At 60.6% G+C, this 905809-nt stretch carries 869 protein-coding genes, 14 tRNA genes, 7 pseudogenes and 2 CRISPR repeat arrays (2 of these 892 only partly in view); of the genes and pseudogenes, 427 read left to right on the plus strand and 463 right to left on the minus strand.

Annotated features, from left to right (window positions below; translation table 11 throughout):
- Positions 1–12916, plus strand: partial view of a DUF7507 domain-containing protein gene (locus MHAR_RS13415; RefSeq protein WP_048144495.1) — the 3' portion only. It extends 644 nt beyond the left edge of the window; 12916 of the gene's 13560 nt are visible here — the last part of the coding sequence; its start codon lies off the left edge, out of view; its stop codon occupies positions 12914–12916.
- Positions 12917–13048: 132 nt separating this feature from the next.
- Here MHAR_RS13415 and MHAR_RS07545 read toward each other — a convergent pair whose 3' ends face one another.
- The 5 genes from MHAR_RS07545 to uvrC all read right to left on the minus strand — a co-directional run bounded on the left by MHAR_RS07545 (position 13049) and on the right by uvrC (position 18105).
- Entirely contained in the window at positions 13049–13873 is an 825-nt protein-coding gene (locus MHAR_RS07545) for a F420-dependent methylenetetrahydromethanopterin dehydrogenase (RefSeq protein ID WP_014587018.1), read from the minus strand.
- A gap of 48 nt (positions 13874–13921) precedes the next feature.
- On the minus strand, positions 13922–14326 hold the full coding sequence (locus MHAR_RS07550; RefSeq protein WP_014587019.1) for a DUF126 domain-containing protein: 405 nt from the start codon (positions 14324–14326) through the stop codon (positions 13922–13924).
- 2 nt (positions 14327–14328) lie between these two features.
- A complete protein-coding gene (locus MHAR_RS07555) occupies positions 14329–15492 on the minus strand; it encodes an aconitase X (RefSeq protein WP_014587020.1) in 1164 nt (387 codons plus the stop codon).
- 46 nt (positions 15493–15538) lie between these two features.
- Entirely contained in the window at positions 15539–16462 is a 924-nt protein-coding gene (gene mtrH, locus MHAR_RS07560; protein WP_014587021.1) for a tetrahydromethanopterin S-methyltransferase subunit H, read from the minus strand.
- A gap of 92 nt (positions 16463–16554) precedes the next feature.
- The gene (uvrC, locus tag MHAR_RS07565; protein ID WP_048144496.1) at positions 16555–18105 is read right to left on the minus strand and encodes an excinuclease ABC subunit UvrC; all 1551 of its coding nucleotides are present in this window, start codon (positions 18103–18105) and stop codon (positions 16555–16557) included.
- Positions 18106–18415: 310 nt separating this feature from the next.
- Between uvrC and MHAR_RS07570 the strand changes: the two genes are divergently transcribed.
- A complete protein-coding gene (locus MHAR_RS07570; RefSeq protein ID WP_052301004.1) occupies positions 18416–18853 on the plus strand; it encodes a hypothetical protein in 438 nt (145 codons plus the stop codon).
- 126 nt (positions 18854–18979) lie between these two features.
- Here MHAR_RS07570 and MHAR_RS12980 read toward each other — a convergent pair whose 3' ends face one another.
- Positions 18980–19243 carry a type II toxin-antitoxin system HicB family antitoxin gene (locus tag MHAR_RS12980; protein ID WP_014587024.1) on the minus strand — a complete coding sequence of 88 codons (264 nt, stop codon included), beginning with the start codon at positions 19241–19243 and terminating at the stop codon, positions 18980–18982.
- A 359-nt stretch (positions 19244–19602) separates the two neighbouring features.
- On the opposite strand from MHAR_RS12980, the gene MHAR_RS07575 reads away from it, so the two are divergent.
- Positions 19603–19863: an AbrB/MazE/SpoVT family DNA-binding domain-containing protein gene (locus MHAR_RS07575; RefSeq protein WP_014587025.1), complete on the plus strand. Its 261-nt coding sequence runs from the start codon at positions 19603–19605 to the stop codon at positions 19861–19863.
- Positions 19856–20266, plus strand: a complete 411-nt coding sequence (locus tag MHAR_RS07580; RefSeq protein WP_014587026.1) for a PIN domain-containing protein — start codon at positions 19856–19858, stop codon at positions 20264–20266. The genes MHAR_RS07575 and MHAR_RS07580 overlap by 8 nt, the downstream gene beginning before the upstream one ends.
- Positions 20267–20715: 449 nt before the next feature.
- On the opposite strand, the gene MHAR_RS07585 is transcribed toward MHAR_RS07580, so the two are convergent.
- The 6 genes from MHAR_RS07585 to iorA all read right to left on the minus strand — a co-directional run bounded on the left by MHAR_RS07585 (position 20716) and on the right by iorA (position 25344).
- The gene (locus tag MHAR_RS07585) at positions 20716–21126 is read right to left on the minus strand and encodes a type II toxin-antitoxin system VapC family toxin (protein ID WP_014587027.1); all 411 of its coding nucleotides are present in this window, start codon (positions 21124–21126) and stop codon (positions 20716–20718) included.
- Positions 21114–21344 (minus strand): AbrB/MazE/SpoVT family DNA-binding domain-containing protein, encoded by a 231-nt coding sequence (locus tag MHAR_RS07590; RefSeq protein WP_048144497.1) that lies wholly within the window; start codon positions 21342–21344, stop codon positions 21114–21116. Before MHAR_RS07590 ends, MHAR_RS07585 begins: the two co-directional genes overlap by 13 nt.
- A gap of 322 nt (positions 21345–21666) precedes the next feature.
- Entirely contained in the window at positions 21667–22266 is a 600-nt protein-coding gene (locus tag MHAR_RS07595; protein WP_014587028.1) for an NAD(P)H-dependent oxidoreductase, read from the minus strand.
- 128 nt (positions 22267–22394) lie between these two features.
- Positions 22395–22949, minus strand: coding sequence for a HEAT repeat domain-containing protein (locus MHAR_RS07600; RefSeq protein ID WP_014587029.1), 555 nt, complete (start codon positions 22947–22949; stop codon positions 22395–22397).
- 17 nt (positions 22950–22966) lie between these two features.
- Positions 22967–23554 (minus strand): indolepyruvate oxidoreductase subunit beta, encoded by a 588-nt coding sequence (locus MHAR_RS07605; protein ID WP_014587030.1) that lies wholly within the window; start codon positions 23552–23554, stop codon positions 22967–22969.
- Positions 23551–25344, minus strand: a complete 1794-nt coding sequence (gene iorA / locus MHAR_RS07610) for an indolepyruvate ferredoxin oxidoreductase subunit alpha (RefSeq protein WP_014587031.1) — start codon at positions 25342–25344, stop codon at positions 23551–23553. The genes MHAR_RS07605 and iorA overlap by 4 nt, the downstream gene beginning before the upstream one ends.
- A 200-nt stretch (positions 25345–25544) precedes the next feature.
- On the opposite strand from iorA, the gene MHAR_RS07615 reads away from it, so the two are divergent.
- The 3 genes from MHAR_RS07615 (at position 25545) to MHAR_RS07625 (ending at position 28995) form a co-directional block, all read left to right on the plus strand.
- Complete coding sequence (locus MHAR_RS07615; RefSeq protein WP_143763346.1) at positions 25545–25769, plus strand: hypothetical protein; 225 nt, start codon at positions 25545–25547, stop codon at positions 25767–25769.
- Between the two features lie 222 nt (positions 25770–25991).
- Positions 25992–26804 (plus strand): acetolactate decarboxylase, encoded by an 813-nt coding sequence (gene budA / locus MHAR_RS07620; protein ID WP_014587032.1) that lies wholly within the window; start codon positions 25992–25994, stop codon positions 26802–26804.
- A 250-nt stretch (positions 26805–27054) separates the two neighbouring features.
- Complete coding sequence (locus MHAR_RS07625; protein WP_014587033.1) at positions 27055–28995, plus strand: hypothetical protein; 1941 nt, start codon at positions 27055–27057, stop codon at positions 28993–28995.
- A gap of 121 nt (positions 28996–29116) precedes the next feature.
- On the opposite strand, the gene hisD is transcribed toward MHAR_RS07625, so the two are convergent.
- The 5 genes and pseudogenes from hisD to MHAR_RS07645 all read right to left on the minus strand — a co-directional run bounded on the left by hisD (position 29117) and on the right by MHAR_RS07645 (position 33646).
- Positions 29117–30400 carry a histidinol dehydrogenase gene (gene hisD, locus MHAR_RS07630; protein WP_266335508.1) on the minus strand — a complete coding sequence of 428 codons (1284 nt, stop codon included), beginning with the start codon at positions 30398–30400 and terminating at the stop codon, positions 29117–29119.
- Between the two features lie 45 nt (positions 30401–30445).
- The gene (locus MHAR_RS07635) at positions 30446–32128 is read right to left on the minus strand and encodes an ATP-dependent DNA ligase (protein ID WP_014587035.1); all 1683 of its coding nucleotides are present in this window, start codon (positions 32126–32128) and stop codon (positions 30446–30448) included.
- A 12-nt stretch (positions 32129–32140) separates the two neighbouring features.
- The gene (locus MHAR_RS14145; RefSeq protein ID WP_338039961.1) at positions 32141–32497 is read right to left on the minus strand and encodes a hypothetical protein; all 357 of its coding nucleotides are present in this window, start codon (positions 32495–32497) and stop codon (positions 32141–32143) included.
- Positions 32472–33143, minus strand: a pseudogene (locus MHAR_RS07640) (homoserine dehydrogenase); the annotation flags it as partial. The pseudogene MHAR_RS07640 and the gene MHAR_RS14145, both read right to left, overlap by 26 nt.
- Positions 33140–33646, minus strand: coding sequence for an amino acid-binding protein (locus tag MHAR_RS07645; protein ID WP_048144500.1), 507 nt, complete (start codon positions 33644–33646; stop codon positions 33140–33142). The pseudogene MHAR_RS07640 and the gene MHAR_RS07645, both read right to left, overlap by 4 nt.
- Before the next feature lie 104 nt (positions 33647–33750).
- Between MHAR_RS07645 and MHAR_RS07650 the strand changes: the two genes are divergently transcribed.
- The 5 genes from MHAR_RS07650 (at position 33751) to MHAR_RS07670 (ending at position 37617) form a co-directional block, all read left to right on the plus strand.
- Complete coding sequence (locus MHAR_RS07650) at positions 33751–34509, plus strand: NAD+ synthase (RefSeq protein ID WP_014587038.1); 759 nt, start codon at positions 33751–33753, stop codon at positions 34507–34509.
- A gap of 79 nt (positions 34510–34588) precedes the next feature.
- A complete protein-coding gene (locus MHAR_RS07655; protein WP_014587039.1) occupies positions 34589–35746 on the plus strand; it encodes a baeRF10 domain-containing protein in 1158 nt (385 codons plus the stop codon).
- 283 nt (positions 35747–36029) lie between these two features.
- On the plus strand, positions 36030–36779 hold the full coding sequence (locus MHAR_RS07660) for an alpha/beta hydrolase (RefSeq protein WP_014587040.1): 750 nt from the start codon (positions 36030–36032) through the stop codon (positions 36777–36779).
- A 222-nt stretch (positions 36780–37001) separates the two neighbouring features.
- The gene (locus tag MHAR_RS07665) at positions 37002–37283 is read left to right on the plus strand and encodes a nucleotidyltransferase family protein (protein ID WP_014587041.1); all 282 of its coding nucleotides are present in this window, start codon (positions 37002–37004) and stop codon (positions 37281–37283) included.
- Between the two features lie 13 nt (positions 37284–37296).
- Positions 37297–37617 (plus strand): HepT-like ribonuclease domain-containing protein, encoded by a 321-nt coding sequence (locus MHAR_RS07670; protein WP_014587042.1) that lies wholly within the window; start codon positions 37297–37299, stop codon positions 37615–37617.
- 152 nt (positions 37618–37769) lie between these two features.
- Here the strand turns inward: MHAR_RS07670 and MHAR_RS07675 are convergent, their stop codons facing one another.
- Together MHAR_RS07675 and MHAR_RS07680 are read right to left on the minus strand one after the other, a co-directional pair.
- Positions 37770–38729 (minus strand): UbiA prenyltransferase family protein, encoded by a 960-nt coding sequence (locus MHAR_RS07675; RefSeq protein WP_014587043.1) that lies wholly within the window; start codon positions 38727–38729, stop codon positions 37770–37772.
- Between the two features lie 13 nt (positions 38730–38742).
- Positions 38743–39459, minus strand: coding sequence for a glucose-6-phosphate isomerase family protein (locus tag MHAR_RS07680; protein WP_014587044.1), 717 nt, complete (start codon positions 39457–39459; stop codon positions 38743–38745).
- Between the two features lie 63 nt (positions 39460–39522).
- Between MHAR_RS07680 and MHAR_RS07685 the strand changes: the two genes are divergently transcribed.
- Positions 39523–40011 carry a hypothetical protein gene (locus MHAR_RS07685; RefSeq protein ID WP_014587045.1) on the plus strand — a complete coding sequence of 163 codons (489 nt, stop codon included), beginning with the start codon at positions 39523–39525 and terminating at the stop codon, positions 40009–40011.
- A gap of 58 nt (positions 40012–40069) precedes the next feature.
- On the opposite strand, the gene MHAR_RS07690 is transcribed toward MHAR_RS07685, so the two are convergent.
- The 7 genes from MHAR_RS07690 to MHAR_RS07720 form a co-directional block, all read right to left on the minus strand.
- On the minus strand, positions 40070–40924 hold the full coding sequence (locus tag MHAR_RS07690; RefSeq protein ID WP_014587046.1) for an ATP-binding protein: 855 nt from the start codon (positions 40922–40924) through the stop codon (positions 40070–40072).
- Positions 40921–41754, minus strand: a complete 834-nt coding sequence (locus tag MHAR_RS07695) for an ATP-binding protein (RefSeq protein ID WP_048144502.1) — start codon at positions 41752–41754, stop codon at positions 40921–40923. The genes MHAR_RS07690 and MHAR_RS07695 overlap by 4 nt, the downstream gene beginning before the upstream one ends.
- A 203-nt stretch (positions 41755–41957) precedes the next feature.
- On the minus strand, positions 41958–42410 hold the full coding sequence (locus MHAR_RS07700; RefSeq protein ID WP_014587048.1) for a hypothetical protein: 453 nt from the start codon (positions 42408–42410) through the stop codon (positions 41958–41960).
- A gap of 120 nt (positions 42411–42530) precedes the next feature.
- The gene (locus MHAR_RS07705) at positions 42531–43190 is read right to left on the minus strand and encodes a DUF434 domain-containing protein (RefSeq protein WP_014587049.1); all 660 of its coding nucleotides are present in this window, start codon (positions 43188–43190) and stop codon (positions 42531–42533) included.
- The gene (locus MHAR_RS07710; RefSeq protein ID WP_014587050.1) at positions 43160–43699 is read right to left on the minus strand and encodes a fumarate hydratase C-terminal domain-containing protein; all 540 of its coding nucleotides are present in this window, start codon (positions 43697–43699) and stop codon (positions 43160–43162) included. The genes MHAR_RS07705 and MHAR_RS07710 overlap by 31 nt, the downstream gene beginning before the upstream one ends.
- The gene (locus tag MHAR_RS07715; RefSeq protein ID WP_081472301.1) at positions 43684–44499 is read right to left on the minus strand and encodes a fumarate hydratase; all 816 of its coding nucleotides are present in this window, start codon (positions 44497–44499) and stop codon (positions 43684–43686) included. The genes MHAR_RS07710 and MHAR_RS07715 overlap by 16 nt, the downstream gene beginning before the upstream one ends.
- An 11-nt stretch (positions 44500–44510) precedes the next feature.
- Complete coding sequence (locus tag MHAR_RS07720) at positions 44511–45236, minus strand: DUF166 domain-containing protein (protein WP_014587052.1); 726 nt, start codon at positions 45234–45236, stop codon at positions 44511–44513.
- A 140-nt stretch (positions 45237–45376) separates the two neighbouring features.
- On the opposite strand from MHAR_RS07720, the gene MHAR_RS07725 reads away from it, so the two are divergent.
- The 3 genes from MHAR_RS07725 (at position 45377) to MHAR_RS07735 (ending at position 50357) form a co-directional block, all read left to right on the plus strand.
- A complete protein-coding gene (locus MHAR_RS07725) occupies positions 45377–46756 on the plus strand; it encodes a cobyrinate a,c-diamide synthase (protein WP_014587053.1) in 1380 nt (459 codons plus the stop codon).
- A 199-nt stretch (positions 46757–46955) separates the two neighbouring features.
- Positions 46956–49736 carry a DEAD/DEAH box helicase family protein gene (locus tag MHAR_RS07730; RefSeq protein ID WP_014587054.1) on the plus strand — a complete coding sequence of 927 codons (2781 nt, stop codon included), beginning with the start codon at positions 46956–46958 and terminating at the stop codon, positions 49734–49736.
- 45 nt (positions 49737–49781) lie between these two features.
- On the plus strand, positions 49782–50357 hold the full coding sequence (locus MHAR_RS07735) for a flavodoxin family protein (RefSeq protein WP_014587055.1): 576 nt from the start codon (positions 49782–49784) through the stop codon (positions 50355–50357).
- 72 nt (positions 50358–50429) lie between these two features.
- Here the strand turns inward: MHAR_RS07735 and MHAR_RS07740 are convergent, their stop codons facing one another.
- Complete coding sequence (locus tag MHAR_RS07740; protein WP_014587056.1) at positions 50430–53225, minus strand: DNA-directed DNA polymerase; 2796 nt, start codon at positions 53223–53225, stop codon at positions 50430–50432.
- Between the two features lie 358 nt (positions 53226–53583).
- Here MHAR_RS07740 and MHAR_RS13420 point away from each other — a divergent pair, with 358 nt between their 5' ends.
- From MHAR_RS13420 to MHAR_RS07745, 3 genes are all read left to right on the plus strand, one after another.
- Entirely contained in the window at positions 53584–54000 is a 417-nt protein-coding gene (locus MHAR_RS13420) for a hypothetical protein (protein ID WP_014587057.1), read from the plus strand.
- 3 nt (positions 54001–54003) lie between these two features.
- Positions 54004–54405: a hypothetical protein gene (locus tag MHAR_RS13425; protein WP_014587058.1), complete on the plus strand. Its 402-nt coding sequence runs from the start codon at positions 54004–54006 to the stop codon at positions 54403–54405.
- 108 nt (positions 54406–54513) lie between these two features.
- Complete coding sequence (locus tag MHAR_RS07745) at positions 54514–56295, plus strand: pentapeptide repeat-containing protein (RefSeq protein ID WP_014587059.1); 1782 nt, start codon at positions 54514–54516, stop codon at positions 56293–56295.
- Positions 56296–56426: 131 nt separating this feature from the next.
- Here MHAR_RS07745 and MHAR_RS07750 read toward each other — a convergent pair whose 3' ends face one another.
- Together MHAR_RS07750 and purD are read right to left on the minus strand one after the other, a co-directional pair.
- The gene (locus MHAR_RS07750) at positions 56427–57437 is read right to left on the minus strand and encodes a bifunctional N(6)-L-threonylcarbamoyladenine synthase/serine/threonine protein kinase (RefSeq protein WP_014587060.1); all 1011 of its coding nucleotides are present in this window, start codon (positions 57435–57437) and stop codon (positions 56427–56429) included.
- 61 nt (positions 57438–57498) lie between these two features.
- Positions 57499–58926 (minus strand): phosphoribosylamine--glycine ligase, encoded by a 1428-nt coding sequence (gene purD, locus MHAR_RS07755; RefSeq protein WP_048144504.1) that lies wholly within the window; start codon positions 58924–58926, stop codon positions 57499–57501.
- Between the two features lie 214 nt (positions 58927–59140).
- Here purD and glnA point away from each other — a divergent pair, with 214 nt between their 5' ends.
- The 5 genes from glnA to MHAR_RS07775 all read left to right on the plus strand — a co-directional run bounded on the left by glnA (position 59141) and on the right by MHAR_RS07775 (position 62378).
- Positions 59141–60466: a type I glutamate--ammonia ligase gene (gene glnA, locus MHAR_RS07760; RefSeq protein ID WP_014587062.1), complete on the plus strand. Its 1326-nt coding sequence runs from the start codon at positions 59141–59143 to the stop codon at positions 60464–60466.
- Positions 60467–60565: 99 nt separating this feature from the next.
- A tRNA-Lys gene (locus tag MHAR_RS07765) sits at positions 60566–60639 on the plus strand.
- Positions 60640–60645: 6 nt separating this feature from the next.
- A tRNA-Trp gene (locus tag MHAR_RS13530) sits at positions 60646–60822 on the plus strand.
- Between the two features lie 62 nt (positions 60823–60884).
- Complete coding sequence (locus tag MHAR_RS07770) at positions 60885–61205, plus strand: hypothetical protein (protein WP_014587063.1); 321 nt, start codon at positions 60885–60887, stop codon at positions 61203–61205.
- 324 nt (positions 61206–61529) lie between these two features.
- On the plus strand, positions 61530–62378 hold the full coding sequence (locus tag MHAR_RS07775) for a deoxyribonuclease IV (RefSeq protein ID WP_014587064.1): 849 nt from the start codon (positions 61530–61532) through the stop codon (positions 62376–62378).
- 50 nt (positions 62379–62428) lie between these two features.
- Here the strand turns inward: MHAR_RS07775 and MHAR_RS14100 are convergent, their stop codons facing one another.
- Positions 62429–62557, minus strand: a complete 129-nt coding sequence (locus MHAR_RS14100) for a hypothetical protein (RefSeq protein WP_266335510.1) — start codon at positions 62555–62557, stop codon at positions 62429–62431.
- Here MHAR_RS14100 and MHAR_RS07780 point away from each other — a divergent pair.
- On the plus strand, positions 62514–63113 hold the full coding sequence (locus MHAR_RS07780) for a hypothetical protein (RefSeq protein WP_014587065.1): 600 nt from the start codon (positions 62514–62516) through the stop codon (positions 63111–63113). The two genes, MHAR_RS14100 and MHAR_RS07780, sit on opposite strands and share 44 nt — an antisense overlap.
- Here MHAR_RS07780 and MHAR_RS07785 read toward each other — a convergent pair.
- Positions 63101–63544 (minus strand): response regulator, encoded by a 444-nt coding sequence (locus MHAR_RS07785; RefSeq protein WP_014587066.1) that lies wholly within the window; start codon positions 63542–63544, stop codon positions 63101–63103. The genes MHAR_RS07780 and MHAR_RS07785 overlap by 13 nt on opposite strands.
- Before the next feature lie 138 nt (positions 63545–63682).
- On the minus strand, positions 63683–64624 hold the full coding sequence (gene twy1 / locus MHAR_RS07790) for a 4-demethylwyosine synthase TYW1 (protein WP_143763349.1): 942 nt from the start codon (positions 64622–64624) through the stop codon (positions 63683–63685).
- 112 nt (positions 64625–64736) lie between these two features.
- Here twy1 and MHAR_RS07795 point away from each other — a divergent pair, with 112 nt between their 5' ends.
- Positions 64737–65477, plus strand: a complete 741-nt coding sequence (locus tag MHAR_RS07795; protein ID WP_014587068.1) for a right-handed parallel beta-helix repeat-containing protein — start codon at positions 64737–64739, stop codon at positions 65475–65477.
- Between the two features lie 167 nt (positions 65478–65644).
- A complete protein-coding gene (locus tag MHAR_RS07800) occupies positions 65645–65827 on the plus strand; it encodes a cold-shock protein (protein ID WP_014587069.1) in 183 nt (60 codons plus the stop codon).
- A gap of 118 nt (positions 65828–65945) precedes the next feature.
- Here MHAR_RS07800 and MHAR_RS07805 read toward each other — a convergent pair whose 3' ends face one another.
- The 4 genes from MHAR_RS07805 to MHAR_RS07820 form a co-directional block, all read right to left on the minus strand.
- Complete coding sequence (locus tag MHAR_RS07805; protein WP_338039963.1) at positions 65946–66659, minus strand: PHP domain-containing protein; 714 nt, start codon at positions 66657–66659, stop codon at positions 65946–65948.
- On the minus strand, positions 66656–67894 hold the full coding sequence (locus tag MHAR_RS07810) for a 3-isopropylmalate dehydratase large subunit (RefSeq protein WP_014587071.1): 1239 nt from the start codon (positions 67892–67894) through the stop codon (positions 66656–66658). Before MHAR_RS07810 ends, MHAR_RS07805 begins: the two co-directional genes overlap by 4 nt.
- 68 nt (positions 67895–67962) lie before the next feature.
- Positions 67963–69807 (minus strand): citrate/2-methylcitrate synthase, encoded by a 1845-nt coding sequence (locus tag MHAR_RS07815; RefSeq protein ID WP_014587072.1) that lies wholly within the window; start codon positions 69805–69807, stop codon positions 67963–67965.
- Positions 69807–71084, minus strand: coding sequence for an ATP citrate lyase citrate-binding domain-containing protein (locus MHAR_RS07820; RefSeq protein ID WP_014587073.1), 1278 nt, complete (start codon positions 71082–71084; stop codon positions 69807–69809). Before MHAR_RS07820 ends, MHAR_RS07815 begins: the two co-directional genes overlap by 1 nt.
- Before the next feature lie 126 nt (positions 71085–71210).
- Between MHAR_RS07820 and MHAR_RS07825 the strand changes: the two genes are divergently transcribed.
- Positions 71211–72221 carry a methyltransferase gene (locus MHAR_RS07825; RefSeq protein WP_014587074.1) on the plus strand — a complete coding sequence of 337 codons (1011 nt, stop codon included), beginning with the start codon at positions 71211–71213 and terminating at the stop codon, positions 72219–72221.
- A gap of 36 nt (positions 72222–72257) precedes the next feature.
- Positions 72258–73451: a pentapeptide repeat-containing protein gene (locus MHAR_RS12525; protein ID WP_014587075.1), complete on the plus strand. Its 1194-nt coding sequence runs from the start codon at positions 72258–72260 to the stop codon at positions 73449–73451.
- Positions 73452–73770: 319 nt separating this feature from the next.
- Here the strand turns inward: MHAR_RS12525 and MHAR_RS07835 are convergent, their stop codons facing one another.
- From MHAR_RS07835 to MHAR_RS07850, 4 genes are all read right to left on the minus strand, one after another.
- Complete coding sequence (locus MHAR_RS07835; protein ID WP_014587076.1) at positions 73771–74628, minus strand: DUF3307 domain-containing protein; 858 nt, start codon at positions 74626–74628, stop codon at positions 73771–73773.
- Between the two features lies 1 nt (position 74629).
- The gene (locus MHAR_RS07840) at positions 74630–75346 is read right to left on the minus strand and encodes a hypothetical protein (RefSeq protein ID WP_014587077.1); all 717 of its coding nucleotides are present in this window, start codon (positions 75344–75346) and stop codon (positions 74630–74632) included.
- A 498-nt stretch (positions 75347–75844) separates the two neighbouring features.
- Positions 75845–75919: transfer RNA gene (locus MHAR_RS07845), tRNA-Pro, on the minus strand.
- Between the two features lie 41 nt (positions 75920–75960).
- The gene (locus MHAR_RS07850; protein WP_143763516.1) at positions 75961–77037 is read right to left on the minus strand and encodes a lysylphosphatidylglycerol synthase transmembrane domain-containing protein; all 1077 of its coding nucleotides are present in this window, start codon (positions 77035–77037) and stop codon (positions 75961–75963) included.
- 214 nt (positions 77038–77251) lie between these two features.
- Between MHAR_RS07850 and MHAR_RS13720 the strand changes: the two genes are divergently transcribed.
- The 11 genes from MHAR_RS13720 (at position 77252) to MHAR_RS07895 (ending at position 84784) form a co-directional block, all read left to right on the plus strand.
- Positions 77252–77428: a DUF5350 domain-containing protein gene (locus MHAR_RS13720; RefSeq protein ID WP_014587079.1), complete on the plus strand. Its 177-nt coding sequence runs from the start codon at positions 77252–77254 to the stop codon at positions 77426–77428.
- 8 nt (positions 77429–77436) lie between these two features.
- On the plus strand, positions 77437–78573 hold the full coding sequence (gene thiI, locus MHAR_RS07855) for a tRNA uracil 4-sulfurtransferase ThiI (protein WP_014587080.1): 1137 nt from the start codon (positions 77437–77439) through the stop codon (positions 78571–78573).
- Between the two features lie 152 nt (positions 78574–78725).
- Positions 78726–78956 carry a hypothetical protein gene (locus tag MHAR_RS07860; RefSeq protein WP_014587081.1) on the plus strand — a complete coding sequence of 77 codons (231 nt, stop codon included), beginning with the start codon at positions 78726–78728 and terminating at the stop codon, positions 78954–78956.
- Positions 78957–78979: 23 nt separating this feature from the next.
- Complete coding sequence (locus tag MHAR_RS13725) at positions 78980–79144, plus strand: hypothetical protein (protein ID WP_014587082.1); 165 nt, start codon at positions 78980–78982, stop codon at positions 79142–79144.
- Between the two features lie 102 nt (positions 79145–79246).
- Positions 79247–79579 carry an ArsR/SmtB family transcription factor gene (locus tag MHAR_RS07865; protein ID WP_014587083.1) on the plus strand — a complete coding sequence of 111 codons (333 nt, stop codon included), beginning with the start codon at positions 79247–79249 and terminating at the stop codon, positions 79577–79579.
- Between the two features lie 118 nt (positions 79580–79697).
- Entirely contained in the window at positions 79698–80723 is a 1026-nt protein-coding gene (locus tag MHAR_RS07870) for a permease (RefSeq protein ID WP_014587084.1), read from the plus strand.
- A 123-nt stretch (positions 80724–80846) separates the two neighbouring features.
- On the plus strand, positions 80847–81413 hold the full coding sequence (locus MHAR_RS07875; RefSeq protein ID WP_143763350.1) for a CBM96 family carbohydrate-binding protein: 567 nt from the start codon (positions 80847–80849) through the stop codon (positions 81411–81413).
- Between the two features lie 96 nt (positions 81414–81509).
- Positions 81510–82601 (plus strand): cytochrome c biogenesis CcdA family protein, encoded by a 1092-nt coding sequence (locus MHAR_RS07880; protein WP_048144507.1) that lies wholly within the window; start codon positions 81510–81512, stop codon positions 82599–82601.
- Between the two features lie 56 nt (positions 82602–82657).
- A complete protein-coding gene (locus MHAR_RS07885; RefSeq protein WP_228369645.1) occupies positions 82658–84085 on the plus strand; it encodes a sulfurtransferase in 1428 nt (475 codons plus the stop codon).
- A gap of 63 nt (positions 84086–84148) precedes the next feature.
- Positions 84149–84382, plus strand: a complete 234-nt coding sequence (locus tag MHAR_RS07890) for a thioredoxin family protein (RefSeq protein WP_048144931.1) — start codon at positions 84149–84151, stop codon at positions 84380–84382.
- A gap of 6 nt (positions 84383–84388) precedes the next feature.
- Complete coding sequence (locus tag MHAR_RS07895; protein ID WP_014587089.1) at positions 84389–84784, plus strand: putative zinc-binding protein; 396 nt, start codon at positions 84389–84391, stop codon at positions 84782–84784.
- A gap of 65 nt (positions 84785–84849) precedes the next feature.
- Here MHAR_RS07895 and arsM read toward each other — a convergent pair whose 3' ends face one another.
- The 9 genes from arsM to MHAR_RS07940 are packed head-to-tail and all read right to left on the minus strand — an operon-like array spanning position 84850 to position 90372.
- Entirely contained in the window at positions 84850–85695 is an 846-nt protein-coding gene (gene arsM, locus MHAR_RS07900) for an arsenite methyltransferase (RefSeq protein WP_048144509.1), read from the minus strand.
- 45 nt (positions 85696–85740) lie between these two features.
- Positions 85741–86232 carry an arsenate reductase ArsC gene (locus MHAR_RS07905; RefSeq protein ID WP_014587091.1) on the minus strand — a complete coding sequence of 164 codons (492 nt, stop codon included), beginning with the start codon at positions 86230–86232 and terminating at the stop codon, positions 85741–85743.
- A gap of 13 nt (positions 86233–86245) precedes the next feature.
- The gene (locus MHAR_RS07910) at positions 86246–86491 is read right to left on the minus strand and encodes a ferredoxin (RefSeq protein WP_014587092.1); all 246 of its coding nucleotides are present in this window, start codon (positions 86489–86491) and stop codon (positions 86246–86248) included.
- A 28-nt stretch (positions 86492–86519) separates the two neighbouring features.
- A complete protein-coding gene (locus tag MHAR_RS07915) occupies positions 86520–86822 on the minus strand; it encodes a DsrH/TusB family sulfur metabolism protein (protein WP_014587093.1) in 303 nt (100 codons plus the stop codon).
- A 14-nt stretch (positions 86823–86836) separates the two neighbouring features.
- A complete protein-coding gene (locus tag MHAR_RS07920) occupies positions 86837–87181 on the minus strand; it encodes a DsrE family protein (RefSeq protein ID WP_014587094.1) in 345 nt (114 codons plus the stop codon).
- Positions 87178–87546 (minus strand): DsrE/DsrF/TusD sulfur relay family protein, encoded by a 369-nt coding sequence (locus MHAR_RS07925; protein WP_014587095.1) that lies wholly within the window; start codon positions 87544–87546, stop codon positions 87178–87180. Before MHAR_RS07925 ends, MHAR_RS07920 begins: the two co-directional genes overlap by 4 nt.
- Positions 87547–87559: 13 nt before the next feature.
- The gene (locus MHAR_RS07930) at positions 87560–88372 is read right to left on the minus strand and encodes a (Fe-S)-binding protein (RefSeq protein ID WP_228369524.1); all 813 of its coding nucleotides are present in this window, start codon (positions 88370–88372) and stop codon (positions 87560–87562) included.
- Between the two features lie 35 nt (positions 88373–88407).
- Entirely contained in the window at positions 88408–89811 is a 1404-nt protein-coding gene (locus MHAR_RS07935; RefSeq protein WP_014587097.1) for a cytochrome c biogenesis protein CcdA, read from the minus strand.
- 6 nt (positions 89812–89817) lie between these two features.
- A complete protein-coding gene (locus MHAR_RS07940) occupies positions 89818–90372 on the minus strand; it encodes a thioredoxin family protein (protein ID WP_014587098.1) in 555 nt (184 codons plus the stop codon).
- Positions 90373–91039: 667 nt separating this feature from the next.
- On the opposite strand from MHAR_RS07940, the gene MHAR_RS13430 reads away from it, so the two are divergent.
- Genes MHAR_RS13430 through MHAR_RS07955 form a run of 3 tightly spaced genes read left to right on the plus strand, consistent with a single transcriptional unit; the run spans position 91040 to position 93302 of the window.
- Complete coding sequence (locus MHAR_RS13430) at positions 91040–91300, plus strand: ArsR/SmtB family transcription factor (protein ID WP_014587099.1); 261 nt, start codon at positions 91040–91042, stop codon at positions 91298–91300.
- A complete protein-coding gene (arsB, locus tag MHAR_RS07950) occupies positions 91261–92361 on the plus strand; it encodes an ACR3 family arsenite efflux transporter (protein WP_275450099.1) in 1101 nt (366 codons plus the stop codon). The genes MHAR_RS13430 and arsB overlap by 40 nt, the downstream gene beginning before the upstream one ends.
- On the plus strand, positions 92355–93302 hold the full coding sequence (locus MHAR_RS07955) for a sulfurtransferase (RefSeq protein WP_081472303.1): 948 nt from the start codon (positions 92355–92357) through the stop codon (positions 93300–93302). Before arsB ends, MHAR_RS07955 begins: the two co-directional genes overlap by 7 nt.
- Positions 93303–93610: 308 nt before the next feature.
- Here the strand turns inward: MHAR_RS07955 and MHAR_RS07960 are convergent, their stop codons facing one another.
- A complete protein-coding gene (locus MHAR_RS07960) occupies positions 93611–94177 on the minus strand; it encodes a thioredoxin family protein (protein WP_228369525.1) in 567 nt (188 codons plus the stop codon).
- Positions 94178–94494: 317 nt separating this feature from the next.
- Between MHAR_RS07960 and MHAR_RS13730 the strand changes: the two genes are divergently transcribed.
- Genes MHAR_RS13730 through MHAR_RS07970 form a run of 3 tightly spaced genes read left to right on the plus strand, consistent with a single transcriptional unit; the run spans position 94495 to position 96067 of the window.
- The gene (locus tag MHAR_RS13730) at positions 94495–94665 is read left to right on the plus strand and encodes a hypothetical protein (protein ID WP_187287794.1); all 171 of its coding nucleotides are present in this window, start codon (positions 94495–94497) and stop codon (positions 94663–94665) included.
- A gap of 10 nt (positions 94666–94675) precedes the next feature.
- Positions 94676–95074: an ArsR/SmtB family transcription factor gene (locus tag MHAR_RS07965; protein WP_048144513.1), complete on the plus strand. Its 399-nt coding sequence runs from the start codon at positions 94676–94678 to the stop codon at positions 95072–95074.
- A gap of 54 nt (positions 95075–95128) precedes the next feature.
- A complete protein-coding gene (locus tag MHAR_RS07970; RefSeq protein WP_014587104.1) occupies positions 95129–96067 on the plus strand; it encodes a sulfurtransferase in 939 nt (312 codons plus the stop codon).
- 158 nt (positions 96068–96225) lie between these two features.
- Here MHAR_RS07970 and MHAR_RS07975 read toward each other — a convergent pair whose 3' ends face one another.
- Both MHAR_RS07975 and MHAR_RS07980 read right to left on the minus strand, forming a co-directional pair.
- Positions 96226–97362, minus strand: coding sequence for a hypothetical protein (locus tag MHAR_RS07975; RefSeq protein WP_228369526.1), 1137 nt, complete (start codon positions 97360–97362; stop codon positions 96226–96228).
- 257 nt (positions 97363–97619) lie between these two features.
- A complete protein-coding gene (locus MHAR_RS07980; RefSeq protein ID WP_014587106.1) occupies positions 97620–98513 on the minus strand; it encodes a hypothetical protein in 894 nt (297 codons plus the stop codon).
- 286 nt (positions 98514–98799) lie between these two features.
- On the opposite strand from MHAR_RS07980, the gene MHAR_RS07985 reads away from it, so the two are divergent.
- Both MHAR_RS07985 and MHAR_RS07990 read left to right on the plus strand, forming a co-directional pair.
- The gene (locus MHAR_RS07985; protein WP_014587107.1) at positions 98800–99876 is read left to right on the plus strand and encodes a hypothetical protein; all 1077 of its coding nucleotides are present in this window, start codon (positions 98800–98802) and stop codon (positions 99874–99876) included.
- A 94-nt stretch (positions 99877–99970) separates the two neighbouring features.
- Positions 99971–100744 carry an endonuclease/exonuclease/phosphatase family protein gene (locus MHAR_RS07990; RefSeq protein ID WP_048144516.1) on the plus strand — a complete coding sequence of 258 codons (774 nt, stop codon included), beginning with the start codon at positions 99971–99973 and terminating at the stop codon, positions 100742–100744.
- Positions 100745–100911: 167 nt separating this feature from the next.
- On the opposite strand, the gene MHAR_RS07995 is transcribed toward MHAR_RS07990, so the two are convergent.
- Together MHAR_RS07995 and MHAR_RS08000 are read right to left on the minus strand one after the other, a co-directional pair.
- Positions 100912–101703 carry an ABC transporter ATP-binding protein gene (locus MHAR_RS07995; RefSeq protein WP_014587109.1) on the minus strand — a complete coding sequence of 264 codons (792 nt, stop codon included), beginning with the start codon at positions 101701–101703 and terminating at the stop codon, positions 100912–100914.
- Positions 101697–102770 carry a FecCD family ABC transporter permease gene (locus tag MHAR_RS08000; protein ID WP_014587110.1) on the minus strand — a complete coding sequence of 358 codons (1074 nt, stop codon included), beginning with the start codon at positions 102768–102770 and terminating at the stop codon, positions 101697–101699. The genes MHAR_RS07995 and MHAR_RS08000 overlap by 7 nt, the downstream gene beginning before the upstream one ends.
- A gap of 124 nt (positions 102771–102894) precedes the next feature.
- Between MHAR_RS08000 and MHAR_RS13735 the strand changes: the two genes are divergently transcribed.
- The 4 genes from MHAR_RS13735 to MHAR_RS08015 all read left to right on the plus strand — a co-directional run bounded on the left by MHAR_RS13735 (position 102895) and on the right by MHAR_RS08015 (position 105542).
- Positions 102895–103053, plus strand: a complete 159-nt coding sequence (locus MHAR_RS13735; protein ID WP_187287795.1) for a hypothetical protein — start codon at positions 102895–102897, stop codon at positions 103051–103053.
- Positions 103054–103788: 735 nt separating this feature from the next.
- Positions 103789–104151 carry a hypothetical protein gene (locus MHAR_RS08005; protein WP_048144517.1) on the plus strand — a complete coding sequence of 121 codons (363 nt, stop codon included), beginning with the start codon at positions 103789–103791 and terminating at the stop codon, positions 104149–104151.
- A gap of 198 nt (positions 104152–104349) precedes the next feature.
- Positions 104350–104778 (plus strand): hypothetical protein, encoded by a 429-nt coding sequence (locus tag MHAR_RS08010; protein ID WP_048144518.1) that lies wholly within the window; start codon positions 104350–104352, stop codon positions 104776–104778.
- Positions 104779–104876: 98 nt separating this feature from the next.
- Positions 104877–105542 carry a metallophosphoesterase family protein gene (locus MHAR_RS08015; protein ID WP_143763351.1) on the plus strand — a complete coding sequence of 222 codons (666 nt, stop codon included), beginning with the start codon at positions 104877–104879 and terminating at the stop codon, positions 105540–105542.
- A 158-nt stretch (positions 105543–105700) separates the two neighbouring features.
- Here the strand turns inward: MHAR_RS08015 and MHAR_RS08020 are convergent, their stop codons facing one another.
- The 5 genes from MHAR_RS08020 to MHAR_RS13740 form a co-directional block, all read right to left on the minus strand.
- A complete protein-coding gene (locus MHAR_RS08020; protein WP_014587114.1) occupies positions 105701–106150 on the minus strand; it encodes a hypothetical protein in 450 nt (149 codons plus the stop codon).
- 429 nt (positions 106151–106579) lie between these two features.
- A complete protein-coding gene (locus MHAR_RS08025; protein WP_014587115.1) occupies positions 106580–108505 on the minus strand; it encodes a DUF2207 domain-containing protein in 1926 nt (641 codons plus the stop codon).
- A complete protein-coding gene (locus tag MHAR_RS08030) occupies positions 108502–109113 on the minus strand; it encodes a LemA family protein (RefSeq protein WP_014587116.1) in 612 nt (203 codons plus the stop codon). The genes MHAR_RS08025 and MHAR_RS08030 overlap by 4 nt, the downstream gene beginning before the upstream one ends.
- Positions 109114–109259: 146 nt before the next feature.
- A tRNA-Leu gene (locus tag MHAR_RS08035) sits at positions 109260–109344 on the minus strand.
- A gap of 1 nt (position 109345) precedes the next feature.
- Positions 109346–109501, minus strand: a complete 156-nt coding sequence (locus MHAR_RS13740) for a hypothetical protein (RefSeq protein ID WP_187287796.1) — start codon at positions 109499–109501, stop codon at positions 109346–109348.
- Positions 109502–109747: 246 nt separating this feature from the next.
- Between MHAR_RS13740 and purL the strand changes: the two genes are divergently transcribed.
- Genes purL through MHAR_RS08055 form a run of 4 tightly spaced genes read left to right on the plus strand, consistent with a single transcriptional unit; the run spans position 109748 to position 115713 of the window.
- Positions 109748–112069 (plus strand): phosphoribosylformylglycinamidine synthase subunit PurL, encoded by a 2322-nt coding sequence (gene purL / locus MHAR_RS08040; protein WP_014587118.1) that lies wholly within the window; start codon positions 109748–109750, stop codon positions 112067–112069.
- The gene (gene purQ / locus MHAR_RS08045) at positions 112066–112866 is read left to right on the plus strand and encodes a phosphoribosylformylglycinamidine synthase I (RefSeq protein WP_014587119.1); all 801 of its coding nucleotides are present in this window, start codon (positions 112066–112068) and stop codon (positions 112864–112866) included. The genes purL and purQ overlap by 4 nt, the downstream gene beginning before the upstream one ends.
- Complete coding sequence (locus MHAR_RS08050) at positions 112863–113336, plus strand: hypothetical protein (RefSeq protein WP_014587120.1); 474 nt, start codon at positions 112863–112865, stop codon at positions 113334–113336. The genes purQ and MHAR_RS08050 overlap by 4 nt, the downstream gene beginning before the upstream one ends.
- A 10-nt stretch (positions 113337–113346) precedes the next feature.
- Positions 113347–115713: a DEAD/DEAH box helicase gene (locus MHAR_RS08055; RefSeq protein ID WP_014587121.1), complete on the plus strand. Its 2367-nt coding sequence runs from the start codon at positions 113347–113349 to the stop codon at positions 115711–115713.
- A 143-nt stretch (positions 115714–115856) separates the two neighbouring features.
- Here MHAR_RS08055 and MHAR_RS13435 read toward each other — a convergent pair whose 3' ends face one another.
- The gene (locus tag MHAR_RS13435) at positions 115857–116597 is read right to left on the minus strand and encodes a hypothetical protein (RefSeq protein ID WP_143763352.1); all 741 of its coding nucleotides are present in this window, start codon (positions 116595–116597) and stop codon (positions 115857–115859) included.
- A gap of 976 nt (positions 116598–117573) precedes the next feature.
- Here MHAR_RS13435 and MHAR_RS08070 point away from each other — a divergent pair.
- Genes MHAR_RS08070 through MHAR_RS08080 form a run of 3 tightly spaced genes read left to right on the plus strand, consistent with a single transcriptional unit; the run spans position 117574 to position 120438 of the window.
- Positions 117574–118089, plus strand: a complete 516-nt coding sequence (locus tag MHAR_RS08070) for a hypothetical protein (protein ID WP_014587123.1) — start codon at positions 117574–117576, stop codon at positions 118087–118089.
- Entirely contained in the window at positions 118089–118403 is a 315-nt protein-coding gene (locus MHAR_RS08075) for a hypothetical protein (RefSeq protein ID WP_014587124.1), read from the plus strand. The genes MHAR_RS08070 and MHAR_RS08075 overlap by 1 nt, the downstream gene beginning before the upstream one ends.
- Positions 118390–120438 carry a type B DNA-directed DNA polymerase gene (locus MHAR_RS08080; RefSeq protein ID WP_014587125.1) on the plus strand — a complete coding sequence of 683 codons (2049 nt, stop codon included), beginning with the start codon at positions 118390–118392 and terminating at the stop codon, positions 120436–120438. The genes MHAR_RS08075 and MHAR_RS08080 overlap by 14 nt, the downstream gene beginning before the upstream one ends.
- Positions 120439–120912: 474 nt before the next feature.
- Here MHAR_RS08080 and MHAR_RS08090 read toward each other — a convergent pair whose 3' ends face one another.
- The 6 genes from MHAR_RS08090 to prf1 form a co-directional block, all read right to left on the minus strand.
- On the minus strand, positions 120913–121857 hold the full coding sequence (locus tag MHAR_RS08090) for an IS5 family transposase (RefSeq protein ID WP_014586696.1): 945 nt from the start codon (positions 121855–121857) through the stop codon (positions 120913–120915).
- A 54-nt stretch (positions 121858–121911) separates the two neighbouring features.
- Positions 121912–122163, minus strand: coding sequence for a hypothetical protein (locus MHAR_RS13440; RefSeq protein ID WP_143763353.1), 252 nt, complete (start codon positions 122161–122163; stop codon positions 121912–121914).
- A gap of 166 nt (positions 122164–122329) precedes the next feature.
- A complete protein-coding gene (locus tag MHAR_RS08095) occupies positions 122330–122974 on the minus strand; it encodes a translin family protein (protein ID WP_014587127.1) in 645 nt (214 codons plus the stop codon).
- Positions 122971–123744 (minus strand): sugar phosphate isomerase/epimerase family protein, encoded by a 774-nt coding sequence (locus MHAR_RS08100; protein WP_014587128.1) that lies wholly within the window; start codon positions 123742–123744, stop codon positions 122971–122973. The genes MHAR_RS08095 and MHAR_RS08100 overlap by 4 nt, the downstream gene beginning before the upstream one ends.
- A complete protein-coding gene (locus MHAR_RS08105) occupies positions 123737–124153 on the minus strand; it encodes an RNA-binding domain-containing protein (protein WP_014587129.1) in 417 nt (138 codons plus the stop codon). Before MHAR_RS08105 ends, MHAR_RS08100 begins: the two co-directional genes overlap by 8 nt.
- A 59-nt stretch (positions 124154–124212) precedes the next feature.
- Positions 124213–125454 carry a peptide chain release factor aRF-1 gene (gene prf1, locus MHAR_RS08110; RefSeq protein WP_014587130.1) on the minus strand — a complete coding sequence of 414 codons (1242 nt, stop codon included), beginning with the start codon at positions 125452–125454 and terminating at the stop codon, positions 124213–124215.
- Between the two features lie 222 nt (positions 125455–125676).
- Here prf1 and MHAR_RS08115 point away from each other — a divergent pair, with 222 nt between their 5' ends.
- A complete protein-coding gene (locus tag MHAR_RS08115) occupies positions 125677–126429 on the plus strand; it encodes an MTAP family purine nucleoside phosphorylase (RefSeq protein ID WP_048144523.1) in 753 nt (250 codons plus the stop codon).
- 7 nt (positions 126430–126436) lie between these two features.
- Here MHAR_RS08115 and MHAR_RS08120 read toward each other — a convergent pair whose 3' ends face one another.
- From MHAR_RS08120 to MHAR_RS08140, 5 genes are all read right to left on the minus strand, one after another.
- The gene (locus MHAR_RS08120) at positions 126437–127210 is read right to left on the minus strand and encodes a class I SAM-dependent methyltransferase (RefSeq protein WP_014587132.1); all 774 of its coding nucleotides are present in this window, start codon (positions 127208–127210) and stop codon (positions 126437–126439) included.
- A 105-nt stretch (positions 127211–127315) separates the two neighbouring features.
- Positions 127316–127684 carry a PKD domain-containing protein gene (locus tag MHAR_RS08125; RefSeq protein ID WP_014587133.1) on the minus strand — a complete coding sequence of 123 codons (369 nt, stop codon included), beginning with the start codon at positions 127682–127684 and terminating at the stop codon, positions 127316–127318.
- 21 nt (positions 127685–127705) lie between these two features.
- On the minus strand, positions 127706–128470 hold the full coding sequence (locus MHAR_RS08130; protein ID WP_014587134.1) for an ATP-binding protein: 765 nt from the start codon (positions 128468–128470) through the stop codon (positions 127706–127708).
- Positions 128467–129063: a 30S ribosomal protein S3ae gene (locus MHAR_RS08135; protein WP_014587135.1), complete on the minus strand. Its 597-nt coding sequence runs from the start codon at positions 129061–129063 to the stop codon at positions 128467–128469. The genes MHAR_RS08130 and MHAR_RS08135 overlap by 4 nt, the downstream gene beginning before the upstream one ends.
- A 114-nt stretch (positions 129064–129177) precedes the next feature.
- Positions 129178–130515, minus strand: a complete 1338-nt coding sequence (locus tag MHAR_RS08140) for a hypothetical protein (protein WP_014587136.1) — start codon at positions 130513–130515, stop codon at positions 129178–129180.
- Positions 130516–131044: 529 nt separating this feature from the next.
- On the opposite strand from MHAR_RS08140, the gene MHAR_RS08145 reads away from it, so the two are divergent.
- From MHAR_RS08145 to MHAR_RS08155, 5 genes are all read left to right on the plus strand, one after another.
- Positions 131045–132229 carry an FprA family A-type flavoprotein gene (locus tag MHAR_RS08145; protein ID WP_228369527.1) on the plus strand — a complete coding sequence of 395 codons (1185 nt, stop codon included), beginning with the start codon at positions 131045–131047 and terminating at the stop codon, positions 132227–132229.
- Positions 132230–132249: 20 nt separating this feature from the next.
- Positions 132250–133266 (plus strand): ketopantoate reductase family protein, encoded by a 1017-nt coding sequence (locus MHAR_RS08150; protein WP_014587138.1) that lies wholly within the window; start codon positions 132250–132252, stop codon positions 133264–133266.
- Positions 133267–133342: 76 nt separating this feature from the next.
- Entirely contained in the window at positions 133343–134047 is a 705-nt protein-coding gene (locus tag MHAR_RS12985; RefSeq protein WP_014587139.1) for a class I SAM-dependent methyltransferase, read from the plus strand.
- A complete protein-coding gene (locus MHAR_RS13445) occupies positions 134010–134831 on the plus strand; it encodes a hypothetical protein (RefSeq protein WP_143763354.1) in 822 nt (273 codons plus the stop codon). The genes MHAR_RS12985 and MHAR_RS13445 overlap by 38 nt, the downstream gene beginning before the upstream one ends.
- 40 nt (positions 134832–134871) lie before the next feature.
- On the plus strand, positions 134872–135174 hold the full coding sequence (locus MHAR_RS08155) for a hypothetical protein (RefSeq protein WP_048144525.1): 303 nt from the start codon (positions 134872–134874) through the stop codon (positions 135172–135174).
- A 59-nt stretch (positions 135175–135233) separates the two neighbouring features.
- On the opposite strand, the gene MHAR_RS12530 is transcribed toward MHAR_RS08155, so the two are convergent.
- Positions 135234–136616, minus strand: coding sequence for a hypothetical protein (locus tag MHAR_RS12530; protein WP_052301006.1), 1383 nt, complete (start codon positions 136614–136616; stop codon positions 135234–135236).
- Between the two features lie 221 nt (positions 136617–136837).
- Positions 136838–137677, minus strand: coding sequence for a sulfite exporter TauE/SafE family protein (locus MHAR_RS08165; RefSeq protein ID WP_014587142.1), 840 nt, complete (start codon positions 137675–137677; stop codon positions 136838–136840).
- Positions 137678–137738: 61 nt separating this feature from the next.
- On the opposite strand from MHAR_RS08165, the gene MHAR_RS08170 reads away from it, so the two are divergent.
- Positions 137739–140285, plus strand: coding sequence for a DUF3656 domain-containing U32 family peptidase (locus MHAR_RS08170; RefSeq protein ID WP_048144526.1), 2547 nt, complete (start codon positions 137739–137741; stop codon positions 140283–140285).
- 49 nt (positions 140286–140334) lie between these two features.
- Complete coding sequence (locus MHAR_RS08175) at positions 140335–140625, plus strand: hypothetical protein (protein ID WP_014587144.1); 291 nt, start codon at positions 140335–140337, stop codon at positions 140623–140625.
- A gap of 72 nt (positions 140626–140697) precedes the next feature.
- Here MHAR_RS08175 and MHAR_RS08180 read toward each other — a convergent pair whose 3' ends face one another.
- The 7 genes from MHAR_RS08180 to MHAR_RS08210 all read right to left on the minus strand — a co-directional run bounded on the left by MHAR_RS08180 (position 140698) and on the right by MHAR_RS08210 (position 147294).
- Positions 140698–141408 (minus strand): DNA alkylation repair protein, encoded by a 711-nt coding sequence (locus MHAR_RS08180; protein WP_048144938.1) that lies wholly within the window; start codon positions 141406–141408, stop codon positions 140698–140700.
- Positions 141409–141485: 77 nt separating this feature from the next.
- Positions 141486–142010: a peptide-methionine (S)-S-oxide reductase MsrA gene (gene msrA, locus MHAR_RS08185; RefSeq protein ID WP_228369528.1), complete on the minus strand. Its 525-nt coding sequence runs from the start codon at positions 142008–142010 to the stop codon at positions 141486–141488.
- 26 nt (positions 142011–142036) lie between these two features.
- A complete protein-coding gene (locus MHAR_RS08190; protein WP_143763355.1) occupies positions 142037–143131 on the minus strand; it encodes a hypothetical protein in 1095 nt (364 codons plus the stop codon).
- Between the two features lie 185 nt (positions 143132–143316).
- Positions 143317–144102 carry a hypothetical protein gene (locus tag MHAR_RS08195; protein WP_014587148.1) on the minus strand — a complete coding sequence of 262 codons (786 nt, stop codon included), beginning with the start codon at positions 144100–144102 and terminating at the stop codon, positions 143317–143319.
- 203 nt (positions 144103–144305) lie between these two features.
- Positions 144306–145673 carry an MBL fold metallo-hydrolase gene (locus MHAR_RS08200; protein WP_014587149.1) on the minus strand — a complete coding sequence of 456 codons (1368 nt, stop codon included), beginning with the start codon at positions 145671–145673 and terminating at the stop codon, positions 144306–144308.
- 243 nt (positions 145674–145916) lie between these two features.
- Entirely contained in the window at positions 145917–146306 is a 390-nt protein-coding gene (locus MHAR_RS08205; RefSeq protein ID WP_143763356.1) for a hypothetical protein, read from the minus strand.
- A 334-nt stretch (positions 146307–146640) separates the two neighbouring features.
- Positions 146641–147294: an ABC transporter ATP-binding protein gene (locus tag MHAR_RS08210; RefSeq protein WP_014587151.1), complete on the minus strand. Its 654-nt coding sequence runs from the start codon at positions 147292–147294 to the stop codon at positions 146641–146643.
- A 365-nt stretch (positions 147295–147659) separates the two neighbouring features.
- Between MHAR_RS08210 and MHAR_RS08215 the strand changes: the two genes are divergently transcribed.
- Complete coding sequence (locus MHAR_RS08215) at positions 147660–148364, plus strand: class I SAM-dependent methyltransferase (RefSeq protein ID WP_143763357.1); 705 nt, start codon at positions 147660–147662, stop codon at positions 148362–148364.
- Here MHAR_RS08215 and MHAR_RS08220 read toward each other — a convergent pair.
- The 5 genes from MHAR_RS08220 to MHAR_RS08240 form a co-directional block, all read right to left on the minus strand.
- On the minus strand, positions 148319–149509 hold the full coding sequence (locus tag MHAR_RS08220; protein ID WP_014587153.1) for an ABC transporter substrate-binding protein: 1191 nt from the start codon (positions 149507–149509) through the stop codon (positions 148319–148321). The two genes, MHAR_RS08215 and MHAR_RS08220, sit on opposite strands and share 46 nt — an antisense overlap.
- A gap of 308 nt (positions 149510–149817) precedes the next feature.
- Positions 149818–153594: a magnesium chelatase subunit H gene (gene bchH / locus MHAR_RS08225; RefSeq protein ID WP_014587154.1), complete on the minus strand. Its 3777-nt coding sequence runs from the start codon at positions 153592–153594 to the stop codon at positions 149818–149820.
- A gap of 17 nt (positions 153595–153611) precedes the next feature.
- Entirely contained in the window at positions 153612–154733 is a 1122-nt protein-coding gene (locus MHAR_RS08230; RefSeq protein WP_187287798.1) for an ABC transporter substrate-binding protein, read from the minus strand.
- Between the two features lie 138 nt (positions 154734–154871).
- On the minus strand, positions 154872–155684 hold the full coding sequence (locus MHAR_RS08235; RefSeq protein ID WP_014587156.1) for an ABC transporter ATP-binding protein: 813 nt from the start codon (positions 155682–155684) through the stop codon (positions 154872–154874).
- Positions 155678–156751: a FecCD family ABC transporter permease gene (locus MHAR_RS08240; protein ID WP_014587110.1), complete on the minus strand. Its 1074-nt coding sequence runs from the start codon at positions 156749–156751 to the stop codon at positions 155678–155680. The genes MHAR_RS08235 and MHAR_RS08240 overlap by 7 nt, the downstream gene beginning before the upstream one ends.
- 286 nt (positions 156752–157037) lie before the next feature.
- Here MHAR_RS08240 and MHAR_RS08245 point away from each other — a divergent pair, with 286 nt between their 5' ends.
- From MHAR_RS08245 to MHAR_RS13450, 4 genes are all read left to right on the plus strand, one after another.
- Positions 157038–159083 (plus strand): magnesium chelatase subunit D family protein, encoded by a 2046-nt coding sequence (locus tag MHAR_RS08245; protein ID WP_014587157.1) that lies wholly within the window; start codon positions 157038–157040, stop codon positions 159081–159083.
- 12 nt (positions 159084–159095) lie between these two features.
- Entirely contained in the window at positions 159096–159959 is an 864-nt protein-coding gene (locus MHAR_RS08250) for an ABC transporter ATP-binding protein (RefSeq protein ID WP_014587158.1), read from the plus strand.
- 1 nt (position 159960) lies between these two features.
- Positions 159961–160695, plus strand: coding sequence for an ABC transporter permease (locus MHAR_RS08255; protein ID WP_048144529.1), 735 nt, complete (start codon positions 159961–159963; stop codon positions 160693–160695).
- A gap of 352 nt (positions 160696–161047) precedes the next feature.
- On the plus strand, positions 161048–161281 hold the full coding sequence (locus MHAR_RS13450) for a hypothetical protein (RefSeq protein ID WP_143763358.1): 234 nt from the start codon (positions 161048–161050) through the stop codon (positions 161279–161281).
- Here the strand turns inward: MHAR_RS13450 and MHAR_RS08265 are convergent.
- The gene (locus MHAR_RS08265) at positions 161266–162312 is read right to left on the minus strand and encodes an ABC transporter substrate-binding protein (RefSeq protein WP_228369646.1); all 1047 of its coding nucleotides are present in this window, start codon (positions 162310–162312) and stop codon (positions 161266–161268) included. The two genes, MHAR_RS13450 and MHAR_RS08265, sit on opposite strands and share 16 nt — an antisense overlap.
- 188 nt (positions 162313–162500) lie before the next feature.
- On the opposite strand from MHAR_RS08265, the gene MHAR_RS08270 reads away from it, so the two are divergent.
- The 3 genes from MHAR_RS08270 (at position 162501) to MHAR_RS08280 (ending at position 164023) form a co-directional block, all read left to right on the plus strand.
- On the plus strand, positions 162501–162785 hold the full coding sequence (locus MHAR_RS08270) for a SemiSWEET family sugar transporter (protein ID WP_048144939.1): 285 nt from the start codon (positions 162501–162503) through the stop codon (positions 162783–162785).
- Positions 162786–162854: 69 nt separating this feature from the next.
- Positions 162855–163277, plus strand: a complete 423-nt coding sequence (locus MHAR_RS08275) for a phosphate-starvation-inducible PsiE family protein (protein WP_014587162.1) — start codon at positions 162855–162857, stop codon at positions 163275–163277.
- Positions 163278–163384: 107 nt separating this feature from the next.
- Positions 163385–164023, plus strand: a complete 639-nt coding sequence (locus tag MHAR_RS08280; RefSeq protein ID WP_014587163.1) for a hypothetical protein — start codon at positions 163385–163387, stop codon at positions 164021–164023.
- A 52-nt stretch (positions 164024–164075) separates the two neighbouring features.
- Here MHAR_RS08280 and MHAR_RS08285 read toward each other — a convergent pair whose 3' ends face one another.
- From MHAR_RS08285 to MHAR_RS08295, 3 genes are all read right to left on the minus strand, one after another.
- Positions 164076–164309, minus strand: coding sequence for a hypothetical protein (locus MHAR_RS08285; RefSeq protein WP_143763360.1), 234 nt, complete (start codon positions 164307–164309; stop codon positions 164076–164078).
- An 87-nt stretch (positions 164310–164396) separates the two neighbouring features.
- Positions 164397–165314, minus strand: coding sequence for a prephenate dehydrogenase/arogenate dehydrogenase family protein (locus MHAR_RS08290; RefSeq protein WP_014587165.1), 918 nt, complete (start codon positions 165312–165314; stop codon positions 164397–164399).
- The gene (locus MHAR_RS08295) at positions 165311–166114 is read right to left on the minus strand and encodes a shikimate dehydrogenase (protein ID WP_014587166.1); all 804 of its coding nucleotides are present in this window, start codon (positions 166112–166114) and stop codon (positions 165311–165313) included. The genes MHAR_RS08290 and MHAR_RS08295 overlap by 4 nt, the downstream gene beginning before the upstream one ends.
- Before the next feature lie 173 nt (positions 166115–166287).
- Here MHAR_RS08295 and MHAR_RS08300 point away from each other — a divergent pair, with 173 nt between their 5' ends.
- Positions 166288–167832, plus strand: a complete 1545-nt coding sequence (locus MHAR_RS08300; protein WP_014587167.1) for an AMP phosphorylase — start codon at positions 166288–166290, stop codon at positions 167830–167832.
- A 57-nt stretch (positions 167833–167889) separates the two neighbouring features.
- Here MHAR_RS08300 and MHAR_RS08305 read toward each other — a convergent pair whose 3' ends face one another.
- The 5 genes from MHAR_RS08305 to cooS are packed head-to-tail and all read right to left on the minus strand — an operon-like array spanning position 167890 to position 173342.
- The gene (locus MHAR_RS08305) at positions 167890–168366 is read right to left on the minus strand and encodes a 4Fe-4S domain-containing protein (protein WP_014587168.1); all 477 of its coding nucleotides are present in this window, start codon (positions 168364–168366) and stop codon (positions 167890–167892) included.
- Complete coding sequence (locus MHAR_RS08310) at positions 168363–168827, minus strand: 4Fe-4S dicluster domain-containing protein (protein WP_014587169.1); 465 nt, start codon at positions 168825–168827, stop codon at positions 168363–168365. The genes MHAR_RS08305 and MHAR_RS08310 overlap by 4 nt, the downstream gene beginning before the upstream one ends.
- Before the next feature lie 4 nt (positions 168828–168831).
- Positions 168832–170889: a formate dehydrogenase subunit alpha gene (gene fdhF, locus MHAR_RS08315; RefSeq protein ID WP_228369530.1), complete on the minus strand. Its 2058-nt coding sequence runs from the start codon at positions 170887–170889 to the stop codon at positions 168832–168834.
- Positions 170890–170920: 31 nt separating this feature from the next.
- Positions 170921–171436 carry a 4Fe-4S dicluster domain-containing protein gene (locus tag MHAR_RS08320; RefSeq protein ID WP_014587171.1) on the minus strand — a complete coding sequence of 172 codons (516 nt, stop codon included), beginning with the start codon at positions 171434–171436 and terminating at the stop codon, positions 170921–170923.
- A gap of 28 nt (positions 171437–171464) precedes the next feature.
- On the minus strand, positions 171465–173342 hold the full coding sequence (gene cooS, locus MHAR_RS08325; protein ID WP_014587172.1) for an anaerobic carbon-monoxide dehydrogenase catalytic subunit: 1878 nt from the start codon (positions 173340–173342) through the stop codon (positions 171465–171467).
- Positions 173343–174223: 881 nt separating this feature from the next.
- Here cooS and MHAR_RS08335 point away from each other — a divergent pair.
- From MHAR_RS08335 to MHAR_RS08365, 7 genes are all read left to right on the plus strand, one after another.
- Positions 174224–174853, plus strand: a complete 630-nt coding sequence (locus MHAR_RS08335) for an MFS transporter (RefSeq protein ID WP_014587174.1) — start codon at positions 174224–174226, stop codon at positions 174851–174853.
- Between the two features lie 181 nt (positions 174854–175034).
- Positions 175035–175997 (plus strand): ADP-ribosylglycohydrolase family protein, encoded by a 963-nt coding sequence (locus MHAR_RS08340; protein WP_014587175.1) that lies wholly within the window; start codon positions 175035–175037, stop codon positions 175995–175997.
- Between the two features lie 130 nt (positions 175998–176127).
- Positions 176128–177153, plus strand: a complete 1026-nt coding sequence (argC, locus tag MHAR_RS08345) for an N-acetyl-gamma-glutamyl-phosphate reductase (RefSeq protein WP_014587176.1) — start codon at positions 176128–176130, stop codon at positions 177151–177153.
- Between the two features lie 50 nt (positions 177154–177203).
- The gene (locus MHAR_RS08350; protein WP_014587177.1) at positions 177204–177689 is read left to right on the plus strand and encodes a CBS domain-containing protein; all 486 of its coding nucleotides are present in this window, start codon (positions 177204–177206) and stop codon (positions 177687–177689) included.
- The gene (gene argJ, locus MHAR_RS08355; protein WP_014587178.1) at positions 177676–178851 is read left to right on the plus strand and encodes a bifunctional ornithine acetyltransferase/N-acetylglutamate synthase; all 1176 of its coding nucleotides are present in this window, start codon (positions 177676–177678) and stop codon (positions 178849–178851) included. Before MHAR_RS08350 ends, argJ begins: the two co-directional genes overlap by 14 nt.
- 16 nt (positions 178852–178867) lie before the next feature.
- Positions 178868–180301 carry an argininosuccinate lyase gene (gene argH, locus MHAR_RS08360; protein WP_014587179.1) on the plus strand — a complete coding sequence of 478 codons (1434 nt, stop codon included), beginning with the start codon at positions 178868–178870 and terminating at the stop codon, positions 180299–180301.
- A 34-nt stretch (positions 180302–180335) separates the two neighbouring features.
- Positions 180336–180683 (plus strand): transporter suffix domain-containing protein, encoded by a 348-nt coding sequence (locus tag MHAR_RS08365; RefSeq protein WP_014587180.1) that lies wholly within the window; start codon positions 180336–180338, stop codon positions 180681–180683.
- Between the two features lie 109 nt (positions 180684–180792).
- On the opposite strand, the gene MHAR_RS08370 is transcribed toward MHAR_RS08365, so the two are convergent.
- From MHAR_RS08370 to MHAR_RS12995, 3 genes are read right to left on the minus strand one after another with little or no spacing between them, the layout of a single operon-like run.
- Positions 180793–182304 (minus strand): P-loop ATPase, Sll1717 family, encoded by a 1512-nt coding sequence (locus tag MHAR_RS08370; protein WP_014587181.1) that lies wholly within the window; start codon positions 182302–182304, stop codon positions 180793–180795.
- 11 nt (positions 182305–182315) lie between these two features.
- A complete protein-coding gene (locus tag MHAR_RS12990; RefSeq protein ID WP_143763361.1) occupies positions 182316–183635 on the minus strand; it encodes a KGGVGR-motif variant AAA ATPase in 1320 nt (439 codons plus the stop codon).
- Positions 183632–184051: a HEPN domain-containing protein gene (locus MHAR_RS12995; protein ID WP_187287799.1), complete on the minus strand. Its 420-nt coding sequence runs from the start codon at positions 184049–184051 to the stop codon at positions 183632–183634. The genes MHAR_RS12990 and MHAR_RS12995 overlap by 4 nt, the downstream gene beginning before the upstream one ends.
- 279 nt (positions 184052–184330) lie before the next feature.
- Between MHAR_RS12995 and MHAR_RS13455 the strand changes: the two genes are divergently transcribed.
- Both MHAR_RS13455 and MHAR_RS08380 read left to right on the plus strand, forming a co-directional pair.
- Positions 184331–184552 (plus strand): hypothetical protein, encoded by a 222-nt coding sequence (locus tag MHAR_RS13455; RefSeq protein WP_143763362.1) that lies wholly within the window; start codon positions 184331–184333, stop codon positions 184550–184552.
- Positions 184553–184891: 339 nt separating this feature from the next.
- Positions 184892–186481: a C25 family cysteine peptidase gene (locus tag MHAR_RS08380; RefSeq protein ID WP_014587184.1), complete on the plus strand. Its 1590-nt coding sequence runs from the start codon at positions 184892–184894 to the stop codon at positions 186479–186481.
- Between the two features lie 58 nt (positions 186482–186539).
- Here MHAR_RS08380 and MHAR_RS08385 read toward each other — a convergent pair whose 3' ends face one another.
- The 5 genes from MHAR_RS08385 to MHAR_RS08405 all read right to left on the minus strand — a co-directional run bounded on the left by MHAR_RS08385 (position 186540) and on the right by MHAR_RS08405 (position 193488).
- Positions 186540–189941 (minus strand): DNA polymerase II large subunit, encoded by a 3402-nt coding sequence (locus MHAR_RS08385; RefSeq protein WP_014587185.1) that lies wholly within the window; start codon positions 189939–189941, stop codon positions 186540–186542.
- A complete protein-coding gene (locus tag MHAR_RS08390) occupies positions 189938–190372 on the minus strand; it encodes a PPC domain-containing DNA-binding protein (RefSeq protein WP_014587186.1) in 435 nt (144 codons plus the stop codon). Before MHAR_RS08390 ends, MHAR_RS08385 begins: the two co-directional genes overlap by 4 nt.
- Before the next feature lie 61 nt (positions 190373–190433).
- Positions 190434–191420: an asparagine synthase C-terminal domain-containing protein gene (locus MHAR_RS08395; RefSeq protein WP_014587187.1), complete on the minus strand. Its 987-nt coding sequence runs from the start codon at positions 191418–191420 to the stop codon at positions 190434–190436.
- Positions 191421–191445: 25 nt separating this feature from the next.
- Positions 191446–192486, minus strand: coding sequence for an ABC transporter substrate-binding protein (locus MHAR_RS08400; protein ID WP_014587188.1), 1041 nt, complete (start codon positions 192484–192486; stop codon positions 191446–191448).
- Between the two features lie 177 nt (positions 192487–192663).
- Positions 192664–193488, minus strand: a complete 825-nt coding sequence (locus MHAR_RS08405) for a hypothetical protein (protein ID WP_014587189.1) — start codon at positions 193486–193488, stop codon at positions 192664–192666.
- 293 nt (positions 193489–193781) lie between these two features.
- On the opposite strand from MHAR_RS08405, the gene MHAR_RS08410 reads away from it, so the two are divergent.
- Positions 193782–194219, plus strand: coding sequence for a secondary thiamine-phosphate synthase enzyme YjbQ (locus tag MHAR_RS08410; RefSeq protein ID WP_048144947.1), 438 nt, complete (start codon positions 193782–193784; stop codon positions 194217–194219).
- Between the two features lie 23 nt (positions 194220–194242).
- Here the strand turns inward: MHAR_RS08410 and MHAR_RS08415 are convergent, their stop codons facing one another.
- Positions 194243–195181 (minus strand): nucleoside recognition protein, encoded by a 939-nt coding sequence (locus MHAR_RS08415; RefSeq protein ID WP_014587191.1) that lies wholly within the window; start codon positions 195179–195181, stop codon positions 194243–194245.
- A 244-nt stretch (positions 195182–195425) separates the two neighbouring features.
- Here MHAR_RS08415 and MHAR_RS08420 point away from each other — a divergent pair, with 244 nt between their 5' ends.
- The 8 genes from MHAR_RS08420 to MHAR_RS08455 all read left to right on the plus strand — a co-directional run bounded on the left by MHAR_RS08420 (position 195426) and on the right by MHAR_RS08455 (position 203567).
- Entirely contained in the window at positions 195426–197351 is a 1926-nt protein-coding gene (locus MHAR_RS08420) for an alpha-amylase family glycosyl hydrolase (protein WP_014587192.1), read from the plus strand.
- Between the two features lie 288 nt (positions 197352–197639).
- The gene (locus MHAR_RS08425) at positions 197640–198344 is read left to right on the plus strand and encodes a hypothetical protein (protein WP_014587193.1); all 705 of its coding nucleotides are present in this window, start codon (positions 197640–197642) and stop codon (positions 198342–198344) included.
- A gap of 270 nt (positions 198345–198614) precedes the next feature.
- Positions 198615–199358: a hypothetical protein gene (locus MHAR_RS08430; RefSeq protein WP_187287800.1), complete on the plus strand. Its 744-nt coding sequence runs from the start codon at positions 198615–198617 to the stop codon at positions 199356–199358.
- Between the two features lie 38 nt (positions 199359–199396).
- Positions 199397–200212 carry a hypothetical protein gene (locus MHAR_RS08435; RefSeq protein WP_014587195.1) on the plus strand — a complete coding sequence of 272 codons (816 nt, stop codon included), beginning with the start codon at positions 199397–199399 and terminating at the stop codon, positions 200210–200212.
- Between the two features lie 279 nt (positions 200213–200491).
- Positions 200492–201625, plus strand: coding sequence for an SdrD B-like domain-containing protein (locus tag MHAR_RS08440; protein WP_014587196.1), 1134 nt, complete (start codon positions 200492–200494; stop codon positions 201623–201625).
- 69 nt (positions 201626–201694) lie between these two features.
- Positions 201695–202171: an SdrD B-like domain-containing protein gene (locus MHAR_RS08445; protein ID WP_048144540.1), complete on the plus strand. Its 477-nt coding sequence runs from the start codon at positions 201695–201697 to the stop codon at positions 202169–202171.
- A gap of 153 nt (positions 202172–202324) precedes the next feature.
- Positions 202325–202873 (plus strand): SdrD B-like domain-containing protein, encoded by a 549-nt coding sequence (locus MHAR_RS08450; RefSeq protein ID WP_081472307.1) that lies wholly within the window; start codon positions 202325–202327, stop codon positions 202871–202873.
- Positions 202874–202913: 40 nt separating this feature from the next.
- Entirely contained in the window at positions 202914–203567 is a 654-nt protein-coding gene (locus tag MHAR_RS08455) for a vWA domain-containing protein (RefSeq protein WP_187287801.1), read from the plus strand.
- 88 nt (positions 203568–203655) lie between these two features.
- Here MHAR_RS08455 and MHAR_RS08460 read toward each other — a convergent pair whose 3' ends face one another.
- Entirely contained in the window at positions 203656–204600 is a 945-nt protein-coding gene (locus MHAR_RS08460) for an IS5 family transposase (RefSeq protein ID WP_014586696.1), read from the minus strand.
- A 562-nt stretch (positions 204601–205162) separates the two neighbouring features.
- On the opposite strand from MHAR_RS08460, the gene MHAR_RS08465 reads away from it, so the two are divergent.
- The 9 genes from MHAR_RS08465 to MHAR_RS08505 all read left to right on the plus strand — a co-directional run bounded on the left by MHAR_RS08465 (position 205163) and on the right by MHAR_RS08505 (position 217107).
- On the plus strand, positions 205163–206353 hold the full coding sequence (locus MHAR_RS08465) for a vWA domain-containing protein (RefSeq protein WP_048144543.1): 1191 nt from the start codon (positions 205163–205165) through the stop codon (positions 206351–206353).
- Positions 206354–206910: 557 nt separating this feature from the next.
- Complete coding sequence (locus tag MHAR_RS08470) at positions 206911–208872, plus strand: vWA domain-containing protein (RefSeq protein WP_048144544.1); 1962 nt, start codon at positions 206911–206913, stop codon at positions 208870–208872.
- Between the two features lie 73 nt (positions 208873–208945).
- The gene (gene rnhB / locus MHAR_RS08475) at positions 208946–209578 is read left to right on the plus strand and encodes a ribonuclease HII (protein WP_048144545.1); all 633 of its coding nucleotides are present in this window, start codon (positions 208946–208948) and stop codon (positions 209576–209578) included.
- 33 nt (positions 209579–209611) lie between these two features.
- Positions 209612–210751: a pyridoxal-phosphate-dependent aminotransferase family protein gene (locus MHAR_RS08480; RefSeq protein ID WP_048144546.1), complete on the plus strand. Its 1140-nt coding sequence runs from the start codon at positions 209612–209614 to the stop codon at positions 210749–210751.
- 133 nt (positions 210752–210884) lie between these two features.
- A complete protein-coding gene (locus MHAR_RS08485; RefSeq protein WP_048144547.1) occupies positions 210885–212846 on the plus strand; it encodes a hypothetical protein in 1962 nt (653 codons plus the stop codon).
- Positions 212847–212875: 29 nt separating this feature from the next.
- Positions 212876–214300: a hypothetical protein gene (locus tag MHAR_RS08490; RefSeq protein WP_048144548.1), complete on the plus strand. Its 1425-nt coding sequence runs from the start codon at positions 212876–212878 to the stop codon at positions 214298–214300.
- Positions 214297–214980, plus strand: a complete 684-nt coding sequence (locus MHAR_RS08495; protein WP_014587204.1) for a hypothetical protein — start codon at positions 214297–214299, stop codon at positions 214978–214980. The genes MHAR_RS08490 and MHAR_RS08495 overlap by 4 nt, the downstream gene beginning before the upstream one ends.
- Positions 214977–216503, plus strand: a complete 1527-nt coding sequence (locus MHAR_RS08500) for a hypothetical protein (protein WP_014587205.1) — start codon at positions 214977–214979, stop codon at positions 216501–216503. The genes MHAR_RS08495 and MHAR_RS08500 overlap by 4 nt, the downstream gene beginning before the upstream one ends.
- A 22-nt stretch (positions 216504–216525) precedes the next feature.
- Positions 216526–217107, plus strand: a complete 582-nt coding sequence (locus tag MHAR_RS08505) for a hypothetical protein (protein ID WP_014587206.1) — start codon at positions 216526–216528, stop codon at positions 217105–217107.
- Between the two features lie 98 nt (positions 217108–217205).
- Here MHAR_RS08505 and MHAR_RS08510 read toward each other — a convergent pair whose 3' ends face one another.
- Entirely contained in the window at positions 217206–218195 is a 990-nt protein-coding gene (locus MHAR_RS08510; protein WP_048144549.1) for a YbgA family protein, read from the minus strand.
- Between the two features lie 162 nt (positions 218196–218357).
- Here MHAR_RS08510 and MHAR_RS08515 point away from each other — a divergent pair, with 162 nt between their 5' ends.
- The 4 genes and pseudogenes from MHAR_RS08515 (at position 218358) to MHAR_RS08530 (ending at position 223585) form a co-directional block, all read left to right on the plus strand.
- Complete coding sequence (locus tag MHAR_RS08515) at positions 218358–219710, plus strand: cyclic 2,3-diphosphoglycerate synthase (protein WP_014587208.1); 1353 nt, start codon at positions 218358–218360, stop codon at positions 219708–219710.
- 21 nt (positions 219711–219731) lie between these two features.
- Positions 219732–220625, plus strand: a pseudogene (locus MHAR_RS08520) (amino acid kinase family protein); the annotation flags it as partial.
- 212 nt (positions 220626–220837) lie between these two features.
- Positions 220838–222112: a sodium-dependent transporter gene (locus MHAR_RS08525; protein WP_014587210.1), complete on the plus strand. Its 1275-nt coding sequence runs from the start codon at positions 220838–220840 to the stop codon at positions 222110–222112.
- A 672-nt stretch (positions 222113–222784) separates the two neighbouring features.
- Entirely contained in the window at positions 222785–223585 is an 801-nt protein-coding gene (locus tag MHAR_RS08530) for a hypothetical protein (RefSeq protein WP_014587211.1), read from the plus strand.
- Positions 223586–223861: 276 nt separating this feature from the next.
- On the opposite strand, the gene MHAR_RS08535 is transcribed toward MHAR_RS08530, so the two are convergent.
- From MHAR_RS08535 to MHAR_RS12540, 3 genes are all read right to left on the minus strand, one after another.
- Positions 223862–223936 (minus strand) — tRNA-Glu (locus tag MHAR_RS08535).
- A gap of 31 nt (positions 223937–223967) precedes the next feature.
- Complete coding sequence (locus MHAR_RS12535; protein WP_014587212.1) at positions 223968–224369, minus strand: endonuclease III domain-containing protein; 402 nt, start codon at positions 224367–224369, stop codon at positions 223968–223970.
- Entirely contained in the window at positions 224330–224779 is a 450-nt protein-coding gene (locus MHAR_RS12540; RefSeq protein ID WP_014587213.1) for an endonuclease III domain-containing protein, read from the minus strand. Before MHAR_RS12540 ends, MHAR_RS12535 begins: the two co-directional genes overlap by 40 nt.
- 260 nt (positions 224780–225039) lie before the next feature.
- Between MHAR_RS12540 and MHAR_RS08545 the strand changes: the two genes are divergently transcribed.
- Positions 225040–226317, plus strand: a complete 1278-nt coding sequence (locus MHAR_RS08545) for an MgtC/SapB family protein (protein WP_014587214.1) — start codon at positions 225040–225042, stop codon at positions 226315–226317.
- A gap of 65 nt (positions 226318–226382) precedes the next feature.
- Here the strand turns inward: MHAR_RS08545 and MHAR_RS08550 are convergent, their stop codons facing one another.
- The 4 genes from MHAR_RS08550 to MHAR_RS08565 all read right to left on the minus strand — a co-directional run bounded on the left by MHAR_RS08550 (position 226383) and on the right by MHAR_RS08565 (position 228887).
- Positions 226383–226664, minus strand: a complete 282-nt coding sequence (locus MHAR_RS08550) for a hypothetical protein (RefSeq protein ID WP_014587215.1) — start codon at positions 226662–226664, stop codon at positions 226383–226385.
- A gap of 141 nt (positions 226665–226805) precedes the next feature.
- Positions 226806–227093 (minus strand): hypothetical protein, encoded by a 288-nt coding sequence (locus tag MHAR_RS08555; protein ID WP_014587216.1) that lies wholly within the window; start codon positions 227091–227093, stop codon positions 226806–226808.
- A 152-nt stretch (positions 227094–227245) separates the two neighbouring features.
- Positions 227246–228061, minus strand: a complete 816-nt coding sequence (locus tag MHAR_RS08560; protein WP_014587217.1) for an NAD(+)/NADH kinase — start codon at positions 228059–228061, stop codon at positions 227246–227248.
- Entirely contained in the window at positions 228048–228887 is an 840-nt protein-coding gene (locus MHAR_RS08565; RefSeq protein WP_014587218.1) for a bifunctional fructose-bisphosphatase/inositol-phosphate phosphatase, read from the minus strand. Before MHAR_RS08565 ends, MHAR_RS08560 begins: the two co-directional genes overlap by 14 nt.
- Before the next feature lie 327 nt (positions 228888–229214).
- On the opposite strand from MHAR_RS08565, the gene MHAR_RS08570 reads away from it, so the two are divergent.
- The 5 genes from MHAR_RS08570 (at position 229215) to MHAR_RS12550 (ending at position 236438) form a co-directional block, all read left to right on the plus strand.
- Positions 229215–230738: a sodium:solute symporter family protein gene (locus MHAR_RS08570; protein WP_048144950.1), complete on the plus strand. Its 1524-nt coding sequence runs from the start codon at positions 229215–229217 to the stop codon at positions 230736–230738.
- A gap of 58 nt (positions 230739–230796) precedes the next feature.
- A tRNA-Val gene (locus MHAR_RS08575) sits at positions 230797–230870 on the plus strand.
- A gap of 347 nt (positions 230871–231217) precedes the next feature.
- Positions 231218–231439 carry a hypothetical protein gene (locus MHAR_RS08580; RefSeq protein ID WP_143763365.1) on the plus strand — a complete coding sequence of 74 codons (222 nt, stop codon included), beginning with the start codon at positions 231218–231220 and terminating at the stop codon, positions 231437–231439.
- Between the two features lie 129 nt (positions 231440–231568).
- Positions 231569–235723 (plus strand): Eco57I restriction-modification methylase domain-containing protein, encoded by a 4155-nt coding sequence (locus MHAR_RS12545; RefSeq protein WP_052301007.1) that lies wholly within the window; start codon positions 231569–231571, stop codon positions 235721–235723.
- A gap of 223 nt (positions 235724–235946) precedes the next feature.
- Positions 235947–236438 (plus strand): GNAT family N-acetyltransferase, encoded by a 492-nt coding sequence (locus MHAR_RS12550; protein ID WP_014587222.1) that lies wholly within the window; start codon positions 235947–235949, stop codon positions 236436–236438.
- A 237-nt stretch (positions 236439–236675) separates the two neighbouring features.
- On the opposite strand, the gene MHAR_RS08595 is transcribed toward MHAR_RS12550, so the two are convergent.
- Positions 236676–237905, minus strand: a complete 1230-nt coding sequence (locus tag MHAR_RS08595) for a serine hydrolase domain-containing protein (RefSeq protein WP_228369648.1) — start codon at positions 237903–237905, stop codon at positions 236676–236678.
- A 414-nt stretch (positions 237906–238319) separates the two neighbouring features.
- On the opposite strand from MHAR_RS08595, the gene MHAR_RS08600 reads away from it, so the two are divergent.
- From MHAR_RS08600 to MHAR_RS08615, 4 genes are all read left to right on the plus strand, one after another.
- Entirely contained in the window at positions 238320–238790 is a 471-nt protein-coding gene (locus MHAR_RS08600) for a hypothetical protein (RefSeq protein ID WP_014587224.1), read from the plus strand.
- Positions 238791–239027: 237 nt separating this feature from the next.
- Complete coding sequence (locus MHAR_RS08605; protein WP_048144957.1) at positions 239028–239318, plus strand: nucleotidyltransferase family protein; 291 nt, start codon at positions 239028–239030, stop codon at positions 239316–239318.
- Between the two features lie 124 nt (positions 239319–239442).
- A complete protein-coding gene (locus MHAR_RS08610) occupies positions 239443–239631 on the plus strand; it encodes an antitoxin family protein (RefSeq protein WP_014587226.1) in 189 nt (62 codons plus the stop codon).
- On the plus strand, positions 239631–240128 hold the full coding sequence (locus tag MHAR_RS08615) for a type II toxin-antitoxin system VapC family toxin (RefSeq protein WP_014587227.1): 498 nt from the start codon (positions 239631–239633) through the stop codon (positions 240126–240128). Before MHAR_RS08610 ends, MHAR_RS08615 begins: the two co-directional genes overlap by 1 nt.
- A 72-nt stretch (positions 240129–240200) precedes the next feature.
- Here MHAR_RS08615 and MHAR_RS08620 read toward each other — a convergent pair whose 3' ends face one another.
- The 3 genes from MHAR_RS08620 to MHAR_RS08630 form a co-directional block, all read right to left on the minus strand.
- Entirely contained in the window at positions 240201–240458 is a 258-nt protein-coding gene (locus tag MHAR_RS08620; protein ID WP_014587228.1) for a type II toxin-antitoxin system MqsA family antitoxin, read from the minus strand.
- A gap of 86 nt (positions 240459–240544) precedes the next feature.
- A complete protein-coding gene (locus tag MHAR_RS13000; protein ID WP_014587229.1) occupies positions 240545–240715 on the minus strand; it encodes a DUF4258 domain-containing protein in 171 nt (56 codons plus the stop codon).
- A 101-nt stretch (positions 240716–240816) separates the two neighbouring features.
- Positions 240817–241047: a hypothetical protein gene (locus MHAR_RS08630; protein WP_014587230.1), complete on the minus strand. Its 231-nt coding sequence runs from the start codon at positions 241045–241047 to the stop codon at positions 240817–240819.
- Between the two features lie 227 nt (positions 241048–241274).
- Here MHAR_RS08630 and MHAR_RS14105 point away from each other — a divergent pair, with 227 nt between their 5' ends.
- From MHAR_RS14105 to MHAR_RS08655, 6 genes are all read left to right on the plus strand, one after another.
- On the plus strand, positions 241275–241400 hold the full coding sequence (locus MHAR_RS14105; RefSeq protein ID WP_014587231.1) for a hypothetical protein: 126 nt from the start codon (positions 241275–241277) through the stop codon (positions 241398–241400).
- A gap of 289 nt (positions 241401–241689) precedes the next feature.
- On the plus strand, positions 241690–241917 hold the full coding sequence (gene vapB / locus MHAR_RS08635) for a type II toxin-antitoxin system VapB family antitoxin (protein WP_048144553.1): 228 nt from the start codon (positions 241690–241692) through the stop codon (positions 241915–241917).
- On the plus strand, positions 241907–242317 hold the full coding sequence (locus tag MHAR_RS08640; protein ID WP_014587233.1) for a type II toxin-antitoxin system VapC family toxin: 411 nt from the start codon (positions 241907–241909) through the stop codon (positions 242315–242317). The genes vapB (MHAR_RS08635) and MHAR_RS08640 overlap by 11 nt, the downstream gene beginning before the upstream one ends.
- 149 nt (positions 242318–242466) lie before the next feature.
- The gene (locus MHAR_RS08645) at positions 242467–242817 is read left to right on the plus strand and encodes a nucleotidyltransferase domain-containing protein (protein WP_014587234.1); all 351 of its coding nucleotides are present in this window, start codon (positions 242467–242469) and stop codon (positions 242815–242817) included.
- 181 nt (positions 242818–242998) lie between these two features.
- Positions 242999–243148: a DUF4258 domain-containing protein gene (locus MHAR_RS13960; RefSeq protein ID WP_228369533.1), complete on the plus strand. Its 150-nt coding sequence runs from the start codon at positions 242999–243001 to the stop codon at positions 243146–243148.
- Positions 243149–243231: 83 nt separating this feature from the next.
- Positions 243232–243519 (plus strand): type II toxin-antitoxin system MqsA family antitoxin, encoded by a 288-nt coding sequence (locus MHAR_RS08655; RefSeq protein ID WP_014587236.1) that lies wholly within the window; start codon positions 243232–243234, stop codon positions 243517–243519.
- 47 nt (positions 243520–243566) lie between these two features.
- Here the strand turns inward: MHAR_RS08655 and MHAR_RS08660 are convergent, their stop codons facing one another.
- From MHAR_RS08660 to MHAR_RS13965, 4 genes are all read right to left on the minus strand, one after another.
- Positions 243567–243881 carry a nucleotidyltransferase family protein gene (locus tag MHAR_RS08660; protein ID WP_014587237.1) on the minus strand — a complete coding sequence of 105 codons (315 nt, stop codon included), beginning with the start codon at positions 243879–243881 and terminating at the stop codon, positions 243567–243569.
- A gap of 96 nt (positions 243882–243977) precedes the next feature.
- Positions 243978–244430, minus strand: coding sequence for an acylphosphatase (locus tag MHAR_RS08665; protein ID WP_143763366.1), 453 nt, complete (start codon positions 244428–244430; stop codon positions 243978–243980).
- Positions 244431–244550: 120 nt separating this feature from the next.
- Complete coding sequence (locus tag MHAR_RS14110; RefSeq protein ID WP_014587239.1) at positions 244551–244673, minus strand: hypothetical protein; 123 nt, start codon at positions 244671–244673, stop codon at positions 244551–244553.
- A gap of 30 nt (positions 244674–244703) precedes the next feature.
- Entirely contained in the window at positions 244704–244853 is a 150-nt protein-coding gene (locus tag MHAR_RS13965) for a nucleotidyltransferase family protein (RefSeq protein ID WP_014587240.1), read from the minus strand.
- Positions 244854–245053: 200 nt separating this feature from the next.
- Here MHAR_RS13965 and MHAR_RS14115 point away from each other — a divergent pair, with 200 nt between their 5' ends.
- Together MHAR_RS14115 and MHAR_RS14120 are read left to right on the plus strand one after the other, a co-directional pair.
- Positions 245054–245305: an aldehyde dehydrogenase family protein gene (locus tag MHAR_RS14115; RefSeq protein WP_266335561.1), complete on the plus strand. Its 252-nt coding sequence runs from the start codon at positions 245054–245056 to the stop codon at positions 245303–245305.
- A gap of 112 nt (positions 245306–245417) precedes the next feature.
- Complete coding sequence (locus MHAR_RS14120) at positions 245418–245729, plus strand: hypothetical protein (RefSeq protein ID WP_048144555.1); 312 nt, start codon at positions 245418–245420, stop codon at positions 245727–245729.
- On the opposite strand, the gene MHAR_RS08680 is transcribed toward MHAR_RS14120, so the two are convergent.
- Entirely contained in the window at positions 245706–247118 is a 1413-nt protein-coding gene (locus MHAR_RS08680; RefSeq protein ID WP_228369649.1) for a DNA polymerase, read from the minus strand. The two genes, MHAR_RS14120 and MHAR_RS08680, sit on opposite strands and share 24 nt — an antisense overlap.
- A gap of 571 nt (positions 247119–247689) precedes the next feature.
- On the opposite strand from MHAR_RS08680, the gene cas1 reads away from it, so the two are divergent.
- Together cas1 and cas2 are read left to right on the plus strand one after the other, a co-directional pair.
- Complete coding sequence (gene cas1 / locus MHAR_RS08685; RefSeq protein ID WP_143763367.1) at positions 247690–249411, plus strand: CRISPR-associated endonuclease Cas1; 1722 nt, start codon at positions 247690–247692, stop codon at positions 249409–249411.
- A gap of 4 nt (positions 249412–249415) precedes the next feature.
- Complete coding sequence (cas2, locus tag MHAR_RS08690) at positions 249416–249712, plus strand: CRISPR-associated endonuclease Cas2 (RefSeq protein ID WP_014587243.1); 297 nt, start codon at positions 249416–249418, stop codon at positions 249710–249712.
- 334 nt (positions 249713–250046) lie between these two features.
- Positions 250047–250751: direct repeats of the CRISPR family, unit length 36 nt; unit sequence CTATCCATGGCTGAAAAGTCGTGGCCCCATTGAAAC.
- Between the two features lie 111 nt (positions 250752–250862).
- A CRISPR array of direct repeats spans positions 250863–252987; the repeat unit is 36 nt; unit sequence CTATCCATGGCTGAAAAGTCGTGGCCCCATTGAAAC.
- 65 nt (positions 252988–253052) lie between these two features.
- Here the strand turns inward: cas2 and MHAR_RS08695 are convergent.
- The 11 genes from MHAR_RS08695 to MHAR_RS13745 form a co-directional block, all read right to left on the minus strand.
- On the minus strand, positions 253053–253460 hold the full coding sequence (locus MHAR_RS08695; RefSeq protein ID WP_014587244.1) for an SAVED domain-containing protein: 408 nt from the start codon (positions 253458–253460) through the stop codon (positions 253053–253055).
- A 123-nt stretch (positions 253461–253583) separates the two neighbouring features.
- Positions 253584–253892: a CRISPR-associated ring nuclease Crn3/Csx3 gene (gene crn3, locus MHAR_RS08700; RefSeq protein WP_014587245.1), complete on the minus strand. Its 309-nt coding sequence runs from the start codon at positions 253890–253892 to the stop codon at positions 253584–253586.
- Positions 253889–254872, minus strand: a complete 984-nt coding sequence (locus tag MHAR_RS08705) for a hypothetical protein (RefSeq protein WP_014587246.1) — start codon at positions 254870–254872, stop codon at positions 253889–253891. The genes crn3 and MHAR_RS08705 overlap by 4 nt, the downstream gene beginning before the upstream one ends.
- Positions 254873–254918: 46 nt before the next feature.
- Entirely contained in the window at positions 254919–255944 is a 1026-nt protein-coding gene (cmr6, locus tag MHAR_RS08710; RefSeq protein ID WP_228369534.1) for a type III-B CRISPR module RAMP protein Cmr6, read from the minus strand.
- Positions 255916–256338, minus strand: a complete 423-nt coding sequence (gene cmr5 / locus MHAR_RS08715) for a type III-B CRISPR module-associated protein Cmr5 (RefSeq protein ID WP_228369535.1) — start codon at positions 256336–256338, stop codon at positions 255916–255918. Before cmr5 ends, cmr6 begins: the two co-directional genes overlap by 29 nt.
- Complete coding sequence (cmr4, locus tag MHAR_RS08720; RefSeq protein WP_014587249.1) at positions 256339–257187, minus strand: type III-B CRISPR module RAMP protein Cmr4; 849 nt, start codon at positions 257185–257187, stop codon at positions 256339–256341.
- A 12-nt stretch (positions 257188–257199) separates the two neighbouring features.
- Positions 257200–258336 carry a type III-B CRISPR module-associated protein Cmr3 gene (locus tag MHAR_RS08725; protein WP_014587250.1) on the minus strand — a complete coding sequence of 379 codons (1137 nt, stop codon included), beginning with the start codon at positions 258334–258336 and terminating at the stop codon, positions 257200–257202.
- Complete coding sequence (gene cas10, locus MHAR_RS08730) at positions 258333–260255, minus strand: type III-B CRISPR-associated protein Cas10/Cmr2 (protein ID WP_048144557.1); 1923 nt, start codon at positions 260253–260255, stop codon at positions 258333–258335. The genes MHAR_RS08725 and cas10 overlap by 4 nt, the downstream gene beginning before the upstream one ends.
- A gap of 33 nt (positions 260256–260288) precedes the next feature.
- Positions 260289–261473 (minus strand): type III-B CRISPR module RAMP protein Cmr1, encoded by a 1185-nt coding sequence (gene cmr1 / locus MHAR_RS08735; protein WP_014587252.1) that lies wholly within the window; start codon positions 261471–261473, stop codon positions 260289–260291.
- A 548-nt stretch (positions 261474–262021) separates the two neighbouring features.
- Positions 262022–262897 (minus strand): type I-G CRISPR-associated protein Csb2, encoded by an 876-nt coding sequence (gene csb2 / locus MHAR_RS08740; protein WP_048144558.1) that lies wholly within the window; start codon positions 262895–262897, stop codon positions 262022–262024.
- 268 nt (positions 262898–263165) lie between these two features.
- The gene (locus MHAR_RS13745) at positions 263166–263342 is read right to left on the minus strand and encodes a hypothetical protein (protein WP_187287805.1); all 177 of its coding nucleotides are present in this window, start codon (positions 263340–263342) and stop codon (positions 263166–263168) included.
- A 69-nt stretch (positions 263343–263411) separates the two neighbouring features.
- Between MHAR_RS13745 and carB the strand changes: the two genes are divergently transcribed.
- Positions 263412–266651 carry a carbamoyl-phosphate synthase large subunit gene (carB, locus tag MHAR_RS08745; protein ID WP_014587254.1) on the plus strand — a complete coding sequence of 1080 codons (3240 nt, stop codon included), beginning with the start codon at positions 263412–263414 and terminating at the stop codon, positions 266649–266651.
- A 207-nt stretch (positions 266652–266858) separates the two neighbouring features.
- On the opposite strand, the gene MHAR_RS08750 is transcribed toward carB, so the two are convergent.
- Complete coding sequence (locus MHAR_RS08750) at positions 266859–267935, minus strand: lysylphosphatidylglycerol synthase transmembrane domain-containing protein (RefSeq protein WP_014587255.1); 1077 nt, start codon at positions 267933–267935, stop codon at positions 266859–266861.
- Positions 267936–268139: 204 nt separating this feature from the next.
- Between MHAR_RS08750 and MHAR_RS08755 the strand changes: the two genes are divergently transcribed.
- Positions 268140–269228 (plus strand): hypothetical protein, encoded by a 1089-nt coding sequence (locus tag MHAR_RS08755; protein ID WP_014587256.1) that lies wholly within the window; start codon positions 268140–268142, stop codon positions 269226–269228.
- A gap of 29 nt (positions 269229–269257) precedes the next feature.
- Positions 269258–270052, plus strand: a complete 795-nt coding sequence (locus tag MHAR_RS08760) for a class I SAM-dependent methyltransferase (protein ID WP_014587257.1) — start codon at positions 269258–269260, stop codon at positions 270050–270052.
- A gap of 63 nt (positions 270053–270115) precedes the next feature.
- Here MHAR_RS08760 and MHAR_RS08765 read toward each other — a convergent pair whose 3' ends face one another.
- Complete coding sequence (locus MHAR_RS08765; RefSeq protein ID WP_048144965.1) at positions 270116–270718, minus strand: DNA polymerase ligase N-terminal domain-containing protein; 603 nt, start codon at positions 270716–270718, stop codon at positions 270116–270118.
- A gap of 53 nt (positions 270719–270771) precedes the next feature.
- A complete protein-coding gene (locus MHAR_RS12555; RefSeq protein ID WP_014587259.1) occupies positions 270772–274818 on the minus strand; it encodes a tetratricopeptide repeat protein in 4047 nt (1348 codons plus the stop codon).
- Between the two features lie 269 nt (positions 274819–275087).
- On the opposite strand from MHAR_RS12555, the gene MHAR_RS08775 reads away from it, so the two are divergent.
- The 7 genes from MHAR_RS08775 to radB all read left to right on the plus strand — a co-directional run bounded on the left by MHAR_RS08775 (position 275088) and on the right by radB (position 280810).
- Positions 275088–276524, plus strand: coding sequence for a B12-binding domain-containing radical SAM protein (locus MHAR_RS08775; protein WP_014587260.1), 1437 nt, complete (start codon positions 275088–275090; stop codon positions 276522–276524).
- Positions 276525–276561: 37 nt separating this feature from the next.
- On the plus strand, positions 276562–277398 hold the full coding sequence (locus MHAR_RS08780) for a histone deacetylase (protein ID WP_014587261.1): 837 nt from the start codon (positions 276562–276564) through the stop codon (positions 277396–277398).
- A 67-nt stretch (positions 277399–277465) separates the two neighbouring features.
- Complete coding sequence (locus MHAR_RS08785; protein ID WP_014587262.1) at positions 277466–277588, plus strand: desulfoferrodoxin FeS4 iron-binding domain-containing protein; 123 nt, start codon at positions 277466–277468, stop codon at positions 277586–277588.
- Between the two features lie 87 nt (positions 277589–277675).
- Positions 277676–278638 (plus strand): methanogenesis marker 9 domain-containing protein, encoded by a 963-nt coding sequence (locus MHAR_RS08790; protein WP_014587263.1) that lies wholly within the window; start codon positions 277676–277678, stop codon positions 278636–278638.
- Positions 278635–279507 (plus strand): triphosphoribosyl-dephospho-CoA synthase, encoded by an 873-nt coding sequence (locus MHAR_RS08795; RefSeq protein ID WP_081472311.1) that lies wholly within the window; start codon positions 278635–278637, stop codon positions 279505–279507. Before MHAR_RS08790 ends, MHAR_RS08795 begins: the two co-directional genes overlap by 4 nt.
- Positions 279504–280091 carry a DUF447 domain-containing protein gene (locus tag MHAR_RS08800; RefSeq protein ID WP_014587265.1) on the plus strand — a complete coding sequence of 196 codons (588 nt, stop codon included), beginning with the start codon at positions 279504–279506 and terminating at the stop codon, positions 280089–280091. The genes MHAR_RS08795 and MHAR_RS08800 overlap by 4 nt, the downstream gene beginning before the upstream one ends.
- A 53-nt stretch (positions 280092–280144) precedes the next feature.
- Positions 280145–280810 carry a DNA repair and recombination protein RadB gene (radB, locus tag MHAR_RS08805; RefSeq protein ID WP_014587266.1) on the plus strand — a complete coding sequence of 222 codons (666 nt, stop codon included), beginning with the start codon at positions 280145–280147 and terminating at the stop codon, positions 280808–280810.
- Between the two features lie 44 nt (positions 280811–280854).
- Here the strand turns inward: radB and MHAR_RS12560 are convergent, their stop codons facing one another.
- Positions 280855–281880: a hypothetical protein gene (locus tag MHAR_RS12560; protein ID WP_014587267.1), complete on the minus strand. Its 1026-nt coding sequence runs from the start codon at positions 281878–281880 to the stop codon at positions 280855–280857.
- Positions 281881–282133: 253 nt separating this feature from the next.
- Here MHAR_RS12560 and MHAR_RS08815 point away from each other — a divergent pair, with 253 nt between their 5' ends.
- Entirely contained in the window at positions 282134–282550 is a 417-nt protein-coding gene (locus tag MHAR_RS08815) for a CoA-binding protein (protein WP_014587268.1), read from the plus strand.
- A 41-nt stretch (positions 282551–282591) separates the two neighbouring features.
- Here MHAR_RS08815 and MHAR_RS08820 read toward each other — a convergent pair whose 3' ends face one another.
- Positions 282592–284754 (minus strand): STT3 domain-containing protein, encoded by a 2163-nt coding sequence (locus MHAR_RS08820; protein ID WP_014587269.1) that lies wholly within the window; start codon positions 284752–284754, stop codon positions 282592–282594.
- 267 nt (positions 284755–285021) lie between these two features.
- Here MHAR_RS08820 and serB point away from each other — a divergent pair, with 267 nt between their 5' ends.
- The 10 genes from serB to ftsY all read left to right on the plus strand — a co-directional run bounded on the left by serB (position 285022) and on the right by ftsY (position 290697).
- Positions 285022–286242 (plus strand): phosphoserine phosphatase SerB, encoded by a 1221-nt coding sequence (gene serB / locus MHAR_RS08825; protein ID WP_014587270.1) that lies wholly within the window; start codon positions 285022–285024, stop codon positions 286240–286242.
- A gap of 250 nt (positions 286243–286492) precedes the next feature.
- Positions 286493–286942: a 30S ribosomal protein S19e gene (locus MHAR_RS08830; RefSeq protein ID WP_014587271.1), complete on the plus strand. Its 450-nt coding sequence runs from the start codon at positions 286493–286495 to the stop codon at positions 286940–286942.
- A 9-nt stretch (positions 286943–286951) separates the two neighbouring features.
- The gene (locus tag MHAR_RS08835; RefSeq protein ID WP_143763526.1) at positions 286952–287299 is read left to right on the plus strand and encodes a DNA-binding protein; all 348 of its coding nucleotides are present in this window, start codon (positions 286952–286954) and stop codon (positions 287297–287299) included.
- Positions 287296–287892, plus strand: coding sequence for a DUF7411 family protein (locus MHAR_RS08840; protein WP_014587273.1), 597 nt, complete (start codon positions 287296–287298; stop codon positions 287890–287892). Before MHAR_RS08835 ends, MHAR_RS08840 begins: the two co-directional genes overlap by 4 nt.
- Complete coding sequence (locus MHAR_RS08845) at positions 287889–288038, plus strand: 50S ribosomal protein L39e (protein WP_014587274.1); 150 nt, start codon at positions 287889–287891, stop codon at positions 288036–288038. The genes MHAR_RS08840 and MHAR_RS08845 overlap by 4 nt, the downstream gene beginning before the upstream one ends.
- Before the next feature lie 11 nt (positions 288039–288049).
- Positions 288050–288322, plus strand: a complete 273-nt coding sequence (locus MHAR_RS08850; protein WP_014587275.1) for a 50S ribosomal protein L31e — start codon at positions 288050–288052, stop codon at positions 288320–288322.
- Positions 288288–288977 (plus strand): translation initiation factor IF-6, encoded by a 690-nt coding sequence (locus MHAR_RS08855; protein WP_228369536.1) that lies wholly within the window; start codon positions 288288–288290, stop codon positions 288975–288977. Before MHAR_RS08850 ends, MHAR_RS08855 begins: the two co-directional genes overlap by 35 nt.
- Before the next feature lie 4 nt (positions 288978–288981).
- Positions 288982–289161 (plus strand): 50S ribosomal protein L18Ae, encoded by a 180-nt coding sequence (gene rpl18a, locus MHAR_RS08860; protein WP_014587277.1) that lies wholly within the window; start codon positions 288982–288984, stop codon positions 289159–289161.
- On the plus strand, positions 289154–289591 hold the full coding sequence (pfdA, locus tag MHAR_RS08865; RefSeq protein ID WP_014587278.1) for a prefoldin subunit alpha: 438 nt from the start codon (positions 289154–289156) through the stop codon (positions 289589–289591). The genes rpl18a and pfdA overlap by 8 nt, the downstream gene beginning before the upstream one ends.
- 11 nt (positions 289592–289602) lie before the next feature.
- Positions 289603–290697 (plus strand): signal recognition particle-docking protein FtsY, encoded by a 1095-nt coding sequence (gene ftsY / locus MHAR_RS08870; protein ID WP_014587279.1) that lies wholly within the window; start codon positions 289603–289605, stop codon positions 290695–290697.
- 73 nt (positions 290698–290770) lie between these two features.
- Here ftsY and MHAR_RS08875 read toward each other — a convergent pair whose 3' ends face one another.
- The gene (locus MHAR_RS08875; protein WP_048144561.1) at positions 290771–291508 is read right to left on the minus strand and encodes an RNA ligase partner protein; all 738 of its coding nucleotides are present in this window, start codon (positions 291506–291508) and stop codon (positions 290771–290773) included.
- Between the two features lie 139 nt (positions 291509–291647).
- Between MHAR_RS08875 and MHAR_RS08880 the strand changes: the two genes are divergently transcribed.
- The 3 genes from MHAR_RS08880 to MHAR_RS08890 all read left to right on the plus strand — a co-directional run bounded on the left by MHAR_RS08880 (position 291648) and on the right by MHAR_RS08890 (position 294677).
- Entirely contained in the window at positions 291648–292373 is a 726-nt protein-coding gene (locus tag MHAR_RS08880) for a DUF128 domain-containing protein (RefSeq protein WP_014587281.1), read from the plus strand.
- A gap of 113 nt (positions 292374–292486) precedes the next feature.
- Entirely contained in the window at positions 292487–294205 is a 1719-nt protein-coding gene (polX, locus tag MHAR_RS08885; protein ID WP_014587282.1) for a DNA polymerase/3'-5' exonuclease PolX, read from the plus strand.
- Between the two features lie 19 nt (positions 294206–294224).
- Positions 294225–294677, plus strand: a complete 453-nt coding sequence (locus MHAR_RS08890; protein WP_143763368.1) for a hypothetical protein — start codon at positions 294225–294227, stop codon at positions 294675–294677.
- Positions 294678–294745: 68 nt separating this feature from the next.
- Here MHAR_RS08890 and MHAR_RS08895 read toward each other — a convergent pair whose 3' ends face one another.
- Entirely contained in the window at positions 294746–296542 is a 1797-nt protein-coding gene (locus MHAR_RS08895; protein WP_014587284.1) for a KamA family radical SAM protein, read from the minus strand.
- Positions 296543–296959: 417 nt separating this feature from the next.
- On the opposite strand from MHAR_RS08895, the gene MHAR_RS08900 reads away from it, so the two are divergent.
- A complete protein-coding gene (locus MHAR_RS08900; RefSeq protein ID WP_048144562.1) occupies positions 296960–298516 on the plus strand; it encodes an ABC transporter substrate-binding protein in 1557 nt (518 codons plus the stop codon).
- A 90-nt stretch (positions 298517–298606) separates the two neighbouring features.
- Entirely contained in the window at positions 298607–299149 is a 543-nt protein-coding gene (locus MHAR_RS08905) for a flavin reductase family protein (protein WP_014587286.1), read from the plus strand.
- Positions 299150–299270: 121 nt separating this feature from the next.
- On the opposite strand, the gene tsaA (MHAR_RS08910) is transcribed toward MHAR_RS08905, so the two are convergent.
- Together tsaA (MHAR_RS08910) and MHAR_RS08915 are read right to left on the minus strand one after the other, a co-directional pair.
- Positions 299271–299693, minus strand: a complete 423-nt coding sequence (tsaA, locus tag MHAR_RS08910; RefSeq protein ID WP_014587287.1) for a tRNA (N6-threonylcarbamoyladenosine(37)-N6)-methyltransferase TrmO — start codon at positions 299691–299693, stop codon at positions 299271–299273.
- 134 nt (positions 299694–299827) lie between these two features.
- Complete coding sequence (locus MHAR_RS08915; RefSeq protein ID WP_143763369.1) at positions 299828–300289, minus strand: hypothetical protein; 462 nt, start codon at positions 300287–300289, stop codon at positions 299828–299830.
- Between the two features lie 381 nt (positions 300290–300670).
- On the opposite strand from MHAR_RS08915, the gene MHAR_RS08920 reads away from it, so the two are divergent.
- Positions 300671–301615 (plus strand): IS5 family transposase, encoded by a 945-nt coding sequence (locus MHAR_RS08920; protein WP_014586696.1) that lies wholly within the window; start codon positions 300671–300673, stop codon positions 301613–301615.
- Positions 301616–301703: 88 nt separating this feature from the next.
- On the opposite strand, the gene MHAR_RS13465 is transcribed toward MHAR_RS08920, so the two are convergent.
- The 6 genes from MHAR_RS13465 to MHAR_RS08940 form a co-directional block, all read right to left on the minus strand.
- A complete protein-coding gene (locus MHAR_RS13465) occupies positions 301704–302183 on the minus strand; it encodes a hypothetical protein (RefSeq protein WP_143763370.1) in 480 nt (159 codons plus the stop codon).
- Between the two features lie 321 nt (positions 302184–302504).
- A complete protein-coding gene (locus MHAR_RS13750) occupies positions 302505–302879 on the minus strand; it encodes a hypothetical protein (protein ID WP_014587289.1) in 375 nt (124 codons plus the stop codon).
- A 34-nt stretch (positions 302880–302913) separates the two neighbouring features.
- On the minus strand, positions 302914–303540 hold the full coding sequence (pncA, locus tag MHAR_RS08930; RefSeq protein WP_014587290.1) for a bifunctional nicotinamidase/pyrazinamidase: 627 nt from the start codon (positions 303538–303540) through the stop codon (positions 302914–302916).
- Entirely contained in the window at positions 303537–303704 is a 168-nt protein-coding gene (locus MHAR_RS13755) for a hypothetical protein (protein WP_187287806.1), read from the minus strand. Before MHAR_RS13755 ends, pncA begins: the two co-directional genes overlap by 4 nt.
- Positions 303701–306577, minus strand: a complete 2877-nt coding sequence (leuS, locus tag MHAR_RS08935) for a leucine--tRNA ligase (protein WP_014587291.1) — start codon at positions 306575–306577, stop codon at positions 303701–303703. Before leuS ends, MHAR_RS13755 begins: the two co-directional genes overlap by 4 nt.
- Before the next feature lie 17 nt (positions 306578–306594).
- On the minus strand, positions 306595–307761 hold the full coding sequence (locus MHAR_RS08940) for an LL-diaminopimelate aminotransferase (RefSeq protein ID WP_014587292.1): 1167 nt from the start codon (positions 307759–307761) through the stop codon (positions 306595–306597).
- Between the two features lie 133 nt (positions 307762–307894).
- On the opposite strand from MHAR_RS08940, the gene MHAR_RS08945 reads away from it, so the two are divergent.
- The 5 genes from MHAR_RS08945 to MHAR_RS08965 all read left to right on the plus strand — a co-directional run bounded on the left by MHAR_RS08945 (position 307895) and on the right by MHAR_RS08965 (position 314448).
- On the plus strand, positions 307895–310015 hold the full coding sequence (locus MHAR_RS08945; protein WP_228369538.1) for an ATP-dependent DNA helicase: 2121 nt from the start codon (positions 307895–307897) through the stop codon (positions 310013–310015).
- Between the two features lie 91 nt (positions 310016–310106).
- Positions 310107–310973 carry an anaerobic ribonucleoside-triphosphate reductase activating protein gene (locus tag MHAR_RS12565; RefSeq protein ID WP_014587294.1) on the plus strand — a complete coding sequence of 289 codons (867 nt, stop codon included), beginning with the start codon at positions 310107–310109 and terminating at the stop codon, positions 310971–310973.
- Complete coding sequence (locus tag MHAR_RS08955) at positions 310970–311554, plus strand: AAA family ATPase (protein WP_014587295.1); 585 nt, start codon at positions 310970–310972, stop codon at positions 311552–311554. The genes MHAR_RS12565 and MHAR_RS08955 overlap by 4 nt, the downstream gene beginning before the upstream one ends.
- A gap of 19 nt (positions 311555–311573) precedes the next feature.
- Positions 311574–312794, plus strand: a complete 1221-nt coding sequence (locus tag MHAR_RS08960; protein WP_014587296.1) for an AAA family ATPase — start codon at positions 311574–311576, stop codon at positions 312792–312794.
- The gene (locus tag MHAR_RS08965) at positions 312757–314448 is read left to right on the plus strand and encodes a tetratricopeptide repeat protein (RefSeq protein WP_081472314.1); all 1692 of its coding nucleotides are present in this window, start codon (positions 312757–312759) and stop codon (positions 314446–314448) included. Before MHAR_RS08960 ends, MHAR_RS08965 begins: the two co-directional genes overlap by 38 nt.
- A gap of 65 nt (positions 314449–314513) precedes the next feature.
- On the opposite strand, the gene MHAR_RS08970 is transcribed toward MHAR_RS08965, so the two are convergent.
- Together MHAR_RS08970 and MHAR_RS08975 are read right to left on the minus strand one after the other, a co-directional pair.
- Positions 314514–315290, minus strand: coding sequence for an ABC transporter permease (locus MHAR_RS08970; RefSeq protein WP_014587298.1), 777 nt, complete (start codon positions 315288–315290; stop codon positions 314514–314516).
- Between the two features lie 45 nt (positions 315291–315335).
- Entirely contained in the window at positions 315336–316325 is a 990-nt protein-coding gene (locus MHAR_RS08975; RefSeq protein ID WP_048144974.1) for an ATP-binding cassette domain-containing protein, read from the minus strand.
- A gap of 499 nt (positions 316326–316824) precedes the next feature.
- On the opposite strand from MHAR_RS08975, the gene MHAR_RS08980 reads away from it, so the two are divergent.
- Positions 316825–317856, plus strand: coding sequence for an FmdE family protein (locus MHAR_RS08980; protein WP_228369539.1), 1032 nt, complete (start codon positions 316825–316827; stop codon positions 317854–317856).
- Positions 317857–317951: 95 nt separating this feature from the next.
- On the opposite strand, the gene mtxX is transcribed toward MHAR_RS08980, so the two are convergent.
- The 3 genes from mtxX to MHAR_RS13475 form a co-directional block, all read right to left on the minus strand.
- Positions 317952–318764, minus strand: coding sequence for a methanogenesis marker protein Mmp4/MtxX (gene mtxX, locus MHAR_RS08985; RefSeq protein ID WP_014587301.1), 813 nt, complete (start codon positions 318762–318764; stop codon positions 317952–317954).
- 4 nt (positions 318765–318768) lie between these two features.
- A complete protein-coding gene (locus tag MHAR_RS08990) occupies positions 318769–319731 on the minus strand; it encodes a methanogenesis marker 2 protein (RefSeq protein WP_014587302.1) in 963 nt (320 codons plus the stop codon).
- 91 nt (positions 319732–319822) lie between these two features.
- A complete protein-coding gene (locus MHAR_RS13475; RefSeq protein WP_187287807.1) occupies positions 319823–320797 on the minus strand; it encodes a HEAT repeat domain-containing protein in 975 nt (324 codons plus the stop codon).
- A 317-nt stretch (positions 320798–321114) separates the two neighbouring features.
- Here MHAR_RS13475 and MHAR_RS09000 point away from each other — a divergent pair, with 317 nt between their 5' ends.
- On the plus strand, positions 321115–324618 hold the full coding sequence (locus MHAR_RS09000; RefSeq protein ID WP_143763371.1) for a PAS domain S-box protein: 3504 nt from the start codon (positions 321115–321117) through the stop codon (positions 324616–324618).
- Positions 324619–324664: 46 nt separating this feature from the next.
- On the opposite strand, the gene MHAR_RS09005 is transcribed toward MHAR_RS09000, so the two are convergent.
- The gene (locus tag MHAR_RS09005; protein WP_014587305.1) at positions 324665–325831 is read right to left on the minus strand and encodes an MFS transporter; all 1167 of its coding nucleotides are present in this window, start codon (positions 325829–325831) and stop codon (positions 324665–324667) included.
- A 96-nt stretch (positions 325832–325927) separates the two neighbouring features.
- Positions 325928–326473, minus strand: a complete 546-nt coding sequence (locus MHAR_RS09010) for a GbsR/MarR family transcriptional regulator (RefSeq protein WP_228369540.1) — start codon at positions 326471–326473, stop codon at positions 325928–325930.
- Between the two features lie 96 nt (positions 326474–326569).
- On the opposite strand from MHAR_RS09010, the gene MHAR_RS09015 reads away from it, so the two are divergent.
- From MHAR_RS09015 to MHAR_RS09025, 3 genes are all read left to right on the plus strand, one after another.
- Positions 326570–328897, plus strand: a complete 2328-nt coding sequence (locus MHAR_RS09015; RefSeq protein ID WP_014587307.1) for an efflux RND transporter permease subunit — start codon at positions 326570–326572, stop codon at positions 328895–328897.
- A complete protein-coding gene (locus tag MHAR_RS09020; protein WP_014587308.1) occupies positions 328894–329946 on the plus strand; it encodes a COG1361 S-layer family protein in 1053 nt (350 codons plus the stop codon). Before MHAR_RS09015 ends, MHAR_RS09020 begins: the two co-directional genes overlap by 4 nt.
- 328 nt (positions 329947–330274) lie before the next feature.
- A complete protein-coding gene (locus MHAR_RS09025) occupies positions 330275–332482 on the plus strand; it encodes a C25 family cysteine peptidase (RefSeq protein ID WP_187287808.1) in 2208 nt (735 codons plus the stop codon).
- 49 nt (positions 332483–332531) lie between these two features.
- Here MHAR_RS09025 and MHAR_RS09030 read toward each other — a convergent pair whose 3' ends face one another.
- Complete coding sequence (locus MHAR_RS09030; RefSeq protein ID WP_048144976.1) at positions 332532–333371, minus strand: MBL fold metallo-hydrolase; 840 nt, start codon at positions 333369–333371, stop codon at positions 332532–332534.
- Positions 333372–333634: 263 nt separating this feature from the next.
- On the opposite strand from MHAR_RS09030, the gene MHAR_RS09035 reads away from it, so the two are divergent.
- Positions 333635–333844, plus strand: coding sequence for a DUF378 domain-containing protein (locus MHAR_RS09035; protein ID WP_394296386.1), 210 nt, complete (start codon positions 333635–333637; stop codon positions 333842–333844).
- Between the two features lie 104 nt (positions 333845–333948).
- On the opposite strand, the gene MHAR_RS09040 is transcribed toward MHAR_RS09035, so the two are convergent.
- The 6 genes from MHAR_RS09040 to MHAR_RS13760 form a co-directional block, all read right to left on the minus strand.
- Positions 333949–334701 (minus strand): heparan-alpha-glucosaminide N-acetyltransferase, encoded by a 753-nt coding sequence (locus MHAR_RS09040; RefSeq protein ID WP_048144570.1) that lies wholly within the window; start codon positions 334699–334701, stop codon positions 333949–333951.
- Positions 334702–334802: 101 nt separating this feature from the next.
- The gene (locus MHAR_RS13030) at positions 334803–335219 is read right to left on the minus strand and encodes a COG4315 family predicted lipoprotein (protein ID WP_228369541.1); all 417 of its coding nucleotides are present in this window, start codon (positions 335217–335219) and stop codon (positions 334803–334805) included.
- 100 nt (positions 335220–335319) lie between these two features.
- The gene (locus MHAR_RS09050) at positions 335320–335739 is read right to left on the minus strand and encodes a COG4315 family predicted lipoprotein (protein ID WP_014587314.1); all 420 of its coding nucleotides are present in this window, start codon (positions 335737–335739) and stop codon (positions 335320–335322) included.
- 73 nt (positions 335740–335812) lie between these two features.
- Positions 335813–336268 (minus strand): tRNA (N6-threonylcarbamoyladenosine(37)-N6)-methyltransferase TrmO, encoded by a 456-nt coding sequence (gene tsaA, locus MHAR_RS09055; protein ID WP_014587315.1) that lies wholly within the window; start codon positions 336266–336268, stop codon positions 335813–335815.
- Between the two features lie 91 nt (positions 336269–336359).
- Positions 336360–336791, minus strand: coding sequence for a hypothetical protein (locus MHAR_RS09060; protein WP_014587316.1), 432 nt, complete (start codon positions 336789–336791; stop codon positions 336360–336362).
- A 6-nt stretch (positions 336792–336797) separates the two neighbouring features.
- Positions 336798–337004, minus strand: a complete 207-nt coding sequence (locus MHAR_RS13760; RefSeq protein WP_228369651.1) for a DUF2116 family Zn-ribbon domain-containing protein — start codon at positions 337002–337004, stop codon at positions 336798–336800.
- A 118-nt stretch (positions 337005–337122) separates the two neighbouring features.
- Between MHAR_RS13760 and MHAR_RS09070 the strand changes: the two genes are divergently transcribed.
- Positions 337123–338838 carry a NosD domain-containing protein gene (locus MHAR_RS09070; protein ID WP_048144571.1) on the plus strand — a complete coding sequence of 572 codons (1716 nt, stop codon included), beginning with the start codon at positions 337123–337125 and terminating at the stop codon, positions 338836–338838.
- Between the two features lie 44 nt (positions 338839–338882).
- The gene (locus tag MHAR_RS09075; RefSeq protein ID WP_048144572.1) at positions 338883–339056 is read left to right on the plus strand and encodes a preprotein translocase subunit Sec61beta; all 174 of its coding nucleotides are present in this window, start codon (positions 338883–338885) and stop codon (positions 339054–339056) included.
- Between the two features lie 143 nt (positions 339057–339199).
- Here MHAR_RS09075 and MHAR_RS09080 read toward each other — a convergent pair whose 3' ends face one another.
- The 3 genes from MHAR_RS09080 to MHAR_RS09090 form a co-directional block, all read right to left on the minus strand.
- Entirely contained in the window at positions 339200–340075 is an 876-nt protein-coding gene (locus tag MHAR_RS09080) for an Mrp/NBP35 family ATP-binding protein (protein WP_014587320.1), read from the minus strand.
- Between the two features lie 197 nt (positions 340076–340272).
- On the minus strand, positions 340273–341223 hold the full coding sequence (locus MHAR_RS09085; RefSeq protein ID WP_014587321.1) for a radical SAM protein: 951 nt from the start codon (positions 341221–341223) through the stop codon (positions 340273–340275).
- A gap of 403 nt (positions 341224–341626) precedes the next feature.
- The gene (locus MHAR_RS09090) at positions 341627–342367 is read right to left on the minus strand and encodes a sulfite exporter TauE/SafE family protein (protein ID WP_048144573.1); all 741 of its coding nucleotides are present in this window, start codon (positions 342365–342367) and stop codon (positions 341627–341629) included.
- 287 nt (positions 342368–342654) lie between these two features.
- Between MHAR_RS09090 and ileS the strand changes: the two genes are divergently transcribed.
- The 5 genes from ileS (at position 342655) to rnz (ending at position 351572) form a co-directional block, all read left to right on the plus strand.
- The gene (ileS, locus tag MHAR_RS09095) at positions 342655–345810 is read left to right on the plus strand and encodes an isoleucine--tRNA ligase (protein ID WP_014587323.1); all 3156 of its coding nucleotides are present in this window, start codon (positions 342655–342657) and stop codon (positions 345808–345810) included.
- Between the two features lie 29 nt (positions 345811–345839).
- Positions 345840–346301 carry a bifunctional nuclease family protein gene (locus MHAR_RS09100; protein WP_014587324.1) on the plus strand — a complete coding sequence of 154 codons (462 nt, stop codon included), beginning with the start codon at positions 345840–345842 and terminating at the stop codon, positions 346299–346301.
- Positions 346302–346636: 335 nt separating this feature from the next.
- A complete protein-coding gene (locus MHAR_RS09105) occupies positions 346637–349765 on the plus strand; it encodes a C25 family cysteine peptidase (RefSeq protein WP_014587325.1) in 3129 nt (1042 codons plus the stop codon).
- Positions 349758–350525, plus strand: a complete 768-nt coding sequence (locus tag MHAR_RS09110) for a right-handed parallel beta-helix repeat-containing protein (protein ID WP_014587326.1) — start codon at positions 349758–349760, stop codon at positions 350523–350525. Before MHAR_RS09105 ends, MHAR_RS09110 begins: the two co-directional genes overlap by 8 nt.
- Before the next feature lie 129 nt (positions 350526–350654).
- Positions 350655–351572: a ribonuclease Z gene (gene rnz / locus MHAR_RS09115; RefSeq protein WP_014587327.1), complete on the plus strand. Its 918-nt coding sequence runs from the start codon at positions 350655–350657 to the stop codon at positions 351570–351572.
- A 14-nt stretch (positions 351573–351586) separates the two neighbouring features.
- Here rnz and MHAR_RS09120 read toward each other — a convergent pair whose 3' ends face one another.
- Both MHAR_RS09120 and surE read right to left on the minus strand, forming a co-directional pair.
- Positions 351587–352180 (minus strand): hypothetical protein, encoded by a 594-nt coding sequence (locus MHAR_RS09120; protein WP_143763373.1) that lies wholly within the window; start codon positions 352178–352180, stop codon positions 351587–351589.
- A gap of 9 nt (positions 352181–352189) precedes the next feature.
- Positions 352190–352981, minus strand: coding sequence for a 5'/3'-nucleotidase SurE (surE, locus tag MHAR_RS09125; protein WP_048144575.1), 792 nt, complete (start codon positions 352979–352981; stop codon positions 352190–352192).
- Positions 352982–354412: 1431 nt separating this feature from the next.
- Between surE and MHAR_RS12570 the strand changes: the two genes are divergently transcribed.
- From MHAR_RS12570 to MHAR_RS09160, 5 genes are all read left to right on the plus strand, one after another.
- The gene (locus MHAR_RS12570) at positions 354413–355324 is read left to right on the plus strand and encodes a hypothetical protein (protein WP_143763374.1); all 912 of its coding nucleotides are present in this window, start codon (positions 354413–354415) and stop codon (positions 355322–355324) included.
- Positions 355325–355487: 163 nt separating this feature from the next.
- The gene (locus MHAR_RS12575) at positions 355488–356630 is read left to right on the plus strand and encodes a DUF2202 domain-containing protein (protein ID WP_014587331.1); all 1143 of its coding nucleotides are present in this window, start codon (positions 355488–355490) and stop codon (positions 356628–356630) included.
- A gap of 232 nt (positions 356631–356862) precedes the next feature.
- Positions 356863–357138 carry a 2TM domain-containing protein gene (locus MHAR_RS09150; protein ID WP_014587332.1) on the plus strand — a complete coding sequence of 92 codons (276 nt, stop codon included), beginning with the start codon at positions 356863–356865 and terminating at the stop codon, positions 357136–357138.
- A gap of 125 nt (positions 357139–357263) precedes the next feature.
- On the plus strand, positions 357264–357923 hold the full coding sequence (locus tag MHAR_RS09155) for a peroxiredoxin (RefSeq protein WP_014587333.1): 660 nt from the start codon (positions 357264–357266) through the stop codon (positions 357921–357923).
- A 146-nt stretch (positions 357924–358069) separates the two neighbouring features.
- On the plus strand, positions 358070–358525 hold the full coding sequence (locus MHAR_RS09160) for a hypothetical protein (RefSeq protein ID WP_048144576.1): 456 nt from the start codon (positions 358070–358072) through the stop codon (positions 358523–358525).
- A gap of 19 nt (positions 358526–358544) precedes the next feature.
- Here MHAR_RS09160 and MHAR_RS09165 read toward each other — a convergent pair whose 3' ends face one another.
- Entirely contained in the window at positions 358545–359021 is a 477-nt protein-coding gene (locus MHAR_RS09165; protein WP_014587335.1) for a TspO/MBR family protein, read from the minus strand.
- A 58-nt stretch (positions 359022–359079) separates the two neighbouring features.
- A complete protein-coding gene (locus MHAR_RS09170; protein ID WP_014587336.1) occupies positions 359080–360225 on the minus strand; it encodes a hypothetical protein in 1146 nt (381 codons plus the stop codon).
- 191 nt (positions 360226–360416) lie between these two features.
- On the opposite strand from MHAR_RS09170, the gene MHAR_RS09175 reads away from it, so the two are divergent.
- Positions 360417–361589: an MFS transporter gene (locus tag MHAR_RS09175; RefSeq protein WP_014587337.1), complete on the plus strand. Its 1173-nt coding sequence runs from the start codon at positions 360417–360419 to the stop codon at positions 361587–361589.
- A 20-nt stretch (positions 361590–361609) separates the two neighbouring features.
- On the opposite strand, the gene MHAR_RS09180 is transcribed toward MHAR_RS09175, so the two are convergent.
- The 8 genes from MHAR_RS09180 to MHAR_RS12580 form a co-directional block, all read right to left on the minus strand.
- Positions 361610–363145, minus strand: coding sequence for an ATP-binding protein (locus MHAR_RS09180; protein WP_014587338.1), 1536 nt, complete (start codon positions 363143–363145; stop codon positions 361610–361612).
- 133 nt (positions 363146–363278) lie between these two features.
- A complete protein-coding gene (locus tag MHAR_RS09185) occupies positions 363279–363989 on the minus strand; it encodes a rhomboid family intramembrane serine protease (RefSeq protein WP_014587339.1) in 711 nt (236 codons plus the stop codon).
- Positions 363990–364206: 217 nt separating this feature from the next.
- Positions 364207–364974, minus strand: a complete 768-nt coding sequence (locus tag MHAR_RS09190) for a TatD family hydrolase (protein ID WP_014587340.1) — start codon at positions 364972–364974, stop codon at positions 364207–364209.
- Positions 364971–366599, minus strand: a complete 1629-nt coding sequence (locus tag MHAR_RS09195) for a 2-isopropylmalate synthase (protein ID WP_014587341.1) — start codon at positions 366597–366599, stop codon at positions 364971–364973. Before MHAR_RS09195 ends, MHAR_RS09190 begins: the two co-directional genes overlap by 4 nt.
- An 81-nt stretch (positions 366600–366680) precedes the next feature.
- The gene (locus MHAR_RS09200; protein WP_014587342.1) at positions 366681–367436 is read right to left on the minus strand and encodes an FKBP-type peptidyl-prolyl cis-trans isomerase; all 756 of its coding nucleotides are present in this window, start codon (positions 367434–367436) and stop codon (positions 366681–366683) included.
- Positions 367437–367487: 51 nt separating this feature from the next.
- The gene (gene pyrI / locus MHAR_RS09205; RefSeq protein WP_014587343.1) at positions 367488–367958 is read right to left on the minus strand and encodes an aspartate carbamoyltransferase regulatory subunit; all 471 of its coding nucleotides are present in this window, start codon (positions 367956–367958) and stop codon (positions 367488–367490) included.
- Positions 367955–368875, minus strand: a complete 921-nt coding sequence (gene pyrB, locus MHAR_RS09210) for an aspartate carbamoyltransferase (RefSeq protein WP_014587344.1) — start codon at positions 368873–368875, stop codon at positions 367955–367957. Before pyrB ends, pyrI begins: the two co-directional genes overlap by 4 nt.
- Positions 368876–368914: 39 nt before the next feature.
- Positions 368915–369685, minus strand: coding sequence for a CRISPR-associated protein Cas4 (locus tag MHAR_RS12580; protein ID WP_014587345.1), 771 nt, complete (start codon positions 369683–369685; stop codon positions 368915–368917).
- Between the two features lie 136 nt (positions 369686–369821).
- Here MHAR_RS12580 and MHAR_RS09220 point away from each other — a divergent pair, with 136 nt between their 5' ends.
- Entirely contained in the window at positions 369822–371336 is a 1515-nt protein-coding gene (locus MHAR_RS09220) for a cryptochrome/photolyase family protein (RefSeq protein ID WP_048144577.1), read from the plus strand.
- A 97-nt stretch (positions 371337–371433) separates the two neighbouring features.
- Positions 371434–374064: a DUF3160 domain-containing protein gene (locus tag MHAR_RS09225; RefSeq protein WP_014587347.1), complete on the plus strand. Its 2631-nt coding sequence runs from the start codon at positions 371434–371436 to the stop codon at positions 374062–374064.
- Positions 374065–374158: 94 nt separating this feature from the next.
- Here the strand turns inward: MHAR_RS09225 and MHAR_RS09230 are convergent, their stop codons facing one another.
- Entirely contained in the window at positions 374159–376090 is a 1932-nt protein-coding gene (locus MHAR_RS09230; RefSeq protein WP_014587348.1) for an S-layer protein domain-containing protein, read from the minus strand.
- A gap of 166 nt (positions 376091–376256) precedes the next feature.
- Here MHAR_RS09230 and htpX (MHAR_RS09235) point away from each other — a divergent pair, with 166 nt between their 5' ends.
- Together htpX (MHAR_RS09235) and pspAB are read left to right on the plus strand one after the other, a co-directional pair.
- Positions 376257–377141: a zinc metalloprotease HtpX gene (htpX, locus tag MHAR_RS09235; protein WP_048144578.1), complete on the plus strand. Its 885-nt coding sequence runs from the start codon at positions 376257–376259 to the stop codon at positions 377139–377141.
- A gap of 76 nt (positions 377142–377217) precedes the next feature.
- Entirely contained in the window at positions 377218–377790 is a 573-nt protein-coding gene (pspAB, locus tag MHAR_RS09240; RefSeq protein ID WP_014587350.1) for a PspA-associated protein PspAB, read from the plus strand.
- A gap of 676 nt (positions 377791–378466) precedes the next feature.
- Here pspAB and pspAA read toward each other — a convergent pair.
- From pspAA to MHAR_RS09255, 3 genes are all read right to left on the minus strand, one after another.
- Complete coding sequence (gene pspAA / locus MHAR_RS09245; RefSeq protein ID WP_014587351.1) at positions 378467–378745, minus strand: PspA-associated protein PspAA; 279 nt, start codon at positions 378743–378745, stop codon at positions 378467–378469.
- On the minus strand, positions 378742–379437 hold the full coding sequence (locus MHAR_RS09250) for a PspA/IM30 family protein (protein ID WP_014587352.1): 696 nt from the start codon (positions 379435–379437) through the stop codon (positions 378742–378744). Before MHAR_RS09250 ends, pspAA begins: the two co-directional genes overlap by 4 nt.
- 74 nt (positions 379438–379511) lie before the next feature.
- Positions 379512–380075 (minus strand): hypothetical protein, encoded by a 564-nt coding sequence (locus MHAR_RS09255; protein ID WP_014587353.1) that lies wholly within the window; start codon positions 380073–380075, stop codon positions 379512–379514.
- A 143-nt stretch (positions 380076–380218) separates the two neighbouring features.
- Here MHAR_RS09255 and MHAR_RS09260 point away from each other — a divergent pair, with 143 nt between their 5' ends.
- A complete protein-coding gene (locus MHAR_RS09260) occupies positions 380219–382348 on the plus strand; it encodes an ATP-dependent DNA helicase (RefSeq protein ID WP_143763376.1) in 2130 nt (709 codons plus the stop codon).
- Between the two features lie 5 nt (positions 382349–382353).
- Here the strand turns inward: MHAR_RS09260 and MHAR_RS09265 are convergent, their stop codons facing one another.
- On the minus strand, positions 382354–382740 hold the full coding sequence (locus MHAR_RS09265) for a DUF555 domain-containing protein (protein ID WP_014587355.1): 387 nt from the start codon (positions 382738–382740) through the stop codon (positions 382354–382356).
- A 134-nt stretch (positions 382741–382874) separates the two neighbouring features.
- Here MHAR_RS09265 and MHAR_RS09270 point away from each other — a divergent pair, with 134 nt between their 5' ends.
- The 4 genes from MHAR_RS09270 (at position 382875) to MHAR_RS09285 (ending at position 387515) form a co-directional block, all read left to right on the plus strand.
- On the plus strand, positions 382875–383378 hold the full coding sequence (locus MHAR_RS09270) for a hypothetical protein (RefSeq protein WP_014587356.1): 504 nt from the start codon (positions 382875–382877) through the stop codon (positions 383376–383378).
- A gap of 33 nt (positions 383379–383411) precedes the next feature.
- Complete coding sequence (locus MHAR_RS09275; RefSeq protein WP_048144999.1) at positions 383412–385589, plus strand: Tex family protein; 2178 nt, start codon at positions 383412–383414, stop codon at positions 385587–385589.
- The gene (locus tag MHAR_RS09280) at positions 385570–386268 is read left to right on the plus strand and encodes an HD domain-containing protein (protein ID WP_014587358.1); all 699 of its coding nucleotides are present in this window, start codon (positions 385570–385572) and stop codon (positions 386266–386268) included. The genes MHAR_RS09275 and MHAR_RS09280 overlap by 20 nt, the downstream gene beginning before the upstream one ends.
- 68 nt (positions 386269–386336) lie before the next feature.
- The gene (locus MHAR_RS09285) at positions 386337–387515 is read left to right on the plus strand and encodes a M24 family metallopeptidase (protein WP_143763532.1); all 1179 of its coding nucleotides are present in this window, start codon (positions 386337–386339) and stop codon (positions 387513–387515) included.
- 81 nt (positions 387516–387596) lie between these two features.
- Here the strand turns inward: MHAR_RS09285 and MHAR_RS09290 are convergent, their stop codons facing one another.
- From MHAR_RS09290 to MHAR_RS14125, 4 genes are all read right to left on the minus strand, one after another.
- Complete coding sequence (locus tag MHAR_RS09290; RefSeq protein WP_048144579.1) at positions 387597–388493, minus strand: PDC sensor domain-containing protein; 897 nt, start codon at positions 388491–388493, stop codon at positions 387597–387599.
- A 62-nt stretch (positions 388494–388555) separates the two neighbouring features.
- Entirely contained in the window at positions 388556–389545 is a 990-nt protein-coding gene (locus MHAR_RS09295; protein ID WP_014587361.1) for a cache domain-containing protein, read from the minus strand.
- An 83-nt stretch (positions 389546–389628) separates the two neighbouring features.
- A complete protein-coding gene (locus tag MHAR_RS09300; protein ID WP_014587362.1) occupies positions 389629–389964 on the minus strand; it encodes a hypothetical protein in 336 nt (111 codons plus the stop codon).
- A gap of 91 nt (positions 389965–390055) precedes the next feature.
- Positions 390056–390190, minus strand: a complete 135-nt coding sequence (locus MHAR_RS14125; protein WP_266335511.1) for a hypothetical protein — start codon at positions 390188–390190, stop codon at positions 390056–390058.
- Positions 390191–390287: 97 nt separating this feature from the next.
- Between MHAR_RS14125 and MHAR_RS09305 the strand changes: the two genes are divergently transcribed.
- Entirely contained in the window at positions 390288–391442 is a 1155-nt protein-coding gene (locus MHAR_RS09305) for a DUF2202 domain-containing protein (RefSeq protein ID WP_187287809.1), read from the plus strand.
- A gap of 63 nt (positions 391443–391505) precedes the next feature.
- On the opposite strand, the gene MHAR_RS09310 is transcribed toward MHAR_RS09305, so the two are convergent.
- Both MHAR_RS09310 and MHAR_RS12585 read right to left on the minus strand, forming a co-directional pair.
- Positions 391506–391985, minus strand: a complete 480-nt coding sequence (locus MHAR_RS09310; protein WP_014587364.1) for an MSMEG_6728 family protein — start codon at positions 391983–391985, stop codon at positions 391506–391508.
- 68 nt (positions 391986–392053) lie between these two features.
- Positions 392054–392767: a class I SAM-dependent methyltransferase gene (locus MHAR_RS12585; RefSeq protein WP_014587365.1), complete on the minus strand. Its 714-nt coding sequence runs from the start codon at positions 392765–392767 to the stop codon at positions 392054–392056.
- Positions 392768–393007: 240 nt separating this feature from the next.
- Here MHAR_RS12585 and MHAR_RS09320 point away from each other — a divergent pair, with 240 nt between their 5' ends.
- The 6 genes from MHAR_RS09320 to MHAR_RS09345 all read left to right on the plus strand — a co-directional run bounded on the left by MHAR_RS09320 (position 393008) and on the right by MHAR_RS09345 (position 397678).
- Positions 393008–393337 (plus strand): nucleotidyltransferase family protein, encoded by a 330-nt coding sequence (locus MHAR_RS09320; protein ID WP_014587366.1) that lies wholly within the window; start codon positions 393008–393010, stop codon positions 393335–393337.
- The gene (locus MHAR_RS09325) at positions 393334–393672 is read left to right on the plus strand and encodes a HepT-like ribonuclease domain-containing protein (protein ID WP_143763377.1); all 339 of its coding nucleotides are present in this window, start codon (positions 393334–393336) and stop codon (positions 393670–393672) included. Before MHAR_RS09320 ends, MHAR_RS09325 begins: the two co-directional genes overlap by 4 nt.
- Before the next feature lie 291 nt (positions 393673–393963).
- Entirely contained in the window at positions 393964–395259 is a 1296-nt protein-coding gene (locus tag MHAR_RS09330) for an AAA family ATPase (protein WP_014587368.1), read from the plus strand.
- On the plus strand, positions 395256–396092 hold the full coding sequence (locus MHAR_RS12590) for a formylmethanofuran dehydrogenase subunit C (RefSeq protein WP_014587369.1): 837 nt from the start codon (positions 395256–395258) through the stop codon (positions 396090–396092). Before MHAR_RS09330 ends, MHAR_RS12590 begins: the two co-directional genes overlap by 4 nt.
- Positions 396058–397602, plus strand: coding sequence for a VWA domain-containing protein (locus tag MHAR_RS09340; RefSeq protein WP_014587370.1), 1545 nt, complete (start codon positions 396058–396060; stop codon positions 397600–397602). Before MHAR_RS12590 ends, MHAR_RS09340 begins: the two co-directional genes overlap by 35 nt.
- A 3-nt stretch (positions 397603–397605) precedes the next feature.
- A tRNA-His gene (locus MHAR_RS09345) sits at positions 397606–397678 on the plus strand.
- A gap of 174 nt (positions 397679–397852) precedes the next feature.
- Here MHAR_RS09345 and wrbA read toward each other — a convergent pair.
- Both wrbA and rbr read right to left on the minus strand, forming a co-directional pair.
- Positions 397853–398467, minus strand: coding sequence for an NAD(P)H:quinone oxidoreductase (wrbA, locus tag MHAR_RS09350; protein WP_014587371.1), 615 nt, complete (start codon positions 398465–398467; stop codon positions 397853–397855).
- A gap of 325 nt (positions 398468–398792) precedes the next feature.
- The gene (gene rbr, locus MHAR_RS09355; protein WP_014587372.1) at positions 398793–399371 is read right to left on the minus strand and encodes a rubrerythrin; all 579 of its coding nucleotides are present in this window, start codon (positions 399369–399371) and stop codon (positions 398793–398795) included.
- 220 nt (positions 399372–399591) lie between these two features.
- On the opposite strand from rbr, the gene MHAR_RS09360 reads away from it, so the two are divergent.
- The 4 genes from MHAR_RS09360 (at position 399592) to MHAR_RS09375 (ending at position 403281) form a co-directional block, all read left to right on the plus strand.
- Positions 399592–400680, plus strand: a complete 1089-nt coding sequence (locus MHAR_RS09360) for a restriction endonuclease (protein WP_143763378.1) — start codon at positions 399592–399594, stop codon at positions 400678–400680.
- A gap of 62 nt (positions 400681–400742) precedes the next feature.
- Positions 400743–400991: a nucleotidyltransferase family protein gene (locus MHAR_RS09365; RefSeq protein WP_014587374.1), complete on the plus strand. Its 249-nt coding sequence runs from the start codon at positions 400743–400745 to the stop codon at positions 400989–400991.
- Between the two features lie 38 nt (positions 400992–401029).
- On the plus strand, positions 401030–401209 hold the full coding sequence (locus MHAR_RS09370; protein ID WP_048144582.1) for a type II toxin-antitoxin system HicB family antitoxin: 180 nt from the start codon (positions 401030–401032) through the stop codon (positions 401207–401209).
- Between the two features lie 164 nt (positions 401210–401373).
- Positions 401374–403281: a GNAT family N-acetyltransferase gene (locus MHAR_RS09375; RefSeq protein ID WP_048145003.1), complete on the plus strand. Its 1908-nt coding sequence runs from the start codon at positions 401374–401376 to the stop codon at positions 403279–403281.
- A 113-nt stretch (positions 403282–403394) separates the two neighbouring features.
- Here the strand turns inward: MHAR_RS09375 and MHAR_RS09380 are convergent, their stop codons facing one another.
- Positions 403395–405479, minus strand: a complete 2085-nt coding sequence (locus MHAR_RS09380; protein ID WP_052301019.1) for a vWA domain-containing protein — start codon at positions 405477–405479, stop codon at positions 403395–403397.
- A 452-nt stretch (positions 405480–405931) separates the two neighbouring features.
- Between MHAR_RS09380 and MHAR_RS09385 the strand changes: the two genes are divergently transcribed.
- Genes MHAR_RS09385 through MHAR_RS09395 form a run of 3 tightly spaced genes read left to right on the plus strand, consistent with a single transcriptional unit; the run spans position 405932 to position 408766 of the window.
- Positions 405932–406882 (plus strand): citrate/2-methylcitrate synthase, encoded by a 951-nt coding sequence (locus MHAR_RS09385; protein ID WP_014587378.1) that lies wholly within the window; start codon positions 405932–405934, stop codon positions 406880–406882.
- Between the two features lie 58 nt (positions 406883–406940).
- The gene (gene tnpC, locus MHAR_RS09390; protein WP_014585584.1) at positions 406941–408257 is read left to right on the plus strand and encodes an IS66 family transposase; all 1317 of its coding nucleotides are present in this window, start codon (positions 406941–406943) and stop codon (positions 408255–408257) included.
- Complete coding sequence (locus MHAR_RS09395; RefSeq protein WP_081472322.1) at positions 408200–408766, plus strand: citrate/2-methylcitrate synthase; 567 nt, start codon at positions 408200–408202, stop codon at positions 408764–408766. The genes tnpC and MHAR_RS09395 overlap by 58 nt, the downstream gene beginning before the upstream one ends.
- Positions 408767–408843: 77 nt before the next feature.
- Here the strand turns inward: MHAR_RS09395 and MHAR_RS09400 are convergent, their stop codons facing one another.
- The 5 genes from MHAR_RS09400 to MHAR_RS09420 all read right to left on the minus strand — a co-directional run bounded on the left by MHAR_RS09400 (position 408844) and on the right by MHAR_RS09420 (position 415624).
- The gene (locus MHAR_RS09400) at positions 408844–410556 is read right to left on the minus strand and encodes an alkyl sulfatase dimerization domain-containing protein (RefSeq protein WP_228369542.1); all 1713 of its coding nucleotides are present in this window, start codon (positions 410554–410556) and stop codon (positions 408844–408846) included.
- Positions 410557–410816: 260 nt separating this feature from the next.
- The gene (locus MHAR_RS09405) at positions 410817–411947 is read right to left on the minus strand and encodes an HAD family hydrolase (RefSeq protein ID WP_014587381.1); all 1131 of its coding nucleotides are present in this window, start codon (positions 411945–411947) and stop codon (positions 410817–410819) included.
- A gap of 70 nt (positions 411948–412017) precedes the next feature.
- The gene (locus tag MHAR_RS09410; RefSeq protein WP_228369543.1) at positions 412018–413199 is read right to left on the minus strand and encodes a toxic anion resistance protein; all 1182 of its coding nucleotides are present in this window, start codon (positions 413197–413199) and stop codon (positions 412018–412020) included.
- A gap of 16 nt (positions 413200–413215) precedes the next feature.
- The gene (locus MHAR_RS09415; RefSeq protein WP_014587383.1) at positions 413216–414877 is read right to left on the minus strand and encodes a vWA domain-containing protein; all 1662 of its coding nucleotides are present in this window, start codon (positions 414875–414877) and stop codon (positions 413216–413218) included.
- A 15-nt stretch (positions 414878–414892) separates the two neighbouring features.
- Positions 414893–415624 carry a hypothetical protein gene (locus MHAR_RS09420; RefSeq protein WP_014587384.1) on the minus strand — a complete coding sequence of 244 codons (732 nt, stop codon included), beginning with the start codon at positions 415622–415624 and terminating at the stop codon, positions 414893–414895.
- An 876-nt stretch (positions 415625–416500) separates the two neighbouring features.
- On the opposite strand from MHAR_RS09420, the gene MHAR_RS09425 reads away from it, so the two are divergent.
- Positions 416501–418879, plus strand: coding sequence for an arylsulfatase (locus MHAR_RS09425; protein WP_228369544.1), 2379 nt, complete (start codon positions 416501–416503; stop codon positions 418877–418879).
- 329 nt (positions 418880–419208) lie between these two features.
- Positions 419209–420732 (plus strand): arylsulfatase, encoded by a 1524-nt coding sequence (locus tag MHAR_RS09430; protein ID WP_014587386.1) that lies wholly within the window; start codon positions 419209–419211, stop codon positions 420730–420732.
- A 239-nt stretch (positions 420733–420971) separates the two neighbouring features.
- Here the strand turns inward: MHAR_RS09430 and MHAR_RS09435 are convergent, their stop codons facing one another.
- Positions 420972–422468 carry a hypothetical protein gene (locus tag MHAR_RS09435; RefSeq protein WP_014587387.1) on the minus strand — a complete coding sequence of 499 codons (1497 nt, stop codon included), beginning with the start codon at positions 422466–422468 and terminating at the stop codon, positions 420972–420974.
- Between the two features lie 151 nt (positions 422469–422619).
- Between MHAR_RS09435 and MHAR_RS09440 the strand changes: the two genes are divergently transcribed.
- The 4 genes from MHAR_RS09440 to vapB (MHAR_RS13765) all read left to right on the plus strand — a co-directional run bounded on the left by MHAR_RS09440 (position 422620) and on the right by vapB (MHAR_RS13765) (position 427192).
- Positions 422620–423996 (plus strand): anaerobic sulfatase maturase, encoded by a 1377-nt coding sequence (locus tag MHAR_RS09440; RefSeq protein ID WP_014587388.1) that lies wholly within the window; start codon positions 422620–422622, stop codon positions 423994–423996.
- Between the two features lie 233 nt (positions 423997–424229).
- Entirely contained in the window at positions 424230–425174 is a 945-nt protein-coding gene (locus MHAR_RS09445) for an IS5 family transposase (RefSeq protein ID WP_014586696.1), read from the plus strand.
- Between the two features lie 200 nt (positions 425175–425374).
- Entirely contained in the window at positions 425375–426784 is a 1410-nt protein-coding gene (locus tag MHAR_RS13040) for a tetratricopeptide repeat protein (protein WP_014587389.1), read from the plus strand.
- A 177-nt stretch (positions 426785–426961) separates the two neighbouring features.
- The gene (vapB, locus tag MHAR_RS13765) at positions 426962–427192 is read left to right on the plus strand and encodes a type II toxin-antitoxin system VapB family antitoxin (protein WP_048144583.1); all 231 of its coding nucleotides are present in this window, start codon (positions 426962–426964) and stop codon (positions 427190–427192) included.
- Between the two features lie 197 nt (positions 427193–427389).
- Here vapB (MHAR_RS13765) and MHAR_RS09455 read toward each other — a convergent pair whose 3' ends face one another.
- From MHAR_RS09455 to MHAR_RS09490, 8 genes are all read right to left on the minus strand, one after another.
- On the minus strand, positions 427390–430335 hold the full coding sequence (locus tag MHAR_RS09455; protein WP_014587391.1) for a type I restriction endonuclease subunit R: 2946 nt from the start codon (positions 430333–430335) through the stop codon (positions 427390–427392).
- Positions 430332–431333, minus strand: a complete 1002-nt coding sequence (locus MHAR_RS09460) for a virulence RhuM family protein (RefSeq protein ID WP_014587392.1) — start codon at positions 431331–431333, stop codon at positions 430332–430334. The genes MHAR_RS09455 and MHAR_RS09460 overlap by 4 nt, the downstream gene beginning before the upstream one ends.
- A gap of 40 nt (positions 431334–431373) precedes the next feature.
- Positions 431374–432798, minus strand: coding sequence for a restriction endonuclease subunit S (locus MHAR_RS12595; RefSeq protein WP_014587393.1), 1425 nt, complete (start codon positions 432796–432798; stop codon positions 431374–431376).
- A gap of 1 nt (position 432799) precedes the next feature.
- Complete coding sequence (locus MHAR_RS09470; protein WP_048144584.1) at positions 432800–433603, minus strand: TIGR02391 family protein; 804 nt, start codon at positions 433601–433603, stop codon at positions 432800–432802.
- On the minus strand, positions 433600–435735 hold the full coding sequence (locus tag MHAR_RS09475; protein WP_014587394.1) for a type I restriction-modification system subunit M: 2136 nt from the start codon (positions 435733–435735) through the stop codon (positions 433600–433602). The genes MHAR_RS09470 and MHAR_RS09475 overlap by 4 nt, the downstream gene beginning before the upstream one ends.
- A gap of 243 nt (positions 435736–435978) precedes the next feature.
- Positions 435979–436746, minus strand: a complete 768-nt coding sequence (locus MHAR_RS09480) for a DUF6834 family protein (protein WP_014587395.1) — start codon at positions 436744–436746, stop codon at positions 435979–435981.
- Positions 436743–437705: a GTP cyclohydrolase MptA gene (mptA, locus tag MHAR_RS09485; protein ID WP_014587396.1), complete on the minus strand. Its 963-nt coding sequence runs from the start codon at positions 437703–437705 to the stop codon at positions 436743–436745. Before mptA ends, MHAR_RS09480 begins: the two co-directional genes overlap by 4 nt.
- Positions 437706–437717: 12 nt before the next feature.
- On the minus strand, positions 437718–437924 hold the full coding sequence (locus tag MHAR_RS09490; protein ID WP_048144585.1) for a hypothetical protein: 207 nt from the start codon (positions 437922–437924) through the stop codon (positions 437718–437720).
- A gap of 174 nt (positions 437925–438098) precedes the next feature.
- On the opposite strand from MHAR_RS09490, the gene MHAR_RS09495 reads away from it, so the two are divergent.
- Positions 438099–438740, plus strand: a complete 642-nt coding sequence (locus tag MHAR_RS09495) for an RNA 2'-phosphotransferase (protein ID WP_014587397.1) — start codon at positions 438099–438101, stop codon at positions 438738–438740.
- On the opposite strand, the gene MHAR_RS09500 is transcribed toward MHAR_RS09495, so the two are convergent.
- Positions 438741–439352 carry an undecaprenyl diphosphate synthase family protein gene (locus MHAR_RS09500; RefSeq protein WP_014587398.1) on the minus strand — a complete coding sequence of 204 codons (612 nt, stop codon included), beginning with the start codon at positions 439350–439352 and terminating at the stop codon, positions 438741–438743. It lies immediately after the preceding gene.
- A gap of 63 nt (positions 439353–439415) precedes the next feature.
- Between MHAR_RS09500 and MHAR_RS09505 the strand changes: the two genes are divergently transcribed.
- A complete protein-coding gene (locus tag MHAR_RS09505) occupies positions 439416–440645 on the plus strand; it encodes a DUF92 domain-containing protein (protein WP_014587399.1) in 1230 nt (409 codons plus the stop codon).
- A gap of 43 nt (positions 440646–440688) precedes the next feature.
- Here the strand turns inward: MHAR_RS09505 and MHAR_RS09510 are convergent, their stop codons facing one another.
- A complete protein-coding gene (locus MHAR_RS09510; protein ID WP_014587400.1) occupies positions 440689–441354 on the minus strand; it encodes a hypothetical protein in 666 nt (221 codons plus the stop codon).
- 230 nt (positions 441355–441584) lie between these two features.
- On the opposite strand from MHAR_RS09510, the gene MHAR_RS09515 reads away from it, so the two are divergent.
- Positions 441585–442877, plus strand: coding sequence for a pyridoxal phosphate-dependent aminotransferase (locus MHAR_RS09515; RefSeq protein WP_048145019.1), 1293 nt, complete (start codon positions 441585–441587; stop codon positions 442875–442877).
- Positions 442878–442999: 122 nt separating this feature from the next.
- On the opposite strand, the gene MHAR_RS09520 is transcribed toward MHAR_RS09515, so the two are convergent.
- The 3 genes from MHAR_RS09520 to hxlA all read right to left on the minus strand — a co-directional run bounded on the left by MHAR_RS09520 (position 443000) and on the right by hxlA (position 446940).
- Positions 443000–444628, minus strand: a complete 1629-nt coding sequence (locus MHAR_RS09520; protein ID WP_014587402.1) for a preprotein translocase subunit SecD — start codon at positions 444626–444628, stop codon at positions 443000–443002.
- Complete coding sequence (locus MHAR_RS09525) at positions 444625–445518, minus strand: protein translocase subunit SecF (protein ID WP_014587403.1); 894 nt, start codon at positions 445516–445518, stop codon at positions 444625–444627. Before MHAR_RS09525 ends, MHAR_RS09520 begins: the two co-directional genes overlap by 4 nt.
- A gap of 93 nt (positions 445519–445611) precedes the next feature.
- Complete coding sequence (gene hxlA, locus MHAR_RS09530) at positions 445612–446940, minus strand: 3-hexulose-6-phosphate synthase (RefSeq protein WP_014587404.1); 1329 nt, start codon at positions 446938–446940, stop codon at positions 445612–445614.
- 10 nt (positions 446941–446950) lie between these two features.
- On the opposite strand from hxlA, the gene dapF reads away from it, so the two are divergent.
- Together dapF and MHAR_RS09540 are read left to right on the plus strand one after the other, a co-directional pair.
- Positions 446951–447853, plus strand: a complete 903-nt coding sequence (gene dapF / locus MHAR_RS09535) for a diaminopimelate epimerase (RefSeq protein WP_143763541.1) — start codon at positions 446951–446953, stop codon at positions 447851–447853.
- A gap of 23 nt (positions 447854–447876) precedes the next feature.
- On the plus strand, positions 447877–448326 hold the full coding sequence (locus MHAR_RS09540; RefSeq protein ID WP_048144587.1) for a hypothetical protein: 450 nt from the start codon (positions 447877–447879) through the stop codon (positions 448324–448326).
- A gap of 32 nt (positions 448327–448358) precedes the next feature.
- Here the strand turns inward: MHAR_RS09540 and MHAR_RS09545 are convergent, their stop codons facing one another.
- Both MHAR_RS09545 and MHAR_RS09550 read right to left on the minus strand, forming a co-directional pair.
- Positions 448359–449789 (minus strand): DHHA1 domain-containing protein, encoded by a 1431-nt coding sequence (locus MHAR_RS09545; RefSeq protein WP_014587407.1) that lies wholly within the window; start codon positions 449787–449789, stop codon positions 448359–448361.
- A 46-nt stretch (positions 449790–449835) separates the two neighbouring features.
- Entirely contained in the window at positions 449836–450966 is a 1131-nt protein-coding gene (locus MHAR_RS09550; protein ID WP_014587408.1) for an RNA-guided endonuclease InsQ/TnpB family protein, read from the minus strand.
- A gap of 322 nt (positions 450967–451288) precedes the next feature.
- Between MHAR_RS09550 and MHAR_RS09555 the strand changes: the two genes are divergently transcribed.
- The 4 genes from MHAR_RS09555 to MHAR_RS09570 all read left to right on the plus strand — a co-directional run bounded on the left by MHAR_RS09555 (position 451289) and on the right by MHAR_RS09570 (position 452930).
- The gene (locus MHAR_RS09555) at positions 451289–451474 is read left to right on the plus strand and encodes a hypothetical protein (RefSeq protein ID WP_048144588.1); all 186 of its coding nucleotides are present in this window, start codon (positions 451289–451291) and stop codon (positions 451472–451474) included.
- 125 nt (positions 451475–451599) lie between these two features.
- On the plus strand, positions 451600–451818 hold the full coding sequence (locus MHAR_RS09560) for a dodecin family protein (RefSeq protein ID WP_014587409.1): 219 nt from the start codon (positions 451600–451602) through the stop codon (positions 451816–451818).
- A gap of 141 nt (positions 451819–451959) precedes the next feature.
- The gene (locus MHAR_RS09565; RefSeq protein WP_048144589.1) at positions 451960–452343 is read left to right on the plus strand and encodes a thioredoxin family protein; all 384 of its coding nucleotides are present in this window, start codon (positions 451960–451962) and stop codon (positions 452341–452343) included.
- 182 nt (positions 452344–452525) lie between these two features.
- Positions 452526–452930 (plus strand): hypothetical protein, encoded by a 405-nt coding sequence (locus MHAR_RS09570; RefSeq protein WP_143763381.1) that lies wholly within the window; start codon positions 452526–452528, stop codon positions 452928–452930.
- Positions 452931–452983: 53 nt separating this feature from the next.
- Here the strand turns inward: MHAR_RS09570 and alaS are convergent, their stop codons facing one another.
- Complete coding sequence (alaS, locus tag MHAR_RS09575) at positions 452984–455746, minus strand: alanine--tRNA ligase (protein WP_014587412.1); 2763 nt, start codon at positions 455744–455746, stop codon at positions 452984–452986.
- A 118-nt stretch (positions 455747–455864) separates the two neighbouring features.
- Between alaS and MHAR_RS09580 the strand changes: the two genes are divergently transcribed.
- Genes MHAR_RS09580 through MHAR_RS09590 form a run of 3 tightly spaced genes read left to right on the plus strand, consistent with a single transcriptional unit; the run spans position 455865 to position 457631 of the window.
- A complete protein-coding gene (locus tag MHAR_RS09580) occupies positions 455865–456119 on the plus strand; it encodes a DUF504 domain-containing protein (RefSeq protein ID WP_048145023.1) in 255 nt (84 codons plus the stop codon).
- Positions 456116–457150, plus strand: a complete 1035-nt coding sequence (locus MHAR_RS09585; RefSeq protein WP_014587414.1) for a methyltransferase — start codon at positions 456116–456118, stop codon at positions 457148–457150. Before MHAR_RS09580 ends, MHAR_RS09585 begins: the two co-directional genes overlap by 4 nt.
- Positions 457151–457184: 34 nt before the next feature.
- Positions 457185–457631 (plus strand): methyltransferase family protein, encoded by a 447-nt coding sequence (locus tag MHAR_RS09590; protein ID WP_014587415.1) that lies wholly within the window; start codon positions 457185–457187, stop codon positions 457629–457631.
- 218 nt (positions 457632–457849) lie between these two features.
- On the opposite strand, the gene MHAR_RS09595 is transcribed toward MHAR_RS09590, so the two are convergent.
- Entirely contained in the window at positions 457850–458290 is a 441-nt protein-coding gene (locus MHAR_RS09595) for a lamin tail domain-containing protein (RefSeq protein WP_014587416.1), read from the minus strand.
- 309 nt (positions 458291–458599) lie between these two features.
- Entirely contained in the window at positions 458600–459016 is a 417-nt protein-coding gene (locus MHAR_RS09605; protein WP_014587417.1) for a lamin tail domain-containing protein, read from the minus strand.
- Positions 459017–459276: 260 nt separating this feature from the next.
- On the opposite strand from MHAR_RS09605, the gene MHAR_RS12600 reads away from it, so the two are divergent.
- The gene (locus tag MHAR_RS12600) at positions 459277–461469 is read left to right on the plus strand and encodes an outer membrane protein assembly factor BamB family protein (protein WP_081472323.1); all 2193 of its coding nucleotides are present in this window, start codon (positions 459277–459279) and stop codon (positions 461467–461469) included.
- Between the two features lie 177 nt (positions 461470–461646).
- Here MHAR_RS12600 and MHAR_RS13770 read toward each other — a convergent pair whose 3' ends face one another.
- From MHAR_RS13770 to MHAR_RS09620, 3 genes are all read right to left on the minus strand, one after another.
- Positions 461647–461817 carry a hypothetical protein gene (locus MHAR_RS13770; RefSeq protein WP_187287810.1) on the minus strand — a complete coding sequence of 57 codons (171 nt, stop codon included), beginning with the start codon at positions 461815–461817 and terminating at the stop codon, positions 461647–461649.
- A 79-nt stretch (positions 461818–461896) separates the two neighbouring features.
- A complete protein-coding gene (locus MHAR_RS09615) occupies positions 461897–462379 on the minus strand; it encodes an SRPBCC domain-containing protein (protein ID WP_014587419.1) in 483 nt (160 codons plus the stop codon).
- A 2-nt stretch (positions 462380–462381) separates the two neighbouring features.
- Positions 462382–464100 carry a DUF11 domain-containing protein gene (locus MHAR_RS09620; RefSeq protein ID WP_014587420.1) on the minus strand — a complete coding sequence of 573 codons (1719 nt, stop codon included), beginning with the start codon at positions 464098–464100 and terminating at the stop codon, positions 462382–462384.
- 109 nt (positions 464101–464209) lie between these two features.
- On the opposite strand from MHAR_RS09620, the gene MHAR_RS09625 reads away from it, so the two are divergent.
- The 9 genes from MHAR_RS09625 to MHAR_RS09665 all read left to right on the plus strand — a co-directional run bounded on the left by MHAR_RS09625 (position 464210) and on the right by MHAR_RS09665 (position 472101).
- Positions 464210–464818, plus strand: a complete 609-nt coding sequence (locus MHAR_RS09625; protein WP_187287811.1) for an MBL fold metallo-hydrolase — start codon at positions 464210–464212, stop codon at positions 464816–464818.
- A 26-nt stretch (positions 464819–464844) separates the two neighbouring features.
- Positions 464845–465411: an HVO_0476 family zinc finger protein gene (locus MHAR_RS09630; protein WP_014587422.1), complete on the plus strand. Its 567-nt coding sequence runs from the start codon at positions 464845–464847 to the stop codon at positions 465409–465411.
- Between the two features lie 11 nt (positions 465412–465422).
- A complete protein-coding gene (locus MHAR_RS09635) occupies positions 465423–466034 on the plus strand; it encodes a protein-L-isoaspartate(D-aspartate) O-methyltransferase (RefSeq protein WP_048144591.1) in 612 nt (203 codons plus the stop codon).
- Between the two features lie 41 nt (positions 466035–466075).
- Positions 466076–467590, plus strand: coding sequence for a 2,3-bisphosphoglycerate-independent phosphoglycerate mutase (gene gpmI / locus MHAR_RS09640; protein ID WP_014587424.1), 1515 nt, complete (start codon positions 466076–466078; stop codon positions 467588–467590).
- Between the two features lie 28 nt (positions 467591–467618).
- The gene (locus tag MHAR_RS09645) at positions 467619–468209 is read left to right on the plus strand and encodes a VIT1/CCC1 transporter family protein (protein ID WP_014587425.1); all 591 of its coding nucleotides are present in this window, start codon (positions 467619–467621) and stop codon (positions 468207–468209) included.
- Between the two features lie 10 nt (positions 468210–468219).
- A complete protein-coding gene (locus tag MHAR_RS09650) occupies positions 468220–469836 on the plus strand; it encodes a M20 family metallopeptidase (protein WP_014587426.1) in 1617 nt (538 codons plus the stop codon).
- A complete protein-coding gene (gene mobB / locus MHAR_RS09655; RefSeq protein WP_014587427.1) occupies positions 469833–470264 on the plus strand; it encodes a molybdopterin-guanine dinucleotide biosynthesis protein B in 432 nt (143 codons plus the stop codon). Before MHAR_RS09650 ends, mobB begins: the two co-directional genes overlap by 4 nt.
- Before the next feature lie 122 nt (positions 470265–470386).
- Entirely contained in the window at positions 470387–471043 is a 657-nt protein-coding gene (locus MHAR_RS09660; RefSeq protein ID WP_014587428.1) for a hypothetical protein, read from the plus strand.
- An 80-nt stretch (positions 471044–471123) separates the two neighbouring features.
- Positions 471124–472101 (plus strand): radical SAM protein, encoded by a 978-nt coding sequence (locus tag MHAR_RS09665; RefSeq protein WP_014587429.1) that lies wholly within the window; start codon positions 471124–471126, stop codon positions 472099–472101.
- A gap of 536 nt (positions 472102–472637) precedes the next feature.
- Here the strand turns inward: MHAR_RS09665 and MHAR_RS09670 are convergent.
- The 8 genes from MHAR_RS09670 to MHAR_RS09705 form a co-directional block, all read right to left on the minus strand.
- Complete coding sequence (locus MHAR_RS09670; RefSeq protein ID WP_143763382.1) at positions 472638–473135, minus strand: hypothetical protein; 498 nt, start codon at positions 473133–473135, stop codon at positions 472638–472640.
- Positions 473125–473898: a 4-hydroxy-tetrahydrodipicolinate reductase gene (gene dapB / locus MHAR_RS09675; protein ID WP_014587431.1), complete on the minus strand. Its 774-nt coding sequence runs from the start codon at positions 473896–473898 to the stop codon at positions 473125–473127. The genes MHAR_RS09670 and dapB overlap by 11 nt, the downstream gene beginning before the upstream one ends.
- Complete coding sequence (dapA, locus tag MHAR_RS09680) at positions 473895–474770, minus strand: 4-hydroxy-tetrahydrodipicolinate synthase (RefSeq protein WP_048144592.1); 876 nt, start codon at positions 474768–474770, stop codon at positions 473895–473897. The genes dapB and dapA overlap by 4 nt, the downstream gene beginning before the upstream one ends.
- A gap of 5 nt (positions 474771–474775) precedes the next feature.
- Positions 474776–474967: a 30S ribosomal protein S17e gene (locus MHAR_RS09685; RefSeq protein WP_014587433.1), complete on the minus strand. Its 192-nt coding sequence runs from the start codon at positions 474965–474967 to the stop codon at positions 474776–474778.
- A gap of 45 nt (positions 474968–475012) precedes the next feature.
- Complete coding sequence (gene thiD / locus MHAR_RS09690) at positions 475013–476398, minus strand: bifunctional hydroxymethylpyrimidine kinase/phosphomethylpyrimidine kinase (protein WP_014587434.1); 1386 nt, start codon at positions 476396–476398, stop codon at positions 475013–475015.
- Positions 476399–476401: 3 nt separating this feature from the next.
- Entirely contained in the window at positions 476402–476962 is a 561-nt protein-coding gene (locus MHAR_RS09695) for a hypothetical protein (RefSeq protein ID WP_014587435.1), read from the minus strand.
- Between the two features lie 55 nt (positions 476963–477017).
- Positions 477018–477431, minus strand: coding sequence for a DUF61 family protein (locus MHAR_RS09700; RefSeq protein WP_014587436.1), 414 nt, complete (start codon positions 477429–477431; stop codon positions 477018–477020).
- 66 nt (positions 477432–477497) lie between these two features.
- Positions 477498–478685: an HD domain-containing protein gene (locus tag MHAR_RS09705; protein ID WP_014587437.1), complete on the minus strand. Its 1188-nt coding sequence runs from the start codon at positions 478683–478685 to the stop codon at positions 477498–477500.
- A gap of 93 nt (positions 478686–478778) precedes the next feature.
- Here MHAR_RS09705 and MHAR_RS09710 point away from each other — a divergent pair, with 93 nt between their 5' ends.
- Positions 478779–479357 (plus strand): hypothetical protein, encoded by a 579-nt coding sequence (locus MHAR_RS09710; protein ID WP_014587438.1) that lies wholly within the window; start codon positions 478779–478781, stop codon positions 479355–479357.
- A gap of 117 nt (positions 479358–479474) precedes the next feature.
- Positions 479475–481340 carry a right-handed parallel beta-helix repeat-containing protein gene (locus MHAR_RS09715; protein ID WP_014587439.1) on the plus strand — a complete coding sequence of 622 codons (1866 nt, stop codon included), beginning with the start codon at positions 479475–479477 and terminating at the stop codon, positions 481338–481340.
- Between the two features lie 126 nt (positions 481341–481466).
- On the opposite strand, the gene MHAR_RS09720 is transcribed toward MHAR_RS09715, so the two are convergent.
- Positions 481467–481544, minus strand: a tRNA-Met gene (locus MHAR_RS09720).
- Positions 481545–481778: 234 nt separating this feature from the next.
- Positions 481779–482576 (minus strand): 2-amino-3,7-dideoxy-D-threo-hept-6-ulosonate synthase, encoded by a 798-nt coding sequence (locus tag MHAR_RS09725; protein ID WP_014587440.1) that lies wholly within the window; start codon positions 482574–482576, stop codon positions 481779–481781.
- Between the two features lie 108 nt (positions 482577–482684).
- Here MHAR_RS09725 and MHAR_RS09730 point away from each other — a divergent pair, with 108 nt between their 5' ends.
- The 13 genes from MHAR_RS09730 (at position 482685) to MHAR_RS09790 (ending at position 490720) form a co-directional block, all read left to right on the plus strand.
- Positions 482685–482909, plus strand: coding sequence for a transcriptional coactivator p15/PC4 family protein (locus MHAR_RS09730; protein ID WP_014587441.1), 225 nt, complete (start codon positions 482685–482687; stop codon positions 482907–482909).
- Positions 482910–482952: 43 nt separating this feature from the next.
- Positions 482953–483711 (plus strand): hypothetical protein, encoded by a 759-nt coding sequence (locus MHAR_RS09735; RefSeq protein WP_014587442.1) that lies wholly within the window; start codon positions 482953–482955, stop codon positions 483709–483711.
- A 312-nt stretch (positions 483712–484023) separates the two neighbouring features.
- Positions 484024–485256: a translation initiation factor IF-2 subunit gamma gene (locus MHAR_RS09740; RefSeq protein ID WP_228369547.1), complete on the plus strand. Its 1233-nt coding sequence runs from the start codon at positions 484024–484026 to the stop codon at positions 485254–485256.
- Between the two features lie 36 nt (positions 485257–485292).
- Positions 485293–485676, plus strand: a complete 384-nt coding sequence (locus tag MHAR_RS09745) for a PIN domain-containing protein (RefSeq protein ID WP_014587444.1) — start codon at positions 485293–485295, stop codon at positions 485674–485676.
- Positions 485676–486248 carry a DNA-directed RNA polymerase gene (locus MHAR_RS09750; protein ID WP_014587445.1) on the plus strand — a complete coding sequence of 191 codons (573 nt, stop codon included), beginning with the start codon at positions 485676–485678 and terminating at the stop codon, positions 486246–486248. The genes MHAR_RS09745 and MHAR_RS09750 overlap by 1 nt, the downstream gene beginning before the upstream one ends.
- A complete protein-coding gene (spt4, locus tag MHAR_RS09755) occupies positions 486245–486430 on the plus strand; it encodes a transcription elongation factor subunit Spt4 (RefSeq protein ID WP_014587446.1) in 186 nt (61 codons plus the stop codon). The genes MHAR_RS09750 and spt4 overlap by 4 nt, the downstream gene beginning before the upstream one ends.
- Positions 486431–486432: 2 nt before the next feature.
- On the plus strand, positions 486433–486969 hold the full coding sequence (locus tag MHAR_RS09760) for a GTP-dependent dephospho-CoA kinase family protein (RefSeq protein WP_014587447.1): 537 nt from the start codon (positions 486433–486435) through the stop codon (positions 486967–486969).
- Position 486970: 1 nt separating this feature from the next.
- Positions 486971–487276 carry a 30S ribosomal protein S24e gene (locus MHAR_RS09765; protein WP_014587448.1) on the plus strand — a complete coding sequence of 102 codons (306 nt, stop codon included), beginning with the start codon at positions 486971–486973 and terminating at the stop codon, positions 487274–487276.
- Position 487277: 1 nt separating this feature from the next.
- Positions 487278–487427: a 30S ribosomal protein S27ae gene (locus MHAR_RS09770; protein WP_014587449.1), complete on the plus strand. Its 150-nt coding sequence runs from the start codon at positions 487278–487280 to the stop codon at positions 487425–487427.
- Between the two features lie 121 nt (positions 487428–487548).
- On the plus strand, positions 487549–488325 hold the full coding sequence (locus tag MHAR_RS09775) for a slipin family protein (RefSeq protein WP_014587450.1): 777 nt from the start codon (positions 487549–487551) through the stop codon (positions 488323–488325).
- On the plus strand, positions 488322–489686 hold the full coding sequence (locus MHAR_RS09780; protein WP_014587451.1) for an NfeD family protein: 1365 nt from the start codon (positions 488322–488324) through the stop codon (positions 489684–489686). The genes MHAR_RS09775 and MHAR_RS09780 overlap by 4 nt, the downstream gene beginning before the upstream one ends.
- A 157-nt stretch (positions 489687–489843) precedes the next feature.
- Positions 489844–490272 carry a universal stress protein gene (locus tag MHAR_RS09785; RefSeq protein WP_048145027.1) on the plus strand — a complete coding sequence of 143 codons (429 nt, stop codon included), beginning with the start codon at positions 489844–489846 and terminating at the stop codon, positions 490270–490272.
- A gap of 100 nt (positions 490273–490372) precedes the next feature.
- Positions 490373–490720, plus strand: coding sequence for an NfeD family protein (locus MHAR_RS09790; protein WP_014587453.1), 348 nt, complete (start codon positions 490373–490375; stop codon positions 490718–490720).
- 145 nt (positions 490721–490865) lie between these two features.
- Here MHAR_RS09790 and MHAR_RS09795 read toward each other — a convergent pair whose 3' ends face one another.
- Entirely contained in the window at positions 490866–492323 is a 1458-nt protein-coding gene (locus MHAR_RS09795) for a tetratricopeptide repeat protein (protein ID WP_048144594.1), read from the minus strand.
- 125 nt (positions 492324–492448) lie between these two features.
- Between MHAR_RS09795 and MHAR_RS09800 the strand changes: the two genes are divergently transcribed.
- The 8 genes from MHAR_RS09800 (at position 492449) to MHAR_RS09840 (ending at position 502023) form a co-directional block, all read left to right on the plus strand.
- Complete coding sequence (locus tag MHAR_RS09800) at positions 492449–494518, plus strand: minichromosome maintenance protein MCM (RefSeq protein ID WP_014587455.1); 2070 nt, start codon at positions 492449–492451, stop codon at positions 494516–494518.
- Positions 494519–494557: 39 nt separating this feature from the next.
- Positions 494558–494869 carry a DUF424 domain-containing protein gene (locus MHAR_RS09805; protein WP_014587456.1) on the plus strand — a complete coding sequence of 104 codons (312 nt, stop codon included), beginning with the start codon at positions 494558–494560 and terminating at the stop codon, positions 494867–494869.
- Positions 494866–495933: a 60S ribosomal export protein NMD3 gene (locus MHAR_RS09810; protein ID WP_014587457.1), complete on the plus strand. Its 1068-nt coding sequence runs from the start codon at positions 494866–494868 to the stop codon at positions 495931–495933. Before MHAR_RS09805 ends, MHAR_RS09810 begins: the two co-directional genes overlap by 4 nt.
- Before the next feature lie 394 nt (positions 495934–496327).
- Positions 496328–497635 carry a DNA primase DnaG gene (gene dnaG / locus MHAR_RS09820; RefSeq protein ID WP_014587458.1) on the plus strand — a complete coding sequence of 436 codons (1308 nt, stop codon included), beginning with the start codon at positions 496328–496330 and terminating at the stop codon, positions 497633–497635.
- A 96-nt stretch (positions 497636–497731) separates the two neighbouring features.
- Positions 497732–498100, plus strand: a complete 369-nt coding sequence (gene pth2, locus MHAR_RS09825; protein ID WP_014587459.1) for a peptidyl-tRNA hydrolase Pth2 — start codon at positions 497732–497734, stop codon at positions 498098–498100.
- 17 nt (positions 498101–498117) lie between these two features.
- Positions 498118–499395: a tRNA pseudouridine(13) synthase TruD gene (gene truD, locus MHAR_RS09830; RefSeq protein ID WP_014587460.1), complete on the plus strand. Its 1278-nt coding sequence runs from the start codon at positions 498118–498120 to the stop codon at positions 499393–499395.
- 113 nt (positions 499396–499508) lie between these two features.
- On the plus strand, positions 499509–500402 hold the full coding sequence (mmp11, locus tag MHAR_RS09835; protein WP_014587461.1) for a methanogenesis marker protein 11: 894 nt from the start codon (positions 499509–499511) through the stop codon (positions 500400–500402).
- Between the two features lie 25 nt (positions 500403–500427).
- Positions 500428–502023, plus strand: coding sequence for a thiamine pyrophosphate-dependent enzyme (locus MHAR_RS09840; RefSeq protein WP_014587462.1), 1596 nt, complete (start codon positions 500428–500430; stop codon positions 502021–502023).
- Positions 502024–502119: 96 nt separating this feature from the next.
- Here the strand turns inward: MHAR_RS09840 and MHAR_RS09845 are convergent, their stop codons facing one another.
- From MHAR_RS09845 to MHAR_RS09870, 6 genes are all read right to left on the minus strand, one after another.
- The gene (locus MHAR_RS09845; protein ID WP_014587463.1) at positions 502120–502962 is read right to left on the minus strand and encodes an MBL fold metallo-hydrolase; all 843 of its coding nucleotides are present in this window, start codon (positions 502960–502962) and stop codon (positions 502120–502122) included.
- A 36-nt stretch (positions 502963–502998) separates the two neighbouring features.
- Entirely contained in the window at positions 502999–505008 is a 2010-nt protein-coding gene (locus MHAR_RS09850; protein WP_052301022.1) for a TrkH family potassium uptake protein, read from the minus strand.
- Between the two features lie 145 nt (positions 505009–505153).
- Positions 505154–507010 (minus strand): TrkH family potassium uptake protein, encoded by a 1857-nt coding sequence (locus MHAR_RS09855; RefSeq protein ID WP_014587465.1) that lies wholly within the window; start codon positions 507008–507010, stop codon positions 505154–505156.
- 278 nt (positions 507011–507288) lie between these two features.
- Positions 507289–508470: a homocitrate synthase family protein gene (locus tag MHAR_RS09860; protein ID WP_014587466.1), complete on the minus strand. Its 1182-nt coding sequence runs from the start codon at positions 508468–508470 to the stop codon at positions 507289–507291.
- Positions 508471–508656: 186 nt separating this feature from the next.
- Positions 508657–509718 carry a right-handed parallel beta-helix repeat-containing protein gene (locus MHAR_RS09865; protein ID WP_014587467.1) on the minus strand — a complete coding sequence of 354 codons (1062 nt, stop codon included), beginning with the start codon at positions 509716–509718 and terminating at the stop codon, positions 508657–508659.
- Positions 509719–509783: 65 nt separating this feature from the next.
- Positions 509784–510599 carry a glutaminyl-peptide cyclotransferase gene (locus MHAR_RS09870; protein ID WP_014587468.1) on the minus strand — a complete coding sequence of 272 codons (816 nt, stop codon included), beginning with the start codon at positions 510597–510599 and terminating at the stop codon, positions 509784–509786.
- Between the two features lie 215 nt (positions 510600–510814).
- On the opposite strand from MHAR_RS09870, the gene MHAR_RS13045 reads away from it, so the two are divergent.
- Both MHAR_RS13045 and MHAR_RS09875 read left to right on the plus strand, forming a co-directional pair.
- A complete protein-coding gene (locus tag MHAR_RS13045) occupies positions 510815–511000 on the plus strand; it encodes a CxxC-x17-CxxC domain-containing protein (protein WP_081472326.1) in 186 nt (61 codons plus the stop codon).
- Between the two features lie 337 nt (positions 511001–511337).
- A complete protein-coding gene (locus MHAR_RS09875; protein ID WP_048145036.1) occupies positions 511338–511715 on the plus strand; it encodes an ArsR family transcriptional regulator in 378 nt (125 codons plus the stop codon).
- Positions 511716–511747: 32 nt separating this feature from the next.
- Here the strand turns inward: MHAR_RS09875 and MHAR_RS09880 are convergent, their stop codons facing one another.
- From MHAR_RS09880 to MHAR_RS09925, 10 genes are all read right to left on the minus strand, one after another.
- Positions 511748–512020 carry a FeoA family protein gene (locus tag MHAR_RS09880; RefSeq protein ID WP_014587470.1) on the minus strand — a complete coding sequence of 91 codons (273 nt, stop codon included), beginning with the start codon at positions 512018–512020 and terminating at the stop codon, positions 511748–511750.
- A 97-nt stretch (positions 512021–512117) separates the two neighbouring features.
- Positions 512118–512930: an imidazole glycerol phosphate synthase subunit HisF gene (gene hisF / locus MHAR_RS09885; protein ID WP_014587471.1), complete on the minus strand. Its 813-nt coding sequence runs from the start codon at positions 512928–512930 to the stop codon at positions 512118–512120.
- Positions 512924–513526 (minus strand): imidazole glycerol phosphate synthase subunit HisH, encoded by a 603-nt coding sequence (gene hisH / locus MHAR_RS09890; RefSeq protein WP_014587472.1) that lies wholly within the window; start codon positions 513524–513526, stop codon positions 512924–512926. Before hisH ends, hisF (MHAR_RS09885) begins: the two co-directional genes overlap by 7 nt.
- 106 nt (positions 513527–513632) lie before the next feature.
- On the minus strand, positions 513633–514055 hold the full coding sequence (locus tag MHAR_RS09895) for a 4Fe-4S dicluster domain-containing protein (RefSeq protein ID WP_014587473.1): 423 nt from the start codon (positions 514053–514055) through the stop codon (positions 513633–513635).
- Entirely contained in the window at positions 514052–514489 is a 438-nt protein-coding gene (locus MHAR_RS09900; RefSeq protein WP_014587474.1) for a 4Fe-4S dicluster domain-containing protein, read from the minus strand. Before MHAR_RS09900 ends, MHAR_RS09895 begins: the two co-directional genes overlap by 4 nt.
- Positions 514490–516526, minus strand: coding sequence for a formate dehydrogenase subunit alpha (gene fdhF / locus MHAR_RS09905; RefSeq protein ID WP_014587475.1), 2037 nt, complete (start codon positions 516524–516526; stop codon positions 514490–514492).
- A gap of 48 nt (positions 516527–516574) precedes the next feature.
- Complete coding sequence (locus MHAR_RS09910; RefSeq protein WP_228369548.1) at positions 516575–517330, minus strand: GltB/FmdC/FwdC-like GXGXG domain-containing protein; 756 nt, start codon at positions 517328–517330, stop codon at positions 516575–516577.
- 62 nt (positions 517331–517392) lie between these two features.
- Entirely contained in the window at positions 517393–518907 is a 1515-nt protein-coding gene (locus MHAR_RS09915; RefSeq protein WP_014587477.1) for a glutamate synthase-related protein, read from the minus strand.
- Positions 518904–520037 carry a class II glutamine amidotransferase gene (locus tag MHAR_RS09920; RefSeq protein WP_143763384.1) on the minus strand — a complete coding sequence of 378 codons (1134 nt, stop codon included), beginning with the start codon at positions 520035–520037 and terminating at the stop codon, positions 518904–518906. The genes MHAR_RS09915 and MHAR_RS09920 overlap by 4 nt, the downstream gene beginning before the upstream one ends.
- Positions 520038–520274: 237 nt before the next feature.
- Complete coding sequence (locus MHAR_RS09925) at positions 520275–520511, minus strand: hypothetical protein (protein ID WP_014587479.1); 237 nt, start codon at positions 520509–520511, stop codon at positions 520275–520277.
- A gap of 274 nt (positions 520512–520785) precedes the next feature.
- Between MHAR_RS09925 and MHAR_RS09930 the strand changes: the two are divergent.
- A pseudogene (locus tag MHAR_RS09930) lies at positions 520786–521862 on the plus strand (type I restriction endonuclease); the annotation flags it as partial.
- Between the two features lie 859 nt (positions 521863–522721).
- On the opposite strand, the gene MHAR_RS09935 reads toward MHAR_RS09930, so the two are convergent.
- Positions 522722–523666 (minus strand): IS5 family transposase, encoded by a 945-nt coding sequence (locus tag MHAR_RS09935; RefSeq protein WP_014586696.1) that lies wholly within the window; start codon positions 523664–523666, stop codon positions 522722–522724.
- A gap of 249 nt (positions 523667–523915) precedes the next feature.
- Between MHAR_RS09935 and MHAR_RS09940 the strand changes: the two genes are divergently transcribed.
- Together MHAR_RS09940 and MHAR_RS09945 are read left to right on the plus strand one after the other, a co-directional pair.
- Entirely contained in the window at positions 523916–524857 is a 942-nt protein-coding gene (locus MHAR_RS09940; protein WP_048144597.1) for a hypothetical protein, read from the plus strand.
- Positions 524858–524951: 94 nt separating this feature from the next.
- Positions 524952–525479 (plus strand): hypothetical protein, encoded by a 528-nt coding sequence (locus MHAR_RS09945; protein WP_143763385.1) that lies wholly within the window; start codon positions 524952–524954, stop codon positions 525477–525479.
- Positions 525480–525516: 37 nt separating this feature from the next.
- On the opposite strand, the gene MHAR_RS09950 is transcribed toward MHAR_RS09945, so the two are convergent.
- The 15 genes from MHAR_RS09950 to MHAR_RS10015 all read right to left on the minus strand — a co-directional run bounded on the left by MHAR_RS09950 (position 525517) and on the right by MHAR_RS10015 (position 538361).
- On the minus strand, positions 525517–525855 hold the full coding sequence (locus MHAR_RS09950; protein ID WP_014587482.1) for a P-II family nitrogen regulator: 339 nt from the start codon (positions 525853–525855) through the stop codon (positions 525517–525519).
- Between the two features lie 61 nt (positions 525856–525916).
- Positions 525917–527176, minus strand: coding sequence for an ammonium transporter (locus MHAR_RS09955; RefSeq protein ID WP_143763386.1), 1260 nt, complete (start codon positions 527174–527176; stop codon positions 525917–525919).
- Between the two features lie 388 nt (positions 527177–527564).
- Positions 527565–528902 (minus strand): glutamine synthetase family protein, encoded by a 1338-nt coding sequence (locus tag MHAR_RS09960; RefSeq protein WP_048144599.1) that lies wholly within the window; start codon positions 528900–528902, stop codon positions 527565–527567.
- A gap of 283 nt (positions 528903–529185) precedes the next feature.
- Positions 529186–530997: a translation initiation factor IF-2 gene (infB, locus tag MHAR_RS09965; protein WP_014587485.1), complete on the minus strand. Its 1812-nt coding sequence runs from the start codon at positions 530995–530997 to the stop codon at positions 529186–529188.
- Between the two features lie 87 nt (positions 530998–531084).
- Positions 531085–531534 carry a nucleoside-diphosphate kinase gene (gene ndk, locus MHAR_RS09970; protein ID WP_228369549.1) on the minus strand — a complete coding sequence of 150 codons (450 nt, stop codon included), beginning with the start codon at positions 531532–531534 and terminating at the stop codon, positions 531085–531087.
- A gap of 3 nt (positions 531535–531537) precedes the next feature.
- Positions 531538–531711 carry a 50S ribosomal protein L24e gene (locus tag MHAR_RS09975; RefSeq protein WP_014587487.1) on the minus strand — a complete coding sequence of 58 codons (174 nt, stop codon included), beginning with the start codon at positions 531709–531711 and terminating at the stop codon, positions 531538–531540.
- A gap of 6 nt (positions 531712–531717) precedes the next feature.
- Positions 531718–531933, minus strand: a complete 216-nt coding sequence (locus tag MHAR_RS09980) for a 30S ribosomal protein S28e (RefSeq protein WP_014587488.1) — start codon at positions 531931–531933, stop codon at positions 531718–531720.
- A gap of 12 nt (positions 531934–531945) precedes the next feature.
- A complete protein-coding gene (rpl7ae, locus tag MHAR_RS09985) occupies positions 531946–532314 on the minus strand; it encodes a 50S ribosomal protein L7Ae (protein WP_014587489.1) in 369 nt (122 codons plus the stop codon).
- Between the two features lie 101 nt (positions 532315–532415).
- Positions 532416–533300: a hypothetical protein gene (locus MHAR_RS09990; RefSeq protein ID WP_048144600.1), complete on the minus strand. Its 885-nt coding sequence runs from the start codon at positions 533298–533300 to the stop codon at positions 532416–532418.
- 28 nt (positions 533301–533328) lie between these two features.
- Positions 533329–534864 (minus strand): dihydropteroate synthase-like protein, encoded by a 1536-nt coding sequence (locus tag MHAR_RS09995; protein ID WP_048144601.1) that lies wholly within the window; start codon positions 534862–534864, stop codon positions 533329–533331.
- Between the two features lie 573 nt (positions 534865–535437).
- Positions 535438–535935: a hypothetical protein gene (locus MHAR_RS10000; RefSeq protein WP_048144602.1), complete on the minus strand. Its 498-nt coding sequence runs from the start codon at positions 535933–535935 to the stop codon at positions 535438–535440.
- Positions 535936–535953: 18 nt separating this feature from the next.
- A complete protein-coding gene (locus MHAR_RS10005) occupies positions 535954–536370 on the minus strand; it encodes a DUF2299 domain-containing protein (RefSeq protein ID WP_187287812.1) in 417 nt (138 codons plus the stop codon).
- Between the two features lie 149 nt (positions 536371–536519).
- On the minus strand, positions 536520–537935 hold the full coding sequence (gene purF, locus MHAR_RS10010) for an amidophosphoribosyltransferase (RefSeq protein WP_014587495.1): 1416 nt from the start codon (positions 537933–537935) through the stop codon (positions 536520–536522).
- A 14-nt stretch (positions 537936–537949) separates the two neighbouring features.
- Positions 537950–538132, minus strand: coding sequence for a 50S ribosomal protein L37e (locus tag MHAR_RS13050; RefSeq protein WP_014587496.1), 183 nt, complete (start codon positions 538130–538132; stop codon positions 537950–537952).
- A gap of 10 nt (positions 538133–538142) precedes the next feature.
- On the minus strand, positions 538143–538361 hold the full coding sequence (locus tag MHAR_RS10015) for an LSm family protein (protein ID WP_014587497.1): 219 nt from the start codon (positions 538359–538361) through the stop codon (positions 538143–538145).
- A gap of 84 nt (positions 538362–538445) precedes the next feature.
- On the opposite strand from MHAR_RS10015, the gene MHAR_RS10020 reads away from it, so the two are divergent.
- From MHAR_RS10020 to MHAR_RS10030, 3 genes are all read left to right on the plus strand, one after another.
- Complete coding sequence (locus MHAR_RS10020; protein ID WP_014587498.1) at positions 538446–538925, plus strand: PUA domain-containing protein; 480 nt, start codon at positions 538446–538448, stop codon at positions 538923–538925.
- A 93-nt stretch (positions 538926–539018) separates the two neighbouring features.
- On the plus strand, positions 539019–539915 hold the full coding sequence (locus MHAR_RS10025) for a DUF7847 domain-containing protein (protein WP_143763387.1): 897 nt from the start codon (positions 539019–539021) through the stop codon (positions 539913–539915).
- Between the two features lie 16 nt (positions 539916–539931).
- Entirely contained in the window at positions 539932–540141 is a 210-nt protein-coding gene (locus MHAR_RS10030) for a hypothetical protein (RefSeq protein ID WP_014587500.1), read from the plus strand.
- Positions 540142–540189: 48 nt separating this feature from the next.
- On the opposite strand, the gene MHAR_RS10035 is transcribed toward MHAR_RS10030, so the two are convergent.
- Positions 540190–541419, minus strand: coding sequence for a potassium channel family protein (locus MHAR_RS10035; RefSeq protein ID WP_228369550.1), 1230 nt, complete (start codon positions 541417–541419; stop codon positions 540190–540192).
- Positions 541420–541538: 119 nt separating this feature from the next.
- Between MHAR_RS10035 and MHAR_RS10040 the strand changes: the two genes are divergently transcribed.
- Genes MHAR_RS10040 through MHAR_RS10050 form a run of 3 tightly spaced genes read left to right on the plus strand, consistent with a single transcriptional unit; the run spans position 541539 to position 543813 of the window.
- Positions 541539–542021 (plus strand): adenosine-specific kinase, encoded by a 483-nt coding sequence (locus MHAR_RS10040; protein WP_014587502.1) that lies wholly within the window; start codon positions 541539–541541, stop codon positions 542019–542021.
- Entirely contained in the window at positions 542018–543355 is a 1338-nt protein-coding gene (locus MHAR_RS10045; protein WP_014587503.1) for a dihydroorotase, read from the plus strand. Before MHAR_RS10040 ends, MHAR_RS10045 begins: the two co-directional genes overlap by 4 nt.
- Positions 543356–543378: 23 nt before the next feature.
- The gene (locus MHAR_RS10050) at positions 543379–543813 is read left to right on the plus strand and encodes an Hsp20/alpha crystallin family protein (RefSeq protein ID WP_014587504.1); all 435 of its coding nucleotides are present in this window, start codon (positions 543379–543381) and stop codon (positions 543811–543813) included.
- Positions 543814–543849: 36 nt separating this feature from the next.
- Here the strand turns inward: MHAR_RS10050 and MHAR_RS10055 are convergent, their stop codons facing one another.
- Entirely contained in the window at positions 543850–545082 is a 1233-nt protein-coding gene (locus tag MHAR_RS10055) for a DUF4139 domain-containing protein (protein ID WP_014587505.1), read from the minus strand.
- A 182-nt stretch (positions 545083–545264) separates the two neighbouring features.
- Here MHAR_RS10055 and argS point away from each other — a divergent pair, with 182 nt between their 5' ends.
- Together argS and MHAR_RS10070 are read left to right on the plus strand one after the other, a co-directional pair.
- Positions 545265–546965 carry an arginine--tRNA ligase gene (gene argS, locus MHAR_RS10060; RefSeq protein ID WP_014587506.1) on the plus strand — a complete coding sequence of 567 codons (1701 nt, stop codon included), beginning with the start codon at positions 545265–545267 and terminating at the stop codon, positions 546963–546965.
- 189 nt (positions 546966–547154) lie between these two features.
- A complete protein-coding gene (locus MHAR_RS10070; protein ID WP_143763388.1) occupies positions 547155–548063 on the plus strand; it encodes a hypothetical protein in 909 nt (302 codons plus the stop codon).
- A gap of 182 nt (positions 548064–548245) precedes the next feature.
- Here the strand turns inward: MHAR_RS10070 and trpA are convergent, their stop codons facing one another.
- The 8 genes and pseudogenes from trpA to trpD form a co-directional block, all read right to left on the minus strand.
- Entirely contained in the window at positions 548246–549031 is a 786-nt protein-coding gene (gene trpA, locus MHAR_RS10075) for a tryptophan synthase subunit alpha (RefSeq protein WP_014587508.1), read from the minus strand.
- Entirely contained in the window at positions 549028–550224 is a 1197-nt protein-coding gene (gene trpB, locus MHAR_RS10080; RefSeq protein ID WP_048144605.1) for a tryptophan synthase subunit beta, read from the minus strand. The genes trpA and trpB overlap by 4 nt, the downstream gene beginning before the upstream one ends.
- A 10-nt stretch (positions 550225–550234) precedes the next feature.
- On the minus strand, positions 550235–551032 hold the full coding sequence (locus MHAR_RS10085; protein ID WP_014587510.1) for an indole-3-glycerol-phosphate synthase: 798 nt from the start codon (positions 551030–551032) through the stop codon (positions 550235–550237).
- On the minus strand, positions 551029–551394 hold the full coding sequence (locus MHAR_RS10090) for an anthranilate synthase component II (RefSeq protein ID WP_014587511.1): 366 nt from the start codon (positions 551392–551394) through the stop codon (positions 551029–551031). The genes MHAR_RS10085 and MHAR_RS10090 overlap by 4 nt, the downstream gene beginning before the upstream one ends.
- Positions 551395–551482: 88 nt before the next feature.
- Positions 551483–551605 (minus strand): annotated as a pseudogene (locus MHAR_RS14215) (anthranilate/aminodeoxychorismate synthase component II); the annotation flags it as partial.
- On the minus strand, positions 551602–553122 hold the full coding sequence (gene trpE, locus MHAR_RS10095) for an anthranilate synthase component I (RefSeq protein ID WP_228369551.1): 1521 nt from the start codon (positions 553120–553122) through the stop codon (positions 551602–551604). The pseudogene MHAR_RS14215 and the gene trpE, both read right to left, overlap by 4 nt.
- Entirely contained in the window at positions 553107–553748 is a 642-nt protein-coding gene (locus tag MHAR_RS10100) for a phosphoribosylanthranilate isomerase (protein ID WP_014587513.1), read from the minus strand. The genes trpE and MHAR_RS10100 overlap by 16 nt, the downstream gene beginning before the upstream one ends.
- Positions 553745–554770: an anthranilate phosphoribosyltransferase gene (gene trpD / locus MHAR_RS10105; protein WP_014587514.1), complete on the minus strand. Its 1026-nt coding sequence runs from the start codon at positions 554768–554770 to the stop codon at positions 553745–553747. Before trpD ends, MHAR_RS10100 begins: the two co-directional genes overlap by 4 nt.
- Positions 554771–554969: 199 nt before the next feature.
- Here trpD and MHAR_RS10110 point away from each other — a divergent pair, with 199 nt between their 5' ends.
- Complete coding sequence (locus tag MHAR_RS10110; RefSeq protein ID WP_014587515.1) at positions 554970–555857, plus strand: DUF6612 family protein; 888 nt, start codon at positions 554970–554972, stop codon at positions 555855–555857.
- A 75-nt stretch (positions 555858–555932) separates the two neighbouring features.
- Here MHAR_RS10110 and MHAR_RS10115 read toward each other — a convergent pair whose 3' ends face one another.
- Both MHAR_RS10115 and MHAR_RS10120 read right to left on the minus strand, forming a co-directional pair.
- Positions 555933–557861: an amylo-alpha-1,6-glucosidase gene (locus MHAR_RS10115; protein WP_014587516.1), complete on the minus strand. Its 1929-nt coding sequence runs from the start codon at positions 557859–557861 to the stop codon at positions 555933–555935.
- Positions 557858–559474 carry a glycoside hydrolase family 57 protein gene (locus MHAR_RS10120; RefSeq protein ID WP_014587517.1) on the minus strand — a complete coding sequence of 539 codons (1617 nt, stop codon included), beginning with the start codon at positions 559472–559474 and terminating at the stop codon, positions 557858–557860. Before MHAR_RS10120 ends, MHAR_RS10115 begins: the two co-directional genes overlap by 4 nt.
- A gap of 218 nt (positions 559475–559692) precedes the next feature.
- Between MHAR_RS10120 and MHAR_RS10125 the strand changes: the two genes are divergently transcribed.
- The 6 genes from MHAR_RS10125 to MHAR_RS10150 all read left to right on the plus strand — a co-directional run bounded on the left by MHAR_RS10125 (position 559693) and on the right by MHAR_RS10150 (position 567330).
- Positions 559693–560988: a GNAT family N-acetyltransferase gene (locus MHAR_RS10125; RefSeq protein WP_187287813.1), complete on the plus strand. Its 1296-nt coding sequence runs from the start codon at positions 559693–559695 to the stop codon at positions 560986–560988.
- A 114-nt stretch (positions 560989–561102) separates the two neighbouring features.
- Entirely contained in the window at positions 561103–561831 is a 729-nt protein-coding gene (locus MHAR_RS10130) for an RAD55 family ATPase (RefSeq protein WP_143763389.1), read from the plus strand.
- A 23-nt stretch (positions 561832–561854) separates the two neighbouring features.
- Positions 561855–563693 (plus strand): glycogen synthase, encoded by a 1839-nt coding sequence (locus MHAR_RS10135; protein ID WP_014587520.1) that lies wholly within the window; start codon positions 561855–561857, stop codon positions 563691–563693.
- Positions 563694–563697: 4 nt separating this feature from the next.
- A complete protein-coding gene (locus MHAR_RS10140) occupies positions 563698–564924 on the plus strand; it encodes a glycosyltransferase family 4 protein (RefSeq protein ID WP_014587521.1) in 1227 nt (408 codons plus the stop codon).
- Positions 564921–565883 carry a galactose-1-phosphate uridylyltransferase gene (locus tag MHAR_RS10145; protein WP_014587522.1) on the plus strand — a complete coding sequence of 321 codons (963 nt, stop codon included), beginning with the start codon at positions 564921–564923 and terminating at the stop codon, positions 565881–565883. The genes MHAR_RS10140 and MHAR_RS10145 overlap by 4 nt, the downstream gene beginning before the upstream one ends.
- A 283-nt stretch (positions 565884–566166) precedes the next feature.
- Positions 566167–567330: a glycosyltransferase family 4 protein gene (locus MHAR_RS10150; protein WP_048144607.1), complete on the plus strand. Its 1164-nt coding sequence runs from the start codon at positions 566167–566169 to the stop codon at positions 567328–567330.
- 74 nt (positions 567331–567404) lie between these two features.
- Here the strand turns inward: MHAR_RS10150 and MHAR_RS10155 are convergent, their stop codons facing one another.
- Positions 567405–568160: a PH domain-containing protein gene (locus MHAR_RS10155; protein WP_014587524.1), complete on the minus strand. Its 756-nt coding sequence runs from the start codon at positions 568158–568160 to the stop codon at positions 567405–567407.
- A gap of 172 nt (positions 568161–568332) precedes the next feature.
- On the opposite strand from MHAR_RS10155, the gene MHAR_RS10160 reads away from it, so the two are divergent.
- The 4 genes and pseudogenes from MHAR_RS10160 to MHAR_RS10170 all read left to right on the plus strand — a co-directional run bounded on the left by MHAR_RS10160 (position 568333) and on the right by MHAR_RS10170 (position 573202).
- Positions 568333–568405 (plus strand) — tRNA-Thr (locus MHAR_RS10160).
- 396 nt (positions 568406–568801) lie between these two features.
- A pseudogene (locus tag MHAR_RS14220) lies at positions 568802–570962 on the plus strand (CDC48 family AAA ATPase).
- Between the two features lie 476 nt (positions 570963–571438).
- Entirely contained in the window at positions 571439–572116 is a 678-nt protein-coding gene (locus tag MHAR_RS13485; RefSeq protein WP_143763390.1) for a hypothetical protein, read from the plus strand.
- A gap of 522 nt (positions 572117–572638) precedes the next feature.
- Positions 572639–573202 (plus strand): AAA family ATPase, encoded by a 564-nt coding sequence (locus MHAR_RS10170; RefSeq protein ID WP_048144608.1) that lies wholly within the window; start codon positions 572639–572641, stop codon positions 573200–573202.
- Positions 573203–573878: 676 nt separating this feature from the next.
- Here MHAR_RS10170 and MHAR_RS10175 read toward each other — a convergent pair.
- From MHAR_RS10175 to MHAR_RS13490, 3 genes are all read right to left on the minus strand, one after another.
- A complete protein-coding gene (locus MHAR_RS10175) occupies positions 573879–574823 on the minus strand; it encodes an IS5 family transposase (RefSeq protein WP_014586696.1) in 945 nt (314 codons plus the stop codon).
- A gap of 95 nt (positions 574824–574918) precedes the next feature.
- The gene (locus MHAR_RS13060) at positions 574919–575368 is read right to left on the minus strand and encodes a tyrosine-type recombinase/integrase (RefSeq protein WP_014587528.1); all 450 of its coding nucleotides are present in this window, start codon (positions 575366–575368) and stop codon (positions 574919–574921) included.
- 550 nt (positions 575369–575918) lie between these two features.
- Positions 575919–576341, minus strand: a complete 423-nt coding sequence (locus MHAR_RS13490; protein ID WP_143763391.1) for a hypothetical protein — start codon at positions 576339–576341, stop codon at positions 575919–575921.
- A 362-nt stretch (positions 576342–576703) separates the two neighbouring features.
- Here MHAR_RS13490 and MHAR_RS10185 point away from each other — a divergent pair, with 362 nt between their 5' ends.
- From MHAR_RS10185 to MHAR_RS10250, 14 genes and pseudogenes are all read left to right on the plus strand, one after another.
- Positions 576704–577003, plus strand: a complete 300-nt coding sequence (locus MHAR_RS10185; RefSeq protein ID WP_014587529.1) for a hypothetical protein — start codon at positions 576704–576706, stop codon at positions 577001–577003.
- Positions 577000–577893, plus strand: a complete 894-nt coding sequence (locus MHAR_RS10190; RefSeq protein ID WP_014587530.1) for a metal ABC transporter solute-binding protein, Zn/Mn family — start codon at positions 577000–577002, stop codon at positions 577891–577893. The genes MHAR_RS10185 and MHAR_RS10190 overlap by 4 nt, the downstream gene beginning before the upstream one ends.
- Positions 577894–577913: 20 nt before the next feature.
- A complete protein-coding gene (locus tag MHAR_RS10195) occupies positions 577914–578669 on the plus strand; it encodes a metal ABC transporter ATP-binding protein (RefSeq protein WP_014587531.1) in 756 nt (251 codons plus the stop codon).
- Between the two features lie 5 nt (positions 578670–578674).
- Positions 578675–579469: a metal ABC transporter permease gene (locus MHAR_RS10200; protein WP_014587532.1), complete on the plus strand. Its 795-nt coding sequence runs from the start codon at positions 578675–578677 to the stop codon at positions 579467–579469.
- Between the two features lie 28 nt (positions 579470–579497).
- On the plus strand, positions 579498–580553 hold the full coding sequence (locus tag MHAR_RS10205) for a hypothetical protein (protein ID WP_143763392.1): 1056 nt from the start codon (positions 579498–579500) through the stop codon (positions 580551–580553).
- Between the two features lie 78 nt (positions 580554–580631).
- A complete protein-coding gene (locus tag MHAR_RS10210) occupies positions 580632–581555 on the plus strand; it encodes an ABC transporter ATP-binding protein (protein WP_014587534.1) in 924 nt (307 codons plus the stop codon).
- Positions 581539–582324, plus strand: a complete 786-nt coding sequence (locus MHAR_RS10215) for an ABC transporter permease (protein WP_014587535.1) — start codon at positions 581539–581541, stop codon at positions 582322–582324. Before MHAR_RS10210 ends, MHAR_RS10215 begins: the two co-directional genes overlap by 17 nt.
- 60 nt (positions 582325–582384) lie before the next feature.
- Positions 582385–583614, plus strand: coding sequence for a dihydropteroate synthase (gene folP / locus MHAR_RS10220; protein WP_014587536.1), 1230 nt, complete (start codon positions 582385–582387; stop codon positions 583612–583614).
- Positions 583615–583691: 77 nt separating this feature from the next.
- A pseudogene (cofE, locus tag MHAR_RS13985) lies at positions 583692–584224 on the plus strand (coenzyme F420-0:L-glutamate ligase); the annotation flags it as partial.
- A 207-nt stretch (positions 584225–584431) separates the two neighbouring features.
- On the plus strand, positions 584432–584803 hold the full coding sequence (gene cdd, locus MHAR_RS10230) for a cytidine deaminase (protein WP_048145048.1): 372 nt from the start codon (positions 584432–584434) through the stop codon (positions 584801–584803).
- Between the two features lie 81 nt (positions 584804–584884).
- The gene (locus tag MHAR_RS10235) at positions 584885–585733 is read left to right on the plus strand and encodes a class I SAM-dependent methyltransferase (protein ID WP_014587539.1); all 849 of its coding nucleotides are present in this window, start codon (positions 584885–584887) and stop codon (positions 585731–585733) included.
- A 249-nt stretch (positions 585734–585982) separates the two neighbouring features.
- Positions 585983–586693: a glycosyltransferase gene (locus tag MHAR_RS10240; protein WP_014587540.1), complete on the plus strand. Its 711-nt coding sequence runs from the start codon at positions 585983–585985 to the stop codon at positions 586691–586693.
- Complete coding sequence (locus MHAR_RS10245; protein WP_143763393.1) at positions 586621–587313, plus strand: class I SAM-dependent methyltransferase; 693 nt, start codon at positions 586621–586623, stop codon at positions 587311–587313. The genes MHAR_RS10240 and MHAR_RS10245 overlap by 73 nt, the downstream gene beginning before the upstream one ends.
- Positions 587310–588827: a glycosyltransferase gene (locus MHAR_RS10250; protein ID WP_014587542.1), complete on the plus strand. Its 1518-nt coding sequence runs from the start codon at positions 587310–587312 to the stop codon at positions 588825–588827. Before MHAR_RS10245 ends, MHAR_RS10250 begins: the two co-directional genes overlap by 4 nt.
- 3 nt (positions 588828–588830) lie before the next feature.
- On the opposite strand, the gene MHAR_RS10255 is transcribed toward MHAR_RS10250, so the two are convergent.
- The 20 genes from MHAR_RS10255 to MHAR_RS10350 all read right to left on the minus strand — a co-directional run bounded on the left by MHAR_RS10255 (position 588831) and on the right by MHAR_RS10350 (position 614533).
- The gene (locus tag MHAR_RS10255; protein ID WP_048144612.1) at positions 588831–589727 is read right to left on the minus strand and encodes a glycosyltransferase; all 897 of its coding nucleotides are present in this window, start codon (positions 589725–589727) and stop codon (positions 588831–588833) included.
- Positions 589728–589871: 144 nt separating this feature from the next.
- On the minus strand, positions 589872–590813 hold the full coding sequence (locus tag MHAR_RS10260) for a glycosyltransferase family 2 protein (RefSeq protein ID WP_014587544.1): 942 nt from the start codon (positions 590811–590813) through the stop codon (positions 589872–589874).
- 283 nt (positions 590814–591096) lie between these two features.
- Complete coding sequence (locus MHAR_RS10265) at positions 591097–592044, minus strand: glycosyltransferase family 2 protein (RefSeq protein ID WP_048144613.1); 948 nt, start codon at positions 592042–592044, stop codon at positions 591097–591099.
- Positions 592045–592046: 2 nt separating this feature from the next.
- The gene (locus MHAR_RS10270; RefSeq protein ID WP_143763394.1) at positions 592047–593300 is read right to left on the minus strand and encodes a polysaccharide pyruvyl transferase family protein; all 1254 of its coding nucleotides are present in this window, start codon (positions 593298–593300) and stop codon (positions 592047–592049) included.
- Positions 593293–594684 carry a Coenzyme F420 hydrogenase/dehydrogenase, beta subunit C-terminal domain gene (locus MHAR_RS10275; protein ID WP_014587547.1) on the minus strand — a complete coding sequence of 464 codons (1392 nt, stop codon included), beginning with the start codon at positions 594682–594684 and terminating at the stop codon, positions 593293–593295. The genes MHAR_RS10270 and MHAR_RS10275 overlap by 8 nt, the downstream gene beginning before the upstream one ends.
- The gene (locus MHAR_RS10280) at positions 594681–596228 is read right to left on the minus strand and encodes an oligosaccharide flippase family protein (RefSeq protein WP_014587548.1); all 1548 of its coding nucleotides are present in this window, start codon (positions 596226–596228) and stop codon (positions 594681–594683) included. Before MHAR_RS10280 ends, MHAR_RS10275 begins: the two co-directional genes overlap by 4 nt.
- A gap of 32 nt (positions 596229–596260) precedes the next feature.
- Positions 596261–597325, minus strand: coding sequence for a glycosyltransferase family 4 protein (locus tag MHAR_RS10285; RefSeq protein WP_014587549.1), 1065 nt, complete (start codon positions 597323–597325; stop codon positions 596261–596263).
- Between the two features lie 15 nt (positions 597326–597340).
- On the minus strand, positions 597341–598288 hold the full coding sequence (locus tag MHAR_RS10290; RefSeq protein ID WP_081472328.1) for a glycosyltransferase: 948 nt from the start codon (positions 598286–598288) through the stop codon (positions 597341–597343).
- A gap of 142 nt (positions 598289–598430) precedes the next feature.
- Positions 598431–599753 carry a TldD/PmbA family protein gene (locus MHAR_RS10295; RefSeq protein ID WP_014587551.1) on the minus strand — a complete coding sequence of 441 codons (1323 nt, stop codon included), beginning with the start codon at positions 599751–599753 and terminating at the stop codon, positions 598431–598433.
- Positions 599754–599929: 176 nt separating this feature from the next.
- Positions 599930–601852, minus strand: coding sequence for an ATP-dependent protease LonB (gene lonB / locus MHAR_RS10300; RefSeq protein WP_014587552.1), 1923 nt, complete (start codon positions 601850–601852; stop codon positions 599930–599932).
- A gap of 49 nt (positions 601853–601901) precedes the next feature.
- Positions 601902–604064 carry a CDC48 family AAA ATPase gene (locus tag MHAR_RS10305; protein WP_014587553.1) on the minus strand — a complete coding sequence of 721 codons (2163 nt, stop codon included), beginning with the start codon at positions 604062–604064 and terminating at the stop codon, positions 601902–601904.
- Positions 604065–604086: 22 nt separating this feature from the next.
- Complete coding sequence (locus MHAR_RS10310) at positions 604087–604779, minus strand: ArsR/SmtB family transcription factor (RefSeq protein WP_014587554.1); 693 nt, start codon at positions 604777–604779, stop codon at positions 604087–604089.
- Between the two features lie 115 nt (positions 604780–604894).
- On the minus strand, positions 604895–606208 hold the full coding sequence (locus MHAR_RS10315) for a hemolysin family protein (protein WP_014587555.1): 1314 nt from the start codon (positions 606206–606208) through the stop codon (positions 604895–604897).
- A gap of 130 nt (positions 606209–606338) precedes the next feature.
- Positions 606339–607172: a zinc metalloprotease HtpX gene (htpX, locus tag MHAR_RS10320; RefSeq protein WP_048144614.1), complete on the minus strand. Its 834-nt coding sequence runs from the start codon at positions 607170–607172 to the stop codon at positions 606339–606341.
- A 68-nt stretch (positions 607173–607240) separates the two neighbouring features.
- On the minus strand, positions 607241–609106 hold the full coding sequence (locus tag MHAR_RS10325) for a tetratricopeptide repeat protein (RefSeq protein ID WP_052301025.1): 1866 nt from the start codon (positions 609104–609106) through the stop codon (positions 607241–607243).
- A gap of 80 nt (positions 609107–609186) precedes the next feature.
- On the minus strand, positions 609187–609666 hold the full coding sequence (locus tag MHAR_RS10330) for a tetratricopeptide repeat protein (protein WP_228369654.1): 480 nt from the start codon (positions 609664–609666) through the stop codon (positions 609187–609189).
- The gene (locus MHAR_RS10335) at positions 609552–612401 is read right to left on the minus strand and encodes a tetratricopeptide repeat protein (RefSeq protein WP_014587559.1); all 2850 of its coding nucleotides are present in this window, start codon (positions 612399–612401) and stop codon (positions 609552–609554) included. Before MHAR_RS10335 ends, MHAR_RS10330 begins: the two co-directional genes overlap by 115 nt.
- Before the next feature lie 6 nt (positions 612402–612407).
- The gene (locus MHAR_RS10340) at positions 612408–612944 is read right to left on the minus strand and encodes a GNAT family N-acetyltransferase (protein WP_014587560.1); all 537 of its coding nucleotides are present in this window, start codon (positions 612942–612944) and stop codon (positions 612408–612410) included.
- Positions 612941–613321: a DUF2111 domain-containing protein gene (locus MHAR_RS10345; protein WP_014587561.1), complete on the minus strand. Its 381-nt coding sequence runs from the start codon at positions 613319–613321 to the stop codon at positions 612941–612943. Before MHAR_RS10345 ends, MHAR_RS10340 begins: the two co-directional genes overlap by 4 nt.
- A 39-nt stretch (positions 613322–613360) precedes the next feature.
- Positions 613361–614533, minus strand: coding sequence for an argininosuccinate synthase (locus tag MHAR_RS10350; RefSeq protein WP_014587562.1), 1173 nt, complete (start codon positions 614531–614533; stop codon positions 613361–613363).
- A 101-nt stretch (positions 614534–614634) separates the two neighbouring features.
- On the opposite strand from MHAR_RS10350, the gene MHAR_RS10355 reads away from it, so the two are divergent.
- The 4 genes from MHAR_RS10355 to MHAR_RS12605 all read left to right on the plus strand — a co-directional run bounded on the left by MHAR_RS10355 (position 614635) and on the right by MHAR_RS12605 (position 617631).
- Positions 614635–615735, plus strand: a complete 1101-nt coding sequence (locus tag MHAR_RS10355; RefSeq protein WP_014587563.1) for a radical SAM/SPASM domain-containing protein — start codon at positions 614635–614637, stop codon at positions 615733–615735.
- A 291-nt stretch (positions 615736–616026) separates the two neighbouring features.
- A complete protein-coding gene (locus tag MHAR_RS10360; RefSeq protein WP_014587564.1) occupies positions 616027–616662 on the plus strand; it encodes an Era-like GTP-binding protein in 636 nt (211 codons plus the stop codon).
- Positions 616663–616666: 4 nt separating this feature from the next.
- Entirely contained in the window at positions 616667–617029 is a 363-nt protein-coding gene (locus MHAR_RS10365; RefSeq protein ID WP_048144615.1) for a DUF2073 domain-containing protein, read from the plus strand.
- Positions 617030–617034: 5 nt separating this feature from the next.
- Complete coding sequence (locus tag MHAR_RS12605; RefSeq protein ID WP_081472330.1) at positions 617035–617631, plus strand: OapC/ArvC family zinc-ribbon domain-containing protein; 597 nt, start codon at positions 617035–617037, stop codon at positions 617629–617631.
- 6 nt (positions 617632–617637) lie between these two features.
- On the opposite strand, the gene MHAR_RS13775 is transcribed toward MHAR_RS12605, so the two are convergent.
- The 3 genes from MHAR_RS13775 to MHAR_RS10380 form a co-directional block, all read right to left on the minus strand.
- Entirely contained in the window at positions 617638–617802 is a 165-nt protein-coding gene (locus tag MHAR_RS13775; protein ID WP_014587567.1) for a hypothetical protein, read from the minus strand.
- Positions 617803–617878: 76 nt separating this feature from the next.
- The gene (locus MHAR_RS10375) at positions 617879–618274 is read right to left on the minus strand and encodes a hypothetical protein (RefSeq protein WP_014587568.1); all 396 of its coding nucleotides are present in this window, start codon (positions 618272–618274) and stop codon (positions 617879–617881) included.
- A gap of 175 nt (positions 618275–618449) precedes the next feature.
- Positions 618450–619013, minus strand: coding sequence for a thioredoxin family protein (locus MHAR_RS10380; protein WP_143763395.1), 564 nt, complete (start codon positions 619011–619013; stop codon positions 618450–618452).
- A gap of 387 nt (positions 619014–619400) precedes the next feature.
- Between MHAR_RS10380 and MHAR_RS10390 the strand changes: the two genes are divergently transcribed.
- Positions 619401–620348, plus strand: a complete 948-nt coding sequence (locus tag MHAR_RS10390) for a sulfurtransferase (RefSeq protein ID WP_187287815.1) — start codon at positions 619401–619403, stop codon at positions 620346–620348.
- Positions 620349–620393: 45 nt separating this feature from the next.
- Here the strand turns inward: MHAR_RS10390 and MHAR_RS10395 are convergent, their stop codons facing one another.
- The 8 genes from MHAR_RS10395 to MHAR_RS10430 form a co-directional block, all read right to left on the minus strand.
- A complete protein-coding gene (locus tag MHAR_RS10395) occupies positions 620394–622178 on the minus strand; it encodes an SLC13 family permease (protein ID WP_014587571.1) in 1785 nt (594 codons plus the stop codon).
- A 114-nt stretch (positions 622179–622292) separates the two neighbouring features.
- Positions 622293–624074 carry an SLC13 family permease gene (locus MHAR_RS10400; RefSeq protein WP_187287816.1) on the minus strand — a complete coding sequence of 594 codons (1782 nt, stop codon included), beginning with the start codon at positions 624072–624074 and terminating at the stop codon, positions 622293–622295.
- 192 nt (positions 624075–624266) lie between these two features.
- Positions 624267–624548 carry a peptidylprolyl isomerase gene (locus MHAR_RS10405; protein WP_014587573.1) on the minus strand — a complete coding sequence of 94 codons (282 nt, stop codon included), beginning with the start codon at positions 624546–624548 and terminating at the stop codon, positions 624267–624269.
- A gap of 44 nt (positions 624549–624592) precedes the next feature.
- Positions 624593–626671 carry a PAS domain S-box protein gene (locus tag MHAR_RS10410; RefSeq protein WP_014587574.1) on the minus strand — a complete coding sequence of 693 codons (2079 nt, stop codon included), beginning with the start codon at positions 626669–626671 and terminating at the stop codon, positions 624593–624595.
- The gene (locus tag MHAR_RS10415) at positions 626668–626919 is read right to left on the minus strand and encodes a hypothetical protein (protein ID WP_143763396.1); all 252 of its coding nucleotides are present in this window, start codon (positions 626917–626919) and stop codon (positions 626668–626670) included. The genes MHAR_RS10410 and MHAR_RS10415 overlap by 4 nt, the downstream gene beginning before the upstream one ends.
- A 216-nt stretch (positions 626920–627135) precedes the next feature.
- Positions 627136–628290: an inositol-3-phosphate synthase gene (locus MHAR_RS10420; RefSeq protein WP_014587575.1), complete on the minus strand. Its 1155-nt coding sequence runs from the start codon at positions 628288–628290 to the stop codon at positions 627136–627138.
- A gap of 337 nt (positions 628291–628627) precedes the next feature.
- On the minus strand, positions 628628–629440 hold the full coding sequence (gene pheA / locus MHAR_RS10425; protein WP_048144621.1) for a prephenate dehydratase: 813 nt from the start codon (positions 629438–629440) through the stop codon (positions 628628–628630).
- On the minus strand, positions 629437–630693 hold the full coding sequence (locus MHAR_RS10430; RefSeq protein ID WP_014587577.1) for a hydroxymethylglutaryl-CoA reductase, degradative: 1257 nt from the start codon (positions 630691–630693) through the stop codon (positions 629437–629439). Before MHAR_RS10430 ends, pheA begins: the two co-directional genes overlap by 4 nt.
- A gap of 84 nt (positions 630694–630777) precedes the next feature.
- On the opposite strand from MHAR_RS10430, the gene MHAR_RS10435 reads away from it, so the two are divergent.
- Together MHAR_RS10435 and MHAR_RS10440 are read left to right on the plus strand one after the other, a co-directional pair.
- Entirely contained in the window at positions 630778–632313 is a 1536-nt protein-coding gene (locus tag MHAR_RS10435) for a beta-ribofuranosylaminobenzene 5'-phosphate synthase (protein WP_228369552.1), read from the plus strand.
- 46 nt (positions 632314–632359) lie between these two features.
- Entirely contained in the window at positions 632360–633415 is a 1056-nt protein-coding gene (locus MHAR_RS10440) for a M42 family metallopeptidase (RefSeq protein WP_143763397.1), read from the plus strand.
- A gap of 262 nt (positions 633416–633677) precedes the next feature.
- Here MHAR_RS10440 and MHAR_RS10445 read toward each other — a convergent pair whose 3' ends face one another.
- From MHAR_RS10445 to MHAR_RS10470, 6 genes are all read right to left on the minus strand, one after another.
- A complete protein-coding gene (locus MHAR_RS10445) occupies positions 633678–634148 on the minus strand; it encodes a universal stress protein (protein ID WP_228369553.1) in 471 nt (156 codons plus the stop codon).
- Positions 634149–634251: 103 nt separating this feature from the next.
- Positions 634252–634692 (minus strand): universal stress protein, encoded by a 441-nt coding sequence (locus MHAR_RS10450; RefSeq protein ID WP_014587581.1) that lies wholly within the window; start codon positions 634690–634692, stop codon positions 634252–634254.
- Positions 634693–634717: 25 nt separating this feature from the next.
- Positions 634718–635119 (minus strand): 5-(carboxyamino)imidazole ribonucleotide mutase, encoded by a 402-nt coding sequence (locus MHAR_RS10455; RefSeq protein ID WP_014587582.1) that lies wholly within the window; start codon positions 635117–635119, stop codon positions 634718–634720.
- A gap of 48 nt (positions 635120–635167) precedes the next feature.
- On the minus strand, positions 635168–635452 hold the full coding sequence (locus tag MHAR_RS10460; RefSeq protein WP_048145061.1) for a chorismate mutase: 285 nt from the start codon (positions 635450–635452) through the stop codon (positions 635168–635170).
- Complete coding sequence (locus tag MHAR_RS10465; protein WP_014587584.1) at positions 635449–636309, minus strand: shikimate kinase; 861 nt, start codon at positions 636307–636309, stop codon at positions 635449–635451. The genes MHAR_RS10460 and MHAR_RS10465 overlap by 4 nt, the downstream gene beginning before the upstream one ends.
- On the minus strand, positions 636306–636830 hold the full coding sequence (locus tag MHAR_RS10470) for a hypothetical protein (protein WP_048144622.1): 525 nt from the start codon (positions 636828–636830) through the stop codon (positions 636306–636308). Before MHAR_RS10470 ends, MHAR_RS10465 begins: the two co-directional genes overlap by 4 nt.
- Positions 636831–636927: 97 nt before the next feature.
- Here MHAR_RS10470 and MHAR_RS10475 point away from each other — a divergent pair, with 97 nt between their 5' ends.
- Positions 636928–637233 carry a DUF3467 domain-containing protein gene (locus MHAR_RS10475; RefSeq protein WP_014587586.1) on the plus strand — a complete coding sequence of 102 codons (306 nt, stop codon included), beginning with the start codon at positions 636928–636930 and terminating at the stop codon, positions 637231–637233.
- Positions 637234–637272: 39 nt separating this feature from the next.
- Here MHAR_RS10475 and MHAR_RS10480 read toward each other — a convergent pair whose 3' ends face one another.
- From MHAR_RS10480 to MHAR_RS10505, 6 genes and pseudogenes are all read right to left on the minus strand, one after another.
- On the minus strand, positions 637273–638433 hold the full coding sequence (locus MHAR_RS10480) for an FAD-dependent oxidoreductase (RefSeq protein WP_014587587.1): 1161 nt from the start codon (positions 638431–638433) through the stop codon (positions 637273–637275).
- 185 nt (positions 638434–638618) lie between these two features.
- On the minus strand, positions 638619–638849 hold the full coding sequence (locus MHAR_RS10485; RefSeq protein WP_014587588.1) for a type II toxin-antitoxin system HicA family toxin: 231 nt from the start codon (positions 638847–638849) through the stop codon (positions 638619–638621).
- Complete coding sequence (locus tag MHAR_RS10490; RefSeq protein WP_048144623.1) at positions 638836–639048, minus strand: type II toxin-antitoxin system HicB family antitoxin; 213 nt, start codon at positions 639046–639048, stop codon at positions 638836–638838. The genes MHAR_RS10485 and MHAR_RS10490 overlap by 14 nt, the downstream gene beginning before the upstream one ends.
- 226 nt (positions 639049–639274) lie before the next feature.
- Complete coding sequence (locus tag MHAR_RS10495) at positions 639275–639649, minus strand: hypothetical protein (RefSeq protein ID WP_143763398.1); 375 nt, start codon at positions 639647–639649, stop codon at positions 639275–639277.
- 83 nt (positions 639650–639732) lie between these two features.
- Positions 639733–641193 (minus strand): NACHT domain-containing protein, encoded by a 1461-nt coding sequence (locus MHAR_RS10500; RefSeq protein ID WP_052301026.1) that lies wholly within the window; start codon positions 641191–641193, stop codon positions 639733–639735.
- Positions 641194–641381: 188 nt separating this feature from the next.
- Positions 641382–642432 (minus strand): annotated as a pseudogene (locus MHAR_RS10505) (PDDEXK nuclease domain-containing protein).
- Positions 642433–642658: 226 nt separating this feature from the next.
- Here MHAR_RS10505 and MHAR_RS10510 point away from each other — a divergent pair.
- The 3 genes from MHAR_RS10510 to aglJ all read left to right on the plus strand — a co-directional run bounded on the left by MHAR_RS10510 (position 642659) and on the right by aglJ (position 645813).
- Positions 642659–643435 carry a 23S rRNA (uridine(2552)-2'-O)-methyltransferase gene (locus tag MHAR_RS10510; RefSeq protein ID WP_014587593.1) on the plus strand — a complete coding sequence of 259 codons (777 nt, stop codon included), beginning with the start codon at positions 642659–642661 and terminating at the stop codon, positions 643433–643435.
- A 71-nt stretch (positions 643436–643506) separates the two neighbouring features.
- Positions 643507–644817, plus strand: a complete 1311-nt coding sequence (locus MHAR_RS10515; RefSeq protein ID WP_228369555.1) for a phosphoglucomutase — start codon at positions 643507–643509, stop codon at positions 644815–644817.
- A gap of 78 nt (positions 644818–644895) precedes the next feature.
- Positions 644896–645813 carry an S-layer glycoprotein N-glycosyltransferase AglJ gene (aglJ, locus tag MHAR_RS10520; protein ID WP_014587595.1) on the plus strand — a complete coding sequence of 306 codons (918 nt, stop codon included), beginning with the start codon at positions 644896–644898 and terminating at the stop codon, positions 645811–645813.
- A 7-nt stretch (positions 645814–645820) separates the two neighbouring features.
- Here aglJ and MHAR_RS10525 read toward each other — a convergent pair whose 3' ends face one another.
- The 3 genes from MHAR_RS10525 to fdhF (MHAR_RS10535) are packed head-to-tail and all read right to left on the minus strand — an operon-like array spanning position 645821 to position 649691.
- Entirely contained in the window at positions 645821–646672 is an 852-nt protein-coding gene (locus MHAR_RS10525; protein ID WP_014587596.1) for an FAD/NAD(P)-binding protein, read from the minus strand.
- Positions 646669–647673, minus strand: a complete 1005-nt coding sequence (locus tag MHAR_RS10530; RefSeq protein WP_014587597.1) for a 4Fe-4S dicluster domain-containing protein — start codon at positions 647671–647673, stop codon at positions 646669–646671. The genes MHAR_RS10525 and MHAR_RS10530 overlap by 4 nt, the downstream gene beginning before the upstream one ends.
- Positions 647670–649691, minus strand: coding sequence for a formate dehydrogenase subunit alpha (gene fdhF / locus MHAR_RS10535; protein ID WP_228369656.1), 2022 nt, complete (start codon positions 649689–649691; stop codon positions 647670–647672). Before fdhF (MHAR_RS10535) ends, MHAR_RS10530 begins: the two co-directional genes overlap by 4 nt.
- Positions 649692–649884: 193 nt before the next feature.
- On the opposite strand from fdhF (MHAR_RS10535), the gene MHAR_RS10540 reads away from it, so the two are divergent.
- The 7 genes from MHAR_RS10540 to engB all read left to right on the plus strand — a co-directional run bounded on the left by MHAR_RS10540 (position 649885) and on the right by engB (position 659024).
- Complete coding sequence (locus MHAR_RS10540; RefSeq protein WP_014587599.1) at positions 649885–651144, plus strand: hypothetical protein; 1260 nt, start codon at positions 649885–649887, stop codon at positions 651142–651144.
- A 197-nt stretch (positions 651145–651341) separates the two neighbouring features.
- Positions 651342–651629, plus strand: a complete 288-nt coding sequence (locus MHAR_RS10545) for a hypothetical protein (protein WP_143763399.1) — start codon at positions 651342–651344, stop codon at positions 651627–651629.
- Between the two features lie 138 nt (positions 651630–651767).
- Positions 651768–654833 carry a hypothetical protein gene (locus MHAR_RS10550; RefSeq protein ID WP_014587601.1) on the plus strand — a complete coding sequence of 1022 codons (3066 nt, stop codon included), beginning with the start codon at positions 651768–651770 and terminating at the stop codon, positions 654831–654833.
- Complete coding sequence (locus MHAR_RS10555; protein WP_014587602.1) at positions 654834–655721, plus strand: hypothetical protein; 888 nt, start codon at positions 654834–654836, stop codon at positions 655719–655721. It begins immediately after the preceding gene.
- A 174-nt stretch (positions 655722–655895) separates the two neighbouring features.
- Positions 655896–656909 carry a hypothetical protein gene (locus MHAR_RS10560; RefSeq protein WP_143763401.1) on the plus strand — a complete coding sequence of 338 codons (1014 nt, stop codon included), beginning with the start codon at positions 655896–655898 and terminating at the stop codon, positions 656907–656909.
- Between the two features lie 2 nt (positions 656910–656911).
- Entirely contained in the window at positions 656912–657805 is an 894-nt protein-coding gene (locus MHAR_RS10565; RefSeq protein WP_014587604.1) for a hypothetical protein, read from the plus strand.
- A 628-nt stretch (positions 657806–658433) separates the two neighbouring features.
- Positions 658434–659024 (plus strand): GTP-binding protein EngB, encoded by a 591-nt coding sequence (engB, locus tag MHAR_RS10570; protein ID WP_048144628.1) that lies wholly within the window; start codon positions 658434–658436, stop codon positions 659022–659024.
- A 20-nt stretch (positions 659025–659044) separates the two neighbouring features.
- On the opposite strand, the gene MHAR_RS10575 is transcribed toward engB, so the two are convergent.
- A complete protein-coding gene (locus MHAR_RS10575; protein WP_014587606.1) occupies positions 659045–660196 on the minus strand; it encodes a mechanosensitive ion channel family protein in 1152 nt (383 codons plus the stop codon).
- A gap of 422 nt (positions 660197–660618) precedes the next feature.
- On the opposite strand from MHAR_RS10575, the gene MHAR_RS10580 reads away from it, so the two are divergent.
- The gene (locus tag MHAR_RS10580; RefSeq protein WP_014587607.1) at positions 660619–661554 is read left to right on the plus strand and encodes a right-handed parallel beta-helix repeat-containing protein; all 936 of its coding nucleotides are present in this window, start codon (positions 660619–660621) and stop codon (positions 661552–661554) included.
- A 62-nt stretch (positions 661555–661616) separates the two neighbouring features.
- On the opposite strand, the gene MHAR_RS10585 is transcribed toward MHAR_RS10580, so the two are convergent.
- Entirely contained in the window at positions 661617–662855 is a 1239-nt protein-coding gene (locus MHAR_RS10585) for a proteasome-activating nucleotidase (RefSeq protein ID WP_014587608.1), read from the minus strand.
- A gap of 261 nt (positions 662856–663116) precedes the next feature.
- Between MHAR_RS10585 and MHAR_RS10590 the strand changes: the two genes are divergently transcribed.
- Entirely contained in the window at positions 663117–664214 is a 1098-nt protein-coding gene (locus MHAR_RS10590; RefSeq protein ID WP_048145066.1) for a methionine adenosyltransferase, read from the plus strand.
- 64 nt (positions 664215–664278) lie between these two features.
- Here the strand turns inward: MHAR_RS10590 and MHAR_RS10595 are convergent, their stop codons facing one another.
- The 11 genes from MHAR_RS10595 to MHAR_RS10645 all read right to left on the minus strand — a co-directional run bounded on the left by MHAR_RS10595 (position 664279) and on the right by MHAR_RS10645 (position 678447).
- On the minus strand, positions 664279–664587 hold the full coding sequence (locus tag MHAR_RS10595; RefSeq protein WP_014587610.1) for a DUF5611 family protein: 309 nt from the start codon (positions 664585–664587) through the stop codon (positions 664279–664281).
- 70 nt (positions 664588–664657) lie between these two features.
- Entirely contained in the window at positions 664658–665914 is a 1257-nt protein-coding gene (eno, locus tag MHAR_RS10600) for a phosphopyruvate hydratase (protein WP_014587611.1), read from the minus strand.
- Positions 665915–666040: 126 nt separating this feature from the next.
- Positions 666041–669739, minus strand: coding sequence for a TIR domain-containing protein (locus tag MHAR_RS12610; RefSeq protein WP_014587612.1), 3699 nt, complete (start codon positions 669737–669739; stop codon positions 666041–666043).
- 159 nt (positions 669740–669898) lie between these two features.
- Complete coding sequence (locus MHAR_RS10610; RefSeq protein ID WP_187287817.1) at positions 669899–670207, minus strand: DUF488 family protein, N3 subclade; 309 nt, start codon at positions 670205–670207, stop codon at positions 669899–669901.
- Between the two features lie 109 nt (positions 670208–670316).
- Positions 670317–672704 carry a DNA gyrase subunit A gene (gene gyrA, locus MHAR_RS10615; protein ID WP_014587614.1) on the minus strand — a complete coding sequence of 796 codons (2388 nt, stop codon included), beginning with the start codon at positions 672702–672704 and terminating at the stop codon, positions 670317–670319.
- Between the two features lie 9 nt (positions 672705–672713).
- A complete protein-coding gene (gyrB, locus tag MHAR_RS10620) occupies positions 672714–674636 on the minus strand; it encodes a DNA topoisomerase (ATP-hydrolyzing) subunit B (protein ID WP_014587615.1) in 1923 nt (640 codons plus the stop codon).
- 291 nt (positions 674637–674927) lie between these two features.
- On the minus strand, positions 674928–675332 hold the full coding sequence (locus MHAR_RS10625) for a Zn-ribbon domain-containing OB-fold protein (protein ID WP_014587616.1): 405 nt from the start codon (positions 675330–675332) through the stop codon (positions 674928–674930).
- A gap of 4 nt (positions 675333–675336) precedes the next feature.
- Positions 675337–676500, minus strand: coding sequence for a thiolase domain-containing protein (locus tag MHAR_RS10630; protein ID WP_014587617.1), 1164 nt, complete (start codon positions 676498–676500; stop codon positions 675337–675339).
- A gap of 4 nt (positions 676501–676504) precedes the next feature.
- The gene (locus tag MHAR_RS10635) at positions 676505–677542 is read right to left on the minus strand and encodes a hydroxymethylglutaryl-CoA synthase (RefSeq protein ID WP_014587618.1); all 1038 of its coding nucleotides are present in this window, start codon (positions 677540–677542) and stop codon (positions 676505–676507) included.
- Positions 677543–677546: 4 nt separating this feature from the next.
- Positions 677547–678215, minus strand: coding sequence for a helix-turn-helix domain-containing protein (locus MHAR_RS10640; RefSeq protein WP_228369557.1), 669 nt, complete (start codon positions 678213–678215; stop codon positions 677547–677549).
- A gap of 139 nt (positions 678216–678354) precedes the next feature.
- Positions 678355–678447 (minus strand) — tRNA-Gly (locus tag MHAR_RS10645).
- 243 nt (positions 678448–678690) lie between these two features.
- Here MHAR_RS10645 and MHAR_RS10650 point away from each other — a divergent pair.
- The 11 genes from MHAR_RS10650 (at position 678691) to MHAR_RS10700 (ending at position 687432) form a co-directional block, all read left to right on the plus strand.
- Positions 678691–679236 carry a CDP-2,3-bis-(O-geranylgeranyl)-sn-glycerol synthase gene (locus tag MHAR_RS10650; protein ID WP_014587620.1) on the plus strand — a complete coding sequence of 182 codons (546 nt, stop codon included), beginning with the start codon at positions 678691–678693 and terminating at the stop codon, positions 679234–679236.
- Positions 679237–679556: 320 nt separating this feature from the next.
- Positions 679557–680465 carry a tetrahydromethanopterin S-methyltransferase subunit E gene (gene mtrE, locus MHAR_RS10655; RefSeq protein ID WP_048144630.1) on the plus strand — a complete coding sequence of 303 codons (909 nt, stop codon included), beginning with the start codon at positions 679557–679559 and terminating at the stop codon, positions 680463–680465.
- On the plus strand, positions 680462–681157 hold the full coding sequence (gene mtrD / locus MHAR_RS10660) for a tetrahydromethanopterin S-methyltransferase subunit D (protein WP_048144631.1): 696 nt from the start codon (positions 680462–680464) through the stop codon (positions 681155–681157). Before mtrE ends, mtrD begins: the two co-directional genes overlap by 4 nt.
- Position 681158: 1 nt before the next feature.
- Positions 681159–681962: a tetrahydromethanopterin S-methyltransferase subunit MtrC gene (gene mtrC / locus MHAR_RS10665; RefSeq protein WP_014587623.1), complete on the plus strand. Its 804-nt coding sequence runs from the start codon at positions 681159–681161 to the stop codon at positions 681960–681962.
- Positions 681963–682274, plus strand: a complete 312-nt coding sequence (locus MHAR_RS10670; protein WP_014587624.1) for a tetrahydromethanopterin S-methyltransferase subunit B — start codon at positions 681963–681965, stop codon at positions 682272–682274. It abuts the gene before it with no gap.
- Positions 682275–683003 carry a tetrahydromethanopterin S-methyltransferase subunit A gene (gene mtrA, locus MHAR_RS10675; protein WP_014587625.1) on the plus strand — a complete coding sequence of 243 codons (729 nt, stop codon included), beginning with the start codon at positions 682275–682277 and terminating at the stop codon, positions 683001–683003.
- 1 nt (position 683004) lies between these two features.
- A complete protein-coding gene (locus MHAR_RS10680; protein ID WP_014587626.1) occupies positions 683005–683277 on the plus strand; it encodes a tetrahydromethanopterin S-methyltransferase subunit F in 273 nt (90 codons plus the stop codon).
- A gap of 12 nt (positions 683278–683289) precedes the next feature.
- A complete protein-coding gene (gene mtrG, locus MHAR_RS10685; protein WP_014587627.1) occupies positions 683290–683514 on the plus strand; it encodes a tetrahydromethanopterin S-methyltransferase subunit MtrG in 225 nt (74 codons plus the stop codon).
- A gap of 9 nt (positions 683515–683523) precedes the next feature.
- Positions 683524–684459 carry a tetrahydromethanopterin S-methyltransferase subunit H gene (gene mtrH, locus MHAR_RS10690; RefSeq protein ID WP_014587628.1) on the plus strand — a complete coding sequence of 312 codons (936 nt, stop codon included), beginning with the start codon at positions 683524–683526 and terminating at the stop codon, positions 684457–684459.
- Between the two features lie 38 nt (positions 684460–684497).
- Positions 684498–685148, plus strand: coding sequence for a YkgJ family cysteine cluster protein (locus MHAR_RS10695; protein WP_014587629.1), 651 nt, complete (start codon positions 684498–684500; stop codon positions 685146–685148).
- Positions 685149–685377: 229 nt separating this feature from the next.
- Entirely contained in the window at positions 685378–687432 is a 2055-nt protein-coding gene (locus MHAR_RS10700; RefSeq protein WP_014587630.1) for a S9 family peptidase, read from the plus strand.
- A gap of 74 nt (positions 687433–687506) precedes the next feature.
- On the opposite strand, the gene MHAR_RS10705 is transcribed toward MHAR_RS10700, so the two are convergent.
- From MHAR_RS10705 to MHAR_RS10725, 5 genes are all read right to left on the minus strand, one after another.
- Positions 687507–689444, minus strand: a complete 1938-nt coding sequence (locus MHAR_RS10705) for a M3 family oligoendopeptidase (protein WP_081472335.1) — start codon at positions 689442–689444, stop codon at positions 687507–687509.
- Between the two features lie 148 nt (positions 689445–689592).
- The gene (locus tag MHAR_RS10710; protein ID WP_014587632.1) at positions 689593–690732 is read right to left on the minus strand and encodes a pyridoxal phosphate-dependent aminotransferase; all 1140 of its coding nucleotides are present in this window, start codon (positions 690730–690732) and stop codon (positions 689593–689595) included.
- A gap of 100 nt (positions 690733–690832) precedes the next feature.
- Positions 690833–693046, minus strand: coding sequence for a KAP family NTPase (locus MHAR_RS10715; protein WP_014587633.1), 2214 nt, complete (start codon positions 693044–693046; stop codon positions 690833–690835).
- Positions 693043–693405 (minus strand): nucleotidyltransferase family protein, encoded by a 363-nt coding sequence (locus tag MHAR_RS10720; protein ID WP_014587634.1) that lies wholly within the window; start codon positions 693403–693405, stop codon positions 693043–693045. Before MHAR_RS10720 ends, MHAR_RS10715 begins: the two co-directional genes overlap by 4 nt.
- 2 nt (positions 693406–693407) lie before the next feature.
- Positions 693408–693767, minus strand: coding sequence for a hypothetical protein (locus MHAR_RS10725; protein WP_187287818.1), 360 nt, complete (start codon positions 693765–693767; stop codon positions 693408–693410).
- Positions 693768–694193: 426 nt separating this feature from the next.
- Between MHAR_RS10725 and MHAR_RS10730 the strand changes: the two genes are divergently transcribed.
- The gene (locus tag MHAR_RS10730; RefSeq protein WP_014587636.1) at positions 694194–695114 is read left to right on the plus strand and encodes a hypothetical protein; all 921 of its coding nucleotides are present in this window, start codon (positions 694194–694196) and stop codon (positions 695112–695114) included.
- A 121-nt stretch (positions 695115–695235) separates the two neighbouring features.
- On the opposite strand, the gene MHAR_RS10735 is transcribed toward MHAR_RS10730, so the two are convergent.
- The 6 genes from MHAR_RS10735 to MHAR_RS10760 all read right to left on the minus strand — a co-directional run bounded on the left by MHAR_RS10735 (position 695236) and on the right by MHAR_RS10760 (position 700884).
- Positions 695236–696168 (minus strand): bile acid:sodium symporter, encoded by a 933-nt coding sequence (locus tag MHAR_RS10735; RefSeq protein WP_187287873.1) that lies wholly within the window; start codon positions 696166–696168, stop codon positions 695236–695238.
- A gap of 236 nt (positions 696169–696404) precedes the next feature.
- Positions 696405–696635 (minus strand): TRAM domain-containing protein, encoded by a 231-nt coding sequence (locus MHAR_RS10740; protein WP_014587638.1) that lies wholly within the window; start codon positions 696633–696635, stop codon positions 696405–696407.
- Between the two features lie 107 nt (positions 696636–696742).
- Positions 696743–697468, minus strand: a complete 726-nt coding sequence (locus MHAR_RS10745) for an ABC transporter ATP-binding protein (protein WP_014587639.1) — start codon at positions 697466–697468, stop codon at positions 696743–696745.
- A gap of 22 nt (positions 697469–697490) precedes the next feature.
- The gene (locus MHAR_RS10750) at positions 697491–698645 is read right to left on the minus strand and encodes an ABC transporter permease (RefSeq protein ID WP_014587640.1); all 1155 of its coding nucleotides are present in this window, start codon (positions 698643–698645) and stop codon (positions 697491–697493) included.
- Between the two features lie 6 nt (positions 698646–698651).
- On the minus strand, positions 698652–699818 hold the full coding sequence (locus MHAR_RS10755; RefSeq protein WP_143763403.1) for an ABC transporter permease: 1167 nt from the start codon (positions 699816–699818) through the stop codon (positions 698652–698654).
- A gap of 268 nt (positions 699819–700086) precedes the next feature.
- The gene (locus MHAR_RS10760) at positions 700087–700884 is read right to left on the minus strand and encodes a 2-amino-3,7-dideoxy-D-threo-hept-6-ulosonate synthase (RefSeq protein ID WP_014587642.1); all 798 of its coding nucleotides are present in this window, start codon (positions 700882–700884) and stop codon (positions 700087–700089) included.
- Between the two features lie 311 nt (positions 700885–701195).
- On the opposite strand from MHAR_RS10760, the gene MHAR_RS10765 reads away from it, so the two are divergent.
- Positions 701196–701933 carry an SIMPL domain-containing protein gene (locus tag MHAR_RS10765; RefSeq protein WP_014587643.1) on the plus strand — a complete coding sequence of 246 codons (738 nt, stop codon included), beginning with the start codon at positions 701196–701198 and terminating at the stop codon, positions 701931–701933.
- 93 nt (positions 701934–702026) lie between these two features.
- Here MHAR_RS10765 and MHAR_RS10770 read toward each other — a convergent pair whose 3' ends face one another.
- Positions 702027–702416 (minus strand): DUF473 domain-containing protein, encoded by a 390-nt coding sequence (locus tag MHAR_RS10770; RefSeq protein ID WP_048145072.1) that lies wholly within the window; start codon positions 702414–702416, stop codon positions 702027–702029.
- A gap of 5 nt (positions 702417–702421) precedes the next feature.
- Entirely contained in the window at positions 702422–703159 is a 738-nt protein-coding gene (locus MHAR_RS10775) for a proteasome assembly chaperone family protein (RefSeq protein ID WP_014587645.1), read from the minus strand.
- A 135-nt stretch (positions 703160–703294) separates the two neighbouring features.
- Here MHAR_RS10775 and MHAR_RS10780 point away from each other — a divergent pair, with 135 nt between their 5' ends.
- The 6 genes from MHAR_RS10780 to MHAR_RS10800 are packed head-to-tail and all read left to right on the plus strand — an operon-like array spanning position 703295 to position 708702.
- The gene (locus MHAR_RS10780) at positions 703295–703576 is read left to right on the plus strand and encodes a glutaredoxin family protein (RefSeq protein WP_014587646.1); all 282 of its coding nucleotides are present in this window, start codon (positions 703295–703297) and stop codon (positions 703574–703576) included.
- Entirely contained in the window at positions 703573–704091 is a 519-nt protein-coding gene (locus MHAR_RS10785) for a ferredoxin-thioredoxin reductase catalytic domain-containing protein (RefSeq protein WP_014587647.1), read from the plus strand. The genes MHAR_RS10780 and MHAR_RS10785 overlap by 4 nt, the downstream gene beginning before the upstream one ends.
- 34 nt (positions 704092–704125) lie before the next feature.
- Positions 704126–706582, plus strand: coding sequence for a heavy metal translocating P-type ATPase (locus MHAR_RS10790; protein WP_014587648.1), 2457 nt, complete (start codon positions 704126–704128; stop codon positions 706580–706582).
- 46 nt (positions 706583–706628) lie between these two features.
- Positions 706629–706775 (plus strand): YHS domain-containing protein, encoded by a 147-nt coding sequence (locus MHAR_RS13070; protein WP_081472336.1) that lies wholly within the window; start codon positions 706629–706631, stop codon positions 706773–706775.
- Between the two features lie 50 nt (positions 706776–706825).
- Positions 706826–708241, plus strand: a complete 1416-nt coding sequence (locus MHAR_RS10795; RefSeq protein ID WP_014587650.1) for a dihydrolipoyl dehydrogenase — start codon at positions 706826–706828, stop codon at positions 708239–708241.
- Positions 708238–708702 carry a nucleoside deaminase gene (locus MHAR_RS10800; protein WP_014587651.1) on the plus strand — a complete coding sequence of 155 codons (465 nt, stop codon included), beginning with the start codon at positions 708238–708240 and terminating at the stop codon, positions 708700–708702. Before MHAR_RS10795 ends, MHAR_RS10800 begins: the two co-directional genes overlap by 4 nt.
- A 57-nt stretch (positions 708703–708759) precedes the next feature.
- Here the strand turns inward: MHAR_RS10800 and MHAR_RS12615 are convergent, their stop codons facing one another.
- Positions 708760–712209, minus strand: a complete 3450-nt coding sequence (locus tag MHAR_RS12615) for a TIR domain-containing protein (RefSeq protein WP_052301028.1) — start codon at positions 712207–712209, stop codon at positions 708760–708762.
- A 290-nt stretch (positions 712210–712499) separates the two neighbouring features.
- Between MHAR_RS12615 and MHAR_RS10810 the strand changes: the two genes are divergently transcribed.
- The 3 genes from MHAR_RS10810 to MHAR_RS10820 all read left to right on the plus strand — a co-directional run bounded on the left by MHAR_RS10810 (position 712500) and on the right by MHAR_RS10820 (position 714382).
- Positions 712500–713306 (plus strand): methyltransferase domain-containing protein, encoded by an 807-nt coding sequence (locus MHAR_RS10810; RefSeq protein ID WP_014587653.1) that lies wholly within the window; start codon positions 712500–712502, stop codon positions 713304–713306.
- Positions 713307–713399: 93 nt separating this feature from the next.
- On the plus strand, positions 713400–714041 hold the full coding sequence (gene pyrF / locus MHAR_RS10815; RefSeq protein ID WP_014587654.1) for an orotidine-5'-phosphate decarboxylase: 642 nt from the start codon (positions 713400–713402) through the stop codon (positions 714039–714041).
- A 50-nt stretch (positions 714042–714091) separates the two neighbouring features.
- Entirely contained in the window at positions 714092–714382 is a 291-nt protein-coding gene (locus tag MHAR_RS10820) for an MTH1187 family thiamine-binding protein (RefSeq protein ID WP_014587655.1), read from the plus strand.
- 105 nt (positions 714383–714487) lie between these two features.
- On the opposite strand, the gene dnaJ is transcribed toward MHAR_RS10820, so the two are convergent.
- The 4 genes from dnaJ to thsA all read right to left on the minus strand — a co-directional run bounded on the left by dnaJ (position 714488) and on the right by thsA (position 720015).
- On the minus strand, positions 714488–715714 hold the full coding sequence (dnaJ, locus tag MHAR_RS10825) for a molecular chaperone DnaJ (protein ID WP_014587656.1): 1227 nt from the start codon (positions 715712–715714) through the stop codon (positions 714488–714490).
- Between the two features lie 108 nt (positions 715715–715822).
- The gene (dnaK, locus tag MHAR_RS10830; RefSeq protein WP_014587657.1) at positions 715823–717682 is read right to left on the minus strand and encodes a molecular chaperone DnaK; all 1860 of its coding nucleotides are present in this window, start codon (positions 717680–717682) and stop codon (positions 715823–715825) included.
- A 34-nt stretch (positions 717683–717716) separates the two neighbouring features.
- Positions 717717–718256 carry a nucleotide exchange factor GrpE gene (locus MHAR_RS10835; RefSeq protein WP_014587658.1) on the minus strand — a complete coding sequence of 180 codons (540 nt, stop codon included), beginning with the start codon at positions 718254–718256 and terminating at the stop codon, positions 717717–717719.
- Positions 718257–718368: 112 nt separating this feature from the next.
- The gene (thsA, locus tag MHAR_RS10840; RefSeq protein WP_014587659.1) at positions 718369–720015 is read right to left on the minus strand and encodes a thermosome subunit alpha; all 1647 of its coding nucleotides are present in this window, start codon (positions 720013–720015) and stop codon (positions 718369–718371) included.
- Positions 720016–720157: 142 nt separating this feature from the next.
- Here thsA and MHAR_RS10845 point away from each other — a divergent pair, with 142 nt between their 5' ends.
- The 5 genes from MHAR_RS10845 (at position 720158) to MHAR_RS10865 (ending at position 724241) form a co-directional block, all read left to right on the plus strand.
- Positions 720158–721027: a phosphate ABC transporter substrate-binding protein gene (locus tag MHAR_RS10845; RefSeq protein ID WP_014587660.1), complete on the plus strand. Its 870-nt coding sequence runs from the start codon at positions 720158–720160 to the stop codon at positions 721025–721027.
- A 40-nt stretch (positions 721028–721067) separates the two neighbouring features.
- Positions 721068–721814, plus strand: coding sequence for a phosphate ABC transporter ATP-binding protein PstB (gene pstB, locus MHAR_RS10850; RefSeq protein ID WP_048144635.1), 747 nt, complete (start codon positions 721068–721070; stop codon positions 721812–721814).
- 25 nt (positions 721815–721839) lie between these two features.
- Positions 721840–722499, plus strand: coding sequence for a phosphate signaling complex protein PhoU (gene phoU / locus MHAR_RS10855; RefSeq protein ID WP_014587662.1), 660 nt, complete (start codon positions 721840–721842; stop codon positions 722497–722499).
- A gap of 14 nt (positions 722500–722513) precedes the next feature.
- On the plus strand, positions 722514–723515 hold the full coding sequence (locus MHAR_RS10860; RefSeq protein WP_014587663.1) for a phosphate uptake regulator PhoU: 1002 nt from the start codon (positions 722514–722516) through the stop codon (positions 723513–723515).
- Positions 723516–723587: 72 nt separating this feature from the next.
- A complete protein-coding gene (locus tag MHAR_RS10865) occupies positions 723588–724241 on the plus strand; it encodes an endonuclease V (RefSeq protein WP_187287819.1) in 654 nt (217 codons plus the stop codon).
- Here MHAR_RS10865 and MHAR_RS10870 read toward each other — a convergent pair.
- Positions 724226–724711 (minus strand): methylated-DNA--[protein]-cysteine S-methyltransferase, encoded by a 486-nt coding sequence (locus MHAR_RS10870; RefSeq protein ID WP_228369559.1) that lies wholly within the window; start codon positions 724709–724711, stop codon positions 724226–724228. The genes MHAR_RS10865 and MHAR_RS10870 overlap by 16 nt on opposite strands.
- Before the next feature lie 2 nt (positions 724712–724713).
- Positions 724714–725256, minus strand: a complete 543-nt coding sequence (locus MHAR_RS10875) for a metallophosphoesterase (protein ID WP_048144637.1) — start codon at positions 725254–725256, stop codon at positions 724714–724716.
- 175 nt (positions 725257–725431) lie between these two features.
- Between MHAR_RS10875 and MHAR_RS10880 the strand changes: the two genes are divergently transcribed.
- Together MHAR_RS10880 and MHAR_RS10885 are read left to right on the plus strand one after the other, a co-directional pair.
- Positions 725432–725538: transfer RNA gene (locus MHAR_RS10880), tRNA-Tyr, on the plus strand.
- Between the two features lie 11 nt (positions 725539–725549).
- Positions 725550–725622 (plus strand) — tRNA-Asp (locus tag MHAR_RS10885).
- 267 nt (positions 725623–725889) lie between these two features.
- On the opposite strand, the gene MHAR_RS10890 is transcribed toward MHAR_RS10885, so the two are convergent.
- The 3 genes from MHAR_RS10890 to speA all read right to left on the minus strand — a co-directional run bounded on the left by MHAR_RS10890 (position 725890) and on the right by speA (position 728962).
- Positions 725890–726306, minus strand: coding sequence for a hypothetical protein (locus MHAR_RS10890; protein WP_014587667.1), 417 nt, complete (start codon positions 726304–726306; stop codon positions 725890–725892).
- 230 nt (positions 726307–726536) lie between these two features.
- Positions 726537–726968 carry a hypothetical protein gene (locus tag MHAR_RS10895; RefSeq protein ID WP_048144638.1) on the minus strand — a complete coding sequence of 144 codons (432 nt, stop codon included), beginning with the start codon at positions 726966–726968 and terminating at the stop codon, positions 726537–726539.
- 194 nt (positions 726969–727162) lie between these two features.
- Positions 727163–728962 carry a biosynthetic arginine decarboxylase gene (speA, locus tag MHAR_RS10900; RefSeq protein WP_014587669.1) on the minus strand — a complete coding sequence of 600 codons (1800 nt, stop codon included), beginning with the start codon at positions 728960–728962 and terminating at the stop codon, positions 727163–727165.
- Positions 728963–729231: 269 nt separating this feature from the next.
- On the opposite strand from speA, the gene MHAR_RS10905 reads away from it, so the two are divergent.
- Positions 729232–730269, plus strand: a complete 1038-nt coding sequence (locus MHAR_RS10905) for a deoxyhypusine synthase (protein ID WP_014587670.1) — start codon at positions 729232–729234, stop codon at positions 730267–730269.
- 112 nt (positions 730270–730381) lie between these two features.
- Here the strand turns inward: MHAR_RS10905 and MHAR_RS10910 are convergent, their stop codons facing one another.
- From MHAR_RS10910 to MHAR_RS13080, 4 genes are all read right to left on the minus strand, one after another.
- Positions 730382–730933: a hypothetical protein gene (locus tag MHAR_RS10910; RefSeq protein ID WP_143763405.1), complete on the minus strand. Its 552-nt coding sequence runs from the start codon at positions 730931–730933 to the stop codon at positions 730382–730384.
- Positions 730934–731630: 697 nt separating this feature from the next.
- Positions 731631–732977, minus strand: coding sequence for a restriction endonuclease subunit S (locus tag MHAR_RS13075; RefSeq protein WP_014587672.1), 1347 nt, complete (start codon positions 732975–732977; stop codon positions 731631–731633).
- Positions 732977–734818 (minus strand): restriction endonuclease subunit M, encoded by a 1842-nt coding sequence (locus MHAR_RS10915; RefSeq protein WP_014587673.1) that lies wholly within the window; start codon positions 734816–734818, stop codon positions 732977–732979. Before MHAR_RS10915 ends, MHAR_RS13075 begins: the two co-directional genes overlap by 1 nt.
- A 6-nt stretch (positions 734819–734824) precedes the next feature.
- Complete coding sequence (locus MHAR_RS13080) at positions 734825–734980, minus strand: DUF2080 family transposase-associated protein (RefSeq protein WP_143763406.1); 156 nt, start codon at positions 734978–734980, stop codon at positions 734825–734827.
- A 117-nt stretch (positions 734981–735097) separates the two neighbouring features.
- Between MHAR_RS13080 and MHAR_RS10920 the strand changes: the two genes are divergently transcribed.
- The 5 genes from MHAR_RS10920 (at position 735098) to MHAR_RS10940 (ending at position 739383) form a co-directional block, all read left to right on the plus strand.
- A complete protein-coding gene (locus tag MHAR_RS10920; RefSeq protein ID WP_014587675.1) occupies positions 735098–736327 on the plus strand; it encodes a transposase in 1230 nt (409 codons plus the stop codon).
- 266 nt (positions 736328–736593) lie between these two features.
- Positions 736594–737247, plus strand: a complete 654-nt coding sequence (locus MHAR_RS10925) for a DUF2589 domain-containing protein (RefSeq protein ID WP_014587676.1) — start codon at positions 736594–736596, stop codon at positions 737245–737247.
- A 151-nt stretch (positions 737248–737398) separates the two neighbouring features.
- Positions 737399–738118, plus strand: coding sequence for a hypothetical protein (locus tag MHAR_RS10930; RefSeq protein WP_048144639.1), 720 nt, complete (start codon positions 737399–737401; stop codon positions 738116–738118).
- A 12-nt stretch (positions 738119–738130) separates the two neighbouring features.
- Positions 738131–738688 carry a hypothetical protein gene (locus MHAR_RS10935; RefSeq protein ID WP_014587678.1) on the plus strand — a complete coding sequence of 186 codons (558 nt, stop codon included), beginning with the start codon at positions 738131–738133 and terminating at the stop codon, positions 738686–738688.
- 89 nt (positions 738689–738777) lie between these two features.
- On the plus strand, positions 738778–739383 hold the full coding sequence (locus MHAR_RS10940) for a PsbP-related protein (protein ID WP_014587679.1): 606 nt from the start codon (positions 738778–738780) through the stop codon (positions 739381–739383).
- A gap of 79 nt (positions 739384–739462) precedes the next feature.
- On the opposite strand, the gene MHAR_RS13495 is transcribed toward MHAR_RS10940, so the two are convergent.
- Together MHAR_RS13495 and MHAR_RS10950 are read right to left on the minus strand one after the other, a co-directional pair.
- Entirely contained in the window at positions 739463–739792 is a 330-nt protein-coding gene (locus MHAR_RS13495; protein WP_143763407.1) for a hypothetical protein, read from the minus strand.
- Positions 739789–740778 carry a S1C family serine protease gene (locus MHAR_RS10950; RefSeq protein WP_187287821.1) on the minus strand — a complete coding sequence of 330 codons (990 nt, stop codon included), beginning with the start codon at positions 740776–740778 and terminating at the stop codon, positions 739789–739791. The genes MHAR_RS13495 and MHAR_RS10950 overlap by 4 nt, the downstream gene beginning before the upstream one ends.
- A 124-nt stretch (positions 740779–740902) precedes the next feature.
- Here MHAR_RS10950 and MHAR_RS13785 point away from each other — a divergent pair, with 124 nt between their 5' ends.
- Both MHAR_RS13785 and MHAR_RS10955 read left to right on the plus strand, forming a co-directional pair.
- Entirely contained in the window at positions 740903–741187 is a 285-nt protein-coding gene (locus MHAR_RS13785) for a hypothetical protein (RefSeq protein ID WP_187287822.1), read from the plus strand.
- Positions 741188–741244: 57 nt separating this feature from the next.
- Positions 741245–742735 (plus strand): hypothetical protein, encoded by a 1491-nt coding sequence (locus MHAR_RS10955; RefSeq protein WP_014587682.1) that lies wholly within the window; start codon positions 741245–741247, stop codon positions 742733–742735.
- Positions 742736–742859: 124 nt separating this feature from the next.
- On the opposite strand, the gene MHAR_RS10960 is transcribed toward MHAR_RS10955, so the two are convergent.
- The 18 genes from MHAR_RS10960 to MHAR_RS11045 all read right to left on the minus strand — a co-directional run bounded on the left by MHAR_RS10960 (position 742860) and on the right by MHAR_RS11045 (position 752674).
- The gene (locus MHAR_RS10960; RefSeq protein WP_048144641.1) at positions 742860–743042 is read right to left on the minus strand and encodes a CooT family nickel-binding protein; all 183 of its coding nucleotides are present in this window, start codon (positions 743040–743042) and stop codon (positions 742860–742862) included.
- Positions 743043–743093: 51 nt separating this feature from the next.
- Positions 743094–743168 (minus strand) — tRNA-Arg (locus MHAR_RS10965).
- Between the two features lie 16 nt (positions 743169–743184).
- On the minus strand, positions 743185–743547 hold the full coding sequence (locus tag MHAR_RS10970; protein WP_048144642.1) for a prefoldin subunit beta: 363 nt from the start codon (positions 743545–743547) through the stop codon (positions 743185–743187).
- Positions 743544–743771, minus strand: a complete 228-nt coding sequence (locus MHAR_RS10975) for a KEOPS complex subunit Pcc1 (RefSeq protein ID WP_014587685.1) — start codon at positions 743769–743771, stop codon at positions 743544–743546. The genes MHAR_RS10970 and MHAR_RS10975 overlap by 4 nt, the downstream gene beginning before the upstream one ends.
- A complete protein-coding gene (locus MHAR_RS10980; protein ID WP_014587686.1) occupies positions 743768–744178 on the minus strand; it encodes a hypothetical protein in 411 nt (136 codons plus the stop codon). Before MHAR_RS10980 ends, MHAR_RS10975 begins: the two co-directional genes overlap by 4 nt.
- Positions 744178–744315 carry a DNA-directed RNA polymerase subunit P gene (locus MHAR_RS10985; RefSeq protein ID WP_014587687.1) on the minus strand — a complete coding sequence of 46 codons (138 nt, stop codon included), beginning with the start codon at positions 744313–744315 and terminating at the stop codon, positions 744178–744180. Before MHAR_RS10985 ends, MHAR_RS10980 begins: the two co-directional genes overlap by 1 nt.
- A 1-nt stretch (position 744316) precedes the next feature.
- Positions 744317–744598, minus strand: a complete 282-nt coding sequence (locus tag MHAR_RS10990) for a 50S ribosomal protein L37ae (protein ID WP_014587688.1) — start codon at positions 744596–744598, stop codon at positions 744317–744319.
- Between the two features lie 3 nt (positions 744599–744601).
- Positions 744602–745381: an exosome complex protein Rrp42 gene (gene rrp42 / locus MHAR_RS10995; protein WP_014587689.1), complete on the minus strand. Its 780-nt coding sequence runs from the start codon at positions 745379–745381 to the stop codon at positions 744602–744604.
- A complete protein-coding gene (rrp41, locus tag MHAR_RS11000; protein WP_014587690.1) occupies positions 745378–746133 on the minus strand; it encodes an exosome complex exonuclease Rrp41 in 756 nt (251 codons plus the stop codon). Before rrp41 ends, rrp42 begins: the two co-directional genes overlap by 4 nt.
- 5 nt (positions 746134–746138) lie before the next feature.
- Positions 746139–746819, minus strand: a complete 681-nt coding sequence (rrp4, locus tag MHAR_RS11005) for an exosome complex RNA-binding protein Rrp4 (protein WP_048144643.1) — start codon at positions 746817–746819, stop codon at positions 746139–746141.
- 22 nt (positions 746820–746841) lie between these two features.
- Positions 746842–747540, minus strand: coding sequence for a ribosome assembly factor SBDS (locus MHAR_RS11010; protein ID WP_014587692.1), 699 nt, complete (start codon positions 747538–747540; stop codon positions 746842–746844).
- Between the two features lie 2 nt (positions 747541–747542).
- Positions 747543–748295 carry an archaeal proteasome endopeptidase complex subunit alpha gene (gene psmA / locus MHAR_RS11015; RefSeq protein ID WP_014587693.1) on the minus strand — a complete coding sequence of 251 codons (753 nt, stop codon included), beginning with the start codon at positions 748293–748295 and terminating at the stop codon, positions 747543–747545.
- Positions 748267–748803, minus strand: a complete 537-nt coding sequence (locus MHAR_RS11020) for an Rpp14/Pop5 family protein (protein ID WP_014587694.1) — start codon at positions 748801–748803, stop codon at positions 748267–748269. The genes psmA and MHAR_RS11020 overlap by 29 nt, the downstream gene beginning before the upstream one ends.
- Complete coding sequence (locus tag MHAR_RS11025) at positions 748800–749486, minus strand: RNase P subunit p30 family protein (RefSeq protein ID WP_014587695.1); 687 nt, start codon at positions 749484–749486, stop codon at positions 748800–748802. Before MHAR_RS11025 ends, MHAR_RS11020 begins: the two co-directional genes overlap by 4 nt.
- Positions 749483–749899 carry an RNA-binding domain-containing protein gene (locus tag MHAR_RS11030; RefSeq protein ID WP_014587696.1) on the minus strand — a complete coding sequence of 139 codons (417 nt, stop codon included), beginning with the start codon at positions 749897–749899 and terminating at the stop codon, positions 749483–749485. The genes MHAR_RS11025 and MHAR_RS11030 overlap by 4 nt, the downstream gene beginning before the upstream one ends.
- Before the next feature lies 1 nt (position 749900).
- On the minus strand, positions 749901–750527 hold the full coding sequence (locus MHAR_RS11035) for a 50S ribosomal protein L15e (protein ID WP_014587697.1): 627 nt from the start codon (positions 750525–750527) through the stop codon (positions 749901–749903).
- A 160-nt stretch (positions 750528–750687) separates the two neighbouring features.
- Positions 750688–751164, minus strand: a complete 477-nt coding sequence (locus tag MHAR_RS12625; RefSeq protein ID WP_014587698.1) for a hypothetical protein — start codon at positions 751162–751164, stop codon at positions 750688–750690.
- A 70-nt stretch (positions 751165–751234) separates the two neighbouring features.
- Entirely contained in the window at positions 751235–752674 is a 1440-nt protein-coding gene (locus tag MHAR_RS11045; protein WP_014587699.1) for a methanogenesis marker 14 protein, read from the minus strand.
- A gap of 107 nt (positions 752675–752781) precedes the next feature.
- Here MHAR_RS11045 and MHAR_RS11050 point away from each other — a divergent pair, with 107 nt between their 5' ends.
- On the plus strand, positions 752782–753903 hold the full coding sequence (locus MHAR_RS11050; protein WP_014587700.1) for a geranylgeranyl reductase family protein: 1122 nt from the start codon (positions 752782–752784) through the stop codon (positions 753901–753903).
- 247 nt (positions 753904–754150) lie between these two features.
- The gene (locus MHAR_RS11055) at positions 754151–755959 is read left to right on the plus strand and encodes a vWA domain-containing protein (RefSeq protein WP_014587701.1); all 1809 of its coding nucleotides are present in this window, start codon (positions 754151–754153) and stop codon (positions 755957–755959) included.
- 21 nt (positions 755960–755980) lie between these two features.
- Here MHAR_RS11055 and mch read toward each other — a convergent pair whose 3' ends face one another.
- A complete protein-coding gene (mch, locus tag MHAR_RS11060; protein ID WP_143763553.1) occupies positions 755981–756955 on the minus strand; it encodes a methenyltetrahydromethanopterin cyclohydrolase in 975 nt (324 codons plus the stop codon).
- An 86-nt stretch (positions 756956–757041) separates the two neighbouring features.
- Here mch and MHAR_RS11065 point away from each other — a divergent pair, with 86 nt between their 5' ends.
- Positions 757042–757359, plus strand: a complete 318-nt coding sequence (locus MHAR_RS11065) for a hypothetical protein (RefSeq protein ID WP_014587703.1) — start codon at positions 757042–757044, stop codon at positions 757357–757359.
- A gap of 49 nt (positions 757360–757408) precedes the next feature.
- Here the strand turns inward: MHAR_RS11065 and MHAR_RS11070 are convergent, their stop codons facing one another.
- Both MHAR_RS11070 and MHAR_RS11075 read right to left on the minus strand, forming a co-directional pair.
- Positions 757409–757855 (minus strand): hypothetical protein, encoded by a 447-nt coding sequence (locus tag MHAR_RS11070; RefSeq protein ID WP_143763408.1) that lies wholly within the window; start codon positions 757853–757855, stop codon positions 757409–757411.
- 452 nt (positions 757856–758307) lie between these two features.
- Positions 758308–758739, minus strand: a complete 432-nt coding sequence (locus MHAR_RS11075; protein ID WP_014587705.1) for a universal stress protein — start codon at positions 758737–758739, stop codon at positions 758308–758310.
- Between the two features lie 403 nt (positions 758740–759142).
- Here MHAR_RS11075 and MHAR_RS11080 point away from each other — a divergent pair, with 403 nt between their 5' ends.
- The 4 genes from MHAR_RS11080 (at position 759143) to MHAR_RS11095 (ending at position 760911) form a co-directional block, all read left to right on the plus strand.
- Positions 759143–759409, plus strand: coding sequence for a hypothetical protein (locus tag MHAR_RS11080; RefSeq protein WP_014587706.1), 267 nt, complete (start codon positions 759143–759145; stop codon positions 759407–759409).
- 223 nt (positions 759410–759632) lie between these two features.
- Positions 759633–759866 carry a hypothetical protein gene (locus MHAR_RS11085; protein WP_048144646.1) on the plus strand — a complete coding sequence of 78 codons (234 nt, stop codon included), beginning with the start codon at positions 759633–759635 and terminating at the stop codon, positions 759864–759866.
- Between the two features lie 533 nt (positions 759867–760399).
- On the plus strand, positions 760400–760594 hold the full coding sequence (locus tag MHAR_RS11090; RefSeq protein ID WP_014587708.1) for a hypothetical protein: 195 nt from the start codon (positions 760400–760402) through the stop codon (positions 760592–760594).
- Positions 760579–760911 carry a type II toxin-antitoxin system PemK/MazF family toxin gene (locus MHAR_RS11095; protein ID WP_048144647.1) on the plus strand — a complete coding sequence of 111 codons (333 nt, stop codon included), beginning with the start codon at positions 760579–760581 and terminating at the stop codon, positions 760909–760911. Before MHAR_RS11090 ends, MHAR_RS11095 begins: the two co-directional genes overlap by 16 nt.
- Before the next feature lie 398 nt (positions 760912–761309).
- Here MHAR_RS11095 and MHAR_RS11100 read toward each other — a convergent pair whose 3' ends face one another.
- The 6 genes from MHAR_RS11100 to MHAR_RS11125 all read right to left on the minus strand — a co-directional run bounded on the left by MHAR_RS11100 (position 761310) and on the right by MHAR_RS11125 (position 768355).
- Positions 761310–761690 carry a hypothetical protein gene (locus MHAR_RS11100; RefSeq protein ID WP_228369561.1) on the minus strand — a complete coding sequence of 127 codons (381 nt, stop codon included), beginning with the start codon at positions 761688–761690 and terminating at the stop codon, positions 761310–761312.
- A 32-nt stretch (positions 761691–761722) separates the two neighbouring features.
- The gene (locus MHAR_RS11105) at positions 761723–764938 is read right to left on the minus strand and encodes an Eco57I restriction-modification methylase domain-containing protein (protein WP_014587711.1); all 3216 of its coding nucleotides are present in this window, start codon (positions 764936–764938) and stop codon (positions 761723–761725) included.
- A 274-nt stretch (positions 764939–765212) separates the two neighbouring features.
- Positions 765213–766475: an adenylosuccinate synthase gene (locus MHAR_RS11110; RefSeq protein ID WP_014587712.1), complete on the minus strand. Its 1263-nt coding sequence runs from the start codon at positions 766473–766475 to the stop codon at positions 765213–765215.
- A gap of 90 nt (positions 766476–766565) precedes the next feature.
- Positions 766566–767453, minus strand: coding sequence for an ATP-grasp domain-containing protein (locus tag MHAR_RS11115; RefSeq protein ID WP_048144649.1), 888 nt, complete (start codon positions 767451–767453; stop codon positions 766566–766568).
- Between the two features lie 31 nt (positions 767454–767484).
- Entirely contained in the window at positions 767485–767829 is a 345-nt protein-coding gene (locus MHAR_RS11120) for a rhodanese-like domain-containing protein (protein WP_014587714.1), read from the minus strand.
- Between the two features lie 103 nt (positions 767830–767932).
- The gene (locus MHAR_RS11125; protein WP_048144650.1) at positions 767933–768355 is read right to left on the minus strand and encodes a hypothetical protein; all 423 of its coding nucleotides are present in this window, start codon (positions 768353–768355) and stop codon (positions 767933–767935) included.
- Positions 768356–768590: 235 nt separating this feature from the next.
- Between MHAR_RS11125 and thiL the strand changes: the two genes are divergently transcribed.
- Positions 768591–769565, plus strand: coding sequence for a thiamine-phosphate kinase (gene thiL, locus MHAR_RS11130; protein ID WP_014587716.1), 975 nt, complete (start codon positions 768591–768593; stop codon positions 769563–769565).
- A gap of 73 nt (positions 769566–769638) precedes the next feature.
- Here the strand turns inward: thiL and moaA are convergent, their stop codons facing one another.
- Positions 769639–770544 carry a GTP 3',8-cyclase MoaA gene (gene moaA, locus MHAR_RS11135; protein WP_048144651.1) on the minus strand — a complete coding sequence of 302 codons (906 nt, stop codon included), beginning with the start codon at positions 770542–770544 and terminating at the stop codon, positions 769639–769641.
- Positions 770545–770621: 77 nt separating this feature from the next.
- Between moaA and MHAR_RS11140 the strand changes: the two genes are divergently transcribed.
- Positions 770622–771983, plus strand: coding sequence for a sodium:solute symporter family protein (locus MHAR_RS11140; protein ID WP_014587718.1), 1362 nt, complete (start codon positions 770622–770624; stop codon positions 771981–771983).
- Here MHAR_RS11140 and MHAR_RS11145 read toward each other — a convergent pair.
- From MHAR_RS11145 to artA, 4 genes are read right to left on the minus strand one after another with little or no spacing between them, the layout of a single operon-like run.
- Complete coding sequence (locus MHAR_RS11145) at positions 771956–772285, minus strand: dihydroneopterin aldolase family protein (RefSeq protein ID WP_014587719.1); 330 nt, start codon at positions 772283–772285, stop codon at positions 771956–771958. The genes MHAR_RS11140 and MHAR_RS11145 overlap by 28 nt on opposite strands.
- Positions 772243–772929, minus strand: coding sequence for a CDP-diacylglycerol--serine O-phosphatidyltransferase (gene pssA / locus MHAR_RS11150; protein ID WP_014587720.1), 687 nt, complete (start codon positions 772927–772929; stop codon positions 772243–772245). The genes MHAR_RS11145 and pssA overlap by 43 nt, the downstream gene beginning before the upstream one ends.
- Complete coding sequence (locus tag MHAR_RS11155; RefSeq protein WP_048144652.1) at positions 772926–773513, minus strand: phosphatidylserine decarboxylase; 588 nt, start codon at positions 773511–773513, stop codon at positions 772926–772928. Before MHAR_RS11155 ends, pssA begins: the two co-directional genes overlap by 4 nt.
- Positions 773510–774289, minus strand: a complete 780-nt coding sequence (artA, locus tag MHAR_RS11160) for an archaeosortase A (RefSeq protein ID WP_143763409.1) — start codon at positions 774287–774289, stop codon at positions 773510–773512. The genes MHAR_RS11155 and artA overlap by 4 nt, the downstream gene beginning before the upstream one ends.
- Positions 774290–774398: 109 nt before the next feature.
- Between artA and MHAR_RS12630 the strand changes: the two genes are divergently transcribed.
- The 5 genes from MHAR_RS12630 to MHAR_RS11185 all read left to right on the plus strand — a co-directional run bounded on the left by MHAR_RS12630 (position 774399) and on the right by MHAR_RS11185 (position 781677).
- Positions 774399–777785, plus strand: coding sequence for a S8 family serine peptidase (locus tag MHAR_RS12630; protein ID WP_014587723.1), 3387 nt, complete (start codon positions 774399–774401; stop codon positions 777783–777785).
- 191 nt (positions 777786–777976) lie between these two features.
- On the plus strand, positions 777977–778378 hold the full coding sequence (locus tag MHAR_RS11170) for a hypothetical protein (protein WP_048144653.1): 402 nt from the start codon (positions 777977–777979) through the stop codon (positions 778376–778378).
- A 339-nt stretch (positions 778379–778717) separates the two neighbouring features.
- Positions 778718–779128, plus strand: a complete 411-nt coding sequence (tnpA, locus tag MHAR_RS13090; protein ID WP_081472340.1) for an IS200/IS605 family transposase — start codon at positions 778718–778720, stop codon at positions 779126–779128.
- Between the two features lies 1 nt (position 779129).
- Entirely contained in the window at positions 779130–780230 is a 1101-nt protein-coding gene (locus tag MHAR_RS11180; RefSeq protein WP_014587726.1) for an RNA-guided endonuclease InsQ/TnpB family protein, read from the plus strand.
- Between the two features lie 73 nt (positions 780231–780303).
- The gene (locus tag MHAR_RS11185) at positions 780304–781677 is read left to right on the plus strand and encodes a dicarboxylate/amino acid:cation symporter (RefSeq protein WP_014587727.1); all 1374 of its coding nucleotides are present in this window, start codon (positions 780304–780306) and stop codon (positions 781675–781677) included.
- A 90-nt stretch (positions 781678–781767) separates the two neighbouring features.
- On the opposite strand, the gene glgP is transcribed toward MHAR_RS11185, so the two are convergent.
- From glgP to MHAR_RS11195, 3 genes are all read right to left on the minus strand, one after another.
- The gene (gene glgP, locus MHAR_RS11190) at positions 781768–783480 is read right to left on the minus strand and encodes an alpha-glucan family phosphorylase (protein WP_048145079.1); all 1713 of its coding nucleotides are present in this window, start codon (positions 783478–783480) and stop codon (positions 781768–781770) included.
- 178 nt (positions 783481–783658) lie between these two features.
- Complete coding sequence (locus MHAR_RS14130) at positions 783659–783790, minus strand: hypothetical protein (RefSeq protein ID WP_266335520.1); 132 nt, start codon at positions 783788–783790, stop codon at positions 783659–783661.
- Positions 783791–783798: 8 nt separating this feature from the next.
- On the minus strand, positions 783799–784737 hold the full coding sequence (locus MHAR_RS11195) for a 1-phosphofructokinase family hexose kinase (RefSeq protein WP_048145080.1): 939 nt from the start codon (positions 784735–784737) through the stop codon (positions 783799–783801).
- A gap of 137 nt (positions 784738–784874) precedes the next feature.
- Between MHAR_RS11195 and MHAR_RS11200 the strand changes: the two genes are divergently transcribed.
- Positions 784875–785129: a hypothetical protein gene (locus MHAR_RS11200; protein ID WP_014587730.1), complete on the plus strand. Its 255-nt coding sequence runs from the start codon at positions 784875–784877 to the stop codon at positions 785127–785129.
- A 164-nt stretch (positions 785130–785293) separates the two neighbouring features.
- Here the strand turns inward: MHAR_RS11200 and MHAR_RS11205 are convergent, their stop codons facing one another.
- Positions 785294–786427: an RNA-guided endonuclease InsQ/TnpB family protein gene (locus MHAR_RS11205; RefSeq protein ID WP_014587731.1), complete on the minus strand. Its 1134-nt coding sequence runs from the start codon at positions 786425–786427 to the stop codon at positions 785294–785296.
- A 292-nt stretch (positions 786428–786719) separates the two neighbouring features.
- Between MHAR_RS11205 and MHAR_RS11210 the strand changes: the two genes are divergently transcribed.
- From MHAR_RS11210 to MHAR_RS11230, 6 genes are all read left to right on the plus strand, one after another.
- Positions 786720–787001 carry a type II toxin-antitoxin system RelE family toxin gene (locus tag MHAR_RS11210; RefSeq protein WP_014587732.1) on the plus strand — a complete coding sequence of 94 codons (282 nt, stop codon included), beginning with the start codon at positions 786720–786722 and terminating at the stop codon, positions 786999–787001.
- A 42-nt stretch (positions 787002–787043) separates the two neighbouring features.
- Positions 787044–787190, plus strand: coding sequence for a hypothetical protein (locus tag MHAR_RS13790; RefSeq protein ID WP_187287823.1), 147 nt, complete (start codon positions 787044–787046; stop codon positions 787188–787190).
- Positions 787191–787386: 196 nt separating this feature from the next.
- Positions 787387–787521, plus strand: a complete 135-nt coding sequence (locus MHAR_RS14135; RefSeq protein ID WP_266335521.1) for a hypothetical protein — start codon at positions 787387–787389, stop codon at positions 787519–787521.
- The gene (locus MHAR_RS11220) at positions 787518–787724 is read left to right on the plus strand and encodes a motility twitching protein PilT (RefSeq protein WP_014587733.1); all 207 of its coding nucleotides are present in this window, start codon (positions 787518–787520) and stop codon (positions 787722–787724) included. Before MHAR_RS14135 ends, MHAR_RS11220 begins: the two co-directional genes overlap by 4 nt.
- 406 nt (positions 787725–788130) lie before the next feature.
- Positions 788131–789975 (plus strand): hypothetical protein, encoded by a 1845-nt coding sequence (locus MHAR_RS11225; protein WP_048144656.1) that lies wholly within the window; start codon positions 788131–788133, stop codon positions 789973–789975.
- Positions 789972–790604: a hypothetical protein gene (locus MHAR_RS11230; protein WP_143763410.1), complete on the plus strand. Its 633-nt coding sequence runs from the start codon at positions 789972–789974 to the stop codon at positions 790602–790604. The genes MHAR_RS11225 and MHAR_RS11230 overlap by 4 nt, the downstream gene beginning before the upstream one ends.
- Before the next feature lie 65 nt (positions 790605–790669).
- Here MHAR_RS11230 and MHAR_RS12635 read toward each other — a convergent pair whose 3' ends face one another.
- The 4 genes from MHAR_RS12635 to MHAR_RS13795 form a co-directional block, all read right to left on the minus strand.
- Complete coding sequence (locus MHAR_RS12635) at positions 790670–791122, minus strand: transposase (protein WP_014587735.1); 453 nt, start codon at positions 791120–791122, stop codon at positions 790670–790672.
- A gap of 14 nt (positions 791123–791136) precedes the next feature.
- A complete protein-coding gene (locus MHAR_RS14225) occupies positions 791137–791361 on the minus strand; it encodes a transposase (RefSeq protein WP_052301033.1) in 225 nt (74 codons plus the stop codon).
- Between the two features lie 471 nt (positions 791362–791832).
- Complete coding sequence (locus MHAR_RS11240; RefSeq protein ID WP_338039964.1) at positions 791833–792135, minus strand: type II toxin-antitoxin system PemK/MazF family toxin; 303 nt, start codon at positions 792133–792135, stop codon at positions 791833–791835.
- 11 nt (positions 792136–792146) lie between these two features.
- Positions 792147–792308 (minus strand): hypothetical protein, encoded by a 162-nt coding sequence (locus MHAR_RS13795; RefSeq protein WP_187287824.1) that lies wholly within the window; start codon positions 792306–792308, stop codon positions 792147–792149.
- A 342-nt stretch (positions 792309–792650) separates the two neighbouring features.
- On the opposite strand from MHAR_RS13795, the gene MHAR_RS11245 reads away from it, so the two are divergent.
- The 3 genes from MHAR_RS11245 (at position 792651) to MHAR_RS11255 (ending at position 797664) form a co-directional block, all read left to right on the plus strand.
- The gene (locus tag MHAR_RS11245; RefSeq protein ID WP_014587737.1) at positions 792651–794657 is read left to right on the plus strand and encodes a restriction endonuclease subunit M; all 2007 of its coding nucleotides are present in this window, start codon (positions 792651–792653) and stop codon (positions 794655–794657) included.
- A gap of 137 nt (positions 794658–794794) precedes the next feature.
- On the plus strand, positions 794795–796072 hold the full coding sequence (locus MHAR_RS13095; RefSeq protein WP_228369562.1) for a restriction endonuclease subunit S: 1278 nt from the start codon (positions 794795–794797) through the stop codon (positions 796070–796072).
- A complete protein-coding gene (locus MHAR_RS11255) occupies positions 796069–797664 on the plus strand; it encodes a hypothetical protein (protein WP_014587739.1) in 1596 nt (531 codons plus the stop codon). Before MHAR_RS13095 ends, MHAR_RS11255 begins: the two co-directional genes overlap by 4 nt.
- A gap of 247 nt (positions 797665–797911) precedes the next feature.
- Here the strand turns inward: MHAR_RS11255 and MHAR_RS11260 are convergent, their stop codons facing one another.
- Positions 797912–798754 (minus strand): hypothetical protein, encoded by an 843-nt coding sequence (locus tag MHAR_RS11260; protein ID WP_048144659.1) that lies wholly within the window; start codon positions 798752–798754, stop codon positions 797912–797914.
- A 187-nt stretch (positions 798755–798941) separates the two neighbouring features.
- Here MHAR_RS11260 and MHAR_RS11265 point away from each other — a divergent pair, with 187 nt between their 5' ends.
- On the plus strand, positions 798942–799166 hold the full coding sequence (locus MHAR_RS11265) for a type II toxin-antitoxin system HicB family antitoxin (RefSeq protein WP_228369563.1): 225 nt from the start codon (positions 798942–798944) through the stop codon (positions 799164–799166).
- A 25-nt stretch (positions 799167–799191) separates the two neighbouring features.
- Here the strand turns inward: MHAR_RS11265 and fhcD are convergent, their stop codons facing one another.
- From fhcD to MHAR_RS11295, 6 genes are read right to left on the minus strand one after another with little or no spacing between them, the layout of a single operon-like run.
- Entirely contained in the window at positions 799192–800082 is an 891-nt protein-coding gene (gene fhcD, locus MHAR_RS11270) for a formylmethanofuran--tetrahydromethanopterin N-formyltransferase (RefSeq protein WP_014587742.1), read from the minus strand.
- Between the two features lie 52 nt (positions 800083–800134).
- Positions 800135–800764, minus strand: coding sequence for an IMP cyclohydrolase (locus MHAR_RS11275; RefSeq protein ID WP_014587743.1), 630 nt, complete (start codon positions 800762–800764; stop codon positions 800135–800137).
- 55 nt (positions 800765–800819) lie between these two features.
- Positions 800820–801698 (minus strand): thiamine pyrophosphate-dependent enzyme, encoded by an 879-nt coding sequence (locus MHAR_RS11280; RefSeq protein ID WP_048144660.1) that lies wholly within the window; start codon positions 801696–801698, stop codon positions 800820–800822.
- A 10-nt stretch (positions 801699–801708) separates the two neighbouring features.
- A complete protein-coding gene (gene porA, locus MHAR_RS11285; RefSeq protein WP_014587745.1) occupies positions 801709–802887 on the minus strand; it encodes a pyruvate synthase subunit PorA in 1179 nt (392 codons plus the stop codon).
- Entirely contained in the window at positions 802888–803148 is a 261-nt protein-coding gene (locus MHAR_RS11290) for a 4Fe-4S binding protein (protein WP_014587746.1), read from the minus strand. It abuts the gene before it with no gap.
- Positions 803145–803684, minus strand: coding sequence for a pyruvate ferredoxin oxidoreductase subunit gamma (locus MHAR_RS11295; protein WP_048144661.1), 540 nt, complete (start codon positions 803682–803684; stop codon positions 803145–803147). The genes MHAR_RS11290 and MHAR_RS11295 overlap by 4 nt, the downstream gene beginning before the upstream one ends.
- Before the next feature lie 121 nt (positions 803685–803805).
- Here MHAR_RS11295 and MHAR_RS11300 point away from each other — a divergent pair, with 121 nt between their 5' ends.
- The 3 genes from MHAR_RS11300 to MHAR_RS11310 are packed head-to-tail and all read left to right on the plus strand — an operon-like array spanning position 803806 to position 806804.
- Complete coding sequence (locus MHAR_RS11300) at positions 803806–804528, plus strand: hypothetical protein (RefSeq protein WP_014587748.1); 723 nt, start codon at positions 803806–803808, stop codon at positions 804526–804528.
- A gap of 57 nt (positions 804529–804585) precedes the next feature.
- Positions 804586–806397 (plus strand): PINc/VapC family ATPase, encoded by a 1812-nt coding sequence (locus MHAR_RS11305; protein WP_014587749.1) that lies wholly within the window; start codon positions 804586–804588, stop codon positions 806395–806397.
- 59 nt (positions 806398–806456) lie between these two features.
- The gene (locus tag MHAR_RS11310; protein WP_014587750.1) at positions 806457–806804 is read left to right on the plus strand and encodes a cupin domain-containing protein; all 348 of its coding nucleotides are present in this window, start codon (positions 806457–806459) and stop codon (positions 806802–806804) included.
- Between the two features lie 167 nt (positions 806805–806971).
- Here MHAR_RS11310 and MHAR_RS11315 read toward each other — a convergent pair whose 3' ends face one another.
- Positions 806972–807763 (minus strand): winged helix-turn-helix domain-containing protein, encoded by a 792-nt coding sequence (locus MHAR_RS11315; RefSeq protein ID WP_048144662.1) that lies wholly within the window; start codon positions 807761–807763, stop codon positions 806972–806974.
- Positions 807764–807906: 143 nt separating this feature from the next.
- Between MHAR_RS11315 and MHAR_RS11320 the strand changes: the two genes are divergently transcribed.
- The 4 genes from MHAR_RS11320 to larE all read left to right on the plus strand — a co-directional run bounded on the left by MHAR_RS11320 (position 807907) and on the right by larE (position 810676).
- Positions 807907–808146 (plus strand): MTH865 family protein, encoded by a 240-nt coding sequence (locus MHAR_RS11320; RefSeq protein WP_014587752.1) that lies wholly within the window; start codon positions 807907–807909, stop codon positions 808144–808146.
- Positions 808147–808329: 183 nt separating this feature from the next.
- Positions 808330–809460, plus strand: coding sequence for an RNA-guided endonuclease InsQ/TnpB family protein (locus MHAR_RS11325; protein ID WP_014587753.1), 1131 nt, complete (start codon positions 808330–808332; stop codon positions 809458–809460).
- A gap of 33 nt (positions 809461–809493) precedes the next feature.
- Positions 809494–809823 carry a transcriptional regulator gene (locus MHAR_RS11330; RefSeq protein WP_014587754.1) on the plus strand — a complete coding sequence of 110 codons (330 nt, stop codon included), beginning with the start codon at positions 809494–809496 and terminating at the stop codon, positions 809821–809823.
- 1 nt (position 809824) lies between these two features.
- A complete protein-coding gene (larE, locus tag MHAR_RS11335) occupies positions 809825–810676 on the plus strand; it encodes an ATP-dependent sacrificial sulfur transferase LarE (protein WP_143763412.1) in 852 nt (283 codons plus the stop codon).
- On the opposite strand, the gene MHAR_RS11340 is transcribed toward larE, so the two are convergent.
- Positions 810654–811457 (minus strand): DUF63 family protein, encoded by an 804-nt coding sequence (locus tag MHAR_RS11340; RefSeq protein ID WP_014587756.1) that lies wholly within the window; start codon positions 811455–811457, stop codon positions 810654–810656. The genes larE and MHAR_RS11340 overlap by 23 nt on opposite strands.
- A 261-nt stretch (positions 811458–811718) precedes the next feature.
- Here MHAR_RS11340 and psmB point away from each other — a divergent pair, with 261 nt between their 5' ends.
- The 7 genes from psmB to MHAR_RS11375 all read left to right on the plus strand — a co-directional run bounded on the left by psmB (position 811719) and on the right by MHAR_RS11375 (position 820100).
- Positions 811719–812342 carry an archaeal proteasome endopeptidase complex subunit beta gene (gene psmB, locus MHAR_RS11345; protein ID WP_048144663.1) on the plus strand — a complete coding sequence of 208 codons (624 nt, stop codon included), beginning with the start codon at positions 811719–811721 and terminating at the stop codon, positions 812340–812342.
- A 28-nt stretch (positions 812343–812370) separates the two neighbouring features.
- Positions 812371–814278 (plus strand): beta-CASP ribonuclease aCPSF1, encoded by a 1908-nt coding sequence (locus MHAR_RS11350; RefSeq protein ID WP_014587758.1) that lies wholly within the window; start codon positions 812371–812373, stop codon positions 814276–814278.
- A gap of 124 nt (positions 814279–814402) precedes the next feature.
- Positions 814403–814918: an ArsR family transcriptional regulator gene (locus MHAR_RS11355; RefSeq protein WP_014587759.1), complete on the plus strand. Its 516-nt coding sequence runs from the start codon at positions 814403–814405 to the stop codon at positions 814916–814918.
- Positions 814919–814921: 3 nt separating this feature from the next.
- Entirely contained in the window at positions 814922–815710 is a 789-nt protein-coding gene (locus MHAR_RS11360; RefSeq protein WP_014587760.1) for a DUF7839 domain-containing protein, read from the plus strand.
- 10 nt (positions 815711–815720) lie between these two features.
- Entirely contained in the window at positions 815721–818159 is a 2439-nt protein-coding gene (locus MHAR_RS11365; protein ID WP_014587761.1) for a DUF5814 domain-containing protein, read from the plus strand.
- A gap of 370 nt (positions 818160–818529) precedes the next feature.
- The gene (locus tag MHAR_RS11370) at positions 818530–819744 is read left to right on the plus strand and encodes a C1 family peptidase (RefSeq protein WP_052301034.1); all 1215 of its coding nucleotides are present in this window, start codon (positions 818530–818532) and stop codon (positions 819742–819744) included.
- Between the two features lie 68 nt (positions 819745–819812).
- The gene (locus MHAR_RS11375) at positions 819813–820100 is read left to right on the plus strand and encodes a protease inhibitor I42 family protein (protein ID WP_048144664.1); all 288 of its coding nucleotides are present in this window, start codon (positions 819813–819815) and stop codon (positions 820098–820100) included.
- 152 nt (positions 820101–820252) lie between these two features.
- On the opposite strand, the gene MHAR_RS11380 is transcribed toward MHAR_RS11375, so the two are convergent.
- Together MHAR_RS11380 and MHAR_RS11385 are read right to left on the minus strand one after the other, a co-directional pair.
- The gene (locus tag MHAR_RS11380) at positions 820253–821107 is read right to left on the minus strand and encodes a hypothetical protein (RefSeq protein WP_143763414.1); all 855 of its coding nucleotides are present in this window, start codon (positions 821105–821107) and stop codon (positions 820253–820255) included.
- 70 nt (positions 821108–821177) lie between these two features.
- Positions 821178–822179 (minus strand): helix-turn-helix transcriptional regulator, encoded by a 1002-nt coding sequence (locus tag MHAR_RS11385; RefSeq protein ID WP_143763415.1) that lies wholly within the window; start codon positions 822177–822179, stop codon positions 821178–821180.
- 169 nt (positions 822180–822348) lie between these two features.
- Between MHAR_RS11385 and MHAR_RS11390 the strand changes: the two genes are divergently transcribed.
- The 7 genes from MHAR_RS11390 to MHAR_RS11415 all read left to right on the plus strand — a co-directional run bounded on the left by MHAR_RS11390 (position 822349) and on the right by MHAR_RS11415 (position 827820).
- Positions 822349–823470 (plus strand): hypothetical protein, encoded by a 1122-nt coding sequence (locus MHAR_RS11390; protein ID WP_014587766.1) that lies wholly within the window; start codon positions 822349–822351, stop codon positions 823468–823470.
- 5 nt (positions 823471–823475) lie between these two features.
- On the plus strand, positions 823476–824978 hold the full coding sequence (locus tag MHAR_RS11395) for a DUF11 domain-containing protein (protein WP_014587767.1): 1503 nt from the start codon (positions 823476–823478) through the stop codon (positions 824976–824978).
- 29 nt (positions 824979–825007) lie between these two features.
- Positions 825008–825493: a hypothetical protein gene (locus MHAR_RS12645; RefSeq protein ID WP_143763416.1), complete on the plus strand. Its 486-nt coding sequence runs from the start codon at positions 825008–825010 to the stop codon at positions 825491–825493.
- A complete protein-coding gene (locus MHAR_RS12650) occupies positions 825490–826197 on the plus strand; it encodes a hypothetical protein (RefSeq protein ID WP_014587769.1) in 708 nt (235 codons plus the stop codon). Before MHAR_RS12645 ends, MHAR_RS12650 begins: the two co-directional genes overlap by 4 nt.
- Positions 826194–826796, plus strand: coding sequence for a HemK2/MTQ2 family protein methyltransferase (locus MHAR_RS11405; RefSeq protein WP_014587770.1), 603 nt, complete (start codon positions 826194–826196; stop codon positions 826794–826796). The genes MHAR_RS12650 and MHAR_RS11405 overlap by 4 nt, the downstream gene beginning before the upstream one ends.
- Before the next feature lie 172 nt (positions 826797–826968).
- On the plus strand, positions 826969–827370 hold the full coding sequence (locus MHAR_RS11410) for a DUF1699 family protein (RefSeq protein WP_048144668.1): 402 nt from the start codon (positions 826969–826971) through the stop codon (positions 827368–827370).
- A 45-nt stretch (positions 827371–827415) separates the two neighbouring features.
- The gene (locus MHAR_RS11415) at positions 827416–827820 is read left to right on the plus strand and encodes a DUF1699 family protein (protein ID WP_014587773.1); all 405 of its coding nucleotides are present in this window, start codon (positions 827416–827418) and stop codon (positions 827818–827820) included.
- Between the two features lie 32 nt (positions 827821–827852).
- Here MHAR_RS11415 and MHAR_RS11420 read toward each other — a convergent pair whose 3' ends face one another.
- Positions 827853–828806, minus strand: coding sequence for an NOG1 family protein (locus MHAR_RS11420; RefSeq protein WP_052301036.1), 954 nt, complete (start codon positions 828804–828806; stop codon positions 827853–827855).
- Positions 828807–828930: 124 nt separating this feature from the next.
- Here MHAR_RS11420 and MHAR_RS11425 point away from each other — a divergent pair, with 124 nt between their 5' ends.
- The gene (locus MHAR_RS11425; protein WP_014587775.1) at positions 828931–829206 is read left to right on the plus strand and encodes an H/ACA ribonucleoprotein complex subunit GAR1; all 276 of its coding nucleotides are present in this window, start codon (positions 828931–828933) and stop codon (positions 829204–829206) included.
- 40 nt (positions 829207–829246) lie between these two features.
- Entirely contained in the window at positions 829247–830197 is a 951-nt protein-coding gene (locus tag MHAR_RS11430) for a transcription initiation factor IIB (protein WP_394296397.1), read from the plus strand.
- Here the strand turns inward: MHAR_RS11430 and truA are convergent.
- Positions 830187–830996, minus strand: coding sequence for a tRNA pseudouridine(38-40) synthase TruA (truA, locus tag MHAR_RS11435; RefSeq protein WP_014587777.1), 810 nt, complete (start codon positions 830994–830996; stop codon positions 830187–830189). The two genes, MHAR_RS11430 and truA, sit on opposite strands and share 11 nt — an antisense overlap.
- A gap of 69 nt (positions 830997–831065) precedes the next feature.
- The gene (locus MHAR_RS11440) at positions 831066–832328 is read right to left on the minus strand and encodes a 3-isopropylmalate dehydratase large subunit (RefSeq protein WP_048145090.1); all 1263 of its coding nucleotides are present in this window, start codon (positions 832326–832328) and stop codon (positions 831066–831068) included.
- Positions 832329–832542: 214 nt separating this feature from the next.
- Here MHAR_RS11440 and MHAR_RS11445 point away from each other — a divergent pair, with 214 nt between their 5' ends.
- Together MHAR_RS11445 and MHAR_RS11450 are read left to right on the plus strand one after the other, a co-directional pair.
- A complete protein-coding gene (locus tag MHAR_RS11445; protein ID WP_014587779.1) occupies positions 832543–833895 on the plus strand; it encodes a TrpB-like pyridoxal phosphate-dependent enzyme in 1353 nt (450 codons plus the stop codon).
- Between the two features lie 13 nt (positions 833896–833908).
- A complete protein-coding gene (locus MHAR_RS11450) occupies positions 833909–835045 on the plus strand; it encodes an ATP-NAD kinase family protein (RefSeq protein WP_014587780.1) in 1137 nt (378 codons plus the stop codon).
- Between the two features lie 146 nt (positions 835046–835191).
- Here MHAR_RS11450 and MHAR_RS13800 read toward each other — a convergent pair whose 3' ends face one another.
- The 11 genes from MHAR_RS13800 to MHAR_RS11500 form a co-directional block, all read right to left on the minus strand.
- Positions 835192–835368 (minus strand): hypothetical protein, encoded by a 177-nt coding sequence (locus MHAR_RS13800; RefSeq protein ID WP_187287825.1) that lies wholly within the window; start codon positions 835366–835368, stop codon positions 835192–835194.
- Positions 835369–835389: 21 nt separating this feature from the next.
- Positions 835390–836094, minus strand: a complete 705-nt coding sequence (locus MHAR_RS11455; protein ID WP_014587781.1) for a V-type ATP synthase subunit D — start codon at positions 836092–836094, stop codon at positions 835390–835392.
- Between the two features lie 4 nt (positions 836095–836098).
- Positions 836099–837481 carry a V-type ATP synthase subunit B gene (locus tag MHAR_RS11460; RefSeq protein WP_014587782.1) on the minus strand — a complete coding sequence of 461 codons (1383 nt, stop codon included), beginning with the start codon at positions 837479–837481 and terminating at the stop codon, positions 836099–836101.
- A gap of 12 nt (positions 837482–837493) precedes the next feature.
- Complete coding sequence (locus tag MHAR_RS11465) at positions 837494–839227, minus strand: V-type ATP synthase subunit A (RefSeq protein WP_048144670.1); 1734 nt, start codon at positions 839225–839227, stop codon at positions 837494–837496.
- A complete protein-coding gene (locus tag MHAR_RS11470; protein ID WP_014587784.1) occupies positions 839218–839517 on the minus strand; it encodes a V-type ATP synthase subunit F in 300 nt (99 codons plus the stop codon). Before MHAR_RS11470 ends, MHAR_RS11465 begins: the two co-directional genes overlap by 10 nt.
- The gene (locus MHAR_RS11475; RefSeq protein WP_048145094.1) at positions 839517–840560 is read right to left on the minus strand and encodes a V-type ATP synthase subunit C; all 1044 of its coding nucleotides are present in this window, start codon (positions 840558–840560) and stop codon (positions 839517–839519) included. The genes MHAR_RS11470 and MHAR_RS11475 overlap by 1 nt, the downstream gene beginning before the upstream one ends.
- A gap of 4 nt (positions 840561–840564) precedes the next feature.
- Positions 840565–841113: a V-type ATP synthase subunit E gene (locus tag MHAR_RS11480; protein WP_014587786.1), complete on the minus strand. Its 549-nt coding sequence runs from the start codon at positions 841111–841113 to the stop codon at positions 840565–840567.
- Between the two features lie 29 nt (positions 841114–841142).
- A complete protein-coding gene (locus MHAR_RS11485) occupies positions 841143–841400 on the minus strand; it encodes an ATPase (RefSeq protein ID WP_048144671.1) in 258 nt (85 codons plus the stop codon).
- A 33-nt stretch (positions 841401–841433) separates the two neighbouring features.
- On the minus strand, positions 841434–843482 hold the full coding sequence (locus MHAR_RS11490; protein ID WP_228369564.1) for a V-type ATP synthase subunit I: 2049 nt from the start codon (positions 843480–843482) through the stop codon (positions 841434–841436).
- Between the two features lie 10 nt (positions 843483–843492).
- Positions 843493–843819, minus strand: a complete 327-nt coding sequence (gene ahaH / locus MHAR_RS11495) for an ATP synthase archaeal subunit H (RefSeq protein ID WP_048144673.1) — start codon at positions 843817–843819, stop codon at positions 843493–843495.
- 144 nt (positions 843820–843963) lie between these two features.
- Positions 843964–845133, minus strand: coding sequence for a RuBisCO large subunit C-terminal-like domain-containing protein (locus tag MHAR_RS11500; RefSeq protein WP_014587790.1), 1170 nt, complete (start codon positions 845131–845133; stop codon positions 843964–843966).
- Between the two features lie 301 nt (positions 845134–845434).
- Between MHAR_RS11500 and fbp the strand changes: the two genes are divergently transcribed.
- The 9 genes from fbp to MHAR_RS11545 all read left to right on the plus strand — a co-directional run bounded on the left by fbp (position 845435) and on the right by MHAR_RS11545 (position 855981).
- Positions 845435–846547 (plus strand): fructose-1,6-bisphosphate aldolase/phosphatase, encoded by a 1113-nt coding sequence (gene fbp / locus MHAR_RS11505; RefSeq protein ID WP_014587791.1) that lies wholly within the window; start codon positions 845435–845437, stop codon positions 846545–846547.
- A gap of 230 nt (positions 846548–846777) precedes the next feature.
- Positions 846778–847299 (plus strand): 4Fe-4S binding protein, encoded by a 522-nt coding sequence (locus tag MHAR_RS11510; protein ID WP_228369565.1) that lies wholly within the window; start codon positions 846778–846780, stop codon positions 847297–847299.
- 1 nt (position 847300) lies between these two features.
- Positions 847301–849034, plus strand: a complete 1734-nt coding sequence (locus MHAR_RS11515; protein WP_014587793.1) for an aldehyde ferredoxin oxidoreductase family protein — start codon at positions 847301–847303, stop codon at positions 849032–849034.
- A gap of 70 nt (positions 849035–849104) precedes the next feature.
- The gene (gene pfkB / locus MHAR_RS11520) at positions 849105–850040 is read left to right on the plus strand and encodes a 1-phosphofructokinase (RefSeq protein ID WP_014587794.1); all 936 of its coding nucleotides are present in this window, start codon (positions 849105–849107) and stop codon (positions 850038–850040) included.
- A 5-nt stretch (positions 850041–850045) separates the two neighbouring features.
- The gene (locus MHAR_RS11525; RefSeq protein WP_048145095.1) at positions 850046–850972 is read left to right on the plus strand and encodes an aldolase; all 927 of its coding nucleotides are present in this window, start codon (positions 850046–850048) and stop codon (positions 850970–850972) included.
- Between the two features lie 16 nt (positions 850973–850988).
- Complete coding sequence (glmU, locus tag MHAR_RS11530) at positions 850989–852338, plus strand: bifunctional sugar-1-phosphate nucleotidylyltransferase/acetyltransferase (protein WP_014587796.1); 1350 nt, start codon at positions 850989–850991, stop codon at positions 852336–852338.
- The gene (locus tag MHAR_RS11535) at positions 852335–854437 is read left to right on the plus strand and encodes a thioredoxin domain-containing protein (RefSeq protein ID WP_048144674.1); all 2103 of its coding nucleotides are present in this window, start codon (positions 852335–852337) and stop codon (positions 854435–854437) included. The genes glmU and MHAR_RS11535 overlap by 4 nt, the downstream gene beginning before the upstream one ends.
- A gap of 127 nt (positions 854438–854564) precedes the next feature.
- Positions 854565–855260, plus strand: coding sequence for a hypothetical protein (locus MHAR_RS11540; protein WP_014587798.1), 696 nt, complete (start codon positions 854565–854567; stop codon positions 855258–855260).
- Positions 855261–855405: 145 nt separating this feature from the next.
- Positions 855406–855981, plus strand: coding sequence for a COG1470 family protein (locus MHAR_RS11545; RefSeq protein WP_014587799.1), 576 nt, complete (start codon positions 855406–855408; stop codon positions 855979–855981).
- Positions 855982–856025: 44 nt separating this feature from the next.
- On the opposite strand, the gene MHAR_RS11550 is transcribed toward MHAR_RS11545, so the two are convergent.
- The 3 genes from MHAR_RS11550 to MHAR_RS11560 all read right to left on the minus strand — a co-directional run bounded on the left by MHAR_RS11550 (position 856026) and on the right by MHAR_RS11560 (position 857984).
- On the minus strand, positions 856026–856949 hold the full coding sequence (locus MHAR_RS11550) for a ribose 1,5-bisphosphate isomerase (protein ID WP_014587800.1): 924 nt from the start codon (positions 856947–856949) through the stop codon (positions 856026–856028).
- A gap of 26 nt (positions 856950–856975) precedes the next feature.
- On the minus strand, positions 856976–857461 hold the full coding sequence (locus MHAR_RS11555) for a flavodoxin family protein (RefSeq protein WP_048145098.1): 486 nt from the start codon (positions 857459–857461) through the stop codon (positions 856976–856978).
- 163 nt (positions 857462–857624) lie between these two features.
- Positions 857625–857984 carry a cyclophilin-like fold protein gene (locus MHAR_RS11560; protein WP_014587802.1) on the minus strand — a complete coding sequence of 120 codons (360 nt, stop codon included), beginning with the start codon at positions 857982–857984 and terminating at the stop codon, positions 857625–857627.
- A 157-nt stretch (positions 857985–858141) separates the two neighbouring features.
- Here MHAR_RS11560 and MHAR_RS11565 point away from each other — a divergent pair, with 157 nt between their 5' ends.
- Both MHAR_RS11565 and MHAR_RS11570 read left to right on the plus strand, forming a co-directional pair.
- Complete coding sequence (locus MHAR_RS11565) at positions 858142–858579, plus strand: DUF4231 domain-containing protein (RefSeq protein WP_014587803.1); 438 nt, start codon at positions 858142–858144, stop codon at positions 858577–858579.
- Positions 858580–858864: 285 nt separating this feature from the next.
- Entirely contained in the window at positions 858865–859071 is a 207-nt protein-coding gene (locus tag MHAR_RS11570; protein WP_014587804.1) for a DUF433 domain-containing protein, read from the plus strand.
- 51 nt (positions 859072–859122) lie between these two features.
- On the opposite strand, the gene argB is transcribed toward MHAR_RS11570, so the two are convergent.
- The 3 genes from argB to MHAR_RS13990 are packed head-to-tail and all read right to left on the minus strand — an operon-like array spanning position 859123 to position 861943.
- Positions 859123–860001, minus strand: a complete 879-nt coding sequence (argB, locus tag MHAR_RS11575) for an acetylglutamate kinase (RefSeq protein WP_014587805.1) — start codon at positions 859999–860001, stop codon at positions 859123–859125.
- Positions 860002–860041: 40 nt separating this feature from the next.
- A complete protein-coding gene (gene oadA / locus MHAR_RS11580; protein ID WP_048145100.1) occupies positions 860042–861748 on the minus strand; it encodes a sodium-extruding oxaloacetate decarboxylase subunit alpha in 1707 nt (568 codons plus the stop codon).
- 21 nt (positions 861749–861769) lie between these two features.
- Complete coding sequence (locus tag MHAR_RS13990) at positions 861770–861943, minus strand: hypothetical protein (protein ID WP_228369566.1); 174 nt, start codon at positions 861941–861943, stop codon at positions 861770–861772.
- Between the two features lie 476 nt (positions 861944–862419).
- On the opposite strand from MHAR_RS13990, the gene MHAR_RS11590 reads away from it, so the two are divergent.
- The 6 genes from MHAR_RS11590 to MHAR_RS11615 all read left to right on the plus strand — a co-directional run bounded on the left by MHAR_RS11590 (position 862420) and on the right by MHAR_RS11615 (position 866941).
- Positions 862420–862827 (plus strand): DUF1699 family protein, encoded by a 408-nt coding sequence (locus tag MHAR_RS11590; RefSeq protein WP_014587808.1) that lies wholly within the window; start codon positions 862420–862422, stop codon positions 862825–862827.
- A gap of 222 nt (positions 862828–863049) precedes the next feature.
- Positions 863050–863457 (plus strand): DUF1699 family protein, encoded by a 408-nt coding sequence (locus MHAR_RS11595; RefSeq protein ID WP_014587809.1) that lies wholly within the window; start codon positions 863050–863052, stop codon positions 863455–863457.
- A 268-nt stretch (positions 863458–863725) separates the two neighbouring features.
- Positions 863726–864133: a DUF1699 family protein gene (locus tag MHAR_RS11600; protein ID WP_014587810.1), complete on the plus strand. Its 408-nt coding sequence runs from the start codon at positions 863726–863728 to the stop codon at positions 864131–864133.
- A 368-nt stretch (positions 864134–864501) separates the two neighbouring features.
- Complete coding sequence (locus MHAR_RS11605) at positions 864502–864909, plus strand: DUF1699 family protein (RefSeq protein WP_014587811.1); 408 nt, start codon at positions 864502–864504, stop codon at positions 864907–864909.
- Positions 864910–865048: 139 nt separating this feature from the next.
- Positions 865049–865927 (plus strand): DUF4198 domain-containing protein, encoded by an 879-nt coding sequence (locus tag MHAR_RS11610; RefSeq protein WP_014587812.1) that lies wholly within the window; start codon positions 865049–865051, stop codon positions 865925–865927.
- A gap of 150 nt (positions 865928–866077) precedes the next feature.
- Entirely contained in the window at positions 866078–866941 is an 864-nt protein-coding gene (locus tag MHAR_RS11615) for a DUF4198 domain-containing protein (protein WP_014587813.1), read from the plus strand.
- A gap of 45 nt (positions 866942–866986) precedes the next feature.
- On the opposite strand, the gene MHAR_RS11620 is transcribed toward MHAR_RS11615, so the two are convergent.
- From MHAR_RS11620 to MHAR_RS11685, 14 genes are all read right to left on the minus strand, one after another.
- Entirely contained in the window at positions 866987–867895 is a 909-nt protein-coding gene (locus tag MHAR_RS11620) for an energy-coupling factor ABC transporter ATP-binding protein (protein ID WP_228369659.1), read from the minus strand.
- Positions 867811–868590 carry a cobalt ECF transporter T component CbiQ gene (gene cbiQ / locus MHAR_RS11625; protein WP_014587815.1) on the minus strand — a complete coding sequence of 260 codons (780 nt, stop codon included), beginning with the start codon at positions 868588–868590 and terminating at the stop codon, positions 867811–867813. Before cbiQ ends, MHAR_RS11620 begins: the two co-directional genes overlap by 85 nt.
- 22 nt (positions 868591–868612) lie before the next feature.
- On the minus strand, positions 868613–869029 hold the full coding sequence (locus MHAR_RS11630; RefSeq protein ID WP_014587816.1) for a hypothetical protein: 417 nt from the start codon (positions 869027–869029) through the stop codon (positions 868613–868615).
- Entirely contained in the window at positions 869026–869430 is a 405-nt protein-coding gene (locus MHAR_RS13805) for a hypothetical protein (protein WP_187287826.1), read from the minus strand. Before MHAR_RS13805 ends, MHAR_RS11630 begins: the two co-directional genes overlap by 4 nt.
- Before the next feature lie 2 nt (positions 869431–869432).
- Positions 869433–870062 (minus strand): cobalt transporter CbiM, encoded by a 630-nt coding sequence (gene cbiM / locus MHAR_RS11640; protein ID WP_014587818.1) that lies wholly within the window; start codon positions 870060–870062, stop codon positions 869433–869435.
- Between the two features lie 4 nt (positions 870063–870066).
- Positions 870067–870849, minus strand: coding sequence for a DUF4198 domain-containing protein (locus MHAR_RS11645; RefSeq protein WP_014587819.1), 783 nt, complete (start codon positions 870847–870849; stop codon positions 870067–870069).
- A gap of 211 nt (positions 870850–871060) precedes the next feature.
- A complete protein-coding gene (locus tag MHAR_RS11650) occupies positions 871061–871882 on the minus strand; it encodes a DUF4198 domain-containing protein (protein WP_014587820.1) in 822 nt (273 codons plus the stop codon).
- A gap of 183 nt (positions 871883–872065) precedes the next feature.
- Positions 872066–872863, minus strand: coding sequence for a DUF4198 domain-containing protein (locus tag MHAR_RS11655; RefSeq protein WP_014587821.1), 798 nt, complete (start codon positions 872861–872863; stop codon positions 872066–872068).
- A gap of 347 nt (positions 872864–873210) precedes the next feature.
- Complete coding sequence (locus tag MHAR_RS11660) at positions 873211–875451, minus strand: DUF362 domain-containing protein (RefSeq protein ID WP_014587822.1); 2241 nt, start codon at positions 875449–875451, stop codon at positions 873211–873213.
- Positions 875452–875762: 311 nt separating this feature from the next.
- A complete protein-coding gene (gene hisF, locus MHAR_RS11665; RefSeq protein ID WP_014587823.1) occupies positions 875763–876581 on the minus strand; it encodes an imidazole glycerol phosphate synthase subunit HisF in 819 nt (272 codons plus the stop codon).
- Between the two features lie 237 nt (positions 876582–876818).
- Entirely contained in the window at positions 876819–880466 is a 3648-nt protein-coding gene (locus MHAR_RS11675; RefSeq protein WP_014587824.1) for a DUF7507 domain-containing protein, read from the minus strand.
- A 118-nt stretch (positions 880467–880584) separates the two neighbouring features.
- Complete coding sequence (locus MHAR_RS11680; RefSeq protein ID WP_014587825.1) at positions 880585–881391, minus strand: hypothetical protein; 807 nt, start codon at positions 881389–881391, stop codon at positions 880585–880587.
- A 25-nt stretch (positions 881392–881416) separates the two neighbouring features.
- Entirely contained in the window at positions 881417–882004 is a 588-nt protein-coding gene (locus tag MHAR_RS13505) for a hypothetical protein (protein ID WP_143763417.1), read from the minus strand.
- A 93-nt stretch (positions 882005–882097) separates the two neighbouring features.
- Positions 882098–882568, minus strand: coding sequence for a hypothetical protein (locus MHAR_RS11685; protein ID WP_048144681.1), 471 nt, complete (start codon positions 882566–882568; stop codon positions 882098–882100).
- Between the two features lie 526 nt (positions 882569–883094).
- Here MHAR_RS11685 and MHAR_RS13810 point away from each other — a divergent pair.
- Positions 883095–883403, plus strand: coding sequence for a hypothetical protein (locus tag MHAR_RS13810; protein WP_048144682.1), 309 nt, complete (start codon positions 883095–883097; stop codon positions 883401–883403).
- On the opposite strand, the gene MHAR_RS11695 is transcribed toward MHAR_RS13810, so the two are convergent.
- Both MHAR_RS11695 and MHAR_RS12655 read right to left on the minus strand, forming a co-directional pair.
- Complete coding sequence (locus tag MHAR_RS11695) at positions 883396–884127, minus strand: acylphosphatase (protein WP_048145104.1); 732 nt, start codon at positions 884125–884127, stop codon at positions 883396–883398. The genes MHAR_RS13810 and MHAR_RS11695 overlap by 8 nt on opposite strands.
- Before the next feature lie 253 nt (positions 884128–884380).
- Positions 884381–885277: a putative hemolysin gene (locus tag MHAR_RS12655; RefSeq protein WP_052301038.1), complete on the minus strand. Its 897-nt coding sequence runs from the start codon at positions 885275–885277 to the stop codon at positions 884381–884383.
- 156 nt (positions 885278–885433) lie between these two features.
- Between MHAR_RS12655 and MHAR_RS13815 the strand changes: the two genes are divergently transcribed.
- Entirely contained in the window at positions 885434–885577 is a 144-nt protein-coding gene (locus MHAR_RS13815; RefSeq protein WP_187287827.1) for a hypothetical protein, read from the plus strand.
- Between the two features lie 90 nt (positions 885578–885667).
- On the opposite strand, the gene MHAR_RS12660 is transcribed toward MHAR_RS13815, so the two are convergent.
- Positions 885668–887350, minus strand: a complete 1683-nt coding sequence (locus MHAR_RS12660) for an MBL fold metallo-hydrolase (protein WP_014587828.1) — start codon at positions 887348–887350, stop codon at positions 885668–885670.
- A gap of 240 nt (positions 887351–887590) precedes the next feature.
- Here MHAR_RS12660 and MHAR_RS11710 point away from each other — a divergent pair, with 240 nt between their 5' ends.
- From MHAR_RS11710 to MHAR_RS11725, 4 genes are all read left to right on the plus strand, one after another.
- Positions 887591–887953: an STAS domain-containing protein gene (locus MHAR_RS11710; protein ID WP_014587829.1), complete on the plus strand. Its 363-nt coding sequence runs from the start codon at positions 887591–887593 to the stop codon at positions 887951–887953.
- Positions 887954–887981: 28 nt separating this feature from the next.
- On the plus strand, positions 887982–889355 hold the full coding sequence (locus tag MHAR_RS11715) for a PP2C family protein-serine/threonine phosphatase (protein WP_014587830.1): 1374 nt from the start codon (positions 887982–887984) through the stop codon (positions 889353–889355).
- Positions 889352–889768: an ATP-binding protein gene (locus MHAR_RS11720; protein ID WP_014587831.1), complete on the plus strand. Its 417-nt coding sequence runs from the start codon at positions 889352–889354 to the stop codon at positions 889766–889768. The genes MHAR_RS11715 and MHAR_RS11720 overlap by 4 nt, the downstream gene beginning before the upstream one ends.
- 116 nt (positions 889769–889884) lie before the next feature.
- Entirely contained in the window at positions 889885–891591 is a 1707-nt protein-coding gene (locus tag MHAR_RS11725) for a uracil-xanthine permease family protein (RefSeq protein ID WP_014587832.1), read from the plus strand.
- A 133-nt stretch (positions 891592–891724) separates the two neighbouring features.
- On the opposite strand, the gene MHAR_RS11730 is transcribed toward MHAR_RS11725, so the two are convergent.
- The 6 genes from MHAR_RS11730 to MHAR_RS11755 all read right to left on the minus strand — a co-directional run bounded on the left by MHAR_RS11730 (position 891725) and on the right by MHAR_RS11755 (position 895968).
- The gene (locus MHAR_RS11730; RefSeq protein WP_014587833.1) at positions 891725–892570 is read right to left on the minus strand and encodes a hypothetical protein; all 846 of its coding nucleotides are present in this window, start codon (positions 892568–892570) and stop codon (positions 891725–891727) included.
- Positions 892571–892816: 246 nt separating this feature from the next.
- Positions 892817–892902: transfer RNA gene (locus tag MHAR_RS11735), tRNA-Leu, on the minus strand.
- 66 nt (positions 892903–892968) lie between these two features.
- On the minus strand, positions 892969–893871 hold the full coding sequence (argF, locus tag MHAR_RS11740) for an ornithine carbamoyltransferase (protein WP_014587834.1): 903 nt from the start codon (positions 893869–893871) through the stop codon (positions 892969–892971).
- An 18-nt stretch (positions 893872–893889) separates the two neighbouring features.
- Entirely contained in the window at positions 893890–894282 is a 393-nt protein-coding gene (locus MHAR_RS11745) for a molybdopterin dinucleotide binding domain-containing protein (protein ID WP_014587835.1), read from the minus strand.
- The gene (locus MHAR_RS11750; protein ID WP_052301039.1) at positions 894283–895491 is read right to left on the minus strand and encodes a formylmethanofuran dehydrogenase; all 1209 of its coding nucleotides are present in this window, start codon (positions 895489–895491) and stop codon (positions 894283–894285) included.
- A gap of 9 nt (positions 895492–895500) precedes the next feature.
- Positions 895501–895968 (minus strand): (Fe-S)-binding protein, encoded by a 468-nt coding sequence (locus MHAR_RS11755; RefSeq protein ID WP_014587837.1) that lies wholly within the window; start codon positions 895966–895968, stop codon positions 895501–895503.
- 107 nt (positions 895969–896075) lie between these two features.
- Between MHAR_RS11755 and MHAR_RS11760 the strand changes: the two genes are divergently transcribed.
- The 3 genes from MHAR_RS11760 (at position 896076) to yciH (ending at position 900757) form a co-directional block, all read left to right on the plus strand.
- Positions 896076–897839 (plus strand): vWA domain-containing protein, encoded by a 1764-nt coding sequence (locus MHAR_RS11760; RefSeq protein ID WP_228369567.1) that lies wholly within the window; start codon positions 896076–896078, stop codon positions 897837–897839.
- Positions 897836–900220: a VWA domain-containing protein gene (locus MHAR_RS11765; protein ID WP_014587839.1), complete on the plus strand. Its 2385-nt coding sequence runs from the start codon at positions 897836–897838 to the stop codon at positions 900218–900220. The genes MHAR_RS11760 and MHAR_RS11765 overlap by 4 nt, the downstream gene beginning before the upstream one ends.
- 219 nt (positions 900221–900439) lie before the next feature.
- Positions 900440–900757 carry a stress response translation initiation inhibitor YciH gene (gene yciH, locus MHAR_RS11770; RefSeq protein ID WP_048144685.1) on the plus strand — a complete coding sequence of 106 codons (318 nt, stop codon included), beginning with the start codon at positions 900440–900442 and terminating at the stop codon, positions 900755–900757.
- Positions 900758–900888: 131 nt separating this feature from the next.
- On the opposite strand, the gene MHAR_RS11775 is transcribed toward yciH, so the two are convergent.
- The 4 genes from MHAR_RS11775 to MHAR_RS11790 all read right to left on the minus strand — a co-directional run bounded on the left by MHAR_RS11775 (position 900889) and on the right by MHAR_RS11790 (position 902206).
- The gene (locus tag MHAR_RS11775) at positions 900889–901281 is read right to left on the minus strand and encodes a helix-turn-helix transcriptional regulator (RefSeq protein ID WP_048144686.1); all 393 of its coding nucleotides are present in this window, start codon (positions 901279–901281) and stop codon (positions 900889–900891) included.
- Positions 901282–901297: 16 nt separating this feature from the next.
- Positions 901298–901522, minus strand: coding sequence for an LSM domain-containing protein (locus MHAR_RS11780; protein ID WP_048144687.1), 225 nt, complete (start codon positions 901520–901522; stop codon positions 901298–901300).
- A 123-nt stretch (positions 901523–901645) separates the two neighbouring features.
- Positions 901646–901876 (minus strand): NifU family protein, encoded by a 231-nt coding sequence (locus tag MHAR_RS11785; protein WP_014587843.1) that lies wholly within the window; start codon positions 901874–901876, stop codon positions 901646–901648.
- A gap of 6 nt (positions 901877–901882) precedes the next feature.
- Complete coding sequence (locus tag MHAR_RS11790; RefSeq protein WP_014587844.1) at positions 901883–902206, minus strand: MJ1244 family protein; 324 nt, start codon at positions 902204–902206, stop codon at positions 901883–901885.
- 113 nt (positions 902207–902319) lie between these two features.
- Between MHAR_RS11790 and cobZ the strand changes: the two genes are divergently transcribed.
- The 4 genes from cobZ to MHAR_RS11810 are packed head-to-tail and all read left to right on the plus strand — an operon-like array spanning position 902320 to position 904523.
- Entirely contained in the window at positions 902320–902787 is a 468-nt protein-coding gene (cobZ, locus tag MHAR_RS11795; protein ID WP_014587845.1) for an alpha-ribazole phosphatase CobZ, read from the plus strand.
- On the plus strand, positions 902784–903566 hold the full coding sequence (cobS, locus tag MHAR_RS11800; protein WP_048144688.1) for an adenosylcobinamide-GDP ribazoletransferase: 783 nt from the start codon (positions 902784–902786) through the stop codon (positions 903564–903566). The genes cobZ and cobS overlap by 4 nt, the downstream gene beginning before the upstream one ends.
- Positions 903536–904156, plus strand: coding sequence for an NTP transferase domain-containing protein (locus MHAR_RS11805; RefSeq protein WP_228369568.1), 621 nt, complete (start codon positions 903536–903538; stop codon positions 904154–904156). The genes cobS and MHAR_RS11805 overlap by 31 nt, the downstream gene beginning before the upstream one ends.
- Positions 904157–904172: 16 nt before the next feature.
- On the plus strand, positions 904173–904523 hold the full coding sequence (locus MHAR_RS11810) for a hypothetical protein (protein ID WP_014587848.1): 351 nt from the start codon (positions 904173–904175) through the stop codon (positions 904521–904523).
- A gap of 161 nt (positions 904524–904684) precedes the next feature.
- Here the strand turns inward: MHAR_RS11810 and acsC are convergent, their stop codons facing one another.
- Positions 904685–905809, minus strand: the 3' portion of a protein-coding gene (acsC, locus tag MHAR_RS11815) for an acetyl-CoA decarbonylase/synthase complex subunit gamma (RefSeq protein WP_014587849.1). 300 nt of this gene lie beyond the right edge of the window; the window shows 1125 of its 1425 coding nt (coding positions 301–1425); its start codon lies beyond the right edge, outside the window; the stop codon is at positions 904685–904687.

The raw sequence follows: 905809 nt of genomic DNA on the forward strand, positions 1-905809 counted from the left end.
CAGCCACGAGGGTCAGAGCTGGGCTTCCATGCCCGACGGCTCTGAATGCTGGTCCTGGAGGAGCTCCTCCCTGGGGGCGACGAACGGCGACCTCGCCGCCGGCGAGCGGATCCGCCTCGATTTCAACCTCACCGCCGGCTGCGCCACCCCTTCGGGGGGGCGGATCAGGGACGAGGTCATCTATCAGGGCGGGTCTGTCACCCGGTCGTCCAACTCGATCCTGGTGAAGCAGGGCTTTTTGAAGGTGGCCAAGACCCCCACCGTCGTCGAGGCGGGGGCGGGGGACGTAGTCAACTGGACGATCACCGTCGAGAACACCGGCCTCGGCCCCGCCTTCAACGTCCGGATGAACGACACCCTCTCCTCGGGGCTGAACCTCCTCAGTATAGACTCGCCTGGTGGCGGGCTGAACTGGAGCTACGACGTCATACCTCCCGGGGGGGTGGAGGTCGTAAACATATCGGTGAACGTCACCGCCTGTGAGGACCTCTTCAACCGGGTGAACGCGAGCTGGGGGTGCGATGGCTCCCCATGCCAGGAGACCTACGCCAAGGCGAGCGTCAAGTTCGTCCCCCGGGATCCGGATCTCGAGTACACCGTGAGCCCGATGGTCGTCCCCTACTGCGGGAGGGTCCCGGTCTACGTCAACGTCACCAACGAGGGGGCGGGCGGGATCACCGAGCTACAGCTCCGCTTCGCCGGGATCTCCGCCGACTACGCCGTCACCAACGTCTCCGGTGCCACCTTCTATCCGGCAAACGAGACCTTCTTCATCGGAAGGGTCCCCGCCGGGGAGTGGAAGAACTTCACCTTCGACTTCGGGATGGCCTACGGTGCTTGCGGCGCGGCGGGCGCCTCCGGCACCATCACCATATATCCTTTCCACTGCGACGACTGCGCAAATCCGTGGTACCCGCCGGTGAGCCTTGAGTCCTACTCGATGGACGGATCGACGATCCCCTCGATATCGGTCTCCAAGACCGCCAACAGATCGGTGATTTATCTGGGCGAGGAGGTGGAGTTCGACCTGGAGGTGACCTACACCGCCGGCTCCTGCGGCGAGAATACCACGAGGACGATCGTCGACTCTTATCCATCGAACTTCCTGGTCATCGACTCCGCCGGAGGGGTGAACGACTCTGGGAACCGGACCATCACCTGGGCGGACCAGCTCCTGGAGGACGGAGTCACCTGGAATAAGACTATCAGGCTCTCGGCGGATCGCGATGCTGCTGCCTGCGACTGTGGAGGGCAGGTGACGAACGCCCTTTCGGTATCCCAGGGAGAGGACTGCTGCGGATGCAACATCTCCGGAAGCTCGTCGGCGGATGTAGTGGTAGTCTGCATCAACGAGACGGTCTTGGCCTCGTCGAACAAGACGGCGACCCCGGTTCCCCAGGAGAACTGCAGGAACGTCACCTACACCACCACCTACACCTTCGCCGACTCCATCGGCTCCCTCAACTGGACCGGGATCAACTTCACCGAGCTTGGAGGAAACGGCCAGCTCTTCCCCGACGGTAACACAAGCGGAACGGCCACTTTCACCGTAAACGACTCCTGCAGCGTAGATCAGACGATTACCATAGAAAGCCCCAAGAACCTCGGCTTCCTCAACGGGGCCTGCGGACCCCTGGGAGGCGGCACTGTACTGGTGGTGACGTACACCCTGGGCCAGCCGGATATCTGGTCAGGGTACGACTGGTCCCGTCTCTGCATCGAAGGGTACGGGACGGAGTGCGGAGGGGACGGCTGCCTCTACGAGGCGGCGCCCGTCACCGTCAGCCAGGCCGACTACTCCATAGGGATCTCGGGGGTCCCGACGAGGCTCGACGTATGCCAGGAGTTCAACGTCACCATATCCGTCAGCAAGGGGAGCCCCAATGAGGATCCCAAGTGGATCGGCCACGATATGTACGTCGTCTACAACGACGAGAACTACAGGTACATCGGCAATGCCACCATCAGCGGGATCACCAACTACGTCAGCCCAAGCCAATCCGATCTCGTCGGATCTTTCGAGCCTACCCGCGTCGGAAACAACCTCACCTGGCGCCTCGGCGCCAACATCAGCCGCGGCGGGACTATCACCTTCCCCGTAGAGAAGAGGTGCCCGGACGGGGGCGTAATGACCGCCCGCCTCAACTACACCGACAACTGCGGCAAACTCGTTGAACGCCCTGCCTCGGCGACGCCGTCCCTCATCCTCTCTGGAAACATCATCATCCAGAAGAACCCGGAGGTGATCTTCGCCCTGGAGAAGAACGCCAGCTGGAAGATCTACGTCACCAACACCGGGTCGGGGACCGCCTACAACGTGACGGTGAACGATACCCTGGACTCCGACCTCTCTTACGTCAGCTCCAGGATCGACGGCTCCGCGGACCCGGCCAATACGACGGTCGTCGACGCCAACCACGTCCTCTGGAGCCTCGGGGATATGCCGCCGAAGAAGCAGCGGGTCATCGAGATGGACGCCACCCTCGTCGGCTGCGAGAACCTCAACAACCGCGTCCAGGCGGTCTGGGGCTGCGGCGACGAGGAGTGTCAGACCCCCGTCACCGACTCCTCCGTCGTCCTCCTCGTCGACGGCCAGCTTCTGATATCAAGACACGACGCCGAGCCGATAGACGACTGCGGCGACAACTCTTCCTTCCTCATCGTGGTGAGGAACGGCGCCGGCCCCACCCTCTACAACGTCAGCGTAAAAGAGGCCCTCCCGGCGGGGATCGAGTACGTCCCCGGATCATCCCAGGTGGCTGGAGGTTCTACGACCTCGACGAACTTCTCGGGCGGCGACCTGGAATGGAGGTTCGACCAGCCCGAGGGCTGGCCCCCAGGAAAGAGCGTCACCATCACCTTCGACGTCAACGTCACCTCCGACCCCTGCGAGTTCGTCGGAGGCGAGGCCGTCGTTCAGGTGAACTACACCACCCCCTGCGGCGCCGCCGGAGCTTCCATCAAGAGCGAGATCCTGGTGGAGGAGACCGACCCCCACGTCAGCATCACCAAGACGCCAGAGCTGACGCGGGCTGGGTTCGGGAGGATTGTGACCTGGACGATTTATCTCTACAGCAACGGGGGCGACCCCGCGACGAACGTCACCCTCTTTGACCTCCTCCCCGAAAATACAGTCTATGTCTCTGCGACGCCGGAGCCCAACGATACCGATCCCCTCCGGTGGGACTTCGGGACCCTCAACTTCGGCGAGTCCCGGACCGTCACCCTGAACGCTAACGTCACTTACCAAATAGCAGAATCCGAGAACAACGCCACCGTCTTCTGGGGATGCTGTCCTGACGACATGGGGATGGAAAGCGACGTGGCGTTTCTGAGGTCGGACCCGTTGATCACCCTCTCCAAGGATCACGGCTACATCGACACCTGCGGTGGAAACTTCACCATCACCATCAATAACAACGGCTCTGCCGCCTACACCCCTCGGGTCGAGGAGGTCCTGCCCGTCGGGTTCGTATACAAGGCGGGTTCGGCAATCATAGCGAGCGACAACGAGAGCCATACCTTCGTCGACGAGCCGGCCTTCGACTACTCTCTCGTCAACGGGACGGTTATCTGGGACGAAAGTAACATCGACTTGGTCCAGCGGATCGAGACTATAACGATCAGCTTCGAGGTGGAGAGCTGCGCCACGTGCTGCAACGTCTCCGTCACTCCGAACTCAAACCTCGTCTACTTCAACTACACCAACAGGTTTGGTGACCCCCGATCGAAGAACTTCTCCCAAGCTATCGCCCCGAAGCTGGCGGTCCTGGAAGTCGAGAAGACGCCTCTGAATCAGACGATCGGCGGGTCTGCTCAATGGACGATAAAGGTGACCAACTCGGGGAACAGTGCCGCCTACAACGTGACGGTCATCGACATCCTCGGAGACGGCTTTGTGGGCGTGGCCGAGGGGGATGGAAATAAGACCGCCGACGATCCCACCTCCGGCTATACCACCATAAGATGGACGAACCTCACCATTCCCGTCGGAGGGACCTGGGAGAGAGGGCTTACGGCCTCCGGCATATCCTCAGGGAGCCTCCTCAACAACGCCTATGTCTTCGGGACCTGCGAGAACGGCTGCATCTACAGCCAGGACGATGACGCCGCCTACACCGCCAGGATAAACATAACCAAGGACCCCGATTCGGTGGAGACGATCGGCGGGTTTGCGAACTTCACGATCCGGGTGGAGTACTGGGGCGAAGGCGAGAATTACAACAACACCAGGATCGTCGACACCCTTCCTGCGGGGCTGAAATATGATAGCTATCAGTGCGTTAATGATACTAAGAACGAAGGGTGCGGGACTTTAGACGTCACCGGCAACGTCGTCACCTGGGATCTGGGCAACTTCACGGGTAGCAGGATCATCGAGATCAACCTCAGCACCATCGTCGAGAACGTCATCGCAAATCAGAACGGTACGATCCTGGTGAACCGGGTCAGGTCCCTCCACGAGGACGAGAACGGGACGGTCTTCGAGGATGGTGACGAGGCGAAGGTGACGGTGGTGGAGCCGGACCTCTCGATCGAGAAGACCCCCGACCCGTCGGGTATAGTCGTCGCCGGCGGAGAGGTCAGGTATACGATAAGGGTAACTCATACCGCCGCCAGTGCATCGGACGCCTTCGACCTGGTGATCAACGATTCGATCCCCAGCGGCCTCGCCTTCGTCCCAGGATCGAACACCTCATCCCTTACGACTTCCTTTTCGCAGACGGGCCAGAACCTCAGCTGGACCCTCTCAAGGCTGAACCTGACGGGCGCGAACTCCGTCCTCCTCACCTACAACGTGACCGTCGACCTGGACGTTTTGGGCAACACGACCCTATTGAACTTCGCAAACGTCACCTGGACGAGCACTTCAGGAGCGAACCCTAACGAGCGTACTGGCAACGGGACGGGTCCAAACGACTACTTCAGGAACGCCTCGGCACCAGTATCGGTCGAGAACTCGACGACGGTGATCAAGCTTCCCGACGATCTCCGGTTCCGTACGATCGGCGAGTCGGTCAACTACACGATCGAGGTCGACCTTCCCAACGCCACCGTTGGGGACCTCTGGGTTAACGACACTCTGCCATCGGGCCTCATCTACAACACGACTAGCCTCGTAGTCTTAGACAAGTTCGGATCCGTCCTCACCCCGACGGAGACGTTGAGCGACCCGAACGACGGCACCTCGACGGTCTTCATCAACTGGTCGTTTGGCACCTTCAACAACTCGGATGACCGAGACATCGTGATCACCTTCGACGCGATCGTTGCGAATGTCGCGGCAAACCAGGACGGCCGGACCATCGGCAACAACTCGGCCTCTTACAGCTGGCTCGACGGGTCGGGCGTCCGCCATACGGGCACCGACGAGTCGGGTGAGGTCGAGATCGAAGAGCCCGACCTTGACATAACGAAGACGTTCAGCCCCGCGGGCCCCTTCAGCGTCGGCGACACGATCCATTACGAGATCAACGTGACGAACTCCGCCCCGAGCCGCCGTACGGCCTTCGACCTGGTGATCACCGACGAGATCCCGGTCGGTTTGAGCTACGTCAACTCATCGGACTCTGGGGTCTATTCCGGTTCCAACCGGACTGTCACCTGGACTTTCGCCAGCCTCGCCCTCGACTCCTGGCTTAAGGTAACCTACAACGTGACCGTCGACCTGGACGTTTTGGGCAACACGACCCTATTGAACTTCGCCAACGTCACCTGGACGAGCACTTCAGGAGCGAACCCTAACGAGCGTACTGGCAACGGGACGGGTCCAAACGACTACTTCAGGAACGCCTCGGCACCAGTATCGGTCGAGAACTCGACGACGGTGATCAAGCTTCCCGACGATCTCCGGTTCCGTACGATCGGCGAGTCGGTCAACTACACGATCGAGGTCGACCTTCCCAACGCCACCGTGGGGGACCTCTGGGTTAACGACACTCTGCCATCGGGCCTCATCTACAACACGACTAGCCTCGTAGTCTTAGACAAGTTCGGAGCCGTCCTCACCCCGGCGGAGACGTTGAGCGACCCGAACGACGGCACCTCGACGGTCTACATCAACTGGTCGTTTGGCACCTTCAACAACTCAGAGGATCGTGACATCGTTATCACCTTCGATGCGATCGTGGCCAACGTCGCTGCGAACCAGGACGGCCGGACCATCGGTAACAACTCGGCGGCTTACAGCTGGCTCGACGGTTCAGGGGTCCGCCATACTGGCACCGACGACTCGGGGAAGGTCGGCATAGTCGAACCGGACCTATCCATCACCAAGTCGGTCGAGCCCTTCTCTGTGGTCAAGCTGGGGGACGAGGTCAGGTTCACCCTGGTCGTCAACCACACGGGCTTGAGCACCAGCGACGCCTACGATCTGGTCATCGAAGACGTCTTGCCTCTCGGCCTCACTTACGTATCCAACACCTCGACGCCGGAGGCGAACAGCTCGGCCTACCATCCGGGGAACAGGACGATCCGGTGGAGTTACGACCGGCTTGAAGATCCCGGCGAGGTCGTTCTCACCTACAACGCCACCGTCGATGCCAGGCCGGAAGGCCTGATCTTCAGAAACTCGGCTGGCGTCACCTGGACGAGCACTGTGGGCGAGAACCCCTACGAGCGGAACGGCAGCGGCACGGGTCCGAACGATTACATCGATTCGACGAGCATCGACGTCATATTCGCCGAGATTACTGTGGATAAGGTCGCCAACGTCTCTTCGGGCTCGACGAGCACCCGGGTCAACTTCACCATCACCGTCAACAACACCGGGAACGCCACGTTGAACCCCGTGGTGGTGACCGACACCCTGCCCGTCGGCCTCGACGATCCGGTGCCGAGCGGAGATGGCTCAGCCTTTGGTAACGTCGTCGTCTGGAACCTGGGGCAGATGGACCCCGGAGCCTCGCGCGCCCTCTGGCTGACTGCCCACATCAACGGCTCCGCCTTCGGCAACCTGACCAACAAAGTATTCGTGGAGGGGAAGCCTGAGGAAGGCGGAAACGTCACCGGCAACGGTTCGGCGAACGTGACGGCCGTTGACGCCTCGATCAGCATCGATAAGATGGCGAACGTCACCTCCGGCTCGACGAGCACCCGGGTCAACTTCACCCTGGTCGTCAACAATACGGGGAATGCGACTCTCGATCCCGTAGTCGTCACCGACACTCTGCCGTTCGGCCTCGACGACCCGTTGGCGAGCGGTGGCGGCACAGCCACCGGTAACGTCGTCGTCTGGAGCCTGGGTCCGATGGACTCCGGGGCTTCGAGGACTCTCTGGGTGACTGCCCACATCAACGGCTCCGCCTACGGCAACCTGACGAACCTGGCCTTCGTCGAGGGTAAGCCGGAGAAGGGGGACAACGTCACCGATGACGACTTCGCCAACGTTACGGCCGTCGATGCCTCAATCAGCATCGATAAGATGGCGAACGTCTCCTCCGGCTCGGCTAGCACCAGAGTGAACTTCACGCTAGTCGTCAACAACACCGGGAACGCGACCCTCGATCCGGTGGTGGTGACGGACACGTTGCCGTTCGGCCTCGACGACCCTGTGGCGAGCGATGGCGGCTCCACCTCCGGTAACGTCGTCGTCTGGAACCTGGGTCCGATGGACTCCAGGGCTTCGAGGACCCTCTGGGTGACTGCCCACATCAACGGCTCGAGGTTCGGTAACCTGACGAACCTGGCCTTCGTCGAGGGTAAGCCGCAGAATGGCGACAACGTCACCGACGACGACTCCGCCAACGTTACTGCCGTCGATGCCTCAATCAGCATCGATAAGATGGCGAACGTCTCCTCCGGCTCGACGAGCACCCGGGTCAACTTCACCCTCGTCGTCAACAACACCGGGAACGCGACTCTCGATCCGGTGGTGGTGACGGACACGTTGCCGTTCGGCCTCGACGATCCAATAGCGAGCGATGGCGGCTCCGCCTTTGGGAACGTCGTCGTCTGGAACCTGGGACGGATGGATCGCGGGGATTCGAGGACTCTCTGGGTGACTGCCCACATCAACGGCTCCGCCTACGGCAACCTGACGAACGTGGCCATCGTCGAGGGTAAGCCGGAGAAGGGGGACAACGTCACCGATGACGACTTCGCCAACGTTACGGCCGTCGATGCCTCAATCAGCATCGATAAGATGGCGAACGTCACCTCCGGCTCGACGAGCACCCGGGTCAACTTCACCCTCATCGTCAACAACACCGGGAACGCGACCCTCGATCCGGTCGTGGTTACGGACACGTTGCCGTTCGGCCTCGATGACCCGGTGGCGAGCGATGGCGGCTCCGCCTCCGGGAACGTCGTCGTCTGGAACCTGGGTCAGATGGACTCCGGGGACTCGAGGACCCTCTGGCTGACGGCCCACATCAACGGCTCCGCCTACGGCAACCTGACGAACGTGGCCATCGTCGAGGGTAAGCCGGAGAAGGGGGACAACGTCACCGATGACGACTTCGCCAACGTTACGGCCGTCGATGCCTCAATCAGCATCGATAAGATGGCGAACGTCTCCTCCGGCTCGACGAGCACCCGGGTCAACTTCACCCTCGTCGTCAACAACACCGGGAACGCGACCCTCGATCCGGCCGTGGTTACGGACACGTTGCCGTTCGGCCTCGATGACCCGGTGGCGAGCGATGGCGGCTCAGCCTCCGGGAACGTCGTCGTCTGGAACCTGGGACGGATGGATCGCGGGGATTCGAGGACTCTCTGGCTGACTGCCCACATCAACGGCTCCGCCTACGGCAACCTGACGAACGTGGCCATCGTCGAGGGTAAGCCGGAGAAGGGGGACAACGTCACCGATGACGACTTCGTAAACGTTACGGCCATAGATGCCTCGATCAGCATCGATAAGAAGGCGAACGTCTCCTCCGGCTCGGCCAGCACCCGGGTCAACTTCACCCTCGTCGTCAACAACACCGGGAACGCGACCCTCGATCCGGTGGTGGTGACGGACACGTTGCCGTTCGGCCTCGACGATCCTGTAGCGAGCGATGGCGGCACTGCCTCCGGGAACGTCGTCGTCTGGAACCTGGGACGGATGGATCGCGGGGATTCGAGGACCCCCTGGCTGACTGCCCACATCAACGGCTCCGCCTACGGCAACCTGACGAACGTGGCCTTCGTTGAGGGTAAGCCCGAGAACGGGGACAACGTCACCGCCGAGGACTCGGCGAACGTGACCGCCGTCCGCGCCGGCATATCCGTACACAAAGTCGTCGACATACCCGTGGGGGAGGTCTGCACCAACGTGACCTTCACCATATTCGTCAACAATACCGGTAACGTCCGCCTCGATCCGGTCGTGGTGGCCGACACTTTGCCTTTGGGCCTCGAATACGTCAGCTCAGCTCCACCGGGAGCCAGGTCAGGAAACACCATCATCTGGAACCTGGGCTCGATGGACCCCGGAGAGATGAGGATCGTCAATCTTGTAGCCCACATCAACGGCTCCGCCTTCGGTGAGCTGCAGAACTTCGTCAAGGTCGAAGGCAAGCCCGAACGCGGCGACAACGTCACCGACAACGACACCGAGAATGTCACCGCCCTGGGGGCGGAGATCGCCGTCGATAAGAGCGTCGACATCCCCGTCGGGTCCAGGAGCACCCGGGTCAACTTCACCATCCTCGTCAACAACACCGGGAACGTGGCGCTGGACCCGGTCTTGGTGGAAGACACCCTGCCTTTCGGCCTCGATGACCCGGTCCCGAGCTCCGGTGGTATCATATCGGGGAACGTCGTCACCTGGAACCTCGGCCGGCTGAACGTCGGCGAGAATAGGACCCTATGGCTATCGGCCCACATCAACGGCTCTGCCTACGGCGATCTCACGAACGCCGTCCGGGTCGAAGGGGATTCCGAGTTCGGCGAGAACGCCACCGCCGAGGACTCCGAGAATGTGACGGCCGTCGACGCCTCGATCAGCATCGATAAGATGGCGAACGTCACCTCAGGCTCGACGAGCACCCGGGTCAACTTCACCCTCGTCGTCAACAACACCGGAAACGCCACGTTGGACCCCGTAGTGGTGACGGATACCCTGCCATTCGGCCTCGACGAGCCGGAGACGAGTTCCGGAGGATCGATCACGGGCGGGGTTGCGACCTGGGGATTGGGGAGGATGGATCCCGGGGATTCGAGGACCCTCTGGCTGACGGCTCACATCAACGGCTCTGCCTTCGGAACCCTCACAAACTTCGTGGAGGTGGTGGGGAAGCCCGAGGAGGGTGACAACGTCACCGACGAAGCCTCGGCGAACGTGACCGCCCTGAAGGCGGATATCGAGGTGGAGAAGACCGTGGACAGTCCCGTCGCAAAGAACGGCTCGGTTGCGACCTTTACCATAATAGTGACCAACACCGGGAACGCCACCCTGGACCCGGTCATCGTCACCGACACCCTCCCGTTCTGCTTCGAATATGTCAGCTCGACGGAGAACGGCACCGCGGCAGGAGGCGTCGTCACCTGGAACCTCGGACGGCTCAACTCCAGCGATTCGAGGACGATCTTGCTGGAGGCGAGGGTGAACTGCTCTGAGGCCGGGGTTCTGGAAAACCTGGTGGAGGTGGAGGGGAAGCCCGAGCAGGGGGATAACGTCACCGACAGGGATACCGCGGAGCTGACGATCGGGAGAAATCTCACCATCACGAAGGTGGCCGATAAATGCGAGGTCCAGGAGTGTGACGAGGTCACCTACACCATCACCGTCTGCAACCACGGCGGCCTCCCCGAGGAGAACGTCACCGTCTGGGACGTCTTCTACGGAGATGTGGAGATCCTCTCGATCACCCCCGCCCCCGATCCCGACCGAAAATGGCACTTCGGCACTTTGCAGCCTGGCGAATGCGTCGTGATCAAGATCAAGATCAAAGTCCCCGAGCGGCAGGACTTCGAGTTCGGTATGGAGCAGGGCGTCAGCGGCGAGGGTTTCGTCAAGGTGGCGAACGACTACAGCACGAGCTTCCAGGCCTACTTCATCAAGAACTGCGCCTTCGTCACCAGCGACTTCTATACGAAGCCCCTCTCGGCCTGCGCCACGATAAGGGTCGGCGAGGACCTGGGAACGCGCCTCTCGACTAGAGAGTACGGCTCCGGCCTCTTCGACGCCGAGGAGCGGGTTGCGGTCTTCACGAAGAACAAGTCGATCGAGTGGGAGGAGGACGTCTCGGCGACCTACAAGCCTACGAACCTGACATTATATAACAACCGGACCATCGCTTACGACTCGGCCTGGGTTAAGAAGGCGAGGGCTAAGAACTACGTCACCGGGACGACGATGACGGAGACGTACCACGACGCGACCTGGCTGGACCGGGAGTCGAGGATGTTCCTCGACAAGAACGAGTCGGTGATGGAGGTCGACAGTTCCTTCGACGGCCGGGGCCACGTGGGCTTCCTCAAGATGCCGACGAACAGGTCGTCGCCCCAGACGACGCCGCTGATCGAGGTCCGGGAGGACTACGTCGGGAGCTTCAAGGTCGTCCAGAAGATCGACGAGTACGGCAAGGGCGTCTCCTACGAGAAGGCGGCCTCCGGCGGCGGCCTGGTGGTGGGCGACCGGCGTATCGGAGGGAGCCAGAGGAGCTACGAGTCGGGGTCGGGCGCCTACGACTCCGAGGAGGTCATCGAGACCTATACGAACTACATAGCAAAAGACATCAGCCTCGTTTACGCCCCGACGACGACGAGGCTGACCGACGACGTCTGGATCAACAGCTCGATGAAGTGGAAGGAGGGTCTCTATTCGAGGGTCCCGGCCAGAAGCTACATCGGCGAGGAGTACACCGGGGTCACCGAGCTGGATAAGGAGACGGTGGCGAGGGGCTTGAACGAGATGGAGACCTCTGCCGACTTCTCGGGGCAGGCCCGGTACAGGGCGGTGTTCGCCGATCCGAACGATACGAAGAGGCCTTTCGTCGAGTTCGATGAGGTTTACGCCGGCGACTACTCGATCGAGCGGCGGGTCCTCCTAACGGGTACGTCCAAGTACGACCGGCCCCACCTGAACGTGACCAAGACCCTGGACGGGATCGTCGAAGAGAAGGACAAGTGCGACGGCGACAACTGCAGCAAGACGAAGTACATAGCGACCTACACCATCCGGATCGAGAACGACGGGAACGCCGCCCTGGGACCGATATACGTCAAGGACCTCTTCCCGCCGGGGGCGGTCTTCGTCGAGTCGTCGCTGAGGCCTTCGGATATTACGGATAGTTACGCCAACTGGACCCCGACCCACATCGCCATCGGCGGAGTGGTCGAGATCGTCGTCAAGCTGGACGTCACCAAGTACTATCCGTCGGAGCTGGTGAACAGGGTCGAGGTCTGCGGCGGCTACAACGGCGAGGTGGTCTGTTTCGGCAACACCAGCGCCCTGGAGGTGAACTGGCTCACATGTTGTTTGAACGAGACGGTCTCGGTGGTGAAGAGCTGCGAGGTCGACGGTGCTGACGGGATGGTGGTCCTGTACCGGATCGATATCGAGAACCGTGCCGACGTCACCCGGGTGGCGAGGGTCACAGACCATCTGCCCGAGGGGATGACGTTCCTCGACTCTTCGACACCGGTCGCCTCTTACGATGGGGTCGAGGTCGTCTGGAACCTGATCGATATCGGGCCGTTCGAGACGAGGACGATCGAGCTCTCGGCCCGGGCTTCGGCCCCCGGCAGGTACACCAACGTCGTCATCGTTGACCCAAGGTCCGTCGATGGGCCCGTCGTCCAGCCGGTGACCGCCTCTTGCGTCGTCGAGGTCGGATCCCTCGAGGAGTGCGGACCCACCTCCTGCGAGATCTGGAGCCCGCCGAACTGGGACCTCCAGCACATCGGATACGAGCCGGCCGAGGTCGCCTCCGAGGGTCTGGCCTGCGCCGGCTCCGATGGGAGGGGGTCGTGCCCTGCGCCGTGAGAGGGCGCGGGGCCATAACCATCATTTATCCTCATCGTGGGGTTCGGCTCAGCGAAGAGGGGATCTCAGAAGAGATGGGGACGACTGGCGCTCGGATGGTGCGCCAGCGTCTTTGTCATGCTGCGGATACCTTCAGACCGGCTCGGGCTTGTCGAGGAGCCCCGTCTTCGCCAGGATCGCCCCCGACCGGGCGTGGGGCCTCCGAGATACCGAGTCCGTCGACTTCTCCAGCTCCCTAGCCTCGTCGGCGAGCCTCGCCGCAGCCCGCATCACCTCGTGGCCTGCGGCGGCGGTGAGGGCGATCCTATCCAGCTCCTTCAGCCTGAAGCAGGCCGCCGCGTCGATCCCCGCCACCGTCTGGGCCATGTGGAGCGCGCCGATCGCCTTGGCTCGGGCGTAGGGGTTTCTGAAGGCCATCCTGTCGGTGCAGCCCTCAGGGCTGGATAGGATGGTGGGGAGCCTCGGGGCCCCCGAAATGATGCTGGCCATCGCCCCGTCCAGCTCCTCCTGAACGAGCCTGACGGACCCGCAGATGCTCAGGACCTTGAGGGCATCGGAGTTGAAGAGGGCCATCTCCGCGGGGTCGAGGAACTCCCGCTTCGCCCCGATGAGGGGGTCGAAGGGGAGGATGATGTAGCCGAACCCCTCCGCCTCCAGGGCCTCCCGGGCCTCCTTCTTGGAGGGGCCGTCGGAGATGACGATCGTCGGCACGTCCCTGTACAAGGCCCGGGCCGCCGTGGGGCCGGGGGTGGCGGCGTTGGGGCCGACGATCACCACCAGCTGGGGACCCCACCCCTTCAGCTCCGCCGACATCTCCGCCTCCTTCACCGTCATCTTGGCTCCGAAGGATAGGGATCTCACCTCTACGTCGGTCCGCTCGGCGATCTCGTCCAGGGCCAGGTCTGCGACCAGGGAGGATGCGACGTTGCCGAGCTTGATGAATCCGATCTTGAACATGGCAACAACCCGCTCCGGTGATGCATCCGGATCATAAAAGAGTTCCGATCACAGCCCATCCCTGACGATCACCCTCCCTCGATCGGCGTCTACGGTCACGAGGGTCCCCTCCTCCAGCCGGAGGATATCGGCGGGGAGGCCGTCGACGAGGGGTATCCCGCTGATGATGGCGCCGACGGCGACGATCGGCTCAGACCTCAGGTTGATCATCGCCGCCGGGGCGACGCCCCTCTTCTTCAGCTGGTAGATGACGTAGGACCCGACGGTAGACCCCTTGCCTCCCGGGAAGATCAGGACCTTGCCGCCGATGGCCTTCCCGAAGAGCTGATGGCCGGGGTCGACGACTTCTCCCGTCTCCGGGTCTACGGTGCCGAGGAAGGATATCGCCTCCCTCGAGGCCAGGGCGGGGGCCGAGGCCGATCCGCCGGATATTTTGTGGCAAAGAAACTCCATGGTCAGCCCCTCCTGGTGGCGGCTTCGACGCATTCAGCAGCGCTGCCGTAGGCTGCCTTCATCTTGCAGAGGGTGGGGACGTAGGCTAGGGCCTTTCCTGAGTTGACCATCATCTTATTGTACCGGTCGCTGGCGGGAGAGACGACCATGCAGGTGTCGCATAAGACCCGCGCCCCCGACCCCTCGATCTTCTCGACGAGGCGCGGGCACCTCTCGGCTATCCCCCGGGCGGTGCAGATCCAGAGCTCCCGTTCCACCTTTTTCCCCTCCAGGAGGCGGGCGAGCTCCTCCAGCTCCCTCTCCGAGGTGTGGGGGCAGCCGATGGCGACGATGTCCACCTCCTCGTCGGGGGCGTTCTCCTCCCGGACGGCCCGAAGGTCCGCGGCAGTGACCTCGATCTCCTCCGCCCCCTTCGGGGCCTCCGGCCCCCCCTCCTCGAAGTAGTAGAGGGCGACGGAGCCGCTCGCCGCCATGGCCGCCCCCAGGGCCTTCAGCTCATCGATATCGGGCCTCCTCCGGAATATGAACTGCGGAACCCCCTCGCCCACCTCTCTTCCGACGATGAAGCCCAAGATGCCGTAGTCGGAAGGTTTGAGATCGGCATCGACGGCGATATTGATGGTGGGGACCCGGTTCTCCTCCAGGTGGTAGCCGTATCGGGGGGTCTTCCCCACCAGGGCCGCCGCCAGGGCCGAGGGCCCCCCCTCCCGGTTCGTCCTCGCCCCGATGACGGAGTTCGCGAAGGAGACGGCGGAGGACTCGCTCCAGGCGAGGTGGTCGCCCCTCCGGGCAAAATCGGGCCTGATCTGGTAGGGGGTGCAGGTGCAGTCCGGGGAGACCCCGAGGCGGCGGTAGGCCTCCACGACCTCGAGCTGCTTTTTTGCGAAACTCTCGTCTATCCCCATCTCCCGCCAACGGTGGAGGTCCATCCCCGCGGGGTTCAGGACCGCGGGGACCGCGACCTTGCCCTGGAGGTCTGAGATCCACTCCAGCCCCGCCTCGCCGATCGTCTTGAAGGAGACCCCCGCCACCTGGACGGACCTGACGGGGATCAGCCGATCGGCTCCGTAGATGTCGCCGAGGGCCACCAGGATCTCCATCGCCTTCCTGAGGCTATCGCCGAGCTCCCCCTGGTGCGCCCGCTCCTCCTCCCGCGATAGATGCATGCCCCTCCCCTGGGGCCGGAGATATAAAAAGGCTCAGATCGGGCGGTCAGATCAGCCTCCCGATGGGGTGGCCCGCGGCGGGCCAGACCTCCAGGTCCTTCGCCGCCTCTGAGATGAGGATGTCGGCCATCGCCGCCACCGGGAAGACCTCCCCTGCCCGCTCGATGGGGCCGTAGAGTACGAAGTCGCCTCCGGCCAGGATCTCGAAGCCGGCAGAGGCGGCGTCGCAGACGAGCCTCGTTCCCCTCTCCTTCGACCGGAGCCACCTCCAGGAGGAGACGGCGTTGTGGATCCCCGAGCCCGCCGGCAAACCGAACTTCGCCTTCGCGAGGACGGTGGCCCGCAGCGACCTCCCCGCTCCGTCCCCCAGGGGGACGACGCCGGGGTCGATGAGGATGTTGTTGATCTCGAGGCGGCGGGCGAGGTCGACGAGCCCCTCCTTCCGCCCCGGACCCCCCTCCGCCAGGACCCGGATCGTCCCCTCGACGGTGGAGTCGGCGGGGCTGTAGCCGAGGAGGATGGCGGAGTCGACCTCGCCGTGGGCCAGGGCCTCCTCCTCCTGGGGGGTGGTGGCGATGCCGATGCTGTTGTATATGCACCTGTCAGCGAGGCCGATCTCCGAGACGGCCTCCGCCATGGCGATCCGCGTCCCCGCCTCGGCGGAGTCGAGGATCAGCGGGCCGGACCAGAGGCCGTCGACGAAGTCGAGGTATCTGCCGAAGGCCTCCCGGGTCCTGGCGTATATATGCAAAACGGCGGGGTTTCCCGTCTCCTCCGAGAGGGCGGTCTGTCTTTCGATCAGCCCCTCGGCAGCCCCCTCGTCGAACCTCCCCCGGACCGGGTCCTCCACCAGCCTCTGGCCCTGATAGAATATCGTCCCGCAGAGGGCCGTCGGGTTCTCCCCCGGCTGCCCCCCTATCTTCACCCCGGCGACGTTCACCACCTCTTGATCTCTCGCAAACCTGAACAACTCCACCGCCTCGAACTTGTAAGAGCTTCAGCTCTCTAGCCAGATCTCTCCTCCCAGGCCAAAAAAGTTCGGATCGCCCTCCCTTCCGGGGGCTAGGCGTCGATCGCCTTCTTCTTCAGCAGTCGATGATAGGTGATGGCAAAACGATGGGCCTCGTCCCTCATCTCCTGGACGAAGAGGGCGGCCTTATCGTCCCTCCTGATCGGAAGAGGCCGGAGGCGGCCGGGGACGTATATCTCTTCCTCGCGCTTCGCGATGGAGATGACGGGTATGGTGAGGCCGAGCCCCCGCAGCTCCTGAGTGGCTGCCCAGAGCTGCCCCTTCCCGCCGTCGATGACGATCAGGTCCGGCATCTCCCCCCCCTCCTCCTTCAGCCGGAGGTAGCGCCTCCTGACGATCTCGCCGATGGAGGCGAAGTCGTCGATCCCGTCGACGGTCCTCACCCTGAAGCGGCGGTACCCCCTCTTGTCAGGCCTTCCGCCCCGGAACTGGACCATCGACCCTACGGTGAAGCTTCCGGCGAGGTGGGAGACGTCGAAGACCTCGACGACGTTCGGAGGCCCCGGGAGGGAGAGCGCCTCGGCGAGGGCGAGGAGCTTCTTTTTGTCGCCGAGGAACCGGACGGTCACGTTCTTCTCCGCCAGGTCGAGGAGCTTCCTCTTCTCCCCCTGCTTGGGGACGGTGACCCGGACCCGTCTTCCTTTGATGTGGGAGAGGAAGTCGACGAGGGAGTCGTCGAGGGCTTCACCCAGGATCAGCTCCTCGGGAGGCGTTTCCTCGGAGTAGTGCTGGACGAGGAACTCCTCGAGGAAGCTCCCGGTCCGGGCGAAGACGTGCTCCTCTTTCCCCTCCAGGGTCCCCCGGTAGACCTTGAAGAGCATCAGGTAGACGGTATCCCCATCGACGATCCAGCTCAGGACGTCCTCGTCGTACCTCTTGTCCCGCTCGATCTGCTGGCGGTCCTGGAGGCTCTCCAGGGCCCGGATCTCGTCCCGGAGCTCCATCGCCTGCTCGAACTCCTGCCGCTCCGAGAGGGCCGCCATCTCCTCCTTCAGCGAGCCGATCAGCTCCCGGGTCCTCCCGCGCAGGACCGCCTCGGCCCTCGCCACCCGCGCCTTGTACTCCGCGGGCGCGATCTTCCCGATGCAGGGGCCGGAGCAGGCTCCCATGGAGTAGCGGAGGCATTCCCTCTTCGGAAGCCGCCTGCAGGTCCGCAGGCCGAAGGTCTTCCGGACGGCGGAGAGGACGAGATCCCTCTCCCTCGCGGAGACGAAGGGGCCGAAGTAGCTGCCGCCGCCGGTCCGCCTCCGGGACAGGTGGATTCGGGGAAACTCCTCGTCGGTGAGGTGGATCGAGGCGTATCGGGAGGAGTCCTTCAGCCGGACGTTGTACTTCGGCCAGTGCTTTTTGATGAGGGCGTTCTCGAGGAGCAGCGCCTCCACCTCGCTCTTGGTGACGATGAAGTCGAGGCCGCTCGCCGCCGAGACGAGGGCCGAGGTCTTGGGATCGAGCTCCCTCTTCTGGAAGTAGCTGGCGACCCTCTTCTTCAGGTCCCGCGCCTTTCCGACGTAGATGACGGCACCCTCGTCGTCCTTGAAGAGGTAGCAGCCGGGGAGGTGGGGGAGGGGTTCAGGGTCGATCATGGTGCTATCTGGCTTTTTTCGGCGACGATCATTGAAAGCTTCTCCGGTCAAACCGGGGACCCTCGGGGGTGTGGATAGGTGGATCTGACGGATCCGGCCGCTGGAAGCCTTTTCCCAGCCTCAAGCCGGACGGGCCGCGGCGATGGCAGCCGTTTTGGCGTCCCCCCACAGGGCTCGGTCGAGGGCGCACCGGGACCGTTCGTCCGGGTGCTTCACGGCATGGTTTTTTGGAGTGGCGAGATGATCCGCCCGCCTGAGGCAGCGGCGGGAATGGCGTTGATGGCGGTTATCCTCCTCATCGTTAACGGTCATGGGCCAGAACCTGCCGGCTAAAGACGTATATACGAGCAAGGAGGGAGGAGGAAGCACGTCCTCATTGCTGGATGCTTTAGCCGAAAGGATCATAGCGCGTCTCGTCGGGCCGATGAGCCTTCGATTCGTATTTCAACCACTGGTAGCGGTGCTGCTGGGGATACGCGACGGAGCGATGGATGCAAAGGCCGGCGAACCGCCGTTCATCATTGATCTGATCATCGACCGTGGTAACCGGAAGGCCAAAGTTGCGGGAGTTCTCAAGTCTCTCTCCAAGACGATCATCATAGCAACCGTCTTCGATATGATCGCTCAATACCTCATCTTCGATCAGGTCCGCGTCATCCCGGCGATTATAGTCGGCGTATTCGTCCTCACCGTCCCTTATTCTCTGGCCAGGGGGATGACCAACAGGATTCTTTCGGCAAGAAGATAAGAAGATCAGATAAAAGTCTGGAATCAACGCGATTGTAGCAGTCTTGCAAGCCGTCTCCGGAGTTCTTCCTATCCCTTGCTTTTCAGTTGCTCATCGTATGATCCACGGCAATCGTTCTGGATTCTGTCAAGCTTCTCCGTCTTCAAGGATATCCTTCACGTGCAGCGATATAGCGTCCTCCACGTTCTCCAGGGCCTCTTCGTAAGCTTCTCCCTGAGTGTAGCAGCCCTGAAGCTCGGAACATAAGGCGAAGTACCCGGACTTGTCCTTCTCGATCACCACGGAGAAGCGATAATTCTTCATGCATCCACCATTTTTGCACCTCAGATCCTGATCTGATACCTTAAGAGGATTTCGAAAACCCCTGATGATGGTGGAGACGCGATCCACGCCACACCTCCCTCCGCCCGCGGATCGAGGGCGCCCGGAGATCGACCGGCCGGGAGACATGCGCGGAGGGTGTTTCGCGGAAGGCGGAGAGATTACGCGCCTGACCGGTTCGGTGGCGGGGATGGGCGACCGCCTCCAGGGGGGATCAGGCCCAGCTCCTTCTTGCCCCAGGAGATGCCGGAAGAGGAAGCGAAGCCTATTCTCCGACCAGGGATCTTTCATCACGGGATTTGCGTAATGATACTCTATGAGATGGATCTCTACGATCAATGCTCATTCAATGCTCATCTCCTCCCGTCATTCGTCAGAGTGACAAAAGGCTTAAGGACTATCAGTCCCATAAGTGGGATAGATACTACATGCCGTTCACCAGAGTCGACAACAAAGGGAGGGTGGTTCTTCCCAATGAGCTGCGGCGGAAGCTCGACATTAATTCTGGCGACGAGTTTGCCGTGGAGGTGTTGGCGCCTGATTCGGTCATCTTGAAAAAGGTAGATCTGAGGTCGCTCGTGGAAGAGATGATCGAGAAGGCCAAGACTGTGGATCTGGAGAAGCTCGAAGCAGAGATCGAGGAAGAGGCAAATAAGCTAGCCAGGCAGAAGTACAAGGTTCTTGATTGACACCAACCTTTTCATAGCTGCGGTCAAGGGCAGAAGGACGAGGAGCACCGAGCTTTTGCTAGCGCTCCTCGATGGGCCTATAGAGCTGGTGGCAGATGATATCCTGATATCGGAGTATGCCAGATACGCCAGAAGGTTCGAGGCCGATCCATTCCTTGAAATTCTCCTGAAGAAAGTAGTCGTAATCGAGCAATCTATTGAAGACGTTTTGAAGTGCAAACCATTCTTCCCTCCTGATGAGGGCGGAGATATCGTTCATGCCGCAACCTGCCTTCACGCGAAGGCGATTCTGATAACAAACGACACCCACTTCAATCGGATAAGAGATGAAGGGCTGATAGAGGTGTGGAGCATCTCCGAGGCGATTCTGATGCTACTTGATCGGGGCTGTGATCCGGGCTGATTCTCGGGGCTCGGGAAACCAGGAGTAGGATGTAGCTGCGGCTTCTTGTTCTTCTTCCACCAGAACTCCATGAGGACGGCGGAGCGGGAGGGAGATCGCGAAAAACACGCTGCCTCCGTTCTCAAGGAGGAGAACGGGGGGCTCGTCCAGTCGTTGTCGATAAGGGTCAGATCCCCCCGACGGGCGTCGGGTTCGCCGATCGCGGGCCTTTCGGCCTCCCTCCCGCCGCCTGCGGATCGAGGGCGCCCGAGGATCGATCGGAGGAAGTTGGGGGCGTGGGTTTCGCGGAAGGCGGAGATAGACGCGCCTGACCGGTGCGGTGGCGGGGATGCCGGCTCTTTACCTCATAAGATCGACTATATTCATCCGCCGCCATTTCTCGAAAGCGATCTTAACGACGAGCAAGCAGCATCAGGCACCAATCTGATGGCCATACTCAACCTCGACATCTATACTACCGGATCGACTACCTCGATGAAATCTATCCTCTTGAAGGCTTGATCGTGGGTCATGAGCTTCTCGATCCCCAGCTCTTCCATCGAGGCTAATATTGTGGCGTCTCGACCGCCAATTCCAGTATGCGAGAGCCTTGCCAGATATTCTATTGATCTTCTGGCTATATATTGATCGAAGTCGACGATCTCCATAGGGTAGGATAGGAGGACGTCCATCTTCGTCTTCCCAGAAGGTCCCAGGTTCCTTATGAGGTAATGGGCCACCTCCATCGCCACCACAGTATTTATGGCCACTCCGCTTTCGAGGGCGTCTTCCAACCTCTCCGAGACGAGATCATGCTCTACGGCGGATCGGTCGAAGTAGTAGCACCAGATGTTGGAGTCGACGAAGATCAGGCTTTCCATATCCTCTTCGCCTCGAGGGGATCGACCTTTGAGCTCTCGACGCAGCCTCTCAGCTCCAGCTTGAATTTGGCTAAGCTGACTAAAGGCTTCAGAGGCTTGACCACGACTTTTCCGCCTTCCAGCCCAACCTCCACCTCATCGCCGTCCTTCAGCCCCGCTTTTTGTATGATCGCTTCGGGGATCGAAAGCTTATCGCCTTCAAGTCTGGCTCTCATCATTGAGGATCACCGGAGGGCTTTATGGGCCTGAACCTAATTAAATCCCTCTGAAAACTGAAGATCTAGCGCCCAAGTCGTCGGATTACGCCGTCGCGGCTTTTCGGCCTTCCTCCTACCGCCCGCGGGGCGAGGGCGCCCTGGGGTCGATCGGCCGGGAGATGGGCGGCGTGGGATCGAGGGATCTGCCGAGATGACCCGCCCAACCGGCACCGTACCGGGGATGGGGGTTCACGTCCACCACCCGGGGAAGGTCGCCGGCGACGAGGTCGATCCCGGCGGAGATCCATGAATAGTCAAGAGCAGAAGGTAGAGTTTAACCTCTTCAGCTCTCCGCCGGAAACCTCGCGCCCACAGTCTCCCGCACCTCCGCAAGCCACCCCCGCCTCTCCTCCGGCGTGCTGGTCACCACCACGGAAAACGTCCTCCTGCGGACGTCGTTGACGCCGCAGAGCCCGAAGATGCACCTCTTCCAGAGCGTCTCCAGGGGGTCGCCGAAGGCCTCTCGCTCCCGCTCCTCCGGGGTGTTGGAGGTGTTGAAGACGAGGGCGCACCTCGCCCGCAGAAGGCCGACCGGGACCCCCTCGCCGCCGTCCCCCTCGACGAACTCGTAGGCGACGCCGGGCCGTATGACTCGATCGACCCACCCCTTGAGGATAGCCGGAGGCTGCCCCCACCAGTTGGGGTGAACGATGACGATCCCGTCGGCGGCGGCGATCTCGTCGCAGTGGCTCTTTATGGCGGGATCGAGGGCGGCGCCCTTCGGGATCTCGGGGCCGGGGAGGATGGGATCGAACCTCTCGGCGTAGAGGTCGTGGAAGGAGACGCCGTGGCCGTTTTGGGTCAGCGCCTCCACCGCCGCCTCCGCTATGGCGAAGTTGAAGCTTCCGGGTTCGGGGTGGCCGAGGATGACGGATACTCTCATGGGATCATCGAAAAATAAACGGGCTTTCCATCTCTTTCATCCCGATCGAGGGGGTGGAAGAGAACCTTGGGCCCTCGGGCGGCCCGAAGGGCGGCTTCCAGGCCCCCCCTATCGGCCAGAAGGGCCCCTTACTTAATCTCCTTCTTCTCAGGAGCCTTCGCCGTCTCGTAGGCGAGGATCGAGGCCTTGGCGTGGACCCGGACGAAGGGGCTCTCGTCCTCCTCCGACGCCTTCTTCAGGTGCTTCAGGGACTTCTCGTCCATCATCTCTCCCAGGACCCAGGCGGCTCCGCCCCGGATCTCCTCGTTTGCCTCTCTGTCGGCGAGGAGCTCCGCCATCCTATCCTGGACGAGCTCTCGGCCCAGGCCCGCAAGCCCCACCATGGCGTTGGCCTTGACGACGTCCTCGGGGTCCTTGAGGGCGGAGACGAGGGGCTCCACGACCTCCGCCCCCCCCTTCTTGGCGAGGGCGTTTACGGCGTTCGCCCTCACGAGCATGTTCCCCTCCTTGGATACGACCTCGGCGAGCTTCTCGACCGGCCAGGAGGCGTCGGGGAGGTTCTCGGGGACCTGGGGGCCCGCCAGGGCATCGATTGCCTCCGTCTCGCCGAGGGGGACGGCCTTAGGCTTCTCCTTCTTCGCCTTCTCTGCTGCCACCTTCTTCTCCTTCTTCGCTTCTGCCATGGGCTTTTGAATGAACCCTATTCTACTTCAATTTTTCCAAGTTCGAAGGCCTTCCTGTTGATCTCAATATACTTCGCGGGGACGGTCTCCGTCAGCGCCTCCAGGAGGGTCGCCTCCTCCATGGGAAGGTGCCTCGCCAGGGCCCCCAGCATCACCACGTTCGTCGCCTGGGGGCTTCCCGCCTCGGCCGCCAGGGCCGTGGCGTCGATGGCCCTGACCCTCGAGGCGACCCTCCGGAGGGGTGCTAGGATCTCCTCGACGGCGGGGTAGCTCGCCTCCCCGGTGGTGACGGTGACGGGGAGGACGGGCCTCGTATTGACGAGGGCCACCCCCTCCGGGGAGAGGTAGTGGGCATACCTCAAGGCTTCTGCCGGCTCCATGGCCAGGAGGACGTCGGCGCCCCCCGGGGATATCATGGCGCTGTAGCGGCAGCCGACCCTGATGTGGTTTATGACGCTCCCTCCCCGCTGGGCCATACCGTGGGTCTCGACCCCCCGGACCGAGAGCCCCTCCCTCAGGGCGGCCCTGCCGATGATCTCGGATATCAGGATCACCCCCTGGCCTCCGACCCCGACCACCACGACGTCGCACTCCGATGTCCTCATCTCACCACCTCCACCGCCCCGGCGGGGCATATCGCGGCGCAGACCCCGCAGCCGGTGCAGAGGGCGTTGATCCTCGCGACCTTTCCGTCGAACTCGATGGCGGGGCAGCCGAACCTGACGCAGACCTGGCAGCCGCCGCACTTCTCGCTGTCGACGGCGAGCCGAGGCCGCCGGACTCCCGCCCTGATGGCGCTGATGACGCAGGGCCTCCTTGCCACCACCACCGAGAGGCCGGGATGGTCCCTCGCCCTCTCGAAGGTCGAGATGGTGGCCTCAAGGTCGTAGGGGTCGGCGGTCTCGACGAAGCCAGCGCCGAGAGAGCGGCAGATCTCCTCCAGGGAGAGGGGGGGCGAGGGGTCGCCGGCGGCCGTAGCCCCCGAGCCGGGATGGGGCTGGTGGCCGGTCATGGCGGTGATGGAGTTGTCGAGGATCGCGACCGTCATCCGAGCCCCGTTGTAGGCGGCGTTGAGGAGCCCCGGAAGCCCCGCGTGGAGGAAGGTGGAGTCGCCGAGGACGGCGCATATCGGCCTCTCCTCGCCCCCGAACCTGATCCCCGCGCCGACGGTGATGCTCGCCCCCATGCAGAGGCAGGTGTCGACGGTCCCCATCCCGACCCCCATGGTGTAGCAGCCGATGTCGTTTGGAAAGATTGCATCCTTACCGAAGGCCTTGATCATGGCGTGGTAGGCGGCCCGGTGGCCGCATCCTGGACATAGAGCCGGGGGCCTCGGGGGGAGGATCGAGAGGGCCTCGGGGGCGAGGGCCGGCGCCTCCCTCCGCCGGAGGCCTACCATCCCGGCGATGGCGTTTCCGATGGTGAGGGGGTTGAGCTCGCCGACGCTCGGAACGTCCCCCGACCTCTTCCCCAGGATCTGGACGTCGGGGTTCCTCTCCTTGGCCACCATCTCGACGAACTCCTCGACGACCGGGTCCATCTCCTCGACGACCAGGACCCGGTCGACCTTCTCCAGAAAGTCTCCGACGACCTTCCTCGGGAGGGGGTAGGTCCCTATCCTCAGGAGGGAGAGGTCCGCCTCCATTCCAGCGATCGCCTCCTCGGCGTATAGCCCCGCGATCCCCGAGGCTATGACTCCGACCTCGCTTCTCATCTGTGCCCTGTTCCAGGCCTCCCCGGCGAGGGCAGCCTCGATCCCCGGCTGCTTGTCGAGGAGCTCGACGTGCAGCGGTCGCGCGTGGGCGGGGAGGGCGACCCTCCTCGCTGGGTCCTTATCGAAGCTCAGCTCGGCCCTCCTCTCCCCCGGTGGGCCCACCTCCACGTCGGCCCTGGCGTGGGAGACCCTCGTCGTCGGCCTCAGCATCACGGGGACCCCGAACTCCTCCGAGAGGTCGAAGGCCCGGAGGGTCATATCCCTCGCCTCCTGGGGGTCGGCGGGGTCGAGGCAGGGGACCCGGGCGAACTGGGCGTATCGGCGAGAGTCCTGTTCGTTCTGGGAGGAGTGGCAGTAGGGGTCGTCGGCGACGCAGGCGACAAACCCGCCGCCGACCCCTAGGTAGGCTAGGGTCATGAAGGGGTCTGCGGCGACGTTGAGGCCGACGTGCTTCATGGTGACGGCAGATCGGGCACCGGTCCAGGAGGCGCCGATCGCCACCTCCATGGCCACCTTCTCGTTCACAGACCATTCGACGTGGATACCCAGCTCCTTGGCGAGGGGGGCGAGGTAGTCCACGATCTCGGAGGAGGGGGTCCCGGGGTAGCCGGAGACGACCCCGGCCCCCGCCTCCAGGATGCCCTTGGCGATGGCGACGTTTCCCAGCAGATATTCTCTCAAGATGAAGACCGTCCTTCTAGTTTTATCGTCCGCGAGGCGGATAGATGGTGTTCGATATCGTCCGGGGAGGGGTGATCGCCCCTTCGATAAAGCCGTTTCGAGACCTTTTCGACGATCTTGTCGCCGACGGTCCGGGCCGAGGGAGCCGGACCAAAAGATTATTCGTCTGAAAGCTCCCAGGAGGTTGAGGAGGAATCTACTTGGTGAGATCTGTCAGCATGATCATCGCTCTGATGATGGCGGCGGCCCTCGTCGCCCTCTCCGGCTGCGCCGAGAGATCGACGGGACCGGAGGCTGGTGAAGACGCGAATATTGCAGGCACAGGGGACGGGCTCTCGAACGAGACGGTGGAAGAAGCCTGCGAGGATGATTACACCAAGGTCACCGTCTGCCCCGCCGACGAGATAGAGCCGGATCTGGAATAAGGGGGCTTCCGCCAGCGCGCGGATTCACCCCCTTCAGCCGGAGGGGTCGCGCCGAATTGAGGCCTAAGGTCCTTCATCGGTTCGGGCGGCCCGGCAAGATCGCCTTCCCTGGAAGCCCTCGCCCCGTCCGGGGATAGACCAGCTTATTTAATATCCGGTCCTGGAGGTCTAGAGAGGGTGGCGGACCGATGAAGCCGACCCTCTCAGGATGTGATCTTCGCTATGAGATTCAATTCTCTGATATCAGCCTCTGCCCTCCTCATGGCGGCCCTAGCCGTCACCTCGGGGGCAGCCGCCGGGGCGAGCTCGTCGCACCCGACGATAGACCAGGACCGGGAGGTCCTCTTTCAGGTCTCGACGATCGACGCCCTCCTCCTGGCCGTCTACGACGGCGTCCTCTCCGTGGGCGTACTGAAGGAGAAGGGCGACTTCGGCATAGGGACCTTCGATAAGCTGGAAGGGGAGATGATCCTCCTCGACGGCATATGCTACCAGGTCAAGGAGGACGGATTCGCTTACGTCGTATCCGACGATCTGACGACCCCCTTCGCCTCCGTCACCTTCTTCGACCATGACGAGACGGTCCTGATCGAGGAGGCGGCAAACCTGACGGAGCTGGTAGGAATCCTGGAGGCCTCCCTCCCGTCGAAGAACGTCTTCTACGCCATCAGGATCGATGGGACCTTCCCCTACGTCAGGACGAGGTCCGTCCCCGCACAGGAGAGGCCCTACCCCCTCCTCGTCGACGTCACCGCCAACCAGACGGTCTTCGAGTTTGAGAACGCCTCCGGGACCATCGTCGGGTTCTGGACCCCCCAGTTCGCGGCGGGGATAAACGTCCCCGGAAGCCACCTCCACTTCATCACCGATGATCGGAAGGCTGGGGGCCACATCCTCGACCTGCGGGTCGATGGCGTCGAAGTGGCCCTGGACGTGACGGCCAGCATATTGATGGCCCTCCCCGCAGAAGGAGACTTCTTCGATCTCGACCTCACCGGCGACCTCTCGGGGTACCTGGAGAAGGTGGAGAAGTAGAGCTACAACGATCGAAGAGCACGACCGACTAAAATCAGGGGAGACATGGAGCGGCGGCAGCCGCCTCTCCTCGGTCAAATTGGATCTGAGCCTTCTTCAGCAACGAGCTAGGACGCCTAAATGATTTTTTTTAAATTTATTTTATTTAAAACAACCAGAAAGTTTATTTACAGTAACTCTCTATAATAACTTTGATGGATCAGACTGAGGCCTGTCCATCAGTTAGGTAAATTAATGTGGGTGGTAAAAGATGGCCCAGAAGAAACAATCAGCAAAGATAGACCCTAAAACGGTCTCTGAAGGCACGTCCAAGAAGGTCCTCTCTTTTCTCAATGCCGCCAGATCCGCAGAGGAGATCGCCACTGCGATTGAGATTGAAGGCGAACGTGATATCGGAATTAAGATCGCCGAGAGCCTCCTGGACAGGCGGGCGCGGCTCGGAGGATTCCAGAGCCTCGACCAGGTTGCGGCGACGCCACAGGTCGGAGAGGCGCGCTTTAGCCAAATTGTAAAGACCCTGGAAGGGAGGAAAGAGACTTCCACCACATATGTGATCGAAGGACAGGTAAAAACGGCGGAGAAGATCGATTTCGCCAGTGAAAAGCTGGCCGTTCATGCCATAATAAATGGCATAGACGTGGCCAGCGCCGAGGTTGACAAGAACGGGAGATATAAGGTCACCTTCGAATATGGAGACGAAGCCCCGACCGCAAAGTTGCGCATTTTGCCTGCGCGAATACCTCTTCTGTCATCCAAGAGCCTAGCCCTCAGCAAAACGGTCAGCTTTGCTCGCTATAATAGAGACGGACAGATTTACAGGGCTTCTACAGACCTCCATCTGCCTCCAGGGTATGTGAGGCTCTGGGGGAAAGTGACCAAGACATACCACATGCACGGGGTCGTTTGGGCCACTACTTTTTGGGGCGGCTCTCCCATCTCGGTGGAGCCGCTGCCGGCTGCCAAAATCGAGTTCTATGAAGTTGACACGCCCCTTTTCTGGATCGCTGGCACCGAGCCGCCCCTGACAGAAGGATACCTCGGCTATGCCTATACCGCGCCTGACGGGAGCTACGACTTCTCCTTCAGCTTCAGCTACACCACAAGCGGCCTCTGGACCTGGCTCTTCACCGACAGGGTCCCCGACATACGGGCCCGTATCTCGCAGTTTGTGGACGGTTCTTGGACGGAGGTCTATGAGGGGCCCGTCGACTGGGAGATCGTCGAAGACTTCCACCGGGACTACTTCGTGCCGAAGGAGTATGTCATACCCGTCCCACCCGGGGGTGTGAAGCCGGATGAGGGTTTCAGGTTCATCAGCCTCGGCCTTCTCCCGATTGATACGACTCGAATTCAGCTGGGCTACGCTACCTCCCAATTGGACGATCCCATCACCGTTTCCCACCAGCCCTTCTGTGATACGCTCCGGATCTTCGGGCTTTTCGCCGAGGCGCCGCCCATAGCCACATATAAGGTGCAGATAGCCGCCGCCGATGAGGATAGCGTCATCGGGACCTGGCAGGACGTCACCGACCCGCTGCACAACCGCAAGTGGAATGATGCTTCGCAGAAATGGGAGTTTAAGGTGCTCGGTCCCGACCCGGCGACGGGCCGGTATAAGAACGTCGATACCGAGCCTGAGGCTGATTGGCACGAGCATGCCCTGAAAGTAACGTGGAAGAGCAGGAACGTAGCTGACGGATACTATGCCCTCCGCATCGTCGGTTATGACGCAGCCGATGCCAAGGTTGGCACCTTCCAGATGCCGATAATCAGGGTAGACAACAGCCTGCCTGAGATCAATCTGGAGGCCATAGGCAACTCGGCGGGAGAGCTGACGGATTGTGGAGTTCTCGAGTTGAAAGCTGACCGTAAGATCAGGTTCGAGATAACCGCGTATGATCCGGAAAAACATGTAAAGAGATACTCGCTAATCTGGACACGCGGCAAATACGGCCAGCCAGCCAGCACGACTCCTCCGCTGGGGGGGTGGATTGAAAGTCCTGGCTCCGTCCCCGGGTGGGAAGGCTGTAAAGACCTGGAGGTGGAACTTATCCCCGATCCGTCATCATGCTCGGAAATGTCTTACAACGTTGAGCTTCGCGTCCGGGGTCTATCAACAGATGGCTATTCCGCAGAGCCCCTTTCCCAATGGCAAAGGCGGGAAAGCAATCTTGTTGTCAAGGAGCCCTAATACTTAGGCATGTACATATTTTTGTAGAGTGCCCCGCAGCTCGGCCGCGGGGTGCTCCGCAATTTTTAATCAGATAGTTTAGCATCCAGCACAATTAGAAAAATATTTGGAGCTAGGATTCTCAGACGCCCTCCAGCTTCCTCTCGACGAGCCTCTTTCTCACCGACTCGGCGTGGGCGTCGAGCCCCTCCGCCTCGGCGAGGATGGTGATTGCGTCCTTCAGGAGACTGAGCCCCTCCTTCGAGATCTTCTGGACGGTGATCTTCTTTACGAAGGCGTCGACGTTGAGGCCGGAGAAGGCCCTCGCGTACCCCGAGGTCGGGAGGACGTGGTTGGTGCCGCTGGCGTAGTCTCCGGCGGCGACCGGCGTGTACGGCCCGAGAAATACGCTTCCCGCGTTCCTGATCTCGCCGAGGACGGTCATGGGGTCTCTTACTATGATCTCCAGGTGCTCGGGGGCGAAGCTGTTTGAGAAGCTGATGGCCTCCTCCATCGACCCCGCCACGAGGATCGCAGCCTTCTCCAGGCTCTCTTTGACGATCTCCCACCGGGCCGTCTCTTTTGCCTGCTTCTCCACCTCGGCCCTGGTGGCTATGGCCAGATCCTCGTCGTCGGTGACCAGAACCGATATCGACTGGGGGTCGTGCTCCGCCTGGGCGATCATGTCCGAAGCCAAAACCTCGGGCTCTGCCGTATAGTCGGCGATGATGAGAACCTCACTGGGGCCCGCGGGCATATCGATCTCGACGGTGGACCGGAGGAGGAGCTTGGCGGCGGTGACGTAGATGTTCCCCGGCCCCACGATCTTCTGGACCGGCCGGATCGACTCCGTCCCGAAAGCCATCGCCGCCACCGCCTGGACCCCTCCGACCCGGTAGATCTCGTCGGCTCCCGCCATCTCGGCTGCGACGAGGGTGATGGGGTTCACCTTCCCCTCCTTCCCCGGCGGGGTGCAGACGATGACCCTCTCGACGCCGGCGACCTTCGCCGGGACGACGGTCATCAGGGCGGAGCTGGGGTAGGCGGCCCGGCCGCCGGGGACGTAGGCCCCGACGGAGTCGAGGGGGACCACCATCTGGCCGGCCATAACCCCCGGGGAGGTCTCGGTCATCCATAGGTCCCGGTCGAGCTCCTGGTGGTGGAAGGCGGCGATGTTCTCCAGGGCGATCTCCAGGGCCTTCTTCAGCTTCTCCGGCACCTGGTCACCAGCCTTCTCTATCTCGTCTTTGCCGACCCGGACCTTCCCTATCCGGACGCCGTCGAACCTCTCGGTCAGGTCGGCGAGGGCCCTGTCCCCCCGCTCCTGGACCTCGTTCACTATCTCCACCACCGCGGGCATCACCGACTGGACGTCCACGCCCCTCGATAGAAGGCCTTTCGCCTCCTCATCGACCAGTTCGCTCATCTTCTTGAATAACAACGCCGACAACTCCCTAATCTATCCTACAAATCAGCCCGACGATCTGCCGTTCCTACCCCGCTGGGTGGCGTAAAGGCCGGCCACCCGGTCGAGGGTGTCCGCCTCCTCCACGGCCTTGTCGTCCCTGATCCGGACGAGCCTGGGGAACCGGAGGGCGTAGCCGGAGGAGTAGCTCTTGCTCTTCTGGATCTCCTCGAAGGCCACCTCGAAGACCACCTCGGGCTTCACCTCCACCTCCATCCCCTCTCCGGCGACGAGGACGAGGTCGCGGAAGAGCTCCGTCAGCTCGGCGAGCATTTCGTCGGTGATCCCCGTCGCCACCCACCCCACGTCCTCGAGGCGGCCGGTCTCCGGGTCCGGGGATGCCAGCCGGTAGGAGCCGAAGAAGGTCGCCCTCCTCCCCTCCCCCCACCGGGCTCCGATGACGACGAGGTCGAGGGTCTCCATCACCGGCTTTATCTTCAGCCAGTTCTTACCCCTCTTACCGGGGGCGTAGGGGGACTCGGGGCTCTTCAGCATGACGCCCTCGTGGCCTTCTGCAATCGCCTCCTCGTAGATCCCGGCCACCTCCTCGGGATCGTCGGTCACCTTTTGGCCTGCTAGGATCTTTTCGTCCGCCACCGACTCCAGAAGCCTTCTCCTCTCCCGGAGGGGCTCGTCGATGAGGACCCGGCCGTTGAGATAGATGAGATCGAAGAGCATCAGCTCCAGGGGGATCCTCTTCGCCGCCCCCTCGACCCTGTACTTCCTCCGGAACCGCTTCAGGATCTCCTGGAAGGGCAGGGGCCTTCCGTCCTCGCCCCGGGCCACCGCCTCCCCGTCGAGGATGGCGGCCTCCGCCCGGACCCCCTCTTTTACGAAGGATACGATCTCGGGGAGGGAGCGGGTCACCCTCTCCAGCCGGCGGGAGAAGATCTCCACCTCCTCTCCCCTCTTGTGGATCTGGACCCGGGACCCGTCGTACTTCACCTCGACGGCCGCCGTCCCCATCTCCGCCACCGACCCTGCGATCCCGGACCCGAGCTGGGCGAGCATCATCTTTATGGGTCGACCGATCTCGATCGTCAGCTCCTGGAGCCGACCCTCCTTCGCCTGCCGGGCTACTAGGCCGAGGTCGCTGGTGAAGTTGTACCCCCGCTCCACCTCCTCCGGCGATATTCCGAAGGCCTTGGCGACGGCGTCCCGGACGATCCCCTCGCCGACCCCGATCCTCATATCCTCCAGGGCGAGCCTCGCCATGTACCTCGCCTCCGTCGCCCCGGCCTCGCTGAAGAGGTATCGGAGGTGCTTCATCTTGGCGGTCTGGCTCCTCCGCCCCGATGCCCGGGCGATGAGGAGGAACCGGGAATGGACCTCGAGGATCGTGAGCCTCTCCCCCTCCAGGAAGGTCGAGAGGGTGGAGGACCTCCCCTTCTTCGCCAGCTCCGCCGCCACCGCCCCCACGTCTCCCGTCCTCCGGAGGAGCTCCTGGACCTCGGAGGGGGCCGCCCCGAAGGCCTTGGAGAGGGCGTCGTAGAGGGTGCTCGGTCCCACCCCCAGGAGAAGGTCGGAGCTCGCCGGGAAGGGGGACCCCATCACAAAAGAGGGGACGACCGAGAGCTCCTCCTCTTCCAGATCCCGGAGGAAGGAGGCGAGGAGGTCGGCCTTCTCGATGGAGCCGCCGATCTCCTCGATCCTCGCGCAGAGCTCTGCGAAGCTTTCGAAGCTGGTCATGATTCCGGGTCTTCAGCCGTCTACCTGCCTTGAGGTGTAGATGCTGACGATGTCAGAGACAATGGCGCTGGCGGTCTCTATGGAGCCGGCGCCAAGGCCGGTGACGGTGATCGTCCCGGAGAGGTCGGTCTCGATGGAGGCGACGTTGAGGGTCCCGCCGACGGCGAGGGGGCTCCTCCGGGGGACGAGCATCGGCTTCACCGTCAGGGCCGGTACCTCGCCTATCAGCTTTACGAGGTAGCCCCTCTCCCAGGCGAGGTTGAGGGCCTCGGGGGTTATCCCCCTCGATCCCGGTGACGGAGACGTCCTCGTACTTCGCTCCCATCCCGAAGATGGAGTTTGCGAGGATGACGACCTTCCCGGCGGTATCTATCCCGTCGACGTCGTAGGCGGGGTCCGCCTCGGCGATCCCCAGCTCCTGGGCCTCGGTGAGGGCGTAGCTGTAGGTGTACTTCTCCTCCATCATCCTCGTCAGAATGTAGTTGCAGGTGCCGTTGAAGATCCCCCGAATGCTGAGGATCTCATTTCCGACCAGGTTCTTCTCGATGAGGCTGATTAAGGGCATCGTCCCGCCGACGGTCGCCTCGTACTTGAGCATCAAGCCGTTCTCCCGGGCCAGGTCCCTCAGATGGTTGAAGCCGACGACCAGAGGCCCCTTGTTCGAGGTGACGACGTGCTTTCCGAGCTTCAGGGCCTCCTCGATGTGGCCGAGGCCGGGCTGGCCGTGGACGATGTTGGTGGGGGTCACCTCCACCACCAGGTCGGAGTCGATCTCCTGGATCGCCTCCTTCCCGATGATCCCGAGGTTTGCGATCCCCTCCAGGGTTTTGGCGCCGTGGAGCCTGGAGGGGTCGATCCCGTCGCCGTCGAAGAGGGTCCCCTTGATGTCGGTGACCGAGACGACCCGGAGGTCCAGCCCCATGCTCCTCAAAAGCTCCCTCTTCCTCCTCACCACCTCCAGAACGCCGTGGCCGACGATCCCAAACCCCACCAGAGAAATCCTCACCTCTCTCATATCTTCTCAGCCTCGATAGGTTCTATCACCAGAAGGTCCTTCTCCGCCCCCACCTCGCGGAGGATCGAGAGGGACTTTCTGATCTCCTCTTTCCCCGTCGCCCTGATCCTCAGGTAGGCGGAGGAGGGCTCATCGATCCCCGGCATCCTGAGGGAGAGGTCCTCCACCTCGGCGAAGCCGGTGGAATCGATCCGGTCTATGGTGTCCCCGAGGTCGGTGTGGACGACGTGGCCGATGAGAAGGACCGAGATCTCCTCGATGAACCGGTCCTCCCCCGCCCTCACCACCACGATCCCATTATCCTGGAGGTGTCTTTTGATGTTATCGATATTTGATGGATCGATCTCGAAGACGATCTGGACCGGGACGGTGCCCCTCGGCGTCTTCCGATCCCGGTGATGGACCACGCTGATGATGTTCCCCTTGTACTTCTTGAATGGCTCGAGGGACTGCATCAGCTGTCCCGGCACATCTTGCAGTTCCAAGTCCATCGAAAGTCGCATAAAACTTATTCCTCGTCAAATTGCTGCTCTCCACCACCAGCTTCTCGAACATAAAGCTTGTGCAGAAAAAGGACTTTATTTGAGAGTACCATAACGGTCCCCCAATGGCCAAAGAAGATGCGGAGACCCATCTTGCGAAGTTCATAAGAGACCAGGTGGAGGCGGCCGGGGCGAAAGGCGCCGTCCTCGGGATCAGCGGCGGCCTCGACTCGGCGACCGTCGCCTTCCTCGCCGTCCGGGCCCTGGGAAAGGACCGGGTCCTCGGCCTCCTCCTCCCGGAGGCGGGGGTGACGCCAAAGGAGGATGTCCTGGACGCGAGGAAGGTCGCATCGATCCTCGGGATCGAGGCAGAGGAGATCGACATCTCCCAGGTGCTGAGGAGCTACTTTGCGGTCCTCCCCGCAAAGGCGGCTCCAGCGGTGGTGAACGGAAACCTGAAGGCGAGGGTGAGGATGACGATCCTCTACTGGCACGCAAACCTTCTGGGCAGGCTCGTCCTCGGGACCGGGAACAGGACCGAGATCCTGCTCGGCTACTCGACGAAGTTCGGCGATTCCGCCGCCGACGTCCTGCCGATAGCAGGCCTCTACAAGGACGAGGTGAGGGATCTCGCGAGGCGCCTCGGCGTTCCGGATCGGATCCTCGATAAGGCGCCGACCGCCGGCCTCTGGCCCGGCCAGACCGACGAGGGGGAGCTTGGGATCACCTACCAGGACGCGAACGCCATCCTCCGGGGGCTGGAGGCGGGAAGGAGCCGAAACGACCTCGCGGCGGAGTTCGGGAGGGAGGAGCTGGCCCTCGTCGAAGGGCGGATCGCCGCCGGAAGGCACAAGAGGGAGCTTCCACCGACGCCAGGAAAGTGACGCCTCTCCCCGGCCGTCGGAGGCCTCCGGGCCCTTTTCCCCAGAAACCCTTTTCCCCCCCATCGGCCATCCCGGGGGCATGGATCCCGGATCGGAGTTCGAAGGGGTAGGGGAAGGTCGCCTCACCCCGGTGACGGAGATAGATATTCGAGGGCTGGCAGAGGTCCGAGACGAGAAGGACGTCTTCTTATCGGTCTACCTCCCCACCGCCTCGAGGGAGGAGGAGGCCGAGAACCGCAGCTTCGTCGCCAGGAGGTCGAGGGCGATGGAGGAGGCCCTCCCGGCGGATCTGAAGGCGTCCTTCAGAGAGACGATGGCCACCGTCGAAGACCTCCTCTTTTCATCGCCCATCCCCGGCGAGAGGGGGCGGATCGTCTTCGCCTCGGCCCCCGCCCCCCTCCTCCGGGCCTACAGGATCGGGATCGATCCCGGACGTGCCATGGTCCTGGACACCTCCCCCTTCCTCCTCCCTCTCGCGAAGCTCCGGGACGACTACCTCGACTACGGCCTCCTCCTCCTCGACTCCCGGGAGGCCCGGCTCTTCTGCGTCCGCTCCGACGTCCCGGAGGAGGTGGGACGGCTATCGGCGGACCTGATGGGAAAGCACAAGAAGGGGGGTTGGAGCCAGATGAGGTTCAACCGCCTCCGGAAGGGGGCGGTTCGGTCCTTCCTCTCGGAGGTGGCCGAGGACGTCCGGGAGTCGTGCCTCCGGCACAAGACGCGGGGGCTCGTCGTCGCCGGTCCCGGCGACGCCAAAAAGGAGTTTCTGGAGCTCCTCCCCCATGATCTGGGACGGAAGGTTCTCGCCGTCGTCGACCTCCCCATCGACGCGCCCCAAAGGAAGCTCGTCGAGATCGGAAACGAGATCGCCCTCGCCGACGAGAGGGTGCTGTCGATGGAGAGGGCGGAGGAGCTGCGGGCCCAGATCCTGAGGGGCGGCCTTGCGGTCAGGGGCGTCGAGGCGACGAAGGTCGCCCTGGAGGCGGGCCGGGTGAGCGTCCTCGTCCTCCTCAAGGACGCCTCGGCGCCGGGCTGGATCTGCGAGAGGTGCCAGGCCCTGGAGGCGAGGAGGCGGCCGCCTCCGGCCTGTCCGAACTGCGGTGGGCCGACTTCGGCCGTCGACGTCGTCAATGAGCTCTACGAGCTGGCGGAGAGGACGGGAGCCGAGGTGGAGTTCGTCGAGGAGGATGCCTGCCTCGCCTCGGGAGAGGGGGTGGGGGCGCTTCTGAGGTATTAGGGGCAGAATATCCGTCAGATCGCCGGCGGATACCGTCAAAAATAAGGGGCTCACTCCACCCTTCCGGGCTGCGATTAGCCGTAACGATAAAGTACCATTCCTGCAGAAAGGGGCTGAGGGGGAGGAAAATATCGGGAAGAGACCTTCAATAGCAACCTCGATCGCTGCCCTCGGGATCGTCGCCCTCTTCATAGGAGTCTTCCTCTCCTCGGAGGCGGGCGTTGAGTGGAGGGTTTCTGAAGAGGGATTGCTGGAATACCGGAGACCCGCGCCGGAATATCGTTTGATCTCATCCGAGGATGCTGGTGCCTCAAGCCTCCGGGAGCTCCGCTTCAGCAGCCGGGGGGCGGAGGTGGCGGCCCTCCTTCGAGAGCCCTCGGCCAAGAGACCAGAAGGCTTTCCAGGCGTGGTCCTCCTCCCCGGGGCGACCGTCACCAAAGAGCAGGAGCAGGGCCTCGCAGAGCTCCTCTCCGGCCTGGGATACGCGACGATCGCCCTCGATCAGCGGAACCGCGGCGGCGTCGACGTGGGGGGCGATCTGGAGATGTTCATCAACGGCCAGGAGCCGACGGAGCACAAGATGGTCCACGACGCCCTGGCGGCGGCCGAGGTCCTGAGGATGCAGCCCGAGATCGATCCGGACCGGATCGTCTACCTCGGGGAGAGCAACGGGGGCCGCTTTGCCATCATCGCCTCCGCCCTGGACAGGAGGTCCCGGGGCGTGGTCGCCATCAGCACCTGCGGTTACGATGTAGAGGGGGAGGAGATCGATCTCTTGAGGATGAGCGGCCCGGACGCGGTCAGGTTCCTGCGATCCATCGATCCCGATACCTATCTCGAGAGAATCCCGCCCCGAAGGTTGGTGATGATCCACTCGAAGAACGATACAGTAATTCCCGTCGATTCGGCGAGCCGGACCTATCAGAAGGCTCTGGAGCCAAAAGCGATGCACATCGTCGATTGCGCCACCCACGGCCGCTGCGGGGAGATGGACCCTTATATCGAAGAGGAGCTGGCGCGGATGGTAGGGTGATAGGGTGAGCCCAGATCTTTTAGGGAGCCCTATCCGGCTATGCCAACCGAGATGGGAGCGGAGGTGGAGTTCGTCCGGGAGGACCCGGGCCCTCGCGTCGTCGGAGGGGTTGAGGTCGCTATTGAGGTATTGGGCATAGATTAATGGTACCTATTTACGGTAGAAGATCCAATTTAAGCAAAGTTCGGCCTGCCGACGAGGAGCAGCGCCCGGGGGCTTGCCATGGACGCTCTCAGAATTCTGAAGGCTAACGAGAAAGAGGTTAAAAGGAAGTTCGGCGTCCGCAAGATCGGCATCTTCGGCTCCTATGCCCGAGGGGAGGAGAAGGAGAGGAGCGACGTAGACGTCCTGGTGGAGTTTGAGGAGCCGACCTTCAGAAACTTCATGGGCCTGGTCTTCTTCCTCGAAGAGCTCTTCGATAGAGAGGTGGACCTGGTGACCGTCAAGGGGCTGAGCCCCTACATAAGGCCTTACGTTGAGAGGGAGGTGGTATGGTCTGAATAAGGACGCCGCCTTATTGAGGCACATCCTCGACGAGATCGATTTTCTTCTATCGGAATGTGAGGGTGTGGACGCCGAGGATCTTATGAGTGATAAAGTTCTGAGCAGGGCTTGCGTGCGAAGCCTGGAGATCATCGGCGAGGCTGTCAAGAACGTATCCCAAGAGATTAAGGATGGTCACCCGGAGATCGACTGGAGGCTCATCGCCGGGATGAGGGACAAGCTCATCCACCAGTACTTCGGGATAGACTGGGACGTGGTCACCAACGTCTTGAACGAGGAGATCAGGCCGCTCAAAGCCGAGATCGAGACCTTGCTTTTGGAGGTTGAGAGCTGATCTTTGCTTTGAAGAGCCGTTTCAACCATGAATCATCCAAATCGACTGCTTCGGAGCGGCAAAGACCATTTTTTTCCTACAAAGGGCTTCAGAGTGAGGATTCATTGGGGTTTCCATCCCGCCAGACTTCACTTTTCATCCCGTAACTCTCCTCACCCTAAGAGCCCAGGGTACCCCGCCACCGTCGCCCGGAGGAGGACGTCGACGATCAGGGCGGCGAATAGGACCGCCCGGTAGTTCGCCCCCTGGTAGAAGGTCCTCTCCCCCCTCGCCGCCGTTGGAGTCTTCACAAAGCCTACGGTCTGGGCGATCATCCACCCTCCCGCCACCAGGGCCGCGGCGAAGTAGATCGGACCGAGGCCTGTCGCGACCCCCAGGGCTATGGAGAGAAGGACCCCGACGACCCAGGCGGCGGCGACGAGCTTTGCCGTCAGGGGGATGCCATAAGTCACGGGAAAGGTGGGGATCCCCTCCCGCCGGTCGCCCTCGACGTCCCGGGAGGCGTCGCAGTTGGTGAACCCCCAGTCGGTGATGCAGATCATCGCCCCCAGGAGGAGGGCCCCGGCGTGGAGGCCGGGCCCGTCCTTGAGGATCCCAGCCGGGGCCATGGCGAGCCAGACCCCCACCGGCACTATCCCGAAGGAGAGGCCGACGAGGGCCCAGGAGAAGGGGGTGGTCCTCTTCGCCGCCTTCGAGTAGACGGCCATGATCATCGTCGCTCCGATGAGGGCGACGAGGCTCTCAGGGTTGAGGTAGAAGGCGACGGCCGCCGCTATGCCGAATAGGAGGGCCGAGTAGGCGAGGGCCGCCGACCTCGTCACCTGGGAAGACGGCAGCGGCCGGTCCGGCATCCCCACGGCGTCGACGTCGACGTCGCAGCAGTCGTTGTAGACGTAAGAGCTGGTGATGGCGGCATACGCCCCCAGGGTGGCGATGGCGAAGGGTAAGGCCGCCGGCAGGGCCCCGGCGGTGGCATAGGCGGCCAGGAGGGCCGCCGCCCCCGGAAGGGCGATGTCCATCGGCGCAAGAGGCGGGCGGAGGAGCTCGGCGTAGGCCCTCAGCTTCCCCCCCGCTGTCGTCTTATCCCCTCTCCCCTCCTCGCCGCCGCTCAACCCCTCTTCCCCCTCAATCGAGAAAACCCTCGAAGATCTCCAGGTAATCCTGGGGGCGGACGAGCCAGGCAAGCTTCCCCACCTCGCGGCCGATGGGGTAGATCTCCCGATTTTTCGAAAGGCCGAGGGCCTTCACCTTCGGAACCTCGATCTCCCGAAGGGGCGCCGCCTCCTCGCATCGCGGGTTCTCGACGAACCCGTCCTCGGTGAGGAAGTAGGCGCCCCCGCCCCTCTCTCGAATCGGCTCGTAGATCGACGAGAAGCCCCGGGCGACGAAGTTCGCCATCTTCAGCCTCTTGTTCGACTCGTTAATGGTGATGTGGCCGTACCCCGGAGGGACGACCACCTTGTCGCCTTCCATCGCCCTCACCACCAACACGTCGCTCAGGTCCTCCCTCTGGAGGAGGTAGGTCGCCTCCCCCTCCAGGACCTCGTAGACCTCAGGGTAGGTGACCGCCTCGCCCGGGACCGTTGGGTGGTAGTGGCCCGCCGTCTTGACGTACTCCCGCCCCAGCATCCGGGGCGGGATGATGGTGATGTCGTACCTGATCCCCTGCTCAACGAAGAGGTCGCCGTCCCTCCTGCTGAGGAAGAGGTCCCGGTACATGTAGTAGAGCTCCTGGTCCTCGGCTCCTCTCGCCCACCTCCTGTCGTAGAGGACGTCGTCCATATCGCGGAGCATCCTCACGTCCGGTTCCTTCACCTTCCCGCCGAATTCGAGCTCGTTCAAGTCAGAACACCCGAGGTAGGATGGAACGGCAAATTTATAACGTTTTTCCGAGGATGGAAGATCATGGAAGACGACTCCATGGCCACCCCCTTCTGCCAGGACCTGAGGAGGTTCATCATGACCTTCGTCGCCGCCACCGCCGAGGCGGTCCAGGCGACCCAGGGGTCCGGAGGCCTGATGATCATGTCCGTCGCCATCGGCACCAGGCTCTGGGAGGAGATGGAGCAGTTCAGGGAGTGCGACATGCCGGGCTTCGATACGAGGGATGAGAAGATCGATTGCTTCATGAAGACCCTCCAGGCCTCGGGGGTGATCGGAGGCTCCTCCTTCGAGGAGAGGGACGGCCGGCTCGTCATCACCATCCGAGGCTGCTTCTTTGCTCCCGCCAGCGATCGCCAGATCGAGGAGGGGCTCTCGCATCCCCTCTGCCCCATCGGCGGGCTGATCGTCGCGGGCCTCCACAGGACCGCCTCGATCCTCGCCGCCCTGGAGCGGGTCGATCGCGACGTAGAGGAGGACGTCTCGACCCTCACCTTCAGGCTCTACTCCTGACTCTGACCCCATCCCACCCTCGGGGGGCGGAGGGCGGGGCTGATCCGGAGGCGTCCCGTCAGAGCCTCGCCCGGATCTTATCCCATAGGTCCCGGATCGCATCCCCGACGGGCCCCTCCACCTCGACGAGGGTCTTCCTCTGGACCATTGCCCCCACCACGCCGGGGTCGAAGGGGAGCTTTCCCGCGAGGTCGAAGCCGAGGTCGCGGCAGAGTTCCCCGATCCTCTCTGTCATATCGGGGTTTAGGTCGTGCTTGTTGACGGCGACGAGGGCCTCGACCCCGAAGTGCTCAACGACGGCGAGGATCCTCTCCAGGTCGTGGGCGCCGGAGATGGAGGGCTCTGTCATCACCAGGGCGAGGTCTGTCCCGGTGATGGAGGCGATGACGGGGCAGCCGATCCCCGGAGAGCCGTCGATGATGACAAGATCTCTTCCCTCCCTCTCCGCCACCTGGGCTGCGAGCTCCCTCACCATCGTCACCAGCTTTCCGCTCGCCTCCTCCCCAGGAAATAGCTCGGCGTGGACCATCGTCCCAAACCGGGTATCAGAGACGAAGGCGTGGCCCGAGATTCTATCGGTCATGGCGACCGCCTCCGAGGGGCAGACGACGGTGCAGACCCGGCACCCCTCGCAAGCGGCGGGGTCGACGGCAAAGTCGGAGATGGCGCAAAACCTGCAGGCCTCCTCGCACTTGCCGCATTTTGTGCACTTCTCGGGGTCGATGGAAGCGACCTCTAGCCCATAAAAGTCGAAGGTCTCCCGGACCTGGGGCTTCAGGAGTAGGTGGAGGTCGGGGGCGTCGACGTCGCAGTCCGCCACCACCATCTCGCCTTTAGCGAGGGCGGCGAGGGATGCGGTCATCGTCGTCTTTCCCGTGCCGCCCTTCCCGCTGATGACCACCAGCTGCTTCATTTTGCCGCCTCCTCGATTCTTTCGAGGAGATGAACGAACTTCTCCTGCCACTCGACCATCACCTTGGAGAATAGGGCCCCCCGGGAGGTGAGCTCTGCGATCTCCCTCTTCATGGGGATCTCCAGGAGGATCGGGATCCCTTCTCTTTCGCAGTAGTCGTAGACCCCCCGGTCTCCGATGCCGCTCCTATTCACCACCACCCCGCAGGGGATCTCCATCCTCCTCACCACCTGGACGGCGATCGAGAGGTCGTAGAGGCCGAAGGGGGTCGGCTCGGTGACCAGGAGGCAGAAGTCGCTCCCCCGGACCGCCTCGATGACGGGACAGGCGGTCCCCGGGGGGGAGTCGACGAGGAGGAGGTCGCCCCTCGCCTCGGCCTTGACCGCCCTTATGAGGGGCGTTGCCATCGGCTCGCCGATGAAGAGCTCACCCCATAGAAGCCTCACCCCCCCGGACCTCGCCCTGTGGATCTTCCCGATGGCCCTCGTCCCCATGGAGACCGCTCCTTCGGGGCATACGAGGTCGCACCCTCCGCAGCCGTGGCAGAGCTCCGGGAAGAGGAGGACTTCCTTTGGAAATACGGCGAGGGCGTGGTAGGCGCAGAACTCCGAGCATCTGCCGCACCTGGTGCACCTATCCTCGTCGATCACCGGGATCGGCACGTTGCAGTCGGAGCTCTCTCTCTCCTCCAGGTCGGGGAAGAAGAGATAGCTGTTCGGCTCCTCGACGTCGCAGTCCAAAAGCTCCACCGAGCCGATGGACGCCGCGAGGTTCGTCGCCACCAGGGTCTTTCCAGTCCCACCCTTGCCGCTGGCCACAGATATCATCATCGATAAAACCTCCACCCTGCCGGTCGACCACTCCCGGATCTCGACGGGCCGGCCGAAAACTCTCCTCCAAAGGATGCCGGAGATCCGAACCTATCCTCCCATTTGGGAGGATATACTTTAATGCTTCCCTATAGCGAGAGAGCCCGAGCTCTTGCCTCTTGGTCGCGCTCTGGATCCCAGGCGGCGCTGTCAGCCAGCAGAGGCTAACAAGGAACGTACTGGCCGCCGATGTTGAAGGATACGGTCTTGATCTTCATCCAGTCCCTGAAGATATCCACCCTCCAGGTCCCCTGCAGCCGGGAGGCTTCGCAGCCCCGGATCTGGATGGCGCTCCAGGTCTTCCCCTCCCAGTCTCCGCTGGCGAAGTTCTTCGGCGGGACGACGGCGAAGGTCCGGGCGTAGAGCTGGCCGTTGGGCGCGTACCACCGCCACTCCATCTCGTGGGGCTTGAGGTCCCTTGCGAACCTGATCCAGGAGACGGCCTGGTCGTCCTCGGTGGAGAAGGAGTAGGTCCGATATATCGGGTTCCAGTGGGCGTCTACGGACTTGGCCATGGAGTGATCGCTGAGCGGAATGAAGGGAAACCATATCGCCCCGCCCAGGGACGCCGTAGCCATAACGGCAAGAAAGGCCAGGATGGCCTTCATCTTCTTCATCTCTTAATTACCCCCTACATTGCCATGATCTATGTTATACACCCTTGGTCAGGATATAATAAATAACTATAGTAAGGTGGGAGCTTACGAGGTCTAAAATTTGAAGGATCTGGTTAAAAATCAGAGGATCAGGGGGGTTATGCCCCTCCTCTTCGCGACCTCCGCCGGGAGGTCGACGGCCTCCAGGGCGGCGTCGATGATGCCGCCGTCGCCGGTGGCGACCGGATGGGGCGCGACCTTCAGCCTCCTGTCGGCGTCCCTCGCCGTCGTCGCCTCCCCCTGGACGCCGAAGTCCGCGAGAGCCCCCCGGATCGTCGCCGCCAGCTCCCCGCTCCGGCTGATCTGCTGGTCGAGGATCACCTCCGCCTGAGCGACCCCCGCCCCCTCCAGGACCGAGAGGATCTCCCCGATCGCCGGGGCCGTCACCTCGGAGGATCGGTAGCTTCTGAAGATCCCGCGGACATCCCGGAGGAAGCCGTCGTCGCAGAGGTAGACGGCGGCGCCTGAAAGGAGGCTCTCGACGGTGATGAGGACGTTGTAGCCGTCGATGGCGACGGTCCGGCCCGCAAGCCTCTCAGCGGGGATCCGTTTCTTCCTCCGAGCCGCCGCCAGGGCCGAGGGGACGGCCACCCTCGAGAGGACGAACCTATCCTCCCGGGGGAGGCGGCGATGGTCGGAGACGAACCTGACCGCCGGCCCCGAGGGGTAGCCCCGGTCGAGGAGGTATCTGATCTCCTCGGCGGCGAGGTTCAGGGCTTCGAGGCCCCCATCCGGCAGCATCTCGCCTCCCGGTATAGGTCTCCACCGGAGGCGTCGATGGCGACGATCATCGGCCCCCACCCTTCCGCTACCAGCTCCCAGAGCCCCTCGGCCATCCCGAGCTCGGGGAGGTGGAGCTGCTTCACCGATAGCTGACGGGCCGCCAGAGCTCCGCAGCCTCCGGGGTAGGCGAGGTACGCCGCCCTCCCCCGGAGGGCCTCCGCCTCCTCGGATATCCCCCCCTTCCCGACGATCAGCCTCACCCCCAGGCCGACGACCTCTCTCGTGAACCTGCCGACCCTGCCACTGGTGGTGGGGCCGGCGGAGAGGACGGTCCCGTCCCGGATCAGGGGACCGCAGTGGTATATGACCGCCCCGGCGAGGTCGATCGGAAGCTTTTCCCCGGAGGCGAGGAGGGCGTGGACCCGGTCCCGGGCGGTGTAGACCGTCCCGCTGATCCAGACCAGGTCTCCGGCCCTCAAGGCCGCCACCTCCTCTCCCGATATCGGAGTCTTCAGTCGATGTTCCATCCGTCATCCCTCACCGTCGCAGAGGCGGACCTGTTCGCCCAGCACTGGAGGTTCACCGCCACCGGCAGGGATGCGGTGTGGCAGAGGGCGGTCTCGATCCTCACCGCCAGGGCCGTGGAGTCGCCTCCGAGCCCCATGGGGCCGGTCCCAAGCCGGTTTATATCCGTCAAGAGTTTCCGATCGAGCTCCGAGGTGCCGGGCATCCGGAATAGCGCCCTCTTGGCTAGCCTCGGCGCGAGATCGAAGGTCCCGCCGATCCCCACCCCCACGAAGACGGGGGCGCAGGCCCTCCCCGCCCGCTTTGCCACCTCGCGGGCGACGAACTCGATGGGGTCGTCGGCGGGGTTGAGCATGGCGAGGAAGGAGCCGTTCTCCGACCCCGCCCCCTTGGGGAAGGCGGTGATCCGTAAGAAATCCCCGGGGACGAGGTCGACGATCAGGTCCGGAATCCCCGGGCCGGTGTTGTCGCCGCTGTTCTTCCTCGTCAGGGGGTCGACGGCGTTGGGGCGGAGGGGTACCTCTTCCGTCGCCCGGCGGACGCCCTCGGCGATCGCCTCCTCCAGGAAGGGCGGTATCGAGAGGTTGAGGCCGATCTCCAGGCGGAAGACGGGGAGGCCCGTATCCTGGCAGAGGGGGACGCCGCCCGCGGCCGCGATCTCGACGTTCTCGAGGATCGCCGAGAGCTGGGATCTGGCGATGGCGCTCCTCTCCTTCGCGGCCGCCTCTCTTATCGCCTCCTCGACCCAGAGGGGGAGGACGGTCTCGGCCCTGGCGAGGACCGCCACCGTCGCAGAGACCAGATCCTCTCGCCTCAGGGCCGGTCCCTCCCCCGGATCTTTATCGGCCTCGACTGGTCCGGTATCTTCAGCCCCCCCTCGATCCCAAGAGCCTCCTCCATGGCGGCCTTGTGGAGGTCGCCGGAGGTGTGGATCCCCCCCTCGCCGCCCCGGACCGCCCGGCAGGGGTACATCTGGCAGAGGAGGCCGGCCCGGGGCGGGGCGTCTTCGACCGTGACCCCGACGATATCCCTCGCCACGTGCCAGGTGCTGCCGCAGGGGGATCCCCGGAGGACCTCGGCCCGAGCTATCCTCCCGTCCTCCACCTCCACCTCCAGCCGGGGCCGGCCGAGCTTCTCGGCGAAGGCGTCGACCGCCTCGACACCGCAGGGGTCGAGGGTGCAGCAGATCTCGTCGACCTCGATGTAGATCCCGTAGCGGTCGGCGATCTTCTGCAGCTCTGGGACCGATCCCGCCCTCCCGATCCCGCCGGGGACGATGACGGCCTGGGCGCCGCCCTTCCCGGCCCGGACGGCTATCTCCGGGGTGACGTCGGGGTGGAGGGAGTAGGTGATGATCAGCTCTGAAGAGAAGAACTCGGGGTCAAGGTCGAGGCCGTCGAGGAACTCCTCGGGGTCCTCGATGAACTCCGGCAGGGCTTGGGGGATCTCGACGGAGACGACCTCAAAGTCGGTCCTCTCTCTTATCGTCTCGATGAGACGCTCGCCGTACTTACCCCGAATGACGACTCCGACTCGCATATCCCTTCCATGACGAGGGAGGGTTATAGAGTTTTCTTGATCTCCACCCTGCTAGCCCATCTCTAAGCCCTTCGGGGCCCCTGGATATCCGCGAGCCGCCTTCGAAAGGATAAATTAGCCCCGGAGCCGATGGAAGGATCATGATACCTTGCGTCCTCGTCGCGGGGACCTCCAGCGGCGTCGGGAAGACGACGGTCGTCCTGGGGATGATGGCGGCCCTCAGGAGGCGGGGTCTCGTCGTCGCCCCCTTCAAGGTGGGGCCGGACTTCATCGATCCATCTCATCATGCTGCCATCTGCGGTAGGCCCTCTCGAAACCTCGACACCTTCATGATGGGAAGAGACGGAGTCCGCCGCTCTTTCGCGCGAGGCGTCGAGGGCGCCGACGTCGCCGTCATCGAGGGGGTGATGGGGCTCTACGACGGCCTCGACGCGACGGATGTTGCTTCGTCGGCCTCCGTCGCGAAAGCCCTCGGAGCCCCCGTCCTCCTGGTGATGAACGTCCACGGGACGAGCAGGTCCGCCGCGGCGATGGCCCTCGGCTACAGGAGCTACGACCCCGGCGTGAAGATATCGGGGCTCGTCCTCAACCGGGTCGGTAGCGACCGCCATCGCGGCCTCCTGGAGGAGGCCCTCGCGCCCCTGGGGATACCGATCCTCGCCTCCCTCCCCCGGCGGGGCGAGATAGCCCTTCCGAGCCGCCACCTGGGGCTCCTGATGGGCTTTGAGAGCCGCCACGACCTGGATGCCCTCGCGGACTTCCTCGAGGAGAACGCCGACCTCGACGGGATCCTCGAGCTCGGATGCGATGTAGCGGAGCCTGAGGCGCAGGTGGCGCAGGCGCAGGCGGCGCAGGAAGCGGAGACGGAGACGGTGCCTGACCTGGAGGGCGGTAGAATCAGAATCGCCGTCGGATACGACGAGGCCTTCTGCTTCTACTACGCCGAGAACTTCGAGATCCTCCGGAAGCTAGGCGCAGAGATCGAGTTCTTCAGCCCCATCCGCGACCCCCTCCCCGAGGCCGACGGCCTCTACCTCGGCGGCGGCTACCCCGAGCTGTATTCCCGGGAGCTGGAGGAGTCGCCGACACGCCATGAAATAAAGAAGGCTGCCGGGGACGGGATGCCGATCTACGGCGAGTGCGGCGGCCTGATGTACCTCTGTGAGTCGGTGGTATCGAAGGACGGCGACTCGGAGAAGAAGATGGCGGGGGTGCTGCCGGCGACGACGGCGATGACCGGCAGGCTTCAAGCCCTGGGGTACGTCGAGGGGGACGTCGTCGCCGAGAACCCCGTCGTCGCGAGAGGATCGGTCATCAGGGGGCATGAGTTTCACTACTCGAAGATGGACTGCGCGAGGGACGCGCGGTTCGCCTACCGGTTCCGGCGCGGGAAGGGGATCGTCGGGGACAGAGACGGCCTCGTCGAGCACGAGACACTGGGAAGCTACCTTCACACCCACTTCTCCACCTTCCCGGTGGAGAGGTTCGTCGCGAATTGCAGGAGGTACGGGAGAAGATGATGTTGATCGTCTTCAATACTGTATAAACTTCTACAATTTTTCTGGGATAACTCCTCCAGCATCAAAGGAACCTGGTCAGGTTTTCTTCCCAATACATCAATTGATCTTATGGGCTCAAAGTCTAATATTTATAATCAGAATGTTATCATATAAGAGCGAAATGTTTTTCACTATAGCAAGAAACAAATAGCGGACGACCATGACTGACGCTCCAAATTACTGTATCAGATACGATCTCTCTAAGGCTCGCAAGAGCAACTCGTCGAAAATCCCGGCCAGCCATCAGTCTGCAGCCATTGATAAACTCTATCGCTGGTACGAGGGCAATCCAGAACCCCAAGCTGGGGCCATTCTCGTACTGCCCACCGGAGGCGGAAAGACCTTTACCGCGGTTCGTTTTCTCTGCAAGACGGCCCTTTCCGACGGGTACAAAGTCCTCTGGCTCGCTCACACTCACCATCTTTTGGAGCAGGCTTTCAAAAGCCTGGAGGAAGATATCGGACAGATCGCAGAGCCGAGAGGGTCTCTGAAAGTTAGGGTTGTTTCGGGAACGAAAGATCATTATCCTGTATACGAAATCAAGCCTGACGATGACGTGGTCATCGCGACGCTCCAGACGATCGCCAAAGCCCACAAGGAACACCACAGGGCTTTGGAGGCGTTCCTCAAGTCTGCAGGTAAAAAGCTCTTCGTCGTCTTTGACGAGGCACACCATGCCCCCGCACCCAGCTACAGAAAGCTGATTCAAAGTCTGCGAGATAAAATACCGAGGATGTACGTTCTTGGGCTCACCGCAACTCCCAGCTATACCGACAAAGGTCGCGAAGGCTGGCTATCCGAACTCTTCCCTCAGGGGATCGTTTATCAGGTCTCACCCCAGAAGCTTATGGCGGAGGGGATCCTCGCGGAACCGGTCTCAGAACAACACCAGACGAATTTTGAGCCGGATTTCGATGAACGAGAATATCAGAAGTGGATAGGTACTTTTCGAGACATCCCCGAAGATATAATCGAACAGCTGGCAGAAAACCGTGCAAGAAACGAGTACATCGGCGCAACTTATGTAGGTAATCGCAAGAAGTACGGCAAGACGATCATCTTCGCAGATCGCTGGTATCAGTGTGAGGCCATCGCAGAATATCTCGAAAAAAGGGGAGTTAATGCCGGTTCTGTCTACTCTCATGTTACTAGAGGGGTCAACAAAAAGAGTGCCGATGAGAACAACAGGCGGGTTTTGGAGGCTTTTAAAGCCGGAAAGCTGGACGTCATCCTAAACGTCCGTATGCTTACGGAGGGTACCGATCTTCCAGATGCAGAAAGCGCCTTTATCACCCGTCAGACCACCAGCCGAAACCTTCTGACCCAGATGGTGGGCCGCGCTCTCCGCGGTCCAAAGTTCGGCGGGACGGAGAAGGCCCATCTCGTATTCTTTACAGACAACTGGCAGCAGCTCATAAACTGGGCTGAGTATGAGATGCCAGACGGTGGCATCAGCGGAAAGGAACCTAAGCCCGGTGAGCGTCCGCCCTTGCAGTACATCTCCATCGAACTCATCCGCAAATTGGCTATACAGATAGATTCAGGGCTCAACGTCAATGCGACTCCCTTTTTGCAGCTCCTTCCAGCGGGATGGTACCTCGTCGATTATACTGCTCAGCTCAATGGGAGCGATAACCTTGAGCCGGTAAAAAGGCTGGTCATGGTCTTCGATCACGAAAAAGACGGTTACGAGAACCTGGTCAACGGATTACATGATAAGGATCTCGCTGAGTTTGAGAACGAGAGTGTCCAGTTCGAGGATGTGAGCGATCTTGTTGAAGCTCAAAAGGTCGAATTCTTCCGGGAACCTCAGAGACACTTCGGGTCTAACATGGATCAGGACGTCTTCAGCATTCTCCGTCACATGGCGCAGAACCGCTCACCTCCGAGGTTCTTCCCATTCAAAGAGCGTGAGAATCACGACCTGGACCAGATAGCAAAAGAGCACATTGAAAGAGATACCGGACCCACCAGGCTAAACCAAGATCTTCAGAGAGAATATTCTAGATATGATCGATATTGGAACGTAATCTATCCTTCATACGGTCACTTTAAAAGTCAATATGATGGTTGTGCCAACAGGATACTCAATCCGCCTTCGCCTCAAAAATATACAGGTGAGATTGATGATAATCTGCCGGTTTTACTCACTGAAGAGGAAAAAATCAAGATTAAAGAACGGGATGAATATACGTGTCTCTGTTGCGGAACCACAAAGAGAAGCTTTTTGCAGGTCGACCATATAGATCCAAGATACTTGGGCGGGTCCAACAATCCAGAAAACCTCCAGACTTTATGTGGAGAATGTAATAACAAGAAGAGAACAGATACCATCACCTTCCGAGACCATAAGACGAAACTCACTGAGCCGCCTGAAGGGCTCCCAGCGATTGAAGTGCCTGCGTACTTATCAGACGAAGATCTTAAGGGTTGGATCGAGTTTGCCCAAAGGACGATCAACTTCTTCTATAATTGTGGGGCTGTGAAGACTATTATGATCAGCGAAATCCGGCCATGTTACTATCAATGGGAAGTAAGACTCCATTACGGGAACAATCCAAAATGGCTGAAGCCCCACCTATCAGAATTGGTCACACGTATATGCGGTTCACTAGAATCCAACAAATGTGGAAGTCCTTACAAACCGAGCAAGATAGCCGTGGTGTCTGAGGACAGAAAAAATGAGAACAAGAGTTATCCGCACTCTGTCGAGGCTGCCCAATGGATAAAAGACAAATTAACCGGTAAAGTAGAAACTGCAGAAGACATGAACTTTGTCGGATCTATTGACTCAAATAAATATCATCTTCCTAGCTGCGGTTGGGCAAAAAAAATACCGCTAGAAGATCTAATCTCCTTTCCTAACGCCGAAGCAGCAAAGAGTCTAGGATACATACCTTGCAGGGTCTGCGAACCAAATAAACGGAGAATGCGTAACTAGATCTCTGCCTTTTTGCAGATAGGATAAAAACTTTGGGGTATAATAATGAAAGTAGTCGCCTTCAACGGGAGCGCGAGGAGGGACGGTAACACCGCCATCCTCGTGCGAAGGGTCCTGGAAGAGCTGGAGAAAGAGGATATAGAAACCGAGCTTGTCCAGCTCGCGGGAGAGCGGATCCGGGGATGCACCGCCTGCCGCGGCTGCGTCGCGAATCAGGACAGACGCTGCACCATCGACGACGACGTCGTCAACGAATGCATAAGAAAGATGGTCGAGGCGGACGGGATCATTCTCGCTTCGCCGACCTACTTCGCCGACGTCTCGGCGGAGATGAAGGCCCTCATCGACCGGGCAGGCTTCGTCGCAAGAGCCAACGGCGGCCTCTTCCGGCGGAAGGTGGGGGCGGCGGTCGTCGCCGTCCGCAGGGCCGGGGCGATCCACACCTTCGACTCGATCAACCACTTCTTCTTCATCAGCGAGATGGTCGTCCCCGGATCGAGCTACTGGAACCTCGGCTTCGGCTATGCGCCGGGGGATGTGGAGGCGGACGCCGAGGGGATGGAGACGATGAGGGTCCTCGGCTCGAATATGGCGTGGCTGTTGCAGAAGATCAACGGCTGATGCCGGTGGCGGAGGGCGGGCATAGGGGAGGTAGAGGGAGAACGGGAGAAAGGAGGGGAGAAAGGCAGCGGATCAGAAGTCGAAGAGGGACTTCTGCTTCTGCTCCTGCCCCTCGGCTGGTGGCCCGGACGGAGCCCTTCCTTTCGCCACCGCAGCCCCGGGGGGCGCGAGGTCGAAGAGCCGCTGCTGCTCGGGGCAGCAGACGAGCTGCTCCTTTGATACCCCGAAGGGCGCGAGGAGGCGCAGCAGAGGCGGCAAGATCTGCTTATTGATGTAGTAGTCGGTGTCGATCAATAGGCCGTTCTCGAGGGCGTAGGAGGGGTCCTCGGCCCGGTCGACGAAGAGCCCCCGCCCCCGGACGATGACGAAGGGGACCCGGTCGCCGACGGAGGGGACGGGGCCGCCCCTCGCCCTCATCTTCTCCGCCAGCTGGACGTGAGGCTGCTTGTTCTTGTAGGAGGCGGTGCTCTTGGTGTATCTCCTCGTCAGGACCAGGTCCTCGAGGATCTCCGGGTCCTTCCGCAGGTCGAGCCTCTGGAGGCGGTCGATCACCGACTTTGCGAGGTCGACGGCCTCCTCGACCCTCCCCTCCATGAGGACGAGCTCGAGAGACCGGTTGAGGGTCTTGCTCGTCAGCTCGCACCAGTCCCTTCTTACCGTCTCCATCCCCCGGACCTTGATCTTATCCCGCCACTCCCCGCCGACCTTCTCGAAGACCCAGAGGGCGTACCTCTTCTTGACGAGGAAGAGCCCCCGGCGGGCGAAGGCCTCAAAGACCAGCTCCATCGGCGGCGGCAGGCGGGACGTAACCGTCTCGGCGATCTTCCCTCCCACCAGCTCCGCCTCCTCCAGGGTCGGCTTTACCCCGCTGCCGCCGAAGGGCTTGAGGCGGATGAAGACGCTGTCGGTGTCGCCGTAGACGACCGAGAGGTCGAAGCGCTTGAACTCTCCGACGGCGGGGAAGGAGTCGCCGGAGGCGGAGGCCATCTCCTCGGGGAGGAGGGCTTTGCCGTCCCGGACGTAGACCGACCCGATCTCCTCGACCATCCGCTTGGTGTTCAGGATGTTGGTTCGGCCGAAGCTCGTCACGGCGTTGGCGAGGGGGAGGCTGTAGAGCCTGGCCCGGGCGTATCCGGAGTAGCCGTAGAAGGAGTTTAGGAGGATCTTGAGGGCGTACTGCTGGGCGTCGAGGATGCTCCGCTCCTCCTCCGAAGCCGACTTCATACGACGCTTGATATCGGTCCTCTGGGCCAGGAGGTCGGAGAGGACCCCGGGGACGATCCCCGGCGCCTCTCCCGGGAGGACGAACTCCCCCCCCGAGGGCGGCTTTACGACCCCCCCGGATGGGGGGCGCTCGTCGGTGACGACCGTCGAGTAGCAGAGGTTGTGGGCCATCATGATGGAGGGGTAGAGGGAGCGGTAGTCGAGGATCAAAACATCCTCCACCAGCCCCTTCTTCGGCTCCAGGACCTCTCCTCCCTTCAGCTCGGAGCTCTGGGCCGCCCTGGCAGAAGAGAGGTCAGCGTCGGGCTTGGGGGGGATGACCCTCCCCCTCTCCTGGAACTTTCGGAAGAGGAAGTTCTCGACCATGCCGGTCTGGCCGCCGTCGATGACGTCCTGGAGGAGGGAGCCGCTCGTCTGGGCGAGGGCGATGTACTTGTCGAGGAGCTGGAGGTCGGTGAGGAGGTGGAGGGCGAGGTAGGAGTCGCGGCGGGAGTAGCTGACGAGCCGGGCGAAATCGTCGCCGGAGGAGGTCCAGAGCGCCTCCATCTCCTTAGGGTCGACGTCGTGCTTCTCGACCCCCAGGAGCTCCAGGCTCGCATTCCTGAGGGTGTAGCGCTTGAGGCTGAAGGACGACCTCACCAGGGGCAGAAGATCGACGACGATCCTTCCGGTGATCTCGACCCGGGTCTGGTTGACGATCTTTCTCACCCGCCAGGGGCCTCCGTCCCGACCGACCCGGACCTCCACGTTCAGCCTCCTCGCCCTCTCTTCCAGGTACGGAAAGTCGAACTCCGCCGAGTTGTAGCCGGCAAGGACGTCGGGGTCGTAGTCCTTGAGGATCTCGACGAACCTGGCGAGCATCGCCCTCTCGCCACCGCAGCAGAGGACGTCTCCCCGGGGGCAGTCCAGATCCCGGCCGACGAGGACGAGGTCTTCTCGCCCTTTGTAAGGCGGGTCGAAGGCTAGGCTGACCATGATCACCGGCGAGGTCTCGGGGCTTGGCATCGCCCCGTGGAGGGGGAGGCATTCGATGTCGAAGGCCAGGGTGCGGAGGGGGGCGTTGGGGATCGCCTTCGCGCCACCCCTTGCCTCCGCCCCGGGGACCTTCTCCCTCTCCGCCCCTCCAGCCACCGCTGGACCCGCCCCCGCGGGCCGAAGGGAGGTATAGGGGACGGGGCCTATGGTGGCAGACCCCGCCGGCGCCGTCTCCAAATCCGATCCACCATTGCCGGCCTCCACCTCCGCCCACCTCATCCCCCCCAGGTCGAGGTCGATGAGGAACCGGTTCTTGAAGAGGACGTCCGTCTCGTAGACCTCCAGGACCCCGGGGACGGAGAGGACCGACTCCCTGAAATCCCGGACGGACTTGGGGTCCTTGGCGACGACCTTCAGCATCTTTGAAGGCCGCCTCTGGTAGCCGACGGGCCGAAATCGGTCCACCGCCTCGGCGGAGAGGCCCATCTCCCTGATCCCATCGATGGCCGAGTCGATCCTCCTTTCGTCGATTCGGGCGTAGAAGTAGGGGCGAAATCCAGAGGCCTGGACGGTGACGGGTCTGCCCGAAGGGGTCGTCCCGAAGAGCTGGACTATGGGAAACCCGTCGGGGTCGTAGACGTAGTTGGCGTCCAGGATCTGGAAGATCATCAACCGGGATAGGTTTTAAGGGAGTGATATAGTTTGTTATACGGATAATGTGGCTGAGGTCCAATGGCAAGAAGGATCGCGGATCTGAGCGGCGATCGGAGAGGTCTTTAGGGTTTTATTGTGGTAGCCATGAGGAATTTTGTGGACTGTGAAGAAGATCAACTTTGAGATCGTGCTTGATGTATCTGAATCGACTTCTGCTGTTTAATCTCCACTTTAGCGCATCTTCAGCTATACTACCCCTTAAGTCAACGATTATTAATATGTATTTAATTTAAGAAGTCAAGGGATTACAGACCGAAAGAATATTAAACCATAACTGAAGTATATGTAGTTTAGTTATCTAAGGAGGACGAAGATGAAATCTACGATAATCATACTCATGATGGTTGCAGCGCTAGTATCAATCACCCCATCCTTAGCTGGAATGGAGAATATCACCATAAACATCACAAGCCCCGAAGAGGGAGACGAAGTGGAGTGGCGAAACTGGGTTATAGGTGAAACGAATTTAAAAAATTATACCGATTATCATATCTATGTTATAATAAATCCAGCAGACTCCGGCACTTGGTGGGTACAGCCAAAAGCCGTCATTGATACAAATACAGGGATATGGCGTGCACACGTCTATTTTGGCAGAGAAGGTATGGATTGGGGTTCCTATCAATTCGTCTGTGCAATAATAACAGCCTCCAAACTGGAGTATAATACGTTCGATAATATACCTGAAAATATAGCAAAATCTGATATTATAATGGTTAGGAGGAAATAATTTATGAATACTCATTCTTTTTTATTATTTGGCCTAATCCTTTTACTAATTTTACCTGTTAACATCAGTCCAGCTGAATCTCAGGAAATTACGATTATAGGAGTAAATGATACTAAAGTTACTGTTGAAATAGATGTATTACCAGATGAGAATCATATTTGTGTGTTCAGATATCCTAAATATCATGATGCTGAAGGATATTCATATCCAGAAGGGCGAGATAAAGGAAATGGAATCTGGGAATTTGATATCGACTTTAATTGCAATGAAATATATACGATTTATGCAATCATTACTTCAAAATATATAAATCCAGGTCATTGCGGTCACTTCAACAATTATGTCAAAGATTCGATTGCATATACATCAAAAGATTATTCAAAGAATTGTTCAGAAGTGAGATAGAATAAATGAATATTATTAAAGTACTTTGTTAATTTTGGGGGAGTCTTAATAACAATAAGAACATATATAGGTTTAGCCTTATTAATCTGTTCAATATTATTGCTAGTTGTGGGATTGGGTCATAGCGGATCGATTTGTTCAGATGGGGTAGTCTATGCGGATGACATAATTGATGAAATAAATAACGAGAAACCAGTAAAATACGAAAAAAATATAATCAATGGAGATATAAAATTCAATTCAGATGTTAAAAAAAATATAGAAATTAAGAATTGTACGATTACAGGTAAAGTAGACTTTAAAGAGACAATCTTTCATGGGTTGGTAGATTTTTCAGATACCAAATTTATGCAAGACACCGATTTTAAGTCCACTAATTTTAGAGATGAAGTCATATTTGAAAATACGTATTTCTTTGGAAATGCTGACTTCGAAAAAGTTAATTTTACGAGGAAAGTAAACTTTCTCCAGACTAAATTTGAAAAGAATGCTATCTTCGAGGGTGCTAACTTTACTGAAGCTTATTTTCAACGTACTAATTTCACTCAAAATGCTAATTTCAAATCGTCAGAATTCAAAGAATTTGCCGATTTGAAGGAGGTTAAGTTCGGGAACAATGTAGATTTCACCAACACAGGTTTCAAAAAAGGGGGCGATTTTAAACATGCTCACTTCAATGGGAATGCCATATTTCGAAATGTGGATTTTGGCGGTGCTATAGAACTGGAAAATGCTAAGTTCTTGGGCGATGTTGATTTTAGTCATATCAACTGTAAAGAAAAAATTAATTTTTATCGAACTAACTTTTCAAAAAAAACCAACTTCACGAATTCCGGTTTCAGCGGAGCTTATTTTGAAAGTGCTACTTTTGGCGGAGATGCCAAATTCGAAAGTGCTACTTTTGGCGGAGATGCCAAATTTGATTATGCAAAATTTAATAATATAGCTGACTTTAGTGCGGCAAAATTCAACAATCAAACTCAATTCTCCAGCGCTGAATTCAGCAATAATGACATTGCTTGGTTTAAAGGAGCAAAATTCTACGGAGAATCAAAATTCAAAAATACACAATTTAATAACGAAACATCATTCATTTCTTCAGAATTCAGTATAGATACAACATTCATGAACTCCACATTCTTCGGAAATGCTATTTTTATGCTTAGCGATTTTAAAGGAAACGCTTACTTTAACCATACGAAATTTCTCGGTAAAACCGAATTCCAAAAAAGCGATTTCAATGGAAACGCTGACTTTGAAGATACGGAATTTCTCGGTGAAACCGACTTCAACCAGTCAGAATTCAGAGGAGATCTCGATTTCACTAAAGTATATTTTGAGGGCCTCTTGAATATGAGTAGCATGAAATTTGGTTTAGGGAGGTTAGATATTAATTTCGACTCAATTAATTTCAACCCTGTTAATCGCCTAACATGTGATGACGCCACATACATGAGATTGATTATGAACTTCAAAGAAATCGGGAGGATCAGTGATGCTAATGATTGTTACTTTCAATTCCGATTAAATAGTCAACCGAGAGATTTATCCTTCAAAAAATTAGAAGACTGGTTTTTCAGGTATTCATGCGGATATGGCGTCCGTCCAAAGTATGTGATAATACCGGCTAGTATTTTTGTGTTATCATTTGCCATCTTCTACAAGATAATCAATATACGGTCGAAGAAAAGAAGATCTAAGGAGAAAATCGAGGAAAAAAGCTTCAAAGAATATCTCGTCCTTAGTCTACAGATCTTCACATTGCAGCCCCACGATAGTATGCCATCCACCAGTGCACTCACTAGATTTCTTGGGTTATTGGAGGGATTATTAGGGTTGATCGTATTTGGTTTATTCATAGCAGCCTTATCTAACAAGATGGCATTTTGATTCTTACCTATTAGGCTCAGGCGAACCGTTGACGCCGAAAGAACCGAGGCGTATAAGGATGAAGCTGATACAAGTCCCCATTCGAATTATCTTAGTACTTCTCCCCCATCTTCTCTGTCAACCTCAATCTCCTACTTCCACACGACCTCCACCTCGTCCGTCCGATACCCCGGCCGGACCCGCGACTCCGCGAGGGGCGTCGTCACCCCGGCCTTCAGCATGACAAGGCCGGTGTAGGCGATCATGGAGCCGTTGTCCCCCATGAACCTCATCTCGGGGACGAAGAACTGCGCCCCCCTCTCCTCGCACATGATATTCAGCATCTCCCGGAGGCGGGAGTTCGCGCCGACGCCGCCCACCAGGAGGACCTCTTTCTTCTCGGCGTGGGCGAGGGCCCTCTCGGTCACCTCGACGAGCATGGCGAAGGCCGTCTCCTGGAAGGAGGAGCAGACGTCGGCGAGGTCGTACTTCTTCGCCGCCTGGGCTGCCGCCGTCGAGAGGCCGGAGAAGGAGAGGTCCATCCCCTTGACCACGTAGGGGAGAGGTATGTACTCCTTCGCCGACTTCGCCAGAGCCTCCAATTTGGGGCCGCCGGGGTGGGGGAGGCCCACCTGCCGCGCGAACTTGTCCAGGGCGTTTCCGACGGAGATGTCCAGGGTCTCGCCGAATATTCTGTACCGCCCGCGCCTCAGGGCCAGAACCTGGCTGTTTCCGCCGCTGACGTATAGGACGACCGGGTCGGCGGCGCCGGTCTTCCACTTGCCGACCTCGATGTGGGCGATGCAGTGGTTGACGCCGACCAGGGGGACCCCGAAACGGAGCGCGAGGGCCCGGGCCGCCGTCGCCACCGTCCGGAGGCACGGCCCGAGCCCCGGCCCCTGGGAGAAGGCGACGGCGTCGATGGCGATGCCGTCGCGTCGGGCGGCGTCCAGGACCTCGCCGACGACCGGCGCCATGTGCCCGGCGTGGTGCTGGGCCGCCTCCCTCGGGTGGATCCCCCCCTTGGCAGGGACGTAGGTGGCGCTCTCCTCGGCGATGACCTCCTCCTCGTCGACGAGGGCACAGCTGAGGTTCCATGCCGTCCCCTCCAGCCCCAGGACGACCGTCCTTCGATAAGATCCCTTATCCGAACCTTCTCCCATCTATCGACCATCCCCTCAGCTTCGAAATCCCTCCCGCCGAGCTCATCTCCCAACCCCGAATTCAGGGGGTGAGGCCGATGTCCCGCCGGTACCTGATCCCGTTGAACCTGATCCTTCTTATGTTCTCGTAGGCCCTCTCCCTCGCCGCCGGGAGGGTGGCGCCCCGGCCGACGACGGTGAGGACCCGCCCGCCGGTGGTGAAGAGCCTCTCCGCCCCTCTGGCGTCCCTGCCGAAGGCGGTTCCGTTGTGGTAGACGAGGACGTCGGGATCGACCTTATCTAGACCCCTGATCGGCATATTGGTATAGTGGGAGCCGGGGTAGCCGGGCCGCTCCTCCTGGACCCCGCTGGCGGCGGGCTTCACCACCCGACCGCTGATGGCGCAGACCCCGACGCAATAGTCGGGGGACCATTTGAGCTTCACGGATTCGAGATCCCCATCCAGGACCGCCCGGGAGAGGATGTACATATCCGTCTCCAGGCGGGGAAGGATCACCTCCGCCTCGGGGTCGCCGAGCCTCACGTTGATCTCCAGGACCTTTGGGACCCTTTCGCCCTCCTCCTCCGAGACCATCAGGCCGAAGTAGATCATCCCCCGGTACTCAAAGCCCGACCTCTCTCGAAAACCCCGGATGGTGGGGACGGCGATCTCCTCCATGATCCGCTCCGCGAGGTCGCCGTCGAGCCATGGGTGGGGGGAGTAGCCTCCCATCCCTCCGGTGTTGGGGTTGTGGTCGAGGTTCGGGTCTCCCGATAGTCTGTTGTAGAGCCGGATCGCCACCTCCTCTCCGGGGGCGAAGGCCCGCTTGTAGTCCATCGCCGACTCCAGAGGAAGGACCGTCCTCCCGTCGGTGACGGCGAAGAACATCAGCTCCCTTCCCTCTAGCCTCTCCTCGAGGACGACCCGCCTTCCGGCCTCGCCGAAGAGGCGGGGCTCCACCATGATCCTCTGGACCGCCGAGGCCGCCTCCTCCTCGGAGCCGCAGACGATCGACCCCTTCCCGGCGGCGAGGCCGTCGGCCTTCACCACCAGGTTCATCCCTGGATTATCGGCGTAGAAGGAGGAGACGTACCCTAAAGCCTCCTCCGGATCGCCGAAGCTCCGATGGCGGGGGATGGGGACCCCGATATCCCGGAGGAGGTCCTTCGCGTAGCCCTTGCTCCCCTCCAGGACCGATGCTTCCCGTCTCGGACCGACGGCTTCGAGCCCCTCCTCGGAGAAGAGGTTGACGATCCCGTCGGATAGGTACCCCTCCGGGCCGACGAAGGTGAGGTCTACCGCCTCTCTCCTGGCGAAGGTGGCGAGGTCGGCGATCTCCTTGAGGGGCCGCCCCTTCGAGAGGGCGATCTCGCACTTCTCGATCATGGAGCTTCCGGCGTTCCCGGGGGCGACGTAGACCCGCTCCACCAGGGGGCTCCTCGCGAAGGCGTGGGCGATGGCGTTTCCCCTGCCGCCTGCGTCAACTACCAGAACCTTTGCACCAGACATTTGATCTACCGTTGAGGGAGTGAGATACGCCAATAGATAAGGGTAATTGAGCCCCATCGGGCCGATGACTATATTAAAGGAGGTCGGTCCATTTGGGGTCTTTAGAGGAATCTGCCGCCGCCCCCGTCCGCCGCCCGGCCGCATCGGGCCCGTCCCGGAGGGGGATGGTCGGCGGCGGCGTTGGAGACCCGCATCAAGGGGTGTATGACCAATCATGTACTCAATAGATCAGTTGTTAGAGACGATCCGCGACAGGAACGTCGAGTCTCTCAGGCTGCAGTTCACCGACATCCAGGGGCTCGTGAAGAGCGTCTCGATCCCCGCCACCAGGCTCGGAAAGGCCCTCGACTCGGGGACCGGCTTCGACGGCTCCTCCATCGAGGGCTTCGCCAGGATCCAGGAGTCCGACATGCTCCTCCGGCCGGACATATCCTCCTTCGCCATCCTCCCCTGGAGGGCGAGGGAGAACAGGAACGTGGCGCGGCTGATATGTGACGTCTACAAGCCCAACGGCCAGCCCTTCGAGGGAGACCCCCGGTACGTCCTGAAGAGGGCGATGAAGAAGGCCGAGGAGATGGGCTACTCCATGAACGTCGGCCCGGAGCTGGAGTTCTTCCTCTTCAACATGGAGAACGGAAGGGCCACCACCAGGCCTCACGACTTCGCCGGATACTTCGACTTCGGACCCGTCGACCTGGCCGAGGAGATAAGGCGGGAGATCGTCCTCGCCCTGACGGATATGGGCTTCAAGATCGAGGCCTCTCACCACGAGGTGGCCCGGGGGCAGCACGAGATTGACTTCACCTACGGCGAGGCCCTCAGGACCGCCGACAACGTCGTCACCTTCAAGTACGTCACAAGGACGATCGCGATGAAGAACGGCCTTGCCGCGACGTTCATGCCCAAGCCGATCTACGGCGCCGCCGGCTCCGGGATGCACGTCAACATCTCCCTCTTCCGGGGGGAGGAGAACGCCTTCTTCGACCCTGATGCGAAGATGCAGCTCTCCGACCTCGCCCGCCACTTCGCAGGAGGTCTCTTGGAGCATGCCCCCGCCATCACCGCCGTCACAAACCCCCTCATCAACTCTTACAAGCGGCTCGTCTCCGGCTTCGAGGCCCCCGTCTACATCGGCTGGTCCGGCCCGAACCGATCCTCTCTCATCCGGGTCCCCAGCGGCCGGGGCCTCAGCACGAGGCTCGAGTTCAGGTCGCCGGACCCCTCCTGCAGCCCCTACCTCGGCTTCGCAGCGATCCTGGCGGCGGGCCTCGACGGGGTGAAGAGGAAGATCGACCCCGGCGACCCTGTGGACATGAACATCTACGAGCTCTCCGACGAGGAGAGGGATAGGCTCGGGATAAAGCTCCTCCCCTCGAACCTTCGGGAGGCCCTCGACAGGCTGGAGGAGGACCGGATCGTCAGGGACGCCCTCGGAGAGCATGTCTTCGCCAACTTCATGAGGCTCGGCTCCCTGGAGTGGAAGATGTACAACAACTTCGTCCACCCCTGGGAGGTGGAGAGGTACATAAACACGATCTGAGGACTGGGAGGTTCGGCCTTCGCCGGATGGGATCCCCCCGGCGGCCAACTCCCTCCAGAGCCGAAACGTATTTAACCAGCATCGTATATGGAAAAGTCCGGGCCGGTAGCTTAGTCAGGCAGAGCGAAAGGCTCTTAACCTTTAGGTCGGGGGTTCAAATCCCTCTCGGCCCGCTTTGAGGGGCTGTGGCCTAGTCAGGTATGGCGACGGGCTCCAGCGGTATGATTGATGATGAGCAACGGGTCTGCTGAGGCCTCTCGACGGGGAGGCCGTTGATGATCCGTTGGAGCACTGAGAGGTCTGCTCTCGGTATCGGAGAGACCCGTCGATCGTGCGTTCGAATCGCACCAGCCCCACTATTTTTGATGAAGATAGCTCTTAAATATCGATATGGCCGATAGACGGGCGGTGGGTAAAGATGTACGATAAGGTGATTACCATCTGCTGGTCCATCAAGGAGGTCAACAGAAACCTCCAGGACCGCGAATCGATGACCGACTACTCGATCGAGTACCTGAAGAAGGCCTGCCGGGACCTCTCCGAGATCCTCGCCGCCGGGAAGGCGGCGGACCTCAAAGAGGAGATCGAGGTGGTGAACCGGTCCGGCAAAGCTGCGAAGTTCAAGATGGCCGAGGTGGCGGAGATGCTCACCGACACCAAGAAGATCCTCGAGTTCAACCTCATCGACAACGTCGATCGGTGGGCTAGATCCAAGCTGGAGGGCGCCGGGGGGCGGTGAACGGGGCTCCCGGTTTCGGAGAGGTCCTGACGCCTCAGGACTCATAGGGCTCATCATCGGATCAGCGAACTCTTCTCTTCATCGGCGCCGGGAGGGGCGGCCGGAGGGCCGCTGTACCTCTCCTGGCCCGGCTCATCGGGAAAGTATAAAACGGTTCTCAAATGACCCCTCCCTGGGATCCGGCTCCATCTCCTCGGACGATCCTTTCCCGAGGCCGTTGGGATGATGGGGCGTCTTTCATCGTCGAGGGGATGACCCTAAAAATCCATCTGATCTTTAAGGGCCCGGATCACCGGGCGCCGGATCCACCAGGAGGGTGACGAAATGGTGAAGGTAGGGGTTCACGTCTCCATCGCCGGCTCGATAGATTTGGCGGTGGACAGGGCAGAAAAGGCCGGTTGCGATACGTTCCAGATATTCTCCCGAAACCCCCGGGGGTGGCGGTTCAAGGAGATCCCCGAGGAGGTGGCGATGGAGTTCAGGAGGAAGCTAGCGCTCACCGGGATCTCCCCGGTCGTAGACCACATGCCCTACCTCCCCAACCTCGCGACGCCGAAGGAGGATGTTTACGCCAGATCCGTGGAGGCCCTCGCCGAGGAGCTGGAGAGGTGCGCCATCCTGGGGATCCCATACCTGGTGACCCACCTCGGAAGCCATCTCGACTCCGGCAAGGAGGGGGGTTTTGAGAGGACGGCGGAGGGGATCTCCAGGGCCCTCTCCTCCGTCGAGAACGAGGTCATCCTCCTTCTGGAGACTACCTCCGACTCGAAGAACAGCGTCGGAGGGTCCTTCGAGGACCTGGCGGAGATCATGAGGCGGGTCGGCCGGGAGGATCGGGTCGGGGCGTGCTTCGACACCTGCCACGCCTTCGTCGCCGGATACGAGCTGAGGACGGCGGAGGGGGCGGCCGAGACGATGGAGAGTTTCGATGAGGCGGTGGGGATATCGAGGCTGAAGGTCGTCCACCTCAACGACTCCAAGGGGCCCCTCGGCTCGAAGCTCGACCGGCACGAGCACATAGGCCTCGGGGAGATCGGCGAGGAGGGGTTCCGGCAGATCCTCCGCCACCCCGCCATAAGGTCCCGCCCCCTGATCCTGGAGACCCCCGTCGACGAGAGGAGGGACGACCGGGGGAACATCGCCCTGGTGAGGAAGCTTGCGGGGGGGGATTAGACGGGCCGCTCCCCCAGAGGGGACGTCGCCGTCGTCGCGATCCTCGCCCTCTACGGCACCCTCCTCCTCACCGCCCTCTGGGACCGGCCGTACCTCGCGGCGATCCTCCTCCTCCCGGCGCCCTTCATCCTCGGGATGAGGGTCGGCCACCCCCGGAGGGCGGCGGCTCTCGCCCTCACCGGCGCCGTCCTCGGGCCCCTGACGGAGGCCGCCTGCGTCGCCGGGGGTCTCTGGATCTACGCCGAGACCGGGGGCCTCCCTTACGTCCCGCCATGGAACTTCCCCGCCTGGGCCTCCTTTCCTCCTGCCATATGGCTCATCGTGGGGGCGGTCCTGGGGCCGGGGTGGATGAGGGGCTCTTCTTCCAGAGCTCTCGCCCTCGCCCTGGCGGGGGTGGGGGCGGAGATCGCGATCTTCGTCTCCCTCGGGATGAACCCCCCCGCCGCCCTGGCGGGGGGTTCGGTCCTGGCGGCGGCGGTGGTTCTGGCCTTCCGGGAGAGGTCGACTCTGGCGATGATGGGGGCCGGCGCCCTTCTGGGCCCCCTGGTGGAGTCTCTCCCCATCTCCGCCGGGGCCTGGTCCTACTCGGCCCCCGCCGACCTCTTCGGGATGCCGGGCTACATGATCCTCGCCTACGCCATCTTCGGCGCCCTCCTCGGCCACGCCTCCGGGGCGGTGGGGCTCCCGGTCGGAGGGGGCTTGAAAGGAACGATCCATCCGGATCAGGAGACGTAGCTGAGGGTCAGAAGGAGCTCGTCCTCGGATATCGGCTTCAGAAGATAGCTGACGGCGCCGAGGTCGTAGCTCTTCTGGATGTGCTCGGATACGATGGAGCCGGTCAGCATCACCACCGGTATACCTCGAAGCTCGGGGCTGGCCTTCAGCCGCTCCAGAAGCTCCATCCCGCTGAGGCGGGGGAGCTTGATGTCCAGGAGGATCAGGTCGGGGAGGGCTCCGCCCTCCTCGAGGATCGACTCCAGGATCTTGAGAGCCTCCTCGGCGTCCGTCGCCAGGAAGATGTCCCTTTCGAGGCAGATCCTCCGGAGGAGCCTGCAGGTCAGCTCGACGTCGTCGGGGTTGTCCTCAACGAGCAAAATTTTTAATTTGTTGTACGGCCTCTCCCCCCTCACCTCCGAGCTTTTAGGATCCTGAATCGCCGCAGACATCTATCCCGTTCTCCTAACAACCCCGAGATGTTGCCCCTAAAAATACTTTTCCCGTTGGAGGACTCGCCAGAAAACAATGATATGCTAATGATAGAAACTAAATTAATTTTAAAAAATAAATTAAAATCTACAATTCGGTCATCTTCCGGCTCCCAGCTCTATCTTCTCCCCGGCGCTCCCCCGGGAGAGGAGGGCCACCCTGCTGAGGGGGACGTGGTTTTTGAGGGGGTAGCCGAGGATATCCGAGAGCTCCCTCGCGAAGCCCATCACCTCGTCATGGGTCGGCATCGCATCCCGCCCGAGCCTCTTTCTGGAGAGGCCGAGGTGCATGTAGGCCTTCACCTCTACGAAGTCCGGCTCGGCGACCTCGATCAGCCTCGCGTACCCCCGGGGGTCTTTGAGGTTCAGGTTCCGGGCGAGGGTCAGCCTCACCACCCTCCGGGATGGTGAATCTCTCATCATATCCAGGCTCTCCAGAAACCGGCCCCAGGTATCGTCCCTGGGGTTTGAGACCTGCCGGTAGGTCTCCTCGTCGGGGGCGTTGAGGCTGATGTAGAGCTGGGTCGGTCGGACCTCGCCGACGGCCTCGGGGGACGTCCCGTTCGTCACCAGGAAGGCGGTCATACCCCGCCTTTTAACCTCCTCCACCAGCTCACCGATCATGGGGTAGAGGGTCGGCTCCCCCATCAGGGAGATGGCGACGTGGGCGGGGCTCTTCGCCTCCTCGAGCCTCCCAGGGTCGGTAGTCTCGGGGGCGCCGCCGTAGCCGGAGATCAGCCTCCGCTGCTCGGATAAGATCCCGTCCAGCAGCTCTTCGGGCTCGATCCACTCCCCGGAGGTGGCCGGGATCTCGTCGATGGGCCTCCAGCAGTGGAGGCAGCGGTGGTTACAGAGGAGGGTGGGGGTCATCTGGACGCACCGGTGGCTGGAGATCCCGTAGAAGTGGTGTTTGTAGCACTGGTCTCCTCCGCGGATCGACCGCCGGAGCCAGAGGCATGGCTTGACGGCTCCGTGGGCCACCAGGTGATATCCCTGCCTTTTGAGCTGGTCGCTCATCGCCGGGGGGAAGCGCTCCGTCATGACGGGGATCTGGAGGGGTTCGAGCGGTTATATAGTTATTCGAGGCGGACAGCCACCTCGAAAAAGCTTTTTATATTCCCTGAGACGGTCGTAACAATCCAGAGGGAGATTCATGATCCAAAGAGACTTTTCGATCCCATCTGCTGTAGCCCTTATCGCCATCCTCATCGCTGGTGGGATGGCCTCGGGGGCGGCTACCCTGAAGGTCTGCGAATGCAAAGCCTGTGGCTGCCAGTACTTCAGCATCCAGGAGGCGATCGACATCGCCAGCCCAGGAGACGTCGTCCTGGTGAGGAGCGGGACCTTCTCTGGGAACGTCAACGTGACAAAGCCGATCGTCCTCAGGGGAGAGATGTGGCACGGCGGCGACCTGCCCCTGATAAACGCCCAGGGCAACGGAAGCTGCATCACCGTCAATGCAGACGGGGCGGTGGTGGATAAGATGAGGGTGACGAACTCTGGAAACCTCTCAGGGGACGCCGGGATCCAGGTCCAATCAAATAACTGCACCATCACGAGCAACATAGCCAGTGGGAACGGAGGCTCCGGGATAATCCTGGTGGGGGCGAGAAACTGCACCCTTCGAGGGAACACCGTCTCGAACAACACCGTCGGAATCCTCCTTACTAACTCCGCCGACAACCTGGTCTTCAATAACAGGCTCTACAACAACACCGATATGGACGCCTTCGACGACGGCGTAAACCTGTGGAACGACGGGGCCATCGGGAACCATTACTCCTCCTTCAACTGCACCGACCTGAACAACGATACGATCTGCGACGTCATCGTCAACGCCGTCTTCGCCATCCCCGGTGGCGGGAGCATCGACGACCTCCCCCTGGTCGTCTGAACGGGATCCTGCCTCCATATTTTTTGGCTTCGCCGTCGAGGGCTCCGGTCTGCGGTGATGGTAGATGTGGCGACGCCGGGCCCGCCGATGCGGCCTGGAGGGAGCACCTTTAAATAGTCGTAGGCTTCTAGTCAGGATAACGAGGAATTGAAATGGTTACTGGCACAGTGAAGTTCTTCAACAGAACGAAGCATTTCGGCTTTATAGCTGGAGACGATGGTACCGACTATTTTGTACACTCGAGCGGTCTCAAGCCGGGCGTCTCCATAGACGAGGGAGATAAGGTCAGCTTTGAAGTGGTGGCCGGAGACAGGGGCCCCAAAGCAGAAAAGGTGGAGAAGACTAAGTAACTCGCATTTCTCGAATCTCAAACCTTCGGACTCAGAAGCGACCGGATCCCATCCGGTCGGTTTTACCTTTCGATCGCTTTTTATCCGAGCCTCAGCCGTCCCGCCCTTACCTCCTCTTCTACCTTCTTTCCCCCCCTCGGAGCCGCTTCTTCACCCAGCGGCCCATCTGGCCGAGGAAGGCGACAGGAGGGGTCCTCTTGCCGTCGATCTCGACGCGCCCTTCCCGGATCGCTTCCAAGACGTCTCCGTCCTCGCCGACGGTGACGATGGTGACCCCCAGCCCCACGGACCTCGCCGAGTGGGCGTCGCTCCCCGCCACCATCGGAAGGCCGAGCCTCGTCGCCCCCCTCCTCGCCCAGAAGTTCGCAAGGCCGAAGATGAACTTGGAGTTGAAGACCTCGACGGCGTCGCAGCCCGGTATCCTGTACATGGAGTGGCGGAAGGGGTGGTAGGGGTGGGAGACGATGGAGATCCCGCCCCGGGCGCGGACGAACTCTATCGTCTCCTCGGGGCTCCGCCCGGATGGCGGTAGCTCCCGGACCCCCAGGGCGAGGAGGTGGCCGTCGGAGGTGGAGACCTCGACCCCCGGCACCACCAGGAGGTGGAGGCCCCGTTTGCGGACGGACCTCTCGGCCTCGAAGGAGCCCTCCAGGGTGTCGTGGTCGGTGATGGCGATGCCGTCGAGGCCGGCCTCGAAGGCCGCCTCCAGGATCTCCTCGACCTCGTCCCTCCCGTCGGAGAAGGCGGAGTGGACGTGGAGGTCGAGGCGGAGGGGGGTCGTCCTCCCCTTCCTGGGCCGGCCCCCTCCTCTCCCATCCCCCGCCAGCTTCAGACCTCCCTCGGGTCGGTGATCTCGCCGGAGATGGCGGAAGCCGCCGCCGTCGCCGGGGAGGCGAGGTAGACGAGCCCCCCCTTCCCCATCCTGCCGGGGAAGTTCCTGTTGGCGGTGGAGAGGCAGACCTCCTCTTCGGCGATGACCCCCATGTGGGCCCCGAGGCAGGGGCCGCAGCCGGGGGTCCCGATCATCGCCCCCGCCCGGACGAGGGCCTCCAGGACCCCCGAGGAGAGGGCCTGGAGGAGGACCTCCCTCGAGGCGGGGATGACCAGGGTCCGGGCCTTCACCTCCCTCCCCTTCAGGATCCGGGCGGCGATCTCCAGGTCCTCCAGGCGGCCGTTGGTGCAGGTCCCGATGAAGACCTGGTCGACCTCCGTCCCCGCCAGGTCGCCGACGGGGCGGACCTGGTCTACCCGGAAGGGGACGGCGACCTGGGGGGAGAGATCCGAGACGTCGAACTCCATCTCCGCGTCGTAAGAGCCGGGGTCGGATCGGACCGGCTGGTACGGCCCCCTAGCCCTGCCCCTCAGGTACTCCTCGGTCGTCCCGTCTGCCGGGACGATGGCGGCCTTCGCCCCCATCTCGACCCCCATGTTGCAGAGGGTCATCCTCCCCGAGATGGAGAGGCTCTCCACCGTCTCCCCCAGGTACTCCAGGGCCCGGTAGGTGGCGCCGTCGGCTCCTATCGCCCCGACGAGCATCAGGGTCAGGTCCTTGGCGAGGACCATCTCGCCGAGACGGCCGGATATCCGGACGGCGATCGTCTCGGGGACCTTGAACCAGAGCCTCCCCCGGGAGTAGATCTCGGCCATATCCGTCGCCCCGACCCCGGTCCCGAAGGCGCCGAAGGCTCCGTAGGTGCAGGAGTGGGAGTCGGCCCCCACCAGGAGGGTCCCGGGGAGGGCGAACCCCTCCTCGGGGAAGACCTGGTGGCAGATCCCCCGGCCCCCCTCGAAGAAATGGACGATCCCCTGATCTCTTGCCCAGGAACGGACCATCCTCTGGAGGTCGGCGGCGGTGCTGTTGTTGGCGGGGACGATGTGGTCGAAGGGGACGACTATCCTCTCGGGGTCCCAGACCCGCTCCGATCCCATCTCGGTGAAGGCTTTAATGGCGAGGACGCTCGTACCGTCGTGGGACATGGCGTAATCCACCTCCGCCTCGACGATCTCCCCCGCCTCGGCCCGGTGGCCCGAGGCCCGACTGAATATCTTCTCGCTGATGGTAGCCAAGGTAATAACCTCCGTAAAAGGGGGGGCCGGCGGGAGGGGCCAGCCCGATTCTCAACCCTGAGAGCGGCTCACCCCAGCTTGGGGAGCATGTAGGCGATGTCGTCCTGGGGGTGGCGGTAGAGCCTCGAGTCGAGCCTCTTCTGGTCGAGGATGTGGCCGATGATCCCGATGGACCTCCCGAGGGCGAAGAGGCCGTTGAGGTAGCCGTACCTGATGACTTCGTCGATCTCCCTCTCGTCGAAGACCTCGCAGGAGCCCATCAGGTCGATGAAGAGGATCCCTATGCAGCCGTCGACGTTCAGGATCAGGTTTCCCTTCTTGGCGGTGGTGATCTCCTGGACTGAAAGGGCGTAGTCGAGGAGGTCGGTCCTGGCGAAGTTCTCCCTCGCGTAGCCGATGAGGAGCTCGACCCTCTTGTCGGGGTTCTTGACGCTCTTGATCCGGTGGCCGATCCCCGGAATGTTCACCCCCTTCGCCTTCATCCCCCGGACGAACTCCTCGGGGGAGAGGCCCGAGTCCCGGGCCCTCTTGAACTCCCGGGCGGCGTCATCGATCGCCCCGCCGAACCGGGGGCCGATGGTGAGGAGGCCGCTCGCGAGGGAGGTGATCAGGTCCTTTCCGGCGCAGGAGGCGACGATGGCGTTGTGGGCCGCCGAGACGGCGGGGCCGTGGTCGGCGACGATCTGGAGGACGAGCTCGATGAACTCCGCCGCCCAGGGGGGGATCTCCTTCTTGAACCAGAGGAGGCCTATCACCCCGCCGATCCCCATCCCGTCCTCCAGGACCCGGCTGAGGGGCTTTCCGGCGTAGAGGACCTCCTCGCCCCGGTCGTCGGAGATGGTGCAGATGAGGTTCGTCGACTTCCGGACGATCCCCTCGGAGACGGCCTTGGCGTAGTCCATGGGGATCTTCGGGATCTCCGGCTCCTCCGGCTCCCGGACCTTCCCCTCGGCGAGGAGCCTCTCGTAGACCCCTCTTATCTCGTCGCCGTAGCTGTCGAAGGAGGCGGGGACGATCGCCCCCGCCTCCTTCAGGGCCCGGTTCTTGGCGTCGGCGGTCTCTAGGTCGGTCTGGGCCTTCGCGCCGGCGTGGCCGAACTGGACGCTCCCGGGGAGGATCTTGGAGCAGGTCCCCGTCACCCAGATCACCAGGGGCTTTTTTATCTGGTCGGCCTTCAGGGCCTCGACGATCCTGTACTCGTCGGTGCCGCCGACCTCGCCTAGGCAGGCGATGATGGCGACCTCGGGGTTGGCCTCAAACCGGAGGATGTGGTCCATGAGGTTGCTCCCCGGATACCTATCGCCTCCGATGGCGATCCCCTCGACGACGCCGCTCGAGTTTCTCGCGATGATGTTGAAGGCCTCGTTGAGCATCCCTCCGGACTTGGAGACGAAGCCGACAGAGCCCGGCCGGTGGAGCTTCGACTCGATGATGTTCTCGATGGTCCCGGCGGTGTTTCCTATCCTGAAGGCTCCGGCGGCTAGCCCCCCAACGGTGGCGGGGCCGATGATCGTCTTCTTCATCTTTCGGGCCGTCGCGGCCATCACCCTTGCCATCCTCTCGGGGACCCCCTCGGCGATGATCGCCACCGTCTTTATGGTCGGCGAGGCGAGGGCCTCCATGGTGGTGTCGAAGGCGGACCTGAAGGAGGCGAAGTTGACCATCACCTCGGCGAAAGGATGGGCGGCCGCCGCCTCGGGGATCGTCTTGTACATGGGGAGGAGGATCTCCTCGGTCCCCCAGAAGACCTTCTGGACCCCGCCCCGGTTGGGGTTGATGATGGCGGCGACGCTCGGGACCTCCCTCCGGCAGAGATAGTCGAAGTCGAGCATCCTCTGGATGGCGTTGGTCTGGAGCCCGTAGACGAAGGCCCGGGTGTTTCTGTCGAACAGCTGGTAGTCCTTCATGGTCATCACTCTCCCCCTCCCAGGGCCATGGATACGATCCTCGTCATGTGGGTCTCGGGGCCGTAGACGTGGATCGGTACCCCCAGCCGCTCGCCGAGCTTCCGCATGATTCGAAGCCCCTCCTCGTAGTTGGGCCCGCCCCTCCGGACGTAGATCTCGACGCCGGCCTCCCGGAGCCTCTCCTTGTAGTCCTCCAGGGCCATGACGACCCCCTTGAAGGTCTTGGCGACGTCGGTGAAGTTGGCGATCCCGCCGCCGATGAGGAGGTACTTGGGCCTTCCTTCCGGGTCCTCCTCCCGGGTCATCAGGTCGAGGATCGTCTTGGTGTACTCGTAGGTGTCCTCGGTGGAGGGGTCGCCGCTGTACTCGCCGTAGTTGGCGAGCTCTCCGGCAAAGCCCAGGTCGCAGATGGTGTCGGCGTAGATGACGGAGGCTCCGCCCCCGGCCACCATCGTCCAGACCCTCCCTCGGGGGTTTAAGATCGTCAGCTTGAGGGAGGCCCCGGTCCGGGAGTCGATCTCCTTTATCCAGGCCTCCTCCTCGGTCAACGCCCGCCCGAAGGGCTCGGGAAACTCGAGGCCCAGCCAGGCCTTCCTCTGCCAGAAGGCCTCGGCGTCGTCGAGGCGGGCGACCAGGTCGAGGGGTACGACCCTGCCGTCGGTGAAGACGAAGGGGTTGATCTCAAGATACGCAAAGCCGAGATCCCGATAGAGCCGGTAGAGCCCCTTGATGAATGCCGCCGTCGGCGCAAGCCGGTCGGCGAGGCCCGCCGGAAGCTTTGATCCGAGGTCGAGCTCCTCGGGCCTCGCCAGGATGTCGACGGGGATCTCGGTGACGGATTCCCAGTTCGCCTCGATATCGACCCCGCCCCGGGGGGAGAAGTAGATCACGTCTTTATCCCTCTCGGACTTTATGGCGACGTAGAGCTCCTCCTCCGGTCCGTGGGGAATGAAGGGCTCGATGAGAAATGTGTCGAGGGTCCCGACGACCGACCCCACCAGAACCTCGCGCCCCATATTCTCCTGGATGTACCCCTTCGCCTCGTCCCAGGAGGCGTCGAGGAGGATGAGGCCGTGAGCGCCCCTTTTTCCGAAGAGCTGGTCGGGCTTGACCACCAGCCTTTTCTTCTTGACCCAGGGGTTTTTGATCGCCACCACCTCCAGGTCGGTTTCTGGGGTGACAAGGGCGATCTGACCATCGTAATCGAAATCATCCGCATAATCGGGAAGGCGCTCTGCCAGGAGCTTCTTGGCGTCGTATTCCCTGATCCCTCTCTGTGCCATCTATAAAGACCTCCTCCCCATGGGCAGCGTCTTTTTTGTTTACAAATCTTTCTACGAAACGCCCCCGAAACGCTCCCAAAATGGGCCTGGAAAGGCTGAAATAGGGACCCCTTTCTAAGGGATTTCATGGTCCGGAAGCCCCGGAAGGGCGAGACGATCAGGCCAGCCGAGGAGGTTATTGCCCGCCTGGATGCGCTTTACATGGCGTGTCCGAAATGCCCGGCGGAGCCCGCCCTCGATAAGGGGGCGAGCTTTTCCGAAGAAGCCGCGATGGAAGGGCGCCGGAAGCGGTGTTCCGGCTGCGGCAGGGCGCCCCTGGACCTGGTGATGGTGGAGGCGATGGAGGTCCTCGTCGACCACAACCTCCGAAGCCGGACCGACCCCCTCCGGTCCATCGGCTGGCCCCTGGTGGAGGTGGGCTACCCCCTGGCCTACCCCCCGAGGCTGGGGCCGGATGAGCTCATCATCGTCGGCGAGCGCCTGACGAAGGAGGCCGCGGCCGAGATCGTCGCCCAGGTCCCCGAAATAAAGGGCGTCATCCGGGGCGGGGGCGTCCCCGGCGTCGCAGACCTCCGGGCGGCGCCCACCCGCTGGGAGCTCCTGGCGGGATCAGACCTCCGCTGCGACGTCGTATCCTCATTGATCGGCGATCTCGTCATCTACAAGCATCAGTCAAAGATTCACGTGGAGTTCCCCCGCCAGAGCGCGCCGAAGATGAAGATCCTGGAGGAGCTGTACTTCCGGGGCAAGCTCACCACCGTCGCCGACGTCCTCTGCGGCCCCGGGACCCTGGGCCTTGTGGCCGTTCTAGCCGGGGCGGAGCGGGTCGTCCTGAACGACGCGTGGCTCCCGGCGGTGGAGGACGCCATCCTCAACCTGGAGGCGAACCGCTCACTTTTGGGGATCGAGAGGATCGAGCGGCATAAGCTGCCGGCAGGCGAGGTCGGCGCGGATCCGGTCCTGGCGGCGGAGGCTTGGTCCGGCAAATGCAAGATCGAGGTCTACTTCGGCGATGCTGAACGGCTATTCTCGCGGGCCGAGCCGACGGATCTCTGCTTGATCGACCCCTTCCCGGGGATGAAGTACGACCGGATAGCCGAGGCGTGCGGGGGGTGCGGCGAGGTCGTGATCGTGTAGAAGTCTATAAATGGTATTCAAGAGCAGAGAGAGTGGATGAGTGCGAAGGAACGAATTCCCACACGGCAGAAGAAATCTCTTGAAATTTTTGTGAAGAATATATTCTGGTTTTGGGCAGTGATCCTCCTTCTGGTCTCGCCTATTGTGGCCTTTGCGATTTACCAAACCCTTGACCAGCTCGTTTCTGCAAATTATCATCTTGGCGCTATTTGGGCGTCTTCGGAAGATGCCAGGTATATACTGAGCGCCTTGAGCCAAGCTCAAGCGGCCATTTTTGGAATATTTTTCACTTTAAATTTTATAGTATTTCAAACACAAATAGGTAATGTATCTCCAGCCACAATCAAAAGATCTCTTCAATCCTACAAATTGTTGTTCATATTCATCGTTTTCTTAATATCCATTTCTGTAGATTTAATTTTTCTTAGGTACATACCTCCCAATAATGACTTAGAAATCAATATTTTCTGGCCCATATCATTATCAATTTTTGCTATTTTGATATTAATTCCGTATATGCGCTTTACTCTTATGTCGCTAGTTAAAGATGCTATCATTGAAGAGGTGCGCAGTGGAAAGGCAAGATATAATCTTGAAGGAGTTGATTTAAGCGATCAGCTTTTGCCGGGTATCGAGCTAAGTGGGAGATTTTTGCAGAAATCCAAATTTAATAACTCCACCTTATTTGGTGCTAATTTTAATAACGCCAATTTTTATATGGCAGACTTAAGTCATGCTCGCTTGAGAGGTGCCAATTTTAGTGATGCCATGTTAGGCAGGGCTGATCTTAGTAGAGCTGACTTGTCCAGCGCTCATCTGAATGACGCTAGTCTGAATGGTGCTAATTTAAGTGAAGCAAAACTAAATATGGCAAACTTAACTAAGGCTTATTTGGGTGGAGCTAATCTCATTGGTGCTAAATTTGATAATGCCGATTTAAATGGAGCTTTTTTGGATGAATATGGTTTGGAAAAGAAAGGCCCAAGAACTATTAAATTTAAGTTGAAATATGACGACGTAACCCTTGAGACACTACTAAAAGCCAACAATCTAGACCTGGCACATATTATTTATACCAAATTGGAGGAAGATTTAGAACGGAAAGCCGGAGAGATGGTAGATGATCCAAATATAGACTTGAGTAAGCTAAGTCCTAAAAATAGGAGTTCAATTGAGAGATGGGCTAATCGATATTCACATCGTACAAATGAGGCAAATCAAGACAATTAGATTCTGTGCAAATCGATCTATTTTCTTCGGCATCAGCCGATCCGTGCCGTCCTCATCTCCCTCCACCTGGGCCAGCGCGGCTGCTGCCATCGACAGCATCAGCAGCGCCAGGACGATGAGCGGCTTCGATCTCGTCGGGGACTCCTCCGATGATGCAGTTCAATCTCAATCTACAAAAAGCTTAGGTGAGTTCCTCAAACTTCCAAGAGCCCCGCCCATTATCGCCGCCCGGAGATCGGCGAAGAGGCCCGCGCCTCAGTTGCTGAGAAAGGGCTGGTCGCGCCGCCGGAGGGGGCCGACGATGGGTCGCCGGGGCCGATCATGGCAGCGCCGCAGGGTTATATATAAATATATTTAAAATATCCCAGACCTCTTCGGGCAGAAAGAGGGAGAGGAAGAGGTTGGCAAAAAACCCGACGAAGATGGCTATGCTGAAGCTGAGGAGCGTCCCAAATAGGATGTACTCGCCGGTTATTCGATTCGTATTATACCTGAAGATCGATTTTGCAGCGATCAGGAGCCCGATGGCGGTATATTGCTGAAATATTATGAAAGTCAGAATTAAAAAACGTTCAAGATAGCCGATATATCTGCCCGCGCTCTCCAGGCTCCCGCTCCCGCGGCCCTTATTTTTATCGTCTTCCTGGATCTTATCTCGCCAGCCTCTGGTCATCTTCGATACGAAGATCCCCGCCGGCTGGAAGATCGCCGTATAGCTCAGCAGCACCACGGTGATGCAGATCAGCGTCGGCTCCGAGAGGCGCCCCTGAAGAGAGGAGAAATCCGGATGAAATAATGTCATCCAAACTAATATTATAATTATCATATGGGCTGCCTGGTCGCCGACAAACGACCTCACCGTATCTTCGCGTCTCGACTTCACGATATCGATCACCAGATGCGATAAGAAAAAGCTAGCGAAGACGAGAGCGGCCGGAAAGAGGCCGAGGAACGCCCAGGCGACGGACCCTGCAAGAAGGGCGACGACGCAGACATGGAGATAGAGGTACCTCGACCTCCATCCATCCTCATATTTGCCGTCGACCCATCGATTCGGCTGCAATACGAAATCCGCCAGCATATGCGAGAAGACCAAAAGAATCAGGAAGAACAGGCCCGATAGGCTTGAAAGGCCTGAGAGGCTCGAAAGCCCTGAGAGGTCCGAGATCGCGGTCATGCTACTCTACCTGGACCCCGGGACCTTCATCCGATTCATTCGAGCCGCACATCTCGGCCTTATTTCTGATGACATCCGAGTACCTCTGGATGATCAACTCGACGATCTCGTAGTCGGTCTGTGCAAGCCGGTAATGAACGGCAGACCCATCGATGTTCAGCATCTCGCCAATTTCCTTCAGGGTACGGCCTTCAAGCCGATACATTACAGCCTCACACTTCTTCTTCGTCCACCTATCTATCAGCCGATCTATCATCTTGCAGTGTATCTCAAGCTCCTGGTTCGTCTCCTCCCAGGGCGTTTTGACGGCCAAATTTCGCCTCTCATTTTTTATGCGATCCAGCTGCAGACCTGAGTACTCGAAAGCCTCGCCGTTCATCTCTCCAACATCGCCAAGGCGATATCCCTCATCTGGGAGACGATCGATCTCGCCCACCCCGATCGAGACTCTGGCATCGATCCGGGGAAATTTCTCCTCTACGTTAAAGCCCGAGATCAACCGCAGCCGCAAGAGGATCGCATCTTTGAGAGCAGATTCGGGTTCGCTGGTGATCCCTTGAAAGCTGTCGCCTCTGTAGATAAAAGGCGGAAGCATGTATTCCCTACCCACATATTCCAGAGATTTATTAAGATGTTCAATATAAGAAATCCCGCTGCTTTTAAGCTGCCGGGACCCGATCAAATCGCCGGTTAATACCGCATATAATTTTTCATCCATATTATTGCCGTTCTCAGATTTTTATTCGTCTCTCTTCAGTTAAGCGTTATATAGATTTTCGCCGTAGAGATCGAGTTGAAGTTGATGGGCACCCCGCCCCTTGATCCTATCTTTCTCCTGGGGTTTTCATAATCATCCGGTGCGATCTGGCGGTGAAGCTGCAGCAAGTTGAAAGTTTGATCATATCGTCTCAAATAGCAACGATTTGAGTATTTCTATTCAAATTCTATAGAGTTGAGCATATATGCTCAAATTCCCCGGGCCATCCCCCTCATATATCCTCCGTCCTCAGCGCCTTTCTCGTCTCCTTCCGCCTGGGCCAGCGCAGTCGCGGCGAGCGACAGCATCAGCAGCGCCAGGACGGCTGAAGGCTTCGATCTCGTCAGTTACTCCTCCGGTCGAAAGTCTTCGCCCCTGGCGGCAAAAAGTTTTGGGTGGAAGGGAAGGGACTTGGAATCTGACCGCCAGAATCGCGAGTTGCTTTAGATAAGCATTTGATGGGACAGCGCGGATTTGAACCGCAGTCCAAGCGTCCCAAACGCTCGAGGATGGACCAGGCTACCCTACTGTCCCGCCCGGGAGGGCTGGACGCCTCGATGGTATTTAACTCTATTTCAGATCCCGGCGCCCCTCGATCCCGCCGGTGGCGCCGGCTCCTCCCCGCCCCTCTCGATCCGCCGGATGAGGTGGAAGGCGGAGAGGCCCCCGAGGAGGGCGAGGAACCAGAGCTGGACGAGGCGGATGAGGATGGTGACGGCGGCGGCATCGTGGATCGGGACCCCGATGGCGGAGAAGAGGGCGGTCATCAGGATCTCGACGAGGCCGATCCCGCCCGGAAGGCCGAGGGGCAGGGTCTGAAAGACGATGACGACGGAGTAGACGGCTAAGATGGCGAGGGGCGAGACCTCGACCCCCAGGGACGCGAAGGCCGCGAGGGCGACCATCACAAGAGATATCCAGCCGGCGATGGCCCAGGCGAGAGCCTCCAGGATCGCGCCCCTCCTCTCCCGAAGGAGGATCATGCTCTGCATGAACCCGCTTACAGCCCCGGAGCAGACCTCCCGGTCCAGCTCCCGGCGGAATATCCTCTCCAGGGGACCGACGGCGGCGGCCGCCGTCCTCTGCATCCACCGCTCCTCAAAGCAGATCCCGACGAAGGCGAAGCCCGCCGATACGGAGAAGACCATCATCCCGAAACATGCGGTGAGGGCCCACCCCGGCACGGCGTGGAGGCGGGTGATGTAGCCGATCCCCAGAACCATCCCGAGGATGAAGGGGACGGCGGTGATGATCCGGCTCGCGGCGACGGAGGCGAGGGCAGCGTCGTACCGCCCTCCTCCGCCGATCCTCGCAAGAAAGTAGGTCCGGGCCGTCTCGCCGGAGAAGCTCCCCGTGGGGATGAGGTTGTTCGCGAAGATGCTGGAGAGGTATATCATGAAGAGGTCGCCGAAGGAGGCGGAGAGGTCCAGCTCCTCGGCCATCCTCCTCCACGATAGGGCGTTGAATCCGACCATCAGGAGGGAGAGGGCGAGGGCTGCGGATAAGGCCGCCAGGCTCAGCCCCTCCAGGCTCTCGGCGACCTCCCCGAGGCCGAGGTGGCGGAGGTAGGCGATGTATATCCCCACCCCCAAGAGGACGAGGGCCGAAGACCTGCTCGCCCTGATCTTGGGGATGGCCGTCTCGCGGTTCACCCTCTTTCCGAGGGCCCGACCCGTTATAAGAGTTCCCTTCGATCTCATGTTCTTTACCATCCCCCTCCACGAGTCCCCTCTCCCGTCGGCTCCCCACCCTCTCGTCCCCCTACCCCGATCCACCACCTAAATTCCCCTCTTGCCCCCACCTTTCCCTCTCCCGCTCCTCCGTTCCTCGAAACCTATTTAAGATCGGTCCCGATAGTTACGGCCCATGGGAAAGACAGGAAGCGTTCAATGGACGAAGATCAAGGGAAGAAAAGGACAGATCAGGCAGGTGCCCAACTCCGAGTCGACTCACAAGAACCCCGGGCCCCTCCAGAAGTACACCTCCTCCGGGGCGAGGAGGAGGAAGATCGCCCGGTCCGCGAAGGCCATAGCCGCCAGGTAAAGGCCGGCATGGCCTCTTTCGACTCGGTCCTGGTCAGGTACGGCGAGATCGCCCTCAAGGACCCCTGGACCAGGAAGAGCTGGGAGAGGACCCTCGCCTCCAACATCGTCCACGACCTGAAGGAGGCGGGGATAGATCATCGGGCATCCCTGGAGCGGGGGAGGATCTTCGTCGAGACCTCAAACCCCAGGGCTCCGGAGATCTTATCGAACGTTTTTGGCGTAGTCTCGACGAGCCCCGTCCGGAGCTGCAAGCCGGATTTGGGAGCCATCGCCGCCGTCGCCTCGGACCTCGCAGCAGAGCGGAGGCCGAGCTCCTTTGCCATCCGGGCCCGGCGGGGCGGAGGCGGGATATCCAGCACCGAGATCGCCGTCTTTGTAGGCGACGCCGTCCGGGAGAGGACCGGCGCCGCGGTGGACCTCACCGATCCGGAGGTGGAGATCTTCGTCGAGGCCCGGGAGGATAAGGTCCTGGTCTTCACTGACGTCGTCCGGGGCGTCGGCGGCCTTCCTCTCGGAAGTCAACCGCGGATGCTCGCCCTCATCTCCGGGGGGATCGACTCGCCCGTCGCCGCCTGGATGATGATGCGGCGGGGCTGCCCGATATCCCTTCTCTACTTCGACCCCCGGCCTTACGTCCACGCCCTTCCCCAGGCGGAGAGGTCGGCGGAGGCCCTCCGCCGGTGGACCTCCGGCAGGAGGATCAACTTCATCGGGGTCCCCATCGGGGCAGGCCTCGCTCGGATCGCCGGAGCCGAGCCCCGGGCCACCTGCCTCCTCTGCCGGCGGCTGATGTACAGGATAGCCGGGATGGTGATGGAGGAGGAGGAGGCCTTCGGCGTCGTCACCGGCTACTCCCTCGGCCAGGTCGCCTCCCAGACCCCGGCGAACATCATGGCGGAGCAGTCGGGGATCGACCTTCCCATCTACCATCCCCTCATCGCCATGGACAAGTCCGAGATCACCGACCTCGCCCGGAAGATCGGGACCTACCGGGCGACGGCGGACGCCGGGACCTGCACCGCTGCGCCGAAGAGGCCGATGACCCGGGCCCGGGCCGAGGAGATCCGGGGGATGGAGGAGGAGCTGGGGCTCGCCGGGATGGCGGCCGAGCTCTTCTCGGAAAGGGAGAGGACGAGGTTTTGATCTTCGTCCCACCGGCCCCGTTAGATCATTTTATTCTCGAATCGGCCGGGCTTTGATCCGGGAGTCGATCTATCCCGGGGTCCGACCAGTCGAAGATCCGGCCTCGATCGAGGGGAACTGATATCTGGTGGAAGGCGCATAATTGGTGGGATATGACTATCCAGGGAAGGGCTGGGGGCCTTGCCGTCCTCGGGATCTCCGCCATCCTCTTCGTCTCCCTCCTCGGGAGCGTGGCGGACGAGGTCTACGAGGAGTCGGGGATAACTTACGAGGAGGGCCACCCCACCGCCTACGGCGGGGTCCAGGGCTGGAACCCCCTGAGGTCGCTGGAGGTCGCGGGGAAGATCGCCTTCGGATATCTTGCGAGACTGCTGAAACTCTGACCGCCCGGCGAGGTGATGACGTCATGGGCAACATATGCGGCTGCTCGATAGACCCCGCCGAGGCCTCCTTCTTTAAGAAGCATCTCCGATGCCTCAGCTGCAGGATAGCCTTTGAGGCCTCCGGGGTCGTCCTCTTCTGCCCCTTCTGCCCCTTCTGCTGGTCGAGGAAGATCGAGCGGGTGAGGTGACCTTTCCCCCGTCGACGGCCCCCCCCCCACGGGGTCACGTATTTTAAATCGTCTCATGGCGATATGTATATATAGAACTAGATCGTCTCCACCCCCGATACGATGAGACGATCTGCCACCAACTGGCGGGTTAAGATCCTCGCCGCCCTCTCCGACCCCATCAGGCTCGAGATCATAGAGTTCCTCGGAGGAGAGGAGCGGTGCGTCTGCGAGATCGTCCCCGCCTTCGGCCGGGCGCAGTCCACCATCTCCAAGCACCTATCGATCCTGAATGAGGCGGGGATACTGGAGAGGAGGATCGACGGGAAGCGGACCCTCTACAGGGTCAAAAACCCCAGGCTCTTCGACCTCTTACGAGAGGTGGACTCCCTCGCCCTGGAGGAGATATCCGAGCTGAAGAAGGCGGAGTCGGTCCTGATGGACTGTGTAAAATAAGATATAAATTTAAGGGGTTGGCATAAATTAACGGAGCTTTCACCCGCCAAAGATCTCAGGGAGTGATCCTCTGAATCCGGAGCTCTTTTCCGCCCTGGAGGCGGGGTTTTCTGCCCTGATGGAGTACCTCTCGGCCCACGTTCTGACATGCCTCATACCGGCCTTCTTCATCGCAGGGGCTATAGCCGCCCTCCTCCAGAGGGAGGCGGTCCTGAAGTACTTCGGAAAGGACGCCCCCAAGTGGCTCTGCTACTCCGTCGCCTCCACCTCCGGGACTATCCTCGCCGTCTGCAGCTGTACTATACTTCCGATGTTTGCGGGGATCCACCGCCGGGGCGCCGGGATCGGTCCCGCCACGGCCTTCCTCTTCGCAGGCCCCGCCATCAACCTCCTGGCCGTCGTCCTGACGGCCCGGGTCCTGGGGCTGGAGCTGGGGGCTGCCCGGATCGCCGCCGCCGTCTCGGTCTCCGTCCTCATCGGCCTCATCATGGCCGCCATCTTCGATAGAGGATCCGAGGACCAAGAGGCTGCCCCCTGTCCGGCTCCTTCACCATCAGCCGAGGCAGGCCTGGAGAGGCCGGGGTACATACCCCCGATCTTCGTCGGCCTCCTCGTCGCCGTCCTCCTCGCCGCCACCTCCGGCCTCGCCCTCGGGGCGAAGGCGGCGATCGTCTCGATCCTGGTCCTGGCCTCGGGGTGGCTCCTCAGCGCCCGCTTCACCGATCTGGAGAAGGCCTCCTTCTTCGGGGAGACCTGGTGGCTTACGAGGAGGATCTTCCCCCTGTTGCTCGTCGGGACCTTCATCACCGGGGTCATAGGCTACTATCTGCCCGTGGACCTGATAAGGACGGTCTTCGGCGAGAGCGACTTTGCGGCCTGCTTTGTAGCCTCGCTGATGGGGGCCCTCCTCTACATGCCGACCCTGCTCGAGGTTCCGATCGTGGGGACGATGTTCGGCTACTCCTCGGGGGCGATGGCCCCCGGCCCCGCCCTCTCCCTCCTCCTCGCCGGCCCCTCCATGAGCCTGCCGAGTATGATCGTCATCTGGAGGATCATCGGATCGAAGAGGGCGTCCGTCTACATCTCCCTCGTCATCCTCCTCTCGACGGTGATGGGGATGATTTATGGGATGGTGGCGGCGTGATTATGTTTCATAACTGTTGGGAAAAAAACCCGACCGCCGCTTAAGTTGGCATCGATAAATGTACCGCCCCTCTCCCTGAATCAATGGGCGGGGGACAGGATAAATTCGTCTGGAGTGGGAAAAATGAAGAAAAAAAGCTTTGGATTTGGAGGGCTTCTGGCAGCCGCCCTCATCGTCATGCTGGCAGGGGTGGCGGCGGCGGGGACGATCTCCCCGGCCCTGGTATTGGACACCTATATGGATGCCGAAGAGGAGGACGAGGCCTTCGCCGACGGAGATACTTTGTGGGCCACCTCCCAGGACGGCGATCCGGTGAGGATAGCCTTCCTCGTATTCAAGGAGATGGTGATGCTCGCAGACCAGATCGAATCCGGGGAGCTCAGGGTCCGCGTCAACGAGGTCGAGGCCCCGGGAGAGGTGACCCTCTACTTCTACGATATGGCGGTCCTCGATTCGGAGACCTGGGCCGACCTACCGTCGTATGACGAGGAGCCCCTCGCCACCATCAAGATCGAGAAGGAGGGGTGGGCATCCTGGGACGCCACGTCTCTTGTGAAGAAGGCAGCCGAAGAGTGCAGCGAGGGCTGCCCCTTCACCGCGGTGCTGGTGGCGGAAGGCGACGCCTCCATAGGTTTTGCCTCCATGGAAGGGTCTGAAGACGATAAGGCGGTTTTGGAGTACATCGCCTGAAGCCCCTAGGCCAGGATCCCAATGGTAAAATGATAGAGCGAGATGGCGGGGCATCTCCCTCCCTCCCGCCATCCGAAATTTTATTATCGAGGATTGATGTCTCCAGTCCGCACTCTCCGGCGGGGGAAGGGCGCCCTTCTCGCCCTGGCCTTATACCTCATCATAGCATCAGCGGCCGCCGCCAGCGGAAGCTCCGAGGCGATCCTGATCACCTCCCCCGGGTGCAGCAAGTGCGCCGCCGCGGGCAGGGTCCTCGATGAGGTCATCGGCGGTTATCCCGGCTACACCATCCGGGAGGAGATCTTCTACAGCGAAGAGGGGCGGCGGATCATCAGGGAGACGAAGGCGAAGGATATGCCCTCGATCGTCATCGGCTCCCACGTCATCGGCTATCGGGACTACGAAGGAGATGAGCGGAAGCTCGAGGAGATGGTCAGGTCGGCTCTGGACGGCGAGGCAGCTCCCGCCCCCGCCGAGGAGGATCACGACCTCATCTCCCTCGAGGGCGTCTCGATCTCGTCGGCAGCGGCGGTCCTGGCGGCGGGGCTGATCGCCGGGTTCAACCCCTGCCTCCTGGCGGTCCTGGTATTCCTAGCCAGCATGACCCTCTCGCGATCCGGAAGGAGGCGAGATCTGGCGGTGATGGTCGGGTTCTTCTGCCTCGGCATCTTCGTCATGTACTACCTCTTCGGTCTGGGGCTCTTCCGGCTCTTCTCGATTCCGAGCTTTGAGGCGAGCTTCCGGCTGATTCTCACCCTCCTCCTCCTCGTCCTGGGAGCCACCCAGATCGAGGACGCAAGGAGGCTTCACCGGGGTGGGATCTCCCTCTTCAAGGCCGAGTGGGCCCTGGGATACTTCAAAAAGTCCCTGGAGAGGTACAGCATCCTCTCCTACTTCCTAATAGGGGCCCTCTTCTCCCTCGTAAAGGCTCCCTGCGTCGGGGCTGTCTACATAGCCATCATAGGCATAATCCAGTCCCAGGGGTACGCCTCGGCGGGGACGGTATACCTCCTCCTGTACAACTTAGGCGTCGTACTTCCGGTGATGATCCTCGGGATGGTGATAGCCCTGGGGATGTCCCCCGACCAGGTCGACAGGTTCAGGCACGAGCACCGGGTAGCCATCCGGCTCGTCACCGGCCTCACCCTGGCGGGGCTTGCGCCCCTGATTTGGTGGCAGATATTGTGATTTTCCTTTGAGATTAGATGGATACTATAAAGACAGAGGTGTTATTTTTGAACAAGATGCTTCATGATATGAAGGAAGACGGCAAAGAGATCAGAAGAGAGGCCTTTTCTTCGGACCCGCTGATGGGAGGGCCGTTCCTGGGAGTCCCCCGCCGAAGGACGGCTACGCCGAAGACGACCTTAGGTCGGTCCCCCGGCTTAAGGCGTATCTTCGGTCTCAAGGGGTCTTCAGCTGTGGTCATCGTTCTATTGGCCCTGGGAGTCCCCCTTGCCCCCGCCAACGCCGGCTGTGACTTCTGCATAGACTACTCCAAGCCCTACGACTCTCAGGTGGCCGCTCTGACGGGATCATCCAATAGCCCTCCATCCAATAACCCTGCGAATAACCCCTCCTCCGAAAAACCAGATAGCGAAGGGATAAGAGCCTTTCTGATACCCATGTCCGAGGTCTCGGAGGACGACCTGATCCTGGACATCAGCCCCGAGGCTGACGAGTACCTCGAGGGGGCCTTAAGCGTCAACTACGAGGAGTTCGTCACGAGAGACGGACGGATCAGGACCACTTCGGAGATCGCCGAGATCCTGGGGAACGCTGGCATTTCGAGGGACGATGCGGTGGTCATATACGGCGAGTGCCTCCCCTGCGGCGGCGGACCTGTCCCGGCCACCTTCACCTACTGGCTCTTGAAGTATCTCGGCCACGAGAATGTCCGGATCCTGGACGGCAACATCGACGACTGGAAGGCGGCGGGCCTTGCCACCAGCGGAGCTCCGGCGACGAGGCCTGCTGTGGATTACGTACCCCAGGAGAACCCCGATCTCCTCGCCACGTATGACTACGTCAAGAGCGGAAAAGCCCAGATCGTGGATGGGAGGGCCGCCGAGGCGGCAGACCCGGCGTCGATACCAGGCTCTGTCAACATCCCTGCAGAAACGATCCTCGAGGGCGAGAAGATAAAAGGGGCGGAGGATCTGGAGGCGATCTTCAAAGATCTGAGGAAGGACCGGCCGGTGGTCGTCTATACCAACACCGGGGTGAATGGGGCCGTCTTCTGGTTCGTCCTGGAGATGATGGGCTACGACGCCGTCCTCTACTCCTGGAGGGACTGGCTGGAGAACCAGCCTCCCCTAGAGCTCCGCCTGGTGGAGGTGTTGGCAGATCCAAACCCCGTCAAGGCCGGCGGATCCGTTGGGATAACGGCCGCCTTCAGCGAGGTTCGGGCCCGAGTTGTTAGGATCGGCTCTTCGGCCTCCCCTTCCTCCGAAGACCTTCAGCCCGTCCTGAAGTTCACCGCCATCTTCACCAGCCGCGACGGGACGGAGGCGGGAAGGACAAGCCTCCAGCAGACAGCTGAGGGCAGATACACCGGGGTCTGGGTGGCGGATGTGGATCCCGGGATCTATAGCCTGGACATCATAGGTTCTCGGTCCGGCTCTGCCGGATACGTCCGGAGCGTCTTGGATCTTGAGGTCACCGACGGATAAATAGGATCATGTACGATATCCCATGAAGGCTTGGGAGCCGAGGCGAGGATGGTGGAAGCTATGATGAAGATCGAAGTATTGGGAACGGGCTGTGCCAAGTGCAAGTCCCTGGCAAAGAACGTCGAGAAGGCGGTGGCGGAGGCGGGGGTCGAGGCGGAGGTCGTGAAGGTGGAGAGCCTTCAGGAGATCATGAACCGCGGAGTGATGATGACCCCCGCCCTCTTCATCGACGGCGAGGCCGTCGCCGTGGGGAGGGCCCCGTCGGTGGCGGAGATAAAGGGGATGCTGAAGAGGTGAGAGCTCGTGCTTGAAAAAGAGGATGAAAGAAAGGAGGAGGGTTGCCTCTGCGCCACCGGCGACCTCCTCTTTTTGGCATGCGCCGGCGGCTCCAACGTCGGCCAGATATCCAACCAGGCGGCGGTGGAGCTGGCGAAGGAAGGGAGGGGGAAATTCTTCTGCCTCGCCGGGATCGGCGCCCACATTGACGCCATGATCTTGTCGGCCAAGGAGAGAAAGCTGGTGGCGATCGACGGCTGCCCCGTCCAGTGCGCGAAGAAGATCCTGGACCACGCGGGCCTTCCCGCCGCCCTCGCGGTGGTGGTCACCGACCTCGGGATAGAGAAGAGTCCGAGGCTGGAGGTGGAGGCCGCCGACTGCGAGAGGGTGGCGGAGAGGATCAAAGAGGGGTTGAGGGGCTAGTCCTCAGCCTCCACCCATTCGGGTCCTGCAAGCCCGCTGGCAACAGCTCTGCCGAATATTGGCCATTAACAGCTTTCAATCCGTTCTGGCGGAGAGCCTGGCTTGAAGGCGCTGACTTTTATACTGACGATCGCCCTTTCGCCCTCCATTAGCTTTTCGTCGGGCAGACCTTCCAGGGCCGCCCGGCCCGCCGGGTCGCTTGTCATGCAATCCAGGGAGAAGGGCGCCTCATCTATCACCCTCACCTCCTCAAACCCCGCCGACCTAATCGAGGCGAGATAATCGTCCTTCCTGGCTGCACCAGCGACGCATCCAACGTAGGCCTCGACCGAGTCCCTGACGAGATCCGGCAGCTCCGCCAGGAGGACGATATCGGAGACGGCGAGCCTTCCGCCGGGCCGCAGTACCCGATACGCCTCTTTGAAGGCGGCCTCCTTGTCGAGGACGAGGTTTATGACGCAGTTGGATATGACGAGGTCTACGGACCCGTCCTCCGCCGGGATGCTCTCGATCTCCCCCAGCCTGAACTCGACGTTCTTGAATCCACCGGCTTCGGCGTTGGCCCTGGCCCTCTCCACCATCTCTTCGGTCATGTCGATGCCGATGACCTTTCCCCTCGGACCTACCTTGCTTGCGGCGAGGAAGGAGTCGAAGCCGGCGCCGGACCCCAGGTCCAGGACCGTCTCTCCCTCCCGGATCGACACGAGGGCGATGGGGTTTCCGCATCCCAGCCCCAGGTTCGATCCCCGGGGGACAGAGGCGAGGTCCTCCTCCGAGTAACCGATCCTCCGGCCGATATCTTCAGGCTCTGAACTTCCGCAGCAGCTTGAGGAGGGGCAGCACGAACCCGCCTCTCTCGCCACGCGGCCGTACCTCTCCTTCACGGTTATTTTGACATCCTGATCGTTCAATCCATCACCTTCAAGGTAATACTTCCGCAAATACTCCGCCTCGCCTCATCCGAAGGTCTCGACGATCCACCCTCTGATCTCGTCCCTCGCCTGCCGGAAGGCGCAAAGCTGCTCCTCTTCCGTCCCGGAAACGGCGGCCGGATCCTCGAAGCTTTTGTGGATGACCTCCCGCGCCTTCGGCGCCCTCGATGGAAGGTCGAGGTCGGTGGTGCAGACAGGGCAGGCCTCCCTCGCCCTGTCGCATACGGTGACGGCGACGTCGAATACGATATCCTCCAGATCTGAGGCGGCTTTGGACCGCTGGCCTGAGATGTCGATCTCGATCTCCTCCATGACGGAGACGGCCCGGGGGTGGACGGCCGTCGCCTCGACGCCAGCGCTGTTGGCCTCATACCTCTCGCCGTAGAGGTCCCGCAGGAGCCCCTCCGCCATCTGAGACCTCGCCGAGTTGTGAGTGCAGAGGAAGAGGACCTTCTTCTTCCCCGTCTTTTGCTCCCCTTTCTTGTCATCTTCTGGACAAACATCATCTGAAACCATATCCACCACCCCGTCAGTCGAAGCTCGGCTGGATCGGGCTCACCTGGATCACCTCAGCGGGGCAGGCCTCTTCCGCCTCCCTGAGGCACCCCTCAAATTGATCAGGGGCCGATCCTTCGTCCAGCTTTCCCGCGATCCTCCGCTCCTCCGATACCGAGCTTCGGCCGTCATCGGGGTCTTCGATGAAGAACTCGGGGCAGCTTCCCCAGCACTGGCCGCAGCTGATACAACCGTCCCGTTCTATTTTCAAGATGATCATGTGAATCACATTCTTGTAGCAGTGCAGTTCAAAACGAGAAGAACCTGCCAGTCGCCTCCATGACGTCCTCGACGAGGATATTGTAGAACTCCTCCAGAACCTTCACCTCCTTCCTCGCAACGACGCCCCGGGCGGCAACATCCTCTAGGCAGGCGAATATCTCGCAGGACGGCGGAAAGACCGCTTTATCTTCCAGCAGATGGTAGACTCCATCCCCTGCGAGGTAGAGCCGCGCCCTCTCCGATCTTGCCAATAGCTTCATGCAGAGCTTGGACCTATCGCTTTCTGGCGTCTTTGTCAGGAGAAATACGTCTGCGGATCTCAAAACCATATACTCTTCCACCTTCAAAGCAGGATCAGGCAGTCCGACTCTTTCACCGCCTTCAGGAACGCCTCCTCGTCGGCGAGCTCCACGGTCTCGATCAGCCCCTCGCAGAAGAGACCCCTCTTCGCCAACGAAGGCTCGTGGGCGACGACCCTCATCTCGCCGTAGGCGTAGAGGATCTCGGCGAGGTTGGGAACGCCGAGCCCCTTTGAATCCTGACCTCTCAGGGCGAGGTAGACCCCGTCCCCATAGAGCCCCACCGTGACCTCCATCTTCCCGAGGCTTGCGGCCGCGGCGTTCAGGAGGCCTAAGGCCTTTTCGCTCCCGTAAGGGGCGGAGTCGAGGAGGTAGAAGACCGACCTCATCGGCACAGGGTGATCACACCATCGCTTTCTGAGATCATATCGGGGAGGTCGTAGAGGCTTGAGATCTTTATCCCTTCATGGTATTCCCGACGGGTCCCGTCCTCCTCTGCCAGATAGCCCCTGGCGGCGGCACACCGGGAGCATGCCCTTATCGTCGCCCCCCTCTCGGCGAGGTCGGCGAAGAGCCCTCCCTCGTCTGCGAAGAAGGCGGGACGCTGCCCCCGGCGGGGGATGTGGACGGCGTCCAGGTAGAGGAATATGTTCACATGATACCGTTTCAGGGCGGCATCGGCAATATTCTTGGCGATCTCTGCGTACTCGGAGATGTAGGGGCCGTCGGCGAGGATTATCGTCAGGGTCTTCATGCCACCCTCCGGCTCAGATGTACTCGACCAGGACCAGGAGGTGCTCTCGGTTCTGTCTATACTCCGGATCTTCGAGGGGTTTGCAGAGGTCGAGGGATACCTCTCCAGCCATCAGCCTGATGGAGAAGGAGTAGCAGCTCTGCTCGCCGCACTCGCCGCAGTCCGTCTGAGGGAGGTATCGGTAGATCTCCATCGGCTCGACCCTCACCTTCTCCCGGGGGGCCGGAGCCACGCCTTTGGCTATCGCCTCGTTTATCTTCTCCCTCAGCTCGGCGAGGACCCCTCTCGCCTCCGCCTCGCCCTTTATCATCGTCATGGTGACGCTTCCCGTCCCGTAGATGGTGATCAGGACGTCCCCCCGCTGGATTATCAGGGCCCCTATCCTCTCGGAGTACCTACCCCTCGGAAATAGCGGCTCCAGGGGCTTCAGGGCGCCGCCCAGGGGTGGGGCCATCTGGGCGATGATCCGAAACTTCGTCGAGTCGGCGATGCAGGGGAGGAGCTGCCTCACCTCCGTGATCTCGACGGGCTTCGCCCCCGAGAGGTCGGTGACCGCATCCTTGGGCTTCTCGACCTTTGTCTCCATGAAGTTCTTGCCGAACTCGGAGAGGCGGACCTTGCCGGCACCGATCTCGATCAGCCCCGCCTGTTCCAGTATCTTGAGGTGGTAGTCTAGCATGGACTTGCCGACGGCCTCTCCAATCTCCTCCGACGTCCTCTCGCCCCCGGCGAGGAAGGCCATCATCTTCCTCCGGGGGACGTTGGCCATGGCGTTGCTCACCATCTTGATCTCTTCTGGCTTTCCCGGCATATCAACACCTGCCATATATTTTGCGGATGGCATTATAATCTATTCGGCCGCTACCAGAGCTTGTAGCCGAAGTATCGGGCCGCATAGACGAGGCCTGTTATTATTATCATGATCCCGAAGGCCTTGACGATCGCCGATCCGACGGCCAGGTACTCCTCGCCGAGCTTCCCGCCGAAGGACCTGCTGAAGGTGGCTATCGGGATTATCGGGACCCCATGGCCCACCCCGAAGACGAAGAGCATCAGCCCTCCCGTCAGCGCAGAGATATCCTGGGAGATCAGCCATATCAGGGCAGGAAATACCAGGGATATGGCGCAAGGCGCCCAGCCGAGGGCGAAGAAGACCCCGAGGGTGAAGGCCCCGATGAAGACGGAGTGCTTGAAGAGGCCTATGGAGAGGTTCACCGCCCTCTCCATCAGCCCCTTCCTCTCCCTGAACTCCTCCTCCTCCCCCCTCCGAGCCGGAAGACGGGCCTTGATCGGCTCCAGGATCTCCCCGATCGGCTTGAAGACGTTGATCCCCAGAGCCACCAGAAGGATCCCGGCCGCCAGGTCGAAGAACCGCGAGTCGCGGACGAAGACCCCCAGGTTCGATATGAAGAGGCCGAGGACGAAGAAGACGATCGCCATGCCTAGGGTGAAGGCGATCCCTATCCAGAGCCCCTCCCTCGCCGAGGAGCCGTAATCCTCCTCGTCGGAGAGGACCTTCCTCCTCCTGGAGGTCATGATGTAGGAGAACATGGCTATCAGGAGGGCGAGGGAGCAGGGGGAGAAGGAGGTGATGATCCCCAGGCCGAACATCCCGATGAGGGTGACCTTATGGAGGGAGACCGCCCCCTCCATCCCCACCCATTCGCCCCGCTCCAGGGCCTCGACCTTCGCCTGGAGGGTCGGGGCGTCCTGGACCCCGTCGATCATCCCCTTCCCGAGCTGGTAGACGTGATAGATCCCCACCACCATCCCCTCCCTATCGATCAGGAGGATGGTGGGGTTGGAGAAGCCCCCTTCGAAGTTGGTGAAGTCGACGTACCTCGCGGCGATCCTGTAGGGCTCGAAATCCTCGGCCCAGATCCAGCTGACCTCTGTCCCCCACCAGCTCTCGGAGAGGGTGCTGCCGTCCTTCGAATAGGGGTTCTTCCGGACGTTCAGGGTTACGAGGTTGACGTCGGGCTTATTCTCCACCAGCCTTTGAAGCTCTCCGATCTGGGATGCCAGGGCCTTCTCGCACTCGATGCAGAGGGGGCTCTCTATGTTCGTTATGTGGAGGACGACCACCTCCCCCTCGAAGTCGCTGAGGGAGAAGTTCTGGCCGTCCTGGGTCGTGCCGGAAAAGTCCGGAGCCCGGATCGGCTCCTGATCCGATCCCAGGGTGGAATTTAAGGAGAAGAGGGCGACGAGGACGGCCGTAAGGGTTATCGCACCTACGATTAAAAAATGTTTGTGATCAGACCTCATCTCCGATCACGCGTCCCAGTCGCCGACGTTCTCCTCATGATAGTCTATGGCGTCCTCGACGCGCTCTTCAATCCAACCCTTCCCCGTTACCTTTTCTGTGCTGTGCCAGGCCACCTCGGCTCTCCCGTCCTCTCCAGGCACCAGGGTTATGATGACAGTCAGGGGGACGTTGGAGGTACCGCCATCTGGATCATAGGCTTCGAAGGCCTCTGCGATCCTTTCGTCGCTACCATCGGCGGGTATCTCATAGAACTCGATCTCGTTTCCGTATTCGTCCAATATCTCGTTAATGGCCTCAGTCTGAGGAACGCAATAGTCGCATTCCAGATGGGCGTAGATCAGGACCGGCTTATCCTGGAGGGCATCCAAGACCCAGTCGGGGTGGTTGACATCGGAGCCAGAGGCTGGGGATTGATCAGGATACGTTATCCACCAGTCGTCAGGCTCGGAGCCGACAGGGTATTCTGCTGCCGAGACGACGGCGACCAGGCCTGCTACAAGGATTACCCAAGCTGCCAGGGCCGCAACCTTAAATTTGACCTGATGTGAAATGTCTACCAACTCCCACTATCGTTATCTTTACCCCACTCTTTTTCTCACACCATTTACCCAAGGGTTCAGCCTGGCATATCCGGTGTGGTTTACAAGATCTTATATCCACAAAGATGGATTTATACCACCCCTTCTTTTCACGCCTATGGCTGAATTGCCCAGGAGGTAGATTTGGCTTGTATATATAGCTGTTGGATCAAGGTCACAATTGACCACAAAAACCCAATTGAAACCACCCTTTTAGGCCGATAATGCTCCATCTCAATTTAAAATAACATCTTAACAGATCCTCCCTCCTCGGCTATTAGTTGACAGTCCGAGATAGTCGATATACTTATATATCGAATTAGCTTGATACGAATATTGGAGTGCCTGGAGAAGGTATGAGATGCGATATCTGTGGCAGGGAATCGGAGACGCTCTTCAAAGCGAGGCATCGGGATAGGGGCGGGGTGAAGATCTGCGAAGGATGTCTGAGAAGGGAGGGGGATCGGCTCGTCTCCTCCTCCGGGTGCTCATGCTGTTGAGCCGATCGATATGAGCTATATCGTCGAACCCCAGGGACCCCTCCGTTGAAAGGCTTGCGAGGCTGACGGGAGACCGCTGTAAGGCCAAGAACTCGGCCTGGTGGCTACAGATCCTCACCGCCACCTTAGACGATCTGGAGGTTGCGGCCGTGGCTGAGGTCTTCAAGGCGATGGCCGACCCTTTCAGGCTTGCGATCCTCAAGCTCCTCAGAGACAACGAGCTTTGCGTTTGCGAGATCAATCTGTCCATTCTGAAGAGGCAAGCACTGGTGAAGGATAGAAAGGAGGGGAAATGGTCCCGATACTGCCTTTCAGAGGGGGCGGTTATCGAGATGATGATGAAGCTGGCAGATCTTATGATGGGTGACGGATGGCTGCCAAAGAGGCGATCGGGGTGCAGACATACATGAGGAAGAGAGGCCGGGGCAGGCTTCCGGCTTTGAGCAGGTTCCTCACTGTATGGATCTTCGCGGCGATGGTCCTGGGGATCGGTATGGGCTATCTCTTCCCAGGAGTCTCAGAATCGATAACGGGATTTCAGGTGGGGAGCACATCGATCCCCATCGCCGTCGGCCTTATATTGATGATGTACCCGCCCCTGGCCAAGGTGAAGTATGAGGATCTGGGGGAGGTCTTTCGGGACACCAAAGTTCTGGGCCTATCCCTATTTCTTAACTGGGTCGTAGGGCCGGTGCTGATGTTCGGGTTGGCCATCCTATTCCTGCGAGACCACCCCCATCTCATGGTGGGGCTTATCCTGATAGGGATCGCTCGTTGTATCGCCATGGTGGTCGTCTGGAACGAGCTTGCCTGCGGCTGCACCGAGTACTGTGCGGGGCTCGTCGGCTTCAACTCGATCTTCCAGGTTTTCTTCTACTCGGTCTACGCTTACTTATTCATCACGGTGCTGCCCCCGATCCTCGGCATAGCCGAGGGTCTCGTGGTGGCGATAACCATGGCCGAGATCGCAAAGAGCGTCTTTGTCTATCTTGGGATACCCTTCCTGGCGGGGATCATCACCCGTTTCGTTCTGATCAGGAGGCGAGGGATGTCCTGGTACGAGGAGTGGTTCATCCCCAAGATCTCTCCTCTGACCCTGATCGCCCTCCTCTTCACCATCGTCGTCATGTTCTCCCTCAAAGGGGAGTACATCGTCGAGCTCCCCATCGACGTGTTAAGGGTTGCGATACCATTAATTATATATTTTCTTCTGATGTTCATCCTCGCCTTCTACATTTCCTACAAGATGGGCGTTGGATACGAGAACACCGCCGCCCTCTCCTTCACCGCCGCCAGCAATAACTTCGAGCTGGCCATCGCCGTGGCCGTCGCCGTCTTCGGGATCAACTCAGGCGAGGCCTTCGCGGCGGTGATAGGCCCCTTGGTGGAGGTTCCGGTGCTGATAGGTCTGGTGAACGTGGCGCTTTATTTCAAAGATAGATATTTTCAAGGAGTGTACACCGAATGCTAAGAAAACTAGTGATCTATGGATCAGTTCTACTGATCGCAACCGCCCTCATCGGCGGTGCAGAGGCGGGATGCGGCTGCAGCGCTGGAAGAAGCAGCTCCTGGAGCGGATCCGACTGGATAGATTCGACCCCTGGCGGATCGTCACCTGAGCCACTCCCGTCGAATGGGTCGGCTTCTGAAGCCGTTGACGAAGTAATTCCTGCCGAAAAATCTGGAGGAGATGAAAACGCAGAGATCGGCTTCTCATTCGTATCTGCCGAGGAGCTGGGCGAAAAGCTCGGGATCGAGCCAAAGCCCGTCATCGCCTATGTCAGCAACAGCCCGCCCTCGGGCGGCTCGTACATAGGGGGATCGATATCGCTCCCATCAAAGGGGTTCATCCAGGCCGACGGCTCCCTCAAGTCCGTGGATGAGCTGGCCGGGGTTCTTGGATGGGCTGGGATCACTGCGGAGGACGAGGTGGTCCTCTACGGGGACTGCTTCTCCTGCGGCGATTTAACCTTCGTCTACTGGATCATGAAGTACCTGGGCCACCAGAAGGTCGAGATCCTCCGGGGTCCTACGGCCGAGCTGCCCACGGCCGGGTCCGTAGCGACGAGACATACGGTTAAATACTACCCCGACCCTCATATCGAGCTTCTCGCAGACTACGAATCCGTCGCCTCCGGTCAGTTTGTGGTCGTCGACGCGAGGACCCCCGACCAGTTCGGAGAAGGTCACATCGACGGAGCGTTGAACATCGAATTCAACAGGGTGATCGATGACAGCTGGATCAAGGATGACTCAGCTCTTGCCGAGATCTTCGCCGACATCGATCCCGATCGGCCCGTCGCCGTCTACTCCAAGAACGGTGGCACGGCATCCATCATCTGGTACGCCCTGACCCTCCAGGGGCGAGACGTTAAGCTCTACACCTGGAACGACTGGGTGATACATAAATAACCCAGTCGATTAAAAATCAAACTGCGCGCGGCCACCCCGCCCTAAAGGGCGGGGTATGCTTCGGGCCGCGCGCCCCGGTTTGACGGAATCCGTAATCGTCGAGTCTTCGTTTGCCCAAATCACCTCCTCAGAAATTATTGTGACTCTGCTTTCGGCTTCCGTAGGAGCCGTGTTAATCAATTTAAGAAAATATGAAAACTGGGCGAGGGTTCACTTAATCCCCGACCTAAAGGTCGGGGTATTCGTGACCCTCCGCGCTCCCGAAGTAGTAAAAGAATTATTTTTTTGTGATCAGACTCTATATCCGATCACGCGTCCCAGTCGCCGACGTTCTCCTCATGATATTGTATTGCGTCCTCGACGTAGGATAGGAGCCAGTCCTCCCCCGTCTCGCCCTCGCCACTGTGCCAGCCGACGACGACGTTACCTTCCTCGTCCTCTACAAGGGTGATTATGACCGTCAGGGGGATGTACCACGTCCCTGCGTTGGGATCATAGATCTCAAAGAGGGCGTTGGCTCTTTCGTTGTTCGGATCTGCAATCAGGTTCTCGAAGGCTATGGCGTCTTCACCGACCTCCTCCAGGACGGCGTTCGCGGCTTCCTCCTGCTTTATGCAGGCTTCGCAGTTGGTGCTGTGGTCCAGGATGAGGATCGGCCCATCTTCCAGGAGCTCGAGGACCCATGAGGGGTGGTCGACCTCAGAGCCAGCACCCGGATGGTGGTCGGGGTAGACGGTCCACCAGTCGTCGGGGTCGGGGCCCACCAGGTACTCTGCTGCCGAGACGGTGCCGATGAGGCCGGTGGCGAGGACGAGCCCTGCCACCAGGGCCGCAAGGTTATAACTGAGCGGATGCGAAATATCTACCAACTCCAATTATCGTTTATTGCCCCACTTCGCTTCTCACACCTTTTATCTCCAGCCGCAATCTTGGGCAGATGTATCGACGATCATGGATCTCTCTTTCGCCTCGATTGGCGCTCATGGCTGGATTGATCCCCCGGTGGACTATGTTGATATATAAAGCTGTTGGAAATTCTGCGATATTATCTTCAATAATCAAATTGAAGCCCCCCATTTCCCCGTTTTAACCTCCCATCTGGCTTATAAATGGCATCATACCCATCACCGCCACCGGCGAAAGGAAGGAGCTCCAGGAGGATCGATATACTTATATATCGAATTAGCTTGATATGAAAGCTGAAAGCCCCGGAGAGGACATGAGGTGCGATATCTGCGGCAGGGAAACGGAGACGCTCTTCAAAGCGAGGCATCGGGATAGGGGCGGGGTGAAGATCTGCGAAGGATGTTTGAGACGGGAGGGGGAACGGCTCGTCTCCTCCTCCGGGTGCTCATGCTGTTGAGCCGATGGATATGAGCGACATCGTTGAACCCCAGGATCCCTCCGTTGAGCGGCTGGCGAGGCTGATGGGGGATCGCTGTAAGGCTAAGAACGCTAGCAAGAGGCTTCAGACCCTCACCGAGAAGATAGACGAGGCCAGGATAGCGGCGGAGGTCGAGGTCTTCAGAGCGATGGCAGACCCCTTCAGGCTTGCGATCCTCCAGCTCCTCAGGGAGGGGGAGCTCTGCGTCTGCGAGATCATGACCGCCCTCAACAGGCCCCAGTCTTCCACCTCTCACCACCTCTCCATCCTTAAGAGGGCGGGGCTGGTGAAGGAGAGGAAGGAGGGGAAGTGGTCCCGATACCGCCTCTCGGAGGGGGCGGTGATCGAGATGATCAACCTGGCGGGGCTGGTGGCGGAGGGGCGATGAGGCATGAGCCGAACCCGGTTCCAAGGCCGCCCGGTCTCTTGGAGGGTATAAAAGATGCGAACGGATCATTTGAAGTGCGGATCTCTTCTATTGGTGTTGATGGCTCTTCTCGGCGGCGCTGAGGCGGGATGCTCCAGCTGCCGCGGGGGAGGTGACGCCACCTGGGGCGGCGAGGAGTGGATGGCTGAGACCCTCGGCGGGTCGTCTTACGGGTCCGTTTCTCCGATGATGGAGGACTCCGGGGCCGGCGATGAAGGGGCGGCAGAGGGATCGGAGGGCGAGCCGTCGCCGTCGTTCATAACCGCCGAGGAGCTCCGGGAGAGGCTCGGGGCTGAACGGAGGCCCATCATCGCCTACGTCAGCAACAGCCCGCCCTCAAGCGGCTCCTACATCGAGGGATCGATATCCCTCCCATCAAAGGGCTTCATCCAGGCCGACGGCTCCCTCAAGCCCGTCGAGGAGCTGGCCGCGGTCCTCGGGAGGGCGGGGGTCACCGAGGAGGACGATCTCGTCCTCTACGGAGACTGCTTCTCCTGCGGAGATTTCACCTTCGTCTACTGGATCATGAAGTACCTGGGCCACCAGAAGGTCGAGATCCTCCGGGGCCCGGCGGCGGGGCTTCCCACGGCCGGATCGGTGGCAACGAGGCCCGCCGCTAACTACTCCCCCTCTCCCCATCCCGAGCTCCTCGCAGAATACGAATCCGTCGCCTCCGGCGGGCTCGTAGTCGTCGACGCCAGGACCCCTGACCAGTTCGGAGGAGGCCACATCGATGGAGCTGTGAACATCGACTTCAACAGGGTGATCGACGGCAGCTGGATCAAGGACGATGCCGCCCTCGCCGAGGTCTTCGCCCCCCTAGATCCAGATCGTCCCATAGCCGTCTACTCCAAAAATGGTGGCACGGCATCCATCGTCTGGTTCGCCCTGGCCCTCCAGGGGCGAGACGCCAGCCTCTACTCCTGGAACGACTGGCTGAGGCACCGGAGCTGAAAAGGACGGGCGAAAGAACGGTCCATGGGTGTTGGGGAGGGAGTATCAGCCCTCCAGCGTCGAGAGGAAAACCAGCCCCTCCGAGGAGGTCGGCATCGTCGGGGGCCCACCTCGTCCCCCCTTATCCTAAGCCCCTCCCTCTCCCCGTGCCGCCGTCGTCATCCGGATAGGTTCATCAGCCTCCTGGTGAGCCCCTCAAAGGTCCTCTCCAGGGAGCTCCTGTAAGGTCTGTCCACCTCCTTTCGGCTCATCTTATCCGAGACAAAAGGCCTATCTTCGACCCAGGGGACGTACTCCCACTTCCAGAGGTCCGGGTTTGTATCGTGCTCGGCCATGGCGTGGTTGGAGGTGTTGACGAAGATTATGGGGTGTCTGTACTCGTCGGCGTAGTATCTAACCCGGTGTGGGGGAAGATCCGGTTCGGGGTCGCCGTGGATCGTGTCCTCTTCCAGGTTGTGGTGGCCGCTGTAGATCTTGGTGAATCGGAGACCGCTCGCTTTCTCATCAGGGGAGTCCGCCATGATGACGAAGCTCTCGATGTCCTTCAGGCGGCCGTATTTGGCGAGCCTTACCCGTTCGTAGATCTTATTGAGGACCCTATGCTTCCTCAGCTCCTCGTTATTGAAGACCAGGGTCACCTCCATCTCCATCCCCTCCTCCGTCGGGGGCCTCTTAAAGCAGTGGATCTCCCGGATGAAGTTCTTCATACCGTCCACCGCCGGCTGATATATGACAGGAGAGCATTCATCATTCTGCCCTACATTGAGGTTGAATTTGTTGGTGTACACCAGCTCGCCTGCTTCTAAAATATCCTTTATATATTTATAGACCTCTCCTATCGGGGCCTTCTGGTGGCCGCCCGATGATCCAGGCCCCTCCTCCGCCCACTGCCAAATCCAGGCGTCCTCCCCGATCTGGAAGGACCATCTCATCTTCGGGCCGATCATTATCCATCGATCTTTGACGTGATCTCGGACCTTGGCGGTGTAGTAGTCAGTCTCGATCTTGCCTATCCCCTTATCGATATCGATCCCCAGCATGTACCTAAGAGTTGCATCGAAGGGTCCCCCGTCGGAGTCGATCTTGTCGGGCCGACCGTATCTGGTCTGGACCTCTCCCCTCCTTCTCAGTATCAGCTTCTTCTTCCCGTCCTTGGTCCTGACCAGCTCCACCGTGGTGAGGTCCCTCCAGTCCCACGTCCTCTGCTCCTCCGTCCATCGGAACTCTCCCAAATCTGCAGAGTATTCTCGCTCGATTTTAGAGAACCACAGCCCTTCAGCATCCATAAAAATCACCCCGATAATACCAACCCTTTTAACAAGTTAAATGTTTCGATTGTTCAGCTCTTCCCGGCCGGCAAGGCTCATTAAACCGTCGAAATCAAAAGCAGATGGGACAGTTAAATCCGGAATTTTTGGGCACCGGATCGGATGGATCTACCGCCTGCGGCATCTCTGGAGACGGGAGGCGGAATCGGGTGGGGGTCGGGGGATTCCGGGCCCCGGACCCGCCCCCTGATCCGCCGGCTCTGAGATGATGGTCCTGAGATCTCTCAGATGTTCTTTGAGAGCTTCATCAGCTTATCGATGAAGGCGTTTGTGGCATATCCTACGATGAAGCAGACCGCCATCCTCATATTGTCGCCCACTGCCGCCTCGAAGCTCTCTACCTTCTGGGCTGTGAGATTGGCGGCTCCAGTGGCCGTCAAAGTCGTATTGTATAGAAGGGGTTGCTCCAGCCCGAAGAGGGTCAGGTTTCCGGTTATATTCGAGGCGGTTAAAGATACGCCATCACCCGCCACGACCACCTCTCCCAGGTCTGTCAGGATGTAGGCGATGAAGCCGAATATCGCCGCCAAGAAGGGGAGAGCGGTATACCAGACCCGCTTATAATTCTGGACGACGCCGGTCGCCTTGATATCGTCCACGGTTCCGACCATGATCTGGGCCGATGCTCCCAGCCCTGAGATGGCGGGAGCCCAGAGGGGGACCGTCTCCAGGATATATTTATTCATATTACTATATAATAGTATGTAGCCGAAGAAAACTGCTGCGATCATCCCATAAGATAGGGAAAACAGGCCGTACTTAGCCATAAAGAATGATATGTAGGTCCATTTCGGAAAGCTCAGGAGGCCATATTTCTCTTGATTGAGGGCCGCGGTCAGCTCGGAGTTGGACCGATCTGAGATCTTCATCGACTCTAGGGCATTCTTATCCCGGTAAAGGCTCTCCCGAGAGCTATTATAAAATTCTTTAGCACTTTTGACGTCTAAGCCCCTCGACTCTGCTATCTCTAAAAGCATTCCTAGCTTCGTCAGACGCTCTTCCGCGGCTTCCCTCATATTCACTTCATCCTTCAATTCAGAGATCGAAGGGCCACCATCGCCCCTGGACTCCTCCTTCTTGAAACCTTTTTCGGGCTGGTCGCTGGGATCCTCTTCCATGCCATACTTTCAAGTTTTTTCCTTATATACAGGTTTCGGCCTTATTAATATATATTATCCTAAGCATTTTCTCCGCCCCCTCCATCGGCAGACTTATTTATCTCCGGATCCATCCGGACCAGGGCCTGACCAGAATGCAAGCCCTCTGATGGGCCTTCTTTGAGGCCCCATATCGGCGGGCTTTTGGCGGTCGGGGATAAAAGGCGAGGGGGCACCGACCGGGTTCGGGAAACCGAAGGTGCCTTGGGGTCCCGCTGGGGGGGATCCCGGGAGAGAAGGGCTCATCATGGCAGAGGTCTCCGATCAGCTGATATTCTGGATCGTCGTCTCCGTCCGGTTTCTTCTCCCCCTCGCCATCCCCAGGTATCCCCTTATCGGGATCCTCGGCTGCATGATCGTCGATGCCGTCGACCAGTTGGTCTTCCAGCTCTTCACAAACCTCCCCCTCGAGGGCTACCAGGGCTACGACAAGTCCCTGGACATATACTACCTGACGATCGCTTACATCTCGACCCTTCGGAACTGGCCGAACCTCTTCGCCTTCAAGCTCGGCCGGATCCTCTTCTACCACCGGCTGGCGGGGGTGGCGCTCTTCGGGCTGACGCTCTACCGCCCCTTGCTCTTGATATTCGCCAACGTCTTCGAGTACTTCTTCATCTTCTACGAGGCGACCCGTCTCCGGCGCGATCCGAACCGTCTGACTGAATGGGAGCTCATAGGAGCTGCGGCCTTCATCCTGATCGTCATAAAGCTCCCCCAGGAGTTCTGGATCCACATCCTCGATATGAACACCCTCGACTGGATCAGGTCCAACCCCCTGGCGCTCCTGGTCCTCGTCGGCTGGGGGGCGGGGATCGTCATGGGGTTATGGTGGCTTTTGCGGGGGGTGCCCCGGGCAGTCGAGAGGCCTTCGATCCTCGATGACCCCAAAACCGCCCCGACCGCTGGAGATGCCCCCGGAAAGAATCTGCCTCAAGACCGGCTGATCAACGGGGCTCTCATCGAGAAGATCATCCTGATCTCCCTTTTGAGCATCACCTTCGCCCAGATCCTTCCCGACGTGAGGGCGACTAACCTCGCCATAGCTGCGGGAGTGACCGCCATCATAGTCATAAATACGGCGGTGAGCCAGGGGCTGGCCCGCCGCGGGACGGAGTGGAGCTCGATCATGGCGGAGTTTCTCGTGATATCCGCGATGAACCTGGGGCTAGTGGCGGGGGCGGCCTTCCTCCTCCCGAGCATCAACGGGTCGATCAACCTCGATAACGCCCTCTTCATGGTCCTCCTCTTGACCCTGAACATCACCCTCTACGACCGCTACCGACGGCTCCACCTGGAGCGCTTCGCCGTCGGCATCCGATAGGCATGTATCCTTTGGGCGGCAGAGACTGGGTCTACCGCAGAGCGGGAGATGATCTGATCACGGCTTTCGGAGGGTTGGGGCTACCGGGAGGGGGATGGTGACGAGGGGCGGCGGAGGACGGAAGCCCAGCACCTCTGTTGGTCGGGGCCCCGAGTTCACAGTGATGACCTACAACGTGGGAAACGGCCTCGCCAGGCCTGATCGCCTGGCATCGGCCCTCCGATCCTCCGGAGCCGGGGTTATAGGCCTTCAGGAGCTGGATCAATCGCAATCTCGGGCCCTCGAGGGGTCCCTTTCCGAAGAGTACCCTTACCAAATCCTCTTGCCGGCGGGGTTCGAGGGGATGGGCCTCCTCAGCCGCTATCCTGCGACCTCGGCGGAGGTGATCTCCCTTCCTCCCACCGCCGATCTGATCTGTACCCTCGACCTGGAGGGAAGGAAGGTCACCATCATCGTAGCCCACCCCCCGCCCCCCATCAGCTTTTCGGGGATGGGGTTCGGGGGGAGGACGGAAGCCCGGATCCGGAGAGTGATCGAGGCTGCCACCTCTGCCCCCCCCTCGGTGATCCTGGGGGACTTAAATGCGGCGAGCTGGCAGAAGACCTGCTGCCAGCTCAGGGGAGCGGGGCTCCTCGATGCTTTCGCCGCTGCCGGGAGGGGGCGGGGCTCCACCCTCCCCGTCCGCCTGGGGCGGTGGAGGCGGCTTGAGGCGGTGAACCGGATCCTTATGGGCTTGCCCCTCCTCCCTCTCGTCAGGGTGGATTACATCTGGCACACCTCCGATATTCAGGCCCTGGGGGCGTGGCTGGGAGAGGACGCCGGATCCGATCACCTCCCGGTCCTGGCCCGCCTCGCTCTCAGGGTTTGAGGCAGATCTGGGTGGGGTATCTCGGGCTCGGAAGACGCCCCCGTCTCCGTCGATATCTTCGGGACCTGTCAAAGTCCCCCCTCCGTCAAAGCCTTCCTCTCTCTTCGATTCATCCCCCCAGTAGATAGAGCGGCGAGACGAAAGGCTCAGATTTCGGATCCCGGCTTTCAATCCGACGGTCCGCCTCCGTTCAGGGACCTGATCGGTACGACGTAAGGGCGATCTAGGTCCTTCATGACGACCGCCTCGACTCCGAAGATGGTCCTGATGTTCTCTTTGGTCAGGAGGGAGATGGGGTCCCCGACGGCGTAAATCCTCCCCTCCTTCAGCATCACGAGGGAGTCGGAGTACCGGGCTGCGAGGTTCAGGTCGTGGATGGCCATCACCGCGGATATGCCGGTCTTCTTGACAATGGACCTGACCGTATCCATGGCCTCGAGCTGGTGCTTGACGTCGAGGTTGGATGTCGGCTCGTCCAGAAGTAGGACCTCGGGCTCCTGGGCCAGGGCCCGGGCGATCAGGACACGCTGCTTCTGGCCTCCTGACAGCTCGGAGAAGTCCTTGAGGGCGAACTCCTCGACGTGGAGGAGCCTCATCACCTCGACTACCCGGTCGATATCCTCTTCGGCGACCCTCCACCCCATCCTTGGTCTTCTTCCCATGAGGATGGTGTCGAATACGGTGGTGGTGAGGGAGCTGGTCGTCGACTGGGGTACGTACCCTATGAACCTTGCCACCTCCTGGCGGCTCAAGCTCTGGAGGTTGCGGCCGCCGTCCAGGATGATCGTCCCTTTTGGCTTCAGGATCCGGTCGATGCACTTGATGAGGGTCGTCTTCCCCGATCCGTTGGGTCCGACTAGGCTCAGGACCTCGGAGTCTCCGACGACGAGGTTCAGATCATCCAGGATCCTCCTGCTGCCGTAGGAGAAGCTGAGGTTTTTGATGGTGATCTTCACCAATACTCCTTCCTCCTTCTCAAGAACAGGTAAATGAAGAACGGAACGCCGAGGAAGGATGTCATGATCCCCACCGGCAGGATCACCGGCGCGAGGACGGTCCTGGCGACGGTGTCGGCGGCCAGGAGTATGAGGGCGCCGACGAGGGCCGAGGCCGGTAGAAGGAACCGATGGTCCCCCCCGACGACCATCCTTGTGATGTGGGGCGCGACGAGTCCTATGAACCCGATCGTCCCGGTGAAACATATGACGCTCGCCGTGATGAGGGATGCCAGCATCATGCATAATACCCGTACGAACTCGACGTTCACCCCGAGGCTCTTGGCCGTCTCGTCCCCGGCCCCCATGGCGTTGATGTCCCAGGCGAAGTATACGAGGGCGACGGTGCAGACGACGGTCACCATGGCAATTATCGCCACCTTATCCCAGGATGACCGGCCGAGGCTTCCCATCATCCAGAATACCACCTCGTGGACCTGCTCGGACTTTCCGATGTACTGCAGGAAGGATGTCATGGCACTGAATAGGTACATGATGGCGATCCCGGCGAGGATCATCGTCTCCGGGGTGATCCCCTTGTACCTGGCAAGGCCGTAGACGGTCATCGATGCCAGCATCGTGAATATGAACGCGTTTCCGACAATAAGCCACTGACCGCTGGCAAACCCGGCCCCGAGGATGATGGCGAGGGACGCCCCGAAGCTGGCGGCGGATGCTATCCCGAGGGTGAAGGGGCTAGCCAGGGGGTTTTTTAAGATCCCCTGCATCGCAGCCCCGGCGACGGCTAGCCCCATCCCGGCGAAGATGGCCATCAGCACCCGGTGGAGCCGCAGCTGCCATACGATCGTCTCGATGAAGCTCGTCGTCTGGAACGTGTCGGGGAAGAACCGGGCCAGGATGGCGGTGTAGACCTCGACCGGGGTGATCTTGGCGGAGCCGAGGGTGGCGGCGACCCCGGCCAGGACCACGATCCCGGCCACCGAAGCGAGGATGAAGAGGACCTTCCTCCCGACGAACCGGGAGTACTCATCCCTCAGCTCCGAGGCGTCTGCCGGCGTACCTGGTGACATCCGTCCACTCTAAACCATCGATAGATTAATAATAATTTCGGTTATCGTATTATTATTTAATTTCCAGCCCCCCTATCCTCTCCTGGAGAGATCACGCCGGAGGGAGGCATCCCGTCATGGGGGTTTGGGAGACCAGAGGGTGAGCGACTCCGAGGATGAGGGCAGTTTCCGGAAGGTGGCGGAGCCGGGTCGGAGGCGGACCAGCACCGGCAACGACGGGGTGAGATCTCTGGCGGCTCCTTCCCTCCGGAGGCCGAGGAAGAGTCGGGTCAGAAGGCAATAGATCCTGCCTTCCTTTCCAGCGTTAATGGGAGGGAATCAAGAGCTTTGTGCCGCATCTCGCCCTCGGCGAGGACTCTCGGGACAGGCTGGGCTTTTGGCATATACTACGCCTGCTACGGCGTGCATATATCCGACCTTTTCGGTTCCCAGCCGCTCCATCGCTTTCCGGATGCTGCCTCAATAGACAGCACCTCTCAGGTCTCGCCTGAAGAGCTTTGCCGGTATGCTCGTCATCGTTCTTACAGCGCGAAATGCGGCAAAGATGCTATTTAATCGTTATAGATATTTATAACTTCTGGTTCGTCGGATCCGATGGCGCCATTCGGCCCACGTCCAAATCCGGCGATCCCTGGCGTCCGATCTTCGAACCCCTCGATCAGGGAAGCGGTAAGGGGTCTCACCCCTCCCGCGTTCATAGCCGAGGGGCAGGACCGAAACATATTTTGCGGGTGGTGGAGATATTATCCATTTCAAGGGGCGAAAGGATGAGCTCTTTGTCGGAGTCTCTTGAAGAGGATGGCGTCTGCCGCAAGAGTTGGGGTAGATGCGGTCATTGTTCAGGTCTGAGAGTGGAGGAGCTTGAAGGCGTGGGTCCATCATGTCCACCGAATGCAGGATAGGGGTTCAGAACGAGGACGGGAGTATTTTATCCATATATTGCCATAGTGACGGATTTCCGGCGGGAGTTGGGGCGATACTCTTTGATTTTTATGATTCGGAGGAGAAGGTTCGGAAGTTGCTGATTCTCGGCGACCTCTTCGAGCTGGGGGCGGTGATCGGCGATAGTATCCCCTTCGAAGAGCGGGGGCGGAGACCCTCCCCCCGGGGGTCGGAGTGGTTCGACCTTCCGTTTCAGTGCATCGCCTATCGTCGGGACAGGGGCGATAAGGGCGCTGAGGCGATGGTATCAGAGGGATGGGAAAGCCTCAAAAGAGAGATGATCAAGGCCTTTGGTCCTGACCATCTCTATCTATGGCGATCCGGAGAATGGTGGTGGTGTCATTACCCGTTCCTGGATGCCGATATGAAGGCCCTCTCCGAGGTCCTGGAGGAGATGATGGAGGCGGTGGCGAGGGGAGAGGGCTGCTCTGGTCCCTGACCCCTCCGCCATCACCATCCTTCTCGTCGGCACCAGGGTGGGGTGGCTCTGGCCTTATCCGGTTTCCGACCAGGGTAGCCGAGGAGGTCAGCGCCGATCTTCCTTCTCAGATCTAAATCCAGACCTTCGGCGGTGGATCTAGAAAGGCTTTTATCGAAACGGAGAGAGTGCTTATCAAAGGCATAGTGGGGTTTCTTCATGAGAATGGTCGCCGTTTTATCCCTTCTGGTTCTTATGACGACCAGCCCTTCCTCCTGCGGAGGGGAGGCGGTGAATGTTGGTGGAGATTATGGAGCCTCATGGCTCAAGACCATCCCTCTCCAGGAGAGATTCAGCACCAGAGGCGATGAGGGCGGCCTCTGGACCTGGGGTGGGACGCCCCGATGGATGAATGTGGTCAATGGCACCCTGGAGCCGGGGATGGGAGGCGAAGAAGATGAACTCGATTATGCTGGCATAGGGTGGCTGGGGTCCTCGTTGGGGTCAGAGTTGACCCTCAACCAGAGCGATCATCCCGTCGCATTATCGAGCTTGAGCTTCCTTTACCCCTACTATTCGTTCGACCCCTGGGTTCTGGATGGGCCTCATGGGGGGGCGATAAGAGCCTCGGCAAGTTCTTACCGTTGAGGTGATGAGGTTTCTGAGGTGGACAAGGATTTGATCTGAATAAGAGATCGGTATCCTCTGTCATTGAATCCATTATATATAAATTGGGTGCTGGTCAGATGAGAATTCTCGCCATGGCCGATCTTCACGGGCGTTCTGAAGAGTTATCTGCTCTCCGGGGCGTAGAAGCCGATCTGATCGCCTTCTGCGGAGACCTCCACAACCTGGATCGGGGCGACGAGGCGAGGCGGGTGGCTGAAGCCCTGGCTGGGCTTGGCCCCCCTGTCCTGATCGTGCCTGGGAACATGGACCCCAAGGAGACTGCTCCCTCGGTGTGGAAGGCCGCCGGGCTGAGGATCGTCCATCGCCGCTCTCATCGGCACGGAGACTGCGGGTTCATCGGGTTTGGCGGCATGGTGATCCGCGATCCCATGCGGCTCCAGAGCCCGGCTCGATACTACCACACCGACGACGACATCTATCGATCGCTCACCCGCCTCTATGGGGATATATCCGATTGTCGCCGCAAGATCGTCCTCACCCACCAGCCGCCGAGGGGCTCCAGGGACCTCATCTACAGCGGCGAGAGGACCGGGTCTTTTGGCCTCCGCCGCTTCGTCGAAGAGCGCCACCCCGACCTTCTGATATGCGGCCACATCCACGAGGACCGGGGATACGGAGAGATCGGCCCCACCCGAGTCGTCAACGTCGGAGAGATGCGCCGGGGATATGCGGCAGTCATAGAGCTGGACGAGGGGATTGAGGTCGGATGGATAGAGCCTTGATGGGTGCCTGATCGAGTCACGGTAGCCCTTGGACCCTTTTAGAGGGCGTCTTGAGGCGAGGGGATGGACGCGAAAGGCTCTCCGCGGAAGGACTGCAGGTTCAGATGCCCCGACATTGGACCAGGATAGCGGCCGCCGATGCCGGAGTCTGGACGGCTCTACCTCCGGCTCACCGCCTTCCAAGGAGAGGCCTTGAATGCGGTTCCCGGATACTCGACCCCTGAGGCGGCCTCTTCGGTGATCAGCCGGTACTGTCTCTGGTTTCTGTTTCCGCGCCGCTCGAGGACCCCATCTTGATACATCCTCGAAAGGTATGTGGATACCGTGCTGAGCTTTATGTCGTCGACGATGATCTCATATCGGTCTTTGAGATCGTTCGACGAGAACCAAGAGTTTGGGAACTCATCCCTGACGAAGACCTCCAGCCTGTCGCGCAGGGTACGGCCATCGGCAGATCTCGGCAGGGCATCCGCTGGGAGATCATCCGGGGCCTCAAGAAAGACGCCGGCGGCGTCCAAAAAATCGATGATCTTCTCTCGAAGGATGGCCCCCTCAAATTCGTGAGTGGACCTCAAGCCCTTATCTTCGATCTCGATCTTGATCTTCATCTGACCATCCTTCGCCCAGAGAGGGCGCGAAGCTCGTAAAATCGTTGTATGAGCATCATAGATATTTTAGTTTGCGGTTGGACGCCTGAGCTTGGGGGGAGTTGCCGGCTTCCCCACCTTGGAGCCTGGAGGTGGTCGATGCCGTCCCCGGTTCCCGGGGATCTCTTTTTAGATTTGGATTCAATTTATTTATAAAGTAGGATCTATGGCCTCTTGCCTTCACCGGAGACGATTGGCCATCTTCAGATGCTCTTCCACCTCCAGGATCTCCCCGAGGGCCTCCTCGGTTTGACTTCACGAACCCTTCTACGCCGCCTATCCGTCAATACGGAGGAGTTGGACCGAGATTTCTTCGGCAAATTCGGTCCCGTACCGAAAAGCCCTTCCATCAAGTATGTGGCGGATCGGCGGCGGGGCTGGCCCGTCGAGTTACCTGGCCCCACCGCCCCCACCTCCAAATCCGCCCCCTCCACCGAATCCGCCTCCATCGCTGAATCCTCCACCGCTGAATCCGCTATCAGAGGCCGTGACCACCGGTGGATATGTCCTGGGGTAGAGATCACCAAAGTACCAGTTCATCTCGCTTGCCACGTGAACCTCGGGGATGATTACGTTGAGCTTTTCCATCGCCTCGGCTACCTTATCCCCGATCCCCAGGGCGGTGCCATAAACGAGCCATTCTTTCCAGATCTCCAGATCCTCGGGGGCGTACTTCTGGATGGTAGCAAAGTCGGATAGGTGACTTTTAAAGGAATCCCACTCCAGCTTCTCCCGGTAGTATCCCCCCTTCCACCTCCCAAAGAGGGCCGATGGGGCGATGAAAACCGGGATCATCTGCATAAAGATGATCAACCCCTTGAAGAGGATGGGCGACCAGAGGACGCCAAACAAAAATCTTATAAACAGAATAAAAATTACAAAAAATATAATGAATGGCGTGGCGTTTATTAGGTCTGAAATTTTGAGAGATCGAATCCATTTTTTTGGAGAGTTGATCAATCTTCGATGGGTCAGGGGTGATTTATTTAGGAATTCGTTTGAGGTCTCCTCATCAACGAGGTTCATCAGACGTTTCATCTCTTCATGAACTCTGGTCAGCTCCTTGGTGCGGCCCATCTCGGCCTCCCTCACCAATCTATCGATATGTATCTCGAATAAGATCGTGTTGAAGATGCCGTCTCTGGAGTGTCTTTTGAGGAAATCCAGCACCTGCTTCTCATATTTGTCACATTCTTCCTTATGATCTTTCGATATTCTTATCTTAAGCCCCTCCTCTTCGGTGCCCTGAGTTCTTTCTATTTCGATGACATTTCTAAGATAAAGATCCAAAAGCGTAGCATAAAAGCCGTTTGTATCGGCCTCGAAGACATCTCCGTTGAAGACCAGGTTCACCACCCAGGGCTTCCTCTTCTGGGGGAGATAGCTGAGGGTCTCGGGGACGACGACGAACTCTTCCCTGCCCCATCGGCGGTAGACCAGGTAAAGGATCGCGGGCAGGATGATGATGAAGATTGCCAATAGCCGGTCCAGCATCATGAAAAAATTGCCTGAGCTTTTCACGTTTGCAGATACGGTTTTATCCTCGATATCGGCGACGAATCTTGGAAAGCCCTCCATCATATTCAGGACTTCCGGCGAAAAGAGGATCTCCACCTCTAAGAGTTCATCTTCTTTGCTGCTTCCAGTCAGTAGCCAGACCTCCCCCTCTTGCCTCGTCTCCATGGGTGTATGAGGGAATATTCGACGGACGAGGCCGTCGGGGTCGTGAATGGCTATTGTAACCGCTTTGTATGGGATGTGCTCGTCGGCCAGCTTCAGGTTAAGATGAGCGTATTCTTCGTCATATTCCAGAGGCGGCCGGATCTTGAAGAGGTAACTTATCTCATAGCTCCCTGCCGAGAACCTTTCCGGCCGGTAGCAACCCGCCTCGTTCTGGAATGCGAGAGATTGGATCTCAGAGGCGGCGTCATAATTTCCATTCAGTATCTCGACATGGCCCTTAAAGTCTTTGATGTAGGCGATGGTTCCAGGAGGGGGGTCTATTGCCAGAAGTTCCACGCGAGACCTGTTGATCTGCTCCTGGGTGAGCGGGACCTTCCAAGGCCGGTAAAGCATCCTGTATTGGCCCGATCTCCGGATCTGGTAGAGGTACTTCTCCATCAGAGTGCCATTAAGGTACAGATCTGCTCTATACTCCTCTACATAGATCTCTCCTCCAATCGAAACGGATGGCTTCGATGGCTTTGAATCGAGATCCAGGATGCCATCTCCAAAGCAGCCGGTGAAAAATAGGCCGACGATCCCAATTATAAAGACCGATGAGATCAGGGCCAGAATTTGCCTCTCTTCCCTCAATCCCAGCCCACCTCCGGCCTCTTAGGACCCTCTTCCTCGGTGGTGAGGTAGCCCAGCCGCCTCAGCTCGTCCTCCTCGAAGTTGAGGTAGTCCATCCTTCCGAATTTCACCAAATACGTCACATACTTTGAGGGGAATGAATCCAGGATCGTATTGAAGTTCTGGACTATGTTATTGTAGGTGTACCTGTGGCGTGAGATCTCATCTTCCACGCCTTTTATGGCGTCCATGGTCATCATCACCGTCTCGGAGGTCCTCAGCTGGGGATAGCCCTCGGCAACCGCCACCAGGTTCCCGAAGACCCCCTTGCTCTCTCCCTCGATCCTCGTAAGCTCAATAGGATCTGCACTCGCCACCCGGGATCTCATCCCGGAGATCCTCTCCAGGACCTCCCGCTCGAATCGTGCGTAGCTCTTGACGGAATCGACGAGCTGCTCGATCATATCCAGCCGCTTTTTCATGGCCACTCTCATCTGCGATAGGGTCGCCTCAGCACCGTGGCGGAGCCTCTGAAGCCTATTGTAGATGGAGATGAAATAGACTGCCGATGATAGCAGGAGGAGGAAGGCCGTCAGAATGGCAGCCGATCCATGAAGCTGGATTTCCATAGCCTCTTATGAAGGCGAGATATATGTTAAAGTTTTTGGCTCAACCTCCAGGATCTTTGAGATATGATGGCCTTATCGAAGGGGCTTATCAGCCCCGATCCCATGGCCGTAGGCAGCAACCCCTCGAGGATCGCGAGTTAAAAAAGTGCGGGGGAAGGGATTCGAACCCTTGAACTCCTGCGAGAATAGATCTTGAGTCTATCACCGTTGACCTGGCTTGGTTACCCCCGCCCTATTCGAAGTGAGTGACGCAGGTCCAGTGGTAGTATCCGAGGACGCCCGTCCCCGTCACCTCGTCGTACTCCTCCAGCAGGCGACCGCAGATCGCGCACCTCTCCCCCTCGGAGACCTCGATCTCCGAGTCGTCGCAGATCACCACCACGGCCATGACCGGATATAGCGTCTCCAGTTTTAAAGGTTTTGCCGCCGTATCTCCCTTCTTCCCCCCGGGAGGTCTTTTTGGGGGGCGAAGGGGAGGGGGGGAGGTCGCCGGAGGTCCACGCCGGTCGCCGGCCTCGAAGATTCTGATCCGAGGCCATAGACGCCTCCAGTCCCCCCGGGGGGCGATCATCCCGGATCGATAGATACATAACGGCCTTCGGGGATGGTATCCCATAGAACGAGGTGTCCATCGTTGAAAATAATCGGTCTTGAAGACCAGGAGGTCGAGGCCAGCCTCCGGAGCGCCGGCCTGGGCCTATCGGTTCCAGAGGCGCGCTCCGTCGCCGAGGCGCTGGGGAGGGACCCCACCATCCCGGAGCTCTTCAACTACGATACCATGTGGAGCGAGCACTGCTCCTACAAGAGCAGCCGCGCCACCCTGAACGAGTTCCTCTGCACCTCCGGCCCCAACGTCGTCCAGGGTCCGGAAGAGGACGCCGGGATCGTGGCCATCGACGACGAGTGGTGCGTCGTCATCGCCCACGAGAGCCACAACCACCCGAGCCAGATCCTGCCCAACGAAGGCGCCGCCACCGGGATCGGCGGCATAGTGAGAGACGTCAACTGCATGGGCGCCAAAGTCGTCGCCACTGCCGACCCCCTCCGGTTCGGCGACCCCTTCGGCGAGGATAAAAACCACGTCCGCTGGGTCGCCGAGGGGGTCGTCGACGGGATCTGGCAGTACGGAAACGCCCTGGGGGTCCCCATCATGGCCGGAGACGTCGTCTTCGATGACAGCTTCGACACCAACTGTCTCGTCAACGTCGTCGCCATCGGGGTAGTGCGACGGGGCGAGATCATCAAGAGCCGGGCCCCTGCGGGCGCGGGAGAGAAAGGCTACGACGTCATCGTCGTCGGAAAGCCCACCGACTCCAGCGGCTTTGGCGGCGTCACCTTCGCCTCCGAGGAGCTGCGGGAGGAGGACGAGGAGGCGAACCGGGGGGCGATCCAGATCCCCGACCCCTTCCTCAAGAACGTCCTCTTCAAGGCGAACGAGGCCTTGTTCAAGCTGACCCGGGAGGAGGGGATCACCATCGGCTTCAAGGACCTGGGGGGCGGCGGGTTCACCTGCGCCTCCTCGGAGATGGGGGCGAGCGCCGGGTACGGGATGGACCTCGACCTGGACCTGCTCCACAAGGTGAGCGACGACCTTCCCCCCGAGGTCGTCGCCTGCGCCGAGACCCAGGAGAGGTTCATGCTCATCTGCCCGCCGGAGCTGACGGAGCGGGCCCTCAAGATCTACAACGAGAACTGGGACCTCCCGAACGTCTACGAGGGGGCGAGGGCCTCCGTCGTCGGGAAGGTGACGACGAACGGCAGGTACATCACCCGTTACCGGGGCGAGGTGACCTGCGATGTCCCGATCCAGCACCTTACGGGGGGGATCCGCTACCAGAGGGAGGAGCGGCCCCGGATGACGAGCTTCGAGGAGCCGGAGGTCGCCCCTCCTGAGGACCTGACCGACGCCCTCCTGAAGGTCCTGGCATCGCCGAACGTCTCCTCCAGGGAGCACATCTATCGGTACTACGACACCGAGGTCCAGGGGAACTCGGTGATCAGGCCCGGGGAGGCGGACGCCGGCCTCATAGCCCCCGTCCGGGGCAAGAAGTTCGGGATCGCCCTATCGGTGGACGCAAACCCCTTTTACGGGAGGATCAGCCCCTACTGGGCGGGGGCGACGGCCGTCGCCGAGGCGATGAGGAACGTCGCCGCCATCGGCGCCACCCCCGCCACCCTCACCGACTGCCTCAACTTCGGAAACCCCGAGAAGCCCGAGGCCTTCTGGGAGTTCAGGGAGTGCGTCCGGGGCCTCGCCGACGCCGCGAAGGCCCTCTGGCTGAAGGGGTACGAGGATACCCCCGTCCCTATCGTCTCCGGGAACGTCAGCTTCTACAACGAGTCCCCCGAGGGGACGGTCGACCCCTCGCCGATCATCGCCTGCGTCGGCCTCATCGACGACGTCAGGGACGCCGTCACCATGGACCTGAAGAGGGCCGGTGACTCGATCTACCTTCTCGGGCCCCGGTTCGACGAGCTGGGGGGGTCCGAGTACTATCGGACGGTCTGGGGAGCTGCGGGCAGGAATGTGCCGGTGGTCAGGTTCGACCTGGAGAGGAGCATGATCTACGCCGTCATCGACTCGATAGCCGAAAAAACCGTCGTCGCCGCCCACGACATATCCAACGGCGGCCTTGCGGCCACCGCCGCCGAGATGGCCCTGGTGGGGAGGGGAGACCTGGGCATCGATCTGGACCTCGACGCCGCCGGATCGGACCTCCCCGCCGACCGGCTCGTATTCAGCGAGTCCTCGGGCTTCCTTTTGGAATGCAAGGCCGGGTCCGAGGAGGATCTGGAGCGGATTCTGAAGGGATGCGGCCTTGAGATCATCCGCCTCGGGAAGGTGACCGACTCGCCGGAGCTGGTCATGACCCACCGGGGGAAGACCGTGGTCAGGATGGACCTGATGGAGGCGAAGAAGGCCTGGACCGGAGGCCTCGGGGAGGCGATGAGATGAAGATAGCCGTCGTCCAGTTCCCGGGGACGAACTGCGAGCACGAGACCCTCGTAGCCGCGAAGAGCGCTGGCCTTTCCGGGGAGATCTTCCGGTGGAACAGGCCGGCAGAGGAGCTATCCGGCTTCGACGGGTACATTATCCCTGGAGGATTCTCCTATCAGGACAGGCTCCGGGCCGGGGCTATCGCCTCGAAGGAGCCGGTGATGGACGCCCTCCGGGAGGAGGCGGAGAGGGGCAAGCCGATCATCGGGATATGCAACGGCTTTCAGATCCTGGTGGAGGCGGGGCTCCTTCCGGGCCTCGGAGGCATAGACGCCGCCCTAGCCTCTAACGTGATGGTCTCGAAGGGGGAGATCGTGAGGCGCGGATTCTACTGCGCCTGGACGACGCTGCGGCACGAGGCGCCGCCGAAGAGGTGCAGCGGGAGCTTCCTCCTGGAGGTGGGGGAGCTCGTCCGGATGCCCCTCGCCCACGCCGAGGGGAACCTCGTCACCGTCGACCCGGACCTGATGGCGAGGCTGAACGAGGACCACCAGGTGGTATTCCGGTACTGCAATGAGGCGGGGGAGGTGGACCCCGAGTATCCCGTCAACATCAATGGGAGCCTCGAGAACGTCGCTGGGATCTGCAACCCCGAGGGGAACGTCCTGGGGATGATGCCCCACCCCGAGAGGTCGTCCTTCGCCTGGCAGCTCCCGCCGGCCGATCCGGCGAAGAGCGTCGGGGATATGGAGGCCCCCGGACCCGGGAGGAGGATATTCGAGTCGATGAAGCGGTACATAGAGGTGAGGAGATGAAGATAAACCTCAGGGTCTGGCTGAAGATCCCCGACGCCGAGGCCGCCACCGTCAAAAACACCCTCCGCCGGAGGATGGGCTACGAGGGCGTTCTTACGGACCTCCGCCGGGAGAGGCTCTGGTCGATCGAGGTCGACGACGGAGTCGATGACCCGATGGACCTTGCGCGGCGGCTGGCCAGGGATCTCGTCAACGAGAACAAGGAGAGCTATCGGGCCTCCGTCGGCGCCGTAACCTTCGAGGGGGGGTACGTCCCCGTCAGGGTGGGGCTACACATCGAGGACGGCGAGGCGGTCTCCGCCCTGAAGAGGCTCCGGGACCGGCTCGGCTTCGAGATGGTGAGGGGGGTGGAGAGGTCCGTCGTCTGGAAGCTGGCCCTCAGCTCCCCCAACCCCCGGAGGACGGCGGAGGAGATCGCCGAGGGGCTCCTGATAAACCCTCACAAGGACTTTTATGAGATCATGACGTGAAGGGAGGCGTATGACCTCCTACATCCAGCATCCTCTGCTGAAGGAGAAGGCGGTGGAGAGGCGGCTCTTCCAGCTGGAGCTTGCGGCCTCCGCCCTCCAGGCCTCGACCCTGGTGGTCCTGCCGACGGGTCTGGGAAAGACCGTCGTCGCCTTGATGGTCCTCATCGCCAGGCTAAACCGGGGCAAAGTCCTCTTCCTCGCCCCGACGAAGCCCCTGGTGGAGCAGCACGCCTCATTTCTTGAGAACGTCCTCGCCGACAGCACCATCGTCGCCTCCTTCACTGGCGAGATTTTGCCGGAGAGGCGAAAGGAGATGTGGGAGGAGGCTAAGATCGTCGTATCGACCCCCCAGGTGATCGAAAACGACCTATTATCCCGGAGGATATCCCTCCGGGACGTCTCCTGCATCATCTTCGACGAGGCCCACCGGGCCGTCGGAAACTACGCCTACGTCTATATAGCGGAGCGGTACGGTCGAGAGGGAACCGATCGGCTCGTCCTCGGGATCACGGCGAGCCCCGGGAGCAGCCTCGAGCGGATCGAGGAGGTCTGCGGAAACATCGGCGCGACGAGGATTGAGACCAAGACCGAGGCGGACCCCGACGTCTCCCCCTTCGTCCACCAGCGGGAGATCGAGGTCGTCAAGGTGGCGGTCCCCCCGGAGATCCAGAGGGTCCGGTCCCTCCTGGAGGAGGTCCTGGAGGAGCGGGGCGAGGCCCTCGACCGCCTCGGCGGGTCCGATGGCCTCCGGATGCCGAAGAGGATGGACCGGACCTCGAAGAAGGAGCTTCTAGACCTGCAGAAGAGGCTCCGGGGCCTTATTGCAAAGAACCCGTCGCCTAGCCTCTACCAGGCGGTCTCGGTCCTGGCGGAGGTCCTGAAGCTGAAGCACGCCGTCGAGCTCGCCGAGACGCAAGGGGTCGACTCCCTCGGCCGGTACCTGGAGAGGCTCGCCTCGGAGGCGGAGTCGAGGGGGGGGAGCAAGGCCGCGAAGAGGATCATGGAGGACCCGAGGGTGGAGGAGGCGGTCGGGGACCTCGCCAGGATGGACGTCGACCATCCGAAGCTCCGGGCCGTTCTGGAGCTGGTGAAGGAGCAGCTCACCGCCAAGGCCGACTCGAGGATCATGGTCTTCACCAACTACCGGGACACCGCCAGCTCCGTCCTCGACTACCTGAGGGAGGCGGGAGATGAGATCATAAGGCCCGTGCGGTTCGTCGGCCAGTCGAGCCGGGCCTCCGACGAGGGGCTGAGCCAGAGGAGGCAGGCGGAGATCCTCCAGAAGTTCCGGGAGGGCGCCTACAACGTCCTGATCGCCACCTCCGTCGGGGAGGAGGGGATCGACATCCCGGCGACGGACCTGGTCCTCTTCTACGAGCCGGTCCCCAGCGAGATCAGGTCGATCCAGAGGAAGGGTAGGACCGGTCGGGCGAGGGCCGGCCGGGTCGTGGTCCTCGTAGCCCGGGGGACGAGGGACGAGGCGTACCGCTGGATCAGCGACAGGAAGGAGAAGAGCATGCGCCAGCAGATCCGGGAGATGAGCTGGCCGGACCGGCGGGACCTGGGATCGGCGGCCGGGGCCGGGGGAGGAGAGGGCCATGGCCTCTCCTCCGGCCCCCGGGTCGGAAGGCAGCTCGTCATCGGCGAGGTGGGGCCAGGGCCGGGGGGGGAGCCCGGAGGGCCCGGCGAGTCCAGGCCCTTGGGCCCCCCCGACCTCTTCGGCCTCTCCGAGGAGGCCTCCGCCCTCGTCATCGTCGACCCGAGGGAGAGGAGCCTCGCCCGGATGCTGGAGTCGATGGGGGTGGGGGTGACCCTGCGGGTCCTGGAGGTGGGAGACTACGTCGTCAGCGACCGGGTCGGGATCGAGAGGAAGACCGCGGACGACTTCGTCGACTCCCTCGTCGGCGCGGAGAGGAACATCTTCGCCCAGCTGAAGGACCTCGCCCGGTCCTACGAGAGGCCTATCCTGATCCTGGAGGGGCGAGACCTCTACGCTCGGCAGGTCCACCCGAACGCCATCCGGGGCGCTCTCGCCTCCATAGCCGTCGACTTCGGCGTCGCCATCATCCCGACGGCGGACGAGGATGAGACCGTCTCGGTGATCGCCGCCATCGCCCGGCGGGAGCAGCACGCCGGGGGCGGCGCCCCCCACGCCCACGGCAAGAAGACCCACCGGACTCTGAAGGAGCAGCAGGAGTACCTGGTCTCCTCGATCCCAGGGGTCGGAAATGCAGTGGCAAAGAACCTCCTCCGCCACTTCGGGTCCGTGGAGCGGGTCTTCGCCGCCTCGGCGGAGGAGCTGAAGGAGGTGGAGCTGGTGGGGCCGAAGACCGCAGAAAGGATCCGGGAGCTGGTGGGCGGGGAGTACAAGGGGTGAAAAGAGTGCAGATTTTTGTTTACGAATTATAAGCAATTTTTTATGAGTCGTAAGGATGTCATCTATGCAGAAGCAAAAAAGGGTCTAAGTTTCCTATCGTGGCAATTCGCTCTTACATCAGGCCATATAAGCCAATGGTTCAATTATATTATTTTTCTTAATTGAGGGTTACTTTTTCTAAATTCAGCAAATATTATAAGTATTAAAATCAACCAACAAAGAACTCCAAATATGTACTCTCTCGGCGCTGAGACGATGAGATTACTTACGGTCGCAATTATATATCTAGGAAGAGAAAGAAATGCAAAAATTAATGCAAATACAGGGATAGCTTTCGTCCAATCCTTTTCATACCAATGATTAATGTGTATTGTGAAAACTTGTTTATCCAAATAGACAGTAGACGAGCTCTTAGATCTATATTTCAATAGTATATTTATATTTTGGTCTCCGGTTGGCGCATCACCTGAAATAACAAATTTTATACGAAATGGTGCATAATATCTCTCGCCTACATGGCCTTCTCCGACTAATTTCCCTTCAAAGCCAAATTTATTACTCCCATAATAAGATAAAACAATCTTATTTATATTTATATTGAATCTCGGCCCGATCTTTTCGCTGACCCAATGCAGATTCACAATCTGTCCAATATAATTTTCCTCATATTGCTCGACATGAATATCATATTTACGTTGAAAAAAATAAACCTCTTCATTTTTAATAATAGATGGTGGGATAGATACGAGAAGGCTGGCATAATCTATATTTCCATCGCCAGATATATATAGATCTATACTAAATTCGTCATATCGATTTACATGATAATCATTTGTCACATGAGCTAAAATTGAATATGAAGGTTCGCCTCTCTCAATTGTCATGTATAATCAATTCAAAGTTTTACTATAAGCTATTTTAAGTTTACCCTTAATAACGATACCTTATAAAGACCGTGGAAAGATTCTACCGAATCGAGGAAGATTCGGATGCATAAATACGCGATAGAGATCTTCTATAGCTCAGAGGACGAGGGCCACATCGCAATCCTTCAGGAGCTCCCCGGGCTCTTCCGCTCCCGGCGAGACCGAAGAGGAGGCCCTTAACGAAGTTCTGGTCGCCATCCAGCTCTGGCTGGAAACGGCGGAGAAGGAGGGGCGAGAGATTCCTTCGCCCCGGGGAAAAGCCCTCCTCGCCGAGCTGGGCGAGAGCCAGACGGCGGGCGTCTGAGCATTTGAGCGCTTCGTTCTTCTTCTTCTTCTTCTTCTTCTTCTTCTAACGGCCCGGATTCCTAACTGACAGATTCGAGTGGACAAATCCACCTCTGCGCGCCGGTCTGCGGGGGGTGGAACGACGAAGGGGCCTCTCAACTGCAAAAGGCCGGAGAAATTAAATTGAGCTGATAAAATAGATCTTGCGCCGCGTCCTGCGCCTTCTGGGGTTTTCCCCAGGTTCATGCGGACCGGATCCATACTACGCCCGTTACGGCGTGCATCTCTTTCGCGGATTCGGCCCTTCAGGCGCTCGCACTCACCGGCTCACCAAAGGCGCCTCCTGGCCTTTGCCGGCCCGTCACGAAAGGCGGCCGCATGCTCTGCCCATCGGGGCAGGCATCTTCTGCCAGGGGCCTGAGCCTGTGCTCACGCCACAGCACATCCGCACAGTACGCGGCAAGAGTTTCCTTTTGTCATCATTATCATATATAGATTACGGGCCATCGCCGGATAATTCATTCGATTAATTTTATATTTTAGCTTTTGGAGAATTTGGAGGCCTTCCTGGAGCGGGGCGGAGGTCCTGAAGAATACTTTCGCCTCCCATCCTCTAGACTTTACATCCTCCCGGACGATAGTTGAGTCCATGGAACTGGAACTACAGTCCCCCCTATCCCTCGCCCCCCACGCCTTCAACGTCCTCATCTCCCCCGAGGAGGTGCTGATCGCCTCCCTCAACGGCCAGGCGAGCCTCCAGCGGGTCCAGGTCCTCTACGTCTCCGGGAACAGCTCCCGAATCCTCGACAAGCTAAACCGCCGCTTCACCGAGCTGGACGTCCGGAGGGCCTTCACCGCCCACCAGCTCCTGACGATCCTGAAAGAGGCGTACCAGACCCTGATCATCTTCGAGCACGACCCGAGCCTCTTTGAGGACGGAGCCGATATGGCCGAGTACGTCGGCCAGGCTCTGAAGGAGGCCTCGGCCTCGGGCGGCTCGGCCGTCCTTCTGTACTCTCCATCGACCGATCGCCACCTCGACGAGATCTCCAAGTTCGCCGACCGGATCTTCGTCTTCAACGAGGTCCAGAAGTGCGTCTACAAGGGGGCATCAAAGAAAGTCAAGCCGGGTCCGAGGGGGCAGCGGACCCTGGAGGCGTTCTGATGGGCAGGACCTTCAGGAGCGTCCGGATGGGCTCCCAGGAGGTGGCAGACCGGTGGATGAAGGCCACCCGGACTCTGAGGAAGGAGGACCAGATCTACGGCCAAAGGCTCGCCGAGATGGCCAGGGTCCACTCCAGCGAGGGCTTCTGCGCCCTCGACGACCCCCTGGAAGCGGCGGCATTCTCCGTCCTCATAGAGCTCTTGAAGGCGCTCGACCCGGAGGGGGACGGGCCGCCGGGAGGGTTGAAGGGGGGGAAGAGCGTCGATAAGAGGGTCGACGATGGTGGTGTGAAGAAGCCAGATGTGGATCTTTGACTGCTATCACCGGGGGTCTGTGGAGCTCTGGGACCGGGAAGGGTCCTCGCCGAAGCCCCTCGCCTTCAGGTACTCGGCCCCCTTTTACCTCCATCTCGAAGACCCCCACGCCCACTGGGAGATGATCGAGGGGCTGGAAACCAGGTTCAAGGTGGAGGAGTGCGCCTTTGAGACCGTCTACGGACCCCTCAGCGGGTACGAGATCTGGGCGGGAAGGGACGTCGCCGAGAAGATCGAAAAGCAGACCCGGCTCCAGGCCCATCTGTACAACGTCGACCTGAGGCCCGACCAGCGTTTCCTCGCCGAGAAGGGGCTCTTCCCCTGCGGAGGGGGGGAAGAGTCCCGGTTCGATCCGGACTTTGAGATACCCCTCACCCCTCTGACGATCGAGGTCCATGCGGACCCTCAGATTTCGAGGACGATGACCGAGATATCGGTCCAAAGCCTCCGCCGGGAGACGTCCCTCGCAGGATCAGAGCGGAAGGTTCTGGCGGAGCTCTTCGACCTGGTGAGGGTCATCGATCCTGACATCATCCTCTTCCCCGACTCCGATCAGTGGGTTCCGAGGATGGTAGCGAAGGCTGAGAGGTACGGCCTCGATCCGTCCCTCAGCAGGACCGGCGGGTTCAGGAAGATGGCCTCAAGGTCCTACTGGAGCTACGGGAGGGTGGAGCACAGGCACGGCGCCTCGATCCCGGAGGGGAGGATCCTCATCGACACCGAGAACAGCTTCACCTATCGGGAGGGCGGGATCGGAGGGGTGGTCCTGGCCTCCCGGCTCACGGGGCTTTCCCCGAACCTGACCTCCCGCTTCACCCCCGGCACCCTCATCTCCAACTACGAGGTCTACGAGGCCCTGAGGAGGGGGATCGCCGTCCCCTTCAGAAAGGACGATCCTGAGGGGCAGAGAAAGATCACCGAGCTGAAGGCGGCGGACAAGGGCGGCATGATATTCCAGCCCCGGCCCGGCGTCCACGAGAGGGCCTGCGAGCTGGACTTCACCTCCTTTTACCCGTCGATCATCGTGAACTACCACCTCTCCCCCGAGACGGTGGGCGGCTCCCGGCCGGTCGGTCCCGGGCCGGGCGGCTTCCGCGGCCCTGCGAGAAGGGGCTTTCTCTGCGAGGTGATCGAGCCGCTCCTGGAGCTGAGGCTAAAGACCAAGAGGCTGAAGAAGGCGGAGCCCCGGTACGGGGGGCTCGATTCGGCGCTGAAGTGGATGCTGGTCACCTGCTTCGGATACACCGGCTACAAGAACGCCAAGTTCGGCAGGATCGAGGTCCACGAGGCGATCACCCGCATCTCGAGAGATCTCCTCCTCCAGGCGAAGGAGATCGCCGAGGGGCTGGACCTGGAGGTCCTCCACGGGATCGTGGACTGCCTCTGGGTCAGAGGCGGCGACGTCCCTTCCGTCACTCTATTCAAGGAGAGGGTGGAGGCCGCCACCGGGATCGGGACCGAGCTGGACCCCTACGACTGGATCGTCTTTCTCCCCCTCGCCGACGGCTTCGGGGCCTACAACCGGTACTTCGGCCTGCTCTCCAGCGGCAGGCTGAAGCTCCGGGGCGTCGCGGCCCGGAGGAGGGACACCCCGGAGTACGTCCGGCGGATGCAGATGGAGGTCATCGAGAAGATGGGGGAGGCCCGGAATATCGATGAGCTGAGGCTGATCAAGCCCGAGGCTCTAAAGATCGCCAGGAGGTATCGTCAATGGCTGCCGAATGCCGACCCCTCGGAGCTGGTCGTCCGTCGGCGGATAAGCAAGCTCGGCCGCCAGAAGAGGTGCGCCCAGGCTTCGGCGATCGAGGCCTATCGGAGGAGGGGGGTGAAGGTCTCGCCGGGGATGGCCGTGGAGTACGTGGTGCGGGATGCGAGGAGGTGGGAGGTGGACGGCTACTGGGACGCCTCGGAGTTCGACCTCGACTACTATGGGATTCTCATAAAGAAGGCCTGGGAGGAGGCGGCCTTCGCCTTCAGGTTCATAGAGGATGGGCTGGGGCAGGGAGCGGGGGCGGGGGACGGGAGAAATGTTTAATAGCAGTCAGATCCCCAGGATACAAAAAAGGGATCTGGGTTAATAAGCCCCTTTGATGAACAGCTCAAACTCAAAGGCAATTCGATCCAGACGGATGGATAACGCCGTGCCCAACCCAGGGCACGGCAATGATAATAATCGATATGCACCATCGTGGAGGCCGACCGATAGAGCCTCCGCGAGCCCAATAACCTTCTTCTGGCGCGATCCCAGCTTCAATCTGAGGGGAGACGTTAAATTCTCGCCATCTGTCCGACGCCTACATCCCAATAAGATACAGCCAAAATATCCTGGTCTTTCCTGCCAAATTTCGCCTATTTTGATGATGTCAGAGTCTATTGCTATCGATGTGTGAGTATTCCTATTTACCATTGCCCATTCTTTAATTATCTCGGATCCGTCTCTTATTTTAGCTCGTTCTCCGCTCTTAATCGATTCTCGATCCTTTTCCTCGTTTTTCGTCGATAGCTACCGCTATTTTGAGACGATTTCAGCATTTTTAAGTGTACATAGCTGGTATAAGTCGAAAGCAAAGGCAGTGAATACCATTTTAACGTGAACTCTCGGGATCGTCGTTACCATTACATGCGCGCTTCGGAACACTCTTTTAATAACAGCAAACTGACGTTCGCCCGGAAATCTCAGTTTGCTAATCAAGCGGTTTCGCAGCTTATCGAGATCGCTTAGAGGATGACCCGCTGCTGCACGTTTCATTGTGAAGTCGTTTCCCTTAGCCTTCACACCGAAATATCCTTTGTCCCTGAGGACCACCTCTCCTTCAACCGATAGATCAACCCGACTATCGTGCACCGAAGCAGTTGTCGATTCGATGCTCCTTATCAGGCCGTAATCGATATCGACTTTAGAATGAAGTTTATAACCAAAATGGAGTTCCTCACCCTTCTTAGCCCAAGTTCCATCCCTGCTCCGACGAGTCCTAGCGGTCTCTCTTCTTGGTTTCTTTGAACCTCCTGGGTCGGCCTCTATAAACGTTGCATCCTGAATGGTTCCTCTTTTTACCTGAAGCCCTTTAAAATCGAGCTGTCTCTGGAGCTCTTCCCAAACGGACTCATCCTTTCCCGTCTGGGCCATCCGCTCGCGAAAAAGCCATATCGTCCTGGAATCGGGTATAGAATCAGGAAATCCTAAGAATTTCATAAAAGATATTCGATCCGAAATCTGCTTTTCAGTCTCGAGGTCGCTCAACCCGTACCACTGCTGGAGCAAAAGCACCTTGAGCATCAGGATAACATCAAAGTTCGGCCTTCCGCCTCGTTCGGTTTTATTATGATACATCTCTTCAAGAATTGGTCGAAATGGTTCCCACTCGATCAAGTTCGTTATCTTTGAAAGCCTATCGCCCAGCTTCTCTACGTTCTTGTAAGCTTCTCGAAGGCCCCAGGCAGTAAAAGAACTCATACACTATTCATGTATATATTAGTATATAATGTTTTCCATAGACATGCTAGGTTTTTAGGAATCCTCGCTCAAAGATTCTAACTCAACTTCAACTTCAAAAAGACTCAAAGCTCCAGAATTTACGGCTGAGGCCCATCTATCTACCGGAAGAAGTTGGACTCTGTCTTGCTCCAATGCTGCGATACATAACTCTATTTCAGATCTAATAATATTTTTATATTTTATTTTATCCTTATGATTGATATGTGACTGATATGCATAGTTAACTGCAAACGCGAGTATTACACCGAAAAAGGATCCTACCATGGGAGGAATCAATGTTTTAATTTGTAACCCAAAAATTATAGGACCTTGATCCAAAGGCGTTGATTGATTTAACATGTAGATATTCAGTATCGTATCGTTCGTTTCTGTCCCTCCGTTAGACTACCAGCTGGTTTAAACCCCATGGATTTTTCGTAATATGCCCCCTTTATAGAGGCCCCCTCATCCTCTCCTCCAGCTCCCGGAGCTGCACCTCCAGCCTCCGCTGGCCGATGGCGTTGGTGAGGTCGCCCCGGGTCCGGTCCAGGAGGGAGCGGGCGACGTCCCCCTTCCGCCGCATCCCCTTGGTGACGGCGTCGGGGTAGTCGAAGGACATCAACAGGTGGTAGATCTCCTCCATCGCCGCGAGGTGGACCTCCCCCTCCTCCGGCCTCCCCAAACGGATCAGGTCGAGGATGTGCCTCCTCAGCTCCCCGACGGCGTCGCCGAGCCCCGCCAAGTAGCTCGTCATCTCGACCCCCACCTCCCGGGGATGGGGGATCGTCCCCTCGGTGATGAGGGAGTAGACGATCCTCGCCTCGGCGTACTCCTGCTCCGCGCCGTCGACGAGGCCGGAGTAGCGGACGTCGGGATGCTCTTTCAGGAGGTTCAGGATAGAGGCTAGGTCCTCCCCCGCCCGGCCGGCGAGGTCGAGGGCCCGGTCGAGTTCCCCCCGGTGGACTGACCTGATGGCGGCGCCCGACGATCTGACCACCGCCCTCGTCAGGGCCAGCGCCTCCTCCCGGGCCCTGTCCTTCTCCTCGAGGTGGTGGGATATCTCCTCGGCCAGTTCGTCGGCCGTCGAAGGCGTCATGCGGAGCCCTCCAAAAAGGCCTTCAGGTTCCTCATGGACTGGGCCCCCTGGACGAGGGTCCGGGCCTCGGTGACGAACCTGCCCTCGTACCCCTCCAGGCCCTTCGCCACCCTCCGCCAGTTGACGTTACCGCTCTTGACCGGCAGGTGCTCGTCCCTCGCCCCCTTGTTGTCGTGGACGTGGACGTGGATCATCTTCTCCTTCAGGGCAAGAAACGAGTCGACGTTCCCGTTGGTGTTGGCGTGGCCGACGTCGAAGACGAACCCCAGGTTCTCCCGCCGGACGTTCTCGAGGATCCCCTGGATCTCCTCGGGGGTCCTTCCAAGCATCGACTCGATCTTCAGCATATTCTCGACGGCGATCCTCATCCCGAACTCTGCGGCGTGGTCGCAGATCTCCTGCAACCCCAGAATGTTCTGCTCCCAGGCCCGGTCAGGCATCTGCTTTCCCAGGGGCGAGAGGTAGCCGGGATGGACGACGGCGAGGCCGCAGAACTCGGAGGCGAAGCTGATGCACTCCTTCATCTGCCGGAGGGTCTCCTCCCAGATCGGCTGGTTCATGCTGGCGAGGTTGAGGTCGGAGTAGGGTAGGTGGATGGTGATGACGAGGTCGGTCGTCTCGACGATCTCCCGGGCGAGGGGTATGGTCTCGGCCGTCAGCCTCTGCCTTCCCTCGTTGACGATCTCCCAGCCTGAGTACCCGAGATCCTCCAGCTGGTAGGCCCAGTCGAAGGGCTGATCGACGAGGGCGCTGGAGGAGAAGCTAAACATGATCCCCATCCTCCAGCTCGATCTCCTCGATGGGCTTCCCGTCGACGGTCCGGGGGGCGAGCCAGTCTATGAGGGAGGGCCCCCCCCTGATCTCGACGTGGATCGATCCGAGGGGCTCCTCCTCCGGCGGAAAATTTATCCTCCCCACGGTGGCCGCCTGCTTATTCAGCCTGAACTGGACGGCGTCTGCGACCACTCCCTGGAGCATCACCGACCTCGCGGTATCCAGGATCCTCTGCTCCCTCAGGAGGCGGTGGAAGGCGGCAAGGCTGGCCGCGCCCCCCCTCCCGCTGATGAAGCCCCCTTCGGCATCGACCTCGATCCCCGGAAATAGGGCCTCCAGGGCCCCGGCCACCTTCTCGGGGCTCTCGGTGGGCCTGACGGCCGCCCTCAGCGACACCTCGATCATCTTTATGGGGTCTTTCGTCCTGGTATTTTAGAGTTGGGTAGGCTGAGGGGAGGCGGGGGTCAGCGGCTGCTCGTCCTGAACCGCAGGATCGCCGCGATGCCGCCGAAGGCCCGGAGGAGCTGGGCCCCCTCCTCGAAGTCGGTGGATATGATCTTGACGGAGCTTCCGCTCTCCTCCGCCATTCGGGAGAGGTCGGATATGATGTCCACCTCGTCGGCTAGGGCGAGCTGAGACCCGCACCTCAGACAGGTCCCCGGAGGCGGGCTGTTCGACGATCGCGTGGCATCTTCGGAGAAGTCGCAGCTGGCGTTGGTGCAGACGATCCGGGCCCTCGTCTTCCGGAGGTCCTCGGAGAGGAGGAGGGTGTCCACCGCCCCCATCGTCAGGTTCTCCCGGACCTCCTTCTCCCCGTAGGAGGCGAGGCCCTTATCGCTCACCAGCTCCTTCATGAACCTCCTCATGACCAGCTTCTCCTGGGTCAGCTCCAGGTCGAGGAGCCGCTCCTGGGCCGCCTCCACCAGCTCGTAGAGCCCCGACTCGTCGGTGTAGGTGACGTCCAGGGCCTCCAGGATCCTCTGCTGGAGCTCGTGGTGGAGGAAGGCGCCGTCGACGAACTCCTCCTTCGTCGGGGACGGCCCTCCGATCAGGATCCCCTCCAGGTCTTTTCTGTCGATGGAGAGGAACGCCTCGGTGGCGCTGTCTCCGATCCTCTTGTAGAATTCGTGGATCGCGATCAGCCTCAGCTGCTGGAACCTGTGGCTGCTCTGCCCGCCCTTCCTCTGCTTTCCGGGGACCGAGGAGGTGAGGTGCTTTATGGCCTCCACCTGCTTTCCCCGGAGGGTCCCGATCGTCGCCTCCCTCCGGTCGAGGACGATGAGGCCGAAGGTCTTCTTGTCGGCGAGCATATCCTCCAGGGGGGTTAGGAGGAACGATGAGTCGCAGTGGTACCGGTAGGTGACGATCGGCTCCGGAGGCTCCAGGACCCGGCTGTACATGTCGGTCTTGTTTCCGCCGATGTCGACGGCCCCGACGAAGATGGCGACGCCGTTGGGAGGGGCCTTTGGGATCAGCCGGAGCCTTGCCATCACCGACTCGAGGGCGCTCTGGACGTTCGTCCGGGTGAGCTTGGACTTGATGTTGGACGCCTGGCCGTGCTCGTCCCGGAGCTGGGCTGTGACGTCCGATATCTGCTTGTCGGGGGGGATGTAGAGCGAGATCAGCTCTGTTCCCCTACCGCTCTTGCTCCTCAGGTCTTCGAGCAGCCGTTTGAATTCGTACTTCTCTTGGGCGGTAAACTCCATCTGGCATCTCCTCAAAAGGGCCCGGTATTTGGGGGGGATACTGTAGCCGCCATCCGACGGCCGTTTCAGAGGCAAGACGTGGACGGGGCTTATGTAGGTTTCGCCATACCTGCGCCCGATAGGCGCCGTCGACCTCAAAAGAGCCCCCGATTGAATCGAGGCTGCCGCCGATTTCTCTCCCGGGGAGAAGTCCTATAACTTCAGAGGATCTTCCTGCCGAACATGAATGGTAAGATCGCGGTGATCGGAGGAACGGGGTTTGAGGTCGGGGGCGAGCCTTCCCTCATCGATACCCCCTACGGCCGGCTGATGGCGGCGGCGACGGAGCTTTGCGGCCGGGAGGTCCTCTTCATCCCGCGCCACGGCGAGGCCCACCTCCCACCCCACCGGGTGAACTACCGGGCCCTCCTCTGGGCGGCAAGGGCCTCCGGGGCGGTCCGGGTCGTCTCCACCAACACTGTGGGGTCGATGGCCTGGCACCCCGTAGGAAGCCTCGTCATCCCCACCGACTTCGTCGATTTCACCAAATCGAGGCCCTCGACCTTCTTCGAGGAAGAGGCGGTCCACGTCGATCTGACTGCGCCCTACTGCCCCGAGGTTAGGCGGGCCCTGGCGGCGGGGGCGGAGGCGGCCGGCGCTCTCGTCTCCGACGGGATATACGTCTGCACCGAGGGGCCCCACCTGGAGAGCCCGGCTCAGATCAGGATGCTCCGGCAGTTTGGCGACGTCGTCGGCATGACCGGCTACCCCGAGGTCGTCCTAGCCCGGGAGCTGGAGCTATGTTACGCCTCGATCTGCATCGTAACAAACCCCGCCGCCGGGATGAGGAAAGATTCGATGTCTGCGGCGGAGATCAGAACCGAGATGGCGATATCCGCCCGGCTTCTGAGGGAGGTCATAGAGGCTGCCATAACGATGATCCCCGAGGAGAGGGGCTGCTCCTGCGGTCGGGCCCTCGCCGAGGCGAGGCTATGACCCTCCTTTAGGGATCGGCCTCCTCCTTTCTGCAGACGAGGACGAGAAAATCGGGGACCCGGGAGGCGTCAAGCCGCTCCGGATGGAGGGTGGTCCAGGATTCGGGAGGTTCGGGTTCCAGGAGCCTCAAGAGGCGAAATCCAGAAGAGATCAGGGAGTTCACCGTATCACCGAGGGTCCGATGCCAGGCCACCGTCGGCTCCATGCCGGATCTCGGGCCCCAGGGGACGAGGAACGGTCCCCGATCGAAGTAGCGGTCGACCTTCCTGTACAGCTTTCTTCCTTCGCCGTCCTTCACCCATCCGAAGACGGGGGCGGAGAAACACGGATGGTTTACGATGTGGAGATAGATGCCTCCTGGTCGGAGGAGGCGGCTTAACTCCCTGAAGGACCCCTCGAAATCTGCGGCGTCCTGGATGACGTTGTTGGTGACCACGGCGTCAAAAGAGCGGTCGGCCAGGAAGGGGAGGTGGGCTATATCCCCTTCATGATACCTGATGGATAGGGGCTCTGCTTCCTCTTCTGCCAGAGCAAATGCCAGCATCTGAGACGATGCCTCCACGGCGGTGACGGCGGCGCCCAGTTCTGCCAGCTTCCGGCTGAGGTAGCCATCGCCACAGCCGGCATCGAGGATCCGTTTACCCCCGACGTCTCCCAGGGCCTCGAGGATTATGGGGTCCAGGAGATCTCGACGGTTGGGATCGTTTCTGCCGAAGTTCCGGTGCCAGGCATCTGCATTGCGGTTCCAGCTATCGGTGCTATCGTCCTGGGTATAAGGCATCGAGCCAGCCCTCCCTGGCAATCAGAATTGGTCTTTTATGGCACCGGCGGAGATCGGCTGGGGAAGGGAGCCGCCGACCACGGGCCGGATATATCGAGGTCCTCCCTAGAGGACCGTCACGGTGATGCTCGCCTCGCCCCTCGCCCCGGCCCCGTCCGTCGCCGTCAGGGTGACGACGTACCGGCCCCGGCTCATCTCTGACGGCGGGGCTTCGAAGGAACTCTTGGTGGAGAGGGTCCCATCCAAGGAGGACGACCACCGGTAAGCGTAGGGCTTCCTTCCGCCCGTCGCCTCCCCCTCGAACCTGATCGGCTCATCCCCGGAGAGGAGCGAGCCGGTGGCGGGGGAGGTTATCGCCACGGTGAGGCCGGAGGCCGACCCCTCGGGGCTGGCCCCATCCCCCGCCTTATCCATGCAGCCCGAGACGAGGCAGGCGGCAAGGCAGATGAGAATTGAGATCGCTCTTCCTCTCATGGTCTTAGGTCTTGGTAGGGCTCAGGCTCCCAGGATCTGGTCAGTGATCTTTCGCGCGGCCTCGACCGCCGGGGAGTCGTCGGGGAGGTCGAAGACGGTCTTCCCCTGGTAGGCGACCTCCGTGAAGTTGGGGTCCTCGGGGATGGCGCCCAGGTACTTGAACCCCAGGCTCTCCGCTGCCTCTTTGACCTTCTCCAGCATCTCGGGCCTGGTCTTGTTGGCGACGACGTAGTACCGCTCGATCGTCGCCCCCACCTCCGAGGCGACATCCCTAATCCGCTTCAGGGTGTCGAGGCTCACCTTGGACGCGTCGGTGACGATGATGGCGTCGTTGATCTTCCCCGAGGTCTTCCTCGCGATGTGCTCCACCCCCGCCTCGCAGTCCATCAGGAGGTAGCTGTAGGTGCCGCCCTCGACGGTCTTCTCGAAGACTGCCTGGAGGAGGTCGTTGACGGCGCAGAAGCAGCCGGACCCCTCGCCCCGGCCCATGATCAGCATCTCGTAGCCGTCCTGCTCCCCCTCCATCAGGAGGGAGTCAAAGAGGTTCTGGAATATGTCGATCCCCGTCAGCTCCGGGCTCTCCTCCCTCTGCCTCTTGTACTTCTGGAGCATATCGGAGAGGGTCGGCGTCCCATCAGCTCCGAGGACGCTTGCAAGACACTCGTTGGCGTCGGCATCGACGGCGAGGACGGTACCCTCTCTCCGCCTCACCAGCTCCCGGAGGATCAGGGCGGTGAGGGTGGTCTTGCCGGTCCCGCCCTTTCCGAAGAACCCCAGGATCTTCATGAGGCAACCGGCCCTGCCAGGATCTCGGTCTTTCTGATCTCCACCCGCCTCAGGGGGTAGATGTCCTTTGCGTCCTTGTATATGTCGAGGGAGAGCCTCCCGAGGACGACCTCCTGGATGAACTGGTTTAAGTCCAGGGTCCCCGCCTTCTCCTGAATTATATTCGAGGCGATGTTTCTGATCGTCTTGACCTGGGTGGTCCTGGCGCGCTTTACGGTGAAGCAGCTCGGCTTCACCCGGACCCGGTAGCCGTCGCTGGTGGTGACGTCGATGATGGAGTCGATCCGGGAGGTCCTCCTCTTCACCAGGGACCGGACGTAGTCGCTCGTCAGCTCGTGGCCGACGAAGCTGGTGTAGGCGGAGTCGCCAGCCACCTGGTCCACCCTGAACTTCAGCTTGGTGTTCTGCTTAGAGAAGTTATTAGTCAGCTCCCCTAGGGTCGTCTCGATGACCCTTCCCATCAGGTTGCTCGGGTCGCTCGCCAGGGTCTCCCCGACGGGAGACTTTCCGAACATCTCGGGGCCCACGACCTTGTACCACTGCTTCGTCTTGACCTTCCTGCTGTCAGACTTCCTCTGTGACCTTCTCGCCAATAAACATCCTCCAGTAAGGGTAATTGCATCAGGTTGCTTCAGAGTAGACCCAAGCTAGATGTATATAAAAAGATCGCCCCTCTCCCCCGAGTTGGGGGAGGGGGCGGGGCCTGGTCAGCAGTCGAAGGGCCAGACGTAGATGTAGACGTAGTTGGACCAGTCGTTGCACTGGTAGACCAGGAGGTGCCATCCTGGGGTGCTGCTCTTGAACCAGGTCGGATACCACCCCTCCTTCTTGTAGCCGAGGCTCTTCACCTCGGGCTTGCAGTAGTATCCGGGCTTGCAGGGCGGCCACTCGAAGGACCAGTACATCCCGGGTCGGGTTATCTTGGACCAGAGGGGGAGCCACTCGCCCTTCTGGGTGCTGGCCACCGTCGTCAGCCTGTTGGGCCAGGTCTGGACGTAGTACTCGTTGTACTTCGACGCCGCCATCGGGGTGTAGACGAGGCCGAAGTCGGATATGGTGCAGGTGGCTTCAGCGCTGTAGCCGGGGGGCGAGATGCCGCCGGTGCTGCCGCAGCTGTATCCTGGAGCGGAGACGCCGCAGGCGGAGGTCCCGGCCGTCGGGGCACACTGCCCTGCCGGCCATCCTGAGCCGCCCGCCGGGGCGGAGCACTCCGGGGCGGGAAGCCGCAGGTCAGTGGGCATCAGCCCCTCTGATGCCGGGTCGGGCGGCGTCGGCGTGGCGATCCCCGAACCCGTCGATAGGGCTCCTCCGGTCAGAGACGTGGTCGAAGGCATCGTCTGAGGGGCCACGATCTTCGAGTAGGTGGCTGTTATGCCCTCTCCATAAGATGCGCCTCCGGAGTAAGGCCCGCCCTTGCCGGGAGAATGGCCGCCGGACTCCGGCCAGACGTAGATGTAGACGTAGTTGCTGGCCTTGTCGCAGTGGAAGCAGACCACGTGCCAGCCAGGGTCATCACCCTTGAACCAGCCCCTGAGGTAGTCGGGCCAGGTCCAGAAATGCCAGCTGACCGTGGGGGTGAGCTTGTTGGGATACCACTCGTAGACGAAGAAGTTTCCGGTATAGGCGACCTTCGCCCAGAGGGGAAGATACCCGCCGTTGCTGCACCCCGCCACCGTCGTCACCCCGTCGGGGGTCTGGACGTAGAGCTTGTTCTGGGACTCCACCGACCCCGGCCAGTACCAGGAGACGGAGGTGGCTGCTGAGGACCCCTCCATCCCCGCCCGAACGATCGCCGGCGGGGTCGCCGATGCGAAGCTCAGCCCCCCCTCGGGCGTCAGGCTGTACATCTCGGGGGTGGGGAGCTTCAGGTCCGTCGGAGAGTACCCCTCGTCGTAAGGCCCTTTGAGGCTCGGGGCCTCTGCCTGGTACGGCCCCATGAGGCCGGTGGAGGCCGATCCCCCGGTTTGTTCAACCAACCCTACCGCGCCGAGGGCTGTCGGCGCCAGCGCCAGAAGCGCTACCGCGAGATGAAGTAAGAATCTCATGCTACCCCCTCCAACTCCCTTCATTTGATCTCGGTAGATATGACGTCCTTATCTATTTAATAATTTTCGACTCGATTTCGAGGGGAGCTCCGCCCCGGGCCGAGGGAGGACCGCTCGAGGAGACCCTATCTCCAGCAAACCCCCCAGAAGATCTCTCCCGAAAGGGGATCCGGGCCCCCCTTTCTGCCCCAGGAGATGGACCTGCGCCGTCGGGGTTGCAGCAAACCGTCGACCGGAGGCTTCGTAGCTCCGGCGAGGTCTCGCCGCCGCCGAGGGGTCCGGCACTCGGCTTTGCGCGACAGGGCTTCGACTCCCCGGAGCCGGCCTCATAAATACTTAAGTACGAATGAATAGATATGGTGACCAGATTGTTAAGTCTGAGGAGGAGGGACTTTGCGGCCCTTTGGGGCAGGGCCCTAGCCGATGGGCCGGGATCAGGGTCATATCCGGTTTATGCGGCGGGATGCCGGACCGGGGTCCCGGGCGGGGGTTATCCTCCTCCGGCGGCGCGAATTTGGGTGGGATGAAGATGGGATCGTATAGAGAGATCAGCCCTGGGGTGTACTCCGTGGGGGTCATCGACTGGGACCGGCGGCTCTTCGACGAGCTGATACCTTTGCCGGATGGGACGAGCTACAACGCCTACGTCGTCGGAGGGGGCGAGAAGACGGCCCTCATCGACGCCGCAGATCCGCCTTTCGCGGAGGCGCTGCTGGATAACCTGGAGGCCCTCGGCCTCGACCGGATCGACTACATGGTGGCAAACCACGCCGAGCAGGACCACTCGGGGGCGATACCCGCCATCCTCGAACGGTATCCGATGGCCTTGGTGGTCTGCACCCCCCGGTGTAAAGAGCTCCTCGTCGATCACCTCCAGATCCCGGCCGAGAAGTTCCTGACCGTCGAGGACCGATCGACTCTCTCCCTGGGCGGCAAAACCCTGGAGTTCCTATACACCCCCTGGGTCCACTGGCCCGAGACGATGGTCACATACCTCAAAGAGGATGAGATCCTCTTTCCTTGCGACTTCTTCGGCTCCCATTACGCGACGAGCGACCTCTTCGCGGACCCGAAGATCATCTATGAGCCCGCCAAGAGGTACTACGCCGAGATCATGATGCCCTTCCGGGCGGTCATCAGAAAGAACCTGGAGGTCGTCGACTCCTTGGAGATAAAGATGATCGCCCCAAGCCACGGCCCCCTCCACCCCGACCCCTCCTTCATCATCGAGGCTTATAGGGACTGGTCTTCCGAGGAGGTCAAGAACGAGGTGGTGATCCCCTTCGTCTCGATGCACGGGAGCACGAGGCTGATGGTCGACCACCTGACGGGCGCCCTCATCGCCCGGGGGATCGGGGTGAGGAGGTTTGACATCGCCGTATCAGACGTCGGCAAGATCGCCGAGGCCCTCGTCGATGCCGCTACCCTCGTCCTTGGGACCTGCACCGTCCTTGCGGGGCCCCACCCCAACGCCGCTCACGTCGCCTTCCTCGCCAACGCCCTGCGGCCGAAGACGAGGTTCGCGACGATCATCGGCTCCTACGGCTGGGGAGGCAAGACGGTGAAGGCGATCCAGGAGGCGATACCCCTCCTGAAGGTGGAGGTGATCGAGCCGGTCCTGGCGAAGGGTCTCCCCACGGCGGAGGATTATCAGGCCCTAGACCAGCTCGCCGACGAGATCCTGAGGAGGCACCGGGAGCTGGGGATCGCCTGAAGGAGGAAAGAGACCAGCCGATGACGAAGGTCCTGATCTACGGGGCGGGGGCGATCGGCTCCTTCTTCGGCTACCTCCTCTCGGAGCAGGAATTGGAGGATGGAGCCGGATCGGCGGGGGAAGAGGGGACCGGGGCGGAAGATACGAAGAGGGGCGCTCTCCCCGCCGTCGAGGAGGTCGCCCTCCTGGGAAGGCCCGGCCACATCGAGAGGATAAGGGAGCGGGGCCTTCTGGTCACCCTCGCCGAAAAAGATAGCCCCCTCTCGATCCGCTTCAGACACGCCTTCGCGGGCCTCGGCGAATTCGCGCAGTCGGATTTCGCCCCCGAGGTCGTCATCGTCACCGTCAAGACCTATTCTCTCCCTGCCGTCGCGGAGGAGATCAAGGGATCCGGCCTCCTGACGGGAAAGCTCTCGGACTCCCGGTTCGTCCTCCTGATGAACGGGATGGGAAACCGGGAGCGTTTTGACCTCTCCGGAGCCAGGATCTACGAAGCTATCACCTCCTTCGGCGTCGTCCTCTCCGGGGACGGGAGGATCGGGCTGAAGGGGCAGGGAAAGACCGTCTTCGAGGAGGGGATCGGCGAGGATCTGGAGCGGTTCATCGGGGCCCGGCTTGCTGAGAAGGGCTTTCTCGCGGAGTTCGCGCCGGACTTCCGGCGCCAGCAGTGGATGAAGCTCTTCGCGAACGCCGTCATAAACCCCATCACCGCCCTCACCCGGGAGAAGAACGGGATCGTCCTCTCCCCTCATCTTGCGCCGGTCGTCGAGCTGATTGTCCAAGAGTGCGTCGCCGTCGCTGAAAAGGAGGGGGAGAGTTTTGATGAGCCTGCAGTCCTGGAGTTCGTCCGGACCGTCGCCGAGAATACGGCCGCCAACACCTCCAGCATGCTCCAGGACGTCCTCCGGGGGAGGGAGACGGAGATCGACGCGATAAACGGCTTCGTCCTCGATCGGGCGAGGAGGCATGCGATGGAGGCCCCGGCGAACGAGATGCTGTGGGGGATGGTGGGAGCGATCGAGAATGGTGGGATATGATACAAAAATATAATAAGTTCGATAGCTTAAGACCATAATTTTAAATAGATTAACGAGCGACTCATCATCGATTATTATGGAGAAAACAGAACCTATAAATGAATCTAGGTGGAATAAAACATATTTTGACGAAGTTTTTAAAAAGGAAGATCCTTGGATGTATTTTTCTTCTGATTACGAACAAAAAAAATATATTCGGCAGTTATCCCTTTTAGTTGATCGTAAACCAACGCCTAATAGGATATTGGAAATCGGGTGTGCAGAAGCAGCTCAGACGAGAATGATTATTCAAGCCTTTCCTGAAGCAGAAGTGGTGGCTGTTGATATATCTTCAAATGCCATCAGAAGGGCTAAAGAAAACTTGAAATCTAATAATGTTACCTTTTTGGATGCGGACATATTAGAATGCATCGCTAATATAGACGACAAATATTTTGATATTATTATTTGGTCTGAGTCTCTTTATTATGTTGGTGATCGTCTTAGTACGAGAGACATATTTGAGCTATTTGAGAAAATAACAAATAAATTGAATAATGCAGGTATTTTGTGCATGGCAAACATAATAAATCAACAAAATGGCCCAGAATATTTTATAACAAAAGAGGCTATTATGAATAGTTATTTTTCATTATTAGCTAGCCTCATGGAAAACATTCATAAATCCCGGTTTGTTGAACAAAAAAAGAGTTCCGGAAACTACCATGAATATCAAATATGGTTATTTGAAAGAAATAGTGGAGATGACGAAAATGGTAATGGACTTAAATGTCGAGATTAGAATTGAATCCATTGAGCAGGTTTTCTCTATGAGTAGAAATAGAGATCAAAGTTCAGAGGTGGATTATAATAAATGTGTTTACCCTTATACGCCGAAAGAATTCATAAAAAGATTAGAAAAAGGGAAATTTGGAAATGATATCGCAATAGTTTGGGGTACGACTAGACATTCTCCAGGTGATTGTAAGCATCCTGGATATATATCAGATGCAATGTATGTTCCTGAGATAATTCAAAACATACATAAACTAAATAAGAATATAAATTTTAAAAGTTTTTTAGATATCGATTTGACGGACGAAGATAAAAAGAATTATAATTTTATTTTATGCGGTGATGGAGAGGTAAATTACTTAGCAAAGAAAATTTTAGATATATATTCTTCAGTAAATAAAATTAAATATTTTCAGTCTGATGGGCCTTTGTATGACGTTAGCCAATCGAGAGCCAAAAATAATATGCATTGTGTGATACAATTCTTTAAGAATCCTTGGAATAAGAATGAAGAAAAATTTATTATTCATGTTGGTGGAATCGGACCAATTGGCACCATTGCAGGCTTAAAGTGGTTATCATTTGCTCTAGATAAAAAAATTGATAAGAGTAAATTACCTCATTATCCTTTTTTTACCATATATGGCGAGGAAAAAGATGACTATAGTGAAAAATTTGATGGTTATAAAAACCATTGTAAGGAATGCTCAATAGTGAATGAAGATAAAAATGTTTATTATCGAGGTAAGATTTCAAATGTTGTCTCATTTTATCCAATTGATCGCTTTTAGGTGAGGATTTTATACTTTGTCCGCCCTAACCTTACCTTCAATGGGCGAAGATGCGAGCTTGGTCGTCTCTGCTGGGGATGTGAAAGCCTTCGCGAAGCTCTCGGTCATATCCCAGCTGGCTCCATTAAAAGAGAGGATCCGATCCTTGGAGAAGAAGTACGGATGCGATCTCGGAGCCTTTGAGGAGAGGATTAAGCAGCCACCAGAGGACTTTGAGAGCTGGGACGACTTCATCGAGTGGAAGGCTTATTCTGAGAGCGTGAAGGAGCTTGAATCCCGTCTCGAGATGATCGAGGATGCTGAAGACAGGTGTCTGGTGAGATCTCCCTTGAAGAAGTATTGAAAGAGGTTCGTGAGAGGCTGGCAAAATAAGGGATCGCCTTAGACGCTCCTCCTTTCCCCTCAAGCCCCTCCAGCTTCATCCTCCGCCTTCTCCACCCCGGTCTCCTCCCCTCCTTTCCCCTCCTCTCTCTCCCCCACCTTCTTCCTCGCCCCGGCGGACCGCCCCCGGAGGGCCGCCTCGTAGGCGAGGATCGACCGCTCCAGGTTTTCCTCCCGGTCCTCCAGCCTCGATAGCTTCCGGTAGGCGACCCCTAGGTTGTTCTGGGTCTCGGCGTATCCTTCGGGGTCGGCATCCAGGGTCCGGACCTCCAGGGCCTCCTCGAAGGCGCCGATCGCCTGCTTCAGGTTCGCCCCGTCGGCGGGTCCGTTGGCGGCGCCAGCGAGGATGACCAGGGCCTCGCCGAGGAGGCTCTTCGTCTCGGCGAACTCCCGGGGGTGGTCCTCCCGGGTCCGGACGGCCAGGGCCTCCTCATAGGCCTCGATCGCCTTCTTCAGACCCTCCCGGTCCGACCACCGGATCTCGCCCTCGACCGCCTGGGGTTCCGCCTCCAGGACCAGGGCCCTCCCGAAGAGGGTCTGGGTCTCGGCCCGCTCCTGGGGGTGGCCCTCCTTCGTCCTGATCTCCAGGGCCGCCCTGAAGGAGGATATCGCCCTCTCCAGGTGGACCTCCCGGAGATCCCCCTCCGCGAGCTGGGCGAGGGCCATCTCCGCCCGTCCCAGGCTGTTCTTGGTCTCGGCGTAATCCTCCGGGTACGCCTCTGCCGTCCTGAACCTGAGGGCCGCCTCGTAGGCCTCCATCCCCTTATCGAGGGCTTCTGCGGCCTTGGCCCCCCCTATCTGGGAGAGGAGGAGGTACGCGTCGCCGATGTTGTTCTCCGTCTGGGCCTCCTCCTGGCCCCTCCCCTCGGCGGCGTAGATCTTCTGGGCAGCCTCGAAGGCGAGGATGGCTCGATGGAGGTTTTTGGCCCCCTCCTCCGCCCCTCCTTTCCGCCCCGAGGGATCGGGGACCCCATCCCCCTCGATCTCCGATTGCCGGACCAGGGAGATCCCGAGGCCGTTCTGAGCCTGGGCGTGTTCGATTGGATGGGCCTCGGCCTTGAAGAGGCCGATCGCCTCCTGGAAGGCCTCCACCGCCAGGGCCAGGTTCTCCTCCTTCGCCCCCTCGAAGGAGGAGGCGTAGCGGGAGAGCCCCTCCCTGAACCGGATCTCCCCCCTTACCGCGGGCTCAAGCCTCGGGACGCCCTTCAGGATCTGGTCGTAGATGGATCGGGCCTTCTCCTCCTGCCCCATGCCGGCGAAGTCGTCGGCGCACTTAGCCAGCAGCAAGAGAATCCTCCTGTAGGTCTTCCTCGTCCTGTACTCGGTCGCGATCCACGCCAGGGCCGCGCCGGCAACCCCGAAAACTGGCGCCACAACCCATGGGCTGCTCATCTCGATGGCCATATCACCCCAACTCCCTCTTCATCTCGAAATCCGATACATCAAATCCAATAGGCTCCTCGGCTACATCCTCTTCAGATCGAACTTTTTTGAATATTCGCCTTTGAACCCCCGGAAAAGACCGAAAAGCTCCCCACCAGGAGATCGTCCCCTTGGTTTAAGGGCTGGCCTGATTTATAAGTCTGGTCATAATCCGAGGGAAGACTCCGGCAGATTCCGCTAAATCACACGGTGACGCGGAGAACCTCGAACGCCCCCATCATCTCCAGGCCGATGTAGACCATCAGGAGGGTGAAGACCTTCCTCAGCCGGTCGGCCCGGATCCGATGGGCGGCTCTGACGCCGATCCGGGCGGTGGGGATGCTGGCTCCGGCGAGGAGCGCCACCTGGAGTAGGTTGAGGTAACCCAGGCTGAAGGGGGGGAGGCCGGGGACGCCGAGGCCGTGGTAGACGTAGGAGAGGACCCCTCCCGAGGAGGTGAGGATGATGGCGGCGGAGGAGGTCCCCACCGCCCTGTGGATCCCGAGGCCCATCGCCGTCGAGAGGACCGGGACCATCATCACCCCGCCGCCGATCCCGACGAGGCCGGATATGAAGCCGAGGGGGAGGCCCAGGAGGAGGTAGCATCCGTCGCTCCTCGGGATGGTGCCGTCGCCCTCGCCCCCTCCGGCGGTGAGGTCGGGGGCGGTCGCCATCCGCAGGGCCGCCGCGATCACCACGAGGCCGAAGGCGATTCGTAGGAGGTCTCCCGGGGCTTTAGCCGTCACCGCCCCCCCGAGGAAGGCGCCGACTAGGCCGGCGAGGCCGAGGAGGAGGGCTGCCCGGGGTACGACCGCCCCCCTCCGATGGTGGCCGAGGGCGGCGTTGATGGCGGTGGGGAGGGCGACGGCCAGGGCGGTCCCAAAGGCGATCCGGGTCGCCATCGTCGGCTCGATCCCCGAAGCGGTGAGGACCCAGAGCTGGACCGGGACCATGATGAAGCATCCTCCGACCCCCAGCATCCCGGAGGCGAAGCCTGCGGCGACTCCGGCGAGAACGAGGCCGAAGGCGAATATCAGCTCCACCCTTCGACGGATGCCGTGATGGGATAAAGATATATCCCGCCCTCCCAGGTATCCCTCCGTGATGCGGAAGAGCCGGATGCCGGAGCTCCTCGCCCCCGCCGGGTCCTGGGGGGCTCTGGAGGCGGCGTTGGATTCGGGGGCCGACGCCGTCTACCTCGCCGGAAAGAGGTTTGGGGCGAGGAGGGGGGCGGAGAACTTCGACGATTCCGAGCTGGCGAGGGCGATCGACCTCGCCCACCTCTCCTCGGTCAGGGTTTACGTCGCCGTCAACACCCTCATCCCCGAGGCGGAGCTCGAGGAGGTCGCCGCCCACCTCCTCTCCCTCTATGAGGCCGGGGCCGACGCCGTCCTCGTCCAGGACCTCGGCGTCGTCAGCCTCGCGAGGGATCTCGTCCCGGAGCTGGAGCTCCACGCCTCGACCCAGATGACGATAACTTCCATCGAAGGGGCGAGGTGGGCCGCCGATATGGGCCTCTCGCGGGCCGTCCTCGCCCGGGAGCTCAGCCTCGCCGAGGTGGAGGAGATCGCCAGAGCCTCTCCTATCGAGCTCGAGGTCTTCGTCCACGGCGCCCTCTGCTACTCCTACTCCGGCCAGTGCCTCCTCTCCTCAGTGATCGGCGGGAGAAGCGGAAACCGCGGATCCTGCGCCCAGCCCTGCAGAAAGCCCTATCGACTCCTGAGGTCCCGGAGGCGGGACGCCTTCGGAAGGCCCCTCCAGCTGGAGGAGATCCCCACCGAAGGTAGGTACCTCCTCTCCACGAGAGACCTCTCCGTCTACCCCCATATCGAGGATCTGGCACGGGCTTCCATCGCGGCACTGAAGATCGAGGGGAGGATGAGGTCTCCCGAGTACGTAAGAACCGTCGTCTCCATTTATAGGCGGGCCCTGGACGGCATATCCGAGGGCGGATGGTCCCCTTCTGAGGAGGACGAGAGGGACCTCGCCCTCGCCTTCAACCGGACTTTCACTCCTGGATGCATAGGCGGAGCCCCTCGCGGCGACCTCGTCTCCGCCGAGAGGCCCGACCACCGCGGGCTATGGATCGGGAAGGTCGTCTCCTGGGACCGGCGGGGCGGGGCATCGGTGAGGGTCGAGGGGTCAGTCCTCCCGGAGGTGGGGGACGGCCTTGTCATCCTATCCGGCGGAAGGGAGGTGGGGCTGGTGGTCCGATCCCTCAAATCGTCTCAGGGGGGTACCCTCAGCCTCGCCATGGGGGAGCGCGTCGATGGGGGCGCAGAGGTCTTCCTCACCCGGAGGGCCTCTCTCGGAAGACGGCCGGGGCCCCGGTCCAGGAGGGAGATCCCCATCGACCTCTCGGTCCGATGGGAGGGGAGAAGGCCGGTCCTGGAAGGAAAGGCCCATCTTCCGGACGGGAAGGTCGTCGCCACCCATCTTGAGTCGGACTTCGCGATGGAGCTGGCGAGAGAGAGGCCCCTCTCGGCCGAGGAGATCGAGGCCCAGCTCCGGAAGACGGGCGGAACCCCCTTCGCCATCGGGACTGTGGAGATGGATTATCCCGGCCGCCTCTTCGCCCCCCTGGGGGAGATAAACCGGCTCCGGCGGGAGTTTCTGGAGCTGGCCGAGCGAGAGGTGATAGCCTCCTATAGGCCGGCCGAAGGGGCGGCGGTGATGGCCGGGGCGAGGCTTTCTCGGTTCATTGGAGGGCGAAGGGCCGCGCCGAGGAGGCCTTCCTCTTCCAAGAATGGGCTATCGATCTCCGTCTACGCCGACTCCCTCGCCGCCGTCGCCGGGGCGGCGGAAGGAGGATCCCGCCGAATCTACTTCGAGCCGCCGGTGGGGATCGGTACCAGGAGGAGGTGCAGCCCAAAAGATACAGGCCCCGCCGAGGTCCTGGAGATCCTGGGGCGGGCGGGGGAGGTCACTTCTGACACCGGGGCCGACCTCGTATGGAAGTGGCCGAGGATCACAAGGCGGAGGTTCCTCGACTCCGCCCTTTCCCTCCTGAAGGAGGTGGAGGTGGCGGAGGTGATGGTGGAGGGGGTGGGGCTCGCCGGGGCTGTCAAGGAAGGGAGGCCGGATATGAGGGTCTCAGCCTCCGTCGGCCTCAACGTCTGGAACAGCCTCGCCGTCGAGCTCCTGGCGCCGGAGCTATCCAGGCTGACCCTCTCGCCGGAGCTCTCGGCCCGGGAGGTGGAGGAGTTATGCGGAAGGGCCCGGTCGACCTCAGAACCCCCCGATCTGGAGGTCCTTGTCCAGGGGAACGTCGAGGCGATGGTCGCCGAGAACTGCCTCCTCTCCTCGGCCCCGGGATGCGAGGAGGTGGCCGCCTCCGGTGACCCCTTCTGGGGGATCGAGGACGAGACCGGGAGGGTCTTTCCCGTCCGCGCCGACGGGGAGGGCAGGACTCACGTCCAGAACGCCGTGGAGCTCTCCCTCCTGGACCAGCTGCCGAAGCTCGCCGGATTGGGCGTCTCCTCCATCGCCATCGACGCCCGGGGGAGGACGGCGGAGTACGCCCGCCGGATCGTCGAGATCTACGACGATGCGCTGAAAGGCGGCGACCTCGACCGGCTCAGGAGGGAGGCGAGGGAGATCTCCCTCGGGGGGACCACCGGCGGGGCATTCCTCCGGGGAAGGAGGGAATGAGGGTGGAAAAGGGCTATAAGAAGGCGAGGCAGAAGGGTGGACGACGACGATGGACTCATCATCTCCGAAGGGGCGGCACGAGGCGCTCCGCCCCGACTATCGAAGCGGGACCTGCTGCGTCTGCGGCCACCTCCTCGCTAACCACCTCAAGGAGGGGGACGGCTGGAGGTGCACAGAGAGGGGGCTCGACGCGAGGCGGTGCGAGTGCTTCCTCCGGCCGATCCTGACCGGTACGGAGCGGGAGAAGGAGTTCTACGACTTGGGCTGGCGGATGAACGCCTCGGAGCGGGAGGTCTACGAGTTCAAGAAGAGGTTTCGGGACTCCTACCGGAGGTGGTAGCCCCTTTGGAGATATCATCTCCAATGGGGATGATCCCATCGGATGATCGGGCCCGAAAGCCGGGACCACCCCTCACCTCTCCATCGCCTGTCGCCGGAGGTCCTCGGGCATCTTCTCGATGGCGTATCGGAGGGCAGTCCGGGGCATCACGGCCTTCTTCTTCAACACGTACTCGAAGACCTCCTGCTGGTGGCTCTTGCTCGCCTCCTTCAGCAGCCAGCCGTACCCCTTCTGGACTAAGTCGTCGCCGTCCTGGAGGAGGAGGTCGGATATCTCGAAGACGTCCTCCAGGAAGAGCCCCTTCCGGGCCGGGAGGATGAGGGTCACCGCCGCCGCCCGCCTCAGCCACCGGTTCTCTGATCCAGTCCAGCCCTTCAGCTTCGCCACGTACTCGGGGTACATCTCGAGGAAGGTGCCCAGGGCGTGGTTACAGAGGGTGTCGCACTTCGCCCAGTTGTTGACGTATTGGGAGAGCCACCCCTCGAAGACGGCAAAGTCGGCGGGCTCGTACCTCTTCCTCAGGGAGTAGGCCCACTCGAAGGCTATGGCTGCCTCCTCGCCGTAGTCGGACTTCAAAAGCTCCTCGCATAGGGAGAATAGCTCTTTTTTATTCAGGTCCTTGACATCCCGATACCGCCTCTTGGCTATCTCCCTCACAGCGGCGGCCTTCACCCCGTGGAACTTCGCCTCCTCTTTGAAGAACCGCTGGCCGCTCTCCCTCGTCTTCTCATCTGCTCTCTCTATAAGCTCGCGCCTCAGATCGGAGATGACTTCTTCTTTCATCCTATAATCAAACCCCATATATTCGCCAGACTGAACCCTGATGCCTTGCTCTCCCCATAAGAGCCCGTCGGGGCTCGTCACCAGATCCTGCAGCTCCTCCTTCCGTGCTTCTCGAAGTACTGCTGGTGGTACTCCTCGGCCCGATAAAACCCGGAGGCGGGGACGATCTCGGTGACGATCTCCCTCCTATAAAGGCCGGAGCTCTGGAGCCTCTCCATCTTCGCCCGGGCCTCCGCCTCCTGCTCGGGATCGTGGAAGAAGATCGCCGAGCGGTACTGGCTCCCCACGTCGGGCCCCTGTCGGTTCATCGTGGTGGGGTCGTGGATCGACCAGAAGAGGTCGAGGAGCTCCTCGAAGGAGACGACCTTTGGGTCGTAGACCACCTCCACCGCCTCGGCGTGGCCTGTCCGGTCGGTGCAGACCTCCTCATAGGTCGGGTTCGTCGTGGACCCGCCGGTGTAGCCGACGGCCGTCGAGATGACCCCCTCCAGATCCCGGAAGGCGGCCTCCACCCCCCAGAAGCAGCCGGCAGCGAAGGTGGCCTTCTTCAATTCATGCCCCTCTATCCCTCTCTGATAATTTTCGTTCAATTTTATCACCACCAAAAAAGAGTCGATCCCCGACACGACTAGACGGCCAGCTCAAGCCAGGTCTTCTGGACCGTGCCAGTCATCGCTTCTGTCAGCTGCTCCTCGTAGCTGGTCAAGAGCTTTCCCGTCGCCTTGTCGTAGGTCAGAAGCCTCCGGTAGTCCTGACCGTTCGTCTCCTCGAAGACGACGCCGTTCTGATCGTTCTGGATGACGGTTATCATCATGCCTGTATCCGGATCTGAATCCACGTCACCTCCATCGTCGATGGCGAGGGCGGCGCTGGGGAGCCAGAATCCCATCAGCTGGTATACGCCGGCGGCGGAGCGGACGGGGATCAGTCGTCCGCCGTCTCCTCCAGCCGACCATCTGATGAGGGAGGATTTTGCTCCTGCAGAGACGACCTCGGCCGTGAGGGTCACGGGGAAGGGCGACGGCACAGTCCCGGGGATCTCGTAGACGGTCTGGCCTTGATACGTCATGGTCAGACCGGGAGATAGCCAGCCCGGCGAAGATCCGCCGGCCCATGGGATCTCCAGCTGCCGCGTGTTCCTGAAGTCGATTATCCCCGTCTCGACGGCCGAGCCGTCCGCCGCGAGGATGTCATAGCGGTGGTGGAGGAGAAGGCCCGTCTCCTCGTCGTAGGTGATGGAGTACCTCACTCCGCCGTGGCTCACCTCGAACCTGATCCCCTGGTAATTCGTCCCCGCCACCTCCACCGGGCCGCGAATTATCGTAACCCGGTCATCGGCCCCCTCCGCCGCCGCCTCCAGCACCTCGGGGCTCGCCCAGAAGTCGCCCAGGCCTGCGGGGACGATCGATCCGTGCCCCGCCCCCGTCAGGGGGCGGAGGCTCCCCAGGGGGCCCCGGACGTATACGGAGGTGGAGGTGACGGCGGTCTTCCCCTCCAGGGCCACGAGGTCGATCTGGATGAGGGCCTCCCCCGCCTGGCCCCCGCCGACGGCCCCGCCTTCGACGGTGGCGTAGTAGGTCGCCCTCAGCCCCTCTACGACCCAGGGAGGGGCGGGGAGGGATTCGAGCTCGGGGTAGAGGAGGGGGAGCGGGTTCTCCTTCCCGCTGGGAAGGATCGGGAGGGCATCTGCAGGAGGTAAACCGGCCGGCGTTAGGCAGATCACCAATAGGATGGCTGATAAAATTTCGATGATCTTCATTAATTCACGGCTCCGGGTCGCTCTCTCAGGTAATATCACGCGGATCGGATATAAAGGGATGGCATGGGTCCGGGTTGGTGGCTGAAATAGAGAAACAGAAAAACTAAAAAAATATATAAAAATTATAAAAGAGGGTCCAACGGGCTGTCTCAACCCATCAGGCGGGGATCTCCTTGGACGTCGACGTTGATGATATACCTGCTACCGGTCCAGTAGGTGTAGCCGTACCAGTTCTTATAATAAAATACTGGATGAGTCAGCCTTATGGTATGCTGCTGGTTTCCCGCGACGTTGAAGGTGTACCTCCCATCAGGGACGTCCGAGCCGGTCCCTTCGGTCCCAATTTGAACGCCGTCAACCACCACCGTATACCCCTTATACTGGCTGGAGACGGTTGTCACCTCGGCGCTGTCGCCAGGGATCGCCCCTGTCCCACCGCTGGAACCGGACCCAGAGTTCCACCCGGGCCCCGAGCCGGCGCCGGGACCTGAGCCGTTGCCGGAATCGGAGCCCCAGCCGGGGCCAGAGCCCGAGCCCTGGGCGCCACCCGATTCCGTCGGATCCTGAGATGGGGAGCCCTCCTCGCAGGATGAATACCAGATCCATCCGGTGAACCAGATGTAAACCTCATCGCCCTCTGATAGGTATACAAATTCCGGCCCGTCGAATTGGGGTAGCAAGTCGTAATCGTACCCCTCGATGGAGACGGCCCATAGGTAATCGTCCCAGTTATCGATGAAGAGCTCATCCTCGAAGGCGATCTCCAATAGATCCATATCCGTCAGCCCATCAAGCTCCAGATAGGCGGTGAACTCCTCATCGCAGAGGCCATCCTTGTCACCGTCGATGCAGAAGTCCACGTTGACCTCTTCGCCCCATGCCGGGCCGGCGAAAACTAAAAGAGATAAGGCGGCTAGAAGGAACTTAAATCTCATACCATCTCTCCCGATTTATCCTCACCCTCCGACCTTTCGGCCTCCGGTCATGCTCCGGGTCGATCGGCTCGGAGATAGTCCAGAACTTTATGGGATAATATGCTCCTCAGGGCTCCAAATAGTTTTCGAGGGTCTAAGGAGGCGAACGACTTAGGGGGTGTAAAAATGATATTATAATAAAATTAAAAAAAATAGTTCCTCCCCTACTTCACCACCGGGCACTTCGCCGAGGACCAGGCGGCAAGCCCCCCCAGGATCACCGTCATCTCCTCCAGCCCCTCCCGCCGGAGGATCGATGCGGCCACCATCGACCGCAGGCCGCTCCCGCAGAAGATGTAGACGGGCCGGTTCCTCGGCACCTCGCGGATCCGTTCGGGAAGCTTTGTTATGTGGATCTGGTGGGCTCCGGTGATCCTCCCGGACCTCTTCACCTCGTCGTCGCCCCGGACGTCCAGGATCCAGGCGTTCTCCTTCTCTTCGCTGTCGAGGCGCGCGCAGAGGTCGGGGACGGTAGCGGTGGCGATCGAATCGCTCTTCTTTCCGGCCATGTGCCAGGCGACCATCCCCCCGGCGAGGTGGCCGGCGAGGCGGTCGTAGCCGATCCGCCGCAGCCGCCGGGTCGCGATGCTAAGGTCGCTGGTCTCATCGACCAGGAGGATATCCCTGTCGTAGGGCAAAAACCAGCCGGCGAAGCTCGGAACCCCCGCAAGCCAGATGTTGAGGGCCCCCGGGACGTGGGCCGCCCCGAAGGCGAGCTCCGTCCGGGTGTCGAGGACCAGTCCATCCTCCGCCGATTCTTCGAACTCCTCCGGCGAGATGGTGGCGGGGTCGGGGAGGGTGGCGAGGTGGGGGGCTCCCGCCAGGTTCAGCCGCTCCATCTCCCGGAAGTAGGGGGGCATCTCCAGCTCCACCGCCATCTTCTCGACGAACTCCTCTACACCACCGACCTGAAGCTTGGGGTTTCTCTTCCGCTCGATCCCCAGGGTCGTCCACTTCCTATCGGCTATGGAGGCAGCACAGGCCGACCCGGCCCCGTGGGCCGGGCAGGCGATCACCCCGTCCCCCAGGGGGAGGAGCCGGTCGAAGATCGATTCGTACAGGAGGCCTGCCATCTCCTCGGCCCGGTCCATCCCCATGAAGTCCACCCTCCCCAGGTCTCCGGCGAAGAGGGCGTCCCCGGTGAAGACGATCCAGGGATCGCCTCTGGCGTCCCGGAGGAGGTAGCTCATGGAGCCGAGGGTGTGGCCGGGGGTGGAGATCGCCTCGATCTCGAGCCTTCCGACCTTCCATCTCATCCCGTCTTCTACCGCATCGCCGTACCGGTAGTCGAGGTGGCCGTCGGCGTGGAAGACCTCGGCCCCGGTCCGGGCCGCGAGCTCCAGGGAGCCGATGATGTAGTCCTCGTTTCTGTGGGTCTCCAGGATGGTGGCGATCCCCATCCCCTCCCTCTCCGCCATCCTCCGGTAGACCTCGCAGTCCCTCCGGGGGTCGATCACCACGGCCTCGTTTCCGTCGCCCACGATGTAGGAGTAGTGGGCGAGCCCCTCCGATTCTACTCTCTCAAAGAGCATGAAGTTCATCTCCGACCGATAAGACTTGAATACTAGATTCGACTCGATAAACTGCCTTCAGGAGGCGGGGGAGGGATCCCAGCTGGACCCCCTCAGTTCAATATCCCATATTTATTCGGCGGGAGATTATATGAAACTTTTTCCAGACCTCTGGGGAGGCTCCGATAGCCCCCAGATCCTCCGACCAAGGGGCATCTTCCTTAAAATCTCACATTTATACCTGGAGAAAGAAGCGGGCCGATTTCATATCTCTTTCAGCTTCGCGAGCAGTCTTTTGAGCCGCTGGACTGAGGCCCCGTCGATGACATACCGGTCGCAGTCCTCGGCCGGTTCGGCCTTGGAGAGGGCCCTCTCCACCACTCCTCCCATCTCCATGAGGAGGTTCTTCTGGGCGACGTCTCTGGTGACGACGTCGATGTACTCCCACCAGGCCTCCTCCAGCCCCCTGAGGGGAGCGCCTCGGACCCCTATCCCCCTCATCAGGTCCAGCCGGTCCTGGAGGGTCTCGGCCTCGGGCCACTCCCCCCTCTGATGCTCTTGAAAGGCGTCAAAGGCCGCCCTTCCTACCCGGTCGTCCCTCTTCCGCTGCTCAAAGAGCCAGATAGAAAAGTCGACCCTTCTCCCGCCCGTCATAGCCTTCGCCTCCCTCACCCTATTTCCCTCATGGGATAACTATCTGACCATCGAGACCTCCGGAGCCGGGGTCCGGCTCGATCCTCCAGCCTCTTCTAGGAGGATGCGATCGAGAATTTGTAGCAATTCAAGCGAAAAGTTTATTACTAAATAAGATGTAGCCCATTTGGCGTGCGTGAAAATCCGTTTCGTGACCTTTCAGAGAACCGCGCTCGCCGCCATGGGTGGCAAAGACGACAGCAGCCTTCCTGACCCAAGGGTGCTGGATCGGCCGGGGTGAGAGATCTATCCCCGGAGGGTCCGGCATCCCTTTTCTTCTGCCCGACCTTATGGTTCAGACAGCATCGCCATTTAGAGGCTTTATCGGGATGATGTAAGGCAGGTCCAGATCCTTCAAAACCACCCCCTTTACCCCGAAGATCATCCTGATGTTCTCCTTGGTGAGGTGGCATAGAGGATCGCAGATGGCGTATACCTTTCCCTCCTTCAGCATCACCAGGCTGTCGGAGTACCTGGCCCCTGGGTTCAGGTCGTGGATCCCCATCACCGCCGAGATCCTGGTCTTCTTCACCAGGGATCTGACCGTCTCCATCACCTTCAGCTGGTGCTTGACGTCCTGGTTCGAAGTCGGCTCGTCCAGGAGAAGGATCTCCGGCTCCTGGCAGAGGGCTCTGGCGATAAGGATCCTCTGCTTATCGCCGCCGGAGAGCTCCGAGAAGTCCTTGAGGGCGAACTCCTCGACGTGAAGGAGCTTCATCATCTCGACGACTTTATCGATATCCTCGTCAGATACCCGGCCGCCGTCGAGAAGGATCGCACCCTCGGGCTTGAGGATCCTGTCGATGCCCTTGATGAGGGTGGTTTTGCCGGAGCCATTGGGGCCCACGATGCTGAGAACCTCTGAGTCACCGACGACGAAGCTCAGCTCGACCGGGATCCAGCAACTGCCGTAGCTTAAGCTGAGATCCTTGATGGCGATATTTTCCAATCTTCACTTCCTGGTATGTTGAAGCCTGGAGAAAGAAGATGTCAAAGGTGCTGGAGATGTGATCCGTGAGCGAGTTCATAAGTCAGATTTCCCAGATACCAGCAGGAGATTCGGTGAGATATTACCCTGAGAGCACTGTAGAGGTGACGAGACGAACTCCTCCAGAATAGCCATCATTAATTGACATCGCGCTAGCAACTTCTTCGAGCTAGCCTGGGGGGAGTGAGTACGTCGCAGCAAGGACATTACCCCCTGCTACGAGGATACCGACGAGGAGTAGAGGTGGCAATAAAAGGATAACTGAAAACTATGATGAAGTCAAGTCTGAGAATTGAGAAAATGTCTATCCGGATTACTACGATGCTGTGGCATTAGCAACAAAGCCTCACCATTTCCCAAGTCCGGTAAACGATCCTGAATGGCTGAAGCCGACGGTTGATTGGTTTGTAGAAGCAGAAACAGCCATGGAGGTTGGCCCTGGCAAGGGTGAGTTTGCCGAATCGGGAGCGAGGAGGGGCAGCCTCAGCAGATATTACATAGTCGACATGTCAGAAAGAATGCAGGATTTGGTGAAAGCCCGCCTGGAAAATGCGGATACTTCAACAGAGCTGGTTTTCATCCACGCCGAATTGGACCGCGACCCTCTTTCTGAGATTCCCGACGGAACTATAGATAAGATCATCATGATAAACGCCTTCCAGGACATAAACCCCAAACACGCCCTCTGGGAGTTCAGAAGAATCTTGAAACCCGGTGGTCTGTTCAGGGCTAACGTCACCGATAGATCGGTGAGAGAAGAAACCGCCGCTGATGACGATCTTTTTAACAAGGAAAGCGGGTATTTCTATCTGACCAGCAATCCTGGCGCTGAAGATCAAAATGAGGTGAAACCCCTGGGCCGCATCACCACGAAGGCTGGAGAAGATGTGCCCTACTATAGGATGATGAGATCATATTATCGATGGGAGCTCAAGCTTTCTTTTGCTGAACCCCAATGCCTAAAAAGATCGGACCGAAGCCTTACTTACGGCTCCGGATATACGAATACTCCCTTCTCCTCCAGATCGTAGTCAAGACCCTGGAACTCGGTGAGGTACCTATGATGGATCGCTTTTGGATCGAAATCCTCGAAGAGCTCGGGGTGAAGTATCTTGGCCGCGTAGGCGACGCCTATGAAGTGCCGACATCCGCTGTAGGGAAGGTAAGTCCATAGGGGCGAGGCCACCAGGTAGACCTCCCCATTCTTCACCGCGTTCACGTTCGCAAGCTCTTGCCGGTCCATGATCTCTTGTATTATCGCTTCCGCATTCGCGGTATCTTCCGCCATCTTCTCATCGGGATCCTCCTCCGAGAGGAGCCTGATGATCACGTCGGGATTTGCGGAAACCACAGCTTCTGGATCTATCTCCGCCGTCTGACCGAGGTCGAAGATGAAACGCCCTCCCGCCATCTCGATGGGATCGATGTTGTTGTCCGAGGTCTTGTATCGGTCCGACTCGCAGTAGACCTTCGGCCTCTCCTCCTCGGTGAGGTTCCCAGTCCTCTCCTCCACCGTCCCTAAAACGCCCTCATAGAAATCCAGGAACTTCGCCGCCTCCTCCTCCCTCTCAAAGAGGACCCCCAGCTTCTCCACCTCTTCCGAGTAGATATCCGGTCTGCTGCACGCAAGGCATGCGACGGTTATCCCAGTTCCCTCCATCTTCTCCATGAAAGGTTCGTAAAAGGCGCCGAAACGACCGCCTCCTGAGCCGGGATGCACTATGAGCAGATCAGGATTTGCCTGTACAATCGCCTCCGCATCAGGATCGTGGAAGTGTCCCAGGGAGGGGATGTCGCTGAAATCTGAGAAGTATGAGTAGTGACCTGAGGTGTGGTCGGCTATGACCACCAAATCAAGGGGCACCTGCAACGTCCTCAAAGTTTCGAGATGCTGGGATATGGTACAGCCGACGGTCTCCACCGGCTTATAGATGGTCACTTCCCGCCCCTTGGTATCGATGATCGTCCTGGGGTACTCCTCATGAATGTGTCTTATCTCCTCTAGCTCTTCAGAGGTGATGCTCCCGTTCCCCTCTGCTGCCTCCATCTCCTCATCGGAGACCACCTTGTTCCCGTCCAGGTCCCCTGGTATCGTTCCAACATCAGCTACCGCGGGCCCCATTGCGAAGAAAAGGCACACCGCCAACAGTGCTGCCTTGGATGCCGTCATCTCCATTTTTTATCACCTATGCCAGCTTCAATAATACTAAATAGAGTTAAATTAGTATCAATTCATGTTTTTCAGTTAAAATGTCCTTCATAGTTATAATTATTTCGATCATCTTGTTATTGAATGTCTATATCATCATAAATTTGGATATTCAAAGGGGATGAACCTTCTGATCAACAAAACGCGATCGAGCGAGGATTAAGCTCATAAAAAGAGTTGCAGCTCCCCCTCGTCTCAGGGACGGTGCGCTTAAAGCTGTTCGGTTTGGAAAGGAGACCTCAAATTCGATCGGCTCAGCCTTAGCAGAGATCGCTTCACCTCTCGCCGAGGCTCTCCTCTATATCTCCCTCCATCTGGAGATAAGCGTCCCTCAGCTTCTCCATCTCCTCCTCGCTTGCGTCCCAGTATCCCCTCTTCTCGGCCTCGAAGAGCCGTTCCGCAATCTCAACGGCCGCGAACCGATTGTTCTCGAGGAGCCTTTCGCGAACCTCATCATCGAAGATGTACCTGTCGGCGATGGAGGACCAGATCCAGTTATCGACGGAATGGGTGGTGGCAGCGAGACCCAAGACGTTCTCCAACCTTTCAGCCACCTGCTGGGCACCGTGAAAGTCGTGCTTGAGCATCCCATCAATCCACTTGGGGTTGAGAAGCCTCGTCCGGACTCCTCTCGTCACCGCGTCCCTCACGTCCTCGGTCTGGATCGCCTCGCCTGTGGTGTCGGATATGAGCATCTCCGGCCGCTCGCCTCGCGCGGTCCGAACGGCGTTAGAAAGCCCTCCGAAGTACTCGAAGTAGTGGTCGAGGTCGACGATCTCCCTATCATGGGTGTCCCTCACCTGGGACACCAGGTCGACCCTGGCGAGGTTTGACCTGTATACGGCCTCGCTCTTGACGGCGTGGAGGTTTTTAGCATAGAGGTGGCTCATCGACTGGATGTAGACCTCGGCCAGCTCGTCCTCCGTCTTCCAGATAGAATCCTCGACGAGAGGGAGCATTCTCGTACCGTACTCTCCAGCCCTCGGGCCGAATATCCTGCCGTTGGCCATCCTGATGAGTGTCTTCTCATCTAGGTTTGATCCTCCATCGTCTTCTCCGGACTTTAGCCTCTCCAGGTTCTCGATGGAATGCTTCCGGACATAGTTCATATCAAGAGGCTCGTCAAGCCCCGCTACAAGGTTGAAGGCCTGGTCGAGAAGTTCCACCACGTTCGGGAACATATCCCTGAAAAAGCCGCAGATGTTCACCAGACAGTCGATCCTGGGCCTGCCCAGCTCTTCTAGGGGCACTAAGGAAAGCTTGGGCGCGAAGGAGCCGGGGGCCCTCTCGACTTTTACGCCCAGGTAGCTCAAGATCTGTCCCACCGACTCGCCGCCGGTCTTGGTCGTCTCAAAGCCCCAGAGGATGACGCCGGTCGTCTCGGGGCAGGTGCCGTTCTTCTCCATGTACTTGGATACGGTGTTTTCGGCGATCTCCGCGCCCCTCTCGAAGGCTGCTGGTGTTGGGATCTTCGTCGGGTCGAACTGGGTGAGGTTTCTGCCCGTTGGGAGGACTTCTGGCGACCTTATGACGTCGCCTCCGTCCCCCTGCTCGACGAACTCGCTTCCCAATCCCCGAACGAAATTTTCAAGCTCGCCTCCGTTCTGAGAGTAGCTCTCCATCAGCCTCAGGCCGTAACTGAGGGTCTTAATAAGCTCCTTTTTTCCCTCCCCCGATAGGCCGCTCTCATCGGCTGCGGCCTCTGTCGACAGATCGATGGCCACATCCACGAGCCTTCTGCACCACTCATCAATCTGCTCCAGATCTTTTGCAAAGCCCACTCTATTTTTGAGGGCGAAGTCGTAGTCGATCCCCTCGGACTCGGCGAGGATCCTGTTCAGGGACTTCAGCTCTTCGCGGTCGTAACGGAGGATGAAGACGACAAACTGCTTCATGACGTCGGGATCGTACTTATCCCCCAGGACGTGGAGGCCGTCGGGGATTATCCTCCGCTTCATCTCGTAGAGCTGGTCGTGGAGAAGATCGACCTCTTCGGCCTCGAAGTTCAGCTCCCTCGCCTTCTCCAGGATCATCTCCCGGACTCGCTCGCACCTTTGAGGGTCCTGGACCTGAGCTTCGGAGTGCTCGTCGATGAGGTCCTGAAGCTCTGCGTACTCCTCGTAGAGGTCGGACGCCGTGTAGGGAGGCGAGTTGTAGCCGACTATCGTCCCGTATAGTCTGCGCTTTGCGATCACCACCTCTGACGTGTTCACGACGTGGTAGAAGTAGAGGTGAGGCATGTTTCCTATCAGAAGGTCCGGGAAGCATGAAGAGCTCATCCCCACCTCCTTTCCCTTCATGAACTCGGCCAGGCCGTGGGTCCCGACGTGGACGACCAGGTCCGCCTTCCAGACCATCTCGAGCCATTCGTAAAAGGCGACGTACTGATGGTGAGGCGGCTTCGTCTTGTCGTGGGTGGCCGAGGCGAGGTCCTGATCCCCCAGGGGCGGACGGGCGGGCTGGATCCCGACGAAGACGTTCCCAAACTCGATCCCCGGGATCAGGATCTCCTCGCCGAGGGTCATCACTTTTCCCGGCGGCTCGCCCCAGGACTCGATCATATCCGATCCCATCTCCTCGGGCAAAGAGGCGAAGAACCGGCGGTAGCCTTCCGCCTTCATTGAGGGGCAGCTCTTCAGCGTCTCATCCTTCGAAAACCAGGTCCCAGAGTTCACTATCGAAAAGTCCTGGAAGAGCAGGTGGAGGTCCTTTTCGGGGAGGTCGACCCTGTAGCCCTCTTCGGCCATCCTCTCGAGGAGCCTTCGGACGCTTTTGAAGACGTCGAGGTACGAGGCCCGGCCGAGGTTTGCCTCCCCCGGAGGGTAGTTGTAGACTACGATCGCCACCCTCTTCTCGTCGTTTGGCATCTTACGGAGCCGGTTCCAGTTTCTGATCCGCGCGGCGATCCTGGATATCCGGTCGTCGATGGGGATCACGTCCTGGGCGTCGAGCTCTCCGACCTTGAAGCTCTGGACGCCGCAAGCGGGTATCGGCTCGATGCAGCCATCGAGCTCGGGCCAGATCACCGCCATGATCACCTCGGGGGGTGAGAGGCCCGTAGGCGACTCCATCCACTTCTCCACCTCCCTGCTGTACATGGGGGCGGGGGTGAAGACGGGGACGTTCAGATCCTTGAGGAGGTCCCGGGTCAGCTGATGGTTTCCTCCCAAGGGGCCTCCATTCAGCCTGAACCAGGTGAGGTTCACGAGGGCGTCAATGATCGACCGACCATCTTTAAAGAAGAACTTCCTCATGGCCCGGAGGTTGTGGATCCCGTCCGAGTAGACCGGCACCAGGTTCACGTCGCCCAGCTTCTCTGCCAGGGCCTTCAGCGTCGACTGGCACTGGTCGAAGTGCATATTCCCGTAGAAGAGGTAACCGATCGTAGGCCTATCTTCTGAGAAGCCGGAGCTCTCTAGAAATTCATCGAGGTCATCGAAGCTACCATAAACCGGATGGTATATCCCGTACTTGGGGAACTCCTGGGGATCTTTAGCCTTCGGTAGATCGCAGCCAAGGTGCTCGTTCAGGAAGTGGAGGAGAAGGTTTCGGTAGTTCTCTTTTCCGCCATATCTCCAGTACCGTGCGATCTTGACGTAGCTTGACGTATCCTTCATCGGGCCCACGGGCACCAACTTCCCAGCGGTGGCCATCAGGCTCTCGGCCCTCTGGATCTTCTTCCAGACCTCCTCGGGGTCCCTCACTTCCCCGGGATTTATGCGGTCAGCCAGCCGGCTTCCAGAAAAGGAACCGAGCCTCGTTATCCTCATCATCCGAGAGAAGGGGCTCGATAGGTTCACGACGATATTCTTCTCGTCTTTCAGGGCGTTGTAGACGACCTCGCTCGCGTGCCCCTCTCCCCTTATGTCGACGAAGACGGCGTCAGACCTCTTCAGATCCTCTCGAAGAAGCACCTCATCCACCTCTTCTTCGTCGATCGTGCGGGGGTAGTAGATCTTGAGGTCCAGGTCGAGGCGGAACTCTGCCTGGATCTCCTGGGCGGCGAGGGCGAGGCTCTTGGCCGGGACCGTCGATATGAAGGCGACCTTCATGGATCATGCTCCATAGATCAATCTGAAGAGGGGTAGACGAAGGCCCCCCTCTCCGATAGGTCGTAGTCTAGGCCCTGAAACTCCGAGAGGTACCTCTGGTGGGTCTCTACGGGATCGATATCCCCAAAGAGGCCCGGATGGAACCACTTGGCCATCTGCTCGATCCCGACGAAGTACCTGCAACTGCAGTATGGAAGGTAAGTCCAGAAGGGGGCGGCCATGGCGTAGACCCGTTCCTCCTGGACCGCCTTCACCCCCTGGAGCTCCGTCTTGTTCATCACTTCTTCCCTTGCGGCCTTCAACCTTGAGTAGTCCCCCGCCGCCTTGGCGTCGAAGTCGTCGTAGGAGACGAGCCTGATGATGACGTCGGGGTTCGCGGCGATCACGGCCTCGGGGTCCACCTCCCTCACAGGGCCCGCACCTTCGAAGATGTACCTCCCCCCGGCCATCGTTATCGGGTAGACGTCCGAGGGGGAGGTCTTATAGACGTCGTACTCGCAGTAGACCATTGGCCTCTCATCCTCGGGGATTTCGCTCACCTCATCCTCCACCGAACCCAAAACACCCTCATAAAAGTCGAGGAACTCCCGGGCCTCGGTCCCCCGCTCGAAGAGGATTCCGAGCTTCTCCACGTCCTCGGAGTAGGTCTCGGGGACGTTGCACCTGAACCTGAAGACGGTGAGCCCCGAGGCATCCAGCTTCGACAAAAGCTCGTCAAAGCCTCCGGATGGTCCTGGGCCAGGGTGGACTATCACCACGTCCGGCTCTAGGGCCAGGATCGTCTCCAGGTCGAACTCGTAGAAGTGGCCGATGCTGGGAAGATCCGCGAACTCCGAGAGGTAAGAGTACCTCTCCATGTCCTGGGGCACGCCCACTATCGTCTCTTTTGGCACCTTGATGGAGCGGAGGGTCTCAAGCTGCTGGGGAGTGGTGCATACCGCCCTCTCCACGGGCCTATAAATCGTCACCTCCATCCCTCTCCCGTCGATTATCGTCCGGGGATAGCTCTGCTGGATGTGCACGATCTCTTCCAATTCCTCGGAGCTCACATTGCCAGCGACTTGATTTGCCCTTGCAGCATCCAGCTCCTCGTCGGAGACTACCAGGTCCCCGTCGAGATCTCCGGGAACAGTCTTCATACAAGCGTTTTCTCCTTCTGCCATCCCCAAAAGGGAGATCGATAGAATCAGAACCATCAATGTCCAGTTTCGCATTATTATTTCCTCCTCAATAAAAGCACAAATAATTCTGAAAGAGTGCTAAAAGATTCACAAGATCTACATCCATCTATTGAAAGATAGATCCCGCTTCTCGCCTCCGTTCAGGGATCTGATCGGTACGACGTAAGGGCGATCTAGGTCCTTCATGACGACCGCCTCGACTCCGAAGATGGTCCTGATGTTCTCTTTGGTCAGGAGGGAGATGGGGTCCCCGACGGCGTAAATCCTCCCCTCCTTCAGCATCACGAGGGAGTCGGAGTACCGGGCTGCGAGGTTCAGGTCGTGGATGGCCATCACCGCGGATATGCCGGTCTTCTTGACAATGGACCTGACCGTATCCATGGCCTCGAGCTGGTGCTTGACGTCGAGGTTGGATGTCGGCTCGTCCAGAAGTAGGACCTCGGGCTCCTGGGCCAGGGCCCGGGCGATCAGGACACGCTGCTTCTGGCCTCCTGACAGCTCGGAGAAGTCCTTGAGGGCGAACTCCTCGACGTGGAGGAGCCTCATCACCTCGACTACCCGGTCGATATCCTCTTCGGCGACCCTCCACCCCATCCTTGGCCTTCTTCCCATGAGGATGGTGTCGAATACGGTGGTGGTGAGGGAGCTGGTCGTCGACTGGGGTACGTACCCTATGAACCTTGCCACCTCCTGGCGGCTCAAGCTCTGGAGGTTGCGGCCGCCGTCCAGGATGATCGTCCCTTTTGGCTTCAGGATCCGGTCGATGCACTTGATGAGGGTCGTCTTCCCCGATCCGTTGGGTCCGACTAGGCTCAGGACCTCGGAGTCTCCGACGACGAGGTTCAGATCATCCAGGATCCTCCTGCTGCCGTAGGAGAAGCTGAGGTTTTTGATGGTGATCTTCACCAATACTCCTTCCTCCTTCTCAAGAACAGGTAAATGAAGAACGGAACGCCGAGGAAGGATGTCATGATCCCCACCGGCAGGATCACCGGCGCGAGGACGGTCCTGGCGACGGTGTCGGCGGCCAGGAGTATGAGGGCGCCGACGAGGGCCGAGGCCGGTAGAAGGAACCGATGGTCCCCCCCGACGACCATCCTTGTGATGTGGGGCGCGACGAGTCCTATGAACCCGATCGTCCCGGTGAAACATATGACGCTCGCCGTGATGAGGGATGCCAGCATCATGCATAATACCCGTACGAACTCGACGTTCACCCCGAGGCTCTTGGCCGTCTCGTCCCCGGCCCCCATGGCGTTGATGTCCCAGGCGAAGTATACGAGGGCGACGGTGCAGACGACGGTCACCATGGCAATTATCGCCACCTTATCCCAGGATGACCGGCCGAGGCTTCCCATCATCCAGAATACCACCTCGTGGACCTGCTCGGACTTTCCGATGTACTGCAGGAAGGATGTCATGGCACTGAATAGGTACATGATGGCGATCCCGGCGAGGATCATCGTCTCCGGGGTGATCCCCTTGTACCTGGCAAGGCCGTAGACGGTCATCGATGCCAGCATCGTGAATATGAACGCGTTTCCGACAATAAGCCACTGACCGCTGGCAAACCCGGCCCCGAGGATGATGGCGAGGGACGCCCCGAAGCTGGCGGCGGATGCTATCCCGAGGGTGAAGGGGCTAGCCAGGGGGTTTTTTAAGATCCCCTGCATCGCAGCCCCGGCGACGGCTAGCCCCATCCCGGCGAAGATGGCCATCAGCACCCGGTGGAGCCGCAGCTGCCATACGATCGTCTCGATGAAGCTCGTCGTCTGGAACGTGTCGGGGAAGAACCGGGCCAGGATGGCGGTGTAGACCTCGACCGGGGTGATCTTGGCGGAGCCGAGGGTGGCGGCGACCCCGGCCAGGACCACGATCCCGGCCACCGAAGCGAGGATGAAGAGGACCTTCCTCCCGACGAACCGGGAGTACTCATCCCTCAGCTCCGAGGCGTCTGCCGGCGTACCTGGTGACATCAGACCGGGATAGACTAGTTATTCATTAATAATTCTTGCGGTATTAGTTTTACTATTTAATTTCTAGCCTTGAACACGTCTGGAGATCGGTTATATACGATAATCTTCCTCATCAATAGGCAAAATCCAACGGTTACATCAAATATCGGCATCAATAATTGGGGCCATCAATAGCTACTTATATACTTAAACTATAATATTAGTAAAATTTTTATTTAATTGGTAACACGAAAGAAAGTTTTATATCATTTAGTATGATATGGTCCCTAATATCAGGTGAATACCGATGCACCATTTAAAGAGAAGGACTCTTCCATTTACTTCCATAGTAGGCCAAGAGGAGATGAAATTCGCCCTCATCCTCAACGCCATAAACCCCCGGATAGGCGGGGTGCTCATAAGGGGGGATAAGGGGACGGCGAAGTCGACGGCAGTAAGGGCCCTGGCAGAACTTCTAGCAGATATCCCTGTGGTGGAGGGCTGCCCCTTCAACTGCAATCCTTACAACCCGGAGGAGATGTGCGACCTGTGCCAAGAGAGGGGGGAGAATCTGAAGGTCGCCTCCAGGAGGACTCCCGTCGTCGACCTGCCCCTGGGGTCCACCGAGGACAGGGTGGTGGGGTCCCTGGACGTCGAGAGGGCGATAAAGGAGGGGATCAAGGCCCTGGATCCCGGTATCCTGGCAGCGGCAAACCGGGGGATCCTCTACATCGACGAGGTGAACCTCCTCGATGATCACGTCGCCGACGTCCTCCTGGACTCGGCCGCCATGGGGGTCAACGTCGTCGAGAGGGAGGGGATCTCCGTCGCCCACCCCGCCAAGTTCATCTTGGTGGGGACGATGAATCCGGAGGAGGGGGAGCTGCGGCCACAATTGCTGGACAGGTTCGGCCTCCAGGTCAACGTCGAGAGCATCGACGACGTCGACATGAGGATGGAGATTGTGAAGGCCGCCGAGGAGTTTGAACGGGACCCTGAAGGCTTTGCCGAGGGGGCGAGGGTCCATCAGGAGGATCTACGCCTGAGGATAATGGATGCAAAAGAGATCCTGAGCGACGCCCTTCTCGGCGACGACCTCCTCAGGGCGATGGCCTCCGCCTGCATAGATCTGGGGGTGAAGAGCCACAGGGCCGAGATAGTCATAACCAGGACCGCAAAGACGATCGCAGCTTTCGAGGGGAGGACTTGGGTGGAACAGAGGGATGTGGAGAGGGCGATGAAGTTAGCCCTTCCCCATCGGATGAGGTCGAAGCCCTTTGAGCCCCCATCCCTGAATGAGGAGAGGCTCAAGGAGTCCATCCAAAGACACCAGCCGAAGAAAGAGACGGAGAGTAACGAGCCCGAAGAAAAGAGCGCGCCTCAGCAAGAAAGGCCCCAGACCGACCAGGAGGAGAGCGAGGGGAGCAGGAGAGAGCAACGGCCCAGAGAGGAGAAGGTCTTTGATATCGGCGACCCCATAGACCCGAGAAGGATGGAGATGCCCCGCCGAAGGGACGGAGTCGCCAGGAGAAAGTCCGGGGGCAGGAGAATGAACTCCTTATCCCTCCGAAACTCGGGAAGGTATCTTCACTCCAGACTCTCCAAGGGGGGGATGGACATAGCTGTCGATGCCACGATCAGGGCCGCAGCCCCCCACCAGAAAGGCCGCCGCGGGGCCAACGCCGTCAACGTACGGGGAGAAGATTTCCGGGAGAAGGAGAGGGTCAGAAAGGTCTCTGCCGTCGTCCTCTTCGTGGTGGATGCGAGCGGATCGATGGGATCGGTGAGGAGGATGGAATCGGCGAAGGGTGCCATCCTATCGATGTTGATGGACTCCTATCAGAAGAGGGATAAGGTGGGGATGGTCGCCTTCAGGAAGGGGGAGGCGGAAGTCTTGCTACCCCCCTCCTCCAGCGTCGATCTGGCGATGAAGAGGCTTCGAGAGCTTCCCACCGGAGGGAAAACGCCCCTCTCTTCGGGGATAGCCAAGGGTCTGAGAGCCCTCCAGGCGGAGATCAAAAAGGACTCAGAGACGAAGCCGATAATGGTTCTGATATCGGACGGCAGAGCGAACGTCTCCACGGGGGGTAATATAAAAGAAGAGCTGATGGCAATCTCCGAGCAGGCCCGGATGAGCGGCGTTCACACCATAGTGGTGGATACGGAGGTGGTGGAGAGTTCCTTTATGGAGATTAGGCTTGGGTACTGCCGTGAGATAGCGGTGGCCTCAGGAGGACGTTACCATCGGATATCAAGCCTCAGCTCCGATGCCATATTCGAGATAGTGGATCGGGAAGAGAAGCTCCTCTTCGAGGCCAACACCTTAATCGATGCTTCTAATGCCCATTTTTGAGGAGGGTAAGAGATGAGGCCTGCGATCCTGGCGGATAAGCTGACCAAAGATTATGCCGGAAGGAGGGTTGTCAGCCGACTCGACCTCCGGGTCGAGAAGGGCGAGCTCTTCGGTTTCCTCGGTCCAAACGGCGCCGGCAAGACCACCACTATGAGGATGCTGACTACCCTCACCAAGCCGACCTCAGGAAAGGTCGAGATCAACGGATTTGACGTCGCTGCTGACGGAAGAAATATCAAGGCGAGCTTCGGAATAGTTCAGCAGCATCTGAGCCTCAACAGGGAGCTTACGGTGAGGGAGAACCTGGAGCTTCACGCCCGCCTTCACCACATCGGCCGAAGAGAGCGGAAGGAGAGGATCGACGAGCTTCTCGACTACGTGGAGATGACGGAGAAGCAGGATCAGCTGATCGACAGGATCTCCGAGGGGATGAAGAGGAGGACGATGATAGCTCGTGCCCTCATACACCGGCCAAAGTTGATATTTCTTGACGAGCCGACGGTGGGGCTCGACGCCCAGACCCGCAGGAGAGTCTGGGATCTGATCCGGGCGATGAACTCTGATGGTGCCACCGTATTTCTCACCACTCACTACATCGAAGAGGCTGAGGCACTCTGCAAAAGGGTGGGGATAATTCACCAGGGCAATATGATCGCCCTCGGAAGGCCAGAAGATCTCTGCAGGGATGTCGGATCTATCGCCGTCGAGGCGAGGCGGAAGGGGGGCGAAACAAGCTACCTGTACTTTCCGGATCGGCCCTCGGCGGCTGAATATGTTCAGACTCAGTCTCAGGATTTCGGAAATATAGTTATCCGAGAGTCGAACCTGGAGGACGTCTTCATCGAGCTGACCGGCCGAAAGGTAGTGGGTGGGTAAGATGGACTTCTACACTATCCTCTGGGCCGACTTGATGATCATGAGGCGAAGGATGACGAGGTACCTCGTCACGACCCTAGTCAGCCCAATTCTCTACCTCTTCGCCTTCGGCTGGGGCCTCGGGAGAGATATAAGCATCGAAGGGGCTAGCTATCTAGACTTCGTGATTCCGGGGATCATAGCTCTCACGGCCATGAACAGCAGTTTCGTCGGGGCCGGGGCGAGGCTGAACGTAGATCGGCTATTCTTTAGAAGCTTCGACGAGTTTCTCATGGTGCCGATCAGCACTTTGTCGCTAGTATTCGGCAAGGCGATGATCGGGGTATTTCGGGGCCTGGTCAGCTCCATTGCCTTTCTGGCCGTTGCCCTCCTTCTGTCCCCCACCTTCAGCCTAGGTCCCCTTTTCCTGGTGAGCCTCGTTCTAACGTGCCTCTCGTTCTCATTTTTGGGGGTGCTAGCGGCCCTTCTGGCCAAGTCTCATGAAGACATGAACACCTTCAGCAGCCTTATTCTTTTGCCCATGACCTTTCTTGCTGGAACTTTCTTCTCTCTATCCCAGGTTTCCGGTGCCCTAAAGCTAGGACTTTATGTCCTTCCCCTGACCCATTCGAGTCTATGCCTTCGGGCTGCAGCGCTGAACCAACCCTTCCCTTGGACGTCTTTTGTTGTCATATGTCTCTTTGTCTTCCTTTTCCTAGCGGCATCTATTGCGACCCTGAGACAGATTAGCGAATAAATAAAGAGTTAATATACAACATCTTAAAATTTTTATAAGATTCGCTCATTGCTTATCGTCTAAGGATATAATCCTGAGCTTTATATTTCTACAGGAACGGCTACGCCTGCAGTAAGGGCGGACGGGTCAGCGGCTCGGAGGCGACGAGCTGGAAGGTCGACGACTGGGTCTTCGACGAGATCGCTAGGACCTCAGTCCTTGACGACGAGATAGGGCGCTTATTCGAGGTGGAGAACGCCTGGGCGATGTAGGAGATCGGCCGGCGGCTCCTGGGGGCGAGCGAGCGGTGCCGCTGGGACTCCGACCCTGAGGCGATGGTTGAGTATACGCCGCACGCCTCGAGATGGTGGGGTTGATCAATGATAGGCACGGCGAGGCTGGCGAGAGCTTCTGTTGTGGAATGCTGTACGACTTTCAACCTCCGGAAGGTCGATGCATGGCGGGAGACGATATCGAGGATTCCGGAGATCTGACCCTCGATCGAAGACTATGGTTTGCTACAAAAAAACCGTCGAGCTGCCGGGATGAGGCCGGCAGCGGAGCGGATCACCCCCGACGGTCCGGCCATCTTCAGATCGCCGGGTAGACGAAGAAGTTCTCCTCGGGGTATTTTAGCCCCCTCATCTCCAGGTACTCCCGGTAGACCCCCTCGGGGTCGAGCTCCGCCTCGGGGTGGATCATCTCCGCCCAGTAGGTGAGGCCGACGACGGCTCCCGTCCCCAGGGTTATGTCCCTGAAGATGACGTAGACCCTGCCGTCCTCCGCGGCGGGGGTGGAGTCAGCTCCGGGGCGGCTCTCGATCTCTCCGACGAAGGCCTCCATCTCGGTGGTGTTCGTCCAGCCGAGCTGGTTTATCGCCGCCGGGACCTTGATTATCACCTCGGGCATCAGGGCGAGGACCGTCTCCCATTCCACCTTGGGGTTCGCCTCATCCGCGGCGATGACGTTCTCCCCGCCGGCGAGGGCGATCATCTCGGAGGGGGCAGATCCCTGGCCATAGGTCCAGAGGGCCCCCAGGTCCGAGGCGGACCCGCCCTCGACGTAGACCCGGGGCCTACCGAGCCCCGAGACCGCCTCGACTACAGAGGCCTTCTTCTCGCCGACCCAGAGGTTGTAGGCCTCGGCCTCAGACTCCCGGTCCAGGACCTCTCCGAGGAGGGCCATCTCCTCCTCCAGGTTCTCTGGTTTGTAGAGGTCGAGGCCCAGGACCTCGATCTCCTCGAAGGGGGCGAGGTTCTCATCCACCTCTGCCGCCTTGCTGGCATAGCAGATCACCAGCATCCCCGCCCCCATCTCCCCGTCCTCCTCCCTTCCGAGGTCGGCTATCTTCTCGTAGTTGAACTCCTTCCAGGTCCCCACCGTCTCCCAGTCGCGAGAGAACTCGGTGAAGTAGTGGGCCTTGTAGGAGATGTCCACCGACCCCACGATCTTCTCGACCTCCCCGAGGATGCTCACCGCCTCGGCAGCATCGGAGTTGAGGACGACGATCTTCTCAACGGGGCCTTCTATCGTCACGGATCTCCCCGCCGAGTCGGTGACGGTCAGGGGATAATCGACGGCCACCGCCATCCCCGAGGTCAAAAAGACGCTCAGGGTTAAAAGCAAGATCAAAGGCACTTTCTTCAAAATCAAGCCACCTTTCAGCTTTTTAATGTAGATCTCGAAGATCTTTATTAACTAATAAGAATTTCGGTCGATAATTTGTAATTTGAGGCGGAGACCGAAAGCCGGATTAATGGGACCCGCCCATATCCGGCAGCCCTGGAGCCTGTACCCTCGGCTATACTCTAAAGATGGGGATCTCGATGGACTGGGAAGTCGTAGGTTACGCCGCTGCAGCCCTGACGATGTTCGGCTTTCTGCCGCAGCTCTTGAAGATGGTGAGGACGAAGTCCGTGGACGACGTAAGCCTCCTCATGATGGTCCAGATGGGTCTGGGGGTCTCTCTCTGGCTCGCCTACGGCCTCCACCTCGAAAACTCCCCCCTGATCGTGGCCAACTTCGTATCCCTGTCGATCCTGGCCCTCGGCCTCGTCGTCTACTTCAGATACACCACCAATAGATACCTCACCAGAAGATACTTCAGATAAGAAGAAGAACTGGCTTTGAGGCGGGGTGAGGCTTATCGCCAATCGCCGGCCATTGAGAGGAGGATTTCCATGATGGAGATGCTGACGAAGTTCCAGAACGCCGTTCTGATCTTGCTCACCTGGATGATGGCCCTGGTCGTCTTTCTCGCGACGGCAGAGCTCTTTTACATCGTCGCAAAGGAGATCGTCTCCCCTCCCCTCATCCTCCTGGGGATCGACCAGCTCCTGGAGATCTTCGGGTACTTCCTCCTGGTTCTGATAGGGATAGAGCTCCTCGAGACCTTCAGGATATACCTCGCTGAGAAGGTTATCAACGTCCAGGTCGTCCTTCTGGTGGCGATCATCGCCATCGCGAGGAAGGTGATAATCCTGGACGTCACGAAGCTTCCGAGCATGACCCTGATCGGGATAGCGGCGATCGTCGTCTCCCTCTCTGCGGGCTACTACCTGGTGAAGAAGAGCCAGCAGGACGAGAAGGCGTGCAGGCTGTAGACGGGCTCCCATGCCGGATCGAGGCTTTACTACCACGGTCGGATCCAACCCGGTGCGAACCCTTTAATCCGATCGGGGCGTAACTCTCCCCGTGGAGGAGAGACGACATGATCCCCGAAGATAATTGGACCGATCCGCCCGAGAGGGTCAGGGCCGCCCTGGAGGAGGTGGCGGACGGCTACTCTGACCTGGCCTCCGAACTCCGGGCCGACCTGGCGGGTGCGGAAGGCACAGAGGCGGTTTTAGAGCTGGCGGAGAGGTCGGCCCTGGAGATGCTGGAGAGGCTTCCTCTGAGCCCCGTCTACTGCCCCTTCTGCACCATCCACCGGCCCGGGGCCGTCGACTGTCAGGGGTGCGGATACGCCGCCAGGTACGGCCGATGCACCGAGGCTGGGACCCCCTACAACCGGGCGATCATGGCCCACTACGACCTGGTGGAGGCGGTGGAAGACCTCCGGGGGGGGCGGCAGATATCGGCCCCCTCGATACCGAAAGAGGAGCTCCGGGCCGCCCTGGGAGATCAGGCGGACCGGGTGAAGGATCTCGCAGGGAGGTTTCAGAGGAGGGTCAGAAGGGCCCGGTCGTCGGAGGAGCTGATGGCCCTGAAGACGGAGTTCATGGCCGATCTCGTGGGGTCTCTCCCCATCGATAGGGTCTCCGGCCTCTGCGGCTTCGACGACCGCCCCCTCTTGGAGGCGAAGAGGGGGGCCCTCCAGGGGCTGAGGCGCCACTGGCCCGCAGCCTAAAGCCGCCATGATCTGGCAGGTTCGGCCCCGTCGAGGCCGCCCTCCCGCCTCTTCAGGACCGCTTGCTTCCGCCCAGAGCCGAGGCGGCGAGGATCGCCAGGGGTATCAGCCCGACGATCAGGACCGCCCCGGGGGAGAAGCCCAGGGAGTAGGCGAGGATCACCAGGAGGATCCCCAGAAGGACCACGGTCCAGGAGCGGCGGGGCCCCAGAGAGCAGGCGCAGGCGGGCCTTGGGGGCTCGGACTGTTTTTTCTTCTCCTCGAAGCATCTTTCTTCCGGATTCATTCGTCCATCACCATCCATCAGATAGATCTGGGAGGAGATATCTCTTCCCGGCGCCGTCCCCATCTCGGGGAGGGGCGCACCGCTTGGTCACCTTCGTCCATCTTCTCGGCGGTCTATCCAGAGGCTGATCAGCCTGTCCGACCTCGCCAGGGCATCCTCCGTCCCGGAGAAGTGGTCGGCGGCGGAGTTCATCGCCTCCATGAAGCCGGAGGTGTCGCCCTCGTCGGCGAGCTTCGAGAGCCGTTCGCATTCGTGGATGTACGCCTCCCTCACCCGTCTCGCCTCGGGGTTCTCCTGGATGCTGGCGTAGAGCTCGGGGCTCTGGGCGAGGATCCGTCCAACGAAGTCGATCATGATCTCGTAGACGGGGCTCATGAACCTCCGAGAGCGGGCGACGTCGAAGTCGAGGGATCTGAGGGTCGAGCCGATGGAGATGTAGGCGAAGTGGGTGAGGGCCTGGACGACGGCCATGATCCGATCGTGCTCCTCGGCCTCGAGGATCTCCACCCGGGCGCCCCCCTCCCGGAAGATCTCCTCCATCGGCGAGAGCCAGAAGTCGCACCTTCCCGTCGCTGGGACGAGGATCACCGTCTGTCCCCGGAGGGTCGGTATGGTGGGGCCGAACATGGGGTGGGTCCCCAAAACCTCCACCCCCTGGGGGGCCCACCGGAGCATCGCCTCCATCGGCCCCCTCTTGAGGGAGGTGACGTCCATCAGGAGGCTCCCTGGCTTCATCCGGGGGGCTATCTCTTCGATCACCTTCGCCGTCTCCTGGATGGGGACGCTGAGAAGGACGACGTCGCTAGCCGCCACCTCCGCCGGGAGGTCGGAGGCGAAGCTCACCCCGAGCCTCTCGGCGACCTCGACTTTGCCGCTCGGCCCCCAGACGGAGACGAGAAAGCCTTGGCCCTTGAAGAATCGGGCAAACCAGCTTCCAGTACCGCCGGTGCCGCCGACGATCAGCATCTTCTTCGTCTCCTCCGCTTTACCATCGATCGGGTTCATCGGTTCCTCAGCTCCTCCCTAAGGGCTTCCTCCATGACGTCTGCTGGGGCTTTTCTGCCGGTCCAGATCTCGATCGAGAGCGCCCCCTGATGGACGAGCATCGGCACCCCGTCGATGATCCGGGCTCCGGCCCGGGCCGCGTCCTGCAAGAGCTCGGTCTCCCGGTTGTAGACGATGTCAAAGACGATCTGCCCCTGCCGGAATAGTCGGCCGTCGACGATCCTGGGGTCGCCCTCTCTCATGCCGACGGAGGTGGCGTTTACGACCACCTCCGCCCAGGGGATGAGCCTGTCCAGTTCGGAGAGGCCGTAGCCCCTCCCACCCACGGAGGCCGCCAGGTCGAGGGCACGCTCTCGGTCCCGGTTGGCGATGGAGAGCTCGGCCCCCGAGAGGGCGAGCTGGCGGGCGATCGCCTTTGCCGCCCCGCCGGCGCCGATGATGAGGACCCTTCTGCCGGCGACCCGGACCCCGGCCCCCTCCAGGGCCCGCAGGGCCCCCAGACCATCGGTGTTGTACCCCCGGATCCCATCGCCGAAGGCGACGGTGTTGACGGCCCCCATCGCCGCGGCGTTCTCGTCCGGCTCGACGATGGAGAGGGCCGCCTCCTTGAGGGGGATCGTCAGGTTGAGGCCGCCAAAGCCCATCGCTTCGGCCCCCAATATAGCGTCCTTGAGCCGCTCTTTTTTGACGCGGAAGGCGAGGTAGCGGGCCGAGAGGCCGAGGGCGGAGAAGGCGGCGTTCTGCATCGCCGGGGATAGGCTGTGCTCCACGGGGTCACCGAAGACGGCGTAGACCAACATCGGGGGTAAGTTGATCTTTATGGGTAAATAAGGGTAGGTTTGGCAAGGGGAGAAGAAACCCGACCTCTGGGCCATCGGGCCCCCGGGCAAACCTCTAAATCCAAACCGCCCATACAAATATAAAACTGATCTGTTATACCTGGTCAATCTTCTAAGGACGAGGAGGGCTCTTTATGAAACTAAAAACGATCTTCCTGGGGCTGGAGGCGGGCGGCAGATCGGTCGTCATCATGAACGGAGACGACGCCGAGCGGCTGGGGGTCCTGGCCCTGGGGAGGGTGACCGTCCGGCTCGACGGAATTGTGAAGACCGCCATCGTCAACACCTCCACGGAGATGATAGAGCCGGGCCGGATTGGCGTCTGCAAACGGGTCTGGGAGGGGCTCGGCCTCGCCGACGGCTCCGAGGTCGAGGTGGAGGTGGCACCCTTCCCCGACTCGATCTACTTCATAAGAAACAAGCTGGACGGGAGGAAGCTCGCCTTCGACGAGGTCCTGGAGATCGTCGAGGATACGGTGGCGGAGAGGCTGAGCGACGTCGAGATCACCGCCTTCGTCACCGCCCTCCACAGCTTCGGCCTCGACCTCGACGAGGCGACGAACCTCTCCCTCGCCATGATCAAGACGGGGAGGACGATGAAGCTCGACGGAGGGCCGATCGTCGACAAGCACTCCATAGGCGGGGTCCCTGGGGACAAGACGACCCTCCTCGTCGTACCCCTCGTGGCGGCAGCGGGGCTCTTGATACCGAAATCCTCTTCCCGGGCCATCACCTCCCCGGCGGGGACGGCGGACCGGGCGGAGGTCCTGATGCCGGTGGGCCTCGACCTCGAGGAGATGCGGTCGGTGGTGGAGGAGGCCGGAGGCTGCATCGTCTGGGGTGGCTCCGTCCACCTGGCGCCGGCCGACGACATCTTCGTCAGGGTCGAGTACCCCCTCTCCATCGACCCCCTCCTCTTGCCGTCGATCATCTCCAAGAAGAGGGCCGTCGGCGCCGACCTCCTCGTCGTCGACATCCCCACCGGCAGGGGGGCCAAGGTGAAGACGATCGGGGAGGCGAACCTCCTGGCCAAGGACTTCATGGAGATCGGAAGCCGCCTGGGGATCAGGGTCCAGGGCGCCGTCACCTACGGCGAGCAGCCCATCGGCCGCGCCATAGGACCAGCCCTGGAGGCGAAAGAGGCGATGGAGGTTCTCATGAACCGACCTGGACCTCGGGACGTGGCGGAGAAGGCGACGGCCATCGCCGGGATCCTGCTGGAGATGGCAGGGAGAGAAGACGGCAAGGCCCTGGCGGAGGAGCTCCTCCGGTCCGGGAAGGCGGAGCAGAAGATGAGGGAGATCATCGAGGCCCAGGGGGGAGATCCGGAGGTCCTGCCGGAGGATATAGCCGTCGGAGACCACAAGTTCACCGTCCGATCCGATAGGTCCGGCCACCTCCTCTGGATAAACAACTCGTCGATCGCCGAGGTGGCGAGGTTTGCAGGCTGCCCCAAGGACGAGGGAGCAGGGATCCTCCTCGCTAGGAAGATCGGGGATGCCGTCGAGGAGGGGGACCCCCTCTTCACCATCTTCGCCGAGAGGGGCAACAACCTCCAGCGGGCCCTGGATAGGCTGGAGGGGCTGAGGGTGGTGGGCGTCGGAGATGGGATGGAGATGCTGATCCACGAGGTGAAGGAGAGGCCGGTGGCGAAGAGGAGCTTCACCCTGGATAGATGAGCCCGCCAGGTTCTCCGGTGGTAGAGGGATGGTCCCCTTCACCGCCACCTTCAATAATCACCTCCTAGGCCAGCTCCTGGCGACGATCAGCCCCCTCGCCGCGGCGTTCCGCCCCACATCCTGGCGACAGCCGGTGCACAGATCCATCCACGAGGCGGCAGAGCCCCTCGCTTGAACCGGCTCGGGGAGGCGATCCCGGATGTACTCCATCTCCTTTTTGGTGGCGAAGGGCCTTCCGCAGATGCGGCAGCGGACCATCTCGAAGGTGAGGGCGAAGCTCTCTTCTCCGGGCAATTCGTCGGCCAGTCCGAAGGAGATCGCCCCCGTCGGGCATGCCTCCACCAGCCCCTCGGCGATCCTCGCCTCGAACTCTTCGATAGACCTCGGAAATCTGATCGTCCGCTTAGCCCCTCGATCCGAGAGGCCGACTGCCGCGGATATCTCCGGCCAGAGGTTTGAGCAGGCCCGACATCCGATGCACTCATCCTCGTCGACGGCGAGGATCCTCAAGAGACCTTCTTCTGTACCCTTCATCCCCTCTCCCTCCCGATGGAGGCGGCATAGGATTGAGCTATCCTCGAGGCCGCCCTCCTCCTCAGCACCTCCGTCGCCTCAAACCGGTCTCCGAAGATCAGGGCCTCCGCGGGACAGGTGAGGACGCACGGAGGGACCTCCCTATCGGGACAGAGGTCGCACTTCTGGACCATGGAGGCGGGGTCGAGATCGACGGCCCCGAAGGGGCAGGCGACTACGCAGAGGCCGCATCTTGTGCACTTTCCGGCCTCAAAGCCGACCTCCGCCTCCTCCTGGGTTAGGGCGCCGGATGGACAGACGAGGGCGCAGGGCGCAGCCTCGCAGTGGTGGCAGGCGACGGGGACCGAGGCCCGGTCCTTCACCGCCTCCACCGATATCCTGGAGGTTCCGTGGACCCTCTCGCAGGCCACCTCGCAGGCGCGGCAGAAGATGCACCTTTCCAGATCAACGTAAATCTCCAATCGATCAGACCCCCTTCATCTTGCCTATCCTGCAGGCTGCGACCTTGAACTCCGGGATCCTCGCCACGGGGTCGATGACGTCGCTGGTGAGGGTGTTCGTCTCGGGGAAGTGGAAGGGCATGAAGAGGACCCCCCTCTCCTGCCGGGTCGTCACCCGGGCCCTCGCCCAGGCCTCCCCCCGGCGGGTCTCCACCTCCACCAGGTCCCCGTCGACGACGCCCCACTGGTCGGCGTCCCCGGGGTTCACCTCGACGAAGAGCTCCGGAGCCCTCCTCATCAGGGAGAGGCTCCTCCTTGTCATCGACCCGGCGTTGTAGTGTATGACGACCCGGCCGGTGGTGAGGAGGAGGGGATAGTCCTGGCTCCTCTCCTCGGCGGGGGGCTGGTAGTCGACGGCGAAGATCCTCGCCCTCCCCTCCGGGGCGGAGAACCCATCCTGGTGGAGGATCGGGGTTCCCGGATGGTCGAGGAAGGGGCAGGGCCAGATCACCCCGCCCCGGGCCCCGGCCCGCTCCCGGGTGATTCCAGCGTAGCTTTTGACGACCCTCCCGATCTCCGCCAGGACCTCCTCGGGGCCGGAGTAATCGAAGTTGAGCCCCAGAAGGTTTGCGAGACGGATGATCGTCGAGAGGTCGGACCTCGCCTCCCCCGGTGGGTCGATCGCCCGGGGCGACCACTGGACCCGCCTCTCGGTGCTGGTGTAAGACCCCGCCTTCTCCGCCCAAGCCGCCGCCGGGAGGACGAGATCGGCGATCTCCGCCGTCTCGGTCATGAATATATCCTGGACGGCCAGGAAGTCGAGGTTCGCAAGCTCCCTCCTCCCCCGGGACGAGGCGGAGTCGGAGTTGACGATGTCCTCGCCCATCACGTAGAGGAGGCGGAGGTCCCCGTCCCCGGCGGCCACCGGCATGGCCTCGGCGGTCATCCCCATCCCCTTCGGGAGGGAGGCCCCGCCCCAGGCCACCTCGAGGCGGCGGATCCCCTCGGCGTCGCTGACGGATACGGAGCCGGGGTAGAAGTCGGCGAGGACCCCCATGTCGCAGGCCCCCTGGACGTTGTTCTGCCCCCGGAGGGGATAGAGCCCCGCCCCCGACCTTCCCAGATGGCCACAGATGAGGGCGAGGTCGGCGCAGGCGGTGACGTTATCCGTCCCGTGGGAGTGCTGGGTGATCCCCATGGAGTAGAGGATCGCCGAGGCGGGGGACCTGGCGTAGATCCTAGCCGCCCGGAGGATCGAGGAGGCGGAGACCCCGGTGATCTCTGCCGCCCTCTCCGGCGTATACCACCGGACCTTATCCGCCAGCTCCTCAAAGCCGACGGTCCTCTCCTCGACGAACTTGCTGTTGTAGAGCCCCTCCTCGATGATGACGTTCATCATCCCGTTGAGGAGGGCGACGTCGGTCCCCAGATTGATCTGGAGGTGGAGGTCGGCGAGCCAGGCCGTGGGGGTGAGCCTGGGGTCGGCGACGATGATGAACCCCCCCCGGTCCTTAGCCCTCAGAGCCCACCTGGCGACGAGGGGGTGGTTCTCGGCGAAGTTCGACCCGATGGCGAAGATGCAGCCGGAGTTCGCGAGGTCGGATATGGGGTTTGTCATGCAGGCGGCGCCGAAGGCCCGGTTGAGGGCGGGGATCGTCGGCGAGTGGCACCTTCGAGCGCAGCAGTCCACGTTCTTCGATCCCAGGAGGCGGGCCATCTTCTGGAAGAGGTAGTTCTCCTCGTTGGTGCACTTCGCTGAACCGAGGAACCCGAGGGCTCCGGGGCCGTAGTCCCTGATCGTCTCTTTGATCTCCCCGGCGAGCCGCGCCAAAGCCTCCTCCCAGGAGATCCTCCTCCAGCCGTCCCCGGCCTTCAGGAGGGGGAACCGGAGCCGTTCGGGGTGTCCGAGCACCTCCAGGGCTGCGTTCCCCTTGGGGCAGAGGGCCCCCTCGTTGGTGGGGTGGTCGAGCATGTACTCGATCCCGGGCCCTCCCTCCCCCTTTCGAATATAAAAACCGCAACCCAGGGCGCAGTAAGGGCAGACTGTGGGCGAAAGACCGTCGTCGGCCATGATGATCGTCACCTCTCCTCAATTAAAAAGGCGGAGGGGGCCCTCACCGGCCGCTGCCGGCGGCCATCCCCCTCGCCAGCTTCAGGGCGGACTCAGCCCTCTTCGACTCGGAGAACTCCTCCAGCTCCTTGAAGACGAGGGCCCCTGTGGGGCAGGCGGAGACGCAGGCGGGGACCTCCAGGTCGGGGCACCGGTCGCACTTGATCGCCACCCTTTCCTCCCGGTTCCTCCCGATCATCCCGTAGCTGCAGACCGACGCGCAGGTCCAGCATCCGATGCATCCCTCGGGGTTGTGGGTGACGACCCTGGTCACCTCGTCCTGGCGGAGGGCTCCGGTAGGACAGACGGAGACGCAAGGAGCCTCCTCGCAGTGGCGGCAGGCCATGGGGACCGAGATGGAGTAATCGGGGACGAACTCGACGTAGACCCTCTTTCTCGGAGCCGGCCTCTCGGCGACGGCGGATAGGAGGCTCTTGGCCTGGGAGTGCTCGACGGCGCAGGCGATCTCGCAGGACCGACACCCCATGCACCTTTCAGGCCTTATCAGGATCTCTTTCATCTCTTCAGCTCCTGGTGGGGGATCGGGGCTAGGCGGAGAGCCCCAGCCCCTCCCTCTTCTCCTCGATCTTGGCGATCATCAATTTAGCGGCCTTGAAGGGGTCCGGCTCGACGGCGAAGGAGGCGCCTACGACCCCCTCCACCCCCTTCGTCAGGACGCTCGTCACCTCGGGGCTACCGAGGACCGGCGGGACCGTCCCCAGGACGGTATAGACCCCGGAGGCTATGACGTAAGCCCCGATGCTCACCGCCTTCTCGCTCATCCACTCCGGGGCGGCCCCCGCCGCCGGTAGGTCGCTGATGTCAACTCCGAGGTGGTTTGCCAGGGCCGCCGCCAGGACGAGGATCCGGCTGATGTCGACGCAGGAGCCCATGTGGAGGACCGGCGGAACGCCGAGGGCCTCGCAGATGGGCCTCAGGCCCGGACCCGCCTCCTTCGCCGCCTCGGGGAGGAGGAGGCCGGCCTTGGCGCAGGCGATGGCGTTGCAGCCGGTGGTGACGACGAGGACGTCGTTTCTGATCAGCTCCCGGACCAGGTTTACGTGGCCGAAGTCGTGCTGGACCTTGGGGTTGTTGCAGCCGACGACGGCTCCGACGCCCTTGATCGAACCGGAGACGATGGCGTCGACGAGGGGCTGGGGCGTTCCGCCGAGGGCCCCCAGGATCGCCTCAGCGCTGAAGCCGACCATGCAGCCGCTCTTCTCCCTGGGGATGTTCACCCTCCCGGGGTCGCGGTTCGGGTAGTTCTCGACGGCGGCCCGGACGATCTCCCGCGCCGTCTCCAGGGCCTTCTCCTCGTGGTACTCCATCCGGAGGGTCCCGGGGAAGTCGGCCTTCGGGGAGGTGGAGATGAATTTGGTGTGGTAGCAGCCGGCGAGGTTTCCGAGGGCTGGCATGATGCACTGGACGTCCACCACCATCGCCTCGACGGCGCCGGTGATGACGGCCAGCTCCTGCTGGAGGAAGTTTCCTGCCGTCGGAATCCCGTGGCGCATCAGAACCTCGTTTCCTGTGCAGCAGATCCCGGATACGCTGATCCCCTTCGCCCCCATCTCTATTGCGAGGGCGACCATCTCGGGGTCCTCGGCGGCGGCGACGATCATCTCCGAGAGGATCGGCTCGTGGCCGTGGACGATGATGTTCACCTCGTCCGACTTCAGGACCCCCAGGTTCGACTCCGACATGACCGGTGTTGGGGTTCCGAAGAGGACGTCCTGGACGTCGGTGGCGATCATCGATCCGCCCCAGCCGTCGGAGATGCTCGTTCTGAGGCCGTGGAGGAGGAGGTGGACCGGATCGTTGTCGACGCCGATGTGGGTTCTGTGCATGCACTCGACGATCTCCCGGTCGACCCCCCGGGGGTCGATCCCGGCCTTCTCCCAGACCGACTGCCTCTTGGCGGGGGCCCGCCTGGTGAACGTGATCGGTCCCTCCTGCTTTCCGAATTCGGAGAGGAGGACGTTGGCGAGCTCCAGCGCCACCTCCTCAGGGCTCCGACCCTCCGGGGAGATGCCGTACTCGGCTGCCAGGGCGTTCATCTTCGCCCCGTCCTTGATCTGGTAGCCCTCAGCTTCGCCCTCCGCCATCTTCTTGAAGGCGAGGACGGCGTCCCGGGCGTGGTCGGAGTGGGCCGCCGCCCCGGCGGCGATCATCCGGAGGAGGTTTCGGGCGACGATGATGTCGGCGGTGGCGCCGCAGACCCCTCGATCCGCCCCCTCGCCGAAGGGGTCGATCCGGCAGGGCCCCATGTTGCAGTTGCGGCAGCAGACCCCTAGGATGCCGAAGCCGCACTGGGGCTGCTGCTTATCGAAACGGTCCCAGGCGGTCTCGATCCCCGCCCGGTCGGCCTCCAGGAGCATCGCCCGGGTGGCGGGATCTATGCTCCTCTCGCTGACGTTCTTACCCATATTTGTGACCTCTCTTATCGTTCCAAATTCGAAGTGATATGACAAAAGTTATCACTATCATCTATTTAGCTTTTTCCGAATTTATGTTGTTTAAACAGGTGTATATCTTTTTAATGTGATGTAAAATAACTTGCTTTCAGGTGTTTAGTGTAATTTTTATGTTTTGGGGCTTGACTTTTTACACCTCCCGGCGGCCTTCAGCCTCTCCAGGGGAGGCGGCGGCATAGCCCGGCCCCTCCGGCTCGCAAGTAGGCCTCGACCTATCCCGATCTTCCTTTTATCAGAGGGGGAGATTTATCTGCCAGAACCGAACCCTCCAGGATGGGAGACCATCCTCCAAATATAAAATTGCTCCATCCCTCTCCGTCCCAGCATTTTTAAGCTCAGGGCCGAGGAGCTGGGATCTCCTCGGCTGGCTGACCTCCAGAGGCGGCGAGCGCCCTCGCCATGGGCTCTTGGGGAGTTTGGGAGAACCCATCCTAGGATATCCCTTATATTGCTGGATTAATGGCGGCGATCGGCTGAAAAGGGCTGACCCCACGAGAATATACCTATCCCGGAGCCGAATATATCCGCCGATAATTCCTTTTCGATGGAGAGAAATCTATATATGCAACCCCTTCGTCCCCACTTCATGATGACGCTCGACGAGGCGATCCTCCGCTGTATAAGCCTCCGCTCCGGCTTGTAGTGCGCCATTTTTGAGCTCTTTTAGCTCTGCTCATATCTTCCTCGATCTCAGAACCCATCGCCACCCAAAGCTGTTCCGGCGTTCCATCGGATCTGGCCTTCTCTCCGATCAGGTCCTCTCTGAGATCTTGGGGCACCGCCTTCTGTAGATTATACTCAAAGTTCGCATTGAAAAATAGGAGGTGAAAAATATGAATCGCACCATAAAGCTCCTCATGATATCGGACATCTTCGTCCTCACCGGCTTCGGCCTCATCCAGCCGATCCTGGCGATCTTCATAAACGAGGGGGTGGTCGGGGGGACGATCTTCACCGCGGGGGTGGCGAGCACCCTCTTCCTGGTGACCAAGTCCCTCGTCCAGCTCCCCTTCGCCCGGTACGTCGACGGTAGCGTGAAGAAGACCAGATGGCTTATCCTGGGAACGGTCCTCATCGCCATCGTCCCGGTGATGTACATCTTCATAGACCACATATACCAGGTCTACCTGGCGGAGGTCCTCTACGGCATAGGAAGCGGCCTTGCATACCCCACCTGGGTCTGCCTCTGGAGCCGGAACCTGAACCCGGGGAGCGAGGGCTTCGAGTGGTCGATGTATTCCACCTCCACGGGCCTGGGGACCGCCGCCACCGCCGCCGCGGGCGCCGCCATCGCCAGCGTGGCGGGCTTCGCCGCCACCTTCGTCCTCACCGGGCTGATGTGCCTTGTAGGGTGCGGAATCCTCCTATTCCTAGACCGCGAGAGCCCCCCCGAGTGGAGAGGTCCAGCGCCATCGACGGATGGAAGGAGGAGGTTGAGGCTAGACCGGACGACTCCGGAGTGATGGTTTGTCTCAAGCCCTTCCCTCCCCCCTTCGCCCTTCGTCCCCTTCCCTCCCTTGCTACCTTCCTCTCCTCCACCCCCCTCTCCTTCTCTTCCCCCTCTTCCCCTCCTCGAGGTCCTTTACCGCCCTAAGGGGCCCGTTTTCGATGACTATTTAGTCCCGGAGCCGCCTTCTCTCCGCCATGGCAGGAGAGCTCTTGGACCGGTTTTGCGGCTCCCTCCTCGGCCTCGCCGTCGGCGACGCCCTGGGGATGCCCGTCGAGGGGATGACCGCCGAGGAGATCCGGGCGGGGCCCGGCGAGGTCCGGGATATGATCGCCCCCGCCGCCGACCACTTCCACTCCGGCCTCTCTCCGGGGCAGTACACCGACGACACTGAGCAGACCCTCATTCTGGCGGAGACCCTCATCGAGGCCGGATCCTTCGACGTCGAGCGGTTCGCTAAGAGGCTCGCCTCCTGGGGCCGGTGCTGGACCGCCGATCCGAGGATGAATCGGGGGGTCGGCTGGACGAGCAAGACGGCGATCCAGGAGCTCCTGGGAGGTATGGCCTGGCGGGAGGCGGGGGTGGCGACCCCGACCTGCGGCTCGGCGATGAGGGCGGCGCCGATAGGCCTCGTCTACCACTGCAGCCTCGACCTCGTCGCCAGGTACGCCGACCTCCAAAGCCTTCCGACTCACTCTTCTGCGGCAGCGAGGGCGGGGTCGGTTGCCGTCGCCGTGGGGGTCGCCCTCTCCATCCTCGGCTTCGCCCCCCTCAGGGTTCTGGAGATGGCCGCCTCCGCCTCCGAGAGGGTCGATCGGGAGTTCGGCAGGAGGCTTCTCTTGGCGAAGGAGCTTCTGGACCTCGATCCGCCGGAGGCGCTGGCGGAGATCGGGACGTCCCCGATGGTGGGGGAGACGGTCCCCGCCGCCTTCTTCTGCTACATCGGATTCGAGCCGGAGGAGGCGCTGATAGCCGCCGCCTCCGCTGGCGGCGACACCGATACCATCGCCTCCATCGCCGGGGCCCTGGCGGGGGCGGCCCGGGGGTCAGAATGGATCCCGGAGAGGTGGCTCTCCCGGCTCGAGGATCGGGAGAGGATCGAGTGCGTGGCCGCGGACCTCGCCATCCTCGCCGGCCGGGTCTGCCCCGGCCTTCGATGAAGAAATCCTCTTCTTAGCCCACCCCCCGGCCCCGTCCTTCCTCTGCCAACATCTTCTCCCCACCGGGGGGCCGGACCCTTTCTCGACGCCAGCGTGTCGTTTTTATGCCAGCCCGTACTCGCCATCACCCATGATCAAGGTAGGAATAGTCGGAGGGTCCGGCTACACCGGCGGAGAGCTCCTCCGCCTCCTGAGCCTCCACCCCGGGGCTGAGGCGGTCTGCATCACCTCCAGAAAGCTGGAGGGAAGGCCCGTGGGGGATGTCCACCCCCATCTGCGGGGGATATCCTCCCTCAACTTCGAATCGCCCTCGGCATCCGAGGTCGCCGAGAGGTGCGACGTCGTCTTCACCGCCGTCCCCCACGGGACGGCGATGGACTGGGTCCCCGATCTCCTCGATGCTGGGGCTAAGGTCGTCGACCTATCCGCCGACTACAGGCTCCCCCTGGAGGTCTTCGAGAGGACCTACGGGATGAAGCACCGGGCCTTCCGGGAGGCGGTCTTCGGGATGCCGGAGCTCCACCCAGAGGTCCGAGGCGCCGGGTTCGTCGCAAACCCCGGATGCTACCCCACGGGGGCGAGCCTCTCGGTGGCTCCCCTCGTCGGAGCCGGCCTCGCCGAGAGGGTCGTCTTCGACTCCAAGTCCGGGATCTCCGGGGCTGGTAACGCCCCCTCCGAGACGAGCCACTACCCGAACATGGCAGAGAACGTCATCGCCTACAAGCTCACCACCCACCGGCACAGAGCCGAGGTAGATCAGGAGCTATCCCGCCTCTCCCCCGGGATCAGGGTCAGCTTCACCCCCCACGTCGTCCCCGCCATCCGGGGGATCCTGACGACGGCCCACCTCCTGGTGAAGGACGAGTTCATAGGCTCGATCCCCGACAGGGACGAGATATCAAAGATCTACCGGGATTTCTACCGGGACTCGCCCTTCATCCGGCTCGTTCCCGGCGTCCCCTCCCTCGGAGCGGTCCGGGGGTCGAACTTCTGCGACATCGGCTTCGAGGTGGACGGCTCCGGGGATCGGATCGTCGTCGTATCGGCGATAGACAACCTGGTGAAGGGGGCCTCCGGCCAGGCGATCCAGAACATGAACCTGATGATGGGGATCGCCGAGACGGAGGGGCTCTGGCTCCCGGGCGGAGCGCCCTGAAGGGCGGGACTGAAAGGGTAAATAAATAGAGAGCTCTGAGGTGGAGGAGCATGAAGATCAGAGACGTGATGAACTCCGAGCCGGTGGCCATCCAGGCGACGGAGGCCGTCAGCGACGCCGTCAGGCTTCTTAGGACAAACGAGATCAGCGGGATGCCGGTGCTGGAGGGGGACCGGCTGGCGGGGGTCGTCTCCGAGTCGGACCTTCTCCGGATGCTCTCTGTCGAGAGGGAGGGGGGGCTCTGGCTCCCCAGCCCCCTGGAGGTCCTGGAGGTGCCGATCCGCGACCTGATACGGTGGGAGAAGCTCCAGGCCGGGGCCGAGGAGGCGGGGATGACGCGGGTATCCGAGGTGATGACCAAGAAGGTCTTCACCGTCAGCCCCGAGGACTCGATCGAGAGGGCGGCGTCGATGATGGTCCGCCACAGGATCAACCGCCTCCCGGTCCTGGAAGAGGGGAAGCTGGTGGGGATAGTGACGAGGGGCGACATCATAGCAGGTCTCGGGATGGAGGCGGAGGAAGTTGAAGAGGATTGAGGGAGGGATATGCGCCGTCGAGGGCGTCAGAGCCTCCGGGGTCAAGCGGGGGAAGTACGGCGTCGCCCTCATCGCCGCCTCAGGCCCTGCCGCCGGGGCCTTCACGACGAACAGGATCAGGGCTGCGCCCCTGGACGTCACCTCTGAGAGCCTCCTCGCCTCTGGGGGGCATCTCGAGGGGGTGATCGCAAACAGCGGCTGCGCCAACGCCTACACCGGCCCCCGGGGGGTTGAGGACGCCCGGTGGATGGCGGATCTTCTGGCAGGCCACCTGGGGGTCGGGGCGGATCGGGTCGGCGTCGCCTCGACGGGGGTGATAGGGAGGTACCTCGATAGGGAGGTGATCGCCGGGCTCTTCGAAGAGGCGAAGGAGAGGCTCCGGTCCGACCCCGGAGCGAGCGAGGAGGCGGCCCGGGCGATCATGACGACGGATACTGCTGTAAAAGAGATCGCCGTCGAGCACGCCGGGTTCAGGGTGGCGGGGATCACCAAGGGCGCCGGGATGATCGAGCCCAACATGGCGACGATGCTCTCCTTCATCTACACCGACGCCAGGATCTCGCCGGAGGAGCTCCGGGAGTGCCTCCTTGGAGCGGTCGATGAGAGCTTCAACATGCTGATCGTCGACGGGGACACCAGCACCAACGACCTGGTCTTGGTGACGGCGACGGGGAAGGTCGGAGCCGATGTAGACGACTTCCGGGAGGCCCTCAATTACGTCTCCGTAGAGCTGGCGAAGATGATGGCAAAGGACGGTGAGGGGGCGACGAAGCTCGTGGAGATGGTCGTCACCGGGGCGAGGGAAAGGGAGGACGCCCGCCTCGCCGCAAAGACGGTGATGAGAAGCAGCCTCGTCAAGACCGCCATCTTCGGAAACGACCCCAACTGGGGGAGGATCGTGGCCGCCGCCGGGAGGTCCGGAGCCGAGGTCGATCCGGAGAGGATCACCCTTTCCATATCCGCTGCTGATCGGGATGAAGAGGTATTCCTGGTCCGGCGGGGGAAGATCGTCGACGGTGTCCTCTCGGAGGCGGAGGAGGTCATGAAATCCGAGGAGCTTCTGATCAAACTCGACCTCGGCCTCGGCGACGCCACCGCCCGGGCCTTCGGCTGCGATCTCTCTTACGACTACGTCAAGATCAACGCAGATTATACAACCTGAGTTTGAGGATGGAATCATGCTTTTGAGAGGAGAGAGGCTCGGCGAGATCTCCGGGGACGTCCTGGAGTTCATCTCCTCCAGGGATGCGGACCGGCAGATCTTCGAGGCGGACCTCCTGGTGGACAGGGCCCACCTGGCGATGCTGAAGGAGCGGGGGCTCATCGCCGCCGAGGAGTTTTCGGCGATCGTCGCCGCCCTCGACGGGATCGAGCTGGCGGAGCTCGGGGAGGGCGAGGACGTCCACGAGGCGATAGAGGCGGAGCTGATCGCGAGGGTCGGGGCCGTCGGCGGGAGGATGCACACCGGCAGGTCTCGAAACGACGAGGTGGCGACCTGCATCCGGATCGTCCTCCGGGGCGAGCTCCTCGGCCTCATGGCCGAGGTGAACGATCTAGCAGAAGCCCTCGTCGAGAGGGCCGCCGAGAACGCCGATACAGTAATTCCGGGGTTCACCCACCTCCAGCACGCCCAGCCGACGACCCTCGCCCACCACCTCCTCGCCCACGCCGACGCTCTTTTGCGGGACTTCGACCGGCTGCAGGACTCTTGCCAGCGGGTGAACAGGTCGCCCCTGGGCGCCGCAGCCTTCGCCTCCACTGGGTTTGATATCGACAGGAAGAGGACCGCCGAGCTCCTAGGCTTCGAGGGGCTCGTCGAGAACAGCATGGACGCCGTATCGACGAGGGACTTTCTCCTGGAGGCCTTATCCGCCTCCGCCATCCTGATGGTGAACGCGAGCCGCCTCGCCGAGGAGCTGATCCTGTGGTCGACGTCGGAGTTCGGCTACCTGGAGCTCGATGACCTCTTCACATCGACCTCCTCCATCATGCCCCAGAAGAAGAACCCCGACACCGCAGAGCTCATCCGGGGGAAGACCGGCACCGTCTTTGGGTCCCTCGTCGCCGCCCTCGCCATCGTCAAGGCGCTGCCCATGAGCTACAACCGGGACCTGCAGGAGGCAACCCCGAACCTCTGGCGCGGGATCTCGACGACCAGGGGAGCCGTGCGAATCCTGACGGGGGCCGTCTCGTCGGCGAAGTTCAATAAAGAGCGGCTTGAGGCCGCCTCCGGGGCCGGCTTTTCGACGGCGACGGAGATCGCCGACTCGTTGGTCCGCAAGACGAAGATCCCCTTTCGGACCGCCCACCAGATCGTCGGCGCCCTGGCGGCGAAGGGCGGAACGCCGGCGATAGAAGATCTGGACGAGGCGGCGGAGAGGATCGCAAAATTCAGGCCGAGCGAGCGGGGCTTCGGCGAGGAGGAGCTTGCGGCCGCCCTCGACCCGAGGAGGAACGTGGCCGTCCGGTCGAGGATCGGGGGCCCTGCGCCGGAGGAGACGAAGAGGATGGCCGCCGACCGGAGGAGGAGGATCGAGGAGAACGGCCGCCTCGTCGAGGAGATGAGGGGAAGGGTCGATTCTGCCCTCGCTGCCCTGCGGGAGATGAGGTGACGGCCTCGATCTGAGGGCGGCAAAGGTTGATGATATGACGACGGCTTGGAGCGGACCGCCTCCGGCGGAGGACGGACCATGCGGCCCCTCGGCGGCTCCTTCTCCGCCGGAGGGCGGCCTGATCGGCTTTCTCAGAGGCGGAGGCGGGTGGCGGCGGAGCCTCGGCTTCGGCCTCGTCCTCCTATCCTTTATCCTCTACGGCTGCCTCCTCCTCGTCCCTTCGGCGCCCCTATCCACCTCGGGAAAGGTCGCCCTCTCGTCCCTTCTCGTGATATCCGGGGAGGCGTCCTTCTGGGTAGGAGGCTTCATCCTCGGCCGCGAGGTCGTCGCCCGGTGGCGGGGGAGGCTCGATCCGCGGAGGTGGATCCGGGGGAGGGGATGAGGGTGGCAGAGCGATGAGCGCGGTCGGGCTGAGATCTGTGGAGTTGCCCCAGTGAGCACTCATGATGTTGATGTAATGCAAACATCGAGATATGTGCCTTTTATATGAATTATTTCTTCCTAACCCCACCCTTGCGCTTCAATCCCAGCCCGGAAAGAAATAAATCTGGCACGTCTATTCTCTCTCTCGTGCGCTCCCTGAAGATACCTACCTCAACCAGATAATCTATCATCTCATGAGCATTGTTGGCTGGGAGCGCTTTCTGCAGAGATTTTTCGCTTTCAAATTGTATTTTCTGCAGAGTATTTCCTTTGTAAAACAGAGTTTTCTCCAGAATTTCCTCAAACTCTTTTCTAACCAAGGGTACTTGTTGGCCCTTCACAGATGTTTTGAGGTCCAGCAACCAAGGCCATTCATCCTTAGAATGCGTCACATGTTCTTCAGATACTCGGTCTAGAGCCCTTCTTAAAGATATATGATCCACGAGCCTTGGCCACTTTAGGTTACGTGGTGAGTTCTTTTGGGTATCTGCAGCTACAGCTAGCAGACGGACAAGAGGTCTGGGGAGAGCCTGTCCTCGCCCGTCTCTTATGTGATTTAAGATCCAGAGGTGAGTGTATCCCTTTTTTATCGTAGCTCCCATGAACTCCCCGGCCATCTTTTTAATCAATGGCCTAATATCCTCTTCCGTGACAGGATATGGTACGTGTCCAAGGATGGGATCGTCAAAGAACTTAATTCCGCGTGAAGTTTTTACATACTGCCATAGATCCTCGCTGCCGTTGGCAATGCGCTTCAAGAGCATGGCATAAAGGTTTTTATCGTTCCAGTGTAGTTCAACCCGATTAGCTGCCAGCTTCGCAAGATCAGGTCCGCCCTCTATGGCGTACCGCTGAAAGAGATCCGTCCTGAGAAATATCTTGGCCCGAAGTCTGTGCCACCTACGTGTATAGTCCGCCCAAAATGCGACCAGACCACGTATGGCACTGCTCATCGCCACCCAATTTTTGGCGCCTAACGTTTCCAGTTCATCATAGCCTACGAAGATGTATCGGTCTTCACGCTCAAGTTTAGCATCTAGATGATCCAACGCTAGACTAGGAGCATTCTTAAGGGACTTAAAGACGCTATATATTTTATCTATGTCTCCGCCGTCAATGTCTTTGAGAATCTCTAATGATTTCTGATCTTCTTGACTCAGGTGATCCCAGAGGAATCTAACCAGATAGGCAAACCAGATCTCCATCGGCGGTCGTTCTGGATCAGGATTATCATCAATAAGAAATCTCTCAAGTTCTAGGGTCCCTGGAAAGTGACTTTCGGCAGGATAAGCCGCAATCCATGTAATGCGGTCCATCTCCTTAAATGGTAGTCTCGCATCAGGCAAGCATCTCTGAATTGCTGGCATCAGATCAAGTTTAATCACAGCACGAAAAAGCTCGGATTTGCCTGAGCCACGTGGTCCAATAACCAAAATAACACTTGGATCAAAAGCCCTGATATGCTCAGGTACAGGATAAAATGTCTTACGAAACTTGCCTTCGTCTTCCCATTCCGCCCAAGCAACCATTATTTGGGATAAATCTGCAATAAGCTGGGTTGTGTTCTGTTTCGTGGGCATTACCAACACACCTATTTGCCGAACCTACTGGTTATTCGTTCTGCAAGATCTGGATAACCTGGGGATTCTGTCAGCCGGTCCGCAACATCGTCGATCACATCAAAGTGGGCGAGGAACTGCTGGTAACGTATGGCTACAGGAACATGAGGTGCATATTCATCATCTGAGTCTCTTACGTACCAAAAATCTTTATCTTCTTCATCCTCTTCATTCTCTGGATCTGCTGAATAGTAATATTGCGCGAATTCGTCTCTCGCTCTATCCTTGAAACTTTCAATGGCACTCTTTGCGACCTCGCTAACATCAGTAATCATAGCCTGCACAAGAAGACACTCCAACTGGCTTTCACCTTCTAGCACCCTCTGATATCCCAACCGCCGAAGAATTAACCTAATCCCCTGCCAGCTCTGTTCAGAAGACGTGCCGAAAACAACATACATATGAGCTAATCCACCTAAGAGGAGTCCGGCAGCTTCGGATAAACCGGCCCTTGCGTCTATAAGTAGCCAATCAGGTTTCAGCTCATCACGAATCTGATTAAGCAATAGAATAAATGGATGCAATTTTTGGCCATTTTGGGGTATCTCAAAGTCGATCCTTGATAACTTCGATGGATAACGTTCATCCATTTGCCCCGCTGGAATAACCTTTATTTCACCAGAACCGGTAACCTCCTCTCTTCTACAGGCATGGACATAGTCCCCTAAAACAACTTTACCATAGGGCCGCTCTAACATGTAGTCTAGAACGCCCCAAGGCGCTGTAGTCCCCTTGCTGTCAGCTGCGAGAAGAACGCCTATTCCAGGGGCATCTAAGTCAAAATCTATTACTGTTACTTTCTCACCCATTCTGGTTCTTTGAATCGCAAAAGATGAAAGCGCTGTGCTTCTACCCACCCCTCCTTTGAATGAGTAGAATACTATAATAGGTGGACCTCCTCTCTTCCCAGTTACTTTCCAAGGAGATTTAACTGTACTTTGCAGCCACGAGCCATGGCTTCTGTACCGATCTACGATGCGCAGACTTTCGCTAGAATCGTCATTTAAGCCTTCGTTCCATGCCCGTTCATAAAATAATTCCTCCACTTCGTCCTCAGAAGGTGCAAAATAAATCTCTTCGCTCCAATACGGAGACGCTTTTTCCTTAAGTTCCTCATTTATCCTCTTGCGTAGCTCATCTTTGTCATCAGTTTTGAGCCATAAAACAACTCTGAGCAATCCAAAGATGTCATCAATCAAAACTACCCGTTCAATGGGTTTTACTTCGTCTATCAAACTCCGGAGATAATTAATAGTTGACTGGCGTGCCTCGTCCATATGTTTTCCCATCATATCACCCCGTCTAGACGCATAGGAACCACTACTGAATTATAAATCGTATCTGCCTCTTTCAGCCACTCCTTCGATTTAGCTTGTGAGATGCTTCCGGCTGGAGAATATCGTATTAAAGTATTCCACCCACTTCTGGAAGATAACAATTGCCAATGTCCCTTGGGGAGTGCGTATCTAGCAGTTTTTGCACCTGACAGTGCAGCCAATGATAACACATTTCCCTTTAAATCACTTAGCTTGTGTGTTCTTTTTGGAGATCCAATTTCCACTTGTATCATGGTCTTAAGAGTACATTCTACAACATAACCTGACAAGTATGCTGCACCATCATAACGACTTCTTTTCAGGAGTTCTTTAGCATCACGAAGATGTTTTTTAGCCGCTTCTGGATAATCCTCCCCCGTGCTTTGCTTCATCTTAGACATAATCTTGCCACTCCTTTTATTTTAATATTTCCTTATCGTTGCTTACAGAGTTGTACACCTTCTAATTGCATATTTATCTTTCTTTCTAAAGATGATGTAACAAGAACGAAAAGACTTTCGCTCAAATCCATCAGCGGCACTTAAATCTAGCTCTCCATTTGGTTTATATTTATCAGAAATGGGGCTCTACTTGCTTATCACATCGAAACGGCGACGGTCGAGTTCTCGGCTCTTGCCCCTGGCGAAGGCAGGTTCACCAACACTGGCGAGGTGGACGACAGGTCCGTCGACGGGACCGTCATCCAGCCGGTCCACGCCACATGCGTCATAGACGTCGGGGTCGTCGAAGACGAATGCGGCCCGACGGGATGCGGGATATGGCAGCCGCCGAACTGGCAGTTTTACCACGCCGGCTATCAGCCGGACGTCGCGACGTGCGAGCAGCTGCCTTGCTTCGGCTGTGACGGGATGGGATCGTGCCTAGCACCCTGAGGGGCGCAGGGGCATTTTCCCAAACATTTCTGCTACACGATAAGATAAGACTAGGTCGTCCTCAACCCTCCTGGAAATATCCGCCGAGGTGTCTATCTAGATCTGGTACCTTATCCATGGCTGGGATTGTTCGTACGATGGGCGGGGAGTCGGTGGCGATCGATCCAGGGTGGTGGTTCGGCGGGAGGGGATGAGGTGGTCCGACGATCCGCCTTGTGAGACCGCCCCCCTCCATCACGAAAAACTGTTAATATCTTGGTCTCAAGAGATATTCGAGCAGATGAGAGCCGAAGCCGAGCATAAAGGCTGGGCTCCTCATCTCTCGGGGGTTTGACTCTGATGAAAAAAAGTTCGGCTCATCTTCTCGCTCTCGTGGCGTTCCTTTTATCGCTGACGGTTTTCACGGCCGCCGGAGCGCCTGCATCCTTCGATAAGACCACCTCGGAGCTGGCCGTCGCCGTGCCGTCGAGGACCGCCGACGCCAGAGCCGTAATCTACCCGTGCGCCTTCGAGGGGAGGGTCACGGACGAGGAGACCGGTGACCCGATCCCGGGCGTCGCCGTCACCTTTCTCCGAGGCGACGATCGGCGCTCCTGGACGGCGACCACCGGCAGCTCCGGGAGCTTTCGGGTGGCGGTCCCGGAGGGGAGCTACTCGTACATAACGGCCCACAGGGACTACATCATGGAGTCGAGCAGCCCCGAGCTCGTCAGCGTCCGCGCCCCCTACACTAAAAGAGTCCGTGGGGCGGGCGGGATCGTCCGGGAGATCACCGTCACCAGCGAGAGCATGAGGGTGATCGACGTCGGGATGGAGCCCCGGCCCCGGTACGTCCTCCTCGTCACGACCAGCCTCTTGAGGGATACGGCAGCCCTCGAAGACGCCGTGGACGGGTACATCGAGACGGTCGACCGGACCGACGGGCTTGATGCAAGGTACATCGTCCTCGACTCTTCGCAATGCTTGAGGGATTACGGCGCCCGCGTGGCCGATCCTACAGACTGGCACGAGATCAGGGATGCCCTGGAGACGATATCTGAGGAGACGGGGCCCGCCTACATAATCCTCCTGGGAGGAGAGGCGGTCGTCCCGAGGCCCCTCACCGTCACCATCGACGGCAGAATCTGGTACCTCCCCACCGACGCCTGGTACGTCGACTTCGACGAAGACGGGGTCGTAGACGAGGGGTTCGTCGTCAGCAGGCTTGCCGACCTCTCGACGGAGTCCTCGGGGATCGTCGCGGCCCTCGAGACCGCCATCGACCTCCATGAATCCGGCGGGTATGGGCTGAGACCGGAGGTCTGGTTCAGCACCAGATGCTGGCTATCCCCGCCGATCGGCCTCGGCGACGCCTGCGATGAGGGCGACGCCTCCTGCGGCCCCTGCCGGGCGACGCCCCCCTACGGGGTCTGCGACGGCTGTAGCATGAGAGAAGAGACCTTCGACCTGATATCGAACAGCGACTACGTCGTCTTCATGGGCCACGGAAGCCCCGACTCCTTCTCCACCAACGATCGCGTCCCGATATTCAGGGTAGAGAACGTCGAGGACGCGGATCTCGCAACAAACCACCCGGTGATAACCGGCTACGTCTCCTGCAACACCGGCCTTCTCTACCGGGATCGTCAGAGCTTCGGAACGGAGTTTCTGCGGGCCGGAGCGGCGGCCTTCGTCGCGAGGAACACAGAGCAAGGGACTCCCAGCCACTTCGCCGCCCTCTTTCCGGATTACATATCCGGGACCGGCCCCCAGGGAACCTACAGGATCGGAGACGCCCTCTTCGAGCTGATGCGGGAATCGGTCTTGAGGGCGGGCGATTCGGAGAAGCCGGCCGCAGCCCAGCTCTCCATCTACGGCGACCCCACCCTCAAGAGAAACCCGCGAGAGATGCTTCGCTTTTCAAGGCCGGCCATGAAGGCGATAATGTGAGGCTGGACCTTTTAAAGGCGGACTTCATTTGAAGGGCAGAGGCCTTCTTTCGCCCCCCTCACATGAAGTCCGCAAGCCCCGTCTGCTTCGACTTGTCGTTGTGGAAGAGGGAGTCGATGTCCATCTTGATCAGCTCGAGCCTCTGCTTGGTGTAGTCGTCGACCCCGAACTCCTCGGCGACCTTCATCGAGACCTCCAGGTACTTTCTGACGCTCCCCTCGTGGACGGTGAGGATGACCCGCCCGCCGCACTTGGGGCAGACGTCGGATAAGAGCGGCCTTCGGAACTTCGCCCCGCACTTGACGCACCGGACCTTCTGGCGGGAGAAGGCCCGGAGGTTTCCGATGAGGTCGGGGAGGAAGTGGGAGTTGATCACCCTCGTCGCCACGTCCCTCTCGTCGACGGCCCGGATCGACCTCGCCAGGGCGAGCTGGGCGTCCATCTTATCAATCATCGTCTCCAGGGTCTTGTAGGCGCTGTTCTTCGGCCCCGCGGCGATGTCGTAGGTGTCGTGGGTAAACTTGAATCCCCTATACTGGGCCTCTGTCCCCAGCCTCTTCGAGACGAGGTCGATGAGCCCCTCCACCTCCTTCGGCGACGCTCCCGTCAACGTCGCCCGGTAGAACTCCAGGGGGTACCTGGAGGGGAGGTCGAGGTTGTGGGCCTCCCCGTCCACCTCCGAGGGGTCGAGCCTGGTGGTCATGACGAGGGGCGCGTCCATTTTGCCGCCCCTCTTCTCCGGGAGGTACGACATCGAGAAGTTGAGGAGGGCGTCCATGAGGAGCATGACGCAGTCCTCGTCCCCGTCGCAGTTCCTCCTCTTGGCGGCGTGGAAGAAGGGGTGGCCGTACCCCGCCGAGGCCGTTGTGTAGCCTATGAGACGGCAGAGGACGCCGGCGGAGGTGTGGGGGGCGAGCCCCACCAGCAGGCATCCGATCAGGTCGTCGGGGGCCCTGGCGTTGTAGAACCTCTCAAGGCCGTAGAACTTCTCCAGCTCCTCGTCGACGAAGGCCGCCACCTTCAGGAGGTACTCGCCGGCGTCGAAGGATAGGATGACGTCCTGGACGAGGAGCTCCAGGACCTGCTCTTCGTCCCTCAGGGGCTCGCCATAGATGTCTTCAGCGTATCCGAGCTCCCGGAGGCGGGAGACGTCGGCGTGGACCTCCCGGGGGCGGAAGTGGGTGAGGGGGAGGTCGGTGAGGTCGTACCTGACCGTCCCGTCCTTGAAGATGTAGACCCCGTGCTTGGCCCGGAGGACCCCCTTCTCCAGGCTCTCGGGGGTCTTGTCCCGGCTGGTGAGGCCTAAAACCCCCCTCACCAGCTCCGGCTCCCTCTCGTGGAGGTGCGCTAGAGCCCGGTGGTAGAGCTCTTTGACGTCGAGCCTCATCTCATCGGCGGCGGTCGTAGGCCTTCCACACCTGGGGCACTTCTCCTTCCCTGGCTGGTGGCAGACGGGGCAGCTCCTCTTCGGGAGGGTGTGGGCGCCGCATCGGCAGAGGAACTCGTGGGTCTCGGCGCCGCACTGGGGGCAGCCCCTCTTTCCTATGGAGGTCTCGATGATCCCGACCTTGCCGTTTCCGACGTGGTTTTTGGCGCACTCCCCCACCGACCGGCTCTTTCCTCCGGCATCGCCGGTGGGAAAGAGGACGTGGGGGGGAGGCCTCATCTCCCTCTTGTCGGACTTCTCGGGCCTCCCCATCCTCGAGCCGACCCTGGTGGGGGCCCTCGCCATCACCCTGATCCCGGCGACCTGGTTCACCAGGTCGAGGGAGGTCCGAGGTGCCGGTTCTCCCCCCACGATCGCGTCTCCGTCGGCGCCCTCATCCTGGATCTCTGAAACCGGCTCTCCGGGAAGCTCCCGGAGCCTCAGCCCCTCGGCCTCGACCCCGAGGCAGAGGAGGAGGGGGGCAGGGTCGGGGACGATCAACCTTTCTTCCCTCACCCTGTGGAGGACCAGGAGGGTCTCCAGCTCCTCCTTCACCGCCAGCGGCAAGGAGAGGGCTCCGTCCCCCATCTCCCCGGCGGAGGAGACGGCCTCCCTCAGCCGGAGGTACCCTTCGGGGGAGAGGTCGTGCCATAGGTGGGTGTGGGCCGGGTGGAGGGGGACCCTCCACCGGCTCGAGATCTCTATCGCCTCCTCGCCGGAAGGCGCCTCGAGGCCGGCAGGGTCGCCCCCCGCCTCGGCGAGCTCCGCCGCCCACCACTCGAAGCAGTAGGATCCGGGGGCGAGGGTCCTGTTGTTCTCGAGAAAGTCGCCGAAGCTGATCAGGACCTCCCCGACGTCGACGATCTTAGCCACTTCGCCCCGGAGGAGGACCGCCTCCTCGGCGGAGTCGACCCGGACGAGGTCGCCATTTTTGAGCCTCACCGTCGGCCCCTCGATGCTGGAGACCGGGGAGACGGCCGCCGCCTTCCCCGGGAGCTCCACCTTCACCTGGGTCCCGGCGGCGAGGAAATCCTGGAGGAGGATCATAGTCGCAGGGCTGAAGCCGGCGGCTGCAAGGCCGGTATTCCGGCTCCTTCCGTACCTCAGCCGAAACCCCCCGGGGCGGTGGGGGTGGCTGAAGACCGGCCTTCCGGCGATGATGTCCCGGAGGAACTTCTCGCTGGTGCCGCCACCATCCTTCTTTCCGCCGCTGGCGAGCTCGTCGAGCCAGTCCCAGCCCTCGATTGCGAGCTTCGTCACGTGCTTCTTCAGCTTCGGCCTCTTGAGGGCGATCCCCTCGGCGGAGACGAGGGCGACGCCGCCCCGGATCCGGTTCGTCTCGATCCTCTCCAGGTCCCGGAACCCCGAGACCTCCTCCTCCTCCGTCGGCTCCCCCTCGATGCAGATCGGACAGTTACGAACCAGGGTCCTGATCTCGTCGTCGGATGGAGCGTACTGGAGGCCTGCGACCCGCCGGTAGAGGCCGATCTCCTCGACGTACCTCTCCACCTCATCGGGCCTCGGCTTGTACCGGTCGATCCCCACCTCCCGCCGGACGCAGTCGGCGACGAGGACGGAGAGGGCCTGGGCCGTCCCCCCGGCGGACCTGATCGGCCCCGCGTAGTAGACCTTGAGGTACTCGGTCCCGTCGTCGTTCTTCCCCAGGTCCACCTTGGCGATCCCCTCGATGGGGGCTGCCACCACCCCCTCAGTGAGGAGGGCGACGGAGGTTCTGATGGCGCCGTCGATCGCCTCGATCTTCGACGAGAAGCTCCCGATCCTTCCTGCGGCGAAGTCGGAGCCTATGGCGAGGGCCGCCTCCTCCCGGCTCATCCCCTCCGCCTCCAGCTCCCGGACCCTGGCGGCGATCCCCTCGATCCCGATCAGCTTCTCGACCCTCTCCGCCAGGTCGACGGCAGTCGGCACCTCCACCCAGAGGCTGGGATCTTTGCCCTGGCGTCGGGCTCTGCCGGCGACCTCCATACCGGAAGCGAGCCCCGCCTCCAGCACCTCGAAGTACTCGGTGGAGTTCAATCGCCGCTCCTCCAGAGGAACAGATCGGTGTTGGGGTCGTGGACCCTCACCGGCGGCGTCCCCAAAAGCTCCTGGAGGTGGACCTCGGCGGCGAAGACCATCCCGCGGGTGAGGTGGCCGCCCATGACGTCTCCTTTCGAGTCCGCCAGGGTGGCGTGGGCGTGGAGGAAGGGCCGCCCGTCCCGGATGGAGATATTTCCGAGGAGGCCTGCTATCTCCATGGGGCGTTCGATCTCGATCGTCCTGTACTCGTGGGCCTCCTGGTCGTAGAAACCCAGGGTCGCTTCCGTCAGAGCCCCGATGGCGGCTACCGTCCCGCACCTCACCTCCAGCCTCTCGGCCAGGTCTATTATGGAGGCGACTATCTCCGATCCGTGATCCGGGCTCCAGAGGAGGTGCCTTCCCGGCGATAGCGAAAAGACTGAAGACAAGACCGACCCCACCTATAGTCCCAGGGGTTCTCGCCTCAAAAAGGATGCGGTGCGAGGCCGGTCATGCCAGCCCGTCCAGATAATCCCCCATCTTCCCGTGCCCCCTCCTCCGGGCGAGCCTCTTCACCTCCCGCATCACCCCAGACCCGTACTGCATCGCCTTCTTCTCCCTATATGCGACCTCGCCTGGCAGGTGGCGGGCCGCCACCTCCCGCAGGGGCCGTTTCCGGACGCCTTCTCTGACCTTCTCCTCGGGGGGGATCGCCATGGCAGCCCTGACGACCCGGACGTCCAGGTAGGGGAGGGAGAAGCGCACGCCGAAGAGGCCGGCCACCGCCTGGTCCCGGACCAGCTGGAGGGGAAGGCCGGAGAAGTCCCGCTCCAGATCCGCGGCGAGGGTCGTCGTCTCCAGGTACCGGGCGTAGCCGCCGAAGAGCTCGTCGGCACCCTGCCCCGCCAGAATCCTTTCGTGGCCGCGGAGAGAGGCCCATTCCGCCACAAAGTAGAGGGTGGCGGCGATGGAGGCGTCGACGGGGTTGGGGCTGGGAATGACGGGGAGAACGGCGGCCAGGGCCTCCTCGATCCTTCCGGGGTCGATCAATGCCTCCTCCAGCTGTAGATCGAGGGCGTCAGAGACCTGCCTCGCCCTCTTCAGGTCGGAAGAACCCTCGACCCCCACAACGACGCATTCTCTTCCGGCCAAGGCCGCGACGAGGGCCGAGTCGACGCCGCCGGAGAGGGCGACGACCCCCTCGTCTTTTCGCAGAACGACGGCGGTCTCGATCGCCCTGGGGAGGTCCGCAGCCGGCGGCTGCGGATCGACAACTCCGACGACTCGGCCGTCGCAGACGATCTTCCCGGGGGGACAGTCCCCGGGGACGATCCCGAAATGGTCCCGGGCCTTCCCCCCATCCCAGGAGAGGAAGAACTCGCCTCCGAACTCGGATAAGGTGGCTGGGCTCTCTTCGAGGATCTTCTCCACCTCCAGCACCGTGAGCCGCCTCCCATCAACCTCGACCCAGCCATGCAGATTCAAGTTGGAGACCATGGAGCAGCCTCTATCCCCGGGCCGTTTATAAGATTGCGGTCTCGGGATAGACCTGGTGAACGGCGTTGATCTCCATACCGAAGAATCTCCGATAGACCTCCTCATAGACGGCCCGCGGGTCGATATCGGTGAAGAGGTCGGGGTGGAACCACTTGGCGTAGTAGAGGATCATCACGACCTCGGATAGGCCGCTGGCCATGTTTATGTCGGCGACGTAGACCCTTCCGGTCTCGACGGCATCGATACGGTCGAAGGCCGGGAGGCTCATGATCTCCGCCCTCTTATCCGCCATCTCCTGGAGGGTCGGGGTCGGCCCGGCGTACTGGGAGGTGGGGATCGAGTAGACTATTACCTCCGGGTCTCTCTCTAACACCCACTCCATATCGACGTGAGGCACCTTCCCCGGCAGATCCTCCGCGATGTTCTCCCCTCCGGCCTCGACGATCCTCTCGTGCCCCGCCGACTCGAAGCCGGCGGTCCAGTCGAAGTGGCCCATGGACATGAAGTAGATCCGGGGCCTCTCCTCCTCCGGGATCCCGGCGGTCCTGGCAGAGACGAGGTCGCTGTAGCCCCTGGCCCAGCCGATCATCTCCCTCGCCTCCTCCTCCCTCCCCAGGATCAGGCCAAGGTCGGCGATCATGGGGATGAGGGTGTCGATCTGAAGCCCCCGATACCTGAGGACGGGGACCCCGTACCCCTTCAGCCGCTCCTCATCCTCTGCCGAGAAGAGCCCCCCGGTCTTCGCTATCACCAGGTCGGGGCCGATCTCCATGACCCTCTCCAGGTCCACCTCCCGGCCGGACTCTCCCACCTTCTCCATCGCCATCAGGCCAGGAGGGCTGATGCAGTCCTCCGATACCGCAGCCAGCCGATCTGCCTCGCCGAGGGCGTATATCACCTCCGCCGCCGCCGGGGTGAGAGAGATGATCTTCTTGGGGATCGCGGGAAGGGTCACCTCCCTCCCCTCCTCATCGGTGACGGTGAGGGTCTGGCCTGAGGCGTCATGGGATAGGGCCGGCGCCGATAGGAGCGCCAGGGTTAGCAGGATCATCGCGGTTCTGAGCATATCGGTCCACCTTTGTCGGTTATATTGATTTAATTAAAGCTGACTTGTCTAAATTGGTTAAATATCTTTTGGATAAATCAAGTTAGTTTGTTTTAATCCGGTCGAACGCCGGAGGACCTCGTTGGCGTTGGGAAAACGTTGGGGGGGCGGATGGAGGGCCGCCCCGAATGATCCGGGCTATATCGAGAGCCTGTAGGTGTAGCCCGAGAGGAAAGTCCCCCGCTCCGAGTAGGTCCGGCCTCCGGCGGATATCTGCAGGACCTGGTAACGGTCCCCCGGGACGTTCAGGCTGAAGGTCCCGTCTAAGGGATCGCCGCCCTGGCCGTCGCCGCCGACGTAAGTGCCGTCGACGAAGACGCTGTAGCCCTTGAGCCAGGTGGAGCTGAAGATCACCCTGGCGTATCCTGGAGACGGCCACGGCCCTGGGCCGGGGGCCGGCCCCGGCGACGGAGGCCAGCCTCCTCTGGCGACGTCAACGATGACGACGTTGCTCGGCTGGCCGGCGGCGACGAAGAGGAGGACGTGCCTTCCGACGGCGTCGGCGTGGAAGACGAGCCTATTATGTCCCGGATAGAGGGTTCGGGAGCTGGATAAGACCGTCCCGTCGGGGCGGATCTCGTAGAAGTCGGCCCTTCCCCCGCCAGAGGAGGCGAGGAGGTAGAGGTAAGATCCCAGGGGAGCGACGACCCGCTGGGTCCAGGTGGAGGCCCCCAAAATCCAGAGGGTGTTAGCACCCCCGCCGGCGGACTGGTAGGCGGAATAGGACGTGGACCTGCCGCCGAAGGCGACGGAGGAGGGCTCCCGGCCGACGAGGCTGTACCTCTCCACCTCGCCGGAGGCTGCCGGAGGCTCCATCGCGAAGAACTCGGCGAAGGAAGAGGCGTCCTCGGAGCTGTATATGGAAGAGCCTGATGGGGGGTCGATGGAGGATGCCATCGGCATTCCCAGGGCGAGGGTCAGGAGGAGGAGGGCTTTCAGGCCAAAGGCTTTCAAGGTGAACACCTATGGGATGTATATCTTCCCGATGGTACAAAAATTTTTTTCTCGGATTTCCGGACCAACCCCACCCCTTTCGGCCCTGCTCCTCCTCTGCAAAGTTTGATCAAGGGTGGGAGCCCCAGATACTTTCGGGGTGATGCGGACGGGCTCCGGAAAGCCTCCTGTACCGCCGAACAACGGCACCTCCATCCATCGGCTCCGTCGGGCGCTAGGGGCGGGCCGTCAAGGCCGCCAGAATCGGATCGATGGTGGTGATGGAGGCGTGCGGCCTCTCGGTCTTGATGCAGATCCCTTCAATGGACGGAGGATATCCCTTGATCGTTACCGAGCATATCGATTTTCAGACCCGGGGAAACGGCGAGATGGCCGACCTGACCGGAAAGGTCGCCGCCATCGTCGAGAGGACGGGGCTCTCTGCGGGGGTGGTCGTCGTCTTCGCCTCCGGCGCCACCGGGGCGGTCACCACCATCGAGTACGAGCCGGGGCTCGTGGAGGATATGAAGGGCGCCCTGGAGAGGATAGCCCCGGAGGGGGGGGAGTACGCCCACAACCAGAGGTGGGGGGACGGAAACGGCCACTCCCACATCCGGGCCTCGGTGATCGGCCCAAGCCTCGCCGTCCCCTTCGCCGGCGGGAAGCTTCTCCTCGGGACCTGGCAGCAGATAGTCTTCCTCGATCTGGACAACAGGCCTCGATACCGGAGGGTCGTCGTCCAGATCATCGGCGAGGGATAGGCGGGGAGAAGGGCGGCCGTATCTCACCCACCGAAGGCCAAAAGGGCCAGAAGGATGGAGAGCCTGACGAGGATGCTCATTCCCGTGGAGAAGAGGACGATCCCGACCCCCAGCCGCGGACCGAAGAGCCCGACGTAGCGGGGGAGGAGGCTTCTTGCGGCGAAGAGGGGGAGCATGAACATGCTCCCCAGCATCAGGACGATCATCGCCTGGACCGGGGTGATCCCGTTGCTATGAATCATCGGCCCCAGGAGGGATATCCCGACGATGGGGCTTGCGACGTAGGTCGTCAGCGGCACGATGCTCTCCGGAGGGATCCCGAAGATCTCTGCCAGGGGGAGGACGCTGAAGGCCTCGAAGGCCCCCCGGTCCCTCAGGGCGAAGACCGCGGCCGTCATGGTGAGGTAGATCGCGGCGATCTTGAGAAAGAGCCTCCTCTCTCGCCGGAAGGACCTCGCCACCGCCTCCCGGAGGGAGACCTTCTCCTGCCGGATGGGCTCGGGGACCCGGCAGCTCCTCTCGACGAGGAGGATCCTGGAGAGGATCACCACCGCCGATATCTTGACGAGGGCGGTGACGATGAAGACGAAAGCGTAGAATCCCCCCACCAGAAGCCCCAGGGCCGGAAGGACGATGGGTATCTGATAGGTGAAGAGCTCCCGGAAGTAGACGGGGATGCTGTTCATGATGGCGCAGAGGATCACCTCCCTCTCGTTGAGGCACCCCTCGTCCCGGAACCTCGCCACCATCCCGTTGGCTGCCACCGCCGACCCCAGGGAGACGACGAAGGCCGAGGCGCAGGCGTCGGGGAGCCTGGTGAAGGAGAAGAGGGGGCTTGCGATCCTGGATATGCCCTGGAGCAGCCCCATCTCCGTCAGGACTCCGGCTCCGAAGAGGCCTATCCCTATCATCGCGAGGATGGGGGATGCGAAATCGAGGGTCCTGAGGAGGAGATCGATCATCGTACGAAGGTCTCTTCCTGCCGATAGATCAACCTATTCCAGGTCTGCGGCCCTGGGTGAGGCCGGATCCCCGGGGCCTCTCCTCGGGATAGCCGGAATCCTCCGCCCCGGAGGACGCGTCCGCCTCCCGTACTTTCTCAATATATGAAAACTTACTTATATCTTGAAACCTCAAATAAATGAGGATACGTCGGGGAGGTCCGGGACGGTCCTTCGCCGGTTTATCGATAGGGAGGTTTTATAGATGAGGCTTTTGCATCTGGAGCGGCTCGGGGCGCGTTCGAGGGGTACATCGCCGGAGGTCTTCGACTTCGGCGTCCTCCTCCCCTGGGTCTATTCCAAAGATGGAAACCGGCTCATTGTCAAGATAATTCACGAGAGAGACCAGTTCATCCAGGATGTACAGCCGATGGAGTTTGAGATGGATCAGTCGGAGGACCCCGATTACGGCGCCCTCTGGTCGACGGAGGTGGAGATCGATCCGGACTCTCCGGAGAGCCATCCGGGCTCCCACTGGGGAGACGACGGGAGGTACGTCTACAGGTACCAGCTGAAGTCCCCCCACCTCGAAGAGCCGATAGACTGGATCATCGACCCCTTCGCCCGGGAGTTTGGGGTCGGAAAGCTCTCGGCGATCACCAAGGGGTACGATAGGGACTATAGGTACGAATGGAGCGATGAGGAGGAGGCTTGGAGGACGCCGCCCCTGGAGGAGCTGATCGTCTACGAGCTGATGATCAGCGAGTTCGGGGGCTCGGTGAGGGAAGCCACCGAGAGGCTCGACTATCTCCAGGATCTGGGGATAAACTGCATCGAGGTGATGCCGGTCTCCAACGTCTCCAACACCGTCGACTGGGGCTTTCTTCCCATCGGCTACTTCGGGGTCGACGAGCGGTTCGGCAAAAGGTGCGATATGCAGAGGTTCGTCGACGCCGCCCATCAGAGGGGGATCGCCGTCATCCTGGACGTCGTCTACGGCCACACCAGCGACCAGTTCCCCTACTGCTACCTCTACGACAGGCTTCATTACTCCGAGAACCCCTTCATGGGCCCCTTCGCGAAGGACTACTTCGGCCGGAGCACCGACTTCAACCGCTTGATGACTCAGGACTTCTTCTTCACCGTCAACCACCACTGGCTAGAGGTATACCACGTCGACGGGTTTCGGTACGACTGCGTCCCCAACTACTGGGACGGCCCCGCTGGGAGGGGATACGCCTCCCTCGTCTACGAGACCTACAACCTGGTCAAGGCTAAGGCCGGGGTTTGGCGGAGGTTCTTCGACGGCGGCTCCATAAACCTGATCCAGTGCGCCGAGCAGCTGGAGGGGCCGAGGGATGTTCTCCGGGAGACCTACAGCAACTGCACCTGGCAGAACGAGACCCTGGACGCGGCGAAGAAGGTGGCCCGGGGGGAAGGCGGATGGCTGACCGCCCTCGGCTTCTGCCTCGGCCTCATGGGATACCCCGCCGAGGCGGAGGCGAACGGCGAGAACATCAGAAAGACCGCCCTCCAGTACCTGGAGAACCACGACCATCCCCGCCTCGTCTGCAGCTTCGGCAACCTACCCGGGGGGATCGACGAAAACCTCAGGCTCCTGAAGGAGAGGAACCGGGATCTGTGCGGGGCGATCGGATCGGACCTGATGGCCCTGAAGGACGGGGACCGGAGTCTCTGGTACAAGGTCCAGCCCTACCTGATCGGGATCTTCGCCGCCAAGGGGATACCGATGATCTGGCAGGGGCAGGAGTTCGGGGAGAACTACTTCATACCGGAGAGGGGGATGGGGCGGGTCTTGGTATACAGGCCGGTCCGTTGGGACTACTTCTACGATCCCGTGGGGAAGAGGATCGTCTCCCTCGTCCGGAGGCTGATCAAGATGCGGCGCTCCCCCCAGTTCCAGAGGGGCGGTCACCACTTCTTAAACGATCCGGACCGATACCAGTCCAGGGGGGTTCTCCTATTCTCCCGGGATGACGGAAAGCGCTACAGCCTCGTCGCCCTAAACTTCACCGATCGGGATCAGGAGGTCGAGTTCCAGTTCCCCCTCAGCGGAGATTATCGGGAGGAGCTCCACGCCAAGGACGACCTGAAGGATGTCGCTGCCGGGGTCTGGACCCGTCTATCGATCCCCAGCAACTACGGTCGGGTCTGGACCCTCGTGAGATGATGGAGGTCGGAAGATGGCGGCCGGGATATGGCGGGCCCCACCCGGGGAGTCTTTCTTCGGGGATGGCGAGGGCGGGAAGAAGGCCCGTCGGATCCCTGCCGGATATCTCAGGGGATTAAATCATCGGCTGAGTGGGCCTTCTCATCTCGGAGCTGCCCCGGTCTTGAGGGGTTCGACGGGGGTGGCCCCCGGATAGAGAGGCATCATTTTAGCAATATTTATATGCTATACAGGAGAAAGGTGAATCTAAAATCGAGGGGAGTAATACGAAATGATGTGGGGTGACTCATGATGAGGTATCTTCCTTTATGCAGAACCGCGGTGATGGTGCTGGTTTTGGCTCTGGTCGCCACCTCGACCACCTCGGCCAGCGAGGATATGGAGTACGGTACTAAGGTCAAGTGGAACGACGTGGACGAGGCGGGAGCTCTCAGCCCCTTCTATACGGGCCCTGAGTTCGCCTTCTGGGACGAGGGGATCATCGGCGTCTTCGACACCGAAGACGTAGTCTACATAAACATCAACCCCAGCGACGATGTGGTAAGCGAAAATGACGTTCGCCTTACGCCCTTTGGGGATCTTCCTGCTGGGTCTCAGGTGGCGAAGGCCGACAACGACATAGGAAAGCAGCTGACCAAGTTCGGGACCGCCACCACCCCCAGGGCTGAGCTTCGGTTCCTCGATGTAGGGGGCGATCTCGCCTACAACCTGGAGGATCCCATCTACCTGAACGTGGTGCCGGGGCAGATCAACGCGAACGACGTCCGGATCACCAGCTATAAGGGCTTTCCTGCAGGGAGCAGGGTCAACGACGCCGATCCTGACAACGGCCTCAAGACATCGACCCTCCCGGGGATGCTCAGCTTCTTCAACAAGAACGGGAACATCAACAACGGAGGATACGCCATCTACGATAGAGGGGATGTGGTCTACATGGACACCCAGTATCCCTTCTACATGGTGACGATAAACGACGTCAGAATGTCCACCTGAAGCTCCTCCGGGCCCTCGCCTCACCCTTTTTCGAGGTGAGGAGGTCGAGGAGGCTCGATCCTGGAGAGGTCGACTCCTCTCATCCCTCCGGCATCTCGCCTCCTCCGCTCGTCCTTCTCGCCGTCCTTTGGGGCTTGGGGGGCTGGTGTCTATTTAAGGGGTGGATAGGAGAATATTTCTCATCATCAAAACCCAAAAAAGTACTTATAAGATTACGATAAAATGTATTCCGTTCCTTGAAATATGAAGGGGGGGTAACTGATGGGATTTATGAAAGTCTGTCTGCTGACTATGCTGGTTCTTGCCCTTAGCTTCAGCAGCTCTTTGGGACAGTTTGGCTCTAAGGTGCTGACGGGGGACGCCGACGTTGGGCGCCTCCTCGAGGATCTGCCGGCACCCCTGAACCCGAAATTCGGCTACTGGGACACCGGAATAAACCCCGGGATCTACGACGACGGCGACACCATATATCTTGACATGTGGGGAAATAACATCATCGACGCCAATGACATAAGGCTCACCGACTACGGATCGTACCGCGCAGGGACGAAGGTGACCTCCGCAGATAACGACATAAACAAGCCGCTCCTCAATCTGCCGGGGCAGCAGGCGGGCATCTATTATGCAGACCACTACGGGAGCCAGGGTTATGACCTCGCCGATCCGGTATACCTCCTGGTGACGAACTCCATCCTGCCGGGGGCCAAGACCGCCACCAACGACGTCAGGCTGGTTCGGGTCGGAGGTCTGGCGCCTGGTACGAAGATCCTGGACATCCATCCTGATAACGATTGGCCGGTGATTCCCATGATCGTTCCCCTCTCCTCCGGGGGGCCCATAGCCACCCTGAGGTTCTACAACGCCAACGGGAACGTGGACGGCGTCGGAAATCCGATCTACGACTACAGCGACGACCTTTACATAGACATATCCCTGCCGAGCATCGCCTTTGCCGGGCCAGGAGGTTATCCCTTCGGGTTTGTGGTTCCCAATAACGTCCGTCTGACCGGGTGACTTGGCGGATCATCTAATCCATATTTGAGGAGGGAAGAATGAAGAGGTTAATTGCTGCCTGCATCTCTGCGGGCTTGGTCGTGACCCTCGGCCTCGTCGGGATGGCCTATGGTCAGTTCGGATACAGGGTGACGAACTCCAGCCCCGAGGTCGGAGACATCGTGGAGGACTTCGCCGACAACCTTCCGTCGCCTGAGCCCTTCGTTCAGACCCCGGTCCAGATGGGGTACTGGGATACGGGATCCAGCTCCATGACCTTCGACGAGGGAGATGTCCTCTATCTCCACATCGGTGGAGTCGTGGTGATGGGTACTGATGTATCAGCGAACGACATCAGGCTCACAGATTCCGCCTTCGGATCTGCGGGATCCAAGGTGAAGGCGGGGGATGGAGACCTGGAGAAGGATCTGACGCCTTTTCCCCGGGGGCTTCCGAGGATCGTCTTCGTCGATGAGGTCCTGGGGGTTGTAGGCCAGTTCGACATCACCGACTCCGTTTATATAAAGACCGCATCTCCAGCCTGGATTCTCGGGTCAGGGGACGTCAGGCTCAGCTCCGTTCACGGCCTCTCCGCCTCCCTGGTGAAGGAAGGGGATTCGGATTATGGCCTGGAATGCTCCGTCCTCCACCAGGGTCCCAGCTTCGACGTATGGTACCCCGGGGCCAGAGGGAAGCTGAGGTTCTTCAACGAAAACGGGAACGTCTTCATAGATCCGGGCGCCCCCTTGAAGACCCTGCCGAGCCCGCCGATCTACGATGAGCCCGACGTCGTATACTTCGACCTCTCAAACCCCTCAGCCCAGCCGCGGAGCTTCGGCTACATCACGCCCAACGCCATCCGCATCAGCCTATAGAGCGCCTCCGGCGCTCTATCATCTTTTTGGATCGGCTCAGCCGTCCTTTAGACCAACTCCCATCTCAATGGGGGATGGCAGGCCAGGGGTCCTCCTCCAACGCAATTTTTCAGCCCATCGGCTCCCAACCTGGAAAACTTCGGCAGACAGAGTTATATTTTATGAGAACCACTGGAGATGAAGAGGTCTCCTCTCCGTCTCGATGGGGGATTCTATCCGGAATCCTCGGAAGAGTAGGCTGCGGAGGGGCTGGGAGGCGAGGTGGGGAGGTAGGCAGATTTGGGATACGATGGCTTGAAGCTGACGAGGCTCGTTTTCTTCCTCCTCCTTTTCCCTCTCCTCGCCTCGGCGTCGGCGCAGTTTGAGTTCGGATCGATGGAGCGTCCCGGAAGCCTCGAAAGGACCCTGATGGTGGAGGACTTCACCTCTGCACCGGGGAAGACGTGGCTTTCGGTGGCGCTGATGTATCTGGACGTCGGGGGCGTCCGGGGCCTTTATGACAGCAGCGACCCCCTCTACCTCCACTTCGGCGAGGGGGCCGTCAGCCTCGCAGACCTCAGGCTCACGAACTCCACCTTCGGCCTGGTGGGGTCAAGGGTGGCTCCTGCCGACGGAGACCTCGGCCTCAGCCTCTCGTCCTTCAGCTCCCCCTACCCCAGGCTGGTCTACGGGGACTTCGGGGAGTTGGTGGGCGTCTACGACAGTAACGACACCGTCTACGCTAAGGTGGGGTCGCCGATTTCTGAGGTCTCGGTCGGCGACGTCAGGCTCACCTGGAGAGACGACCTGCCACCAGGCACGGCCGTCAATACCTCCGATCCCGACCGGGGGGCCCTGGTCGTCCTCCTCCATCCCGGTCCCGACTTAGCCATCTGGTCCCCCCTCGCCCGCGGCCAGGTCAGGTTCTACAACAAGAACGGAAACGTCCTGGAGGACGATCTCAGCCTCCCCATCTACGACGCCGAGGACGCGGTCTACTTCGACGTCTCGTTTCCCTCTGCGCCGCCGCGGCTCTTCGGGTACGTGAGGGTAGCGCCGTGCACCGGGGTGATCGGGGATTTCGTCTGGTGGGATCTAAACGAGAATGGCATCCAGGACGATGGAGAGCCGGGAATTCCTGGCGTGGAGGTCATCCTCTTCGATGATGGCGGAAGACAGAGGGGCATATCGACGACGGACGGAAGGGGTTACTACTACTTCGGAGGGCTATGTTCGGGGCATTACCACGTATGGGTGAAGATGTCGACCCTCCCAGAACTGGGGGAAGGGGCTCGGTGGTGGCCGACGGAGCCGAACGTGGGCGGCGACGATTCCATAGATAGCGACGGCGTTCTTGTGGAAGAGGTTGATCCGCTTGGTAGGAGGATAATCCCGGGAAGCTATTATGGGCAGCGTTCTCAGGCTCAAGCATGAATCGAAGAATATTTGACGATAAAGCAAAGATTAATAAAACAAGAAGTTTACGTGAAAATTTAAATCTTGATGTTAGGGTACGAGGAGGATGTGGGGATGAAGTGCGTGTATCTGTTGGTAACTGTGGCCGTGCTCTGCCTCAGCGCAGAGACTGCATTCGCACAGCAATCTGCTGACTTTGTTAGGGCCCCTGCTATCGTGGATGGCGCAGATAACTTCACAATTGACTTTGGATTTTATCCGATTGTAACGTTCTCGATAGGGGATTGGGTTTGGGAGGATTTGAATAAAGATGGAATTCAGCAAGTCGGCGAGGAGCCAGGAATTCCGGGAGTTAGAGTTGAACTTTGGCAAGATGGCACTATGAAAAAAAGCGTCATTTCAGAAAGTTTCCCGAATGCGGGCAGATACATATTTTCGGGACTGACCAATGGTACTTATGAAGTTAGGATACCGATGGATCAGCCAGCTTTGGAAAATATGACGTGCACGACTCCCAACGCTGGGAATGACGATATAGACAGCGATGGGATACCAACGCCATAGTTACGAATCCAGTCATGAGAATGCCCTTCGCGAAGGCCGGTGGGTTTGGGCTTGCGCTCAACCCACCTTCAGTCTTATCTAGTAAAAGACGGTCCTTGACTCTAGGTCCTAAGGTGGCCAGATTGATCTCCCATTTTGTGGGGCTGAATTCAAATGAGCATTAGATGGGTATCTGGATCGGTGGCGATCTTCTGGCTGATCGCCCTTACTGCCTCTTCTCAGCCCTATGGCTCATTCGACTCAGGTCTGGCTCACAATATCTCAGCTAATGTGACGATCAACGGCTCGGACAACGATAGGACCGACTTCGGCTTTTACATCCCCAAGGGGACAATAGGAGGGGTTGTATGGAACGACACTCCGAAGGATCCCATCATTAAGGAGGGGAATGGGATTCTTGAAGATGGTGAAGAGGGCCTGAAGGGGATCAACGTTTCCCTTCTCAAGGAAGGAACAGGCGAAAACCTCGTGGTCATCCCCTCCAACGATACGGGCGGATACATATTCGAAGTGCCCTACGGCAGATATAGAGTGGCTGTTGGAGAGGGTCAATATACCGGAGAAGAGCTTCAAGGAAAACCTTGTATAAAATTTATGGATTTCTGGTGGCATCCAACAACGGATTATGCTCAGATTGTAGTCATCGACATAAGTAATCCGGAGAACGCGACTATAAACTTCGGGCTGCAACTTATTGAGTAAGAATAGAGTGGATTATATGAAATTCGTATATCTTATTATCTTGATCACGATCGTCTTATACGGCTCAGCCATCCTCTCAGGATCGGCTCTGGTCGAGCCCTACTTGAGAGTAGACCACGAAGTAACAACTCCAATCTGCGTTCAGGGTTCAGAAGGCGCTCCAGATTATGCCAGGCGGAGTACCGTAACCATTACTTTGGAGGGCCTTGGCGACCCTACGCCAGTGGAAGTGGTATTTGCTATTGACTATTCTAACACCATGAAAATTAGCGATCCGAAGAACGCGCGACTGGTAGCTACCAAGGAGTTCATAAAAAATCTCAATAAAAGCAGTGATAGAGCTGGGCTGGTCTATTGGAATAATAGCATTATCGAGTCAAGGGTTGTGAATTTAACCAGTGAGTTTGATGAAATAATCGCCAAACTTGATAAGGATATCTCTGGAAGAGGGGTCTCGCCGGAGGGGTTTACCGATTTTAATAGAGCCCTCAACGCTTCGATCGATATGTTCAGCAATAAAAGTAAAAATACAAAAAAATGCATCATTTTCTTATCTGATGGTGAACCTAAGCCCCAATGGATCCCCTCGATCTACACCCCTCCCGACGGAGAGAGCTCCCCCGTAAATCGTGCAAAAGATGCGGGCATTCAGATATGGACCGAGTATTCCTATTTACCATTGCCCATTCTTTAATTATCTCGGATCCGTCTCTTATTTTAGCTCGTTCTCCGCTCTTAATCGATTCTCGATCCTTTTCCTCGTTTTTCGTCGATAGCTACCGCTATTTTGAGACGATTTCAGCATTTTTAAGTGTACATAGCTGGTATAAGTCGAAAGCAAAGGCAGTGAATACCATTTTAACGTGAACTCTCGGGATCGTCGTTACCATTACATGCGCGCTTCGGAACACTCTTTTAATAACAGCAAACTGACGTTCGCCCGGAAATCTCAGTTTGCTAATCAAGCGGTTTCGCAGCTTATCGAGATCGCTTAGAGGATGACCCGCTGCTGCACGTTTCATTGTGAAGTCGTTTCCCTTAGCCTTCACACCGAAATATCCTTTGTCCCTGAGGACCACCTCTCCTTCAACCGATAGATCAACCCGACTATCGTGCACCGAAGCAGTTGTCGATTCGATGCTCCTTATCAGGCCGTAATCGATATCGACTTTAGAATGAAGTTTATAACCAAAATGGAGTTCCTCACCCTTCTTAGCCCAAGTTCCATCCCTGCTCCGACGAGTCCTAGCGGTCTCTCTTCTTGGTTTCTTTGAACCTCCTGGGTCGGCCTCTATAAACGTTGCATCCTGAATGGTTCCTCTTTTTACCTGAAGCCCTTTAAAATCGAGCTGTCTCTGGAGCTCTTCCCAAACGGACTCATCCTTTCCCGTCTGGGCCATCCGCTCGCGAAAAAGCCATATCGTCCTGGAATCGGGTATAGAATCAGGAAATCCTAAGAATTTCATAAAAGATATTCGATCCGAAATCTGCTTTTCAGTCTCGAGGTCGCTCAACCCGTACCACTGCTGGAGCAAAAGCACCTTGAGCATCAGGATAACATCAAAGTTCGGCCTTCCGCCTCGTTCGGTTTTATTATGATACATCTCTTCAAGAATTGGTCGAAATGGTTCCCACTCGATCAAGTTCGTTATCTTTGAAAGCCTATCGCCCAGCTTCTCTACGTTCTTGTAAGCTTCTCGAAGGCCCCAGGCAGTAAAAGAACTCATACACTATTCATGTATATATTAGTATATAATGTTTTCCATAGACATGCTAGGTTTTTAGGAATCCTCGACCGTGGGTTTTTATAAAGATCCATCGTCCATAGATAACGCCGATGAAGCTAGACTTAAAGAAATGGCAAAGACGACGGGTGGTAATTATACTTCATCATATAATTTAACAGTTCAGGCCGCTTTCAGAGAAATATACGACCAAATCCGGGGTCTTGCTGGGAAAAATATAATAGTTGAATATCATGCCCCAAAAGTGCTGAACTACTCGATCCCACATAATCGGACAGAGGGCGATAACAAGGTCTTCGTCTGGAAGCCTGAGGATATTTACATCGGGAAAAGTTGGACAAGAAGCTTTAAGGTGGAATCCGAGAATACCGGACAATTTTACCTGGGGAACTCTCCTGGCTCATTGGTGAGCTATGATACTTATGATGAAAAACCTGAAGATCTTACCATCGAGGATAGGCTACTTGAGGTGGAAGAGTGCCCTAACGGATGCTGTTACAATATTATGAATATTTTAAATTTCAGCATTTCCAATCTTACCTACATGGAGGGAGGAAGTTTCAACTTCGGATCCGGATCTCCTTGCTACTACTGCATCCCTCCTCCTGGAACCGTCGGCGGTACCTCCGAGAAGGTCTTATACGTCTTCCTGAACGTCACCTGCCCCGAGTGCTCCACATGGAAGACCGAGGATGGATCGAAGATAAATAATATAAATATAAACCAGATCTCCACCATAGGTACCATCCCATACTGGAACGGCACCGACGAGCCGACGGGCGTCATCAACCTCACCGTCTCGAGGCCCGAGGCGGCGATCGACGCCGTCCTCGCCTTCGACGTCTCCGGGAGCATGAGACTCGTCTACGAGGCGATGCGCGAGGAGGACCGGGCCGCCTTCGCGGAGGCGAGCTTCAGCAACGTCTCCATCATCGGCTGGGACGAGGACGGCGCCGAGGGCGCGGGCGAGGATCTGCTGATGGTCCCGCCGCGACCCCTGAGGGAGGGCCGCGGGGAGCTCCTCGCAGCCCTGGCAAGCTTATCCGGACTCTGCGAGGAGACCGACCAGACGGTCTACGCCGCAGGCCTCCAGGGAGTCCGAGATCTCGATGATGACTTCGGCGACCACCTCGGCGGAGATGGCAAGATCATCCTCTTCATCACCGGCCCCGACGAGTTCCGGCCCGGCGAGAACCTCAGCGATCTGGCAATCGAGCTTAAGCGGAGGGGTTACGCGATATACCCCATCGGCGCCGCGATCGACGAGATCGAGTCGCCCCTCAAGTACGACAACCTGAGCAGGATGGCGGAGATGACCGGCGGCCGGTTCTATCCGATCGAGGGCCTCAATTCCGAGGTCCTCGGGGAAGCCCTCCGGGATGCGGCGTCCCACGCCTCGGGGAGGGTCGCCCCCAGGGAGATAGTCGTCACCCAGACCCTTCCATCCCACCTGGTGGTGAGGGAGACGGTTCCTGCCGGAGCGGATGTAGATGTGGCGAAGAACCCCGACGGGACCTCGACCCTCACCTGGGCCGTGAGGGGCGTGAGGCCGGGGGACTCGAGGAGCCTGATGATCCTCACCGGCATCTATGGGGAGCTTTCCTCGGAAGGCATCGGCGCCATCGTCTGGCCTGGTGGGATCAATATAACAGCTTTTGGGGATGGGACCGCCGGGGTGAACGTCATCAACATGAGGACTGAAGACGGCGACGTGAAGATAGGAGGGATATCATGAGTCTCAGGCATATCCTGGCGGTTGGGATCGCCTTATTCTTCGTCATGCTAGTCGCTCCCAGCGTGACGGGGTCATCCGAAGGTTCGAGCGGTCAGGCGGTTATTCTGGTAATAGATAACTCAGCTAGCATGGGAAAATCGGACGAAAATTGTATTCGTAATTATACAATTAGATTCTTCTTAGAGAAGATAGTCAATTTAGATTGCAATAACGATGAGTTCGCTCTTCGGATAAAGGATACATTTATTGGAAATAAGAGCCATCCAATTAATCCCGTTTTTAGTAAAGATTGTAAAAATATAGTAGAAGTTTTGGGCGGCCTGAATCGTACAATATGCTCTTCTTCAGAGGCAATAAATCACGATAAAATCTTAAAAAATGCAGTAAATGACTTCAGCAAAGCATCCAACAATAAAAATTATGTAATATATTATTTCTCGGACGGAATAGAATATTCAAACCGTTCACGTTTTCTTTCATCAACTCTTCATCTTGCGAAGGAGAAAGGTGTCATCATCAACACAATAGGATTTGGCAATGATACCGAAGGTCTTAAGTTGCTAAAATATATATCTGAATTTACAGGAGGGACATTTTATCCTATAGAATCGATCCTCTCCATCGACATCGAGAAGTCGACGGACGATGACGACGCGGACTTTCCACCCGGTCCCGAGATCATCGTTGGCGATAACGTCACCTGGACCTACGTCGTGGCCAACCGTGGTAACGTTAACTTGACCTCTGTCCACGTCGTCGACGACATCATCGGTCTTATCGCTGGTCCGATCACTCTCGGAGCCGGTGAGAACCAGACGTTCAACATAACGGGAACTGCAGTTTTGGGCCAGTACCAGAATAACGCCACCGTAAACGGCACCTACAACGGTACCGAGGTCATGGATACCGATCCGAGCCATTACTTTGGGATGATCCTCTCCATCGACATCGAGAAGTCGACGAACGGTGAAGATGCAGATTCAGCTCCAGGACCTATCCTAAACCTGAGCGATAACGTCACCTGGACCTACGTCGTGAACAACACAGGGAACGTGAACCTGACTGACGTCTACGTCGTCGACGACATCATCGGTCTTATCGCTGGTCCGATCACTCTCGGAGCCGGTGAGAACCAGACGTTCAACATAACTGGAACTGCAGTTTTGGGCCGGTACCAGAATAACGCCACCGCAAACGGCACCTACAACGGTACCGAGGTCATGGATACCGATCCGAGCCATTACTTTGGGATGATCCTCTCCATCGACATCGAGAAGTCGACGAACGGTGAAGATGCAGATTCAGCTCCAGGACCTATCCTAAACCTGAGCGATAACGTCACCTGGACCTACGTCGTGAACAACACAGGGAACGTGAACCTGACTGACGTCTACGTCGTCGACGACATCATCGGTCTTATCGCTGGTCCGATCACTCTCGGAGCCGGTGAGAACCAGACGTTCAACAGAACGGGAACTGCAGTTTTGGGCCGGTACCAGAATAACGCCACCGCAAACGGCACCTACAACGGTACCGAGGTCATGGATACCGATCCGAGCCATTACTTTGGGATGATCCTCTCCATCGACATCGAGAAGTCGACGAACGGTGAAGATGCAGATTCAGCTCCAGGACCTATCCTAAACCTGAGCGATAACGTCACCTGGACCTACGTCGTGAACAACACAGGGAACGTGAACCTGACTGACGTCTACGTCGTCGACGACATCATCGGTCTTATCGTTGGTCCGATCACTCTCGGAGCCGGTGAGAACCAGACGTTCAACAGAACTGGAACTGCAGTTTTGGGCCAGTACCAGAACAACGTTATATCGAACGGTACCTACAACGGTACCGAAGTCAACGATACCGATCTGAGTCACTACTTGGGTATTATCCGAACCAATGCCACCGTCGTCTTCGCCCTCGACACCTCGGGCAGCATGAAAAAGTACTACCATCTGGCTCCAAACGAGAGCGCCGAGATCGTCTCGGGATGGTCCGCCTTCGAGAACTCCACCGTCTCAATCGTGAGCTGGGACCATGCTAGCGAGCTCCTCTTCGGGCCTGCCCCCCTGAAAGGGAACGAAGACCGGCTTGCTGAGATCCTAGACAACCTGTCCGAGATGTGCATCGAGACGGATCTCACATACTATGACCAGGGGCTCAACGGCTCCCTCGCGGAGCTTCGCGATCCTGCCTCCGTGCCCCCCAACTCCTCTAAGATAATCGTCTTCCTGACGGGGTACAGCGAGTTCGAGGCGGGGGAGAAGCTGGACGAGTACATATCCGAGGCGAACGAATTGGGATGCAAGGTATTCACAATAGGCATCGGTATCAACGAGAGCTTCGAAGCTTCCAAAAATCAGCACCTTAACCTCACCAAGATCTCAGAGGGGACCGGCGGCATTTTCTCCCCAGTCGCAGCTTTTAGCTCCGGAGATCTCAACCCCATAATGGAAATTATCTCCCGAGAGCTTGAAGGCGATCTCATGTATGCAGAGTCAGAGCCTCAGTAGAGGATCTTTATTCTCTTTCGCCCTTCTCATATTTCGATCGATTCAAATACCACCGGCCCCCACCAGATGAGCGATGCGACTTTTGGGCGCCGATGAGGCGGGGAAGGGGCCGGTGATCGGCTCGATGTTCGTCGCTGGAGTGGTCATCGACGAGGACCGGCTCTTCGACCTGGCGGCCCTGGGGGTGAAGGACTCAAAGCTCCTCGCCCCCGCCAGGAGGGAGGCCCTAGCCATCAGGATAGAGAAGATCGCCCTCGACAGATACGTCCTGGAGGTGAGGCCCGAGGTGATCGACGAGCTCCGGAAGATCATGAGCATGAACGAGATCATGGTCAGAAGCTTCTCAAAGGTCCTGGAGAACCTCTCGGCGGATAGGGCGATCCTCGACGCCGCCGACGTGAAGGCGGAGCGGTTCGCCCGGAGGGTGAAGGAGGTGAGCAAGACCTCCATGGAGGTCGTCGCCGAGCACCGGGCCGATCGAAACCACCCGGTCGTCGCCGCCGCCTCGATCCTGGCCAAGGTGAGGAGGGACCTGTCGGTCCGGGAGATCGAGAAGGCCGTCGGACGAGAGATCGGTAGCGGTTATCCATCAGATCCCGCCACCATCCGCTTCCTCGAATCCTGGGTGGGGGAGCACGGCGACCTTCCTCCCGTCGCGAGGCAGAGCTGGAAGACCGCAGAACGGATAAAAGCTAGATTTATATAGACTCCCCGTGGTGTTTAGGACGAGGGATAAAACTTGGAAATCGAGGACACGCTGCTGATGATCCCGGGGCCTGTTAAGGTCCCCCAGAGGGTGCTCCGGGCCATGGCGAAGCCGATGATCAGCCACCGAAGCGCCGACTTCGAGAAGATCTACGAGGACTGCAGGTCGAGGCTGAAGGACCTCTTCGATACGGAGAACGAAGTCGTGGTCCTGAGCGGCAGCGGAACCGCCGGCATGGAGGCGGCCGTCGGCGGCATCATCGGCGAAGGGGAGAAGGTCGTCACCGTCACCAACGGAAAGTTCGGCGAGAGGTTCACGGAGCTCGGCGACCGTTACGGGTCCATAGTTCCCCTCGACTTCCCCTGGGGAACCCCCTTCGACCTGGCGAGGATAGAGGCGGCCCTGGAGGATGGCGCCAAGGCGATCACCATGGTCCACAACGAGACCTCCGTCGGGATCGTCAACCCCGCTAGGGAGGTAGGGAAGCTCGCGAGAAAGTACGACGCCGTATTCATCGTCGACGGCATCTCCTCCGTTGGGGGTAACGAGTTTCTCACCGACGAATGGGGGATCGACATCGCCATCACCGGATCTCAGAAGTGTCTCGCCGTGCCGCCGGGTCTCGCTATGGTGGCCGTCAGCAAGAGGGCGATGGACCTCTTGGAGGAGGGGAAGGGCGGCTATTATACCGACCTCAAGGCCCACCTGAAGAAGGCCAGCAAGAACCAGACCCCCTACACCCCAGCCGTCTCCTTATTCTTCGCCCTCCAGGAGGCGCTGAAGATGGCCGCAGAGGAGGGCTTCCCCGAGAGGCGGGCCCGGATGGCTGCCCTCGCCGGGGGGGTGAGAGCGGCAGCATCAGCCCTCGATATCCAGCTCTTCCCCCAGGTGAACGAGCACACCACCTACTCCAACACCGTCACCGCCATGAAGATGCCCTCCGGCATAAGCGACAGCCAGCTTCGCGGAGGGATGCGAAAGCGCGGCGTCGTCGTCTCCGGCGGCCAGGAGGGGCTGAAGGGGAAGATATTCAGGATAGGGACGATGGGGGCCTGCACCGAGGCCGACGTCCTCAGGACGATTCAGACCCTGGAGCTGGTCCTGGAGAAGGAGGGCGTGATATCCAGCCTCGGGGCTGGGGTCGAGGCGGCGAGCAAAGCCATCGAGGCTTGAATCTCCCTCTAAAATTTTTCATCTCCGTCGCCGCCAGTTCATCCGTTAACATTTAATAGAGACATATCTTTTATAGCCCCAGGCGCAGATTGTGAAATATAGTCGGATAAATCGGGTGGGTTGTGAAAGCTTGATGTATAGGATATCTGCGATCGTCCTCTCTCTCTTGGCCATCGTGGTCCTGACTCCGGCCCTCGGCCAGACGGAAGCGTCCATGAGCTTCCAGCAGGTGAGCACCGCCAGCTTGCCTTACAACGTCAACCAGCCGATAGCCTACAAAATCCACCTGACTAATGCGATGAACAGCCCCATGCGCTACTCGGTGGAGCTGGAGGTCGGACCCGACTTCACCGACTACACCGCCTCAAAGAGGTACACGACCGACATCAGCCTCACGGCCCGCTCGGCTCAGGACGTCGTCTTCGACGTCAACTTCAGATCCCCGGAGATGAGCCGGGGAGCCTTTGGGAGGTGGTCCACCGACGATAACGACACCAGCATCTGGGAGAAGGGCTGGTACAGGGTCTTGATAACCCCCCTCGTCGGCTCTCCCGTGACCCTGGAGAGCTACGACGGCGAGCCCTCCCTCATCAAGATGGTCACCGTCTACAGAAGCCCCGAGGTATCCCCCAAGATGGGGACGGATGCCGACCTTTATAGCTATCGGATTGAGGTCTTCTCCAGCGCCGATGACGCGGTGACGCTCCAGGTGGCTCCGGAGGCGATCGGCCCCTGGAAGGACTGCGGTAGCCGGAACTACACCAACATCGGCGGATGGCAGACCCTGAGGTGGGAGAACGTCTCCCTCGACTTCGACTTCCTCAAGGGCTGGTACAGGTTCGTCGGAAGAAAGCAGACCGAGGCCTTCGAGGGGCCCTTCTGGCCGGTGGAATACGAATACTCAAACGCCACCGTCGCCCCAAAAGACGGCTTCTCAGGCTCTCCTTTCACCTACTCCCTCGATTTCAGGGGCTCAAAGAACCTGGACGTAGGCCTCAACATCTGGGACGTAGACCAGAACCTCTTCAAGCTCGTCGAGAAGAAGAGATACGGAAACGCCACCGTCTGGCAGAGGCTCGTCTGGACCGGCGTCATGCCCAGCGAGGCGATAGGCTCGGAGGGGGCGAGCTCCTACTACTTCAGCTTCTACTACCCCGGCTCCGAGAGCCCCCTGGGGACGAGCCGGGAGGAGGAGGGGAAGGTGAACCTCGGCCCGGAGATCGTCCTGATAAAGTACGAGAACTCCACCGTCTCCCCTGAGAGGGGGAGCGCCGTCGCCCGGTATACCTACGCCGTCGACGTCAGCACAGCCCTCCCCGTCTGCGACATAGAGCTCCAGACGAGCGAGCCGGGATCTGGGATCTGGAGGTCCCAGGGGATAGCCACCTACAACGGCGACCCCAGGATAACCTGGAAGGACGTGGCCTTCGGCGGCGACGTCGCCGGCAACGTAAGCTACCGGTTCATTAGGGTGGCTTCACCCCCCACCGTCTATCAGGGGCCGACCATCTTCAAGGAGTCGATCACAGGAAATGTAACGCCGGCCAGAGGTGTTATGCAGGTCTTCCCCGACAGCAATAACCTCAACAGGTACGTTTACACGATCCATATCGAGAACCTTGGGAACGATTCTGAGTATAAGGGGGAGATCTGGGTGGAGCTTCTGGTCAAGGCGCCCAACTCCGTCTGGAAGGCTGTAGGCGAACGGAAGCAGTATTCTACTTCAAACGGAAACGTATCCTGGGTGCTCAAGCCCTTCACAGACGTCGAGTTCCTCGGACCTGCAGAGTACAAGTTTCTGGTCAATGGCGTAGAAACGGCGGTATTCAGCGGCCCCGAGATCGTCGCCATGTACAAAAACCTCGATTATGAGGACGTCAGTCCTGGTCGTTATAACTACGTGGCCTGGGTCAATGGAAGCGTCGACATGATAGCCGACCTGATATACTCCACCGACAACGAGAACTGGAAGAACCTCGAAGATTGGAAACGTTATACTGGAGGGTCCGGCTGGACGAGGCTCGCCTGGGAGGACAAACCTGGATACAGGTTCTACGAGGTTGATATCAGATTCGAAGAGCCGGTGGGGATCTAGGCATGAAAAGAGGCTTTATAGCAATATTTTTGCTCATCTTCTACCTTATGGGGTCTGTCCAGGGGGCCGAGGGGCCGGGAGGTCCGAGCGGGTCCACAGGGGGCGGTTCCAGCGGAGGCAGCGCCGGAGCTTCTACCACCACCAGCAGCGGGGGGAAGAAGATCGTCAAGCTGGAGCTGGAAGACCTCATAGGTAATATGGAGAAGTGGAAGCAGAGCGACCCCGAGAAGTTCGATTACCTGAAGAAGCTCCTTCACATACCCTTCGTCCCGCCGAAGGACTACTCCACCCCCACCGTCCTTATCTGGTATCCCAACTCCACGGAGAAGGCCGAGATCACCCGGAACGAGAAGCTCGACATATATGCCTGGGTCAAGAACGAAAATCCCATCGAGGTCAGGTCGGACGTCTACCTCTACCTGGAGGCGAAGGGCCCCGGGGATGAGAACTTCACCAGGGTCGGCTCCCAGAGGGTGATCCTGGCTAACGAGTACACCGGGGGTTCCAACTCCACCACCAGGGACTGGTCCGGGCTGATGCCGTTCGTCGATTCGAGGGAGGTGGGGAACGCCACCTTCCGGATATGGTTCAACGATATGCACAGCACCTACCTCACCGATACCATGTACGCCAAGCCTTACAGACAGGGCGATTTTTTCAACGTCCTGGAGCTCTCGCTCGTCAACAGCCCCCCGTTGGTCGTGGGAGAGAGCATCAAGGTTGAGCCGGCGAGGGCCAGGTACAACGACCCCATCAGGTATTCAGCTGGGTTCGTCGACACCGACGGCGATATGGTGAACGTCACCCTCCACGTCCTCGACGACCAGGGCGGGATTTTGAGAAACCTCACCCAGGAGGTGAAGTCGGGGACGAACGTCACCTTCTCCGCCACCGAGTATGGCCTCTTCGGGGAGGCGGACGCCGGTAGGAACTTCTCTTACCGGTTTAGCTACGACGACGGCCTCGACGGGAACGCGACGGCCGTTTACCCCGGGCCGAGCCTCCTTCCCAGCCCCAAGATCTTCGTCTCGGACCCCCATGTGGAGGCCGCCGACGAGAACCGGTACTGGTGGCAGAACTACCGGTTCAGCCTCAGGGTGAAGAACCCGGATGTGGATAACCTTCGGATAGACCTCTACACCAGCACCCCCTCCCATCCCAACAGGTACCAGGCGACGAGGGAGATCAACGCCTCGGAGGAGGCGCAGGTGGTGATCTTCGACCTTCAGCCCTTCGACGTATCTGACGCCGACGAGAGCTTCAGCTATTACTTCAAGTACTCGGCGACGGACCAGAACTCCAAAGAGGAGATGGGCGGAACCTCCGATGGTAAGATAAATCCGAAGATCGTCAGGTATCCGATATACTCCATGGTCACGATCGCAAACCTCCTCGTGGTACTGCTGGCAGCCCTTGCGGGAGGGATCGTGATCGAGAGGAGGCTGTACCGATGAGCGACCTGAACGAGACGGTGGCGGCGGTCCAGGCCGTCGATATATCTTCAGGCCTCGCCTCCGAGGGGGTATCGAGCTTCCTCGCCGGCATATACTCCAACGGCCCTCTGGGCGTCGCGATATTTATCGCCCTCCTCGCCGGAGGCCTCCTCCTCCACAGGCTGAACATGGATAGGACCTATCGGAACGTGGCGGCCACCACCCGGGACGGTGAAGTATCCCCCGAGGACCTTCGGGATGAGATGTTCACCCGCCAGGGATCGAACTTCAACGCCGCGGCGGTGGCGGCCTGGATGCTCCTCTTTGCCGCCTTCGCCTACTTCTACTTCCTGACCCCCGAGATATTCCCTGGCCACAACTACTACCAGCTGCCGACTTTATCTTCGGGACCCCTGGGCTTTGCGGCCTTCGGCCTCTTCGTCCTCCTTCTGGCGGGGTTGGCGGCCGCCTTCATCCCCAGGGAGCTCTACGGCTACTACGAGCTCTCCAGGAAGACGAAGGTCGCGATAATGCTGACGGTGCCGGCCCTGGCCCTATCCATAGCCCTATCCGTCCAGCTGGGGACGATATTTCCCGAGGTGGACCCGGCTGCTAGGGGCCTCGCCTTCCTCGCCCTCTTCGGCTCCGAGGTGGCGCTTCTCTTCCCCGTATATGCCGAGGCCCGAGGAGGGATGAGATGAGGCTCTGTATAGTTGGGATCGGCGGTTGTGGGGGACATCTGGCGGAGCGGTTCCTTAAAAACCAGGACGTGGCACCCCTCAAGAAGTCCCTGGGAGAGCACGTCTCCTTCGGAGGCGTCAAGGGCCTCTGGCTGGAGGCGGACGTCCAGGAGACGGAGAACCAGAGCTTCTTTGGCTCCCATGAGAGGGGGTGCTACCCCTGCTACTTCATACCCCACGACGTCATCATATCCGAGTCCAAGACCTCGAAGCTGATCGTCGACCGATACGGGTACGACGTCAAGAAGCAGGGTTTCATGAGGCAGGCCGAGTTTCTCAAGGCCGTCTTCGAGATCTTTGAGGCGGACGAGGAGGTGAAGCGGGCCGCCCTTTCGGAGAACGAGTCAGAGAACCCGATCCTCCGGGCAGCCTGGGACAGGATAAGGGATTATACGACCCTGGCGGCTGCGAAGGAGACCGGCGGATCGGAGATGTGCGACGGGATCCTCTTCATCGTCTCCCTCGGCGGCGGTACGGGGACCGGCTTCGTCAACCCCATAACCAGGTACATCCGGGGGGAGAGGCCCGCCTATCCGGTCTTCGTCCTGGGGATCCTCACCGAGGAGGGAACCGACCCTCAGCAGAGGGCCAAGGAGGCGAAGAGGGATCTGGGAGCCTCCATATCCCTCTTCGACCTCTTGACCAAGAAGGTGGGGGTGGGGGTGGACGGGGTGATCCTGGTGGACAACCAGATCCTGGTGGAGAGGTTCGGCCAGAACTACCCTGCCATCGACGACTTCATCCACCAGTCGATGAGGCCATTCGTCGCCGGCCGCCACTATCCGGGGGAGGACCCTCCGAGCCTGGCGATGAGGGAGAAGTTCATTGAGGGGGTCGAACGCCCGCCCATCCTCGTACCCTGCTACTTCCGGGATAGGAGGAGGAAGGACCCTGAGGACGAATTAGTCAGAAAGGCCCTCTCGGAGGGGAAGCTCTTCGGCTGCGATCCCCGGCGGGCAGAGAGGGCCTACGTCTTCACCAGAGGGTTCATGAGCCTGGAAGAGATTGGGAAGGCGGTGGCTAGGGAGACGGGCCTTTCTCCGGATCGGATAGAGCCGTGGAGGAAGCTTGGGGAGAACGGCTGGGACGAGGTTCTGATCCTCCTGCGAAACCCCTACGGGGAGAAGAGGGGATGCGAGGTGAAGGGGAACCTCGAGCATCGGCTTCACAGGGTGATCAGGATGGCGATCAGGTACATGGACGATCCCGAGAGCCACCTCGTAAAGGATGGGATGCCGGATATGACGAAGACGGCCCTCGCCGACTACTTCTATGGGGACGATGGTATTCGAACGCGGTTTGAAGCAGGTCTCAAGAGGATAGAGGAGGGAGAGAAGCCCTTCTTCCTCAACGAGAGGAACATCTTCGAGAGGTCTAGCCGGAGTACCGGCGACCACGACTTCCACGGCGGCAGAAAGATCGACGAGGATGAGGTTCGGACGATAGTGGAGCAGATCCTCAAAGACCGGGGCCTAGTGAACTGATATTCCAAGGGGGGGTTGAGAAGTGGCAAGAAATGGGGTCGTCCTCGCGGTCGTGGCCCTAATCATTGGGGCTTACGCCCTCCTCCACGGGGATGGGGGCATCGACGGAACCTTCGGGGCCGATGGGACGGGAGGGGTGCCCGACCCCTACTACCTGGAGCTGAAGGCCGCCGACGTCCAGAACCCCGACGATGTCATCAGGTACAGCAGCTCCATCAGGGGCTACACCGCCGGCCTCGATGTCTTCGAGAGGGCCGCCTTCTACGAGTGGTACCTCAAGAGCACCGGGTTTGACGTCTCCTTCGCCTACTCCGAGGATTTCCGGGGCCGGGGCGCCGATCACCTCTGGCTCCTGGTGAAGAACAAGAAGGGCGAGGTGATCGAGGTCGACCCCTCCTTTACGGCGGTGGGAGGCCCATCGATGGTCCCCCTCAGCCCGGAGTACACCCGTTACGACCGAGAGTTTGAGGGGATATTCGAGGCGGAGGAGGCCCTGGGGCTGGAGAGGCTCGCCTGGTGGAGGGACGAGGCCGCCCAGGAGGTCCTGAACGATAACATAATCCTCGCGGAGAAGGAGAGGGCCCAGAGGATGGCGGAGGGCTAGGGCTGAGGGCCAGCCCTCATCTCCTCCCCCGATCCTCTCCATCTTCCCCATTCCTTCCGGTTTCCGCCCTTCCCTCCCCCCGCTTCTTCTCCCATCCCTCATCTCCAGAGGTCGCGGCCCCGGTGGGAGACGGCGGGGTCTACCTCGATCAGGTCCTCGGGGTAGGGCTCAAAGAAGGTCTGGCTTCCCAGGTATTCGTCCTCGAAGCGGGCCACCCAGGCCTTGAGGATGGTGGTGTTGGGGCAGATCGTAATTTTGCCGTCCCGGTACCTCTGGACGTTATCGAGGAAGATCGCCTTCTCCCCCGCCGACAGGCGGCCTTTGAAGTGGCCGAAGATGTGCATCAGAACGTTGATGTTGGAGGTGTACCTCCGGGCCCTGCATAGCGCTTTTGCCAGGTGGGGCTCGTAGTCGCCCGCCACCTCGGAGAAAGGCCGATGGTCGTGGTTGGCGGCGATCGCCCCCAGGGCCCTCGCCTCGGCCTGGTGGTAGGCTAGGAGGAGCATCTTGTTCTCCGTCTGGAACCGGAGGAGCTCCTCCATCGACCCCGACCTCTTCACCTCCCGGAAGCTCGCCAGGGTGAAGAGCTTCGTCATGAAGTGCTCCTTGATCCTAGGGTTCCGGAGCCTCCCCTCGTCCTCGACGGCGAGGTGGGGGTGGCGGGCCAGGACGGCGGCGCCGAAGAGGCCGCTCGCGCTCCTGGTGAGGGCCGCCGACCTTCCCGCGGTGGGGTAGACCTTGGTGTTCCTGATCCCGCAGGAGGGGGAGCTCGCCTTGAGGATGAAGCCATCGACGTCGCCGACGGCGTCGAGGAAAGATCCGGCGAAGGTGTTCATCTCCGCCGTGACGTCCCTATCCGTCGCGGGCTGGACGAGCCTCGTCTCTTTCTCTCTGTTGGTAGAGACGAGCCTAACCGAGTCCCTGGGGACGCCGAGGCCGATCTCCACCTCGGGGCAGACCGGCAGGAACTGGACATAAGGCTGAAGGCTCTTTACGAAGTCACTGCTGATGATCTGGCCGTTGTACCTGCAGTGGTCAACCTCGATGCACCGGCTCACCACCACCCTCGGCTTGGGAAACTCTCTCAACGCAAACCACCCTTCTCCCATCATTGGGGTCAAAGCTACTTAAAACCGTCGAGAAAAATTGCCCGAGCGGTTTTCGGCTTCTGGAAGGGGATCATCGCTCATGATAGTCTCCCCGTTTGTGGGGGTCAGATTGATGATCATGAAAGAACAAATAAAGATGCGATGGCCGATAGAGAGCGAATTCTGATCCTGGGGGCTGCAGGCCGGGACTTCCACAACTTCAACCTGTTCTTCCGAGGCCGGGATAGGTACGAGGTGGTGGGGTTCACCGCCGCCCAGATCCCCGGCATCGCCTGCCGGTCCTACCCCCCGGAGCTGGCGGGGCCGCTATACCCCCGGGGCCTCCCCATCTGGCCGGAGGAGGAGCTGGAGGAGATCGTCCGGGAGGAGGGGGTGGAGAGGTGCATCCTCGCCTACAGCGACCTCTCAGCCCAGGAGGTGATCGACCTCGCAAGCCGCGTCTTAGCCGCTGGGGCGGACTTCGGCCTCCTGAGCGGCGAGCATACGATGCTCAAAAGCCGCCTCCCGGTGATCGCCGTCACCGCCGTCAGGACGGGGGCGGGAAAGAGCCCCGCCGCCCGGTACGTCTCCCGGATCGTCCGGGGGCGGGGGCTCCGGCCGGCGGTAGTCCGCCACCCGATGCCCTACGGCGACCTCGATGCGATGAGGGCCCAGAGGTTTATCGCCCTCGAGGACCTGGATCGCGCGGGGGTGACGATGGAGGAGCGGGAGGAGTACGAGGCCCATCTGAGGGAGGGGACGCCGGTCCTGGCGGGGGTGGACTATGCCGAGGTGCTGGAGATGGCGGAGGAGGAGGGGGACCTGATCGTCTGGGACGGCGGGAACAACGACCTCCCCTTCTTCCGCCCCGACCTCTGGATTACCCTCGCCGATGCCCTCCGGCCGGGGCACGAGCTATCCTATTACCCCGGCCAGGTGAACCTCCGCCGGGCAGACGTCGTCGTCATCAACAAGGCGAGGACGGCGGGCTCCCGGGCCGTGGCGGAGATCAGGGAGAGCGTCCGGAGGGTCAACCCCGGGGCGAGGACGGTCCTCACCTCCTCGGAGGTCCGGGGCGACCGCCCTGAGCTCGTCGCCGGCAGAAGGGTCCTGGTGGTGGAGGACGGTCCCAGCCTCAGCCACGGGGGGATGAGCCACGGGGCGGGGCTGGAGGCGGCGTGGCGGTACGGGGCGGCGGAGGTGGTAGACCCCCGGCCCTACGCCGTGGGGTCCTTCGCGGAGGTCTTCAGGAGGTACCCCCAGATCGGGCCGGTCCTCCCGGCGATGGGCTACTACCCTCACCAGATGGCGGAGCTGGAGGAGACCATCAACCGGGTCCCGGCGGAGGCGGTCGTCGTCTCCACGCCCGTGGACCTGGCCGCCTCCTTGAAGATCAAGAAGCCCGTCCTCCGGGTCACCTACGAGATGGTGGAGGAGGAGGAGCCGGGGCTCCGGGGGGTGGTGGAGGGGTTCCTCGCCACCCTCGTTGCGGGGGCGAGGGCCGGGGGTGGGTGAACGGTCGATGTCGTCGCCTTCGGCGGAAACGCCCTCCTCCCCGACCCTCTCGACCCCAGCTCCCAGGGGTCCCGGGCCCGGGCCCTGGCGGGGGCCCTCCGCCTCGTCAACCCCTCCGGGGAGGGGGTGGTCCTCGTCCACGGGAACGGCCCCCAGGTGGGGATGATCCTCCTCCGGATAGAGGCGACCCGGGACCGGATCCCTCCTGAGCCCCTGGACGTCCTGGTAGCCGAGACCCAGGGGTCCATCGGCTACCTCCTCGCGAGGACTATCAGGTCCGCCTCAGCCCATCCGCATCAGGATGTCGCGGCGGTGATGACCCAGGTCGTCGTCGACGGATCGGACCCCGCCTTCGCCCGGCCGACGAAGCCGGTGGGGCCGTTCTACAGCGAGGAGGAGGCTCTCCGGCTCCGGGAGAAGGTGGGCTGGGACCTCGCCCCCGGGGCCAAGGGATGGAGGAGGGTCGTCCCCTCCCCCCGGCCCCGGGAGGTGGTGGAGATGGGGGTGATCCGGGAGGCGGTGGCCGAGGGGCACCTCGTCATCGCCGGTGGCGGCGGTGGGGTCCCCGTCCGCCGGGGCCGGGGCCGGGAGCTCTTTGGGGTGGAGGCGGTGGTGGATAAGGACCTCACCTCCTCCCTCATGGCCGTCGGCCTGGGGGCGGAGAGGCTGGTGATCCTGACGGAGGTGGACGCGGTCTACAGGGACTTCGGCGGCGAAGGGGCCGAGCCGATCCCCCACCTCCGCCCCGAGGAGGCCCGGGATATCCTAGATCTCCTCCCTCCGGGGAGCATGGGGCCTAAGGTGGAGGCGGCCCTCGCCTTCGCCGAGGCTACCGGGAGGGGTGCCCTCATCACCGACGTCGACCATCTGGGGAGGGCCCTAGTCGGAAGGGCGGGAACTTGGATCCTTCCCTGAGCTCCCCCGGGTTCCACCTCATCGGTTCGGACCGGCTTCGGCTTCGTGGCGAAGGGCCTGGGCCGTCTGGCCGCCCCTGGAGAGGGCGATTCAGCCTGCCTCTCAAAAAAGCCGATTTTTGGCCTCTCCCCCCTCCCCCCTGAGCCGGGCAAAATAGATAACCTGTCGCGCCATGGTCATGACGGGTCTTCTATCGATCCGGAGGTTAAATCTTGGAAAGGTGGTCTTCGAGGACGGCTTTCATCCTCGCCTCCGTCGGCTCGGCGGTGGGGATAGGGAACATCTGGCGGTTCTCCTCGGTGGTGGGGCAGAACGGCGGGGGAGCGTACCTGGTGCCGTATCTGATGGCGGTCTTCGCCTTCGCCCTCCCCCTGATGATGCTGGAGCTGGCGGTGGGGAGGCGGCTCCGGGGGGACGTGGTCACCGCCTTCGGCCGGGCGAGGCCCCGGTTCAGGCCCCTGGGGTGGGTCGTCTGCGCCGTCGTCTTCTCGATCCTCTCCTACTACCTGGTCGTCACCGGCTGGACCCTAGCCTACGTCGGCTTCTCCATCGCCGGGGAGGGGGTCGAGTTCGCGGATTTCACCTCGACCTACAGCCCCATCGGCTACTTCATAATCTCGGCCCTGGTGATGGGGGCGATCGTATCCCTCGGGATAAAGGACGGGATCGAGAGGGCGACGAAGCTCTTGATCCCCTTCTCCTTCCTCCTCCTCCTGGGCCTTGCCGCCTTCTCCTCGACCCTGGAGGGGTTTGGGGCTGGATGGCGGTACCTCTTCACCCCCGACTTCTCCGTCCTCGCCGACCCCCTCCTCTGGGCCGCCGCCTTCGGCCAGGCCTTCTTCTCCCTCTCCGTCGGCTACGGGATCCTCCTCACCTACGGCGATTACCTCGACGAGGGGATTGGGATCCTGAATTCGTCATTGATCATAACCTTCGCCGACCTGGCGGTGGCGATCCTGGCGGGGCTGGTGATTTTTCCTGTCGTCTTCACCTACGGCCTGGAGCCGGCGGCCGGAGCGGAGCTCGCCTTCTCGACCCTCCCCCGGGCCTTCGAGGTGATGCCCTACGGCTCCGCCTTTGCCGTCGCCTTCTTCGCCCTCCTCTTCTCCGCCGCCATGACCTCGGCGGTCTCGATGCTGGAGGTGGGCGCCGCCTCCGTGGCCGCCGCCACCGGCATCTCCCGGAGGAGGGTGAGCTTCGCCCTCACCGCCGGCACCATCGCCCTGGGGCTGCCTTCGGCCCTCAGCTACAGCAGCGCCGCCCTGGAGGTCGGGGGGGTGCGGGTCCTCGACATCATGGACGATACGGTGGGGGGGCTCGGCCTCGTCCTGACGGCGACCCTCATCGCCGTCACCTTCACCTGGTTTATGGACGGGAGGGCCCTCGCCGAGGAGATGGGGCGGGGGAGGAGGTTGGCGCTGCCGATAGCCAAGTATGCGGTCCCGGCCGTCATGGCCATGACCCTCCTGGCGAGGGCCCTCCTCTGAGAAGGCGAGGAAGACCCTCCAGAAAGCTCAAGCTCTTGAAGGAGAACGTCCTCCTGGTGGAGAAAGGAGATGGCCAGTTGATGGCTGAGGGGAGAGGTCTGCTACCATCATCCATTGGCCGAGGAGGAGCATTATCAGATGGATGCTGGTTTCTGTGGATTGAGCTGTATTTTGCGATCCGCCCGACTTCTCGGATGGCTCAGAAGCCTTCAATCTGATTGAGAGACGGATAGGCTACGCTGGCAGAAGCTTTTCTTTTTGGATTCGGATTGAATTAGAAGAATGGAATTCGAGATGCATAGACTTCATCGTCTCTTGGATTTCGATGCAGAGAGAAATTCACATCTTATATAAATAATCAAAATAATCGCTAATAGGCGGCTCGATAGATATTTATGCCATCAACCCGAAGGAGAGGTGTGCCTGGACGATGAAGCTGAATGGGTTCGGTTCTCGGACAGGCTGGGAGCTCCTTGGGGGTTGTGAGCTTCTGCCGGAATAGCCGGCTAGGTCGAAATTAGACCGCCTTTCACGGCTTTGTGAGGCGGATCATGGAAACCATCCGATCTAGCCATAGCTCCCAGGAGCGAGCTATGCCGCATCGGGCCGATTTTTTTTGCGGCCGTCGATGGCATCAAATTAGAGGGTAACAGCGAACGGAGTGGGAACTTAATGAAGAGAGAACTGGCTATAACGCTGGTAATCGGAATCGCCCTGGTGGGCATGGCCGGCGCTGCCAACTACATGTACGAGAAGTCGAACATAAAGGGCGTCGGCTACAAGAACACCGAGATCATCATTCAGACTCAGCCCGGCCTGAACGGGAACAAGCTGGTCGAGAAGGAGTCTGGAAGCGGTAACGTCATTTCATCGATGACCGAGATCGAGGCTGAGAGGGACCCCTATGGGCCCTGGTGCCCCGGGACCGATTGTGGATCTCCCTATCAATGTGGTGGAGATGATCCCTGCATCATCGATAGTTTTGATCCCGGTAGCGGCTGCGTCGACTACATCAACTTCAACAAGGAGACCGAGCTGGAGTACATGCCTGTCAGCTATCAGACCGGCACCTACGATCAGAAGTGGATCGAGAAGCTCTGCGTCCAGAACTACTACATCGGAGCCACCATGGTCGAGATGTACACCCACGCCGAGCACCTCCAGAAGAACACCGAGGTGAAGACGAGGAGGGACTGCAGCCCATGGGATCCGACAAACTGTGGCGCTGACGGCTGCTTCGGCTGCGGCGACTGCACCGGAGCCCTGGAGGCGAACATCAACTCCAACGTCATCGGCGTCGCCCATATCGGCTGGCTCTCCAAGGATGTAGCCACCAACTGCAAGGGGAGACACTACGAGTGGGGCCGGTCCGTTGAAGACCTGACGGGCGTCTTCTCCATCGAGAAGTTCATCCAGCTTTGGGGCAACGGAACCTGCGGCGAGGTCCAGGTGGACTGGCTGCCCTGCATCTAAATTCGAAATTATTAGGCTGCCCCTAGAGCCAAAATCGGGGCAGTCCCCACCTCTTTAGCGATCTTTAATGATGGACGATCGGCATAGATCGTCTCGCCTTAGCGATCTTTCTTCGTCCCATCAAGGCCGAGTCGAGTCCCAACTCCAATCGTCGAATCCATATTCTTGGCAAAATGAAGAGAAGCTGACCGGCTCTTTTGGCCAGGATTTTAACAATCTTCCGGGGGAGCATCGTGGGAATTATATGGCCCCTAAATATCCTATTTTTTAAAAGAATGCTCCGGTGGGGATTTGAACCCCAGTCGCGGGAGTGAGAGTCCCGCATGATTGGCCGAGCTACACTACCGGAGCGCCGGTGGCCCTTCGGTTGGCGTTCTACCATTTAACCCTTTTGCCCCACCCGGCCGGCGCTGGGGCAGACCTCGGCGAGGACGCAGGCCCCGCAGGAGGGGGACCTCGCCCGGCAGACGGCCCGGCCGTGCCTGATCAGGTTGACGTGGAAGGAGCAGTACTTCTCCCGGGGGGTGATCTCCTCCAGGATCCGCTCCGCCTCCTCTATGCTGGCGCCGGCGGGGACGAAGCCGAGCCTCCGGGAGAGGCGGTTGACGTGGGTGTCCACCGGGAGGAGGGGCATCCTGAAGGCGAAGAGGAGGACGACGGCCGCCGTCTTCGGCCCCACCCCCGGGAGGCTCACCAGGAATTGGCGGGCCTCCTCTGCATCAGCGCCCCTCAGAAACTCCAGGTCTATCCGCTCCGGCCCTCCTGCCTCCTCCCTCTCGCCCATTTCATCCTCTTTTCCCCCTCCATCTCCTCCCCTCTCTCCTCCTCTCGCCTCCTCCTCTCGCGCTGCCTCTCCTGGATCATCGCCAGGGCCTCCTTGATCCTCCGGGTCTTGATGTTGGCGAGGCCACCACAGCGGATCAGCCCCGCCACCTCCTCATCGGGGGCGGAGAGGAGCGCCTGGTATGCGGGGTAGGCCCTCTTGAGGCTCTCGAAGGCCCGGTGGGTGTTAGCCGAGGTGGTGTTCTGGGAGAGGATCGTCTGGACGAGGAGGTCGACGGGGTCGTCCCCCCGCCTCCTGGGGAGGCCGTAGGCCTCCTCCAAAAGCTCTATGCACCGGTCGAGCCTCCTCTTCGTCTCCGCGGGGATCGGATCCTTGGAAGGAACTTTGGCTCCGGGATTGGTCGCTTCCATCCCTCCTCCGATCGCCCCGGAGGGTCAATAACCTGACGCTGCCCCCTCCGGGCGGGGCTCTCCTCTCCTACTTCGCCTTCCACCTCGATGCCGTCTTCCGGCCCGTCCTCCTCCTATCCTCACCATCCCCCCATCTTCCCATCATCAGCATCCACCCTATTCCCATCCACCCATCTTCCCCTCCTCATCCATCCTCCTCCCCATCTTTGCCGCCGGCTCCACGGAAAAATTATTAGCCGAAGGCTGCCAGGGTTTGAGGGATGGACTACGGCAGCCTGAGCCTGGAGGCGATGGCCTTCAGGGACCTCTACCCCTTCCTCATCTCGATCCTCATCGGGGCCCTCATAGGGACGGAGCGGGAGCGGGACCTCCTGGAGAAGAAGAAGCGGGGTGTGGCGGGCCTCCGGACCTTCATCCTCATAACCCTCCTCGGGACCCTCTCGGCAGCCATGGCGGCAGAGTACGGCGGCGCCTTCATCATCGTCGCCTTCGCCAGCTTCGCCCTCATGGTGGCGGTGGGGTACGCCGCCAGCGCGACGAACCTGGGGAGGCTCGACTTCACCTCGGAGGTGGCGGCGGCCATAGCCTTCATCCTCGGGGCCCTCTGCTACCACCCCGATACGGTGATGCTCGCCATCGCCCTCGCCATCCTGGGGACGGTGATTCTGGCGATCAAGAAGACCGCCCACCGGTACGTCGAGATCATCCGGGAGGAGGAGCTCCTCGACACCCTCAAGATGGGGCTGGTGGCCCTGGTGATCCTCCCCCTCCTCCCCAACACCACCATCGACCCCTTCGGGGTCCTGAACCCGCGGAACATCTGGATGATGGTCGTCCTGGTCAGCCTGATCGGGTACGTCGGCTACGTCATGATCAGGATCTTCGGGACGGATAGGGGCCTATCCATCACCGGGGCGCTGGGGGGGCTCGTCTCCAGCACCGCCGTCGCCACCACCATGGCGGCGGAGGCGAAGGCCCACCGGGAGGTGGTTCCCTCAGCGGTCTTCGCCACCACCATCGCGAGCTGCACCATGTTCCCCCGGATCCTCCTGGAGGTCTTCGTCGTCAACAGGGACCTCTTCCTGCCCCTCCTGCTGCCGATGGCGAGCATGACCGTCGCGGGGGTCGCCCTGGCCCTCCTCCTCTACAGGAAGAGGGAGACGATCGAGGCGCCCGTAAACCTCACCGACCCCTTCAGGCTCTCGCCTGCCCTCAAGTTCGGGGCCTTCTTCGCCCTCGTCCTCCTGGTCTCCAAGGTCGCGAGCATCTACTTCGGCGAGGCCGGGACCTACGCCGCGAGCCTGGTGGCGGGGCTTGCGGACGTAGACGCCATTACCCTATCCCTCGCGACCCTCGCCAGGACCCCGGCGATGGGGGAGGAGGTGGCGGTGGCGGCGATAACCCTCGCCGCCATGACCAACACCCTGGTGAAGCTCGCCATCACCTTCGTCCTCGGAACAAGGGAGTTCGGCTCCCAGGTGGCTCTGATCTTCATCCCCATGATCGGGGTGGGGATATTGACTATAATCCTCTTCTAGTTGAAAGAAAAATAGGAGGCCGCATCCCTCCACCGGGTGCGGCAGGAGTATCGATGGCTATCAGCTCATTCTCCGATGAAGACCTTCCGGACCACCTCCGAGAGGATCGGCCCTCCCCTGTCGACGACCTTCGCCTCATAGATCCAGAGCTCCTCCCTTCCTAGGGCCCCCTCGACGATCATCGCCATCCCTTCGTCCTTTGAAAGGTCGATCTGGTGCTTTTCGATCGTCGTCTCATCCAGTAGCTTCGGCTTTATCAGCTGGGTTAGCCTCACGGCGCAGCAGTGCTCCTTCGGCTCGAGGATCCTGAACCGGCCGCTCTCGACCACCCCCAAAAACTTCGTCATCAATTTCACCTCCGCTATCTTCATAAGGTCGCGATCGAATTTATATTTTTTGGCTTCGATTATGTTTCCCGAAGGGTGATGGCGGATTGGAGAGTTGGAGAGGGATATGGCGGCCTGAGGATGAAAAAGAACTCACCTCCCTTACACCCCCTGGCTCTGGAGGTATCCCCTGAGGGTGCAGGGTCCGTCGGCGGGGCCGATCGTCTCGAACCGGTCGCAGGGCGTCCCCCGATAGCATGGAAGGTCGTGGATGGCGCAGAGGGCGACCTCCCCGGTAAAGGCGAGATGAGTACACCTCTCGCCGGCGGGCTTTCGTATCATCGCCTCCGGGTCGCCGGGGTCGAGGGTTCCGTCGGGGCGTATCGACCGGGGGTTTATTATAAATATATCAAGATTTATGCAGCAGAGGCCGCACCGTGAGCAGATCATGATCACGCCCTCCCTCTCCGAGCCTATCTTAAATCATCTCCCCCGTCCCGGGAGGAGATGAAGGCCCCGGAGACCTCATCTCGCGGAGGAGGCCCCCGGTTTGGCGGGGCCCGCCAGGCCGCCATAGTCCCCTGACGAGCATTCTGGAACGGTCAGGCGAGCTTGCTCTTGACCTTCTCGTAGAACCCCCCCTCTCGGGCCTTGACGAATCGGGCGGGCTTCTCCGCCCGGCTGATGGTGATGTGGTCCCTTTTGGAGATGGTGGCGACGTTGTGGCCGTCGATGACGACCAGGGCCTCCTTCTCGGGGAGCTCGAGGTCGACCTTTATCACCGACTCGGCGGGGAGGACCCAGGGGCGGGCCGAGAGCTTGAAGGGGGCGAGGGGGACGAGGACGACGGCGTCGACCCTGGGGTCGACGATGGGCCCTCCGGCGGACATGGCGTAGGCGGTGGAGCCGGTGGCGGTGGCGAAGAGGAGGCCGTCGGCCCGGAGGCTCTCCAGGAGGAAGTCGTCGACGGTGATCTCAAACTCCAGCATCTTAGCGGGGCTCGCCGATAGGAGGGCGATCTCGTTTGTAGCCGGGGGGAGGGGGACGCCGTTGAGGCGGGTCGAAAGGCGGCTCCTCTCCATCACCTCGAAGCCGAAGAGGACCCGCTCCAGGGTCCTGACGGCGTCCTTCGGCTCGACGTCGACGAGGAAGCCGAGGGTCCCCATGTTGATCCCCAGGATCGGCCTTGGGTCCTCCATCCTCCGGATCGTCCTGAGGATCGTCCCGTCTCCGCCGACGGAGACGATGAAGTCGACGTCCATATCCTCGATCCGGGTCTCGGCGAAGCCGAGCTTCTTCGCCGTCTCCGGCTCGATGGTGATCCCGGCCCTGGACCGGAACCTCTCGACGAGGTTACGGACCAGGTTGATCGACTCGGGGTCGCCCCGGGAGACGAAGCCTATTCTAACCTCTGCCACCCCCCAGAAGGTCCAAAATATCCCGGTGGAAGATGCCGTTTGAGGCGATGTACTCGGACTTCTGCCACATGTCGCCGTTGAAGCCGATCTGGTCGCCCCAGCCGTCGGTGACGGTCCCGCCCGCCTCCTGGACGATGAGGCTCCCGGCGGCGACGTCGACGAGGCGGAGGCCGCCCCGGAGGTCGACGAAGGCGTCGAGCCTCCCGGCGGCGACGAGGCAGAGCTCCGCGGAGGTGGACCCCAGGGTCCGGATCCGCCGGACGACGTCGCCGAGGGGGACGATCCGTTCGGTGTTGGGGCGGAGGGTGTAGGCGGAGACGCTGAAGTTTTGGAGGGTGGGGGTCTTCGAGACGCGGAGGCGGGCCCGCCTCCCGGCGGCCTCGGACCAGGCCCCCCGCCCCCTCTCGGCAAAGTACCGGGCGGCGTGGGCGAGGTCGGAGACGTAGCCGAAGCTGGAGGTGGGGCCGCTGATGTAGATCGAGACCGAGTAGAAGGGGATTCCGGCGATGGCGTTGAAGGTCCCGTCGAGGGGGTCGAGGTGGAGGAAGTAGCTCGGGCATTTGCCGATCTCCTTTCTCCCTTCCTCCTCGGAGAGGATGGCAAAGTCGATCCCCGACCCCTCCAGGACGGCGAAGACCGCGTCCTCGGCCCGCTGGTCGATGCTCTTGGTGGGGGTGCCGTCCGCCCCCATGTGGATCACCCGGCCGCTGGCGGGGTCTCCGACCATCTCTTCGATCGCCAGAAAGACGGCTTCTGCAGCCGAGTTGCAGATCCCAAGAAGCCTCCTCCCTTCGGGGGAGAGGCCCATCTCCACCTCTTCTTCCATCAGGGAGTACCAGGACGAGATCTCTTATAAAAGTCGCCCCCCGAACGACGGTTGGGAATTATTTTAGACGTTAAATTTAAACGTGATATATTGCTACACGCTATCACATATCAGATGAAGGGCGCCCTTTCGCCGGGCCAATCCGGCGGTTTTGCGCCACATATGTACAAAAATGATCAACAATGCGAATCATTTCGCGGAGGTAGTTTGATTGTACGGATTGCCCTTTGAGACTCTATCCTTGGTCATCGCCGCGCCGGTGCTGATCTCCCTGGTGCTCCTATTCTGGGCGCTGAGGTGGTGAAGGAGTTGAATTTGAACTTCGAGATGTTGGCGATCGTCGCCGTCTACTTCCTGGGGCTGATGGCCGTGGGGGTCTGGGCCTCCAAGAAGGTGAGATCTTCGGAGGACTACATCCTGGCGGGCAGAAACCTCGGCTTCTGGGTCTTCACCATCCTCATCGTCGCCAGCATCTGCAGCGGGATGACGATCCTGGGGACGAGCGGCCTGGGGTATGTGACGGGATGGCCTACGATATGGGAGCAGGTCTTCGTCCCCCTCAGCGCTGCGGTCTGCATCCTCCTCTTCGGAACTAAGCTCCACGCCATCGGGCGGGAGCGGGGTTACCTGACGGTCCAGGACTACTTCTCGGACCGGTTCTACAGCAAGAACGGGATCCGGGGGCTATCGGCGGTGACGGGGATTCTCGTCTCCCTGATCTACATGGTGGGCCAGTTCGTCGCCATCAGCATGGTCCTCAGCTGGCTCTTCGGGATATCCTACCACACCGCCCTGATGATCTCGGCCCTGATCGTCACCGCCTACGTCATCATGGGGGGGCTCTACGCCGTCGCCTGGTCGAGCCTGATCCAGGGGCTGATGCTGATCGTCGGCGTTCTGCTGGTAGCCCCGGCGGTGGTCCGATCGGCGGGGGGGCTCACCCACATCAACGCCGTCCTGGCGGGGATCGACCCGAACTTCGTCCAGCCCTGGTACCCGAGCTGGTACCCTGAGATGGCGGGGCCCTACGCCGGGTACGCCTTCGCCACGCCCATCTTCCTCCTCTCCTTCTTCTTCCTCCTCGCCTTCGGCCTCGCCAGCGCCCCCCACGTCATAAACAACGTCTTCGCCGCCCGGGACGCCAGGTACTTCCGCTGGGCGCCCCTGGCCGCCTTCGCCGTCTACGTCGTCATCATGTACCTGATCAAGATCACGGGGTATGCGGGCAGGTCGATGGCCGCCGAGGGGATGATCAGCCTCCCGACGAACGTCTCAAACCCCTCCGATTACGTCTTCATCCTGGGGGCGGAGTACGCCTTCCCCAGCATCATCAGCGTCTTCATCGGGGTGATCGTCCTCGCCGCCGTCATGTCGACGACGGACCGGCTGATGCTGACCATCGGGACGTACTTCGGATGGGACATCTACAAGAGGTTCCTCCGCCCCGACGCCCGGGATCCGACGATCACCCTCGTCAGCCGGGTGGCGGTGGCGGCCTCGGCGGTCCTCACCCTCCTCCTGGCCTGGAGCAAGCCCCCGGAGCTTCTGGCGTGGCTGATATGGATGGGGATCGGCCTCATGCTCGCCTGCTACGTGGCGCCGCTCCTGGCCGGCCTTTACTGGAGGCGGGCGACGAGGGAGGGGGCGATCTTCTCCATGGGCCTCGGCCTCCTCGCCGCCGGGTTTGCCGGGTACTGGCACCAGTTCGTTCAGCCCCTCCCGGTCCACTTCAGCCTCTTGGGGTTCGCCATATCGATCGTCGCGATCGTCGTCGTCAGCCTCGCGACCTCGAAGCCCCCCGAGAAGGTCCTCGACCAGACCCAGACAGGCTTCTTCATCCGGAGGAGGTGACGGCGCGGAGCGGTAAGCGATAGGATCTAATATGAATAAGGACAAGGCATGGCCCGGCGGGCCCGTGGTCTAGTTGGTTATGACATCGCCCTTACACGGCGGGGATCACGCGTTCGAATCGCGTCGGGCCCATCTGGCCTTCATTCACTTTTTTGTTTCTGCAATAGGGCAAAGGCCGTCTATAAAAGATCCCGAAGACCTGAACTTTCGTCCTCTGACCCCCATCTCCTAATGATCTGAGGACCCCCGGCATCCTGAGGGGAGATGAAGAGACGGGATCCTCTCCTGGATCGCTCCTGGCAGAGCTGGCGTGAGGCGGGGCGGTGAGAAGCTGGCCGGCCAGCCCCCACCGACGACGCTTCCTCCGAGAGGGGGCTCGGGGCTTTTCGGAAGGCAGAGGCATAGGCCTGTGCCTTCCGGATGCGTTGGTCGCCCAACAGCCGAAAACTATTTTAAATTTAGCTTTGAAAAAGATATCCATGACCTGGGCAGATAAGCGGATTCGGCAGTACCGAGAAGGCGAGGAGCCGACGGTCCTGGAGAGGATAGCCCTGGAGCATGGCCACCCTGCCAACTTCGCCGCATCGATCCTGGCCCTGGCGGCTATCGGCTACGGCCTATGGGCGCATCAGGGGATCTGGATCGGCGCGGGTGTCGCCCTCGCCGTCCTCGGCCACCTCTACTGCTGGGCTCAGAAGTAGCTGGGGAGGCGGCCGGAGGCGGGGCGGGTCTTGTTAGAGAGGGACCCCAGCCCCGCCGGGCGGTTCCGGGTCCGCCAAGCGGGGGCCGTTGATCCGGCACCGGGGCCTCTCTCGACAGATTTATCGGCGATGGCCGCCGACGGGGAGCTGATGCCGATGGCGACGCGACCCTTCAAGAACCGGAACCTCTTCTCAAACCACTACCTCGAAAACCAGCTCAAGGCATCTCCCGAATGGGCCCGATCCGACCACGAGGCCGCCTTCGGAGATATTAGGAGGATCTACGAGCGGGAGAGCGCCTTCGTCGGCGGCCTCTCCGAGGCCCAGCTCGAAGAGCGGCTGATCCGGCGGGTCTTCGCCGTCATCCTGCCTGAGTACGAGGTCCAGGGGGCGACGAGGTCCCGGGAGTTTCCCGACTACGCCTTCTTCCCCCACCGGGAGGCCCGGGACCGGGCCCAGGCGAAGAAGGACACCGAGTCGTTCTTTTTGGAGGCCTTCGCCATCGGCGAGGTGAAGAGGTGGGATGCGGAGCTGGACCGGTTCGGAAGAGACCGGCAGGACAAGAGGAGAAACCCCTCCTTTCAGATCTGGCTCTACCTCACCGAGACGGAGCCGGCGTGGGGGATCCTCTCGAACGGGGGGAGGTGGCGGCTCTACCGGCAGGATCGACCCCTGGACGTCTACTACGAGGTGGACCTGGCGGCGATTTTGGAGGCAGGGGACGTCGATGCCTTCCGGTACTTCTACTACTTCTTCCGGCAGGAGGCGTTTTTACCCAACCAGCGGGGGGAGGTCTTCCTGGAGGAGGTCCTGCGGGGGTCGGCCAATTACGCTCGAGAGATCGGGGAGAACCTGAAGGAGAACGTCTACCGGGCGGGAAAGGTCCTCGCCGACGGTTTCATCCGCTGGCCGGAGAACCGCCTCGACCCCGCCGACCCCGAGACGAGGTGCCGGGTCCAGAGGAGCACCATGATCCTCCTGTACCGCTTTTTATTCCTGCTATACGCCGAGGGGAAGGAGCTTCTCGACCTGAAAGATGAGAGGTACGCCAGCTCCTACAGCTTCGACCGGATCAAAAAAGAGGTGGCCCTCCGGCGGGACGGCCCCGCAGCCCAGGGCTTTCTCCCCATAAAGAGGTCGCTATGGTCGGACCTATCCGACCTATTCCGGCTGATCGACCGGGGGAGCGAGAGGCTGGGGATCGGGGAGCTGATCGAGGTTCCCGCCTACAATGGAGGGCTCTTCGACCCCGGGAGGCACCCCGACCTCGCAGAGTGGACTATCGGCGATTCCTACCTCGCCGAGGCGATCGACCTCCTCTCCCGGTCGGAGGCGGGTTCGGTTTCGGGTTCGGGCACGGGCACGGGCTCAGGGGGCGGTAGAGGTGGCGGGGGCGGAAAGAAGGGCGAGGACGGGGGGGCGGGGGGCGACGGCAGCGGCGCCGGTGGCGGGGGTAAGGGGTTCGTCGACTACTCGACCCTGGAGATAAGGCATCTCGGCTCCATCTACGAGGGGCTTCTCGAGTACAGCCTGGCGGTCGCCGACGAAGACCTGGTCGTCTCCGGCGGCAAGGACCGGCGGTGGGTCAGCCTCGCGGAGTACAACCAGGGCAAGAAGAAGGCGAAGTCCTTCCAGGAGTTCTCGGAGTTCGACCGGGCGCGGGCCGGGGAGCTGTACCTGACGACCGACCGGGGGGAGAGGAAGGCGACGGGCTCGTACTACACCCCCGACTACATCGTCGACTACATCGTGGAGAAGACGGTGGGGCCGGTCGTCGAAGGAAGGTGGAAGGAGGCGCTCCTCGAGGAGCAGAGCCTCATCGAGGCGACCCTGGCCGTCAAGGTCCTGGACCCGGCCATGGGATCGGGCCACTTCCTCGTCGGGGCCGTCGAGTTTCTGGCGGGAAAGCTCCTCCGGGCGGCGGAGAGGGACATCGATTGGGGGTGGGTCGAGGACAGAGGGCAGTTCACCCCCGAGTGGGCGAAGAGGGAGGTGGTGGCGCGGTGCATCTACGGCGTCGACCTGAACGAGCTGGCGGTGGAGCTTGCCAAGGTCTCGCTGTGGCTATCCACCATCGCCAAGGATAAGCCCCTCTCCTTCCTCGACCACCGGCTCAAGCAGGGGAACAGCCTCGTCGGTGCCCGCCTCTCGGATTTGATGAACTATCCGGGCTCGATCGGCGCGGATAAGGACCAGACGACCCTCCCCTCCTTCGTCTCGCCCCGGTTCCTCACCCACCTCATCGGCAAGATCAGGGAGCTGGAGGAGATCGGGGACGACTCCCTCTCCGAGATCAAGGAGAAGGAGAGGGTCTTTGAGGAGTTTCGAAGCCTTCCCGAGTACACCAAGGCAAGAGCGATCGCCAACGTCCATACCGCCGTCTACTTCGGCGGCGGGGTCGAGGCGAGGGCGACGCCGCAAGGGACGAAGGACCCCGACCAGGTCTACCACGACCTCTTCTGGGCGGTCGGGGGCGACGAGGGCGAGTGGCGGCGCAAGACCTCGCCCCGGTGGTTTTCTGAGGCGCAGCGGATCGCCGGGGAGAGGAGCTTCTTTCACTGGGAGCTGGAGTTTCCCGAGGTCTTCTTTGCGGGCGGCGCCGTCAAAGATAACCCCGGCTGGGACGCGGTGGTGGGAAATCCGCCGTACGTCCGGCAGGAGGGGCTGGGGGAGTTCAAGGGGTACTTTGCGGAGAGGTACAGGGCGTATCACGGCGTCGCCGACCTCTACGTCTACTTCGTGGAGCTTGGAGCAAGCCTCCTCCAGAAAGAGGGGTTCTTCTCCTACATCCTGGCGAACAAGTGGATGAGGGCGAACTATGGCGAGCCCCTCCGACGGTGGATGAAAGAGCGGTGCATCGACGAGATCGTCGACTTCGGGGACCTGCCGGTCTTCCCGGAGGCGACGACCTACCCCTGCATTCTGCGGCTATGCGGCGGCCCGGCGAGGCCGAGCTTCCGGGCGGTGGAGGTCAAGACCCTCAACTTCGGCAGCCTGAAGGGTTATGTCGAGGAGCGCGCCTACTCCGTCAGCCTTTCAGGCTTGGACGACTCCGGGTGGTCACTGGTCGACGAATCGGTCCAGCGGCTTTTGGAGAAGCTCCGCCGGGCGGGGACGCCCCTGGGCGAGTACGTCAACGGCAAAATATTCTACGGGATCAAGACCGGCCTCAACGAGGCCTTCGTCATCGATGGGGAGACCCGCGCCCGCCTCATAGCCGAGGACCCGAAGAGCTCTGAGCTGATCAAGCCCTTCCTCGCCGGGCGTGACATCAAGAGGTATGAGCTGCCTGAGAGCGATCGTTACTTGATTCTGGTTCCGAACGGCTGGACCCGCGCTCAATCGTCGGGCGCCGAAGATCCCTGGGGCTGGTTCGAGGCAAAGTACCCGGCAGTTGCAGCTCATCTGGCGCAGTTTTCCGATGCGGCTCAAAAAAGGTATGATAAGGGCGAATACTGGTGGGAGCTGCGGGCTTGTGATTATTACGATCAATTTGAAAAGTCAAAAATATTCTGGCCCGAAATAGCTGGAAGTGCAAGGTTCACCTTCGATTCAAATGGACTATACGCAAACAACAAAGCTTACATTATTCCAGAGGCTACATACTATCTTCTAGCGCTCCTTAATTCATCATTGATTCGGCTTTTCATTCAAAATTCATGCACAGATCTCCAAGGAAACAGCTTTAATTTTTCAGCAATTTTCGTTGATAAAACACCCATCCGCCGCATCTCCTTTTCCACCCCCGAGGACGAGCGCCGCCGCCTGGCAGAGGAGCTGAAGGCCTTCTGCGCCGCCGGACATTTAGATAAAGTTCTAGATGTAGTCGACGGCTGCCTCCCGATGGACGCCGCAGGAGAGTTCGTCGCCGGGAGCGAGAGGTCCGACGTCGTCCACGATCTATTGGCGCACCTCGCCGAGGAGATGATCCGGATGAATCGGGAGAAGCAGGAGGAGATCCGGGGCTTCCTCGCGTGGCTTGAGGATTTCACCGGCGCCAGGATCGACGACCTCTCGAACAAGACGAAAGTTCAGGCCTACTACGAGGCCGATTTCGGCGAGCTTCTAGCGGTCCTCAAGAAGAACAAGCAGAAGCTCGCCGTCGACCCCGGCCGCCGGGCCTTCGGTGAGGACCTGCGGCGGGAATACTCGGCGTCGGTGGAGAAGCTCGGGCCGCTGCTCTTGCGGATCGGGGAGGTCGACCGGCTCATCGATGCGGTGGTGTACCGGCTATACGGGCTCACCGCCGAGGAGCTAGCGATCGTCGAGGGGAGCCTTCCGTGATCTCTTCCTGTCCTGGGGCTGGTGGCGGAGGGGGGTCTTCTGGGGGGCTCGCGGGTGGCTTGCGCCGCCCGGCGCTGCGGCGCCGGGCGGTCGGACGACGGGATCGAGAAAAAAAGATATGACATATAATCGGAAAGAATATTCATGGAGTGTAAATTAAAAGTATTCAGGAGATTTTTATATGAGAAAATCTTTAACGAGTAAGTCAATGGAAGGTTCTGCTATGATCGAATACGCATTTAGAGACGCTGAGGAGGAGGATATCCCAAAAATCATAAATTTGCTCAACGAGACTATCGTGGAGGTATACGGAAAGATCTTGCCGGAGGATAGGTTGAAGCCTTGGGCTGAAGGCGAACAGCTTAGTAGCGATGTCAACAATTCGTGGCAGAACATGATTGTTGCTGAAAAGGCTGGAGTGCTTGTGGCAGTTGCTGCTAGATTTGACGACTTGGTAGGCCTTGTTTGGGTTCATCCAGCCCACCAGAGAGGAGGGATAGGAAGCGTTCTACTGGATATTATTGAGACAGAGATAAAGAAGTCAGGATACGGGATGGCAAAGCTGGCATGTTTCAGCGATAACAAGAGGGCCATAAGGTTTTACCTGGACAAAGGTTGGAATCTCCTGAGCGAAGAGATGAACGAAGAGGCAGGTGCCTCGGAGATGATCATGACAAAAATGCTGAAAAAAGATGGATTGTGCGGGGAAGAGTAAAAAATACGGCAAGGCTGATGTAACCTCTTTTTGTCCAGTCCCATCGGAGTCGGTCATCATGCTTATGTCATCAATCTTAATGCTGCCACAGTCTAGCGGGCAAGATCAATGATCCGTCTCCCTTGGGTTGTCTTCTCAGCTCCGCTGGGTCTTCAAGATCTTCAATACCATACTGCCGGGGGTGTTGTGTTCCAGGGACATTAGACTCGAAGAATCATGATCTTTGTCGGATGCGGTCTAGTTCCCCACGCTCCTTATAGTGCTCATCAACTCTATCAGTACTTCAAAGCTCGTATTCATGCAAGATGACGACCCAAGATTTATGATGATATACGTGTCCGTCGTTCTGTCATAGAACATGTGAGTACCCCAGATCCCTATGTGGCCAGTGACGGTAGGAAAACCGCTGAGCATAGGGGAGAGACCCTGGAAATCGACTTCCATCATGCCCATACCGTATTTGATGCCTGGCATGAACTGGTTAGTAGCAGTCACCATCTGTCCCAGAAGATCAGGACTAATAAGCTGGCCGTCTCTCAGAGCCATGTGGAATCTCAGGAGGTCAGCAGGAGTAGAAACGATTCCTCCACCTGCCCAATCAGAGCTGAGCGATGTGAATTGGCTGATCTCTGTATCACTCAGCCAGGTCTTCTGGACAGGCTTCTTTGGCTGGTTGGCGGGTTCAGAACGGAACATGAGATATGAGTCGTTCATATTCAAAGGTTTGAAGAACTCGTCATGCAGGTTTACATGGAACGGTTTGGATGTTACGTTCTCGATGATCCTGCCTAACAGAACATAACCGGTGTCTGAGTAGTGGAAGAGATCTCCTGGCTTGCCAACAGCGTGCTGATTATCCCTTGAGAAGGCTAGCAGCATCTCTGGGGTCCAATAGGTATCTGGGTTGCTCAGGATCAGCTCCAGAAATAGTGTACCGTTAATGACCGGATCTTCGACGTAGTCGGCCACTCCCGACGTGTGGGTCAACAACTCTCGTATTGTCACTTGTTCCGCATAGTCTTTTTCTTCAAAGACGAAGAGATTCTCTAATGAGCTCTCCGGCATATAGTCGACAATTGGGTCGTCAAGAGAAACCGCTCCTCTCTCAGCGAGCATACATACCAGAGTAGCCGTGAAGACCTTCCCGATGCTGGCTATGTGGAATGGTACATCTTTTCCATCTGGTGGATACTCATAAGAGACGCCCAGCGTTTCAGAATGTAGTAAGACCTGTAGACTTGATCGGTCTTGGATCTGATCTTCAATTCCAGCCAAGTACTGGTCCAGATGCTCTTGGACATCAAAGCTCTTGTTGTCGCCGGAATCTCGGAGTCTACTCCCTTCGTAAGTGCGATCTTCACCCTTCAAGTCAACTCTGAGTTGGCCAATAATGTCCCACGCTTCGTCCATTGTTGGCGATATAGCATTCCAGAATTCAACCTTTACTATGGCCCTATGAAGATCCACCAACTGATTGAGTGTTTGTACTATAAATTGGCTTGATGGTACCTCAGAAGGCGACGGGTCACAGCAACCTCCAATGGGCAATGCTACTAGAGCGGCCAGAGCGATTCGAAATGCTAGACTGGCTACACCATTCATATAGATACCTCTTCTACTCCTCTGCTCACTTCGGGTCCCTCAGGCGCTTTTCTTGCATTGCGAGATTCTGCCTTGGAGGGGTTGACATCACCAATTGATATGCCGTGACACGGCATAAGGAACTGATTTCTTAGTCCCCAAATTCTTCCATGCTCTAATGCTGGTAGATACTACCTTAAAAGGTTTAGGTCTCTCTTCCATGTTCTATAAGTCAAATAAAGTCAGAAGCATATTAATTTCATCCATTTTTATATTGAAATAGTTCTCTGTGAGGGTTCAGTGCTGGGAGTAGTCGACGGCTGCCTCCCGAAGGACGCCGCAGGAGAGTTCGTCGCCGGGGGCGAGCGGTCCGACGTCGTCCACGACTTGCTGGCGCACCTCGCCGAGGAGATGATCCGGATGAACCGGGAGAAGCAGGAGGAGATCCGGGGCTTCCTCTTGTGGCTTTCGGATTACACCGGCGCCAGGATCGATGACCTCTCGAACAAGACGAAAGTCTCCGCCTACTACGAGATCGAGCTCTCCGAGCTTCTTGGCGTCCTCAAGAAGAACCGGGGCAAGCTCGCCTGTGATCCCAGCCGCCGGGCCTTCGGCGAGGACCTGCGGCGGGAATACTCAGCGTCGATGGAGAAGCTCGCGCCGCTGATCGCGCGGATCGGGGAGGTCGACCGGCTCATCGATGCTATCGTCTTCCGGCTCTACGGCCTCACCGAGGCGGAGATAGCGATCGTCGAGGGGAGCCTCTCGTGATATCTTTTCTGTCCGGGGCCGGTGGCGGAGGGGGGGTCTTCTGGGGGCCAGCGGGTGGCACGCGCCGCCCGGCGCTGCAGCGCCGGGCGGTCGGACGACGGGATCGAGAGATGGAGGAGGGGGGGCAGGGAGGGCCAGGGGCACATGGGGGGGCCGTCAGAGCTGCTTTGTACGGGATCGACGTGGGCTGTGGGCGTCAGGAAGTATAAATATAATCAGATACATAGGACGTCGGCGATGAAACTTGAGGAGCTTTTGAGGTCTCGCCGTGACGAGATCCTCGCCATTGCCGCAAAATATGGGGTGCGAAACGTCCGGATCTTCGGCTCCGTCGCCCGGGGCGAGGCCGATGACCGTAGCGACCTCGACCTCCTGGTGGAGCCTCTGTCGGGCTTCACCCTCATAAAAAACTCGGCGATCTCCCGGGAGCTGGAGGGGCTCCTGGGCCGCCAGGTCGACGTGGTGAGCGAGAGGGGCCTCAGGGAGCGGATTCGCCAACGCGTTTTGAAGGAGGCCGTCCCCCTTTGATCTCGGGATCCCCCTTTCTGCCCCCTCTAGGGGAGCTCTCGCCGGCCGCACCCTGACAATATAACCTCATTTTAGACGAGCAGGTTTTTAGGCTCGAAAGATCAAATTATTGATAGGTGGCTCCATGGGCGTGAAGGCGATCTACGAGAACAAGGTCTTGAAACCGCTAGAAAAGCTCGACCTCAAAGACGGGGAAGTCGTGGATATAGAGATCAGGAGAGATGCCGTCGACCGGCTGGGCGGCCTCGTCAAGATCTCCCGCAGGGACTGGCTCGACGAGGTGGTAGAAAGCCCAGAACTGGAGCCGATCTGATGGCAGATGATATCGATGAAGGCAGCGCCATTTTCATAGATGCCAATATATTTCTTTACGTAATATTCGACCACTGGAGATATGCTGAGCCCTGCGGCAACCTCCTTAAGGATGTCAATTCCGGTAAACGCTCTGCCGTCTCGTCGATCGTCGTCTTGGGGGAGGTCTTCCACAGGGTCATGGTCGCCGAGGTGGTGGAGAAGCAGAACCAGAACCCAAGGCAGGCTGTTAGGTACCTTAAGGAGAACCCGGAGGAGGTGAAAAATTTGAGCGCTGCTCCATCTGCCATCGAGAAGATCCTGGAGATCGAGAACCTCAAGATAGCGAGGGCGGGAGTGGAGATCATGAGGCTTTCCCTGGACTTTTCCAAAAGATACGGCCTTCTCTCCAGCGATGCCATCCACCTGGCGACGATGCAGGAAGAGGAGATAACCGCTCTGGCCTCCAACGATTCGGATTTTGAAAGGGTCGAATGGCTGACGTTGTGGAAACCGTGACCGCGACCATCACCATTTTGCAGATTCTTTCGGAGGAGAGCTCCGTCCGCACCTCCTCTGGATTGGGAAGTCCTAGGCAGTCACGTACTCGCGGATCTCGACTTTGGCCCCCGATTTCGCCGCCGCCTCCGCCGACGTCAGAAGCTCTGAAGCTACCTTTTCGTCGACGTAAGCCTCGGCGCAGTTCTCGCAGACCTGGGCGGGGACACCTTTGATCACCATGATCAGACCGTCCCGCTCCAGGGTGACGGTCGTCGTCCCCGGCTCCGTCGAGCCTCTCTTACAGATGAGGCACCTCATGATCTCCTCCTCGACAAATCCTCGTCCCACTTCTCCTGATCTGGCTCGTAAACGGTCACTACAATGACGGACCCCTCCTCCTCATTAATGGCGATCACCACGTGAATCGGGCGGCCTTAGCACCAGCCGAAGATCAGGCAGCTCGGGAAGGGCGTGTCCTCGGGGTAGCCTTCTATGACGGCGCCCTCCAAGAGAACCCTTCGTACATCCTCTACGCTGATATCCCGCTCAAACATCCGCTCCACCGCATGGATGCGGAATATCAAATCTCTGCCCTGCAGATCCATCTTTCAAAGGCCTTCTATTTATTAGATTATTTATAAATCCTCTCCGGCGGCTTTCGCCTATATTAAGCGTCCTGTTTCAACCTGTTCAACCTGTTTCAACCTTATCTCTCCAAAATTGGAGCGTCTCCCCCTCTAAAGGAAGCTGCCATATTTTTATAGTCGATCTTCAAGTCCTTCAGCGTGTATATATCCGGCTCGCTGTTGAGAAGCTCGGCTAGGTTAGATTCAGCCAGCTTCATTATACCCCTCGTCTCATCCTCTTCCTCTTCCCTGATGAGGTCTTCCGGGTATCCATGTTTATTTTTGGGGGGATCTGGGGGCTGCCATCTCATCTCTGCCCATCGGACGCCGTCATGGAGATATGAAGGCGCAAAAATGGTAAATAACTTTTGGAGCAAACAAATAACAGCGACTTGAGCGCCTCCCTCTTTTTTCGTCCGCCGCATCTCCTTTTCCACCCCCGAGGCCGACCGCCGCCGTCTGGGGGAGGGGGAAGCTCACGGTCGACTCCGGCCGCCGGGCCTTCGGCGAGGACCTGAGGCGGGAGCATTCGGCGTCGGTGGAGAAGCTTGCGCCGATGCTTTTGCGGATCGGGGAGGTCGACCGGCTGATCGATGCTATCGTGTATCGGCTATACGGCCTTTCGGCCGAGGAGGTCGAGATCGTCGAGGGGGACCTCCCGTGATATCTTCCTGCCCTGGGGTGGTGGCGGAGGGGCGTCTTCTGGCCCCTCCAGGGCTTACCATGACCTTCGGGTCGTGGCCCCATTCAAACTCTCCTCGCGGATGGCGGTAATGTATTCGCCACCAATTTGCCTATCCATGGCTGAAAAGTCGTGGCCCCTGTTGAGACTCGCCGCTGATAATTGGCTACGCCGTTTGAGAGACGGCCCATCTTAAATCCCGGATAGTCGGAATATGGAGAAACGCGACCTCGTCGATAAGATTATATGCATTCGGTGTAAACACAGTATTGTGTCAACTTCGGTTTACAGCATCCGTCTGGAGAGCGAAGTCCGGCGGATGATGGACGAGATGAGCGAGGTCGACTGGCAGGCCGAGATCAGGCGGACGGTGGAGACGATGGTCCGGGAGAGAAAGAAGAGGATGCTCCTGGACCGGGCGGAGGCCCGCTGGAAAGAGCAGGTCGAATGCGCCGAGGGCGCTGCTGCGATGATAAGAGAGGAGAGAGATGCGAGATGAGGCCGTCCTCGACTCCAGCGTCATCGCCGCCATCTTCTTTTTAGAGGAGGCCTCTCCCCGAGCGCTTGCCAGGGCGGACGAATGCGATCCCGTCACCCTGGACCTGGCGGTCCCTGAGGTGGGGAACGTGGCCTGGAAGCGGGTCTTATTCTCCGGCGAGGACAAAGGGGCGGCCTTGGACGCCCTCCGAGACTGCCGTGAGTTCATCAGGGAAACCTGCACCCTCCTGGAATCGGCCGACCTCCTCGAAGAGGCGTTCGAGATCGCAGTCCAGGATAAGATCTCGTTTTACGACTCTCTCTTCCTGGCGGCGGCGGAGAAGGAGGGGATGCCGCTTCTGACCCTTGACAAGAAGCTGTATGAGAGGGTGAAAGAGAAGAGGGATCTGCGTCTAGTCTAGGGTCATAGTCCTGGCGCCGTCGTGGTCGCGTTCGGCGGTTCTTGCTGTCCATGGCTGAAAAGACGGCCCCCGATGGAATTTTTTCATAAGCCATTTCATGCAAAAATATATCCCATTTGAGTAACATTATCTCATTCAGGAGAAGGATAATGAACGCCAGCGGTTCAAAGATCTCTCTTGCTGACGAACGGAGGGAGAGAGCCGTCGAGGAGTTTGTCAAGAGGGCTACCCAGAGATACGGCAACAGGATTAGAAGCGTCACTCTCTTCGGATCTGTTGCCAGAGGTGCGGCCGGAGAGGAATCCGAGATCGACATTCTGGTGGTGATAGACGAAGAAGATTTCCGCCTTCGGCGGAAGCTCATCGGCCTCTCCTTCGATATCCTGCTGGAGACGGGGGGCGACCTCTCGGTGAAGGTCCTCTCCGACCGGGACTTCCAGGCTCGTAAGACCCATTCGTTTTTAAGGAATGTCCTCGCCGAGGGGGCGAAGCTTGCCTGAAGATGAGATCGATCTTCTGCTCGTCTCTGCGGAGTTGAGGCTGAAGGCAGCCCAACAGCTGCAAGTCATTCATATTGATATCCGGTAAAGATTTATCCACGTTCTCGACTGACCGATATACGAGCCAGCCCTGGATATCGAAAATAAGAGCCTGATGAAAAGCTGGGAGGGGTCTGAGGGGGTGGAGATCGAAGATGTCAAGGAGCAGATTACAAAAGATAATTATATAATAACATTTCACGCCCGCAGGAGGATGGATGAAAGGGGTATTTATACCGATGATCTGGTTAATTTGATATTAGACGGAAGCATAATAGAAGATTATCCATAGAGCAAGCCATGCCCCTCTGCCCTCATCAGTTATGCGATAACCACCTTGCGTATAATCACAGTATATTGGCCGGAGGGTAATGAATGGATAGACCACACGACGAGAAGATAGAGCTGATCCCTAACACCTGCAACTGCGGCCGAGGCAGGCTCGCGCCAGGCTTCACGGATTACATCACCAGGATCGATGGCAGCGTTCTGGTGATCAAGAACGTCCGGGCCTTGATCTGCGATGTCTGCGACGAGGCCTATATCACGCCGGACGCCTCAAGAGAGATCGACAAGATCGTGAGGGACTTTCGGGAAGGAAAGCTCCTTGCAAAGCCTATCGCGGCTGGCGAGGTCGACCTCAAGATGAAGGAGTCGGCCTGACCGATTCGGTAGGAAACGCCATCAGAATATGGTGGAAGCGGACCGAGTCATCCTTCTTCATAGAGGAGCACCATGTCCTTCTCGACATAAGGCCGGACGAAGGGGCTCATGGCCCTCTCGCTGACCAGCTCCACCTCGCGCCCCAGAATCCGTGAGAGCTCCTCTTCGAGGCGGAACCACTTCAGGCCCAGGGGAGGCCTCTCGCCCGGAGGGAGGAGATCTATGAGGATTTCGATGCCGCTATCGATGCCGCTATCGTCCGCCTCATCGCCTCGTGCAAAGGAGCCACAGATCGCTATCCTCCTAGCATAGGGACGGAGCAACAGCACTATCTTCTCTTGAAGCTCTCCGAAACGGTCCATGCTGCCTCTCGCCTAATAATCATATAATATAATTAATAAAAATAATACAATTTTTATATTATAGCTCATAATCGAGACTCGTCGAAGGCTGTCGGCCTAAGACATCCCCAGCTTCGCCTTAATTGCATGAATATCCTGTTCAATTCGAAGCAGTCTCTCCTCTCGGAGGCTTTCGGCCGTCTCTTTTGTATTGCTCTCGATCTCCTGGATGATGGGGATGGCTTTTACTATCTGGCCGGCGGTGAGGACCATGGCGAAGTCGGTCATCTTTGGAACAAAACCATCAAAATCTCCGATGAGGACTTCGGATACCTCCGCCTCCTCCGGCTTTTCGGTCTCTGCAAGGGCGGAAAAGTCTATCAACGCCTCCCTCGACCCCTCTACAAGAACCAGCACCTTCTGCTGCCGATCTATTCCTGCCTGGTTTGAAGCAGCAAAGCCATCGACCCCCAGAAGCATCGCCTGGTTCATCAGGAAGTATCTGTAGCCCACTCCGTGGACTTTTGGTCCGATGATCTCGACCTTCTCTTTCGTCCTCGTCTTCCTCATGATACCAAATTCTCCCAATCTCACGGCGGCCATCCAGGGGCGGATGTGGTCTTGAGCTCGCCCCTTAAAGACTTTGACCGCCCGATATATATGGGTTTCAATGGGGCCTCAATGGGGCCTTCAGGCTCCACGGATCGCCTCCATTCTGGCCAGAATGGAGCGGCGCCTGAAGGGATTTCGAATCGACTCCCTATCCACCAGGTCTATATCTCGGCCGGTCATCTTCTTCAACTCCTCGATCATCTCCGCCCAGTCGAAGAGGGTCCATCGGGCCTACTCGGAGAAGGTGACCAGAAGATCAAGATCGCTCTCTGGCCCAAAATCTTCCCGGAGAGCCGATCCGAAGATGGCCATCTCCTTTATCTTCCATCGACGGCAGAAGTCCTCGATCTTCTCCTTGGGAATGTCGATCCTGGATGGCATAACTGAGATTTTCCCCTCGACTTAGAAGGTATTTATGCTCGAAGCGATAAAGATATGCCTTCAGCTTCAGCCTTCGGATTCGGATCGGCAGCCGAGAATGTCATAACTGGAGCTGAAATGCTCGAATCCCAAGAGGGAGGAGATCTCAATCCAGTTCGTTCCTTGATCCTCCCTTCTCCGTCTGCTCGACGAGAGATCACATCGCCGACGCACTCGCCAGGGGCGCCGCCCTCCTCTGCGGCGGCCGGGAGCCGGAGGGGGAAGAGTTTCGGAGTGGCTTCTTGTTCTTCTTCCTCCCCACGGTCCTGGATCGGATGGACCCCTCCATGAGGATGATGAGGGAGGAGACCATCGGCCCCGTGGCGCCGATGATGAGCTTTTCGACCGACGAAGAGGCCCTCAAACTCGCCTACGCCTCCTGGTACGGCCTTGCCGCCTACGTCTCAACTTGAGATATGGTGAGGGGGCTCTTTTTCGCCGAAAGGCTGGAGGCGGGGTCCGTCGGGGTCAACACCACAAGGCCATCGTTTTGGGGCCCCCTTCGGCGGATGGAAGGAGAGCGGCTTGGGAAGGGAGCGGTCCCGGAGAGCCATTTACGAGTACATGGAAGAGAAGCACATCCGGATCGATCTGGGGAGGAGATCTGAGGGTCAGACGGAGGGGGGCGACGGCGGGCTATTGTCTGGAAGGGCGAGGGATGGGATCCGTCTCCTGGAGATGGGGCGGACGGGTCTGATCAACGAAGGAAGGAAACGAAGGCTGATCCGCCTTGGAATAGGCCATATCAAACCTCATGCTATAGTCGTTTTTGCCCTTATTAGGGGCTTCGGTGTGGGGCCTCCGGGGGCATCTCTACGACCGTCCTATCGCCCCTGATGCAACCCTCCTGAGAAAGGCCGATAATCTCCGTTTATCCTTCGGAAAGGACCAGTCCTTCCCGACCTTCACCTCGGTGAGACAGGGCACCACCTTCAGAATCTCGCCACCTGCCTCCTCCATCACCCTCTGAATCAGCCTCGCCGCCTCGCCGGTCCGTTTATCCGGCACCTCCAGAAGGATGCTGTCATGGACTGCGTTCACGAGGTTGAAAGCGTCGTGCTCGGGTTTCGTCAGCTCCCTGTAGAGCCTGCCGAGGGCGATCTTTTGAAGGTCTGCGCCCGTGGCCTGGACTGGCGTGTTGATCAGGGCGTTTCTTTGGTCGGGATCGATGTATCTCAGCCTTCCCAGAGCCGATCGAGAGATTTTATAGGTCTTTCTGTCGATTGTTAAAACAGGCGCGCCATTAGTGACCTTTTGCTGCCAGCTTCTCAAGCCAGGATAGGACCTGTAAAACCGATAAAGGAACTCCTTTGCCTCATCCTCTGTCAGGTCTGGGAGCTGGCTCAAGACCATATTGGTGCCGCCCCCGTAAATGGTGCCGTAGTTCAGGGTCTTGGCGATCTGCCTCTCCTCCCCCGAGATCTTCGACTTTTGGAAGATGGCCTGAGCCGTCTGTATATGCGGATCAAGCCCTTTCTTGAAGGTCTCAATGAGGGTCTCATCTCCGGAGAGAATCGCAAGGAGCCTCATCTCAATGGCAGAAAAATCAGCCTCCACCAGAGACATGTTCGGGGAGGCGACGAAAAGGCTCTTCAGCCTCGGATCTCTTGGAACCTGCTGGATGTTTGGCTTGGAACAGGTGATGCGACCGCTCCTCCCGCCAAGCTGGGATAGTCTGGGATAGATCCGGCCGTCCTCAGAAAAAACGAGCCAGTTCTTCGTATGAGCCTCTTTCAGATGAAGTTCCCGATATTTCAAAAGCAGATTTATGAACTCTTCTGCCTGATGTTGCCGGACCATCTTCTCCAAAAATGGTGCTGAAGTCTTCTCGACATGATATCCAAGACTTTTGATGACTTTCTTTGCATGAGCGGGATTTTTGGGGTTGAAGTCTTTAATCCCCTTCGACTGCGCATACGATCGGAGCTCTCGTGTCAGCTCTGCCTTCTCATCTCCGAGGCTTTCTGATAGCTTTAGCCCCCCCTTCTGGTTGAAGCCCATGCCGTTATGCTCCATCTCCACCAGCGCGGGGATGGCATCAAACTCCAGAGATGCGACCTCCGCGAGACCAAGCTTGTCAACGAGGTATCTCTGCCTGTCGTAAACCGGCTCCAGGATGGTGCAGGCCCTGGCGGCATAATCGAGCTCTTTCGGATCGAGATCGCCGTCTGGCTCCTTTTTCCCAGGGATCTCATCCAGATCTCTCCCGAGAAGATCGCTCGCCACCGTCTTCAAAGAGGGATCTCTTTCGGGAAGGCCGTTTCTCAGCAGTTGCCAGGCGAGCATCGTATCCCAGAGGTTGGAGTACGAGAGCCTTCTGCCCTTCAGGGCTCTGATTAAGCCCAGGCTGAAGAGGAGGTCGTGGCCGACGACTCTGCACTCTGGACTTTCGAGGAAGGGGACGATCTCGCCGAGAAGGTCGGGGGGAAGGAGGGCCTGACCGTAGTCGCCTGCGATCGATATCGTCTCAAGCCTCGCGGATCGCGGCGCCCGACCGCCTGACGTCACCAGATGCAGGCATAAGGTTGAGGCCTCTTTGCTCGGAGTGCACGACCACGAAGAGAGGACTTTTTTGGTCATCGATAAGACATCTCCATCGCCGTTTTACTTAATCAATTTCATGCTCAAAGGCCATTTACGGAAAGAGCTCAGAGGTCTGAAAAAAAGGATAAATGCAAAACCTATATATCTTTTTGGGATTCTCTTCGCCTGGAGGCTCACATTGGGAGATAATCTAGGATCAAAATCAAAATCAGAAGGATCTGCCGATGCTCCTCTCAGGCTGATTCCCGCCCGGATGCTGGCGGAGTTCGCCTACTGCCCCCGGCTCTGCTACATGGAGTGGGTGGGCGGCGAGTTCGTGGACAGCGCCGATACCGTCGACGGGAGGTTTCAGCACCGCCGGGTGGACTCGGAGGTTGCCAGGGCCGATGAAGACGAACTCCAGGCGATTCATGACAGATCGGTATCGCTCAGCGGCGAGAAGGTGGGGGTCACCTGCAGGATAGACCTCCTGGAGGGGGAAGGCCGGCATGTGACTCCCGTTGAGTACAAGAGGGGGAGAGCTCCATGCATTCCGGGCGGGGCATACGATTCGGACCGGGTTCAGCTCTGCGCTCAGGGGCTGGTACTGAGGGAGAACGGCTATCACTGTGACAATGGGATCGTCTACTTCGCCGCCTCCAGGAAGCGGGTGCCGGTAGATTTTGACAGAGATCTCGTAAAGCTGACCTTAGACCTGATATCCGACCTGAGGGCGGTGGCCGATGGCGGCGCGGTTCCGCCGCCCCTGCAGGACAGCCCCAAATGCGTTCGATGCTCCATGGCGGGGATCTGTCTTCCCGACGAGGTGAACCTGCTGCGGGAGATGGACGGGCAAAGCCGAAGAGATGGAGACGGAGGCGGCGGGCTGATCGGGAAGATCAGAAGGCTTCTTCCGGCGAGGGATGATTCCCTGCCGGTCTATGTGGTGGGTCATGGTCATTCGGTCCGGAAGAAGGGGGACAGGCTGGAGATTCGGTCGATAAAGAAGGGCGATGATGAAGATGAAGAGAAAGAAGGAAGCGAAGGCCGCACCGGGAGAGGACGGGGGAAGGGTGAGAGAGACAGCGCGGTGGTGGAGGCCCGGCTGAGGGAGATATCTCAGGTCAACCTCTTTGGAGGTGTAGAGATCTCTACCCCCGCGCTGGTGGATCTGATGCAGCGGGGGATTCCCGTCCTCCACTTCACCCGAGGAGGCTGGTTTCAAGGGATGAGCGTCGGTCACACTCACAAGAACGTGGAGCTCCGGATGAGGCAGTTCGCGTGGGCGGCGGACCGGAACAGGTCGCTATCCATCGCCCGGTCGATCGTGGATGGCAAGATCCGAAACTGCAGGACCCAGATAAGGAGAAACGACCCCGAATCTCCCAAAGATGCCCTGGACCGGCTGAGTAAGCTATCAAAAGATGCGGCGAACGCGTCCAGCATGGAGAGGCTTCTGGGGATCGAGGGCGCGGCGGCGGAGATCTACTTCGGGCGGCTGGAGCACCTGCTCAAAGCCGATCAGGGCTTCACTTTCGCGAACAGGAACAGAAGGCCGCCGAAAGATCCGGTGAACGCCGTTCTATCCTACCTTTACGCCGTGCTGGCGAAGGACGTCTTCGTCTCCCTTCTGGCGGTGGGGTTCGACCCATATCTCGGGTTCTACCACCGGCCGAGGTACGGCCGTCCTGCTCTGGCCCTGGACATGATGGAGGAGTTTCGGCCGATCATCGCGGACTCCACGACGATCAATCTCTTCAACAACCGCGAACTCACTGATAAGGACTTCATCAAGACGGGGATGGGCGTCTCCATGAAACGTCAGGCCAAGAGAACGGTGCTGGCCGGCTACGAGCGGAGGATGCAGACGGAGATCGAACATCCCATATTCGGCTACAAGGTGAGCTATCGGCGAGTCCTGGAGGTTCAGGCCCGGCTCCTTTCCAGAGTCATCACCGGCGAGATAAAGGAGTACCCTGCCTTTTTGACGAGGTGAGAAGGTGAGAGGACGAAACTGCTATGTGGTGAGCTACGACATAATGGAGCCGAGACGGCTTCAAAAGGTTCACAAGATGATGAAGGGCTTTGGTGATCCTGTCCACTACTCCGTCTTCCGCTGCGATCTCACCCCCAAGGGCCGGGTGGAGATGATAGCAGCGCTGACGGGTCTCATAAAGCATGACGAGGACAGGGTGATGATCATCGATCTCGGCCCGGTGGAGGGGATGGCGGAGGATAGGATAGAGTTTCTGGGGGTGCACAGCCCCAAAGAGAAGGAGAATGCGATCATCGTATGATGCTAAAATCGGCGATCTGACGAGACCAAACCGCAATCGATTTAAACCTTGAGCAATATCTGTGAGAGCAGAAGCTCTGGACAATAAGCCCCCTGTAACATCAGGGCCGTCCATCCAGTGGGACGCCAGGAGGGACCGAAGAGGTCCCTTTATAAGCAGAGGCTTTGCGAGAGGTAGAGTGGTGTCCAAAACCCTGGGACCCGCTCGAAAAGCCCCTGCATAGCGAAAATGCCTTCATTCCAGGGTCAACATTCTGAATGTTTTCTATGGAGTTGATGAACCTCTCGAAAATCGCCTTTTTTTCGATAGCAGTAAAGGCCGAAAAACGGCCGGCCTATCCATGGCTGAAAAGTCGTGGCCCCATTGAAACAACCGTAACCAGGCTCCCCTAGAGTAGTGCTTTTCTTCTATCCATGGCTGAAAAGTCGTGGCCCCATTGAAACTTTTAAGCGGGTTTGGAATTCGGCGATTGGTTTTCTTCTATCCATGGCTGAAAAGTCGTGGCCCCATTGAAACAGCTCCAATTCAGCGAAACGGCATCGGTGCCAACGGCTATCCATGGCTGAAAAGTCGTGGCCCCATTGAAACTTTGCGCTGACAAGATCTTTGTCGAAGGGTATATCGTTAACTATCCATGGCTGAAAAGTCGTGGCCCCATTGAAACATTATTTGAAGAAATCGAAAAAATTTCAGAGAAAGAACTATCCATGGCTGAAAAGTCGTGGCCCCATTGAAACTATAGACGATTCCGCCTACTATGATCAACATTGTTGCCTATCCATGGCTGAAAAGTCGTGGCCCCATTGAAACTCATTTTCCCTAACTTCTCTACCACGATTAGGGGGTACTATCCATGGCTGAAAAGTCGTGGCCCCATTGAAACAGCCATAGCCTCCTGATGACCTTCCGGCCCCAGACCTTATCTATCCATGGCTGAAAAGTCGTGGCCCCATTGAAACACCTCCGTTCCGGTTGCAAGATGTCCATCGATGTCTTCCCCAGCTATCCATGGCTGAAAAGTCGTGGCCCCATTGAAACGATAGAAGAGGTAGATCGAAGCCCCCTTCATTGCTGACTCTATCCATGGCTGAAAAGTGCGTGGCCCCATTGAAACTTGTCAACGGTGAACAACTGGGGGGTACCGCTGAGCCTATCCATGGCTGAAAAGTCGTGGCCCCATTGAAACATCTACTGAAAATTCAAAAGATGCGTTATAGTTCACTATCCATGGCTGAAAAGTCGTGGCCCCATTGAAACCGAGAGGGCGGCTCGGCCCAAACCCGCTGAATCGGTCCTATCCATGGCTGAAAAGTCGTGGCCCCATTGAAACATGGGGGCGTCCAGGTTGGCGAGGTCGCCGGGTTTCGCGGCCCTATCCATGGCTGAAAAGTCGTGGCCCCATTGAAACTGCGATCTCGGCACGGTATTCATCTACCTTATCTGGGAAGTTGCTATCCATGGCTGAAAAGTCGTGGCCCCATTGAAACGCCGCAACAAATTCCTCTGCCGCGACCAAGACGGGCCTATCCATGGCTGAAAAGTCGTGGCCCCATTGAAACCATAGCGTCATCCTCCTATGGATTGCCGGAATCGTTCCGGCTATCCATGGCTGAAAAGTCGTGGCCCCATTGAAACTTACAAAACCGTGCCCGCGTTGGTTATACAACGCTTCTCCTATCCATGGCTGAAAAGTCGTGGCCCCATTGAAACCATTATTTCGCTCCTCAATCTCTCTCGTACGATCAACCTATCCATGGCTGAAAAGTCGTGGCCCCATTGAAACTCCCTAACACATGGAGATCTATCTTGCTGAACATTTCGGCCTATCCATGGCTGAAAAGTCGTGGCCCCATTGAAACTCAAAACAGCAAGACTATAGATGATCATAGCTGTCCTCGCTATCCATGGCTGAAAAGTCGTGGCCCCATTGAAACCGGTCGACGCCGGCCGGAGGATGATCATCTCGACGGACTATCCATGGCTGAAAAGTCGTGGCCCCATTGAAACACGATCACCCAGACCTGCGAGGGAGGGCCCCGGGGAGGGACGGCCTATCCATGGCTGAAAAGTCGTGGCCCCATTGAAACGAAAATAATGGCTTTAGCTTCTTCTAGAACATCCTCTATCCATGGCTGAAAAGTCGTGGCCCCATTGAAACAGAGTGGATATTTTGATTGCTTAGAACCAAACCGGAACTATCCATGGCTGAAAAGTCGTGGCCCCATTGAAACTTATCATCCTGAACATCGTCCAGCATGACCACTATCCTATCCATGGCTGAAAAGTCGTGGCCCCATTGAAACGTCATCAGACGTCAGCCCCTCCTGTTTTAAGTTCTTCTATCCATGGCTGAAAAGTCGTGGCCCCATTGAAACATCTCTAATCTTGAGCAAGCCCGCGCTGACGAGACCTTCACTATCCATGGCTGAAAAGTCGTGGCCCCATTGAAACTGTTTCGGGCTTCCCTAAGGAGGCCGTCAGCATATTCCTATCCATGGCTGAAAAGTCGTGGCCCCATTGAAACGCCAACCCGACTATCTTATCCAGCATCGCTTTTTCAAGATCGCCTATCCATGGCTGAAAAGTCGTGGCCCCATTGAAACATAGTAGCGTGCCCCGTGAGCGCGCAGGATAAAGTTGGTGGCGCTATCCATGGCTGAAAAGTCGTGGCCCCATTGAAACGTTTACCTTTGGAACCCATATCTTTTGCCAATATTCTTCCTATCCATGGCTGAAAAGTCGTGGCCCCATTGAAACAGGAAGTCCAACACAAACTGAATAACCTGTGCGTCTGTGAGCTATCCATGGCTGAAAAGTCGTGGCCCCATTGAAACGGGCGGCCATCAGGCGCAACCCTCAACGCAGATACTTAACTATCCATGGCTGAAAAGTCGTGGCCCCATTGAAACCGCACGTATTGAAAAGAAGGTAAACAAGGAGAGAAGCTATCCATGGCTGAAAAGTCGTGGCCCCATTGAAACACAAGGGCGATGTCTTCAACCTTGCCGGGCAGATGCCTATCCATGGCTGAAAAGTCGTGGCCCCATTGAAACGATAAAGGCGCCACAACAATGATATCATCATAATGACCTATCCATGGCTGAAAAGTCGTGGCCCCATTGAAACTTGATATAGGATGCCGAAATATGACGCAGTGAGCACTAGTATCCATGGCTGAAAAGTCGTGGCCCCATTGAAACGAATTGGAGCCTATCCATCCCAAATGGATACCAGGTTTGGTATCCATGGCTGAAAAGTCGTGGCCCCATCGAGACATCGCCCCGGAGTGCTCTGTCTCCGGGGATTCAGCAACCGGAAAAAAGTCTGAAAAGGGAAAAGGTTATAGTTTTTTAACGAGCTGCTCGGTGAGGGAACCCATCCCGGCGGATTCTTTCTCAAGGGTTAGGCTATGCCTGTAAGTTCCTTTTTCAAAATTGAAGACCTTCACCGGAACCCAGTTCTGTAGCCTCGTGCCTATATAAATCGCAAGATCGATCGGCCCTGCATAGAAGAGGAGAACCTCTGTGACACCGCTCTTCATGGCCAGATCTTTCAACCCGTTTATCTTCACCATAACCTCGGGATAGTCCTTGGGCTCCAGCCAGGTATCTCCACTCTTCCAGCTGATGAGCTGCACATCCCAATCTTGATCCTTCAGATAGTTGCCGACTGAGGCCTCCAGATCCTTACCGATGCCGATAGCTATGGCCAGGGGCCGTTTTGATAGCCCAACCTCCTTTCCCCCCAAGGGAGACTATCGTCCGGGCCAGCTCCTTCTTCTGCCTGCGCAATGTGAGGCTGAAGTACAGAAATAACGAAAACGCGGTCAGCGAGGCAAAACTCGCCATCAATGATACGATCTCTATCCAGTTCATACTCGTCCCGCCTTTTCCGAGCTTCCTTGATCTGGATTACCCTCCAGGGTAATGTCTACCACGTCTCCCACCGCCCACTCCCGGCTGTGGGTTGCCACCACCACCGCCCCGAGCCGGGGGTCGTAGAAGGCGATCGCCGCCGCGGGCGAGCCGTGGAGGAGGTGGAGCGCCATGCCGTACCGCCAGATCGGCGCTTTCCCCTCGACGACGACGAGGGACCCGCGGGGGATCTTCGGCAGGGGTGGCAGCGGCTCGGCGGAGGTGATGGGGCCGGAGACGCCGATGGGATAGATGACGAAGTTCAAGGAAACACCTTTTTGAGAGTGCAATTTTGATCCATCTCTTGTTGCCAGAGTATGCCCTTCTCAGCAGCCCATTTCTTCCATGAACTCAGATTGTTCGGCGAATTGGAATCACCTGAAAGCAAACTCCTTAAGTGGTTCAAGTCTGCTCCGGGCCTAACAAGATTATTTTCGATCACAATAAGCCTGCTACCTGTCAGCTTTGCGAGATATTGGCTTTTCATGCCCGTCTTTTCAAGCTCTTCTTTGAGGACTTCTAATGGCAATGCGTTGTTGTATTGCTCCATTAGACTGTTGATTGTATTGGACACCTCACCCCAGCCAAAATCAAATATCGGGAGCTGGAACCATTTAGATAGTAACAGGTCGATTTGGCCTTTAGGGAGTCTCCCCTTCGGCTTTTCAAGGTCGGGATGGAGAAGATCAATGTCTTGTTCAAAGTAGTAGTAATATCTCGAAATTGCCCCTGATAGAGAGCCTGCCGTCAAAATGGATGCGTTGATCTGGTTTGTGCCTCCAACCATATTAGCCCAAAGTTCCTTTCCGCCCTTCGTACCTAAGGCATTAACTGTGTGGTATATGACTGGAAGAGCTTTCTTGAAATCTTGATAATCCACTGCTAGATAGTAGATTTTAGGAAGATCATATTGGTCGAAAAGCTCTCTATGAATATCTCTAATAAATTTGCAGGCGACTCTAGGAACCGATATTTCCTTACCAGTATTTTTGAACCAGCGGTCCTTAAGATCGCTCCTTCGAGAAAATTTCTTTTCCACTACCTCTCTGGAAGTGAAGATGACGATTCCTTCAGGAAAACCTCGAAGGATTCCCTCTTTTTGTCTCCACTCCCCTGAGGTCTCAAAGAACTCGCAAGCTTTGGCCTCGCCTTCTTCGGCTGCCTTCAAGAGCAGATATATACTGGACGTGGGTACGGTTAAAGCCCCTGGACTGATTCCAAGCCCGCTGATATGCCACACGCCCATTCAAGAACCTCCCGCTTCAATTAGGTCACTATGCGATCTCGCTGCACTAATGCAGCTGTGCCTCGTAGATCTTCTTCGCTTTCTTCAGTCCGCCCGTCGGACGATCCCAGAGTTTGCCGTATCTGGCCTTGATATCCGCCAGAATCTTCTCCTTGAGTTCTGAGTCTTCTATCGAGTTCCAGCTCTCGGCTACCTTCAAGGGCATCTCTGTGAGGACCTTGGACGGATCTTTATTCTGCTCTCTTGCTAGCCGGTCAATCTCCTTATCCAGCCAATCCATAGCAGGCGATCTTGGAACAAACGCCTCAAACCTGCCGTATCCGACCGCTGTCTTGGCTCCTCCGCCGATTTTATTCAGGGCAACTCTGAGCCACTCTGCGGCCTTCTTGCAGTCATCCCCATCTCTCTGATCTTCAGGTCTTCTTGGCATTACGCCGAAGAGGAAATCCTGTCCTGCTTCAACGACCAAAAACGGAACGGGTACGGGACTTTGCCAGTCAGCAGGAGGCTCATCTCCCTGATAGTAGGGGCCGTAATGAGGGGTCATGACGTCGGCCTTCAATTGCACCTGACTAATTGGGATGGCATCAAGAAAGATGACCGAGCCCACCGAAGAGGTATTGGAGTCCCTGGGACCAAATATCCGATTAATCGTCTCATCGTTCTCTTCCTCCCAGATCTTAGCCCAGGACCGGACGACACCCTTAACGGATGAGCCCGGCAAGTAAGGGGTTCCTAGGGTCTGGTGCCAAGCGAACCCATTCTCTACAGGATGATTTCTTCCTAGACCCGTGACAAACGGCCCCTCTGTCTTGAGATGCAGGGCAAAGCCTCTGCTGCTGGCGATCAGATTCAATCGGCGCTCCACAATCTCATTAATCAGACGGGGATCTCCCACGGGCTTCTTGGTGACGCCCTCGATCCAGCTCGTCTTGCCCTTGTCGCCCAGGCCGTCCCATTTATCCGACCACTGGTCGCAGAACTTGTCGTACCACAGCCCTGCGTTGCTCTCCCCTGGTCTTCGGGTGATATTCGTCTCAGTCCTATAAATCGGACGAACCATCTTTACCATCCCCCAAATACGCCTGGCTGAACTTCTTGAGCCAATCGAGATAGGCGAGAGCCTCCGCCTGGGCTCGGACATAATTTTCTTGGCTGCTATTGACGATCGCCGCCATCAGACCCCCATCTCCTGAATAAGCTTCGCACTCAAAAAGCCAGCTCTCTACACAATCAAAGAGGGTTTTGTGGGCTCTCTCATCGGCGCTCATCCTATCGCCCTTGGCAAGCCTGGCCGCAGCCAGCTCTCCCGCCATAGCCTGTCCAAGTCCGTTCATGACGATGGTTGCAGGAAGTCGCTGAACATAGCTTCCGAAGTTCCCGTAATCCTTCTTCTCTGCCAATTTAGTTATGCCATCCAAGGCATGAGCGGCGCGCTTCTGGCCCAGGGTCTTTTCAGCCATCATCTATTCCCCCACAAGCCTTAAGGCGAACCATCCCTGCCCTACTGTCTCGTTTCCACCCACCTGAAGGTAAGGGCGTTCATCCACCAGTATCTTGACCAGATCGATCGAGCCGTTACCTCGCTCCATTAATAGGTTGTAGAATAGTGAATCTTGGGCCAATGTCTCTTCATACCAAAGGTTCTTGCTGGTCTTTGTATTCTCATCCAAAACGTTGCGAGCACTGATAGGTAGCCCGTAGCTAGCAAACCACTTGAAGTCGTCGTCGCTTAGTACAATCAGCTGTCTAGCCAGCCTTTCTGCTGAGGCTCGATTTGGCATCAGCTGATCAATTGCCTCGATGACAGATTTATCAGCCGTTTCAACTATCTTGAACTCTCTCTCTTCCAGGAAAATTTTACCAGATCCCTCTCCCAGTACGGTTCCATTCTCCGGCTTTTTATCCGTCTTTGGGATTTTGAGTTTTTTCTCAAATCCGGAACGGTGAATATCTCGACTCAGCCTCTCAAGAATATTGGGACATGTAGCCCATTTATAATGCCCAGTCAGACTGCGAACAGGAAGCAGAAGAAGCCGTGCATCCGAGACGATAAGATCCCCGGCACCATCTTGCTTCCCGAACGCCCTTTCTACCTCCTCGCTCTGAGCCGCTTCCTCTCCATTCTCAGATCTTTTCCCCGGCCACTTATCCCTGGCCCGATCCTTCAAGGCTCCTTTTAGGCTTGAGCCTACAATCACGGGATACTCGGTAATCGATTCACGCGCCACGGGCAGGTCCACAAAGCCCGTCGAGCGGCCGGCGCCGGGATGGACCGGCGTCTCTGCCAACATTCCTATGATTATGCTCCTCATATGATCACCTTTCTATTGTTCATCATTCCAGGAACCGATAGCTATCTCCCCAAATCCGAACTCGCAGTACTCGCCGATTTTTTTTCCACCTATTTTTCTGATCTCTTCGGCGCGGTCGCCGTCAGCTTCACAAAACCAGGTAGAACCCCCAGGCAAGAACGGCTTTAGAGGCAGGGGCTCTCTGTTAACCGAATCCCACCCACCGATCCAAACCGGTCGCTCCAGACAGGCTGATACAACCCTGGAGCCTGTGATCCCAGGAACCTCTTCTCCCGGGCCTGGCCAGGTGCATTTGAAGTGGGCAGGGGTGAGATGGGTTAATGTAAACCGGATATTGCCGTCAGAAGAGGGTATTAGCTCAGCAGCATCCGGGATTTTTATTGTGCCGTCCATCATATCGGCATAGGCTAACCCTCCCTCGCCACCGAAAGGCAAAGTCGATTCAAGGTCCAATCCTGCTTCAATACCGTCGACCTCTACCGCAAGACTTACGCCCTGCATCAATCGCACCCTAGAGATGGAGTAAAGAAGCCCCTCCAGGGCGGTCCTGTTCTTAAAGTCCCTTGCTATGCCGACGAGAAACTCAAAATCCCAGAGATCTTTAGCTTTGATCGGAGATATTTTGCTCAAATCGCCTCCGGTTAAGACGACTTCTAAGTCTTTCAAAGTGAGATAAGAGCCAAATAGGGATTTCTTGCCCTGGGCGTCTTTTGAAGAAGGCAGCCGGACCCCATCTCCAATATCGCAATCCACCTCTTCGCCCGGCCTCAGAAGGCACAACTCTTCCCATTTGCTTTCATCGGATTCGGATTCTTTTCCCAGGAGATGGAGGGGAGCTGGAACTAGAAAATCTGACCTGCCTTCCTTTTCCCTGAGCAGATACGGTCCCCTAAAGCTCAGTGGAGCCAATTTTTGACCATTGCCCAGCTTTGCTTTGATCTCAGATGGCCAGTCCCCTTTGCCATTCCATCCCTGGTCTCTGGCAAGGTCTCTGGCAAACGAAGCCCTTATGGCCCCGACCGCCGTCACCGCAAATGGCGGGAATAAGCTCTTGATATCAGCTAGTGTAGACTCCCCCTGGTTGTAAGGCCTTCCATCTCGGAAAAACCAACTCCCGACCGGAGTCAGCTTATATGCTTTGAAAGTCATTCGCTCCCTCCTTCAGCGGTCTGTGAGAGGAATTTGATCAGCATCGCTGCATCGGTGCTAAGAACTGTTTTGTTAACTCCACTCTTATTGTGGGACTTGTAGCTCAGCTCAAGAAGAGATCCCACCTGTTTCTCCGCGTCTTCTCTGCTTACTTTTCTATCCCTAGACTTCATGTATTCCGCAGTCAACAATGGCAGCGGGTCGAGACCCTCGATGAGATTCGCATAATTGCCTGGCTTCAGAGATTGATCTCCTGATAGTATGGCCAGATCATCTCTCATGCCATAAAAGAAGGACTTGGAGAATTTCTTATGAGGTCCTTCCCTGACCTTAAAGACCAGATCATCGATGCGATCCCTGCTTTCTTCATCGGTTAATCGATCCCAGGTCACCGTCCACTGGCAGTATTTGCCGCTATTCTTCAATACGCTGACTGCAATGCTACCCCGGCCGTTCTTGTCCTTGGCCACATCATCTAAGATATAATGAGCCTCTCTCATCACTGTGCTCAGAGGGATGTGGTAATGCGAGAATACCAGTCCTGCTGATATCGTCGCTTTGACTTCGGGGATAACATCTTCGAAGCGTTTCTCATAACTTTCCGATAGCTCTTTAGCACATTTTAGAGCTTCAGGCATGGGAAGCATTGCTAGAACGTCGTCACCTCCTGCATAGATGGTGACTCCTTCTCTAGTTTTCACGATGTCGCGAACGTCTTTTGTAAAAGCTGAAAGGGCCTTAGTGATCAGGTCTTCTTTATCTTTGTAGTCGCCCATCAACTTCCCCATGTTGTCTCCGTCCATCAGAAGCATAGCATAGAAAGGGGTAGGTCTAAACTTAGCTTTCTCAGACAGTGCTCTCAGCTGGATTTTGAGTTCCTTTCGTGTTTTCTTGTCCTCATCAGGTTCTTCCGCGCAATTTTTCAGAAATTCCGGTGTATCATCAAAAGGGGTTCGCTTACAGTCGATTAGCGCGTTTTCGAAGTAGAAATTGCCGTCCAGATCCAGAAACCTATTATGCCTATCGCAAAAAGATCCGATCTGCCTGGAAATCCCCTTTCTCTCGGCACCCGACGCAGCGTTTAGAATATGGCCTGCATAATCATAGGCGTCTTCGGAAGCTGCATCAATTACGGATTTTAACCATGGAATAGCTGCCACATATGGCGTTGAAGGCCAGTTCCTTGTTTCTACGCCCCAATCTTTGGCCATCGTTGAGACCGGGAATAACCGTTTAATAAGGGCTAATGCACAGAGCCTTTCACCTTCTCTGATGTCGAGCTTGCCGAGTTTTCGTTTGCCGTTTATTCTTTGAAAAGACAGACTCTCCCAGAATTTGTTCTGGATCCTACTCTGCTTCGAACGGACAAAACCGGATAGCTCCTGCCAGTCACCCATCATAGTGCAGTGATCACCAGGCTCTTCTTCGAGATGCCCAATTATTCTCCAGTTCTTTCTGGAGTTCATTGACGAAATATCTGGAGCTGCAACCCAGTTTATCTCCCAGAAATTCTTAACCTGACGGTCCCAGATCATTTCGGTTCCATAGCCGTTTTCAGCAACATCTACTACATACTCGTCCCAAACGGCTTCGGCGATCTCCATCCATCGGTTCTGCACCATCTTTGCCGCAGAGCTGGCAACGCTCTTCGGATCATCCTCAACGATCGCCTCGAAACGATTAGGTATAGAGCCGATGATGGGAGCATTACCTTCCCTAGATCTTCGGATCCAGGCCAGGAGAGGATCGTCTGTGACATCTGGAATAGTGATCTGCCCACCTTTGTCCATAACCTCGCTGATGGCACATCCCGAGAGATACGACAGCAAGAATGACCCGCTCCAAAGGTCGCGAGTTCGCCTGGCTTGGGCCACAAACCCTTGGACGGGTCCCAGGCTGAAGAATATTTTATCGCTCATCGAATCACGCCAAATTCTGCGTATGTTCCAGAACTAAATAACTTTCACTGCATCTGGAAATCTTGGTTTTCCATATCCGTTTTTTCCATCTAGGAATTCGTGAAGAACGCTGTAATCAACGCTTTGAGGAACAACGGAGCTGCCGACGCGAATCCTCTCTCCAGGAGGAAGAAACTCTGAGGGAAAGATCGCCGGAACAGCTGCATACTGCCCATTATTCAACTCCTGAATATGGATGAATAAAGGACTGCCACGCCTCTCTAGTCTAGCTGGCTTCACATCAACTTTTTCTTGATAGCTGGAGAAGTAGTAATTGTGGGGAAGGCCAAAGACGACACGGCGCGGATGGGTGCTCACTCTCGTTTTAATGGCGTCTGCTGCCAGGTCGTGATCATCCTTGAAGTTTCTCTCGGAATTCTGATCGTTTACTTTGCCGTTTCTTCCCCAGCTTCTATACAACTGCATTGCCTCTCCTACCGTGTTGAGAAGCCTAAGGGGATCAGATCCCTTTTCAACTATGTCTACTCTGGTCAGATCACTGTATGCAGTATAGGGAGGTAGACCGGAGTAAGCTTTAATGTTGTAGTCCCTGAAGAACGATCCAATTTTCAGCTTCAGATCCTCAACATCGTTAGGCATTCTGAAGAGGATTTCATCTCCGAGTTTAAGCTCTAACAGATTGAAGGACCCGTATCCTTTGCGGGATCTTGATCCAAGGCCTCCGAAAAGGCCCATGGCGATCAGTGCAGATGTTACGTTCTCGACATCGTCGTCGATTGTGCCATTCCTGAAGAGAAGATTTAGTGTCCCATCAAATGGATACTTCAGGCAAGACCGGAGGATTTGTCCCTCTTTAGTATTCCTTTTCCGGCTGGGAACTGCTTCTACAACACCATAACCAAGATAGCGAGCACCAGGGCCTACCGGTTCGCCATTTGCATACTTCAGGATGGGGTCCTTGTATTGGCCGATATTTTCGTCCAGCTTCAGACTTAAATGCACCTTGGCCTGTCCAACGTCACGTCCAGCACTTCCAAAGATATGCGATTCTTCATCTCTTACCCTGCTAACAGAACCAAGCCGCCCCAAGGCCAATGCTCGCCACCAGAATCTCAATACCCCTTTGATGCTTGGAACCCGAAGTTCAGCTTGAGATTTATCCGACCCGGACATGAAAAGTGGCGTAACAACACGAAATTTCGCTTCAAGTTCGATCATTATCAGACCTCCTGTAAGATGTCAAAATAAAATTGATTATAAATAAAAACAAAAAAAATATGAAAACATGACAAATAGCTTTGATTAGGTTAAATACCATCCGTATATATACCTTAGGCCCAGATATACATGCACGAGACCTATCAAAACGTACACTAGGCCATGCTCTAAGTTGGTTATTACAAGACCTCCTCTCTCTTTTCCGCAATCGATTGTACATTATTACCAATACTCCTCTAGAACTCGAAGTTCTCTGCCTCGATAATTAACGAATACTGATTATTGATCTACCTCCTATATCGTATAATCAGGTTTCTAAAGTATAAAGATAAATACCTTTCCATGATACTTAAATTCTAATGGGATATATAAATTAATTATCGTCCATCATTTAAAAAAAACAATAATGGACGATCATTGGACGAAATCGAGAGTTTCAATGGGGCCACGGCCCAATCGCAGCCATGGAACTCACAATCTTGCATATTCTCATTCTACTATATTTATCTAGCGGACGATTATGATGGATTACTTATCGGCCAAACATGCTATTTGGATCGATCTTCAACCACAAACCCCCCCATCCCAAAATGCGCCCCGTACCCCACCGCCACCGGCCCCTGGACGGGCGCGGGAAACTCGATCCGGAAGCCGTATCCTGCAGACCCCGCCCTCCTCCCGTCCCCCCTGTTTCGCGCCCGCCGGAAGCTCGACCAGCCGACCCTCTCCCCGGCGATCTCGGTGAAGGAGACCGCCTCGACGGTCACCGGCTCGGGAAACCCGGCGAGGCCCAGGAGCCGCAAGAGCTCGTGCTCGGGGCTTCCGATCTGTAAACCCGAGGGGTCGAGCTTCGGCGCCCCCGCCCGGGTCGCCTTGGGGTATCTGGTGGGGACAAAGGGGGTCCGGGAGGTCCAGATCCGCGACTCGGCGAGGAGGGGGGATCCGCCTCCGGCCGGATCGAACCCGCCGAAGTCGCCGGGGTGGCCGAGGGCGAGGAGGGTGAGGTCGGCGACGATCCCATCGCCCCGGACTTCCCGGAGGGCCTCCAGGGCGGCCCTTTCGCGAGAGCCGAAGCCCCCGGGGGCGTAGACGGTGACGTGAGTCACCTCGCCTTCCTTGCCCCGCCCCAGGGCCTCGACCGACTCGGGGAGGATGAAGGCGTGGCCGTGGCCGACGAGGGGCCTTCCGGCCTCGTCGCAGCCGGTGAAGGTCGCCGAGCCGTCGGAGAGCTCCACCAGGGCGGCGTGGACCCGCTCCGCCAGGGTGATTCCGTCGGTGAGCTTCGGCGGGCGGCCCCCGACGGCGTAGCGTCCGACGGTTGGCGGATGGTCCGGGCCCTGCCGGATCTCGGAGACATCTCTCGGTGAATATCGAGAATATCGGGGGGAGCGGCTCCGGCTCCTCACGCCAAAATCGAAGGTCATCGCCTCCTGAGATGGACCGGATCCGCCTCCAAAAGAGGGGCTGGTCGATGGACCGCCGCGACCCTGCCCCTCCCGGGACTTGCGCGAGAAAGCTCCTTCTCCAGGCCTGACTGCGCTCAATTCTCCCTCCTCACCCCGAGGTGAATGGTGGCATGATCCGCCCTGCCATCCCATCCCTCATCGGTCAAAATAGATGGCGGTCTCAATATAAAAGGCTAGCGTCACTTCCTGATTTTTGGTCAGGTCAGATCCGGTCAGATTGGTCAGATCAGGTCCGCCCCAGGCTCCGCCCCGTCTTCCGACCCCTTCTGCCTTCAACGTCGCTTCCGCCGCGGCTCTCCATGGTTTGCCTTTGCCATCTCACCGCCATGGCCGCCATTGCCACCTTTGCCGCCATCGTCGCCGTTATTCCGTCTCCAGCAACAGCCTTTTTATCCCATGCCATTTACGGCACTGTGGCTTTTGAAGAGACGAGAGCGACGGAGAGAACCGAGAGGATAGAGGAGGCGGAAAGGTGCCAAAGCGAGAAGACATCAAGAAGATCATGATCATCGGGTCGGGGCCCATCGTCATCGGCCAGGCCTGCGAATTTGACTACTCCGGAACCCAGGCCTGCAAGGCCCTCCGGGAGCTGGGCTACAAGATCGTCCTCGTGAACTCCAACCCCGCGACGATAATGACCGATCCGGGGATGGCGGACGTCACCTACATCGAGCCCCTCAACCTCGAGAGGATGACCCAGATCATCGAGAAGGAGAGGCCCGACGCCCTCCTCCCGAACCTGGGGGGCCAGTCCGGCCTCAACCTCAGCTCGGAGCTGGCGAAGGCCGGGGTACTGGAGAGGTACGGCGTCCGGGTGATCGGGGTCGAGACCGACGCCATCGAGCGGGGCGAGGACCGGATCATCTTCAAGGAGACGATGGAGCGGCTCGGGATCGATATGCCGAAGAGCACCGCCGTCTACTCCGTCGAGGACGCGGAGAAGGTGGCGGCCGATCTGGGTTACCCCGTAGTCGTCAGGCCCGCCTACACCATGGGGGGGACCGGCGGCGGCCTCGTCTACAACGTCGAGGAGCTCAGGACGGTGGCGAGCCGCGGCATCGCCGCCAGCCTCATCGGCCAGGTCCTCATCGAGGAGTCGGTCCTCGGCTGGGAGGAGCTGGAGCTGGAGGTGGTGAGGGACGCGAAGAACCAGATGATCACCGTCTGCTTCATCGAGAACGTCGACCCCATGGGGGTCCACACCGGCGACTCCTACTGCACCGCCCCCATGCTGACGATCTCGAATGAGCTCCAGGCGAGGCTCCAGGACTACTCATACCGGATCGTCGAGGCGATCGCCGTCATCGGCGGGACGAACGTCCAGTTCGCCCACGACCCCAAGACCGACCGGGTCGTCGTCATCGAGATCAACCCGAGGACGAGCCGCTCCTCCGCCCTCGCCTCCAAGGCCACCGGCTTTCCCATCGCCCTCGTCTCGGCGAAGCTCGCCTGCGGCCTGACCCTGGACGAGATCCCCTACTGGCGTGAGGGGACCCTGGAGAGGTACACCCCTTCCGGCGACTACGTGGTGGTGAAGTTCGCCCGCTGGGCCTTCGAGAAGTTCAAGGGGGCCGAGGACCGCCTCGGGACCCAGATGAAGGCCGTCGGCGAGGCGATGGCCATCGGCAAGACCTACAAGGAGGCGCTCCAGAAGGCGATCAGGTCCCTGGAGATCGGCCGCCACGGCCTCGGCTTCGCCAAGGACTTCCACCAGAGGTCCCTCCCCGAGCTTTTGGATATGCTGAAGTGGCCTTCCAGCGAGCGGCAGTTCATCATCTACGAGGCCCTCCGGAAGGGGGCCTCCGTCCAGGAGATCAGCGACCTCACCAGGATCAAGCCCTGGTTCCTCCAGCAGATGAAGGAGCTGGTGGAGCTGGAGGAGGAGATCCTGAGCTTCAGGGCCAGGACCGGAGAAGGGGTGGCGGAGGCCGACCTCCTCTCGACGATCCCCGACGCCCTCCTCCGCCGGGCGAAGGAGGACGGCTTCTCCGACAAGTACCTCTCAAAGCTCCTCTCCATCTCCGAGAGGGAGATCAGGACTCGGAGGAAGGCCCTGGGGATCGTCCAGGGGTGGGAGCCCGTCCCCGTCAGCGGGGTCGAGGACGCCGCCTACTACTACTCCACCTACCACCGAACCGACGCCCCGAAGAGGAGCGACCGGAGGAAGGTGATGGTCCTCGGCGGCGGCCCCAACCGGATCGGCCAGGGGATCGAGTTCGACTACTGCTGCGTCCACGCCGCCTTCGCCCTCCGGGATATGGGGTATGAGACGATCATGGTCAACTGCAACCCCGAGACCGTCTCCACCGACTACGACACCTCCGACAAGCTCTACTTCGAGCCCCTCACCGTCGAGGACGTCATCAGCATCTACGAGCGAGAGCGGCCCGAGGGGATGATAGTCCAGTTCGGCGGCCAGACCCCCTTAAACATCGCACGGGAGCTGGAGGAGGCGGGGGCGAGGGTCATAGGGACCTCCGTCGACACCATCGACCTCGCCGAGGACCGGGATAGGTTCAGGATGATGATGGAGAAGATGGAGATCCCCATGCCCGAGTCGGGGATGGCGAGCAACCTCGATGAAGCCCTGGAGGTGGCGGCCCGGATCGGCTACCCCCTGATGGTCCGGCCATCCTACGTCCTCGGCGGCCGGGGGATGGAGGTGATCTACGACGAGGAGATGTTGGAGAGGTACGTGGCGGCCGCCGTCGACGTGACCCCGGAGCGGCCGATCCTCATCGACCGATTCCTGGAGAACGCCCTGGAGGCGGAGGCCGACGCCCTATCCGACGGCACCTCCACCTTCGTCCCGGCGGTGATGGAGCACATCGAGCAGGCGGGGGTCCACTCCGGCGACTCCGCCTGTGTGATACCCCCGGTGACGATCCCCAAAAGGCAGATCGAGACGATCAAAGAGTACACCTGCAAGATCGCAAAAGAGCTCGGCGTCGTCGGCCTGATGAACATGCAGTACGCCATCGCTAAAGACGTCGTCTACGTCCTGGAGGCGAACCCCCGGGCCTCCCGGACCGTCCCCCTCGTCTCCAAGGTCTGCAACGTCTCCATGGCCCGGATCGCCACGGAGCTGATGATGGGGAGGGGGCTCGCCGAGATCGGCCTCCAGGAGAGGGGGGTCCCCCACTTCGGCGTCAAGGAGGCGGTCTTCCCCTTCAACATGTTCCCGGAGGTGGACCCCCTCCTGGGGCCTGAGATGAGGTCGACGGGCGAGGTCCTCGGCATGGCCGACTCCTTCGGGATGGCCTTCTACAAGGCGGAGGAGGCGGCGAGGCAGACCCTCCCCCAGGAGGGGACGGTCCTGATCACCGTCGCCTCCAAGGACAGGCCGAAGGTCCTGGAGGCGGCGAAGGAGTTCTCCCGGATGGGCTTTGCCATCCGGGCGACCCGGGGTACCCAGGAGTACCTGGCCGAGAACGGGATAGAGTCGGAGCTGATCCTGAAGCTCACCGAGGGGAGGCCGAACATCGACGACGCCATCAAGAACGGCGAGATCCAGCTCGTCATCAACACCCCCATCGGGAAGGCGAGCCAGTACGACGATTCTTACATAAGAAAGGCGGCGATCAAGTACAAGCTCCCCTACATCACCACCCCCGCCGCCGCCTCGGCGGCCGCCAAGGGGATCGCCGCCTTGAGGAGGGGGAGGTCCGGGGTCAAGGCCCTCCAGGAGTACCACGCCGACATCAAGGGCTGAAGAGGGGCGGGAGGATCCCTCCCCCAACACCCTCTTTCAGAGTACCCTTTTCTCCCTCCGATATCGACCTTCTTCTTCGACCCGGGGATCTTACGATAAGAGGAGATAGCCGGCAAGAGAGGTAGCGAGCTCCTGCAAGAAGGTGGAGATCGACTCCCTTCCCCATTTATCCGAGGGCGATCCAGCCTGAAGGTCCCCCTCGCTCCATCAGGGACCCGGAGCCTGGACTCTCGCCGACCCCCGCCTCTTCTCCAGATCTTCGACCTTCCTCAGGAGGTAAACGGTGCATATACCCCCCAGGACGGTGTGGAACCAGAGCTGGGCGACCCTCGCCAGGATCGTGACCGCCGCTGCATCGTGGAGCGATACCCCCACGGCGGTGAAGAGGGCGGTCATGAGGATCTCGACGATCCCGACGCCTCCTGGCAGAATGAGCGGGAGGTTCTGGAAGACCATGATCACCGAGTAGACCGCAAAGATGGCGAAGATGGGGACCTCCACCCCCAGGGACCTGAAGGTGGCGAAGGCGACGAGGTTGAGGGATAGCCAGCCGGAGAAGGCCCAGAAGGAGCTGATGACGAGGGGCCTGTTCTTATTTCGGAGGAGGAGGAGCATGCTCTGCTGAAAGGAGCGGGTGATGGAGGAGTAGAAGCTCCTGTTGACGCTTCTTTTGAAGAGCGACTCGACCTGGTCGATGACGACGTTCACCGCCCCCGATAGCCAGCTCTCCGAGAAGCAGACCCCGACGAAGAGGGCGCCGACGGATACCATCAGAAATATCATCGAGAAGCAGGTGGTGAGGGCCCAGGAGGGGACCTCATACCAGAGGACGAGGTAGGCGAGCCCCGCGGACATCCCCAGGACGAAGGGGATCGCGGTGATGATCCGGGTGGCGGCGACGCTCGCGGTGCTGGAGTCGAGCCTCGCGTTTCCGGCGATCTTGGAGAGGAAGTAGAGGCGGGCGGTCTCCCCCGATACGCTCCCGGAGGGGATCAGGTTGTTGAGGAATATGCTGGACATGTAGATGAGGAAGACGTCCAAAAGAGAGATCTGATGGTCCAGCTCCCTGACCAGGGTCTTCCAGGAGAGGGCGTTGAAGACGACGTCCAACAGGGATAAAAGGAACGCGAGGCCGAAGACCGCCAGGTTCACCTGCACAAGGCTTGCCGAGACCTCTCCGAGCCCCAGGTGGCTGAGGTACGCGAAGTATCCGAAGAGCCCCAGGACGACGAGAGCTGTCGATCTTCTCGCATTTATCGCAGGAAGCTCTAAGTCTTGGACCACGCCGGCCTGGAGGCTTTAGGCTTAGAAATAGTTATCCTTTACCATCCGGGATTTTACTTGACGGAGAAAATAATTGTTTTTGTCTCCTGAATATAGTTTTTGCCATAAGGTATATAGTCCTCCTCGGAGGGGGGTTCGCGGGGATCCCTCCGGAGCAGATGGCAGAAAAGGATTTAAAAATCCCCGGCCCATCTCGATCATATCATGGCCCACGTCCTCGTCAGCCCTTTGAACTGGGGGCTAGGTCACGCCTCCCGGGACATCCCCATCGTAAGAGAGCTCCTGGACCGGGGGCATCAGGTGACCGTCGCCTCCAGCGGTAACGCCCTGGAGCTCCTGAGGAGGGAGTTTCCCCAGTGCAATTTTCTCACCTTCGAGGACTATCCCGCCCCCTACAGCTCCACTCGGTTCTTCCTCCCCAAGTTCACCGCTTACATCCCCCTGATGATGAAGGCCCTCGTCGATGAGAGGAGGAACCTCTGCCGGATCCTCTCGGAGGGGAGCTACGACATGATCATCAGCGACAACCGGCTCGGGGTCTACTCCAGGGAGATCCCCTCCTTCTTCATAACCCACCAGCTGAGGTTCAGCGTCCCCGCCTACCTCTGGCCGGTGGAGATCCTGACCCTCTTCGTCAACGGGTTCTTTCACAGCAAGTACGACGGCGTCATCGTCCCCGACAACGAGCCGGGGGACGCCACCCTCAGCGGCAAGCTCTCCCGCTCCTTCCTCGCGGCGACGAAGGGGAGGGCCTTCTACTCGGGGATCCTCTGCAGCCCGAGGAAGATGGACCTAGAAGAGGACCTGGACTATCTGGTGATCATCTCGGGGCCGGAGCCCCAGAGGACGAAGCTCGAGGAGATCGTCCTCCCCCAGGTAAAAGACCTCCCCGGAAGAAAGGTGGTCCTCCTGGGAAGCCCCCAGGAGAGCTTCACCAGGAGGGAGGACGACGGGACGACGGTGATCGCCTACGCCTCCACCGAGGAGAAGGTGGAGCTTCTGAACCGGGCGAGGTTCGTCGTCAGCCGGTCGGGCTACACCACCATGATGGAGGTGGCGGAGCTGGAGAAGAGGCACGGCCTCTTCATCCCCACCCCCGGCCAGACGGAGCAGGAGTACCTGTCCAGGTACTACCGAAGGCGGGGGTGGTTCCTCTCCCGGTCCCAGTACCGCCTCGACCTGGCGGAGGACGTCGACGAGGCGATGGAGTTTTCCGGATTTCCCCGGATGCCCAAGACCGCCGAGAACGTGAGGAGGCTCTACGAGGAGCTCTTCGCCCCGCACCTGGAATGACCCGGAATCTCCCAAAGAAGGGATGACAATTGCACAACTGGAGGCCGGATAAATACGAGAGGTCCTCCTCCGCCCAGAGGCTCTGGGCCGAGGAGCTGATAAGAAAGATCGAGATTTCGGGCGACGAGCGGGTCCTGGACATCGGCTGCGGCGACGGCAGGATCACCGCGTCGATCGCCGACCTCGTCCCGGAGGGCTCGGTCCTGGGGATCGACAGCTCTCGGGAGATGGTCCGCTTCGCGAGGGAGAAGTTTCCACTCCAGGGCCATCCAAACCTCTCGTTCCAGCCGGGAGACGCCCGGACCCTCGATTTCGAGGAGGAGTTCGACCTGGTCGTCTCCTTCGCCGCCCTCCACTGGGTCGGCGACCACCGCCCCGTCCTCCGGGGGATCCGCCGGGCCCTCAAGCCCGGCGGCAGAACCTTCCTCCAGTTCGGGGGCCGGGGAAACGCCGCCCTCCCCCTGGCCATCGCCGACGAGATGATAGCCGAGGATAGCCGGCGCCGCTCCTTCGAGGGGTTCGACTTCCGGTACGGGTTCTTCGGGGCCGAAGAGTACCGGATCTGGATCGAGGAGTCGGGGCTCGTCCCCAGGAGGGTCGAGCTGATCCAGAAGGATATGGTCCAGCCGGGGCCGGAGGCCTTCGCCGGCTGGATCGAGACGACCTGGCACCCCTACCTGGAGCGGGTCCCCGAATCCCGCAGGATTGATTTCGTCTCCGAGATCGTGGCCCGCTACCTCCGCCTCCACCCCCTCGACGGCGAGGGGAGGGTCCACGTGGGGATGGTGAGGCTGGAGGCGGTGGCGGAGAAGTCCCGGAGCTGAAGAGGCGGCAAAGCAGATCGTCCAGGATCGAATCTTCAGCTCTCAGATCGTCGCAGCTCCCTCTTATGCAGCCCGTCCCTCTTCTTCTACCTCCTCCAGGGACCTTCCCGTCAGAGCGGAGTTGGGCTTCCCCTCCAGGACGTCGTGGTCGGGGCGCGCAAAGTCGTCCTTCATCTTCACCAGGATCCACCGCTCGTTCTTCCCCCGGCCGGTCCGGGTGAGGGCGTAGCCGCCCAAGAGCTTCTTTCCCGAGAGGATAAAGGTGGCGTGCCCCCGCTCCAGGGCCTCGGCGATCGGCACCGCCGCCCCATCGGCGCGGGTGGTGTTCTCGTAGGTCCCGATATCCCAAACGATGACGCTTCCGGCGCCGTACTCACCCTCGGGGATCCTCCCCTCAAAGTCGATGTAGTCGAGGGGGTGGTCCTCGGTGGGGACGGCAAGCCGCTTCGTCTTGGTGTCGAGGGAGGGGCCCTTGGGGATCGCCCAGGACTTGAGGACGCCCCCGACCTCGAGGCGGAGGTCGTAGTGGAGCCTCTTCGCCCGATGCTTCTGGATGGAATAGCGGGGCTTTCCTTCCGAACTCGTGGCGCCGGAGCCCGGGGGCTCGCTGGTTTTGGAGAAGTTTCTTTTTTTGCGGTAGGCTTCGAGATTATCATCTTCGGACATCTTGATCATCCTTTTATCACGCGTGCTGAAGCTATCCGTGAGTTATCGTAGACCTAGGGGAGAGGGAGTGGAATAGGAAATGCCGGAGTTTGAGCAATAAAACCGCCTAGGTTCGTGTCGATCATCGCTTTCAGAATCCAGTTTATCAAAGTTGCGAGGATCTGGCCCAGGACCGGAGTGAGGATTATGGCCAAGACTATCCAGAACTTTGGCTTGAATTTTCCCTCCCTCTCGATCATTCCAATGATCTCATCCCTCCGAAGACGGTAGGCGTCCGCGTAAATGGGCGCGTTCTCTTTAATCTTCTCCACTTCGTCACCTATCTCCCCAATCTGAGCGATCATCTCAGCGATTTGTTCCTGAAGTTTCTTTGAAAATTCCCTGTGGCGATATCTTGGGTCCAGTCGAAGAACTTCGGCTCCATAGAGAGATTTGATCCGATCAAGCTCCTCTTCCTGACCTGGGATTGCATCTTCTCCTTCGATCTCGGTCATGACCTTCTGTAACTTCGAGACGTATAGATTGGGAGTTGGATAGTCCAAGACGTCGACCAGCTCGTCAAGCCAGCGGCGTTCTTTTTCGAAGAGTGTGGTCTTCCACTTGCCTGCACGCTTCGATCCAGAGACATAAGGTATGATTACTGCGAGCACGAAGAGAAACATCACAATTCCTAGGGAGTGGATTGAGATTGGGAACTTGATATCTCCCAGCGAAAGTGAATGGCTAAAGTCTCCTTTCCCGAATATCCAGAGGATCATACCGGAATAAAGGCCGCTAAGTCCGAGGTGTCCGAACTGAAAGATTATGAGTAATTCGCGGGTTCTGCTATCAAGATTTTTGCCGATCATAGCAGACCAAATAGGCGGAAGGGTGACGATGAGGCCAAGTAAAAATATAGAACTAAAGGCAATTTTGAGGAATTCAACCATCGAGATCTCGGAGCCAAGGTGGAGACGGAAGTAGAAGATGGTGGCCATAAAGGCATATGACAGAACTGACAGAAGGCCGACCGCTCGGATGAAACGCGAAAACCGTGGGCACTTTGCATCGAAGTTCTCGATCTCCTGGACAAGTTGATTTATCCACGGACTTGCTGGGAAGCCGGAGAGGGACCAAAGCGCTGTAGAGATCACAACCATCACAACTCCTCCGAGCAAGAACTGTCCTATGAGGAGGAGGTCAAAGAATCCCGAGAGAATCCACATCATTGCCAAGAATCCCAGCAGATTGATCGAAAGGATCGCGATCGAGGAAGCATATTTCCGGTGCCGTCTAGTGAGCTCGTATCCAATCAACGCAAGTACTGAATATACGCCCAGGATAACGGCGAAAATCCCAAATTTTCTCTCTGAGTTCATATCCCTTTCCCTGCCAAGAGAATGGGCCATGGCTGCTTGGGTGAAGTTCTTGAGAGCGTCGAGCGCATCGCCTTTGTTGTACCATGCTTGGACTAATTGCGAATTGAGATCGATCGCACGATCGTAAGCCTGGATTGCCTCACTGTAATTGCCCTGGGAATAAAGAGCAAGGCCTTTATTGTTCCATGCATCTTCATCATCAGGATTCAGCCTAATGGCCTCATCATAGGCCAGGATGGCTTCCTCGTGTTTACCCTGCCCACGAAGAGCAGCGCCTTTGTAGTTCCAAGCCAAGGCAGACTCGGGGTTGAGACTGATGGCCATATCAATGGCCTCAATGGCCTCGTAGTACTTGCCTTGATCATTAAGATATTTGCCTTTAAAGCTCCATATAAAGGATCCCGCGGGATTCAGACTGACGGCCTCGTTAAAGGCTTGCATGGCCTCGTTATACTCATGCTGTTCTCCGAGAATAATGCCTTTTAATGCCCAACCATTGCCTTTGGCTATCAAAGTACGGCTTTTGATATTTGAAGCAGTCGAATTTTCCGGATTGAGACTGACGATTTCTTCGTAAGTTGTTATCGTTTCATTGTAAGCCCTGATGGCCTCCTCAGAAGCGTTGATGGCTTCGTCGTACTTTTCTATAATAAGCAGATTAAAGCTCTTTATTAACCAACAACCCGCATCATTAGGGTTCAGCCTGATGGCCTCGTCTAAGGCTTTAACGGATTCTTCATGCTCCTCCAGCGAATGGAGAGCATATCCTTTTTTCTTCCAAGCATTTGCATCCTCGGGATTCAGCCTCAAAACCTCATCATAAGCTTGAACTGCTTCGTCGTACTTGCCTAGTGAATATAGAGCCGCACCTCTATTTTCCCAAGCAGCTACATCATCAGGATTCAAACTGATGGCTTCATCATAAGCCTGGACTGCATCTTCATACTTGTCTAGAGTTTCGAGGGCGAGACCTTTGAGCATCAAAGCAATGCCTTTGCTTAACCGGGCATTTGCATCCTCGGGGTTCCACCGTAGGTCGTCATCATAAGCTTGAATGGAAACATTACAAACCTGTATGGTTTCTTTATATTTGCCCAGGTGATAAAAAGCAACTCCTTTCTTTAACCAGGCATCGGCGTCCTCAGGATTCAGCCTCGTGGCTTCATCAAATGCTTGGATGGCCTCTTCATACTTGTCCAGTGAAACGAGAGCTACACCTTTGTTGTTCCAAGCATCTGCATACTCAGGATTCCGCCTGATAGCCTCATCAAATGCCTTGATGGCCTCGTTGTACCTGCCTTGTGAATTGAACGCGGTGCCTTTGCTGTTCCAAGCATCGGCATACTCAGGATTCAGCTTTATGACCTCGTCATAAGCCTGGATAGCCTCGTCGTACCTGCTCTGTGAATCGAGGGCATTACCTTTGCTATACCAAGCATCGACATATTCAGGATTCAACCTGATAGCCTCATCGAATGCTTGGATGGCCTCATCATACTTGCCTTGATTATTGAGAGTTAGACCCTTGTTATACCAGGCAGCGACATGCTCGGGATCCAGCCTAATGGTTTCATTAAAAGTTTGTATAGCTTCGTCATACTTGCCTTGTGATTTGAGTGATAACCCTTTGTTGTTCCAAGCATCTGCATACTCAGGACTAAGTCTGATAGCCTCATCATAAGCTTTGATAGCTTCGTCGGATTTGCCCCGGTTATACAAAGCAACGCCTTTTATATTCCAACCGTTAGCATTCTCAGGATCCAGGCTAATGGCTTCATTAGACGCTTGGATGGCCTCATCATACTTGCCTTGATGCAAGAGAGCTTCACCTTTACGGTTCCAAGCATCTGCATACTCAGGACTAAGTCTGATAGCCTCATCATAAGCCTGGATGGCCTCATCATACTTGCCTTGAGAATTTAGAGCCACGCCTTTGTTATGCCATGCATAAACATTCTCAGGATCTAGCCGAATGGCCTCATTAGAAGCCCGAATGGCCTCGTCATACTTGCCCAATCGATAGAGAGCAGCACCTTTATTTATCCATGAATTGAGATCTTCAGGATTCAGCCTGATAGCCTCGTCGTACGCGTATATGGCCAATTCATATTTGCCCTGTGAAAAGAGAGTATCGCCTTTGTTCCGCCAAGGCCACATAAATTCTGGGTCTAGTCGAATGGCTTCGTTGTAAGCCTTGATGGCCTCATCATAATTACCCTGTGAATAGAGAGCATAGCCTTTGCTGTTCCAGGCATTGGCATATTCGGGATACAGCCTGATGGCCTCGTTGTAAGCCTTGATTGCCTCATCGTACTTACCCTGTAAATAGAGAGCATAGCCTTTGTTGTGCCAGGCATTGGCATATTCGGGGTCCAGTCTGATGGCCTCGTTGTAAGCCTTGATTGCCTCATCGTACTTACCCTGCTTCTCAAAAGCGAGGCCTTTGTTGTACCAAGGCCACACAAATTCGGGGTCTAGTCGAATGGCCTCTTTGTAGTCCTGAATAGCCTCGTCGTAGTTACCCTGTAAATAGAGAGCATAGCCTTTGTTATTCCACTCATCAGGATCTGACTCGTTGAATATACCAAAAGCGGGACCGACAGTGAGCACGTTGTTCAACTCATCGGGATCCGACTCATTCTCAATCGAGAATTCATCGGCCAGATCATCTGCCGCAGCAATATCAGGAGCCGCCAGCAGTGCGAGCAGAACGACCGACGCCAAGATCCATCCTAGCTTCATCCAATCCTCCTCAAACGGCTACAGTTATTCATCCTCACCCTTTAAAATCTGTTTTCCTCTTCTGCACTTGGAAGCCACTATCCGCCCGGTGATGAACTATATTTAGCTGGAGGCGAAAGCATCTGAAGCCCGAACTGTGCGATCAACTTGTGGCCAAGCTTTCCCAGAGGCGCCGGCCATCGCGGCATGAAGGGGGCTGATTAGGGTGAGGGACGCCGAACCCGCCTCCGCAAGATGGAGATGGAGCGACGTAATATTGGAGACGACTGATGAAGATCAACGATCATGAAGAGCCAGAAGGGATCTCCCCCGATGAGAGGGCGGAGGCTGCGCCTCCGGCGCCCCCCCGGGTCCTCTTCACCACCGTCTGCCGCAATCCGGGGGAGGGGTACGACTACATCGGATCCAACTCCCGGTCGAGGTGGTTTCGGTTCCGCTGGCCGAGAGATCAGTCCTTCGGCCTGCGGTTCCTCCAGCAGAACGTCCCCGAGCTGGAGATAATGGAGTTTCCGACCTTTGACCAGTACAAGAGGAGGCTCGCCGAGGGGTGGGACGTCGTCGGCATATCCTTCTACATCAGCGAGACGGAGGAGGCGCTTGCCATGGCAGATTTCGCCCGGGCGTCGGGGGCGGTCGGGGAGGTCTGGGCGGGCAACTACGGAGCCCTCACCCCTGCCGTCGAGGAGAAGTTCGACCGGGCCGTCGTCGGCTACGCCGAGGACGAGGTCGCTGCCTACTTCGGCCGGAAGGTCGATCGAATCGTTCACCCGCCCCTCATCGAGCACCTCGCCGCCCCCTTCGGCCTGAAGCTGAACATCTACGGCGCCCTCTTCACCATCCGGGGATGCGCCGTCGGCTGCAAGTTCTGCCAGGCGACCTCCTTCTGCAGCCGGCCGAGGCCCCTCCCCCTGGAGGCGATCGAGAGGGTTTTGTCGTACTACCGGGACCAGGGGATCAAGGTCGTCGTCATCGAGGACGAGAGCTTCGGGTCGGACCGAAGACACGCCGACCGGGTCGCGGAGCTCCTCGACGAGCACGGGATGGTCTGGGGGTGCATGGCCCGGGCCGACTACCTCCGGGATAAGGTCGACGAGTGGGCGGAGATGAGGCGGCGGCCGTCCCGCGGGGGAGGAGGAAAAAACCCCGTCAGGGGCTTTGCGGGCGCCGCCATCGGGATCGAGAGCTTCCACCAGCAGGTCCTCGACGGCGTCGCGAAGCGGGAGGGGGCGGGGGAGATCCTGGAGACGGTCGAGAAGCTGAAGAGCCACGGCCTGGGGACCGTCGGCTACTACATGATCGGCTTTCCGACGGATACTGCAGCGTCGATAAGAGAGGACGTAGAGAGGCTCGCCTCCCTCAAGCTCGACCTCACCCAGATCTGCGTCCTCACCCCGCTGCCCAGAACGAAGCTATGGGAGGAGGTCGCCGGAAGGTACGGGATATCCGACCCCGACTACCACCACTTCGACGGAAAGCACCTCGTCTGGAACCACCCGAATATCTCGCCGGAGGAGATGGAGGTCCTCCTCGACTGGTCGATGAGGAGGGTGAACCCAAGGACGGCGCCCCTGCGGTCCTCGGCGAGGATCTGGAGGAAGGCCTACGGCGAGGCGGGGGTCGCCGGGATAAGGGTGCTGCTATCCTGCCTCGTCCGGGCGAACAGCTTCGACTACGGCGGGCCTCCGAGGATGCTGGAGGCGGATTGAAGAGAGGAGGATCTTCCGTGCCGATCGAGGTCAGATCTTGAAGGTCGTATACTCAGAGAGGTTCGCTGAGAGGTACACCACCAACCCCGTCGAGAGCCCCGACCGGGTGCGGCTTCCGGCCCGGGAGCTGGCGGGCTATGAGTTCGTAGAGCCCCCCCAAGCGAGCCTCGAGGATGTATCGCGGATCCACAGCCGCGAGCATATCGAGAGGGTGAGGGAAAAGGGGATGCTGGCTCCCGCCCTGCTGGCGGCCGGAGGCGCCTGCCGGGCCGCGGAGATCGCCCTTCGAGGCGAGGCCGCCTTCGCCCTGGTCCGGCCGCCGGGCCACCACGCCGCGAGCGACCACGCCTGGGGGATGTGCTACCTCAACAACGTCGCCATCGCCGTCAGGATGGCCCTGGATAGGATGGGTGGCGGCATGGGAGGGGAGGCGGAAGGCCCGAAGGAGGCGGGGTTGGGACGCCGGAGGGGGGGCGGCTCCGGCGGCAGGGTCCTGATCGTGGACATCGACCTCCACTTCGGCGACGGGACGGTCAGCATATTTCGGTGGGATGAGAGGGTCCGGATCGCAAACGTCGGCGCCATCGACCCCGGCTTCGACTACCTCACCCTCGATCCCGCCGGCTACATCGGCCAGGTGGAGAGGGCCGTTGCAGAATCTGAATTCGACCTCCTCGCCGTCTCCGCCGGCTTCGACACCTACCTCCTCGACTGGGGCGGCCTCCTCGACCTCTCCGACTACGAGGAGATCGGCAGGATCCTGAAGGAAGGGGCGGAGGAGAGGTGCTCTGGCCGGAGGTTCGCCGTCCTGGAGGGTGGCTATCACCAGGATCTCCGGCTCTGCGTCAAGGGCTTCGTCAGGGGGTTTGAATGACCACCCTCTCCGGCAAAAGAGGCTTAAAGCAAGGGGGAGATAAGATGAGGATCAGAGGTGATACGAGTTGGCTAAAGTGGGAGAAGTTTACCGGTGCGAGGTCTGCGGCAACGTAGTTCTGGTCCAGGAGGCCGGCGCGGGGATGCTGGTCTGCTGCGGAAAGCCGATGGTCCTCGCGAAGAAGGCGTGATCGGGAGAGCGCCAACCTTTTTTCTGAACGGCCCAGGCCGAAAAGCTGATATCCCCGCCAGGAGTCTCGCCTTGGGGCCCGATATTGATGTTGAAGATCGGATACCTTGAACTGAATAACCCCCTGGCGATCGCCTCCGCCTCCCAGGAGCTGGGGGGGCTCAACGGCTCCCCGGGGCTGATCATCCTCGGGCGGTTCGACCTCCACCAGGCCGCCCCCTCGGCCATAAGGAGCAGGATGGAGAGGATCTCCAGCTCCTCCGCCCTGGGGTTCTCGACCTTCGGGGGGGATCTGGATGACCTCGCGGAGGCGGCCGGGATGGCGGCCGAGGAGGGGTGGCTCATCGAGGTGGAGCTCCCCCGGGCCGGGGGGATCGCTGAGGTAGTCGGGGCTGTCAAAGGGGAGGGGGCGGCCCTCTCGTTGAGGGTGAGGCCGAAGGGCCTCGAGGACCTCTCCCCCCTCGCCCGAGAGGCCCGGGAGGGGGGTGCCGACCTCCTCCACCTCGACCTCCGCGGCCTCGGCCCTGCAGCCCTGAAGGTCGTCAGGAAGGTCTCCGACGGCGGGGCTCCGCCGCTCTTGGCCATGGCCGATGTCGGCGACTTCGAGGCCGCGAAGGACCTCCTCTCCATGGGGGCGGATATGATATCGCTGTCTGAGAGGGCCGACCCCGAGTTCGTCGGATGGCTCGCCGGGGCCCTCAAGAGGTTCCAGGAGCTCGTAGGGTGGTACAACGCCCCCAAGCACATCTGCTCCGGGGGCGACCTCCGGGGGGTCGCCTTCTGCTGCCCTCCGGTGAAGAGCTGCCCCCTCCTCGCGGCCCTCAAGAAGATGGGGATCTCGCCCCGAGAGTTCATAGAGAAGAAGATCGCCCTCACCCGGGGGACGCCCCTGGAGCCCGGAGACGGCACCTGCTTTGGGAGCCTCGCCTGGTGCTGCAAGATCACCAAGCCCTGCTTCATGAGGGACGCCGTCCTGGAGGAGCACGGCATCTCCCCCGATGAGTACATGAGGCTGAAGAAGAAGCTCGCCGAGGATCTGCTGAAGGCATGACGACGAATCCCGACCGTGTTGCGCAAGCGGCACAGCTCGCGATGCTGATCGAGCTCTCCACCTCCCCGAAGCCGGGGAACGTAGATCGGTCCCACGACTTCGAGGAGGTGAAGTTCCACCACTTCCTCATCAGCGCCGTCTCCGCCTACCCCGCCTTCCGGGACGCGGCACTGGGGCTTCTTCCGACGGGCGCCCTCATCCGCCGGGCGGTCGGATCGTGGCGGGGGTGGGGGCTCTCCCAGAACACCCACTTCGGCTCCCTGACCCTCCTCATCCCCCTGGCGGCGGCGGCGGGGAGGGGGGGGGATCTGAGGGGCTCCGTGGCGGAGGTCCTGGAGGAGACGACGGCGGAGGACGCCGTCGAGTTCTACGCCGCCTTCGAGATCGCCGGGGCGAGGGTGGCGGAGGTGGCGGATCTGAGCCTGAAAGACCCCGCCTCCCCCGATAAGATCCGCTCCGAGGGGAAGACCCTCCTGGAGCTGATGCGCCTCTCCTCGGCCCACGACCTGGTGGCCAGGGAGTGGTCGATGGGCTTTGAGAGGAGCTTTCACCTCGCCCGCCTTCTGGCGGAGCGGGTCGGAGAGCTCGGCCTCAACGACGGGGTGGCGATCACCTATCTGGAGGCCCTGGCAGCCGTCCCCGACAGCCTCGTCGCCTCAAAGTTCGGGCTGGAGAGGGCGAAGGAGGCGTCGGAGAGGGCGAGGGCGATCCTGGGGTTTGAGGTCGAAGAGACCCTCCGCCTGGCCGAGGAGCTGGACAGGATGTTCGTGGAGGAGGACATAAACCCCGGGTCAACGGCGGACCTGATGGCAGCGGCCCTCTTCATAGCCCTGATGGAGGGGGCCATCTTCGGGAGGGACGAAGGATGATACGCGATCTTGGAAGGATCGAAGAGCTGGGAATATTCGACGGGATAAACGAGATTATTGCCACCACGGTGAACGAGGCTGGAACCCATAACGCTGCGCCCCTGGGGCTGATAAGGACGGGCGAGACCCTATCAGTCCGGCTCTTCGTTGGAACTCACACCTACGAGAATATAATGTCAGGAAAGAAGTTCGTGGCGAACGTATCCCACGATCCGATCCTCTTCGTCGAGACGGCTCTTGGGGACATCTCCGACGAGAACTTCGTCGAGAGGGACGGAGAGGTCACCCTCCGAGACGCCGAGGCTTGGGCCCTCTTCAGGTGTGAGCCGAACGGCCTGGACATCGCCCTCCCGGAGGTGGAGTTCGTCAAGGGCGAGGTCCTGGAGAGGGAGTTTCGGGCCGTCAACCGGGGGATCAACCTCGTCGTTGAGGCTGCCGTCGCCGCGACCCGCTACGTCGCCCTCAAGAGCGATCTCTACCTGGAGGAGATCTTCAAGATCCGCCGGATCGTCAACCGCTGCGGCGGCCCCCGGGAGATCGAGGCGATGGACCGGCTGGAGGAGCTGATCGAGGGGTCAGATTGAGCCGGCGAGATCGAAGAAGGAACGGCGGATGGAGATAGGGTGATTGGTGAATCATGCAGGAGAGGCTCTCTTCAGGTTGCGAGGGGCTGGACCGGCTCCTCGGCGGGGGCTATGAGCCGGGGATCATAACCCAGATCTACGGCGAGGCGGGGACGGGGAAGACGACGATAGTCCTCCAGGCCGCCGTCGGAGCCGTCGGCCGGGGGCTGAAGGTGATCTTCATCGACACCGAAGGGTTCTCCGTCGAGAGGTTCAGACAGATCGCCGGAGAGGGGGCGAAGGAGATAGGCGCAAAGATCGTCGTCTTCGAGCCCCTGAACCTGGAGCAGCAGCACTCCTCGATTAAAGACGCCACCAAAATCGCTGGAAAGGAGTTCGGCCTCCTCATCCTCGACTCCGCCACCTCCCTCTACAGGGCCGCCTTCGAGGGGGACGACAACAGGCCCGTCCGGAGGGCCCTCGCCGCCCAGCTCGGGGAGCTGCAGGAGATGGCGAGGAGGCACCGGATCCCGGTGGTGGTGACAAACCAGGTCTACATGGAGATCGAGACGGGAAACCTCAGGCCCCTCGGCGGGATGGCGATGGACCACGCCACCAAGACTGCGATCTTCATCGAGAAGAGGGGCGAAGGAAAGAGGCTCGCCCGGCTGATGAAGCACCGCTCGATGCCGGAGGGGGGCACAGCAGAGCTCCAACTCACTGGAAAGGGCGTCGAGTGAAGCGGCGGATAGCAAAAAAGTTCGCCTGGAGGGGGTCTCCAGGGTCAGGGGACGTACCTGAAGACGTAGCCCGCCTCCGAGAGGGCGTAGAGCTCTCCGCCGGCGGCGTAGATCCCCTTCAGGGGATTTCTCCATGCCGAAGTATCGATCTTGGTCCAAGATCCTACAGTGTCGTCCCGCATCCATAGATCTCCATCTTCTTCAAGCTGGTAGAGGAGGTTATGGACCGAAGAGCCGTCGATGTACTGGTCGGCGACGACTATCTTTGCTGGATCGATCGCCCGCTCCCAACTTTCGGCATCCTCAGACCACCGATATAACTCTTTGGTGTGATAATCCCTTGCATAGACCGCGCCGGCGTTGAATCCGTCGCCGAAGAGGGCGTCGAAATCCAAACCTCCACCCTGTAATATCTCCCAGTTTAGGGGCGTCCCTGAATACTTCAATACGACTCCGATGGTGACGCCTTCAGAGTTGACCCTCTCGGCGAGGAGGTAGAGTTTCGACGGGATCATCTCGTAGGGGAAGCCCATCCCCGCCAGGTATCCGCCGCCTGATGCCATATAGTCCACAATCTGGCCCATATTCGGGCGGGACGGTGACCGCTCTCCTATCTGCACCCATTCCCAGGGAGTCCCCGTATACCTGTAGACCTCCCAGCCGTCCTCGGGGTTCGTGGCATAGAGAAACCCACCTCCGCCGTAGATATCGCCGGCGGGGCCGCCAACCTGGGTCCACTCCATCGCCGTACCGCTGAACTCGTAGACGCCCATCCCCGCCGGGTCGAGGCCGTAGAGCCTGCTATCGACCCCGCCCGCCGAGACGAACTTCTTTCCGGGGTTTCCCACCTTCGTCCACTCCCCCGTCGTCTCGGCGTACCTGTAGATCTCCCCCGTCTCGCTCTGAACTGCAAAGACCCTCACCGTATAATCGGGATCTTCCTGGGAGGAGATCCTGCCGTTTAAGACGACCGAGTCGACCTTCTCGTCCCAGAGCCTCTCCCACGCTGCCGAGGCGCCGCCGGCGAGGAGGAGGACCCCCAGCAGGGTTAATGTCAGCAATTTTTTCATGGGCCTATCTCGTATCGGATTCTATATTAGGGTATCCGTTTTCAGGCATTTACGCCATCATGGGGTTTGGGAGAAATGCTATTGTTATAAAATATCTAAATTGAGTATTGCAGCAGAGGGCCCAAAGGAAAGTAGGGGGCTTATTGGAAGCTCCAGGGCATACTCCATCGGTCGAGAGGTAGATAAGGGAGATCGATCCTCACCGGATCAACTCCATTTGACCAAAGACCCCTTAGATTCTGGAGGTGATCCTGTGCCGATAGTCGATGATCCCGAGATGCTGAGAGCGATCCTAAAGAGGAGCAGAACCGTCGCCGTCGTCGGCATATCCCCCGAGGAGGGGAGGCCGAGCCACTTCGTATCGGAGGTGGTGAAGAGCTACGGCTTCAAGGTATACCTGATAAACCCGGTCCATCGGGGGGAGGAGATCCTGGGGGAGAAGGTCCTCGGCTCCCTCAGGGAAGTCCCCGAGAAGATCGACATCGTAGACGTCTTTCGAAGGCCCGAGGCGGTCGCAGGCCTCGCCGAGGAGGCGAGGGAGAAGGGGTTTGAGACCTTCTGGCTCCAGCCCGGGACCGAGAACGAGGGGGTGATCGAGGCCCTGGACCGGGAGGGGAGGACCGTCGTCCCGGGGATCTGCATCAAGACCTGCTGCCAGCTCTTGCTCTGAGGGAACCCCAGGGAGCTTGTGAGGTCGGATGGCGAAGGCGGTCAGAAGTTCACCTCCACGACCCTCCCGAGGGCTACGTCCTCCTCCGCCACCTCGACCTCCCTCGATCCCTCCCCGCCGAGGTCCTCCATCGGCCCCACCAGGTAGGGTCCGATGGAACGGGCATCTTCCTCTCCATCGGTCGAGTAGGGGACGGTGATCTCGTACCTGCCGTCCTCCGGCATCGCCTCGTTGGAGTAGACGAACCTCCTCCCCTGGTTTGAGGCGATCACCAGGGCTGCGGCCATAGGCCCATCGTAAGGGGTCGTCCCCGAGATCCTCGCCCCAATGACCCGCTCGAAGACCTTCACCTCGGGGGCGGGATCCCTTTGCCCCTGGGACGGGCCCGCCTCGTAGACGAGGCGGAAGGCTCCCAGCCCCGAGCCGTCCTGGAGGTGGAGGCGGAATAGGACCGTCGAGGTGAAGCTGCTGGTATAGGGCGAGGAGATCCCCGATCCGCTGGAGATGTAGCTTCTCGGATCTCCGTCGATCCACCGGACGATCGCCGGGAGCTTCCCGGAGACCATCTTCCCGTCGGTGATGACGTATCGGACGCCCCTCCCATCGGCGATCGCCAGGGCCTCCTCCTCCTCCTTCGCGAGGAAGAACCTTGCGGAATCCGTCGCCCCCGCCTGGAAGTTGTTCGCCACCACAGGCCTCCTCGATTGGAGGAGGATCCAGTTACCGTAATCCCACCAGCTCATGATGGAGTAGCTCGGGGATCCGAAGGCATCCTCGAACCCCTCCGTCTGCGGCGTATTCTCCGCCACCCAGTCGAGGGCCTCGATCCAGCCCCCCTTGATCTCCGGCTCCGCTCCGATAACCTCCAGGAGGCCGACGGCATTGGGGAAGAGGAGGAGGGCGAGGAGGGCGACGGAGGCGGCCTTTGGGGCCGGACCCCTCCTCCCAACAAGCCGGTCGGATCCCCAGAAGAAGAGGAGGGCGACGGAGATCGACCCCGCCAAGGAGGAGAGGTATAGAAACCGGGCCTGGAAGGCCGTCAGGGCCAGGGTGAAGGCAGCCCAGACGATGAGGAGGAGCATATCCCCGGGGCGGCGGGAGAGGCGGCTCATGCGGATCATAGTGCCGAGGCCCAGGAGGAGGAAGAAGAGGCCGAGGGCGGGAAGGGAGACGGGATCGAGGAGCCGGTAAATCGGAACCGCCTCGAGGATCCTACCCTCCCCAACCCCTCCCAAAAAGAAGTAGCGGGCCCCCTCCGTTAAGAGGGCGGCGATGCCGCTCTCGCCCCAAAAGGGGCTGATGACGGCGAGGGCGAGGGCCCCCAGGATCGCGGCGGCGGGGAGGAGGGCGGGGGCGGCAAGCCCCTCCCTTCGAAGGAGCCGGGATAGGAGGAGGAGGGCCCCCAGGGCCGCGATCCCCCCCAGAGCCCCGAAGAAGGAGGGGGCGAGCCAGGCCTCCCCCCTGAAGGGGAGGAAGAGGAGGAGGGCGACGCCGAAGGCCGCCGCCAGGGGGAGGATGGAGGACGAGGGGTCGTTTCCATCCCGGAGGTCGAGGGCCGCCTGGAGGACGGCGTAGATGAGGATCGCGACCATGTATATCGGAGCCCCGAGCCAGGTGTAGCCGACGGCGGCGATGAGGGCTCCCGCGGCGGCCCCAAGCTTCAGCCGCCGTTTCCGGTCGGTGAGGGCGTATGCGAGGAGGAGGATCGCCCCCAGGATCAGAAGGGACTCCAGGGCGTCGTGGTCGACGAACCCGAAATGGGTTCTGGCCAGGTGCTTCGGATCGATCGCCAGGACGAAGGCGGAGAGGACCGCCACCCTCGCCCCGAAGGTCCGCCTCGCCAGGACGTAGACGACCAGGACCGCCGCCGAGCCGAGGACCGGCGGCGCCAGGGCCCCCGCCACCTCCGGGGGGACGCCGAAGAGGAGGGAGGCGCCGGCGACGACCTGATCGAAGAGGGGGGGCCAGGTGATGGGATGGCCGAGGGGGTAGTTGAGGTAGGGGTCGAACCAGAGGGTGGCGGGGAAGTTCTCGGCGGTGAAGGCGATCCTGCGGATGTGATAGAAGGAGTCGTAGCCGAAAAAGACGATCCTCCCGTCGACGATGCAGTTTCTCGCGGGATAGAGCCGGAGGAGGAGGGCGAGGAGGAAAGCTCCGAGAACTGCCAGACCCTCTTTCGGCCACCTTCTCTCCAACTGCTTCATAATTGCCGCCCGCCTTTATGAGAACCCTCGAGGCTCCTCCCCTTCCATACCCAGCTTCTCTTCTCGCTCCTATTATCCCTTGTGGGGAGGAGGATAGAGATAGAAAAGATATTAGTAATTCTATTATAATATTGCGGCCGGACGGAGCCTCGTTCCAGGGTTCGCCGCCGGAAGTTTCGCCGGATAGATGATCGGACCGGCCCTCATCCGCAGGCTGCGGGGCTGAAAAAGTATATAGGCTGGGATGCCGTCCCCACCACGATCAGCTTGGGTGAAGAGATGGAATCGAAGAGGGAAGGGGCCGCCAACCTCGACCTCTGGGTCATCTCGGTCCTGGGAAAGGACAGGCCGGGGATAATTCGCGACATCCTGGAGGTTCCTGCGAAGATGATGGTGAACATCGTCGATCTCGACCAGAGGATCCTCCAGGGGATCGTCGTCATGTCGATGGTGGCGGACTTCGGGAAGGCCACCGCCGCCCCGAAGGAGCTGGAGGGCAGCCTCCAGAGGCTGGCCGCCGACCTGGGGGTGGAGGTGAGCGTCCTCCCCCTCGACCAGTACAGAGGGAGGAGGCGGGGAGGAAAGAACCTCCAGGTGGTGACGATCCTGGCGAGGGACAGGGTGGGGATAATCTACGACGTCGCAAGCCTTGCGGCCGAGAGGGGGATCAACATCGAGCGGGCCCAGGTGACGGCCCGGGGCGAGCTGATATCCATCGAGTTCGTTATGGACTTCGGCGCCCTGGACGTCCGGAGGGAGCGGGAGGAGCTGAAGGCCGAGTGCGAGAAGCTCGGCCTCGACGTCGTCATCCAGGACCTGGACAAGTCGGCGAAGGAGAAGCGGCTTATCGTATTCGACATGGACTCGACGATAGTCGACTTCGAGACGATAAACCAGATCGCCCAGGCAGCGGGGGTCGACCGGGAGGTGGAGGAGATCACCAAGAGGGCGATGAACGGAGAGCTGGACTTCGTCGAGGCTCTCAGGAGCCGGGTCGGCCTCCTCCGGGGGACCCCCGTCGAGGCCCTGGAGGAGATAGCAGCGAACATTCAGCTCACCCCCGGCTCCGAGGAGCTGATCCACCACCTCAAGGAGGTGGGGTACAAGACAGCCCTGATAAGCGGCGGCTTCACCTACTTCACCGACATCCTCAAGGAGAGGCTCGGCTTCGACTACACCTTCGCCAACGTCCTGGAGATCAGGGACGGCCTCCTCACCGGCGAGATCGATGGGGAGATCATCGACGCCGCCGCCAAGGGGAGGATAGTCAACGACCTCGCCCGGCTGGAGGGGATCAGCCCCGACAGCATCGTCGCCGTCGGCGACGGCGCGAACGACTGCCTCATGATCCAGAACGCCGGCCTGGGGGTCGCCTTCAACGCCAAGGAGATCCTGAAGAAGGTCTCCGACGGGAGCCTCTCCAAGGAGAACCTCATAGGCCTCCTCAACGTCCTGGGGCTGGCGGAGAAGGGGTCGGATCTCCTCTAGGGCCCTGCCCCTTGCAGGAGCCGCCCCCAGGATCGGCATCGTCGAGCCCGGATGGGGGCGGAAGGCCCGGCCCCCCCCCTTCGCCATGGGCGGGGACGGCCAGGATCCCAGGGGGCTCGGGGTAGGGGGATGTCGGTTCGTTCCAGCCGCCCGGAGGGGGTGGGCGCCAGATCCGGAAAAAGCATTTATACTTGACGGATTTTAAGGACTCTGGTTTGTTGATCATCCTGAAATCGGAGGATTGAATGATTTGACGACTGTTTATGACGTACCTCCCAACCACCTCATAGATGCTGTGGCAGAAGAGCTGAAGAGCAGCGGGAAGATAGAGCCGCCGGAGTGGGCGGCCTTCGCGAAGACCGGAGTGAACAAGGAGATGCCGCCCGTCAACCCCGACTGGTGGTTCGTCCGGTGCGCCTCGGTCCTCCGCCGGATCTACATCGACGGCCCCGTCGGCGTATCGAGGCTCCGGTCCTACTACGGCGGAAAGCACCGGAGAAAGACCGTCACCGGGAGCTTCGCCAAGGGGAGCGGCTCCGTCATCCGAGAGGCTCTCCAGCAGCTGGAGAGGGCGGGGTACGTGAAGAAGATGAAGGCGGGAAGGCAGCTCACCCCCGCTGGCCAGTCCTTCATGGACAACCTATCTCATCAGGTCAAGTTAGAGGTACAGAAGTCGATCCCGGAGCTGGAGAGGTACTGATTCATGGATATGGATGATGAGCTTGCAGAGCTGAAGCGCAAGAGGATCGAGGAGCTCCAGAGGCAGCAGGCCGACTCCCAGATGTACTCCGCCCAGAGGGCCCAGCAGGAGCAGATGCAGCAGGAGCTGGAGGCCCGGAAGCAGGCGATCCTGAGGACGATCCTCACCCCCGAGGCGAGGGAGCGGCTCAGCAGCATAAGGATGGCCCGCCCGGAGTTCGCATCCCAGATCGAATCCCAGCTGGTGGTCCTAGCCCAGAGCGGCCGGCTCCAGAGCGCCATAACAGACGAGCAGCTCAAAGCCATACTCAAACAGATACAGCCGAAGAAGAGGGAGATCAACATCACCCGGCGATGAAGGTCGTAGTCCTCTTCAGCGGCGGCAAGGACAGCGCCCTGGCCTCGATTCTTCTGGAACCGTTCTTTGATGTGGAGCTGGCAACCTTCGCCTTCCGTCGCCACGGGACCGCCGAGGCGGCGAGGGAGGCGGCGGAGGCCCTCGGCCTCCCCCACAGAACGATCACCTTCGAAGACGGGGTCCTGGAGGAGGCGATCGGCCTTCTCTTGGCGACTGGATATCCGAGGGACGGCCTGAACCGCCTCCACCGGGAGGCTCTGGCGGTCCTCTCCGGGGGCTGGGAGCATATCGCCGACGGGACGAAGAGGGAAGATCGGGTTCCGATGATGACCCCGGACGGGGTCCGGAGCCTGGAGGACAGCCGGAAGGTCCACTACATAAGGCCCCTCGCGGGATACGGATCCAAGACCATCAACGCCCTGGCGAAGAGGTACATGGAGTTTGTGACCCTGGAAAGCGGCCTTCACCCCGCCTCCGACTTCGAGGTAGGCCTGCGGCGGGAGCTGGAGGAGCGGCACGGGCAGGATGCCGTTGCGAGGATATTTCCTGCCAACCACATGCATACCAGAGTGATCAGGAGGATGCGGATTTGAGCAAGAGAACCAAGGGGAAGAAGATCAGACATGCCAAGGCCTTCTGCCAGAACAGGCGAGTGCCCGGCTGGGTGATCATAAAGACGATGAGAAAAGTGGTGAGCCATCCCAAGAGACGTCACTGGAGACGGAGCAACATAGAGTGAGGGACGAATATATGGCGGAGACAGAGAGGGTTTATACCATTCCTTTGAGGGAAGTGAAGAAGGCTCCGAGGTGGAAGAGGAGCAAGAGGGCGGTCTACGAGGTCCGAAAGTACCTGGCAAAGCACATGAAGACCTCCATCGAGGAGGTCAAGATCTCTCGCGACCTCAACGAGGCGATCTGGGCTCGGGGCTCAGAGAAACCGCCGGCGAGGGTGAGGGTGAAGGCGGCCAAGTTCGACGACGGTGGAGTTGAGGCTGAGTTTGCAGGCGAACGGGTCCGATAGACGGCTGAAGGTGGCGGGAAGCGCCCTGCTGGGGGTCTTCGCCCGCTGCACCGAGACGGCGCTTTTGGTGGCCCCTGAGACGACCCCTGGAGCGATGGCAGCCCTGGAGAAGCATCTGGGGCTCGCCCCCTTCCGGGGGACGTTGGCGGGAAGCTCGGTGGTGGGGTCCCTGGCGTGTGGGAACAGCCGGGGGTTTATCCTGACCCCCCATGCCAGCGATGAGGAGGTGGCGAGAGTCTCCGCCTTCGGGAAGGTGGCCAGGCTCTCGGGGAAGATCAGCGCCGCCGGGAACGTCATCCTAGCCAACGACACCGCCGCCCTCGTCCATCCGGGACTCTCGGACCGGGCCTGCGAGAGCATCTCGAGGACCCTGGGGGTGGAGGTCCGCCGGGGTACGATCGGAGGCCTCAAGACCGTCGGGATGACCTCCGTCGCCACCAACCGGGGGATCCTCGTCCATCCGAGGATCTCGGAGGCGGAGCTCGCCGAGGTGGAGGACCTCTTCCGCCTCCCGGTGGACGTGGGGACGGTGAACTTCGGCTCGCCCCTGGTGGGATCGGGGATCCTGGCCAACAGCCGGGGGTATGCCGCCGGGGACGAGACGACGGGGCCGGAGCTGGGCCGTATCGAAGATGCGTTGGGTTTTATGGGGTAGTCTTATGGTCGATTTCGAGATCAAGGGAAAGTTCAAGGTGAGGAACAGCTGGCAGTCCTTCTCCCAGGTGGTCGAGAGCAACAGCGAGAAGAACGCCGTGGAGAAGACCTACTCCCTCTTGGGAAGCAAGCAGGGGGTCAAGAGAAACCTGGTGAGGATAGAAGAGGTGAAGGCTCTTGGCTGAGTCTCCGGCTGCTCCCAGCGAGGAGGAGATCAGGAGACTCTTGATGGTATATCAGCAGCACCAGGCCGAGGCCGAGGCGATCGTCCAGCAGCTGGGGATCTTCCAGCTCTCGATGGAGGGGTGCGAGAAGGCCCTCGCCGCCGTCGAGGCTATGGATGCCGCCGGGGAAGACCAGGAGATTCTGGTGCCGATAGGCCAGGGGTCCTTCGTCCACGCCAGGCTCGCCTCCAAGGATAAGGTCGTCGTCGGGGTCGGCGCCGGGGTGAGCATCGAGAAGAGCACCCAGGAGGCTAAGGAGGCCCTCACCCAGAGGAAGGCGCAGCTATCGGAGGCCACCGCCAAGCTGAACCAGGCCCTCTCCAGGATCGAGGCTGAGATGGGGAAGATCCAGTCGATCGCCGCCGAGTATGAGAGGCAGTTCTCGCAGTAGGGGCGAAGGATTTGTTCAACAGGTTCAAGGAGAGGCTGAAGGGTTTCAAAGAGGCGGTCTCGAGCAAGATCCAGGAGAAAGGGGAGGCCCAGGCCGAGAAGGCCGAGGCGAAGGCCCAGGCCGAAGAGAGGAGGGCTCCCCCCAAGAGGGAAGAGGTCGCAGTCGAAGATAGAGTCGATGACGGACCTGCCCCCGAGAATAACGCCGCCAAGCCGAAGTGGTCCTTCGCCTCCAGGGCCAAATCCCTCATCTTCGAGCAGGAGGTCGTCCTCGACGAGAAGGATCTCAAAGATCCGCTTTGGGAGCTGGAGATGGCCCTCCTGGAGAGCGACGTCGCCCTCCCCGTCGCCGAGACGATCGTCGCCTCCGTCAAGGGGGAGCTCGTCGGAAAGAAGAAGAAGATCCGGGCCGACACCGGCGAGATCGTCGAGGAAGCCCTCAGGTCTGCCCTCCTCCAGGTCCTCTCGGAGAACCGCTTCGACGTCGACGAGTTCATCGCGAAGGCGGAGAAGCCCGTCAAGATCGTCTTCGTCGGGGTGAACGGTACCGGCAAGACCACCTCCATCGCCAAGGTCGCAAGGTACCTCAAAGACCGGGGCTACTCCATCGTCCTCGCCGCCGGGGACACCTTCCGGGCCGGGGCGGTCGAGCAGATCGAGGTCCACGCAAATAAGCTGGAGGTGAAGCTCGTCAAGCACAGGGACGGCAAAGATCCCGCCGCCGTCATCTTCGACGCCGTCGAGTACGCGAAGGCCCACCACAGGGACATCGTCCTCGCGGACACCGCCGGAAGGCTCCACACCAACGTCAACCTGATGGACCAGATGAAGAAGATCGTCCGGGTGGTGGACCCCGACCTCCTGATATTCGTCGACGAGGCGATCGCCGGAAACGACGCCGTCGAGAGGGCGAGGCTCTTCAACGAGGCGGTCCCGATCGACGGGACGATCCTCACCAAGACCGACGCCGACGCCAAGGGCGGGGCGGCGATATCCATATCCTCCATCACCGGAAAGCCCGTCCTATTCCTCGGGATCGGCCAGGACTACCCCGACCTCGTAAAGTTCGAGCCGGAGTGGCTCCTGGAGAGGCTCCTGGGGTCGTGAAGAGGAGGGGGAGGATCCAGGTCCCACCTCCTCCTCACCGGTCCGATGCCAAATTTTTATTGAATAAAATCGTCTAGAGGGAGTCGTCCTCTCCCGAGGGCGGGACGTAGAGGGGGAGGCCGTCGCTCTTATGGATCGCCCTCGCCCGGCTGAGGTACTCCTTTATCATGACGGGGAAGGTCCTCGCCTCCAGGTACCGGAGGCCCAGCTGCTCCGCCCACCTCTGGATCCCCAGGTCCTGGGATATCACCGCGGCGTTCAGCTCCTTCGCCAGGAGGAGGATGTCGATGTCGGGGGCGCTGTCCAGGATCCCGTAGCGGAGCGCGCTCCTGTACTTCTCCCGAAACTTCCTCACGATCCCCCCCACCGCCTCCCTCTCGATCTCGTCCTTGAATGCCGAGAGATCCCCCTCCTCGGCGCTCATGGCGATGCACCTTCCCACCGCCTCCCAGATCGCCTCCTCGGCGACGTTCATCCCCTTGTTGATCCTGCTCCTCATGTAGTAGACGTACTCGTAGAAGACCTTGGAGGGGATCTTCACCTCGTAGCGGTCCGGGGTCATCTTGACGAGCCAGGTGTCGACCTTGATCAAAACCGCCTCGTCGCAGCCGTTGTGGTGGACGAACTCCCTGATCTCGTTGTAGACGGAGGGGTAGGGGATGTAGCAGCTTATCCCGAGGTGGAGCCTCGCCTCGGCGACGCAGTCGAGGATGGCGTTCATGCCTTCGCAAATGTTGGTGCAACCCTCCCCCTCCCAGGCGAGGGAGTCGGTCAGGGCGGTGGTATCGAGGACAAACCTCTGGCGCAACATCTTGGCCAAGTATGTAAGAGGTGATATAAGACGCCTTTCCCGCCCATCTCCACCGTATTTAAAGGATGAGCTACCTTGGGGTATCGGACCGCCGCAAGGCCCAGAAGGACGGGGCAGAAACCGCGGCAGGAAGGGTTCGGTGGTAGGTTTGAAGCCCCTGGTCTTTTCCCTGAGCAGAATCGAGAACCTGATGCATCAGGTCTCCTTCGACCCCCGGAGGATGGAGGGGGAGATCATCACCAACACCTCCCTCGTCGACCTGAAGATGCTGGACCCGACCTTGCGGATATTCCGGGACGTGATAGAGAGCGGCCTCGCCGTCAGCCCCTACCTGAAGGTGGAGACCCTGGGGACGAAGGCCAAGATCATGTCCGCCTGCAGCATCACCATCAGCGGCGTCCTCCTGAAGGCGGGGGTTCCGATCCGCCCCCGGGGGGGAGGGGTGATCGAGGTGATAGATCGCGAGCCGGTCCGGTTCACGGACATGCTGATGTACTGGGCGACGACGATCGATCCGATCGACGTCCTCATCAGCCAGGAGCTGACATCGGTGGTGGAGATGATGGAGACCGGCAGCGGCCGGATCCTCGGAAACCTCCAGGAGGCGCCGATGATCGCGGCGGAGAGGATCGAGGAGAGGCTCGATCTGCTGGCGGAGGCGGGGTTTTCGGGGGTCCTGGACCTGGGAGATCCGAACATGAACGTCCTCGGCGTATCGGTGGAGAGGGACCACGTGGGGCTCTCCCTGGTGGGGGGGACGAACATCGTCGCCGCCGCCATGAGCCACGGGATCAGGATCGAGACCGAGTCGATAAGCAGCCTCACCAAGATCCAGGAGATGACCCACATCGAGGATCTCGTCTGACGACGATCCCCCCGTCGGTGCCCATGCCGCTATCCGCCGGATCGGAGGCCCGCTCCGGACATTTTTGGCGGCCTGCCAACCTCTTTATAAGATGGTCCACCAACCCCCCTCCCGTGAGGAATGAAGAGGTTGCCCGCCTCCTCCGGGAGATGGGGGACCTGCTGGAGCTCCGGGGCGAGAGCAGCTTCAAGGTCGTGGCTTACCGGAGGGCGGCCAGGACTGTGGAGTCGATGAAGGAGGACCTGGAGGCGATCGCCGGGAGGGGCGAGCTCGAGGCGATCCCCGGCGTCGGCAAAGCCATCGCCGGAAAGATCTCGGAGTTCCTGGAGACGGGGAGGATCGAGGCCCGGGACCGCCTCCTCCAGGAGACGCCGCCGGGGCTCGCCGAGCTCCTCCAGATCTCGGGGCTCGGCCCCAAGACCGTCTCGATGCTCCACCAGAAGCTGGGGGTCTCGACCGTCGCCGAGCTGGAGGTGGCGGCGAGAGAGCACCGGGTCCGGCGGCTCCCCCGGATGGGCCCGACCTCCGAGAAGAACATCCTCCGAGGTATCGAGCGGTGGAAGAAGCGGAGCAGCAGGATACCCCTGGGGGTGGCCCTTCCCCTCGCCCAGGAGATCCTCGGCCACCTCCGGAAGGTGGAGGGGATCGGAGACCTCAACGTGGCGGGGTCCCTCCGGAGGGGGAGGGAGACGGTGGGGGACATCGACATCCTGGCGACCTCCCCGGCTCCGGAGGCGGCGATCCGGGCCTTCGTCTCGATCCCCGTGGTGGAGGAGGTCCTGATGAAGGGGCCGACGAAGGCCTCCGTCATCGTCGAGGAGACGATCCAGGTGGACCTGCGGATCGTCGACCCCAGGTCCTTCGGGACGGTGATCCAGTACTTCACCGGCTCCAAGGAACACAACGTCAAGCTCCGGCACGTCGCCCTATCGAAGGGGTACTCCCTCTCCGAGTACTCCCTGACGAGGCTCGCCGACGGGGAGGAGCTCTTCTTCGACCGGGAGGAGGATCTGTACCACCACCTCGGGATGGATTGGATCCCCCCCGAGATCCGGGAGGACGAGGGGGAGGTGGAGGCGGCCCTGGAGGGGAGGCTCCCCCGGCTGGTGGAGCCGTCGGATATAAAGGGAGATCTTCACGTCCACAGCGACTGGTCCGACGGCCGCCACTCCATCGAGGAGATGGTGAGGGCAGCCCAGGGCCTCGGCTACGAGTACATGGCGATGTGCGACCACTCCCACGGCCTGGGGATAGCAAACGGCCTCGCCGAAGACAGGCTCCGAGAGAAGATGGAGCTGATCAGAGGCCTCAACGAGGCGGCGGAGGGGTTTGCGATCCTGGTGGGGACGGAGGTGGAGATCAGGGCCGACGGGAAGCTCGATTACCCCGACGAGATCCTCTCGGAGTGCGATGTCGTCGTCGCCTCAGTCCATTCCGGCTACCATCAGCGGGAGAGGGAGATGACGAACCGGATCATATCGGCGATGGAGAGCGAGCACGTCGACGTCATCGGCCACCCCACCGGGAGGAAGATCGGGGAGAGGGAGGCGTACGAGGTGGACCTGGAACGGGTCCTGGAGGCGGCGGCGAGGACGGGGACGGCGATGGAGATCAACGCCCACCCCAGCAGGCTCGACCTCAACGACCGGTGGTCCCGCCGCGCCAGGGAATTGGGGGTGAAGCTCGCCATAAACACCGACGCCCACAGCACCTGCGGCCTCTCGGCGATGGAGTACGGGATCAAGACCGCAAGGCGCGGCTGGCTGGAGAGAAAAGACGTCCTCAACGCCCTGGGGCTCGCGGATCTGATGAAGTACCTCGAGAGGGGCTGAGGTGGAGGGAGGGGAGGAGATGGTCTCTAGGCGGAGGGCGGACGGCGATCCGGGCGGAGGAGAAGGGGACGAGGGGCAGATCGGAGGCTACTGGAAGAGGTTTCTCTTCGGGATCGCCGTCATGGCCGTCATCTTCACCGGCCTCCTCCTCGCCATCGACCACCTGGGGCTCGTCGCCCCGGCGGGGGATGGGGCCGATCTCCCCCCGAGGATCGAGCTCTTCGAGGCGGTCCCCGATTCGGTCCGGCCGGGGGAGGGCACCGTCCTCCGCTGGAGGGTCTCCGGCGTCAGCCTCGCCGACGAGGTCAGGATCGAGCCCGGGATCGGCGCAGTCGCCCGGGAGGGGAGGCTCGCCGTCCAGCCGGAGGAGACGACGGTCTACACCCTCACGGCCATAAACGCCGCCGGGGAGGACGAGGCGAGGGCGACGGTCGAGGTGGCTGGGGCGGAGCAGCCGGCCCTCTCACCCTGAAGGACGGAGGGGAAATAGGCAGAGGGCCATCCCTCAGCAGAAGTGTCGTCAGATCCCGGCATGGGCCTTCAGTAGTAGTACCAGATGGACCTGTACTTCTCCGGGTCCTCCCCCCTTTCCTCCAGCCTCCTGAGGTAGCCGCCGATGGAGACGTCGTCGTAGATGTAGGGGCTCACCTGGACGATGTTCTTCTCCCAGGGGAGGAAGCGGTAGGTCCGTCGGCCGTCGGGCTGGATCCCTATGATCTCGTGGTTCTGCCAGGCCCGGAGGTGGTCTTTTCCGAGGAAGGGGACGTTGAAGACCGGCTCGTCGGTCCTGAAGATCCCCGGGAGGAGCCGGGCCTCCTCTTTCCGCTCCTGGAGGATCCGGGCGATGGGGACGCTGTACTCCTCCATCTCGCTCTTCCCCTTCATGTTGAAGGTGTAGTAGGGATCGACCCCGATCTTCTTCAGGACTATCCGGAGGGCCGCCGTCTCAAACCTCCGGCTATTGGCGAAGGTGAAGACCTGCTGGTTGTAGACGTCCATCCCCAGGACCCGGATCCTCCTGATCGCCTCCACCGTCTCCGCCGTCACCTCGCGGGGGTGCATGAAGTGGGTGACGACGGAGAGGCTCCTTCTACCGAGGTCGTGGTAAGAGGCGAAGATCTCGCAGAGCTCCTCGGTGATCCTCTGGGGGACGGTGACGGGGGTTCTGGTGGCGATCCTGATGCTCAGGATGTGGTCCATCTCCGCGAGGCGGCCGAGGATTTTATCGATGAGGCCGTCGGCCATCACCAGGGGGTCGCCCCCGGTGACGAGGACGTCCATCATCGCCTCGTGCTCCGCATACCAGTCGAGGGCTCCGTCGATCTCCGCCTCGGAGGCCATAGCCGAGGGCATGAAGGGGGAGGTGATCTCCCAGTTCCGCTGGCAGTAGACGCAGATCTGGGGGCAGGAGTCGTAGGGCTTGATGATCGCCACCCTCGGGTAGCGGCGGGTGACCAGCTCCTCTGGGGAGGTGTCCCGCTCCCTCATGAAGTCCAGGGCCACCTTTCGATCCCCCCGGTGGGCGATCATCTTCTCGACGTACTTCAGGGGAGGGAAGACCTGCTGCCGGAGGGCGAAGTCCTGGTCGGTCGGATCTTCGTCCATCAGGTGGAGGTAGTGGGGGGTGACGCCGAAGGGGACCCCCTTCTCCAGGGCGAGGCCGATCGACCTATCGTGATCGGGGCTCAGATTTATTATATCTTTTATTTGGCTCAGACCAAGCTCGTCCTTGAAGACGTGTCGGAACTGCCAATGCCAGTCGAGCCAGTCGTTCTCGTCTCCCCCGAGGAGGCCGAGGATCCTCTCCCTATTCTCCGCCCTCTTTCTGGCGACCTCGGGGTCGAGGCCGCTTCTGTACCTCGAGAGGTGCTCGTCCATCCGGCGGGCCATCTCGTCGAGGTAGTCGGACCTCCTCTTCCCCGCCTCCCTCCCCTCGTACTTCGTGAAGTCGGGGACGGCCATCCCCTCCATCAGCATCGAGGGGTAGACGTCCGTCTGGACCTTCACCGCCTTGAAGAGGTGGAAGAACTCGTCGACGAAGTCGTCGGAGACCTCGGCGTCGCCGGTGGTGGCGGCCCTCCAGAGCTGCTCCAGGGAGGAGGTCTTCGCCGCCCGCTCGTTCCGGGGGGAGAAGAGGTTCTTGAGGCACTCGAGCCCCTCGTTGAAGAGGACGTAATCCCAGGGGTCCATCTCGGCCGCCTCCCGCCGGTGGGTCCAGTCCAGGGACTGGAGGTAGCCGACGACGACGTCCCTCGCCGCCTCCAGGCTATCGCTCCCTTTGAGGAGGAGGTGTATCTCCGGGGCGACATCCCAGCATCTCTGCCATCTATTTGTCATCTTTATTTTCTGTTTCCCTCTGATCTTATTTAAGAATCACTTCTGAGGGCGGGGCGCCTTTTGGAGATCTGGGCTGATATTCTCCGTCCCGAGAGCTGCCGGATAGATCGATGGGCTCGATCCATATCCTCCGAGCGCCTCAAACAAAGCCCATAATATCAGGTTGAATGGATCGCCTCCGAGGTATCTTCCTGCCTGCGGCATTGATACATATTCATCAGATTTAATAATCCGATTAATCACTTAATGTATGATTTAAAAAAGAAAGATATGCCAATTAGATTTTTATTCTTTCCATTTGTCCAATTAATAAATAACTTCTGATTACTAGATCCTATTTTACATATAGTCTAAACAAAAAGATTCATAAATAAGAAGAATTATCAAGTATATCGTAAGATTAATCCGAGAAATGGAATGGAGGAACCTAGATTGAGAGATTTCATTAGACTGGGAGTTGCTGCAGCTCTGATGGTCCTGCTTTTTGCCTGGGGAGCCGCCGCCTCCGAGGATGGCGGGTCAGTTCCCGTATATACGGTGGCGGACACCACCGGAGACTGGGGATTTCCCTCCCCTTACGCCCACTACTCCCGGGGGCCGGGGTATACGCGGATGAGCTTCCTCTTCGACACCCTCGTCTGGAAGGATGACGCCGGCTACGTTCCGGCCCTCGCCGAGAGGTGGGAGATGGAGGGAGATGACGTCTACATCTTCCACCTGAGGGACGGCGTCACCTGGCACGACGGCGAACCGTTCAACGCCGACGACGTCGTCTTCACCGTCGAGTACACCAAAGACCACCCCTACCAGTGGGTCGACTCGGCGATCATCGAGAGGGCGGAGGCCCTCGACGACCTCACCGTCAAGCTCACCCTCTCGGCACCCTACGCCCCCTTCCTCGACCAGGTGGGAGGGACCCTCCCGATCCTTCCCGAGCACATCTGGTCGGAGGTGGACGACCCCGTCAACTACCGGGAGCAGGACGCCCTGGTGGGGACCGGCCCCTACACCCTGAAGGTTGAGGACTACAAAATGGCCCAGGGGACGTATCGGTACGTCGCCTACGACGGCTACTACCTCGGCTCGCCCAAGGTCGAAGAGCTGCTATTCGTGAAGATCTCGGCCCCCAACGCCGCCGCCGAGCTCCTCCAGGGGAGGGTCAACATGGCCTCCATCGAGCCGGAGATGATCGGCCAGCTGGAGGGGAGCTTTGAGATCCTCTCGGTCCCTGCCCACTGGTGGAACTATAAGCTGATGATAAACCACCAGAAGGAGCCCCTCTCGGACAAGAGGTTCAGGCAGGCCCTCGCCTATGCCATCGACCGGGAGAAGCTGGTGGAGATTGCGGGCCGCGGCTACGGCCTCGCCGGAAGCCCCGGGTTCATACCCTCGGACAACGACTGGTACAACCCCGAGATGGACGACTACTACCCCCATGACCCCGCGGAGGCCGAGGAGCTCCTGGCGGATATGGGCTACGACGGCCGGAAGATCGAGGTTCTGATCAAGGGCGGCGACACCACCGCCGAGAGGATCGGCGAGCTGATCGAGGCGGACCTTTTGGCCGTCGGGATCAACGTCGACCTCAGGACGATGGAATCGAAGGCCGTCGACTCCAAGGTCGGCGAGTGGGACTTCGACCTCGCCGTCAGCGGCCACGGCGGAGTCATCGGCGACCCCAACTTCCTCGCCGGCAACACCCTCGACGACGACTTCAACAGCGCCCGGTACCGCGACAACCCCGAGCTGACGGCGCTCCTCGAGGAGCAGGTGAAGGAGACCGACGAGGACTCCCGGAGGGAGATGATCGACGAGGCTCAGGTCCTCTACGCCGAGGATGTGCCGGCCCTGACCCTATTCTACACCGAGTCCTTCGTCGCCCACGATGGCCAGGTCGCCCTCTACTACACCCACAACGGGATGGCCCTGGGGATACCCATCGCCCTGAACAAGCTCTCCTTCGTCGGGGTGTAGGATCGAGGCTGGTCCGAATTGAGGGTCTCCGCGGCCCGCGGCCGCGGATATTCTTTTTTATCTACTAAGAGATATTCATGGTGATACCATATGATTCTGAAGCCTAGCATGAGAGGTCAGGTCCTGCCGATGCCGGTGGTCCTGATATCGACGGTCTCGAAGGAAGGGGTCCGAAACGCCGCCCCCTGGGGGTGCATCATGCCGATCCTGAGGCCCCTGGACGAGATCGCCATCGCCTCCTGGCTGAAGAGGGATACCCTCGACAACATCCGGGAGACGGGGGAGTTCGTCGTCAACGTCCCCACCCTCGAAATGGCAGAAGAGGTGGAGATCTGCGCCAGGAGCTTCCCGCCGGAGGTCGACGAGTTCGAGGAGGCGGGTCTGTCCCCCCATCCCTCGACGAAGGTCGCGCCCCCGGGGATCGCAGGTTGCGTCGCCTGGATGGAGTGCGAGCTCGTCGAGGAGATCCTCCGGGAGAGGTTCTCCCTGATCATCGGGAGGGTCGTTTTCCTGGAGGGGAACGACGAATTCTTCGGCGCCGAAGGCGGGATGGACTTTGAGAGGGCGAGGCCGATGTCGATGATCCTGGGGGCCGACGGCGCCTGCTACACCCGCCCCACCTCCACGAGGTAGCCCATCGGGGGGCTGGGTCAGAATCGAAGGGGTGGTGGTGGGGGTGGGGGGGAGGTGCCCTTAAACCATCGCCAGAGTGCCCTCCGCCCCTCGCTCGCCCCCTTCCGCCCGCCCCATCCCATCACCTCCGCCAGCCGACGGTGGCGTCGGGGATGTTGTCGACCTCTGAGAAGCGGGGCTTGATGTCCAGGAGCGGCGTCCCCTCCAGGGCGTCGAGCTCCCGGACCCGAAGCCTCCCCCCGGAGACGTCGAGGAGCTCGACGACCCCGAGGCCGATGGGGTTTGGCCGGTTCGGCGACCTCGTCGCGAAGACGCCGTGCTCTTTGCCGTCGTGGGGTGGGAAGGCCTTGAGCATCTTTCTATCGGCCCGGTCGAGCCAGCGGAGGAGGAAGAGGTGGGTGCACCCCTCCACGTCGGCAAGGCCCGGCAGGAACTCCTCGAAGACCTCCACCTCGCAGACCTCCACCGAGTGCCTCCCCTGGAAGGGGGCCTCGGCTCTGGTCTTGAAGGGGGAGTGGATTACGCCGATCTGTTTGAGGTTCATGGCGAAAAGAATGTCATCAAGTGAAAAAAGGGTTTCGAAGATCGATAAAAAAAATAAAAGATGCGGGACATGAATTTTATGGGGACCATGATATTCGTATATTTTTGCATACTACGATATGACTAAACATATCTTTATTCTCGGATCACAGTGACGTAGTCGTATATCTCTGCCCCATCAGGAAGTTGTTCTAGTCCAGGCCAAGATTCGTTTACAATACACCCATCCAGATATTCTAGGATCTCCGCATTCGCAGTTTCATCTGCCAGTATGGCATATAGCTTGAACTCCATATCATGATCTGGTGGACTACCTATAACCGCTTCAGCTGTCCAATCACCATTGGCCATCATGATTATTGGCAAGTTTCGTTTATCTTGAGGAAAGTGACGGTTTACACCATCTGGATAAACCGTGATCCAGAGCTCGTATCCCTCTGGTATACCTTTGGAGGTTCCCTCGATATCCTCTCCGATCATGGATACTGTATCTTCATCTACTGGTGAGGTTATCTCCACTTCTGTAGCCCCAGCACAGCAGACCGTTCCCAAGCCTAGCACTAAGAAGCATAGACTTATTTGCCAATATTTCTTCATAAGTTTCCCTCCTAATCTCCATATCTGGTCATGAGCTTTTAGGCTATTGTGACTGTTATCCTATCAAGCACCCTGGCACCAGGCGGGATCTTTTCCAGCCCCGGCCAAGCGCCTGATTTACTTGATTCGTTCATGTAGTCGCTAAGAGATCTGTGAGCTTTGTCGTCCGCCAACAATATAATTATATCGAATTTTCTTCCTTGATCAGCATCTTTACCCACATTGATATTTCTTATTGACCATTGGCCATTGGGATCAGGATAAATCAGCTGAGATTGCGGATAATATTTATATGTTGAATACACGTACACAACTGAGGATTCCTAAAAACCTAGCATGTCTATGGAAAACATTATATACTAATATATACATGAATAGTGCATGAGTTCTTTTACTGCATGGGGCCTTCGAGAAGCTTACAAGAACGTAGAGAAGCTGGGCGATAGGCTTTCAAAGATAACGAACTTGATCGAGTGGGAACCATTTCGACCAATTCTTGAAGAGATGTATCATAATAAAACCGAACGAGGTGGAAGGCCGAACTTTGATGTTATCCTGATGCTCAAGGTGCTTTTGCTCCAGCAGTGGTACGGGTTGAGCGACCTCGAGACTGAAAAGCAGATTTCGGATCGAATATCTTTTATGAAATTCTTAGGATTTCCTGATTCTATACCCGATTCCAGGACGATATGGCTTTTTCGCGAGCGGATGGCCCAGACGGGAAAGGATGAGTCCGTTTGGGAAGAGCTCCAGAGACAGCTCGATTTTAAAGGGCTTCAGGTAAAAAGAGGAACCATTCAGGATGCAACGTTTATAGAGGCCGACCCAGGAGGTTCAAAGAAACCAAGAAGAGAGACCGCTAGGACTCGTCGGAGCAGGGATGGAACTTGGGCTAAGAAGGGTGAGGAACTCCATTTTGGTTATAAACTTCATTCTAAAGTCGATATCGATTACGGCCTGATAAGGAGCATCGAATCGACAACTGCTTCGGTGCACGATAGTCGGGTTGATCTATCGGTTGAAGGAGAGGTGGTCCTCAGGGACAAAGGATATTTCGGTGTGAAGGCTAAGGGAAACGACTTCACAATGAAACGTGCAGCAGCGGGTCATCCTCTAAGCGATCTCGATAAGCTGCGAAACCGCTTGATTAGCAAACTGAGATTTCCGGGCGAACGTCAGTTTGCTGTTATTAAAAGAGTGTTCCGAAGCGCGCATGTAATGGTAACGACGATCCCGAGAGTTCACGTTAAAATGGTATTCACTGCCTTTGCTTTCGACTTATACCAGCTATGTACACTTAAAAATGCTGAAATCGTCTCAAAATAGCGGTAGCTATCGACGAAAAACGAGGAAAAGGATCGAGAATCGACTAAGAGCGGAGAACGAGCTAAAATAAGAGACGGATCCGAGATAATTAAAGAATGGGCAATGGTAAATAGGAATACTCAACTGGCCAAATATGATCCTCTTTTGGTATTCTTTTTGCGTTGCCTTCAATATCGATTTTATTATTTATTATGGCGTTATCTTCTGGTGAAGTTATCTCTATTGTTGGTTGCATATAATCATAAACTCCGGCTAAAACTATTAACATAAATATTAAAAATAGTATATAAGATTTCTTCAAATCTCCAGTTTTATAATAATATTTAAATATATAAAACAATATTAAACATGCGCAGATTATCAGTAGTGTTTGTAACAAACGATAAACATATAGATTTATTTCAGGGATGATAACTAAATTTTTACTTATTAAAGATAAAAATGATAATAAAAAAGCTCCAATAAAAGCTCCAATAAAAGACATATTAATCATAATACTCTTTAATCTCGTTAAAAATTCATCTAATTTTATTAAAAAATTATATATTGTTTGGTATATCTTTCCCATCTTGGTTCTCCTCGAATAATCCCAAAATAAAACATAATAGCATCTCAAAGGATAATAAACCTTTTCATCCGTTAATCTTTGACGAGGCAAAAATTGGCGGAAAACTTTCTCCGAAGCCGGACTTAGGAATTTTAAATCATATTAAAACGACCCAAAAACTTTTTTACATCAGTTAGCCTCCGCCTTCACACTTTGAATATCGTCCCAACCTGTCTCCATTTTTTCTCTGGCGGTCATCGTCCAATGGCGGTTTGGCCAATCTTATCGCAGGTCATCTACTTCAGCCTTGTGAAGTGAACCTCACCAGGTGCTATAGTCCCGCTAAGGTAGCTCCGGCCCGCCCCGGCTGTACCCCACCTCGCCCAAGAAGGCCAGCGCGTCGAAGTCGGCGAGGCTCTGAGGTGTCAGCGGGAAGTAGGTCGGATTTTTTCTGCTCCCCGACCGGATCGGGAGAGCCTCGATCTCTGAGGCCGAAAGCCCCTGGCTCCGGTGGGTAGGGATGAAGAGCCCCGGCCCCGACGCCGCGGCGAGCCTCGCCTCCAGGGTCCTGAATTCTGGCTCGCCGAAGCCGAGGAGCTCCACCGACGGATCGAGGCTGGCGACGATCCGGTCGATGGCGTCGTTGAGGCTGGACGGATCGAGGGAGAACGGGGTCGCCTTATTCAGGATCCATTCGTCGAGGGCATTTTGAATCATGGCAGGTGGGGGGGGGGGTCAACTCCCCAATTTATTATAATAGATCATCAGAGCTTATCACCGATATTCCTTTATCTTTCATCTCTGAAACGACGGCACCGATGCTTCCCTTCGGCAGATCCACCCCCCGCGTGGCGTCGATTATCACATTGCATCTGAATCCATATCGAAGAGAATCCATGGCTGAGTAATAGACGCAGTAATCTGTGGCGAGCCCGCAGATGAATATCTCTCGTACCTTCAGGGCCTTCAGGTAGCCAGCAAGACCGGTTTCAGTATTTCTGTCGTTTTCAATAAATGCAGAATATGAATCGACCAGGGGATTCATCCCTTTTCTCAATATCAGAGAGAACTTACTTAAATCTAGGTCGTCATGAAATTCAGCCCCCTTCGTCCCCTGTATGCAATGATCGGGCCAGAGGGTCTGAGCAATTCCGCTAATATTGATCTGATCGTATATATTTTTTCCTGGATTGTTTGAAGCAAAGGATACCTGATTTTTAGGATGCCAGTCCTGAGTGGCGACCACGAGGTCGAATCTCTCCATAATCCCGTTTATGAGAGGGATTATCGAGTCGCCATCTTTGATCTGGAGGGCTCCTCCTGGACAGAAGTCGTTCTGTACATCCACGACGATGAGAACCCTTCTACCGCCTTTCATGGCATAACCTCCAGGAGATCAGAAATTCGTTCCGCCGCATAGTCAAAGGTACTGCCCCACCTGGAAGATTTGCAGAATATCCTATAAAAATTCCCTTGGGCTCCGGATTCCCAGCCGGCCCGGAGCCTCTCGCCTTCCCTTCCTTCTCTCTCCTCGATCTTCACTCGATGAAGATCGCGGGCCGCCCCGGCTCCGCGTTCCTGCTCTTATTCATCGGGTCCTCGCCCGGCTCGTCCGCCGAGAGGACATCGACCGGGCAGCCGAAGGTCCGCTCCAGGTACCTCCGCTCCCGGGAGAGGGTCTCAAACTCGTCGATCTGGAGGGGGTCGGAGTTCAATGCGTGGGCCCCCTTCATCAGCCTCTGGGCGTACTTGGGCGCCTCCTTCTTGTGGCTTGCGACCTCCGGAAGGGCCATCGCCTTCTTCATGATCGATCCGACGTCCAGGCTTCCCGCCTCCTTCTCTTCCAGGGCCGCCTTCAGCATCGCCCTCTTCCAGGCCGGCGTGGTGAAGAGGGTGATCCGCTCGGGCTTTCTGCTCGTCACCCGGAGGATCTCCTCGACGTCGGATAGGGTCCGCCCGAGGAGATCCTCGGCCATCTCCGCCCCGGCATCGATCTTCTCGGGGGCCGCCTCAGGCCACCGGGCCCGGGAGATGTACGCGTCCTTCCCGAAGGCCTTCGCCTCTACGCCGGCCATCTCCTCCCAGATCTCCTCGCAGACGTGGGGCGTGAAGGGCGCCATCAGCCTCACCCAGACGTCCAGGACCGAACGGAGGCGGTTTTTGCCTCCCCGCCTCTGGTACCAGCGGAGGTCGTTGATCATGTGGTAAAAGGCGCTCTGGACCGCCCGCCGGGTCTGGACCGCCTCCAGCGCCTCCGTCGTCTCGATGATCCTCTTCTGAAGCTGGCTCTCCATCCACCGGTCGATCAGCTCAGGGTCTGCAAGCTCGTCTATCTCCTGATCATTGATTATCTCCCTCGCCAGGTTGTAGAACCGGACCACCTGCTGCCTCGTCGCCTCGACGCCGTCGTTTCGCCAGTCGGCGTCCTGGGTATGCTCGGCGTTGGAGAGGATGTAGAGCCTGGTGACGTCGGCGCCGTTGGCCTCGACGGCCCGCCGGAGGGTGAGGAGGGGCCCCTTGGACTTGGACATCTTCTTCCCCTCCAGGGAGACGAAGCCGTTGACGGCCATCGCCCTCGGCCAGAGGGAGGGCGGGTATATGGCGACGTGGTGGTAGAGGAAGAAGAGGAGGTGGTTTGCGACGAGGTCTTTTCCGGAGGAGCGGAGGTCGACGGGGTACCAGTAGACGAAGTCCTCTCTGATCCTTTTGACCGTCTCCTCGGGCATCCCGGTGAGGTCGGCGACGGCGGCGGCGTCTCCCTTCCCGAGGAATATGAAGTCGAAGAACTCGGGGACGAGGTTGTCGATCGCAAGGCCGGCGTTTACGTACTTCGCCAGGATGTAGTAGGACATGTAGATGGTGGAGTCGCCCAAAGATTCGATCAGCCACTCCTGGTCCCAGGGGAGGTTAGTCCCCAGCCCCTTCCTCCGGGCGCAGGCCTTGTCCTTCAGCCAGTCGACCTTGTTCTCAAACTCCGTCCTGATCTCCTCGGGGATGAGCCGCATCTGGGCGAGACACTGGCTTACCCGCCCCTTCCACTGGGGGTCGGAGTAGTTGAGGAACCACTGGTCTCTCACCATCTTTACGACGCACCGGGTCCCGCACCGGCAGATCACGGGGGTCTCGCTGAACTCGTAGAAGACCTCGGCGACGTTTCCAGCGATGAGGTCGGCGAGGAGGACGTCCTTGATCTTGGAGACGGCGGTCCCGGCGTACTTGCCGGTCCTCTCCTTGAGGACGCCGTGGTGAAACTCCCGCCGGTAGACGAGCTTCGTCGCCTCCTCGGCCCGGGGGTCGTTCTGGTCTACGACGCCGAGCTCTTCGGCGACCTCGACGGCCGGAAACTCTCCGTAGTCTGGGACCTCGATGAGGGAGATGAACTCGATTTTGCGGAGGTCTTCGGTGATCCCGTAGCCGCTGAGGTCCCGGCCGTAGAGGTCTTTGAGGGCGAGGTAGTCGTAGGGGGCGTGGGCGGGGACGGACATGACGATCCCGCTCCCGTTGTCAGGATCGACGAAGGAGGCGGGGAGGATCAGGACCTCGGCCCCCGTGAGGGGATTTTTAACTTTTTTGCCGATGAGGTCGCCGCCCACAACCTCGCCGATCCGCTCCACCGTCCTATCGGTGAAGGTCAGCTTCTCGAACGCCTCCTGGCTGACGATCCAGGTCTCGTCGCCGACCCTCGCCACGGCGTGGACGACCTCGGGGTTGACCCAGAGGTTCGTCACCCCGAAGACCGTCTCGGGGCGCAAGGTGGCGCAGGGGAGGATCTTGCCATCGAACCTGAACTTGATCAGGGCGAAGTCTATGATCGTCGCCTCCTCCCCCTTGAGGATGTCGTGGTCCTCTACGGGGTTCTCGTCGTTGGGACACCACCTGACGGGGTGGCTCCCCTTGGAGACATAGCCGAGGCCCCGGAGGATGAAGTACTGCCACTCGATGAACTTCTTGTAGGCGGGGTCGGTCGTGGTGAACTCCCGCCTCCAGTCGATGGAGTAGCCGATCGACTCCATCGCCGCCTTCGACTCCCTCCTGAAGTAGTCGACGATCGCCTGGGGGGTCGTGAGGGTTGCGAAGACCTCCAGCGGTATGTCGTGGTGCTGGGTGTAGACCTTCTCTATCTCCGGGTCGCGGTTCTTTACAAGCTCGCTGAGGCCGACGATGGGAGTTCCGGTGACGTGAAAGCCCATGGGGAAGAGGACGTTCTCACCCCTCATCCTTCGATACCTAGCGACGACGTCGCCGATGGTGAAGGTCCTGGTGTGGCCGGCGTGGAGGTTTCCGTTCAGATAGGGGTAGGGTATCGTTATGAAGAACTTCTCCTTCTCCGATGGCTCCGCCGAGAAGACCCCCGCCTCGGACCACTTCTGCTGCCACTTCGCTTCAATCGATGCAGCCCTGTAATCTTCGAGCAAATTCATCTCCTCCAGGGTCAGAGGCTCTTCTCCTCCGCCACCATCCTCTCCATCCTCTCGACCGCCTCGGCGATCCTATCCGTCGGCTGGGTGACCGAGAACCGAACGTAACCCTCGCCGTAGTCGCCGAAGCCGACGCCCGGGGTCGCGACTATGCCGAGCTGATCGATCAGCTTCCTCGTATAGTCCTTCGACCGGCCCCCGGTCCAGGCCCAGAGGTAGAAGGTCGCCTCCGGCTTCTCGACCTCCAGGCCGATCTTCTTGAGGCCAGCGTAAAGGAGCTCCACCCGCTCCTGGTAGGTCTTTCTCATATCGGCGGCGATCTTTTGGGCGTTCTTCAGGGCGACTATCCCCGCGTCCTGGACCGCCCCGAAGTTGCCGGAGTCTATGTTGCTCTTGACGTTCCCGATCCCGGCGACGATCTCCCGGTCTCCGACGACGAAGCCGACCCTCCAGCCGGTCATGTTGCAGGTCTTGGAGAGGGAGTGAAACTCGACCGCCACCTCCCGGGCCCCCTCCACCTCCAGGATCGATGGAGGCCTCTCATCGCCGAAGTAGACCTCGGAGTAGGGGTTGTCGTGGAGGACGATCAGGTTATTATCGGCGGCGAAGTCGACGAGCCTCTTGAAGAATTTGAGGTCGGCGCAGGCCCCCGTCGGGTTGTTGGGGTAGTTGAGAAAGATCAGCCTCGCCTTTCGGGCGACGTCGGAGGGGATGGAGTCCAGGTCCGGGAGAAACCCGTTCTCCCTCTTGAGGGGGAGGATGACGGGGACCCCTCCCGCAAACTCGACGGCGGTCTTGTAGACCGGGTAAGCCGGATCGGGGACGAGGGCGAGGTTTCCGGGGTTCAAGAAGGCTAGGGGGGCGTGGGCTATCCCCTCCTTCGATCCGATGAGGGCGAGGACCTCCGACTCCGGGTCGAGGTCGACTTTGAAGGTCTCCTTATACCACTCGGCAACGGCCGTCCGGAACTCGATCTTCCCCTCATAGGAGGGGTACTGGTGGTTTCTGGGGTCGGCGGCCGCCCGGCAAAGGCTATCGATGATTATTTGGGGGGTGGGCAGGTCAGGGTCTCCGACCCCCAGGTTGATGACGTCCACCCCCCTCTTCTGGGCCGCAATCTTCGCCCTGTCGATGGCGGCGAAGGGATACGGTGGGAGGGATTTTATCCGATCAGAGTACATGAGATGATCTCCAATGGTGGTATAGATCCACGATGCCGCCCTCGCCGGGTTCGGACCGGGATCGCTGGGCAGCGTCGGTTCGCTGATAGTAACAGTCACGTTGTATATAAGATTAGAGGAGTCGATGCTCGAGATGGAAGATCTGACCTCCTGGCTCCCCCGGGAGGTGGCGGAACTTTATCAGAATGAGGGGATAAGGGAGCTCTATCCCCCCCAGGCCGAGGCGGTGGAGAAGGGGCTTTTGGAGGGGAAGAGCATCCTCGTCTCTGTCCCGACGGCCGCGGGAAAGACGATGATGGCGGAGCTGGCGATGCTGAGGGCCGCCCTCTCCGGGGGCCGGTCCCTCTACATCGTCCCCCTCCGGGCCCTCGCCTCGGAGAAGCACGCCGCCTTCTCGCGGTTCTCCCCCCTGGGGGTGAAGGTGGGGGTCTCCAGCGGCGATATGGAGCGGCGGGACGAGTACCTGGGAAGAAACCATATCATCGTCGCCACCTCGGAGAAGGCCGACTCCCTCATCAGGAACGGAGCCCGGTGGATCCGGGACCTATCGGTCCTGGTCGTCGACGAGATCCACCTCCTCGACTCCCCGAACCGGGGCCCGACCCTGGAGATGACGATAACCAAGCTTTTGAGGCTCAACCCTCAGATGCAGATCCTGGGGCTCTCCGCGACGGTCGCCAACGCCCGGGAGGTGGCGGCCTGGCTCAAAGCCGAGCTGGTGGAGAGCCGCTGGAGGCCGGTGGAGCTGAAGGAGGGGGTGATCTGCGACGGCGTCCTCCACTTTCCTGGGGAGGAGGTCCCCCTCTCTCGCCGGCGCGACGACCTCATAGACCTCGTCAAGGATACGATCGGCGAGGGGGGTCAGATCCTGATCTTCGATAGCAGCAGGCGGAACGCCGAGGCGACGGCGACGAAGCTCGCAAAGGTGGTCGCTGAAGCGATCGAAGGGAAGGCCGCATCCCGCCTCTCTGAGAAGATCCTCGCCACCGGCGATACTGAAACAGGAAGGCGGCTCGCCGACTGCGTCAGGTCCGGCGTCGCCTTCCACCACGCCGGCCTCCTCGCCGAGCAGAGGGCGGTCGTCGAGGGGGGCTTCAGGTCCGGATCGATCAAGGCGATAGCCTCCACCCCGACCCTCGCCGCGGGGCTGAACCTCCCCGCGAGGAGGGTCCTGATAAAGAGCTACCGGCGGTACGAGGGCTCCCGGGGCATGGTCCCGATACCGGTGATGGAGTACCGGCAGATGGCGGGCAGAGCCGGCAGGCCCGGCCTCGACCCTCGGGGGGAGGCCCTCCTGATGGCGAAGAACGAGGCAGAGGTGAGGGACCTTCTGGACCATTACGTCCTGGGGGAGCCGGAGGAGATCTTCTCGAAGCTCGCCATGGAGCCGGCGCTCCGGACCCACCTACTCTCGACGGTGGCGACGGGCTTTGCAAAGGATGAGGAGGAGCTGAAGAGGTTCGTCGACTCCACCTTCTACGCCAGCCAGCAGGAGGCCTGGCACCTGGAGGCGACGATGGAGCGGGTCCTGGAGTTTCTGATCGAGGGCGGCATGTTGGAGGCGGACCTGCGGCCCACCCCCCTGGGGGAGCTCGTCTCGCGGCTGTACATCGACCCCCTCTCCGCCAGGATCGTCGTCGAGAACCTCCGGGCGAAGGAGAAGACGAAGATCACCGACCTAACCCTCCTCCACATGATCACCATGACCCCCGACATGGACACCCTCTACGTCCAATCCTCCGACGGCTGGGTCGAGGATTTCATCGACGAGCACGCATGCGAGCTCTGCCGCGAGGAGAACTACGACTGGATGATGAGGGAGGCGAAGACCGCCGCCCTCCTCCTGGAGTGGATCTCCGAATCGGAGGAGGAGAGGATCGCCGACCGGTTCCGGGTCGGCCCCGGCGATATAAGGCGCGTCGCAGAGACGGCGGAGTGGCTGATCCACTCGGCGGGGAGGCTCTCCGAGCACCTGGACCTGGGCGCGACCTTCAGGATATACCAGCTCGAGAAGAGGGTCCACTACGGCGCCGGCCCCGACCTTCTCGGCCTTCTCGACCTGAAGGGGGTCGGGCGGGTGAGGGCGAGAAAGCTCCACCGGGCCGGCTATACCAGCATCGAGAGGCTGAAGGAGGCGAAGGCCGCGGACCTCGCAGAGATCCTCGGGCCGAAGATCGCCGGGAAGGTGATCGCCCAGATCCGGGCCGATGGAGGAGGAGAAGGAGAAGAAAGAGAAGGAGGAGGGAGATGGTAGATTTCCGGAAGACGACCTTTGTGGCGGCCCGCCTCGCCCTCTACCCTCAGAGGAAGATCGAGCTCGATATCGCCCCCCTGAAGGATTACCGATGAAAGTGAACCTCGGGGGGATCGTCCCCCTCTCGACCCTCGACTGGACCGGCGCAGCCGCCGCCGTCATCTTCATGAGGGGCTGCCCCCTCCGCTGCCCCCACTGCCACAACGCGCTCCTGCAGACCGGGGAGAGCTTCGAGGAGCTGGCGGATATAAAAAGCAGGATCGACGAGGCGGGGCCCTTCATCAGCGCTGTGATCCTATCCGGCGGCGAGCCCCTCGTCCAGCTGAAGGCATCGCGGGAGATCGCCATTCACTCAAAAAATATGGGACTGAAAGTGGGCGTAGAGACCAGCGGCCGCTTCCCGGACCGGCTCGCCTCGCTTATCGAGGACGGGCTGGTGGATATGGTCTTCCTGGACGTCAAGGAGGCGCTGCGAGACCCCGAGTATGCGGCGGCCACCGGCCAAAGGGACGTAGCCCCCCGGGTGGCCGAGAGCCTCCGGCTCTGCCTGGAGGCGGGGGTCCCCCTGGAGGTGAGGACGACGGTCTTTCCCAACATGCCCTCTCTGGACCGGCTCCTGGAGATCGGGGGGTTCCTCAGGGACCTTGGGATCAGTTCGTACACCCTCCAGCAGGGGCTCCCGAGCGACTGCGAGAAGCCCTTCGACCCCGTTCCTATAAAATTGCTCACATATATCTCCACGACGATGAAGGAGCGGTTCGGCCTCGACACCACCATAAAGAAGGGGCCCCTATCTTACAGGTCCCGGCCGTACCAGACGGAGCTCTTCCAGATCTGCCAGCTCCGAAAGCTCCACCCCCGGCCCGCCTCCCCCGGCGGCTCAGAAAGGTTGAAATCGAGCGATCCCTTGAGGAAGGACGAGGACGCTGAAGATCGAGACGGAGACGGAAGAGGATGAAGATCGTGGGATTTGTGGGGATGCCCGGCTCCGGGAAGTCGGCGGCCGCAGAGGTGGCGCGGGAGATGAAGATACCCGTCGTCGTCATGGGCGACGTCATCCGGGAGGAGGCGGCGGCCTGCGGCCTTCCCCCCACCGACAGAAACCTCGGGGCCGTAGGAAACGATCTCCGGGAGAGGGAGGGCCCCGACGCCATCGCGGCCAGGTGCCTCGCGAAGATCCGGGCCACCGGCGCCCCCGTCGTCGTCGTCGAGGGGATCAGGAGCAGATCCGAGGTGGACCTCTTTCGGAGAAGCTCGAACGGCTTTTCGCTCATCGAGGTGTACGTACCCGACGAGATCCGCCTCGCCCGGATCGCCTCCCGGGGGAGGTCCGACGACGCAAATGACTGCGACCTCGCGAAGGCGGTGGCGGACCGGGACGCCCGGGAGCTCTCCTGGGGGATGGGGGAGGCGATCCGGGCGGCGGATTTGAGGATCGAGAACTCGGGGAGCGTCGCGGAGTTTCGGGGGAGGGTGAGGGAGGTGTTAGAAGGCCACGAAATTTCGAAACAATCGCGTGGAAAATTTAATAAAGAATAATGCAGCAAAATAGGAGCTTGTGGAGAGCATGAAAGCAAAATCCCTATCAGAGATTTATGACATATTCGACCCTCAAGAGGCGCTGTCTGGGGAGACGCTCAAAGAATATTACGTGAGGAGAGAGAGTCCAATAGATAGGCATGCAAATGCACTCCGATCGAGCGGAAGGCCGCTGAAGTACCTTTTTGTAGGAAGCAGGGGAAACGGCAAGAGCACAGAACTTAACAGGTTATCCGAGATTTTGGAGGATGATCTCCTCATAGTCCCCTTCTCAATAAGGGACAAGCTGAATTTATATGATATAGAATATTCAGATATTTTGCTCATCATCGCTGCAGAGATTTATGAAAGAGTCTCTGAAAATGTCGAATTGAGCAGCAAGTTGAGCGATTACCTCGATTCGTGGTCTGAAAAAGTGATAGAAAATGAGAAGAGTTATGGATTGAGCGCCGAAGCGAAGGCCGGCTTCGCTGCGTTCGTATTTAATATCACAGGGAAGATGAAGACCGAAGCTTCCACAAGAGAAGTTACAAGGAAGGTCATACAGCCACAGCTCAGCGACCTGATATATGCTGTGAATAAGATAATAATTGAGGCTGAAGAGAAACTCGATAAGAACATCCTCGTCATAATCGACGACCTCGATAAGGTGAATCTGGAGAAGGGAGAAGAGCTGTTCTACAAGCATGGTGCTGAGCTGACGTCGCCGATCTGCAGGATTATCTACACGATTCCCCAACCTCTTCTATTCTCCAATAAGATAAGGCAGATCGTCCTTCAGTATTTTGACGGTCGTATAGACCTTGGCAATATAAATATCTATAATAGGAACGGTGAGCTGGATCCTGAAGGATGCGATCTTATGAAGCAGGTCGCTCTAAAGAGGATGGACGAGTCTCTGATATCAAAAGATGCTCTGAACCTGGCCGTCAAGTACTCCGCAGGAGTTATGACGGAGTTTATAAGGATAATAAGATCTGCGGGGAATATCGCAGATACCGATGGCAGGCGCAGCATAGAGTTATCAGATGTAGAGCAGGCCATCGCAGATACCAAGAACGATTATATCAGGATTCTCAATCCTCAGGACATAGAGATTTTAAAAGAAGTGATGAAAACGAAAGGCAAAGTTGGCGGAGAAAAATTCCAGGATCTGCTCTTCAGCCTTGCGATACTCGAATACTCGAACGGTGAGGCCTGGTATGACATCCACCCTGCCATCAAGAGAATTATTAAATGAGCTGAAGCTGGCTAAGGGTAAGAACAGCTTGATCTTTGGCATCACAGAAGATCGAGACGGGTTAAGTCAGCTTCTAAAATCGAATAATTTTGACGTACGTTTGATTGACCTCAGAGACAACGGCAACCTGCTCCAAATGCTGGTTGATTGGAAAGACACACCCGGTAACGCGGTTTATCTGATTTATGGGCTCTCAAGTCAATTTCCCGCAGTGCTAGGATACTTGAATTTACATCGAGACCTTTTGTATCAAATCAAGAGACCCGTTTTAATGGCTGTAAGCGAATACGAGATAAGAGAGATACAGAAACATGCTCCTGACTTATATCGATACAGAAGTAGGACGTATAACCTCAAATCGAAAGGAAAGATTGAGACGAAACCGATTTTCTCAGAGTCAAAGCCTGTTTATTATAAATTACCAATCTTTGAAGAGAAGATCGATGCGGATGCCATAAGAGATAGGATAAAGCTAGATGAATATATGCTAGGAACTATAACAGATGACTATAATAAATCTGAAATATTTATGGACATTGCTGTTTCTTATTATAAGTTGGACGATTTAGATAAGGGTGATGACTACTCAAGAAAATCAATGCATATAAAAGAGCTATTAAATGATGAAAAGGGTATTATATTAAATTATGATAGACTAATTCAGGTTTTTCTGTTTAAAACGCAATACCGAAAGGTTATCCAGCTATCCAGCAAACTATTGAAGTTAAATCCAACTACAGCTTCGACTTATGAAAATCTCGCCGAAGCTTATCGTATGTTGGGACAAATAGATAAATCTTTAGAATGCTTAGACAAGGCGATAGAACTTGATCCACAAGCCGCAAGATCGTGGTTCAATATGGGCTTAGCACTCGACGACCTAGGCCGGAAGGATGAGGCTCTTAAAGCCTTCGAAAAGGCAATCGAAACTGATCCAGAAGATGCTGCAGCATGGGCAAACAATGGATATGCACTCTACTACCTGGGCCGGATTGAAGAGTCGCTTAAGGCCAGCGAAAAGGCAATAGAATTTGATCCTCAAGCTGCTGAAGCATGGACAAACAAGTCCTCGGCTCTAGCCCAAATGGGACGGATAAAAGAGTCACTTGAAGCCAGCGAAAAAGCGGTTAATCTTAATCCAAAATTAGCCATGGCATGGAACAACAAGGGCTCAGTTCTCTATGATCTTGACCGGGCTGAAGAGGCGATCGAGGCTTTAGACAGGGCAATCGAACTCGATCCAAAATTAGCCATGGCATGGTCCAACAAGGGCGTAGCTCTCGGTAGTCTTGGCCGGATGGAAGACGCTCTTGATGCCTACGAAAAAGCGATTGAACATGATCCAAAAGACGCAATCACATATATAGCTCTCGTCCGCCTCTACCGCAAGCTCGGCCGAGAAGCCGATAGCATCGAAGCCTGCAAAGCCGCCCGCGATCTCATCGAGACGGAGAGCGAATACAACCGCGCCTGCTTCGAGGCGGTCTGCGGCAGCCCCGATGCCGCCCTTGCGCTGCTCAGGACCGCCCTGGAGAATAAGGAGGAAACTGCGGATTGGGCGCGCCGGGACCCCGACTTCGAGTTCATCCGGGACGACCCCCGCTTCGCCGCCCTGCTCGACGAGTTCTCGCCCGACGGGGAGATGGGGGCGTAGTGGGGGCCGCGCCGCCCGCCCGGCGCCGCCGGGGCGAAGCTGCGCGATCTCTTTTACTCAGACCCTCATTCTATGATCTTCTTGAAGCTGACCGACGCCACCGCGAATATCAAGACATCGAAGACGAGGATGGCGGCGACGTCGACGGCGAGGTTTGAGAGATCGCCGCTGATCAAAAGGCCCCGGACGGCGTCGACGGCGTAGGTGAGGGGGTTGACCAGGGCGACGTACTGGAGGGCGGGCGGCATCAGCTCGATGGGGTAGAGGGCGTTGCTGGCGAAGAAGAGGGGCATGATCAGGGCCTGGCCGAGGCCCATGAACCGCTCCCGGGTCTTCATCAGGGAGGCGACGAAGATCGAGATCGCCGCAAACCCCCCCGAGACGAGGAAGAGGACGATGAAGGCGGCGACGATGTAGACGGGATTGGGGACGAACTTCACCCCCAGAAGGATCGCCACCGGGAAGATGATGAGGGCCTGGACGACGGCCCGGACGCCGGAGGCGATCGATCTGCCTATGACGGTCGCCGACCTGGAGGCCGGGGCGACGAGGAGGCGCTTGAGGATTCCCGTCTCCCTCTCCCAGACGATGGTGAGGCCGTAGAAGACCGAGACGAAGATCGTCGACTGGAGGAGGACGCCGGGGGTGATGTAGTCGATGTAGGGGATGCCGCCGGTGGGAATCCCCCTCACCTCGCTCATCACCGACCCGAAGACCGCAAGCCAGAGGATCGGCTGGATCGCTCTCGTGTAGATCTCGGTCCGATCGTGCCGCAGCCTCCGCATCTCCAGCTCGATCATGGCGAACATCTCCCGGAGGGAGTCCTCGGCGGTGGAGGTCATCGACGGAACACCTCGGCGGGCGCGAATGCGGCTACGAATCCGGCTCTATCGCCCATCTCCACCCCTCCCGGAGCTGAGGGGGCCGGCGTACCTCAGGAAGACGTCGTCGAGGGTCGGCCTCGCCGTCGATATCCTCTCGAAAGTGACCCCCTCCGACCTCAGAGCCTCGATGACCAGGGGAAGCGCCCTCTCCCCGTCCTCGACGAAGACGTCCAGCCGCGAGCCGCAGAGGGCAGCGTCCCGGACGAGATCCAGATCCCTGATCCTCCCGAGGGCCCGTTCATCGAAGCCGTTGTGGTTCTGGTTCTGGTGGTGGTTTGAGCTGAATCGGAGCTGTAGGATCTCGCCGTGGAGGGAGCGCTTCAGCTCCCCCGGAGTCCCGGACTTCACGATCCTCCCGCGGCTGATGATCGCGATCTCGTCGGAGTAATGGTCCGCCTCGTCCATGTAGTGGGTATTGAAGAAGACTGTCGTCCCGCACTCCCGCTTGAAGGCGGTGAGGCTCTCCCAGACCGCCTTCCTCGCCGAGGGGTCCAGGCCGATCGTCGGCTCGTCGAGGAAGAGGATCCTCGGCTTGACCAGGAGGGCGGCGGCGATCTCGAGCCTTCTCGTCATCCCCCCGGAGTAGGTCTTGACCATCCGTTCTGCCACCTCCTCCAGCCCCATCGCGCAGATGGCGTCCTCGATGCTCTTCTTCCTCCGGTCCTTGGGGACGCCGTAGATCTTGGAGTAGACGAGGAGGTTCTCGCGGCCGGTGATGTCGAGCCAGACGGAGGTCTCCTGGGGGACGTAGCCGATCATCCTCCGAACCTCCGCGCCGCGGCGGACGACGTCGAGGCCGAAGGCCCGCGCCTCGCCGGAGGTCGGCCGAAACTGGGTCGTCAGAATCCTCATCAGGGTCGTCTTCCCCGAGCCGTTGGGGCCGAGGAAGGCGAAGACCTCCGCCTGATCGACCGAAAGGTCGACCCCGTCCAGGGCCTTCGTCCCGCCGTTGTAGGTCTTGGTCAGCCCTGAGGTCTCGATCGCCAGGGTCATCCCCGGCCGCTCCGGGAAGGATAACACGCCGCTTCGTTTAATTCCGTCATTGTATTACGGTTGATCCGATTTCGTATAAGAAATCAGCGACCTGAAGGGGTGAGGTTGCAGATGACGGTCCATTTTGGAGGAGTCTTGCCCCGTCTTTGTATGATTTTAACCGAAATACTTATTACTAATTAAGATGTTCATGCCGATGGGGTGCACTGACTCCGACAGGACGTGACCTCCTCAGACACGGCATCCCTCCATAGGCCAATGCCCTCCATCCAGTTGGGGCGCTGTCTCCGAGGGCAGAGCCTCCTCGTAACCAGCGCCCCTCTTCTGCCATTATTCAGTTGAAAAAGATCGCCGATGGCGTCATCTGATCTAAAACTGATATCTATTTAGTATGAATTTCAACCAAAATTGTTATAAATAATTTCGTACTACTCTTCGCGTCTTGCGTATTACAGATTCGAAGATGAAAATGCAAGACAGACGAGTTGATAATATGAAGATGGATCGAATTATAGCGACGACCCTCCTCCTTCTGGCCCTGGTCCCGGGGATGGCCATGGCCGAAGGGGTGGATATGTACCAGCTCGGCGCAGACGCCGCAGAGTACGCCATGGCGGAGCTGGGGTTTGTGAAGGGGGACTCCAACGTCCTCACCCTCACCAACGCCGGATACCCGGTGATCGACGGCCAGACGACCGATCTCTGCCTCGACGCTGTGATGGAGACGACCGGCTCTAGTCCGGGAAAGGAGAACCTGATCAACATCCTCTCCCCCCCCTGGAAGCCCCTCTGGTTCGGCTTCTATAACAGCAATACGGGGGAGGCGGTCTACATGAAGGTGAACGCCGACGGATCCGGCTTCGAGATCCAGGATAAGGAGAAGATCGACGCCGAGACGGTCCTCGCCAACGTCTCCGCCTGGGAGCCGGGCAACTTCAGCCACATGATGCCCATCGCCAACGTCTGGGCCCACGAGAATACGCCTTACGTCTTCATGAAGGCGGTTGAGCTCCACGACCACATCTGCCCCGGGGTCTCCAGCGGCTTCTTGCTCGCGAAGTACATGGAGGAGACCCTTCCCATCGAGGACCCCGCCAACCAGAGCTACAAGGTCATAGCCTGCCCCAACTGGTGCAAGGACGACTACTTCCAGGTGGCCTGGGACTGCACCCCCGGAAAGAGCGGCCTCTTCGTCAAGTACCTCACCGCCGACGAGACGGCTGCCCTGACGGAGAAGTACGGGACCAGGGTCGCCGGCATCTTCATCCGATGGGATGCGGCCTCCAAATCCGGTGACGGCCTCGTCCTCGGCTTCGACTTCGACAAGGCCGGGAACATGAGCAACATCGAGACCTGGCCGAGCTGGGCCTACCGGCTGAAGGAGGACATCGTCCTGATGGACGCCGCCGACTCCCCCGAGGATTTCGTCTCGACGATCAAGGAGTTCAGCCTCGCAAACAACGACGAGCTCCTCGCCCTCCAGGGCGCCGGGGTCCATCCCCTGAAGGTCCTCGGGGTCATATCCGGCTGATCTGTTGATATAGATGGGGTGGCCGGATCACCCCGACCCTTTTTTCCTGCGAATTACCGAGGAGATCATTGGTCCGTTTTCTGGCTCATGGGACCTCAACGCCCTTTCATCGCCACCAGGGCGCTGGCGAGGGCTATCGGCCCGACGAAGCTTTTCCTCGCCCGGCTGGAGTCGACGAAGACCGGGTCCATGATGACGGGGGCGCCGAAGCCTTTCGCCCCGGAGACTAGCATCAGGGTCCGGAATACGAGGTTTCCGGAGATCCCGTCGGGGGCGACGATCAGGTCGTCGCCGCGGCAGGTCTCGATGAGGATGCCCCGGTGGACCGCCCGGACCCCGGCGTCCCGGGCGAGCCTCGCCACCAATTCCCCCTCGGCGAGGGTCCTGTCGACCCGGTCGCTCCGCCCCAGGTCCTCCAGCCTTCCTCCGGAGAGGATCGAGACCCTGGGCTCGGTCTCGAGGTCCACGGCCCTGATGTACCCGGCGCCGAGGACGGCGAGGCTGAGCCGGTCGGAGATGGAGTCCCCCTCGTCGATCCCCACCGGGGCGAGGAAGAAGGACCAGTCGGGGAGGGCGAGGAGCGAGAGGCGTCTCACCCTCACCTCGAAGGTTCTTCCGATCTTCCTCACGACCTTGGTGGCGGATAAGTTCCCCCTCACCGCCCCGTCGACCTCCCCCTCCTCCAGGAGCCTGACCAGCTCCGAGGCCGGATCGTCGGTCCGGACCAGCTCGGAATGGCCGAGGTCGCAGTCGGGGCCGGGGTCTCCCACCAGGACGATCTCGGCGTAATCTCTCGCCTCCTCGATCCCTGCGATGAGCTCGGGTCCACCGCCGGAGACCCCTATGGCTATCCTCGCGCGACGGCCCCGGGCGGCCCGCTCCAGCCGGTCGACGAACCCCCCGTCCACAAGATCACCTGATCCCCGTGATCGTCTCGGCCTCAAAATTGAAGAGGACGGCCTTCTCCGAACCGGACTCTATGAGGAGGCGCCGCTCCTCCGTCACCCTCCCGATGACGGCAGAGGTGAGCCCCCGGCCCCGGAAGATCCCGGCGACCTCTTCGGCCTTCGCGGCCGGGGCGGTCACGACGAACCCCATGCCGGGGTACATCTTCTGCCAGACGACCATCTCCATCCCCTCGGGCTTGGGGATTTTTTCGAGGTCGACGACCGCCCCCGCCCGGCTCGACTCCAGGAGCATCCCCAGGGTTCCCAGCATCCCCGGGTTGCTGATGTCTTTTCCCGCCGTCACCAGCCCCCGCTCCGCCAGCTCCCGCATCGACCCGAGCTGCCGGAGGAGGATCTCCCCCGACTTGAAGCTGGTGCTGTCCCAGTTGATGGCGAAGCTCGGGTGGACCCTCCCGTCGAGGTCGATCCCCACGACGACGGAGTCGCCTGGTTTCGCCGAAGAGCTGAGGATCACCGCCCCCTTCTTCGCCTTCCCGAGGATCGCCACGTCCAGGGCGCTGTAGGGGGTGTCCGGATGGAGGTGACCCCCCACGATCGGGACCTTGAACTTCTCTATCCCCTTCCTCATCCCGGAGAGGACCGCCTCGGCGAGGTCGGAGGATCCGGCGGAGAGGACGTCCACCATGGCGACGGGCCACCCCCCCATCGCCGCGATGTCATGGACGTTGACGAGGACGGCGCAGTAGCCGGCCCACTCGGCGTCGGCCTCCAGGAGCCTCGACCAGATCCCGTCGGCGGCTAGGAGCATCACCTCCTCGCCGTCGTCGATGACCGCCGCGTCCTCCCCGAAGGAGGCTATGATCAGGTCCGACTCCACAGGAAAGTGGCCGACGAGATCGCCGATGGCCTTCTTCCGGGTTATCCCCACAAACCCGCGAAGCTCGGCCGCGAGAGACTCTATATTCATCAGGCTTCAGGGGACCGCAGAAGAAAAATAGGTGACGGTGGGCCGGGGATGATCAGCCGTGGAGGGGGCAGGGAGGGGCATCCACCCCATCTCAGGGGTCGCCTCCCCCGCCGTTCTTCCCGGCAGCCCACCCCATGCCGAAGACCTCCTCCAGGGAGTCGAGGGCCTTCTCCCTCACCTTCGGCGGACATTTCACGCACGCCTCCTGGAGGGGCTCGATCGCCCGCCTGTCGCCGATCTCCCCCAGGGACCAGGCGGCCCAGGCCCGGATCTCCTCGTCGTCCTCGCCGAAGAGGACCTCCACCAGCCGGTCGAGGGCTTCGGCGAGGCCGATCTCCCCGAGGGAGGTGACGGCGGAGAGCCTCACCCGGGGGTCGGGGTCTTCTAGGAGGGACGCCGCCATCCTGCAGGCATCTGCCCCGCCGATCTTCGCCACGGCCTTCGCCGCCTCCATCCTGACGACGGGGCCGTCGTCTTTCAGGGCCGGGAGGAGGAGAGGAAGAGCGTCGGAGGCCCCCATCTCCCCCAGGGACCAGGCGACCCTCCTCCGGAGCTCGGGGTCGGCGTCCCCGGAGAGGGGGGCGAAGAGCTCCATCGACCCGGCGGACCGGAGCCTTCCGACCCCCACCACCGCCATCCTCCTCGCCTCCAGGTCCCCCTCCCGGAGTAGATCCTCGAAGGCCTCGACGGCGCCGAAGGCCCCGAGGGCGAGGGAGGAGCGGAGCCTCACCTCTCGGGACGGGTCCGTCGCCAGAGACTGGGAAAGGGGGGGGACGGCCCGGGGGTCCCCGATCGCCTCCAGGGCCGAGGCCGCCCACTCCCTCACCGCCGGGTCCTCGTCCTCCAGGAGGGCCCGGGCGAGGGGCTCAAGGCCCCTCTCGTCGCCTATCTTTCCGAGGGCCCAGGCGGCCTTGAACCTCACCTGGGGATCGGGGTCGCCTCCAAGCGCCGCGAGGAGGGGCGCTATGGCCTCCCCCCCCGCCTCCACCAGCCTCCAGGCGGCGCTCTGCCTCTTGAAGTAATCCTCGTCTCCGAGGGATCTCACCAGCTCTGAAAGGGGCTCCATGGCCGCCATTTTCGGCTTTTTCTCCTTTAAGCTTTCCCGAGGAGAGGCGGTGGAGGCTTTAATGGATCGATAGATCGGGGTCGGGGCGGCGGGGAGATCCGATGCTAAATCGTTATATCCATCCTGGTATAACATGGTGAGAGATCTGAGCAAGATCCCGACCCGGCGCCGATGGAGGGGGGAGCCGCCTCCTGGGATCCCTCTCCCTCGGGGCTCCATTGAAGGGGGCCGGACCCCCCGCCTCTCATCGACGGGGTGTGGCCCGAACATTCTGCGGAGTTGGAGACGGCGTGACCCGCTATATCCTGAAAGAAGAGTTGGAGAAGGCTCGAAGGCAGGTGAGAGCCCTCCTCCAAGAGGAGTGCCCCTCGATAGAGGGGCTCAGCCGGGGGCTTGAGGAGCTATCAGCCACCCTCGAGGAGCTCGACGGATCGGCGGAGGAGGCTTGGGGAGAGGGTGAAGAGCTCGCCAAGGCTAACGAGGCTCTCAGAAGGTCCCTGGAGAGGTACCGCTGTCTGGTGGAGAACGTCGACGGGGTGATCTACGTCGTAGAGACCACCGGCAAGATCGCTTACATCAGCCCCTCCGTCGAGAGGATATTCGGGTACCCCGCCGGGGAGGTCCAGGGCCGGAACGTCTCCCAATTTCTCATCCCCGAAGACTCACGTTACCTGGAGGAGAGGCTTAAGAGCGCCCTCGACGGGATCTTTCGGGTCTCGGAGCTGAGGTTCATCGCCAAAGACGGCAGCGTCCATCACGTCAGGACCTACGGCAGGCCCATCCTGGAGGGGCATCTCCGGGGGATCCACGGGATCATGGTGGACGTGACAGAGCAGAAGAAGGCTGAGGAAGCCCTCCGGGAGAGCGAAGAGAGGCTCAAGCTCGCCGTCGAGGGGGCGGATCTCGCCATCTGGAACCGGGATCTTTCGACGGGAGAGGTCGTCGGAAACCGCCGGTACGCCGAGATCGTCGGCACCGCCCCCGCCGAAGAGAGCGACGTTCTGGCCTGGAAGAGGTCGATCCATCCCGAGGACCTCCCCTCCGTCGAGAGAGCCCTCCGGGAGATCGCAGCGGGGAGGACCGACCTATTCGATCTGGAATACAGGACCACCTCCGCCCCTGCCGAGGCCTGGGTCCACGACCGGGGGCTCGTCGTCAAGAGGGACGAATCGGGGAGGCCGATCAAGATGGCGGGGGTGATGCAGGACGTCACCTGGCAGAAGAAGACGGACCGGGCGATCCTGGAGGCCTCAGAGAAGCGAAAAGAGCTGGAGCGGATCGTCAACCGCAGCCCGGCCATCGCCTTCGTCCAGGCGGTTCCCTTCGGCGGCCCCGTCGAGTTCGTATCCGAAAACGTCAGCCAACTGGGGTACGCCCCCGAGGACTTCTATTCCCGAGCCGCTTCCTTTGATAGAAACCTGGTCCATCCCGAAGATCTGGAGCTGGTAGTCTCCGAACTCGGAAGGCAGATCGAGGAAGGATCCAGAAGCTTCTTCCAGGAGTTCAGGGTCCTCACCTCCTCGGGGGAGGTCCGATGGCTTGCGAGCAACGTCTGGATCAGCCGGGATGAAGCCGGTGCCGTGACCCACGTTGAGGGGATTGCCCTGGACATAACCGAGCGGAAGAATATGGAGATGGCCCTGGCGGAGAGCGAGCGGAGGTTCCGGGAGATGGCCGACACCCTCCCCCAGCCGATCTTCGAATGCGATCTCGCAGGCAAAGTCACCTTCGCCAACCAGACCGCCTTCGAGCTCTATGGATACGACCGGCAGGATCTGGAGGTCGGCGTAAACATCTTCCAGGTCTTCGCCTACGAAGACCGGGAAGAGATGATGAAGAACTTCCAGCGAAGTCTTCACGATGATAAGGTCTTCACCTACGAGTACACTGGCCTGCGGAAGGAGGGGACGACCTTCCACCTCATCGTCTACTCCAGGCCGATCATTCGCGACGGGAGGCCCGTCGGCCTCCGCGGGACGATCGTCGACATAACCGAGCGGAAGCGGGTGGAGGAGAACATAAAGCAGCTGGCGGACCTGAGCGAAAAGCTCGTCGAGATCGGAAGCCCCATGATATTCGTCATCGACCGAGATCGGAGGATCTTCCTCTGGAACCGGGCCTCCGAGAAGGCCTTGGGTTACTCCGCCGAAGAGGTTTTGGGGGACGAGGAGGTCTGGACCCTCCTCTTCCCTGACGGCGAGGAGAGGTCGGAGTTCCTCAAGACCCTGGACGAGATAGAGATGGGGTTGACGGCTGAAGGGCGCCGGACGAGGATTTTGGCGAAGTCGGGGGAGGAGAAGGTGATATCCTGGAGCGGCATAAAGCTCGAGGACGGGGAAGGGAACGGGATCGGGATCGTCATCACCGCCCAGGACACCACCGAGTACGCCAAGATGGAGGAGGAGATCCGGTCCGAGCGGGAGTTCTCCCGGGGGATCATCGAGGGCGCCGACCTCTTCATCGTCGGTCTGGATCCCCGGGGGAGGATCACCCTCTTCAACCGGGGGGCTGAGAAGGTGACGGGGGTCTCGGCGAAGGAGGCGTTCGGAGAGAACTTCTTCATGAGGTTCGTCGCCGGAGCCGATCGGCGGGGGTTTGAGATGGCGGTCTCCTCGATCTTCGAGGGGAAGCCCGCCGAGCAGACGGAGGCGGCCGTCGTCACCAGGACGGGGGAGCCGATGGCGATCCAGTGGGGGTGGAGCGCCGTCAGGAGCAGGACGGGGGAGATCGAGCGGGTGATCGCCTTCGGCCACGACATCTCCTACGACCGGTGGCTGGAAGAGCAGATGCTCCTATTCATGGACGCCATCGAGTCCTCCAACGACGGGATCGCCATCTTCGGCAAGAGCAACCACCTCCTCTTTGCAAACCCGGCCCTCCTTGATATGTTCGGGTTTCGGCTGGAGGAGGCCCGGGGCCGGCTCCACCAGGACTTCATCCTGGACTTCGGGGAGGATGTTTCCTCCAGCGGCGAGGGGAACGGCGGCCGGCGGCGGGTGACCTGCGTCAGGAAGGACGGCTCCACCTTCCCCGCCTCCATCAGCTTCGCCCCCGTCGCCAGCAGCGACGGAAAGCCGATGGCGACGATTGTGGTGGCCAGGGACATATCGGAGATGATCGAGTACCAGCAGAGGCTCGAGACCCTCAACCGGGAGCTGGAGAGCTTCGCCTACACCATCTCTCACGACCTCCGGGCCCCCCTCCGGGGGATCCGGGGGTTCGCCCTGGCCCTCCAGGAGGATTACGGGGACGACCTCGAGGAGGCGGGGAGAAAGTACCTCGAGCGGATCGGGGCGATCGCCGAGAATATGGACCGGCTCATCCTGGACCTCCTCGACTACTCCCGGATAGGGAGGATAAAGTCGCCGCCGGAGATGGTGGACCTCAAGAGGCTCGTCGCCGAGGCCTACGAGGACGTCAAATCGGCGGGGAAGGGGAAGCCGGCGACCCTCTCCCTCGTGGGGGAGTTCCCCACGATCAGCTGCGAGAGGAGCCGGGCGAAGCAGGTCTTCTCCAACCTCCTGGAGAACAGCCTCAAATACTCCAAGGATGCCATCGAGATCGAGGTGGGCTCCCTCGATCGGGGCGATGAGTACGAGTTCTGGGTGAAGGACGACGGCCTCGGCTTCGATATGAAGTACGCCGAGAAGATCTTCGACCCCTTCACCAGGCTCGAACGGTCTGGAGAGGGTTCGGGGATAGGCCTTGCCACCGTCAAGAAGATCGTCGAGACCTGCGGCGGCCGGATCTGGGCGGAGTCGGCCCCCGGCAGGGGAGCCGCCTTCAGGTTCACCATCCCCAAGCCGGCGGACCCCGCCTGAGGGTCCGACCTGCCGGGACAAGACCCCCGGATCTCACATCATTTTTTCAGGCCTCCACCGCCGCCAGAGATCTCCAGGTCAGAAGGTAGACGGCGACGAAGGCCGCGAGCCCTGCGGCCCCTCCCAGGATGAAGACGAACCTTATGGAAGACAGGTCCATCACCAGCCCCCCCAGGAGGGGAGCCGTGATCATCCCGAAGCTCATGGCGGTGTTGTACGCCCCCATGGAGGTCCCCATCCCCATCCTCCTTCCCAGCTTCACCGTGACCGCCATCAGGGCTGGCAAGATAAGAGCGCTCCCGAGGCCGTTGGCAGCGGCCACCATGAAGAGCTCCCAGAAGGTGTTGGTGGCGGGGATCAGGACCAGGCTTCCAGCGGAGACGACCGCCCCCGCGGCGATCATCCGGAGGGCGTGTCCCCTGTCCGCCATCCTCCCCATCGGCACCTGAAAGATCGCCATCAAGAAGATGGAGAAGGTGAGGATCACCCCCACCTCCCCGGGGGAGATGGATATCGTGGGGGCGTAGAGGGGCATGAAGACGAGGAGGAGGCCCCGAGAGATGGAGTTATGGGTGGTGAAGGCTATGACCGCCGGGGCCCCGGGATGGCGGAAGGCCCGAGGGATGGAGAGCCGCTCCCTCCTCCTGGAGGAGGGGCCTTTAGCCTCGGGGAGGAAGAGGACGATCACCAGGAACGCCAGGGTCGATAGGGCGGCCATGGCGTAGAAAGCCGAAGAAAAGCCGAAGGCGTCGTTCAGGACCCCCCCCAGGAGGGGGCCGGAGCCGAGCCCCAGAAAGAGGGATACCTGAAACTTTCCCATCAGCGCCCCCTCCTCCCCCCTCCCGGAGAGGTCTCCGACGTAGGCCATGGCGATGGGTACGACCATCGCCGAGGCGATTCCGTGGAGGAAACGGACGGCGGTGAGGGAATATACGCTCCCAGCGGCGACGTAGCCGAGGGAAAGGAGGGCGTAGGCGAGGAGCCCGAATACGATGAACTTCTTCCGCCCCGCCTCGTCGGATACCCTCCCAACGATCGGCATGAAGATCGCCCGGGCGACGGCGAACCCCGAGAAGATCAGGCCAATCCAGACCCCCGAGGCGCCCAGCTCTTCGGCGTATATGGGGAGGAGGGGTACGACTATCCCAAGACCCAGCATGGCGGCGAAGACCGATATGAAGAGGACGTCGAAGACCCGGTCATCTCTGTTCATGGGGAGCGGCACCAGCCCTCGATGATCCCCTGATCCGGCGCCATCTCAACTCCACCTTCGCCCCTGGAAGTCGTATCCTGTTCACCTCGACACCTATCACTTGCCGCCCTTCTTCCTCCCTTCCACCTCGAGCTTGAGGATATCGATCAGCTCGGTGATGGTGAACCGGTCCAGGAGATCGGCCAGGGTGAGGGCCTTGGAGCACTCCTCCCTCACCAACGCGAGCCGACTTCTGAGCCAGCGAGCATCATCCCCCTCTTCGCCCCCCTCCAGAATCTCCTGGGCCTTGGCAGCCCCGGCGGCGATGATCTGCATGATCTGTCTGAAGTTCTCGTTGTGAACCTTCGTACCCTCGTCGATGCTAATTATGGTGGAGTAATAGTACCTCTTGTCTCCTGGAAGTCGTACCCGCCGGACTATACCCATCCTCTCGAGATGGGCCATGTTGGTGCTGACCGTCGACTTGCTGTACCCCGTCTGCTCCACCAGATAGTCCATCGATCGGGGTTGGTCTGCCAGCATAAGAACTCCTCGGAGGGCTCCAGCGGCGTCGCTGTACCCCAGCTTGGTGGCCACCTGGATGCTGGCGTCCACCATGCACCGTTTCGCCGCCTCTACGGGGGTGGCATCTTCCCGGATCATCGGTGAAGAGTCGGCCACAACCTTTAAGTACATTTCGTTTCATCCGAAAGACTCGAATTTTCGAAATAATGCAAAATATAGAAATAGCGGTGGGAGGTGAAGATCACGAATAGGGCTGAGAGGCTGGGGAGATGGATCGAGGCCAATCCGATCGTCATCCTGACGGCAGCGTTGCTTTTCACCTTGGCCTCGATCCACTACGCCCAGACCATCACCATGGAGACGGAGACGGAGACCTTCGTAGACCCGGACTCCAGGCTCTACGTCGAGTTCGCCCACCTCTACAACGATAGGTTCGGGACCCAGTCGATCGTCGTCCTGGTGGAGGGAGACTCCGTCACCTCCCCAGCCTCCCTGAAGGCGATGGAACGGTTGACCCGCCAGATGGAGACGGTGGAAGACGTCCTGGGGACGGTCAGCATCGCCGAGCTGGTGATGGAGGTCGAGGCCTCGGAGACGGGGGTCCGGAGGGTCCCCGAATCCCAGGGGAGGATCGACGAGATCCTGGCGGGTCTGGAGGGGACGAACCCCGAGGTCATCTCCGCGATCCTCCCCGGCCGGAGCCATACCATCATCTCCATCGACCTTCCATCCTTCATCCCTCAGGAGAGGATCGACGCCGTCCTGCCGGTGGCCAGGGCCGCCGTCAAGATGGCGGAGTTTCCCGCCGGGGCCGATACGATAGTCACCGGCGAGGTCGCCCTCGGGGACGAGATCGAGCGGGAGATGAACACCTCCATGGGAACCCTCCTCCTCATCTCCGGCCTACTGATGGTGGTCGCCCTCCTCCTCGTCTTCCGCCACGTGAACCTGCCCCTCCTGCCTCTACCGATCGTCTTTTTGGGGATAATATGGACCTTCGGGACGATGGGATTCCTCCAGGTTCCTCTGACGATGGTCTCGATGGCCGCCTTCCCGATCCTGATCGGCCTCGGCATCGATTACGCCATCCAGTTCCAGAACAGGATCGAGGAGGAGTTCAAAAAGGGAGGATCCATCTCTACGGCGGCGATCGATACCGTCACCCACACCGCCCCCGCCGTCCTGATCGCCCTCATCATCACCGGGGCGGGGTTCTTCTCCCTCTTCTCCTCATCCGTCCCCATGGTGAGGGACTTCGGCCTCCTCTGCCTCATCGGGATCATCATGTGCTACCTCTCTTCCGTCTTCGTCGGAGTAACAATAATCCAGCAGATGGAGAGGGGGAGAAACGATCGAGACCACCGCACCGGAGCATCCAGGAAGGAGAAGGCCTCTCCGATTGGGCCGCTGGTCGTCAAGGCGGTGGAGCTGGTCATATCGAGGTGGAGGGCGATCCTCACCGCCGCCACCGTCTTCGCCGTCGTCGGCCTCTACGCCGACACCCAGGTCCCCATAGAGACGGACATGAACGAGTTCATACCCCAGGACCTGCCGCCCCTCAGCCAGTTCCGCCACCTCCACGACATATTCGGCGGCGAGGACCAGCTGAACATCATCGTCCAGGGGGACGTCGTCGACCCGGAGAGCCTGAGATGGATGGACGAGTTCGGCGATTACGTCGTGGAGTCGAGGGAGAAGGTGTATGGGGCGAGGAGCCTCGCCACCGTCATCAAGGGCTACAACGGAGGCGTCATACCCCAGGAGCGGTCTGAGGTGGTGGCCGTCCTCGACCAGATCCCCGAGGCTGTGAAGTTCCAGTACGTCGACGGCCACGACACCGCCCAGATCATTCTGGAGATAGGCGACGCCTTCAATAACCTCGGGCAGGTGGGGATCGAGCGGCTCGGGGAGGAGGTGGACAGGGACCTGATCTGGTTTGGGCCGCCTTCCGGGGTCTCCGTCACCCAGACGGGAGAGATGGCGGTGATGAACACCGTCATCGGTGCCCTCACCACCGGCAGGATCAGGATGACCCTCCTGGGGCTCGTCCTGATATTCATCATCCTGATGCTGATTTACCGGGACCTAGTCAAGGCGGTCCTCCCGGTCCTTCCGATGTTCATCGTCATCGGCTGGATGGGGGGGGTGATGTACATCTCCGGCATGAAGTACAACCCCATGACCGCCACCCTGGGGGCCCTTATCTTGGGGGTGGGGTCGGAGTACGCCATCCTGACGATGGAGCGGTTCTACGAGGAGAAGGAGAAGACCGAGAACGTCATGGAGGCCCTCTTCAAGGCGACGGGGTCGATAGGAGCCGCCATCATAGCCTCGGGGCTGACCACCGTCTTCGGCTTCTCCGCCCTGATCGCCTCCCCCTTCCCCATGACCAGCAGCTTCGGAACGATCACCGTCCTATCGGTGATATTCGCCCTCTTCGCCACCTTCACGGTCTTCCCGGTCCTCCTGATCAGGCTCGAGTACTGGAGGAGGACGCAGCGGGAGATGATGGCGAAAGCCTCAAGTTTCCTCATCATGCCCTTCAGGAGGTTGAAGGATTGAAAAAGATAGCCCATTTGAACGGCGCATTCGTCTTCATCGCCCTGGCCCTCGCCTCGATAGGCGCGGCCTGGGCCTCTGAGAACTACATCCCTTCGGTATCTCTCGACAACTACTGGACGACCAGCGGATCTCCCCAGCTCGACGCGAGCCTGGCGGGGACGAACGAGTTTGGCCGGGGCGAGACCGTAACCCTCTTCGTCGACATCACCAACCGCGGTAGGATCATGGGGTTCAAGGCTGACAAGAAGGCCGAGACCAAGATGGAGCGGGCTCTGGCGGACCGGGAGCTCGACTATGAGCGGGAGAGGACGACGGCCTTGGGGATCACCGGGACCCTCAGGTCCGAGACCAACCAAGTCGAGGTCAAATCCGGCGACCAGGTGGTAGAGGCCCTCCGGTCCGGCGAGAAGTCGAGGGAGCCGTTGAGGTTCACCATCAAGATATCGAACCGGGCTCCCGCGGGGGAGTATCCCCTCCGCCTCGAGCTCGTCTACGACTATCAGTTCAACGCTGAGGTGGACGCCACCGACCTCGACCCCGACGTCGGCCTCCGAGGGTTCCAGACTTCTTACTGGTACCAGAGGGCCAACGAGACTGTCACCATACCCGTGATCGTCAAAGAGGAGGCTTACTTCCAGATCACCGAGGCCGAAGCCGACCTCCGCGCCGGCGAGAAGGGCGGTTTGATCGAGGTGACCTACAGGAACACCGGCGAGAAGGTGGCCGAGGACGCCATCGCCAGGCTATCCGTCTTCAAGCCCTTCTCCTCCACCGACGATCAGGCCTACATAGGAACCCTAGGCCCCGGCGAGGAGAGGGCCGTCAGGTTCAAGATCGACGTCGACTCCGACGCCACCCCCAAACCCTACAGCATCAACAGCGAGATCAAATACACAGACCACCGGGGAGGGACCGTCATATCCGAGAGCATGAAGATCCCCGTCGAGGTGAGGCCCGCCCGGAGGTCTTACACCCTTCCGGCGGTCGCCGTACTGATCCTCCTGGCCGGCGGGGGAGCAACCCTCTATCGGAGGAGGAAGGGGGGATGAGGGGGCCTTCCCTCCACCGGGGCGTGGGAAATTGTTAAATAGTTTTTCAAGAGAATAAGGATTTATAAGCGATGAAGGGGGGACCGTGCCACCGTCTGATCGCTCGAGGGGATCGGCTCTGATGAGGAACGATGGGGGATGATAGCCCCGGATCGTCCGGAGCCGGCGAAGGTCGATGGGGGAGGCCCCATCCGCGCGGTCCTCAAGGTGAGGGAGAAGCATGAAAAAGGTTCTTTCGTTGGGTTTGATCTGCCTTTTGAGCTTATCTTTGAGCTCGGCGATCTTTTCATCTGCCGTGGCCCAGGCCGATCCTGGGAGCACGGGCAGGATGACGATTCAGTACCTTCTCGAAGATCCCGCGATCCAGAGGGGCGCCGACACCCTGACGACCGCCGAAGGGTCCGTCGAGGTCTACGACTCGGTGACGATCCCCGGGCTTCACCACCGGATCGTCCCCGGGGAGCCGATCCTCCCCTTCAGGACCGCCAGGATACTGATACCCTACGGCCAGGAGGTCTCGGAGGTGAAGGTGTTCCCCGGAAACGAGAGGTATCTGGGCAGAGTCTCGATAAGGCCCGGCCAGACCTCTGTCCCCATTGGATTCACCAGGAACTGTACCAGCTGCCATCCCGAGGTCAACTGGACAGAGACCCCGGACCTCGCCCTCAGGGACGAGGAGATCTACGAGTCCGAGAGCCCATATCCCGGGGAGCCCTCCTCAATCCTGGGGGTTCAGAAGAAGAACGGCTACCAGATCCTCTACGTAAACCTCTACCCGATCAGGTACATCCCCAAGACGGGCGAAGCTTACAGCTATGGGGCCTTCGACGTCGAGGTGACGACCGCCCCCGCCGAGACCCTGGACCTGGGGATGTATAGAGGCCTCTCGGAGGATCGGGATCAGGTCAGAAAGATCGTCGACAACCCCGAGAAGACGGGGACCTACGCCCCAGACCTGGCGATGACGGGAAAGTCCCTTCTTCTGGAAGGAGATTACGATTACGTCATCATCACCAACCAGTACCTCAAAGACGCCCCGGGACCCTACAACTTCCAGGCCCTGGCCGACCATAAGAAAAAGAAGGGTCTGAACGCGGCGATCGTCACCGTGGAGGAGATCTACGCCGCCTACAAGTACACCTACCACAGGGACGATCAGGAGATGATCAGAAACTTCATCAAGGACGCTTATAAGCACAACGGTATAAAATACCTCCTCCTCGGCGGTGACGGTGATGGGGCGAGGGTCGGCGGGGAGACCTGGGACGCCATCGTTCCAGCAAGGCTCCTTTATGCCTGGGCTTACGAGCCCGATCCCGACTGCTGCGCCGTCCCAAAAGAGAAGGTGGGGATAGCATCCGACGTCTACTACGCCTGTCTTGAGGGAACCTTCGACGGGAACAACAACGGGATATACGGCGAGCCGACCGACGGCGTCAACTTCCAGGCGGACGTCTACGTCGGCCGGGCGCCGGTGGACAACTACGCTGAGCTCTCCAACTTCGTCCGGAAGACGATCGCCTACGAGTCGACTCGGGCCGACGATCCTTACCTGACCGCCATCTGGCTCGTCGGCGAGTACCTGGAGCCGATGGCCTACCTGACTACTAACCTGAGCGAGATCGAGGATCATGCCCCTGAGGAGCAGGGCTGCGGTGACGGTGGCTGTGGCGGCGGTGGCTGCGGCGGAGAGGGCGGCTGTCTCGATCGGTGGGGTGGCGACTACAAAGACCAGATTAAGGAGATCATACCCGAGGAGTTCAACATCTGGACCCTCTACGATCGGGACTATCGCGGCGGCGACTGCGAACCCGACCAGCATAACTGGCCTCGATCCCTCCTGATGGAGAAGATCGATGCCAATATGATCCACGCCATAAACCACGTCGGAACGGCGAACTTCTGCGACATCGTCGCCTACGTCATGAAGATGGGGTACAACCACGCCGACGCCCTCAATAACAGCAAGTACTTCTTCGGATACTCCCAGGCGGGGTATGCGGCCTCCTTCGACAACAGGGACCCCGAGGCGGTTTACCTCCCCCACGACTCCGTCCTCGAGCACTTCGTCACAGCTCCGGGAGGGGCCTTCGCCTTCATAGGGAACAGCAGGTACGGCCTCATCGACCTCAACAGCATCAACGACAGCCCATCCCAGAAGTTCGACAAGGCGTTCTGGGAGGAGATCTTCAACTCATCGTATACAAATGGGAACAGGAGCATCGGCCTTGTCCACCAGATCTCCAGGGAGAGCTTAATCGGGGGGGTTTTGGGTGCCGACGAGATGAGGTACTGCTACTTCAGCATCAACCTCCTCGGCGATCCCGAGACCCCCTTCCTCTTCCCAGGGGCCGTTCCGGCTGCGGTCGCCGAACCTCCGGCGCCGGCAGCCGATCCCGGCGCAGCGGTTAAGAGGAGCGACTCGAGCCCCGAGATCCCCACCATCCTCAGCGGGGAGATGAGATTCGAGTTCGGAGAGCCTATGGAGTTCAAATTCGGCGAGGGGATGGGCATGCCGGGGATCAAGCCCCTCTGACCTCTTTTTTCGTCCCTGGGCTGGAGGTCTCCTCCGGCCCCCATCCACCTCAATCAAGCCTCAGGTCCAGGCCCACCCCCACCTCTCTCAGGTCGGCGACCCCAGCCAGGGCCAGCCTAGAGGGGAGGTCGGTGCAGTGGCAAGGGTGGATCCGCCGGGGTCGCACCCTCTCGAGGTACCTCTTCGTCTCCTCCAACCGCCTCTCCGACGGTTTCATGAGATGGAGGCCGCCGATGAGGTCAACGACCCTCCTCTCCCCGGTGATCCTCATCGCCTGCTCTAGGATGTTGCAGATGCCAGAGTGGGAGCAGCCGGTGACGATGACGATCCCCTCGTCCGAACGATAAGCCAGGGCGGAGTCGTCCATCAAAAAGTCGTCCTCCTCGCCCCCTCCGATGGTGACCTTTCCCAGGGGGGATTCGGCCTCGAAGTCGTTCTCCCGGAGGATCTCCCCCAGGAAGACGAGCCGGTCTGTTAGCCAGACCGGCTCCTCGCTCAGGGTGAGATCGAAGTGTCGGCAGAGCTCTCCGGGACGGAGGAGAGGCCCCATCTCCCCCAGGGTTCCGATCCTCCTCGATAGGAAAACTGCGGGATGGGCCACCAGGGCAGGGGTCTTATGGTGGACCCCCTCGACCTTCGCCTCGGTGATGAGCCTGACCAGGGGGCCCAGCCCCCAGGTGTGGTCTAGGTGGCCGTGGGAGAGGACGACGTAATCGAGGTCCAAGAGGTCGATCCCCATCTTTCGGGCGTTATCGATGAAGAGGTCGGAGTACCCCAGATCGAAGAGGATCTTCTTTCCTCCCTCCTCGAGGTAGTAGGAGACCCCCGGCTCCCCCCGGAAGTAGCGGTCTATCAACGTGTTGTTGTCCACCAGAACCTTCAGCCTCATATAATAACCACCTACCTTCTGCTTCCTGATCCCCCGGACCTTCATCCTCTTAGCCTTGCGGATTTGTTCGGCCTAGGCCTTCTCTCATCTATTCACAGCCCCTCCATATTTCGCATCGATCTTATCGATATTTCCCTCCGACGGTCCCCATCTTCAGGGACATATTCCAATCATCAGGGGCCGCGAGATCTTCCGTTCCGGGGAGGAAGATACAAAAATCCAAAAGGTTTATTAGATGAGAGGAGAAAATGGTAGGTCAGGAGGTGACGAGATTGGCTAAGTTAGCTCCATTGGATCTTCTGGCCATAGTGCTGGTGGTAGTCGGCGGCCTGAACTGGGGGCTTTACGCCTTCGGTTTTAACCTGGTGAGCATCCTGCTTGGATGGATGCCCATCCTCGAGAAGGTCGTCTACGTCTTGGTGGCCCTGGCGGCGATATACCTCGCGGTCCTGACCCCCAAGCTCTCCAAGTAGGGAAGAAGAATAAAAAGTCTGGGGTGGTGACCGCGCCCCACCCCCGGCGTTTCTCCCCCCCTTTTTTGATCGCCATCTTCGTCCCCTCTGGCTATATCTAGCCTTCAGAGGAGGTTTGGGGCCAGGGCCTCCCCCGCCTCGATAACCCCCAGCAGCTCCATGGAGACGATCAGGATCGGCTGGTGGAGGAGGTAGATCGGAAGGGAGCATCTCCCCAGGGCGCAGATCCCCCTGGCTGGCGATGGCGGGGGGGTCTTTGGGAGGGGGCATCTCCTCTCCCCCCCGGGGTAGAGGAGGCCTCCGAGGAAGATCCCCACCAGGACGACGCCGGACCAGGGGAGGATGGGAAAGTAGTCGACGGAATAAAAGCCGGAAGGTACGAGGCCGAGGGGCAAGAGCCAGGGGGAGGCGACGGCCTGCCCCCGGAGGATGAGGCCTGCGGCGATGGCCCCCACCCCCAGGGGGAGGGCGAGACGGGGCCTGTCAGCGAGGGGGATGGAGAGGATTATGGTGATTCCGATGAGGTGGAGGACGCCGAAGACGACGAACCCCTCCCCCAGGAGGAGGAGGGTGGAGAGGGTCACGCCCATCCCCCAGGAGAAGATCCCGATCCCCCGCCGGAGGAGCCTCAAACCGCCCCCGTCCCTGGCGGTGCTGATCGCGAGGGAGACGCCGACGAGGAGGAGGAAGATCGAGGCCGTCGCCTCTGCGATCAGGGAGATCCCCCCGGATCGGAGGTCGACGACCCGGGCCCCTGAGAAGAAGGCGAGGTCGTAGAGGGCGTGAAAGCCCACCATCATCAGGACGGCGACTCCCCGGAGGAGGTCGATCTCCCAGTACCGGATCAGGCCTGCCATAAAACTCACACCCTGATCATCGGCGAACTTTTATCGTAGGGTCGTCGAGAGAAGGAAGGTCCAGAAGACCGGATCCGGCGGCAAAAGAGGTGGGGGGCCCCTCAGGGCATCAGGCCGGGACCCGCCGCGAACCTGCCGTCCAGACCCTCCCCCTTTATGTCGCCAGGTCGATAGTCGTTGATGAAGTAGTATAGTGGCCATCCCTTGTAGGTAGTCTGGGCCAGGCCATCCTCCCGATAGATGGTCCCGAAGTCGAAGTTGCTCAGGTTCAGGGGTATCACCACCTGGCCCGCATGAAAGGGCGGCCAGTATTGGATGCAGGTTTCGCCGCAGCTGCTCGTTCCGCTACCGGGGACGTCTCCAGAGAAGTAGTAGAGGGTGTATCCACCCTCGTCCACCAGGTAATCCCCCAGCCCTTCCGCTGAGGCTAGGCTGATGGTGTTGGCAGGGGCTGCGGCCCCTGTGGCGACGATGGCAAAGGACGCCACCGCCAGGGCCAGCAAGGCTGGGATCTTCAATTTTATCACCGACCCCTTATCCTCCCGCTCAACGTTTAAAGGTTCCGAGTGGAAGGGATGGAAAAATGGCCCCGCAAGGCCCCCTCGTCCCGAGGAGGCTTCAGGGGGCGACGACGGACCAGACCCCGCCGAGGCCCTGGCCCAGGACGTCTCCGGGGGCCTTGTCCTCGAAGTACCGGTAGAGGGGCCATCCCTTATAGGTGGTCTGGAAGGTGCCATCTTCTCGGGGGATCCCGCCAAAATCGGTCACGTTCAGCTCCGGAGGGACCTCGATCTCCGGGGCGAAGAAGGGAGGCCACCGCTCAGCGCAGTCGTCGATGCAGGCGCTGACGCCGCTTTCGGGAACGTCGTTGGCGAAGGTGTAGAGGGTCATCCCCTCTCCGTCGACGAGGAAGGGTCCCAGGCCACCATCCATCGATATCTTCACAGTGTAGGTGGGCTCAATGGCTTCATCTCCTAGGGCGGAGCCCGCGACGAAGGTCGCGAGGAACGCCAGGGCCAGAAGGGTTTTGGATATCAATTTCTCACCTCTGGACTTTATTTGCGCTGCACCGATATTAAGATTTTCCGGGATGGACGCAGGGACCGACGGCTCAGCCGTCCTTCGGCTTGTAGGACGGGTCCCTCTCCGCCTCGACCCCCCCGGGCGAGTCAAAGTGCTCCTCGTAGGGCTTGATGTCGAGGATGGGGCTACCATCGAGGGCGTCGAGGCCGGTGACGGTGATCTTCCTCCCCTCGACGTTCAGGACCTCCACCACCGTAAGTCCGATGGGGTTTGGCCTCCTGGGGGATCTGGTGGCAAAGAGCCCCCTCTTGGGGATCGACTCGTCGCCCATGGGATGGACGAGGAGGTCATAGCCGAGGGCACGGTGGATGTAGTAGATGACGAAGACGTGCCTGTACCTCTCGATGCCCTGGAGGGCTTCCAGATACCTCTCGTCGATCTCGAGGGTGGAGAGGGAGTTTCTCATCGTCTTGGGGTCCTCCGGCTCGCCGAAGTCGCAGTGGACGACGCCTATCGGGGTGAAGGTGACTGGCTCCAGGTTCATATCGTATCAGGTTTAGTAGTCTTCCATTATCAGATTTTCTCTCCTTTATTGCATAGGGGTCGATCTGAACGGACAGGACCGACCCCGGCCCTCACGCCTGGGAGAAGACGGAGGGGGTGGCGGAGACGTCGTAGAAGGTCCGGGAGAGCTTCTCCGGGTAGACGACGACGAGCTTTGGAACCTCGCTCCCGAGGCGTCTTGCGTCGTAGAGGTAGTAGCCGCTTTTGAGCTCCCCCGCCCCCCGGGATACCAGGACCGCCCGGTGGGGCTCGGTCTTCCTCACCGAGAGGTTGCCGAAGCCTGAGAAGAGGTCCAAGAGCTCCGGCTCGATGTGCTTGGTTCCCAGGGCGAGGACGTAGAGCCTGGCGAAGGGGTCGAGGGCGAACCTGACATCGAATACTGCGTCGCCATCTTCGAGGGACATGGTCACCTCCCGGACCTGGATGTACTCCCTCCCCCGGTCGGCTAAGGCCGGGGAGGTGAAGAGGATGACCACCAGAAGAAATGCCGCCCTCGATCTCATAACCTCTCAACCTTGGGGCGCCTTGAGGATGACGGGGACGATGAGCATCAGGATCAAAAGGCCTATGAAGACGAGGAAGAAGAGGGTCTGCCGTCGCTGGGCGGATCTGTACTTCGACTCGCAGACCTCGTCGCAGAAGGTCTCCGCATCATCGATGGTCTTGCCGCAGACGATGCAGTGCTTGTGAGATGGCGCTTTTGTCAACCCGATCACCAACGTCGACCCTATTGGCTGGAGCGTAGATAAGATTTTTGGACGACGGAGGGGCTCGGCGACAGAATTGATGGAAAGACGTATTATGGATTGGAGGGATCTCGCCTCTGGTGGACGTATGCTGAGATTGACCTTAGCGATCTTGATAGCCCTCTCTTCCGGCCTCCTCATCGGGGCCGAAGCCAGGATGTACATCGTCGACGACGACGGCTTTGCCCAGTACCGCACCATTGGCGAGGCCATCGCCGTAGCCAAGGATGGCGATACGATATATGTGAAGGCCGGAACTTACCGGGAGCACATCACCTTGAACAACAGGATCATATTGATGCCCCCCCGGGGGGAGGATGGGGCCGTCAACCTCGTCGGCGATGGAAACGACATCGGGATCGAGGTCCTCGCCGACGGCTGCAGGATTGAGGGGCTCACCATATCGGACTTCACGGGGCCGGGGATCTACGTCAATTCCCAAGGAAACGAGATCGTAAAGAACGTCCTCGTGGATAACGTCCACGGCATCTTCCTCAACGGCACCTCCGAGAACCTCCTCGAGAAAAACCGGCAGGAGGGAGGGTACAGCGGCATCGTCCTCCTCTCATCCTCCCAGAACACCGTTACGGGGAACGTCGCCAAGGACTGTAGGGGCTCAAAGGAGGTCCCGGGGGCGGGGATCCGCCTAGTCCTGGGGAGCTCAGAGAACGAGATCATAGGAGGATGGATCAATAGCTGCAATTATGGGGTCCTCGTCGAGGGCGGCTCCTCCGCCAACGCGGTCCGGGAGGTGCTCTTCGATAACGTCACCACCGCCATCGCCCTCAACTCCGTCGCGAAGAACCTGATCGAGAAGAACAACGTCTCGAACTCTACGAACGGAATCGTCGTCGCCACATCTTCGGAGAACGTGGTGGCGGAAAACCGCCTCTCAGACCTCGACCTCGCGATTATGATCTCGTTTGGGTCTACGGCCAACGTCCTCACCACTAATCACGTCGAAAGGGCCAACTCGGGGATCGTGATCACCGAATCTACGGCGAACAACTTCGACGAAAATCGCCTCGTAGGGGTCCGGCTCGGCCTCTCCGTCGATGGATCGGGGGCTGAGAGCTTCGATAACGCGATCCCTGAATCGAACACCATCGACGGCGATCCTATCCTCTACCTCTACGGCCGATCCGACGAGGTGGTGGCGGATCGGAAGTTAGGCCACATCACCCTCGCCTCCTGCGATAACTGTACTGTAGATGGGTGCATCGTCACCAACGACGCCCTATTCACCCACTCATCGAAGGGGTGCAGGATAGTGGAGAACGTCGTCTCCAAAGCCTATGGGATGCTGATCCGGAGATCCGACGGCAACGAGTTCAGGGGCAACCAGGTCTCTGAGAGCAGGGTCGGCGGGATCATGCTGGTGGAGTCGGGGGGGAACGTCATCAAGGAGAACAACCTCTCCAGGAACGGCTGGGACGGCCTCCTCCTCCGAAGATCGGAGAAGAACCGGGTCCTATCCAACACCGCCGAGGCTAACCAGCAGGCTGGGATCAGGCTCGACGGATCCAACGACGCGGAGATCGCCGAAAACTCCGTCATCGGAAACGGCGTCGGCATCTCCATCAGCGGGTCGGCGGGCTGCATAGTCTACAGGAACAACCTGATCGAAAACTCCGTCCAGGCGGAGGACGACGGGGAGAACCTCTGGGACTGGGGAGCCCTGAAGGGCGGAAACTACTGGTCTGATCACCCCTGCGACGGCAGCCCCTGCCTTGCCCAGCCGAGGCCCGTTGGGGTCAATGCCTCCGACTTCTACCCCTTCGGAGAGAGGGATGGATGGGCATGAGAGCCGAAATGTACTTGAAGGGGTCGGTGGAATAGGAGGACCTCATGGCTAAGAAGAAGTCTGAGGGCAGCGGACTGATGTCCTCTGCCGGTCTCATGAGGTATTTCGACGCGGACGATACGGCGATCAAGCTCAACCCCAAGACGGTGATCGCCATCAGCACGGGGGTGGGGGCCGCGGTTATGGCTCTGAACTTCTCCTTCGGGCTGTGGCCCTGAAGGGGCCCTGGCCATCCCCCCTGACGACCATTTATAGGCCCGCCGTATAAGGCCGGTTTTGAGCCCTCCCGCCTCAATCCCGGCCATGGCCCAAAGGCCGTTCTCCTCCTTTTATGCCTCTTCGGTGAGATCGCCGGTTTTGATCAGACCGCCCTCTTCTCCTCACCGATCTGGCCGAGGATCCCGTCGACGACCCTCTCAAAGCTCTCCTTTGCGGCGGTATCCCGGTCGACGAAGGCCACCCCCTCATCCCCCAGGGGGGTGATCTCCGGGTCCAGGGGTATCGCCCCCAGGAAGGGGACGGCGAGCTCCTCCGCCGCCCTCTCTCCGCCGCCGGTCTTGAAGATATCGATCACCTCTCCACAGTGAGGACAGCGGAGGCCGCTCATGTTCTCGACGATCCCGAGGAGGGGAACTCCCATCGCCTTGACCATGTTCACCGCCTTCCTGGAGTCGAGGAGGGCGACCTCCTGGGGGGTGGTGACGATGACGGCGCCGGTGAGGTCCGGCAGGAGCTGGACGACGCTGAGGGGCTCGTCGCTCGTCCCGGGGGGGAGGTCGATGATGAGGAAGTCGAGGTCGCCCCAGGAGACGTCGGCGAGGAACTGCTTTATCGCCGCCATCTTCATCGGCCCCCTCCAGACGACGGCGGAGCTTGGGTCCGAGAGGGCGAAGGCCATCGAGATCACCTTCAGGCCCTTCGAGTCGACGGGCTCGATCCCCCCGGGCCCGGCGAGGAGCCTCTCCCTCTCGACGCCCAGGAGCTTCGCCGTGCTGGGGCCGGTGATGTCGGCGTCGAGGACCCCGACCCGGAACCCCCGGGCCTGGAGGACCCGGGCGAGGTTGACGGCGACGGTGCTCTTCCCGACCCCGCCCTTGCCGCTCGCGATCATGATCTTGTGCTTCACCCTCCCCATCCTCGCAGAGACGGCCCGGAGCTCTACATCCATCTCCTTCCTCGGGTCTGTGCAGGTTCCTCTGGTGGCGCAGGCCTCGCATTTGCTGTCGCATTCTTCCATAGTAACACCATCATGAATTTATCTTGAGGTTCATCGGCATAGTTTCGGCATCCTCTTATTCTTCAAATCGGAGGCGCTATCATCGTATCAGGGGTCGAAGCGAGCGGGTCGGGGTGAGCTGGACCTTCGTATCCCTCGAAGCCGTGATCGGGGTCGGACCTGATGGCGATGGCCCCGGCGGCGGATCAGATCTCCCCTCACCCCTCCCTAGCCCGGAAGTAGAGGCGGCCTTCGTGCCGGAGCCGTCTGATCTCATCGGCCGCCTCCAGCACCTCCAGGTACTTCAATATCTCGTTTCGGTGGAGCCCCGAGAGGGACGAGAGCTCCTCGAGGGTGCAGGGCCTCCGGGTGAGGAGATCGCGGATCAGAACCTCCGTCGTCTTCGAGAGGTCTCTCCCCCAGTCGGCGATCACCTCGGCGCCAGAGAAGAACTCCAGCATCTCCTCCATCTCCTCGGGGGAGAGGGGCTGGACCGGATCCGCCGGAGGCCTCACCACCGTATTGAGCTGGACCCTCTCGGCGCCGATCCTCTCGGCCGCCTCGGCGATGAGGGGCGCCTCGCCGTCGTTGATCCCCTTGACGAGCATCACCTCCAGCCATATCTCGCCAGAGAACTCCTCCCGGAGGCGGACGAGCCCCTCGAGGAGATCGTCGATCGATAGGTCCGGGTGGGGTCGGTTTATCCTCTTGAAGGTCGGGGCCGTCGCGGCGTCCAGGGAGGGGATGATCAGGTCCGCCTCCAGCACCTCCCGGCGGACCTCCTCGCGGAAGAAGAGGGTCCCGTTCGTCAGCAGGGCGACGGGTTTATCGACCGCCTCCTTCGCTCCCCGGATGATCTCGTCGAGGCCCCGGTGGAGGAGGGGCTCCCCGGAGCCGGCGAGGGTAAGGTAGTCGAACTCCACCGCCCCCGCCGCGCCCGCCCCCCCATCTCCATGCCCAACCCGATCCGACCCCTTCTCGGATAGGGACCGGATCTCCTCCAGGACCTCGGCGGTGGAGACGCGCTCCTCCCGGGCGAGGGTGAGGCAGGTAGTCGGTCCCAGCTGGCAGTAGACGCAGTCGAGGGTGCAGGTCTTGAACGGCAGAAGGTCGACCCCCAGGGAGAGGCCGAGCCGCCGGGAGGGGACGGGGCCGAAGAGGTGCTTCATGGTTCACGTCCTGAGGAATCGGTCCTCGATTCAAAGGTTGAAGAGATGATGTACTAATAGGTTGCGTCAAAGGACCTCAAGCCTGGGTTCCTGGAAAGGCGATGGATAAGTTTTTTCTGTTCTGCCCAGGGGCCTATTTCAAGATGGCATCGCCTTGGGGGGGACGAGCCTCCTCGACGGCACCTTCGGTCCAGAACGGATCTATAGGATGCCCTCGATGTCGCGCCGATCAGGTCTCGGCGATCGACTGAAAGGACGGGTGGGGCGGGCGGCGGGATGCCGGAGGGACAGGATGGGGAGATATCCCGAGGCCCAAGCTCCTCCCGCTCCCAAACCCCCGGCCCCCTCCATGAGCCGCCGGACCGGGCCTCGGCCCTTCCCTCCTCTTCAAGCGAGCCGTTCTTCACCAGGCTGCGGTCAGAAGCAGCAGAACCCCCGCCGCCAGGGTGATCCCCAGGGTCAGCCGCCGGAAGGAGGCCTCGTCCACCCTCCCGAAGGCGCGGCCCCCGGCGATGAACCCCAGGACCATCGCCGGGAGGAAGAATAGGCTATTATTGATCATCTCTTTGTCGATGAGGCCTGCCCAGAGGAAGTAGCCGAAGGCGAAGAGGTCGACGGCCGTCAGGAATAGGACGATGAGCCTCCTGAACTCCCCCTTCTCAAAGCCCTGGCCCCGGAGGAGGAGGGCCATCGGCGGCCCCGGAAGGCCGGTGGAGCCGCATAGAAACCCCGCCAGGAGGCCCGAGGCCGCCGAGGCGATCCCGCCCCTCCGGAGCTTCGCCCCCAGATCCCGGAGGAGGAGGATCGAGAAGACGATGAGGGCGATCCCCATCCCTCCCTTGAGGAGCCGGTCGCTCGCCGCCATCAGGACCTCGGCGCCGATGGGAACGCCTGCGAGCCCCGCCACCAGGAGGGGCCACGCCGCCACCAGGTCGCCCCCCAGCCTCCGCCCCTCCCTTCCGAGGATCATGAGGTAGATCAGGACCTCGTAGACCATGATGAAGGGGACGGCGTACTTCGCCCCCAGGAGGATCGAACGGAGGGGTACGGCCAGGAGGGCGGAGCCGAAGCCGGTCAGGGTCCTGACGAGCATGGCGGCGAAGATGATGAGAAAGATCGGGATCCCTGGGAACGGGTCGATCATGGTCCAGTGGATAATTGTATTGGCCCATTTAATCCTATCAGCACAAGGAGGATAAACGCTGAGATCACAGAAGACCTTCCTCTGAACATCTTCGGATTCATCAGCCATAACCTCTGGCCACATTCCAAGACCCTACCATCTCAGGCCCTATTCATTGATGCTGACTCAGGTCTCAGCTATCTTTCTATCATGGCAGGGATTTCTGGAGTACCGAACCTGTGTAGTTCCGAACCGACAAAGCCTAAATAGGACGTTATCAATGCCCTACCCGTTGTTGGAGGACTAGGATGATCTCTGAGGTGGCAGGACAATACGACGCAAAAGAGGTAGAGGGAAGGGTCCGGAAGTTCTGGGAAGATCGCGGCATCTACGCCCTGGCCAGAACCACGAGGGCCGGCGGCAGAAAGTTCTTCTTCGTCGACGGGCCGCCCTACACCACCGGGAGGATCCACCTCGGGACCGCCTGGAACAAGATCATCAAGGACTCCATCCTCCGCTACAAGTCGATGAACGGCTTCGAGATCAAGGACCGGGCGGGCTGGGACATGCACGGCCTCCCCATCGAGGTGAAGGTGGAGGAGCACCTCGGCTTCAAGAGCAAGAAGGAGATCGAGATCTACGGCGTCGACCGTTTCATCGACAAGTGCAAGGAGTTCGCCCTCAGCCAGAAGGACCAGATGACAGAGCAGTTCAGGACCCTGGGGGCCTGGCTCGACTGGGAGGACCCCTACATGACCCTCAAGGACGAGTACCTGGAGGCAGCGTGGTGGACCCTCAAGAGGGCGAACGAACGGGGGCTTCTGGAGCGGGGGTTCCGGGTAGTCAACTGGTGCCCCCGCTGCGAGACCGCCATCGCCGACGCCGAGGTGGAGTACTGGGAGGAGACCGACCCCTCCATCTACGTCAAGTTTCCTGTCGTCGGGGAAGAGAAGACCTTCATGATGATCTGGACGACGACGCCGTGGACGATACCCGCCAACGTCGGCGTCGCCGTCCACCCCGACTTCGAGTACTCCCGGGTCCGGGCCTGGAAGGACGACCCCGACGGGGCCGAGGTCCTGATCATAGCTTCGCCCCTCGTCGAGGGCGTCCTCCGGGAGGGGCGGTATAAGGGGTACGAGATCCTGGACCGGTTAGGAGGGGCGGAGCTTGAGGGGCTCGAATACGAGCACCCCCTCGCCGACCTGATCCCCGCCCAGGGGGATATCGTCCACAAGATACACCTCGCCGACTTCGTCACCGCCGAGAACACCGGGTCGGTTCACATAGCTCCCGGCCACGGCCTCGAGGACTTCGAGCTGGGGGTCGCCGAGGGTATGCCCATCTTCTGCCCTGTGGGGGAGGACGGCCGCTACACCGCCGAGGCCGGGGAGAAGTACGCCGGAAAGTACGTCCGGGCCGCAAACGAGGAGGTGAACGAGGACCTCGCCGGCCGGGGCCTCCTCCTCGCCGAAGGGGAGATCTCCCACAGGTACGGCCACTGCTGGAGGTGCAAGACCCCCATCATCTTCATCGCCACCCCTCAGTGGTTCCTGAAGATCTCGGACCTCCGGGAGGATATGCTCCAGGAGATAGCGAAAGTGAAGTGGTACCCCGACTGGGCGGGCTCCGCCCGGTTCAGGGACTGGATCAGTGGCGCCCGGGACTGGTGCATCTCAAGGCAGAGGTACTGGGGGATACCCCTTCCCATCTGGATCTGCGAGACCTGCGGCGAGATGGAGGTGATCGGCTCGATGGAGGAGCTCCACCAGAGGAGCGGCTCCGTGGTCAGCGAGCTCCACCGCCCCGCCGTCGATCTGGTGACGATAAAATGCACCTGCGGCGGCGAGATGAGGAGGGTCCCCGACGTCTTCGACGTCTGGTTTGACAGCGCCGTCGCCTCCTGGGCGACCCTCAACTACCCCCGGGACAGAAGGCAGCTGGAAGAGTGGTGGCCCGCGGACTTCATCACCGAGGGGCACGACCAGACTCGGGGCTGGTTCTACTCCCAGCTGGGGGCGAGCATGGTCTCCTTCGGGGTCGCCCCCTACAGGTCCGTTCTTATGCACGGCTTCACCCTCGACGACAAGGGCAAAAAGATGAGCAAGAGCATCGGGAACGTAGTCCAGCCCGAAGAGGTCGTCGGCAAGTTCGGGGCCGACACCCTCCGGCTCTACGTCCTCTCCTCCAACGCCCCCTGGGAGGACATCCACTTCAGCTGGGAGGAGGTGGCGAACACCAACAGGATGCTGAACATCCTCTGGAACGCCTATCGTTTTCCCCTGCCTTACATGGTCCTCGACGGCTTCGATCCCATGAGGGCGACCCTGGAGAGCCGCCTCGACGACCTGAGGCCTGAGGACCGGTGGATCCTATCGAGGGCGAACTCCATGGCGGCGGAGGTAGAGGCGGGGATGGAGACCTACCAGCTCCACCGGGCGACCCGGGCCCTGGCGGATTTCGTCCTGGAGGACCTCTCCCGGTGGTACATCCAGCTCGTCCGCCCCCGGACCTGGATCGAGACCGACGACCCCGACAAGCTCGCCGCCTACGCCACCATCATGGAGGTGATGGCGACCCTGGCGAAGCTCCTCGCCCCCTTCGCCCCCTTCACAGCCGAGACGATATACCAGAACCTGGTGAGGGGGACCGACCCTGGGGCACCGGAGTCGGTCCACCTCCACGACTGGCACCGCCCCCGCCACGACCTCATCGACGAGGGGCTGGAGAGGGAGATGGGGCTGGTCCGGGAGGTCGTCGAGGCGGTCTCCAACGCCCGGCAGAAGGGAGGCCGGAAGCTGAGGTGGCCGGTCTCGGAGGTCGTCATCTCCCCCCAGCGGGAGATCCCGGACCTGAAGGACCTCCTGGGGGTCCTCAAGAGCCAGACCAACTCCAAGGAGGTGACGGTGATGGCCGTCGGCGGAAAGCCCCCCATGGAGGTTGCCCTAAACCCTGTCCCCAAGAAGATCGGCCCCGCCTTCAAGGGCGACGCCCAGAAGGTGATCGCCGCCCTCAAGGAGGCGGATCCGGCGATGGTGAAGGCGGGGATCGAGGCCGGGGAGGGCAGGGTCGGTCCCTACGTCATCCTCCCCGAGATGGTGGAGTTCATGGAGAAGGTCCCCGAGAACCTGGTGGCGGCGGAGTTCTCCAGCGGGACCGTCTACGTCGACGTCACCCTCACCCCGGAGCTGAAGGCCGAGGGTTACGGGAGGGAGGTGATCAGGAGGATCCAGGAGATGAGAAAGGAGCTGGACCTCCGGGTCGATGAGAAGATCGTGGCCGCCGTCAGGGTGGAGGACGAGGAGGTCCTCCGGCTCGTCGAGGCGATGAGAGACCACATCGCAGGCGAGGTGAGGGCTCGACGGCTGGAGCTCGGCTCGGCCCTGGAGGTCCGGGGCTCTCTTGTCAAGGAATGGTCGGTAGAGGACGTGGCGATGACCATGGGGGTCACCCGCAGCAGTTAATATATAAGATGAGTGGGAGAGGGGATGGCATGGAAGAGCCGTCGCCTCTCCTGAAGGTGAGGGTGAAGGGGGTCTACGCCCTCCATGCCGGCGCCGACCTGGTCGCCCCCGTCGTCCTCCTGGAGGACGAGGCCTCGAGAATCGTTCCCGTCTTCGTCGGCCTATCGGAGGCGATCTCCATATATTCGGCATTATCCGGGGCGGTCTCTCCTCGGCCCACCACCCACGACCTCTTCATCTCCACCCTGGAGAGCCTCGGGGCGAGGATCGCCGGGGTGGTCATCGACGACCTGGAGGGCGGAGTATACTACGCCCGCCTATCCGTCTCCATCGACTCCGGCGTCCGGGAGGTGGACGCCAGGCCCAGCGACGGGATGGCCCTCGCCCTCCGGGCCAAAGCCCCCATCGCCATCCAGGAGAGGGTGGCGGTCCAATCCGCCATGGAGAGGAAGGACCTGGAGAAGTTGAAGGGGATCGAGAACTATCTGTAACCCTCCCCGGGCGGATCGGAGCGGCATTAAGAGACCGGCATAAAATCATCTTTTTGTAGCCCCCGCTGGTGTGATCGAACGGAAGATGGCGATTTGTTTAGCTATTTTAATTCTCTAATAAAAATCATGGGAAAACGTTTAATACCATCCGCCGAGAAGATTTAATGGTCCTCTCCAGGAGAGGACCTTTTGGACAATGGGCAAAATAAAGATGGGTTAGCACGTCCAGCCTTGAAATACTGGCGAAGATGAAGATCGCGACCTAGAGTGAAGGGGGTACATCTTGCCGAGGGATAAGGGAGGGGATCGTGTATGGCCGTATTTGAGGGAAGACCATGAGGCGTCAATCAACCATCTGCCTGACCTGCTTTCTGCTGGTCTGTAGCTTTAGCATTCTTCCATTCTTCTCATCCGCCCTGGCCCAGGGGAGCGGCCAGGGAGAGACCGTCATAAGGTGGCAGTACCGTCCGGAAGAGCCGATCATCCAGGTGGGCCTCGGGGGAGAGATCCTCCCGATGGGTGCCCAGAACCTGACCCAATCGATCAGGATACCAGGCCTTGAGAACAGGATCATCCCCGGAGAGCCGGTGGTCCCCTTCAGAACGGCGAGGATACTCGTCCCCTTCGGGGAGGAGATCCAGGAGATAAAGGTCCTGCCGGGGGAGAAGAAGAACCTCGGCAAGATCCTGATCGAGCCCGGCCAGGACCCCCTCCCCATCAGCTTCTCGGGGAACCGGACCGTCACCCCCCTCAACGAGAGCACCTACTCCTCCCTGGAGCCGTACCCCAGAGACGTCTTCACCGTCGCGGGGGTCCAGGAGAAACAGGGCTACAAGATCCTATTGATTAACCTTTATCCGATCATGTACATCCCCAAGACGAAGGACACCTACTACTTCGGCACCTTCGACGTGGAGGTGAAGACGGCTCCCCTCGGGACCCTCGATCGGGGGCTCTTCAGGGGTTCTGAGGCGGACGGAGCTCATATAGCCCGGCTCGTCGAAAACCCTGCCGAGGTCGGGTCCTACGCCAGCGATCTCGCCGCTACGGGGGCCTCTCCTCTCCTGGACGGTGATTATGATTATCTGATAATTACGAATCGGGGTCTCAAGAACGCCCCCGTCCCCTACAACTTCACAGACCTCGTCCGTTGGAAGAGCTCGAAGGGGGTAGCCTCTACCATCGTCACCGTTGAGGATATCTACTCTGCATATACCGGCGCCGATGAGCAGGAGAAGATCAGGAACTTCATAAGGGATGCTTACCTCTACCACGGCATCACCTACGTCCTCCTGGGGGGGGATGCCGACGGAGGCAGGAAGGGTGGAGAGGGCTGGAACAGCATCGTCCCCGCCAGGGGCCTCTGGGCCTGGGACTACGAGGCGACTCCCCCGATGATCCCCTCGGACCTGTATTACGCCTGCCTCGACGGAGACTACGACTCCAACGGAAACGGCATCTACGGCGAGCCGGAAGACGGCCCAGGCGGTGGTGAGGTGGACCTGATGGCCGAGGTATACGTCGGGAGGGCCCCCGTCGACTCTTACGCCGAGCTCTCCAACTTCGTCCGAAAGACGATCGCCTACGAGTCCGTCGCCAGCGACCCGTACCTGGAGAAGGTCCTGTTGGTCGGCGAGTATCTCGGCTTCGGCGGCGTCAGCGACTGGGGAGGTAACTGCCTCGACGAGATCAAAGATGGGTCCGGGTCGAGTGGCTACAACACCACGGGGTTCCCCGAAGACTATCAGAAGTCCACCCTTTACGATCGCGATCGGAAATGGGATAAGGCCGAGCTGATGGAGCTGATCGACGGCGACGTCCACTCCTTGAACCATCTCGGCCACGCCAGCGTCGGAAGCGCCATGAAGATGAACGTCGAGGACGTCGGCCGCCTCAAGAACGACCGCCCCTTCTTCGGCTACAGCCAGGGATGCTACGCCGGGTCCTTCGACAATCGGGACCCCGACTCCGTCTACTCCCCCATCGACTCCATCCTGGAGCATTTTGTAACGGAGCCCCACGGCGCCTTCGCTTTCATAGGCAACTCTCGGTTCGGCTGGGGTAGGAGGGAGACGACGGACGGCCCCTCCCAGAGATACCACCGCCAGTTCTGGGACGCCGTCTTCGGAGAGGGGATCAGAAACATCGGCCGGGCCCTCCAGGACGCCAAGGAGGATAACCTGGGGTCCATCGACAAGACCACCGATGGAAACGTAATGAGGTTCTGCTATTACGAGATCAACCTCCTCGGCGATCCCGAGACCTCTTTACACCACCCCTTTACCGCTAGCCACAACCTGGAGGTCGCCGGGATGGACCTCCCCAGCTATACCAAGCCCGATAAGCCCATAGAGGTCAGAGCGGTCGTCAAGAACAGGGGGATCGAAGACGAGTGGAACGTCACCGTCCAGTTGGTTGAGGGGGATGCGGTCCGGGACTCGGAGGTTGTGCCTCACCTTCCCAGCGGCGGATCGGCCGAAGTGAGGCTCTCGTGGTCGGGGGCGGCGGAGGGTAGGTACATCCTGGAGGCGAGGGTTCTCCCCCAGGAGGGCGAGGAGCTGACTGAAGACAACTGGCAGGAGAGGGTGGTAGAGGTCTATAGCAACCGGACCCTCATCCTCCTGGTGGACGATGACGAGGGGGCGGACTACGAGGGCTATTACGAAGAGGCGCTGGCCGCCAGCGGATATGCTTATGCCAAGGTGGACCGGCCGGTTGGGGAGAGCGAGCTTCTCTCCTTCGACTGCGTGATATGGTTGACCGGCAGAGACTTCACCACCGCCCTCACCGGAGAGGAACAGAGGACCCTCGCCCGGTTCCTCGATGCCGGTGGGAGCCTCTTCCTCTCAGGCCAGGATATCGGCTATCACAGCCATGCCTCCGACTTCTACCGAGATTACCTCCAGGTGGAGTACGTAAAGGACAGCACCGGGATCTACGTCCTGGAAGGGGTGGAAGGCGATTCCATATCCGACGGGATGACGATCGAGATCTCCGGCGGCGATGGAGCGGACAGCCAGTACTGGCCGAGCGAGATCATGCCGATCACCGCCTACTCCACCGGGATCTTCCGATATAAGGACGGGGGCTGGGGGGCGGTGAGGGTGGGTACGGGGACCTACAGGGTCGTCTACTTCGCCTTCGGGTTTGAGGCGATAAACAGCTCCGCGGAGAGGGCTGAGATCATGAGGAGGGTCTTATCGGAGCTGACCGGGCCCGAGACAACCTCCGTCCCCGAATATGGGATGGACGGCAATAATCTCAGCTCGGAGGAGCCATCCCCCCTGAGGAGGAGAGGCGGCCCGAAGGATGGCATGGGGGAGGTATTTGATATGGATCTCGCCTTCAAGGAGATGAGCCTGGAGTTCAAAGAGCTCGGAGAAGTCAATCAGGTCTTTGAGGGCTCAATCTTTGAGTTCGTGGATATGGGATCGAGGTTAGGGGGCGAAAAGGGGTATGTTTGAAGATTGGATCAGGGCCGGGTCTGGGCAGAAGCTCCTTTCTGCTGTAATCCTGGCGGCGTTATCAATAGCTTCGGCTCAGGGTGCCGCCATCACCGTCGGCCCCGAGGGGTGCGACTATGGCAGCATCCAGGGGGCGGTAGAGGCAGCAGATCCGGGGGACACCATCACCGTCGAGGGCGGGACGTATAAGGAGAACGTCATCGTCGACAAAAGCCTCGTCCTCCGGGGGAAGGGGTCAGGGGAAGGAAGGCCGGTAATCGACGGAAATGGGGTAGGTAGCGCCGTACTCCTCGCCGCCGACCGGATCACCCTGGAGGGTTTCATCGTCAAAAACGCCGGCTTCGGCAAGGCGGGGATCGAGGTGAAGTCCGATAAGAACTTCATAAGAAATAACCTCGTCACTGCCAACCGATGGTACGGGATATCCCTATCTGATTCCCAAGAGAACGTCATAACCGGAAATGTCGTCAGCAGCAATAAGTACGGGATCTGGATCTCCTCGGGGTCTAGCAGCAGCACGATAGCCCAAAACCAGCTCGAGAAGAACGCCAACGGCAACGCTGTAGACGCCGGAAGAAATGGCTGGGAGGGGAACGCCTACGACGACCTGGAGGAGGGGGAGACGAGATACAGGATAGCCGGAGGATCGAACGTCGACGAGAGCCCCAAGCCTCTAGCACCAGGATCGGGGAACGATGAGCCCAAGACCTCGACGATAACGGTGACCATCACCATACCGACTCCAGTCATTACCTCCTAGAACTCGGCGGGACCGAAAAGAACCCTCCTAGCCTAAGATCAAATACCCCTCCCCGATGCCGGGGCCCGCACACCTTTTTATACTCCCCCTGACAAGAGCTTCGACCCTGAGCTGGAGATGATACGAAGGATGCTTACTGTGATCTTTCTCGGGACGGCGGGCTCGCTGCCCACCCCCGAGAGGAGCCCATCGGCGGTCCTGATCAACCGGGAGGGGGAGCTCCTCCTCTTCGACTGTGGAGAGGGGACCCAGCGGCAGATGATGCGGGCGAAGACGGGGATGATGAGCCTCGACACCATCTTCATAACCCACCATCATGCTGACCACATCCTGGGAATACCGGGGCTCTTGGAGACGATGGCCTTCCAGGGTAGACGAGATCCCGTCACCATTGCAGGCCCCCCCCGGACCTCTGAGGTGGTGGAGCTCTTCGGCCGACTCTGCTACTACTCTCGGAAGTTTCCCGTCAGGGCCCTGGAGCTGGAGCCGGGGGACGTGCTGAGGAGGGACGGCTACGAGATCGAGGCCGTCAGGACGAGCCACAGCATCCCCAGCCTCGGCTACTGCCTCCGGGAGGATACGAGGCCCGGGAGGTTCAACCGGGAGAGGGCATCCGCCCTGGGGATACCCCCCGGACCTCTCTTCGGGAGGCTTCAGCGGGGCGGGGCGGTGGAGGTGGGGGGGAGGACGGTGCGACCCGAGGAGGTGATGGGCCCTCCAAGGCCCGGAAGGAAGATAGTCTACACCGGTGACACCCGGCCCACCCCGGAGGTGGAGGAGGCGAGCAGGGGGGCGGACCTCCTCATCCACGACGGCTCCCTCGACGACGGTATGGCGGATTGGGCCGCCGAGACGATGCACACCACCGCTGGAGAGGCCGCCCGCCTGGCCGAGAGGGCAGGAGCGAGGAGGCTCGTCTTAACCCACATCAGTTCCCGGTACTCTGACGACGTAGGCCCCCTCCTCGCCGACGCCCGGAAGCACTTTCCCTCCGTCCAGATAGCCGAAGACCTCTTGAAGATAGAGGTCAAGCTGAGAGACCTCTGAGCCGGGGGCCGGGATCAGGGATGATCTCCGGATCTCTCCCTATCCTCGGCGGCTCGCCTCATCGTCTTCTCCCGCTCCTCGACCATCGCCCTTCTGAGCCCCTCGGCGAGGTCGTCATCCCTGCCGATGAGGGCGTTTTCCAGGGATAAGGCGACGCTCTCCAGGGCGTAGCCGACCCGCCCCAGGTCCATGCTCCTCCTCTCGTGGTTCACCCCCGCCTCGAAGAGCCGCTCCAGCTGGTGGCTGGGGAGGCCCAGGGCCCGGCCGGCGCTGACCGCCCTGCCGTACATCTTCTCGGAGACGTAATAATCGAGCCCCTCCCGGTAGAGCCTCATTGACTCTTCCTCCAGGCCGGCCTTCTTGGCGATGAGGGCAGCCCATAGGTAGTCCCCTTCCTCCAGGGCGATCTCCATCGCCTTATCCGTCCGGCCTGAATCCTTGGCCAGAGATATGGCGAGCTCCGGCTCGCCGGCGCCGATCAATATCTCGATCCCCGGCTCTATGAGCTCCTCGGGGAGCTGCCTCAGGTTCTCTGTGAGGTAGAGGACCTGGTCTTCCCGGCTCAGTTTATCGAACTCTTCACTAGAGATCCCGATCAAAGCCATCACCTTTATGCTTCACCCAAGGAGGGCGGTTATCTTCGAGAAGTCGACCCTGGCGGTGTTGTCTATCGTCAGAGGGGTGATTGAGATCTTCCCCTCCTGGTAGACGGCCCGGACGTCCGTCCCCTCTCGCTCGGTGCAGACGAGGTCTCCGTCGATCCAGTAGTAGGGCCTGCCCCGGGGGTCGGCCCGCTCCTGGATGGCGGTCCTGAAGATCTTCCGGGCTAGCCTCGTCACCACCACCTCCGTCTCCTCGGTGGCGTTGACGGGGACGTTGAGGTTGAGGATGTCCACCCCCGCCGGAAGCCCCCTCTCCAGGACGTTTTTGGCCACTCGCCGGACGAGGGCGGACGCGACGTCGAACTGGTAGGCCTGATCGTTGACATTGTCGAACTTGTCCCCCTGGTCGATGACCTGGATGGAGGCTGTTATCGCCGGTATTCCGTAGCTTGCCGCCTCCAGAGCCGCGCCGATCGTCCCGCTGGTGGTGACGGTGTCGGTGCTGATGTTCTCTCCGATGTTGATCCCCGATACTGCGAGGTCAGGAAGCTTCCCCTTTAAAAGCCAGAATATCCCCATGATGACGGAGTCGGTAGGGGTCCCGGAGACCTCATACGCCTCGACCCCGTCCAGGTTGACCTTGTTGTACCTCAGGGGCTCGAAGATCGATATCGACCTTCCGACGCCGGACCTCTGGCCGGAGGGGGCGGCCACGAGAAGGTCGCCGAGGCCCACAACCCCCCGGACCGCCGCCCTGATCCCCGCGGAGTAGACGCCATCGTCGTTGGTAACCAGAATACGGTGCATCTCTACCTTATCAGGGGATGGAGGTATAAAAATAAAGCGACGTAGCCGACGGATGAATGTATTCAAGGGCTGGCGGGGTAGAGGATCCACGAAGAAGATGGACTCTTCCTTCAAGCGGCAAAAGGAGGGTGGACGTCGGCGCGGTCAGCGATGGCGCTATTTTTTAGCCCCGGTTCCTTAAATCATCCACCGACTGCCGAAAAGGCCGGCTCAAAAGGGGATCAGGCCTCCCTGTCGAGGGATCCATCCATCTCCTCCAGGCTATGAACTCTCACTTTTCAGGTTCAAATTTAACAATGATTTATAAAATATAAGAATAAAATTTTATTTTTATAAATTATATCTATATATTTAAAATTAAGAATTCTATTGTAGTTTAAACAATAAATAGATCAATTTATATATTCTATTCTATGAGATATATGTTTAATCATAGACTATATGCGAAATTTTATTAAAATTTGACTTTTTTTTTATGAGCGGACAGACTTGTATATTTATAAAATATATATAATAGATAGCCTAAAATCTAGGTCTCCGTCCTCCTCCAATCGTCACTTTGTTTCGTAAAGAACTTGAATAGATTTATTAATTTTGAGATTTTTATAAACATCTAATTGGGGCTTGAAATATAGACTTTATGTCCTTCAAAATTATCTATAAAATTATCTACATAATAATTTCTATCTCTAAATCATTCTTATACTATATCAGCATGGACTCCCTCTCCAACACCTCCTTCCTTTCAAGGGCCTCTTTCCCCTCGCGAAGCATCATGGTATGCGACGAGGGGGTCATATTCATATAGCCTTTGGAACTAAATAGGTAGAAAGATGGTGCATCTTTGGAGAGCTAAAATATTGTGCATATACGTTATGTGAATAAGGGTCTGAGCAGAAAGACATCCTCTTTAGTTTGGAGCCCCGCTCCCATCCCCCCTCTGCAACGGAGATGATAAAAATTATTTTTTTTATTTTTTACTCAATAAATCCATAATAATATTACATAAAATTAGTTATTTATTTAGAATATTATATGTATTAATAGATTATTTTTATTAATTTATTAGTACTAAATTCTATTACAATATATTAAATCAATCAATACTTTAATAAAAATTAAAATTTTAAAATAACAGAACTAATTATCGTCTATTTTTAAAAAATACAAATTTTTAACAGATTTTAATTTATAAATTGTATCTAATTCTATACATTAATATATGATCCGACGAAGAAGTGAGAGTTCGCCAAGGTCCTGAGATGCGCGAAAATTTTCCCAGCTCTCGGAAGGGATCAGATCTGCGGCGAGACGGATCGGTATCTTTGGTCGAAATGGTAGATGGCGATTGCTATTACTAGCTCTGTCAACAACTAGAAATAATTGGAGGAAGACGTGAGGAGGTTAACATATAATTTTTGGAGGAATAGGATGAAAGAACCCTCAATTATGGTGATCCTGGGCCTCGTCTTCGCCGCCGCATCTCCGGGAGGATCGGCCCAGCTGGACCATTTCTCTGGATACTGGATTAACGTCGACCCCGAAGCCAGTGGCGTCACCGCCCTAGAGATCGGCGTTACTGGTCTGGAGGTGAATGTCGGCGCCTGGGGACGGTGCGATCCCGAGGAGTGCTATTGGGGCAGCGCGAACTCCTCCATCGCCTACGGTCCTAGGATCGATTCAGACCTCGCCTCGGAGGCGACGGCCCTATCTGCCATCTGGAGATTGAGCTTCGGCGAGACGCTGATGGTCATCCTCCCCTCAGAGCCGGATCAGATCCGGGCCGATGTTTATACCAGGTTCCCTGATGGGAGCGGTCGGTCAGCCTACGCCGAAAGTTTCCTCTTCGAGCGGAGGGAAGGCGATAGATGCTTCCAGGACCTTCCGGACCCCCAGCTCGAGTTGACGGGAATAGAGAGCTATACGGTGAGCGGAAAAAACTTCACCCGGTACAATCTCGCCGTCGCGAACTGGAACGCCTATCCTCCTGAGATCTTCGAGGCGGCACCAGACCTCCCACCGTGTGGCCTCAACCCCCAGTCCTCCAGAACCTGGGTTGAGATCCGCGACCAGGACGGCGGTCGAATATACGGCTTCTGCGCCCTCAACCACCCCATGAATCTCACAGGCCTCTGGTTCTCTGTAGAGGAGGGCGAAGGGCCCCCGGAGTCGGCGTACATGGTGATGATAGACCGACGTTGCGAGCGCTACCTCCGCTCCAATGAGGTTTCCATCGACGACCTCTCAACCCCCACTAAGTCGGTGGAGCCTACCGACAGCAACGCCGCCCTCCCCGCAAACCTTCAGGCCATGATGAACTTTCAGAGGTTCTTCCCCCTCTGATCAGGGGGGCACCCTTCAACTTTTCTCCCTCTCCAATATCTTCAAAATATCCTCCCCCCTTCTCCCCTCTCCAGAGATCCAGCCACCTCCCACCCACCCCAATTTTGAGCCATTTCGACATATTGATATCCCATCGGGACGAAAACATCTTGAGGTGTTTTCGATGAAGGCTTCTTCCTCGGTGTTGTTGATGGGATTCTTCGTCCTCCTATCAGGATGCGTCCAGCCCCCTGAAGGGGGGACTATCTCGGAGAGAGTGGCTTCTGAGGGCTGGTCGGCGGACGGTATGGTGGGTGAGAACGAATATTCAAGGACGATCCTCTTGATGGGCCCTGCGAGATCCGGCTATTCGGGGGGCGATCTGGAGATCTCCTGGAGGAGCGATCAGGAGCATCTCTACATGGCCCTGAAGGGGAGGACTGAGGGATGGATCTCGATAGGCTTCGATCCCCTGGAATGGATGAAGGATGCGGATATGATCATGGGTTCGGTGGACGGCGGGAAGACCACGGTTCTGGATCTCTACTCCACCGGCCGTTACGGCCCCCACGAAGACGACACCTTCCTGGGAGGAACCTACGACATCTTGGAGTTTGCCGGGTCTGAGGAGGACGGATATACCGTCATAGAGTTCAAGAGGAAGCTCGATACCGGCGATGAGTTCGACAAGCTCCTCGAGCCGGGCGAGAGCGTCTCCGTCATCTGGGCGATGGCAGATCTGGATTCGAGGAAACTGAAGCATAACGTCGCCTACGGCGAGGCGATCCTCCCCCTGGTCGAGGACCAGGTCCCCGGATCAGCAGTAGCCACCCTAACCCCCAGGGAGGCGGAGGGGGTCCTCTTCATATGGGAGGAGGAGAAGGTGGCCCGGGACCTTTACGCTGAGCTCTACAGGGCTACGAAGCTGGAGGTATTTCTCGACCTTGAAAGGTCCGAGCAGAGCCACATGGACCAGGCCAAGACCCTCGTCGATAAGTACCATCTGGTCCTCCCCGTCGGCGATGAGCCTGGGGCCTTCAGCAATCAAACCCTCATCGACCTCTACGAAGAACTTCTCGCCCGGGGGATGAGATCGGAGGAGGATGCCCTCAGGGTGGCAGCGGCCTTCGAGGAGATCAGCATCATGGACCTGGAGAAGGAGCTGGAGGTTGCGGAGAATGAGGACGTGAGGGTCGTCTTCCAAGGGCTTCTGGCAGGATCGAGGAAACACCTCCGGTCTTACGTCAGGGACCTGGAGGATATGGGGATCATGTATGCCCCTCAGTTCCTCAGCGAGAGGGAGTTCGAAGATGTGATGAAGGCCTGATTTCGCCTCTTCCCTCCCTTCGTCCATTTTTTCCTGATAGATCGCCGGGGATCTCGCAAGGACGATTGGGGATTAAATCTCCGCGAATTATCATAAACGAATGCTCTATGGAGATGGTCAACGCTCGAATGTAAACCTTTTCATATAATCATAGCACAATCCCCCGCGAAACCTTTATATATTAACTAGGAAAGAAAGATACTAGCACATGATCTGGAGGTGAGGTTAGAAGATGGTCGACGAAGCGTACAAAAAGTCGTTCAGGACCGCCATGCAGGCGAGGATGAAGAAGCTGTTCATGACGCACCTCATAATCTACCTGGTGGTCAACATCGTGTGGTTGGCGATCAACTATATGATGGTAATGCCGGCCAATCCCAACCTGCCGATATGGCAGCCCTGGTACTCTCCCATCGGCTGGGGCTTATGTATAGTCATCCACTACATGACTTACGTCAGCGGTGGAGAGAGGCTGATCATGGAGATCGAGGCCGAGGCGGAGCGCTGAGCTCCCCTCTTCCTTCTCCTGTCCCCTCATTTTTATTAAAATCTGGTATAGATTTGGGGCAATATTTTTAGGCCTAGAAATTAAAGTAGCTTATTACGTATTTTAATCTAAGGAGGAAAAAAGTTATGGAGCACGAACCGAGAGCTGGGATCCCCCTCCTGGGGGAGAGGGTACCGGATATGGAGGTCCAGACGACCCACGGCAGGATGAAGATCCCGGCCGACCTTTCGGGAAAGTGGTTTATCCTCTTCAGCCACCCCGGAGACTTCACTCCCGTCTGCACCACGGAGTTCATAGCCTTCCAGAAGATGAAGAAGGAGTTCGATGATCTGAACTGCGCCCTGGTGGGCCTCTCCATGGATCAGGTTCACTCTCACATGAAGTGGACAGAGTGGATCCAGGAGAAAATGGACGTAAAGATAACCTTCCCCATCATTGCGGATAACGGCACCGTCGCCGGAAAGCTCGGGATGGTCCATCCCGGCAAGGGGACCAACACCGTAAGAGCCGTCTTCGTGGTGGACCCCAACGGCCTGATCAGGCTGATGCTCTACTACCCCCAGGAGATCGGAAGGAACATGGACGAGATCCTCAGAGCTGTCAGGGCCCTCCAGATCTCCGACAAGAACAAGGTGGCCCTCCCCGCCAACTGGCCGAATAACGACCTCTTCGGAGACGAGGTCATAATACCTCCGCCCTCCGACGAGAAGACCGCGGCCACCAGAAAGACGGGAGGAGATATCGTCTGCGAGGACTGGTGGTTCTGCCACAAGAAGCTGAAATGAACCCTCTGCCGCGAAACTCATCTTTCGGTCCTGAATGGAAGGGAGGCTCAGTCCTGAACCAGAATCCAGCCCCGTGGGGAGAAGGCCGCAAGATCCGTCGGCGGATCAGATCGAACCTTCGGCCCTTCCCTCCATCGATCCTTCTGTTGACCGCCCCCGCCGGAGCCCTAGCCACCAGCCCCAATCAGGGCCTATCCAGCGAGATCGCGAGGCTCGCGCCGTATCATGCCTCCCTCGCCGTCCTCGCGTTCCTCCTCCTCGTCTGGGGGATGACCGTCGCCCGGCGGAAGGGCCCGGGCTGGCTGAAGAAGCACAGGATCCTGGGGATCTCGGGGGCGGCCTTGGCCGTATCTGCGATGGCTGTTGCAGCTTATATGGTCTCTGCCGCCTCTCAGGAGCACTTGCGGGTCCCGCACGCCTATCTGGGGTCCTTCATCGTCCTCCTTCTGATCGTTAACCCCCTCCTCGGATTTATCCAGCTGAGGGTGGGGACGGATCTCGGAAGAAGGATGAGGAGGGTCCACAGATTTCTGGGCAGGGCCGCCCTTCTCCTGATGGCCCTGAACATCCTCTTCGGGATGATCATCGTGGGCTCTGCCTGAAGAGATAGCCCCCGTTCCCTCAATTGAGCCTCCATATCTCAAAGTTGAGGACCGCCGCAAAGCTCACCCAAAGAAGGTACGGAATAAGGAGGGCCCCTGCGGTCCGGGATATCCCCCTGAACCTCTGGATGTTGAGGGCTATCAGGCCCCAGAGGATGATGATGACTGCGAGCCCCGCAAGGGGTGAGCGGAGGCCGAAGAAGGCTGCCGACCAGGAGACGTTGAAGGCCAGCTGGAGGACGAATACCCCCATGGCTGCTCTAACCCCGGGGTCGGCGAGCCCCTCCCGCCAGACGAGGTAGGCCGAGATCCCCATCATGGTGTAGAGGGCGGTCCAGACGGGGCCGAAGACCCAGTCGGGGGGTGCGAAGTCGGGCCTCGATAGGGTGGCGTACCAGGTGGGGATGTTAGGGGTGGTGAAGAGCGAGCCGATGGCCGCCGCCAGATAACATCCTCCCAGGGAGGCTGCCAGCTTGAGGGGATCTATTATTCTCATATCTTCTAACTCCCGCAGGTTTATCTCCTCTTCACCTCCGATCCTTTTATCCCTTTTCCTACTGATTGCCTGTGGCTTTGGTGAGGAGGGTTACGTTGCTTTTTGTAAAGAAGCCGTCGAAGTCTCCGTACCGGTGGATGTACTCGTTCACGATAAGAGTATGAGGGGAGGGCTGGGTGAAGGTTTGCTTCAGACCTTCCTCCGGCGAGCCGACTAGGGCGATCAGAAATTCGATCCCGTCCCCGATGAGGGAAGAGCACGTCTCCTCTATCTCCTCGGTCTGGAAGGCGAGGTGGTGGACCCGGGCTCCGTAGTTGTGAACGAACTTCTCCGTCGGCCCCGAGATCTCCTCGCTGACGTAGGGGGAGATCCCCGAGGTGAAGACCATGGCGAATTTTGAGCCTTCGAACCTGGCGACGCTGGTGATGGAGTTCAATTCTCTGACATAAATTGCAAAATCAAAGCAGTAGTTTGTCAGGCTCAAAAACTCCTTCATCGCAGCCGCCCTATCCTCGGCTCTGACCCGGGTTGCAGCATGGTCGAGATAGGTTATCTTCGATAGATGGCCGAGATCCGGCTTTGCGAGATCAAATTCGAGGGGTTCGCTATCGGGAGTTCTATAGTCGGGTGCTCCTCCGCCCCTTTCGATGAATCCGATGGAGTTTCCTGTATATTTGGAAGGGACAGTCTGGATGAAGGCGCAATTATCGCCTTCGATCATATCCTCGGATAGGAACGAAACCCCCCTGGACCTCTGGATGGAGATGAGCTCCTCAATATCTTTGGTCCTGAAGACCAGGGTCTCAAGCCTCGTGTTGGGAAGGTGGCCGGACTTTGGATGCAGGTTATGACGCAGAAATGGGTTATCTCCACCGAGCCTAGATCTGACTAGAATGTCTGAGGACCCCTCATTGCTCAGGACGGCCGTCATCGATTGAGGGTCCCGGAACGCCTCGACGAAGCCGTGGCCCGTGGACCTCAAAAGCTCCTCGGAGGCCAGCCCCCATAGGTGGGGTTCGGTGTTGATGACGACGGCCTCAAGCCCTCCGACGAGCCCCTCTAGCCCCGCCTCTCTCCTATCGGTCAGGAGCTTGGAGAGCTCCTCTCGGAGGCGGCGATCTCCCTCAGCCGCGGAGATGAGGCGTTTATCTCGGGTCTCGGATCTGGGGGAGCTATGGCTGCTCCCCGTGCCTTTAAACTCCATAGAACTGGGGCTTGTCCGCTCCGCCACTCCTCTCACCTCGGAGACTGTAGATACATTTCTGCCTCTTAACGGAGAATTCGGCTGCGGTCCTTCAAGACACCAAATTGACCTCCGTCCTATAAACAATCTTCGAAGGAGGAGCAAGATCGAACCGAAACCTTTCTTGCCCTCCGCTGCTTCAGCGGCCATCTGTGACAGAAGATCCCCCGGAGGGCAGGGGCGAAGGGAAGAGGAACATATACCTCCTCGGCCTGGTGAGCCTCTTAAACGACGCCAGCAGCGAGATCATCCAGCCGATTCTGCCCCTCTTCATAGCCTCCTTGGGCGCCGGAGGCCTCGCCATCGGCCTCATTGGGGGGCTTGCCGACGGCCTTCCAAGCCTCTTCAAGCTCCTCTCCGGATATTGGTCCGACAGGATGGGGGCGCGAAAGCCCCTGGTGGCGGCGGGCTACTCCCTCTCGGCGGCGGGAAAGCTCCTCCTCGCCCTCTCCGCCACCTGGCAGCAGGTCTTCGTCCTCAAGGTCCTGGAGCGGTCCGGCAAGGGCATCCGGTCCGCCCCCCGGGACGCCATCATCGCCGAGTCGGCGTCCAGGGAGGGGAGGGGGAGGGGCTTCGGCGTCCACCGGGCCCTTGACTCCTTCGGCGCCGTCGTCGGGTCGGCCCTCGCCTACCTCCTATGGCAGGCTGGGATGGACTTCAGGACCATCTTCCTCGTCGCCGGGGCCGTCGCCTTCCTCGCCCTCCTGCCCCTCGTCCCCGTCCGGGAGGGGAGGAGGCGGTCCGGAGGCTGCCTCCGCCCCCGCCTCTCCCCGGAGATCGTCCCCTTCGTCGGAGTGGCATCCCTCTTCGCCCTGGGGAACTGTAGCTACATGTTCTTCATCCTGAGGGCCCAGGGGTTCTTCTCCGGAGATCTGGCCATCGGCGCCCCCATCCTTCTTTACATCCTCTTCAACCTGGTCTACACCATCTTCTCGATCCCCAGCGGGGCGTGGTCGGACCGGGTCGGAAGAAAGAAGGTCCTGACCCTCGGCTACCTCCTCTTCGCCGTGACCTCCCTCGGCTTCGCCCTCGTCTCCTCGGCCCCGGTCCTCATCCTCCTATTCGTCCTCTACGGCCTCGTCTTCGCCCTCGTCGACGGTGCGGAGCGGGCCTTAGTCTCGGACCTCTGCGGGGCGGAGGCGAGGGGTACGGGCCTCGGGGCCTACTACGCCGCCGTCGGCGTCGCCGCCATCGCCTCGGGGCTGGTGGCGGGAGCCCTCTGGCAGGGGATAGGCCCAGAGGCGACCTTCCTCTTCGGGGCGGCGGCGGCGGTCGCGGCCTCGGTCCTCATCATGCGGATCCCGTCTCCTTCGGCGATCTCCTGACGGCGTCAGGATAAAATGGATCATTTCCCCAGGATCTTCCGGAGGAGGCCCCCGGCGGGCTCCTTCCTCTCGGCCTTGCCGGAATCCTGTCTCTTATCCGGCCCCTTCGGCTGGGGGGGGGCGGCCTTTCCTCCTCTATCGGCCCTCCCATCCCCGACGATGGGGGTGCTCACCCCGCCGTGCCTGCTCTTTCGGGGCCTCACCTTGACGGTGACGGGGTGCTCGATCTCGCCTCCTACGAGCATCGCCGTCCCCGGGGGAAGCCGCTTGATCTCCTCTTCGAGCTCGGAGCTCATCCCCTCGATCCCCTTGCTGAGGGCCCGGAGGTCGTTGGGGTTTGTGACCCGGAGGATGATCTGGGTGTTGCACTGGGATATGACGTTTTTATCGACCCTCGCCGGCCTCTGGCTGATGACGAGGAGGCCGAGGCCGAACTTTCTCCCCTCGGCGGCTATGGTCCTGATGACGGGGGTGCTGGCGGCGCGGCCGCTCCCCCTCTCCGGGATGTAGTTGTGAGCCTCCTCGACGACGACCATCCCGGGGTTGACCCGCCCTCTCTTCCTCGCCTCGAATAGGTCGGAGAGGAGCTTTGCGACGATCATCCCCTGGAGGTCTGGAGGAACGCCGGTCATGTCGATGATGGAGGCCCGCCCCCGCTGGAGGAGGTCGCCGAGGCCCGTCGGCTTACCTGAGAATATGCCGAGGTCCGCCAGGGCCTCGAGGTGGCCGATCAGCCCCCACTTCGCTTTGCTGCTATCCTTCTCCGCCTGGGCGATGATCTCCTCCAGCCCGTAGTCGCCCCCTTCCGCCTCGAGGACCTTTATCGCCTCGTAGAGGACCCCCCGCTGGCTGTTGGTGACGTCCTCGGGGAGCATCGCCGATATCTCCCGGGCGGTGAGGTTTCTGCCGTTGAACCGGAGGGGGCGGTCGGCGTGGGGGGCTGCCGCGGAGCTCGCCGGGGAGTAGACCGTCACGTCGTACCCCCTCGGACTGACGTCGAACCTGGCGAACTCCCCTTTGGAGTTCTTCTGCTTCATCGAGGCGTACTCGCCGTGGGGATCGATGATCAGGAGAGCTACCCCCTTCTCCAGGAGCTCCTCCAGGACGACGGCAGCGGTGTAGGACTTACCGCTCCCGGTCTTGGCGAGGATGCTGCAGTGCTTCTGGACGAGGGCATCGGCGTCGAGCTTCACCTTCAGGTCGTGCCCCTCCAACAGGCCGATGTAGAGGTTCCCCTTCGAGAGGCCCAGGGCCATCTCGATGAGATGGTCGTCGGCCCTGAATACGGGATCTCCAGGTCGGGGAGGGGCGGCCGCCATCTCCAGCCTGCCTCCCGAGGCGACCCCGATCACTCGGGCGAGCCCCAGGACCCTCTCCTTAGCCCCGGGGTTCTCCTCGTCGATGGCGCTGAGGCTGTAGGCGACGTTGGACCTGGTCACCTCCATCACCTGGGCGACCATCCAGTCCTTCGATCCCTCCTTGACCTTTACGTAGCTGCCTCTGGGGGCCTCTCCCGCCATCAGAAACTTGAACTCGAAGGGGGTCGTCTCCCCCACGATGATCCCGATCTCGTCTCCCAGACTACCACCACGTTCCGGAGGGGCGAGGATCAGTCACCACCGGACTCTCCGTCGCCCCGGAGCTTCTCTTTCGCCCAACCCCACAAGAGCTTAACGGTTCCTGCTGACCTCAGCGGTATCTTCGACGATATCGATCCTTCAAGATACCGCCGTAGGCGAGGCCCACGAGGAGGCCTGCGATGTGAGCCATGTGGGCTATGTTGTCGGCGGACCCCATGAAGGCGAAGTCGATGATCGCAAAGAGGACCACCGCCGCCCTGATGCTCAGGGGGATCACGAAGAATAGTAAGACCGTGATCTCGGGGGCTATGACGGCGAGGCAGCCCATGACGCCGAAGAGGGCTCCGCTGGCGCCCACCATGCTCCCCGCAGGAAGCACCGCCATCTGCCCGATGGCAGCGACAAGCCCCGATATGATGAAGATCTGGAGGAACCTCGACTCGCCCACCCTCCGCTCCAGCTCGGTCCCAAAGAAGAAGAGGAAGATCATGTTGAAGAGGAGGTGCGCCATATCGGCGTGGACGAAGATGTGGGTGATGAGGGTCCAGGGATGGGCGGCGAGGAGGGCGGGTCTCAATGCCAGATAGTTGAATGTGAAAGAGGGGTAGGCGACGCTCACAAAGTAGAAGAGGACGCATAAGATCAGAATCATCCCCGAGTAGGTCACCGGAAGCCGAAACCCGCCGGAAGGAGAGTACCGATCGTCGTCCCAGGGGTCGGGGTCGTCCCAGCCTTCCCGGCTTGCCCGATCCCTCTGCCCTCTGCCCATAAGGGAGAGCCTCTCGGTTCCGAAGCCCCCGAAGAGATCCTTCGCCTTCATCTCACCTCACCAGATCCTCCAACCTCTAGCCTCTCATCTCCGAGAGGTGATACAAATAGATGGTGGCAATGGGGCGGCGCTGATGTCGTGTGGAGATGGGGCTCGCCGAATTCGGAGGCCTTCCGTTAATAGGCGGGAAGGGGATAATGCCTGGAGGGGCCGGGATGAAGGCTTCCCGGCCATAAGCAGGAAGGCGGCTCCGCCCCGACGATCCCCCTCAGAGGCCGAATATCTTTCGAGCGTTTTTGGTCGTCGCCTCCGCCACCTCTTCGGGCGGGAGCCCCTTGATCCTGGCGATGAGGTGGAGGCCGTCGAGGACGTAGGCGGGCTCGTTCCTCCCCTTCCGGGGGGAGAGGAAGGGGCTGTCCGTCTCGATCAGGAGCCGGTCCAGGGGGACCTGCCGCGCCAGAACCTGGTGCTGGGCGGACCTGCAGACGACGGTGGCGAGGGATATGTAGAAGCCCCGGTCGAGGGCCTCCTTCATCGTCCCGACCGTCCCGCTGTAGCAGTGGAAGACGACCTTGTTGAGGTCTTTGACCACATCGAAGGCCTCATCCTCGGCGAGGCGGGCGTGGATCACCTGGGGGAGGTCCAGCTCCTCCGCGAGGCCGACGACCTTCCGAAAGACCTCCCGCTGCCGGTCCCTCCCCCTCTCGTCGGGGCAGCGGTAGTAGTCGAGCCCCGCCTCGCCGACGCCGACGATCTCCTTTGCATGGGCCCGGATCTGGTCGAGGGTCGCCTCCACCTCCTCGTCGGTCGTCTCGCCGAGGCCGTTGGGGTTGAGGCCGAGGGTCGCAAAGACGAAGTCGTACCTCCTGGCCAGCTCCAGGCTCTTCCTGTTGGTCTTGAGGTCGATGCCGGAGTTGATCATCGTCGTCACCCCGGCCTTTCGCCCCCTCTGGATCACCTCGTCCCGATCCCGGTTGAAGTTCTTGAAGTCGAGGTGGCAGTGGGTGTCTATCACATCGAATTTTGTGTCGCTCAAATCGCGTCTTCCTCCAGGAGCATCAGCCTGTTTATGGCGTTGATCAGCGCCTCCACCGAGGCCATCACTATATCCTCCCGGGCGGACCTGGCCGTCACCTTCCTTCCGAGGCGGCCGTTCTCGACCCCGATCACCACCTCCGCGAGGGCGTCGGAGCCGCCGGTGATCGCCTCGATCCGGAAGTCGCTGATCTTGACGGCGGTCTCCTCACCCAGGATCCCCCGGACGGCGTTGAGGGCGGCGTCCACGGGGCCGACCCCGATGTCGGCGAGGACCCGCTCCTCCCCCCGGACGACGGCCCGGACGGTGGCGGTGGAGGTGAGGGTGTTTCCTGTCATCACCGCCAGCTCCTTGAGGATGACGGCCTGCTTGTCCTTCGCCAGCTCGCCGATCACCACCTCGGCGATCGTCATCAGGTCGGCGCCGGTGACTGCCTTCCCCTTGTCCCCCAGGTCCTTGACCCTCTCCAGGATCTCCTGGAGCTGATCGTCGTTGGGGGCGTACCCCATCTCCGAGAGGGACTGCTTGACGGCGTGCCGTCCCGTATGCTTCCCGAGGACGATCCTCCTCTTGTGGCCGACCATCTCCGGGGTCATGATCCCCGGCTCGAAGGTGTCGGACCTCTCCAGGACCCCGTGGCTGTGGATCCCGCTCTCGTGGGCGAAGGCGTTCTCGCCGACGATGGGAGCGGTCCTGGATATCCTCACCTCCGTGAGCCGCTCTACGAGCTTCGCCGTCTCGAAGAGGTAGGGGGTGTGGATGGTGGTCTTAGCTCCGTACATCGAATGGAGGCCCATCACCGTCTCGGCGAGGTTCGCGTTCCCCGCCCGCTCCCCGAGGCCGTTCGCCGCCACCTGGACCTCCCTCGCCCCCGCCTCGAAGGCGGCGAGGTTGTTCGCGACGGCGAGGCCGAAGTCGTTGTGGCAGTGGACGTCGACGACCATCTTCTTCGTGGAGTTACAGATCTCCCTCACCAGCTGGCGGAAGGTCGTCGGGATCGCCACCCCGACGGTGTCGGGGATGTTGATGATGTCGCAGCGCGCCCCCTCCACCGCCCCGAAGATCTCCTTCAGGAAGGGGACGGGGGTCCTGGTGGCGTCCATCGCCGAGAAGAGGCAGGTCCTCCCGTGGCTCTTGACGTACTCCACCGCCTCCACCGCCTGGGCGACTATCTCCTCCCGGCTCTTCTTGATGGTGTGCTGGATCTGGATATCTGAGGTCGAGACGAAGACGTGGACCATGTCGACCCCGGCGTCGAGGGCGGCGTCGATGTCCTTTCTCATGATCCGGGCGAGGCCGCAGACCTCGGCAGAGAGCCCCTCGGCCGCCACCATCCTCACCGCTTCGAAATCCCCCCGGGAGGATACGGGAAACCCGGCCTCGATGACGTTGACGCCGAGCTTGTCGAGCTGCCGGGCGATGATGATCTTCTCCTCCGGGGTCAGGGAGACGCCGGGGGTCTGCTCACCATCCCGGAGGGTGGTGTCGAAAATTCGAACTTCTTCTCCACGGAGCGCTTCGATGTTATAGAAAACGATCCCACGCAGATTGCTCTTGCGCCATGGATGGATGGTAGACCCCAGGCCGTATAAAACCTTTTGCCGGATTGGGCTTGGGACCCTCATCCGGCGGGGCGAGCTCTGACGCCGGGGACGAGATGCGCACCCCCTGGCTCCAGCCCAGGGGGGCTCATCTCTTAAGGGCCTCTATTCTGAGGTTTCCCCTGCCGAGGGGCTGGACCCCCCCTCCACCGCCTCACCGGCCTTCTCCGGGGGTGAGACGAGCTCTGAGGTTACGGTCGGGGCGACCTTGTGGCTCTCGAGGTAGCGGACCTCTTTGAGGTCGAGGAGCCGCATCGCCATCTCGGCGATCCCCCTCCTCATCATCGGCCACTCCCGATAGTAGCTCATCTCCCAGGGGGACTCGATCTCGGCTACGTCCCCCTCCAGGATCTGGGCCTTGAGGTCTATCTTGGCGAAGATCCTGATCAGGCCCTCCAGCTTCTCCAGCTTATCCTCGATCCGTTCGACGATGGTGTAGTCGTACTTGACGACCTTGTCGGCGAGGACGTGGTTGTAGTCGATCCGCGCCTTCCTCCCGATGATCCGGGTGAGGGTCCCCATCTTCCCGTCCACCGAGACCCGCATCCCGATCTCAGGCCTCTCCTTCTTGAACTTGGTGAGGGGGATCAGCTCGACGTCCTCGGGGTCGCGGACCCCGTAGGCCTTCTCCGGGGGGACCTCCACGCTACCGGAGGCGCCTATCTCCTTTCCGATCAGCTCCTCTTTGAACCCCGCCACCACGTCCCCTGACCCGACGATGATGAGGGCGGGGCCGTACTCGACCCCCTCCTCGTAGATGTCGTTCTTCATAGCCAGGTCCCGGTCCGTGGTGGAGATCACCCGGCCGTCGACGCTCTCGGTGTAATCTACCCTGATGAAATCTCCGTCTTTTACCGTCATCTTGAACTCCGTCCTTCGAAAGGATAACTAGCGTTCCAGCCTAATTGCCTTCTATATTAAGTAGTCTGCTATCTTCTCGGCGATCGGCTGCTCGCAGTAGACGCACCTCAGGATTACGGGATTTTTGCTCTTGACGAGGATCTGGGACTTGATCGGCTCTCTGGTGTTGGATATGCAGGAGGGGTTCGGACACCTCACCACCCCTACAATCAGGTCCGGCATGTCGACGGTGTACTTCTCGACGACCCGCTGGTCCCGGATGATGTTGATCGTCGCCCCGGGGGCTATGAGGGAGATCTTGTTCACCTCCTCCTCCTTCAGCTCCCGGTCCTCCACCTTCACGATGTCCTTTTTGCCGGACCTGCGGCTGGAGACGTTCATCAGGACGCTTATCGTAGCCTCCGTCGTCCGATCTATCCCCAGGATCCTGAGGACGTTGAGGGCCTGCCCCGGCGGGATGTGGTCGATGACGGTCCCGTTCCCGATGGGGGTCACCCTCAGCTTCATATCGGTCTCAGTCAACGCGATTCCCCCATCAGCATCTTGAGGAGGGCCATCCTCACCGGGACGCCGTAGAAGGACTGCTGGAAGTAGACGGCGTGGCCGGTCCCGTCCACCTCGGGGGCGATCTCGTCGACCCGGGGGAGGGGGTGCATGATGATCAGCCCTTCCTTCGCTCCTTTCAGGCTCTCGGGGGCGATCCTGTAGCTCTTTGCCACCTTGGTGTACTCGTAGGGGTCGGGGAACCTCTCCCTCTGGATCCGGGTGACGTAGAGGACGTCCACCTCTTTGATCACGGATTCGAGGTCGTGGGTCTCCCGGACGATCGTCCCCTTCCCCGCCAGATCCGCCTTGATCTGCCCCGGCATCTCCAGAGTCGGGGGGGAGACGAGGGTGATGTCGGCGCCGTAGAGGGCGAGGGCGTAGGCGAGGGAGTGGACGGTCCGGCCGTACTTCAGGTCACCGACGAGGGCGATCTTCAGGTCGTCGAGGCTGCTCTCCTTCCGGATGGTGTAGAGATCGAGGAGGGTCTGGGTGGGGTGGTGGCCGGCGCCGTCCCCGGCGTTGAGGACGGGGACCGGCGAGAACTGGGCCGCCAGGCGGGCCGAGCCCTCCTTGGGGTGGCGGATCACCAGGGCGTCGGCGTATCCTCCGATCACCCGGATGGTGTCCGCCAGGGACTCCCCCTTGGCGATCGCCGAGCCCTCGGCAGGGCCCAGGTTAAGGGTCTTGCCCCCGAGGCGCATCATCGCCGTCTCGAAGGAGAGGCGGGTCCTGGTGGACGGCTCGAAGAAGAGGAGGGCGAGGATCTTTCCGGAGAGGACGTCGCACCTCCCCCCCCGGGCGTAGGGCTCCAGGGCCTCGGCGAGGTCGAGGACGGAGTCGATCTCCTCCCGGGAGAACTCTCGCATCGAGAGGACGTGCCTCTTTCCGAACATGCTCGGGTCACCGCTCCTTAGGGATATAACGCTTCTGGATCAGAAGAACTTGGAGGCGAGGGTCTGCCTCGTCTCGCAGGACTCGAGGACGGGGCACCTTTCGCAGGGAGCCTCCCGCGGCCGGTCGGGAAGCTTTCCCTCCCGGATCGACCTGACCCGGTCCCGGATCCGGAGGACCCTGCGCCGGTCCGTCGGCCGGATCTCCACCTCCCGGACTTCCCCGGACCGGAGGTACTCGACGAGCCCCCGGTCGACCCTCGCCTCCAGCTCTTCCTCCAGGAGCATGGAGTACCCCGCGAGGCGGAGCCGGTCGGACCGCCAGACCCCCGCCTCCGGTGGAAGGTCGACCCTCAATATCGACGGGATCCTGAGGTGATTGGAGCCATCCTCAGCCCCTCGGGATACGACCCGGTCGACCCTCCCGGAGAGGCCGAGCCGATCGGACCGGAGCTCCACCTCCACGGTGCTGGGGTTGATCTCCCGGAGGGATACCTGTATCTTCGGCGCCACCTCCGCCGCCCAGGCGGCCACCTCCTCGGCGGCGGCCTGGAGGTCATGAGGGTTTATCCGTTCGCGATAGATCGCCGGAACCTCGACCAGCGCCCTCTCCAGGGCCTCCCGGAGCCACTCCCCCAGGTCTTCGCCCTCCTCCGGGCCGATCTCGGAGAGGGATAGGGCAACCTCCCTCATCAGAATATTTTTAGGGGTCTCCACCTCGGGATGGACCCTCCTGCCCATCGCCTGGAAGTAGAGGAGCCTGGGGCACCGGAGGTACAGGGATATCTCGGAGATCCTCACCGGCTGAGCCATGGTAAGATCAATGATCCTCCATATTTAAAAAGATATGGAATATATCCAATTTTCAGCAACTGATAAATCCTGGAACCATCATATCCACCGACGAGGGGAGTCGGCAGCTTGGAGGTCGGACCCCCGGGGGAAGACTATGAGCCATAAGAAAGCCGCTGTCATATTTCCTCACCACCTCTATAGAGATCATCCGTCCCTCCGGGACCCGGAGCTCTCGACGGTCTTCCTGGTGGAGGAGGCTCGGTTCTTCACCGATTTCAACTTCAATAAGAAGAAGCTCGTCCTCCACAGAGCCTCCATGAGGGGCTACCAGGAGCTGCTTTTGGAGAGGGGGCTTGAGGTGGAGTACCTGGAGAAGAGGCGGAAGGAGGCCCTTCCGGCCCTCTTTTCAGCCCTCCACGAGAGCGGTATCGGGATCGTGCGGACGGCCGAGATCATCGACCACCCCCTTGAAGCATCCTTCTTCAAGGGGCTGGAGGCGAAGGGGATCAGGATCGAGGTAGACGACTCCCCGGGATTTCTGACCACCAGGGCCCTCGCCCACGACCTCCTCCGGGGGAGGGAGCGGATCTCCATGGCCTCCTTCTATCGGCGGCAGAGGCTGAGGCTGAAGGTCCTGGTGGAGGATGGAAGGCCCCTGGGCGGAAGGTGGAGCTTCGACCCCGAGAACCGGAGGCGCATCCCGAAGGAGGCCGAAATACCGCCGCCGCCAGCCCTGGAAGAGAGCGGCATCGTCAGGGAGGCGAAGGAGTACGTAGAAGAGCGGTTCCCCGATAACCCCGGCTCCGTCGATGGGTTCAACTTCCCCACCACCTTCAAAGAGGCGGAGCTCTGGCTCCAGGACTTCCTCGCTAGGAGGCTCGCCTCCTTCGGCGACTACGAGGACGCCATGAGACGAGACGATCCCTTCCTCTTCCACTCCCTCCTCTCCTCCTCCCTCAACATAGGCCTCCTCACCCCTCGGGAGGTTCTGGATAGGACCCTCGCCCATGCATCAAAGGTCGAAGTCCCCATCAACTCCCTGGAGGGGTTCATCCGGCAGCTTATCGGCTGGCGCGAGTTCATGAGGGCGGCCTACCTGATCGAGGGGGATAGGGAGAGGAGATCTAACTTCTGGGGCCACCACGAGAAGATCCCGCCGGCGTTGTACAGCGGGACGACGGGGATTTCCCCTGTGGACCAGGTCGTCGGCCGGGCGATCGATCACGCCTACGCCCATCACATCGAGAGGCTGATGGTCCTCGGAAGCTTCATGAACCTCTGCGAGATCGACCCCGCCGAGGTTTACAGGTGGTTTATGGAGATCTTCATCGACTCCTTTGACTGGGCGATGGTCCCCAACGTCTACGGGATGTCCACCTACGCCGACGGAGGGCTCATCACCACCAAGCCCTACATCAGCGGCTCCAGCTACCTCCGGAGGATGGGGGACTGGCCAAAGGGCGAGTGGGCCGAGATCTGGGACGGCCTCTTCTGGCGGTTCGTCCACCTCCACCGGGACGTCTTCGCCGAGAACCCCAGGACTAGGGTCCTAGCCCACCAGCTCGATCGGATCGGCGAAGAGATGCTGGAGAGGCACCTGGAGGTGGCCGAGGAGTTCCTCCGCTCTTTCAGGGTGAGGGGATCTATCGTAGGAGTCGGGCCGGGATGATGAAGGTCTAAGCCGAAACGATGGTCCTCGGGTTTTATAAGATCCGAAAACATTCATATAATTTGGATTCGAAGTTGGTAGGGATCTGGGGGTTATCATGCTGAATATCGTCATCCAAGGTCGGGGCAGCCGGATCTGGTCTGGACTTTCGATCGCCGCCATATGGCTCATTGGGATCTCTCTTGCGGTCCCCGGAGGGTTGGAGGAGGAGGGCTCGGGCTACAGCCTCCCCCTATCCATGGACGAGGTCGAGAACTTCGATAGCTTCTCTTCCAGGGTGCCCCTGAGCGAGGCGGCTATAATGAGGCTTGAGAGGAACGGATTTGTGGTAATCGTCGACCCCTTCTCCCCGGTCCGAGAGGAGGTCAACCCCATCTACAGGATCCTCAAAAACCACGACCTTCCGATCTTTGTAACCTCCGACTCCCTCCTCCATACTTACCACCTCCAGTTCGGCGAGACCCTGAGGATGGTCGAGGAGGAGGAGTTCTACGACGACCTGTGGACTCTGACCGAAGAGATGCTCGTTCGGGCGGAGGCCGACCACGAGGCCTCCTCCGGCCTCGCGAGGGAGGCGGCCAGGAGGAACGTCGCCTTCTTCTCGACGGCCCTCAGCCTCCTCGCGCCGAAGGAGGATCAGCTCTGCTCCGGCGGCCCCCAGGACTGCGATGAGGGTCGCTTTGCTGGGACGTACCCCTACTTCACCCCGGAGGAGCTGGAGGCGAAGAGCTTCGAGGTGCCACCAGCCGTCAGGGAGGTGGTCGAGGCCGAGCTCGACCTCATATACGGCCAGGCCGGGTCTGCGACGTCCCCGATATTCGGCTATGACGAGGACTACTCCCAGTACCGTCCCCGGGGACACTACACCCGGTCCGAGAGGCTGAAGAACTACTTCATGGCGATGACCTGGTACGGGAGGATGAGCTTCCTCCTCAAGGGGTGCGAAGGCGGCTGCCTCGTCTCCGAGGAGGAGGCGAGGGTCCAGACCCTGGCGGCGGCTATGATCGCCCAGGACCTCCTGGAAGACCCCGACACCAAGGAGCTCTGGGACCGGATCAGCCGAGTCACCTCATTTTACGTCGGCTACTCCGACGACCTGGGGCCGTACCAGTACCGCGAGGCGATCGACGCCCTCTTCGGCCCGGCGGCCGAGGCCCGAGACCTCTCGGAGGAAGAGTTGAGCATCCTCAAGGCGGAGCTGGCTTCCTACAGCCCCCCCAGGATATACGGCGGGACCGGCTCGGATAGTCCGGCCTGCATCATCCAACCTCCCTTCACCCCGGAGGAGGCCGACCTCTGCCTCGCCGCCACCGCCGGATTCCGGCTGATGGGGCAGAGGTTCGTCCCCGACTCCTACGCCTTCACGAGGCTGGTATTTCCTGCCGTCGGAGGCTACACCGGCGAGGGCGAGGCCTTCACCCTCGGCCCCTACGGCCGCTCCTTCCCGAGGGGCCTCGACCTGATGGCGGTCCTAGGCTCAGAGAGGGCCGACGAGATCCTGGTGGCGCTCGAGGACTCAAGCTACGCCAACTACTCCGCCCGGCGGGCGGAGCTCGGAGAGGAGTTCTTCTCCATCTCCGAGGAGGAGTGGCAGAGGAACCTCTACTGGTCGTGGCTCTTCGCCCTGAGGCCGCTCCTCCAGGAGCCCGAAGCCGGAGCACCAGCCTTCATGCAGACGACCGCCTGGCAGGATCGGAGTCTGACGACGGCCCTCGCCTCCTGGACGGAGCTCCGCCACGATACGATCCTCTACGCGAAAGAGAGCTACACCTTCGTAGCCAGCGGTCTTCCCCCCGAGGAGATGGTGGCGGAGGCGGGATACGTCGAGCCGGTCCCAGAGGTCTATAGAAGGCTCCGGGACCTCTCCCGGATGAGCCGCCAGGTGCTGGAGGAGGAGGGGCTCCTCGACGAGCCGTCTCGAGGCCGCCTCATGAGCCTGGAGGCGACCCTGGAGAGGCTTGAGGAGATCTCAGAGGCGGAGCTGGCGGGAAGGAAGCTGACCGATGGCGACCTCCGGTTCATCCGGGATATAGGCGAGAGGCTCGACGAGGCCCTCCTGGGGGTGGACGAGAGGTCGAAGAAGACGACGATCGTCGCCGACGTCCATACTGACCCCAACACCGATATGGTCCTGGAGGAGGCGGTAGGATACGTGAGGATGATGGTCGTCGCCTGCCATCGGCCCGATGGGGGGGTCTTCCTCGCGGCGGGGCCGGTCTACAGCTACTACGAGTTTTTGCAGCCCGCCTCGGAGAGGCTCACCGACGAGGGCTGGCGGGAGATCCTGGCCGGAGACCCTCCCCAGGATCCGGAGTGGACGGCGAGCTTCGCCGACTTTCTCCCCTTATTCGTTCTGAAGGCGAAGGATGAGGGGAGAATGATCGAAGGCGAAGACGCGGATGAAGGCGTAGACGGCCTGGCCTCCGATGAAGCCGGCCCGGAGGGCGAACCCGGAGCAGAAACGGCCCTGGGCGCCGTCATCCGCCTCGAGGAGTTCGAGGTGAGGATCGGCTGGAACCTCTCGGAGGGGTGGTACGCCGACTGCTCCATCACCCTCCGAAACTCCGGGGACGCCGAAGGGACCGCCAATGTCCTCCTGGAGGACGGCGAGGGGAAGCTCCTCCGGGAGCTGAAGATTCCGGTACCCCCCAACTCCACCGTCACCGAGCGGGCGAAGGTGGACATATCCGGGAGGGGCCGGGAGGTGAACTCGATACTGGTGGGGTGAAGGGCGCCTTCGATCCACCCACCACCAGAGGGGAGCCGATGGGTCGATCGACCCCGCCGAGGGGGTGACACCCCTCCATCGAAGGCCGATCTCCTTATGAGGGGCCGACCTCCGCCGGCGGCTTTTGGGCCTGGGCCTCCTCGACCACCACCTCCCTGTAGACGTAGAACCTGAGAGGATCCTCAGGGGTGACATCGTTCTGGTTTGCGGTCTTAACCCTGATATCTCCCATCAGGGCGGCGTCCGAGTTCTTGTAGAGGCCGATCTTGTTCTTTTCGTTGTTCATCGTTATGCTCATGGCCGTGGGGTCCACCATCTGTACCTTCATCCTGTCGAAGGTCGTCCCCACCTTGATATCGATCGGCGAATCGGAGATCTGCCATATCCCGTTGACGATGACCATGGCCTGGTCAGGGTTGCTGAAAGCGTCTTTGAAGTGGACGGCTATGACGACGACGTCTTCGGCTCCGTTCAGGGTCATTTTGTAGGTGTAGGTCTTCTCCTGGATGGTGGCGCCGTCCTTGGAGGGCTCGACCGTCCCAACGTCGATCGTCTCGCCGTTCTTTTGGAGTTCGAGGCTGACGATCTTGGTCCTCTGATCTATCGCCTTGACGGAGAGCTCGTACCCTTCGGCGAGCTTCAGGGGGCGGCTTGAGGTGAGGGTGATCTCCGAGTCGTCGCTTATGAGCACTCGGCTGATAAGGTCCTCGGCGATCAGGTTGGGGTCACTGGATTCGTAGTATAGGGGGGCGTCATAAGGAGAGCCTTCAGCGTAGCCTGCAAAGTGCTCCTCCCCGAGGAAGCCTATCGTCCAATAGCTTCCCCAAGTTTCGAAGTCGAAATCCTTCGACTGGGCCGACGTCGTGTAGACGACGCCATCGGGCTCCTCAAGGGAGTTCCCTTGGATTGTCGTGGTCAGTGCCTCGGTCCCGAGGTTGTTGTCGACGTCGTAGTAGAACCCGGCGAAGTTGGAGCTCTCCCATGTGGTCACCCCTCCGTCGATGACCTCGGAGACGCTTCCTCTGATCTCGTACCTTCCAGGGCGGGTGATCTCTTTGAAGACGTAGAATCTCATGGGCTCTTCAGCTGTGATATCGTACTGGTCAGCGGTCCTGATCCAGAGCTCCTCCATCAGAGGGATCTCCTTGTTCTTGCTGAGGACTATCCGATTGTCCTCGTTATCCATGGAGATCCGCATGGATTCTGCATCCACCGAGCTTATTCTCATCTTGCCGAAGGATGAGCCCTCTCCGATGCTGACGGCTTCGTCGGAGATCTGCCATATGCCGTTTACTATGGCGGCGTCCTGGAGGCCGCCCTCTGTCCCGTGGAAGACCGGCCCCTTGAAGTGGACGGCGATCACCACAACCCCTCGCGAAATTCCGAGATCTCTGGTGTAGATATAGGTCTTATCGGCGATGGTGGCGCCGTCCTTCGACGGGGCTATCAGATTGGAGTCGACGACCTCCCCGTCTTTGCTCAGCTCAAGCCAGATGGACCCGTAGGCGTCGATTCCTTTGATCCCCAGCTCATAGCCCTCAGCGAGCCGGAGGGGAGCTTCTTTTGTGATGGTCCTCTCCTGGTCGTCGTCGATGAGGATCTTCGATAGCTCCTCTCCGGCCATCAGGTTGTCGTCCCTTGATCTGTCATAGAGGTAAGGCTGGCGCCAGTCATCGTACCTCTCCCCGGCGTATCCTGCGAACTGCTCCTCTCCCAAAAAGGAGATTTTATAGTACATACCCCAATCCTCGAAATCGAAGTCGGAGAGCTGGGCCGTCGTTTCGTAGACGACCCCCATCGGCTCGTCGAGGGAGCTGCCGGTGATCGTCAGGGTCAGCCTCTCATTGCAGATGTTATCGTCGGCGTCGTAGCTGAAACCCGGAAAGTTCTGGGGGTCCCAAGTATAAGTCGCGCCGTCGTAGGCCACTGCCACGGAGCCTCGAAGCTCGACCCTTTCGGCGGCGGTTCCGGAGGTTGCAGTGGCGAGGAAAAGAAGGATGATGAGGGCGAATATGGGGGTTCTCATGGTAAACAATCTCTTTTTTTAGCTATAAAAGAGATTCGTCGTCGGTCACCCTGAGAGCCCCAAATTCTGTCGATCAGGGCTAATGGCATCTCATCAGGACAAACTCCTTAAATCCCAATAAGCCGATGTTATCCAAGTCAAGCTTCTCTCAGGGTGTAAATAGATCATGAAACGAAAATGGCAGCACGACAGGGGACTGGAGGCTAGGATGCTCTTCACCATTCTCCTCCTCTTCCTCGTCTACATGGCCTTCCTGGCCATCCTGGCATACCAGGGGGCGGGAATGGTGACGATGCTCGCCTTCGTCATCATTTTTATGCTGGTTCAGTACTTCTTCTCCGACAGGCTCGTCCTCAAGAGCATGGGCGCAAAGATCGTATCCGAGAGGGACGAGCCCCAGCTTCACCAGATGATCACGAGGCTCTGCGCTCTGGCGGACCTGCCGAAGCCCCGGATAGCCGTCGTCAACACCTCGATGCCGAACGCCTTCGCCACCGGCAGGAGCCCGGGAAACGCGGTGGTGGCGGTGACCACCGGGATCATGCGGCAGCTCAACCCGGCGGAGCTGGAGGCGGTCCTGGCCCACGAGCTGACCCACGTCAAGAACCGGGACGTGATGGTGATGACGATCGCAAGCTTCCTCTCTACAGTGGCCTTCTTCATCGTCAGGTACTCCCTCTACTTCGGCGGCGGCGGCTCCAGCAGGAACAAGGGAGGGATCTGGGTCGCCTTCTTCGCCTCCGTCGTCGTCTGGATCGCCAGCAGTTTGTTGATCAGAGCCCTCTCGCGGTACAGGGAGTTCGCCGCCGACCGGGGTGCCGCCGTCATCACCGGCCAGCCCTCGAACCTCGCCTCGGCGCTGATGAAGATCAGCGGGGTGATGCCCCGGATACCGAAGGAAGACCTCCGGAGGGCGGAGGGTATGAACGCCTTCTTCATCATCCCCGCCGTCTCCAGCTCGTCGCTGATGAAACTCTTATCCACCCATCCCCCCGTGGAGAAGAGGTTAGCAGCCCTCCAGGGGATGGAGCAGGAGATGGGGGCGGCATGAGACGGACGGGGGCCGAAGCGGAGAGGATCTCTATCGAGGGTTCTGATCGAGCCGCCGAGAGGGGGATGAAGAAGGCATGAGGCTCAAGATCCTCGACGCAATCCTCGGAAAGAGCACGCTGCCGAAGTCGAAGCTCGATCGCCTCTTCGCCATGGCCACCGCCAGGATCACCCTGGAGGCGAGCCTCGGCCTAGCCCCTTCGGGCTCTGCGGGGATCTGCCTCAGGCCGATCGACTCCTCGAGGTACGAGGCGGCCCGGTCCGAGATCGAGGCTCTCCTCCATTACAGCGGCCAGGAGACGGGGACGACCTCCAGGATCGAGATGGACGAGTACCGGTACCTGTGGGTAGTTCTGGAGGACCGGGACTTCGACGACCTGGTGGCGACAGTCCACCTGGTGAGCACGACGATGACCGACCACGGCCTCGGCGAGCAGCTCCTATGCGCCCTCTACAGCTTTATTGGGAAAAACGGTCCCGTCTACTGGATATACAGCTTCAAGGGCGGGGCCTACTACCCCTTCGCCCCCAAAAAGGGGCATGATAGGGACAACGCCCTGGAGTTCCGGCTCAGGTCGGTGATGGAGCCGGAGCTGCCGATAGAGAAGGACCTGGAGAAGTGGTATCCCCTCTGGGGGATACCCATATAGAGTGGTACAACTTTAAGAGATAAACAGATTTGTCGCTCCACTTAAGGTCAAATTTTGGGGGCTTCAAGGAGTAATAGTTAAAAATTATAGGGCAAGTTTCCTATGAATAAGAACCGGTCATTTGCAGAATTTACATCCAATGTAGTCGCTTACCAGAAATGCTCTGACCGAGGTCATTGTAATACCCATCGTCTGGACCGGATCGGCGTGCTGGATCGGCCATTCTGACGGATCCCCTGGTTGACGTCGTTATGGTCTCCCACGACTACAGCAGCGTTGGCGGCGCTCTGGGTTACGTGGTCTCCCTGGGGAGCCAGCTAATTTTAGAAGGGAGTGGCCAGGAGAGAGCAATGAAGGGGGATAATTGTTGTGACCTCTCCTGACCGCAGGACAGATCATCGGAGATGAATGGTTTACTGCCCTACGGACGATAGACTGTACGACCTCCCAGAAAAGCCAGAACCTCGCAGAGCGAAAGTAATCCGAGAGACGCCTCCAGCCAAATCCTCCTTCGATGGAAATGAAGACGAAGAAGGCTTCATTCAAACCATTGCGATGAGAGCCCCCACAGTTCGAGTTCGAAACGAGAGGCATCCCCCATCTCTGAAATTGGAGCCTTCTTAGAAAAAATATGGCCGCCTGGGGGGGCGGGGGGCGCCCCTATCACCCCGCCGGCTCAATCCTCGATCAGGCCAGAGCCCCTGAAGACCCTCGCCGCCTCCGCCAGGGTGAGGTCTCCGGGGGGGACGATCACCTCCGACTCGACGATCTCCTTGGGGTCCAGAGGCTCCCCTTTCGCCTTGATCGTGGCAATCAGCCTCGACAGCTCCTCCTTAAGACCAGCTTCGTCCTCCTTCGCGACGCGTTCGACGATGTTGTTGTCGATGACGTTGAGGTCGTCGAGGAGGGCGGACGATATCCGGTACTGCCCCTCCCCCATGATCCTGATGATCATCTCCCTTCCTCCTCCTTCAGCCTTGCGAGGTCCGCCTCGACGCTTCCGCGGGCCCGGACCCGGGCGAGCTCCCTCTCGACGTCGTCTTTGCCCCCGAACTCCTCCAGGGTCCCCCGCTCCACCAGCTCGTCGAGGGCTGCGGACCTCGCCCTCATCGTCTCGATCTTATCCTCGGACCTCTCCACCGCGAGGCCTACGTCCGCCATCTCCTCGCTGATCCCGGTGAGGGACTCGGTCACCTTCACCTGGGCCTCGGCGGCGGAGTACTGGGCCTTTATCGTCTCCTTCTTCACCCTGAAGGCCTCGACCTTGGACGAGAGCCTCCTCTCGGTCGCCTCGAGCTTCTCCTGCTCGTGCTCGAGGTCGGCGATCTGCTGGTCGAGGCTCGCCGCCTCGACGGCTAGGGCCGCCTTCCTCTCCAGGGCCTGCCGGGCCAGATCCTCCCGGTCGGCCTTCACCGCCTCCCGAGCCTGGTCGTCCAGCTGGTCCATCTTCGAGGCGAGCCTAGCCCTCTGCAGCTCCAGCCTCTTCTTGGAGGTGGCGACCTCCGCCACCCCCCGCTTAACGTTCTGGAGGAGCTCGAGCTGCTTCTGGTAAGAGTAGTCGAGGGTCTCGTTAGGATCCTCCACCCGATCCATCAGAGTGGTCATCTTGGCCCTGACCACGGTGCTCATCCGGTTCAACAATCCCATGATAATCTCCCCTTCTCAGCCGGCATATCCCTTCTTCGGTCCCAGGTCCGGGGCTGAGGACGGCCCTGGCACCCTCAAGGTGATGGGACCTTGAAGGTCAGCTCTTTATTCACCTCGAACTTCCCGTCGAGGACCGTCTTGGTATCGATCTGACGATGGACGTCGTTTCTGAAGGCCTGCAGATCCCACATCCCGGTGAACTCGCTTTTTACGTCGAAGGTGGTGCAGTTGGGGGATATGACCATCCTGTCGATCCCCGAATAGGAGGATGCTACGTTTATGTTGGATATGTCCAGGCCCGTACCGTGGAAGACCCGGGAGGAATCGAAATGCTGGACGTTCACGAGAAGCCCGTCCGGAAACTCGATCTTCCGGTCGGTTTGAGAGAACCCGCTCGACTGGTTGAGGCTGCCGGTGGAGAAATATTCTATCGACCCCTTCCCGAACAAGACCTCGGTGTTGGTGAATCCCTTCCATCGATCCTGATTTGAGCTTACGATCTCGGTCTGCCCTTCTCCGCTGACGGTGAGGTAGCCGGTGACGAAACCGTCCTGGAACGCTGGCGAGGCTGAGGCTGTCGCCGCCAGGAGGAGGATCGGGACCAGCAGGATGAATAGAAGGGCGATACCACTCTTCATGTTACTCCCACAATATCATAATACGCTATTACATTTAAACCTTTTTGGTAGATCGCCCCCTGGCTGGGGTAGGATATCATCCGGGCGAAGGGTTCGGAGGATTATGGATAGCATTTATCACCTTTAACCTCAATAGGGCGGCCGTGTATCTGGACTACTTCCCTTACGAGTCCCTGAGGCCCTACCAGGATGCCATGCTCGACGACGTTTACGGGACGGTGAGGGCCGGAGATCACGGGGTCTTGATGATCGACGCCCCCACCGGGAGCGGCAAGACCAGCTGCATCGCCGCGGCCCTGGCGGCAGCCCCCGGCAAGATCGCGGTGACGGTGAGGACGGTGAGCCAGATTGACGTATACCTCGACGAGATGGAGAAGATCTGGTCTAAGACCAGCCACCGTCCCACCATAACCTACATGGTCGGCAAGCAGAAGATCTGCCCCATAGCCGACGAGTTCTCCGGGGAGTCCGTCTATGCCGGCTGCGCCAGGCTCCGGGAATGGACGAAGAGGAGGATGATCGCGCGGCTCGGGGAGGTGGGGGGGAAGTTCTACGACCCCTCCCAGGACAGGAACGCGCCCCAGAGCGTCCCCGGATACAGGACCTTCTGCCCCTACTACATGATGACGAGGGAGGTCTTCGAGCTATCGGGGAAGCCCCACTTCAGGCACTCGGGAAAGGTCCTCGACCTCGTCGACGAGCTCCGGGAGGGGATCAGGTCCCCAGACCGGTTCCAGAAGGAGTGTCGGGAGGTCTGCCCCTACGAGGTGATGAGCCTCTCCGCCAAGGGTAGCGACGTCGTCATCCTCAACTACTCCCACCTCTTCAGCCCCGAGTTCCAGGAGATAATCTTCGACTGGCTGGAGCTGGAGCGAGAGTCGTTGACCCTCTTCGTCGACGAGGCCCACAACCTCGGGGACGCCGTGAGGGCCCTCAATATGAGGCTCCTCACTCCGAGGATGATCGACCTGGCCGAGAAGGAGGTGGAGAAGTACCGGGAGTCGATGGGGCAGGCGAGGCTCCCGGAGTCGTCCCTGGACGCCTCATCGAGGCTCCGGGGGGTGGAGGTGATCCGGACCCTCCTCCCGAGGCTCCGGCAGTACATCCAGAGCCGCCAGTCCAGGATGCAGGAGGGGGAGGAGCTTTTGGACGGAGACCTCTTCCGGGGCTTCCTCTATCAGGGGTTCGACGACATCGAGGAGGCCCTCTCCGCCGCCACGGAGGTGGCTCTGATGGTCTCGGAGCTGGAGCTGGCGGAGGGGGACCGGGAGAACCTCCAGGGGGAGATCGAGCCGAGCCTCGCCCAGATCCTCCTCTTCCTGAACGACGTCGAGATGGCGGAGAAGGACGACTCCTACCAGAGGAAGATCACCGTCGCCGGCAACGGCGAGAAGAGGAGGGCCTGGCTCGAGGTCAACAACGTCGACCCCGCCCCCCTGGTCCGGAGGATCACCGACAACATAAACGCCACGGTGATGCTCAGCGGCACCCTATCTCCTCTGGAGGCGTACGAGCTGTACATCCTGGGGGAGAGGGGGAGGGCTAAGAAGATCAGTCTACCCAACCCCTTCCCCCAGGAGCACCGGCTCCTGATGGTGGCCAAGGCCGCGACGACCCAGCTGGAGAAGAGGGAGGAGGCCGGGAACCGGAGGGAGATCGAGGAACACGTCAGGGCCGTAATAGAGGAGGTTAGCGGGAACGTCGCCGTCTTCTTCACCTCTTACTCGATGATGAGCCAGTACGAGCCCTTCTGCAAGGCTGCGGCCCGGGGGGTGGGAAAGCTCCTCTTCACCGAGCCGAGGAACTCCGAGGATCTCCCCGCCATCCTCGACGACTTCTTCAAGGCGGGGAAGAGGCAGGGGGCGGTCCTCCTCGGCGTCTCCGGAGGGAAGCTGGCGGAGGGGATCGACTACAAGGGCGAGGCTCTCAACGGAGTTGCCGTCGTCGGCCTACCCCTCGGCTTCTACAACGAGATCCAGAGGGAAGTGAACCAGTACTACGTAAGGAAGTACGGCCAGAAGAACGGGATCCTGATCGCCTACACCCTTCCTGCGATAAACCGGGGTCTGCAGGCTGCGGGAAGGGTGATCAGGGACGCATCGGAGCGGGGGGTGATCCTCTTCTGCGATCGGAGGTTCCGGGAGGAGGGGCGGGGCGGAGTATTCTCCTTCCTTCCGAAGTGGATCCAGGATGAGCTTTTGGTCACCGACGCCAGGACGAGCAGGGCGATCATCAGGGCGAAGGTGGCGGAGTGGGAGCGGGTTCGATCCTGACCCGCCTACATTGAACGATCGGGCTTCTTGGATCTAGCCGCCTTACCCCCCTCCATCTCCTCGGCCTCCACGAGCCTGAGGGGGACAGCCCCCAGGGCCTTTCCTATCGTCGACTTTGCTATCCGGAAGGCGTGCTCCTCCCCCTCGGCGTCGTAGACCCGGATCTCGAAGAGGAGGCCGACGAGGGCGGTCCCCGCCACCATGAAGACGCCGTCGAGGGACTCGCCGCAGGCGGGGCAGACCGTCTGGCCCACCTCCACCTCCACGTAGTCCAGCTTCTTGCTGTTCAGCCTCTTTCCCGCCTCCGATATGGCGACCCCTATGGCGTCGTCGGCGGATTTGACGTCCCTGACCAGCCAGGCGCCCTCCAGAAGGACCTTGAAGTTCGTCATCGCTATCTTTAGTGGGGAGATGGGGGATATGTAGGTTTTCTATTGGGATCTCGATTGGAGCCGGACCCCAGGGACGATCTCTGGATTTATCTAGTTTGGAGACGACTTGAACCCGGTGGCTTGAGGGATGAGAGATGTCTGCTCGCGTAAGTAAGTTCGAACGGGGCGTCGTCGACGCCTTCGAGGGGTCGGTGCAGGACCGCAGGAGCGGTAAGATCGAGACGGAGGAAGACCTTTTGGCCTCCCTTTATCACCACCTCCGGGCCCACACAGATAAAAACAAATTAATCACTATGCTGATCAACCGCCCCGTCGGGGAGTGCCGCCCCGATATCTCGATCTTCAAGGGGGAAGAGTGCCTGGTGGTGATAGAGCTTCTGATGGATTCGAAGGAAGGGGGGAAGACTACCCCCTACCACCGATCCCAGCTCAAGGAGAGCATCGAGAAGCTGAAACTCTGCTCAGCCATCTCGGAGAGGGGGTACCTCATCCACATAGACGAGGGGGAGCCGGGGTTTGAAGACGGCTTCGCGGAGTGGAAGGAGGATTACTACCGGAACCTCTGGCACGAGGTCGATGGGGAGAAGACCTACCTCTTCGAGGTGAAGAAGGGGAGGCCCAACAAGCGGAGGGTGTAGTCTTTGAACTCTGGCAACCGGTCGGGGGCTATCATGAATGAGCTGCCCATCGCCCTCATCGGAAGAGAGCTCGGCCTCCGGGAGAAGCAGGTCCATGCCGCCCTCGCCCTCCTGGAGGACGGAAAGACGATCCCCTTCATCGCCAGGTACAGGAAGGAGGCGACGGGGGGGCTCGACGAGGTCGCCCTAGCGGCAGTCCGGGACCGGGCAGAACTGATCCGCGAGCTGGACCGGAGGCGCTCCTCCATCCTGAGGTCTCTCCGAGAGAGGGAGGTCCTCACCGAGGAGCTCGAGAAGAGGATTCTGGAGGCACCGACGATCGCCGTCCTAGAGGACCTCTACCTTCCCTTCAGGCCGAAGCGGAGGACCCGGGCCTCCGTCGCCCGGGAGAGGGGTCTTCTGCCCTTGGCAGATCGGATCTTCGACCAGGGGGAGATCGACCCTGGGGCTGAGGCGGCGAAGTTTTTAGATCCCGAGAGGGAGGTCGGGTCGGTGGACGAGGCCCTGGCGGGGGCTCGCGACATCATCGCGGAGAGGATCAGCGAGGACCCGGGGGCTAGGTCTAGGATCCGCGACCTCTTCCTGAGGGAGGGCATTCTGCGGTCGAAGGTCTCCGGCCCCCTGGAGGGGGAGGGGTCCAAGTACCGGGATTACGCCGACTGTTCTGAGATCCTATCCAAGGCGCCGTCTCATCGGGTCATGGCGATCTTGAGGGGTAAAAAAGAGGGTTTTCTGACGCTCCACGTCGAGCCGCCTCAGGAGAAGGCAACGGCGATTCTGGAGTTGCTCTTTCTGCGAAGGAGGAGGAGAGGCCCCGCCTCTCCCGCCACCGATGAGGTCAGGAGTGCATTGGAGGACGGCTACAAGAGGCTTCTTGCGCCGTCCATGGAGAGGGAGAGCCTCTCGGCGGCGAGGGAGAGGGCTATGGAGAGGGCGATCGGGGTCTTCGCGGAGAACCTCCGCCACCTCCTCCTGGAGCCCCCCCTGGGGGAGAGGACGGTCATGGCCATCGATCCTGGATTTCGGACCGGATGCAAGGTCGTCATCCTCGACCGTTCCGGATCCCTCCTCGCCAAGGAGGTGATCTTCCCCCACCCTCCCCCAAGGGCGGTCCAGGAGGCGGAGAGGAAGATCCTCGATCTCTGCGAGAGGTTTGGTGTGGAGTTCATAGCCGTCGGGAACGGGACCGCCGGGAGGGAGACCGAGGAGTTCCTTCGGGGGCTCGGGATCCCGGGGGACGTCCCCATCGTCATGGTGGATGAGGCGGGAGCCTCCGTCTACTCCACCTCCAGGGCCGCGAGGGAGGAGTTCCCCGAGGAGGACGCAACCATTAGAAGCGCCATCTCCATCGGGAGGAGGCTCCAGGACCCCCTGGCGGAGCTGGTGAAGATCGATCCGAAATCCATCGGCGTCGGCCAGTACCAGCACGACGTCGACGAGAAGGCCCTCAAGATGAAGCTCGACGAGGTCGTCGAAATTTCCGTCAACGCCGTGGGGGTGGACCTGAACACGGCGAGCATAGAGCTCCTATCCCGGGTCGCGGGGCTGGGGCCGAAGCTTGCCAGGTCGATAGTCCTCTATCGGGAAGAGAACGGCCCCTTCCGGACGAGGGAGGAGCTCAAAAAGGTCCCCGGCCTGGGCCCTCGGGCCTTCGAGCAGGCGGCGGGCTTCCTCCGAATTAGAGGTGGCGACGACCCCCTGGACGGATCCGCCGTCCACCCCGAGAGCAGCGGGATCGTCGAGGCTATGGCTGGAGATCTCGGCGCCACCGTCGAGGATCTGATCAGAGACCCCCACCTCCAGGAGCGGATCGAGGCCGAGAGGTACGTCACCGAGAAGGCGGGGCTTCCGACGATCCGGGACATCCTCGCGGAGCTCGCGAAGCCCGGGAGAGATCCCCGTCGGGAGTTTGAGCTCTTCAGCTTCGCTCCAGGGGTGACGAAGATCGAGGACCTGCGGCCGGGGATGAGCCTTCCGGGGACGGTGACGAACGTCGCCGCCTTCGGCGCCTTCGTCGACGTCGGGGTCCATCAGGACGGCCTCGTCCACAAGAGCGAGCTCGCCGACCGGTTCGTCCGGGACCCGGCGGAGGTGGTGAGGGTCCACCAGAAGGTCGAGGTCACCGTCCTGAAAGTGGACCTGGAGAGAAAGAGGATATCCCTATCGATGAGGAAGAGGCTTGAGGTGGCGGATGGCGAGGCTCGACCCTGAAGGGCGGAGGGGTGATACCCCGGCGGATGGATCTAAAGACTGCGATATCATCGAGGCCGATCTGATCAAGGAGATAGGAGCCCTCTACGAAGGCAAAGACCCCGCCCACGACCTCTCTCACGCCCTGAGGGTCTATCGGATCGCGAGAGCGATCGGGGAGGCGGAGGGCGCGGACTCGATGATCGTCGCCCTCGCCGCCCTCCTCCACGACGCCGCCTCCGGATCTAAGCTCCGGGAAAGGTCAGAGGAGGCGGAGGAGAGGGGGCTTGAGATCATCCAGGATATCATGAAGAGGTGGGGATATCCTGATGAGGTGATCGGAGGGGTCCTCCGCGCCGTGGAGGTCCACAGCTACTCGAGGGGGATCGAGCCCGCCACCCTGGAGGCGATGGTCCTCCAGGACGCCGACCGGCTCGACGCCCTGGGGGCGATCGGGATCGCCAGGGTTTTTATGACGGGCGGCGCCCTCGGCCGTCCCCTCTACGACCCCCAGGACCCCTTCTGCCGGGGGCGGGAGCCGGACGATCTGAGGTGGAACCTGGACCACTTCTATAAAAAGATACTGAGGCTGGAGGGAGGGATGCACACCGGGGCGGCGAAGAGGCTCGCGAGGAAGAGGGGTGAAGTCGTGAGGAGATACCTCGCGGATCTGGAAGAGGAGATCTCGAAAGGGATATAGGGACGGAAGGCCGAACCCGTCGGGAGGAAGGGCGGATTGGGCCAAGGAGGATAGAGATGGCGGGAGATATGGAGTTTGTTCTGCACCCCAAGGCGGAGATCGAGGATAGAGTAGAGAGGCTACAGAGCCGTATGGAGGGGCTCACGGGAGCGATCATCTTCCAGGCGGTGGACATGCTCTACTTCTCGGGGACCGCCCAGGAGGGGCTCGTCTACGTCCCGGCGGATCCGGAGGCCGAGGCCGTAGTCATGGTGAGAAAGAGCCTTGATAGGGCGAGGGAGGAGTCGCCCCTGGACGTCTCCCCCCTCAAGAGCATGAAGAGCCTAAAGGCCGACCTCGCCATCCCCGAGGGGGCGAAGATCGGCCTGGAGCTGGACGTCCTCCCCTTCAACAACTACGAACGGGTGAAGGCCGCCCTTCCTGATGCTGAATTCAAAGACGTCTCCGAGCCCATAAGGATGGTCAGGTCCGTCAAGTCGAAGTTCGAGATCCGCCTCATCAGGGCCGCGGCCCGGATCCTCGACGCGGGGATAGGCTCGGTCCCCGACCATCTGGAAGAGGGGATGGCCGAGATCGAGCTTGCGGCAAAGCTAGAGGCGGAGATGCGGGCCCTCGGCCATTCGGGGTCGCTCCGGTTCCGCAGGTTCAATCAGGAGCTTCCCATGGGCCACCTGATGGCGGGGCCGAGCGCGGCGTACCCGAGCTTCGTCGCCTCGCCGACAGGCGGCATCGGCCCCTCCCTCCTCCAGCCCCAGGGGCCTGGCTTTCGGAAGATCAGGAAAAACGAGCCGATCCTCGTAGACTACGGCGGGGTCTACAACGGCTACATCGCCGACGAGACGAGGATCTTCTCCCTCGGCCCTCTTTCAAAGGAGCTGGAGGAGGCCCACGCCGCGGCCCTGGAGGTGGAGAGGGGGATCGCCGAATCCTTGCGCCCCGGAAACTCTGGCCGGGAGATATACGAGATCTCCGAGGCGCTCGGAGAGGAGCTGGGCTACAGAGACCGCCTCGGCGGCCCTGTCGGCGCAAAATGCGGCTTCGTCGGCCACGGCGTCGGCCTGGAGATCGACGAGTATCCCGTCCTCGGCCCCGTAGACCACGAGATTCTGCCGAATATGACCGTCGCCGTCGAGCCGAAGATGATCTATCCGGGGGTCGGGGTCGTCGGGATCGAGGACACCTTCCTCACCACCGATTTGGGCCCGAAGAGGCTGACGAGGCTCCCCCAGGAGATATGGCGGGTCTGACGGCTGGGCCATCAGAACGCCAACGCCATCCCTGAGGTCTCCGACGATCCAGATCGAGAAAAAAAGTAGCGAGGGGCATTCTCAATCCACGATTCTGGTGACGATGATCCTCCACTCCCGGCCGTGGAGCCCGACGGTCGTCCAGTAGCTCTCCTTGGTGACGACCCGCTCGTCCTCTTCGGTGACCTGAAAGGTGTAGTACCCGTGTCCTGCCCTCTCGGCGACGATCCTCTCCCCCAGGTCGAGGAGGCTTGAGAAGGGCTGGTAGAGGGGGTCCTCAAAGAGGAGCTTTCCGATCTGGCTCTCGTCCCGGTCGTAGGCGATGAGGCCGTCGAGGTGCATCGACCAGAAGCTGTAGTCGGTGATGTTGGACCGGGTGGAGGTGTCGAACCGCAGCTTGGGGGCCACCAGGGCGTCCATCAGCTCTTCAGGCTTGAGGATCGCGCTGATGCCGCCGATGAACTTCCCCTCCGGAGAGATGACCGGATATGCGATGGCCGTCCCGTGGTAGCCCTCCACCAGCAGAAACTGCCCGCTGAAGGTGGGATTCTTCGTCCTCAGGATTTGGGCTATATGCTCCTGGCCGCTGATATCCTCCCCCTCGCCGCCCTCGCACCCCTCGCATTCGGCGACTAGGATCTTCCCCTCTTCGCTGAAGGTCACCGCCTCGACGAGGTCTGAGTTTTCGGCAAGAAGGCCCCGCAGGACCTCCCGAGCGCCGTCCCCCTCCAGCCCCGAAGCCGAGAGGTCGCCGGACGCCTTCGCCACGGCCATGTCCAGATCCTCCAGGCTTCCCTGCAGATCCGCCTGGATCTGGAGGAGGAGGAAGGGCATCTCGATCGAAGGCTCTTCAAAAGACGAGATGGCTCCTCCCGCATCCTCCCCCGCGGCGGCGAAGGCGCAGAAGATGAGAGCGGCCAAGGCTGCCGCTCCGAGGTGGCTCATCTCCCAAGCTCCAGAACGCTTCTTTCTCTCCATAAGGCATCACTCCGTCATTCTGAAGGGAGATCATCTCTCCACCTCTACTTCAATTGATCTATCTAAACCGGCACCTCAGCGTAGATCCCCGAGCCCAAAAACCAGGATCCATCTACGTCGGAGACATAGCTCAGCTTCAAAGCCGGCCTCATCCCCCGGGACGAGTCGGGATATATGTAGTAGATGTATCCTCGGCCCAGGCTGGCCGTCTCGATAGCCTCCCGGATAAAACGGACCCCGATCGGATCGGAGGCCTCGATCCTGCTGCTCCCCAGGAGCTCCGGCTGGTGGGGGAGGGCGAGGGTGACCCCATCATAGTCGTAGGCGAAGATGTAACGGCCATCCCTGGTGAAGCTGCCGGAGGGGTCGTTATAGACCGCCAGTCCCCCCTCTCTCCCGTTAGCGAGGGCGAAGCTCTTCGCCTCCTCGACATAGGCGACCAGTCCATCCCTCTCCTCCTGATCGAAGGATGCAGAGACCTCCGGGAGGTAGAGGCCGGAGCCGAGCCACCAGCCGTCGTCGACCTTCATCGCATAGCCTATCTTGAACTCGTCTCTGCCACCGTCGGCGGGGTTTGGGAAGATGAAGTAGGTGAACCCATAACCCGGGCGCGCAGCGTTCACCAGATTTCTGATGTAGAGGACGCCATTGGAGTCAGTCTCGTTAATCTTGCTTTCGCCTATCCAGTCCGGCTTGAAGGGATGGGCGATATTCGTTCCATTGAAGTCGTAGGCGTAGATGTAGAGCTCACCCCGGACGAAGGAGCCGTTCTTCTTGCTGAACTCTTCCAGGGCCGCCTCCCTCCCCTTCTCCTGGGCGAAGGCTACGGCAGACTGGACGAAGGCTACCAGCTCATCGACCTTCTCTGGGGCGATTGGCGCCGGATTCTCCTCTTCCTCTCCTTCAGCCTCTCCCAGGGCTGCTGGGACGAGGAGGGCAGCCCCCACCAAGAAAAAGAAGATTGCCAATAATATATTCTTACTGTTCATATCTAACACCAGCATTGAGACGACGGTGCAGAACCATCCTCTGCCGTCGTCTTTGCGCCGCAATCAGCGGTCTTGGGAGCTCCCTGGGACCCCCCGAAGACGGGGAGAGGACGATCCGATAAAAAAGTGGCGGGCGAATGCGGCGATCATACGTCGAAGTGTTCCAGGATCGCTGGGATGAGCTCTCCCCTCTCCACCAGGCTTTCCGCCACCTGGCGGAACTTCTGGTACTCCTCCCTCTCTCCTTCTGTGACCAGGTCAGGCCTCTCGCCGGTCTGGAGGAGGAATATGAAGAAGCGGAGGGCCCGGCTGTACTCCCTGATCCTCTCAAGCTCCGGGGCACCGGCCCCCTCCCTCCTCCTGGAGACGAGGAGGTCGTCGGCCTCGTACCCCTCCTTCAGGATGGAGGTGAGGACCTCGTGGTATCTCAGATCTTTGATCGATTCGATGAAGCCGTCCAGGTCGCAAGATTTGGAGATCATCCCTCAGGGATCGGCCCGTATGGTTATAATCCTCTTTCCATCCTCCGAAGCATAATCCCTGGGAGGGTCCGGTCCTTCAGTACCCCTCCAGCTACGCCAGCGCCTCCGGAGGGAGGGCCCGGACGACGTCGATCTTCTTTGCGCAGTGGGTCTTGACGCCATACTTCTTGGCGATCGGCCTCAGATCCTTCATCGAGTACTTCTTGGCCTTCTCCTCATCTTGCATGAGCAGTCATCTATCCCGGAATATATTTAAACATTATTTCGGGGATTCCGGTAAAGATCGATATCTTGATATGGGATATCGGGATAAATTATGGTGGGTGTCTTATTTGAGGCTTTTACCAATAATTCTCTTGACCGCCCTCCTCCTCTCCGGGTGCGTGGAGAGGGAGGTGGCCGGGCCGGTGGCGGTGGAGGAGGCAGGAGTTCCGGCGGAGCCGGGATTATGGAACCCCGACGGCGTCATCGCCGAAGGCGAATACTCCGGATACGCCCTCCTCATAGGCCCCGAAGGGCTCGGCTATCCGGGCGGTGACCTGGAGGTCTTCTGGAGGACTGACGATGAACACCTCTACATGGCCCTCCGAGGGGAGACGACGGGCTGGTTGGCCATTGGTTTTTATCCCCGCGAATGGAAGAAGGGCGGTGATGTCGTCATCGGCCGGGTCAACGGGAGGGACGCGGTCGTCGAGGACCAGTACATCATCGACTTCTTCGGCCCCCACATCCCCGATGTAGAACTCAGCGGGACCGATGACATCCTGGAGTTCGGCGGCCTGGAGAAGGGCGGAGTGACGGTGATAGAGTTCAGGAGGAGGCTTGACACAGGTGACGAGTTCGATAGGGCGATAACCCCCGGCGAGGACCTCCCGATAATCTGGTCTATCTCCAGGTCGGAGGACTTAAAGCAGATCCACGACGTCGCCCGGGCCGAAGGGATGCTCCGCCTCGGAGAGGAGACGGCGGGGCCTTCCGCCACCGCTCCTCTCTCAGCCGCGCAGCTGCAGGGGATGGCGTTCATCCTGGAGGAAGAGAGGATGGCAAGAGACCTTTACCTGGAGCTCTATAAGACGACTAGGCTTCCGATCTTCTTGGACGTCGCCAGATCCGAGGAGACCCACATCGCTTCGATCCTGACCCTCATGAAGAGGCGCGGCCTGTCTGCCCCGCCGGAGGCCCCTGGCGTCTATGCCGACGAGACCCTCCAGAAGATTTACGAGGACCTCCTCTCCGGAGCCGACGGCCCCGTGGTTGCCCTGGGGGCGGCAGCCCAGGTGGAGGAGGCCTCCGTCCACGACCTGCGGAAGGAGATCGAGGGGGCTCTCGAGCCTGATCTTATATCGGTCTATGGAGGGCTCATGGTGGGGTCGGAGAAGCACCTTCGGACCTTCGTCAGAGCCCTGGAAGAGCGGGGGGGAGAGTACAATCCCATGATCCTCAGCCAAGAGGAGTTTGACAGGATCGTCAGATACTGATAGGATCGTCAGATAATGGAGGTATTCTGGAGGGCCGGAGACCTCCTCCCTCCCATCTCCACCTCAACTGCCCTCCTCATCTTCGGGGACGGGCCAGAGGTAGCAGAGATCCTTCGGCTCAGTCCAGCCGAAGGCGGAGTAGTGGTCCTGGTCCTTCCGGAGGAGGTTAGACCGGTGGGAGGCGTGAAACTCCTCGGAGCCGAACCAGGTGGGGAGAAATCCCTCCTCCCGCCCCTCGTACCTCCGGCGGAGCTCCGGGAGCTCTGCGCCGCCCATCTCCCGGTTCGCTTCCAGGATCTTCTCCTTGCAGGTGTCCCGATAGCCCCTTCTGGTCCACTCCTCGCAGATGACGACGCCGTAGAGGGCGAGAGCCTCGGGGTTTTTGGACCACATCTTCCATATCGGGTGATTCCTCCACCGGCTTTTTCCGTCCCGGCAGATCCGGAGGAGGACGAGGGCCTCCGACCTCTGCTTTCCCAGGCGCTGCCGATCCAGCACCTCGGCGGACCTCTTGAAGTCGGGGTAGGGGAGGAAGGTCTGCATCTATTGATCCCTCTCATCGGGTTTTCTCTTCGTGGTGAGCGATCCTGCCTTAAAGACCCATTCTGCGATCACGGCCTTCGGCCCGCCATCAGGGCGAGAGAGAGGTACTGCCAGAGGAGGTGGACCCGGTCGAAACCCGCCTCTCGCCACCAGCCGGCCTTCTGGGCCTTGCCGGCGTAGTGGTGGACCTCATCCTTCGCCCGCAGCCCCGATACGAAATCAGAGAGCTCAGGATCATCGATGAGCTCTCTTCTCGCCTCCATCAGCTCGGAGAACCAGACGACCATATCCGACTCCTCCTCGGCGTACCCCTCCACGGCGATCAGCCACCCCCCGGGCTTGAGAAGTTGAAAGCACTTTCCTATGGCGGACCTGTAGCTCTCGAAGTCCAGGTGCTCCAGGACCAGGGTGGAGACGACGGCGTCGAACTCGCTGGAGGCGAGGCCCAGGTCCCAGCCCTCGGCGGCGATGTCTGCGACCCTCGATCCGATCACCGATCCCGGCGAGATGGCAGCGATCTTCTCTTTCGCCGCCACCACCATAGAGGCGGAGCCGTCCAGGAGGAAGATCTCCGCGGCCGGCGACCTCTTGAGGATCGCGGCGGAGGCGTTCCCGGTGCCGCATCCCAGGTCCAGGACCCGAGGGGCGCTGCCGAGGAGCCGCTCTCCTATAAGAGCCGTCGTCTCGATGGCGGTCTCGTACTCCGGGACCACCGTCGACTGGTAGAGGTCATAGGCCAGTGCGTGGCGATCGTAGCATCGGATGGTGGAGCCTTCGGGCATCTTCGATCACTTTAGATTATTCTCGATCTCACGGTCGATACTTCTGATTCGGTTCTCATTTTCTGTCTCCTCGCCGTCTGCATGGATAATTTGGGCAACTCTTATTCTGTGATCTCCGTTAAAGATAGAACGCTTGTGGGAGCCATAAGCAAAACGGCCTCATCTCGAGGTAGGTCAGATCTATCTTGAAGAGCGCTATGTTATTTATATTGTTATCTTCTATTCCATAAAAGAAGATGAATGGGGACTGAAATGACGGGCTCAAACAAAGAGGAAGAGGGATCCCTCGACGAGATTCTATATATCCTCAGTAAGAACAAGCCAGTTCTCGCCGAGCGCTACAAGGTGAAATCTCTTGGCGTCTTCGGCTCCCAGGTGAGGGGCGAGGCTCGGAGAGATAGCGATGTCGACATCCTGGTGGAGTTCGAGGAGACCCCAGACCTCTTCAGGTTCATGGACCTGGAGGATGACCTGGTCGCTCTTCTCAGGCGAAGGGTGGACCTGGTCACAAAGCGCGCTCTAAAGGGCAATATTGGAAAGAGGATCCTGAGCGAGGTCGTTGAGGTGTGAAAGAAAAAAGAGACCATCTCGATTATCTGCAGGATATACTCTCCATGATCGAAAAGGTCGAGGAGTTTACCGAAGACCTTTCTCTGGAGGAGTTCGAGGAGAGCGAGATGGTTTACTTTGCTGTGATCCGCGCACTCGAGGTCATGGGGGAGGCCGCAAAGCAAGTCCCTACAGAGGTGAAACGGAGGTATCCGGAAGTCCCCTGGAGCAGAATGGCCGGTATGAGGGATAAAATGATCCACGGATACTTCGGAGTAGACCTGCATATCGTTTGGGAGACGGCAACTCGTTCCATCCCCAATACAATCATTCGCTCACCTCATACAGCATCATAAGCCCCTTTATTAGATATTTTGGGTCTTTGAGGACGCCGCCAGCAGTTTTATCTTCATCACCTCCAAGCGAGACGCATTTGAAACGAATCGGTCTTTCCCCCCCCCCGGCCGACCGAAACCTTTATATTCGACAAATGCCGAAGTACAGCACGGCATTTAACGTGCCATTTCCTCCCTCCTTTACCCTCTATTTTTTTCTTCATCTCCTCCAGGCAAAACCATCTCTTTGAACCTTGGTCCCTCTACCTTTTTCGTCTCCTTTAAATAAGACCAGATCCCCCTTTTCACCATATGCCCGACCCTCTCCGGAAGATCGAAGACCTGGCCTGCGCCCTCCAGGAGCTACGCCTCCACGTAGGCGCCGCCGACCTCCAGGTGGCGGACCGGAAGGTGAACGGCCAGCTCTACCTCTCCCTCGCCAACGCCTGTCTGAGGAACAGGGCGGCCCTCCTCTACGGCGGGATGGGGGCGAACAAGACGACTCTGGTGAACCTTTTGGGCTCGGCCTTCACCGGCCTCTCCTTCGACGAGGTGGAGAACCTGATGATCACCGGCCACCCGGAGCAGACCGAGGAGAAGATCGTGGGTTTCATCGACCCGCGCCAGTGGTCCTGCCTCCCCCACCCGTCGGGATCTCCGGGCGAGGAGCCCTCACCCATCCAGGTCCTCTGGACCCCCTGGGCCCGATCGAGGTGGAAGGTGATAAACGAGATCAACCGGTTCCCCTCCGGAAAGCAGAACCTCTTCCTCGAGCTCCTCCAGAAGAGGAAGATCGGCTACGCTGGAGAGACCCTGGAGCTCGGAGACACCTGCTACTTCGCCACCATGAACCCGGACTTCTCCGCCACTTACCCCCTGGACGAGGCGCTCCTCGACAGGATATCGATCTCTGTCCCGGCGGCCCAGCCCGACTTCCTCGCCGGCCTAGCCCTGGCGGAACGGGAGCGGGAGGTCTCCGAGCTGGCGGAGGCCCTTCCGAGGCTCACCGCCGAGGAGTTTAGGGAGCTGCCAGGGCTCGTCGCAGGAGTCCGCCTCGACGGCCAGGTGGAGCTCTCGATAATATCCCTCCTCCGGGACTTCACCCTCTGTGAGAGGGCCCCCTCCTTCGACAAGACCCAGCTCACGGGCGGATCGAAGCCGAGCCGGGGGCTCTGCGCCGGATGCCACTACTTCAACAACCCCGAGGTCTGCTGCTGGCAGGTGGACGAGGGGCTCTCCGACAGGGTGAGGCAGGACCTCAGGTCCTACACCAGGGCCGTCGCCCTCCTCCTCGGCCTCGACGGCTCCGACGGGTTGATCGAGGTCATGAGGGCCGTCGCCCCTTACGTCATCTGGCATCGGGTCTCCCCCGACAGGACGATGCTGGAGCGCCCCCCCTACTACGGAGCCGGGCGGCTCCAGTACGTCCGGGACCTCGTCGAGAAGAGCATCAACAGGACCCTGAACGAGAGGGGCGAGATGAACATCATCTTCGCCCGGGCCGTCGACGGCGAGATCTCTTCACAGGAGGCGCTGGAGGAGCTCTCAAAGAGCGACGACCCGATAGCGAGGCTCGACTATGTCAAGGCCCTGGAGAGGATGGTTTGAAGCTGAAGGGGCTGATGGAGGAGGCGTACCGGGGAAGGGTGAGGGAGAAGAAGAGGCTTGAAGAGAGGAGGGGCGAGTTTCTCCTGGGGTTTGAGGACCTGGCCGCGAGGCTGAAGGAGAGGCCGAAGAGGGAGGAGGTGGAGCTCCTCGCGCCCCAGGACGGCGAATCGATCCGGGAACTCCTCATGTCCGCCTCCCCCCGGGACAAGAAGGAGGGAACGATCTGGGGATATCTCACCAGCATCGCCGCTGAGAGGCTCCCATCGCCCCTGGTGATCCCCCCCCGGAACTATGCGGGGCTGGAGCTGGCGGGTGGGACTCTGATCCTGGACGGCGGAACGCCCCCCTCCGGCGGGGCGGAGAAGGCTCCTTGGAGGAGGGCTCACCACCTGGGGGAGAGGATGTCGGGGGGGAGGCTCGTCGTCCTGGGTGGCGCTGGCGACTACCTGGGGCAGGAGATGAGGGGCGGGGGGATTGTAGCCCTCTCCTGCGGGGATTACGCCTTCAGGAAGATGGCCGGCGGATGGGGTGTCGTCCGGGGGGCGGCTGGAAACTACCTGGCTGTAGGAAACTCCGGAGGGAGGGTGGTGGTGAAGGGCGGGGCAGGGGCGAGGTCGGGGTGGCTGATGAGGTCGGGTAGGATCAGAATAGGTGGAGATGCGGGCGAGTACCTGGGGCTGATGATGAGGGGAGGGGAGATCTCGGTCGGGGGCGGGGCCGGAGCCAGGGCCGGCTGGAGGATGAAGGGCGGCCTGATCGAGGCCGGGGATTACGGTCCGGAGGCGGGGGCTGAGAGGGTTGGGGGGAGACTCCTCCGAAGAGAGGATCTCTGAGATCTGGGAGAGGTCCAGGTCCAACTGGCACCGCCCCCAGCTCCCAAGGCCGATCGTCTACGGGTCCGGAGGGGGCGAGGGGTTTCCCTTCAGAAGCTATCGGATCGTCGTCGGGGAAGATGAGCTTGAGAGGGGCGATCTCTATATCGAGAACCTCTTCGACCACCTGATCGTCCACTACCTCTTATGCCCCCGGTCCCTCGATACGGCGGGAAGGCTCGCCCTGGCGGCCCTGGCCGGCCTTGAGGGCCGCTCCGATGGCCTGGCGAGGCGGATGGTGAACATCTTCTCCGACATCGTCGTCGATACCTTCCGCCTCCAGAGGAGCGAGGAGGACGAGGAGAAGGTCCTCCTCGGCTGGAGGGAGCTGGCAAGGCGGGAGCTATCACCCCTGGACGGGGCGGTGGTGGGGCTGTTGGGGCTGCTCTGGGGGGTAGACCTACCCTGCCGGGACCGGCCTGAGGCGGAGGAGCTCCTCTCGATCTTCAGCTGGGGGGTGAAGGATAGGTCGAGGTGGCCGAGGCAGTGCCAGCAGATGGCGAGGACCCTCGGGGCCCTGGCCCCGGGGATCCTGGGGGGCGGGAGGGTTCCATCGATGGAGGGGCTGGGAGGAGACGCTCCCTCGCCCCCCCTCTCGGGGATAGCCTCGGAGGTGGAGCCGGAGGAGTACCGCAAGGCCCTCTCGGTCCTGGGGATCGATGGGGACCTCGTCCGATGGTACCGGGACCAGAGCTACAGCATCGTGATCAGGCCTGCAGGGATCGCCAAAAAGAGCTTCTACCCCTCGGGGCTCGTCAAGTGGAGGTTCTCGGATCCTCCCAGCGAGCTGGACGTCCCCTACTCCCTCAGCCTCGCGCCCCGGCTCATCCCCGGAGTCACCACCTACAGGAGAAGCCAGGAGTGGTGCGGGATGAAGGCGGGGAGCGAGCGGGTCCCCGACCTCCTCGTCGTCCTGGACAGCAGCGGCTCGATGGACGGCCACCGCCGGGGGACGAAGACCCACGCGGCGACCCTCGCCGCCTTCAAGGCGAGCATCTTCGCCCATTCCCGGGGGGCGGAGGTGGCGGCGATCAGCTTCAGCGACCGGATGGTTATCCAGAAGTGGACGAGGGATATAGCCGCCGTAGAAATGGTCCTCGTCCAGCACCTGGGGTCCCGGACCCACATCCCCGGCCAGGAGGTGCTGAATCTCACGAAGGAGAGGCCCGGCTGCCTCATCCTCTGCATCACCGACACCCACATCCAGAACCTCTACGGCGAATGGGAGGCCATCCAGGAGGCGGCAGCCATAGGAAGGTTCGTCCTCTTCTCCATCGACGAGGCTAACAAGAACAGGCTGGTGGAGGAGGCCCTCGGAGAGCTGGGAGCCGTCTACCACATAAACCGCCTCGACGACCTCCTCTCCCTCGTCATCGAGACCGCCGAGGAGGCCTATCGCCCCCGGGAGGCTCGGCGGGGGCGGAGCAACGGGGAAAGTTTTATCTCCTCCGAGCGAATGGGGTCAGGCTGAAGTGCCGGGGTAGGGTAGTTGGACATCCTTTGGGACTGTGGATCCCATGACCCGGGTTCGAATCCCGGCTCCGGCCCTAACTAACCGACCGATTTTCCATCACCATCCCCCACCTATTCATTCCCCCCCCCGGCATTCATGCCGGGGAAGGGATTCGCGGGGTCTTATCAGATCGAAAAGAAAAAAAATTACGTGGAGAGGTCTAAAGGGTCCCGCCTCCTTGCTGATCGACGGGCAGGACCCGAGACCCTCAGCCGACGATCTTAGACGTGATCTCTGCAATGTGCTTTCCCTGGAACCGGGCGGCAGCAAGCTCCGTCTCGCTCGGCCACCTCTCGCCAGCTCTACCTACGATGGTGGAGGCCCCGTAGGGGGAACCCCCGGCGACGGAGTCGATCCTCCTCTGGTTCTCGAAGGTGTAGGGGAGGCCGACGACGATCATCCCCAGGTGGAGGAGGGTCGGGATGAAGGCGAGGATCGCCGCCTCCTGGCCGCCGTGCTGGGACCCGGAGGAGACGAAGACCCCTCCCACCTTCCCCACCAGGAGGTTATTCCTCCAGAGGTCGCCGGTGGAGTCGAGGAAGCTCCTCATCTGCCCCGCCATGTTCCCCAGGTAGGAAGGCGTCCCGAAGACTATGGCATCCGCCTCCGCCAGCTCCTCGACTCTGCAGACCGGAACCTCTGAGAAGATCTCCGCCGCCTCGGCGGAGGCCCCCCTCCTTGCCAGCTCCGCCTCCGAGAGGGTCTCGGGGACCCGGCGCATTTCGACCTTTGCTCCCTTCACCTGGTGGGCTCCCTCGGCCACCGCCTCGGCCAGCCGGTGGGTGTGGCCGTTCATGGTGTAGTATAATACCAGTACCTTCAACCGATCTACCTCCAGAGAATTTACGCCGGCAAACTATTTCTAATTTGTTGGTGGAAGGCTCCTGGATCAGAGGATGATGGAATAATAGCTGGACAAACTTGGATGATGCGGGATTTTGAGCGGTCGGGTTCGGAGGATATCATCCTCTGGGGAACTCTGAACCGAAAAAAAACACCTGCGGAGAGGCCGGGCGGGGATTGAAGGACGGGCCCCGCCGCCCCTTCCTCCCACCCTGCCCGGCACCGGTCTCGAATCTGCCGGCCCGGGGATCCGGTGGTCCCGCGGATGGGTCGATGGGCCGATGATTCTACGGGCGACAGGAAGGTCAGTAGTTCTCGCAGAGGAGCTCGAAGTAGGCCCTCTCGTGTTCGCAGGCGGGGCACTCCTCCGGCGCTTCGGCCCCCTCGTGGATGTAGCCGCAGTTCCTGCACCTCCAGCTTACGACCCCCTCGCGCTTGAAGACCGTCCCGTCGTCGATGTTCTTCGCCAGGGCGAGGAACCTCTTCTCGTGGCCGACCTCGGCGGCGGCGATATTTCTCATCGTCTCGGCGACCTCGGGGAAGCCCTCCGCATCGGCTTTCGCCGCAAACTCCGGGTACATCTCCGAGTACTCGTGCTTCTCCCCGGCGGCCGCCGCCCGGAGGTTCTCCACCGTCGGCCCGATGACCCCGGCGGGGAAGGACGCCCGGACCTCGGCCTCGCCGCCCTCCACCAGGAACTTGAAGAGCCTTTTTGCGTGCTCCTTCTCGTTATCGGCGGTCTCGGCGAAGATGGCGGAGATCTGCTCGTACCCCTCCTTCTTCGCCTGGGAGGCGAAGAAGTTGTACCGGTTTCGGGCCTGGGATTCTCCCGCAAAGGCGGTGAGGATATTCTTCTCGGTCTGGGTTCCTTTCAAGCTCTTCATATTCATACGCTCCGAAGGGTGTATATGTCCCTGGGGATTGATAAATGGATCGGAAGAGCGGACATTAAGTTTATAACCTCCCCAACGAACTCGAAGGAATTCGAAGGAATTCGATGACAGATCCCTACTATAGGAAAAGTTATTATAACCAAAATACAAATATGACAATTAAGCTTTAAGGAGTGTACCACTATTGCAAAAGCGTTCCCAGTATGACGAATTGCACGATAAATACAATCCCATAGAGACCACAAAAGCAGGTACACGGTATGAGAGATTGGCAGCAATGGTTTTTAGGCACATTGAAAAATATGGAGTAGTTCTACATAATCGTAGGCTAATTAGAGATACAGGAGTTAAGCATCAAATTGATGTTACAATTAATAATAATGATAATAAGCGCCGAGTTTTGGTCGAATGCAAAGATTTCAATTTATCCGGAGAGAAAATCGGACTTCCAATAATCCGTGATTTTTGGGCCGTGGTTGATGATATAAAGCCTGATGATGCAATCGTTCTTACATGCACTGGTTTTACAAGAGATGCTATTCTCTTCGCCAAGATGAAAGGTATCAGATTAGCAATTCTTCGGAGATTCGATGAGGAAGACAAAGAAAATCGCATCGAATCAATTAATGTTAATTTGCATACCATATTACTCCATAAAAGTTGTAGTCTCAAATATTATTTCCCTAGTCAGGAAGATATTAATAATTTTAAATTTCAGTTAATGAATGCTAAAATTCCTGTAGATAATTATTGCTACAGCAATGCCCCAATATTTTTACAAATTAATAATGAGACAATCCAACTCGGGAATTTCATTGATTCGATAATCACTCAAATGAATATATATTTATATCTAAAAACTGAAAAGAATTATAGTGCAACAAAAATTTACAGCGATGTAGAATTCCAAATAGAGGATCTGCCTCAACATAAAATCCATATAGATGAGATAATTTTAGAAGATATTCAAACGTCCCATATTCCGCATCCTTCGTTATTTACTCCAAAATCGGAGGAAAAAGGAGTTATGACAATTTCACATCGAATTAGAATCACTGCCAAGATAAATCTCAGAGGAAGTGCGGTTAAAATTTTAAATTGCGATAAAATCCCAATCAATGGCCTTATTTTAAATTACGATATTACTCTAACAAAGTTTAATTTTGAGATGTATTCAAGGAAAATTGCCGAACTAATTCTTCAGGAATTCGGTGACGACGATGATTTAGTGATTTGTGACGAAGAGATCAGTTGTTTATCAATAGATCCAAATAGTGGTGAAGTTCTAAAACGAACCTGAAGTAAAAACTTCCTTATTCATTGCTCATAGTGGAATCAATCGTCACGCTCTGAGTCGATGAGATGGACGAAGAGAGCGACATCGACATCCTGATCGAGTTCGAGGGAATAAGGAGCCACCTCGACTTCGCCCACCTCAAAAACGAGCTGGAGGACGCCGTGAACAGGCGGGTGGACCTCCTCACCTGCAAGTCGCTCCATGCCAGGCTGAAAGACCGAATCCTGGCCGAGCAGATCCCGATACTAAAGGTCTCGTCTGGGACTATTCTGTGGGGTCGAGACCGCTCCTTAAGACTGGCTTTCCATCGCTGACCAAGGTATTTAATATAAAAACGCAAAATAGTCGAGAGATGAAGGCCAAGTTCAACGTCCTCGTCGAACGGGACGAGGACGGATACTACGTCGCCACCGTCCCCTCCCTCCCCGGATGCCATACCCAGGCAAAGAGCCTGGATGAGCTCATGGAGCGGGCGAAAGAGGCGATAGAGCTGTACCTCGAAGTGGAGAAAGAATTTGTTCTTCATGATTAATTAAGATATTTTTATACCAACATCAATTAATATAACCTCCGCCAGTAATTATTTCGGGCAGAAAGCCTTGTGCATCCGATTTCGGCAGAGGCTTTCATTCAGATCCCAGGAGGTCGCAGGCGTTGGCGCTCTATCCGGACGATAACAGCTCAGAATTGGAGGCGATGAAGAAGCGTTGGCCGAAGAAGTTCTGGCCGGAGACCGCCATCTTCGAGAGGATTCACCCCGGCGACCGGATCTTCGTCGGCACCGGCTGCGGCGAGCCCCAGCACCTCGTCGGAGCCCTGAAGAGGTACGTCGAGAAGAGGCCCAACTCCCTCACGGGCGCCGAGATGATCCACGTCTGGACCCTGGGGATCGCCCCTTGCGCCGAGGAGCAGTTTCGGGAGAACTTCCGGCTCAACTCCTTCTTCGTCGGGTCCCGGAGCAGGGACGCCATCAACCGGGGGGACGCCGACTACACCCCGATATTTTTGTCGGAGGTCCCGGCCCTCTTCCGCCATGGGGCGATCCCCATCGACGTCGCCCTCGTCCAGACCTCGCCCCCCGACCGGCACGGCTACCTGAGACTGGGGATCTCCGTCGACATCGTCAAGGCGGCGGTGGAGGCGGCCGAGATCGTCATCGCCCAGATCAACCCCAGGATGCCCCGGATCCCCGGCGACGGCTTCGTCTCCGTCGAGGAGGTCGACCATCTCGTCTTCTGCGATGAGCCCCTCCTGGAGTACCACGACCCCGCCCCCGACGAGATCGCCCGCAAGATCGGCGAGTACGTCGCCCGGATCGTCGAGGACGGCTCCACCATCCAGGTCGGCTACGGCTCGGTCCCCAACGCCGTCCTCGCATGCCTCGGCGAGAAGAAGCACCTGGGGGTCCATACCGAGCTCTTCACCGACGGGATTGCAGATTTGATGAAGTCGGGGGCCGTCGACAACTCTCGAAAGACGATCGACCGGGGTAAGGCCGTCGCCTCCTTCTGCATGGGCTCGGCGGAGACGTACAGGTATCTCGACGATAACCCCCTCGTCGAGTTCAGGTCGATCGATTATACCAACAGCCCCCTGGTGATAGCCAAGAACCGGAGGATGACCGCCATCAACAGCGCTCTCGAGATCGACCTCTCGGGGCAGGCGACGGCCGAGTCCCTGGCGGGATCCCACTACAGCGGGATCGGAGGCCAGGCGGACTTCATGCGGGGATCGGTCCTCTCGCAAGCCGGAAGGTCGATCCTCGCTCTTCCATCCACCGCCGACGGCGGTAGGACGTCGAGGATCGTCCCCACCCTGAGGCCCGGCTCCGGCGTAACCTTGAGCCGGGGGGACGTCCACTACGTCGTCACAGAATACGGGATCGCCTACCTCCACGCCAAGAACGTCCGGGAGAGGGCTCTGGACCTTATAGCCATCGCCCACCCCGACTTCCGCCCCCAGCTGATAGAGGAGGCGAAGAGGATGGGGCTGATCTACGGAGACCAGGCCTTCATCCCCGGCGAGGGCGGAATCTACCCCGAGAGCCTCGAGGTCCGGAGGACGACGAAGGCGGGCCTTCCCATCCTCCTGCGCCCCGTCAAGATCACCGACGAGCCCCTCCTCAAGGAGTTCTTCCACCAGCTATCCGACGATAGCCTCTACAGCCGGTTCATGACGACGAAGAAGGAGCTCTCCCACCCCTGGCTCCAGGAGTTCTCCGTCGTCGACTATTCTAAGAAGATGGTGATCCTCGCGACCGTAGAGGACCGGCCTGCGGGGAGGGAGACGGTCATCGGGATCGGCCAGTACGGCCTCTTGGGCGAGTCGATGATGGCGGAGGTCGCCTACGTCGTGAGGGACGACTACCACCGCCAGGGGGTGGGAAGAGAGCTTCTCGCCCGCCTCACCCACCTCGCTCGAAAGCAGGGGGTCCAGGGGTTCGTCGCCGAGGTCCTATCCACCAACGTCCGGATATTTCGAATGTTCCAGAAGATGGGCTTTGTGGTGGAGAAGGTCTGGGAGGAGGATGGGGTCTACGAGATGAGGACCCCCTTCGGCGAACCCGGCGAGGTCGAGGGTGGAGGGGACGCCTGCCGGGATTGACCCCTTCTCCTTCCCCTGGAGGGGCGGTGCCGCTCCGGCCGAAAACCCCGGGGCGGCAATTTTCGTTTATGGGGATCGAGGTCCTCTAAGTCCTCTATCCCTTCTAACGATCCTCACCCCTCCCCCCCGCTCAGCTTATCGAGGACGACCACCTCCTGCTGGAGGTCGGGATCTCCCAGGGCTACGCTCTCGGTCTCGAAGTGGCTCCTGAAGAGCTCGAAGAAGACCCGATAACCCTCCGATACCGTCAGGGGCAGCGACTGCCGCTCCCACTCCCCCAGGAGAGGACCGGGGACGACGATCCCGTCCTCGAGGGTGACGGAGGGCTCAACCGGAGCATCCTGGTCCAGGGCCGACCTCTCATCGATGATCCAGTTCTTCAGAAGGTCTGCATACCTCGACAAGAGGATCGCCTTTCTTATTCCGTCGTTCTCGTAGAAGTCGCCCTCCGCCTCGGGGAAGATCACCGCCGCCTCGGCGCCGTCTTCGGACCCATTCCTATCCCGGTAGCTGACCGATAGGGCGATCCTCGGGTCGTCGGAGACCCGGTAGAGCTTGATCAATATGGTCCCGCCCTTCACCTCCCCCTCCTCCGCCCTGGAGGGAAAGAGGGTGTTCACCCTCATGATCTCCCCCGTAGCCTCATCCGCCTCCGGAGACCCGTAGACCTTATCTATCCTGTATCCGGGAGCCTCGATCCGGAGGAGGAGGTCGAAGACCAGGGGAGTCACCATGAAATCGAACTCCTCGTCCATCCTCTCTTCAAACTCCTTCGCCGAGTGGACCGAGTAGTAGTTGGCTCCCCGGACCTTGGAGATCTCCTCCACGAGCTCGGTGTTGAAGTCCACCCCCACCCCGATGAAGGTGGTGTAAATCCCCTTTCGGGCGTTCTCCCGGAGGATCCTCAGGAGTCCTCCCTCCCCCGTCTCCCCCAGGTTCGGCATGGCATCGGTGATGAAGATGATCCTGTTCTCCTCCTCGGCAGGGTCGATCTCCCCATACTTGCCGAAGGCGGCCGTTCCCTTCATCATCCCCGCCTCCATGTTCGTCCCGCCGTACTCCTCGATCTCGATTATGGCGGCCTTGAGGGCATCCAGATCCTTATCGTCGATCCTGGTGAGGGGATCGACGAGGTAGGCCTCGTCGCTGAAGACTACGAGGCCGAACCTGTCCTCCACCTCCAGATGGCCCAAGAGCTCCACCACCGCCCGATCGGCGATCTCCATCTTCGACTTGCTGAGGCCGGAATCCACCTCGACATCAACCCGGCTCCCGAAACGGTCGTAGTAGTATTCGTTGAAGGGGCTTCCCATGGAGCCGGAGTAGTCGAGGACGACGACCAGGTTCAGCTTCTTTCTGGCAAAGTCGGAGATCCCCGAGTTGAGGCCGACAGATAGGTATCGCTGCGGCTCGCCGGAGATGGGATCCCTCGATATGGCAGAGCTGTAAGTGGGGCAGAAGAGCTTCTGGCATTCCTCCTTCTGGCCGGTCTCAAAGCTGTAGTCGTAGAAGAGCCCCTCGTAGGTGACGTCCGTCGGGAGGGGGAGGTAATCCAGCTCTATGTTCTCCCGGAAGTTCTCGATGTCCTTGGCCCCCCCGACGGCGAAGCCTATTGACGGGCTCGCCGCCGGGGCCGCGTACATGGCAGGTCCCCCAAGCCCCGGACCTCCGGCTGCATAAGACCCCGGCGCCGCCGGTCCAGCCCCCTCAAAGACGATCAGCTCCTCCTGAACGTCGAGCTGGACGGGTTCGCTCTCCTCCCCGTCCAGGGAGAACCAGATCAGGTACTTCCCCGGCCATTCGGCCTGGAACCAGCTGGAATAAAGCCTGCCCGTCTCCACAGACTCAGCCGGTATCTTCTGGACCGTTCCCGTGGGGTACCCTATGAGGAGCTCGAGATCCCCCTCCGATGAAGGGGCGATCATCAGCCTAGCCCACGCCCCCATGGGGATCTCCAGGGCCGTCCTCCTCTCCTTCCCGTCCAGGTCGGTTATCCAGATGCTTTCGCCACCGCCTTCGTCGGCGGAGGGGCCCTCGGGGGAGAGCCCCTCCGGGGAGGAAGGAGGAGCAAATCTGTACCAGTCGCCCTTGTCATCTCCTGAAAGCGCTCCAGTATCGAGCCCCCAGGCGGAACCCAGGGAGATGATGACGGCGGCTCCGAGGCATATGACGGATATCATCGTCGAGGGGATCTTCATAATAACACCATCCAGCCTGATTTTATATCACGATTACCCAAATTATTTTTTGATCTACCAAGGCGTCCCGCTGCCAGACCTCCGATGGCAGATCCTCGTCATTATTGCCCCTATTAATCTAATAAGATTTCGATCCTGTTCAAATATTAGATGGGGAGATGAATGAACCTCCCATAGCCACCCTGGGACGGATCGAGGTCCCGCCGGCGAAGAACCCCGAGGGCCCAAACCGCCGGTGAAAGGGTTATATATGAACAGATCGTGAGAGGCCGGAAGTTCTATTCCGACCGGGAAGATCAGGTAGCCTCGACGCTTGGTGGATCCCGACCCTGCCTCGGCCGTCTGGATAGATGAGCCGCTTTTATCGGGAAGGCTAGAAGGAAGCGGGGCGGCCAGAGACCACCTGCCAGAAGAGAAGCCGCCGGGAATCGGATCGGAGAGGAGATGATGCGATGGAGAGGACGAAGAGATATGTCACGGAGCTGATCCTGGGCGCCAAAGGTGAGGCGCCCGCGGCTCCCAAAGGGACGAATCCCATCTTCGACCAGATGAGGGGGATTGACTGGCCGATAAGATGTACCGTGGGGCCTGGCCTTGAAGGGGCGATAGCCTGCAAGAGCCGGGTGGGCTTCGTCAACGGCTCTGAAGGCACCCTCATCTACCGCGGCTACGACATCTTCGATCTCTGCGCCCACTCCACCTTCGAGGAGGTCTCCTACCTCCTCCTCTACGGCGACCTCCCGACGGAGAGCGAGCTAGCCTCCTTCGAGAGCCGACTGAATGAATACCGCTTCCTTCCCAACACCCTCCGGACGCTGATGAACGCCCCGGTGGAGAGGATGAACCCCATGGCAGCCCTGAGGCTGGGGACGAACTTGATGCATCAGAGGCAGACCTGGCGGGACAGCGAGGACGCGAGGCCATCCCTGGAGGACGCCATAGCCTCCGACGAGGACTCGATCCCCATGGAGACCCGGCCGACAGGGGAGAGGCATGCGATATACGAGTTCCAGAGGCGGCACCTCCGACGGCCTACAGACCCGAGACTGGCCCCCGACGACGCCGAGAGCATGGATAGCTGTATCCACCTGATCGCAGGGATGGCGACCCTGGCGGCCGCCATCGGTCGGCTGAGGAGGGGCCGCCTGCCCATCGAGCCCGATCCAGAGCTCGGCCACGCCGCGAACCTCCTCTACATGATGACGGGGCGAAGGCCGACGCCGGTGGAGGAGAGGGTGATGGACGTCTCCCTCATCCTCCACGCCGACCACGGGATGAACGCCAGCACCTTCGCCTGTCTTGTCGTCGCCTCCACCATGTCAGACATCTACTTCTCCGTCGATGCGGGGATAGGGGCGCTGTATGTGTTTAGCTCCATCCTCAATTCATGCGAATTGACCTAGAATCCACCTCGACCAGAAAAATTATATAATTCTTTCGCTATACCTGCTAGTTGGGAGTATGCACGAAGAAGAGATAATCAAGCAACTTAAAGCTGAGAATGAACGATTAAAGCGTGAGAATGAGTTTCAAAGAGAACAGATAGCGAAGCTTGAAGCTCGACTAGCTAAATATGAGAATGCCCATACTCCGCCGAGCTTGAGACGAGGTCGCAAACGGAAAAAAGGGTATGACGAAGGGTTTAATGGGAAACCAGGCCAAAAAGAGGGTCATAAAGGGGTATCAAGACCTCGTGCCAATCCTGATAGACAAGTCGAAGTCGCCATAGATCTTTGCCCAGATTGCGGAGCCAAGCTTGGCGATCCTATCAGAAAAGAGTCAAAGATCATCGAGGAAATCCCTGAACCCCAGCCGATAATCGTCACCGAATACAAGATTGCTCATTACAGATGTCCATCTTGTCAAAAGGAAGTTGTAGCCAGCGATCATGATCTTCCTGCAGAAGGCAGATTCGGAAACAATGTAATTGCGCAGACAACGTTACTGAAATACGAGGATAGGCTACCCCACAGGAAGATCCAAAATGCACTGAAGCGATTGCATGGACTGACCATATGCGCAGCTACGGTCCTCGATCTGACTCGCAGAGCTGCTGATGCGGTTCAGTCTCAATATGATGCAATTTTAAACAGCGTTCGGAATGCACCAATCCTGTATGTGGATGAAACGTCGATAAAGGTCCAAGGAGAGCGTCACTGGATCTGGGTATTTACCACACCATCTGAGACGTTTGTTGTGATACGAAAGAGTCGTGGGATGAAGGTCCTGATGGAAGTTCTGACAAGAAGATTCGATGGCATCATAGTGTGCGATGGTTGGAAGCCTTATGCCAAATTCACAAAACGGTTACAGCGATGTTGGGCACATCTACTCCGAGAATCAAAGGACCTTGCTGATAAGATTGAGGAGGCGGTTCCTTTACATGGGGATCTCAAGGATCTATATGAAGAACTTACTGATGCTCTAGAAAACGATCCACCACCCGAAGTCAGGATGGGATTGTTGGAAATGGCACGATCAAAGCTCCACCAATGGATTATGAAAGAATACATGAGTGAGAAAGTCAAAAAGCTAATCGGCAAAATTAGTAACGGCTTCGAGTACTGGTTCACGTTTATCATCCAGCCCGCCGTAGAGCCGACCAATAATAGAGCAGAGAGGGCTCTCCGGGAGCATGTCGTTCTGAGAAAGATCATTGGTACACTGCGAAATGAAAAAGGGACTTCGATTCATGAACGAATTATGACCGTGCTGGCGACATGGGAGCAAAATGGACTCGATGGCCTAAAGATGCTAAGATCGAGCCTGGTCAGCTAAACACGTACGGGGCGCTGAACGGCCCCCTCCACGGCGGAGCTAACGAGGAGGTAACGAGGGTCCTCCGGGAGATCGGCTCCCCGGAAGGGGTGAAAGAGTGGTACAACACGGCCCGAAGTTCGGGGCGGAAGGTCCCGGGATTCGGCCACCGGGTCTACAGGACCTACGACCCTCGGGCCCGGGTCCTCGGACCCCTGGCGGGGATGATGGCGGAGTCAAACCCCAACTGCGATAAGATGTATTCGATCGCAAAGCGGCTGGAGGAGGAGGTCGTCTCGGACCTGGGGATGGAGAAGAAGATCTTCCCGAACGTCGACTACTACTCCGGCATCGTCTACCACGCCATGGGGGTCCCCGGCGACCTCTACACCGTCCTCTTCGCCGTCAGCCGGGTGGCGGGGTGGACCGCGAGGGTGATGGAGTACCTCGAGAACAACCGGATCTTCAGGCCCCGGTCCCTCTACGTCGGGGAGTTCGACCGGGAGTACGTACCGCTGGAGAACCGATAGTCTTAAGCCGTCCGGAGCTGCTGGCAAGACTCCTTTAGGGAAAAATAGGCCGATGGGGGCTTTGAAATCCGCCCCCATCACTTGAATAGGTCCATGAACCCGTAGAACTCCTCCGGCCCGGCTCCGCCCACCTCGACGGCTCCGCCGGCGACCGCCTCCTCAGGGTTGAGCTTTCCCAGGACCAGGTTCTTCATCGAGAGGGAGTCGGTGTCGATGGTGAACTTCGGGTCCTCGGGGACCCCCTCCTGGACCTCTACGATCCCCCTCCGGACGTACAGGGCATATTCTGCAGATTCCGAATCGTCCGAGAGGCTGAGGCCGACGGCGTACTCCTCGTCCAGGGCCTTGGTGGCGTTGAGGCTCACCGCCATGATCCTGAATATCGTCGCCATCGGCATGTAGACGACGATATTCTCGTCCATGAGGCTGAAGCCGCGTTCGATGGGGATCCTGATCTGGCCCGTCTCTTCGAGGTACTCGGAGAGGATGTAGTTTCTCACCTGGGCGTTCTTGGTCTCCTCGGCCAGGTATAGCATCGACGAGTTCTTGACCTCTCGGGCCTCGACGTTCTCAGGATCGAGGAGGAGGACGTGGTCGGAGAAGATCATCGCCCATTTAACATCACCTTCATCGAGAGACGCTTTCGCTTTTTCTGCCAGCCCGTCGACGCCGCCGGCGAGGTATGCCATCTTCTCAGCCTCTTCCCGCGGAGATGTCGGGAATATGTCTCTGCTCCTGCCCGTGAACCATCCCATGTACTGCTGGAATATCTGGAAAATGTCCCGATCCATCTCGCCGAAGTACTCCTGCAGATTGGGGTCTTCGGCTAGGTGGGGAGGCAGCTCGAGGACCTCAATGATCTCGCCGGGGGTCAGCCCCTGGTTCATCAGGCGGACCGTCTGGTCGTGGACGTACTGGAGGGCGTCCCGGGCGTTGGTGAGGGTCTGGCTGATGTTTTCGGCGCCGACGATTGGTCCACCGCCGCTGTGGATCAGGACCATATACTCGGCGTCCAGGGTCCTCATATCGTCAATGCTCGCGATGTAGTTCAATGGGTCCCGATGCGAAGCTCCCCGGAGGGTGTTGATGGCGGGGAAGGACTTGTAGAAGATGCCGATCTGAACGATCACCTTCTTATCCGGCAGCCAGACGTAGTTTATATCCGTCGTCTCGGCGGGGGCGTGGACTATCGTCAGGTTCACCCCGGCTATGTTAGTCTCCAGCCTCTCCCCAACGGTCAGGGTGGGGGGGAGGTATCCCGAGGGGCCGGGGACCGAGAAGGGGAAGATTCCACCATTTACAAAGTAGCCCGGATCGTTCTGGAAGCGTATCCCAGCATACTTTACGGCCCGGTATACCTTGATAGGGAAGATCTGGCTCACCACTTCCCTGGGCCCGAAGAGGTGCTCCTCAAAGGTCTCGTGGGCGATGACCTCCGGAGAATCGTTTCCCGCAAAGACCGAAGCTCCGTTTATGTGGCAGTCGTGGTGGTGGGTGTAGATGATCGCCTTGACGGGCTTTCTCGAGAATATGTCGTCGAGATGCTCGTTGTAAGCCGCCTTCACCATCTCTGCGGAGGTGGTGCTCTCGCCCGGATCGATGACGATCAGCCCGTCGGTCCCCTCTATCAGGACCGGGTTTGCGCGACCGTAGCCGACGGCGACGTAAACCCCATCCGTCACGTCGTATACGGTGGGTGGAAACCATCCCGCGTTGAGGGCGACGAGGTCGGGGTTTGCGCCGACCGCCTCAGGCTCGAAGGCCGATGCCGACGATAACCAGAAGAACAACAATAAAATTATCGCCTTGAAAAATTTTCCAGCATTCATATTTTTGCTCCCATTCGTTATATTTCGTCTCATCAAATTGCTCTCCGGCGAAGATAAGGAGGATGCTGGGTTCAGCATACCGATTCTGTCACCGAGATTTTTTACATCCTGCGGAAGCCGAGAGCTAATTTACAGGACGATGGTAAATGTATGGCGATAGCATCCGATAAAAGCTTTTTGTCGAGCTGGAGCCCTCGGAAAAAGGAGGAGGCAGCCTGCCCCTAAAAAATATATTTCCAATCTTCCTTCATGCTCACCACCTCCCAACCCCACTCTCCCGCCAGCTCCAGCCCCTCCTCCAGCCCTCCGATGGAGGAGCCTATATCGTAGGCGTACTCCCGGATGGGGTCGTCGTGGTGGTTCAAGAGGCCCAGGGATGGACCCTCGCCCCCAGTGGCGAATTTGAGCATGGGGATATCCCCATCCGAGTTGCCGTAGGCGAGGATGGGGCGAAGGCCTACGATCTGCTGGATCTGCTCCGCCTTCACCCGGCCGTCGGTGACGACCTGGACCTCAGGAAGCTTCACCACTGAGGTGTTGCCGTCGACTTCGATGAACTGGTGCTTGACCGCCGAACCGATCACCTGCTCCGGGGGGATGCCGTACACCTCCTGGGAGAAGGCCCGGACGAAGTCCTGATCTCCCCCCGTCACTATGTAGACCTTGAACCCCTGGGATCTCAGATAGCTGAGGAGCTCCAGCATCGGCTTATAGACGCATTCTGTATAGGGGAGGCCATGGTCCGGATGGGAGGATCTATCGAGCCAGTCTCTTGCGAGAGCCATGTACTCCTCAGCGGTCATATTCGAGCTGGTGGCGACGTAGATCTCCAGCACCTCCCCCGGGCTGAAGCTGCCGGCCCCGGTCCGCTCGCCAGAGAGGATGGAGCTGAAAGGCTCGGTGGAGTTCCACTCGGGGTGATATGATGCCATATCATAGACCCGGTCGAAGATGAAGAGATACGGGACGTAATTTGGATACTCGCACCAGAGAGTCCCGTCGTTGTCGAAGGTGGCGATCCTATCTTCGGGGGCTACGTAGTTCGGACCGCCCTCGGAGGTGACATCTGAAACGAAACTGAGGATGGCCCTCTTTGCCGACCCCTCGTTCCAGGAGGGGAGGGGGTCCACATCTCCCCGGGCAGCCGACCCCTCCCCAATCCCATAGAGTTTTTGATTTGGCGGCAGGGATGAACCGAGGTCCAGCGAGTCAGCTCTAATCCACAGTCCTCCAAATCCCCCCTCAAACCGCATCTCCGCGGTCGCTCCTCCCGATCGCATCTCCCCAGCCCCCACTGATGACGACCCCATCAAAGATATCATGAGGGCGATCATGATGGCCATCTTATTCATCCCGCGCGACCTCCTTCTCCATTGTTTATTTACATGAATGAGGAACATCTTCCCAACCCAACGGCGACATTTAATGCCCCTTCTCCAGCTTCTGGATCTCTTCTTCGCCTTTGGCCGCCAGCTCCTTGAACTGATTTATGGTATCCCGCATTATGGGCAGAGCCTCCTGCTTATAGGTGCTGATGGATTCGAGGGCCTCCATCACATCGGCGAAGGCGGCCTTCATCCCCTCGACGGAGATGCTGGTCGCCATTGATCGCCTCTGGATCTCCGCCCCCTGATCCTTCAGCATCTGAGATGTGCCCCTGATGATGCCGTTCGTCGTATCATTGAGCATTTCGATCTTCTTCAGGGCGACCTTCTGATGATAGAGGGCGCCGGCCACCGTCACCGAGGTTCTCAAAGCCGATATGGTCACCGTTTTGGCCCTATCCACCCCGCGGATCAGCTCCCGGTTATTTCTGATCACAACCTCCATCGCCATTACGCCCTGCTGATTTACCACCACCATCTGCTCCATATCCATAATCCGCTGCCGCAGAGGAAAGAGGATCTCTTCAGCGACAAATCTGACTTTCTCCGGATCTTCGTTCCTGGCTTTTGCCGCCTCTATCTCCATCTCGATCGATCTGTCCATCAGAATCCCGAGCTGGATCTCTTTCATCAGCTTCTTGGTCAGACTCCGCAGTGCCTGCTGCTCGATCTCGAGAGTGGTGTTGTCGTTTCTCAGGATCGCCTTCCCTCTCTCCAGCGAGGCGATGATGTCCGCAATGGCCGAATCTGCCTTCTGGTATCGTGCAAAATAGGCCCTCACCGGATCGAAGACCTTCCCCAAAATTCCCGTCTTGGTGAAGTCGATGAGGCTGGGGTCCAGGTCTCTCAGCTCCCGGTTCAGCTCCATCAAGCCCCTCGCCACCACGCCGCCTTCATCGCCGTCTCTGGCCAGGTTGCCGACGGTCACCTGCAAAAGTGAGTTCTTGGCGGCCGAGGTCGCCATCGACTCGCCGCCAAAGGACTCGATCGACTGGAGGATATGCATCTTTTTGGGAGCCACATCGAGATCCAGGGTCAGAATTTGCGCGACGTTCTTCTCCGCCAGAGCCTGAAGCTCGCCCACCTCCTCCGGGGCCGGCTCGACCTGTTCCTGCACCTCCTTCTTGATCGCCGCTTCATCAGGAATATCCATGGTGAAAGGTTCCTGGACCCTATCTTCCATAGCCGCCTCATCGGCCACTTTCATCGCTAATGGCATCTGCTCTTCACCCGTGCTACAGCTCAGCGTTGAACAGCTGGCTCAGCTTATAAATCACGTCTTCGGTATCGGCGTTGATGCTCGCAGCCTCATTGATGTTAGATATGGCATTCAGGGCCTTGATATTCGCATTGTAGCCGATTGTGTATATGGGTATTCCAAGATCCTCCACGATATCTCTAATATCGTTCAGGGAATGGCCTTTGTTGGTTTCACCGTCGCTGAGGACGAAGATCCTCGGTTTGAGGTTTGGATCTTTATCGGGGCCTGCAGCCTTCTGATCTATGAGCATCTTCATGGCGACAGCTATCGCATCGAAGGTCGCTGTTCCGCCGCCGGCCTGTAGCTCATCGACCGCTCCGACGAAAGAAGCTCTCTGCTTCAGATCGAATTTGGAGATAGGCAGATCTATGTTGACATCATTGGAATACGATACCAGGCCGATCAAATTGTTCTCGCCGATATAGTATTGACCATCAATCAATGAGCGCTTCAGATTATTCAGCGGCCTGCCTTCCATGCTGCCGGAGACATCGACCACAAAGACTGCACAATTATGTCTACCAGTGTCTTTTCTATCTTTCCAGACCTTTTGAGCCTGAATTATAACACCGTCGCTGACCAGTACAGCTTCAGATTGATATTCTTCGAAGCCGTTGAAACCATATTTAGCTGCCAGGTTCTGATACTTCTCCTGTTGGGAGAACTTGACGAACTCGTTCAGGATCCTACTTTCCTCTCCCGACAGCTCGCCGATCGCATAAATCGGATTGTCATGCCTCACCCCAAAGGGGGTGAAATTGTAGTGCCTGATATCCGGATCGTTCAAATATGTCTGGTATTCCAGGACGAAGCCTTCGAGAAATCCCGATTTGGCAGCATCCCTCATCTGCAGAGTGGTATAGGCGACGAGGGGGATATTGGCCTGGAAGCTCTCAAACCCTGCGACGGCTTTATCGCTCAGTAAGTCGCTTTTGTCGAAGGCGTATAAAGTCGAGATCAGGAAGTTCAGCCCGGTGGAGCTGGCAAGGGGATTGGTGTAGCCTATCGCCAGTTCCTGGTTCGCGACTGCATCTACGATTGTCTTGGTATTTATCGCCCCATATTTGCGCTCCAGCTCGTCTTTCTTGGACTTCGTGAGGAGGATCCCGGCCACGTTGCCGACAAGCCTTCCTTCCACCAGCTCGGCGTCGACCCCTTTGGAGATGATCATCTCGCCCCAGAAGTCATTCGACGGCGTATAGGCTTCTGGCATATACTTGCCGGAAGTGATATAATCGGCGCCTAAACCGGAGGGGATAGCTCTGAGCCTTACAGATACCGGCTTGCCGTCTATCTTTATTCCTGCATTGTTGAAGTCTTCTGCGACCTCTGTCAGCCAGCCGTCGGTGCCGGAGCCGGCTTTCTCTGGTGAGGAAAATATTTCGATGTAGTTGGATGTGATTTTTTCTACCTGCGGCGGGTACTTGGAGATATCGGGCAAGGTGTTGTTCAGGTCTGGGGGGAGAAACTCGATATGGCCCATAGGATGTTTCACTTGATTCACATCGACGTCCTCGATGATGGACTCCAGCGTCATTTCTGATGGCGGGACGATCACCAAATATACCAAGATAAATACTCCAACTGATGCTGCCAATATCTTCCAAATTACTTTTCTGTCGGCATCTTTGAGCATGCTGATTTTTCCTCCTCAATTCTTATAGTTTGTCGTCTGCTTGATCAGGTTATCGATCTCGACCATCCCGGGCATCTTCTCCAGCTGGCCGCTCTCCACGCTGTTCAGCCCCGAGAGCTCCAGAAGGAGCTTGTCAAGCTTCAGCAGGATCGCCTCATTATCTTCGGCGGCCTCCTTTACAAAAGTAATATATTTGTTATAAACTTCGATCTTTTCATCCATGAACTGCTCGGAAAAGTCTCCAGAATTGCTTTTGTTTCTGATGAAATTATAGTCTTCTTCATCAAAAGCATCCAATTTATTAATTATGCTACGCATATTCATGAAGAATATCCTCTCCACCTCTGAGATGACGCCGTCAAATTTCTGGTAGCTGATCTCAGAGGAGCTGAAGATCTGCAGAAGGATCTCCCGGATTATCTTATTCTTCTTCTGCAGCCGATCGATCTGATCAAGCATCAGGTCGATGGTTTTTTCGAATGTTTTCAGCTCTCTCCGGTCTTTCAGCGCATCAATATAATCCTCCACCGTCATGATCTTTTGAGCTGGAGTTCCCCTCTCATCAGGCTCGGCGAGGAGCCTGTAGTTCCCGTAGATCAACCCGGCGCCGCTCAAGAAGATGAAGGCGATGCCAAAGGCCGTTGCCGGTGCAACGCCCAAGACGAAGACCTCCGGCAAGACGATTATGTTGGCTGCGGCGATCCCGAGATTCAGGCCCAGGAGTTTGATCTGCTTCTCTCTTTCCATCTGCTATCGCCCTCACATTTGCTCTGCCCGGCTCCTCGGAGAGGCTGGAGGTCGAACCCCTATCCTCCCTTCTGAAGCGTGTCGGAGATACGAGGCCAGGACAATCCGGTCGTCCTCCCTCCAGCGCTTTTTTAGTGTACGTTCTAGGATTTAGGACTTACGCACTTGGCAGTACCTTCTTATGTTTCGCGACCCTCATTAAGATGAACAAGTCGAATTGGTCGACGCACCCTAGGGTAGAGCTTTGGAGGCGATAATTAAAATTAATTTGAAATAGTTGTATTAAGAACTTCATAGATAAATTTATTTAGCTGTTCGAACTTATGAACGCGACGAAGATCGATAAGCCAAGTAAAGATTTGACCTATCGATGAAGACGAAGGTTGCGCTTCCAGGCTTTTCGGATCTCCGATGAGCTTCTGGAGAGCTAAATCCTCCAGTACGCCGAGGCTCAGAAGAAACTCCAGGTCACCATCCCCTGGAGGTGGCAGAGCCAGCCCTCATGGGGCAGGAGTTCTTCTCGAGCTCTATCGCGCTCTAGGAGGAAGGCCGCTCTCCTGGACTCATATTCCAGGATATAACCCTAGCAAGGATTCGATTTCGAAAATCAATTACGCAAAGTCAAAATATTCGGGACCACGCATTTCAATGCAAAAGTTTATTTATACATGATAACAGGATATTATAGGAGGTTTCAATACGCGTAGAAGGGATTTTACCAGTGCATTGACTGTTTTTATTATATTGTTCCTTTCCGGGACGACGTTTGCTGCGTCGGAAGAAGAATATGAAGGTTTCGAGACGAAAACGCCTCTACTATCCGCTGAGTCCGATGACCAAGCCGATGGCGCCCTGAGCAGATCCAGCAATGAACAATTGACGAACAGAAGAAAGGTTCTGGCCAGGGACGCCGACCTGGAATCGGTGGCCGAAGAGGACGTCGTCGCACCCCGGGGGGAGCCCCGCCTCGTGGTCATGGCTGCCGGTGCCAGCGTCCGAGAGGATGAGGGCGGCCAAGAGGGCACAAGAACCGCCGCAGATCTCATCCAGGCAGAATCGGGTTCAATTTCGACCTCCGGCTGCGAGCCTGTCATCGGCATCTCCTATCGGGACTCGACCCCCTGCACCGCGGAAGTGGCGCAGCCACCAAAAGAAGCTCCCAACGTCGTCTTCATCGTCCTGGACGACGTGGGATTCGGCCAGATAGGCTGCTTCGGCGGCCCCATCGATACCCCCAACATCGATCGGCTGGCGGTTGGTGGACTTCGATACAACAACTTCCACACCACCGCCATGTGCTCTCCGACGAGGGCCTGCCTCTTGACGGGGAGAAACCACCACTCCGTCGGAGTAGGGGCGGTCATCGAGCTGCCCGCGGGCTACCCCGGCTACAGCATGACCCTCTCTAAGAACGCGGCCACATTGCCGGAGATCCTGCTTGAAAGCGGCTTCAACACCTTTGCCGTGGGCAAATGGCACCTCTCAGATCACCTGAACGCAGCAGGGCCCTTCGATAACTGGCCGACGGGCAGGGGCTTTGAAAAATACTACGGGTTCATCGGGTCTGAGACCAACCAATGGTATCCTGATCTGGTCAGTGGCACCACCAGGGTCGATCCTCCCAAAACCCCCGAGGAGGGGTATCACATCTCCGAGGACCTGGTGGACCGGGCCATAGGGTTTATAAAGAGTCAGCAGGCCGCAGAGCCGGGCCATCCCTACTTCCTCTACCTATCCTTCGGAGCCTGCCATGCTCCCCATCACGCTCCCAAAGAGCAGATAGATATGTACAAGGGTAGGTTCGATCAGGGCTGGGATGAGGTCAGGAACGAAACCCTGGCGCGGCAGAAGGCGATGGGAATTGTCCCCGAAGATGCAGAGCTTCCGCCGAGGAACCCGGATATCCCCGCCTGGGTGGATCTGAGCGAAGATCAGCAGAGGGTCTTTGCGAGGGAGCAGGAGGTCTACGCAGGATTTTTGACCCACACCGACGCCCAGATCGGGAGGTTTTTGGACCATCTCGAAGATATGGGCCAGCTGAACGACACCTTGATCGTCCTCATATCGGACAACGGCGCCAGCCGGGAGGGCGGATTCAACGGTACCTCGAACAACTACCTCTACTTCAACCGCATCATTCAGAACGTGACCTCCGTCCTCGCCCATATCGACGAGCTCGGGGGAACAGAGACCTGGAACCACTACGCCGAGGGATGGGCGATGGCCGGGAACACCCCCTTCAAAAGGTACAAGCAGAACACCCATGAGGGCGGGATCCACGACCCCATGATCATCTACTACCCGGCGCTGATAGAGGACGGGGGCAGGATAAGGGAGCAGTACACCCACGCCGTAGACATCGTCCCCACGGTCCTGGAGCTCCTGGGCCTCTCGGCGCCCGAGGTCTACAACGGCCATCCCCAGAAGCCGATCGAAGGGGTGAGCTTTGCCGCAAGCCTCTCAGACCCGGATGCGGAGACGGGCAAGTACGTCCAGTACTATGAGATGGTCGGCAGCAGGGCCCTCTGGTACAACGGCTGGAAGGCCACCGCTTACCATACGCCAGAGTCCGGCGGCGACTTCATGAACGACACCTGGGAGCTTTACAACACCGACGAGGACTTCTCCGAGGTCCACGACCTGGCCTCCGAATATCCCCAGAAGCTCCAGGAGATGATAGACCTCTGGTTCTTTGAGGCCGGAAAGTACCAAGTCCTGCCTCTGGACGACCGCCAGAAGGCCAGGTTCCAGCCGGCCCCAAAAACCGGCGTCTTCACCTACTATCCCGGAACGGAGAAGATCCTCGAGCCGGAGCTGCCCGACACATTGAACCACTCCTACAGGATTGCGGCCTACGTGGACATTCCAGAATCGGGCGCCGAGGGAGTTCTCTTCTCCATAGGCGGCCGTTTCGGCGGCCTATCGCTATTCGTCATGGATGGCCATCTCGTCTGCGACTACAATTTCGTGGGAATGAGACATTATACTGTATCGTCGACTTCTGAGGTCCCAGCCGGTCGCTCCGCTCTATCCATGGCCTTCGACCTGACGGGAAGCCACCAGGGCGTCTGTACTCTCTACATAGACGGCCAGGCCAGAGGCCGCGCCGAGGTGATGATACAGCCGTACCGCTACTCCTTCGAGGAGGGGCTTGAGATCGGCAAGGACCCCCAGACCCCGGTGAGCGAGAGCTACGAGAGCCCCTTCCGGTTCACAGGGACCATCGAGAAGGTGGTAATGGAGGTCGAGGGTTAGGAGCGATGCAAGTAGACGATGCGGGAGATCCTGGGATGAATGGGACGAAAGAATGGCTCGTCGGGATCCTGGGTTCGGCCAGGATTCCGATATATCTTTTTAAGATTTCGACCGCCCTTTCGGCTTGATGAGACGGCCCTATTCTATTCAATCCATCCGATGTTTGTCTCAAGAAAAAATAGTTATATAGGAAAAAAAACATTAATCAAATCGGAGGAGTCTGTATCAAAATTGGGCTTCTAATCAAATTGGCTATAGCGGCATTTTTTCTTATCTCAATTGCCGCAGGCGGCCTCGATTCTGCAAACACTGGACTGTCCGTCATTCCGTTGGATCTGAAAGCAGGCGGCTTCGGCAATAGTGGGAGAAGCGACGATCACGCCGAGACGCCAGAAGATATCGGAGCAGACGTTGTAACGAACAGGAGGAACGTTCTCGCAAATAACTCCAGCCTTCATCAGGCGATGCACGAGGACGTGGCCCCGGCCCCAAGGCCGAACATCGTGATCATGCTCGCCGACAACATGGGGTACATGGACCCCGGCTGCTACGGCGGCGGGGCTGTATTGGGCGCTCCGACCCCCAGGATGGACCAGATGGCAAAAGAGGGCCTGAGGCTGACATCCTTCTACTCAGAGACCCAGTGCACCCCCACTCGGGCGGCGATGCTGACGGGAAGGCTGCCGATCAGGACGGGGATGGCTCTCGCCTCGGAGACGGGCTCCAATGCGGGGATATCTCCCGAAGAGAGGACCCTGGCGAGGGTGCTCTCCGATGCCGGCTATAATACAGCCATCTTCGGCAAGTGGCATCTCGGGGACATCCGCGAGAGCGAGCCTCAGAATATGGGATTCGACGAGTTCTTCGGGCTGTTATATCACCTCAACTCCTATACTCAGAGCGAGCGGATCGGCTTCGATCCTCGCTGGGAGGCGGGAGAGCCCCTGGGACTGGTGGAGGCCAAGAAAGGCGAGAACCTCACCGAAGTCTCGCCCCTGAATGTGAGCTCTCTCGCATATGTCGATGAGCAGTCGATGGAGAGGGCGCTTGCCTACATCAAGAGCCAGTCCAGCTCCGCCGACCCCTTCTTCGTATACATCCCCTTCGTCCGGACCCACTTCCCCAGCGTTCAAAACCCGAGATGGGCGGGGAAGTCGAGCAAAGGTCCGTACGGCGACGGGCTTATGGAGATGGACCATCACGTCGGCATGGTTCTTGACACCCTCAAAGAGCTGGGGATCGAGAATAACACCATCGTCGTTCTGACGAGCGACAACGGACCGACCCTCGACCAGTGGCCGGACTCGGGCTTCTCTCCGTTCCGGGGAGGGATAGGCACCACTTATGAGGGAGGCGTCCGCGTCCCTTGCATCTTCTGGTGGCCTGGAATGATAGAAGCCGGTAGATCGTCCGACGAGATCATCTGCACCCTGGACCTCTTCACCACCCTGGCCGTCCTCGGCGGCGGGGAGGTTCCCGCCGACAGGCCCATCGACGGCATCGACCAGTCGGAGTTCATCCTGGGTAGACAGGAGAACTCAAACCGTGAATGGGTGGTCTGGTACATCGGAACTGGGAGTGCGGCCAACACCATCCCCGCGGCGGTCCGCTGGCATCAGTTCAAGGTTCACACCAGAGCGTATGACTCCTTCCAGGGGCCCGAGAGCTATTACGGCCAGATCCCCGCCGTCTACAACATCGAGATGGACCCAAGAGAGGAGCATAACATCGCCGGGGAGCACGATTTCGTCATCAGCGCCTTCACCAAGATCTATCGAGGGCTTGTGGCCAGCATGATCGAGTATCCGAATACGCCTTCGAGGGCGTATCCAATCTCGGCGGGAGCGAGCTGACGGAGACGAAATCGTCTCCATTCTTCTTTTTTTAATATGAATAATAAATATAACAGATTTATATTGTCAGGCAATATGAGTCCTGTTTTAGGACTTTGAACGCACGCGTTCGATCTGAACGCCATGGCAAATACGCTTTGAATTGCTGCAAAAAATGAGGGACCTGATTCGCCTGGTCATAGCTGCCAAGGCAAATCATTTCCAATTCGCGAGAGGGCGGCGATGTGCGCCCTCCGCGGTTAGCCGAACTTGATGACCCTATCGTAGGCGATCTCGGAGTAAGATGGGCCCACATTCGTCCCATTCTCTACATATGCCCTGAAGGCCACGAAAGCGGTCTCGTTCAGCCCTATGCCATAGGATCCGGGACCCTTGGGGACCTCTGTACAGTTTACTTCGCCATTGCAGTCCCGGGCCATCTTCCAAACGTAAAGGTATTTGGCTGCCGGATTATCGGGGATGTACTCCACTGCAGTTCCCTCGAACCTCCTGTTGTTGACAGAGGCAACGCCGTTATCCAGTTTCGCTCCATAGATGCCCAGGTTGGAATAAGTCGCCTTGCCCGTTGCTGCGTGATTCACCCCATAGATTATCAGGAACTGGTCGGGATCGTCGCCCAGCACAAAGGGCGTGGTGTTGAGGTAGGTAGTATCTCGGGTAACGCCGATGACGTCCATCCCCCTCTGCATGGCGTCGTAGCCCTCGGTTATCCAGACCCCGGTGACCAGCTCCGCGGCGTTCTCCTCTCCATACTTCTCAAGGATCGCCGCCCTCAGCTCGAAGAGAGCAGGCATCAGATCGAGCTCCGTGGCGTCGCCATTCCCCCTCACCCTCAGCTCCGGCATGGGGAATGGATCCGGCTCCACGGACTGGTTGGGAGTTATGCGAAGGACAACTCCTGGGGTCTCCTTGAGGTAATCCGCTCCCGAAGTCTCATTTTGGAAGTAGGTCATCCTCTGAAGGAATATGAATGCGTCAGAGTATGCGTCCAGGCCCATCCTCAGAATGCTAGAAGGCAGGATCTCGGTGTTGAAGATCTCGGGATCGTAACCTGCGGAAATGGCTGCGGCTTTGACCCTTTCATCGACTCCCCTGTCGGCCGTGCTCACCATCATTATGGCCTCATCGAAGGGAGAACCTTCCGATTCCCTGCTGATATTGGCGGTCAATAGATTGATGGTATCTCCAACGTTTCCAAATATCTTCTTGAACTTGCCCTCGATGGGATAGTAATGGAAGTACTGGAAGGTCTGATAGCTGAAGTAGGTACAGCTGGGCGGAGTCTTCCCGATGTAAACAATGGCTTCATCCGGCCCGAGCCTGTAGCCTATGGACAGGTTCATCTTATCTTCGAAGGGATTGGGCGCGATCTGTCCCGGCGCCCGGGGCAGGACGTAAGCCTTGTAGAAGGCTCCGGCGTTGTTGCCGTTACAGGAGAAGACTATGCCCTCATTGACCAGGTCGAAGACGTTCTGGGTCTTCAGCTCTCCCAGCTGTACGGTGAACCCATCCTCCTCCAGAGCTTCAATGAAGGCGAGGATGTCACCGCCTCCAAGGTCGCCCCTGGCCATGCCATCTTCCGGGGATGTGCCGTTGAGCCAGGTGAAGTTCATAGATTTCACCTTCGCCATATGCTCCTTGAACTGCTGGAGGCTGGCTTGTTTCTCGTCGGTCATCCCCGAGGTCGAGGTCTGTGCCAGACACAATCCGGCCAGGATGGTTGTGGCCAGAAACATGGCCGCAAGTTTTTGACAATACGTCTTGATTTAGATCCCACCTTACTTTATCGGGTATAGGAGAGCCTACGTTATTAACTTTAGGTATTCAGCATATCGAAGTTCGGGCGGATAAGAAGGTTAATTAGCTCTGAACAGAGAACTGCGGTCGATGAGCAAGAAGGGCCCACTTCCCGGCTTTCATCTCATGGCCAAGCCCACGGGGGCGATCTGCAATCTGGGATGCAGATACTGCTTCTTCCTCTCCAAGAAGAACCTCTACCCTGATGGCAGCTTCCGGATGTCCGACGAGGTTCTGGAGAGCTACATCCGCCAGTACATAGAGGCCCAGAAGAACCCCTCCGTCACCGTCGCCTGGCAGGGGGGAGAGCCGACTCTGATGGGCCTCGAGTTCTTCAGGCGTTCCATCGAGGTCGAGGAGAAGTATCGGCAGCCGGGAATTTCGTTTCAGAACACCATGCAGACCAACGGCATCCTCCTCGACGACGAATGGTGCGAGTTCTTCTCTGAGAACGACTTTCTCATCGGCCTCAGCCTCGACGGGCCTCGGGAGCTCCACGACGCCTACCGGGTGGATAAGGCCGGCGGGCCCACCTTCGACCGGGTGATGAGGGCTGCCCGTCTCCTCCGGAAGCACCGGGTCGAGTTCAACATCCTCGCCACCGTCCACGCCGCCAACCAGGACCACCCCCTGGATGTCTACCGATTCCTTCGAGACGAGGTGAAGACCGACTTCATCCAGTTCATACCGATAGTGGAGAGAAAGAACGATACGGGGTTTCAGGAAGGGGATAGGGTCACCGACCGATCGGTGGACCCCGAGAGGTACGGCCGATTTCTCATCTCCATCTTCGACGAGTGGGTCAGAAGAGACGTGGGAAAGACCTTCGTCCAGATCTTCGACGTCGCCCTGGCAGCCTGGTCGGGGGCTCCGCCAGGGATATGCGCCTTCTCGGAGACCTGCGGGACGGCGATGGTGATGGAGCACAACGGCGACGTCTACTCCTGCGACCACTTTGTAGAGCCGAAGTACCTGCTGGGAAACATCCACGAGAGGCCCCTCGCTTCGATCGCCGGCTCAGCAAAGCAGCGAAGGTTCGGCCGCGAGAAGCTCGACCTCCTCCCCGAATACTGCCGCAGGTGCGAGGTGAGGTTCGTCTGCAACGGAGAGTGTCCCAAGAACCGGTTCATCAAAACGCCCGACGGCGAGCCGGGCCTCAACTATCTCTGTGCCGGCTATAAGGAGTTCTTCAGGCACATCGACGGCTCGATGCGGTTCATGGCGAGCGAGCTGCGGTGCGGCCGCAGTCCTGCCAACATCATGAGCTATACGGGATCTCAAGAGGGAAAGGTGGTCAGAGCATTTTTGAGGCCGGGTCGAAACGACCCCTGCCCCTGCGGAAGCGGGCTGAAGTTCAAGAAGTGTCATGGCAGAGTCGACCATCAAAGGGACGAGCCTCCCGCCGAGGAGGCGCTGTCGAAGAAGATCGGGGACCGTTGCAGGAAGCTCTCCGACCTGCTTAAGTGAAGATTGCAGGAAGTTATCTCGCCTGCCTAAGGGGAGGTCAAAGATCTTCATCGGACCTTTCCGAGGCGGATCTCGTCGAGATGAACGAATTGCTGGTCCCTTGCCGCCTCTGGATAGCTGCCGCCAGTTGTACGATAATTTAAATAGAATGATATTATCTAATTATTGAGGATTCCTAAAAACCTAGCATGTCTATGGAAAACATTATATACTAATATATACATGAATAGTGTATGAGTTCTTTTACTGCCTGGGGCCTTCGAGAAGCTTACAAGAACGTAGAGAAGCTGGGCGATAGGCTTTCAAAGATAACGAACTTGATCGAGTGGGAACCATTTCGACCAATTCTTGAAGAGATGTATCATAATAAAACCGAACGAGGCGGAAGGCCGAACTTTGATGTTATCCTGATGCTCAAGGTGCTTTTGCTCCAGCAGTGGTACGGGTTGAGCGACCTCGAGACTGAAAAGCAGATTTCGGATCGAATATCTTTTATGAAATTCTTAGGATTTCCTGATTCTATACCCGATTCCAGGACGATATGGCTTTTTCGCGAGCGGATGGCCCAGACGGGAAAGGATGAGTCCGTTTGGGAAGAGCTCCAGAGACAGCTCGATTTTAAAGGGCTTCAGGTAAAAAGAGGAACCATTCAGGATGCAACGTTTATAGAGGCCGACCCAGGAGGTTCAAAGAAACCAAGAAGAGAGACCGCTAGGACTCGTCGGAGCAGGGATGGAACTTGGGCTAAGAAGGGTGAGGAACTCCATTTTGGTTATAAACTTCATTCTAAAGTCGATATCGATTACGGCCTGATAAGGAGCATCGAATCGACAACTGCTTCGGTGCACGATAGTCGGGTTGATCTATCGGTTGAAGGAGAGGTGGTCCTCAGGGACAAAGGATATTTCGGTGTGAAGGCTAAGGGAAACGACTTCACAATGAAACGTGCAGCAGCGGGTCATCCTCTAAGCGATCTCGATAAGCTGCGAAACCGCTTGATTAGCAAACTGAGATTTCCGGGCGAACGTCAGTTTGCTGTTATTAAAAGAGTGTTCCGAAGCGCGCATGTAATGGTAACGACGATCCCGAGAGTTCACGTTAAAATGGTATTCACTGCCTTTGCTTTCGACTTATACCAGCTATGTACACTTAAAAATGCTGAAATCGTCTCAAAATAGCGGTAGCTATCGACGAAAAACGAGGAAAAGGATCGAGAATCGATTAAGAGCGGAGAACGAGCTAAAATAAGAGACGGATCCGAGATAATTAAAGAATGGGCAATGGTAAATAGGAATACTCTATAGATTGCTTTATAAAAGTATTAAATATAAATCCAAACCAAACCTCTGCATTAATCGGTGTTGGCTATCTTCTGTATATGAAATACGAATATGAAAACGCCATTCAATATTTTGATGAGGCGATAAATAGACATCGAAAAAGCATAATGGCATTAATAGGTAAGGCTTTTTGCCTCTTCGATCTAAAAAAATATGAAGAATCGGATAAGTACTATGATATGGTATTGGTTATAGATCCGAATCATGCATCTGCGTTAGTAGGTAAGGGAAAAATTTTTTATGAAAAACGTGATTTAAATAAAGCCATTGAATATTTTACGAAAGCTTCAAATTCTGATCCAAAATTCATGGTACCTTTACTCAATAAAATATATGTTTTTCAGGAACTAGGAGAACACGATAGAGCAAATGCTTGCTACAACAATATAAGAAAATCAGATAAAAAATTTTATTTATTAAGCAAAATCGTAGATGGAATCGAACTATGCGAGAATGATAGATTCGAGGATGCCATAGACATTTATTCTGAAATTGTGCAAAAGGATCCTAATTTAATCAGTGCCTGGATCAACATGGGCCTAATATATTATTTGCTAGGCATTTATGAGAAATCAAATGCATGTTGTAATAGGGCTATAGCTATCGACCCAAAATCTACCATGGCACTTTACTGTAAACGCGTTATTTATTACAAACAAAATGAATTTAATAAGTCAAATGAATATTATCAGCGCGTCCTAGAAATAGATCCGAATTTTTTCTCATTGAATTGGATCAGCGATACAGTTTATGTTAAACACAATAAAGCTGTCGAATACTTCACGTTTTTCGGAACATATAATAAAAATATTATTATTAAAATAATAAATAGTACTGCTTCAAGTGACGCTCAATTATTGCGCTTACAACAATCAGACGATAGAGATCAACATTCAATAAGCGACTCAAATTTAGATACGATTGAGGAGTCATTGCTAAAATTTGCTGGGCAGAGAATAGACCAAAGAGTATATTTCGAAAAAAATATATGCAATATGGACCTCGAATTTAAAATTGGAAATTTGGGGGAGAAATATGTTAATAATTACCTAACTCAATTAGAACGAAATGGTTCGATTAAACGTTTTTGTTGGGTGTCTGACCAACATGCCACATCACCATTCGATTTTTATGTAATAAATGATAATTTAGATGTTATTCTTATTGATATTAAATCGACAAATAATCATTTTAATAATAAATTTTATTTATCGTCCAACGAATTAGAACAGATAGCATCAAGCGAATATGAGTATCGCATATACAGAATTTATGAGATGAGCGATTCGACCGCAAAATTACGGATTTCTGAGGATATCCGAGATTTTATAAAGAGCGTTTTCGAATTGTTAAATCGACTCCCTGAAGGTGTCCGCCCAGAGAACATTTCGATCTCTCCATCGGTTTTGACCTTTCAATCAGAAATAATAATCGAACGTGGCTGGTAAGCTGTAATATATTCGATTATCTGATAAAAATAAAAATTGCCTAAGCCGGTCGCCGCCCCCCTTTTCCATCCTCCTCCCCCAGTTCGCTATTGCGATCACTTCGCCCCGGAAGTCTTCGGATGATTCTTGTTTACAAATACGAAAATAATTATATCCTCAATAAACAACAGGAATATCATGTCTACAGGAAGCGTGGTATTCAGCGTCAGGATCCCTCAGGATCTGAGGAGGATGATGGAGGAGATGAAGGAGGTGAACTGGCAGGAGGAGATAAGGATGAAGATCGAGGAGCTGGTGAGGGAGAAGAACAGGGAGAGGATCCTCGCCGAGGCAAGATCGGTGAGGGCTGAGATGAAGGGCGGGGGGAGAGCCTCAGAGCTGATCAGGGCGGATCGAGATGAGAGGTAGGGCGCCATACTATGAAGGAAAATAAGCACGATAATTCGTAGATCGATCTAACCGAGTGTAAATTAGTATATTAATAAGTAATCACGTACCAATTTACGAGAGTAATCGAGAATGCTTCGGAGGAGGAAAACCTAAAGAATGTGGGAGCAATCGAGCCTCCTAATAGTGAAGCCTTGATCGATTAGACTCCGGGCGCTTTAACCCGTGGCCTCATTATAAGTGACCAAGAAATTCATATCAGATAGCCACTTTCTGAATGTTGGATTGTCGCTGAACAGCTTGAAAAGTTCAGTCTGATCATTCAATAACTCGATTATAACTCTTTGTAGGGCCTTATCATGTTCAATACGAGCATTCTGTTTGTCTGAGTTCTTCATTGCGTTCTGATATGCTTTGTCAGCTGAAACCTTTGCTGGAATCTCTTCGCTAATTATCTTGTGAATTCGATCGATGTCTTTCCACTCGATATTGCCGAACTGGTCATTAAATGCTTTGATGATATTACTTAGCAGATCGAGTTCCGGCTCTGGTTTATGCCCACCAGCACTGGTGGGAACTGGGTCAACCACTCCATCCTTGTCTTCCAGGATAATATCAATCGATGACCGCACTTCAACCCTGTAGCTATCCATATCGATTGCTTCGATGATGCCTTTAGAAAGGTCTTCCTCTTTGGGCGCAGGCAGCTTTGGGGTGAGGAAGTTCAGAAAGATCGAAAGCTTTTCCCATTCAGCATTCGTAAATGGCAAAATGGAGGCTAAAAATCCGTAGGTTCGAATGAATCCCTTGGCCTTGCTCTTGAAGTCTATCTGGCCATCCTCATCCAGCTGTTCGTTATATGTGGCGACGCATGTGTCGAGAATCGGATCTAGCTTTTCTCTATCCACACCATCAAGATATAAATTGACAAAATGCTCGACCTGTTGCGGGTTGTATACCTGGTAGCCGTCCAGATCCGCCTTCAAATCGTGCAGCTTATTGGGGTCAGTTTCTTCGCTCAATATCGTGGTCCGGTAGTACGGCTCGAACGCTTTCATGATCGTATCCGCATCATTGAAGAAATCGAGCACGAACGTATCATGCTTTTGTGGATGAGCCCTGTTGAGGCGGGAGAGGGTCTGTACCGCCTTTATGCTTGATAGAGGCTTATCCACGTACATGGTGTGCAGAAGGGGCTCGTCATAGCCTGTCTGGAATTTTTCGGCGACTACCAGGAATCTGTACGGTTCATCCTGAAAAGTTTCCGGAATCTTGTTGCTGGCAAAACCGTTGAGTGAAGCTTCGGTTACATTCTGTCCGCCGTATTCATGCTCGCCTGAAAAGGCTACTATCGCCTGCCAGGGACTCTTGCGCTCTATCAGGTAGTTGCTGATGGCGTGGTAGTATTCGATGGCCAGAGCGATACCGCTTGTGATAACCATAGCCCTTGCCTGACCGCCGATCTTTTTCTTGGCCAAGACTTGATCGTGGAAATGGTCCACCATGATCTCGGCCTTCATCTTTATGGCGTGCTCATTGTGCTCCACGTAGCGGCGCAGCTTCTTCTGGGCTTTCTTCGTATCGAACTCCGGGTCGTCTTCAACTTTCTTGACCAGGCGGTAATAGCTATCAACCGGAGTGTAGTTCTTGAGCACGTCCAGGATGAAACCCTCCTGTATGGCCTGTTTCATGGTGTAGCTGTGGAAAGGACGGTGCTTGACATCATCGCCTTCCATGTAGGCCTCGCCGAAAATCTCCAGGGTCTTGTTTTTGGGAGTCGCGGTGAAAGCGAAATAACTGGCATTGGAAAGCATCTTTCGAGATTCCATAATGCGGTTGATCCTATCCTCTGGCGTCTCGGCTTCCTTTTCGCCGCCCTCTTTTGATAAGACCATGCTCATCTTGGCAGAGGTTCGGCCTCCCTGGCTGGAGTGGGCTTCGTCGATGATTATGGCGAATGAATGTCCTCTGTGTTCGTCCCCAATCGCCTTCAGAACTACAGGGAACTTTTGAACTGTGGTGATGATGATCTTCTTGCCACCAGCTAGGTATTGCCGCAAGTCTGCCGAGCGCTCTGCATGCCCCACGGTGGCAGAGACCTGAGCAAACTGCTTGATGGTGTCTTTGATCTGCTTGTCGAGGACGCGCCTGTCGGTGACCACGATGATCGAGTCGAAGATGGTCTTGCCATCTCGCTCCAGTCCGATGAGCTGATGCGCAAGCCAGGCTATGGAATTGCTCTTGCCGCTTCCTGCAGAATGCTGGATAAGATAGCGCTTTCCAGCACCCCGATGTTGAGCACTGGCAAGCAGCTTGCGAACCACGTCGAGCTGATGGTACCGGGGGAAGATCTGTTCGAGCTTCTTTCTGCCTGTCTTCTCGTTCTTCTTTTGAACAACTTGAGCATAGGTCTCAAGGATATCGGTCAAGCCCTCGCGAGTGAGGATCTCGCGCCAGAGGTAGTCGGTCTTGATGCCGTTTGGATTTGGAGGGTTGCCTGCACCGTCATCGTAGCCTTTGTTGAAAGGCAGGAACCAGGAGCTTTTGCCCTGGAGATGGGTGCACATGCGCACCTCATGGTCATCAACTGCGAAATGAACCGCGCAGCGTCCGAATTGGAAGAGCAGCTCCCGAGGGTTGCGGTCCCGTTTGTACTGCTGGACCGCGTCTTCGACGGTCTGCTTGGTCAGGCTATTTTTCAGCTCAAAGGTGGCTATGGGCAGGCCGTTGATGAAGAGGCACAAGTCGAAGGCGAGCTGGGTCTCGTCCTTGCTGTAGTGGAGTTGGCGCGTAACGCTGAAGACGTTGGCGGCAAAGAGTTCGGCCGCTTTCAGGTTTCCTGGAGAGGGCGTGCCGTAGAATACGTCTATATGGGCAGGACCGTGGTTTATGCCGTTGCGGAGGACGTCTATGACACCACGTTTGGCTATCTCTCCCTGGAGGCGAGCTAAGAATTGCTGGAGCTTGAGCCCCTCTCCATCGAGGCCCAGCTGGTTCACCGCTTGAGGCTGGGTGGAGAGGAGAAACTCCAGGAGCTTGATGAGATCCACCGCATGATCCCGGTCGTAATCCTTGGAATCGCCTTCCACATATCCAGCCTCGCTTATCAGGCTCTGCACGATTAGGGATTCCAGATTCTTCTCCGAGGTATCGGTGGGGCTCATCTGTCATCCTCCCGGTCTTTGGGGAGCATCCTTTTTACCTCCTCTTCAAATTCCTTCTCGGCTATAGCGTCGCCCTCCTCAATTCGTCGCTGGTTGAATGCCTGGTACTGCTCCAGGGCCAGGCGCTTGGCCTCCTCCATTGATATGCGCCCGCTGTGCTCCAGGATGGCCCTCTGGTTGAACTGCAGGAAGGCATCCAGCTTTTCGCGCCAGTCCTTCATGCAAACTGGTTTTCTGCGGTTGGCCTGGTCCTCGGCGTAGTCGAGCCACATGGTCACCAGGCGGTTGAGCTGCCCAATCTCGTCGGCCAGGAGGTAGTTCTTGGCCACGAGGACGTCTGCCTGGCGAACCTTCGCCCCCTTCCAGGCTGTGAGCCCCATGTTCGGCTTGCTGGCATCGGCCCGCTCCGAGATGAGCTCGGCTGCGGTATGGCCGGTTATGGCCCAGTGCAGCTTGTTCTGAACTATTCTGAAGAACTCTTGAGTACTTTGTGCTCGGGAATCGTAGTCGATGGAAAGGGCATAGATATCTCGGACCTTTTGGTAAAAGCGCTTCTCCGAGGCCCGGATATCGCGTATGCGCTCTAGAAGCTCGTCGAAATAATCCGCACCGAGAGCCCGCTCCCCTTTCAGCCTCTCGTCATCCAGCACGAAGCCCTTGACGATGTACTCCCTGAGTCGTTCAGTAGCCCAGCGGCGGAACTGCACGCCGCGATGGCTGCGCACGCGATAGCCGATGGCCAGGATCATTTCCAGATTGTAGAAGTCCACCCGCCTCTCGACCTGGCGGCTGCCCTCGGTTTGAACTAACCGGAATTTCCGGGTAGTTGCCTCCGGGATGAGTTCATGGTCGCTGTAGATGTTGATGATATGCTCGCTGATGGTTCGGGTTGACACCTGATAAAGCTCCGCCAAAAGCCTCTGGCTGAGCCAGACGGTGCCGTCCGAAAGGCGCACCTGGATGCGGGATTGGCCGTCTTCCGTCTGGTAGAAGAGCATCTCGGTATTCGGCGCAGGAGTTCCTAGCTCGTCGGTCGTATCAATCACCTGCCTCTTGGGCCAATTCGGGCAGCTCCTGATCCAGAATCAAATCCGATTCGGCATCAAATGTGCCGTTCCACTCGTCCTGAATTTGAACATCTTCTGCCGCCGGAAGCGTCACGCACCGCACGTCCAGCTTGCCCGTGACGACGTCGGAGATGAGGCGGGTGCGATATTCAACAACCATCTTGAGGCTATTGCTAGCTGCTGCGATTAATGCGTCATGAACCGCAAGTTTCTGATCTAATGTTTCAACAATCAGTTCCATTTCATTTGCAGGAATCTTTAAAAAAGAAAGGTTTCGTATTTGACCTAATGCAAGAAATCCTTGAGCCCCTCCTTTGCTTAACATTGCTATCTGAATATCCAATAATCCACTTCTCAAATAGTACAAAATAAATCTGGCTAAGTGAGATGAATTGCATGTTTTAAAAAGAGCCACGTTCTTTATCGAAAACTCGCGGTTGGTGTCAACTATCAGCGCTTTTCCAATATTACCGCCGATCATTGACATCAGGACATCGCCGCGTTTAGTATTAGATCGCTCTACAATCTCGAAGTGGTCTTTTGCTGATATGTGATTCACATTATCAAAACATATTGATGAAGGTCCGAAGTCTTTGGACATGACCAATGGGAAGGATGTATCCGAAGGCTCAACGTATGACGGCGTGTCATGTGTCCCATCCTTAACCTCAACGAGTTTTCTTAAGGGCACAACGTTCCAGTGCACCGGTATGTCGCCCAGCCATTCCACGCCGGAGGGCTTGAGGCGGACGTTGGGATCGAGGCCGCGCGTGACAGCGAGGTGGATGATGACCTGCTTCTGCTCCTCAAGCAGCTTGATGAGCTTCTGCTTGGCGTGGATGTAGCGGCGGATGCGCCCGTCGATGTGGTCGAGGAAGCGGACGATGGCGGCTTGCTCGGGGAGGGGTGGGAGAATTTGCAGCATTCCTCCAATGAACTGCCAATCCGCGCGAGGCATTTTTGCACCAAAGGTTGAAGCATCGATCACGTCAATGATCGGTTTCGATCGAAGAAAATGTTCGAAGTAATCCGATGACAAGCAGCCATCACGGGGTCGTAATACCAAGAATTCGCCTACGCAAACTCCATTTCGATTCGGTCGAGTGACCTTTGCCAAGTAGGGTCGCAGTTTGCCGAAAAGCACATCGTTGGCCAGGAATCTCTTTACTTGACTATCGAAGCTCACATTAGGTTCGGCGTCTCGAATTCTTCCTGTCCAACTTTCAACATTTTCGAGAGCTATATAGATTTCATCGGTCCGACATTTGCTTGTTTGGTCAACAATGTTCGCTACGTGCACCTTGAGACGTGATACTTCCCAGTGCTCCGGCACCTCTCCCAGCCACGGCGCGCCGGAGTCCTTCATTGCAGGATAGGGCTTGAGGTCGGAGATCACGTTACTTGCCTCCTGGCCGAGTTGACACGCAGTCGTCTAGCTTTCGATGAAGCAGCGAGATCAACGATAAATAATCTGCAGCATCATCTTCCCCTTCCCAGAGAATCTTTGGCTCGTGGGCCAGAGGGTTGCGAACAGCGGCGAAACAGCCTTTGAGCAATGCAGCGAATCCTTTGTGTTCCGACTTCTCTGTTTCAGTCCGAAGTGTGTTGAATGCGAGGAGGGGCTGCTCTACTAAAAAAACCCGATCAACCAGAGCGGGGCCATCTGCTTGAACGCCTGACATATCTCGGATTCTCTGTGCTAGGCCTTTCGTGGCCTCGAAAACGGCGTGAAAGTAATTCTGCTGCATAAGTTCGGTTCGACAGTACTTGAGCACTTCGGGATGTATGCGCCTGCTTTGGAACTTGCTTTGGATGGTCCTAACGCGCCGTTCTGCATCGCTGAGCGTTTTCGCCACTTCCCGGTGCCTGAACCGCCCATCTGCGCCGAACTCTATTCCAGAAAAGGCAAGTATGGTGTTGAGTTCGCTGCGTTGTATTTCGAAAATCTCGCCTCGTCCGACAAAACGGGCAGGTGCAAGAAAGGCCTGAATAAAATCGAGTATCCTGTTGGCGCATTTGTAATTGCGCTGAGTATCCAAGAATACCCAATACAGCCGCCGCCATTTCGTGGACTGGCCGGAATTGTCCACCAACTCCCGATCATTAAGCACGCGGGTAATATCTGATCCAGATCCACACTCACCAAGGAGTTTGGCTAGGGCATCAATTTGGGCTTCAGATAGCGGAGGAATTTTACTCATGAAACCTCTCCCCCGATTATCTCATCGAGCAGCCCTTCAGTCTCCTTCTCTAACGACAAGATGTCGGCCCGGATCTCTTCTAAAGTGCGAAGAGGCGTTGGCTTATAGAAATAGCGAGTGAAGGAGATCTCATACCCGATCTTAGCGGACGTTTCATCGATCCAGGCATCGGGAACGTGGGGCAGCACCTCACGAAGGAAGAAAGCTTCGATGCCGCCTTCTTCGAGTAGCGGAACCTGTTCAACATCTCGAAGTTCGCTATCTGCCTCGTACTCGACAATTTGTGATCTCCCGTTGACCTTCACCTCAAAGCGGCCATAGAGGGGATTTGGCTCGGTCTTTCCGGGCCTATATACTTTCTTGATAATTGGAGCAGCATCTTCATCCTTCTCTGCCAAAGCAGTTTGTATCAGCTTTTGCCTCTTGGCGGTAATCTTGATGCCCTGCTTCTTGGCGCGTTGCTCAGTGGCTGCCATGAAAGCGTTGAAATCGAGGTGCGGACCTGGACCAAGTGACTCTGCTACATGATCCATCAGGCTTGACAGTGCTTCATCCTTGGCTTCAACACATGCTTTGCGGAACCGTGCCCTGGCAGCATCGGAGAGTTCGACCTGCAACCGCAATGGGCGCTCGACGGTTACTTTGGAAAAACCGAATGACTCATTGGCGAAAATCTTGGACTGCTCACTCTCTTGGAAGGACAGAAATAGATCTACTATGCGCTGAATATCCTCAGCAGAAAGCTCGCAGTTCTTCTTGCCCAGGTTCTTGCGGAGAGGTTTGAACCACGAGGTGGCATCGATCAGCTGCACCTTGCCTTTTCGATGGTCCGGCTTTCGGTTGGTGAGCACCCAGATATAAGTCGCTATGCCGGTGTTGTAGAACATATTCAGCGGTAAGGCGATGATCGCCTCCAACCAATCATTCTCTATGATCCAGCGGCGGATATTGCTCTCCCCCTGACCAGCATCGCCGGTGAAAAGCGACGATCCGTTATGCACCTCTGCGATGCGACTGCCAAGAGGCGTTTGGTGCTTCATCTTGGAGAGCATGTTCACCAGAAACATCATCTGGCCGTCGCTTGACCGGGTGATGAGCTTGAAGTCCGGATCTCCTGCATGTTCAATTACAAAACGCAGATCGAGGATGTCGGCCTTCCCTCCCATCCGCTCCATATCGGCCTTCCAGCTCTTGCCGTAAGGTGGATTGGAGAGCATGAAGTCAAACTCCCGAGATGCAAATGCGTCTTGCGACAACGTGGAGCCCAAGAAGAAGTACTCAGCTTCATCACCTTCGCCTTTGATCAGCAGGTCGGCCTTTGTAATGGCGTAGGTCTCTGGATTCACCTCTTGGCCGAAAAGATGGATAGACACGTCCTTCCCATGCTCCTGGGCAATTTGCTTCAAGCGCTCATCTGCGATCGTGAGCATGCCGCCAGTACCGCAAGCACCATCATAGAGGAGGTATGTGGCGGATTCGATCTTGTCAGCTATGGGCAAGATGACCAGATCAGCCATCAGCCTCACCACATCCCGGGGTGTGAAGTGCTCGCCAGCCTCCTCGTTATTTTCTTCATTGAAGCGGCGGATCAACTCCTCGAAGATGGTGCCGATGGCGTGGTTGTCGAGGGGAGGAAGACGAACGTTGCCAGCCGGGTCATAAATTGGGTTCGGGCTTAGGTTGATGGAGTTATCGAGAAACTTTTCAATCAAATAGCCCAGGATATCGGCTTCTACTAGTGTAGGGATCTGGTTTCGAAACTTGAACTTATCCAGAATATCTTGGACATTTGGCGAGAATCCGTCCAGGTAGGCTTCTAAGTCGGCCTTGAGCTGTTGCGCCTTGGGACGGGCTTTGAGATCACGGAGCAAAAAGGGCGACGTGTTGTAAAAGGCTTGGCCTGATGCCTGACGCAGGGCGGCATCCTGATTGGTGATGCCCGCCTCATCAAGCTGTTTTTTCAGATCCAGGACTGACTGTTTCGTCGGCTCCAATACGGCATCTAGCCTGCGAATAACTGTCATAGGAAGAATAACATCGCGATATTTGCCTCTCACGTAGATGTCGCGCAGTACATCATCCGCGATGCCCCAAATGAAATTGGTTATCCAATTTAAGTCTCCATTACTCATTCTGCGCACATCTCCTGCAAAAAGAAGCATATTCGGAGCCAGGCAGCATTTTTTCCATGATCGAGCGATTTTTTTATTGGGATTACGATTGGTTTTTCCATATTATCTCTTGCCTCTAAATAGGCATCCATGAGTAAAGTATCATAAACATTACGCTGAATCTCGGAATAGAACGCTGCTTGTAGTTGGAGTGAATATTAGATGAATAAATAAAGATAAAATTATGGAGCTCCAACTGAGCCCCTACTCCATCCTCCGCCCCCAGTTCGTCTTCACCATCATCGCCATCCGGGGGTTCTTGAACTGCTTGTAGATGGCCATATCCCTGGGATAGCCGATGAAGGGGTCGATCGTCCCCTCCTCCATGTTGGCGACCCAGACCTTGATCTCCGCCAGCTCCGCCTCCTTCCCCTTCTCCTGGAAGAAGGCGATGAAGGGGCCGGGGCTCTCGGCGTGGGGGACGATGACGACGGAGCCCTCCATCCCCTCCACCAGCTCCACATCCTGGATCGATGGGAAGATCCAGAAGTCGAGCCGCTTCTCGCCGGAGCCGACGAAGGTGAGCTTGCCCGACCCCGGCGCGCCGTCGGCGACGGCGTAGCCGGCACCGGCCATGAACTCGACCAGGAGGTCTCTCAGGTTCAGCAACACCAGCTCGCCGATTTCTTTCTCGGATTCCTCAAACTGATTGAAGGCCCGGGCGAAGTCGGGGTCGGCGTAGGATCCGGTGTGGACGAAGTGGAAGACCCGGTCGTTGATATTCATCACGCTGTCGAGCTTGGGGAGGTTGATGAAGATCGGCTCGCCACTTAGGACGTTGAAGAATATCCCCGAGGCGACGTTCCTCTTCCCCAGGGTCTCCTCAAGCTCCTCCTTCTCTTCGGGGGAGAGGTCCGCCCTCCGGACGCAGTCGTAGACCCGCTGGAGGAGCTCGTACCTGGCTATGATCTCCTTTCTGGTCAGAAGGTCAGAAAGGCAGCTTCCTATGAACTCGATCTTCTCTGCGGTCATTTTTTAGGCACCTCGCAAGAGGCGGATAGGGCTTCGGCCCCCAGCTCCGCCCGGAGCTCCCCCATGGTCGCGCTCCTCTCGGCGAAGGCGTTGTGCTGGTGGATGCTCTCCTCGTTCACCTGCTTTAAGACGACGACGGCGTCGTCGGGGAGGTCTTTGAACGACTCCACCACCTTCTGGGCCATCGTCCGGACGCAGTCCTCGACGAACTTGGGGTTGCTGTGGGCCCTCTGGACGACTAGCGCCTCGTCGGGGCGCTTGAGGAGGCCGAAGACCCGGGAGCTCATCGACCTCTCGATTATCCTGATGATGTCGTCCAGGGAGACGCACCGGCGGTCGCAGACCTGGATCGAGATCATCCCCCGGCCGCGCTGGTTGTGGGTGGCGACGGGGAGCCTCGCCGCAAAGTCGCGGGCCTCCTCGGGGCCGAGCCCCAGGGTCGATAGCTCCCTTCTGACGAGGTCCCTCATGATCTCCTGGGCACAGGGGCAGGCGGTCATCCCCACCACCTCCGCCCCCACCAGCTTCCTGACGGTGCCGGCCCTCGCCACCGCCTCGGCGAAGATGTCCACCACCTCCTGCCCCGCGGTCTTGGTGACGGGGGAGCTCCTCTCGACGATGTACTCGCTCTTCATCTTCACCTCGGCCCGGGTGGCGTACTCGTGCTTTGATAAAACCCGGCGGGCGATCTCGCCGCAGAGCTCCTCGATGACGTAGACCGGCTCATTGATCGCCTCCTCCAACACCTCGTCTATCACCTCGAAGTTCCGGGAGAGGTTCGCCCCCTTCCGGTCGGAGGGGAGGTCCACAAAGACCTCGAAGTTCGATATCAGAACTATGGGCCGCTCCTCGTCCTCCCGGAGGACCTTCACCAGCTTCTTCACCCCGGTGAGGCCGACCCTGGTGAGGTTTATGGGGTACTCGGGTTGACAGGCCTGAACGTCTGGCAGCGTCTCCAACGGGGATCACCCTCAGATATCTTCCTCAGACTCCATCTCTTCGGAGAGGGCCATGAGCCCCTCCACCTCCTCGAGGAGGGCGTCCAGGGTCTCGGATATCTGACGATCCCGCTCCTCCAGAGCCTTGAGGAAAGCCTCCAGATCGATGGATAGCTCTTCATCGTCCAGATCGAGGAGGTCGCCCTCAAGACCTCTCTCAATCTTATCCAACTCCAGCATGAGAGGATCAGAGGGACCAAATTCTATTTCAGCCTTTGCCCGCGGGCCCAAGAGCCCTCGGCCCGGAGGGCAGGATCGAGGGATAGGGGCCCGATTCCGCCCTCCGGGACGGCGGATCCAGAGTCAGCTATATCTATCTGGAGGGCAACTTTAATTTCAGCCGGAGGCTGAATCGTGATCAAGAGATGTCCAGAACACGGATTTTTCCGGGGGGAGAGCTGCGCCTGCGGCAGCGCTGGTCAGATCGTCCTCGAAGAGGAGAGAAGCGAGAGGCTCGGCAGGCTGGTGGCGGGCGCCCTCAGGCACTTCCCCGACGATCTGGGCCTGGTGATGGACCCTCGGGGATGGGTGGACCTGGACGCCCTCTCCGAGGCGATCGGGACGAGGTACCGCTGGGCGAATAAAAGGCTGGTGATAGCCCTCGTCCAATCCGACCCCAAGGAGAGGTACGAGATCCGGGAGGGGAAGATCAGGGCGAAGTACGGCCACTCGGTGGGGGTAAGCCTCGACTACCCAAAAAACCGGCTGGCTGCCCTCTACTACGGGGCGAACGAGGAGGAGGCGGACAGGATCCTGGAGGTGGGGCTGAAGGCGGCGACCCAGCGTTACGTCCACCTCTCCACGACGCCGGAGAAGGCGTGGCACGTCGGGACCTTCAGGACGAACAGCCCCCGGGTGATCAGGGTCGATGCCGAGGCGGCGATGAGGGCCGGGGTCAAGATGATGACCGTGAGCCCGGACATCGTCATCTCCGAGAACGTCCCCCCCGAGCACCTCAGCCCCGTCCCCTTCTCCCATCCGAGCTCCGAGGGGTGATCATCTCCCAAACCGCCGCTCTCTCCTCTGATAGTCCCTGACGGCCAGGAGAAAGTCGACCTTCTTCAGACCCTCCCAGGACCGGTCGATGAAGTAGAGCTCCGAGTAGGCCGACTGCCAGATCATGAAGTCGCTCAGCTCCCGAGGGCCGAGGCGTATCAGAAGGTCGGGGCGGAGCTTCAGCCGGAGCCTCGCCTCGATGGCTGCCTCGTCGACGGCCTCCGGGTCGAGGAGCCCCACCCTCACCTCTTCGAGGAGGGACCTGATCGCCCCCGTCACCTCCTCCCTTCCTCCAGGCCCCGCGGATACGACGAGGTGGAGGGGGCCACCTCTCCCAAACCTCGCCTCGCCTTCTCGATAGACCACCCTCCCCTCCGCCGGTACCTCCGCCATATCCCTCACGAGATCCTCGATGTCATCGGGAACGGGATCCTCCGAGAAGATGGCGGCCTCGCGGACCCCCAGGGAGGTGCACCAACCCGCCACCTCCCCGACCCTCCGCCACCAGCGGCCCCCCACCGCCTCGGCAGAGATGACCAAGGCTATGCAGGAGGGGACCTCTCCCCCCCGGATATCCCTCTCAAGGATCCTTTCGCGGAAGCGGTCGAGCATAGGGGCACCAGGACGGTCTCTCGGAGAGAAAGTATTTTTGCGATCGGCTTCATCTAGCGGCCCATGAAGAGAGAGGCGGTGGCGAGGGCGTGCGTAGGGATGACGGTCCTCCTCTTCCCTTACGCTGGGGTCTATTCCATCCTCCCCTTATCCGCCTTATTCCTGATGGAGAGGGGGGTCCGGGTCCTCGCCGCCTCCCTCGCCTTCCTCCTAACCTTGAGCTTCGCCCTGGAGGCGACGAGCTTCCACCTCCCCCTTTACCTGGTGGCGGTATCCTTCGTAGCCCCCACCTTCGGGGCCCTCGTCTCGGATAGGTTCAAAGATCTCGCCAAGAGCCTCGCCTACCTGGCGACGACGACGGCTCTGGGGTACGTCGCCATCCTCTGGACGACCCTTCCCCCGGCCTTGGGGGCAGGTCCTGCCCTCGGGGCCGGGATAGAGCCGGAGAGGATCCTCTTCCTCGCGACCCTGGGGGGGCTCTCCGGCGCCTTCCTCCACACCGCCTCCACCTCCCGGGACTTCGCCGTCCCCTTCGGCTCCTGCATGGTGATGTGGCTCTTTTGCTTCGACTATCCTCTTCCGGATCTCCAATACATGGCTGGCATATACCTCTTCGCCCTGGCTCTGGGGATCGGCGCCTACAGGATGAAGGCCGCCGACGCCGAGGCGGTCATCAGCGAGGTGATAATCTGCCTCCTCGTCATCTTCTTCGCCGATATCTTCTGGTTCCTCCTCCTCCTCTCCTTCTACCTTTTGGGGAGCGGCTTCACCCGCTACAAGTACGCGAAGAAGCAGGAGCTTCGGATCGCCCAGGCCCGGGGCGGGGTCCGGGGGTACAAGAACGTCTACAGCAACAGCCTCGTACCCCTGGCGATGGCGGTCCTCTACGGGGTCTACGGGTCAGACCTGTTCGCCTTCGCCTTCCTGGGGTCGGTCGCCACCGCCACCGGAGACACCCTGGCGAGCGAGATCGGCGAGACGGCCCGATCCAAGCCGAAGATGATCACGAACCTCCGCTCCGTCGAGCCGGGGGTCGATGGAGGCGTCACCCTCCTCGGCGAGGCCGCCTCCCTCTTCGGCGCCCTCTTCACCGGCGGCCTCGCAATCGCGACGGGGATGGCCGGGTGCGGCGGCTTCGCCGCCGCCCTCCTGGGGGGGTTTCTCGGGACGAACTTCGATAGCCTCCTCGGCGCCACCCTCCAGTCGAGGGGCCTCCTCAGCAACAACGGCGTCAACCTCTTCGCGACCCTCTTCGGCGCCCTGGTGGGGGCGGCGGTCTGGGCCATCATCTGAAATCCCCTGGAGTTCCCAAAGGCCGTGATACCTCAGCCCCGCCTCAAAGCTCGATTTTCTCCCTCTCCGATCCGCCGCCCTCTTCGCTGGGGACGACGACCCGGATCGAGTTGAGGAGGCTCTCGGTCACCGCCACCGACGCCTCGGAGGCGATTGTGCAGTCCACCTGAGCATAGAGGGTCCCGTTAACCTCGCGCATGTCGGGCCAGTAGACGGCGCAGACGAGGATCGCGCCGCTGGGCCTCTCCCCGAGGCCCAGGATCGCGGGCTTTCCGTCGATCTGGACCTCATGGGTCTGGATGCTGGTGCAGTTGGCGTTGTTCAGGTAGTACGTCACAGCCCTCCTGGTGAGGGAGCTCGTCGCCTCCATCGGGACGCCGTAGTCGGTGAGGGCGATCATCATCGGACCGTCCGCATAAATCCAGCATACATGAGCAGGATACTCCTCGCCGTCGACGGTGGCGTAAGGTACCTCCTCAAACCCCAGGGAGTACCCCTCATAATCGCCGAGGTCGAAGGAGACCTCGTACCCCCCCAGGGTGACGTTCTCTCCGGCGGCGGAGGCGGCCGCCGCCAGGAGGAGGCCGGCGAGGAAGATCGAGAGGACGGTCCGACCCCCCTTTCCTCTGCCGCAGAAACCGCCCTCGATGCTCCATAGATCGACGATCCGCTTCGACCCAGGCTCCAAAACCCGATACAATCCAGTCATCGAACCCTTCCTTCCATTTTCAGGGAGGGGGATTGATTGCATCTATAATAAGTGTTATATCGGAGGCTCTAGAGACCCCTCCTCCGAGCCGACGGATCCGGTCATACGTCCCGGGTCAGGCCGACGGATCGGACCTTCGCCCTTGGACCGAGGGGATCGATCGCGGCGGCCGAAACCTATGCCGAAGAGCCGACGGATCCGATCGAGCCCCGAAGATGGAGGACGAAGAGATGACCCTGAGAAAACACGTCAGCCTGAACATCAACGTCCGGGGGGTCGAGCCCTCGCCGACCCTGGCGATCAACGAAAGGTGCAAGCTCCTCGAAAGCCAGGGGGAGAGGGTCGCAAACCTCGGCCTCGGCCAGTCCCCCTTCCCCGTCCCTACGCCGGTCGTCAACGCCCTCCGCCTCTACGCCTCCGAGAAGGACTACCTCCCGGTGAAGGGGCTTCCTGCCCTGAGGGAAGCGGTGGCCGACTTCCACCGGCGAAAGGACGGCGTCAGCGCGAGCCCCGAGAACGTCCTCGTCGGCCCCGGCTCCAAGGAGCTGATGTTCCTCCTCCAGCTCGTCTACTACGGCGAGATCATCGTCCCCACCCCCGCCTGGGTCTCCTACGTCCCCCAGGCCCAGATCCTGGGGAAGAAGGTCCGCCTCCTCCACACCACCTTCGACGACAAGTGGCACATAACCTCCGAGAGGCTGGCCCGTTTCCTGGAGGGGGAGCAGGACGTCTACCGGCCGAGGATCCTCGTCCTGAACTACCCGGGAAACCCCGACGGCCTCACCTATTCGCCGGAGGAGCTGGAGGAGATCGCCAGCGTCGCCCGGGAGTACGAGCTGGTCCTACTATCCGACGAGATCTACGGCCAGCTCCACCACCGGGGCGAGCACGTCTCTGTCGCCCGGTTCTACCCCGAGGGGACGATCATAAGCTCGGGCCTCTCCAAGTGGTGTGGCGCCGGGGGGTGGAGGCTCGGAACCTTCACCTTCCCCCCGGATATGGACTGGCTCCTGGAGGCGATGGCCGCCGTCGCCAGCGAGACCTACACCTCCGTCTCCGCCCCGATCCAGTTCGCCGCCGTCCAGGCCTTCCGGGGCGGGATAGCCATCGAGAGGTACCTCTGGCACGCCCGGAGGATCCTATCGACCCTCGGCTCGGAGTTCTACGCCGTCCTCAGGGAGGCGGGCGCCCGGGTCCACGCCCCGGAGGGGGGGTTCTACCTCTTCGTCGACCTCTCGCCCCTGGCGGATCGCCTCTCGAGACGGGGGATCCAAGACGGCGCCACCCTCTGCGAGCGGCTCCTCGCGGATCGAAAGGTGGCGATCCTCCCGGGGTCGGCCTTCGGCCGCCCTAATAGGGAGCTATCGGCCCGGATCGCCTACGTCAACTTCGACGGCTCCAAAGCCCTCGCCGCCAGCGAGACGATCCCCCTCCACCAGAAGCTCCCCGAGGATTTCATGAACCAGATCTGCAACGAGACGATCAGCGCCGCGGGTGAGATGGCGAGCTGGCTTGGAGAATAGATCGCGCGGCTATAAACCGCAAGGGCATTCCACCCCCGGAAGGGTAAGAATACGAAATAAAATTGGAGGGGATGGGCGAATCGGCCCATCCCCGGAGAGCGCCTCGTCTCTTTTTCGTCTCTTCACTCGCCCGCCTGCATGATCCTGCCGATGATCCTGCCGTAGGCGGGCCTGGCTATCAAGACGCCGATGAGGACCCCCGCTATGGTGACCAAGGCGAAGCTCTTGAAGGCTCCAAAGCCCATGGCGAATAGCGGGAGCATCGCTACGATCGTCGTCGCAGCGGCGGCCATGATGATCCCGAAGGCGCTGGAGAGCCTGGCAAGGTAGATCTTGCCGCTGGGCATCTTCCCCTCGTAGAGGAGCTCGTCGGTGATGATGACGAGGTGGTCTACGCCGGTCCCTATGACGGCGATGATCCCGGCGATGGCAGCCAGATCAAGCTGCCACTTCAGGAGGGCCGCCAGGGCGAGCATCATCAGGACCTCGCTGAAGGAGGTGGCGACCATCGGGATTACGATCCTGGGATCGCGGTACCGGTAGTATATCACAAGGCCCACCGCCAGGATCGCTATGATCCCGGCTATCAGGACCTGCTTTTTGAACTGGTCCCCCAGGGCGGCCGTCACCTGGCCGGATCCGATGATCTCCACGTTGACGGGCAGAGCCCCCTCCCTCAGGTGGATGTAGAGCTCGTGAGCCCTCTGGCTGTCCCCTCCCACCTGGGCCACCATATTCCTCATGGGGGCCACCTCCAGGCTCGCCGCCAGGTCCTGGGCGAGGGGGGCGGAGAAGATCAGCTCGTTGTCCAGGTTCATCGAGATCTCGTGCTCCATCCGGTTCCTCGTAGCCCCCGTATCCAGGGCAGCCTTCTGGAAGGCCACCGCCCCCTCATCCGAGAGGGTGAAGGGGACGCCCCAGTTTCCAGACTGGTCTCCCGTAGGGAGGGATACGTCGGCGATCTGGTCGCCGTAGAGGACGTGCATCGACTCGTTGCCGGTGGTCTGGATCCTGATCTCGAAGACCCCGGGCTTGCCGACGATCTCCTGGGCGTCGTGGACGCTGACCCCTGCAAGATCGATGAGGATGAACTTGTTGTCCACCACCCTGACCTTGATGTCCGCAAGGCCGAGGCGGTTCAGCTTCCTGTCCAGGACCTGCTTCGTCTCGTCGACCGTCTCCTCGGTCACCCCCTCAGAGAAGCCCGCCTCCCCGGGGGCGAGGGTCCCGCCCACATCGGCCAGGATGGCCTCCAGGGCCTCCCTGGTGACGTTCGACCTCACCTCGAAGGATATGGGGTCCGACTCCAGGTACTTGACGTCCGAGTCGAGGGAGGTCTTGAGGTAGTTCATGATCACGCCGATCGGCGAGGCCTCGAGGGTCACGGCGGTGGCGTTGCCCCGCGGGGTGACGGTCGCCTGGGGATATCCCAGATTCTCGGCGACGGTCCTCGCCGCCCTCCCCTCGAAGGTGATCTGATAGTCGTAGCTACTGGGGCGCCACTCCACCTCGACGGGCTGGCCGAGGGAGTCGCTGAACTGCTTCTTCAGGATGTTGACCGGATCGACCTGGGGCTGGACTATCGCTCCCTGAAGCTTGAGCTGCAGCCATGATCCGCCCTCCAGGTCGAGGCCGTACTTCAGCCTCGAATGGAAGCCGTCTTCCGAGGGCATGGGGATCAGGATCACCAGGGCCGCGGCCACCGCCACGAAGAAGATCATGATCCTGGGGTCTTTTGTGATCTCTGTCATCTTCTCTTCCTCCCCGAGGTCGACTTCTTCGGACGGGCCAGATACCATCGAAGGGCGTTTGAGTTCATCACCCAGGTGTTCATCAGACCGGCGAGAAGGCCGAAGAGGAGGACCGTTGATATGTCAAAGAGGATGTTGATCTGGGTGAAGGAGGACGATACTAGGTAGGAGAAGGTGGAGACGAGGAATAGGGCGAAGATGGCCGAGAAGGTGGTGCTGGTCATGGCGATCCCGGTCCTGAAGGCCCCCACCACCTTATCCTCGGTCCTCCCCTTCCGCTTTAGAACCCTGTTGTTGAGGAGGATGTTGCTGTCCACTGAGTAGCCTATCAGCATCAGCAGGGCTGCCACCGTCCCCAGGGAGAGCTTCACCCCGGCGATGTTCATGCAGGCAGCGGTGATCATGATGTCAGAGAAGGCGGCGAGGATCACCGTCAGGGCGACGAAGGGCGTCCTGAAGATCAGGAAGATTACCACCGCCATGAAGAGGAAGGATAGCGGGATGTACTTCTTCGCCTGCTCCTGGAGGCGGGTGCTGTAGACCGGCCCCATGTACTTGATCTCGGGTTCCTCGTACTCAGCTTCTATCATCGCCGAAAGCTCCCGATATTTGGCTTCGTCCATGGGCCCCAGCTGGATCATGTACCGATGGCCGACGTCCCTGATGTCCGTCACCGGGTAATTCGCCAGCTTCGCGGCTATCTCGCCCTCCGATTCAGCTACGGGGACGGTGATTATCGTCCCTCCCGTGAACTCGACCCCCAGGTTGACGGGGGATCCCGTCTTCAAGTAGGTGAAGCCCAGGATGGAGAGCGCCACCGCCAGCACGGCGAGGGAGATCGCCACCATCTTCTTGGGCTCGTATTTAGAGATGAAGGTCTCTGGATCCATACTAGTATCCTCTTTCGCACAAACCGCATTCAACGTATTTACGGGTTGTCTTTTGTCCACATTTCTTCATAAATTCGGATCTACGGCGGGAGGTTATTTCTTCTCCCACCTCTTGAGGTTTGCCACCTCGGAGAGGGTCCTTCCCCGGAGGATCTCCTCCCGGAGCCTGCTCTCAGTCTTCTCGACCTCTTTCGCCCTCCGGGCGATCTCGTACCCCCTCTCCCTCGGGATGACGACGACCCCGGAGTCGTCGCCGACGATCAAGTCGCCGGGGCGGACCGAGAGGCCTCCGCAGGTGATCTCGGCGTTGATCTCCCCCATCCCCTTCGGCTCGCCGGCCATGGGGGTGATGGAACTGGCAAAGATCGGGTATCCCATCTCCCGGATCTCGTCGAGGTCCCGGACGGCGCCGTCGATGACGACCCCCGCCACCCCTTTGATCTTGCAGCTCTGGGTGGCGAGGCCGCCCCAGCAGGAGACGTACCTGCTCCCGTTGTAGATGACGATGACGTCCTCGGGGCCGGCGAGATCGATCGCCTCCACCGACTTCGCCCAGTCCCCCTCGAAGGTCTGGACGGTGACCGCCCTTCCGACGATCTTCTGGCCCGGGTTTATGGGCAGGACGTCCCGCATAGCCCCCTTCCGGTGCATGGCGTCGGAGATGTTCGGGGTCGATACCTCCCTGAAGATCTCGAACATCTCCTCGTCCATGCTCTTCCTCTCCCTCCTAATAACCCCTTCATGGGCCCGGTCCATCGCCTCCCGGATCTTCCGGCCGGAGGCGGTGACGTCGGGGCTTCGGGCCACGCTCCCCCCGACGATGACGATGGAGGCCCCCGCGGCGATCGCCTCGGCGGCGGAGGGCGCATCGATCCCGCCGGCGACGGCCACCGGGATCTTTACGTGGCCGAGGATCTCGTCGAGGAAGTCGATCGCCCTCCGGCCCATCATCTGCTGGTCGATCCCCACGTGGACGCAGATGTAATCGACCCCCAGGGCCTCCATCTCCCGAGACCTCGTCACCGGGTCGGGGGAGCCGAGGAGGTCGACCATGACCTCGACCCCGTACTTCCTCGCCGCCCGGAGGGCGTCGTGGACGGTCGAGTCGTCGGAGGAGGCGAGGATCGCCACGATGTTGGCCCCCGCCTTCGCCGCCATCTCCACCTCCATGGCGCCGGTGTCCACCGTCTTCATATCCGCCACGATCTTCTTAGCCGGCAGGGCCTTCTTCAGCTCGCGCACGGCGTCCATCCCCTCGCTCTTGATGAGGGGGGTTCCGGCCTCGATCCAGTCAGCACCGCCGTCGGCCGCCTCCAGAGCTATCTGAATTGCCCTGTCCAGCTCCAGCAGGTCCAGGGCAACCTGTAGAATGGGTTTAATAAGATCACCACCATAAAGCCGCGTTGTTAGAGAACAGACCATGGTATATAAAATGAAGCTGAAGGAGATGACTGATGCGAGGGTGGAGGGTTCCCCGACCAGCTCAGGCCGGATCGCCTTCACCAAGCTCCAGGGGAACGGGAACGACTTCGTCCTGATAGACGAGCAGGATGGGGTGAAGGTGGCCGACCCCCTCAAGGGCTCCTTTGCCGTCCAGTGCTGCCACCGGAACTTCGGGGTCGGAGGCGACGGGGTTCTCTTCCTGGGGGCGTCGGAGCATGCGGACCTGAGGATGCGCCTCTTCCAGCCCGACGGCTCCGAGGCGGAGATGTGCGGAAACGGCGTTCGGTGTCTCGCCAAGTACGCCTGGGACTCCGGGATGGTGGGGGAGTCCTTCGAGGTGGAGACCCTGGCGGGGATCATCCCCCTGATGGTGAGGGGGATCGGGGGCGACTTCTGGGCCCGGGTCGATATGGGCGTCCCCTGCTTCGACCGGAGGGGGATCCCCGCCCTCGGCGAGGGGGAGTTCCTGATGGAGCCCCTGGAGGGGTTCGAGGTCTCGGCGGTGAACACCGGCGTTCCCCACGCCGTCATCTTCGTCGAAGACCTTTTGAACCTCCCCCTCGAGGAGGTCGCCCCCCACATCCGGCGGAGCAGCCTCTTTCCGGAGGGGGCGAACGTGAACTTCGTCAGGATAGGCGACGCCTTCCAGGTGAGGACCTTCGAGCGGGGGGTGGAGGGGGAGACCCTCTCCTGCGGGACGGGGTCGGTGGCCAGCGCCGCCGTAGCCCGGAGGATGGGGATGGTCGGCGACGAGGTCTTCGTCGAGACGAGGGGCGGCCCCCTCCTGATAACCTTCGACGGCGATAGGGCCTACATGGACGGGCCGGCGGCCACCGTCTTCGCCGGAGAGCTGAGCGACGAGTTCCACTGGGATATCTCGCAAGAGTTATAGGGGATTAGCTTCACAGGGTCTCCATGATGAAGCCTGTAGTGGCGTTGGTGGCGGTTCTGCTCTTGGCGGGGACGGCCCTCGCCTTCCAGGGGCCCGAGCCGATGAGGCTTGGGAGCAAGAGCGACCCGGAGGCGTCCCTCTTCTCCTACGACCAGAAGTTCAGCGATACCACCACCCTCAAGAACTACTACCTGGGGATGTCCGCCTACAAGGACTTCGACGGGTGCGAGAGGCTCTCGTCGGATATCGCCCTCCAGAGCAATCCCGACTGGGTCGATATCGCCATCCAGGCGAACTTCAGCCGGGGCACCGGAAGGATGGGGTACCTCGTCCTCAACCAGGAGACGATGGACATCAGGGACGTGATGGTGGACGTCAGCCACGAGTTCATCGGCAACTTCAGCATAGACGAGAAGATCCTGGTGGTGAAGAGCGGGATGAACGAGACGAACCTCTTCGGCTGGCTCCGATAAACCACCCCGGCCAGGAGCCGCCCTCCTCCCCGTCAAGGTCGGAGCTGCTCTCCGACGATGGCGTCCAGAAACTCCAGAAACTCCGCCCTCGCCTCCGGGGGGATCGTCGCCCCAGCGGCGACGTTGTGCCCTCCGCCCACCCCCCCCACCTCTTCTGCGGCCCGGAAGATCGCCTCCGCCAGGTTCAGCCCCGCCCTCACCAGGTCCTGGGTCCCCCGGGCGGAGACCTTCAGCCTCCCGTCCTCGGCGGCGGCGAAGGCGATGATCGGCTTTCTCCTGTCGGCGGTCTGAAAGCTCATCCCGGCGACGATCCCGACGATGGTATCCAGGATCCTGTCTTTGGCATCGAAGTACTGGATGTGGGATAAGGGGACGATCCCCTCCTCCTTCACCAGCTTCAGGCCGTTTACCAGGTTCTGCCGATGCTCGGCGAGAAGAAGCCTCGCCTCCTCCAGCCCCCGGCCCCGGTCCCCGAGGCAGACCGCAAGGCCGACCCCCGAGTGGCCGTACCGGGCGGTGGCGTTGAGGAGGGTCGAGTACTCGCTCGCGTCCCGGAGCTCCGTCCCCTCCTGCTCGGAGAGGAGGGTGTAGACCTCGCCGACGAGCCTCTCCAGCTGGGCGTTGGAGAGGCCGGCCCGCAGGCCCCGTCTCACCAGGGCCGAGGCGATCCTCCCCTTCTCCTCGGGGCTCATGTCGATCCACCGCCGCCACCTCTCTCCCTTCAGCCTGATCCCCTGCTCCTTCAGAAAGGATATGCAGGCGTCCTCGTCCCCCGAGAGGCCCGGTATATACGGATCGGAGGAGAACTCCAGCATCTTGAAGACCGGCCTCGTCTGCTTTCCGAAGAGCTTCAGGTCGCGGCAGTAGGAGAGGACCTCAGCCCCGACCCCCACCTCCAGGACCCACCGGTTGAGGCCGACGAGCCTTCCCCTCGCCATGTCCTGGAGGTCCCCGACGGCGCCCACTATCGCCAAGGCCGATAGGTCATCATTTCCGCCTCCGGAGCCGACGGCCCCGGCGAGGGCCCGGGCGAGGAGGAAGGAGGAGCCGCTCCCGGAGAGGTGGGTTGCGCCGTCGAGGCCGACTAGGTGGGGGTTTATGTGGAGATCCACCCCCGACCCCTGGGGGCGGTGGTGGTCGGCGACGACCGCCGATAGGCCCATCTCGAGGATCTCCGCCTGCATCCCGGACCCGAGGTCGGTGAAGATGACGAGGTCGGGGCCGAGGTCGGCGATCTCCTCCAGGGCGGGGAGGTCCAGCTGCCTGAAGAAGAGGGTCTTGCGGTCTACCCCCGCCCGATCGAGGGCGATCGAGATTATACCGGCGGAGGTGAGGCCGTCGGCGTCGACGTGGGAGGCGACGACCACCTCCTTCTGGCGGATTATAGATTCAGCGGCCCTCTCCGAGATCCGGGCGAGGGTCGAGAGCTCGTCGTCAAACCCCGCCCCTTCTGCATCGGTCATCCCTCCTCCATCGCCACCGGCCTCTTTAGACCTTTCGCTGAGGTGACTACTCCCCGCCCTGAAGGGCGGAGCTTCTAGCTTTTGGCAGAGACTGTAGCCCCAGTCTCAAAATGTTTATCGCCGCATTCTCATCACGGTCCATGACTAGCCCGCATTGAGGACATTCATGGACCCGATCCGATAGCGACTTGTTGACTTTAAGACCGCACCTGGAACATAGCTGACTTGTGTTCCTAGGATCTACTAGAACCACTTTCGAACCGGCGCTCTCAGCCTTGTACGATGTGGTTATTACTAGCATCCTCCAGGCAGCGTCTGATATGCCTTTAGCCAGGCAGTGGTTCTTAAGCATGTTCGTGATACTCAGATCCTCGAAAGCAATCAGCCCAAACCTTTCGACCAGGTTATGACTGACCTGATGGGCAAAATCGTATCTGCGGTTGGCTATCCGCTCATGGGTCTGCTGGACGACTTTGAGAGCTTTCCACCTCTCAGGAGTTCCCTTCTCATATTTGGATAGTCGTCTTTGAGCTTTGGCCAACGCCTTCTCCTCAGATCGAAAGAACCGGGGGTTATCGATCTTCTCTCCGTTGGAGAGCGTAGCGAAACTCTCCAGCCCCACATCGATGCCCGCCATCAACCCATCTTTCCAGGGAGGCTTCGGAGGATCATCGATCTCCACTGAGAAGCAGGCAAACCATTTTCCGGTCGAAGATCTCCGAACGGTTAACCTCTTGATCTTACCTTCGATGGGTCGGTGGAGCTTGATCTTGATATCTCCGATCTTGGAGAGACGCAGCTTCCCTAAAGACAGTTTGAATCCCAGCTGTGGATAGGTGAACGAATCATACCATCCTTTCCCCTTGAACCTGGGATACCCCGGGGCCTCTCCTGCTTTGACCCTTCGGAAGAACGCTTTAAAGGCCAGATCTACCCGTTCTTGGACGTTCTGGAGGGTCTGAGAGAATACCTCCGTTAGTTCTGGTTTGTTTTTCTTCCACTCTGGCAGCAAGTTGTGAGTCTCATACTTAGATACGGATTTGCCTTCTTGTTCGAAAGAGTTTTTTCGATATGCTAAAGTCTCATTATAGGTCCATCTGCACAGCTCCAAGGTCTGTTCCATCTTAGACCGCTGTGCTTTTGTCGGATAGATTCTATATTTGAAGGCTTTAAGCATTATACTCACTTATGCTGCTATAATATTTAAAGATTCATCGCTTAAGGCGGGGTACGATTCATCCCCGGCCTAAAGACCGGGGTTTTCTCTACCCCTGCACCCCGCCACTATAAAAGGAGGTGAGTGGGACCACTCCCTGCCGGAGGATGGAGGCCGATCCGTTGATCGAGGAGTCCAAAGGAGGCCTTCCTCTTGGTCGGCGCCTCCCTCCTGGAGGTCGGGCTCGTCTTTTGGGGATCGCTCTCCATCCAGGAAGAGGCCCCTTCTCCGCGCGGATGCAGCGCTATAGATCGAACTTCAGGCCAACGGTAGGAGGTAAAAGATGGCGGCGATATCCCATAAGACCCAGGCCATGGGACCCGGCTCCACAGATCAGGAGAAGATCAAGGAGGAGGACCATCTGAGCCTCGAAGAGGCTGCAGAGTTCTTTGAGGAGGAGCGAGGGGCCGCCTCATGCATCTTTTTTCATGGTGGCCGGAGGTGGCTTGGGATGATCGCCGCAAAATGAGATGACTTCGCCCCCGGTCTCCGGGGTGGATGGGACGGATAGAAGCCTCGCCCCCTGACCCTGGAAAAATTATATAAACTTTGACTTCAATAATTATAATTCACATTTCTAAGGAGGTATAACCAATGACCGAGAGCGTATATAAGATTGTGGAGCTGGTGGGGTCCTCCCCGACCAGCTGGGAAGATGCGGCGAAGTCAGCCATCGAGAAGGCGGCCAAGAGCCTGAGGGACCTGAGGGTCGCCGAGGTGAGGGAGCTGGACGTGAAGCTCGAAGGCGGAAAGATCGTCGCCTACAGGGCTAAGGTGAGGGTCTCGTTCAAGATAGAGGGGGATGTGGACTAAGGCCTCATAGCTAGCCCCTCGGTCATCAGGTCGATCGGCTTACCAGATCCCTCCGGAAATTCGGTGAAGCGATCGACCCATTTTAATTTTTTCTCTGTTCAAGGGATCGATCTCATATTCCAATTTATTATTGGTGATACTATGACTAACATCGTCGAAGCGACGGACATAAGCTGGGAGGAGGTGGTCGAGAGGTCCGTGGGGCCCACCCTCGTCATGTTCCACTCCCCCGCCTGCCCTCACTGCCGGATGATGATGCCCTCCTTTGAGGAGTACGCGAGGGAGTTTGAGGGCAAAGTGAAGTTCGTCCGGATCAACGTCATGGAGAACTCCTTCACCCCCGAGAGGTACGGCGTCATGGCCACCCCGACCTTCAAGCTCTTCTGCGGCGGAAGGCCGGTGCTGGAGATGGTGGGGGCCGCCGGCCCATCCCTCTTAAAGAAGATGGTGGAGGACGGCCTCACCTCCGGGGCGGAGTGCGCGCGTCGGTCGACCCCCATCGACTACAACGTCGGCTACGTCTGAGGCGGGACCGTCTTTTTCGCCCCCCTCTTCCTGCCCCCTCTTACACCGCCGCTTCTCCTGCCGATTTTAATCCAGCAATCGGAGCCGACAATAATTCCAAACAATTAATCATTATGGGTATTATAAGATGATACAAATTTATATTAGATAGTTATAAATAACCATGCGCCTTAGGATCTATTTTGTGCGGACCCGTCGGATGCGAGAGGCCGCACCCCACGACCCGAGATGGCGGATTTCGGGGGTGCATGAAGGTGCAGCAGGATTGTTTTGGAGTTAAGGATCAGAGAAGCCTGGAGAACCTGGTGAGTAAGGGGGCGGGGATCAGGATAGACTCCGACTCCCTGAGCCCGCCGGTCCTCTCTCTTCTGGCCGAGGTCTTCGCCGAAGAGGCGAAGCCTACCTATCGGGATCTGATGGAGATCGTCGCCGAGTTTCTCTTCAGCAGCAGCTACAGCCGCCGGGATCTTCGAATCCTCATGAGAAGACTTGGAGTCGAGGACTCGGAGATGCAGAAGAACCTCATCTACATGGCTCGGTCCTGGCACAACCGGGACCCCTTAACCCCCTACTCAGGAAACAGGTGAGGAAGAGCGCCTCGGAGCCGAGATGGGCTGGTAAAAGAGGATAAGAGGATAGCTCAGGCCCCGGAGGCGGCCCGGACCTTCGCCAGACCCGCCTCCAGCGCCTCCGAGAGCCGCTCCGCCCGGGGACCGCCTCCCTGGGCGATCTCGGGCTTTCCGCCGCCCCCGCCGCCGACGACCTTGGTCGCGGCCTTGACGATCTCCCCGGCCGCAAGGCCTCTGGCTAAACCCGTCTTCCCCACGGCGGCGACGATCTTCGCCCCCTCCTTCTCGCTTCCCAGGATCGCGACGTAGTCCTTCCCCGAGATCATGGAGGCCGCCTTGATCAGCTCCTCGACGTCGGCGTTCTCCAGGGTCGCCACGACCACCTTGAGGTCGCCTGCTTCGATGGCCCTGCTGGTCAGGCTCTCCACCTGGGCCCGGGCCAGCTCCTCTTTGAGGCGGGCCGCCTCCTTCTTGAGGTCCTTCCACTCCTCGAAGAACCTGGTAGCGGTCCTGGGGAGCTGCTCCGCGGGGACGCTGAGGGCTTCGGCGGCTCCGAAGAGGAGGTCGTCTTTCTCCTGACCCCGGAGGACGGCGGCCTCGCCGGCCGCAAACTCGATCCTCTCCACCCCGTCCTGGACCCGCTCGGTCCTGAGGACCTTGATGGGGCCGACCATCCCAGTGTTGGTGCAGTGGGTCCCGGCGCAGGCCTCGACGTCGGTCCCCATCTGGACGACCCGGATAGACTTCCCCGGCGGGACGCCCCCCTGGTAGAGCTCGAAGCCGAACCTCTTCTCCGCCTCGGACCTGTCGAGCCACCCCGTCGATATGGGGATGTTCTCCATCACCATCCTGTTCGCCAGGAGCTCGATCTCCTTCAGCTCCTCCCGGGTTATCCGCTTGTAGTGGGAGATGTCGAGGCGGGCCCGGTCCTCGGCCTTCTGGGCACCGGCCTGCCAGATGTGGCTTCCCAGGACCTTCTTCGCCGAGTCGTGGATGATGTGGGCGGCGGTGTGGTGTCTGGCGAGGGCGAGCCTCCGGGAGATATCCACCTCCCCCTCGATGAAGTCGCCGGGCCGGACCTCGGCGGCGGCGGCCTCCGACTCCTCCTCGGCGATCCTGTGGAGGACGACCCTTCCCGCCGCCTGGACGTCGACGACCCTGAAGGCCCCCGACCCCTTCCGGATCAGGCCGCGGTCTCCGGGCTGGCCGCCCCCCTCGGGGTAGAAGAGGGTCTGGTCCAGGACGACCGCCCCGTCGACGAGGCCGAGGACCCTCGCCTGGAACTTCCTCTCGAAGGGGCGCTCGTAGAAGAGCCGGCGGGTCTCGGGGAGGTCGATCTTCGACTCCTCCTTCTCCAACTTCTCGGCCTTGATGTGGGTGCTCGCGACCCGGGAGTAGAAGTTGTCGGGGAGCTCGACCTCGACCCCCTCCTCCAGGGCCGCCTCCCTGGCGATCTCCGGCGGTATCCCGTGGGAGTCGTAGAGGGATATCATCTCCGAGAGGGGGATCGTCTCCCCCCTCTTCCCGCGCCCCTCGGCGATCCTCTTCACGAGGCGCCGGCCCTTCTCCAGGGTCTCGGCGTACCTCTCCTCCTCCTGGTCGAGGATCTCGACGATGGTTCCGAGCCTTCCATCGAGGTCGGTGTAGTCGAGCCTCGAGATCTGCATCGATACCAGGTCGGATAGAGGCACCTCGATGGAGAGGTCCTTCATCTGCCGGAGGGTCCTCCGGATGACGAGGCGGGCGAGGTAGCCCGCCTTGACGTTGGAGGGGATGATCCCGTCCCCGAGCATGTAGGCGAGGCACCTCGTGTGGTCAGCGACGGCGTAGATCCGCTCCAGAGGGGTGATGATCTCGTCGAGCTTCTCCGCCGAGATCCCTATCTCCTTTGCGACGCGCCCCCGGAGGTCCCGGAGGGTCGCATCCTCCAGGTCGACCATCCCGGCGAGGCGGGCGTTCGAGGCGAGGATCCGGGCCCGCTCCTCGTCGGATACAGAAGATTGAAGCCCCGCGAGATCCGTAATGGTGGCCACCACGTCGGGGAAGATGGCGTCGTATATCGTCGGGGAGCCCCTGGAGGCCCAGACGAACCTCTCCAGGCCGTAGCCGGTGTCGACGATGTAGTTATCCATCCGGTCGTACCGCTCTCCCTTGATCAAGTGCTCGCCCCGGGGCGAGAGCTTCATATCCATAAAGACGAGGGTCGCGAGCTCGAGGCCTCCCATCATCACCTCGACGGAGGGGCCGGCGTTCCCTCCTCCGGCCCAGGGCGACTCCTTGTAGGTTATGGCCAGGGGATCGGCCCCCAGGCCCAGGAGGAGCTCGTCGCAGAGGGCGACGGTCCTGTCCTTCCAGTAGATCTCCTCCTCGGGGGTGTTGAAGACGTGGTGGGCCATCATCTCGAAGGTGGTGAGGTGGCGGCCGCTCCTCCCGACGGAGTCGAGGTCGTCGAGCCTGATGCAGGGCTGGGATACCGTCAGGGGGTTTGCGGGCGGGGGTACCTCCCCCGAGGTGATGAAGGGCTGAAAGTCGGCGATGGAGGCTATGGTGAGGTAGATGTCGTCCCTCCACCGCGCTATCACCGGATACCTCTTTATCCGGGTGTGGCCCTTTCCCTCGAAGAAGGAGAGGTAGTGCTCCCGCATCTCGTCCAGGCCGATCTCCCGGCGGAAGACCGGCGATCCTATGAAGGTGTAGGGATCGCAGGGAGGGTCTCCGCAGGTGGTCCTGGAGGGGTCCCTCGTCCAGAAGCTGCCGCCGCACCTCTCGCAGGTCTTCCGGGTGAAGCCCTCGTCTTTGAAGAACTCCAGATGGTAAGCGTCCTCGGGGAACATTTCGATCAAGTCCGAATTAACCGGGATGGATGAGCGAATAGCCCGATCCCCTAAAAGGCTTTCTCAGGGAGAGGGATAATAGGATGAGAGGGATATGGGGAGGGAAAAAGGAGATAGGATGGCCGAGTTTGATAAGGGGAGAAGACACCCCAGGGAGATCCTGAACGAGATCAAGTGGCGGGGCCTCGATATGGAGAGGTGCGAGATCGAGGTCCTCCACCGGGGGGCTCCGAAGGACAGGATCACCCTGAAGGGGAGCGAGATCTCCCTCGGCAGGTCCTTCTTCGCCCGAGGCGAGACGATGATCCCTTACCACCGGATCCTCCGGATCTGGTACGACGGGAGGACGGTCTATTCGAGGGCTGCCAGATGAGACCGGATGGAGCGGAGATGCAGGAGGCGGTCGCAGGCTTCTCGGAGCTTTACGACCTCCTCATCGCCCCCATCAAGACGAGGCTCCTCCTCACCGGGATCGAGCTTGGGGTCTTCGACCACCTCGGGGAGAGGAGGTCGTCGGAGGAGCTGGCGGAGATCCTCGGCGGCTCTCCCGAGACGACGAGGATCTTCCTCGACGGCCTTGCCGCCTTCGACCTCGTCGTCAAGGAGGAGGGGCTCTACCAGAACTCGGGGATCGCAGCGAACCATCTCGCCCGCGATGGCCCCGCCCCCGTCGGAGGGTATCTATTGGAGGTCTGGCGGCAGATAGAGTCGGCCCTTGAGGAGATGCCCCGGCTCGTCGTCGAAGGCCCACCGGGAGAGGGGATGGCGGCTGAGGCGACGTCGTCGGCGGCGGACCGTTGGGCGGCCGCCGTCGCCGAGTACCAGCGGGCCGGGGTCGCCGAGATGGTGGCGAGGGCGATCGGAGAGCTTCCGGAGGCGCCATCCTTCCGGAGGATGCTGGACCTGGGGGGCGGGCCGGGGCTGATCTCTGTGGCGGTGGTGGCCGCCCACCCGGAGATGAGGGGCGTCGTCTTCGACCTCCCGCCGGTGGCGGAGGCTGCCGAGAGGTTCGTCCGGGAGGCGGAGATGGAGGGGCGGGTGGAGGTGGTCGCCGGGGACTTCTCCCAGGACCCCATCGGAGGGGAGTACGACCTCATCCTCGCCTCCGCCTCCCTCTACTCCTCTCGGGGGAGGCTCGATCCCCTGATGAAGAAGGTCTTGGACGCCCTGAACCCCGGCGGCGTCTTTGTGAGCCTCCACGACGGCCTCACCGCCGAGAGGACGAAGCCGACGGCGATGAAGCTCGGATGGCTCCCGGCGGAGCTTCTGAGGGGCGAGATCGCCTTCGACCGGGGGGAGATCGCCTCCTCGATGAAGAGGGCGGGCTTCAGGTCCATATCCTCGAGGACGCTCTCCTCCCCCGCGGGTCCGATGGAGATGGACGCCGGGCGAAAGCCTGGATAAGATATTTATCCCGGGTCCGATAATTTTTGACAGGATGAAGACCGAGATCCAGCCCCCGACGATCTTCGCCGCCCTCCTCGTCCTATCCGCCGCGTTACACTACTCATATCCAACGCGACAGGTGGCGGATCCTCCATGGGCTTTTGTTGGATTTCTGCTCATCGGCCTCGGCGTCATCTTGAACCTGTGGGCGGATTCTCTCTTCAAGAGGAGGAAGACCACGGTGAAGCCCCGGGAGATGCCCACCGCCCTCGTAATCTCAGGCCCCTTCCGGATCAGCCGCCACCCGATGTATCTGGGGATGGCCGCGATCCTCCTCGGGGAGGCGGTCGTCTTCGGCTCTCTTGCGAGCTTCTCCTTCCCGTTGATCTTCGCGGGCCTGATGGAGGCGCTCTTCATCCGAAGGGAGGAGGAGATGCTGGAGGAGGCCTTCGGCGAGGAGTACCTCGACTACAGGAGAAGGGTTCGCCGCTGGATCTGAGGGGGCTCGTCCCGGGAGGGGCGGGCAGGAGGAGGTTTGGGAGACCCCCGGGCCTTCTGGTGAAGGGTATTAGAAAGTTTTTATTGATTTATAGTAATTAAAAATATACCGCCAAAAAGAGACGGGGAAAGGATCCGAGGAGGAGGGGCCGATCATCTCAGCGATCCCGATCTCCATCGGATGCCGGATCAGATCAAGGCCTTTCCGCCCCCTCCATCCTACTCCTCGCCCTCCTCCTCCGGACTGATGAAGGTGGAGATGACGTTCCCGTCAGGGTCCAGCAGGGTGGCGACGTCGCCGCCGTTGTTCCAGATGGGGCTGGCCAGGTCCATGTAGAGGTCGGTGGCCGTGTCGTCACCGACGCCGGTATGAACCAGGACCGATACCCCCTCCATCAGGACGAAACCCTCGGGGAAGGTGTAGGTGTGGTTCTGCTCGTCCTTCAGAGTCCAGCCCGTCAGATCCTGGGCAGCCTCCCCGAGGTTCGATATCTCAACCCACTCGTCGACCCAGCTGACGTTCTCGATCACGACGCCGTAAACGCCCTCCATTTCAGCATCGATCCCGACTTTCTCATCCTCTGCCCAGGAGATCCCGACGGCCGAAATTGCCAGCGCCGATGTCAGGATCAGCCTCAGTACCATCGATACGGAGTTCATATCTTCTATACCTCCTGAGAGAAGTACTCATTCTCAAAAGATATAAAGTTATCTCAAAAATTGTCCATTAGTCTAAAGAGGCGAGATCGAGGATATATTGGCCATTATGGCGCTAAATGGCTCTAAAATCGACAGTTACTTCTTCTATTTTAGATATATTCAAGTTTTTAAATATAGTATTTCGATTGCTCAGAAGTTTGAAAGAAAAGCCGGACGCCCCCCGGAAACGGGAAGGGTGGAAGAGAACAACATCGCGCAACGGAGATGGGGAGAGGAAAAATAGGGAGGAGAGCGAGGGCTCTTCTGAGCTCAGGCGCTCTCCGGATAACGGGCGACGATCTCGCCGGCGGCGTTCTTGAGGGTCGCCACCTCTTCATCATCCCATACCAGGTCGTCGCGACCCCAGTAGAGATCGGTCTCCGTCGCATTCCCCATGCCGGTGTGGACCTTCACTGCCGCTCCCGGCAGGAGGACGAAACCCTCGGGGAAGAGGTAGGTGTTGTTGTTCTCATCCTCCAGGGTCCAGAAGGTGAAATCCTGGCTCGCCATCCCGGGGTTCACCACCTCGACCCATTCGTCGTCGTCGGCGTAGCTGAGGCCGGTGATGGTCATGTTCGTCTCCATCTCCAGCATGATATCGTCGGGGGTCAGATCCTCGGCGGCCACGAGCCCTCCGAAGAGGGCGGAGGCCACAAGGGCGATTCCTACAAATCCAGAGTATTTCATGACTAACCTCCCACTTTTTGCCTTATAGGCGCTTTATATGTCTCCGCGAATCGATTTAAGCTTTTCTTCCCGGGGGGGCCTTGCTGCAGGCAAAAGTCCCTTCAGGGCCCGGCGCCGGGAGGAACCCTCCGCGGTCCACCCGTCCAGCGACCTCTCCATCCTCCAGGAGATCGCCCCCCGGACCATCCGAGGATTGGTCCTGCCTATATGAAAGAAAAGATAAATGAGGAGAGTATAGAGGGATTTAAGAGGCAAAAGAGGTGATCGCCTTGCTAAAATTCGGAAGATCGATCGGAACGGCGGCGGGGATCTTTGCCCTGATCCTCGCCGTGGCGGCTCTCGCCGCCAGCCCCGCCGGAGGAGGTCCGATTCCCCCGGAGGTGTCGGACGGGGCTAGAGACTGGCCCCTCCCCAACGGCGACTATGAGAACACCAGGGCGGCCGCCGGCTCCGCCATAAACTCCGAGAACGTCGGGGAGCTGGGCGTCGTCTGGTCGTTTCCCATACCGGGGATCGGGGCCTACGGCGCCGCGGCTTCTAACCCCATCATCGTCGGGGACGTCGTCTACTTCCAGGACCTGAGGTGCAACGTCTTCGCCCTGGACCTGGAGACCGGCGACCCCATATGGTCGAGGTTCTACAACGTCACCGAGGTCGTCGGCCCCAACGGACCTGCCGTCGGCTGGGGGAAGGTCTTCGTAGCAAAAGACCTCTACAACGTCACCGCCCTCGACGCCGGGACCGGGGAGGAGGTCTGGACGACGAGGCTCTCGGAGGTCGCGACCACGGGGATCGACATTCAGCCCTCCGTCTACGCCGGCCTCGTCTACGTCTCCACCGTCCCGGGGACCGGGGACGTCTTCTACGCCCCCGGGGGGATCGGGGTGATCAGCGCCCTGGACGCCGAGACCGGGGATATAGTCTGGGAGTTCTCCACCGTGGACTCCCCCGACCTCTGGGGTAACCCCGGGGTTAACAGCGGCGGAGGCGCCTGGTATCCGCCCGCCGTTGACGTCGAGACCGGGATCACCTTCTGGGGTACCGGCAACCCGGCCCCCTTCCCCGGGACCGAGGAGTGGCCGAGCGGGACGAGCAGGCCCGGACCTAACCTCTATACCGACAGCCTCGTCGCCCTCGATCACGCCACCGGCGATATGATCTGGTACCATCAGGTCCTCCCCCACGACCTCTTCGACCACGACTTCCAGATCTCTCCGATACTGGCGGAACGGGATTCCGGTGGAAGATCCCAGAAGGTGGTCTACGGGGCCGGGAAGATGGGGAAGGTCTACGCCTTCGATAGAACCTCCGGAGAGCTCCTCTGGTCCGCGGTCGTCGGGAGGTACGACGAGGCCGCCCAGCTGGACGTCCTCCCCGAAGGGACTACGAGGATATACCCCGGAGTTCTGGGCGGGGTTGAGACCCCCATGGCCTACTCCGACGGCGTCCTCTACGTCCCCGTGGTGAACTTGTTCACCGACTGGACGCCGACCTCCCTCGACACTTCGACGATAGACTTCAACAACGGGACCGGAGAGCTCGTGGCGATCGATGCCTCGACAGGCAAGATCCTCTGGATCAGGTCCTTCGAGACGATGGCCCTCGGCGGAGCGACGGTGATAAACGACCTCGTCTTCGCCGCGGAGTACGACGGCACCATCCACGCCTTCAGGGCGGAGACGGGAGAGGAGGTATGGGAGATGAGGGCTCCGGCCGGGATCAACGGCTGGCCCGCCGTAGCCGGCGAGACGATCGTCTGGCCCGCCGGGGTCGGGGCCGACCCCAAGCTCGTGGCGTTCCGCCTCGGGGGAGCGGCGGAAGCCGCCGCGGGAGAAGACGAGACCGATGAGGGCGATGAAGACGAAGCCGTCCCTGGGCCCACCGCCCAGGTCGCCGGGAGCTCCGCCGAAGAAGCCCCCTCCACCGTCCTCACCGTCCACGAAATCCCCTTAGAGGCCGCCGGATGGGCAGCTGACGGCGTCATCTCCGAGGGGGAGTACTCGAAGAACCTCACCCTATCCGGCGGAAGGTACGTCGTCAGCTGGAGGAACGATGGCGAGACCCTCTACATGGGGCTCGCCGGCCAGGCCGAGGGGTTCGTGGCGATAGGCTTCGAGCCTACCCAGGCGATGAAGGACGCCGACATGGTGATGGGCTGGGTCAGCGGGGGTGAGGCTACGGTCCTCGACCTCTACTCGACGGGGGTCTACGGCCCCCACCCCCCGGACGAGGAGCTCGGCGGGACCGACGACATCCTGAGCTTCGGGGGAAGGGAGGCCGACGGCTGGACGGTGATCGAGTTTGAACGGAGGATGGATACGGGGGACCGGTTCGACCAGGCCTTCCGGCCGGGGGAGACCGTCAATATAATCTGGTCGATCTCGTCCACCGACTCCCTGGAGATCAGGCACAACGTCGGGAGGGGTGGGGGGAGGATCTCCCTGGAGGGGTAGAAGGATCATCCAAATCCTTCACCCGCCCAATTTTTCAGGATCTTTTTTGCCCAGATGACGGGATATAATAATCAGAATCCATCTAAAAGATCTCTTTGAGAAGGACTGCGGTCTTTCCACACCTCAACCTGGCACCCGTCTCTCAGGCTTCTCCGGGACCCTCCGGCATATCCGACCTCAGAGCCGGTATCGAGGGCAGCTCTCGTGGTGATGAGACCCGTCCATGAAGGGGGTGGCGCCGCAGTGCCGGCAGACGTAGGAGCTCCTCTCTCCGGGGAGGAGGGCCTCCCCCTCCGGTATGGGGGAGCAATAAGGGGGTTGGTAATGATCGACCATTCGATACACCAAACGGGCCTTACCTTTCCCTCTGATTAGATATAAAGGTTCTGGACCCCCGATCCGGAGATGCGAGAGACGCTCCGGTCCGTCACGCCCCCGGGGCTGAAGGGGGCGATCCCCCATAGCCCGATCCAGAGGCTTCGGCCCTCTCCTTCAGGGCCCGGTCCATCTCCCTGAAGCCGGCGATGGTCTCCTCCCGGATCCGGCCTCTCGCCAGGGGTACGAGGAGGCCGGAGAAGATCTCCCGCTGGACGAGCCTCACCCGGTCGGGCCCCAGGGGCTCGATCTCGAAGATGTGCTCTCCATCCAGGATGCCCGGAAGCCATAGCCTCCCCAGCCACCGGAGCTCCCGGCCTCTCGCGACCCTCGTCACCCTCGGCCGGAAGGCCATCGCCCTTCCGCCCGGAGGCCTGATCTGGACCCGGAGCCTCGCCCCCTCCGACGCCACCCCCACCACCGGCCTGATGAAGGGGTTCCAATCCCTGTAGGCCTCGAAGTCCGTGAGAATCCGCCAGACCTCCTCCGGCGAGCCCCGGATCTCCACCTCGTCTCGGATCTCCACTCTGAACATCTCTATCCCCAGATCTCCTCCGCCTCGCCAAGCCCCCAGGCGGGGGGCTGCCAGCCGGGGCGGGGCCGCTCCCCCTCGAACTCCTCGACCTCGACGACGGATCTCGCCGTCGCCGGCCGGAGAGACGTGCCGTCCGCAGTCCTCGCCTCGACCCCGGCTAGGTTGACAAACCTCCCGCTCCAGAGAGCCTCGACGCCGTAGGCGACGGTCTCGACCTCTCCGGGGGCGAGGTCGACCAGGTTCCAGGTCGCGACGCCGTCCTCGTAGGAGGCGAAGATCGGCGACGAGTAGATCAGCCTCATCCCGTCGGGGAGCCGGTCGGTCACATTAGCCACCAGGGGGCGATCTCCGAGGTTCTCAACCTCCAGGGTGTACCAGACGCGGTTTCCGACCGCCTCGTCCACATCTCCGGCCTTGGAGATGGAGACGGCGCCGGGGGAGGAGCAGGTGAGCCAGTTGATCTCGATGCCGGAGAAGTTTGCGGCCGAGATCCAGGAGCCTTCGAGGCCGCCGAAGGCGACGACCCGGTTGACCAGCTCCTCACCCCGGAAGTTCGTCACGTCGAGGACGAGCTCGATCTCTCTCTCGTCCCCCGGCGAGAGGTGGGTGAGGGACCAGTTGGCCCCGTCGGAGGTGAGGGTCGGCCTCAGGCTCGACCGGACGAAGATCCCCCCCGGCGGAAAGACGTCCCTGACGAGGACCGGCTCCAGGGTCTTGCCGCCGTCGTTCTCCAGGGTGATGACGTAGCGGGCAAGGGTCCTATCCCCCTCATAGTCGATCGTACCCTCCTTCGCCACCGAGAGGTGGGGATCGCGGACCAGAGGCTGTTGGAGGGCGACGTTCCTCGATATGGAGTAGTCGCCGCGGTAGGATTCGTCCATCTCCAGCTCCTCCGACGAGATCAGCCGGTACCGGGCCGTCCCCGAGAAGTTCGCCTCCGTCTCCATCTCCCCGAGGCCCCGGACGATCGTCGTCTTATCGAGGCTCGTCAATCCGGAGTACTCCTCGCCGATGTAGCTTTTCCCCTCATTTCTGGAGTAGATCCCCTCCCTCCAGGGGATGGAGAGGTTCGCCGAGATCCCGAGAGCCCCGAAGGGCGTCGGCTCCGAGGAGAGGGAGACGGCCTTGGAGATGTAGCTCGTATAGGCGTCGATCCGCTCTTCGGAGGCGTAAGAGCCCGTCCCCGCCTCGTGGGTCCTCAGGTGGTCGCCGACCTTCTTATCCACCGCCACATACCCCCTCCCGGAGACGGACCGCTCGGAGGCGATAGAGGAGCCATAGTCGTCCACCTTCTCGTCGATCTTGAAGCTTCCATAGTAAGACTCGGAGGCCAGGAAGGCAGGGGCGCTCTGGGGGGTGGCGTTGGGGGTCGAGAGCTTGACCACCCCCAGGCTCGCCATCCCGTCGAACTCGGATGAGACGGCCATCACCGTCCCGTCCTCGTCCACCTCCATCCTCGCCTCCCGGCGGAGGGAGTCGCCGTAAAGGTAGGACTCCCGGGTCACCGTCCCCGTAGAGGGGTTTCTCATAACCGTTATCTTGGTGAAGCCTCCGAAGGAGGCCGCTGAGATGTTCAGGACCGGCCGGTGGACGGTGCTCTTCTCCGATACCGTTATCGACGATTTGCCGTCCTGGCCCGCCTCCATCGCCGTCCCGGTGGAGGATACGGCGAGGAGGAGGACCGCCGCCCCGAGGGCCAGCCAGAGGAAGAGACTCTGCATAAACCACCCAACTCCCGGAGGCCCGACTAAACGGGCCGCCCGTCATATCTTTATCCTCTACCTTATTAAATCCATTTGAGGAGGGATCGCATCCTCCGGGGTGGAGCAGGTGGCATGGATATCAGTTCTGGCGGAGGGGTACGCGGTGACCCTGGCGGGCGGGGGGTTCCGGGCATCGCCCTCGACGGTCCTTTTGGAGGAGCCGGGGAGGAGGGTCCTGGCGGACCCCGGAGCCGACGGGAAGAGCCTCCTATCCGCCCTCCGGGAGCGGGGGCTATCGCCCTCGGATATCGACCTCATATTCGTCACCCACGGCCACCTCGACCATCTCCTCAACCTCAGGCTCTTTCCGGATGCCGAGGTCTGCGACGGAAGCTTCCTCTACCGGGGGGACGAGGCCATCCCCTACGGCAGGTTCCTCCCGGATACGGAGATAGAGGTCCTCCCGACGCCGGGACACGCTCCCGACCACGCCTCCCTCCTCGTCCCTTCGGGGAAGGAGACCTGGCTGGTGGCGGGGGACCTCTTCTGGTGGCGGGACGGGGCCGTCCCCAGGACCGACCTTCCCAGCCTGCTGGACCTGGAGGATGAGCTGGCCACCGATCCCGAAGCCCTGAGGAGGAGCAGGATCGAGGCCTTGAGGAGGGCAACGGTGGTGATCCCGGGCCACGGTCCGCCCTTCCGGCCCGAGGGCCGGCCTCGGATGGTCACCTTTTAGTAGTTTTTCGAGGAGGAGTTGTAACCATGCAAGAGGAGATCTTCTGCCCCGAATGTGGCGAAGTCACCGAACACGGAACCGTCAAGCTGGGACGGGAGCACCTCGTCAGGTGCGAGGCCTGCGGGACGGTCCACCCCCACCAGCTGGAGAGGACGAGGCTCACAGGCCTCAGGGTGATCGTCAGCGCCACCGAGAGCTCCTCGCGGCGGACGATCGAGCTCCCGGAGGAGGAGCTCCTCGCCGTCGGCGACGAGATCCTGGTGGACGACGGGATCGGAGATGTCGTCATGGTCGAGGTGACCTCCCTGGAGCTGGCGGAGGGGCGGCGGGCGGAGAGGGCGAAGGCGGGGGAGGTGATGACCCTCTGGACGAGGGCGGTGGACGAGGTGGTGGTGAAGGTCTCGGTCCAGAGGCGGGGAAGGACCACATCCTTCGACGTCCCCGCCAGGGGGGACGAGCCCTTCGCCGTCGGCGAGGTGAGGACCGCCGACGGCCGAAGGTACAGGGTCGAGAAGATCAGGGTTCGCGACGGCCGATCTCCGGAGAGGGCCCTCGCCAAGGAGATCGTCCGGGTCTGGGGGGCTGCCCTCTGAGGAAGGAGGAGATGCTGAGGATGCTCCGGGGGAGGGTCAGCGACCGGGTCCTGGAGGCGATGGAAGATACGCCCCGGGAGCTCTTCGTCCCCAATCGGGTGCGGCAGATGGCTTACCAGGACCACCCCCTCCCCATCGGCGACGGCCAGACGATATCCGCCCCCCACATGGTGGCGATCATGTGCGACCTCCTCGACCTCGGAGAGGGGATGAGGGTCCTGGACGTGGGGACCGGCTCCGGCTACCACGCCGCGGTGATGGCGAAGCTGGTGGGGCCCGAAGGCCACGTCTACTCCATCGAGCGGGTGGCAACGCTCGTCGCCTTCGCCCGGAAGAACCTCTCGGAGGCGGGGATCGAGAACGTCACCGTCGTCGAGGGGGATGGGAGCCGCGGCCTCCCCGACCACGCCCCCTTCGACCGGATCAACGTCGCGGCGACGGCGCCGAAGGTCCCCGAGCCCCTCCAGGCCCAGCTGAAGGTGGGGGGAAAGCTCGTCATCCCCGTGGGGACCTGCTACCAGGAGCTCCTCCTGGTCGTCAGGACCGAGGAGGGGTTTGAGATGGAGCAGCACGGCGGCGTCGTCTTCGTCCCCCTGATCGGCGACCACGGCTTTCAGGTCTAGGGGAGGAAAGGGTTATCTCGAACCGGGGAGACCGAAAGGCGATGAAGCCAGTCACCCTCATCATCATGGACGGGTTCGGGGAGAGCGGCGAGGTGGAGGGGAACGCCATCGCCGCCGCGAGGACCCCCACCATCGACCGCCTCAAGGGCTCTTATCCGTTCACCACCATCGGCGCCGCAGGGCTGGACGTGGGCCTCCCCCCCGGCCAGATGGGAAACTCGGAGGTGGGCCACCTCAACCTCGGGGCCGGGAGGATAGTCTACCAGGACTACACCCGGATCAACCTCGCCATCGAGGACGGCACCTTCTTCGCCAACCCCAACCTCGCGGAGGCGGTGGACCTGGCCAGGGATAGGGGGGGGACCCTCCACCTGATGGGCCTCTTATCCGACGGGGGGGTCCACAGCCACCAGGCCCACCTCTTCGCCCTCCTCAGGCTCGCGCGAGATAGGGGGCTCGGGCGGGTCCGGATCCACGCCATCCTCGACGGGAGGGACGTCCCCCCCCGGAGCGCCCTCGGCTACTTCCGGGAGCTGGAGGAGGTGATGGGGTCTTTTGGCCTCGGGAAGGTCGCCACCGTCGCCGGGAGGTACTACTCCATGGACCGGGACCGGAGGTGGGAGAGGACGGAGCTCGCCTACCGGGCGATGACCTCGGGGGAGGGGCTGAGGGCCGATAGCCCCGCTGAGGCGGTCCAGGCCGCCTACGACCGGGGGGAGGACGACGAGTTCGTCAGGCCGACGGTCATCGATCCCGACGGCCTGGTCAGAGACGGCGACTCCCTCATCTTCTTCAACTTCAGGCCCGACCGGGCCCGCCAGATCACCAAGGCCTTCCTCCTCCCCGACTTCTGCGAGTTCGATCGGAGGAAGGTCGAGGTCCACTTCGTCTGCATGACCCAGTACCAGGAGTCGATCGGGGCTCCGATCGCCTTCCCCGCCGACCACCTCACCGAGACCCTGGGAGAGGTGGTGAGCAGGGCAGGCCTCCGACAGCTCCGGATCGCCGAGACGGAGAAGTACGCCCACGTCACCTTCTTCTTCAACGGCGGCCGGGAGGAGCCGAGCCCCGGGGAGGATAGGCTCCTGATACCGTCGCCGAAGGTCGCCACCTACGACAGAAAGCCGGAGATGTCCGCCTTCGAGGTGACGGACGCCGTCGTCGAGAAGATCCGGGGAGGGGCCTACGACCTCATCGTCCTCAACTACGCCAACTCCGACATGGTAGGCCACACCGGGATCTTCGAGGCGGCGGTGGAGGCGGTGGAGGCGGTCGACGACTGCGTCGGACGGGTCGTCTCGGAGGTCCTCGCCCGGGGCGGAGCCGTCCTCCTGACGTCGGACCACGGGAACGCCGAGCAGATGGAGGACAGAAAGACCGGCCAGCACCACACCGCCCACACCACCAACCGCGTCCCCTTCGGCCTCATCGGAGGCAAAAGGCCGAGGCTCCGGGAAGACGGGATCCTCGCCGACGTCGCCCCCACCGTCCTCGACCTTCTCGGCCTCCCCGCCCCCGCCGCCATGACCGGGAGGTCTCTGATCGCCAGAGATTAAGCCCAAGAGGTTTCAGTCTCTCCCTGATATGGATTCGTGCTGGAAACGGTTCCGGACCTACCTTCAGGTCAGCCAGGCCTTCAAGATAGCAAGAAGGCTCTTCGTCATGAACGCCTTCGACGGGATCCTCACCCTGATGGGGGTCGTCATCGGAGCCCACTTCTCGGGGCTCTCAAACCCCGAGGTGGTCATCAAGGCGGGGATTGGGGGGATCATAGCTCTCGGGATCTCGGGGATGAGCAGCGCCTACCTGGCGGAGAGGGCCGAGAGGAGGAGGGACCTGAGGAAGCTCGAGAGCGCCATGCTCAAAGACCTGAAGAGGAGCCAGTTCGCCAGGGCCTCGGAGTTCGCCACCGTCGTCGTCGCCCTGGTGAACGGGATCAGCCCCGCCCTGGGGGGGATGATCCTAGTCATCCCCTACTTCTTCGTCCCGGCGATCGATATGGAGGCTGCCTTCCGGGCGTCCCTCGCCCTCGGCCTCCTCTGCCTCTTCGTCCTGGGGATATTTCTCGCCAGGATCAGCAGCGAGCGGATGATCGTCTCGGGGGTGAGGATGATCCTGGTGGGGCTTCTGACCATCGCCATCGTCAGCCTCGTATCGGCGCCGGGGGCGATCTAGGGGGATCCCCTTGTACGGCGGGATGGGGTTTGAGACCGACACCTTCCTCGAGATCACCCTCCAGCTTCCGGAGTGGCACGAGGTCGACCTCGGCCCGAGGAGGCTGGATCTGATCATCCGGGAGGGGGGGATCCTGGACTGCCATATCAGGAACCTCCAGCGGGGGAGGTACGGGCCGGGGCGGGCCGAATTTCTGGAAAAGGTCCTCCTCCCCCGGCTCGAGGAGAAGTGCTCTCGCCTTCTGGAGGGGGTCGCCCCGGAATGGAGGGGGCTCCGGCGAGGGGAGGTCGGAGAAGCCTTTAATAGGGCCCGGGCCAGGATAAAATGCTTGAGATTCATGGAGCTTTACCGATGCCTCGAGGCGGGGACCCCCGAGATGCTGGAGGACCTCAGGGACCTGGTGGGCTTTGAGACCGTCACCCCTCCGGGAAGAGAGTACCCCGAGATCGTCGACCACCTGATCCCCATCTTCAGGGACCTCGGCTTTGAGGCGGAGAAGGTGGTGGTTCCCCCGGAGGTCCTCGCGGGGCGGGGGGAGGAGGCGATTGGCGAGCGGTCGAACCTCTGGGCCCGGCTGGACGTCGGGGCGGAGGAGACCATGGTGATCTACACCCACCTCGACGTCGTCCCCGCCGGGGAGGGGTGGTCCAAAGACCCCTTCGCCCTGGATATCCGGGACGGGAGGATATACGGCCGGGGGGTCGCCGACTCCAAGGGGGCGGTGGCCGCCCTCATCGCCGCCCTCCGGGCCATCGAAGCCACCGGCCGCCCCCAGCGGAACCTCCTCGTCCTCCTCACCACCGACGAGGAGGGGGGAGGGTACTCCGGCCTCTGCTACTTCGCCGACGAGGGGCTGGTGAAAGGAGACGTCATGCTCTGCATGGACAGCTTCTCCGACGACGTCATCATCGGGTCGAACGGGATCATCACCTGGGAGGCGACGGTCCGGGGGAAGGCCGCCCACTCCGGGGCGAGCTTCCTCGGGGAGAACGCCATCGAGAAGGCCCTCCCGGTGATCGAGGCCCTCCTCGACCTGAAGGGGAGGGTCGAGGCGAGGAGGTCCACCTTGCGGGCCAGCTCGGAGCTGGAGGAACACGGGGTCGATTTCGTCCGGCCGATGCTGAACGTCACCGTCATCCGCGGCGGGATCAAGGAGAACATCGTCCCCGACCGGTGCGTCCTCCGGGGCGACCGGCGGGTGATACCCGAGGAGAGGATGGAGGAGGCGGCCGCGGAGCTGGAGAGGGAGATGGCGGCCCTTCCCGTCGACCTGGAATGGCGGTCGTGGATGGGGTACCCCCCCATGAGGATCGACCCCGACCACCCCTGGGTCGCTGAGGTGAGGAGAGCTCTGGAGGGGGCCTCGGGGAGGAGCCCCCGCCTCGCGGGAGCCCAGTACAGCCTCGACCAGGCCTACGTGGCGGAGGTGACGGGGATCCCCACCTGCGTCTACGGCGTCGGCCGCCAGACCGACTCAAACCCCCACGGACCCGACGAGAACGTCACCCTGGAGGACCTCTCGATCTACGCCCGGTTCCTGGCCGCCCTCATCTCGGGGTGGGGGGCCGGGGCGGAGGAGGGTGGGGTGGATAAGGAGCGGGGAGAGAGGAAGGAGGGGTCGGATTGAAGGTCATCTCGGTGGTGGGCACCAAGAAGTCCGGCAAGACCACCCTGGTGGAGGCGATGGTCCGGGCCCTCCGGGGAAGGGGCCGGGTCGGGACGATAAAGAACATGCCCGGCCACCCCGTCGAGGACAGGGGCGACACCAGGCGCCACTTCGAGGCGGGGGCCGACGTCGTCGTCGGCGTCGGAAGCGAAAGGATCCTCTTCAAGGTCTCGAGAGGGGGAGGGCTGGAGGAGGCCCTGGAGGAGCTGCGGGCTAGCGGGGTGGAGTTCGCCATCGTCGAGGGGTTCAAGACCTCCGGCCTTCCCAAGATCGTCCTCGGCGGGATCGAGGTTGATAACCTCCTCCGAAGGGTCGACGCCTCTCCCCCCTTCGACGAGGGGCTGATAGAGGAGCTGATCGGCCTATTGATCCTGCAGCCCGAGAGCTGATCGACCCGAAACCGGGGAGAAGCGGCTTCGCCGGAACTCGATTTATTTATTTTTTGCCGGGAGAAAATCTCGACACGTTTTTAAACGAGGACGCCTTCAACGGGAGGTCGGGGAGGTTAAATTTGAGTCGTCTATGCAGCGCCGTCATCATCTCGATCCTGGTTCTGGTGGGGTCAGCGGCGGCTGCGAACTACATCTACGAGCGCTCGGTGATCCAGGGGGTGGGATACCGGAACCACGAGCTGATAGGCCAGACCGGCCAGGGTTACAGCGGCTCGAAGATCATCGAACGGATCTCCGGATCCGGGAACTTCTACGATCGGACCGAGTTTGAGCTGAGCGTCCACCACAACTCCATAAACTTCACCCAGGAGGCGACCTTCGAGTACTTCCCGGTCAGCTACCAGACCGGAACCTACGACCGGAAGTGGATCGACCGGCTCTGCGTCATGAACTACGACGCCGGTGCCGTCGTCACCGAGCAGTACACCCACGCCGAGAGCCTGATGAAGAGCACCCAGATCAGCACCGTCGGAAACAGCCCCCTCAACGAGGTGAACAACAGCGGCATCGAGGCGAGCTTCAACGCCAACGTCATCGGGGTAGGCCACATCGGCTGGCTCTCCATGGACACGAAGACCAACTGCAAGGGGAGGCACTTCGAGGTGGGAAGGTCCGTCGAGGACGTCACCGGGGTCTTCTCGATAGAGAAGTACATCCAGCTCTTCAGCAACGTCAGCGGGACCACCGGGGCGGTGGACTGGCTCCCCTGCCTGTAGGCGGGAATTTCGGCCCCGACCTCCAGCCTCCTATCGCCTGGGACCATCCTTTATAAACCCCCGGGGGATACATGATGGCGATGGATCTACTGACCAAGGCCCGCCTCATCTCCTGGGGCAGGATAGAGATGCCGGAGGTCTTCCGCCCCGAGGGGCCGGTCTCGACGGCGGGACCCGGCGCCGGGGAGAGGAACGTCTTCTTCCGGTCCGGCGGGCGGAGGGTGCGCCTCTCCGCCGAGGAGGGCTCCCCCCTGAAGCTGGTGGAGCTGGAGGGGGAGGAGGTGGCTATCCTCTTCAAGGGCAGAGAGATCGCCCGGGGCGTCCTGGAGAGGCCCCTCCTCCACTGCCCCCGGCAGGCCTACATCACCGTCAGCGAGAGGTGCATCTACGACTGCAAGTTCTGCGCCGTCCCGAAGCTCTCCGGGGGGGTGAAGCCGAAGGAGAGGGTGGTGGAGATGGTGGCGCAGGCCCTCGATTCGGGGGAGCTGGAGGCGATATCCCTCACCAGCGGCGTCGAGCGGACCCCCGAAGAGGAGGTGGCGAGGGTCGCCGAGATCGTCCGCGCCCTCCGCAGGTTCGACCTGCCCATCGGGGTCTCCGTCACCCCCGCCAGAGGGTCCAGCAAGGCTCTCCAGGAGGCGGGGGCGGACGAGATCAAGTACAACGTCGAGTGCCTCGACCCGGTCCTCTTCGGAAGGGTCTGCCCCGGGGCCTCCCTCGACAAGATCAAGGCGGCCCTCGCCGACGCCGCAGCCCGGTTCGGGAGAAACAGGGTCTTCTCCAACGTCATCGTCGGCCTCGGCGAATCGGAGCCCTCCCTCCGGGAGGGGATCGAGGAGCTCGCCGAGATGGGGGTCCTCCCGGTGATCAGGGCCGTCTACCCCCATCCCCTGAGGGTCGGGGAGGTCGAGATGGTCAGGCCTTCTCCGGAGAGGCTCCTCGACCTCTCCCGCCACCTCCGGCGGGCCCTCGACGAGCACCGCCTCCGCGGCGACGCCGCCGAGACGGGGTGCTATCGGTGCACCGGCTGCGACCTGATCCCCCACCGGGACCTCTGATCAAGAGGCATGGACGGCGCTCAGGACTCAAAATCCTCATCATCCATCAGGCAGGTCGGCTCATCATCGCGCCGCCGTCGTCCCGGTACCAGATCGGTCCCCGAAGGTGGACCCAAATCAGCGCCACGGGGATTAAGATTATCGGACGGGTGGGGTAGCAGCTCGGGGTTGAGACCCGCCGATAGTAATTAATACCACCTCTCCCAACCTTACGGCCAACCGGCTGAAGATGGAGAGGTGAGGAGATTCATGGGAGAAAATGGAGTTGCCATCGGGCTTATGATTGTAGGGTTTCTGATCACGTTCATGCTGCCGCTCTACGCTCTGGCAGCGATATTCTGAAGGCGCCCGGCAGGACCGGCAGTCCTTCCTTTATACCTTTTTTGATGGCTAAAACCATAGACGGCTCTTATTGGGCGTCGGGCTGCCATCTCACCATCAGCCCTTGATGCCCGGCCATGATCTCCCCCGAGGGGGAGGCCGTGGACCTCTGCCGCCCACCTCAGATCCTCGGCCCCGAGGAGGGCATATCGCCATCAGATATCGATCCTCACCCCGAAAAGCCTCTCGAACTTCTCGTACTTGGCCCGGGCCCGGTACAGGTTCTGGCGGAGGTAGGGCTCCCCCCGCTCGCACCGCTCCATGTCCCTCAGCTCCGCGGGGGTGAAGACCGCCTCCAGCTCCTCCCGGGGAATCTCGGAGATCCTCGGCATCTTCCGAGGCCCGGGGGTCGGCGGCGCCGCTGCCACCTCTCGATCCCCCTTCCACGCCCAGCGGGAATCGTACTCCGCAAGGACTATGGAGCCGCAGCCCCGGCACCGGGACGCCACCAGCCACCCTCCGGGGGTGCTGTAACAGCCGAGGGAGGAGAGCTCGCCGCCGCAGCCGGCGCAGAACCCGGCGAGCTCCTCCCCCGTCCACCGCCTATCGAGCCTCTCCCCCTCAAAATAGAGCTCTCTCTCCCTCTCGTCGAAGCTGTACATCTCTCCAACGCCGGCGCATTTAACCCAACCTGCGGACAGGTCACCTCTCACCGAGGACCTCGGCCATGGTGTAGATCCCGGGGGTGGCTGAGGCTACCCACCTCGCCGCCCGGACCGCCCCGGTGGCGAAGGCCTGCCGACTGTGGGCCTGATGCTTAATCTCCAGCCGCTCGCCGGGCCCCGCGAAGAGGACGGTGTGGTCGCCGACGATGTCGCCGGCCCGGACGGCGTGGACCCCGATCTCGTCCCCCCGGAGACCCTGCCCCTCCCTGCCGTAGACGACCGCGTCCCTGCCGGTAACCCCCGCCAGGACCCGGACCGCCTCCGCCGCCGTACCGCTGGGGGCGTCCATCTTCTTCCGGTGGTGGGCCTCGATCACCTCGATGTCGTAGCCCTCCAGGGAGATCGCGGCATCCTCGATCAGCCTCCAGAAGAGGTTGACCCCGACGCTATAGTTCGGCGAGATCACCGCCGCCACCTTCCCCTCGATCGATCCGGCGATCTCGCGCCTCTGGGGGTCCGAGAGGCCGGTCGTCCCCACCACCAGATTGACCCCCCGGTCCGCCGCCACCCGAACGTTCTCTACGGTGGCCGCGGGGGCGGTGAAGTCGATGAGGACCTGGGCGCCAGAACTCCTCAGAACCTCGGCCAGGTCCCGGGGGTCGGAGACGAAGACCCCGCCGCCGAGGGGCTCGCCCACCCCCACCAGATCGAAGCCTGCGACCAGGGAGAGGTCCTCAAACCTCCCGATCTCCTCGATGAGAAGCTGCCCCATCCGCCCCCGGGACCCCGCCACCGCTATCCTGACGGTCATGCGACCTCGCCCAGCAGGTCCACGGCCTCTTTCAGCCTCATCTCGTTCTTCTCCGCCATCGGCGCCAGGGGGAGCCTCAGGGGTCCTGCGGCGAGGCCGATCATCCCCGTCGCCGTCTTGACGGGGATGGGGTTCGTCTCCAGGAAGAGGGCGGAGACGAGGGGAGAGAGGATGTAATGGAGCCTCCGGGCCTTCTCGAGGTCTCCCTTCAGCATCGCATCCACCATCGCCACCATCTTCCTCGGAGCCACGTCTGCCACCACCGATATGACCCCCTTCCCCCCCAGGGCCATGATCGGGAGGGTGAGGCCGTCGTCCCCGGAGAGGACGAAGAACTCCTCGTCTCGGGTCATCTCGATGATCGCCGAGATCTGGGATAGGTTCCCGCTCGCCTCCTTTATCCCGATGACGTTCTCGAGTTTCGCGAGCTCCGCCACCAGCTCAGGCTTGAGGTTGATGCTCGTCCTCCCCGGGACGTTGTAGAGGATGAGGGGAAGGTCGGAGCTCTCGGCCACCGCCCTGAAGTGGGCGAGCATCCCCCGGTCGTTCGGCTTGTTGTAATAGGGGGTGATCAGGAGGGCGGCGTCGGCGCCGGCGTCCTCGGCGTGCTTGGTCAGCTCCACGGCCTCCCGGGTGTTGTTCGACCCGGTCCCGGCCACCACCTTAACCCTGGCGGATTCGACGGCGATCTCGACAACCCTTTTGTGCTCCTCGAAGTTGAGAGTGGCAGACTCGCCGGTGGTGCCGCAGGGGACGATGCCAGCGACGCCGGCCGCGCTGAAGTACTCGACGTTCCCCCTCAGGCCCTCCTCGTCCACCTCTCCATCCTCTCGGAAGGGGGTGATGATGGCCGGCAGCACACCTTCAAACATCCACCTTACTCTCCTCGGATCTGGGCTTTGCGGGTTATGTAGCCCGCGACTCGGTTGCGGATGGTCTTGTTCTTGATGTCGGTGTACTCCGAGACCATATCCTTGTTATGCTCGAAGTCGTTGTTGAAGACCCCCTGGTAGGCCTTCATCAGGTCATCTGCAAAATTCTTGATGTAGTTAGGCTTTACGCTTCCCATATAGGACACTCCAAATAAAGAACCGCGCTGTTACAGCACCAAACTTCAATTTATAGGTTCCCGTCTGGCGGATAGACCCCTGGCGATCTCCACCGCCAGATCCGCCACCTCGCCGGCGGATCGGCCCAGGAGCCTGAGCATGGGCTCCTTTCCGGGGCCGCCCCGGTCCCAGATGACCTGGGGGACCGGCCGCTCTAACCGGCCCGGATCGGTCGCACCCCCCTCCTTCGACCCGGACCTGAAGCGGCGTATCGCCTCCCCCGTCCCCCAGCTCATCGTCTTCTCGCCTTCCGGCTCCTCCTCCCGGCTGAAATCGGACGCCGAGAGGCCGAGGGCGAGGGCCGCCTCCAGGACATCCTCGCCGAACCGGAGGTTCATCGCCGCCCTCGCCCCGGGATCGAAGCTCATCGCCGCGAGGATGATCCTGGCGACGTGGCGGCTCGCCCCGAACCGGACCGATCCACATGCTCGGACCCTTCTGCCCGCCCTCACCAGCCTCCCCTCGACGGCGGCGACGTCTTCGGGGCCCGAGGCGCCGAATATCGCCATCCCCAAATTCAACCCCACCTCCGGGATCAGATCGACGAGGGCCGGCTCCGAGAGGAGGGCCTCGACCCCGTCGGAGACCCCCGTAAAGACGACGTATCGGTCCGCCCTCTCGAGGGCTTCGCCGAGGGGGTTGACGGGGGAGGCGCCCCTGCCGACGGCGATGCTCTTTCTCACCGAGCCGGCGGCGAAGGCCTTCGCGAGCCTCGCCGCCTCCTCGATATCCCTCCCCCCCGCCAGAAATGCGGCTGTGGCCGCCGAGTAGGTGCAGCCGACGCCGTGGTTTCCTCCCGGGACCCTCTCGCCCCGGATGATGCAGTATCCTTTCGCCGTCACCAGAAGGTCGTCTCCGGCGAGATGGCCTCCGGTGACGACGGCCGCCTCCGCCCCCAGGTCGAGGATCGCCTCCCCGGCCCGGAGGGCGCTCCCCTCGTCGGTGACCCGGATCCCCGTCAACGCCTCCGCCTCGAAGATGTTGGGGGTGACGACCCGGGCTAGGGGGATGAGCCTCTCGACGAGGAGGCCGAGGGCCTCCGGATCGAGGAGCCGTCCTCCCGCCTCCGCCTCCACCACCGGGTCGACGACCAGGGGGATCTCCTCCCTCTCGAAGAAGCCGGCGACCTCCAGGACCACCTCCCGGGATGAGAGCATCCCCGTCTTGGCGGCGGAGATCTCGAAGTCCTCGGCTAGGGCCGCAAGCTGGGATATGACCGCCTCGGGGGGCATGGGGTAGACCTCCAGGACGCCGAGGGTGTTCTGGGCGGTAACGGCGGTGATCGCCGAGGTCCCGTGGCAGCCGAGGGCTCCGAAGGTCTTGATGTCCGCCTGGATCCCCGCCCCTCCGGAGGAGTCGGAGCCGCCGACGGTGAGAAGGACGGGGGCCATGGATCACCTCCGCCCTTTCGCCTTCGTCTCCGCCTCCCGGAGGAGGTCGGGGGAGAGGCCGTACTCCCGGGCTACCTTCAGGGCCTTGTTGTAGAGGCCGGAGTCCATATGCGCCGCGAAGGCCTTCTCGGCGGCGGCTATCCTCATATCGTCGGGGAGCTCGAAGTCGACGGCTATATCGGCGGCGTTCTTGGCGAGGCCGAAGTCCATGCTCTTGTTGTAGGCCCGGATTGCCGCCTCCCTCACCATCTCCGGCGGGAGGTCGTACTTCTTCGCGAACTCCGCCGCCGCCTTGTACTGCTCGCCGTCGACCTTCCTCACAAAGGACCTGGACGCAGCCTCGACGACCATCTTCTTCGATAGGCCGTACTCCTTCGCCAGCTCCGCCGCGAGGGAGTACTCCCCTATGCCCAAGACCCTCGAGTACTCCCTCCTGACGGCATCCTGGAGCGGCTCGGCGGATAGGGAGTAATCCTCCCTGATCTTCGCCGCCTCCCGATACCGGCCCTGGGCCATCCTCTCCTCGAAGAGCCGGATCGCCTCGGCCGGAGCAATTTCAGCCATCGTCAAACACCTCCGAGGCTATAATATGTCCGCATCGTATAAAAAAAGATCAGGATCAGTCCAGGGCGGTGATGAAGGCGTACTGGCTGGTGGTGGGGAGGTTTCGCCTCAGCTCCCGGATCTCGGGCATGTAGATGATCACCATCTTCCGATCGCCCCGCTCGATCTTGAGGAGCTTTCTCACCAGGATCCCCTCCGCCTCCCCCTGGACCCGGGCCGAGCCGCTCCCGTACTGGGGGGCCATCTCTATGAGGATCGGGAGCCTCAGCCTGTCCCAGAGGTACTTGGGGACCGCCTCGGAGATGACCTTCAGCTCCTTTTTGTCCATGATGAAGAAGGTGTTGTCCTTCCCCCGGACCCCGGGCTTCTCCTCCTGGAGGAGCTCCGTCAGCCTCTTCCTCCTCCCGGGAAGGTGCTGGTTCATCGACTGAACCGTCTTCACTATCAGATTGTTGTCAACGGCGACCATCCCTACCCCTTCCGCCCCGGACCGTCTTAAAGGTTCTCCCGACCTTTTATCTCAAGAGTCCTCGAGTCACAGGTCCTCGAAGGTGTGCTGGACGGGGTTCCTCCCGACCTTCAGATGAGATGTCGCCGCCCTCCTCACCCGGTCCCGGTGCTCCTCGGTGGTGTAGATCCCCAGCCTCCAGGCGGCGAGGTGGGCCCTCTCCATGATGGTGACTAGGGGGGATACCTCCCGGAGGGGCCTCTCCTCCCCGTCCACCCCGACTACGCCGACGTTCCCCTCCGCTATCCGGGGGAGGCCGGGGTTGTCTACGAGGACGTAGAGGGGATCGACCCCGGCGATCTCGGCGATCTCCTCGGCGATCCTCCCCTCCTTACCCATCTTCTCCGGCGATTCGAGCCGGTCCCGGCCGACGTATATCGCCCGCTTGAAGAGCCTCCTCGCCCTGATCCTCTCGATGATCTCCCCGGGGTAACCCCCCGCCGAGGCCATGGCGGCGGAGAGCTGGAGGTCGTCCATCTCCCGGATCCTTCGGGGATCAGACCCCTCCTCGACCATCACTCGGACCCCTACATCAAGCATCTTCTGGGCTATCCTCGAGGCGTGGTGGAAGTAGACCGTCGGGTACATCAGGAGCCTGGAGACGAGGAGGGACTCTGCGGCGTGGACCCCCCCCTCCTCGAGGACTATGTGGCCGTCTTTCATCGCCATCGTCTCCATCAGCCTCTGATAATCGACGACGCCGTAGGCGACGCCGGTGTAGTGGGAGTCCCGGGTGAGGTAGTCCATCCTGTCGACGTCCACCTCCCCGCTGACCACCTGCCCCAGGGGGGTCTCCCCCCGGATCAGCCTCTGGATCCGGTGGGGCTGGAGGCCCCGGTCCCTCAGGACGTCCCCCAACTCCCCCCTCCTCAGCCGGTCGGCGATGTCCTCGTGCTCCTCCCGGAGGTAGCTGGATAAAACCCGCTCGGTGACGTGGGAGAAGGGGCCGTGGCCTACGTCGTGAAGGAGGGCTGCGGCCTGGATCTCCGTCCCATCCGCCTCGTCGAGGCCGAGGTGTCGCGAAAGAAGGCCTGCGAGGTGGTAGGAGCCTAGGCTGTGCTCGAACCGGGTGTGGTTGGCTCCGGGATAGACGAGGTGTGCCAGACCCAGCTGCTTTATCCACCTCAGCCTCTGCATCTCCTGGGTGTCGACGAGATCGATGGCCAGATCGTCGAGCCTGACGTACCCGTGGACCGGGTCCCTGATGGTGGTCATGATCGCCTCGCCGCCTCCTTGAACCTCCGTCGATTTACCCTTTCCGTACCCCGGGATAGCCTTAATAAATCCGGGGGATTAAGGGGGGGACGGATGATCGGAAAAACCATCTTGATCCTGGCGGCACTTCTGGGGATCGCCGGCGTCGCCGGAGCCGACCTGACGGGGATCTGGGCCTTCCGGTGCGAGGATGATCAGCTCTCTAAACCCCTCCCCCTGGCGGAGTTCACGGCGGCGATCCATTCGCAGGGGCCCGCCATCTCGGGGGCCTGCACCGGCGAATCCCCCAACCCCTGGAACGGGATGGTGACGGGGCGGCTTGAGGAGGGGAAAATCGACCTGGTGGTCCTGCTGATCGAGCATCCGATGGTGGTCGGAAGGATGATCGGCACCGTCGACGGATCCGGGGATATCGCCGGAGCCTTCGTCTCCTCTGACGAGGAGGGCTCCGGCTGGAGGGGGAACTTCTCCGGGAGGCTGACGACCCCCGACCTCGCCCTTTATGAGCCGGCCGCCCCCGAGCCCCTCCCCTTCGTCCCCGCCGTCGCGGGGGGGATCTCGGACTTCCGGGAGGGGGCTTCGGCCCCCCCCGTCGAGGAGGCTCCGAAGAGGAGGACGGTCCAGGTGATCGGCTACACCCGGGATACGATCTACTCGCGCCCCGTGATGTGAGCCGGGAGGTGGGGAGAGGATCAACCCCTCCCCAGATTTCCCGCCGCGATCCTCCGCCCCGGGGGGGCGGCGGAGCCTCAAAACCTTTTATAACCCGGGGGCCCCCTGGCGGGGATCATGCCGAGAAGCGTCCGATCCGTCCCCTGGGGTCATGAGGGGGTTTCTGCCGGCGGCCGTCTCCGCCGACCTTCCCGTCTAGCTATAGCGATTCTGATCACCTCATCGATCATCTCATCCCTCTTCTTGGCGGCCACCGGCATGGGCGCCACCCTCACCGTCGCCCCCGGGGAGAGGATCCAGGCCGCCCTCGACGAGGCGAGGTCCGGGGACGCCGTCCTGGTGGAGGGCGGAGTCTACAGGGAGAGGCTGGTCGTATCGGAGGGGATAGCCCTCCAGGGGATCGGAAGGCCCCAGATCGACGCCGGAGGCTCTGGATCGGGGGTGACCCTCCAGGGGGATGGGGCGCGGATCCAGGGCTTTTTGGTCACAGGCTCCGGCTCCGAGGAGATGGACGCCGGGGTCCGGGTCCTGGGGGAGGGGTGCACCGTCGAGGATAACCTCTTATCAGGAAACAGGATCGGAATCCTCCTCCAGAGCGTCACGGGCGGCGCCATAAGGAACAACTCCGTCGAGAATAACGGTATCGGACTCCTCCTCGAAAGGAGCTGGGATAACGAGATAGCCGGAAACAGGATCGCCGAGAACGGCGTCGGGATCAAAGCTGTGAGGCAGAACGCCTCTGAGAGCATAACGGCGTCCGACTCCGGCGGCGTATCGATAAAGTACAGGCCTAAGACGGAGGCTGCGACCCTGGAGGTGAGCAAGATCGGCTTTGCCGGAGGGCTGAAGGAGAACAGGATCTACGGAAACGAGCTCCTGGATAACGGCGAGAACGCCCTCGACGACGGCGAGAACCTCTGGGACGACGGGAGGGGAGGAAACCACTTCGACGACTTCGACGCCATCGAGGAGGGGTGCAGGGACAGGGAGAGAGACGGCCTCTGCGACGCCCCCCGGAAGATCCCCGGCGGCCCGAGCGTCGACGAGCGGCCGATCGCCTCCGAGGACGCCGTCAGGAAGTACGCCGCCTCCGCCGGCGACTTCAAGCTCTTCCTCTACCGATCGACCTTCTCCCCCGGCGCGGAGATGCCCCTCTGCTTCGCCGCCCCCGAGAACTTCACCGGGCGGGCGGTCCTTGCAGCCCCCTCCCCCGGCTCTGGACCGATGACGGGAGAGGCCGGGACGGGGCCGAAGACCGATATGGAGACGGATACAGAGCCGATCGGGGTGGCCCTCTCCAGCCAGCCCCTGGCGGGGAGGAGCGGGACCGTCACCTTCACCGCCCCCGAGGGTGAGGGGAGCTACGTCCTGAGGATGGAGGACGGCTCCGGCTCCGAGGTCGTATCCCTCCCCTTCGCCGTGGCGACCCCCGAGGTCAAAGTCGCCGACGCCTCGGCCGGGACCTGCGACCGGGTGAACGTCAGCTACAGCGGAGCCCCCGGCTTTGAAGGGGACTGGATCGGCCTCTACCCCGTCGGCGCCGGGGACGATCGACCCATCTCAAGAGAGTACCTGGACGGAACGAGCCGCGGAACCCTCCCCTTCGTCATCCCCTCCTCGGCAGGAAGCTACGAGTTTCGGATGTTTGAGGACGACGGATTCACGAGGATCGCGGTCAGCCAGCCTATCGAGGTCGCCGTCTCCGCGGGGGTGAGGGTGGAGGCGTCGCCCGCGGCGGCCCGCCGCCCCGGGGAGGCTATCACCGTCTCCTTCTGGGGGGCGAAGCCCGCCTCGGCGATAGGGATGTACGAGATGACCCGCCCCGACAAGTACATGATCGGGATGCAGTGGACGAACGGCAGGGCCTGCGGGACGATGACCTTCGCCGCGCCCCGGACGCCGGGGAGGTACGACTTCCGGCTCTTCGAGGACAACGTCCACCGGAAGCTGATGGGGGCGAGCAACGTCGTCGTGGTGGGGTGAATCTGAGGGTTACCGAAGAGAGAAAGAGGGGGGAGGGTTCGATGGATGGGCTCAGGCTCAACCACCTCTTTTTTTTGAGCTGATCTTGCGCCCAAATGGTTTTGAAAGACGGATCAAAATTGTGTTTGGTAGCGGGGAGTAGATTTGAACTACTGATCTACGGGTTATGAGCCCGTCGGGATTTCCTGACTACCCCACCCCGCTTCGCTGGCATGGGAACGACAGTTCCCAAACCCGCTCCGATCATATAAAGCTTGTGCATCGCCCCCTTCCGCCCGAGGGATAAACGCCGATTAATCGAGAAACGGGGCCGGGGGTCGATTTGAGGTCTCGTCCCCCCAGACCCCCTGGGGAGGAGAGGGGGCGCTGCCATCGGATATTCCGCCGTTCCGCCGCTCCCGCCGGAGGACCGGGCCGCCCTTGCGGCCGCCTCCCGCCTCACCTCAGGATCTCCATCGCCTCCTCGACGGTCCGGTCGAGGTGGACGATGGCGGATATCGCCCTCGTCATCTTCGTCGGGTTCTCGTGCTGGAAGACGTTCCTTCCGATGGCGACGCCCCGCCCCCCGGCGTCGATGGCGCCGCGGATCATCTCGAGGAACTCCTCGTCCGTCTCGGTCTTGGGGCCGCCGGCGATGACCACCGGGACGGGACATCCGGCGACGACCTCCCTGAAGGTCTCGGGGTCGCCGGTGTAGTTGGTCTTGATGATGTCGGCCCCCAGCTCCGCCCCGGCCCGGGCCGCCAGGGAGACGACGTCGACGCCGTTGGGGTCGGCGATCTTGTCTCCCCGGGGGTACATCATGGCGATGAGGGGCATCCCCCAGAAGTCGCACCTCTCGGCGACGCTTCCGAGCTTCTTGAGCTGATCGGCCTCGGTTTCAGAGCCGATGTTGATGTGGACGGAGACGGCGTCGGCCCCCACCTTCAGGGCCTCCTCCACCTGACAGACCTGGACCTTGTTGTTGGGATCGGGGCCGAGGGCGGTGCTGGCGGACATGTGGACGATCAGGCCGATGTCGCTTCCGTAGCCGCGATGGCCGTGCTTCACCATCCCCTTCTGCTGGAGGACGGCGTTCGCGCCCCCCTCGGCCACCCTGTCCACCATCTCCGAGAGGTTGACGAGCCCCTTGACGGGGCCGACGGATATCCCGTGGTCCATGGGGATGATGACGGTATTTCCGCTGTTCCTATCGATGATCCTCTCCATCCGCACCCTTTTGCCAATCTCGCTCAATTCCGAATCTCCTTCGTGTTAACATGGCGCACGATAGCATATATCATATTTAAGGATGACGCCGAGATATTTATAAGGTGGCCCCCGATACCCCTCGGAGCTGATGCTATGGAGCAGGAGTTCGGGAGGATCAGAAAGAGCGAGACGACGGAGCTGGTAGTCCGAAGGACCGAGTTCCGGGGCTCGGCGGGGATCGACATCAGGGAGTACGTCACCAGCGATAGGTACACCGGCTGGTCGAAGAACGGTATCAGGATACCGGTGGAGCAGTGGCGGTCCTTCCGGGAGATCCTGGATAAGATCGAGGTCCCCGAGGGAGGAGAAGGAGATTAACCGGGACGGCTTTGAGCGGGAGTACAGGAGCTGGCTCGTCTCGGTGGCCAAGGACGTCGCCCAACACCTCGCCTCCGCCAGCCCCGGCGACCGGGACCGGATCCTCCAGAGGTGCCGGGAGATGGAGGAGCCGAGGAGGGTGTTTCGCCCCCTCTCGGACCCGGCCCGGATCCGCCGCCTCGGGGGCGAGGAGGCCGAGGGCTACATCCTGGTGGAGACGGACGCCGTCACCTTCTTCCCCTCCCTCTCCTCTTCGGGCCCAGACGCCCTCGACTTCGCCGTGGCGATGAACCGACGCTACTACTTCAGGGGGCTCTGGTTCTCCCTCATATCCCTCAACTCCGAATACCTGAGGCGGGTCTCCGACCGGGTCCTGGAGTACGCCCTGGAGCACGAGTTTGAGATGGGGAGGCTCTACCAGCAGGCCTTCGTCGAGATGAGGAAGCTCTCCCCCGGGGAGAAGCTGGAGATCAGCCAGCTAGCCCACCAGACCTCGGTGAAGAAGGCGAGGATCTCCCTGGAAGACCTGATCGATGAGGAGCGGCTGATGCTGACCCTATCCCACTCCCAGCCCGCCATCCCCAAGCCCTACGCTGAGACCGCCCTCCTCCTCCATCTGGAGGAGAACTTCTCGGATCTGGAGGAGTACGGCACCAGGAGCTTGGACCCGGAGGAGGACGCCTTCGGAGCCGAGCTCTACGACGAGTTTGAGGGGTGGTCGGAGTTCTCGATCAGATCCTACCGCCTCTTCGTCCGGGAGGCGGTCGAAGGCCTGAGGGAGGCCCATCGGGGGTACGTCTGATCGGCGCCACCCAGATCATTTGGCGGGGGGTGGATCTATCCGCCTCATCGTCCCCCCCATCTCTCTTCAATCCAACCCGTAAGACCCCAATATTCCGCGTCTCCAAATAATCCATCCTCCCCGAGCCGGCCTGCAGATCCAGGGAGGTCGAAACCTCTGTCGAGGGGCGGAGGGCGCCGGCCCCAGGATCAGGCGATGATATCGAGGTCGAGGAGGCCGCCGCATCCAGTCCTGAGCATTTAAATAGTAGTCACTCCCAGGGAGGAGTCATCAAGATCATTCGAGGAACCCGATTTGTCCAGCCAACCCAACTTGCACGAAAAACCGGCCGTGAACATAGGCATGGTGGGCCATGTCGACCACGGCAAAACGACCCTGGTGAGGGCCCTCTCCGGGGTCTGGACCGACCAGCACAGCGAGGAGATCAAGAGGGGTATCTCCATCAGGCTAGGCTACGCCGACGCCACCTTCAGAAAATGTCCCAACTGCCCGGCGCCGGAGGCGTACACCGTCGAGAAGACCTGTCCTGGATGCGGATCGCCGAGCGAGGTCCTCCGGACCGTCTCCTTCGTCGACTCCCCCGGCCACGAGACCCTGATGGCGACGATGCTCTCGGGGGCTGCCATCATGGACGGGGCCGTCCTGATCATCGCCGCCAGCGAGCCCTGCCCCCAGCCCCAGACGAAGGAGCACCTCATGGCCCTGGACATCACCGGGATCGACAGGATCGTCATCGTCCAGAACAAGATCGACCTCGTCTCCAAGGAGAGGCTGATCGAGCACTACAACGAGATCAAGAAGTTCGTTAAAGGGACCGTCGCCGAGAACGCTCCCATCGTCCCCATATCCGCCCAGCAGAACGTCAACGTCGACATGGTGATCGAGGCGATCGAGGAGACGATCCCGACCCCCGTAAGGGACCTGGAGAAGCCGCCCCTCCTAAAGATCGCCAGGTCCTTCGACGTCAACCGCCCGGGGACGCCGCCGGAGAAGATCGTCGGCGGGGTCATCGGCGGCACCCTCACCCAGGGGGTCCTCCAGCCCGACGACCCCATCGAGATCAAGCCCGGAAGGTCGGTGGAGTCGGAGGGGAGGAAGCAGTGGGTCCCCATCGATACGAAGGTGACGGCGCTGATGGCCGGCGGCGGTCCCCAGGAGGAGGCGACCCCCGGCGGCCTCATCGGAGTTGGAACCCAGCTCGACCCCGCCCTCACCAAGAGCGACCTTCTGGTGGGGCAGGTGGCGGGAGAGCCGGGGACCCTGCCCCCCGTCTGGAACTCCTTCACCATGAAGATCAGGCTCCTGGAGAGGGTCGTCGGCGCCACCGACGAGGCCGACGTCGAGCCGATCCACACCAGCGAGCCGTTGATGCTGAACGTCGGGACCGCCACCACCGTCGGCGTCGTATCGAGCGCGAGGGAGGGGGGGATGGTGGAGGTCCAGCTGAGAAGGCCGGTATGCGCCGCCGCCGGGGACCGGGTGGCGGTCAGCAGGCGGGTCGGCGCCCGGTGGCGGCTCATCGGCGTCGGCACCATCAACAAGTAGAGGCTCCAGCGTGCTGATGGGGGGGGCTCCGACCGCATGAAGGTCCTCCTGGACACCAACGCCCTCATGGTCCCCGGCCAGTTCGGGGTGGACCTCTTCGAAGGGCTGGAGGAGCTGGGGTTCCGGGAGCTCCTCGTCCCCCGCCCCGTCCTCCGGGAGCTCGCGGCCTTGGCCTGCCTAGCCGAATCCCGGCGGGACCGGACCGCCGCCAGGATCGGCCTTGCGCTGGCGGGAAGGTGCGAGATCCTCGAGGCATCCGAGGAGGCGGACGACGCCCTCGTCGACCTGGCCCTGAAATCGGGGGCCGCGGTCTTCACCAACGATAAGGAACTGAAGAAAAAGTTATCTACTAGAGGTGTTACCGTTATACACCTGCGCCAGAGGCGACGGCTGGAGATCGCCAACAGAAGGGAGTTCTGATGTATAAGAAGATGAAGCTGGAGGGGATAGTCAGGATACCTCCTGGCCAGATGGGCGACCCCCTCGAAGAAGCGGTGGAGATGGCGCTGCGGAACAAGTACGAGGCGAGGGTCGACAAGACCCTGGGCACCGTCGTCGCGGTGCTGGGGGTCGACGACATAGGCGAGGGGAGGATTCTGGCGGGAGACGGGGCGGTCTACTACGATGCCAACTTCGATGCGATAGTCTTCAAGCCCGAGATGCAGGAGATCGTCGAGGGGGAGGTGGTGGAGATCGTCAAGTTCGGCGCCTTCATAGGGATCGGGCCCTTCGACGGCCTCCTTCACGTGAGCCAGATAACCAACGAGTATATATCGTACGATGAGAAGAACTCGCGGCTCGCGAGCAAGGACTCGAACAAATCCCTCGGCGAGGGCGACCGGGTCCGGGCGCGGATCATCGCCATCAGCTTAAACGAGAAGGAGCCCCGGGAGAGCAAGATAGGCCTCACCATGAGGCAGACGGGCCTCGGGAAGATCGAGTGGCTGGAGGCGGCCCGGCGGAAGGAAGAGGCAGAGGTCGAGGCGAGATGACAGAGCAGGCTTGCAGGGAGTGCCACAGGATCGTCGAGGGCCTGGTCTGTCCGATCTGCGGCTCTGCCTCCCTCAGCAAGGACTGGACCGGGTACGTCGTGATCATCGACCCGAAGGAGTCGGAGGTCGCAAAGAAGCTGGGGATAACCCTTCCCGGAAGGTACGCCCTGAAGGTGCGGTAGATTTGAAGATATTGCGTCTTCCCGAAGAGCTCCGCTCCGAGCTGAAGCCCCCCCTGGGAACCCTCTTCCGGGGAAGGGGTCAGGAGTGCATAGGGCCGATGCAGGACCTCCTCCGGCCCGCCCCCAAGGTGATCGCCGTCGGCGACGTCACCACCTTCTGCCTCCTCTCCTCTTCCGGAAGGAAGCCCGACATCTGCATCGTCGACCACAAGACGAAGAGGATGCCCGTCCCCGACCACGTCCAGCAGGGGATCGGCGACCGCGACGAGTACGATACGATCGAGGTCTATAATCCCGCGGCGACCCTCACCCAGGAGCTCGTCGACGTGATAAGGGAGCGGCTCGCCGGCAACGGCCGGGTCAAGATCGTCGTCGACGGCGAGGAGGATCTCGCCACCCTCCCCGCCATCCTCTACGCCCCCCTCGGCTCGACGGTCGTCTACGGCCAGCCTAACGAGGGGAGCGTGGCGGTGGTGGTCACCCCCGAGAGGAAGGAATACGCTAAGAGCATCATGGACAAGATGATAGTGGAGGATTGAGATGGAAATCAAGGTCATCGAGGAGAAGAACAACCCTCTGTTGAAGAGGAGAGAGGTCAAGTTCGTCGTATCCCACGACGGGCCCACCCCCTCCAGGAAGAGCATCATAGATAAGATCGCCGCCACCATGAACTCGAAGGTAGGCCTGGTGATGGTCGATAGCTTGAAGTCCGAGTTCGGCAAGCGCGAGACGATCGGGTACGCCAAGATCTACGAGAACGAGGAGAGGGCGAAAGAGGTCGAGAGGGCCCACGTCATAGAGAGGAACGTCCCAGCCCCCGCAGCCCAGGCCGAGGAGTCGGGTTAGAATGGCGGCGAACGAGTTCTACGACCTCGCTGGCGACGCCATCAAGAGGAAGAGGCAGATCTGTCCCAGGTGCGGAAACGGGGTCTTCCTCGGGGAGCACAAGGACAGGCTCGCCTGCGGAAAGTGCGGATATACCGAGTTCAAGAAGTGACCTTTTTTCGCGCCCCTTCCTCCCTGGGAAGGGGACATGCCGCACCCTTTTGATTTTGTATCCTCCCCCCCATCCCGTCGGTTATTTAAACGCTGGGGTTTAACTACTTGAGGGTGTCATCATGGTAGACATATTATCCGTAGGCTTATTGCCTCTGCTCATAGTTCTCTTCATCCTTTACCAGGGCATCAGGATCCCCCGCGAGTATGAAAGGCTGGTCATCTTCAGGCTGGGCCGCTACAGCGGGATCAAGGGTCCTGGGCTAACGATAATCATCCCGGTGATAGATAAGGCCATGACCATCGACCTCCGGGTCGTGACGATAGACGTCCAGAAGCAGGCGGTCATCACCAAGGACAACGTCACCGTCGCCGTCGACGCGATCCTCTATTATCGGGTTGTGGAGCCGGACAGGGCCGTCATTCAGGTCGAGAACTACAAGGTGGCGACGAGCCTCCTCGCCCAGACGACCCTGAGGGACGTCCTCGGCGAGATCGAGCTCGACGACCTCCTCTCGAAGCGGGAGGAGCTGAACGTCAAGCTCCAGGAGATCCTCGACCGGCAGACCGACCCCTGGGGGATCAAGATCACCGCCGTAACCCTCCGGGACGTCAGCCTCCCCGAGTCGATGCTCCGGGCGATAGCCAAGCAGGCCGAAGCCGAGAGGGAGAAGAGGTCGCGGATCATCCTCGCCGAGGGGGAGTTCCAGGCCTCGGCGCGGATGGTGGAGGCGGCTAAGCTCTACCAGGACGCGCCCGTCGCGATAAAGCTGAGGGAGCTTCAGACCCTCGCCGAGATCTCGAGGGAGAAGAACCTGATCGTCGTCACCTCCGGGGGGGAGGTCGGGGAGTCGACCGGGAAGGTGGCCGGCCTGGCCAAGGCCTTCGGTGAGAGATGAATGCCTCACCGTCGAAGGGGAGGAAGGTGGGGCGGCCCTCCTCCTGGAGACCAGAGCCTGCGGCCCATTTCGGGCCGCTTCCTTTCCACCTCGCCCTCCTCGCCCTCCTATCCATCGGCCTCCTCGCTCTAGCAGGCTCGGCCGCAGGCCAGGGGTGCGTGATGGTGGTAGCCCTGGATGGCGCCATAACCCCGGCCTCCGACGACATCGTCCGGGAGGCGATAGCAGAGGCGGAGGGGCGGGGGTGCGAGGCCCTGGTGATCACCCTGGACACCCCCGGCGGAGGCCTCACCGAGACGAAGGAGATCACAGGCCTCATCGAGAGGACGAGCCTTCCCGTCATCGGGTACGTATACCCCTCCGGCGCCACCGCCTGGAGCGCGGGGACGATCATCCTCCTCTCTTCGGACATAGCCGCCATGGTCCCGGGGACGATCATCGGCTCCGCCCAGCCGGTCCAGATCGGGCCGACGGGGATGGAGGCGGTCAACGACACCAAGGTGATCAACGCCGTCGTCGCCCTCGTCGAGGAGAAGGCGAGGAATAACAACAGGAACACGACGGCGGCCCGGGAGTTCGTCCTCTCGAACCTCAACCTCAACGCCGAGGACGCCCTGAGATACGGCGTCATCGAGCACGTCAGCCCCAGCCTCGGGGCCCTCTTGGAGGAGGTGGACGGCACCGAAGCTAAGAACAGGACCCTCGCCACCAGGGGCGCCGAGGTCGTCCGCTTCGAGCCGAGCCTCCGGCTGAGGGTTCTCGCCGTCCTCTCCGATCCCCTGCTGGCGGGGCTCCTCCTCATCGTCGGCCTCTACGCCCTCATCTTCGGCCTCTCAAACCCCGGCGTCGGGGCGGAGCTCGTCGGGGTGATCGTCCTCGCCCTCGGCCTCATAGGCCTCGGCTTCTCCGTCAACCTGGGGGCCCTCTTCCTCATCGCCCTCGGGATCGTCCTCCTCCTGGTGGAGCTGAACAGCCCAGGCTTCGGCCTTCTGGGGGCGGCGGGGCTCGCCTGCATGGTCATCGGGTCGGTCCTCCTCGTCCCCATCGGGTCGCCGGAGTGGTACACCCCCGCCTCTTACAAGCGGGACGCCTTCGTCGCCCTCGTCGCCCCAACGATCGTCATCGGGGCCTTCTTCGTCTTCGCCCTCTACAAGGTGGCGGAGGCGCGGCGCAGGCCCACCTACTCCGAGATGATGGAGGCAGAGGTCGCCGAGGCCCTGGACCGGATCGACCCCCGGGGGCACGTCATGTACAACGGCGAGTATTGGGTCGCCGAGGCGGAGGAGCCGATCGAGGCGGGGGAGATGGTCGAGGTGGTGGGAAAAGAGAGGATGGTGCTGAAGGTGAGGAGGAAGGGGTAGGGCAAGGGAACCGCCTCCCGGGCTCTACGCCAGCTTTTTATCTCAATTTTGGTCTTCTCCTTGGTCCTTTCTTGGATGATCCCGCCCAATCTCGGGGCAGGAGAGCTTGGAGAAGAGCTTATCAAGGAAGATAACATAATGATCTATGGTGATAGATATGTTCGAAGAGATATTGATCGCGACCGACGGGTCGGATCACAGCGCCCGGGCGGCGAAAAGGGGTATTGATCTCGCGAAGGTCTCCGGTGGGAGGGTGACCGTTCTTTACGTTGTCGAACCAGTAGTCATCACCGATGTAAGCCACAACATAGTAGATGATGTGGTGGTGGGGATGAGACGGTCGAGGATGAAGGATGCTGAGAAGGCTACGAACTCCGTCGAAGAGCTGGCGAAGGCCGCCGGCGTCCCCGCAGAGAAGAAGATCGTAGAGGGGTACCCCGCCGAAGTGATCTTGGAGATCTCGACGGGTATGGACGTGGTGGTGGTGGGGAGCATGGGCCGCACCGGACTCACCAGGTTCCTCCTGGGATCCGTCGCCGAGAAGGTGGTACGAAATTCCGAGGTTCCGGTGATGATCGTCCAATAAGAAGCAATAAGAAGGGTTCTGTTTCATTCAGAGGAAATGAAAGCTGCGCGGAAGGATTTTTGGGAGAAGTCTTGAAAGACTCAATCTGGAGTTCGCCTCCATGATCATCGGATCGGTCCTCCTGGTCACGATAGGCTCGCCGGAGTGGTTCACCCCCGCCGACTACGAGACTGATGCCCTCATCACCCTCTTCGCCCTGGCGATCGTCTTCGGCCTCTTCTTCGTCTTCGCCATCTCCAAGGTGGCGGAGGCGAGGCGGCGGCCGACCTACTCCGCGAAGATGGAGGCAGAGGTCGCCGAGGCCCTGGACCGGATCGACCCCCGGGGGCACGTCATGTACAACGGCGAGTACTGGGCCGCCGAGGCGGAGGAGCCGATCGAGGCGGGGGAGATGGTCGAGGTGGTGGGAAAAGAGAGAATGGTGCTGAAGGTGAGGCGGCGGGGGTAGGGGCTAGGGGGGCCAGGGACGAATATCGCCAATCCAAAGCGCTGCCCAACTCCTCCAAAGCCCATGTTTATGACAGGAGGACAATTAGCCGCTCCATCTGCTAGCACGCGTCTTCTTTTCAACCCTGAAGACCAGGATCTGTCCGTCACCCCGACGATCCGAGTTCGCGGGCCTTGGCGTAGGCTTCGTTGGCCTCGGTCGTCCTACCAAGCTCACTGAGTACCCTGCCTTTGTTAACCCAGAACATACTATCATTTGGATTGATATCTATCGCCCTATCAAACGAGTTTAAAGCATTATTAAGATAGTAATTAAATTCGCCATATACTGCGCTGTCAGTGTTTAGCCAGAATAATTCACCATTAGAGAAAATATTTTTTATATTCTGAGATTCGAGTGAGTTCAGAGATTTGCAGCCCAGATCGAACATGGCCATTCCTCTTTGGTTCCAGGCATCTGAATCTAGTTTATCAAACTCAATCGCTTTATCGTAGGCATGTAAGGCCAAGAGGTTGTCCCCTAGCGCCCTAATAGATTGGCCCTTTGAATACCAAAAGACTGAGGAATCTGGTTTTAGCTCAATGGCTTTGTTGAAATCCTTGATAGCTGCCCAATGATTGCCCTTTGATTCAAGTGCGTTGCCTTTAATTGCCCACCCGAGGGCTTCGTAACGTCCTAATTTGACAGCTTTATCGCAAGCTTCAATAGCGTCATCGTACTTGGATAATTTGTATAGGGCAGTTCCTTTAGTAGCGTAAGCTCCAGGAAGCTGCGGGTTATTTGGAGGATATGTAGCTATAGCCTTTTCTATAGTATGGAGCGCTTCGTTGCGCAATTCGTCTATTTGTTCCCCGGCATGTTTCTCTCGGAGATCAGCTAGATGGATGAGGATGTCACACTTAGACTTTAGAGCGTTCGCATAACCCTGAATAGCCATTTCTTCCTGATTTTCTTGAATAGGTTTTTCTCTCTGAGTTTTACGCGTAAGAATTGCGGGAGGATATTTCGGCCCTATCGAAATAGCATAGTCTATGGTCTTCAGTGCTTCTTCTAACGATGATTCATCGCCGAACCTCTTGCCTTTTTGACATAGAGCATTGGCTTTATTAACCAAGCACTTTGTTGATCTGTTATCTAAATGGATGCCTTTATCAAAGGCCTGAAAAGCATCATAATATTCCTTATTCTTGCGATGATCGATGCCTCTTGTATTCCAATAATCTGTCTGGATCTCCTTTAGTTGAGATGTTGAAGATTCTAAGCTAATCAATGCGATAATTAAAGCAACTAGTCCTATGGCGATCGAGGCAATCTCACTCCACGATTTTTCATAATATATATAAAATCCAATAAGTATTGCAGATATTACTCCAAATATTATAGTAAATCTATAGACGTATATATAAGCTTTTATCCCATTCCAGTTAAGTCTATTCCACCAACAAAGCACTACGAATAGTACAGCCACAATCAAGAATATATTCCCGAAATCATGTTGAAGATCGTCCATCTCATTCCCCACAGCTGGTGCCACAAGTGTCACAAGTGCAGGTGCCACAAGCACCATTAGCACCAGCACACACAAAATCGCGTTCAGTTTCATCACCTTACCCTTCTGAAATTAAGACTATCACCCGACATTAAAAATATTTCGATGCAATGGCACCTAGCGTGAATTCTTTTCTCCGATAACCTTTAGAACACCCCCTACCTTACCCTCCCCTACCCATGGTCGAAGATCCCGTAGCGAAGTGGGAGGAGTTCATCCGGTCCAGGTACTGGGACGAACTTCTGGAGCTTGCCGACTCCTACCCCTTGCGCCGAAGCCTCTCCATCAAGTTCCCGGACATCGATAGGTACGACCCGGAGTTCGCCGACGAGCTGTTGGAGAAGCCGGGGCCGCTCCTGGAGGCGGCGGAGACCGCCCTCCTGGAGATCGATCTCCCCATCGACGTAGTCCTCGAGAAGGCCCACTTCCGGATCGTGGGCCTTCCGCGGCGCCACAAGACGAGCGAGCTTCGGTCCGACCACATCGGCAGGCTCATAGCCCTGGAGGGGCTCGTCCGGACGGTGACGGAGGTCCGGCCGAAGGTGGTCTCGGCGGCCTTCGAGTGCCAGAGGTGCGGCCACCTCTTCTATAAGGAGCAGACCACCTCCAAGTTCCAGGAGCCCTACGACTGCCCCAACGAGGCCTGCGACCGGCGGGGGCCCTTCAAGCTCTTGCTGGACCGGTCCCGGTTCGTCGACGCCCAGAACGTCCGGGTCCAGGAGTCGCCGGAGGAGCTCCGGGGCGGCGAGCAGCCCCAGACCCTGGACGTCCAGCTCGAGGACGACCTCTCCGGGATCATCTACCCCGGGGACCGGGTCGTCATCAACGGCGTCCTCCGGTCCTACCAGAGGACGACCCAGACCGGTAAGTCGACGTACTTCGATCTCTTCCTCGAAGGAAACTCCGTCGAGATGATGGAGCAGGAGTTCGAGGAGATCGATATCAAGCCAGAGGACGAACGGCTGATAAGGGAGCTCTCGACCGACCCCCATATCTACGAGAATATAAGAAAGTCCATCGCCCCCTCCATCTACGGCTACGAAGAGGTGAAGGAGGCCCTTGCTCTGCAGCTCTTCTCCGGGGTATCGAAAGGCCTTCCCGACGGGACGAGGATAAGGGGCGACATCCACATCCTCCTCGTCGGCGACCCCGGCATCGCCAAGAGCCAGCTCCTCCGGTACATCTCGAAGCTATCCCCCCGGGGGATATACACCTCCGGGAAGAGCTCGACCTCGGCGGGGCTGACGGCGACGGCTGTGAAGGATGAACTGGGCGACGGCCGCTGGTCGATCGAGGCGGGGGCGCTGGTCCTGGCCGACAAGGGGATCGCCTGCATCGACGAGATGGACAAGATGAGGTCCGAGGACAGGTCCGCCCTCCACGAGGCGATGGAGCAGCAGACGATCAGCGTCGCGAAGGCGGGGGTGATGGCGACGTTGAAGTCGCGGTGCGCCCTCCTCGCCGCCGCAAACCCCAAGTTCGGCCGCTTCGACAAGTACGAGGGGATAGCCCAGCAGATCAACCTCTCCCCCGCCCTCATGTCCCGGTTCGACCTGATCTTCGTCCTCACCGACGAGCCCTCCGACGCCCGGGACTCCCAGATCGCCCGCCACATCGGCCAGACCACCTACGCCGGGGAGATATCCTCCCGGGGGGGGTACTCGAAGGAAGAGCTTGAAGCGGTGATGGACGTCATCCGCCCCGCCATCGAGCCGGAGGTCCTGCGCAAGTACATCGCCTACGCCCGAAAGAACGTCTTCCCCGTCCTCTCCGACGGGGCGAGGGAGAGGCTCGAGAGCTACTACGTCAACCTGCGAAAACAGGGGCAGGACGGAAATAAGCCCGTCCCCGTGACGGCGAGGCAGCTTGAAGCGCTCTTTCGGCTCTCCGAGTCGAGCGCCCGCCTCCGGCTCAGCGATGAGATCACCGGTGGCGACGCCGAACGGGTCATCCGAATCGTCGAGGCCTGCCTCCGGCAGGTGGGGGTCGACCCCGAGACCGGCCTCCTCGACGCCGACGTCCTGGCGGTGGGGATGAGCAAGAGCACCCGGGACAAGACGAGGCTGATGATCGACCTGATAAGAGAGCTGACCACAGAACAGCAGGGTCCCGCCCCCACGGAGGCGGTCCTCGATAGGGCAGAGACGAAGCTGGGGATGGAGAGACATAAAGCCGAGGAGATCATAAAGAGGCTCCGGACGAACGGCGAGATCTTCGAGCCGAGGGCCGGCTTCTTGAAGCTCCCCTGAAGGCCTGAAGATGCTATCGAGAAGAGACGATGGGATAACATGGAAGAGATGAGAGATACGATGTACCTCAAGGTTCACAGGATTCGTGGCGAGGTGATGGTGGCGGTCTGCGACAGCGAGCTCCTCGGAAAGACCTTCGACGAGGGGGCCCTCTCCCTGACGGTGGAGGAGGCCTTCTTCGGGGAGGAGGTGGCGACGGTCCGGGAGGTGGCGGAGGCCCTGGCCGGGGCGTCGATCGCCAACATGGTGGGGGAGAAGGCGGTAGCCTGCGGGATCGAGACGAAGTGCATCGACGGCAGAAACATCCTCAAGATAGACGGCGTTCCCACAGCCCAGATGGTGCGGATGTGAGGCTAGAGAGCGTCTGCCCCCGGTGCGGCGGGCCATCCGCCCTGGGCCTCTGCAGCCGTTGCCGACTGGAGGAGGCGACCCTCCTCGAGGTTTCTGACCACGCCGAGGTGACGGCGTGTCCCGTCTGCGGCTTCCAGCGGGTCCAGGGGCGCTGGCGAGATACCGGGGGCACCGTCGAGGAGATGATCTTCGAGGCCGTGGCCGGGGGGATCGCCCTCCACCGGGACCTCGAAGACCCACAGGTAGATATCTCGATCTCGAAGTTGAACTCCACCCAGTACCTCGCCACCGTCCGAGTCTCCGGGACCTTCGGCGGCCTTGCCGCCTCGGAGGAGAGGACTGTCAGGGCCACCGCCGAGAGGGCCACCTGCGAGAGGTGCAGCCGGATGGCGGGAAACTACTACGAGGCGACGATCCAGTTGAGGGGGACGGCGGGACCCCCGGGGCCGGCGGAGCTGGATGAGGGCCGGAAGATCGCCGAGGACGTCACTAAAAGCTGCTTTGAGAGGGGGGACCGCCTCTCCTTCATCCAGGAGACGAAGGCCGTCAAGGGCGGGATCGACCTGGTGGTGGGGTCGACCCAGCAGGGGAGGGCGATCGCGAGAGCGATCCACGAACGGTTCGGGGGGAGCACCCTGGAGTCCTTCAAGCTTGCGGGGACTAGGGACGGAAGGAACGTCTACAGGACGAGCATCCTCGTCAGGCTCCCGCGGCTCAAGGCCGGCGACCTGATCAGGGGTCGAGGCCGCTTTTTGGAGGTGAGGGGGTTTGAGGGAAAGAGGACGGCCTGCAGATCTCTCCGGGACGGCGCGATGGTGTATCTCTCAGAAGAAGAGGCTGAAGACGCCCCCGTCCTGGGGAACCGCTCCTCCGCCGAGAGAGGGGTGGTGGTGGCGGAGGACCGGGACGTTCTGGAGGTCATGGACCCCGTCAGCTTCAGGATCGTCTCCGCATCCAGGCCCGCCAACCTCGGGGCCGGGGTGGGGGAGGAGGTCGAGTTTTTGAGGTTTGGGGGCGAGATCCTCATCCTCCCGCCCCGGGAAGGGAGGGGACACCGGGAGTGATCTTAACCTCCACCACAAAGTTATTAAACTAGCTTCGTCCTATTTCTGAGCAGTGAAGATGCTCGCAAACCAGCTTTGCGAGCCGGACGATCATCGACCTGTCTTCGGGCTCTGGGATATGTATTAAAATGCGAGAATCGCTCCTCCCGCCCAACCCGGAGATGAATGTGAATCCGATACGCAGAAGTTCCATCATCAAGAAGACGCTCAAAATCATGATGTTGATGCCCACCGACTGAAATAGCTAGATAGATACACCTTCACCATCATCCTCTGAAAAACAGTATGCTGAGGTTCTTAGGCTCCGAGCGGAAATCGTGCATTGCGCCCCGTTAGCTCTGCTCTTGGCCGCGAGTGTATTTATCTGTCTATTTTAAAATTTGAGGTGTCCGCCATGCAGAATGTTGATACCACTAAATACGTAATTCACGCTGAGATCTCGGCAGACGGGATCGTGGAGAGGCCCGACGTCGTCGGCGCCATATTCGGCCAGACGGAGGGGCTCCTCGGAAGCGACCTCGACCTCCGAGACCTCCAGAAGACGGGCCGGATAGGCAGGATCGACGTCCAGATCGCCTCCAGCGGCGGCAAATCCTCCGGGACTATCTCAATCCCCTCCAGCTTCGACAAGGTGGAGACGGCGATCCTCGCCTCCGCCCTGGAGACGATCGACAGGGTAGGCCCCTGCATCGCCAGGATCAAGATCTCCAACATCGAGGACGTCCGGGCCTCCAAGAGGAGGTACGTCGTGGAGAGGGCAAAGCAGATCATCATGGAGATGTTCGACGAGAACATCCTCGACACCCAGGGGATCACCGAGCAGATCAAGCAGTCCGTCCGGGTGGAGGAGATCACCCACATCGGGCCGGACCGGCTCCCTGCGGGCCCCAACGTCCTCGACTCGGACGCCATCCTGGTGGTGGAGGGGAGGGCCGACGTCCTCAACCTCCTCCGGTACGGGATCAAGAACGCCGTCGCCGTCGGCGGGACGAACGTCCCCCCCACCATCGCTGAGCTCTGCAGCAAGAAGGTGGTGACGGCCTTCACCGACGGGGACCGGGGCGGAGAGCTGATCGTAAAGGAGCTCCTCCAGGTCGCCGACATAGACTACGTCGCCCGGGCCCCCGAGGGTAAGTGCGTCGAGGACATGTCCCAGAAGGAGATCGTGAGGGCCCTCCGCCAGAAGATCCCCGTCGAGCAGGTCCTGGACTACTACAAGATCAAGCCCCTCTCGAAGAAGCAGCGGCGGGACGTCACCACCCGGAGGAAGAGCCTCATCCGGGAGCGGCCCGTCAGGATCAGCCGGGGGTCGGAGAGGTCGGTGGAGGCGGCGCCTCAGATCCATGTCCACGAGCCGGAGGTGGAGTTCGAGGCCGAGCCGGAGACCGTCGCCATAGAGGAGGAGGCTTCCGAGGAGGCGGGGGAGTGGTTCGTCCCCCACCTGGAGGCCCTCAACGGCACCCTCTCCGCCCGCCTCTTCGACCGGAACCAGAACATGATCCGGGAGGTGGCCGTGAGGGACCTGGCAAAAGAGCTGAAGGAGTCCAACGGCGACGTGGCCGGAGCGATCTTCGACGGCGTCGTCACCCAGAGGATCCTGGACATCGCCGCCGACAAGAACCTCGAGTACCTGATCGGGGCGAAGCTCGGAAACATCGTCAAAAGCCCCCTCTGCGTCAAGGTGATGACGGGAGAGGCGTGACGGGATAGAGCCTTCCTCCCCTCTCCTGGCCCCCTCCGCCCCCCCCGGGCTGGCGCCCCGCGGATCGGGGCGGAGGGGCGTCTACTCTTTTATCCTATGGGGTTTCTAACCGTCGCCATCATGGAGTTCAAGCAGTGCATCATCGTCCGGGAAGATCTGAAGCTCTCCTCCGGCAAGCTGGCGGTCCAGGTCGCCCACGCCGCGGTCCTCGCCATGGAGCGGGCGGATAAGCGGATCGTCAGGGACTGGAAGGAGGAGGGGCAGAGGAAGATCGTCCTGAAGGCGCGGACCCTCCAGGACGTCTTTCGGCTGAGGGACGAGGCGGAGAGGGCGGGGGTGGCGGCCGCCATCGTGATAGACGCCGGCCTGACGGAGATACCTCCCGGAACCGTCACCGCCCTAGGCCTAGGCCCCGCCCCGGAGGCCCAGATCGATCGGATCACCGGCGGTCTGAAGCTCGTCTGAGGAGAGGAGGAGAGGAGATGATGGAGGCCTCAGAGTTCGACCGGTCCCTGGGGATGGAGCTCTACGCCACCAGCTCCCCCGGGTGCGGGGGGCGGCTCCGGGCCGAGGTCGAGGACTTCGCCGTAGAGGAGCTGGCCCCAGACCAGAGGTATGGGAGGGGGCGCTACCTCGTCGTGGAGGTGGAGAAGGCCGGCTGGGAGACCCACCACCTGGTGAGGGACCTCTCCCGCCAGCTCCAGATCAGCCAGAAGAGGTTCTCCTGGGCGGGGACGAAGGACAAGAACGCCGTCACCCGCCAGAGGATGAGCATATACGGCCTCGAGGAGGGGGAGCTGGTCCGGGCGAACCTCCCCGGCGTCAGGATCAGGGCCCTGGGGAGGTCGGACCGGCCGGTATCCCTAGGCGACCTCCGGGGGAACCGGTTCGCCGTCCGCATCCGGGAGATCGACCTCGACGACGCCGAGGCGGCCCGCCGGCTGGAGGCGGTCACCGGGGAGATCCGGGCGTTAGGCGGCCTGCCGAACTACTTCGGGGTCCAGAGGTTCGGGGAGGTGAGGCCGGTCACCCACCTCGTCGGAGAGGCCCTCGTCAGGGGAGACCCGGAGGGGGCGGCGATGATCTACCTCGCCCTCCCCTTCCCCGGGGAGCCGGAGTCGACCCGGGCGGCGAGGGAGAGGCTCCTCGCCGACCGGGACTTCAGCCTGGCCCTGAAGGAGTACCCCCTCCGGCTCCGGTACGAGAGGGCGATGATGGCCCGCCTCCAGGAGGAGGGCGACTTCGCCCGATCCTTCGACGTCCTCGCCGAGAACCTCCGGAGGCTCTTCGTCCACGCCTACCAGTCCCTCCTCTATAACAGGATCCTATCCCGGAGGATGAAGTCCGGCCTCCCCCTGGGGCGGGCGGTGGAGGGGGACGTCGTCTGCTTCTCGAAGGACGGCCTCCCCAACCCCGATAAGCTCCAGGCCGTCGACGGGTCGAACCTCTCGGCCGTCAACCGCCTCGCCGATAGGGGGAGGGCCTTTGTGACCCTCCCCCTCTTCGGATACGGATCGGAGTTTGCCGGAGGCCTCCCGGGGGAGATCGAGAGGGCGGTCCTCGCCGAGGAGGGGGTCGAGCTATCCGACTTTCGGGTCGATGCAAACCCCGGCCTCGGCTCTCCGGGGAGCCGGAGGGCCGCCCTCCTCAGGGTTGACCCCGTCGTGGTCGTCGAGGAAGGGAGCTCTGCCCTCCTCAAATTCGACCTTCCCCCAGGCTCCTACGCCACCGTCGTCCTAAGAGAGTATATGAAGGCGTAGGAGGGGGGAGGAGGTGGGCCGATGCCCCAGGCCCCACCATCCGAGATCTTATAGACCAGAACCGATAACCTCTCCGCCGATGATTCCGATCTGCTGGTTCGAGGTGTTGATCCGTGCTCGCTCTTGAAGATCCCTATGCTGTCGTCTACCGACAGATCCACGCCGTGGCCAGCTCCGACGGCGAGGAGGTGGAGATCCTGGAGCGCTCCTCCTGCTTCGGGGGCGGGGCCTGGTCCCTCCACCACTACTCTAAAGGGCCCCTGGTGGTGGAGGCCAGGTCCGTGGGGGAGTGGTTCCGCTACCGCGTCCGGGCGGGGAGGTCCGACCTCGCCCTCGCCTCCTCCCGGCGGTCGGCGGGGATCGAGGCTGTGGCGGTGAGGGGCGATGAGGTGGAGATAACCTACGCCGGCCTCGGGGGCGGCGGCGTCGGCGCGACGGTCTCCAGATCGAGGGCCGGGGACGTCCTCCGATCTAGCGTCTCCGAATCCGGTGGGGGGAAGGTGGGACGGGGGACGATCGTCCTTCCCCGGAGGGAGAGGATAGCCGTCGGCGTCGACGACACCGACTCTAAGACGGAGGGGGCGACGTGGTCCCTGGTCCACAACATCGCCGCGAAGGTCGACCGGCCCGAGGCGAGGTACGTCTCCCACGCCCTCGTCCAGCTCTTCCCCGTCCCCACCAAGACCCAGAACTGCGTCTCTACGGTGGTGGAGTTCGCCGCCCTGCCGGGAAAGGCCGATCCGATGCTGGCGGAGTTCCGGGACCTTTTGGAGCGGTACACCGTCTCCGAAGAGACGGGGATGGCGGTCTACCGGGGGTTTGACCCCTCGCCCCTGATGGAGTACTCCCAACTCTGCAGGACCGAGCGGATCGCCTACGACCTCGCGATCGAGACGGCGGCGCGGACCGGGACGGAGGTCGTCATCGCCGGCCGGGGTCTGATAGGGGCTCTTGCGGCGATCCCCTTCTGCGGAAGGCCCCTCGCGTCGGTGAGGCCCGGAGAATGAGGGAAAGGGTGAGATCCTGGAAAGGATGGAGGGGCTGAAGCCCCGAGAGGGGCCCTCCTCTGAGGAGACGGGAGTCGTCGGCATGAATGGAGAAAGAGAGATCGCCGGAGGGGAGGGCTCCGGGATTGGGGGGCCCGCAGCCGTGGAGGTCCTGAAGGGATGCCTGGAGGAGCTGAACGTCCAGGTCCGGATCTACGTTCCTGGCTACCCCATCACCGAAGCCGTCCCCGCCCTGGGCGAGGGCGCCGAGATGGCGACGAACGAGAAGGTGGCCCTGGAGGTGGCCCTGGGGAGCTCCGCCTCCGGGAGGAGGGCGATCGTCCTGGTGAAGCACCTGGGCATAAACCTCCTCGCCGACCCCCTCGCCATCGCCCCGACCCACACCATAGGGGCGGGGCTGGTGGTCCTCGCCGGGGAGGACGTGGGCCCCCGGGGGTCTCAGGCGGAGATGGACGTGAGGAACTACGGCCCCCTCTGCGAGGTCCCCGTCCTGGACCCGGCGAGCCCCATCCTCCTCGGGTCCGCCCTCCGGGAGGCCTACGCCTTATCCGAAGAGGTCAGGGCGCCGGCGATGGTGAGGACGACCTTCGAGTTCGGAGGAGGGGGTGGTGTATCGAGCCGCGACCCCGCCGGGTTCCGGGTCCCTCCACCTCCGAGGGAGGTGAGGAGGTCTCCGACCTTCGACCGGTCGATCTGGGATCTGACGGCGAAGGGGCGCCACCAGAGGTACAGGACCGAAGCCCTCCCGGCGATGAGGTCCGCCTCGGAGGGGTCCTCCCTCAACCTCCTGAGGGGAGGCGGGGGGGATATCGGGATCATAGCCTCCGGGAGGCCCGCGGGATATGCATCCAAGACCGACCTTCCCCTCCTGGTCGTCGGCTTCTCTCACCCCCTCCCGCTAGAGGCGATCCGGGAGTTCGCTTCGGAGCACGATAAGATCCTGGTGGTGGAGGAGCCGACCCCCTTTATCGAGGCGAGGCTCATGGTCTGCGGCGGCATCTTCGGGAAGCTGACCTGCCACCTCCCCTGGGGGAGGATGGAGGCGGGGGACCTGGCGAGGGCGATCGAGATGATCGGCTCGGGGGAGGAGCCGGGCCCCGCCCAAAAGCCCGAGAGGTCCGAGGATCGGGCCGCCTCAAAGAAGGTCTGCGACGACTGCCCCTACCGACCCCTCTACGAGGCGGTTTTTGGCCTTCGGGTCCCGGTGGCGGGGGACGCCGGGTGCAGCATCCGGGCGGTCCGGGACCCCCCGGCGGTGGACGTCGTCTACGGCCTCGGATCCTCGGTGGCCGTCGCCTCCGGCTTCGGGGAGAAGGGGGTCGCCCTCATCGGCGACTACGCCCTCGCCCACTCCGGCCTTTTGGGGTTGATCGACGCCGTTAATAACAGAAGAGAGGTGCTGGTCCTCCTCCTCGATAACGGCGTCGCGGCGATGACGGGAGGCCAGGGCGTCCCCGACCTCTCCCCGGTGCTGAGGACGATAGTCCCTGATGCCAGGACCATCGACCTTCCGGAGGATCGGGGTGATATCGAGGAGGTCCTGGCCGAAGAGCTGGCGAAGCCCGGAGTCTCCCTGGTGGTGGCGCGGGGGAGGTGCCCCCGGTTCGGCACCCCCGGCTGAGCCGAAGGCCGGAACCAACACCCATCAGGACCATGAGCCTTAGACTACGCCAAACCCCCGTTCCCCCTTCCATCGCCCTTTTTTGGACGGGAGCCGTCAGAGGATGATCTCCGTCCCCACGCTGTTTTCGACGAACCGGTCGGGGAAGGCCGCCGCCAGGGCCGAGGCGGCGGCAAAGCCGGTGCAGTGGGAGGGGGCGAGGACCTCGAGGTCGAGGGACCGGAGCGCCTCGATCGTCCTTGGAAGCTTATCCCCGCCGCCGAAGCCGAGGTGGGTCCCCCCGGCGACCCCCAGGACCCGGTCACAGCCGGTGACCCTCTTCGCGTGGAGGAGAGTGCTGATCATCCCCGAATGGGCGCACCCCAGGAGGACGAAGATCCCCCTCTCCAGGACGGCGATGAGGGCCTGGTCGTCGCGGATCGGATCGAGGACGATCTCGCCCCCCTCCGAGACGACGACCAGATCCTCGCTTCGCCCCTCAAACCCGGCGATCCTTGGGACCTCACCTGTGAGCCAGAGCCCCGGGAATATCTCTTCTGCCCTCCGGGAAAGCTCGAACCGGGCGCCGGCCGCCTCCAGATCCCCTCTCCTGAAGGGGATCCCGATCTGCCTGAGGGCCCCTCCCCGCCGGGTGTACCGGGAGACGAAGACGTCGGGATGGGCGTAAACCGGGACAGGGCCGGTTTTCTCAATGAGGCTGCCCAGCCCTCCTGTATGGTCGTAGTGGCCGTGGCTGAGGGCGATGGGAACTCCCTCCAGATCTATCCCCAGAGCCCGGGCGTTGGAGACGGCGGTGGTGGTCTGCCCCGCATCGAAGATCACCCTGGAATCCCCAAACTCCAGGTAAGCGGAGAAGCCGTGCTCGGCGAGGACGCCCCGCCGGAGCCCCGCCGAGTTCTCGGCGAGGGTGACGAGCCTCATCTCGCCCTTCAGCTTCACGACCCCCCATTCCTCAAAGATACTTCCAGCATCATCTCAATCCTTCCAGAAGTCGGGGACGAGGAGGACGAGGACCGTCAGGAGCTCAAGCCTCCCTATCCACATGCAGACGATCAGGATCAGCTTGCCGATCCCTGGAACCTCGGAATAGTTGTCCGTCGGCCCGTACCGGTGGAAGGCGGGTCCGACGTTTCCGAGGGCCGAGGCGACGGCGGAGGCGGCGCTGATCACGTCCATATCGCTGCTGAAGCCTGACCCGAACGAGACCAGACCACCCCCCTTCGAGTAGATCTCCGAGAGGTTGATGGGCCTTCGGTCCACCTCTATCCTCCTGGTGCCGTTCTCGGCGGGGAAGAAGCAGGCGACGCCTCCGGAGACCTTAGGGTCCGAGCCGAGGAGCTCCCTGGAGCCGTTCCAGCCATCCGGACCGAAGCATACGACCTTCTCGCCATCGCCGGAGACGAAGCAGACGATCTCCTCGGACGTCGCCGCCTCCCCCGGAAGAGAGGTTACCGAGGCGAAGAGGACCGACCCTACGGCGAAGATCAGGATGTAGAGGGCCATGAATACCATGATCGAGTGGAGGACGTCCTCCCGAACGGGGGAGGCCTTCAGCTTCACCGCCATCACCGCCTTGGGGTGAAGGGTCCGGAAGAGCTCCCGGCGGCAGTACCTCACCGAGAGGAGGACCCTGACGAGCTTCATCCCCCCCGAGGTAGACCCGGCGCAGGCTCCGGTGAACATCAAGAACAGGAGGATCAGCTTCGCGGGGCTGGACCAGAGGTCGTAGTCGGCGGTGGCAAAGCCGGTGCTGGTGACGATGGAGACGGTCTGGAAGGCGGCGGCCCTCAGCCTCTGGCCCGCTAGCCCCACCCCCTCGGCCTCGGGGCTATCCCCCAGGAAGCTGCCGTCGACCCCGCCGATGAGGACTACGATGAGGATGACGGCGCCCACCAGAAGGGAGTAGAACCTGAACTCCGGATCTTCGATCAGGCTCGTCCTGTTGACGTACATCGTCCGATAATGGAGGGCGAAGCTCGCCCCGGAGATGAACATGAAGACGATGACGATCACCTCGATGAAGGGGGCGTTATAGTCGGGGCCGCCGTAGTAGGCGATGCTATCCGCCCGGGGGGAGAAGCCGCCGGTCGAGACGGTGGAGAAGGTGGTACATACCGCATCGTACGCCGGCATCCTGGCGAGCATCAGGAGGAGAAACTCAGCGGCGGTTATCACCATGTAGACCCCCCAGAGGATCTTCGCCGTCTCCCTGATCCGCGGCCGAATCAGATCCTCCGACGGCCCCGGAACCTCGGCCTTGAAGAGCTGGCGGCCCGCCACCCCCAGGTTCGGCAGGATCGCAATGAAGAGGACGATGATCCCCATCCCCCCCAGCCACTGGGTGAAACACCTCCAGAAGAGGAGGCCGCGATAGGTAGGGCCGACCAGTCCAGAGCTGGCGTTAGCCTCGACCCCCACCAGGCTTCCGTTGAGGGTGGCGTTGAGGACCGTATCATTGAGGGCCGAGATGTTCGATCCCACAAAGCCGGCAGGATCGAAGGTCGGGCTGATGCTAAGGTCGCTGAAGGCGTTATGGGCGATGGATGCAGCCAGGCCGTAGCTCGCGGCCGTGGCGTTCATCGCCCAGAGGCCGTCGGCGCCGACCTCCGAGAGGATGGAGGCTCCCGTCGTGGTGAAGCCGGACATCGACTCGAAGAGGGCGTCTATGGGGCTGAGCCCCAAAAGGATGTACGGGAGGGCGCCGGTGGCTGCCGCCCCCAGCCATCCGAAGGCCACCAGGGCGAACCCCTCCCTGTTGGTGAGGACCTCCTCCTCCCCCAAGATCGCCATCAAAAGGCCTATAGCGAAGGTGAAGAGGGCGGGTAGGACGAAGGCTATCACCCCCTCGACCTCGCCGTAGAGGAACGACACCCCGGCGGGGAGGAGCATCAGCCCCCCCAGCAGCTTCAAGAGGGTGCCGAAGACCCTGAGAAAGACCCTTATCCTCACCCATCTCACGTCCAGATCATCCGAAGCCGACCTCAAATTCGCCAGTTAAAGAAGCGACGTCCCCTATTTTACCATGGTGGTTGTTTCGAAATTTTATCCGTCCGCTAATTTCGCGGATCTCCCGCCCTCCCCGACCCCCGATGAAGATCCCGTCCGCCCGTCCGCCTCGCCATCGATCGTCTCAGCCCTTCCAGAAGTCGGGGATCAGGAGGACGAGGACCGTCAGGACCTCCAGCCTCCCCATCCACATGCATAGAATGAGGATGAGCTTTCCGATCCCCGGGACCTCCGAGAAGTTGTCCGTAGGCCCGAATCGGTGGAGGCCGGGGCCGACGTTTCCAAGGCAGGTGGCGACGGCGGAGCAGGCGCTGATCATGTCGATCCCCCCGACGCCACGGCCGGAGCAGATCCCATCCCCCGGTCCCTCCGCCCCGGCCCAGCCGCCGGAGATCCCGCCCACCACCTCTAGGCCGACTCCTGCCCCGGAGACGAAATAGATCCGATCCTCCGCCCCCGTCTCCTCCTCAGCGAGGGTGCAGACCGAGGCGAAGAGGGCCGAGCCGATGGCGAAGATGAGGATGTATATCGCCATGAATATCAGGATCGAGCGGAGGACGTCCTCCCGAACGGGGGCTCCCTTCAGCTTCACCGCCATCACCGCCTTGGGGTGGAGGGTCCGAAACAGCTCCCGGCGGCAGCACTGGAGGGCGAGGAGGATCCGGACAACCTTCATCGCCCCAGCCGTCGAACCCGCACAGCCTCCGGTGAACATCAAGAACAGTAGAATCAGCTTCGCGGGGCTGGACCAGAGGTCGTAGTCGGCGGTGGCGAAGCCGGTGGTGGTGATGATCGAGACGGTCTGGAAGGCGGCGGTCCGGAGGCGGTGGCTCGCCAGATCGAACCCTTCGAGATCCGGCCCCTCCGGGGGGAGGCTCTCGTCGATGCCGCCGATGAGGGTGATGACGAGGATCGAGGCGAGGACGATGAGCGAGTAGAACTTGAACTCCGCATCTTTTATGAGGCTCTTTCTGCTGACGTACATCGTCCGATAGTGGAGGGCGAAGTTCGCCCCGCAGACGAACATGAAGAGGATCACGACGACCTCTATGAGGGGGCCGTTGTAGTCGGGGCCGGAGTAGTAGGCGATGCTCTCCGCCCGGGGGGAGAAGCCGCCGGTGGCGACGGTGGAGAAGGTGGTGCATATGGCATCGTACGCTGGCATCTTGGCGAGCATCAGGAGGAGGAACTCGGCCGCCGTGAGGACCATGTAGACCCCCCAGAGGATCTTCGCCGTCTGCTTGATCCGGGGCCTTATCAGATCCTCCGTCGGACCCGGAACCTCGGCGTTGAAGAGCTGGCGGCCCGCCACCCCCAGGTTGGGGAGGATCGCTATGAAGAGGACGATGATCCCCATCCCTCCGATCCAGTTGGTGAAGCACCTCCAGAAGAGGAGGCCCCTATAAGTGGGCTCGATCAGATTTGATGTCAGGTTCGTCCCACTTCCCGAGAGGCCTCCGGGGAAGGCGGCGTTGAGGATCGTATCGTTGAGGGCCGATGCGTTCGAGGCCAAAAAGGTGGATGGACCGACGGCGGATGGCATGAAGCTCTGGTTTGAGGCGATCTGGACCAGGGCGACCGCCAGGCTTGAGCTCGCGGCGGTGGCGTTTATTAGGAAGAGGCCATCGGCCCCGCTCTCGGAGAGGATGGAGGCCCCCGTCGTGGTGAAGCCGGACATCGACTCGAAGAGGGCGTCCATGGGGCTGAGCCCCAAAAGGACGAAGGGGAGGGCGCCGGTGGCTGCCGCCCCCAGCCATCCGAAGGCCACCAGGGCGAACCCCTCCTTGTTGGTGAGGACCTCCTCCTCCCCCAGGATCGCCATCAAAAGGCCTATAGCGAAGGTGAAGAGGGCGGGTAGGAGGAAGGCTATCACCCCCTCGACCTCGCCGTAGAGGAGCGACACCCCGGCGGGGAGGAGCATCAGCCCCCCCAGCAGCTTCAAGAGGGTGCCGAAGACCCTGAGAAAGACCCTGACTCTCACCTATGCCTACTCCGCCTCATCCGAGGCCTGCAATTTTGGCCCGCATACTCCGCCGTCTATTTTAAGATGGTGGTGATTTCGGACCTCTCGGAATTGGCCGTCAAGTTCCAGCGTCGTATACCCCAAGATCCCAGAAAAGCCAGAAAGGTCCAGCCCTCCATCCCCCTCGGACTGTAAAGGGGGCGGCACCGATCGGGGGTGCTCTCGCCGCAGGCCCCCGCATGAGAGGGCGGCCAGGCCCGCGGGCCTTTCGGGACGATGGACCGGAGGGTACGCCCTCAGAGGTCGGGGTAGACGATCTCGATGTCCAGGTCGTGGATCAGCTTCCGGAGCTCGTCGCAGGATATGGGCCGCTTGAACTCGCTGCATCTCTTAACCCGCTCGGCGAGGAGGCAGATCTCGTCCCTCTTCAGGTCGTAGCCCATCTTCTTGGTGATGTACTTGAGGGCCCGGGCCCCCGTGTGCTTTCCGATGATTATCCTCCTCGCCGACCCGACCATCTCGGGGGAGTAGAGCTCGTAGGTCCGGGGCTCCTCCAGGACGGCGGCGACGTGGATCCCCGACTCGTGGGCGAAGGCGTTGTCGCCGACGACGGCCTTGTTCTTCGGCATCATCACCCCCGAGTAGCTCTGGACGAGCTTCGAGAGGTCTGTGAGCTTTGTGGTGTCGTACCTATCGACGGAGTAGTGGACCCGGAGGGCGACCATCAGCTCCTCGAGGGGGGTGTTTCCGCTCCTCTCGCCGATCCCGTTGACGGTGGTGTGGAGCTGCTTCGCCCCCGCCTCCGCCGCCGCCAGGGTGTTGGCGAGGGCGAGCCCCAGGTCGTCGTGGCAGTGCATGCATATCGGGATCTTCACCACCTTCTTGATCTCGCGGACCAGGAAGTAGACAGTCCTGGGGTTCATGATCCCCACGGTGTCGGCGATGCTGACGTAGTCGGCCCGGCACTCCTCGGCCTTTTTGTAGAGCCGCTTGAGGAGATTGAACTCCGTCCTGGTGGCGTCCTCCGCTGAGAACCGGACGATGAGGCCGTGGTCCTTGGCGTACTCCACCGTCTCAAGAGCGCTCTTGATCGCCTCCTCGCAGGTCATGTGGAGCTTGTACTTCAGGTGGAGGTCGGAGGTGGCTATGAAGACGCTGACCATGTCGACGTCGCAGGCGAGGGCGGCGTCGACGTCTTTGGGTACAGACCGGGAGAGGACCGAGATCTTGGAGTCGAGGCCGAGGTTGGAGACGTCCCGGACCGCCCTCATCTCCGCCTCGGAGACGACCGGAAAGCCCGCCTCGATGATCTCCACCCCCACCTCGTCCAGCTTGATGGCGATGTCGATCTTCTCGTCGGGCCTGAATACGACCCCGGGCATCTGCTCACCGTCTCTCAGGGTGACGTCGCAGACCTCGATCTCTATCTTCGGAGTCTTGGCGAGTTCTAAGAACTGATTGACGGAATAATCTTGCATGGCAGGATGTTATCTGGCATCCAGGGGTTAAATCCATTTCGAAGGCAACGGCCGTCCGCCATCCCGCCCACCACCGCCCGCCGGGAGGGGGCGGGGAGACGCCCGGATGGTCCCTCCGGGGTTGAGGGGCCTGGGTCGCAAAAATAGAGATAGAAATGGGGAGGGCCCCGGCCTCTAAAGGCCGGTCTAGACCCCCTCGAGGTTTACGGTGTTGTTGAAGAACCGGTTTGGACCGACCCGGTCGATCCCGGAGTTGAGAAGGCTGATCCCCTTCGCGTTGTAGCTGAGGACGTTTCCGGTCACGACGGCGTTTTTGGAGTTGTCGAGGAAGATCCCCACGTCGGTGTTGTTCGCGACCAGGTTCCCTTCGATCCGGTTGTCATCGGAGCTGAGGAGGGCTATCCCGTCGTCGAGGTTGTTGCTGACGACGCTCTCGGAGATCAGGTTTCCAGTGGCCCTGAAGACGAGGATGCCGTCGTTGCCGTTGTTGGAGGAGATGCACCGTGAGACGGTGGTGTTGGCAGAGCCCTTCAGGTATATCCCCGCCCAGTTGCTGTTCATGACGGCGCAGCCGGCCACGACGCTGTCTCTTGAGACGACCTCGATCCCGGCGCTGGGGTAGGGGCCGGCGTTGGTGATGGTGAGCCCCTCCAGGAAGACCCCGGAGGCCTTCAGAAGGACGGCGCTGCCGTTACCCTGGGCGTCCACCACCGGCACCCCCTCGCCGGTGTTAACCCCCCGGATTGTGACCCTCTTATCGACGATGACGTTCTCGCGGTAGGTTCCGCTCCCCACCTCCACCACGTCGCCCTCTCCGGCGGCGTCGATCGCGGCCTGGATGGTGGTGTAGCTGCAGCCGTTGAGGCAGACGGCCCGGAGCTCCCCTCCCGCCGCCTCGGGTATAATCTCCGCCCCGGAGACGTTGGCGGCCTCGGGCAGCGTTTCGTTGGCAGTATCGGCGGCGGCTGGGACCTCCGCAGCCCCGGCCGCCATCGGCGGAGCCGTCTCGTTGGCCGCGGCCTCGCCGCCGACCTCGGAGAGGGGTTCGGTCAGGTTCGACTGATTCCCATCCTCCATCCCGCCGGCTACCTCAGAGGTGGCGTTCGACCCCAGGGAGACGCCCTCCGGAGCTACGACGCTGAAGTTGACGTCATCGGTGACTACCGCCTGGACGAGCCCCGCCGATAATAATATGGCCAGGGCGAGGGAGGCGCCGATGGCGAATTTATTTGAGAAATCTCTGAGCATACTTAAACCTCTGAGCGCACCATGGCCCTGATCGGTATTAAGATTACCCAGGCCGGAACCTTCCGTCAGCCCGAAGCTACGACCTCGATCTCGAAGACCCAGGGCCAGAGCTTCCCTGTGACGAAGAGCCGTCCCGAGGCGGGATCGTAGGCGATCCCGTTTAGGACGTCGCCCCTCTCCCTCTCCTCCTCGGAGAGGAGGCCGGCGAGGTCGATCCAGCCCACCACCCTCCCCGAACCCGGAGATATGATGGCGATCTCATCGGCCTTCCAGACGTTGGCGTAGATGAGACCGTCGACCCACTCCAGCTCGTTCAGCCCCAAAAGCGGCTTCCCATCCGCCTCCACCTCCAGGGACCCCGTCACCTCGAAGGTCTCTGGGTCCAGAAACCTGAGGGTCGAGGACCCATCGCTCATGATGAGCCTTTGGCCGTCGGCGGTTATCCCCCATCCTTCTGTCGGATAGGAGAAGGCCCCTACGACGGTGAAGCTCTCCAGATCCCAGACCAGGCCGACCCCCGACCTCCAGGTGAGCTGGAGAAGCTCATCGTCGATGAGGGCGATCCCCTCGCCGAAGAGGGAGGGCGGAAGGCCCCTAGATCGGATCTCCTCCCCCGTCTCCAGGACCGTCTCGCGGATCTCCGACCTGCCGTAAAGGCCGGTCCCCTCGTAGAGGAGGCCGTCGCGGAAGGCGAGCCCCTGGGTGAAGGCCTCCGGGTCGTGAGGATAGGCGGCCACCACCCTATAGCCGTAAACCGGAGGGGCCATGCCGACGGAGGGCCCACCGAGGCAGCCCGCCACCAGGGCTGAGAGGAGGGCGAGGACGAGGAGGGAATTGGCGATGGGGGGGTACGGCCGGAAGGCGGGAGGCTTCGCAGTCATGGCCTTTTATCGGAGGGAGAGGGGCTATTTAGAACGTTCGGAGAGGCCCAAAGCCCCTCCCGGTGGGAGGCGGCATCGGGACCTAGCCGGTGCCACCAACAGGTATATCTTCATGGCGGGAGGAGCCGTATCAGCTTGCGCAGATGACCTCTTTGGGGATCTCGCTAGCACCGTCGGTTCTTCGGAATCGAAGACCAAAAAGGCGCGTGAATATAATGGATGATAGACGTGGTGGACGTAGAGGCGGCTTCGACAGAGGCCCCAGAGAGATGCACGACGCGGTCTGCGCGGATTGCGGAAAGGAGACGAAAGTTCCCTTCAAGCCCGACGGATCGAGGCCGGTATACTGCAGCGAATGCTATCAGAAGCACAGGCCTGCAAGATCACCGAGGCGGTTCTGAGCCGATCGGACGGATCCGATCCTTCGATAGTCCGCTTCGGCCGTCATGACGTTCTTTCGCATAGACGGCGTGAGGGGGGTTGCAGGGCCCTCGTAGGGGGCCCTGCCGAGCTCTCCCGCATCCCGCCCTATTATCAAACCATCTCATCGTCCCCGTGGCATCTCTCCTTCTCCGCACCTCGAAATTTGACGCGACCTCAGAGAAAAAGGGGAGCCATCTCCCATATCCATCCAGAGAAGGGCCCATTTTTTATTAATGTAATGCCCGTCGAAATAAATTATTTATATGATTAAGGTTTTGTTAGATTGAAAATTAAAATAATCCCCCGGTGACGACGATGAAGGAGAGCACAGTGAAGGTGCTGGACGATAAGGACCTCGAGTTTGCTGAGACCCTGCGGAGCCTCGGCGTGCAGAGGAATGTGGCCATCCTGATAACCTACCTGGCCAACGTGGAGGAGGCCTCCTCCCGGGACATCGAGATGGGCTCAAACCTGAGGCAGCCCGAGGTGAGCATCGCGATGCGATCGCTGCGCGACAACGGCTGGGTGAGCGAGAAGGAGGTGAGGAGGGGGGGCAAAGGCAGGCCGATGAAGGTCTACTCCCTTCTCACCCCCATCGACGAGGTGATCAGGCATTTCGAAGAAGAGAAGCAGCAGGAGTCGGCCCAGACGATGGAGAGCATCCAGAAGCTAAAAGAGCTGATATCGGGCTAAAATCCCCCGGCCCCCCATCCATCCTTTAGGATCTATCTGAGAGCCCCGGTGGGGGCCTCTCTCTGGTCGGCCGCCTCCGAGACCACCTCCACGTCGATCTTGGAGGCGATCCCCCTCCCCATGGATACGCAGCATCCCCCGATCTCGATCACCACCGGCCCCCCAAAGGGCTGGCAGGCGATCTTCCGGACCCTCTGTCCCTTCCTTATCCCCATCGACTCCAGCCTCTTCGCCCAGCCGAAGCTGTCGGCGAAGGATTTTATCTCCAGGACCAGGTTGCAGGGCGCTTTCGTCAGCGAGATCAATTCGACACCTCAGACTTCCCCAGGATTAGACCGGTCCGGCGTCTATAAACCTGACGGTGCCGCCCGTCCTGGAGGGCGATCCGGCGTCCGGGGTTTTTCAAATCCGGACGTTTATCCCCCTCTCGGCGAGGCGGCTCTTCACCTCGCCGACCCCCCACTCCCCGTAGTGGAATATGCTGGCGGCGAGGGCGGCCGACGCCCCCGTCTTCGAGAAGACCTCTAAGATGTGGTCGGGGTTTCCGCACCCCCCCGAGGCGATGACCGGTATCCTGACCCTCCTCGATACGGCGTCGGTCAGGGGCACGTCGAAGCCGTCGTAGGTCCCGTCCCGGTCCATGCTGGTGAGAAGGATCTCCCCGGCGCCGAGCCTCTCGGCCTCCATCGCCCAGGCGATGGCGTCGACCCCGGAGAACTCCCTCCCGCCGTAGAAGGAGGCCTCAAACCAGGAGTCGCCCTCCGGGGTGGAGACCGAGATTCTGCCCTCCCCCGGCCCGTCCCTCCTCTTGGCGTCGATGGCGACGACGCAGGCCTGGCTCCCGTACTCCCCGGCGATCTCGGATATGAGGCCGGGCCGCTTCAGGGCGGCGGTGTTGACGGTGACCTTGTCGGCCCCGGCCTGGAAGACCGCCCGGACGTCCTCGACGGCCCTGATCCCGCCGCCGACGGCCAGGGGGATGAAGACGTTCTTGGCGGTGGCCCTGATGACGTTCTTCATCGTCTCCCGCCTCTCCGAGGAGGCGGTGATGTCGAGGAATACGATCTCGTCGGCCCCCTCCTCGTAGTACCTGGTGGCGAGCTCCCAGGGGACCCCGGCGTACCTGATCTCCTTGAACTCGATCCCCTTCACCACCCTCCCCTGGGGGACGGCGAGGTCGCAGTCGAGGCAGGGTATTATCCTCTTCGCTAACATCGGGCGAGCCTCCCGAAGTTCCTGAGGATGGATAGCCCCTTCTCCCCCGACTTCTCGGGGTGGAACTGGACGGCGAAGAGGCTCTCCACCGATATCGCCGCGGCGATCTTTTGGCCGTAGTCGCAGGTGGCGGCCACCACCCTCCCGTCCCCGGGAACGCAGTGGTAGGAGTGGACGAAGTAGAAGAAGTCGTCGTCGGAGATCCCATCCAGGATCTCCACCTCCCTCTTTATCGAGAGGGTGTTCCACCCCATCTGGGGGACGAGGACCGAGGCCGGGAGGCGGACGACCTCGCCATCGATCCATCCGAGCCCCTCCTCGGGGCTCTCCTCGCTCCTCTCGAAGAGGACCTGCATCCCGACGCAGATTCCGAGGATCGGCCTCCCCTCTTCAAGGGCCTCCCGGAGGGCAGGCTCGAAGCGAGAGAGCTGCCTCATGCACCTCCCGAAGGACCCCACCCCGGGGACGACGATCCCATCGAACCCCGCCAGCTCCTCCGGCTCAGTGGCTATCTTCGGCCCCGCCCCGATCCGCTCCAGGGCATTGTAAATGCTGAAGAGGTTTCCGACGCCGTAATCGACTACTCCAATCGTCAAGTCTCGTTCACCCGATGGCGCAGATCAAGATCTAAAGCCTCGCCGGAAGCCCCATAGCGGCCCCCGGCCATATATAACTTTTCGGACGGCCCTATAAATATTAAATTCATTCCGCCCCGCCCCATCCAGGGGCCCTTTTTAGCCTCCCCGCCACCATCTCCCCCGTCGCCCGCTCCGCCTCCGTGATCCGACGGCAGGTCGGGCAGGCCCGGACCCATTCGGGGTTCTGGGATTGGGGGAGGGAAGCCTCGACCCTCCGGAGCATCGGCTCGGTGGCGTAGCGGCGGCCGCAGATCCTGCAGGCGACGAGGTCGAAGGACGCCTCCGGCTCCGGAACCGCCTCATCGAAGGGGACGAGGGAGAGAGCCCTGGCGGGGCAGTGCTCCACGCAGAGGTCGCACTCCTCTCGGCACCTCTTCCAGAGGATCCTCCTCTCCTCCGCCGTCTCCGTCCGGAGGATGTTCTGGCTCGGGCAGACGTTGGAGCAGGAGAGGCAGCCGATGCAGAGGCGGAGATCGATCCGGATCATCTCCGGCCCCCCGTGGCGACGGCCCGAGCCGCCCGGGACCGGGCCCGGTGGGAGAGGAGATCGAAGTCGGTGGTGAGGGCGTTGGCGGGACAGGTGGTGACGCAGGTCGGCTCGGCCCGCCCCTCGCATAGGTCGCACTTGTGGGCGATCTTCTCGGTCCAGACCACCCCAAAGGGGCAGGCCAGGCTGCACAATCCGCATCCTGTGCACTTCTCCACGTCGAAGGCCGTCCGGCTCCCCTCCTTGTGGAGGGCTCCGGAGAAGCAGGCTGCAGCACAGGAGGCCTCCTCGCAGTGGTGGCAGAGTATGGGGACGGAGGCGGAGTCTCCGACGAAGTGGACGTGGACGTGCCCCCGGCCTCCGTGGACCCGCTCGCAGGCCACCTCGCAGGAGCGGCATCCTATACATCTCCTTATGTCTACGTAAACTGCCATTCAATCCCTCCGAACTATCCTGCAGGCGGAGACCTTGAACTCCGGGATCCTCGCCTCGGGGTCGGTGGCCTCCGAGGTGAGGCGGTTCGTCCCGGGGAAGTGGAAGGGCATGAAGACCACCCCCCGCTTCACCCGGTCCGTCAGGCGGGCTAGGGCCTCGGCCCCTCCCCGGGGAGTCTCCACCAGGACCGGGTCCCCCCCGGCGATCCGGAGGGGAAAAGCGTCGGCGGGGTTGATCTCCACGAATAGGTCCGGCTCGCGACGGAGGAGGGAGGGGCTCCTCCGGGTCATCGACCCGGCGTTGTGGTGGACGGCCACCCTTCCTGTGGTGAGGAGGAGGGGGTACTCCCGCCCCGGTCCCTCTGCCGCCGGCCGGTATCGGACGGGGACGATGGAGGCGCGGCCGTCGGCGAGCTTGAAGCCGGCGGAGTGGAGGATCGGGGTTCCGGGGTGGTGGGGGTCGGGGCAGGGCCAGATGAGCCCCCCCTCACCGAGCCTCTCCCGGGTTATGCCGGCGTACTGGGGTACGGTCCGGTTGATCTCCGCCAATACTGAGGCGGCGTCCGGAGAGCCGAGGTCGATGCCCAGAGACCTGCCGACGGCGGCTATGATCTCCAGGTCCGAAAGGGCCTCCCCCGGAGGATCTACGGCCTTCGAGCTCCACTGGACCCGCCGCTCGGTGTTGGTGAAGCTCCCCTCCTTCTCGGCCCAGACCGCCCCCGGAAGGACGACGTCGGCGAGCCTGGCCGTCGCCGTCATGAATATGTCCTGGACCACCAGAAGATCGAGATCTTCGAGGGCCTGGTGGACCTTCTGGCTGCAGGGATCGGAGTTGGCCGGATCCTCCCCGAGGATGTACATCGCCCTGATATCCCCGGAGGCGGCGGCGCAGATCATCTCCGTCGCAGTGAGGCCGGGGCCCTTCGGCAGAGCCGGGACCCCCCAGGCGGAGGAGAAGCGCCGGATCGTCTCGGGGTCGTCGGACCTCCCGTAGCCGGGATAGAACTCCGCGAGGGCCCCCATGTCGCAGGCTCCCTGGACGTTGTTCTGGCCCCGCAGCGGCATCACCCCCGTCCCGGGCCGCCCCAGGTGGCCAGTGATGAGGGCGAGGTTGGAGATGGCCTGGACGTTATCCGTCCCCGTGCTGTGCTGGGTGATCCCCATGGAGTAGAGGATCGAAGAAGCGGGGGACGAAGCGTAGGCCCTCGCCGCCCGGACGATATCGTCGGGGGGGACGCCCGTGATCTCAGAGATCCTCTCAGGGGAGGAACTCCTGACCGATTCCCTCAAGGCCTCGAAGCCTCTGGTATTCCTGGCGATGTAATCTCCGTCGATGAGCCCTTCCGCTATTATGACGTGGGCCATCCCGGAGAGGAGGGCGACGTCCGTCCCCGGCGTCAGCTGGAGGAAGAGGTCCGCCATCCAGGTGGTGGGGGTCTCCCTCGGATCGGCGACGATCACCACAGCGCCGTCTTCGTGGGCCCGGTGGACCCAGCGGGCTATGACGGGATGGTTCTCCGCCAGGTTCGACCCGATGATGAATATGCACTTGGAGCTCCCAATGTCGGGGATGGGGTTGGTCATCCCCGCCGCCCCCAGGGTCCGGTTCAGACCCACCACCGAGGGGGCGTGGCAGAGCCGGGCGCAGTTGTCGACGTGAGGCGTCCCCAGTAGGCGGGCGAGCTTCTGGAGGAGGTAGTTCTCCTCGTTGGTGCATTTGGAGGAGGCGAGGAAGGCGACACCACCGGGGCCGTCCCTCCTGATGACGTCGCCGAGCCCCCGGGCGATGAGGCCGAGGGCCTCCTCCCAGGAGATCCTGACGAAACCCTCCCCCCTCCTCCTCAGGGGGGTGGTGAGCCGATCCTGATGGCGGAGGAACTCCAGGGCCGCATTCCCCTTGGAGCAGAGGGCCCCCTCGCTGACGGGATGGCCCGGCATGTACTCCATCCCGACGGCTTTGCCCCGCTCCACCGAAACGAAAAATCCGCAGCCTGCACCGCAATAGGGGCAGACCGTTGGAACAAGCACCTTGGTCATCTCGATCCTCGAAGCAGTCGATTTACATCCGACATTACTATGCAACGTTCAGTAAGCATAGAGGTTCCCGTAGGGCCTCCTCGACCTGGGGGTGAGCCTGACGAACCCCGAGGCCAGTATCTCCTCTTTGGTCACCTCCGTCTCGGGGAAGCGCTCCAGGAACCGGGTGACGTAATCGGCGAGGACCGCCCTGTCGGCGTCGTCCACCGGCGATATCTCCACCTGGTCTCCGACCTGGGACTCCTCGACGGAGCCCCGGAGGTAGATGACCCCCCCGTGCATCCCGGTCCCTATGAAATGGGCGTCGTGGCTCTCGCCCGCCAGGTCCAGGACGATGACCACCCCCCCGGCCATGTACTCGCCGAGGAAGTCCTGGGACCTCCCGCCTACGACGAGGACGGGCCTCTTCCCCTCGTACTCCTTCATGTGGAGGGCGGCCCGATAGCCGCAGCCGTCCCGGACGTAGATCTCTCCCCCGCGCATCGAGAAGCCGAGGACGTCTCCGGCCCGGCCCCGCACGATCACCTCCCCGGCGTCCATGGTGTTTCCGACCCCGTCCTGGGCGTTCCCGTGGACGGCGATCCGGTGGCCGTAGAGGAAGGCGGCTAGATCGTTTCCAGCCGTCCCGAAGACCTCGATCTCCATCCTCAGCCCCTGGGGGGTGTAGAGGCGGGTCCCGATGTACCGCTGGCCGCAGACGTTCCTGATGCTGACCCTCTTGGCGCCGGAGAGGAGGAGCTCCCTCAGCCGGTCGTTCAGCTCTTTGGTCTTTACATCGGCGGCGTCGATCTGGGCTGCCATCATCTCTTCACCCGCTTGATCCGAATTTATCAAAGGTTCTGATAGTGCTGCTCTGGCCATCTTCATCACTCTCCCGCGCCCTTGATCCCCAGGACGTCCAGCTCCCATTCGTACAGCCCAATTCCCCGGAGGTGGTCTCTGTTACCCCGGAGGCTCTCGAGGGCGTTGATCCCCATCCCCCCCAGCATCTCCCGGATCTCGTGGGACCAGGCGGATATGAGGTTGCTGAGCCTCTCTGAGGCGATCTCCACGTTCAGCCTCCCGGAGAGGCGGGGGTCCTGGGTGCAGATCCCCCAGTTGCACTTTCCGGTGTAGCACTTCTGGCAGAGGGTACAGCCCATGGCGATGAGGGCCGCCGACCCTATGTAGACGGCGTCGGCCCCCAGGGCGATCGCCTTTATGACGTCGGAGCTGCACCGGATCCCGCCGGCGGAGATGATGGAGCACCGGTTCCTGATCCCCTCCTCCCGGAGCCTCCGGTCGAGGGAGGAGATGGCGAGCTCCGTCGGGATCCCCACGTTGTCCCGGATCGCCTTGGGGGCGGCCCCCGTCCCGCCCCGGAGGCCGTCGATGGCGATGATGTCGGCGCCTGCGCGCACAATTCCCGAGGCTATGGCGGCGAAGTTGTGGACCGCCGCGATCTTGACGGAGATCGGCTTCTCGTAGTTGGTCGCCTCCTTGAGGGCGGTGATGAGGGTCGAGAGGTCCTCGATGGAGTAGATGTCGTGGTGGGGGGCGGGGGAGATGGCGTCGGTCCCCTGGGGGATCATCCGGGTCTCGGCGACCGAGAGGGAGACCTTCTCGCCGGGGAGGTGACCCCCGATCCCGGGCTTCGCCCCCTGGCCGACCTTGATCTCCACCGCCTGAGCTATGTTGAGGTACTCGGCGTCGATCCCGAAGCGGCCGCTGGCGACCTGGACGATGGCGCACCGGCCGAACTCCTCCCTCATCTCCCGGGGGAGGCCGCCCTCGCCGGTGTTGAAGTAGGTCTTGGATTTGCAGGCGGCCGTCGCCAGGGATTTGAAGGCGTTGTAGCTGATCGCCCCGTAGGACATCGCCGAGAAGAGGATCGGGGTCTCCACCACCAGGTTGGGGCTGAGCTCCGTCCTGATCTCGACCTCCCCGGAGTCGGCGGAGATGTCCATCATGTCCGGCTTCCTCCCCAGGAAGGTCCGAAGCTCCATCGGCTCCCGCAGGGGGTCCAGGGAGGGGTTGGTCACCTGGGAGGCGTTGAGGACGATGTGGTCCCAGTAGATCCGGAAGGGCTTGTCGCTCCCGCACCCCGTCAGGAGGACCCCCCCCGTCTCCGCCTGCCTCTTGAGGTCCTCGATCTTCTCGCGAGACCAGGAGGCGTTCGGCCGGTAGAACGAAGGCGACGGCCTGACCTCTATCGCGTCCTTGGGGCAGAAGATGACGCACCTCTGGCATCCGGCGCACTTGCGGTCGTCGGAGACGAGGCGGTCGGCTGCCGGGTCGTAGGTGTGGGTCCCGAAGGCGCACTGCCTCTCGCATCCCCTGCACTGGCCGCACTTCTCCTCGTCCCTGATGACCTGGAACTCGGGAAAGACGAAAGATTTCATGGCTGATCCTTTCTCATGCTATAGAGCTCGCCGACGACCGGCTCCCCCCCATTGGGGGTCCAGACCCGGTCGAGGTGGGGCGATATCAGTCTTATAGACGCTTCCTCGCTGGAGATGTAGAACATCTCCCCGCTGGTGGCGGCCGTCAGGGGCCGCAGCCTTATCCGGTCGGTGAGGCCGATCATCCGGCCGGTCTGGCCGATGATGACGGCGAAGGGGCCGTTCATCAGGAGCGGCCCGTAGACCATCCGGAGGGTGGTGAAGAGCCTCCTCTCCTTCTCCGGCATCCTGTCGATGGAGTTCCAGATCGGCGGGGCGAGGATCTTGGCGACCACCTCGATGGGGAGCCTCTGCCGCCTCATCAGGAGGTCGGCGGCGTAGGCGATCACCTCGGTGTCGGTCTGGAGGGTGCAGGCGTAGCCGTACATCTCCAGGTACCAGCGGTTGGTGCCGTAAGACGAGATCTCGCCGTTGTGGACGATCGTCGTGTCCAGGAGGCTGAAGGGGTGAGCGCCGCCCCACCAGGCCTGGGTGTTGGTCGGAAACCTCCCGTGGACGGTCCAGGTGTGGGCCCGGTAAGTCCGGTCGAGCATGAAGTACTCGCCGATCTCCTCGGGGTAGCCGACGCCCTTGAAGCAGCCCATGTTCTTGCCGGAGCTGAAGATGTAGGCGTTCTCGATTTTGCCGTTCACCTCCATGATCGACCTGACGATGTAGTCCCCCTCCTCCTCCTCGGAGGCGGGGTCGATCCGGGGGAGGACGAAGTACCGCCAGATCAGGGGCGGGTCTCTCACCGGGACCGCCTCGTCGGTGGGGATCTCCTCGTCGAAGAAGAGGTCGAACCGGCGGGAGAGGAAGGCCTCAAACTCCTTTTTTGCGTCCTTCTTCGCCTGGGGGCTAGGACCTGTGAACATCAGGTGGAGGGCGTAGCAGTCTCGGTGCTCCGGGTAGATGCCGTAGGCGGCAAACCCCCCGCCGAGGCCGTTGCCCCGGACGTGCATGTTGGCTATCGCCTTCATGACGCCCTCTCCTGTAAACCGGTCGCCGTCCCGGTTCATAGCCCCGAAGATGGAGCAGGCTGCGATCTCCTTGGTGTAAAGCTCTCTGCGGGTTCTTCTCTTCCGTGGCATAATGATCCGATACTCCATCCATCGGTCCGATCCTTCTCCATTCCTTCTCGATTCGATGGTGTGCAGCCTGAAGGTAGGCTTAATAAATGTATTATAGGTATTTGAGAAGGTTTGAGAAAGGTTCATAACAATTATGAAGGGGGCGGGGGGGGGTCGATCCCCCTCCAGATGAGAAGAATGGCGGGAGATCATTGATCGAAGGCTGAGGAGTGTCTCAACCGGAGATCTCGGAGAGATCTATCTCCTCCGGATCATTCCGATCCGGATCGGCCCGAAGGGCTGGGGCCCATCAGATGCCCCCCCGAACCCCACGGTCCAGAGGATGATGGGATAAGCCACCCACCGCTCCAGCCCGCCGATCCCCAAGGCGGCGAAGGGGCTCGACGGACCCAGGGCGAAGTAGAGGGCCAGGTCCAGGAGGGCGACGGCCCCGGCGGCGAAGAGGAGGGCTCCGGCGAGAGGCTGGCGGGGCATATGAGCGATGGGTGGCGGGGAGCGGGGGTATTTAAATGTTATACTCAAATAAAGAGAGAGTGTATATATTACATGACTGGAATAGTCGGCCTGTTGCCATGGATAAAAAAGTTAATTATAATCTAATTTAACTTATTGAGACCGGAGAGATTGATACTAAGTAAGCTTTGGGATTCTTAATGGGAGGGTTTAGTTTAATCATCGATTCAATTATGCAATAATACCGAAACATTTTTCTTGTGAGAAATTTCATTTGGTTTTGAGGGAGAACTAAATGGACTTCATCGACAAAATCCGTGAATTGGCGGCTCGAATTCCGAACAAGGTCGAACATATCCAAACTGAAGAAGCTACGAAGAATGCTCTAGTTTTACCATTCATAACAGCTTTAGGATACAACGTGTTTGATCCTACTGAAGTTGTACCTGAATTCACCGCTGATGTCGGGACCAAAAAAGGAGAAAAAGTGGATTACGCTATACTTATGAATGGAAAACCAATTATACTATTTGAGTGCAAATGGTGCGGTTCTGATTTAGAAAAGGAACATGCATCTCAACTATATCGATATTTCAGCGTAACTGATGGTCGATTTGGTGTACTAACTAACGGCATAATTTATAGGTTCTACTCAGATCTGGAAAAGCAAAATAAAATGGATGATAAACCATTCTTCGAATTTAATATGCTCGACATCGATGAATCGCTCGTCGAAGAGTTGAAGAAGTTTACAAAATCATCATTTAATTTGGATTCGATACTCACTACAGCATCTGAGCTTAAATATACAAAGGAAATTAAGAAAATTATAGAGGAACAAACCAAAGATCCATCAGACGAATTCGTCAAATTTTTTGCATCTCAGGTGTATTCAGGCAGAATGACACAACCAGTAAGAGAACAATTTTACCAGATCACAAAGAAGGCGTTGAAGCAGTTCATTAATGATAAGATCAACGAGAGATTGAAATATGCCCTTGTAGAAGAGAGAGTAATTTCTGAAGGTGAAATGATTCGGAATGAGCCTATAGAACAGATCATTATAGAGAAGCAACCAGGCGAAGAGATTATAACAACTGAAGAAGAATACGAAGGATATTATATAGTTAAGACGATCTTACGCAGTTTTATTGACCCTAAGCGAGTTACGATCAGAGATGTTAAAAGTTATTGTAATGTTCTTTTGGATAATAATAACCGAAAGCCGATTTGTCGCCTTTACTTTAATACATCGCAGAAATACTTAGGACTATTTGATAAAAACAAGAACGAACAATCCGTGCCTATTAATTATATAGATGACATATATAAGTATTCCGATGATTTAAAATGTATTGTAGAATATTATGATGAGAATTTTCCTGCCCAAGAACTTCAGGGATTTAGAGGAACAAATGTCAGCTCCTTTGAATTAAGAGGAGTTAAATACGAGGTAGATTCTTGGAGAAACTTGCTTCTCAAGGTGTGTGAGATCATGCAAACGTCGCATAAAGACGAATTCGAACAAGTTCTCTCATTAACGGGCCGTAAACGACCTTATTTCACAAAAGATCCCGATCAATTGAGATCATCAGAACGAATAAAGGGTACAGACATATACGTTGAGATCAATCTTAGTGCAAATACAATTGTAAGACTATCAAAGAATATTATTATATTGTTCGGCTATAACGAGGAAGATCTTTCAGTCGAAATAAAATGAGATCAAAAATTATGTGAACTTGTGTGTTAGTGATGATAAACAATCAGGTTCACCGATGGAAAAAGAACTATATTTAGCTTCCATATCGTTGGGCTAATTTATCTTCAATGTTCTGGTTATTAAAAATTATCCCCCTTCTGCCAGAGGAATGATGCCATCGACCTTTATCATCATTCTCCAGCCTCCCCGCGGACGACCCGGATTACCACCAGTGCCGTCCACGGCCCCACCCTCAACCTCGCCGCCGAGGATTCGCGCCCCCCCCCGTCGGGGAGGAGACCGCCCCCGCCCCCTCGCGCCGGGAGAGGCCGGGGGTCCGGGGCTCCGGCGCCGCCGCCGCGCCGGGGGCGAATAAGAAGGCGGGGACTTTTATAAAAGGGAACAAGCGAGTATTCCTATTTACCATTGCCCATTCTTTAATTATCTCGGATCCGTCTCTTATTTTAGCTCGTTCTCCGCTCTTAGTCGATTCTCGATCCTTTTCCTCGTTTTTCGTCGATAGCTACCGCTATTTTGAGACGATTTCAGCATTTTTAAGTGTACATAGCTGGTATAAGTCGAAAGCAAAGGCAGTGAATACCATTTTAACGTGAACTCTCGGGATCGTCGTTACCATTACATGCGCGCTTCGGAACACTCTTTTAATAACAGCAAACTGACGTTCGCCCGGAAATCTCAGTTTGCTAATCAAGCGGTTTCGCAGCTTATCGAGATCGCTTAGAGGATGACCCGCTGCTGCACGTTTCATTGTGAAGTCGTTTCCCTTAGCCTTCACACCGAAATATCCTTTGTCCCTGAGGACCACCTCTCCTTCAACCGATAGATCAACCCGACTATCGTGCACCGAAGCAGTTGTCGATTCGATGCTCCTTATCAGGCCGTAATCGATATCGACTTTAGAATGAAGTTTATAACCAAAATGGAGTTCCTCACCCTTCTTAGCCCAAGTTCCATCCCTGCTCCGACGAGTCCTAGCGGTCTCTCTTCTTGGTTTCTTTGAACCTCCTGGGTCGGCCTCTATAAACGTTGCATCCTGAATGGTTCCTCTTTTTACCTGAAGCCCTTTAAAATCGAGCTGTCTCTGGAGCTCTTCCCAAACGGACTCATCCTTTCCCGTCTGGGCCATCCGCTCGCGAAAAAGCCATATCGTCCTGGAATCGGGTATAGAATCAGGAAATCCTAAGAATTTCATAAAAGATATTCGATCCGAAATCTGCTTTTCAGTCTCGAGGTCGCTCAACCCGTACCACTGCTGGAGCAAAAGCACCTTGAGCATCAGGATAACATCAAAGTTCGGCCTTCCACCTCGTTCGGTTTTATTATGATACATCTCTTCAAGAATTGGTCGAAATGGTTCCCACTCGATCAAGTTCGTTATCTTTGAAAGCCTATCGCCCAGCTTCTCTACGTTCTTGTAAGCTTCTCGAAGGCCCCATGCAGTAAAAGAACTCATGCACTATTCATGTATATATTAGTATATAATGTTTTCCATAGACATGCTAGGTTTTTAGGAATCCTCAAGCGCAGTATGATGACCTCCACCGACGGCCCTCGCGCCGCCTCCGGCGGGGACTCCAGCAAAGGCGGACGCATGTTCTCCCGCCCATCATTCCAAAATGCTTTTTTAGTATGAGCTTTCTTTGACAGCATGGATGCGGTCTGGATGGCTTATATTATCGAAACAAGTCGGAGATGAATAGGAATGCTGGAATCCGTCGTGAGCATCGTACAGTCCACCCCACTAGCATATAAATTTGCTATTATTCTGGGCCTGATCCTGGTGATTGCTGCGATCTGCCCGCCCTTGATATCAGCGGTCATCAAGCAGTCCCTCGCCCTGACGGGGAGGCAGGCCCAGGCCCTGGCAGCCATAGGATTAATTTTGATCGTCGCGGGCTCTTCTGGCCTTTACATGGCGAACAAACCCCCAAGAATAAAGGAGATTCAACCAGACGCAGGCGAATACACAGTAGGAAGTCGGATCTTCATCACAGTTCATGCTTTTGATCCTGAAGACGACAACGACCTCAGATATGAGTTTCGTCGGAAGGGCCCTGCCACCAACGATAAGTGGATTACAGTCAAGGGACCGGAAAACAATAATTCCTGGAGCTGGCGTACAACGCCGATGGATAGCGGCCCCAACTACATCGACGTCATCGTCTACGATAAGAAAGACCTGAACACCACCACCCACAGGGAATACATAATAGCTCCAGAGAACAGACCTCCTGAGATCGAAACCTTCGAAGCCGGACGAGAAGATGGATCGAAGGTGTTGCTTAAAGCAAAGGCAACCGACCCCGACGGCGACGAAATCGAGTACAAGTTCTCGCAGTTTAATAATCTGAGCAACGGCTGGGATATTATCTGCAACTGGTCGACGGAAGATGAATGTTACTGGGAGAGATCTGGGAGCGACGCTGGGACAAAACGGGTCAGGGTTGAAGTACGGGATCACCACCACAAATATCTGATCGGCGATACGGGCGATGCGAAAGAGACCCTCGAGCTGGCTGAAATCGAAACGAAAGATCCGGATGAGAAATCAAGGGAGGGTTCCGGCCACAACATGTCAGAAGATGCCGAAAGTCCCGACAACTCCACCGAGATCGGGGATAACGAGACGGCCGAGGAAAGCTGAGAGATGAGCTTGCCAGAAGGCCAAAAATCAGGATGAAATAGCATGGAGAGAATTTGATATGAAGACCATTATATTGGTTTTGACCCTTTATCTGATGACCGGGCTCTTGGCCGCATCCGCAGAGACCGTAGTATACGATGAGATCCCTCTGACATATCCCTGGTCCGGGCTCATGGGCAGCGATGGCGGGTCCGACTCCCTGACGGTGGACCCCTTCTCCGACGAGGACCCCCATAGCGGAGATATCTGCGCCAGGGCGACTTACGACAGCTCCGCCGAGGCGTGGGCCGGCGTCTTCGTCCAGGCCACCGGCGACTGGAGAAGGGGTCCCGGCATCGGCCTCGACCTCACGGGCTCTCAGACCCTCTCCTTCGCGGCCCGGGGCGGCCGGGGCGGCGAGGTCGTGACCTTCGGCTACGGGTACGAGCCGGACAGAAATGGGGTCGCCGACTCCGCCTCCGACGATATGAAGGTGACTCTGACGGACGGCTGGAGGGAGTTTGCCATCGATCTGGGGGGAAGAGACCTCTCCTCCATCAGCGGGCTCTTCAGCCTCCGGCTGGATGGAGGGGATAACCCCGAAGGGGCGACGATCTACGTCGACGACATAAGATACACTTAGCTGAAAGGACACCCGCTCCAGGGGAGAAGGGGCCTAACTATACCGCCCCCGACCCCCTCTCCTTCGTCCGAACCCTCACCACGTCCACCACGGGGTAGACGAAGATCTTCCCGTCCCCCGCCTCGCCGGTGTGGGCGGCATCGCAGATCAGGTCGACGATCCGGTCGGCATCCCCGTCCTCCACCACCACCTCCAGCTTCACCTTCGGGAGGAACTCCACCTTGTAGTCTCCGGCCCGCCACTGGAGGGATACCCCCTTCTGGCGGCCGCGCCCCTTGATCTCCGTCGCCGACATCCCGGGAAAGCCGTTCTTGTCCAGGACCTCCCTCACTGCGCTCAGCCTCTCGGGCCTTATTATCGCCTCGACCTTCTTCATAAGAGAATCCTCCTCGATCCGCCTCGAACTCCACACCTCAAACTCACCATCTTACCGGCCTTCAGACGTAAGCCCCCTCGCCGTGCTGGCTGATGTCGAGGCCCACCGCCTCCTCGTCGGTCCCAACCCGAAGGCCCATCGCCGCGTCCACCGCCTTGGCGATCCCGAAGGTGACGACGAAGGAGTAGATCCAGACGAAGGCTGCGGCCGCGGCCTGGACCGCAAGCTGCGACGGGTTTCCCGCGAGGAGGCCCGTCGCCCCGATCGAGGCGAAGATCCCGGTGGCGACGACCCCCCAGGTCGACCCGATCCCGTGGCAGGCGAGGACGTCCAGGGAGTCGTCCACCTTCTTGCCGCCCCGGATGAAGAGGATCGCATAGTAGCCGACGATGGCGGCGCCCACGCCTATCGGCACCGCGGCTATGGGGGTCACAAAACCGGCTGCAGGGGTGATGGCCGCGAGCCCCGCCACGGCTCCGGTGACGATCCCGAGGGCGCTCGGTGCCCGGTCCCGCCACGAGAGGATCATCCACGTGGTGGCCGCTGCGGCCGCCGAGGTGTTGGTGGCGACGAAGGCGTTGGCGGCGATCCCGTCAGCGGCGAGGGCGGATCCGGCGTTGAACCCAAACCACCCAAACCAGAGGAGGGAGGCCCCCAGAACCGTCGTGGGGATGTTGTGGGGCTCCATGGGGTCCCTGCCGAAGCCCCTCCTCGCCCCGATGACCATGGCTATCGCCAGGGCCGAGACTCCGGCGCTGATGTGGACGACGATCCCGCCTGCGAAGTCGAGGACCCCCATCTCTGAGAGGAAACCGCCACCCCAGACCCAGTGGGCTATGGGGTCGTAGACCAGGGTCGCCCAGGCGAGGGAGAAGACGAGGAACGAGCTGAACTTGATCCTCTCGACGTAGCTTCCCGTGATCAGGGAGACGGTGATGACGGCGAACATCGCCTGGAATATCATGAAGGTGAGGGCGGGTATGGATTGTCCCTCCATCGCCTCCATCCCGACTCCCCGGAGGCCCAGGTGGTCCAGGCCGCCGATGACGCCTCCGACGTCGGGGCCGAAGGCGAGGGTGTATCCGAGGAGGATCCACTGGAGGCTTATCGTCCCCATGATCGCAAAGCTGAATATCATCGTCGATATGGCGTTCTTCTTTCTTACCATCCCCCCGTAGAAGAGCCCCACCCCGGGGATCATGAGCAGGACGAGGGCGGCGCTGAAGAGGACCCAGGCGTTGTCGGCGGGGTTCACCCCCGACTCCGCCGAGGCGATCCCGATGATCCCCAAAAGCGCCGATGAGACCAAGAGTCTTCGCATGGGCAGATCCATGATCTGGAGAAAGCTGCTCATTTTATAAGCGTATTTGTGGTAATATATGCTCTTATCATAATCAATATGAAGAATTCTTAACCCTGAATTCATATTATGATGATCTTAGAAGCCGACGCATCATGGGTGAGAGGACCCCACGCCTCCCCTGGGGGTGGAAACCTCGGCCCTCCGGAGATGAGCTACAAAAAAAGTTGATCGACGGCATGACGGCGAGGGTTCGATCGAGGCGCGCCCCAAAGGGTGGATATCACCTCTCGTTGTGATGGAAGGGTGGGGGCCGCGCCCGGATCGTCTCAATTCATGCCGAATCCGATCGGCTCTCCCCCGGGAGGGGCCAGGAGCAGCCCTTCGGGGGGAGCATGCTGGGAGGGGCTTACAAGAGCGGAAGATACTTTTCGATCTCCCACCGGCTGACGTCGGTCCTGAACTCGTCCCACTCGACCTTCTTCGAGGCGATGAAGTTGGTGAAGATGTGGTCGCCGAGGGCCTCTCTTATAAGGTCGCTCTTCTCCGTCAGCATCAGGGCCTCGATGAGGCTTCCCGGGAGGGACCTGATCCCCACCTTCTCCTTCTCCGCCTCGGTCATCTTGAAGATGTCCCGCTCCACCGGCTCGGGGAGTTCGTACTTGTTCTTGACGCCGTCCATCCCTGCCGCCAGCATCACCGAGAAGGCGAGGTACGGGTTTGCCCCCGGATCGGGGCTCCGATACTCGACCCTGGTGGCGTTCTCCTTTCCGGGCTTGTACATCGGCATCCGGACGAGGGCAGACCTGTTCCTCCTCGCCCAGGATATGTAGACGGGGGCCTCGTATCCGGGGACGAGCCTCTTGTAGGAGTTCACCCACTGGTTTGTTACGGCGGTGATCACCGGCGCGTTCTTGAGGAGGCCGGCTATGTAGTGCTTCCCGAAGTCCGAGAGGTGATACCCGTCCCCGGGGTCGAAGAAGGCGTTCCTCTTGCCCTTGAAGATCGACTGGTGGACGTGCATCCCCGTCCCGTTCTCCCCGAAGATCGGCTTCGGCATAAAGGTGGCGTAGTAGCCGTGCTGCTGGGCGATCTCCTTGACGACGATCCTATAGGTCATGACGATGTCCGCCATCTTCAGCGCCTCCTGATACCGGAGGTCGATCTCGTGCTGGGACGGGGCCACCTCGTGGTGGCTGTACTCGACGTTGATCCCCATCGACTCCAGGGTCAGGATCGTGTCCCGCCGCAGGTTGCTCGCGGCGTCCATCGTCGTCATGGCGTCGAAGTAGCCGCCCTTGTCCAGGATCTCCGTCCCCTTATCGTCTTTGAAGTAGAAGTACTCCAGCTCCGGTCCGACGTAGTAGTCGTAGCCCATCTCCTTCAGGGCGGCGAGGTTCCTCTTGAGGGCGTACCTCGGGTCTCCGGCGTAGGGGTGGCCGCTCGGCTCCAGGATGTCGCAGAACATCCGGCCGACGTTCTGCCCCTCCTTCGCCCTCCAGGGGAGGATCGTGAAGGTCTCGGGGTCTGGCTTCGCCACCATGTCGCTCTCCTCGATCCGGGCGAAACCCTGGATCGAGGAGCCATCGAAGCCCATACCCTCCTCAAAGGCCCCCTCCAGCTCCGACGGGGAAATGGCAAAGCTCTTCGGCAGGCCTAGGATGTCTGTGAACCACAATCGGACGAACTTAACGCCCTTCGATTCGATCGCTTCGAATACCTTGTCCTTGCTGGACGAAGTTACCATCTCTTTTCTGCCTCCTCCTTCAAGACTCCTCCTGGGCGATTTATATCTGTTTGAGACGAGTTCACAATAATTATGAAGATTTAAGATCGGAAGAGGGGCCGAAACGCCAAAAAAATCGAAAAAAACTGGATCTAGTCTCAGTTTAGCCGATCCAGCCCTTCCCGACCGGGGCAAACCCCCTCCGAGAGGGGGAGGGGTCCTGAAGAGAGAGGATAGATCGAACGGAAAGAGGCGGCTCACTCAGACGGGGACGAGGGGCGTCCAGATCTCGATCTTTTGGGGGTCATCGACCCCAGAAGGGGTCTTTCGCCCTCTTGATCTCCAAAAACTTCTCCAGAGCCTCCAGCTCGTCCTCGGAGAACCTCTGCTTCAGCTCCGCCTCGATGATCTTGACGTGCTTCTCGGGGATGTTGACGTAGAGGATCTCCCCCTCGTGGATCTGGCGGCCGACGGTGGGGCCGTCGATGGAGACCGCCACCTCCTTCCCGACGCTGGCAGATCCGACGTTCTCCCCGCTCGCCTGAACCCCCTTCACCGTCCCGATCACCGCCCCGTCCTCCCTCATGAGGGTGACGCCGTTGGTGATCTGGCCGCCCACCACCTGGACGCCGACGACGGCGGGCTTGGACTGCCGGAAGACGTAGTCGGGGATGATCCTGATCATCCCGGGCCTGATCACAGCCTGGAGCCTCTCCTGCTCCATCCTCATCTTCTGGTCCTCAACCCAGTCATCGTAGTTCTCGAGGAGGTTGTAGATGACCTCGGAGAGGAAGATCGGCACGTCGCTCTTCTGGACCTCCGTCAGGGCGTCGGGGAGGATCTTGACGTTGAACCCCAGGACCGCCGAGTAGAGGGGGTCCTGGATGGCGGCGGCCCGGATCACGTCCCTCCGGGTGATGGGGCCGACGTCGGCGGCGTGGATCGGGATCTCCTTCGATTCCAGCTCCCCCACCAGCGCCTCCAGGGAGCCGATGGTATCGGTCTTGATTATGACGCCGACGTTCTCGGTGTCGATCCTCGCCGTCTCCAGCTCCGACCTTATCTCCTGGGCTACGGCATCGACATCTTCGTCCTCGCTCACCACCCTGATGGTCGACCCAGCGAGGGCGCTCTCGATCTTGGGAGCCGAGACCTTGACGCCGCTGGCGGCAGCCACGTGCTTTACGGGAAGAAACCGCTCCTCGCTCCTGATCTCCGAGAGGGGGCGGGGCTTGAGGAGGGCCCTGATCTTGGTGACGATCGGCTCCTTCAGGGTCCCGACGACGATGGTATCCCCGGACCGAAACTCGCCGTCGTAGAGGATGACGTCGAGGGTGGTGCCGAGGCCCCGCTCCTCCTTCACCTCCAGGATCGTCCCGACCCCGGGGCCGCTGGCCCTGACCTTCAGGTTCTCCTTCAAAAACTTCTGGGCCAGGCCGAGGAGGACCATCAACAGGTCCGCGACCCCCTCCCCGGAGATGGAGCTGATGGGGACGACGCCTATGTTCTTGGTGAAGTCGCTGATCCGATCGTACCGGTCCGAGTTGAACCCCTGCTTGTAGAGCTCGCCGACCAGCTCGTAGATCCGGTTGTCCAGATCTCCCCGAACCCTCTCGCTCTGGGCCTTGAGGGTCGCGGCGAGAGGCGCCCCCTCCACCGGGAGCCATCCCGAGATCCGATCGATCTTGTTGGCCGCCACCACGAAGGGGGTGCGGTAACGCTTCAGGATGTTTATCGACTCGATAGTCTGGGGCTGGAAGCCCTCATTTACGTCGACGATGAGGACGGCGAGGTCGGCGAGGGAGCCGCCCCTGCTCCGAAGGGAGGTGAAGGAGTGGTGGCCCGGCGTGTCGATGAAGAGGAGGCCTGGGATCTGGAAGTCGCCCCTGAATAGCGGGCCGCAGACCTCGGTGATGACGGCCAGGGGAATCTCCGTCGCCCCTATGTGCTGGGTTATGGCCCCGGCCTCGCCGTCAGCGATGGTGGTGCCTCTGATCTTGTCGAGAAGGGTGGTCTTGCCGTGGTCCACGTGGCCCATAACGCAGACGATGGGGGTTCTCAGGTCGGACTCGGGCTGACCCTTCCCCTTCTTCGCCTTCCTCGATTTCTGCTTCATGCTGGATCAGATCCGGACCCCGTCAGTTCCTATGGCGGCGAGGCCGCCCTCCTGGCAGATCTGGGGAGCTGCCGGAGGGACAGAAGCTCACTCGTAGAGCCAAGCCTCGTCGATCCTGGTGTAGCTGGAGAGCTCCGCCTCGCCGAAGTGGAGGGCGATCTCCCTCTTCGCCGACTCCGGGGAGTCGGAGCCGTGGATGACGTTCCTCCCCATGTCCAGGCCGAAGTCGCCCCGGATGGTGCCGGGCTGGGCTTTCGTCGGGTTTGTGGCACCGTTCATCTTTCGCATTTCGGAGATGGCGTCTTTCCCCTCCACCACCATCGGGACCGAGGGGCCCGAGGTGATGAAGCTCACCAGGTCTCCGAAGAAGGGCTTCTGGGAGTGCTCGGCGTAATGCTCCCGGGCGACGTCCTGGGGCAGAGTCCTCATCTTCATCGCCACGATCTTCAGCCCTTTCGCCTCGATCCTCTGGACGATCCTGCCGACGAGGCCCCGCTGGACGCCGTCAGGCTTGATCATAACGAAGGTCTGCTCCAAGCCCTACCACCCTTTGATCGCCCACTCGACCCTTCTCGGGACTCTCCCAAGACCGATCATGTTCTTCTCGCATTTGGACGAGCAGAAGTAGTAAACCGTCCCGTCCTTTTTGGCGTAGATCTTCCCTGTGCCGGCCTCGATCTTCCGGTTGCAGAAGGAGCACTTTCTCTCTTCCATGAGACCTCACCTGGTGGTAAGCTTCTTGGCCTCTCTTGCGGTCTCGAGCAGCATCAGCACGTCCCCCATCCTTATGGGGCCCATGCAGTTCCTGGTGATGATGCGGCCCTTGTTGCTGCCCTCCAGAATCCTGCACTTGATCTGGGTGGCCTCGCCGTGCATCCCGGTGTTGCCGATGATCTCAATGACCTCGGCGGGGACGCCTTCCCATTCGTCTGCCATCCGCTACCACCCCTACTTCAGGGCCTGGGCCTTCTGAACTATCTCGTCCAAGATGTCCTTTCCCTTCCCCGGCTCCAGGATGGCCACGGCAGCGCTCTTGACCCTCATGCCGCAGGCGGAACCGATCTCGCTCTGCTTCTTTACGTAGATGTAGGGGGTCTTCTTCTCCTCGCAGAGCGGCGGAATATGGGCGACGATCTCTGGAGGCTCCACGTCTTCGCCCACCACCACGAGCTTGGCTACGCCCCGCTCGATGGCCTTGGTCGTCTCGTTGGTCCCCTTCTTCAGCCTTCCAGTGTCCCGAGCGAGCTCGATAGCTTCCAGGGATTTGGAGGCCAGGTCAGCTGGAACGTCAAATCTAACGTATATCGGTCTTGCCATAATTCATTCTCCTTCAGGGCGGTGCCCGTCATCATTCATCGCAAAAATCGCCCCAGAATGGCTTAGCTCATGGGGGCCGCTTCCCAGCTAAAAAGGTTGCGCTATGGAGCCGCGAAGGCTCCCAGCGTCCCGACCAGGTTCCCGGGCTCCACTAACCCCGAGACTGTGACCATCTTCCCCTCATCCCTTACAGAAAGACCCCAGCTCTCCGCCAGGTCGCGAACCCTCATCTCGCTCGCCCCGCGGAGGGAGAGGTACTTCGCCGTCAGGATGAAGCCGCCATCGGAGGGGCTGGCGCCCAGGTACGACTCGACGTACTCTCCCCCCAGGGGCGGCATGATGTTCGGGTTCTCGACGGAGTCCTTCCCCAGGCAGGACATCTGGAGGACGTCGGCCTCGTCGTAGGGGAGGACGAAAACCTCGGTGGTGGAGGCCTGCCCCGACAGCACGTCCAGGACCTTTTTAACGGCCGGCTCGCTCCCGAAGAGGACGGGGGTTCCCATCACCCTGAATAAATCCGTCGACTCGATGGGCATCATCTGGTAGCCGTTGTAGACGACCGATAGGCCACGGCTCCCCAGGGGGGCGGGCCTAGTCCAGTGGAACTCGACGAACTCGTCGCCGAAGAGCCCCCAGGAGAAGCTGTCGATCGGTGAGGGGTAGAGGTTCAACTGATCTCTGAAGGTTAGGGCGACGGTCGGAGGAAGGACCTGAGCCGCCGCATCGGTGAGGTTCTCAGAGGCGGTCATGTTGATCCAGAAGGCGAAGACCAGGTCCTCCGGGTACATCCCCAGGGCGTCGCCGAGGCCCTCGAAGTCCCAGTTGATCAGCCGTCCGCCCACCCCGAAGTCGGAGGGGTTCCAGGCACCCCGGGAGACGATCTCAGGGGGACCACCCCCCCGCATGACGTATCCGGAGAAGACGGATAACACCATTATGCCGGCGATGAAGACCGCTACTATAATAGCAGAAGATTTCTGGTTCATCAGGGGTCGGTGGACGAGCCGATCTTATTTAATTCTTTGTTGGAAATAGCGGCTCGTCCTGAGAATAGCTCCTCCCAAGGCCGATGGCGATCTCTGCCCTCTCCAGCTCCCGGCCGAGGTAGGCGGCGTGGTCGAGGCGGGTGACCAGACCCCGGGAGACGATCTCGCCGAGGAGGCCGCGAGCCGACGTGCCCACCAGGGTGACGGCGTCGTGGCGGACCACGATCTTTCCTTTCGCGACGCCTATCCTGAAGCTCCCGGCGGGGTCCATCTCCCAGCGGGGGCCACCGAATTCGACCCCGATGTCTCCGCCTCCTCTGCCCCCACCCTCCTCCTCTACCACAACCTCAACCTCCCCGAGATCACGACGGATCGCCCCCACCGCCACGTACTCCTCCGGCATCTCCTCCTCGGGGCGGCGGTGCTTCTCCTTTAGGACCAGAAGGTCGAGGCCCAGGTCCTTGGGCGGGCTCCTTCTCGCACCAGCGAGGAGGATCATCTCGGAGGCCCTCCGCAGCTCCCGGATGCTCCCCCGGGCCTTATCGCTGTACTCGGGGGTGAAGAGGACGGCCGCCCCCACCTCCGCCCCCATGGAGGCGAGGAGGGCGTTCGCCCCCGGAGAGTCGGCGTCGAGGAGCTCCGTCACGTTCCCCGCCCCGAAGAATAAAGGCAGCTCAAGAAACGCCTGATGGACCTCGCGGTACCGGCAGATCGACTCGGCGAGCCCCTGGAGCGGAGGATTCAGAACGGGGTCGGCCATCGCCCTGACCCCGAGAGCGAGGGCGCGGCGGAGGTTCTCCGCGAGGCTCGCCTCCGGCCCCGGGAGGACTACGGCGGGAACCCCGGCGGAGGCTGCCAATGGCCCCACCTCTTCCAAATTCGAGCCGTCGAGGCTGAGGACGAGGTCGCAGCCCGCCTCGATCCCGGCTTTGAGGAGATCGGGCCGCAAGCTGTCGACGGAGACGGGAAGGCTGGTCGCTTCCTTCGCCACTATGACGGCCCGGGCCACGGCGGCGGGCTCGGCGTCCAGCGGGATCCCCAGATCGATCATATCCGCCCCCTCCCGCTCGTAGTGGCGGACCTTCTCGGCGAGGGCCGCATCATCGAGGCGGGTCGCGTCGACGATCTCGGCCAGGACCTTCATCCGGCACGCTCCGCCGACCTTGACGCCTTTGATCGATAATGGCGCCTCCGCCCCCGCCTCCAGCTCCAGGATGGCGGCCCAGGCCTCCGACCTCATCCTCTCGGCCAGCAGGAGGCAGGCGGGGACGGTCGTCGAGAGCTCCACCTCGTCGAGGAGGGGCAAAACGCGCCGGAGGTCGACGGCGTGCTTCGGCCCGAGCCGGATCTTCGTTTCCAGCTCCGCCGCGACGGGGCCGAAGTCGGCGGTGATGGTTCCCGGGATCAGGATTATATCGTAGCCCGTGGGCGCAGCATCCCGGATCATCTTCGGGGTTATGAAGGAGGCGACGTCGACATCCATCACCAGGACGTCCGCGAGGCCTCCGACCGCCACTCTAACCATCCCCTCGGCGAGCCTTCCGGTCACGGCAAGCGCTCTCATGGGTGGGTGTAGGCGGCGGGAGGTGAAAAAGGCTGTGGAATAAGCCAGCGGCAGAATTATTGATTATTTAAATTGAGCTTATGAAAATTCTTAAAAGTTTTGCCTATATGCGGAATCGCCGGTGGAGGAGCCCCGAGAGATCCATTAAGATTAAAGGGATCGGCAGTGTGGAAGCCTTTCAAGCACCTCAGATACCGCCGGTCTCAAATGAGGATATAAGTCTTTTGGACCTTATTAGAACATCCTCCGTGTCGTTTTTTTATTGCCTCAAATCGCGCTTATTGTTTTCGTAGTCAGCAATTTGCCGCTCTATCTTCATCCGTTTCAATTCTTGTGCGATCTTTTTTCTTTGTTTACTTTTTGTAGACCCTTTATTACCCACATAATGACTAATAACATATTGATGGACCGATTCATCGTACGGAATAATTCTATGATCATGGTCAACCATATAATTTCTAGCCGTACAAAAGGCGGCGTAGTAAGCTCTGCTGATCGAAGATCGCAGTTTTGCTTCTTCATCTACGCTGCTCAATTCAATTGCAAGATTTAAATATTCTTTCCAGTCGAAATCTATAGATATTCCACCTTTACGCACAACTTCGATAGAGATTCTTCCGAAGCGCTGAGCAACCAATCTTCATCGAATTCGTCTAATTTTCTTATAGCCAGCGAAGGTGGAAGCTTCGTCCCCACAGAAATAACCAAATCGCTCCCAAATACCCTCAGAAAAACGGGACTATCCGGGAAATAATTTCGTAGTTTAAGACATGCATCGTATACAGGCTTAACTAAATATCTGTTATAATAGAGATAATTTTTTACATCTGCTTCATTATAACATATATAATTACTAAATATCTCTTCCTTGTACAGATCGAATAGTTCGCTAGTATCCAAAAATCCGGTGGTGCCTCTTTGCAGAACCTCTTCGATGCCCTGGGACGCTCCAGTTTCGGCGAGGTCCGAAGCAGTTTTATAGTATAAATTTAAAATATTTTTATTACTCGACGAGGGTGGATGTCCCGCATAATAGCCGATCTCAGCCCTCTCCATGACTTCGGTCATCATTCCACCATATTGTAAAGTTTAATCGAACATTTTACCGAAGACCCAGATCACCCAGAGGACGCACCTGCTGTTATAATCAACAGCCTCATGCAGCCTGCCCTCGGTCAGCTCATCATAAGAGATTTCCTTTGAGAACTGGATAGATTTGGGTATGCCCAGCTGCTCAAAGGAGGGATCGAAAGTGAACGACGACGGGAGAAATATAAATTCCCGTTTCAAATCCCAGATGAATTCCTCCCGATCCTTCAATTCCATCGAGCTGAGGGCATCGTAGTGAGCGGCAGAGACGCTCACATTGGATACCACAACTACAGCCCTAGGAAGGCTCTCAGGCTGGATTATTGAGAAGTGTGTATCATTTCCAAATTTGCCTATAAATTCAAAGCGATAACCAATGAAGTCGCCCTCTTTTATAAAATAACCTCTATCAGCCATCCAATTATGGATCAAAGTCCTTGCTTCTTCAATGGTTTCAACAGGCATAATTATCTACACCAATATTCGGACCATAATGGGTAGTTTCCCCTCGATTCGTATATAGTTTTTGGAGGGCGTTAAAAGAAGATGCCCACGAGCCGATAAGCTCACTCCTCGATGAACTCGGTGATCCTCGTCTGAGCGAGGCGGCAGACCTCCCCGGGGATCTCGATGGGATAGACCCCGGTGAGGCAGCCCATGCAGAGCTGCTCTCTGGGGATTCCTATCGCCCGGACCAGCCCCTCGTGGCTGATGTAGCCGAGGGAGTCGGCGTTGATCACCGCCTCGACCCCGGCGACGGTCTTGTGGGCGGCGATCAGCTCCTCCCTCGTCGCCATGTCGATCCCCATGTAGCAGGGGGCGACGATGGGGGGGCTTCCGATCCGGACGTGGACCTCCTTTGCCCCCGTCGACCTCACCATGTCCACGATCCGCCTGCTGGTGGTGCCGCGGACGATGCTGTCGTCGACCATGATGATCCGGTTCCCCTCGATGTTCGGGCGGATGGTGTTCATCTTCAGCCTCACGGCGATCTCCCTCAGCTCCTGGCCGGGCATGATGAAGGTCCTCCCTATGTACCGGTTCTTCATCAGACACTCCCGGTACTTGATGTTCGACCTCTGGTGGTAGCCGATGGCGAAGGTGATCCCGGAGTCGGGGACGGGGGTCACCGTATCCGCCTCCAGGGAGTGCTCCTCGGCGAGGATCGAGCCGATCCTCACCCGGACGTCGTAGACGAGCCTCCCGTCCATGATGCTGTCGGGGCGGGCGAAGTAGATGTACTCAAAGACGCAGTGGGCGGGGCACTGGTTGTGGGAGAGCTGGTAGAACCGGACATCCCCGTCTTTTGCGACGACCATCTCGCCGGGGCGGACGTCCCGGACGAGCTTGCCGTTTAGGGTATCGATGGCAGCGCTCTCGGAGGCGACGATGACGTCGGTATCGGTCTTTCCGACGCATAGGGGCTTGATCCCCAGGGGGTCTCTCGCGGCGATGACGGTGTTTCCCATCAAGAGGACGATGGAGTAGGACCCCACCGCCTTCCTCATGATCTCCCGGACCGCCTCGGCGGGGTCCTCCCGCACCATCATCGCCCGGACGAAGAGGCGGGCCATCACTTCGGTATCGGAAGTGGAGTGGAAGACCTCCCCCTCCGCCTCCAGCTCCTCTTTCAGCTTTCCGGCGTTGACGAGGTTTCCGTTGTGGGCGATGGCGACGGAGCTCTCCTTATACTTCACCAAAATAGGCTGGCTGTTCTTGAGGGCCGACTCGCCGGTGGTGGAGTACCGGACGTGGCCCACCCCCGTGGGCCCCCCCAGGGCCTCGATCCGGGGGTTGTTGAAGACCTCGGCGACGAGGCCCATGGCCTTGTGGGTCCGGACGACCTTGCCGTCGTAGACGGAAATGCCGGCCGACTCCTGGCCACGGTGCTGCAGGGCGTAGAGGGCGTAGTAGATCGACTTGGCCACGTTGCGACACGGATCCGCGGAGGAGATCCCCACCACGCCGCACTTGTCCTGCAACCCGGACCTCCGAATCAGTTTCCGCCGTAGTTGCTGCTATATTTCTGCCAGACGTAGCCCCGGAGCCTCTTGGACCTGCCGAAGCCGCAGGATGCACAGGTCTTGGTACGGTAGTTGAAGGATACCTTGCCACATCGACGACACTTGACGTGGGTCTTCTTGTGGCGCTTTCCCATAGATGGGGTGCCTTTTGTCATCTATATTACCTCACGGCGAAATGTAAACTACGTTATCTCCTCGGACGACGACGGTTCCGAGCTTCTTGGAGTCCTCACCCTCTCGGATCTCCTCGGTGTTGTCGAGGACGAGGTTCATGTGGATGTCGTAACCCTGAAGCTCCCCCCGAAAAGCCCTCCCATCCTTGAGCTTGACGATCACGGGCCCGTTCAGCGATTCATTTAAAATGTCAAGGGGTCTCTGAGACATCGGCCTCTCTCCAGTGGTAAATACAAGAGATATGGCGAGACTTGCACGTTGCATATTTAAACCTGTCGGGGAATAGGGGTTTTTATGAAGATCAAGTCCAGGCACCACCTCAAGGGGAGCGAGTCGAAGAGGATCCAGAGCGCCATCGAGCCCTTTTTGGAGGATCCTTCCCCCTTGCGGGGACTGACTCTGGAGGTCGCCGAGACCGATCAGGACTTCGACCTGATCCTTTTGAAGGGAAGGCCAGTCTTCATGATGGTGGAGGACCGGCCCTTCTTCACCGTCCGGGGAGCCCTGGAGTTTGCGCCTGGGAGGAACCTGGTCGTCGTCGACTCCGGAGCCGTCAGATTCATCATCAACGGGGCAGACGTGATGGCCCCCGGGATCGTGGAGTCGGACGAGAAGATCGCCCCCGGCGATCCTGTGGTCATCGTCGAGGAGAGGCACCGAAAGCCCATCGCCGTCGGGATCGCCCTCCTCCCAGGCCCCGAGATGCGGGGGTCGGGCAAAGCGGTCAGGTCGGTCCATCACGTCGGCGACGACCTATGGAAGATGGAAGACTGAGGGGCTCCGAAAAAATTTTAAATGGGATGAGAGCGGTCCTGGCTGGCGGAGCTCCAGAACCGACGACGAACTCCGAGATCAAAGGTGATGTCCATGAACGAAGACATAGGTACCCTCCTCAGGAGGGGCTTTGAGACGTGGAGGGGCAACCTTAACCTGGCCGTCCCCTTCGTGCTGACGATAGTCGCGATCATGCTCCTGACCGTCGCCATGGTCCTTGCTGTGATGTATCCATTGATCACCTCATCCCCCGACCTCTTCTCGACGGCCGGGGATCTTGAAGACCCCCAGGAGCTGATGGAGTTCCTCCAGGGGGCGGGGAACCTCGGCCTTGCAGCCGCGATCATCCTCATAGCCATCCTGGCGATGGCGCTATTGAGCTCCTTCTTCACCGCGGGGGCCATAGGGATGGCGAAGGTGGCGACCCTCTCCGGCAAGACCACCCTGAAGGATATGTGGTCCTCGGGAAGGAGGCACTTTATCCGCCTCTTCCTCGCCGAGGTCGTCATGATGGTCGTCATCCTCGTCGGCGTCCTCGTCCTGACCCTCCCCTTCATCGCCGACCTGATGGGAGCCTTCGAGACGAACGAGCCCGAATTCGGACCCCTCATCCTCTGGATCGCCCTTTTGATCGCCTTTAGCCTCATCATATCCATCCTCCTCGCCATGGTCCCCTACGCCCTGGTCGTCGACGGGCTCGGCCCTATCGGGGCGATAAAGGCCGGCATCGCCTTCTTCCGCTCGAACAAGATGGACGTCTTCCTCATCTGGCTCGTCGTCATGGCGGTGTCGGTGGCGATCCAGTTTCTTGCCGCGCCCTTCTCGGGCTCCGAGGCGGCGAGCGCCGCCTTCTCCAGCCTCAGCGGGGTCGTCTCCATCCTGATCGTAGCCCCCCTCACCACCGTCTGGTGGACGAGGCTCTATATGACCAGGGCGGGGAAGATGGCCGAGGCCGAAACCCCCCGGGACGAAGGGGTGAAGTACCTCTAGCCCGAAGGTCACCAAGATGAGAATCCTTGATAACTTCAAAAGGAGGAGCGTGGCCGGCCAGGCGCTGGTGGCAGGCCTCTTCTTCTTTCTGGTCTACGCCCTCTACCTAGACTACCGAGGGGTGCCCAGCCTAGGGGAATCCCTATTCGCCGCGGGGATCTTCGCCACCAGCTACTTCGTCACATCCACCATAGTCCTCAGGAAGAAGGGCCAGAGGAGAAAGTAGCCGGGAAAAGGCACAGCTGAGGGGGACCTGAATCTCATTGATCGAAGATCATGACCTGGGGGGCCGGTCGGGGGCGAAGCCGCTCATCTTCAGGAGGAGCTCCTCGCCGCTCTTGCTCCCCCGGGCGAAGATCAGGTCTCCGGCCGCCAGGGTCACCTTGGGCTTGGGGTTGTAGGTCCATCTCCCGCCCCGCTTCACCGCCATGACGTAGATCCCCGTCTCCGTCTCCAGGTCCAGGTCGCCGAGGGTCTCGCCGTCCATCTCCGCCCCGGGGGCTATCTCGACCCGGGTGATCACCTCGTCCGACTCCCTCATGGCCATGGCGAGGATGGGGTGGGGCTCGATATCGTGGAGGACGACGTTGGCGATCTTGAGGGCGGCATCGCTGATGATCTCCGTCGAGACCGCGAGGTGGAGGAGACCCCGGAGGTTCTCGATGTCGTCGACGTGCTTCGCCGCCCGGAGGACCCACCGCTGGAGGTCGTACTTCATCTCGTCCATCTCCTCCTCGATCACCTCCACCTCGATCGCCACCTCCTCGCTGTCGAAGAGGACGGCGGTGTAGGCGAGGCCCACCGCCAGCTCCGACCTGTTCTTCATCTCGACGATGATGTCTACCGCCCGGTCGAGCTGGCCGATCCCGCTCTCCTGGCCGACCTTCGGGACGGCGGGCTTGCCCGTCGTCATCTCCAGGAAGAGGGGGACCCCCTCGTCGTGGCCCCGGGCAAAGAGGATGTCCCCGGCGACGATCACCGTTCCGGGCTCCGGATCGTAGATCCAGCTCTCACCCCGCCTTATGGCGATGACGCTCATCCCGGCCTCCGTCTCGAAGGAGATCTCCTCGAGGCTCCTCCCGGTGACCTTCGAGTCCGACCCCACCACCGCCCGGCCCACCGTCTCGTCGGCCTGCCTCAGGTCCTTCTTCAGCTCAGAGGGGATCCCCATCTTCAAAAGGACGATGCTGGCGATGTCCCCTGCGGCGTTGGAGATGATCTCCGCCGCCGATGCGATCTGGAGGACGCCGGAGAGGGCCTCGGCGTCCTCGACGGTCCTTGCGGCCAGCATCGCCGCCATCTGGACGTGGTAGTCGTAGACGTCCATCTTCTCCTCGAGCCTGATCACCTCCATCGCCAGGTCTTCGTCGTCGTAGAGGACCGCGGAATATCCCAGATCCACCATCAGCTCGCTGGTGTCCTTCATCTCCACCAGAAGCCGCTTCATGCTTATGGGACAGTACTCGATCTTTCTCATGCCGCTCTCCGTTCCTTCCCTTTCCATCGGTGATTAAATAAAAGTGTCGTTACCAACAGATACCCCCCCATCCATCCGGGGAGCCGGCCAGGAGCCATAATTATAAGTCATCTCGCCCCCTATCCCCCCACGAGGAGGATTCGAAGATGAATTTTGAGACCGTGAGGATGAAGATCCCCCAGGATTCCAACGTCATCCTGGGGATGAGCCACTTCATCAAGACCGCTGAGGACCTCTACGAGGCGATAGCCGGGACCGCCCCCCGATCACGGTTCGGGATCGCCTTCTCCGAGGCGAGCGGCCCCTGCCTCGTCCGCTGCGAGGGGAACGACCCGGAGCTGATCGATGCGGCGAAGGAGGCGGCCCTCGGCCTCGGCTGCGGCCACACCTTCGTCGTCCTGATCCGGGACGCCTTCCCGATCAACGTCCTCAACGCCATCAAGGCGGTCCAGGAGGTCTGCGGGATCTTCTGCGCCACCGCGAACCCCCTGGAGGTGGTGGTGGCGGAGACCGAGCAGGGTAGGGGGATCATGGGGGTCATCGACGGCTCCTCCCCGAAGGGGGCGGAGACGGCATCCGACGTCTCCGATAGGAGGGGGATGCTGAGAAAGTTCGGATATAAGCTATGACCAGGATGGATCGGGTCGTCAGGAACGGGCGGGTCTACTTCGACGGCCGCCTCCAGAACGTCGACCTCTGGATCCGGGGCGGAAAGGTCGCCGACCTCGGGGGAAACCATCAGGCAGAGGAGGCGATCGACGGCCGGGGGATGATCGTCCTCCCCGGGGCGGTCGACCTCCACGTCCACTTCCGGGACCCCGGCTACACCTACAAGGAGGACTGGGAGACGGGATCGACCTCGGCCGTCGCCGGCGGCGTGACGACCGTCGTCGACCAGCCGAATACCGACCCCCCCACCCTGGACGAGAGGTCCTACAGGATGAAGCTGGAGACGGCCGAGAGGCGTTCGGTCGTCGACTTCTGCCTCAACGGCGGCCCGGGCCGGATGAAGAGGCTCGCGGAGCTCGGGGCCTCCGCCATCGGGGAGATCTTCACCTACGAACACAGCGACGACGACCTCCGCCGGATCCTGGAGGAGACGGCGAGGTCCGGCCTCCTACCCACGATCCACGCCGAGGATGGGGGGGTGATCCGGGAGAATACTGCGCCCCTGAGGGACCGGAGGGATCCGGAGCTCTACTCCATGGCCAGGCCGAATCTCGCGGAGGCGAAGGCGATCGAGATGGTGCTGAAGATGACCGAGCGGGCCCACATCTGCCACTTAAGCACCTCCGAGGGGCTGGAGCTCCTTCGGGCCGCCAAGAGGGGAGGGAAGAGGGTCAGCTGCGAGGTGGCCCCCCACCACCTCCTCTTTACGAAGAGGGACTGGCAGAGGCAGGGGACCCTCCTCAAGATGAACCCGCCCCTCCGGGACTTCCGGGACAAAGACGCCCTCTGGGAGGGGCTTCGGAAGGGGCAGATCGACGCCATCGCCTCCGACCACGCCCCCCACCTCCCCGAGGAGAAGAGGGACGAGATCTGGGACGCCCCGCCGGGGGTCCCGGGGGTCGAGACGATGATGCCCCTCCTCCTCATCGCCGTTCGATCCAACCTCCTCTCCCTCGGCAGGATGGTCGACGCCCTCTCCCGGAGGCCGGCCGAGATCCTGGGGCTCTCGACCAAGGGCGGGATCGCCCGGGGGAAGGACGCTGACCTCGCCATCATCGACCCCCGGGCGGCGTCCGAGATCCGGGCCGACCGGCTCCACAGCGGGGCCGAGTGGACCCCTTACCAGGGGAGGCGGGCCATCTTCCCGAAGATCACCATGATCCGGGGGGAGGTGGTCTACTCGGACGGCGAGCTCTTCGCAAAGCCCGGATTCGGGCGGAACCTGCCGGGGCCCGGTCGGAGGCGGAGGGTCAAGGTCGGGCCTCAGGAAGATGACGAGGTTGAGATGGAATAACAGGATATTTCGAGGTGTTAAGGATGAGAGAGGATGCGGAAAGGATGGTGGGGAGGGCGGTGATGGAGTCGATGAAGAGGTCGGTCCAGGCGAGGGAGGTCTTCCGGAAGATGCTGGGGGACGTGGCCGAGAACCTGCCGGAGGCCGGGGGGGGGCCTGCCGTGGACGTCGTCGACTCCCCCGAGGAGGTCGTCTTGTACATCGACCTCCCGGGGACGAAGAGGGAGCTGATAGACCTCGGGGTGACGGAGGACGCCGTCACCATCAGGGCGAGGTTTGAGCCGCCTCCTGGAAACTACCTCCAGAGGGAGAGGCCGGAAGCGGAGATGGGCCGCAGGATCAAGCTCGCCGCCGAGGTGAAGCCGGAGCAGGTGAGGGCGAGGTACGAGGATGGCGTTTTAGTCGTCCGGCTGCCGAAGCTGATCGTCGTCAAGCCCCACTCAGTCCCCATCGATTGAGCCCCGAGGATAGAAAAAATAGAGGCTATGGCGAGCTCAACCCTTCCTCGCCAAGACCTCTTTTGTTATGATGACGTAGGTGTACTCGATCGATGCCTCCTGGCGGGGCGTTAGGGAAAGCTCCCACTCCAGCCCCGTCGCCGTCGTCTCCTTCGGCTCGGGGTCGGCGGATACGACCTCGGCCCGGAGGGGCTTAGTATCCGAGACCTCCACGGTGGCGTTCCGATCGAGGTTGCTCTTGATGTTGAGCAGGTATGTCCAGGTCTCCGTCGTCGTCTTCACCGCCGAGGTGGCGTTATCGGCTCCGGGGACCTGAGAGATCTCCTCCTCGGTGGTGTAGCTCGCCATCTTCCGGGAGACCTTCAGGTCCGCCGAGGAGCCGACGACGATCTCCGCCTCCGTCCCCACGGGGGTGAAGGGGATCTCCACCCCCGAGACGTACTCGCCGTTCCTATAGAGGAGGGCAGAGCCGGCGGGCCAGGGGTCCTTCATGGTGTTGTTTGCTCTCACGACCTCGGTCACCGGCCCCTCGCTATTCCGGTATGCTTCCCAGAGGTAGCTCCTCAGGATCGGGGCCGCCTCCTCTAGGAGGGGAAATCCCACCTCTTTGCCCATCCCGAGATCCTTCCTCCCCGAAAGCTCGTAGATGTACAGGGTCTCCAGCTCCCCCGTGGCGGGGACTGGAGCTGCGGCGGGGGCATAATCCATCGCCTCCTCTTCAGCGACGGCGCGCATGGCAAAGCCCCCCACGGCGAGGTACTTCTCCAGGGGCGCGACCTGAGGCGGTCCCGAGACGAGCTTCAGCCTCACCCCCTCCAGGTCCTCGCCGAAGTTGTTTCTGACGATCGCCTGGGCCGAGACGATCACCGACTCCTCCTCCAGGTGGACGGAGTAGATGGGCCTCCATTGGCCTGCCATCGTCATCAGGTAGGCCAGATCAAACCTCTGGACCCCGGTGGAGGAGACGTTCAGGGTGTACTCCAGGTTGTCGCCGCGGACGACCTTCTCGACGGTGGCATTCGTCGCTTCAAACCTCACCGAGTCGACCTTCACCGAGGCGGGGAGGGCAAGGACGAGCCGATGGACCCCCTCCGTCACCTCCATCTCCCCGGTCCTCCTCACCGTGGCGATGCCGTCGGGATATATCGTCACCGAGTCGACGGGGAGGCTGAGGATCGTGATCGCCTCGACCCCCGCGGGCCCGTCGTCGGCGAGGGCGGCCGCTGGGAGGGCCAGGATCAGGACCAGAAAAGCCAGAATATTCTTCATGATCTCCGCTCCAGATTTCTCTGAAGGTTATAGGCTCCCTTATTATATTATGCTTTTCCAGCGCCCTCCGCGCCGACGGGTGGATGGGCCGGTCGGCACCAAATCCCCGTCCCGGAGGTGCGTCGCAACGCTTATATCGGTATATCGAACTTCCCTGCCCTGAGTTGTACGGTGATGCTCTCATGTTTCTGGACTTCTGGAGAGATGTCGAGGCGCTCCTCCGGGACGCCTTGGATCGGTGCGGGTTTCCTCTGCCCCAGGCCGACGGGAAGGTCGAAGGTAACGAGCTTCTGCTGGAGATGAGCCCCCACGCCGACCTCGCCTCCACCATATCCTTCCGGCTTGCACCCATCCTCAGGAAGGGCCCGGCCGAGATCTCCAGGAAGATCCAAGAGGCGGTCGTCCTCGATGGGAAGGGGACCGTCGACCGGGCCGAGGCGATGGGCCCCTACCTAAACTTCTTCGCCAGCCGCAGGTTCCTCGACTCGACGGTCCGGGAGGCGGTAGCCGACGACTGCTGGACCGGGTCGATGAACGAGAGGGTGATCGTCGAGCACACCTCCGCAAACCCCAACGGCCCCCTCCACGTCGGCCACATCAGAAACTCCGTCATCGGCGACACCCTCGTCAGGATCCTGCGCCGGGCCGGCTGCCGGGTCGAGGCCCAGTACTACGTCAACGACATGGGGAGGCAGATCGCCATCGTCGTCTGGGGCTGCGGCAGATACCCCCTGGACGGCTCGAAGCCCGACCACGCCATCGCAAAAGTCTACATCCAGGCGAACAAAGACCTCGCCGCAGCGCCGGAGCTGAAGGAGGGGGTCGACCGGCTGATGCAGCTCTACGAGGGCGGAGACCCGGAGACGGCGGCGAAGTTCCGGGAGGCGGTGGAGTACGCCCTCTCGGGGATCGACGAGACCCTGAGGAGGCTGAACATCACTCACGACTCCCGCCGGTGGGAGAGCGAGTTCGTCCGGGACGGGTCGACGGCAGGGGTCTTAAAGGCCCTGGAGGCGACGGGCCTGACCGAATGGGAGGAGGGGTCCCTCCAGCTCGACCTCTCCGGCGATGGCTTTGAGAAGAAGCTCGTATTGAAGAGGTCGGACGGGACCTCCCTCTACACCACCAGGGACCTGGCGTACCACCGGTGGAAGGCCGAGAGCTCCGACAGGATGATCGACGTCCTGGGGGCTGACCACAAGCTCATCTCCGGCCAGCTCCGGGCCGCCCTCCGCCTCATGGGGGTCCGGGAGCCGGAGATCGTCATCTTCGAGTTCGTCTCCCTCCCGACGGGATCGATGAGCACGAGGAGGGGGAAGTTCATCTCCACCGACGAGCTCCTCGACGAGGTGGAGGCCCAGGCCTACCGGGAGGTCACGGCCCGAAGGCCCGAGGAGGGGGAGGAGTTCCGGCGGGCCGTCGCGAGAGAGGTGGCCCTGGGGGCGGTGAGGTACGACGTCGTCCGGGTATCGCCGGAGAAGGCGACGGTCTTCGACTGGAAGGCGGCCCTCGACTTCGAGAAGCTCTCGGCCCCCTTCATCCAGTACTCCCACGCCAGGGCCTGCAGCATCCTCGATAAGGCCGGAGCCGTCGGCGGATTCGACCCCCACCTTCTCTCCAGCCCCGAGGAGGTGGAGCTCGTCAAGAAGATATCCCAGTTCGACCTCGCCATCGACCTCTCCGCCCGGGAGCTGAAGCCCCACCTCCTCGCCACCTACGCCCGGGAGCTGGCGGAGATCTTCAACCAGTTCTACCGGGCAAGCCCCGTCCTGGAGGCGGATCCCGGAGTCCGGGAGGCGAGGCTCGCCCTCGTGGAGGCGGCTCGAAACTGCCTCCGGTCGACCCTGGATACCCTGGGGATCCCGGCCCTCGAATCGATGTAAATTGGAGGGGGCCTTCCCCGAGGGCAAGAGGGGCCTGGAGGAGAGGGGATCCCCGCTCCGCCCCCCACCGGAGAGGGAGGCTCCTTCGGAGGGCGAGGGCGCCTCCCGCCCCGGCCGGCCCTCTCCCCAGAAAGCCTCCAAAACTTTTTGTACTATCAGGAGGATAAAGAGGGAGAGGGGGTGTTCCTCTTGAGCTTGAAATCGGGATTGATTTTGTTATTGATAATCTTCTTCGTGGGGCTGGCCTCTGCCCAATGGACCGAAGAGCCGATGGCCGATCTCGTCGGAGAAGGGACGGACGAAAGCCTCATGATGGCGGGCTACAGAGGCGGCGAGGGCGGGCCAGCCTCAGAGCTGATGGGGATGGTCGGAGGCTCCGACCCCTTCGGCGCCACCGGGCCTTCGGGGGTTGGCGAGGCCTATTACAGCATGGATGCTCCGCCCGGCAGCGGGCCTGAAGTTCAGCAGTACTCGATATCGGGGCACGAGCCCTCGACGATCTACTTCGGAGGAGAGGCGACCTCCTACGGGGCCTACAGCACCACCTACAGCGGCACAAACTCCCTCTGGATCCTGGGGTCCTGGAGCTGGTCGCAGTACGCCTACGCTCCCCTGGGGGCCTACCTCCAGCTTCTGGCCTACTCCTCCAGCGGCGGATCGGCGGACTTCTACGAGATCTACCCCAGCGGCAACGTCGTCTACAAGCGCTACTCCTTCTGGCCCGGCTACTCCAGGATCAACTTCCACGCCGACGCGGCCGGCCGCCACATCCTCCTATTCATCGCAAACAACCAGCCCTCCAACGCCATCATCATCGACGTGGGGAGCGGGGGATGGCCGCCGACCCCAGGCCCGGGACCCGGCCCTGTGCCCTCCTTCGCCCGGGTTACGGTCAGATCCAGCTGGCTCACGGGTTACACCGTCACCGTCGACGACATCCAGACCTACAGCGACGCCAGCGACGGGAGGCGCGACGGGATCATCAGCTTCACCGTCCCCGGAAACCAGTACCACAGCGTCAAGATAACGAGCCCCGGCTATTTGAGGTCTTACTACCGGTTCTTCAGGAGCGGCTACGCCTACACCCTCACCGTATGAGGGGATGGGGCGGCGGACCGGGACGCGGAAAAAAGAGCGGTCCGGGGAACCATCCCCCGGACCAGACCCTATTTTGCTGACAGCTGGAGCCGATCCCCTTCCCGTCTTCACCGGGGTCTCGGAACCTTCGGCGGATGGGGGATGAGGGGGGGGCAGAAGCGGCGATATCCGAGAGATCCCCCTCAGATCCTCGCCGCCGCCTCGATCGGCCGCGCCTCTCCGATCGCCGCCTTCATCCCGCGGATCAGCTCCTCCAGCCCCGCAAGGTCGCCCTTCGAGATCAGGTCGACGCAGGCGGATCCGACGATGGCGGCGTCGGCTCCGGCCCGGATCACCTCCGCCGCCTGCTCCGGGGTTGAGATGCCGAAGCCGACGGCCCTGGGCAGCTCGGAGTTCACCCGCTCGATGAGGGCCTTCGTCGACTGCAGCACCTCGGACCTGGCCCCCGTCACCCCCGCCCGGGCGACGAGGTAGAGGAAGCCACTGGAATTTTCTGCGATGAGGGGGATCCTCTCCGCCGGGGTATTCGGGGCGATGAGGGATATCAGGTCGAGGTCCGCCCTCCTGCAGGCCGCCCGCAAGGGGCCCGCCTCCTCCGGCGGAAGGTCGGGGACGATGAGGCCGGTGATGCCGCTCGCCCCGCAGTCGCCGGCGAACTTCTCAAGCCCCCGCTGGTAGATCATGTTGTAGTAGCCCATGAAGACCAGGGGGATCTTCGCCCTGATCCGGGAGGCAGTCTCGAAGTATACGTCGGTGTTCATCCCCGCCTCGATCGCCCTCTGGGCCGCCGCCTGGATGACGGGGCCGTCGGCTATCGGGTCAGAGTGGGGGAGCCCCAGCTCGACGACGTCGGCCCCGGCCCGGGCGAGGAGCTCCGCCACCTCCACCGTCGCCTCGGGGCTGGGGTCGCCGGCGCAGATGTAGGCGATGAGGAGGGGGCGGCGCCTGAAGGCCTCGGCGAGCCTCATCTCCCCACCCTCCCCTCATGCTCCATCACCGTCGCCAGGTCCTTATCTCCCCTTCCTGAGAGGTTGATGATCGAGACCTCCCCGAGGGCATCGGGGTTTCTTAGGGCGTAGCCGACGGCGTGAGAGGACTCGAGCGCTGGAATGATCCCCTCCAGGACCGAGAGCCGCCTCAGGCCGAGGAGGGCGGTCTCGTCGTCGGCCACCGCCGGCGTCACCCTGCCGACCTCGGCGAGGTGGGCGAGCTCGGGGCCGACGCCGGGGTAGTCGAGGCCTGCGGCCAGGGAGTAGGACTCGAGGATCTGGCCGTAGGGGTCCTGGAGGATCTTGGTCATCGCCCCGTGGAGGACCCCCTCGTCCCCGAAGTTGAGGCAGGCGCCGTGGTCTGCTATCTTTCGGCCGGAGGTGATCCCCCTCCCCCCCGCCTCGACGGCGATCAGCCTCGTCTCATCCTTAAGAAAGCCGGAGAAGATCCCCATGGCGTTGGAGCCTCCGCCGACGCAGGCGGCGACGGCATCGGGGAGCCTCCCCTCGGCGGCTAGGATCTGCTCCCTCGCCTCGGTCCCGATGACGGACTGAAGCTCCCTCACCATCAGGGGGTAGGGGTGGGGCCCGGCGACCGTCCCCATCAGGTAGTGGGTCGTCTCGTAGCTCCCAGCCCAGTCCCTCATCGCCTCGTTGATGGCGTCCTTGAGGGTCCTCGACCCCGACCTCACCGGTATCACCCTCGCCCCCAACAGCTCCATCCGGTAGACGTTCATCTTCTGCCGCTCGATGTCCACCTCCCCCATGTAGACCTCCGTCTCGAGGCCGAGGTTCGCCCCCACCATGGCGGAGGCGACGCCGTGCTGCCCCGCCCCCGTCTCGGCGATGAGCCTCGTCTTTCCGATCGCCTTGGCCACCAGGGCCTGCCCCAGGACGTTGTTCAGCTTATGGGCCCCTCCGTGGACCAGGTCCTCCCTCTTCAGGTAGACCTTCTGGCCCAGCTCCCGGGAGAGGGCCCGGGCGAGGTAGAGGGGGGTGGGCCTTCCGGCGTAGTCGGCCAGAAGGGAATTGAGCTCTCCCATGAAATCGGCGTCCTCCTTGAGGCGAAGGTAAGCCTCTGCCAGCTCCTTCAGGGGCTGGATCAGGGTCTCGGGGACGAACTGTCCTCCGAACCTCCCAAACCTCGTCGTCGGCGCATCTTTGGTCTTCATCAAATCTTCATCAGCTCCCATATCTTTGGTCATCTCCGCCTTCATCCTCTCGTCGGAGGCTCCTCGTCCCGTTGAGGACGGAGAGAAGGCCGGGCTCCTCCATCAGGGAGGTCCCGACGAGGATGGCGTCGGCCCCCGCCTCCTCCATCCTCAGGACGTCTCTCCTCGTCTCTACGCCGCTCTCGGCGACGACGAAGAGGCCGGAGTTCTTGGCGAGCGGCCCCAGCCCCTCGAAGGTCGCAAGGCTGACCTTCAGGGTCGATAGGTCCCTGTTATTTATCCCCACGATCCGGGCCTCGGTCTTGAGGGCGAGGTCGAGCTCCGCCTCAGTGTGGACCTCCACCAGGGGCTCGAGATCCCTGGCCAGGGCCGCCTCCACCAGCCCCTCCAGGGGCGAAGAGAAGGCGGCGATGAGGAGGACGAGGTCGGTTGCGACCTCGTCGAGCTGCCTCTCGTCGAGGATGAAATCCTTCCGGAGGATAGGAAGGGCTGAGGACCTCCTCGCCACCCTCGCGTTCTCCGGCGACCCCAGAAAGTAGGTCGGCTGGGTGAGGACCGAGATACCGCAGCCCGCATCCGCCTCATACCTTTGGGCGATCGTCGCCACCTCCTCGGACAGAAGGGGCCTCTTCAGGATCCGGGGCTTGATCTCGGCGATGATCGGGCTGATCCCCCTCGACCGGAGGGCCCGGGCCCGGCCCGGGAGGTCCCGGGGATCGGCGACCCTGATCGGGGAGGCGAGGCTCGGCATCTCCGAGCGCCTCGCCTCCGTCTCGGCGAGGATCTGCCTCACGACCTCGGAGGTCATCGGCCGAGCCCCTCCAGCCAGTTCGCGATCAGCCTCTTCCCCTCTGGGGTGAGGACCGACTCGGGGTGGAACTGGACCCCCTCCACCGGGAGGCTTCGGTGCCTCACCCCCATCACCACCCCGTCGGAGGTCGTCGCCGTGATCCTCAGGGGCGGGGCCAGGTCCTCGACGGCTAGAGAGTGGTAACGGCCGCCCTTCAAGGGGCTCTGGAGCCCCCGGAATATCCCGCGGCCGTCGTGGAAGATCTCTGAGGCCTTCCCGTGGACGGGGGCGGTCCTGTTGATGGTGCCGCCGTAGGCGAGGTTTATCGCCTGGTGGCCGAGGCAGACCCCCAGGATCGCCGTCCCCTCGAAGGCCCTCATCAACTGAATGCAGCTTCCGATGTCCTGGGTTTGCGGGGTGGCCCGGCCCGGGGGAGATGACGATCCCCAGGGGGTCGATCTCCTTCACCTCGGCGACCTCAATCCTATTTGATGCCACCTCCGTCTCCGGATGGAACTGGGAGACGTAGTCGACGAGGTTCCAGACGAAGGAGTCCTGGTTGTCGATGAAGAGGATCGTCTCCTTGGTCACAGCCCCACCCCCAGGGCCCGCTTCATCGCCGCCATCTTCCTCTCCGTCTCCAGGAACTCCCGGTGGGGGTCGGAGTCGGCGACGATCCCCGCCCCCGCCTGGACGACGGCCAAGTCCCCTTCGAGGACGACGGAGCGGATGGCGATGGCGAAGTCGGCGGAGCCGTCGGAGGAGAAGTAGCCGACGCCGCCGCCGTAGATCCCCCTCTCCCGCCCCTCCAGGTCGTCGATGATCTCCATCGCCCGGAGCTTGGGCGCCCCCGAGAGGGTCCCCGCGGGGAAGATCGCCCGGGCGGCGTCGAAGGAGTCGCATCCCTCCCGGAGGGTACCCCGGACCGTCGTCTCGATGTGCTGGACGTGAGAGTACCGGAGGACGGCCATGAAATCCTCCACCTTTATCGAGCCCGCCTTCGAGACGGACCGGACGTCGTTTCTCCCGAGGTCTACGAGCATCACGTGCTCCGCCCTCTCCTTCTCGTCCTCCAGCATCTTCGCCGCGAGGAGGTCGTCCTCCTCCCGGCTCCCGCCCCGGGGGCACGTCCCGGCGATGGGGTTTGTCGTCACGACCCGGTCGGAGAGGCTGAAGAGGGTCTCGGGGGACGCCCCCACCAGGGAGTGGTCCCCGAACTCGAAGATGTAGGTGTAGGGGCTCGGGTTGATCTCCCGGAGCCTCCGGTATAGGACTACGGGGTCGGGCCTCCCGAGCCGGACCCTCGTCCTCCTGGAGAGGACCACCTGGAAGATGTCGCCGGCGAGGATGTGCTCTTTGGCCCTCCGGACCGACTCCTCAAAGGGGCCAGCGGGGTCCGCCTCCACCGATAGGGGATCGAGGTCTCCTGCCTGTGGCTCCCGGAGGTCCAGGTCCCCGAGATGGTCCGTCGCGGCAGAGGCGATCTCCTCGGGGTCCAACCCCGGGAGGAGGGGGGCGACGGCGAGGCAGACCTTCCCCGTCAGGTGGTCGAAGACGAAGCACTTATCGAAGATCCCGAAGACGGCATCGGGCTTATCGGAGGCCTTGGGCCGATCGATCCTCTCCGCGACGAGGTCGTAGGCGAGGTAGCCGATCCCTCCGCCGAGGAAGGCCTGCCTCCCGAACTTTGAGGGGCCCGTCCCGGCGGGGATGGCGGACCGGAGGAGGTCGAAGAGGTCTCTTTCGGGCCTGATCTCGCCGGAGATGCCGTATCCTCCGGGGCCGTCGATGACGGCGGAGGCGAGGAGCCTCCTCCTGAGGAGCTCTATCAGACCTCCGGCGCCGTCGAAGACCTGGACCTCAAACCTCCTCCCCCGGACTTTTACCACGGCGGCGGGGCTCGCCCCCACGAAGGAGAACCGGGCCCTCTGCCCCGACTTCTCGACGGACTCCAGGAGGAAGGGGTACCCCTCCCCCCGGAGGGCGGAGTAGAGGCTGAGGGGGGCCCGGGGGTCGAGGAGGGATGTCACCTCGAAGAGCCTCGGGAGAGGGCCGATCTCCGGGGACGAACCCCCATCGGCGGGGAAGGACCTCACCGCGGAGGGCAACTCCTCACCCCCCTGAGGAAGGCGGCTATCTTCGCCGGGTCCTTCCTCCCTCCGGTCTCGACCCCGGAGGAGACGTCGACGGCGTAGGGGCCGACGGCCCTTATCGCTTCAGCGACGTTCTCGGGCGATAGACCCCCCGCCAGGATGACGGGGGCGCCGACCTTCTTCACAAGTTCGGCGGTGAGGTTCCAGTCGTGGACAGTCCCGGTCCCGCCGAGCTTTCCCCCCTCGTGGCTGTCGACGAGGAGGGCGTCGGCGACCCCGGCGAGCCTCCGGGCCTCCTCCAGGGCCCCGGCCCTCGCCGGGACCGTCGCCACGAGCTTTGCGGGGACCATCTCCCGGAGGGCCGCTAGATCCTCGAAGCCGAGGGTCCCGTTCACCTGGAGGACCTCGGCTCCCGTATCGAGGGCGAGGCTCGCCGCCTCCGCCGCGGATTTTGGCTCCACCACGATGACGCTGGAGACGAAGGGGGGTAGCCCCCCGATGAGGCTCTTCGCCTCCTTTCGCCCGATCGACCTCCTCGACCGGGATATCTCCACCACGAAGCCGACGGCGTCGGCTCCCGAGGCGACGGCGGCGTCCCTGGCCCCGGGGTCCCTGATCCCGCAGATCTTCGCCCTGGTCATAGGAACCGCTCCAGCCTCTCGGGGCTGCCGCAGGAGGCGACGAGCCTCTTTAGGGTCGTGAGGGCCCGCCCCGAGTCGATCGACTCCTCGGCCATCCTCGCGCCGTCGAAGAGAGACTCCGCGATCCCGGCGACGTAGAGGGCAGCCCCCGAGTTCATGGCCACGACGTCCCTTCCGGGGCCCTTCGCCCCCGAGAGGATCTCGACGAGCCGCCCGGCGTTCTCCTCGGGGCTCCCCCCCCGGATCTCCTCGATCCGGGCCAGGGGGTAGCCGAACTCCTGAGGGGTGACGGTGTAGCTTTTGAGGGCGCCCCGATCCAGCTCGGAGATCCGGGTCGGGCCGGTGTTGGTGATCTCGTCGAGGCCGGAGCCGTGGACTACCAACGCCCTCTCCGTCCCCAGGATCTTGAGGGCGAGGGCGAGCTTATCGCAGAGGCGGGGGTCGTAGACCCCCATCACCTGGAACGGCGCCCCCGCGGGGTTGGTGAGGGGGCCGAGGATGTTGAAGACCGTCCTCGTGGCTAGCTCCCTCCGGATGGAGGCGACCCGCTTCATGGAGGGGTGGAAGACGGGGGCGAGCATGAACCCGATCCCCAGGGTCTCGATCGCCTGGCAGACCCGCTCGGGGCCGGGGGCGACCTCCACCCCCAGCTCCGCCAGGACGTTGGCGGAGCCGCAGGCGGAGCTGACGGCGTAGTTTCCGTGCTTTGCTACAAAGGCGCCAGAGGAGGCGGCGACTATGGCAGCGGCGGTGCTGACGTTGATGGTGTTCGTCCCGTCGCCCCCGGTCCCGCAGGTGTCGACGAGGGGGCCCGGTACCCGGGGCCTGATCCTCACCCCTCCGGCCCTCATAGCCCTCGCCAGCCCCGCGATCTCCGAGACCGCCTCTCCCTTCATCTTCAGGGCGACGAGGAGCGCCCCGATCTGGGCGTCCGTCGCCCCGTTGAAGACCTCACCGAGGAGAGCCTCCGCCTCCGAGACGGATAGGTCCCTCCCCTCCAAGACCTGTTGGAGATGCTTCATATAATCACCATGATGTATGATTTTGTACTATAATGTCTTAATATCGGCGTTGTATATAAAGATTGTCCATTCCCGCCTCCGGGGCCGGGCTTCGGGTCAGAAGGATGGGGAGGGGAGGATGAGAGGGGATCCTCGCTTTTGGGAGGCGCTCGAGCCGAACGATACCATGAAATAGTCCCCCGGAGAGAGGGCCTCCCGCATGAAGAAACTATTACTGTTATTGGCCCTGGTCGCCGTAGCCTTCTCCGGCTGCGTCGAGGAGACGCCGAGCGCGGAGGAGCTTAAGGCGATGATGATCGAGTCGGTAGGGAAGGTCGAGACCGCCGCCTTCGCCGTGGATGCGGATCAGAAGATAAAGCTCGTCAACCTCCAGGAGACGAACAGATCCCTGAGGACGATCAACTTCGAGACGAGGTCCGAGGGGGAGGGGGTGATGAACGTATCGGCCCGGCGGCTGAAGATGGCGATGACCACCACCACCAGCACCGATGAACTCGGAGAGGTCGTCTCGGAGATGGAGATGTACATGGAGAACGACACCATCTACACCAAGATCGACGGCAACTGGACGAGGATGCCAGGGATGCCGCCGGAGATGTGGGACCAGCAGAACCAGGTGAAGACCCAGGCGGAACTCCTCAACGCCTCCGAGATCGAGTTCATCGGCTCAGAGAAGGTCGGCGGGATCGATGCCTACAAGGTGAGAGTGGTGCCGGATATGGAGACCTTCACCCAGATCCTGAGCCAGCAGGTCGGATCCCTCCCGATCTACGCCATGAACCTCACCGACATCTTCGAGGAGAGCGAGATGGAGTGGACGACCTGGATCTCCAAGGACTCCGCCCTCCCCCTGAAGAGCGATGTTTCCCTGGACATGACGATCACCTCTGATATGATGAACCTCCCCGGCGGGGAGAGCCCGGAGATCGAGATGGAGGTCGAGTCCGAATCGACGGTGACCTACTCCCGGTACAACGAGCCGATCGTCATTGAGGTGCCCGAGGAGGCCCTCGCCGCCCCCTCCTGGCTCGACCTTCTGATGGCTATGATGATCCCCCAGCCCTCGGAAGGGGCGATCCCGGAGTAGATGTATCAGGGCGGGCCGCCCCGCCCCCCTCCGGCGGGGCCTGAACGGCGGTCCGGGAAGAGGAGGGGGCAGGGGTCAGACCTTCGGACCCCTCGCCCCGCCCAGAACCGCCTCGTTCCACGCCCTCATCACCTCGCCGACGGACCAGGCCTGGGTGATGCAGCCTCCGGGCCGGTGGGGCCCGTCGCCGTCGAAGACCTCGCAGATCGTCCCGACGCCGATCTGCCCCTCCAGGTCGATGAGGGGCCGGAGAAGCTCCCCGGCCGCCTCCCTCTCCTTCTTCGTATTGCCGCCCGCCCGGAGGCGGGCGGTGATGTAAGGCCCCATCAGCCAGGGCCAGACCGTCCCCTGGTGGTAGGCCCGATCCCTCTCGGCGGGGCCGCCCTCGTACCGCCCCAGGTAGGCCGGATCCCTCGGCGATAGGGTCCGCAGGCCGTAGGGGGTGAGGAGCTCCTCCGTCGCCGTCTCGACGACGCCCCGGACCATGGAGGCGTCGAGGGGGGTGAAGGGGAGGGAGGCGGCTATCACCTGGTTTGGCCTGATGGCGGGGTCGATCCCGTCGATCAGGTCGTATAGACAGCCCTCCTCCGGGTTCCAGAACTTCGAGTAGCTCTCGCCGACCCGCTCCGCCAGATCGGGGTAGACCACCTCCTCCGCCACCTCGTCGCCGAGCCTCTCGGTGAAGAGCTCCATCACCTTCAGACCGTTGTACCAGAGGGCGTTGATCTCACAGGCCTTCCCCGCCCGGGGGGTGACGAACTCCTCCCCCACCTTCGCGTCCATCCAGGTGAGGCCGGGCTTGGAGGCGATGAGGCCGTCCCCGTCGGAGTAAGATCCTGGGGTCTCCCCGGCGTAACGGCGGCAGATCGCCCGGAGGGTGGGGAGGAGCTGGCGAACCAGTTCCAGGTCCCCCGAGTAAGACCAGTACTTGTATACAGCCCAGAAGAACCAGAGGGCTGCGTCGATGGTGTTGTACCCCTCGGCCCCGAAGTCGTTGGGGAGGAGGCCGTCCTTCATCGCCCCGGCGAAGGTGGCGAGGACCGTCCCGGCGTCCTCGAACCTCCCGGTGGTGAGGAGGAGGCCGGGGAGGGCGATCATGGCGTCCCTCCCCCAGTCGTTGAACCAGGGGTACCCGGCTATGATGCTCTTGCCGTCGCCCCTCCGGACGAGGAACTGGTCGGCGCCGGCGGCGAGGACGCCTGACCGCGGATCTCCGCCCGCCGCAAGGAGCCTGTTGACCCTATCCTCCTCCCGGACCAGAAGGGCCCCGGCCCCCGCCGGGGAGCTCCGGTGGAGGGAGGCGATGATGCTGAAGGAGAGGCGGCCGTCGACCTCCGCCTCGAACCTCCCGGGGGAGAAGGCGTCCTCCCGCCACTGTAGCCCCCTCCGCCTCTCGACCTCGTACTCCAGGCTGTGGTACCAGAGATCCTCCCGGAGGTAGCGGGCCCCGTCGGATACTATGGAGAAGTCGCAATCCGACCGGAGGCGGACGCCCCCACCGGGCCCCTCGACCGAGAGGCGCGACTGGTCCATGGGAGGGGCGCCGGAGGCGACGTGGAAGGAGCGGCAGCTGACGAGGGGGACAGCCCTGAAGAGGCCGACCCCCTCGATATCGTATCTGATGACGGTGGTGTTCTCGCCGTAGACCATGAAGACCCTCTTTTCTACTTCCATCCCCTCGGTCCGATAGAGGAAGGTCGGGACCGGATACCTCCGGAACTCCTGGAGGTGGCGGAAGCCCTGGGGGTATATCGTCCCGGGGTACTGGTGGCAGGCTAGGTGGCAGCTGACCCCGTCGGCGATCAGCTCCTCGTCTATGGAGGAGAGGAGGAGGGTCCTTCCGGTCGGGGGGGTCAGGGCCGCCACCAGGAGGCCGTGGTAGGATCGGGTGTTCGCCGCGATGACCGTCGAGGAGGCGTACCCTCCGAGGCCGTTGGTGACGAGCCACTCCCGCTCCGAGCCCTCCTGATAGCTCTTCGGTCTGATAGAGAGGTCGAAGCTCATCTCCTCTTCCTCCCGCTCCGGTCGATCGGCTCCATCGCCCCGCCGCCCCCAGAAGCCCCGGGGCGGCCGCCGGGGGAGCTCTCCACCATCCTACCCTCCTCCGGGCGAGCGAGGCCGCCCTCCACCCGGAGGGGGCCGGCCCCCCTGACCGCCTCCGCCGCCGCCTCCAGGAGGGCGGCCCGGAGGGGGTCGCCCCGGAGGCCTTCGGCCCGCTCGAGCCCCTCGGCTAGGGCGGGGTCGGCGAGGCTCTCCCGGGCCCAGGCGGAGAGGTCCCCCCGCCTCGCGTGGTACTCTAGGGCCTCTCTTTCCACCCGCTCGAAGGCCTCGGCGAGCCCCCTCGGCCCCCAGACGACGTCGCCGGTGAACTGGTCGATCCCGGTCGAGAAGAGGAAGGGGTCGTCAGCGGCGGAGGCCCACGACTTCACCCGGTGGTGGAGGTCGGCGAGGACGGCGAAGAAGGTGACGGCGGCGTCATAGGGGTTGCCGTAGGGGCTGAAGTAGTTGTGGACCTCCCCGGGGGCGCCGCCGTGGGTGAAGGCGTAGTAGAGGTGGTCGGAGATGCCGAGGGTCCTCCAGATCTCCAGAAGCCGCCGGTCCCCGCTCTCCTTTATCGGCCCCTCAAGCCTCCGGTGGTAGGAGTAGCAGGCCCACTGGAGGGCGTTTCCGAGCCAGCAGCTGGTGTCCCTCTCGATGTCCGCCCAGGAGGTGGTCCTGGGGACGGAGAGGGTCTGGAGGGGGGGGTGGTCCCGGACGACGTCGCTGGGGGTCGCAAACCGGAGGTGATCCCACCGGAGGATCTTCCTTGGAAGGTGCCTGAGAAACTCGAAGATCCCGGTGTCCGCCCACTGGTGCTCTCCGAAGGTCTCGTAGTCGCAGAAGATGTTGACGCAGTCGCCGACCTTCGCCGCGATCCAGGAGGCGTACTTCTCGGCGGTGAGGGGGTACTCCTTCCACCACCGGGCGGAGAACCGAAAACCCATGTCGTCGGTGATCTGATAGTCCCGTAAGAGAAGCGAGATCCGGTCGCACCCCTCAGGCCGATAGACCCAGTTGGGATGGGCGACGATCCCCTCGGCGAAGATCCCGGCGTAGCCCATCCCCTCGACGATCTTCGCGATCCGGTCGTCGTATAGCAGCTCCGTATTCTCGAAGATCCGGGGCCTGGTGCCGAAGGCGTCCCAGACCCGCTCCCGGTGCATCCTCACCTGCTCGGCAAACTCTCTGCCGTCCTCATAGAGGCTCGCGAGGGAGTGGTGGTAGGTCTGCTCTAAAACCTCCACCATCCCCGTATCGACGAGCCTTGCGAAGGAGTCGAGGACCTCGGGGTTGTACCTCTCGGCCTGGTCGAGGAAGACCCCCGAGAAGCTGTAGGCGGCCTTGAAGGGCCGCTCGGAGTCCCGGTGCCTCTCGATCTCCTCGAGGATCACCTGGTTTGCCGGAAGGTAGCACTTCTCGGCGACCCGGTCGAATATCCGCCGGTTCTCCGGATCGTCGAAGTAGAAGTCGGATAGCAGGTCTCGCTCGATCCTCCTCATGGGCGATCCGGACCAGAAGAAGTCCCTCCGGAGCCTCAGGGGCTGGTGGACCTCAAAGCAGAGGCAGACGTCGGTCATGAGGCCTCACCGGTACCGGCAGCGTCTTCGTCGGCATCTAGAAAACCTGAGCGGGACGTGAGGGGCGGGATCGATGACATGATCATATATTGGCCATCAAGTTCAATAAATATTTGTTCGACGAGCCTCGGATAAATGCCGGCTCGGAAGGAGGCCTTCAATCGGCGGAATATTCAAGGTGGATGATGGACATCAAAAATTGCGAGGTAATCGATTCCATGAACTCAAAGTACAGAATAAGACGGGCCGAGTCTCCCGACGACGCCGGAAAGCTCCGCCATCATTTCGACAGAATCTTTCTTCCCGAGGAGGTGGGAGAGTTCGCCGAGACGGTATTCTCCCACCTTCCGGGGATGAAGAACGAACGCTGGTTCATCGCCGTCGAAGAGGAGACGGGAGAGATCGCCTCGGCCTTCGCCCTCATCCCCTGGACCTGGGAGATGGCGGGAATAAGGCTCAAAGTCGCCGAGATGGGGATCGTCGGAACGGGAGAGGGACACCGGAACAGGGGCCTCATGAGGCTCCTGTACCGGGAGTTCGAGGCGACCCTCGCTGAGGAGGGGTTCGACCTCGCCGTCGTCCAGGGGATACCGGGATTTTATCGCCGCTTCGGATATTATTACTCGATCCCCCTGGAGCCCCACATCGACATCCCCCTCCATCTCGTCCCCTATTCGACCGGCGAAGGAGACGAAGACGGCGGAGCCTACGACTTCCGGCTTGCCGAGGAGGGCGACATACCCTTCCTCCTGGGGGAGGACGAAGGGTATCGAAGATCGAACTTCATCTCCGTCTTCAGGGACGGAGCCCACTGGAAGTATCTTCTGACCTACAGCCCGAAGATCGCTTGCGGCTCGGAGTTCTGGATCATGGAAGGGCGAGAGAGGGAAGAGAGATGCTACTTTCGGATCTCCCGGCAGGGCTTCGGAGCGGGGCTCATCGTGAGCGAGGTCAGCGAGGGGATATCCGACGACGCCCTGACGAACCTTTTCGCCTTCTGCAAGAAGATGTGCGCAGAGCGAAATAAGCCGTACATCCGGCTGAACCTCGCCGTGGAGTCGACCGCAGCGAAGACCGCCATCTCCTTCGGGGCGTCGGTGGGGAGGCCCTACGCCTGGCAGATAAAGATCCCGGATCGGGGAAGGTTCCTCGGAAAAATCGCCCCCGTCCTGGAGGCGCGGCTGAAGAAGAGCAGCCTTGCGGGCTTCACCGGGACCTTGCGCCTCGACCTTTATTGCGAACAGATCGATCTCTGCTGGTCTGAAGGGAGGCTCGAATCCGTCACCTCGGGGAGGGGAGGAGAATGCGAGAAGGCCTTCTTCATTCCAGAAGACCTCTTCGCTCCGCTGGTCCTCGGCCATCGGACCTGGCGAGAGCTCCAGGACATCCGGCCCGACCTCTTCCCGGCGATGATGTACGTAGGACCGGGGGTGGATTCGGCCTCGGATAAGACCGTTCGCCTCATCGACGCCCTCTTCCCGGCCGAGAGGTCGTGGGTCTATGAGCAGTACTGAGCGACCGAGATGAGAAGATCGCCGGCTTAGGGGCCGGTGGAGACGAAAATCTTTCGCCCTTCACCGATAAAAATAATTACTCTCGGTCGAATAAGGACTCTCGGAGGGAAAAAAGTGGACGAATCATCAAAATCTTACGAGAAGGTCCCTTCGGGGATCCCCGGCTTCGACGACCTGGTGAACGGGGGCTTTCACCGGAGGACCGTCAACACCGTCACGGGGTCCTCGGGGACGGGCAAGACCGTCTTCGCATCCCAGTTCATCCACGAGGGGATCAAGAACGGCGAGAAGGGGATGATCATCATGCCCTCGGAGAGCGCCGAGTACCTGAAGCGGGAGCTCCACTCCTCCTTCCGGTGGGACTTCTGGAAGCTGGAGGAGGAGGGAAAGCTAGTCATCGTCGACGTCACCGACCCCGTCCTGAGGCTCCAGAAGAGCATCGAGACCGACCCCGTCGAGTTTCTGATAAATTTTAGAAAGCTTGTCGACAAGAAGGTCCGGGAGGAGAAGCCCCAGAGGGTCCTCATCGATGACCTGATGGCCTTCTTCACCGCCGTCGAGTCCCCCTTCGTCATGAGGTCCCTCGCCGACGACCTCTTCGGCGACCTCCGGTCTCTGGGGGTGACGGCAGTGATCACCATAGGCGAGGCCTTCGGGATGACCCAGATCATGGAGTACGGGGCGGACTCCTGCACCATCCTCAAGAGGGAGAGGATAGGAAACAACATGGTCCGATCGATCTACATCATGAAGATGAGGGGCTCCAGGATATCGAACAGCATCCGGGTCCTGGACATATCCGACGAGGGGATGGCGGTCTCGACCCTATCGCCCTATCCGTAGACGTCAGCGAGGAGGGATTCGTCATGATAAAGCGCTGGATAGTCCTGGCGGGGGAGGAGGGAGGGCCCGTCTGCAACAAGATGGGCGGGATATGGGACGTCATCGACGCCGAGGCGAGGACCCTGGCGAGGCTCGCCGCCAGGAAGGAGATCGAGTGCGACCTCAAGATCCTCGTCGCCGGCCCCTACTACCCGACCGCCGGGGCGGACTGGAACAAGGGGAAGGCGAGGGTCACCGACGTCTCGGGGCTCGACGCCCTCGATATGAACGACGAGCTCACATCCGCCCTCGACCAGCTCAAGGCCGAGGGGATCGATGTCGTGGCTGCCCAGACGGAGGTGGCTGGCGTCCCCATCGGCTACCTCCTCTTCAACACCGCCTACTACGACTCGATCATCAAGACTCTGTACGGGACGAAGATGACCCTCGCGAACGCCATCAAGGCCGAGGCGTGGCAGCTCTCGAGGCTCGACTCGATGCAGTTTGAACGGGCCCCCTACGGACCGGAGTACACCCACTACCTAGGCCTCTCCTACGCCGTCTCCCAGTTCGTCCACTACCTCGTATCCCTGGGGGAGGAGAGGGCGAAGAAGTACGGGGACGAGGCGATCTCGGAGTTCGCGAGGTCGGTGATGCCGAAGATGCGGGTATCCCTCCACTGCCACGAGTTTCCCACCTTCTACGCCCTGGCGCGGCTGAAGTGCCTCGGCGTCCCCGTCCGGACGATGGCCACCCTCCACGCCACGGTGCCGGGGAGGTCCTCCGGTTACAGGTCCCTGGAGAAGGTGGCGAAGAACGACGGCACCTGGGACCCAAACGTCCCGGTGGGGATGGCAACCCTCGAGTCCCTGGCGAAGTACGCCGACGTCGTCTCCTTCGTCGGCGACTCGACGATGAGGGAGGCGATGCTCTTTCACAAACTGAACGGGATCGTCATAAGAAACGGGATCGAGCTGGACGTCAGACGGATCGACTGGGATAAGAAGAACGCCTGCCGGAGGAAGATCCAGAGGTTCCTCTCGGAGGGGCTCCACCGGGTCTACGGCGGGGAGGTGATCGACCCGGAGGAGATTCTTCCCGTCTTCACCATATCGAGGCTAGAGCTCGAGAACAAGGGCTACCCCCAGCTCCTCGACTCCCTCCTCCTCCAGAACCACCTCTTAAGACACCGGAGGATGGACCACAGGTTCGCCGAGAAGATGAGGGTCGTCTGCCTCCTCATCACCTCCCACGGCCCGAAGTCCAAGGAGAAGCTCCCCGAGGATTTCCCCATCGACCTCCCCGCCGAGGTCCTGGTGGGGGAGGAGATCAGGCTGAACAAGATGATCCGGGACCTAGGGATCGATGCCGGAAACCTCGCCGCCGGGAGGAGACAGGTCTCCGCCATCCTCTACCCCCAGTGGGCGGGCCCCGACGACGGCGGGATGAGGATGGGGGTCGACGAGATCATGGCAGGGTGCGTCGCCGGGATATTCCCCTCCCAGTACGAGCCCTTCCTCCTCACCGGCCTCGAGGCCGGGCGCGAGGGGACCCCCAGCATCGTCAGCCGGGCCTGCGGCTTCAGCGATGCCCTGAAGAAGGTGGAGCGGCTGGTCACCGGCCTGGGGGGGGTCGTCGTCGTCGACAACATCGAGGCGTCCCTCCAGGAGATGATCCTCGACTACGCCCTCGCCCTCGACTACTTCACCTGGACCTACCTCGAAGACCAGGTGAAGTACCGGCTCCTCTGCGAGGAGTCCTTCGCCCTGGCGAAGCTGATGAACTGGACCGAGCCGGTCCTGGAGTACTACAAGAACCTGATGGTCAGCTCGGAGCTGGACAAGTGCATGCCTCCCGAGATTAGAGGCTTCGACGTTGGGTGATTCTATGAAGATAGCTTACTATAGCCTCGAGTTCCCCCCCCGGATCTTCGGGGGGCTCGGCGTCTACGCCGACTCCATATCGAAGGAGCTGGCATCCCTCGGCCAGGAGATCTCCGTCTTCACCATGGGGGACGGCTCCCTCAAGAGGCGGGAGAAGGCCCGAGGAATATCCGTCTTCCGGGAGACGCCGGCGCCGATGAGGGACGGCTGGGAGCCCTTCATCTCCGACCGGACCCGCGCCTGGGGGGAGGGGGTGGACTTCCTCTTCGACCTTTTGAGCTACAACCAGCTTGCCGTCGCCTCCCTGAGGGAGAACGGCCCCTTCGACCTCGCCGTCGCCCACGACTGGCTCGGCCTCCCCGGCGGCCTAGCGGCGAAGAGGGTCCTGGGGGTCCCCCTCATCTTCCACGTCCACAGCCTGGAGGTGGGGAGGGAGACGGCCCCAAACCCCCAGATCGTCGACCTGGAGCTGAAGGGCGCCGGCCTCGCCGACGGGGTGATCACCGTCTCCAAGGCGATGAAGGAGCAGCTCTCCGGCCTCGGGGTCCCGGAGGATAAGATCGAGGTCTCTTACCACGGCGTCGAGCCTGAGGTCTTCAGCCCCTCGGCGACGAAGAGGAGGAGGATCGAGGAGCTCCAGGAGCGGTACTCCCTAAAGGAGGAGGACGAGGTGATCCTCTTCGTCGGGAGGCTCGAGCCGGTGAAGGGGGTGATCCCCCTCCTGGAGGCGATGCCGAAGGTCCTCCAGGAGCACCCTCGGGCGAAGCTCCTCGTCGTCGGGAAGGGAACCCTGGAGGGGAGGGTCAGGTCGATGGCGGAGGCCCTCGGCGGATCGGTGAAGGTCGTCACCGACTTTCTCGACCTGGAGTCGAAGATCCACCACTACGCCCTCGCCGACCTCTGCGTCTTCCCGAGCCTCTACGAACCCTTCGGGATCGTGGGGGTCGAGGCCGCCGCCATGGAGCGGCCGGCGGTGGTGGGCGCCAGCGGCGTCTCCGGCCTCCGGGAGATCGTCGACGACCCCTCTGCCGAGAGGCCGACCGGCGTCCACGTAAACCCGAGAGACCCCGGCGACATCGCCTGGGGGATCAACCTGGTCCTCGACGACCCCGAGAGGAGGAGGGAGTGGGGGAGGAACGGCAGGGCCAAGTGCCTGAGGATATTCAACTGGCCCAGGGCCGCGAGGGAGACCCTGGAGATCTACGAGAAGGTGATCTCATCCCGGAGATGAGGCGCCACTACTTCCTCGAGGAGTACTGCATCATCGCCGCCGAGAGGAAAAAGAGGCCCTCCGACTTCCGCCGCGAGAGGGGGAGGGAGAGGTCAGACCCGAAGACCTGCCCCTTCTGCCCCGGAAACGAGGAGATGACCCCGCCCGCGGTCGCCGCCTACACCGTCGACGGCGTCGGTCCCGACGGGGTCGAGAGGGTCAGGGACTGGTGGGCCCGGTCCTTTCCAAACCTATATCCGGCGGTGACGGCGGACCCGGAGCCGCCGACGAGGGAGTGGGTTGCGGACCGCGCCCGGGGGTTCCACGAGGTGATCATCGAGTCCCCGGACCACGACGCCGACCCATCGGAGTTCAGCCGCCAGGAGCTCGAGCGGCTCGTCACCATCTACAGGGATAGATACGCATCCCACATCGCCGATCCGGGGGTGGGGTACGTCTCGATCTTCAAGAACTGGGGGCGGGTGGCGGGGGCCTCCCTCAGCCACACCCACTCCCAGCTCGTCGCCCTGCCAATCGTCCCCCCGGCCCTCCTGAGGGAGCTGGAGGCGATCGGAAGGTCCCCGAGATGCCCCTACTGCAGCCTCGTCGAGCGGGAGGCCGCCTCGGATAGGCTGATCTTCGAGAACGGCCGGTTCGTCCTCATCGCCCCCTTCTTCTCGGAGGCCCCCTACGAGACCTGGATCCTCCCCAAGGGGCACGCCCCGTCCCTGGAGGGGCTCGACCCCCGGGGGCTCGAGGATCTGGCCGAGGCGCTGGGGGAGGCGCTCCGGAGGCAGGACAGGCTCCTCTCGGGCCCCGCCTACAACTATACCATCCGCCAGCTCCCTGACCGCCGCTACCACTTAAACCTCAGGATCCACCCGGCGATATCCGCCCTCGCCGGCTTTGAGAGGAACACCGGGATCTTCATCAACTCCGTCCCCCCCGAGGCTGCGGCCCGGGAGCTTCGGGAGGCCTGAGGTCCTCCTGCGGCCCCGGCCCTCCAGAAGGAGGGCGCAGGCCGGAGCCATTTGATCCCAGCCAGCCTTCTACCCGCCGAAAAGAAAGGGAAAAACCGAAAGGTTAATGAGACGACAGAATAAGAAATTGCAGCGAAATTATCCGACTGGATGCTCATTTGAGCCCGGATCGATGCCCAGGGGCCTATCGCCCCCGCCGGGCCGCCTTTTAGCGGCCGGGGGCTCTTGATGTGAAAAAACCGCGGGTCGACCAAAAGCTACCGGATCTTGATTTGGTGAACTTATGCGAATTGGTATGCTCTCCTGGGAGAGCCTCTACTCCACGAAGGTCGGGGGGGTAGCCCCCCACGTCTCGGAGATCTCCGAAGCTCTAGCGCGGCGGGGGCACGAGGTCCACGTCTTCACCCGGAGGGGCGACTTCGGCTCCTATGACGAGATAAACGGCGTCCACTACCAGAGGGTCGACTCCGACCTGGCCGGAGATATCCTCGCCCAGATGGACCGGATGTCCGACGCCATCTTCGACAGGTTCTGGCACGTCCAGAAGCTCTTCGGGAAGTTTGACGTCGTCCACGGCCACGACTGGCACCCGGTCACCGCCCTCAACAAGATAAAGGCCGCCTATCGGATCCCCTACGTCATCACCCTCCACAGCACCGAATGGGGAAGGTGCGGAAACAACTTCAGCACCGATTACATCCCCCGGGAGATCGCCCACCGGGAATGGCTCGCCGGCTACGAGGCGGCGATGGTGATCACCACCACCCAGAGGATGAAGGACGAATTGATGATGCTCTACCAGATCCCCCCCGAGAAGATAGAGATCATCCCCAACGGCCTCGTCATCGGCTCCTTCAGGCGGGCCGTCGATCCCGGAAGGGTGAAGGAGAGGCACGGGATCCACCCCCTCGCGCCGGTCGTCCTCTTCTGCGGGAGGATGAACTACCAGAAGGGGCCCTGCATCCTCGTCGAGGCGATACCCTCCATCCTAGCCCGCCACTGGGACGCCAAGTTCGTCTTCATCGGCGACGGCGAGATGAGGGCGGAGTGCGAGCGGCAGGCCCGGGAGCTGGGGGTCGAGGGTTCCTGCATCTTCCTCGGCTACATCCCCAGCAACGTAAAAGAGGAGTGGATGAACGCCTGCGACATGGTCTGCCTCCCAAGCCGAAACGAGCCCTTCGGGATCGTCGTCCTGGAGGGGTGGGACGCGGGAAAGCCTGTGATAGCCACCGAGGCGGTGAGCATCATCAAGAACTTCGAGGACGGCCTCCTCGCCTACATCCAGCCCGAGTCGATCGCCTGGTGCATCAACCGGCTCCTCGACGACCCCCAGGAGATGGAGAGGCTCGGCCGGGCCGGCCGAGAGAGGCTGGAGAGGGAGTTCACCTGGGACGAGATCGCCCGGGAGACGGAGGAGGTCTACAAGAGGGTTCTCGATAGAGGTTAATGAACGAAGATGCGGGTAGCGGACCCGAACTTCCGCCCCCTTGCCCTCTCCCAGATCCTCCCTTTTATCCCCCATCACCCCTGAGAGTGCATCAGGGATATTATCAGGTCGTGGACCTCCTCCGGCCGGCCGACCCCCTCCAGGAGGTGGTGGGACCGACCCCGGGGGGTCGATACGGCCTTGCCACCGCCAGCCCCCACCATCGCCCTCCCGCCCACCGCCGCCCCCGCCAGGCTGAAGTCGTCCCCGAGGCCGAGGCCTGAGGCGGTGATGGGGATGATCGTCCCGAAGTTGAAGACCTTTCCGGGGAAGGACTGCTCCACCACCAGGTCGTTTATGTTCTTGTAAAGGAGGGTCCTCCGATGGACCCCCAGGTGGCCCGACTCCATGATCAGCCTCCAGTTGGTGATGTAGTAGCGGTGAGACCTCCGGTGCCCCTCCGTCCCCAGGACCCCGAGGAGGCCGAAGGTGGTGAGGATGTGATTCTGGTCCATAAACCAGTCGAGACCGAACCCCTCCAGGAGGGCGATGTACTCCGGCCTCCCGGGGAGGCCGAAGGCGAGGAGGGCAGGCGCCCCCAGGGCGACGAGCCACCGCCAGTTGATCCGAAAGAGGGCGATCAGGACCGCCGGGACGAAGATCGAGAGCCACCAGAGGATCCGGGCCGAGTTCTCGGGGCTCATATCGAAGATCTGGACCCCGGGGTAGGAGGAGAAGTAGACCCCCACCAGGGCGATGTAGATCCAGATCCCGTAGAGCCGGTAGAAGGCCAGGGGGTGGGGCCTCAGGGCCCGGATCATCTCTTCACCCTTCTGGAGCTTCGGCGACACGGGCCGGATTTAGTCTCCCATGAGATAAATAACCCTTCCGTGATGAGGATGAGGACGGTGGCAGGGGGAGGAGGAGCCGAGGCGGACCTCGATGGCACGGAGGCGTGGGGTCGGGGCTGGACCGAAAGGTTCAAAAACAGAAAGCACGCAAGGGGCGATCGCACCTTTTCGCGCCTCGGTGGCTTAGCTGGCATAGCGCGTCCTTGGTAAGGACGAGGCCGTGGGTTCAAATCCCACCCGAGGCTTGATAATTTTCCCTTTTGGTAGATCGACCGGATCGAAAGCCGCCGCCTCCCCTCTCAGGATCGGGAATCGCGGGACGATAGCTCCTCCCAGGTCCCTGCCGCTGCCGGGATCCTTTTACATAAAGCAGCACCGTCTCCTTCGGCGCGATCGGCAGCAAGATCCCGGTGAAGCGAAACGTTTAAATACTTCTTAACTGCTAAGTACTAACCTAAAGTTAGTAACTGCATGTAGATGAACGTTGCGAGTTGAAGATTCCCCCGGCCGATCGAAGGAGGCGCCGATCCGGTCTGGATGCCTAACAGCAGCAGCTGCTGAGGCCGGGCGGGGACGAGAGCCGGATGGTGCTGATAGGATAGGTTGAAATAAAAAGATATTGATATTGTACGAGGATTGATATGGCTGAGGAGTACACGCTCAAAGTTGGTGAAGCTCGTCCTTCCGACGTGGGAAGAGGCATCGCGAGGGTCGACCAGGCCGTCATCTACAACGCGGGGTGGCAGGCGGGGGACGTTCTATCCATATCCGGGAAGAAGAAGACCGCCGCCCTCCTCCTCCCCGGATACCCCGAGGATACGGGGACGGGGATCGTCCGGCTGGACGGGAACATCCGGCGGAACGCCGGCGTCAGCATAGACGACCGGGCGCCGGTGAAGGTGACGAAGTCGGCTCCCGCCGGGAAGGTGGTCTTCGCCCCCACCGTCCCCCTCCGGATCACCGGAGGGGAGGAGTACCTCCGCCGCCTCCTGGACGGGAGGGTCCTCACCCGGGGGGACGTCATCGAGATCAGCGTCATGGGGAGGAAGATCGAGCTGGTGGCGACGAAGATCACCCCCGCCGCCGAGGCGGTCATCATCGGGGACAGGACCGGGATCGAGATCAGCGAGAAGCCGGCGAAGGAGGAGAGGGCGATCCCGAGGATCAGCTACGAGGATATCGGAGGCCTCGGGCCTGAGATCAAGAAGATCAGGGAGATGATCGAGCTTCCCATGAAGCACCCCGAGCTCTTCGAGCGGCTGGGGGTGGAGGCCCCCAAGGGGGTCCTCCTCCACGGCCCTCCAGGGACGGGGAAGACCCTCCTCGCCCGGGCCCTAGCCTCGGAGACGAACTCCCACTTCCAGACCCTCAGCGGCCCCGAGATCATGTCCAAGTACTACGGCGAGTCGGAGGAGAGGCTCCGGGAGATCTTCAAGGAGGCGGAAGAGGAGGCGCCCTCCATCATATTCATCGACGAAATCGACTCGATCGCCCCGAAGCGGGAGGAGGTGACCGGGGAGGTGGAGCGGCGGATAGTCGCCCAGCTCCTGGCGGTGATGGACGGCCTCGAGTCCCGGGGGAAGGTCGTCGTCATCGGGGCCACCAACAGGCCCGACTCCCTCGACCCCGCCCTGAGGCGGCCCGGCAGGTTCGACAGGGAGATCGAGATCGGCGTCCCCAACCGGGAGGCGAGGCTCGAGGTCCTCCAGATCCACGCCCGGGGGATGCCCCTCGCCGAGGACGTCAAACTGGAGAAGCTCGCCGACATCACCCACGGCTTCGTCGGAGCGGACCTCGCCGCCCTCGCCCGGGAGGCGGGGATGAGGGCCTTACGGAGGATCGTCCCGGAGCTGGACCTGGACGTGGAGAGCATCCCCGTCGAGATCCTCAACAAGATCGTGGTCGTCAACGAGGACTTCGTCGACGCCCTCCGGGAGCTGGAGCCCTCCGCCATGCGGGAGGTGCTGGTGGAGTCGCCGAACGTCCGCTGGGATGAGATCGGAGGCCTTGCGGAGGTCAAGCAGGAGCTGATGGAGGCGGTGGAGTGGCCCCTCGCCTACCCCAAGCTCTTCAGCCACATGGCGGCCTCGCCCCCCAAGGGGGATCATGCTCTACGGCCCCCCGGGAACCGGAAAGACCCTGATGGCGAAGGCCGTCGCCACCGAGAGCCAGGCGAACTTCATCTCGGTGAAGGGGCCGGAGTTCCTCTCCAAGTGGGTCGGCGAGTCGGAGCGGGCGGTGAGGGAGACCTTCCGCAAAGCTAGGCAGGCGGCGCCGACCGTCCTCTTCTTCGACGAGATGGACGCCATCGCCCCCGCCCGGGGCGGAGGGACCAGCGACACCCACGTCACCGAGAGGGTGATAAGCCAGATCCTATCGGAGATGGACGGCCTGGAGGCGCTCCACAACGTCGTCGTCGTCGCCGCCACCAACAGGCCCGACATCATCGACCCGGCGCTCCTCCGGCCCGGCAGGTTCGATCGGATGATCGAGATCGGGATGCCCGACCAGGAGGCGAGGCTTGAGATCCTCAAGATCCACACCGCCAAGAGGCCGCTCGCGGAGGACATCGACCTTGTGGCGATATCGAAGAGGACCGATGGCTACTCCGGCGCCGACCTCGCCAGCGTCTGCAACGAGGCGGTGATGCTGGCGATCCGGGAGTACGTCCTCGCCGGAAGGCCCCAGGAGGAGGAGGAGATCGCCAAGTACAGGATAGAGAGCAAGCACTTCGATGAGGCCCTCAAGAAGGTGAAGCCGAGCAAGAAGGAGGGGTACGGCAAGTTCGCTGAGTTCGCGTGAGGCGGGCGCGGGGGCCGGTTCGAGGACCGGCCCATCGTCTCACCGCTCTATTTTTCTGCACCTCGTTCTTTGTCGCTTTATATTTATTCAGTTCAATAATTCGACTTTTCCATCTACCCTCGGATTTCTACCCGCGGTCGTGCCTACAGCATCGACTGTCGCGATTAAGCGTCCTTAGGTCCACGGTTAGGTGATTCTATGCCCCGATTCAGCTCATTTCAGTCCTTGAGTCCCTAATGTTCTCGCATTTTCTGTCAAAATATTATGCCAAATTTGCTCGGCCGCGCATATCATCTCAGTAACCGAAAATACAGACTTTGAAGAGCGCCGCGATAGGTAAGAGACAAAAGGTTTATCGGTTAGCAATCACCATTAATAATGATATGATATGAGTGAAAGGGTGCGAAAATATGAGATTTCAATATTTAGCGATCACGTGCATAACCTGGATAGCAATGATTTATGGGCCGATATGTTTGGCAGAAGTTGGTGAAAAAACGGATGATGTCGCCCATAATTTTATTGAGGTACCCCAGGAATTTGTCGTGTGTACCGGATGGCACGCCCTTTGTTCTAACTCCACCGACTGCACAATAAATGGCGACAAGGCTTACTGCGACTGTATGAGGGTTAATGAAACCCATATTGTTTATACAAGCGAAATCCAAGATGCAGTGGTCAAAAACCTGACGCAGGCCAAATGCACTAATGAACATCCTTGCGATGTAGATCAAGCTCCTGTTTGTAACGCCATCAAGGACGGACAGTATGAAGTTGATGGTGTTAAGTATGATTGGGTATCAACCTATTCTTATCGTGGATGGTGCAGTCTTTTGAAGAATCTAACAGCTTGTGATCAAAACGCAACAGGATATACCGGGGATAGGTATTGGGCTATCTGCGACGCCGCTCCATGCACGGAAAACCAGAACGGATCCAATCCAGATAAGCCCTTGATCTGCCAGTGTCGGATAAATGATACACCGTTTGTGGGAATGAATGGCAGTTGCACCGGTGACGGTGGCGGGATAATGTCAAGCATGCCGCTATGGGCATGGGACTTCAGCAACAACACATACCCGTTTGCTATGCCTGGCTATGAATATGTACAGGGCGCATGTGCCGCGTGTAAATCTGATCCATTGCCGCCGTGATGATCTTTCACGGGGCTAGTTAGGTCTTCGGTAAAAATAGTGAGGGAGGGTCACTAGACCCTCGCCCTCCGTCGTCGTCTCTCGTCGTTTAGGATAGCCGCCGCCTCTTCATGGGTCATCCCCATGGCCCGGGCCCTCTCCGGAGAGGTCCGGAGGGCTCGCCTGGCCATCCACAGTTGGTGTTCTCTAGAGGTATTCTCCATCGTCGTCACCCCAGTTTGCCGAAAGCCACAGGACAGAACCGTCGAAGCCCCTCGATTTAGAGATACTGAAGAAGACTTTAGGAACAGTCTATTGGAGATCGTTGCCCCGCGAACTCAAATATTTCAGAGCGACTATTTCGTCCGTGGCTACATAAACCTTGCGGAGATCGCCGCCGACCGTCGCGCTGCCACCTTCCGCAGAGTCCTTTCCTTCCATTGAGGAGAGCCCCTGAGAGCCAGGCGAGCTTCATCTCGGTGAAGGGGCCGGAGTTCCTCTCCAAGTGGGTCGGCGAGTCGGATCGGGCGGTGAGGGGGAGCGGTGAGGGGGACCTTCAGGAAAGCGAGGCAGGCGGCTCCAGCCGTCCTCTTCTTCGACGAGATTGACTCCTTCACTCCCACCAGGGGCGGCAGAACCAGCGACTCCCACGCCATCGAGAGGGTGATAAGCGAGATCCAATTGGAGATGGACGGCCTGGAGGCGTTCCACAACGTTTTGGTCATCGCCGCCACCAACCGGCCCGACATCATCGACCCCGCCCTCCTCCGGCCCGGCAGGTTCGATCGGATGGTCGAGATCGGGATGCCCGACCAGGAGGCGAGGCTTGAGATCCTCAAGATCCACACCGCGAAGAGGCCGCTCGCCGAGGACGTGGACCTTGCGGCGATATCTAAGAGGACCGACGGCCGCTCCGGCGCCGACCTCGCCAACGTCACCAACGAGGCGGCGATGCTGGCGATCCGGGAGTACGTCCTCGCCGGAAGGCCCCAGGAGGACGATGAGATCGCGAAGTACAGGATAGAGAGTAAGCACTTCGAGGAGGCCCTCAAGAAGGTGAAGCCGAGCAAGAAGGAGGGGTACGGCAAGTTCGCGGAGTTCGCGTGAGGCGGACGGCGGGGGCCGGTGCGAGGACCGGCCCAGCGTCTCCCCCCTCGTTCTCTTTGTTCTTGCCGTTTTATATCCCGCCTGTTCTATATCTCGACGTTTCTACATAGACCCGCACTTCTGTTCGCGTTCGTGCCTACGGCATCGGACTGTCGCGCTTAAGCGTGCTCAGGTCCCTAGGTATTTGATTCTCTGCCAGATTCAGCTCATTTGAGTCCCGAAACGTTCTCGCATCTTCCGCCGAAATATTACGCCAAATTTGCTTAGCTCGCGCATCGTCTCAGAACCCAAAACTATAGAGTTTTAAAACTGCTACAGAGGCATCGTGGTTATCTTCTGTTAACTCTCCAAATACATGGACTATAGGAATGCCCACCAATCATCGCCGATCCCTAAGGGTGAATGGAAAAGTAGGCTGATAATAACAGGGGGTTAACCGATAACGTCTCTTGCTATTGTTTTTATGTTTATATAGCCGTATAATTCCTTAAAGAAGTAGGATTTATATAGAAATGATTTATACTTGTTTTGGAGTTTCAGATTTATCCCTCAACCGAGTATTCCTATTTACCATTGCCCATTCTTTAATTATCTCGGATCCGTCTCTTATTTTAGCTCGTTCTCCGCTCTTAGTCGATTCTCGATCCTTTTCCTCGTTTTTCGTCGATAGCTACCGCTATTTTGAGACGATTTCAGCATTTTTAAGTGTACATAGCTGGTATAAGTCGAAAGCAAAGGCAGTGAATACCATTTTAACGTGAACTCTCGGGATCGTCGTTACCATTACATGCGCGCTTCGGAACACTCTTTTAATAACAGCAAACTGACGTTCGCCCGGAAATCTCAGTTTGCTAATCAAGCGGTTTCGCAGCTTATCGAGATCGCTTAGAGGATGACCCGCTGCTGCACGTTTCATTGTGAAGTCGTTTCCCTTAGCCTTCACACCGAAATATCCTTTGTCCCTGAGGACCACCTCTCCTTCAACCGATAGATCAACCCGACTATCGTGCACCGAAGCAGTTGTCGATTCGATGCTCCTTATCAGGCCGTAATCGATATCGACTTTAGAATGAAGTTTATAACCAAAATGGAGTTCCTCACCCTTCTTAGCCCAAGTTCCATCCCTGCTCCGACGAGTCCTAGCGGTCTCTCTTCTTGGTTTCTTTGAACCTCCTGGGTCGGCCTCTATAAACGTTGCATCCTGAATGGTTCCTCTTTTTACCTGAAGCCCTTTAAAATCGAGCTGTCTCTGGAGCTCTTCCCAAACGGACTCATCCTTTCCCGTCTGGGCCATCCGCTCGCGAAAAAGCCATATCGTCCTGGAATCGGGTATAGAATCAGGAAATCCTAAGAATTTCATAAAAGATATTCGATCCGAAATCTGCTTTTCAGTCTCGAGGTCGCTCAACCCGTACCACTGCTGGAGCAAAAGCACCTTGAGCATCAGGATAACATCAAAGTTCGGCCTTCCGCCTCGTTCGGTTTTATTATGATACATCTCTTCAAGAATTGGTCGAAATGGTTCCCACTCGATCAAGTTCGTTATCTTTGAAAGCCTATCGCCCAGCTTCTCTACGTTCTTGTAAGCTTCTCGAAGGCCCCATGCAGTAAAAGAACTCATGCACTATTCATGTATATATTAGTATATAATGTTTTCCATAGACATGCTAGGTTTTTAGGAATCCTCAACCTTACTGTTTTAAATAAAATGTTGTATTATATGGTTAATATGGAAACTCCCAGATTCTTCCTTATGGTGTCAAGATCCACCCCTTTCCTTACCAAAGATTCAGCATAAAAATGTCTTAGGCTATGCGGTGAATACCCTTCTATCCCCGCCATATCGGAGTATTTTTGAAATGCGTACCTTACCGCTCTAGTACTCAAAGGTGACCACCAACCAGCTATGAAATAATTATGCTCATTTTTCCGGTAAAGGTGACGATGACGGTCTAATTGCTCCTCTATCACTTCTTGTAGGCACTCAGGATAAATTACAGTTCGAGATTTACCGCTGTTAGAACTGGTCTTACCTACATGTATAAGCCTCCGTTCCAAATCAATATCGCCATAAGTTAAGTTTACCGCTTCAACAGATCTTAATCCACAAAGAGCCATTAACTGCCATATAATCCAATATTCGCCATCTGCTGAAGCCTCAATCAACCTCCTATTACTCCTCTGGTGACATGTTCTTTTTTGCCATAAATACTTGAGGGAAACTCAAGAGACAAAAAAGTTCCGTTTTTTCTATTTTCCGGAAACGTGATCGTTTAATAGGATGAGTCAATGTTATAATGATGAATGTTTCACGCCCACATTCATCAAGAGATCTGGAGTGATATAAGAGAGCCCATCAAGGCTTTGATAGGTCACTTTATCGTCTTAGTTTCAATCCTCTTGGTGTTTTGGGCTATAATAGAGATAACAGAAACACTTTTCAGCCACCAACATATAATTATTCAGATAATTGTATACATTTCTGATGCTTCTATCATGATACATTTTGCCGAATATGCTTTGAGGTCGCTGTTGCAAAGTAATTAGAGCCACATACTAACTGAGAATTAGTTACTGATATGCCAGATGTTCCAAGATCTGGTGCGTACCTTCATCCCTTTGGGATAGAACAAAACCAAAGCTCCTTTTATACAAAAGACCTTTTGCCCAAAATAGAGACGGCGATAAACGAATTGGTCGATAATTAATGCTTATCCTATGGAGACACCGGTTGAACCTGTAATATGGGCAAGAACCAATTCGATATAACAGTACCTACGATGACGCCAACCAACATAATAAGAATATCCCTTTTAAAAGATGCCCTCCCTTCCCGCCTTAATTCTTCGCGAAGGGTTTGTGCGACAGCTTCTACTTCAGGTTTTTTGAGCTTTGCTAACTCTGAATAAGTAGTCGAATCTTCTTCTAGCTTACTAACTAGTTTCTGCCTTGAATTAATTTCCTCTTCGATTTCAGAAATTGCCCTCGCTGCTGTATTTAACGATGTAGTTAGTGATTCAATGCGGTTACTTAAGGTTTCTGTTTCGTCAAATTCATTAATAACTCCTACTAAATAAGATAATATTATTACCGGTATAATAGGAACAAAGTACAAAGGATGACGAGCAAAAAAAGCCAAATCACTTAACGGGTAACTTAAATATAATATATATATATAATATATATCATTGTTAATATAAGGATGTAATCCACAGCTGCATCAAAAAGTTTTTTATTTCTTATATAGTAACTGATAATTGGCTTTGGTATTCTCTTATAAATCCCAAACTCAATACCCATCTAATAAGCCCTCCTCATTTTCGTATCCTAATATCTTCTCTATTTTCTCTCTTTCGCTCATCAAATATCGTCTCGACTTCTTCCCGTCCCTTCCCACACTTGAACTTAAGTCTTTTCGCCGTCGCGAACTGATCCTGGAAGGGGTGTTCTTATGTAACCCGAGGAAAAGATTTAACCGGCCAGGTTACATAAGAAGCACCCTTGATCCCCAAATTCATCCTGGAGGAGCTCGCCGAGGAGGACCTCCCCCACCTCCTGGAGGTGAGGGACTACCTCGACCGGCTGATAAGAGATCGCGAAGAGTACCCCGTTGAGGATGGCTCCGAAGCCGAGGCCGGCAGGAGGAGGCCCGCCTCCGTCACCTACCGGCAGGAGTGGGTATACTGCGGCAAGGAGTGCAAGACCTGCCCCCACGGACCCTACTGGTACTGCTACTGGAAGGAGGACGGAAAAACCCGGACGAAGTACATCGGCAAGGTCCTGAAGGAGGTGGAGCTGTGACCGCACCTCGCCATCCCCTTCTGGCCCTGGCCCTATCCCTCGCCCTGGCCCTCCTCTGCGGCTGCCTATCCGCCGACGAGCCGGCCGCCGCCCCGGTGGGGGGAAAGGTGAAGGTCGTCGCCTCCACCGTTCCCCTGGGCACCTTCTCCTCCATGGTGGGTGGGGACCTGGTGGAGGTCGCGGTCCTCGTCCCGCCGGGGGCGAGCCCCCACACCTTCGAGCCGACCCCCTCGAAGCTCGCGGAGGTGGCGGAGGCGGAGCTCTACATCAAGAACGGGGCCGGCCTTGAGATCTGGATGGAGAGGATGATCCAGGCGAATAGGAGGATGCTCGTCGTCGACACCTCCACCGGGGTGGAGCTGATAGAGACGGCCGGCTCCTCCTGCCACGAGAAGATCCTGACGGCGGACCCCCACATCTGGCTCTCGCCGAAAAACGCCATGATCATCGTCGAGGAGATCTGCGACGGCCTGGTGGAGGTGGACCCCGAGAACGCCGAGGCTTATCGGAGGAACAGGGACGATTACCTCCTGAGGCTCGAGGAGCTCGACCGCGAGCTAGAGTCCGCCTTCTCCGGGGCCTCCCGGAGGGAGTTCATCGTCCTCCACCCCGCCTGGAGCTACTTCGCCCGGGATTACGCCCTCGTCCAGGTGGCGATCCTGGAGGGGGATAAGGAGCCTGGGCCGCGGTACCTCGCCGAGATCGTCGAGGTCGCCCGGGAGGAGAACCTCACCACCATCTTCGTCGACCCGAACTTCAGCCCCAAGTCAGCGGAGATCATCGCCGGGGAGATCGGCGGACGGGTCGTACCCCTCGACCCCCTCGCCGAGGATTACATCGAGAACATGAGGGCCGTAAGCCGAGAGATAGGAAGGAGCCTGGAAGGCTGATAGCTGGAGAGGAAAGAGGAATGGCCGGCGCAGATCCCGTATCGATCCAGAACCTCTGGGTCCGACTGGACGGGCGGACCGTCCTGGAGGAGGTGAACCTGGAGGTGAAGGAGGGGGACTTCCTCGGGCTGATCGGCCCGAATGGCGGGGGGAAGACGACCCTCCTCAGGGCCATCCTGGGGCTGGTGAAGCCCTCCCGGGGAAGGGTTGCGGTCTTCGGGATGAGCCCCGAGGCGGCCCGATGCCGGGTCGGCTACCTCCCCCAGAAGAGCCTCTTCGACCAGAGGTTTCCGATCCGGGCCCTGGAGGTGGTACTGATGGGCCGCCGGGGAAGGATGGGCCTCTTCGACCACTACTCCTCTGAGGATCGCGAGGCGGCCCTCTCCGCCCTCAAGGCGGTGGGGATGCTGGATCTGAAGGACCGGGAGATTGGGGCCCTCTCCGGGGGTCAGCAGCAGAGGGTCTTTGTGGCGAGGGCCCTCGTCTCGGAGCCCGACCTCCTCCTCCTGGACGAGCCCGCCACCGGGATCGACAGCGCCCGGCGGCGAGAGTTCTACGAGCTCCTCGGCGACCTGAACGAGAATATGACGATAATAATGGTCTCCCACGACATCAGCGCCGTATCCACGTACGTCAAGAAGATCGCCTGCGTCAGCCGGAGGCTATTCTACCACAGCTCAAAGGAGCTCTTCGCCGAGGAGATCGAGGAAGCGTACCAGTGCCCCGTGGAGATGATCGCCCACGGCATCCCCCACCGGGTCCTGAGGGAGCACTGACCGATATGATCGAGGCCTTCGCCTACGAGTTCATGCAGAGGGCCCTCGCCGCAGGCCTCATCGCCGCCGTCCTCTGCGGCGTCATCGGGGTCTACGTCATCCTCAACAGGATCGTCTTCATCGGGGGGGGTATCGCCCACACCGCCTTCGGCGGGATCGGCCTCGGCTACCTCCTGGGGACCGACCCCCTCCTCTTCGCCGTCCTCTTCTCCCTGGCGGCCGCCCTGGGGATCGGGGCGATCAGCGACCGGCCGAGGGTCTCGGAGGATACGGCGATCGGCGTCTTCTGGGCGGCGGGGATGGCCCTGGGGATCGTCTTTATCAGCCTGAGCCATGGATACGCCCCCGACCTCTTCGACTACCTCTTCGGGAACATCCTCGCCGTATCCTGGGGCGACGTTCTCCTCATATCGGTCCTCACCCTCCTGATCCTCGGCCTGGTGGCCCTCCTCTACAAGGACCTCCTGATCCTCTCCTTCGACCCCGGCTACGGCGAGGCGGTGGGCCTCCCGACGAGGGGGCTGCGCCTCCTCCTCCTCTGCATGGTGGCCCTCTCCGTCGTCGTCCTGATCAAGATCGTGGGGATAATCCTGGTGATAGCCCTCCTCACCATCCCCGGAGCCATAGGAAGGCAGCACTCCTCCAGCCTCAAAGGGATCATGGCCCTCGCCATCCTCCTCGGCGGCGCCTTCGTCCTGGTGGGGCTCGTCGTCTCCTACCAGCTGAACATCCCCTCGGGGGCGACGATCATCCTCGCCGCCGCGGGGTCCTTCCTCGCCAGCACTCTCCTCGCCCGATGAGGGGACGAATTCCGGCCTCGGAGGGGACTTGCACAACAAACTTATACGCCGGGGCGCTATAGGCAGGATCGGGATGCAGAACCATCAGATCCAATCCATACTCCTCATCCTCCTGCTGGCCCCCGGGGCGGCGAGCCTGGCTGAGGGTGGTGGGGTCCAGTTCGCCGGCGACCACTACAAGGTCCAGGGGGGTCCGAAGATCGACGTCTCCGTCATAAACCCCGTCTTCTCCCCCGGTACCGGTGGGACCCTCCGGCTGATCCTCGCCAACGATGGGGTGGTGGAGGGGCTCGTCCCCGGAGCCGTCCCCCCGGGCTCCGAGGAGGATGCAGCCCAGGAGATGCTGGAGGAGTTTCGGTGCCTCGAGGCCGCGAACCTCCGGGCCGACCTCCTTGCCGCGGCGCCTGTCCGGGTCCTCTCGGGGCCGGTCCAGATCGACCGCCTCGGCCCTGGAGAGACCTCGCCCCTGGAGTTCGAGATAGAGATCGAGGAGGGGGCCGAGGGTCCGATCCTCCTCAGCCTCCAGGTCGAGTACGAGCACCAGACCGACGTCTCCGTCAGCGGCGGCGGGGCCTCGCCCCTCTATCTCCCCACCATCCTCCAGCTCGACCTGATCCTATCGGTGGAGGGCGAGCCTCCGGCCTTCAAGCTCATCTCGACGAGGTCGGGCCTCTCCCCCGGCGAGGAGGGAGAGATCAGCCTCGTCCTCGGGAACGCCGGAAAGGCCACGGCCAGAAACTGCACCGCCCGGCTGGTAGCAGCCCCGCCCTTCATCCCCGTCTCGAACATCTCTCGCCTCGGAGATATCCCGCCGGGGGGTACGGCCGTCGCCCGATTCGAGGTGGCGGTGGAGGGCTCCGCCCGGGCCGGAGAGTACAGGGTCGGCTGCGAGATGATCCACGATGGAGGGGGCTCAACCCTGTCCATCCCCCTCTCCGTCGTAAGCCCCGAGGAGAGCCGCCTCCACAGTGGCAGATTAATCGGGGCCCTCCTCCTCGCCGCGGCCCTGGCGGCCCTCTGGCACCTCCGATCGAGGATGAAGGGGCTTTCGCGGAGCCGCCGGACCCTCCGGCCGCGACGATAGGCCTGGAGCGGCTTTCGGGGAGGTCAACCTTCCCCCCACCAACACTCATATCTTCAACCTCCGTCTACACCGTCACCTATGGCAGCGCTCCGGGCCGAGAAGATCTCCAAGAGCTTTCGGGGGCTCTTCAAGAAGAAAGAGGTCCTCCACCAGGTATCCCTCGCCATCGAGGAGGGAGAGGTCTTCGGGATCCTCGGCCCCAACGGCGCAGGAAAGACGACCCTCATGTCGATCTTCTCCACCCTCATCCGGCCCGATGAGGGGAGGCTGGAGGTTCTGGGTTTAAACGCCCTGCGGGATACCCACGCCATCAGGGAGAGGATAAACATCAGCAGCGGAAACCCCAACTTTCCCTGGAGCCTCACTGTGAGGGAGAACCTTAACCATTCGGCGATGCTCTACGGCCTCTACGGCCGGGACCTCGCCCGGTCGGTGGAAGGGGCGATCTCCACCTTCGATCTGGAGGCTCACGTCGACTCGAAGTTCGAGACCCTTTCGACGGGGCTGAAGCAGAGGGTCTCGCTCGCGAAGTCGATCCTCAACCGACCCGAGATCCTCTTCCTCGACGAGCCGACCTCGGGCCTCGACCCGGATATGGCGATGAAGACGAGGGCCCTCATCCACCGGATCTACCGGGAGGAGGAGATGACCGTCGTCCTCACGACCCATTACATGCCCGAAGCGGAGGAGCTCTGCGATCGGATAGCCTTCCTCCGGGAGGGGAGGCTGATCGCTCTCGGGACCCCCGGGGAGCTGAAGAGGGCCCTCAAGATCGGGGACCGGATCTTCATCGAGTACGAGGGAGAGATCGATCCGATCAGCCTCAGAATAATACCCGGGGTGATGGACGTCAGGCCCTCGGCCGGCAGGGTGGAGGTCGTATTCGACCGGAGCGATGGGGCCCTCGGGAGGATAATAAGGGCCTTCGATAGGGCGGAGATCCTGGAGATGGGCTTAGAAAAGCCGGACCTGGAGGACGTCTTCCTTGAGCTGGCGAGGTGAGCTGAACAAGCTCCTATCGGCGACGTACAAGAACTGGATCATATCGAAGAGGAACGTCTTCACCGTCTTCGAGCTGATCTTCTGGCCCTTCATCAGCCTCCTCTCGATAGGCCTCCTCACCCGGTTCCTGGAGGTGGCCGACGACATGGTCGCCTTCGTCCTGGTGGGGGCGATCGCCCTCAGCATCCTCCAGATCAGCCAGATCGACGTCGCCTACATCCTCCTCTTCGACCTATGGTCCAAGAGCATCAAGCAGACTTTCGTCGCCCCCGTCCGGGGCTACCACCTCGTCCTGGGGGCGATGCTCTTCGGCGTCGCCCGAGGATCGGCGGTCTTCATCATCCTGGCGGCGGCGAGCCGCTACCTATTCGGGTTCGACTTCCTGGCGGGGGGTGCCGCCACCGTCCTCATCTTCCTCGCCGGGATCTTCGTCACCGCGGCGTCCATCGGGATGGTGGTATGCATATCGATCCTCCTCTTTGGCCAGAGGGCGGACGTGGCGGCCTGGAGCCTCAGCGGGATCATGATGCTGGTGAGCGGGGTCTACTACCCCGTATCGATCCTGCCGTGGCCCCTCCAGATCCTCTCGAAGTCGATACCTCTGACCTACTTCCTCGAGTTCTACCGGTCAGCCTACGGCTACGGATCCCACCAGGTTCTCCTGGGGATGGCCCTCGCCCTCCTTTATTTCGCGGCAAGCCTTCTGATCCTCAACCTCGCCATCGAGAGGGCGAGGACGACCGGGATGATGCTGAGGCTCTCGGAGTGAAGGCCGATCCCTGGAATAACGTTTTAAAGTCGACCTGTCTACATCACCGGGGCGTTGAAAGTGACGATCGAGGGGTTCATCGGCAAGATCAGAGTGGGAGACCTCCACCCCGTCCGGGTGATGGGGGTGATCAACCTCAGCCGGGAGTCGTTCTACGAGGAGTCTTACGCCGGCATCGACGCCGTCCTGGGGCGGGCCCTCGCCTTCGCCGAGGAGGGGGCGGAGGTCCTGGACCTGGGGGCGGTCTCGACGGCGCCGGGGTCGCCCTCGATCCCCGAGGAGGAGGAGCGAAGAAGGCTCTTTCCCGCCCTGGAGGCGGTCCTGGACGGCCTCGGCGAGGAGGTCGTCGTCTCCGTCGACACCCAGAGAGCATCGGTCGCCGACGATGCTCTATCCGCCGGGGCGGGTTGCATAAACGACGTCTCGGGGCTCCACGACCCCGCCATGGCAAAGACCGTGGCCGACCACGACGGGTCCCTCATCATCATGGCGTCGAAGGAGAGGCCCGGCGACATCCTCGATATGAGGGATATCGTGGCCAACCTCGGCGAGAGGGTGAGGGCCGCCTGGGAGGCCGGCGTAGCAGCCGAGAAGGTGACCGTCGATCCGGGGATCGGCCGGTGGACGCCGCCGAAGGGACCAGGGCACGACCTCGCCATCCTGGACGGCCTCGAACGGCTGAGGGTCCTGAAGAGGCCGGTGATGGCGGCGGTCTCGAGGAAGTCCTTCATCGGGGCGGTCCTGGAACGGCCTAGCCCCTCAGACCGGCTGCCGGGGAGCCTCGCCGCCGCCGCCGTCGCCGTCTACAACGGCGCCCACCTCGTCCGGACCCACGATGTAGCGGCTTCCCTCGACGTCATCCGGATGGCGGAGGCGGTCCGGGGACGCCCAGCCATCGCCGGCGCCGGGGGGATCGAGGTGGAGGTCTTCGGCCATTGGGGCCATCCCGAGGACCTCCACCAGGCCTTTGCCGGGCTTGGGGTGGGGGAAGGAGGGGCGAAGGCCCTCGGAGGCAAGGGCTCCTTCCGGGCCCTGTCCCTGCGGGGCGTCACCTCTCCGGAGGCGGTGGTGATCAAGCAGGAGATGCTGGCCCGGGGCGGCGACGCCGCGATACCCACGGGCGCCCTCCGGTGCGACCCGGGGGAGATGGAGGTCCTGGTCCTGGGGACGGCAGCCCAGCTCCGGGGGCTGGTAAAAGACCTGATCGACCAGCCCTTCAGGCTCCCGACGATATCTGGCGCCATCGAGGAGGCGCTGGACCGGCTGGAGGATCCAAAACGATATTGGTGAGGCCTTTGGAGCTTCTCGGAATAAAGACGAATCTGGTGAGGGCGGGAGAGGACCTGGTGGAGGCGCTCCTCGGCGGGATGGAGAGGTCGGGCCTCGCCCTCGCCGACGGCGACGTCCTGGTGGTAGCTGAGAGCGCCGTCGCCACCGCCGAGGGCGGCGTCGTCGACCTATCGGAGGTGACCCCCGGCCCCCGGGCCCGAGAGCTGGCGGAGAAGTACGAAAAAGACCCGCGGGAGATGGAGCTGATCCTCGCCTCCTCCGACCGGATCATGGGCGGGATTCCGGGGGTCGTTCTGACGGTCAAGGACGGCTTTCTCTACCCCAACGCCGGGATCGACCACTCCAACGCCCCCCCGGCCACGTCGTCTTATTCCCGAAGGACCCCCAGAGCTCTGCCGCCGCATTGAGGAGGAGGATGGAGGAGGCGACGGGGAAGAGGATCGGGGTCGTCATCGGCGACAGCAGGACCCACCCCCTACGCCTCGGCTGCGTCGGGGTCGCCCTCGCCTGCGACGGCATCCTCCCCGTGGAGGACGCGAGGGGTCAGAAGGACCTCTACGGGAGGCCCCTGCTGGTGACGAGGAAGGCCGTCGCCGACAACCTCGTCTCCGCGGCGGAGTTGGTGATGGGGGAGGGGGACGAGGGGGTCCCCGCGGTGATCATAAGAGGGGCTCCCGTGAAGTTCACCGGCGACGGAGAGGAGACGACGATTCCAAGCATCCCTCCCGAGGAGTGCATGTACATCGGCTCCCTCCGGTGCGGCCCCCACCCCTACCAGGGGGGGTACGACCGGCTGATAGAATCGGCGAGGGAGGCGATGGAGAGGGCCTACGCCCCCTACTCGGGCTTCCGGGTCGGGGCTGCCCTCCTCGCGAAGGGGGGGAGAGTATACTCCGCCGCCAACGTCGAGAACGCCTCTTCCGGCGCCGCCATCTGCGCCGAGAGGGCGGCGATGGCGAAGGCCGCAAGCGAGGGGGAGAGGGAGTTTGAGGCCCTGGCGGTGGTGGCGGAGACGGTGGAGCCGGTCGCCCCCTGCGGGATCTGTAGGCAGAGCCTCATCGAGTTCGGCGACGAGATCAAGGTGATCATGGCAAACACGAGAGGGGATGCGGAGATCGCGACGGTCGCAGAGCTGCTGCCGAGGGGGTTTACAGTGAAGGCCTTCGGGACGAAAGATCGAGGGGCATGACGGGCCGATCTCCATTTATCCTAAAATTATTTAGTTCGAAATCCTTGACCAAAATGGAGTCAGATGGGCGGGAGATATGACATGGTTTTTGATCCGTTGAAGTATTATGAATCATATCCATCAAAGATTATCCTTCGACCGGGATATCCAGCAAGAGCACAATATAAAAGCACGCTGATGTGGTCCCTTTATGGTAAACGGATTCTCAAATCATTGGGAAAAATTGATAATTATGCCGACATTGGGGGATGTTTTGGATTCGGTGCTAACTCCATGGCATTCCAGATCAACAAGCACCAAGGACACTATCCGAGAACGAGCGTATTCGAGCTTGCTTCGAATTTTGTTATTATCGGAAGGCAACTATACCCATACATCAATTTTATTCAGGGGAGCATCCTTGAATACAAAGAAACGGAAGATATATTTGATTTAGTGACCATGTTTGATCTCATCGAGCACGTCCCAGAACCTGAGATGTTCCTTTCATCAATTTCAGAACGGGCGAAGTTTGGATTGCTGATGACTCCCATGGAGACTGGAGGCGACTGGTTTGGAGCCAAGCCCCCAGACAAACAGGGCGACCACCATCCCGACGGGCATATAAATTTTTATACACCTAAGAATTATCTTAAATTATTAGATGATGGGGGGTGGGAGTTGATCGAGGGGAAATTTGTAAAATCTGTGATTAATAGAGACAATAGATTCGTTCTAGAACCCGAGGAATTGGGATCCAATCCATCAGTAAATAAGGAAAAGCTAAGTGAGGGAACGGATCATAGGATTTTGTACGAGGTTGATTTATTAAAATATTTTTTTAATAAATGTCTTCTCAACCTCTGCAGCTTAAGTCCGTATTATTTTGTGAGAAAGATCTTGGGAGGGGGCTACCATCTTTGTTTGGTTAAATCGAGGGCCTATAAGTAGGATATAACTTCAACCGGGATCCCATTCACGGTCAGATTTCATTTTGCCGTGATGGTGAAACCATCGTTACCAAGCCCCACAGAAAGCTTCCAGGCCTGTAATTTAATATAATTATTGGACATCTTGAGATGGGATGATCGTCGGAAAATATAACTACAACAAAACCTGGAATAAATCGCCAGATACGAGAACACCTGGGAGATCCCATGTATCGCAAGATTCCATATCTATGGAGGGCAAAAGTATTAGATGTTTTCCACCACACTGATCGAGCATAACCTGGTGAGGATGATGATCTCGGTAGTGGTTGTTTATAATAATAAGCATATCTTTAATTCCGTGCTGATGAGAAGCCTCAAAGACCAGACCGCCGAGTTCGAGCTGATCTCCCTGGACAACACTAGAGGAGAGTTCAAATCGGCATCTGAAGCCCTGAACTATGGTGGCCTCAGGGCTACGGGAAGATACATCATGTTCGTTCATCAGGACGTGGACCTTGGTATAGAAACCTGGCTGGAAGAGGTCGAGAAGATCTTAGACGGCATACCCGATCTCGGGATTGCCGGCGTTGCAGGCATGAGCGAGGCTGGGAGGAGCTTCGCGGAGCGGCAGAGAGGGCATATAAGCAATTCGGGGGAGATCTGGGGGAGGGAGATGGAGAAGGAAGAAGAGGTCCAGACCCTCGACGAACTCCTCCTGATCATACCCAGGAGTCAATTTGAAAAGACGCAGTTTGATGAGAAGACCTTCGATCACTGGCACTGCTACGGGGCAGACTACTGCCTCTCTGTCAAAAGAGCCGGATTGAAGGCTTATGTGATACCAGCGTTTGTTTATCACAGATCTACCTCAGCTAATATAAAAATTTTGGAATTTATAAAAGAAGGTTGTACGAGAAACACAAAAGATATTTTAAGCAGATCCATACGACCAGCGGTGAGATCTCCCGGTTTAAGCTGAAATTTATGGCCGTCACCGATCTGGTCAGGCCGGCATATATGACCCTATTTCCGGATTGGTCCGACTATCTAAGAAGAGATCTCGCCGGTTGTGACAGCGTTCTGGATCTCGGGTGCGGCTATAGCTCCCCAATTCAACACTGCGAAGTGGCTTATTCGGTAGGTGTGGAAATCTCCGACTCAAATTTAGATGAGAGCGTCAAAAAATGCATCCATGACCAGTATATTAGATCTAAAATAGAGCTGGTCGCCTTCAAACCGAAGTCTTTTGACGCGGTGATATCGATCGAATCAACGGATAATTTGTCGGAAGAAGAGCGGCGCCGGTTGGTCTACCAGATGGAACGATGGGCGAGGAAAAAAGTGATAATCGTATCAAAAAATAGAGCCTCCCAGGAAATAGAAGCCGAGGGGGAAGGGTGGGGATGGAACCTCAGGTATCTGGAGAAGATCGGATTTAAAATATATGGGATATGCGGATGGAGAAGGCTTGGAATATACGACAAAAAGAATCAGACGAGAAGAATAATCTCGGATTTGACTCAGATAATAACTTATCGACATCCTGATTATGCATTGAAGGTTTATGCCTTGAAGGAGCTTGAGGGAAAAGTCGAATGAGGAGTTTGAACCTTTGGGAACCTGAGATGGAGAATGTTTTCAGCAATATTATAAATTTTAGGGACGGGAAAAAGATGAAACTCGATATCGGATGCGGGAACAAAAAAAATGAGGGATGCATCGGCATCGACCAAGTGAGGCTAGAACCGGTCGATATAATCGCAGATATGAGCAAAAGATTCCCATTTAAAGATAACATTTTTGATGAGATATACTGTCATCACGTTCTGGAGCATTTCCAGGATCCCATTAAAGTCCTGGAGGAGATATGGAGGGTTGCCAAACCCGATGCCACCGTGTACATAACGGTTCCGTATTGCCAGAGCTCCGGCGCATTTATAGATCCCACCCATCGATCGTTCTTCAACGAGAATTCCATGGATTACTTTGAGGAATACACAGATCTGCCGAATTGGTATTCCCATATCAGATTGGAGGTCGTCGATGTGGAGTTGAAGACTCCTACGAGATTGACGAATCTTATATCTAAAGTTCCGAAGATATCTAAAAATTTGTGGAATATATATTCAGAGGTCCATTATACAGTCGTCATTAAAAAAATCATGGCCGAAGAGATTTTTCCTAAAGTTTCCATCATAGTTCTGAACTGGAATGGGCTCAAAGATACGATGGAATGCATCGAATCGCTAGAGAATCTTACGTATCCGAATTACGAGATTATACTGGTGGACAACGGATCGACGGACGGTTCCCAGGAGGCGGTTAAGGAGAGGTTCCCAGATGTGGTTCTTGTCCAGAACGAGATGAACCTGGGCTTCGCCGCCGGCCTCGGCGAAGGGATAAAACACACGTCGTCAGAATATATAGCATTTCTCAACAACGATACCGTCGTGGATCGTAGATGGCTGGATGAGCTTATCAGGCCGTTTCTCACCACCAAAGATGAGATCGGCGCCACCAGCTCCACCATAATGAGCTACGGAGATAGAAAGGAGGTCCAATACGGAGGAGATAGCAGACTGAACATATTCGGCCAGACGCGGGCATCGAATAAGGTGGAGCGAGGAATAAAGGAGACGGGGACCATTTCCGGCGCTAGTTTCATGATGAAAAGGGAGGTCATAGACGGCCTCGAGGAGTTCCTCTGCCCCGAATACTTCGCCTACTTCGAGGAGATCGACCTATCATGGAGGCTGGTAAATAGGGGGTACAAGCTGATATACTCACCGGGATCGGTCGTATACCACAAAGGGGGGATGACGAGCAGTAAGATATCCGACAGGATGAGGATAAATGATGTCAGAAACAAATACCTCACATTTTACAGAAATCTCCCAAACTCCCGGCTTCTTTTGGCATACCCCTTGCTGCTATTCTTCGACCTCGCCTCGATCCTGGTCCTAGTATTCTACGCGAGAAGGACTAAGAACGCGAGATTGAGGTTTCGGGGAATGGTGGAGTTCTTCGGATTGAAGAAGAGAGTGAAGCGATACGGTGACGGTAAGCTATCCTTTCTGGATAAACGGATCTTCTGGGATAAGCTGTACCTTTAAGTTTTAGATCTCATTGAGGAGAGCCTCGAACTCGGATTTAAATCGGTGGCACATCTCCGCCTTATTGAACTTCTTAGAGATGATTTTGGCCTTATTCGATAGAGCAAGCCGTTTCTCCTCCTCCAGATCGAAATAGCGGAGGATCCCCTCGGCGATATCACCCTCGTCGACTCTTCGCACGAACTCCGTTCCCAGCTCCGAGACGACCTCTTTGGTCCCGGTCTTATCCGTCACCATGGTGGGAACGCCCGCCCTCAAGCTCTCAAGGCTTGATACGGGAAAGGTGTCGGCTCTTGAAGACTGGACGAACAGGCTCGCGCTATTGAAATAGGGGATGAGGTCGGAGACGTGCCCTTCTACGTGAACGCCCTTCGTTTCATTCCACCTTTCGGGATGCCCCCCGCCGATGATGTAAAGCTCCGAATCGGGCACTTCGTTCCTCACTTTTTTGAACGCATCCAAGAGGATGTCCATGCCTTTGTAGGTCCCGGAACCGACCGACATGACAATATTTTTTTGTAATTTGGGCGCAAGTGAGCTGAGCCTTTGGTATAAATCTTCCTCTATGAAGGGGTGGGCCACCCTGATCGGCCCATCTACGAATAATTCCGCAGTCTCTTTGGCAAAGTTCGAGACTGCTATGGCGCCATCTATGTACTTTGATGCGAATTTGTGGGCAAAGTTCGTAGACGAACCATACTGTCCTCTCATCTCCGGGGGGGTGTGTTCCATCATGATAAAGGTGTGATCCGATATCAGGTTGACATTTTTTAAGGCTTTTCTACTTTTATTTATGGATGCTAATTTCTTTATAGCCACCGGGATGAGGGGGGCACCGCCCTCCGTCAGATAAACGTCGTAATCGGGGATCAATGCGCCGTTTACGAAGATCTTAATCATCTTTGGATATATATTTCTTTTTATATATCGATTATAACTCCAAAAATCCGCCTTAATTGACTCTGCGAAAGCCTTATGAGATGGATGCGGATTGTAATATACAAATAATACCTGGGACCTAGATATATCGGCCATATCAATTACCTATGCGTTCAAATTCTGGCGCAGTTTAGCGTTTTGGTCTCCGGTCAGGGCCACCCTCATCTTTTCTTTGTAAATATTTGGGGTTATCAGAGCGGCAAGTACATGGACTATGCCGTTCTGGATTGGATTGAGCTTCATGGATCTGAACATGAACCTCGTCCCTTCAGCCCTGTCCCCAGTAAGATAGTAGAGAACTCCAAGATATCTGTACTGCTCGGCGAGGCTTTTCCGATTTCTGGAGAAGTCCTCGTGATGCTTTTTCAGCACGCCCTCTACTCCGACGATAAATCTTGATTGATCGAAAGTCATCTGATCGCCGTGGATGTGATAGACGGCTAATATTTCAGGTACATATTCGAATTTATATTCTTTTGCCAACCGGATCCACATATCCCAGTCCTCGCAGCTTGGAAGCTCTTCGTCGAAATATCCGACGACTTCAAAGCAGGATCTGCTTATTATTATCGTGGGAACGCTGAGGATACTTCCTTTCAGCATCCTGGCATATACATCGCCTCTCTCGGCGGGATAATATTCGCCGACGATATTTCCATCCCGTTCTGTACGGTAACCACTATAAACGACTCCGTACTCTTCGGGCAATCGATCGAGGAGATCGACCTGCATCTCCAGCTTACATGGGAGCCACTCATCGTCATCGTCCAGAAGGGCTATGTAATCTCCCATCGACGAGCGGATTCCCATGTTTCTAGCATTTGAGAGGCCCCTCTTTCCCGTCTCTGATACGTATCTGATCCTCCGGTCCCCAAAGTCCATGACGACCTCTTTCGTCTCGTCGTCGGAGCTCCCATCCACCACTATCAGTTCAAAGTCCTGATAACTCTGACTGAGGACACTCTTTATGGCCCTGCCCACCAATGACGGCCGATTGTATGTCGGTATTATCACGCTGACGTGAGGGAAATCCCCATCTTCTGACAACTCGTCGCCTCTCTATTCCGTCCAGTCATTTTGAGCGATGATATATCTTTCGTCCCCCGCGGGCCTTCGTGACCGAACCGCCAGGATGCTCCGTATAATCAGAGTTAAATTTTTGAATTTTTGACCATCAATCTTATCCCAGTTAGGGATCATGGAATCCGATTGACATTCCGTATTTTAGTCCCTTCTGATGGAGGTGAAAAAGATCATAATCCGTAGGATGAAGAGACGACACGTGGACATCCCCATGAGATTACAGGTTAGAAAATCTAAAGCTCAGCCTTCATCGCCAGATTTTCCGCGCCATCTTCTTTAAAAAAAGAAATATAGGAGGAGGGATTTTTGCCATTATAAGTGCTTTTATTTTTAATTTATGATTATATCTCGTTTTGCATTGTTTGAGTATAACCTCTGCATCATAAGATCTGCCAGCCGATATGTTCAGAAAAGCCCGATTGATCTCCTTCAGTGATATGTACTCGATCAGGGGTTCCAGGAGATCTGGTGGAACCATCCCTGCCTCTATGGCCTCTCGTGCCGTTTTGACGAAGGGCTCCTCGTGGTCTAAGGGGCTTCTCCTGTCGCACGCCCGATTTGAGGCATCGCAGTGATAGATCACCCCGGCCACCCAGCTGAAGGCGACGGGATACTTCAATGCTATCTTGCCGAAAAGGTCCGCATCCTCCCCCCACCAATATCCGATGGGGAAGCCCCCCACCTCTTCGAATATACTTTTGGGAACGGCCATCCCCGACGTGATCACCGGATTTTCCCCCAGAGCCGCCGATTTGAAGTAGTTCGGCATCAGGCCTTCCCAAGGCGGTTCCGGTATCTCTCTATATTCGGCCGAACGTACCTCTCCATCCATCGCCTGGACCCTATAGGCGGTGGCATACATCCCCGCCTCTGGATGCTTGCCTCTCAACCTGAGGATCGTCTCCAGATGCTCGGGCATCCATTCGTCGTCGGCATCGAGGAAGGCCACCAGATCCGCCTTCGATCTCTCTACCGCCTGATTTCTTGCAGTTGAGACCCCGGTCCCTTCCTGATAAAAGAGGCTGATCCGGGAGTCATCGAAAGACCGGACCACAGCAGGCCCCTCATCCGCGGAGCCCCCCTCAACTACGACGACCTCGAAGTCCTGAAAGGTCTGATTGAGGACAGAGCGGAGGGCGCGACCTATATGAGGACCCTTATTGTAGAGGGGGATCACCACGGAGATCTCGGGCATGATCAATCGTCCAAAATATTTCTCAGATATTTCCCCGCTCGCATCGCCCCCTCCTGTACCGAGGGTATAGTCGACCTGAGATAGCTCTGGATCTGGGAACGCTGGGATAGCATCGAGCTGATCTTCTCTGTGATCGTCTCCGGGGCCAGCATATCCGGACCCAGGCAATTATCGTCTTTGCCGAAGAGATCTCTATTGATCCCCCGGGCCTTGATGCTGTAGGCGAAGCTGAGGGTTGGCACCCCCGACGAGAGGGCGGCGACGGTGGCGTGGGTCCGAGCCCCTGCGAAGACCGCCATCTTGCCTATGATCCACTTCGTCTCCGCAGCGCTGTATCGGGGAGGTACGAGGGTTATCTTCTCACGTCCGTCCCGGATGCGAGCGACCGCCCGGCTCATGAACTCGTAATCGTTGGAGTCCGGGACCGTCACGTGGGGGATCATGTATACGCGCATCCCGGTCCTCGCGGCCACCCCAGCAACGATCGATGCTGCCAACTCGGTCCATCGATCGAGGTCCCCTCCGGTGACATAATTTGCCATCAGAGGGCTTAAATTTATCCCGATCGAATCCTCCTCGATCGAGATCTCATCCTCGATCCCGGCCGGCTTCTCCGGGTCCATCATGAAAGCAGGATCTGAGACGGGATAGACGTTTTCAACGACGCCGATCCCCCTAAGGTAATCTATAGTGACAGATTCTCTGGCGAAGATCCCTGTGACCTCCCGAAGGTGTCGGGCCATGTACCCTTCGTACTCGGGAATCTTATCGAAGGGGCCGACAGAAGCCCCCCAGAGGACGATGGGCCGCCTCTTTTCGATGGCGATGTCATCGAGATCGGTGAATAAGGTGGGGACCCCATAGTCGAGGGAGTAGTTATCTCCGCCGACGGAGAGGACAGCCGCCGCATCGTCGAGGTGAGGGATCATCTTTTGATATTCCAGGTACTTCAGCATCTCCGGGCGGAAGTATCGCTTGTGCACATACGACCAGGTATAAGGCCTCCAGAAGTTTCGGAGGGCCTGTTCTCTGCTCATTCTGCCGCGAGTTTGGAGATGGGTGATCGCCTCGTCCCTCTCCCCTGTCTGCTGTCTATTGAACTGCTCATCGGAGGAAAAACGGCTGATGCAGATGAAGCGGGGGCCTTTGAAGTGCTCCCGGAGGATCTTCACCGTCCCCCGAACGATCGCCTCACAACCGCGGTTCTCGTAAGGGGCGTTTCCGGCCAGAATAAATGACGGTCCCTCTTCATTCATGATGTTTCCCCCGAAAGTGCCCCCGAACATATATAACGGTTCTTATAGGCAGCGCCATGATCCGCGCCATCTTCCTTCCGCGAGAAAGCCGCTTCAGATCGGGGACCATAGCTTCCCTGAGGCGGCCTGCGTCCGGATCTTCGGATTCAGCCCAGAAGGCCCTGCTCGAGCGTCTCATCCTGTCCTTCAAGGCGATCTCGCGGCGGAGGGAGGGGCTTTTTTCTCTCGCGGGACAGACCCGTTTCCTCAGCACCACCCTCCCCATCTCTAGATCAAGATACAACCGATGCGCAAGGTGCCTCCGCTTAATTTCCACAACCGCCGCCTGACTCTGGATGACATCCTCCACTGGCACCGGTCCGGCCAATAGCCCTCCATCCCGGACGCCTCTCCGAATCAGATCCTCGATCAGAGGTGACCGGACGACCACCAGGTTCGTCCCCCGATAATCCTTTGAATAATCCGGAAGCCAGGCATCCATGAAGGTCACATCTGCACACTCGGCGAAGACGTCGTCACAATAGTTGCAGGCTCTGGGGGTGAACCACCGGTTCGTCCAGGCCTCTGCGATGCCGTCGTTCCAGAAGATTTTCCGCTCATCTCCAGCCGTGGAGGTGAAAGCATAGTGATAATTGGTCGCGGGCTGCTCTTGGCTCTTTCCTCGGTAGCGCACCCCCTTCACCTCCCCCACTAGACCAGCGAGGGAGGCGATGTACTCGGTGAAGGGGCGGCTCTTCAGCTGCCCGCAGACGAGGCCGACGGTGACGACAACCCGCGCACTCAGCTTTGGGTCCTTCTTCTGAGCCAACCGGATAGCCTTGATGTAGCAGGGTAGGCCAGTTACTGCATACCGACCAGGATTTTCGAGGATCTGCCTGATGGCCCCCGACATCTCCACCGGGCAGTAGGCGGAGCCAGCCCCTGCCCGAACCGCTGGCGGATCGTCGAAGACAGAGAAGGAGAAGAGCCTCTCGGGATCGCCGGTGGGGGCGACGCAGACGACATGGTCGACGATTCCCTCTGCCAGCAGCCTCTCAAGAAGCCAGGTCGCCATTCCCCCCGAGGCGCCGGCCGAACGGTGCTCATCTGCATGGCCGACGAAGGTGGCGAGGTGGTATCCGACCTCGGGTCGATGGCCGATCCACGGCACTGAGCCATATAGAGCCTCTCCGATCGTGCCCTCGTCCTCTTCATGATCTGCGAACGGGCATACCTTAAGGCAGAGGCCGCACCCTCTGGTGCACGGCTCAATTTCGAGGGGGTTGTATTCGCCGTACCGGTTCCATGTCATCTCAAGGGCCTCCTCGGGGCAGAGGGCGGCGCAGAGACCGCAGCCGATGCAGAGTTCATGATCGACAACTTCTGTAACTATGTTTTTTTTCATGCTGCAACTCTCCTGAGCTTTGAAGGTAGATAGCTCTCGAAGAGCCTCCGCTCGTACCCATTGAGACCCACCTTATAGACTAGAAGGAGGTAAGCAAGGGAGACGACCGTACCATATACGACCAGCATAGAGAGAGATGCAATATCGAAGAGGGTGTTAAGAGCACCAGCCGCGACTCCGACGAGGATCGTCGCAAAGATCCCGGAAAGGATCGAAGGGGTGAAGGTCTGGACATCAACCCCGAGCACCTTTGTCGCATACCAGGGGGTGAAGAAGCCGTTCTTCAGGGTTAGGACGATCGCCCCCGCCGCCGCCACCCCATAATACCCCCAGCCGGTCAGAAGCGGCAGGGCGACGGCGAGGGTGATGTTAACGACCCCCATCAACATAGTTACAACTCCCGGCACACGAACCTGGTTATAAGCCACGTTTATCGAGAAGAGGGGTAAAACCGCCAGATTTAACGATAAATGAAAGGTCAGGAGGAGAATGAGAGGAGCGAGGACCGCAAACTGCGGACCGACCCAGACGGTGAGGATTTGTGGGGCAAAACCACATACAAGTCCGATCGGAAGGGCCATGGCAAGCCCCATCAGCTTGACCGCGCTCTTGGTTATAAGAATCAGAGTATCCGTCTGACCACGGGCGTAGAAGGAAAGAATAGTCGGCACCAGAACGCCTGAAAGGATTCCGGCGACAGCTTGGAGGAGGAGGACCAACTGGAGAGGGATGGCATATAGCCCCGCAGAAGTCGCTCCGAAGAGGAGATTAACTACTATGAGAGCTGCTGAATGAAAGAGAAGAGTCCCGATCTGGTTGACTACCACCCACCACCCCATCCCGCAGAGATCCCTCACCCTGACGTGGTCGAAGTATTGGATCGAGACCCTGAGGTGCGGACATACCCGCCGGGCAAGGATGAATGATACCACGGAAGCGGCAGCAGCCCCCGATAGGTACGCACCGCCGACGAGGGCGAGGCTCGGACCACAAAGGGTGAAGAGGAGGAGGATCAGCCCCGTTTGGACCAGGAGGCTGGCGAGGTTGACGAGGTTCTGGAGGTCGAGGCGATTGAAGGCGAAGAGCTGGACCGTGAAGTTCCCGTTCCAGGAGCTGAGAAGAAACGCGGCAGATACACCGAGAAAGAGGATTACAGCTCCATTCTCTTCCCCGGCGGGAACGTCGAAGATGGTCGGAACGAACCAGGCTACAACTAAGACCACCGGGACCATCAGGAGGACGAGGGCCGAGAGGCCGAAGAAGGCGGTGTTGAAGGTCCGGTTGGCGAGGGCATAGTCCCCCCGCTGGAGGTCGACGGTGAGGAACCGGGTGACTACTGTGTTCAGGGACTGGACGAAGATGGCCACATACCCGGTGATGGAGGCGGCGAGCGGTATAAGCCCGTATGCCGCAACCCCGAGGGTGGATATGAAGTAGGGGACGAGGAGGACGCCGATCCCGACGCTGAACAGGAAATATGCTATGTTGGCCAGGAGATTTCTTGGTAGCTGGGCGGCGAGGATCTGGTTTTTCTCATCGGGCATGTCTATATTTATCTCCAGGAGGGGGCATGTATTTATGGCAAGTTTTTATATATATCCTCTATATTCTCTGCTATCCGTCTCCAGTCATAGCTCTCCAGGTCGCCTTCAACTTCCCGTCTGATGGAGATCCTCATGGAATGGGCCAGCTCTTCTGGAGAGATATCTTCTGGCCGGACCGCCAAAACCCCCCCGAACCTCTCCGCAAACTCACCGAGCCCCCCGGCGGAGTTGACGACGGCTGGAGCCGCAGCCGCCAGAGCCTCCAGGACCGTCATCCCGAAGGCCTCAACGGAGGAGAGGTTTACGAAGAGGTCGCAGCTCTTCATCCACCTGTACTTATCCTCCTCTGAGACGAATCCCAGGAGCTTAACCCTATCGGTCAGGTTCAGCCGCTCCGCCATCCTCTTCAGGTCGTTCTGATAAATTCCTGTCCCGCCTATGAAGAACCGGAAATCCTCCGGGAGGTGCTCCATCGCCTCCACGACCCGGTCGACGTTCTTGTACCTATCGAGCCTCCCGATGTAGAGGATCAGCCTCCCCTCCACCTCGAAGGGCTCCGCCCTTTTTATATCATCCAGATTTATGCCGTTGGGGATCACCTCGATCTTCTCCTCAAACCCGAAGTCCCTCGCGACCAGCCTCCTCTCATAGTGAGAGACGCAGATGATCCGATCCGCCCCCTCGAAGATTCTCGAGCCGAGTCTCCTGTAGGGGCGATTTAGGATGTTCCGGAGGGGGGTGCTTCCTACGCCGTGGTAGTGAGGGGTGAAGACGAGCTTCTCTCTATTGCAGGCCAGGGCCGCAAGTAAGGCGGGAAAAGCGTGGTAGTTGTGAGCGTGGACGACGTCAAAGCCGCCCTTTTTTAAGTACGAACGGATCTGGGGCGCGACGAAGTACGCATCGCCCGGCGAGAACGACCGGAAGCGGGTCACCTTTACGCCTTTGATCACCTCCCTTCGGGGAAGGCCCCCGACGAGGTCGGCGGAGATCACCTCCACCTCGTGTTTTCGAGCGAGCCTCTCTGCTATCTCCTGGACGTGCCTCTCCACCCCCCCGACGTTGGGGGAGTAGCGGTGGCAGACTTGAGCGATCCTCACCCTTCGACCCCCTCTTCAGCCCCTGATATTCGCGTCCGGCTCCCAAAAGACCGTCGCCCTCTTCGAGAGGAGCCGCCCCATCCCCCGGAGGAGGAACTGCTCCGTCTCCAGGAGGGTTCCGCCCCGGACCCCGAGCTTCATCATGGGCAGGAGGAGGGGCGAGAGGAGGAGGGGGAGGATCACTATAGCCGTGAAGTTGAAGGGAAATACGAGAAGGCCGTAGAGGCCGTACTTCGGGTTGAGAAAGAGGGTCTTGTTCCGCCACATCAGCCGGACGAGGCCGGAGGCCCTCCTCGTCTTCTGCTCCTCCCTCCCCTCTTCGGAGGTCTTCTCGTAGAAGATCACCTCCGGATTGAGGATCGACCGATACCCCTGCCGTCTTATCTTGAGGGAGAGCTCGCTATCATCGGCGAGGGAGTCTTCGTCGATCTTCTGAAGCAGGGGCCTCCTGAAGGCGGTGAAGGGGCCGTGGGCGATGATGGTGGAGTCGATCCTCGACTCCAGGAGCTGGATCTTCATATTCAGGCCTCGGTAGATCTCCTCGGACCTGGAGCCCATCGGGACAGCCCTGCCGGTGACGCAGCCGATCCGATCCTCCTCGAAGGATGAGACGGCGGACTTGAGAGCGTCCCTGTCAAGCATGGCGTCGCAGTCGGTCTTGACGACTATATCTCCGGTCGCCATCGAGTAGCCCTTGTTCAGGCTATAGGGCAGGCCACGCCGCTCCTCCTCGTGATCGAGGATCAGCCGGATCTCCCCTCGACCTCCCAAGCGCTCCTCGACGATATTGGGGGTCCTGTCGTCGGAGCAGTCGACGACGATCAATTCCATATCTTTTTTTGGATAATTAAGATCTAAAGTATTTTCCAGCTTCTTTAGGATCGTCTTCTCTTCGTTGTAAGTCGGAATTACTATAGAGATCTTCAACGCTTCAAGCCTCCGCCACCTAGAACTCACCGCCATGCCTGGCGGGGACGTCCGCTTTATGGCCGATCGAAAGCGGCGTCTCGCCAGAGAGGCGCTCTACAGGTTCCTCTCCATCAAATAAAACTCCCTGACATATATGATGATCGCGGGATCTGGTCAAGACACCCCACTCCACGGCCTATCCCGAACCCCCCACCGCCGCCTCCTCGATGAGGAGGTGGGGCGAGCCGTCGCTGACGGGGACGAGCTGACCCGATTTGCCGCACCTTCCGCTGTTGAAGGAGAGGTCGTCCCCAACCGCTTTCACCCTCTCCAGGATCTCGAGGATGTGGCCTGAAAGGGATACGTCCCGAAGGAGGGTCGTCACCTCCCCTCCGGAGACGAGGTAGCCCCGCTTGGCGTTGAACTGGAAGACCCCTTCGGCGGTGGAGACCTGGCCGCCCCGGCTCCCCAAGAGGTAGACCCCATCCTTCATCTCCTCCAGGATCTCCGGGAGGCTCCAGCCGTCCCTCCCCGGAGGGATGTAGGTGTTGGACATCCTCACCACGGGCCTCGAGTTTCCTTGAGCCCTGGCATTCCGAGGGACCCCCCCCAGGCGGGCTGCCGTCTCCCGGGTGTGGAGGTAGGAGGTGAGGACGCCGTCTTCCACCAGAACCGTCTCGCCGGATCCGCTCCCCTCGTCATCGAAGGGGTAGAACCCGTAGAGGGGAAGGCTAGGATCGTCCTTGACGGTCACCAGCTCCGAGCCGATCCGCTCCCCGATCTTCCCCTCCAGGATCGATCCGCCCTCGAGGACGATGTCCGCCTCGGCGGCGTGGCCCACCGCCTCGTGGACGAAGACGCCGCCGAGCTCCTGGTCGACGACGACGGGATAGACCCCGCCCCGGGGGGCCTTCGCGTCGAGGAGGGCCACAGCCGTCTCCCCCGCCCGCCGGGCGAGGCCCACCGCATCGACATCCTCGAAGAGCTCGAGGCCGCAAGATCCTGCCCTGCTCTCCATCCCCGCCTGGTACAGCCCCGCGCGGCTCGCCACGGCGGTGACGTAGAAGCCGACCCTCGTCGCCTCCGCCTCCAGGTCCCGGCCGTCGGAACTGGCATAATTCGTCTTCACCAGCACCTCGTTGTAGACCGCCTGGGTGCTAGATACCCCCGAGACCTTCGCTGCCGCCTCGATCTCCCGGAGGAGATCGACCTTCTCCTCAAGAGATAGGCTCGCTGGATCCTTCTTTACTGGAACCTTGCCGCTCTTTCCGGGGATGGAGGGCGCGAGGTCCAGATTCTCGTCTCCGGCGATCCTCCGGGCCGCTCGCCTCGCCCTCTCCAGATCCCCCGAAAGGTCGTCGAGGGACTCGGTCTGGACGAATCCCCAGGACCCGCCCGCGAGGGCCCTGATGGCCGCCCCCTCAAAGAAGCTCTCCGAGATCTCGTCCAGCTCCCCGTTGTCGAGGACTACCCTGGTGGCTTTGCCCCTTATCACCCGCTGATCGTGAAACTCGCCCATCTGATCTCCATCTCCAGCCCTTCTCGACGGCAGGAGGGCGTTGGTACGACTTAACCCTGTCTATGATCCGGGGAAGAAACTGCCTCGCGGGATCTGACCAATAAAAAGAGGAGGCTCCGAGGGATGCCGAAGGGAGCATCTCCATCCAGCCCCGGAGAACTCTTCGCCGCCGATCATCAGAGGCCTTTGCTCGGGGTCGGGATCGTCTCGGGGAGGACGATCCCCAGCTTCTTCTCCGCGGCGAACTTCTTCAGCTTCTCCAAAAGCTTCGGCTTTTGGCCCGAGAAGCTGTACTCGAAGACCTCGCTGATGGAGGTGACGGGGATGATCTTGATCCTGTCCCTGAAGGTCTCGTCGATGAGGACGTCCCCCTCGTTGGACTTGGGGATGAGGACGGTGGTGATCCCCGCCTGGGCTGCGGCCTCGATCTTCTGGGTGACGCCGCCGACGGGTAAAACATCTCCCCTCACCGACAAAGACCCCGTCATCGCTATGTTCTGCTTGATGGGGACGCTCTCAAGAGCCGATATCACCGCGGTCGCTATCGATATGGAGGCGCTGTCCCCCTCGACCCCCTCGTAGGTCCCGATGAACTGGATGTGGACGTCTTTGTTGGTGATGTCCTCCCCGAGGAACTTCTTTATCAGGGCCGAGACGTTCTGGACCGCCTCTTTTGCGATCTCCTGGAGCCTCCCCGTGGCGATCACCTTCCCCTCCTCCTTCGACTGGGCCGGGGTCACCTCCGCCATGATTGGGAGCACGATCCCGGAGTCGCCGACGACGGCGAGGCCGTTCACCCTCCCGATCTCGGCTCCGGAGTTCTTGAACATCGAGTAGTCCTTCCTCCTCTCCAGGTACATGTCGGCGAGCTGCTGCTCGACGGACCGGGCCATCTTCTTCGCCTCCAGGACGTGCCTCATCTCAGTGAGGGCCGCCCCCTCGGAACGGGCGACGTCCCCGGCGACCCGGATGAGGCCGCCGAGGTCCCGGAGGAGGAGGGTGAGGTGGCCCTTCCTCCCGGCCCTCCTCTTCGCCTCCCGGACGATCTCGGCGACGGCGTCCCTGGTGAAGTGGGGGATCTTCCCGTCCCGGTTCACCTCCTGGGCGACGAACCGGACGAGCTTCTCCCGGTTCTCGAGGGTGTCGTCCATGGTGTCCCTCATGTAGACCTCGTAGCCGTACCCCTTGATCCGGGACCGCAAGGCAGGGTGCATCCCCGCCATGGCGTCGAGGTTCCCTGCAGCGATCATGACGAAGTCGCAAGGGACGGGGTCGGTCCTGACGAGGGCCCCGGAGGAACGCTCGCTCTGGCCGGTGATGGGGTACTCCCCCTCCTGGAGGGAGGTGAGGAGGCTCTGCTGGGACTCAAGCCGGAGGGTGTTCACCTCGTCGATGAAGAGGACCCCCTTGTGGGCCCGGTGGATGGCGCCAGACTCGACCCTCTCGTGGCTCGGGGTCTCGAGGCCCCCGGACTGGAAGGGGTCGTGCCGGACGTCGCCGAGGAGGGATCCGGCGTGGGCTCCCGTGGCGTCGACGTAAGGTGCCTTCTTCTGTTTGCTGTTGTCCACCAGAAGCTTCGGCACCATCGAGTCGTCCTTGGGGATGAGGTACCTCATGGTGAGGAATATCAGGGCGGCGGCGATGATCCCGAAGAGGAGCTGGCCCATGTAGTAGGCGTAAACGAGGAGGCCCATCATGATCAGCATGAAGAACATGTTCCTGGTCTGGGTCTTCTTCCGCGCCTCCATCTTGTGGGCGTCGACTATCTGTCTCCCCCTCCCCGCCGGCACCACCCGGATCTTGGGGTTGTTGTTCTCCTCGGGGTTGTTGTAGACCAGAACGTCCTGGAGGTCCTCCACGGGGAGGAGCTCGCTCATCGCCCTTCCGAGCATCGATTTGCCCGTGCCCGGGGAGCCGATCAGCATCACGTGGCGGCGCTGGTGAGCCGCCTTCCTGATCACCTCCACCGCCTCGTCCTGGCCGATCACCTGGTCGATCAGGCTCTCGGGGACCTTGACGGTGCTGGTGTCCTCGAACTCGGTGCTGCCCAACAGATCCTTCTTCTCATCGTCCAACAAAATATCGGTCCTCTCGACCATAGGTAAACCTTCTAGCCTAAATAACTGATGCTGAGACGTCAATTCGCTTCTACACCTCGAAATCCTTCATCAGCCTCTGGTAATCCGCCGCCATCTCCGGAGTCAGGTGGGGCTTCGCCCTCTCGAAGGCCTCCCGGAAGTGCCGCCCTTCCACCTGGACCCCCTGGAGGATCAGCTCCTCTCGCCTCATCCCGGGGAGGATCTTCTCCCTCAAGGCGGTCATCCCCGCCTCCCGGCAGAGGGTCTCGATGTCCGCCCCCGTCCACCCCTCCGTCACCTCCGCGAGGCGGGAGGCGGAGACGTCCCCGGCCAGGGGCATCCCTGAGAGGTGTATCTCGAATATCCGCTCCCGGGCCACCCGGTCGGGGATAGGGATCCTGATCAATCGGTCGAACCTTCCCGGGCGGAGGAGGGAGGGGTCCAAGAGGTCCGGCCGGTTGGTGGCGGCGAGGACGACGACGTCCTTCAGCTCGACGACGCCGTCGAGCTCCGTCAGAAACTGGCTCACCACCCTCTCGGTGGCGTGGGAGTCGAGCCCCGAGCCCCTGGCGGGGACGACGGCGTCGACCTCGTCGAAGAATATGAGGGATGGAGCCGCTTGCTTCGCCTTCCGGAAGACCTCCCTCACCGCCCGCTCCGACTCTCCGACCCACTTGGAGAGGAGCTCGGGGCCCTTCACCGAGATGAAGTTCACCCCGCTCTCGGTGGCCACGGCCTTGGCTAGGAGGGTCTTGCCCGTCCCCGGCGGGCCGAAGAGGAGGACACCCCGGGGCGGCCTGATCCCGATCGAGTCGAAGGCCTCGGGGTACTTGAGGGGCCACTCCACCGCCTCCACCAGATCCTCCTTCGCCCGGTCCAGGCCGCCGACCTCGTACCAGTGGACCTCCGCCACCTCCACAAAGACCTCCCTCATGGCGGAGGGCTCGATCATCTTCAGGGCGAACCTGAAGTCCTCCTCCGCCACCACCAGCTCCTCCAGGACCCGGAGGGGTATCGCCTCCTCCGCGTCGAGGTCGGGGATGAGCCCCTTCAAGGTGTGCATCGCCGCCTCCTTGCAGAGGGAGGCGAGGTCGGCTCCGACGAAGCCGTGGGTCCTCTCGGCGATCCCCTCCAGGTCCACGTCCTCCGATAGGGGCATCCCCCGGGTGTGGACGTAGAGGATCTCGAGCCTCCCGTTCTTGTCGGGGATCCCGATCTCCATCTCCCGATCGAACCTCCCCCCCCGCCGGATCGCCGGGTCGAGGGAGTTGGGCCGGTTGGTGGCGGCGATGACGATCACCTCGCCCCGGTAGGCGAGGCCGTCCATGAGGGAGAGGAGCTGGGCGACGACCCTCCGCTCCAGGTCCCCCGCCACCTCCTCCCGCTTCGGGGCTATTGAGTCGATCTCGTCGATGAAGACGATGGAGGGGGCGCTCCTCTCCGCCTCCTCGAAGATCTCCCGGAGCCTCTTCTCCGACTCGCCATAGAACTTGGAGGTGATCTCAGGGCCGCTGATGCTGATGAAGTTCGCCTCCGTCTCGCTCGCCACCGCCCGGGCGATGAGGGTCTTGCCCGTCCCCGGCGGGCCGAAGAGGAGGAGGCCCTGGGGAGGCCTGATCCCCAGCCGCTCGAAGATCTCGGGGTGGCGGAGGGGGAGCTCTATCATCTCCCGGACCATCCTGATCTCCTTTCCGAGGCCTCCGATGTCCTCGTAGGAGACGTCCCTCACCGCCATCTCCTCCAGGGTATCCTTCAGGATCTTGATCTCCGTCTCGGCAGCCACCACCACCGGCCCCTTCGGGGCGGTGCTCACCACGACGAAGCCGAGGGCTGACGAGATCATCTCGATCTTCAGCTGCTCCCCCTTCACGATCGGCCTCCCCAGAAGGGTTCGGAGGAGGTACTGGGGGCCTCCGACGAGCCTCGTCCTGCTGGTGGGGGCGAGGACGATCCTCTTCGCCGGCCTCGCTTCGCTCTTCCGGACGGTCACCCGGTCGTCTATCCCGACCCCGAGGTTGCTCCGAAGGTTCCCGTCTATCCTGATGACGTCCTTCGCCTCCTTCGGCGAGGCCTGCCAGGCGACGGCGTAGGCGGTCCTCCTCCCCTGGATCTCCACCACCGCGCCCCCTTCGACGCCGAGATCGCTGATCAGATCCTGGGCGAGCCTGGCGATCCCCCGGCCGACATCCCTGTGATAGGCCTCCGCCACCCTGAGAGTTGTGGTCATGGTCATGCTGATCGAGATCCGTTATCGGTCATATCGTCCACCGCTCGCCCCGCTTTTGAACCTTCCCCTGGGCCGCAAGCCCCCTCAGCCTCTCCTCGACGACGGCAGCGGGGATCCCCAGCCTTGCGGCCAGCGCCTCAGAGCCGGAGTCGCCTGAGAGGAGGGCGGTGAGGATCTCCGCCTCCATCTCGTCGGAGGCGGACTCGACGATGAGCCCCGTGGCAAGCCGCCTCGCCGCCATCTCCTCGGAGGCTATCTCCTCCAAAAGCCCCCGCAACCGGAGCCGCTCCTCCTCCAGCTCCCGGAGGCGCGAGCAGATCCCCTCCAGCTCATTAGGCCGGAGATCGCGCCTGCCCGATCCGGCCGGAGGCTCGGGGGCCGAAGGCGTCCGGTCCGGTATCCTATCGCCCCAGGCCTCCCTCCTCAGCGGCCTCCCGGGCGGCTGGGGGCGGTAGGTCCTGATCCCGTAGGAGTGGGGGGAGAAGGCCACCTCCAGGACGACGTTCTCGGCGATCCTGAAGTACTTCCGGCGCCGGTCGTCCCGGTAGCACTCGATGAGCCCCGCCCGCTCCAGCATCTCCAGGTGGTCTATCACCGCCTTCGGCCCGAGGTCGAGCCGCTTGGCCATCTCGTTGAAGTAGAAGGGGCGGCAGGAGAGGAGCTGGAGGATCCTTCTGCGGTTCTCGTTCCCCAGTATGTCCAGAATCTCTACGGGATCCAAAACGAAGCCTCAAAAGGTAATTTCCCGTTAGTAACTGCTGGTAATTATATAAACCTTTCGTCGATGGTCGATCTCAAGATATCCGATTCGGGGATGCCCATGGCGGAAAGAATATCTAACGGCGCCGCCCCCGATCGGGCCTCTTGAGGGGGGTTATAAGAAGCTTGTCGACGCGGTTGTAATCCATATCCATCACCTCAAAGCGGAGACCCCCCCAGTCGAAGTGGTCGCCGGAGTGGGGGATCCTCTCAAACTGCATGATGGCAAAGCCCCCGAGGGTCTGGTAGACCCCCGCGTCCTCCTCGGGCATCTTCTCGACGTCGAAGTTCTCCTTGAAGTCATCTATCGAGATCATGCCGTCCACCAGCCACGAGCCGTCCCCCCTCTGGATAATAGAGGGCTCCGTCAGCTCGTCGATGTGGGGGATGTCCCCGACTATCGCCTCCAGAAGGTCGGTGAGGGTGACGAGCCCCTCGACCCTGCCGAACTCGTCGACTACTATGGCGAGATGGATCCCCGTCTCCTTGAACCGCTCCAGGACCTTCAGCCCCCTCATGCTCTCGGGGACGAAGAGGGGTGGGAATAGCACCCCCTCGAACTGGACCTCTTCGACCCCTTCCGCCCTGAAGAGGAGGTCTTTGGCGTGGACTACCCCCATGACGTCGTCCAGATCGCCGTTGCAGACGGGAAAGAGGGTGTAAGCCCTCCCGGAGATCTTCTCCTTGATCATATCGGGGGTTTCCCTCGCGCCCAGCCAGACGATCTCCGACCTTGGGGTCATCAGGGTGGAAGCCTTCCGGTCTCCGAGCCTGAAGACCCGCTCCACCATCTCCTTCTCCGCCTTCTCGAAGACCCCGGCCCCGGCGCCGAGGTCGATCAAGATCTTTATCTCCTCCTCGGTGACGGGGGGGCCGTTATTCGGCTTTATACCCAGGGCCCTGATGACGACGTTCGTCGAACCGCTGAGGAGGAAGACGAGGGGGCTTGCGGCCCGGGAGAAGAGGCGGAGGGGAGAGGCCACAATGGAGGCGATCCTCTCCGGGTCGTTGAGGGCAGCCCTCTTGGGGACCAGCTCCCCCAGGATCAGCATCGTGTACGTTATGGCGATGACGACGATGCCGAAGCCGATGAAGGTGCTGTGAGGGGCGAGGGCCGGGACCGCCTCCAAACGGCCGGCTAGCTCCTTTGCCACCGTCGCCCCGCCGTAGGCTCCGGCGAGGGTCCCCACCAGGGTTATACCTATCTGGATCGTCGAGAGGAAGGCCGTCGGCTCCTCGGCGAGGTCGAGGGCCACCCCCGCCCCCCCGTCTCCCCCCTCCGCCAGCTCCTGGAGCCTCGACCTTCTGGAGGAGACGACGGCGATCTCGGCCATGGCGAAGAGGCCGTTGATGATTATCAGCAGGGTTAAGACGACGATCTCAAAGCTCATGAAAGGACGCTCTCCCGGAGTTCAGCCCCTCATGACTTTATATCTTCCGTTCTTGAAGAGGGAGGCGGGGATAAAATTGGAGAGGAGGTTCAGCCGTCGCCGGAGATGGCGGGGGCAGAGATCGGCCCCTTCACTTCATCTCAGAGAGGCGCGCGATCCTCTCCTGGGTGCTCGGATGGGTCGAGAAGAGGGAGGCGAGCTTCTTCCCCTTGAGGGGGTTGACGATGAACATGTGGGCGGTCGAGGGGTTTACGTCGGCCTGGACCCTCCCTGCGGCCCCCTCCAGCTTGGATAGGGCGCTCGCGAGAGCCATAGGCCTTCCGCAGAGCTCCGCCCCCCCGGCGTCGGCCCCAAACTCCCTCGACCTCGATATCGCCATCTGGATTATCATGGCCGCTATCGGCGCCAGGATCGCCATGGCGATGACCCCGACGATGCTGCCCGCATCGTCGTCCCGGCCGCCAAAGATGAGGGACCACTGGGCCATGCTGGCCATGAAGGTTATGACCCCGGCGATGGTGGCGGCTACAGAGCTGATGAGGGTGTCCCGGTTCTTTACGTGGGCGAGCTCGTGGGCCATCACCGCCTCCAGCTCGTCCTTATCCAGGATCCTCATGATCCCGGTGGTCGCCGCCACGGCGGCATGCTGCGGGTCTCTTCCCGTCGCAAAGGCGTTGGGCATGGGGGTATCGACGATGTAGACCTTCGGCATCGGCATCTGCGCCCGGTCTACGAGACCTCTAACGATACCGTAGAGGGCCGGCGCCTCGGAGGGGGTCACCTCTTTCGCCTTGTACATCTTCAATACAATTTTATCGCTGTACCAGTACGTCCCCATGTTCATCACTAGGGAGAGGAGGAGGGCTATCATCATGCCGCCCCTCCCACCCAGGGCTCCCCCGATCAGAAGCATCAGCCCCGTGAGGCTGGCCAAAAGTAGGGTAGTCCTCATTCGGTTCATCATAGTAACGAGATAGATCCGGCTCATACCCCAAATACTTTGCGTCGATCGATGGCGGGGCCGCTCCCCCTTCAGGAGGCCTGGAGCCTCTGGAGGGCCGCCGCCCTGTTCGCCCTCGCGTCGGCGAAGGCGGGGTCGAGCTCCAGGGCCCGGCCGTAGCAGTCGGCCGCCTCCCGGTAGCGGCCCAGGTGGTAGAGGGATGCGCCCTTGTTGTTCCAGGCCCGGGGGTGGGCGGGGTCGATATCGATCGTCCTGTTGTAAGCCTCGAGGGCCTCCTCGTTCTTCCCCAGAGCGGTGAGGACGACCCCCCGGTTGTTCCAACCCTCGGCGAGGGCGGTGTCCGCTTCCAGGGCCCGGTCTATGGACTCGAGGGCCTCGTCGGTATCGCCGAGGGTGAAGAGGATCCACCCCCGGTTGTTCCACGCCTCGGCGTGGCCGGGGTCGAGCTCTGCCGCCCGGGTGAAGTGGGCGAGCGCCTCCTCCGGCCTCCCGGAGGAGTAGGCAAGGATCCCCTTCCGGTACCAGGGGGGCTCGTACTCGGGGTCGAGCTCCAGGGCCCGGTCGAAGGCCTCCGCCGCCTCCGCCGCCCGGTTCAGGTCGGCGAGGGCGACCCCCCGGTGGTGCCAGGTCTCGGCCCTCCCGGGGTCGAGCTCCAGGGCCTTCTCGTAGCAGACGAGGGCCTCCCCCGGCCGCCTCATCTGGTAGAGGGCGTGGCCCTTGCTGTGCCAGGCGTCGGCGGAGGTGGGATTGAACCTGATCGCCTCGTCGAAGGCCTTGATGGCGTCGAAGTACCGCCCTTCCAGGTATAGGACGGAGCCCCGGTTGTACCAGGCGATCTCGTAGCCCGGATCGATCTCCAGGGCCCGGTCGTAGCTCTCCAACGCCTCCTCCTCCCTGCCCAGGGCGGCGAGGGCGGCGCCCCGGTTGTTCCAGGCGAGGGCGAAGGCCGGCTCGACCTCCAGGGCCGAATCGTACGCCTCGACCGCCTCATCGTACCTTTCGAGGTCGAAGAGGGCCCGCCCCCGGTTGTACCAGGCGAGGGCGAAGGAGGGGTCGATATCGATCGATCGGTTGTACGACTCCAGGGCCTCCTCGGAGCGGCCGAGGTTCGCGAGGGCTAGCCCCCGGTTGTTCCAGGCGAGGAGGTAGCCGGGGTCGGCCCGGAGGGCGGCGTCGAAGCTCTCCACCGCCTCCTCGTACCTCCCCAGGACCCCCAGGATGAGCCCCCGATCGTTCCAGGCGGCCTTGTCCCCGGGATCGGCCCCGACGGCCCCGTCCAGCCTGGCGAGAGCCTCCTCGTCCCTCCCCAGGGCCCGGAGGAGCTCGGCCGCCCCCTTCCAGGACCCGACGAGGCCGGAGTCGATCGCCAGGGCAGAGGCGTAGCATTCGAGGGCCTCCTCCGGCCTGCCGAGGGCCCGGAGGGCGTTCCCCCGGTTCTGCCACGCCGCCGCAAGGTCCGGGTCAGAGCTGATGGCCCGCTCAAAAGAGGATGCCGCCTCCTCGTACCTCCCGAGGGCCCCCAGGATCAGCCCCCGGTTGTTCCAGGCCTTCCCGTTCTCTGGATCGATGGTGAGGGAGCGGTTGTACGCCTGGAGGGCCTCATCGACCCTGCCGAGGAAGGAGAGGGCGTTGCCGAGCTCGTACCAGACTACGCCATCCTCCGGATCGATCCCGAGGGCCCGCTCGAAGGCCTCGACGGCCATCTCCCGGTCGGTGAGGTTGTAAAGGGCGATCTCCCCCCGGAGGACCCAGGCCTCGGCCAGGTCCGGGTCGAGGGCGAGGGATCGGTCGAGGGAGGAGAGGGCGAGGTCGATCGCTCCCTCCTGGCGGTATCGTTCCGCCTCCTCCAGCCACCCTTCGGCGGATTCTTCATCTCCCAGGGCCGGGTCCGCCAGGGCGAGGAGGGGGATCAGCAGGAGGAGGACGCCGAGTCTCATGGAGGGCGAGATCCCCCTCGCCTCCGATATACCTTTTGGTTCCCCCGCCGGCAGGATGGGAGAAGGGGTGCCGTCGGCGGCTACCTCGAGCTGAGCTCGATGAACTTGTCGTAGCATTCGACGGCCTTCCTGTGCTGCCCCAGCTTGTAGAAGGCGTCCCCCTTCCGGTTCCAGCTCCTGGCATCCCCCGGATTTATGGCCAGAGCGGAATCGTAGCTCTCTATCGCCTCCTCGTGCCTCATGAGGCCGTCTAAGGCCGTCCCCCGAATGTACCAGAGGTCGGCGGAGGCGGGATCGATCGCAAGAGCCCGGTCGTAGCTCTCGACCGCCTCCTCCAGCCTCCCCAGGCTCTGGAGGATCGTGCCCCTGTTCCGCCATACCGCCCCGTCGGTGGGGTCGATCCCGGCGGCGACGTCGTAACAATCGAGGGCCTCAGAGGGCCTCTTCATGCTGGAGAGGAGGTCCCCCTTCCTCTTCCAGACCTCGGCGGAGGAGGGGTCGGCCTCGGAGGCCCTCTCATAGCTCTCCAGAGCCTCTCCCGTCCTGCCCAGCCCCGCCAGGACCCCGCCCCTCCGGAGCCACGCTCCGGCGTCGGCGGGTCGAGGGCGATGGCCGCCTCGTAGCATCCGATCGCCTCCTCCGCCCGGCCCTGGGCCTCGAAGACCGAACCCCTCCCCCGCTGCGCCTCCCCGGAGGAGGGGTCGAGGGCGATCGCCCGATCGAAGGAGGCGGCGGCATCCTCCAGCCTCCCCGCCTTCATGAGGGCCCGGCCCCTCATCGACCACGCCTCCGGATCCTCTTGATCGAGGGCGATGGCCCGATCGAAGGAGGCTACGGCATCCTCGAGCCTCCCCGCCTCCTCCAGGACCCCGCCCCTCCCGATCCAGAGGAGGTTATCCGAGGAGTTGATGGCGATAGCCCGATCGTAGCTGTCTATCGCCTCGTCGTACCTCAGGAGGCCCGCCAGGGCGAGCCCCCGGCCGTGCCAGGCGCCGCCGTCCTCGGAGGCGTTCGCCAGGATCCGATCGAAGGTGGCGGAGGCCTCCTCGAACCTCCCGAGGGCGAGGAGGGCCTCCCCCCTCCCCCGGGCCGCCTCCAGGTCGTCGGGGTCCTCCTGAAGGGCGAGGTCGTAGGAGGCGAGGGCGCCATCGTAATCTCCCAGCCTCAGGAGGACGAACCCCCTCCTGAGGATGACCTCCTCATAGCCGGGGTCTATCTCGACGACGCGGTCGTAGCATTCGGCGGATCGCTCATAATCGCCGAGGATCTGGTGGGCCAGACCCTTCTGGTACCAGGCCTTCGCCTCCAGGGGGCTCACCTCTAAAACCTTCTCGTAGCATTCTATCGCCTCGTCGTACCTCCCCAGGCTGTAGAGGGCCTCCCCCTTCTCGTACCGGTCGAGCTCTATGACCCGGTCGTAGCTCTCTATCGCCTCGCCGTACCTCCCCAGGCTGAAGAGGACGACCCCCCGGTTGTACCAGAGGGAGACCTCCGACGGGCTGATCTCCAGGGCCTCGTCGTAGCAATCTATCGCCTCATCAGACCGCCCGAGGGCGTAGAGGGCGAGCCCCTTCAGCCTCCAAACCCCCTCATAAGAGGGGTCGATCTCGATCACCTCGTCGAAGCTCTCGACCGCCTCCTCCAGCCGGCTCGCGTTGTAGAGGAGGAGGCCCCGGTTGTACCAGACCGCCGGGTCGCCGGGATAGAGGGCGATCGCCCCGTCGTAAGCCTCGACCGCCCGATCGTAGATCCCGGCGGCGGCGAAGGCGTCTCCCATCCCGACCCAGGCGTCGACCCGGGAGCCGTTGAGGGCCGCCGCCTCGCCGTAGCTGGCGGAAGCCTCCTCGTACCTCCCCAGGGTGTAGAGGGCCACCCCCCGGTTGTACCAGGCGTTCTCGTACCCCGGGTCGATCCCTATTACATCGCCGTAACACCCGACGGATTCGTTGTACCTCTCGAGGGAGTAGAGGATGTTGCACCTGTTGTTCAGGACTTCCGGCCGGCGCGGGCCCGCCTCCAGGGCCTCGTCGTAACAGTCGAGGGCCTCCTCGTACCTGCCGAGGCTGCCCAGGGCGAGGGCCTTGTCGTACCAGACGTCCCCATTCTCCGGGTCGATCTCCAGCACCCGGTCGTAGCAGCCCGCGGCCTCGTCATACCTACCCAGGCTGTAGAGGGCGAGCCCCCGGTTGTACCACGCCTCCGACAGGTTCGGGTCGATCTCGATCAGCCGGTCGTAGGCCTCCAGCGCCTCCTCCCCTCTTCCGAGCCGCTGGAGGACCACCCCCAGGTTGTACCAGGGGTTGGAGTACTCCGGATCTATCTCCACCGCCCTCCGATAACATTCCTGGGCTTCGTCGAACCTTCCGAGGGCGTAGAGGGCGTTCCCCTTGTTGTTCCAGACGGCGACGAGGCTAGGATCGATATCGATAGCCCGGTCGTAGCAGTCGATCGCCTCCTCCACCCTCCCGAGGCTGTAGAAGGCGAGCCCCTTGTTGAACCAGGCGGGGTGGTAAAGGGGGTCGATCTCGACGGCGGCGTCGTAGCATTTGAACGCCTCCTCATGCCTTCCGAGGGCGTAGAGGGCTATCCCCTTGTTGTACCAGACGTCGGTGAGGGAGGGGTCGATATCGATCGCCCGGTCGTAACAATCGATCGCCTCCTCCGCCCTCCCGAGGCTGTAGAGGGCGAGAGCCTTGCCGTGCCAGGAGGCGGCGTCATCCCCGTCGATGGTGATGGCGAAGTCGTAAGATTCGATGGCCTTCTCGTAACGCCCAAGGCCGCAGAGGGCGAGCCCCTTCTGGTACCAGAGGTCCCCCTGGGCGGGGTCGAAGACGATGGCCTCATCGTAAGACCTCACCGCCTCCTCATACCTCCCCAGGCTGTAGAGGGCGAGCCCCCTCGCCCGCCATAGGTCGGGGCCGGTGGAGTTGAACTCCATCGCCCGGTCGTAACAGTCGATAGCCTCGTCGTAGATCCCCAGGCCGTAGAGGACGAAGCCCTTGCTGTACCAGATGTGGGGGTCCTGGGGGTCGATCTCCAGGGACCGGTTGAAGCAAGACAGGGCCTCGTCCAGCCGTCCCAGATCGCTGAGGATGTACCCCTTCAGACTCCAGGCGTCGGGGTAGGCGGGATCGATGTCCAGAGACTTGTTAACATAAAGAAGAGCTAAGTCGTAAGATTCATTCGAGTAGAAGCCTATCGCCTTCCCGAGCCATCCTCCCGACGGCTCCTCTCCGGCGGCGGGGGATGCGGAGGCGATGGCCAGGAGGAGGATCGTGAGGGCCGAGATCTTCATGCCTGATCAGATCGCTCTATTTGTCGATATATTTTTTGGTTTGGAGGAAGGCCCCGCCCTTCCGGACCTCCGCCCTTCTGGAGGGGAGAAGGACCCTGATCCACCGTCAGGCGGCTTGAGCCTCCTGGTCATCAGGAGGGCGTCCCTCCCGGGGCCGTAGTAGCCCCGCAGGAGGCCGGCCTTCCCGTAGCCGAGGCCGGCGTAGAGGGCGACGGCCCTCTCGTTCTCCGCCGAGACCTCGAGGAGGGCGGCCTTTGCCCCCTGGGAGGCGAGCTCCTCCTCCAGCGCCACCATCAGCCTCCGGCCCACGCCCCGGCCGCGCCCTTCGGGGAGGACCTCCAGGGTCAGGACCTTCCCCCACCCTCCCCTCGCAAAGCCCGCGACGAACCCGACTATGGACCCCCCCTCGGCCACCAGGGCCGTCGCCTCCGCCAGGATGAGGGCGACGGTCTCGGCGGGGAAGGCCACCTCCGGGGGGAAGCAGGCCCTCTCCAGGGCGAGGACCGTGGGGAGGTCCCCGGGCCGGCCCCTTCGGATCCTCATCTCTTCCCTGAGACCTCTTTGACCACCCCGGCGTAGGCGCCGAAGACGGCGGGGATGTCGATAGTCCCGACGACGTCTACGACCCCCATCGCCGCGATCACCCCCCCTTCGCTATGGACGATAGGGGCGACAGATACGGGCACCCCCTGGTAAACGCCGCTTTTGGGGATGGCCCTCACCGCCTTTCCGGAGGCGATCACCTCCTCCAGGATGGGCCCCGTGTACCCATCGTCGAGGACCTTCCCCCCCTCCACCCTCACCCCTGGGACCCGGAGGCTCCTCATGGTGACGGGGAGGCCCAGGATCTGGTTTACGGCCAGGGCGATGGGGGCGAGGTCGGAAGCCCCCGAGTTCTCCGATATTACCAGCTCAGCCATGGGCTAGTTTCAGGCTCTAATTGTTGATATAGTCTCCCCTCACCGTTTCGCGAGGAACCTCGCCTGGAACCCGTGGTACTTGGCAAAGCCCTCCGAGTCCCTCTGGCTCAGGGTCTTGCTGTCGAAGGAGACCATCTCCTGATCGTATATGGCGTCCGGAGACCTCCTCCCGACGGAGAAGGCCCTGCCGCAGGAGAGCTTCATCCTGACGACGCCGTTCACCCTCTTCTGGCTCTGGTCGACGAAGGCGGAGAGGTCGGAGTACAGGGGATCGTTGACGAGGCCCATGTAGGCGAGCTCCGACCAGGCGTCGTCGACCGAGGCCTTGAACCGCAGCTCCGCCCGGGAGAGGACGAGCCTCTCCAGGTCCCGGTGGGCGGTGAGGAGGACCGTCGCCGCCGGATGCTCGTAGTTCTCCCTCGCCTTGAGGCCGAGGACCCGGTCCTCGATCATGTCGGTCCTGCCGACGCCGTGCTCTCCGGCGGTCCTGTTGAGGTTCTCGATCAGCTCGACCCCCCCCATCCTCTCGCCGTCTAAGGCTATCGGAACCCCCGCGGAGAACTCGATATCGACCTTCTGGGGAGCAAGGCCCCTCTCCGGAGGCTTGGTCCAGGCGTAGATCTCCTCGGGGGGCTCGAAGAAGGGGTCCTCCAGGAGGCCTCCCTCAATGCTCCTCGACCAGAGGTTCTCGTCGATGGACCAGGGCCTCTCCCGGGTCACGGGGACGTCGATCCCGTGATCGCGAGCGTAGTCGATCTCCCACTCGCGGCTCAGCTCCAGATCGCGCATGGGAGCCACCACCCGCAGCTCCGTCGCCCGGAAGATCGCCTCGAACCTCAGCTGGTCGTTGCCCCTCCCGGTGCAGCCGTGGCCCAGGGCGTCGGCCCCCAACCTCTCGGCCACCTCCACCGTCTTTCTGGCTATCAGGGGCCGGGCGATGGCGGTTCCGAGGACGTAGCCCTCGTAGGAGCCGTTCGCCTTGATGGCGGGGAAGATGTAATCGGTGACGAATTCCTCCTTCGCGTCGATGACGTAGTGCTCATCGCTCAGCTTCTCCGCCCTCTTATTTCCCCTCTCGATGTCCTCCTTCGGCTGGCCCACGTCCGTCAGGACGGTGATCACCCGCTCAAATCCGTAGCGCTCCCGGAGGAGCGGGATGCAGACCGATGTATCGAGCCCTCCAGAGTAGGCGAGGACTATGACTCCAGACACTTAAGTATCACCGGGGGGCTACTCGGCGGGAGGTTATTTTAACTCTGTCGCCAGGTCGATCGATCGATAACTCTATAACTTCTAGGCCGAGATGGGAAACGATGACCCCTCTACTGAAGACCGCCGCCCTGACGGTGGACTACGACCAGGATAGGAGAATGCTCCAGGCCCGAGGAGCGATCTCGGTGCTGGTCCAGCCGGCCCTGAACAAGATCAACCAGCGGCTGACCGAGGAGAAGCCCGCCCTGGTGAGGGAGAATGACATAGTCGCCTCTACATGGCTACCACCCGTCCCCAGCGGCCCCTTCAAGAGGCTGGTCCTCAGCGAGGCGAAGATCGCCATAGGCAGGTTTGTCCCCCAGACCGTCAGCATCGAGGTGACGAGGGCGTGCGGCTGCCGCTGTGACCACTGCCTGATAAAAGAGGGCGAGGGGGAGCTCGATACTGAGGAGATCAAAAGGGTCGTCGACGAGGCCCTGGAGCTGGGGGCGAGCATCATCACCTTCACCGAGGGGGACCCCCTCCTCCGGGACGATATCCTCGACCTGATCCGCCACGTCGACCCGGAGCGAGCGGTGGTGAACCTCTTCACCCCGGGCCTGGAGATGACCCCGGAGAGGGCGAAGGAGCTGAAGGATGCAGGCCTCTACAACATCCTGATAGGGGTCTACAGCAGAGATCCCTCGGTCCACGACCGGATCAGAGGGGTCGAGGGCGCCCACCAGAAGGCGATCGCCGCCATAAAGATGGCCCTGGAGGCGGGGCTCCTCGTCACCATGTCGACCCACGTCAAGGGCGACGGGGTCTCGGAGACCCTCGACCTCTACGACCTGGCGGCAGAGCTCGGGGTCCACGAGTTCTCGATCTGGGAGGGGATCCCGACCTCTCCGGCGGAGGAGCTGACCACCATAGACCGGGAGACGATCCTCCGGTTCTACAAGAGGGTAAACCGGACCCCCGGCGGACCCCGGGTCTTTGCCAGCACCTACTTCGAAGGGCAGATGCTCGGCTGCATGGCGGGACGCCGCTGGCTCCACATCGGCGTCGACGGCGGAGTCAGGCCCTGCCCCTACCTAGACGAGGTGGTGGGAGACGTCCGGGAGCGGCCCCTGAAGGAGATCTGGAAGGCGGTCAGGGCCTCGGGGGAGTTTGAAATGCTCAGGTCCGACTGCCCCGCCCAGAGCCGGGCCCGCCCCCTCTGAGGGGCGGACTCTGATCGCAGAGGCGGGCGACCCGCACCGGAGCTCTCCAGTGGAGGAGCTTGCCTTCGGAGACCCCAGTTTTTACAGTCTCATCCCGGGGATCGCCCCGCCGCCTCTCGCATCAAAAGTCAAGACCATTGGCCTCATCTTCGGTCCCGCCGGGAGGGATCGGAAGGGCATAAGATCGGAAGCGATCGAAATTCCGGGATTAACTTTGGGTCGATGACTATAAAAAAAGCGGTGGAAAATTATTAGTACATACATGATCATCACTCAGGAAGAGGATTGGGCATGAGCGTCATCAGAAGTCTAAAGATGAACTTTGCCGTCTGGATAAAATGGATCTTCGGTAAAAAGAGGGCCAGAATAGGCATATACGGTCCGCCCAACGCCGGAAAGACGACCCTCGCCAACAGGATAGTGAAGGACTGGAGCGGGATGGAGGTGGGCGGGATATCCAACATACCCCACGAGACGAGGAGGGCCATGAGGACCGACGGCGTGGTGATAAACGCCAACGGATCCAGCGTCGAGCTGGACATCGTCGACACGCCGGGGATGGCCACCAAGATCGATTTCAGGGAGTTCATGGCTTACGGCCTGGAGGAGGAGGAGGCAAAGAGGAGGGCCAAGGAGGCGACGGAGGGGGTCATCGAGGCGATCAAATGGCTGGAAGATCTGGACGGCGTCCTTCTGGTGATGGACTCTACCGAAGATCCTTACACCCAGGTGAACGTGACGGTGGTGGGAAATATGGAGGCGAGAAAGCTCCCCCTCCTGATCGTCGCGAACAAGATGGACCTGCCCAAAGCCTCTCCTTCCAGGATCAAGGCGGCCTTTCCACAGCATCCCTTGGTCTCCGTCTCGGCGCTGGAGGGGTCGAACATCGATGAGCTGTATGCGGCCATAGCTAGGCACTTCGGGTGAGATGATGCGGGAAGTACAGATGGATCTGATCTCCGCCGAGAGGCTGGAGTCCATGTCCTCCATGGAGAAGATCCGGCTCATTCTGAGCAAGGTCAAGAGGGGGAACATCGTGGTGCTGGAGCTGGGCCTGACCCCCGAGGAGGAGGTCAAGCTGATCGAGATGACGATGACCGAGATCCGCCTCGACGAGTTCTCGGGGATAGAGATCGAGAGCTATCCTGTAAAGAACGAATCTACGTTTCTGAACAAGATCCTCGGCAAGTCGGGGATCAAGACGAGGATGACGGTCATCGGCCCCGCAAACCAGCTCCGGACCGTCGAGAAGGACAAGTACCAGATCAGCACCAAGGTCTCGGTCGGTGACTGACCAGCATGCCCCACATGTGCACCCGATGTAGGAGCGTCTTCGATGACGGCATGGACGTTCTGGAGGGGTGTCCCGTCTGCGGCTGGAAGAAGTTCCTATTCGTCAAGTCGAAGGAGAAGATAAAGGAGGTCCGGGGCGCCCTGAACGCCTCGGAGATCGGCGGACCCTGCGAGCCCTGGCCGGAGGGAGACGACGCCCTCCGAAAGATCCTGAAGGCGCCCCCGCACCAGCCACCCAATATGGAACCTGCCAATACGGAAACAGCCAAGAGAGAACCCCCCAGAAAGGGGAGGAAGGGCAGGAGCAGGCGATCCGCTGAGGGGAGAGAAAAACAAAAGGAGACCCCAAAACCGAAGGGGACTCTGGGGTTCTTCGATCTGGACTCGACGAGAGGGAGAGAACCGCCGCCCCCGGAAGGGGAATCCAAGAACCACCGGATCGACGAGGGGAAGATGCTGGAGAGCATCCGGATGTCGGAGCCGGGGACCTACGAGCTGAACCTCTCCTCCCTCTTCGAGCGTGACGAGCTGGTGATGGCGCTGAAGGACGGTACGTACTTCATAGACCTCTCCTCCGCCTTCAAAAAGTCCAAAAAGGGTTGAGGCAGGTCAGCCCGTCTCATCTTCCAATTCCACCTCGACGACCATCCTCTTCCACTGGGGGTCCACCCCCCGAAGGGACTCGGCAACCCCCGATACCACCTTCATCATCACCTCTTGGGTGAAGGAGTTCATGGGGATGGCATGACCGTCCACCAGAAGCGTCACCTTCATCCTTCTCCCTCCATCTCAGGGCCCGTTACCAAGGAGCGACCGTCGGTCCATCTCGCGAAGGCCCGGCTCGGGGCCTTCACGCCCCCCCAAAGATCATCTGCTGAGGGGTGGTCCTGGTGATGTTGCCTATGGAGAAGGGCGGCGTGTAGACCGTCACCCTGGACATGGTCCTGTTGCTGGTGGAGATCGAGAAGCTGGGGGTGAACTTTATGGGGTTGGCAGCGCCGATCTCCAGAGGGTCCATGCTGGGCCTCCCCGGGAAGTTGCCGAAGCTCCTACCGAGGCTCCTGACGTCAACGGCGTTGGTGGTGGTCCTGGGGGCTTCCCGGGTGTAGGATATGACCACGGGGGTCGTGCTGGCCTTCATCTCGGCCTTCTTGCCCAGAGTGCTCAGATCAATTGGAGTTTTGGCTGCGACGCCCAAGCCCACCAGGAGCATGGCGACGATCAGCACCATCAAAATTATTTTCATAGATAGCCTAACCTCCCTGTTCTTATGAGCCGGGTCTATGAATTATTACCATTTATTCCTTTTGATGAGGGGAGGCGCCCTGGATTGTATAGGACCTGCGGGAACGGCCGGGGGGAGATTATACCGTCGGCGATGCAGGAGGCGGACGGGAGGCCTCTCGCGGGATTAGGGAACCTCACCCCTGAGAGCTCTCCTGGTACAGGGCGATGGCGTCTTGGAGGCGGGATCGGATCCGCCCCTCTCCGGTAGACCCGACCGAACTGTGCCAGAGGACGACGGGCTCCCCGTCCGTCCCGGGCCCCAGGGTCAGAAAGACGGTCCCGGGGATGTAGATCGGATCGCTCTCAGGATCCCCCGTCGGGTAGTAGAGGACGAGCCCATCCCAGGCCTTGAGGTGATCGGTCTCCGTCAGAACGTCGAGGTAGACCACCTCGTCTCCAAGGTCCTCCAAGACCCTTCGGATCGCCGACTCCTGCTGGAGGCAGGCGGGACAGTTGGAGCTGTGGATGAGGACGATAACCGGCCCCTCCTCCAGAGGTTCCAGAGCCCAGGATGGGTGGTCTACGGGAGATCCGGCATTCGAACGCTGATCGGGGTACGTTATCCACCAGTCATCGGGACCCGCGCCGATGGGGTGCTCGACGGCGGCCTGGGCCGCGAAAGCTCCCAGGACTGGGACCGCCAGGATGAAGGCGAGGGGCATCACCGGCGACGACAAAGTTCTGAAGGCTGCCACCATTCGCCGTATAATCCCCGGACTTATCTTCTTTTCCCCGCCTCCGGACCCGAGACCTCGGACCTTCCCCACGAAGACGAGGGAGGTTCCCGACCGAATATGTGATAAATATGGAGATCCAAGGGGGGGTCCATCCTTGGGGTGCCCCCCGGGCAGAGGGGCACAGAGAGGGGATTGGGGCGATGGCGACTCCGATACGCCAGATCCGCGGCGTTGAGGGGGTGGCCGGGGGTCAGAGCCTGAGGAGATATAGATCATCGTGGATGATCGCCACCATAGGCGCGGGCATCGTCTCCCGCCGCCGAGAGGTCGCTTTCAGCTCCAGGGATCTCTCAATAGAAGGATTTGATATCAGGAGATTTTATGGAGGATACAAATATGGGAAACCAGATGAAACCGTTATCCAAGATCGCAGCGGTTCTGCTGCTGGCAGCCGCCCTGACGGGCGGAGCTTTCGCAGGCTGCTCCAGCTGCGGCGGCGGCCCCGCCACCGGATGGATGGGAGCGTCGTCGATGGGCATCTCCTGGGCTGGAGAGCTCTCATCGATGGGGACGACGACATCTTCTACGGGATCGAGCACCACGGCGGGGAACGACTCCGATGGAGCTGAGGGCGGTGCCGATGGTTTGGACGGCGCGGCCTCCAGGCTATCCCCCGAGGCGCTCTTCGCCGACCAGAATGGGGAGAGGAGGCTGGTCGTAGCCTACGCCGGCGTCCCCGGAGAGGCCTCCTACATAGAGGGGGCGATCCACCTACCCCTGGACCAGGTCTTCGCCGAAGACGGTAGCCTCAAGTCCCCCGCGGAGATATCGGCCATCTTCGGGGCGGCCGGGATCGCCGAGGAGGACCCCCTGGTAATTTACAGCGACTCCTTCTTCAACGGGTTTGACACCTTCGCCTTCTGGGTGATGAAGTACCTGGGCCACCAGGAGCTCCTCCTCCTGGAGGGGACGCGGGCCTCCCGGGAGGCGGCTGGGCTCAAGTTCGTAGCTGCCCCTGCCGTCAGGACGGCCGAGGCCTACAACGCCAGCCCCAGCCTCGACCTCCTGATCGTCGAGGACGAGATCTCTGATCTGCAGATCGTCGACGCCAGGAGCCCGGAGGAGTACTCCGCCGGCCACCTGGAGGGGGCGAGGAACATCGACAGCTCCAAAGTGATGGGGGCTGAGGGGCTTGCCGGCGACCAGGCCCTGGGGGAGGCCTTCAGCGGCCTGGATAAGGACGTGCCCGTCGTCGTCTACTCCACCAAGGGAGGCGTCGCCTCCATGGTCTGGTACGCCCTCCTCGACCAGGGGTTCACGCCGAGGATGATGATCTCAGCCGGATCGGCGGCTTAGGTCGGCGATCCGGTACGGGGTGGCGCAAAAGCTCTGCGCCACCCATCAAAGCGGCCAGATCCAGAGGATCAGGGGTAAGGCGGCGAGGGTGGCGACGAGGCTGAGGGGGAGGCCGAGCCGCCAGTAGTCGCCGAACTGGTAGCCCCCGGGCCCCATCACCAGGGTGTTGGACTGGTGGCCTATCGGTGTAAGAAAGGCGCAGGAGGCACCGACGGCGACCGCCATCAGGAAGGGGTCGGGCGAGAGGTCCAGGACGAGGGCAGCGTTGAAGGCGATGGGGGCCATGATCACCGCCGCCGCAGCGTTGTTGATTATGTTTGTGAGGATCATAGTCCAGGCGAGGAGGGCCGCCAGGATCACCACCGCCGGAAAGGGGCTGAGGGCCTGGAGGATGGCGGCAGAGATCGTCTCCGCCCCGCCGGTGCTCTCCAGGGCCGCTCCCACGGGGATCAGAGCCCCCAGGAGGAATATGATAGGCCAGTCGATGCTCTCGTAGGCCTCATGGATGGTGAGGACCCCCGCCAGGACCATCCCCACCGCCGCCGATGCGAAGGCTATCTCCACCGGGAGGAGGCCCGCAGCCGTCGCCGCTAGGGCTCCACCGAAGATCAGGAGAGGGACGGGGGGGCTCTTCTGCCTTCTTCCGAGCTTCATCCCCCGCTCGGCGAGGGGGAGGCAGCCCAGGGATTCCAGGACTTCGGGTATCGTTCCCGAGGGCCCCTGCATCAGGAGGACGTCCCCTGGCTGGAAGGCTATATCGCCGAGCCGCTCCGCCAGAACCTCACCGCGTCTGGCGACGGCTATCAGGTTCATATCATACCGCCGGCCGAGGGTGAGGCTCCTCGCCGTCTCCCCCACCATGGGGGAGTCTGCGGCTACGACCGCCTCGATCAGCCCGACGTCCTTGGAGAGGAGAGCCTTCTTCCCGACCTTCATGCCTCCCAGGAGCTCAAGCCCCCTCCATTTCAAAATATATTTTATATTCTCCGCGGAGGTCTCCACCGCCAGGATATCCCCCGGCTCCAGGATCTCATCTCCCGTCGGCATGGGGATCCGGAGATCTCCCCGGACGAGGCCTAAAATTTGCATATCCGATACCGGGGGCTCCTTCAAAACCCGGAGCCTCTTTCCGACGAGCTTCGATCTGCTGGATACCCATATCTCGGTGATGTAGTTCTCTATCTTGAAGAGGTCCTCCTTCGAGGAGCCCCCCTTCCTCTTGGGAGTCAGCTTCCAGCCGAAGAACCATATGAATATGAGGCCCGCGAGGAGGACCCCCCCTCCGACGGGGGTGAAGTCGAACATTCTGAACGGCTCGCCCAACACCTCGGCCCTGTAAGAGGCGACTATGATATTTGGAGGCGTCCCGATGAGGGTCAAGAGGCCGCCGAGGAGGGAGGCGAAGGCGAGGGGCATCAGGAGGAGAGAAGGAGGATTCCCGGTCCTCCGGGAGACCCGCAGGCTCACCGGGAGGAGGATCGCGAGCGCCCCCACGTTGTTCATGAACCCTGATAATATGGATACGAGGCCGGTGAGGGACCTCACCTGCCGCTTTGTTGAATCTTTTGGGCTTGTGATCGACTTCTGGATCAGATCGACGATCCCGGAGTTGAGGAGCGCCCGGCTGACTATGAGGATCGCTCCCACCGTCACCACCGCTGGATGGGCGAAGCCGGTGAAGGCCTCGCTCCAGGGGACGACCCCCGATATCGTCGCGACCAAGAGGGCGATGATGGCGACGAGGTCGTACCGCCACCGCCCCCAGATGAATAAGAGAAGGGCGAGCCCCAGGATGGCGAATATCAAAAGCTGATCCGTTGTCATCCCCATCAGGTTACCTCCAGAGTCCTTAGGTCATATCTCATCAATAGGATTAATATTTTTGTTTCATCGCCTCGGGAGGGGAGAGACAACCCGCGGCCCCAGTTCCCTCGTCCCTCCAGGTCACCCGCTGAGAGGCCAGAAGATGACGATGAGGGGGATGGAGACGACGGCGATGACCAGCTCCATGGGCAGCCCCATCCTCCAGTAGTCCCCGAACTGGTAGCCTCCGGGCCCCATCACCAGGGTGTTGGACTGGTGGCCTATGGGGGTGAGAAAGGCGCAGGACGCCCCGATGGCGACCGCCATCAGAAATGGGTCCGGGGAGAGGTTCATGAAAGAGGCGATCCCCAGGCCGATGGGCGCCATCAGCACCGCTGCCGCGGCGTTGTTGACGATATCCGATAGGAACATGGTGATGACGAGGAGCATCGCCAGGGATACGATGGGGGGATATCCTCCAGAGAGGGAGAGGATGCTCTCGGCGATGAGGCCCGCTCCCCCAGTAGTCTCGAGGGCGCGGCCTACGGGGATCATGGCTCCCAGGAGGATTATCACCGGCCAGTCTATGGAGGTGTACACCTCCCGGAGGTTCATGAGCCCCCCCATCACCATGGCGACGGCCGCCGAAACCAGGGCGATCTGGACCGGGAGGAGGCCCACGGCCACCGCCAGGATGGCTGAGCCGAAGATCGCGACGGATAGGATGATCCGCCTCGGGTGGCCGAGCCGCAGGCCCCTCTCGGCGAGGGGAAGGCACCCCATGGTGTTCAAGATCTCTGGGAGATGCTCCCTCGGCCCCTGGAGGAGGAGGACGTCTCCGGCCTGAAACCGGACCTGCCCCAGCCGCTTTTGGAGCTGGATGCCGTGGCGGGCGACGCCGACGAGATTCACCCCGTACCGCCATCGCAAACTCGCCGACCTCGCCGTCCTCCCCAGGAGCCTCGAATCGGTCTTTACGACCGCCTCCACTATCCCCATATCCCCGGAGCTGAGGGCCTCCTCCCCGACCTTCTTCTCCTCGCCGAGCTGAAAGCCGGTATCGTCGAGGAAGATCTTCAGCTCGTCGGCATCCGACTCCACCAGGAGGATCTCCCCCGGCATCAGGGGGTGGAAGATGGAGGGGGACGCAAGCCTCGTCTCCCCGGAGAGAAGCCCTAGCACCTGAAAATCGGCCTTTGATGCCTCCCTCACCTCCTGGAGGGTCTTGCCCGCCATCCTCGCCCCCTCGGGGATCAGGACCTCGGTGAGATAGTTCTCTATCTCGAAGAGCCTCTCCTTGGACGAAGGGGATTTTCGGACGGGAACGAGCCTCCACCCTATTAGAGATATGAAGAGGAAACCGGAGAGAGCCACCCCCAGCCCGACGGGGGTGAAGTCGAACATCCCGAAGGGATCGCCGACGCTCTCGGCCCTGAAGGTGGCGATTATGATATTCGGGGGGGTCCCTATAAGGGTCAATAGGCCCCCGAGGAGGGAGCCGGAGGCGAGGGGCATCAGAAGGATCGAGGGAGAGTTTCCGCTCCGGATAGCCATCCGGATCCCGACGGGGAGGAGGAGAGCCATGGCGCCGACGTTGTTCATGAACCCGGATAGGATGGTGACGAGGCCGGTGAGGGAGGCAACCTGGCGGGTTGGCGAATCTCCTGCCCGGGAGAGCCACCCGGCCATGACGTCGACGACCCCCGAGTTCAGGAGGCCCCGGCTCGCGACGAGGACGGCGGCGACGGTGATGACGGCGGGGTGGCCGAAGCCGAGGAAGGCCTGATCCCAGGGGACGAGGCCGGTAACTGTGGCCGCCAGGAGCGCCAGAAGGGATACCACGTCGTACCTCCAGCGGCCCCAGATGAAGAGGATGAGGGTGAGAAGAAGAACTCCGAAGATCATCGCCAGATCTCCGGTCATTCCGAAAATGGGGGGCAGATCCGTCATCACTCCCTCAATTATGGCGGAATGGAATTTATAGATTTGGCAGGGGGATAACCCCGCCAGATCGAGCTCGAGGTGCCATCCCGGCCTACTGGAGGGGGCCACCGGCCGATCTCAAGGTCGGATCTCAAGGACCGCCCCTGAAGGGAGGATCGCCCCGGGCGGGGGTCACTTCTTATCAATAATCTTTATCAGATGGTAGCCGAAGTCGGTCTTGACGGGGCCGACGACCTTCCCCTTCTCCGCCTCGAAGGCGGCCCGCTCGAACTCGGGGACCATCTTGCCCTTAGCGAACCATCCGAGGTCCCCCTTGTTCTTCGAAGAGGGGCAGTCGGAGTACTTCCGGGCCATCTCGGCGAAGCTCTCTCCCTTGCTGATCTTCTCGAGAACCTCCTTCGCCTTCTTCTCTGTTTTTACAAGAATGTGGGCCGCATGAACCTGTTTGGTCATGGTGAGGCCGTTGGCGGGACCGGATAAAAAGGTTCTCTGAGCCTCTAATCCGGCGGCACCTCTCCCGCCGCGCCTCCATCGACTAAGATGCCATCATGACCCCGGGATCCGCCCCTTGCCGCCCTCATCTCCTGGATGACCCCCGTCATCCTCACCGGACGGCCCCTCTCGTCCCATGACACCACCTTGCCCCGGCCCAAAATCCAGACCCAGCCACCGTCCTTCGACCTCATCCTATGTTCGATCTCACAATAAGGGGTCAGCCCTTCCAGATGATCCATCAGGGCCTGCTTTACTCTCGCCCGGTCGTCGGGATGGACGAGGCTGTCCCAGATCCCGAGGTGGGTCTTCAGCTCCTCTGGAGAGTACCCCAATATCTCCCCCCATTTATCGCTGAAAGACCCCTCCCCCGTCTCCAGGTTCCAGTCCCAGATCCCCAGGTTTCCTCCCTCGACGGCCATCTTAAGCCGCTCCTCGCTCTCCTTCAGGGCCACCTCCATCCTCTTCTGCTCGGTTATGTTCGTGACAGAGACGACGTACTGCTTAGTCCTGGGGATGATGCTAGCCCGAAAAAGGCCACGCTTTATGCCGCCCCATCGGTCGATCAGGTCTGCCTCGTACTGGGCGGTGGGGGTCTTCAGCCTCCTTTGCCCTTTCCGGAAGAGATCCCAGAGATCTTCCCGATCCTCCTCGGAGATGAACTCGTCCCACCTCATCTTCCCCTCGACCTCCTGGGGAGGGCGTCCGAAGAGGGCCTCGGATTCGGAATTGACCTTTGATATGAGGCCGTCCTCCTCCACGATCGCCATCGCCGTGCCGCTGTTCTCGAAGATGGCGCGATAGTACTCCTCGCTCTTCTGGAGGTTCTCTTCCATCCTCTTCTGTTCGGTGATGTCTACGCTGACGCCCAGGGCGGCCCGCATCTGCCCAGACTCGTCGAAGAGGGGATAAGTCGAGAAGATGGCAGGAAACTTTTCCCCGTTCTTTCGTACCAGGGTGGTGAGCCCGGAAAAACCCCGGCCCCCCTCCCTCATCTGCCGGTGGACCTCAGGGAAGAGGGCCACGTCCTCTGGGAGGTGAAGCCTTGAGACCGGATTTCCCACCATCTCCCGGCGACGGTAGCCGAAGATCTTCTCGGCCCCGGGGCTGAACTCAAGGACGGTGGGGTCCGGGTCAGATCCGTCGGTTATGACGAAGGAGACCTCTGCAGTCTCGAAGATGGCCAGAAGCTGCTCTTCACTCCTCCGGAGCTCCTCCTGGGCCCTCAGCCGCACGATGGCGTTTTCCGTCATGGCGGCGATCGTCTCCAGGCCGCTCCTCCCCTCGGGGGGGATCTCGTCGAAGGTGTGGGTTCCGACGCTGTAGTAGCCTATCACCTCCCCCTCGTGGCGGATCGGGACGACGGCCATGGCCCGGAGCCCCTCCCGCTCCCGGGCCTTCTGGAGGGGGAGACCCCGATCCTGGTGCCGGATGTAGATCGGCTCCTGAGCCCTCGATATCAGGGAGGTGCTGGGGTTCCGCCGCCTCCTGGATATCTCCTCGACGTACTCGGGGGAGAAGCCCTGGGAGTGGGAGAGGATGAAGCTCCCCGAGGACCTCTCCAAGAGGTAGATCGTCCCACAGTCCGTCTCCGAGACGGCTATCGCCGCCCCGACGCAGAGGCTGAGGGCCGCCGATAGGGAGGTCGCCCCCGAGAGCCCTAGGGCGAGATTCCTCTGGATGAGGTCCTCCCTCTTCGCCCTAACGCTCTCGGCAGCCTGTCGGATCTGATGGGAGAGCTCGGCGAAGAGGATCTTCGGGTTTCCGTCCTTCTGGAGGTAGTAGTCGGCGCCGGAGTTTAGAGCCTCGATCACCACCTCTTCTCGGCTCTTTCCTGTAAATAGTATGAAGGGGATCTCGAGCTTGCGGCTGCGGACCGCCTTGAGAAAGGCTATACCGTCCATCCCAGGCATGGCGTAATCGGAGACGACGACATGATAATTCCTCTCCCCCCCCTCCAGCCGTTCCAGGCCTTCGGCCGCCGTCTCCGTCGGATCCACCTGGATATCCCCGGACCTCTCGAGGAAGAGGGCGGCAAGCTCCAGAATGGCGGGGTCGTCGTCGACGATCAGAACCCGGATCACGATAAGCCTCCAGAGAAGTCGACGGAAGAGCCCCGGATAGCAACCTCGAAGAGCGACCAGAGACGATCGGGATATCCGTCGGCCGGAGGGAGAGGCCGCCTCCCATACGACGATTTCTCCACTGGTGAAGACCGCATATATCCATCACCCGTTGCGCCTTTCTCCGACCTTCCGCCCCGAAGGGAGACCCCGTCGATGGGGACTACAAACCCCTCCAGATCTTCCGCCAGGGCCTTTTCTTCCCTCATGATCCTCCTTCTCACCTATGCCCATCGGCCGATAGACCGGTGCATAAGGTCCTGAGGATGATGAGGACGGTCGGGGCTTGGGCTTGCAGGAGCCCCCTCCAGCCCTTTGGAGGGGGCAGCTCCTTCTCTTGGGAGGGGCGACGGTCGAGGAGCCGGATCGGGGCTGGATGGGAGGCTTGGCGGAGCTCGTCGGCGGGAGATCGGGCTTATGTCAGCTCAATCGCCCTTATCCTCGACCGCGGTGGCCAGCCTCAGCCTCAGGGGAGGCTCGGGGGCGAGATCCAACGCCTCTCCCTTGAGGAACCTCTCCAGAAGCTCCCTCGCCACGAAGTCCGGGTACTGGACCGGGGGATGCTTCATGGTGCAAGCCGAGATCTCCAGGAGGGGGCCGCCGATCTTCCTGTCGATGGCCATCTTGCAGACCCTGATCGCGTCTATCGTCGATCCGCCGCTGTTGGGGGAGTCCTCCACCGAGAGCCTCAGCTCCAGGTTTATGGGGACGTCCCCGAAGATCCTCCCCTCCATCCGGAGAAAGCAGATCTTGTTGTCCTTCTGCCAGGGGACGTAGTCGGAGGGGCCTATGTGGATGTCGTCGGCCATCAGGGGGACGTCCAGGACCGACTGGACAGCCTCGGTCTTGGAGATCCTCTTGGACTTGAGCCGGTCCTGGCTGAGCATATTCAGAAAGTCGGTGTTTCCTCCGGTGTTCAGCTGGTAGGTCCGGTCGAGCTTACAGCCCCGGTCGTTGAAGAGCTTGGCGAGGGTCCTGTGGACGATGGTGGCTCCTATCTGGCTCTTGACGTCGTCCCCGACGATCGGGATCCCCGCCTCCTCGAACTTCTTCGCCCAGGCCGGGTCGGAGGCGATGAAGACCGGCATGCAGTTGACGTACCCCACGCCGGCGTCCAGGGCGGCCTGGGCGTAGAAACGGCTAGCCTCCTCGGAGCCGACGGGCATGTAGTTTATCAGGACCTCGGCGCCGCTCTCGTCCAGCTCCCTGACGACGTCGCAGGGCTCGCGGTCCGAGACGACGAAGGTCTTGCTATCGTCGTAGGAGGCCATGTGAGGGGCGACGCCGTCCAGGACCGGCCCCTTCTTCACCTCCACCCCCATGAAGGGGACGTTGGAGTAGAAGGTCTTGGTGCAGTTGGGCGGGGCGAAGATCGCCTCGCTGACGTCCTTTCCCACCTTCCTCTCATCGATGTCGAAGGCGGCCACCACCTCTATGTCCCCCGGCCTGTAGCCACCGACGGACCGATGCATCAGCCCTATCCAGTTATCGTCATCTGAATTTTTATAATATTCAATCCCCTGGATGAGAGAGCTGGCGCAATTGCCGAGACCTGCAATTGCTAATTTTATCTTTCCCAATCTCGTCGCCTCCCAAATTGACCTGAAGTAGTAAAGCTCGACGTGCTAGCGAGTATGCTACATTTCTATTAGATAAATCTATAGGCCATCGCGAAGGCCTAATTTGGGGTCTGCGCGGTCGACCGAAGTCAATTTTCTCCATCGAACCGTCCCCGACCTCCTATGGAAGATCCGTCCCAAAGCCTCCCTCCCAAACCGTCTGAGGCTCGGGGGGCAGGACCGGCGGTGGCTCATAGACCGACGAGAGGGGGGGCAGGTCGGCTCTCAAAAGCGGGGTTATGCGTCCCCGCCCCGGGGGTGAGGCCGGCGGGCTCCGCCTATCCGGCGAAGGGACGAACTAGTCGGTCCGAGGGTAGGAGCCGAGGACCCTGGTCACCGCCGCCCTCTCCCTGATCCGCGCCAGGGCCTCCTTCACCTGGGGGTCGGAGGCGTGCCCCTCCAGGTCGATGAAGAAGTAGTAGTCTCCGAGGGCCCGCCTGCTCGGCCGGGACTCGATCTTGGTGAGGTTGATCCCCCTAGTCGCAAACTCCCCCAGAACCTCCCAGAGGGCCCCCGGCTCCGTCCGCTCCAGGTAGAGGGCGAGGGAGGTCTTGTCCCTTCCCGTCGGCGCCGGCGCCGACCTTCCCACCACCGCAAAGCGGGTGACGTTCTCGTCGGAGTCCTGGACGTCCCTCTCGATCACCGCAAGGCCGTACCTTCCAGCAGCCTCGGCGTCGGCGATCGCCGCCATCTCCGGAAACTCCTGGGCGAGGCGGGCGGCGTGGGAGGTGGATCCAGTAGTCCTCAGCTCTGCCTCCGGAAACCTCCTCTTGATGTAGCCCCTGCACTGGGCGAGGGCCTGGGGGTGGGAGAGGATCACCCTCACCCCCTCCGCCCCACCGCGGCCGAGGAGGCAGTGCCTTATTCTCAGGTTGATCTCTCCGACGATCTCGACATCGTGGCGGAGGAGGGAGTCGAGGGTCGCGCCGACGGAGCCCTCCAGGCTGTTCTCCAGGGGGACGACCCCCAGATCCGCATCCCCCACCTCAACGGCGGAGATCACCTCCTCGAAGTCCCGGAAGTAGCGGATCTCGGCTCCGGGGCTGAGCCGCCTTGCCGCCTTCTCCGAGAAGGTCCCCTCCGGCCCCAGGACCCCTATCAACGGGCTCATCTCATCCCGCTCAGCAGCTCCTTGGCCCGATCGACGTTGATCCTCTTCTCCGCCGCCATTTTACCCGCCACCGCCTCGATCTCATCCCCCTTAGCGCCGGCCTGGACGGCGACGTTCCGGGCGTGCAGAGACATGTGACCCCTCTGGATCCCCTCGGTGGCGAGGGCCCGGAGGGCGGCGAAGTTCTGGGCGAGGCCCACCGACGCCAGGATCCGGCCGAGGTCGTCGGCGGATCTGAGCCCCAGTACCCGGACGGCTGCCCTGGCGACGGGGTGGACCCTCGTCGCGCCCCCGACGGTCCCCACGGCGACGGGGAGCTCTATCGATCCGACGAGGTCACCGTCCCGGTTCTTCTCGTAGACGGAGAGGGACCTGTACATCCCACCCCGGGCGGCGTAGGAGTGGGCTCCGGCCTCAATCGCCCTGGTGTCGTTACCGGTCGCCATGGTCACCGCCGTCACCCCGTTCATGATCCCCTTGTTGTGGGTGGCGGCCCGATAGGGGTCGCTCTCCGCCAGAGCGGAGGCGAGGACGATGCCGTCGACGACCTCGGCCCCGCCGATCTCCTCGGCCTTGAAGACGGCCCGGGCGCGGGCGAGGCGGAGGTCCGCGAGGTTGGATATGATCCTGAGGTAGACCCTCCCGCCGGTGATCTCCTCGATGAAGGGGGCGAGGGCCTCGGCCATGGTGTTGACGGCGTTGGCGCCCATGGCGTCCCGGCAGTCGACAAGCAGGTGGACCACCACCATCGGCCCCTTCCTCGTCTCGACGACCTCCGCCTCGACCCCGACGACCCCGCCCCCATGGCTGACGAGCATCGGGTCCTTCTCGTTCGCCCTCGCCGCGATCTCCCCAGAGCGGGCGAGGATGGCGAGCCGCGTTCCCCAGGGGTCATCGACCCCCGTCACCTGGATGAGGGCCCGCATCACGGGCTCGGTGCTGCTGGTGACGAAGCCACCCCCGGCGAGGGCCATCCTGGCCCCGTTGCTGGCGGCGGCGATCACCGAAGGCTCCTCCGTAGCCATGGGGACGAGCACCTCCCGGCCGTCGATGAGGAAGTTGGTGGCGATCCCCAGGGGTATCTGAAAGAGCCCCACCACGTTCTCGACCATCTTGTCGGCCTGATCGAGGGAGAGGCCCAGGCTGCCGATCGCCTCCACCTCCGCCTCGGAGAGACCAGAGTTCTCCGCCACCATCTTCAGCCGATCCGGCGCTGAAAGCTTATAAAACCCCGAAATTCTCGACGTCTTCAATGAAAATCCTCCACGAAGCCCAGAGAGGGGAAAGCTCGTCCCCGGAGGGGAAAAACTTTATGCCAGCCGGCACCTCCTTTTTTTGTGGACGGATCGCCGACTTTGAGGGTGGACGAGGAGATCGCAAGGCTCGAGAAGGCGGTGGGGACCCTCAGCCCCGTCCAGAAGATGCTCCTGGGGACCGACGGCTCCGTCACCTGCCTTCTGGAGGTGGTCACCGGAAGCCCCGTCGAGATCGAGACCCTCGTCCAGAGGGTGGTGGCCGCCGATGAGGCGACGGCCCGGGAGCTGGAGATCGAGGCCGGCGATGAGGTGAACTACCGGGTGGTGAAGCTGAAGAGCTCCGCCTCGGGGGAGACCCTGATCCACGCCGCCTCCCTCACCCCCATCAAGCGGCTCGAGGACCGGTTCAAGACCGACCTGATGCGGGCGGATATGCCGATCGGTACGATCCTGAAGAGGCACCGGATCGAGTCGAGGCGCGACCTCCTGAGGTTCCGGGCCCTGAAGGAGGCGGCCGATTTGAGAGGGATCTTCGGCGTCCTCTCCAAAGAGCCCCTCCTCTCCAGGGAGTACAAGATCATCCGACATGGGAGGCCCCTGATGGCCATCACCGAGACCTTCCCCTATCACAAGTTCCAGGAGAGGAGGAGGGTGATAGTCCAGACCCCCTCTCGGATCCACATCACCCTCACCGACCTCGCCGGAGACCTGGGGCGCGTCGACGGGGGGGTCGGGATAGCCCTGGAGGAGCCCTCCATCCTGGTGGAGGCGGAGCGGGGCGAGGGCCTCACCGTCCGGGGCGAGGGCGCCGACAGGGCGAGGGCGGCGGCCCTCGGGGCGATGGAGAGCTTCGGCCTCGGCGGCGCCGATATAAGGATCAGGTCCTCCTACCAGCAGCACGTAGGCCTCGGCGGTGGGACCCAGCTCGCCATGGCCGTGGCCAAGGCCCTATGCGAGCTATACGGCCGATCACCTCCGGCCCGGGAGATCGCGAAGGCCGTTGAGAGGGGCGGGACGAGCGGGATAGGGGTCGCCGCCTTCGAGGGGGGAGGGTTCATCGTCGACGGAGGCCACTCCTTCGGCCCGGGAAGGGAGAAGGTGGACTATCGCCCCTCCTCCGCCTCCCCGGGGGTCGCGCCACCGCCGGTGATCATGAGGGCCGAAGTTCCGAGGGACTGGAGGTTTATCCTGGTGATCCCGAATCTGCCGAAGGGCGCCCACGGCCGCCACGAGGCCGACGTCTTCGGGGCCTTCTGTCCCGTCCCGAAGGAGGAGGTGGCAGAGCTCTGCCGCGAGATCCTGGTCAGGATGATGCCGGCGGTCATGACGGGGGAGATCGAGGGCTTCGGGGCGGCTGTGAACAGGATCCAGGCCCTGGGGTTCAAGAGGGTGGAGGTGGAGCTCCAGGACCCGCTCGTCCGAAGGCTGATGGAGGAGATGAGGGAGGCGGGAGCCGCCGGGTCGGGGCTCAGCTCCTTCGGCCCGACGGTCTACGCCGTCGCCGACTCCGGCGTGCGAGAGATCGAGGCGGCGGCGAGGGAGGTCATGGAGGAGAGAGGGGGCGAGGTCGTCGTCACCAGCTCCCAAAACTCCGGCGCGGAGACGAGGATCTGCTGACCTCAGAGCCCCGATTGTACCGATTATTATGGACGGGATGAAAGAGATGGACGAGATTCAAAGGCTTCTTGAACGGCTGAGCAACGCCCACGGGATATCGGGACGGGAGGGATCGATCCAGGAGATCCTCCGGGAGGAGATGGGACACCTCGTCGACGATGTGAGGATCGACAACCTCGGAAACCTCGTCGCCACCAGAAGGGGAAGGCGGCCGTCGGTGATGATCGCAGCCCACATCGACGAGATCGGCCTCATGACCAAGTACGTAGACGAGAAGGGGTTCATCCGGTTCGTCACCATCGGAGGCTGGTTCGACCAGACCCTCCTCAACCAGAGGGTGATCATCCACGCCGATTCCGGGCCGATATGGGGCGTCATCGGGTCGAAGCCCCCCCACGTCATGACCCCCGAAGATCGGAAGAAGCCGATCGAGGTGAAGGATATGTTCGTCGACGCCGGCTGCGAAAGCCAGGAGGAGGCCTTGGGGCTTGGGATCAAGCCCGGAACCCCCATGAGCATCGATCGGACCTTCGCCAGGCTCGCCGGGGACAGGGTGACGGGGAAGGCCTTCGACAACCGCGCCGGTGTGGTCATGATGATCGAGGCCCTCAAGAGGACGAGGACGGAGTCGACGATCTTCGCCGTGGGGACGGTCCAGGAGGAGGTGGGGCTGAAGGGGGCGAGGACCTCCGCCTTCGGCCTCTCTCCCGACGTCGCTCTCGCAACGGACGTCACCATCCCAGGAGACCATCCGGGGATCGACAAGAAGGATTCGCCCCTCGAGATAGGAAAGGGTCCGGTGGTGATCATCGCCGACGCCTCAGGGCGGGGGATCATCACCACCTCGAAGGTCGTATCCTGGCTCGCCGAGACGGCGAAGGAGTTCGAGATCCCCGTCCAGATGGAGGTCTCCGGCGGCGGCACCACCGACGCCACGGCGATCCAGCTCACCCGGGAGGGGATCCATACGGGGGTGATCAGCGTCGCCACCCGTTACATCCACTCCCCCGTCGAGGTCCTGAGCCTGAAGGACGTCGATGCCTGCGCCGAGCTGATCGCCCGGGCCCTGGAGACGGCGGAGAGGTACTTCAAGCCCGATTGATACGGCCACCGATCTCGGCAGAAGGCCGAAGCTCACCTATTTTTCCAAGATCGTATCTCCCAAGAGCCTCATGCCCTGGGGGATGGACCGCCAAAAAGAGGGATGATGATAGCGCCCTCCGCGAGGAGGGCGCCCTTCTGGAGAGCTAGCTGCCGCCTATCAGGCTTATGACCGTATAGGCCAGGAGCGTTCCTACGACTAATACCACCGCGAAAGCTGGAAAAGCGATCCCTGAGGATATCATCTCTACTGCCATCTTCGATCATCTCACTACGAGGACGGGGCAGGATGCCCAATACAGAACTTTCTGGACGACGCTTCCGATGAGGAGCTTGGTGACGCCGCTCTCACCATGGCTTCCCATGACGATCAGATCGACCTCCTCGGTCCTGGCGAGGTCGACGATGGCGTTGGCAGGAGCCCCGGACCTGACCATCGTCTCGACGGCCACACCGGCCTCGTCGGCCATCTTCTTGATATCAGCTACGGCCTTCTCTCCGCTGGCCTGGAGCTTCGCCTCGATCTCCTTCTTGTCCGCGCCCAGCTGCCTGACGGCGCTGGCCACCACGACCTCATTCACTATGTAAACTCCGAGCAGCTTCGCGCCCGTGGCCTTGGCCAGGTCTACGGCGTGCTCTACTGCGACCTTGGACTTGGCGGAGCCGTCTGTAGCAACTAAAATCCGATCATACATCTTATCACACCTCTCAAATCTCCCTACAACCTTCCGCACCTTTTGAGTTTATCCATTACGCCTTTGATATAAATAGGTATCTTTCCGATACCGGCATCAAGAAGCCTTATAAAGGGGATAAATACGCCGCTGCAAGCCCCGGTCATCTCACTATCATCACCGGCGCTGTGGACCAGTTCAGGACCTTCTCGGCGACGCTCCCGATCAGCTTCGAAGATATCCCCCCTTCGCCGTGGCTTCCCATCAGGATCAGGTCGACCCCCTCGATCTCCGCCGTCTCCAGGATCCTGGAGGCGGGGTCCCCCTCCTTTATGATGGGCTCCACCCGGACCCCTGCGGCCTCGCCCATCTTGGTGACCTCCGAGACTACCTTCTCGGCGGAGGCCTTTAGGGCCCGCCTCAGATCCTCCTGACGGAAACCCCTGCCGATCATGGAGGCGATGACCCTGGATATCGCCATCTCGTTTATGACGTAGAGGACGAGGACTTCGGACCCCAGGGACTTCGCGAGCTTGATCCCGGACCTGCTGGAATTCATCGAGGCGGCGGAGCCGTCGGTGGCTATCAGGATCTTCTCGTACATATTATGACACCTATCGGATCTATCCTCATCCCTGGGGCCGCTCCTTCGCCCCCAAGATCCTCACCGCCAGGAGGGCTCCGTTCTCCCCGGCGTCGATCCCGACGCAGGCGACGGGTACCCCCGGCGGCATCTGGGAGATGGCGAGGAGAGCGTCGAGGCCCCCCAGCTTTGCGCTCACCGGAACCCCGATCACCGGCCGATCCGTCCGAGAGGCGATGAAGCCGGGGAGGGCGGCGGAGAGCCCGGCGACGGCTATGAAGACCTTCGCATCCGTCTCCTTTATGTACAGCTCCAGATCCAGGGGGTTTCTGTGGGCCGAGAGAACCCTCTCGTCGTAGTCGACCCCCTTCTCCACCAGGACCCGGAGGACCTTCTCCACCACGGGCCGGTCCGATTTGGACCCCGATATGACGGCGATCTCGGTCATGGCACCCAAACCTTCCGTTTTCTCAGCCTGAGGGGCTCAAACTTAAGGCTAGGGGAGGTTGTTCTCCCCCAGGAGCTCGTGCTGCTTCTCCAGGCTCATCCTGATCAGGATCGCGAAGATCTCCTTCACGGCGCCGGCGTCCAGGCCGAGCTCCGTCGCCATATCGAGGGCGCGCTTCATCACCAGCTTCTCCTGGTTTTTGTCCTCGATTCCGACGCCCAAGGCTCGCTTGGCCTCGAAGATATCCTCCGCCAGCCTCACCCGCTCGTAGATCAGCGCTATTATATCCCGGTCAACTTTTTGGACTTCTGCGCGGAGATCTTCCAGGCTCATCCTCGCCACCCCGGTCCTCTGATTGAGCCCTGGTTGTTAACCTCCGTCCTTATCACCCTTCCGCCCAGATGGAGCCAGGCCGCCTCGACATCGTCGATATTTTCGTCCTCGACGAGGGCGGCGTAGGCGGGGCCCGTCCCCGATAGGCTGGCAGATCTCGCGCCGGAGGCGAGGGCAGCGAATATCGGGTCGGAGGGGAGGCGGAGGGCGCTGCAGTAGACGAGGCCGTTGAGGGTCATCGCCCTGGGATAGTCCCCCGCCAGGGCGAGGTCGAAGATCAGGTCCGCCACCGGGGCGAGAAGCCTCGACCTCCCTACGTCCGTCTCCTTCGAGAAGATCTTCTCCTCCGGGACGAGGAGTAGGACCTCTGACTCCATCTCCTCCCTCTTGAGGAGCTCGAGCCTTCGGTTGTCGGTGACGACGACCCCCCCCAGCATCGAGGCGGAGGCGTCGTCGAAGGCGCCGGTGATGGTGACGCCGGCGTCCCTCGCCGCCGCGACCCCGATCCTCGTCGCCTCCAGGGGGTCGAGATCCTCGCCGAGGGCGTCGAGGGTCGCGAGGACCGCGGCGTTGGCGGCGGCGCTGCTGCTCTTCAGCCCCCGGGCGAGGGGGATATCGCTCCAAGTCCTGACGACGCCCCCGGCGACGACGCCGAACCTCTCCAGGACCCTTTCGACGGACCTAACGATCAGACGGTCGTCGATCCCGGGAACGTCCCCCTTGACCGCCGGGCTCTCGTCCAGGACCACCTCGGCGGAGGTCTTCAGGTCGACTCCGAAGGCCGACCCCTTCCAGTTGGCTACGGCGTTGAGGACTGTGGCGGCGCCGAGGGCCGTCGCCGTTCCCCTCCGCCTCAAGGCAACCCCGCCTCGAGGATCGCCTTCAGCTTCTCGAAGTCCTCGGCCACCTCGGAGCTTCCAGACCGGTGGTACTTCTCGATCAGCTTATCGAGCAGCTCCAGCTCCGATACCGCGGAGCTGAAGGAGGGCTCGTAGCTTCCGAGCAGAAAGAGGGGTATGACGACGGCCCCGCCCCGGGCGGTCTCCTCCGTCAGACCGTTCACCACCACCAGGAAGGTGTAGGCCCGGTAGCCTAGGCCGGCGGCGATGTTCTTGGCGAAGCTTCCGATCTGCTGGATCCTCCGGGTGGAGAGGTTCTTGTAGGCGGCGACGGAGTCCTTGTACTCGACGAACATGAGAGCTTCATCGGTCCAGAGGATGGCGTCGTACTCGACGATGGCGACGGAGTTCTTCATCGCCACCACGTTGAAGAGGACGCCGCGACACCAGGAGAGGTTCAGGTTTATCCTGAAGTCCAGCTCCGTATCCTGGACGGTCCTGGACTTGAGGACGTAAGGGTCACTCCTCAGCTCTATCATGGTGGAGGAGACCCCCTGGGCGGTTAAAGGATTTTCCTCTCCGGCGGTGCAAAGGAATAAGGCAGACCTCAAGAGAACGGACCCGCGGTGAAGTTAATTGACGGATAAAAAAAGGATCGAGCAGCTGGGGGTCAGGATCCCCGAGAGGCTGGAGCCGGTCTACGCGAACCTCATCAAGATCAGCCACGCCGACGACGAGGTCACCCTCACCTTCCTCCACAAGATCCCCGAGACGAATTTGGCCCAGGGGAGGGCGATCGTGACCATAACCCCCCAGCACGCCAAGAGGCTGCTGCGGGCCCTATCCGCGAACCTGAAGAGGTACGAGGCGACCTATGGCGAGATCAAGCTCCCCGAGGACGGCGGCGCTAGGGAGGAGAGCAGCAACGTCGAGGTGGCCTAACTAATAGAATTGATTCCGTCTTGGACCCTCACTCGCTGATCAGCCCTCGACGAAGCTCCGTACCAGGCTGGGGATCGTCCGCGGCCGCGCCCTGGCCAGGGCGATCCCCGCCGAGAGCCCCTTCCTGAAGAACGAGCCTGAGAGGTCGAGGTCTCGCTTCGCCAGGCCCGCAGCCAGCCGGTCTATCTCCTCCTCGGGCATTCTGCCGAGGGTCAAGAGGGACGCCCGGCCCATCCGGTACTCCAGGCCGAACTCGCGGCGCCAACGCCGGACGTAGGGCGAGAGCCCCCGGATCGATACGTCCCCGGCCGCGGCGGCGCCGGCGGCCACCTCCCCGGCCATCGTTCCCGCCCGGATGGCGTAGGCGATCCCGCTCATGCCGGCGGCGGCGCCCGTCGCCATCAGGGAGTCGGCGACGATCTCGCCGGGCAGGGTCGCAATGGCGTCCCCGCCCCGGTTCACCGAGACGATCTTCATATCCGAGACGTCGTAGTCGGCGGACTTGTAACCTTTGAAAAACTCCACGAACCGGTCGAGGAACGGCCGGACGTCCCGGCCGTGACCCCGGACGAAGACTCCCAGGGTCGCCAAATCGCCGCCGCCGGGGGAGAAGGTCGCCTTCCACCCCGGCGAGATCGAGCCGAGGAAGTACTCGAAGCGCCTCTCCTCCCCCAGGCCCGCTAATTCGACGACGGCCTCCGCGGCCCAGGCGACGTCTTCGGGATGCTTCAGCGGACTGAGCCCCTCTTTTCTCGCGATCGCACCATCGACCCCCGAGGCGTCGATGACGACCCGGGCACCGATCTCCCCGGCGTCGGTCTCGACCCGCCGCCCCGAATCCGCCAGGGGGGCGGACCGGGCCACGCCCCGGAGAAGCTCGACCCCCGCCCCCTCGGCCCTGTCAAGGTAGAGGGCATCGAACCTCCCCCGGTCGATGAACCTCCCCGCCGCCGGGATCTCGACGGCGTGGCCTGCGGGGGAGATGATCCGCATCCCTTCGAGGTCGTGGAGGACGTACTCCCGCTCGACCGCGAGGCCCGCCCGGCGGAACATCCCGTCGAAGAAGGTGTTCGCCGGGTGGCCGAAGCTGCCGCCCATGTCTTTGTCGAGGAGGATCACCTCGGCGCCCGCCTTCGCAGAAGATGTGGCGGCCGCGATCCCCGAGGGGGAGGCACCCACCACCAGAACGTCGCAGTTCACGCTTTTCAAGTGGGAGAAGGTGGGTGATGAAGGTTTCCGTTTTGGACAAAGATGGTCAAAGCGCCAGGAGCCTGGCGGCTCCGGGAATGTCGCGCAGGTTCAGGCGGAGGCGAAGAGATCTAGCTCTCGAAAACAAGATGAATCAACGCCCTCAGCAGGAACGAGCCCGACCCGAGAAGGGACGCTCACAGATACCTGGCAAACTCGTCCTCGTCGACCTTTGCAAGCTTCAGCACGCCCTTCAACGTACCCATTTTCAGCTCCCGATGCATGGGCACCACAGTCCCGACCTTTCCGTCGGGCGTCATCTTCGATAGCCGAACGTGACTTCCGGTGCGTCCGCTGATCTCAAAATCGAACTTTTTACAGAGTATCTTGACCGCCGCCTCGCCGGAGACCGTCCTAAGCTTTGACAACGGGAACCACCTCAAAGGTGGTTATGAAAGGTCGTTTTTTCTCTTCCAGAGGAAACTCTTCCAGGTAAAGCTCAGTCGCCTCTTTCAGGTTGTCCACGGCCTCCTCTGGCGTCTTCCCCTGGCTGACCGTCCCCACCTCGGGGCATTGGGCCACGTACATCTCCTCTTCCCTATAGACCACAGCCGTAAACGTCCCCACGTCAGATCACCTTGTCGAATATATGCGACCCATCAGTTAAACCATTCTCCTTTCGAGGAACCTCAACATAGCCGCCTTCTCCCCTTCCCTGGGAATTTCCGCCCAACCGTGGACCGGGTGCGATCCCCGAGGTGGAGGCCCCCACCACCAGAACGTCGCAGTTCACGGATGTTTGGTGGGCGTCAGCCGATGATTAGAGTTTCTGTTTCCGGCCAGAGAAAGGATGTCACTTTCTGCCAGGTCCCGGCTCCTGGGAGGCGAAGTACTCCATCAGCATTCTGTGGACGAAGACGTAGCCTCCGCCGACTTTGCGGAGGAATATCCGCTCAGTGGCGTAGTCGAGGAAAGTGACAAGCCTCCAGGGGAGGAGGCCTTTGCGGTATAGGATGAACCGAAGGGCGAAATGCTGGATTACTGCGAGGCCGCCAAAAATTAGGCCACCAATCACTCCAAAAATTAGTCCATTACCGTTCCACAAAATTATCTCACCAGTAATCCCAAAAATTAATCCAATAATCAGCCCAGTGAATATTGAATTTTTTGCTGACAACATAATGCCTTGATTGGGGATAGCTCTCGTTTTCATATCTGCAAAGCCCAAACCTCCATGGTTCAGACCGATCCACAGCCAAATGATCACACAACTAATTAGTCCCTGTCTTGATCCACCATCCATCCAGCCAATCAGCCCAAAAAAAATCCTCCAATAAGAAAATAGATTAACATCTTTCGTCCCATTTTCCAGGACCAGTTTAACCTTTCGACCGGTATTATCTCACTCAGCTTAGACATCATCCCAACAGCCAACCCAAAAATCAGCCCGCCGATCAATCCACCCCACAGTCCGCCAATCGACCCAATAATCAAAACAACTAATATAAAATATAAATTTTTTAAGTATTGTGTCTCCAACAAGGTCGGCTGCATCCGCTCGATCAAGAACACAGTCTGGCCGTGCTCCGACATCTTTTGGCCCAGCCATGAGAGCCAGTGGATGGTTTTCTCTTTTGTATACCGCTTGGGGTCCGTCCTTCCCGTCCGCTCGAACATCCTGTCAACGTAGGTTTTGAAGAGATGCCTCCGGTGATCTCCGGTGGAACAAAGTGATTGAAGCTCCTCAACCGAGATCCCCTTGTAGGCGAGGGCCATTATGCTCAATATCAGGGGTGTTTTTGCGAACTCCTGAAGTTCCTGATCGTCCTTCAGCGCATCTCGCAACGGTGCCATTTCCGGGCTTAATCTTTCGAGATAGCCATCGATCTGCTCGGGCGTCAGAGGCTGCAGGAGGACCGCACTCTGTAAGTTGAGCCTGCCATCCAGTGCATCGTACTCCTCTTTGCGACAGCAGACGACCAGCGGAACAAAATGCTCTTCGAGAAAGACGTTGATCGCCTCGATGCAGGCCTCCCTTCTTTCCGGTGCGACCTCGTCGAAGCCGTCGAGGAGAAGCAGGAGAGAGTCGTTCTCGACCCAGCGGGCGGCGATCTTCTTCGGGATGTTGTACTTCGCCCTCAGCTCCTCTGTCAGCCAGTCGGCGATCGGCTGCTTCGGGTCGGTCCATGAAGATAGGTTGAAGACGACCGGTATCTTTTCCGAGGGGTCCTCCCCGGCCCGGTCGATCATCTCCCTCGCCAGCTCCAGCAGGGTGGTCGTCTTCCCGGCCCCCGGCTCTCCCAGGATGAGAAGGGACCGGCCGACCCTCTCGAAGACGTCTGAGATCTTCGTTCCCGGCGGAAGCTCGCAGTCCGGCCGGCCCGGAGTCCGCAGGATCACGTCCCAGGGGCGCTCGGCGACGGCGTCTCTTCGCTCCTCCAGGCCAAGCTCGATCCGCGCCTCCTCGTGGAGGGAGTTCTCCAGCACGCCCTTCACCCAGAAGTCTCGAACGCGAGTGAGCATCGCCTGTCGGTTGAATGCGTCGCGGGCAGACCGCTCGTCTTCAGATGTGTATTTCGATAACAGTTTTCTAAGAAGGGCATCGGTGGCGTCGAAGGTGGAGATGATGATGGATAGCCCGGTCAGAAAACCTATCAAAGGTCCAAAAAGCATAGTCGCGGATTGGTACTCGTAGTATCCCCAGATGATCGAAGCAAGACACATCAATAAGCCTATGATGCGCGACATCGCCCGCGGGATTCCTGAGAGCACGCTGACATACGATGTTTTGAAGCCACAAAAGTTTTTCCTTCAGCCTCGATTTTTTACCCAGACAGATGAAAGATGTAAGAGTCTCATCTGCCTCGAAATCGGAGTACAGACTCCGCCAGCATGCAACCCTTTCTGGCCCTCCCGCCTCCAGCGCCGACGGTGCGCCTTCACCGAGACGCCGCACCAAGCTACCTCTCCGGCTCCGCCCCGGATAGCTCCGCCTCCAGCTCCTCGATCGTGGGAAGGTTTCTTTTCATCTCGCCGGCCAGGGCCTTTTCGAGCCTGTAGCTTGAGATGCCCACGGGCTTGTTAAGATCCCGCAGAGCGTACTCGGCTATCACCCTGTTCTTCGTCTTGCAGAGGAGGATCCCGATCGTCGGCCCGTCGTGGTCGGCTTCCCGGATCAGGTCGTCGACCGCCGACAGGTAGAAGTTCAGCTTGCCGACCTGCTCCGGGGCGAAGTCGCCGATCTTCAGCTCGACGACCACGTAGCAGCGGAGCCGGAGGTGGTAGAAGAGGAGATCGATCCGGAAGTCCTGACCGCCCACCTCCAGGGGATGCTCACTCCCGACGAAGGCGAACCCGACCCCAAGCTCGATGAGAAAGTCGCGGAGGTGCGCCAGCAACGATCGGTGAAGGTCGCGCTCCGATGCCCTCTCTCCCAGGCTCAGGAAGTCGAAGCTGTAGGGGTCCTTCAGGATCTCCCGGGCCAGATCGGACTGGGGCGAGGGGAGAGTCCGGTGGAGGTTTGTGACCGCCTTTCCCTGACGGCGGAAGAGGTCGCTCTCGATCTGGTGGACGAGAACGTTCCGGCTCCACCCGTTATTCACCGTCTCGCGAACGTACCACTCCCGTTCGGCCCGATCTTTCAGCTTGTCCAGGATCACACAGTTATGAAACCACGGAATTTGTGCAGCAACCTGCTGCACAAATCCGTCATCTTCCCACGCCTCCGCAAAGGCCCGCATGTACTTGAGGTTCCGGGGAGAGAAGCCCTTCATCTCCGGAAACTCCCGGCGGAGATCGACGGAGAGCCGATCTATCACCTTTGCGCCCCAGCCCTCTTCTCCCTGCCTCCTGAGGATTGACCTTCCTCCTCTGCCAGTAGAGGAGGACAAGCTCTCGATTTACGCAGAGGGCTGCACCGACCTGAGCAGAGCGGATTCGGCCCTTCAGATCGGCAAGCAGTTCCGGATATCCAGGGGGCAGACCTGAAGGAGTTGTATTCGGCCGGGACATACGCTTCTTACCTCAGATCAATCAGCTCATTTCGTCGAAGAGTTTGTTGGCGGGTTTCTCAAACCCCAGCTCATACCAGAGGTTATATACATCTAAAAAGTTTTTCCTCCAATCTATTTTTAGCCCCTGCGAGCAGATCTCCTCTATTCGGTGGAGAGGGCGAAAGAGCTTCATCGAGAACACGAACCACAAGCCCTTTATCGCCCTGGGCCGAAGATCTCCTCTGATGGCCAGGGATCAAAAGGACTACTTCTACCGGAAGGCCAAGGCCGAGGGGTACCGGGCCAGGTCCGCCTTCAAGCTCCAGCAGATCAACCAGAGGTTCCGGCTGATCCGGAGGGGCGACGCCGTCCTGGACCTGGGGGCCGCCCCCGGCGGGTGGCTGCAGGTGGCAAAGGAGATCTCCGGGGGAAGAGTCGTCGGGGTCGACCTCCTCGCGATCGAGCCGATCGATGGCGTCACCACCATCAAGGCCGACATCACCGCCCCGGAGACTCTGGAGCTGATCGTCGAAGCCCTCGGCGGAAAGGCCGACGTCGTCATCTGCGACGCCGCCCCGAACCTCTCGGGGAACTGGACCCTCGACCACGCGCGGTCCATCGACCTCTCCCGGTCCGCCCTCCGGGTCGCCGAATCGGTCCTCAAGCCCGGCGGAAACTTCCTGGTGAAGGTCTTCCAGGGGGACACCTTTTTGGATTACCTATCGGAGGTGAGGGTGCGGTTCCGGCGGGCCCAGTCCCACTCTCCGGCCGCCTCCCGGAAGGAGAGCGCCGAGATGTACGTCGTCGGCCAGGGGTTCTTTATCCCGCCGGTGAAGGCCGGGGACGTTTTGGAGCTTTTGATCGTCGGCGTCGGAAAATCCGGGGACGGGTTTGGCGAGGTGGAGGGGTTCCGGATCTTCGTCCCCGGCTCGGGCGTCGGCGACCGGCTGCGGGTCCGGATCGGCCCCATCAGGTCCGGCCACGCCGTCGGGACGATCGAGGGAAGAGAGGCGGCTTTATGATCGATATGCGGCAGATAAAAGAGGGGCCGCTTTAGAAAACTATTTTTAGATATCCTCTCCACCTCTTGAACGTGACAGTCTTCAGAGCTTATGACGTGCGAGGCGTCTTTGGGACGGAGCTGACCGGGGAGATCGCGAACCGGGTGGGAAAGGCCCTCGGATCCTACCTCGCCAACGGCAGGATCGCCCTCGGGAGGGACACCAGGGTGAGCGGCCCCGCGGTGGAGAGGGCCTTCCTGGATGGCGTCCTATCCACCGGATGCTCCGTCGAGAGGTACGGCGTCCTCCCGATATCGATGATCAGCTTTGAGACCTGGCGTGGGGGCTACAACGCCGCGGCGTACATCTCCGCCTCCCACAACCCCCCCGAGTACAACGGCATCAGGTTCAGGACCAGCGAGGGGTACGGGATGCTCTACCACGAGACGGAGATGATGAACCTCTACGAGAAGGGCACCTTCCTGAAGGGGGACGGCAAGCTGACGGACCGATCCCCCGACGACGCCCTCCGGAGGTACGCCGACTACGTCGAAGGTAAGCTCACCTTCGGCCGGCCCCTCCGGATCGTCCTGGACATGGGAAACGGCGCCGCCTGCGGCACCTTCCCCCTCTACCAGAGGCTGGGCTTCGACTGTCGGGTGACGAACGGCGAGCCCGACGGCCTCTTCCCCGGCCGGGGGCCGGCCCCCACTGAGGAGTCCCTCCGGGACGCGGCGAGGATGGTGGTGGAGACGGAAGCCGATTACGGCGTCGGCTTCGACCCCGACGCCGACCGGGGCCTCGTCATCGACGACCGGGGAAGGATCGTCCCTCCCGAGAAGGTGGCGGTGATCCTGGCGAAGGAGAGGTACGCCCCCGGCGACAAGGTGGTCGCGGGCTTCGACTGCTCCATGATCGTCGAGCGGGAGCTTCTCCCCCTGGGATTCGAGGTGATCCGGGAGAGGGTGGGGGACGTCTTCGTAGCAAACCGGGTCAAGGAGGAGGGGGCAGTCCTCGGCGTCGAGCGGTCCGCCCACTTATTCATCCCGGAGTTCCAGCTCTCCGACGACCCCTTCGCCATGTCCCTCGCCCTCGGCGAGATCGTCTCCCGGGGCGAGCGGCTCTCGGAGCTCGCGGACGCCATCCCCGACTACCCCTACGTCCAGAGGTCCGTCAGGATAGAGGGGTCGGCGGCCGATCTCATGAGGCGGCTCGAGGGTGACCTCGCGCCTCTTGAGCCCGACACCACCGACGGCCTCAAAATCACCACCGAGGATTATACCGTCCTGATCAGGCCCTCCAACACCCAGCCCCTCATCAGGCTCTACGTCGAGACGGCGGGGACGGATGTGGAGGAGCTGGTGAGGCGGTTTATGGGGTTCATAGAGGGGGCCACGAGGTGAAGGATGGTTGGAGAGGCCGACGATCCTGCCGTCGGCCCACGTCCCCGACCACCCGGCGAGAGAAAGAGCTGATTTGAGTTGACCCAAAACGACGTCTGCATCCTGATACCGACCCTCAACGAGGAGGACGCCATCGCCGGGGTGATCGGCGAGTTCAAGAGGATGGGCTTCGACGACCTCCTCGTCATCGACGGCCACAGCCAGGATCGGACCCGAGAGCGGGCCGAGGAGGCGGGCGCCCGGGTCGTCGTCCAGAGGGGTAGGGGCAAGGGCCAGGCCCTCAAGGAGGCCTTCAGCCTCATCGAGGCCGAGCAGATCGTCATGATCGACGGGGACGGGACCTACCTCCCTGGCGAGGTCGGCCACCTCCTCGAACCGGTCCTCGCGGGAAAGGCCGACCACGTCATGGGAAATCGGTTCGGAAACCTGGAGCCTGGGGCCCTAACCCGCCTCAACTCGGCGGGAAACCGGCTGATAAACTTCTTCTTCCGGCTGATCTACGACGTCCCCCTGAGCGACATCCTGACGGGGTACCGGGCCTTCACTCGGGAAGGGGTTCGGAGGCTCGACCTCACCATGGAGGGCTTTGAGATCGAGACGGAGATGACCGTCGACAGCGTCAAGAAGGGGCTCGCCATCGCCGAGGTCCCCATAACCTACCGGCCTCGGGCGACCGGAACGAAGACGAAGCTCAACCCCCTCATGGACGGGGCGAGGATCGTCGCCACCATCTATCGAATGGCCAAAACCCACAACCCCCTCTTCTACTTCGGCCTGATGGGTTCCTTCTTCGGCACGGCGGGATTCATCCTCGGACTCTACGTCCTCAGGGAATGGATCACCACCCGGACAGAGCACATTCCGCTGACGATCCTGACCGCCCTTCTGATCATCGTCGGCTTCCAGCTCTTCTTCATGGGGATCCTCGGCGACGCCGTCGCCTCGATGCACCGGGAGGCCCTCCGGGAGATCTACAGGAACCGGAAGGAGAGATGACGGCTCATCAGATCAGATCCCTCACCCGATCGTAGCTGAAGATCGGCCCGTCGGTGCAGACGTGGTAGGGTCCCATGGTGCAGTGCTCGCACTTGCCGACCCCGCACTTCATGTGCCGCTCCAGGGAGATGTATATCTCCTGCTCAATAAATCCCCGGTCCAGGAGGTCCTTCGCCACGGCCCGGATCATCATCGGCGGACCGCAGAGGGCGGCGGCGCCGGGGGCGGGGTCGATCTCTGATAGGAGCGACGTCACCAGGCCGACGTTCCCCTTCCAGCTCGCGTCCATCATGTCCACGGTGATCCCCACCTCGATATCCGCCGCCTGCCAGCTCCCATACTCGCTGGTGAAGTAGAGGTCCTGGGGGGTCCTCGCCCCGTAGACGACGGTCACCTCGCGGTAGTCGTCGCGGTGGTCGGCGATGTAGTTGATGAGGGACCGCAAGGTGGCGAAGCCCGAGCCGCCTCCGGCGATGGCGACGTTTCTATCCTTCATTTGCGCGACGGGAAAGCCGTTTCCGAAGGGTCCCCGGATCCCCAGGACGTCCCCGACCCGGGCGGCCATCATCCCCTGGGTGATCCTCCCCGCCTCCCGGACACATATCTGCAACGGCTCCCGGGTGGGGGAGGAAGCGATGGATATGGGGCACTCCCCCAGGCCGAAGACGGAGACCATCAGAAACTGGCCGGGGGAGTAGTCGATCTCCACCGTCTCGTCCTCATCGTCGATGGGCCTGAGGGAGAGGAGGTAGGTGTTCGTCGACTCGACGTCGATGTCGACGACCTCGGCCTGGAGGGGGACGTAGCCCTCGCCCCCCCGGCGGGCTCTGCCGTCTGCCCTCCGGCCAGTCCCCCTCATCGGGGCCCCTCCATCAGAAGGGACCAGCGGTCGACGTCGCTGAGGCAGACCCTTGAGCACCTGCCGCAACCGACGCAGCCGAAGAGCCCCGTCTTCTCCGGGATGTAGACGAACTTGTCCAGGTACCAGTGGCGGAGCCGCTCGCCGAGGCTCGGCCGCGGGTTTGCGCCGCTCGTCATCCTCGAGAAGCCGGCGAGGGTGCAGGAGTCCCGGCACCTCAGCCTCTCGCCGTCGGGGACCCCCTGGTCGATGACGGTGAAGCAGTGGCAGACGGGGCAGACGAGGGAGCATCCGCCGCAGGAAAGACACCTGCTACCCGCCACCTCCCAGTCCGTCTCCTCGATCGCTCTTTTGAGGACCTCAGGGCTGAGGGCCGGCCTCCTCCCCCGGAGCTCCTCCTCCGCCCCGGCGAGGAGCCTCTCCTTCTCCAGGAGGTCCTCGGGGAGGGGCTCCTCGAAGTGGCACCGATGAGCCTGGAGGATGAAGACCCCGGCGGGGGAGCCCGCCTCCACCAGGTAGCCTCGCTCCAGATTCGTCAAGAGGAGGTCGTACCCGCCGACGGCGGCGGGCCCCGACCCGAGGGATGCGCAGAAGCACCGCTCGCCGGGGGTGGTGCAGTTCAAGACGACGACGACCGTAGACCTCCTCCTGGCGAGGTAGGGGTGGTCAGGGATGTCGGCGCCGAAGAGCCGGTCCAAGACCTCCAGGGCCCGGAGGTCGCAGGGCCTCATCCCGAAGATCAGCCTCGCCTTCGGCGGCTCCTCGGCGAAGGTGTACCTCCCGCTGTACTGGACGTACCTGAAGAGGACCTCCCTCTTCGGGAGGAAGAACTCCACTGGGGAGTTGAGGGGGTTATCGGCCTTTAGGGCCGGCTCCTCCCCCCTCCAGGTGGCGAAGACCGCCGAGCCGTCGACCAGGATCGGCGCCACCACCTCCAGGGTCTCTGCCAGATCCCGGAGGAGGGGGACGAGCCCCTCGCGGCGGAGGAGGGAGGCGGTCAACCCTCCAGCCTCCTGATCCGGACGGGGGTCCGTTTGAACTCCGGTATCTTGGATCTCGGGTCGAGGTCCGCGGCCGTCAGAAGGTTCGCCGGAGCCTCGGCGAAGTGGAAGGGAAAAAAGACCGTCCCGGGGGGGACCGAGTCCGTCGTCCGGGCCTCGACCTCCAGGCTTCCTGACGCCGACTCCACCACCACCCCCCCCCCAGACCGGACCCCCAGGGCCGCCGCATCCTCGGGGTTCATCTCGACGGCCGGCTTCGGGAGTTCCCGGTCGAGGAGGGGGGTCCTCCTCGTCATGCTCCCGGTGTGGAAGTGAAAGAGGCTCCGGCCGGTCGTCAGGAGGAGGGGGTACTCGGGGTCTGAACCCGCCGCCAGAAGATCCACCGGGAAGAACCGGGCCCGGCCGATGGGAAAGGACTCTTTATGGAGGATCTCGGTCCCCGGATGGTCGGGATCGGGGCAGGGCCAGGAAAGCCCCGCCGTCCCGAGCCTAGGGTAGCTGATCCCGCCGTAGGAGGGGGTCACCGAGGCTATCTCGGCCATCACCTCCTCCGGGGAGGCGTACTCTGCGGGGACTCCAAGCCGCCTCAGGAGGGCAGCCGCCACCTCCACCTCCGGCCTCGCCTCCCCCGGGGGCGGGACCGCGCGCCTCACCCGCTGGACCCGCCGCTCAGTGGAGGTGAAGGTCCCGTCCTTCTCCGCGAAGGAGGCGGCGGGGAGGACGACGTCGGCGAGGGCCGTCGTCTCGGTGGGGAAGATCTCGGCGACGGCTAAAAACTCCAGGGATTCGAGGGCCCGCCCCACCAGCCCCCGGTCGGGGTAGCTCATCATCGGGTTCTCGCCGGAGATGAAGAGCCCCTTCAAACGACCCTCCTTTGCCGCCTCCATCATCTCGACGGCGGTGAGCCCCGGCGCCGGGGGGAGGTCCGTCCCCCAGGCCGCCTCCATCCTCCCTCGGGCGGCGGGGTCCTCCACCTTCTGGTAGCCGGAGTAGACGTTCGGGAGCGCCCCCATGTCGCAGGCCCCCTGGACGTTCTGGTGGCCCCGGAGGGGGCAGATCCCCGTCCCCTCCCTCCCGAGGTTTCCGGTGGCGAGGACGAGGTTCGCGAGGGCGAGGACGTTCTCGGTCCCGTTGGAGTGCTGGGTCGTCCCCATGGCGTAGACGACCGCCGCCCTGGGGGCCTCGCCGAAGGCAGCTGCCGCCGCCTCGAGGTCTCGGGGGGGTATCCCCGAGATCTTCTCCACCACCTCGGGGGTGTATTTGGAGACGGAATCCTTCAGGGCGTCAAATCCTGCGGTCCTCTCCCTGATGAACTCCTCATCGGCGAGACCCCCCTCGAGGATCAGGTTCAGAAGGCCGTTGATCCAGGCGACATCGGTTCCGAGCCTCGGCGCCAGGCGGTGGTCGGCGAGGCTGGCGATCTGGGTCCTCCTCGGATCGGCGACGATGAGGGCGGCTCCCCGGGACTGGGCCTCCAGGATGGTGGCGGCGACGAGGGGGTGCTGCTCGGTGGTGTTCGAGCCGGTGACGAGGATGGCGTCGGAGGAGAGGAGGCCCCTTATGGGGTTGGTCATCGCCCCGCTCCCCAGGGCGGCCCCCAGCCCCGCCACCGAGGGGGCGTGGCAGAGCCGGGCGACGTGGTCGACGTTGTTCGTCCTGAGGCCGGCCCGGGCGAGCTTTGCGAAGAGGTAGTTCTCCTCGTTCGTCCCCTTCGCCGAGGTGAGGACCCCGACGGCCCCGGGGCCCGCCTCCTCCCTGATCTCCTTCAGCCGCTCGGCCGTCGCCGTGAGGGCCTCCTCCCAGGAGGATCGGACCATCCTCCCGCCGCGCCGGATCAGGGGGGCCCTCAGCCGGTCTGGATGGTGGACGAAGTCGGCGGCGAGCCAGCCCTTGACGCAGAGCCTCCCCCTGGAGATGGGGTGGGCGGGGTTTGGGGAGACGCCGACGGCCCTGCCGTCCTCGACGTGGATGAAGAGGCCGCAGCCGCAGCCGCAGTAGACGCAGGTGGTGGCGATCATCTCCAAGGCGGACCTCTCCGAGGTCGACTTGACCTGAGAGGTATTATCTGTTTGGGTGGCGCCCCCCAGGCTTCAAAAATGTGAAATAGGCCGATGGATCTAATACCCAGCCATGATCGGAAGTGTGCCCGCCGATGCCCGCCGTCTTGGTGGCAATGCTGGAGTACGAGGCCCAGCCAGGTGGAGGGTTTTGATGATGGGAACCTGGGGGATCCTCGCCCTCCTCATCGCCTCGGGGACGGGGGCCTCCGGGGGGCTGGTCACCTTGCGCCTCGACGACGGGACGGCGGAGAACGGCTTTCGGATGGGCGGCGACCTCGGCCACGCCGTCGTCTTCGAGCCCCCAGCCGGAGAGTGGACGATAAAGTCTGTCGGGGTATATGGGAAGCTAGAGCCGAACAGGACCTCCGACCTCTTCGTCCTGGAGATCTGGGACGGTGACCTGAACGCCGTCTCGAAGGTGACGGAGAGGGCCGACTCCTACTTCGGGGAGGAGTTCGGCTGGGCTGTGGTGGACCTCCCCGACGTCCAGGTCTCCGGCCCCTTCCTGGTCGCCCTCTACGAGTTCGGCGGGGTCTTCGTGGGCACCGACCTCGGTCCCGCCACGAATAAGTCGCTATTGACGGCGAGAAACCCCAACCGCATCCTCCGGTGGGAGCTGGAGGGGAGCCCCCAGAACGAGACCGAATGGATGATCCGGGCCCTCGGGTCCTCCCCCGCCCCGGAGGTGGTGAGCCTGAAGGTCCTCTCCGGAGGCGCAAGCCCGAGGAGCCCCGCCGGTATGGAGGTGGAGCTCTCCGACCCCGACGAGAACCTCCGGAGGGCGACCCTCTACCTCGCCGATGACGAATCGGGAGAGGTAGTATGGTCTGACTTCCGAGAGCTGGAGGGGGGGGAGGCGACGGCGGAGTTCTCCTGGCCGGGGACGGCCTTCCAGGTTTCAGACCCCAACGGAACCGTCTATCCCGTCCTGCCGTCGGTGGTGGAGGGGGTGAGAGAAGAGCTCCAGCCGATCCTGGCCCGATCTCTCCCTTGCGTCCTCCTCCTCGATTTCGGCGAGACCCAGGTTCCCGCCTACGCCTACTTCGGCGAGGACGGAAAGCTCAACGCCCTGATAGACCAGTCCGGCTCCGTCCACTACGCATCCCGGCAGGTCCTCAACGCCACCGCCCCGGGGGCGGACTACGTCGGGTACGTGGCGAAGAACGTCACCGCCTCCCGGGGCGATACCGCCGTAGCCTTCTACAAGGTGATCGCCGAACCCGGCTTTGAGACCCTTTCGACGGAATTTCACGAGCTTTTGATCCTCAGCCGGTCTCCCCTCTTCAACTACAGGGTCGTCCTCGAAGAGGTGGAGGCGATGGCCGGGGTGTACGTCCCAATCGTCCTGGCAGAGGACGAGGCCTACAACGCCGTCTGGTTCACCGGGCCGGCAGAAGTGAGAATCATTTGAACTGTAAATCCGATTTCGCCAGCCTTGGGCAACATATATTTTTTGATTATCATCGGTCTACGCCCTCCGAAGCTATGGCGGATATCTAATTCCAGCGGCTCTTGAAGGAGAGAAATATTTATATTCTTCTAATAAGAAGATATCATATGATAGAGGAGGAGATCTCTCTGCATATATTACGTTATTTGATCCCATCCATGACTTTCCTTCTGATATTCCAGGGAGCCTCTGCCATCGACATGTACTTCTCGGCGAGGGATGGCAGCAGGACCGTCGGGGTGGTCGAATCTTACGACGTCGACGAGAGGATCGGGGTCAGCAGCAGCGCCTCGGCGAGCTTCGACGGCGAATTTCGAATCGCCGAGAAGAACTGCCTCTGGGTCTCGGGGAACTCCTCCCCGGATACCGGCATCAACAACCCTTGGAGGGTTCTGCCGCGGATGCCGCAGAGGCTATCGCCCCAAATCCCTATTTATTTTAAATAATTATTTTTTAGTATGTTCAGATAAGGTCTATATATCTCCTTCACGATATTTCTACGACTTGTAGAAAAGTTTATCTTGTGCGATGCAAAAGCGGTCGTAGCTGGAGGAGGGAGATCTCTGTCTGGATCGCGTAGGCTTTTGATATCTATAACCTGCCTTCTGATATTTCAGGGGGCCTATGCCATCGATATGCACTTCTCGGCGAGCGATGGCAGTGGAGATAGGGTGAGCATCTGGGACTCCTACAACGTCGACGACGACGTCAAGGTGTGGGGGAAGTCGTCGGCCGGCTTCGGGGAAGGCCTGAAGATCGACGACATCAGAGGGCTTGCAGGGCCCGGGAGCATCTACGCCGTCCAGGGATATGCCGGGAGCGGCGGCTACGTCGGCATGAGCTACATCTATGCCGAAGATGCATCCCAGACCCTGGCCCGAGGGTCAGCCCATCTCACCCCCGATGCCCTGGGGGTCGTCCAGGACGTCTCCATAAAGGACGCTGAGATGAGCGCCGTCGTCTCCACCGCAGACCGGTGCGGCCGGGGGGCGATGCAGCACGCCTTCGTCGGGGACGGGTCCCTCAAATCCACCCAGACGATCAGCGTCAACGGAGGGATCGCCACCTCCCAGGATACTCAGATGGTCGGGTACCTTCCGACGGCCTTCGGGACCGCGGGTTACATGGACGTAAACATGGGCCCTGGAACTCTGAACCTCCAGGGTGAGGGAGCTGCCGTGGCGGTATCATCCCTGGACGTCGCGGGGCCCGCGACCGTCGACTGTAAGCTCGCCACGGGGACGGGAAACAGCGCCTGGGCTTATGGCGACATAAGATATGCTGAAAGCGACCTCGGGGCGGTAGGCGCGGCCGCGGGGGCGGGAAAGATCGACCTCGAAGCCGACTGGACAGGGGGCCTTCCGGGGCTCTTCATAGACGGCTATGGAGAGGCGGCGGCGGCCGGAATCGGTGCCATCGGCCTGGATAACGAGATCAAAGGTACCCTGGAAGCCCGGACCGGGGATGCCGGAACCTCCGCCTCCGGCAGGGGCATTGAGGCCTCCAACAGGGAAGGCATCGTCGCCGCAGCAGCAGCAGCCGGAAACCTGGGGGTTGGGGTTGACCTCCAGAACGGCATCATCGGAGGTGGCGCGGAGGCTGCGGGCGTCGGAATCCTGGCAGAAGGCAGAAAGAATGAGATCACTAGCGAAACCCTGGCGGCAGGAACTGGATTCTATGGGACCGGCGCCTACGGCGGAGGCATTGAGGCCTCCAACAGAGTAGGAACCGTGGTGGCAGCCGCTGCCGCCGGGGGGCTAGGCGGGATCGTCGACCTCCAGAACGGTTTCATCGGCGGAGGGGCGGAGGCCGCTGGCGTGGGAGTGATGGCTGAAGGCCGGAGAAACTGGATCGCAAGCGACGTCCTGGCGGCCGGAACCGGATGGGATGGAACCGGCGCCTACGGCGGAGGCATAGAGGCTCAGAACAGGGAGGGTGCGATTGGAGCTGCAGCGGCCGCCGGAGGCCTGGGTGCAGGTATCGACCTCCAGAACGGTTTCATCGCAGGATGGGCGGAGGCCGCTGGCGTGGGAGTCATGGCTGAAGGCCGGAGAAACTGGATCGCAAGCGACGTCCTGGCGGCCGGAACCGGATGGTATGGAACCGGCGCCTATGGCGGAGGCATAGAGGCTCAGAACAGGGAGGGTGCGGTTGGAGCTGGAGCGGCCGCCGGAGGCCTGGGTGCAGATATCGACCTCCAGAACGGTTTCATCGCAGGATGGGCGGAGGCTGCTGGCGTGGGAGTCCTCGCAGAAGGATACAGAAACCGGATCAGCAGCGGTACCCTGGCGGCCGGAACCGGATGGTATGGAACCGGCGCCATCGGCCAAGATATCGAAGCCTCCAACAAGGAGGGTGGAGTTGCCGCGGCCGCCGCCGCTGGCGGCCTGGGCGCAAGCTTCGACCTCCAGAGTGGATTCATAGCCGGAGGCGCAGAGGCCGCAGGAGTCGGAGTCCTCGCTGAAGGAAGAAGGAACGAGATCAGCAGCGGTACCCTGGCGGCCGGAACCGGATGGTACGGAACCGGCGCCATCGGCCAAGATATCGAAGCTTCCAACAAGGAGGGTGGAGTTGCCGCGGCCGCCGCCGCTGGCGGCCTGGGCGCAATCGTCGACCTCCAGAGTGGATTCATAGCCGGAGGCGCGGAGGCCGCGGGAGTCGGAGTCGTCGCCGACGGCAAGAAGAACGAGATCAGCAGCGGAATTCTGGCCGCAGGGACCGGATTCTTCGGGACCGGCGCCCTCGGCGCGGAGATCGAAGCCTCCAACAAGGAGGGGTACGTCGTCGCCGCCGCCGCCGCTGGAGGCGTGGAAGGAGCATTCGACTTCAATAGCGGGAACGGCATCGTCGAGGCGGAAGGCGCCATCTTCGGCGCCGGGGCCGAAGGCGGCGAGAACGAGATCGGCGTCGGATTGGTCGCCGCCAGGGTCGGAAACAGCGCCGACGTGATCGCGATTGATGTGAACGCCCGGAGCATCGAGGGTGCGGCGGGTACTGGCGTCGCCGCCGGAAACGCCGAGCTCCAGCTGACCGGCGGGACCCCGACCTCTCTCGTCGCTGAAGGGTCGGCCGTCGGCGCCGGGGGTATCGGCGCCACCGCTGATGCCAGTGCCGACCTCCTTATGGCAGAGTCCGGAGACAGCACCTCAGCCTCAGGAGAGAATCTGCGGCTCACGGTCATAGAGGGCGATGGGATCATCGGTGCCATAAGCGGGACCTACGACTCCAGCGGACCTGACCGAGTTGCCAGCGTTGAGGGAGATGTAACGGCCGGGTCCGCCATGATCTGGGGCGACTTCAGCGCCGATACGAGCTCAAGCGCTTCGGCATCGGCCGAGAACGTGGGCGCGGTTGGGACCAACATATACCTCGGATCCTACGCCGACGATGGGACGGCTTACTCCGAGGTTTATTCCACGTTGGGTGCCGGTGGATTGAACTTTGGAGAGATGGAGGCGTATGCAGGAGACTCCACCCAGGCCAAACTGAAGTACAAAGTGGTGGGCAACTACCAGATCGTCGCTGTGGCCTCTAGCTCGAATCCGCCGGATTTTGATACGGATTCCGACGGAGGCTGGGCAATGACCATTAAAGACGTCAGCGGGGAGGCTTGGACCGACAACACCGGTGCCCATGCGGATGTGATCTGAATGAGGACGGTATTCGTATATCTACTGCTCCTGGCGGGGCTGATCTCCTCAGCCTCCGCCGCCTCTTACACCTTCGGGGTGTACAACGTCACCGACGGCTCCTCCTTCTGGATCAGCCGCGTGAGCGCGAACATGACCCTCGACCTCTCCGGCTCGGTGGAGGGCGACATCGCCCCCATCTCCGTCACCCCCGCCGGGAGGGTTCTATCGCCTTACTACTCGGCCTCCTCCACCTTCGACGTCAACGACGTCAGGCTGAAGGAGAGGACCGCCGCCCTGGAGGGGACCTACAGCTCCGAGGAGGCGATATACCTCCAAGCCTGGGCTAAGGCCGCCGTCAACCGGACCTACTTCAAGCCCGCCGGAAGCGACGTCTGGACGATCACCCTCGAAGAGAACTGGCCCGTCAGGCTCAACTCCAGCAAGACCGTCGACTACGCCGGGAAGATGATAAACGACCGGGACTCTGCCGGAAATAACGGCGACTCGGTGGGGTCGAGCTTCCTATACAACACCGAGCTGTCGAAGGAGAGGAACGTTGCCCTGCGGCTTGACCGGCTGAACGCCACCGTCATCGCCACCAACGATACCATCATCAGCGCCGAGGTATTCCCCACCAGGTCCACCGTCTACGACATCGCATCCCACTCCACCGGGATCGCAGACCTCAGGTACCGCCAGGTAGACGTCCGGGGCGATTTGATCAACCTCGGGGAGGAGAGGTACAGCGGCACCTACGACATAACCCGGAGGGTCCAGATGGAGCTCGTCGATACGAACGTGACGAACAAGACCGACTGGCTCTCCTGTTGCATCGAAGGGTGCTCCGGCCTCGATCCCTGCGACACCAGCCCCTGGAGCGGGGCCGGGGTATTCGGATGCGTCTAGCGGATGAGGGTCGAGGGCGCTCTCCCATTTTTTCCATTTTTATATTGGTTTGATGATCTCCGACATTCTTGAAGGTTAGGGATACCTAACACGACTTTGGATGATCTATCTGAGGATGCCGTCTGCCGATTGAAACTCTTTTACCTGCCGGCAGGATACCGTCAGAATTATCTTGTGCAAATGACAAACATTAATTTAGCTGTAGGAGGGAGATCTCTGTCCGGATTACATCGGATATCAATATCGATAACCTGCCTTCTGATATTCCAGGGGGCCTATGCCATCGACTTCCATTTCTCTGCGAATAGCGGCAGCGGGACCGTCGGGATCGCGGAGTCGTATAACGTAGAGGAGAGCATCGGGGTCAGCAGCAGGGCCTCGGCGAGCTTCGACGGCGAATTTCGAATCGCTGAGGAGAACTGCCTCTGGGGCTCGGGGAACGCCGACATAAACCAGGCATTCTACGGGAGCGGCGGAGGTGCCGACTACGTCATTAATTATGCCCTGGAGACCGTTGGAGCATCAGATATCACGGGCCGGGGAAGCGCCTGCCTGATGCCGTCGAAGGGAAGCGTTTCCAGATCCGCAGCCACGGCCGGAGCCTTCGAGACTTCCGCAGAGCTATGGGGCACCGAAGGCGGAGACGTGGCAGGCGTTGGATCTTACGGATTCCTGGCCGACATATCCGCATCCCAGGCCGTCGCCACCGGCGGAAGCGTCGCTGCCTCTCAGAAGGTCGAAGCCCAAGGGATTAGCGCTGTGGCTCGCGGTGAAGGGGTGGACTCCGAGGGGAGCTACGTCGACATCTACGCCCAGGTCTACTACGGAACCCTGGATGCTTCCCAGGGGGTCAAAGCTGGAAACAGCGCTGCAGGTCGCCAGTCGGCGGTGGTCGATGGAGACTTCGCCTACGCCTACTGCCAAGCCTACAACCCCGAAAAGGACTACCTTGCCTACGTCGACAATTACATCTTAGGCAACGCGTACTTCGAGTTTTTGGGCGAGGCCGAGGTGGACGAGAGGGAGGCCAGGGCCCATCAGATATCCTACGCCGAGGGGGACTTTTTATGGCCCTGGGCTCAATCGACTTACGAACTAGAGGAAAGGTTTTGGACTGGTGCCGGATCTTTTGAGTCTTGGGCCTGGACCAACGCGAACGACTACGGTCAAGATATTGTGGAGCTTTGAAGATGGACGCATATCGCACTTTAACGACCGCGCTCCTCCTGGCGGGGCTGATCTCCTCAGCCTCCGCCGCCTCGTACACCTTCGGGGTGTACAACGTCACCGACGGATCCTACTTCTGGATCAGCCGCCAGAGCGCGAACATGACCCTCGACCTCTCCGGCTCGGTGGAGGGAGACATCGCCCCCATCTCCGTCACCCCCGCCGGGAGGGTTCTATCGCCTTACTACTCGGCCTCCTCCACCTTCGACGTCAACGAAGTCCGGCTGAAGGAGAGGACCGCCGCCCTGGAGGGGACCTACAGCTCCGAGGAGGCGATCTACCTCCGGGCCTCGGCCCAGGCCGCCGTCAACCGGAGCTACTTCAAGCCCGCAGGAAGCGACGTCTGGACGATCACCCTCGAAGAGAACTGGCCCGTCAGGCTCAACTCCAGCAAGACCGTCGACTACGCCGGAAAGATGATCAACGACCGGGACTCTGCCGGAAATAACGGCGACTCGGTGGGGTCGAGCTTCCTATACAACACCGAGCTGTCGAAGGAGAGGAACGTTGCCCTGCGCCTTGAGCGGCTGAACGCCACCGTCATCGCCACCAACGATACCATCATCAGCGCCGAGGTCTTCCCCACCAGGTCCACCGTCTACGACCTCGCATCCCACTCCACCGGGATCGCAGATCTCAGGTACCGCCAGGTAGACGTCCGGGGCGATTTGATCAACCTCGGGGAGGAGAGGTACAGCGGCATCTACGACATAACCCGCAAGGTAAAGATGGAGCTCGTCGATACGAACCTGACGAACAAGACCGACTGGCTCTCATGCTGCATCGAAGGGTGCTCCGGCCTCGATCCCTGCGACACCAGCCCCTGGAGCGGGGCCGGGGTATTCGGATGCGTCTAGCGTATAAGGGAGGTCCGCTTGGGAGGGGCGCGCTTCACCGCGCCACTTTTTTATCGGAGATTATGCCCAATTTCAAGGCCCGGTGGTGGGCCGGAGGCTGGCGATCCGACCATCCAGCCCCTAGGGATGACGGGCTTATCGGTCTTGGCGCCCTCGATCCGCCGCCCTCAGGCCTTCGCTAGGAGGAGGGAAGGATAAAAGGGAGGTGGGGGGCAAAAGTCTATGTCATAGGGATTCGGGAGGGAAGGAAGTTTTTAGGTCAGACTTTTGCCTGATACTACTCCGTCATCTGACGAATATATACTTTTCTCTTCCTCGGAGGAGATCCTCGCCTCCGGCCCCTCCTGGGGGCCGACCCATCGAGGAAGGTGATATCAGTCGCCGGCGGAAGACCAATCCTGCTGGAAGGGGCCAACGGGACGTAGACCGGTCAAAGGATAATGAAGGGGGGGCAAAAGTCGGATGTAGGGATTTTTGGGAGGGAGGAAAAAGTTCAATCGACTTTTGCCTTGTTCCCATACGTCATTTGTCGAATATAAGCCTTTCGGTCCCCAAAAACCCCCCTTCCCCAGAAGAAGAGAAACGAATTTCTAAGGGGGGCTCGAGGAGGAAGGGGGATGATCGGTCCATGGCTTCGGAGATAGTGCTGATAGGAAGGTCGAACGTCGGAAAGTCCACCCTATTCCGCCTCCTGACGGGCAAGAGGGTCCGGGTGGGAAGGAGGCCCGGGGTGACGGTAGGCCCCGCGAGGGCCCTGGCGGGGGCCGTCACCTACGTCGACATGCCCGGCTACGGGTACATGAAGGGCGCCGAGAGGGGGGTCCAGGAGGGGACGAAGGACTTCATCGTCCGCTACCTCGAGGAGAAGGCCGACGAGATCCTCCTCGCGGTCCAGGTGATCGACGCCGCCAGCTTTATCGAGATCGCCGACCGGTGGGAGGGGCGGGGGGAGATACCCCTGGAGGTGGAGCTCTTCGAGTTTTTGACCGACCTGGACCTCGCCGTCGCCGTCGCCGCGAACAAGATGGACAAGGTCGAGGATCGCGACGCCACCCTCGACGCGATCGGCGAAAGGCTGGGGATGCTCCCCCCCTGGAGGCAGTGGCGAGATCGGATCGCCCCCATCTCCGCCAAGGGCGGAGAGATAGGACCCCTGAAGGAGATCATAAAATCCTCCCTCCAGGACCGATCGGCAGGGGGGCCCCCTAAGAGGAGATGAGGCGGAAGACCGGAGGGTCTTCACCGTCCGGCCCCTCCTCCAGAGGGCGCATCACGACATGACGATCTGCTGGCCGGCAGGTCTCCCCCCGCCAAGCCCTCTTCTGCAGGCCCCGGGGACGGCCCCTCCCCCCTCTGGAGGATGAGGTTTCTGTAGGGGTAAGGTATCTCGATCCCCTCCTCATCGAACCTCTTCTTTATAGCCTCTCGGAGGTCGCAGGCGGTGGAGTACGCCACATCTCGGTGAGGCACGTCCACGGTGAGCCTCATGTTCACGGCGAAATCGGCGAGATCGGTGATCCTAACCGTTATGTCGTGATCCTTCAAGACCAGGGGGTGCCTCCTCGCCACCTCGAGCATGATCTCTCTCGCCCGGTCGATGTCGGCACTGTACCCGATGCCCACATCCACCCTCCAGGTGATGACGGGGTCGGTGATCGACCAGTTGATGATCGGCTGGCTGCCCATGAGGCTGTTAGGGACGAAGATCCTCCGGCCGTCCCAGGTCTTTATGGTGGTGTGCCTCAGGGTCAGATCCTCTATCTGGCCGTACTCGCCCTTGAAGTCGACGAAGTCCCCGACGCGGAAGGGATGGAATATCGCAAGGAAGATCCCTGATATCAGGTTGGAGAGGGAGTCCTGGGCCGCAAAGCCTATGGCGAGGCCCGCCACCCCCGCCCCGGCGAGGAGCGTCACGGAGATACTGCTAAGGGTCGGTATCTGGTATATCACCATCAGAAACCCGGCGACGTAGATCGCCGCCACCATCAGCCTGCTGATCAGGGTCCTGAAGGTCGTCTCGGTCTCGGCGTCGAGGCCCATCTTCCCACCCCCCGTGATCTTGGGGAGGTGGATGTTGATCGCCCGTCGGACTATATTGGCGAGTAAATATGTAATAATTATTATAATTAATACCTTTAAGATTATTCCCGCTATGGCCACCAGGTCGATCCCCAGGGCAGAGTCGAGGTAGTCGATGATCGATTCGATCTTAGAATAGGCGCCGTCCCCCGTCAGCTGGGAAGGGACCTCCGAAGATAGCTCCCTCGGCAGATCCGTGGTGACGTTTGTGAGGTTCGAATCCTGGTCGAGACCGTCCGGGCCCATCCTGGAGGGGACGGTATAATCGTAGAAGATCTCCTCCTCCCCGGATACGATCTCGTCATCTTCCATGAGACAGAGGAAAAATCGGAAATACTTAACGATTTCGCTGATGGCTCAAGGATCAATCGCCCAGGAAGAAGAGGCCCAAGAAGAAGAGGCCGCGGTCGTAGCACCCCGACCGCCTCCCCGGGGCTGAAAAGGCTTTAAAGGAATAAAACCCGACGATAGGCGGGGATGGTCCCATACCAAGAAAGGGATTTTACGGCGGCCTGATTCTGTTCTCGGCCCTGCTCCTCATCCTCTCGGGGGGCCCGGCATCGGCGGCGACTTACGTCGTCAGCCCGGATTACGACGACAAGTTCATCCAGGCCACAATAAACCGCGCCAGCGAAGGGGACAGGATCATCGTCAAGAGTGGCAATTACCGGGAGAACTTAAACGTCACCAAGAAGCTCTCCCTCATCGGCCTGGATTCGGGGGGAGGAAAGCCGGTGATCGATGGAGGGGGGTTTGGGAGCGCCGTCGTCATCTCCGCCGACGAGGTTCTCTTTGAGGGATTCGACGTTACGAACTCGGGGAAGCTCTGGAAGGACGCCGGAATAAAGGCGATCTCAAAGGAGAACACCATCCGGAATAACATGGTCACCGGGAACGAGTACGGCATAGTCCTCGACGGCGCAGCCCGAAATAGCGTCCTGAAGAACTTTGTCTGCAAAAACGACGTCGGCATCTCCCTCTATTCCTCGGAGCGGTGCACCATCGTGGAGAACGAGGCCTGCAACAACACCTTCGGCGGCATCCTTCTCAGCAGGGCCAACAACAACACCATAAGGAACAACAACGCCAGCCAAAACAGGTGGGCTGGGATAATCCTCGGCGAGTGCAGCGACAACACCGTCTCCAACAACGTCGTCCGGCAGAACGACAATCAGGGGATATGGCTCCTCCGCTCCTCCGCCAACACCATCCGAGGAAACAGGGTGAGGTTCAACTACATCTTCGGGGTCCGTCTCCTATACTCCAGCAGAAACGCCATCACCAGCAACACGATAAGAAATAACCTCGACGGCGTCAGCCTGGAGAGCTCCAACGGGAACGTCCTCGCCGGAAACAACCTGAGCATCAACGAGTACGGGGTCTACGTCGACAACTCCTTCAACAATAGAATTTATATGAACAACCTCATCGGCAACAATAACGACGCCCATTCCTGGAACTCCACCAACTACTGGAACTCCACAGAGCTTTTGAAGTATATTTACAACGGCGTTCAGTACAGGAGGTACGTCGGCAACTACTGGAGCGGCTACTTCGGACCCGACCCCTTCGGCGACGGCCTCGTGGACAGGCCTCACGCCGTATCGGGAAGGGAGAGGGACTACAACCCCCTTAAGAAACCCTCGGAGAATTACACCCTTCGGGGCTGAAGAGATCGTGAAGGAAAAATGAGGGAGGATGAGGGAGGGCCCCAAGCCCGGTCCTCCTCCCCTTAAGAGAACATCCTCATCGACTCGTCGACCCGCGGGAGCATCTCCTCGCCGAGGACCTTGTCGACGGCCCTCTTGAAGTCCTCCGGGGTGACGGCGGTTCCCCGCCGCCTTATGGCCATCATCCCCGCCTCGACGGCGATGGACTTGAGGTCGGCACCGCTCGCCCCCTCCGTCTCCTTGGCTATCACCCGCAGGTCCACCTCGGGGCTCATCTTCATCTTCGCAGTGTGGATCGAAAGGATGGCCAGGCGGCCGTCGAAGTTGGGCATGGGGATCTCGATGATCCGATCGAACCTCCCCGGCCGGAGGAGGGCGGGGTCCAGGATGTCTATCCTGTTGGTGGCGGCGATGACCTTGACGTCCCCCCTCGCCCTGAAGCCGTCCAGCTCCGCCAACAGCTGCATCATCGTCCGGTTCACCTCGGCGGACCCGGTGGTCCCATCGTGGGTCCTGATGGATCCGACGGAGTCTATCTCGTCGATGAAGACGATCGCTGGGGCCTTGTCCCTCGCCATCTGGAATATGTCCCTGACGAGCTGGGCTCCCTCGCCTATGAACTTGTGGACGAGCTCGCTCCCCGACATGTGGATGAAGGTGGCCCGGGAGTGGTGGGCCACCGCCTTGGCTATGAGGGTCTTGCCGGTCCCGGGGGGCCCGAAGAGGAGGACCCCCTTCGGCGGCTCCACCCCGATCTCGGCAAAGAGCTCCGGCTGGGTGAGGGGAAGCTCGACGGTCTCGCTCACCTCCCGGATCTGGTCCTCCAGGCCCCCCACCTGATCGTAAGATACGGTGGGAGCCTCTATCAGCTCCATCGTCTTGGCCCTGACGTCCACGGACTTGTCCATGACCCTCACTATCGTCAGGGAGTTGTTTATCGCGACCCTGGTGTTCGGCTCCAGAGCCTCCATCATCTCCGGGGAGGTGGTGGTGATGAACTCCTGGTTGTTACCGTGCTGTCGGAGGAGGACGTAGTCCTCCCCCATCTCCACCACCGTCGCCAGGAAGAGGGGCATCCTCCGGAGGAGGGCGTTCTCTTTCTTCAGCCTCTCCTCTTCCCGCATGTACTTCTTGTTGGATATGAGGGTCTCTACGAGCTTGGCTCTGGTGTCCTCTTTCTCCATCCTGAGGGTCTCGATCTCCTCACTCAGGCGCTTGTTCTCGTTCTCCAGAGCTGTGATCCTCTTTAGATGTAATTCCTGAATCGACTCCTGATCTGGCGTAATTGTTGACTCAGTCATGTAAATAGTCGAATGCTCATTCAGGAATATAAATTGCACCCTCAGGAATAGGGCCGATATTATAAATGACCAACCCCGGCCGGCGGCGGTCTTCGCCGGATAATTTACGCCGCGGGAGAGGGCGCCGCCGTAATTTTCGGAAGAGGATCACCGACGATTTGCCAGGTAAACCACGTCAATAAGCGTACTTCATCATCGAAGCTCCGGGGCAACCGATCGGAATATCAAGCTGGAGGTTCTGTAATATATTCGGGTGTTTTGATGATCGAGTTTGAGAAGTACAGACCTTTGACCTTCGAGGTGGTGGAGCGGAAGGGGCTGGGCCATCCCGACACCCTCGCGGATGGGATATCAGAGGCCATCTCGATGGAGCTATCGCGGTCCTACCTGGAGGAGTTCGGGGAGATCCTCCACCACAACGTCGACAAGGTCCTGATCACCGCCGGAAGGGTCGAGGTGGAGTTCGGCGGCGGCCGGGTCCTGGAGCCGCCGACGGTGATCGTCGGGGGAAGGGCCACCCCGCCGGCGGGGGAGGATCTGGAAGGCCTCATCGCGAGGGTCGCCTCCGACCACCTAAAGCGGTCCCTCGCGAACCTGCTCGAGCACCGGATCGACGCCAGGGTGAGGGGAGGGTCGCCGGAGCTCGTAAGCCTGATGAGGCGGGGGGCGAACGACACCTCGATAGGGGTGGGTTTTGCTCCCCTCAACCCCACCGAGGAGCTGGTCCTGGAGCTGGAGGAGAGGGTCCGGATGGTCAGGGGGGTCGGCGAGGACACGAAGGTGATGGCGGTGCGGATCCGCGATCGCCTGAACCTGGTGGTGGCGGCGGCGATCGTATCGAAGTTCGTCTCCTCGATGGAGGAGTACCGGGAGGTGAAGGAGAGGGTCCGGGAGACGATCGCCACGGCGGCAGACGCGGAGGTCGCCGTCAACGCCGCCGACGGAGGAAACAACATCTTCCTCACCCTGACGGGCTCCTCGATAGAGATGGGGGACGACGGCGCCACCGGCCGCGGAAACCGGGGGAGCGGCCTCATCACCCCCATGCGGCCGATGTCCATCGAGGCGATCGCCGGAAAGAACCCGGTAAACCACGTCGGCAAGATCTACAACGTCGTCGCCGGGAGGGCCGCCGCGGAGATCGCCGAGCTCGACGGCGTCGAAGAGGCGTACGTCACCCTGGTGAGCAGGATCGGCGCCCCCCTCACCGAGCCCCTCCTCAGGGCGGTGGAGATCAGGGGTGACGAGCGGCCGGACGGCGGCGCCGAGAGGAGGATCGAGGAGATAGTAGACCGGCACCTCCAGGGGATCGGAGACCTGGTGGAGGATTTCGTGGCGGGGAGGCTCCGGGTCTGCTAGAGATGTTCCGAGCAAAAACCGAGCGGCTGAGGCTGTAAAGAAGAGCCGGCTCGGGAGAGGGGCCCTAGCTCTTGCTCACTTCTTTCTTCGCCTGCTGGAGCCGCTGCTTTGCGGTGTAGCCGGTGGCCCGCTCCAGGAAGTCTCGAAATCTCTTGTTGGTATCGAGGATAACCTCGTCGGTGACCCCGTCGGTGGACTCGGTGGTGACGAGGAGCTTCTTCCCCACGATCGAGACCTCGATGGACTTGAGGGCGCCGTAGCTGAGAAGAAGCCTACCGCCCTCCTCCCGGATCTCGGTGGGAAACTCCTCCTCCAGGGCCGATCTGATCCTCTCAAGCTCGGGGCCGAAGCCCCTCTTGAACGAGTATTCCATGGACCGGCCCTTCGTTTCATTCGATTATAGACCTTTCGAGCCGCACCTTCGAGGCGCCGCGCTGCCGTCTCTAGATCCGGGCATAGCTCGCGGCGGAGCCGAGCGCCTCCTCGATCCGGAGGAGCTGGTTGTACTTGGCGTTCCTCTCGCTTCGAGCGGGGGCGCCGGTCTTGAGCATCTCGGCGCCGAGGGCCACGGTCACGTCGGCGAGGGCGGAGTCCTCCGTCTCGGCGGACCTGTGGCTTGCCATCACCTTGAAGCCGTTTCTGAAGGCCATCCGGGCGGCGTCGAAGGCCTCGGAGACGGTCCCGATCTGGTTGAGCTTGAGCAAAAGCGCGTTGGTCGCCTTCATCTCGATCCCCTTCGCCAGCCTCTGGACGTTCGTAACGTAGATGTCGTCGCCGACGATGATCGTCCCCGGCAGCCGCGCCGTCAGGGCGGCGAAGTCCCCGAAGGCCTCCTCCTCGAAGGGGTCCTCGATGAGGATTATGGGATAAGTCGAAACGAGGTCGGCGTAGAAGTCGACCATCTCGCCGCCGGAGAGCTTCTTGCCGTCGATGGCGTAAGAGCCGTTTTCAAAGAAGCTGGAGGCGGCGGCGTCCATCCCGATCCCGATCTCTTTATCGTAGCCGGTGGCGTCGAGGGCGGACATCAGGGAGTCGAGGGCGTCAGCAGTCTTGTTCAGGGGCGGGGCGTAGCCTCCCTCGTAGCCGACGTTCGTCGCCCCAACGCCGTACCTCCCCCGGAGGATCTTTCCGAGGGCGTGGTAGGTCTCGGCGGCCATCCGCAGGCCCTCGGAGAAGCAGCTTGCTCCCTTGGGGAGGATCATGAACTCCTGGATGGCGAGGTCGTTACCGGCATGCTGGCCGCCGTTGAGGACGTTCAAGGAAGGCACGGGAAGGGTGGTGGTGTTGACGCCGCCGAGGTACTGGTACAGCGGGATCGCCAGCTCGTCGGCGGCGGCCTTGGCCACCCCCAGAGAGACCCCCAAAATCGCGTTGGCGCCGAGGTTCGACTTGTGGGAGGTCCCGTCCAGGGCGAGCATGAAGTTGTCGACGGCCCGCTGCTCGAGAGCGGTGATCCCGGACTCGATCAGCTTCGGCCCGATGACGTCGTTGACGTTCTTGACCGCCTGGAGGACGCCCTTGCCGCCGTAGCGGTCGTCGCCGTCTCGGAGCTCCAGGGCCTCGTGGGTCCCGGTCGAGGCGCCCGAGGGGACGGCGGCTCGGCCGAAGCCGCAGCAGGTCCAGACGTCTACTTCTACAGTCGGGTTTCCTCGCGAGTCGAGGATCTCGCGAGCGTGAATGTTCTCTATTTCGAATGACATCGTATATCGCCGGTGGAGCCTTCGCGGCGGATTTATTTAACCTCTTTGGGAGGTCGGAAAAGAGATGGCCGCCACCAGCGCATCCATCACATCGGCCAGCTTAGAGGCGCTGCGGCCTTCGGCTTGTCAGGCGTTCTCCAGCCGGAGGAAGTGCAACCTTCCCGATGATTCGCCAGCTACGATGGTGACGCCATCGGGTCCGATAGTGCAACAACGGATTGAACCGTCTGCTGTGAAGGTAGCGACTATTTCACCGGTTTCCAGGTCCCATACCTTGAGGGTCTGATCGAAGGATGACGATACCGCTTTTCGACCGTCCGGGGTTACCGCCACCGCTCTGACCCAATAAGAATGGCCTTTCAGCGTCCTCAGCTCTTCGCCCTTCTCCAGGTCCCATACCTTAAGGGTAAGATCACCGGATGCCGATACCGCTCTCAGACCGTCCGGGGTCGCCGCCACCGCGTTGACCCAATTGGAATGGCCTTTCAGCGTCCTCAGCTCTTCGCCCCTCTCCAGATCCCATACCTTGAGGGTCCGATCCCTGGATGCCGATACCGCTCTCCGACCGTCCGGGGTCACCGCCACCGCTCTGACCGAATTGGAATGACCTTTCAGCGTCCTCAGTTCTTCGTACCTCTCCAGATCCCATACCTTGAGGGTCTGATCGAAGGATGCCGATACCGCTCTCAGACCGTCCGGAGTTACCGCCACAGCACTGACCGAATCGGAATGGCCTTTCAGCGTCCTCAGTTCTTCGTACCTCTCCAGGTCCCATACCTTGAGGGTATGATCATCGGATGCCGATACCGCTCTCCGACCGTCCGGGGTTACCGCCACAGCACTGACCCAATTGGAATGGCCTTTCAGCGTCCTCAGCTCTTCGTACCTCTCCAGGTCCCATACCTTGAGGGTCTTATCCCTGGATGCTGATACCACTCTCCGACCGTCGGGAGTCAACGCTACCGCGTTGACCCAACAGTAATGACCTTTCAGAGTCAAAAGCATCTCGCCTCTCTCAAGGTCCCATACCTTGAGGGTTTGATCATCGGATGCTGAAACCGCTCTCAGACCATCCGGGGTCACAGCCACCTCGTTGACCCAACTGGAATGACCTTTCAGGGTCAAAAGCATCTCGCCTCTCTCCAGGTCCCATACCTTGAGGGTTTGATCATCGGATGCCGATACCGCTCTCCGACCGTCAGGGGTCAACGTTACCGCGTTGACCCAACTGGAATGACCTTTCAGAGTCAAAAGCATCTCACCACTCTTCAGGTCCCATACCTTGAGGGTTTGATCACCGGATGCTGAAACCGCTCTCAGACCGTTCGGTGTTACCTTCACCGCGTTGACCCAACAGGAATGGCCTATCAGGGTCCTCAGCTCTTCGCCCCTCTCAAGGTCCCATACCTTAAGGGTCAGATCACCGGATGCCGATACCGCCCTCAGACCGTCAGGGGTCACCGCCACCGCACTGACCGAATTGGAATGGCCTTTCAGGGTCCTCAGCTCTTCGCCCCTCTCAAGGTCCCATACCTTGAGGGTCCGATCCCTGGATGCCGATACCGCTCTCCGACCGTCAGGGGTCACCGCCACCGCACTGACCGAATTGGAATGGCCTTCCAGGGTCCTCAACTCTTCGCCCCTCACCAGGTCCCAGACCCTAAGGGTCGAATCATCGGATGCCGATACCGCCCTCAGACCGTCCGGGGTCACCGCCACCGCTCTGACCGAATTGGAATGGCCTATCAAGGTCCTCAGCTCTTCGCCCCTCTCCAGGTCCCATACCTTAAGGGTCCGATCACCGGATGCCGATACCGCTCTCCGACCGTCTGGGGTCACTGCCACCGCCCTAACCGAATCGGAGTGGCCTTTCAGTATTCGGAGCAGGGGTCCGCCCGGCGGCGTCAGGTTTGGGGTCATTGGGCGTATCCAGGATTCGTGTACACTCTCTCCAATGTGATCGAGGAGTGCCTGTATCGAGCGAGATGGCAGAGCCATCAATCGGCCCAGGATCTGACTTGCGAGCTGAGCTTTATCGGTGGCAAGAACGTGAGCCGAGAGTTGGAAAGCATCACGCACCAAAAACGCGTCTGAATCTTCCGGAAGAAAATCGTAATCCGCAACGAGAGACGAAACATCTGTGGTTTCTAGCTTCGCTCTTATCCAATTAAAATCAAGGAGAATATTGCGCAGTTCATCTTTTCGCCCAGCTTCGATCAAATGGCGGGCCAAATGCTGAAAGATATAGCCGTCATCTGGACCGGTGTGCCAGCCGTCAAGACATTTCCGACGGTAAGCTTCCAGTAGGCGGTTGTGTAGCTCGGTGACGTCTTCAACCTGTTTTCTCACATAGTCGAATTGGAGGTCGTGAAGGCTCAAGCGTCCTTCATCAGATCGTCTCGCCAGCGACCGAGCGACAAATAGGTCGACCGCATCTTGGGATTCGTCCTCGTCAAGACCTTCCGGCGCCCAGAAGGTCTGCAAAACAGCTTCTGGGATAGGCGTATCTTCCGGGAATACTGCAAAATCAAAATAGCGAGATTGAAGATCAGGCTTCAGATTTTCTACACTTACCTGAATCGTCTTCAATAAGTCGTGATAGGGATAATGTGGAAAGTCACGTTCGATTTTATCGAGATCAGTACTTTGGAGCTTATGCAACACATTTTTCCAGCGATTAAGAGGTTTTCCTTGCAGCATGGCGCCGATTATGGCTAGCGCCAAAGGCAATCTGCCACATTCTTGCACAATCTCATTAGCCTCTCGGGGCAGAGAATCGGCATCTATACCAGCCCAATCCGCAAGCAGCTTCAGGGCCTTAGGCACCTCCAGAAGGTCCAACGAGTATTCCGAGCCACCCAAATTTGTGATTATGTCTGCGTTTCTAGTGGTGATAAGCATCCTGCAGTTTGGCCCCAACGAGTCAAAGGCACCCGCGTCTCTGGCTTTCCATACATCGTCCAAGATTAGCAGGCAGACCTTGTCAGCTAGCAGCTCCAGCAGCTTTTCTTTGCCGTCATTTAAATTCTCGAAGACGCTTTCATCGCCCAAAATTCTGGCCAGCTTTGACTGAATTTGAAGCAGATCTGCCTCTCGGATATCTCGACCGATGCTCAGCCAAAATATCCCATCCGGAAAGGCCAGGCGGACTCCATCATCCCGCGCCACCACCGCAGCCAGCACTGACTTTCCTATCCCGCCCATCCCCTGAACGCCGACCTTCTTAGAGACCCCAGTGATCCCGGTCGCCTTCTTTTCTCCGGAAAAAACTAGCTCTTTTATCCCCTTCAGCTCCTCATCGCGGGGGAGGAAGTTCGGCGGCAGCTCCGGGACGTTGACGAGCCTGCCTACCTTGCCGGGAAAGCGTTCGGGCTTGGGGACGGAATGGCCTTGGAGTCCAGGAAAGATGGGTGCTTCAGGTGGCCGTGTTCGTTCACGCTTCACTCCAGCGAGTAGGCTGTCCATAGCGATCTTTTCATCGAGCCCGACGAGGTCGATATAGACGATGGGGCCCAGCAGTCCTCCGGGCTTGCATTCCCTGACGCGGACCGGAAGAAGTGAGCCCTTTTCGCCCTTCGGGTCCTTCTTGAATGCAGCTGCCCATTCTGGCTGGGTGTAAAAGGCCTCCAGATAATTCGGCGAGAGGACTGCGATCGTCCGCTCAGTCTCCCTGGAGGCTTTGTCCATCTCCAGCACGAAGTTGGAGCCTGGCCTAAAGTCCCAGACCTGGATCACGGTCGAATAGCCCGTCTCCTCCAGGTGCCAGGCGATCCACTCCGCCCATTCTTTGTCGGCCTTGGTGTAGCTGATGAAGAAGTCTTTCACCGGTTACCATCAAGGTCCGGATCGCTTAAAATCTTTCGGCGAGATCGGCGAAATTTGGGGTGTTTCTGTGCTCATCGTCGGTTGTCACCATTCCCCCAGCCTCGTCTGCCCCCGATCCTCCTCGCCGCCCGCGCCCACCTCCGGCACCGATACCCCCAGCTACTCCTCGAACCACTCCGCCACCAGCCGCCGGTGGCAGAAGGCCCCCGCCCTCTCCCAGCAGAGGAGGATGGCGTCCTCGCCGAGGTCGGCATAGACCGTGGCGTGGTCGAGCTTCGAGAGGACCTCCGAGCGGTAGCGCCGGATGTACTCGTCCTCGTCGATGGCGCCGCTCTTCGCCGCCGCGAGGAGGCGCCAGGGTGGCGCCAGCGGCTCGTACGCGCGGCCGGTCCAGCCGCGAGGTTGGGTGCGGGAGATGGCGACGGCCCGGGGGTCGGAGCCGGACCGGGCGAAGTTGGAGGTCTGCATATCCATCAACGAATTTTTTTTGTAGATTCTATTGGGTTTTGACATTCAGGCCATAAAATGAAAGGCGGACAAGAAGAAAACGTAAATGGGGACGGTTGGCGGCCGCGGCCTAGTTGATCCGCGCCACCGCCGCCACCTCGTCCCCCGCCTTCAGCCGCATGATCCGGACCCCCTGGGTCGCCCGGCCCTGGATCCTGATGTCGGAGGCGGGGATCCTGATCATCACCCCGTCCTTGGTGGTGATCATCAGCTCGTCCTCCTCGGAGACGGTCCGGGAGGCGACGACGTCCCCCTTCCTGGAGTCGATGTTCTTCATCCCCTTGCCGCCCCGCCGGTGGGGAGAGTACTCGGAGAGCTCCGTCCTCTTACCGTACCCCTGCCTCGTCACGGTGAGGAGGGAGGCTCCCGGCCGGACCACGTCCATAGAGATCACCTCGTCGTCGCCCTCCAGGGTGATCCCCCGGACCCCCATGGACCCCCGGTTGCTGGGGCGGACGTCCCCCTCGGAAAACCTGATCGCCTTGCCGCCGGCGGTGGCCAGGATCAGGTCCTGGTCGCCGCCCGTGAGCCTTGCGGCCACGAGCCGGTCGCCCCGGAGGTTGACGGCCTTGATCCCCCCCTTCCGGGGGTTGCTGTAGGCCCGGATGGGGGTCTTGACGACCTGACCCAGGGACGTGGCCATGACGATGAACCCCTCGGAGTCGAAGCTCTTGACCGGGATCGCCTCGGTGATCTTCTCGTCCGCCTCCAGGGATAGGAGGTTTACGATCGACTTGCCCCGGGCGGTCCTGCCGAAGGATGGGACGTCGAAGACCCGGAGCCAGTGGGCCTTGCCCATATCGGTGAAGAAGAGGATGTACTCGTGGGTGGTGGCGATGAAGAGGTCGGTGACGAAGTCCTCGCTCTTGGTGTCGGCCCCCATGACCCCCATCCCACCCCGCCTCTGCTGGCGGTAGGCGGAGAGGGGCTGCCGCTTGATGTAGCCGTCGCTGGTGATGGTCACCGCCACCTCCTCCTCCTGGATCAGATCCTCCAGCTCGATCTCCTCCTCCGCCTCGATGATCTGGGTGCGCCGGCCGTCGCCGTACTTTCCTACGAGCTCTGCCAGCTCCTGCTTTATGATGTTGAGGATCTCCCGGGGGTCGGCGAGGATCTCCCGGAACCGGGCGATCGCCACCTCCAGGTCCATCTCCTCGGACCGGATCTTCCCCTGCTCGAGAGCGGTCAGCCTCTGAAGCCTCATATCCAGGATCGCCTTCGTCTGCTCCTCGGAGAGGCCGAAGGCCTCGGTGAGGGCGGCCCTGGCCTCGGAGGGCGACTCGGCGGCGCGGATGAGCTTGATCACCTCATCGATCTTCCCGAGGGCTATGAGGAGCCCCGCCAGGATGTGGGCCCTCTTCTCCGCCCGGTCGAGGTCGTAGCTGGTCCTCCTCTCGATCACCTCGGCCCTGTGAGATACGTACTGCTTCAGGATATCCCGGAGGGGGAGGGTTGCCGGCTGGCCGTCGACGAGGACGACGTTGATGATGCTGTAAGAGGTCTCCAGCTGGGTCTGCCGGTGGAGCTGGTTGATGACCACCTCGGGGTTGACCCCGGACCGGAGCTCGACGACGAGCCGGATCCCCTCCCGGTCCGACTCGTCCCGGAGGTCGGAGATCCCGTCGACCCGGTCCGCCTTGATCAGGTCGGCGATCGTCTCGACGACCTTCGCCTTGTTCACCTGGTAGGGCAGCTCCGTCACCACGATCTTAGGCCGGTCGCCCCTCTCGATCACCGACTTTGCCCGGAGCTTGATGATCCCCCGGCCGGTGGCGTAGGCGGCCTCGATCCCGGAGCTTCCGAGGATGTAGCCCCCCGTCGGAAAGTCGGGGCCGGGGAGCTCCTCCATCAGGTCCTCTAAAGTCGAATCGGGATCGTCGATCAGCCTCGTAATCCCCCCCGCCACCTCGCTCAAGTTGTGGGGCGGGACGTTCGTCGCCATCCCCACGGCGATCCCGGAGGAGCCGTTGACGAGGAGGTTGGGGAGCTTCGAGGGGAGGACCGTCGGCTCCTTGAGGGAGTCGTCGTAGTTGGGGACGAAGTCGACGGTATCCTTCTCGATATCCGTCAGCATCTCCCCGGCGATCTCTGAGAGGCGGACCTCGGTGTACCTCATCGCCGCCGCCGGATCGCCGTCTATGGATCCGAAGTTCCCCTGGCCGTCGATGAGGGGATACCTCATCGAGAAGTCCTGGGCCATCCTCACCATCGTCTCGTAGATGGCAGCGTCGCCGTGGGGGTGGTACTTACCCATAACGTCTCCGACGACCCTCGCCGACTTCTTGTAGGGCTGATCGTGGGTCATCCCCTGCTCGTACATGGCGTAGAGGATCCGGCGGTGGACGGGCTTGAGGCCGTCCCGGACGTCCGGGAGGGCCCGCCCTACGATGACGCTCATGGCGTAATCGATGTATGAGGACTTCATCTCCGAAGTTATGTCGACGTCTATCTCCGTCATCTTCTCACCTCAGACGTCCAGGTTCCTCACGTCCCGGGCGTGGGCCTCGATGAACTCCCGCCGGGGCTCCACCTTCTCTCCCATCAGGATCGAGAAGATCTCGTCCGCCTCCATGGCGTCCTCCAGGGTCACCTTCAGCATCGTCCTCCTCTCGGGGTCCATCGTCGTCTCCCAGAGCTGCTCCGGGTTCATCTCCCCGAGGCCCTTGTACCTCTGGACCGTCGCCTTCCCCCCGGACCCCTCCAGGATTCCGGCCAGATCCGCTTCGGAGTAGGCGTAGGTCGCGGCCTTACCCCTCTTCACCTGGTAGAGGGGAGGCTGGGCGATGTAGACGTAGCCCGCCTCGACGAGCTCCCGCATGTACCGATAGAAGAAGGTGAGGAGGAGGGTCCGGATATGGGAGCCGTCGACGTCGGCGTCCGTCATGATCACCACCTTCCGGTACCTAGCCCGGTCCAGCTGGAAGTCGTCCCCGATCCCGGTGCCGAGGGCGGTGATGATGTTTCGGATCTCGTTGTTCTTCAGGATCTTGTCGAGCCTCGCCCTCTCGACGTTGAGGATCTTACCCCGGAGGGGGAGGATCGCCTGAAAGTGCCGGTTCCTCCCCTGCTTCGCCGAGCCGCCAGCCGACTCGCCCTCGACGATGTATAGCTCCGATAGCTGGGGGTCCTTCTCGGCGCAGTCGGCGAGCTTTCCGGGTAGCCCTCCCGAGCTGAGGGCGTTCTTCCTCCGGGTCAGCTCCCTCGCCTTCCGGGCCGCGACCCGCGCCCGGTAGGCCTGGGTCGCCTTCTCGACGATCTTCACCGTCACCAGGGGGTTCTCCTCGAAGAACTCGGACAGCCCCTCGGAGACGAGGGAGCTGACGATACCCCCGACGGCGCTGTTCCCGAGCTTCGTCTTCGTCTGCCCCTCGAACTGGGGGTCGGCGAGCCTCACGCTTATGACGGCGACGAGCCCCTCCCGAAGGTCGTCGCCGGTGAGCTTGGTATCGTCCTTGAGGAGCTTGTTCGCCCTGGCATACTCGTTCGTCGTCTTGGTGAGGGCGGCCCGGAAGCCGGCGAGGTGGGTTCCCCCCTCCCGGGTGTTGATGTTGTTGGCGAAGGAGAGGACGTTCTCGTTGTAGGTGTTGTTGTACTGGAGGGCCACCTCGACGGAGGTTCCGTCCTTCTCCCGGTTGAAGTAGATCGGCGGGGAGTGGAGGATGTCCTTGTTCTTGTTGAGGTGCTCGACGAAGGAGACGATGCCCCCGTCGTAGAGGTACTCCCTCCTCTTGGCCGTCCTCTCATCCTCGACGGATATCTTCAGGCCGCGGTTTAAGAAGGCCAGCTCCCGGAGGCGGCTAGCCAGGGTATCGAAGCTGAACTCGACGGCCTCAAAGATCTCGGGGTCGGGCTTGAACCGGACGGTCGTCCCGGTGTGGTCGGAGACGCCGTGGACCTCCAGGTCCGAGACGGGCCTCCCCCGCTCGTACCTCTGCCAGTAAACGAGGTTGTTCCTCCGGACCTCCACCTCCATCCACTCCGATAGGGCGTTGACGACGGAGACCCCGACGCCGTGGAGGCCGCCGGAGACCTTGTAGGACTTGTGGTCGAACTTTCCCCCGGCGTGGAGCTTCGTCATCACTATCTCCAGCGCCGGCTTCTTGTAATGCTCGTGGATGTCTACGGGGATGCCCCGGCCGTCGTCCCTCACCGAGGCGGTGCCGTCGGCGTGGAGGACGAGGTTGATCTCTGAGCACCGGCCGGCCATGGCTTCGTCTATGCTGTTGTCCACCACCTCGTAGACGAGATGGTGGAGGCCGGCCAGGTTGGTGCTCCCTATGTACATGGCGGGCCTTCGCCTGACGGCGTCGAGCCCCTCCAAGACCTGGATGGTGCTCGCGTCGTACTCCTCAACTACTTCGCTCAAGACCGGATTCGCCCCCGATAACATAAATGACCCACAATTGAATTATCGCATTATATATAACGGTTTTCCCGAATTAATCGCAAGCCGGCAGCTGCGAAATTTTGATTTGATATATTTTATTCGAAGACTTCATCCCGCCGGGGGGGGATCTCCCATCCCCGAGGCTTTTGCGGGAAAGGAGGGATAGACCTTTGGCTACTTAGCCTTAACGTGCCCCCCCCTCCAGCCCCGGGGGGGGCGGAGGTCCCCGCAGGCAAGCGGACTTCCCGGGCCGGGGAGAAGAATGGACGGTGCCGGGAGCCGGCCGGGAGGGGGCTATATGGAGCCCTCGACGGGGACGAACTTCGTCCCGTAGTAGATTATCCCCCGGTCCCCGTCTTTGCCGAGGATCCTGAAGACGGGCTTCACCCTCATCCCGATCTCGATCTCCTCGGGGGCGCAGATCACCTGGCCCGTCAGCCTCGGCCCCTCCTCCAGCTCTATGATGGCGAGGTTGTAGGGGGTCTGCCTCTTGAAGTCGTCGGTGGCGTTGTAGATGGTGGTGTAGGTGACCACCGTCCCTCGGCCATCGAACTTGTAATCCTCCATCTTGGCGGCTCTCCGGCAGTTGGGGCAGATCGTCCTCGGCGGGTAGTAATACTCGTCGCACTTGGGACAGTGGGTCCCCACCAGGTTGTACCTCTGGGGTATGTGTCTCCAGAACCGTGGGACTGTGGACAATTGGTCACCTCGACATGATGTGGACGATGGCGGTGCCGCCGCACCCGCCGACGTTGTGGGTGAGGCCGACGTCGGCGCCCTCGACCTGCCGCTCTCCCGCCTCGCCCCGGAGCTGGAGGACCATCTCGTAGGCCTGCTTTATCCCCGTGGCGCCGACGGGATGGCCGCAGGCCTTCAGCCCTCCAGAGGTGTTGATGGGGATCTCCCCGCCGATGGCGGTGAGCCCCTCCCGGGTGGCTCTCCCCCCATCGCCTTTATCGAAGAATCCCAGATCCTCGATCGCCACGATCTCCCCGATGGTGAAGGCGTCGTGGACCTCGGCGAGGTCCACGTCCTCCGGCTCCAGCCCCGCCATGCGGAAGGCCCTCCTGGCGGCGAAGACCGAGGCGTCGAGGGTGGTGATATCCCGCCGGTCGTGGAGGGCGAGGGTGTCGCTGGCCTGGGCCGTCGCCAGGATCCTGATGGGGCTGTCGGTGTACTTTTTAGCCTCCTCCGTCGGGGCGAGGACGACGGCGGCAGCCCCGTCGGTGATCGGCGAGCAGTCCAGGACCCGGAGGGGGTCGGCGACGAGGGGGGAGTTCAAGACCTTATCGACGGTGATCTCCATCTGGTACTGAGATATGGGGTTCATGCTCCCGTGGTGATGGTTCTTCACCGCCACCGCCGCCAGGTCCTCCCGGGTCGTAGCGTACCGGTGCATGTGGAGCCTCGCGATCATGGCGTAGAGGGCGGGGAAGGTCGCCCCGAAGAAGCATTCCCACTCCCGGTCGGCGGCGGCGGCCAGGGCGTCCGCGGCGACGCCGCCGGTGACGTCGGTCATCTTCTCGACCCCGGCGGCGATGACGACGTCGGAGTAGCCGCTCGCCACCGCCAGGATCCCCTGGCGGAGGGCGAGCCCCCCGGATGCGCAGGCCGCCTCGACCCTGGTGCTGGGGACGTGGAGGCGGGAGAGGCCGGCGCAGTCGGATATCAGGGCGCCGATGTGCTCCTGCTCCACGAACCGGCCGCCGCTCATGTTCCCGACGTAGAGGCCGTCGATCTCCTCGCCGGAGACGTTCCCATCCTCCAGGGCCCTGATCCCCGTCTCCACCACCAGGTCCCGGAGGGAGTCGTCCCACCTTTCCCCAAACCGGGTGCATCCAGCTCCGATAATCGATACCGATCTCATGGTCTCACAGCCTCAGCTTTCCCTTGTGCTTGGCGTAGACGGCGTAGTCCAGGTAGCGGACGTCCTTCATGTAATCTCTTACCCGCGGCCCTCGGTCCCTTATCTCCTCTATCCCCTCTTCGACCCTGATGCTGAAGGCGTCGCTCCCCGCCCCCGACCCGAAGCTCGCGAGGAATATCCTCTCCCCGGGGCGGGCTACGTCCAGGGTCGCGGCGAGGCCGATGAGGCTTGAGCCCGAGTAGGTGTTTCCGATCCAGGGGACGACGAGCCCCGGCTCGATCTGTTCGGCGGAGAAGCCGAGCTTCGAGGCGACCCTCGCGGGAAACTTCCCGTTCGGCTGGTGGAAGACGGCGTAATCGTAATCCTCGGGGATCGTCCCCATCTTCTTGAAGAGGCCCCGGGTGGCGCTGGTGACGTGCTTGAAGTAGCCCGGCTCCCCCGTGAACCTCCCCCCGTGCTCCGGGTAGGCCATCCCCTCCCGCCTCCAGAAGTCGGGGGTGTCGGTGGTGAAGGAGTAGAACCCCTCGATCTCCGCCGCCAGGTTCTCGCAGCCTATGACGTACGCGGCGGCGCCGGCAGCGGCTGTGTACTCCAGGGCGTCGCCGGGGGCGCCCTGGCTCGTGTCGGTGCCGATGGCAAGGCCCAGATCGATCAGCTTTCCCGCCACCAGGCCGAGGCAGGCCTGGACCGCCGCCGTCCCCGCCTTGCAGGCGAACTCGAAGTCCGCCGCCGTCAGCTGGTGGTCGACGCCCAGGGCCTCGCCGACGATCGTCCCCGTCGGCTTTACGGCGTAGGGGTGGCTCTCGGAGCCCGCGTAGATCGCCCCGATCCTGAAGGGATCGATGGAGGCTCGCCTGACGGCATTCCTCGCCGCTTCAACGGCCATAGTCACCGCGTCCTCGTCGGTGTCCGGGACGGATTTCTCGAAGACGTTCAGCCCCTTGGCCATGTCCTCCCTCTCTCCCCAGACCCTGGCGATCTCCTCGGCCTTTATCCTGTACCTGGGCACGTAGACCCCATAGCTGACTATCCCCGCGGGCAAAGCATCACCTGTTGTTCAGATTCTCGGCGAGATCCTCGGTGGAGAGGGTCGTCGCGAGGAGGGGTATCCTCTCCAGCTCCGCGATCCTCCTGGCGACGCCGTCCACCCCCGAGGGGTCGATCCCCTGGAGGATCACGGCGCCGGGCTTGAGGTGGCTTACCCTCACCGCCACCATCGGCGACCTGCCGGTGGAGACGCCGGTGAAGATCAGGGCCCGGGCGGTGCTCCGGCCGTAGATCCTGTGAAACTGTTCGGGAAGAAGCTCCAAAATAGCCTTCAAGCTGTCGATGATCGTATAGCCGTAGATAGGGACGTCGACGTCCCCGCAGACGACGCAGGCGCCGATCCGATCTACGAACTTGGAGAGGGGGACCGGCTCGGAGTATTCGCATACGCAGCATATCCGCCCGAAGGACCCGCCGTCGCTGAGCAGGGCGCTGTAGGTCCGGGCGGTGCAGCTCCCCCGGAGCTCGTCGATGGTGAGGAGGGCATCGATGATCTTGCTGACGATCAAAATGCCGGGCGACCGTCTTCTTCCGCTTTCGTAGTCGCTTATCACCGACGGCGAGATTCCCAGATGGTTGGAGAGCTCCGTCTGGGTTACGCCGAAGTTCCTCCGCCACTTCTTCAGGGTCTCGCCGGGATTCTGTGATAAAGTTATCTCACCAGCCATCTTCTCTGCGAGCAGTCCTCGAACATCGGAGATATCCCCCCCGGCAGACATGAGCCAGAGAGGGGGCTCTTTAGAATATAAAGTTAACGAAGAGGAGTTCGTCATATGACGAGGTTGAGCCGGATCCCACAAAACAAGATGCGCCGACCGGGATTCGAACCCGGGTTTTGGGCTTGCTCCGCGATCCCTGCCGCTTGGAAGGCCCAAGTCATAACCACTAGACCATCGGCGCTCACCACCTCCATCCCCTCGTCGAACTTAACGTTTTCGATCCGAGGGGTGGGGCGCCCCCGGGCCGGGGCGCTCCCCCGAAGGATGGCAGGGGAAGGGCCGACCCCCGCCCGGCGGGAGGGGTCTTGGCGGCGCCACCCAGATCTCCCCCATGCCCGATAGGCAGCTACGCCTCGGATACCTTGATATATCGAGGCGTCGGTGGAGTCACGCCGTTAGGCGAGCCCCTGGAGGGAACGAGATCTTGCACTCGGTGATAATCGCGATCTGGCTGATGCTGCCGGCCTACCTGCCGAACAACTTCGCCGTCATCTTCGGCGGGGGGAGGCCCCTCGACTTCGGGAGGACCTTCCCGGACGGCCGCCGGATCCTCGGCGACGGGAAGACCTTTCGGGGAACGATCGCCGGCACCCTGGCGGGGGTGCTCTTGGGCCTCCTCCTCCACGCCATCGCGGCCGTGAGGCCTGATCTAGGCCTCCCGGGCTTCGGCCGCGGATTCGAGCTGATCCTCGTCCTCGTCGGCCTCTCCCTGGGGGCGATGGCCGGGGACATCGTCGCCAGCTTCTTCAAGCGGAGGATGGGGATGGAGCGGGGGGCGGCGCTCTTCCTCGTCGACCAGCTCGACTTCGTCTTCGGGAGCTGGGCCCTCACCCTCCTCCTCGCCCCCCGGTGGTTCTCCGAGAGCTTCACCGCCGAGGTGATATTCATCGTCCTGGTCGTCACCCCCGTCCTCCACAGGGTGATGAACGTCCTCGGCTACAGGATCAAGGCGAAGAAGGAGCCGTGGTGAGGGAGATAGAGGGCATCTTCCGGACGATCTGGGATTTATATCGATCATTCCGAGTTAGATGGGCCATATCGCCATTATTCCTACATATTTCAGGAATAATTCGCCCCAAACTGTTCTTCCTTGTTTTTTTTATATTTCAGGCTTTTATTTGGGGATTTCAGATCTTTCGGGCTCACTAAAACCGGGACAAAAAACAAAAATGGGGCTTTCATTTCCATTTCGAAAGCTTTATAAGTCCAGTAACCGATAGTCAGTACGTTACTGGCCAAATTTTTCATAGATTACTATGATTTGGCAAGAATTAAAAAGGAGGAGAGCAAATGGACATGGTTAGCATGGGGCTCCTAGCAGCTATGGGCGCCCTTGCGACAGTAGCCGGTGCAAGCGAGGACTTAGAGTCCGATGTGGGTTCTCAGAGCAACCCCAACTCACAGGTCCAGTTGGCTGCCCAGGTGGGTCACACCCACAGGATATACAACAAAGCCATCTCTGGAGAGCCCCCATCGAACGCTCTTTACGCCGCCCTTGCCGCAGTTACAGCTAGTGTCTTGATGTCCGGGTATGGCATGAACGCGTTCTTTGCGATCGCCATCGGCTCGGTTATGGCCGCGATCTTCAACGGCATCTTTTCTGTCACCGCCTACATGGGCAGGAACACGAGCCAGGCGCGGTTCAACCAGTACGTCTACCTGGACGTTCTGCGGACTCACACCACCGCCATCATGGCACATGCGTACATCACTGCCTTCTGCGTAGTCACCATCTCCTACATCATGACAGCCCCGTGGCTTCCGATTCAGCACCCGTTCCCGTTCCCCCTCGTCGCCATGATATGGGGGCTCGCCATCGGAGCCATAGGATCGTCTACGGGAGACGTCCACTATGGAGGAGAGAGGGAGTTTCAGAACTACATCTTCGGGGCGGGGCTCAACGCCGCCAACTCCGGTGACATCGTCACCAGGGCCGAGGCTGGCCTGAGGAGCTCCATCGACAACGTCTGGTTCTGCGCCCGATTCGGAGGCCCCGTCACCGGGATGGCCTTCGGGCTGACGGTCTTCCTGGACAACTGGCGGACCACCATCTTCGATCCCGCCACCCAGGGATGGTATGCGGTCCTGACCGGGATAGTGATCGTCATTCTGTTCATCGTCTACAACAGAATCCTGGAGATCAGAGCGAGAAAGAGGTACGGGCCCTATCCCGAATACAAGGGGGACATTGAGGCATGATTCCTCCGATTGACGCTAACATGCTAGTGCACATAATTGAGATCGTCATTGGCGGGCTATTGGTGGGCATAGGCGTCCACTTCGTCCCCGTCGGTGGCGCACCAGCCGCCATGGCCCAGGCCACCGGGGTGGGGACCGGGACTGTGCAGCTGGCCGCCGGCTCTGGCCTCACCGGCCTCTTGAGCGCCGGCCTGATGTTGAACTACACCGACAGCATTCTCCTGGTGGTTATCAGCGGTGCCGTCGGCGCCATGATCATGATCGATGCCACCATGATCGTCGGAAACTGGGTCTACATCTACGGCGTCGGGACTCCCTTGGCATCCGCCAAGGCGAACTACGACCCGATCACCAAAGATTCCCAGGCGCCCTACGTCGCCCCCGGGACCGTCGGCCAGGGCATACCCACCGTCTGCTTCGTCAGCGGGACGATCGGCGGCCTCCTCGGCGGCGCCGGTGGATCCCTGATCTACTACGTCCTCTATCAGATCAACCGGGACCCGGGCCTCTCGGCCTTCTTCGCCATCGGAATCTTCGTGGTGAACGCCGTCATCGCCTCCTACAACATCCAGGGGACGATCGAGGGGTTCCACGACCCCAAGTTCAAGCGGGTTCCGCGGGCCTTCCAGGTCTGTCTGGTGGCATCGCTGATCATTGCAATATTCGCCGTCCTGATTTCGGGAGGTCACTGATATGAGCGTTGCAGCAGGTGGAGGAGCAGCCAAGATCGACAAGACGAAGCTGATGATGTACGGCCTCGGCGGCGGAGTCCTCGGCATATACCTGGCCCACGTCCTAAACGAGGTCACCGGGACCGATTACTTCTCGTTCCTGGCTGGCCTCGGCGTCATCGCCGCTGTGGTGATGGGGTCGGACGCCGTCAGGAGGGTCTGCAGCTACGGCATCGGCACGGGAGTTCCGTCCATCGGCCTGATGGCCATGGGGATGGGGCTCGTCGCAGCGATGTTCGGCCTATCCATCGGAGGCGTCGCCGGCCCCATCATAGGGATCGCCGTCTCCATGGGCTTCGGATACGTCGTAGGCCTTCTCACTAACAAGATCATCAAGATGAACATCCCCGTCCTGGAGGAGGCTCTGATGACCCTGGGCGGCGCCGGGGCGATAGTCCTGATAGGCCTGGGGGTCATGATCTCCGGAGTTATAGACTATCGGGTTATCATCGCAAACGTCATCGATACCGGATATATAGCCATAGTCTTCATCATCGGAAGCCTGGCCATACTGCACCCCTTCAACGCCAACCTCGGCCCCGACGAGACCCAGGACAGAACCCTCGTCCACTCCGTCTCCGCGGGAGCCCTGGCGATGTTCGCCGTCGGGATCGCGTCCCTGGAGACCATAGGCGTCGAGGGCTTCGTCTCGATATTCGTGGCCGCCGTCGTCTGGATCGTCTTCTTCAAGAAGTTCTTCGATCTGGTGAAGAGGGACTCCGCCGGCGTCAAGGGGACGGGTCTTCTTCCTGAGGGAGGTATGTAGATGGGAATAGTCAGAGCTTCTCCCTCCGATCTGCACCTGGTCTTCGATCCCCTGGAGGGGATGATCGCAGAGGAGAGGGACGACGTCATCCAGTTCGCTCTGGACCCGATCATGGCCCAGATCGATGAGATAAACAAGGCAGCCGACGACCTGGTCAACTCCCTTGACCCCCGGGCGCCGCTCCTCAACTCCTACAAGGGGAGGGAGGGGGCGAGCTACATGGCGGGGATCTACACCAACATCTGGTACGGGTTCATCATCGGCCTCGTCGTCGCCTTCGTGTACTTACTCTCCCATGGGGGTGTCTTCTGAATGGCCAACAAGAAGCCGACATCCGACCCCTGGCCCTGGCTCACCGGCGAGTACGTGGTGGGAAACCCCGAGAGCCCGGTGGCTGTGGTGACCTGCGGGTCTCACCTGAACAACGCGCCTTTCATCGATGCGGGATCAGCCCTCGCAGGCCCCTGCAAGACCGAGAACATCGGCATCGAGAAGATGGTGGCCAACATCATCTCCAACCCCAACATCAGGTTTCTGATCATAACCGGGATGGAGGTCAAGGGCCACATCACGGGGCAGGCGATTGAGGCCTTCGCCGCCAACGGCATCGATCAGGAAGGAAGGATCGTGGGGGCGACGGGCGCCATCCCCTTCATCCAGAACCTGACTCCAGAGGCGATTGAGAGGTTCAAGCAGCAGATAACTACGATCAACATCATCGACACCGAGGATACCGGCACCATCGTCTCCAAGATCAAGGAGTGCGTCTCCAAAGATCCGGGCGCCCTAGACGTTGAGCCCATGGCGGTGGAGATATCCGAGGGCGAAGCGGAGGAGGAGGCCCACGGCCTTCGTCCCATGGCGGGGGAGATCGCCAACATCCGGGCACGGATGAGGCAGATCGACGCCGCAGTCATGAACATGGGGATCCAGAACAAGTACTCTGCCGGCATCTACGCCGGAAAGATCGAGGGGATCGCAGCGGGGCTGACGATCGTTCTGGTCCTCTTCGGACTGATCCTCAGCATCGGAGGGATGTGAGATGGCAGATGAAGAGATTGTGAGCGGAGAGGGCGCAGGAGCAGGGAAGCCGATAACTGCCGACATCCCATACGGAAAGGGGCTTCCCACGGTGCTGGCCCCCTTCATGGGGCCCTTCGACCAGATCACCGACAGCGTCCTGTACAGGGCGCAGCTGGTGGTCAGAGATCAGAAGCTCAGCTCGGGGGTAAACGCCGCGATGCCGATCGGAGCGGTCGTCGGGTTCCTCTTCGCGATCCTGATGGTCCTCTTGCCAGTGTACATTATGACCTGAGGTGATACATTCATGGCTCAAAACAATCGAGACGTAGTACCCAGCGTCGTAGTAGACCCGGACCAGTACAGGGAGGTCCTGGACAAGCTGGCCAAGATCGACGAGAAGATCGAGTTCGTCAGCGCGGAGATAGCCCAGAGGCAGGGCAAGAAGATCGGCAGAGATATAGGCGTCCTTTATGGGGTCTGTGGAGGATTAATATTAGTGCTGGCATACTATTTGCTGGCGGTTGCGTGAGGGTTTGATATGTTCAGGTTTGACAAGAAACAAGAGGTATTCGAGTTCGGCAAGATCAAGGTGGGAGGTCAGCCCGGCGAGTACCCCACCGTGTGCATTGGGACGATGTTCTACTCCCGGCACAAGATAGTGACCAACGAGGAGAAGGGTATCTTCGATGTGGCTGCCGCGGAGAAGCTCTGGAAGGACCAGGAAGAGATGAGCGACACCACCGGGAACCCCTGCTTCAACCAGATCGTCGCCGAGACGAACGAAGCCATGACCAAGTACCTGGACTGGTTCGTCGAGATATCCGACGCCCCCTTCCTGGTGGACTCCAGCGCCCCGAGCGTGCGGGGCTTCGGGGTCAAGTACGCCACCGAGATCGGCGTCGCCGACCGGGCGATCCACAACTCCATCAACGCCAGCATCACCCCTGAGGAGTTCCAGGCCGTCAAGGAGAGCGACCTCGACGCCGCCATAGTCCTCGCCTTCAACGCCCTCGACTCCACCACCAAGGGGAAGATGGACGTCCTCACCAAGGCTGCGGGAGGCGCGGAGAAGGGGATGCTCGACTACGCCGCCGAGGCGGGGATCACCAGGCCCCTCATCGACGTCGCCGCCATGCCCCTCGGGAACGGCTCCGGCGCCACCATCCGGGCCGGGATCGCCGTCAAGGCCCTCCTGGGGCTCCCCGTCGGCGCAGGCTACCACAACGGCGCCTCCGCCTGGGACTGGATGAAGAAGTACAAGAAGGTGAACAAGGCAGCCTTCCCGCCGGTGGACATCGGATCGAACCTCGTCGCCGGGATCATGGGAGCCGACTACTACCTCTACGGCCCCATCGAGAACGCGACGATGGTCTTCCCAGCCGCGGCCATGGTCGACATCATGTGCGCAGAGAGCGCAAAAGAGCTCGGCCTGGAAGTTCTGGACCCGAACCACCCGATCAAGAAGCTCCTTTGAAACCCCCTTCTCTTTTTTTCTTTTTTTGAGGGATCTTCTTGCCGGTCCGGGTGGAGATCAGAGCCGCCTTCGGCGGCGTTCGTTTCAAGTGTCAGCGCTGCGGCTCCTGCTGCCATCACCGGAGGCCCCGGGAGTTCGACGACCTCATCCCCCCCGAGAGGATGGCGGAGTTCTTGGAGAAGAGCAACCTGATTTACCTGACGGAGAGGGACATCGACGCCATCAGCAAGAAGACGGGCCTGGACCCCCAAGAGTTTGTCGACACCCTCTATGAAGATAGGAGGGGATCTGTCATGGTCGAGGAAGGCGGGAAGAAGGTGATCCTGGACCTCCCGGTGATGAGGTCGAGGGAGCCGGACGGATCCTGCGTCTTCTTCCAGGAAGGGAGGGGGTGCACCATCTACCCAGTGCGGCCGACGGCCTGCCGCCTCTTTCCCTTCGTCGTCGTCGAAAAGTCCGGCCCTGCGGGAGCGATCGTCCTCGAGATAGGCTACAACCCCACCTGCCCCGGGATCGGCGAGGGGAAGGGGCCGGAGAGAAAGAGGCTCGAGAAGCTCGTCGCCGGCCAGTTCGCCGAGAGGATGGGGTCGGTGGGGGCGCAGGTCCAGAGGCTGAGGATGGAGGGAAAGATCCACCCCGAGGCCCGGATCTACAGGACGATGCCGGGGAGGAGGAGAAGGCCTGGATGAAATGGATCGAAGAGAGCAGCAGATGCCAATATGCCGGGATCACCGAAATTCTCTCCCTTCGTCTACACTTTGGATACCGGGTTGGGAGCTCTTGGGCCGAGACGATCCTCTCTTTCCAGCCTGGATACATACCATCTAGATCGGATTAATCTTAAACATGATTATTAAATAAGATCAGTGCGGTGGTCTCGTTCGGATCTTCGCAGATCGCTCAATTAGAGGGATACTCATGAAACGAGCTTTAATTGGAGTAGCGGTCCTTGCCCTCCTCTCGATAGTGGGATGGGCCCAGGGGATCGGCTCGACGGATGGAGAGATGCCCGCGGAAGATGCAGATCCGCTCATATCGCGAGAACTGCTCTTCGGCAATCCCGACAAGATCACTGTACGAACGAGCCCCGACGGTTCCAGGATCAGCTACCTCGCCCCCAAAGACGGGGTCCTGAACGTCTGGGTGGGACCTATAGAGGACCCGGAAGCTGCAGAGCCCGTCACCAACGACACCTATCGGGGCATCCGCTCCTACTCATGGGCCCACACCAACGAGCACATCCTCTATATCCAGGACAAGGACGGGGATGAGAACTGGCGGATCTACAGCGTCAACCTGAGGAGCGGCGAGATGAGAGACCTCACCCCCTTCGAGGATGTCCAGGCCAGGATTGTAAAGGTCAGCCGCAACTTCCCTGAGGAGATCATCGTCGGCCTCAACGACCGCGATCCCGAGTACCACGACCTCTATCGCCTGAACATAGAGACCGGGAAGATGACCCTGATCCAGGAGAACGGATATTTTTCATCCTTCGACATCGATGACGATTATGCCGTCAGGTTTGCGACGAATATGACCTGCGACGGCGGTGCCGAGATCTTCCGGCCGACGGGAGAAGGCGGATGGGAGGTCTTCACGGAGATCCCGATGGAGGACGTGATTACGACGGGATCGATCGGCTTCAACAAGACCGGCGAGATCTTGTACTTCGTCGACAGCCGCGGCCGGAATACGGCGGCGCTCTTCGCCATGAATCCAGCGACGGGGGTAAAGACCCTGATCGCCGAAGATCCGAGGTCGGATTTCAGCGACTGGATGGTCCACCCCACTGAGAAGAACGTCCAGGCGGCTGCCTTCACCTACGAGCGGAAGGACTGGCAGGTGATCGACGGATCGGTGGGCGACGACCTGGCCTTCCTCAAAACCGTCGACGATGGCGACATCGAGGTGGTGAGCCGGTCTCTCGACGACAGGACCTGGATCGTCGTCTACGTCGTGGACGATGGCCCCTTCAGATATTACCGGTACGATAGCGAGAAGAAAGAGGCGGAGTTCCTCTTCACAAATCGTAAGGATCTGGAAGATCTGGCCTTAGCCAAGATGATGATCCCGACCGTCATCGTCTCGCGGGACGGTCTGAACCTGGTGAGCTACTATACGTTGCCTCTCGGATCCGACCGGGATGGGGACGGAAGGCCGGAGGAGCCCCTCCCCATGGTCCTGTACGTCCACGGCGGCCCCTGGGCCCGGGACGTCTGGGACTATAACCCCGCCCATCAGTGGCTTGCCAACCGGGGGTACGCCGTCCTGAGCGTCAACTTCCGCGGATCTACGGGCTTTGGGAAGGATTTCGTCAACAGAGGAAACCTGGAATGGGGAGCGAGGATGCACGACGACCTGATCGACGCCGTCGATTGGGCGGTGGGAGAGGGGATCGCAGATCCAGATAGGGTGGCGATCATGGGCGGGAGCTACGGAGGGTACGCGACCCTGGTGGGGCTCACCTTCACTCCGGAGGTCTTTGCCTGCGGCGTCGACATAGTGGGCCCCTCAAACCTCACCTCCCTGATCGAGACGATACCCCCCTACTGGCAGCCTCAGATCGAGCTCTTCGCGACCCGGATGGGCGACCACAGGACCGAAGAGGGACGACGGCTCCTCTTCGAGCGCTCTCCCATCAACCGCGTCGAGAATATCGCGCGGCCTCTTCTGATAGGCCAGGGCGCCAACGATCCCCGGGTCAGCCAGAACGAGTCGGACCAGATCGTCGGGGCGATGCAGGAGAAGGGGATTCCTGTGACCTACGTCCTCTATCCAGATGAGGGTCACGGCTTCGCTCGGCCGGAGAACAGAATGTCGTTCTTCGCCGTCGCTGAGGCCTTCCTATCCGAGCACCTCGGCGGAAGGTTTGAGCCCGTAGGAGACGACTTCGATAATTCGACGATCACCGTCCCCATAGGGGCTGAGGAGGTCCCAGGGCTGAAGGAGGCCCTCTCGGACCGATCAGCCTGATGGAGTCCTCCTCCCTTCGGCGGTGGAGAAGAAAATAGAGATAGAAATAGAGACGAAGGGGGCCGGGGGAGGGCTCAAAGCCCCGTCACCCCAACCTCTTCCAGCTCCTGGAGCTGGTTCACTCTCATCTCCACCACGTCCATGGCGTCCTCGAAGAGGGTCCTGTTTATCTCTATCCCGAAGAACTTCTCGAGCTTCTCGGGCGGGGTCATCGTCGTCCCAGCGGAGAGGTAGCCGACGTATCTCTCGTTGAACTCCTGGGGGTTCTCCTTGTAGATCTTGAAGAGAGATAGGGTAATCGCTTTTGAAAGCGAGTAGCTGAAGGTGTAGTAGTTATTGGTGAGGTAGATGTGGTCTACATACGTCCATTCCGCAGAGTCTTCGTCGTAGTAGCCGATATTCTCGTCCTCGTACTCCTTGCAGAGGTCTCTCCATAGGGAGTTCAGCTCGGCCCCGCTTATCTCGTCCTTTCCATCGCAGAGGATATGGGCCTGGCGCTCGAACTCGGTGATCATGCTCTGGAAGGTGAAGTAGTTTTTGTACTCGCCTATGTGCTGGTCCAGGACCGCTAGGGCGGTCTCTCGATCGGAGTTCTCCAGGACGTAATCCACAAAGAGCTCTTCGTTGAAGGTGGAGGGGATCTCCATCTCGTACTCCGGGCCGCCGCAGTAGATGAAATCGACGGAGTTGCCCATGAGGTAGAAGTTGATGGCGTGGCCCACCTCGTGGGTCACCGTCTTCTTGTCGTATATCAGCCCCTCGTAGTTCAAAAAGATCATGCCCGGGAGCTTCAGGGGAAAGAGGCTCATGCAGTATTCGCTGGTCTGCTTTCCGTTATCGGGGTTCGGGTATACGTCGATCAAGTTGCTGGTGACCATATATGCGAAGATCTCGCTGAAGATGGGGTCCATCCCGGAGTAAGAGGCGCCGATCTCGGCCAGGGTCTCGGTGTAGTTGTAGATCTGGTCGGGGTCGTCGGTGAGCTGGAGGAAAAGATCGTAGGGCATCAGCCGGTCCACCCCCATCTTCTCCCTCTTGAACTCGTGGTACCCATAAAAGGCGTCTTTCCTCTCCTTGAATACGGAGTTCATCTCCTCGATCTGCTCCTCGGAGAGGTAGCTATCGAAGATCGTGGAGGCGTAAGCATCGGAGTAGTTCAGCTCCCGGCTGAGGTGGTCGTCCTTCTTCGCCTTCAGCAGGTAAAGGGCCGCCATCTTGTCGGACTCGTCCTTGAGGTGGTAGAACCTCTTATCGTAACAGAGCTTCCTGTTCTCTCGGTCCGGATCGGTGGCCAGGAGCCTGTAGTAGGATTGGTAGTTGACCGGGTATTCCGTACCGTCGGTGAGGGTAACATTCCCGGCGACGGTGACGTTGTTTGTGATCTCCTTTATGGCCTGGGTCTCAAGCTTCATCAGCTGATCTGCGATCTCGGCTATGAAGGCGGCGTGGGTCTCGTTTCGCGGCCTGTGGTCAGCGTACCTGATGTAGCCGCTCTCGAGGTACGTCCGATATTCTTCGAGCCCCGGCTCCCCGCCGAAGAGGACCTCCCACTCCTCTCTCGACAGCGACTTGAGCCTGATCTCCGCGAAGGACGTGGCTGCGTAATAGTCGGCATAGAAGGTCTGGATCTCGGAGATGAAGGTCTCGAAGAAGTCGTCGTTGACGTTGAGGCTGTTTTGGGCGTAGACGTAGGTTGAGAGGAGGTCGAGGGAGATGGAGAGGTTCCTCTCGTCCTCCAGGTATCCCAGAAGGACCGGACCGTTCAGCTCCTCGAAGGCGGGCCGGTAGGTCTCGTTGATCGTCTCGGCCTCCAGCTTCAGGCGGTCGAACTCCGCCCTCGCCTCTTCTCTATTCTCGAAGAGAAATGTGAGGTTCCAGGACTTGGTGATATTCTCCAAATTGAGATGAGGGGCCGGGGCCCCCTCGGCGGCGGATTGGTCGCCTGCGCCCGAGGGCAACAGGACGAAAACCGCCGCCACAACGAATGCTACTGCCAGGATGCTACTCTTCATAGTTCAACACCGTCTCCAGAATGCCGATAAGCCCTAATTTAAAATCCGGCAAATCAACTCGCCATGATCTCTAGGCTACTTAAATTTTCGTCTACAATTATCCCTTCTCTATCCCTTCTCAATAGGCCACCCGCCCAGGGTCGGCGGATCAGAGCGCCTCCAGATAACCCTCGATCCGATCGAGCCCCTCGGCGATCCTCTCGATGGAGCTGGCGTAGGAGAAGCGGAGGTACCCCTCGCCTTCGGCCCCGAAGTCGATCCCGGGAGCGACGCCGACCCGGGCCCGCTCCAGGATATCGAAGGCGAGGTTATACGAATTGGAGGAGAGGTGCCGGGCGTCGGCGAAGACGTAGAAGGCCCCCGTCGGCTCGACTGCGACCCCGAAGCCGAGCTTACGGAGCCGTTTTACCATGAACCGCCTCCGCTCGTCGTAGGTCCGCCTCATCCGTTCGACGTCGTCGCTGGCCTCCCGGAGGGCGGCGATCCCCGCCCTCTGGACGGCGGAGTTGGCGCAGATGAAGAGGTTCTGCTGCATCTTCTGGATCGGCCGGATGAGCTCGGGAGGAGCGATCAGGTACCCCAATCGAAGGCCGGTCATGGCGTAGAGCTTCGAGAAGCCGTTGAGGACGATGGCGTCCTCGGCGAACTCCAGAATCGAGCGCTCCCGCCCAGCGTAGACGAGGCCGTGGTAGATCTCGTCGGAGATGACCCGGACCCCCAGATCGGAGATCGCCTCCATCCTTCGGGCGGAGAGGAGGGTCCCCGTGGGGTTCGACGGCGAGTTGATGACGATGGCCTTCGTCTTATCGGTGATCCGCGAGGCGACGGCCCCGGGGTTGAGCTGAAAGCCGTCCGCCTCGGCGGCCGGCACCGGCACGGGGACGCCGCCGGAAAATCTGATGAAGTTCGGGTAGCAGGCGTAGCCGGGGTCGGAGATGATCGCCTCATCCCCCGCCTCCAGAAGCGCCGAGAAGACGAGCATCATCGCCGGGGACGTCCCCGAGCAGACGACGATCCTATCGGGGTCGACGGTGACGGAGTACCTTTCGGCGTAGTGGTCGGATATCGCCTCCCGGAGTTCCGGGTCGCCGCAGCTGTGGGTGTAGTGGGTGTGCCCCTCGGCTAAGGCGGCCGCGACCGCCTCCCGGACTGGGGCGGGGATGTCGAAGTCCGGCTCGCCCACCTCCAGGTGGACGACGTCGATCCCCTGGCGCTCCATCGCCCGGGCGCGCTCCAATACGTCCATCACCAAAAAGGGGGTCATCTCCTCGGCTCGTCGTGAGATCATGTTGGCGGGCTCCTTAAGTGGGTGACAGTTTTGATAAGTATAAATTTCTCTTAGATCGCACAAGGACTATCTTTAAACCCAACGTGATGGAACGTTTTATCTAATCCATTTTCCATTTCGACCTAACCCATGAGTCGTTCGGATCTTCTCCACCTTCAAGAATTTCGTACTCTTTGATGAACTGTTTTAGTGCATTTCTTTGGTTTTCTGTTATCCCTTCATCATAGGCGATTTTTCTGGCACGATCTATAATTTGAGAAAGATCGAGAAACAGCTCCAGGACTCTAGGGTCGAGCCTGTAATAGGCTTCTGTGTATCCATCGGAATAACCCTTATAGCCTTTTGAAAGGAATTTCTCCAAAAACATGGCTAAAACGTCGTCATCAGTTATAACTTCTTGGACCCAATGCCTTATATCTTCAATTTTATCGAATTTGTTCCACCAATAAAGGACATATACTAGATCTGATATATTAAGAAGTGTCCCGTTTTGCGCAGCTTCAACCACCTTTTCGAGAGCGATTTTCTCCAACAAATCGAGATGATCTGAATTGATAAGTATTTCATCAGCACCACTTCCCACCTCTCCCTCTTTATGCTTGTCGAGTCCTTGGCGTTGGACACTTACTTCATGTACGATCATCGAAATTGCTCGACCCTCAGACATGGATTTATTCAGGATATTATATCGTTCATTTTCGTCAAATCGAAGTAAGAGTTGCCGTGAAATACGTATAATGCGAATGCTATTTCCAAATGGCATCTCATCTCTATCTTCTGGGCACAGAAGTTCATCTCCTATATCGAAAAATACCTTTAAAATTTTAGGTATAGCTTCTTCAGGGACATCCTCAGCTGTGTAATCCTCGAGTTTTTCAAAAAATTGCCTAACACGGGTCGTGCCATCTGGTCTTTTTTGGTTTGCAAGTTCTAGAAGTTTATTAGCGAAGGCCACTGGATCATCGGCTAAAGCTAGTAAAGCCTTCATTTCCGTGTACGATATGCTGCCTTCTGGCAGATTCAAGCGGAAATACATAGGGAATGCATCGTGGCTGCATACGCGAAGCTGCCTACGCCATGTAGACTCCCAGTCCCAACCGTAATTACTACCACCCCAAGCCGAACCCACGCGGGGGAAAATCGCCGTCAACAATCTTTTGACAGATTCACGATCTTTATCCTGAACTGTTTCTATCCAAGAGTTATGGAACTTTTTGAGACCTTCAATTTTTGAATCTATAAAGCCGTCCCTTTTATTATGTCTCGTAAATTCTTCTTCATTTTCTCCAATCATGTGATACGCTATGGGGCAAAAGACTCGTAGGGTTTCAATCGCAATGAAATCAACAGAGTTGACTTCTCCTTTTACAGCCGGATATGTTACGTTCAACGTGTTAGTCAGTCGGATAACATCTCGGGGTGTGGTTATGAAATGATCAATACCTTGAAAGTAAACATTTAGCCAATATCTCTTATCAAATAGTTCTTCAGGAGTATCGGTGAGAATTAGGTTTAATTTCTCAAAAAGTAGTGAACGAAGAGAGTTCTTATCTGGAATGGGAAGTTCAAATGGGGTTTGAACAATTTTCTCAAGATATTCTTCCCCAGCCCCAGGAATATCTTGTGTCTTTTCCAATGCGTTTATAACAACTCGCTTATCAAAAGCTAGAAGGTAAATGACGTTGGGAAAATCTGCAACCGATTTAATAACTCGGAAAAGCTGTCGAATTTCATCAGCCGTGAGACGATCAATATCATCTATGATCACTAAGATTTTCTTTTGCTGCTCTCGTAATGTTTTCGCAATTTTATCTTTAAATTCTGATACACTTTTATGAGTTTTTGTAAATTTATTTATTACGCGCGCTAATATGTTGATAGTGGGTTCAGGGGTTTTAGATAAAAGATCCGAAAATTCTGCAATCAAGTGTTTTAACTTGTCAGGATCAGTTATCCATTTCTCTTTGCCTAATTCAGCCTGTAGTTGGCCAAAAAAGTGAATTGTTAGATCTTCTTGACCAGAAAACCACCAGGGATTAAAATGTACAATTATCGGCTGTTCGTCCTCAGGCAATTGATTTAGGTAATATTTTATGAAATTTATTAATGTTGATTTCCCTGACCCCCAGGACCCATAAACTGAGATCACAAATCCCTCAAGGGGAGCCATCTTGCAAATACTATCTGCAAGGTGCTCTGCAAAATTACTGTATCCTAATCGATCTAGTTCAGGATCTTCTAGCGGTTTATCTGGTGATAAATAATCTATTTGATCGTGATTCGCCATTTTATCGACCCCTTTTTTTGCTCTCATACCATTTGAACCTCCTCCAGGATGCGCCGGCCTATGGCGGGCTTGAGGGCGCTCTTCTCCACCAGGTCCACCTTCGCCCCCAAGAGATCGCTCAGATGGTTTTCGAGGGCGATGAACTCCAGAAGGGTGAGGGGCTCGTCGCCATCCTCCAGATCCACCAGAAGGTCGATGTCGCTCTCCTCGTCCGCCTCGCCCCGGAGGTAGGAGCCGAAGATCCCGATGGACGCCACCTTGTAGCGACGAGAGAGCTCCGGCATCTGCGACCTCAGAATTTCGGCTATCTCCTCGGCGGTCTTCACCCCCCGTTGAGATACCGATCGCGTCTTCTTCTTTGCCGATATGGACAATTCAACCTCCATCCTCACCCCACCTTCAGCTGCGCCTCGACGAGCTCGTCGAGGAAGGACCTCCTCACCTCCGCAGCGTAGTCCCAGAGGTCGGGGCCGCAGGCGTCGCACTCCCGCCCCCGCTCCTCCATCACCCGGACCAGGTCGAGGAGGGAGGCGTAGAGGAGGGGCGCCGCCTCCCGGAGGCGGGCGTCGAAGGCGCTCGCGGCCTCTTTTGTCGGGATCAGCCTGCATCCGCCGCCGTGCTCGTCCCAGGCCATGCACCCCGCCTGCAGGCACGACCGCGCCACGAAGGGGCAGGCCCGCAACTCCCCGATCTCATCTCTACGATCCGTCATGGTATATGCCACCAGCCGAGGGAATCGATCTCGCATCTCGATGATCTCTTCGGCCTGATATTATATCAGCGTTCTCCAGGATCTCAGGAGGTCTCCGATCTGATATTCAACTTTTCTTCCATGTTTTGGGGCACGCCCCAGAGATATCCCTCGCGAAATTCGGGTTTGAGGAGACAGAAATAGGATAAAATCAGTAGATATTTGGGTATATATTAATTTCCATCTACATTAATTGCATTTCTGCGTATCGGCGGAGTTTGTCAGCAGAACAAGAATTTAAATAACATGCAGACCGAGAAGGTTATTTAGTTCTGTATCGCGGATGGACAATAGATCTATCGACCGGCCCTATCCGCTAGACCGTCTCGCGATAGATGGTTCGGGCCGGCCCGGGAAAGATCCCGATCCGGGAATCTTCCCCTCGGGTCCTGCCGGGGTCCGTCCGGATGAGGAGGTCTGCTCATGATGAAAAAACCCTTAAGTGCGGCGATCCTGGCCCTCCTTCTGCTGGCATCGCCGACCTTGGCGGCCGACGCCGCCTCAGCCCAGGTGATGCCCGTCCTGGAGATGAAGCCGGGTACGATGACCGTCATGGAGAGGTTCGCCCCCATCTATTACGCCGACGGGGGCGAGACGACCGGATCGGTCTACTACGCCGGCACCGCCACAGCAGCCGACAACATCATCTATACAAGGCCCTTGGAGAGGCTCTACAGCTTCACCTTCCATCCGGGGGTCCCCGAGAAGCTCTACTACGCCAACGCCAACGAGTTCAACATTTACTTGACCGCTGAGACTGGATCAGGCTGGTCCGCGGAGTCGGTCGTCTTCACCCACACCACCTACGTCCGGGACTTAGCCTTCGCCTGGGACCAGAACGGGAACTTCGGCCTCTACTTCAGCGAGGCGACGGGGGCCGGAGGCGACGGTAGGATTTACCGGGTCGACGGAGCCGCCGCGACCCCGATCTACACCGTCAAGCTCGCCGACGTCGGCGGATTCTGGGCCGGAGACTTCGCCTTCGATTACGAAGGAAACCTCTACCTCAGCTCGGGAAATAGGGTTCCCGCCAGCATATACAAGGTCGCCACCGGCACCGGGGCTGTGACCAAGATCTTCGAATCGACGGAGGGCTCCATAGCCGGCCTCGTCTACCGGGGCGGCCGCCTCTACTACGCCGACTGGCGCCAGAACATATACCGCCTCGATTTGAGCAGTATGACGAGCACCCTCTACTACACCAACCCCGCCAGGCAGTGGCTCTCCGACGTCGGTTTCAAGGAGAGGAGGGATGCCGCCGGCAGCCGGCCGACGGCCGGAACCTATACGAGATTCTCGACGATGCCGATGGCACCGATGCAGAAAGTCCTGATGCCATCTTAATTTGAGGGATGCCCGCCCCATCCCTCCCCCTTTTTTCCGGGCGCATGGCCAGATGATGGCCTGAGATATTGATCCATCTCGTCAATACCATATGGGCGGGGGTTCTGCCATCAAAAAATGATCAGGTCCCTAGACGGCTCCGGCGAGTCCGAGCACCATCTTTGGAGGCTTCCCTGCCCTTGCGCCTCCCGGCCAGGGCCGAGAGGAGGATATAAAAGGCGGTCTCGGTGAAGATGCAGACCGCCGCCGGGACCCCCGCCCGGGGGCCGAAGAGGAGGAGGGCAACAGCGGCGGCGAGCCCCAGGTTCTTGAAGGAGGCGAAGAGGGTGAGGGCGATCCTCTGGGGGGCCTCGACCCCGGCGAAGGCCGCGGCGGCGTAGACCGCCGCCCCCGAGACGAAGGTCCGGGCGATGGCGATGAAGAGGACCCCCGCCGCCTCTCCCGAGATGGCGCCGCTGTTCTGACCCACCACGATGTAGGTGACGGCGAAGAGGCCTGCGTTTATGGGGTGGGCGGGATCGATCCCGAGGCGTCCGACGTACCTTGAGGCGAGGATGGGAAGGAGGATCAGGAGGAGGACGATCTTCGCCGTCTCGCCGAGCCCGACCCCAGCCCCATCTCCCGCATCCCTGGCGAAGATGTAGATGATCGACGGCATCAGGACGATGGAGGCGATGTACGAGAGAGCCTCCGAGTAGAGGGCGAGGCGGACGTCGCCGGCGAGAAGCCTCGTCAGGGGGATGACGGCCACCGCCGGGGGGACCGCGGCCATCACCACAAACCCGAGGACGAGGGCCTCCGCCTCCAGGACGGCGGGAGCGATGGAGAGGATGAGGCCGGATAGGAAGAGGTAGTTTGCGAGAAATCCTGCCACTGCTCCCCGCATCGGCGGAAGGTCGAGGTCGATCCCGGCGAGGGAGAAGGCCATCATCAGAAATAGCGCCGGGATCAGGAGGGGCTCAAGCCCCCGGGCCGGAGCCGGGAAGAGAAGGCCCAGGGCCGCGGCCGCCGTCAGGATGAAGGCGGTATTTCTATGAAGGTCGATCCGCAGGATGGCCCCCCCGCCCTTTCATGGTCTGCCTTTTGATCCCTCGCCTCTTGAAGATATGCCCTCCGGATCGGCACCTCGGCCCTGACGAACTCCTGCCCGGAGGTCCGGATAAGCGATGGACCCAAGGAGGAAGGAAGAAACGAAGGAGAGGAGGAGATGCAATCGTCTAAAAGGGCCCTGGCGCAGCGGATGGCTGCGCCGACCATTTTACATCTAAATGATCAAAAGGACAGATAATATCAGACCTTGTGGGCTATGGCGAACCTTCGCATAACCCTGTCGATGGATATGGAGACCTTGTCTCCGACCTTCGTATCAGAGACGAAGATGACGAAGCCCTCAACCCGGGCGATGCCGTCTCCCTGCCTCGATATGTCCTCAATCTCCACCTCATACGTCTTTCCAGCCTCAACTGGAGAAGAGCTTGTGAATCCGCCACTGCTGAAGGATCCTCGATCGTTTCCGTACACTCAGTTCACATCCATTTTGCGAAAAACCGCGAAAACAGCTTCTCACGCTCGCTGGAGATGCCGGCAGGATATTTAAACCTATGGATGGGCAGCCGGAGCCGGAGATCTCATTCCGCCCGACAGATCTCCTGGGTGACGAACTCATCCCCATCTCGGCGCATCTCGCATACGATCCTGCCGTCGACGATCCGCAGTATCCTATCCGTCTTCTCGGCCATGGTCATGTCATGGGTGACGAGGATGAAGGTCTGGTTCATCTGGCGGTTGAGCTTCCTCAGAAGCTCGTATATCATGTCGGAGCTCTTGGTGTCCAGGTTTCCGGTGGGCTCGTCCCCTATGACGATGGAGGGGTGGCCCGCTAAAGCTCTCGCCACCGCCACCCTCTGGTTCTGGCCCCCGGAGAGCTGGTTTGGCCTGTTCATCAGCCGGTCGGCGAGCCCCACCTCCTGGAGGAGGGCTATCGCCCGATCCCTCGCCTCGTCCCTATCGACCCCGGCGATCAGAAGGGGCATCATCACGTTCTCGACGGCGTTGAACTCCGGTAGGAGGTGGTGAAACTGGAATATGAACCCCAGCTCCTTATTTCTCAGCCTCGCCCTCTCTTTGGGGGTCGCCCTCGTTATGTTCTGACCCTTCAGCCAGATCTCGCCGCCGGAGGGGGTATCCAACAGGCCGATCATGTTCAGGAGGGTCGACTTCCCGCTCCCGCTGGGCCCCACAATCGATAGGACCTCCCCCTCCTTTATCGTCAGGTCGACGTCGTCGAGGGCCACCACCTCCACCCCGTCTCCGTAGATCTTCCTCAGCTTCTTTATCTCTATGATGTTGGTCAAAGCAAGATCGCCTCCCCGATTCTCATTCTGTTGCTATCGCCTTCACCGGATCGAGCCTGGAGGCCTTGAAGGCGGGGTATATCCCGGCGATGAAGTTGACGACGAGGGCGAAGAGGGCGACGTAGAGGAACGTCCCCAGATCCAGGACCACCGTCATCCTGTCGGTCATGTAGAACTCCGCCGGGACCTCGATCGTCCCGATCAGCTTCGCCGCGACGTGGGCGAGGCCGCCGCCGAGGAGGGCCGAAGGCGGCCCCAGGATGACGCTCTCCAGGATGAAGATCTTTATGATCGATCCCCGGGAGGCGCCCATCGCCATCAAGATCCCTATCTCCCTCGTCCTCCGGCTCACTATCATGATCATGGTGTTGACTATTCCCAGGCCGGATATGAAGAATATTAATAAATAGAAAGCCCAGGAGTAGTACTGCTGGGTATCCAGCATCTCCAGGACGTCCCGGCTCTTCTCCTGCCAGCTCTCGGCCTTGTAGAGGGTCCTTCCGTTCAGGTCCGCGGCGATGGCGGGGGCGGCATAGATCTCCGACAGCCTAATCCCCACCTCGGTCACCACGTCCCCCTCCCCCAAAAGTTGCTGGGCCGTCCCCAGGGGGAGGTATATGAGGGTCCTGTCGAGCCCCGTCCCGGTCTCGATGATCCCGACCGCCGTCAGCTGCAGGGACGCGTCCAGCCTGGTGATCCTGAACTTGTCTCCCACCTTCAGCTCCAGGTCGTCGGCGAGGGCGGATCCGACTACGGCGGCGTACCTCCTGAACTGCAGATCGTAGAAGTCGCCCCAGACCACCTCCTCCTGGACCCTCAGGAGGAGGTCCTCCTGGAGGGGGTCCACCCCTATGAAGGTGATACCCTTAACGTTATCTCGGTGCTTGGCCGCCGCCCCCCCCACCAGCCTCGGGGACGCCGCCACGACCTCGGGATGCTCCGTAGCGATGGCGGCGAGGGTCCTATAGAGGTATATGTAATCCTCCCCCTCCTTCGGGGATACGGTGACGTGGGGGGAGTTCTCCACAGTGTTATCGATCAGGTCCTGCCTGTACCCCTCCGTCAGCCCTATCAGGACCACGATCACCCCCACCGCCAGGGCGACGGAGATGACGGTGAAGAGGACCATCCGGGGGTTTCCGAGGATGTGCCTCTCTGCGATCGATAGCTCGAACATCTTATCTCAACCTCGGAGGGCGACCACCGGGTCCAGCTGGGATGCTCGGTGGGCGGGGTAGACCCCGGCGATCATGCTCAGGACCAGGGCCAGAAGAGGGAAGGCGATGAGGTCGAAGGGGTCGACGAGGAACTTGAAGACTATCGGCTGGGGCGCATTGGGCGCGGTAATCGTTATCTGGAGGCTGTGGAGATAGGCTGAGATGAGGTAGCCGGAGGCGCTTCCGGCGATCCCGCCCGCGAGCCCCAGTATGCCGCTCTCGATGACGAATATCCTCCTGATCGCGGAGCTGTCCGCCCCCATCGCCATCAGCATCCCGACGTCCCTCGTCTTCTCCAGGACGAGCATGTTCATGACGTTGGCGATCCCGAAGGAGGCGATGAGAAGGACGAGGGCGAGGATCAGGTTGTTGGAGAGGGTCTCGAAGGCGAGGGTCTTCTCGAACTCGGGGAAGAGGCTCCGCCAGCTCTCCGCCTCGTAGCCGCGGGCGGAGATCTCCTCGGCGACGGCGTCGGCCTGGTAGGGGTCCTGGAGGTGGATGTTGATGTAGTTTATGACGTCCCCATCCCCTACAAACTCCCGGGCCGTACCAAGGGAGACGAAGGCGGCGCCGTCCCACTCCTCGACCCCCGTTCTGAAGATCCCCGCCACCACCAGGTTCATCGTCTTCGCGTCCGGGAAGCTGGCTACGACCCCCTCGCCGATCTTGACCCCCAGCTTCTCCGCCACCTTATCCCCCAGGACCACCCTTCTTCCGCTCGCGATCGAGTAAAAATCCCCCTCTATCATGTACTTCTCGATGCTCATCACCTTGTTCATCTCCGCCGGGACGCCCCCGGTCATCTCGACGTTCTCGACGTTCCCCTCGAAGGCGAGGGCGGCCGTGCCGCTGAGGGCGGGAGATACCGCAGCGACTCCGGGGATAGTCCAGACGAACTCGATGAGGGTCTTGTAAAGGTATATGTACTCCTCCCCCTCCTTGGGGAGGACCAGGACGTGGGGGGCCAGCTCGAATATCAGGCTGAAGAAGGTATCGATGCTGCCGTTCATGATGGCCCGGAAGACGATGATGATGGCGACGGCGAGGCCGACGGCGCCGACGGCGAGGAGGGTCTGCCTCTTTCTGGTCCTTATGTGCTTCATCGCGACGAAGAGCTCGAGCAAGGGTCCCACCTTCTCCGGCGCGGCCGGGGCGGCAACGCCAATCCTGGGTTCTTAGGATCTTATTTATAGAGATCGGCGTTGGACCGAGGAACGGCGGGGGACCGCCGAAGCCATCAAGCTCTCGGAAGCTCAATCCTCAGAAGTGGGTTTCCTGCCCTCAACCTCCCCCTACTCCCCAGGCTGATTGGGGGATCGAGGGTTACGGCGGCGGGCCGCCCCCCTGGCCCTCGGCGGGCCGCTGACGGCCCTGGAGCGGAGATAAAAGATGGCCGGCCCCTCAGAGGGCGACCTCTTCGGCCTCATCCACCGAGTAGTCCTCGTGGACTATCTTGCAGAGCCTCCTGACGAAGAGGGTCGGGTCTTTGGCCTGGAAGATGTTCCTTCCTATGGATAGGCCGCCTCCGCCGACCTTTATCGAGTCGTAGACCATCTCCAGGACCTGGTGCTCCGTATCCATCTTGGGGCCGCCCGCGATCACCACCGGTACGCTGCAGCCTTTGACCACCTCCCGGAAGGTCTCAGGAGATCCGGTGTAGTTGGTCTTGACTATGTCGACGCCCAGTTCAGCCCCGATCCGAGCGGCGTGCTTGACGTACTCGACGTCGTGCTCCGACTTCACCTTCGTCCCCCGCGGATACATCATGGCGAGGAGGGGCATACCCCAGCCGTCGCAGGTCCGAGCGACCCGTCCCAGGTCCTGGAGCATCGTGGCCTCGTCCTCCGCCCCGACGTTTACGTGGATGCTGACGGCGTCGGCGCCGACCCGGATGGCGTCCTCCACCTCGGTGACGAGGACCTTGTGGTTGGGGTCGGGCCCCAGGCTGGAGCTGGCGGATAGGTGGACGATCAGCCCCACGTCCCGGCCGTACCCCCGATGGCCGAAGAGGGGGAGGCCCATGTGGCCGAGGACGGCGTTCGCCCCGCCCTCGGCCACCTTGTCCACCGCCTCCTGGAGGTCTATCAGCCCCTGTATCGGCCCCACCGTCAGCCCGTGGTCCATGGGGACGATGACCGTCCGCCCCGTCCTTCTGTTGAAGATCCTCTCCATCCTGATGGACTTTCCGACGTTCCTCATGGGTGAAGGGGATCGAGGAGTCGAGATTAAAAGATGGTGGTTGGATCTCCGGAGGGCAAAACCTCTCCTCGGTAATGATCCAGGTCCTGGAGAGGGGGCGATTTGTCGAATCCGGCAGCTGGAGAGAGCTTATGGAGACTAACGGCCATCTCGCCGGGGTCTGGAGGTCTCAGGAGATGGATGATCCTTCAAAGGGCGGTCCACCTGACGATCCCCCTCATAGCTGATGGGATCCTCTGGTTCCACCCGCGGCCGAAGACCGACCGATTTATTTAATTACTTTCGGATCTATCATTTATGGGGGTTTATTCATGAAGATCTTTGAAGCCCTTCTGCTGGGAATTATGGTGCTTTCCGCCTCTTCTGGCAACGCACTAGGAGAGAATTATGAAAGCGGAGACGTATCGACCCTGACGGTATCGGGGACGGGAGAAGCGACTGCCGATTCCGATTCGGTGACGATAACTCTTGGAGTCCAGACGAGGGACGAGAGCGCGGCCAAAGCGGCGGACGATAACGCCCGACGTATGGCCGCCTCCATCGAGGCCCTCCAGGCGGCTGGGGTCCCCGAGGAGGAGATAAAGACCTCCAGCTACTCGATCTACCCCACCCGAGACTGGATCGATGGGAGACAGTCCGAGAAGGTCATCTTCGAGGTCTCAAACCGGGTCACCTTCACCCTAAACCTCACCGATGAGGTGGACGTGGGCGGGATCATCGACGCCGCCGTCGGCGCCGGAGCCAACACCATCGATGGCGTATCCTTCGGCCTCCGGGACCCGACCCCGGTCCGGGAGGAGGCCCTGGAGGAGGCCGTCCTCGACGGCATGGGGAAGGCGGCGGTGATCGCCGAGGCCGCCGGGGTGAGCCTCGGCCGGATCCTATCGATCTCTGAGGGCGGATCGGCCCCGATCCCGATGGCGGAGAGCAAGGTCTTCTTCGCCGCCGATGCGGGGGCGGCGACGCCGATAGCCCCCGGCGACGTCAAGGTGACGGCGACGGTCACCATCACCTATGAGATCAAGGACTTGGTCGAAGCTCCGGCCTGAGGTAGGGGTCCCGCCCTCGAGCGGACCCCCATCATTTTTTCCGGCCCGCACAAGAGCCGTTTTGCCTTGGATAATGGAGGGTCGGCACCCAGCCTAACCTGCATCGTAGTAGCAGACGCTGTCGACTTCCAGGACCGTCGGGGACCCGATCTTGAGGCTCTTCACCCGCCTCACCCTGCCGTGGCCGACGATCACGAGCTGGACCCGAGCCGCCTGAGACTCCCTCTCCTCGTAGAAGTCGGCTCCCGCCTGGACGACCTTGTGGGTCACCACCTGGATCTCCCGGACCCTGGTCAGCATCCCCCCAGTCCCGGCTACGATGTCGGGTCCGCTCGCCTCCGTCAGGAATATGACGTCCCCGGGGTTGGTCTGGAGGAGGGCCAGGAAGTTGCCGGGGCTCCTGATCTCCAGGGTCCTGATCCCGTTGGTCAATAGCTCCCTGATCACCGGCCTTGATATTCCAGTAAGTGCAACGCATTCCATCTTCATCACCCGTACATCGGGAACTGCAGCTCCCTCTTGCCCGGAACCTCTTCCGCAGAGGTGCTCTGCACCTGATCGGCGAGCTTCTGCATCTGCAGCTCGATCTCCTCCGCCCTCTCCTCCAGATCCGTCGTATCAACCTGGAGGCCGTAGAGGGTGTTGAGCATCTTGACGGTGACCACCGCCGCCCGGGGGTCGGGGGCCATGCTGTGGGTCTCCCCCAGGAGGCATATCGCCGGCATCTTCCGGAGGAGGCACTCGTTCATGACGGACCCCGATATCCCAGAGATGGTCCCAAACTCGAAGACCTCCACCTCTCCCCTGATCTTCTCCAGCATCTCCCTGTTGGTCGCAGCCCCGAAGACCCGCTGCTGGTCGCCCATCACCGTAATCCCGGCGAGACAGACCATCTCCCTCGATCCTATCGACTCCGCCCAGGATACGATCCCCCGGGCTAGGTCGTAGGAGGCGGCGGGGTGGACGGGGATGTCCGAGCTGACCACCACCACCCCCAGCTCCGGCTTCTCGTATATCCTCACCGGCATGTGGGCGACCCCCCCCACCAGGACGGATATCGGCGGGAAGAACCGGGAGTCTATGGCGCCGAGGTAGTCCATCTCCAGCTTGTTGACGACGTACTGGCTTGCGATATTTCCGATCAGCCCGATCCCCGGAAACCCCTCGATCACGACGGGGCTCTCGGATCGGGGCGCTTCAGCCCTGACCTGGACTTCGTCAGTCATGAAAATATCTTTGTCCACTGATGGGTGATAAGAGCATCGGTCATCGCCCTTCAAGAGGAGGAGACTTGCTGTAACAACTTATTAATTCCATCACCGCCTAAGATGAAGAGCAAATCTCGGAGATGGTGTGATTCTATGGGATTCGAACGCGTCGAGGGAGAGGACCGGGGCGATATAACCCTCTACGCCCTCAGCACCTGCGTCTGGTGCCACAAGACCAAGAAGCTCCTGGAGAGGCTGGGAGCGAAGTTCAGATACGTCTACGTCGACCTTCTGGAGGGGGATGAAAGGGATAGAACCCTGGAAGATGTAAAGAAGCACAATCCAAGTGTCACCTTCCCCACCACGGTCATAGGCGGCGATAAGTCCATCGTGGGGTTCAAAGAGAGGGAGATGAAGGAGGCCCTGGGAGTATGACCGCCTTTGAGCCATCTCGAGAGGAGGGAGAGAACCTCCGCGAGCAGCTGGACCGGGAGGCGGAGGAGATGGGCTACCACCTCAACCCAGACCTCGACTTTACGACGAGCCTCGTCCGGGGGCTCCTGGTGAACGAGAGGAGATACGGCTACCCCTCATGCCCCTGCAGGCTCGCCTCCGGCGACAGGGACGAAGACCTGGACATAATATGCCCCTGCGACTATCGGGACCAGGATCTGAACGAGTACGGTGCCTGCTACTGCGCCCTATACGTCTCCGAGGAGGTCCTGGCCGGAGAGCGGGATCTCTCGGCCGTCCCCGAAAGGAGGCCATCTCCCGAGGAGAGGGCGAGGGCGGCGAAGGCTTTATCCGCCCCGTCGGGGGAGGCCTTCTCCGCCCTCCCTTACCCGGTCTGGAGGTGCAGGGTCTGCGGATACCTCTGCGCCAGAGACGAGCCTCCGGGGGTCTGCCCCATCTGCAAGGCCAAGGTCGATCGGTTCGAGCGGTTCCTCTGATGGCAGGTCCGAAGGGAGAGGGAGGTGAGGGACGATGGACGAGAGGTCAGGGGGGAAGAAGCGGGCAGAGCTCCAGATATCCGGGATGACCTGTGCATCCTGCGCCGCCGCCGTCGAGGAGGCCCTGATGGAGGTGGAGGGGGTCTCCGAGGCGAGGGTGAACCTGGGAAAGGAGACCGCCATGGTGGAGCTCGACCCTTCGAAGGCCAGGCTGGCGGACCTGGAGAGGGCGGTATCGGATGCAGGATACGCCGTCGTCAACGAGCGGGTCTCCCTGAAGGTGGGGGGGATGATCTGCGCCTCCTGCGTCTCCTCGGTGGAGGAGGCGATCGGGGAGGTGGAGGGGGTGGTCGAGGTCGCCGTCAACCTGGGGGACGAGAGGGCCAGGGTGACCTACAACCCCAGGATCGCCTCCGTCGCCGATATGAGGGCGGCGATCGAGGAGGCGGGATACCAGTACCTCGGGATCGCCGGGGAGGAGAGCGAGGGGAGGGAGAGGGAGGCGCGGGAGAGGGACCTCCGGGATAAGAAGCGAAGGGCGGCGGTGGGCTTTGCCGTCGGCTCCTTTCTGATGATCATCGATATGGCCCACCTCCGCCTTCCAGTCCCGATGCCGATCTTCATGCTCGTCATATCCACCCCCGTCTTCATCCACCTCAGCCGGCCTATTTTCTCGGCGGGTCTCCGGGCCCTCCGCCATCGGTCTCTGACGATGGACGTCATGTACTCCATGGGGATTGGTGTCGCCTTCATATCGAGCGTGATGGGGACCTTCGGGATCCTCCTGACGGACCAGTTCATCTTCTACGAGACCGCCGTCTTCCTCGCCGCCTTCCTCACCCTGGGGAGGTACCTGGAGGCGAGGGCGAAGGGGAGGACCTCCGAGGCGATCAAGAAGCTGATGGGGCTGCAGCCCAAGACCGCCACCGTCCTCCGGGACGGCCAGGAGGTGGAGGTGGCAGCCGCCGACCTCCTCGTCGGCGACGTGATCCTCGTCCGGCCGGGGGAGAAGGTCCCCGCCGACGGCGTCGTGCTGGAGGGCGAGAGCTACGTCGACGAGGCGATGATCACCGGCGAGCCGATCCCGGTCAAGAAGAGTAGGGGGGACGCCGTCGTCGGCGGGACCCTAAACAAGAACGGCGCGATAAAGTTCGAGGCCTCTAAGGTCGGAAGGGAGACGGCTTTGGCTCAAATAATCGCCCTGGTGGAGGAGGCCCAGGGGTCTAGGCCCTCGATCCAGAGGATGGCGGATCGGGCCGTCGCCCTCTTCATCCCCGCGGTCCTGACGGTGGCGGCCGCCACCTTCCTCCTATGGCGGTTCGTCCTCGCAGACCTCGTCCCCGGCGACCCCCTCCTCTTCGCCCTCACTGCCACCATATCGGTCCTGGTCGTCGCCTGCCCCTGCGCCCTCGGCCTGGCGAGCCCCACCGCCATCACCGTCGGGATCGGCCGGGCGGCGGAGCTGGGGGTCCTGGTGAAGAGCGGCGAGGCTCTGGAGGCCTCCGAGAAGCTGAACACCGTCGTCTTCGACAAGACGGGGACCCTCACCGTGGGGAGGCCGGAGGTGACGGATATACTCCCCTTCGGGGTCGACGAGAGGGAGCTCCTCCGGATCGCCGGAGGGATCGAGGCCAATTCGGAGCATCCCCTGGCGGAGGCGGTGGTGAGAAAGGCGAGAAGCGAGGGGATCGACCTCGCCGAGGCGACCTCTTTTGAGGCCCTCGGCGGGAAGGGGGTCCTGGCAGAGATCGAGGGGAGGGACGCGGCCGTCGGAAACAGGATCCTCCTCCGGGAGTTGGGTATAGAGGTCCCTGAGGGGACGGAGGCGGCCGCCCTCCGGATCGAGGAGGAGGGGAAGACCGCCCTCCTCGTCGCCCTCGCCGGCCGGATCGTCGGCGTCGTCGGGGTGGCCGACGCCCTCAAGAAGAACTCGGTAGAAGCGGTCGGTCGGCTGAAGGCTATGGGCTTTGAGGTGCTGATGATCACCGGCGACAACCCCTCCACCGCCGGGATCGTAGCAAAAGAGACGGGGATCGAGAGGGTCCTCGCCGAGGTCCTCCCCTCGGAGAAGGCCCGGGAGATAAAGAGGCTCCAGGATGAGGGCGAGGTCGTCGCCTTCGTCGGGGACGGGATCAACGACGCGCCGGCCCTCGCCCAGGCCGACGTGGGGATCGCCATCGGGAGCGGGACCGACGTGGCGATCGAGAGCGGCGAGATCGTCCTTATCCGAGACGACCTCCTGGATGTGGTGGCGGCGATTGAGCTCAGCCGGAAGGTGATCGGGAGGGTGAAACTGAACCTCTTCTGGGCCTTCGCCTACAACTCCGCCCTGATCCCGATGGCGGCGGGGGTGCTGTACCCCACCTTCGGGATCGCCTTCCGGCCGGAGTTTGCGGCCCTGGCCATGGCCGCGAGCTCTGTGACGGTGGTGAGCCTCTCGCTGCTGCTGAAGGGGTACGTCCCCCCCTCCAAGAGGGTAGCTCGAGGGTGATTATTTCAACGCCGAGATAGTTCTAGGTCGCTGAGAGGTGAAGATTTTGGCTATAGATCCGGTATGCAAGATGACCGTCGACGAGAAGACGGCTAAGTTCAAGACCGAGTATAAAGGGACAGCCTACTACTTCTGCGCCCCAGGGTGCAAGAAGGCCTTCGAGAAGGACCCCGAGAGGTACCTGAAGAGCTGATCGGCGATATTCGAGGTCTGAAAGAGCCACAAAAGATTGGGGGTCAGAGGATGAAGAAGTACGACGTCATAGTCGTCGGCTCCGGCGCCGGGATGATCATCGTCTCCCGGGGGATCCGGGCCGGGATGAGGATCGCCCTCGTCGACCACGGCCCCATGGGGGGGACCTGCCTCAACAACGGCTGCATCCCCTCGAAGGTTCTGATCTACCCCGCCGACGTGGTCCGGACCCTGGAGGCGGCCCGGGCCGTCGGGGTGGAGGCCCGGGTCGAGAGGATCGACTTCGACCTCATCATGAGGCGGATGCGCGCCGTCGTCGATGAGGGTAGACGCGGCATGGAAAGGTCCGCCGAGAGGGCCGAGGGCCTCGACTGGTACCGGGGATGGGGGGAGTTCGTCGGAGACTTTCTGATCAAGATCGGCGATGAGACGATCACCGCCCCTAGGATCTTCATCGCCTCGGGGTCGAGGCCGCTCGTCCCCCCCATCCCCGGCCTCGCGGAGGCGGGGTACCTAGACAACGTCTCAGTCCTCTCGCTACAGCGCCCTCCTGAGAGCCTCATCATCCTCGGCGGGGGATACCTCGCCTCCGAGTACGCCCACTTCTTCTCTGCCCTGGGTACGAAGGTGACGATCCTGGGCAGAAACCGGATGCTTCTCAAGGACGAGGACCCCGAGATCTGCGAGATCGTAAAGAGACGTCTCTCCAGATACGTCGACGTCAGGACCGGACACGAGGCGGTGAAGGTGGAGGTGAAAGGAGGCAAAAAGGTCGTATCCGCCCTGGACCTCGCCTCCGACGCCGTCAGAGAGTTCGCCGCCGAGGAGGTGATGGTCGCCCTGGGGAGGAGGAGCAACTCCGACATCCTGAAGCCGGAGAAGACGGGGGTCGAGGTCGACCGCTCCGGCTGGATCGTGGTGAACGACCGGATGGAGACGAGACGGGAGGGGATCTGGACCTTCGGCGACGCCATCGGAAAGCATATGTTCAGGCATACAGCCAACCGCGAGGCGAGGGTCGCCTGGGACAACGCCTTCGGCTCCACCAGCCGGGAGATGGACTACCACGCCGTCCCTCACGCCGTCTTCACCTACCCCCAGGTGGGGTCGGTGGGGATGACGGAGGCGGAGGCGAAGGCCGCCGGATATAAGGTCCTGGTGGGGAGGGCGGAGTACGGGGACGTCACCAAGGGGTATGCCATGGCGGAGGAGGAGAGCCTGGTGAAGGTCGTCGTCAATGCCGGAGACGGCCGGATCCTCGGCTGCTCCATCGCCGGGAGCGGGGCGGCGGAGCTCGTCCAGCAGGTCGTCTACCTGATGAACGCCGGCGACCGCGACAGCGGGCCGATCGGGAGGGCTCTGGTGATCCACCCGGCCACAAGCGAGGTCGTCGCCCGAGCCTTCGCCAACCTGTTGCCGCCTAAAGAGGAGATGAAAGGGGACATAAGAGAGGGCATTATAAGATGAACGAGTTTCTGGCCCTCGCCCTGGAGGAGGCCCGGGCCGGGATCGAGAACGACGACGGCGGCCCCTTCGGCGCGGTCATCGTTCAGGAGGGCGTCGTCATCTCGAAGGCCCATAACGAGGTCCTGAGACGGAACGACCCCACCGCCCACGCCGAGATCCTGGCGATCCGGGAGGCGTCAGCGATCCTCGGAAGCTTTGACCTCTCTACTTGCGAGATCTACTCGACCTCGGAGCCCTGCCCCATGTGCTTTGCCGCCATATTCTGGGCGAGGATCAAAAGGCTCGTCTACGGGACGACCCGGGAGGACGTGGCCGAGATCGGCTTCGATGACAGCCTCATCTACGACGTAATCAGGGGCGAGGCGGAATTGGAGCAGATGGAGCTGGTGAAACTCGATCGGGAGGGGTGCCGGGCGGTTCTGGAGGAGTGGAGGAGGAAGCCGGGGCGGAGGATGTACTGAACTGTTTGTTTGCCTGTCGCATTGTCGGTGGGTCCGACAGTCGCTTTTCACCTGCCCTCAAATCTGAGGCGTTCTGGCGCTCGGCGGGATAAACGCATCTCGCAATCTCCAAACGGCTTCCATCGTCAGGGTTTCGCCTTCGAAGATGATCTGACGACTCTCTTTGTCCTCCCGATTCTTGAGGTATTGCGTAACATTCATCCAGCGGATTGTTCCTCCGTTGGTTCGTTCGTCAGTCTGACGGATAACGAGATAGACGTCGGCGGGCTGACTGACCCAATATTGCAGGTGGCGGTCTTTTTTGACGTCGAAGACTTCCCGGCCGTCTCTCCGGCGCGTCCGCAGGTAGGAATTGCCGCTCTTGAGCTGGACGTAGATCTTCTTCCCGCTCGGCTGGCCGTCGTTGTCCCTGAATTCCACCTCGCCATCGATACCGTAATCGAACATGCTCACCGGGCGGAACACCTGGTTCGCCTCACCGCAAATCGCCATCATGTGACCGATCAGGATCTGCTCCAGCGCCTGCGTATCGAGCTCCCGCGTGGCAATCTCTTCCATGTCCAGGATCTTTCTCGCCACCGGGTCGCTCTTCAGTCGCTGTTCTATGTGATCGATCAACAGCACCCGCTCGTCGCAGTTTTGGCAGGTGATGAAATTCTTCCCCGAATCCAAGCGATTTCGAACTATGGTGAGATTCGTAACGGGCGTGCCGCAATGGACGCATACATACCTCCGGTCCCGCCTTACGTCGCAGCCGTACTTGGCCAGGTGACGATGCACGTACTCGATGAAGATCACCTTCAGCTCGTCCGGCGTCGCAACGTCGAAGAAGAGGCTGATCGTCGCCTCGCCTTCGCCCTGCAGGTTGTCGATCTTTAGGCCCAGCAGGTGCCCACGGCTGGAGGAGAACTCAGCAGCGTTCCGCCACAGCTCACGATGCTCGAACTCCTGACTGTACCAGAGCCGCACCACTAGCGTCGTCCAGATCGTCTGCCACTCGCCGCCAAAGGTATAGGAGACGAATACGTCGGGCTGCCACGGGAGGTTTTTCTCGCGGCGGTACTGCGAGGGGAAGACGAGCTGCCTGCCCTGCTCCGTATCTTCGGCGATGCAAAGAGAGTGATCGAGGAATGTCTGCACCATCGCCCGCAGCAGCAGCTCTTCGTCTGGCCGCGCGAGCCGGTCGACGCCCGTGAAATCGAAGTCCGGCCGGTAGATGTCGTCCTCCAGGACGCAGCCGATCTCGTCGGTGTGGGCGCGGGCGGGGCGGATGATCGCTCCGGCGTAGCCGTTCATAAGCTCAGGCTGCAGTAGCACCAGATCGCCGAACTTCAGTGGCAGGGCCAGACCGTGGTTGGCCAAGAGCGTCACCGCCGTGCGGACGTCGGACTCGTCGAACTGCTCTCCCGGCAAGGTATTCTCCAGCCGCTGCGCCAGCTCAGCGAAGCGGAGCAAGCGGATGTCGGCCGAATCGCGCATCTTCAGTAGAGCGTTCTTCAGCTCGGCCAATAGCAGCGGTGTGGCAGTCCACGGCAGTTTTTCCCAGGGAATGCTGTCAGCGATGAGCCGCTTCAGCTTCGACGGCTGGCCTCCGTTCGCCTCGTCCGAACAGTTCTCGCCGGTCTTGGCGCTGGTGGCCAGCCATTTGGCGAAGCCATGCTCCTGGGCAAACCGTTTGATCTTGGCGTCGCTGAGCTTCATATATCCGACGTCAACTTGCGAGAAGATTAGCAGCCGGGCCGCTTCGCATTTCGATTTGTGGTTGCTTGCCGTGTCGAGAGCCTTGAGCCAGTCGCCCGCCTCGGCGAAGGGATCGTCCTTCTGCGGATTGATCAGCAGCAGGGCCAGCGCGGTCTCGTCGAGGAAGAGCCGGTGGATCAGTCGGTAGTCCTCCTGCCCGGCCAAGTCCCAGAGCAACGCCTCACTGTCCATCGTTGCGTCGGGCGGCAGCGGCAGCTCCAGCGGCCAGACGTTCATGCCGTGGGTGCGGTCTTTCACCACGTACTCGTCTTCAATCAACCGATATGCCAGCGAGGTCTTGCCGACAGCACCTTCGCCCAGCAAGACCACCTTGGCGTTGACGTAGCGGCGTGTGGGTTCGGCAGACGGGGCGGCGCGTACACCGGTGAGGCGGTAGATGTAGATCACGCCCCCAAATGTCCCGACTACGACCCGCGAACCATCGGGGCTGAAGGCGACGGACGTCGGAGTTGGCCATCCTTCGGACGCTAGCACCTGCAAGCATGCCCCCGACATCCAATCCCAGAGCCGAACCGTACCGTCAATAAACCCCGTGGAGGCGATCAAGCTGCCGTCGGGAGAGATGGAGACCGAATGCACATCACTCTGATGGCCTTCCAGCGTTCCAACGCAGGTTCCGTCTTCCAGGTCCCAGACCTTGACGGTCATGTCCTCGGAACCCGAAACGGCAAACTGGCCGTCCAGCGTGATCTGGACGGATCGCACAATTCCCGAATGGCCCTTCAGTGTCGCCTGGCATTCGCCCGTTTCGAAGTTCCAGAGCCTGACCGTTCTGTCGAAAGAGCCGGAAACAAAGCGATTATGAGTTTCGTCCAACGCAACTGAAACGGCTGGCCCAGTGTGACCTTGGAACTTTCGGATAGACTTGCCTGTCCCTCGATCCAATAGTGTTATTACCGAATTACTGCTACATACCAACAGTTGCTCCCTGTTTGACAATTCCTTGACACAATGAATTTCACCAAGATTAGAATCAAGCGACGAAAGCAGCTTTCTTTCCCTGATATCCCAGGTTCGGATTTTTCCATCGTTTGCAGACGATAATACGTAATCGGTTTGACAAGCTATGAACCGCACAGCTTTTGAATGTCCTGTCAGCGTCGCCAGGCACTCGCCGGTCTCCAGGTCCCAGATCTTGACAGTCTTGTCACCTGAGCCGGAAGCCGCCCATTTCCCATCTGGGCTGATGGCCACGCTATAGACCCAACCCTTGTGACCCGTGAGCTTGCGTTCCGACACAACCAGCGGCTTTGCCCGCTCCGGTGGCTTATCCGGCTTGAGCTTCCGCTTCGCCGGTTTCTTCTTCGGCTCGGGCCGTGGAGCGGGCGCCGCCGCTTCCGCCTCCTCCCTGCACGCAGCCAGCAGCTCGTCGAACGCGGCTGGCGTCTCCTGGCGGAAGTCCACGTACTTGTAGCGGCGCAGTGTGTCGGGCAGTGTGCACTCAGCCAGCAGCAGCGGGACGAAGCGGCGGCCGGAATTGCTGGGATCGCGGAAAAGGACCGTGCTGCGTTCGAGCGTCACCCACTCCGAGCCCAGCGCCGCGGGCGAGAGGCAGAGCACCTGCACCCGGGCCGCCTCAAGGCCGCCCTCGATGGCCAGGTAGATGTCGTCGCCCGGCTTGATGACCCAGTCATCGAACCACACCCGAAGCCCGGCTTCCTTCAACCGCTCGGCCAGCTTGCGCACCTGGGGCTTATCCCGCGAGTTATGGCTCAGAAAAACATCATAGGCGAAGTTAGCTGGCATGACCTATCCCCAATGTGTCGGCCCTTGCATGATTGCGGTCGCCAGCGTCAGCAGGCCAGCGACTAGGCTCACCAGCGGCGATGGAGCGGAGTGGAACTGTCATCGTAGAGCCCCTTGTCATTATCGGTATCTTTGCCCTCTTCCATCGATTTACTAGATCGCTTATTTAAGTTTCTCCAATTATGTCGGGATCGGGTCGTCATCGATGCGCTGATGCTCTAACGATGTCCTCCACCGTCAGCTCACATTCACCGGAAATCCTGATATAAACCGCCGGCAAAAATCCGTCCATGGCCGATCCCTACGTCCACGGCTACCACCCGAGGGAGAGCACCCGGCTCCAGGACCAGGCGGCGACCCTGGTCGACCTCCTCCACTCCGACACCTCCTACCCTCCGGGGTCCCTCGTCCTGGAGGCGGGCTGCGGCGTCGGGGCCCAGACCCTCCCCCTCGCACAAAACAGCCCCGCCTCGACGATCGTCGCCCTCGAGATCTCCCGCCCCTCCGCCGCCGAGGCGAGGGGGAGGGCGGAGGCCGCGGGCCTCGCAAACGTCCGGGTCCTCCAGGGGGACATCTTCAGCCTCCCCTTCCGAAAGGCCTCCTTCGACCACCTCTTCGTCTGCTTCGTCCTGGAGCACCTCCCGCGGCCCGTCGAGGCCCTCTCCATCCTCAAGGAGTTCATCAAGCCGGGAGGGACGATCACGGCGATCGAGGGGGACCACGGCTCGGCGTACTTCTACCCCGACAGCCCCGCCGCCCGGCAGGCCATCGGCTGCCAGGTGAGGCTCCAGGAGAGGGCGGGGGGGAACGCCATGATCGGGCGGGAGCTTTATCCGCTCCTCGTCCGGGCCGGGTTCGCCGAGGTCTGCGTCTCCCCCCGGATGGTCTACGCCGACGGGTCCAGGCCCGCGATGGCGGACGGGTTCACCCGGAAGACCTTCACCGCCATGATCGAGGGGGTCCGGGATGCGGCGCTGGCGGAGGGGATGATGGAGGAGGAGGAGTTCGATTTGGGGGTATCCGACCTGTACAGGACGGCGGAGGAGGACGGGGTCTTCTGCTACACCTTCTTCAAGGCGACCGGAAAGAAGGGATGAGCCGAATGAGCCGGACGTGCCGGGCCGATCGCTTCCGTCACATGAGCCTAAAGGTCGAAAAGATAATTAGCCCCTCCATCCCACCTCACCCCCATGATCCTAAACTCCCGCCTCATCCTCGCCCTCGACGTCCTGTCGAGAGATAGGGCCCTCCACCTCGCCACCGCCCTGAAGGATAGGGTCGACTACGTCAAGGTCGGCTACCCCCTCATCCTGGCGGCGGGGCTCGACATCGTCGGAGAGATCGCCAGGATCGCGCCGGTCATCGCCGACCTGAAGATCGCTGACATCCCAAACACCAACACCCTCATCTGCGAGGAGGTCTTGGATTCGGGGGCCGCCGGGATTATAGCCCACGCCTTTGTGGGGCGGGACAGCCTCTCCGCCTGCGTCGAGGCTGCCCGGGAGGCAGGGGGCCTCGTCTTCGCCGTTACGGAGATGAGCCACCCCGGGGCGGAGGAGCTGATGGGACCGGCCGCCGAGAGGCTCGCCCGGATGGCGGCGGACTGCGGCGTCGACGGGGTCGTCGCCCCCGCCACCCGGCCCGAGAGGATAAGCCTCGTCAGGTCGATCGTCGGCGAGCGGGCGATAATATCCCCGGGGGTGGGGGTCCAGGGCGGATCGCCTTCGGCAGCCCTGAAAGCCGGGGCCGACAGCCTCATCGTCGGAAGGAGTATCACCGAGTCGCCGAACCCGGCGGCCTCGGCGGACGCCATCCTGAGGGAGATCCGCTGACGCCTGATTCGTAAAAACTTTTTTATCGTCCGCGGTAGGAGATACAGTCCATGATAGTCGCGGAGCTTTCCATGATAACGATGGGGACGGGGACGAGCGCCAGCCGGTACGTCCGGGCCGTCCACCAGGTCCTGAAGGAGTCGGGGCTCAAGTTCGTCCCCGGCCCCATGTCAACCTCTATCGAGGCGGGTTCGATGAAAGAGATCTTTGAGGTGGTGGAGAAGGCCGACGCCGTCCTGGCGGGGATGGGGGCGGGGAGGATCGTCACCACCATCAAGATCGACCACCGGCTGGATAAGGAGATCTCCATCGAGACGAAGATGGAGGCGATAAGAAGGTGAGGCGGGAGAGGTAGATCCTGGAGAAGGCGACGGATGAGGGGCCGAGGGAGGCCGATTAAGGGTTGGAGATCAGGGATGATGATGCAGTTTATCGGCAGGGCCGGGTCACTGGACCGCCCCCTTCACCTCGTCGACGATCTTGCCGAGGAGCCCCTTCTCCTTCTTCTCTCCAGGCTTCTCCTTCCCCCTGGCGCCCTCGGTCCCTTTGGACTCCCTCTCTCCCTCGCCGAACTCGACCGCCAGCTCCTCCAGCAGCTCCCTCTGCCTCCCGGTGAGGGTGGCGGGGGTCTTGACGTTCACCCGGACGTGCATGTCGCCGGTCCCGCCGAAGCCGTGGAGGCGGGGGATCCCCTTCCCCTTCAGCCGGAAGACCGAGCCGCTCTGGGTCCCGGGGGGTACCTTTATCCTAGCCCGCATCCCGTCGAGGGTCGGCACCTCCAGGTCGGCTCCCAGAGCCGCCTGGGTGATGGAGAGGTCCGCCTCGTAGAGGAGGTCGTCGTCGGCCCTCTTGAAGAGGGGGTGGGGGCGGACGTTGACGAAGACGTATAAATCGCCGGATTCGCCGCCGGGGTCGGGGCTCGCCTCCCCCTGGCCACCAAGCCTCAGGTGCTGGCCGGAGTCCACCCCCGCCGGGACCTTGACGTTGATCCTCCTCGTCTTCCGGACCCGCCCCGACCCCCGGCACTCAGAGCAGGGGTCGGAGACGGTCTGGCCGCGGCCCCCGCACTTCGGGCAAGTGGAAGAGGTCATCATCTGCCCGAAGGGGGTCTTCTGGACCCTCGTCACCTGGCCAGATCCCTGGCACTGGTCACAGGTCTGGGGACTGGTTCCCGGCTTCGCCCCGGTGCCGCCGCAAGTAGAGCAGGCCTCCATCCGGGGAACCTCGATGGAGGTCTCAACGCCCTTCGCCACCTCCTCCAGGGTCATCTCCAGGTCGTAGCGGAGGTCTCGCCCCCGGGACGGCCCCCGGCGGCCGCCCCTTCCGCCTCCGAAGAACATCTCGAAGATGGACCCGCCGCCGCCAAACCCCCCGCCGAAGCCGAAGCCCCGGAGGAGGTCCTCGAAGTCCACCCCCCGGAAGAGGTCCTCCTGGGAGTAGCGGCCGTCGATCCCGGCGTGGCCGAACTGATCGTACTGCCTCCTCTTGTCGGGGTCGGAGAGGACGGCGTAGGCCTCGGAGATCTCCTTGAACCTCTCCTCGGCGTCGGGCTCCTGGGACCGATCGGGATGGTACTTGAGGGCTAGCTTCCGGTAAGCGCTCTTGATCTCCTTCTGGTCCGTCTCTTTTCCGACCCCGAGGACCTCGTAGTAGTCTCTCTTGCTCCCCGCCACCGCCTATCCTCTCCAGATCCTAAACTCCCACCACAGATCGCCTCTCATCCTCCGGCCAGGGAGGGCGGCTCCCAAGGGGCCGTCCTCCTCCTACCCGGGACGCGGACCTCATCTCTTGTCGTTGACGACCTCGAAGTCGGCGTCTATCGTCTCCCCTGAGGCGGTGGGGCCTCCCTGGCTCTGCTGCTGTTTCTCCTGCTCTCGCTGCTGCTGCTCTGCCGCCCGCTGATACATCGCCGTCGAGAGCTCGTAGATGGCGTTCTGGAGGGCCTCAGTCTTCTCCTTTATCTTGGCGATATCCCCGCCGGCCAGAGCCTCCTTCGCCTCCCCGATCGCCCTCTCGATCTTCTCCTTCTGGTCGGCGGTGACCACCTCCCCCGCATCCTTGAGGGTCTTCTCCGCGGTGTAGACGAGGGTCTCGGCCTGGTTCTTCGCCTCGATCTCCTCCTTCCTCCTGGTATCCTCGTAGGCGTGCTGCTCCGCCTCTCGGATCTTCCGCTCGATCTCGTTCTGGGAGAGCTTGTGGGGGGCGGAGATGGTGATCGCCTGCTCTTTTCCGGTGGCGAGGTCTTTGGCCGAGACGTTCAAAATCCCGTTCGCGTCGATGTCGAAGGCCACCTCGATCTGGGGTATCCCCCTCGGCGCCGGAGGTATCCCCGAGAGGGTGAACCGCCCCAGGGAGGTGTTGTCCTTGGCGAGGGGCCTCTCCCCCTGGAGGACGTGGATCTCGACGGTCGTCTGGTTGTCGGCGGCCGTCGTGAAGATCTGGCTCTTCCTCGTCGGGATGGTGGTGTTCCTCTCGATCAGCTTCGTCGCGACCCCCCCGAGGGTCTCGATCCCCAGGGAGAGGGGGGTGACGTCCAGGAGGAGGATGTCCTTCACCTCGCCTCCCAGGACCCCGCCCTGGACCGCCGCCCCTATGGCGACGCACTCCATGGGGTCGACGCCCCCCTCCGGCTCCTTGCCCATGAACTCGGTGACGAACTTCCTGACGGCGGGCATCCTGGTGGGGCCCCCGACGAGGACGATCTTGTCGATCCCGGACTTATCGAGCTTGGCGTCCCGTATCGCCTGGATCATGGGGTTGCGGCACCGCTCCAGGACCTCCTTTATCAGCTCCTCCAGCTTCGCCCGGGTTATCGTCATCTCCAGGTGCTTGGGGCCGGTCTGGTCCGCAGTGATGTAGGGGAGGTTGATCGTCGTCTGGAGGACCGATGATAGCTCGATCTTCGCGATCTCCACCGCCTCCCTCAGCCTCTGCATCGCCATCCTGTCGCCTTTGAGGTCGATCCCCGACTCCTGCCTGTACCTCTCGACGACGTAATTGGTGAGGATCTCGTCCATGTCCCGGCCGCCGAGCTGGGTGTCGCCGCTCGTCGACTTGACCTCGAAGACCCCCTCCCCCGCCTCCATGATGGTGACGTCGAGGGTCCCTCCGCCGAGGTCGAAGACCATGAGGGTCGCCTCTCCCTCCTTGTCCATGCCGTAGGCGAGGGCTGCGGCCGTCGGCTCGTTGATGATCCTGACGACGTCGAGGCCGGCGATGGTGCCGGCGTCTTTGGTCGCCTGCCTCTGGTTGTCGTTGAAGTAGGCGGGGACGGTGATCACCGCCTTCTCCACCTTCTCTCCCAGGAAGGCCTCGGAGTCATCCTTTATCTTCCGGAGGATGAAGGAGGAGATGTCTTGGGGGGTGTAGGACTTGCCGTAGACCTCCACCCGATAGTCCTGGCCCATCTTCCTCTTGATGCCGGTTATCGTCCCTTCGGGGTTCGTCGCCGCCTGCCTCCGGGCCGGCTCGCCCACCAGCCTCTGGCCGTCTTTGGTGAAGGCGACGTAAGAGGGGAAGGCCTTCCCTCCCGCGACGATGCTCGTACCCTCGGCGCTGGGGATCATGGTGGGCTTTCCGCCGATGAGGACGGCGGCGGCTGAGTTGCTCGTTCCCAGGTCAATGCCTATGATCTTGGACACGTTATCACCTTCTTGGAGTAGAACTGCCGAATATTTACCGTTTTTTGGAGACGAGGACCTTGGAGAAGCGGATCACCTTCGAGTTGAGGGCGTAGCCCCGCTGGACCTCCTCGGTGACCGTGCCTTCTTCATCCTCGTCGGACTCTACCATCATCAGAGCCTCGTGCTTGTAGGGGTCGAACTTCTCCCCCTTCGCCTCGATCGGCGAGAGACCTTCCGTCCGGAGGACGTCCAGAAGCTGCTTTCTGACCTTATCCATCCCTTCGACGTGCTTTGCGGCCTGATCGAGGCTGTCGAGGACGGGCAAGAGCTTCGTCATCAGCCTCTCGGAGGCGAATAGGGTCGAAGCCTCCCTCTCCCGGGCAGCCCTCTTGACGGTGTTATCCAGCTCCGCCCTGGACCGGAGGAGCTGATCGGTCAGCTCCTCGACGAGCCTCTCCGCCTCTGCGAGCTGCCTCGCCAGCTCCAGATCATCCCCCTCGATCTCCGCCTCATCGCCGACCTTCCGGGAAGGGGCCGTCCCCACCTCCTCGGTGGGCTCCTCCTCTTTTTTTCCTCTCTTCTTCACCTTCATAAACCACCCTTGCCAGTCGAGATGAAAGATGTCGTCGACGAAAAGTTCCCCACCTATCGGAAGGCCGGAGGGGCAAAAGGTCCCCTCCGGACCCCGCGCCCCGTTCCCCTCCCTACCTCATGGGGGGCATCATCGGGTTTCTGGTGTAGTCGTGGGGGCTCTGGCCTGGCTTCGGCTTCAGCCCCTCGACCTTGGCGGCGATGACGTCGTCGACCCTGAGGACTAAAGTGGCGGCGGCGGTCCCGGACTTGATCGCCTGGGTCTTCACCTTCAGGGGCTCAACGACCCCCGCCTCGATCATGTCGGCGGGCTTTCCGGTGTTGATATCCAGGCCGTAGCTCCTCTCCCCCGCCCCGTGGCTCGACCGGAGGCGGACGAGGACGTCGATCGGGTCGAAGCCAGCGTTCTCCGCCAGGTTGAAGGGGATCTCCTCGACGGCGTCGGCGAAGGCCTTCACGGCGAGCTGGTCTCTGCCGGTGATGGTGGAGGCGTACTGCCGGAGCCTCTCCGCCACCTCGATCTCGGGAGCCCCACCGCCGGGGACGATCTTCTTCGACTCCAGGACCGTCGCCACCGACCAGAGGGCGTCCTCCAGGGCCCTCTCGATGTTCTCCCGGAGCTGCTCGCTCGATCCGTGAATGACCACCGTCACCGCCTTAGCCCCGTGGCACCCCTCGACGAAGATCATCTTCTTATCCCTTCCGACCTTCCTCTCGGCGACGAGGTCTGCGGACCCCAGGTCCTCTCCCCTCATCTCCAGGGGGTCGGTGACGATCCTTCCGCCGGTGGCCAGGGCCAGGAACTTCATCTCTTCGTCGCTGACCCTCCGGGCGGCGATGATCCCGTTGTTTGCGAGGTATCGGGAGGCGTAAGCTCCTATCCCCTGCTTGCAGAAGACGACGTTCGCCCCGACCTTCGCCATGGCCTCGACCTTCTCCCTCAGGACCTCGTCCTCCCCCTCCCGGAAGCTGCTGAGGCTCTCGGGGCTGGAGATGGTCACCTTGGCGTCGGTGGAGAGCTTCTTCAGCTCCAGGGTGCTGTCGAGGAGGGCGATCTTCGCCCCTTCCACCCTCTTGGGCATCTCGGGGTTGAGCCTCTCCTTATCGAGGACGACCCCCTCCTCGAGGATCGTATCCTTCACCGAGCCTCCGCCGATCTTGACGAAGCTGACCCGCTCCTCGACGTCGAACTTCCCCTCCTCCTCGATCGCCGCGGCGGCGACGACGCAGATCTCGGCGAGGTCCTTCTTGAAGACCTCGATCCCCTTTCCGGTCATGGCGGTCTCGGCGATCCTCTTCAGGATCTCCCGGTCCTCCTTGGAGACCTCCACCGCCATCTCCTCCAGGAACTCATAGGCCTTCTTCTGGGCCGCCTTGTACCCCTGGACGATCACCGTCGGATGGACGCCGATGTCGATCAGCTCCTCGGCGTTCTCCAGGAGCCCTCCGGCGAGGACGACGGCGGTGGTGGTCCCATCCCCCACCTCATCCTCCTGGGCCCGGGCCACCTCGACGATCATCTTCGCCACCGGGTGCTCGATATCCATCTCCCGGAGGATGGTGGCCCCATCGTTGGTTATGACGACGTCCCCGGAGCCGTCCACCAGCATCTTGTCCATCCCCTTGGGGCCGAGGGTGGTCTTCAGGACCGCCGCCACCGCCTTCGCCGCCATGATGTTCCTCCGCTGGGCGTCCCTTCCAGTCTCGCGCTTATGTCCCTCTTTGAGGATCAGTATCGGAGCATTTGTCAATCCAGCCAAATCGAGGCCTCCCCATTCGTTCTGGTCACCAGCAGTTTAAAGTTCTATATAAATATTTCGTGAGGCCTCCGCCGACGGGAGGGGTGGTATATAGACTATATAGGAAAATGCTATATATATGGGTACGACGAAGGTCGATCGATTGAAAGAACCTGAGATGTCACCGGGAATTCGGCTTCTTACGGCGGTGTTTCTCGTCCTCGCGGCGGCCGGGTGTCTGGAGGAGGGCGATAGGGTGAACCTGGTCATCACCGGCTCGACGACCGTCCTCCCCGCCGTGGAGAGGTGCGCGGAGGTCTTCAACCGGGCCCAGGACGAGATCCGAGTCCAGGTGAGCAGCGGAGGGTCGGGGCGCGGAATTCAGGACGTGGCCTCGGGGCTCGCCGACATCGGGATGGCCTCCAGGGATGTGAAGGACTCCGAGATCCGTATCTTCGGCGACCGTTTTGTCGAGCACCTCATCGGATACGACGCCATCGCCGTCGTCGTCAGCCAGGAGGTCTATGACGGGGGCGTCCGCGGCCTCACCTCCGAGGAGGTCTCCAGGATCTACTCCGGGGAGATCACCCGGTGGAACGAGGTCGGCGGCCCCGAGACCATGATCCTGCCGGTGGCGAGGGTCCCCGGCTCGGGGACCGGCGAGACCTTCAACGAGATGATCATGGGAAGCACCATGGCCGAGACCGAGGGGGTCGAGGTGAACGCCATGGAGAACGCCGAGATCAAGACCCTGATCGTCCAGAGCGACAAGGCCATCGGGTATCTGGGGATAGGATATGCCAAGACCGGGAAGATCCGGCCCCTGGCCATCGACGGGGTCAGCCCGACGGCGGAGAACGTCAAGGGCCTCCAATACAAGCTCTCACGGCCCCTCTACCTCTACACCTGGGACGGGACGAGCGAGGCCGAGGCGGAGTTCATAAACTTCGTCCGCGGGCCGGAGGGGCAGAGGATCATGGAGGAGGAGGGGTTCTTCTCCGTCGCCGCCCCTGAGCAGGAGGGCGGAGGATAGTCGGAGACCTTGGGCCAAATTTTATTTATGGAGTCTTACAATGAGATTCAAGATGGAGTCGAGGAAGCTGAACCTCTGGTACGGCGATAACCACGCCTTAAAAGATATATCCATGGGGATACCGGAGAATCAGATCACGGCGCTGATAGGCCCTTCCGGCTGCGGAAAGTCCACCTTCATCCGCTGCCTCAACCGGATGAACGACCTCGTCGACATCGTCCGGATCGAGGGAGAGATCCTCTATGACAGCGTCAACATCTACGACAAAGATACAGATGTGGTGGAGCTTCGAAAGAACATCGGGATGGTATTCCAGAAGCCGAACCCCTTTCCCATGTCCATCCGCGACAACATCGCCTACGGCCCCAGGATCCACGGGGTGAAGAACGTGGACAAGATCGCAGAGGAGAGCCTCAAAAAGGCCGCCCTCTGGGAGGAGGTCTCCGACCGCCTCGACAAGCCCGCCATGGGCCTCTCCGGCGGCCAGCAGCAGCGGCTCTGCATCGCGAGGGCCCTGGCGATGAAGCCGGACGTCATCCTCTTCGACGAGCCCTGCAGCGCCCTGGACCCCCTCTCGACGGCGAAGATCGAGGAGCTGATGGACGAGCTGAGGGGGTCTTACACCCAGGTGATAGTGACCCACAACATGCAGCAGGCAGCCCGGGTCTCGGACTACACCGCCTACTTCCTCCTCGGCGAGCTGGTCGAGTTCGGGGAGACGAAAGAGATCTTCGAGAACCCCAGCCAGAAGAGCACCGAGGATTACATAACGGGGCGGTTCGGATGAGTTCACCGAAGGAGGTGGGGGAGAGATGAGCCCTTACAGAGAGCGTTATCATAAGGAGCTGGAGGAGCTGAAGGCGGACGCGGAGAAGCTGGTGGACCTCGTCGGCTTCGCAGTGGCCAAGTCGGTGGATGCCCTCCGCGACTACGACGTGGAGAAGGCGCGGGAGGTCATAAGGGACGATCAGACGATCAACGACCTGAACCTGAGGATAGAAAAGAGGTGCATGCAGCTCTTGGCCCTCCAGCAGCCGATGGCGAAAGACCTCCGGCTGATCGTCACCACCCTGAAGATAGGTATCGACCTCGAGAGGATCGGCGACCTGGCGGTGGACATAGCGAGGATCGTCGTCCACTCCAAGAACAAGGTCCACGTCAAGAGCCTGAAGAACATCCCCAGGATGGCGGAGATCGCGGTGGAGATGCTGGCCCAGGCGAACAGGGCATTCAAGGAGAACGACTCGAACCTCGCCCGGGAGACTACCAAGTGGGATTACGAGGTGGACGCCCTCTACCAGAAGGTGAGGGACACCCTCCTCAAGATCATCGGCGGAAACCCCGAGCTGATCGAGGACGCCACGCCCCTCCTCCTGGTCAACAAGCACCTGGAGAGGATCGCAGACCACGTATGCAACATATGCGAGAGCATCATATACATGGTTGAGGCGAAACGAGAACATCTCAACTGATCTAGCAGGTTTTTATGGAGACCAGGAAAGTACAGAGGACGGGAAAGTCGACCTTCATCGTCTCCCTCCCCAAGCTCTGGGCGGTGAAGAACGATATCCAGCCAGGCTCCTTGATCTACATCACCCAGAGCGACAACGGCGCCCTGGTCCTCTCCCCCGACAGGTCTGAGAGGGAGCTGGCCACCAGGCTGGAGATCGGGGACAAGGTCGGCGACCCGCTGATAAGGGACATCATAGGCTGCTACGTCTCCGGGTACAGGACTATAGAGGTCACGGGAGCCCACATGACGGCGGACCAGAAGAGGGACATCCACCAGATCGTCCAGAAGCTGATCGGCCCCGAGATCCTGGAGGAGACGGTGAACAAGGTCCTGATCCAGGACCTGATCGATCCGGAGGAGCTCCAGTCGGAGCGGGCCCTCCGGAGGATCAAGACGGTGGTGAGGTCGATGATCCAGGACGCCCTCACCGCCATGGTGACCAACGACCGGGAGATGGCCGCCGACGTCGTCCAGAGGGACGACGACGTCGATCGTCTCTACCTGCTCGTATCCCGCCAGTTCACGGAGATCCTCAGGTCCGGCTCTTTGAAGGAGGAGTCCATCGACCCCATCACCGCCTTCAACTACACCCGAGCTGCGACTAACCTGGAGCGGATGGCGGACCACGCCTCCAGGATCGCGGATATGATCCTGCAGTGCGACTGCACCCTCCCCGCCGAGGTCGCCGAGGGGATGGGCCGCATATCCCCCCAGCTCCTGAGCCTCATCGAGGACTCCATATCCTCCCTCCTCCTCCTCAACTCCGGAAAGGCGAACGAGGTGATAGAGCTGAGCCGGCAGCTGAGGAGGGAGATGATATTGATGGTCTCCTCCGCCAGCTCCTCCGGGGAGCACGAGGACGCCCTCCTGAGGATGGTGGCCTCGAGCATCGAGCGGATCCTCGACTACATCAAGAACATAGGCGAGCTGGCCATCAACCTCAGCCAGACGGGACCCCGCCCCGAGGCGAAGTAGGTGGCTCCTCCTTCTGTCCCCTCTTCCGAGGAGAGGATGCGTCTATTCTCCCTCCAGGAGGAGATCGCGTCTTTGGTCGTCCTGGAAAACCGGTTCTCTGAAGAGGTGATCGGCGGGGTTGATCAGGCCTTCATATCGGGAGAAGATGGCCGAGAGATGGTGGTCAGCGGGGCCGTCGCCTTCGACTCGTCCTTTCGGCCCCTATCCAGATCGTGGGCCCTCCTCGAAACGACTTTTCCTTACCTGCCAGGCCTTCTCTCCTTCCGGGAGGGCCCGGCAGCCGTCGAGGCGGTGAAGCGGCTGGAGGCGAAGCCCACCCTCCTCTTCGTCGACGGCTGCGGGATCAACCATCCCCGGCGGGCGGGGATGGCGAGCGCCATCGGCGTCGCCCTGGACCTTCCTACCGTCGGAGTGACCAAGAGGGTTCTATGCGGATCCTTCGACCCGCCGCGGCGTGAAGGGGAGGCGTCCCCCCTCCACCACCGGGGACTGGTGGTGGGGCACGTCCTCCTCTCCAAGAAGGAGTGCCGGCCGATAGTCGTCGCTCCGGGGCACCGGATCACCCCCGAATCCGCCCTGGACCTCGCCCGACGGTACCTCCGGGGCGAGAAGCTTCCTCTCCCGTCCCTCGCTGCCCATAGAGATGCAAACGACGAAAAGCGACGCATTCTGATGGGCGAAGCCTCCATATCATCCGGGTCGACTATTTTTCATCCGAAAAAATGACCCTTTCCCGGAGAGGTCCACCTCTCGACCTCCAGAATCCTCCGCTTGAGGTCGACCCCGGGGTTGTAGCCTCCTAGATCCCTCGACCCCACCACCCGGTGGCAGGGTATGATGACGGGTATGGGGTTTCTCCTCAGGGCCCCCCCCACCGCCCTGGCGGCGCCGGGCCGGCCGAGCCTCTCGGCGACTTCGCCGTAGGTCGCCGTCTCCCCGGGGCGGATCGCCATTGTGGCGAGGAGGACCTCCCTCTGAAAGGGCGTCAGCCCCGAGAGGTCCAGCTCGAAAGGCAAAGGCTCGCCGCCGAGCCAGCACCTCAGGAGGGCCCCTTTCCACCAGGCCGGCAGGATATCATCGGGCGGCTCCGTGGAGAGGCGTGCCCCAGAGATCCGGTCACCCCTCCTCTCCACCAGGAGGTAAAGGCCCAGGGGCTCCAGAAAGAGCCCCTCCGTCGGACCGGGATCCTCCGCCACCTTCACCCGCCCCGGGGCCGCCTTCCCGTCATATCCCTGATGGAGGGGCGAGATCCCATCTCCACCACCTCCACCCCCATCGACTCCGTATCCAGGATCGCGACCGTCTTCCTCCCGGTGAAGTGGCCCCAGACCTCCCCCGGGTTGATCATCAGCGTCTTCCCCGGCACCACCCGGAGGTGATGGTCGTGCCCCCGGACGACGACGTCGAAGGCCCCCGACTCCACCAGCCCCGTCACCAGGGGCTCGTAGGTCCCGTGGAGGAGGGCGATCCGTCGGCCGTCGGCCTCCACCTCGCCGAAGTCCTCGAGGAAGACCCCCCCGACCCGGCCGAAGTCGCGCTTGAGGCCGGTTCGATCTCCGTCGTTGTTCCCGTAGACGAGCTTTAGCTTCCCAGCCCACCCCTCGAAGGCGTAGCACATCCCTGGAGCCACCACGTCGCCTGCATGAAGGATCATCTCGACGCCCCGTCTCCTGAAGATCTCCACCGCCTCCAGGAGGCCTGGAAAGTTGTCGTGAGAGTCGGACATTAGACCAATCAGCATGATAATCACAAACCTTCTGCCGGAGCTTTGGGCTTTAGGGCTCTCGGCCCCGCTAGCCATGGGAAGGCCGCGGTCCTCATTTATAGCTTTTGACGCCATAATTTCGGAAACGGATATGCGTCACGCCAGTATGATCCGAAAGGGCTATATACGAGAATGGCTTTGCATCGTTGGACCCGCCTTAACTCAGCCTGGTAGAGTGCGCGGCTGTAGTAGGTTATGCACCGGATGGTGCACCGTGCGGCTACCGCGATGTCCCCGGTTCGAATCTGGGAGGCGGGACCTTGCTTTGAGTCCGGATAGTGTAGAGGCCTATCATGAAGCCCTGTCGAGGCTTCGACCCGGGTTCGACTCCCGGTCCGGGCGCTGAATCTGGGCGCAACCTTCAGTGCTTGCGCCCCTTACCCCACATCCCCTCCCCGGGGAGGGGCTTTTGTAAGAATCCAATCGAAAAGTTTATTACTGGCTGATACGATCTTTGAACGTCGTGTGCGGCATTCCATCTATCCATCAAAGAACCGCAAGATGAGCGCCCCTCGGGCGGTGAGACGCACGACCCTGCCGGGGGGGAGCAAAGGGGCTCCCTGGCCCATCCGGGGCCGGGGAACCTCGAAGTCCTTCTGATCGATTTCTTTAGGCTGCCCTTCGGGATCCGGAGCCGAGCTTATCCTCCAGCTCCTCGATCCTCCTCCTGAGGGCTCCGATCTTCTCCTCGAACTTCTCCCGATCGGCGCTCCTCCTGGCGGTGAAGACCTCCAGGAGGCGGATCAGCTCCTGGGTGGACTCGTCCTCGGAGAACCAGGGATGGGCCGCCGAGAGCCCTTCGAGCTGCTCCTTCAGGGCCTCATATCTCTCGATCAGCTCCTCCCCGGGGGATTCCCTGTTCTCCTGGAGGAGGTCCAGGGGCCTCATCAGCCGTTCGAGGCACCTGTAGTACTCGAGGAGGCCCTCTCCGGGAAGTATTGGAGGAGCCATATCCATCTCGAGGGGCTCATAGGGCTTCGTGATCTGCTGAAGTTTATCGCACCACCTTGCCCAATAATCAGTCATACGCCGGATTCCTCCATCAATTGAATAAGGCCGCTCCGTACTTAGTTCTATCGGAGATCGGGTGAGAGGCCAGGATCACCCGACCATAATTGGGATAGAAGGGGAGGCGGGGACGCCGGCGTGAGGAGGGAGAGGCCCAGGATGATGGAACGGATCGCCGATAGTCTGATGGCGGGGGCCATCTCCCTCCGGTGGGCCGGAGGATCTAGGGGGCCTGGGGCGGCCCTGAGCTAGAAAAGCCGGGAGCAGGTCCTGACCTTGCTGGCGCACCGGCTCGACCAGAGGGGGCCCTCCGCGGCCATCGGCCCCAGCTCCCTGAAGTTGTAGAGCCTCCAGCCTATCCTCATGCCGTCGGAGGCCTCAACGCCGTCGGCCATCTCCCGGGGGATCCGCCAGCCGGAGTCCCCCCGCTCGAAGATGTAGAATATCCAGCCGCGGTCTATGTCCCTCGCGACGCCGTCTATCGCCGTCACCATCGAGCCCCGGTGGCCACAAGCCCCCTCATCGGTGGCGAGGACCACCTCCGCCGAGGCCCTGAGGGCGTCGAGGACGGTGGCCCCGGAGGCGAGCTGAACCTTCTGGTGCCTGATCCTATCCTCCCCATAGTTTATGGAGACGAAGGCCGTCACCTCGCCTCCGACCCTCCTCCTAAGAAAGAACATCCACCGGGACTTTGGGGCGGGGATAGAAAACCCTGGCGGCCGCTACCCATCTCCCCGACCCATCCATCCGGTTTCGGCCGCCGATCCATAGAAAGATCGCCGCCGGGCAGCTCGGCCCCGGCCTCAGGCCTTCAGATACCTGTTCTTGAAGTAGGAGTACTCGCTGAGGGCTTTGCGGATCGTCTCCCTCGCCTTCAAACCTTCGGCCTCATCGCCGCAGCACCGGGAGGCGACCTCGCCCAAGAGCTCCTCCGGCTCGTAGTTGAAGAACCGCAGGAGCTTCTCGCAGGCGTCCCCTTCCACCACCTTCGATATCCTCCAGCTCCCCTCCTCGACGGCGACGTGGACCTCGTTGACGCAGCCGAGGAGGTTGTGGAAGTCCCCCAGGGTGTCCTGGTAAGCCCCCAGGAGGAAGGTGCCGAGGAGGTAGTCCTCGTCCCCCGAAGGTCGTGGAGGGCGAGGAAGTCGGAGTTCTCCCCGGCGAAGGACCTGATCTCGCCGTCGGAGTCGCAGGTGATGTCGGCGATCGTACCTTTGACCAATGGCTCCTCGTCGAGCCTGTGGAGGGGCATCGTCGGGAAGATCTGCTGGACCCCCCACATGTCAGGGACCGACTGGAAGAGGGAGAAGTTCCCGATGTACTTCTTGCTCAAAAGCTTCTTTAAGCTCTCGAACTCCTCGGAGTCGTTCTCGTCCGCCTCGGCGAAGGAGGCGGCCTTCTGGCAGACCTTCCAGAAGAGGAGATCCCCCTTCGACCTCTCCTCCAGGCCGATGTTCCCCAGGTTGAAGGCGTTGAAGAGCTCCTCCCGGTAGTGGAGGGCGTCGTGGTAGAACTCGGCGTAGTTCTCCAGGTCCATATTCTCCAGGGCCTGGCGCATATCCTCGATCTGGACGGGGTCGTCCTCCTCCGCGACGACCTCGAGGCCGTCCTTGGAGTTCTTCTTCCCGATCACCCTGAAGGCGAGGAAGGAGTGGTAAGCGGCGATCGCCCGGCCGCTCTCGGAGACGATGGTGGGGCAGGGGACCTCCTCCTCGTCGCAGGTCCTCTGGAGGGTGTAGACGACGTCGTTGGAGTACTCCTGGAGGGTGTAGTTGGCGCTGGCGGGGGTGGGGGTCTGGGAGCCGTCGTAATCGACGCTGAGGCCGCCGCCGACGTTGAAGTACTCCACCTCGGCCACCTTCCTCACCTTGGCGTAGATCCTGGCCGCCTCGTTCATGGCGACCTTGATCTTCCGGATGTCGGTGATCTGGGAGCCGATGTGGAAGTGGAGCATCTTCAGCCGGTCGATCATGCCGTTCTCCTTCAGGATCTCCATCGACTCCAGGATCTCGGCGGTGGAGAGGCCGAACTTCGACAATTCCCCGCCCGACTCCTCCCACCGGCCGCTCCCCCGGGAGAAGAGCTTCGTCCTGAGGCCGAGGATCGGCTTTGCCGATAGCTCCTTAGAGCACCGGAGGAGGTCGAAGATCTCCTCGAAGATGTCGATGACGATGACGATCTTGTTCGTCTCCCCGAACTTGAGGGCGAGCCTGAGGTAGTCCCGGTCTTTGTAGCCGTTGCAGATGATCAGGGCGTCGGGGCCGAGGCCGAGGGAGAGGGCCGCGAGGAGCTCCGCCTTCGTCCCCACCTCCAGCCCGACTTTCAGATCCCTCCCGCCATTGACGATGTACTCCACCACCTCCTTCCTCTGGTTCACCTTCATCGGGAAGACGAGCCTGTATCCACCCCGGTACTCCAGCTCCTCCATCGAGGCGAGGAAGGCGCCGTTGATCTCCTGGAGCCTGTCCTCCAGGATCTGGGGGAACCTGAAGAGGATGGGAAACTGGGCGGTCTCGGCCTCCTCGATCGCCTCGACGATCTCCATGACGTCGACGGTCCCTCCCGCCTCCTTCCTCGGTGAGACCGAGAGGTTACCCTCCTCATTTATGCTGAAGTAGCCATTCCCCCAGCCGTCGACGCCGTAGAGGTTGGTGGAGTCTTCAATCGTCCACATCCATCCTCCTCCTGCAGATCCCGACTAGGCCGAGCCTTTCGCCCTTTTTACCGACCGCCCTCATGATCCTGAAATAGCCGCACAACATCATCATGCCATCACGAACCCCGGGATCGGCCCCCGGGCGGGGGCGTCCCGTCCTTCGACCTTGAACTGGGCATTGAGGGAGATCGGAGTATAAATAGCTTAGATATCGGGATTATTTATAAAATGGATCCCCGGCGTGTGACAACTTTTAATAATCGGGGGGACGATCCCCCCCGGCCGGGATGAAAATGAGAGACCAAGACGATCTTTCCGGGGGCCTGGAGGAGCTCGCCACCACCATGGGGATGGAGGACCGGTCCGTCCATCAGCTCGCGATGGCCATGGCGAAGCTCGGGTTTCAGGCGGGGCAGCTCGGCCGCTCGGTGGAGGCCTGGGAGAGGATGCTCGCCGAGGAGGAGATCACCATATTCTTCGGCCTCGCGGGGGCGATGGTCCCCGCCGGCCTCCGAAAGCTCATCGCCACCATGATATCCAGGAGGATGGTGGACTGCGTCGTCAGCACCGGAGCCAACCTCTTCCACGACCTCTGCGAGGGGCTCGGCGTCGTCCACTACCGGGGAGACCCGGGCGCCGACGACGCATCCCTCAGGGAGGAGGGGATCGATCGGATATACGACGTCTACGTCTCCGAGGCGGGGCTCCAGAGGGGGGACCTGTACGTCGCCGAGTTCGTCAAGACCCTGGACCCTCGCCGGACGTACACCTCCCGGGAGCTGATGGAGGGGCTTGGCCGGAGGATGCCGGAGGATACGATCCTCGGGAGCGCCAGCCGGGCAGGGGTCCCGATCTTCGTTCCAGCCCTATCCGACAGCTCCATCGGGATCGGGATGGTCCTCGCCTGGAGGGAGGGGCACCGAGTAGTCGTCGATCAGATCCAGGACGTCGACGAGATCAGCCAGATCACTGAGAAGTCGACCCAGACCGGCGTCGTCTTCGTCGGGGGAGGGGTCCCGAAGAACTTCATCCAGCAGACGAAGGTGGTGGCGGACCTCTGCGGGAGGTATCGGGGCGGCCACAACTACGCCATCCAGTACACCATCGACCCCCCCCAATTCGGGGGGCTCTCAGGCTGCACCTTCAGCGAGGGGGTATCCTGGGGGAAGATCGCGAGGGAGGCGAGGATGATCCAGGTCTTCGTCGACGCCACCATTGCGCTCCCCATTGCAGTCCACGCCCTGGAGGAAGGCGGCAGCCGGCGGAGATCTCCGCCCCGGTTCGCCTGGCGGGACGGCGACCTCACCCTCGCCTACGATGGATGAAGGGCTGGGGAGGAGATGGATGGAGAGGAGACGAAGATCAGAGAGGAAGAAGGCGTAGAAGGGAGATGATGAGGCAATATGGCGATGGAAAAAGAAGAGGGGGACGGCGCCGTCAGAGCCCCGTGGCGCTGGCGAGCTCCAGGCTCTCGGCCCGGTTGCCGTTCCCCTCCACCAGGACCGCCCGGCTGCCGTCGTTCCAGATGTAGACGTACTTCAGCTCCTTTCCGACCTTCTCCCGGATCTCCGTCACCTGGCGGCCGTTGACGACGGCGGTGCTGAACCTGTCGACGCCCACGAAGGGCGGGTTCTCGTACTTGGGCTGGGCCAGGTAGTTTGCGACGGCGGCCTCGGCCCCGGCCTCGGTCTCGCATTCGATCACCAACACCCTAGCGTCGTAGTCCTTGCCCATCTCACCCCACTGGTACTTGCCCAGGGTGGCGTTGACTCTGCCGATATCCTCATCTCCCCTGAAATCGGCGATCTCATCCTCCATATTTATGCCCACAGTCGATTCGTCGACGACGGCGATGAGGGAGAAGCCCTCGGGGAGGTTCTCGGTGGGCACCGCCGCCGCTTCGCCTCCCGCCTCCTCGTCGCTCAGGCAGCCGGAGGCGAGGACTAAACCTGCGATCAGCAGCATGCAAACCGCGCACTTCAGGTTCATGGGGGAGAAGACCGGCTGAAGCAAGATAAAGGCTTTGCTGGCCGTGGCTTTGCACGTAAACCCCTTTCTGCACGTAAAGTCTGATGTCTGCACGTAAAGTCTTTGGAGTACCTATCTTAAGTTACTAGCATTGCAGTAACCAAAACGTTTTCCTAGATGCCGGGCATCGATGTGTTGAGGGCAAAATTATGAATATCGTATCGAGCACGAATGCCAATTGCTGGCTTGCGCCGGTAAAGGGTGATAAAAATAAGTCTGCCGAGAAAGTAATCCAAACCTTGGTAGGCAATGAAGGGATCTTTGGATTCGGTGAGAGAACACCTGCGAGGAAGCGTCTAAGACCTGGAGATTTGATATGTTTTTACGCAAAAGGCAGCGGTATAGTTGCACATGCAGAAGTTGCGTCTAGCCCAAGAGAAATGCATCGTCATAGAATCAACATGTTGAGTAAGTACCCCCGCGCGTTTAGCGTCAAGAATGTCGAATTGTATTTAAATAATCCGAATGCAATAGATTCTGTTTGTAGAGGCAGACTGGAAGCTTTCAGAGATCGAGATCCAAATGCTCCATGGGGTTGGTTCGTGTTGACAACCCGGCGAATAAGCAACCACGATTTTAAGATATTAACTTCGGCCCGATAATTATTTTTATTTTGGAGATCGAAAGCCAAAGACAGAACAAAATACGGTGGTATATATTATATTAATTCATTTTCGATAATTTTTCTGGACGAATCTACAAATTGATTTCTTTTATTTTTTGCATTAAAAGCTTCTTTGCATAAGCATGTTACCTCATCTATAATATCCTTTTCTACATAAGGTATATCAATATAATTTAATCCATCTTCTATTGTGGGTATTGTAGATTGGACGAATATTCTTCTGTAGATTTGGTACAAACCAAACTTTGTATTTAAAAAAATAAAAATGAATTCCGGTGTGAAATAATCATCTACTATTCGAATTCGTTTAATGTGACTCTGAATTACACAATCATCCCCTTCTAAACACATTGCAGATAATCCAATTTTTCCATCGTTGGTAAAAAGAATATCATTCGGTCGCAAATCTTGTTTATATTCATCATATATCTTTTTATTTATTTTATGGTGTGAATCGCGATCTATACCGTGGTTCACTAGATCTGAAGTCCGAATAAATGGTATGCCATGGTCGCTGTAATTTTTTGAGCCCACCTCTTTTCCTTTTATAATTTTCGCTATTTTCCACAAATTTGTGGTTTCAAATCTTTCTTTTAGAAGCCGATTTGTTTCCCGATACGGTGGGTAATAAAAGGTAGGTGAAAATTTCGATTCTAACTCTGTCACAGGGATCTGGAAAGTTGAACAATTTTGATAATTCATATCTATATTAAAATATTGTTCTAATTCGCACTGGGCTTTGGTTAGATTGGTAAAAAAATCCACTTCGAATTTAGCCGCCTTTTCCATCAAATCCGATACTTTATTTACGCATTCTTTGTTAAATACTACCAACAATTCCCTGAGGGGGGCAAGTGTTAAATGCGCATGAGTTTGCTGTGTTTTCACTCTTTGCATTTGGATTTTCCCTAATTTACTGGATAGGTAGGCTGCCAAAAATCCAGAAAAATTTTTATCATTCACATACAGACCGACGATGTCCTGGCTTATGTTGGATTTTCCTAGATATTCGGGCACCAAAGCAATGTTCCCAACTGTACCACTTTTACTTATTACTATATCCCCCGGCGACACTTCTGTTTTAATATTACTATCATGCAAATCAGCACTCAGATATGTTATATCATTAATATCTATCGTTAAATACTTGATACAGGATACTCTAATAAATGGAACCCCCGCATCTTTATATTCCGATGCGGATATACTAAAGATTCCCTTTTTTAAATTGCCAAATGCGGCCAGTTTTCTTACTTCGTAGTCGTTACTATTTGATTTATCTTTAATAATTCTAAGCAAGCCTAGCGCCGATGGATCGTAATATCTAACATCAAATCTATTTTCTAATTCAGACGAGTATAATTCTGCTGTATAGTGCATTAATAATTTCTCCTCTTGAAACTTTGATATTCTTCCGCGATTAGCGGTAAATCATCATCCGGTATTAGTTCTCCGTGTTCATCTTTCTTAAATATCGGCTTGGCCCGTCTATCGTGTCCACACTTCTCGGCAAAAGCCATGAAAATTTTATAATCCGTTTCCATTACTTGATCCTTTTTCTGTAGAAAAACTACACTTGTTTTTGTGCTAGTACTCGGTTGGAATGTCTCATTTGGTAAATCAACCACGGCGAGCAAGTTTGCTCTAGATAAAATAAACTCTCGTATGTATCCGTCTGATTGATTGCCAACTATACTATCTGGTAAAACTATGCCAATTCTTCCGCCCGGTTTTAGCAGTTCCAAGCACCGTTCTATAAAGAGAATTTGGGGTGGGCGCCTATCTGCAAATTTTTGCGTCCTTTCCCATTTTTGCTCGTTTTTATTAAATCTCCATTTGTAACTAAGAGAATATTGAGAAAGCACTTCCTTCGATGTTATTGATATTTTCGACCCGAACGGCGGGTTTGTCAGTAATACATCGAATGATCCAAAATTTATCCTATCCTGAGTCTTATTTTGCCAATCTAAGGGACTAAATAGGCTATTTTCACAAAAGACGCCCCCACGCCCATCTCCAATAATTGCCATATACGCCTTAGTGACCTTCGCAAGAAAAGAATCTTTATCAATTCCAAAGAAATACTTATTTGAAATATCCTTTTTCTTCTGAACAATCAACTCCTGCGACCAATTTTTTCGTTTCCCCTCTTCTTCAATTTTGTCCCATACATATTCTAATGCAACTATTAAAAATCCTCCACTCCCACAAGCGGGATCAATTACATATTCTCCAGGATCGGGATCTAATATTCGCACGACCATTTTTACAACATTCCTGGGTGTAAAAAATTGCCCTTCTCCCCCTCGTAGTGCTGGCCCAATAAAAACTTCAAATGCGTCACCTAAAGCATCCCGTTCCGCCGAAATTATACAGTACTTCTGAAGTTCCCCAACCACATAGATTAAAGAGTCATCATCAAGTTTTATGCTATCCTCTTCATCAAAAACATCGTCATAATCCTGCTTTACTTTTGTAAACAAGTTTTCAATTCTCGTTCTGACATCGATTTTATCTTCATCAATTCCAGCGCGAAATTTAACATTTTCATCAGGTGCGGTATTGATTTCATCATACAATTTACAAAACAATATATTAATTATCTGCTGTGCTATTGCCTCATCTCTTGTGATTCCTGTAGCCGAACCAGCTAAATGGTTTCGAATATCGTTGAACACAACCTTTAAATTATTAGGAGTTTGTAAATCTTTTCGTTTATATAACCCAATATCCGCGACCCGTTCTCCATGTTTTGGTATGTCTGGTATTTCTTTCCAAGTTATGCGGCCATCATCGAATGCCTTTCTTAGATACAAATGATCTTTACCATTAAACCAGACGCCTATTTCGACGCTGGGTATGAGGTTGAGATAAATACTTAGTTGCTTGAGACCATCGCTCCGATTCGGTTGCTTACATTCCACGACAATACGCATATTATTATATTCCTTCTTATCATTATAAAATACAGCGATATCTACAGGGTATTTTTCTTCTCCAGACGGAGCAGTCTTTGTACGAAATTGGGGATGAGTTTGTATCTGGTGTTTACGATACCCATAGTCTTCGACAAGTTTTTTGGCAAAAACTTGAACTGCCTCGGCTTCCTCTGGGGTAGCTAAAACTTCAATACCGGATATATAATCAATTAAAGTTCTTTTTCCCTCGTTAGTAGAATTGCCGACTTCGCTATTACTTTCCCATTTAGATCTCGTCATCATATCAACTCATCTTTCGGAGCTTGCTGGTTCCATCAATATGATCTTAACCCGCTTGTCTACCCATTCTCTTGGTACATATACCCTTCCAGAGTTACCTCCGGCTTTTACAACTTTTTCTATGACTTGGTAGGCATCTAGAGTAATCTTCATCGGATCAGTCATATGATGGCTGTAAAATGGAGTTATAATATATATACTTTGTGGTTGTTAATAGATACATAATAGTTTATATTAATCTATCAGTTATCTTTAAATGCTTGTAGTTACTATGTATCTACTATGGAACGTGGTGTAAAGAACATTCGAGAAGAACGCGGCAAAGCAATCGCAGATCAGGGCAACCAGATCAAGAAGGTTAGTGAAACCTCATTCAAGGTGAGATCGCAATCAGGAAACAAAACCTACGAGGTAAAGAGTACTCCTAATGGCATGACCTGTACCTGTCCTGATTTCGTTTACCGAGGAGGTAAGTGCAAGCACATAATGGCAACCCGCTATTACCTCGAAGTTGAGAAGGATACTCCAAAAGGCGTAGTTACTGAGAAGGTCCACCTAACCTATGCTCAGGCATGGAACGCATACAATAAAGCGCAGAAGGCAGAGGTCAAACTCTTCGATGAGTTACTAAAGGACTTAGTGAAAGCCATACCCGAACCAGAGCAAACCACAGGGAGACCTCGCCTACCCCTTCAAGAGAACCTGTTTTGCGCTATCCAAAAAGTCTACTCGCAACTCTCCAGCCGTCGCGCACACAGTTTGTTCCAGAACGCGACAGACAAAGGACAGATCAGCAAAGCACCCCACTTCAATTCAACATCAGAACTCTTTAACAAGCCCGAGACAACAGCGATCCTTCATCAGCTTGTAACCCTCTCCGCCTTGCCCGTTGCTGGAATAGAAACCGATTTTGCGATCGACTCAACGGGATTCCGTACAACTACGTTTAACGCCTATTGCGGCACAAAGCATGGTGAGAAGAAACAACACCGATGGGTGAAAGCTCATCTATGTGCGGGTGTTAAAACCAACATCGTAGCAGCCATATCGATAACTGATGAGTACAGCAATGACTCGCCTCAGTTTGGACCCCTGGTAAGGAAGACCGCTGAAGGATTCACCATAGATGAAGTCTCTGCTGATATGGCATACTCTTCAAGGAAGAACCTCGAACTTGTAGGTGATGTTGGAGGCACAGCCTACATCCCTTACAGGAAGAATGCAACGGGTAAGGCTGGCGGTTCTCCTCTCTGGAAGAAGATGTATCACTACTTCCAACTCAATCGTGACGAGTTCATGGACCACTATCATAAGCGAAGTAACATCGAAGCTACCAACGCTGCGATCAAGCGTAAGTTCGGAGAGACCTTAAAGTCAAAGAACGAAGTTGCCCAAGTCAACGAACTGCTGGCAAAAATTGTAGCTTACAATCTCACGGTAGTCATCCATGAGATGTATGAGAATGGGATCAACCCTGAGTTCTTGCACGTAAAGTCCGAAGTCTGCACGTAAAGTCCTCTATTTTTACCCTTTTACGTGCAAAGCCGCTGGCCGTCTCCGGAGCCGGACCGAAAGGTCGGGGATGACGGGAGGGCTAGATCTTTCAGATAATAAATTTTAAATAGATATAAAAATAATCTTTATTTAAAAATAATATTTTTCATAATAGCGAAGTGTTTAAATATATTGCGAGACCACTTTGAACTATTGGTTGCAGCGAGGCTGCCAGGGAAACCGGCAGCTATGGAACGAGCGGTAAAATAAAAAGGTGATAATCCATGGTAAACCCAGGACAGGAGCTTTCGAGCATCGATTTCGAGTCGATGATAGGTGGGCCCTTGATCGCGGTGGTGAACGCCCAGGCCCAGGCAGCTCTGAGCACAGTGAACTTCATAAAATCGGTGGGCTTCAAGGCCGGCGAGAGCGACGACCCCGAAGCGAGCGATACGGGGGACCCGATATATGTGACCTTCAAATATCCCAAGGAGATCTCCCCATATCAGCCGGCAGTTCCGGCATCGGGTGACACCCCTGCCACCCCTGCCGTACCAGCCCAGATTCAGCAGATGAAGCTGGAGGTCCCCATCCTCACCATGCTCCCGATCCCCTTCATCCGGATCGAGGAGACGACCATCGATTTCAACGCCAAAATCACCAGCATGGAGTACAGAAAGGTCGACACCAACCTGAAGGTGGACGCCTCTCTCGAGGCCAAAGCCGGGTGGTTCTTCGGATCGGCAAAGCTGAAGGTGTCCACATCTTACCAGAGGTCCACCTCCGAGGGATCGAACGTCAACCGGACCTACTCCCTGGCGATCCACGTGAAGGCCGTCCAGGACGAGATGCCCGGGGGCATGGAGAAGATCCTGAGCATCCTGGAAGAGTCGATGAGAGGACAGCCGGTGAGCGCACAGGCTCCGGTAGTGAGCTGAAGAGGAGGGGGCAGCGTCAGCTGCCCATACCTCTCAATTTTTATATAGGGTCGAGAGTCTCAGGGTCAAAGAGCGGTCAGACCTGCGGAAGGATTTGAAGATACCTTAAAAGGGGGATATTATGCCCTATTTAGGCGATTACATCGGCCATTTGTTATCAGAGGTTACCAACGCCAGGGTCCAGGCGGACCTGGAGTCGGTGAGGATCGCCGAGATTTATGCGAGCCACCCGCTCCTCCGGAATATGCCCGTCCCTCACTTCAGGCTGCCGAAGGTCGATCTCGACGTTCCGGTAGCGATAAGCGATATGAAGTCTGCGGAGGATCCGGAGGCGACCGGCCGGGTCCTCACCAACATCCGCGAAAGCTTCCCCCGGGTCTTAGCCATCCAGGCGAAGAAGGCCCAGATCGAGATGAAGGACGATGAAAAGATCCGGATCGAGAAAGAGCTCGACAGGAGGATCTTGGCTCTGAAGAAGGAGCCAGTGATATTGAAGGCCGATCTATTCTCGGCCGCGGAGAGGGTGGAGGCGGCCAAGCGGTTGAGCATAACGACCATCACCGACGATTTCATCTCCGCCGCGGCCAAGATCCTGGAGCCGAGGCTGAAGAAGGAGGCTGGGGGGGCAGAGAGGCTTCAGAAGCTGAAAACGGATCTCAAGAAGGCGGCGTTCATGGAGTTTTCCAAGTTTTTGCATGAGAACACCCGGCTCGATGTCTCCATGACCTCCTCGGAGCTGAAAGAGATTGGTCGCGAGTCCGACCCGGGGAGCATCATGGTCAAGATCCATCTCTCGATATCCGAAGAGGCCTTTGAATGGTCCGTCGTCGACTCTGAAGGAGAGGTCCGGGAGCTGTTGGTGCCAGAGTGAAGGCGGGATGAGATGCAGATCGCAAGCCTTGAAGAGATCGAGAGGATACTCCTCCGACTCCCAGAGATCGTTGACCGCCTGGATTCGAAGGACCCGAGATTCTCAGATCTGGTGAAGAGCTGGCTACAGGATCTGGAGAGGGCGTTCGCTGAGAACCGGCTCTTCCAAGCTGCAGAGGTGGCGGCCCTGAGGGCGATGGTCATCTCCGCCGAGAGGGGGGTGATCTGCCCAGGGATGGAATTTTCGGGCCCGAAGACGCCCCGCAAAGTCAGAGAGGCGGTAGCCGCCGATTCTTTGAAGAGGGCTGAGGGGATCGCCGCCGACGCCATCCGAGGAGATTCGGCGCGGATCGCCGAGGGGGAGAGGCTGGCCCGGCAGCTGGTAGCTATAGCGGAGCAGAAGGGGATCATTAAGAGGTTCTCCGCCGAAGAGGACCACACCACCATGTTGACCGGGATCTGGTCCGAGATCTCCCTGGATCCAGATCTGATGGCTGGAGCCACCGCCCTGAAGGGGCTGGTGGGATTTCGAGACGCCCTCATCCTCGTCGACAGGGCGCTTCCCCTTTGAATAGGTTGTAAGATTCCCGTCCTGATGATGGCGACCAGAAAAAGTATTTATCATCAGTCCGGCGAAATAGGGTGGCGAGGTGAAATGGTTTGCAGAAGAGTCTCCTTCTCCTCGGCCTGCTATTCTTCACCGCCGCCCTGGCCAGCGGCCAAACGTGCTACGAGCCCTCGCAGGAGTCCGAAGGCCTCGACGATCCCGTCGACGGCTCGGAGGGGATCAGCCTCTCCGACCTCGGCGAGCTCCTCCTATTCGAGAGCAGAGCTTACGGCTTCGCCGTCGCCTACCCCTCCGCCTGGACCGCCGAAGAGGCGGACCCCAACGACCTCGGGATCGTGGCGGGCTTCCTCCCCCCGGGGGAGAACCTGATCGACCCCGACAACTACGTCACCGTCCAGATCGAGGATCTCCCCGGGGGGACTAACCTTCCCGAGTACACCGAGGCGGTCCTGGCCAACCTGAGAAGCTCTTACGACGACTTCGAGGTTCTGGCCGAGGGGGAGATGAAGATCTCCGAGGAGCCGGCCACCGTCATCGGCTACGGGGCGACCGTTGAAGGGACGGCGTACCAGGTCCTCCTAGCCTACACCATAAAGGAGGATAGGGCATACGTCATAACTTACCGCGCTCTGGCGGAGAGGTACTCCGAGTTCGAGGACGACGCAAAACGGATGATCAACTCCTTCAGCCTGAGTTGAGGGACCATCGGGCCCCTCTCCCCCATTTTTTGTCGGCATTTTAATGAAGAAGGATCCGCTCCTGATTAAAAGCACCACGTCACCTTATCATCAGGTTTCCTAGCCCCACCAGGAAGAGGGCGAGCATCAGCCACCCCAGGATCCCCTCGAAGATCACCAGGTACCTGTACCTCCCGCGGGCCCGGTACTCGGCCGGCGCCTGGGCGATGAAGACGAGGGAGCTGAAGTAGATCGCCTCCCCGAGACCCGGGGGCTCCGGGCCCGCGGAGCCTGCGGCTGCGGCCGCCTCCATTGGCGAGGCCTCTTTTGCCCCGCCCGCGCTGGAGGGCTTTGACACACCCCCCTCCGGCTGGAGGAGGCCGCCGGTACGGCGGTCCGAAGGAGGGGCAAATCGCAGGCCGTCGATCATCCCCTCTGGGCCATGCTCGAGTACTCCGCAGCGTACTGGTTATTCGGGTCGAGGGCGAGGATGGCGTCAAACTCCCCCCTCGCCTCCGGGCGGCTCCCGTTCCAGTAGAGCTCAAAGCCCCTCTCGAAGTGCTGGGTCACCTCGCTCGGGGTGGTGTCGATGTTCAGCTCCGATATGAAGCTCTTGGCTACGTTTATCGGGATCAGGAAGTTGTATCCCTGAACGTCGAGCCATTCCCCAGAGACGAGGGTCCTGCCCGAGCCGAAGGTGGCGATCCCGATCACCTCGCCTTCAGCGTTGAAAGCAGGGCCTCCGCTGTTTCCGTGGTAGATGGCGGCGTCGGTCTGGAAGACCTCTGACTTGTCAGGCAGCCTCTTTTCAGCGCTTATGATCCCCGAGGTGACCGAGGGGACGTATTCGGTCTCCGGGGAGAGGAACGCGTTCTGCCAAGAGGTGGTAACCCCCGGATACCCGATCACCACGACCTTGTCGCCCACCTCGACGTCCTTTGAGTTCCCCAGGGTTGCCGTCGGCAGATCATTGGAGGTCTCGATCTTTATGATCGCCAGGTCCTTTCCAGACCTGTACTTGTAGTCGCCGTAGGAATACCACACCTCCTGGGGGCTGATCTTCCTGATCTCGGCGGGGTAGCCCACTGGCGACCGATCCAGGATGCTGGGGGCTCCGAAGTATACCATGATCTCCCGTTTGTAGTCGAGATCGTATTCCGCGAGGAACAAATTATATAGCCACTGAAGATCTTCCTCGGTAACAGGATATGGGTCCTTACCGTTGGCGATATAGGTCGGCGGGAACTCTCTCGCCGCCCACTCCAGGGCCTGGCGTGCGAACTCCGCCTTCAGCTCCTCTTCCGTCTCCTGGACGACGTGGGCGTTGGTGACGATGTAGCCGTCAGAGTTCACCACAAACCCTGACCCGGAATAGCCGACATAAAACTGGGGGATCTGTACCTCCAATTCGGACACCTCATCGTCTCCCTTAAAAAGAAAGACCGAATGTTTTCCGTCATCATTCAAGAGGTAACCGTTGTATTCTGTGGTTATCATCACCACGGATGGCCTTCCCAGATAGCTCACCCGATTTTCGACGGTGATCTCATCGCTTGCAAAGGCGGCGGATATTATCGACCCGACAAATAATATCGAATATACGACCTTCAACGAGACTTCGATTCTTTCGGACGCCATGATCGACCCTCTTATCCGAGAGAGACCTCCAAGGTCTTTAATTTTTCCGGCCGAAGATCAGGGCGCCAAGATTTCTATGGCTGAAGAGATCCCAGAGGTTACTGAGGTTACAAAATCCCGGAGCTTCGGCGGGATCTGGATCATAAAATTTATAAGTATCAAGAGGGTATTTTTATGTGAGGTATAATAGTTTGTCTCGTATAAAATTCATAATATACTGTGGGTCGCCCTTTTTTCTCTGATTTTGACGGTCGGCATCGGAGCTTCAGAAGATGCATATTCTGGCAGCACCTCGACGGCTGATGAAATGGCCAAAGATAACTCGGAAGGCGACATCAGCGCCCTCCGATCTGCGTTGGAAGAGGATGGGTTTATCGTACAGGAAGGGGTCTTGAGCTACTTCGACATCATCGGCCTGTATAATAAAGGCCTCATCCAGAGCTGCTTCGGGAATAACCCCGCCACTCCCTACGTGGCGTTCTGGTTGCCTGCGGGGCCGGGACAGACGGGAAGAAGCCTCCTCAAAACTCCTGGAGGGCTGGCGGTGGACTGGCACCTCCGACAGGACGAAGCGGTGGTTTACATCGGCAAAACCCCTCCGGAGTGCAGCTACTTCAGCTATCGAAGCTACGTATTTGACAAGTTCTATCCCAACGAGGGCGTATATAAGCGGATCTTCGGAGATCTCGGCGATGCGCTGAACCTGAGGACGATAAAGACGGAAGGGACGCCGGATGGCACCGACGGCGATCCGTTCGACGAGACCACCCTCATCATATCAACCGCCGACGGGGGCATCGATGAACGCGTAAGAGAGGCGGCTTTATTGGCGGGGTATTCTCCGTCCATCATGAACACCGACGTGATCCCCTCGTCCATATTGAATATGGGCCTTGAAAACCGGTCAGATACCTTCGCCTTCGTCATCCGGGTGAACTTCTTCAAAGACGAGGTTGCAGGCGAAGCGTACGTAAACGATCCTCCGGGCACCGTCCTTCGAATAACTCCCGCAGAGCCAGCAACGCTGGACCCCTACAAAGTGCCCGATCTGAGGGTCCGTGGCAGCGGGAACGCCAGCGAGCTGGATCTGACGCCGAACCTCAACGATCTGAGACGGGCCATCCTCGAAAGGTATGGCGACTTGGAGGCGACAGAGCTTGAAACCCATGTCTGGCTTTACAACCCACCCCAGGGATACGACGGCATCCAGAGAGGTGCGAACGTCTTCGGCCCCAATCGAGATACGTTCTATCTCAATTCCACCTCCTTCACCCTCGGCGACGATCCCGACGAGTTCCTGATAGTCTACGGCGTCAACCACGCGGCGACGGGGAAGGCCACCTATTCGAACTTCGCCCTCTACGGCGCGGACATCCTGAACGGCGTCGGCTGCGTCAACAACCAGGACCTTTCGGGCACCGCGAAAGAATACATGCCGGAGAACCCCGACGCAGATCTCCTATACGTCTGGAAGGTGGCTCGCAACTGCAGCGGAGATCCTCACTGCCTGGAGATACCGTGGGGCGTCAAGGCCTATGGGATCGAGCTTGATCAGCCGGCATATGTGGGGTTCAGAGGGTATCTGGAGCAGAATATGGCGGTGAGTTCCAGCTACGACGAGATCCTCTACGACTCGAGGAGTTTATACATGGCTGAAGTAGTTGTTATGGCGGTGAGTTCCAGCTACGACGAGATCCTCTATGACAGGGTGATCAAGTTCAGCCCGACAAAATAGGCACCTTATAAATGCCTTCTAAATGGCGGGGCGTTCAAAAGACGCCCTATCCCCATTCTTTCTAAACCAGGAGCTTCAGAGGTTCAAAGCCAGGGAGATGATTTTAGTCGCCGAGGCGACCCTTCTAAACCGGCTCCAAAAACGCCTTCTGGCTGGTGATGTTGACCTCGAAGATCCGGCCTTTTGCCTCTTTCGTCCTGCCCAGGATGTCCTCCATCAGGACCTTGTCACCTCTGGTGACGAGGACGACGACCCCCTCCATCAGGCTCTCCTTCTCGCCCTTCATGTAAACGGACAGCTCGCACATTTTTAATCCCCTCGAAAAATCCCGGTTGTTTTCTAAAATTTAAGTAGCAGGCGGACCCGGTGGGATTCGAACCCACGACCCCCGGGTTAGAAGCCCGGTGCTATATCCTGGCTAAGCCACGGGCCCGCTACTCCGTCGAAGTTCAGGCCGCCTCGGGGAGCTTCTGCCCCAGGGACGCCTTCAGCTGATCCTGGAGCTGAGTGAAGCGCTTCTGGATCCGCTCCTCCTGCTTTCCGAGGGTCTTGAGCCGGAGGTCGAGGACCTCCTTCTTCTCCTGGTACTCCTCGATAAGCTTCGTCCGATCGGCCTTGAAGAGCACCTCGCCGACGCTCTTATAAATAACAGCGCCCTCGGGGCTCGCCTCCAGCTCCTTGACCGCGGACTCCGTCTCCCTTATCATCATCTCTATCTGGCTCTTCTGGCCCAGCAGCGCCTGAGCCTGCTGCTGAAGCTGCTGAAGCTGTGCTATCTGGTTCTGTACCTGGGGTGGCAATTCGGTGCTCATACCTTCACCATCTTGATTGCTATATCGACCAGCCTGATCCACGTGTTCAGGGCAGCCCTGAGGGATACCAGGTCCTCGCTCTCCACCTTCAGGAGGACCGCCCCCTCCACCGCCTCGATCCGGACGTGGCTCCTCTGGATCTGATCCTCCGCCTCGGGGGCGAGGGCGGCGGCGACAGCCTCGGGATCCTCGACCTCGAAGGCGATCTCCGCGCTGCCCCTCATATCTCCAACCTGAGGATCAGATCCCCGTCGTCGACGAGATCGATCGTCCCGTCTTGGACCCGGACGAGCCGCCCCTCGGAGGCCGTGGGCGAGAGGTCGAGGCCGAAGAACTCCGCCACCTCGGCGGCGGCCTTCCCCGATCCGACCACCGCGGCCCTCTTCCTCGTCAGCCTCTTCGCCCCGCCCTCCTGGACGGCCGAGAAGCGGAGGATCCGCTCCTCCCCGCCCGACCTCCGGGCGAGGCCCGCGGGGCCTCCGGACCCTTCGACCACCACCATCCAGACCTCGTCGCCGTCCTCGAGGCCGCTCTTCCCCCGGGTCATGTACCGAGCGCCGAAATAGTTCGCTAGAACCCGGCCGAACCTCCTCGCCCGGGGCGAGGGCCTCCTGGAGGTGGTGAACCTCATCAGACCGCTTTCATCCTCTTGACGGTCGTCGGCCTCTCCTTCATGAGGATCCGATGGCCGCAGTAGGGACACCTGATGCCGCTGTACTCGTAGTCTACCTCCACGGTCTTCTTGCATCTGGTGCACCTGTAGGCCAACTTATTCAGCCTCCACAGCCCTCTTGACGGACCGGGCCACAGACTGGCCGACGGAGGTCACGGGTATGTAGGTTCCGCCGGCGAAGGTGTGGCCGCATTTGGTACACCTCCAGATCCCGGTCCCCTCTCTCCTCACCCGGATCCGGCCGCAGACGGGACAGTCGTACTTCCTCGTGCTCCGCTCCTCGATGTCCGCGACCAGCTTTCGGATCTTCCTTCCGTACCGAGGCCCAAACCTTCCGGCGGACCTGGTCTTCCTTCCCTTCTTGAACTTCTTGACCATGATTTATACTTCCAGAAACTTCTCCCGGATCTCCTTAGCCCGCTCACATGCTATATCAACGATGCGGTAGATCTTATCCTGGCTGAGGAATCCGGGGCCGCTCTTCTGCATCCCGCAGACCGATCCATCGGCGGTGGTGATCACCGTCAGCTTCGTGTCCGCCACCGACTCCTCGTCGGTGTCGGGATCAAAGATAATGGCGTCGCCGAACTCGACGGCCGTGGTGGCCACGGGGACGTCCCTCACCGGCAGCGGGTAGTCCTCCCCGAGGCCGTACTGGGCCGCGGGTACCGTCGCCGTCATCAGGGCGGCGATCGCGCCGAGGCTCGAGGCGTCCATCAGGTTTCCGCAGTCGTCGAGGACGTGGACGTCGATGAAGACTATCCAGACCTTCTCCCCCGGGGCGATGCAGAGGGAGGGGAGGTCTATCGCCCCCGACTCCCGGACGCCCCGATCGACGACCCGGGCGAGCTCGATCCCCACCTCGTTGGGGGGGCCGGGCTCGAAGTTCGGGGAGGCTAGAGGCACCAGCTCCGCGTTGGTGATGATAACCCCCTTGTTGGGGGTGTCCGCGAAGGGCTCCCCCGGCTGGATCTTGACCCCCACCAGAACCCGGGTCTTTCCGAGCCTGACGTCAGCGCTGCCGTCGGCCTTCCTGATCGTCCCCGTCTGGAGGGTGATCTCCCGGTACTCGTCGAAGGCCCTCCCGTCGGCCCTCTCCCCCTTTAAGACCAGGTGGTAGAGGTAGTCCTTCCGAATCTCCGCCATTACAACGTCGCTCATGCCTCTTCCTCCGCCTCGGCCGCCTCGCAGCTCTCCGGAGCGGCGATGGAGCTGTACCTATCGACGAGGACCCGCCTCTGGACCTCGTATATCTGCTGGCACCCCACCTTCGCCAGCTCCAGGGCCCGCCGGAACTCGTCCCTCGAGAGCCGCCCGTCCATCTGGAGGAGGGTGATCTCCCCCCCGGGGGTCATGGCTATGGGGACGTCCGCCTCCCCGAAGTTGTCCTCGGCCTTCATCGGATCGAGGACGATCTCGCCGTCGACCTTCCCGGCGGCGCAGGAGGATATCAGCCCCTTCATCGGGATCCCGGCGTCCGCCAGGGCGACGGAGGCCGCGTTGATCCCGGCGGTCCTGGTCCCGGCGTCCGCCTGGAGGACCTCGACGAAGATGTCCACCACGGACCGGGGGAAGTAGGAGGTGAGGATCACCGACGCCAGGGCCTCCCGGCTGACCTTCGATACCTCGTAGCTCCGCCGGTCGGGGCCGGGCCTCTTCCTCTCCTCGACGGAGAAGGAGGCCATGTTGTACCTGTACCGGACTATCGCCCGGGTGACCTCCTGGAGATGGCGGGGGTGGACCTCCCGGGGGCCGTAGACGGCCGCTATCACTTTGTTGTCCCCCATCTCGATGTAGCAAGAGCCGTCGGCCCTCTCCAGGACGCCCACCTCTATCTTGATGGGGCGGAGCTCGTCGGGCCGCCTCCCGTCGAGCCTCAATCCATCTTTGAAGAATGATAACTTCTCATCCATGCCGATCAACTTCTCGCCTCTTTCTCAGATCTCAGAAACTCCATTATCCTGTCGGTGAGCCCCGTAGTATGAGCCTCCTTCTCGATGATGAGGATCGTCTTCAGGGCAAGGTCCATGTCGTCGTCGTTGCCGTCGACCCAGATCCTGCCGTTCTGGCCGACGAAGAGGTTGCAGTTCAGCTCCTTCTTGAGCATATTTATCATGGAGCCTCCCTTGCCGATCAGCCTCGGGACCCTCGTCGGGCTTATCTCCGCCACCCTCCCCCTCGTCAGGATGCCGAGCCTCCTGTCGTTCATCGTCAGCTCGACCTTCATGGTGGAGTCGACGTCCTTGACCCTGGTCATCACGGAGCTTCCGATCCGGAGGTACTTGGACATCTCGTTCATCTCGATCTTCCTCGGCAGCTCGGATATGTGGAGGAGCCCCTCGTAAGGGGAGTTTATGTTGACGATCCAGTTGGAGAAGACTATGTCCTGGACGGTGCCTATCACCGTATCTCCCGGGGCGGGGACGTACTTTCCGGCGAGGGGTATCACCCGCACCTTATCCTTGTAGCTGCTGGCCATCCCGTAGAGGAGGGAGCGGACCTTCCCGTCCTTTACGTAGGTGCCCTCCCCCGACGCTTTGGGATCGTCCGATAGAAGGTCTCCGGGCACCACCACGTTGCGGTCGTTATTGTGATCCATTCCTAAATCCTCGATCAAATCGTCATCGTTTCAAGAGCTTCGTCTCCGCATCCCCTTTGGAGAGGCGGTTGACGAGGCCGTAAAACTCGTTCTGAAGGCCGGCGGGGAGCCGAACCACCCCGATCCACGAACCGTCGTTCTGCCACTGCTCCCTCTGGAGCTTTCCGAAGGAGGCGATCTCGCCGTAGGCCTTGGGGGCGTACGCCGGCGGGATCTTGACCGCCACGTCCACCTCCTCGAACCTTATCGGTATTATCGGCCTTATCGCCTTCATGGCGAGGTTGACCATCTCCTCCACCGACTTGGTGGGATCGACGTTGAAGTGGGCCTCTTCCATCGCCCTTTCGATCCGGGCGGGCGGATGAGGGGTCCCCGTCTGGGGGTTGATGGCGTTGGTGGCTATGACGTGGACGACCTGCCGCCGCTTGTTCTCGATGATCTTCTTCCTCTGATCAGCCGTCAGCTGGATCTCACCCTTCTTGAGGATCTTCGCGGCTATCGTCAGAACGTCCGTCGTCTCGAAGGCCCGGAGGAGATCCTCCTCGGAGCTCCTGTCGCCGCGGCCCGCGTTCTCGAAGACGTCCTCGGCGGCGAGGATCTTCTCCAGGTCCAGATCGTCCCCCTGACGATAGGCAAGAGCCCCCTCGGGGTCCACCAGGACCTCGAAGACCGTCCCGTGGGTCTTGAGCCTGGCCGTCACCGCCTCCTCCAGGGTGACCATCTTCACGCCTCGCCAGCACCCTCGCCGCCGATCTTGGCCTTCATCTCCGCCACCCGGGAGGCGACGTCATCCTCTTCGAGCTTACAGAAGAGCTTCTCGTGGAGCTTGATCACCCCGATCTCGGTGGTGGAGGCCTCGAACTTCCCCTCGGCGGCCTTGTAGAGCGCCTCCAGCCCCAGGAGGATCGCCTCGTCGCAGTTCATATCCTCCCGGTACTTCTCCTCGAAGATCTCCATGACGGCAGACCTTCCAGCGCCGATGCCGGTGGCCTTATACTCGAGGAGGGCGCCGGAGGGGTCGGTCTCGAAGAGCCGCACCCGGGCGTCGTCGGCGCCGACGATGAGGAGCGAAGTCCCGAAGGGGCGGACGCCCCCGTACTGGGTGTAGGTCTGCTTGAAGTCGCAGATCTTCTTGGCCAGGACCTCGACCCCTATGCTCTCGTCGTAGACGAGCCGGTTGATCTGGGACTCCACTCGGGCCCGGTCGATGAGGACCCGGGCGTCGGCGACGAGGCCGGAGGTAGCGGCCCCTATGTGCTGGTCGATCTGGAATATCTTCTCTATCGACTCGGGCTCCATCAGCCTGCTCGTGATCCTCTTGTCCACCAGGACCGCCACGCCGTCGACCGCCTTTATCCCCACGGCGGTGGTGCCTCTCCTAACGGCCTCGCGGGCGTACTCCACCTGAAACAGCCGCCCATCGGGGCTGAACACCGTTATAGCCCTATCATAACCCATCTGAGGTGCCATCTGCATCAATATCCTCTCCGCGTAAATCAAAAGAGGTCAGTCCCACGTATCGTGTGCCTGATCCTTCCGTCATCTTCGGGTCGTCTGGAGAGAGGTCGATCTCCCGACCACGAACTCGCACCACGGATCCAGAAACTGGACCTAAATCGACTCTTCTCTTATTTTCGTCGGGCTGTAAGATCGATTGCGGTATATACTTTTCTGTCGCCGCTTTTATCGAGCCCGAGATCCCCCTAACCCTGATCGCCGCCCTCATCCCCCCTACGGAGTTGACGGTGGCGAGGAGGGCCCGGCACTCCTCCGTCCTGGTATGAGTGGAGCGGAGGAGGCCGAACCGGCCGTCGAAGGAGATTACCCGGAGCCGGTTCTTCGCCGCCCCCAGATCTCCGAAGAGGGAGGTCTGGGCCGCCCTGATCTCGGCGACGAGGTCTCCACCCCTCACCCGCCCCTCCGCCTCCACCTCGAAGGCGATGTACCTCCTCCGGTCCCGGAGGACGGGAAGCCAGCTCCTCAAACCAGCTCCACCCCCACCGACGTCCACCTCCTCCGGTTGAGGGCGAGGATCGATTCCGGAAGGGAGAACGCCTCGGACGCCCTATCCCGATCGAGGCCGAGGAGGGCGGCCATGGCCGTCAGTTCCCGGGGGGACCGGAGGTCGAGATGGGACCGGCCCCCCGTCGTGATCATCAGGGGGATGTCGAACTTTCCGAAGAGGTCGAGGTCCCTTCTCACCGTCTCCATCCACCTGATCCGGGCCGGGCCCCGGAGGAGGATCATGGGGGAGAGGTCCAGGGCTATAGCCACCTGGTTCTCCTGGGCTGCCTTCGCCGCCGCCACTCCGATCCCGGCCCGGCCCTGGTGAGGGTGGGCGAGGAGGTCGACGTTCGGTTCCTCGCAGGCCGCCCGGTTGATCTTCTCATCCCCCCCGTGGACGGCGAGGAAGTCGACCCTCTCCCGGAGGGAGGCGGCCTTGGAGTGGAGGGACCTCTGGTCAGAGGCGACGATCTCGGCCCCGATGACGACCTCGATCCCGCCCACCCGCCTCGCCGCCTCTACCCCGATGGGCCGGCCGCAGGTGGTGGTGTGGTTTGTTATGATGATCCCGGCGTAGCCGAGCCTCTTCGCCGCCAGGGCGAGCCTGCTCGCCGAGGCCGAGCCTTCGGGGAGGGAGTGGAGGTTCGGCTCGAAGGGCCTCATAAGAGCTCTCCGGCTGCCAGAACCGCCTTCTCCCGCCGGGCGGGATAGGACTCAATATGGGCGGATACGGTGATCGAGTCCCCGGAGTCGGTGAGCCGGGCCACCCCTCGATAGGCGGCCTGCTTGTCCAGCCGGAAGTGGAGGCGGCATTCGTCGTCGACCCGGAGGTCCACCTCCCGGCGGAGGCGGGCGATCTCCCCCTCCGACAGGACCTCCCTCAGCCGGTCGAAGAACCGCAGCCCCTCCTTCTTCCGGAGGTCGATGGCGAGGATGATGATCTCGTTTCCGTGGTGGCCGACGACCCGGGTTCTGGTCAAGGACTCCGGGGGAACGAAGAGGGATAGGGCCTCTCTCACCTTCTCCTCGTCCTCGGTGGAGGCTACGAAGGCTCGAAAGGTCACCCTGTGAATCAAATCACTTTCCTCTGCCTTCGTTTGCCCTGATGCTGGGGCGGACCTTCTCGGCCCCGATCCCCTTCTTCCGCAGGCCCCTGCCCCGCTTTCCGGCGCTGGTCTTCCCCCGGTTAGCCCTGCCCCGGTGGCTTCCGCCGGAGATCCAGGCGAGGTCCGGGTCGGAGGCTATGGCCGGATGGTTCGGGTCGACGAGGATCACCTCGTACCACTTCTGCATCCCGTCTTCGCCCACCCAGTAGGAGTTCAATACCTCCATGTTGGGGTGCCTTCGGCCCGCCCGCTCCTCCGCGATCCTCTGGAGGCTCTTGCCTGCGGTGATCTTGTTTGCGCCCATGTGCTTGGACCTTCTTCCGCGGATGTACCTGGACTTCCTCCGGCCGCCGCGCCTCACCTTCACCCTGACGACGGTGATCCCCTGCTTCGCCTTGTAGCCGAGGGCCCGGGCCCTATCGAGCCTGGTGGGCCGGTCGATCTTCTGGACGGAGGCCTCCCGCCGCCACCCAATCAGCCTCTCCTGCCGCAGCTCGCCAACGTAGCTCTCGCTGGGGGTCTTCCACGCGTCGCGGATGTATGCATAAAAAGACTTCAATAGCTTCACCTCGATCCGGTTCGGCCACCTGGACCACATTCCGGACCGGACTTCCTATCGGCTTATAGGAGATAAACCTTTTCCGGCCGGGTCCTCGGAAAAACCCCCTCCCGCCGCGGAAGCCGTCTTCGGCCCGGCGGTCGGGATCGGCCGGGACCCCTAAAGGACCATCCGGGCCCGCCCCCGGCCGGGGGTCCTTTCAATCGTCGATCCGCTCCGATAAAAGCCAGCGGCGGGGCTCCCGATCCTCCTCCAGGGCGAAGGAGGCGAGGAGCCTCCCCTTCACCTTCACCCGGGTGTAGACGAGCTTTTCGCCGTTCTTGGTATCGAGGACGGCCAGGAGCCGGTCCATCTCGCCGTCGGAGAGCTCGATCAGCCCCTCCCTCCCGGTGAGCCAGTTGAAGACCCTCACCTCGTTTATTTCCCGGACCCGCTTGAGGGTGGAGAGGTCGGTCCCGGCGTCGATCCGGACGCTCCTCCCCTCCTCCGGAGACCAGCCGATCCTCTTCTTCTCCGAGGCGATGAAGGAGATGGGGACCCGCTCCCCCTCCAGGGGCTTGGGGTAGAGGCCGGAAAGCCTCTTCTCCGCCCCCTCCTCCAAGGCGGCAGAGTCCCGCTCCTCCGCCCCGGAAGGCCTCCTGGGGAGGCGAACCTCCCCCCCCGCTCCGTCTTCCATCGTCCTCTCACCAGCCGTCAAAGATCTCCGATCCAGCCCCCGGACCGATCGGGGGCGCCTCCCCTGGGGGTCAGGTCCTCGCCTCGTACTCGATCCTCTGCCGGAGGATGCAGCCCCCACCCCGGAGCCCCCCCATGGGGTGCCTGGGGGTCCCCATGGAGTTCATGCACCTCGCCATAACCGCCGCCCCCCGGGCGAGGCCGTCGTCGACGAAGACGATGTTCTTCTCGGGCTGGTCGTAGAGGCCGAGGGTCCCGATCTCCTCCAGGATCAGCTCCGGCTTGTTCCCGCTGATGCCGGCGCGGCCGGTGACCCCTATCGCCGTATCCCTGGTGACGAGGCCGGCATCGACGGCCACCTTCACCAGCCGCCGGGCGGTGATGGCGGCGGCGACGTCGATCGCCGCAAAGAGGGTCTTCAGCCCCTTCTCCTGGTGGATCTTCCTCCCCAGCTGGGAGAGGCGGTTGAGCTCGCTTCCGTTCTCGCCGACGTCGCAGCCTATCAGGACGACCCCGATCTTCTCCGCGGCGGCGGGGTCGACGGGGACGGAGCCGTACCTGGACCTCCCGACGGGAACCCGCTCTATCCTGATATGCTCGTCGATCACCCTCGCGTAGTCCCGGGCGGTCCTATCGACCTTCACCTTCTTTCCGCTGAAGAGGTCGAGGGTCGTCCCCGTCTGGGGGTCGACGAGCCCCGTCCCCTGGATGAGGGCGTCGGGGATCGCCCCCGCCAGGCCGCAGAAGTTGCCGATGGTGTTCGAGTAAGGCATCTCTGCCGAGGTGATCCTCCCGTCGAGGGTCGTCCCGAAGTCGAGGGATAGGCACGGGTTTCGGAAGTCGACGTCGGTCCACTTCGACCCCTCCTTTATCCCGGCGGTGGCCAGCTCCCCCTCCATCTCGTTGGCGACGATCTCGACCCCGGTCGACCCCTTCGGCGGAAAGACCGAGGCGACGGGGCCGTTGAAGACGATCTTCTCCATCAGGCTGTAGGGCCGGAACCGATCGGGGATGTTCTGGATCGACATCGCCGGGGTCATCAGCCTCGGGGGGACCCCGGCGATGAGGCAGCCGTCGGCGAGGGCCTGGATGAAGGTTCCCACCTCGTCCGGCGACGAGAAGCCGGCGACGACCCCCGTCGACCGGACGACGAAGTTCAGGTCGTCCTTGATGGAGAGCCTCGCCGTGGCGTGGCTTTCGAGGAGGGTGTCCCGGACGAGCTCCGAGACCGACTCCCGGGTGAGGGGGGTGCCGCAGAGGGTGTGGGCGAAGACCTCCTCCCCGGGCCTCGGCTTTCGCACGTCCCGGGTCATCTTCACCGTCTTGTTGACGATCCGGGTCTGGCCGTTCTTCATGTTGGTGGCGGTGAGGATGCATTTGGTGGTGCTGTTTCCCACCTCCACAGAGGCGACGATGTAGTAGGGGTCCTTCTTCAGCTCCAGGATGTCCACCGGGGGGCTCTCGGCGATCCTGGGCTTGGGCTTCGATCTGAGGAGACGGGAGATGCTCATAGGTCTCGGGACGAACTTTCAGACCATAAACTCTTCGGGCCCCGCCGCAGAATGGTTCCCCCCGTGGATCCGAAAGTTTGATCCCTTTTGGAAAAGAACCCACCAACGTGTATTCAGCAGCGGTGGTGGGCGCGGGTCCCGCCGGAAGCACCGCGGCCCGCTTTCTATCGGAGATGGGCCACAAGGTCCTCCTCATCGACCGCAAAGAGGTGGTGGGGGTCCCCAAGCAGTGCGCCGAGGGGCTCTTTGCCGCCTGCCTCCCGGAGTTTGAGACCGCCGTCGGCGACTTCATCACCGGCAAGGTCCCCTACCTGGAGGTGGTATTCCCGAACCGTGCGAGCTACAGGGTGAGAGGGGAGGTGTTGATGCTCGATCGGCCCCGCTTCGACCAGCATCTCCTGAGGCTGGCAGAGGGTGCAGGCGCTGAAGTCGCCCTGGAGAGGAAGGTCGAGGAGATCGACCCCGAATCCGGCGTCCTCCGCCTCCGGGGGGGCGAGACGATCAGGGCAGAGGCGATCGTGGGGGCCGACGGCCCCGCCTCCAGAGTCGCAAAGTCGATTGGAGCCAGAAACCGGCTCCTCCCCGCAGCCCAGGTGGAGATGACCTGGCCCGAAGACGACGCCATATACGCCATCATCGACCGCGACCTCCCCTCCGAGCCCTACTCCTGCTGGATCTTCCCCAAAAATGAGCGCGGCACCGCCAACGTCGGCTGCTTCGGGACGGTCCCGACCCTGGAGGCTTTCATATCGAAGTACAGAATCGAGGGCGAAATCGTGGAGAAGAACGGCGGCGCCATACCCCTGGGCGTCGCCGAACGGCTCCAGCGGGGGAGGGCCGTCCTCATCGGGGACGCCGGGGGGCTCACCAACCCCTTCACCGGCGGCGGCCTCTACCCGGCGGCCCGGTCCGCCCGGATCGCCGCCGAGGCGATCGACCGCTTCCTCCGGGGCGAGACGAGGACGATCGAGTACGAGCCGCGAATGAGGAGGGACTTCGTCGCCTCCGACCTCCATCTGAAGGCGAGGAACGCCCTCGCGGCCCTCTCCAACGACGAGCTCTGCCGCCTCGGGACCGCCATGGACGGCCTGGTCTTTCCCGGCCTCAAGCTCACCGCCAGCCCCAGGCTCGTCTTTCGAGGCCTTCGCCATCCGGGGATCGCAAAGCCGAAGTACGCGCCTCTTCTGAAGCTTCTGGTCAGATACTGCCTGGCGGGGAAGGTATGGTGAGGGCGATGGGCTGTTGAGAGGGATTCGACTCCGGGCTGAAGAGGAGATCTTCTTGAGGCACCATCTTCCCGGCGGGATGGGCCGGGGGGGGTAAATTAGAGTTTTCTTCTTAGGGGTAGATCTGCCCGCGGATCGAAAGGCGAGCCGGGGTAAATCTCAGCCCTCCCACCTCCGGGATTGAGGGTGACCCCGGAAGAATATCCTTTTACGCACCGAAGTCTCCACCCCTGAGATAGGAGAGATCCCCATGGCCCAAAAATACCTCCTGCTCCTGGCCTTGATCCTCGTCCAGGCCTGCGGCCCCGGCCAGGCGAACCTGACCGTGTCCCATCAGGTCTCCCCCTGCCAGATCTGGCCGGCGACCTCGGGGAGGGAGCCCTCCATCGGGACGGTGACCCTGACGGTGGCGGGGGAGGGGCAAAACAGTACCGTGCCGATAGACGTCGTCCTCGCCATCGACAGCTCCGCCAGCATGACGGAGACCGACCCCACCAAGATGAGGCTCGACGCCGCGAGGAGCTTCGTCGTGAGGATGGACCCCGCCCGGGACAGGGTCGGAATCGTCAGCTTCGACGACGACGTCGACTTCTCCCTCCCCCCGACGGGGGAGTTTGCCCGGGTCCTGGAGGCGATAGGGGGGGTGGACAGCGACGGAAGAACAAACCTGGACCGGGGGCTAGCGGAGGCGATAGACCTGCTGGCCGCCAATTCGACCGGGTCCGACGAGCGGGCCCGGTTTCTGGTCCTCCTCTCCGATGGCGACGGGGACTACACCCCCTCCGGGAGGAGCGGCTCCCAGGCGGATCGGGCGAAGGGTGAGGGGGTCGTCATCTACACCATCGGCCTCGCCCTCGGCGACCCCGCGAAGAGGAGCCTCGAGGAGATGGCCGGAGCGACCGGAGGGAAGCACTTTGACGCCTGCAACGCCTCCGCCCTCGAGGCGATCTACGTGGCGATCGGGGAGGAGGTGAAGAACCTCGCGGGGAGGGAGGTGACCGTCAGGTACACCCTCCCCGGGGAGCTCTCGGCGGCCGGCTTCACCGTCCCCCCCGCCGCCGACTCCACCTCCGACGCCCCCGGCTCTGAGGGGAGGGTCCTGGTCTGGGAGGCCGGCGACCTCTCGGCCGGGGAGGCGTGGTCGACCTCCTTTGCCGTCTCCTCGGAGGCCCCGGGGGTCTTCGAGCTCGGCAAAGCCGGCTCGATAGTCGAATACCAGAGGCGGAGCGGGTTCGTCGAGATCCTGAAGATCGAGGGGGCGCTCCTGGACGTCGCCGAGATCCGGTCCGGCGCCTCCACCTCCCTCGAGATCCCCTTCAACTTCAGCTCTGCAAAGGAGATCGTGGGGGCCGTCCACGAGGTGGAGGAGGAGGACGAGACCACCATCCTCTGGAGGTTCTCCGGCTGCAACTCGGGTTGCGGGAGGGACTGGGCCTTCCTCTCCGACGACGGCAGGATCGTCGTCGGAAGCCTCCGCCCCTTCACCCTCGCTACCAAGGACTCCCTGGTGGAAGACCTCCACCAGGTGATGGAGATCATAGCCGCGGCGGGGGCGAACGTCTCCGAATACAACAGGTCTGCGGCCGAGAACGCCGCCGAGTTCTACGCGCCGGAGCGGGGGGTCTACCACCAGATAAGCTACTCCTTCGGCGCCGACTTCGACCTGGTCCTCGTCGTCCCCAACTCCACCCTGCGGGAGGCCCGCCTCTCGGTCACCGGCCAGGAGATGGACCGGTTCGGAGGGGTCGCCGACCAGGAGTACTATATAGACGGCAACTACGTGACAGGCTGCGAGCACCACGCTTTTCCCTGGAACGGGTACTGCACCGCCGAGGCGGCCGATATCACGGGGATCGTCCCCCCCGGCGACCACCTCATCTCCGGAAGGAAGGTCACCGACCCCCACACCATCATCCTCGAGGCGATCACCGCCGAGGAGCCCGAGAAGGAGTTCTTCCTCTACAGCAGAGACTATCGGTCGGTCTGGATCCCGGCGAAGACCAACGCCCTCCGGACTCCGGCGGAGATGATCTGGGCATCTTCAGAGACGAGGGGTTGACAGGGCCCCGTCCCGAGCCCTTCAGCCCTCCCGGTTGGCGACCTCGAAGCCGAAGGACTCCTTCAGGACCTGGGGGTTGAGCCTCCCCGCCACCAGGGTCCGCCTCGAACGAAGGTCGTTGACGACGACCTTGGCGGGAGCGAAGACGTGGTGGTCGACCTTGAAGAAGTCAAAGCCGCACTCCTTGAAGGTCTTGTAGAAGGGGGCGCCGTAGTCTCTCGAGGTGTCAGAGGGGATCGCCTTCACGTAGCCGAGGAGCTCGTCGAAGGGCTCGTACTCGACGGTGTAGTAGGTCTCGCCGCCGTAGATGATGGCGTCGTTGGAGGCGCCCATGCACCTCGTCGCCTTCCCGACGACCGGAGCGATCGGGGCCCTCCCCCAGCCGTTCCTTATCGTCCTGACGTCGAAGCCCAGGGTGAAGAGCTTGTGCAGGCCGGTCTCGACGACCCGGGCCGAGACCTGGACCAGCCCCGCCACCGAGTCGGTGGGGGCGACGGCGAGGCGGAGGTCGGCGGGGTCGATCCCGCAGGCCTCGGCGATCTTGTCGGCGGCCGCCTCGTCGGGGAGGGTGTCCGACTCCAGGAAGAGGACGCCGACGTCGGAGTACTCCTCGAACTCCAGGGCGTCGTAGAGCTCCTTCGTCTTCCTCGCCAGGATCCGAGCTGGGCCGGACCCCATGGCGAAGTAATTGCCAGCCTTCACCTGCCACATGGCGCACTGGGAGGCCATGCAGGAGATGGCGGGGTGGTCGGTCGCCACCTGGACCCCTGGGATGGTGATCCCGTCGATCTCGATGGGGGTCGGCTGGATGTCGGCTAGGTCGGCCATGCAGAGCCTGGCAAGGTAGATCCCGGCCCCGAGCCCTCCCTTCGCCTCCACCCCGGCGTCGGCGACGACCGTACCGTTATCCAGCTCCACCACCCCCACCCGGAGCTCATCGGCGTAGTCCAGCATCTCCTCGAAGACCTCTAACCCAAGCTCGTTCAGCGGCTGCAGAGTTCTCACCTGGAAGATGAAGAGGCTGGAGCCGATTTAAATTTGCCGATGCCAAACCTTTTCATCGGGGCGGCCAAATCCCGGCCATGTTCGAAGCGGATGAGGAGTCGGTGATCCTGGAGATCGTCTGCGGGATCCTGGGCGTATCCCCCGAAGATATGATGGAGATCGGCGAGAGGGCGAAGAGGATCATAACCTTCGACCCCGACCTCGAGGAGGAGGGAGAGGCGATGGGTAGGGTCAGGGAGGCGGTGAGGGATATGTCGTCGGAGGAGGCGGTGGTGGCGGGGGTCTTCATATCAGGCCTCCTCCGGTGCAGCCTAAGAGAACAGTACCTCCGGGCCTCGGCCGAATACGGCGTCGAGGAGGCGGATGGCGGACCGGAGGAGAAGAGAGAGGAATAATATAACAGAAAGAAGGGCGGATCGGAGCGAGGCTCTCCAGTGGAGGGCTTCAGCCCACGGCCCGCACCGCCGGTCCGGCGAGGGACCAGGGGAGCCTCTTCCTCTCCGGCCTGGGTGACCTGTCCCTCGTCCTGTCCCCATCCCCGACGGGGTCAGCCCTGGCGGGGAGGGCGGGATCCTCCGGGGATGAGGCGATAGGTCCCGAGCAGGGCCCTCCTGGGGCCCCCCCTTCCATCGACGGCATCATCTCAGCTCCGCAGCCGCCGCCACAGCCTCCGCCGCAGCTGCCATCGCCACAGCCGTCGCCTCCGCATCCGCAACCCCCATCTTCGGGGTCTCCGCCAGCCGGGGCATCGGAGTCGTAGTCGCTGCCGTCGCCGACCTTCTCATAGCTGGCCTTCTTCAGGTCCATCCTCACCGGGAGGTCTCCGGCGAGGACCGGCTCCCTCAGGTCGGCGAGGAGGAGCTCCAGGGTCACCAATCCCAGTCTTGCCATTTTGTCGTACATCTCCTGGATCGTCTTCGACGATCGCCTATTTTGAATAAGGCGGTTAAAGTGAACTTACTATATATAGGTTACTAAGGCCATATTAGATGGACAGATCTGACCAGCCAGAATGAAGGTGGAGCCATCCGAACGCCCCAGGGTGAGGAGCCTGAGGATGGAGGATCTGACCCCCTCCAGGGGTATGGGGGGGGCCTGAGGGGGGCCCCTCATCTCCGTCATCCAAAGCCGGATAACAAAGCGCCGGGGATAGGCTTGGAGCGCCGGCGGGCTTGATTGTAGGGATAGAGCCACCGATTGGTGGAGGCGGGGGAAATCCGGGGGGGAATCGATCCCGCCTCGGCTCCGGGCCGGATGCAGTAGCACCCCCGGAGGATGAGGTGGCGATAGAGCTTCAGATGGCGCGAGGGCGGCCCAGACCCCATCCTCCCCGATCCCGCCTATCACCTCACCACGAGGACGGGGACCGTCGCCCGGTAGAGGACGTTCTTTACTACGCTCCCGATGATGAACTTGGTGACGCCGCTCTGACCGTGGCCGCCCATGACGATCATATCGACCCCCTTCTCCTTGGCGAGCTCGATGATGGAGTTGGCGGGCACCCCGAAGGTGACAACCGTCTCGACGGGGACTCCGGCCTCCTCGGCGATCCTCCTGAGATCGCTCACCGCCTCCTCCCCGCCTGCCTGGAGCTTCCTCTCCAGATCCTCCTTGTCGGCGCCAAAGAGCCTCACGGCATTGGCCACAGCCAGCTCGTCGACTACGTAAACCCCGAGGACCTCCGCCCCCGTCGCCTTCGCCAGGTCTACCCCCTTCTTAACCGCGACCATCGCCGCGGCGGAGCCGTCCGTTGCCACCAGAATCCTATCGTTCATTTATATCACACCTCTCAAATATCTCCACTACCATCTGCACTTTTGATTTATGGATTATTGATATAAATACGCTACTTCCGGATTCGCCCCATTCCAGACCCGTCGTTAAGGAGACGATCTCGACAGGACGAAGACCGGCGTTGATGCAGCGGTGGCGCCTTCCCCCCACCACCATCCCGATGGCTCCGACCTCGGAGAGCCTTGGAGGATTTGGCGATCCTTCCGGGTTTTGAGGTAAACCTGGGATGAAAACGCAAGGGTCCGGGGCCTGGGGATGGCGTCGCCGGAGGTCCAGGGGCTGTAAAGGCGACGGGGGCCCCAGGCGGCCGGATCTCCGGGACGGGGGAGATGGGATAAGATAATACGCCATCATGCCCAGTAGCGACCCAAGAGGTGGCAGATCTTGCGAAAACTGGATGGCGTCGTCCAGGAGCTGGAGGCTCGGGGGCTGAAGTTTCGGCTCTCGACCTCTCTTCGGATCGGGTACGTCGCCGACGTATTATTTAAAAAGGAACGGGTGATCGTCCTAGACACCCGGAACGCCGACCCCTTCGCCGTCCGGAAGCTCGCGGCTGCGGGGTATAAGGTCTTCGTGATCCCCGAGGGGAAGCTGACCGACGACCAGATCAGGGGCTTCTGCGACGAGGTGGAGAAGGGGCTCGGGAGATAGGGGGGAGGATGGCGGAGGATGGAGAGGAGGAGACGGTGGGCGGATCGCGCCGGGGACGGGGCCGGGGCTCCACCGGCCGCGACGCCGAAAGATTTTAGATGCTAAAAGGCTCTGGCGGTGGCGTGATCCTATGAAACAGACGGGGATATTTGTATTAATCCTGGGGATCGCCATCCTCGCCCCAGGGAGTGCCGAGAGCGATCTCTGGAGAATCAATTCGCCGATGGGGTTCACATCCGGCCCCGAGCTGAACATGAACTACTTTAAGATCTGGACGATCAACTCTTCGACGCAGATCGATCCAGCCCTCGGCCCCGGAGGTGACGAGGTGGTCAACCTCCCCATCAGGACCGAGAGGAGGATCAACATCACCCAGGGGACTGACGCGGGGATCCACCTGGCCACGGGAGCGGACGGGGGGATCAACAGAACCGGCTTCATCTGTAACATCGTATAGGCCGAAAAAATATATTTAATTTTTTTATGAGCTTCTGGCGGCGAAGACCATCCCGGCGGCCGTAACTGCCGGACGACGAGATCTCCAGCTGCCCCCTCGACCTTTATCCGTCCCGGCAGCCCTCCCGCCAGGCGCGAAAGCGCCGGGCGGCGCAGGCATTCATGAGGCCAGAAGGAGGAGGCGCGCCGGAGCGCAGGCGACCGGCGGCGGGGGTGGCGGTCCGGGGCCGCCTGTCTGGCGGGCGAATCATCGGGCGGCGGTGCGGGCGAGGAGACGGGAGGCGGCGGAGAGAGATGGAATGTCATCAAGGGCACCAGCTATTAAAATATAATCTAAAATATACTCCCGGCGGCGAAACCACCCGCCCGGCCGCTCCCGTCGGGCGACGCGAATCACCGGGCGGCCTCCTCCATGATGGCAATCCGCTCTGCTTACAATCCGTGCCAGGAGCGGAAGAGACCTAGCTCCGGGCGGCTGGAAGCCGAAAGATCGGAGAAAGTCTTTTACTTAAGGAGATTTATAACTTCGCTGACATGAAGACGAAAGAGCTGATCCTCCGGGAGATCGAGGTCTTTCCCGAGCCTTATCTCAAGGAGGTTCTAGATTTCGTCCGCTTCTTGAAGGAGAGATCCTCCGAAAGGGGGATCGAAGGGGCCATATTGAGCGAGCCGGTCCTCGCCGAGGAGTGGCTCGCCCCTGAGGAGGACGAAGCCTGGGACGATTTGTGAAGGGGGATGTGGTAGTGGTTCCGTTCCCATTCTCGAACCTGGCCGAGGCCAAGAGGCGTCCTGCCCTGTTGGTGGCGGAGCTCGAGGGGGACGACAGGATCCTATGTCAGATAACCAGCCGACACTTCAAGGACAGGTATGCCGTTGGGATAAATGATGCCGACTTCGAAGAGGGATCCCTCAAGAAGGATAGCAACGTCAGGCCCAACCGGCTCTTCACCGCCGACAGCAGGATAATTTTGTACCGCGCAGGGCACCTCAAAGCTGAGAGGGTTGGAGAGGTCGTCGAGAGGATAATTAATATATTGAATAGTTAGAATATATTTTAAGATATACTCCGGGCGGCGAACCCCACCCGCCCGGCCGCTCCTGTCGGGCGACGCGAATCACCGGGCGGCCTCCTCGACGATGGCGATCTCCTCCTCCGAGAGGCCGTAAAGCTCGTAGACGAGGGCGTCGATCTGCCTATCCGTCGTCTCGATCTGCCGCGAGAGGAGGGTCTTCTCGTGGCCATGTCTATCGATTCCGAAAGCCGCCTGTAAAAAGCGAGGATATGATCGGCGCGGACCACCATCGAAGGGTGGCGGGAGAGACCGTTTGGGATATATTGAGTAGTTAAAATATAGTTTAAAATATATTCCTGGCGGCGGGTATATCGTCCCGCCGGAGCTGCCCCCCGGCCGATGGAACGATCAGCGCTACGGATCTGAAAAGATCATATCGGCCTTCGGCAGTCTCCGATGCGATCCCACGCCTCTCGGAATTCGTCCCTGTCATATGATATGCGCTGAAGCCAGTAGGAAATCCTGCCGTCTTTTTCTCCTCGATGAGCCATATCCTTGACTTCTGAGGGCAACAGAACAAACGCATTCGGCTCTTTGACCACGTTGTTAACTATGACCCAGAAGTCGCCCATGACATTATCCAGCTTGGATCCGATGGGTACAGGGTCCTTTTTGCTCAGGGTCTTAACTTGCACACCTACGAAACTTGTAGCATCGGCGTCGTAAGCGATTATATCGATGCCGCGCGCATTTCGGGAAGTGGGCATCACATTCCAGCCCATAAGGGAGAGACGATAGCAGGTGTAGTACAAACCTACATTTCCGATTATCTGGGGTTTTAGCACTATTTTGTCGCCCCCTCGACGATGGCGATCTCCTCCTCCGAGAGGCCGTAAAGCTCGTAGACGAGGGCGTCGATCTGCCTATCCGTCGCCTCGATCTGCCGCGAAAGGAGGGTCTTCTCGTGGCCGGTCTTCGCCTCAGCAAGCCGCTTGTTCAGGTCGAGCATATTCTCGACGAGCTTCACCATCTTATCGTGGCGGGCGACATCCTCGGGGTCGGAGAAGTCGATGGTGCGGATGGGAAGCCGTTCAACATATATAATCTTGAGTCGATAAAACCCCCCTTGCACCTTATCACATATGCTCTTCAATATCGTCCGAATAAGACTTGAATTGAGTATGCCTAACAAATATTTATCATCGCTAATTATCAATTGGTTATTATCATTTCCATAATATCCATTGTCATCAAAGGCAAATGCACCAACCTGTGCACTTATCCCCGGCCATAAAATTTTACCTTTCTCAAACTCCGCATAATAGGCGGTGATATCTTGAATCTCATACCATTTATATTTACCCGGCTTTCTCCCATTCCATTTATCTCCTTTCCAATTCAATGGTTTGGGCATTAGTCGATCTTTAAATTGAGTTAGATGTCGCTTGATCGCGGGGTAGTTTTCAATCTCCACCCCGCGCCGTGTGAAGATCAAATATCTATCACTTCTTGGCGTTTGATATCTTTTTATATCTTTGCCAACAAGAAACGGTTTAATAAGCTCTACACTATTTGGGTCCTCATAGATTAGATTCTCCCGTGTCTGAGCATCGATTACAAAGGCTTCATTATACCCCGTTAGGATTCCACGGTATATTTTACCCGAAACGTACTCTGCCAGGGGAATTTTGGACCTTCGGAGTTTTTCGATTAGCCTTTGCGATCTTTCATCGACAAGAGACCAGCCCGAGTCATCTAGATCAGATTGTCTGACTAAATAGAGATGTTCTTCGACATAATCACTCAAATTTGTGAAGCTTAGAGTATTTATCTGAACGACGATAAACAGATCATGTTGCGACTCATTGGATATACGAATTATGCAAGGATACGTGGTAGCCTTCTGGAAGACTCGCAGGTCGCCAAAATCCACTATCTCCTCGATGTTTTTTCCCTTCAGCCACGCTCGTAAAGGTTGACCATAATTTGCTCTCATCCATTTACTGGCTACGATATAGGAGAAGACACCCCCATGACGCAGTAACGAGACCCCTTTCTCTATAAAGTAGGCGTAAAGATCTGCAACTCCATGATAAACCTGGTATCGCTTCTGGAAGTATGTTTTGAACTCACCCAGTTCCTCTTGTCGTACATAGGGAGGATTCCCGATCACCGCGTCGAACCCGCCCCGGCCCATGATCTCGGGGAACTCGGCCTCCCAGTCGAAGGCGTTCACCCTGTACATCTCCTCCTCGTCGAAGAGGGAGGTCTGGCCGTCGTAGAAGTCGGGGCCGATGAGGGAGTTTCCGCACTTGATGTTCTCGCCGAGGTCGGGGAGGGCCCGCTCCTTGAAGAGGGTCAGCTGCTGGGAGAGGGTCTCCTGGTTTTCGCCCTCCAGGACCTTCAGCTGGAGGGAGAGCTTCGTCACCTCCACCGCCGCAAGGTCGATGTCGACGCCGCAGATGTTATTGAGGAGGATCCGCTTCCTCTCGGCGGTCGCAAGCCTCCACTCGCCGCCCGCGGCCTGGAAGATGGGGAAGGACCCGGCCCGCTGGCCGTTGGTGGCGCTGGCACTGGCGCTGGGGCTCGCGGCGGCGCTGTTCTTCCTCGGCCGCCCCCGCCCCCGCCTCTTCGCCGCCCCGGCGGCGTTCCCGACGGCCCCAGCCCCGGCCCCGGCCCCGGCGTTGGCGTTGGCCCCGGCGGGCCCTCCGGGCGGGAGGAGGGCCAGGACCTCCCTGGAGCTCTCGGCCTTCCCGGCCAAAAGGTGCGGGACAAGGTGGCGGGTGTACCATTCGAGGTGCCAGTCCAGGAGCCGCTGGTATGCGCCGATGAGAAACGAGCCGGAGCCGCAGGCGGGGTCGAGGATGCGAAGCTCCGAAACGGTGGTGGGGGTCTGCCCCGCGAGGAGCTTTCCGACGGTGTTTTCGACGATGTAGTCGACGATGTACGTCGGGGTGTAGTAGACGCCCCCCGCCTTCCGGACCTCGGGCTTGTACTCCACCTCGACCCCGCCATCCTCCCCGAGGCGGATCACCTTTCCGAGGAACTGCTCGTAGACGTGGCCGAGGATCTCGGCGGGGATCACCGAGAACCGGTAGGGGCTCCTTGGAGGATATAGGTTCTCGATCATCTCAGCCAGGGCCGAATCGTCGATCTTGAGGGCGAGGGCCAGCCGGTCCGGCTCGCCGATCCGGCCGGGGTCGTCGCCGAAGTGGAAGAGGCCGGAGTTGTACCTCTCGTCCGCCTCCTTGAAGAGCTCGACGAGCCTCGCATATACCGCCATCTCCCCCTTCAGGAGCCCCTTCAGCTGGCCGAACCGCTCGATCCCCCGGTCCTCGCAGATCCGGAGGAAGACTATCCGGTCGATGGTGTTCTGGACCGAGGAGTTCAGCTCTCTGATGGTGAGGTCGGGGTTGTTCCTGTGGACGTTCTTGGCCAGGATCTCCCGCCAGGAGTCGATCTCCCGGAGGAAGGCCTCGTCGACGGCGATCGTTCCCCTCGCCTTCTTCTTCGACTCGATGTACCTCTCAAGAGACCCGCCCAGGACCGCCTCCTGGGAGAAGAGGGTGGCGATCTCGTCCCAGTGATCGACGTACTTGTCGTAGGTGAAGTGGCAGAGGAGCCCGACCCTCGGCGAGTCGGTGTTTGCAGGCTCGATCCTGCAGTCGTAGATCGAAAACTCCTCGAAGTCGGTGAGAAGGCTTATCGGAAGCCCCGCCGACCAGGCGTAGCTCCGGAGCTGGAACGACGCTCTGACGTCATTCTCCAGGTTGACGGAGGGCTTCTTCGCCTCGACGAAGAACTTCCGGGCTCCGCCGATTCGAAAGGCGTAGTCGGGGGCCTTCGTCGAACCCCTCACCTTCACCGAGTCCTCGTGGACCACATCCCGGTAAAGCTCGGAGCTGCCGGCGGTGTTCGCCACGTCCCAGCCGAGGGCCTTGAAGAAGGGGTCGATGAAGTCGCGCCGGAGCTTCGTCTCGTTGTACCGACCTGACCGATACTCGTCCAGGTTCCGCTCAAACCGCTCCACCAGCTCGACGATCTCCCTCGGCGCCGCCAACTTCTCTCAAGCCTCCTTGAATCTTCAATGGTGAAATGGTACTTACCCTTTGCCTTTCGGGTTGGGCCGCCCCAGCGCCGCAAGATAGATATGATGATAAGAATAAAAATCTAATGAATTAAAACCCTCTCGGGGCGACCTTCGATCCCGACCCATCGGCGACCCCTCATCTGATCGACCCCAGCGGCTGCCGGCGGCCGCCCCGCCAACGCGCCGCCGGAGATATAATCCGATTAGAATAAAAGTGTGGCCAAAAATTATAGGGGAGGTCCCCTCACCGCCAGATCGTCTGCTCCCTTCCCGGCCCCACCGATACGATGGTGATCTTCACCCCGAGAAGCTCCTCGATCCTCTCGACGTAATCCCGGACGGCTTTCGGCAGCGCCCCGTAGGACTTCGCCCCGGTGATATCCTCGGTCCAGCCCTTCGCCTCCTCGTATATCGGCCGACAGCGGGCGAACTCGACGGTGCTCTCCGGCGGGTAGTTTAAGGTTTTACCGTCGAGCTCGTAGCTGGTGCAGATCTTGATGGGGTCCAGGCCCCCCAGGACGTCCAGCTTGGTGATGGCAAGCTCGGTGTAGCCGTTGAGGTACATCGACTTCTTGGCGAGGACGGCGTCAAACCACCCGCACCTCCTCGGCCGGCCGGTGGTGGTGCCAAACTCTTTGCCGATCTTGCTGAGGTGAGCGCCGACCTCGTCCTTCAGCTCCGTGGGCATCGGCCCCTCCCCCACCCGGGTCATATACGCCTTGACGATCCCCACCACGTTGTCCACCCGGGCGGGCCCTACGCCCAAGTTGGCACAGGCGCTCCCGGCGGTGGTAAACGACGAGGTGACGAACTTCTGGGTCCCGTGGATGACGTCGAGGAAGGCGCCTTGCGCCCCCTCCGCCAGGACCTTTTTGCCGGCGTCCAGGGCTACGTTTATCTCGTAGGAGACGTCGGCGACGTTCTCTTTGAGAGATCGGCCGATCTCGAGGTACTCGCCGAGGAGGACGGGGTCTCTGACGACTGCAGGATCGCCGCCCATCTCTGCGATCGCCTTCTCCCTGGCGGGTCCGATCTCGGCGAGCTTCGCCTCCAGGAGGGCGGGGTCGGTCAGGTCCTTCATCTGGACCTCGTCGCGGCTGAACTTATCGATGTAGGCGTAGCCGATCCCCCTCTTCGTCGTCCCGATCTTCTCCTTTCTGCCGCTCTCCCGCAGCTCGTCGAGGGCGATGTGGTAGGGCATGATGATGGAGGTCTTGGCGTCGATCCCGAGGTTGGGGCGTATGCCTTCGGCCCGGAGCGCCTCGATCTCGGACCAGAGAACTTTGGGGTTCAGGACCACGCCGGGGCCGATGAGGAGCCTCGCCCCGAAGAGGACGCCGCTGGGGGTGAGGTGGAGCTTGTAGGTCCGATCCCCCACGATGACGGTGTGGCCGGCGTTGTCCCCGCCCTGGAACCGGACGACGATGTCGTACTTCTCAGCCAGGAGATCGACGACCTTCCCCTTCCCCTCGTCCCCGAACTGAGAGCCGGTGAGTATGGTGAACATGATCTCGACCAGTCGCCCTAGGGTAAATAACCTTACCCTGAAGACCGCTCCCCCTTCCGATCGCCCTTTCGATCGCCGTCTCGATGGAGCCTAACCCGAGCCGCCGGCGAGGCGGAGGACGGCTCGGGCGATCAGCTCGCCGACGTCGATCCCCCAGGCCTGGTGGAGACCCCACCCCGAGGGGGTCCCGTTCACCTCCAGGACCCGAAGGCCGGAGGAGGTCTCGATCAGGTCGACGCCGCAGTAGACCGCCCCGACGGCGGAGGCAGCCCGGACCGCCAGATCCTCGATCTCCGGAGTGAGGGGGCACCTCTCGGGGGCGCCTCCCCTTGCGAGGTTGCTGATCCAGGACCCCGGCGGCGCCACCCGGAAGATCGCTCCGGCGACGCGGCCGCCGACGACGAAGGCCCTGATGTCCCTCGGCCTTTGCGCCGTCGATTCGAGGAACTCCTGGAGGTAGACGGCCCCCCTCTCCTCCAAAAGCTCCCGGAGGGGGGAGGGGTCCCCGGGGGCGAGGAGGCGGAGCCCCCGCCCTTTGAAGCCGAAGAGGGGCTTGTACACCGCCCCGCCGTGGGCCGAGACGAACTCCGCCGCCGACGAGAGGCTCGTCGTCACCAGGGTCTCGGGATGGGGTATCCCCGCCCGCTGGAGGGCGACGGAGGTGGCGAACTTGTTCGCCGCCCTCGCGATCGCCGCCGGAGGGTTGACGACCCGGACCCCCGACTCCTCCAGGGCGGATAGGGCCTCAAACCGGAAGGCGACATCCGAGGAGCCCCGCCTCCCCAGGTCCCTGACGATGAGGGCGGATAGGCCCAAAAGGTCCCTCCCCTCCCCCAGGAGCCGGAGGTCGGAGCCGACGAGAGCCGCCAGCTCCGAGAAGTCGAGATACTCGGCCTTTGCCCCTTGCCTCGATAGCCCCGAACCGATCGCCTCCGCCGTCCAGTCCCCCCGATCGGTGACCACAACTCCAACGCGCATGAGGGGTTGGAGTCGGCCGGGATATATCGGGCTATCGGCCGACCGTCGGCAGCCCCAGCTTCGTCCAACTCCGGATCCCGCCGGCGAGGTTGAAGACCTCCCCGAAGCCGAGGCGGGCCATCGCCTCCGCCGCCGCCCTCGACCTCACCCCCACCAGGCAGTATACCAGATAGGCCTTCCTCCTATCGAGGGCCGACACCTCCGCGAGGAAGGCGGGGGAGTGGAGGTCGAGGTTCACCGACCCCTCGATCCTGATCCTCTCGTGCTCCTGGGGGGTCCGGACGTCCAGGATCAGAAGCTCGGGATCGCCCCCTCCGTCCTGGATGAGGCGGATAGCCTCCCGGGGGTCCAGGTCTCGCACCATCCCTTCGGACATATATATCGAGGGGAGATGGGTTATCGGAGATAAAAAGCGAGGGGCTCGCAGCTAGGGGCGCAAGCCCCCAAGAAAAAATGAGCTGATATGAAGAGCCCGAGGTTCACTCGGCCTCTTCCTCAGCCTCTTCTTCGAGTTCGCCCGTAGCGACCTCGGTCTCCTCTACCTCTTCCTCAGCCTCTTCCTCAGCGGCGAGGACGAAGTAGTACTCCTCGGAGCCCTCCAGGGTCACCATGCATCCGGTCTCGTCCTCGACGTAGGCGCCGAAGACCTCGACGACGGAGCCCTCGGTGACGTTCTCGTCAACGAATCCCCAGGGACCGGGGGTCGCCTGGAAGACGGTGACGTTGACGACCTGGCTGCAAAGGACGAACTCGTCCTCGGCGGCGGTCACATTGACGGCCCAGACGGTGGGTGCGCCGGGCATATCGGCCTCGGTGAGGGTCTCGGCGACGCCGGTGAAGGCCACCGTCACTACCTCAGCGACCTCATCGACGACCTCGTCGACGGCCACATCCTCAGTCATCTCCTCAGCTAGACCAGCTCCTGCAGATAGCAGGAACGCTACTAATACCATAAAGAGGCTTTTATACATTGCAGTATTCCTCCCTGAGGAGGAGGACTGAATTACCAGTATAAACATTTATTCCATGTTTTATTCAGCCGGGTTTTAAAATATCGGAGTTGGATCAGGCCGTAACGGCTCTTGGGGCCGAATGTAACAACTATTATGAAGTTAGAGGGCAGATAGGCGATACGACATGGCTCAGAGGTGCGAAGATCTGGGGGAGCGGCGGCTCGTCAGGAGGATCGCGGAGATCCTGGGGATCTCGGAGAGGGACGACTGCGCCATGGTGGAGGATGGCGAAGATTACCTCGTCTGGACGACGGACATGCTCCATCGGAGGGCCGACTTTCCTGACATCGCGACGGGTTGGCAGATCGGCTGGATGGCCGCCGCCGTCAACCTCAGCGACGTCGCGGCGATGGGCGCCGCCCCCACGGGCCTCCTCTCCGCCGCGGGGATCCCGCCGGAGACGGAGTTGGAGTACGTCGAGGAGATCTTCGCCGGGATGAAAGACTGCGCCCGGCGGTTCGGGACCCGGGTCCTCGGCGGAGACCTGGACAGCTCCGACGAGCTGACCCTGGTGGGGACCGCCCTCGGCCGGGTCGAGCGGAACCGGGTCCTCCGAAGGCGGGGCGCCCGCCCCGGCGACCTCCTCTGCACCACCGGAACCCTGGGGGCGGCGGGGGCGGGGCTCCGGGTCGCCCTGGAGGCCGAGGGAAAGGGGATCGGATCCGACCCGGGGCTCATCGCCCTGACGAGGAGGCTTTTGGAGCCGTTCCCGAGGCTGGAGGAGGGGAGGGCCCTCGCCCTATCGGGGGCTGCCACCTCCATGATGGACAACAGCGACGGCCTCGTCCTCTCCCTCTACGAGCTCGCCGAGGCGAGCGGCGTCGGCTTCCTCCTCCAGGAGGAGAAGATCCCCATCGACCCCCTGGTGGCCCTCGTCGCCGAGGATCGAGACGACGCCCTCGACCTCGCCCTCACCGCCGGGGGGGACTTCGAGCTGATCTTCACCCTCCGCCCGGAGATGATCGGTGAGGCGGCCCGGGCCTGCCGCCTCGCCGTCATCGGGGAGGTCACCGCAGAGGGGGTCCGCCTCCAGTCGGCTGGGGGGACGGAAGATCTGAAGCCCCGGGGGTACGAGCACTTGAGAAGCCCCGAAGGCTGAAGAACGGCTCCGGACCCGGGGCGCGAGGACGTAACGGGCGTTGGAAGGCGATTCCACCGCCGGGCCGGAGAGATCACCGCCCCCGGCCGCCCTCTCCGCAGAAGTAGGGGCTCCGGAGGAGGACGGCCCTCTTTATCCTCCTCTTCGTCTCCTCGAGGTCCGCCCCCGCCAGGTCCACCAGGTTGTCGTTTCGGAGGAGGCAGGGCTTCAGCCTCCCGTCGGAGGTGACCCGGAGCCTGCTGCAGTGGGCGCAGAACTCGGTGTTGTCCATCGGCCGGACCACCTCCACCTCCGCCCCCGAGAGGAAGTACTTCCGCCGCCGGTGGAGATCTCTCGTCACCACGCCATCCGCCCTCGCCTCCAGGGCCGCCTCGATCCCGGCGATGTCGCCGGCGGCCCCCCGCCCCGGCAGGTTCAAGAGCTCGATCAGCTGGAGGATGACCCCGCGGTCCCGGGCGAAATCTACCATCTCCCAGACCTCCCCCTCGTTCTCCCTCAGGACGACGACGTTCACCTTGACGGGGAGGAGCCCCGCCCCGAGGGCGGCGTCGATCCCCTCCAGGACCCGCCGGTGGTCCGCCGCCGTACCGCCGGTGATCCCCGCGTAGACGGCGGGGCGGAGGGAGTCGAGGCTGACGTTCACCCTGGCAAGCCCCGCCTCCGCAAGAGACCTCGCCCTCGCGGCGAGGAGAACGCCGTTGGTGGTGAGGGAGACCTCGACCCCCTCCGGGGTCCTCTCCAGGATCGACTCGAGGTCGCCCCGGAGGAGGGGCTCGCCCCCCGTCAGCTTCACCCTCCGGATCCCGAGGTCTGCCCCGGCGGAGATCACCTTCACGATCTCGTCGGCCGAGATCTCTCGCCCCCGGCCGCCCACCAACTCCCCCTCGTGGTGGCAGTAGAGGCAGGCGAGGTTGCACCGGGGGGTGACGGCTATCCTCAGCCCCGTCACCCTCCTGCCGAAGGGGTCTGCGAGGGTCATCAGAGGGGCATGGAGGGGTATGGTATTTAGATTTCGGATCGGAAGGCTTATGGCCACGTAAACCTTTGTGAGCAGAGATGGTTTACGATCCCTGGACGACGGGGCTTCTCCTGGCGGGATACCTCCTGGCGATGACGGCCGTCGGCGCCGCGGCGGCGAGGCGGTCTAAGACCGTGGAGGGGTTCTTCCTCGCCGAGAGGGGGCTTGGGCCCGCCATCCTCACCGCCACCCTCACCGCCACCATCCTCGGCGCCTCCTCGACCCTGGGGATGGCGGGGCTCGGCTTCCGCGAGGGGCTGACGGGGGCCTGGTGGCTCCTATCGGGGACGGCAGGGCTCCTCATCCTATCCTTCTTTTTGGCGGAGAGGGTGAGGGCGACGGGCTGCTTCACCCTCCCGGAGCTCTTGGGGGCGACCTACGACCGACGGGTCCGGCTGGCCGCCTCCGCCCTCATCCTCGTCTCCTGGGTGGGGGTGATCGCGGCCCAGATCGTCGCATCCGGAAAGCTCCTGGGCATCCTCTTCGGCCCCCGGCAGGAGGCCTTCATGGTCGCCGCCGCCCTCGTCTTCGTCGGCTACACCGCCCTGGGAGGGCAGCGGTCGATCGTCAAGACCGACGCCCTCCAGCTTCTCGTCCTCCTTCTGGGGCTTGCCCTGGTATCCTGGAGGGCTCTGCAGCTCGCCGGCCCCGACCTCCTGGCGGGGGAGTCCTTCCCGACCTCGGAGGCGAGGGGGTGGCCGGAGGTGGCGGGCCTCGTCCTCGTCGTCGGCTCCGCCTACCTGGCGGGGCCCGACATCTACTCCCGCCTCCTCTCCGCCTCCGATCCGGGGACGGCGAGGAGGGCGGCCCTCGCCGCCGCCGTCATCCTCGTCCCCATCGCCTTCGTCATCACCGCCCTCGGTATCGCCGCAAGAGCCCTCTACCCCGCCATCCTTCCGGAGGAGGCCCTCCCCGTCCTGATGGCGGAGACCCTCTCCCCCCTGGGGGCGGGGATCGTCGCCGCCGCCCTCCTCTCCGCCCTCATCTCCTCGGCGGACACCACCCTCCTGACGGCGACCTCGATCCTCGCCCTCGACCTCTTCGGTGCAGCGAAGCCCGACGCCTCCGCCGGGGAGATCCTCTGGGTCTCCAGGGCGGGCTGCCTTCTGATCGGTGGGGTGGCCCTCCTCTCCGCCCTCCGCCTCCCGGAGATCATATCCAACCTCCTCGCCGCCTATACCGTCTTCGCCGGGGGGCTGATCGTCCCCCTGGTGGCGGGGTTTGAGAGGGAAAGGCTCAGGCTGACGCCATCGGGAGCCCTCGCCGGTCTCCTCGGCGGGGGGACGGTCGCCCTCCTCTTCGGCGGGAGGTGGCCCCTCCTGGGGATGGCGACGAGCGCCGTCCTCTTATTTGCCGTCAGCTGGCTCCTCCCTCAGTCCAAGAGGCTCATCAGGGGGTAGTCGGCCTGGGGATCGTACTCCAGCCTCGCCCTCACCCTCGCCCCGTGGCGGTCTATCTCCACCTCGGCCCGGAGCATCTTTCCGGCGAGCTCCCCGTAGCCGAAGACGTTCCTTCCGAGCATCTGGCGGTCGATCTCCACCGAGACGGACCTGACGAAGGGCTGGAGGGATATCGACTCCTCCATCGCCACCTCCAGGCTCTCCGCCGTCTCGGCGGAGACGGGCGACCCCACGAACTGGTGGTACAGCGCCCCCAGCTTTATCCCCGCCTCGAAGGCGGCCGCTTCCCTCTCCGTCGGCATATCTCCATCACCACCGGTGATCCGAGATATCCGGCCAGGGCTAAAAATACGATCCCGGCAGAGAGGCGGACCGCCCCGAGGGCCCAGGCGGCGGCGGCGGCCGCCCCCAACCCCAGGACGGGGGGAAAGAGCCTCGGGTCCCTGAACTTGGGGTAGGGGACGGAGCTGATCATCAGAAGGGAGGTGGCGAAGAGGATGAGGGCGGTGGGGAGGGGGCCGGCGAGGAGGACCGCCGCCGCCACCATCCCTCCGGCCCCGGGGATCGGCATCCCCTCGAAGGCGAGAAGCCTCGGCGATAGGTTGAACCTCGCCAGGCGGAGGATGCCGCAGGCGAGGTAAAAGGCGCCCAGCGCCCCCCAGCCGGGGGCGGAGGCCGCCCCGAAGGCGGACCAGGCGAGGAAGGCGGGGGCGGCCCCGAAGGAGACGAGGTCGGCCAGGGAGTCGATCTGGGTCCCCAGGGGGCCGTCGCCGACTTTTCGGGCGAGGAGGCCGTCGAGGCCGTCGGCGGCGACGGCCAGGAAGATGAGGGCCGCCGAGAGCTCGAGCCTTCCGGCCGCCGCCATCAGGAGGGAGGAGAAGCCCAGGGAGGCGTTGAGGATCGATACCAGGTCCGGCAGGCGGAGGAGGCGGATGATGCCGGTCATCTCTCCCTCACGGCGACGACCGTCTCCCCGGCCCGGACCCTCTCCCCCTCGGCTACCAGGAGGCGGTAGCCGGAGGGGATCGATAGCTCCACCCGGGACCCGAACCTGATCATCCCCACCCGCTCCCCCCGCTCTACCAGGTCCCCGGGGCGGACGTAGCAGACGATCCTCCGGACGAGGACGCCGGTGATCTGGGTCAGCCTCACCTCCCCGGCGGGGGTGTCGATGACTATCAGGTTCCTCTCGTTCTCCGAGGACGACCGGAGGAAGGCCGGCCGGTGGGGGCCGTCGGAGTGCTCGACCCTCTCCACCCTCCCCGCCAGGGGGGACCGGTTGACATGGACGTTATGATGGTTCATGAATATGGCTAGCCTTCCGGGAGAGGCCTCCATCACCCGGCCGTCGGCGGGGGAGACGACCCCCTCCCCCCGGGGGGTCCGCTCCGGGTCCCGGTGGAAGAGGGCGATCGCCATCGAAAGGACGAGGGCCGCCCCGGATAGAGGCCAGCTCCCGAGGACCGCCAGCAGGGCCGAGGCGAGGAGGGGGGCCCCCACCCAGGTGCCGGAGCCTCTGGCGAGCCTCAGGCCGGCTCACCCCCGCCCCGCCTGATCTCGACGGCCAGGTCCTCGATCATCTCGAGGAGCTCCGGGAGGAGGAGGAAGACGACGTAGGCGATGGCGAAGAGGGCGACGGCCGATCCCGCCTTGGCGATGACGTTGTGGGCATAATAGAAGCTATCGGCCCCAAACCAACCCCATCCGTAGGCTACGACCACGAAGACGTTCCGGAAGAGGTTGAGGAGATATATCACCGGGACGGAGGCGACGAGGGCCGCCGCCCTCCTCCTCAGGGGGGCCTGGACCGAGAGGACGACCCCGGCGAAGAGGGCCATGCTCTCGATGGCGGTGCAGGCGAGGACGATCTCCACCGACCGGTCGGCAAGGACTATGACGCTGCCGCCGCCGGAGGCCGCCGGGATGCCGAGGGCTCCCAAAAGGAGGAGGGTCAGGTCCGCCGTCTCCGATATCAGCCATTCCTTCAGGGGCTGAACCTCGGCGAAGGGGAAGTAGGCGAACCCCCCTATCGCCACCGCCGAGGCAGCCCAGGCGGAGGAGGCGGAGGCCGATCCCCTGGCGAGGACGATCCAGCCGAGGTAGAGGCAGAAGAGGGCTACCGCCAGGGTGAGGAGGACGTTGAAGGGGTCTTTGATCTCCAGGTAGTGGGCGGGCTGCTTCAGCCAGTGGACGCCGAAGAGGACCCAGCCGAGCCCCGCCAGGAGCCGGCGGCCCGAGAGGGCCGAGGCGGCGAGGAGGGCAAGCCCCATCCAGAGGACGTTCCCGATCAGCCAGCCGATGATCATCGGGGATAGAAAATCCACAGGTTTATTTAGCATTATCTACCAACCGGGAAATCTGATACGCCCCGGCCTTTTGATCTGCCGTCGGCGCGGAGTGGGAGTGGTTAGACTTATGGACGGATATGGATGGGGGCCGATCCTGGCGGTCGGCCTTTTGCTGGCCCTGGCAGCGGCGGCTTCGGCCGGATCCGGGGTCCCTCAGGACCTCGATCCGCCGATCAGCGAAGCCCTGGGCCTCCTCCTCGGAGACGAGCTGCTGAATGGGACGGAGAAGATTCCGGTGATAGTGGTCTTCGAGGAGGGCTCGGATAAGGTGGTGCCCGACCTCGAGGTGAAGCACTCCTACCGGACGATAAACGGGGTCTCCGGAAGGGCGAACGCCTCGGTCCTCCAGAGGCTGGCGGAAGATCCCCAGGTTCTGGGGGTCTATCCCGATGGGACGGTGGCGGCGGCCCAGCCGGAGAACGCGACCCGGGATCTGAGGAACTTCTGCGCCACCGGCAGGGTGAACGCCAAGCCCCTCTGGGACCGCGGGATCAACGGGACCGGGGTGGTGGTGGCGGTCCTCGACTCGGGGATCGACAAGAACCACCCGGACCTGGCGGGGAAGGTGGTGGGAGAGGTGAACTTCGTCGACTCCGAGAGGACGACCGACGACCTCCTCGGCCACGGGACGACGGTGGCGGGGATCATCGCGGGGTCGGGGACCGCCTCCGGCGGCGAGTACGTAGGGGTGGCCCCGGGGGCGAGCCTCCTGAACGTTCGGGTGATCGACAGCAAGGGATCCGGCCAGATCTCCGACATCATCGCCGGGATCGACTGGGCCATAGATAACGACGCCGACATCCTCACCATGAGCCTCGGCGGCCTCAACCTCGGCGAGAGCAACCCGCCGATATCCATGGCCGCCGACAACGCCATGGACGCCGGGACCGTCGTCTGCGTCGCCGCCGGGAACCTCGACGAGAGGCTCCTCCTCCTGATGCTCGTCGCCTCCTCGGTCTCCCTCGGGGGGGTCGAGTCCCCGGGGGATGGCGTCAAGGTGATCACCGTGGGGGCGACGGACTGCGACGACCGGATAGCCGCCTTCAGCGGCTCCGGCCCCCTCCGGGACGGGAGGTACAAGCCGAGCCTGGTAGCCCCGGGGGTGAGCGTCGTATCGACGGTCCCCCTGAAACTGGATATCGAGGGGAAGATCGACAACTATTACGCCCGGGCCTCGGGGACGAGCCTCTCAACCCCCGTGGTGGCGGGGGTCGCCGCCCTCCTCCTCCAGGCTGACCCCTCCCTCACCCCCGCCGGGGTGAAGGCTGCCCTGACCAGGGGCGCAAAGAAGCTCTCGAACAGCCAGGACGAGGAGTACGAGGCCTACTACCAGGGGGCGGGGCTCGTGGACGCCGAGAGGTCCTTCGAGCTTTTGGGGGTCGACCGGCTCTGCAACGCCCTCCCTGACCGCTGGTCGGGGGGGAGGTGGGTCTACGGCGACTTCTGGGTCGTCGGGGACGACACCGTCTACGGGAGCCTCGACACCGGAGCCGACAGGTTCCAGAAGAAGCTCTACGCCCTCGCCCCCGGAGACGTCGACTGGAGCTCCAAGTTCCTCTTCTTCACCGACAGACCCCTCGCCAACGTCACCACCACCGCCTCGGGGGAGGTGGCGAGATGGACGATGGTCCAGCCCCTTCCGAGGACGATCCCCGCCAACGGCCAGCGGATCTTCGGGATCGGGATGAGCGTCCCGGAGGGGGCGGCTCCGGGGCTCTACGAAGGGAGGATAGAGATATCCGAGAACGGGACCGGGATCCTCTCCATCCCCATATCCGTGGAGGTGGCGGCGCCGGTGGAGATCGTCCGGGGCCGAGGATCGGCGGCGGGCTCCCTCGTCCGGGGCGAGTGGGATTACTACTACGTCGAGGTCCCCACCAGCACCGACGAGCTGAAGTGCTCCCTCCGGTGGGAGGGGGAGGCGGACCTGGACCTCTTCCTCCTCTCCCCCACCAGCGAGTACGTCCCTGCGGAGGGGGGGGACGGCGTGGAGTCGGTCCTGGTGGAGACCCCCCCCACCGGCCGGTGGCTCCTCGCAGCCCACCCGAGGAACATAACGGGAGAGATCGACTACGTCCTGGAGGTGGAGAGGACCCTCCTCACCAGCTCGCCGAGGAGGTGGTCGGCGGGCTCCGCCATCCCAGGGGAGACGAAGGAGGCGACCTTCAGCCTCCGGAACGGGGGCCCCCCCCTCGCCAACGTCACCTACGTCGGGATGATGGAGAAGGTGGAGAAGGTCGCCTGGAACGACTCGATCGGGGACAAGGTGATATGGACCGTCCCCATCGAGGTCCCGGCCAACGTCACCCGGCTGGGGGTGAGGCTCACCTGGGACGACCCCGATAGCGACCTCGCCCTCCTCCTCTTCAACCAGCGAGGCAGGCCCGTCGACGTCTCCTACGGCGGAGAGGTGGTGGAGGTGACGGGGGCGAGCCACCCCGCCCCCGGGATCTGGAGGGCGATAGTCTACGGCTATCACGTCACCACCAAGGCGAGGCAGACCTTCGACCTGGAGGCGACCTTCTACCTCCAGGACACCTGGTCCTGGGTCTCGGCCGAGGGCCCCGACCGCCTCGACTCCGGGACGGAGGGGAGCTTCAACGCCACCATCGCCGTCCCCCCCGACGCCCCCAGCGCCGGCCTGGAGGGGTACATCCAGATCCGGTCCGACGAGGACCGGTTCACCATCCCCGTCAGCATCACCGTGGCGGGGGCGGCGCTGACGGGGTCGAGCAGGACTGAGCTCTTCGACGAGGACGGCGACGGCCTCTACGAGAGGCTCTGCGTCGAGGTGGGGGTGGACGTCACCTCCCCCGGCGTGTACAGGGTAGAGGGGAGCCTCCTGGACGGGAACGGCTCTTCCATCGGCTGGTTCGGGAGCACCGAGGAGCTGGAGGCCTCCGGGTCGATCGAGATCTGCGTCAGCGGGACCGATATCTGGAGCCGGGGGAGGTGCGGACCCCTCAGCCTCGAGAACCTCTTCCTCTACAACGGGGAGGGCGAGATCATCGATCGGTACCAGGGGAACATCACCATCTTCCAGTGCCCCCAGGACTTCCAGCCCCTATCGGCGAGGTTTACGGGGATCTTCGTTGACGAGACGAAGGAGGCAGCTCCGGAGGCGATCGTCATCGGGGTGGAGGTCGCCGTCCAGACCTCGGGGAGCTACGAGATTGCGGGGAGGCTCGTAGACGACGAGGGGTTTGAGATCGACAGGACAGAGGTGCTGGTGAACCTGGAGGCGGGGGTGTCGACCGTCCCCCTCGCCTTCAACCCCATCAGGTTCATCGTGAAGAACGCCCCCTCGAGGCTCCACCTCAAGGACCTCACCCTCCGCCAGGATGGCGAGGAGATCGGCCTTGTGGAGAAGGCCTTCTCGACGGAGGCGCACCGGCCCGAGGCCTTCGCCACGGCGAAGGAGACCTACGTCATCTCCTCCCCGGCGGCGGCCTGAGGGGTCGGGACCGTCCGGACCCAGCCTCGAACTCCTCCCTCATGGGAGGAGGGCCGGGCTGGGGGAGGGACTTTTTCTGGAAGTTTATTACATCATGGATAATCCTTATAAAAGAGGAGGCTCTGAATATAGGGATTAGACGCCGCCCCGAAGAGGATCAGAAGGAAAAGGTGGCGGAGGGATGGAGAGGGATGAGGCATGGAGAGGAAGGCGGGAGGGACGATTATTTGGATAACGTGAAGTTGAGGCTGAAGGCGGACCCCCTTTACACCAATTTTAAGCATGACGTCACCCCCGAGGGGCTGGCCCTCGCCTTCAGATGGGTCCCCGAGGCGACGGGGCTGAGCGAGGTGGAGAGGGAGATGTTGATGCTGAAGGCCCGGGAGGACCTGGAGGCGATCTGGCCGGAGGCGAGGGACGAGAGGGAGGCGATGGCCCTCTTCCAGGAGAGGACCAGGACGATCCAGGACCCCGAGAAGCTGAAGGTCTACCTCTGCGAGTTCCTCCGGGGGCTTGCGATCCTCGCCTCCGCCTGGGTGGAGGGGCGGGAGAGGGCAGGGATGAACGCCAGCGCCCAGAGGATGTACGGCTGAGGCGCGGCGTCTCGATCGGCAGACGCCCACAGGCCGGATTTGGAGGCGATACCCACCCATCATCCCCGACTCACCTCGAGCGCCGCCTTCCTCATCTCCGGGATCGTATGGGGCCCCGACGGGAGCTCGCCATCCCTAACCCGAATTAGAGGCGTACGCCAGGGTCCGAGGGGGCCCTCCCGCCCCTCCGCCCCGCCCGGACGGCGGTCCAATCCCCCCTCCTTCGAGGACATTTTTTAGGACGAACCCAGGGCTAATCCCCGCCTTTTCAAAGGCGGGATACAGCCCGTACCTATCGATAGGTATTTATACAAATGGTCACCATATGTATGAATCAGGATGACCAAACAAGGGCATTGGATAAGCGCAAGAGGATGCGTCTATAACGTGTATTACCACTTCGTATGGTCAACAAAGTATCGAAGGAAGGTTCTTATTGGTTCAATCGCCGAAGACCTTCATGGGTTGCATGAATTGATAGCAACGCAGAAGGGTATTACATTGATCAATCAGGAAATCATGCCTGATCACGTTCATATCTTTGTAACTGCCCATCCTATATTTGCTCCTGCTAACATTGCCAAAATATTCAAGGGTATTACCGCGAAGAAGCTCTTTGAAAAGCACCCAGAATTGAGAAATCAGCTTTGGAATGGACATCTCTGGAATCCGTCTTATTATGTTGGCACCTGTGGAGATACTACCAAAGATGTAATAGAACGCTATGTTGAAATGCAAAAGGTGAAGTGATTTGCTGAAAGTGCTTCGCTATAGGATCTATCCTACAAAATCTCAGAGAACCAAGATGGCTGACACCTTGGAGCTTTGCAGATGGACCTATAACGAAGTACTAGCCGTCAGGAAGAACGCTTACGAGCAAGAAGGCAAATCTCTCTCCTATTACGATACCAAGAAGCTTTTGCCAGGATGGAAAGAAGAAAAGCCCAAAATGAAGGAAGTCCATTCTCAAGTTCTACAGGAAGTAGTTAAGAGAGTTGACCTGGCATATCAAGCATTCTTCAGAAGAGTCAAGAACGGAGAAGAACCAGGATATCCAAGGTTCAAGGGTTATGGTAGGTACGATAGCTTCACTTACACCCAATCAGGATTCTCCTTGAAACCTGGCAAGCTTTGGCTTTCTAAGATCGGAGACATCAAAATTAAGCTGCATAGAGACATTGTCGGAGAGATCCAGAGGCTTAACATCAGGAGAATGCCCACTGGAAAATGGTTTGCATCTCTCTTGGTTAAAGTTGAACCAGATGAACCTATTCCAAAGACCGGATTATCGATGGGTGTTGACGTTGGTCTGAAGAGTTTCATCACCCTATCAAGTGGCGAACATGTAGATAACCCAAGGTTCTTCGTTCATGAAGAGAATGCTCTGGCAAGAGCCCAGAGAAAGCTATCCAAGGCCGGAAAAGGAACACCAGAAAGGGCTAGGGCCTTGAAAGTGGTTCATAGGGTTCATGAAAGAATCACCAACAAGAGGGATGATTTTGTTCAAAAGTTATCCTTGTCCTTGGTCAAATCCTATGACTTGATAGCCTTTGAAGACTTGAATATCAAGGGCATGGTCAAGAATCATTGTCTTGCAAAGCATATAGCGGATGCTGCTTGGAACCAACTGATAACTGCCACGTCTTACAAGGCAGAATGGGCCGGTAAACGTGTTGAACTGGTGAATCCTTCAAAGACATCCCAAATATGCTCTGGCTGTGGCCAGGTGGTTCAAAAAGTTCTATCCGAGAGAGTCCACAGATGTCCTTTCTGTGGTCTGACTCTGGATAGAGATCATAATGCAGCCATAAACATTCTCAGACTGGGGCTACAGTCTGTGGCGAAAGCCTAGATGCCCGCCAATTTATTGGCGGGAGTGGTCACGCAAAGAACAAATATCATAATTATCCTATCTTCTGAATATCATGGATGGGAGAGCGCGACCCTCGAAGATCAAGCATCCACCCCAGATAAAGAGGCTGAGCCTCCAGCTCCAGTCTCTCATCAAGGGGAGGATGTGGCTGAAGGTCCTCCTGGGGATGGTCCTGGGGACGGCCCTCGGCATCTCCATCGGCCCCGCGGCGGGAGTCGTAGACCCGGGGGTCTCCAAGGCCCTCAGCGAGTGGCTATCCCTCCCGGGATACATATTCCTCGGCCTGTTGCAGATGATCGTCGTCCCCCTCGTCTTCTCCTCCATCATCCTGGGCATCGCCGCAAATCAGGAGATGGAGATGGTAAAAAGGCTGGGGGTCCTCGCAGGCCTCTACTTCGTGGCGACGACCGCCGTAGCCATCGCCATCGGGATAGGGATCGCCCTCCTGATCAATCCGGGGCAGTACATCCAGGGGGAGGAGGTGATCCTCCTGGCGGCCGCCCCTCAAGGGTCCCAGGAGGTCGCGGATCTGCCCGAGATCGCCGAGATCCCGGGGATCATCGGCGGCCTCTTCCCCACCAACCCCCTCGACGCCATGGCCAGCGGCCAGATGCTCCAGGTTGTCCTCTTCTCCGTCATCGTCGGGATCGCGGTCCTCACCCTCTCCCCCCGGAGCTCCGCCCCCTTCATGGACATCCTCGGGTCCCTCCAGGAGATCTGCATGACCGTCGTCAGGTGGAGCATGCTCCTCGCCCCCCTGGCGGTCTTCGGCCTGATGGCGAAGTTCACCGCCCAGCTGGGGCTGGAGACCCTTCTGGGGATGGGGGTCTACGTGGCGGCCGTCCTCCTCGGCCTCTTCATCCTCCTCATCCTATACCTGGCGATAATTCTGGCCTACCTCCGGAGGGACCCCCTCCGGTTCCTCGCCGACTCCAGAGACGCCATCCTCATCGCCTTCTCCACCTCCAGCTCCGCCGCCACCATGCCCGTCTCCATCAAGGTCGCCGAGGAGAAGCTCGGGATCAGGCCGGCGGTCGGCCAGTTCATCATACCCCTGGGGGCGACGATCAACATGAACGGGACCGCCCTCTATCAGGGGGTGGCGACGGTATTCCTCGCCCAGGTCTTCGGGGTGGAGCTGACGATGGCCCAGCTCCTCCTGGTGATGATCATCGCCGTGGGGGCTTCGATCGGGACCCCCTCCACCCCCGGCGTTGGGATCGTCATCCTCGCGACGATCCTCGCGAGCGTCGGGGTTCCGGCGGAGGGGGTGGCCCTCATCATCGGCGTAGACCGGATCCTGGACATGAGCAGGACCTCGGTGAACGTCGCCGGCGACCTCGTCGCCTCCGCCGTCATGGACAGGCTAGCCCGGGGGAGGCTGGACACCCTCCTGGATATCGGGGATGGGGATGAGGGAGGATGAGGCGGCGGGGAAGCTTTCCCCCCCCCCGCCGGCCGGACCCGAGGATCCCGGACCATATCAAAGACGAGTCGGGGGCGGCTGCCCGCCCTTTCAACGGAGGTAGTAGGCGTTCAGGACGTACTCCTGCATCATCCTCTGGGTATTGAAGAAGGAGCCGTTGATGGCGACGGAGTGGATCATCACGTCCGTCCACCCCTCTCTATCCTGGTAGAATAGGGGGATTATCACCCCCTCCAGCTTCTCGTAGAGGGAGGCGGCGTCCCTGGAATTGTCCCGCCCTTCCCCCTTCCCCCGGACGGGGTCGCCGATGGACCAGCCGGTGAGCCCCTCGATATGCCCCTCGACCCACCAACCGTCGAGGACGGAGAAGCTGGGGACGCCGTTCAAGGCCGCCTTCATCCCGCTCGTCCCCGAGGCCTCCATCGGCGGCTCGGGGGTATTGAGCCATAAATCGACGCCGGAGGTGATCATCCCCCCCAGGGTCATGCTGTAGTCTTCTAGGTAGGCGATCTTGATATCGTCCCGGAGGGCATCCTTTGCCTGGAAGATCCGCCTTATCAGCTCTTTGCCGCCCTGGTCCCGGGGGTGGGCCTTTCCGGCGTAGACGAGCTGGATCTCCCCCGCCCCCCGGGAGATCCTCGCCAGCCGCTCACCATCCCGGAAGATGAGGTCCCCCCTCTTGTACGGTGTCGCCCGCCGGGCGAAGCCGATGGTGAGGATCTCCTCCTCCATCTCGACGCCGGCCTCCTCCCGGACGTATCCCAATAGCCTCCTCTTCGCCTCCGTATGGGCGGACCAGACCTCCTCGCGAGGGATGGAGAGGGCGTAGCGGAGGCTGAAGTTGTCCCGACGCCACATGGGGACGTGGCGGTCGAAGAGCTCGGCGAAGGGGGGAGAGACCCACCTTCCGACGTGAACCCCGTTGGTGATGGCGTCGATGCAGTATCCAGCGAAGAGGAGCCTGGAGATCTCCCCGTGCTTTTTGGCGACGCCGTTGATGTACCGGCTCATGTTCAGCCCCAGGTAGGTCATGTTGAGGAGATTCCCCTCGTAGAGGACCCCTCCGAGGCCGAAGAAGTCGTCCCTATCTCCGATGACCTTTCGGGCGAGGCCGATGGGAAACTTGTCGTGGCCCGCGGGGACGGGGGTGTGGGTGGTGAAGACGCACCGGTCCTGGACGGCCCTCTTGTCCTCCTCGGTCACCTCTCGCCTCCCCGCCGCCCTCGCCGCCTCGTCGAGGATCTCCAGGGTCAGGAGGGCTGCGTGACCCTCGTTCATGTGGAAGCTCTTGACGTCGCCGTAGCCGAGCTCCCGGAGGATCCTGACGCCTCCGATCCCCAGGATCACCTCCTGGGAGAGGCGGTAGTGGTCGTCCCCCCCGTAGAGGTGATGGGTGAGGGTCCGATCCCAGTCGGAGTTCTCGGAAAGGTCGGAGTCGATGAAGTAGACGGGGACGGCGAAGCCGTCGATCCCCGTCACCTCCCTCTTCCAGGCCCTCAGGTGGACGGTCCTCCCCTCCACCTCTACGGCGGTCCTCGCCCCCATCTCTTCGAGGTGCTCCTCCACAGGCCAGGCCGCCGCCACCTCCCGCTGCCACCCGTCATCCCCGATCTCCTGGCGGAAGTGCCCCTTCCGGTAGAGGAGGGTGACTGCTGCCATCGGAACCCTGAAGTCTGCGGCGGAGCGGATGGTGTCCCCGGCCAGGACTCCCAGGCCGCCGCTGTAGGTGTGGATCCCCTCCTCGAGGCCTATCTCCATGGAGAAGTAGGCCACCGACGAATTATCTCCATTATCTCGTCCCATCTCCAACCACCTGATATCGCCGGCGAAGGACTCTCGACAGCCGCCCTTTCGGCCGTCATGCCGCTTTCTGATCAGATCAAAAGACGCCCCTCGTCTCGCCGTCCACCATTATTAATAAGATCAATTGAGATAAAAGGAGAACGGTTAAAGGGAGAGGAGGCCACCCCAGGCCGTTTGCCTACCCCTCAAGGACCGTCAGTCTTCGGATTTCTGACGATCCCCGGAGGAGCCTCCCCAGGATGTCGGCCCCGGTGATGACCCGCCTTCCCTCTCCCTCCGCCGTCGCCCCGGTGCTCCGGCGGAGGCGCATCGGGGATTTCAGTCGCGATCCGCTCGGAGCTTCCTGTAGAGCCGCTCTGCGTCCTCCTTTCGGCAGAGCTCCGAGCCGGGGGTCATGACGGCGGCGGCCCCGGCGGCGATCCCGAAGAGGGCCGCGTCCCGGGGCGCCATCCCCCGGGCGAGGCTGAGGGTGATCCCCGCCACCATGCTGTCGCCCGCCCCCACCTTGCTGACGATCCTGACCGTCGGCGGCCTCATGTGGGCGACCGCCTCCCGGCTGACGAATAGAGCTCCTGCAGAGCCCAGGGAGATGACGAGGAGCTCGCAGCCGCCGCCGGCCACCACCTTCCGGGCCGCCGCCTCGATCTCCGCCTCATCCCTCAGGTCCCCGTCCACCAGCTCCCGGAACTCCCGGAGGTTCGGCTTTATCAGGTAGACCCCCTCCTGGAGGGCCCTCTTCAGGGGCTCGCCGGAGGTGTCGACGATCACCTTCGCCCCCGCCCCCTTCCCGGCCCGGGCGACCCGGGCGTAGAAGTCAGCCGGGACCCCCGGGGGAAGGCTCCCGCTGGCGACGAGGAAGCCGGAGTCCGGGGAGGAGGCGGCGACCTCCTCCAGGGCGAGCTGCACCTCCTCCTCCTTCAGCACCGGCCCCGGCATCCCGAACCTGTACTGCTGCCCCGTCGACTCCTCCAGGACGGCGAAGCTCTCCCGGGTCATCCCCGCCAGGGGGAGCCGCCGGCTCCGGAGCCCCTCCCCCGCCAGGAGCTCCTCGAGGAGGTCGCCGTTGAGCCCCCCGGCGGCGTAGAGGAGGGTCGACTCGCCCCCGAGCTTCCTGACCGCCCGGGAGACGTTCACCCCGCCCCCGCCCGGCTCGATGGTGGGGGCGGTGCAGCGGAGCTTCCTCCCGGGGACGACGAACTCGACGCTGGAGCTCTTGTCGATCGTCGGGTTGATGGCTAAAGAGACGATTGCTTTCATGATGATCCGAAGGATCAATCTCGCCCGCGTTATCTAAGGGTGGTGGTCCCCGGGGGCGATGCCAAAGATTAATACGGAAGTCGGCGGAGAGGTGTTGGGATAGACCGAACCGAGCAAAGGAGGTGAGAGAGACGAGAATGAAGGGGTTTATGACGCTTCTGGCGGCCCTGTCCGTCCTGACGATGGCGGCCGCCGCAGGGGGCATGTATCAGGGGGTCTCCGGGGGGCCGTCGATGAGCTACGCCGGGGTATCGGGGTCGATCGACGGCGTCTTCGCCAGCTACCCGAAGGCGCCGGCCGCCTTCCCGGGGCCGCTCTTCATGAACGGCGAGGAGTTCTGCCAGTTTGTCGCAGCCCACCTCGCAGACCCGCCGACCGCCTGGAGGTGGTGACGGGTCCTGAGCGGAGCGCAAGGGCGGACCGAAAAGCCCGGCTCCCGGGATAGGGGGCCGGGCCTCGAACTGCCGGGATGCGGTGCTGCCGGGCAGCGCAATGCTGGCGTGCGGCGTCACCGCCGGGGGGGGGCCGGAGACGGAAATTGGTGCATCGTTGTCAACTACCCGCCAATGAATTGGCGGGCATGAGGCTCGCCAGTATTGGGGGCTTGCGGCTCCGCAAAAAATCGGGCCACGATGGGTAGGTTGACAGCCACCCTTGCAGCTATGTTTCGAGCTGCGACGGTGTCAGCAGGGCCAGAGAAACCACAGCAGACACATGCAAACCGATCTCGAGTAGGTCGGTTTGACCGGGATATATGATGACAAATGGGGCATTCCTGGGACGTATAGTCAGGGTCGATGTAGACCACTGGAACTCCAGCGATCGCTGCCTTGTACTCGACGAACTGCCTGTGCTGATAGAATCCCCAGCTATGCTGTTTGCGTCTCTGAGCCTTCGAAACCGTCATCCTCTCCCGGATACCCTGAAGATCTTCGAGGGCGATCACGGAAGAGGTGTCTTTAGCTTTCGCAACCAGTTTTTTGGAGATGCAGTGGTTCACGTCTCGACGAAACCTAGCCTCCCGACCCGAGAGTTTCTTGAGATGACGTTTGGCGCTATCGGTCCCGCAGCTTTGAAGATCGGCCTTGAGGTTATCTATCTTGGATCGAACGTTCTCGATACCGTCACCGGAGAACTCTTCGCCGGTCGAATCAACGGCAATGTTCGTGATCCCGAGATCGACGCCGATAACACCAATCGGTTCGATCTTCGGAGACTCGGGAACTTCGACGACGACGCAGAGATAGAACTCACCCCGTTCGAAAATGAGGTCGGCCTGTCCTCGGATCCGATTGAGCCGGGGTTCGTGGTACTCGCAGATGACAACAGGGACCTTTATCCTGCCTTCGAGAGTCAAGAGAGAAACGAGATCGAGACCTTTCCAGGACATGAGTCTCTGATCGTAAACGACAGATCCGTCAGGATCGAAGGTCGGTTTGATCGATTTGTCTCTCTTGTAGGCTTCGCAGGTCTTAGAGATAGCTCTGACCGCCATCTGAGCGGAGAGGTTAAATTGTTCCCGAATCGGATAATAAACGACCTTCTGCAGCTCGATTTTATTGGCGGTATGAAGCTCAAACGCTTTGTCAGCCACGAAGTTGCAGGCGGCGTTAAACTGATGCATCGTCTCGCGAATAGCTTGAACCTGTTCTGGGGTCGGTTCAAGCTTGACCTTGAGCGTCTGCATCATGTGTATAGACGTATCCCATCTATGGATATGAACATTTCGGTGCCAAGGAGAAGCGGGAGTAGGTACGCATTCCTCCCCCGACTGAAGTCGGGGGCATCCTGCTGAGATTTTCGTGAAAATTAGCCCAGGGGGGATAACATGGATTCAAGAGTTCAAGGACTCATTTGGCGGGGGTGGGATCAAATTCTGAGAGTTCAAAGAGGCTGGGATAAGGCGCTGAAGTACAAACTTGATGCGAAAGGTCAGATAACAGAGATGTTGTAGGCTGGGAAATAACGGGAGGGGTGAGGCGTTGTCGTATACCGTTATCGTATTGCCAAAAGCCGAGAAGCATCTCATCAAGCTGGATCAGAGGGCATTTGATAAGATCTATGAACATATCGAAGAATTGAGAAATAATCCATACAATCCGCGCCCCAATGCCGATATCAAGAAGCTAAGAGGATTTAAATCCCCGCCAATGTACAGACTTAGGATCGGAAAGCAGAGATTAGAGTATTTCGTCGACGAATCGGACAAAACGATATACATCGCCGATGCATTTATGAGATCTGGCGAGTCGGATTATAGATAAGAGTATATACGAATGCGATTAGAATAGAAGTGGTGGTGGAGAATGGAAGCCGCAAAAGTCGTAAAAAAAGACGACTACAGCGAAGCAGAGCACGTCGATTCCCAATATGAATATTTGGTCAAGAATAAAGATAAGGGAATCACGCTTGACGAGCTGTGCCGCAGGCGAACTGCCGGCCGCGATCTTTAACCGGCGGCGATATGCCGCTTGATCATACTGTTTTTGCCAAAAAAGCCCGGCTGCGCCTTCAAGAATCCGGACCATCATTTCGGTTTTTTCGGATCTGGCAGCTCTATCTCGATTGGCAGCGGCTGCCCCTCCCGCCGGGATCTTCGAGGGGGGTGTCCGGGGGCCATCCACGAGCCGCGCCGAGGTCCCGGGGTAGATGGACGGAGTCTTCGCGAGCTATCCCGATCCCGAGGCTCCCGCCTTTCCGGCTCCATGGCCCATGAACGGCAAGAAGTTCTGCCAGTTTGTCGCAGCCCACCTCGCAGACCAGCCGACCGCCTGGAGGTGGTGACGGGTCCTGAGCGGGGCGCAAGGGCGGACCGAAAAGCCCGGCTCCCGGGGCGGGGATGGACCGCTCTAGTCTATTTTTGCCGGGGGAAGCCCAGGGGGCGGAGGATCGGCGATTTTGACGAGGTGATCGCATCAATCGCCCTCGTCCACGACCGGGAGATCGGGACGCGGGACCTCCGGTTTAGGGAGGTGTTGGGGTGGTGAGGAGGAGAGGACTTTTTAAGAGGGTATTAAGATACGAATTCGCAATAATAATCTGGTAGGCGAAGTTCAAATCCTGTAAATCTCTGAGAGCCTGATGCATTGGTTATCTATTTAAGGGAAAACTCGTGATGTGTTACCAGTCAGTGTAACAAGTGATCTGAGTCCGGCCGGATCAAAATGGGTGCAGAAATCTTTTCTCGAATAATTCTGCATTCAGTCTCGCAACGCATAAATAGTAATATGAACTTTTGGATTAAGATAAAAGCATTTTACTCCCTTAACCGATGAACAATGAATGGCGCTTATACCATTCGTCTCTAAAGGATTTTCATGCAGAGTGTGCAGCGTTATATGGGACAAATCATCGAGGGATACTTATATATGTTATTATCACCGATTTCATTTTATGGCGGCGAACCAAATATATACATACGCCTTAATTAAGGCTCTCCAGCAAAGTGGAGGTGATTATGTTGGATCATTTACTACCTATGTGATTAAATGCTTAAAAAAAGACGAATATATGAGTACTGTTTCCATACAAAAGCAAATTCAAGATGAATTTAAGTTTAAGATACCTATAAGAATAATTGAAATTATTTTGCGCAAAGCTGAACGGGACGGTTATGTAGAATTTACAGAAGACGAAATCGGCATGGGGTTATATCGCCTTACAGAGGAGGGGATGCAATTCCCTATTATCTTTAATAATCAAAAGGAAGTAAAAAAAGAAGTCGATGCATTGGTAGAAGATTTAACTAAATATATAAAATATAACTCCGATTTAGACGCTAAAGAAGAAGAAATTTATCAATCCCTTTTAGCATTTATCGGTAAGAATGTAGATCCTATAATAAATTATATTGAAGATCCGAGCAAAATTGACACCAAAAAACCCTGCACTGAAGAGTGGTGCTATTGCCAATTGGATCACACTGTCGAGAAGCTTATATGTGATTATATCAGGCTTAGTAACAAAGGGGTAGAGGCTCATCGTGAGACATTGAGGAAGATGATCCTAGGTGCGATAATTTCATTAAGTTTTGAGGATAAAGTATCAAATAAATCTGATTCAGAGTTTGCAAATACGACCCTTTATTTAGATACAAATGTATTATTTAGCTTATTGGGTCTTCACTATGAGGAATTTGATAAACCTCTTCAAGAGCTGTTCGCTTTAATTAAACAAAATAAATTTAAGATAAAAACATTTAAATTTACTGTCAACGAAGCTAGAAGATTCTTACTGAAATGTGCTAGTAGCCCTGATATTTATCATAAACCCATCAAAGTAAATTCTATTTGCGCATATCTTAAAAAAGAGAAGGATATGCCATCTCAAGAGATACTGGAATTAGCTTCTACTTTAGAATCTAAGATAGAGAGTATTGGTATAGAAATCGAATCAAAATATCATAACATAGATATCCCTAATTACGTTCCTAATGATGTTGAATTAGAAAATGATCTGCAAATATATAAAAAATATCAGCCAGATAATGCGAGGAAACACGACATCGCAGCTATAGAAATAATTAAAGAAATTCGGGTACAAGATAAAATATTTAATATTGCTGATAGCAAAGCAATGTTTTTAACAGTAGATGGTGTATTAAGCAGATTCAATTATGAAAGAGATCATCAGGATGGATCCATACCAGAAGTCATCATGGATAGGCTATTGGTAAATACATTATGGTTAAAAGATCCTAATATATATATTCCAATAGAATTGTTAATTGCGACCTGCTGTAGAGACGTATTTATAAAAAGAAATGTCTGGAGAAAGTTTTCAAAGGTAGTCCGTGAATTAAATGATAGCAAAGAACTCGATAAACACGATTTTCTAACACTTTATCATTTGAAGTATGCAGAAACAATACTATGTGGGTTAGACGAAAAGGATACTGATATGATAACAGATGAGTTTATAAAAGAAAAATTAAAAAATGCGGATAAATATTTTACAGATCGAACCGGAAAAAACATAAGGCAATTTGTAACTAAAGGCATACAGAAAATAAAGAGGTTAATTTTTGCAATCGCAACGATCGCAATCATAACCTTAATTGCTTTATTAATTATAAACAACTCGAATATTCTTTATGCATATATAATTGGAATCATGTGGATCGTAATTTTATTGATTCTATTGGAATTTGGCCCAAGCAAAATATTATGGGAAAAAATAGAAATTGATTTAATAAAAAGTTTGGATAACTTATATCCGAAAGTAGCGGAGGAAGAATGATGGAAGACATAACTCTTCTCTTTTTTACCATCCTCTGGGCTCTGTTCGTGTCTTTAATAATTAGCGCTATAAATTATTTGATAGGCGTTCTATATATATATGGGAGTTTTTTCAAGAAAATGGGAAATATCATATTAAGTCCATTTATTTGCGGTGAGAAAAGAACTGATGATTGTAGAGCAGAGGACTTAAAAAAAATACTTGATCAAATTTTAGAAGATTACAATGTGGTCAATAAGAAAAAACAAGGGTTAATAACATACGGGACAGATTTGGCTGCTATTGCAATTACATTGGATTTTACAGCATATGGGATTTGGTATACTAACAACCAATCATTTTTGTTCTTCTCAAAATTAACTACGCACCCGAACTCAGCCTGGATTTGGATCATAATTATACACGCTATATTGTTAGTGATTTCGGTGACTCTGAAATACGTTCATAGCGAAAAGATCGGATCCCTGGCACCTCACCAAATTATAGACATATTTAATCCAAATGAACGCAGTTTTAAATCTTGGGCGGCACAAAACATTGTGATGATAGCTGCAGTTATTGTTGGATTTTTAACACTATTATCAAGTTTTGCCATCTTCATGGATACCATTTCATTGGTCATCGGTTAAGCCCACCACTCCTCAGTAAATCGCGTTCTACTTACTTGCGGATCTACCGCCCCAATCATACTAAATTAGTGAGATGTTTTTGAGGAAGTTTCTAATCCCATATGATGAAGGACGCCAGCCAGTAGAGAGCTTGCGTTTTCGGTGAAGATATTGCTCCATCTAAGGGTGGAAAATCTTGCCATCTTCACCTCCTTATTTAAGGCTCGCACAACTTTTAAAATTTTCCTACTTATTATTAGCATTAGTATAGCTATCCAGATTATAACCTCAATCGCTTGAGGATTATACGTAGGAACCATATACAGTACGTACCTGCTCTTGAGTTCCTTAAATAGAATCTCGACCACCCATCGAGCCGCGTAAATCCTCGCTACTTCGTCAGGTTCTAACAACTCTGAAGAAATATTTGTGATATACATATGGTACCTGTCTTCATCCTTGTTAAATATCGACACAAACCTGAACCGCTCGGTGTACTTTTTCTCCTCGCCTCGATAAGAACGGGGGTTGAAGCTCATCTCAACTTCGACATCTAATATCTGTCTCTTAAGTCCTTCAAGACATCCTGAAGATGTTTTCCTCGAACATCGATGCTTCGGCCACACCATTTACTATAGTTTTCGATGATAGCTGGATTAGCGTTGTTTTTCAGCCTTGAAGCGAAGTATCCGCCGTTCTCCTTGATCCGAGTAAAAATCTGATACTTGTAGAACCCCAGATCAATAAGCAGGATCTGGTCCTTTATCCATGGCCCCATCCTCAGGTTCTTTACGTCGCTTGTATTTTAGGAGAAGAGAGCAACACTCTTCGGACCACAGGCTACTTCACTAGTGAGAACGGAAACCTTGACGCCTGCTTCCACTTCTGCTTAGAATATATCTCATAGTCACGCTTCCGAGCGGCAAGAGTCCGTTGAAGAAAGAACCCATGGCCTATCGATAATGACCAGAACATATAAATTGGATCGATCTTAAGATCACGTTTTATCAAACCCGTCTATTTCGCTTTATCTCTTAGCCTTTCAGGCGGAAATAGAGCACAGAGTTCCATCATGATCAGGTTGATATCCACTTTTAAGTAACGAGAGACCACTGATGCTACCCCCGGTTAATTATATATCAGTGGTCCATAGTAGCTACATGTTATTAATAAAGTGATGCTACTGCAAGTATAATGGGAGAGGCATTAAAAATCAGCGAAACTATTTAAATCGTTCCTTAACCGATGATCAACGGAGCTTGAAGTTGATCTCTGCTTTAAGGTCGTCGTCCGCCTCACCTAGGACGCGGATGATTAGCCGCTTCTCAACGGTGGCGGGCTTATTGAGCATTATGACTGAGTCAGTTAATAACCCCGTGCCCTTGAATGAGGCAGAGGCGCTAGATACCAAGACCTCGGCCGGCGAAAGACGCTCTGGAACTCTTGAATATATATAAGCCACGATGACGTCGTCTCTGTATTTGCGGAGAAGAAGGGCGGGCCTTCTCTTGGAGCTCATCAAATCTGTGAAGGGGAAGGGTACGACGACGATCTAGCCTTTCATCAATATTGGTCCGGTTCTTTGTCTGCATATTTGGAGAGCGCCCCCTCCGAGAGGCGCATCAATGCCCAGGAGATCTCCGCCTCATCCTTGGGCCCCTCAAGGTCGTAGGGGAGGCTCTCAGAAGGGCGCTTCGCCTCTTTCGAGACGGATCGGGAGGACATAGAAATAGCTAAGAGGGTTTGGATATATGATATTTGTCGTGATTTCCGTCCAAAAAGGAGAGAAGGTATAGATACCGCTCCAATGCAGACGGAATTTACAGAGCCGAGAACCAGGGTTTTGGACGGCTGGAGATAAAATCGGCACCAAGATCAACTTGAACCGCTACTTCTATTAACCACAAGCTACTTACCCTGTCCAGCCTTGAAGGATCATTATCCGAAAATCCTGGGCGATATAGATTGAAAGAGATGAATAGAAAAAATTTGGTGATTCATTTCAGCAGAAAGTTAATATTGAATGCTATTTATAATGAACAGGGGCGAGAACAAAGGTGAACTACCATGAACCAGTCAATACAAAATTTTCTGGAACAGGCCTTGAATGAAGGCCATCTGCAACTCATCACAAGCGGCAAGAGTGAGAAAATCCGTTATGTCGCGGTCAACGTTACTGAAAAGTGGAGCGATCCAGAAGAGAAGATTCGCGCCGCCTACTATGCCGAACTGATTTACCGTTATGGCTACAAGCCCGATTGCATTGGCGTGGAAGTCACCGTGCCAGACCGCACGCCAGCAGATCGTGCGGATCTAGTGATATTTCATGATGCCACCCGCACGCGACCTTTCGCAGTCATCGAATGCAAGCGTGATGATATCTCTGATACTGAGTTCAAGCAGGCCATCGACCAAGCTTTCGGAAACGGTCACGCCCATAAATTCCGTGCGTCTTACGTCGGTGTTATCGCAGGTCATACTCGTGGCTTCTTCGACTGCTCCGACAAGTTCGGCGTGCTGGAGCGTGAAGCCAACGTCGTTGCCGACTTGCCAGTGCAATACGGCAAGCCAGAAGAGTTCAAGTATTATTTCAAAGCGCCACCCAAGCCAGACATCGCAGCCGTTAGCCGTGATGATCTGATCAAGACCATTCGTAAATGCCACCAGACTTTGTGGGGTGGCGGGCGACTCTCGCCACCGATGGCTTTTGGTGAATTGACAAAGCTCATCTTTCTTAAAACGCGGGATGAAAAAGCTCCGCGAAAGTCAGGGAAACCCTATGCATTCCAGATCAAAACCAACGAAACACCCGAACGGCTGGCCCGTCGCATTAAAGATATGTATTCAAAGGAACGGGAGAAAGAGCCAGATGTATTCAACGACGATATCAAGATAGACAACATAACCCTCAAGAATGTGGTTTTGCATCTGGAGGGCTTGAACCTCAATGCCACCGACCTCGACACGAAGGGAGTGGCTTTCGAGCAGTTTATGGATGGCTTTTTTAAGGGCGATTTTGGCCAATACTTCACTCCGAGAAACATCATCGCTTTTGCTATACAGATGCTCGATATAAAGGAAGATGACACCGTGATAGACCCGGCCTGCGGCTCCGGCGGTTTCTTATTACACGCGCTTGACCATGTGCGCCATAAAGCCTCTGATTACTGGCCCGAAGACAGCAAAGAGCACTATGAATATTGGCACAGTTTTGCGGAGAAGCGCCTCTTCGGTATCGAGATCAACGAAGAGATCGCCCGCGTCGCCAAGATGAATATGATCGTGCACGACGACGGCCACACAAACATCATCGGTCAGGATGCACTCCAACCTCTGGCCGCAATCGCCAAGCGTAATCAGGGTTTCGCCAAGATCTTAGGCATAAATCCCGACACCGGTCAGCGGGATGAGCAGAAGGGCTTTTCCAAAATTCCTACAAATCCGCCCTTTGGCGCGGTAGTTAAAGAGGAGCTGCACAGCTATCTTAGCACCTATGAACTCTCACGCTACGGAAAAGAGACGGCGGTCAAACAACGAGCTAGTGTTAAGACCGAAATCATCTACTGCGAACGAGTCTGGCAACTTCTCAAGCCGGGTGGTCAAGCTGCTGTGGTACTTCCCGACGGACTTCTAACAACCTCCAGCTTGCAGAGAGTACGCAACTGGATTCTAGAGCGCTTTAAGATACTAGCTGTGGTCAGCCTTCCACAGTTCGCTTTTGCTCACTTCGGAGCAGGGGTCAAATCCTCAGTTGTGTTCCTGGAGAAGCGAGGTATGGATGAGTCTGCCTCGGATGATGAAGCCATCTTTATGGCTATGGCTGAGAACATCGGCTATGATGCCACTGGAAGCACCACTTACGAGGTGGAAGTGCTGGACGAGGTGCCAAAGAAGGAACGCATTGAACGCCAATGCTGCGACCTGTTCGATTGGGATGTTCAATTCGACTGGAAGCCCGGCGAAGGCAAAAAACCCGGGCGATGGAGCGAACGGCGCCGCCATGTGGTGCAGGGCAGCGGCTTATTAGGTCAATATGCTAATTTTAAGCGTGATCCGAAACCTTTTTTCGTCTAGCCCCTGTCCCCGCTGGGCAGCCAGTCTGCTTTGCGGTGAGACGGGGGGAAACACAAGCTACACGTAGCGACCCGTTTTACCACTGGCCACGGTTCACCACAATCGAGCGGATTCTGACTCAGATTTCAGCTCAGCCCTTGGGGCAGTTAACGCGCTTTTCGAAGGAAACTTGGTCACCAGAAAACCATAACACGTCTACATTTTTTTATATTGAGATAGGTGGTGTGGATCGGTTTACTGCTGCTGTTACGGCAAACGAAATACCTGTAGCTGATGCACCAAGTCGCGCAAGAATGAAAGTTAGAACAGGCGACATCATCGTCAGTCTTACGCGTCCGCATCACGGTTCGATTGCTCTAATAAAGAAAGAGCATCATGGGTGTATTGCTTCGACCGGATTTGCCATCATTCGTAATATTGATGAAACACAAATCTCGAAGGAATACCTTGTTCATACGTTACGCTCATCGATTTGCCTTGATCAAATGCTTAGGCGAAGCAGTGGAGGTAATTATCCTGCGATTACTGAAGAGGAGCTTGCCAATATTAAAATCCCCGTCCCACCGGCTGAAATTCAGTGTCGCCTAGTGGCCGAACTTGATCCTGCTCGCGTCCAACGTGACCAATCATTGGCAGAGGCGGAGAGCCTGTTGGCTTCCATCGATAGCTATGTTCTGGAGCTGTTAGCCATTCTGCCTCACCAGGACCCACGCCGGGTATTTGCTGTGCGACGAGATCAAGTCTCATCACGCCTTGATGCTGATTATCACAGCCCGCAATTCCAGCGCCTTCGGCGTGCTATAGAAAACGGCAATTATCCATCCAAGTATCTTAGCGAATTGGTAGTGTTTATGCGCTCCGGTTTTGCAGCGGGTCGCCGAGATCAAGCTCTTGGCGGCGAACCAGCAGTGCCGCATTTGAGACCTTTGAACTTAAGCGCCTGGGGCGAACTATCCATCGATAAAACCAAAAGTGTACCCGCATCCAGCGTCAAGCCAGATGACTATCTAGTTCACGGTGAAGTGCTGTTTAACAACACTAATTCGGCCGAATGGGTGGGCAAAAGTGGCGTGTACGATTTAGAAACGCCTTGCGCTTGTTCAAACCACATGACCCGTATAAGCCTGAAACCAGGAATCGATCCGTATTTCATCGCTGCTCTGCTCAACGCCTTCCGCGGCATTGGTTACTTCTCTGCGCTGAGCACGTTTTTCAACAACCAGGCAGGCATTAACACCGCCACACTCGCAGAACTGCGGGTGCCGGTGCCAAGCGAGACTGTGCAGAAAGCCATAGCTAAAGAGGTGGTTCAACGTAAAGCCAAAGCTATGCGCCTGCGAACCCACGCCGAAAATATCTGGCAAGAAGCTCTCTCACATTTCGAGCAGCAACTCTTGCATGGAGGTATTACATGATATTTTCCGGCATCTTCCATTCTTCTCTCGGAGGCTTCACTGTGATAAGGGGTGTTGCCCCCTTGGGCGATTTGGCACGTTGCTCTAAGTTCGACCCGGACTTTCAGCGCAACCTGATCGATACCCACTGCCAAGAAATTGTGCGCTTCTTGGCTGACCAACATTACTGCTTCTTTCCTGAAGTCGTCCTTTCCGCTTCATTGCAGTTCGACTTTGATAAGTTCAAAGGGAGAGACCGTCGCAGCCCATTAGCTCGAATCTATGAAAGCCAATCTTTCAGTTCTAACGTTAACGGCCTTTCGATAAAGGTGGTCAAATCGAAACTTCCCAAGCTGATCCTGGGCGGTTCTAATGCACCAGAAATCGCCTATCTAGATCTACCGGAGGACCGACTTGAAGAAGGCCTCAGACTAATTCGAATTGACGGCAACCACCGGCTCAGTGCCTTAAACGACGCAAGTCCAGGAGATGCACGAAACAAGTTGCCTACTCCATTTTGTATAGTGCTGCATGAATATGCCGATAATGCCCAGCGTTTCGAAAAGGTGACATTCCACAACATAAACTCCAAGCAAATTCCGCTCACATCAGAAGAAAATTTACGGCTGATCCTGCAAGACAGCACGTTGTTCGACGACAAGACACTGCTGGAAAGCCAGAGCTTCGGCCCTGCCTACTACCTGGCGCGCAAGGTTCTGGCTGATATCGAGGATCGCTATCTTGCGGGGCTCGCCAAGCCTTTAGAGAACCGCCGCACGCTGGCACTCTCGCTTACGCAATTTCTCGTCGCACGTGACGATACAATCTCTCAGGCCAAAGATGCCGCCACGCTGGATGCACAAGTGCCCAGGCTGCGGAACGCGTTTCAGATGGTGAACGCCATTTATCAAAGGCCCAATCGTGATAAGCTGCGCGAAAATGGCTGCCACGGCGTGCTGATCGCCTTCCTCTACTTTTCGCTGCAAAATGAAGGGAAACAGCTTCAGGCCTTCGAGCGCTGGGTCGTGAACAACCGCATCGATCACCTAGCACCGGCCAGCACCATTCGAGGCTTAGGCTATCATTACCATCTTGGCCGCACGCAAGCAGTTGATGTGGCAAGCTTGGTAAGCGTGTTCGAGAGCATTATGACCGCTCGTAAAAGGCAGATATTTATCTCTATGGCCTTCCAAGAGGAAACAAAAGAAACCTACGAGACAATTAAAAAAACGGTGCAGCAGATCAATGAAAAATACCAATTGGATATTGAGCTGCGTGAAATCCGCATCGATTTTTTCAACAAGGGCCACAGCTACACCATTGATGATGAAGTCCTCAATGTCATAGAAGGTTCGGGCCTTCTAATCGCTGATCTCACATTTGGCAATCGCAACGTCTATCATGAGATCGGTTATCTGATGGGGTTAAACCGAGGCAAAGGACTGGAGCAGGAAAATTTCATCCTAATTGCAGACAAGAAAGCTCGGGGAGAAGAGCTCGAAAGTAACATCGGATTCAATCTCAAGAGTTGGCAGCAGTTGCGCTTTGATAGCACGCGGCAGCTGGAAGAGGGACTTACTGAGTCATTAGAGATCTTCTACAGGTTGAAGTGATATTTAATTAATATTAAAAATTCTAAATCTGGGGGCTACATCATTTTCGGCCACCCTTATCTTCTTCAATCCCGCAGGTTAATTTAATACTGAGCTGCGTATAGATAAGGACGTTTGAACTATCATGAACACCATAAGAAGTTAGAGAAGGTCCCTCTGCCGTAGGGGTGGAGCTGCCTCATTTGCCATATCAACCGGATCAGGAAGGGGGCGCCCCCTCCCTCTCTCGCCCCCCTCCCCCCGCTCCTTAAAACATTATCCCGCAGTCGTACGCCACCAGCACCTCCTCCCTCTCGCCGATGATCAGGTGGGGAGCCTCCCTCTCCATCAATATCGACCTCTTGATAAACCCGCCCCACTTGGTGAAGACGACCGCCTCCACCTTCACCAGGTCCCCATTCATGGAGACGGTCGGGGCGAGGTCGTACTCTGCCAGGTCCGAGAGGAGCCTCTCGACGACGCCCTCGTCTGCGCCGAATCCGCCTCCCAGCCCCGCCCTGGCCTCCTCCAGGTCGGAGATGATCCGGTCGTCGTTGTAGGCGTCATGCCAGAACTGGTAGAACTGCTCGCCCTGGATGCGCAGGAGGGCGAGCTGGAAGAAGCTCTCCGGCGACCCGTCGGCGGCGAGGTGGCGGAGGTAGAAGTCCTCCCTATCCGCCCGCTTCTCTGGGGAAGCGGCGGCGTACTCGGAGTAGTTCCGGTAAGGGGCGGCTTGGGCTTTGCGGGCGTAGAGGACCGGTCCGCCCCCGATCCCGGCGTAGCGGTAGACGTAGTCGAGGACGTATCCGCGCTGCGGGGAGATCCGGTCGAGGACCTCGAAGTAGAGGTTCGCGTCGAAGTCGCCTTCGGTCTTTTCGGCGTCCTCGGCCGCCAGATGGTCGGGGAAGCCCAGGGGCTCCTGGAGCGCCTCGAACTCGGCGACGACCTCTTTCGAGTAGGAGGGAGAGATCGTCGTCACCAGGAGCCACGACGGCTCTGCGATCGCCATGTCGTCATCCGCCATCTCGCCCTGGGAGCAGGAAGGCTGGAGGGATACGGCGAGGATGGAGAGGAAGAGAAAGATCTGCAGGAGGGTTTTATGGCTCATCATATATCATACCGCCCGAATTTTTTTAGATGCCTTTTGAGATATTCTCTTGAGCCGATCTAGTCGGTCTTCTAGTCGGTCTTCTAGTCGGTCTATTACTATTCATATTATTTAATGGTATTTCGCCCCGGATCGCCGGGAGGATATGGCGGCAAATATAAAGCCATGATGATCTATGGCCACAGGTGATATGATGGATCGGAAGATGACCGGCCTGAACCTGACCGCCTCCCTGAACCTGACCGCCACGATCTGGGAAGAGGATGGCGCCTACGTCTCCAAGTGCTCTGAGCTGCAGGTCGCCAGCTGGGGCATGACGCCCGCGGAGGCGCTTCGATGCCTGAAAGAGGCTGTAGAGCTATACCTGGAGAATGCTGAGGAGCTGGGCCTCTTCCCATATTCTAGAAGCGGATAAAAAATAGTTGATCCCGGGGCTCCCCTCACCCCAGGATCTCGTGCAGCTTGAAGAGATGGGGGCCGAGCTTCCCCTCGAAGTTCCCGGCCGATATCTTGACGACGCCGGGGACCTTGCAGGCCGCCATGATCCCGGAGCGCATCGACCTCTCGATCGCCTCCCGGCTGACGCCGTTGATCACCACCTCGTAGGAGGCCCGGATGGAGGGCGGCAGGATGCAGACCCCCTCGTCCTGGAGGGTCGGACAGAACCTCTCGTTCGTCGAGGCCTTCAGGAACTTGTAGCGGCTCCCCACCTTCGAGCCGCTGGCGACGACACCGCCGGGAAATGGGGTGATCGTCCCCTCCTCTTCCCGGATGGCGTCGACGGCCGCCTCGGCGGCCATGAGGGCGGCGGCCTGGTTCTCGGCCATGATGTAGAAGTTCCCCCCGGCGATCCCGTCTACGGCCCCCATCTTCTCCTCGACGATGAAGTCTCCGGACATCACCGGGATGCTGCAGACCCCCCGGTCGCAGTAGGCCATCTCCTTCTGGAAGCCGTCCCCGAAGAACTTCAGCTTCGCCCCCGTATCGAACTGCTTCTCCGCCTCGGGGAGGCCGTTGAAGACCGCCGTCGTCGGCGCCGTCAGGACGCACTGGCCTATCCGGGCGAGGAGGGACGCCTCCAGGTTCTTGAAGCTCATGTTGCAGATCTGGATGTAAACCCCCGGCCTCCCGTCGGGGGTCTCAGCCCGCCGGGCCAGCCGCTCGATCCCCGCCTCCGCCGGGCACATGATGACGGAGGTCCCAAAGCCCGTCGCCTCCCGGGCCGCCTCCATCGCCCACCGCTCCGTTATCGCCGTGATCAGAACCCGCGCCACCTTTATCGGAAAGCCCTCCGCAAAGGTATCCTCAATCTCTACGCCGCTTATCTCCATCCCGTCCACTCCTCAAAATCATCAAAATCTGAATGCTTCTCGTTTGGCGACCTCATTTTGTTGCCGGGTTGTACGCCGCCAGCTTGAAGCTGCTGCATCCGTCGCCACCCGCATCGCTCCCGGCATCGAAGGCCGCGGCAGAGCATACCGGCTTTTCGTAGTCCATCTCGAAGGCGGCTTTTGCTATCTCTCCGGCGCTCCCGCCACCCAGAGAGATCTCCTCGAACTCCGTCTTCTCGTAGGTGGCGACCATGAAGGCCCCATCCCCGGAGAGGTCGTACTCCTTAGCCCAGATCTCGTCTTTTCGGGCTATCCCCAGCCACCCCCGCCCCCCCATCACCGCCCCGGCGATCCGGGGGGTGTCCAGCTCGTCCCTCTCGTAGCCGAAGGCGATGAGGCTCAGGGCGATCGCCTCCAGGGGCCTCGTCCCGTCAGCGATCTTCTCTCCTATCATGTCGGCGTGGGTCCCGTTGGCGACGACCGCCGCCTTCCCGGCGATCCTGATGCAGTTGTAGGCTATATAGGGGTTCTTCTCCAGATCCAGCGGATCCACAGGCGATACGAGGACTGAATCACCCCTCACCTTAGCTTTGCGGTTTGGAAAGGAGCGGGACGATACCCGGTACCCGACCCAGGCCCGGCCTCCCGTCCCCCCTATGATCACGATCCTTCCTACGTACATCTTCCCCCTCCAAAATAGACCGATGACGAGGGGCCGGAGGGCCCCTCAGGCTCCCTCAGTCGAGGAGGCCGAACTTCTCGGCGTTGGCGTCGGCCATAGCCTGGACCTGGGCCAGGACCCGGGCCCCCGCCTCGCCCTTGAAGAGGTGCTTGTACCTCCCCTGGGTCTTGAGGTAATCCTCCACGGGCCTCTTCCTCCGGACCTTCGTCACCCCGGCGAGGGCCCCGTCGACGTACTCGTATAAAGGCCATAGGCAGGTCTCGACGACGAGCCTAGCCTGCTCGATGGTGTCCCCCGCCTCATAGCTCCAGCCGGTGATGCAGGGGGCGTTCACCTGGATGTAGGCGGGACCGTCGGCCGATAGAGACCTTCTGACCTTCCGCCGGAGGTCCACGGGGTAGGCGATGGAGGCGGTGGCGACGTAAGGGACGCCGTGGGCTACGGCTATCGCCGGCAGGTCCTTCTTCGGCCTGGGGTTTCCTAGGCTCAGCTTCCCCGTGGGCGTCGTCGTCGTCTTAGCGCAGAAGGGGGTCGATCCGCTCCTCTGGACCCCGGTGTTCATGTAGGCCTCGTTGTCGTAGCAGACGTAGGTGATCCTGTGACCCCGGTCGAACATCCCCGATATGGAGCCGAAGCCGATGTCGAAGGTGCTTCCGTCGCCGCCTATGACCAGGAGGTTTATGTCGGTCTTTTTGAACCTCTTGAGGGCCACCTCCACCCCGGAGGCGACGGCCGCGGGGTTCTCGAAGAGGGAGTGGATCCAGGGGACCCTCCAGGAGCTCTCTGGGAAGGGGGTCGAGGTGACCTCGAGGCATCCCGTAGGCGAGACGACGATGGTGTTGGGCCCCGCGGCGTCCAGGACGAGCTTTATCGCCGTGGGCATTCCACATCCTGCGCAGGCCCTGTGGCCGGGCGCAAACAAACTCTCTTCCATGATAATCCTCCTAGAGACACTCTGGCTTCACGTCGAAGATCTCAAACTCGGCCTCGATCCCGGCGCCTCTGACCTTCGACGCCCTCTCGACGATCCTTCTTATCTGCTTGACCCCGATGTCCCGGCCGCCGAGGCCTGCCGCAAACCCGACGATCGGCACCCTGATGGGGCTGTTGTAGAAGGCTCCCTTGAGGTCGGTGAGGAGGGCGCTCTCGTACCCCATCGATACATCCTTTTCGATCGTCACTATGACCTCTGCATCCTTCAGGGCCTCCTTCAGCTCCTCCTCGGGGAAGGGCCGGTAGCTCCTGATCTTGACGAGGCCCACCTTCACCCCCTCGGACCTGAGGCCGTCGATCGCCTCCTTGACGGTCCCGACGACGGAGCCCATGGTGACGAGGGCGACCTCGGCATCCTCCATGGAGTAGGTATCGATGAGGCCGCCGTATCCGCGGCCGAAGACCTCCTCAAACTCCTTTGAGACCAGAGCGATCTTCTTTTTAGCCCTCTCCATCGCCTGGTACTGGAGGTACTTGAACTCTGTAAACCAGCTCGGGTCGGCGAAGGCTCCGAAGGTCTTGGGGTCTTTCGGGTCGAGGACGTCCTCGGGCCGATAGGGCGGGAGGAACTCTCTGACCTTCTCGATATCCAAAAACTCCACCGGCTCGTAGACGTGGGTGAGGATGAACCCGTCCATGCAGGCCATGGAGGGGGTGAGGATCTTCGGGTCCTCGGAGATCTTGTAGAGCTGGGGGGTGAGGTCCATCGCCTCCTGGACGTTCTCGGCGTAGATCTGGATCCAGCCCGCCTCCCGGGCGGCCATGGCGTCCTGCTGATCGTTCCAGATGGAGAGGGGGGCGCTGAGGGCCCGGTTCACCGTCGTCATGACGATGGGAAGCCTCATCCCCGAGACGTTGAAGAGGACCTCGAACATCAGGGCGAGCCCCTGGGAGGTGGTCGAGGTGTAGGTTCGGGCTCCAGCGGCGGACGCCCCGATGAGGGAGGAGAGGGAGGAGAACTCCGACTCGACGTTGATGTACTGGCAGTCGAGCTTTCCGTCGGCGACGAACTCCGAGAGGTGCTCGACGATGTGGGTCTGGGGGGTGATCGGATAGACCGATATGACGTCGGGAGAGCAGCACCGGACGGCATCGGCTATCCCATAGGATCCTTCTACCACTTTCTTCATCTACTTCTCCTCCAGGACCATGGTGATCGCTCCCCTCGGACATTCGTGGGCGCAGACGCTGCACCCCTTGCAGTAGTCCAGATCCGGAACGAAGTTCCCATCGATCTGGTGGATGCAGCTCTCGGGGCAGTAGATCTCGCAGAGGCTGCACTTGATGCACTTGGCGTGATCGAAGACGGGAACGAAGGTTCTCCAGGCGCCGGTCTTGGTGATCTCGGAGCTCCCCGGCTCCACCACCATCCTAACTTCGCATCTAGTCATCGGCTGACCCCCTCGTAAGCGGTCTTTATGGCTGCCAGGTTCTTCTCGCCCAGGGAGCCGCTGAACCGGCTCAGAATCGCCTTGTTTACGCTCTCGAGGCTCACCTCGCCGGTGGCGCCGCAGAAGGCTCCGAGCATGGTGGTGTTGACGATCGGCCTCCCCAGCTTCTCGAGGGCGATCCTGGTGGCATCGATGGTGACGACCTCCGCCCCGGTCTTGAGCTTGAGGTCCTTTGGATCCCTGTCGGTGTTGATGATGATCTTCCCCTCCGGCTTGAGGCCGCTCGCCACGTCTACGACCTCCAGGAGGGTCACATCCTGGACGATGACGTAATCGGGCTCGTAGATCTGGCTTCTGATCCGGATCGGCTCGCTGGCAATTCGGGCAAAAGCCATGACTGGAGCGCCTCGCCGCTCCACACCAAAGGCGGGGAAAGCCTGGGAGTACTTTTTATCCTCAAAAGCCGCAATTGCTATCAATTCAGCAGCAGTGACAGCTCCCTGGCCACCCCGGCCGTGAAATCGAATCTCCTTCAACCGGCTGACCTCCTCATCGGCGTGAGGCGGGGACAGGATATAGCCTTTTCGGAGACGGAATCGACGGCGGCGCATCACCACATTTTTATATCCGACGGGAGCCTTAAGGAGAGAGTTTCCCATGAAGGATGATGCTGAAGAGGAGAACGATAGAGACGAACTGGAGGGCGACGGCGAGCTGCTCTTCGCGGTGAAGGCGGCCCAGCAGAGCCTCCCCGAGGGGACGGGCCCCAACGTCTGGGAGGTCCTCGCCTTCGTGGAGGGGATGGCCCCCTTCATCGATAAGGAGACCCTGATCAAGCTCAAATGCGCAAGCTGCGACCACTACGCCCCCGCCTTCTTCTCCGGAGAGGAGGAGTTAGGCGTCGTGGAGCCGCGAGCCTACTGCCACTCCAAAAGGCAGCCCCTCCATCACCTCAGCCTCTTCACCATAGCGAAATGCCCGGAACACTCCCGGGAGGAGCAGGAACAGCTGATGGATCTGGCGAACTCGGTGGTGGAGGAGGACCTCCGGCCAGCCCTCGCCGACAAGAAGCTCTACGACAGGAACGCCTTCGCCAGCTACGATGTCGACTACCGGACGATCTCGAAGAGGAACATGGCCTGCATCTTCTTCGGCCACCGGGACGAGGGGGAGTTCGTAGAGAGCGGGATCCGGGTCTGCATTCTCAGGAGGCTGGACCCGGGCTTCGGCGAGGATACCGCCAAGATCAGGGCGGTCCAGACCTACGGCCGGCCCGTCATGGTGGTGATGGCCGCCCGCCAGATCCGGCGACAGATGGATATCGACGAGGTCTTCGAAGGGATCGCCGAGAAAAGGGAGATGGACATCGTCTATCTCTGATCTCTTCTTGGCTTCGATCATAAGTACTAAATAACTAATTGAAGGATGTTTATTGCAATGGCAGACTGCATAGTGCCCGATACGAGCGTCGTGATCGACGGCAGGGTTTCGGCCAGGGTCGTCAGCGGCGAGTTTATGGGCAAAAGAGTTGTAGTCCCCGAGGCGGTGGTGGCGGAGCTGGAGGCCCAGGCAAACCACGGCCGCGAGACGGGGATCAAGGGGCTTGAAGAGCTGAGACGCCTCTCGGAGCTGGCGAAGGCCGGGAAGATCGAGCTGGAGTACGTGGGGGTGAGGCCGGACCTGGACCAGATCAAGCTCGCCGGAGGCGGCGAGATCGACGCCATGATCAGGGACGTGGCCCTGGAGATAGGGGCCTACTTCCTCACCAGCGACTCCATCCAGTCGAGGGTGGCGGGGGCGATGGGGCTGGAGGTGGAGTACGTCCGACCCCAGCGGGAGGAGATCAAGCAGATCTCCCTGGAGAAGTACTTCACCCCGGATACCCTCTCCGTCCACCTGAAGGAGGGGACGATCCCCATGGCCAAGAGGGGGAAGGTCGGCGAGTTCAGCCTCGTAAAGATCGGAAATAGGAACCTCAGCGAGAGGGACCTCCGGGATATGGTGAGGGAGATCTTCGAGAGGGTCAAGTCCGACCCGGGCGCCCACATCGAAATGGAGAAGATCGGCGCCGCCGTCGCCCAGCTCGGCCCCATGAGGATCGCCATCGCCCGGCCACCCTTCTCCGACGGCCTCGAGATAACGGCGGTGAGGCCCGTGGCCAGGGTCGACCTGGAGGACTACCGCCACAGCGACGAGCTGAAGGCGAGGCTGAAGGAAGCCCACAGGGGGATCATGATCGCAGGCCCCCCCGGCTCGGGGAAATCCACCTTCGCCGCCGGGGTCGCCAAGTACCTCCAGAAGTGCGACCACATCGTCAAGACCCTGGAGGCTCCAAGAGACCTCCAGGTCCCGCCGGAGATCACCCAGTACGGACCCCTGGAGGGGTCGATGGAGGCCTCCGCCGACATCCTCCTCCTGGTGAGGCCCGACTACACCATCTACGACGAGGTGAGGAAGACGAACGACTTCCAGGTCTTCGCCGACCTGAGGATGGCGGGGGTCGGGATGATCGGGGTCGTCCACGCCAATAAGCCCATCGACGCCCTCCAGAGGCTGATCGGCAGGGTCGACCTGGGGATGATCCCCCAGGTGATCGACACTATCGTCTTCATCGAGAAGGGGGAGGTGACGAAGGTCATGGACGTCGAGTTCATGGTGAAGGTCCCCTCGGGGATGACGGAGGCGGACCTCGCCAGGCCCGTCATCGTCGTCAAAGACTTCGAGACCGGGAAGGCGGAGTACGAGCTCTACACCTACGGCGAGGAGATCGTCATCATGCCGATCTCCCCCGAGGGGAAGAAGCCCGCCTCCTGGGACCTCGCCACCCTCCAGGTCCAGAAGGAGATGGCTACCCACCTCAAGGGCCCCTTCGAGGTGGAGATGATCAGCGACTCCTCGGCGGTGGTGAAGGTCCAGGAGAACGAGGCGGCGAGGATCATAGGCAAGTCCGGCAAGAGGATCGAGGAGATCGAGCGGACCCTGGGGATCCACATCGACGTCCAGACCTTCGACGGCCGGGAGGAGCCCCTGGCGCCCCACATCGAGGACACCGGCCGCCACCTGGCGATCTGGGTCGGCGGAAAGCCCGGCGAGCGGGTGGAGATCTTCCTCGGAAAGGAGCCGGTCTTCACCGCCACCGTCGGCCGGAGGGGCGACATCCGGATGGTGAAGTCCTCAGACCTGGCAAAGCAGATCATGCTGAGGCTGAAGCACGGCGAGAAGCTGGAGGCGAGGAAGATCCGGGAGTGAAGAATTCTCCATCCGAGTCCAGTTCCAGGAAGGATAGAAAAGAGGTGGAGAGATAGAAAATGGAACCGAATAAGGAATCGGCCTCCCCCGATGGGCTCAAAGGCCGGCCCATCAGGCTGGCTGATCTCGTGGGCTACCAGAAGGGGGCTGTGGTCAGCAGGACCCTCATCGATGAAAGGACGGGGACGGTGACCCTCTTCGCCTTCGACGAGGGGCAGCGGCTGAGCGAGCATACCGCCCCCTTCGACGCCGTGGTGAACGTCATCGAGGGGGAGGCGGAGATCACCATCTCCGGGGAGGCGATGAGGCTCTCCGGCGGGGAGATGGTGATCATGCCAGCAGGCGAGCCCCACTCAGTCGCCGCCGTCAAGCCCTTCAAGATGATCCTCACCATGATAAGGTCGTGAGATTCCGAGGATGGCATCAGGGCAGGGAGAAAATCGAGCTGCTCCTCCTCTTCAGCCGGAAAGAAGAGGAGAAAGGAAGGATAGGGGAGATCTTGGAGATGGTGGGGCTCGGTGATCGGGGAGATCATCTGCCAGGCCAGCTATCCGGGGGCGAGATGCAGGCGGTGCTAGATTCTTGCCGGTGGAGGGCTGACCTCTCTCTCCTCCCCAGCCCCCAGGTCGAAGAGATCCGAATAAAGCTCGGAGATCCCCTGGAGGGCCTTATATCCCCTGGCGGTGATCATGTAGTCCCCCCTCTCATGCCTCTGAATGATCATCCGGGCCTCCGATAGCTTCTGGAGGTGGAAGAGGAGGTTTCCGCCCCGCAGCCCCGTCAGCTTCGAGAGGGCCGAGAAGCTCTTCGTCTCCAGGGCGAGGGCCTTCATAATCTGGAGCCTCTGACCGCTCCCGAGAGGATCGAGAAGCCCCCGGACCGCCCCCTCTTCGTCGAGATCCTCGATCGAGCCCCTCTCGATATCCGGGTCTCGATACACCCGGAGGGAGCGGAAGAGATCAACCTGCTTCTCCAGGAGCCTTCCCGCCTCCGAGAAGCATCTAGCGCACTCCTCCCTGGGGGCCTTCCTCCTCATATCCTCCATCTTCGACCTGGCCCCTCCTATCGCCTCCTCCGATATCCCCCCGGCCTTGATGTGGTGGAGGTTCCCCTTCAGGAGGTCGGAGAAGAGGGCTTTGCAGACGGCCTTCATCTGACAGTCCCCGACCATATTCGCCTCCAGCCCCCCCTCGATCTCGTCGAGGGCGTAGCCGAGGATCGCCCTGCTGTAGTCGACTCTACACCCATCGAGGATCGAGGAGAGATGCTGCTGGTTTGACCTCTCCGCGAACCTCAAGAGCTCCTCATGGACGGCCTCGAGCTTCAACCTGATGTCGGCGACATCCCTCTCCAGATCCGAACCCATGAAAAGATCCCTCCCCTCCGGGGTAAAAAGGTTTCCATCCTGTATTTCTGAGTCAATTCGATACATCGGCGTGACCCTTGTATAGTTTCATGACGCTAAAGTATAAATTAGTAACCCGCCATAGGAGAGGATGGTGAAAAACCATGAGCATAAGAGATGAGATCCACGCCCAGATCGAGGGAGCCCTCAAGGACGCGAAGTTCCCCATAAAAACCCCCGACGAGCTTCTGGCGGCCATGCCTCAGGGTGCGGCCACCAGGTGCAAGGCCGGAGATTGCGAGCTGACGGCAGCAGACGCCGGAAAGGTCCTGAAGGAGACGGACTTCCCCTTCAAGAGCGCAAAAGAGGTCGCCGACGTCATCGTCGAGAGGGCGGGGCTCTGAAGGCCGCCCCAAACCTCCCTTCTGCTCCCTCCCCACTTTTTTTCCCAGCGTATCGAGAAGGTTTATATTCCTTATATAGTTGGGGTGCAGGGGTAGAGAAAACCCCGGTCTTTAGGCCGGGGATGAATCGTACCCCGCCTTATGTCATGAATCTTAAATACTTTAACAGCATAAGTGAGTGTAATGCTTAAAGCCTTCAAATATAGGATCTATCCGACAAAAGCACAGCGGTCTAAGATGGAACAGACCTTGGAGCTGTGTAGATGGACCTATAACGAGACTTTAGCATATCGAAAAAACTCTTTCGAACAACAAGGCAAATCCATATCTAAGTATGAGACTCACAACTTGCTTCCAGTGTGGAAGAAAAACAAACCAGAACTAAATGAGGTATTCTCTCAAACCCTCCAGAACGTCCAAGAACGGGTAGATCTGGCCTTTAAAGCGTTCTTCCGAAGGGTCAAAGCAGGAGAGACCCCAGGGTATCCCAGGTTCAAAGGAAAAGGATGGTACGATTCGTTCACCTATCCACAGCTGGGATTCAAACTGTCTTTCGGGAAGCTGCGTCTCTCCAAGATCGGAGATATCAAGATCAAGCTCCACCGACCCATCGAAGGTAAAATCAAGAGGTTAACCGTTCGGAGATCATCGACCGGAAAATGGTTTGCCTGTTTCTCAGTGGAGATCGACGATCCTCCGAAGCCTCCCTGGAAAGATGGGTTGATGGCGGGCATCGATGTGGGGCTGGAGAGTTTCGCTACACTGTCCAACGGAGAGAAGATCGATAACCCACGGTTCTTCAGATCTGAGGAGAAGGCGTTGGCCAAAGCTCAAAGACGACTATCCAAATATGAGAAAGGAACTCCTGAGAGGTGGAAAGCTCTCAAAGTCGTCCAGCGGACCCATGAGCGGATTGCCAACCGCAGATACGATTTTGCTCATCAAGTCAGTCATAACCTGGTCGAAAGGTTTGGGCTGATTGCTTTCGAGGATCTGAGTATCACGAACATGCTTAAGAACCACTGCCTGGCTAAAGGCATATCAGACGCTGCCTGGAGGATGCTAGTAATAACCACATCGTACAAGGCTGAGAGCGCCGGTTCGAAAGTGGTTCTAGTAGATCCTAGGAACACAAGTCAGCTATGTTCCAGGTGCGGTCTTAAAGTCAACAAGTCGCTATCGGATCGGGTCCATGAATGTCCTCAATGTGGGCTGGTCATGGACCGTGACGAGAATGCGGCGATAAACATTTTGAGACTGGGGCTACAGTCTCTGCCAAAAGCTAGAAGCTCCGCCCTTCAGGGCGGGGAGTAGTCACACAGAAGAGCTATAGATCTATGGTGGAATATGAAGCTTCCATGTGAATCCGCCGTATGGGACACCCTTCCGAACATAAGGGCCGCCTTCGCCAAAGAGCTGGTGGACCGGGGGCTGTCGCAGAGAGAGGTCTCGCGGCTATTGAAGATCAGCCCCCCCGCCGTCTCCCAGTACGTCACAAAGAAGAGGGGGTACAGCATAGTCTTCAGCGAAGAGGTGAGCCTGGCAATCCGAAGGCTGGCGGATGAGATCATCCTGAATGAGGAGGTTGACCCCTCCGATAAGATCTGCGAGATCTGCAGGATGATCAGGGAGGGGGAAGAGGCTGGGGCCCGGGATGGATGTGAAGGCTGCAGGTGAGATGACCCGGCATGATCTGGGTGAGGGGATCGATAAGCTGGATAGGCTGAAGGATATCCTCCGGGCGGATTATAGGATTTTGATAGCCTTCTCCGGCGGCCTCGACAGCTCCTTCCTCGCCGCCGTGGCCGCCGGGGTCCTCGGCGAGGGGGTCCTCCTAGTAACCCTCGACTCGGCGGCGATCCCCCGGAGCGAGCTGCTGGAGGCGGTGGAGATCGCCCGGTCCTTGGGCCTCCGCCATCGGGTCGTCCCCTTCGAGATCCTGGAGGCCGAGGGGGTGGCCGATAACCCCCCCCACCGATGCGCCCTCTGCAAGAGGGCCGCCTCCAGGCTCCTCAAGAGGATCGCCGCCGAGGCGGGGATAACGAGGGTCGCCGACGGGGTGAACCTCTCAGACTACGGTGAGTACAGGCCGGGGATCGGGGCCTCCGACGAGGAGGGGCTGATCCACCCCCTCGCCGAGGCGGGGATGACGAAGTCGGATATCAGGCTTTTGGCGAAGGAGATGGGCCTCCCCTTCTCGGATAAGCCGGCGACGGCGTGCCTCGCCACCCGGGTCCCCTACGGCGAGGCGATCACCCCCGAGAAGCTCCGGATGGCGGAGGAGGCCGAAGATCTCATCCGGGGGCTGGGGATCTCCGGGGCGAGGGTGAGGGTCCACGGCCCCATGGCGAGGATAGAGGTCCCTTCCGCCGACCTGGAGAGGGCCCTCTCCCGGAGGATAGAGATCGCCGGAGGGCTGAAGAAGATCGGCTTCTCCTACGTCGCCCTGGACCTGGAGGGGTACAGGCCGGGGAGGATGGACGAGGCGCTGGGTCGCGCCCCCAGCCTCAGATCCCCAGGGTCAGCCTGATGGTGTTTCTCACCGCCGGGGCGAGCCCCAGGGTCAGGAGGGCGAAGAGGGTCAGGTTCTTCAGGGACGGATCGTCCCGGAGGGCTCCATCGACGACTGCGAGGACGGGGATGAGGATGAGGAGCTTGAGGGGGAACATCACCAGGGCGGTCCCGGCGGCCTCGATCAAGAGGCTGGGGACGACGTGCTTCTCGACGTAGCCGAACCAGTCCACCCCGACGTAGGTGGAGGCGGCGTCGAACATGTGGGCGAAGAGGATGAGGAGGCTTTGCCCTCCCGATATGGGGGAGGAGATCAGCCTCGACCCCGCCGCCACCAAGGCCGTCGCCGCCACCCCGAGGGCTAGGATCGCGATGGGGATCGTGCTCCTCTCCACCCCCAGGGGGGCGAGGAGGGCGAGGTTTCCTGCGGTCCAGAGGAGGCCGACGGCGGCGTACCCCAAAAGCCATCGATCCCCCAGGGCCTGCCGGCAGAGGAGGAGGGCCGTCATCGTCCCCGCGGCGGCGAGGAAGTATATCAGAGGGGTTATCAGCAGGTACTTTAGGGGGGCTGCCACCAGCTCCGCATCCTCGACGACCCGGAGGCTCGCCCCCGCCAGGACGTAGGGGGCGGTGGCGAGGAAGAACCGCTCGTCGAAGGAGACCTCCAGCCGCCGGAGGAGCCTGAGGATGAGAAGGATCATCCCCCCCAGGATTAGGGCCCAGGTGACGGTGTTGACGGGGTTGTATCCGGCGTCGTAGAGGATGGGCTCGACGTAGTGGTGGTATATCCAGGGGTGCAAGGGTCCCAGCTCCTGCCGAAGGCCTCAGACCGCAGGTTGAGGGAGAATGGTGGCGGCATGGTATATTAGCGGATCGTTCCCGGGTAGGACGACAGGAGGCCGAAGCCCGTCTGGGTAGAGCCGGTGAGGGAGCAAGAGGTCAGACCAACCACCCCTGCCACGACTTTTCTCCATCGGGGGCGGTAAGGGCGCGGAAGATTTATATAGTGATGGTGGCGAAGAGAACTCGTCCGTTTTCTGATTTTAATTCGAGGTATTTAGATGGTCGAGGTGTTCAAAGGCACAACTACGGTGGGAATCGTCTGCAAAGATGGGGTAGTCCTAGCTTCGGAGAGCCGGGCCACCATGGGCCACTTCATCGCCAGCACCACAGCTCAGAAGATATACCAGATCGCCGACCGCGTCGGCCTCACCACCGCAGGAGTGGTCGGCGACGCCCAGTCCCTCGTCAGGATGATCCAGGTGGAGTCGAAGCTCTACAACATGCAGAGGGGCGAGCCGATGACGGTCCGGGGGACGACATCCCTTTTATCCAACGTCCTCGCCTCGAGGCGGTACTTCCCCTTCATGGTCCAGCTCCTCCTCGGCGGGGTGGACAAGAAGGGGCCCCAGCTCTTCTCCCTGGACGCCCTCGGAGGCTCGATCCAGGAGCAGAAGGTGGTGGCCACAGGATCCGGCTCCCCCACCGCCTACGGCGTCCTGGAGGCGCTCTACGACCCCGAGATGACCGTCGAGGAGGGTATGAAGCTGGGGGTCCGCGCCATCCACAACGCCATGAAGAGGGATTCCGCCTCCGGCGACGTCATTCAGGCGGTCAAGATCACCGCCGGGGGGTACGAGGTGGCAGATGAGTCCGAGGTGGAGAAGATCCGGCGGTCGCTCTGAAAAATAAACTTTTTTTGGATGGGTTTAATTGTCTGTTGAGGAAGTGCTCCTTGAGCTGAAGCGGCGGGTGCAGACCAAACTGCCTCCGAACATAAACGTCACCGGCATAGAATTCGAGGGCCCCGAGCTGGTAATATACACCGACGACCCGAGAAGGCTGGCAGACGATGGTGAGATAGTCCGATCCCTGGCGAAAGACCTGAGGAAGAGGGTGGTGGTGAGGCCTGACCTGAAGGTCCTGGCCGACCCCGAGGGAGCGGTGAAGAAGATCCAGCAGGTCGTCCCCCCTGAGGCGGGGCTGACCAACTACTACTTCGACGGCGAGACCGGAGAGGTGGTGATCGAGGCGGAGAAGCCGGGGCTGGTGATCGGACGGCACGGTGCCACCCTGCGGGAGATCACAAAGCTGATCGGCTGGACCCCCAAGGTGGTGAGGACCCCCCCGGTCCGATCCAGCACCATCGCCAACACCAAAGAGTACCTCCGGTCCGTCCAGTCCGAGCGGAAGGAGATCCTCAAGACGATCGGCCGGAGGATCCACCGGGACGTCGCCTCGAAGGACCAGTGGGTGAGGATAACCACCCTGGGCGGGTGCCGGGAGGTCGGCAGGAGCTGCATGCTCCTCTCGACCCCCGAGTCGAAGATCATCGTCGACTGCGGCGTCAACGTCGGCTCCGACGACAGCGCGACCCCTTACCTCTACGTCCCCGAGGCCTACCCCTTAAACCAGATCGACGCCGTCGTCCTCACCCACGCCCACCTGGACCATGCCGGCCTCGTCCCGATGCTCTACAAGTACGGGTACGAGGGGCCGATCTACTGCACCCCCCCCACCCGGGACCTCTTCGTCCTCCTCCAGCTCGACTACATCGACATCGCCGGGCGGGAGGGGAAGAGGATGCCCTACGAGTCGGCGATGATCCGGGAGGCGCTGAAGCACACCATCACCCTGAACTACGGCGACGTCACCGACATCGCCCCCGATACGAAGCTGACGATGCACAACGCCGGCCACATCCTCGGCTCTTCCATCTGCCACTTCCACGTGGGGGACGGCCTCTACAACGTAGCCTTCACCGGGGACTTCAAGTTCGAGAAGACGAGGCTCTTCGACCCCGCCGTCCACACCTTCCCGAGGCTGGAGACCCTGGTGATGGAGGCGACGTATGGCGGGTCGAACAGCACCCAGCCCTCCCGAAAGGAGGCAGAGGGGCGGCTCCTGAAGGTCGTCCGGGATACCATAAAGCGGGGCGGAAAGGTGATCATCCCCGCCTTCGCCGTCGGCAGAAGCCAGGAGGTGATGATCGCCCTGGAGGAGGCGATCCGGAAGAAGTCCCTGGAGGAGATCAGCGTCTACCTCGACGGGATGATCTACGAGGCGACAGCGATCCACACCACCTACCCCGAGTACCTGAACAACGAGCTCCGGGACCTGATCTTCCACAAGGGTATCAACCCCTTCCTATCGGAGTGCTTCGTCCAGGTGGAGACCTCAAGCCAGAGATCGAAGATCGTGGATGGGGACCCCTGCGTCGTCCTGGCGACGAGCGGGATGATGAACGGCGGCCCGATCCTGGAGTACCTGAAGGCCCTCGGCCCCGACGAGCGGAACACCCTGGTGATCGTCGGCTACCAGGCGGAGGGGACCCTCGGCCGCCGGATCCAGAAGGGGTGGAACGAGATCCCCCTCTCCGCCGAGGGGAAGACCCAGACGGTCAAGATCAACCTGGAGGTGGTCACCGTCGACGGATTCTCCGGCCACTCGGACCGAAACCAGCTGATGGACTACGTCCGGAGGGTCTACCCCAAGCCCTCCAGGGTGATCACAAACCACGGCGATGAGAGCAACTGCCTCGACCTCGCGAGCTCCATCTACAAGAAGCACAGGATCCCGACGATGGCGCCGATGAACCTGGAGACGGTGAGGCTCGTCTGATCCGGCCTCGAAGGGGGACGGACCGTCCCCTCCGCCCTTTTTTGCCGAATCCAGCATTTTGGGCGGGGGTTATCAATAAGATTTATCAAATTTGAGCGCCAATGGAGGCGCGAGGTTTTGTGCGATGGGAAAGAGAACTCGGATCATCAATGATCCCTCAGATCTGGTTCCTCTGCTCCTGGCTTTCGGTTCAGAAGTTCACAAACGGGTCTTCGAAGAGCTCTGCGAGGAATGGAGGACGGAGGTGGAACTCGCCGAGATCATGAGCGACGAAAGGGGGGTTCACAGGAGCCTGGAGCTTCTGAAGAAGAGCGGCCTTGTGGAGACGAAGTGGAAGATGCCGAAGCCCGGCGAGAGCCCAGAGAAGGAGTACCATTCGAGCTACTCTCGGGTCCAGGCCAACTTCGTATGCCCCCTGGAGGATCTGAGCGAGCTGATCTATCTCACCTCGATGTCAGATGATGAGCTCCGGGAGAAGACCGAGAGGATCCAGCGACTCGTCGCCAACGGCAACACCTCCCTAACCAACCTCTCTCGAGAGCTGAATCTCAGCCAGGCCTTCATAAGAGGGGCTGCCAAAAGGGCGGAGGGGCTGGCCGTCAGGGGTCAGAGGATCGAGCTCTCCAAGGAAGAGGGTTGAAGAATGGTAGACGTTCTACAGAGCAAGAGGGACAGCTCGCGGTTTCAGATCCTGGTGGAGATCGCCGCAAACCAGCCGAACGTCCGGCAGAAGGAGGTGGCGGAGAGGCTCGGGGTCACCCCCCAGGCGATCTCCGAGTACATCAAGGACCTGGTAGCCGACGGCCTCGTGATATCCGACGGGAGGATGAGGTACCGGATCACGAAGGAGGGGGTGGAGATGCTCCTGGAGAGCGCCGCCGAGCTGAAGCGGTATGCTAGGTACGTCATGGAGGAGATCATCAGCCACGTCTCGGTCTGGGGGGCGATCGCCGACGTCGACCTCGCGGAGGGGGAGACCGTCTCCCTGGAGATGAGGGGCGGCCTCCTCTACGCCGGCCGGAAGGAGGGGGTGGAGGCGAGCGGGGTCACCATCGCCGAGGCCCGGGCCGGGGAGGACGTGGGGGTCTCAAACCTCAGGGGGCTGATCAGCCTCAAAGAGGGGAAGGTCACCGTCTGCAAGGTCCCCCGGGTCCAGATGGGCGGCTCCCGGAACGTCGACCTCGAGGCCCTCGCCAGGATCGCCCGGGACGGAGAGATGGTGGGTGCCCTGGGGATAGAGTCCCTCGTCGCCCTCAGGAAGGTCGGGCGGGAGCCGGACGTCTTCTTCGGGGCGAAGGAGTCGGCGGTGGAGTCGGCCTTCCACGGGGTATCCTCGGTGATCGTCTGCGTCGACGAGCAGGTTCCAAACCTCATGGGGAGGCTCGAGGGCGAGGGGCTGAAGTACGAGCTCGTCGACCTCACCGTGGGCTGATCGGGTCGAGATGCCGATCGCCGTTCTGGCCAGGGCCGAGAAGGGCCGGGTCCTCATCCTCCCCCTCCGGGGAGGGGTGACCCTCTTCGAGGGGCATCTCCGCCTCCAGGATACGCCGAAGGGCCCCCGCCCCAAGAAGTTCCTCATAAACAAGGACGGGGACGAGAGGTACCTCCAGCCCGACGACCTGGTGAGGCTCCTCCGGAAGGCGGGGGCGATCTACGTCGCCCGGGGGGACCCCTCCCTGGAGGCGAAGTTCCTCGAGTTTCTCGACGGCTATCAGATCCCCCACCGGAAGGTCTCGATCTGCCACCACTGCCTCTCGGAGAAGAGGAGCTTCACCCCCCTGGACGGAAAGGCCGTCCGGCACAAGGGCGGCCTGATCTGCGAGCGGTGCGCCCTGGAGGAGCTCCAGAGGGAGGCGGATTTCCGGCACCTCGGCCGGGCGGCGAAGGTCCACATGGCGAGGCTCCTCCTCAGGAGGAGGGACCTCGACGAGGTCCTCGGCCTCCTGGCCCTCGATAGGCTCGAGGCCGATCTTACTAAGTTCGACGAGATCCCGGCCGAGAGGGAGGAGAACCCGATGGCCGTCGAGGCCCTCGACCTCCCTCCCGAGCTGAAGAGCTTTCTTTTGGGGAGGACGAAGTCCCTCCTCCCGGTTCAGGCGAAGGCGATCCGGATGGGGCTTTTGGAGGGGAAAAACCTCCTGGTAGTCTCCGCCACCGCCACCGGGAAGAGCCTCGTGGGGGAGATGGCGGGGATAAAAAACTTCCTGGAAGGGAGGGGGAAGCTCCTCTTCCTCGTCCCCCTCGTCGCCCTCGCAAACCAGAAGTACGACCAGCTATCCCTCTACCGGGACCTGGGGGCGAGGGCCGCCATCCGGGTCGGGGTCTCCAGGATAAAGCTCGGCAAGGCGAAGAGGATGAACCAGGACCTCAACTCGGAGATCATCGTCGGGACCTACGAGGGGATCGACCAGCTCCTCCGGACCGGCAGGGGCCTGGGGAGGGTGGGGACCGTCGTCATCGACGAGGTCCACATGCTGGAGGAGAAGGAACGTGGCCACCGCCTCTCGGGGCTGATCGCAAGGCTCCGGTTCTCTTACCCCGCCGCCCAGTTCATCTACCTCTCGGCGACCGTCGGAAACCCCGCCGCCCTGGCCGCCCAGCTCGGCTCCGACCTCGTAGACTACCAGGTGAGGCCGGTGGCCCTCGAGCGCCACCTGATCTTCGCAGAGTTCCGGGAGAAGAGGGGGCTGTTGAGGAGGCTGGTCCGGGAGGCGGCCTCCAAGACCTCCTCCACGGGGTACCGGGGCCAGACGATAATCTTCACCAACTCGCGGAAGAACTGCAACAGCCTGGCGTTGGCGATACCCAACTCCGCCGCCTACCACGCCGGGATGCAGTACGACCAGCGGAGGAAGGTGGAGGCCCTCTTCGCCGAAGGGAAGGTCGACGCCGTGGTGACGACGGCGGCCCTGGCCGCCGGGGTCGACTTTCCCGCCTCCCAGGTGATCTTCGACTCCCTGGCCATGGGGATCGAGTGGCTCAGTGTCCACGAGTTCAACCAGATGCTGGGAAGGGCCGGAAGGCCCGGCTACCACGACCGGGGGATCGTCTACCTCCTCCCCGAGCCGGGCAAGAAGTACCAGGGGGGGAAGGGCGAGGCGGAGGACGAGGTGGCCCTCCGCCTCCTCCGGGGGGCGATGGAGGACGTCCTCCCCGAGTACGGGGAGGAGGAGCAGCTGGAGGAGGTCCTGGCCAACGCCGGGGTGGCGAAGAGCCGGGAGGAGCTGGTCCGGCTCCACCGGCTGACGATCGGCCTCGACGACCTGGGGTCGAGCCTCGCCGCCCTGGAGGAGGCGGACCTCCTCCGGGGGATCTCCCCCACCCGGATCGGGAGGGCTGCCTCCGCCCACTTCCTCACCCCAGAGGAGGTGGTGGTCATAAGGAAGGGGCTCGCCGAAGGGAAGGGGGCCCTGGATATAGCCGTCGACCTGGAGAGGTTCGATGACCTCTACCTCAAGGCCGCCGAGAGGATCTCGGCGACCCTGAGGATGCAGGTCTCCTCGAGGGCGCTCCACGGCTCGGTGATGGACCTCCTCAGCAGCGAAGACCTCACCAAGCTCGACCCGAAGCTGAGGGAGGAGCTCTTGAGCTTCGCCAAAGATTTCACCCGCTGCGGCTGCCGGGACTCCCCCTACTGCGGCTGCCCCGAGAGGGGGGCGTCCCTCAAGATCCTGGAGCTCCGGGCCGAGGGGATGAGCCCGAGCCGGATCATCCAGGAGTTCACCGACTCTTACGGGATCTACGCCTACACCGGCGACCTGATAAACTATCTGGATGCGATCGTCCGCCGGCTGGAGGCGATCGAGGAGATGGCCCGGGTCCTGGGGAAGAAGGAGACGGCGGCGGAGGCGAGGCGCCTCCGGGTGAGGGTCGAGGGGTGAGAGGAAGATCTCATCCCCGGCGCCGATGGCGCCCATCGCCGCGACCGGCTCTGAGGGGGCGATTATTTTATAAAGTTAACAATATATTATAGTATTACATAATGAATTAATATGTTCTGATGAGCCATATAAAGTAAAGTAAATAATCAAAAAAACAGAAAAGTATAACTAATACCTGCGCCCATCTTGTTTTGATAGATCTGGAGGATCCTCAGAGATCTTCAAGATCTTATCGGAACAAAATGGAGCTGACTGAGTAGAAATAATGGAGATTCATTATAGCATGAGAAGGGCGTATCTCCATCTCTATTCTGATATCGGCCATCCCGAAGATAGAAGAAGGAGTTGAAATAAGATGTCTTTAGAGGAGTTGAAGACGATAAGGGAGGAGATCAGCAAAAAGCTGTATCCGTGGTCAGCAGGAAAGACGTCCATCAGCGAGCTTTCTGACGACAAGAGGAAGGCGTACCTCGGCCTCGCGACGGACGAGAAAGATATGGCGATGATGGCCACGGCCCGGGTCGAGGAAGATGCCCTGATGGCTAGCGAAGGCCTCCGGTTCGCCTATCTCACCAGCTGGAACTGGAGGAACGTCGGCGGGGTCGACTGGACGACCCCGGTGAAGGATCAGAAGGGGTGCGGCTCGTGCGTCTCCTTCGCCACGTCCGCCGTCGTCGAGGCGAACCTGGAGATATTCAGGCGTAACCCTTACCTGAACCCGAACCTATCGGAGGCGGACCTCTTCTTCTGCGGCTGCGGCAAATGCTGCGCCAGCGGCTGGAACTTCCCTCCGGCCCTCGACTACGCCAAGAGCAAGGGGATCCCCGACGACGCCTGCTACCCCTACACCGATAAGGACCAGCCCTGCAAGCCCTGCGCCGACAGGGCGAAGAGGATCATAAAGATCCAGGGATGGAGATCCTTGAGCACCGCGTCCCAGGCGAAGGAGTGGATATGCAGACACGGCCCGGTGATCACGGGGATGGCGGTCTACACCGACTTCTTCAGCTACAGGGGCGGAGTATACAGACACGCCAGCGGCCGCCTGGAAGGGTATCACGCCATAGCCGTCGTCGGCTACAGCGAGACCGAGCAGTGCTGGATATGCAAGAACAGCTGGGGAACCGGCTGGGGAGAGGGGGGCTGGTTCAGGATAAGGTACGGTGAATGCGGGATCGGCAGCACCTTCCCCTTCTACACCGTCGAGTTTCCGGCCCTCAACGACGACGTGATCATGCCGAAGACCGGGAAGGTGGTGGCCAAGCTCAAGAGCAAATCCGCTGCCTTTGAGAACGAGTTCAGGCTCTACTCTCCGACGAACAAGCTGATATTCAAGGCGGCCGACTCTCAGGTGGGCAAGACCTTCGACGTGGGCACCTTCAGCGCAGGCCAGAAGCTGATCTTCGCCCTCAAGACCCCTGACGGGAACACCTACTACACCACCCACGCCTGGAACAAGGACGCCTGCGACCACGTCATCAAGGTGCAGACCGGCAACTACAAGTGGGAGCTGAGGTGGGAGGACCTCTACGGCCTCGGAGACCAGGACTACAACGACGTCGTGGCAGAGATCGAGATCAAGTGAGGAACGAGGGGGGGGGCTTATATCCCTCCCTTCAACATTTATTGGATTGTGGCAGGAGGGAGGCGCTGATGAACCATGCCGAGGTGAAGGTTAAGGTGGCGGAGGAGTTCGAGATATCCCTGGAATCGGTCCCGACCACGGGATACGTCTGGGAGGCGAAGTTCGACGGGGAGATGATGAGGCTGAAGGATAGGAGCTTTCTTGCGAGCCAGCCCGGGGCGATCGGCGGAGGCGGCAACGAGATATTCACCTTCGTCCCCCTCCAGACCGGCGAGACGGAGGTCGCCATGATCCGAAAACGGTCCTGGGAGAGGGAGGCGGCAGAGGAGCGGACCTACAGAATAAAAATAATCTGACCCCTGAAGAGGACCGGGGGATGGTCCGAGGCTGGAGGCCTCTTCCCGAAGGCCCGATCCCCTGCCATCCCGACCCCTCCGATGATCGTCCCCTGGCGGAGGGACCTTTTTTATTTCTTCCCGCTCCATCAGCTTATAAGATCCGGGACCCCTCAGACCCCGATATCAGGGTTGATCCGATGGGGACCGGAATAGATCATCCCCGGACCTATCCCTCGACCTCCTCCGGGACGAGGGCCGACACCCTGGACCCGGAGGAGGGGATCGGACCCCTCCGGCCATGGCCCCATCCAGGACCCGGGGCGGATCGTCGGCGGAATTTCGGTGCCGTATTCATCCCGCCATGCCGCGGACCCAAGCTGATGGTGCCCCCCCATCCCCCGGCCCGCGGCGGGGCTGAGGATCACGGCGTAGCTCCCGGCGTCAGCTCCGCCGAAGATGACGAGCCTCCCGACCCGGATCTCCGACCCCTCCCGGCGGATGGTTTCGATAGAGGCCCGCCCCGCCGCCTCCAGCCCTCCCCCGGGGGCGGGGGGGATCGAACCCCACCCGCCGACGGGGACCATCAGGTCCGCCTCCAGGGTGGTATTCCCACCCTCGGCGGTGAGGTTGATGCGGTCCAGGAGGTAGGATGAGCGGCCGAGGCGGAGGTTTCCACGATAGGCGTATTCCCCCTCCGCCCCCTCGATCTCCGCCCTGATCTCCCCCAGGGTCCGGTTCTCCCCGAGGAGCCTCCGGATTCGGGAGGGGTCGACGCCCCTCACCCTCTCCACCTGGAGCCTCAGGGGCAGGACCTCCTCCTCGTCCCCCAGGGCGAACCCCGCCTCCGAGAGGACTATGGAGATCAGCCCTTTGGGACAATCCATCGGAGGGGGGAGGTCGGAGAGGATGGGGCAGGCCCCCCCAAACCCCCCGCCGCCGGGGATGGGATGGCCGGACCCCAGGGAGGCGAAGAGGATCAGGGCCACCATCCCCACCAGGAGGCCCCATGGGAACGGGTGCCTCATCCTGCGACCCCCTGGGGCACCAGCCAGAGCCTCGGGGACGGCCGCGGTACCGCCGGGATGAAGATCCGCCTCATCTCCCTCCACCCCAGTTGAGCCGCTCCGACAGCTCGATGACGTTCGTCCTTCCCCGTTCCTTCTTGGTCACGATATTCCGCCTCTCCAGGGAGACGATGATCCCGGTGAGGGAGGATTTGGGGATCCCCGTCTCGTACCTGATATCGGCCTGGGTCATCTTCCCCTCGTTCTTCATCAGCGCCTCCAGGACAGACCTCTCCCTATCGGTGAGGGTATCCATCACCGCCGCCATCTCCCCCGAGATCCGAGCCCCCCCCGTGCCGGCAGGGGATGATCCGGGGTCCGGGGGCTCGGTGGGGGCTGAGACCGCCAGGGCCGCCCCGGACGCCTCCTCTGGACCGGCCCCGGCGGAGGCCTCCCCCAGCGGGAGGGGACGGGCCTTACCCCACCCCCCCAGGCTCGCGGCTCCGAGGACGGCGAGGACGACGATCACCGCCCCCGCCAGGAGGAGGCGGGGCCTGGAGGCCCCCACCGGCGGGAGGGATTCCACAGCCGCCCCCCCGCCGCCGACGGGCTGGCGGTACCTTATGGTGGCGGCGGGGCTCGATACGTCGTAGCCGTGGAACTCCACCAGGAAGGACTCGCTGGAGGAGGAGGAGACGAGGTAATCGATCCCCTCGGTGCCGGTGATGTTGGTGAGCTGGACCTTCTCCGAGAGGTAAAAGGTGACGTGATACTCGCCGTAGCTGCCAGCGGCGGATAGACCGATCTCCCAGTCGTCCCCCCTCTTGGCGGTGAGGGAGTTGGTCACGGCGTAGAGCTGGCGGGCCTCCTCATCGTACTGGTATTCGGAACCGTTGAGGAAGGCCAGTCCGTCGATCCTCATGGCGTATCCCGTCACCAGGGCCTTGCCGGCGTCGTCGACGTAAACGTCCAGGACGAGCCCCGCCGCCTCGGAGCCCGCGGCCTCCGCCGCCCAGGAGCCAGAGCTGAGGACGGCTGCCGCGAATGCGAGGAGAAGCACAGGCCATCGGCAGAGCCCCATTATATCCGTCATCAAATCCTTCGCCAACCCCGATCCTGATCGGAATTTGGTGGCCGTATATATTTAAGATTTGGGAAGATCGAAATCGCCGCCGAAGGCCGTAACGGCGCCGGCCCCCCTCAAAAACTGACCCCGGGACGCATAATTCATAAACGATCAGGTCTAAATATGGACGTTCTACATGACGGGGATCTCTCATAGGGCCGGGGCGGGCACCAGGCACCTCCTCGGGCGGGCCTTCCTCCTCCTCCTGATCTCATCCGCCCTCGTCCTCGGGTCGGCGGGGCTGGAGGCGAACGAGTACGGCGAGATCGATGTGGTCCCAGAGGCCGAGCCCTCCGGAGAGGAGGTGACCCCCCCCGCCGCAGCCGTTGATGGGGAAGCTCCGGCCCCGGGCCCCTCCGCCCCGGAGGTGGAGCCGGGAGAAGCGGAGCCGGAGGCTTATTCCGCCTCGGAAGAGGTGGAGAAGACCGCCGAGGCGGTCGTCTACGTCTTCAACCGGGACGACGACGCCCTGAGCATATCCCTCTTCATCGACTCGGAGCTGGTGGGGACCGAGGAGGTCCCCAAGGAGAAGGAGAAGAAGTTCGGGAGCTACGAGCTGGCGGCCGGACCCCACGACTTCAGGATCAGCTGGTGGGACGACGACACCAAGAAGACCCACCGGGAGGACCTGGCGGTGGAGGTGGAGGGGACGACGGCGGTCACCCTATACGCCGCCCAGAACAAGGGGGCGGAGAAGTTCGAGGTCAACGTGATGTTGAGGAACGACAACGACGAGGATCTGGAGGCGTACCTCTACGTCGACGGCGTATACGAGAAGCTGAAGACTGCGAAGAAGAAGAGCACCACCGACTTCGGCAAGTTCGACCTGGAGGAGGGGACCCACGTCCTGGCGGTGAGGTGGCAGGACCCGGCGACGAAGATCGAGTACGAGAAGAGGAAGACGATCCGGATCAGCGGGAAGGAGGCGATCACCTTCTACGCCCCCGCGGGGATGACCTTCGAGGAGGTGGAGGCGAAGGCCGACACCCCGAAGGCCGGCGCCTCCCCTTCTACCGCGAAGACGGTGAGGGAGACGCCCCCGGCGGCTGAGGGGGAGGGGTCCGCAACCCCCGCCGGAGCTGATCCGAAGGCGGAGGCGGCCGAATCCCGAGAGGAGAGGGGAGACGCCGGAAGGACGGAGGCGACCGGCTCCCCGGAACCCGACCGGGAGGCGGCCTCGAGCCCCGCAGGGTCGACCTTGGTCGTATCCGCCGCGGCGGCGATCCTGGCCATCTACATCCTCTTCTTCAGGCGTTGATTCCGATGAGAGCCCTCCTGGCATATCTTCTCCTGGCATCGATGATCGGGACGGCGGTGGAGTGGGGGGACCGGGCGGAGGGGGAGCTCCATTGGGGAGAGGCCCTCTCCATCGGAGGCTATAGCCTGGAGGTGGCGGACTTCACCCCCGAGGAGAGGACGCCGAGGATGGTGATGCTCCACCTCCGGAAGGGGGACGAGCTGATCGCCACCCGAGCCCTGGGGCCGGGGGAGAGCTTCTCCTTCGATGACGTGGTGATGGTGAGGGCCGAGGAGGTGATGATGAGAGACTACCTCCTGGACGGATCGGCGGAGCCCCGGGCCCGGGTCGCCCTCATCCTCCGGGCGGTCCCCGACCTCACCGTCCGGGTAGTACCGAAGGAGGAGGCTTACCGGGGAGGGGATCGGGCGAGGCTCGAGGTTGAGGTGGAGAACGTCGGGATGGCGGCGGCGGAGGAGGTCGAGCTGGAGGTGGCCTTCGGCCCCGGGATCCCCTCGGCGAGGCATTCGATATCCAGCCTCGCCCCGGGGGAGGTCTGGGACGAGGACCCTTCCACCCGGGAGGTCGAGCCCCTGAGGGTGAGCTTCAGAGGGCCGCCGGTGGCGGGGCCCCAGGAGCTCCGGGTCGAGGCGAGGGCCCGTTACCTCGACCCCGAGGGGGGGGTCCACGAAGCGGTGGGCGGGACGAGCCTCGAGATCTTCGGCCCCCTCCGGGTCTTCAAATACGCTGAGGAGGAGGTCCGGTTCGGCGAGGAGAGCTACGTCCACCTCTCCGTCAGCAACACCGGCCCCAGGCCCCAGGAGGTGGTCCTCACCGACTCGGTGGGCCGAGACTTCCTGACGGGGGCCACCCTGGAGTGGAGGATGACGGTCCCCCCGGGGGAGAGCGAGGGGGCGAGCTACACCGTCACCGCGAAGAGGCCGGGGGAGGGGCAGGCCCTCCCCCCGGCGGAGGCGACCTACTCCGTCGACGGGAAGGGGTACCGGGTGAGGTCGATGGCCCCCGTCGTCGACGTCGTCGGACCCCTGGTGGAGGTGGAGAAGAGGGCCTCCACCTCCAGGGTCGGGGTGGGGGAGGAGGTGACGGTGACGGTGACGGCGAAGAACGCGGGGAACCGGAGGGCTAAGGCCTCCCTCCAGGAGACGGTCCCCCCCTGGGCGACCCTCGTCGGGGGGGAGACGGAGCTCTCCCTCCTCCTCCTGCCGGGGGAGGAGGCGGCGATCGTCTACAACCTGTCGTGCCCGGAGCCGGGGAGCTTCACCATCCCGGCCACCACCGTCTGCTACCGGGACGACCGGGGGACCGCCTGCACCCTCGAGTCCTCGCGGCTGAGGATCACCGTCGAGGAGGAGGAGGAGGCCACCGCCGAGGAGGCACCTGGGCGGGAAGAGGGGCGTGATCCCCCCTCCGCCGGGCCGCAGACCGCCCCCGGATCCGGAGGGGGGTTCCTCTGGGCCGTCCCCGCCCTGATCCTGATGATATTCATCGCCTTCGATCGATATATTTAGAGCTGAATTGAATGGACGGCTTGGTGAGGATGGGACCGGACGATCTTGGATGGGATGGGGCGTCCCCAGAACGCCCCCGGAGGCTTGCAGCCCTGGTGGGGGCAGCTCTCCTCCTCCTCCAGCCCGCCCTCGGCCAGGCCCCGGACCTCCTCTGGGAGAAGGCCTTCGGCGGCCCGGGGGAGGAGAGGGGGATCTCCCTCCAGGAGACGGCCGACGGCGGGATCATCGTCGCGGGCTACACCACCTCCCGGGGGGGCGGCGGCCGGGACCTTTGGCTGGTGAAGACCGACTCCGAGGGGGAGCTGGAGTGGGATAGGACGATCGGCGGCCCTGGGGACGAGGAGGGGTGGGCGGTCCTGGAGGTGGAGGACGGGTACGTGGTGGCGGGGGTCTCCTCCTCCGGGGAAGGCGGCGGAAGAGACCTCCTCCTCCTCAAGACCTACTCCGACGGCTACGAGAGGTGGTCGAAGACCTTCGGGGGGGCGGGGGACGGACTGGGGGGTCGGCCCTGGTGAAGACGGAGGGGGGATACCTCGTCGCCGGGTCCACCACCTCCCGGGGCTCGGGGGGGTCCGACGGCTGGATCCTCCTCGCCGACCCCGACGGGAACCCGGATTGGGAGGTCGCCATCGGCGGGTCCAAGAACGACGGCCTCTCCTCGATCCTGGAGGTGGCGGACGGTTACGTCGCCGTCGGGACGACCGAGTCCTACGGGGGGGGAGGCAAGGACGTCTGGCTCGTCAAGACGGACCGGGAGGGGGCGAGGATCTGGGAGAAGACCTTCGGAAAGGGCGGCGACGAGAGGGGAAACTCCGTCCTGAAGGTGGCGGACGGCTACCTCATCGTCGGGACGACGGCCTCTGAGGGGTCGAGCGGGAGGGACCTCCTCCTCCTCAAGACCGACCTCCAGGGGGAGAAGGTCTGGGAGGAGACGATGGGGGGACCCGGGGAGGACGGGGGCTGGCAGGCCCTGGAGGCGGGGGGCGGCCTCGTCGTCGTCGGCTACACCCGGGGCGCCGCCGATCAGGACGTCTGGCTCCTCTCGGTCAGCTCCGCCGGCGAGAAGGTCTGGGATGCGACCTTCGGGGGGCCGGGCTTCGACCTGGGGAGGGCCATCGTCCCGACGGGCGACGGGGCGATGGCGATGACGGGCTGGACGGAGTCCCGGGGATCGGGGGGCCAGGACCTCTGGCTCGGAAAGACCGAGGCGGTGGATTGACGGGCCGACCCCCCGGGAGGGGGAGAGGGGCGGCCCCGGGGGACGAGGTCTACGAGCCGGCTGAGGACTCCCGCCTCCTCCTCGCCGCCGCCCTGGAGGAGGTGACCCCCGAGGATCGGGTCCTGGAGATCGGGTGCGGCAGCGGCATCATATCCAGGGCCCTCCTCCCCCGGGCCCGGCGGGTCGTCGCCACCGACGTCAACCCCGCCGCCTTGGGCTCCCTCCGGGGGACGGGGGTCGATGCCGTCCGGGCCGACCTCTTCTCCGGGATCCGGCAGCGGTTCGACCTCATCCTCTTCAACCCTCCGTACCTCCCGACGGGGGAGGAGGAGGTTCTGGAGGGGTGGCTCAACTTCGCCTTCGACGGCGGAGAGACAGGGAGGGAGACGATATGCCGGTTCCTGGAGGGGCTGAAAGACCACCTGGAGCCGGCGGGGGGGCGCGCCCTCCTCCTCCTATCGAGCCTCTGCGGCCCCGGGGAGGTGGAGGCGAAGGCGCGAGCCGAGGGGCTCGCCGTCGAGGTCGTCCTTCGCGAGAGGTACTTCTTCGAGGAGCTCCTGGTCATGAGGCTCAACCCCGCGGAATCGTTCGGAGAATAGGAAACGTTTAATCCAGATGGGCCGTCATCTTCATATCCGGCCATAAGTTGGGGGGGGCTCGGACCTGGCGGCGGAGGGGGGCGCGTTTTTGCTTTTTTCGAGCATAAATGTTGGAATTGAATAAACTTAAATGCGATGAACAACAACCTGTTATAGCAGAGGTGATCCCGTGATGAAGATCCGAGTCGTGAGTTCTAAGAAGGAGATCGACGAGCTGAACCGAAACGAGCAGATTATACACCTGGCCTTCAGAGCCTCCAACACCGATATATTCAGGCTCCTCCAGACCTGTCCCAGACTGAAGGCGATCCAGGTTCCCTCCTCGTATTACAAGACCATGTCCCACGCCGGCCAGATGTTTCTGGAGATGCAGGGGGTCGAGATCGTCGAGGGGGACGTCTGGGGCCACCGGAAGGACATCGACGAGTACTACACCGTGGACGACAAGGTGATGGAGAGGATAACCTCCCTCCAGTCCGAAGGGGTCAACCTCGAAGAGATCGCCGGCCGAGTCTCCCGGGAGTCGAAGCTCTCCCCCGCGATGGTCAGGTACATGATAAAGCAGGCGGCTTGAGGGAGCGGGTGGTTCAGAACCTCCCGCAGGGATTTTGGTGGTATCATGATTAAGATCAGGATAGTGAGCTCCAAGGATGAGATAAAAGACCTCACGCGAGGCGATCATACCGTCCACCTGGCCTACAGGGCCTCCAGCACCGACATGTTCAGGCTCCTCCAGTACAGTCCCCGCCTCCGGGCCGTCCAGGTCCCGCCATCGTACTACAGGAACATGCCGACAACGGCCCGGGCCTTCCTGGAGACCCAGGGGGTGGAGATCATCGAGGGGGACGTCTGGGGCCACCGGAAGGACATCGACGAGTACTTCGTCATCGACGACGAGATGATAGAGAGGATAACGCGCCTCCAGTCCGACGGCCTGAAGGTAGAAGAGATCTCCTCGAGGATATCCTGGGAGTCGAAGCTCTCCCCGGCGATGGTCAACTACATCATCAAAAAGAACGCATGACCGGGGCCTAGGACGGCCTTGAGATCCCGGGCCTACCCCTCTTTTCTATTCTCCAGCTCGCCGCCCTCGAGCGACTCCAGCATCTCCACCATCCGGTCCAGAACCTCGGCTACGCCGTCGCCGCTGAGGGTGGACATCCCCATCTCCGCCCCCTGGTAGCCGGCGAGGTCGACCTTGTTCGCCACCACCAGGACCGGGAGGCTGAGCCAGCTCTTCACGTCGGCGAGGAGGCGGAGCTGCTCCTCCAGGGAGAAGCCGCAGTACTCGCTCGGGTCGAGGATGAAGAGGACGGCGCCCCGGAGGTGCCTGAGGGCTGCCACCGCCTGAAGCTCGATCTCGTTCTTCGCCGATAAGGGACGGTCCAGGAGCCCGGGGGTGTCCACCACCTGGTACCTCTGATGGCCCCGGGTGAAGTGGCCCACCCCCACCCCCCGGGTCGTGAACGGATAGCTCGCGATCTCCGGCCGCGCCCCGCTGACGGCGGAGATGAAGCTCGACTTCCCGACGTTCGGGTATCCAGCGACGATGATGGTGGGGAGGTCCGGATCGACCGTCGGCAGAACCCTCAGCTTCTGGCGGGCGTCGTTGAGGAAGAGGAGGTCCGGGTCGATCGACTTCATCACCGAGGCCATCCTCCCGAAGGCGGCCCTCCTCACCAAGGGCTTATCTTGTGCCCCCTTCATCCTGGTCAGGTGGTCCCGGGTTATCGACCTGATGGTGGAGCCGGCCCAGGATACCCGGGAGAGGTGGACCCTCATCTCATCCACCCCCACGGCGGCGTCGGCGAGGTCGTGGTAGAAGGGGGGGATGTTCATGAAGGAGGGGTACTTTCGGACCAGGTTCGTCAGATTGTCGGCGAGGATGTTCCCCGCGGTCATCAGCATCGCCTCGTCCTTCTTCTTACCCGTCGCCGCCCTCTTCGACCGTCTGAAAGCCCGGTCCACCAGCTCCTGGGAGGTGGGGACGGTTGGAAGCCTTTCGAACATAACCCCCATGGACGTCCCTCGGAGGAGATAAACTTTGAGTCCCGGAGAGGTGGAGTCATCGAATAAAATGTTTGCGGAACATTTATATAGCTTGAGCCCGAACAAGTTGGGGTGAGGTGACCGGTTGAAGAGGTTGGGGACCACCCATCACTCCGTCCAGAAGAAGTTGATAGTGCGCGTTGAAGCCAGCGGTGAAAAGAAGGAAGAGCTGCCGAAGATCAATTCTGTCGTCGTAGATCAGAAGAAATTCAAGATCGGCCGGGTTTTTGACATATTCGGCCCTACGGATCGGCCCTACGTCGTCGTCAAACCTTATAAGAACGTCGATCCGGAAGTTCACCTGGGAAAGAAACTCTATTTCGAGGAGCGCGGATTTGGTGGAAGAAATAGAAAAGATTAGGGAGATCGAACGGTCTGAGAAGGAGAAGATCCAGGAGAAGATCAAGCTCAGGCGGGAGAAGGAGAAGGTAGACGAGTTCGAGAAGTTCATCGTCGAGTGCCCTGAGTGCGGTAGCCACGCCCTCGTCCACGACTACGAGAGGGCGGAGCTGGTCTGCTCCGACTGCGGCCTCGTCATCGACGAGAACTTCATCGACCAGGGGCCTGAGTGGAGGGCCTTCGACCACGACCAGAGGATGAAGAGGTCGAGGGTCGGCGCTCCCATGACCTACACCATCCACGACAAGGGCCTCTCGACGATGATAGACTGGAGGAACCGGGACTCCTACGGCAAGACGATATCATCCAAGAACCGAGCCCAGCTCTACCGCCTCCGAAAGTGGCAGCGGCGGATCCGGGTCAGCAACGCCACGGAGCGGAACCTCGCCTTCGCGTTGTCCGAACTGGACAGGATGGCCTCGGCCCTGGGCCTCTCCCGGAACGTGAGGGAGACGGCCGCCGTGATATATAGAAAGGCCGTCGACAAGAACCTGATCCGCGGAAGGTCCATCGAGGGGGTCGCCGCCGCCGCCCTCTACGCCGCATGCCGGCAGTGCAACGTCCCCAGGACCTTAGACGAGATCGCCGAGGTCTCGAGGGTTTCGAGGAAGGAGATCGGCAGGACCTACAGGTTCGTATCCCGGGAGCTCGCCCTGAAGCTGATGCCTACGAGCCCCATCGACTACATACCCCGGTTCTGCTCCGGGCTGAGCCTGAAAGGCGAGGTCCAGGCGAAGGGGATCGAGATCCTCCGCCAGGCGGCGGAGAAGGAGCTGACGAGCGGCCGGGGCCCCACGGGGGTCGCGGCGGCGGCGATCTACATCGCCTCTATCCTCTGCGGCGACCGGAGGACCCAGCGCGAGGTGGCGGACGTCGCCGGGGTGACGGAGGTCACCATCCGGAACCGCTACAAGGAGCTGGCCGAGGAGCTGGGGATCGAGATCATCCTCTGAGCTCCTCCATGGACCTGGCGAGGACCCCCGTCGCCTCCGCCAGGGCCAGATCTATTTTCCAGGCCTTGTCTAGCCTCTCCTTTGCCATCCTCATGGAGTAGGGCTCGATATTCCAATTTACTCCGGGGTATCCGACGTCCATCATGACCAGCCCCTCCGCCGGGGCGGGGGCGACCCCCCGGTTGGTCCGGGGATCGAGGAGGGCTTCGACCCAGGCCAGGTCCCGGTCTCCGGACCCCACCAGCTCCAGGACCTTCGCCATCTTCCTCACCATGTTCCAGAGGAAGCCGTCGGCCCTGACGTCGATGACGACGATCCCCCTCTCCTCCGTCAGATCGAGCTTCATCAGGTTCCGGATCGATGGCCCCCTCTTCTCCGAAGAGAGGTTTCTGAAGTCGTGGACGCCGAGGAGCTCTCCTGCCGCCTCCCGCATCGCCTCGAGGTCGAGGCCGCCGCCGGGGAGGTGGTACCGGTACTCCCGCCAGAGGGCGGCGTGGCGGGCGCTGAAGTTCTCGGGGACGGGGGCCCAGGCCCAGGCCCAGACGTCGGTGGGGAGCCGGCTGTTTACGACCCGGGGGACGGCGAGATCGGCCTTGGCGGGTTGGACGTAGAAGTCGATAACCTGGCCGAGGGCAGATACCCCCCGGTCGGTCCTCCCGGCGTAGCAGAAGCTCCCGTCGTTTATCCCCAGGGACCGGAGGGCGCGGCCTACCACGGCCTGGACGGTGGGGGCGGCGGGCTGGAGCTGGAAGCCGTGGTAGCCCCGGCCGAGGTAGCCGAGCTTGAAGGCGACTTTCATGTTAACGGATCATCCAAGAGAGCTTCGGTGGTCGAGGCCGTCGGGATCGGACCTGCTACCGGCTTCGGATCAGATCTCCCTCGGGTCGTTGATCTCCCCGGTGATCGCCCCGGCCGCCGCCGTCGCCGGGGAGCAGAGGTAGACCCGGGCCTTGGGGCTCCCCTGGCGGCCCTGGAAGTTCCGGTTCGAGGTGGAGAGGGACGCCTCCCCGTCCCCGAGGAGGCCGAAGCTTCCGCCCATGCAGGGGCCGCAGCAGGGGGATTCGACTATGGCCCCCGCCTCCATGAACTTCTCGACGAGCCCCGCCCGGAGGGCCTTCATGTACTCAGTCCTGCTGGCGGGGATCACCACCATCCGCACCCCCCGGGCCACGGGCTCGCCTCTCATCACCTCGGCGGCGAGGGCTAGGTCCTCGAACCTGCCGTTGGTGCAGGAGCCGAGAAAGACCTGGTCGATCTTCGTCCCGGCGAGGTCCCCGGCGGGGACGACGTGGTCGACGTTGTGGGGGACGGCGACCTGGGGCGGAAGGTCGGAGACCTCCCAGCCCCGCTCGGTGAAGGAGGCGTCCTCATCGCCGTGGAGGACCCTCTCGCCGTCGAAGTCCGGCACCCGTTCTCGGATGTAACCCAGAGTCGTCTCGTCGGGGTCGACGAGGCCGGCCTTCCCCCCCATCTCGATCGCCATGTTCGTCATCGTCATCCTCTCGGGGACGGACATCCTCGATACCGCGGAGCCGGCGAACTCGCAGGCCTGGTAGGTGGCGCCGTCGGCGCCGATGTCGCCGATCATCCTCAGGATGACGTCCTTGGAGGTGACGAGTCGGGGAAGCGTCCCCTCGGCCCTGAGCCGCAAGGTCTCGGGGACCATGAACCAGAGCTTCCCCGTGGCGAAGACCGAGGCCATGTCGGTGCTGCCTATCCCGGTGGAGAAGGCCCCCAGGGCGCCGTAGGCGCAGGTGTGAGAGTCGGAGCCGACGATGAGGTCGCCGGGGAGGACGTGCCCCTTCTCCGGCATCACCTGGTGGCAGACCCCCTCGAAGACGTCGTAGTTGAGAATCCCCTGCGAGGCCGCGAAGCTCCGGAGCATGATGTGGTTCTCGGCGGCGGCGAGGCTATCTGCCGGGACCTGATGGTCGAAGAGGATCACTATCTTCTCGGGATCCCAGACGTGCGCGTCCTCGCCTGCGATCTCATAAAACCCCTTCACCGCCAGGGGGCCGGTGATGTCGTGGACCATGGCCCTGTCTATATCGGCCATCACGAACTCCCCGGCCCTCACCACCTTCTTCGAGGCTCGAGAGAAGATCTTCTCAGAGAGGGTTAGACCTGCCATGGCCAGGGAGATCTCCGCCAAAATAGATAAAGCTTGACCCGACCCCCCGGGGTTCGATGATGAGATGACGGGATGGGAGGACGGATCGATAACGGACTTTATTGTTGAAATTTAGAGAGAGAAAGAGTCCCCAAAACCCTTAAATAACGCCGCCATCATTACCCCAATGCACATTAGAGTACATCAAAACTCATCGTTTCTGGAGGATACGCCTTTGCAAACTAAAATTCTGCTGGATGAAGAAGAGATGCCGAAGCGGTGGTACAACGTCGCCGCAGACCTCCTGACCCCCCTGGACCCGCCCCTCCACCCCCAGACGGGAAAGCCCCTGTCTCCAACTGACCTGGAGGCGATCTTCCCGAAGGAGCTGATCCGTCAGGAGATGTCCACCGAGCGGTGGATCAACATTCCCGACGAGGTCCGGGAGATCCTCAAGCTCTGGAGGCCGACCCCCCTCTTCCGGGCCCACCGGCTCGAGGAGCACCTCAAGACCCCGGCGAAGATTTATTACAAGTACGAGGGGGTGAGCCCCGCCGGGAGCCACAAGCCTAACACCGCCGTAGCCCAGGCCTACTTCAACATGAAGGCCGGAATCGAGAGGATCGCCACCGAGACCGGCGCCGGCCAGTGGGGCTCGGCTCTCTCCATGGCCACGAGCTTCTTCGGCCTCGCCTGCCGGGTCTACATGGTCCGGGCCTCCTTCGACCAGAAGCCGTACCGGAAGTCCATCATGCAGGTCTGGGGCGCCGAGTGCGTCGCGAGCCCCAGCGAGCTGACGAACGCCGGCAGGATGATCTTGAAGGAGCACCCCGACACCGGCGGAAGCCTGGGGATCGCCATCTCCGAGGCGGTCGAGGACGCCGCGACCCACGACAACACCAACTACGCATTGGGATCGGTCTTAAACCACGTCCTCCTCCACCAGACTGTGGAGGGCCAGGAGCTGAAGGAGCAGCTTGCGATCGTCGACGATTACCCCGACGTCATATACGGCTGCGTCGGCGGAGGCTCCAACTTCCCCGGGATGTGCTTCCCCTTCGTCCCCGACAAATTGAAGGAGAAGAAGGAGATCAGGATGGTCGCCTGCGAGCCCGCCGCCTGCCCGACCCTGACTAAGGGGATCTACACCTACGACTTCGGGGACACGGCGAAGCTCACCCCCCTCCTCAAGATGTACACCCTCGGCCACGACTTCATCCCGCCCTCGATCCACGCCGGAGGGCTCCGATACCACGGCGACGCCCCCCTCCTCTGCAACCTCGTCCACGACGGCGTCATCGAGGCGATGTCCTTCCACCAGAACGAGGTCTTCCAGGCGGCCGTCACCTTCGCCAGGACCGAGGGGATCCTCCCCGCCCCCGAGTCCTCCCACGCCATAAAGCCCGCCATCGACGACGCCATCGCCTGCAAGAAGACCGGCGAGGAGAAGACGATCGTCATCTCCCTCAGCGGCCACGGCCACTTCGACCTCTCCAGCTACGACGCCTACTTCGCAGGAAACCTGGTGGACTACGAATACCCCGAGGAGCTGGTGAAGCAGTCCCTGGCGAAGATCCCCAAGTTCTGATGGGGTGGGGCTGGTGAAGAAGGTGGGGTTCCTCGTCAACCCCGTAGCCGGCATGGGCGGAGCCGTCGGCCTCAAGGGGACCGACGGCCTCGCCGAGGAGGCCCGGGCCAGGGGGGCGGTCCCCGTCGCACCCCAGCGGGCGGCGGCGGCCCTGGCGGGGCTCGCCGACCTCGACGCCCTCTTTCTGACCGCCGCCGGCGAGATGGGGGAGGAGTCCCTCCGAAGGGCCGGCCTCCGATCTCGGGTCGTCCACCGGCCTTCGGGCCCATCGACGGCGGAGGACACCCGGGTCGCCTGCCGATTATTCGTCGAGGAGGGGGTAGACCTGATCGTCTTCTCCGGCGGCGACGGGACCGCCCGGGACGTCGCCGGGGTCGTGGGATCGAGGGTGCCCATCATCGGGATACCCGCCGGCGTCAAGATGCACTCGGGGGTCTTCGCCGTGAGCCCCCGGGCGGCGGGGGAGCTCCTCCGGGGATACCTGGCGGGGGTGCTCCGGACGAGGGAGACGGAGATCCTGGACGTCGACGAGGAGAAGTACCGGGCCGGGACCCTCGATACCCAGATCTACGGGGTCGCCTCCGTCCCCTACCTGCCGGTCCTCGTCCAGGAGAGGAAGCAGATCTACTCCGCCACCGACGAGGAGGAGATAAAGGAGGAGATCGCCGCCTTCGCCTCGGAGTTCATGCGGGACGGCTCCGCCTACATCCTGGGGGCGGGGACGACCACCGCCAAGATCGCCGAGCTCCTCGGAGTTGAGAAGACCCTCCTGGGGGTGGACGTCGTCCAGGACGGCCGGACCATCTGCCGCGACGCCTCTGAGGAGGACCTCCTCCGGACGATCGAGGCGGCGGGGAGGACGAAGATCGTGGTGAGCCCCATCGGCGCCCAGGGGTTCGTCCTGGGGAGGGGAAGCCAGCAGATAAGTTCCCGGGTCCTCCGAAGGGTGGGGCCTGAGAACCTGATCATCGTAGCCACCCCCCACAAGCTGAAGGAGACTCCCCGCCTCCTGGTGGATACCGGAGACCCCGAGCTGGACGCGGTGGTATCGGGGAAGAGGCTGGTGATCTGCGGCTACAGGATCGCCCAGCGTAAGGAGGTCGCCTCCGCCTCGATGGTCGGAAGGGGCGGGGAAGGGGAAGGCCTATAGAAGCTGCTTTTAGGCTCATTGAAGCCCGATTTCTGATCCCATCGGCGAATAGAATCAGGCCCGGGGCCGTCTTCGATAAATCCAAAAAATAGAGGCCGCAGGAGGTGCCCACCCCGGGATCTGCGGGAGAGGGCGCCCTCGGGCCTTCACCTCAAGGAGTTCCATAGGGCGATCAGGTGATCGCCGTACAGAACATAAATGAGGACGAACACCCCGAAGATGACGTACAGGTTCGAGATGTAGACCAGAACCTGTAGCAGTCTAGCCTTCTTCTCGGGGGTTCCAAACCACTCTTTCGCCTTTCGTTCAAGCAGGTTCGCCATACGATGAAGCCATAGAGACGCTTATCCCGCCTTGGCTGTCGCCTTCTTGGTCGCAGCCAACTCCGCCAGCTTTGCGGCCTCCGCGGCCTTCGCTGCCCTCTGGGCCTTGCCCTTGAGCATCTTCAGCTTGACGAGGTTGTCTCTGTCCATCTCCTCGAGAGCGAAGCCGATGAACTTGACGGTATCCTTGATGTCGGGGATCACTTTGAACTCCAGAGCGTTCACCCGTCTCTTGGTAGCGTCAATGTCCTCCACCAGCTTGATCAGCGCGGTCTCCACCTCTGCAGCCGTGATGATCTTATCCACCAGGCTCTCGTAGGCCTCAGCAGCTTCGTCGATGGCGGCGCTCGTGCCGATGATGCCGTATCCGCGCTCGAACATCTGCTTCTGAACCGAATCTGCCGTAATCTTCGGCACTACTACGCCCATGATGTTCCTGCTTTCCAGCTGTACAGCCGGCTCCTTCTGGAGGGCGAAGGCGACGCTCTTGATAGCGAGGGCACCTTCGGTAGCCTTGGCCATGTTGAGGCTCTGCTGAGCTTTTATGAAGTCCTCGACCAGCTCCTGACGGATGGTTCTCGCCTGATTGAGGACCTCAAAGAACTCGATCATCAGACCGTCACGCTTCATCTTCAGAAGATTGTGACCCATCTTAGCGACCTTGATCCTCCTCTTGAGGGCGATAAGGACTGCCCTGGTCGGCTTCGTCCCTCTGATTACGGCCATGATCTCACTCTTTCTTCCTGTACCTGGGGTGGTACTTCTTGATGAGGTGGTCGTCGATCCTAGTCAGCATCGTCTCGGGGAGGGCCGATAGAAGGTTCCATCCGATGTCGAGAGTATCGAAGATCGTTCGGTCCTCGTCTCTGCCCTGGTTGACGAACTTCTGCTCGAAGGCGTCGGCGAACTCCAGGACGAGCCGGTCCCTCTCTGAGAGAGCTTCCTTACCGACGATGGCCACCAGGCCTCGCAGATCGCAGCCCTCTGCATAGTAGGCGTAGAGCTGGTCTGAGACCGCCCTGTGGTCCTCTCGGGTGTGGCCTGCGCCGATCCCGGAGTTCATCAGCCTGCTGAGGGACGGCCTGATGTCGATGGGCGGGTAGATCCCCTTTCGGTGAAGCTCACGAGAGACGATCAGCTGGCCCTCGGTGATGTAGCCGCTGAGGTCGGGGATGGGGTGGGTGATGTCGTCGCCGGGCATGGTGAGGATGGGGAACTGGGTGATGGACCCCTTCTTCCCGGTGATGATTCCCGCCCGCTCGTACTGGATGGCGAGGTCGGTGTACATGTAGCCGGGATATCCTCTTCGGCCGGGCACCTCTTCACGGGCCGCCCCCATCTGTCTCATCGCCTCGCAGTAGTTGGTCATGTCGGTGTAGATGACCAGCACGTGCATGTCGAGGTCGAAGGCGAGGTACTCTGCGGTCGTCAGCCCCAGCCTGGGGGTGAGGAGCCTCTCGACGGCGGGGTCATCGGCCAGGTTCAGGAAGACGACCGCCCTCTCCAGGGCGCCGGTCCTCTCGAAGTCGGCCATGAAGTGCTGAGCCTCCTCGTTGGTGATCCCCATGGCGCAGAAGACGACGGCGAAGGACTCGGCCTCGCCGAGGGCCTTGGCCTGTCGGGCGATCTGGAGGGCCACGTCGTTGTGGGGAAGGCCTGCGCCGGAGAAGATGGGCAGCTTCTGGCCCCGGACTAAGGTGTTGGTCCCGTCGATGGTGGAGATGCCGGTCTGGATGAAAGCCCTCGGCTTCTCTCTTGCGGCGGGGTTGATGGCCGCGCCGGCGATCTCCCTCTCCACCTCGGGGACGATTGGAGGCCCGCCGTCTCGGGGCTGCCCGGACCCGGAGAGGACTCTCCCGATGATGTCGGGAGAGAGGGGCATCTTGATCACGTCGCCGGTGAACTTGACGGTGGACTCCTTGCCGAGGCCGCCCGTCCCCTCGAAGACCTGGACGACGACGACTTCGTTGGAGGTGTCCAGAACCTGGCCTCTCTTCATCTCCCCCGTCTCGGTCCGGATCTCCACCAGCTCGTTGAAACCTATGGGCTCAGTCTTCTCGACGAAGAGCAGAGGGCCCTTGATCTCGTTAATTGTCTTGTACTCCTTGGTCATTGATAACCACCCTCATGACATCGTCTTGAACTCGCTCTCCATCTGAGCCAATACCCTGGAAAGCTCGGGTTCGTAGTCCTCGATGAGCCTGACCTTCGCCAGGGCGTCCTTTGAGGGCGTTCCGAGGATCACATCGGTGGGAACGCCCCGGGCGAGAGCCTCGAAGGCGTGGTCCCTGAACGAGAGGATAGCCTTGAGGAGGTCGAACTGCTTCTTGTATGGGCAGAAGGTGTCGACCGGGTGGAAGGCGCTCTGAGCCAGCCAGAAGTTGATGATCATCCTCGCGACCTCGAGGGTCAGCTGCTGGTCCTCGGGGAGGGCGTCGGATCCGACGAGCATCACGATCTCTTCCAGCTCGGCGTTCTCCTGGAGGATCTCCATGGCCCGCCTCTTATTCTTGTTCCAGTCAGGTGAGACGTTCTCAACGAACCAGGGCTCCAGGGCCAGGTCGTAGAGGGAGTAGCTGTCCAGCCAGTTAATCGACGGGAAGTGACGCCTCTGAGTGAGCTTCGAGTCGAGGGCCCAGAATACCTTGGTGATACGGAGGGTGTTCTGAGTGACGGGCTCGGTGAAGTCTCCGCCGGGCGGACTGACGGCTCCGACGATGCTGATGGAACCCTCGGTCCCCTCCAGGGTCGTCACCCTGCCGGACCTCTCGTAGAAGTCGGCGAGCCTAGCCCCGAGGTAAGCGGGATATCCTTCCTCACCAGGCATCTCTTCAAGACGGCTGGAGAGCTCTCTCATCGCCTCGGCCCATCGAGAGGTGGAGTCGGCGGTCATCATCACGTCGTATCCCATGTCTCGGTAGTACTCTGCGGTGGTGATGCCGGTGTAGATGGACGCCTCTCGGGCGGCCACGGGCATGTTGGAAGTGTTGGCGTAGACGATGGACCTCTCCATCAGGGGCCTGTTGGTCCTGGGGTCCACCAGCTCCGGGAACTCGTGGAGCAGGTCTGCCATCTCGTTGCCGCGCTCGCCGCAGCCGACGTAGACGACGATGTCGACGTCAGACCACTTGGAGAGGGTCTGCTGCATGACCGTCTTTCCGGTGCCGAACCCTCCGGGGATGGCCGCAGTGCCGCCCTTGGCCAGGGAGAAGAAGCCATCGATGACCCTCTGCCCAGTCCTCAGGGGGATGGTGGGGGCCTGCTTGATCCGTGATGGCCTCGCTCTTCGGACCGGCCAGTACTGGATCATGGGGAGCTCCGTCCCGTCCTCCAGGACGCAGATCGTCTCCTCGACGGTGAAGTTTCCGGACTTGATCTCCTTTACTGTCCCCCTCTTCCCTGGGGGCACCATGATCTTGTGCTTGATGAGGAGCTGCTCCTGGACAGTACCGATGGTCTGCCCGGGCTCCACCTTGTCGCCCTTCTTAACGACGGGGGTGAACTCCCACTTCTTCTTGTGGTCGATACCATCAACGAATAGACCTCTGCTGATGAAGTTTCCAGACGCCTCCACCAGCTGGGGGAGAGGTCTCTGGATGCCGTCATAAATAGAGGTAAGAATCCCTGGACCGAGTTGTGCTACCAGCGGTGCTCCAGTCTCCTTGACGGGCTCCCCAGGCTTGACGCCCGCGGTATCCTCGTAAACCTGGATGACGTGCTTGTCCCCGGCGATGCCGATGATCTCGCTCATCAGCCCCTCTTCGCCGACCAGGACCAGGTCGTACATGTGAGATTTGAGACCTGTAGCCTGCACCACCGGCCCGGCAACTCTGTGAACCTTGCCCGTGCCTACTTCCATAAATCAACACCTATTGCCCTTTTAATCTTCTCTCTCATCTCTGTGCTCTGCTCAGTTCCGATGGCTATCACCGTTGGCTTGACGGATTCCGTCAGCGTACCCCTGAGCCTGGAAGGCAGATTGTTGAAGTCCCCCTGGCTCAGAACGACGATCCCGACCTCGGGGTCCGCCATCACCGTTTCGATCTTTGAGATGAGCTCCTCCTGGGTAGTGGCCTCGTAAGCTTTCCTCACCCCAGCCAGGGTGAAGCCGATTACAGCATCACCGCTGCCGATAACTGCAATCTGCATTACGCCACCACCTGTTCTTCGATGAGTTCAGCGGGAAGTCCCGCCTCCTTGCCTCGGACGATCTTCCTGATGTTGGAGACCTCGGTGTCCTTGCTGACGATGTAACCCAGCACCGGAAGGATGGATAGCGGATGATAGTTTGATATCGCCCAGGCGTACCTCACCAGGTATGCCCGCAGCCTCGCCTCTATCCTGCTCACACTGCCTCCTTCGGCTGCTACGTCCGATATGGCGCTCCAGAAGGGATAGCCCTCAAGACCCCTGACGAACTCGTTGTAGGATTGGCCCGCCATCCGGCTCAGCTCTTCGTGGAGCTTTCCCCCGGGGATCAGGTTATCCTGTATTACGCTTGCCTCGATCCCGGCTTTGTTCATCCGGAAGAGGGTGACCAGGTTCTTGACGTCTATCTCCTTTCGGACGTACTTCAGCAGTAGACCTCCTCCTACGGAGAGGGTTCCGCCGACAGCGCGCTCCATCCGGAAGTAGTAAAGCTTGTCCAGGGCGTTCTCCACCGAGGAGAGCATCTGTCCATCGTAGTGGGCCAGAGCCTCGTAGTAATCGGTACCGTCGAAGGCAGAGATTACCTCCTCGACCCGCTCCTTCTTGACGAGACCCTCCAGAAACTCCATATCCAGCTCGCCGGCGGGGACCAGGTACTTGGTGATCTCCTCCTCGCTGGCTCCGTAGAACTTGCCTCGGAGTATCGTCTTTATGTTCCAGATGTCCCAGCGCCTCAGGTACTCCAGAATGAGGAACTGAGGTTCATCTATCGAGACGTCCAGGAGTTTCCTGTAGGTCTTTGCCAGGTTTGCGAAGGTGGCGAACTCCACCAGCTCCGCTCCGGAGTGGTCCTTGGCCATCAGGTCGATCTCTTCCTTGTATTGGGTCTCCTCCAGGTACCGCGTGATCTCTGGTATGTCCATGCCCAGCATTCTCTGATACATCTCGTGGGGGATGAGCTTGGTCTTCATCGCCCTGACCCGCCCCGTGATGTATGCGTACTTCACCGGTTTTCCGAACTTCGGCAAACGTAGTACCGGCATGGCCTCACCCAAACAGGATCTTGGAGACGTCTTTCATGGACTTGCTGAATGCTTCGCTCGCCAGAGTTTCGTAGGTGTGATCGTAGCTCATCGATCCATCTTCGCTCTCTATCACGACGCCGCCGACGGTGTCCACAGTCCCGGCAAAGTTGGGGGCAAGAGAAGAGACGAAGGTCTCGTCCTTTTTGCTGGACTTGACCTTCATCCCCTTCAGGTTGTAGGACTTGACGATCTCCTTGATGAGGTTCTCGTTCTCCTTAGCCGGAAGCTTCGATACCGCCTCCACCAGCTTCGAACGAGTCTCCTCCATGAGATCCTTGCGGACGTTCAGCTCCGCCCTCTTCACCTGAAGATGCGCGCTCGACAGAACTCTCCGCTCGAGAGCCTCTACAGCGCTGTCTGCCTCCCCCTCTTTCTCGGACTTGATCTCCGCGGCACGTGCTCTGGCTTCATTAAGTATCCTCGCCACCTCTTGCTCGGTCTCGGCGTTGATCTCCGCGACCTTGCTCTTGCTGGTGGCAAGGATGTCCTCTACGACTGCGTCTAGTGCCATTCCTCTCGACCTCGCTCAGGATGGCGTATTCACGCGAAGGGCGTCCAGGCGAACATCAGGATCAGTGAAACAGCAAGGCCGAAGATGATAAGGGTCTCGGGCAGAAGCATCAGGAAGAGACCCTTGCCCAGGAAGCCGGGCTCCTCAGCCACGACGCCCACCACAGCAGCTCCGATACCCTGCTCACCAACGCCCGCACCAATACCGGCAAGTCCAGTCGCAAGACCTGCGCCAACAGCCAGAAGTCCGTACAGCACTCCACCATCAGTTATAGTCTCTACTGCCATTTTCTTTTCCCTCCGTTAACTAATCCTAACCGCTCAGTCTCTCAAGAACCTTCGGACACGTCCGAAGGGCGAATACTCGACTCCACCACCATGCGCGCTGTAGAACTTGGTGAACATCTCGACGTAATGCAACCTTAGAGGGTGCATGAACGGGGAGAGGATCCCCAAGAGCAGGTTGATGAAGTGAACCATAATCAATACAACTATGCCGACGACGATCGCAATCGTCGTGAATCCATCGTGCGCCCCGCCGCTGAGCATCGGCATCAAGACGTAGAAACCGAGCTGGTTGGCAGCGAAGGCGACGCCCACCGACGCGAGGCCAATGGCCAGAAGTCGCAGGTAGGATATCAGGTTGCTCACAAAGAACGGTATGTGAGTCGCGCCCATGACCCCTTCAGGTCCCCTGACCATCATGATGATGGATATGACGATCACTGCCGCGCTGAGGAGCACCAACGGGTGGCCCAAGCCCCCGGCGATCAATCCCAGGAGGCCGAGGCCGAAGAATACCTGGAAGAGGAGCACGGGGAGCCTCTCATAGTAGGCATGTCTCTTCTCGCCATAGGCGAGCTCGTTCTTGACGCCCAGGATGGAACCAATCCCTGTGTGGACGATGCCTATGAAGAGGCTTACGCCGATCAAAACCAGAACAGAGGCCGTCGCCAGCCTGTACATGGGGAAGACCCCGCCAGCGAAGCTGCCGATCTCGGGACCTATCCTCCCGAGGGGACCGTAGAAGCCAGAGCCAAAGTCGACGCCGACGTGATGCGGGTCAGCCACCGTCCCCAGGAGCCCCGTATAGTGGGCACCACTGAAGATGTAGTCCCACAATCCGAGCGGACCGAATATCTCGCCGAAGACGATCCCGAATATTATCGCCCATATGCTCGATATGGTGACGATGTTGATCAGAGACTGCCAGCCGGGAGTCCTGAACTTTCGCCGGAGCATCATCATCACGATGAATACTATCAGGCCGTACGCCACGTCGCCCAAGATCAGCCCGAACATCAGCGGGAAGAAGACGAATATCAGAGGCGTCGGATCGTACTCCTTGTACTCGGGGATCGCGAAGAGGCGGGTGATCAGCTCGAAGGGCTTCACTACGCCGGGGTTGTTCAGCTTTGTGGGAATGTCCTCCCCCGCCTCCACCAGCTTATCGGCCTCGGAGGCGTCCAGCCTCTCAACCTGGACCCGTCCACCTGCAACGCTCTCGATCTCCCCCTTCAGCGCCTCGAACTGGTCCGTCGGAACCCAGCCGTCGATGACGAAGGCGTTGTCGGTGGAGGCGAACCTCAGGGGCGACTCCGCTTTCTGGGCCTTGATGGAGAGGTGCTCGTCGATGGCCAGGATCAGGTCCTCGTGCTGGGCCCTGATGTCGTTCAGCTTCTTCTGGAGCGGCGCCTCCTCCCCCTCCAGCCTCTTGGAGTCGGACTCGAGGGTGCTTATGGCACCGGCGATGGTTCCGGTCATTCCCCGGGGTACGGATATCTCAGAGAAACCATGCTCAGAGAGAACCCCCGAGACCTCCCCGGCCTTCTCCACCGGGACGAATACTGCCACGGCGTTGGTGCCGCCGGAGGTGGAGGTGAAGACCTCATTGACGTAGGAGACCTTGGAGACGTCCGCCTCGACGGGGGATGCTGCGGTCCCCACGAAGGCCGCCAGGGAGCTGTAGCCGTGGAGAAGCTCCATATCGAGGGTCAGCCCCGCCAGGGGCTTCAAAGCCTTGGCCTGATCCTGCTTGATCTTGACTTCGTTCTCGATCTCAGCGATCCGCTCGGCGGTGGCGATGACGTCGTCTCCGACGTTATCGAGGATTCCGTCGATCTGGGAGAGGACCTGAGACTCGGGGAACTGCTTGTCAGGCATCTTGTCAGTGATCCCGAGGTACCTCTCGATGGACCGGAGCTTAATCAGCTGTTCGGCGTATTCAGACGACTTTCCCAGGGGCTTGCCCATCCCGAAGGCCTCATCAGCGCCAGAATAGTTGACGAGGTGCAGCAGGTTGAGCTCGTGGAGCTTCTCTATGACAGGTTCTATTACCTTATTCGACCCGGCGACGACAACACGACACATCTCAACGGGTCTAAGCATGCAACAACCCCATAAACTCCTTCAGTAGATGTTCGACTGCAGCGTTCACCTTGCCGCTGGCGCCGCTCTTCATTACATTGACCTTTTTCATGCCGTCGTCGATGATCGCCTGCTTCTTCGACTGAACCCCCTTCTCAGCATCGGCAAGACGCTTCTCAAAGTACTGCTGGGCTTCAGCCTCGGCGGTCCTCACAATGTTCGTTGCTTCGGCAGTGGCATCGGCGATTCGCTTGTCTCGCTCTTGTTGGGCCCGCTCGATGCTGGCTTGAGCATCGGCTTCCGCTTGCTTGATCTTCGATAAGATCTCGTGTCTAGTCATCTGATCCCTCTACCCTCACTACATCCTTACCGTTTTCAGACAGCGCTACCATCACTCAAGCTGTGATAAACGTTCTGACCTCATTACATGTAACAATATAAACTCTTCGGTTTTAGGCGAGATCGGCTCCCGCTCTGGAATATCTCAGCGGGACCAGAACTTCAACGCCGCATCCAGCTCTTTGTGACTCCTGGCGTACTCCTCCGTGGTGACCCCGGCCACCCAGGCCTCCACCGCCTGGACCATAGCCGTCGCGCCAGCCGTGGTCCCGGAGGGATGGCCGTGAACCCCCCCGCCGGCCTGGATTATGCAGTCGGTGCCGTATCCATCCAGGTTCGGGCGGACCATCCCAGGATGGACTCCGCCGGAGGCGACGGGGAAGACGGGGCGGAGGCCGTACCACTCCTCCCGGAGGGCGTCTCTGCAGCTGTCATTCTCCTCCCGGTCCCCGGCCATCTTGCCGAGGTAGCTTCCGGTATGGAGGTTCGTCCCTCCGGCCATCCGGACGAGCCTCGATATGGGGAGCATCGATATCCCATGACGCCTATCCCGGGTGAAGGCGCCGTGCATCGTCCTGTGGACGTGGATCGGTACCTTCACCCCCCGGGCCAGGACCTCCACCGCCGAGAAGCCGGTGGTGAGGACGTCGACCATCACCATGTTGGCGCCGCGACCGACGACCTCCTCCGCCCGCTCCAGGATCTCCTCGGCGCCGGAGGTGACGTTGACGGCGTAGAAGGCCTTCTTCCCCGTCTCGTCCTCCACCTTGGAGAGCTCCGCCATCACCGCCTCCACCCTCTCGTCGATGGGGCAGAAGGACTGGTCCGTCAGGGTCTCGTCGTCCTTGATCAGGTCGAGGCCGCCCCTCACCGCCTGCCCCGCCACCTCCGCCGTATCTTTGGGGCTGAGGCCGACCTTCGGCTTTATGATCGTCCCCACCAGGGGCCGGTCGAAGACCCCCAGGATCTTCCTCGCCTCCTTTATCCCGAACCTCGGCCCCCGGTGGGCTTCGACGAGCCTCTGGGGGAAGATTACGTCCAGGAGCCTGACCTTCTTCAGGGCGCCGAGGCCGAAGAGGTTCCCGGCGACGACCGACAGGTACTGGGGGATGTTCCCGGCCTCGAAGAGCTCTTCGGGGAAGGCGACGTACGCGAAGTTCCCCTCCGCCCGGACGACCCGGGCGGCGAGGTCCGATGCGAGCCTCTCCCGCTCCACCTCGGTCCAGGTCCCGGTGGACTGCTCGGCGGCTATAGCCTCGGCGGCCTTCTCGATCGGAAGGTCGGTCTCGACATAATATTTCGCTATGACTTCCATATCCTCCAACTCTCCTCAGGGGAGGATAATGCACCTCGCCGGTAATAAACTCTCTTTATGCCCGAATGGTCCCCGGCGGGGAGGGGAGATACCGACATAGCGGGCTCTTCGCCCCCCCATTCTAAAAAACGGAACCGTAACAGGTAAAAGGCAAAAGGTACAGCCTCATCCAGCAGAATCACCACGGCCGGTTGGCAAGATCCGAATCAAACCTCCCCCGTCGGTCATCGGCCAGGGGCGGAACGCCGCTGATGAACGCCGATTTCGATTCGAGGGGTCGACCGGAGAGAGGGGACTGTAAATGACTAAAATCACCATCAGCTTGATCAAGGCAGACGTCGGAGGATGGCCCGGCCACGCCACCGTCCACCCCGCACTGAAGGAGACCGCCGAGTCGGTCCTATCCCAGGAGAAGGCGAAAGGCGAGATCATCGACTTCAAGGTGATGTCCGTCGGCGACGACCTCCAGCTCATGATGACCCACCAGCGGGGAGTGGACAACGCCGAGATCCACGGCCTCGCCTGGGAGGTGATGTGCAAGGCGACGGAGAAGGCGAAGGAGCTGAAGCTCTACGGCGCGGGCCAAGACCTCCTCTGCGACGCCTTCTGCGGAAACATCAAGGGGATGGGGCCGGGAGTCGCCGAGATGGAGTTTGAAGAGAGGGCGGCCGAGCCGGTCGTCGCCTTCATGATGGACAAGACGGAGCCGGGGGCCTTCAACCTCCCGATCTTCAGGATATTCGCCGACCCCTTCAACACCGCAGGCCTCGTCATCGACCCCAGCATCCACCAGGGGTTCGTCTTCGAGGTCTGGGACATCATGGAGCACAAGAAGGTGATGATGGACTCCCCCGAGGAGATGTACGACATCCTCGCCCTCATCGGCGCCAAGAGCAGGTACGTCATCAAGAGGGTCTACCCCAAGGCGGGGAAGCTCCCCGAGGACGAGCCCGCCGCCGTCGTCAGCACCGAGAAGCTCTACCAGACCGCCGGGACCTACGTCGGAAAGGACGACCCCGTCGCCCTGGTCAGAGCGCAGTCGGGGCTCCCCGCCCTCGGGGAGGTCTTGGAGCCCTTCTCCCTCGGCCACCTCGTCAGCGGCTGGATGAGGGGGAGCCACAACGGCCCCCTGATGCCCTGCGCCTTCGAGGACGCCGTCTGCACCAGGTTCGACGGCCCCCCCCGGGTCATAGCCGCCGGGTTCCAGATCGCGAAAGGGATGCTGATCGGCCCCGTCGACCTCTTCCGGGACCCCGCCTTCGACCTGACGAGGCAGAGGGTTCACGAGATCACCGATTACATGCGCCGCCACGGCCCCTTCGAGCCCCACCGCCTGCCGATGGAGGATATGGAGTACACCACCCTCCCCCACGTCCTCAAGAACCTGGGGGAGAGGTTCGCGGACGCCGATTGAGGCTGGGAAGGGCGGGCCGCCCCTCCCTCTCCGACCTGCCCGCCATCGAAGGGCCCGGAGTTATCCCAAGAGCCGCACCCTCCACCGCCCATCCCCAATCCGGGGCCTGGACGAGAAATGGTTAATAATTATGCGAGCTAATTTTTAAGTCGTTCTCGTCGGCGGGGGTCTGATCACCTCCAGGAAGAGAGCGGGACTTTAACCGATCAAGATCGAGGGGGTTCGCAGGATTGGGATCGTCGACAGAACCCGAAGAGACGGGGGCCCCAGCGCCGGCGGGGGGGGCCGGAGGCGAGGCGGAAGGGGGAAAGCCCACTTTGGGGAAGAGGAAGAAGCGGAGGCTGAAGGTCGCCCACCCGGAGAGGTGCATAGGATGCCTCTCCTGCATGTTCGCCTGCAGCAGGATCAACGCCGGCCGGGCGTCCCCGGACCGGAGCGCCATCAAAGTCAAGACCCAGGGGGGGCTCGAAGGGGACTTCGCCGTCGTCGTCTGCCGCGCCTGCACGGACCCCCCCTGCGCCAGGGCCTGCCCCACGGGGGCCCTCGTCCGGAGGGAGGGGGGCGGGGTCCTCCTGAATAGGGAGCTATGCCAGGGATGCGGCGCCTGCGCCGAAGCCTGCCTCATCAGGGCCATATCCCAGGACGACGAGGGGCAGACGGTCTGCTGCAAGCACTGTGGCGCCTGCGTCGCCTTCTGCCCCCACGGAGTCCTGGAGATGGAAGAGGTGGAGGAATGGACGGGAGGCTTGTAGGATGCTGAGAAGGGTTCTATACATAGACCTGGGGAGGGGCGAGAGCGCCGTCGAGGAGAGGGAGGATCTCTTCGAAGAGTGGCTCGGCGGTACGGGGGTGGCGACCCAGCTCCTCCTGGAGGAGTGCCCCCCGGGGGCGGACCCCCTCTCCCCGGAGGCCCCCATAGTATTCAGCATCGGCCCCTTGAACGCCCTCTTTCCGGCCATCACCAAGACCGTCGCCGCCTTCAAGTCCCCCTTGAGCGGCGAGCTCGGCGAGTCCTACGCCGGCGGGAGGCTCGGGATGGCCCTCAGGTTCGCGGGGCACGAGGCGGTCGTAGTAAGGGGCGCGGCGGAGCGGCCCGTCTACATATCCATCGAGAACGACGAGGTGAAGATCAAGGACGCCACCTCGATATGGGGGGTCCCCGCCACCGTCGTCGGATACATCCTCCGCGACGTCGAGACGGGGGTTGGCCGAAGGTCGATCATCAGGATCGGACCCGGCGGGGAGAGGCTCGTCAGGTACGCCGGGGTGGTCGTCGACACCTACCGCCACTTCGGGAGGCTAGGCCTCGGCGCCGTCTTCGGGTCGAAGAAGCTGAAGGCGATCGTCGTCTCGGGGACCGAGGACGTGATGGTCCCGGACCCCAGGAGGTACAGGCGGATCTACAACCGCCTATTCAAGACCGTCGTCCAGACCGACGCCATGGAGAAGTACCACGACATCGGCACCCCCATCAACATCAACGTTTTAAACCAGCTGAAGGGGCTCCCCACCCGGAACTTCCAGGATAGCAGCTTCGAGGGGGCCGAGAAGATCAGCGGCGAGGTCCTCGCCGACAACTACCTCTTCCGGAGGGTCTCCTGCGCCCACTGCCCCATCGGCTGCATTCACATCGGGATGCTCAAGACCTCCTTCTCTCGCGAGCATGAGTTCGAGATCAGGAAGATCTCCTACGACTTCGAGCTCCTCTACGCCCTGGGGTCGAACCTCGGGGTCTCCTCCGCAGAGGGGGTGCTGGAGCTGATCGAGGCGTGTGAGCGGCAGGGGCTCGACGCCATCAGCACCGGGGTCGTCCTCGCCTGGGCGACGGAGGCCCTGGATCGGGGGCTCGTCACCCTCCAGGAGACCCTGGGGGTATCCCTCCGGTGGAACGACGTCCCCAGCTACCTGAAGGCGATAGAGAATATAGTCAGGATGGAGAACGAGTTCTACGCCGCCCTCGCCCAAGGGGTCGTCTTCGCCTCGGAGAGGTACGGCGGCGGAGAGTTCGCCATGGCCCTGGGGAAGAACGAGGTCCCCGGCTACCACACCGGCCCCGCCTCCGTCGTCGGCCTCACCGTGGGGGTTAGACACTCCCACCTCGACAACGCCGGCTACAGCATCGACCAGCGAGCTTTGAAGAAGAGCCTCACCCCCGAGGAGATGGTCGACGCCATCATCCGGGAGGACGACTCCCGGGGGGTCTACAACTCCCTCGTCGGCTGCCTCTTCGCGAGGGGGGTCTACACCCCCGAGAACATCCTCGAGGCCCTGGGCTCGGTGGGGATCGAGAAGACGGAAGGGGAGCTGGAGGAGCTCGGCCGGAGGATCTTCGACGAGAAGTACAGGTTCAAGAGGCGGGAGGGGTTCGACCTGGCAGAGGCCCGGATACCCCGACGGTTCTACGAGACGGTCTCCGCGGTCGGGATGATCGATCCGGAGACGATCGAGGAGATGATGAGGATCTACCGGAAGAGGCGAGGCTGGTGACCCCGCTCCAAAAGACCCCGAAGGGTGGCTGGAGAGCTGGCCCCCTAATCCATAAACGGAGATGTAATCTGTGATCTACACCATAACCCTGAACCCCGCCCTGGACAGGACCCTCTGGGTCAGCGAGATCAAGGAGGATGTATCGAACCGGATCATCCGGGAGGAGAGCTACCCCGGAGGGAAGGGGATCGACGTATCGAAGGTCCTGACCGCCCTCGGCGTCCCGAACCGGGCCCTGGGGTTCATCGCCGGGTTTGCGGGCCGCCAGCTGGAGGCTCAGCTGACCCGGGACGGGACCGACTGCAGCTTCATCCCCGTCTCCGGGGAGACGAGGACGAACGTCGTCATCCACGAGCTTGGGAGCGGAAGGCAGATCATCCTCAACTCCGCCGGCCCCGAGGTGAAGCCCTTCGAGCTCCTCGAGATCTCCGACCTGGTCAGGAAGATAGAGGAGCCGGAGTTCGTCTCCATCGGAGGGAGCCTCCCGCCCCGGGCCCACCCCGAGGTCTATCGGAAGATCATCGAGACGGCGAAGCTCCGGAGGGCGAAGGTCGTCCTGGACGTGGACCGGGAAGCCCTGTTGGTGGGTATACGCGGCAAGCCCGACGTCATAAAGCCGAACATCCACGAGCTCTCCGCCCTGGTGGGCAAGAGGCTGGAGAAGAGGGGGGAGATCCTGGAGGCGGCCCGGGAGATAAACCGACGGGGCGTCGGAATCGTCCTGGTATCGATGGGGCCGAGGGGGATCCTCCTCGTCTCCGAGGGGAAGGCGTACCAGGCGGTCCCCCCCGAGGTGGAGGTGGTGAACACCATCGGCGCCGGAGACTCCTCGGTGGCGGGGTTCATATACGGCCTCGTTGCGGGAAGAGACCTCAAAGAGGCTCTGATCTGGGCGACGGCCGCCGGGACGGCGACGACCCTCCGGCAGGGGACCGCCCTCGCCACCCGGGAGGACGTGGAGAGGATCGTCCCCCAGGTGAGGCTCGAGACGATATCGGAGGATTGAGGAAGATGACGAGAAGAATGGAACGAGACGAGGTGCTGGTCCCCGCGGACGTTCCGCCCGGAAGGCGGTGGGACTACCAGGAGAGCTACCTGAAGATCACGAGAGGGAGCGGCCGGCTGATGCTCTTCGCCGGAGACCAGAAGGTCGAGCACCTCAACCGGGACTTCAGCGGCCCGGGGATCAGCCCCGAGGACGGAGACCCCGAGCACCTCTTCCGGATCGCCGACCGCGGGAGGATCGGGGTCTTCGCCGCCCAGCTCGGCCTCATCGCCCGCTACGGGATGGACTACCCGAGGGTCCCGTACCTCGTCAAGCTCAACTCGAAGACCGACCTCGTCCAGGCCGACCAGAGGGACCCCCTCAGCCGCCAGCTGGTGGAGGTCTCCCAGGTGGAGGAGTTCGCGAAGGATAGCGGCCTCGAAGTCCTGGGGGTCGGCTATACCGTCTATCTCGGGAGCGAGTATGAGGCGGAGATGCTCCGGGAGGCTTCCCAGATCGTCCTCCAGGCCCACCGCCGCGGCCTCGTCGCCGTCCTCTGGATCTACCCCCGGGGAAGGGCCGTAAGAGACGAGAGAGACCCCCACCTGATCGCGGGGGCGACCGGCGTCGCCGCCGCCCTGGGGTCGGACTTCGTAAAGGTCAACTATCCGAAGAGGGAGGGGGCGAGCTCCGAGTTGATCTTCAAGGAGGCGGTGGCCGCCGCCGGGAGGACGAAGGTCGTCTGCGCCGGGGGAGCCAGCCGCGACCCGAAGTCGTTCCTCCAGGAGCTATTCGACCAGATCCACGTCAGCGGCGCCGCCGGGAACGCCACCGGAAGGAACATCCACCAGAAGGGGCTCGATGAAGCGGTGAGGATCTGCAACGCCATCAGCGCCATCACCCTCGACGACGCCACCGTCGAAGAGGCGCTGAGGATATTCAGGGGAGATTGAGGGAGGCGGGATCCTCGTGAAGGCGATAATCCTCGCGGCGGGGGAGGGGAGGAGGATGCGCCCCCTCACCGCCAACCTCCCGAAGGGGATGCTTCCCATCGGCGGAAAGCCCCTCCTGGAGCACGTTCTCCTTATGGCGAAGGAGGCGGGGGCGGAGAGGTTCGTCTTCGTCGTCGGCCACCAGGGGGAGAAGATCGCCGGCGCCTTCGGGGACGGGAGCCGCCTCGAGGTCGAGATCGAGTACGCCTTCCAGGAGGGGGGGGCCGGGACCGGCCCCGCCCTCCTGGCGGCCGAGGCCCTAGCCGAGGATCGGTTCCTCGTCCTCCGAGGCGACGTCCTCCCCGACGCCGACTCCGTCAGGAGGCTGATTGCCCTGGAGGCGCCGGCCATGGCGGCGGCGAGGGTAGAAGGCCCCCGGCCGGCAGAGGAGGGGACCCTGGAGGTGAGCGAGGGCCTCCTAAAATCGATCTCCAAAGGAGGAAAAAATCCCCCCTCTAACCTCGTCTCTGCCGGGATCTTCCTCCTCGACAAAAGGGCCTTCGAAGCCCTCCGAAGGGTCCCCCCCGGTGGGGAGGAGAGGGACCTTTTGGAGGCAGTCAGGGTCCTCCTCGCCGAGGGGGTCCAGATCGGGGTGGAGGTGGTGGAGAGGTGGATCGAGATCCTCTTCCCCTGGGACATCCTGAGGGCGAACGAGACCCTCATGCCTCCCGAGACCCGGGGGGTCCTGGGGGAGGTGGAGGCGAACGCCTCCCTCTCCGGGGAGGTGGCCGTCGGCAGGGGGACGGCGATCAGGTCCGGCTCCTACGTGGCGGGGCCGGTGGTGATCGGGGAGGGGTGCGAGATCGGGCCCAACTGCCTCGTCCGAGGGGCGACATCGATAGGAGACGGGGTGCGGATCGGAAGCGGCACCGTCATCGAGGGGAGCACCGTCATGGAGGAGGCGGAGGTATCCCACCTCTGCTACGTCGGAGACAGCCTCATCGGCCCCGGGTGCCGCCTCGGGGTCGGGACGGTCATCACCAACCGGCGCCACGACGGCTCGCCGGTCCGATCCTATCCCGGCGGGGAGGGGACCGAGACCGGCCGGAAGGCCCTCGGCGCCGTCCTCGGCGAGGGGGTGAAGACCGGGGCGGGGACGATCATATACCCCGGGACGGTGATCGAGGCGGGGCGGTGGGGACGCCCGGGGGAGGTCCTCTGGGGGTACGTCCAGGCCGGGAAGGTTGAAGAAGCCGACGAGGGGGATGAGGAGGCGGGAGGGTGCGACCCCGCCGACGCTTTCGGTGGCGGAGCTTTGAGGAGAAAAGGGGTCCCCGAAGGGGCGGTCATCCCGGAGGAGACGCCCCGAGAGGCGGGGAGGGGATGAAGGTGAAGAAGAAGAACCGGCTGGCCTTTGAGAAGAGCCCCTACCTCCTGGAGCACGCCGAGAACCCCGTCGACTGGTACCCCTGGGGGGAGGAGGCCTTCACCAGGGCGGAGAGGGAGGATAAGCCCGTATTCCTATCGATCGGCTACTCCACCTGCCACTGGTGCCACGTCATGGCCGCCGAGTCCTTCGAGGACGAGGAGGTGGCGAGGCTCCTGAACGCCACCTTCGTCCCCATCAAGGTCGACCGGGAGGAGAGGCCGGACCTGGACGCCGTCTACATGGCCGTCGCGCAGATGATGACCGGCTCCGGAGGCTGGCCCCTCACCGTCTTCCTCACCCCCGACAAAAAGCCCTTCTTCGCCGCCACCTACATCCCGAAGGAGTCGAGGTTCGGGAGGATTGGGATCCTCGACCTCATCCCCCGGATCGGCCACCTCTGGAAGAACGAGCGGGCTATGCTCCTCTCCTCGGCGGAGGAGGTGGCCTCCGCCCTCCGCCGGCCCCCGCCGGAGGTGCCGGGGCTCCGCCTCGAGGAGGCGACGATAAAGGCGGCTTATCAGGGGCTCGTCGCCCGCTTCGACGCCGCCAACGGCGGCTTTGGGGGAGCCCCCAAGTTCCCGTCGCCGACGACCTTCCTCTTCCTCCTCCGCCACTGGAGGAGGACCGGAGACCCCGGGGGGGTCCAGATGACGGAGGTCACCCTCCGCGCCATGAGGAGGGGGGGGATCTTCGACCACCTGGGCGGCGGGTTTCACCGCTACTCCACGGATCTGCACTGGCGCCTACCTCACTTCGAGAAGATGCTCTACGACCAGGCGATGATATCCCTCGCCTGCCTGGAGGCCCATCAGGCTACGGGAAAGGCCGAGTACGCCACGATCGCCCGGGAGGTCTTCGACTACCTCCTCCGGGACCTCGCCGCCCCCGAGGGGGGCTTCTACTCCGCCGAGGACGCCGACAGCGAGGGGGAGGAGGGGAGGTTCTACCTCTGGACCCTGCCGGAGGTCCGGGCCGTCCTCGACCCCGACGAGGCGGAGCTGGCGGCCCGGATCTTCCACCTCCAGGAGGAGGGGAACTTCCGGGAGGAGGCGACGGGGAGGCTCACGGGAAAGAACGTCCTCGCCATGAAGATCCCCCTGGAAGACCACGCCCGGGAGATGGGGATCCCGGTGGGGGACCTTCGGGAGTGGCTGGAGGCGGCCCGAGAGAAGCTCTTCGCCGCCCGGGAGGGGAGGGCGAGGCCGAAGAAGGACGACAAGATCCTCGCCGACTGGAACGGCCTCGCCATCGCCGCCCTCGCCCGGGGCGCCCAGGTCCTGGGGGATCGCCGTCTGGAGGAGGCGGCCGATCGAGCCGCCGACCTCGTCCTCCATCGGATGAGGGACGAGAGGGGAAGGCTCCTCCACCGGTACCGGGGCGGCGACGCCGGGATCCTGGGGAACCTCGACGACTACGCCAACATGGTCTGGGGGCTCCTCGAGCTCTACGAGGCGGGATTCCGGCCGGAGCGGCTGGAGGCCGCCCTCGCCCTCGCCCGAGATATGGTGGAGAGGTTTCGGGACCGGGATGGTGGAGGCTTCTTCTTCACCCCGGAGGACGGCGAGGAGCTGATCGTCCGGAGGAAGGACGGCCACGACGGCGCCCTCCCTGCCGGGAACGCCGTGGCCGCCTTCAACCTTTTGAGGCTCGCCAGGATGACCGGCGACCCGGAGCTGGAGGTGATCGGATCGGAGGGGCTCCAGGCCTTCGCCGCCCAGGCGAGGGGGAGCCCCTCGGCGTTCCTCCACCTGCTATCCGCCCTGGACTTCGCCCTGGGGCCGTCCTCGGAGGTGGTGGTGGTGGGGGAGGCCGGGTCCCCGGAGACGGCGGAGATGCTGAAGGCCCTCAGGTCGAGGTTCCTCCCGAGGAAGGTGGTCCTCGGGAGGCCGGTGGGGGAAGACCAGAGGATCGTCGAGCTCGCCGGCTTCACGGCAGAGATGGAGGCTCTGGAGGGGAGGACGACGGCCTACGTCTGCTCGGGGAGGGTCTGCCGGCAGCCTACGACCGACCCGGCGGCGGTCCTCAAGCTCCTGGAGGAGGCCGCTGGGGGCTCCTGAGGGGCAAAATCCGGGCTTTTGGGGGATCAAAAGCTTATTAATGGTGGAACGAGATCATCCATTCGGCAGCGGGGTGAAAGAGCTGCCGATCATCAACGGAGTGGGATAAAATGTCAGAGGTGTTAAATTGAACCTGAGATGGATCGCTCTATCAGCGCTGATCACCATCACCCTCATATCGGGACTCTCAATGGCAGAAGAAGAGCCGATCCCGATGAACGATAGCATAAACGACTCCGTCGCAGCGACGGCGGAAGCCGTCGAGATGGCGCCGGTGGCCGAGATCCCGGCCCCGGAGGATGCAGCCGCTCTGGTCCAGAGCCTCGAAGGGTCCTGGATCCTGAACATGGCCGACGGCCAGACCTCGATGATGGTGCATCAGAGAGAGGGGCTCCTCTTCGGCGCCGCCAACTCCGAGGCCCCGAAGCCCTGGAACGGCGTCGTCACGGGGGAGGCCTCCGAAGGGGGATTTGAGGTGCAGATCCTCTCCCTCCAGGACGGAGTCCTCGTCTCGACGGTGATCGTCGGGTCCGCCACCGCCGACGACCTCTCGGGGAGCTTCGTCCAGTCCGACAGCCAGGGGAAGGTCAGCCAGGGGATCGTCACAGGATTTCTGCTGAGCCCCGACACCTCGGGGTATGAGCCTGCCAACGTCCCGGCCGCCGTTGCTCCCGCAGCAGCCGCCGTGGCCCCGGCCCCGGAGATCCCGGCGGCGGCACCCCCTGCTCAGGATACGACCGCCAGCGGCGGTATAAAGCCCGTGGACGTGACCACCTTCAGGGATAGGTTCGCCGTCGGAGCCGGCGCGCCTTTGCCGGTTTAGGTCCATCTTCAGGAAGCTCCAAGGGGGTCTACCGCCTCCCGGCAGGGAGGCCGAAGATCTCCACAATTTTTTGTCCTTCAGGTCCGCCCTCTCCTTCTCATATCCGCCCGAAAGGAGCTTAATCATGGTCAGCGGATAAAAGAGCATGAAAGGAGCTTTTGCTGCCCTTCTCCTCCTCCTCCTCATCGCCGGAGAGGCGGAGGCGTCGGTCTTCTTCAAGATAGTCGAGGTCCCCGCCGTCCGGGTCAGCCCCGGGGAAGATGCGGAGTTCACCGTCTTCATCCAGAATCTGGGGAGCCAGAGCGGCTATGCGGGGCTGATCTTCAGGAACATCCCCGAGGGGCTATCGATCGTCGGTCCCCGATGCACCAAGTGGGTCGACTCCGGTACGAGGCGGGAGTTCGACTGCCAGCTGAGGGTCGAGGCGGGGGACGTCCCGCCGGGGAACTACTCCTTCGAGGTGGGGATCGTGGCGGCGGGAGCGCCCCCGGAGTGGACCCCCGTCCAGGTGATCGTCTCCGAGGCCGGGGTCCCCAGGACGGAAGGTGAGAGGGACGAACTCCCCGAGGAGTACCCGGCCTGCCCCATCGTCCGGGAGGAGGGGGAGGCACCTACCGAAAAACCCCAGGAGGCGGAGGGGACGCCGGGGCTCGGGGTCCCGGCCGCCCTGGGGGCGATGGCGGTGGCCCTCCACCTCAGGGGGCGGGGGAGGAGAGGCTGAGACGGTCTTGATAGGGGTCCCAGGCGAGGAGGGAGGAGAGGGGGTCAGGGGACCCTCCCCTCCATCTCCCAGCCGAGCATCTCCTTGATGACGAGGTAGCTCATCTCCGGCGGGATCGCCCCCACCTCGGTGCAGATTACGTCGATGTACTGGTGGGGGGTGACGTCGAAGGCGGGGTTCCTCACCCGGACGTGCTTCAGCTCAGATATGCCGGGGTAGACCTCCTCGGCCGCCCTCTCCTCGATGGGGACGAGCTCCCCCATCAGCGTCTCGGGGCTGAACTTGTAGGTCTCCGCCGCCACCATGAAGCTCGTCCTCGCCTCGTGAGCGGCGAGGGCGATGGCGGCGGTCCCTATCTTGTTGACGAGAGAGCCGCTGGCGGTCACCACGTCGGCGCCTACGATCACCTCGTCCACCTCGTTGATCACCGACCTCACCGCCGAGTCGACGACCAGCTCCGTCTCGATCCCCCAGCCGTCCAGGGTCTTGACCGTCAGGTGGCCCTGGTACCTCGGCCGGGACTCGGTGGCGATGACTTTGACGTCCTTGCCGGCGTCGAAGGCGGTCTTGATGATGGATAGCGCCACCGAGGAGTTGCAGTGGGTGAGGATCACGTCGCCGTCCCGGACCCTCCGGGACCCGATCTCCCCGATCCGCTCGACGGCCATCAGGGACCGCTCGACGAAGCCGTCGGCGTTCTTCGCCAGGGAGGTTCGGGCCGACTCCACCTCATCCCCGCGGTACCGCATCACCATCCTGATGGCGTTGGATAGCGAGACCGCCGTAGGCCTGGTATTGAGCAGAATGTCGGCAGCCATGTCCACCTGGGCGTTGAACTCCTCGATCCCGGAGGGGTCGATGGCGAGGGCGAACTCCTTCAGCGCCCCGGCCGCGGCCCTCCCGATGAGGGCCGCCCCCCGGATCTCCATCGACCTGATCTTCTCGGCCGTATCCAGCAGCTGATCCATGGGGCGGGTCATCTCGCGACTTCCCATCAGGCCGAGGCGATGGATTTCGCCAGCCTTGCCACCCGCTCGCCGAGCTTCCGGCAGGCGATCAGGGCCGAGGCGTCGGGGGCCCCCACGGCGACGGCGCCGTAATGGCCACCGGTCTCCAGGGGGTCGCCGACGATCACCATCCCGTGGATCAGCATCCCCTGGATCATCGACAGGAGCGTCGTCTCGTTTCCGCCGGTGGGGCTCCCCGAGGAGGTGAAGGCCGCGCCGATTTTATCCTCGAGGCGGCCCCGGACCCGGACCGACCCGTCGATGAAGCCCTTCATCTCGGCGGAGAGGGTCCCGAAGTAGGTGGGGGCCCCGAGGACGATCCCGTCGGCTCCGGTCAGGTCCTCCAAGGCCGCCTCTTCGACCTTCTTCATTACCACATCCGCCCCTCCTTCCTTCGCGCCCTCGGCGACCGCCGCCGCCATCCTGGCGGTGTTCCCGCTTCGAGAATGGTAGACTACCAATACCTTCGTCATCTCGTTCACCTCAAGATCCTGCTAAGACCATCCTGGTCAGATCATCCTTCTATGAACTTCGCGGAATGTATCCGCCGTCTTCACTATTAATCTTCCTCTAATCTTCCTCTAATCTTCCTCTGATCATGAGAACGCGCCGCAGCGGCGAGGGCGAGGCTCCGGCTCAACCCTCCCCCTTCCGCAAGATGATCCTGTCCCCCTCCTCGACCCTGGGGAATACGTCGATGCCGGAGACGATCCTCCCGATGGTGTTGACCGCCGAGTAGGGCTGGGTCCTCCCGAAGAAGATGCAGAAGGCCGAGCCCGGGGTCCAGAAGGAGACGTCCCCCGCCTCCGACGAGGGGGACGGGTTCTCGTCGGCAAGGCTGAAAGGAAGAGAGAAGTAGACCTCTTCCCCCCAGAGCTGGGCCCTCGCCTCCTGGGGGAGCCGCTCCATGATCTCCGCAGCGGTCCGGGGGTTACGGCCGTCGATCTCCGCTCGGGCGGAGCCCTTCCCATCCACAATGATCTCGATGAAGTTCATGATATAGCACCTCTTCTCGCGCTTCTCTTGGGATAATCGTCTTCAAATCAACTTAACATTGGCGGCAGCTCATGTGAGATGTTCGCTGACAAAATAATTTTAAGGTTGCAGATCCCACAGGCATTGAGATCATCTCGTTTATCCCGGTGGTGAGATCATGACCTCAGATAATCCGACCCTAGACCGGTTCAATGAACAGCTCAAATGGTACGAAGACCATAGCAGACAGAGCCAGATATGCTTCAGGGGGCTCAAAGTGATCGAGATCGTCGCCGCCGCCCTCATACCCTTCGCCGCGGGATTGATGCCAGATCCACTCCTCATCGGCGGATTGGGGGTGATAATTGTCGTCCTAGAGTCGGTGCAGGGGCTCTTCCAGTTCCAGCAGAACTGGACGAACTATCGCTCCACCGCAGAGGGGCTCAAGCGAGAGAAGTACCTCTGGCTTGCCAAGGCCGGGCCGTACAAAGATCCCGAAAATCCAAACCCCGATTCCCTCTTCGCCGAGAGGGTAGAGGCCCTGATCTCCACGGAGCACTCAAAATGGATCAGGTATCAGGAGCAGGCGGGGAAGGGGAAAGAGCAGAAGAGTTGACCGGAAGAATACATGTCCGACCGAAGAGGGAGGCTCAGACCCTATAGATCATCATACTCACGCAGCCTGGAGAAGAGCTACGAAAGGAGGTGAGGCGTTTTGAATCCTGACCTTGCCCTTTCTCACTCCAACGACCTCGATGACCGTCATGCTACGCCACCACTTACGACCATCCTCCCTTTCCTCAGAATAGCATGATCCAGAGAGAAAAGTAACTCTTCCCAAATAGTCGAAACCATTTATTTAGATAAGATGAAGATCCAATAGCTTGGTCGGTGATAAGAGATGATCTGGCAAGATCGCATCGTGATCGATCCTGCAATCCTCGCAGGCAAGCCCGTGATCAAAGGCACGCGCCTGGCCGTCGAATTCATAATCGACCTTCTCGCCCAGGGATGGTCTGAACTGGAGATCCTGCGAAACTATCCTGGCCTCGCCTCTGAAGACCTCCAGGCCTGTCTCAACCTACAATCCCAAATCCGATGGAATTAGCTGCTGATAGGTTTGGACGGTAAGGAAGAAAATAGTCCCGACCGAGAGGGCTCATCCCCTCTCGATCATCGTCCCGACGCCGGTGTCTGTGAAGAGCTCCAGAAGGAGGGCGTGAGGCCTTCTGCCGTCGACGATGTGGGCGGACTGGACCCCGCCCTCCACGGCCCGGACACAGGCCTCCACCTTGGGGATCATCCCTCCGGTGATCACCTTCTCGTCGACCATCCTCCTGAAGTCGGATATGCGAAAACTTGAGATGACGGTGTTGGGGTCCTCGGGCCGCAGCTTCACCCCCTCGACGTCGGTGACGGAGATGAGCTTTTTTGCGCCCAGGGCTATCGCGATCACCCCGGCGGCGGTGTCGGCGTTGACGTTGAGGTTGTTTCCCTCGCCGTCGACGGCTATGGGGGAAATCACCGGGATGTACCCCTTCCCGGCGGTGATCATGATGATCTCGGGGTTGACCCTCACGACCTCCCCGACCCAGCCGAGGTCTATGGGCGCCTCCTCCCCGGCGACGACGATCGGCGCCTTCTTCCGCGCCACGATCAGCTGGCCGTCTTTGCCGGAGAGGCCGATCCCTTTTCCGCCGTGCTTTCCGATGAGGGAGACGAGGCTGGAGTTGATGTTCCCCAGGAGGACCATCCTCGCGATCTCCAGGGTCTCCTCGTCGGTGACCCGCAGGCCCCCGACGAAGACGGACTTCTTCCCGAACCGGGCCATCTTCTCGGAGATCTCGGGGCCGCCGCCGTGGACGACGACGGGATGGATCCCGACGTACCGGAGGAGGACGAGGTCCTGGACGAAGGTGTCCAGCACCTCCCTATCGGACATGATCGACCCGCCTATCTTGATCACCATGATCGAGTCGTAGAACTCCCGCAGGTAGGGGAGAGCCTCGATGAGCACCTGTTCCCTTTTGACCGACATCCGCTGATCCTTCCTTTTAATCCGAACCTGGCCGAGGATCTCAGTCGATGGACATCAATATGTCGCCCGGCGCGACGGTGGCGCCCACCTCGGCGTAGATCTCCGCCACGACGCCGTCCTTGTTGGCGGAGACTTTGTTCTCCATCTTCATCGCTTCGAGGACGGCTACGGCGTCCCCCTTGGAGACCTTGTCGCCCTTCTTGATCAGGTAGCGGATTATGACCCCCTGCATCGGGACCGTCACCCCGTCCTTGGGCGCCTTCGGCTCCACCGCCTCGATGGAGATCCCCGCCGGAGCGACCTTGACGAGGTAGGACTCCCCGTCCACCTCGACGTTGAAGGCCGCGGGCTTTCCACCGATGGCCCCTGTCTGGAGATCTGCAGGGAGAGCCTTCTTGAGGACCTCCTCTTTCGCCTCCCCCTTGAGGAACTTCTCCGCCACCTGGGGATACAGGGCGTAGGTGAGGACGTCCTCCTCCCTCCTGACGAGCCCCTTCCCTTCCGCCTCGGCCTTCATCTTCTCGTACTCGGGTGGTATCAGGTCCGCGGGGCGGACGGTGATCGGCTCCTCGTCCTCCAGGATCTCGGCCCTGATCTTGGGGTTGATCTCCCCCGGGGACCGGCCGTAGAGCCCCTTGACGTAGTCCTTCACCTCCTTGGGGACGGCCTTGTACCTCTCGCCGGTGAGGACGTTGAGGACCGCCTGGCTTCCGACGATCTGGCTGGTGGGGGTGACGAGGGGCGGGTAGCCGAGATCCTCCCTAACCCTGGGGAACTCGGCGAGGACCTCGTCGTACTTGTCGAGGGCCTTCTGCTCGACGAGCTGGGAGACGAGGTTTGAGAGCATCCCGCCCGGGACCTGGTAGACGAGGACGTTGCTGTCGACCCGGGCGGCTATGGGGTTGAAGAGGGGGGCGTAGACCTCCATCAGCTTCTCGAAGTACCTCTTGATCTCGGTGAGGAGCTTCAGGTCGAGGCCGGTCTCGTAGGGGGTCCCCTCCAGGGCCGCGACGATCGACTCTGTTGGCGGGTGAGAGGTTCCCCAGCCGAGGGGGGATATGGCGGTGTCGAGGATGTCCACCCCCGCCTCGCAGCCGAAGAGGAAGCTCATGGGAGCCATCCCGCTGGTGCAGTGGGAGTGGAGATCGACGGGGATGGAGGTCTCCTCTTTCATCGACGCCACGAGATCGTAGGCGTCGTGGGGGAGGATGAGGCCGGCCATGTCCTTGATGCAGAGGGAGTCGCAGCCGAGGTCGGCGAGCTCCACCGCCATCTTGGTGAACTGCTCTATCGAATGGACGGGGCTTGTGGTGTAGCAGACGCAGCCCTGGACGTGGGCGTCCATATCTTTGGCGGCCTTGATGGCGACGGTCATATTTCGGATGTCGTTGACGGCGTCGAAGATCCTGAATACGTCGACCCCGTTCTTCGCCGCCCTCTCGACGAACTTGACGACGATGTCGTCGGCGTAGTGGCGGTAGCCGACCAGGTTCTGGCCCCGAAGGAGCATCTGGAGGGGGGTGTTGGGCATGGCGAGCTTCAGGGCCCGGAGCCTCTCCCAGGGGTCTTCGTTCAGGTATCTGATACATGAGTCGAAGGTGGCGCCACCCCAGACCTCCATGGAGAAGAAGCCCACCTCGTCGAGCTTCTCTGCTATCGGGAGCATGTCCCGTGTTCTCATCCTGGTGGCAAGAAGTGACTGATGAGCATCTCTGAAGACCGTTTCTGTTATCCTTACTTTACCCATGAGATCAACCATCCATCTAATTCAGATCATCTTGTGTTTTTCTAGCTCTCTCAAAACGTGATGCCCCTGGTCGGTGAGCATGTACTTCTTCCATGTGTGCTTCTCGGGGGTTATGCACTCCACCAGTTTCTGCTCTTCGCACTCCTTTATCGCCCTGCTTATATTCTGGATCGATCGATCAGTACTTCGAGCCACTTCCGATGCCTTAACCACCCTGGAATTCCGGATCGACCTCATCAAGAGGAGGCGCCGATCCGCACTGAGAACCCATCGGACTATCTCGTCAACGTTCATAAGGATTACCAGCCTGGACCACTTCTCCGGGGAGAGATTATTAGAAGTTATTTAAACTTGGTGGGGGGGGAGCGGGCTTTGGGACCTGGACCCCCGAGCCTCGGCGATTATTTTGAAGGCCCGGGGGCGGGGGGCTGAGGGGGGCGAACTCTCAATTGGTTATGAAGCTTAGCAGAATTGTTATGCGAAGTTCTATCCCCGGGGCGGGGATCTGCGCCGCAAAATATTAGCTTGAGAGGGGGCGGAGATCCGCCCCTGAAGGAGAGAATCTCGAAGCATCTTCCGGGGCGGGGGTCGCCGGGGAAGGGCGTAGACAGTAGTGTACTCCACAAGTGTCTATTAGTATTTTGTTTTCATCTCGCCAACCGTGATGGTTCATGCGAGTTAGAGTTGTTAGCTCAAAAAATGAGATACCAAACCTGAACCCGAACGAGAGGATAGTCCATCTGGCCTTCAGGGCATCCAACGTCGACTTTCTCAACCTGATGAAGATATGCCCCCGCCTCCGGGCGATCCAGGTCCCCCCCTCCTACCACAAGACGATGTCGAAGGCGATCAAGCTCTTCCTGGAGATGCAGGGGATCGACCTTCTGGAGGGGGACGTCTGGGGCCACCGAAAGGACATCGACGAGTACTTCCTGATCGAGGAGGAGACGATCGGGGAGATCGAGGCGATGATCTCGGGGGGCGCGACCGTCGAGGAGGCGGCCGAGGAGATCACGAAGAGGACGAGGCTCGCCCCCGACCTGATCAAGTACATCGCCAAATCCAAGGTGACGGTCTGAGCTGGACGGGCCCCTCCCCCATCACCTCCGGTTTTTCGGTACCCTGGGGAGGGGGATCTCGATCCACCTCTGCCCCCACCTCGGTCCCATATTTGAATCGCGGCCCTTGCCGCGGATCCGAGGGCGCCCCTTCCGCCGGAGGGTCCATCGGAGGCCGCCGGGGCTATACCAGCGTCTATTAATAAGGGGCTTACATCGGGGCAAATGTTGAGGTGAAAGGTCATGAAACTGAGAGTTGTTAGCTCAAAGAAGGAGATACCAGAGCTGAACCCGAACGAGAGGATCGTCCATCTCGCCTTCCGGGCTTCGAACGTCGACTTCCTCACCCTGATGAAGAGGTGCCCCCGCCTCCGGGCGATCCAGGTCCCGCCCTCCTACCGGAGGACGATCTCCCAGGCGATCCAGGTCTTCCTCGATATGCAGGGGATCAGCCTCCTGGAGGGGGACGTCTGGGGTCACCGAAAGGACATCGACGAGTACTACGTCGTCAGCGAGGAGACGATCGGGGAGATCGAGGCGATGATCTCGCGGGGGGCGACCGCCGAGGAGGCGGCCGAGGAGATCACGAAGAGGACGAGGCTCGCCCCCGACCTGATCAGGTACATCGCCAGGTCGAAGATCTCCGCCTGAAACCCGGAAGGGGCATCCAAAGGGCGAGCCCCATGCCTCCCCCCGCCCGGACCGCCCGAGGGGGTCCGGGGCGACGGTCCTATTTTGGTCGGGGAAGGCCGGGCCGGATGTATCCCATTTTTCTAGATAGTATGACAGATGTTATCACGGATCACATGCCTTACAGCTACCCTTCTGACGACCCGGGAACAGATCTGGACGTTACTATACATCGCAAGTAGCTATAAGTACTTAGATCACATCCATGCAATTGTAAAGGTGAAAGACCATGAAGATAAGAGTAGTCAGCTCAAAAGACGAGATAACGAAGCTCGGTCCGAACGAGAGGAACGTCCACCTGGCCTTCAGGCCCTCCAATGTAGACTTCCTCGAACTGATCAGGGTCTGCCCCCGCCTCCGGACGATCCAGGTCCCGCCCTCCTACCACAAGACCCTCTCCAGGGCGATAAGGCTCTTTCTGGAGATGCAGGGGATCACCCTCCTGGAGGGGGACGTCTGGGGCCACCGAAAGGACATCGACGAGTACTACATCGTCGACGAGGAGCCGATCGAGGAGATCGGGAGCCTGATCCGGGAGGGGGAGAGCCTCGAGGAGGCGGCCGCCGCCATCCAGAGGAAGACGAAGCTCTCCGCCGACCTGATCAAGTACATCGCCAGGTCCAAGATCACCGCCTGAAACCTCAGGCGGCCCCTGGACCCTTCCCGCGGCAGCTCTGCCCTTCCAAGACCGATCCCTCTTCTCCAACTGCCGCATCTCCACCCGCCCCTTCTCCTTCTCCTCCTTATCTCTGACCTCCGACGCCGGGGGGGGCGGCCGAAGGAGAAAAGGCTTTGAAAGTCCTCGGAGCGACCGGATCCTTTAATCCCACAAGATCGGAACCCAGGCCGGGATCTCTTCGGGTCGGAAAGGTATGATCCGTCCACCCGGAGGGGATGCCTGGAGCCCCATATCGGCTACATAAGTTCCATCTGGACGTTAGTATACAACACAATTAGCTATTAATACTAAGATTCACATCTTAGTATTTGTTGAGGTGAATTGTGATGAGAATTAGAGTTGTCAGCTCAAAAGACGAGATCGCTGAACTGAACCCGAACGAGAGGATCGTCCACCTGGCCTTCAGGCCCTCCAACGTAGACTTCCTCGACCTGATGAGGAGCTGCCCCCGCCTCCGGGCCGTCCAGGTGCCGCCCTCCTATCACAAGACGATGTCCAAGGCGATCAAGCTCTTCCTGGAGATGCAGGGGATCGACCTTTTGGAGGGGGACGTCTGGGGCCACCGGAAGGACATCGACGAGTACTACGTCGTCGACGAGGAGGCTATCGAGGAGATCGGAAACCTCATCAAGCAGGGCGAGTCCATCGAGGACGCCTCCGCCGCCATCCAGAGGAAGACGCGGCTCGCCCCCGACCTGATCAGGTACATCGCCAAGTCCAAGATCACCGCCTGAAGGTCGGGCGGTGCTTGGACCACCCTCTCCCTCCGGGGATCTCGATCCCACCCCCAACCTTTCTCCATTTCTACATCATTCGTAGCAATTGATGATAATAATCATATACTAGTATTACCGAATCGTCTCCGGTGATAGCTTGAGACGGATCGCATTATATCTGACGATGCTGGTCCTCGCCCTGGCCATGGGGGCGAGCGGCCACGAGACGTATATCCGACCGATATCCGGGTGGGCGAGCCCCGGGGATGTGGTGTACCTGCCCCTGGGGAGCGGCCACGCCACCGCCAACACCGAGCTCCCCGAGGGGATCGTGAACGTCACCGTCATCGGCCCGGCGGAGGAGGCCGTCCTCGACGGCATGGGCGAGATCTCCGGATTCTGGGATATATACAGCTTCGTCCCCGAGGAGGCCGGACTTTACGTCGTCGACGTCTACCACTCCGAGGGCTCCTGGACGAACATCGTGACCAACCCTCCGAACGGGAGCTTCTGGGAGCACGCCTACGCCTACGACATCGACTTCGACTCCCTCAACAAGACCGGCTGGGCCGACGACTGGTATGTAGCCAGATCCTACCCGAAGAACTGCTACGCCAAGGCCTTCGTCGCCGTCGGTGAAGAAGCCGACCTATCGAAGGCGAACGAGGCCGTCGGCCAGGAGCTGGAGATCGTGCCCCTCGACGACATCTCCACCGTCGGCAAGGGCGACTTCGCCTTCCAGCTCCTCTTCCAGGGAGAGCCGATCTCCGGGATCGACGTCTGGGCGATGAAGGTGGGGGACGACACCCCGGTGGAGAGCGTCACCGACGCCGAGGGTAAGTTCACCCTCAACCTCAACGACGAGGCGTCAGAGCTGACGGAGTGGATAGTCAGGGCGGACACCAAGATGGACCCGAGGATCGTGGAGGCGGTGGACCTCCCGAGGGGACCCCTCTCCGCGGAGAAGAGCTACGTAGGTCCGGTCTTTCGGGCGGCTCTAACCCTCAGATCCGACTATATATCCACTGGATACTGAAGAGACCTTCTTTGGGGGGATACCCCCCTTAAAAGGTACAGGCACCTCACCACCGATATGGGGATATCGTGCCTGCTAATATTATTTTTCTGATCATCCAGTGAGAGCATTTAAGTATCTAGTATTAATAAAGGTCTACGGGTGTTTTGAATGAACAGAATATTGGCGGTCTGCCTCCTCCTGGCCTTCGCCATCGCTGGTGGGCATGCCCACGATACATGGCTTATGACCACCAGCGGTTGGGCGAGCGAGGGGGATCTCGCCCTCGTCCAGATGACCGAAGGCCACTCCTTCGTCCCCATGGCGCCGCCGCCAGGGGATATATCCATCAGGGTGACCGGCCCCGGTGGGTACGATCGGTCCTTCGACCTCGACGAGACGACGGCGACGAACGGCCCCTACTACCGAACCGACTTCGATGTAGAAAGCCCCGGCCTCTACGTCGCGACGGGTGAGCAGCACGAGGGCCCCCTGACCTTCGTGCGGACGAAATTCGGCGCCCCGGATGAGGAGATGGACGGATACGACGAGATCGCCTGGGATGAGGTCGAGACCAGCGGCTGGGACCCCGACTGGTACATCGCCGAGGCCTACGAAGACCTGGTGAAGTTCTCGAAGCTCTTCATAGTGGCGGAGAACGCCGACTTCGCCTCCGCCTCCGTCCCCATCGGCCAGCGGCTTGAGATCGTCCCCCTGGAGAACATAACCGCCCTCGGCACCGGCGACTTCAGGTTCCTCGTCCTCTTCGATGGAGAGCCGGCGGCAGGTCTGGAGGTCAGGCTTGCGACGACCGCAAACCCATCCGTGGGGAAAGGGGTCACCGACGAGGATGGAGTCGTCCTCCTCGCCGTCCCCGAGCCGGGGCTCTGGATCGTGGCAACGGAGCATAAAGACGGCGAGATGGTGCTTCTGCCACAACACGGGCCGGACGCCGTCGAGGAGAGCTTTGTAGGAACAGGCTACTTCTCCGTCCTGACCCTCCGGCAGGACTATACTAAGCCCGAGGCGGACTGAAGGTCCGCCTCACCTCTTTTTCTTCTTTTTGACCTTCTAGGTCCCTCACCCGAGGATCCTCTTCAGCCCCTCGACCGCCTCATCTTTTGTGATGGGCGTCTGATGGAAGTGATGGCTGCAGCAGCCCCTCAGGGAGTGGAAGAGGTCCACCAGGATCGGGACCTCCAGGCCGAGGCCCTCCAGGACCTCCCTCTCCTCGAGGATCTCCCTCAGGGGGCCGTACCCCATCACCCTCCTATCCAGGAGGAGGATCTCGTCGGCCATCAGGGTCACGATGTTGACGTCGTGGGTGGCGGTGATGATCGTCGTCCCCGAGTCGCAGAGGTCTCTTATGAGGGAGACGACCGTCCTCTTGGACTTGGGGTCGAGGTTCGAGGTCGGCTCGTCCATCACCAGGACCTCCGGCCTCATGGAGAGGACCGAGGCGAGGGCCGCCCTCTTCTTCTGGCCGAAGCTGAGGTGGTGGGGGGCCTTCCCTTCGAGCCCTTGGAGGCCCACCGCCTCCAGGGCCCGGGAGACGTCCCGGTCCACCTCCGCCTCGGCCCTGCCGAGGTTCCGGGGGCCGAAGGCGACGTCCTCCCGGAGGTTGGGCATGAAGAGCTGGTCGTCGGGGTCCTGGAAGACCATCCCCACCCGGCTGCGGACCCAGGGGAGGCTCTCCTCCTCGACCTTCCGGCCGAGGATCCTGACCGTCCCATCCCCCCTCAAAAGGCCGTTCATGTGAAGGAGGAGGGTCGACTTTCCGGCGCCGTTGGGGCCGAGGAGGGCGACCGACCTCCCCCGCTCTACGGAGAAGCTGACCCCGTCGAGGGCTCTTGTCCCGTCGGGGTAGCTGTAGCTGAGATCCTGGATCTCGATGGCGTATTCGCTCAGAGGATCATCCCCTGGGTGGCGGCGTGATCGATCAGCTGGAGGAGGAGGGCGGCCCCCACCACGGCGAGGCTCTTCGCCCAGTCCCCCCTCTTCATCTGGAACTTCCCCGAGGAAGGGAGGGCGCCGTCGTACCCCCGGGATACCATCGCCCGGTATATCCGCTCGGACCGCTCGTAGCTTCTTACAAAGAGCATCCCGAGGGCTGTCCCTATCACCTTCGCCGTCCGCAGGTCGGTCCTCTTCGCGAAGCTCTTGGAGGCGAGGGACTTCTCGATGGACCTCATCTCCTCGCTCAAGAGGAAGAGGTAGCGGTAGGTGAAGAGGAATATCTGGAGGACAACCTCCGGGAACCGGAGCCCCCTCAGGGCCTGGACGGTGATGTTGAAGGGGGAGGTGGCGAAGAGTGGGTAGGCGAGGAGGACGGCGGAGACCCCCCTCGCGAGGATGAGGGAGCCGAGGAGGAGGCCGTCGAGGCTGAGGTCCACCGCCGATACGGCGACGGTCCTCTCCCCGCCCCCGGTGAAGGGGAGGATGAAGAAGATGGGAAGGATGAAGATCACCGGCCACCTCGCCCTCCTGGCCACGTCCCTCAGGGGGAGCCTCGAGGCGAGGAGGACCGCCATGGAGAGGGCGAGGCCGAGGAGCGCCACCCTGACGCTCTCCACCATGACGACGGAGAAGATCAGGACGAGGATCGAGGCGACCTTAGCCCGGGGGTCCCACCGGTGGATGGGAGAGTCGATCCCGGAGGAGGCGTCGATGTCAAGGCCGCTCAAGATCCCGCCCCCATCCCCGCTCCTATCTCCTCCTCTTCGAGGCGTAGATCATCGATATCCCGGCGATCCCCAGGAGGTAGCCGAAGCCCGCGGCGACCTTCATCGCCACCGGGAGCTCCGGCTCGACGGAGCCGACTCCAGCCGCTCCTATCTTCGTCTCCGCCCGATGGCCGACGGAGGAGGTGACGAAGAGGAGGTCTTCGACCTTCCTCCCCTCCGGCCTGAAGACGAAGACCCCTCCGGCGTCGGTGGTCCCCTCGCCGACGAGGTCATCGCCGTCGTAGGCCTGGACGGCGACCCCCCCGGCGGGGGTGCCGTCGTCGTAGAAGACGGATAGGGCCACCTCCTCGATGGAATAGCCCATCAGCATCCGGTGGCCGGCGGCGGTGCCGGCGAAGAAGAGGACCGCCAGGACCGCATATAAGGCGACCCTATTCATCTCTTCCTCACCCTCCACCCTATCAGGAGGCCGGGGAAGAGGGCGAGGCCCAGAGCCTTCGCCTCCGGGGAGGGAGGCCTCTCTGCCGAGACGGTGAGGTACCCCTCCTCGGAGTGGCCGGCTCCAGAGATGGCGTACCGCCACTCGCCGGTCCCCTTTCCTGGGAGGGTCACCTTGTAGATCCCCTGGGCGTCGGTCACCCCCGCCTCGTAGAGGTCGTAGTCTTGCGTCGTCCCGTTCAGCCGGTATATCGAGATATCGGCGTTCTTCGCAGGCTCGCCGTCGTCGTAGATGGCGAAGATCTCCAGGCTCATCCTGTGGCCTAAGAACATCCTGTGCGCCTCCGCCATCCCCGCGGTGAGGAGGAGGAGGAGGAAGACCAAAATTACAGCTCTTCTCAAAATCAATCGCCTCCATAGCCAGAATCCCTGGCGCGGATAAGCATCTCCGGCTTGACGGCCTGGAGGAAGCCCGCCGCAAGCCCCACCACCGCCGCCTCGATGAGGATGATGGGGATGTGGACGGCGAGGACGAGGGCGGCGATCTCAGTGAACGCCTCCCCCAGGACGAGGAGCTCTGCGGATAAGATCAGAGTGGCGCCGAGGACGGCGGCTCCCCCCGCCAGGCCGCCGAAGACCACCTCCCTCCTCGGCGACGGAAGGCGCCGGCGCCCCTCGAAGATCTTCCAGGCGAGGAGGGCCGGAAGCCCCATGTTGACGGCGTTGACCCCGATGACGCTGATACCGCCGTGCTGGAAGAGGACCGCCTGGAGGGTGAGGGCGACGGCGACGCTGACGAAGGCCCTCTTCCCCAGGAGGATCCCCGCGAGGCCGTTCATCACCAGGTGGACACTCGTCGGCCCGACGGGGAAGTGGACGAGGGAGGCGACGAAGACCGCCGCGGTGATGAGGGAGATCTTGGGGATCTCCTCCGCCCGGACGTCCCTCAAGGTGACGAAGAGGAGGAGGCCGGCGAGGGCGAAGCCCGCGGCGAGGACGGGGGGCGAGAGGACGCCGTCGGAGATGTGGACCAAAGGCTCACCTGCCGCACCAGAAGCTGAGGTAGCCGGTGGGGGCGATCTGGTCGTAGTCGAGGCTCTCCCCCTCCCGGTACCGGCCGCTCGGATCGTCGCTGGTGGCGGTCCAGGTTCCGGACTCCTCGACCGTCGCCTCGAAGGAGAGGACCCAGAGGCCGGGGCTGGAGAGGTCGAACTCGATCGTCCCGTCGGAGGTGGTCCCCTCGACCTCGCTATCGGAGGCGTGGAGGACCGTCAGGACGTCCTGGGGGCTCTTCACCACCATGGCGGCGTAGTCTCCTCCGAGCCCCTCGCCGTTCCAGAGGGCCTCGGCCCGGAACCGGTCACCCAACCCCAGGGCTCCCATATCCCCCTGGGGTACGATCTCCAGCCCCTCGCCGGAGGAGAAGGCGCAGTCCCCCGCCGAACCGACCGGGATGACCGCCCGGCCCGCCTTGGGGAGGAAGGAGGCAGCTCCGCTGAAGCCGATCCAGGCGGGGTCGAAGAAGGTCGGCTCCATCTCAAAGTCCAGGATGTAGCAGCCGGGGTCGCCGACCTCCACCGTCCCGGCGAGGCCGCCGTCCCTCTCGGCCAGGCTCAGACCTTCCGTCCCGGCGGGGCCGATCACCTCGGCCCTCGCGAGCTGGGGCGCCGTCTCCCCTTCAGCGTCGTGGCTGTAGGTGATCCATATATTCACGTCTGAGGCTTCGCTGACCTCCTCGGGGAATACCGCAAAGAGCATGTGTCCCGAGCCCAGGGCGACGAGGCCCGCCACCACCAAAAGCGATAGATAAAGCCGTCTCATATCCGTTCACCACCTTCTCTTACCTTCACCCATCCGGATGCTGAGCTGATCAGCGAGGGGGATGGGCGTCCTAGGATTTAAGGCTAGTTATATGGTTTGTTGCCGTTTTACGCCGTATTCGATACTCAAATGAAATCCCATAATCTGTATTTATTAAAAAATCTGATTTCTTATGAAGGCCGGCCGTCAAGAAAAAATATGGCGGGGAGGCTTACGCCTTCACCCAGACCGACATGACGTTGGTGTACCGGACGACGTTGTAGTCCACCTCATCCCCGGCCTTGAACCTCCCACCGCTGTGGTCGTAGGTGGCGGTCCACTTCCCGGGCTCGTTGAGGTCTATGCTGGCCATAACCTGCCAGGGCCCCGCCTGGGTGAAGCTGACGGTGAACGAGCCGCCCTCCCCGGCGGACCCGGTCTGGACGGCGTCGCCGCCGTGGGCGTCCCAGGTCCAGTAGTAGGCGGTGAAGGTGGCGTTCACCGGCTCGCCGTTCCAGAGGGCGGTGAAGGTGACGTTATCCTTGTTCATGATCTCATAGGGGGCCTTCTCCGGGACTATCTCCAGGGGGACCCCCGCCTCCCAGCTCTCCTTCCCCTCGTCGCCGGCGTGGATCACCATGGTGGCGTAGCTGTAGCCGAGCCTGGGGTTGCTGGCCTGGGTCCCGCCCCAGCCCGGATCGTAGACGGAGGGAGACCTGGCGACGGCGAAGACGTAGTCGCCGGGGGTGCTGAGGGCCACGTCATTATACCCATAGGGGACCCAGCCGTATCCGGGGACCCAGTCGCCCGTCTCCATCGCGAGGTCGAGCCTCTCCCCCGCCGGGGTCAGGAGGTAGGCGGCGTCCATCAGGGGGACGGAGAAGCCCGCCACGCTCCCGGCATGGCCGTAGAAGAAGTAGACGGGCTGAGTTGCCCCGGCCTCGGCGACGTCCTTCGACTCGACCCAGAGGGCGTGGCCGCTGGCGTTCATCGTCATCCCTCCCAGGATTAGGAGGAGCAACAAAGTAATTATGCTCTTCGTTTTAATCACCATTGCTTAAGTATCTCTAGTATGATAAATAGATTTCGGATTTAACAATTAGTAACAATTAATTTGGATTTTTCTGTGGGAAACTCCATTCGATTCGCTATAAAATCAAACTCCATGGGTGGTCGGAAGCTCCGGAGAGTCCGGATACCGTATTAAAAAGGGGGAGGAGATAAAAAAAAGTGGAGATCACCTCACCCAGAGGGTGAGGGTGGACCGGTGCCAGACCTTCTCGTAGGAGACGAGCTCCCCCTCCTGATAGTAGGGGTTGCTGTAGGTGGCGTTCCATTCTCCTGCCTCGTCCGTCGTCGTCTCCACCTCGATCACCCAGGGGCCTGCCTTCTCGAAGAGGACGGAGAAGCTCCCGTCATCGCCGGCGGTACCCCTCTGGGCCTCGGGGGAGGAGTGGGCGTCGACGGTCCAGTACCAGGCGGTGTAGTTGGCGGCGACGGGCTCGCCGTTGAAGACGGCGACGGCGCTGAAGCTATCCCCAGCCTTCGCCTCGTAAGGGGCCGCTTCGAACTGGACCTCCAGGGGGAAGCCTCCGTCCCAGGCCTTCTCGCCCCCCTCCCCGGCGGAGATGACCGCCTTGGCGTAATCCTTGACCAGCATCGGGCTGCTCTCCCCGCCGTGCCATCCAGAATCATAGACCCCGGGGGCCCGGACGGAGGCGAGGACGTAGTCTCCGGGCCAGCGGAAGGCGGCCTTGCTGGAGAGGTAGCCGATCCTTCCGAAGCCGGGAAGCCAAGTCCCCTCCTCCGTCGCGAGGTCGAGCCTCTCCCCGGCGGGGGATACCAGATAGAAGGCATCCATCAGGGGGACGTACATCCCCGCCGAGCTTCCGGGGTGGCCGAAGAGGGAGTATACATCCTTCACCTCGCCGACCTCCACCGCGTCCTCCGCCTCGACCCAGAGGCTGTGGGCGGCGGCGGGGGCCACCAGAAGGCTCAGGAGAGCCATGGCGATGACGATATTCCATTTCATCATACAACACCGCAGGCTAAAGCCGCCTTTTTTCATATAAAAGTTTCTATTTGTAACAAATATAGTTACGAGATTTAAAACGGGTCGCGTGAGCCCATTCTGGAAGGATGATCTCGGAGAAGGAAGGCGGTCGGGCGGATCCGACGGACCGGCATCGAGAAGATCCTCCCGGCATATCTCTGCGATGGAGAGAGGCCGAGGCCCCCGTCGGGATCTTCGCAAAGACCATCGGCGCAGGAGATCACCCCATCCGAGGAGGCAGCCGGAGGATCCGCACCGCAGAAGCGACCGGTTCCGCGTCCGCTATTCTGGAAGATCTGGGGGGCCCCCGCTCCGGCCGCAGGGAAGCTTTAGAACGCTGGAGGAGGAGCCCGTCGGCGGCCGGACCCAGCACGGCCGGAAGACGGGTCCTCTGCCTTCCCGGCGGTGGAGCGGGAGAGGTCCACCCCGGCGATGGAGGCGACGGCATAGACGGCAGCGGCGTTGATGGCGGTGGCGATGGTCATGAAGATGGGGAGCCCCTCCGTCAGGCTGTAGGACCACAGCCCACCGCTGTGGCCCAAGAGCTCCATATACCCCCCCAGGGCCACGCTCACCACCACCAGGGCGGCGTTCCAGGCGATGGTGGCCCGGAGGGAGGTGAGGAGGCCGAGGAGGATGAGGGCGGCGTAGAGCCCCAGAACGTCCCCTCCCGCCAGCGGGAAGTACCCCTCCAGATAGAAGAATGTGGCGAAGACGGCGGCGGCGGCGGCGAAGGGAAGCGGCCGCCACCTATCGAGGCGGTCGAAGAGGTGGAGCCTCTCAAACCAGAGCCTGAAGAGATCCGATATCCCGTAGATCGCCACCATCAAGAGCGTCCACCCCGATACGACGAAGAGGGTGGGGCCCAGGCTTCCTTTATAATCTACGATCCCCGACGATGTCAAGATCCTCTCAACGACGATCATCACCGCCGCCGTCGAGAGGATGAGGGCGAGGAGGTGACGGGTCTTCATCCTCGCAGCGGCGAGGATCGCGACGGCGATGGCGACGAGGAAGTTGAGGTTGAAGAGGAAGGAGCTCATGAGGTAGCCGTCGAGGAAGAAGCCGATGATCGCCGCCTCTGCCAGGAGGAGGAGGAGGAAGACGTTGATCCTCCTCCGTGATCTGTCCGCCTCCGTATCCCCCTGCCCCCGCAGGACGAGGTAGACCGAGTCGTTCAAGAGCTTCAGCAGCCCCGGGGTGAGGTACCTGAAGACGGGGAGCCTCGCCATGTCGTAGAGGAAGAAGTCGGCCCCGACGTTGAAGAGGGTCGTCCACCCGGGAAACTTCAGCAAGAGCTCGATCCCCCAGTTGTAGAAGTCCTTCACCTTCGCCTCGGGCCGGTCCCAGCTCCCGTCCTTGCCGCTGGCGTGCCTGTAGGGGAGGGAGGCGAGGTCGAACCTCTTGGAGGCGTCCCCGAGCCCCCGCTCGGCGGCGAGGGAGAGGTGGACCACCTCCGACGGGTCGTACCCCATCATCTGAGAGGCGATGGAGTCGGCGCAGACGACGTCGTTGGAGGCTATGATGGTCTGAAAGTCGATGGGCCTGGAGCTGAGGGGGCCGATCGCCTCGTTTCCTATCGACCCGTCGACGATGACCAGGTTCGGGGTGAAGGCCCGGTTCACCTCGTAGATCACCTCCTCGATCTTCATCTTGTGGTACCGCGCCTTGTCCACCTCCGGGAAGGTCCCGTACATGTTCTTCATCCCCAGGGTCACCCCCGTCAGGAGGTGGGTCTTCATGGTGGGGATGGAGATGATGACGTCCGCCTCCACCAGATCCCGGGAGACGTGGTCGACGCCGATGGCCGACCCCTCGCCGAAGTCGAAGCCGACGATCCTCGTCTCGGAGAGGTTGACGAGGGGGACCCCCTTCTCCTCCGCCCAGGCGGCCCAGCCGGAGGCGGCGGCGACGGTCCAGAACTTGTTCCAGATCATGTCGGCGTCGCATATGACGGCCTCGCCCCCCGCCCCCCGGACCATATCGACGACCTCCCCGACCACCTCGGGGCTGGTGAAGGTCCCCTTCACCTCGGGGACCCCGCCGCAGATGTTGACCTTGATCAGGACCCGGTCCCCAGATCCGACGAACTGCTCCATCCCGCCGAGGGCGGCCACCGCCTCCCGGACGGCCCGCCGGGGGTCGGGGTCCCTCACCACGGAGTAGACCGAGGGAACCTGGGGGCGGCGGCTCCGGACGTCCTCCCGGGAGAGGAGCTCTTTGGTGACCCACCTCCGCTTCGTCAGGAGGAGGACGCCGGCGTACCCGGCGAAGAGCCAGAGGGGGTAGAGGAGGAAGAGGATGACGACGGCGGCGGTGGGGACCATCTCCCTCGTCACCTTCGTCCAGCTGGAGTGGAGCATGAAGGCCGATCCGGTCGCCTCGGGGAAGAGGGGGAAGACGGCCCGGAATACGTCGGCGTACAATAGGGAGCTAAAAATTATAAATACAAGCAGCAGACCTACCCCTACCACAATCTTCGCATGTCTATTCCAGCCGAGGCGGCGGCCCAAGAAGTAGATCAAGATCCCTGAGATGAAGAGAAGGGGCGGATCTATGAGAAAGCTCATCGATGGAGGCCTCCAGAAGATTCAATACTTCCTGAGGATATAAGGGTGGCGGCCGACAAAATTTTTTGCCATTCCTGGGGAAGAAGGCGGCGAGGGAAAGGCAAAGTATATATAGAATATACTGCTATATAGAGTATAGGGAAGCGGTGGTTATGATACTGGAAGTCATCTTTGGGGCCCTCCTCTTCGCGGGGGCGGCCTTCGCCATATCCTCAGAGATATACAAGGACATAAGAGAGCTGGTCAGAAGCTAGGGGCTCGTTCAATCTCAAATTTTTCCCGCCTTCGGGGGGGCGCCTTCGGCGCCCACCCTAAAGCCGGACACTGACCCCCTTCGACCGGAGGTACTCCTTCGCCCCCCGGACGGTGTACTCGCCCCGGTGGAAGATCCCGGCGGCGAGGGCGGCGTCCGCCCCCGCCTCCCGGAAGGCCTGGAGCATGTGCTCGGGATTCTTCGCCCCGCCGCTTGCGATCACCGGTATCCCCACCGCCGAGGCGACGGCCCGGGTGAGGGGGATGTCGTAGCCGTCGCTCGTCCCGTCCCGGTCCATGCTGGTGAGGAGGACCTCGCCCGCGCCGAGCTCCTCGACCCGGCGGGCCCAGGCGACGGCGTCGAGGCCGATGGCCTTCCGCCCTCCGAGGATCACCACCTCAAACCAGGCGGAGCTTCCGTCCTCCAGGGGGAAGAGCTCCGAGCCCTCCTTCGGGACGGGGTTTCGGACGGCGTCGATGGCGACGGTGATCCGGTCGGAGCCGACGGCCGCCGCCGCCCGCCGGATCAGGTCGGGGTCCTTCACCGCGGCGGTGTTGATCCCCACCTTGTCGGCGCCGGCGTCGAGGATCTCGACGATCCCCTCTATGCTATTGATCCCGCCGCCGACGGCGAAGGGGACGGAGACCTCCCGGGCGGTCCGGCGGGCCACCTCCACCATCGTCCTCCTCCCCTCGGCGGAGGCGGTGATGTCCAGGAAGACGAGCTCGTCGGCGCCGTCGGCGTCGTAGCGGAGGGCGAGCTCGACGGGGTCGCCCTGCCTCTTGAGGTCTACGAACTTCACTCCCTTGACGACGGAGGGCCGGCCGTCGACGACCTTGACGTCGAGGCAGGGTATGATCCTCTTAATATCGGTCATGGCCGGCTAGAGGGCGGCGGCGGGCTAAAAATCTTCCTGAGGGGTCGAAGGGGAGGAGAGGAAGAGGAAGAAGAGAGGAGGAGGAGAGGAAGAGAGGAGGAAGAGGAGAGGAAGAGAGGAGGAAGAGAGGAGGAAGAGAGGAGGAGAGGAAGAGAGGAGGAAGAGGAGAGGAAGAGAGGAGGAAGAGAGGAGGAGAGGAAGAGAGGAGGAGGAGGGAAGGGGGGGCGGAGGGGCCCCTCATACCTCCGGGAGGCCCTCCTCCCCGGCGAAGATCTCGCAGCCGAGGGGGTCGGGGACGTAGCCGATCCGCTGGAAGTCCCAGGCCGGGGGCTGCCAGATGCCGCAGCCTGCGGGGCCGCACTCCTCGGGGGAGCCGACCTGGACGACGGAGGCGACGTGTAACGGCTCGACCCCGGGGCCGTCGACGGAGCTCGCCTCCACCTCGACGACGTTGGTGTACCTCCCAAGGCCGGGGGCGAGGGCGGAGAACTCGATCGTCACCTTCTCCCCCGGGGCCATGGAGGGGAGGACCCAGACCACGACGCCGTCCTCCTGGCTCGCCACCGGCAGGGAGGAGGCGAGGAGGGCCATCCCCTGGGGGAGGTAGTCGGTGACCGTCGCCGCCCTCGTCGCAGCGGCGGTGTTCTCGACGACGACGGTGTAGAGGACGACCAGGGGGTTTTCGGGGTCGATCCTGGCGGTCTTGACGACGGTGATCTCGTCCTGGGGGCAGCAGGCGAGCCACCGCCTCTGGAGGGAGGTGTAGTTTCCGGCGCAGACCCAGTTGTCGCCGTACCCGCCGCAGACCTCGACCCGGTTGGTCATCTCCTCTCCGGCGAAGCGGGTGACGTCGAGGCGGAGGGAGATCTCGGCCACCCCGCCGATGGCGAGGTGGGTGAGGGTCCAGTTGGCGCTCCCGGCGGCGGAGGCCGTCGGCCGGAGGGAGGAGTCGATGAAGGTCGCCCCCGGCGGGAAGAGGTCCCGGACGAGGATGGGGGCGAGGGCCCGGCTCCCGTCGTTCTCGATCCGGATGGTGTAATCGGCGACCCTCCTCGTCTTCACCTCGCCGGGGAGGTGGGCCTCGCCGTAATCCCAGTCCAGCTCCTCGCTCTTGATCCCAACGAGGGACTTGGTGACGTTGAGGTGGGGGTGGTCGTACTTCGATGCCCCGGAGATCATCACCCGCCGCTCGACCCGGTAGTCGCCGGAGTAGATCTCGTCGATATCGATCTCGGGGCGGTGCCGGAAGGCTTTGGCGTCGCAGGAGGCGTCGGCGGTGCCGTTGGCGGTGCCGTCGGAGCAAGGGGCGCAAGGGCCGCAGGCGCCACCGGCGGCGCAGGGGGCGGCGGAGGCGTTGGCGCCGGGGTCCCGGGTCCGGTTGGAGTATAAGACCCGGTACCGGGCGGTCCCGCTGAAGGCGGCGGTCGTCTCCAGCTCGTTCAACCCCCTGGCTATCGAGTCCTTCTCCAGCTCCGCGATCTGGGAGTACTCCTCGCTGAGGAGGCTTATTCCGGGCTTCTTGGAGGCGATCCCCTCTTTCCAGAGGGAGGAGCCGGGGCCGAGGGGCTCGTAGGAGACGTAGATATTCTTTGCGATGTAGCTGGTGTAGGTCTCGATCAGCTCGTCCGCCTCGTAGGTCCCCGAGCCGTGCTCGAAGCTCCTCTGGGTCTCCCCGACCCTTTTATCTACGGCGACGATGCCGGTTCCGGAGGCGGCCCGCTCGGATTTGACGCCGGAGCCGTACTCGTCGACCCGTTCGACGACCCGGAAGCTTCCGGAGTAATCCTCCCTCGCCTCGTAGAGGGGGGTGGCCCGGAAGGAGGAGTTGTCGGGCATCCTGACGAAGCCGAAGGTGGCGGTCCCGTCGAACTCGGCCTCGAAGGAGATCGCCGACTCGTTCTTGTCGAGGAGGAGGCGCGACTCCCGGTCTATGGAGGAGGAGCGGCGGTAGGCCTCGGTGATCGAGGCTCCGGTCACCCGGTTTCTCCCGACGGCGGAGGAGGACCAGGGGGAGGAGTAGGTGACGGTCCTGCCCCGGTAGAGCCCCAGGGTCGTCTCGCCGGCGGCGGCGGAGAGGTCCTTCTCGAAGGAGATCGACCTGTTCTCCGTCCGGACGGCGACGACCTCCCCGGAGGCGTAGGTGCCGGAGCCGTGCTCTTTGGTCGAGAGGCTCGTCCCCGCCCCGCCCCGGATGGCGACGGAGGCGCAGCTGGTGAGCTTTCTCGTGTTCTTCTCGGCCCCGTGGGTGTAGGTGACGGAGGCGCAGTTCCGCAAGGGGAAGGGCTCGTAGGCGGTGGAGTACTCGTTTCGGAGGCTGACGAAGCCGGTGCCGGTGACCGCCTGGGCCGAGTCGAAGGCGAAGTCCTGCTCGTCGGGGACCCGGATGGTGATCTTGATCTCCTCCCTGTCCCCGGCCTTCAGCTCTTTAAACGCCCATACGAGGTGGGGGTGGTCGGAGACGGGCTTGGGCGAGACGGCGACGATCTCGACGGGGCGGCTGAAGACGTCCTCGACGACGAGGTCGGTGGGAGAGACGGGGCTATCGACGGCGCCGTTGGCGATGGTGATGGTGTAGTTGACGAGCTCCCCCCGCTCCGCCGACTTCTTGTCCGCCCTCTTGACTATGGAGAGGTGGTTCTCGAAGAAGGGGAGCTCCAGGGCGGCGGAGGCGGCGACCCCGGCGCCCCCTTCTGCCTGCCCGGAGGCGGTGGCGTTGGCGACGAGGGGGCCGGGGAAGTCGTCGGAGACGACGGCCCTCTCCGCGGTCCCCAGGGCGGCCTCGCCGGGGGCGAGGGCCGTCTTATCCAGGGGGATCGGCCCCAGGAAGGCGTCGACGACGGCTAAATCGGTGAGGTTGGCGAAGCCGGAGTTTCTGAGGCGGTAGACGTAGGTGACGAGATCGCCGACGGTGACCCCGGAGACGTCCGCCTCGATCGAGAGCTCGAGGGAGGCGTAGGGCTCCAGGGCGTATTCGAGGAGGTAGCTGCGCTCCTCCTCCACCGGCCCGGAGGCGGACGTCCAGGCGAGGGTCCCGCCGGCCGCGGCGGGGCCGGAGGAGCCGGACTCGTCGGAGGCGAAGGAGGCGGCCTCGTACCTCACCAACACAGGAGAGGCGGCGGTCCAGGCCAGGTCTACGCAATCGAAGGAGACGGTCGGCCCGGTGGAGACGACCGCGGACTTCCAGGCGGGGCCGGCGACGGTGACGAAGCCGGAGACGGACGCCCCGGCCGGGAGGAGGTCGGCGAGGAGGACGTCGTAGGCGGCCGAGGTCGAAGAGGAGGTGTGAAAGACCGCGACCTCGTAGACGAGGCCCTTGCCGTCGGCCGAGGGGCCGACGACCCGCTTATTCACGCCCAAGGCAGGCTCGACGACACAGACCCCCGGAATCGAGCCGGAGAAGCTGCTCTCCTCCCCGCCAAGGCCATCGTCGAAGGAGAGGCGGACGGGAAGGTCCGCTAAGACCGCGCCGTCGGCGTTCTCGGGGATGTCGGCGACGACGGCGACGAACTGGATGAGGATATCAGCATCGAGGGAATTGTTCACCTCGGGAAAGAAGATGGCGAGGGCGACGGCGCCGGAGCCGTCCGCGGGGCCGCTGGATGTGACCAGGGCGGAAGCGAGGTCGGCGGCGCCGGAGATGGATAGGCTCTCGGATTTGTAGACCAGGCCCTTCGGGATCTCGGCGGATAGGGAGACGTTCTTGACGACCGCGGGCGGCAGGTTGCAGGCTATGGAGTAGACTCCGCTCTCACCGCCGTCCCCGCCTCCATCGGCCGCCTCGTCGGCCGAGGCCGAAGCCGAGGCGAGCCCGAAAGCTAGGGCCGCCAGGATCAACAGCAGCGCCAGGGGCAGGGCCCCCGCTCGATCTTTTCTCCTCCTCCTCATGACTGGAACTCCTCCTCTCCCGTCCGGTTAAATCTCTCATTGCCCGAACCGTTAAATTTTATATTACGAAATAAATTTTATCCCGGCCGCCCGGTGGGGGGGCGGCCGGTCCTATCGCTCACACCTCTATCGTCGTCTCAGCAGTGTCCAAAACCGTACCGTCGTCGAGGGTCACCTCTGCCTCCACGGTGTAGGTGCCGGGCTCGAGCACGGCATCGGGGACGAGGGTCATCTTAACGAGGCGGGAGTTCGTCGGGAGGATCATACGCCTCGTCTCAGCTGGCGCCACGCTGGCGACGACCTCACCATCCTCGTCGAGGAGGTTTGCGCCAACAAAGGGCTTGTAGTGGACGTTTCCGGTGTTATCGAAGGTCACGTCGACGGAGACATTGCCGTCGGCCATCGAGGCGGAGAGGTCGGAGATCTCGCCGGTCATCTCGAGGTCAGAGTCTTTGATGGTCAGGAGTATGGGAACCTGTATCGCCGTAATGATCATGACGCTGGCTTTTTCGCTTTCCTTTGGCGCCGTCTTTATCGTGACGAGAGCGTACCTTCCTCCTTCGCCGACATCTTCGGGGACGGTACCTGTAAGATTGAGGGACCTCCGCTCGCCGGACTCCAGATCGAAACTTGTCGGCTCTACTGAGAGGAAGGGCCTGGCCGAAAAGAGTTCTGTGTCATCTTCAGGAAGAAGTTCGATGTTCGCTCCGTCCTCCGTCATTGCAAATCCAACGACCTCCGCCGTCATGTTAGGGAGGAGTTCGTCTTCTCCTGCGGACACTATCATCTCGTGTACGATCTCCTGGCCAGGGGATACCTCCTCGCTGAATATTGCCCCGTCGACGCTGAAGGCCGACGAGGGCGATACGATCGCGGAGAAGGCAAAAACGGCTAAGAACAAAATTTTTACTGTGCTGTAGTTCATAATATCTCCTCCATAATTTCATGGATCAAACAGAACTTAGGGCGATTTGAAGATTTATACGATATCGTCCTGCTACATCATCAGAATGTGCTTTCTGAGAGTACATAAGATCTATTATTTTATTGGTAAAGCTTCCGTCGTGCTGTACAATATTGACAGGATTAGAGAGATCGGTCGCATCAGTCAGAGTATTAAATATTTCCCCGCTTTCTCCGTTGTTTCCTATATCATCCACCAATACCTTAAATTTATTAGTTAAGGATGCCTCGGGGGTTACATATCCTCCTTCGGCATATTTTCTCATCTTGCTCTTATTGTTTCCTGTATTTACGTCTTCGACCGTCAGAATCCAGCTACCACTCGCAGTTATGTCTATCTCATCCATAGCCGTCACGTCTTGATCCACTATGAGGAACAACGACGCACCAGAAGGATAAACATTTATCGATAGACCGTTACCAGGAGCTAATGGGCCATCTCCCAGGGTCCCGTATCCGCTCCCAGCCATGCCGACGGGAACGCCGCTTTCCGAGGATTGAGCCGAGGATGGGACTACAAGAAGGACTACTAGGGCCGCTATTAAGAATGAGCTTTCCAGCGATCTTTGTATCATATATTATTCCTCTATTAAAAATGGATGGGAGGGCTCATTCTCCGATCCAATACGGTAGAGCCCTCCATATTCACTTCCTATTGGGCTACTGGTCTAGTCTAGGCTTCCCGCGTAGGTGAGGACGATCGCGTAATCGCCAGCAGCATCGCCTGGCTGAACAGTCTGATGATAGACTACAGCTTTCTCCTGGGCATCACAATCTACATTTGCGGTGCCAGTGAAAAGGGACTTTGCAGTTCCATCCAATTCCACTGCGTTCACGATGAACTCATCGGTCAGGGGAACTACTCCCTTTAGCATAAATCCACTGCCAGCGTCATCCACCGTCACTGTCCAGGCAGCACCCGCGATGACATCAAGGCTGCCACCAGCGATACCTGCTGGGTTGGGGGTTGGAAGTACCCCGAGATCCGTGTTCACTACCGTGCCAGCGTCAAGGCTAAAGGTGGTTGCATGTATAACACAGCCGTCTACCGTTATCGGGCCGACATCCGCCATCCCCGTCCCTGCCAGCAGGGCGACGAGGAGCGCAGCCATTCCAAAGCTCTTCAATATCTTGCTCATTTCCTTTTCCCTCCTTTACGGGAGTTTCCATCCCATCCTCTGCAACTAATAGCTATTAAACCTTCTGGAGAAGAGTTTTTATAATTTCAGAACTTATAAAGGTCCAGGCATGGAGATCTTCAAAAGGTAAGTTGCCGATATGTCGGGGCCAGGGGGAGGAGCTCCCCCGGAGAAGGGAGGAGGGTAATACAAAAGTTTTCAATTTGGAGATCGCCCCCCGGCGGGAGGCCCGCGGCCGGGGGGGCTCTTTGGGGGGAGATTCGCCACGCCCGGGTTTAGTATCGCGACGGCCCCTCCGGCCCTGGAGGGAGGAGCTCCTGCGGGGGGGCCGCCGGGCCGGAAGGACCCTTCCGGCGATCTGGGTATGTAATGGCCGGGTATATCAGCTTTCCGTCCCCGGGGGGGGAGGCCAACTTTAGAAAGACAATATTGCTACAGTATAAACAATGCGATAGTACCCTCCCCGGGGCCCGCCCTCATCTTCTCCCGGCGGCCGAAGAGGTGGGAGAGGCCGGGCCTTCCGGAAGTGACATCCGTCTCCCGGGGCGGCCGGGGCGGGCGAGGGCGGCATCGGGAGCGGAGCCGGAGACGGGGGGCGGATACTCTCCGGAAGGGCGGGGAAGAGGCGGGGCGAAGGAGAAGGAGCGAGGCAGCAGCGGCGGCGGCGGTGGTGGAGGCGGGGGAGGCGGGGGAGGGAGGGGAGGAGGAGGAGAAGGAGAGAAGGAGAGAAGGAGAGGGGCGAGGCGGGGGGGAGACGGGGGCAGAAGGAGCGGGAGGGAGGAGAGGGGGCCAGGGGGCGGGGAGGCGGCCCGGAGCCGCCCGGCCCCTCAGATGATCCCCTTCTCCTTCAGGGCCGTCTCGATCCGCTCAAGCCGCATATCGAAGCTCCCCTTCATGTCCGACCGCAGCCCCCGGACCTCCCCCGTCGTCTCGTCCTGCTTGTCGAGCATCTGGTCCTGCTTATCGAGCATCTGGTCCTGCTTATCGATCATCATGTCCTGCTTGTCGAGCATCTGGTCCTGCTTGTCGAGCATCTGGTCCTGCTTGTCGAGCATCTGGTCCTGCTTATCGATCATTATGTCCTGCTTATCGAGCATCCGGTCCATCTTGGAATCGATCCCCTTAATCGCCGCTATAGTCTCATCCTGCTTGTCGAGCATCTGGTCCTGCTTATCGAGCATCCGGTCCATCTTCTGCCCCAGATCGGAAAACCCGTGCCTGGTGACGTCTATCAGCTCCTTGAGGAGCTCGGCAGACCTGTCGAGCCTCGAGTCCGTCTCCCCCCTATCCACGAGCTTCGAGAAGTCGTCGAACTCGCCCGTGGCATCGTGCCGCTCCACCTCGACGGCCGCGACCTCGATGAGGGAGTTTTTGACCTTCAGGGCGGAGGCGAACCGGTCCAGAACCGCAGCATCTCCCTCGGCGACGACCTTCACCCTCCCGTCGGGGAGGTTTCCAACCCATCCGACGATCCCCATCTCCTGGGCCAGGGCTATGACCTTCGACCTGTAGCCGACCTTCTGGACCCTTCCTGAGACGAGGATGACAGACCGCTCCATAGGAGGAGGTCTGGGGCTTATTTTGATATAAGTCTTCTCGTCCCCGGCGGAGACTCCTCCGGGGCCGTATCGGGGAGGAAGGGAGAAAGAGGAGGAGGAGAAGAAGAGGAAGTGGTGGAAGCCGGGGGGGAGGGGCAGGGACGGAGGGGGAGGCGGCCCGGAGCCCCGATCCATCACCAGAATTTGAAAATTAGATGAGAGCCGCCCCTACCCTTTCCGGCAGGGGCGTTGGGGTGGCGGCCGGAAAGGGCCCTCAGCCCTCCGCCCCGCCTTCACTCCCGGAGCCCTCCAGGTAGGCCATCGCCTCGGCGAGCTCCGAGAGCCGCCCCTCATCCTCGGGGAGGGGCGCCCCCGAGAGGCCCCTCCCCTCGATCTCCAGGACCTCCTCCCTCAGATCCAGGATCAGGAGGAGGGCCTTTATCTCCTCCAGGCGGTCGTCGTCCCCCTCCTCGGCCGCCCCCAGGAGGGCCCTCCTCTCGATCCCCTTCACCTCCAGCTGGAGGGCGAGCCTCTCCGCCTCCAGGGACAGCCGCCTCCCCTCGAGATCCAGCCTCGCCCTCTCCGCCTCCAGGAGGACCATCTCCGCCTCCAGGAGCTCTAGCCTCTTCGCCGTCAGGGCTGCCGCCTCCTCCGGGGTCAGGGTCCCGGCCGCCTCCTTCGCCAGGAGGGGCTCCATCTCCCCAGCTATCCTCTCCAGATCGGAGGCAGCCTCCACCCCCGGGGTCGGGACCCCGTCCCCTTCGAGGCCAGCTCCGTCGCCTCCATCTCCGCCGTCCCCATCTCCGGCGCCATCGTCCCCGTCCCCCTCCCCAGAGGGGGGCACGGGCCCCACGGGCTCCTCCCCGGGGCCCGAGACGGGCGCGGGGGTGAAGGTACAAGTCCCCCGGAAGAAGGCCCACGCCTCACACTCGCTCGCGTCGGGGAAGACGCAGTAGCCGATCTGGTTTCCCGTCACCGGGTCGGTCCTGATCTCGTGCCGGTATCCCTTGTTTACACAAAAGGTGGCCGCAGGGTTGGTCACGGGCGTGACGGGGGGGGCCGAAGGAACCACGTTCCCGGTGATCGTCACCGATGCCGAGGAGGAGGAGACGAAGAGCCGTGGCTCCTCCCAGTAGGTCGCAGACCCGATCGAGGCCATGGCCAGGATCATGAGAGCCCACGCCGCCAAGAGAGATGATCTGTTCATCATTTCACCCGCCTGATGGATAGCTTCGGAGCTGAAGGGGCCAAAAATTAATCCCCGATATTTTCAGCTACCTCTTCACGATCTTTTTTCCTCATATTCCATTAGATGTTACAGAATTGCATGACTTTTAAGAATTGCGCTCCCCAGCCTCCGGAGAGGAGGGGCTCCAGCCCCCTGAGATCAAAGGAGAGGGCGAGGAAGAGGGGGAGGAGGACGGCCCAGAAATGGCAGAAGAAGATGATGAAGATGCCCATCAAGGGATGAAGGGAACGAAGAGAGATGGGGATGGAAGATGATCGGGTTAGAGGCCCGGCCGGAGGTTGGGGCTCGGGGCGGTGCGGCTCCGGGGGACGGCTAGGCCCCCTCCCCATCCCCGGAGAAGCGGATGGATATCGCCGGGGCGTCGCCCCCGGAAGCGGCGACGAGGTCGCCGCCGCAGAGGGAGATCGACCGCTCCAGATACCTCAACTCATCCCGGCGGAAGGGATCTCGGATCCCCCGACCCCGGCCGGCGATCCTCACCAAGACCCCCTCCCCCTCCTGGAAGGCGCCGATGGCGACCTCCTCCGCCATCCCCGCCGCGAGCCTCTCCAGGATGTCTATGACGAGGTCGGTCAGCCGCTCGCCATCGACGACCGCCGGGGGGAGGCCCCCCGAGCCGGCGAAGGCGACGGAGACCCTCTCGGGGAGGGGGACGTAGGAGATCCGCGCCTTCAGGGCCCGGAGCCACTCCTCCTCCGTCTCCGCCTCCAGGATCTGATCCCCGGGGCGGGGCCTCCGGATGAACCCCTCTATCGAACCCCGGAGGATCGAGGTCAGATCCTCCGCCCTCAGGCACTGAGGGGGCCGAAAGCCCCTGTAGGTCACCATATAGTCGTTCAGAAGCCGCCCGGCCCTCCTCAGGAGGTGGTCTTCGAAGAGGTCCGCGACCCCGCCCCCATCGAAGAGCCCCTCCAGCTTTCCTACGATCCGGCCCGCCTCGTGGACTACCTCGATCTCCAAGAGCCCGCCCCCCCGGCAGCTCGAGAGCCGATCGTGCCAGCGGGAGAAGAGGTCGTCGACGGCCCCGGAGTCCACCAGCGCCTCGATCTCCCTCGCCGCCTCCCCCTCCCCCAGGTCCTCCAGGACGGAGGAGACGAGGATCAGCCTTCCAGCGATGATGGTGAAGAGCCGCTCCAGCTCCCGGAGGGCGACGGCGGAGTACTCGGCCGCCTCCCTCGCCCACCCCCCGTCGATCAGGAGGGGATCCCCCAGGGAGAGGGTGTACTGGAGGAGGCGGCAGAGGGTCTTTTTCGCCGCCCCGGCTTCCATGGGCCTCCCGTGGCCAGGACAGCATTGGAGGACCTCCCCCCCCTCCAGAAGCCAGAGGGCCCTCCGGATCGACCCGATCTGGTCGGCCCGGGACCACCCCGGGATCCCCGCCACCCCGGGGTTGGAGGCGAAGAGGAGGTCTCCGAGGAAGAGGAGCTCCCCGGCCCGGAGGCAGACGCTGTCGGGGCTGTGGCCCGGGGTGTGGTACACCTCGAGGGCGTCGCCGCCCCCCAGCTCCACCCTCTGGCGGTGGAGGACGACCCCGTCCCCGATCCCGAAGGATGCGGTCTCGTACTCGAAGGCCGCGCCCCGCCCGAGTTCGATAAGCCTCCGGCCCGGGGCGGCGAGATCCGCCGAAGAGAGGAGCCTCACCTCGGGAGACCTGGGGGCCACCTCCCTCCCCAGGAGGCAGGAGAGGGTCATCGCCGGGTCCCCCCTCTCCAGGGAGACGGCCCCCGCCTCCTGGACCGCCACCGCCGCCCCGCCGAGCCCCTCCAAGAGATCCCCTCGGGAGAGCTCGAAGGAGTGGTCGACGTGGACGTGGGTCAGGTAGATTAGGACCGGCCTCGCCCTCTCTTCCCAGAGCTCCCCGATCACCTCCACCAGCCGGTCCATCTGACCGTCGTCGCCCCCCGGATCGATGAGGCAGATCTGGTCCCGGGCGGATAGGACGTAAGAGTTGGAGGAGACCATATCGACCGTCCTGATGTACGGGAAGACCTCCACCCCCCGGGTGCCGCCCGCCTTTTGAAGAACTTCTGACTCCGCTGAAGCTCCCTCCTCGCCCCCCGCCCCCGGACCTCGGGGAACGGACCCCGGGGCGGGGTCGCTCCGGGGTCCCGTATCGTCAGGGAGGCGGAGAGGTTTAGGCCGTCCTTATTTATAAATAGATTTGAGCCCAGAAGAGCTCTGTACCGGATCGCTCCGGGACCGGAGGGGGCAACACCCCCGTCCGAAGATGGTGGGATGAAGATGATGCTGTCCAATAGAAGTTCGGGGGACGTGGAGATCCTCTCCCCGGGGGGGAGGCTCGACGCTCGATCCTCGGAGGAGATTCGGGTGAGGATGGAGGGGCTGATCGACGGCGGCTGCCGGAAGATGGTGGCGAACTTATCCGGGGTGGATTACATCAGCAGCTCGGGGCTCCGGGTGATGCTGGCGTCCCTGAAGAGGCTGAGGAAGGAGGGCGGCGACCTCCTCCTCGCCGGCCTCCAGCCTTACGTCCGGGAGACCTTCGAGATCGCCGGGTTCACCCAGCTCTTCGAGATATACGACCGGGAAGAGGAGGCGGTGGAGGAGTTCGGGCGGCGGGGAAGGACCCCCCGCTAGCCCGGCCCCCGCCAGCCCCGAGGCGCGGATGGATCCGATCGTCAGCCCCCCCCTCCTCCTCCTCATCGAGAAGATCTGCGTCATCGTCGTCGCAGCCTACCTCATCACCAGGACGGAGAGCTTCACCGAGCTGATCGAGGGGAGGCTGACGAGGAAGAACCAGGCGGCTATGGCCCTGATCTTCGGCGCCTTCTCCATCTTCGGGACGGTCTCGGGGGTCGAGGTCGCCGGGGTGGTGGCGAACGTCCGGGACCTGGGGCCGGTGATGGGAGGGCTCGTCGGCGGCCCCGTCGTCGGCCTCGGGGCGGGGCTGATCGGCGGGGGGTACCGGCTCCTCCAGGGGGGGTTCACAGGCCCCGCCTGCTCCCTCGCCACCGTCCTGGTGGGGTCCCTGGCGGGGCTCGTCTACCTCGCAAACCGGCGGAGGTTCGTGGGGGTGGGGGGGGCGGTCGTCCTCACCGCCCTCTTCGAGGCCCTCCACATGCTCACCGTCCTCCTCCTCGCCGAGCCCCGGCCGGAGGCGGTGACCGTCGTCCGGGCGGCGGCCGCCCCCATGATCGTCTCCAACGCCGTCGGAGCCCTGATCTTCGCCCTGATGACGACCAACCTGATCCGCGAGCGGGAGACGGCAAAAGAGCGGGACGAGTACCTAATCGAGCTGGAGAGGAGGAGGCTGGAGCTGGAGATCGCCCGGAAGATCCAGGAGAGCTTCCTCCCGGAGACGGTCCCGGCCCTGAGGGGCTTTGAGGTGGCGGCGATCAGCCGCCCCGCCGAGGAGGTGGGGGGCGACTTCTACGACTTCGTCCCCACCCCGGGGGGGAGGATGGGGATCGCCATCGCCGACGTCTCGGGGAAGGGGGTCCCCGCCGCCCTCTTCATGGTCCTCTCCCGGGCGATGGTGAGGGCGAGCGCCTCCGGGGAGCCGACGGCGGGGGAGGTGGCGAGGAGGGCGAACGAGCTGATCTCCGCCGACGCCAACTCCGGGATGTTCGTCACCCTCTTCTTCGCCCTCCTCGACGAGGAGGCCCGGACCCTCAGGTACGTCAACGCCGGCCACAACCCCCCCCTCCTCCTGAGGGGCGGGACCGGCGAGGTCGCCCTCCTGAAGACCCGGGGGATCGCCATGGGGGTCCTGGAGGAGGCGGAGATGGAGGAGGGGGAGGTCGAGCTTTCGGAGGGGGACGTCGTCGTCCTCTACACCGACGGGGTGACGGAGGCGACGGACGCCGCCGGGGAGCAGTTCGGGGTCGAGAGGCTCCTTCTGCTGGCGAAGGAGCACAGGAGCCTCCCGGCGGCGGCCCTCGTCGAGGAGATCGCCGGGGCTGTCCTCGCCTTCAGCGAGGGAGAGCCCCAGTTCGACGACATCACCCTGGTGGTGCTGAAGGGGGGGAGGAGGGGGTGAGGGGGAGCTTCGAGATGGCGGCGGAGAGCAGGACCGAAAGCCTCGCCGGGATAAGGGAGTTCATCCTCTCCTCGACGGAGGGGTCGGCCCTCGACCGGCGGGAGAGGTTCCGCCTGATGATGGCCGTCGACGAGGCGGCGACGAACATCATCATGTACAGCGGCTCGGTGGGGATCAAGATCGAATGCCGGATCTATCGCGACCGGGCCGTCGTCCTCCTCCGGGACCGGGGGGTCGCCTTCAACCCCCTGGAGGCCCCGGCGCCGGAGGTGGACCGCCCCCTGGAGGAGCGGGAGGTGGGGGGGCTCGGGATCTTCTTCGTCCGGAACCTCACCGACGGGGCCGAGTACCGGCGGGAGGGGGATGAGAACCTCCTCACCCTGACGGTCCGCCACCGCGGGGGAGGGGCTTAGGCTACCCTGCCCCGGAGAGGGGCCCGATCCCAACGCGACCCAAGAAAGCCCCTCATCGGGATGGAGGACCGACAACGGTATAAGTCAATTATGCAGAAGAGTTCTCAAGACCATAAATGGCCAAGAGACCGCCGAACCTCACCTACGCCGTCGACGACGATCCGCCCCTCCCGGCGACCCTCCTCCTCGGACTCCAGCACGTCTTCCTCATCGCCATAAGCCTCATCTTCCCGGTGGTGATAGTGAGGTCCATCGGCGGGAGCCCCGAGGAGGCGGAGTTCATGGTCAGCATGTCGATGCTGGCGGCGGGGGTGGGGACGGTCCTCCACGCCCTCAACCGGCGGGGCGTCGGCTCGGGGTACCTCTGCCCCGCCCTCTGCGGACCATCCTTCTTATCCGCCTCCCTCCTGGCAGCGAACGTCGGAGGCCTCCACCTCCTCTTCGGGATGACGGCGGTGGCCGGCTCCTTCGAGGTCCTCTTATCGAGGTTCCTCCACCGGCTCCGGGTCCTATTTCCTCCGGAGGTGACCGGCCTCGTGGTGGCGATGGTGGGGATCAGCGTCATCCCCACGGCCCTCGCGAACTTCATGGGCAGGGGCGGCGCCGACGCCGCGACCGAGATCCCCGAGCTGGCGGTGGCCCTCCTCACCCTGGGGACGATGGTGGGGATCAGCGTCTGGTCCCGGGGGAGGCTGAGGCTCTACTCAGTCCTGGTGGGGATGGCCATGGGCTACCTCGCCTCCATCCACCTTGGGATCCTCACCGCCGACCACCTCGACCTCTTCGCCGAGGCGCCCCTCGCCGCCGTACCCCACCTCGACTACTTCGGCTGGTCCTTCGACGTCGCCCTCCTCCTCCCCTTCATGGTGGCGATAACCTGCTCCTCCCTCAAGACGATCGGGGACATCACCACCTGCCAGAAGATCAACGACGCCGACTGGAAGAGGACCGACATGAAGAACGTCAGCCAGGGGATCCTCGCCGACGGCCTCTCCGCCGTCTTCGGCGGCCTCGTCGGGACGATGGGCCAGTCCACCTCCTCCAGCAACATCGGCCTCTCGATCGGGACGGGGGCGACGAGCCGGAGGATCGCCTTCGCCATCGGCGGGATCCTCGTACTCCTGGCCTTCCTCCCCAAGCTCGCCATGGTCTTCGTGGTGATGCCGGAGCCGGTGATGGGGGCGACCCTGATATACTCCGTCAGCTTCATGATCGTCGCCGGGTTCCAGATAATAATGTCGAGGATGCTCGACGCCCGGAGGACGTTTTTGGTGGGGATACCCCTGATCATGGGCCTCTCCGTCGACGCCCTCCCCGGCCTCTACGACGGCGTCCCCCCCATCCTCGCCCCCGTCTTCAGCTCCTCCCTCTCCCTCGCCGCGGTCCTGGTCGTCCTCTTAAACCTCCTCTTCAGGATCGGGATCTCAAAGCGGGTCCGGCTCGTCCTCCGCCCCGGGGTCGACGACGCCGACTCGATCTTCAACTTCCTGGAGAGGCAGGGGTCGGCCTGGGGGGCGAGGAGGGAGGTGATATACCGGGCGATATCCGCCACCAACGAGCTCTTCGAGGCCGTCGGCTCCGCAGGGCTCGCCGAGGGGGATATCGACCTGGAGGTCTCCTTCGACGAGTTCAACCTGGACGTCGTCGCCAGGTACCGCGGCGAGCCCCCCGTCCTGCCGTCGAGGAGGCCCGACGTGGTGGACCTCCTGGGGGAGGGGCCCTCGGCCAGCCTTGCGGCGTTCATGGTGACCAGGTACGCAAACTCCGTCCGGGTCGACACCAGAGATGGGGCATGCCGGGTCCGGCTCCACTTCGACCACTGAGGCCGCATCCCAACTCGGCCAGGCGGTCTCCGGCACCCTAAAAACCGTCCCCGCCCATTATCCAGAAATTACGAATAAAAGAGGTAGATGGAGGGAGAGGTGGCCATCCAACCCCACCTTCCCCAGATCCAACTTAAATATCCAGATGGGTCGCCTCCCTCAGGGCCTCCAGGCCATGGGAATCGGCGGTTTCCGTGATCCCGGCCCCGGACTGAGGGGCATATAGCAGGAACGGTTCTTGTGGCTCGGACGAGGTGATTATTTCAATATTCATCGTCATCTCCTCGTCATCGGCCACGTCTTTGGAGGTTATGTTAAATGTCCCTTCCATCAGCCTCTCGGTGATCTCCACCTGGGGAACTCTGCAGTATCCGGAATGGCTGCTGAGGGTTGGCCTGGCGCAGAAGGTGATCTTAGTGCCGTTGATATAATACTCGTGCCCTCTGTCGCAGGTGCTGCATTCCCCTCTATAATAACTCGATCCATCAACGCTAAACCGGGCAGCTTCAATGGTGCAATTCGGAACGACCAGGTGGATCTCGCAGTTCCCGGTGAATGGATATTTCAAGCTGTGATAATTGCCATAATATACAATTCCATCCATGGCGTCCTTTCGCTCTTCAGCCGAGACGTTCGTCCCTGTGGCTGCGATAAAATCGATGGCATCGTACAGCTCAGTCCTCAGATCTTCCATCGCATCAAAGTCAAACTCCGCGGTCCTCGCCACCAAGATGCTGCCGTCCCCAGATACGTAAACCCAATCGCCGGTCGATTCGTTGAGCCTGTAAACAACCAGCGAGTCCTTCTCTGTAACCATCTCATACTTGATCTCTGCTCCTTGCGAGAGGAGATCCAAGCTCACGGGAAGACCCATATTGACAGCGGCTCCCGCATTAAACTCGGGCAGCTCGGCGGTCACGGCGGCGATGCCAAGGAGCATCATCCCCAGGACTATTATTGGAGGCCTAATGGCTTTCATCACTAACCCACCCCGGGCATGTACGGGAGAACCAGAGATCAACTTTGCGCTTAAGTAATATAGAATCAAGTAATAGTATCACCGCTGGGGGAGGCGGGATGAAGATCTGAACCCCGCCCGTGGCGATGTCTCACCTGGAGGCATGGCCACCCGGGCCCATTTTGGCCTCCCTGAGAGACGGCCCAGGATCGTGGCACCGAAGAGGGCGGCCAGAGGAAAAAAGATCCGGGATCATGCGAAGCAAATTGGTGCGGGGGATGGGATTCGAACCCACGAACCTCTGCAGGACAGGGTCCTAAGCCCTGCGCCTTTGACCGCTTGGCAACCCCCGCTCTTCAGAATATCATCTTGACGCCGAGATATCACCGGTCCGTCGTACTTTGAGGCCCTCGGAGACCTCAGACCAGAAGCCTCTCCAGCACCGCCTTCACCGAATGGAGCCGGTTCTCGCTCTGGTCCAGGATCGCGGACTGGGGGCCGTCCATCACCTCGTCGGTGATCTCGTGCCCCCGGTGAGCCGGAAGGCAGTGGAGGACGATGGCGTCCTCCTTCGCGTGCCGGAGGAGGTCGGAGTTGACCTGATACCTCCGGAAGGCCCCTAACCGCTTCGCCGCCTCGGCCTCGTCGCCCATGGAGACCCAGGTGTCGGTACTGACGACTTCGGCACCCCTGACCGCCTCGAGGGGGTCGGCGAGGACGGCGGTTCTTCCACCAAGACTCTCAGCCAGATCTAATATTTTGCGGTCTGGCTCGTACCCCGGCGGGGCGGCTACCGCCATCTCCATCCCCATCATCGCCGCTGCGAGGATCGTCGAGTTGCAGACGTTGTTTCCGTCCCCGACCCAGGCGACCTTCAGGCCGGCGAGGCGGCCGAACCGCTCCCTCACCGTCATCAGGTCCGCCAGGATCTGGCAGGGGTGCTCGAGGTCGGAGAGGGCGTTTATGACCGGCACCTCAGCGTAGCGGCCCAGCTCTTCGACGGTCTTGTGGTCGTAGACCCGGGCCGCGATGGCGTGGACGAAGCGAGAGAGGACCCGGGCGGTGTCGGCTATCGTCTCACCCCGGCCGAGCTGGAGGTCCTTGGTGGAGAGGTAGAGGGCGTGGCCCCCCAGGTCGGCCATCGCCACCTCCAGGGAGACCCTCGTCCTGGTGGAGGGCTTCTCGAAGATCGCCGCGAGGCTCTTTCCCGCCAGGATCGATCGGGCGGAGGGGTCGCACCTTCGCGCCTTCAGCTCGTCCGCCCGGTCCAGAATCGCCTCCACCTCCCCGGGAGAGAGGTCTCTGATTGAGATAAGGTTCATCTCGCCGCCTCCGGAGGGTCAGGGACCCCGGATCCTCTCGCCGATCTCCTCGATCGTCGTCACCGCCTCCCCAGCAGAGCCAACCCGGGCCTGGAACCTCTTCATCTGGAGGAGGCCGCCCTCGCCCGCCTCGGCGGGGAGGAGCTGAGCCGACCAGGGGCTCCTCGGCATGAAGCCGATCCCGGGATGGGGCTCCTCGGAGACCTTCGCCACCACCACCACCTTACCGGTGGCCGTCTCCAGGAGGACGGGGCTGTCGGCCTGGATCTTTCTCCCCAACGCGTCGCCGCGGTCCAGGAATAGGAGGGCGCTCTCCTCGCGGTACGAGTCGCTGTAGATCCCCAGGGCCTCCTCCACCTCCTGGAAGATCCCCCGGTACGTGACGATTAAAAGCTCTTCCATCTCTCCCATCTAGACCGCCTCCATCAACATCTCGAGGATCTGAAGATCGGCGGAGCGATCCGATTCCACCGCAGAATCGAAGTCGACCCTCACCCCGTCGGCCCGGAGGGCGGCCCCTCCCGCCTCCAGCCCCGCCATGGCGGTGGGGATCGTCACCCCGGCGGCGTCGGTGGTTAAGTTTCTATGGGTCCCGACCGCAGCCATCGGAACCTTCGCCAGCCGCCTCGCCAGGGGGGCGGGAAGGCCGGCCAGAGGGTCGGAGCCGACGACCAGGACGGCGTCGCACCCCTCCAGAAGCCCCGGCAACCCCAGGCAGGAGCCTCCCTCGTCCCCGAAGGTGACGGGGCCTGAGGACCCGGCGGCGTCGAAGAGGGCCTGGTGGAGCCCCCGGGCGTTGTACTCGGGGAGGCTGGGGATGACGGAGAACCGGGTGAACTCCTTCAGCCTCGCCACCAGGGAGAAGAACCAGCCGAGGTCGCCCTGGGCATCGGCGAGCCCCGGCCCGGTGAAGATCGCCCCGAACTTCGCCTTCCGGAGCTTCGTCGCCAGGTTCAGCATCTTCTTTTTATCCTCCACCTTGGGGATCTTCCCCCCCAGGGCGGCCGTCAGGGCCTCGGCGAAGGCGGCGTCCCCCCCGGGCGGGACCTGGAAGAAGCCGTCGGCGGCGATGGTGGCCGTCGGCGACCTCCGGACGTCGATGACGATCGCCTCCCGGTCCTCCTCGTACCCCCTCTGCCTCTTCTCCCCCCGGGGGAAGTAGGAGAAGCGGGAGAGGTGGCGGGGATGGCTGCTGGAGGGGTCGTCCCCCCAGTATATCGAGACGTCGGCGTAATTCCGGACGTCGTCGAAGGTGCAGGTGGGAAGCTCCCCCTTCAGAATCCCCTCCGTTATCAGCCCCTGCCGGGAGGTGGGGTCGCCGATGGCAGCGCCGAGCTTCTTCGCGAGCTCGATCCCCAGCCTCTGGGCCTCCAGGGTCGACCGGCCGAAGCCGAGGAGGAGGGGGCGGTCCGCCCCGGCGAGGAGCTCCCCGGCGGCGGAGACCGCCTCCTCGACCCTCACCTCAGAGCCGCCGGCGGTGGGGGTGAGCCTGTCGACGGCAAGGGAGTCGTAGTGGGCCCGCCCCTTCCTGCAGAGGTTCAGGGTCCTTTTCACCTGCATCCCATCAAAATCCGCCTCGATGTCGTCACACAATAGAGAGCAACCTGTACAGAACGCCATTTTGATCACCTAGATGAACTCGATCGCCTTGCTGGGACAGGTGACGATGCAGGCGTTGCATAGGACCTTCTCGGGCCCAAACCTCCTGCACTGATCGACGTTGACGCACTTGACGACGCCGTCCTCCACCATCAGGATCGCCTTGCCGCTGACGGGGCCCCGGCCTATGGCCGTCCCCTTGGGGTCGCTCGCGACGTTGACGGGACAGGCGACGACGCAGTTTCCGCAACCGTAACACCTCTCCGGATGGATCACCATGCCCGTCTCGGTGGCCTCGGTGCTGAGGAGGGGGGCCATAAGCTCCCTCAGCCCTGCCAGCTTCTTCTCGTACTTCGGCTCCTCCACCAGGGGGGTGCAGTCCTCGATCGCCTTCCTCTTGCCGAGGAGCTCGACGGCGAAGGCCATGCAGGTGGGAAAGCCGCACTTCTTGCAGTTGGTCTTGGGCAGGAGCTGATATACATCCATGATGCTGATCATTGTCCACCACCTCGATGAGCAGAACCAGGTGAAGCTCTCGTCTTCAATCGTATTAAGAATGTTGCCACGGACGAAGCGCCGAAGCTTCCGCAAACCTTTTCTCGGCCGTGGGCGTAGGATTGGCGATGCCCTTCAGCAGCCCCCTGGCCCTCCTGGGACTCTTGAGCGTCGTCCCCCTGATCATCCTCTACATGATCAGGCCGAAGCCCAGGGACCTCCCCTTCCCGTCGACGGCCTTCATCCTCGAGGGGGAGGCGAAGCCCTCCGCCTCCCTCAGCCGGCTGGTCACCGACCCCCTCTTCTGGACCCAGCTTCTGGTGATCGTCTTCCTCGTCATCGCCGCCGCCGGCCCCTACACCGAGGGGCGGGGGATCCAGGGAGAGCACCTGGTGGTGGTCATCGACCTCTCCGCCAGCATGGAGGCGAGCTTCGACGAGGCGGAGGCGATCTTCCTCCGGTACTCCTCCGGCCAGGACCGGATCAGCATCGTCCTCGCGGAGACGATCCCCCTCCTCGCCCTCCGGGAGGGAAACGAGGTCCAGGCGAGGTCGGCCTTCAGCGCCCTCACCCCCCGGGCCGTCTCGGCGGACCTCTCGGCGGGGATGGTGATGGGGAGAAGCCTCCTGGGGGCGGAGGGGGGGCAGATCCTCGTCATCTCCGACTTCATCAGCTGGATCGGGGACGACCCCGAGGTGACTAGGGGGCTGATCGAGACGGAGGGGACGGGGGTCGTCTTCGTCGACACCGGGGGAGGGGGGGATAACGTGGGGATCGTCGGAGGCTGGATCATCGACTCCGGGGGGATCGCAAACTGCTCCTGCCTCATAAGAAACTACGGCAGGACCAGGACCGTCCCCATCAGGATCGAGGGGCCCGGAGGCACCACCACCACCACCAGGACGATCGGGTCTGGGGGTGAGAGCTACCTCACCTTCGACGCCTCCCCCGGGATCACCATCGTCACCCTGGAGGTGGAGGACGCCATCTCCTCCGACAACAGGGCCTACGTCTCCGTCCCGGAGGTGAGGCCGAGGAGGGCCCTCTACCTGGGGGAGGAGGGCGCCCCCCTCGCCGCCCTCAGGTCGATCTCGGGGATAGAGATCGGCCGCTCCGGCGATTATGGAGGCTTCGACCTGGTGGTGACGGATGACTCCACAAACGACGGCCAGCTGAACCGATACGTCTACGGCGGTGGGAGGGTCGTCTACATCGGCACCAACTCCTCCGCCAGCCCCGAGTACCTCCCCGTCAGGATCGGCGGGATCGTCAACGAGTCCGCCCCCCTCTGGAGGAGGAACCCGGCCTTCACCGGGGACCTCCACCTGGACGAGGTGGTGGTCAAGGGCTACCTTCAGGCCTCTCCCCGGCGGGGGTCGGTGACGATAGCCGAGGCGAACGGAGTCCCCGTCATATCCTACTGGAGGCTCGGGGGAGGGACCGTAGTCTACCTCGGCCTCTCCCAGGAGAGCTCCGACTTCAGCCAGAGGCCGGAGTACCCCCTCTTCTGGTACAAGATGACGAACTGGCTGACGGAGGTCCCCGACATATCCGAGTCGAACCGGAAGACCGGGGAGGTGATACGCCTCGGGGAGACGGCCCTGGTGGAGGCCCCGGGCGGGAGGATCTCCACAGACGTCCTCCTCCTGGACAGGGTGGGAGTTTATAGGTTCCAGGGGAGAACCATCGCCGCCAACATGTACGATCCCGTCGAGTCGAACCTCCAGGGGGGGAGGACCCTCAACCTCGGGTCCTTCGCCTCCGGCAGGACCTCCGAGAAGCTGGTCCGAAAGGACCTCTCGGGGTGGATGGTCCTCATCGCCGCCGCCCTCATAATCCTGGAGCTCGCCATCCTCCGGAGGAGAGGAAGATGATGGAGGGGCTCTACTTCTCGGAGCCCCGCCTCCTGGGGCTCATACCTCTGATATTGATCTTGGGGCTTGCGAGCCTCCGAAAGGGGAGAAACAGGCTCCTCGTCCTCAGCAGGACGGCGATATTCTGCCTCCTGGTCGTGGCCCTGGCAAACCCCTACGTCACGGTGACGGAGACGACCTCCGCGAGGCGGCCGATCATCACCGTCGTCTCGGACCTCACCGCCTCGATGGAGATCTTCGACCAGGGGGCGGCGGAGAGGGTCCAGGCCGGCCTCCCCGACTCCACCATCAGGAGCTTCTCGGGGACGGCTACGCCCCTGGGCGACAAGGTCCTCCAGTACGCCCAGCAGGGCGGAGCCCTCCTCCTGGTCACCGACGGCTACAGCAACCGGGGGCGGGACCTGGAGGAGGCCCTCGCCCTCGCCCGGTCCGCCAACACCACCGTCTTCGCCCTGGAGATGGCCCCCATCCGGGAGGACCGGAGCGTCGAGATCTCCGGAACGAACACCGCCGTCCTCGGGGGGGAGTACCCCTTCACCGTCGTCGTCAGGAGCTCGGGGGGCGAGTTCGACGGCCACCTCACCGTCAGGGCCGACGGCGCGGTCATCTACCAGAACCGGATCGCGGGAGACGGGAGGTCCGCCTCCATCAAGATCTCCCACCGGTTTCCAACGACGGGAACCCACATCCTGGAGGCGTCGATCAGCTTCCCGACGGACGCCATCCCGGAGAACGACCGCTACCAGAAGGCCGTCTACGTCGTCCCCAAGCCCGAGGTCCTCCTGGTGGCGGAGGGGGAGTCTCCCCTATCGAGGGTCCTCTCTGACCACTACAGGCTGACCGTCTCCCCCACCTTCAGGGCCGAGGAGCTGGGCGCCGGGGAGAAGAGGTTCAAGGCCGTAGTCCTCGACGACCAGAGGTACGGACCGGAGCTCTCAGGGCTGAAGGATTATGTCCGGGAGGGGGGAGGGCTCGTGGTGGTGGGGGGGAGGAGCTCCTTCGACTTCGGCGAATACAGGAACTCGAGCCTCGAGGAGATCCTCCCGGTGAAGTCGGTCCCCAGCATCTTCGAGGGGGGGAAGACGACGGTCCTCATCATGGACATCTCGGGGAGCACCCGGAGGGAGATGTCGGTGGGCGGAGCCACCTTCCTCGACTACGAGAAGGCCCTGGCCATCGAGCTCCTCAAGGCGCCGGAGTTCAGGGACGACCGGGTCGCCCTCGTCGTCTTCGGGACCGAGGCCTTCGTCGTCTTCACCCCCACCCCCATCGTCGGGAAGGAGATTATGATCCAGGACCGGATATCCAGCCTCTCCCCCCAGCCCGGCGCCCAGGAGGAGACCCAGCTGAACGTCGGCCTCGCCCTCGCCTGGGATCTCCTCAACGCCAGCAGCAGCGAGGGGGAGGTGATCGTCATCTCCGACGGCAGGATCCGAGAGTACCCCGAGGTCTTCTCGGAGTCGGCGAGGATGATCCAGGAGATGGGGGCGACGGTCCACCTGGTGGAGGTGAAGGCCTTCGAGGGGGCCGCCGGCGGGTTCAGAGACCTCGCCGCCGAGAGCGGGGCGGAGTACCACCCCGCCCTTTATCCGGGGTCGGTGACCATCCGGGCGGGGGAGATGCCGGAGGAGGGGGAGGTGCCGGAGGTGGAGGAGGTCCCGGCCAGCGGCTACGCCCTGATGATCGCAAACCAGAACCACTACATCACCTCCGACCTGGCCCTCGCCGCCAACGCCACCGGCTTCAACGACGTCACCCCGAAACCTGGCGGCCAGAGGCTGGTGGTGATGCTCGACGGAAAGCCGATCCTCACCAGCTGGAGGTACGGCCTGGGGAGGGTGGCGGCCCTCACCACCGACGACGGGACCGCCTGGGCGCCGGAGGTCTACTCCGCCCCCAGCTCGAGGCTCGTCTCCAGGATGGTGAACTGGGCGATCGGCGACCCCAGGCCCGAGGCCTGGAGGGTCGACGCCGAGGACGGTTGGGCGGGGACCCCCCTCCAGCTGACGATCACAAGCCCGAGCCCTCCCAGGATCGAGGGGGTGGAGGCGGAGAGGGTGGGGGAGAACCGGTACTCTGCGGTCATCACCCCCGAGGAGGAGGGGATATACGCCGTGGGGGACTACGGTATCGCCGTAAACTACCCCCTGGAGTACAGGTTTGTCGGCTATAACCCCGACTTCCCGAGGCTGATCATGTCCACCGGCGGGATGGTCTTCACCGAGGAGGAGGTGGCAAGGAGCCTCGTCGAGGAGGCGAGGAAGAGGAGCGAGATCACCGTCCAGGAGAGGGTCAGCCGCCGCTTGCCTCTCCTATTCCTCGCCCTGGCCATATTCCTCGGCGAGGTGATCGCGAGGAGGCTTGGGGAGGTGAGGAGGTGAGGGGAAGACCCTTCGGGAACGGAGATCCCGGTGGTCCCCTCCACCGGCGGGGCGAAAGGTTCTTGACTATCCATCCGGGGGTCTTTTTCCGGTCTGCCCGGCCACCAATAGCTATTTACCCTATCGATTTCATCTCGATCAGGAGATTGGCTCAACTGCAGGACCGATAGGGGATGCAAGGAATGAGTTCATATATTCTGTGGAGGTAACTACCAGAAGATGAGTTCCGAGATGTGCCCAGTATGCGGCCTTCCCAAAGACCTTTGCATATGCCAAGAGGTGGCCAAGGAGCAGCAGAGGATCACGGTGAAGATCAACCGGCGAAGATATGGTAAAGAGGTTACAGTGATCCAGGGGATAGATCCTCACGAGATAGATCTCAGCGAACTAGCTACACATCTCAAATCGGAGCTTGCCTGCGGTGGGACCGTCAAGGGCTACGGCGTCATAGAGCTGCAAGGCAATCATACCGGGCGTATAAAGAAGATCTTGGTGAAGAAGGGCTTCGGTGAAGGTCAGATCCAGATAAGCTCCTGATGGTCCGCGTTCAATGCCCGCCCCCCAAGAGAATATATAAGACCTTTTTTATCCGGGCGGCCTGAGCCCCGCAGCGGCGGAGGGGTCAGGCAGGCCTTCCCCGGAAGATTTGAAGAGAACGGTAGCGGCCCTTACGGCTGGAGGTGGGCTGCGCTGACCTTCTTGGCCGGCTTGTCGAGGCCGAGGTCGGCGCCCTCCGCCAGGACTACGGCGAAGATCCACTCGCTCAGCTCAGGACAGTGCTCGGGGACGCATTCGTTTATGCAGCCGGCACACGGCTCGAAGGCGCCCCCCACCAGGAGCTGCCTGAAGCGGCCGGAGGAGTTGAGGACCCGGACGTACCGGAGCCGGTAAGTTCTGACCCCATCCACCGACTCGGGCTCCCGGGTGATGAGGTCATCCTTCAAGAGCTTTGTGACTATCCGAGAACATTTCCGGGAATCTATATCCAGACACTTCCACAGGTCGCTCTGCAGGACACCGTCCTCACACGCCTTTATGTACTCCAGCGCTTCCTCATACATCGGTACACCCGAACTGTCACTCCACCGGACTTATGAGGATTATGTTGTTCCCCCGGAGTATAACTGAACCCAGGGATCGTGCCCTCTCACCATCTACTATCTCCACCGTCTCCTGGAGATGGAGGTTCAGGTAGTCGTCGACGCTGTTGAGGGTTCCCTCCAGAACGTTCCGCTGCGACCCTTTCATCTCCACCTTGATCCTGGACCCGATCAACGTTTGTACCTTCTTGCTCGGAAACACGACTTATGCCTCTTGCTCGTTTATTTTCAGAACCGGCGGAGAGCCGGCCTCTCAGAGGAGATCCACCAAATCAGGAATATAAATGCGACGGGCGTAAAAGGGGGGCGATCAGAAGTGCGGCCACTATACCGCCACAACTTCCTTTATGCCGTCCACGTTCTTCTTCAGCTCTCTTTCGACGAAGTTCTTGAGGGTCATCTGAGAGAAGGGGCAACCTGCGCAGCTTCCAGTCAGCTTCACCGAGACCACCCCGTCCTCGGCGACGTCGACCAGCTCGATATCTCCACCTTCCATCCTGAGGGCGTTCCTGATCACCTCGAGGACGGACTCCACCTCTCGTCTCAACTTCTCCATGGATCCTCAATCTCCTCTGACCTTCAGTACTGTTACCTTTTGCCCCATGATCGTATACCTTATCCCTTTTAAACCTTGTTCCAGCCCCTTGACGATCGGCTCGCAGTCGCCGTCGATGACGGTGTTGACCAGGACCCCGGGCTCTGCATGATGTCTGACCGCCTCGATCGTCATCTCCGGGTCCTCCTTCAGGAGGAAGCTTTTCCATTCTTTTGGAGCCATCCCCTTATACTCATATAGATAAAATCCGGTGATACCAAGCTCGGTGAGGGTATTTATCACCCGGCCGAGGTGCTCGTGATCTACAAATATCTTGACCAATGTCTTCATAAAATCCCTTCCCGATACTCTGACACGAGACTTTAAATAACTTCTGCCGTCCCGGGATCTTCGGCCACCAGATACGCTTTTATCCCGCGAGGGGGCTTATCCCTCCGATCGATATGGCCGCTGGCAAGGACATCCGAGACGTCCTCCAGGAGGCGGGGATCGCCATCGACGAGGTGGTCTCCGCCGCCCTGGAGCTTTACGTGCCGCATCCGGGGGTGGAGACGAGGTCGAAGGCCGAGGAGGTCTTCCGGAGGGAGCTCGACCTCGCCCTCTCCGACCCGAACCTCTGCCTCCTGATCTACGCGGGGCTCCTCCTGGAGGCGGAGGGGAGGAGGGGAGGCCTCCCCAACATGAAAAGCTCCGATTACGAGAGGGATCTCACGTACCTGATAGCCGATGAGGTGATCGGGATGACGATAGCCAAGTACATCGGAGGGTACAAGGGGACCTTCGACTACGTGCGGTACGATAAGGCGAAGCCTGGGATCCTGGGGGTCCTCGGACCCTTCATGGACGACGTCATAGCGGGGCTGATCGGCGGGGTCTCCGCGAACATGTACACCAGGGCGGTGTTCGGCTGAAGGACCACCTCCTCGCCCTCAAGGCCGGCTTCGGCTTTCTATCGACGATACCCGTCGGGATATCGATGGAGGGGATCGAGGCCCTGATGAGGCACATCTACCTCTTCCCCCTGGTGGGGGCGGCCCTCGGCCTCATCTACGCCGCCATAGCCCTCGCCCTGACGGCCGTGGTCCCGCCGGGGATCGCGGCGGCCTTGATCATCGTCGCGATATTCAAGCTCTGCGGGATAAACCACGCCGACGGCCTCGCCGACTTTGGGGACGGGGTCGGCGCCCATACCACCGTCGATAAGAAGATCGCCGCCATGAAGGACGTCCACATCGGGACCGGCGGCGTCCTCTTCGTGACGCTTTCGATCCTCGCCGTCTACGGGTCCCTGACGGCGATCCCGGCGGCGGCCCTGCCGGTCTCCCTGGTGGTGGCGGAGGTGGCGGCGAAGCAGTCGATGGTCGCCTTCGCCGCCTTCTCCACCCCCCTCCACCAGGGCTTCGGCTCCATCGCCATCCAGAACGCCGACCGGGCCGACTTCCTCCTCGGCCTCGGGGCGGCAGCCCTCCTCTGTGGCGCCTTCGCCGGCCCCCTGGGGATCGCCGTCCTCCTGGCGGCCCAGGTCTCGGCGTTTTATATGGTCGCCGTATCGAGGAGGAACTTCGGAGGAGCCACCGGCGACGGCTTCGGCGCCACCAACGAGGTGGCACGGGCCGTCTCCCTGGTCCTCGCCAACGTCCTTCTCGCCCAGGGACTCGGATGGGGGGGGGCGATCTGGACGCCGTGGTGATGGCAGGGGGCCTCGGGACGAGGCTGAAGATGGGGGAGAAGCCGATGGTCCGCCTCCTCGGCCGTCCCCTCATCGGATGGGTCGTCTCCGCCCTCCGGGAGAGCGCCCTCGATAGGGTCTTCGTGGCGACGTCCCCCCGATCCCCCGGGACGGCGGCCTGGGCCGAGGGGGAGGGGCTCGAGGTGGTGGAGACGCCGGGGGCGGGGTACGTCCCCGACATGATCTCCGCCGTCGAGGGGGCGGGGATCGAGGGGCCGGTCCTGATCGTGATGGCGGACCTGCCCCTCCTCCGGGGAGAGATCCTGGACGAGATCCTGGAGGTCTACGAAGGCGTCCCGGAGCCGGCCCTCTCGGTCCACGCCCCCCTGGAGATATACCGGCGGATCGGGGCGATCCCCGACGCCCTCTTCAACTATCGAGGCCGGCTGATCGTCCCCGCGGGGGTGAACGTCCTCCTCGGCTCGGAGATCAGGGCCGAGCAGGAGGACTACCACCTGATCCTCGATAGGCCGGAGGTGGCGGCCAACGTCAACTCTCCGGAGGATTTAGCCATATGCGAGGCGATCCTCCGGGGAGAGCTTCTGATCTGAGATTTGAGGTGAAGATATGGATTACGTGGAGATCGAAGGCGAGAAGTACCCGGTCGAAGACCTGGAGACCCTGACGGGGGAGGCGAAGATGGAGGCTGCGAGAGGTTACATCCTCCTCCTGGCGAGGGTCCTGAAGGACCCCCTGAGCCTCCCCCGGAGGCTGAAGGAGATCTGCTCCCTAAAGCTGAACGACGAAGAGAGGCGAGACCTCCGGATGGCCCTGATCCGGGTCCAGATCGAGAGTGAATTGAGGATGAACGAGGACATCCAGCGGTACCAGCAGAGGAGGTACGTATCCCAGGTGATCGAGATCCTCATCTTCAAAGACCTCCTCCTCGCCCCCGGAGAGCCCGAGGAGATGGATTGAGCGACGGTATTGGCCAAAGAGATCGGAGAATCCGATCTTGCTGGGTCGTATATCCGATTAAGAAGGAAAAGCTGGATGATCCGATCGGAGGTATGAAGAAAAAAAGTAGGAGAAGGGCCTGACCCCCCGGGGAGACCCTTCAACGCCGTTTTTTTGCGGCTTCACTTCTTTGGTGGCCACTGCTTTTCCATCCAGCCGGGGATCCTTCCGGAGTCCTCGGGGCCGACCATGGCCTTGACCTTGTAGGCGTAGAGGTCGTCCAGCTCGCCGCTGAACTTGGCGGCCATCCCGGGGAGGATGAAGGCCTTGTGGGTCGTCTTCTCGAAGTCCATCCCCGCCTCGGCGAAGGCGTCCTTGATCTTGGCTGGGGTCAGCTGGCCGCCAGCGACGGAGGCCTGGACGCCGATGCCGTCGGTGTTCACCGCCAGGAGGTACGAGTCGATGTTGTTGGATCCGAGGTCCGACTCGACCGTATAGTAGGTCAGGGCGAAGTTGGTGGTGAGGAAGACCGGGGAGCTCTCCGTGGGGTTGCCCACCTTGTAGAGGCCAGGCTTCACCTGGACGGGGGTCCTGGGGTCGGTGTAGATGTTGAACCTCAGGTGCATGTCGGGCATGACGCTGTGGGGCTCGATGGAGTGCCTGATCATGATGTCGGCGCCGCGGATGACGAAGGTGGCGGCGAGGACAGACTCCCAGTAGGCGCCCCGAACCGGGTCCTTGGTGGTCATCCAGGCGTTGATCGGCAGGGCCATCACGGGGTAGTTGAAGTCCTTCTGCCCCTCCTCGACCGAAGCCCTCCGGAGCTTGATGAAGTTCTGGAGGGACTCCTGGAGCTTCTCGCCGTTGGGGGCGGTGCCGGGGTCGAGGACTAGGTCCTTGAGGCCCATCTCGGCGAAGGTCTGGGCCATCCCCTTGAGGCCGTCGAGGTCGAAGGGGACGGAGAGGGTGACCGGGACCTTGTAGTCGAAGGCGAGCTGGGCCACCTCCTTCCAGTTCTCCTTGGTGGCGGCGTAGATCAGGGGCCTGGTGGCTGCAGAGACCTCGAGACCGGCCTTCAGGACCTTCGGGTCGAAGGAGCAGAGGATCATCGGCTTCTTGGTGTTCTCCATCACCTTCTTGACGCAGGCTGCAAACTTGGCGGGGTCGCCGGTAACGGACCTGACCGCCACCATCTCGACGCTCTCCCATTTGCCGATGTAGAACTTCTTCCAGCCGTCGATCAGCTTGACCCTCTCGACGAGGTCCGCCTCATTCATGCCGTCGGTGACGTCGTAGGCAAATGGAGG

Source organism: Methanothrix harundinacea 6Ac (assembly GCF_000235565.1).
Taxonomy (GTDB): Archaea; Halobacteriota; Methanosarcinia; order Methanotrichales; family Methanotrichaceae; genus Methanocrinis; species Methanocrinis harundinaceus.

Excerpts from the sequence above, each read along its gene's own strand:
- MHAR_RS07545 (WP_014587018.1), bottom strand. The coding sequence starts at position 13,873 with ATGTTCAAGATCGGATTCATCAAGCTCGGCAACGTCGCATCCTCCCTG.
- MHAR_RS07550 (WP_014587019.1), bottom strand. The coding sequence starts at position 14,326 with ATGGAGTTTCTTTGCCACAAAATATCCGGCGGATCGGCCTCGGCCCCC.
- MHAR_RS07555 (WP_014587020.1), bottom strand. The coding sequence starts at position 15,492 with ATGCATCTATCGCGGGAGGAGGAGCGGGCGCACCAGGGGGAGCTCGGC.
- uvrC (WP_048144496.1), bottom strand. The coding sequence starts at position 18,105 with ATGATCGACCCTGAACCCCTCCCCCACCTCCCCGGCTGCTACCTCTTC.
- MHAR_RS07570 (WP_052301004.1), top strand. The coding sequence starts at position 18,416 with ATGGGCCAGAACCTGCCGGCTAAAGACGTATATACGAGCAAGGAGGGA.
- MHAR_RS07575 (WP_014587025.1), top strand. The coding sequence starts at position 19,603 with ATGCCGTTCACCAGAGTCGACAACAAAGGGAGGGTGGTTCTTCCCAAT.
- MHAR_RS07585 (WP_014587027.1), bottom strand. The coding sequence starts at position 21,126 with ATGGAAAGCCTGATCTTCGTCGACTCCAACATCTGGTGCTACTACTTC.
- MHAR_RS07590 (WP_048144497.1), bottom strand. The coding sequence starts at position 21,344 with ATGATGAGAGCCAGACTTGAAGGCGATAAGCTTTCGATCCCCGAAGCG.
- MHAR_RS07595 (WP_014587028.1), bottom strand. The coding sequence starts at position 22,266 with ATGAGAGTATCCGTCATCCTCGGCCACCCCGAACCCGGAAGCTTCAAC.
- MHAR_RS07600 (WP_014587029.1), bottom strand. The coding sequence starts at position 22,949 with ATGGCAGAAGCGAAGAAGGAGAAGAAGGTGGCAGCAGAGAAGGCGAAG.
- MHAR_RS07605 (WP_014587030.1), bottom strand. The coding sequence starts at position 23,554 with ATGAGGACATCGGAGTGCGACGTCGTGGTGGTCGGGGTCGGAGGCCAG.
- budA (WP_014587032.1), top strand. The coding sequence starts at position 25,992 with ATGAGATTCAATTCTCTGATATCAGCCTCTGCCCTCCTCATGGCGGCC.
- MHAR_RS07625 (WP_014587033.1), top strand. The coding sequence starts at position 27,055 with ATGGCCCAGAAGAAACAATCAGCAAAGATAGACCCTAAAACGGTCTCT.
- hisD (WP_266335508.1), bottom strand. The coding sequence starts at position 30,400 with ATGAGCGAACTGGTCGATGAGGAGGCGAAAGGCCTTCTATCGAGGGGC.
- MHAR_RS07635 (WP_014587035.1), bottom strand. The coding sequence starts at position 32,128 with ATGACCAGCTTCGAAAGCTTCGCAGAGCTCTGCGCGAGGATCGAGGAG.
- MHAR_RS07645 (WP_048144500.1), bottom strand. The coding sequence starts at position 33,646 with ATGCGACTTTCGATGGACTTGGAACTGCAAGATGTGCCGGGACAGCTG.
- MHAR_RS07650 (WP_014587038.1), top strand. The coding sequence starts at position 33,751 with ATGGCCAAAGAAGATGCGGAGACCCATCTTGCGAAGTTCATAAGAGAC.
- MHAR_RS07655 (WP_014587039.1), top strand. The coding sequence starts at position 34,589 with ATGGATCCCGGATCGGAGTTCGAAGGGGTAGGGGAAGGTCGCCTCACC.
- MHAR_RS07665 (WP_014587041.1), top strand. The coding sequence starts at position 37,002 with ATGGACGCTCTCAGAATTCTGAAGGCTAACGAGAAAGAGGTTAAAAGG.
- MHAR_RS07685 (WP_014587045.1), top strand. The coding sequence starts at position 39,523 with ATGGAAGACGACTCCATGGCCACCCCCTTCTGCCAGGACCTGAGGAGG.
- MHAR_RS07690 (WP_014587046.1), bottom strand. The coding sequence starts at position 40,924 with ATGAAGCAGCTGGTGGTCATCAGCGGGAAGGGCGGCACGGGAAAGACG.
- MHAR_RS07695 (WP_048144502.1), bottom strand. The coding sequence starts at position 41,754 with ATGATGATATCTGTGGCCAGCGGCAAGGGTGGGACTGGAAAGACCCTG.
- MHAR_RS07700 (WP_014587048.1), bottom strand. The coding sequence starts at position 42,410 with ATGAAGAAGATGAAGGCCATCCTGGCCTTTCTTGCCGTTATGGCTACG.
- MHAR_RS07705 (WP_014587049.1), bottom strand. The coding sequence starts at position 43,190 with ATGCTGCCGGATGGGGGCCTCGAAGCCCTGAACCTCGCCGCCGAGGAG.
- MHAR_RS07710 (WP_014587050.1), bottom strand. The coding sequence starts at position 43,699 with ATGGAACATCGACTGAAGACTCCGATATCGGGAGAGGAGGTGGCGGCC.
- MHAR_RS07720 (WP_014587052.1), bottom strand. The coding sequence starts at position 45,236 with ATGCGAGTCGGAGTCGTCATTCGGGGTAAGTACGGCGAGCGTCTCATC.
- MHAR_RS07725 (WP_014587053.1), top strand. The coding sequence starts at position 45,377 with ATGATACCTTGCGTCCTCGTCGCGGGGACCTCCAGCGGCGTCGGGAAG.
- MHAR_RS07730 (WP_014587054.1), top strand. The coding sequence starts at position 46,956 with ATGACTGACGCTCCAAATTACTGTATCAGATACGATCTCTCTAAGGCT.
- MHAR_RS07735 (WP_014587055.1), top strand. The coding sequence starts at position 49,782 with ATGAAAGTAGTCGCCTTCAACGGGAGCGCGAGGAGGGACGGTAACACC.
- MHAR_RS07740 (WP_014587056.1), bottom strand. The coding sequence starts at position 53,225 with ATGATCTTCCAGATCCTGGACGCCAACTACGTCTACGACCCCGACGGG.
- MHAR_RS13420 (WP_014587057.1), top strand. The coding sequence starts at position 53,584 with ATGAAATCTACGATAATCATACTCATGATGGTTGCAGCGCTAGTATCA.
- MHAR_RS13425 (WP_014587058.1), top strand. The coding sequence starts at position 54,004 with ATGAATACTCATTCTTTTTTATTATTTGGCCTAATCCTTTTACTAATT.
- MHAR_RS07750 (WP_014587060.1), bottom strand. The coding sequence starts at position 57,437 with ATGGGAGAAGGTTCGGATAAGGGATCTTATCGAAGGACGGTCGTCCTG.
- purD (WP_048144504.1), bottom strand. The coding sequence starts at position 58,926 with ATGTCTGGTGCAAAGGTTCTGGTAGTTGACGCAGGCGGCAGGGGAAAC.
- glnA (WP_014587062.1), top strand. The coding sequence starts at position 59,141 with ATGTACTCAATAGATCAGTTGTTAGAGACGATCCGCGACAGGAACGTC.
- MHAR_RS07770 (WP_014587063.1), top strand. The coding sequence starts at position 60,885 with ATGTACGATAAGGTGATTACCATCTGCTGGTCCATCAAGGAGGTCAAC.
- MHAR_RS07775 (WP_014587064.1), top strand. The coding sequence starts at position 61,530 with ATGGTGAAGGTAGGGGTTCACGTCTCCATCGCCGGCTCGATAGATTTG.
- MHAR_RS07780 (WP_014587065.1), top strand. The coding sequence starts at position 62,514 with ATGAGGGTCGGCCACCCCCGGAGGGCGGCGGCTCTCGCCCTCACCGGC.
- MHAR_RS07785 (WP_014587066.1), bottom strand. The coding sequence starts at position 63,544 with ATGTCTGCGGCGATTCAGGATCCTAAAAGCTCGGAGGTGAGGGGGGAG.
- twy1 (WP_143763349.1), bottom strand. The coding sequence starts at position 64,624 with ATGACGGAGCGCTTCCCCCCGGCGATGAGCGACCAGCTCAAAAGGCAG.
- MHAR_RS07795 (WP_014587068.1), top strand. The coding sequence starts at position 64,737 with ATGATCCAAAGAGACTTTTCGATCCCATCTGCTGTAGCCCTTATCGCC.
- MHAR_RS07815 (WP_014587072.1), bottom strand. The coding sequence starts at position 69,807 with ATGACCATGAAGGACTACCAGCTGTTCGACAGAAACACCCGGGCCTTC.
- MHAR_RS07820 (WP_014587073.1), bottom strand. The coding sequence starts at position 71,084 with ATGGCACAGAGAGGGATCAGGGAATACGACGCCAAGAAGCTCCTGGCA.
- MHAR_RS07825 (WP_014587074.1), top strand. The coding sequence starts at position 71,211 with ATGGTCCGGAAGCCCCGGAAGGGCGAGACGATCAGGCCAGCCGAGGAG.
- MHAR_RS12525 (WP_014587075.1), top strand. The coding sequence starts at position 72,258 with ATGAGTGCGAAGGAACGAATTCCCACACGGCAGAAGAAATCTCTTGAA.
- MHAR_RS07835 (WP_014587076.1), bottom strand. The coding sequence starts at position 74,628 with ATGACCGCGATCTCGGACCTCTCAGGGCTTTCGAGCCTCTCAGGCCTT.
- MHAR_RS07840 (WP_014587077.1), bottom strand. The coding sequence starts at position 75,346 with ATGGATGAAAAATTATATGCGGTATTAACCGGCGATTTGATCGGGTCC.
- MHAR_RS13720 (WP_014587079.1), top strand. The coding sequence starts at position 77,252 with ATGGGAAAGACAGGAAGCGTTCAATGGACGAAGATCAAGGGAAGAAAA.
- thiI (WP_014587080.1), top strand. The coding sequence starts at position 77,437 with ATGGCCTCTTTCGACTCGGTCCTGGTCAGGTACGGCGAGATCGCCCTC.
- MHAR_RS07860 (WP_014587081.1), top strand. The coding sequence starts at position 78,726 with ATGACTATCCAGGGAAGGGCTGGGGGCCTTGCCGTCCTCGGGATCTCC.
- MHAR_RS13725 (WP_014587082.1), top strand. The coding sequence starts at position 78,980 with ATGGGCAACATATGCGGCTGCTCGATAGACCCCGCCGAGGCCTCCTTC.
- MHAR_RS07865 (WP_014587083.1), top strand. The coding sequence starts at position 79,247 with ATGAGACGATCTGCCACCAACTGGCGGGTTAAGATCCTCGCCGCCCTC.
- MHAR_RS07870 (WP_014587084.1), top strand. The coding sequence starts at position 79,698 with ATGGAGTACCTCTCGGCCCACGTTCTGACATGCCTCATACCGGCCTTC.
- MHAR_RS07875 (WP_143763350.1), top strand. The coding sequence starts at position 80,847 with ATGAAGAAAAAAAGCTTTGGATTTGGAGGGCTTCTGGCAGCCGCCCTC.
- MHAR_RS07880 (WP_048144507.1), top strand. The coding sequence starts at position 81,510 with ATGTCTCCAGTCCGCACTCTCCGGCGGGGGAAGGGCGCCCTTCTCGCC.
- MHAR_RS07885 (WP_228369645.1), top strand. The coding sequence starts at position 82,658 with ATGCTTCATGATATGAAGGAAGACGGCAAAGAGATCAGAAGAGAGGCC.
- MHAR_RS07890 (WP_048144931.1), top strand. The coding sequence starts at position 84,149 with ATGAAGATCGAAGTATTGGGAACGGGCTGTGCCAAGTGCAAGTCCCTG.
- MHAR_RS07905 (WP_014587091.1), bottom strand. The coding sequence starts at position 86,232 with ATGGTTTCAGATGATGTTTGTCCAGAAGATGACAAGAAAGGGGAGCAA.
- MHAR_RS07910 (WP_014587092.1), bottom strand. The coding sequence starts at position 86,491 with ATGATCATCTTGAAAATAGAACGGGACGGTTGTATCAGCTGCGGCCAG.
- MHAR_RS07915 (WP_014587093.1), bottom strand. The coding sequence starts at position 86,822 with ATGGTTTTGAGATCCGCAGACGTATTTCTCCTGACAAAGACGCCAGAA.
- MHAR_RS07920 (WP_014587094.1), bottom strand. The coding sequence starts at position 87,181 with ATGAGGTCGGTCTTCTACCTCCTCGACTCCGCCCCTTACGGGAGCGAA.
- MHAR_RS07925 (WP_014587095.1), bottom strand. The coding sequence starts at position 87,546 with ATGAAGACCCTGACGATAATCCTCGCCGACGGCCCCTACATCTCCGAG.
- MHAR_RS07930 (WP_228369524.1), bottom strand. The coding sequence starts at position 88,372 with ATGGCAGGTGTTGATATGCCGGGAAAGCCAGAAGAGATCAAGATGGTG.
- MHAR_RS07935 (WP_014587097.1), bottom strand. The coding sequence starts at position 89,811 with ATGAGGTCTGATCACAAACATTTTTTAATCGTAGGTGCGATAACCCTT.
- arsB (WP_275450099.1), top strand. The coding sequence starts at position 91,261 with ATGGCTGCCAAAGAGGCGATCGGGGTGCAGACATACATGAGGAAGAGA.
- MHAR_RS07955 (WP_081472303.1), top strand. The coding sequence starts at position 92,355 with ATGCTAAGAAAACTAGTGATCTATGGATCAGTTCTACTGATCGCAACC.
- MHAR_RS13730 (WP_187287794.1), top strand. The coding sequence starts at position 94,495 with ATGAAAGCTGAAAGCCCCGGAGAGGACATGAGGTGCGATATCTGCGGC.
- MHAR_RS07965 (WP_048144513.1), top strand. The coding sequence starts at position 94,676 with ATGAGCGACATCGTTGAACCCCAGGATCCCTCCGTTGAGCGGCTGGCG.
- MHAR_RS07970 (WP_014587104.1), top strand. The coding sequence starts at position 95,129 with ATGCGAACGGATCATTTGAAGTGCGGATCTCTTCTATTGGTGTTGATG.
- MHAR_RS07980 (WP_014587106.1), bottom strand. The coding sequence starts at position 98,513 with ATGGAAGAGGATCCCAGCGACCAGCCCGAAAAAGGTTTCAAGAAGGAG.
- MHAR_RS07985 (WP_014587107.1), top strand. The coding sequence starts at position 98,800 with ATGGCAGAGGTCTCCGATCAGCTGATATTCTGGATCGTCGTCTCCGTC.
- MHAR_RS07990 (WP_048144516.1), top strand. The coding sequence starts at position 99,971 with ATGGTGACGAGGGGCGGCGGAGGACGGAAGCCCAGCACCTCTGTTGGT.
- MHAR_RS08000 (WP_014587110.1), bottom strand. The coding sequence starts at position 102,770 with ATGTCACCAGGTACGCCGGCAGACGCCTCGGAGCTGAGGGATGAGTAC.
- MHAR_RS08010 (WP_048144518.1), top strand. The coding sequence starts at position 104,350 with ATGAGAATGGTCGCCGTTTTATCCCTTCTGGTTCTTATGACGACCAGC.
- MHAR_RS08015 (WP_143763351.1), top strand. The coding sequence starts at position 104,877 with ATGAGAATTCTCGCCATGGCCGATCTTCACGGGCGTTCTGAAGAGTTA.
- MHAR_RS08020 (WP_014587114.1), bottom strand. The coding sequence starts at position 106,150 with ATGAAGATCAAGATCGAGATCGAAGATAAGGGCTTGAGGTCCACTCAC.
- MHAR_RS08030 (WP_014587116.1), bottom strand. The coding sequence starts at position 109,113 with ATGGAAATCCAGCTTCATGGATCGGCTGCCATTCTGACGGCCTTCCTC.
- MHAR_RS13740 (WP_187287796.1), bottom strand. The coding sequence starts at position 109,501 with ATGGCCGTGGTGGTGATCTGCGACGACTCGGAGATCGAGGTCTCCGAG.
- purQ (WP_014587119.1), top strand. The coding sequence starts at position 112,066 with ATGAAGATAGCCGTCGTCCAGTTCCCGGGGACGAACTGCGAGCACGAG.
- MHAR_RS08050 (WP_014587120.1), top strand. The coding sequence starts at position 112,863 with ATGAAGATAAACCTCAGGGTCTGGCTGAAGATCCCCGACGCCGAGGCC.
- MHAR_RS08055 (WP_014587121.1), top strand. The coding sequence starts at position 113,347 with ATGACCTCCTACATCCAGCATCCTCTGCTGAAGGAGAAGGCGGTGGAG.
- MHAR_RS13435 (WP_143763352.1), bottom strand. The coding sequence starts at position 116,597 with ATGACAATTGAGAGAGGCGAACCTTCATATTCAATTTTAGCTCATGTG.
- MHAR_RS08070 (WP_014587123.1), top strand. The coding sequence starts at position 117,574 with ATGGAACTGGAACTACAGTCCCCCCTATCCCTCGCCCCCCACGCCTTC.
- MHAR_RS08075 (WP_014587124.1), top strand. The coding sequence starts at position 118,089 with ATGGGCAGGACCTTCAGGAGCGTCCGGATGGGCTCCCAGGAGGTGGCA.
- MHAR_RS08080 (WP_014587125.1), top strand. The coding sequence starts at position 118,390 with ATGTGGATCTTTGACTGCTATCACCGGGGGTCTGTGGAGCTCTGGGAC.
- MHAR_RS08090 (WP_014586696.1), bottom strand. The coding sequence starts at position 121,857 with ATGAGTTCTTTTACTGCCTGGGGCCTTCGAGAAGCTTACAAGAACGTA.
- MHAR_RS13440 (WP_143763353.1), bottom strand. The coding sequence starts at position 122,163 with ATGGTAGGATCCTTTTTCGGTGTAATACTCGCGTTTGCAGTTAACTAT.
- MHAR_RS08095 (WP_014587127.1), bottom strand. The coding sequence starts at position 122,974 with ATGACGCCTTCGACGGCCGACGAACTGGCCGAGGAGATATCCCACCAC.
- MHAR_RS08100 (WP_014587128.1), bottom strand. The coding sequence starts at position 123,744 with ATGTTTAGCTTCTCCTCCAGCGCCCTCGTCGATCAGCCCTTCGACTGG.
- MHAR_RS08105 (WP_014587129.1), bottom strand. The coding sequence starts at position 124,153 with ATGATCGAGGTGTCGCTGAGGGCGGCCGTCAGGCCCACCGAGAGCCCC.
- prf1 (WP_014587130.1), bottom strand. The coding sequence starts at position 125,454 with ATGGAGTTTACCGCCCAAGAGAAGTACGAATTCAAACGGCTGCTCGAA.
- MHAR_RS08115 (WP_048144523.1), top strand. The coding sequence starts at position 125,677 with ATGAATGGTAAGATCGCGGTGATCGGAGGAACGGGGTTTGAGGTCGGG.
- MHAR_RS08120 (WP_014587132.1), bottom strand. The coding sequence starts at position 127,210 with ATGCCTTATACCCAGGACGATAGCACCGATAGCTGGAACCGCAATGCA.
- MHAR_RS08125 (WP_014587133.1), bottom strand. The coding sequence starts at position 127,684 with ATGAGAGGAAGAGCGATCTCAATTCTCATCTGCCTTGCCGCCTGCCTC.
- MHAR_RS08130 (WP_014587134.1), bottom strand. The coding sequence starts at position 128,470 with ATGAAGATCCTGGGGTTCTTCGGAAAGGGCGGGACCGGCAAGACCACC.
- MHAR_RS08140 (WP_014587136.1), bottom strand. The coding sequence starts at position 130,515 with ATGAGATTCTTACTTCATCTCGCGGTAGCGCTTCTGGCGCTGGCGCCG.
- MHAR_RS08145 (WP_228369527.1), top strand. The coding sequence starts at position 131,045 with ATGGGATCGTATAGAGAGATCAGCCCTGGGGTGTACTCCGTGGGGGTC.
- MHAR_RS08150 (WP_014587138.1), top strand. The coding sequence starts at position 132,250 with ATGACGAAGGTCCTGATCTACGGGGCGGGGGCGATCGGCTCCTTCTTC.
- MHAR_RS12985 (WP_014587139.1), top strand. The coding sequence starts at position 133,343 with ATGGAGAAAACAGAACCTATAAATGAATCTAGGTGGAATAAAACATAT.
- MHAR_RS13445 (WP_143763354.1), top strand. The coding sequence starts at position 134,010 with ATGACGAAAATGGTAATGGACTTAAATGTCGAGATTAGAATTGAATCC.
- MHAR_RS08155 (WP_048144525.1), top strand. The coding sequence starts at position 134,872 with ATGGGCGAAGATGCGAGCTTGGTCGTCTCTGCTGGGGATGTGAAAGCC.
- MHAR_RS12530 (WP_052301006.1), bottom strand. The coding sequence starts at position 136,616 with ATGGCCATCGAGATGAGCAGCCCATGGGTTGTGGCGCCAGTTTTCGGG.
- MHAR_RS08170 (WP_048144526.1), top strand. The coding sequence starts at position 137,739 with ATGCGGAAGAGCCGGATGCCGGAGCTCCTCGCCCCCGCCGGGTCCTGG.
- MHAR_RS08175 (WP_014587144.1), top strand. The coding sequence starts at position 140,335 with ATGGACTCATCATCTCCGAAGGGGCGGCACGAGGCGCTCCGCCCCGAC.
- MHAR_RS08180 (WP_048144938.1), bottom strand. The coding sequence starts at position 141,408 with ATGAAAGAAGAAGTCATCTCCGATCTGAGGCGCGAGCTTATAGAGAGA.
- MHAR_RS08195 (WP_014587148.1), bottom strand. The coding sequence starts at position 144,102 with ATGAGATTTAAGTTCCTTCTAGCCGCCTTATCTCTTTTAGTTTTCGCC.
- MHAR_RS08200 (WP_014587149.1), bottom strand. The coding sequence starts at position 145,673 with ATGCTCTTTGAGAGAGTAGAATCGGAGGGGCTCGCCCACTACTCCTAC.
- MHAR_RS08205 (WP_143763356.1), bottom strand. The coding sequence starts at position 146,306 with ATGACGGGCGGGAGAAGGGTCGACTTTTCTATCTGGCTCTTTGAGCAG.
- MHAR_RS08220 (WP_014587153.1), bottom strand. The coding sequence starts at position 149,509 with ATGGAGATGACGGCATCCAAGGCAGCACTGTTGGCGGTGTGCCTTTTC.
- bchH (WP_014587154.1), bottom strand. The coding sequence starts at position 153,594 with ATGAAGGTCGCCTTCATATCGACGGTCCCGGCCAAGAGCCTCGCCCTC.
- MHAR_RS08230 (WP_187287798.1), bottom strand. The coding sequence starts at position 154,733 with ATGAAGACTGTTCCCGGAGATCTCGACGGGGACCTGGTAGTCTCCGAC.
- MHAR_RS08240 (WP_014587110.1), bottom strand. The coding sequence starts at position 156,751 with ATGTCACCAGGTACGCCGGCAGACGCCTCGGAGCTGAGGGATGAGTAC.
- MHAR_RS08245 (WP_014587157.1), top strand. The coding sequence starts at position 157,038 with ATGCACCATTTAAAGAGAAGGACTCTTCCATTTACTTCCATAGTAGGC.
- MHAR_RS08250 (WP_014587158.1), top strand. The coding sequence starts at position 159,096 with ATGAGGCCTGCGATCCTGGCGGATAAGCTGACCAAAGATTATGCCGGA.
- MHAR_RS08255 (WP_048144529.1), top strand. The coding sequence starts at position 159,961 with ATGGACTTCTACACTATCCTCTGGGCCGACTTGATGATCATGAGGCGA.
- MHAR_RS08270 (WP_048144939.1), top strand. The coding sequence starts at position 162,501 with ATGGACTGGGAAGTCGTAGGTTACGCCGCTGCAGCCCTGACGATGTTC.
- MHAR_RS08275 (WP_014587162.1), top strand. The coding sequence starts at position 162,855 with ATGATGGAGATGCTGACGAAGTTCCAGAACGCCGTTCTGATCTTGCTC.
- MHAR_RS08280 (WP_014587163.1), top strand. The coding sequence starts at position 163,385 with ATGATCCCCGAAGATAATTGGACCGATCCGCCCGAGAGGGTCAGGGCC.
- MHAR_RS08285 (WP_143763360.1), bottom strand. The coding sequence starts at position 164,309 with ATGAATCCGGAAGAAAGATGCTTCGAGGAGAAGAAAAAACAGTCCGAG.
- MHAR_RS08290 (WP_014587165.1), bottom strand. The coding sequence starts at position 165,314 with ATGAACCCGATCGATGGTAAAGCGGAGGAGACGAAGAAGATGCTGATC.
- MHAR_RS08295 (WP_014587166.1), bottom strand. The coding sequence starts at position 166,114 with ATGTTGGTCTACGCCGTCTTCGGTGACCCCGTGGAGCACAGCCTATCC.
- MHAR_RS08300 (WP_014587167.1), top strand. The coding sequence starts at position 166,288 with ATGAAACTAAAAACGATCTTCCTGGGGCTGGAGGCGGGCGGCAGATCG.
- MHAR_RS08305 (WP_014587168.1), bottom strand. The coding sequence starts at position 168,366 with ATGAAGGGTACAGAAGAAGGTCTCTTGAGGATCCTCGCCGTCGACGAG.
- MHAR_RS08320 (WP_014587171.1), bottom strand. The coding sequence starts at position 171,436 with ATGAAAGAGATCCTGATAAGGCCTGAAAGGTGCATGGGGTGTCGGTCC.
- cooS (WP_014587172.1), bottom strand. The coding sequence starts at position 173,342 with ATGGGTAAGAACGTCAGCGAGAGGAGCATAGATCCCGCCACCCGGGCG.
- MHAR_RS08335 (WP_014587174.1), top strand. The coding sequence starts at position 174,224 with ATGAATCGCACCATAAAGCTCCTCATGATATCGGACATCTTCGTCCTC.
- MHAR_RS08340 (WP_014587175.1), top strand. The coding sequence starts at position 175,035 with ATGGCAGGAGAGCTCTTGGACCGGTTTTGCGGCTCCCTCCTCGGCCTC.
- argC (WP_014587176.1), top strand. The coding sequence starts at position 176,128 with ATGATCAAGGTAGGAATAGTCGGAGGGTCCGGCTACACCGGCGGAGAG.
- MHAR_RS08350 (WP_014587177.1), top strand. The coding sequence starts at position 177,204 with ATGAAGATCAGAGACGTGATGAACTCCGAGCCGGTGGCCATCCAGGCG.
- argH (WP_014587179.1), top strand. The coding sequence starts at position 178,868 with ATGCTTTTGAGAGGAGAGAGGCTCGGCGAGATCTCCGGGGACGTCCTG.
- MHAR_RS08365 (WP_014587180.1), top strand. The coding sequence starts at position 180,336 with ATGACGACGGCTTGGAGCGGACCGCCTCCGGCGGAGGACGGACCATGC.
- MHAR_RS08370 (WP_014587181.1), bottom strand. The coding sequence starts at position 182,304 with ATGCCCACGAAACAGAACACAACCCAGCTTATTGCAGATTTATCCCAA.
- MHAR_RS12990 (WP_143763361.1), bottom strand. The coding sequence starts at position 183,635 with ATGATGGGAAAACATATGGACGAGGCACGCCAGTCAACTATTAATTAT.
- MHAR_RS12995 (WP_187287799.1), bottom strand. The coding sequence starts at position 184,051 with ATGAAGCAAAGCACGGGGGAGGATTATCCAGAAGCGGCTAAAAAACAT.
- MHAR_RS08380 (WP_014587184.1), top strand. The coding sequence starts at position 184,892 with ATGAAAAAAAGTTCGGCTCATCTTCTCGCTCTCGTGGCGTTCCTTTTA.
- MHAR_RS08395 (WP_014587187.1), bottom strand. The coding sequence starts at position 191,420 with ATGGTCTCCAACTTGAATCTGCATGGCTGGGTCGAGGTTGATGGGAGG.
- MHAR_RS08400 (WP_014587188.1), bottom strand. The coding sequence starts at position 192,486 with ATGCTCAGAACCGCGATGATCCTGCTAACCCTGGCGCTCCTATCGGCG.
- MHAR_RS08410 (WP_048144947.1), top strand. The coding sequence starts at position 193,782 with ATGGACGGAGGATATCCCTTGATCGTTACCGAGCATATCGATTTTCAG.
- MHAR_RS08415 (WP_014587191.1), bottom strand. The coding sequence starts at position 195,181 with ATGATCGATCTCCTCCTCAGGACCCTCGATTTCGCATCCCCCATCCTC.
- MHAR_RS08420 (WP_014587192.1), top strand. The coding sequence starts at position 195,426 with ATGAGGCTTTTGCATCTGGAGCGGCTCGGGGCGCGTTCGAGGGGTACA.
- MHAR_RS08425 (WP_014587193.1), top strand. The coding sequence starts at position 197,640 with ATGATGAGGTATCTTCCTTTATGCAGAACCGCGGTGATGGTGCTGGTT.
- MHAR_RS08430 (WP_187287800.1), top strand. The coding sequence starts at position 198,615 with ATGAAAGTCTGTCTGCTGACTATGCTGGTTCTTGCCCTTAGCTTCAGC.
- MHAR_RS08435 (WP_014587195.1), top strand. The coding sequence starts at position 199,397 with ATGAAGAGGTTAATTGCTGCCTGCATCTCTGCGGGCTTGGTCGTGACC.
- MHAR_RS08445 (WP_048144540.1), top strand. The coding sequence starts at position 201,695 with ATGTTAGGGTACGAGGAGGATGTGGGGATGAAGTGCGTGTATCTGTTG.
- MHAR_RS08450 (WP_081472307.1), top strand. The coding sequence starts at position 202,325 with ATGAGCATTAGATGGGTATCTGGATCGGTGGCGATCTTCTGGCTGATC.
- MHAR_RS08460 (WP_014586696.1), bottom strand. The coding sequence starts at position 204,600 with ATGAGTTCTTTTACTGCCTGGGGCCTTCGAGAAGCTTACAAGAACGTA.
- MHAR_RS08465 (WP_048144543.1), top strand. The coding sequence starts at position 205,163 with ATGGAGGGAGGAAGTTTCAACTTCGGATCCGGATCTCCTTGCTACTAC.
- rnhB (WP_048144545.1), top strand. The coding sequence starts at position 208,946 with ATGCGACTTTTGGGCGCCGATGAGGCGGGGAAGGGGCCGGTGATCGGC.
- MHAR_RS08485 (WP_048144547.1), top strand. The coding sequence starts at position 210,885 with ATGTATAGGATATCTGCGATCGTCCTCTCTCTCTTGGCCATCGTGGTC.
- MHAR_RS08495 (WP_014587204.1), top strand. The coding sequence starts at position 214,297 with ATGAGCGACCTGAACGAGACGGTGGCGGCGGTCCAGGCCGTCGATATA.
- MHAR_RS08500 (WP_014587205.1), top strand. The coding sequence starts at position 214,977 with ATGAGGCTCTGTATAGTTGGGATCGGCGGTTGTGGGGGACATCTGGCG.
- MHAR_RS08515 (WP_014587208.1), top strand. The coding sequence starts at position 218,358 with ATGGCCGATAGAGAGCGAATTCTGATCCTGGGGGCTGCAGGCCGGGAC.
- MHAR_RS08530 (WP_014587211.1), top strand. The coding sequence starts at position 222,785 with ATGAAGAGAGAACTGGCTATAACGCTGGTAATCGGAATCGCCCTGGTG.
- MHAR_RS12535 (WP_014587212.1), bottom strand. The coding sequence starts at position 224,369 with ATGGGCGAGAGGGAGGAGGCAGGAGGGCCGGAGCGGATAGACCTGGAG.
- MHAR_RS12540 (WP_014587213.1), bottom strand. The coding sequence starts at position 224,779 with ATGGAAGCGACCAATCCCGGAGCCAAAGTTCCTTCCAAGGATCCGATC.
- MHAR_RS08545 (WP_014587214.1), top strand. The coding sequence starts at position 225,040 with ATGGACTACGGCAGCCTGAGCCTGGAGGCGATGGCCTTCAGGGACCTC.
- MHAR_RS08550 (WP_014587215.1), bottom strand. The coding sequence starts at position 226,664 with ATGACGAAGTTTTTGGGGGTGGTCGAGAGCGGCCGGTTCAGGATCCTC.
- MHAR_RS08555 (WP_014587216.1), bottom strand. The coding sequence starts at position 227,093 with ATGATCTGCTCACGGTGCGGCCTCTGCTGCATAAATCTTGATATATTT.
- MHAR_RS08565 (WP_014587218.1), bottom strand. The coding sequence starts at position 228,887 with ATGGAAGAAGAGGTGGAGATGGGCCTCTCCCCCGAAGGGAGGAGGCTT.
- MHAR_RS08570 (WP_048144950.1), top strand. The coding sequence starts at position 229,215 with ATGTTGGCGATCGTCGCCGTCTACTTCCTGGGGCTGATGGCCGTGGGG.
- MHAR_RS08580 (WP_143763365.1), top strand. The coding sequence starts at position 231,218 with ATGACCTGGGCAGATAAGCGGATTCGGCAGTACCGAGAAGGCGAGGAG.
- MHAR_RS12545 (WP_052301007.1), top strand. The coding sequence starts at position 231,569 with ATGGCCGCCGACGGGGAGCTGATGCCGATGGCGACGCGACCCTTCAAG.
- MHAR_RS12550 (WP_014587222.1), top strand. The coding sequence starts at position 235,947 with ATGATCGAATACGCATTTAGAGACGCTGAGGAGGAGGATATCCCAAAA.
- MHAR_RS08605 (WP_048144957.1), top strand. The coding sequence starts at position 239,028 with ATGAAACTTGAGGAGCTTTTGAGGTCTCGCCGTGACGAGATCCTCGCC.
- MHAR_RS08610 (WP_014587226.1), top strand. The coding sequence starts at position 239,443 with ATGGGCGTGAAGGCGATCTACGAGAACAAGGTCTTGAAACCGCTAGAA.
- MHAR_RS08615 (WP_014587227.1), top strand. The coding sequence starts at position 239,631 with ATGGCAGATGATATCGATGAAGGCAGCGCCATTTTCATAGATGCCAAT.
- MHAR_RS13000 (WP_014587229.1), bottom strand. The coding sequence starts at position 240,715 with ATGGATCTGCAGGGCAGAGATTTGATATTCCGCATCCATGCGGTGGAG.
- MHAR_RS08630 (WP_014587230.1), bottom strand. The coding sequence starts at position 241,047 with ATGAGATGGCAGCCCCCAGATCCCCCCAAAAATAAACATGGATACCCG.
- MHAR_RS08640 (WP_014587233.1), top strand. The coding sequence starts at position 241,907 with ATGCGAGATGAGGCCGTCCTCGACTCCAGCGTCATCGCCGCCATCTTC.
- MHAR_RS08645 (WP_014587234.1), top strand. The coding sequence starts at position 242,467 with ATGAACGCCAGCGGTTCAAAGATCTCTCTTGCTGACGAACGGAGGGAG.
- MHAR_RS08655 (WP_014587236.1), top strand. The coding sequence starts at position 243,232 with ATGGATAGACCACACGACGAGAAGATAGAGCTGATCCCTAACACCTGC.
- MHAR_RS08660 (WP_014587237.1), bottom strand. The coding sequence starts at position 243,881 with ATGGACCGTTTCGGAGAGCTTCAAGAGAAGATAGTGCTGTTGCTCCGT.
- MHAR_RS08665 (WP_143763366.1), bottom strand. The coding sequence starts at position 244,430 with ATGAGGAAGACGAGGACGAAAGAGAAGGTCGAGATCATCGGACCAAAA.
- MHAR_RS14110 (WP_014587239.1), bottom strand. The coding sequence starts at position 244,673 with ATGATCGAGGAGTTGAAGAAGATGACCGGCCGAGATATAGACCTGGTG.
- MHAR_RS13965 (WP_014587240.1), bottom strand. The coding sequence starts at position 244,853 with ATGCCATCCAGGATCGACATTCCCAAGGAGAAGATCGAGGACTTCTGC.
- cas1 (WP_143763367.1), top strand. The coding sequence starts at position 247,690 with ATGCTGGCGGAGTTCGCCTACTGCCCCCGGCTCTGCTACATGGAGTGG.
- MHAR_RS08705 (WP_014587246.1), bottom strand. The coding sequence starts at position 254,872 with ATGGGCGTGTGGCATATCAGCGGGCTTGGAATCAGTCCAGGGGCTTTA.
- cmr6 (WP_228369534.1), bottom strand. The coding sequence starts at position 255,944 with ATGGTAAAGATGGTTCGTCCGATTTATAGGACTGAGACGAATATCACC.
- cmr5 (WP_228369535.1), bottom strand. The coding sequence starts at position 256,338 with ATGATGGCTGAAAAGACCCTGGGCCAGAAGCGCGCCGCTCATGCCTTG.
- cmr4 (WP_014587249.1), bottom strand. The coding sequence starts at position 257,187 with ATGAGGAGCATAATCATAGGAATGTTGGCAGAGACGCCGGTCCATCCC.
- MHAR_RS08725 (WP_014587250.1), bottom strand. The coding sequence starts at position 258,336 with ATGACTTTCAAAGCATATAAGCTGACTCCGGTCGGGAGTTGGTTTTTC.
- cas10 (WP_048144557.1), bottom strand. The coding sequence starts at position 260,255 with ATGAGCGATAAAATATTCTTCAGCCTGGGACCCGTCCAAGGGTTTGTG.
- cmr1 (WP_014587252.1), bottom strand. The coding sequence starts at position 261,473 with ATGATCGAACTTGAAGCGAAATTTCGTGTTGTTACGCCACTTTTCATG.
- csb2 (WP_048144558.1), bottom strand. The coding sequence starts at position 262,897 with ATGACCTTCGATTTTGGCGTGAGGAGCCGGAGCCGCTCCCCCCGATAT.
- MHAR_RS13745 (WP_187287805.1), bottom strand. The coding sequence starts at position 263,342 with ATGGCATGGGATAAAAAGGCTGTTGCTGGAGACGGAATAACGGCGACG.
- MHAR_RS08755 (WP_014587256.1), top strand. The coding sequence starts at position 268,140 with ATGGCCCACGTCCTCGTCAGCCCTTTGAACTGGGGGCTAGGTCACGCC.
- MHAR_RS08765 (WP_048144965.1), bottom strand. The coding sequence starts at position 270,718 with ATGTCCGAAGATGATAATCTCGAAGCCTACCGCAAAAAAAGAAACTTC.
- MHAR_RS12555 (WP_014587259.1), bottom strand. The coding sequence starts at position 274,818 with ATGAAGCTAGGATGGATCTTGGCGTCGGTCGTTCTGCTCGCACTGCTG.
- MHAR_RS08775 (WP_014587260.1), top strand. The coding sequence starts at position 275,088 with ATGAAGATCAACGATCATGAAGAGCCAGAAGGGATCTCCCCCGATGAG.
- MHAR_RS08790 (WP_014587263.1), top strand. The coding sequence starts at position 277,676 with ATGTTGAAGATCGGATACCTTGAACTGAATAACCCCCTGGCGATCGCC.
- MHAR_RS08795 (WP_081472311.1), top strand. The coding sequence starts at position 278,635 with ATGACGACGAATCCCGACCGTGTTGCGCAAGCGGCACAGCTCGCGATG.
- MHAR_RS08800 (WP_014587265.1), top strand. The coding sequence starts at position 279,504 with ATGATACGCGATCTTGGAAGGATCGAAGAGCTGGGAATATTCGACGGG.
- radB (WP_014587266.1), top strand. The coding sequence starts at position 280,145 with ATGCAGGAGAGGCTCTCTTCAGGTTGCGAGGGGCTGGACCGGCTCCTC.
- MHAR_RS12560 (WP_014587267.1), bottom strand. The coding sequence starts at position 281,880 with ATGAAAAAATTGCTGACATTAACCCTGCTGGGGGTCCTCCTCCTCGCC.
- MHAR_RS08820 (WP_014587269.1), bottom strand. The coding sequence starts at position 284,754 with ATGAAGCAGTTGGAGAGAAGGTGGCCGAAAGAGGGTCTGGCAGTTCTC.
- MHAR_RS08835 (WP_143763526.1), top strand. The coding sequence starts at position 286,952 with ATGGATGATGAGCTTGCAGAGCTGAAGCGCAAGAGGATCGAGGAGCTC.
- MHAR_RS08840 (WP_014587273.1), top strand. The coding sequence starts at position 287,296 with ATGAAGGTCGTAGTCCTCTTCAGCGGCGGCAAGGACAGCGCCCTGGCC.
- MHAR_RS08850 (WP_014587275.1), top strand. The coding sequence starts at position 288,050 with ATGGCGGAGACAGAGAGGGTTTATACCATTCCTTTGAGGGAAGTGAAG.
- rpl18a (WP_014587277.1), top strand. The coding sequence starts at position 288,982 with ATGGTCGATTTCGAGATCAAGGGAAAGTTCAAGGTGAGGAACAGCTGG.
- MHAR_RS08875 (WP_048144561.1), bottom strand. The coding sequence starts at position 291,508 with ATGTTGCGCCAGAGGTTTGTCCTCGATACCACCGCCCTGACCGACTCC.
- MHAR_RS08890 (WP_143763368.1), top strand. The coding sequence starts at position 294,225 with ATGGTCTCTAGGCGGAGGGCGGACGGCGATCCGGGCGGAGGAGAAGGG.
- MHAR_RS08895 (WP_014587284.1), bottom strand. The coding sequence starts at position 296,542 with ATGACAAATAGATGGCAGAGATGCTGGGATGTCGCCCCGGAGATACAC.
- MHAR_RS08900 (WP_048144562.1), top strand. The coding sequence starts at position 296,960 with ATGGAGGAACCTAGATTGAGAGATTTCATTAGACTGGGAGTTGCTGCA.
- MHAR_RS08905 (WP_014587286.1), top strand. The coding sequence starts at position 298,607 with ATGATTCTGAAGCCTAGCATGAGAGGTCAGGTCCTGCCGATGCCGGTG.
- tsaA (WP_014587287.1), bottom strand. The coding sequence starts at position 299,693 with ATGAACCTCAAACAGATCGGCGTAATCCACTCCCCCTTCAAGACCAGA.
- MHAR_RS08915 (WP_143763369.1), bottom strand. The coding sequence starts at position 300,289 with ATGAAGAAATATTGGCAAATAAGTCTATGCTTCTTAGTGCTAGGCTTG.
- MHAR_RS08920 (WP_014586696.1), top strand. The coding sequence starts at position 300,671 with ATGAGTTCTTTTACTGCATGGGGCCTTCGAGAAGCTTACAAGAACGTA.
- MHAR_RS13465 (WP_143763370.1), bottom strand. The coding sequence starts at position 302,183 with ATGGGAAAGATATACCAAACAATATATAATTTTTTAATAAAATTAGAT.
- MHAR_RS13750 (WP_014587289.1), bottom strand. The coding sequence starts at position 302,879 with ATGATTCAAAATGCCCTCGACGAATGGATCCTGAATAAGGCGACCCCG.
- pncA (WP_014587290.1), bottom strand. The coding sequence starts at position 303,540 with ATGAAAGGCGGTAGAAGGGTTCTCATCGTCGTGGATGTACAGAACGAC.
- MHAR_RS08940 (WP_014587292.1), bottom strand. The coding sequence starts at position 307,761 with ATGTACTCTGATCGGATAAAATCCCTCCCACCGTATCCCTTCGCCGCC.
- MHAR_RS08945 (WP_228369538.1), top strand. The coding sequence starts at position 307,895 with ATGGAAGATCTGACCTCCTGGCTCCCCCGGGAGGTGGCGGAACTTTAT.
- MHAR_RS12565 (WP_014587294.1), top strand. The coding sequence starts at position 310,107 with ATGAAAGTGAACCTCGGGGGGATCGTCCCCCTCTCGACCCTCGACTGG.
- MHAR_RS08955 (WP_014587295.1), top strand. The coding sequence starts at position 310,970 with ATGAAGATCGTGGGATTTGTGGGGATGCCCGGCTCCGGGAAGTCGGCG.
- MHAR_RS08965 (WP_081472314.1), top strand. The coding sequence starts at position 312,757 with ATGACATCCACCCTGCCATCAAGAGAATTATTAAATGAGCTGAAGCTG.
- MHAR_RS08970 (WP_014587298.1), bottom strand. The coding sequence starts at position 315,290 with ATGACCTCCACCGCCGAGGACTCCCTCCGGGAGATGTTCGCCATGATC.
- MHAR_RS08975 (WP_048144974.1), bottom strand. The coding sequence starts at position 316,325 with ATGACCCTGGCGATCGAGACCTCAGGGCTGACCAAGACCTACAACGGC.
- MHAR_RS08980 (WP_228369539.1), top strand. The coding sequence starts at position 316,825 with ATGGATCGAATTATAGCGACGACCCTCCTCCTTCTGGCCCTGGTCCCG.
- MHAR_RS08990 (WP_014587302.1), bottom strand. The coding sequence starts at position 319,731 with ATGAATATAGAGTCTCTCGCGGCCGAGCTTCGCGGGTTTGTGGGGATA.
- MHAR_RS13475 (WP_187287807.1), bottom strand. The coding sequence starts at position 320,797 with ATGGAGCCCCTTTCAGAGCTGGTGAGATCCCTCGGAGACGAGGATTAC.
- MHAR_RS09005 (WP_014587305.1), bottom strand. The coding sequence starts at position 325,831 with ATGAACAGAGATGACCGGGTCTTCGACGTCCTCTTCATATCGGTCTTC.
- MHAR_RS09010 (WP_228369540.1), bottom strand. The coding sequence starts at position 326,473 with ATGATCCGGGAAGATGCCACCCCCGTAGAGGCGGCGAAACGGTGCATG.
- MHAR_RS09025 (WP_187287808.1), top strand. The coding sequence starts at position 330,275 with ATGACGATTCAGTACCTTCTCGAAGATCCCGCGATCCAGAGGGGCGCC.
- MHAR_RS09030 (WP_048144976.1), bottom strand. The coding sequence starts at position 333,371 with ATGAGGCTGAAGGTTCTGGTGGACAACAACACGTTGATAGACCGCTAC.
- MHAR_RS09040 (WP_048144570.1), bottom strand. The coding sequence starts at position 334,701 with ATGGCAGGCCTGATCCGGTACTGGGAGATCGACCTCCTCCGGGGAGTC.
- tsaA (WP_014587315.1), bottom strand. The coding sequence starts at position 336,268 with ATGAACCTGGAGCCAGTCACCTTCACCCCGATAGGCGTCGTCCACTGC.
- MHAR_RS09060 (WP_014587316.1), bottom strand. The coding sequence starts at position 336,791 with ATGAGATCGAGGGCGGCATTTCTTCTGGTGGTCATCCTCTTCACCTCC.
- MHAR_RS09070 (WP_048144571.1), top strand. The coding sequence starts at position 337,123 with ATGCTGAGATTGACCTTAGCGATCTTGATAGCCCTCTCTTCCGGCCTC.
- MHAR_RS09075 (WP_048144572.1), top strand. The coding sequence starts at position 338,883 with ATGGCTAAGAAGAAGTCTGAGGGCAGCGGACTGATGTCCTCTGCCGGT.
- MHAR_RS09080 (WP_014587320.1), bottom strand. The coding sequence starts at position 340,075 with ATGGAAGAATGCGACAGCAAATGCGAGGCCTGCGCCACCAGAGGAACC.
- MHAR_RS09085 (WP_014587321.1), bottom strand. The coding sequence starts at position 341,223 with ATGAAGCACCTCTTCGGCCCCGTCCCCTCCCGGCGGCTCGGCCTCTCC.
- MHAR_RS09090 (WP_048144573.1), bottom strand. The coding sequence starts at position 342,367 with ATGATCGACCCGTTCCCAGGGATCCCGATCTTTCTCATCATCTTCGCC.
- ileS (WP_014587323.1), top strand. The coding sequence starts at position 342,655 with ATGATCTCTGAGGTGGCAGGACAATACGACGCAAAAGAGGTAGAGGGA.
- MHAR_RS09100 (WP_014587324.1), top strand. The coding sequence starts at position 345,840 with ATGGAAGAGCCGTCGCCTCTCCTGAAGGTGAGGGTGAAGGGGGTCTAC.
- MHAR_RS09105 (WP_014587325.1), top strand. The coding sequence starts at position 346,637 with ATGAGGCGTCAATCAACCATCTGCCTGACCTGCTTTCTGCTGGTCTGT.
- MHAR_RS09110 (WP_014587326.1), top strand. The coding sequence starts at position 349,758 with ATGTTTGAAGATTGGATCAGGGCCGGGTCTGGGCAGAAGCTCCTTTCT.
- rnz (WP_014587327.1), top strand. The coding sequence starts at position 350,655 with ATGCTTACTGTGATCTTTCTCGGGACGGCGGGCTCGCTGCCCACCCCC.
- surE (WP_048144575.1), bottom strand. The coding sequence starts at position 352,981 with ATGCACCGTATTCTGGTTACCAACGACGATGGCGTCTACTCCGCGGGG.
- MHAR_RS12570 (WP_143763374.1), top strand. The coding sequence starts at position 354,413 with ATGAAAGAACCCTCAATTATGGTGATCCTGGGCCTCGTCTTCGCCGCC.
- MHAR_RS12575 (WP_014587331.1), top strand. The coding sequence starts at position 355,488 with ATGAAGGCTTCTTCCTCGGTGTTGTTGATGGGATTCTTCGTCCTCCTA.
- MHAR_RS09150 (WP_014587332.1), top strand. The coding sequence starts at position 356,863 with ATGGTCGACGAAGCGTACAAAAAGTCGTTCAGGACCGCCATGCAGGCG.
- MHAR_RS09155 (WP_014587333.1), top strand. The coding sequence starts at position 357,264 with ATGGAGCACGAACCGAGAGCTGGGATCCCCCTCCTGGGGGAGAGGGTA.
- MHAR_RS09165 (WP_014587335.1), bottom strand. The coding sequence starts at position 359,021 with ATGAGAATAATAGATCCCCTCAAGCTGGCAGCCTCCCTGGGAGGATGT.
- MHAR_RS09170 (WP_014587336.1), bottom strand. The coding sequence starts at position 360,225 with ATGGAGTTTAAAGGCACGGGGAGCAGCCATAGCTCCCCCAGATCCGAG.
- MHAR_RS09185 (WP_014587339.1), bottom strand. The coding sequence starts at position 363,989 with ATGAAGGCGAAGGATCTCTTCGGGGGCTTCGGAACCGAGAGGCTCTCC.
- MHAR_RS09195 (WP_014587341.1), bottom strand. The coding sequence starts at position 366,599 with ATGAGGGTCCCAAGCCCAATCCGGCAAAAGGTTTTATACGGCCTGGGG.
- MHAR_RS09200 (WP_014587342.1), bottom strand. The coding sequence starts at position 367,436 with ATGACGGTAAAAGACGGAGATTTCATCAGGGTAGATTACACCGAGAGC.
- pyrB (WP_014587344.1), bottom strand. The coding sequence starts at position 368,875 with ATGTTCGGAAAGAGGCACGTCCTCTCGATGCGAGAGTTCTCCCGGGAG.
- MHAR_RS12580 (WP_014587345.1), bottom strand. The coding sequence starts at position 369,685 with ATGGCTCAGCCGGTGAGGATCTCCGAGATATCCCTGTACCTCCGGTGC.
- MHAR_RS09220 (WP_048144577.1), top strand. The coding sequence starts at position 369,822 with ATGAGCCATAAGAAAGCCGCTGTCATATTTCCTCACCACCTCTATAGA.
- MHAR_RS09225 (WP_014587347.1), top strand. The coding sequence starts at position 371,434 with ATGCTGAATATCGTCATCCAAGGTCGGGGCAGCCGGATCTGGTCTGGA.
- MHAR_RS09230 (WP_014587348.1), bottom strand. The coding sequence starts at position 376,090 with ATGAGAACCCCCATATTCGCCCTCATCATCCTTCTTTTCCTCGCCACT.
- htpX (WP_048144578.1), top strand. The coding sequence starts at position 376,257 with ATGAAACGAAAATGGCAGCACGACAGGGGACTGGAGGCTAGGATGCTC.
- pspAB (WP_014587350.1), top strand. The coding sequence starts at position 377,218 with ATGAGGCTCAAGATCCTCGACGCAATCCTCGGAAAGAGCACGCTGCCG.
- pspAA (WP_014587351.1), bottom strand. The coding sequence starts at position 378,745 with ATGATCATCAGGATCATGGGGGAGGGGCAGTACCGGATATCGTCCGCC.
- MHAR_RS09250 (WP_014587352.1), bottom strand. The coding sequence starts at position 379,437 with ATGGGATTGTTGAACCGGATGAGCACCGTGGTCAGGGCCAAGATGACC.
- MHAR_RS09255 (WP_014587353.1), bottom strand. The coding sequence starts at position 380,075 with ATGAAGAGTGGTATCGCCCTTCTATTCATCCTGCTGGTCCCGATCCTC.
- MHAR_RS09265 (WP_014587355.1), bottom strand. The coding sequence starts at position 382,740 with ATGACGAACTTCAAGGTCCTTCTGGAGGGCGCCTGGCTGGTCAGGGAC.
- MHAR_RS09270 (WP_014587356.1), top strand. The coding sequence starts at position 382,875 with ATGTCTGCTCGCGTAAGTAAGTTCGAACGGGGCGTCGTCGACGCCTTC.
- MHAR_RS09275 (WP_048144999.1), top strand. The coding sequence starts at position 383,412 with ATGAATGAGCTGCCCATCGCCCTCATCGGAAGAGAGCTCGGCCTCCGG.
- MHAR_RS09280 (WP_014587358.1), top strand. The coding sequence starts at position 385,570 with ATGGCGAGGCTCGACCCTGAAGGGCGGAGGGGTGATACCCCGGCGGAT.
- MHAR_RS09285 (WP_143763532.1), top strand. The coding sequence starts at position 386,337 with ATGGAGTTTGTTCTGCACCCCAAGGCGGAGATCGAGGATAGAGTAGAG.
- MHAR_RS09290 (WP_048144579.1), bottom strand. The coding sequence starts at position 388,493 with ATGGAGAGAAAGAAGCGTTCTGGAGCTTGGGAGATGAGCCACCTCGGA.
- MHAR_RS09300 (WP_014587362.1), bottom strand. The coding sequence starts at position 389,964 with ATGATCTCCAAATCTTGCGACCTGGACGGCTTCATCGAATCGATCAAA.
- MHAR_RS14125 (WP_266335511.1), bottom strand. The coding sequence starts at position 390,190 with ATGCAAGATGAGGAGAAGGCCAAGAAGTACTCGATGAAGGATCTGAGG.
- MHAR_RS09310 (WP_014587364.1), bottom strand. The coding sequence starts at position 391,985 with ATGCAGACCTTCCTCCCCTACCCCGACTTCAAGAGGTCCGCCGAGGTG.
- MHAR_RS12585 (WP_014587365.1), bottom strand. The coding sequence starts at position 392,767 with ATGCCCGAAGGCTCCACCATCCGATGCTACGATCGCCACGCACTGGCC.
- MHAR_RS09320 (WP_014587366.1), top strand. The coding sequence starts at position 393,008 with ATGGGGACTGAAATGACGGGCTCAAACAAAGAGGAAGAGGGATCCCTC.
- MHAR_RS09330 (WP_014587368.1), top strand. The coding sequence starts at position 393,964 with ATGCCCGACCCTCTCCGGAAGATCGAAGACCTGGCCTGCGCCCTCCAG.
- rbr (WP_014587372.1), bottom strand. The coding sequence starts at position 399,371 with ATGAAGAGCTTGAAAGGAACCCAGACCGAGAAGAATATCCTCACCGCC.
- MHAR_RS09365 (WP_014587374.1), top strand. The coding sequence starts at position 400,743 with ATGGACGAAGAGAGCGACATCGACATCCTGATCGAGTTCGAGGGAATA.
- MHAR_RS09370 (WP_048144582.1), top strand. The coding sequence starts at position 401,030 with ATGAAGGCCAAGTTCAACGTCCTCGTCGAACGGGACGAGGACGGATAC.
- MHAR_RS09375 (WP_048145003.1), top strand. The coding sequence starts at position 401,374 with ATGAAGAAGCGTTGGCCGAAGAAGTTCTGGCCGGAGACCGCCATCTTC.
- MHAR_RS09380 (WP_052301019.1), bottom strand. The coding sequence starts at position 405,479 with ATGAAGATCCCCTCGACGATGATATCCGTCATATGCCTCGGAGCCGCC.
- MHAR_RS09385 (WP_014587378.1), top strand. The coding sequence starts at position 405,932 with ATGGAGAGGACGAAGAGATATGTCACGGAGCTGATCCTGGGCGCCAAA.
- tnpC (WP_014585584.1), top strand. The coding sequence starts at position 406,941 with ATGCACGAAGAAGAGATAATCAAGCAACTTAAAGCTGAGAATGAACGA.
- MHAR_RS09395 (WP_081472322.1), top strand. The coding sequence starts at position 408,200 with ATGGGAGCAAAATGGACTCGATGGCCTAAAGATGCTAAGATCGAGCCT.
- MHAR_RS09405 (WP_014587381.1), bottom strand. The coding sequence starts at position 411,947 with ATGAATAAGATGGCCATCATGATCGCCCTCATGATATCTTTGATGGGG.
- MHAR_RS09410 (WP_228369543.1), bottom strand. The coding sequence starts at position 413,199 with ATGCCATTAGCGATGAAAGTGGCCGATGAGGCGGCTATGGAAGATAGG.
- MHAR_RS09415 (WP_014587383.1), bottom strand. The coding sequence starts at position 414,877 with ATGCTCAAAGATGCCGACAGAAAAGTAATTTGGAAGATATTGGCAGCA.
- MHAR_RS09420 (WP_014587384.1), bottom strand. The coding sequence starts at position 415,624 with ATGGAAAGAGAGAAGCAGATCAAACTCCTGGGCCTGAATCTCGGGATC.
- MHAR_RS09435 (WP_014587387.1), bottom strand. The coding sequence starts at position 422,468 with ATGTTTCTGGCCACAACCATCCTGGCCGGATTGTGTCTGGCACAGACC.
- MHAR_RS09440 (WP_014587388.1), top strand. The coding sequence starts at position 422,620 with ATGAGCAAGAAGGGCCCACTTCCCGGCTTTCATCTCATGGCCAAGCCC.
- MHAR_RS09445 (WP_014586696.1), top strand. The coding sequence starts at position 424,230 with ATGAGTTCTTTTACTGCCTGGGGCCTTCGAGAAGCTTACAAGAACGTA.
- MHAR_RS13040 (WP_014587389.1), top strand. The coding sequence starts at position 425,375 with ATGAAATACGAATATGAAAACGCCATTCAATATTTTGATGAGGCGATA.
- vapB (WP_048144583.1), top strand. The coding sequence starts at position 426,962 with ATGTCTACAGGAAGCGTGGTATTCAGCGTCAGGATCCCTCAGGATCTG.
- MHAR_RS09455 (WP_014587391.1), bottom strand. The coding sequence starts at position 430,335 with ATGAGCCCCACCGATACCTCGGAGAAGAATCTGGAATCCCTAATCGTG.
- MHAR_RS09460 (WP_014587392.1), bottom strand. The coding sequence starts at position 431,333 with ATGCTCTTCTACCAGACGGAAGACGGCCAATCCCGCATCCAGGTGCGC.
- MHAR_RS09470 (WP_048144584.1), bottom strand. The coding sequence starts at position 433,603 with ATGAGTAAAATTCCTCCGCTATCTGAAGCCCAAATTGATGCCCTAGCC.
- MHAR_RS09475 (WP_014587394.1), bottom strand. The coding sequence starts at position 435,735 with ATGAGTAATGGAGACTTAAATTGGATAACCAATTTCATTTGGGGCATC.
- MHAR_RS09480 (WP_014587395.1), bottom strand. The coding sequence starts at position 436,746 with ATGACCGCAGAGAAGATCGAGTTCATAGGAAGCTGCCTTTCTGACCTT.
- MHAR_RS09490 (WP_048144585.1), bottom strand. The coding sequence starts at position 437,924 with ATGCTGGAGTTGGATAAGATTGAGAGAGGTCTTGAGGGCGACCTCCTC.
- MHAR_RS09500 (WP_014587398.1), bottom strand. The coding sequence starts at position 439,352 with ATGCTCGACCGCTTCCGCGAAAGGATCCTTGAGAGGGATATCCGGGGG.
- MHAR_RS09505 (WP_014587399.1), top strand. The coding sequence starts at position 439,416 with ATGAAGAGAGAGGCGGTGGCGAGGGCGTGCGTAGGGATGACGGTCCTC.
- MHAR_RS09510 (WP_014587400.1), bottom strand. The coding sequence starts at position 441,354 with ATGACTGGATTGTATCGGGTTTTGGAGCCTGGGTCGAAGCGGATCGTC.
- MHAR_RS09515 (WP_048145019.1), top strand. The coding sequence starts at position 441,585 with ATGACCCTGAGAAAACACGTCAGCCTGAACATCAACGTCCGGGGGGTC.
- MHAR_RS09520 (WP_014587402.1), bottom strand. The coding sequence starts at position 444,628 with ATGACAGAGATCACAAAAGACCCCAGGATCATGATCTTCTTCGTGGCG.
- MHAR_RS09525 (WP_014587403.1), bottom strand. The coding sequence starts at position 445,518 with ATGGATCCAGAGACCTTCATCTCTAAATACGAGCCCAAGAAGATGGTG.
- hxlA (WP_014587404.1), bottom strand. The coding sequence starts at position 446,940 with ATGGTCTGTTCTCTAACAACGCGGCTTTATGGTGGTGATCTTATTAAA.
- dapF (WP_143763541.1), top strand. The coding sequence starts at position 446,951 with ATGAAGCTGAAGGAGATGACTGATGCGAGGGTGGAGGGTTCCCCGACC.
- MHAR_RS09540 (WP_048144587.1), top strand. The coding sequence starts at position 447,877 with ATGATGAAGCCTGTAGTGGCGTTGGTGGCGGTTCTGCTCTTGGCGGGG.
- MHAR_RS09545 (WP_014587407.1), bottom strand. The coding sequence starts at position 449,789 with ATGACCGATGCAGAAGGGGCGGGGTTTGACGACGAGCTCTCGACCCTC.
- MHAR_RS09550 (WP_014587408.1), bottom strand. The coding sequence starts at position 450,966 with ATGCTTAAAGCCTTCAAATATAGAATCTATCCGACAAAAGCACAGCGG.
- MHAR_RS09555 (WP_048144588.1), top strand. The coding sequence starts at position 451,289 with ATGGCGGCGATATCCCATAAGACCCAGGCCATGGGACCCGGCTCCACA.
- MHAR_RS09560 (WP_014587409.1), top strand. The coding sequence starts at position 451,600 with ATGACCGAGAGCGTATATAAGATTGTGGAGCTGGTGGGGTCCTCCCCG.
- MHAR_RS09565 (WP_048144589.1), top strand. The coding sequence starts at position 451,960 with ATGACTAACATCGTCGAAGCGACGGACATAAGCTGGGAGGAGGTGGTC.
- alaS (WP_014587412.1), bottom strand. The coding sequence starts at position 455,746 with ATGTTCCCCGAGGACGCTTACCATCTGGAGTTCTTCAAAGACGAGGGC.
- MHAR_RS09580 (WP_048145023.1), top strand. The coding sequence starts at position 455,865 with ATGGCCGAGTTTGATAAGGGGAGAAGACACCCCAGGGAGATCCTGAAC.
- MHAR_RS09585 (WP_014587414.1), top strand. The coding sequence starts at position 456,116 with ATGAGACCGGATGGAGCGGAGATGCAGGAGGCGGTCGCAGGCTTCTCG.
- MHAR_RS09590 (WP_014587415.1), top strand. The coding sequence starts at position 457,185 with ATGAAGACCGAGATCCAGCCCCCGACGATCTTCGCCGCCCTCCTCGTC.
- MHAR_RS09595 (WP_014587416.1), bottom strand. The coding sequence starts at position 458,290 with ATGAACTCCGTATCGATGGTACTGAGGCTGATCCTGACATCGGCGCTG.
- MHAR_RS09605 (WP_014587417.1), bottom strand. The coding sequence starts at position 459,016 with ATGAAATACTCTGGATTTGTAGGAATCGCCCTTGTGGCCTCCGCCCTC.
- MHAR_RS09615 (WP_014587419.1), bottom strand. The coding sequence starts at position 462,379 with ATGTTCAGAGTGGAGATCCGAGACGAGGTGGAGATCCGGGGCTCGCCG.
- MHAR_RS09620 (WP_014587420.1), bottom strand. The coding sequence starts at position 464,100 with ATGCAGAGTCTCTTCCTCTGGCTGGCCCTCGGGGCGGCGGTCCTCCTC.
- MHAR_RS09630 (WP_014587422.1), top strand. The coding sequence starts at position 464,845 with ATGCAAGAGGAGATCTTCTGCCCCGAATGTGGCGAAGTCACCGAACAC.
- MHAR_RS09635 (WP_048144591.1), top strand. The coding sequence starts at position 465,423 with ATGCTGAGGATGCTCCGGGGGAGGGTCAGCGACCGGGTCCTGGAGGCG.
- gpmI (WP_014587424.1), top strand. The coding sequence starts at position 466,076 with ATGAAGCCAGTCACCCTCATCATCATGGACGGGTTCGGGGAGAGCGGC.
- MHAR_RS09645 (WP_014587425.1), top strand. The coding sequence starts at position 467,619 with ATGGATTCGTGCTGGAAACGGTTCCGGACCTACCTTCAGGTCAGCCAG.
- MHAR_RS09665 (WP_014587429.1), top strand. The coding sequence starts at position 471,124 with ATGGATCTACTGACCAAGGCCCGCCTCATCTCCTGGGGCAGGATAGAG.
- dapB (WP_014587431.1), bottom strand. The coding sequence starts at position 473,898 with ATGACCGTCAGGATAGCGGTGGCGGGGTCCCGGGGGCGGATGGGGCAG.
- dapA (WP_048144592.1), bottom strand. The coding sequence starts at position 474,770 with ATGTTTGAAGGTGTGCTGCCGGCCATCATCACCCCCTTCCGAGAGGAT.
- MHAR_RS09685 (WP_014587433.1), bottom strand. The coding sequence starts at position 474,967 with ATGGGAAGCGTAAAGCCTAACTACATCAAGAATTTTGCAGATGACCTG.
- thiD (WP_014587434.1), bottom strand. The coding sequence starts at position 476,398 with ATGGCCCCCGTCCTTCTCACCGTCGGCGGCTCCGACTCCTCCGGAGGG.
- MHAR_RS09695 (WP_014587435.1), bottom strand. The coding sequence starts at position 476,962 with ATGGCTGAAATTGCTCCGGCCGAGGCGATCCGGCTCTTCGAGGAGAGG.
- MHAR_RS09700 (WP_014587436.1), bottom strand. The coding sequence starts at position 477,431 with ATGGTCGCCGTTGACAACAATCTGATAGTGAAGACGGTTCAGTCGATG.
- MHAR_RS09705 (WP_014587437.1), bottom strand. The coding sequence starts at position 478,685 with ATGACCACCATCAGGGACCCGGTCCACGGGTACGTCAGGCTCGACGAT.
- MHAR_RS09710 (WP_014587438.1), top strand. The coding sequence starts at position 478,779 with ATGATCGGAAAAACCATCTTGATCCTGGCGGCACTTCTGGGGATCGCC.
- MHAR_RS09715 (WP_014587439.1), top strand. The coding sequence starts at position 479,475 with ATGCCGAGAAGCGTCCGATCCGTCCCCTGGGGTCATGAGGGGGTTTCT.
- MHAR_RS09730 (WP_014587441.1), top strand. The coding sequence starts at position 482,685 with ATGGAGCAGGAGTTCGGGAGGATCAGAAAGAGCGAGACGACGGAGCTG.
- MHAR_RS09745 (WP_014587444.1), top strand. The coding sequence starts at position 485,293 with ATGAAGGTCCTCCTGGACACCAACGCCCTCATGGTCCCCGGCCAGTTC.
- MHAR_RS09750 (WP_014587445.1), top strand. The coding sequence starts at position 485,676 with ATGTATAAGAAGATGAAGCTGGAGGGGATAGTCAGGATACCTCCTGGC.
- spt4 (WP_014587446.1), top strand. The coding sequence starts at position 486,245 with ATGACAGAGCAGGCTTGCAGGGAGTGCCACAGGATCGTCGAGGGCCTG.
- MHAR_RS09765 (WP_014587448.1), top strand. The coding sequence starts at position 486,971 with ATGGAAATCAAGGTCATCGAGGAGAAGAACAACCCTCTGTTGAAGAGG.
- MHAR_RS09770 (WP_014587449.1), top strand. The coding sequence starts at position 487,278 with ATGGCGGCGAACGAGTTCTACGACCTCGCTGGCGACGCCATCAAGAGG.
- MHAR_RS09775 (WP_014587450.1), top strand. The coding sequence starts at position 487,549 with ATGGTAGACATATTATCCGTAGGCTTATTGCCTCTGCTCATAGTTCTC.
- MHAR_RS09780 (WP_014587451.1), top strand. The coding sequence starts at position 488,322 with ATGAATGCCTCACCGTCGAAGGGGAGGAAGGTGGGGCGGCCCTCCTCC.
- MHAR_RS09785 (WP_048145027.1), top strand. The coding sequence starts at position 489,844 with ATGTTCGAAGAGATATTGATCGCGACCGACGGGTCGGATCACAGCGCC.
- MHAR_RS09790 (WP_014587453.1), top strand. The coding sequence starts at position 490,373 with ATGATCATCGGATCGGTCCTCCTGGTCACGATAGGCTCGCCGGAGTGG.
- MHAR_RS09795 (WP_048144594.1), bottom strand. The coding sequence starts at position 492,323 with ATGAAACTGAACGCGATTTTGTGTGTGCTGGTGCTAATGGTGCTTGTG.
- MHAR_RS09800 (WP_014587455.1), top strand. The coding sequence starts at position 492,449 with ATGGTCGAAGATCCCGTAGCGAAGTGGGAGGAGTTCATCCGGTCCAGG.
- MHAR_RS09805 (WP_014587456.1), top strand. The coding sequence starts at position 494,558 with ATGGAAGAGATGAGAGATACGATGTACCTCAAGGTTCACAGGATTCGT.
- dnaG (WP_014587458.1), top strand. The coding sequence starts at position 496,328 with ATGCAGAATGTTGATACCACTAAATACGTAATTCACGCTGAGATCTCG.
- pth2 (WP_014587459.1), top strand. The coding sequence starts at position 497,732 with ATGGGGTTTCTAACCGTCGCCATCATGGAGTTCAAGCAGTGCATCATC.
- truD (WP_014587460.1), top strand. The coding sequence starts at position 498,118 with ATGATGGAGGCCTCAGAGTTCGACCGGTCCCTGGGGATGGAGCTCTAC.
- MHAR_RS09840 (WP_014587462.1), top strand. The coding sequence starts at position 500,428 with ATGGAGGGGCTGAAGCCCCGAGAGGGGCCCTCCTCTGAGGAGACGGGA.
- MHAR_RS09860 (WP_014587466.1), bottom strand. The coding sequence starts at position 508,470 with ATGCAAGATTATTCCGTCAATCAGTTCTTAGAACTCGCCAAGACTCCG.
- MHAR_RS09865 (WP_014587467.1), bottom strand. The coding sequence starts at position 509,718 with ATGCTCAGAGATTTCTCAAATAAATTCGCCATCGGCGCCTCCCTCGCC.
- MHAR_RS09870 (WP_014587468.1), bottom strand. The coding sequence starts at position 510,599 with ATGACTGCGAAGCCTCCCGCCTTCCGGCCGTACCCCCCCATCGCCAAT.
- MHAR_RS13045 (WP_081472326.1), top strand. The coding sequence starts at position 510,815 with ATGGATGATAGACGTGGTGGACGTAGAGGCGGCTTCGACAGAGGCCCC.
- MHAR_RS09875 (WP_048145036.1), top strand. The coding sequence starts at position 511,338 with ATGAAGGAGAGCACAGTGAAGGTGCTGGACGATAAGGACCTCGAGTTT.
- hisF (WP_014587471.1), bottom strand. The coding sequence starts at position 512,930 with ATGTTAGCGAAGAGGATAATACCCTGCCTCGACTGCGACCTCGCCGTC.
- MHAR_RS09895 (WP_014587473.1), bottom strand. The coding sequence starts at position 514,055 with ATGATCCGGATCGATCTCCGCCTCTGCATCGGCTGCCTCTCCTGCTCC.
- MHAR_RS09900 (WP_014587474.1), bottom strand. The coding sequence starts at position 514,489 with ATGGCAGTTTACGTAGACATAAGGAGATGTATAGGATGCCGCTCCTGC.
- fdhF (WP_014587475.1), bottom strand. The coding sequence starts at position 516,526 with ATGACCAAGGTGCTTGTTCCAACGGTCTGCCCCTATTGCGGTGCAGGC.
- MHAR_RS09910 (WP_228369548.1), bottom strand. The coding sequence starts at position 517,330 with ATGATGGCAGCCCAGATCGACGCCGCCGATGTAAAGACCAAAGAGCTG.
- MHAR_RS09915 (WP_014587477.1), bottom strand. The coding sequence starts at position 518,907 with ATGAAATCTTTCGTCTTTCCCGAGTTCCAGGTCATCAGGGACGAGGAG.
- MHAR_RS09920 (WP_143763384.1), bottom strand. The coding sequence starts at position 520,037 with ATGCCACGGAAGAGAAGAACCCGCAGAGAGCTTTACACCAAGGAGATC.
- MHAR_RS09925 (WP_014587479.1), bottom strand. The coding sequence starts at position 520,511 with ATGCCCCGCCAGCCTCTCGCCGGAGCCCTCCTCTTCGCCGCCGGGGCC.
- MHAR_RS09935 (WP_014586696.1), bottom strand. The coding sequence starts at position 523,666 with ATGAGTTCTTTTACTGCATGGGGCCTTCGAGAAGCTTACAAGAACGTA.
- MHAR_RS09940 (WP_048144597.1), top strand. The coding sequence starts at position 523,916 with ATGCTGGAATCCGTCGTGAGCATCGTACAGTCCACCCCACTAGCATAT.
- MHAR_RS09945 (WP_143763385.1), top strand. The coding sequence starts at position 524,952 with ATGACCGGGCTCTTGGCCGCATCCGCAGAGACCGTAGTATACGATGAG.
- MHAR_RS09950 (WP_014587482.1), bottom strand. The coding sequence starts at position 525,855 with ATGAAGAAGGTCGAGGCGATAATAAGGCCCGAGAGGCTGAGCGCAGTG.
- MHAR_RS09955 (WP_143763386.1), bottom strand. The coding sequence starts at position 527,176 with ATGCGAAGACTCTTGGTCTCATCGGCGCTTTTGGGGATCATCGGGATC.
- MHAR_RS09960 (WP_048144599.1), bottom strand. The coding sequence starts at position 528,902 with ATGGTAACTTCGTCCAGCAAGGACAAGGTATTCGAAGCGATCGAATCG.
- infB (WP_014587485.1), bottom strand. The coding sequence starts at position 530,997 with ATGAAGCAGAAATCGAGGAAGGCGAAGAAGGGGAAGGGTCAGCCCGAG.
- MHAR_RS09975 (WP_014587487.1), bottom strand. The coding sequence starts at position 531,711 with ATGGAAGAGAGAAAGTGCTCCTTCTGCAACCGGAAGATCGAGGCCGGC.
- MHAR_RS09980 (WP_014587488.1), bottom strand. The coding sequence starts at position 531,933 with ATGGCAGACGAATGGGAAGGCGTCCCCGCCGAGGTCATTGAGATCATC.
- rpl7ae (WP_014587489.1), bottom strand. The coding sequence starts at position 532,314 with ATGGCAAGACCGATATACGTTAGATTTGACGTTCCAGCTGACCTGGCC.
- MHAR_RS09990 (WP_048144600.1), bottom strand. The coding sequence starts at position 533,300 with ATGAACCAGAAATCTTCTGCTATTATAGTAGCGGTCTTCATCGCCGGC.
- MHAR_RS09995 (WP_048144601.1), bottom strand. The coding sequence starts at position 534,864 with ATGAGAGCGCTTGCCGTGACCGGAAGGCTCGCCGAGGGGATGGTTAGA.
- MHAR_RS10000 (WP_048144602.1), bottom strand. The coding sequence starts at position 535,935 with ATGATGACCGAAGTCATGGAGAGGGCTGAGATCGGCTATTATGCGGGA.
- MHAR_RS10005 (WP_187287812.1), bottom strand. The coding sequence starts at position 536,370 with ATGGCTGATAGAGGTTATTTTATAAAAGAGGGCGACTTCATTGGTTAT.
- MHAR_RS13050 (WP_014587496.1), bottom strand. The coding sequence starts at position 538,132 with ATGACAAAAGGCACCCCATCTATGGGAAAGCGCCACAAGAAGACCCAC.
- MHAR_RS10015 (WP_014587497.1), bottom strand. The coding sequence starts at position 538,361 with ATGTCTCAGAGACCCCTTGACATTTTAAATGAATCGCTGAACGGGCCC.
- MHAR_RS10020 (WP_014587498.1), top strand. The coding sequence starts at position 538,446 with ATGAAGATCAAGTCCAGGCACCACCTCAAGGGGAGCGAGTCGAAGAGG.
- MHAR_RS10025 (WP_143763387.1), top strand. The coding sequence starts at position 539,019 with ATGAACGAAGACATAGGTACCCTCCTCAGGAGGGGCTTTGAGACGTGG.
- MHAR_RS10030 (WP_014587500.1), top strand. The coding sequence starts at position 539,932 with ATGAGAATCCTTGATAACTTCAAAAGGAGGAGCGTGGCCGGCCAGGCG.
- MHAR_RS10035 (WP_228369550.1), bottom strand. The coding sequence starts at position 541,419 with ATGGAAAGGGAAGGAACGGAGAGCGGCATGAGAAAGATCGAGTACTGT.
- MHAR_RS10040 (WP_014587502.1), top strand. The coding sequence starts at position 541,539 with ATGAATTTTGAGACCGTGAGGATGAAGATCCCCCAGGATTCCAACGTC.
- MHAR_RS10045 (WP_014587503.1), top strand. The coding sequence starts at position 542,018 with ATGACCAGGATGGATCGGGTCGTCAGGAACGGGCGGGTCTACTTCGAC.
- MHAR_RS10050 (WP_014587504.1), top strand. The coding sequence starts at position 543,379 with ATGAGAGAGGATGCGGAAAGGATGGTGGGGAGGGCGGTGATGGAGTCG.
- MHAR_RS10055 (WP_014587505.1), bottom strand. The coding sequence starts at position 545,082 with ATGAAGAATATTCTGGCTTTTCTGGTCCTGATCCTGGCCCTCCCAGCG.
- argS (WP_014587506.1), top strand. The coding sequence starts at position 545,265 with ATGTTTCTGGACTTCTGGAGAGATGTCGAGGCGCTCCTCCGGGACGCC.
- trpA (WP_014587508.1), bottom strand. The coding sequence starts at position 549,031 with ATGAGGCTCGCCGAGGCCTTCAGGCGCCGCCCCCTCCTCATCGCCTAC.
- trpB (WP_048144605.1), bottom strand. The coding sequence starts at position 550,224 with ATGAAGACCAAAGATGCGCCGACGACGAGGTTTGGGAGGTTCGGAGGA.
- MHAR_RS10085 (WP_014587510.1), bottom strand. The coding sequence starts at position 551,032 with ATGACCTCCGAGGTCGTGAGGCAGATCCTCGCCGAGACGGAGGCGAGG.
- MHAR_RS10090 (WP_014587511.1), bottom strand. The coding sequence starts at position 551,394 with ATGAGGGCCTTCGAGGGGACGGCGATCCTGGGGGTCTGCCTCGGCCAC.
- MHAR_RS10100 (WP_014587513.1), bottom strand. The coding sequence starts at position 553,748 with ATGACCAGGGCGAAGATCTGCGGGATCAGGGACCCCGGGGCCAGGGAC.
- trpD (WP_014587514.1), bottom strand. The coding sequence starts at position 554,770 with ATGAAGCATCTCCAACAGGTCTTGGAGGGGAGGGACCTATCCGTCTCG.
- MHAR_RS10110 (WP_014587515.1), top strand. The coding sequence starts at position 554,970 with ATGAAGAAACTATTACTGTTATTGGCCCTGGTCGCCGTAGCCTTCTCC.
- MHAR_RS10115 (WP_014587516.1), bottom strand. The coding sequence starts at position 557,861 with ATGAGCTTCGACCTCTCTATCAGACCGAAGAGCTATCAGGAGGGCTCG.
- MHAR_RS10120 (WP_014587517.1), bottom strand. The coding sequence starts at position 559,474 with ATGACCGACGTCTGCCTCTGCTTTGAGGTCCACCAGCCCCTGAGGCTC.
- MHAR_RS10125 (WP_187287813.1), top strand. The coding sequence starts at position 559,693 with ATGAACTCAAAGTACAGAATAAGACGGGCCGAGTCTCCCGACGACGCC.
- MHAR_RS10135 (WP_014587520.1), top strand. The coding sequence starts at position 561,855 with ATGATAAAGCGCTGGATAGTCCTGGCGGGGGAGGAGGGAGGGCCCGTC.
- MHAR_RS10140 (WP_014587521.1), top strand. The coding sequence starts at position 563,698 with ATGAAGATAGCTTACTATAGCCTCGAGTTCCCCCCCCGGATCTTCGGG.
- MHAR_RS10145 (WP_014587522.1), top strand. The coding sequence starts at position 564,921 with ATGAGGCGCCACTACTTCCTCGAGGAGTACTGCATCATCGCCGCCGAG.
- MHAR_RS10150 (WP_048144607.1), top strand. The coding sequence starts at position 566,167 with ATGCGAATTGGTATGCTCTCCTGGGAGAGCCTCTACTCCACGAAGGTC.
- MHAR_RS10175 (WP_014586696.1), bottom strand. The coding sequence starts at position 574,823 with ATGAGTTCTTTTACTGCATGGGGCCTTCGAGAAGCTTACAAGAACGTA.
- MHAR_RS10195 (WP_014587531.1), top strand. The coding sequence starts at position 577,914 with ATGGCCGGCGCAGATCCCGTATCGATCCAGAACCTCTGGGTCCGACTG.
- MHAR_RS10200 (WP_014587532.1), top strand. The coding sequence starts at position 578,675 with ATGATCGAGGCCTTCGCCTACGAGTTCATGCAGAGGGCCCTCGCCGCA.
- MHAR_RS10210 (WP_014587534.1), top strand. The coding sequence starts at position 580,632 with ATGGCAGCGCTCCGGGCCGAGAAGATCTCCAAGAGCTTTCGGGGGCTC.
- cdd (WP_048145048.1), top strand. The coding sequence starts at position 584,432 with ATGGAGAGGGCCTACGCCCCCTACTCGGGCTTCCGGGTCGGGGCTGCC.
- MHAR_RS10235 (WP_014587539.1), top strand. The coding sequence starts at position 584,885 with ATGGTTTTTGATCCGTTGAAGTATTATGAATCATATCCATCAAAGATT.
- MHAR_RS10240 (WP_014587540.1), top strand. The coding sequence starts at position 585,983 with ATGTTTTCCACCACACTGATCGAGCATAACCTGGTGAGGATGATGATC.
- MHAR_RS10250 (WP_014587542.1), top strand. The coding sequence starts at position 587,310 with ATGAGGAGTTTGAACCTTTGGGAACCTGAGATGGAGAATGTTTTCAGC.
- MHAR_RS10255 (WP_048144612.1), bottom strand. The coding sequence starts at position 589,727 with ATGATTAAGATCTTCGTAAACGGCGCATTGATCCCCGATTACGACGTT.
- MHAR_RS10265 (WP_048144613.1), bottom strand. The coding sequence starts at position 592,044 with ATGCCCGAGATCTCCGTGGTGATCCCCCTCTACAATAAGGGTCCTCAT.
- MHAR_RS10270 (WP_143763394.1), bottom strand. The coding sequence starts at position 593,300 with ATGAATGAAGAGGGACCGTCATTTATTCTGGCCGGAAACGCCCCTTAC.
- MHAR_RS10275 (WP_014587547.1), bottom strand. The coding sequence starts at position 594,684 with ATGAAAAAAAACATAGTTACAGAAGTTGTCGATCATGAACTCTGCATC.
- MHAR_RS10280 (WP_014587548.1), bottom strand. The coding sequence starts at position 596,228 with ATGCCCGATGAGAAAAACCAGATCCTCGCCGCCCAGCTACCAAGAAAT.
- MHAR_RS10290 (WP_081472328.1), bottom strand. The coding sequence starts at position 598,288 with ATGGCGGTGAGTTCTAGGTGGCGGAGGCTTGAAGCGTTGAAGATCTCT.
- MHAR_RS10295 (WP_014587551.1), bottom strand. The coding sequence starts at position 599,753 with ATGGGCGAGTTTCACGATCAGCGGGTGATAAGGGGCAAAGCCACCAGG.
- lonB (WP_014587552.1), bottom strand. The coding sequence starts at position 601,852 with ATGGTCGAGAGGACCGATATTTTGTTGGACGATGAGAAGAAGGATCTG.
- MHAR_RS10305 (WP_014587553.1), bottom strand. The coding sequence starts at position 604,064 with ATGACCATGACCACAACTCTCAGGGTGGCGGAGGCCTATCACAGGGAT.
- MHAR_RS10315 (WP_014587555.1), bottom strand. The coding sequence starts at position 606,208 with ATGAGCTTTGAGATCGTCGTCTTAACCCTGCTGATAATCATCAACGGC.
- htpX (WP_048144614.1), bottom strand. The coding sequence starts at position 607,172 with ATGATGAACCGAATGAGGACTACCCTACTTTTGGCCAGCCTCACGGGG.
- MHAR_RS10325 (WP_052301025.1), bottom strand. The coding sequence starts at position 609,106 with ATGAGACTCGGCGTCCTCCTCCTGCTGATCCCCCTCCTCGCCCTGGCG.
- MHAR_RS10335 (WP_014587559.1), bottom strand. The coding sequence starts at position 612,401 with ATGAAGATCTCGGCCCTCACGATCCTCCTCCTGGCCATCGCCTCCGCA.
- MHAR_RS10340 (WP_014587560.1), bottom strand. The coding sequence starts at position 612,944 with ATGAGGATCCGAAGGGGCCGGCCCGGGGACCTCCCCACGGTCCTCGCC.
- MHAR_RS10345 (WP_014587561.1), bottom strand. The coding sequence starts at position 613,321 with ATGGCTGAGCTGGTAATATCGGAGAACTCGGGGGCTTCCGACCTCGCC.
- MHAR_RS10355 (WP_014587563.1), top strand. The coding sequence starts at position 614,635 with ATGACCCCTCTACTGAAGACCGCCGCCCTGACGGTGGACTACGACCAG.
- MHAR_RS10360 (WP_014587564.1), top strand. The coding sequence starts at position 616,027 with ATGAGCGTCATCAGAAGTCTAAAGATGAACTTTGCCGTCTGGATAAAA.
- MHAR_RS10365 (WP_048144615.1), top strand. The coding sequence starts at position 616,667 with ATGCGGGAAGTACAGATGGATCTGATCTCCGCCGAGAGGCTGGAGTCC.
- MHAR_RS12605 (WP_081472330.1), top strand. The coding sequence starts at position 617,035 with ATGCCCCACATGTGCACCCGATGTAGGAGCGTCTTCGATGACGGCATG.
- MHAR_RS13775 (WP_014587567.1), bottom strand. The coding sequence starts at position 617,802 with ATGAAGGTGACGCTTCTGGTGGACGGTCATGCCATCCCCATGAACTCC.
- MHAR_RS10375 (WP_014587568.1), bottom strand. The coding sequence starts at position 618,274 with ATGAAAATAATTTTGATGGTGCTGATCGTCGCCATGCTCCTGGTGGGC.
- MHAR_RS10380 (WP_143763395.1), bottom strand. The coding sequence starts at position 619,013 with ATGGTGGCAGCCTTCAGAACTTTGTCGTCGCCGGTGATGCCCCTCGCC.
- MHAR_RS10390 (WP_187287815.1), top strand. The coding sequence starts at position 619,401 with ATGAAACCGTTATCCAAGATCGCAGCGGTTCTGCTGCTGGCAGCCGCC.
- MHAR_RS10395 (WP_014587571.1), bottom strand. The coding sequence starts at position 622,178 with ATGGGGATGACAACGGATCAGCTTTTGATATTCGCCATCCTGGGGCTC.
- MHAR_RS10400 (WP_187287816.1), bottom strand. The coding sequence starts at position 624,074 with ATGACCGGAGATCTGGCGATGATCTTCGGAGTTCTTCTTCTCACCCTC.
- MHAR_RS10405 (WP_014587573.1), bottom strand. The coding sequence starts at position 624,548 with ATGACCAAACAGGTTCATGCGGCCCACATTCTTGTAAAAACAGAGAAG.
- MHAR_RS10415 (WP_143763396.1), bottom strand. The coding sequence starts at position 626,919 with ATGAGGGAAGAAAAGGCCCTGGCGGAAGATCTGGAGGGGTTTGTAGTC.
- pheA (WP_048144621.1), bottom strand. The coding sequence starts at position 629,440 with ATGAGCCCGTTGATAGGGGTCCTGGGGCCGGAGGGGACCTTCTCGGAG.
- MHAR_RS10440 (WP_143763397.1), top strand. The coding sequence starts at position 632,360 with ATGGACGAGATTCAAAGGCTTCTTGAACGGCTGAGCAACGCCCACGGG.
- MHAR_RS10450 (WP_014587581.1), bottom strand. The coding sequence starts at position 634,692 with ATGTACGAGAAGATCCTGATAGCCACCGACGGCTCCGCCGCCTCGATG.
- MHAR_RS10455 (WP_014587582.1), bottom strand. The coding sequence starts at position 635,119 with ATGACCGAGATCGCCGTCATATCGGGGTCCAAATCGGACCGGCCCGTG.
- MHAR_RS10460 (WP_048145061.1), bottom strand. The coding sequence starts at position 635,452 with ATGAGCCTGGAAGATCTCCGCGCAGAAGTCCAAAAAGTTGACCGGGAT.
- MHAR_RS10470 (WP_048144622.1), bottom strand. The coding sequence starts at position 636,830 with ATGATAGAGCTGAGGAGTGACCCTTACGTCCTCAAGTCCAGGACCGTC.
- MHAR_RS10510 (WP_014587593.1), top strand. The coding sequence starts at position 642,659 with ATGGCCAGGGATCAAAAGGACTACTTCTACCGGAAGGCCAAGGCCGAG.
- MHAR_RS10525 (WP_014587596.1), bottom strand. The coding sequence starts at position 646,672 with ATGAGGGGGACTGGCCGGAGGGCAGACGGCAGAGCCCGCCGGGGGGGC.
- fdhF (WP_228369656.1), bottom strand. The coding sequence starts at position 649,691 with ATGATCGCCACCACCTGCGTCTACTGCGGCTGCGGCTGCGGCCTCTTC.
- MHAR_RS10540 (WP_014587599.1), top strand. The coding sequence starts at position 649,885 with ATGATGGGAACCTGGGGGATCCTCGCCCTCCTCATCGCCTCGGGGACG.
- MHAR_RS10545 (WP_143763399.1), top strand. The coding sequence starts at position 651,342 with ATGACTTTCCTTCTGATATTCCAGGGAGCCTCTGCCATCGACATGTAC.
- MHAR_RS10555 (WP_014587602.1), top strand. The coding sequence starts at position 654,834 with ATGAGGACGGTATTCGTATATCTACTGCTCCTGGCGGGGCTGATCTCC.
- MHAR_RS10565 (WP_014587604.1), top strand. The coding sequence starts at position 656,912 with ATGGACGCATATCGCACTTTAACGACCGCGCTCCTCCTGGCGGGGCTG.
- engB (WP_048144628.1), top strand. The coding sequence starts at position 658,434 with ATGGCTTCGGAGATAGTGCTGATAGGAAGGTCGAACGTCGGAAAGTCC.
- MHAR_RS10575 (WP_014587606.1), bottom strand. The coding sequence starts at position 660,196 with ATGGAAGATGACGAGATCGTATCCGGGGAGGAGGAGATCTTCTACGAT.
- MHAR_RS10585 (WP_014587608.1), bottom strand. The coding sequence starts at position 662,855 with ATGACTGAGTCAACAATTACGCCAGATCAGGAGTCGATTCAGGAATTA.
- MHAR_RS10590 (WP_048145066.1), top strand. The coding sequence starts at position 663,117 with ATGATCGAGTTTGAGAAGTACAGACCTTTGACCTTCGAGGTGGTGGAG.
- MHAR_RS10595 (WP_014587610.1), bottom strand. The coding sequence starts at position 664,587 with ATGGAATACTCGTTCAAGAGGGGCTTCGGCCCCGAGCTTGAGAGGATC.
- eno (WP_014587611.1), bottom strand. The coding sequence starts at position 665,914 with ATGTCATTCGAAATAGAGAACATTCACGCTCGCGAGATCCTCGACTCG.
- MHAR_RS10610 (WP_187287817.1), bottom strand. The coding sequence starts at position 670,207 with ATGCAGACCTCCAACTTCGCCCGGTCCGGCTCCGACCCCCGGGCCGTC.
- gyrA (WP_014587614.1), bottom strand. The coding sequence starts at position 672,704 with ATGACGGAGATAGACGTCGACATAACTTCGGAGATGAAGTCCTCATAC.
- gyrB (WP_014587615.1), bottom strand. The coding sequence starts at position 674,636 with ATGTTATCGGGGGCGAATCCGGTCTTGAGCGAAGTAGTTGAGGAGTAC.
- MHAR_RS10630 (WP_014587617.1), bottom strand. The coding sequence starts at position 676,500 with ATGAGATCGGTATCGATTATCGGAGCTGGATGCACCCGGTTTGGGGAA.
- MHAR_RS10640 (WP_228369557.1), bottom strand. The coding sequence starts at position 678,215 with ATGGCTGGTGAGATAACTTTATCACAGAATCCCGGCGAGACCCTGAAG.
- mtrE (WP_048144630.1), top strand. The coding sequence starts at position 679,557 with ATGGACATGGTTAGCATGGGGCTCCTAGCAGCTATGGGCGCCCTTGCG.
- mtrD (WP_048144631.1), top strand. The coding sequence starts at position 680,462 with ATGATTCCTCCGATTGACGCTAACATGCTAGTGCACATAATTGAGATC.
- mtrC (WP_014587623.1), top strand. The coding sequence starts at position 681,159 with ATGAGCGTTGCAGCAGGTGGAGGAGCAGCCAAGATCGACAAGACGAAG.
- MHAR_RS10670 (WP_014587624.1), top strand. The coding sequence starts at position 681,963 with ATGGGAATAGTCAGAGCTTCTCCCTCCGATCTGCACCTGGTCTTCGAT.
- mtrA (WP_014587625.1), top strand. The coding sequence starts at position 682,275 with ATGGCCAACAAGAAGCCGACATCCGACCCCTGGCCCTGGCTCACCGGC.
- MHAR_RS10680 (WP_014587626.1), top strand. The coding sequence starts at position 683,005 with ATGGCAGATGAAGAGATTGTGAGCGGAGAGGGCGCAGGAGCAGGGAAG.
- mtrG (WP_014587627.1), top strand. The coding sequence starts at position 683,290 with ATGGCTCAAAACAATCGAGACGTAGTACCCAGCGTCGTAGTAGACCCG.
- mtrH (WP_014587628.1), top strand. The coding sequence starts at position 683,524 with ATGTTCAGGTTTGACAAGAAACAAGAGGTATTCGAGTTCGGCAAGATC.
- MHAR_RS10700 (WP_014587630.1), top strand. The coding sequence starts at position 685,378 with ATGAAACGAGCTTTAATTGGAGTAGCGGTCCTTGCCCTCCTCTCGATA.
- MHAR_RS10705 (WP_081472335.1), bottom strand. The coding sequence starts at position 689,444 with ATGAAGAGTAGCATCCTGGCAGTAGCATTCGTTGTGGCGGCGGTTTTC.
- MHAR_RS10710 (WP_014587632.1), bottom strand. The coding sequence starts at position 690,732 with ATGATCTCACGACGAGCCGAGGAGATGACCCCCTTTTTGGTGATGGAC.
- MHAR_RS10715 (WP_014587633.1), bottom strand. The coding sequence starts at position 693,046 with ATGAGAGCAAAAAAAGGGGTCGATAAAATGGCGAATCACGATCAAATA.
- MHAR_RS10720 (WP_014587634.1), bottom strand. The coding sequence starts at position 693,405 with ATGGAGGTTGAATTGTCCATATCGGCAAAGAAGAAGACGCGATCGGTA.
- MHAR_RS10725 (WP_187287818.1), bottom strand. The coding sequence starts at position 693,767 with ATGCGAGATCGATTCCCTCGGCTGGTGGCATATACCATGACGGATCGT.
- MHAR_RS10730 (WP_014587636.1), top strand. The coding sequence starts at position 694,194 with ATGATGAAAAAACCCTTAAGTGCGGCGATCCTGGCCCTCCTTCTGCTG.
- MHAR_RS10750 (WP_014587640.1), bottom strand. The coding sequence starts at position 698,645 with ATGTTCGAGCTATCGATCGCAGAGAGGCACATCCTCGGAAACCCCCGG.
- MHAR_RS10760 (WP_014587642.1), bottom strand. The coding sequence starts at position 700,884 with ATGAGGAACGTCGGAAAGTCCATCAGGATGGAGAGGATCTTCAACAGA.
- MHAR_RS10765 (WP_014587643.1), top strand. The coding sequence starts at position 701,196 with ATGAAGATCTTTGAAGCCCTTCTGCTGGGAATTATGGTGCTTTCCGCC.
- MHAR_RS10770 (WP_048145072.1), bottom strand. The coding sequence starts at position 702,416 with ATGGAATGCGTTGCACTTACTGGAATATCAAGGCCGGTGATCAGGGAG.
- MHAR_RS10775 (WP_014587645.1), bottom strand. The coding sequence starts at position 703,159 with ATGACTGACGAAGTCCAGGTCAGGGCTGAAGCGCCCCGATCCGAGAGC.
- MHAR_RS10780 (WP_014587646.1), top strand. The coding sequence starts at position 703,295 with ATGGGATTCGAACGCGTCGAGGGAGAGGACCGGGGCGATATAACCCTC.
- MHAR_RS10785 (WP_014587647.1), top strand. The coding sequence starts at position 703,573 with ATGACCGCCTTTGAGCCATCTCGAGAGGAGGGAGAGAACCTCCGCGAG.
- MHAR_RS10790 (WP_014587648.1), top strand. The coding sequence starts at position 704,126 with ATGGACGAGAGGTCAGGGGGGAAGAAGCGGGCAGAGCTCCAGATATCC.
- MHAR_RS10795 (WP_014587650.1), top strand. The coding sequence starts at position 706,826 with ATGAAGAAGTACGACGTCATAGTCGTCGGCTCCGGCGCCGGGATGATC.
- MHAR_RS10800 (WP_014587651.1), top strand. The coding sequence starts at position 708,238 with ATGAACGAGTTTCTGGCCCTCGCCCTGGAGGAGGCCCGGGCCGGGATC.
- MHAR_RS12615 (WP_052301028.1), bottom strand. The coding sequence starts at position 712,209 with ATGCCAGCTAACTTCGCCTATGATGTTTTTCTGAGCCATAACTCGCGG.
- MHAR_RS10810 (WP_014587653.1), top strand. The coding sequence starts at position 712,500 with ATGGCCGATCCCTACGTCCACGGCTACCACCCGAGGGAGAGCACCCGG.
- pyrF (WP_014587654.1), top strand. The coding sequence starts at position 713,400 with ATGATCCTAAACTCCCGCCTCATCCTCGCCCTCGACGTCCTGTCGAGA.
- MHAR_RS10820 (WP_014587655.1), top strand. The coding sequence starts at position 714,092 with ATGATAGTCGCGGAGCTTTCCATGATAACGATGGGGACGGGGACGAGC.
- MHAR_RS10835 (WP_014587658.1), bottom strand. The coding sequence starts at position 718,256 with ATGAAGGTGAAGAAGAGAGGAAAAAAAGAGGAGGAGCCCACCGAGGAG.
- pstB (WP_048144635.1), top strand. The coding sequence starts at position 721,068 with ATGAGATTCAAGATGGAGTCGAGGAAGCTGAACCTCTGGTACGGCGAT.
- phoU (WP_014587662.1), top strand. The coding sequence starts at position 721,840 with ATGAGCCCTTACAGAGAGCGTTATCATAAGGAGCTGGAGGAGCTGAAG.
- MHAR_RS10860 (WP_014587663.1), top strand. The coding sequence starts at position 722,514 with ATGGAGACCAGGAAAGTACAGAGGACGGGAAAGTCGACCTTCATCGTC.
- MHAR_RS10875 (WP_048144637.1), bottom strand. The coding sequence starts at position 725,256 with ATGCTGATTGGTCTAATGTCCGACTCTCACGACAACTTTCCAGGCCTC.
- MHAR_RS10890 (WP_014587667.1), bottom strand. The coding sequence starts at position 726,306 with ATGACTGATTATTGGGCAAGGTGGTGCGATAAACTTCAGCAGATCACG.
- MHAR_RS10895 (WP_048144638.1), bottom strand. The coding sequence starts at position 726,968 with ATGTTCTTTCTTAGGAGGAGGGTCGGAGGCGAGGTGACGGCCTTCGTC.
- speA (WP_014587669.1), bottom strand. The coding sequence starts at position 728,962 with ATGTGGACGATTGAAGACTCCACCAACCTCTACGGCGTCGACGGCTGG.
- MHAR_RS10905 (WP_014587670.1), top strand. The coding sequence starts at position 729,232 with ATGAAAATGAGAGACCAAGACGATCTTTCCGGGGGCCTGGAGGAGCTC.
- MHAR_RS10910 (WP_143763405.1), bottom strand. The coding sequence starts at position 730,933 with ATGAACCTGAAGTGCGCGGTTTGCATGCTGCTGATCGCAGGTTTAGTC.
- MHAR_RS13075 (WP_014587672.1), bottom strand. The coding sequence starts at position 732,977 with ATGCACTATACAGCAGAATTATACTCGTCTGAATTAGAAAATAGATTT.
- MHAR_RS10915 (WP_014587673.1), bottom strand. The coding sequence starts at position 734,818 with ATGATGACGAGATCTAAATGGGAAAGTAATAGCGAAGTCGGCAATTCT.
- MHAR_RS13080 (WP_143763406.1), bottom strand. The coding sequence starts at position 734,980 with ATGACTGATCCGATGAAGATTACTCTAGATGCCTACCAAGTCATAGAA.
- MHAR_RS10920 (WP_014587675.1), top strand. The coding sequence starts at position 735,098 with ATGGAACGTGGTGTAAAGAACATTCGAGAAGAACGCGGCAAAGCAATC.
- MHAR_RS10925 (WP_014587676.1), top strand. The coding sequence starts at position 736,594 with ATGGTAAACCCAGGACAGGAGCTTTCGAGCATCGATTTCGAGTCGATG.
- MHAR_RS10935 (WP_014587678.1), top strand. The coding sequence starts at position 738,131 with ATGCAGATCGCAAGCCTTGAAGAGATCGAGAGGATACTCCTCCGACTC.
- MHAR_RS13495 (WP_143763407.1), bottom strand. The coding sequence starts at position 739,792 with ATGATCGACGGCCTGCGATTTGCCCCTCCTTCGGACCGCCGTACCGGC.
- MHAR_RS10960 (WP_048144641.1), bottom strand. The coding sequence starts at position 743,042 with ATGTGCGAGCTGTCCGTTTACATGAAGGGCGAGAAGGAGAGCCTGATG.
- MHAR_RS10970 (WP_048144642.1), bottom strand. The coding sequence starts at position 743,547 with ATGAGCACCGAATTGCCACCCCAGGTACAGAACCAGATAGCACAGCTT.
- MHAR_RS10975 (WP_014587685.1), bottom strand. The coding sequence starts at position 743,771 with ATGAGGGGCAGCGCGGAGATCGCCTTCGAGGTCGAGGATCCCGAGGCT.
- MHAR_RS10980 (WP_014587686.1), bottom strand. The coding sequence starts at position 744,178 with ATGAGGTTCACCACCTCCAGGAGGCCCTCGCCCCGGGCGAGGAGGTTC.
- MHAR_RS10990 (WP_014587688.1), bottom strand. The coding sequence starts at position 744,598 with ATGGTCAAGAAGTTCAAGAAGGGAAGGAAGACCAGGTCCGCCGGAAGG.
- rrp42 (WP_014587689.1), bottom strand. The coding sequence starts at position 745,381 with ATGAGCGACGTTGTAATGGCGGAGATTCGGAAGGACTACCTCTACCAC.
- rrp41 (WP_014587690.1), bottom strand. The coding sequence starts at position 746,133 with ATGGATGAGAAGTTATCATTCTTCAAAGATGGATTGAGGCTCGACGGG.
- rrp4 (WP_048144643.1), bottom strand. The coding sequence starts at position 746,819 with ATGGATCACAATAACGACCGCAACGTGGTGGTGCCCGGAGACCTTCTA.
- MHAR_RS11010 (WP_014587692.1), bottom strand. The coding sequence starts at position 747,540 with ATGGTCACCCTGGAGGAGGCGGTGACGGCCAGGCTCAAGACCCACGGG.
- psmA (WP_014587693.1), bottom strand. The coding sequence starts at position 748,295 with ATGCAGATGGCACCTCAGATGGGTTATGATAGGGCTATAACGGTGTTC.
- MHAR_RS11025 (WP_014587695.1), bottom strand. The coding sequence starts at position 749,486 with ATGAGGCCCTTCGAGCCGAACCTCCACTCCCTCCCCGAAGGCTCGGCC.
- MHAR_RS11035 (WP_014587697.1), bottom strand. The coding sequence starts at position 750,527 with ATGTGGTCCAGGTGGCCGAACCGGATCGAGGTGAAGCTATTGAAGTCT.
- MHAR_RS12625 (WP_014587698.1), bottom strand. The coding sequence starts at position 751,164 with ATGGAAGACGGAGCGGGGGGGGAGGTTCGCCTCCCCAGGAGGCCTTCC.
- MHAR_RS11045 (WP_014587699.1), bottom strand. The coding sequence starts at position 752,674 with ATGAGCATCTCCCGTCTCCTCAGATCGAAGCCCAAGCCCAGGATCGCC.
- MHAR_RS11055 (WP_014587701.1), top strand. The coding sequence starts at position 754,151 with ATGGCCCAAAAATACCTCCTGCTCCTGGCCTTGATCCTCGTCCAGGCC.
- MHAR_RS11065 (WP_014587703.1), top strand. The coding sequence starts at position 757,042 with ATGTTCGAAGCGGATGAGGAGTCGGTGATCCTGGAGATCGTCTGCGGG.
- MHAR_RS11070 (WP_143763408.1), bottom strand. The coding sequence starts at position 757,855 with ATGGCAAGACTGGGATTGGTGACCCTGGAGCTCCTCCTCGCCGACCTG.
- MHAR_RS11075 (WP_014587705.1), bottom strand. The coding sequence starts at position 758,739 with ATGAACGATAGGATTCTGGTGGCAACGGACGGCTCCGCCGCGGCGATG.
- MHAR_RS11085 (WP_048144646.1), top strand. The coding sequence starts at position 759,633 with ATGGGGTTCACATCCGGCCCCGAGCTGAACATGAACTACTTTAAGATC.
- MHAR_RS11090 (WP_014587708.1), top strand. The coding sequence starts at position 760,400 with ATGAAGACGAAAGAGCTGATCCTCCGGGAGATCGAGGTCTTTCCCGAG.
- MHAR_RS11110 (WP_014587712.1), bottom strand. The coding sequence starts at position 766,475 with ATGTTCACCATACTCACCGGCTCTCAGTTCGGGGACGAGGGGAAGGGG.
- MHAR_RS11115 (WP_048144649.1), bottom strand. The coding sequence starts at position 767,453 with ATGCGCGTTGGAGTTGTGGTCACCGATCGGGGGGACTGGACGGCGGAG.
- MHAR_RS11120 (WP_014587714.1), bottom strand. The coding sequence starts at position 767,829 with ATGTCCGAAGGGATGGTGCGAGACCTGGACCCCCGGGAGGCTATCCGC.
- MHAR_RS11125 (WP_048144650.1), bottom strand. The coding sequence starts at position 768,355 with ATGACTGAGGATGTGGCCGTCGACGAGGTCGTCGATGAGGTCGCTGAG.
- thiL (WP_014587716.1), top strand. The coding sequence starts at position 768,591 with ATGGCTCAGAGGTGCGAAGATCTGGGGGAGCGGCGGCTCGTCAGGAGG.
- moaA (WP_048144651.1), bottom strand. The coding sequence starts at position 770,544 with ATGACCCTCGCAGACCCCTTCGGCAGGAGGGTGACGGGGCTGAGGATA.
- MHAR_RS11140 (WP_014587718.1), top strand. The coding sequence starts at position 770,622 with ATGGTTTACGATCCCTGGACGACGGGGCTTCTCCTGGCGGGATACCTC.
- MHAR_RS11145 (WP_014587719.1), bottom strand. The coding sequence starts at position 772,285 with ATGCCGACGGAGAGGGAAGCGGCCGCCTTCGAGGCGGGGATAAAGCTG.
- pssA (WP_014587720.1), bottom strand. The coding sequence starts at position 772,929 with ATGACCGGCATCATCCGCCTCCTCCGCCTGCCGGACCTGGTATCGATC.
- artA (WP_143763409.1), bottom strand. The coding sequence starts at position 774,289 with ATGATCATCGGCTGGCTGATCGGGAACGTCCTCTGGATGGGGCTTGCC.
- MHAR_RS12630 (WP_014587723.1), top strand. The coding sequence starts at position 774,399 with ATGGACGGATATGGATGGGGGCCGATCCTGGCGGTCGGCCTTTTGCTG.
- MHAR_RS11170 (WP_048144653.1), top strand. The coding sequence starts at position 777,977 with ATGAGGCATGGAGAGGAAGGCGGGAGGGACGATTATTTGGATAACGTG.
- tnpA (WP_081472340.1), top strand. The coding sequence starts at position 778,718 with ATGACCAAACAAGGGCATTGGATAAGCGCAAGAGGATGCGTCTATAAC.
- MHAR_RS11185 (WP_014587727.1), top strand. The coding sequence starts at position 780,304 with ATGGATGGGAGAGCGCGACCCTCGAAGATCAAGCATCCACCCCAGATA.
- glgP (WP_048145079.1), bottom strand. The coding sequence starts at position 783,480 with ATGGGACGAGATAATGGAGATAATTCGTCGGTGGCCTACTTCTCCATG.
- MHAR_RS14130 (WP_266335520.1), bottom strand. The coding sequence starts at position 783,790 with ATGCGCCTCCGCCGGAGCACCGGGGCGACGGCGGAGGGAGAGGGAAGG.
- MHAR_RS11195 (WP_048145080.1), bottom strand. The coding sequence starts at position 784,737 with ATGAAAGCAATCGTCTCTTTAGCCATCAACCCGACGATCGACAAGAGC.
- MHAR_RS11200 (WP_014587730.1), top strand. The coding sequence starts at position 784,875 with ATGAAGGGGTTTATGACGCTTCTGGCGGCCCTGTCCGTCCTGACGATG.
- MHAR_RS11205 (WP_014587731.1), bottom strand. The coding sequence starts at position 786,427 with ATGATGCAGACGCTCAAGGTCAAGCTTGAACCGACCCCAGAACAGGTT.
- MHAR_RS13790 (WP_187287823.1), top strand. The coding sequence starts at position 787,044 with ATGGAAGCCGCAAAAGTCGTAAAAAAAGACGACTACAGCGAAGCAGAG.
- MHAR_RS14135 (WP_266335521.1), top strand. The coding sequence starts at position 787,387 with ATGGACGGAGTCTTCGCGAGCTATCCCGATCCCGAGGCTCCCGCCTTT.
- MHAR_RS11225 (WP_048144656.1), top strand. The coding sequence starts at position 788,131 with ATGGCGGCGAACCAAATATATACATACGCCTTAATTAAGGCTCTCCAG.
- MHAR_RS11230 (WP_143763410.1), top strand. The coding sequence starts at position 789,972 with ATGATGGAAGACATAACTCTTCTCTTTTTTACCATCCTCTGGGCTCTG.
- MHAR_RS12635 (WP_014587735.1), bottom strand. The coding sequence starts at position 791,122 with ATGAGCTTCAACCCCCGTTCTTATCGAGGCGAGGAGAAAAAGTACACC.
- MHAR_RS14225 (WP_052301033.1), bottom strand. The coding sequence starts at position 791,361 with ATGGGGCCATGGATAAAGGACCAGATCCTGCTTATTGATCTGGGGTTC.
- MHAR_RS13795 (WP_187287824.1), bottom strand. The coding sequence starts at position 792,308 with ATGTCCTCCCGATCCGTCTCGAAAGAGGCGAAGCGCCCTTCTGAGAGC.
- MHAR_RS11245 (WP_014587737.1), top strand. The coding sequence starts at position 792,651 with ATGAACCAGTCAATACAAAATTTTCTGGAACAGGCCTTGAATGAAGGC.
- MHAR_RS11255 (WP_014587739.1), top strand. The coding sequence starts at position 796,069 with ATGATATTTTCCGGCATCTTCCATTCTTCTCTCGGAGGCTTCACTGTG.
- MHAR_RS11260 (WP_048144659.1), bottom strand. The coding sequence starts at position 798,754 with ATGATGAGCCATAAAACCCTCCTGCAGATCTTTCTCTTCCTCTCCATC.
- MHAR_RS11265 (WP_228369563.1), top strand. The coding sequence starts at position 798,942 with ATGATGGATCGGAAGATGACCGGCCTGAACCTGACCGCCTCCCTGAAC.
- fhcD (WP_014587742.1), bottom strand. The coding sequence starts at position 800,082 with ATGGAGATAAGCGGCGTAGAGATTGAGGATACCTTTGCGGAGGGCTTT.
- MHAR_RS11275 (WP_014587743.1), bottom strand. The coding sequence starts at position 800,764 with ATGTACGTAGGAAGGATCGTGATCATAGGGGGGACGGGAGGCCGGGCC.
- MHAR_RS11280 (WP_048144660.1), bottom strand. The coding sequence starts at position 801,698 with ATGGAAGAGAGTTTGTTTGCGCCCGGCCACAGGGCCTGCGCAGGATGT.
- porA (WP_014587745.1), bottom strand. The coding sequence starts at position 802,887 with ATGAAGAAAGTGGTAGAAGGATCCTATGGGATAGCCGATGCCGTCCGG.
- MHAR_RS11290 (WP_014587746.1), bottom strand. The coding sequence starts at position 803,148 with ATGACTAGATGCGAAGTTAGGATGGTGGTGGAGCCGGGGAGCTCCGAG.
- MHAR_RS11300 (WP_014587748.1), top strand. The coding sequence starts at position 803,806 with ATGAAGGATGATGCTGAAGAGGAGAACGATAGAGACGAACTGGAGGGC.
- MHAR_RS11305 (WP_014587749.1), top strand. The coding sequence starts at position 804,586 with ATGGCAGACTGCATAGTGCCCGATACGAGCGTCGTGATCGACGGCAGG.
- MHAR_RS11310 (WP_014587750.1), top strand. The coding sequence starts at position 806,457 with ATGGAACCGAATAAGGAATCGGCCTCCCCCGATGGGCTCAAAGGCCGG.
- MHAR_RS11315 (WP_048144662.1), bottom strand. The coding sequence starts at position 807,763 with ATGGGTTCGGATCTGGAGAGGGATGTCGCCGACATCAGGTTGAAGCTC.
- MHAR_RS11320 (WP_014587752.1), top strand. The coding sequence starts at position 807,907 with ATGAGCATAAGAGATGAGATCCACGCCCAGATCGAGGGAGCCCTCAAG.
- MHAR_RS11325 (WP_014587753.1), top strand. The coding sequence starts at position 808,330 with ATGCTTAAAGCCTTCAAATATAGGATCTATCCGACAAAAGCACAGCGG.
- MHAR_RS11330 (WP_014587754.1), top strand. The coding sequence starts at position 809,494 with ATGAAGCTTCCATGTGAATCCGCCGTATGGGACACCCTTCCGAACATA.
- larE (WP_143763412.1), top strand. The coding sequence starts at position 809,825 with ATGACCCGGCATGATCTGGGTGAGGGGATCGATAAGCTGGATAGGCTG.
- psmB (WP_048144663.1), top strand. The coding sequence starts at position 811,719 with ATGGTCGAGGTGTTCAAAGGCACAACTACGGTGGGAATCGTCTGCAAA.
- MHAR_RS11355 (WP_014587759.1), top strand. The coding sequence starts at position 814,403 with ATGGGAAAGAGAACTCGGATCATCAATGATCCCTCAGATCTGGTTCCT.
- MHAR_RS11360 (WP_014587760.1), top strand. The coding sequence starts at position 814,922 with ATGGTAGACGTTCTACAGAGCAAGAGGGACAGCTCGCGGTTTCAGATC.
- MHAR_RS11365 (WP_014587761.1), top strand. The coding sequence starts at position 815,721 with ATGCCGATCGCCGTTCTGGCCAGGGCCGAGAAGGGCCGGGTCCTCATC.
- MHAR_RS11375 (WP_048144664.1), top strand. The coding sequence starts at position 819,813 with ATGAACCATGCCGAGGTGAAGGTTAAGGTGGCGGAGGAGTTCGAGATA.
- MHAR_RS11380 (WP_143763414.1), bottom strand. The coding sequence starts at position 821,107 with ATGAGGCACCCGTTCCCATGGGGCCTCCTGGTGGGGATGGTGGCCCTG.
- MHAR_RS11385 (WP_143763415.1), bottom strand. The coding sequence starts at position 822,179 with ATGACGGATATAATGGGGCTCTGCCGATGGCCTGTGCTTCTCCTCGCA.
- MHAR_RS11390 (WP_014587766.1), top strand. The coding sequence starts at position 822,349 with ATGACGGGGATCTCTCATAGGGCCGGGGCGGGCACCAGGCACCTCCTC.
- MHAR_RS11395 (WP_014587767.1), top strand. The coding sequence starts at position 823,476 with ATGAGAGCCCTCCTGGCATATCTTCTCCTGGCATCGATGATCGGGACG.
- MHAR_RS12645 (WP_143763416.1), top strand. The coding sequence starts at position 825,008 with ATGGGACCGGACGATCTTGGATGGGATGGGGCGTCCCCAGAACGCCCC.
- MHAR_RS11410 (WP_048144668.1), top strand. The coding sequence starts at position 826,969 with ATGAAGATCCGAGTCGTGAGTTCTAAGAAGGAGATCGACGAGCTGAAC.
- MHAR_RS11415 (WP_014587773.1), top strand. The coding sequence starts at position 827,416 with ATGATTAAGATCAGGATAGTGAGCTCCAAGGATGAGATAAAAGACCTC.
- MHAR_RS11420 (WP_052301036.1), bottom strand. The coding sequence starts at position 828,806 with ATGTTCGAAAGGCTTCCAACCGTCCCCACCTCCCAGGAGCTGGTGGAC.
- truA (WP_014587777.1), bottom strand. The coding sequence starts at position 830,996 with ATGAAAGTCGCCTTCAAGCTCGGCTACCTCGGCCGGGGCTACCACGGC.
- MHAR_RS11440 (WP_048145090.1), bottom strand. The coding sequence starts at position 832,328 with ATGGCAGGTCTAACCCTCTCTGAGAAGATCTTCTCTCGAGCCTCGAAG.
- MHAR_RS13800 (WP_187287825.1), bottom strand. The coding sequence starts at position 835,368 with ATGGCGAACCTGCTTGAACGAAAGGCGAAAGAGTGGTTTGGAACCCCC.
- MHAR_RS11455 (WP_014587781.1), bottom strand. The coding sequence starts at position 836,094 with ATGGCCGTAATCAGAGGGACGAAGCCGACCAGGGCAGTCCTTATCGCC.
- MHAR_RS11460 (WP_014587782.1), bottom strand. The coding sequence starts at position 837,481 with ATGACCAAGGAGTACAAGACAATTAACGAGATCAAGGGCCCTCTGCTC.
- MHAR_RS11465 (WP_048144670.1), bottom strand. The coding sequence starts at position 839,227 with ATGGAAGTAGGCACGGGCAAGGTTCACAGAGTTGCCGGGCCGGTGGTG.
- MHAR_RS11470 (WP_014587784.1), bottom strand. The coding sequence starts at position 839,517 with ATGCAGATTGCAGTTATCGGCAGCGGTGATGCTGTAATCGGCTTCACC.
- MHAR_RS11475 (WP_048145094.1), bottom strand. The coding sequence starts at position 840,560 with ATGCCGGTACTACGTTTGCCGAAGTTCGGAAAACCGGTGAAGTACGCA.
- MHAR_RS11480 (WP_014587786.1), bottom strand. The coding sequence starts at position 841,113 with ATGGCACTAGACGCAGTCGTAGAGGACATCCTTGCCACCAGCAAGAGC.
- MHAR_RS11485 (WP_048144671.1), bottom strand. The coding sequence starts at position 841,400 with ATGGCAGTAGAGACTATAACTGATGGTGGAGTGCTGTACGGACTTCTG.
- MHAR_RS11490 (WP_228369564.1), bottom strand. The coding sequence starts at position 843,482 with ATGTGTCGTGTTGTCGTCGCCGGGTCGAATAAGGTAATAGAACCTGTC.
- ahaH (WP_048144673.1), bottom strand. The coding sequence starts at position 843,819 with ATGACTAGACACGAGATCTTATCGAAGATCAAGCAAGCGGAAGCCGAT.
- MHAR_RS11500 (WP_014587790.1), bottom strand. The coding sequence starts at position 845,133 with ATGGAAGTCATAGCGAAATATTATGTCGAGACCGACCTTCCGATCGAG.
- fbp (WP_014587791.1), top strand. The coding sequence starts at position 845,435 with ATGACTAAAATCACCATCAGCTTGATCAAGGCAGACGTCGGAGGATGG.
- MHAR_RS11515 (WP_014587793.1), top strand. The coding sequence starts at position 847,301 with ATGCTGAGAAGGGTTCTATACATAGACCTGGGGAGGGGCGAGAGCGCC.
- MHAR_RS11525 (WP_048145095.1), top strand. The coding sequence starts at position 850,046 with ATGACGAGAAGAATGGAACGAGACGAGGTGCTGGTCCCCGCGGACGTT.
- MHAR_RS11535 (WP_048144674.1), top strand. The coding sequence starts at position 852,335 with ATGAAGGTGAAGAAGAAGAACCGGCTGGCCTTTGAGAAGAGCCCCTAC.
- MHAR_RS11545 (WP_014587799.1), top strand. The coding sequence starts at position 855,406 with ATGAAAGGAGCTTTTGCTGCCCTTCTCCTCCTCCTCCTCATCGCCGGA.
- MHAR_RS11550 (WP_014587800.1), bottom strand. The coding sequence starts at position 856,949 with ATGGATCAGCTGCTGGATACGGCCGAGAAGATCAGGTCGATGGAGATC.
- MHAR_RS11555 (WP_048145098.1), bottom strand. The coding sequence starts at position 857,461 with ATGACGAAGGTATTGGTAGTCTACCATTCTCGAAGCGGGAACACCGCC.
- MHAR_RS11560 (WP_014587802.1), bottom strand. The coding sequence starts at position 857,984 with ATGAACTTCATCGAGATCATTGTGGATGGGAAGGGCTCCGCCCGAGCG.
- MHAR_RS11565 (WP_014587803.1), top strand. The coding sequence starts at position 858,142 with ATGACCTCAGATAATCCGACCCTAGACCGGTTCAATGAACAGCTCAAA.
- MHAR_RS11570 (WP_014587804.1), top strand. The coding sequence starts at position 858,865 with ATGATCTGGCAAGATCGCATCGTGATCGATCCTGCAATCCTCGCAGGC.
- argB (WP_014587805.1), bottom strand. The coding sequence starts at position 860,001 with ATGTCGGTCAAAAGGGAACAGGTGCTCATCGAGGCTCTCCCCTACCTG.
- oadA (WP_048145100.1), bottom strand. The coding sequence starts at position 861,748 with ATGGGTAAAGTAAGGATAACAGAAACGGTCTTCAGAGATGCTCATCAG.
- MHAR_RS11590 (WP_014587808.1), top strand. The coding sequence starts at position 862,420 with ATGCGAGTTAGAGTTGTTAGCTCAAAAAATGAGATACCAAACCTGAAC.
- MHAR_RS11595 (WP_014587809.1), top strand. The coding sequence starts at position 863,050 with ATGAAACTGAGAGTTGTTAGCTCAAAGAAGGAGATACCAGAGCTGAAC.
- MHAR_RS11600 (WP_014587810.1), top strand. The coding sequence starts at position 863,726 with ATGAAGATAAGAGTAGTCAGCTCAAAAGACGAGATAACGAAGCTCGGT.
- MHAR_RS11605 (WP_014587811.1), top strand. The coding sequence starts at position 864,502 with ATGAGAATTAGAGTTGTCAGCTCAAAAGACGAGATCGCTGAACTGAAC.
- MHAR_RS11615 (WP_014587813.1), top strand. The coding sequence starts at position 866,078 with ATGAACAGAATATTGGCGGTCTGCCTCCTCCTGGCCTTCGCCATCGCT.
- MHAR_RS11630 (WP_014587816.1), bottom strand. The coding sequence starts at position 869,029 with ATGAATAGGGTCGCCTTATATGCGGTCCTGGCGGTCCTCTTCTTCGCC.
- MHAR_RS11645 (WP_014587819.1), bottom strand. The coding sequence starts at position 870,849 with ATGAGACGGCTTTATCTATCGCTTTTGGTGGTGGCGGGCCTCGTCGCC.
- MHAR_RS11650 (WP_014587820.1), bottom strand. The coding sequence starts at position 871,882 with ATGGTGATTAAAACGAAGAGCATAATTACTTTGTTGCTCCTCCTAATC.
- MHAR_RS11655 (WP_014587821.1), bottom strand. The coding sequence starts at position 872,863 with ATGATGAAATGGAATATCGTCATCGCCATGGCTCTCCTGAGCCTTCTG.
- MHAR_RS11660 (WP_014587822.1), bottom strand. The coding sequence starts at position 875,451 with ATGAGCTTTCTCATAGATCCGCCCCTTCTCTTCATCTCAGGGATCTTG.
- hisF (WP_014587823.1), bottom strand. The coding sequence starts at position 876,581 with ATGACCGATATTAAGAGGATCATACCCTGCCTCGACGTCAAGGTCGTC.
- MHAR_RS11675 (WP_014587824.1), bottom strand. The coding sequence starts at position 880,466 with ATGAGGAGGAGGAGAAAAGATCGAGCGGGGGCCCTGCCCCTGGCGCTG.
- MHAR_RS11680 (WP_014587825.1), bottom strand. The coding sequence starts at position 881,391 with ATGAACTACAGCACAGTAAAAATTTTGTTCTTAGCCGTTTTTGCCTTC.
- MHAR_RS13505 (WP_143763417.1), bottom strand. The coding sequence starts at position 882,004 with ATGATACAAAGATCGCTGGAAAGCTCATTCTTAATAGCGGCCCTAGTA.
- MHAR_RS11685 (WP_048144681.1), bottom strand. The coding sequence starts at position 882,568 with ATGAGCAAGATATTGAAGAGCTTTGGAATGGCTGCGCTCCTCGTCGCC.
- MHAR_RS11695 (WP_048145104.1), bottom strand. The coding sequence starts at position 884,127 with ATGGAGCGGTCTGTCATCCTCGTCTCAGGAAGGGTCCAGAAGGTCGGC.
- MHAR_RS12655 (WP_052301038.1), bottom strand. The coding sequence starts at position 885,277 with ATGATCCTGGCCATGGCCTCGATCGGGTCTGCGACCTACTGGGAGGAG.
- MHAR_RS13815 (WP_187287827.1), top strand. The coding sequence starts at position 885,434 with ATGACTTTTAAGAATTGCGCTCCCCAGCCTCCGGAGAGGAGGGGCTCC.
- MHAR_RS11710 (WP_014587829.1), top strand. The coding sequence starts at position 887,591 with ATGAAGATGATGCTGTCCAATAGAAGTTCGGGGGACGTGGAGATCCTC.
- MHAR_RS11715 (WP_014587830.1), top strand. The coding sequence starts at position 887,982 with ATGGATCCGATCGTCAGCCCCCCCCTCCTCCTCCTCATCGAGAAGATC.
- MHAR_RS11725 (WP_014587832.1), top strand. The coding sequence starts at position 889,885 with ATGGCCAAGAGACCGCCGAACCTCACCTACGCCGTCGACGACGATCCG.
- MHAR_RS11730 (WP_014587833.1), bottom strand. The coding sequence starts at position 892,570 with ATGAAAGCCATTAGGCCTCCAATAATAGTCCTGGGGATGATGCTCCTT.
- argF (WP_014587834.1), bottom strand. The coding sequence starts at position 893,871 with ATGAACCTTATCTCAATCAGAGACCTCTCTCCCGGGGAGGTGGAGGCG.
- MHAR_RS11745 (WP_014587835.1), bottom strand. The coding sequence starts at position 894,282 with ATGGGAGAGATGGAAGAGCTTTTAATCGTCACGTACCGGGGGATCTTC.
- MHAR_RS11750 (WP_052301039.1), bottom strand. The coding sequence starts at position 895,491 with ATGGCGTTCTGTACAGGTTGCTCTCTATTGTGTGACGACATCGAGGCG.
- MHAR_RS11755 (WP_014587837.1), bottom strand. The coding sequence starts at position 895,968 with ATGATCAGCATCATGGATGTATATCAGCTCCTGCCCAAGACCAACTGC.
- MHAR_RS11765 (WP_014587839.1), top strand. The coding sequence starts at position 897,836 with ATGATGGAGGGGCTCTACTTCTCGGAGCCCCGCCTCCTGGGGCTCATA.
- yciH (WP_048144685.1), top strand. The coding sequence starts at position 900,440 with ATGAGTTCCGAGATGTGCCCAGTATGCGGCCTTCCCAAAGACCTTTGC.
- MHAR_RS11775 (WP_048144686.1), bottom strand. The coding sequence starts at position 901,281 with ATGTATGAGGAAGCGCTGGAGTACATAAAGGCGTGTGAGGACGGTGTC.
- MHAR_RS11785 (WP_014587843.1), bottom strand. The coding sequence starts at position 901,876 with ATGGAGAAGTTGAGACGAGAGGTGGAGTCCGTCCTCGAGGTGATCAGG.
- MHAR_RS11790 (WP_014587844.1), bottom strand. The coding sequence starts at position 902,206 with ATGAAGACATTGGTCAAGATATTTGTAGATCACGAGCACCTCGGCCGG.
- cobZ (WP_014587845.1), top strand. The coding sequence starts at position 902,320 with ATGGCCGCTGGCAAGGACATCCGAGACGTCCTCCAGGAGGCGGGGATC.
- MHAR_RS11805 (WP_228369568.1), top strand. The coding sequence starts at position 903,536 with ATGGGGGGGGGCGATCTGGACGCCGTGGTGATGGCAGGGGGCCTCGGG.
- MHAR_RS11810 (WP_014587848.1), top strand. The coding sequence starts at position 904,173 with ATGGATTACGTGGAGATCGAAGGCGAGAAGTACCCGGTCGAAGACCTG.